This window comes from Rhodanobacter thiooxydans, from assembly GCF_030291135.1.
In the GTDB taxonomy this organism is placed as follows: Bacteria; Pseudomonadota; Gammaproteobacteria; order Xanthomonadales; family Rhodanobacteraceae; genus Rhodanobacter; species Rhodanobacter thiooxydans_A.
Map to the genome: position 1 here is coordinate 967,749 of NZ_CP127409.1, position 905,260 is coordinate 1,873,008.

Annotated in this window: 832 protein-coding genes, 14 tRNA genes, 2 other RNA genes, 6 pseudogenes and 3 riboswitches (2 of these 857 only partly in view); of the genes and pseudogenes, 450 read left to right on the forward strand and 404 right to left on the reverse strand. The window is 66.5% G+C overall.

What is annotated here, in order from left to right:
* From QQA13_RS04215 to QQA13_RS04230, 4 genes are all read right to left on the reverse strand, one after another.
* Positions 1-2,111, reverse strand: the 5' portion of a protein-coding gene (locus QQA13_RS04215; RefSeq protein ID WP_108471045.1) for a nitric-oxide reductase large subunit. The gene continues 172 nt to the left of window position 1, outside the view; the window shows 2,111 of its 2,283 coding nt (coding positions 1-2,111); it begins with the start codon at positions 2,109-2,111; the stop codon falls past the left edge of the window.
* Positions 2,112-2,504: 393 nt separating this feature from the next.
* Positions 2,505-3,353: a universal stress protein gene (locus tag QQA13_RS04220; RefSeq protein WP_108471046.1), complete on the reverse strand. Its 849-nt coding sequence runs from the start codon at positions 3,351-3,353 to the stop codon at positions 2,505-2,507.
* 25 nt (positions 3,354-3,378) lie between these two features.
* Positions 3,379-3,948 carry a GNAT family N-acetyltransferase gene (locus tag QQA13_RS04225; protein ID WP_108471047.1) on the reverse strand — a complete coding sequence of 190 codons (570 nt, stop codon included), beginning with the start codon at positions 3,946-3,948 and terminating at the stop codon, positions 3,379-3,381.
* Positions 3,949-4,098: 150 nt separating this feature from the next.
* On the reverse strand, positions 4,099-4,863 hold the full coding sequence (locus QQA13_RS04230) for a cyclic nucleotide-binding domain-containing protein (RefSeq protein ID WP_108471048.1): 765 nt from the start codon (positions 4,861-4,863) through the stop codon (positions 4,099-4,101).
* A gap of 216 nt (positions 4,864-5,079) precedes the next feature.
* Between QQA13_RS04230 and QQA13_RS04235 the strand changes: the two genes are divergently transcribed.
* Entirely contained in the window at positions 5,080-5,643 is a 564-nt protein-coding gene (locus QQA13_RS04235) for a cytochrome b (protein WP_108471049.1), read from the forward strand.
* A gap of 130 nt (positions 5,644-5,773) precedes the next feature.
* Here the strand turns inward: QQA13_RS04235 and QQA13_RS04240 are convergent, their stop codons facing one another.
* The 4 genes from QQA13_RS04240 to QQA13_RS04255 all read right to left on the reverse strand — a co-directional run bounded on the left by QQA13_RS04240 (position 5,774) and on the right by QQA13_RS04255 (position 10,255).
* Entirely contained in the window at positions 5,774-7,471 is a 1,698-nt protein-coding gene (locus tag QQA13_RS04240; RefSeq protein ID WP_108471050.1) for a cbb3-type cytochrome c oxidase subunit I, read from the reverse strand.
* Positions 7,471-8,436 (reverse strand): c-type cytochrome, encoded by a 966-nt coding sequence (locus QQA13_RS04245; RefSeq protein ID WP_108471051.1) that lies wholly within the window; start codon positions 8,434-8,436, stop codon positions 7,471-7,473. The genes QQA13_RS04240 and QQA13_RS04245 overlap by 1 nt, the downstream gene beginning before the upstream one ends.
* Positions 8,433-8,684, reverse strand: a complete 252-nt coding sequence (locus QQA13_RS04250; protein WP_108471052.1) for a hypothetical protein — start codon at positions 8,682-8,684, stop codon at positions 8,433-8,435. Before QQA13_RS04250 ends, QQA13_RS04245 begins: the two co-directional genes overlap by 4 nt.
* Before the next feature lie 179 nt (positions 8,685-8,863).
* Positions 8,864-10,255: an MBL fold metallo-hydrolase gene (locus tag QQA13_RS04255; RefSeq protein ID WP_108471053.1), complete on the reverse strand. Its 1,392-nt coding sequence runs from the start codon at positions 10,253-10,255 to the stop codon at positions 8,864-8,866.
* A gap of 186 nt (positions 10,256-10,441) precedes the next feature.
* On the opposite strand from QQA13_RS04255, the gene QQA13_RS04260 reads away from it, so the two are divergent.
* The 5 genes from QQA13_RS04260 (at position 10,442) to QQA13_RS04280 (ending at position 14,880) form a co-directional block, all read left to right on the forward strand.
* Positions 10,442-11,866: a GGDEF domain-containing protein gene (locus tag QQA13_RS04260; protein ID WP_108471054.1), complete on the forward strand. Its 1,425-nt coding sequence runs from the start codon at positions 10,442-10,444 to the stop codon at positions 11,864-11,866.
* A gap of 66 nt (positions 11,867-11,932) precedes the next feature.
* Positions 11,933-12,205 carry a PepSY domain-containing protein gene (locus QQA13_RS04265; protein ID WP_108471055.1) on the forward strand — a complete coding sequence of 91 codons (273 nt, stop codon included), beginning with the start codon at positions 11,933-11,935 and terminating at the stop codon, positions 12,203-12,205.
* A gap of 26 nt (positions 12,206-12,231) precedes the next feature.
* The gene (locus QQA13_RS04270; RefSeq protein ID WP_108471056.1) at positions 12,232-12,828 is read left to right on the forward strand and encodes a cytochrome b/b6 domain-containing protein; all 597 of its coding nucleotides are present in this window, start codon (positions 12,232-12,234) and stop codon (positions 12,826-12,828) included.
* Between the two features lie 4 nt (positions 12,829-12,832).
* Positions 12,833-13,507 carry a response regulator transcription factor gene (locus QQA13_RS04275; RefSeq protein ID WP_108471057.1) on the forward strand — a complete coding sequence of 225 codons (675 nt, stop codon included), beginning with the start codon at positions 12,833-12,835 and terminating at the stop codon, positions 13,505-13,507.
* Positions 13,504-14,880 (forward strand): ATP-binding protein, encoded by a 1,377-nt coding sequence (locus QQA13_RS04280; RefSeq protein ID WP_108471058.1) that lies wholly within the window; start codon positions 13,504-13,506, stop codon positions 14,878-14,880. Before QQA13_RS04275 ends, QQA13_RS04280 begins: the two co-directional genes overlap by 4 nt.
* Positions 14,881-14,955: 75 nt before the next feature.
* Here the strand turns inward: QQA13_RS04280 and QQA13_RS04285 are convergent, their stop codons facing one another.
* The 4 genes from QQA13_RS04285 to QQA13_RS04300 form a co-directional block, all read right to left on the reverse strand.
* Positions 14,956-17,487: a cation-translocating P-type ATPase gene (locus QQA13_RS04285; protein WP_199909811.1), complete on the reverse strand. Its 2,532-nt coding sequence runs from the start codon at positions 17,485-17,487 to the stop codon at positions 14,956-14,958.
* A 37-nt stretch (positions 17,488-17,524) separates the two neighbouring features.
* Positions 17,525-17,962, reverse strand: coding sequence for a universal stress protein (locus QQA13_RS04290; protein WP_108471060.1), 438 nt, complete (start codon positions 17,960-17,962; stop codon positions 17,525-17,527).
* A 25-nt stretch (positions 17,963-17,987) separates the two neighbouring features.
* Positions 17,988-18,749, reverse strand: a complete 762-nt coding sequence (locus QQA13_RS04295; RefSeq protein WP_108471061.1) for a glucose 1-dehydrogenase — start codon at positions 18,747-18,749, stop codon at positions 17,988-17,990.
* Between the two features lie 110 nt (positions 18,750-18,859).
* The gene (locus QQA13_RS04300) at positions 18,860-19,375 is read right to left on the reverse strand and encodes a GspH/FimT family pseudopilin (RefSeq protein ID WP_108471062.1); all 516 of its coding nucleotides are present in this window, start codon (positions 19,373-19,375) and stop codon (positions 18,860-18,862) included.
* A 198-nt stretch (positions 19,376-19,573) separates the two neighbouring features.
* On the opposite strand from QQA13_RS04300, the gene uvrB reads away from it, so the two are divergent.
* Together uvrB and QQA13_RS04310 are read left to right on the forward strand one after the other, a co-directional pair.
* A complete protein-coding gene (uvrB, locus tag QQA13_RS04305) occupies positions 19,574-21,598 on the forward strand; it encodes an excinuclease ABC subunit UvrB (protein WP_108471063.1) in 2,025 nt (674 codons plus the stop codon).
* Positions 21,599-21,689: 91 nt separating this feature from the next.
* A tRNA-Val gene (locus QQA13_RS04310) sits at positions 21,690-21,764 on the forward strand.
* A 246-nt stretch (positions 21,765-22,010) separates the two neighbouring features.
* Here QQA13_RS04310 and QQA13_RS04315 read toward each other — a convergent pair.
* Positions 22,011-22,337 (reverse strand): hypothetical protein, encoded by a 327-nt coding sequence (locus tag QQA13_RS04315; protein ID WP_108471064.1) that lies wholly within the window; start codon positions 22,335-22,337, stop codon positions 22,011-22,013.
* 81 nt (positions 22,338-22,418) lie between these two features.
* Positions 22,419-22,697: a hypothetical protein gene (locus QQA13_RS04320; RefSeq protein ID WP_108471065.1), complete on the reverse strand. Its 279-nt coding sequence runs from the start codon at positions 22,695-22,697 to the stop codon at positions 22,419-22,421.
* 270 nt (positions 22,698-22,967) lie between these two features.
* On the opposite strand from QQA13_RS04320, the gene dapD reads away from it, so the two are divergent.
* From dapD to dapE, 5 genes are read left to right on the forward strand one after another with little or no spacing between them, the layout of a single operon-like run.
* Positions 22,968-23,795 carry a 2,3,4,5-tetrahydropyridine-2,6-dicarboxylate N-succinyltransferase gene (dapD, locus tag QQA13_RS04325; RefSeq protein ID WP_108471066.1) on the forward strand — a complete coding sequence of 276 codons (828 nt, stop codon included), beginning with the start codon at positions 22,968-22,970 and terminating at the stop codon, positions 23,793-23,795.
* Positions 23,792-24,148: a Spx/MgsR family RNA polymerase-binding regulatory protein gene (locus QQA13_RS04330; protein ID WP_108471067.1), complete on the forward strand. Its 357-nt coding sequence runs from the start codon at positions 23,792-23,794 to the stop codon at positions 24,146-24,148. Before dapD ends, QQA13_RS04330 begins: the two co-directional genes overlap by 4 nt.
* A 1-nt stretch (position 24,149) precedes the next feature.
* Positions 24,150-24,647: a DUF2165 family protein gene (locus tag QQA13_RS04335; protein WP_108471068.1), complete on the forward strand. Its 498-nt coding sequence runs from the start codon at positions 24,150-24,152 to the stop codon at positions 24,645-24,647.
* 2 nt (positions 24,648-24,649) lie between these two features.
* Positions 24,650-25,711, forward strand: coding sequence for a VIT1/CCC1 transporter family protein (locus QQA13_RS04340; RefSeq protein ID WP_108471069.1), 1,062 nt, complete (start codon positions 24,650-24,652; stop codon positions 25,709-25,711).
* 45 nt (positions 25,712-25,756) lie between these two features.
* On the forward strand, positions 25,757-26,896 hold the full coding sequence (dapE, locus tag QQA13_RS04345; RefSeq protein ID WP_108471070.1) for a succinyl-diaminopimelate desuccinylase: 1,140 nt from the start codon (positions 25,757-25,759) through the stop codon (positions 26,894-26,896).
* A gap of 69 nt (positions 26,897-26,965) precedes the next feature.
* On the opposite strand, the gene tatA is transcribed toward dapE, so the two are convergent.
* From tatA to QQA13_RS04430, 17 genes are all read right to left on the reverse strand, one after another.
* Entirely contained in the window at positions 26,966-27,169 is a 204-nt protein-coding gene (gene tatA / locus QQA13_RS04350; protein ID WP_108471071.1) for a twin-arginine translocase TatA/TatE family subunit, read from the reverse strand.
* 13 nt (positions 27,170-27,182) lie between these two features.
* The gene (locus tag QQA13_RS04355) at positions 27,183-27,836 is read right to left on the reverse strand and encodes a nitrous oxide reductase accessory protein NosL (RefSeq protein ID WP_108471072.1); all 654 of its coding nucleotides are present in this window, start codon (positions 27,834-27,836) and stop codon (positions 27,183-27,185) included.
* Between the two features lie 13 nt (positions 27,837-27,849).
* Positions 27,850-28,683: an ABC transporter permease gene (locus QQA13_RS04360; RefSeq protein WP_108471073.1), complete on the reverse strand. Its 834-nt coding sequence runs from the start codon at positions 28,681-28,683 to the stop codon at positions 27,850-27,852.
* Positions 28,680-29,609, reverse strand: a complete 930-nt coding sequence (locus QQA13_RS04365; protein ID WP_108471074.1) for an ABC transporter ATP-binding protein — start codon at positions 29,607-29,609, stop codon at positions 28,680-28,682. The genes QQA13_RS04360 and QQA13_RS04365 overlap by 4 nt, the downstream gene beginning before the upstream one ends.
* Positions 29,606-30,871 (reverse strand): nitrous oxide reductase family maturation protein NosD, encoded by a 1,266-nt coding sequence (locus QQA13_RS04370; protein WP_108471180.1) that lies wholly within the window; start codon positions 30,869-30,871, stop codon positions 29,606-29,608. Before QQA13_RS04370 ends, QQA13_RS04365 begins: the two co-directional genes overlap by 4 nt.
* A 56-nt stretch (positions 30,872-30,927) precedes the next feature.
* Positions 30,928-32,883 carry a TAT-dependent nitrous-oxide reductase gene (gene nosZ, locus QQA13_RS04375; RefSeq protein ID WP_108471181.1) on the reverse strand — a complete coding sequence of 652 codons (1,956 nt, stop codon included), beginning with the start codon at positions 32,881-32,883 and terminating at the stop codon, positions 30,928-30,930.
* A 28-nt stretch (positions 32,884-32,911) separates the two neighbouring features.
* Positions 32,912-35,107 carry a NosR/NirI family protein gene (locus QQA13_RS04380; RefSeq protein WP_108471075.1) on the reverse strand — a complete coding sequence of 732 codons (2,196 nt, stop codon included), beginning with the start codon at positions 35,105-35,107 and terminating at the stop codon, positions 32,912-32,914.
* Complete coding sequence (locus QQA13_RS04385; RefSeq protein ID WP_108471076.1) at positions 35,107-36,174, reverse strand: FAD:protein FMN transferase; 1,068 nt, start codon at positions 36,172-36,174, stop codon at positions 35,107-35,109. Before QQA13_RS04385 ends, QQA13_RS04380 begins: the two co-directional genes overlap by 1 nt.
* 52 nt (positions 36,175-36,226) lie before the next feature.
* The gene (locus QQA13_RS04390; protein ID WP_234411289.1) at positions 36,227-37,339 is read right to left on the reverse strand and encodes an NAD(P)/FAD-dependent oxidoreductase; all 1,113 of its coding nucleotides are present in this window, start codon (positions 37,337-37,339) and stop codon (positions 36,227-36,229) included.
* Positions 37,340-37,498: 159 nt separating this feature from the next.
* Positions 37,499-38,047, reverse strand: coding sequence for a lipocalin family protein (locus QQA13_RS04395; RefSeq protein ID WP_108471077.1), 549 nt, complete (start codon positions 38,045-38,047; stop codon positions 37,499-37,501).
* 44 nt (positions 38,048-38,091) lie between these two features.
* Positions 38,092-39,174, reverse strand: coding sequence for an SAM-dependent methyltransferase (locus QQA13_RS04400; protein WP_108471078.1), 1,083 nt, complete (start codon positions 39,172-39,174; stop codon positions 38,092-38,094).
* Positions 39,171-39,953, reverse strand: a complete 783-nt coding sequence (locus QQA13_RS04405; RefSeq protein ID WP_108471079.1) for a DUF1295 domain-containing protein — start codon at positions 39,951-39,953, stop codon at positions 39,171-39,173. The genes QQA13_RS04400 and QQA13_RS04405 overlap by 4 nt, the downstream gene beginning before the upstream one ends.
* The gene (locus QQA13_RS04410; RefSeq protein WP_108471080.1) at positions 39,950-40,504 is read right to left on the reverse strand and encodes a DUF2878 domain-containing protein; all 555 of its coding nucleotides are present in this window, start codon (positions 40,502-40,504) and stop codon (positions 39,950-39,952) included. The genes QQA13_RS04405 and QQA13_RS04410 overlap by 4 nt, the downstream gene beginning before the upstream one ends.
* Positions 40,501-41,787 (reverse strand): SAM-dependent methyltransferase, encoded by a 1,287-nt coding sequence (locus QQA13_RS04415; protein ID WP_108471081.1) that lies wholly within the window; start codon positions 41,785-41,787, stop codon positions 40,501-40,503. The genes QQA13_RS04410 and QQA13_RS04415 overlap by 4 nt, the downstream gene beginning before the upstream one ends.
* Positions 41,788-41,806: 19 nt before the next feature.
* On the reverse strand, positions 41,807-42,583 hold the full coding sequence (locus tag QQA13_RS04420) for a DUF1365 domain-containing protein (protein WP_234411290.1): 777 nt from the start codon (positions 42,581-42,583) through the stop codon (positions 41,807-41,809).
* The gene (locus QQA13_RS04425; RefSeq protein ID WP_108471082.1) at positions 42,580-43,878 is read right to left on the reverse strand and encodes an NAD(P)/FAD-dependent oxidoreductase; all 1,299 of its coding nucleotides are present in this window, start codon (positions 43,876-43,878) and stop codon (positions 42,580-42,582) included. The genes QQA13_RS04420 and QQA13_RS04425 overlap by 4 nt, the downstream gene beginning before the upstream one ends.
* A gap of 3 nt (positions 43,879-43,881) precedes the next feature.
* Entirely contained in the window at positions 43,882-44,877 is a 996-nt protein-coding gene (locus QQA13_RS04430) for an acyl-CoA desaturase (RefSeq protein WP_108471083.1), read from the reverse strand.
* A 248-nt stretch (positions 44,878-45,125) separates the two neighbouring features.
* Between QQA13_RS04430 and QQA13_RS04435 the strand changes: the two genes are divergently transcribed.
* Positions 45,126-45,614, forward strand: a complete 489-nt coding sequence (locus QQA13_RS04435; RefSeq protein WP_108471084.1) for a TspO/MBR family protein — start codon at positions 45,126-45,128, stop codon at positions 45,612-45,614.
* Here the strand turns inward: QQA13_RS04435 and QQA13_RS04440 are convergent.
* From QQA13_RS04440 to QQA13_RS04455, 4 genes are all read right to left on the reverse strand, one after another.
* Positions 45,553-46,569, reverse strand: coding sequence for an alpha/beta hydrolase (locus QQA13_RS04440; RefSeq protein ID WP_108471184.1), 1,017 nt, complete (start codon positions 46,567-46,569; stop codon positions 45,553-45,555). The genes QQA13_RS04435 and QQA13_RS04440 overlap by 62 nt on opposite strands.
* A gap of 199 nt (positions 46,570-46,768) precedes the next feature.
* On the reverse strand, positions 46,769-48,181 hold the full coding sequence (locus QQA13_RS04445; RefSeq protein ID WP_108471085.1) for a cryptochrome/photolyase family protein: 1,413 nt from the start codon (positions 48,179-48,181) through the stop codon (positions 46,769-46,771).
* Positions 48,182-48,215: 34 nt separating this feature from the next.
* Positions 48,216-49,010 carry an anti-sigma factor gene (locus QQA13_RS04450; RefSeq protein ID WP_108471086.1) on the reverse strand — a complete coding sequence of 265 codons (795 nt, stop codon included), beginning with the start codon at positions 49,008-49,010 and terminating at the stop codon, positions 48,216-48,218.
* Positions 49,007-49,567: a sigma-70 family RNA polymerase sigma factor gene (locus QQA13_RS04455; RefSeq protein ID WP_108471087.1), complete on the reverse strand. Its 561-nt coding sequence runs from the start codon at positions 49,565-49,567 to the stop codon at positions 49,007-49,009. Before QQA13_RS04455 ends, QQA13_RS04450 begins: the two co-directional genes overlap by 4 nt.
* A 193-nt stretch (positions 49,568-49,760) precedes the next feature.
* On the opposite strand from QQA13_RS04455, the gene QQA13_RS04460 reads away from it, so the two are divergent.
* The 3 genes from QQA13_RS04460 to QQA13_RS04470 all read left to right on the forward strand — a co-directional run bounded on the left by QQA13_RS04460 (position 49,761) and on the right by QQA13_RS04470 (position 51,637).
* The gene (locus QQA13_RS04460; protein ID WP_108471185.1) at positions 49,761-50,123 is read left to right on the forward strand and encodes a COG4315 family predicted lipoprotein; all 363 of its coding nucleotides are present in this window, start codon (positions 49,761-49,763) and stop codon (positions 50,121-50,123) included.
* 88 nt (positions 50,124-50,211) lie between these two features.
* The gene (locus QQA13_RS04465; RefSeq protein WP_108471088.1) at positions 50,212-51,117 is read left to right on the forward strand and encodes a DUF3034 family protein; all 906 of its coding nucleotides are present in this window, start codon (positions 50,212-50,214) and stop codon (positions 51,115-51,117) included.
* Positions 51,118-51,145: 28 nt separating this feature from the next.
* Entirely contained in the window at positions 51,146-51,637 is a 492-nt protein-coding gene (locus tag QQA13_RS04470; protein WP_108471089.1) for a group I truncated hemoglobin, read from the forward strand.
* 85 nt (positions 51,638-51,722) lie between these two features.
* Here QQA13_RS04470 and QQA13_RS04475 read toward each other — a convergent pair whose 3' ends face one another.
* The 5 genes from QQA13_RS04475 to QQA13_RS04495 all read right to left on the reverse strand — a co-directional run bounded on the left by QQA13_RS04475 (position 51,723) and on the right by QQA13_RS04495 (position 60,029).
* Entirely contained in the window at positions 51,723-53,462 is a 1,740-nt protein-coding gene (locus QQA13_RS04475; RefSeq protein ID WP_234411291.1) for a hypothetical protein, read from the reverse strand.
* Between the two features lie 397 nt (positions 53,463-53,859).
* Positions 53,860-54,300 (reverse strand): hypothetical protein, encoded by a 441-nt coding sequence (locus QQA13_RS04480; RefSeq protein ID WP_234411292.1) that lies wholly within the window; start codon positions 54,298-54,300, stop codon positions 53,860-53,862.
* Between the two features lie 78 nt (positions 54,301-54,378).
* The gene (locus QQA13_RS04485) at positions 54,379-56,592 is read right to left on the reverse strand and encodes a toll/interleukin-1 receptor domain-containing protein (RefSeq protein ID WP_108471090.1); all 2,214 of its coding nucleotides are present in this window, start codon (positions 56,590-56,592) and stop codon (positions 54,379-54,381) included.
* Between the two features lie 240 nt (positions 56,593-56,832).
* Entirely contained in the window at positions 56,833-59,259 is a 2,427-nt protein-coding gene (locus tag QQA13_RS04490; RefSeq protein WP_108471091.1) for a penicillin acylase family protein, read from the reverse strand.
* Positions 59,256-60,029 carry a phosphodiester glycosidase family protein gene (locus QQA13_RS04495; protein ID WP_108471187.1) on the reverse strand — a complete coding sequence of 258 codons (774 nt, stop codon included), beginning with the start codon at positions 60,027-60,029 and terminating at the stop codon, positions 59,256-59,258. The genes QQA13_RS04490 and QQA13_RS04495 overlap by 4 nt, the downstream gene beginning before the upstream one ends.
* Before the next feature lie 150 nt (positions 60,030-60,179).
* Between QQA13_RS04495 and QQA13_RS04500 the strand changes: the two genes are divergently transcribed.
* Positions 60,180-60,668: an NUDIX hydrolase gene (locus tag QQA13_RS04500; RefSeq protein WP_108471092.1), complete on the forward strand. Its 489-nt coding sequence runs from the start codon at positions 60,180-60,182 to the stop codon at positions 60,666-60,668.
* Between the two features lie 27 nt (positions 60,669-60,695).
* Here the strand turns inward: QQA13_RS04500 and QQA13_RS04505 are convergent, their stop codons facing one another.
* From QQA13_RS04505 to crcB, 17 genes are all read right to left on the reverse strand, one after another.
* Entirely contained in the window at positions 60,696-61,472 is a 777-nt protein-coding gene (locus QQA13_RS04505; RefSeq protein ID WP_108471093.1) for a lipoate--protein ligase family protein, read from the reverse strand.
* Entirely contained in the window at positions 61,469-61,741 is a 273-nt protein-coding gene (locus QQA13_RS04510; RefSeq protein WP_234411293.1) for a biotin--protein ligase, read from the reverse strand. Before QQA13_RS04510 ends, QQA13_RS04505 begins: the two co-directional genes overlap by 4 nt.
* A gap of 62 nt (positions 61,742-61,803) precedes the next feature.
* Complete coding sequence (locus QQA13_RS04515; RefSeq protein ID WP_428992320.1) at positions 61,804-62,043, reverse strand: hypothetical protein; 240 nt, start codon at positions 62,041-62,043, stop codon at positions 61,804-61,806.
* A gap of 85 nt (positions 62,044-62,128) precedes the next feature.
* On the reverse strand, positions 62,129-62,437 hold the full coding sequence (locus QQA13_RS04520) for a HepT-like ribonuclease domain-containing protein (protein ID WP_199909812.1): 309 nt from the start codon (positions 62,435-62,437) through the stop codon (positions 62,129-62,131).
* 22 nt (positions 62,438-62,459) lie between these two features.
* Positions 62,460-62,783, reverse strand: coding sequence for a nucleotidyltransferase family protein (locus QQA13_RS04525; protein WP_108471096.1), 324 nt, complete (start codon positions 62,781-62,783; stop codon positions 62,460-62,462).
* 205 nt (positions 62,784-62,988) lie between these two features.
* Positions 62,989-63,420: a hypothetical protein gene (locus tag QQA13_RS04530; protein WP_108471097.1), complete on the reverse strand. Its 432-nt coding sequence runs from the start codon at positions 63,418-63,420 to the stop codon at positions 62,989-62,991.
* 156 nt (positions 63,421-63,576) lie between these two features.
* Positions 63,577-65,814, reverse strand: coding sequence for a DNA topoisomerase IV subunit A (gene parC / locus QQA13_RS04535; RefSeq protein ID WP_108471098.1), 2,238 nt, complete (start codon positions 65,812-65,814; stop codon positions 63,577-63,579).
* A 186-nt stretch (positions 65,815-66,000) separates the two neighbouring features.
* On the reverse strand, positions 66,001-66,873 hold the full coding sequence (locus tag QQA13_RS04540; RefSeq protein ID WP_199909813.1) for a TraB/GumN family protein: 873 nt from the start codon (positions 66,871-66,873) through the stop codon (positions 66,001-66,003).
* A 69-nt stretch (positions 66,874-66,942) separates the two neighbouring features.
* Positions 66,943-67,203, reverse strand: a complete 261-nt coding sequence (locus QQA13_RS04545; RefSeq protein WP_199909814.1) for a hypothetical protein — start codon at positions 67,201-67,203, stop codon at positions 66,943-66,945.
* Between the two features lie 82 nt (positions 67,204-67,285).
* The gene (locus QQA13_RS04550; RefSeq protein ID WP_108471099.1) at positions 67,286-67,531 is read right to left on the reverse strand and encodes a hypothetical protein; all 246 of its coding nucleotides are present in this window, start codon (positions 67,529-67,531) and stop codon (positions 67,286-67,288) included.
* Positions 67,532-67,599: 68 nt separating this feature from the next.
* Entirely contained in the window at positions 67,600-68,007 is a 408-nt protein-coding gene (locus QQA13_RS04555; protein WP_108471100.1) for an MAPEG family protein, read from the reverse strand.
* A 111-nt stretch (positions 68,008-68,118) separates the two neighbouring features.
* Positions 68,119-68,541 (reverse strand): lysozyme inhibitor LprI family protein, encoded by a 423-nt coding sequence (locus QQA13_RS04560; RefSeq protein ID WP_108471101.1) that lies wholly within the window; start codon positions 68,539-68,541, stop codon positions 68,119-68,121.
* 86 nt (positions 68,542-68,627) lie between these two features.
* Positions 68,628-68,975, reverse strand: a complete 348-nt coding sequence (locus QQA13_RS04565) for a nucleotide pyrophosphohydrolase (protein WP_108471102.1) — start codon at positions 68,973-68,975, stop codon at positions 68,628-68,630.
* Positions 68,972-69,388, reverse strand: coding sequence for a hypothetical protein (locus QQA13_RS04570; RefSeq protein ID WP_159082165.1), 417 nt, complete (start codon positions 69,386-69,388; stop codon positions 68,972-68,974). The genes QQA13_RS04565 and QQA13_RS04570 overlap by 4 nt, the downstream gene beginning before the upstream one ends.
* A 336-nt stretch (positions 69,389-69,724) precedes the next feature.
* Positions 69,725-70,843, reverse strand: coding sequence for a cyclopropane fatty acyl phospholipid synthase (gene cfa / locus QQA13_RS04575; RefSeq protein ID WP_108471103.1), 1,119 nt, complete (start codon positions 70,841-70,843; stop codon positions 69,725-69,727).
* A gap of 32 nt (positions 70,844-70,875) precedes the next feature.
* Complete coding sequence (locus QQA13_RS04580) at positions 70,876-71,214, reverse strand: DUF190 domain-containing protein (RefSeq protein WP_108471104.1); 339 nt, start codon at positions 71,212-71,214, stop codon at positions 70,876-70,878.
* 13 nt (positions 71,215-71,227) lie between these two features.
* Positions 71,228-71,614, reverse strand: a complete 387-nt coding sequence (gene crcB, locus QQA13_RS04585) for a fluoride efflux transporter CrcB (protein WP_108471105.1) — start codon at positions 71,612-71,614, stop codon at positions 71,228-71,230.
* 66 nt (positions 71,615-71,680) lie between these two features.
* Positions 71,681-71,784: riboswitch (Fluoride riboswitch) on the reverse strand.
* A 77-nt stretch (positions 71,785-71,861) separates the two neighbouring features.
* On the opposite strand from crcB, the gene QQA13_RS04590 reads away from it, so the two are divergent.
* On the forward strand, positions 71,862-73,130 hold the full coding sequence (locus QQA13_RS04590) for a multidrug effflux MFS transporter (RefSeq protein ID WP_108471106.1): 1,269 nt from the start codon (positions 71,862-71,864) through the stop codon (positions 73,128-73,130).
* Positions 73,131-73,146: 16 nt separating this feature from the next.
* Here QQA13_RS04590 and QQA13_RS04595 read toward each other — a convergent pair whose 3' ends face one another.
* Both QQA13_RS04595 and QQA13_RS04600 read right to left on the reverse strand, forming a co-directional pair.
* Positions 73,147-74,289, reverse strand: coding sequence for a DUF2235 domain-containing protein (locus QQA13_RS04595; protein WP_108471188.1), 1,143 nt, complete (start codon positions 74,287-74,289; stop codon positions 73,147-73,149).
* Between the two features lie 110 nt (positions 74,290-74,399).
* A complete protein-coding gene (locus tag QQA13_RS04600; RefSeq protein WP_108471107.1) occupies positions 74,400-76,160 on the reverse strand; it encodes a DUF885 domain-containing protein in 1,761 nt (586 codons plus the stop codon).
* 139 nt (positions 76,161-76,299) lie between these two features.
* Here QQA13_RS04600 and QQA13_RS04605 point away from each other — a divergent pair, with 139 nt between their 5' ends.
* The 4 genes from QQA13_RS04605 to chaB all read left to right on the forward strand — a co-directional run bounded on the left by QQA13_RS04605 (position 76,300) and on the right by chaB (position 78,620).
* A complete protein-coding gene (locus tag QQA13_RS04605) occupies positions 76,300-77,136 on the forward strand; it encodes an isocitrate lyase/PEP mutase family protein (protein ID WP_108471108.1) in 837 nt (278 codons plus the stop codon).
* 35 nt (positions 77,137-77,171) lie between these two features.
* A complete protein-coding gene (locus QQA13_RS04610) occupies positions 77,172-77,633 on the forward strand; it encodes a carboxymuconolactone decarboxylase family protein (protein ID WP_108471109.1) in 462 nt (153 codons plus the stop codon).
* Positions 77,634-77,696: 63 nt separating this feature from the next.
* Complete coding sequence (locus QQA13_RS04615) at positions 77,697-78,287, forward strand: DNA-3-methyladenine glycosylase (RefSeq protein WP_199909815.1); 591 nt, start codon at positions 77,697-77,699, stop codon at positions 78,285-78,287.
* 105 nt (positions 78,288-78,392) lie between these two features.
* A complete protein-coding gene (gene chaB / locus QQA13_RS04620) occupies positions 78,393-78,620 on the forward strand; it encodes a putative cation transport regulator ChaB (RefSeq protein ID WP_108471111.1) in 228 nt (75 codons plus the stop codon).
* A 13-nt stretch (positions 78,621-78,633) separates the two neighbouring features.
* On the opposite strand, the gene QQA13_RS04625 is transcribed toward chaB, so the two are convergent.
* The 5 genes from QQA13_RS04625 to QQA13_RS04645 form a co-directional block, all read right to left on the reverse strand.
* Entirely contained in the window at positions 78,634-79,128 is a 495-nt protein-coding gene (locus QQA13_RS04625; RefSeq protein ID WP_108471112.1) for a hypothetical protein, read from the reverse strand.
* Between the two features lie 100 nt (positions 79,129-79,228).
* A complete protein-coding gene (minE, locus tag QQA13_RS04630) occupies positions 79,229-79,513 on the reverse strand; it encodes a cell division topological specificity factor MinE (protein ID WP_108471113.1) in 285 nt (94 codons plus the stop codon).
* Positions 79,514-79,518: 5 nt separating this feature from the next.
* Positions 79,519-80,334, reverse strand: a complete 816-nt coding sequence (minD, locus tag QQA13_RS04635; protein WP_108471114.1) for a septum site-determining protein MinD — start codon at positions 80,332-80,334, stop codon at positions 79,519-79,521.
* A 37-nt stretch (positions 80,335-80,371) separates the two neighbouring features.
* The gene (minC, locus tag QQA13_RS04640) at positions 80,372-81,142 is read right to left on the reverse strand and encodes a septum site-determining protein MinC (protein WP_108471115.1); all 771 of its coding nucleotides are present in this window, start codon (positions 81,140-81,142) and stop codon (positions 80,372-80,374) included.
* Positions 81,139-81,759 carry a GNAT family N-acetyltransferase gene (locus tag QQA13_RS04645; protein WP_108471116.1) on the reverse strand — a complete coding sequence of 207 codons (621 nt, stop codon included), beginning with the start codon at positions 81,757-81,759 and terminating at the stop codon, positions 81,139-81,141. The genes minC and QQA13_RS04645 overlap by 4 nt, the downstream gene beginning before the upstream one ends.
* 195 nt (positions 81,760-81,954) lie before the next feature.
* Between QQA13_RS04645 and QQA13_RS04650 the strand changes: the two genes are divergently transcribed.
* From QQA13_RS04650 to QQA13_RS04680, 7 genes are all read left to right on the forward strand, one after another.
* Entirely contained in the window at positions 81,955-83,178 is a 1,224-nt protein-coding gene (locus tag QQA13_RS04650) for a sensor histidine kinase (protein WP_108471117.1), read from the forward strand.
* 107 nt (positions 83,179-83,285) lie between these two features.
* A complete protein-coding gene (locus tag QQA13_RS04655; protein WP_108471118.1) occupies positions 83,286-83,927 on the forward strand; it encodes a response regulator in 642 nt (213 codons plus the stop codon).
* 236 nt (positions 83,928-84,163) lie between these two features.
* The gene (locus QQA13_RS04660; RefSeq protein WP_108471119.1) at positions 84,164-85,528 is read left to right on the forward strand and encodes a polyketide cyclase; all 1,365 of its coding nucleotides are present in this window, start codon (positions 84,164-84,166) and stop codon (positions 85,526-85,528) included.
* A 163-nt stretch (positions 85,529-85,691) separates the two neighbouring features.
* A complete protein-coding gene (locus tag QQA13_RS04665) occupies positions 85,692-86,636 on the forward strand; it encodes an ABC transporter ATP-binding protein (protein ID WP_108471120.1) in 945 nt (314 codons plus the stop codon).
* Positions 86,633-87,367, forward strand: a complete 735-nt coding sequence (locus tag QQA13_RS04670; protein ID WP_108471121.1) for an ABC transporter permease subunit — start codon at positions 86,633-86,635, stop codon at positions 87,365-87,367. Before QQA13_RS04665 ends, QQA13_RS04670 begins: the two co-directional genes overlap by 4 nt.
* 4 nt (positions 87,368-87,371) lie before the next feature.
* Complete coding sequence (locus QQA13_RS04675) at positions 87,372-89,288, forward strand: GldG family protein (protein WP_108471122.1); 1,917 nt, start codon at positions 87,372-87,374, stop codon at positions 89,286-89,288.
* Positions 89,289-89,389: 101 nt separating this feature from the next.
* Positions 89,390-90,271, forward strand: coding sequence for a cytochrome c oxidase assembly protein (locus QQA13_RS04680; RefSeq protein WP_108471123.1), 882 nt, complete (start codon positions 89,390-89,392; stop codon positions 90,269-90,271).
* A gap of 15 nt (positions 90,272-90,286) precedes the next feature.
* Here the strand turns inward: QQA13_RS04680 and QQA13_RS04685 are convergent, their stop codons facing one another.
* Together QQA13_RS04685 and QQA13_RS04690 are read right to left on the reverse strand one after the other, a co-directional pair.
* Complete coding sequence (locus QQA13_RS04685; protein WP_108471124.1) at positions 90,287-90,787, reverse strand: copper chaperone PCu(A)C; 501 nt, start codon at positions 90,785-90,787, stop codon at positions 90,287-90,289.
* The gene (locus QQA13_RS04690) at positions 90,784-91,401 is read right to left on the reverse strand and encodes an SCO family protein (protein WP_108471125.1); all 618 of its coding nucleotides are present in this window, start codon (positions 91,399-91,401) and stop codon (positions 90,784-90,786) included. Before QQA13_RS04690 ends, QQA13_RS04685 begins: the two co-directional genes overlap by 4 nt.
* Positions 91,402-91,484: 83 nt before the next feature.
* Between QQA13_RS04690 and QQA13_RS04695 the strand changes: the two genes are divergently transcribed.
* Both QQA13_RS04695 and QQA13_RS04700 read left to right on the forward strand, forming a co-directional pair.
* Positions 91,485-91,862, forward strand: coding sequence for a DUF423 domain-containing protein (locus QQA13_RS04695; protein WP_108471126.1), 378 nt, complete (start codon positions 91,485-91,487; stop codon positions 91,860-91,862).
* A 49-nt stretch (positions 91,863-91,911) separates the two neighbouring features.
* Positions 91,912-92,322, forward strand: a complete 411-nt coding sequence (locus tag QQA13_RS04700; RefSeq protein ID WP_234411294.1) for a hypothetical protein — start codon at positions 91,912-91,914, stop codon at positions 92,320-92,322.
* 5 nt (positions 92,323-92,327) lie between these two features.
* On the opposite strand, the gene QQA13_RS04705 is transcribed toward QQA13_RS04700, so the two are convergent.
* The 3 genes from QQA13_RS04705 to QQA13_RS04715 all read right to left on the reverse strand — a co-directional run bounded on the left by QQA13_RS04705 (position 92,328) and on the right by QQA13_RS04715 (position 94,254).
* Positions 92,328-93,113, reverse strand: a complete 786-nt coding sequence (locus QQA13_RS04705) for a CPBP family glutamic-type intramembrane protease (RefSeq protein ID WP_108471127.1) — start codon at positions 93,111-93,113, stop codon at positions 92,328-92,330.
* A gap of 64 nt (positions 93,114-93,177) precedes the next feature.
* Entirely contained in the window at positions 93,178-93,369 is a 192-nt protein-coding gene (locus QQA13_RS04710) for an Arc family DNA binding domain-containing protein (protein ID WP_108471128.1), read from the reverse strand.
* A gap of 9 nt (positions 93,370-93,378) precedes the next feature.
* Positions 93,379-94,254, reverse strand: a complete 876-nt coding sequence (locus tag QQA13_RS04715; RefSeq protein ID WP_108471129.1) for an SPFH domain-containing protein — start codon at positions 94,252-94,254, stop codon at positions 93,379-93,381.
* Positions 94,255-94,380: 126 nt separating this feature from the next.
* Between QQA13_RS04715 and purT the strand changes: the two genes are divergently transcribed.
* Together purT and QQA13_RS04725 are read left to right on the forward strand one after the other, a co-directional pair.
* Complete coding sequence (purT, locus tag QQA13_RS04720) at positions 94,381-95,562, forward strand: formate-dependent phosphoribosylglycinamide formyltransferase (protein WP_108471130.1); 1,182 nt, start codon at positions 94,381-94,383, stop codon at positions 95,560-95,562.
* Positions 95,563-95,654: 92 nt separating this feature from the next.
* Complete coding sequence (locus tag QQA13_RS04725; RefSeq protein WP_108471131.1) at positions 95,655-97,178, forward strand: FMN-binding glutamate synthase family protein; 1,524 nt, start codon at positions 95,655-95,657, stop codon at positions 97,176-97,178.
* Positions 97,179-97,226: 48 nt separating this feature from the next.
* Here QQA13_RS04725 and QQA13_RS04730 read toward each other — a convergent pair whose 3' ends face one another.
* The 6 genes from QQA13_RS04730 to QQA13_RS04755 all read right to left on the reverse strand — a co-directional run bounded on the left by QQA13_RS04730 (position 97,227) and on the right by QQA13_RS04755 (position 101,017).
* Complete coding sequence (locus tag QQA13_RS04730; protein WP_108471132.1) at positions 97,227-97,934, reverse strand: arginyltransferase; 708 nt, start codon at positions 97,932-97,934, stop codon at positions 97,227-97,229.
* Between the two features lie 43 nt (positions 97,935-97,977).
* Positions 97,978-98,370 (reverse strand): DUF2007 domain-containing protein, encoded by a 393-nt coding sequence (locus tag QQA13_RS04735; protein WP_108471133.1) that lies wholly within the window; start codon positions 98,368-98,370, stop codon positions 97,978-97,980.
* 13 nt (positions 98,371-98,383) lie between these two features.
* The gene (locus tag QQA13_RS04740) at positions 98,384-99,250 is read right to left on the reverse strand and encodes an acyl-CoA thioesterase (RefSeq protein ID WP_108471134.1); all 867 of its coding nucleotides are present in this window, start codon (positions 99,248-99,250) and stop codon (positions 98,384-98,386) included.
* Between the two features lie 123 nt (positions 99,251-99,373).
* Entirely contained in the window at positions 99,374-99,511 is a 138-nt protein-coding gene (locus QQA13_RS04745) for a hypothetical protein (RefSeq protein WP_199909816.1), read from the reverse strand.
* Between the two features lie 84 nt (positions 99,512-99,595).
* On the reverse strand, positions 99,596-100,432 hold the full coding sequence (locus QQA13_RS04750; protein WP_108471135.1) for a helix-turn-helix transcriptional regulator: 837 nt from the start codon (positions 100,430-100,432) through the stop codon (positions 99,596-99,598).
* Between the two features lie 30 nt (positions 100,433-100,462).
* Positions 100,463-101,017 carry an N-acetylmuramoyl-L-alanine amidase gene (locus tag QQA13_RS04755; protein ID WP_108471190.1) on the reverse strand — a complete coding sequence of 185 codons (555 nt, stop codon included), beginning with the start codon at positions 101,015-101,017 and terminating at the stop codon, positions 100,463-100,465.
* 90 nt (positions 101,018-101,107) lie between these two features.
* Between QQA13_RS04755 and QQA13_RS04760 the strand changes: the two genes are divergently transcribed.
* The 3 genes from QQA13_RS04760 to QQA13_RS04770 all read left to right on the forward strand — a co-directional run bounded on the left by QQA13_RS04760 (position 101,108) and on the right by QQA13_RS04770 (position 104,303).
* Entirely contained in the window at positions 101,108-101,635 is a 528-nt protein-coding gene (locus QQA13_RS04760) for an alpha/beta hydrolase (RefSeq protein ID WP_108471136.1), read from the forward strand.
* Positions 101,632-103,818 carry a bifunctional 23S rRNA (guanine(2069)-N(7))-methyltransferase RlmK/23S rRNA (guanine(2445)-N(2))-methyltransferase RlmL gene (rlmKL, locus tag QQA13_RS04765; RefSeq protein WP_108471137.1) on the forward strand — a complete coding sequence of 729 codons (2,187 nt, stop codon included), beginning with the start codon at positions 101,632-101,634 and terminating at the stop codon, positions 103,816-103,818. The genes QQA13_RS04760 and rlmKL overlap by 4 nt, the downstream gene beginning before the upstream one ends.
* A 62-nt stretch (positions 103,819-103,880) precedes the next feature.
* Positions 103,881-104,303 carry a hypothetical protein gene (locus tag QQA13_RS04770; RefSeq protein WP_108471138.1) on the forward strand — a complete coding sequence of 141 codons (423 nt, stop codon included), beginning with the start codon at positions 103,881-103,883 and terminating at the stop codon, positions 104,301-104,303.
* A gap of 81 nt (positions 104,304-104,384) precedes the next feature.
* Here QQA13_RS04770 and QQA13_RS04775 read toward each other — a convergent pair whose 3' ends face one another.
* A complete protein-coding gene (locus QQA13_RS04775) occupies positions 104,385-104,837 on the reverse strand; it encodes a DUF6491 family protein (RefSeq protein WP_108471139.1) in 453 nt (150 codons plus the stop codon).
* A gap of 232 nt (positions 104,838-105,069) precedes the next feature.
* Between QQA13_RS04775 and egtB the strand changes: the two genes are divergently transcribed.
* The 5 genes from egtB to QQA13_RS04800 all read left to right on the forward strand — a co-directional run bounded on the left by egtB (position 105,070) and on the right by QQA13_RS04800 (position 108,867).
* Complete coding sequence (egtB, locus tag QQA13_RS04780) at positions 105,070-106,320, forward strand: ergothioneine biosynthesis protein EgtB (RefSeq protein WP_108471140.1); 1,251 nt, start codon at positions 105,070-105,072, stop codon at positions 106,318-106,320.
* Positions 106,317-107,306: an L-histidine N(alpha)-methyltransferase gene (gene egtD / locus QQA13_RS04785; protein WP_108471141.1), complete on the forward strand. Its 990-nt coding sequence runs from the start codon at positions 106,317-106,319 to the stop codon at positions 107,304-107,306. The genes egtB and egtD overlap by 4 nt, the downstream gene beginning before the upstream one ends.
* 422 nt (positions 107,307-107,728) lie before the next feature.
* Positions 107,729-108,154 (forward strand): hypothetical protein, encoded by a 426-nt coding sequence (locus QQA13_RS04790; protein WP_159082166.1) that lies wholly within the window; start codon positions 107,729-107,731, stop codon positions 108,152-108,154.
* A 54-nt stretch (positions 108,155-108,208) separates the two neighbouring features.
* Complete coding sequence (locus tag QQA13_RS04795; RefSeq protein ID WP_159082167.1) at positions 108,209-108,556, forward strand: hypothetical protein; 348 nt, start codon at positions 108,209-108,211, stop codon at positions 108,554-108,556.
* Between the two features lie 119 nt (positions 108,557-108,675).
* The gene (locus QQA13_RS04800) at positions 108,676-108,867 is read left to right on the forward strand and encodes an L-histidine N(alpha)-methyltransferase (protein WP_325051448.1); all 192 of its coding nucleotides are present in this window, start codon (positions 108,676-108,678) and stop codon (positions 108,865-108,867) included.
* Positions 108,868-108,985: 118 nt separating this feature from the next.
* Here the strand turns inward: QQA13_RS04800 and QQA13_RS04805 are convergent, their stop codons facing one another.
* The 3 genes from QQA13_RS04805 to QQA13_RS04815 all read right to left on the reverse strand — a co-directional run bounded on the left by QQA13_RS04805 (position 108,986) and on the right by QQA13_RS04815 (position 111,822).
* Complete coding sequence (locus QQA13_RS04805) at positions 108,986-110,491, reverse strand: S10 family peptidase (protein ID WP_108471144.1); 1,506 nt, start codon at positions 110,489-110,491, stop codon at positions 108,986-108,988.
* Between the two features lie 82 nt (positions 110,492-110,573).
* Entirely contained in the window at positions 110,574-111,200 is a 627-nt protein-coding gene (locus QQA13_RS04810; RefSeq protein WP_108471145.1) for an NADPH-dependent FMN reductase, read from the reverse strand.
* Positions 111,201-111,225: 25 nt separating this feature from the next.
* Complete coding sequence (locus QQA13_RS04815) at positions 111,226-111,822, reverse strand: LysE family translocator (protein WP_108471146.1); 597 nt, start codon at positions 111,820-111,822, stop codon at positions 111,226-111,228.
* A gap of 91 nt (positions 111,823-111,913) precedes the next feature.
* On the opposite strand from QQA13_RS04815, the gene QQA13_RS04820 reads away from it, so the two are divergent.
* Positions 111,914-112,813, forward strand: a complete 900-nt coding sequence (locus QQA13_RS04820) for a LysR substrate-binding domain-containing protein (protein WP_108471147.1) — start codon at positions 111,914-111,916, stop codon at positions 112,811-112,813.
* Here the strand turns inward: QQA13_RS04820 and trxC are convergent, their stop codons facing one another.
* On the reverse strand, positions 112,814-113,257 hold the full coding sequence (gene trxC, locus QQA13_RS04825) for a thioredoxin TrxC (RefSeq protein WP_108471148.1): 444 nt from the start codon (positions 113,255-113,257) through the stop codon (positions 112,814-112,816). It abuts the gene before it with no gap.
* A gap of 84 nt (positions 113,258-113,341) precedes the next feature.
* On the opposite strand from trxC, the gene QQA13_RS04830 reads away from it, so the two are divergent.
* Complete coding sequence (locus QQA13_RS04830) at positions 113,342-113,815, forward strand: hypothetical protein (RefSeq protein WP_108471149.1); 474 nt, start codon at positions 113,342-113,344, stop codon at positions 113,813-113,815.
* Between the two features lie 12 nt (positions 113,816-113,827).
* On the opposite strand, the gene msrB (QQA13_RS04835) is transcribed toward QQA13_RS04830, so the two are convergent.
* A complete protein-coding gene (msrB, locus tag QQA13_RS04835) occupies positions 113,828-114,430 on the reverse strand; it encodes a peptide-methionine (R)-S-oxide reductase MsrB (RefSeq protein WP_108471150.1) in 603 nt (200 codons plus the stop codon).
* A gap of 27 nt (positions 114,431-114,457) precedes the next feature.
* On the reverse strand, positions 114,458-116,179 hold the full coding sequence (locus QQA13_RS04840; RefSeq protein WP_108471151.1) for a cytochrome c biogenesis protein DipZ: 1,722 nt from the start codon (positions 116,177-116,179) through the stop codon (positions 114,458-114,460).
* Between the two features lie 205 nt (positions 116,180-116,384).
* On the opposite strand from QQA13_RS04840, the gene QQA13_RS04845 reads away from it, so the two are divergent.
* Both QQA13_RS04845 and QQA13_RS04850 read left to right on the forward strand, forming a co-directional pair.
* On the forward strand, positions 116,385-116,972 hold the full coding sequence (locus tag QQA13_RS04845) for an RNA polymerase sigma factor (protein WP_325051449.1): 588 nt from the start codon (positions 116,385-116,387) through the stop codon (positions 116,970-116,972).
* Positions 116,973-116,976: 4 nt separating this feature from the next.
* Positions 116,977-117,630, forward strand: coding sequence for an NrsF family protein (locus QQA13_RS04850; RefSeq protein ID WP_108471152.1), 654 nt, complete (start codon positions 116,977-116,979; stop codon positions 117,628-117,630).
* 66 nt (positions 117,631-117,696) lie between these two features.
* Here QQA13_RS04850 and QQA13_RS04855 read toward each other — a convergent pair whose 3' ends face one another.
* Positions 117,697-118,179 carry a YajQ family cyclic di-GMP-binding protein gene (locus tag QQA13_RS04855; RefSeq protein WP_108471153.1) on the reverse strand — a complete coding sequence of 161 codons (483 nt, stop codon included), beginning with the start codon at positions 118,177-118,179 and terminating at the stop codon, positions 117,697-117,699.
* 38 nt (positions 118,180-118,217) lie between these two features.
* Between QQA13_RS04855 and QQA13_RS04860 the strand changes: the two genes are divergently transcribed.
* Both QQA13_RS04860 and QQA13_RS04865 read left to right on the forward strand, forming a co-directional pair.
* Positions 118,218-119,447, forward strand: coding sequence for an NAD(P)/FAD-dependent oxidoreductase (locus QQA13_RS04860; RefSeq protein ID WP_108471154.1), 1,230 nt, complete (start codon positions 118,218-118,220; stop codon positions 119,445-119,447).
* Between the two features lie 84 nt (positions 119,448-119,531).
* Positions 119,532-120,416, forward strand: a complete 885-nt coding sequence (locus QQA13_RS04865) for an NAD(P)-dependent oxidoreductase (RefSeq protein WP_108471155.1) — start codon at positions 119,532-119,534, stop codon at positions 120,414-120,416.
* Between the two features lie 13 nt (positions 120,417-120,429).
* On the opposite strand, the gene QQA13_RS04870 is transcribed toward QQA13_RS04865, so the two are convergent.
* Positions 120,430-121,308, reverse strand: a complete 879-nt coding sequence (locus tag QQA13_RS04870) for a PhzF family phenazine biosynthesis protein (RefSeq protein WP_108471156.1) — start codon at positions 121,306-121,308, stop codon at positions 120,430-120,432.
* Positions 121,309-121,490: 182 nt separating this feature from the next.
* Here QQA13_RS04870 and QQA13_RS04875 point away from each other — a divergent pair, with 182 nt between their 5' ends.
* The 4 genes from QQA13_RS04875 (at position 121,491) to QQA13_RS04890 (ending at position 124,464) form a co-directional block, all read left to right on the forward strand.
* On the forward strand, positions 121,491-122,096 hold the full coding sequence (locus QQA13_RS04875; protein ID WP_108471157.1) for a rhomboid family intramembrane serine protease: 606 nt from the start codon (positions 121,491-121,493) through the stop codon (positions 122,094-122,096).
* A 92-nt stretch (positions 122,097-122,188) separates the two neighbouring features.
* Positions 122,189-122,671 carry a histone H1-like repetitive region-containing protein gene (locus QQA13_RS04880; RefSeq protein ID WP_108471158.1) on the forward strand — a complete coding sequence of 161 codons (483 nt, stop codon included), beginning with the start codon at positions 122,189-122,191 and terminating at the stop codon, positions 122,669-122,671.
* Between the two features lie 269 nt (positions 122,672-122,940).
* Positions 122,941-123,348, forward strand: a complete 408-nt coding sequence (locus QQA13_RS04885; RefSeq protein WP_108471159.1) for an LptM family lipoprotein — start codon at positions 122,941-122,943, stop codon at positions 123,346-123,348.
* Between the two features lie 78 nt (positions 123,349-123,426).
* Positions 123,427-124,464, forward strand: coding sequence for an aminopeptidase (locus QQA13_RS04890; RefSeq protein ID WP_234411296.1), 1,038 nt, complete (start codon positions 123,427-123,429; stop codon positions 124,462-124,464).
* 11 nt (positions 124,465-124,475) lie between these two features.
* Here QQA13_RS04890 and QQA13_RS04895 read toward each other — a convergent pair whose 3' ends face one another.
* Complete coding sequence (locus tag QQA13_RS04895; RefSeq protein WP_108471161.1) at positions 124,476-125,282, reverse strand: c-type cytochrome; 807 nt, start codon at positions 125,280-125,282, stop codon at positions 124,476-124,478.
* A 331-nt stretch (positions 125,283-125,613) separates the two neighbouring features.
* Here QQA13_RS04895 and pncB point away from each other — a divergent pair, with 331 nt between their 5' ends.
* On the forward strand, positions 125,614-126,798 hold the full coding sequence (gene pncB, locus QQA13_RS04900) for a nicotinate phosphoribosyltransferase (protein WP_108471162.1): 1,185 nt from the start codon (positions 125,614-125,616) through the stop codon (positions 126,796-126,798).
* A gap of 10 nt (positions 126,799-126,808) precedes the next feature.
* On the opposite strand, the gene QQA13_RS04905 is transcribed toward pncB, so the two are convergent.
* From QQA13_RS04905 to QQA13_RS04915, 3 genes are all read right to left on the reverse strand, one after another.
* Positions 126,809-127,603 carry a MetQ/NlpA family ABC transporter substrate-binding protein gene (locus tag QQA13_RS04905; protein ID WP_108471163.1) on the reverse strand — a complete coding sequence of 265 codons (795 nt, stop codon included), beginning with the start codon at positions 127,601-127,603 and terminating at the stop codon, positions 126,809-126,811.
* Between the two features lie 227 nt (positions 127,604-127,830).
* Positions 127,831-128,508 (reverse strand): methionine ABC transporter permease, encoded by a 678-nt coding sequence (locus QQA13_RS04910; RefSeq protein WP_108471164.1) that lies wholly within the window; start codon positions 128,506-128,508, stop codon positions 127,831-127,833.
* Complete coding sequence (locus QQA13_RS04915) at positions 128,505-129,515, reverse strand: methionine ABC transporter ATP-binding protein (RefSeq protein ID WP_108471192.1); 1,011 nt, start codon at positions 129,513-129,515, stop codon at positions 128,505-128,507. Before QQA13_RS04915 ends, QQA13_RS04910 begins: the two co-directional genes overlap by 4 nt.
* Before the next feature lie 101 nt (positions 129,516-129,616).
* On the opposite strand from QQA13_RS04915, the gene QQA13_RS04920 reads away from it, so the two are divergent.
* Both QQA13_RS04920 and QQA13_RS04925 read left to right on the forward strand, forming a co-directional pair.
* On the forward strand, positions 129,617-130,102 hold the full coding sequence (locus tag QQA13_RS04920; protein WP_108471165.1) for a glutathione peroxidase: 486 nt from the start codon (positions 129,617-129,619) through the stop codon (positions 130,100-130,102).
* A 140-nt stretch (positions 130,103-130,242) separates the two neighbouring features.
* The gene (locus tag QQA13_RS04925) at positions 130,243-130,725 is read left to right on the forward strand and encodes an FKBP-type peptidyl-prolyl cis-trans isomerase (RefSeq protein WP_108471166.1); all 483 of its coding nucleotides are present in this window, start codon (positions 130,243-130,245) and stop codon (positions 130,723-130,725) included.
* A gap of 81 nt (positions 130,726-130,806) precedes the next feature.
* Here the strand turns inward: QQA13_RS04925 and QQA13_RS04930 are convergent, their stop codons facing one another.
* A complete protein-coding gene (locus tag QQA13_RS04930; protein WP_108471167.1) occupies positions 130,807-131,904 on the reverse strand; it encodes a phospholipase A in 1,098 nt (365 codons plus the stop codon).
* A 115-nt stretch (positions 131,905-132,019) separates the two neighbouring features.
* On the reverse strand, positions 132,020-132,466 hold the full coding sequence (locus QQA13_RS04935) for a hypothetical protein (protein ID WP_234411297.1): 447 nt from the start codon (positions 132,464-132,466) through the stop codon (positions 132,020-132,022).
* Between the two features lie 183 nt (positions 132,467-132,649).
* Between QQA13_RS04935 and QQA13_RS04940 the strand changes: the two genes are divergently transcribed.
* Positions 132,650-133,885: a winged helix-turn-helix domain-containing protein gene (locus QQA13_RS04940; RefSeq protein ID WP_108471168.1), complete on the forward strand. Its 1,236-nt coding sequence runs from the start codon at positions 132,650-132,652 to the stop codon at positions 133,883-133,885.
* A 37-nt stretch (positions 133,886-133,922) separates the two neighbouring features.
* On the opposite strand, the gene QQA13_RS04945 is transcribed toward QQA13_RS04940, so the two are convergent.
* Complete coding sequence (locus tag QQA13_RS04945) at positions 133,923-134,396, reverse strand: hypothetical protein (protein ID WP_286042555.1); 474 nt, start codon at positions 134,394-134,396, stop codon at positions 133,923-133,925.
* A 327-nt stretch (positions 134,397-134,723) separates the two neighbouring features.
* Here QQA13_RS04945 and QQA13_RS04950 point away from each other — a divergent pair, with 327 nt between their 5' ends.
* The 6 genes from QQA13_RS04950 to QQA13_RS04975 all read left to right on the forward strand — a co-directional run bounded on the left by QQA13_RS04950 (position 134,724) and on the right by QQA13_RS04975 (position 138,854).
* Positions 134,724-134,933 (forward strand): cold-shock protein, encoded by a 210-nt coding sequence (locus QQA13_RS04950; RefSeq protein WP_056384767.1) that lies wholly within the window; start codon positions 134,724-134,726, stop codon positions 134,931-134,933.
* Between the two features lie 257 nt (positions 134,934-135,190).
* On the forward strand, positions 135,191-135,400 hold the full coding sequence (locus QQA13_RS04955; RefSeq protein WP_007507924.1) for a cold-shock protein: 210 nt from the start codon (positions 135,191-135,193) through the stop codon (positions 135,398-135,400).
* A gap of 85 nt (positions 135,401-135,485) precedes the next feature.
* Positions 135,486-136,403, forward strand: a complete 918-nt coding sequence (locus QQA13_RS04960; RefSeq protein ID WP_108471169.1) for an alpha/beta hydrolase family protein — start codon at positions 135,486-135,488, stop codon at positions 136,401-136,403.
* A 52-nt stretch (positions 136,404-136,455) separates the two neighbouring features.
* Positions 136,456-137,517: an NADH:flavin oxidoreductase/NADH oxidase gene (locus QQA13_RS04965; protein ID WP_108471170.1), complete on the forward strand. Its 1,062-nt coding sequence runs from the start codon at positions 136,456-136,458 to the stop codon at positions 137,515-137,517.
* A gap of 10 nt (positions 137,518-137,527) precedes the next feature.
* Positions 137,528-138,403, forward strand: coding sequence for a pirin family protein (locus QQA13_RS04970; protein ID WP_108471171.1), 876 nt, complete (start codon positions 137,528-137,530; stop codon positions 138,401-138,403).
* A 148-nt stretch (positions 138,404-138,551) separates the two neighbouring features.
* Complete coding sequence (locus QQA13_RS04975) at positions 138,552-138,854, forward strand: DUF962 domain-containing protein (RefSeq protein WP_108471172.1); 303 nt, start codon at positions 138,552-138,554, stop codon at positions 138,852-138,854.
* Positions 138,855-138,910: 56 nt separating this feature from the next.
* Here QQA13_RS04975 and QQA13_RS04980 read toward each other — a convergent pair whose 3' ends face one another.
* Positions 138,911-139,300: a cytochrome c gene (locus tag QQA13_RS04980; RefSeq protein ID WP_108473102.1), complete on the reverse strand. Its 390-nt coding sequence runs from the start codon at positions 139,298-139,300 to the stop codon at positions 138,911-138,913.
* 147 nt (positions 139,301-139,447) lie between these two features.
* Here QQA13_RS04980 and QQA13_RS04985 point away from each other — a divergent pair, with 147 nt between their 5' ends.
* Entirely contained in the window at positions 139,448-140,236 is a 789-nt protein-coding gene (locus QQA13_RS04985; protein ID WP_108473161.1) for a tRNA threonylcarbamoyladenosine dehydratase, read from the forward strand.
* A 32-nt stretch (positions 140,237-140,268) separates the two neighbouring features.
* Here QQA13_RS04985 and phbB read toward each other — a convergent pair whose 3' ends face one another.
* Both phbB and gluQRS read right to left on the reverse strand, forming a co-directional pair.
* Positions 140,269-141,009, reverse strand: coding sequence for an acetoacetyl-CoA reductase (gene phbB / locus QQA13_RS04990; RefSeq protein ID WP_108473103.1), 741 nt, complete (start codon positions 141,007-141,009; stop codon positions 140,269-140,271).
* Positions 141,010-141,124: 115 nt separating this feature from the next.
* Complete coding sequence (gene gluQRS, locus QQA13_RS04995) at positions 141,125-141,991, reverse strand: tRNA glutamyl-Q(34) synthetase GluQRS (protein WP_108473104.1); 867 nt, start codon at positions 141,989-141,991, stop codon at positions 141,125-141,127.
* A 103-nt stretch (positions 141,992-142,094) separates the two neighbouring features.
* Between gluQRS and htpX the strand changes: the two genes are divergently transcribed.
* Positions 142,095-142,988, forward strand: coding sequence for a protease HtpX (gene htpX / locus QQA13_RS05000; RefSeq protein WP_108473105.1), 894 nt, complete (start codon positions 142,095-142,097; stop codon positions 142,986-142,988).
* Between the two features lie 177 nt (positions 142,989-143,165).
* Positions 143,166-145,034, forward strand: coding sequence for a molecular chaperone HtpG (htpG, locus tag QQA13_RS05005; protein WP_108473162.1), 1,869 nt, complete (start codon positions 143,166-143,168; stop codon positions 145,032-145,034).
* Between the two features lie 375 nt (positions 145,035-145,409).
* On the opposite strand, the gene QQA13_RS05010 is transcribed toward htpG, so the two are convergent.
* From QQA13_RS05010 to QQA13_RS05020, 3 genes are all read right to left on the reverse strand, one after another.
* Positions 145,410-146,294, reverse strand: a complete 885-nt coding sequence (locus QQA13_RS05010; protein ID WP_108473106.1) for an HNH endonuclease — start codon at positions 146,292-146,294, stop codon at positions 145,410-145,412.
* Positions 146,295-146,335: 41 nt separating this feature from the next.
* Complete coding sequence (locus QQA13_RS05015) at positions 146,336-146,497, reverse strand: hypothetical protein (RefSeq protein ID WP_234411399.1); 162 nt, start codon at positions 146,495-146,497, stop codon at positions 146,336-146,338.
* 426 nt (positions 146,498-146,923) lie between these two features.
* Positions 146,924-147,493: a hypothetical protein gene (locus tag QQA13_RS05020; protein ID WP_108473107.1), complete on the reverse strand. Its 570-nt coding sequence runs from the start codon at positions 147,491-147,493 to the stop codon at positions 146,924-146,926.
* 212 nt (positions 147,494-147,705) lie between these two features.
* Here QQA13_RS05020 and QQA13_RS05025 point away from each other — a divergent pair, with 212 nt between their 5' ends.
* Positions 147,706-148,329, forward strand: a complete 624-nt coding sequence (locus tag QQA13_RS05025; RefSeq protein WP_108473108.1) for a phosphatase PAP2 family protein — start codon at positions 147,706-147,708, stop codon at positions 148,327-148,329.
* A gap of 18 nt (positions 148,330-148,347) precedes the next feature.
* Here QQA13_RS05025 and QQA13_RS05030 read toward each other — a convergent pair whose 3' ends face one another.
* The 4 genes from QQA13_RS05030 to QQA13_RS05045 all read right to left on the reverse strand — a co-directional run bounded on the left by QQA13_RS05030 (position 148,348) and on the right by QQA13_RS05045 (position 153,145).
* Complete coding sequence (locus QQA13_RS05030; RefSeq protein WP_199909885.1) at positions 148,348-148,968, reverse strand: DUF4124 domain-containing protein; 621 nt, start codon at positions 148,966-148,968, stop codon at positions 148,348-148,350.
* An 89-nt stretch (positions 148,969-149,057) separates the two neighbouring features.
* Positions 149,058-149,627, reverse strand: a complete 570-nt coding sequence (gene pnuC, locus QQA13_RS05035) for a nicotinamide riboside transporter PnuC (protein ID WP_108473109.1) — start codon at positions 149,625-149,627, stop codon at positions 149,058-149,060.
* A 13-nt stretch (positions 149,628-149,640) separates the two neighbouring features.
* Positions 149,641-151,824: a TonB-dependent siderophore receptor gene (locus QQA13_RS05040; RefSeq protein WP_108473110.1), complete on the reverse strand. Its 2,184-nt coding sequence runs from the start codon at positions 151,822-151,824 to the stop codon at positions 149,641-149,643.
* 55 nt (positions 151,825-151,879) lie between these two features.
* Positions 151,880-151,976, reverse strand: a riboswitch (TPP riboswitch).
* Positions 151,977-152,008: 32 nt separating this feature from the next.
* Positions 152,009-153,145 carry a phosphotransferase enzyme family protein gene (locus QQA13_RS05045; protein WP_108473111.1) on the reverse strand — a complete coding sequence of 379 codons (1,137 nt, stop codon included), beginning with the start codon at positions 153,143-153,145 and terminating at the stop codon, positions 152,009-152,011.
* A gap of 142 nt (positions 153,146-153,287) precedes the next feature.
* Between QQA13_RS05045 and QQA13_RS05050 the strand changes: the two genes are divergently transcribed.
* The 4 genes from QQA13_RS05050 to QQA13_RS05065 all read left to right on the forward strand — a co-directional run bounded on the left by QQA13_RS05050 (position 153,288) and on the right by QQA13_RS05065 (position 156,013).
* Positions 153,288-154,181: an AEC family transporter gene (locus tag QQA13_RS05050; protein ID WP_108473164.1), complete on the forward strand. Its 894-nt coding sequence runs from the start codon at positions 153,288-153,290 to the stop codon at positions 154,179-154,181.
* A gap of 71 nt (positions 154,182-154,252) precedes the next feature.
* Positions 154,253-154,840, forward strand: a complete 588-nt coding sequence (locus tag QQA13_RS05055; protein ID WP_108473112.1) for a response regulator — start codon at positions 154,253-154,255, stop codon at positions 154,838-154,840.
* Between the two features lie 54 nt (positions 154,841-154,894).
* Entirely contained in the window at positions 154,895-155,269 is a 375-nt protein-coding gene (locus QQA13_RS05060) for an RNA-binding S4 domain-containing protein (protein ID WP_199909886.1), read from the forward strand.
* Between the two features lie 93 nt (positions 155,270-155,362).
* A complete protein-coding gene (locus QQA13_RS05065) occupies positions 155,363-156,013 on the forward strand; it encodes a response regulator (RefSeq protein ID WP_108473114.1) in 651 nt (216 codons plus the stop codon).
* Positions 156,014-156,023: 10 nt separating this feature from the next.
* Here the strand turns inward: QQA13_RS05065 and QQA13_RS05070 are convergent, their stop codons facing one another.
* From QQA13_RS05070 to QQA13_RS05080, 3 genes are all read right to left on the reverse strand, one after another.
* A complete protein-coding gene (locus tag QQA13_RS05070; RefSeq protein ID WP_108473115.1) occupies positions 156,024-157,466 on the reverse strand; it encodes a catalase in 1,443 nt (480 codons plus the stop codon).
* A gap of 193 nt (positions 157,467-157,659) precedes the next feature.
* A complete protein-coding gene (mutS, locus tag QQA13_RS05075) occupies positions 157,660-160,275 on the reverse strand; it encodes a DNA mismatch repair protein MutS (RefSeq protein ID WP_234411400.1) in 2,616 nt (871 codons plus the stop codon).
* A 317-nt stretch (positions 160,276-160,592) separates the two neighbouring features.
* Positions 160,593-161,234 carry a TetR/AcrR family transcriptional regulator gene (locus QQA13_RS05080; protein ID WP_108473117.1) on the reverse strand — a complete coding sequence of 214 codons (642 nt, stop codon included), beginning with the start codon at positions 161,232-161,234 and terminating at the stop codon, positions 160,593-160,595.
* A 265-nt stretch (positions 161,235-161,499) separates the two neighbouring features.
* Here QQA13_RS05080 and QQA13_RS05085 point away from each other — a divergent pair, with 265 nt between their 5' ends.
* The 14 genes from QQA13_RS05085 to QQA13_RS05150 all read left to right on the forward strand — a co-directional run bounded on the left by QQA13_RS05085 (position 161,500) and on the right by QQA13_RS05150 (position 175,525).
* A complete protein-coding gene (locus tag QQA13_RS05085; RefSeq protein WP_108473118.1) occupies positions 161,500-162,654 on the forward strand; it encodes an acyl-CoA dehydrogenase family protein in 1,155 nt (384 codons plus the stop codon).
* Positions 162,655-162,703: 49 nt separating this feature from the next.
* Positions 162,704-163,909 (forward strand): acetyl-CoA C-acetyltransferase, encoded by a 1,206-nt coding sequence (locus QQA13_RS05090; protein ID WP_108473119.1) that lies wholly within the window; start codon positions 162,704-162,706, stop codon positions 163,907-163,909.
* A gap of 13 nt (positions 163,910-163,922) precedes the next feature.
* Complete coding sequence (locus QQA13_RS05095; protein WP_108473120.1) at positions 163,923-166,073, forward strand: 3-hydroxyacyl-CoA dehydrogenase NAD-binding domain-containing protein; 2,151 nt, start codon at positions 163,923-163,925, stop codon at positions 166,071-166,073.
* Entirely contained in the window at positions 166,070-167,107 is a 1,038-nt protein-coding gene (locus QQA13_RS05100; RefSeq protein ID WP_234411401.1) for a CaiB/BaiF CoA transferase family protein, read from the forward strand. The genes QQA13_RS05095 and QQA13_RS05100 overlap by 4 nt, the downstream gene beginning before the upstream one ends.
* A 45-nt stretch (positions 167,108-167,152) precedes the next feature.
* Positions 167,153-167,455, forward strand: a complete 303-nt coding sequence (locus tag QQA13_RS05105) for an SCP2 sterol-binding domain-containing protein (protein WP_286042570.1) — start codon at positions 167,153-167,155, stop codon at positions 167,453-167,455.
* An 81-nt stretch (positions 167,456-167,536) separates the two neighbouring features.
* Entirely contained in the window at positions 167,537-169,123 is a 1,587-nt protein-coding gene (locus tag QQA13_RS05110; protein ID WP_199909887.1) for an AMP-binding protein, read from the forward strand.
* Positions 169,081-169,224: a hypothetical protein gene (locus tag QQA13_RS05115; protein WP_199909888.1), complete on the forward strand. Its 144-nt coding sequence runs from the start codon at positions 169,081-169,083 to the stop codon at positions 169,222-169,224. The genes QQA13_RS05110 and QQA13_RS05115 overlap by 43 nt, the downstream gene beginning before the upstream one ends.
* 335 nt (positions 169,225-169,559) lie before the next feature.
* Positions 169,560-170,069 (forward strand): CinA family protein, encoded by a 510-nt coding sequence (locus QQA13_RS05120; RefSeq protein WP_108473122.1) that lies wholly within the window; start codon positions 169,560-169,562, stop codon positions 170,067-170,069.
* A 146-nt stretch (positions 170,070-170,215) separates the two neighbouring features.
* A complete protein-coding gene (gene recA / locus QQA13_RS05125; RefSeq protein ID WP_108473123.1) occupies positions 170,216-171,253 on the forward strand; it encodes a recombinase RecA in 1,038 nt (345 codons plus the stop codon).
* Positions 171,254-171,285: 32 nt separating this feature from the next.
* A complete protein-coding gene (locus QQA13_RS05130) occupies positions 171,286-171,822 on the forward strand; it encodes a regulatory protein RecX (protein ID WP_108473124.1) in 537 nt (178 codons plus the stop codon).
* An 84-nt stretch (positions 171,823-171,906) separates the two neighbouring features.
* Entirely contained in the window at positions 171,907-174,534 is a 2,628-nt protein-coding gene (gene alaS / locus QQA13_RS05135) for an alanine--tRNA ligase (RefSeq protein WP_108473125.1), read from the forward strand.
* A 268-nt stretch (positions 174,535-174,802) separates the two neighbouring features.
* On the forward strand, positions 174,803-175,009 hold the full coding sequence (gene csrA, locus QQA13_RS05140) for a carbon storage regulator CsrA (protein ID WP_108473126.1): 207 nt from the start codon (positions 174,803-174,805) through the stop codon (positions 175,007-175,009).
* A gap of 77 nt (positions 175,010-175,086) precedes the next feature.
* Positions 175,087-175,179: transfer RNA gene (locus QQA13_RS05145), tRNA-Ser, on the forward strand.
* A gap of 121 nt (positions 175,180-175,300) precedes the next feature.
* On the forward strand, positions 175,301-175,525 hold the full coding sequence (locus tag QQA13_RS05150) for a phosphatase PAP2 family protein (RefSeq protein ID WP_234411403.1): 225 nt from the start codon (positions 175,301-175,303) through the stop codon (positions 175,523-175,525).
* Positions 175,526-176,024: 499 nt separating this feature from the next.
* Here QQA13_RS05150 and QQA13_RS05155 read toward each other — a convergent pair whose 3' ends face one another.
* Complete coding sequence (locus QQA13_RS05155) at positions 176,025-177,185, reverse strand: glycosyltransferase family 9 protein (protein WP_234411404.1); 1,161 nt, start codon at positions 177,183-177,185, stop codon at positions 176,025-176,027.
* Positions 177,186-177,266: 81 nt separating this feature from the next.
* On the opposite strand from QQA13_RS05155, the gene QQA13_RS05160 reads away from it, so the two are divergent.
* From QQA13_RS05160 to QQA13_RS05185, 6 genes are all read left to right on the forward strand, one after another.
* On the forward strand, positions 177,267-178,034 hold the full coding sequence (locus QQA13_RS05160) for a cation transporter (protein WP_234411405.1): 768 nt from the start codon (positions 177,267-177,269) through the stop codon (positions 178,032-178,034).
* A gap of 247 nt (positions 178,035-178,281) precedes the next feature.
* A complete protein-coding gene (locus QQA13_RS05165; RefSeq protein ID WP_108473167.1) occupies positions 178,282-178,947 on the forward strand; it encodes a response regulator in 666 nt (221 codons plus the stop codon).
* Positions 178,944-180,356: an ATP-binding protein gene (locus QQA13_RS05170; protein ID WP_108473129.1), complete on the forward strand. Its 1,413-nt coding sequence runs from the start codon at positions 178,944-178,946 to the stop codon at positions 180,354-180,356. Before QQA13_RS05165 ends, QQA13_RS05170 begins: the two co-directional genes overlap by 4 nt.
* A complete protein-coding gene (locus QQA13_RS05175; RefSeq protein WP_108473130.1) occupies positions 180,353-181,765 on the forward strand; it encodes a TolC family protein in 1,413 nt (470 codons plus the stop codon). Before QQA13_RS05170 ends, QQA13_RS05175 begins: the two co-directional genes overlap by 4 nt.
* Positions 181,762-182,712: a hypothetical protein gene (locus QQA13_RS05180; protein WP_108473131.1), complete on the forward strand. Its 951-nt coding sequence runs from the start codon at positions 181,762-181,764 to the stop codon at positions 182,710-182,712. Before QQA13_RS05175 ends, QQA13_RS05180 begins: the two co-directional genes overlap by 4 nt.
* Positions 182,712-185,843: an efflux RND transporter permease subunit gene (locus tag QQA13_RS05185; protein ID WP_108473132.1), complete on the forward strand. Its 3,132-nt coding sequence runs from the start codon at positions 182,712-182,714 to the stop codon at positions 185,841-185,843. The genes QQA13_RS05180 and QQA13_RS05185 overlap by 1 nt, the downstream gene beginning before the upstream one ends.
* Positions 185,844-186,091: 248 nt before the next feature.
* Here QQA13_RS05185 and QQA13_RS05190 read toward each other — a convergent pair whose 3' ends face one another.
* Positions 186,092-186,301 carry a GDCCVxC domain-containing (seleno)protein gene (locus QQA13_RS05190; RefSeq protein WP_108473133.1) on the reverse strand — a complete coding sequence of 70 codons (210 nt, stop codon included), beginning with the start codon at positions 186,299-186,301 and terminating at the stop codon, positions 186,092-186,094.
* A 26-nt stretch (positions 186,302-186,327) separates the two neighbouring features.
* Entirely contained in the window at positions 186,328-187,038 is a 711-nt protein-coding gene (locus QQA13_RS05195) for a hypothetical protein (protein ID WP_159082233.1), read from the reverse strand.
* A 76-nt stretch (positions 187,039-187,114) separates the two neighbouring features.
* On the opposite strand from QQA13_RS05195, the gene QQA13_RS05200 reads away from it, so the two are divergent.
* Positions 187,115-187,588, forward strand: a complete 474-nt coding sequence (locus tag QQA13_RS05200) for a MerR family transcriptional regulator (RefSeq protein WP_108473168.1) — start codon at positions 187,115-187,117, stop codon at positions 187,586-187,588.
* Positions 187,585-187,923, forward strand: a complete 339-nt coding sequence (locus QQA13_RS05205; protein ID WP_108473135.1) for a YnfA family protein — start codon at positions 187,585-187,587, stop codon at positions 187,921-187,923. The genes QQA13_RS05200 and QQA13_RS05205 overlap by 4 nt, the downstream gene beginning before the upstream one ends.
* 213 nt (positions 187,924-188,136) lie before the next feature.
* Here QQA13_RS05205 and QQA13_RS05210 read toward each other — a convergent pair whose 3' ends face one another.
* Both QQA13_RS05210 and QQA13_RS05215 read right to left on the reverse strand, forming a co-directional pair.
* Positions 188,137-189,477 (reverse strand): hypothetical protein, encoded by a 1,341-nt coding sequence (locus QQA13_RS05210; RefSeq protein WP_108473136.1) that lies wholly within the window; start codon positions 189,475-189,477, stop codon positions 188,137-188,139.
* A gap of 76 nt (positions 189,478-189,553) precedes the next feature.
* Complete coding sequence (locus QQA13_RS05215) at positions 189,554-190,246, reverse strand: hypothetical protein (protein WP_108473137.1); 693 nt, start codon at positions 190,244-190,246, stop codon at positions 189,554-189,556.
* A 471-nt stretch (positions 190,247-190,717) separates the two neighbouring features.
* Here QQA13_RS05215 and QQA13_RS05220 point away from each other — a divergent pair, with 471 nt between their 5' ends.
* Positions 190,718-191,041, forward strand: coding sequence for a helix-turn-helix domain-containing protein (locus QQA13_RS05220; RefSeq protein ID WP_108473138.1), 324 nt, complete (start codon positions 190,718-190,720; stop codon positions 191,039-191,041).
* Between the two features lie 28 nt (positions 191,042-191,069).
* Here the strand turns inward: QQA13_RS05220 and QQA13_RS05225 are convergent, their stop codons facing one another.
* The 3 genes from QQA13_RS05225 to QQA13_RS05235 all read right to left on the reverse strand — a co-directional run bounded on the left by QQA13_RS05225 (position 191,070) and on the right by QQA13_RS05235 (position 195,274).
* Positions 191,070-191,555 (reverse strand): JAB domain-containing protein, encoded by a 486-nt coding sequence (locus QQA13_RS05225; protein ID WP_108473139.1) that lies wholly within the window; start codon positions 191,553-191,555, stop codon positions 191,070-191,072.
* Positions 191,556-192,047: 492 nt separating this feature from the next.
* Complete coding sequence (locus QQA13_RS05230) at positions 192,048-192,737, reverse strand: ribonuclease H-like domain-containing protein (RefSeq protein WP_234411406.1); 690 nt, start codon at positions 192,735-192,737, stop codon at positions 192,048-192,050.
* Positions 192,738-192,865: 128 nt separating this feature from the next.
* The gene (locus tag QQA13_RS05235; protein WP_108473141.1) at positions 192,866-195,274 is read right to left on the reverse strand and encodes a DEAD/DEAH box helicase; all 2,409 of its coding nucleotides are present in this window, start codon (positions 195,272-195,274) and stop codon (positions 192,866-192,868) included.
* A 201-nt stretch (positions 195,275-195,475) separates the two neighbouring features.
* On the opposite strand from QQA13_RS05235, the gene lexA reads away from it, so the two are divergent.
* The 6 genes from lexA to QQA13_RS05265 all read left to right on the forward strand — a co-directional run bounded on the left by lexA (position 195,476) and on the right by QQA13_RS05265 (position 205,521).
* On the forward strand, positions 195,476-196,096 hold the full coding sequence (gene lexA / locus QQA13_RS05240; protein WP_108473142.1) for a transcriptional repressor LexA: 621 nt from the start codon (positions 195,476-195,478) through the stop codon (positions 196,094-196,096).
* A complete protein-coding gene (imuA, locus tag QQA13_RS05245) occupies positions 196,096-196,719 on the forward strand; it encodes a translesion DNA synthesis-associated protein ImuA (RefSeq protein WP_108473143.1) in 624 nt (207 codons plus the stop codon). The genes lexA and imuA overlap by 1 nt, the downstream gene beginning before the upstream one ends.
* 12 nt (positions 196,720-196,731) lie before the next feature.
* Positions 196,732-198,135, forward strand: a complete 1,404-nt coding sequence (locus tag QQA13_RS05250) for a Y-family DNA polymerase (RefSeq protein WP_108473144.1) — start codon at positions 196,732-196,734, stop codon at positions 198,133-198,135.
* Complete coding sequence (locus tag QQA13_RS05255; protein WP_108473145.1) at positions 198,132-201,203, forward strand: error-prone DNA polymerase; 3,072 nt, start codon at positions 198,132-198,134, stop codon at positions 201,201-201,203. The genes QQA13_RS05250 and QQA13_RS05255 overlap by 4 nt, the downstream gene beginning before the upstream one ends.
* A gap of 377 nt (positions 201,204-201,580) precedes the next feature.
* A complete protein-coding gene (locus QQA13_RS05260) occupies positions 201,581-203,722 on the forward strand; it encodes an ATP-dependent nuclease (RefSeq protein WP_108473146.1) in 2,142 nt (713 codons plus the stop codon).
* On the forward strand, positions 203,719-205,521 hold the full coding sequence (locus tag QQA13_RS05265) for a UvrD-helicase domain-containing protein (RefSeq protein ID WP_108473147.1): 1,803 nt from the start codon (positions 203,719-203,721) through the stop codon (positions 205,519-205,521). Before QQA13_RS05260 ends, QQA13_RS05265 begins: the two co-directional genes overlap by 4 nt.
* 195 nt (positions 205,522-205,716) lie before the next feature.
* On the opposite strand, the gene QQA13_RS05270 is transcribed toward QQA13_RS05265, so the two are convergent.
* The 4 genes and pseudogenes from QQA13_RS05270 to QQA13_RS05285 form a co-directional block, all read right to left on the reverse strand.
* Complete coding sequence (locus QQA13_RS05270; protein WP_108473148.1) at positions 205,717-206,706, reverse strand: SOS response-associated peptidase family protein; 990 nt, start codon at positions 206,704-206,706, stop codon at positions 205,717-205,719.
* Positions 206,707-206,839: 133 nt separating this feature from the next.
* Positions 206,840-206,974, reverse strand: a pseudogene (locus QQA13_RS05275) (JAB domain-containing protein); the annotation flags it as partial.
* Positions 206,975-207,623: 649 nt separating this feature from the next.
* Positions 207,624-208,241, reverse strand: coding sequence for a hypothetical protein (locus QQA13_RS05280; RefSeq protein ID WP_108473149.1), 618 nt, complete (start codon positions 208,239-208,241; stop codon positions 207,624-207,626).
* A gap of 9 nt (positions 208,242-208,250) precedes the next feature.
* A complete protein-coding gene (locus tag QQA13_RS05285; RefSeq protein WP_286042573.1) occupies positions 208,251-213,239 on the reverse strand; it encodes a DEAD/DEAH box helicase in 4,989 nt (1,662 codons plus the stop codon).
* Between the two features lie 541 nt (positions 213,240-213,780).
* Between QQA13_RS05285 and QQA13_RS05290 the strand changes: the two genes are divergently transcribed.
* Positions 213,781-216,471 carry a UvrD-helicase domain-containing protein gene (locus tag QQA13_RS05290; RefSeq protein WP_108473151.1) on the forward strand — a complete coding sequence of 897 codons (2,691 nt, stop codon included), beginning with the start codon at positions 213,781-213,783 and terminating at the stop codon, positions 216,469-216,471.
* A 291-nt stretch (positions 216,472-216,762) separates the two neighbouring features.
* Here the strand turns inward: QQA13_RS05290 and QQA13_RS05295 are convergent, their stop codons facing one another.
* From QQA13_RS05295 to QQA13_RS05320, 6 genes are all read right to left on the reverse strand, one after another.
* Positions 216,763-217,662 (reverse strand): hydrolase or metal-binding protein, encoded by a 900-nt coding sequence (locus QQA13_RS05295; RefSeq protein WP_108473152.1) that lies wholly within the window; start codon positions 217,660-217,662, stop codon positions 216,763-216,765.
* A complete protein-coding gene (locus tag QQA13_RS05300; protein WP_108473153.1) occupies positions 217,656-218,654 on the reverse strand; it encodes a YqaJ viral recombinase family protein in 999 nt (332 codons plus the stop codon). The genes QQA13_RS05295 and QQA13_RS05300 overlap by 7 nt, the downstream gene beginning before the upstream one ends.
* 80 nt (positions 218,655-218,734) lie before the next feature.
* The gene (locus tag QQA13_RS05305; protein WP_108473154.1) at positions 218,735-219,187 is read right to left on the reverse strand and encodes a hypothetical protein; all 453 of its coding nucleotides are present in this window, start codon (positions 219,185-219,187) and stop codon (positions 218,735-218,737) included.
* A gap of 13 nt (positions 219,188-219,200) precedes the next feature.
* The gene (locus tag QQA13_RS05310) at positions 219,201-220,157 is read right to left on the reverse strand and encodes a DUF932 domain-containing protein (protein ID WP_108473155.1); all 957 of its coding nucleotides are present in this window, start codon (positions 220,155-220,157) and stop codon (positions 219,201-219,203) included.
* 107 nt (positions 220,158-220,264) lie between these two features.
* A complete protein-coding gene (locus QQA13_RS05315; RefSeq protein ID WP_108473156.1) occupies positions 220,265-220,630 on the reverse strand; it encodes a hypothetical protein in 366 nt (121 codons plus the stop codon).
* Entirely contained in the window at positions 220,623-220,772 is a 150-nt protein-coding gene (locus tag QQA13_RS05320) for a hypothetical protein (RefSeq protein WP_159082234.1), read from the reverse strand. Before QQA13_RS05320 ends, QQA13_RS05315 begins: the two co-directional genes overlap by 8 nt.
* A gap of 611 nt (positions 220,773-221,383) precedes the next feature.
* On the opposite strand from QQA13_RS05320, the gene QQA13_RS05325 reads away from it, so the two are divergent.
* Positions 221,384-221,755 (forward strand): helix-turn-helix transcriptional regulator, encoded by a 372-nt coding sequence (locus QQA13_RS05325; protein WP_108473157.1) that lies wholly within the window; start codon positions 221,384-221,386, stop codon positions 221,753-221,755.
* Positions 221,756-221,877: 122 nt separating this feature from the next.
* Positions 221,878-223,122: an inovirus-type Gp2 protein gene (locus tag QQA13_RS05330; RefSeq protein ID WP_108473158.1), complete on the forward strand. Its 1,245-nt coding sequence runs from the start codon at positions 221,878-221,880 to the stop codon at positions 223,120-223,122.
* Here QQA13_RS05330 and QQA13_RS05335 read toward each other — a convergent pair.
* From QQA13_RS05335 to QQA13_RS05375, 9 genes are all read right to left on the reverse strand, one after another.
* Positions 223,119-224,429 carry a hypothetical protein gene (locus tag QQA13_RS05335; RefSeq protein WP_159082235.1) on the reverse strand — a complete coding sequence of 437 codons (1,311 nt, stop codon included), beginning with the start codon at positions 224,427-224,429 and terminating at the stop codon, positions 223,119-223,121. The two genes, QQA13_RS05330 and QQA13_RS05335, sit on opposite strands and share 4 nt — an antisense overlap.
* Positions 224,407-225,636 (reverse strand): tyrosine-type recombinase/integrase, encoded by a 1,230-nt coding sequence (locus tag QQA13_RS05340; protein WP_108473160.1) that lies wholly within the window; start codon positions 225,634-225,636, stop codon positions 224,407-224,409. The genes QQA13_RS05335 and QQA13_RS05340 overlap by 23 nt, the downstream gene beginning before the upstream one ends.
* Before the next feature lie 450 nt (positions 225,637-226,086).
* Complete coding sequence (locus QQA13_RS05345) at positions 226,087-226,815, reverse strand: UDP-2,3-diacylglucosamine diphosphatase (protein ID WP_108471622.1); 729 nt, start codon at positions 226,813-226,815, stop codon at positions 226,087-226,089.
* Positions 226,816-226,822: 7 nt separating this feature from the next.
* The gene (locus tag QQA13_RS05350) at positions 226,823-227,530 is read right to left on the reverse strand and encodes a peptidylprolyl isomerase (RefSeq protein ID WP_108471621.1); all 708 of its coding nucleotides are present in this window, start codon (positions 227,528-227,530) and stop codon (positions 226,823-226,825) included.
* A 69-nt stretch (positions 227,531-227,599) separates the two neighbouring features.
* Positions 227,600-229,117 (reverse strand): Ppx/GppA phosphatase family protein, encoded by a 1,518-nt coding sequence (locus QQA13_RS05355; RefSeq protein ID WP_108471620.1) that lies wholly within the window; start codon positions 229,115-229,117, stop codon positions 227,600-227,602.
* Between the two features lie 84 nt (positions 229,118-229,201).
* The gene (gene ppk1 / locus QQA13_RS05360) at positions 229,202-231,295 is read right to left on the reverse strand and encodes a polyphosphate kinase 1 (RefSeq protein ID WP_108471619.1); all 2,094 of its coding nucleotides are present in this window, start codon (positions 231,293-231,295) and stop codon (positions 229,202-229,204) included.
* A 52-nt stretch (positions 231,296-231,347) separates the two neighbouring features.
* Positions 231,348-232,616, reverse strand: a complete 1,269-nt coding sequence (gene phoR / locus QQA13_RS05365; protein WP_108471618.1) for a phosphate regulon sensor histidine kinase PhoR — start codon at positions 232,614-232,616, stop codon at positions 231,348-231,350.
* A 73-nt stretch (positions 232,617-232,689) separates the two neighbouring features.
* The gene (gene phoB, locus QQA13_RS05370; RefSeq protein WP_108471617.1) at positions 232,690-233,379 is read right to left on the reverse strand and encodes a phosphate regulon transcriptional regulator PhoB; all 690 of its coding nucleotides are present in this window, start codon (positions 233,377-233,379) and stop codon (positions 232,690-232,692) included.
* A gap of 75 nt (positions 233,380-233,454) precedes the next feature.
* On the reverse strand, positions 233,455-235,077 hold the full coding sequence (locus tag QQA13_RS05375) for a M48 family metalloprotease (protein ID WP_199909827.1): 1,623 nt from the start codon (positions 235,075-235,077) through the stop codon (positions 233,455-233,457).
* 112 nt (positions 235,078-235,189) lie between these two features.
* Between QQA13_RS05375 and grxC the strand changes: the two genes are divergently transcribed.
* The 3 genes from grxC (at position 235,190) to QQA13_RS05390 (ending at position 237,013) form a co-directional block, all read left to right on the forward strand.
* A complete protein-coding gene (gene grxC / locus QQA13_RS05380; RefSeq protein ID WP_108471615.1) occupies positions 235,190-235,453 on the forward strand; it encodes a glutaredoxin 3 in 264 nt (87 codons plus the stop codon).
* Complete coding sequence (locus tag QQA13_RS05385; RefSeq protein WP_108471614.1) at positions 235,450-235,833, forward strand: carboxymuconolactone decarboxylase family protein; 384 nt, start codon at positions 235,450-235,452, stop codon at positions 235,831-235,833. Before grxC ends, QQA13_RS05385 begins: the two co-directional genes overlap by 4 nt.
* A 166-nt stretch (positions 235,834-235,999) precedes the next feature.
* Positions 236,000-237,013: an isocitrate dehydrogenase gene (locus tag QQA13_RS05390; RefSeq protein WP_108471613.1), complete on the forward strand. Its 1,014-nt coding sequence runs from the start codon at positions 236,000-236,002 to the stop codon at positions 237,011-237,013.
* Between the two features lie 79 nt (positions 237,014-237,092).
* Here the strand turns inward: QQA13_RS05390 and QQA13_RS05395 are convergent, their stop codons facing one another.
* The 7 genes from QQA13_RS05395 to QQA13_RS05425 form a co-directional block, all read right to left on the reverse strand.
* Complete coding sequence (locus QQA13_RS05395; protein ID WP_108471612.1) at positions 237,093-237,548, reverse strand: carboxymuconolactone decarboxylase family protein; 456 nt, start codon at positions 237,546-237,548, stop codon at positions 237,093-237,095.
* Positions 237,549-237,586: 38 nt separating this feature from the next.
* Positions 237,587-238,489: an RNA polymerase sigma factor SigJ gene (gene sigJ / locus QQA13_RS05400; protein ID WP_108471611.1), complete on the reverse strand. Its 903-nt coding sequence runs from the start codon at positions 238,487-238,489 to the stop codon at positions 237,587-237,589.
* A gap of 57 nt (positions 238,490-238,546) precedes the next feature.
* Complete coding sequence (locus tag QQA13_RS05405) at positions 238,547-239,500, reverse strand: aspartyl/asparaginyl beta-hydroxylase domain-containing protein (protein WP_108471610.1); 954 nt, start codon at positions 239,498-239,500, stop codon at positions 238,547-238,549.
* 62 nt (positions 239,501-239,562) lie between these two features.
* Positions 239,563-240,660 (reverse strand): class I SAM-dependent methyltransferase, encoded by a 1,098-nt coding sequence (locus QQA13_RS05410; RefSeq protein WP_108471609.1) that lies wholly within the window; start codon positions 240,658-240,660, stop codon positions 239,563-239,565.
* Positions 240,661-240,754: 94 nt separating this feature from the next.
* Positions 240,755-242,137 (reverse strand): PhoH family protein, encoded by a 1,383-nt coding sequence (locus QQA13_RS05415; protein WP_108471608.1) that lies wholly within the window; start codon positions 242,135-242,137, stop codon positions 240,755-240,757.
* A 64-nt stretch (positions 242,138-242,201) separates the two neighbouring features.
* A complete protein-coding gene (locus QQA13_RS05420; protein WP_108471607.1) occupies positions 242,202-242,663 on the reverse strand; it encodes a peroxiredoxin in 462 nt (153 codons plus the stop codon).
* Positions 242,664-242,768: 105 nt separating this feature from the next.
* Positions 242,769-243,344, reverse strand: a complete 576-nt coding sequence (locus QQA13_RS05425) for a glycine cleavage system protein R (RefSeq protein ID WP_234411321.1) — start codon at positions 243,342-243,344, stop codon at positions 242,769-242,771.
* A 126-nt stretch (positions 243,345-243,470) separates the two neighbouring features.
* Between QQA13_RS05425 and dapA the strand changes: the two genes are divergently transcribed.
* Both dapA and QQA13_RS05435 read left to right on the forward strand, forming a co-directional pair.
* Entirely contained in the window at positions 243,471-244,367 is an 897-nt protein-coding gene (gene dapA, locus QQA13_RS05430) for a 4-hydroxy-tetrahydrodipicolinate synthase (RefSeq protein WP_108471605.1), read from the forward strand.
* Between the two features lie 34 nt (positions 244,368-244,401).
* Positions 244,402-244,992 (forward strand): hypothetical protein, encoded by a 591-nt coding sequence (locus QQA13_RS05435; protein WP_108471604.1) that lies wholly within the window; start codon positions 244,402-244,404, stop codon positions 244,990-244,992.
* Positions 244,993-245,058: 66 nt separating this feature from the next.
* Here the strand turns inward: QQA13_RS05435 and fdxA are convergent, their stop codons facing one another.
* Both fdxA and QQA13_RS05445 read right to left on the reverse strand, forming a co-directional pair.
* Positions 245,059-245,382 (reverse strand): ferredoxin FdxA, encoded by a 324-nt coding sequence (gene fdxA / locus QQA13_RS05440; RefSeq protein ID WP_108471603.1) that lies wholly within the window; start codon positions 245,380-245,382, stop codon positions 245,059-245,061.
* 175 nt (positions 245,383-245,557) lie between these two features.
* Positions 245,558-245,633 (reverse strand) — tRNA-Glu (locus QQA13_RS05445).
* 186 nt (positions 245,634-245,819) lie between these two features.
* On the opposite strand from QQA13_RS05445, the gene pcnB reads away from it, so the two are divergent.
* The 5 genes from pcnB (at position 245,820) to panD (ending at position 249,895) form a co-directional block, all read left to right on the forward strand.
* Entirely contained in the window at positions 245,820-247,178 is a 1,359-nt protein-coding gene (pcnB, locus tag QQA13_RS05450; RefSeq protein ID WP_108471602.1) for a polynucleotide adenylyltransferase PcnB, read from the forward strand.
* Complete coding sequence (folK, locus tag QQA13_RS05455; protein WP_108471601.1) at positions 247,175-247,654, forward strand: 2-amino-4-hydroxy-6-hydroxymethyldihydropteridine diphosphokinase; 480 nt, start codon at positions 247,175-247,177, stop codon at positions 247,652-247,654. Before pcnB ends, folK begins: the two co-directional genes overlap by 4 nt.
* A 117-nt stretch (positions 247,655-247,771) precedes the next feature.
* Positions 247,772-248,539, forward strand: a complete 768-nt coding sequence (panB, locus tag QQA13_RS05460; RefSeq protein ID WP_234411324.1) for a 3-methyl-2-oxobutanoate hydroxymethyltransferase — start codon at positions 247,772-247,774, stop codon at positions 248,537-248,539.
* Positions 248,540-248,556: 17 nt separating this feature from the next.
* Positions 248,557-249,402, forward strand: a complete 846-nt coding sequence (panC, locus tag QQA13_RS05465; protein WP_108471599.1) for a pantoate--beta-alanine ligase — start codon at positions 248,557-248,559, stop codon at positions 249,400-249,402.
* Between the two features lie 100 nt (positions 249,403-249,502).
* Positions 249,503-249,895 (forward strand): aspartate 1-decarboxylase, encoded by a 393-nt coding sequence (gene panD / locus QQA13_RS05470; protein ID WP_108471598.1) that lies wholly within the window; start codon positions 249,503-249,505, stop codon positions 249,893-249,895.
* 4 nt (positions 249,896-249,899) lie between these two features.
* Here panD and queG read toward each other — a convergent pair whose 3' ends face one another.
* Complete coding sequence (queG, locus tag QQA13_RS05475) at positions 249,900-250,997, reverse strand: tRNA epoxyqueuosine(34) reductase QueG (RefSeq protein ID WP_108471597.1); 1,098 nt, start codon at positions 250,995-250,997, stop codon at positions 249,900-249,902.
* Between the two features lie 15 nt (positions 250,998-251,012).
* On the opposite strand from queG, the gene QQA13_RS05480 reads away from it, so the two are divergent.
* The 6 genes from QQA13_RS05480 to QQA13_RS05505 all read left to right on the forward strand — a co-directional run bounded on the left by QQA13_RS05480 (position 251,013) and on the right by QQA13_RS05505 (position 258,310).
* On the forward strand, positions 251,013-252,512 hold the full coding sequence (locus QQA13_RS05480) for an NAD(P)H-hydrate dehydratase (protein WP_108471596.1): 1,500 nt from the start codon (positions 251,013-251,015) through the stop codon (positions 252,510-252,512).
* Positions 252,505-252,981: a tRNA (adenosine(37)-N6)-threonylcarbamoyltransferase complex ATPase subunit type 1 TsaE gene (gene tsaE, locus QQA13_RS05485; protein ID WP_234411320.1), complete on the forward strand. Its 477-nt coding sequence runs from the start codon at positions 252,505-252,507 to the stop codon at positions 252,979-252,981. Before QQA13_RS05480 ends, tsaE begins: the two co-directional genes overlap by 8 nt.
* Before the next feature lie 165 nt (positions 252,982-253,146).
* Positions 253,147-254,625, forward strand: a complete 1,479-nt coding sequence (locus tag QQA13_RS05490) for an N-acetylmuramoyl-L-alanine amidase (protein ID WP_108471650.1) — start codon at positions 253,147-253,149, stop codon at positions 254,623-254,625.
* 41 nt (positions 254,626-254,666) lie between these two features.
* Complete coding sequence (mutL, locus tag QQA13_RS05495; RefSeq protein ID WP_108471595.1) at positions 254,667-256,475, forward strand: DNA mismatch repair endonuclease MutL; 1,809 nt, start codon at positions 254,667-254,669, stop codon at positions 256,473-256,475.
* Between the two features lie 34 nt (positions 256,476-256,509).
* Positions 256,510-257,415: a DUF1684 domain-containing protein gene (locus QQA13_RS05500; protein WP_108471594.1), complete on the forward strand. Its 906-nt coding sequence runs from the start codon at positions 256,510-256,512 to the stop codon at positions 257,413-257,415.
* Positions 257,399-258,310: a DUF1684 domain-containing protein gene (locus tag QQA13_RS05505; protein WP_108471593.1), complete on the forward strand. Its 912-nt coding sequence runs from the start codon at positions 257,399-257,401 to the stop codon at positions 258,308-258,310. Before QQA13_RS05500 ends, QQA13_RS05505 begins: the two co-directional genes overlap by 17 nt.
* Before the next feature lie 13 nt (positions 258,311-258,323).
* Here the strand turns inward: QQA13_RS05505 and QQA13_RS05510 are convergent, their stop codons facing one another.
* Positions 258,324-259,106, reverse strand: a complete 783-nt coding sequence (locus QQA13_RS05510) for an enoyl-CoA hydratase/isomerase family protein (protein ID WP_108471592.1) — start codon at positions 259,104-259,106, stop codon at positions 258,324-258,326.
* A gap of 154 nt (positions 259,107-259,260) precedes the next feature.
* On the opposite strand from QQA13_RS05510, the gene QQA13_RS05515 reads away from it, so the two are divergent.
* The 3 genes and pseudogenes from QQA13_RS05515 (at position 259,261) to QQA13_RS05525 (ending at position 261,649) form a co-directional block, all read left to right on the forward strand.
* A complete protein-coding gene (locus QQA13_RS05515; protein WP_108471591.1) occupies positions 259,261-259,995 on the forward strand; it encodes an FKBP-type peptidyl-prolyl cis-trans isomerase in 735 nt (244 codons plus the stop codon).
* A gap of 27 nt (positions 259,996-260,022) precedes the next feature.
* Positions 260,023-260,804: pseudogene (locus QQA13_RS05520) on the forward strand (NUDIX hydrolase).
* Positions 260,801-261,649: a sulfurtransferase gene (locus tag QQA13_RS05525; protein ID WP_108471588.1), complete on the forward strand. Its 849-nt coding sequence runs from the start codon at positions 260,801-260,803 to the stop codon at positions 261,647-261,649. The pseudogene QQA13_RS05520 and the gene QQA13_RS05525 overlap by 4 nt, the downstream one beginning before the upstream one ends.
* A 37-nt stretch (positions 261,650-261,686) precedes the next feature.
* On the opposite strand, the gene QQA13_RS05530 is transcribed toward QQA13_RS05525, so the two are convergent.
* Together QQA13_RS05530 and QQA13_RS05535 are read right to left on the reverse strand one after the other, a co-directional pair.
* On the reverse strand, positions 261,687-262,445 hold the full coding sequence (locus QQA13_RS05530) for an enoyl-CoA hydratase/isomerase family protein (RefSeq protein WP_108471587.1): 759 nt from the start codon (positions 262,443-262,445) through the stop codon (positions 261,687-261,689).
* A gap of 17 nt (positions 262,446-262,462) precedes the next feature.
* Entirely contained in the window at positions 262,463-263,920 is a 1,458-nt protein-coding gene (locus QQA13_RS05535) for a DUF4139 domain-containing protein (RefSeq protein WP_108471586.1), read from the reverse strand.
* A gap of 193 nt (positions 263,921-264,113) precedes the next feature.
* Here QQA13_RS05535 and QQA13_RS05540 point away from each other — a divergent pair, with 193 nt between their 5' ends.
* Positions 264,114-264,614, forward strand: a complete 501-nt coding sequence (locus QQA13_RS05540; RefSeq protein ID WP_108471585.1) for a GNAT family N-acetyltransferase — start codon at positions 264,114-264,116, stop codon at positions 264,612-264,614.
* Between the two features lie 13 nt (positions 264,615-264,627).
* On the opposite strand, the gene QQA13_RS05545 is transcribed toward QQA13_RS05540, so the two are convergent.
* Both QQA13_RS05545 and uvrA read right to left on the reverse strand, forming a co-directional pair.
* Positions 264,628-265,071, reverse strand: coding sequence for an acyl-CoA thioesterase (locus QQA13_RS05545; protein WP_108471584.1), 444 nt, complete (start codon positions 265,069-265,071; stop codon positions 264,628-264,630).
* Positions 265,068-268,007: an excinuclease ABC subunit UvrA gene (gene uvrA, locus QQA13_RS05550; protein ID WP_108471583.1), complete on the reverse strand. Its 2,940-nt coding sequence runs from the start codon at positions 268,005-268,007 to the stop codon at positions 265,068-265,070. The genes QQA13_RS05545 and uvrA overlap by 4 nt, the downstream gene beginning before the upstream one ends.
* Positions 268,008-268,156: 149 nt before the next feature.
* On the opposite strand from uvrA, the gene QQA13_RS05555 reads away from it, so the two are divergent.
* From QQA13_RS05555 to QQA13_RS05585, 7 genes are all read left to right on the forward strand, one after another.
* Positions 268,157-268,786, forward strand: a complete 630-nt coding sequence (locus QQA13_RS05555; protein WP_108471582.1) for a DUF2059 domain-containing protein — start codon at positions 268,157-268,159, stop codon at positions 268,784-268,786.
* Positions 268,787-268,898: 112 nt separating this feature from the next.
* Positions 268,899-269,213 (forward strand): 50S ribosomal protein L21, encoded by a 315-nt coding sequence (rplU, locus tag QQA13_RS05560; protein WP_108471581.1) that lies wholly within the window; start codon positions 268,899-268,901, stop codon positions 269,211-269,213.
* A 19-nt stretch (positions 269,214-269,232) separates the two neighbouring features.
* Complete coding sequence (rpmA, locus tag QQA13_RS05565) at positions 269,233-269,490, forward strand: 50S ribosomal protein L27 (protein WP_077514119.1); 258 nt, start codon at positions 269,233-269,235, stop codon at positions 269,488-269,490.
* A gap of 170 nt (positions 269,491-269,660) precedes the next feature.
* Positions 269,661-270,740 (forward strand): Obg family GTPase CgtA, encoded by a 1,080-nt coding sequence (gene cgtA / locus QQA13_RS05570; RefSeq protein ID WP_108471580.1) that lies wholly within the window; start codon positions 269,661-269,663, stop codon positions 270,738-270,740.
* Between the two features lie 116 nt (positions 270,741-270,856).
* Positions 270,857-271,183 (forward strand): cupredoxin domain-containing protein, encoded by a 327-nt coding sequence (locus QQA13_RS05575; RefSeq protein ID WP_108471579.1) that lies wholly within the window; start codon positions 270,857-270,859, stop codon positions 271,181-271,183.
* Positions 271,184-271,187: 4 nt separating this feature from the next.
* Positions 271,188-272,033, forward strand: coding sequence for an FTR1 family iron permease (locus QQA13_RS05580; RefSeq protein WP_108471578.1), 846 nt, complete (start codon positions 271,188-271,190; stop codon positions 272,031-272,033).
* A 94-nt stretch (positions 272,034-272,127) separates the two neighbouring features.
* Positions 272,128-272,868, forward strand: a complete 741-nt coding sequence (locus QQA13_RS05585; protein ID WP_234411319.1) for a hypothetical protein — start codon at positions 272,128-272,130, stop codon at positions 272,866-272,868.
* A 19-nt stretch (positions 272,869-272,887) separates the two neighbouring features.
* Here the strand turns inward: QQA13_RS05585 and QQA13_RS05590 are convergent, their stop codons facing one another.
* The 4 genes from QQA13_RS05590 to QQA13_RS05605 all read right to left on the reverse strand — a co-directional run bounded on the left by QQA13_RS05590 (position 272,888) and on the right by QQA13_RS05605 (position 279,135).
* Positions 272,888-274,495: a carboxyl transferase domain-containing protein gene (locus QQA13_RS05590; protein ID WP_108471577.1), complete on the reverse strand. Its 1,608-nt coding sequence runs from the start codon at positions 274,493-274,495 to the stop codon at positions 272,888-272,890.
* A 92-nt stretch (positions 274,496-274,587) separates the two neighbouring features.
* The gene (locus QQA13_RS05595) at positions 274,588-276,690 is read right to left on the reverse strand and encodes an FAD-dependent oxidoreductase (protein WP_108471576.1); all 2,103 of its coding nucleotides are present in this window, start codon (positions 276,688-276,690) and stop codon (positions 274,588-274,590) included.
* Complete coding sequence (locus tag QQA13_RS05600) at positions 276,687-278,009, reverse strand: APC family permease (RefSeq protein ID WP_108471575.1); 1,323 nt, start codon at positions 278,007-278,009, stop codon at positions 276,687-276,689. Before QQA13_RS05600 ends, QQA13_RS05595 begins: the two co-directional genes overlap by 4 nt.
* Positions 278,010-278,064: 55 nt before the next feature.
* Complete coding sequence (locus QQA13_RS05605) at positions 278,065-279,135, reverse strand: aromatic ring-hydroxylating oxygenase subunit alpha (RefSeq protein ID WP_108471574.1); 1,071 nt, start codon at positions 279,133-279,135, stop codon at positions 278,065-278,067.
* A 320-nt stretch (positions 279,136-279,455) separates the two neighbouring features.
* On the opposite strand from QQA13_RS05605, the gene QQA13_RS05610 reads away from it, so the two are divergent.
* Both QQA13_RS05610 and QQA13_RS05615 read left to right on the forward strand, forming a co-directional pair.
* Entirely contained in the window at positions 279,456-281,474 is a 2,019-nt protein-coding gene (locus tag QQA13_RS05610; RefSeq protein ID WP_108471573.1) for a tetratricopeptide repeat-containing sulfotransferase family protein, read from the forward strand.
* 45 nt (positions 281,475-281,519) lie between these two features.
* Positions 281,520-284,048 carry a TonB-dependent receptor gene (locus QQA13_RS05615; protein ID WP_199909825.1) on the forward strand — a complete coding sequence of 843 codons (2,529 nt, stop codon included), beginning with the start codon at positions 281,520-281,522 and terminating at the stop codon, positions 284,046-284,048.
* 244 nt (positions 284,049-284,292) lie between these two features.
* Here the strand turns inward: QQA13_RS05615 and QQA13_RS05620 are convergent, their stop codons facing one another.
* On the reverse strand, positions 284,293-284,658 hold the full coding sequence (locus tag QQA13_RS05620; protein ID WP_108471572.1) for a hypothetical protein: 366 nt from the start codon (positions 284,656-284,658) through the stop codon (positions 284,293-284,295).
* A 155-nt stretch (positions 284,659-284,813) separates the two neighbouring features.
* Entirely contained in the window at positions 284,814-285,998 is a 1,185-nt protein-coding gene (locus QQA13_RS05625; protein ID WP_108471571.1) for an acetyl-CoA C-acyltransferase, read from the reverse strand.
* Between the two features lie 228 nt (positions 285,999-286,226).
* Between QQA13_RS05625 and QQA13_RS05630 the strand changes: the two genes are divergently transcribed.
* The gene (locus QQA13_RS05630; protein ID WP_428992328.1) at positions 286,227-289,085 is read left to right on the forward strand and encodes a S8 family serine peptidase; all 2,859 of its coding nucleotides are present in this window, start codon (positions 286,227-286,229) and stop codon (positions 289,083-289,085) included.
* Between the two features lie 160 nt (positions 289,086-289,245).
* Here QQA13_RS05630 and QQA13_RS05635 read toward each other — a convergent pair whose 3' ends face one another.
* The 5 genes from QQA13_RS05635 to QQA13_RS05655 form a co-directional block, all read right to left on the reverse strand.
* A complete protein-coding gene (locus QQA13_RS05635) occupies positions 289,246-290,403 on the reverse strand; it encodes an isovaleryl-CoA dehydrogenase (protein WP_108471569.1) in 1,158 nt (385 codons plus the stop codon).
* Positions 290,404-290,569: 166 nt separating this feature from the next.
* A complete protein-coding gene (locus tag QQA13_RS05640) occupies positions 290,570-292,117 on the reverse strand; it encodes a phospholipase D family protein (RefSeq protein ID WP_108471647.1) in 1,548 nt (515 codons plus the stop codon).
* Positions 292,118-292,246: 129 nt separating this feature from the next.
* Entirely contained in the window at positions 292,247-293,350 is a 1,104-nt protein-coding gene (locus tag QQA13_RS05645) for a Glu/Leu/Phe/Val dehydrogenase dimerization domain-containing protein (RefSeq protein ID WP_108471568.1), read from the reverse strand.
* Positions 293,351-293,556: 206 nt separating this feature from the next.
* Entirely contained in the window at positions 293,557-293,892 is a 336-nt protein-coding gene (locus QQA13_RS05650; protein WP_108471567.1) for a YXWGXW repeat-containing protein, read from the reverse strand.
* A gap of 115 nt (positions 293,893-294,007) precedes the next feature.
* Positions 294,008-294,805 (reverse strand): M48 family metallopeptidase, encoded by a 798-nt coding sequence (locus QQA13_RS05655; protein ID WP_108471566.1) that lies wholly within the window; start codon positions 294,803-294,805, stop codon positions 294,008-294,010.
* 107 nt (positions 294,806-294,912) lie between these two features.
* Between QQA13_RS05655 and QQA13_RS05660 the strand changes: the two genes are divergently transcribed.
* Both QQA13_RS05660 and QQA13_RS05665 read left to right on the forward strand, forming a co-directional pair.
* Entirely contained in the window at positions 294,913-295,515 is a 603-nt protein-coding gene (locus tag QQA13_RS05660; RefSeq protein WP_108471565.1) for a TetR/AcrR family transcriptional regulator, read from the forward strand.
* A 10-nt stretch (positions 295,516-295,525) separates the two neighbouring features.
* A complete protein-coding gene (locus tag QQA13_RS05665; RefSeq protein ID WP_108471564.1) occupies positions 295,526-296,431 on the forward strand; it encodes an alpha/beta fold hydrolase in 906 nt (301 codons plus the stop codon).
* A 78-nt stretch (positions 296,432-296,509) separates the two neighbouring features.
* On the opposite strand, the gene QQA13_RS05670 is transcribed toward QQA13_RS05665, so the two are convergent.
* Positions 296,510-297,352 (reverse strand): energy transducer TonB, encoded by an 843-nt coding sequence (locus tag QQA13_RS05670; protein WP_108471563.1) that lies wholly within the window; start codon positions 297,350-297,352, stop codon positions 296,510-296,512.
* Positions 297,353-297,680: 328 nt separating this feature from the next.
* Here QQA13_RS05670 and QQA13_RS05675 point away from each other — a divergent pair, with 328 nt between their 5' ends.
* The 3 genes from QQA13_RS05675 (at position 297,681) to QQA13_RS05685 (ending at position 305,502) form a co-directional block, all read left to right on the forward strand.
* A complete protein-coding gene (locus QQA13_RS05675) occupies positions 297,681-301,301 on the forward strand; it encodes a methylmalonyl-CoA mutase family protein (RefSeq protein ID WP_108471562.1) in 3,621 nt (1,206 codons plus the stop codon).
* Between the two features lie 169 nt (positions 301,302-301,470).
* The gene (locus tag QQA13_RS05680; protein WP_159082181.1) at positions 301,471-303,837 is read left to right on the forward strand and encodes a hypothetical protein; all 2,367 of its coding nucleotides are present in this window, start codon (positions 301,471-301,473) and stop codon (positions 303,835-303,837) included.
* Between the two features lie 285 nt (positions 303,838-304,122).
* Positions 304,123-305,502, forward strand: coding sequence for an IS4 family transposase (locus QQA13_RS05685; protein WP_108471561.1), 1,380 nt, complete (start codon positions 304,123-304,125; stop codon positions 305,500-305,502).
* Between the two features lie 74 nt (positions 305,503-305,576).
* Here QQA13_RS05685 and QQA13_RS05690 read toward each other — a convergent pair whose 3' ends face one another.
* Positions 305,577-306,284: a transposase gene (locus QQA13_RS05690; protein WP_108471560.1), complete on the reverse strand. Its 708-nt coding sequence runs from the start codon at positions 306,282-306,284 to the stop codon at positions 305,577-305,579.
* Between the two features lie 239 nt (positions 306,285-306,523).
* On the opposite strand from QQA13_RS05690, the gene QQA13_RS05695 reads away from it, so the two are divergent.
* The 5 genes from QQA13_RS05695 (at position 306,524) to QQA13_RS05715 (ending at position 312,551) form a co-directional block, all read left to right on the forward strand.
* Positions 306,524-307,657, forward strand: coding sequence for a GGDEF domain-containing protein (locus QQA13_RS05695; RefSeq protein ID WP_108471559.1), 1,134 nt, complete (start codon positions 306,524-306,526; stop codon positions 307,655-307,657).
* A gap of 309 nt (positions 307,658-307,966) precedes the next feature.
* Positions 307,967-308,485 carry a transposase gene (locus tag QQA13_RS05700; RefSeq protein ID WP_325051453.1) on the forward strand — a complete coding sequence of 173 codons (519 nt, stop codon included), beginning with the start codon at positions 307,967-307,969 and terminating at the stop codon, positions 308,483-308,485.
* Positions 308,486-308,562: 77 nt separating this feature from the next.
* Positions 308,563-309,480, forward strand: a complete 918-nt coding sequence (locus QQA13_RS05705; protein ID WP_108471558.1) for an alpha/beta hydrolase family protein — start codon at positions 308,563-308,565, stop codon at positions 309,478-309,480.
* A 107-nt stretch (positions 309,481-309,587) separates the two neighbouring features.
* Positions 309,588-310,742: a serine hydrolase domain-containing protein gene (locus QQA13_RS05710; RefSeq protein WP_108471557.1), complete on the forward strand. Its 1,155-nt coding sequence runs from the start codon at positions 309,588-309,590 to the stop codon at positions 310,740-310,742.
* A 333-nt stretch (positions 310,743-311,075) separates the two neighbouring features.
* Positions 311,076-312,551 (forward strand): MFS transporter, encoded by a 1,476-nt coding sequence (locus tag QQA13_RS05715; RefSeq protein WP_108471556.1) that lies wholly within the window; start codon positions 311,076-311,078, stop codon positions 312,549-312,551.
* A gap of 113 nt (positions 312,552-312,664) precedes the next feature.
* Here QQA13_RS05715 and QQA13_RS05720 read toward each other — a convergent pair whose 3' ends face one another.
* The 3 genes from QQA13_RS05720 to QQA13_RS05730 all read right to left on the reverse strand — a co-directional run bounded on the left by QQA13_RS05720 (position 312,665) and on the right by QQA13_RS05730 (position 316,774).
* On the reverse strand, positions 312,665-313,912 hold the full coding sequence (locus QQA13_RS05720; protein ID WP_108471555.1) for an MFS transporter: 1,248 nt from the start codon (positions 313,910-313,912) through the stop codon (positions 312,665-312,667).
* Positions 313,913-314,120: 208 nt separating this feature from the next.
* Complete coding sequence (locus QQA13_RS05725) at positions 314,121-315,596, reverse strand: hypothetical protein (protein WP_234411318.1); 1,476 nt, start codon at positions 315,594-315,596, stop codon at positions 314,121-314,123.
* Positions 315,593-316,774, reverse strand: coding sequence for an SPFH domain-containing protein (locus QQA13_RS05730; protein ID WP_108471554.1), 1,182 nt, complete (start codon positions 316,772-316,774; stop codon positions 315,593-315,595). Before QQA13_RS05730 ends, QQA13_RS05725 begins: the two co-directional genes overlap by 4 nt.
* A 724-nt stretch (positions 316,775-317,498) precedes the next feature.
* Here QQA13_RS05730 and QQA13_RS05735 point away from each other — a divergent pair.
* A complete protein-coding gene (locus QQA13_RS05735) occupies positions 317,499-318,302 on the forward strand; it encodes a hypothetical protein (RefSeq protein WP_108471553.1) in 804 nt (267 codons plus the stop codon).
* A gap of 136 nt (positions 318,303-318,438) precedes the next feature.
* Here the strand turns inward: QQA13_RS05735 and kynU are convergent, their stop codons facing one another.
* The 6 genes from kynU to QQA13_RS05765 all read right to left on the reverse strand — a co-directional run bounded on the left by kynU (position 318,439) and on the right by QQA13_RS05765 (position 325,203).
* Positions 318,439-319,719 carry a kynureninase gene (kynU, locus tag QQA13_RS05740; RefSeq protein WP_108471552.1) on the reverse strand — a complete coding sequence of 427 codons (1,281 nt, stop codon included), beginning with the start codon at positions 319,717-319,719 and terminating at the stop codon, positions 318,439-318,441.
* 165 nt (positions 319,720-319,884) lie between these two features.
* The gene (locus tag QQA13_RS05745; RefSeq protein ID WP_108471551.1) at positions 319,885-320,403 is read right to left on the reverse strand and encodes a hypothetical protein; all 519 of its coding nucleotides are present in this window, start codon (positions 320,401-320,403) and stop codon (positions 319,885-319,887) included.
* A complete protein-coding gene (locus QQA13_RS05750; RefSeq protein ID WP_108471550.1) occupies positions 320,400-321,434 on the reverse strand; it encodes an amidohydrolase family protein in 1,035 nt (344 codons plus the stop codon). The genes QQA13_RS05745 and QQA13_RS05750 overlap by 4 nt, the downstream gene beginning before the upstream one ends.
* Positions 321,435-321,491: 57 nt before the next feature.
* Positions 321,492-323,573: an FUSC family protein gene (locus tag QQA13_RS05755; protein ID WP_108471549.1), complete on the reverse strand. Its 2,082-nt coding sequence runs from the start codon at positions 323,571-323,573 to the stop codon at positions 321,492-321,494.
* A gap of 156 nt (positions 323,574-323,729) precedes the next feature.
* A complete protein-coding gene (efpL, locus tag QQA13_RS05760; protein ID WP_108471548.1) occupies positions 323,730-324,293 on the reverse strand; it encodes an elongation factor P-like protein EfpL in 564 nt (187 codons plus the stop codon).
* A gap of 142 nt (positions 324,294-324,435) precedes the next feature.
* On the reverse strand, positions 324,436-325,203 hold the full coding sequence (locus QQA13_RS05765) for an SDR family NAD(P)-dependent oxidoreductase (protein WP_108471547.1): 768 nt from the start codon (positions 325,201-325,203) through the stop codon (positions 324,436-324,438).
* A gap of 209 nt (positions 325,204-325,412) precedes the next feature.
* Between QQA13_RS05765 and QQA13_RS05770 the strand changes: the two genes are divergently transcribed.
* On the forward strand, positions 325,413-325,877 hold the full coding sequence (locus tag QQA13_RS05770) for an RcnB family protein (RefSeq protein WP_108471546.1): 465 nt from the start codon (positions 325,413-325,415) through the stop codon (positions 325,875-325,877).
* A 156-nt stretch (positions 325,878-326,033) separates the two neighbouring features.
* On the opposite strand, the gene QQA13_RS05775 is transcribed toward QQA13_RS05770, so the two are convergent.
* Both QQA13_RS05775 and QQA13_RS05780 read right to left on the reverse strand, forming a co-directional pair.
* A complete protein-coding gene (locus tag QQA13_RS05775) occupies positions 326,034-326,609 on the reverse strand; it encodes a GNAT family N-acetyltransferase (RefSeq protein WP_108471545.1) in 576 nt (191 codons plus the stop codon).
* A 5-nt stretch (positions 326,610-326,614) separates the two neighbouring features.
* Positions 326,615-327,103 carry a GNAT family N-acetyltransferase gene (locus tag QQA13_RS05780; RefSeq protein WP_108471544.1) on the reverse strand — a complete coding sequence of 163 codons (489 nt, stop codon included), beginning with the start codon at positions 327,101-327,103 and terminating at the stop codon, positions 326,615-326,617.
* A gap of 68 nt (positions 327,104-327,171) precedes the next feature.
* Here QQA13_RS05780 and QQA13_RS05785 point away from each other — a divergent pair, with 68 nt between their 5' ends.
* Both QQA13_RS05785 and QQA13_RS05790 read left to right on the forward strand, forming a co-directional pair.
* The gene (locus tag QQA13_RS05785; protein WP_108471645.1) at positions 327,172-327,807 is read left to right on the forward strand and encodes a glutathione S-transferase family protein; all 636 of its coding nucleotides are present in this window, start codon (positions 327,172-327,174) and stop codon (positions 327,805-327,807) included.
* Positions 327,804-328,280 carry an NUDIX hydrolase gene (locus QQA13_RS05790; protein ID WP_108471543.1) on the forward strand — a complete coding sequence of 159 codons (477 nt, stop codon included), beginning with the start codon at positions 327,804-327,806 and terminating at the stop codon, positions 328,278-328,280. Before QQA13_RS05785 ends, QQA13_RS05790 begins: the two co-directional genes overlap by 4 nt.
* Before the next feature lie 12 nt (positions 328,281-328,292).
* On the opposite strand, the gene QQA13_RS05795 is transcribed toward QQA13_RS05790, so the two are convergent.
* From QQA13_RS05795 to QQA13_RS05810, 4 genes are all read right to left on the reverse strand, one after another.
* A complete protein-coding gene (locus QQA13_RS05795; protein ID WP_108471644.1) occupies positions 328,293-329,615 on the reverse strand; it encodes a metal-dependent hydrolase family protein in 1,323 nt (440 codons plus the stop codon).
* 63 nt (positions 329,616-329,678) lie between these two features.
* A complete protein-coding gene (locus QQA13_RS05800) occupies positions 329,679-330,581 on the reverse strand; it encodes a hydroxymethylglutaryl-CoA lyase (RefSeq protein ID WP_108471542.1) in 903 nt (300 codons plus the stop codon).
* 149 nt (positions 330,582-330,730) lie between these two features.
* Positions 330,731-332,725, reverse strand: coding sequence for an acetyl/propionyl/methylcrotonyl-CoA carboxylase subunit alpha (locus tag QQA13_RS05805; protein ID WP_108471541.1), 1,995 nt, complete (start codon positions 332,723-332,725; stop codon positions 330,731-330,733).
* 92 nt (positions 332,726-332,817) lie between these two features.
* On the reverse strand, positions 332,818-333,615 hold the full coding sequence (locus QQA13_RS05810; protein WP_108471540.1) for an enoyl-CoA hydratase-related protein: 798 nt from the start codon (positions 333,613-333,615) through the stop codon (positions 332,818-332,820).
* Positions 333,616-333,735: 120 nt separating this feature from the next.
* Here QQA13_RS05810 and QQA13_RS05815 point away from each other — a divergent pair, with 120 nt between their 5' ends.
* Genes QQA13_RS05815 through QQA13_RS05825 form a run of 3 tightly spaced genes read left to right on the forward strand, consistent with a single transcriptional unit; the run spans position 333,736 to position 336,115 of the window.
* Positions 333,736-333,981 (forward strand): FeoA family protein, encoded by a 246-nt coding sequence (locus tag QQA13_RS05815; RefSeq protein WP_108471539.1) that lies wholly within the window; start codon positions 333,736-333,738, stop codon positions 333,979-333,981.
* On the forward strand, positions 333,978-335,816 hold the full coding sequence (gene feoB / locus QQA13_RS05820) for a ferrous iron transporter B (RefSeq protein ID WP_108471538.1): 1,839 nt from the start codon (positions 333,978-333,980) through the stop codon (positions 335,814-335,816). Before QQA13_RS05815 ends, feoB begins: the two co-directional genes overlap by 4 nt.
* Positions 335,813-336,115, forward strand: a complete 303-nt coding sequence (locus QQA13_RS05825; protein WP_108471537.1) for a DUF6587 family protein — start codon at positions 335,813-335,815, stop codon at positions 336,113-336,115. Before feoB ends, QQA13_RS05825 begins: the two co-directional genes overlap by 4 nt.
* 109 nt (positions 336,116-336,224) lie before the next feature.
* On the opposite strand, the gene rpsT is transcribed toward QQA13_RS05825, so the two are convergent.
* Positions 336,225-336,488, reverse strand: a complete 264-nt coding sequence (rpsT, locus tag QQA13_RS05830) for a 30S ribosomal protein S20 (RefSeq protein ID WP_068097791.1) — start codon at positions 336,486-336,488, stop codon at positions 336,225-336,227.
* Positions 336,489-336,708: 220 nt separating this feature from the next.
* Between rpsT and murJ the strand changes: the two genes are divergently transcribed.
* The 5 genes from murJ (at position 336,709) to ispH (ending at position 344,004) form a co-directional block, all read left to right on the forward strand.
* A complete protein-coding gene (gene murJ / locus QQA13_RS05835) occupies positions 336,709-338,319 on the forward strand; it encodes a murein biosynthesis integral membrane protein MurJ (RefSeq protein WP_108471536.1) in 1,611 nt (536 codons plus the stop codon).
* A gap of 38 nt (positions 338,320-338,357) precedes the next feature.
* A complete protein-coding gene (locus QQA13_RS05840) occupies positions 338,358-339,311 on the forward strand; it encodes a bifunctional riboflavin kinase/FAD synthetase (RefSeq protein WP_108471535.1) in 954 nt (317 codons plus the stop codon).
* A gap of 110 nt (positions 339,312-339,421) precedes the next feature.
* Entirely contained in the window at positions 339,422-342,283 is a 2,862-nt protein-coding gene (gene ileS / locus QQA13_RS05845) for an isoleucine--tRNA ligase (protein ID WP_108471534.1), read from the forward strand.
* A gap of 159 nt (positions 342,284-342,442) precedes the next feature.
* Positions 342,443-342,943, forward strand: a complete 501-nt coding sequence (gene lspA / locus QQA13_RS05850) for a signal peptidase II (protein WP_108471533.1) — start codon at positions 342,443-342,445, stop codon at positions 342,941-342,943.
* 98 nt (positions 342,944-343,041) lie between these two features.
* Positions 343,042-344,004: a 4-hydroxy-3-methylbut-2-enyl diphosphate reductase gene (ispH, locus tag QQA13_RS05855; protein ID WP_108471532.1), complete on the forward strand. Its 963-nt coding sequence runs from the start codon at positions 343,042-343,044 to the stop codon at positions 344,002-344,004.
* Positions 344,005-344,121: 117 nt separating this feature from the next.
* On the opposite strand, the gene QQA13_RS05860 is transcribed toward ispH, so the two are convergent.
* Positions 344,122-344,197: transfer RNA gene (locus QQA13_RS05860), tRNA-Thr, on the reverse strand.
* A gap of 266 nt (positions 344,198-344,463) precedes the next feature.
* Here QQA13_RS05860 and QQA13_RS05865 point away from each other — a divergent pair.
* From QQA13_RS05865 to QQA13_RS05895, 7 genes are all read left to right on the forward strand, one after another.
* Positions 344,464-346,335: a diguanylate cyclase gene (locus tag QQA13_RS05865; protein WP_234411317.1), complete on the forward strand. Its 1,872-nt coding sequence runs from the start codon at positions 344,464-344,466 to the stop codon at positions 346,333-346,335.
* Between the two features lie 178 nt (positions 346,336-346,513).
* Positions 346,514-347,137 (forward strand): GspH/FimT family pseudopilin, encoded by a 624-nt coding sequence (locus QQA13_RS05870; RefSeq protein ID WP_108471531.1) that lies wholly within the window; start codon positions 346,514-346,516, stop codon positions 347,135-347,137.
* Complete coding sequence (gene pilV / locus QQA13_RS05875; RefSeq protein ID WP_199909824.1) at positions 347,134-347,664, forward strand: type IV pilus modification protein PilV; 531 nt, start codon at positions 347,134-347,136, stop codon at positions 347,662-347,664. The genes QQA13_RS05870 and pilV overlap by 4 nt, the downstream gene beginning before the upstream one ends.
* Before the next feature lie 38 nt (positions 347,665-347,702).
* Positions 347,703-348,719, forward strand: a complete 1,017-nt coding sequence (locus tag QQA13_RS05880; protein ID WP_108471530.1) for a PilW family protein — start codon at positions 347,703-347,705, stop codon at positions 348,717-348,719.
* 94 nt (positions 348,720-348,813) lie between these two features.
* Positions 348,814-349,347, forward strand: a complete 534-nt coding sequence (locus QQA13_RS05885; protein ID WP_108471529.1) for a pilus assembly PilX family protein — start codon at positions 348,814-348,816, stop codon at positions 349,345-349,347.
* Positions 349,348-349,419: 72 nt separating this feature from the next.
* Positions 349,420-352,995 carry a pilus assembly protein gene (locus QQA13_RS05890; protein ID WP_108471528.1) on the forward strand — a complete coding sequence of 1,192 codons (3,576 nt, stop codon included), beginning with the start codon at positions 349,420-349,422 and terminating at the stop codon, positions 352,993-352,995.
* A gap of 12 nt (positions 352,996-353,007) precedes the next feature.
* Positions 353,008-353,451, forward strand: a complete 444-nt coding sequence (locus QQA13_RS05895; RefSeq protein WP_108471527.1) for a type IV pilin protein — start codon at positions 353,008-353,010, stop codon at positions 353,449-353,451.
* A gap of 68 nt (positions 353,452-353,519) precedes the next feature.
* On the opposite strand, the gene recD is transcribed toward QQA13_RS05895, so the two are convergent.
* From recD to recC, 3 genes are read right to left on the reverse strand one after another with little or no spacing between them, the layout of a single operon-like run.
* Positions 353,520-355,331 carry an exodeoxyribonuclease V subunit alpha gene (gene recD, locus QQA13_RS05900; RefSeq protein ID WP_108471526.1) on the reverse strand — a complete coding sequence of 604 codons (1,812 nt, stop codon included), beginning with the start codon at positions 355,329-355,331 and terminating at the stop codon, positions 353,520-353,522.
* Complete coding sequence (locus QQA13_RS05905; protein WP_108471525.1) at positions 355,328-358,906, reverse strand: UvrD-helicase domain-containing protein; 3,579 nt, start codon at positions 358,904-358,906, stop codon at positions 355,328-355,330. The genes recD and QQA13_RS05905 overlap by 4 nt, the downstream gene beginning before the upstream one ends.
* Positions 358,903-362,358 carry an exodeoxyribonuclease V subunit gamma gene (recC, locus tag QQA13_RS05910; protein ID WP_108471524.1) on the reverse strand — a complete coding sequence of 1,152 codons (3,456 nt, stop codon included), beginning with the start codon at positions 362,356-362,358 and terminating at the stop codon, positions 358,903-358,905. Before recC ends, QQA13_RS05905 begins: the two co-directional genes overlap by 4 nt.
* Positions 362,359-362,599: 241 nt before the next feature.
* Between recC and QQA13_RS05915 the strand changes: the two genes are divergently transcribed.
* The 16 genes from QQA13_RS05915 (at position 362,600) to QQA13_RS05990 (ending at position 377,442) form a co-directional block, all read left to right on the forward strand.
* A complete protein-coding gene (locus tag QQA13_RS05915) occupies positions 362,600-363,019 on the forward strand; it encodes a YciI family protein (protein ID WP_108471523.1) in 420 nt (139 codons plus the stop codon).
* A 126-nt stretch (positions 363,020-363,145) separates the two neighbouring features.
* Positions 363,146-364,423 (forward strand): RNA polymerase sigma factor, encoded by a 1,278-nt coding sequence (locus QQA13_RS05920; RefSeq protein ID WP_108471522.1) that lies wholly within the window; start codon positions 363,146-363,148, stop codon positions 364,421-364,423.
* Positions 364,424-364,536: 113 nt separating this feature from the next.
* Positions 364,537-368,265 carry a diguanylate cyclase domain-containing protein gene (locus QQA13_RS05925; protein WP_108471521.1) on the forward strand — a complete coding sequence of 1,243 codons (3,729 nt, stop codon included), beginning with the start codon at positions 364,537-364,539 and terminating at the stop codon, positions 368,263-368,265.
* Between the two features lie 377 nt (positions 368,266-368,642).
* Positions 368,643-369,851 carry a tyrosine-type recombinase/integrase gene (locus QQA13_RS05930; protein ID WP_108471520.1) on the forward strand — a complete coding sequence of 403 codons (1,209 nt, stop codon included), beginning with the start codon at positions 368,643-368,645 and terminating at the stop codon, positions 369,849-369,851.
* Between the two features lie 73 nt (positions 369,852-369,924).
* On the forward strand, positions 369,925-370,305 hold the full coding sequence (locus QQA13_RS05935) for a hypothetical protein (protein WP_108471519.1): 381 nt from the start codon (positions 369,925-369,927) through the stop codon (positions 370,303-370,305).
* A gap of 151 nt (positions 370,306-370,456) precedes the next feature.
* A complete protein-coding gene (locus QQA13_RS05940; RefSeq protein WP_108471518.1) occupies positions 370,457-371,173 on the forward strand; it encodes a hypothetical protein in 717 nt (238 codons plus the stop codon).
* Between the two features lie 73 nt (positions 371,174-371,246).
* The gene (locus QQA13_RS05945; protein WP_108471517.1) at positions 371,247-371,510 is read left to right on the forward strand and encodes a helix-turn-helix domain-containing protein; all 264 of its coding nucleotides are present in this window, start codon (positions 371,247-371,249) and stop codon (positions 371,508-371,510) included.
* Positions 371,507-371,725 (forward strand): hypothetical protein, encoded by a 219-nt coding sequence (locus tag QQA13_RS05950; protein WP_108471516.1) that lies wholly within the window; start codon positions 371,507-371,509, stop codon positions 371,723-371,725. Before QQA13_RS05945 ends, QQA13_RS05950 begins: the two co-directional genes overlap by 4 nt.
* Complete coding sequence (locus tag QQA13_RS05955) at positions 371,722-371,946, forward strand: helix-turn-helix domain-containing protein (protein ID WP_108471515.1); 225 nt, start codon at positions 371,722-371,724, stop codon at positions 371,944-371,946. Before QQA13_RS05950 ends, QQA13_RS05955 begins: the two co-directional genes overlap by 4 nt.
* The gene (locus QQA13_RS05960) at positions 371,943-372,212 is read left to right on the forward strand and encodes a hypothetical protein (protein WP_108471514.1); all 270 of its coding nucleotides are present in this window, start codon (positions 371,943-371,945) and stop codon (positions 372,210-372,212) included. The genes QQA13_RS05955 and QQA13_RS05960 overlap by 4 nt, the downstream gene beginning before the upstream one ends.
* 94 nt (positions 372,213-372,306) lie before the next feature.
* A complete protein-coding gene (locus tag QQA13_RS05965) occupies positions 372,307-373,239 on the forward strand; it encodes a helicase RepA family protein (protein WP_108471513.1) in 933 nt (310 codons plus the stop codon).
* A 476-nt stretch (positions 373,240-373,715) separates the two neighbouring features.
* Positions 373,716-374,390, forward strand: coding sequence for a hypothetical protein (locus QQA13_RS05970; RefSeq protein ID WP_159082180.1), 675 nt, complete (start codon positions 373,716-373,718; stop codon positions 374,388-374,390).
* Positions 374,391-374,393: 3 nt separating this feature from the next.
* Positions 374,394-374,993 carry a hypothetical protein gene (locus QQA13_RS05975; RefSeq protein WP_108471511.1) on the forward strand — a complete coding sequence of 200 codons (600 nt, stop codon included), beginning with the start codon at positions 374,394-374,396 and terminating at the stop codon, positions 374,991-374,993.
* On the forward strand, positions 374,986-375,756 hold the full coding sequence (locus tag QQA13_RS05980) for a terminase large subunit domain-containing protein (RefSeq protein ID WP_108471510.1): 771 nt from the start codon (positions 374,986-374,988) through the stop codon (positions 375,754-375,756). The genes QQA13_RS05975 and QQA13_RS05980 overlap by 8 nt, the downstream gene beginning before the upstream one ends.
* Entirely contained in the window at positions 375,753-376,463 is a 711-nt protein-coding gene (locus QQA13_RS05985) for a hypothetical protein (RefSeq protein WP_108471509.1), read from the forward strand. The genes QQA13_RS05980 and QQA13_RS05985 overlap by 4 nt, the downstream gene beginning before the upstream one ends.
* Positions 376,464-376,755: 292 nt before the next feature.
* Positions 376,756-377,442 carry a hypothetical protein gene (locus QQA13_RS05990; protein WP_108471507.1) on the forward strand — a complete coding sequence of 229 codons (687 nt, stop codon included), beginning with the start codon at positions 376,756-376,758 and terminating at the stop codon, positions 377,440-377,442.
* 46 nt (positions 377,443-377,488) lie between these two features.
* Here QQA13_RS05990 and QQA13_RS05995 read toward each other — a convergent pair whose 3' ends face one another.
* Together QQA13_RS05995 and QQA13_RS06000 are read right to left on the reverse strand one after the other, a co-directional pair.
* The gene (locus QQA13_RS05995) at positions 377,489-377,707 is read right to left on the reverse strand and encodes a hypothetical protein (protein WP_159082179.1); all 219 of its coding nucleotides are present in this window, start codon (positions 377,705-377,707) and stop codon (positions 377,489-377,491) included.
* A gap of 431 nt (positions 377,708-378,138) precedes the next feature.
* A tRNA-Val gene (locus QQA13_RS06000) sits at positions 378,139-378,213 on the reverse strand.
* Positions 378,214-378,337: 124 nt separating this feature from the next.
* Between QQA13_RS06000 and QQA13_RS06005 the strand changes: the two genes are divergently transcribed.
* Positions 378,338-378,679, forward strand: coding sequence for a lipid-A-disaccharide synthase N-terminal domain-containing protein (locus tag QQA13_RS06005; RefSeq protein WP_108471505.1), 342 nt, complete (start codon positions 378,338-378,340; stop codon positions 378,677-378,679).
* A 43-nt stretch (positions 378,680-378,722) separates the two neighbouring features.
* Here QQA13_RS06005 and metH read toward each other — a convergent pair whose 3' ends face one another.
* From metH to QQA13_RS06020, 3 genes are read right to left on the reverse strand one after another with little or no spacing between them, the layout of a single operon-like run.
* Positions 378,723-381,422 carry a methionine synthase gene (gene metH, locus QQA13_RS06010; RefSeq protein WP_108471504.1) on the reverse strand — a complete coding sequence of 900 codons (2,700 nt, stop codon included), beginning with the start codon at positions 381,420-381,422 and terminating at the stop codon, positions 378,723-378,725.
* Positions 381,419-382,498, reverse strand: a complete 1,080-nt coding sequence (locus tag QQA13_RS06015) for a homocysteine S-methyltransferase family protein (protein WP_108471503.1) — start codon at positions 382,496-382,498, stop codon at positions 381,419-381,421. The genes metH and QQA13_RS06015 overlap by 4 nt, the downstream gene beginning before the upstream one ends.
* A 33-nt stretch (positions 382,499-382,531) precedes the next feature.
* Positions 382,532-383,461, reverse strand: coding sequence for an ArsR/SmtB family transcription factor (locus QQA13_RS06020; protein ID WP_108471502.1), 930 nt, complete (start codon positions 383,459-383,461; stop codon positions 382,532-382,534).
* 132 nt (positions 383,462-383,593) lie between these two features.
* Here QQA13_RS06020 and QQA13_RS06025 point away from each other — a divergent pair, with 132 nt between their 5' ends.
* Positions 383,594-384,754, forward strand: a complete 1,161-nt coding sequence (locus QQA13_RS06025) for an acyl-CoA dehydrogenase family protein (RefSeq protein WP_108471501.1) — start codon at positions 383,594-383,596, stop codon at positions 384,752-384,754.
* 159 nt (positions 384,755-384,913) lie between these two features.
* Here QQA13_RS06025 and QQA13_RS06030 read toward each other — a convergent pair whose 3' ends face one another.
* Together QQA13_RS06030 and QQA13_RS06035 are read right to left on the reverse strand one after the other, a co-directional pair.
* The gene (locus QQA13_RS06030; protein ID WP_108471500.1) at positions 384,914-388,168 is read right to left on the reverse strand and encodes an efflux RND transporter permease subunit; all 3,255 of its coding nucleotides are present in this window, start codon (positions 388,166-388,168) and stop codon (positions 384,914-384,916) included.
* A gap of 13 nt (positions 388,169-388,181) precedes the next feature.
* A complete protein-coding gene (locus QQA13_RS06035) occupies positions 388,182-389,372 on the reverse strand; it encodes an efflux RND transporter periplasmic adaptor subunit (RefSeq protein ID WP_108471499.1) in 1,191 nt (396 codons plus the stop codon).
* A gap of 520 nt (positions 389,373-389,892) precedes the next feature.
* Between QQA13_RS06035 and QQA13_RS06040 the strand changes: the two genes are divergently transcribed.
* From QQA13_RS06040 to QQA13_RS06050, 3 genes are all read left to right on the forward strand, one after another.
* Positions 389,893-394,818, forward strand: a complete 4,926-nt coding sequence (locus tag QQA13_RS06040) for an NAD-glutamate dehydrogenase (RefSeq protein WP_108471498.1) — start codon at positions 389,893-389,895, stop codon at positions 394,816-394,818.
* 145 nt (positions 394,819-394,963) lie between these two features.
* On the forward strand, positions 394,964-395,725 hold the full coding sequence (locus QQA13_RS06045) for an NAD kinase (protein WP_108471497.1): 762 nt from the start codon (positions 394,964-394,966) through the stop codon (positions 395,723-395,725).
* Positions 395,726-395,786: 61 nt separating this feature from the next.
* Positions 395,787-396,722 carry a 5'-nucleotidase gene (locus QQA13_RS06050; RefSeq protein WP_108471496.1) on the forward strand — a complete coding sequence of 312 codons (936 nt, stop codon included), beginning with the start codon at positions 395,787-395,789 and terminating at the stop codon, positions 396,720-396,722.
* A 19-nt stretch (positions 396,723-396,741) separates the two neighbouring features.
* Here the strand turns inward: QQA13_RS06050 and QQA13_RS06055 are convergent, their stop codons facing one another.
* Complete coding sequence (locus QQA13_RS06055; RefSeq protein ID WP_108471495.1) at positions 396,742-397,617, reverse strand: DMT family transporter; 876 nt, start codon at positions 397,615-397,617, stop codon at positions 396,742-396,744.
* 166 nt (positions 397,618-397,783) lie between these two features.
* Between QQA13_RS06055 and QQA13_RS06060 the strand changes: the two genes are divergently transcribed.
* The 5 genes from QQA13_RS06060 to QQA13_RS06080 all read left to right on the forward strand — a co-directional run bounded on the left by QQA13_RS06060 (position 397,784) and on the right by QQA13_RS06080 (position 402,968).
* Entirely contained in the window at positions 397,784-398,953 is a 1,170-nt protein-coding gene (locus tag QQA13_RS06060) for an acyl-CoA dehydrogenase family protein (RefSeq protein ID WP_108471494.1), read from the forward strand.
* A gap of 82 nt (positions 398,954-399,035) precedes the next feature.
* On the forward strand, positions 399,036-399,578 hold the full coding sequence (locus QQA13_RS06065; protein WP_108471493.1) for a GNAT family N-acetyltransferase: 543 nt from the start codon (positions 399,036-399,038) through the stop codon (positions 399,576-399,578).
* Positions 399,575-400,057, forward strand: coding sequence for a hypothetical protein (locus QQA13_RS06070; protein ID WP_108471641.1), 483 nt, complete (start codon positions 399,575-399,577; stop codon positions 400,055-400,057). Before QQA13_RS06065 ends, QQA13_RS06070 begins: the two co-directional genes overlap by 4 nt.
* A complete protein-coding gene (locus tag QQA13_RS06075; RefSeq protein ID WP_108471492.1) occupies positions 400,054-400,671 on the forward strand; it encodes a glutathione S-transferase family protein in 618 nt (205 codons plus the stop codon). Before QQA13_RS06070 ends, QQA13_RS06075 begins: the two co-directional genes overlap by 4 nt.
* A gap of 26 nt (positions 400,672-400,697) precedes the next feature.
* Positions 400,698-402,968, forward strand: coding sequence for a thiamine pyrophosphate-dependent enzyme (locus tag QQA13_RS06080; RefSeq protein ID WP_108471640.1), 2,271 nt, complete (start codon positions 400,698-400,700; stop codon positions 402,966-402,968).
* A gap of 30 nt (positions 402,969-402,998) precedes the next feature.
* On the opposite strand, the gene QQA13_RS06085 is transcribed toward QQA13_RS06080, so the two are convergent.
* The 3 genes from QQA13_RS06085 to QQA13_RS06095 form a co-directional block, all read right to left on the reverse strand.
* Complete coding sequence (locus tag QQA13_RS06085; protein WP_234411316.1) at positions 402,999-404,723, reverse strand: sensor domain-containing diguanylate cyclase; 1,725 nt, start codon at positions 404,721-404,723, stop codon at positions 402,999-403,001.
* Between the two features lie 419 nt (positions 404,724-405,142).
* A complete protein-coding gene (gene mfd / locus QQA13_RS06090; protein WP_159082178.1) occupies positions 405,143-408,733 on the reverse strand; it encodes a transcription-repair coupling factor in 3,591 nt (1,196 codons plus the stop codon).
* A gap of 151 nt (positions 408,734-408,884) precedes the next feature.
* Positions 408,885-409,490, reverse strand: coding sequence for a GNAT family N-acetyltransferase (locus QQA13_RS06095; RefSeq protein WP_108471490.1), 606 nt, complete (start codon positions 409,488-409,490; stop codon positions 408,885-408,887).
* Positions 409,491-409,688: 198 nt separating this feature from the next.
* Between QQA13_RS06095 and QQA13_RS06100 the strand changes: the two genes are divergently transcribed.
* Complete coding sequence (locus QQA13_RS06100) at positions 409,689-410,087, forward strand: MmcQ/YjbR family DNA-binding protein (protein ID WP_108471489.1); 399 nt, start codon at positions 409,689-409,691, stop codon at positions 410,085-410,087.
* Complete coding sequence (locus QQA13_RS06105) at positions 410,084-410,476, forward strand: VOC family protein (protein ID WP_108471488.1); 393 nt, start codon at positions 410,084-410,086, stop codon at positions 410,474-410,476. The genes QQA13_RS06100 and QQA13_RS06105 overlap by 4 nt, the downstream gene beginning before the upstream one ends.
* A 4-nt stretch (positions 410,477-410,480) precedes the next feature.
* On the opposite strand, the gene QQA13_RS06110 is transcribed toward QQA13_RS06105, so the two are convergent.
* The 4 genes from QQA13_RS06110 to QQA13_RS06125 all read right to left on the reverse strand — a co-directional run bounded on the left by QQA13_RS06110 (position 410,481) and on the right by QQA13_RS06125 (position 413,536).
* Entirely contained in the window at positions 410,481-411,020 is a 540-nt protein-coding gene (locus QQA13_RS06110) for a DUF2058 domain-containing protein (protein WP_108471487.1), read from the reverse strand.
* 72 nt (positions 411,021-411,092) lie between these two features.
* Positions 411,093-411,995: a cation diffusion facilitator family transporter gene (locus tag QQA13_RS06115; RefSeq protein WP_108471486.1), complete on the reverse strand. Its 903-nt coding sequence runs from the start codon at positions 411,993-411,995 to the stop codon at positions 411,093-411,095.
* Between the two features lie 67 nt (positions 411,996-412,062).
* Positions 412,063-412,581, reverse strand: a complete 519-nt coding sequence (locus QQA13_RS06120; protein WP_108471485.1) for a Slp family lipoprotein — start codon at positions 412,579-412,581, stop codon at positions 412,063-412,065.
* Positions 412,582-412,621: 40 nt separating this feature from the next.
* Positions 412,622-413,536 carry a 23S rRNA (adenine(2030)-N(6))-methyltransferase RlmJ gene (locus QQA13_RS06125; RefSeq protein ID WP_108471484.1) on the reverse strand — a complete coding sequence of 305 codons (915 nt, stop codon included), beginning with the start codon at positions 413,534-413,536 and terminating at the stop codon, positions 412,622-412,624.
* 164 nt (positions 413,537-413,700) lie between these two features.
* On the opposite strand from QQA13_RS06125, the gene QQA13_RS06130 reads away from it, so the two are divergent.
* From QQA13_RS06130 to QQA13_RS06160, 7 genes and pseudogenes are all read left to right on the forward strand, one after another.
* Entirely contained in the window at positions 413,701-414,036 is a 336-nt protein-coding gene (locus QQA13_RS06130) for a hypothetical protein (protein ID WP_108471483.1), read from the forward strand.
* Positions 414,037-414,166: 130 nt separating this feature from the next.
* Positions 414,167-414,532 (forward strand): hypothetical protein, encoded by a 366-nt coding sequence (locus QQA13_RS06135; protein WP_234411315.1) that lies wholly within the window; start codon positions 414,167-414,169, stop codon positions 414,530-414,532.
* Between the two features lie 103 nt (positions 414,533-414,635).
* Positions 414,636-416,402 (forward strand): copper resistance system multicopper oxidase, encoded by a 1,767-nt coding sequence (locus QQA13_RS06140; protein ID WP_108471481.1) that lies wholly within the window; start codon positions 414,636-414,638, stop codon positions 416,400-416,402.
* On the forward strand, positions 416,399-417,421 hold the full coding sequence (locus tag QQA13_RS06145) for a copper resistance protein B (protein WP_108471480.1): 1,023 nt from the start codon (positions 416,399-416,401) through the stop codon (positions 417,419-417,421). The genes QQA13_RS06140 and QQA13_RS06145 overlap by 4 nt, the downstream gene beginning before the upstream one ends.
* Before the next feature lie 9 nt (positions 417,422-417,430).
* A pseudogene (locus QQA13_RS06150) lies at positions 417,431-417,994 on the forward strand (c-type cytochrome); the annotation flags it as partial.
* Between the two features lie 85 nt (positions 417,995-418,079).
* A complete protein-coding gene (locus tag QQA13_RS06155) occupies positions 418,080-418,532 on the forward strand; it encodes a DUF411 domain-containing protein (protein ID WP_108471478.1) in 453 nt (150 codons plus the stop codon).
* Positions 418,533-418,565: 33 nt separating this feature from the next.
* Entirely contained in the window at positions 418,566-418,781 is a 216-nt protein-coding gene (locus QQA13_RS06160; protein ID WP_108471477.1) for a GDCCVxC domain-containing (seleno)protein, read from the forward strand.
* Between the two features lie 124 nt (positions 418,782-418,905).
* On the opposite strand, the gene QQA13_RS06165 is transcribed toward QQA13_RS06160, so the two are convergent.
* Complete coding sequence (locus tag QQA13_RS06165) at positions 418,906-419,835, reverse strand: DMT family transporter (RefSeq protein ID WP_108471476.1); 930 nt, start codon at positions 419,833-419,835, stop codon at positions 418,906-418,908.
* Positions 419,836-419,998: 163 nt separating this feature from the next.
* On the opposite strand from QQA13_RS06165, the gene QQA13_RS06170 reads away from it, so the two are divergent.
* Positions 419,999-420,790, forward strand: a complete 792-nt coding sequence (locus QQA13_RS06170) for a DUF4349 domain-containing protein (protein WP_234411314.1) — start codon at positions 419,999-420,001, stop codon at positions 420,788-420,790.
* 36 nt (positions 420,791-420,826) lie between these two features.
* Here QQA13_RS06170 and QQA13_RS06175 read toward each other — a convergent pair whose 3' ends face one another.
* The 3 genes from QQA13_RS06175 to QQA13_RS06185 form a co-directional block, all read right to left on the reverse strand.
* Positions 420,827-422,974 carry an AsmA family protein gene (locus QQA13_RS06175; RefSeq protein ID WP_108471474.1) on the reverse strand — a complete coding sequence of 716 codons (2,148 nt, stop codon included), beginning with the start codon at positions 422,972-422,974 and terminating at the stop codon, positions 420,827-420,829.
* A 153-nt stretch (positions 422,975-423,127) separates the two neighbouring features.
* Positions 423,128-423,721: a class I SAM-dependent methyltransferase gene (locus QQA13_RS06180; protein ID WP_108471473.1), complete on the reverse strand. Its 594-nt coding sequence runs from the start codon at positions 423,719-423,721 to the stop codon at positions 423,128-423,130.
* 78 nt (positions 423,722-423,799) lie between these two features.
* Complete coding sequence (locus QQA13_RS06185; protein ID WP_108471472.1) at positions 423,800-424,738, reverse strand: peptidylprolyl isomerase; 939 nt, start codon at positions 424,736-424,738, stop codon at positions 423,800-423,802.
* A gap of 148 nt (positions 424,739-424,886) precedes the next feature.
* On the opposite strand from QQA13_RS06185, the gene QQA13_RS06190 reads away from it, so the two are divergent.
* Together QQA13_RS06190 and QQA13_RS06195 are read left to right on the forward strand one after the other, a co-directional pair.
* Positions 424,887-425,252: a PadR family transcriptional regulator gene (locus QQA13_RS06190; RefSeq protein ID WP_108471471.1), complete on the forward strand. Its 366-nt coding sequence runs from the start codon at positions 424,887-424,889 to the stop codon at positions 425,250-425,252.
* Positions 425,249-426,166: a sensor domain-containing protein gene (locus tag QQA13_RS06195; protein WP_108471470.1), complete on the forward strand. Its 918-nt coding sequence runs from the start codon at positions 425,249-425,251 to the stop codon at positions 426,164-426,166. Before QQA13_RS06190 ends, QQA13_RS06195 begins: the two co-directional genes overlap by 4 nt.
* Positions 426,167-426,178: 12 nt before the next feature.
* Here the strand turns inward: QQA13_RS06195 and QQA13_RS06200 are convergent, their stop codons facing one another.
* Both QQA13_RS06200 and QQA13_RS06205 read right to left on the reverse strand, forming a co-directional pair.
* On the reverse strand, positions 426,179-427,375 hold the full coding sequence (locus QQA13_RS06200; RefSeq protein WP_108471469.1) for a DUF1501 domain-containing protein: 1,197 nt from the start codon (positions 427,373-427,375) through the stop codon (positions 426,179-426,181).
* 52 nt (positions 427,376-427,427) lie between these two features.
* Positions 427,428-429,035: a DUF1800 domain-containing protein gene (locus tag QQA13_RS06205; protein WP_108471468.1), complete on the reverse strand. Its 1,608-nt coding sequence runs from the start codon at positions 429,033-429,035 to the stop codon at positions 427,428-427,430.
* Positions 429,036-429,199: 164 nt separating this feature from the next.
* On the opposite strand from QQA13_RS06205, the gene QQA13_RS06210 reads away from it, so the two are divergent.
* Positions 429,200-429,808, forward strand: coding sequence for a class I SAM-dependent DNA methyltransferase (locus QQA13_RS06210; protein ID WP_108471467.1), 609 nt, complete (start codon positions 429,200-429,202; stop codon positions 429,806-429,808).
* A 12-nt stretch (positions 429,809-429,820) separates the two neighbouring features.
* Here QQA13_RS06210 and QQA13_RS06215 read toward each other — a convergent pair whose 3' ends face one another.
* The 4 genes from QQA13_RS06215 to metG form a co-directional block, all read right to left on the reverse strand.
* The gene (locus QQA13_RS06215) at positions 429,821-431,149 is read right to left on the reverse strand and encodes a carbohydrate porin (RefSeq protein ID WP_108471466.1); all 1,329 of its coding nucleotides are present in this window, start codon (positions 431,147-431,149) and stop codon (positions 429,821-429,823) included.
* A 239-nt stretch (positions 431,150-431,388) separates the two neighbouring features.
* The gene (nth, locus tag QQA13_RS06220) at positions 431,389-432,027 is read right to left on the reverse strand and encodes an endonuclease III (RefSeq protein ID WP_108471465.1); all 639 of its coding nucleotides are present in this window, start codon (positions 432,025-432,027) and stop codon (positions 431,389-431,391) included.
* Positions 432,024-432,629: an RnfABCDGE type electron transport complex subunit B gene (locus tag QQA13_RS06225; RefSeq protein WP_108471638.1), complete on the reverse strand. Its 606-nt coding sequence runs from the start codon at positions 432,627-432,629 to the stop codon at positions 432,024-432,026. Before QQA13_RS06225 ends, nth begins: the two co-directional genes overlap by 4 nt.
* A gap of 10 nt (positions 432,630-432,639) precedes the next feature.
* Complete coding sequence (metG, locus tag QQA13_RS06230) at positions 432,640-434,742, reverse strand: methionine--tRNA ligase (protein ID WP_108471464.1); 2,103 nt, start codon at positions 434,740-434,742, stop codon at positions 432,640-432,642.
* Between the two features lie 200 nt (positions 434,743-434,942).
* On the opposite strand from metG, the gene QQA13_RS06235 reads away from it, so the two are divergent.
* Genes QQA13_RS06235 through QQA13_RS06245 form a run of 3 tightly spaced genes read left to right on the forward strand, consistent with a single transcriptional unit; the run spans position 434,943 to position 437,522 of the window.
* On the forward strand, positions 434,943-436,106 hold the full coding sequence (locus QQA13_RS06235) for an MFS transporter (protein WP_199909822.1): 1,164 nt from the start codon (positions 434,943-434,945) through the stop codon (positions 436,104-436,106).
* The gene (locus tag QQA13_RS06240) at positions 436,103-436,732 is read left to right on the forward strand and encodes an HAD family hydrolase (protein WP_108471463.1); all 630 of its coding nucleotides are present in this window, start codon (positions 436,103-436,105) and stop codon (positions 436,730-436,732) included. The genes QQA13_RS06235 and QQA13_RS06240 overlap by 4 nt, the downstream gene beginning before the upstream one ends.
* A complete protein-coding gene (locus QQA13_RS06245) occupies positions 436,725-437,522 on the forward strand; it encodes a DeoR/GlpR family DNA-binding transcription regulator (protein ID WP_108471462.1) in 798 nt (265 codons plus the stop codon). Before QQA13_RS06240 ends, QQA13_RS06245 begins: the two co-directional genes overlap by 8 nt.
* Positions 437,523-437,594: 72 nt before the next feature.
* On the opposite strand, the gene QQA13_RS06250 is transcribed toward QQA13_RS06245, so the two are convergent.
* A complete protein-coding gene (locus tag QQA13_RS06250) occupies positions 437,595-438,059 on the reverse strand; it encodes a DUF2147 domain-containing protein (protein WP_108471461.1) in 465 nt (154 codons plus the stop codon).
* Positions 438,060-438,216: 157 nt separating this feature from the next.
* Between QQA13_RS06250 and apbC the strand changes: the two genes are divergently transcribed.
* From apbC to QQA13_RS06265, 3 genes are all read left to right on the forward strand, one after another.
* Positions 438,217-439,311, forward strand: a complete 1,095-nt coding sequence (apbC, locus tag QQA13_RS06255) for an iron-sulfur cluster carrier protein ApbC (protein ID WP_108471460.1) — start codon at positions 438,217-438,219, stop codon at positions 439,309-439,311.
* 144 nt (positions 439,312-439,455) lie between these two features.
* Positions 439,456-440,022, forward strand: coding sequence for a dCTP deaminase (dcd, locus tag QQA13_RS06260; protein ID WP_108471459.1), 567 nt, complete (start codon positions 439,456-439,458; stop codon positions 440,020-440,022).
* Positions 440,023-440,118: 96 nt separating this feature from the next.
* Positions 440,119-440,616: a hypothetical protein gene (locus QQA13_RS06265; protein WP_108471458.1), complete on the forward strand. Its 498-nt coding sequence runs from the start codon at positions 440,119-440,121 to the stop codon at positions 440,614-440,616.
* 53 nt (positions 440,617-440,669) lie between these two features.
* Here the strand turns inward: QQA13_RS06265 and QQA13_RS06270 are convergent, their stop codons facing one another.
* Positions 440,670-441,098 carry an HIT domain-containing protein gene (locus tag QQA13_RS06270; RefSeq protein ID WP_108471457.1) on the reverse strand — a complete coding sequence of 143 codons (429 nt, stop codon included), beginning with the start codon at positions 441,096-441,098 and terminating at the stop codon, positions 440,670-440,672.
* Positions 441,095-441,763 carry a dienelactone hydrolase family protein gene (locus tag QQA13_RS06275; RefSeq protein WP_108471456.1) on the reverse strand — a complete coding sequence of 223 codons (669 nt, stop codon included), beginning with the start codon at positions 441,761-441,763 and terminating at the stop codon, positions 441,095-441,097. The genes QQA13_RS06270 and QQA13_RS06275 overlap by 4 nt, the downstream gene beginning before the upstream one ends.
* Before the next feature lie 103 nt (positions 441,764-441,866).
* On the opposite strand from QQA13_RS06275, the gene rimO reads away from it, so the two are divergent.
* The 3 genes from rimO (at position 441,867) to phnD (ending at position 445,124) form a co-directional block, all read left to right on the forward strand.
* A complete protein-coding gene (gene rimO / locus QQA13_RS06280; protein WP_108471455.1) occupies positions 441,867-443,204 on the forward strand; it encodes a 30S ribosomal protein S12 methylthiotransferase RimO in 1,338 nt (445 codons plus the stop codon).
* Between the two features lie 6 nt (positions 443,205-443,210).
* A complete protein-coding gene (locus QQA13_RS06285; RefSeq protein ID WP_108471454.1) occupies positions 443,211-444,014 on the forward strand; it encodes a DUF3025 domain-containing protein in 804 nt (267 codons plus the stop codon).
* A gap of 78 nt (positions 444,015-444,092) precedes the next feature.
* Entirely contained in the window at positions 444,093-445,124 is a 1,032-nt protein-coding gene (gene phnD, locus QQA13_RS06290) for a phosphate/phosphite/phosphonate ABC transporter substrate-binding protein (protein ID WP_234411313.1), read from the forward strand.
* A 16-nt stretch (positions 445,125-445,140) separates the two neighbouring features.
* Here phnD and greB read toward each other — a convergent pair whose 3' ends face one another.
* From greB to QQA13_RS06305, 3 genes are read right to left on the reverse strand one after another with little or no spacing between them, the layout of a single operon-like run.
* Positions 445,141-445,641: a transcription elongation factor GreB gene (gene greB / locus QQA13_RS06295; RefSeq protein ID WP_108471453.1), complete on the reverse strand. Its 501-nt coding sequence runs from the start codon at positions 445,639-445,641 to the stop codon at positions 445,141-445,143.
* Complete coding sequence (locus QQA13_RS06300) at positions 445,638-446,888, reverse strand: hypothetical protein (RefSeq protein WP_108471452.1); 1,251 nt, start codon at positions 446,886-446,888, stop codon at positions 445,638-445,640. Before QQA13_RS06300 ends, greB begins: the two co-directional genes overlap by 4 nt.
* A 10-nt stretch (positions 446,889-446,898) precedes the next feature.
* Positions 446,899-448,407, reverse strand: coding sequence for a helicase HerA-like domain-containing protein (locus QQA13_RS06305; RefSeq protein ID WP_108471451.1), 1,509 nt, complete (start codon positions 448,405-448,407; stop codon positions 446,899-446,901).
* A 118-nt stretch (positions 448,408-448,525) separates the two neighbouring features.
* On the opposite strand from QQA13_RS06305, the gene QQA13_RS06310 reads away from it, so the two are divergent.
* Complete coding sequence (locus QQA13_RS06310; RefSeq protein WP_108471450.1) at positions 448,526-450,004, forward strand: transglycosylase SLT domain-containing protein; 1,479 nt, start codon at positions 448,526-448,528, stop codon at positions 450,002-450,004.
* A gap of 23 nt (positions 450,005-450,027) precedes the next feature.
* Here the strand turns inward: QQA13_RS06310 and QQA13_RS06315 are convergent, their stop codons facing one another.
* Both QQA13_RS06315 and asd read right to left on the reverse strand, forming a co-directional pair.
* Entirely contained in the window at positions 450,028-450,450 is a 423-nt protein-coding gene (locus QQA13_RS06315) for a hypothetical protein (RefSeq protein ID WP_108471449.1), read from the reverse strand.
* A 168-nt stretch (positions 450,451-450,618) separates the two neighbouring features.
* Positions 450,619-451,458 (reverse strand): archaetidylserine decarboxylase, encoded by an 840-nt coding sequence (gene asd / locus QQA13_RS06320; RefSeq protein WP_108471448.1) that lies wholly within the window; start codon positions 451,456-451,458, stop codon positions 450,619-450,621.
* 74 nt (positions 451,459-451,532) lie between these two features.
* On the opposite strand from asd, the gene prmB reads away from it, so the two are divergent.
* From prmB to accD, 14 genes are all read left to right on the forward strand, one after another.
* Positions 451,533-452,459: a 50S ribosomal protein L3 N(5)-glutamine methyltransferase gene (gene prmB, locus QQA13_RS06325; RefSeq protein ID WP_108471447.1), complete on the forward strand. Its 927-nt coding sequence runs from the start codon at positions 451,533-451,535 to the stop codon at positions 452,457-452,459.
* Between the two features lie 3 nt (positions 452,460-452,462).
* Entirely contained in the window at positions 452,463-453,008 is a 546-nt protein-coding gene (locus QQA13_RS06330) for a GNAT family N-acetyltransferase (RefSeq protein WP_108471446.1), read from the forward strand.
* Positions 453,009-453,042: 34 nt separating this feature from the next.
* The gene (gene aroC, locus QQA13_RS06335; RefSeq protein ID WP_108471445.1) at positions 453,043-454,131 is read left to right on the forward strand and encodes a chorismate synthase; all 1,089 of its coding nucleotides are present in this window, start codon (positions 453,043-453,045) and stop codon (positions 454,129-454,131) included.
* 16 nt (positions 454,132-454,147) lie between these two features.
* Complete coding sequence (locus tag QQA13_RS06340; protein WP_108471444.1) at positions 454,148-454,543, forward strand: hypothetical protein; 396 nt, start codon at positions 454,148-454,150, stop codon at positions 454,541-454,543.
* On the forward strand, positions 454,540-455,535 hold the full coding sequence (locus QQA13_RS06345; protein WP_108471443.1) for a 2-hydroxyacid dehydrogenase: 996 nt from the start codon (positions 454,540-454,542) through the stop codon (positions 455,533-455,535). The genes QQA13_RS06340 and QQA13_RS06345 overlap by 4 nt, the downstream gene beginning before the upstream one ends.
* Positions 455,536-455,571: 36 nt before the next feature.
* Complete coding sequence (locus QQA13_RS06350) at positions 455,572-456,603, forward strand: aspartate-semialdehyde dehydrogenase (RefSeq protein ID WP_108471442.1); 1,032 nt, start codon at positions 455,572-455,574, stop codon at positions 456,601-456,603.
* A 43-nt stretch (positions 456,604-456,646) separates the two neighbouring features.
* Positions 456,647-456,901: a BREX-1 system adenine-specific DNA-methyltransferase PglX gene (locus QQA13_RS06355; protein ID WP_234411311.1), complete on the forward strand. Its 255-nt coding sequence runs from the start codon at positions 456,647-456,649 to the stop codon at positions 456,899-456,901.
* 176 nt (positions 456,902-457,077) lie between these two features.
* Positions 457,078-459,438 (forward strand): FimV/HubP family polar landmark protein, encoded by a 2,361-nt coding sequence (locus QQA13_RS06360; protein ID WP_108471440.1) that lies wholly within the window; start codon positions 457,078-457,080, stop codon positions 459,436-459,438.
* Positions 459,439-459,541: 103 nt separating this feature from the next.
* Positions 459,542-460,324, forward strand: coding sequence for a tRNA pseudouridine(38-40) synthase TruA (gene truA, locus QQA13_RS06365; RefSeq protein ID WP_108471439.1), 783 nt, complete (start codon positions 459,542-459,544; stop codon positions 460,322-460,324).
* On the forward strand, positions 460,321-460,944 hold the full coding sequence (locus tag QQA13_RS06370) for a phosphoribosylanthranilate isomerase (protein ID WP_108471438.1): 624 nt from the start codon (positions 460,321-460,323) through the stop codon (positions 460,942-460,944). The genes truA and QQA13_RS06370 overlap by 4 nt, the downstream gene beginning before the upstream one ends.
* A complete protein-coding gene (locus QQA13_RS06375) occupies positions 460,941-461,954 on the forward strand; it encodes a cupin-like domain-containing protein (protein WP_108471437.1) in 1,014 nt (337 codons plus the stop codon). The genes QQA13_RS06370 and QQA13_RS06375 overlap by 4 nt, the downstream gene beginning before the upstream one ends.
* A gap of 72 nt (positions 461,955-462,026) precedes the next feature.
* Positions 462,027-463,238 (forward strand): tryptophan synthase subunit beta, encoded by a 1,212-nt coding sequence (gene trpB, locus QQA13_RS06380; RefSeq protein WP_108471436.1) that lies wholly within the window; start codon positions 462,027-462,029, stop codon positions 463,236-463,238.
* Complete coding sequence (trpA, locus tag QQA13_RS06385; RefSeq protein WP_108471435.1) at positions 463,235-464,035, forward strand: tryptophan synthase subunit alpha; 801 nt, start codon at positions 463,235-463,237, stop codon at positions 464,033-464,035. The genes trpB and trpA overlap by 4 nt, the downstream gene beginning before the upstream one ends.
* A 46-nt stretch (positions 464,036-464,081) precedes the next feature.
* Complete coding sequence (accD, locus tag QQA13_RS06390) at positions 464,082-464,951, forward strand: acetyl-CoA carboxylase, carboxyltransferase subunit beta (protein ID WP_108471434.1); 870 nt, start codon at positions 464,082-464,084, stop codon at positions 464,949-464,951.
* Positions 464,952-464,955: 4 nt separating this feature from the next.
* Here the strand turns inward: accD and QQA13_RS06395 are convergent, their stop codons facing one another.
* From QQA13_RS06395 to QQA13_RS06405, 3 genes are all read right to left on the reverse strand, one after another.
* The gene (locus tag QQA13_RS06395) at positions 464,956-465,084 is read right to left on the reverse strand and encodes a hypothetical protein (RefSeq protein ID WP_267895689.1); all 129 of its coding nucleotides are present in this window, start codon (positions 465,082-465,084) and stop codon (positions 464,956-464,958) included.
* A 295-nt stretch (positions 465,085-465,379) separates the two neighbouring features.
* On the reverse strand, positions 465,380-465,943 hold the full coding sequence (locus tag QQA13_RS06400; RefSeq protein ID WP_108471433.1) for a phosphatase PAP2 family protein: 564 nt from the start codon (positions 465,941-465,943) through the stop codon (positions 465,380-465,382).
* Positions 465,912-467,072 (reverse strand): glycosyltransferase family 4 protein, encoded by a 1,161-nt coding sequence (locus QQA13_RS06405; RefSeq protein ID WP_108471432.1) that lies wholly within the window; start codon positions 467,070-467,072, stop codon positions 465,912-465,914. The genes QQA13_RS06400 and QQA13_RS06405 overlap by 32 nt, the downstream gene beginning before the upstream one ends.
* A 145-nt stretch (positions 467,073-467,217) precedes the next feature.
* Here QQA13_RS06405 and QQA13_RS06410 point away from each other — a divergent pair, with 145 nt between their 5' ends.
* Entirely contained in the window at positions 467,218-467,652 is a 435-nt protein-coding gene (locus tag QQA13_RS06410; protein ID WP_108471431.1) for a DUF4399 domain-containing protein, read from the forward strand.
* Between the two features lie 21 nt (positions 467,653-467,673).
* On the opposite strand, the gene QQA13_RS06415 is transcribed toward QQA13_RS06410, so the two are convergent.
* Positions 467,674-468,459 (reverse strand): transporter, encoded by a 786-nt coding sequence (locus QQA13_RS06415; protein ID WP_108471430.1) that lies wholly within the window; start codon positions 468,457-468,459, stop codon positions 467,674-467,676.
* Positions 468,460-468,549: 90 nt separating this feature from the next.
* Between QQA13_RS06415 and QQA13_RS06420 the strand changes: the two genes are divergently transcribed.
* From QQA13_RS06420 to QQA13_RS06500, 17 genes are all read left to right on the forward strand, one after another.
* The gene (locus QQA13_RS06420; protein WP_108471429.1) at positions 468,550-468,867 is read left to right on the forward strand and encodes a hypothetical protein; all 318 of its coding nucleotides are present in this window, start codon (positions 468,550-468,552) and stop codon (positions 468,865-468,867) included.
* A gap of 55 nt (positions 468,868-468,922) precedes the next feature.
* Entirely contained in the window at positions 468,923-470,323 is a 1,401-nt protein-coding gene (gene gltX, locus QQA13_RS06425; protein WP_108471428.1) for a glutamate--tRNA ligase, read from the forward strand.
* A gap of 26 nt (positions 470,324-470,349) precedes the next feature.
* The gene (locus QQA13_RS06430) at positions 470,350-470,628 is read left to right on the forward strand and encodes a hypothetical protein (RefSeq protein ID WP_108471427.1); all 279 of its coding nucleotides are present in this window, start codon (positions 470,350-470,352) and stop codon (positions 470,626-470,628) included.
* A 29-nt stretch (positions 470,629-470,657) separates the two neighbouring features.
* Positions 470,658-471,167, forward strand: a complete 510-nt coding sequence (locus QQA13_RS06435; protein ID WP_108471426.1) for a transcriptional repressor — start codon at positions 470,658-470,660, stop codon at positions 471,165-471,167.
* A 98-nt stretch (positions 471,168-471,265) separates the two neighbouring features.
* Complete coding sequence (locus QQA13_RS06440) at positions 471,266-471,700, forward strand: MerC domain-containing protein (RefSeq protein WP_108471425.1); 435 nt, start codon at positions 471,266-471,268, stop codon at positions 471,698-471,700.
* Between the two features lie 58 nt (positions 471,701-471,758).
* A complete protein-coding gene (locus QQA13_RS06445; protein ID WP_108471424.1) occupies positions 471,759-472,706 on the forward strand; it encodes a cation diffusion facilitator family transporter in 948 nt (315 codons plus the stop codon).
* A gap of 67 nt (positions 472,707-472,773) precedes the next feature.
* Positions 472,774-472,935, forward strand: a complete 162-nt coding sequence (locus tag QQA13_RS06450) for a 30S ribosomal protein THX (protein ID WP_015447337.1) — start codon at positions 472,774-472,776, stop codon at positions 472,933-472,935.
* A gap of 198 nt (positions 472,936-473,133) precedes the next feature.
* Positions 473,134-473,469, forward strand: a complete 336-nt coding sequence (locus QQA13_RS06455) for a YerC/YecD family TrpR-related protein (RefSeq protein ID WP_108471423.1) — start codon at positions 473,134-473,136, stop codon at positions 473,467-473,469.
* Positions 473,466-474,359 carry an ATP phosphoribosyltransferase gene (hisG, locus tag QQA13_RS06460; protein ID WP_108471422.1) on the forward strand — a complete coding sequence of 298 codons (894 nt, stop codon included), beginning with the start codon at positions 473,466-473,468 and terminating at the stop codon, positions 474,357-474,359. The genes QQA13_RS06455 and hisG overlap by 4 nt, the downstream gene beginning before the upstream one ends.
* A gap of 28 nt (positions 474,360-474,387) precedes the next feature.
* Positions 474,388-475,686 carry a histidinol dehydrogenase gene (gene hisD, locus QQA13_RS06465; protein ID WP_108471421.1) on the forward strand — a complete coding sequence of 433 codons (1,299 nt, stop codon included), beginning with the start codon at positions 474,388-474,390 and terminating at the stop codon, positions 475,684-475,686.
* Complete coding sequence (hisC, locus tag QQA13_RS06470) at positions 475,683-476,744, forward strand: histidinol-phosphate transaminase (protein WP_108471420.1); 1,062 nt, start codon at positions 475,683-475,685, stop codon at positions 476,742-476,744. The genes hisD and hisC overlap by 4 nt, the downstream gene beginning before the upstream one ends.
* Complete coding sequence (hisB, locus tag QQA13_RS06475; RefSeq protein WP_108471419.1) at positions 476,741-477,805, forward strand: bifunctional histidinol-phosphatase/imidazoleglycerol-phosphate dehydratase HisB; 1,065 nt, start codon at positions 476,741-476,743, stop codon at positions 477,803-477,805. Before hisC ends, hisB begins: the two co-directional genes overlap by 4 nt.
* The gene (gene hisH, locus QQA13_RS06480) at positions 477,805-478,395 is read left to right on the forward strand and encodes an imidazole glycerol phosphate synthase subunit HisH (RefSeq protein ID WP_108471418.1); all 591 of its coding nucleotides are present in this window, start codon (positions 477,805-477,807) and stop codon (positions 478,393-478,395) included. The genes hisB and hisH overlap by 1 nt, the downstream gene beginning before the upstream one ends.
* Positions 478,392-479,120 (forward strand): 1-(5-phosphoribosyl)-5-[(5-phosphoribosylamino)methylideneamino]imidazole-4-carboxamide isomerase, encoded by a 729-nt coding sequence (hisA, locus tag QQA13_RS06485; protein ID WP_108471417.1) that lies wholly within the window; start codon positions 478,392-478,394, stop codon positions 479,118-479,120. The genes hisH and hisA overlap by 4 nt, the downstream gene beginning before the upstream one ends.
* Complete coding sequence (hisF, locus tag QQA13_RS06490; RefSeq protein WP_108471416.1) at positions 479,114-479,884, forward strand: imidazole glycerol phosphate synthase subunit HisF; 771 nt, start codon at positions 479,114-479,116, stop codon at positions 479,882-479,884. The genes hisA and hisF overlap by 7 nt, the downstream gene beginning before the upstream one ends.
* Before the next feature lie 19 nt (positions 479,885-479,903).
* Positions 479,904-480,536 carry a bifunctional phosphoribosyl-AMP cyclohydrolase/phosphoribosyl-ATP diphosphatase HisIE gene (gene hisIE, locus QQA13_RS06495; RefSeq protein ID WP_108471415.1) on the forward strand — a complete coding sequence of 211 codons (633 nt, stop codon included), beginning with the start codon at positions 479,904-479,906 and terminating at the stop codon, positions 480,534-480,536.
* 67 nt (positions 480,537-480,603) lie between these two features.
* Entirely contained in the window at positions 480,604-481,812 is a 1,209-nt protein-coding gene (locus QQA13_RS06500) for a M48 family metallopeptidase (RefSeq protein WP_159082177.1), read from the forward strand.
* A 96-nt stretch (positions 481,813-481,908) separates the two neighbouring features.
* Here QQA13_RS06500 and QQA13_RS06505 read toward each other — a convergent pair whose 3' ends face one another.
* The 4 genes from QQA13_RS06505 to QQA13_RS06520 are packed head-to-tail and all read right to left on the reverse strand — an operon-like array spanning position 481,909 to position 484,863.
* On the reverse strand, positions 481,909-482,901 hold the full coding sequence (locus tag QQA13_RS06505) for a C13 family peptidase (protein ID WP_108471635.1): 993 nt from the start codon (positions 482,899-482,901) through the stop codon (positions 481,909-481,911).
* A gap of 21 nt (positions 482,902-482,922) precedes the next feature.
* The gene (mtnC, locus tag QQA13_RS06510) at positions 482,923-483,609 is read right to left on the reverse strand and encodes an acireductone synthase (RefSeq protein WP_108471413.1); all 687 of its coding nucleotides are present in this window, start codon (positions 483,607-483,609) and stop codon (positions 482,923-482,925) included.
* A 55-nt stretch (positions 483,610-483,664) separates the two neighbouring features.
* Positions 483,665-484,216: a 1,2-dihydroxy-3-keto-5-methylthiopentene dioxygenase gene (locus QQA13_RS06515; protein WP_108471412.1), complete on the reverse strand. Its 552-nt coding sequence runs from the start codon at positions 484,214-484,216 to the stop codon at positions 483,665-483,667.
* Positions 484,213-484,863 carry a methylthioribulose 1-phosphate dehydratase gene (locus QQA13_RS06520; protein ID WP_108471411.1) on the reverse strand — a complete coding sequence of 217 codons (651 nt, stop codon included), beginning with the start codon at positions 484,861-484,863 and terminating at the stop codon, positions 484,213-484,215. Before QQA13_RS06520 ends, QQA13_RS06515 begins: the two co-directional genes overlap by 4 nt.
* Positions 484,864-485,028: 165 nt before the next feature.
* Here QQA13_RS06520 and QQA13_RS06525 point away from each other — a divergent pair, with 165 nt between their 5' ends.
* Complete coding sequence (locus QQA13_RS06525) at positions 485,029-485,361, forward strand: high-potential iron-sulfur protein (RefSeq protein WP_108471410.1); 333 nt, start codon at positions 485,029-485,031, stop codon at positions 485,359-485,361.
* A 405-nt stretch (positions 485,362-485,766) separates the two neighbouring features.
* On the opposite strand, the gene QQA13_RS06530 is transcribed toward QQA13_RS06525, so the two are convergent.
* On the reverse strand, positions 485,767-487,245 hold the full coding sequence (locus tag QQA13_RS06530) for an amino acid permease (RefSeq protein ID WP_108471409.1): 1,479 nt from the start codon (positions 487,243-487,245) through the stop codon (positions 485,767-485,769).
* 94 nt (positions 487,246-487,339) lie between these two features.
* Entirely contained in the window at positions 487,340-488,869 is a 1,530-nt protein-coding gene (locus QQA13_RS06535) for an amino acid permease (RefSeq protein ID WP_108471408.1), read from the reverse strand.
* A gap of 166 nt (positions 488,870-489,035) precedes the next feature.
* On the opposite strand from QQA13_RS06535, the gene QQA13_RS06540 reads away from it, so the two are divergent.
* The gene (locus tag QQA13_RS06540) at positions 489,036-489,584 is read left to right on the forward strand and encodes an NUDIX hydrolase (RefSeq protein WP_108471407.1); all 549 of its coding nucleotides are present in this window, start codon (positions 489,036-489,038) and stop codon (positions 489,582-489,584) included.
* Positions 489,585-489,593: 9 nt separating this feature from the next.
* Here QQA13_RS06540 and QQA13_RS06545 read toward each other — a convergent pair whose 3' ends face one another.
* The 5 genes from QQA13_RS06545 to msrA (QQA13_RS06565) all read right to left on the reverse strand — a co-directional run bounded on the left by QQA13_RS06545 (position 489,594) and on the right by msrA (QQA13_RS06565) (position 495,564).
* A complete protein-coding gene (locus QQA13_RS06545) occupies positions 489,594-490,115 on the reverse strand; it encodes a 3-hydroxyanthranilate 3,4-dioxygenase (RefSeq protein ID WP_108471406.1) in 522 nt (173 codons plus the stop codon).
* 109 nt (positions 490,116-490,224) lie between these two features.
* Positions 490,225-490,821: a fasciclin domain-containing protein gene (locus QQA13_RS06550; protein ID WP_108471634.1), complete on the reverse strand. Its 597-nt coding sequence runs from the start codon at positions 490,819-490,821 to the stop codon at positions 490,225-490,227.
* A gap of 127 nt (positions 490,822-490,948) precedes the next feature.
* A complete protein-coding gene (gene parE / locus QQA13_RS06555; RefSeq protein WP_108471405.1) occupies positions 490,949-492,838 on the reverse strand; it encodes a DNA topoisomerase IV subunit B in 1,890 nt (629 codons plus the stop codon).
* Positions 492,839-492,912: 74 nt separating this feature from the next.
* A complete protein-coding gene (locus QQA13_RS06560; RefSeq protein WP_234411310.1) occupies positions 492,913-494,760 on the reverse strand; it encodes an ABC transporter ATP-binding protein in 1,848 nt (615 codons plus the stop codon).
* 99 nt (positions 494,761-494,859) lie between these two features.
* Positions 494,860-495,564, reverse strand: coding sequence for a peptide-methionine (S)-S-oxide reductase MsrA (gene msrA / locus QQA13_RS06565; protein ID WP_108471632.1), 705 nt, complete (start codon positions 495,562-495,564; stop codon positions 494,860-494,862).
* A gap of 129 nt (positions 495,565-495,693) precedes the next feature.
* Here msrA (QQA13_RS06565) and QQA13_RS06570 point away from each other — a divergent pair, with 129 nt between their 5' ends.
* The gene (locus QQA13_RS06570) at positions 495,694-496,509 is read left to right on the forward strand and encodes an arylamine N-acetyltransferase family protein (RefSeq protein ID WP_108471404.1); all 816 of its coding nucleotides are present in this window, start codon (positions 495,694-495,696) and stop codon (positions 496,507-496,509) included.
* On the opposite strand, the gene QQA13_RS06575 is transcribed toward QQA13_RS06570, so the two are convergent.
* The 3 genes from QQA13_RS06575 to QQA13_RS06585 are packed head-to-tail and all read right to left on the reverse strand — an operon-like array spanning position 496,506 to position 497,638.
* Complete coding sequence (locus QQA13_RS06575) at positions 496,506-496,733, reverse strand: RNA-binding S4 domain-containing protein (RefSeq protein WP_108471403.1); 228 nt, start codon at positions 496,731-496,733, stop codon at positions 496,506-496,508. The two genes, QQA13_RS06570 and QQA13_RS06575, sit on opposite strands and share 4 nt — an antisense overlap.
* Positions 496,734-496,763: 30 nt before the next feature.
* On the reverse strand, positions 496,764-497,207 hold the full coding sequence (locus tag QQA13_RS06580; protein ID WP_108471402.1) for a barstar family protein: 444 nt from the start codon (positions 497,205-497,207) through the stop codon (positions 496,764-496,766).
* Positions 497,204-497,638 carry a ribonuclease domain-containing protein gene (locus tag QQA13_RS06585; protein WP_108471401.1) on the reverse strand — a complete coding sequence of 145 codons (435 nt, stop codon included), beginning with the start codon at positions 497,636-497,638 and terminating at the stop codon, positions 497,204-497,206. The genes QQA13_RS06580 and QQA13_RS06585 overlap by 4 nt, the downstream gene beginning before the upstream one ends.
* 164 nt (positions 497,639-497,802) lie before the next feature.
* Between QQA13_RS06585 and QQA13_RS06590 the strand changes: the two genes are divergently transcribed.
* A complete protein-coding gene (locus QQA13_RS06590; protein ID WP_108471400.1) occupies positions 497,803-499,356 on the forward strand; it encodes an oligopeptide:H+ symporter in 1,554 nt (517 codons plus the stop codon).
* Here QQA13_RS06590 and QQA13_RS06595 read toward each other — a convergent pair whose 3' ends face one another.
* On the reverse strand, positions 499,357-500,190 hold the full coding sequence (locus tag QQA13_RS06595; protein WP_108471399.1) for a DUF72 domain-containing protein: 834 nt from the start codon (positions 500,188-500,190) through the stop codon (positions 499,357-499,359).
* A complete protein-coding gene (locus tag QQA13_RS06600; protein WP_108471398.1) occupies positions 500,187-500,981 on the reverse strand; it encodes a phosphatase PAP2 family protein in 795 nt (264 codons plus the stop codon). Before QQA13_RS06600 ends, QQA13_RS06595 begins: the two co-directional genes overlap by 4 nt.
* A 151-nt stretch (positions 500,982-501,132) precedes the next feature.
* Here QQA13_RS06600 and QQA13_RS06605 point away from each other — a divergent pair, with 151 nt between their 5' ends.
* The 3 genes from QQA13_RS06605 to QQA13_RS06615 all read left to right on the forward strand — a co-directional run bounded on the left by QQA13_RS06605 (position 501,133) and on the right by QQA13_RS06615 (position 505,236).
* The gene (locus QQA13_RS06605) at positions 501,133-502,812 is read left to right on the forward strand and encodes a serine hydrolase (protein ID WP_108471397.1); all 1,680 of its coding nucleotides are present in this window, start codon (positions 501,133-501,135) and stop codon (positions 502,810-502,812) included.
* Between the two features lie 45 nt (positions 502,813-502,857).
* Complete coding sequence (locus tag QQA13_RS06610) at positions 502,858-504,486, forward strand: alpha/beta hydrolase (RefSeq protein WP_108471396.1); 1,629 nt, start codon at positions 502,858-502,860, stop codon at positions 504,484-504,486.
* A 246-nt stretch (positions 504,487-504,732) separates the two neighbouring features.
* Positions 504,733-505,236, forward strand: coding sequence for a DUF3761 domain-containing protein (locus QQA13_RS06615; RefSeq protein ID WP_108471395.1), 504 nt, complete (start codon positions 504,733-504,735; stop codon positions 505,234-505,236).
* 57 nt (positions 505,237-505,293) lie between these two features.
* Here QQA13_RS06615 and QQA13_RS06620 read toward each other — a convergent pair whose 3' ends face one another.
* Together QQA13_RS06620 and QQA13_RS06625 are read right to left on the reverse strand one after the other, a co-directional pair.
* Positions 505,294-505,728, reverse strand: coding sequence for a VOC family protein (locus QQA13_RS06620; RefSeq protein ID WP_108471394.1), 435 nt, complete (start codon positions 505,726-505,728; stop codon positions 505,294-505,296).
* 86 nt (positions 505,729-505,814) lie between these two features.
* The gene (locus QQA13_RS06625) at positions 505,815-508,229 is read right to left on the reverse strand and encodes a DUF3772 domain-containing protein (protein ID WP_108471393.1); all 2,415 of its coding nucleotides are present in this window, start codon (positions 508,227-508,229) and stop codon (positions 505,815-505,817) included.
* A gap of 229 nt (positions 508,230-508,458) precedes the next feature.
* Between QQA13_RS06625 and QQA13_RS06630 the strand changes: the two genes are divergently transcribed.
* Positions 508,459-510,303: an ABC transporter ATP-binding protein gene (locus QQA13_RS06630; RefSeq protein ID WP_108471392.1), complete on the forward strand. Its 1,845-nt coding sequence runs from the start codon at positions 508,459-508,461 to the stop codon at positions 510,301-510,303.
* A 310-nt stretch (positions 510,304-510,613) separates the two neighbouring features.
* Here QQA13_RS06630 and arsH (QQA13_RS06635) read toward each other — a convergent pair whose 3' ends face one another.
* Positions 510,614-511,378 carry an arsenical resistance protein ArsH gene (gene arsH / locus QQA13_RS06635; RefSeq protein ID WP_428992326.1) on the reverse strand — a complete coding sequence of 255 codons (765 nt, stop codon included), beginning with the start codon at positions 511,376-511,378 and terminating at the stop codon, positions 510,614-510,616.
* A gap of 73 nt (positions 511,379-511,451) precedes the next feature.
* On the opposite strand from arsH (QQA13_RS06635), the gene QQA13_RS06640 reads away from it, so the two are divergent.
* The 10 genes from QQA13_RS06640 to QQA13_RS06685 all read left to right on the forward strand — a co-directional run bounded on the left by QQA13_RS06640 (position 511,452) and on the right by QQA13_RS06685 (position 522,064).
* On the forward strand, positions 511,452-511,952 hold the full coding sequence (locus QQA13_RS06640; RefSeq protein ID WP_108471630.1) for an arsenate reductase ArsC: 501 nt from the start codon (positions 511,452-511,454) through the stop codon (positions 511,950-511,952).
* Positions 511,949-513,034 (forward strand): ACR3 family arsenite efflux transporter, encoded by a 1,086-nt coding sequence (gene arsB / locus QQA13_RS06645; protein ID WP_108471391.1) that lies wholly within the window; start codon positions 511,949-511,951, stop codon positions 513,032-513,034. Before QQA13_RS06640 ends, arsB (QQA13_RS06645) begins: the two co-directional genes overlap by 4 nt.
* 4 nt (positions 513,035-513,038) lie before the next feature.
* Complete coding sequence (locus tag QQA13_RS06650) at positions 513,039-513,410, forward strand: ArsR/SmtB family transcription factor (protein ID WP_108471390.1); 372 nt, start codon at positions 513,039-513,041, stop codon at positions 513,408-513,410.
* Positions 513,411-513,572: 162 nt separating this feature from the next.
* On the forward strand, positions 513,573-513,998 hold the full coding sequence (locus tag QQA13_RS06655) for a heavy metal-responsive transcriptional regulator (RefSeq protein ID WP_108471389.1): 426 nt from the start codon (positions 513,573-513,575) through the stop codon (positions 513,996-513,998).
* Positions 513,995-516,571 carry a heavy metal translocating P-type ATPase gene (locus QQA13_RS06660; RefSeq protein WP_108471388.1) on the forward strand — a complete coding sequence of 859 codons (2,577 nt, stop codon included), beginning with the start codon at positions 513,995-513,997 and terminating at the stop codon, positions 516,569-516,571. Before QQA13_RS06655 ends, QQA13_RS06660 begins: the two co-directional genes overlap by 4 nt.
* 101 nt (positions 516,572-516,672) lie before the next feature.
* Positions 516,673-517,947, forward strand: a complete 1,275-nt coding sequence (folC, locus tag QQA13_RS06665; RefSeq protein ID WP_108471387.1) for a bifunctional tetrahydrofolate synthase/dihydrofolate synthase — start codon at positions 516,673-516,675, stop codon at positions 517,945-517,947.
* Between the two features lie 76 nt (positions 517,948-518,023).
* Positions 518,024-519,070 (forward strand): SPOR domain-containing protein, encoded by a 1,047-nt coding sequence (locus tag QQA13_RS06670; protein WP_108471386.1) that lies wholly within the window; start codon positions 518,024-518,026, stop codon positions 519,068-519,070.
* Positions 519,071-519,107: 37 nt separating this feature from the next.
* The gene (locus QQA13_RS06675) at positions 519,108-519,728 is read left to right on the forward strand and encodes a CvpA family protein (RefSeq protein WP_108471385.1); all 621 of its coding nucleotides are present in this window, start codon (positions 519,108-519,110) and stop codon (positions 519,726-519,728) included.
* 28 nt (positions 519,729-519,756) lie between these two features.
* The gene (gene purF / locus QQA13_RS06680; protein ID WP_108471384.1) at positions 519,757-521,232 is read left to right on the forward strand and encodes an amidophosphoribosyltransferase; all 1,476 of its coding nucleotides are present in this window, start codon (positions 519,757-519,759) and stop codon (positions 521,230-521,232) included.
* Positions 521,233-521,254: 22 nt separating this feature from the next.
* Positions 521,255-522,064 (forward strand): ferritin-like domain-containing protein, encoded by an 810-nt coding sequence (locus QQA13_RS06685; RefSeq protein ID WP_108471383.1) that lies wholly within the window; start codon positions 521,255-521,257, stop codon positions 522,062-522,064.
* A 57-nt stretch (positions 522,065-522,121) separates the two neighbouring features.
* Here the strand turns inward: QQA13_RS06685 and QQA13_RS06690 are convergent.
* Positions 522,122-522,198: transfer RNA gene (locus QQA13_RS06690), tRNA-Pro, on the reverse strand.
* A 165-nt stretch (positions 522,199-522,363) separates the two neighbouring features.
* Between QQA13_RS06690 and hisS the strand changes: the two genes are divergently transcribed.
* The 3 genes from hisS (at position 522,364) to QQA13_RS06705 (ending at position 526,133) form a co-directional block, all read left to right on the forward strand.
* Positions 522,364-523,743: a histidine--tRNA ligase gene (hisS, locus tag QQA13_RS06695; protein ID WP_108471382.1), complete on the forward strand. Its 1,380-nt coding sequence runs from the start codon at positions 522,364-522,366 to the stop codon at positions 523,741-523,743.
* Positions 523,744-523,807: 64 nt separating this feature from the next.
* On the forward strand, positions 523,808-525,706 hold the full coding sequence (locus tag QQA13_RS06700) for an HAL/PAL/TAL family ammonia-lyase (RefSeq protein WP_108471381.1): 1,899 nt from the start codon (positions 523,808-523,810) through the stop codon (positions 525,704-525,706).
* A 28-nt stretch (positions 525,707-525,734) separates the two neighbouring features.
* Positions 525,735-526,133 carry a DUF6165 family protein gene (locus QQA13_RS06705; RefSeq protein ID WP_108471380.1) on the forward strand — a complete coding sequence of 133 codons (399 nt, stop codon included), beginning with the start codon at positions 525,735-525,737 and terminating at the stop codon, positions 526,131-526,133.
* On the opposite strand, the gene QQA13_RS06710 is transcribed toward QQA13_RS06705, so the two are convergent.
* Positions 526,130-527,173, reverse strand: coding sequence for a glycosyltransferase family 9 protein (locus QQA13_RS06710; protein WP_108471629.1), 1,044 nt, complete (start codon positions 527,171-527,173; stop codon positions 526,130-526,132). The two genes, QQA13_RS06705 and QQA13_RS06710, sit on opposite strands and share 4 nt — an antisense overlap.
* A 49-nt stretch (positions 527,174-527,222) precedes the next feature.
* On the opposite strand from QQA13_RS06710, the gene QQA13_RS06715 reads away from it, so the two are divergent.
* From QQA13_RS06715 to QQA13_RS06750, 8 genes are all read left to right on the forward strand, one after another.
* The gene (locus QQA13_RS06715; RefSeq protein ID WP_108471379.1) at positions 527,223-527,954 is read left to right on the forward strand and encodes a 3-deoxy-D-manno-octulosonic acid kinase; all 732 of its coding nucleotides are present in this window, start codon (positions 527,223-527,225) and stop codon (positions 527,952-527,954) included.
* The gene (locus tag QQA13_RS06720; RefSeq protein ID WP_108471378.1) at positions 527,951-528,709 is read left to right on the forward strand and encodes an MBL fold metallo-hydrolase; all 759 of its coding nucleotides are present in this window, start codon (positions 527,951-527,953) and stop codon (positions 528,707-528,709) included. The genes QQA13_RS06715 and QQA13_RS06720 overlap by 4 nt, the downstream gene beginning before the upstream one ends.
* 94 nt (positions 528,710-528,803) lie before the next feature.
* Positions 528,804-528,893, forward strand: a tRNA-Ser gene (locus tag QQA13_RS06725).
* A gap of 81 nt (positions 528,894-528,974) precedes the next feature.
* Positions 528,975-529,071: signal recognition particle sRNA small type (gene ffs, locus QQA13_RS06730), an RNA gene on the forward strand.
* Positions 529,072-529,154: 83 nt separating this feature from the next.
* Complete coding sequence (dnaX, locus tag QQA13_RS06735) at positions 529,155-530,846, forward strand: DNA polymerase III subunit gamma/tau (protein ID WP_108471377.1); 1,692 nt, start codon at positions 529,155-529,157, stop codon at positions 530,844-530,846.
* Positions 530,846-531,169 carry a YbaB/EbfC family nucleoid-associated protein gene (locus QQA13_RS06740; RefSeq protein WP_108471376.1) on the forward strand — a complete coding sequence of 108 codons (324 nt, stop codon included), beginning with the start codon at positions 530,846-530,848 and terminating at the stop codon, positions 531,167-531,169. The genes dnaX and QQA13_RS06740 overlap by 1 nt, the downstream gene beginning before the upstream one ends.
* A 13-nt stretch (positions 531,170-531,182) precedes the next feature.
* Positions 531,183-531,782 carry a recombination mediator RecR gene (recR, locus tag QQA13_RS06745; RefSeq protein WP_108471375.1) on the forward strand — a complete coding sequence of 200 codons (600 nt, stop codon included), beginning with the start codon at positions 531,183-531,185 and terminating at the stop codon, positions 531,780-531,782.
* 19 nt (positions 531,783-531,801) lie between these two features.
* Entirely contained in the window at positions 531,802-532,146 is a 345-nt protein-coding gene (locus QQA13_RS06750) for a histidine triad nucleotide-binding protein (protein WP_108471374.1), read from the forward strand.
* Between the two features lie 63 nt (positions 532,147-532,209).
* Here QQA13_RS06750 and QQA13_RS06755 read toward each other — a convergent pair whose 3' ends face one another.
* From QQA13_RS06755 to QQA13_RS06780, 6 genes are read right to left on the reverse strand one after another with little or no spacing between them, the layout of a single operon-like run.
* On the reverse strand, positions 532,210-532,794 hold the full coding sequence (locus QQA13_RS06755) for a Slp family lipoprotein (RefSeq protein ID WP_108471373.1): 585 nt from the start codon (positions 532,792-532,794) through the stop codon (positions 532,210-532,212).
* A 48-nt stretch (positions 532,795-532,842) separates the two neighbouring features.
* Entirely contained in the window at positions 532,843-534,825 is a 1,983-nt protein-coding gene (locus QQA13_RS06760) for a transglutaminase TgpA family protein (protein WP_108471372.1), read from the reverse strand.
* Entirely contained in the window at positions 534,822-535,775 is a 954-nt protein-coding gene (locus tag QQA13_RS06765; protein ID WP_108471371.1) for a DUF58 domain-containing protein, read from the reverse strand. Before QQA13_RS06765 ends, QQA13_RS06760 begins: the two co-directional genes overlap by 4 nt.
* Positions 535,775-536,716 (reverse strand): AAA family ATPase, encoded by a 942-nt coding sequence (locus QQA13_RS06770; protein WP_108471370.1) that lies wholly within the window; start codon positions 536,714-536,716, stop codon positions 535,775-535,777. The genes QQA13_RS06765 and QQA13_RS06770 overlap by 1 nt, the downstream gene beginning before the upstream one ends.
* Before the next feature lie 51 nt (positions 536,717-536,767).
* Positions 536,768-537,364, reverse strand: coding sequence for a Maf family protein (locus QQA13_RS06775; RefSeq protein WP_108471369.1), 597 nt, complete (start codon positions 537,362-537,364; stop codon positions 536,768-536,770).
* Positions 537,361-537,816, reverse strand: coding sequence for a hypothetical protein (locus QQA13_RS06780; protein WP_108471368.1), 456 nt, complete (start codon positions 537,814-537,816; stop codon positions 537,361-537,363). The genes QQA13_RS06775 and QQA13_RS06780 overlap by 4 nt, the downstream gene beginning before the upstream one ends.
* Before the next feature lie 173 nt (positions 537,817-537,989).
* Between QQA13_RS06780 and QQA13_RS06785 the strand changes: the two genes are divergently transcribed.
* The 41 genes from QQA13_RS06785 to gyrA all read left to right on the forward strand — a co-directional run bounded on the left by QQA13_RS06785 (position 537,990) and on the right by gyrA (position 583,641).
* A complete protein-coding gene (locus tag QQA13_RS06785; RefSeq protein ID WP_108471367.1) occupies positions 537,990-538,463 on the forward strand; it encodes a YceD family protein in 474 nt (157 codons plus the stop codon).
* Between the two features lie 82 nt (positions 538,464-538,545).
* Complete coding sequence (rpmF, locus tag QQA13_RS06790; RefSeq protein ID WP_007513171.1) at positions 538,546-538,740, forward strand: 50S ribosomal protein L32; 195 nt, start codon at positions 538,546-538,548, stop codon at positions 538,738-538,740.
* Positions 538,741-538,901: 161 nt separating this feature from the next.
* Positions 538,902-539,876, forward strand: a complete 975-nt coding sequence (locus QQA13_RS06795) for a beta-ketoacyl-ACP synthase III (protein ID WP_108471366.1) — start codon at positions 538,902-538,904, stop codon at positions 539,874-539,876.
* A gap of 144 nt (positions 539,877-540,020) precedes the next feature.
* Entirely contained in the window at positions 540,021-540,968 is a 948-nt protein-coding gene (gene fabD, locus QQA13_RS06800) for an ACP S-malonyltransferase (RefSeq protein WP_108471628.1), read from the forward strand.
* Positions 540,969-541,011: 43 nt separating this feature from the next.
* Positions 541,012-541,755, forward strand: coding sequence for a 3-oxoacyl-ACP reductase FabG (gene fabG, locus QQA13_RS06805; protein WP_108471365.1), 744 nt, complete (start codon positions 541,012-541,014; stop codon positions 541,753-541,755).
* 197 nt (positions 541,756-541,952) lie between these two features.
* Positions 541,953-542,192 (forward strand): acyl carrier protein, encoded by a 240-nt coding sequence (gene acpP / locus QQA13_RS06810; RefSeq protein ID WP_007513179.1) that lies wholly within the window; start codon positions 541,953-541,955, stop codon positions 542,190-542,192.
* Positions 542,193-542,433: 241 nt separating this feature from the next.
* Positions 542,434-543,672 (forward strand): beta-ketoacyl-ACP synthase II, encoded by a 1,239-nt coding sequence (gene fabF / locus QQA13_RS06815; RefSeq protein ID WP_108471364.1) that lies wholly within the window; start codon positions 542,434-542,436, stop codon positions 543,670-543,672.
* Positions 543,673-543,686: 14 nt separating this feature from the next.
* The gene (locus QQA13_RS06820) at positions 543,687-545,033 is read left to right on the forward strand and encodes an aminodeoxychorismate synthase component I (protein WP_108471363.1); all 1,347 of its coding nucleotides are present in this window, start codon (positions 543,687-543,689) and stop codon (positions 545,031-545,033) included.
* Entirely contained in the window at positions 545,033-545,860 is an 828-nt protein-coding gene (pabC, locus tag QQA13_RS06825; protein WP_108471362.1) for an aminodeoxychorismate lyase, read from the forward strand. Before QQA13_RS06820 ends, pabC begins: the two co-directional genes overlap by 1 nt.
* On the forward strand, positions 545,857-546,894 hold the full coding sequence (mltG, locus tag QQA13_RS06830; RefSeq protein ID WP_108471361.1) for an endolytic transglycosylase MltG: 1,038 nt from the start codon (positions 545,857-545,859) through the stop codon (positions 546,892-546,894). The genes pabC and mltG overlap by 4 nt, the downstream gene beginning before the upstream one ends.
* Positions 546,891-547,532 (forward strand): dTMP kinase, encoded by a 642-nt coding sequence (gene tmk / locus QQA13_RS06835; protein ID WP_108471360.1) that lies wholly within the window; start codon positions 546,891-546,893, stop codon positions 547,530-547,532. Before mltG ends, tmk begins: the two co-directional genes overlap by 4 nt.
* Positions 547,529-548,464 (forward strand): DNA polymerase III subunit delta', encoded by a 936-nt coding sequence (holB, locus tag QQA13_RS06840; RefSeq protein WP_108471359.1) that lies wholly within the window; start codon positions 547,529-547,531, stop codon positions 548,462-548,464. The genes tmk and holB overlap by 4 nt, the downstream gene beginning before the upstream one ends.
* A complete protein-coding gene (locus tag QQA13_RS06845) occupies positions 548,461-549,462 on the forward strand; it encodes a PIG-L deacetylase family protein (RefSeq protein WP_108471358.1) in 1,002 nt (333 codons plus the stop codon). Before holB ends, QQA13_RS06845 begins: the two co-directional genes overlap by 4 nt.
* Before the next feature lie 171 nt (positions 549,463-549,633).
* Positions 549,634-552,459: a bifunctional diguanylate cyclase/phosphodiesterase gene (locus tag QQA13_RS06850; RefSeq protein ID WP_108471357.1), complete on the forward strand. Its 2,826-nt coding sequence runs from the start codon at positions 549,634-549,636 to the stop codon at positions 552,457-552,459.
* Positions 552,460-552,560: 101 nt separating this feature from the next.
* A complete protein-coding gene (locus QQA13_RS06855; RefSeq protein WP_108471356.1) occupies positions 552,561-552,914 on the forward strand; it encodes a PilZ domain-containing protein in 354 nt (117 codons plus the stop codon).
* Positions 552,915-553,184: 270 nt separating this feature from the next.
* A complete protein-coding gene (locus QQA13_RS06860) occupies positions 553,185-553,541 on the forward strand; it encodes an NADH-quinone oxidoreductase subunit A (RefSeq protein WP_108471355.1) in 357 nt (118 codons plus the stop codon).
* Positions 553,532-554,089: a NuoB/complex I 20 kDa subunit family protein gene (locus QQA13_RS06865; RefSeq protein WP_108471354.1), complete on the forward strand. Its 558-nt coding sequence runs from the start codon at positions 553,532-553,534 to the stop codon at positions 554,087-554,089. Before QQA13_RS06860 ends, QQA13_RS06865 begins: the two co-directional genes overlap by 10 nt.
* A 26-nt stretch (positions 554,090-554,115) precedes the next feature.
* Complete coding sequence (locus QQA13_RS06870) at positions 554,116-554,850, forward strand: NADH-quinone oxidoreductase subunit C (RefSeq protein WP_108471627.1); 735 nt, start codon at positions 554,116-554,118, stop codon at positions 554,848-554,850.
* A 2-nt stretch (positions 554,851-554,852) separates the two neighbouring features.
* Positions 554,853-556,106, forward strand: coding sequence for an NADH-quinone oxidoreductase subunit D (locus QQA13_RS06875; RefSeq protein WP_108471353.1), 1,254 nt, complete (start codon positions 554,853-554,855; stop codon positions 556,104-556,106).
* A 21-nt stretch (positions 556,107-556,127) separates the two neighbouring features.
* Positions 556,128-556,700: an NADH-quinone oxidoreductase subunit NuoE gene (gene nuoE / locus QQA13_RS06880; protein ID WP_108471352.1), complete on the forward strand. Its 573-nt coding sequence runs from the start codon at positions 556,128-556,130 to the stop codon at positions 556,698-556,700.
* A complete protein-coding gene (gene nuoF / locus QQA13_RS06885) occupies positions 556,700-558,010 on the forward strand; it encodes an NADH-quinone oxidoreductase subunit NuoF (RefSeq protein ID WP_108471351.1) in 1,311 nt (436 codons plus the stop codon). The genes nuoE and nuoF overlap by 1 nt, the downstream gene beginning before the upstream one ends.
* Positions 558,007-560,334 carry an NADH-quinone oxidoreductase subunit NuoG gene (nuoG, locus tag QQA13_RS06890; protein WP_108471350.1) on the forward strand — a complete coding sequence of 776 codons (2,328 nt, stop codon included), beginning with the start codon at positions 558,007-558,009 and terminating at the stop codon, positions 560,332-560,334. The genes nuoF and nuoG overlap by 4 nt, the downstream gene beginning before the upstream one ends.
* Positions 560,335-560,339: 5 nt before the next feature.
* Entirely contained in the window at positions 560,340-561,368 is a 1,029-nt protein-coding gene (gene nuoH / locus QQA13_RS06895) for an NADH-quinone oxidoreductase subunit NuoH (protein WP_108471349.1), read from the forward strand.
* A 3-nt stretch (positions 561,369-561,371) separates the two neighbouring features.
* Entirely contained in the window at positions 561,372-561,863 is a 492-nt protein-coding gene (gene nuoI / locus QQA13_RS06900) for an NADH-quinone oxidoreductase subunit NuoI (protein WP_108471348.1), read from the forward strand.
* 8 nt (positions 561,864-561,871) lie between these two features.
* Positions 561,872-562,516, forward strand: a complete 645-nt coding sequence (locus QQA13_RS06905; RefSeq protein WP_108471347.1) for an NADH-quinone oxidoreductase subunit J — start codon at positions 561,872-561,874, stop codon at positions 562,514-562,516.
* Positions 562,513-562,818 carry an NADH-quinone oxidoreductase subunit NuoK gene (gene nuoK / locus QQA13_RS06910; protein ID WP_108471346.1) on the forward strand — a complete coding sequence of 102 codons (306 nt, stop codon included), beginning with the start codon at positions 562,513-562,515 and terminating at the stop codon, positions 562,816-562,818. The genes QQA13_RS06905 and nuoK overlap by 4 nt, the downstream gene beginning before the upstream one ends.
* Positions 562,819-562,822: 4 nt before the next feature.
* A complete protein-coding gene (nuoL, locus tag QQA13_RS06915) occupies positions 562,823-564,859 on the forward strand; it encodes an NADH-quinone oxidoreductase subunit L (protein WP_108471345.1) in 2,037 nt (678 codons plus the stop codon).
* 14 nt (positions 564,860-564,873) lie between these two features.
* The gene (locus QQA13_RS06920; RefSeq protein ID WP_108471344.1) at positions 564,874-566,382 is read left to right on the forward strand and encodes a complex I subunit 4 family protein; all 1,509 of its coding nucleotides are present in this window, start codon (positions 564,874-564,876) and stop codon (positions 566,380-566,382) included.
* A 12-nt stretch (positions 566,383-566,394) separates the two neighbouring features.
* Positions 566,395-567,849 carry an NADH-quinone oxidoreductase subunit NuoN gene (gene nuoN, locus QQA13_RS06925; RefSeq protein WP_108471343.1) on the forward strand — a complete coding sequence of 485 codons (1,455 nt, stop codon included), beginning with the start codon at positions 566,395-566,397 and terminating at the stop codon, positions 567,847-567,849.
* A 78-nt stretch (positions 567,850-567,927) separates the two neighbouring features.
* Positions 567,928-568,004: transfer RNA gene (locus QQA13_RS06930), tRNA-Met, on the forward strand.
* A gap of 202 nt (positions 568,005-568,206) precedes the next feature.
* The gene (rimP, locus tag QQA13_RS06935) at positions 568,207-568,749 is read left to right on the forward strand and encodes a ribosome maturation factor RimP (protein ID WP_108471342.1); all 543 of its coding nucleotides are present in this window, start codon (positions 568,207-568,209) and stop codon (positions 568,747-568,749) included.
* 175 nt (positions 568,750-568,924) lie between these two features.
* On the forward strand, positions 568,925-570,430 hold the full coding sequence (nusA, locus tag QQA13_RS06940) for a transcription termination factor NusA (protein WP_108471341.1): 1,506 nt from the start codon (positions 568,925-568,927) through the stop codon (positions 570,428-570,430).
* A 133-nt stretch (positions 570,431-570,563) separates the two neighbouring features.
* Positions 570,564-573,365: a translation initiation factor IF-2 gene (gene infB, locus QQA13_RS06945; RefSeq protein WP_108471340.1), complete on the forward strand. Its 2,802-nt coding sequence runs from the start codon at positions 570,564-570,566 to the stop codon at positions 573,363-573,365.
* A 169-nt stretch (positions 573,366-573,534) separates the two neighbouring features.
* Positions 573,535-573,918 carry a 30S ribosome-binding factor RbfA gene (gene rbfA / locus QQA13_RS06950; RefSeq protein WP_108471339.1) on the forward strand — a complete coding sequence of 128 codons (384 nt, stop codon included), beginning with the start codon at positions 573,535-573,537 and terminating at the stop codon, positions 573,916-573,918.
* Between the two features lie 27 nt (positions 573,919-573,945).
* Positions 573,946-574,872: a tRNA pseudouridine(55) synthase TruB gene (gene truB, locus QQA13_RS06955; protein ID WP_108471338.1), complete on the forward strand. Its 927-nt coding sequence runs from the start codon at positions 573,946-573,948 to the stop codon at positions 574,870-574,872.
* A gap of 168 nt (positions 574,873-575,040) precedes the next feature.
* On the forward strand, positions 575,041-575,310 hold the full coding sequence (rpsO, locus tag QQA13_RS06960; RefSeq protein ID WP_007513234.1) for a 30S ribosomal protein S15: 270 nt from the start codon (positions 575,041-575,043) through the stop codon (positions 575,308-575,310).
* A 26-nt stretch (positions 575,311-575,336) separates the two neighbouring features.
* Positions 575,337-577,442: a polyribonucleotide nucleotidyltransferase gene (gene pnp, locus QQA13_RS06965; RefSeq protein WP_108471337.1), complete on the forward strand. Its 2,106-nt coding sequence runs from the start codon at positions 575,337-575,339 to the stop codon at positions 577,440-577,442.
* A gap of 123 nt (positions 577,443-577,565) precedes the next feature.
* Positions 577,566-578,603: a poly(R)-hydroxyalkanoic acid synthase subunit PhaE gene (locus QQA13_RS06970; protein ID WP_108471336.1), complete on the forward strand. Its 1,038-nt coding sequence runs from the start codon at positions 577,566-577,568 to the stop codon at positions 578,601-578,603.
* 11 nt (positions 578,604-578,614) lie between these two features.
* Positions 578,615-579,682: a class III poly(R)-hydroxyalkanoic acid synthase subunit PhaC gene (locus tag QQA13_RS06975; RefSeq protein WP_108471335.1), complete on the forward strand. Its 1,068-nt coding sequence runs from the start codon at positions 578,615-578,617 to the stop codon at positions 579,680-579,682.
* 52 nt (positions 579,683-579,734) lie between these two features.
* Positions 579,735-580,754 (forward strand): S-methyl-5-thioribose-1-phosphate isomerase, encoded by a 1,020-nt coding sequence (gene mtnA, locus QQA13_RS06980; protein ID WP_108471334.1) that lies wholly within the window; start codon positions 579,735-579,737, stop codon positions 580,752-580,754.
* 265 nt (positions 580,755-581,019) lie between these two features.
* On the forward strand, positions 581,020-583,641 hold the full coding sequence (gene gyrA, locus QQA13_RS06985; protein ID WP_108471333.1) for a DNA gyrase subunit A: 2,622 nt from the start codon (positions 581,020-581,022) through the stop codon (positions 583,639-583,641).
* Positions 583,642-583,715: 74 nt separating this feature from the next.
* Here gyrA and QQA13_RS06990 read toward each other — a convergent pair whose 3' ends face one another.
* Positions 583,716-584,198: a peroxiredoxin gene (locus tag QQA13_RS06990; RefSeq protein WP_108471332.1), complete on the reverse strand. Its 483-nt coding sequence runs from the start codon at positions 584,196-584,198 to the stop codon at positions 583,716-583,718.
* A gap of 142 nt (positions 584,199-584,340) precedes the next feature.
* Between QQA13_RS06990 and QQA13_RS06995 the strand changes: the two genes are divergently transcribed.
* Both QQA13_RS06995 and QQA13_RS07000 read left to right on the forward strand, forming a co-directional pair.
* Positions 584,341-584,799: an Hsp20/alpha crystallin family protein gene (locus QQA13_RS06995; protein ID WP_108471626.1), complete on the forward strand. Its 459-nt coding sequence runs from the start codon at positions 584,341-584,343 to the stop codon at positions 584,797-584,799.
* A 96-nt stretch (positions 584,800-584,895) separates the two neighbouring features.
* On the forward strand, positions 584,896-585,792 hold the full coding sequence (locus QQA13_RS07000) for a DnaJ C-terminal domain-containing protein (protein ID WP_108471331.1): 897 nt from the start codon (positions 584,896-584,898) through the stop codon (positions 585,790-585,792).
* A gap of 76 nt (positions 585,793-585,868) precedes the next feature.
* Here QQA13_RS07000 and pilH read toward each other — a convergent pair whose 3' ends face one another.
* The 9 genes from pilH to QQA13_RS07045 form a co-directional block, all read right to left on the reverse strand.
* Positions 585,869-586,234 (reverse strand): twitching motility response regulator PilH, encoded by a 366-nt coding sequence (gene pilH / locus QQA13_RS07005; RefSeq protein WP_008435575.1) that lies wholly within the window; start codon positions 586,232-586,234, stop codon positions 585,869-585,871.
* A 69-nt stretch (positions 586,235-586,303) separates the two neighbouring features.
* Complete coding sequence (locus QQA13_RS07010) at positions 586,304-587,302, reverse strand: oxidoreductase (protein WP_108471625.1); 999 nt, start codon at positions 587,300-587,302, stop codon at positions 586,304-586,306.
* Between the two features lie 17 nt (positions 587,303-587,319).
* On the reverse strand, positions 587,320-587,916 hold the full coding sequence (locus QQA13_RS07015; protein ID WP_108471330.1) for a TIGR00730 family Rossman fold protein: 597 nt from the start codon (positions 587,914-587,916) through the stop codon (positions 587,320-587,322).
* Positions 587,917-588,048: 132 nt separating this feature from the next.
* Positions 588,049-589,473: a dihydrolipoyl dehydrogenase gene (gene lpdA / locus QQA13_RS07020; protein ID WP_108471329.1), complete on the reverse strand. Its 1,425-nt coding sequence runs from the start codon at positions 589,471-589,473 to the stop codon at positions 588,049-588,051.
* Between the two features lie 142 nt (positions 589,474-589,615).
* A complete protein-coding gene (odhB, locus tag QQA13_RS07025) occupies positions 589,616-590,818 on the reverse strand; it encodes a 2-oxoglutarate dehydrogenase complex dihydrolipoyllysine-residue succinyltransferase (protein WP_108471328.1) in 1,203 nt (400 codons plus the stop codon).
* 18 nt (positions 590,819-590,836) lie between these two features.
* Positions 590,837-593,680 (reverse strand): 2-oxoglutarate dehydrogenase E1 component, encoded by a 2,844-nt coding sequence (locus tag QQA13_RS07030; protein WP_108471327.1) that lies wholly within the window; start codon positions 593,678-593,680, stop codon positions 590,837-590,839.
* A gap of 307 nt (positions 593,681-593,987) precedes the next feature.
* Positions 593,988-594,938, reverse strand: a complete 951-nt coding sequence (locus QQA13_RS07035; protein WP_108471326.1) for a GNAT family N-acetyltransferase — start codon at positions 594,936-594,938, stop codon at positions 593,988-593,990.
* Positions 594,935-596,131, reverse strand: coding sequence for a cupin domain-containing protein (locus tag QQA13_RS07040; RefSeq protein ID WP_108471325.1), 1,197 nt, complete (start codon positions 596,129-596,131; stop codon positions 594,935-594,937). The genes QQA13_RS07035 and QQA13_RS07040 overlap by 4 nt, the downstream gene beginning before the upstream one ends.
* A gap of 34 nt (positions 596,132-596,165) precedes the next feature.
* On the reverse strand, positions 596,166-596,918 hold the full coding sequence (locus QQA13_RS07045) for a sulfite exporter TauE/SafE family protein (protein ID WP_108471324.1): 753 nt from the start codon (positions 596,916-596,918) through the stop codon (positions 596,166-596,168).
* A gap of 168 nt (positions 596,919-597,086) precedes the next feature.
* Here QQA13_RS07045 and QQA13_RS07050 point away from each other — a divergent pair, with 168 nt between their 5' ends.
* The 3 genes from QQA13_RS07050 to QQA13_RS07060 are packed head-to-tail and all read left to right on the forward strand — an operon-like array spanning position 597,087 to position 601,358.
* Positions 597,087-598,937 (forward strand): assimilatory sulfite reductase (NADPH) flavoprotein subunit, encoded by a 1,851-nt coding sequence (locus QQA13_RS07050; RefSeq protein ID WP_108471323.1) that lies wholly within the window; start codon positions 597,087-597,089, stop codon positions 598,935-598,937.
* A 1-nt stretch (position 598,938) separates the two neighbouring features.
* Positions 598,939-600,639, forward strand: a complete 1,701-nt coding sequence (gene cysI / locus QQA13_RS07055) for an assimilatory sulfite reductase (NADPH) hemoprotein subunit (protein ID WP_108471322.1) — start codon at positions 598,939-598,941, stop codon at positions 600,637-600,639.
* On the forward strand, positions 600,636-601,358 hold the full coding sequence (locus tag QQA13_RS07060; RefSeq protein WP_108471321.1) for a phosphoadenylyl-sulfate reductase: 723 nt from the start codon (positions 600,636-600,638) through the stop codon (positions 601,356-601,358). Before cysI ends, QQA13_RS07060 begins: the two co-directional genes overlap by 4 nt.
* A 129-nt stretch (positions 601,359-601,487) precedes the next feature.
* Here the strand turns inward: QQA13_RS07060 and QQA13_RS07065 are convergent, their stop codons facing one another.
* A complete protein-coding gene (locus tag QQA13_RS07065; RefSeq protein WP_108471320.1) occupies positions 601,488-602,483 on the reverse strand; it encodes a LysR substrate-binding domain-containing protein in 996 nt (331 codons plus the stop codon).
* Between the two features lie 311 nt (positions 602,484-602,794).
* Between QQA13_RS07065 and cysG the strand changes: the two genes are divergently transcribed.
* Positions 602,795-604,264, forward strand: coding sequence for a siroheme synthase CysG (gene cysG, locus QQA13_RS07070; protein ID WP_108471319.1), 1,470 nt, complete (start codon positions 602,795-602,797; stop codon positions 604,262-604,264).
* Between the two features lie 68 nt (positions 604,265-604,332).
* Positions 604,333-605,274 carry a cysteine synthase A gene (gene cysK, locus QQA13_RS07075; protein ID WP_108471318.1) on the forward strand — a complete coding sequence of 314 codons (942 nt, stop codon included), beginning with the start codon at positions 604,333-604,335 and terminating at the stop codon, positions 605,272-605,274.
* Between the two features lie 75 nt (positions 605,275-605,349).
* Here the strand turns inward: cysK and QQA13_RS07080 are convergent, their stop codons facing one another.
* The 3 genes from QQA13_RS07080 to QQA13_RS07090 all read right to left on the reverse strand — a co-directional run bounded on the left by QQA13_RS07080 (position 605,350) and on the right by QQA13_RS07090 (position 607,164).
* Complete coding sequence (locus QQA13_RS07080; RefSeq protein WP_108471317.1) at positions 605,350-605,712, reverse strand: VOC family protein; 363 nt, start codon at positions 605,710-605,712, stop codon at positions 605,350-605,352.
* A 95-nt stretch (positions 605,713-605,807) separates the two neighbouring features.
* On the reverse strand, positions 605,808-606,383 hold the full coding sequence (locus QQA13_RS07085) for a hypothetical protein (RefSeq protein WP_159082175.1): 576 nt from the start codon (positions 606,381-606,383) through the stop codon (positions 605,808-605,810).
* A gap of 397 nt (positions 606,384-606,780) precedes the next feature.
* Positions 606,781-607,164: a winged helix-turn-helix transcriptional regulator gene (locus tag QQA13_RS07090; RefSeq protein ID WP_108471315.1), complete on the reverse strand. Its 384-nt coding sequence runs from the start codon at positions 607,162-607,164 to the stop codon at positions 606,781-606,783.
* Between the two features lie 156 nt (positions 607,165-607,320).
* On the opposite strand from QQA13_RS07090, the gene gstA reads away from it, so the two are divergent.
* Positions 607,321-607,941 carry a glutathione transferase GstA gene (gene gstA, locus QQA13_RS07095; protein WP_108471314.1) on the forward strand — a complete coding sequence of 207 codons (621 nt, stop codon included), beginning with the start codon at positions 607,321-607,323 and terminating at the stop codon, positions 607,939-607,941.
* A 168-nt stretch (positions 607,942-608,109) separates the two neighbouring features.
* Here gstA and purB read toward each other — a convergent pair whose 3' ends face one another.
* Positions 608,110-609,477: an adenylosuccinate lyase gene (gene purB / locus QQA13_RS07100; RefSeq protein ID WP_108471313.1), complete on the reverse strand. Its 1,368-nt coding sequence runs from the start codon at positions 609,475-609,477 to the stop codon at positions 608,110-608,112.
* A 104-nt stretch (positions 609,478-609,581) separates the two neighbouring features.
* Between purB and QQA13_RS07105 the strand changes: the two genes are divergently transcribed.
* Entirely contained in the window at positions 609,582-610,964 is a 1,383-nt protein-coding gene (locus tag QQA13_RS07105; protein ID WP_108471312.1) for a class II fumarate hydratase, read from the forward strand.
* A gap of 71 nt (positions 610,965-611,035) precedes the next feature.
* Here QQA13_RS07105 and QQA13_RS07110 read toward each other — a convergent pair whose 3' ends face one another.
* The 5 genes from QQA13_RS07110 to QQA13_RS07130 are packed head-to-tail and all read right to left on the reverse strand — an operon-like array spanning position 611,036 to position 614,339.
* On the reverse strand, positions 611,036-611,740 hold the full coding sequence (locus tag QQA13_RS07110; protein ID WP_108471311.1) for a hypothetical protein: 705 nt from the start codon (positions 611,738-611,740) through the stop codon (positions 611,036-611,038).
* A 33-nt stretch (positions 611,741-611,773) separates the two neighbouring features.
* Positions 611,774-612,754: a hypothetical protein gene (locus QQA13_RS07115; RefSeq protein ID WP_108471310.1), complete on the reverse strand. Its 981-nt coding sequence runs from the start codon at positions 612,752-612,754 to the stop codon at positions 611,774-611,776.
* On the reverse strand, positions 612,751-613,608 hold the full coding sequence (locus QQA13_RS07120) for an ABC transporter ATP-binding protein (RefSeq protein ID WP_108471309.1): 858 nt from the start codon (positions 613,606-613,608) through the stop codon (positions 612,751-612,753). The genes QQA13_RS07115 and QQA13_RS07120 overlap by 4 nt, the downstream gene beginning before the upstream one ends.
* The gene (locus QQA13_RS07125; RefSeq protein WP_108471308.1) at positions 613,605-613,994 is read right to left on the reverse strand and encodes a GntR family transcriptional regulator; all 390 of its coding nucleotides are present in this window, start codon (positions 613,992-613,994) and stop codon (positions 613,605-613,607) included. The genes QQA13_RS07120 and QQA13_RS07125 overlap by 4 nt, the downstream gene beginning before the upstream one ends.
* Before the next feature lie 3 nt (positions 613,995-613,997).
* On the reverse strand, positions 613,998-614,339 hold the full coding sequence (locus tag QQA13_RS07130) for a hypothetical protein (protein ID WP_159082174.1): 342 nt from the start codon (positions 614,337-614,339) through the stop codon (positions 613,998-614,000).
* A gap of 213 nt (positions 614,340-614,552) precedes the next feature.
* Here QQA13_RS07130 and QQA13_RS07135 point away from each other — a divergent pair, with 213 nt between their 5' ends.
* Positions 614,553-615,338 (forward strand): SDR family NAD(P)-dependent oxidoreductase, encoded by a 786-nt coding sequence (locus QQA13_RS07135; RefSeq protein ID WP_108471306.1) that lies wholly within the window; start codon positions 614,553-614,555, stop codon positions 615,336-615,338.
* A 63-nt stretch (positions 615,339-615,401) separates the two neighbouring features.
* Here QQA13_RS07135 and QQA13_RS07140 read toward each other — a convergent pair whose 3' ends face one another.
* Entirely contained in the window at positions 615,402-617,069 is a 1,668-nt protein-coding gene (locus QQA13_RS07140; protein ID WP_108471305.1) for an amidohydrolase, read from the reverse strand.
* 151 nt (positions 617,070-617,220) lie between these two features.
* A complete protein-coding gene (locus tag QQA13_RS07145) occupies positions 617,221-617,805 on the reverse strand; it encodes an FMN-dependent NADH-azoreductase (protein WP_108471304.1) in 585 nt (194 codons plus the stop codon).
* A 111-nt stretch (positions 617,806-617,916) separates the two neighbouring features.
* On the opposite strand from QQA13_RS07145, the gene QQA13_RS07150 reads away from it, so the two are divergent.
* The 3 genes from QQA13_RS07150 (at position 617,917) to QQA13_RS07160 (ending at position 620,913) form a co-directional block, all read left to right on the forward strand.
* On the forward strand, positions 617,917-618,891 hold the full coding sequence (locus tag QQA13_RS07150; RefSeq protein WP_108471624.1) for a LysR substrate-binding domain-containing protein: 975 nt from the start codon (positions 617,917-617,919) through the stop codon (positions 618,889-618,891).
* 61 nt (positions 618,892-618,952) lie between these two features.
* Positions 618,953-620,095 carry a pyridoxal phosphate-dependent aminotransferase gene (locus QQA13_RS07155; RefSeq protein WP_108471303.1) on the forward strand — a complete coding sequence of 381 codons (1,143 nt, stop codon included), beginning with the start codon at positions 618,953-618,955 and terminating at the stop codon, positions 620,093-620,095.
* Complete coding sequence (locus QQA13_RS07160) at positions 620,092-620,913, forward strand: amidohydrolase (protein WP_108471302.1); 822 nt, start codon at positions 620,092-620,094, stop codon at positions 620,911-620,913. Before QQA13_RS07155 ends, QQA13_RS07160 begins: the two co-directional genes overlap by 4 nt.
* Positions 620,914-621,033: 120 nt before the next feature.
* Here QQA13_RS07160 and arsC (QQA13_RS07165) read toward each other — a convergent pair whose 3' ends face one another.
* Genes arsC (QQA13_RS07165) through QQA13_RS07180 form a run of 4 tightly spaced genes read right to left on the reverse strand, consistent with a single transcriptional unit; the run spans position 621,034 to position 624,761 of the window.
* Positions 621,034-621,378 carry an arsenate reductase (glutaredoxin) gene (gene arsC, locus QQA13_RS07165; protein WP_108471301.1) on the reverse strand — a complete coding sequence of 115 codons (345 nt, stop codon included), beginning with the start codon at positions 621,376-621,378 and terminating at the stop codon, positions 621,034-621,036.
* A 28-nt stretch (positions 621,379-621,406) separates the two neighbouring features.
* The gene (locus QQA13_RS07170) at positions 621,407-622,936 is read right to left on the reverse strand and encodes a pseudouridine synthase (RefSeq protein WP_108471300.1); all 1,530 of its coding nucleotides are present in this window, start codon (positions 622,934-622,936) and stop codon (positions 621,407-621,409) included.
* Positions 622,933-623,778, reverse strand: a complete 846-nt coding sequence (scpB, locus tag QQA13_RS07175; protein WP_108471299.1) for an SMC-Scp complex subunit ScpB — start codon at positions 623,776-623,778, stop codon at positions 622,933-622,935. The genes QQA13_RS07170 and scpB overlap by 4 nt, the downstream gene beginning before the upstream one ends.
* A gap of 50 nt (positions 623,779-623,828) precedes the next feature.
* On the reverse strand, positions 623,829-624,761 hold the full coding sequence (locus QQA13_RS07180; protein WP_108471298.1) for a segregation and condensation protein A: 933 nt from the start codon (positions 624,759-624,761) through the stop codon (positions 623,829-623,831).
* An 899-nt stretch (positions 624,762-625,660) separates the two neighbouring features.
* Here QQA13_RS07180 and QQA13_RS07185 point away from each other — a divergent pair.
* Complete coding sequence (locus QQA13_RS07185; protein ID WP_108471623.1) at positions 625,661-626,029, forward strand: PilZ domain-containing protein; 369 nt, start codon at positions 625,661-625,663, stop codon at positions 626,027-626,029.
* Between the two features lie 71 nt (positions 626,030-626,100).
* Here the strand turns inward: QQA13_RS07185 and QQA13_RS07190 are convergent, their stop codons facing one another.
* Positions 626,101-627,783: a long-chain-fatty-acid--CoA ligase gene (locus QQA13_RS07190; RefSeq protein ID WP_108471297.1), complete on the reverse strand. Its 1,683-nt coding sequence runs from the start codon at positions 627,781-627,783 to the stop codon at positions 626,101-626,103.
* Between the two features lie 152 nt (positions 627,784-627,935).
* Between QQA13_RS07190 and QQA13_RS07195 the strand changes: the two genes are divergently transcribed.
* Positions 627,936-628,370 (forward strand): hypothetical protein, encoded by a 435-nt coding sequence (locus tag QQA13_RS07195; protein ID WP_234411309.1) that lies wholly within the window; start codon positions 627,936-627,938, stop codon positions 628,368-628,370.
* A 143-nt stretch (positions 628,371-628,513) separates the two neighbouring features.
* Here the strand turns inward: QQA13_RS07195 and acnA are convergent, their stop codons facing one another.
* A complete protein-coding gene (gene acnA, locus QQA13_RS07200) occupies positions 628,514-631,255 on the reverse strand; it encodes an aconitate hydratase AcnA (protein ID WP_108471295.1) in 2,742 nt (913 codons plus the stop codon).
* A 267-nt stretch (positions 631,256-631,522) separates the two neighbouring features.
* Between acnA and QQA13_RS07205 the strand changes: the two genes are divergently transcribed.
* Positions 631,523-632,458 (forward strand): LysR family transcriptional regulator, encoded by a 936-nt coding sequence (locus tag QQA13_RS07205; RefSeq protein WP_108471294.1) that lies wholly within the window; start codon positions 631,523-631,525, stop codon positions 632,456-632,458.
* 97 nt (positions 632,459-632,555) lie between these two features.
* Here the strand turns inward: QQA13_RS07205 and typA are convergent, their stop codons facing one another.
* Positions 632,556-634,382, reverse strand: a complete 1,827-nt coding sequence (gene typA / locus QQA13_RS07210) for a translational GTPase TypA (protein ID WP_108471293.1) — start codon at positions 634,380-634,382, stop codon at positions 632,556-632,558.
* Positions 634,383-634,532: 150 nt separating this feature from the next.
* Complete coding sequence (locus QQA13_RS07215) at positions 634,533-635,930, reverse strand: GntP family permease (protein WP_108471292.1); 1,398 nt, start codon at positions 635,928-635,930, stop codon at positions 634,533-634,535.
* Between the two features lie 198 nt (positions 635,931-636,128).
* Here QQA13_RS07215 and QQA13_RS07220 point away from each other — a divergent pair, with 198 nt between their 5' ends.
* The 3 genes from QQA13_RS07220 to QQA13_RS07230 all read left to right on the forward strand — a co-directional run bounded on the left by QQA13_RS07220 (position 636,129) and on the right by QQA13_RS07230 (position 643,605).
* On the forward strand, positions 636,129-638,348 hold the full coding sequence (locus tag QQA13_RS07220; protein WP_108471291.1) for a TonB-dependent receptor: 2,220 nt from the start codon (positions 636,129-636,131) through the stop codon (positions 638,346-638,348).
* A gap of 162 nt (positions 638,349-638,510) precedes the next feature.
* The gene (locus QQA13_RS07225; protein ID WP_108471290.1) at positions 638,511-639,533 is read left to right on the forward strand and encodes an extracellular catalytic domain type 2 short-chain-length polyhydroxyalkanoate depolymerase; all 1,023 of its coding nucleotides are present in this window, start codon (positions 638,511-638,513) and stop codon (positions 639,531-639,533) included.
* A gap of 763 nt (positions 639,534-640,296) precedes the next feature.
* A complete protein-coding gene (locus tag QQA13_RS07230) occupies positions 640,297-643,605 on the forward strand; it encodes a PAS-domain containing protein (protein ID WP_108472352.1) in 3,309 nt (1,102 codons plus the stop codon).
* Between the two features lie 40 nt (positions 643,606-643,645).
* Here the strand turns inward: QQA13_RS07230 and QQA13_RS07235 are convergent, their stop codons facing one another.
* The gene (locus tag QQA13_RS07235; RefSeq protein WP_108472351.1) at positions 643,646-644,305 is read right to left on the reverse strand and encodes a response regulator transcription factor; all 660 of its coding nucleotides are present in this window, start codon (positions 644,303-644,305) and stop codon (positions 643,646-643,648) included.
* Positions 644,306-644,502: 197 nt separating this feature from the next.
* On the opposite strand from QQA13_RS07235, the gene QQA13_RS07240 reads away from it, so the two are divergent.
* From QQA13_RS07240 to QQA13_RS07250, 3 genes are all read left to right on the forward strand, one after another.
* Positions 644,503-646,251, forward strand: coding sequence for a D-(-)-3-hydroxybutyrate oligomer hydrolase (locus tag QQA13_RS07240; protein WP_234411366.1), 1,749 nt, complete (start codon positions 644,503-644,505; stop codon positions 646,249-646,251).
* Between the two features lie 118 nt (positions 646,252-646,369).
* Positions 646,370-646,879, forward strand: a complete 510-nt coding sequence (locus QQA13_RS07245) for a peptidylprolyl isomerase (protein ID WP_108472350.1) — start codon at positions 646,370-646,372, stop codon at positions 646,877-646,879.
* 139 nt (positions 646,880-647,018) lie between these two features.
* Positions 647,019-647,450 carry a YidB family protein gene (locus tag QQA13_RS07250; RefSeq protein WP_108472349.1) on the forward strand — a complete coding sequence of 144 codons (432 nt, stop codon included), beginning with the start codon at positions 647,019-647,021 and terminating at the stop codon, positions 647,448-647,450.
* A 120-nt stretch (positions 647,451-647,570) separates the two neighbouring features.
* Here QQA13_RS07250 and QQA13_RS07255 read toward each other — a convergent pair whose 3' ends face one another.
* The gene (locus QQA13_RS07255) at positions 647,571-647,837 is read right to left on the reverse strand and encodes a GlsB/YeaQ/YmgE family stress response membrane protein (protein ID WP_108472360.1); all 267 of its coding nucleotides are present in this window, start codon (positions 647,835-647,837) and stop codon (positions 647,571-647,573) included.
* A gap of 212 nt (positions 647,838-648,049) precedes the next feature.
* Between QQA13_RS07255 and QQA13_RS07260 the strand changes: the two genes are divergently transcribed.
* The 3 genes from QQA13_RS07260 (at position 648,050) to prpE (ending at position 652,379) form a co-directional block, all read left to right on the forward strand.
* Positions 648,050-649,249 (forward strand): pyridoxal phosphate-dependent aminotransferase, encoded by a 1,200-nt coding sequence (locus tag QQA13_RS07260; RefSeq protein ID WP_108472348.1) that lies wholly within the window; start codon positions 648,050-648,052, stop codon positions 649,247-649,249.
* Positions 649,250-649,340: 91 nt separating this feature from the next.
* Positions 649,341-650,324, forward strand: coding sequence for a malate dehydrogenase (locus QQA13_RS07265; RefSeq protein ID WP_108472359.1), 984 nt, complete (start codon positions 649,341-649,343; stop codon positions 650,322-650,324).
* Positions 650,325-650,486: 162 nt separating this feature from the next.
* Entirely contained in the window at positions 650,487-652,379 is a 1,893-nt protein-coding gene (gene prpE, locus QQA13_RS07270; protein ID WP_108472347.1) for a propionate--CoA ligase, read from the forward strand.
* A gap of 92 nt (positions 652,380-652,471) precedes the next feature.
* On the opposite strand, the gene ahpF is transcribed toward prpE, so the two are convergent.
* From ahpF to QQA13_RS07285, 3 genes are all read right to left on the reverse strand, one after another.
* Positions 652,472-654,061: an alkyl hydroperoxide reductase subunit F gene (gene ahpF / locus QQA13_RS07275; RefSeq protein WP_108472346.1), complete on the reverse strand. Its 1,590-nt coding sequence runs from the start codon at positions 654,059-654,061 to the stop codon at positions 652,472-652,474.
* A 158-nt stretch (positions 654,062-654,219) separates the two neighbouring features.
* Complete coding sequence (ahpC, locus tag QQA13_RS07280) at positions 654,220-654,783, reverse strand: alkyl hydroperoxide reductase subunit C (protein ID WP_108472345.1); 564 nt, start codon at positions 654,781-654,783, stop codon at positions 654,220-654,222.
* A gap of 180 nt (positions 654,784-654,963) precedes the next feature.
* Positions 654,964-656,280, reverse strand: a complete 1,317-nt coding sequence (locus tag QQA13_RS07285; RefSeq protein ID WP_108472344.1) for a dicarboxylate/amino acid:cation symporter — start codon at positions 656,278-656,280, stop codon at positions 654,964-654,966.
* Positions 656,281-656,441: 161 nt separating this feature from the next.
* Here QQA13_RS07285 and prpB point away from each other — a divergent pair, with 161 nt between their 5' ends.
* Entirely contained in the window at positions 656,442-657,326 is an 885-nt protein-coding gene (gene prpB, locus QQA13_RS07290; RefSeq protein ID WP_108472343.1) for a methylisocitrate lyase, read from the forward strand.
* A gap of 69 nt (positions 657,327-657,395) precedes the next feature.
* Positions 657,396-658,541, forward strand: a complete 1,146-nt coding sequence (gene prpC, locus QQA13_RS07295; protein WP_108472342.1) for a bifunctional 2-methylcitrate synthase/citrate synthase — start codon at positions 657,396-657,398, stop codon at positions 658,539-658,541.
* A gap of 95 nt (positions 658,542-658,636) precedes the next feature.
* Here prpC and QQA13_RS07300 read toward each other — a convergent pair whose 3' ends face one another.
* Positions 658,637-659,326, reverse strand: coding sequence for a TerC family protein (locus QQA13_RS07300; RefSeq protein ID WP_108472341.1), 690 nt, complete (start codon positions 659,324-659,326; stop codon positions 658,637-658,639).
* A gap of 283 nt (positions 659,327-659,609) precedes the next feature.
* On the opposite strand from QQA13_RS07300, the gene QQA13_RS07305 reads away from it, so the two are divergent.
* The 3 genes from QQA13_RS07305 to QQA13_RS07315 all read left to right on the forward strand — a co-directional run bounded on the left by QQA13_RS07305 (position 659,610) and on the right by QQA13_RS07315 (position 663,433).
* Positions 659,610-661,061, forward strand: a complete 1,452-nt coding sequence (locus QQA13_RS07305) for a bifunctional 2-methylcitrate dehydratase/aconitate hydratase (protein ID WP_108472340.1) — start codon at positions 659,610-659,612, stop codon at positions 661,059-661,061.
* Between the two features lie 364 nt (positions 661,062-661,425).
* Positions 661,426-662,535, forward strand: coding sequence for an OmpA family protein (locus tag QQA13_RS07310; protein WP_108472339.1), 1,110 nt, complete (start codon positions 661,426-661,428; stop codon positions 662,533-662,535).
* A 190-nt stretch (positions 662,536-662,725) separates the two neighbouring features.
* Positions 662,726-663,433 (forward strand): pseudouridine synthase, encoded by a 708-nt coding sequence (locus QQA13_RS07315; RefSeq protein ID WP_199909856.1) that lies wholly within the window; start codon positions 662,726-662,728, stop codon positions 663,431-663,433.
* A gap of 6 nt (positions 663,434-663,439) precedes the next feature.
* Here the strand turns inward: QQA13_RS07315 and kbl are convergent, their stop codons facing one another.
* From kbl to tdh, 3 genes are all read right to left on the reverse strand, one after another.
* Entirely contained in the window at positions 663,440-664,639 is a 1,200-nt protein-coding gene (gene kbl, locus QQA13_RS07320; protein ID WP_108472337.1) for a glycine C-acetyltransferase, read from the reverse strand.
* An 85-nt stretch (positions 664,640-664,724) separates the two neighbouring features.
* Positions 664,725-668,378 carry a DUF748 domain-containing protein gene (locus QQA13_RS07325; RefSeq protein WP_108472336.1) on the reverse strand — a complete coding sequence of 1,218 codons (3,654 nt, stop codon included), beginning with the start codon at positions 668,376-668,378 and terminating at the stop codon, positions 664,725-664,727.
* Between the two features lie 136 nt (positions 668,379-668,514).
* Positions 668,515-669,549, reverse strand: a complete 1,035-nt coding sequence (tdh, locus tag QQA13_RS07330; protein WP_199909855.1) for an L-threonine 3-dehydrogenase — start codon at positions 669,547-669,549, stop codon at positions 668,515-668,517.
* Positions 669,550-669,700: 151 nt separating this feature from the next.
* On the opposite strand from tdh, the gene QQA13_RS07335 reads away from it, so the two are divergent.
* The 9 genes from QQA13_RS07335 to QQA13_RS07375 all read left to right on the forward strand — a co-directional run bounded on the left by QQA13_RS07335 (position 669,701) and on the right by QQA13_RS07375 (position 680,635).
* Entirely contained in the window at positions 669,701-671,860 is a 2,160-nt protein-coding gene (locus QQA13_RS07335) for a S46 family peptidase (protein WP_108472335.1), read from the forward strand.
* A gap of 117 nt (positions 671,861-671,977) precedes the next feature.
* Positions 671,978-674,140 (forward strand): S46 family peptidase, encoded by a 2,163-nt coding sequence (locus QQA13_RS07340; RefSeq protein WP_234411365.1) that lies wholly within the window; start codon positions 671,978-671,980, stop codon positions 674,138-674,140.
* A 79-nt stretch (positions 674,141-674,219) separates the two neighbouring features.
* A complete protein-coding gene (gene miaA / locus QQA13_RS07345; protein ID WP_108472333.1) occupies positions 674,220-675,188 on the forward strand; it encodes a tRNA (adenosine(37)-N6)-dimethylallyltransferase MiaA in 969 nt (322 codons plus the stop codon).
* Positions 675,189-675,321: 133 nt separating this feature from the next.
* Positions 675,322-675,609: an RNA chaperone Hfq gene (gene hfq / locus QQA13_RS07350; RefSeq protein ID WP_108472332.1), complete on the forward strand. Its 288-nt coding sequence runs from the start codon at positions 675,322-675,324 to the stop codon at positions 675,607-675,609.
* A 57-nt stretch (positions 675,610-675,666) separates the two neighbouring features.
* On the forward strand, positions 675,667-676,968 hold the full coding sequence (gene hflX / locus QQA13_RS07355) for a ribosome rescue GTPase HflX (protein ID WP_108472331.1): 1,302 nt from the start codon (positions 675,667-675,669) through the stop codon (positions 676,966-676,968).
* A gap of 180 nt (positions 676,969-677,148) precedes the next feature.
* Positions 677,149-678,219, forward strand: coding sequence for an FtsH protease activity modulator HflK (gene hflK, locus QQA13_RS07360; protein ID WP_108472330.1), 1,071 nt, complete (start codon positions 677,149-677,151; stop codon positions 678,217-678,219).
* Positions 678,219-679,085, forward strand: a complete 867-nt coding sequence (hflC, locus tag QQA13_RS07365) for a protease modulator HflC (RefSeq protein ID WP_108472329.1) — start codon at positions 678,219-678,221, stop codon at positions 679,083-679,085. The genes hflK and hflC overlap by 1 nt, the downstream gene beginning before the upstream one ends.
* A 9-nt stretch (positions 679,086-679,094) precedes the next feature.
* Positions 679,095-679,277 carry a DUF2065 domain-containing protein gene (locus tag QQA13_RS07370; RefSeq protein WP_108472328.1) on the forward strand — a complete coding sequence of 61 codons (183 nt, stop codon included), beginning with the start codon at positions 679,095-679,097 and terminating at the stop codon, positions 679,275-679,277.
* A 65-nt stretch (positions 679,278-679,342) separates the two neighbouring features.
* Positions 679,343-680,635, forward strand: a complete 1,293-nt coding sequence (locus QQA13_RS07375) for an adenylosuccinate synthase (protein WP_108472327.1) — start codon at positions 679,343-679,345, stop codon at positions 680,633-680,635.
* A 73-nt stretch (positions 680,636-680,708) separates the two neighbouring features.
* Here QQA13_RS07375 and QQA13_RS07380 read toward each other — a convergent pair whose 3' ends face one another.
* Positions 680,709-681,221, reverse strand: coding sequence for a winged helix-turn-helix transcriptional regulator (locus QQA13_RS07380; protein ID WP_108472326.1), 513 nt, complete (start codon positions 681,219-681,221; stop codon positions 680,709-680,711).
* 146 nt (positions 681,222-681,367) lie between these two features.
* Between QQA13_RS07380 and QQA13_RS07385 the strand changes: the two genes are divergently transcribed.
* From QQA13_RS07385 to QQA13_RS07430, 10 genes are all read left to right on the forward strand, one after another.
* Complete coding sequence (locus tag QQA13_RS07385; protein WP_108472325.1) at positions 681,368-682,648, forward strand: D-amino acid dehydrogenase; 1,281 nt, start codon at positions 681,368-681,370, stop codon at positions 682,646-682,648.
* Positions 682,648-683,721, forward strand: coding sequence for an alanine racemase (gene alr, locus QQA13_RS07390; protein WP_108472324.1), 1,074 nt, complete (start codon positions 682,648-682,650; stop codon positions 683,719-683,721). Before QQA13_RS07385 ends, alr begins: the two co-directional genes overlap by 1 nt.
* A gap of 154 nt (positions 683,722-683,875) precedes the next feature.
* Positions 683,876-684,505, forward strand: a complete 630-nt coding sequence (locus QQA13_RS07395; protein ID WP_108472323.1) for an HD domain-containing protein — start codon at positions 683,876-683,878, stop codon at positions 684,503-684,505.
* A gap of 257 nt (positions 684,506-684,762) precedes the next feature.
* Positions 684,763-686,601 carry a type I restriction-modification system subunit M gene (locus QQA13_RS07400; protein WP_108472322.1) on the forward strand — a complete coding sequence of 613 codons (1,839 nt, stop codon included), beginning with the start codon at positions 684,763-684,765 and terminating at the stop codon, positions 686,599-686,601.
* A 35-nt stretch (positions 686,602-686,636) separates the two neighbouring features.
* A complete protein-coding gene (locus tag QQA13_RS07405; protein ID WP_159082206.1) occupies positions 686,637-687,905 on the forward strand; it encodes a restriction endonuclease subunit S in 1,269 nt (422 codons plus the stop codon).
* Positions 687,902-688,354, forward strand: coding sequence for a hypothetical protein (locus QQA13_RS07410; RefSeq protein WP_108472320.1), 453 nt, complete (start codon positions 687,902-687,904; stop codon positions 688,352-688,354). Before QQA13_RS07405 ends, QQA13_RS07410 begins: the two co-directional genes overlap by 4 nt.
* 47 nt (positions 688,355-688,401) lie before the next feature.
* Positions 688,402-690,969: a DUF4268 domain-containing protein gene (locus QQA13_RS07415; RefSeq protein ID WP_159082205.1), complete on the forward strand. Its 2,568-nt coding sequence runs from the start codon at positions 688,402-688,404 to the stop codon at positions 690,967-690,969.
* Between the two features lie 133 nt (positions 690,970-691,102).
* Positions 691,103-691,633, forward strand: coding sequence for a hypothetical protein (locus tag QQA13_RS07420; RefSeq protein WP_108472318.1), 531 nt, complete (start codon positions 691,103-691,105; stop codon positions 691,631-691,633).
* On the forward strand, positions 691,623-692,345 hold the full coding sequence (locus QQA13_RS07425; RefSeq protein WP_108472317.1) for a nucleotidyl transferase AbiEii/AbiGii toxin family protein: 723 nt from the start codon (positions 691,623-691,625) through the stop codon (positions 692,343-692,345). The genes QQA13_RS07420 and QQA13_RS07425 overlap by 11 nt, the downstream gene beginning before the upstream one ends.
* Before the next feature lie 28 nt (positions 692,346-692,373).
* Positions 692,374-695,484, forward strand: coding sequence for a type I restriction endonuclease subunit R (locus tag QQA13_RS07430; RefSeq protein ID WP_108472316.1), 3,111 nt, complete (start codon positions 692,374-692,376; stop codon positions 695,482-695,484).
* Positions 695,485-695,554: 70 nt separating this feature from the next.
* Here the strand turns inward: QQA13_RS07430 and QQA13_RS07435 are convergent, their stop codons facing one another.
* Positions 695,555-696,556 carry a hypothetical protein gene (locus tag QQA13_RS07435; protein ID WP_108472315.1) on the reverse strand — a complete coding sequence of 334 codons (1,002 nt, stop codon included), beginning with the start codon at positions 696,554-696,556 and terminating at the stop codon, positions 695,555-695,557.
* 107 nt (positions 696,557-696,663) lie between these two features.
* Positions 696,664-697,908, reverse strand: a complete 1,245-nt coding sequence (locus tag QQA13_RS07440; protein WP_108472314.1) for a S8 family serine peptidase — start codon at positions 697,906-697,908, stop codon at positions 696,664-696,666.
* A gap of 120 nt (positions 697,909-698,028) precedes the next feature.
* Here QQA13_RS07440 and QQA13_RS07445 point away from each other — a divergent pair, with 120 nt between their 5' ends.
* The 3 genes from QQA13_RS07445 to QQA13_RS07455 all read left to right on the forward strand — a co-directional run bounded on the left by QQA13_RS07445 (position 698,029) and on the right by QQA13_RS07455 (position 699,706).
* Positions 698,029-698,520 (forward strand): RNA polymerase sigma factor, encoded by a 492-nt coding sequence (locus QQA13_RS07445; protein ID WP_108472313.1) that lies wholly within the window; start codon positions 698,029-698,031, stop codon positions 698,518-698,520.
* Positions 698,517-699,266 carry an anti-sigma factor family protein gene (locus tag QQA13_RS07450; protein ID WP_108472312.1) on the forward strand — a complete coding sequence of 250 codons (750 nt, stop codon included), beginning with the start codon at positions 698,517-698,519 and terminating at the stop codon, positions 699,264-699,266. The genes QQA13_RS07445 and QQA13_RS07450 overlap by 4 nt, the downstream gene beginning before the upstream one ends.
* Before the next feature lie 173 nt (positions 699,267-699,439).
* Positions 699,440-699,706: a hypothetical protein gene (locus QQA13_RS07455; RefSeq protein WP_108472311.1), complete on the forward strand. Its 267-nt coding sequence runs from the start codon at positions 699,440-699,442 to the stop codon at positions 699,704-699,706.
* Positions 699,707-699,776: 70 nt separating this feature from the next.
* Here the strand turns inward: QQA13_RS07455 and QQA13_RS07460 are convergent, their stop codons facing one another.
* A complete protein-coding gene (locus QQA13_RS07460) occupies positions 699,777-700,109 on the reverse strand; it encodes a hypothetical protein (RefSeq protein ID WP_286042669.1) in 333 nt (110 codons plus the stop codon).
* 78 nt (positions 700,110-700,187) lie between these two features.
* On the opposite strand from QQA13_RS07460, the gene QQA13_RS07465 reads away from it, so the two are divergent.
* The 3 genes from QQA13_RS07465 to QQA13_RS07475 all read left to right on the forward strand — a co-directional run bounded on the left by QQA13_RS07465 (position 700,188) and on the right by QQA13_RS07475 (position 704,398).
* Positions 700,188-702,845 carry a M1 family metallopeptidase gene (locus tag QQA13_RS07465; protein ID WP_108472310.1) on the forward strand — a complete coding sequence of 886 codons (2,658 nt, stop codon included), beginning with the start codon at positions 700,188-700,190 and terminating at the stop codon, positions 702,843-702,845.
* Positions 702,846-703,029: 184 nt separating this feature from the next.
* Positions 703,030-703,968, forward strand: coding sequence for a GGDEF domain-containing protein (locus QQA13_RS07470; RefSeq protein ID WP_108472309.1), 939 nt, complete (start codon positions 703,030-703,032; stop codon positions 703,966-703,968).
* Positions 703,969-703,996: 28 nt separating this feature from the next.
* Positions 703,997-704,398, forward strand: a complete 402-nt coding sequence (locus tag QQA13_RS07475; RefSeq protein WP_234411364.1) for a hypothetical protein — start codon at positions 703,997-703,999, stop codon at positions 704,396-704,398.
* An 86-nt stretch (positions 704,399-704,484) separates the two neighbouring features.
* Here QQA13_RS07475 and gcvP read toward each other — a convergent pair whose 3' ends face one another.
* Complete coding sequence (gene gcvP, locus QQA13_RS07480; protein ID WP_108472308.1) at positions 704,485-707,355, reverse strand: aminomethyl-transferring glycine dehydrogenase; 2,871 nt, start codon at positions 707,353-707,355, stop codon at positions 704,485-704,487.
* A gap of 39 nt (positions 707,356-707,394) precedes the next feature.
* A riboswitch (glycine riboswitch) is annotated at positions 707,395-707,495 on the reverse strand.
* 207 nt (positions 707,496-707,702) lie between these two features.
* Here gcvP and QQA13_RS07485 point away from each other — a divergent pair.
* Together QQA13_RS07485 and QQA13_RS07490 are read left to right on the forward strand one after the other, a co-directional pair.
* Positions 707,703-708,107 (forward strand): VOC family protein, encoded by a 405-nt coding sequence (locus tag QQA13_RS07485; protein WP_108472307.1) that lies wholly within the window; start codon positions 707,703-707,705, stop codon positions 708,105-708,107.
* A gap of 147 nt (positions 708,108-708,254) precedes the next feature.
* Positions 708,255-709,295 carry a YncE family protein gene (locus QQA13_RS07490; protein ID WP_234411363.1) on the forward strand — a complete coding sequence of 347 codons (1,041 nt, stop codon included), beginning with the start codon at positions 708,255-708,257 and terminating at the stop codon, positions 709,293-709,295.
* A 422-nt stretch (positions 709,296-709,717) separates the two neighbouring features.
* On the opposite strand, the gene QQA13_RS07495 is transcribed toward QQA13_RS07490, so the two are convergent.
* The 4 genes from QQA13_RS07495 to QQA13_RS07510 form a co-directional block, all read right to left on the reverse strand.
* Positions 709,718-711,118 (reverse strand): MFS transporter, encoded by a 1,401-nt coding sequence (locus QQA13_RS07495; protein ID WP_108472355.1) that lies wholly within the window; start codon positions 711,116-711,118, stop codon positions 709,718-709,720.
* 148 nt (positions 711,119-711,266) lie between these two features.
* Complete coding sequence (locus QQA13_RS07500; RefSeq protein WP_159082204.1) at positions 711,267-714,254, reverse strand: TonB-dependent receptor plug domain-containing protein; 2,988 nt, start codon at positions 714,252-714,254, stop codon at positions 711,267-711,269.
* A 124-nt stretch (positions 714,255-714,378) separates the two neighbouring features.
* Positions 714,379-715,413, reverse strand: coding sequence for a YncE family protein (locus QQA13_RS07505; RefSeq protein ID WP_108472305.1), 1,035 nt, complete (start codon positions 715,411-715,413; stop codon positions 714,379-714,381).
* A 61-nt stretch (positions 715,414-715,474) separates the two neighbouring features.
* Positions 715,475-717,310: a YncE family protein gene (locus QQA13_RS07510; protein WP_286042668.1), complete on the reverse strand. Its 1,836-nt coding sequence runs from the start codon at positions 717,308-717,310 to the stop codon at positions 715,475-715,477.
* Between the two features lie 372 nt (positions 717,311-717,682).
* On the opposite strand from QQA13_RS07510, the gene QQA13_RS07515 reads away from it, so the two are divergent.
* Positions 717,683-718,342: a response regulator transcription factor gene (locus tag QQA13_RS07515; RefSeq protein ID WP_108472303.1), complete on the forward strand. Its 660-nt coding sequence runs from the start codon at positions 717,683-717,685 to the stop codon at positions 718,340-718,342.
* Positions 718,339-719,718, forward strand: a complete 1,380-nt coding sequence (locus QQA13_RS07520) for a HAMP domain-containing sensor histidine kinase (protein ID WP_108472302.1) — start codon at positions 718,339-718,341, stop codon at positions 719,716-719,718. Before QQA13_RS07515 ends, QQA13_RS07520 begins: the two co-directional genes overlap by 4 nt.
* Before the next feature lie 82 nt (positions 719,719-719,800).
* Here QQA13_RS07520 and QQA13_RS07525 read toward each other — a convergent pair.
* From QQA13_RS07525 to QQA13_RS07540, 4 genes and pseudogenes are all read right to left on the reverse strand, one after another.
* Positions 719,801-720,391, reverse strand: a pseudogene (locus QQA13_RS07525) (IS30 family transposase); the annotation flags it as partial.
* 633 nt (positions 720,392-721,024) lie between these two features.
* A complete protein-coding gene (locus QQA13_RS07530) occupies positions 721,025-723,289 on the reverse strand; it encodes a beta-glucosidase (RefSeq protein WP_108472301.1) in 2,265 nt (754 codons plus the stop codon).
* Positions 723,290-723,329: 40 nt separating this feature from the next.
* Positions 723,330-724,667 carry a hypothetical protein gene (locus tag QQA13_RS07535; protein ID WP_234411362.1) on the reverse strand — a complete coding sequence of 446 codons (1,338 nt, stop codon included), beginning with the start codon at positions 724,665-724,667 and terminating at the stop codon, positions 723,330-723,332.
* Positions 724,668-724,693: 26 nt separating this feature from the next.
* On the reverse strand, positions 724,694-727,954 hold the full coding sequence (locus tag QQA13_RS07540) for a TonB-dependent receptor (protein ID WP_108472300.1): 3,261 nt from the start codon (positions 727,952-727,954) through the stop codon (positions 724,694-724,696).
* A gap of 418 nt (positions 727,955-728,372) precedes the next feature.
* Here QQA13_RS07540 and QQA13_RS07545 point away from each other — a divergent pair, with 418 nt between their 5' ends.
* Together QQA13_RS07545 and QQA13_RS07550 are read left to right on the forward strand one after the other, a co-directional pair.
* On the forward strand, positions 728,373-729,386 hold the full coding sequence (locus QQA13_RS07545; RefSeq protein WP_108472299.1) for a LacI family DNA-binding transcriptional regulator: 1,014 nt from the start codon (positions 728,373-728,375) through the stop codon (positions 729,384-729,386).
* Positions 729,387-729,444: 58 nt separating this feature from the next.
* On the forward strand, positions 729,445-730,743 hold the full coding sequence (locus QQA13_RS07550) for an MFS transporter (protein ID WP_108472298.1): 1,299 nt from the start codon (positions 729,445-729,447) through the stop codon (positions 730,741-730,743).
* Between the two features lie 93 nt (positions 730,744-730,836).
* Here QQA13_RS07550 and QQA13_RS07555 read toward each other — a convergent pair.
* A tRNA-Leu gene (locus QQA13_RS07555) sits at positions 730,837-730,923 on the reverse strand.
* 257 nt (positions 730,924-731,180) lie between these two features.
* Between QQA13_RS07555 and rnr the strand changes: the two genes are divergently transcribed.
* The 4 genes from rnr to sugE all read left to right on the forward strand — a co-directional run bounded on the left by rnr (position 731,181) and on the right by sugE (position 735,154).
* Entirely contained in the window at positions 731,181-733,751 is a 2,571-nt protein-coding gene (gene rnr / locus QQA13_RS07560) for a ribonuclease R (RefSeq protein WP_108472297.1), read from the forward strand.
* A complete protein-coding gene (rlmB, locus tag QQA13_RS07565) occupies positions 733,748-734,494 on the forward strand; it encodes a 23S rRNA (guanosine(2251)-2'-O)-methyltransferase RlmB (RefSeq protein WP_108472296.1) in 747 nt (248 codons plus the stop codon). The genes rnr and rlmB overlap by 4 nt, the downstream gene beginning before the upstream one ends.
* A complete protein-coding gene (locus tag QQA13_RS07570; protein ID WP_108472295.1) occupies positions 734,491-734,760 on the forward strand; it encodes a CBU_0592 family membrane protein in 270 nt (89 codons plus the stop codon). Before rlmB ends, QQA13_RS07570 begins: the two co-directional genes overlap by 4 nt.
* A 76-nt stretch (positions 734,761-734,836) precedes the next feature.
* Positions 734,837-735,154: a quaternary ammonium compound efflux SMR transporter SugE gene (gene sugE / locus QQA13_RS07575; protein WP_108472294.1), complete on the forward strand. Its 318-nt coding sequence runs from the start codon at positions 734,837-734,839 to the stop codon at positions 735,152-735,154.
* 104 nt (positions 735,155-735,258) lie between these two features.
* Here sugE and phoU read toward each other — a convergent pair whose 3' ends face one another.
* The 6 genes from phoU to rnt all read right to left on the reverse strand — a co-directional run bounded on the left by phoU (position 735,259) and on the right by rnt (position 740,608).
* Positions 735,259-735,981, reverse strand: coding sequence for a phosphate signaling complex protein PhoU (gene phoU, locus QQA13_RS07580; RefSeq protein ID WP_108472293.1), 723 nt, complete (start codon positions 735,979-735,981; stop codon positions 735,259-735,261).
* A gap of 17 nt (positions 735,982-735,998) precedes the next feature.
* Positions 735,999-736,808, reverse strand: coding sequence for a phosphate ABC transporter ATP-binding protein PstB (pstB, locus tag QQA13_RS07585; protein WP_108472292.1), 810 nt, complete (start codon positions 736,806-736,808; stop codon positions 735,999-736,001).
* Positions 736,801-737,667 (reverse strand): phosphate ABC transporter permease PstA, encoded by an 867-nt coding sequence (gene pstA, locus QQA13_RS07590; protein WP_108472291.1) that lies wholly within the window; start codon positions 737,665-737,667, stop codon positions 736,801-736,803. The genes pstB and pstA overlap by 8 nt, the downstream gene beginning before the upstream one ends.
* Positions 737,667-738,686: a phosphate ABC transporter permease subunit PstC gene (gene pstC, locus QQA13_RS07595; protein WP_108472290.1), complete on the reverse strand. Its 1,020-nt coding sequence runs from the start codon at positions 738,684-738,686 to the stop codon at positions 737,667-737,669. The genes pstA and pstC overlap by 1 nt, the downstream gene beginning before the upstream one ends.
* An 81-nt stretch (positions 738,687-738,767) precedes the next feature.
* Complete coding sequence (pstS, locus tag QQA13_RS07600; RefSeq protein WP_199909858.1) at positions 738,768-739,799, reverse strand: phosphate ABC transporter substrate-binding protein PstS; 1,032 nt, start codon at positions 739,797-739,799, stop codon at positions 738,768-738,770.
* Positions 739,800-739,948: 149 nt separating this feature from the next.
* Positions 739,949-740,608, reverse strand: a complete 660-nt coding sequence (gene rnt / locus QQA13_RS07605; protein ID WP_108472288.1) for a ribonuclease T — start codon at positions 740,606-740,608, stop codon at positions 739,949-739,951.
* A gap of 195 nt (positions 740,609-740,803) precedes the next feature.
* Here rnt and QQA13_RS07610 point away from each other — a divergent pair, with 195 nt between their 5' ends.
* Positions 740,804-742,060 (forward strand): porin, encoded by a 1,257-nt coding sequence (locus tag QQA13_RS07610; RefSeq protein WP_108472287.1) that lies wholly within the window; start codon positions 740,804-740,806, stop codon positions 742,058-742,060.
* Positions 742,061-742,192: 132 nt separating this feature from the next.
* Here the strand turns inward: QQA13_RS07610 and hflD are convergent, their stop codons facing one another.
* Genes hflD through QQA13_RS07625 form a run of 3 tightly spaced genes read right to left on the reverse strand, consistent with a single transcriptional unit; the run spans position 742,193 to position 744,457 of the window.
* Entirely contained in the window at positions 742,193-742,816 is a 624-nt protein-coding gene (hflD, locus tag QQA13_RS07615; RefSeq protein ID WP_108472286.1) for a high frequency lysogenization protein HflD, read from the reverse strand.
* A 10-nt stretch (positions 742,817-742,826) separates the two neighbouring features.
* Positions 742,827-743,975: a tRNA 2-thiouridine(34) synthase MnmA gene (mnmA, locus tag QQA13_RS07620; protein ID WP_108472285.1), complete on the reverse strand. Its 1,149-nt coding sequence runs from the start codon at positions 743,973-743,975 to the stop codon at positions 742,827-742,829.
* The gene (locus QQA13_RS07625; protein ID WP_108472353.1) at positions 743,972-744,457 is read right to left on the reverse strand and encodes an NUDIX hydrolase; all 486 of its coding nucleotides are present in this window, start codon (positions 744,455-744,457) and stop codon (positions 743,972-743,974) included. The genes mnmA and QQA13_RS07625 overlap by 4 nt, the downstream gene beginning before the upstream one ends.
* A 117-nt stretch (positions 744,458-744,574) precedes the next feature.
* Here QQA13_RS07625 and clpS point away from each other — a divergent pair, with 117 nt between their 5' ends.
* Both clpS and clpA read left to right on the forward strand, forming a co-directional pair.
* Complete coding sequence (gene clpS / locus QQA13_RS07630) at positions 744,575-744,901, forward strand: ATP-dependent Clp protease adapter ClpS (RefSeq protein ID WP_027483968.1); 327 nt, start codon at positions 744,575-744,577, stop codon at positions 744,899-744,901.
* 66 nt (positions 744,902-744,967) lie between these two features.
* Entirely contained in the window at positions 744,968-747,238 is a 2,271-nt protein-coding gene (clpA, locus tag QQA13_RS07635) for an ATP-dependent Clp protease ATP-binding subunit ClpA (RefSeq protein WP_108472284.1), read from the forward strand.
* Between the two features lie 95 nt (positions 747,239-747,333).
* Here the strand turns inward: clpA and infA are convergent, their stop codons facing one another.
* Both infA and QQA13_RS07645 read right to left on the reverse strand, forming a co-directional pair.
* Positions 747,334-747,552, reverse strand: a complete 219-nt coding sequence (infA, locus tag QQA13_RS07640; RefSeq protein WP_007508585.1) for a translation initiation factor IF-1 — start codon at positions 747,550-747,552, stop codon at positions 747,334-747,336.
* 107 nt (positions 747,553-747,659) lie between these two features.
* On the reverse strand, positions 747,660-747,935 hold the full coding sequence (locus QQA13_RS07645) for a polyhydroxyalkanoic acid system family protein (protein ID WP_108472283.1): 276 nt from the start codon (positions 747,933-747,935) through the stop codon (positions 747,660-747,662).
* 81 nt (positions 747,936-748,016) lie between these two features.
* On the opposite strand from QQA13_RS07645, the gene QQA13_RS07650 reads away from it, so the two are divergent.
* From QQA13_RS07650 to QQA13_RS07705, 12 genes are all read left to right on the forward strand, one after another.
* Positions 748,017-748,784, forward strand: coding sequence for an FHA domain-containing protein (locus QQA13_RS07650; RefSeq protein WP_108472282.1), 768 nt, complete (start codon positions 748,017-748,019; stop codon positions 748,782-748,784).
* Between the two features lie 67 nt (positions 748,785-748,851).
* Complete coding sequence (gene serC / locus QQA13_RS07655) at positions 748,852-749,940, forward strand: 3-phosphoserine/phosphohydroxythreonine transaminase (protein ID WP_108472281.1); 1,089 nt, start codon at positions 748,852-748,854, stop codon at positions 749,938-749,940.
* 75 nt (positions 749,941-750,015) lie between these two features.
* Positions 750,016-751,104, forward strand: coding sequence for a prephenate dehydratase (gene pheA / locus QQA13_RS07660; RefSeq protein WP_108472280.1), 1,089 nt, complete (start codon positions 750,016-750,018; stop codon positions 751,102-751,104).
* Positions 751,101-752,411, forward strand: coding sequence for a 3-phosphoshikimate 1-carboxyvinyltransferase (aroA, locus tag QQA13_RS07665; protein ID WP_108472279.1), 1,311 nt, complete (start codon positions 751,101-751,103; stop codon positions 752,409-752,411). Before pheA ends, aroA begins: the two co-directional genes overlap by 4 nt.
* 26 nt (positions 752,412-752,437) lie before the next feature.
* Positions 752,438-753,217, forward strand: a complete 780-nt coding sequence (gene kdsB, locus QQA13_RS07670) for a 3-deoxy-manno-octulosonate cytidylyltransferase (RefSeq protein ID WP_108472278.1) — start codon at positions 752,438-752,440, stop codon at positions 753,215-753,217.
* Between the two features lie 39 nt (positions 753,218-753,256).
* Complete coding sequence (gene uvrC / locus QQA13_RS07675; protein ID WP_108472277.1) at positions 753,257-755,098, forward strand: excinuclease ABC subunit UvrC; 1,842 nt, start codon at positions 753,257-753,259, stop codon at positions 755,096-755,098.
* Between the two features lie 72 nt (positions 755,099-755,170).
* Entirely contained in the window at positions 755,171-755,770 is a 600-nt protein-coding gene (pgsA, locus tag QQA13_RS07680; RefSeq protein ID WP_108472276.1) for a CDP-diacylglycerol--glycerol-3-phosphate 3-phosphatidyltransferase, read from the forward strand.
* 70 nt (positions 755,771-755,840) lie between these two features.
* Positions 755,841-755,916, forward strand: a tRNA-Gly gene (locus tag QQA13_RS07685).
* Between the two features lie 128 nt (positions 755,917-756,044).
* A tRNA-Gly gene (locus tag QQA13_RS07690) sits at positions 756,045-756,120 on the forward strand.
* A gap of 84 nt (positions 756,121-756,204) precedes the next feature.
* A tRNA-Cys gene (locus QQA13_RS07695) sits at positions 756,205-756,278 on the forward strand.
* Positions 756,279-756,591: 313 nt separating this feature from the next.
* Complete coding sequence (locus QQA13_RS07700) at positions 756,592-756,972, forward strand: HU family DNA-binding protein (RefSeq protein WP_108473170.1); 381 nt, start codon at positions 756,592-756,594, stop codon at positions 756,970-756,972.
* Positions 756,973-757,331: 359 nt separating this feature from the next.
* Positions 757,332-757,676: a hypothetical protein gene (locus QQA13_RS07705; RefSeq protein ID WP_108473171.1), complete on the forward strand. Its 345-nt coding sequence runs from the start codon at positions 757,332-757,334 to the stop codon at positions 757,674-757,676.
* A 45-nt stretch (positions 757,677-757,721) separates the two neighbouring features.
* On the opposite strand, the gene QQA13_RS07710 is transcribed toward QQA13_RS07705, so the two are convergent.
* The 17 genes from QQA13_RS07710 to QQA13_RS07790 all read right to left on the reverse strand — a co-directional run bounded on the left by QQA13_RS07710 (position 757,722) and on the right by QQA13_RS07790 (position 770,333).
* Positions 757,722-758,096, reverse strand: coding sequence for a lipoprotein (locus tag QQA13_RS07710; protein WP_159082236.1), 375 nt, complete (start codon positions 758,094-758,096; stop codon positions 757,722-757,724).
* Between the two features lie 87 nt (positions 758,097-758,183).
* Complete coding sequence (locus tag QQA13_RS07715) at positions 758,184-758,561, reverse strand: terminase (protein WP_108473173.1); 378 nt, start codon at positions 758,559-758,561, stop codon at positions 758,184-758,186.
* Between the two features lie 298 nt (positions 758,562-758,859).
* Positions 758,860-760,011, reverse strand: a complete 1,152-nt coding sequence (locus QQA13_RS07720) for a phage major capsid protein (RefSeq protein ID WP_108473174.1) — start codon at positions 760,009-760,011, stop codon at positions 758,860-758,862.
* 14 nt (positions 760,012-760,025) lie between these two features.
* The gene (locus QQA13_RS07725) at positions 760,026-760,697 is read right to left on the reverse strand and encodes an HK97 family phage prohead protease (RefSeq protein WP_108473175.1); all 672 of its coding nucleotides are present in this window, start codon (positions 760,695-760,697) and stop codon (positions 760,026-760,028) included.
* 109 nt (positions 760,698-760,806) lie between these two features.
* Positions 760,807-760,971 (reverse strand): hypothetical protein, encoded by a 165-nt coding sequence (locus QQA13_RS07730; protein ID WP_159082237.1) that lies wholly within the window; start codon positions 760,969-760,971, stop codon positions 760,807-760,809.
* A gap of 119 nt (positions 760,972-761,090) precedes the next feature.
* A complete protein-coding gene (locus QQA13_RS07735) occupies positions 761,091-763,109 on the reverse strand; it encodes a bifunctional DNA primase/polymerase (protein WP_108473176.1) in 2,019 nt (672 codons plus the stop codon).
* Positions 763,096-763,455, reverse strand: a complete 360-nt coding sequence (locus tag QQA13_RS07740) for a hypothetical protein (RefSeq protein ID WP_108473177.1) — start codon at positions 763,453-763,455, stop codon at positions 763,096-763,098. Before QQA13_RS07740 ends, QQA13_RS07735 begins: the two co-directional genes overlap by 14 nt.
* Before the next feature lie 65 nt (positions 763,456-763,520).
* Positions 763,521-764,159: a hypothetical protein gene (locus tag QQA13_RS07745; protein ID WP_108473178.1), complete on the reverse strand. Its 639-nt coding sequence runs from the start codon at positions 764,157-764,159 to the stop codon at positions 763,521-763,523.
* Complete coding sequence (locus tag QQA13_RS07750) at positions 764,156-764,380, reverse strand: hypothetical protein (RefSeq protein WP_108473179.1); 225 nt, start codon at positions 764,378-764,380, stop codon at positions 764,156-764,158. Before QQA13_RS07750 ends, QQA13_RS07745 begins: the two co-directional genes overlap by 4 nt.
* Entirely contained in the window at positions 764,377-764,568 is a 192-nt protein-coding gene (locus QQA13_RS07755) for a DNA-binding protein (RefSeq protein ID WP_108473180.1), read from the reverse strand. Before QQA13_RS07755 ends, QQA13_RS07750 begins: the two co-directional genes overlap by 4 nt.
* Positions 764,569-764,661: 93 nt before the next feature.
* Positions 764,662-765,255, reverse strand: a complete 594-nt coding sequence (locus QQA13_RS07760) for a hypothetical protein (protein ID WP_108473181.1) — start codon at positions 765,253-765,255, stop codon at positions 764,662-764,664.
* The gene (locus tag QQA13_RS07765) at positions 765,252-766,328 is read right to left on the reverse strand and encodes a tyrosine-type recombinase/integrase (protein WP_108473233.1); all 1,077 of its coding nucleotides are present in this window, start codon (positions 766,326-766,328) and stop codon (positions 765,252-765,254) included. Before QQA13_RS07765 ends, QQA13_RS07760 begins: the two co-directional genes overlap by 4 nt.
* Positions 766,329-766,416: 88 nt before the next feature.
* A tRNA-Leu gene (locus QQA13_RS07770) sits at positions 766,417-766,503 on the reverse strand.
* Between the two features lie 61 nt (positions 766,504-766,564).
* Positions 766,565-767,800, reverse strand: coding sequence for a TraB/GumN family protein (locus QQA13_RS07775; RefSeq protein WP_108473182.1), 1,236 nt, complete (start codon positions 767,798-767,800; stop codon positions 766,565-766,567).
* Between the two features lie 78 nt (positions 767,801-767,878).
* On the reverse strand, positions 767,879-768,769 hold the full coding sequence (locus tag QQA13_RS07780; RefSeq protein WP_108473183.1) for a carbon-nitrogen hydrolase: 891 nt from the start codon (positions 768,767-768,769) through the stop codon (positions 767,879-767,881).
* A 57-nt stretch (positions 768,770-768,826) separates the two neighbouring features.
* Entirely contained in the window at positions 768,827-769,861 is a 1,035-nt protein-coding gene (locus QQA13_RS07785) for an agmatine deiminase family protein (RefSeq protein ID WP_108473184.1), read from the reverse strand.
* A 106-nt stretch (positions 769,862-769,967) separates the two neighbouring features.
* Positions 769,968-770,333 carry a hypothetical protein gene (locus QQA13_RS07790; RefSeq protein ID WP_108473185.1) on the reverse strand — a complete coding sequence of 122 codons (366 nt, stop codon included), beginning with the start codon at positions 770,331-770,333 and terminating at the stop codon, positions 769,968-769,970.
* 203 nt (positions 770,334-770,536) lie between these two features.
* Here QQA13_RS07790 and QQA13_RS07795 point away from each other — a divergent pair, with 203 nt between their 5' ends.
* From QQA13_RS07795 to QQA13_RS07810, 4 genes are all read left to right on the forward strand, one after another.
* On the forward strand, positions 770,537-772,465 hold the full coding sequence (locus QQA13_RS07795) for an ABC-F family ATP-binding cassette domain-containing protein (protein ID WP_108473186.1): 1,929 nt from the start codon (positions 770,537-770,539) through the stop codon (positions 772,463-772,465).
* A gap of 2 nt (positions 772,466-772,467) precedes the next feature.
* Positions 772,468-773,388: a phosphoglycerate mutase gene (locus QQA13_RS07800; protein ID WP_108473187.1), complete on the forward strand. Its 921-nt coding sequence runs from the start codon at positions 772,468-772,470 to the stop codon at positions 773,386-773,388.
* Positions 773,385-775,142 carry a single-stranded-DNA-specific exonuclease RecJ gene (recJ, locus tag QQA13_RS07805; RefSeq protein ID WP_108473188.1) on the forward strand — a complete coding sequence of 586 codons (1,758 nt, stop codon included), beginning with the start codon at positions 773,385-773,387 and terminating at the stop codon, positions 775,140-775,142. The genes QQA13_RS07800 and recJ overlap by 4 nt, the downstream gene beginning before the upstream one ends.
* 296 nt (positions 775,143-775,438) lie before the next feature.
* Entirely contained in the window at positions 775,439-775,804 is a 366-nt protein-coding gene (locus tag QQA13_RS07810; RefSeq protein WP_108473189.1) for an STAS/SEC14 domain-containing protein, read from the forward strand.
* Here QQA13_RS07810 and QQA13_RS07815 read toward each other — a convergent pair.
* The 4 genes from QQA13_RS07815 to QQA13_RS07830 are packed head-to-tail and all read right to left on the reverse strand — an operon-like array spanning position 775,791 to position 780,613.
* A complete protein-coding gene (locus QQA13_RS07815) occupies positions 775,791-778,295 on the reverse strand; it encodes a PEP/pyruvate-binding domain-containing protein (protein WP_108473190.1) in 2,505 nt (834 codons plus the stop codon). The two genes, QQA13_RS07810 and QQA13_RS07815, sit on opposite strands and share 14 nt — an antisense overlap.
* Positions 778,292-779,155 carry a phosphatase PAP2 family protein gene (locus QQA13_RS07820; RefSeq protein ID WP_108473191.1) on the reverse strand — a complete coding sequence of 288 codons (864 nt, stop codon included), beginning with the start codon at positions 779,153-779,155 and terminating at the stop codon, positions 778,292-778,294. The genes QQA13_RS07815 and QQA13_RS07820 overlap by 4 nt, the downstream gene beginning before the upstream one ends.
* Complete coding sequence (locus QQA13_RS07825; RefSeq protein ID WP_159082238.1) at positions 779,152-780,240, reverse strand: 1-acyl-sn-glycerol-3-phosphate acyltransferase; 1,089 nt, start codon at positions 780,238-780,240, stop codon at positions 779,152-779,154. Before QQA13_RS07825 ends, QQA13_RS07820 begins: the two co-directional genes overlap by 4 nt.
* Before the next feature lie 10 nt (positions 780,241-780,250).
* A complete protein-coding gene (locus QQA13_RS07830; protein ID WP_159082239.1) occupies positions 780,251-780,613 on the reverse strand; it encodes a hypothetical protein in 363 nt (120 codons plus the stop codon).
* An 81-nt stretch (positions 780,614-780,694) separates the two neighbouring features.
* Between QQA13_RS07830 and asnB the strand changes: the two genes are divergently transcribed.
* From asnB to zipA, 9 genes are all read left to right on the forward strand, one after another.
* A complete protein-coding gene (gene asnB, locus QQA13_RS07835; protein ID WP_108473193.1) occupies positions 780,695-782,362 on the forward strand; it encodes an asparagine synthase B in 1,668 nt (555 codons plus the stop codon).
* A 157-nt stretch (positions 782,363-782,519) separates the two neighbouring features.
* Positions 782,520-783,645, forward strand: a protein-coding gene (prfB, locus tag QQA13_RS07840) for a peptide chain release factor 2 (RefSeq protein ID WP_108473194.1) whose coding sequence is annotated in 2 segments (ribosomal slippage) — positions 782,520-782,594 and positions 782,596-783,645 — 1,125 coding nt in all. Because the reading frame shifts where the segments join, the coding sequence is not laid out codon by codon here.
* A gap of 37 nt (positions 783,646-783,682) precedes the next feature.
* On the forward strand, positions 783,683-784,009 hold the full coding sequence (locus QQA13_RS07845; RefSeq protein ID WP_108473195.1) for a hypothetical protein: 327 nt from the start codon (positions 783,683-783,685) through the stop codon (positions 784,007-784,009).
* A gap of 92 nt (positions 784,010-784,101) precedes the next feature.
* Positions 784,102-785,640 (forward strand): lysine--tRNA ligase, encoded by a 1,539-nt coding sequence (lysS, locus tag QQA13_RS07850; protein ID WP_108473196.1) that lies wholly within the window; start codon positions 784,102-784,104, stop codon positions 785,638-785,640.
* Positions 785,637-786,131, forward strand: a complete 495-nt coding sequence (locus tag QQA13_RS07855) for a PaaI family thioesterase (RefSeq protein WP_108473197.1) — start codon at positions 785,637-785,639, stop codon at positions 786,129-786,131. The genes lysS and QQA13_RS07855 overlap by 4 nt, the downstream gene beginning before the upstream one ends.
* 51 nt (positions 786,132-786,182) lie before the next feature.
* Positions 786,183-786,485, forward strand: coding sequence for a YciI family protein (locus QQA13_RS07860; protein ID WP_108473198.1), 303 nt, complete (start codon positions 786,183-786,185; stop codon positions 786,483-786,485).
* An 8-nt stretch (positions 786,486-786,493) separates the two neighbouring features.
* Positions 786,494-786,739 carry a BolA family protein gene (locus QQA13_RS07865; RefSeq protein ID WP_015447559.1) on the forward strand — a complete coding sequence of 82 codons (246 nt, stop codon included), beginning with the start codon at positions 786,494-786,496 and terminating at the stop codon, positions 786,737-786,739.
* Between the two features lie 136 nt (positions 786,740-786,875).
* Positions 786,876-790,385, forward strand: a complete 3,510-nt coding sequence (smc, locus tag QQA13_RS07870) for a chromosome segregation protein SMC (protein ID WP_108473199.1) — start codon at positions 786,876-786,878, stop codon at positions 790,383-790,385.
* Between the two features lie 10 nt (positions 790,386-790,395).
* Positions 790,396-791,382, forward strand: coding sequence for a cell division protein ZipA (gene zipA / locus QQA13_RS07875; RefSeq protein WP_108473234.1), 987 nt, complete (start codon positions 790,396-790,398; stop codon positions 791,380-791,382).
* Between the two features lie 9 nt (positions 791,383-791,391).
* Here the strand turns inward: zipA and msrA (QQA13_RS07880) are convergent, their stop codons facing one another.
* Together msrA (QQA13_RS07880) and msrB (QQA13_RS07885) are read right to left on the reverse strand one after the other, a co-directional pair.
* Positions 791,392-791,901 carry a peptide-methionine (S)-S-oxide reductase MsrA gene (msrA, locus tag QQA13_RS07880; RefSeq protein WP_108473200.1) on the reverse strand — a complete coding sequence of 170 codons (510 nt, stop codon included), beginning with the start codon at positions 791,899-791,901 and terminating at the stop codon, positions 791,392-791,394.
* Positions 791,898-792,347: a peptide-methionine (R)-S-oxide reductase MsrB gene (gene msrB / locus QQA13_RS07885; protein WP_108473201.1), complete on the reverse strand. Its 450-nt coding sequence runs from the start codon at positions 792,345-792,347 to the stop codon at positions 791,898-791,900. Before msrB (QQA13_RS07885) ends, msrA (QQA13_RS07880) begins: the two co-directional genes overlap by 4 nt.
* A gap of 898 nt (positions 792,348-793,245) precedes the next feature.
* Between msrB (QQA13_RS07885) and QQA13_RS07890 the strand changes: the two genes are divergently transcribed.
* Positions 793,246-793,788 (forward strand): VOC family protein, encoded by a 543-nt coding sequence (locus tag QQA13_RS07890; protein WP_108473202.1) that lies wholly within the window; start codon positions 793,246-793,248, stop codon positions 793,786-793,788.
* Between the two features lie 3 nt (positions 793,789-793,791).
* Here the strand turns inward: QQA13_RS07890 and tadA are convergent, their stop codons facing one another.
* The 4 genes from tadA to folD all read right to left on the reverse strand — a co-directional run bounded on the left by tadA (position 793,792) and on the right by folD (position 798,482).
* Positions 793,792-794,280, reverse strand: coding sequence for a tRNA adenosine(34) deaminase TadA (gene tadA / locus QQA13_RS07895; RefSeq protein ID WP_108473203.1), 489 nt, complete (start codon positions 794,278-794,280; stop codon positions 793,792-793,794).
* Positions 794,281-794,358: 78 nt separating this feature from the next.
* Positions 794,359-795,936 carry a glutamine-hydrolyzing GMP synthase gene (gene guaA / locus QQA13_RS07900; RefSeq protein ID WP_108473204.1) on the reverse strand — a complete coding sequence of 526 codons (1,578 nt, stop codon included), beginning with the start codon at positions 795,934-795,936 and terminating at the stop codon, positions 794,359-794,361.
* Positions 795,937-796,065: 129 nt separating this feature from the next.
* A complete protein-coding gene (gene guaB / locus QQA13_RS07905; RefSeq protein WP_108473205.1) occupies positions 796,066-797,523 on the reverse strand; it encodes an IMP dehydrogenase in 1,458 nt (485 codons plus the stop codon).
* Between the two features lie 89 nt (positions 797,524-797,612).
* The gene (gene folD / locus QQA13_RS07910; RefSeq protein ID WP_108473206.1) at positions 797,613-798,482 is read right to left on the reverse strand and encodes a bifunctional methylenetetrahydrofolate dehydrogenase/methenyltetrahydrofolate cyclohydrolase FolD; all 870 of its coding nucleotides are present in this window, start codon (positions 798,480-798,482) and stop codon (positions 797,613-797,615) included.
* 67 nt (positions 798,483-798,549) lie between these two features.
* Here folD and QQA13_RS07915 point away from each other — a divergent pair, with 67 nt between their 5' ends.
* Positions 798,550-799,119: a GNAT family N-acetyltransferase gene (locus tag QQA13_RS07915; RefSeq protein WP_108473207.1), complete on the forward strand. Its 570-nt coding sequence runs from the start codon at positions 798,550-798,552 to the stop codon at positions 799,117-799,119.
* Positions 799,120-799,153: 34 nt separating this feature from the next.
* On the opposite strand, the gene der is transcribed toward QQA13_RS07915, so the two are convergent.
* The 7 genes from der to ndk form a co-directional block, all read right to left on the reverse strand.
* Positions 799,154-800,557: a ribosome biogenesis GTPase Der gene (der, locus tag QQA13_RS07920; RefSeq protein WP_108473208.1), complete on the reverse strand. Its 1,404-nt coding sequence runs from the start codon at positions 800,555-800,557 to the stop codon at positions 799,154-799,156.
* Positions 800,558-800,579: 22 nt separating this feature from the next.
* Positions 800,580-801,779, reverse strand: a complete 1,200-nt coding sequence (gene bamB, locus QQA13_RS07925; protein ID WP_108473209.1) for an outer membrane protein assembly factor BamB — start codon at positions 801,777-801,779, stop codon at positions 800,580-800,582.
* A gap of 8 nt (positions 801,780-801,787) precedes the next feature.
* Entirely contained in the window at positions 801,788-802,438 is a 651-nt protein-coding gene (locus tag QQA13_RS07930; RefSeq protein ID WP_108473210.1) for a YfgM family protein, read from the reverse strand.
* A gap of 153 nt (positions 802,439-802,591) precedes the next feature.
* The gene (locus QQA13_RS07935) at positions 802,592-803,578 is read right to left on the reverse strand and encodes a helix-turn-helix domain-containing protein (protein WP_108473211.1); all 987 of its coding nucleotides are present in this window, start codon (positions 803,576-803,578) and stop codon (positions 802,592-802,594) included.
* On the reverse strand, positions 803,575-804,363 hold the full coding sequence (gene pilW / locus QQA13_RS07940; protein WP_108473212.1) for a type IV pilus biogenesis/stability protein PilW: 789 nt from the start codon (positions 804,361-804,363) through the stop codon (positions 803,575-803,577). Before pilW ends, QQA13_RS07935 begins: the two co-directional genes overlap by 4 nt.
* Positions 804,353-805,483 carry a 23S rRNA (adenine(2503)-C(2))-methyltransferase RlmN gene (gene rlmN / locus QQA13_RS07945; RefSeq protein ID WP_108473213.1) on the reverse strand — a complete coding sequence of 377 codons (1,131 nt, stop codon included), beginning with the start codon at positions 805,481-805,483 and terminating at the stop codon, positions 804,353-804,355. Before rlmN ends, pilW begins: the two co-directional genes overlap by 11 nt.
* 70 nt (positions 805,484-805,553) lie before the next feature.
* A complete protein-coding gene (gene ndk / locus QQA13_RS07950; RefSeq protein ID WP_108473214.1) occupies positions 805,554-805,973 on the reverse strand; it encodes a nucleoside-diphosphate kinase in 420 nt (139 codons plus the stop codon).
* Between the two features lie 184 nt (positions 805,974-806,157).
* Between ndk and QQA13_RS07955 the strand changes: the two genes are divergently transcribed.
* The 3 genes from QQA13_RS07955 (at position 806,158) to QQA13_RS07965 (ending at position 810,574) form a co-directional block, all read left to right on the forward strand.
* A complete protein-coding gene (locus QQA13_RS07955) occupies positions 806,158-806,823 on the forward strand; it encodes a TetR/AcrR family transcriptional regulator (RefSeq protein WP_428992354.1) in 666 nt (221 codons plus the stop codon).
* A gap of 39 nt (positions 806,824-806,862) precedes the next feature.
* The gene (locus tag QQA13_RS07960; RefSeq protein WP_108473216.1) at positions 806,863-809,250 is read left to right on the forward strand and encodes a 3-hydroxyacyl-CoA dehydrogenase/enoyl-CoA hydratase family protein; all 2,388 of its coding nucleotides are present in this window, start codon (positions 806,863-806,865) and stop codon (positions 809,248-809,250) included.
* A gap of 118 nt (positions 809,251-809,368) precedes the next feature.
* A complete protein-coding gene (locus QQA13_RS07965; protein WP_108473217.1) occupies positions 809,369-810,574 on the forward strand; it encodes an acetyl-CoA C-acyltransferase in 1,206 nt (401 codons plus the stop codon).
* A 79-nt stretch (positions 810,575-810,653) separates the two neighbouring features.
* On the opposite strand, the gene QQA13_RS07970 is transcribed toward QQA13_RS07965, so the two are convergent.
* From QQA13_RS07970 to QQA13_RS07980, 3 genes are all read right to left on the reverse strand, one after another.
* On the reverse strand, positions 810,654-811,652 hold the full coding sequence (locus QQA13_RS07970) for a GlxA family transcriptional regulator (protein ID WP_234411407.1): 999 nt from the start codon (positions 811,650-811,652) through the stop codon (positions 810,654-810,656).
* Positions 811,600-812,148: a cysteine hydrolase family protein gene (locus QQA13_RS07975; protein ID WP_108473219.1), complete on the reverse strand. Its 549-nt coding sequence runs from the start codon at positions 812,146-812,148 to the stop codon at positions 811,600-811,602. Before QQA13_RS07975 ends, QQA13_RS07970 begins: the two co-directional genes overlap by 53 nt.
* 221 nt (positions 812,149-812,369) lie before the next feature.
* Entirely contained in the window at positions 812,370-813,419 is a 1,050-nt protein-coding gene (locus QQA13_RS07980; protein WP_108473220.1) for a DNA-binding protein, read from the reverse strand.
* A 434-nt stretch (positions 813,420-813,853) separates the two neighbouring features.
* Here QQA13_RS07980 and QQA13_RS07985 point away from each other — a divergent pair, with 434 nt between their 5' ends.
* From QQA13_RS07985 to QQA13_RS08005, 5 genes are all read left to right on the forward strand, one after another.
* Positions 813,854-814,120, forward strand: coding sequence for a thioredoxin family protein (locus tag QQA13_RS07985; RefSeq protein WP_108473221.1), 267 nt, complete (start codon positions 813,854-813,856; stop codon positions 814,118-814,120).
* Positions 814,121-814,215: 95 nt separating this feature from the next.
* A complete protein-coding gene (locus tag QQA13_RS07990; RefSeq protein WP_108473222.1) occupies positions 814,216-814,635 on the forward strand; it encodes a heavy metal-responsive transcriptional regulator in 420 nt (139 codons plus the stop codon).
* 4 nt (positions 814,636-814,639) lie between these two features.
* Complete coding sequence (locus tag QQA13_RS07995; RefSeq protein WP_108473223.1) at positions 814,640-814,900, forward strand: thioredoxin family protein; 261 nt, start codon at positions 814,640-814,642, stop codon at positions 814,898-814,900.
* Between the two features lies 1 nt (position 814,901).
* Positions 814,902-815,597, forward strand: a complete 696-nt coding sequence (locus tag QQA13_RS08000; protein WP_199909891.1) for a cytochrome c biogenesis CcdA family protein — start codon at positions 814,902-814,904, stop codon at positions 815,595-815,597.
* Between the two features lie 86 nt (positions 815,598-815,683).
* A complete protein-coding gene (locus QQA13_RS08005) occupies positions 815,684-816,910 on the forward strand; it encodes an MFS transporter (RefSeq protein WP_108473225.1) in 1,227 nt (408 codons plus the stop codon).
* A 180-nt stretch (positions 816,911-817,090) separates the two neighbouring features.
* On the opposite strand, the gene arsC (QQA13_RS08010) is transcribed toward QQA13_RS08005, so the two are convergent.
* Together arsC (QQA13_RS08010) and arsH (QQA13_RS08015) are read right to left on the reverse strand one after the other, a co-directional pair.
* On the reverse strand, positions 817,091-817,495 hold the full coding sequence (gene arsC, locus QQA13_RS08010; protein WP_108473226.1) for an arsenate reductase (glutaredoxin): 405 nt from the start codon (positions 817,493-817,495) through the stop codon (positions 817,091-817,093).
* Positions 817,496-817,515: 20 nt separating this feature from the next.
* Positions 817,516-818,301 (reverse strand): arsenical resistance protein ArsH, encoded by a 786-nt coding sequence (arsH, locus tag QQA13_RS08015; protein WP_189339712.1) that lies wholly within the window; start codon positions 818,299-818,301, stop codon positions 817,516-817,518.
* 72 nt (positions 818,302-818,373) lie between these two features.
* On the opposite strand from arsH (QQA13_RS08015), the gene QQA13_RS08020 reads away from it, so the two are divergent.
* From QQA13_RS08020 to QQA13_RS08035, 4 genes are all read left to right on the forward strand, one after another.
* Positions 818,374-818,883, forward strand: coding sequence for an arsenate reductase ArsC (locus QQA13_RS08020; RefSeq protein ID WP_108473227.1), 510 nt, complete (start codon positions 818,374-818,376; stop codon positions 818,881-818,883).
* On the forward strand, positions 818,880-819,968 hold the full coding sequence (gene arsB, locus QQA13_RS08025; protein WP_108473228.1) for an ACR3 family arsenite efflux transporter: 1,089 nt from the start codon (positions 818,880-818,882) through the stop codon (positions 819,966-819,968). Before QQA13_RS08020 ends, arsB (QQA13_RS08025) begins: the two co-directional genes overlap by 4 nt.
* A gap of 13 nt (positions 819,969-819,981) precedes the next feature.
* The gene (locus tag QQA13_RS08030) at positions 819,982-820,494 is read left to right on the forward strand and encodes an arsenate reductase ArsC (protein ID WP_108473229.1); all 513 of its coding nucleotides are present in this window, start codon (positions 819,982-819,984) and stop codon (positions 820,492-820,494) included.
* A gap of 73 nt (positions 820,495-820,567) precedes the next feature.
* A complete protein-coding gene (locus QQA13_RS08035; RefSeq protein WP_108473236.1) occupies positions 820,568-820,936 on the forward strand; it encodes an ArsR/SmtB family transcription factor in 369 nt (122 codons plus the stop codon).
* Between the two features lie 73 nt (positions 820,937-821,009).
* On the opposite strand, the gene QQA13_RS08040 is transcribed toward QQA13_RS08035, so the two are convergent.
* From QQA13_RS08040 to QQA13_RS08065, 6 genes are all read right to left on the reverse strand, one after another.
* The gene (locus QQA13_RS08040; RefSeq protein WP_108473230.1) at positions 821,010-822,356 is read right to left on the reverse strand and encodes a dihydrolipoyl dehydrogenase family protein; all 1,347 of its coding nucleotides are present in this window, start codon (positions 822,354-822,356) and stop codon (positions 821,010-821,012) included.
* Between the two features lie 122 nt (positions 822,357-822,478).
* Positions 822,479-824,200 (reverse strand): mercury(II) reductase, encoded by a 1,722-nt coding sequence (merA, locus tag QQA13_RS08045; RefSeq protein WP_108473231.1) that lies wholly within the window; start codon positions 824,198-824,200, stop codon positions 822,479-822,481.
* Positions 824,201-824,498: 298 nt separating this feature from the next.
* A complete protein-coding gene (gene merC, locus QQA13_RS08050) occupies positions 824,499-824,927 on the reverse strand; it encodes an organomercurial transporter MerC (protein ID WP_114342868.1) in 429 nt (142 codons plus the stop codon).
* 19 nt (positions 824,928-824,946) lie between these two features.
* Positions 824,947-825,225, reverse strand: coding sequence for a mercury resistance system periplasmic binding protein MerP (gene merP / locus QQA13_RS08055; protein ID WP_108473237.1), 279 nt, complete (start codon positions 825,223-825,225; stop codon positions 824,947-824,949).
* Positions 825,226-825,244: 19 nt separating this feature from the next.
* Complete coding sequence (gene merT, locus QQA13_RS08060; protein ID WP_108473238.1) at positions 825,245-825,607, reverse strand: mercuric ion transporter MerT; 363 nt, start codon at positions 825,605-825,607, stop codon at positions 825,245-825,247.
* Positions 825,608-825,685: 78 nt separating this feature from the next.
* Positions 825,686-826,297: a hypothetical protein gene (locus QQA13_RS08065; protein WP_223250837.1), complete on the reverse strand. Its 612-nt coding sequence runs from the start codon at positions 826,295-826,297 to the stop codon at positions 825,686-825,688.
* A gap of 65 nt (positions 826,298-826,362) precedes the next feature.
* On the opposite strand from QQA13_RS08065, the gene merR reads away from it, so the two are divergent.
* The 3 genes and pseudogenes from merR (at position 826,363) to QQA13_RS08080 (ending at position 830,833) form a co-directional block, all read left to right on the forward strand.
* On the forward strand, positions 826,363-826,770 hold the full coding sequence (gene merR, locus QQA13_RS08070) for an Hg(II)-responsive transcriptional regulator (RefSeq protein ID WP_108473240.1): 408 nt from the start codon (positions 826,363-826,365) through the stop codon (positions 826,768-826,770).
* A gap of 1 nt (position 826,771) precedes the next feature.
* Positions 826,772-827,719 (forward strand): annotated as a pseudogene (locus tag QQA13_RS08075) (site-specific integrase); the annotation flags it as partial.
* Between the two features lie 31 nt (positions 827,720-827,750).
* A pseudogene (locus QQA13_RS08080) lies at positions 827,751-830,833 on the forward strand (Tn3 family transposase).
* A gap of 265 nt (positions 830,834-831,098) precedes the next feature.
* Here QQA13_RS08080 and QQA13_RS08085 read toward each other — a convergent pair.
* Both QQA13_RS08085 and QQA13_RS08090 read right to left on the reverse strand, forming a co-directional pair.
* Complete coding sequence (locus QQA13_RS08085; protein WP_159082240.1) at positions 831,099-832,253, reverse strand: PAS domain-containing protein; 1,155 nt, start codon at positions 832,251-832,253, stop codon at positions 831,099-831,101.
* A 129-nt stretch (positions 832,254-832,382) separates the two neighbouring features.
* Positions 832,383-833,474 (reverse strand): hypothetical protein, encoded by a 1,092-nt coding sequence (locus tag QQA13_RS08090; protein ID WP_234411409.1) that lies wholly within the window; start codon positions 833,472-833,474, stop codon positions 832,383-832,385.
* A 287-nt stretch (positions 833,475-833,761) separates the two neighbouring features.
* On the opposite strand from QQA13_RS08090, the gene QQA13_RS08095 reads away from it, so the two are divergent.
* The 3 genes from QQA13_RS08095 (at position 833,762) to QQA13_RS08105 (ending at position 836,148) form a co-directional block, all read left to right on the forward strand.
* Entirely contained in the window at positions 833,762-834,319 is a 558-nt protein-coding gene (locus tag QQA13_RS08095; protein ID WP_108473245.1) for a cold shock domain-containing protein, read from the forward strand.
* 296 nt (positions 834,320-834,615) lie between these two features.
* Positions 834,616-834,957 carry a hypothetical protein gene (locus QQA13_RS08100; RefSeq protein ID WP_286041905.1) on the forward strand — a complete coding sequence of 114 codons (342 nt, stop codon included), beginning with the start codon at positions 834,616-834,618 and terminating at the stop codon, positions 834,955-834,957.
* A 168-nt stretch (positions 834,958-835,125) separates the two neighbouring features.
* On the forward strand, positions 835,126-836,148 hold the full coding sequence (locus QQA13_RS08105) for a transporter (protein ID WP_108472896.1): 1,023 nt from the start codon (positions 835,126-835,128) through the stop codon (positions 836,146-836,148).
* A gap of 29 nt (positions 836,149-836,177) precedes the next feature.
* Here QQA13_RS08105 and QQA13_RS08110 read toward each other — a convergent pair whose 3' ends face one another.
* A complete protein-coding gene (locus QQA13_RS08110) occupies positions 836,178-837,248 on the reverse strand; it encodes a hypothetical protein (RefSeq protein ID WP_234411386.1) in 1,071 nt (356 codons plus the stop codon).
* 306 nt (positions 837,249-837,554) lie between these two features.
* On the opposite strand from QQA13_RS08110, the gene QQA13_RS08115 reads away from it, so the two are divergent.
* A complete protein-coding gene (locus tag QQA13_RS08115) occupies positions 837,555-839,120 on the forward strand; it encodes an SDR family NAD(P)-dependent oxidoreductase (RefSeq protein ID WP_199909878.1) in 1,566 nt (521 codons plus the stop codon).
* A gap of 172 nt (positions 839,121-839,292) precedes the next feature.
* Here QQA13_RS08115 and QQA13_RS08120 read toward each other — a convergent pair whose 3' ends face one another.
* Complete coding sequence (locus QQA13_RS08120; RefSeq protein ID WP_108472822.1) at positions 839,293-839,682, reverse strand: carboxypeptidase-like regulatory domain-containing protein; 390 nt, start codon at positions 839,680-839,682, stop codon at positions 839,293-839,295.
* A gap of 444 nt (positions 839,683-840,126) precedes the next feature.
* Between QQA13_RS08120 and QQA13_RS08125 the strand changes: the two genes are divergently transcribed.
* The 6 genes from QQA13_RS08125 to QQA13_RS08150 all read left to right on the forward strand — a co-directional run bounded on the left by QQA13_RS08125 (position 840,127) and on the right by QQA13_RS08150 (position 845,100).
* Positions 840,127-840,828: a pirin family protein gene (locus tag QQA13_RS08125; protein ID WP_108472823.1), complete on the forward strand. Its 702-nt coding sequence runs from the start codon at positions 840,127-840,129 to the stop codon at positions 840,826-840,828.
* A gap of 85 nt (positions 840,829-840,913) precedes the next feature.
* Complete coding sequence (locus QQA13_RS08130; RefSeq protein WP_108472824.1) at positions 840,914-841,915, forward strand: NAD(P)H-quinone oxidoreductase; 1,002 nt, start codon at positions 840,914-840,916, stop codon at positions 841,913-841,915.
* A gap of 93 nt (positions 841,916-842,008) precedes the next feature.
* Positions 842,009-843,088 (forward strand): bifunctional DNA-binding transcriptional regulator/O6-methylguanine-DNA methyltransferase Ada, encoded by a 1,080-nt coding sequence (ada, locus tag QQA13_RS08135; protein WP_108472825.1) that lies wholly within the window; start codon positions 842,009-842,011, stop codon positions 843,086-843,088.
* Positions 843,085-843,816, forward strand: a complete 732-nt coding sequence (locus QQA13_RS08140) for a 2OG-Fe(II) oxygenase (protein WP_108472826.1) — start codon at positions 843,085-843,087, stop codon at positions 843,814-843,816. Before ada ends, QQA13_RS08140 begins: the two co-directional genes overlap by 4 nt.
* Positions 843,813-844,469 carry a DNA oxidative demethylase AlkB gene (gene alkB / locus QQA13_RS08145; RefSeq protein ID WP_108472827.1) on the forward strand — a complete coding sequence of 219 codons (657 nt, stop codon included), beginning with the start codon at positions 843,813-843,815 and terminating at the stop codon, positions 844,467-844,469. The genes QQA13_RS08140 and alkB overlap by 4 nt, the downstream gene beginning before the upstream one ends.
* Positions 844,459-845,100 carry a DNA-3-methyladenine glycosylase family protein gene (locus QQA13_RS08150; protein ID WP_108472828.1) on the forward strand — a complete coding sequence of 214 codons (642 nt, stop codon included), beginning with the start codon at positions 844,459-844,461 and terminating at the stop codon, positions 845,098-845,100. Before alkB ends, QQA13_RS08150 begins: the two co-directional genes overlap by 11 nt.
* Here the strand turns inward: QQA13_RS08150 and QQA13_RS08155 are convergent.
* Both QQA13_RS08155 and QQA13_RS08160 read right to left on the reverse strand, forming a co-directional pair.
* Positions 845,078-845,506: a DUF2231 domain-containing protein gene (locus QQA13_RS08155; protein WP_108472829.1), complete on the reverse strand. Its 429-nt coding sequence runs from the start codon at positions 845,504-845,506 to the stop codon at positions 845,078-845,080. The two genes, QQA13_RS08150 and QQA13_RS08155, sit on opposite strands and share 23 nt — an antisense overlap.
* A 9-nt stretch (positions 845,507-845,515) precedes the next feature.
* A complete protein-coding gene (locus QQA13_RS08160) occupies positions 845,516-845,857 on the reverse strand; it encodes a hypothetical protein (protein ID WP_234411387.1) in 342 nt (113 codons plus the stop codon).
* 174 nt (positions 845,858-846,031) lie between these two features.
* Between QQA13_RS08160 and QQA13_RS08165 the strand changes: the two genes are divergently transcribed.
* A complete protein-coding gene (locus QQA13_RS08165) occupies positions 846,032-846,955 on the forward strand; it encodes an MBL fold metallo-hydrolase (RefSeq protein WP_108472831.1) in 924 nt (307 codons plus the stop codon).
* Positions 846,956-846,959: 4 nt separating this feature from the next.
* On the opposite strand, the gene QQA13_RS08170 is transcribed toward QQA13_RS08165, so the two are convergent.
* The 10 genes from QQA13_RS08170 to cmk form a co-directional block, all read right to left on the reverse strand.
* The gene (locus QQA13_RS08170) at positions 846,960-847,307 is read right to left on the reverse strand and encodes a tRNA-binding protein (RefSeq protein ID WP_108472832.1); all 348 of its coding nucleotides are present in this window, start codon (positions 847,305-847,307) and stop codon (positions 846,960-846,962) included.
* The gene (locus QQA13_RS08175; protein ID WP_108472833.1) at positions 847,304-848,593 is read right to left on the reverse strand and encodes an NAD(P)/FAD-dependent oxidoreductase; all 1,290 of its coding nucleotides are present in this window, start codon (positions 848,591-848,593) and stop codon (positions 847,304-847,306) included. The genes QQA13_RS08170 and QQA13_RS08175 overlap by 4 nt, the downstream gene beginning before the upstream one ends.
* A gap of 81 nt (positions 848,594-848,674) precedes the next feature.
* Positions 848,675-849,550 carry a UTP--glucose-1-phosphate uridylyltransferase GalU gene (gene galU / locus QQA13_RS08180; protein WP_108472834.1) on the reverse strand — a complete coding sequence of 292 codons (876 nt, stop codon included), beginning with the start codon at positions 849,548-849,550 and terminating at the stop codon, positions 848,675-848,677.
* The gene (locus QQA13_RS08185) at positions 849,547-851,445 is read right to left on the reverse strand and encodes a polysaccharide biosynthesis protein (protein ID WP_108472835.1); all 1,899 of its coding nucleotides are present in this window, start codon (positions 851,443-851,445) and stop codon (positions 849,547-849,549) included. Before QQA13_RS08185 ends, galU begins: the two co-directional genes overlap by 4 nt.
* On the reverse strand, positions 851,432-852,454 hold the full coding sequence (locus QQA13_RS08190) for an MraY family glycosyltransferase (RefSeq protein ID WP_108472836.1): 1,023 nt from the start codon (positions 852,452-852,454) through the stop codon (positions 851,432-851,434). The genes QQA13_RS08185 and QQA13_RS08190 overlap by 14 nt, the downstream gene beginning before the upstream one ends.
* A 7-nt stretch (positions 852,455-852,461) precedes the next feature.
* On the reverse strand, positions 852,462-853,634 hold the full coding sequence (gene lapB / locus QQA13_RS08195; RefSeq protein WP_108472837.1) for a lipopolysaccharide assembly protein LapB: 1,173 nt from the start codon (positions 853,632-853,634) through the stop codon (positions 852,462-852,464).
* Positions 853,631-853,879: a lipopolysaccharide assembly protein LapA domain-containing protein gene (locus QQA13_RS08200; RefSeq protein WP_108472838.1), complete on the reverse strand. Its 249-nt coding sequence runs from the start codon at positions 853,877-853,879 to the stop codon at positions 853,631-853,633. Before QQA13_RS08200 ends, lapB begins: the two co-directional genes overlap by 4 nt.
* Before the next feature lie 168 nt (positions 853,880-854,047).
* Positions 854,048-854,347, reverse strand: a complete 300-nt coding sequence (locus tag QQA13_RS08205) for an integration host factor subunit beta (RefSeq protein ID WP_108472839.1) — start codon at positions 854,345-854,347, stop codon at positions 854,048-854,050.
* A 76-nt stretch (positions 854,348-854,423) separates the two neighbouring features.
* Complete coding sequence (rpsA, locus tag QQA13_RS08210) at positions 854,424-856,097, reverse strand: 30S ribosomal protein S1 (protein WP_007508277.1); 1,674 nt, start codon at positions 856,095-856,097, stop codon at positions 854,424-854,426.
* A gap of 174 nt (positions 856,098-856,271) precedes the next feature.
* The gene (gene cmk / locus QQA13_RS08215; RefSeq protein WP_199909879.1) at positions 856,272-856,952 is read right to left on the reverse strand and encodes a (d)CMP kinase; all 681 of its coding nucleotides are present in this window, start codon (positions 856,950-856,952) and stop codon (positions 856,272-856,274) included.
* Positions 856,953-857,064: 112 nt separating this feature from the next.
* On the opposite strand from cmk, the gene QQA13_RS08220 reads away from it, so the two are divergent.
* From QQA13_RS08220 to ykgO, 4 genes are all read left to right on the forward strand, one after another.
* Complete coding sequence (locus tag QQA13_RS08220) at positions 857,065-857,322, forward strand: acyl-CoA-binding protein (protein ID WP_108472840.1); 258 nt, start codon at positions 857,065-857,067, stop codon at positions 857,320-857,322.
* Positions 857,323-857,409: 87 nt separating this feature from the next.
* Positions 857,410-859,428, forward strand: a complete 2,019-nt coding sequence (locus QQA13_RS08225; RefSeq protein WP_108472841.1) for an NADPH-dependent 2,4-dienoyl-CoA reductase — start codon at positions 857,410-857,412, stop codon at positions 859,426-859,428.
* Positions 859,429-859,686: 258 nt separating this feature from the next.
* Positions 859,687-860,598 carry a LysR family transcriptional regulator gene (locus QQA13_RS08230; protein WP_108472842.1) on the forward strand — a complete coding sequence of 304 codons (912 nt, stop codon included), beginning with the start codon at positions 859,687-859,689 and terminating at the stop codon, positions 860,596-860,598.
* A gap of 63 nt (positions 860,599-860,661) precedes the next feature.
* On the forward strand, positions 860,662-860,787 hold the full coding sequence (gene ykgO, locus QQA13_RS08235) for a type B 50S ribosomal protein L36 (RefSeq protein WP_091238229.1): 126 nt from the start codon (positions 860,662-860,664) through the stop codon (positions 860,785-860,787).
* Positions 860,788-860,890: 103 nt separating this feature from the next.
* On the opposite strand, the gene greA is transcribed toward ykgO, so the two are convergent.
* Genes greA through carA form a run of 3 tightly spaced genes read right to left on the reverse strand, consistent with a single transcriptional unit; the run spans position 860,891 to position 865,720 of the window.
* On the reverse strand, positions 860,891-861,367 hold the full coding sequence (gene greA, locus QQA13_RS08240; RefSeq protein WP_108472843.1) for a transcription elongation factor GreA: 477 nt from the start codon (positions 861,365-861,367) through the stop codon (positions 860,891-860,893).
* The gene (gene carB / locus QQA13_RS08245; RefSeq protein WP_108472844.1) at positions 861,364-864,591 is read right to left on the reverse strand and encodes a carbamoyl-phosphate synthase large subunit; all 3,228 of its coding nucleotides are present in this window, start codon (positions 864,589-864,591) and stop codon (positions 861,364-861,366) included. The genes greA and carB overlap by 4 nt, the downstream gene beginning before the upstream one ends.
* Position 864,592: 1 nt before the next feature.
* Positions 864,593-865,720 carry a glutamine-hydrolyzing carbamoyl-phosphate synthase small subunit gene (carA, locus tag QQA13_RS08250; protein ID WP_108472845.1) on the reverse strand — a complete coding sequence of 376 codons (1,128 nt, stop codon included), beginning with the start codon at positions 865,718-865,720 and terminating at the stop codon, positions 864,593-864,595.
* A gap of 214 nt (positions 865,721-865,934) precedes the next feature.
* Here carA and QQA13_RS08255 point away from each other — a divergent pair, with 214 nt between their 5' ends.
* The gene (locus QQA13_RS08255) at positions 865,935-866,630 is read left to right on the forward strand and encodes a 2OG-Fe(II) oxygenase (RefSeq protein WP_108472846.1); all 696 of its coding nucleotides are present in this window, start codon (positions 865,935-865,937) and stop codon (positions 866,628-866,630) included.
* 133 nt (positions 866,631-866,763) lie between these two features.
* Here the strand turns inward: QQA13_RS08255 and dapB are convergent, their stop codons facing one another.
* The 5 genes from dapB to hrcA form a co-directional block, all read right to left on the reverse strand.
* Entirely contained in the window at positions 866,764-867,564 is an 801-nt protein-coding gene (gene dapB, locus QQA13_RS08260; RefSeq protein WP_108472847.1) for a 4-hydroxy-tetrahydrodipicolinate reductase, read from the reverse strand.
* A gap of 51 nt (positions 867,565-867,615) precedes the next feature.
* Entirely contained in the window at positions 867,616-868,743 is a 1,128-nt protein-coding gene (gene dnaJ, locus QQA13_RS08265; protein WP_108472848.1) for a molecular chaperone DnaJ, read from the reverse strand.
* Positions 868,744-868,873: 130 nt separating this feature from the next.
* Positions 868,874-870,793 carry a molecular chaperone DnaK gene (gene dnaK, locus QQA13_RS08270; protein ID WP_108472849.1) on the reverse strand — a complete coding sequence of 640 codons (1,920 nt, stop codon included), beginning with the start codon at positions 870,791-870,793 and terminating at the stop codon, positions 868,874-868,876.
* A gap of 154 nt (positions 870,794-870,947) precedes the next feature.
* Positions 870,948-871,481, reverse strand: coding sequence for a nucleotide exchange factor GrpE (gene grpE, locus QQA13_RS08275; protein ID WP_108472850.1), 534 nt, complete (start codon positions 871,479-871,481; stop codon positions 870,948-870,950).
* A gap of 83 nt (positions 871,482-871,564) precedes the next feature.
* Entirely contained in the window at positions 871,565-872,635 is a 1,071-nt protein-coding gene (gene hrcA / locus QQA13_RS08280; RefSeq protein WP_108472851.1) for a heat-inducible transcriptional repressor HrcA, read from the reverse strand.
* Positions 872,636-872,758: 123 nt separating this feature from the next.
* On the opposite strand from hrcA, the gene recN reads away from it, so the two are divergent.
* Entirely contained in the window at positions 872,759-874,432 is a 1,674-nt protein-coding gene (gene recN / locus QQA13_RS08285; RefSeq protein WP_108472852.1) for a DNA repair protein RecN, read from the forward strand.
* Between the two features lie 15 nt (positions 874,433-874,447).
* Here recN and QQA13_RS08290 read toward each other — a convergent pair whose 3' ends face one another.
* The gene (locus QQA13_RS08290; RefSeq protein WP_108472853.1) at positions 874,448-875,083 is read right to left on the reverse strand and encodes a response regulator transcription factor; all 636 of its coding nucleotides are present in this window, start codon (positions 875,081-875,083) and stop codon (positions 874,448-874,450) included.
* A 96-nt stretch (positions 875,084-875,179) separates the two neighbouring features.
* On the opposite strand from QQA13_RS08290, the gene QQA13_RS08295 reads away from it, so the two are divergent.
* Positions 875,180-876,778, forward strand: coding sequence for an MASE1 domain-containing sensor histidine kinase (locus tag QQA13_RS08295; RefSeq protein WP_108472854.1), 1,599 nt, complete (start codon positions 875,180-875,182; stop codon positions 876,776-876,778).
* A 287-nt stretch (positions 876,779-877,065) separates the two neighbouring features.
* Here QQA13_RS08295 and fur read toward each other — a convergent pair whose 3' ends face one another.
* Positions 877,066-877,488 carry a ferric iron uptake transcriptional regulator gene (gene fur / locus QQA13_RS08300; protein WP_108472855.1) on the reverse strand — a complete coding sequence of 141 codons (423 nt, stop codon included), beginning with the start codon at positions 877,486-877,488 and terminating at the stop codon, positions 877,066-877,068.
* A gap of 75 nt (positions 877,489-877,563) precedes the next feature.
* Here fur and QQA13_RS08305 point away from each other — a divergent pair, with 75 nt between their 5' ends.
* Positions 877,564-878,034, forward strand: a complete 471-nt coding sequence (locus QQA13_RS08305) for an outer membrane protein assembly factor BamE (protein WP_108472856.1) — start codon at positions 877,564-877,566, stop codon at positions 878,032-878,034.
* On the opposite strand, the gene QQA13_RS08310 is transcribed toward QQA13_RS08305, so the two are convergent.
* Both QQA13_RS08310 and QQA13_RS08315 read right to left on the reverse strand, forming a co-directional pair.
* The gene (locus QQA13_RS08310; RefSeq protein ID WP_108472857.1) at positions 878,028-878,330 is read right to left on the reverse strand and encodes an RnfH family protein; all 303 of its coding nucleotides are present in this window, start codon (positions 878,328-878,330) and stop codon (positions 878,028-878,030) included. The genes QQA13_RS08305 and QQA13_RS08310 overlap by 7 nt on opposite strands.
* Entirely contained in the window at positions 878,323-878,754 is a 432-nt protein-coding gene (locus QQA13_RS08315; protein ID WP_108472899.1) for a type II toxin-antitoxin system RatA family toxin, read from the reverse strand. Before QQA13_RS08315 ends, QQA13_RS08310 begins: the two co-directional genes overlap by 8 nt.
* Before the next feature lie 141 nt (positions 878,755-878,895).
* On the opposite strand from QQA13_RS08315, the gene smpB reads away from it, so the two are divergent.
* Positions 878,896-879,387, forward strand: coding sequence for an SsrA-binding protein SmpB (gene smpB / locus QQA13_RS08320; protein WP_108472858.1), 492 nt, complete (start codon positions 878,896-878,898; stop codon positions 879,385-879,387).
* A 634-nt stretch (positions 879,388-880,021) separates the two neighbouring features.
* Here the strand turns inward: smpB and QQA13_RS08325 are convergent.
* The 12 genes from QQA13_RS08325 to ssrA all read right to left on the reverse strand — a co-directional run bounded on the left by QQA13_RS08325 (position 880,022) and on the right by ssrA (position 887,937).
* The gene (locus QQA13_RS08325; RefSeq protein ID WP_159082217.1) at positions 880,022-880,312 is read right to left on the reverse strand and encodes a hypothetical protein; all 291 of its coding nucleotides are present in this window, start codon (positions 880,310-880,312) and stop codon (positions 880,022-880,024) included.
* Between the two features lie 319 nt (positions 880,313-880,631).
* A complete protein-coding gene (locus tag QQA13_RS08330) occupies positions 880,632-880,907 on the reverse strand; it encodes a DUF5334 family protein (protein ID WP_159082218.1) in 276 nt (91 codons plus the stop codon).
* Positions 880,908-880,961: 54 nt separating this feature from the next.
* Positions 880,962-881,300: a hypothetical protein gene (locus QQA13_RS08335; protein WP_108472861.1), complete on the reverse strand. Its 339-nt coding sequence runs from the start codon at positions 881,298-881,300 to the stop codon at positions 880,962-880,964.
* A 140-nt stretch (positions 881,301-881,440) separates the two neighbouring features.
* Positions 881,441-882,106 (reverse strand): hypothetical protein, encoded by a 666-nt coding sequence (locus tag QQA13_RS08340; protein ID WP_159082219.1) that lies wholly within the window; start codon positions 882,104-882,106, stop codon positions 881,441-881,443.
* Positions 882,093-882,746, reverse strand: coding sequence for a hypothetical protein (locus QQA13_RS08345; RefSeq protein ID WP_159082220.1), 654 nt, complete (start codon positions 882,744-882,746; stop codon positions 882,093-882,095). Before QQA13_RS08345 ends, QQA13_RS08340 begins: the two co-directional genes overlap by 14 nt.
* Positions 882,743-884,689: a DUF927 domain-containing protein gene (locus tag QQA13_RS08350; RefSeq protein ID WP_108472865.1), complete on the reverse strand. Its 1,947-nt coding sequence runs from the start codon at positions 884,687-884,689 to the stop codon at positions 882,743-882,745. The genes QQA13_RS08345 and QQA13_RS08350 overlap by 4 nt, the downstream gene beginning before the upstream one ends.
* Positions 884,686-885,141 carry a DNA primase gene (locus tag QQA13_RS08355; RefSeq protein ID WP_108472866.1) on the reverse strand — a complete coding sequence of 152 codons (456 nt, stop codon included), beginning with the start codon at positions 885,139-885,141 and terminating at the stop codon, positions 884,686-884,688. The genes QQA13_RS08350 and QQA13_RS08355 overlap by 4 nt, the downstream gene beginning before the upstream one ends.
* 2 nt (positions 885,142-885,143) lie before the next feature.
* Positions 885,144-885,323 (reverse strand): hypothetical protein, encoded by a 180-nt coding sequence (locus QQA13_RS08360; RefSeq protein ID WP_159082221.1) that lies wholly within the window; start codon positions 885,321-885,323, stop codon positions 885,144-885,146.
* Positions 885,320-885,544, reverse strand: a complete 225-nt coding sequence (locus QQA13_RS08365) for a helix-turn-helix transcriptional regulator (protein ID WP_108472867.1) — start codon at positions 885,542-885,544, stop codon at positions 885,320-885,322. Before QQA13_RS08365 ends, QQA13_RS08360 begins: the two co-directional genes overlap by 4 nt.
* Positions 885,545-885,646: 102 nt before the next feature.
* Positions 885,647-886,144 (reverse strand): hypothetical protein, encoded by a 498-nt coding sequence (locus QQA13_RS08370; RefSeq protein WP_159082222.1) that lies wholly within the window; start codon positions 886,142-886,144, stop codon positions 885,647-885,649.
* Positions 886,145-886,198: 54 nt separating this feature from the next.
* A complete protein-coding gene (locus QQA13_RS08375; protein WP_108472868.1) occupies positions 886,199-887,419 on the reverse strand; it encodes a tyrosine-type recombinase/integrase in 1,221 nt (406 codons plus the stop codon).
* A 163-nt stretch (positions 887,420-887,582) separates the two neighbouring features.
* Positions 887,583-887,937: a transfer-messenger RNA gene (gene ssrA / locus QQA13_RS08380) on the reverse strand.
* A gap of 200 nt (positions 887,938-888,137) precedes the next feature.
* On the opposite strand from ssrA, the gene QQA13_RS08385 reads away from it, so the two are divergent.
* Both QQA13_RS08385 and QQA13_RS08390 read left to right on the forward strand, forming a co-directional pair.
* Positions 888,138-888,461 (forward strand): c-type cytochrome, encoded by a 324-nt coding sequence (locus tag QQA13_RS08385; RefSeq protein ID WP_108472900.1) that lies wholly within the window; start codon positions 888,138-888,140, stop codon positions 888,459-888,461.
* 19 nt (positions 888,462-888,480) lie between these two features.
* Positions 888,481-888,834, forward strand: coding sequence for a c-type cytochrome (locus tag QQA13_RS08390; RefSeq protein ID WP_108472869.1), 354 nt, complete (start codon positions 888,481-888,483; stop codon positions 888,832-888,834).
* 71 nt (positions 888,835-888,905) lie between these two features.
* On the opposite strand, the gene QQA13_RS08395 is transcribed toward QQA13_RS08390, so the two are convergent.
* Positions 888,906-889,514: an NfuA family Fe-S biogenesis protein gene (locus tag QQA13_RS08395; RefSeq protein ID WP_108472870.1), complete on the reverse strand. Its 609-nt coding sequence runs from the start codon at positions 889,512-889,514 to the stop codon at positions 888,906-888,908.
* 155 nt (positions 889,515-889,669) lie between these two features.
* Between QQA13_RS08395 and QQA13_RS08400 the strand changes: the two genes are divergently transcribed.
* Positions 889,670-890,011, forward strand: coding sequence for a 4a-hydroxytetrahydrobiopterin dehydratase (locus QQA13_RS08400; RefSeq protein ID WP_108472871.1), 342 nt, complete (start codon positions 889,670-889,672; stop codon positions 890,009-890,011).
* Here QQA13_RS08400 and QQA13_RS08405 read toward each other — a convergent pair whose 3' ends face one another.
* Positions 890,012-890,917 carry an RluA family pseudouridine synthase gene (locus tag QQA13_RS08405; protein ID WP_234411388.1) on the reverse strand — a complete coding sequence of 302 codons (906 nt, stop codon included), beginning with the start codon at positions 890,915-890,917 and terminating at the stop codon, positions 890,012-890,014.
* A 428-nt stretch (positions 890,918-891,345) separates the two neighbouring features.
* Here QQA13_RS08405 and QQA13_RS08410 point away from each other — a divergent pair, with 428 nt between their 5' ends.
* The gene (locus tag QQA13_RS08410; protein WP_108472872.1) at positions 891,346-894,519 is read left to right on the forward strand and encodes an Rne/Rng family ribonuclease; all 3,174 of its coding nucleotides are present in this window, start codon (positions 891,346-891,348) and stop codon (positions 894,517-894,519) included.
* Between the two features lie 93 nt (positions 894,520-894,612).
* On the opposite strand, the gene QQA13_RS08415 is transcribed toward QQA13_RS08410, so the two are convergent.
* The 5 genes from QQA13_RS08415 to tpiA form a co-directional block, all read right to left on the reverse strand.
* Positions 894,613-895,266 (reverse strand): response regulator, encoded by a 654-nt coding sequence (locus QQA13_RS08415; protein WP_108472873.1) that lies wholly within the window; start codon positions 895,264-895,266, stop codon positions 894,613-894,615.
* 132 nt (positions 895,267-895,398) lie between these two features.
* Entirely contained in the window at positions 895,399-895,653 is a 255-nt protein-coding gene (locus QQA13_RS08420; RefSeq protein WP_108472874.1) for a hypothetical protein, read from the reverse strand.
* Between the two features lie 306 nt (positions 895,654-895,959).
* Positions 895,960-896,044 (reverse strand) — tRNA-Leu (locus QQA13_RS08425).
* A gap of 11 nt (positions 896,045-896,055) precedes the next feature.
* Positions 896,056-896,517 (reverse strand): preprotein translocase subunit SecG, encoded by a 462-nt coding sequence (gene secG, locus QQA13_RS08430; RefSeq protein ID WP_108472875.1) that lies wholly within the window; start codon positions 896,515-896,517, stop codon positions 896,056-896,058.
* A 7-nt stretch (positions 896,518-896,524) separates the two neighbouring features.
* Positions 896,525-897,292: a triose-phosphate isomerase gene (tpiA, locus tag QQA13_RS08435; RefSeq protein WP_108472876.1), complete on the reverse strand. Its 768-nt coding sequence runs from the start codon at positions 897,290-897,292 to the stop codon at positions 896,525-896,527.
* 125 nt (positions 897,293-897,417) lie between these two features.
* Between tpiA and QQA13_RS08440 the strand changes: the two genes are divergently transcribed.
* Together QQA13_RS08440 and QQA13_RS08445 are read left to right on the forward strand one after the other, a co-directional pair.
* Positions 897,418-898,227, forward strand: coding sequence for an SDR family NAD(P)-dependent oxidoreductase (locus QQA13_RS08440; RefSeq protein WP_108472877.1), 810 nt, complete (start codon positions 897,418-897,420; stop codon positions 898,225-898,227).
* A gap of 57 nt (positions 898,228-898,284) precedes the next feature.
* Positions 898,285-898,956: a DUF6445 family protein gene (locus QQA13_RS08445; RefSeq protein ID WP_108472878.1), complete on the forward strand. Its 672-nt coding sequence runs from the start codon at positions 898,285-898,287 to the stop codon at positions 898,954-898,956.
* Positions 898,957-898,972: 16 nt separating this feature from the next.
* Here the strand turns inward: QQA13_RS08445 and QQA13_RS08450 are convergent, their stop codons facing one another.
* From QQA13_RS08450 to orn, 4 genes are all read right to left on the reverse strand, one after another.
* Positions 898,973-899,908 (reverse strand): isopenicillin N synthase family dioxygenase, encoded by a 936-nt coding sequence (locus QQA13_RS08450; protein ID WP_108472879.1) that lies wholly within the window; start codon positions 899,906-899,908, stop codon positions 898,973-898,975.
* Positions 899,909-900,006: 98 nt separating this feature from the next.
* The gene (gene glmM, locus QQA13_RS08455) at positions 900,007-901,359 is read right to left on the reverse strand and encodes a phosphoglucosamine mutase (protein ID WP_108472880.1); all 1,353 of its coding nucleotides are present in this window, start codon (positions 901,357-901,359) and stop codon (positions 900,007-900,009) included.
* Positions 901,360-901,408: 49 nt separating this feature from the next.
* The gene (gene folP / locus QQA13_RS08460) at positions 901,409-902,323 is read right to left on the reverse strand and encodes a dihydropteroate synthase (RefSeq protein WP_108472881.1); all 915 of its coding nucleotides are present in this window, start codon (positions 902,321-902,323) and stop codon (positions 901,409-901,411) included.
* A gap of 27 nt (positions 902,324-902,350) precedes the next feature.
* Complete coding sequence (gene orn, locus QQA13_RS08465; RefSeq protein WP_108472882.1) at positions 902,351-902,917, reverse strand: oligoribonuclease; 567 nt, start codon at positions 902,915-902,917, stop codon at positions 902,351-902,353.
* A gap of 57 nt (positions 902,918-902,974) precedes the next feature.
* Between orn and sbcB the strand changes: the two genes are divergently transcribed.
* Positions 902,975-904,420 (forward strand): exodeoxyribonuclease I, encoded by a 1,446-nt coding sequence (sbcB, locus tag QQA13_RS08470; protein WP_108472902.1) that lies wholly within the window; start codon positions 902,975-902,977, stop codon positions 904,418-904,420.
* Between the two features lie 30 nt (positions 904,421-904,450).
* Positions 904,451-905,137, forward strand: coding sequence for a DUF2461 domain-containing protein (locus QQA13_RS08475; RefSeq protein ID WP_108472883.1), 687 nt, complete (start codon positions 904,451-904,453; stop codon positions 905,135-905,137).
* Here the strand turns inward: QQA13_RS08475 and QQA13_RS08480 are convergent.
* On the reverse strand, positions 905,134-905,260 hold the end of the coding sequence (locus QQA13_RS08480) for an MFS transporter (protein WP_108472884.1). 1,187 nt of this gene lie beyond the right edge of the window; 127 of the gene's 1,314 nt are visible here — the last part of the coding sequence; its start codon lies beyond the right edge, outside the window — the gene reads right to left on this strand; its stop codon occupies positions 905,134-905,136. The genes QQA13_RS08475 and QQA13_RS08480 overlap by 4 nt on opposite strands.

Below are 905,260 nucleotides of genomic sequence, written 5' to 3' on the forward strand. Positions count from 1 at the left end.
TCGGCCGAACGGGCGAACCAGTAACCGTGGTCGAGTACCGCCTTCAGCTGCAGGATGCCCAGCGGCAGCAGGGTCAGCGCGGCCATCAGCGACAGGCCGATGTTGAGCAGCCAGAACGAGCTCTTCAGCCAGCCTTCGCGCCACTCGGCGTCCGGCCTGATGCCGCGCAGGCAGAACAGCATCAGGCCCAGGCCGAGCATGCCGTACACGCCGAACAGTGCGGTGTGGCCATGCGTGGCGGTGAGGTTCAGGCCCTGCATGTAGTACAGCGCGATCGGCGTGTTGACGAGGAAGCCGAGCAGGCCCGCGCCGACCAGGTTCCAGAAGCTCACCGCCACGAAGAACATGATCGGCCAGCGGTAGCGCACCATCCACGGGGCCTCGTGCTGCTTCTTCCAGGTGTCGTAGGCTTCCAGGCCGATCAGGGCCAGTGGTACCACTTCCAGTGCCGAGAAGCTGGCACCCAGGGCGATCACCGCCGTGGTGGTGCCGCTGAAGTACAGGTGGTGCAGGGTGCCCAGCACGCCGCCGGCCATGAACACGATGGTGGCGAACAGCACGTTGGTGGTGGCCGTGGTCACCCGCAGCAGGCCCAGGCGCACGAACAGGTAGCTGATCACCGCGGTGGCGAACACTTCGAAGAAGCCTTCCACCCACAGGTGCACCACCCACCAGCGCCAGTACTCGACCATCGCGATGTGGGTATGCTCGCCCCACATCAGGCCGGCGCCGTAGAGCAGGCCGATCGCCACGGTGGACAGGAACAGCAGGCCCACGATCGAGGCGCCTTCCTTGTTGCGGTCCATCGCCGGCCACAGCGCGCGGCCGACCAGGAACAGCCACAGCATCAGGCCGATGAACAGGAAGATCTGCCAGAAGCGGCCGAGGTCGGTGTACTCCCAGCCCTGGTGGCCGAACCAGAAGTTGTACTTGAGGCCCATCTTGTCCATCACCGCGAACCACTGGCCGGCGAAGGAGCCGACCACGATGACCAGCAGGCAGACCCACAGGAAGTTCACCCCGAGCCGCTGGAATTTCGGTTCATGGCCGGAGATCAGCGGCGCGATGTACAGGCCGGTGGCCAGCCATGCGGTGGCGATCCACAGCACGGCCAGTTCGGTATGCCAGGTGCGGGTGAGGCTGTATGGCAGGTAGTTGGCCAGTGCGAAACCGTAGGCCTGCTGGCCTTCCACCTGGTAGTGCGCGGTGGTGGCGCCCAGCAGGATCTGCGCCAGGAACAGGCCCAGCACGGTCCAGAAATACTTGCCGGTGGCCTTCATCGACGGCGTGGCCTTGAACTCGGTCAGCGGATCGCGCGCCGGAACAATCGGTAGCGGTTCGTGACTGACCTGGCGGGCGTGATGCCAGCCGAGCAGGCCGATGCCGAAGATCATGAACAGGATGCTGAAGACCGACCACAGGAAGCTGGTCGAGGTCGGCGTGTTGCCGGCCAGCGGTTCGTATGGCCAGTTCTGCGTGTAGCTCATCGCCTCGTTCGGGCGCTGCGTGGCGGCGGCCCAGCTGGTCCACCAGAAGAAGGCGGTGACCTCGCGCCGATGTTCCATCTCGGCCACGGTGTTCTCGCGCATGGCATAGCCTTCGCGCAGCTTGTGCGTGGCCGGGTCGTTGCCGAACAGGCTCATGTAATGCGCCGCGACGGCTTCCATCGCATGCGCGCGCAGCGCCGAGACGGTGATGGTGTTGCTGGCCGCGTCCCAGGTGTTGGTACGCAGTTCTTCCTGCACGCGTGCCTTCAGCGGTGCCTGCTGCTGCGCCGTCAGCGAGTCGTAGGGACCCAGGCCGGCGTCGCGGGAAAGCAGCTCAAGCATCGCCATGCTTTCGCGGTGCAACCAGTCGGCGCTCCAGTCCGGCGCCAGCAGCGCGCCGTGGCCCCAGATGGATCCCAATTGCTGGCCGCCGATGCTCTGCCACACTTGGCGGCCTTCCTCCATGTCGGCCTTGGTGTACAGCGTCTGGCCGTCTGCGGTGACGACGGCGGTGGGCAGCGGCGGCGCCTGCTGGTGGACCTCCTTGCCGACCCACAGCAGGACGGCGAAGGACGCGACGAGCAACGCCGCCAGTCCGAGCCAGAGTTTTCGGGTGGTACTCATCAGTGCTTCTCCCTAAAAAGTGCGCGCATGCTCGGCGAGGCAGGGCGTGGCGATCTTGATGCAGGTCAAACGGTCACCACCTCGCGTCGCGCAAATTGTCGCGGCCGCCGCCGGATGCGCATGGTCGCCATGGCATGATCGGCATGGCGCATTGCGCATGAGGGGAGTGCGGGCAGGCATGAACGATCGACCCGGACCGGAAGGGGTGCGATTTCCGTTGCTGCTGCTGGCGGTGTTCCTGGTCGCCGCAATGGCTCCCGGCATCGCGCCGCACTAGCGCCAGGGCTGGCTGATGGAGAACGTGCTGGTGCTGCTGGCGTGGCCCGATCCCGCCGCCGGCATGGCGCCCCAGCAGTGGAATCCGTCAGACGCTGACAGTGCGGGCGTACGGGTCTAGTGCTGCATCAGCACCGGCACGGTGGCTTCTTCCAGCACATGCCGGGTGGCGCCGCCGAACACGCGTTCGCGCATGCGCGAACGGCCATAGGCACCCATCACCAGCAGGTTCGCGTCGATGCTTTCGACTTCCTTCAGCAGGATTTCGCCGGCCATCGCGGAGGAGGAGCGGATGTAGCTGGGCCTGGCCGTGATGCCATGGCGCAGCAGGTAGACGAACGGGTCGAAACGCGGACGTTGTTCGTCACCGTCGCGCACATCGCCATCGACCAGGGTGACCTGCTGCGCCACCTTGAGGAATGGCAGGGCTGAATGGATCGCGCGGATCGCCTCGAGGCTGCCATTGCAGCCGATCACGATGCGCTCGAAGCGGATTTCCCGGTTCCAGCGCGGAGGCAGGATCAGGCAGGGCAGGCGACAGGACAGGATCGCCTCGCCGAGGATGTCGAACAGGCCGGATGCCTGCACCATGTCGCGCTCGATCACCGCCAGGTCGTGCCTCGCGCCGAGCCAGCGCAAGCTATGGGCGATGCCGGTCCGGGCGACGATCCAGTCGGCGTTGCGTACGCCTGACTGGCGCGCGAGGGACTCGAAGGCAGCGTGATTGTCGGCGAATCCGCTTTGCGGTTCGAGCAGCAGGCCGAGCACGGTGGGCTCGTCGCCGGCTTCGGTGCCGATGAGCTTCCGCAACGCGGGGTCGATGTAGCAGCCGGTCAGGTTGCTGCCCCAGCGCGAGGCGATGGCGACGCCGGCGATGACAGCGGGGCTCCATGGGTCGGTCGAGGTTGCCAGCGCGAGGATGTCGCCCGGGCGCGTCACGCATGGTGTCTGTTCGGTGCTGGTCATGGCGGGGTTGCCGATTCGGTGGCGATCAAAGATCGAGTGCATGGATGACCTGGGTGGCGTCATCCGGGTCGAGCCGGCGGCGGAAGCCCAGGTAGCCGGCCAGTTCGCGCATCGGCTCGTTTTCGGCGGCGTCGATCGAGAACATCGTGCGGAATCCGTTCTTGCGTGCGATGTCGATCAGGCGCCTCATCAGCAGCACGGCAAGGCCGCGATGGCGCCAGTCGTCGGCCACCGTCACTGCGCACTCGCACTGCTTCTCGTCGCCGCTGGCGCTGTAGCGGCTGACGCCGACCTCGCGCAGCTCGCCGTTGTCGTGGGCGAGCGCCACGAAGGCCACCCGGTCCCGGTCATCGACGTCCATCAGCTGGTCAAGCAGGGCCGGGCTTGCTTCCTTCAGGTTGCCCAGGAAGCGGAAACGGCAGGCCTGCTCGGACATCCGGTTGATGAAGTCCGTTTCGCGCTGGCGGTCCTGCGGGCGCAGCGGGCGGATCAGTACCGGGCTGCCGTCATTCAGGGTCTCGATCCAGTGTGTGCCCTCGATGGCGCCGAACGGCGTGACGGGGGTGGTGACGGGGGTGTGGTGGACATTGGACATGAGCTGTTCCCGCGGCGGGTGAATCGTGATCGATTCCCACGCCGGGACGGGTGACCATCGCGGCATGGCTCCTTGCAGGATCAAGTTTTACGCCGGCTGGCCGTGGCTCGAATTGACCCTGGTCAATCCGGGATGAACGCGGCGGCGGGTTCAGCCGGCGTCGCGCTGCTTCGACGACGCCGTGGCATTGCTGCGGCAGAGTTCGGCGAGCAGGTCGGGGCGACGGATGTGCACGGATTTGCGGTTGACCTCGAGCACGCCCATTTCCTCCAGGCGCGAGAACAGCCGGCTGACCGTCTCGACCACCAGGCCGAGGTAGTTGGCGATGTCGTAGCGCGACATCGACAGGGTGAGGGCGGTGCCATCGCGCTGCAGGCGCTGGTAGCGGTCGGCCAGGCCCTTCAGGAAGATCGCCAGCTGCTCCTGCGCCTGTTGCTTGCCCATCATCACCAGGTGGCGATGTTCCTCGATCACTTCGCGGCTGATCACCCGCATCAGTTGCCGGTGCAGCGCCGGCACCTCGCTGGTGACCTGTTGCAACCGGTCATAGGGCAGCTCGCAGATGCTGCTGCGTTCCAGTGCCTCGGCCTGGCTGACGTGCCGGTTCGAAGCCAGCGCGTCGAAACCGATGATTTCGCCGGGCAGGTGGAAGCCGAGGATCTGCACGTCGCCGGTATCGTCCAGCACGAAGGTCTTCAGCGAACCGGAACGCACCACGTAGAGCGCATCGAACGGGTCGCCATCGCGGTACAGCACGCCGCCGCGGTCCAGCGTACGCTTGTCGCGGACCGCCGTGTCCAGCTGCTCCAGGTCGTTGTTGCCGATGCCGGCGGGCAGGCACAATTCACTCAGGGCGCAGGTTGAGCAGCTGCGTCGCAGCAGGTTCAGGTCAAGCACGGTGGCTGCGGGGGCCATCGACGTCCTCACAGGGCTTGAAACGGGCTTTCACGGGCCCCTTCGGTGGCCGGGGCAGATGGCCGCACCTTAGCATGGCAAGGCGTCAATTCTGTGCGTATTTGACCGTGGTCAAGTGGCGCATGGACCTTTCGCCGCAGGCTGTCGGCACGGCCGGGTCCACGCGCGGTGGCGGTTGGACCGGGGCCGTCCCACATTCCACTTGCAGAGATCGCCATGAACTGGAAAAACACCAAGGACCGTTACAGCTCGCTGTCGATCGGCATGCACTGGCTGATGCTGCTGTTGCTGGTCGCCGTCTATGCCTGCATCGAATTGCGCGGCTTCTACCCGCGCGGCAGCGATCTGCGCGAGGGCCTGAAGACCTGGCACTTCATGCTTGGCCTGGGCGTGTTCGCACTGGTCTTCGTGCGGCTGGCGATCCGCTTCGCGGCGGGGGCGACGCCACCGATCCGGCCGGCGCCGCCGCTGTGGCAGGAGCGCCTGGCCGCGCTGATGCACCTGGCGCTGTACGCCTTTCTGATCGTGATGCCGCTGCTCGGCTGGCTGGTGCTCAGCGCCAAGGGCAAGCCGGTGCCGTTCTTCGGCCTGTCATTGCCGGCGCTGATGGGGGCAGACAAGGCGCTCGCCGACTCGCTGGAAGAGATCCACGAGACCATCGGCACGATCGGCTACTACCTGGTCGGCCTGCACGCGGCGGCTGCGCTGGTGCACCACTACATGAACCGGGACAACACCTTGCTGCGCATGTTGCCGCGGCGTGGTGGGCGCATGTCGTGACACCGTTCGTCGATGCCGCTGGCGCCAGCGGCCGCTGCAGGAGCGGCGGCAGACGGCGGACGCATTAGCCCATGCAAAAGGCCGCCGGGTTTCCCCGGCGGCCTTTTCTTGTCACTTCACCACCCCGTGCTCAGGCCTGCGCGGGCAGCACCCGCAGCAGTGACGGCATGCTCGCCGCGTTCGTGCGAGCTTCCATCGAAGCCAGGAAGCGCCACACAAACAGCAGGGTCACCAGCATCAACCCCGGGTAGCCAATGCCCGCCAGCAGATAGGGCAGGGTCGGGTCGCCAGCCACGCGTACGCGCGGCAGGTTGAAGCTGAGCAGGCCGAGCGTGATGATCGTGCCGAACACCCACATCATCAACAACCAGATGCCGGCTTCGAAGCCGCTCAGCGGGCGACTCCAGCGGGTGACCGGGTGGACGTCCGCCGAACCGCCGTGCACATCCGTGCCTGCCGGAACGCTGATGCGACGCCCCAGCGTGAACAGGTCGTAGGCCACCACCACCGCACCCACCGCGAAGACGACGCCGAACAGCGGCAGCAGCAGTTTGAACACGCCCATGGAGCGGGCGACGTCGCCACCGAACCAGTCCAGGCCGAGGATGCGGTAGACGTAGATCTGCACGGTGCCGCCCAGGTTGAAGGCGAACGCCATGCCGAGCATGCCCACCAGCACCAGCCAGAAGCCGAGCTTGCCCAGGCGCTGGTCGTAGTTGGTCACCTTGCGCATGATCGGTACCGCGAAGTAGGCGGCGGCGATACCCAGCATGCCGAAGGTGCCGAACAGGGCCAGATGCCCATGCCCCGGGGTGACCCAGGTGCCGTGCGACCACACGTTGGTCAGCGCGAAGGTCATGCTGAAACCCAGGATGCCCGCACCGATCTGCTCCAGCACCACCGAGCCGAGGATGAAGTAGAACGCGGGCGCGTTCTCCAGCGGGCGCTTGTTGGTGTGTGCGTCGAGGTAGATGTGCCAGAAGCAGAACACCAGCGGCAGCGGCTCCAGCGCGCTGAACACCGAACCCCAGAACTGCCAGAACGCCGGCGTGCCGATCCAGAAATAGTGGTGCGCGTTGCCGATCAGCCCGGACAGCCATACCAGTGCCACGCCCCAGAACACGGCGAAGCCCACCGATTTGACATCGACCTTGAACATCAGCACCAGCAGGAAGCCGACCAGGGTGATGTGGATCACCTCCCACACGCCCTCGACCCAGTAGTGCACCACGAACCAGCGGAAATATTCCTGCAGGTCCAACCGTGCCACGTAGAACAGGCCGAACACCCACACCGCCATCAGCGCGCTGACGCCGAGGCCCAGGCCCCAGTGGATCTCGTTCCACTGGCGTACCGGCGGGAAGGTGCGCAGCACCACGAAGGCGAGGATCGCGAAGCCGACCAGCACCAACACGCCGGCGATGCGCCCGGCCTCCAGGTATTCCAGCCCCTGCTGCAGCCACGGCTGCCCTTCCCACCAGCCGGCGATGCCGACCTGGGCCAGGCGCAGGGTGAAGAAGTTCCACAGCGCGATCACGATCAACGCGTAGAACAGCAGCTTGATCAGCCATGGCGCGACCATGTCGCGTTTGGACAGGATCGGGCCGACGAACAGGATCGCGCCAATGAAGCCGCACAGGATCCACAGGATGCCGAGGTTGAGGTGTTCGGCGCGGGCAACGTTGAAGTTCATCACGCCGGCGAGCACGGTCGGGTCAACCTGCTGGGTGGCCAGCAGCAGGCCGTAACCGACCTGGATCACGAACAGCACCAGCATCAGCATGAAGAAGCGCAGGCTCAACCTTTGTGTCTGGTATTCGATCTGCATCACTGCTTCTCCAAGGTGTGGAGGTAGGCCACGATGGCGTTGACTTCATCGTCCTTCAGCAAGGTCCCGTAGGCGGGCATCACGCCCGTCGGATAACCCGCCACGATCTTTGCGTTGGGCTGACGGATCGATTCCTGCAGATAGGCGTCATCGGCGGTGACCGTGCTGCCGTCAGCCAGGGCGACCTTCGCGTTGTACAGGCCTCCCCAGCCCGGGCCGACCAGACGTTTGTCGTCGGTCGCATGGCATGCCAGGCAGCCGTTGTCCTTCACCAGCTGCGCGCCGTGCGCGGCGGGATCGAGTGCGGCGCTGGCCGGGCCCGGCGCTGCGGACGGCGCCGGTGCCGGCGCTGCCGCCACGGTGCCATGTGCAAGCTGCAGGCGATGATCGAGTCCTTCCACCTCGACCTTCGGTGGCCAGCCCTCGGTGTTCATCGCCGAGGTGTACTTGAGGTAGGCGATCAGCTGGCCGATTTCGTCCTTGGTCAGCGGTAGGTTCGGCATCATCGTGGTGCCGCCGCCGCGACGTTCGATGCGCTCGGCGGCGCCCGGAAATTTCTTCAGGTAGGCATCGATCGAATCGCTGCCGACATCGGCCTGCTGGCTCGGATCGAGCAGCTGCGCGCGCACCGCCGCGTTGGTCGGCCAGCCGCCCGCGGAAGGCAGGAACGCCGCCAGCCAGGCAGGTCCGGCGCGCTTGTATTCCTTGGTCAGATCCGGGCCCAGGTAGGCGCCGTTGCCGACCATGGTGTGGCAGCCCATGCAGTTGTAGGCCTGGAAGACCCGCTTGCCGTCGGTGGCCTTGTACGGCCCGAAGGACACCGTGTCGGGGGTGACCTGGCCGCGTGACTTCAGGAAGGAGAATATCGACAGTGCGATGAAGATCAGCGCGAGGATGCCCAGGACCACGAAGGCCCCGCGACGCCGCGGTGTTTCGCAACTGCTGCCGCCGACTCCACAGCTCATGAGAGTTTCGCCTTGTCCGTGGTGGTTGCGGCCTGCTCTTGCGTGTCGTGCAGGAACAGGATGCGCAGGCTGCCGATGAATACGTAGAACACGTACACCGCCAGGACGAAACCGATTACGAAGTAGGCCCACCACGCGAGGTGTGATTCGGGCCAATACTCGTAGTTGAGCCAGAATGGCCAGGACAACAGGACGGCTGCCACACAGGCCAGCACCGAAAGCGTCAGATCAGTGATCCGCTGCGTCATGCGATTGCTCCCCAAGATTGGTTCGAGCGCGACCCGAAAACGTCGATGACCACTGGATCCCTCCCCGAGGGATCCGCGTACCGGGCGGGCAGAATATAGAAGCGGGGGGAGCCACCGCGTTTGATCCACGTCAAGCGGGGGCGTCTTTCCCGGGCGCATTCGCCCGCACGCGTCGGCCGTCAGTCGATCTTGATCGGCTCGTGCAGGCCGGGCAGCTGGCAGGCGACGTCGCGCGCGGCCAGCACCTCCTGCATCGCCCGCATGCCGCGGCCGTACTCGCCGTGCACCAGGAACACCTTGCGCCGCGGCACATCGCCCAGCCAGGCCAGCAGCGAGGGCTGGTCGGCGTGGGCGGAGAAGCCGTTGATGGTCCACACCTGCGCGCGCACCGGGATCTCCTCGTTGAATACGCGCACGCTGGCCGCACCGTCGATGATCCGCCGCGCCAGCGTGCCTTCCGCGGCATAGCCGACGAACACCACGCTGCTGCGTTCGCGCCACAGGTTGTGCTTGAGGTGGTGGCGCACACGGCCGCCGTTGCACATGCCCGAGCCGGCCAGGATGATCGCGCCGCCGTCGACGTTGTTGATCGCCATCGACTCGGCCGTCTCGCGGATGAAGTGCAGGCCGGGCATGGCGAACGGATCGCCGTGCTGCAGTTCATCCAGGAAACCCTTGTCGAAGCATTCCGGATGGCGGCGGAAGATCTCGGTGGCGGAAATCGCCATCGGCGAGTCGAGGAACACGCGCACGTGCGACGGGATCGCGCCGCCCGCGATGCCGCGGTGCAGGTAGTAGAGGATTTCCTGGGTGCGCTCCAGCGCGAAGGTGGGAATCACCACGTTGCCGCGGCGGTTCACCGTTTCGCGGATGGCCTGGTACATCTCGTCCACGGAGTCCGGCACCGAACGGTGCGGGCGGTCGCCGTAGGTGCTTTCCATCACCACATAGTCGGCGGCCGGCGCGGGCGTCGGGTCGCGCAGCAGCGGCCGGCCAGGGTTGCCGAGGTCGCCGGAAAACAGCATGCGGCGTTGCTGCTTGCCGTCGTCGAGCTGCAGCAGGATCGAGGCCGAGCCGAGGATGTGGCCGGCGTCGAGGAAGCGCGCGCTGATGCCCTCGACGACTTGCACGGTTTCGTCATAGCCGACATCGGCACCGAAGAAGTCCAGCGCATGCAGCGCGTCGTCCAGCGTGTACAGCGGTGGCGTCACCGCCTCGCCGCTGCGGTTGCGGCGCTGCGCGCGGCGCGCTTCTTCCTCCTGCAGGCCGGCGGCATCGAGCATCACCACCCGCGCCAGTTCGCGGGTGGCGGCGGTGGTGATGATGCGTCCGCGGAACCCCTGGCGCACCAGCAACGGGATCCTGCCGCAATGATCGAGATGGGCATGGGTGAGCAGCAGCACGTCGATGCCGGCCGGGTCGAAGCCGAACGGTTCGGCGTTGGCCCGCTCGACGTCTTCGCTGCCCTGGAACATGCCGCAGTCGATCAGCACGCGGCGGTCGTTGCAGGTGACGAGGTGGCACGAGCCGGTGACCTGTTTGGCGGCGCCGTGGCAGCTGTAGATGATCATGCGTTCCCTGACTGTGCGGATGACGGCCGTCCGGACGGCTCGCGGCAGACTGTGGCAGAGTACCTCGGCAGCCGGATTGATCGTCGTCAATTCGGGGCGCCCGCCGACTGTGCCATGGTGTGTTCCGTGCCGTTGTACTGCCGTGCACGAGTGGCGGCAGGCTTCCCGGCATGGATGGGGGTCGCCATGATCACAGTGCCTTTCCACCACGATCTGGACGTCGTGCAGGTCTTCCTGCGCTTCTCGCGCGCCGTCGCCCTGCTGGTCTGCGCGGTGGCGCTGGTCGTGCTGGCCGGCTGGTGGTGGGACCGGCCGCTGCTGGTCACGATATGGCCGGGGCAGGCCGCGATGACGGCGAATGCGGCGATCGGCTTCGTACTGTCCGGCAGTTCGCTGCTGCTCAGTCAGAACCCCGCGCCATGGTGGTCGGGCTTCGGTCGCTGGCTGTCGCTGGCCGCGCTGGCGATTGGCGCGGTCACGCTCCTGGAATACCTCTGGATGATGGATCCCGGCATCGACCACCTGTTTGCCGGTCCGCCCGCATGGTGGTCCGGCCGCTGGCCCGGACGCATGACCGAACCGGTGGCGGTGGGGTTCGTGTTGCTCGGTGGCCTGGGCGCGCTGCCGCTCGTGCGGCGCTGGTTGTACCTGCGCGAGGGACTGGCCATCGGCCTGCTGGTGATCTCGATGAGCGGCCTGGCCTCCTATGGCATCGCGCTGGTCGGCAAAAGCGGCATGCCATTCGGACGCATGCCGATCCACACCTCGTTGCTGATGCTGCTGGCAACCCTTGGCTGGCTGTGCGCCACGCCCACCCTCGGGCTGACCCGGGTGGCCACGGCAGATACGCTGGGTGGTGCGCTGGCACGCCGCCTGCTGCTGCCGGCCTTGCTGCTGCCAGCGGTCTTTGCGTTCGTGTTCGAGCTGCTGCAGTCCTGGCTGGGCCTGTCCGAAACGCTGGCGTTCGTGTTGCTGGCCCTGTTCAGCGGCGGCGCGGTGGCCGGGCTGGTGTGGTGGGTGGCCAACCTGTTCGACGAGCTGGAGCGCCAGCACCGCAAGAGCATCCTGCTGCGCAACGATGCCGACACCGACATCCTGACCGGGCTGGCCAATCGGCGCGCGCTCGACGAGGCGCTGGCCAGCCTGCTGCGCGGCCAGCGCGAGCACGACGCGATGTTCTCGCTGCTGATGCTCGACCTGGACCGGTTCAAATCCTTCAATGACGATTTCGGCCACCTGGTCGGCGACCAGGTGCTGCGCATCACCGGCCAGCTGCTGCGCGCGGCGCTGCGTCCATCGGACATGGCCGCACGCTACGGCGGCGAAGAGTTCGTGCTGCTGTTGCCGGATACCGACCTGCACGGCGCCAGCGAGGTGGCAGCGCGCCTGCTCGATGCGTTCCGCGGCTTCGCCTGGCCACAGCGTACGGTCACGGTCAGCATCGGCGTGGCACAGGCCGCCGCTGGCGAGACCACCGAGGACCTGATCCGGCGCGCCGACACCGCGCTGTACGACGCCAAGCATGCGGGGCGGGACCAGGCGGTGGCGGCGATCGCGCTGCCGCAGGCGGTCCGGGCGGAAACCTTTCCGCACGCCATCACGGGTCCTTAAGACCCACATAAGCCGTCCCGGTTGCAATGCCGTCCAAGGCAATCCTGCCGATACCGGAGACGCACCATGAAACGCATCGTCATCGCACCGTTGTTCCTCGCTGCCGCCGTCCTGTCGGCGTCCGCCTTCGCCGCACCGCAATGCACCAGCGCACCGCGTGCGCAGTGGCTGACCGAAGCGGCGATGAAGCAGAAGGTGCTCGACCAGGGCTACACCATCAAGGTGTTCCAGGTCTCGGGCAACTGCTACGAGATTTACGGCAAGGACAAGGCCGGCAAGAACGTGGAGATCTACTTCGACCCCACCGACGGCCGCATCGTCAAGCAGAAGGGCGGCTGATCAACCACTGACGCGAGGACAAGCCCATGCATGCCACAGTCAAGGTCTGGGACCCCCTGGTCCGCCTGTTTCACTGGTCGCTGGCGGGCTTGTTCCTCGCCAACTTTTTCACCGAGGACGGCGAGCTGGTCCACCGCGGGATCGGCTACGCCGTGCTGGCCCTGCTCGCGGTGCGCTTCGTGTGGGGCTGGGTCGGCACGCGGCACGCGCGCTTCGCCGACTGGGTGCCCGGCCCGCGCCGCGTGCGTGACTACCTGCGCGAGCGCGTGGCCGGGCGCTCGCGGCGGCAGCTCGGGCACAACCCGGCGGCCGCGGTGATGATCCTGGCGCTGCTGGTCGGCGTGCTGCTGGTGGGCGTCACCGGCTGGCTGCAGACCACCGACCGATTCTTCGGGGAGGGGTGGCTGGAGGAATTGCACGAAGCGCTGGCCTACGGCGTGCTGGGACTCGTCGTGCTGCACATCCTGGCCGCGGTGGGCGAGAGCGTGCATTACGGCGAGAACCTGGTCGCTGCGATGGTCCACGGTCGCAAGCGCGCGCTGGGGCAGGATGCCGCAGCTGCTGAAAAAGCACCGCGACTTGCGGCAAGTCAAGTAAGCCGTCCAGCTGCACGACAAGAATGAGGCCATGCGCATCCTGCTAGCCGAAGACGACCGGGCACTGGGGCAGGCGCTGGCCGACGGCCTGCGCCAGCTCGGCTATGCGGTGGACTGGATCACCGACGGCAACCAGGCTGCCGCCGCACTGGCCGACACGACATATGCCGCCGCCGTGCTGGACTGGAACCTGCCGCGCAGCAGCGGCCCGGCGATCATTGCCGGCATGCGCCGACGCCAGGATGCCACCCCGGTGCTGCTGCTGACCGCCCGCGACGAGCTGGCCGACCGGGTCGCCGGGCTGGATGCCGGCGCCGACGACTACGTGGTCAAGCCGGTGCACCTGGACGAACTCGCCGCGCGCCTGCGCGCCTTGCTGCGCCGGGCCGATGGCCAGGTCGAGCCGGCGATCCGCCTGGGCGCGCTGGAAGTCACCCCGGCCGCGCGCAGCGCCACGCTGGCCGGCGCGGCACTGGAGCTGACCGCGCGCGAATACGCGCTGCTGGAGATGCTGGTGCGCCATCCCGGGCGCGCGTATTCGCGCGAGCAACTGGAGGAAGCGCTGTATGGCTGGGACCGGGAGGTAGCCAGCAATGCGGTGGAAGTGCACATCCACTACCTGCGCCACAAGCTGGGGCCGGGCTGGATCCGCACCTTGCGCGGCATCGGCTACGCGATCAACCCGCCCGGCGGGCCGGCGGCATGATCCGCCCCTCGCTCAACCGGCGGCTGGTGCTGCGGCTGCTGGCCGGCATCGTGCTGGTGTGGTGTGCCGCCGCCGGCTGGCTGGCCTGGCGCAGCCTGCACGAGGTCGATGAGATCTTCGACCAGATGCTGGTGCGCACCGCCGCCAGCGTGTTCGCGGTGATGCCAGCTACGCCGGTGCAGGGTGGGACGGCGCGCCTGCCGGACCGGCATGCGCTGGACTCCGATGCCACCGCGCAGCGCCCGGCCATCACCGTGCGTAATGCCAGCGGACAGCTGCTGATTCGCAGCACGGAGCTCCCCGCGCTGAGTTTCGATCCGGGCGATGCGCACTTCCATTCGGTCACCTACGGGCAACGGCGTTGGCGGGTGTTCCAGCGCTGGGATGCGCAGCGGCAATACTGGATCCAGGTCGGCGCGCCGCTGGATGAGCGCGACGAGCTGATGCGCAAGCTGCTGGCGCCGGCGTTGCTGGCCTTGCTGGCCTTGCTGGGGCTGGTGCCGCCGATCGTGTTCGCTGGCTTGCGCAGCGGACTGAAACCGCTGCGTGAGCTGACCCGCGGCCTCTCCGCCACCGCCCCGGTGACGGCCGCGCTCACCGATGAGCAAGTGCCGGTCGAACTGGCGCCGTTCACCGAGGCGATCGACCGGCTGGTGGCCCGGCTCCAGCTCAGCCTGCAGCACGAACGCCGCTTCACCGCCGATGCCGCGCACGAACTGCGCCACCCGCTGGCGGCGCTGCGGCTGGAACTGGACCTGGCCGGGCGAGGCGACGATGCGCCTGCCCGTGCGCCGCACCTGCAGCGTGCGCAGGAGGCGCTGGACCGCATGCAGCGACTGGTGACCCAGCTGCTGATGCTGGCGCGGGTCGAGAAACTGACCGAACTGGACGATGCCGGTCCGCTACGCCTGTCGGGCGTCGCCGAAGCCGTCCTGTGCGACGCCAGCGAGCGCGCGGCGGCGCGCTCGATCGAGCTGTCGCTGGACCATGGCGGCAACGACTTCGTGCTGGGTAGCCGCGGCCTGCTCGTCATCCTGGTGCAGAACCTGCTCGACAATGCCCTGCGCCACGTACCCGATCACGGCCGGGTGGACGTGCGCGTCGGTGGCCATGCCGAGCGGGTGACGCTCGAGGTGGATGACAACGGCACCGGCTTCGCGTCGACCGATACGGCACGGCTGGGCGAACGCTTCCATCGCCCCGAAGGCAGCGTGGGTGAAGGTAGCGGGCTGGGCCTCTCGATCGCGCAGGCGATCGCCGGCCTGCATCACGGCGAGCTGGTGTTCGGCCGCTCCGCGCTGGGTGGCGCGCGGGTCAGTGTCAGCCTTCCGCGCATCGCGACCAACGCGCCGCATGCGCCGGACTACGCGTGAACGATCAACGCTGCCGGGCAAGCTTCGTCGTGCGCCACGCCTGACGGATGCTGGTGCCCGCGGGCGGCACAGTTTTCAGTGTGTCGCTGGATGACGTGTGCCGGCATGGCGCGTCCGGCGCAGGATCTCCAGCCAGGCGACGGTGACGACAAGCATGCCCAAGGTGCCGGGTATCGCGATGAGGTGCGGGATGCCCAGCCCCATCACTTCGCGGAGAAACGGCACGCCGAGCACCGCGGCCAGCATCAGTGCCACGCCGACGAACATCCGCCCCAGCCACGGGTTCGCCCTCGTTGCGCAAGCCAGCGCCGGACGGGACGGGTCGCGGTTGGCCAGGGTCAGCAGGAACAGGCCGAGCACGAGTGCGATGAACACCGCGCTGCGGCTCTGCGCGGCGTCGAGGCGCTGGCCGGGCAGCAGGCCGTAGCCAAGCAGCAGGATGCCGGCAAAACCCAGCCCCTGGATCACCGCGTAGCGCAGGTTGGCGGCGGCGAACGGGGAATCCGACGGCGCGCGCGGTGGTCGTTGCATGATGTCATCGCTGGCCGGCTCGGCCTCGAACACCACCGAGCAGGCCGGGTCGATCAGCAGTTCCAGCAGCACGATGTGCACCGGCATCAGCAGCACCGGCCAGTGCAGCAGGGTCGGCACCAGCGCCAGCGCGATGATCGGCATGTGCACGGCGAACACGAAGCGGGTGGCCTTGGTGATGTTGTCGTAGATGCGCCGGCCCTGGCGGATCGCGCTGACGATGCTGGCGAAGCTGTCGTCCAGCAAAACCAAGGCCGCGGCCTCGCGCGCCACGTCGGTGCCGCGCTCGCCCATCGCGACGCCGACGTCGGCGGCCTTCAGCGCGGGTGCGTCGTTGACGCCGTCGCCGGTCATCGCCACCACTTCACCGTCTTCGCGCAGCAGTTGCACCAGGCGCAGCTTCTGCTCGGGCTTGAGCCGCGCGCACAGGTCGACGTGACGCAGGCGTTCGCGCAGCGCGGCGTCGTCCAGTGCAGCCATTTCCGCACCGGTGATTACCTCGGCGCGTTCGCTCAGACCCACCTCGCGCGCGATCGCCCGTGCGGTGGCCGGGTGGTCGCCGGTCATCATGATGATGCGGATGCCGGCGCTGCGGCATTCGGCGATCGCCGCCGGCACTTCCGGGCGCGGCGGGTCGACGAAGCCGAGCAGGCCGAGGAAGCGGAAATCGAAGTCGTGCTGGCTGCGCGGCCACGCTTCGCCCTGCCACTCGCCGCGCGCCACGCCGAGCACGCGCAGGCCGCGCTCGGCCATCGACTCGACCTGGCGCAGGATCGCGTCCGCCGCGTCCGCATCCAGGTGGCACAGGTCGATCACGGCTTCCGGCGCGCCCTTGGTGGCCAGCAGGTGCGCGTCGCGCGCATCGCCGCGGAACACATGGGTCATCGCCAGGATCTCGGGCGACAATGCGTACTCGAATTCCGGCGCCCACTCGGCGTGCACATGCTCGGTATCGGTGAGCCAGCGCAGCCCGAACTGCTGGATCGCCTTCTCCATCGGGTCGAACGGATCGGCCGGCGTCGCCAGCATGGCAAACTCGACCAGGGCGTGGAATGGCTCGGGCAGCTCGGCGGCGTCCCGGTTGTGCGAACTGCCGTCGACCAGGCGCAATTCGGCGACCTGCATGCGGTTCTGCGTCAGCGTGCCGGTCTTGTCCACCGCCAGCACCGAGATCGCGCCGAGCGCCTCCACCGCGGGCACGCGGCGGGTCAGCACCTTGTGCTTGGAGATCCGCCATGCACCCAGCGCCAGGAACACGGTGAGGATCACCGGGATCTCCTCCGGCAGGATCGCCATGGTCAGCGCGATGCCGGCCAGCACGCTCTGCAGCAGGCCATGACCGTCCCACAGCCAGCCGAGCAGCGCGTAGGCCGTGGCCAGCAGCAGGCCGCCGACGGTGAGGTTGCGGATCAGCCGGCGCGAGGCCTGCTGCAGGCCGGATACCGGTTCCACGGTGGCGCTGAGCGCCTGGCCGATGCGGCCGACCGCGGTGGCCCCGGCAATGGCGCGGACCTCGGCGACCCCCACACCCTTGGTCGCCACGGTGCTGGCAAACAGCTGGCCAGCGTCCTCGCCAGGGAGTTTGGTGACCGGCACCGCCTCGCCGGTGAGCAGCGACTCGTTGACGTCGAGGTGGCCGTCCAGCAACACGGCATCGGCGGCGATGCGGTCGCCTTCATGCAGCACCAGCAGGTCGCCGACCACTACTTCGCGCCCGGGTATGCGGATTTCCTCGCCGCCGCGGATCACCAGTGCGCGCGGCGCGGACAGCTCGCGCAGCGATTCCAGCGCCCGCTGGGTCTTGCGCTCCTGCGCCAGCGTGATGCCGATGACGACGAACACGAACGACAGCAGGAACGCCGCCTCGGCGCGGTCGCCCAGCGCCAGGTACAGGCCGCCGGCGACCAGCAGCATCAGGAACATCGGTTCGGTCAGCACGCCGCCGACGATCGCAAGCAGGCCCTTGGGCGTGCTCCCCGGCAGCAGGTTCGGGCCGTGTTCGGCCAATCGGCGCGCGGCCTCGGTGGGGTCAAGCCCGGGGCGGCTGGCCGGTTGCGACGGCATTGCTTCGCTCATGAATCGGTCCGGATGCCGTTCGGCCTGAGGGTGTTGCTCAACGGCAAACCAGTACCGGCACTTCGCCGTTGAGTATCACCTTGTGCGTCTCGCTGCCCAGCAGCAGTCGGTCGAAGCCGCGCCAGCCATGCGAGGCCATCACGATCAGGTCGCACTGCTGCTTGCGCGCGGCGCCGACGATCGCCGAATAGGGCCGCGCGTCGATCTCGTGGCTGCCTTCGCAGGGAACGCCGGCGGCCTGCGCACGCTGGCGCACGTCGGCCAGGTAGCGTTCGGCATTGGCGATGGCGTCGCGGGTGTAGCTCGGCTCATTGGCCACGACGAACTCGGCAAAGTAGACCGAAGCAGGGAACGGCGCGATCACATGGAACGCGTACACGCTGGCTCCCAGCCTGGCGGCCAGCTCGATGCCGGTGTCAACCGCGCGCAGGGACAGTTCGGAACCGTCGGTGGGCAGCAGGATGTGCTTGAACATGGTGAGCTCCTCTTGCTCGGGGTGATCAGCGGCAGGTGTAGCCGCCATCGATGACCAGCTCGCTGCCGGTCACGAATTTCGATTCGTCGGATGCCAGGTAGACTACGCCCCAGGCGATGTCGTCAGGCTCGCCCATGTGGCCCAGCGGATGCAGCGCGCCGGTTTCGCGCCGATGCTGGGCGGGGTCGCCGCCCATCGAGGCGATGTGCTGCTCCACCATCGGCGTCCAGATGAAGCCGGGATGGATCGAGTTGACCCGGATGCGGTCGGCGGCATACAGCATCGCGTCGGTCTTGCTCATCAATCGCACTGCGCCCTTGGACGCGTGGTAGGGCGGCGAATCCGCCGCGCCGACCAGGCCGTAGATCGACGACAGGTTGATGATGCTGCCGCCGCCGGCGGCACGCAGCGGCGCGATCGCGTGCTTGGTGCAGAAGAACACGCCTTTCACGTTGATCGCCTGCACCCGGTCCCACTCGGCTTCGGTGAGTTCGTGGGTCGGCTTGTTCGCGCCGGCGATGCCGGCATTGTTGACCAGGACGTCCAGACGTCCAAACGCCGCCACCGCGCCGGCGATCGCCGCGGCCACCTCGGCCTCCACCGCCACGTCGGCATGGAAGTAGCGCGCGTTGTCGCCGAATTCCGCCGCCAGTTGCTGTTCCGGCCCGTCGTGCAGGTCGACCAGGGCCACCCGCGCGCCGGCTTCCAGCATGCGGCGCGCGCAGGCGGCACCGATGCCCACCGCGGCGCCGGTCACCAGCGCTACCTTGCCGCTCAATCTGCCCATGGCCGTGCCTCCTGCGGGGATCGTGGCACAGCATGTGCGCGCCGGCATATCCGGGTGTTGACCGGGATCAAGTGGATGCCATGCCAGCCTGCGGATGGTGCCGAGGCGGGTCAGTTCAGCTGGGCGCAGGTGGCGACCTGGTCGGCATTGGCGGGAGCGCCGCGGATGCGGCCGGCATTGGAGACCACCACGGCGAGCGTGCGGCTCGCGCTGGAGGGTTGGCAGAACAGCAGTGTGATGTTGCTGCCGCGGGCGCTGCCGTCGGGCTGGAAACGCACGGCATGCCGGCCATTGCTGCTGTGGATGATGACCTTTCCGTCGTAGCTGTGGCCAACGTGCAGCGGGCCGTCGTCAGGCTGGTCGTCGAGGTTGCCGTCACGGCCGAGCAGCCAGCCGTTCTCCCAGCGGGTGGCGCCGTTGCAACTGTTGCCGTCCCGGGTGGGACAGAACAGCGTGCGCTTGCCGCTGATGATGGCCGTCTCGCGCGCATACCGCAGGGCGGTGATGAAATCGGCCTGGGCAACCCGCAGCGCGTTGCGGCTCAACAGTTGCCGCAGGGGCGGCGTGGCAATGCCCAGGAGTACGGCGATGATGGCAAGCACCATGATCTGTTCGATCAGGCTCATACCCCGTTGCCGGCACCGTGGCCGGGCGTTCCTCGAGTCCGACACGACATCGCTTCCTGCGTGGTCCGGGAGGTTCATGCTAGGGCGTTGCTGTCGCCCGGCCAGCCGTCCGTCCGCCCTCCGGATGTCGGTGCCTGCTGACGCGTACTGTCAGCAGGGGCGATTTAAAATGACCCACCACGCCCACACCTGTAGCCGATGACTGACCGTTTCCAACTCGCCGCTCCCTACCAGCCCGCCGGCGACCAGCCGCAGGCGATCGCGCGCCTCGCCGAGGGTTTCGAAGCCGGCCTGGCCGCGCAGACCCTGCTCGGCGTGACCGGCTCGGGCAAGACCTACACCATCGCCAACGTGATCGAGCGGGTGCAGCGCCCGACCATCGTGATGGCGCCGAACAAGACGCTGGCGGCGCAGCTCTACGGCGAGTTCAGGGAATTCTTTCCGCACAACGCGGTGGAGTACTTCGTCAGCTACTACGACTATTACCAACCCGAGGCCTATGTGGTGGCGTCGGATACCTTCATCGAGAAGGATTCGTCGATCAACGAGCATATCGAGCAGATGCGGCTGTCAGCGACCAAGGCGCTGTTGTCGCGACGCGATTCGATCATCGTCGCCACGGTGTCGGCGATCTACGGCCTGGGCAACCCCGAGGACTATTTGTCCTTGCGGCTGATCCTGGCCACCGGCGAGCGGATCGACCAGCGCAAGCTGATCCATCAGCTGACCGAGCTGCAGTACACCCGCAACGAGATGGAGCTGCGGCGAGGCACCTATCGCGTGCGCGGCGAGATCATCGACGTGTTCCCGGCCGAGTCGGAGACCGAGGCGCTGCGCATCGAGTTGTTCGACGGTGAAGTGGAAAAGATGGCGTTGTTCGACCCGCTCACCGGCGAGACGATCCGCAAGGTGCAGCGCTATACCGTCTATCCACGCACCCATTACGCCTCGACGCGCGAGAGCGTGCTCAACGCGATCGAGACGATCAAGGTCGAGCTGAAGGAACGGCTGGAATATCTCTACAAGGAAAACAAGCTGGTCGAGGCGCAGCGACTGGAGCAGCGCACCCGCTTCGACCTGGAGATGATGGCCGAGGTCGGCTATTGCCAGGGCATCGAGAACTACTCGCGCCACCTGACCCGGCGCGCACCGGGCGAGCCGCCGCCTACGTTGTTCGACTACCTGCCGGCCGACGGCCTGCTGGTGGTGGACGAATCGCACGTCACCGTGCCGCAGCTCGGCGCGATGTACAAGGGCGACCGCTCGCGCAAGGAAACCCTGGTCGAGTTCGGCTTCCGCCTGCCGTCGGCGGTGGACAACCGCCCGCTGCGTTTCGAGGAGTGGGAGGAACGCGTGCCGCGGGCGATCTACGTCTCTGCCACCCCGCGCGACTATGAGCTGCACAAATCCGGCGACGCGGTGACCGAGTTGGTGGTGCGGCCGACCGGCCTGGTCGATCCCGAAGTGGAAGTGCGCCCGGTGCGCACCCAGGTCGACGACCTGCTCAGCGAAGTGCACAAGCGCGTGGCGATGGGCGACCGCGTGCTGGTCACCACGCTGACCAAGCGGATGGCCGAGAACCTCACCGAATACCTGGCCGAGCACGACGTGAAGGTGCGCTACCTGCACTCGGACATCGAGACGGTCGAGCGCAGCGAGATCATCCGCGACCTGCGCCTGGGCGAGTTCGACGTGCTGGTCGGCATCAACCTGCTGCGCGAGGGCCTGGACATGCCCGAAGTGTCGCTGGTGGCGGTACTCGACGCCGACAAGGAGGGCTTCCTGCGTTCCACCGGTTCGTTGATCCAGACCATCGGCCGCGCCGCCCGCAACGTGCGCGGCAAGGCGATCCTGTATGCCGACAACGTCACCCGCTCGATGCGGGCGGCGATGGACGAGACCGCACGCCGCCGCGAGAAGCAGATGGCGTGGAATCTGCAGCAGGGCATCACCCCGACCACCATCGTGCGGCGCATCGCCGACATCATGGAAGGTGCGCGCAGCGAGGCGGGCAACCGCCGCGGCAACAAGTCGTCCTCGCGTGGCCGTACTGCGGTGGCCGAGCAGGCCGCCGACTACGCCGGGCTCAGTGCGCCGCAGGCGGCAGGCATGCTGAAGAAGCTGGAAGCCCAGATGTACAAGCACGCACAGAACCTGGAATTCGAGGACGCCGCCCGCCTGCGCGACCAGATCCACCAGCTGCGCGAGCAGGCCCTGCGTTGAGCCGTCAGCGGCGTGGTTTGCGGGATATTGTCGAGCGCCGGCGGCTGCCGTATACTGCGCGGCTCGCGTAGCCGGTACATCGGCGCGAAGCGGGCGGTTAGCTCAGCGGTAGAGCACTACCTTGACATGGTAGGGGTCACAAGTTCGATCCTTGTACCGCCCACCACCTTGTATACGGTGGCGCTGGCATTCATCTTCCATCGCGGTCGTACGCAGCAATCCAGGAAAAGCCGCCCATTCATGGGCGGCTTTTTCGTTCATGCCAAACCGGTCGCTGGCCGGGTCGGATTGGGGCCGCCGTCATCGTGGTGCCATCGGCCAACGCGAGGCGGCGAGATTTTGATGGCGGTATCGTGGTAACCGGCCGCGCGGCCCTGCCAGAGGGCAGCGATGTGCCGGTCGGGGGCGGATTTCAGCCCTTGCCTTGCCGCGTACGGCGGCGGGATCGTTTCCATCGAACCCAGCGCCGTTCCGCCCATAACAGGGCCCGCCGCGTCGGGCGGCGCAGGAAGGGCAGGTCCTGCGCCAGCAGCAACAGGCCGAGCGGCAGCATCCACAGGCCCAGGAGCGGCAGGATGCTGAAGATGCCCCCGGCGACGAGCAGCAACCCCACCGGAATGCGTAGCCAGCGCGCCGACGGTTCGCGCAGCCAGCGCAGGCTGCGGCCGACGCCTTGTGGCAACTGCCGTTCGAAGCGGTCGAGTTGCCGGTTCAGCCTGTCCTCGTCCTTGTCGATCATGCCACGCAGGCTACCTTGCACCGGAAAGGCGCCATCGTATCGGCAAACCGGCCGCTGCTGCCTGCGCCGGGCGGGGTGCTTCTATTCGTCCTCCGACGAAGGGGACAAGTAGTTCGGGTCCTCCGAGTCGCGCGCATGGCGGATGGCGTTGCGCAGGCGCAGGTCCAACTGGTCGAAATCGAGGACGACCTTGCCGGAATGCACGGCCTTGACGGCCGACATCGGCACCACGAAGTCGCCGGCGTTCTCGATGTAGACCAGCAGCTCCGGCAGCCCATGCCGGATCTCGCGGACGGAGCCGATGCCCTCGCTGCCGTCGGCGACGAAAACCATGGAACCCTCGTTGATCTGATCGTGCATGTCGTGATCCCCCGGGGCGGGTTGGCGGAGGGCCCCGCGAGGCGGTAGCGGGCCGTGGCGCATGATGGGCACAGCCCTCGTCTCGGCGCGGTGAAAATGGAATCTCCCGCGCCCGCCTGGCCATGGTCCGACTCGCGGCTGGCCGGCCGGCTGTGGAAGAATGGAGAACCTGCCATCGTGGATGGCTGAATCCCGCCGCGGCCGTCGTCGTCGCGGCACGTACTCCTGGTCGCCGCCGCATTCGGCGCCGGCCCCAAGCGAACGAGCCTCATGCAAGCCATCGAAACCCTGATCGACGACGCCTTCGAGCGCCGCAACGCACTCACCCAGGCCGAGATCGAGACCCACCTGTGGCCCGCCATCGACCAGGTGCTCGACCTGCTCGAATCCGGCGAGCGCCGCGTCGCCGAGCCGGACGGCCATGGCGGCTGGACGGTGAACCAGTGGCTCAAGAAGGCGGTGCTGCTGTACTTCCGCATCAACGACAACCACGTGGTCGACGGCGGCCCGGCGCAGGCGTTCGACAAGGTGCCGCTGCGCTTCGCCCACGGCAACGATGCCGAACTGCAGCAACTCGGCGCACGCGTGGTGCCCGGTGCGCTGGTGCGCCGCGGCGCGCACATCGCGAAGGATGCGGTGCTGATGCCCAGCTACGTCAACATCGGTGCCTTCGTCGGCGCCGGCAGCATGGTCGATACCTGGGCCACGGTCGGCTCCTGCGCGCAGATCGGCGCGGGCGTGCACCTGTCCGGCGGCGTCGGCATCGGCGGCGTGCTGGAGCCGCTGCAGGCCAACCCCACCATCATCGAGGACGGCTGCTTCATCGGCGCGCGCTCGGAAGTGGTCGAGGGCGTGGTGGTGGAGAAGGGCAGCGTGATCGGCATGGGCGTGTTCCTCGGCCAGTCCACCCGCATCTACAACCGTGCCACCGGCGAGGTCAGCTACGGCCGCGTGCCGGCCGGTAGCGTGGTTGTGGCCGGCAGCCTGCCGGCGAAGGACGGCAGCCACAGCCTGTACGCGGCGATCATCGTCAAGCAGGTGGACGCGAAGACGCGGGGCAAGACCAGCATCAACGAACTGCTCAGGAGCGGCGAATGAATCCCGTCCTCTACGGACTGCCCACCTGCGACACCTGCCGCAGGGCGCGCAACTGGCTGGCCCGCTTCGAGGTGGCGCACGACTTCGTCGACTACCGCGCCAACCCCGTGCCGGCGGCCACGCTGAAAGCCTGGGCGGCGCAGCTCGGCGGCTGGGAGAAGCTGGTCAACAAGTCCTCCACCACCTGGCGCAACCTGCTGCCGCAACGCAAGAACCCGGGCAGCGATCCGGAATGGACCTTGCTGCTGAAGGAATATCCCGCGCTGATCCGCCGTCCGGTGGTGGTGCTTCCCGATGGTTCGGTGAGCGTGGGCTTCACCGACAACGGCTTCAAGAAGCTGTTCGCGCACTGACATGCCGCTGCGCCTCTCGAAGATCGTGTTGGTGGCGACGATCGCGCTGTGGCTGGCGCTGGTCGCGTTCGGCAACCTCACCGACTACCGCAGCAACCTGGTCTTCGTGCAGCACGTGCTGGCGATGGATTCGATCTTCCCCGACGCCAGCGTCCATTACCGCGCGATCCATGCGCCGCTGCTGCAGCATGCGGCCTATGTGCTGATCATCGCCATCGAAACGCTGGCCGCCGTGCTGTGCGGGCTGGGTGCGTGGCGCCTGTGGCGTGCGCGCCGCGCGCCGGCTGCGCTGTTCCGCCGGAGTGCACGTGTCGCCGTGGCCGGGCTCACGCTGGGCCTGCTGCTGTGGCTGGGCGGCTTCATGGCGATCGGCGGCGAATGGTTCGGCATGTGGATGTCCACGCAGTGGAACGGGCTGGCCAGTGCGTTCCGTTTCGTCGTGGTGCTTTTGCTGGCGCTGGTCTGCCTGGGCCAGCGCGACGACGAGCTCGACGATTGAAGATGGCCGATCACCGCACCCGCCACTTCCGCAACAACCTTCGCATCGAGCGCGACAACGCCGCGCTTTACGGCCGGTTGGCCGAGCTGGCCGACGATGCGCGGCTGAGCCAGGTCTACCGGCGCATTGCCGCGGGCGAGCACAGCAATGCGCAGTTCTGGGAAGCGCGCCTGCGCGAAGTGGGCCAGGCCGTGCCGCCACCGCGGATCGGCCCGCGCGTGCGCGCACTGAGCTGGTTCGCGCAGCGTTTCGGCACCGAATTCGTGATGCCGACCGTGGTGCGGCTGGCGCATGCCGACCATCAGGTCACGCCGGTCGATCGCAGCGGCCATCGCGATCATTTCCCGTTGTCGCAGGCGGCCGGTCCGCACGGGCTGCGCCATCGCGCGCAGAGCGGCAACACCTTGCGTGCCGCCGTGCTCGGCGCCAACGACGGGCTGGTTTCCAACGTCAGCCTGGTGATGGGCATGGCTGGCGCCGCCACCGGCGATCGCGCCGTGCTGCTGGCAGGCCTGGCGGGCCTGGTCGCGGGCGCGTGCTCGATGGCGCTGGGCGAGTGGCTTTCGGTCAACAGCTCGCGCGAGTTCTACCAGGCGCAGATCACCGAACGCGCCGAACGCCTGGCCGTGGCGCCGGAAGACGGCCTCGAACACATCGCCGGTTTCTATCGCGAAAAAGGCCTGGAGCCAGCCGCCGCCGAGCACCTGGCCGAACACATCGCCGAAACGCCACGCGCCGCGCTGGACATGCTGGTGCGCGAAGACCTGGGCGTCGATCCGGCCGAACTGGGCGGGTCGGCGTGGGGTGCGGCGATCTCCTCGTTCTGCCTGTTCGCCTGCGGTGCGCTGTTCCCGGTGGCGCCGTATTTCTTCCTCGGCGGCTATTCCGCCCTGTTGGCCAGCGCGTGTTCCACTGCCGCCGGGCTGGCCCTGATCGGCATCGGCACCTCGCTGTTCACCGGGCGCAGCATGCTGTTCTCGATCGCCCGCCAGTTCGGCATCACGGCCGCCGCCGCCGCGATCACCTACGGCGTGGGGCACCTGCTCGGCGTGGTGCTGAGCTAGCTTGGTATGCTGCGTCATCACCCCTGATGCAGCACGCAAAGACCCATGTCCGACGTCCTCGAACTTGCCTGTGACCTCATCCGCCGCCGTTCGGTGACGCCGGAAGACGCCGGTTGCCTGCCCTTGATCGGCAAACGCCTGGAACGCGCGGGCTTCCGCGTCGAACACCTGCGCTATGGCGAAGTCGACAATCTGTGGGCGACCCATGGGGCAACCGGCCCCACGCTGATCTTTCTCGGCCACACCGACGTGGTGCCAAGTGGCCCGGAAGCCGCGTGGCAAAGCCCGCCGTTCGAGCCGACCCTCAAGGATGGCCGTCTATACGGCCGCGGCGCTGCCGACATGAAAGGCTCGGTGGCGGCGATGGTGGTGGCGCTGGAGCAGTTCGTGGCGGCGCATCCGGACCACCGCGGCCGGCTCGGCCTGCTGCTGACCAGTGACGAGGAAGGCCCGACCAACCTCGACGGCGTGCGCCGGGTGGTCGAGCATTTTCGCGAGCGTGGCGAGCGCATCGACTGGTGCGTGGTGGGCGAGCCGTCGGCGAAGGAGACACTGGGCGACCTGATCCGCGTGGGACGCCGCGGCTCGCTCTCCGGCACGCTTGTCGTGCGCGGCGTGCAGGGCCACGTGGCGTATCCCGAGAAAGCGCTGAACCCGATCCACGCCTTCGCTCCCGCGCTGGCCGAACTCGCCGCCACGCGCTGGGACGAAGGCAACGGCGATTTCCCGCCCACCTCGTTCCAGGTCTCCAACCTCAACGCCGGCACCGGCGCGAACAACGTGATTCCCGGCGAACTCACCGCACTGGTCAACTTCCGCTACTGCACCGCCAGCCGTGCCGACGACCTGCGCGCGCGCACCGAGGAAATCCTGCAGCGGCATGGCCTGGACTTCACGCTGGACTGGAACCTCTCCGGTGAACCGTTCCTCACCCCGCCCGGCGGCATCCTGCGTGAAACCGTGGTGGCCGTCTGCCGCGAGCTGTGCGGCATCGACCCCGAACAAAGCACCGGCGGCGGCACCTCCGACGGCCGCTTCATCGCGCCGCTGGGCGCCGAGGTGGTCGAGCTCGGGCCGGTCAACGCGACCATCCACAAGGTCGACGAGTGCGTGGATGTGGCGGAGCTTGAGAAGCTGCCGGCGGTGTATCGGGCGGTGTGCGAGCGACTGCTGGCCGCTACCTGACCGGGCGATGACGCTTCGGCCGGCGATTGCCGGCCGTCGTTGCGGTGCCCGCACCAGGTAATCAGCGCATCAGTGACGTTGCTCGCCATCGGCATCCAGTCGCACCGCCTGCGGCACGCTCTCGTCCGGTGGGTTGTCCTTGAGTCCCTTGCGGAAATCGGCGATGGCACTGCCAAGGTCGCGGCCGGCGTTGCGCAGCTTGCCGGTGCCGAACACCAGCAGTGCCAGCACCAGCAACACGATCCAGTGCGAAAAGCTGTCCAGTCCGAACATGTGTGGATTTCCGTTATGGAAGTGGATGAAGCGGCTGCTCCTGCGAGGCAGGCGAGGCCGGTGGTGGCGTGGCCAGCAGGCCGGTGGATGCCGTGGGTGCAGCCTGGCATTGCAGTGGGCCGCCGGCGTCGGCGGTTGCCCGGGCAGGGCAGCGGTAGTCCAGTGCGGTCACCAGCGCGGGCGTGATCTCGTCGAAACCGAGCACGGCACCGCCGTGTTCGCGTACGAAGGCTTCGGCTGCCGTGCGGGTGGCGAACGGCGCCAGGGTCGGCCCCATCGAACCGGGCAGCGGCTGCCAGGCCACGTAGAAGGCGCGGCGCGCGTCGATGAAGCTGACCGCGGCGTGGCTGGGCTGCTGCCAGTCGATGTGGGCACTGTCCTGCACGAACAGCTCCTGCAGCGCGGCCTGGTTCTCCGGCTGCAGCACGTAGGCGAAGAAGTCACGGGTGGAGTCGAACACCAGTGGCTTGGCGCGACCTGCGGTCCACGCCTCCGCGCGCGGGCCGGGCGAGCCGTCCAGGTACATGCCGCACACGGCGCAGGCGTCGTCCGCGTGGGTGTCGACGGCGTGCTTCGCCGGTGGCGGGTTGCCGCCGCAGCCCGCGAACAGGGCCAGTGCAAGCACCAGGGCGGTGCGGCGGATGGTGGTCATCGGCAAGAGTTGCATGCGTGGGTTTCCTTCAGACTTCCTTGCGCCGGAACGCAAGCAGTGCCCACGCGAACGGCACCACCGCCCAGCCCAGCAACAGCAGGTCCAGCAGCATCGGCGAATAGGCGTGGTGGGCGGTCATGCCGGTCAGCAGGTCGTTGCCGGCGCCGTCGCCCAGCGCGGTGAGGTTGACCAGCCGGAACACGTCGACCGGGTTGAGCAGCAGCAGGTATGGATACACCGCGCGCTCGAGCGGGTTGCCGCCGCTGACCACCAGCAGCGCCAGCAGTGCGAGGTCGAACAGCACCACGCTGGCCAGCCAGCCGATCAGTGCGAGCCCGGCGGCGCGCGACTTGTCGGCGGTCTGCACGCTGATCAGGCAGGCCAGCCCGACGAAGCAGGCGCCCAGTAGCGAGGCGCTGACGATGAAGCGGCCGATCTGCAGCCACGCCTGCGCCATCTGCGCCGGCGGCTGCAGCCACTGCATGATCGCTACCGCCAGCCCGAAGCCGGCCAGCGTGGCCACGGCCAGTGCGCCGCAATGGCCGAGGAACTTGCCGGCCACCAGCTGCCCGCGCGCCAGCGGGTAGCTGAGCATCAGCAGCAGGGTGCCATCGTCGCGCTCGCCGACGATGGTGTCGTAGGCAATCAGCAGGCCGATCAGCGGGATCACGAACGCGCCCAGCGTGGTCAGGCTGGCCAGCGTGGCGTCGAACGAGGTGAAGCCCACGCGCCCGGTCGCCGCGCTGCCGAACCAGGCGATGCCCAGCGCCAGCAGCGCGAACAGGATGGTCAGCGCCACTGTCCAGCGGTTGCGGAAGTCGTCGCGGAACTCCTTGGCGGCGACGGTCAGAATCGGGTTCATGCGCGGGCCTCCGCGGTAGCCTGGGGTCCGGCGCCGAGCCAGTCATAGAGCTGCGCCAGGGTGGGTTCGCGCACGTCGAGATCGACGATCGCGGGGTCGGCCAGCAGTTCGCGCAGCGTGTGCAGCTTGCTGGCGCGCGGCACCTGCAGCTCCAGCCGGCCATCGGGGCGCGATTGCGCGGAAAGGCCGCCGGTTTCAAGGCGTGCGAGCAATTCCGGCATGGCCTGCTCGCGCGGGCGCAACAGTACCTGCGCCGGCAGTGCGGCCGCCTCGCCCAGTGCATGCAGGCTGCCGGCGGCGAGCAGGCGGCCCTGGCGCAGGATCAGCGCGCCGTCGATGTGCGGCTCCAGCTCGGCCAGCAGGTGCGAGGAGACCAGCACGCAACGGCCGTCCGCGCGCAGCTCGCCGACGATGCGGTACAGCTCGCGGGTGGCCTGCGGGTCGAGGCCGGTGGTCGGTTCGTCCAGCAGCACCAGTTCGGGCGAGCCGAGCAGCGCCTGCGCCAGGCCCAGGCGCTGGCGCATGCCCTTGGAGTAGGTGCCGACGCGGCGGTCGGCGGCGTGCGCCAGGCCGACGCGCTCCAGCAGCGCCGCTACCTGGCTGCGCGGCGCCTGCTTCAGCCGGGCCAGGTAGTCGAGCAGTTCGCGCCCGCTCAGGCTGGCGTAGAAGGTGGCGCTCTCGGGCAGGTAGCCGATGCGCCGGCGCAACGCGTGCGCGCGCCACGGCGACTGGCCGAGCACCTCGAGGCGGCCGCCGCTGGGCGCGATCAGGCCAAGAATGAGTTTGATCAGCGTGGACTTGCCCGCGCCGTTGTGGCCGAGCAGGCCGATCACCTGGCCGCGCGGCACGCAGGCGGTGACGCCGTCGAGCGCGGCGAGCGCGCCGTAGCGCTTGGCCAGGGCGTCCAGTTCGATGGCGTGGTTCATGGGTTGGGGTCGGAAGTTTTCATCAGCGGGTGGCTGTCCTGCACCGAGGGCGGCGTGAACACCGGGAACGCGCGCTGCACGTAGCGCATCAGCAGCACCGCGGGGCTGGACATCAGGTTGCGTGCGGTGGGGTATTTCCACAGCAGCACGTCGACGCCGTCGTTGGGGCGGAACGGCACGTCGCCGATGCCGTCGGCGTCCAGGTCCCAGCCGAGGTAGTCGCTCCAGAAATTGCCGCGGCCGTGCGCCGACCATTCCTGGGCGAGGTTCTGCACGTACTTCACCTGGATGCGGTTGTCCACGAAGCGGTTGCTCCACAGGCGGTTGTTTTCCGAGCCGGCGGTCACGTGGATGCCGATCTGCGAGTCGGCGACGAGGTTGTCGTGGAAGTCGTTGAACTGCGACAGGTAGACGAACAGGCCCTTGCCCTCGGTACCGTCGATGGTGCCGCCGGCGTCGTCGCTCTGGCCGTTGACGCGGTAGACACGGTTGCCGGCGATCTCGCTGTGCGAGATGTAGTTGAGCAGGAAGCCGTAGGACTTCTCGTCCTCGGAGCTGTTGCCGATCACCTTCAGGTGGTGCGAGGACATCAGCGCGTAGCCGGCCAGGTTGCCGTGGCTGACGTTGTCCAGCAGCAGGTTGTCCTGCGAATACATGTAGTGGATGCCGTAGCGCACGCCGTGCACCACGTTGCGCGCGATGGTGTTGTGCGGGCTGACGTAGACGTAGATGCCGTCGCGCGAATTGGCCACGTCGTTGCTCTCGATGGTGCAGCCGGTGTCGTTCCACAGGTGGATGCCATCGCCGCGATCGGCCACGCGCAGGTTGCGCATGCCGCGAATCACGTTGTGCGCCACGCGCACGTTGGCGGCGCCGTCAAGGTAGACACCGAACAGGCTGTCCTCGATGCGGTTGCCCTCGAGCGTGACCTCGCGTGCGTGGCGCTCGACGAAGATGCCAGCGTTCATCGCGGTGAGGTCGCTGCCGCTGTGGCGCAGGGTCAGGCCGCGCACGGTGACGTTCGACGCGCCGATGCGCACGACATCGCCGCTGCCGCCGCCGTCGAGAATCGCACCGGGCTCGCCAGTCAGGGTGATCGCCTTGTCCAGCTTCAGATGCACGGCATGCACGCCGGCCGGCACGCTGACCGTGGCGCCGGGCGGCGCCGCGGCCACGGCCTGTTCCAGCGACGCGTCCGCGTGTGCCGGCAGTGCCAGCAGCAGGAGCAGGATCGGGATGGCGAGGCAGCGAAGCATGGACATGGCAGCGGACGACCCGGCCGTGCCGCCGCGCGTGCTGCGCGACGGCACGGCACGGCTCAGGCCTCGACCAGCATCCGCCCGCTCATCTCCATGTGCATCGCATGGCAGAAGAACGTGCAGTAGTACCAGAACACCCCCGCCTTGTCGGCGGTGAAGGTGGCCGAGGCGGTGGCGCCGGGGCTGATCTCCATGTTGATGCCGTAGTTGACGATGCAGAAGCCGTGGCTCACGTCCTCCACCGCGTCGATGTTGGTCACCACCACGGTCACCTCGTCGCCCTTCTTCACCTTGAAGCTGCCCATGCCGAAGATCGGCGCAGCCGAGGTCATGTACACGAACACCTTGCGGCCTTCGCGGATGACCTTGCTGTCGGACAGCACGTTGACGCCGTGTTTCTTGGCCATCGCCACCGTCTCGGCGAAGAACGGGTCGTCGCGGTCCCAGCTCTTCTTGACCTTGTCGATCAGCAGCCGGCGGTGCAGCAGGATCACGTCGTGCGGCTCGGCGTAGACCGGGCCGTCGGCGACCAGCTTCATGGTTTCGCCGGAGATGTCGATCAGCTGGTCGTTGTCCGGGTGCAGCGGGCCGGTGGGCAGGAAGCGGTCCTTGGAGAACTTGTTCAGCGACACCAGCCACTTGCCGTCGGCATCGCGGGTCTCGCCCATCGAGGTATGGCAGTGCCCGGGCTGGTAGGCCACGTCGATCTTCTGGCGCAGGTAGTTGACCTTCTTGCCGTCGTGGGCGGCGATCGCGTCGGCGATGTTCCACTTGGCGATCTGGCTGTCGATGAACAGCGTGGTGTAGGCGTTGCCGCGGCCGTCGTAGGCGGTATGCAACGGCCCCAGGCCCAGCTCGGGTTCGGCCACCACCACGTCGCGCGGGTCCTTGAGCTTGCCGGCGAACCAGTCGTCGATGCGGCTCCATTCCATCACGGTGACGGTGGGCGAGAGCTTGCCGTTGGCCACCACGTACTTGCCGTCGGGGCTGGCGTTGATGCCGTGCGGGTTCTTCGGAATCGGGATGTACAGCGTGAACGACGAGCCGTGGCGGCCGTCCAGCACCGGCACCTTGGAGCTGCCGATGGTCTTGAAGTCGCCTTTCTTCACCGCCTCCTCGATGCGCGCGATGTTGAACACCACCGCCCAGTCGCGCTCGGCCTGCATCGTGCTGGGCAGGTCCATGCCCTTTTCGCTGTTGTAGCAGGTGGAGATGGCGTACTTGCCGGCGTAGTCGGCCTCGGTGTTGTCCAGGTTGCCGTCCACCAGCACCTGCCAGGCCACTTCCATGGTGTCGCCGTCGAGCGCGCTGAACATGGTCTGGTACTTGGCCGGGTCTTCCAGGTCGCGGCCGTCGTTCGGTGCCGGAATCAGGAACTCGCCGTTGGCGAACACGTAGCCGGTACGCGGCGCGCGCTGCACGCGCAGGCCGTGGATCGCCTGCACGTTGGGCACGTCGGTGATGCGGTCGGTGCGCATCACGTCGCAGCGGATGCGCGCGACGCGGGTGTGCGCCTTGTCGTTGATGAAGATGTAGCGGCCGTCGTAGTGGCCGTCGGTCTGGCTCATGTGCGGGTGGTGGCAGTCGCCGCCGGGCGGGAAGTTCGGCCCGAGCACGCGCTTGCTCTCGTTGGTGACGCCCCAGCCGATGGTGAAGTCGGGGTTGAACACCGGGATGCGCATCAGCTCGCGCATCGAGGGCACGCCGACCAGGCGCACCTCGCCGGACTGGCCGCCGCTCCAGAAGCCGTAGTACTCGTCGAGCTGGCCGGGTGGCACGTGATCGGAGGCCGCCGCGTGCTCGCCTTGCTCGTGGCGGTCCTCGCCATCATGTCCGGCGGCGGCGCCGGCTGCGCCCGCAGGCTCACCCTTCCTGCCGCAGCCTGCCAACGCCAGTCCCGCCGCGCCGGCGAGGCCGGCCAGCGCGCTGTTCTTCATGAAGTTGCGGCGCGCGGGGTTGCCCGGTTCCGCGGTCTGGCCGGACTGGCCGGTCGGGTTGCTCGATTCGTCGTGCATGGCATTCATCCGTTCGGATCGTGGTGGGTCAGTCGGCGACCTTCGCCGACTCGTGGGTTTCCGGCGTCGCCGCCGGGATGATCGTCAGTACCGGGGTGGGCAGCGGCCGCGCAGCGCGTTCACGCTTCTTGCGGCGCTCCACCAGCGGCGGGCATTTCTGGTCGTTGGCGTAGGTGACCTGGCAGTCCAGGCAGTAGTGGCATTCGTTGAAGTTGATCTGGCCGATCGCGTTGATCGCCTTCACTTCGCACTCGTTCGCACAGATCTGGCAGGGACGGCCGCATTCCTTGCGCCGGCGCAGCCACTCGAACAGGTGCCAGCGGCCGGACACCGCCAGCCCGGCGCCCAGCGGGCACACGTAGCGGCAGTAGAACTTGTTGTTGAACGCCGACACCGCCACCAGTGCCACCGCGTAGAGCACGTAGCTCCAGGAGCGGGCGAAGTGCAGCGTGATCGCGGTCTTGAACGGCTCGATCTCGGCGTAGTGCTCGGCCATGTTGAGCGACTGCAGCGACATCCCGAACAGCACCAGCAGGATGATGTACTTGATCGCCCACAGCCGCTCGTGCAGGTACTGCGGCACCTCGAACTGCGGCACGTGCAGCCGGCGCGCCAGCTTGTTCACCAGCACCTGCAGCGCGCCGAACGGGCACAGCCAGCCGCAGTAGATGCCGCGCCCGAGCAGCAGCAGGGTGGCGGCCACGAACACCCACAGGATGAACACCAGCGGGTCCATCAGGAAGGTGGACCAGTGGAAACCGTGCAGCACCGCCTGGATGAAGGTGAGGATGTTCACCACCGACAGCTGCGCCAGCCCGTACCAGCCAATGAACACCAGCGTGTAGATCAGGAAGCCCACGCGCAGGCGTTCGAGCAGGTGTGGCCGCGTCACGATCCAGTCCTGGAACATCAGGATCAGGGTGAGTACCGACAGTCCCGCCAGCAGCAGCGCGATGTCCAGCCGGCGCCCGTGCCATATCTTCTGCCACAGCGGCGCATCGGCCGGCAGCGCATCGGTATCGGCTTCGGCCGCCGCTTCCGGGCGCGTGGTGTAGGCCGCCGGCATGCGGTAGTCGCGGGTGAAGGTGTGGTAGATGCTTTGCAGTGGGCCGACCTGGCGGTTCACCAGCAGCTGCAGTGTCCACGGCCGGGTCGCGTCGAAGCCGCTGACGCCGTGGCGCACGATGAAGATCGCCTGCTCGGCGAAGGCCGGCTTGCCGCGCAGCGGGGTATCGTTCAATTGCACCAGGTCGGTATCCTTGAACAGCGCCAGCTTGCCGTCCTGCAGCAGGTGCACGCGGTCGAAGATGCCGCCACGCACGTAGCCCACGCCCTTGAACGAGTAGATGCCGTTGGCCATCACCGCGATGGCCGAGTCGCCGGGCTTGAGCTGCTTCATCAGGTCGGCGTGGGCCACTTCACCGAGCAGGTTGCGACCCACCGTGGGCGGGGTGACGTCGGCGAAGTACAGGTCGATGAAGGTGTCCGCGCCGTGGCCGGGCGCCGGCGCGGTGGGGTCGTCGACCAGGCCGCTTTCCGGCTGGCCCTTGAAGGCGTCGGTGATCTCCTGCCGCGCCAGTCGCAGGTGGCCGATCGCGCCGTTGCCGGTCAGTGCCTGCCAGTCGGCCGGCACGAAGTAGTCGGCGCGGACCTGCGCGGCGGCCGCGCCGGTGTCGACCGCGCCGGCGATCAGCTTGCGCGAGGCGGCCACCTTCAGCGCCGAGTTCATGATCGTCTCGTTGGCCACCATCGAGGTCACCGTGGCGCTGCTGATCGCGTCGATGCGCACGCTGCCGCTGCTGCCGCCGCCAACCACGATCTGGTCGTCCACGCGATGGCCGATGTAGCGCGCCACGAAGTCGTACAGCTTCTGCACCGGGATGCCGACCAGCAGAATCGGCTCGTGCTGCTCCAGCACGCGGACGTCGCGGATGGTGCCGTCGGTGCCGATCGACACCAGCATGTTGATCGGTGCCCCGGAGTAGGCCGGCACCGGCGCCACCATCACCGTCTCGAATACGTAGCCGATCACCTGGTCGCCGTGGTACACGGCCGCGGCGGGCGGGGTGCCCTCGATGTCGCCGAAGTGCTCGGCCTCGGGGAATACCTGGTGCAGCTGCGGATACTTCGCGTCGATGCCGGCCAGCGCCGCGGAGGCGGGCAGCAGCAACAGCAGCGCGAGCAGCAGCCGGGCGATGAGGGAGCGGGAGCGGGCGTCGCGCATCAGGCCAGCTCCGCCGTGCCGGCGATCAGCGGCAGTTCGCACGAGCGCCAGCGTTGTTCGCCGGTGCGCGAGAACGCCAGCCACTGGTGGTCCTGCGCGTCCATCAACGCGGACAGCCGCGGCAGCTCCAGCGAAAACGCCGCCGTGCTCATGCCATCGGCCAGCACCGAACGCTGCGCCATCACGGTGACGCTCGAATAGCTTTGCGGCGACCAGCCGGTGCGCGGGTTGACGATGTGGAACAGGCGCCGGTCGGCGGAGAAGAACACGCGGTAGTTGCCCGAGGTGGACAGCGCCGCGTTGCGCAGCTGCAGCACCGCTGCCACGCGGCTCACGTCGCGCGGGTCGACGATGCCGACGTTCCAGTGCCGCTCGGGGTCGTTGCCGCAGATCGCGTGGATGTCGCCGCCGGCGTCGATCAGGGCGTACTCGATGCCGGCGCCGCGCAGCGCAGCGATGCCCTGGTCGACCACGTGGCCCTTGGCGATGCCGTCCAGCGTGATCGCCATGCCCGGCCGCGACAGCCGCGCGCCGCGCGCGTCCAGCGCAAGGTCGCGGTAGCCGACCAGCGCATCGCGATCCTCGGCCACGCGCTGCTCGTGCGCGTCGGTGCGGCTTGCGCCGCGCAGCGTCTCGAAGTAGCGCAGCACCGGCAGCACGGTCGGGTCGAACGCGCCGTCGGTCAGCCGCGACAGCGCCAGCGCCTGGCGCAGCACCGCGTCCAGCTGCGCGGGCACTTGCGCCAGCTGGCCGTCGCGGTTCAGTCGCGTCAGCGGGCTGGCCGGGTCGAAGCGGGTCAGCTGCGCGGCGGTCGCCGCCATGCGCGCGAACGCTGCCTCGATCGCCACGCCGGCGGCCTGCACGTCGTCGGCCAGGCAGGTCACCGAAACGGAGGTCTGCATCAGCGTGCGCTCGCGGCGCACCTGCCACAGGTTCTGCTTGCGCTTGAGCACCGCCCAGCCGCCGCCAGCCAGCAGGCCGCCGGCGATGGCGAGCTGGCCGGCCTGCCGCAGCAGTCGCCGGCGCTCGGGCGAGCGCGGTTCGGTGGGTTCGATGGAACGGTGCATGGGAGGACCTCCCGGTGTGCGTCTTGGTGCGAAGGCGAAAAGGCGTGAAGCGTCAGGCCGCGCTGGCTTCGACCTGTGGCGGCGGTTGCGTCACGGCGCCGGTGCCTCTGGCATCGCGCACGCCCAGGCGCCGCTGCAGTGCCGGGCTGGTGGTCGTGTACTGCAGGTTCACCTTGTCGCCGGGGTGCAGGTGCGCGTGTGCGGCGAAGGCGCACAGCGCCGTCTCGTGGAAGCCGGAAAGGATCAGCTTCTTCTTGCCGGGATAGGTGTTGATGTCGCCCACCGCGAACACGCCGGGTACCGAGGTCTGCAACGTCGATGGATCGACCACCAGCTGCTGGCGTTCCAGGGCCAGTCCCCACTCGGCGATCGGCCCCAGCGCCGGATGCAGGCCCCAGAACACCAGCAGCTGCGACGCCTCGATGCGCTGGACCATGCCGCTGCGCGTGCGCACGCGCACCTGCGACAGCGCGCCAGCGGCCGTCTCCAGCCCGACGATGTCGCCTTCGCAGAACTGCATGCGGCCCTCGTCGCACAGCGCCTGCATGCGCGCCACACTGGCCGGTGCCGCGCGGAAGCTGGACGAGCGATGCACCAATACCAGGCTGCGTACCCGCTCGACCAGGGCCAGCGCCCAATCCAGCGCCGCGTCACCGCCGCCGGCGATCACGATGTCCTGGTCGTCGAACAGCGCCGGCTGCGTCACCTTGTAGTGCAGCGTGCGGCCTACCAGCGGCGCGGCTTCCGGCAGGTCCAGCGTGCGCGGTGCGAACGCGCCCAGGCCGCCGGCAATGATCACCACGCCGGCGTCGAAGGCCAGGCCGCCACTGGTCTGCAGGCGAAAGCGGCCGTCGTCCATGCGCTGCAGCGCGGTGACGGTATGGCCCAGGTGGAACTTCGGCGTGAACGGGCGGATCTGCTGCTGCAGACGCTCGATCAGTTCGCGCCCGCTGCACACCGGCAGTGCCGGGATGTCATAGATCGGCTTGTCCGGATACAGCTCGACGCACTGGCCGCCGGCATGCGGCACGGCATCGATCACGTGCGTATCCAGCCCCAGCAGGCCCAGCTCGAAAACCTGGAACAGGCCGACCGGGCCCGCACCGATGATGACAGTGTCGCAGCTGATCATGAACGAATCCGCCTTGTGGACGAGGCGGATCATGCGCGCGCACGAAGGTGATGCTTTTGACTTCGGTCAGATTCGACCGGGCGGTTCGTGTGGTCGAATGACGCATGAGCACGTTCATGTTCCAGGCCACGGAACTCCGCGACCCGAACCGGTGCATCGGGATTTCCGGCCAGGGGACCGTTCGGCGCAATATCAGTCGGCGGTTGCCGGCCACCGTTGCGGCACCTTGCGGATGCCTTCGGCCGGATAGCCCATCTGCACCACGCGTGCGACCAGCGCGTCGTAGTCAGCCTGTGACACGGTGGGCGTGCGCGCCATGACCCAGGTGTAGTCGCGCGCGTCGCGGGCCACGATGACCTGGCTATAGTCGTCCTTCAGGTACGCCACGATGTATTGCGCCTTGAGCGGCCAGAACACCTGCACGCCCCAGACGGCATTGCCGCTGTCCGCCTTCACGAAACCGGTGGAGTGGATCGTCTTGACCGGTTTGTCGAAGCCGCCGTTGTTGAAGTGGAACTGGGTGTAGATGTTTCCGTCCGGCTGCAGCGTGTAGGTTTCGACCGGGTTGTAGGCGTTCTTTTCGAAACGCGTGGGGATGGTGGCGATCACGTACCACTTGCCCATGAAGCGCGGCAGGTCGACATGGGCGACCGGCTTGATCGGCGGCAGATCACCGGCGTGAACGCCGGTGCTGGCGGCCGCCAGGGCGCAGGCCATCAACAAGGTTCTTGGAAGGGACATGCCATGACTCCGAGGCGAAAGAGGAAGGTGATGGAGTGGGGCGCTCAAGGCCGCACGAAACGGTAATGCGCCACCAGCCATTCCTGGCCGTTGGCGTAGCCGAACAATTCCGCGCAGGACATCCAGAACATCCGCCAGCGCTGGAACCACAGTGATGCGGCCTGTCGGCCATAGGCTTCGACCAGTACCGCCATCACCTGATCCTTGCGTGCGTCCTGATTCGCCAGCCAGTGATTCGCGCTGCGCTGGTAATGCGTGCCGTCGACATGCCAGTGCTGCTCGATCTGCAGCTCGCGCTGGAACCACAGCAAGGTGTCGGAGGCCGGCATCAGGCCACCGGTGAAGAAGTGCCGGCCCATCCAGTTGTCCTCGCCCGTCGTCTCGAACGGATACATCAGCGTCCGGTGCGCGAAAATGTGCACGAACAGCTTGCCGCCGGGTCGCAGCCAGCTGGCGATGCGGCCGAGCAGGATGTCGTAGTTGCGCATGTGCTCGAACATTTCGACCGACACGCAGCGGTCGAATTGCGCCGCGTCGAGTTCCAGCAGGTTCACGTCGCAGGTGGCCACGCGCACGTTGAACAGACCGCGCTTGCGGCACTGCGCCTCGATGTGTTCGCGCTGCTGGTGCGAATTGGATACTGCCTTGATCCGAGCATTCGGATAGCGCTCGGCCATCCACAGCGTGAGCGAGCCCCAGCCGCAGCCAAGTTCGAGGATCGTCTGGCCGTCCGCCAGTTCGGCGCGTTCGCCATACAGCGTGAGCATGGCCTCCTCGGCCTGATCCAGCGACTCGTCGCCGCGCGGGTAATAGCAGCCGGAATATTTCAGGCGCTTGCCGAGGCACAGTTCGAAGAACGCTGGCGGCAGTTCGTAATGCTGCGCATTGGCGGCGTCGGTGTGGATCGCCACCGGGCTGTGCCGCAGCATCTCGATACGTTCGGCGAAGCGGGCGGCTTGCTGATCCAGCCCGCCGCTCATCTCCTCGCGCAGTCGCTGCGCGCACATGCGCCGGATGCCTTGCCGCAGCAGCGCATCGGGCAGATGCCCTCGTTCGGCCAGACCCAGCAGGCCGGTGGCGGGCCGCTCCTGCGGCAACTCGTGGGACGCCGTGGCGACGGTATTCATGGATCGCTCCTTTTCGGAAACCAGGGAATCAGCATGGAGGTGCTGCGTTGATAGGCGCGGTAATCGTCGCCGCGGCTGCGCAGTGCCTGTGTCTCGGTATAGGGAATGCCGCTGATCCAGCGCAGGAACACATACATCACCAGCGGCCCAGCCCAGGCCAGCCACGCGATTGGCGATCCGATCGCCAGGCCGACGTAGGCGAACCAGTGGATCCATTCGAAGAAATAATTGGGGTGACGCGAATAACGCCACAGGCCTTCACGGCAGGTTTGCCCGCGATGGGCTGGATCGGCGCGGAAGCGGGCGAGCTGGTGATCGGCGATCGACTCGCCGATCACGCTGAGCAGCCAGATCGCGATGCCGACCAGCAGCCACGGGCTGAATCCGCGCGGGTTGCGCGCCACGGCCAGGAACGGCAGCGAAAACAGCACGATCAGCAAGGCCTGGAACTGGAAGAACAGGAAAAACCTGGACTGACTGCCATGCCAGTGCGTGCGCAGATGCTGATAGCGGCCATCCTCCGGCTCACCGCGCACCCGTTTCCACAGATGCGCTGCCAGTCGTACGCCCCACAGTCCGCCAAGTATCGCCAGCGTCAGCCGGGATGACGCAGCGCCCGCGCCGATCAGGGCCAGCAGCACGGCGCCACTGCCCGCGCCGGCCGCCCACAGCACGTCGACGATGCCGGCATTGCCATGCTTGCGCTGCCACAACCAGCCCAGGCTCATGATCAACGCCGCCAGCAACCACAGGCAGGCCAGTTGAAGCCACGCAGTCATGACGCACGACCTTGCACGGGCGCAGATGCGGGGATCGCCGCGCTCGACCAGCGCCGGGCCAGCCACGCCAGCAGCGGCGTCGCGATGGCCCAGCCGACCGCCAGGCACAGCAGTCCGCGCCACGCGGGCGCCGCGAACGTCACCACGTGCCAGCCTCGTGATGCGCCCAGATAAGCCAGCGGGCCACCGATCCATCCCAGCAACGCGGCCCACCACAGACGCGTCTGCAGCCACGCCAGCGATTGGGTGAAGGTCAGCGCGAAGGTGACCCACAGCGCGAGAATCCATGCCGGCGCCATCGCGGCGGATGGCCACGGCGTCGCATAGCTGGCCAGTCCTGTGCGGATCAACCCGCCATCCAGCAGAAGTCCCAGCACGATCGCCGTCAGCATCAGCGACAGGTCGGCCTTGTATTGCAGCCCGACCACCAGCTGGCATGTTGCGTAAACCAGCATGCCGGCAATCCCCGGCCACGCCAGTCCGTGCCCGGCGCCAATCACGGCAGCGAACCAGACCAGTTGATAGCCGACGAGGCTGCTCCAGAATTTCATGCCGGCAGGCCCCGGGTTGATTCGATCTGCGGCAGCCATGTCGCCTGCCGGTTGCCGGGCTTGGCCAGCAGCAGGTGTGCGACGCCGATCGAGCGCTCGCGGAAACCGCCTTCGCAATACGCCAGGTAGAACTCCCACAGACGGATGAAGCGTTCGTCGAAACCTTGCGCGCGCACCTGCGGCAGGTGCGCCATGAAACGCTCGCGCCAGGCCTTCAGGGTCAGCGCATACGAGTGGCCGAAGTCTTCCAGCTGGACCAGCGCCAGATCGCTGGCGCGGGTCTTCGAGGCGAGCAGTGCGCTGATCGACGGGATGAAGCTGCCGGGAAAGACGTGGCGCTTGATGAAATCGACCGAGCTCAGCGCCTGGGCATAACGGTGATCCTCGATCGTGATCGCCTGCAGCAGGGCCAGCCCGTCCGGTTTCAGCAAGGCACCCAGCTGCCTGAAATAGGTATCGAGGTAGGGCGCGCCGATCGCCTCGACCATCTCGATCGAGACCAGCTTGTCGTATTGCCCGCGCAGGTCGCGGTAATCCTCCAGCAGCAGCTCGACCTGCGCGCCCATGCTGGCGGCGGCGACCCGTTCGCTGGCCAGCGCGTGCTGCTCGCGCGAGATCGTGGTGGTGGTGACGTGGCAGCCGTAATGCTGGGCGGCGTACAGCGCGAAGCCGCCCCAGCCGGTGCCGATCTCGATCACCCGGTCACCCGGTTTCAGATCGAGCTTGCGGCAGATGCGTTCGAGCTTGCGGGTGGAGGCGTCTTCCAGCGTGTCGGCCGGGTCCGTCCAGATCGCCGAGGAATACATCAGGTCCGGCGACAGGAACAGGCTGAAAAAATCGTTGCCGAGGTCGTAGTGCGCGGCGATGTTGCGGCGGCTGCCGTCGCGCGTATTGCGGCGCAGTGCATGCCAGCCGCGCAGCGCCATGCCGCCGAGCCGGGCCAGGCCGCTTTCCATGCCGTCGAGCAGGTCGCGGTTGCGCACCAGCAACTGCACCAGCCCGACCAGGTTGTCGCAGTGCCACAGGCCGTCCATGTAGGCTTCGCCGGCGCCCACGCTGCCGTTGGTTGCGATCGCGCGATAGAAGGCCGGGTCGCGGATTTCCATATGGATCTGCAACTCGGCAGTGGCCTCGCCGAATTCGAGCTGCACGCCGTCGTCGTTCAGCAGCAATCGCCCGTGCCGCAACTGGCGCAGTCGACCGAGCAGCTGCTGACGCAGGAAGCGATCGAAGGCGCCGATGCCGGGGCTGTCGTAGTCGGCGGTCTTGGCAATGTCGTTCATGGCGAACCTCGGTGCAGCGTCAGGAAAGGGAGGGATGGTCGTGGACGGGATTCCGCTTCAGCCACAGTCGCAATGCCTGCCAGTGGATCGCACCGACGACCTGTGCCGTCATCAGCGGATAGCGCCACAGCACACGCGCCAGCGAAGCGCCATTCAACGGTTTGCGTTGCAGGAAGAGGGTGGCATCGAACTCGCGCTGGCCATCGCGCAGTACATCCATGTGCACGTGCAGGTCGTCGGCGGGCGCGGTGAAACTCCAGTCGTATTCGCGCGCCATCGGCATGAAGGGGGATACGTGGAACGTCTTGGGAAAGGCCCAGTGCAGCGCGCGTCCACGCGACTTCGCGGTCTCGATCGGCAGCACGTAGGCGTGGCGTTCCTTCCACGGTGTGTTGGTGATCTCTGCCACGATGCAGGCCAGACTCACGCCGTCCTGGGCGTAGCAGTAGTAGAAGCTGACCGGGTTGAACACGAAACCGAAGTAGCGCAGATGGGTCAGCAGCCGAACCGGCCCGACCGGGCGATGCCCGGTGGCTTGCTCGACGCGCTGGCGCACGGCTTCGGCCAGTGGCAGTCCGGTCGGGCCGAGATAATCGCTGCGGCGGAACTGCGCGACGTTGCCATGCTTGCTGGACCACAGCCAGCGCTGCCGGAACACCCGATCGACTTCATCGAGATCCAGATAGAGCTGGGCCATCCGGTAATCGAAGGCGTGTGGATGCGGGGCGAGGCGGCGATGACGCACCACGCCTTCGTACACGGCGCTTGCCAGCGGCCTGCCCGCTTCGGCATTCACGCCGCGATCTCCCCGGCACGTGATGCGACCGCGTGGATGGCACCGACACCTACCGGCCAGCGCACGCCAAGAGCGGCCGCCACATCGACGGCGCTGCGCATGCCGTCCTCGTGGAATCCCCAGCCCCAGTAGGCACCGGCGAACCAGGTGTGGCGCTGGCCCTGGATCTCGGCCTTGCGCATCTGCGCCGCTACCGACGCGTGGCTGTAGACCGGATGGTGGTACTGCATGCGTGCCAGTACCTTGTCCGGGTCGATCGCTGCCGTGCGATTGAGCGTGACCACGAACGGTTCCGGTGATTCGATGCCCTGCAGCAGATTCATGCAGTAGCTGACCGTGCATGCTTCGTCCGGATTGCGCGGCAACCACGCGTTCCATGCCGCCCACGCCTTGCGCCGCACCGGCAACACGCTGGCGTCGGTATGCAGCACGGTGTCGTTGAGCTGGTACGGCATCGTGCCGAGGATGGATCGCTCGCGTTCGTCCGCGTCGCTCAGCAAGGCCAGTGCCTGATCGCTGTGGCAGGCCAGCACGACATGATCGAAATGTTCGACGCCTGCGGCACTGGTGATCTCGGCACCCGCGGCATGGCGGCGAATCGAGCGCACCGCGCAATGCAGCCGCTCGCGTACCGACCAGCGCTCGCGCAGCGCTTGCACATACGTGGACGAACCGCCACGCACCACGCGCCATTCAGGGCGATCATTGATCTGCAGCATCTGGTGATTGGCCATGAACTGCACCAGATAACGCGCGGGGAAGCGGAGGATCTGCGCGGCCGGCGACGACCACAGCGCCGATGCCATTGGCACCAGATGCTCGTCGCGAAAGGCGGCGCCGTAGCGGTGCTCGGCGAGGTAGTCGCCCAGCGTCGGTCCCTGGTCGGGTGAGTCCAGCAACGCCGGTGCCTCGCGATAGAAGCGCGCCAGGTCACGCACCATGCCGATGAAGCGCGGCGAGAGCAGGTTGCGCCGCTGGCAGAACAGCGTGTCCAGCGTGGCCGCGTTGTATTCCAGCCCGCTGGCTTCGTTGTGCAGCGAGAAACTCATCGTGGTCGGCTGCGAGGCGACGCCGATCTGCTCGAACATCCGGGTCAGCAGCGGATAGTGGTTCGGGTTGTGCACGATGAAACCGCTGTCGATGCGATAGCGGCGACCGTGCTGCTCCACCTCATGCGTATGCGTGTGGCCGCCGAAATAGCTGTCGGTCTCGAACAGCGTCACCCCATGCCGGCGCGACAGCAGCCACGCCGATGCCAGCCCCGCGATGCCCGATCCAACGATGGCGATGCGCATGGCTCAGCTCCTCGCCCTGGCCAGCACCCAGGCCGGCACCGGTTTCAGCCCGCGTACCAGGCCCAGCGCCGACATCAGCTTCAGCCCGTACCAGGTCAGGTCCACTTCCCACCAGCGGAAGCCCTGCCGGCTGGAGCCGGGGAAGAAGTGATGGTTGTTGTGCCAGCCCTCGCCGAAGGTGAGCAGGGCCAGCCAGACGTTGTTGCGGCTGTCGTCCCTGGTATCGAAGCGGCGCTTGCCGAAGCGGTGCGCCAGCGAGTTGATCGTCACCGTGGCGTGGAACAGCACGACGGTCGACACGAAGAAACCCCAGGTCAGCATCTGGCCGCCGGTGGTGCCCAGCTGCGGCGCCACGTGCTGCAGCAGCGCGCCCAGGCCGTACAGCGCCATGGCGAGCGCGACCGGAATGGCGATGTCGAAACGGTCGAGCCAGCGCAGCTCGGGAAACTTCGCCAGGTCCGGCACGCGCGCCAGATCGGTGCGGAAATTGCGCGGCGTGAGGAACCAGCCGACGTGACTCCACAGGAAGCCGTGCACGCGCGGCGAATGCGGATCGTCCGGCGTATCGGTCACGCGGTGGTGATGGCGATGATGCGCGGCCCACCACAGCGGGCCGCGCTGCACGCACGATGCCCCGATCAGCGCGAACCCGAACTGCACCACGCGCGAGGTCTGGAACGTGCGGTGCGAGAAGTAGCGGTGGTAGAACGCGGTGAGCGCGAACATGCGCACCACGTAGAGCGTGGCAGCCACGAGCAGCGCGATCGGCGACACGCCGACCCAGATCACGCCGATGCAGGCCAGGTGCATGGCGATGAACGGTGCCGCGCGCAGCCAGTCGATGCGATCCTCGCGGCTTTCGTCGAGCGTTACCGCCGCACTCGTATCGAACCAGCGGCGCAGCGTACGTGCCAGCCAGAAGCGCGAATCAGCCGTACCCGCAGGGGCTGGCGGAACGCCCTCATACTGCGTGTTCGGGTGGGGTCTGAAGCCTGCCATGGGAACGCACCTGTCTTCGTGTCACCCCCAGATACGGACGAGGCGGCTACTTGGATGCACGAGCGCGTAGAAAGCCCGGCGGACCTTGACGGAACGAAGGCAGGACGCGCTACATGGCGGTATTCAACGGGATCACCATCCCGGCGCAAGCCAGCAGATCCCTGCGACAGGCATACTGGTCATCCCGTGGTTCCAAGCCGTTGAAAAGTCGAGACGCCGGAATGACGGGGCACACAAGGAAGCAGGGCATGACTCGCACAAGACAGATCATTGGACTGGCCGGCTGGCTGCTGCTGAGCTTTGCCGCGGCGGCGATGGGAGCCATCGCTTCGGTGCAGGCGGCCGTCTTCTACCAGCATTTGGCCCAACCCTCCTGGGCACCGCCGTCGTACGTGTTTGGCCCGGTGTGGTCCGTGCTGTATGCGCTGATGGGCATCGCCGCCTGGCTGGCTTGGCGCGAAGGCGGCTGGCACCGGCAGCGCGGCGCGCTCGCCCTGTTCGTGCTGCAGCTGGCGGTCAACGTGCTGTGGAGCTGGCTGTTCTTCGGATGGCACCGTGGTGGACTGGCCTTCGCCGACGTCGTGCTGCTGTGGTTGCTGATCGTGGCCACGCTGGTCGGGTTCTGGCGCGTGCGCGTGATGGCCGGCGCGCTGCTGGTTCCGTATCTGTGCTGGGTCAGCTTTGCCGCGGCGCTGAATTTCGCGGTATGGCAGATGAATTTGCATGCCCTGGGCTGAGTCGCGCCGGCGTATCGAAGAAATGTCGAGTCGTGTCGACTTCAGTCGGTTTTTTCACGGCATGCATCCTGATGAACTCCACGGCATCGTCAAGCACCGGCGCCTTGCGCCGGAACGGCCGCGATATAGCCAGCAGGATCGCAGCGTGGCCGATGTCCGGATACATCTTCGTTTCGACGGGTTCGCCCTTGCGTTGCAGTGCAGCGGCGAGTGAGGTGGCATTGCGCGGCCATACCACCTTGTCGGTAGTGCCCTGCATCAGCAGCATCGGCGGTTCGTCGCCGTCGACAAAATGCACGGGCTGCGAACGCAGCTGCGCCGCAGGCGTACTGCCGAACATGTCGACGAAATCCGGATCTTTCAGCGGCAGGAAATCGTACGGACCGGCCAGGCCGATGAAGCCTGCCAGCTGGCGGGGCTGCATGCCGACACCGGCCAGCCAGTGGGCATCGGTGGCCAGCAAGGCGCCGATATGGGCGCCGGCAGAATGGCCCATCAGGAACAACGATGCCGGGTCGCCACCGTACTCGGCGGCATGCGCTTGGGCCCACGCGACGGCATCTGCCGCGTCCCGCATGAAGCCGTCCAGCCGCACCTGCGGCCACTGGCGGTAGTCCGGAATCACCACGACCAGCCCGCGCCGCGCCAAGGCCTCACCGGCCCAGTGATACCACTGGCGCTTGCCGGATTTCCAGCTGCCGCCGTAGAAAAACACCACGACAGGCGCATCGTGAGCGTCCCGTGGCCGGTAGACATCGAGCGCCAGTCGATGCGTGGGGTCATATGTCACGTCGCGCCGTACCACCACATCGGCCTTGCTGCTGGTGGCGTTGAGGCTGCGGAACAGCGTCGCCTGGCATCCCGTGAGCAAAGCATTGCCTAGCAGCAACAGCAGCGTGACGAGCAGGCCGCGCCTGCCTGCAAGGTGAGGCGTAAAAGTGTGGCTCGATGGCATGCGGTTTTCCTGCAAAAGCCGGTGAACGCGATACGCGGGCATTGACCGCGCTCCGCGAGATCCGAGGTTGAATCTTCCGGGTACTTCAGGAGATACGTGCAGGAGCCGCCGCGGGATGCAGGCAGTCCCGCGTGTCCGGGTTGTTTCGTGCGGGAAGCGACGGCAATTCGGTGGGGATGATTGCCCCGTGCCCCGTGGATCAGTCGCGCCGCTTGTACGCGTCCAGCGCGGCCTGCCGCGAGACGGCCAGATCCACCATCGGCGCGGGATAGCCGCTGCGCATGAGCAGGGCGGGATCCTTCCACGGTTCGTGCAGCAGGGCGGTCGTTGCGTCGGCCAGTTCGGGTAGCCAGCGTCGCAGGTAGACGCCATCCGGGTCGAACTTCTTTGCCTGCGTGACCGGGTTGAACACGCGGAAATACGGCGCGGCATCGGCGCCGCAGCCGGCGACCCATTGCCAGCCGAGCGTGTTGTTGGCCAGATCCGCGTCCACCAGCGTGTCCCAGAACCAGCGTGCGCCGTGCTGCCAATGCTGGCGCAGGTTCTTGGTCAGGAAGCTGGCGGCGACCATGCGCACGCGGTTGTGCATCCAGCCGGTGTGCCACAGCTCACGCATGCCGGCGTCGACCAGCGGGATGCCGGTGCGGCCGCGCTGCCAGCGTTCCAGTGCGGCCGCATCGCGCGGTTCCCAGCGGAAATCGGCGAAGCGCGGGTTGAAGTTGTCGGTTGGCGTCTGCGGGAAATGGAACAGCAGGTGGTGGGCGAACTCGCGCCAGCCCAGTTCGCGCAGGTACGGCTCGATGTCCGGCCGGTGCCTGGCATCCGTCGCGCGTGCGCGGCGATCGAGTTCGGCGTGGATCTGCCGCGGCGAAATTTCGCCGAAGTGGAGGTGCGGCGACAGCCGCGACGTGCCGTGTCGTGCGGGCAGATCGCGCGCGTGCGCATAGTCGCCGATGGCATCGTCGGCGAAGATTTCCAGCTGTTCGTGCGCACCGTGTTCGCCCGGTTGCCACGCCTCGGCCAGTCCGGCATCCCAGGGGATGCGCGGCAGCAGGCCGAGGGCTTCCAGCGGCAGACCGCCGGGCAGTTCATGCCAGCCATGCAGGGCGGCCCCGGGCAGCGGTTCGGATGACGGCAACTGCGGCCGCAGGTTGCGCCAGTACGGCGTGAACACCTTGTACGGGTCACCTTGCTGCGTGGCGATCGTCCATGGTTCGCACCACAGTGCCGCATTGTGGCTGTGCACCTCGATGCCTTCCTCGCGCAGCGCGCTCTTGATGCGCGTGTCGCGGGCGATCACCGCAGGCTCGTACAGCCGGTTCCAGTACACCGCGCTGGCGCCGCTCAGTCGGATCAGCTCGCGCAATTGCTCCAGCGTGTCGCCCTGGCGCAGGTGCAGCGCGGCATGGTGCGTGCGCAGCTTTGCATCGAGCGCGGCCAGCGCATGGTGCAGCCACCAGCGGCTGGCCGCGCCAGCCTGCCATGTGCCGTCTTCGCCGGGGGCGTGGACATACACCGGCAGCACCTGCGCGTGCGCCGCGCAGGCCGCGGCCAGGGCGGGGTTGTCGGCCAGGCGCAGGTCGCGCCGGAACAGCACGATGGCCGTGCTCATGGGCGGACGGGCGTCCTGTTCAGATCAAGCGTGCTCAGATCCAGGGTCGATCCGCCCGCACGTTGCCGAGCATGGCCACCTTGCCGCCGCCGGCATCCGGTGCCGCACCGATCGCGCCCTTGGCGATCACCGCGCCGGTTGGCTGGCCGGTCGGCGAGCCGCCGACCGGTTCCACCGACACGGCGAGCGCGGCGGTCGGTCTGAGTCGTGCCAGCATCGCAGGATCAAGTGCGATCGTGGTGGGCTTGTCGCGCGCGATCATGCCCACCGAGATGGGTTTCCCGCCGGCCGGAATCAGCCACAGTTCCGGCGCATGCCCCTGCGCGAAGGCGACCGGCGTCGCCGGCACCACGACCATGCGCGCGTGCTGCAGGTCCATGGTGGCGGTCCAGCCGGTGGTGCCGTTGTCCTGCTGAATGGTCGAGGCCATGTAGGCGATGCCGGCCACCTTGGGCGTGGGCGCCGGGCGCGGCAGCGAGACCACCACCAGCAGCGCCACGGCCACTGCGCTGGCGCCGATGCCGAGCCAGTGCCACAGCGCCAGGTTGTTCCACAGTCCGCGGCGCGGCTGCGCCAGCGGCGCCCGGGCCGGCGCATCCAGCTGCAGGGCGTCGTGGATGCGCGCCCACACATACGGGGCGGGTGCGACGTCGCCGACCGTGTCGGCCAGCGGAATCAGGCGACGCTGCCACAAGGCCACGGCGGTGGCGGCCTCGTCCGAGGCCAGCACCTCGCGCGCCACTTCCGCGCGGGTGTCGGCGTCCAGCACGCCAAGCACGTACTCGGCGTAGCGCAGGTTGTGGTTGCCGTCATCGATAGGCGTGTTCATGAGTCCAGGCACGTGCGGAGTTGCATCAGGCTGCGGCGGATCCAGCTTTTCATGGTGCCGAGCGGCACCTTGCAGCGTGTCGCCAGTTCGTTATACGTGGCGCCGGTGAAAAAGGCTTCACGCACCGAACGTTGCTGTTGCGGCTCCAGTTCATCCAGGCACTGCTGCAGCCGTTGGTACTCCTGGCTGGTTTCCGCGCCGGCCGCCGGCGTGGGCTGCTCGTCCACGGTTTCGTCGAGTCGTGCCGGATCGTCCAGCAGCTCCTCGCGATGCTGGCGCAGCCGGTCGATCGCCTTGTTGCGCGACAGCGTGACCAGCCAGGTGATGGCGCTGGCCTTGGCCACATCGAACGTGGCGGCGCGGCGCCACACCGTGGTGTAGGTTTCCTGCAGCACTTCCTCCGCCTCGCCGCGGTCGCGCAGCATGCGCAGGCACACGCCGAACAGTTTGGACGAGGTGCGCCGGTACAGCTCGGCAAACGCTTTCTGGTCGTTGCGGCCGGTCTGCAGCAACAGCTGATTCAGCTCGTCACGCTCGGCAGGACTGCTGACACTCATGGGCAAACCATCCTGTAGTGATCGGTCCCGGCCGGCGTGCAGCGACGGGAGGTTACGTCTCATAGCATGAAAGGGGCCTTGCGCGCTGGCAAGTGGTCCGTCTGGCGGCGCCACCGCCTTGCGTGCGTCCATGCGGCCGGCTGCTGCGTACAAGCTGGAGCAGGCAACCGGCCTGCGTGCCGGAGGCCTCGCCATGAACGTTTCCCGATGGGCTGTCGCGTTGTTGATGCTGAGCGGCGCGGCCGCGGCGGCATCCCTTCCGCAACATGATGCGCAGGGCCTGCTGGTCGATGGCAGCGGCCACACCTTGTACCGCTACGACGTCGATGCCGCGTCCGGCCACAGCCAGTGCAGCGGTCCGTGCGCGGCCGCGTGGCCGCCGTATCTGGCCGATGCCGACAGCAAGGCCGCCGGCGATTACCAGCTGGCCACGCGCGCCGACGGCAGCCGCCAATGGGTCTACCGGGGTTCTCCGCTGTACCTCTTCGCCGGCGATGACAAGCCGGGCGATCGCGCCGGCGATGGCGTGAACGGCAACTGGCACGTGGTGCAGTGATGCAATCCACCTCCGCGTGCATCCGTCCGGCGATGTCCTGCGTACCTGCATGCACATGCGCATTCCGCGCGTCTTGAAGGGGCTACCCATGCAGAACAATCGAAGGAACCGGATCGCCTGGCTGATCGGGTGCGTGCTCGGCGTTTGCCTGGCGTCATCGACCGCCATGGCAGCCGATGGCACCGGCGCAACCGCCTTCAGCGACAAGCTGCTGCTCACCGGCGGCGTGTCGCAGGTCGAAGGTTCGGCCGGTGGCGGGCTGACGCCGTGGGCGGTGATCGGTGGTTACGGCACCGGTGACGAGATCGGCGCCAACGCGTTCGTCACCCACATCAACCTGCCGGATTACCACGTCAACGAAGTCGGCGCGATGGTCGGCCTGTACAACCGCGTGGAGGTGTCGTTCGCGCAGCAGCGTTTCGACACCGAACAGGTGGGCGCGGCGCTGGGGCTGGGTCGCGGCTTCACGTTCCAGCAGAACATCATCGGCGTGAAGGTCCGCCTGTTCGGCGACGTGGTGCTCGACCAGGACAGCTGGATGCCGCAGGTGTCGATCGGTGCGCAGCACAAGAAGAACAACCAGGCGGCCGTGCTGGCCTTCGTGGGCGCCAAGTCCGATGAAGGCACCGATTACTACGTCAACGCGACCAAGCTGTTCCTCAACCAGAGCCTGTTGGTCAACGCCACGCTGCGCATGACCAAGGCCAACCAGATCGGCATCCTCGGTTTCGGCGGCGACCGGAACAACGCGTACAAGCCGGAATTCGAAGGCTCGGTGGCGTACCTGCTCAGCCGCAACTGGGCGGTCGGTGCGGAGTATCGGCAGAAGCCGAACAACCTCGGCATCGCGAAGGAGGACGACTGGTACGACGCGTTCGTCGCCTGGGCGCCGACCAAGCATGTCTCGCTGACGCTGGCGTATGCGGACCTCGGCAACATCGTCATCAAGGACAAGCAACGCGGCCTGTATGCCTCGGTGCAGGTCGGTTTCTGATCATTCCCCCTTGCTTCGGAGTACGTCCATGAACACATGCCTTCCGCGCACCGCGCTGCTCGCCGTCGCGTTGCTGTTTGCCCAGGGCGCCATCGCGCAGGATGCCGCCTCGATGTCGCCGGAGTCGGCGGCGATGGCCGCCAGTGCGCCGCGTGATCCCGCGCTCAAGCCGGTATTCGACCAGTTCGGCGGCAAGCCGGGGCTGGTGGCGCTGATGAACGACTTCATGGCCAACCTGATGGCCGATGCGCGCACGCGCCCGTACTTCGCCAACTCCGATCGCGAGCACATCAAGGTCGAACTGGTCGACCAGTTCTGCGTGATCCTCGACGGCCCCTGCACCTACACCGGCAGGGACATGGAGAAGGTGCATCGCAACCTCGGCATCAACCGCGCGGCCTTCAACGCGCTGGTCGAGGACCTGCAGGTGGCCATGAACAAGCACGACATTCCGTTCCGCGCGCAGAACAAGCTGCTGGCAAAACTGGCGCCGATGCACCCGGCGGTCATCACCAGGTAACACGCTGGCTGGACAGGCCCGCGCTGGCGGGCCTGTCCTTGCGCAGGCGGCGTCGCGGCGACGGGCGCGCAGCGGCTTGCGACAGCTACATCTTACCGTGCTCCAGCGGCCGCTGGCGATGCATCAGCGCCCACTCGGCGTGCTCGGCCAGCGCCGCCTCACCCAGCGCGCGCAGGATCTCGCGTTGTTCCGTCGCGTCGCTGGTCCTGGCCAGCGCCTCGCGCGCCTCGTCGAAGATGCGCTGCATGAAGCGGTATTGCTTGATCAGCTCCTTGTCGGCCTTCTTGAACGCATAAGCCTCGCGCACCGCGGCGAGGATCGACAGGATGCCCATGACCACCACCAGGATATTCTTGGTGTCGGCCGACAACCGATGCGCCAGCGCGGCCAGCACGATGCTGATGCCGATGCCGGCAAACAGGCTGGCGAAACCCAGCATCTCGGTGAGGTGGTGCTGCCGGGCGCGCTGCACGGCCTTGCTGCGGAAGTAGTCCACCTGGCCGCCGTGCGCGGCGTCGCCGATCCATTCACTGATGACTTCGCGCAACTCCTCGTCCGGGTCGCCCACGCGTGCGGCCGCGCGGTCGAGTCCCGCACTGCGCATCACGTTGCGCGTCCAGCCCAGTTCGATGTCCTGCTTCTGCATGAAACTGTCCTGCGCGAACTCGGGGTCGCCGGTGAGCGAGATCCCGGCACGGTGCCAGTAGCCCTGTACCCGCAGCCCCTCCGCCAATGCGCGATAGTCCAGGTACTTGCGATGCCAGCCGCGCCGCCTGGCGAGCGTGCTCAGCCACACGCCGCTGGCGAACAACAGCAGGAACACGTAGATGAAGTCGTCCTGGTCGGGCAGGTTGTCGTAGATCGTGAAGGCGATGCCCATCACTGCCGCCAGCGTGTAGATCACCCGCATCGCCAGCAGGACGCGCTGGCGAAAATGCACCGCCAGCCAGTCCGCCGCGCGGAACAGCGCCGCCTCGGGGCGCGCCAGCGTGGCGGCGCTGCTTGCGGGCGTGCCGCCGGCTGTCGCGTGGTTTTCAATCTGCTGGTGGTACTTCGCGCCATCCGCATCGAACTCGGCCATGTGCGCGAAGGTATGCTGAAACGTCATTGGCATGGGCGTATCGGGTGGCGAGATCTCCGTTTGCGTACGCCACAGCAGCTGCCCTGGCTGCAGCGGCGGCAGCGGTGCGCCGTCCGCCGTATCGCGCGAGCAGACGATCTGGCAGACCAGGCGCTCGTCGCCGCTGCCCAGCAAATGCCGGCGGCCGCCACGGCGGCGTTCGATCAGGCCGGGCATCACGCCACTGAGGAAATACTCCGTCACCTGGGCGGTGCCGCCGAGCCGGGCCGAGTGCTTGCCGTCCCAGATCGCCAGCAGCAGATGACAGTGACGGGCGATGAACACGCCAGCCTGCCCATACTGGCGATCGCGCTGGGGGCCATCGCTGCCGATGCCGTGGTGCGTGCTGTCCGGCAGCAGGGGCAGGTCGATCACCTGCGCGCGGGCGCACAGCGCATCGAAGATGGCGCGGGTGGCCTGGTGGTGGAAGTCCTCGACATAGAGATCGCGTGGCAGCGGCAGGGGCGCGATCAGTCGCGCGCCGACGGCCAGCGCTTCCTCCGCCACCAGTTGATCGCCGCCCTCCGCCAGCGCCGACAGCACCACCAGCGGCAGCGTGGGGAAATCGTGTTGCAACTGCGTGAAGAATCCCCGCACGCGTCGCCGGACCATCGCGACTTCGTGGGCGGGAATGTTGCGGTGGCTGGTCACGCCGACCACCAGGGGCACGGTGATCGGCAAGATGGAATTTTCAGGCGTCATCATGGTGTGGACCAGTACGGGATGGCTGCACGCATGGGCTTGCATGACGTTCGCATGGTGGCAGGACAGATCAGCATCGGTGCCCCTGAAGCGGTGTTGATGGCGACGGTGGTGACCTGGCCGACCAGCCATTTCGGCACTGCATGCGTTTCAGTCGGCCCAGACCCGGTCCTGGTGGCTGTAGCCGATGAAGGTGTGATAGCGGAACGCAGGTAGGTCTCGAGCCTTGCATCATGAAATCTCGCAGCTGTGCCTGCGTCCCGTTGTGACGGCTCCCTGACGGGAGTCCTGCTGACTTTCGGGGATCTGCCAGCGGGATTCGGGTTCACCACCCTGGATGACCACGGCGTGGAAAAGTGGACCTGACCCCCTTTGCTCTTGCCGGACAGACCAGGTACCCCTAGTTATTTTTGATCGACGGGTCTGTTATGGCTAGGCTCATCCGATTTGTTGTGGTTGGGCTCGACTGGTTTGTTGTGGTTTGTGTGAGTGAAGTCTTGTTGGATTGATAAACCACGCCGCCGATCGTGGCGCTGAGCTGGTATGTCCAGGTTCCTGTCGTGCTGGCGCTGTTGTTGAGATCGCTCATCGTGATCTGGTTGCCGCTTACGCTGGGGGTGCCAAAGATACCGTCGGGCGGCGCTGTCCCGACCCAGGCGAAGCCTGGCTCGGTATTGCTTTGCGCATTGAATGATCCCGCGGCCGCGTCGCCGGTCAGCTGCCACGTGATGGTTTGCGCGTTGGGACTCCGGGCTACGTGGTTCGCATTGTTTTGCTGATCGATGTCGAGGCACCAGGGGGTGGTGCTCTTGTCGAGGGCGACCTGCAGATTGTTCGGCATGATGGACTCCTTGGTTGGCGGAATTGAATCGATACTGTGCTTGCCGGTATTGCCGTGCCCCTGTTCCTTCGATTGGCTCTACTGACGGGCATTCGTGTCAGCCGCCGCCAGCAGCTTCTGCTGGAATGCCATGTTGACCGGGTAGTCGATATGCTCGCGCCGCAATACGGCCAACAGCGCCGCATCGCGGTAGCCGCTGTTCCATAGTTGACGGATCAGCGGCTGCGCCTCGGCCTTCCTGCCAAGCGCCAGCAGCGCATCGACCTGCAAGGCCAGCAGGCGTGGATCGCCATGGCCGCTTTTCACCACCTGCATCACGTTCACGGCCTCGTTGCGTAGTTGCTGCGCGACCTCTGCTTCGTCGGATACCGCGGCGAGCAGCAACTTCGCGCTCGCCGTCGCCAGCAAGGTGGCGCGGTCGTTGGGCTGTCGGGCGAGCAACGGGTCGAGGATGGCCAGCGCAGCCTGCGCCTGCCTGCGCGCCGCGTCGGTCTGGCCGGACGCTTGCGACTGCGCAGCTTGCTCAAGCTGCGCCTCGGCGAACTCGCGCTGCCAGCCGATGTTCGCCGGATCCTGTTTCGTCAAGGCAAGGAAAATGGCCAGCGACCGCGCATTCAGCGCCTGGGTCGCGGACAGATCGCCGCTCAGGCGCAGCAGCCGGCTCAACTGCGAGGAGTACAGCGCCAGATGCTCCTGGAAACTGGTATTTTTCGGATCGACTTTGGTCAGTTGCATGGCCATGTCGACCGCCTGCTGCAGGTCGTGCATGCCCGCTTCGATGTCGCCGGTCAGAGCCCGCGTGCGTCCCAGAATGGCGCGCGACGCAAGCACGTTGTCGCGCTGGTTGTGGTCCTGCGGGTTGCGCGCGGAGAGTGCGGTCTCGATCGTATCGTCAGCGGTGTATTCGGTGACCGCCGTGGCCAGATCGCCGCGCATCAGCGCCAGCTTGCCGAGGTTGTTGTGCGCACCGCCCAGTTGCGACGCCCAGCCGGTATTGTCGGGTCTGGCCGCAACCAGCTTCCGGGACAGTGCCAGCGTGTTGCGGTAGGGGACGACCGCCTCGTCCAGCCGGCCATGGGCTTCCAGCACATGGCCGATGTCGTTGTCGACCATGGCCAGATCGAACCACAAGGTGAGGTCGTTCGCGGCATGCTGCTCGGCACGCTGCAGCACGGTTTGCGCCGATTCGAAACTCTGCAGTGCCGCATCGAGTTGGCCCTGATACCAGTAGGTCATGCCGATGAAGGTCAGTATCCGCGCATGGGCGAGTTGCCGCGCAGTATCTGCCGGTTCTGCCTGCGCCAGCGCCGCTGCCAGTTTTGCGGCTGCTTGATACGACGTCATCGCCGCCGGCAGATGGCCCTGGTTTAGCCGCACGCTACCGATCTTTTCCAATGCCCTGGCGCGTTGCGCCAACGCTTCATCGTTGATATCGGTGGTTGGCAGCGACTCGAAATACGCCATCGCCTTGTCGTCGACCGCTTCCATGATGTCCAGGCGCGCCACCTGTGACAGCTTGTCGTTGAGGTCGCCCAGCATGAAATCGACCAGGCCTTCCGCCTGTTTCTGCCGACGCTCGGCATCGAGGCGGGCGACGACGGCGGCATGGCGTGCAAACAAGGCAGCGATCGCGAGCGTGGTGGTCAGCGCCATGACCACCAGCGCCAGCGTGGTGATCGCGGCCATGCGCCGGTTGTGCCGCCGCAGCTCGCGCTGCTTGAGCTTGTCGTAATCCAGACCCAGCAGGCCGGCGATCAGCTTCAGCTTGGCGTTGTTCCTGCCGTCCTTGCCGGGGCGCGCATCGGCGGCGATCGGTTCGGCAGGTTCGGCCGTCGGCTCGCCATTCGCATCCAGGAGCTGGCGCAGCGCCGGCGCAAGACATTCCTCGGCTTCGCGACCGGGCAACGCAGCAGCATTCGGTTCGCCCGCGACGATCAGGCAGAACACGTTCTCGCTGCGGCCCAGCCGCTTGAATGCCAGCACTTCCTCGTTGACCCAGCGCGACGTCGCCGCTTGCGGCGAGCAGATCACGATCAGGTTGGCCGATTGCGCCAGTGCCTCGTTGACCTTGCGGCCGAGGTCATGCGCGCTGGCCAGCTCGTCGCGGTCGCGGAAGATCGGCGTGAGGCGCCCGGGAACGATGCCGGCGGCGGTGGCCTGGCCGACCAGCCGTTTCGGCACTGCATACGTTTCCAGCGCCTTGTGCAGCCAGTCGGCCCAGGCCCGGTCCTGGTGGCTGTAGCTGATGAAGGCGTAATAGCGGAAGGCTGGTGAAGCTGAGTCCTGCGTCATGACATCCGGCACTCCCGTGCCTGGTCAAGCAGTCCTTGCCGGATGGTCCCCTGCATCGAGATGGCCGGCGGCAACCCGGTGCCGGCCCTGCCGCCTAGCGCAAGATAGTACCAATGAACATGATTTGCATCACAACTTTGCGTGTTTTCCCGACTGACAGTGCGGCCAGCGCTGCCTTGCCTCTCGCCGGGGCGGGCAAGCGCGGTAAACGGGTGCCCGGTCGTCGTGGATGCAGGGCGCTCAGCGTGTCGCCGGTTGCAGCGTCAGCGTGTGCTCGCTCTTGCCGGGCAGCAGCGGGGTGGGGCGGCCGTTGACCCAATCCGCATGCCCCGCGCCGAAGTACGGCGACAGCGGGTGGTCACTCTGGCCGCCGGGCATGTTGAGGATGCCGTCGGCTTCATGCCCGGGCGCCACGTCCAGGTGTTCGGAGGCGCCGAAGCCGGGTGCGGCGACGTGGGGCATGTTGTGGTCGCCGGGGATCGGCTGGTCAGGCATGTCGATCAGGCGGCCGAGCCAGTGCGGCAGTGCGGCGGACAGGGGGTGGCGGATGCCGGTGCGGTTGCGTTCACCCCAGCGGCGTGCGGCGAGGCCGCCGGGTTGCCGGCCGAGTTCGGCTGCCACCTGGCGGGCGGCGTCGACGAGCAGGGCGTGCCAGTCGGGGTATGTCGGATCGAGCAGGTGTGCGGGCTGCGCGCGCAGCAATGCCCACACGGCCGCTTCCGCGCTGTTCTCGCCGGGCCAGCTGAAGTCCGGGTAGCGCTGCTGCACCCGTGCCGCGAACGGGGCCAGCACCGCTTCGCTGACCCGGTCGTGGAATGCGCGTACCAGCCGGTAGTCGACGCTGTCGACGGCGGCGTGGCCGCGCCATGAAGCAGTGAGCTGGCGCAGCTGCTGCAGCGATGGCTCGGTGCTGTCGGCCAGGGTGTCCTGCAGCAGGCGTTGCCAGCGGGTGAGGAACACGGCGCGGTCGTCCAACTGGATGTCGAGCAGGTTGCCGGGGGTGAAGCTGGCGTGGGCGCGCAGGTCGTCGCGGATCTGCTGGGCGCGGGCGCCGAGATCGTGGCCGCCGTTGCCGAGCAGGGCCAGCGCCTCGCCGTCGACGGTGCGGTTGTTCGCCGTCCACAACCGGCCGTCGGCGGGGTTCTCGATGCGCGGGTACTGCGCCGGCGTGGCCCAGCCCTGCCAGCCGCTGCCGGATTTCGACCAGTCCGACGGCAGCAGCGGGTCGATGCCGGCGCGCAGCGGGATGCTGTTGCCGGCGAGGGTCCAGCCGATGTGGCCGGCGCGGTCGGCGACCAGCAGGTTCTGCGGTGGCATGCCGAGCCGTGGCGCCAGCGCCAGCGCGGCGGCCACGTCGGTGGCGCGCTCCAGCTGCATCAGCTCGACGTTGTAGCCGTGTGGCCGACCGCCGATCCAGGCCAGCGCCAGCGGCGTGCCGTCGGCGTCCTGGCCCATGATCGGGCCCCAGCGGGTGTCCTCGACCTTGAGGATGGTGTCGGGCTGGCCCTTGACCCGGATGTGCTCGTCGTGGCTTTCCACGCGGGCCCAGCCCTCAGGCACCTTGTAGCGGGAAGCATCGGCCGGATCGCGCAGCACGCGTACCCAGTCCTGCCAGTCGCCGTAGCTGTTGGTGAAGCCCCAGGCGATCTGGCCGTTGGAGCCGACGACGATCGCCGGCGTGCCGGGCAGGCTGACGCCGTTGACGTCGCGCTGGCCGCCCGGTGCCGTGGGATCGGGATAACGCAGGCGGGTGCGGAACCAGATGTTCGGCACGCGCAGGCCCAGGTGCATGTCGTTCGCCAGCATCGCCGCGCCGCTGCCGGTGAGCGCACCGGCGACCGCGAAGTTGTTGCTGCCGGGGCGCGCGGCGTCGAGTGCCGGCGCCAGTGCAGCGACCAGGCTGGCCGAGGCCGCAGCGGCCGGCAGCCGGTGCAGGTCGAACACGTCGGCGCCGGGAACCACCGGCGGGCGCGACAAGCGGCCGCTCAGCGGCGCTTCCCAGTCGGGGTCGGGTGCCAGCAGGAAATCCACCAGCGCGCCGGGCAGCACCGCGCGCATCTGCGCCATGCGCAACTCGCGTTCGTTGCGGCCGTCGCTGTTCAAGTCCAGGTACATCGCGGCGATCACCAGCATGCTGTCTTCCGAACGCCACGGTTGCGGCTGGCTGCCCAGCAGCAGGTATTCCCACGGCCGCACGCGCAGGTCGGCAAGGCCGGCGTTGACGCCGTCGCGGTAGCGGTCGAGTTCGTGCCGCTGCTGTGGCGGCAGTTGCGCGTAGGCGGCCTCGGCCACGGCGCGCAGGCGGTGGCGGCGATGGTCGAGATCGACCTTCAGCGCAGCCGGCCCGACCAGCGCGGACAACTCGCCGGCGCTCATGCGGCGCATCAGGTCCATCGCGAAGAAGCGTTCCTGCGCGTGCACGTAGCCCAGCGCGTAGCTGAGGTCGGTGCGGCTTTTCCCCACGAGGGTGACCGTGCCCAGCGCGTCGCGGTCGAGGCTGACCGGCGCCGTCAGGCCGGCGGCCTGGCGCGTGCCGTCAAGCTGCGCCCGGCTGCCGGCGAGCAGGTACCAGCCGGTGAGGAAGGCGGCCAGCAGCAACACCAGCAGGACCAGCAGCAAGCCGCGCAGGATGCGCCAGCGGAATTTCCCCCTTGAGGTTGTCGTCATGGCTTGGCGAACACCGCGAAGATGCCTGCGTACGGCTTGACCATGAAGGCCGGTGCGCCGGCGTAGCCTTCGCCGTCGACGTACAGCTGCGAGATGCTGCCGTCCAGGTAGAGCGCGTCGCGGCAGCCCAGCTTGTCGCGGAACAGCCGTCCGAACGCGTGGAAGTTCACCGGCGTCTCGCTCACGGCAAATACCACCTCGGTGGGAGTTTTCGCGCACACGCCGCTGCGCCATTTCATGCTGGCGGAGTCGTCGACGAACTGCTCGTTGAGCTTGCCGTCGATCAGCAGCATCGGCCCGGACTGGGTGGCCCATTGCGCGCTCTTGCCGTCGGCCTTGAACGCGGCGCTGGTACGCACCGCGGCATGGCCGTCCGGATAGATGGCGAACACGCCGTTCGGCAGTAGCGAGAAATTGCCCGAAGCGGGGTTGCCGTGCGCCAGGTTCAGCGGCACCACGGTCCTGCCGTTCTCCACGTGCAGGCCGAGCGGCGCGAACTTGTGGTCGTAGATGCCCGCATTCGCCGCGAACAGCAGTCGCCGGCCACGCGCCTCGCCCCACTGGCGCAGCCCCTCGATGCTGCCGAACGGCTGACCGCTGGCCGGTTCGCGCCAGTGCAGGCTCAGCGCCTCGCGTTTCAGGTTCACGTGCACGACGCGGTAGTTCTGGCCCTCGAACGCCAGCTCGCGGCTGTCCAGCGCCCGTGCGCCCGGAGTGCAGCCGGGCACGCCGGCGAACAGCAGCAAGAGCAACAACACCGGCGGCAACACGCGCTGCAGTGGCGGGAGTGGAAAGCGGCGGGACAGCAAAGTGGATGGACGCATCCGTCGATGGTCGCTGCCCAGCCGTGCGGGTGCAAGCCCGCCCCTGCGTCGGGCGACGGCTGCCGTTAAACTCGGTTCTTTTCGCGGTGCCCGGCCATGCCCTATACCCCGATAGTGGCGACTCTCGGTTATGTATTGTCGCCCGACCGCAGCGAAGTGCTGATGATCCACCGCAACGCCCGCCCGGACGACCTGCACCTGGGCAAGTACAACGGCCTCGGCGGCAAGATGGAGCCGGGCGAGGACATCGCCGCCTGCATGCGCCGCGAGATCCGCGAGGAGGCCGGCATCGAATGCGCGTCGATGCAGTTGCGCGGCACGCTGAACTGGCCCGGCTTCGGCAAGCATGGCGAGGACTGGCTGGGCTTCATCTTCCTGATTGACAGCTTCAGTGGCGAGGCGCACCAGGGCAACCACGAGGGCACGCTGGAATGGGTGCCACGGGCGCGCCTGATGGAACTGCCGATGTGGGAAGGCGACCGCCACTTCCTGCCGCTGGTGTTCGACGCCGATCCACGCCCGTTCCACGGCGTGATGCCGTACCGGGACGGCCGCATGCAGTCGTGGTCGTACAGCCGGCTGTGAGCGCTGGCGACGCGGAACCGACGCAGGTCAGGCCACGTCGGTCGTCCATTCGTGGCTGCCGAACTTGCTTTGCGCAAGCGCTTCGGCCTGGGCCAGTTCGTCGGCACGCAGGTGGTCGTCGCTGAGCCCGTGCAGGCGGCGGAAGGTGGCGACCATGCGCTCGATCACCGCCTCGCGCGGCAGGCCGGTCTGGCTGCGCAGCGGGTCGACCCGCTTGGCCGCGCTGGCGGTGCCCTTGTCGGACAGTTTCTCGCGGCCGATACGCAGCACGTCGAGCATCTTCGCCGCGTCGATGTCGTAGGCCATGGTGACGTGGTGCAGCACCGCGCCGCCGCGGTGTACCTGGGCGGCGCCGGCGATCTTGCCGCCTTCGGAGGTGATGTCGTTGAGCGGCTGGTACCACGCCTTGATGCCCAGTTCGGCCAGCGCCTGCAGCACCCACGCGTCGAAGAAGGCATAGGCTTCCTGGAACGACAGCCCCTTGACCAGCGACTGCGGCGCGTAGATCGAATAGGTGATGGTATTGCCCGGCTCGATGAACATCGCACCGCCGCCGGAGACCCGGCGCACCACCTCGATGCCGTGGCGCTTCGCCGCCGCGCCGTCCACTTCGTTGCGCAGCGACTGGAAGCGGCCGATCACCACCGCCGGCGAGGCCCATTCCCAGATGCGCAGGGTGGGCGCGCGGCGGCCGGCGCCGACTTCGTGGGTCAGCACGTCGTCCAGCGCCATGTGCAGGGTGGGTGATTGCGGTGCGGTGTGGATCAGCTGCCAGTCGTGGTCGCGCCAGTCGGTGCGCATCATGCGGCGGGTTCCTTGTGCAGGGCGCGGCGCACGGCCACCGCGATGGCTTCCGGGGAAATGCCGTACATCATGACATCGGCGACGAGCGCCTCGCGCACGGCGGCGGCCAGCGTAGCTTCGTCGGCATGCTCGGGCTGACCTGTCAGCGCGCCGTTGATCGCGCCCAGCGCGGCGTCCGGTTCGAGGAAGAAATCGCCGCTGAGCTGCACGTCGGCAAGGCGGCCGTCGCGCAACTCAAGGTCGATCACCACCAGCTTGCCGCCGGGCATCTTGTATTCGCCGTGCATCGAGAGCGTCCCTTGCGTGATCCGGCGATTATAGCTTTGCCCGCTCAGTGGCCGCGGTCGTGGAAATGGCCGGTGCCGGCGCCGATCGAGATGCTGACGCCGCCGCGGGGATGGTCGCAGCTGCCGAAGGCCTGGCTGAGATTCACCGTGCCGGTCTGGTAATTGCCGCTGACGTGGTTGCCGCCGACCACGCCCATGCCGACGCTGCCGTGCATTTGCGGCTGGTTGTAGGTGGCGTCGTCGCAGTCGGTGCCCGTCGCGGTGTCGACGGTGTTGTTGTCCATGCGCCCGCTGGTGTCGCCGTAGTAGACGCCCGGCGGGTCGCGCGGCGGTGTGGTGGCGGCGCTGTGGTGTGACCCCGCGCTGCCATCAGCGATCCGCGAGTAGCTCGTCTATCTGCCGGCGCAACGGCTCCAATCGTGACTGCACCACATCCCAGACCAGGGCATCGTCGACCTCCGCGTAGCCATGGATCAGGATGTTGCGGAACGCGATGATCTGGCGGTGGTGTTCGATCTGCGCCAGCAGCGCCATATCGTGGCGGGCGAGCTGGGCCAGCGCCTCGCCGATGATTTCGAACTGGCGTTCCACGGCGGCGCGCAGCATGGCATTGCGCTGGTATCCCGCCCAGTCGTATCCGTCCACGAACCCGGCAAGCGCAGTGGCTGCGCTCTGCACGTCGTACAGATATTTGGCGGTTTCAAGCCGTATACAACTCCTGGCGCTGAGCTTGTACCGACTGGCGGAAGTACGGGTTGCGGATGGCGCGCTCCACGATCAGCTCGACCGGCGCGCCCAGCAATGCCTGCAAATCCTCATGCAGACCGAAGAAAGCCGTGGCGTAACCACCCGGCGGCAAGGTATCGAACTCCACCAGGAAGTCGTAATCGCTGCCGGCCTTGGCCTCGCCCCGTGCCGCCGAGCCGAACACTGCCAGTCGGCGCACGCGGTGGCGGCGGCACAGCGTGGCCAGGCCCTCCCGGTGGGCCTGCAGATGTTGCAGCGATGGCGCATCGATGTTCATGGCGGCAGCATAACGCGCGGCGGTGCGGGCGTGGCGATCAATCCACCCACACTGATCCGCGATGAGCCCATTTACACAGGGTGCAGCATGAAGCCTTGCGGCTGGCTCGGGGAAAACCCGCCGCCCCGAACCGGTCACGCTGAGCGTAGTTCGCGCCAGCGAACGAAGTCGACGCGCCTCCTGGACACCCCCACTATCGTCGTATTCAGTGGCCGCGGTCGTGGAAGTGGCCGGTGCCGGCGCCGATCGAGATGCTGACGCCGCCGCGGGGATGGTCGCAGCTGCCGAAGGCCTGGCTGAGATTCACTGTGCCGGTCTGGTAATTGCCGCTGACGTGGTTGCCGCCGACCACGCCCATGCCGACGCTGCCGTGCATCTGCGGCCGGTTGTAGCTGTAATCATCGCAGTCGGTGCCCGTCGCGGTGTTGACGGTGTTGTTGTTGCCCATGCGCCCGCTGGTATCGCCGTAGTACGTGCCGGGTGCGTCGTGGCGCGGTGGAGCCGCGGTGGTGCTGCTGGCGGCCGGCAGGCTGCCGGGCGGCAGTTTCAGGTTCAGCGGCTTGTTGGCGCTCTGCGCCCATGCCGGCGCGGCGAGCAGCGTGACCAGCAGGGCGGGAAGAAAACGTGGGATGTTCATGCGTGCTCCGAGGCTGTCACGTATCCAACGCGCAAGGCCGCGCTGGCGTGTACATCCCTGTTGGAAAGGTCGCGCGCCGACAAGTTCCTGCCTCTCGCCGCAGGGCGGGCAATGCCCGCCCTGCGAAGCCGTCCTGCGGATGGAATGCGGGTTGGCTCAACCGGTGGTTTCGATCCGTTCGACGTGGCGCAGGCCGCGCGGCAGCAGGCCGCCGCGGGTGGCGCGGTTGCCGCCGTACTCGACCAGGTCGGCCCACTTCAGGGTGAGCTTGCGCGCGCCGGCGTACATTGTCACTTCGCCCTTGCCCTCGCTGACCACGGCCACGCCGGCCACGCGCTCGCCCTCGGCCAGCTGCTTCTTCGGGATCTCGATCAGCTTGTTGCCCTTGCCCTTGTCCAGTTCCGGCAGCTCGGCCACCGAGAACATCAGCAGGTGGCCTTCGCTGCTGACCACCACGATGCGGTCGCGCGCCGGGTCGGTGCTGATTTGCGGCGCCAGCACCTTCGCGCCGTCGCTGAGCGAGATGATCTGCTTGCCGGCCTTGTTGCGGCCGGTGAGCGCCTCGAAGCGGGTGACGAAGCCGTAGCCGAAATCGGTGGCGAGGATCAGCCGGGTGTCGTTGTCGCCGGCGATCACCGCGTCGAAGCTGGCGCCCGCGGCCGGGCTGAAGCGGCCGGTCAGCGGCTCGCCGTTGCCGCGTGCCGAGGGCAGGGTGTGCGCGGGCGTGGAATAGGCACGGCCGGTGGAATCGATGAACGCCACTTGCTGCGTGGTGCGCGCCTTCACCGCGGCGAGCAGGCCGTCGCCCTCGCGGTAGTTGAGCGCATCGGCGTCGACGTCGTGGCCCTTCGCTGCGCGCGCCCAGCCCTTCTGCGAGAGCACCACGGTGACCGGCTCGCTGGCCACCAGCGCACTCTCGTCCAGCGCATGCGCCACCTCGCGCTCGACCAGCGGCGAGCGGCGGTCGTCGCCGAATTTCGCCGCATCCGCGCGCAGCTCGTCCTTGATCAGGCCCTTCAGCTTGGCCGGCGATTTCAGCAACACGTTGATGCGCGCGCGCTCCTCTTCGAGCTGGTCGCGCTCGGCGTTGATCTTCATTTCCTCGAGGCGTGCCAGCTGGCGCAGCCGGGTTTCGAGGATGTAGTCGGTCTGCTCCTCGCTGAGCCGGAAGCGCGCCATCAGCACCGGCTTGGGCTCGTCCTCGCTGCGCACGATGCGGATGACTTCATCGAGGTTGAGGTAGGCGATGCGCAGGCCTTCCAGCAGATGCAGGCGGCGCTCGACCTTGGCCAGGCGGTGGTTGAGCCGGCGGATGACCGTGCTGGTGCGGAAAGTCAGCCACTCAGTGAGGATCTTCTTCAGGTCCTTCACCTGCGGCCGGCCGTCCAGGCCGATCATGTTGAGGTTGACGCGGAAGCTCTTTTCCAGATCCGTGGTGGCGAACAGGTGCTGCATGGTCTCGTCTGCGTCGACGCGGTTCGAGCGCGGCACGATCACCAGCCGGGTCGGGTTCTCATGGTCGGACTCGTCGCGCAGGTCCTCGATCATCGGCAGCTTCTTCGCGCGCATCTGCGCGGCGATCTGCTCGAGGATCTTCGACGGGCTGACCTGGTGCGGCAGCGCGGTGATCACGATGTTGCCCTCCTCGCGCTGGTACACCGCGCGGGCGCGCACCGAGCCGCCGCCGCTCTGGTACATCGCCAGCAGGTCGGCGCGCGGGGTGATGATCTCCGCCTCGGTCGGGTAATCCGGCCCACGCACGTGCTCGCACAGGTCGGCGATGGTGGAATCCGGCTCGTCCAGCAGGCGGATGCAGGCGGTAACCAGCTCGCGCAGGTTGTGCGGCGGGATGTCGGTGGCCATGCCCACCGCAATGCCCATCGAGCCGTTCAGCAGCACGTGCGGCACGCGCGAAGGCAGCCAGCTCGGTTCCTCCAGCGTGCCGTCGAAGTTCGGCACCCAGTCCACCGTGCCCTGACCCAGCTCGCCCAGCAGCGCTTCGGCGATCGGGCTGAGCTTGCTCTCGGTGTAGCGCATCGCGGCGAAGCTCTTCGGGTCGTCCGGTGAACCGAAGTTGCCCTGGCCATCGACCAGCGGGTAGCGGTACGAGAATGGCTGCGCCATCAGCACCATCGCCTCGTAGCACGACGAATCGCCGTGCGGATGGAACTTGCCGATCACGTCGCCGATGGTGCGCGCCGACTTTTTCGGCTTCGCCGTGGCGGCCAGGCCCAGCTCGCTCATCGCGTAGATGATGCGCCGCTGCACCGGCTTCAGGCCGTCGCCCACGAACGGCAGCGCGCGGTCCAGCACCACGTACATCGAGTAGTCGAGATAGGCCCGCTCGGCGTATTCCTTCAGCGGGATCTGTTCGTAATTGGCTTGCAGGTTCATGCGGTTGGATCAGGGAAGTGGCGCGCGGCGCGCGGGATAACCGGTCGATGGTGCCAGAAAGCGCCCGGCACTTGTAGGCGCGCAGGGTCGGCCGTTGCGTAGGGCGGGCACCGCCCGCCGCTCTTTGCCGCCACCGGTCAAAAGCCGGCGGGCGGTGCCTGCCCTACGGTGCGGGGCAGGCGGTGTCTACTTGCGCACCGCCTCGATGCCCAGCTGCCGCAGCTGCGCCTGCACGCTGTCCGGCCCGGCCAGGTGGGCGGCGCCGACCGCGATGAAGACGGTGCCGGGCTGCTGCAGCATGGTGGCGATCTTCGTGGCCCAGGCCTCGTTGCGCTGTACCAGCAGCAGTTGGTACAGCTTCGGCTCGCGCCGGCGCATGTCGTCGTTGCCGATGCGGGCAATCGTATCCACGTCGCCGGCCTTCCAGGCGTCGATCAGCTCGGTGAGCTTGGCCGAGTCGTCGGCCGCCTCGCGCATGGTCGAGCGCAGGAAGTCCAGTTCCACCGAGCGCGGCATGTCGGCCAGCAGGCGGATCTGCTGCTCCGCGGTTTCCAGCCCCAGCACCGGCTTGCCGGCGGCGGTGGCCTGCGCCTTCAGCTGCTTGTCCACGCCGTGCTCCGGATCGAGCCCGGCTTTCAGCAGCGGCGACACGGTGAGTGTCAGCGCGGCCAGCCACGGACGCATCATGTCCAGCGCCTGCATGCCGCCGGGTACGCCGGCCTTGTTCGCGAGGATGCGCAGCCGCTGCGCATCCGCCTCGCCGAGCTGGGTCGACAGCGGGTGCGTCGGGTCCATGCCGTGGCGCAGCACCAGCGCAGCCATGTTCGCCGCATCGTCGTCGACCAGCTCGATATACAGCGTCTGGCTGTCCGAGAGCGCGCGGTCCAGCGCCGGGTAATGCCAGCTGGCGTCGCGCGGCAGCAGGTGCACGGTGCCGAACAGGTAGATCGTGGTGTCGGCGTCCTTCACCACCCATAGGGCCGGTTTCGCCAGCGCCGAGGTACAGGCGAACAGCAGGGCGAGGCAGGCGAGCAGGCGCAGGGCAAGTGAGGGCTTCATGCAGGGAGTGTCGCGGCAAGCCGCGGCCGGTTCAATCCTGGTGAGGTGGCCATGGCGTGGGCCGTTGGCTTATGGAACCGCGAGGTGGGGATGGTGTGGGTGCCGGCCGACCTCGGGAACCTCATCGTCGGGGTTGCGCACCTCCCTGTCGATATCCGGAACCCCGACGTCGAGGTGGCGCACGTGCTCGTCGATGTCCGGAACCCCGGCGTCGAGGTTACGCACGTCCTCGTCGATGTCTGGAACCCCGGCGTCGAGGTGGCGCACGTCCCCGTCGATATCTGGAACCTCGGCATCGGGGTTCGGCAGGTCCCGGTCGGGCTTCGCCACCCCGACGCCGGGCTTCGCTACCGCCTTGCCCGGCGTGGCGCAGCGAGGTCGAGTGGGTGGATGCCCGCGGTTTCGGGGCCGGTCAGTCGCCTGAACGCCAGTGGGGCGGCTCGCCCTTCAGCCAGCACACGGCCGTCAGGCCGAGGGTCAGCAACACCAGGCTGATCGCGAACATGACGGGGTCGGCCGCTGGCCGCAGGAAGCGAAAGACCAGCGCAACACCCCCCGCGTAGATGGCCAGGCAAACCCAGCCCTCCCACCGGACCGGCAGACCCCAGCCCCAACCGTAGCGCTTGGCGGGAAACCAATACTTGTTCTGGCTATCCATGTCGGCTCCCTGGAAGAGTGCGTGGTGCTTGCATCTGTGGTCGATTCATTTCTTCCGCCCCATATCGCTTACAGGCCAAGCAGCTTGCAGACCCAATAGACGCCGATGCCCATTTGCACGGCGAAGGCGGTGAAGCGGGCATTGACGGCGATGACGCTGGTTGAGGCCAGGTGGATGCCGGACTGTACGATCCGGGCGCCCAGCAGCCAGGGCGCAAGCGCATCGGTGACTTCCGCCCGGCCCATCACGATGGCGAGCAGCAGCAGGCCGCCGAAGACCGGCAGGCTCTCGACGCAGTTGGCGTGTGCGCGGGTGAGCCGCTGCATGAACGGCGAGAGATTCGCGTTGTCGGGCTTGAACTCATTCGAACGGACGCGGCCCGTGACCACGAGGTAGCCGCGCAGCGCCTCCATGACGACCAGCAGGAGCAGCGTCCAGGCGAGGAACAGGATGAGTGCCAGGGCGGAGGTGGTCATGTTTGGCCTGCGGTTCGCGTGTAGTGATGATTTCGTGGTGCAGGTGATCAAATAAAAATAATCACCTGCGCCTACTTTGCTCGAAGGGCTGACTCAATTTCATCCGTTCCGTTATTTCGATGCTCTGCCGCTTATGCATGGTCCATTCCAGGACTGACATTCAATGTAGTCCTCAAGCCTTCGTGCACGTTCGAGCGTGTAAGAGGCAAGACACCGATATTTCTCCTCGGCTTCATCGCTTCCACCCTGTACGTCAGGCGGGCTTTGAGGGGCTTCATAAGCACAAGATTTATCCCGGTACTCAAGCCAGGCTTTCTGAGCATCACGGAGGTCTTTGGCATCGACCTCATACTTGACCTGTTGCTTATAAAGCTGATTTAGGTAGTCGTCCGCCTGCTTATAAAGGCGGGCAGCGCACATACCCCGTTCCATCTGATTGCTCTGCATCTCGATGTCGCAAACCGGGGCAGGTGTCGTAGCAAGCGCCGGTGCTACAAGAAACGTTGCAAGGAGAGAAAGAAGCTTGCCTTTCATTACTATTGCCCCTTGGGACAGCCTGATGCTGGAGTTAAGCGGTGGCCTAGTCGTCTGCCTTGAACGAATTATTGGACCACGCCTGACTAATACTCGTTGTACTTTTTGGCGCTGCCACGCACGAGGTCTGCAGGATATTTGGCCTCGTTCGCCTCCAGCTTAGCTGAGGCACACTCAAGCGGATCAAGCGCGAATTTATCGGCGAGGTTTACCAAGTACAGCTGAACGTCTCCGATCTCTTCTCTTAGGCACGCGAGCTTGTCGGCACTCAATTGAGAGCTCTCTGCCTCCGTGAGCCACAGAAAGATCTCAAGAATCTCTGCTGCCTCTGTGGCTAAGCCCGCCGCGAGGTTTTTGGGTGAATGAAACTTGGCCCAATCACGAGCGGCAACAAAGGCGCGTAACTTTTCTTGCAATTCTGGTACAGAGCTCATGCCAGAAGCTCTGGCTCGCGATGCTTCAGGAAGGCGCGAAGCTGCGCCTCGTGATCTGGGCCTAAGCGTTTGAAGGTCATGACCGACCGGTATTCCTTCGCGGGAGTGCCAATCGCCTCTTGCAGATTAAACGGGTGGCTGATCCGTTGCGTGCCGTGGCACTGAACAAGATAGCGCCACCGACCCTCCGTGCCTGGCCAGTACCGTTCTGACTCGCTCGGTTGTATAGGGCGTATTGAATCGAGCACCATGACATATTGAATTTGTCGCTCGCTCTTGCCGCAGTCCGCGCGGTTCTTGCTGACAAGAACAATTTCGCCGATATGCCAGTCGCGGGGCTGGCCGCTGAACGCGTGTTTCTGATTCTTTACGACACTTGGAAGTGTTGCTCCGGAGGTTTTGAATAGAAACATGGCCATTCCTTGAGTTGACGAAAATATGCAGTGCGGTCTAACTCTTAGTAGATTTCAAATTGCAGTCTAATCCCACGGCCTATCCCGTGTCCGCGGCGCCCTTTCTCCGGCCGTCGTCCTTGAAATCAATACCTTCGCTTGCCACGCGCGACCTAATCCCGCAGCGTTTCGGCGCGCGAAGTCATGTCGCCCCGCAGACACCCGGCCGCCCTCTTGAAGTACCCCCTGCCAGCCATCGTACATCGCCATGCGGCGGCCGTTCGGGCGGGACGGCTGTCTGGCGTTTCTTCGCCAGGATGGCCGCGCGGGCAACCGCGGGCAACCGCGGTCAGCCGCTCACCGCGGCACCCGATACCCGCCAGGCACCCCATGCGGGCTCAGCACCAGTTGCCACAGTTGGTCGCGGCGGCTGCGGAACACGGCGGCGGAGACGGCGAGGTAATAGCGCCACATGCGGCGGAAGCGTTCGTCGTAGCTTGGCGGCAGGCTGGGCCAGGCGGCTTCGACGTTGGTGCGCCACGCGGTGAGCGTGCGGTCGTAGTCGGCGCCGAAGTTGTGCCAGTCCTCGACCACGAACAGGTCCTCCAGCGCGGCGGCGACCTGGCTGGCGGCGGGGATCATCGAGTTCGGGAAGATGTACTTCTCGATCCATGGGTCGGGCTGCGCCGGCGCGCCGTTGCTGCCGATGCAGTGCAGCAGCGACAGGCCGTCGTCCTTGAGGCAGCGGCGCACGGTTTCGAAATAGGTGCGGTAGTTCTTGCCGCCGACGTGCTCGAACATGCCGATCGAATACACCGCGTCGAACTGCTCGTTGACCTCGCGGTAGTCCTGCAGGCGGATCTCGATCGGCAGCCCGCTGCACAGCTCGCGCGCGTAATCGGCCTGCTGCTGCGACACGGTGATGCCGACGCCCTCCACGCCGTAGCGTTCGGCCGCGTATTTCAGCGCCTCGCCCCAGCCGCAGCCGATGTCCAGCACGCGCTGGCCGGTCTTCAGCTGCAGCTTGCGGCAGACCAGGTCGAGCTTGGCGGCCTGCGCGTCATCGAGGTTGCCGGCCTTGGCCCAGTAGCCGCAGGAATACACCAGGCGCTTGCCCAGCATGGCGTGGAACAGGTCGTTGCCGAGGTCGTAGTGGACCTTGCCGATCTCGAACGCGCGCTCGCCGCGTTGCAGGTTGACGAAGCGCGCCTTGAGGTGGGCGAGCAGGGTGTCGAGCGTGCGCAGTTCCTGGTCCAGCCCGGCGGTGAGCAGGCGGGTGCACAGCGCGGGCAGGTCGTCGGCATCCCACCAGCCGTCCATGTACGCCTCGCCCAGGCCCAGCGAGCCGTGCGCGAACACACGCGCGTACAGGCGCTTGTCGTGTACGCGCAGGTCGGTCGGGGCGTCGCCGTCGATGTGGATGCCGGCCTGTTCGAGCAGTTCGCTGGCGCGATTCTTCAAGTCGTCCTGGCTCATGCGTCGTCTCGCGGTGGATGAAATCGCGGCGGTCAGTGGCCGCCGAGCACGGCAAAGCTTGCCGGCGAACGTGCATACGTCGCGTCGACACCGGCGCTGCGCACCAGTTGCAGCAGCAGTTCGGCCTGTTCTTCGCGCAGCAGGAACTCGATCTTTACCGGCAGGTCGTCGGCCAGCTCGAAGAACTGCTCCTCGTGCAGCACGCCATGCCGGCCGAAGCCGGCGATCGCCCGGAACACCGAGCCGCCGCCCAGGCCGTGGGCCCTGGCCTGTTCCAGCAGCCACTCGGAAAGCAGCATGCCGTCGTGCTTCGCGCGCGAGTGGCAGTAGAAATACAGGTGCACGCCCTGCTGCAGGTTTTCCTGATTCATGCGGTACCCCCGGTCAGTGGCGCAAGAGGCTGCGGGTGAGCGCGATGCCGAGCACGGTCATCGCCAGCGAGCCGACCACGTGCACGGCCACGTGGCCGCTGAACCACAGGTACTGCTGGCGCAGCAGCAGCGTGGCCGACTCGGCCGAGAAGGTGGAGAACGTGGTCAGTCCGCCGAGGAAGCCGGTGAACACGAACAGCCGCAGCGCCGGCGACAGCGTCTGGAAGTGGTCGAACAGGCCCATCACGCAGCCCATCAGCAGGCCGCCGACGAGGTTCGCCGCCAGCGTGCCCAGCGGCAGGGTGGGGAAGACGGGGTTGAGCAGCACGCCCAGTCCCCAGCGCAGCCAGCAGCCCAGCGCGCCGCCGATGCCGATTGCCACAAATCCGTTCAAGCCCACGTGCGTGCCTCCCGACAGTGAAAGTGTCCGGTTGCCGCGGCAGGCGCGCCTGCGCCGCCGGGAACCGGAGGTGCAGGCATCATCAGCTTCAACGCAGGATCGCGAGTAGCGGTTTGTCCCGGCGCGCATGAAGGTGCCGGAACAGGAGGCATGCCATCTCCGAGCGGCCATCCTAATGGATCGGGCCGGTCGATCGTCAAGCGCAGCGGTTCTATACTGCGCGGCCCCTCGTAGCTACCGTGCCGCCATGAGCCCAGCCCATCGCCCCGTGCGCCGCAGCCTGCCATGGCTGCTGGCTGCGCTGTCGATGATCGGGCCGTTCTCGATCGACGCAGTGTTCCCGGCGTTTCCGCTGGTCGGCGCACGCTTCGGCGTGGACGCCGCGGCGCTGCAGCAGCTGGTCAGCGTGTACCTGGCCACTTATGCCGTGATGAGTCTGTTCCATGGCGCGATCTCCGACGCGGTGGGGCGCAAGCCGGTGGTGGTCGCCGGCTTGCTGGTGTACGCGGTGGCGTCGGTGGGCGCCGCGGTATCCAGTTCGTTCGCCATGCTGCTGATGTGCCGCGCGCTGCAGGGCATGTCCGCCGGCGCCGGGTTGGTGGTGGGCCGGGCGGTGATCCGCGACAGCCTGGAAGGGCCGGCCGCGCAGCGGCTGATGTCGCAGGTGATGATGATCTTCGGGGTGGCGCCGGTGATCGCGCCGATGGTCGGCGCGCTGCTGCTGCCGCTGGGCGGCTGGCACGGCATCTTCTGGTTGCTCGCCGTGTTCGCGCTGTTGCTGGCGCTGGCCTTGCAGCAGTTCCTGGATGAAACCCATCCGCCGGCACGGCGCACGCGGTTTGCGCCGCGGCCGCTGCTGGCAGGCTACCTGTCGTTCGGTCGCGACCGCGTGTTCTGGCCGCTGCTGGTTTCCAGCTCGGTCAATTTTGCCGGCCTGTTCCTGTACATCGCCTCGGCGCCGCACATCGTGCGCGGGTTGCTGCAGCTGTCGGCGCAGGGTTTTCCGTGGCTGTTCGTGCCGGTGGTGAGTGGGCTGATCGGCGGCGCCTGGCTGTCCGGGTGGATGGCCGGGCGGCACAGCGCGAAGTCTACGGTGAGCCTGGGCTATGTGGTGATGCTGCTGGCGTGCGGGGCGCACCTGTTGCTGGCGCTGGCGCTGCCTGCGCCGCGGCTGCCGTGGTCGATGCTGCCGCTGATCCTGCACGGCATCGGCGTGCAGCTGGCGTTCCCGACGCTGACCTTGCTGCTGCTGGACCGCTTTCCGCATCACCGCGGCGGAATTTCCTCGGTGCAGGCGTTCGCCAGCCTGCTGCTGTGCAGTTTCGTGGCCGGGGTGATGTCGCCGTTGCTGTCGGCGAGCATGCTGCATCTGGCACTGGGCGCGTCGGCGCTGACCCTGCTCGGCGTGCTGGCGTGGTGGTGGTATCACCGCATCACGCGCCAGCCGCTGGAGCAGCCGCTGGCCGACGTCGATACGGCGGCCGGGATTCAGGCAGGGATCGCCGAGCCGCGTTGAGGCGCCGCCGCACTGGCTACGCCGGTGAGCCCGGCATGGCAGCGGGGATGCGCGTCACGGCATCTGCCAATACCAGAGCGCTGTTGTCGGCCAGTGCGCTGACCAGCGAAGGCGAGCGGTAGCTGGAGTCGGCGAGCCAGCGTTGCCATACCGAACCGTCGATCTTCTCGTTGACGCCGGTGCCGAGCCGGCGGTCGAACGGCGGCTTGAACTCCTTGTAGAGGCCGTCCATGAACTCCGCGTACGAATTGCGTGGCATGCCGGAGTCGGCGTCGTCCTCCGGCATGAACAGCGCGTCGCTGGCCAGTCCGGCGGCGATGGCCTTGCGCTGCAACCACGCCAGCGGCAGGTCGGGCAGCGGATCGGGTCGGCGCCCGGCGCCATCGCACTCGTTGCCGCCGCCGACGTCGGAGTGCGCGCCGATGAACCAGCGCTGCTCGATCTCGATCTGTTCGAGCTTCTTCGAGGTCAGCGTCTCACCGGGCTTCACCGTGTACGGATTGCGCGTCCATACCGTGGGCGCGAAGTCGGCGCGGTGCTCGTCCAGCGCCAGCGCCTGGTAGGCATACTTCACGATCTTGCTGAGTTCGGTGTCGTGGAACTGGTAGCGCTTGCGCGCAAAGGGAAACCACGAGGCGGTGCCCGGGATGCCGAGCGAGCCGACGGTGTCCCACACGCCGATGAAGTGGATGTCGATCACGATCGAATGGCTGGCGCGGAATGCCACCGCGGCCGGGTCGTCGGGCTTGCTGCGGGTGTCGCGATAGAAGTCGTAGGCGGCGGAGACGTCGGCTCTGGCCACGCTGCCGTGGGTGCCGCAGCGGAGCAGGCCGCACTTGCGGATCAGCCCGCCGAGGCTGCGTGCGGTATAGGCGCCGCGGCTGAAGCCGAAAAGGTAGAGCAGGTCGCCGGGTTGCCAGGTTTCGCATAGCCAGCGGTAGCCATCGAGCACGTTGTCGGACAGGCCGTAGCCGAACGCGCCGCCGAGCAGGTGGGCCAGCCCGGGCTTCACACCCACACCGGGGATGTAGTTGATGAGCTGGGCGTTGCCGGCGTCGTCGCGCGGCGCCAGCAGCCGGCGCAGGCGCTCCACGTTGGTGTTCGATTCGGGCTTGTTCCAGGTGCCGTCGAACAGCAGCACGAGCCTGCGCGTGGCCATGGCGCCCTCCGTCGTCCGGTTCGTCTGCACCGACTCTAGGCCGTGATGCCGTGCCCGGCCAGTGCCGCGCGAACGGCAGTGGCGGCACCCGCGACCGGCTGGCGTCGTTCCTACAGGGTGGGCGAGTCGTCGTGCAGCATCGCCCGGCGCACGATGCGGATCGGCGCGAAACCCTGCTGCATGAAGCCGTCGTGGAACGCCATCAGGTTGAAATCCTTGCCCTGCCGTGCTTCGAGGTCGGCGCGCAGCTTCATGATCTGCAGCTTGCCCAGCGTGTAGTACAGGTAGGTGGGATCGGCCGTGCCGCGCTTGGTCTCGACCTCGCCGACCGCGCGCGACTGGTAGCCCTCGTTGACGAAGAAGTCGACCGCCTGGTCCATCGTCATCTGCCCGGTGTGCAGCTTGATGCCGACCACGAAGCGTGCGTTGCGCAGCAGGGCATCCTGCAGCTGGCCGAGCCGCAGCAGCAATTGCTGGCGCCGGTCGTGCGGGAATTCGAACTGCGCCAGCCCGGCGTCCAGCATCATCTGCTCGCAGTAGTGCGCCCAGCCCTCGACGTTGGTGTTGGCGCCGAGCAGCTTGCGCACGCGGTCATCGAGGCGCTGCATCCACAGGAACTGGATGTAGTGGCCGGGATAGGCCTCGTGGGTGGCGACGGAGCTGATCACCGGGTAGTTGAACTGCGCCATGAACTCCTGCGTGCGCTGGCTGTTCCAGCCGGGCTCGGGCAGGGTGACGTTGAAGTAGGCCTCCCTGGCGACGGTCTCGTACGGCCCGGGCGTGTCCATCGAGGCGAACGTGGTGGCACGCATGAATGGCGGGGTTTCCTCCAGGATCGGCCGCACGTCCGAGGGAATCGTGATGATCCGTTTCTGCCGGATGAAGGCGGTCAGGTGGTCGAAGGTGGCGCGGAAGCTCTCAAGCAGCTTGTCCGGGGGAGGGTAGTCGGAGCCAAGTTCCGCCAGCACCTGGCGCGGAGTCTTGGTCGGGTCGAGCTGGTGCGCCACTTCGGCGAAGCGGCGCTGGTTCTGGCGCAGGTCGGCCATGTCGATGGCGAGCAGCCGGTCCAGCGGCAGGGTGACCATCTCGTCGTACTTCAGCTTGTCGCGGAACGCGGCGGCGCCAATGCGGAAGTCGCCGTGCGCGCCCGGCAGCACGGCGCTCTTCAGCCACCCCTGGTAATCCTCCAGCGCCTGGATCACGGCGGCGTTGCTGCTGGCGAATTGGCGCTTCAGCTCCGCGTCGGTGACCGCGGTGAAGGCCGCCGGCACGTCGTTGCGGAAAAACTGCACCAGCCCCGGCAGCTGTTCCAGCGCGATCTGCACGTAGATCTTCGGCGGGTTGTCGAGATTCCGGCGTGCCGCGGCGAGCACTGCCGGCATCAGCCGTTCGCGTGCGATCAGCGCGCGCAGGCGGGTTTCCGGCGGGGCAAACTTGCGCTCCATCAGGGTGAACGCGCTGCTGGTGATGCCGCTGGAATAGATGTCCGGGTTCTTCTGCCACGGCCGGATCGTCTCCAGCGTCAGCAGGGTGCTGCGGATGTTGTTCAGCACCAGCTCGCGATCGCCACGCACGCGCTCACCCAGCGGCGCGGGATCGACCGCCGCCACGCGCCGCTCCCATTGCCTGAGCGCCTTGACGTTGGCCTCGATGTCGCTGCGCGAATAGCCTTCGAGTTTGTCGTCGTAGGCGTGGATGCCGTCGAGGGTGGCGGTGGAGGGGTTGGTTGGGAAGTAGTAGCTGTCGAAGTAGCCGTCGGCCAGGTGCATGAAGGCCTGGTCCGCGGTGGCGCTGTCGACGGCGGCCGCCGTGGCGTTGCCCAGCGTCAGCGCGGCGACCAGGCCGAGCAGGAGGCGTGCGGTTCGGGGCATGCTGGTTCTCTTTCGAAGGGCGTGCCATCGGCGTGGGCTGCCGGCACCGGAGGCGGCCATTTTTCAGTAGTTTCCGCGCGGGGCGCAAGCGGCGTACGCTGCGCGTTTAACCGCCATCGGCGGACAAGGGTTGCAAGCCATGGACAAGCAGGTGCAGATCGACCGGGCGCAGGCGTTCCGCAGGATGCACGACCGCACCGCGATCCTGCTGTTGCCGAACGCGTGGGATGCGGGCAGCGCACGGCTGTTCGCGCAGCGCGGCTTCGCCGCGATCGCCACCACCAGCGCCGGCATGGCCTGGTCGCTCGGCTACGCTGACGGCGAGCAGGCGCCGCTGGCCGAAGTGCTGGCGGCGATCACACGGATCACGCGGGTGGTCGAGTTGCCGGTGACGGCGGACATCGAGACCGGCTACGGCGAGACGCCGGAGGCGGTGGCCGCCACGGTACGCGCGGTGATCGCGGCGGGTGCGGTGGGCATCAACCTGGAGGACGGGCGCCCCGGCCACGGCCCGCTGCGGCCTGTCGAGGAAGCCGCGGCCCGCATCCGCGCCGCACGCGGGGCCGCCGAGGCGGCTGGCGTGCCGATCGTGATCAACGCGCGGGTGGACAACTGGATGCAGCATGCTGCCGATCCGGCTGCACCGCTCGCCGATGCCGTGCAGCGTGCGCGGGCCTATCTGGCGGCGGGCGCCGACGGCATCTATCCGATCGGTTTGGGCGACCGCGCCACGCTGGCCGCGCTGGTGCAGGCGGTCGCTGCCCCGGTCAACGTGGCCGCCGGCCCCGGCATGCCCGAGCTGGCTGAACTGGCCCGGCTCGGCGTGGCCCGCGTGAGCACGGCCACACGTTTCGCCACGCTGGCGATGGCGGCAGTGGATCGCGCCGCCGCGGCCCTGCGCGAGAGCGGCCGCTTCGACGGCCTGGCGGCAACTTTCACTTATGCGGACGCACAGCGGCTGTTCGAGCCGGCCTGAGCGACGCAGGCAGTTTTTTCATCGAGGAGTCTGCAATGAGCAAGCGTATCGAGTACGGCAAGGCGGCACCGGCGGGCCTGAAGGCCATGCTGGGCCTGGAAATGTATGTGCACGGCTCGGGCCTGGAGCACTCGCTGATCGAGCTGGTGAAGATGCGCGTGTCGCAGATCAACGGTTGCGCGTATTGCCTGGACATGCACAGCAAGGACGCGCGCGCCGCCGGCGAGACGGAACAGCGCCTGCATGTGCTGGCGGCGTGGCGCGAGGCGCCATTCTACTCGGCACGCGAACGTGCCGCGCTGGCCTGGGCCGAGGCGGTCACCCTGGTGTCGACGAACGAACTGCCCGATGACCTGTACGACGAGGTGCACGCGCAGTTCGACGACAAGTCGATGGTCGACCTCACCCTGGCCATCATCACCATCAACGGCTGGAACCGCCTGGCGATCGGTTTTCGCGCGGACGTGGGCAGCTACCAGCCGAAGTCGGCGGGCTGAGCGTGGCGTCGCTGTTGTCCCGCCGCAAGCCGGCAGCGGCGTTCGTGTCGCGGATGCGCGAGCATGCCTGAGCGGCCCGTGGCGCTGGATCGCGCGTTCTACCGGCGCGATCCGCGCACGGTCGCACCCGACCTGCTGAACAAGGTCTTGTTGAATGCGGACGGTCGCAGCGGTCGCATCGTGGAAACCGAGGCCTACTGCGGGCCGGTGGATCCGGCCGCGCACTCGTGGCGCGGCCGCACGGCGCGCAATGCGACGATGTTCGGTGCGCCCGGGTTGCTCTACGTGTACTTCACTTATGGCATGCACTGGTGCTGCAACCCGGTGTGCGGCGAGGAGGGTGAAGGCGTCGCGGTGTTGCTGCGCGCACTGGCGCCGCTGACCGGGTTGGCCGCGATGCGTGCGGCGCGGCCAGGTTGCCGCAGCGACCGCGACCTGTGCCGCGGGCCGGCACGATTGTGCCAGGCCATGGGCATCGGCCGCGCGCAGGACGGCATCGACCTGGTCGGCGGCGCCAGCGGATTCAGCATCGTCGACGACGGCGTGCCGCCGCCCGCTGCGCCCGTGGTCACGGCGCGCGTCGGCATCAGCCGGGCAACGGACGAACCCTGGCGCTGGTATGTGCCTGGCGATCCGCACGTCTCGCGTCGCTGAACGGAGCGTCGTGGTTGCCGCGGAGGCAACATGAAGTTGACGGCGGTTTGATCGCGCGTGGTCCACGGTTGCCGGCAGCGTTTCGTCAGCTGCGGAGTCCGAGCCATGCCGTACTCATCCATCAGCGAATTGCCCGATGCCGTGCGCAGCCATGTGCCGAAGCACGCGCAGGAGATCTACAAGGAGGCGTTCAACAGCGCCTGGGACGAATATGCCGACAAGGATGAGCGCCGCGGCAGCGAGTCGCGCGAGGAGGCCGCGCACAAGGTGGCCTGGGCGGCGGTGAAGAAGAAGTACCGCAAGGGCGACGACGGCGACTGGCACCCGAAGTAGCCGCTGCAGCAGGTCAGCAGGGCAGGCCGCGCGCCTGGAGGAAATCGCGGGCGTTGTCCGCGTCCTGCTCGAACCAGGCGCGGGTCGAGCCGAGTCGGTAGGTGTAGCCCCAGGCGTCCATGTCGGCCATCAGGCGTGCGCGCCCCACGCCGGGCAATTCGTCGGCCAGCACGATCTGCAGGTAGCAGGTGGCGTCCTCTTCCTCGATCGAGTCGGTGGCGTCGGTATGGACGTCTGGACGTCTTTCCGGTGGCAGCACGATCAGGTGGCCGGCTTCATGCAGCAGCGAATGCACCGGGGTGTCGTCGCGGGCATAGACGGTGCTGCCGATGATGCCGGCCTCCTCGCCGCCCCAGAAGCTGCCGGGAATCGGCTCGCCCGGCGCCACCCACCGCAATTGCAGGCCGAAGCGGTCGAGCAGGGCCGTGGGCGCGTCAAAGCCGATCTGGCCCACGCGCAGCACAGTGCTGGCCGGGTCGGCGGGGACAGGAGGGAGGTCGGGGTGCATGGGCGTGCGCAGTGGGCGCGGATGACTTCAGTGGCGGGGAGTGCCGGGCGAGGCGGGATCGCCCGGCAGAAGAGCGCAACGGCGGTGGCTCGGCCGGTTTTCAGCCAGTCTTGGCCTCGCCCCCGGCCGCCTGCTTGCCTTCCGGCAGGGTGACCGAGAGCTCGAGGATTTCATGGCCGCTGTCGCGTTCGAAATTGATGTTGATCGCATCGAGGTCGACGTGGACGTATTTCTTGATCACTTCGAGCAGCTCGTTGCGCATCATCGGCAGGTAGTCGGGTGCGCCGCGGGTGGAGCGCTCCTGGGCCACGATGATGCGCAGGCGTTCGCGTGCCACCGTGGCGGTGGCTTCGGGCTTGCGCTTGAGGAAATCGAGAATACCCATCGTGATCAACCTCCGAACACGCGCTGGAGAAAGCCCTTTTTGGGCACGTCGATGAAGCGCAGCGGGCGCTCTTCGCCGAGGATGCGGGCCACCGTATCGCTGTACGCCTGGCCGGCCAGTGATGCGGCATCGACGATCACCGGGATGCCGTTGTTCGAGGCGGTCAGCACGTTCTCCGACTCGGGGATCACGCCGACCACCTCGATGCCGAGGATCTCCTCGACGTCCTTCACGCTGAGCATCTCGCCGATGGCGACGCGGGCCGGGTTGTAGCGGGTCAGCAGCAGGTGCTGGGTGATTGGCGACTCGCCCTTCTCGGCGCGCCGGGTCTTGCTGGCGAGCAGGCCGAGGATGCGGTCCGAATCACGCACCGAGGAGACTTCCGGGTTGACCACCACCACCGCGTGGTCGGCGAAATACATCGCCAGGTGCGCACCTTTCTCGATGCCGGCCGGGGAGTCGCACACGACGTAGTCAAAATCCATTTCGGACAGGCCGTCGAGCACCTTCTCGACGCCTTCCTGGGTCAGCGCGTCCTTGTCGCGGGTCTGGCTGGCGGCCAGCACGTACAGGTTCTCGTAGCGCTTGTCCTTGATCAGCGACTGCTTCAGCGTCGCTTCGCCGTGCACGACGTTGACGAAGTCGTACACCACGCGGCGTTCGCAGCCCATGATCAGGTCGAGGTTGCGCAGGCCGACGTCGAAGTCGATCACGGCGACTTTCTTGCCGGCCATGGCCAGGCCGGTGGCGAGCGAGGCGCTGGTCGTCGTCTTGCCGACGCCGCCTTTGCCGGAGGTGACAACGATAATCTCAGCAGTCAAGGGCCCATCTCCGCATGATTGTTCTTGTTGTAGGTGATTACAGCCTGGCGATCATCAGCTTGTCGCCTTCGAGCCAGCATTGCACGGACTGGCCCTCGAGGTCGTCAGGAATCTGTTCGAACACGCGGTACTGGCCGGCGATCGCCACCAGTTCGGCGCGGAAGTCCGAGACGAAGATACGTGCCTTTTCGTCGCCTTGCGCGCCGGCCATGGCACGACCGCGCAGGCCACCGTAGATGTGGATGTTGCCGTCGGCAATCACCTCGGCGCCGTTGGCGACGGCGCCGGTGACGATCAGGTCGCGGTCGCGTGCATAGATCTGCTGGCCCGAGCGTACCGAACCGTTGTGGTGCTGGGCGCCCTGCATGCTGCCGGGCGGCGGTGCCGACAGGATCGGCTCGCGCTGCACCGCCGGGGCGGGCTCGCTGCGCGTGGCCGGTTCGGCAGCAGGTGCGCTGCCCTGGGCGGGCTCGTAGGCGGCGCGGAACTTGGCGATCAGCGGCAGGCCCATGCGCCGGGCCAATGCCTCGGTCTCGCTGGTGCCGTAGGCCAGGCCGACCGGCAGCATGCCGGCGCTGCGCACCGCCTCGAGCAGAGCATCGACGGCGCCGTCGTCGGGCAGGTTGAGCAGGTGGCTCAGGTCCAGCACCACGGCGGCGCGGGCAAACATCTGCGGCGCGGCGCGCACGCGGCGCTCGAGTTCGTCGCACAGTGCGGCGGCGTCGACCCGGCGCACGCGCACGCAGGCAATGCCGACCTGGCCGAAGCGCAGGTCGCAGGCATCGTTGGTCTCTGTTTTTACACTCACGGGCGCCGCTCCCCGGCGTGGCGGCGCGGGGTGGCGTCGTGCAGGGCGGGGCGTTCGCGTTCGGCCAGCCATGGCACGTCGGGCAGGCCGCCGTGTTCGAGCCAGGTGTCGCGCACGTAGGCGTAGCTGGGCAGGTCGCGGGCCAGCAGGCTGACCTGCGGGCCGTGCTCGCCCATGCGCTGCTGGCCGACTTCCTGAAAGCCGTAGGTGCCGTGGAACAGCACCACCACGTCGTCGCGCGGCTCCAGGAACACCTCGCAGGTGAGCAGCGGCACGCGCACTTCGGCGTAGCTGTGCACGTCGCAGTAGAAGATGCGGCCCAGGCCGTGGCGGCGGTAGGCGTTCGCGATAACGATGCGGTCGATGTAGACGAACTGCGGGTAGTGCTCGGCAAACCAGCGGTAATTCGGGCTGTCGTAGTCGCTGCCTTCGCGCAGCGCGATCAGGAACCCGGCCAGATGACCGTCGATCTCGGCCACGCGGAAGTACTCGGCGTGCTCGTGGAAGTAGCGCAACTGGGCTGTATCGAGGGCGAGGATGGAGCGACCGGCGGCGTTGTTGAGCGCCAGTACGGCATCCAGGTCGTGCTCGCGCACGTCGCGGATGGCAAGGGCCATTCGTTGCTCCGCAATGATGGAATCGGGGACGAGGTCGGGCAGCAGCCTCGCGCAATGGCTCATTATGCCATGCGGCCGCAGCCCTTACATCTCGCAAGGGCACATGTAAAAGCTTCGTAAAACGAGCGGGACGCCCCGGCCGGCCATGACTTCTCGCGCATTGCGCGAAACGCAGCCACGGCCAATGATGCGGGGATGCGCTGGCCATTCATCAATCACATCCGTCTGCTTCGCTATGCGGGCTTCTTCACCTACCTGTCGGCGGGCACGCCGCTGGTCACCAACTGGGCCACCGAAAGACTCGACCAGCTGCATCGCCCGAATTTCTCGCTGCTGTTGTGGACGCTGTGCTACCTGGTCTTCGGCCTGATGTACTGGCTGTTGACCAGCAACCTCGGCTCGCGCCGCTACCCGGGCCTGAAGCTGCTGGGCCTGGCCCTGATGACGGCAGCCGCGGTGGCGGTGGGCTGGTACAGCCACAGCGGCCTGTCGGCGATGTTGATGGTGGTCGCCTCGCTGGTGCTGCCGTGGCTGCTGCCGTTCTGGCTGGCGGTGTTCTGGCTGGTGCTGCAGCACCTGAGCCTGGTGGCGATCTTCGCCACCTTCCCCGAATACGACCACAGTATTGCCGTGGGCTTCATCCAGGCCAGTATCTACCTGGGCATCTCGGTGCTGGTGTTCGTGACCTCGACGGTGGCCAGCCAGCAGGCCGAACAGCGCGAAGTGCAGCGTCGCCTGAACTCCGAGCTGCGCGCTACCCGCGCCTTGCTGGCCGAGTCCAGCCGGATCGCCGAGCGCATGCGCATCGCGCGCGACCTGCACGACCTGATCGGCCACCACCTGACCGCGCTGAGCCTGAACCTCGAAGTGGCCAGCCATCTCAGCAACGAAGCGGCCGGCGCGCACGTGCGCAAGGCGCAGAGCACGGCCAAGCTGCTGCTGGCCGACGTGCGCGAGGTGGTCAGCGAGCTGCGCCAGGACGACGCGATCGACCTGACCCAGGCGCTGCGCAGCCTCACCGAGGGCGTGCCCGGCCTGAGCGTGCACGTGGTCATGCCGCCGCGTTTCAGCGTGGAGGACCCGCGCCGCGCGCAGGTGCTGCTGCGCTGCGCCCAGGAGATCATCACCAATACCGCCAAGCACGCCGGCGCACGCAATCTGTGGCTGAATTTCGCCTATGCAGGGGACAACCTGCTCGGCCTGCACGCGCGCGACGACGGTCGCGGCGCCGAGAACGTCGAGCCGGGCAATGGCCTGTCCGGCATGCGCGAGCGGCTGGCCGAATTTGGTGGCAGCGTGGTGCTGGACACCGGCCTGAGCCGGGGCTTTGCACTGACCGTGCGGCTGCCGCTGGGCGAGCACAGCGCGCTGGCGCACGCGCCGACGCGGTTTGAACCGCCCGCGCTGAATGTGTCGTAATCTTTGGCGGCCCGCGCCGGGGGCGCAAAGTGCGCCGGCGTTGGCAGCGGCCCGAACCGCCAGCCGCCAGTATCACTTTCTCAAGTCAGTTTGTCCGAGGATCCGCGATGATTTCCGTTTGTCTCGTCGACGACCAGAATCTGGTGCGCCAGGGCGTTCGATCGCTGCTGGACCTGGCTGAAGATATCCGCGTGGTGGCCGAGTGCGCCGACGGCGCGCAGGCGGTGCAGGACATCCCGCGGGTCAAGCCGGACGTGGTGCTGCTGGACCTGCGCATGCCGAACATGAGCGGGCTGGAGGTGCTGCAGGCGCTGTCCGCCCGCAACGAATTGCCGCCGACCATCATCCTGACCACCTTCGACGACGACCAACTGGTGCTGCAGGGCCTCAAGGCCGGCGCGCGCGGCTACCTGCTGAAGGACGTCTCGCTGGAGCAACTGGTCGAGGCGGTGCGCACCGTGGCCAGCGGTGGCTCGCTGGTGGCGCCGATGGTCACCCAGCGCCTGATGGCCGGGGTGGCGCGGATGCAGAACAGTTTCACCAGCCTGGAGCAGCCGGACCCGCTGACCGAGCGCGAGACCGAGATCCTGCGGCTGCTGTCCGGGGGCTACAGCAACAAGGAAATCGCCAATTCGCTGAAGGTGGCCGAGGGCACGGTGAAGAACCACGTTTCCAACATCCTGTCCAAACTTGGCGTACGCGACCGCACCCGGGCCGTGCTGAAGGCGCTGGAAATGGGCATTGTCTGACGCGGGCGGGCGCTGCCCGGCGCCGGTGCCGGCGGCCCGCCGCAGCCCGTTTTTGGCCTTCCGGATGGGGTGATGCCGGCGATAGCGTTCCGGCCCGTGAGCAAGTAACATCCGTAGCTTCGGCGTTTGCCGACCCCCTGCCATGGCCCTCGGGATGAACCCTCGGGCGGGCCCGCGCGGACGGCTGGGACAACACTATCTAGGTACGGCGTAAAGACGCTTCGGAGAACTCTGGAATGATGCGTGTCTTTGAATTTCTTGTTGCCCTGGTCATCGTGGCGGTCATCGGTGTCCTGGCAGCTGTGGTCATGCCCGGCAGTGGCCACGTGGAGCGCCAACTGGTCATCGGCAAGGACATGCGGCAGGTCTACGACGTGCTCGACAACTACCGCCGCCTGCCCGACTACTCGGTATTGCGCTCGTTCGACCCGAACATCCAGTTCAAATTCTCCGGCAAGTCGTACGGCCCGGGTGCCGAGGTCAGCTGGGCCAGCACCGACCCGAAGGTCGGCAACGGCGGCCTGACCATCGCCAGCGCCACGCCTGAGTTCGACAAGATCGACAGCAACACCAAGACCGCCAGCATCGTCTGGAACCTGGACAACAGCTGGCGCGGCCTGGACAAGCATTTCACGCTGGACCTGGAACGCCAGGGCAGCCGCGGGCAGCTGACCCAGGTCACCTGGTCGTATGACGTCTCCTATGGCTGGAACCTGGTCAACCGCTTCGCCAACCTGTACATCCACGGCGATCCCGACTCGTTCATCCAGTTCAGCCTGAACAACCTGCAGAACGTGCTGGCCGGTGTGCCGAACATCGACTACAGCCAGCTGATTCCCTCCATTCAGCAGACCCAGCCGACCCCGGTGCTGCTGGTGTCCACCTCGATCCAGCGCAAGGACGGCATGGAGGCGGTGGAAGACGCCATCACCAAGGCCAAAGCTGAAGTCCAGGCAGCTGCCAAGAAGCTTGGCGTGAACGTCACCGGCTCGCGCATCCTGATCACCACCAACTACGGCGACCAGACCTACAGCTTCGACGTGGCGTTCCCGATCGACTCCAGCACGCTGACCATCAACGGCCAGAGCGAGCAGCTGACCGCGGCGACCCCGCCGGCGCTGGACGCTTCCGGCGCACCGGCCGAGGCCAGCAGCGCGGCCGCCGCCGCGGACGCCAGCGTCGCCGTCGGCAGCCGCGACCGCTACGGCCGCGTGGTGGTGGACGGCAACGTGCGCGCCACGCTGGCCTTCGGCGGCGCGGCGCTGAAGGGCGTGTGGAACGGCACCTTCGCCGGCGTGCCGCAGACCCGCGACATGCTCAAGGCTTATGCGCAGACCCACGGCTACAAGTACGACGACGTGGTCAACCGCGCCTACGACGTGATCGCCACGCCGGAAGTGAAGGACGCCGGCGGCAACATCACCACCTACGCGAAATACAACGTGTTCCTGCCGATCAGCAACGCACCGGAGCAGACCCCCGAACAGGAAGCGGGCCTGCAGCCGCCGACGCTCGAAGGGGCGCCGGCCGCGTCGGGCACGGCACCGGCCCCGGCCGGCAGCGCTGCCGCACCGGCCGCAGCGGCCAGCGCCGGCAAGTAAGCCGGATCGTCGCAGTGCCTCCAGAGGCCCCTCCGTTCGGAGGGGCCTTTTCTTTTCGGGCCGCAGGCCAGTGTCTTGCGGTACATTGCGGGGCGATCCGCGACGATGGTCGGCGGGTTCGCCCGCGCTCGGCGCGGTATGCCGCCACAGCCTTCCACCGGACATGATCGAGACCGACCAGCTCACCCGACGCTATGGCAACCTGACCGCAGTGGACGCGCTGAGCATTCGTGTCGAGCCGGGCCAGGTGCTCGGCCTGCTTGGACCCAACGGCGCCGGCAAGTCCACCGCGATGCGCATGATCGCCGGGTTCCTGGTGCCCAGCTCGGGTACCGCGCGGGTGTGCGGCCATGACGTCGTTCGCGAGCCGCTGCAGGCCAAGCGCGCGCTTGGCTATTTGCCGGAAGGCGCGCCGAGCTACGGCGAGATGACCGTGCGCGAATTCCTGCAGTTCATCGCGCGCATGCGCGGGCTCAAGGCCGAGGCCGCCTACCGCCGGTTCGACGCGGTGGTGCAGCAGCTGCAACTGGAGGAAGTGCTCGGGCTGTGCATCGACACGCTGTCGAAGGGCCTGCGCCGGCGCGTGGGGCTGGCCCAGGCGATCCTGCACGATCCGCCGGTGCTGATGCTGGACGAGCCCACCGACGGCCTCGATCCGAACCAGAAGCACGCGGTGCGCCAGCTGATCGACGTGATGGCGCGCGACCGCACCATCCTGGTCTCCACCCACCTGCTGGAGGAGGTGCATGCGCTGTGCAACCGGGTGGTGATTATCGCGCGCGGCAAGCTGCTGGCCGATGCCACGCCGGCCGAGCTGGAGGCGCGCTCGCGCTACCACGGCGCGGTGTCGTTCAGCGCGCCGGGCAGCGGCATGTCGCAGGAAATGCTGGGCCGCCTGCCGCAGGTGGCGGCGATCGAGGTGGACCCGCTGGACGGCCGCATCACGGTGTTCCCGAAGCCGGGCGCGCGGATCCTGGAACCGGTCGAGACGCTGCTGCGCGAGCAGGGGCTGGAGGTGTCGGAGATCCAGCTCGAACGCGGCCGGCTGGACGAGGTGTTCCGCCAGATCACCACGGGTGACGGCGATGGCGCCGGAGGCCGCGCGTGAACCCGGTCAACGCGGTGCTGCGGCGCGAACTGCGCAGCTATTTCGTGACGCCGGTGGCATACGTATTCCTGGTGATCTTCCTGGTGCTGGCCGGCATCCTCACCTTCTACGTGGGCGACTTCTACGAGCGCGGCCAGGCCGACCTGCAGCCGTTCTTCACGATGCACCCGTGGCTGTACCTGATCCTGGTGCCGGCGATCACCATGCGCATGTGGGCGGAGGAGGTCAAGGGCGGCACGCTGGAACTGCTGCTGACCCTGCCGCTGACGCTGTGGCAGGCGATGCTGGGGAAGTTCCTTGCCGCGTGGCTGTTCATCGGGCTGGCCTTGCTGCTGACCTTTCCGATCTGGATCACCGTCAACTACCTCGGCTCGCCGGACAACGGCGTGATCCTGGCCGGTTACCTGGGCAGCTGGCTGATGGCCGGCAGCTTCATCGCGATCGGTGCCTGCCTGTCCGCGTTGACCCGCAGCCAGGTGGTGGCGTTCATCCTTACTGCGCTGGTGTGCGTGCTGCTGATCCTGGCCGGCCAGCCGCAGGTGCAGGATTTCTTCTCCGGCACGCTGCCGCGCAAGCTGATCAATGCGGTGGCGCACCTGTCCATGCTGCGGCACTTCGAGGCGATCGCGCGCGGCGTGCTGGATGTCCGCGACCTGGTGTACTTCCTGCTCAGCACGGTCGGCTGGCTGATCGCCGGCGTGCTGTTGCTCGACCTGAAGCGGACGCGCTGACGCCATGCCACGCTCGCGCCTGTATCGCCTGTTCACCACCCCGCTGCAGCTGACCCGGCGCGGCGTGCTGTATGGCGCGCTGGTGCTGCTGGTGCTGTTGTTCGTGCCATTGATCGTGGCCAGCAGCCGCTGGCTGCACGCCTCGCGGGTCGACCTCACCACCGACAAGCTGTACACGTTGACGCCGGGTACGCTGCATATCGTCGATACGCTGCAGCGGCCGCTGCGGCTGACCCTGTACTTTTCCGAACACGCCACCCGCGACCTGCCGCAGCTGCGCAGCTACGAACAGCGCGTGCGCGAGATGCTGCAGGAGATGGTGGCGCGCTCGCATGGCCATATCCGCCTGCAGATCATCGACCCGGTGCCGTATTCCGACGACGAAGCCAGCGCCGAGGGCAACGGCCTGACCGCGGCGAACGGCGGCAGCAACGGCGAGCGGGTGTTCTTCGGCCTGGCCGGCAGCGCCATGTCCGGCGGTGTCGAGAACGAAGGCACCGACGACCGCGTGCCGGAGAAGACGCTGGCGATCGCCTTCTTCGACCCGGCCCGCGAGGCCTTCCTGGAATACGACATCGCCAAGCTGCTGTACGAGTTGAACCAGGCCAGCAAGCCGCCGATCGGGGTGATCAGCTCGCTGCCGGTCGAAGGCAACCCGATGCTCAGCGAGCAGCCATGGACGGTGCTGCAGCAGCTCGGCCAGCTGTTCGACGTGAGGACGCTGGATGCATCGACGCTGCAGAAGGTCGACGACAGCATCAAGGTGCTGCTGCTGATCCATCCCAAGCGGCTGCCGGCCGACGCGCAGTATGCGATCGACCAGTACGTGCTGCGAGGCGGCCACCTGGTGGTGTTCGTCGATCCCGATGCGGAACTCGACACCTCGCCGTATGCGCCGGACAGCACCACCTTCCCCGACCACGGCTCCGACCTGCCGCGGCTGTTCAAGGCCTGGGGCGTGAGCTACGACCCGCACAAGGTGGTGCTGGATCGCGCGCGCGCACTGCAGATCGAACTGGCCGGCAGCAGCCTCAACCATCCGGCGATGCTCGACCTGGGCGCGCAGGAGCTGAACCGCAACGACGTGGTCACCGCCAGTTTGCAGCGCATCAACGTGTCCACCGCGGGTTACTTCGACCTGGCCGCGGATGCGCGGACACGGCTGGTACCACTGCTGCAAAGCAGTGCGGAGGCCGAGGTGGTACCGACCCAGCGGGTGCTGGACGCGAGCAGCGATCCGACCACGCTGCTGCAGGATTACAAGCCCGACAACGCGCACTACGTGCTGGCGGCGCGCCTGCGCGGCACTTTCGACAGCGCGTTCCCCGAACGGGCCGGCGTGGCGGGCCACCGCGCGCGCTCGGCGCCGGATGCTGAGGTGATCCTGGTTGCCGACACCGACCTGCTCAGCGACCGGCTGTGGGTGGAGCCGCAGACCATCCTGGGCCAGACCATGATGCGGATCTTCGCCAACAACGGGGACTTCGTCACCAACCTGGTGGACAACCTCAGCGGCTCCTCGGCGCTGCTGTCGATCCGCGGCCGCTCCACTTCGCAGCGGCCGTTCACGCGGGTGCAGGCCCTGCGCAACGTGGCCGACCAGAAATTCCTGCAGAAGGAGCGGGAGCTGGAGCAGGAACTGGCCGATACCCGGCGCCGGCTGGACGAGCTGCAGCCGGCCAAGGGCAGTCGCGGTGGCACCGCCAGCGCCGAGCAGCGCCGCGAGATCGAGCAGTTCCGCCAGCGCCAGCTGGCGATCAACAAGGAATTGCGCGACGTGCAGCACCAGCTCAACGCGGAGATCGACGCGCTGGGCCTGCGCCTGAAGTTCATCAACATCGTGCTGGTGCCGGCGCTGGTGGTGCTGCTCGGCCTGTTGTATGGCTGGCGGCGTACCCGCTACAGCCGTCGGCGCCGGTGAAGGCGGCGATCTGCCGCAAGCCCGCGGCTGACTCCGCCGGCGCGCGGCATTATGCTGGGCGGTCGCCGGCCGTCGCCGGTGCAGACTGAAGTGCCGTTGCAGTGACCGCTACCTTGCTGAAATGGATCGTGCCGTGGGAGTTCTCGTGGGTGCTGCTCGCGTGCTTCGTGACGGCCGCCGTGCTGTACCTGCGCGGCAGTCGCCGGCGGCCGGTCGGTTTCGGCCGCAAGCTGGCGTTCTGGTGCGGCATGGCGATCATCTACCTGTCGCTGCACACTTACCTGGATTACTACGCCGAGCATGAGTTCTTCATGCACCGCATCCAGCAGTTGCTGCTGCACCACATCGCGCCATTGCTGATCGTTACTGCATACCCGGCCACGGTGTTGCGCGCCGGCCTGCCGCTGGCCTGGCGGCTGCGCCTGTTGCGGCCGCTGCAGCGTTCATGGCCGTGGCGGCTGGTCAGCGGCGTGCTGTTGAATCCCACCGTGGCGACGCTGCTGTTCATCGCTTTCATCCTGGTCTGGCTGATCCCGTCCATGCAGACGCTGGCGATGCTGGACTGGCGCATCTACCGCTTCATGAACTGGAGCATGCTGGTCAGCGGCTTCGCCTACTGGTCGCTGGTGCTGGACCACCGGCCGCATCCGCCGGGGCGGATGACCGCCGGACTGCGCGTGCTGTCGCCGGCGATCACCATGACGCCACAGATCGTGGCCGGCGCGATCATCACGTTCTCCAAGACCGACCTCTACCCGATCTTCGAGATCTGCGGCCGCGCGTTCACCTTCAACGTGCTGACCGGGCAGCTGATCGGCGGCGTGATCATCTGGGTGCCGTCGGCGCTGGTGGAGTCGATCGGCGGCCTGATGGCGCTGCGCCTGTGGCTGCGGCTGTCGCGCAATGGACGGCTGCCGCGCAAGCCGCTGCATCGGCCGGCCGGCCGTCGTGCGGCGGTGGTCGACACGGTCGTGTCGGACTGAGCGTTACGCCGCGGCTCAGTGGCCGTGTGGCATCGCGCCGTGATCCATCGCCGGCATCGCGTGATCGTCGCCCGCATCCATGGCATTGGCCGGCCGCGCGACGAAGTCGGTGGCCAGCGTGCTGCCGTCAGCGAACTTCAGTGTCAGTCGCACCGTGTCGCCGGGTTTCACCGGCGCGTGTGCCCGCATCAGCATCAGGTGGTAACCGGCGGGGGCCAGCACGGCCTTGCCATGCGCCGGCACGTTCAACGCGTCGACCATGGTCATCCGGCTCATGCCACCTTCGGTCGAGCTGTGGTGCAGCATCACCTCGGCATACACGCTGCTGCTGGCGCCGCTCAGCGCGACCGGCTGGTCGCCGTCGTTCTCCAGCGTGACATAGGCGCCGGCCGGCAGCGTGCCGGGCAGCACGCGGATCCAGGCGTGGCTGGTGCGGATGTGCCCGGCGTCGGTGGCGTGGACACCGCCGGCCAGCAGCAGGCTGGACAGCAGCAACGACAGCGTGGATGTCTTCATGGCGTGGCTCCGGTGTCGAGCAGCAGGTGCAGGTCGTGCACCAGGTCGTCCTGCGAGGCGGACGGGGTGGCCAGCACGCGCGCGTGGCCGTCGCGATCGAACACGTAGATCGCCGAGCTGTGGCTGACTTCGTAGGTGCCGTCGGCCGAACTCGGCTCGCGGGTGAACGCCGAGCGGTAGCGCTTGCTCAAGGCCTCCACCGCGCGTGCATCGCCGACCAGGCCGACCGCGCGCGGGTCGAACGCGTTGACGTAGGCGTGCATGATCGCCGGCGTATCGCGCGCCGGGTCGACGCTGACGAACAGGATCCGCGCGCCGTCGGCCAGCGGCCCCAGCCGCTGCATCACCACGTGCAGCTGCGCCAGGGTCAGCGGGCAGACGTCGGGGCAGTGGGTGTAGCCGAAGTACAGCAGCGCCACCTTGCCGCGATAGTCGGCGCCGGTGACGGCCTTGCCGTTGTCGTCGGTGAGCTTGAAGTCGAGGTCGGGCATGTGCCCGCTGATGTTGGTCAGCCGGAACGGCAGCGGCTCGCCGCGGTGGCAGCCGCCCAGCAGCAGGCCGGCGGTGAGCAGCAGCAACAACAGGGCGGGGCGCAGCCAGTGGCGGGGCTTCATGCGAGAATCCTGGGTCTTCATCCGTTCAAGCATACGACACCGGCCGCATGGCCGGGTTCGCTGGCCTTGGGAGTACGCGCACGATGCGACAACCTGTCGGTACCCGTGTCGCCCTGCTGATCGGTCTGGCCGGTGCCAGCGCGGTGCTGCTGGGTGCGTTCGGCGCGCATGCGTTGCGCGGTGTGCTCGATGCCCGCGGCAGCGAGCTGTGGCGCACGGCGGTGGACTACCACGTGTGGCATGCGCTTGCGCTGGCCGTGGCGGCCGGGCTGGGGCGCGGCCGCAGCGGGCGGGTCGCGATGGGAGCATTCGCCGCCGGCATCGTGCTGTTCAGTGGCAGCCTGTACGCGCTGGCACTCGGTGCGCCGCGCTGGGTCGGCATCATCACGCCGTTCGGCGGACTCGCCTTCGTCATCGGCTGGCTCGCGCTCGGCTGGACATTGCGCACCCGCAACGAATAATTCCTGAAGGTGTCATCCGGCAGTCATGACCGGCTGCGATGGTGTCCGCATGGACACGCAAACTGCCCTTTGGCATCGCTCCCATGCGACATGGTCGTGCAGCCATCTGCTGCGCGGTCTCGGCCTGGTTCTGCTTGCCGCGTTGTCGTCATGCCTGCTGTGGTCGTGGTCTGCGGCTCCTGCCGGAACGACAGAGACCCGTTCAATCGGTCAACTGGTGCACTGGCAGGACGCCGGTCATGACTGGTTGCTGGTGGCCGATCCGGCGACCCGCGAACTTGTCGTTTACGACGCCAACAATGGTCGCCCGCTGGAGCGTCTGGGCGCGGACGATGGCCTGCCTGACGTGCAGTCGATCGCGCAGCGGGGGTCGTTGCTGTTCGTGACAGGCAGGCAGCCGGAGCAAGTGCACCTGCTGAAGCTGCCCCAATTGCAGGAAGTGGCCTTCAACGCCCGTTGAGCGAATCAGGCCATGTCGGCCAGCGGCATGGCCACGTGCAGTACCAGGTCGGCGCAGAAGTGCGCCAGCATCGCGTGCTCCAGGCCGTACTTCCAGAACAGCGTGCCGCTGACAACGCCTACCACCGCATTCAACAACACGATTCTGCCGATCAGCAACGGCGTGTGCGCCATGCCGGTGGCGAATGCCGCCGGCAGATGGCCGGCGCCGAACAGCAGGGCGGCCAGCACGATGGCGACCACGAACATCCACGACCTTGCCTGTCGCCGGGACGTCCATGCCAGCAGCCAGACGAACAGGCTGACCAGGAACAGGCGGCACTCGGTCTCCTCGACGATGCCGCCGTAGAACGAAGCCAAGCCACCCCGCCAGGCCGAGTCGAGCGCCGCGTGGGCATCAGTGGCATGCCAGGGTGATCCGATCAGGTCGATGCCAATCACCACCAGCGCACTCACTGCGCCGAGCACCGCAGCCAGCCACCAGTGCGACTGCCGGCCTGCCTCGCGCGGCTGGCGATAGACCCATGTGCGCAGCCATGGTGCGTCCAGTCGATGGCGCGCGCCGAGGAACAGGCCCAGCCAGCCAAGCAACCAGCACAGCACGCCGGCTTGCAGCGCCTGCGCGCCCAGTACTACCCACAGTGGAACCGGCAGCAGCGCAAACTTCAGCGGCATCAGCGCCATCAGATACGGACTCAGCGCGAGTGTGGCGAGGGTTCCCGCCACGCCAAGCAGCAGCGCCAGTTTCAGGTGTGGCCCGCGCACCGGCAGTTCAGTCGGCATCATGTTCATGGCTCAATCCAGCGACGCCGATGGAAACGGCAAGCTTCAGCATGACTTTTCCCCTTCGATCAAATCAGTCGTGGTCGTCATCCGTCACGGGGTCCGGCTTGCCGGGTTTCAGGCGGCCGGCCTTGCGCAGCGCCTCGCGCAACACGTATTCGATCTGTGCGTTGACGCTGCGCAACTCGTCGTCCGACCAGCGCTGCATCGCATCCAGCACGGCGGCGCTGATGCGCAGCGGGTAGGCTTTTTTCTCGGCGGCCATCGTGACGCGTCAGTACAACGTGCCGGTGTTCAATACCGGCTGGGTGCCGCGCTCGCCGCACAGCACCACCAGCAGATTGCTGACCATCGCCGCCTTGCGTTCTTCGTCGAGTTCGACCACGCCGCGCTGGCTGAGCTGGTCCAGCGCCATCTCGACCATGCTCACCGCGCCCTCGACGATCTTCGTGCGGGCGGCGATGATCGCGCCGGCCTGCTGCCGCTGCAGCATCGCCTGGGCGATTTCCTGGGCGTAGGCGAGGTGGCTGATGCGTGCCTCGACCACCTGCACGCCGGCCTTGCCGAGCCGGGCCTGGATCTCGTCGCGCAGGTGCGAGTTGATCACCTCGCCGTGGCTGCGCAGCGACGGCTTGCCGTCGTCGTGGGCATCGTACGGGTAGCTCTGTGCCATCTGGCGCAGTGCCGACTCGCTCTGGATGTGCACGAAGTTCTCGTAGTCGTCCACGCAGAACACGGCCTCGGCGGTGTCGATCACCTGCCACACCACCACTGCGGCGATCTCGATCGGATTGCCGTCGCTGTCGTTGACCTTCAGCTTGCCGCTCTCGAAGTTGCGCACGCGCAGCGAGATGCGACGGCGGCTGCAGAACGGGTTGGTCCAGCGCAGGCCTTCCGTGCGCACGCTACCGGCGTACTTGCCGAACAGCTGCAGCACCTGGCCTTCGTTCGGCGCGACCTGGAAGAAACCCTTGAGCAGGAAGGCGTCGATGGCGATCAGCAGCACGCCGCCAAACAACGGCACGACGGGCGGTGCGTCCGGCTGGCCGTGGATGGCGCCGACCACCAGCCACACGCCGATGGCGGCCAGGACCAGGCAGAAGCCGACGAAGGGAATGCCGGCGACGGAAAAACCTTGATGTTCGTTCATGAGTGGTCTCCCAAAGGTGGAGTGATTAGATATCAAAATGATATCTAATACAAGAAGGCCATCCTGCCGACACGGGCGATGCCGGGTAGCCGCTTACAATGCGGGTTTGCCACCCCGGAGAACCCGATGAAGCCCTTTGGCACCCCCCGTTCCGACCACGCGCTGCGCGTGCTGCTGCTTGGCGCCGGCGAGCTGGGCAAGGAGGTGGCGATCGAGCTGCAGCGTTACGCGGTGGAGGTGATCGCGGTAGACCGCTACGCGAACGCGCCGGCGATGCAGCTGGCCCATCGCAGCCACGTGATCGACATGCTGGACGGCAAGGCGCTGCGCGCGGTGATCGAACAGGAACAGCCCGACCTGGTGGTGCCGGAGATCGAGGCCATCCATACGCCGACCCTGATCGAACTGGAAAAGGAGGGGCAGCGGGTGATCCCGACCGCCCGCGCGGCGTGGCTGACCATGGACCGCGAAGGCATCCGCAAGCTGGCCGCCGAGGAACTGGCATTGCCGACGTCGCCGTACCGCTTCTGCGACGACGAGGCACAGTACCGCGAGGCGGCGGCCGCGATCGGCTACCCGTTCGTGATCAAGCCGGTGATGAGCTCCTCCGGCAAGGGCCAGAGCGTGGTGCGCGGCGCCGACGCGCTGCAGCAGGCGTGGGATTACGCGCAGTCCGGCGGGCGCGCCGGCAAGGGGCGGGTGATCGTCGAGGGCTTCGTCGACTTCGACTACGAGATCACCATGCTGACCGTGCGGCACGTCGATGGCGTCAGCTTCTGCGCGCCGATCGGCCACCGCCAGGAAGAGGGCGACTATCGCGAGTCGTGGCAGCCGCAGCCGATGAGCGACGCCGCGCTGGCCGAGGCGCAGCGGCAGGCGGCCGCGGTCACCGGCGCGCTGGGCGGCTGGGGCGTGTTCGGCGTGGAGTTCTTCGTCAAGGGCGATGCGGTGATCTTCTCCGAGGTCAGCCCGCGGCCGCACGACACCGGCCTGGTCACCCTGATCTCGCAGGAGTTCTCCGAGTTCGCGCTGCATGCGCGGGCGATCCTCGGCCTGCCGATTCCGGTGATCCACCAGTACGGACCCTCGGCCTCGTGCGCGGTGCTGGTCGAGGGCGACGGCGCGGGGCCGCGCTACCACGGCGTGGCCGCGGCGCTGGCCGAGCCGGACACGCAGCTGCGCATCTTCGGCAAGCCCGAGGTGAAGGGCCGCCGACGCATGGCGGTGACGCTGGCGCGCGCCGGCACGCTGGAGGCAGCGGTGGGCAAGGCGGTGCGTGCGGCGGGTCATCTGCGCATCGAGTTGTGAGCGCGGGCGTCCGGGCAGCCTGATGCGATAGGCTTGGCGGTGGCGGTCACGGTCGTCGTCACCGGCATTCGATTGACGAAAGGAGAGAACGGATGGAATCCACCGGCTTTGCGCACTGGCTGATCGTGCTGGTCGAACTGGTCACGACGTTTGCCATGCTGATGCTGGCGCTGGCGGTGGTGGTGCTGGCGGTGACCTGGGTGGTTGACCGGAACCAGACCGGCAACGCGGTGCTGCGCAATTTCCCGGTGATCGGCCACTTCCGCTACTGGTTCCTGCACCTGGGCGAGTTCTTCCGCCAGTACCTGTATTCCAGCGACCGTGAGGAAATGCCGTTCAACCGCGCCCAGCGCACCTGGGTCTATCGCGCCGCGAAAAATGTCGACAACACCAACGCCTTCGGTTCCAGCCGCGACCTGCGTGGCGAGGGCGTGCCATTCTTCGTCAACGCGCCGTTTCCCGACCTGGGCGTGGATCACGTCGAGCCGGTGCCGGTGACGATTGGTCCGTACGCGCGTGAACCGTACAGTCATGCGGCGTTCTTCAACATCTCGGCGATGAGCTTTGGCGCGCTGTCGGCGCCGGCGGTGCGTGCGCTGTCGCGCGGCGCGGCCAAGGCCGGCATCTGGATGGACACCGGCGAGGGCGGTCTGGCGCCGTATCACCTCGAAGGCGGCTGCGACATCATCTTCGAGATCGGCACCGCCAAGTACGGCGTGCGCACGAGCGACGGCAAGCTCGACGACGGCAAGCTGCTGGCGATCTGCGCCCACCCGCAGGTGAAGATGGTCAGCATCAAGCTGGGCCAGGGCGCCAAGCCCGGCATGGGCGGCCTGCTGCCGGGCGCCAAGGTCACCGCCGAGATCGCGGCGATCCGCGGCATCCCGGTCGGCGAGGATTCGCAGAGCCCGAACCGCCATCTCGACATCGGCAACGTCGCGCAGCTGATGGATGCCATCGCGCACATCCGCGAGCTCACCGGCAAGCCGGTGGGTTTCAAGGCGGTGCTCGGCGGGGTGGATTGGATCGGTGAGCTGTGTGACGAAGTGCGCAAGCGCGGCATCGAGAGTGCGCCCGACTTCATCATCGTCGACGGTTCCGAGGGCGGTACCGGCGCCGCGCCGCAGACCCTGATGGAAGGCGTCGGCCTGCCGCTGCACGAGGCACTGCCGGCGCTGCTCGACATGCTGATCGTCAAGGGCCTGCGCGAGCGCATCAAGGTGGTCTGCTCGGGCAAGTGCATCACCGCCTACGACGTGGCGTGGGCGCTGTCGATCGGCGCGGATTTCGTCAACTCCGCGCGTGGCTTCATGCTGGCGCTGGGCTGCATCCAGTCGCTGCAGTGCAACCGCAACACCTGTCCCACGGGCATCACCACGCAGAACCCGAAACTGCAGCGCGGCCTGGTGGTCAGCGACAAGAGCGAGCGGGTGTTCCACTATGCGAAGAACGTGATGCACGAGGTCGGCATCATCGCGCACAGCTGCGGCGTCAGCGAGCCACGCCAGCTCAATCGCGGCCACTGCCGCGTGGTGGGTGACGACGGCCTGTCGATCCCGCTGGAGAAACTGTTTCCGTACCCGCAGCCGCAGGCGTCGGGGCTGGAGACCCGGTAGGGCACTGCCCGCCGCTGGTTTCGCATGGGGCGGCAGGCACGGCCTGCCCTACGGTATCGCGACCCAGCCCTCGGCTGTACGGATCTGCAGTGGCCTGAATCGCCGCTTGTAATCCATCTTCGGATGGCCGTCGATCCAGAAGCCCAGGTACAGCCATGGCAGGTTGCGGCGGCGGGTCAGTGCCACCTGCTGCAGGATCGCGTAGGTGCCCAGGCTGCGTGTGGTTTCGTCGGGGTCGTAGAAGGTGTAGACCGCTGACACGCCGTTGGGGCAGATATCGGTGACCGCCACCGCGAGCAGGCGTTCGCCCAGGCGCAACTCCATGAACAGGGTGGGGCTCCACGGTGCGGTGAGGAAGCGGCGGAAGTCGCTGGCCTCGGCATCGTCCATGCCGCCGCCGGCATGGCGGCTCTGCAGGTAGCGTTCGTACAGCGTGTGGCGCTCGCGGTTGTAGCCGGGGAGCGACTCGCTGAGCACGAGGTCGGCGTTGCGCTTCAGGCAGCGGCGCTGGGTGCGGTCCGGCCGGAAGTTCGCCACGTCGATGCGGCACGGCGTGCAGGCGTGGCACTGCGCGCAGTGAGGGAAGTACAGGTGGCCACCGGCGCGACGAAAGCCGCGTTCGAGCGCCGGGCCGTACAGTTTGTCGAGGTTCGGCGCGGCCGGGTCCAGCACCAGGTTCTGCGCCGTGCGGTCGGCGTAGTAGCCGCACGCGTGGGGCAGGGTCTGGAACAGACGGACTTGGTCGGAACGGCGCATTTCCCGATTCTATGCCCGCGCGGCGGGCGTCGCACCATCGGGTTCAGAGCACCCGCAAATAGCGCAGCATCGCCATGGCGAGTACGGCCAGCACCGCCAGCAGCACGATGCGGCGGGCGCGGGCCACCGTATGCGCGCGCCGGTCGGCCGGGGTGGGATTGCGTGCGGCGGCCAGCTCCTCGCCATGGCGGATCACCGGCTCGATGCCGATCTCGCGCAGCAGGGTGCGCGCCTTGGTGTAGTCGTCGGCGTGGGTGATCCACACCTGCGCCCAGCTGCCGCGGTCGTCCTGCCGCTGCGAATAGCTGAAACGCTGCCAGGTCGGCCGGTTGTAGTTGGACCGATTGGCCACGGTGGCCTCGATGCCGTGTTCGGCCATCAGGGCGACCACGGTATCGATGTTTTCCTGGCGGGGCGAGGTATAGATCTGGCGCATGGCTGCAGTTTACTCAGTCGCCGCGCACGCGGATCAGGCCTTCCTGGGCGGAGGAGGCGACCAGCCGGCCATCGCGACTGAAGATCTGCCCGCGCGCCAGGCCGCGACCGCCCTGTGCGGTGGGGCTGTCGAACGAATACAGCAGCCATTCGTCGACGCGGAACGAGCGGTGGAACCACAGCGCATGGTCGAGGCTGGCCATCTGCACGTTGTGGGTCATGTACGAGATGCCGTGCGGCAGCGTGGCGGTGCCGATCAGGTGGAAATCCGAAGCGTACGCGAGCAGCGCGCGATGCAGGATCGCCGCATCGTCGATCGGCGCGGTGAGCCGGAACCAGATGTGCTGGATCGGCGGGCGCTTGACCGGATGCAGCTCGTCGCGCGGCCACACCTGGCGGAACTCGAACGGGCCATCGATGCCGAGCCAGCGCTGCAGCTTCACCGGCAGTCGCGCCAGTTCGTCCGGCGGCAGCGGATGCAGCGGTTCGATGTCTTCCGGTGCCGGCACTTTCGGCATGCTGGTCTGGTGTTCCACGCCCGGCTCGGGCAGCTGGAACGAGATCGAGCCGTTCAGGATCGGCTGGCCATGCTGGATCGCCACCACCCGCCGCGAGGAAAACGTGCCGCCATCGCGGGTGCGCTCCACGCTGTACACGATCGGCGCCTCGATGTCGCCGGCGCGCAGGAAATAGGCGTGCAGCGAATGCGCTTCGCGCGACGGGTCGACGGTCTGCTGCGCCGCCGCCAGCGCCTGCCCCAGCACCTGGCCGCCGAACACGAAGCGGGTGCCGATGTCGCGGCTCTGGCCGCGGAACAGGTTGTCCTCCAGCCGTTCCAGCTGCAGCAGCTCGACAAGTTCGGCAACGTGGTCTTCGCTCATGGCGTGTCCTTGCAGGGGGCGCCAGTATAGCGGTGGCGGCGCCCGAACCCGTGGACAGGCGAGGAGGCGACGCCGGGTCATGCCCGGCGCCGCCGGCCGTACGGCAGGTGCAGGCCTGGCCGCTTACGATTGCGCTTCCGCCTCGCGCAGCTTCTGCGCGCACTCCTCGCAGCAGACTTCGACGGTGCGGCCGCCGATGGTGACCTTGATGGCGTTGCCATCGAGCGGGTAGTCGCAGGCGGCGCAGGTGGTCTCGTTCATGCTTGGTCTCCGGTGGATGCCCGGGATCGGGCAGGCACAGAAGACCACCGGCCGCCGACGGCGGCTGTCAGGATCTTTAGTGATTCACGACGAGCGCGACAGCGCGGCCTGGCGGAATGCCGTGGGCGTGCGGCCGTAGGCCTGGCGGAAGGCGGCACTGAAATGGCTGTGGCTGGAGAAGCCCAGGTCCTGCGCCAGCGCGGCGACGTCCTCGCAGTCGGCCACACGGTCCAGCGCGCGGGCCAGACGCAGGCGCAGGTGGTAGCGGTACAGCGGCATGCCTTCGACCTGCTGGAAGGCCTGGGTGAGGTAGACCGGCGAGCCGCCGACTTCCGCGGCGATATCCGCCAGCGCCCAGCGCCGGGTGAGGTCGCTGGCGAGCAGCAGTTTGGCCCGGTCCACCAGTCGTTGCCGCGCACGGGTCGCGCCGGGCGCATGGGTGGTGCGCGGGCCGAGGCTGCGGCACACCAGGGTCAGCGCCAGGCTCTCGGCCTCCAGCGGCTCGATGCCGCCGTTGCGCAGGCTGTGGCGCAGCAGCGCCACCAGCACCTGTGCGCGCTCGTCGATGCGCAGCGCCTGGTGGCGGAACACGGGCTGGTCGCGCCGCTGCAGCATCGCGACCGGCGCAAGCTCGCGCAGCAGCGGCTGCGACACCGACAGCGACAGGCAGGCATCGCCGCCGGCCGCCGGGTGGCTGACCTGATAACTCTCGCCGGCGTTGAAGAACAGCACGTGGTTGGCGTCAGCCACCGATTGCGTGCTGCCGACGTGGCGCAGGAACAGCCCGCGATACGGGAACACCAACTGGGTGGCGGCGGCGCATTCCTCGGCGCCGCGATGGCGGCAGGCGCCGCGGCAGCACACGTCGTGCACCGCGACGGTGGACGATTGCAGCAGCGGCTGGGCGTCGAACTCCGGCATGGCGGTGGGTCGAGGGAAGCTCGGCGCAGTCTAGCGCAGGCGCTGCAGGCCGCAGGCCGGGACGATGGCGTCCCATGGAAACATCGGGCCGGGATCGAGCTTGCGATGAACTTCGAGCGCGGAATCGTCGCTGGCCGGCATCAGCGCGGTGTCCAGATCCTCGTGCCCGGCGATCTGGCGCAGGTTCGGAAATTCGACACGCAACTGCGCCAGCAATGCACGCAGTGCGGCCAGCTGCGCTTCGGGGTAAGCCTCGTCCATCTGCTGGTGGCGCGAATCCCACCAGTGCGGATAGCGGCCCCGGTTGACCAGCTCGATGCCGATCGAGTTCGGGTTGTGGCCGCGCACGTGGTTTGCCACGCGGGTGCCGGGCACGTAGCGATACACCGCACCGTCGCGGTCGACGTAGTAGTGGCCGCTGTTGCCGGCGCCACTGGCGTGCAGCACCTTCTCGCCGTACTCGCGCGCCATCGCCAGGTCCGGCAGCTCGGTGCAGTGGATCACCACCAGTTCGACCGCGTCGACCGGGCGCTCGGGAAGGAGGTCGACGTAGGGCAGCGGCTGCTCGTGGATGCTCAGGCTCATGCGCGGCAGTTTCGCATGCGCCAAGGCCCAGCGGAAACGCCGCCTGTTACCATGCGCGCCTTGCTTCCAGCAGTTTCATGGAGACGCGCCATGCGCGGCCAGATCATTCTTTCGCACGGCTCGGACTCCAGTCCGGACGCCACCAAGGTCAGCGCGCTGGCCGCACTGGCCGAATCGCTGGGCTGGCGCACGCAGCGACCGGACTACCGCGCCGACGATGCACGCGGCTTTGCCGGATCGGTGGCGCCGCGGATCGCCCGCCTGCGCGCCACCATCGAGGCGCTGGGCGCGCCGCCGCTGCTGGTCGGCTCCAGCATGGGTGCGTTCGTTTCCGGCCTGGTCTCGCTGGACGTGCCGGTGGCCGGCTTGCTGTTGCTGGCCACGCCCAGCGAAATCCCCGGCTACGCACGCTCGTTCGACCTGCGTGCCGGCGTGCCCACGCTACTGATCCATGGCTGGCGCGATGAGGTCTGTCCGCTCGCCGGCGTGCATGCGTTCGTCGCGAAGCGCCGACTGCCGTTGCTGGTGCTGGACGACGACCATCGGCTGGGTGCCAGCATGGCGATGATCGACGCGCAGTTCCGCCATCTGCTCGACCAGCTGGCGACCGCCGCATGAACCACTACTTCGCCACCTGCCCGAAAGGCATGGAATACCTGCTGCGCGACGAACTGGTCGCGCTCGGTGCCAGCGACGTGCGCGAGGCGCTGGCCGGCGCGCATTTCTCCGGCACGCTGGAAACCGCCTACAAGGCCTGCCTGTGGTCGCGCCTGGCCAGCCGCATCCTGCTGCCGCTGGCCGAGTTCGACGCGGCCGACGACGAGGCGCTGTACCGCGGCGTGCAGGACATCGACTGGAGCCGGCATCTGGCCGCGCACGCCACCTTCGCGGTGGACGCCGGCACCGCGCTGAGCAAGCTGACCCACAGCCAGTTCATCGGCCTGCGCACCAAGGACGCGGTGGTCGACCAGTTCCGCCAGCGCGACGGTTCGCGCCCCGGCATCGACACCGACGAGCCGGACATCCGCATCAACGTCCGTGTGCGCCGTGACCGTGCCACGCTGTCGCTGGACCTGGCCGGCTCGCCGCTGCACCGGCGCGGCTGGCGCGAGGAGCAGGGCGAGGCGCCGCTGAAGGAAAACCTCGCCGCCGCGATGCTGCTGCGCGCACGCTGGCCGGAGGTGTATGCGGCCGGTGGCGCCTTGTTCGATCCGATGTGCGGCTCTGGCACCTTGCTGGTCGAGGGTGCACTGATGGCTGCCGACGTCGCCCCCGGTTTGCGTCGCGAATATTTCGGTTTCCTCGGCTGGCAGCAGCACGACATCGCGTTGTGGCGCGGCCTGCTGGACGAAGCGAAGCAGCGCGCCGAAGCGGGCCTGCGCGGCCTGCGCAGTGTGTTCTTCGGCAGCGACGCCGATCCGCGCATGGTTCAGACGGCCAAACGCAACGCGCAGGCCGCGGGCGTGGCCGGCTTCTTCACCCTGGACCGGCAGGACGTGAGCCACGCCGCACCGCCGCCGGGCGTCGGTTACGGCCTGGTCATCACCAATCCGCCGTACGGCGAGCGCCTCGGCGACCGCGCCGAGATGCCAAAGTTGTACCGCGCGCTGGGCGACACCCTGCGCCAGCGCTTCACCGGTTGGCGCGCCGCGGTGCTGGCCGGCGACGTGGAACTGGGCCGGGCGATGCAGCTGCACGCGGACAAACGCTACGCGCTGTACAACGGCGCACTGGAAACCGTGCTGCTGACCTTCGACCTGAAGCCGCGCGACGAGACACCGCGCGAACCCAGGCCGCTCTCGCCGGGCGCGCAGATGCTGAAGAACCGGCTGGAGAAGAACGTCAGGCACCTGCGCAAGCGGCTGGCGCGCGAAGACATCCATTGCTGGCGCGCCTATGACCAGGATCTGCCCGAGTATGCCGCCGCGATCGACGTCTACGGCGACACCGGCGGCGACGACCACCTGCACATCCAGGAATATCGCGCGCCGGCCGACATCCCCGCCGACGTGGCGCGATTGCGCCTGCGCGAGATCGCCCGCGTCGCTGGCGAGGTGCTGGGTGTGCCGCGTGAACGCATCGCGATCAAGACACGCGAGCGTGGCAAGGGCGGCTCCAAGTACGGTCAGCTCGACCAGCGCAACGAGTTCATCGAGGTGGAAGAGGGCGGCCTGAAGTTCCTGGTCAACCTCACCGACTACCTCGATACCGGCCTGTTTCTCGATCACCGGCTGGTGCGTGCGAAAGTGCGCGAGCTGGCCAATGGCAAGTGCTTCCTCAACCTGTTCGCCTACACCGCCACCGCCAGCGTGCACGCCGCGGCCGGCGGCGCGCTGGAAACCACTAGCGTGGACCTGTCGGCCACCTATCTGGAGTGGGCGTCGCGCAACCTGGCGCTGAACGGCTTTACCGGCACCGATCATCGGCTGATGCAGTTCGACGCGCTGGAATTCCTGCAGCGCGACCGCGGCCATTACGGGCTGATCTTCGTCGACCCGCCGACGTTCTCCAATTCCAAGCGCGCTGAGGATTTCGACGTGCAGCGAGACCACGTGAAGCTGCTGGAAGCCTGCAACGCACGGCTGACCCGCGACGGAGTGATCGTGTTCTCCAACAACTTCCGCCGCTTCAAGCTGGATCGCGAGGCGCTGGAACCGCACTTCGCGATCGAGGACTGGAGCGCGCCCAGCATCCCGTTCGACTTCGCTCGCCGCGCCGACATCCACGGCTGCTGGCTGCTGCGCCGGCGCCCGGCTGTGACGGGGATCAACCCCTGGGATACAGCACACATTAAAAAATGAACCCTTCAGTGCATATTAAGCGTGATCGGACGAGCATCCGTCCCGTACAACGGAGAACGATCATGACCCAACGTTTCAGTGGTGCAGGCAAGCTGGCAGCCATCGGTCTGGCGGTCGCGGCGGCGGTGGCGATGCCGTTGAGCGCTTCCGCGCACGATCATGATGGCTATCGTGGATGGCGTGGCGGCTACCACGGCGGTTACCACGGCTACGACGGTGGTCGTTACCATCACGGCGGCTACTGGAGCGGCGGACGCTGGATCGCCGGAGCCATCGTCACCGGTGCCGTGGCCGGCCTGGTCAGCGACGCGTTGCGTCCCGCACCGGTGTATTACGAGGCACCGGTGGTATACGGCCCGCCGCGGACGGTGATTTACGAGGACGCCCCGGTCGTGCGTCGCCGCGTGGTCGAGACCCGCACCGTGGTGTACGGCGACCCGTACCAGACGCGGTATGTCCGCGGATATGACGACGATGACGATTGATCCGGCGCGCCGGATCATCGCTGCGCAGAACGAAGAGCCCGGCATGTCCGGGCTCTTCGCGTGTTGAGGGTCGACAGCATCTCAGTGTGCAGGCAGGGCCGTCGGCAGCTCGACGCCGCTGCCGTGCCGTATCGCGTGTTCGCCGAGCTGTCTGAAGCGGGCCTTGTCGATCTTGCTCACCGACTCGATCGCGCATGGCGGCTGGTAGCGCGAGCGCACCGTTTCACCGACCTCGCCGCAGATGCGGCCCCGGTTGACGATGGCGTTAGACGGGTTGGGCCGGAATATAAGCCCGGGCGGCGGCGTGCCCAGTCGCGGGCAATCGTTCTGCAGCGTCACCAGGTAATGTTTCGGACCGGTGCGCACGATGGCGGTGCGTGCGTCGACGATGTACCACTCGTTGATCTGCGTGGTGTCGATGCAGTCCGCCGCCGGCAGCGGCGAGCGGACCGGCGCTGTCTCGGCGGCCTGCGCGGCACCGGTACCGGTACCGACGACGAGAGCGAGCAGCAGGGGGGGGAGGATCGTTTTCATGGGCGTTACCTCGTCCGTTCGGGTAATACGCATACCGTGATTCGGCCACGGGGCCATATGCCGGCCCGCACGGTCAGCGGCATGGGGAAGGCCGCTGCAAAGTATCTGCCATCTTCGTATCACAAGAAGTGAACGGTTGACCCGGCATGCTGGTGGATATGCTTTTGAACGATTCGCGCTGCGTGAACCTGCTTGTCGCGATCCCGCGGGCGACCGTGTCAGGGAGCTGGTCGTGACGACCTTGCCGTCGCCCACGCCAGCAAGCGTTGCCTTGCGATTCACGCAGGCGCGGCAACGGACGATAGAGCTGTGCGCCAGCCTCAGCGCCGAGGATCTGCAACTGCAGTCGATGCCCGACGCCAGTCCCGGCAAGTGGCATCTGGCGCATACCAGCTGGTTCTTCGAGCAGTTCGTGCTGGGCCGCGACCCGGCGTACCGGCCGCGCGATCCGGCCTGGCATTACCTGTTCAATTCCTACTACCAGTCGGTCGGGCCGATGCACGCACGGCCGCAGCGCGGGCTGCTGTCGCGGCCGTCGCTGGACGAGGTGTGGGATTACCGTCGCCGCATCGACGACGCGGTGGGCGAACTGCTCGGCCGTGCCGATGACGCGGAACTGCCCGGGCTGGTCGAGCTGGGCCTGCAGCACGAACAGCAACACCAGGAATTGCTGCTGACCGATATCAAGCACGCGCTCTGGTGCAACCCGCTGCAGCCGGCGTATCGCGCGCCGATCGCCGCGGCGACGGAGGCGAACGCGATGCCGCTGCATTTCGTCGCGGGCCGCGAGGGCATCGTCGAGATCGGCCACCGCGGCGAGGGCTTCGCGTTCGACAACGAGACGCCGCGCCACCGCGCCCTGCTGCAGCCGCACGCGCTGGCCAACCGGCTGGTGACCAACGCCGAATACCTGGCCTTCGTGCGCGAAGGCGGCTACCGCGAACCCGGCCTGTGGCTGTCCGACGGCTGGGCCACGCTGCAGCGCGAAGGTTGGCAGCATCCGCTGTACTGGCAGGACGACCTGGCCAGCGAATTCACCCTGGCCGGCGTGCGCGCGCTCGATCCGCACGAACCGGTCTGTCATCTCAGTTTTTACGAGGCCGAGGCGTTCGCGCGCTGGGCCGGCGCGCGGCTGCCCACCGAGGCGGAGTGGGAGTCGGCGGCGCAGGGCGTGGCGATCGACGGCAACCTGCAGGACACGCAGCGCTTCCAGCCGCGCGCGGCCGGCGCCGGCAGCGGTTTGCAGCAGCTTTACGGCGACGTGTGGGAGTGGACTGCCTCACCCTACGTCGGCTATCCGGGCTTCCGCCCGTTGCCCGGTTCGCTGGGCGAGTACAACGGCAAGTTCATGTGCGGGCAGTGGGTGTTGCGCGGCGGTTCCTGCGCCACGCCGCGCGATCACATCCGCGCCTCCTACCGCAATTTCTTTCCACCCCAGGCCCGGTGGCAATTCGCCGGGCTGCGACTGGGACAGGACCGATGAGCAGCGTGCAACCCTTTGGCCTCAGCGACGACGAGCGCCGTCCGCCGTCGAGCGATTTGCTGGAAGTCGTCCAGCGCGGCCTCGGCGCGAAACCGAAACGGCTGCCGTCGTGGCTGTTCTACGACGAGCGCGGCTCGGCCTTGTTCGAGCGCATCTGCGAGCAGCCGGAGTACTACCTCACGCGCTGCGAGATCGCGCTGATGGACGAGCACGCCGCCGACATTGCCGACGCGCTCGGCAGCGGCGTGCGGCTGGTCGAGTACGGCAGCGGCAATGCGCACAAGACCCACATGCTGCTGCAGCACCTGCACGAGCCGGTGGCCTACGTGCCGGTGGAGATTTCGCCGGAGCCGCTCAGGCAGAGTGTCGAGCGGCTGGCGACGGCGTTCCCGCAGCTGCCGCTGCAGCCGTTGTGCGCGGATTTCAGCAAGCCGCTGCGGCTGCCGATTCCGCCACGCGCGCCGCGGCGCACCGTGCTGTATTTCCCCGGCTCCACCATCGGCAATTTCGAGAACCGCGAGGCGGCCGTGCTGCTGCGCAAGATGCGCAACGAGATGGGCGATGCCGGCGGCATCCTGATCGGGGTGGACCTGAAGAAGGACCACGCGCTGATCGAGGCGGCCTACAACGACCGCGCCGGCGTCACTGCCGAATTCACCCTGAACATGTTGGCGCGGCTCAACCGCGAGATCGGCAGCAACTTCGAACTGTCGGCGTTCGCGCATCGCGCGCACTACAACCCGATGGCCGGGCGCATCGAGACGCACATCGTCAGCCGCCGCGAGCAGCAGGTGAAGGTGGGCCGCGCGAACGTGCCGTTCCACACCGACGAGACGATCCAGGTCGAATACAGCTGCAAGTATTCGCTGGAGGACTTCGCTGCGCTGGCCGCCCGCGCCGGGCTGGCCGTGCAGCGCGTGTGGACCGATTCGCAACGCATGTTCAGCGTGCAGTACCTGGTGCGTGCCGGCGCCGCGACGCGTTGAATGCAGCATTTGCGGCGGTGCCCTGCGACTTGCGGCAGCAAGGGCCGCATCGCACGGAAAGGAGGTCGTTGCCGGTTATGCCCTGCGACTGCGGCAAGAACTTGCCTGTTGACAGAGGCATGCCTCGAACCCGAGCGGCGCGGCATACTCACGACGCGCGAAGTTGGGGAACCGGTTTTCGACAGCTTGGTTCAGGCAGGGGCCATGCGCACGTGTTTGCCCATCGTTTTTCCAGCAATCAGTGATGAACTGAAATGGCCAAGCCAGTAAAGTTTGCCAAGATCATGTTTTGTTGCTTGATACTGGTGTTGCCTTATTCACTCCTCGCTCAAACCAGAAGTGACCAAGCCACATTGGAGTCACTTCACGGGTTCGTGCAGGAATTTTATGACTGATATGTTCCCGAGGCGTTGGGCGACAGCGTGGATCCGGCATGGAGCCTGGCTCTCAAGGCCAGGGGCTCGGTATTCAGTCATCAGCTGGCCAAGGCGCTCGAAGAGGACTCGGCTGCTCAGACCAGGGCGGAGGGGGAGATCGTGGGACTCGATTTTGATCCCTTTCTGAACAGTCAGGACCCCGGCCAGCATTACAAGGTGGGTCGGATCACGCAAAAGGGTGATAGCTACTGGGTCGATATTCATGACGCCTCGTCATCGGGATGGCTGCACGAGAAACCCGGCGTGATTGCCGAGGTGGTGCGAAAGAACGGGCAATGGCATTTTGTGAATTTCCACTATTCGAATGGCCGCGATTTGCTTGATGCGTTGAAAGAACTGAAGGCGAGTCGCGGAAAGCCGTCATCGCAGGCGATTCGGGGAGCCGCCGACGAAAGCCGGCTGGCAACGTGACCGGACTCGCCGGCGTCCGCTGGGTGGTCGCGCCAAACGAGGCTTCATGCCGGATTGAAATATGTCGATCCCGGCCAATTGGGGGTGGGGGTTCTTGACGTGACTATTCGAATTTTCGTCGCCACGCTGGTGGCGATTTTTGCGGGCGTGTCATGCGCCGCTCATGCCATTGACAAGAGCAAGGGAAAAGACATTGCAGAAAGCAAGCTGAAAGAGCTGGCTTCATCGAACTACTGTGCTGGCTTCCCTGTCGACGTATCGGCTTTACCGGCCCCTGTCGTGGAATCCCAGGGGGATGATCTGCTTGTCGATTACAAGGATGCCAAGCAAAACGTGTGGATCGTGGTTGTGGTGCATCCCGGTGGCTCGGCCGAGCTGAGTTGCACGGGAATCAAGGATTGACAAGGACGCGGTTGAAGTTCGTCTCTCTTGCGTCTTGGTGTGCTGGTTTCCAGCCGGCTTGCGACGCAGCGGATTCGACGCCTTCTCGCGTTGAGTGGTGGCCGGGCGGCGGGCAGCAGGTGCGGGGCGCGCGAACATGCGCGTTTCGCGCCGACGAGGCGATCCAGGTCGGATACAGCTGCAGGTATTCGCTGGAGGACTTCGCTGCGCTGGCCGCCCGCGCCGGGCTGGCCGTGCAGCGCGTGTGGACCGATTCGCAACGCATGTTCAGCGTGCAGTACCTGGTGCGCGCCGGCACGCTGGCGCGCTGACGCCACGGCGGCCTGTTGCCGGTTCTTCGTAGGGCGGGCACGGCCCGCCGGCTTTTGATTTCGTGGCACAACAGCGGCGGACAGTGTCCGCCCTACAAAGCCGGGAAGGCGTACGCCTTCAGTGGACGCCGTACAACGCCTTCACGTCGGCGGTCAGCGCCGCCTGGCTGTCGGCCCGTGAGTAGAACATGTGGCCGCCGGGGTAGTTCTTCACCTGCACGCGGGTTGGGTCGCCCATCGCCGGCATCTGGTCGACGATCAGCACCGAGGCCATGAACGGGCAGGACAGGTCGTCCCAGCCGTGCGCGATCAGCACGCGCAGGCCGGGATCGTTGGCGACCGCTTCGCGCAGTTGCGATACCGAACCCTTGTTCGCGTCCTCGTCCTCGTGCCACAGCTTGTTCACCTCGTAGCTGAGCGCGTTGTAGCGGCCGTCGTACTTCCAGCCGACCGTCTGGGTGACGAAGTTGACCATCGCCGTGGTGGTGGGCGCGATGATGCCGTTGAGGATCGGGTCGCCGGTCTGCTGGTGCGGCGCGTACGGGAACGGGTCCCAGGCGGTGACGTTGGAGTCGTAGCGGCTGCCCAGCTTGCCTTCGGCGCGGTATACCTCGCGCAGGTAGGCCTGGGTTTCGATGCGGCCGCCGGAGCGCTTCACGAACAGCGGATCGAGCCCGGTCAGCTCGGTGACCTTCTTCACCACGCGATCGGTGGCTTGCGGGTCGGAACGGCCGCGCATCAGATCGCTGGCGTATTCGCCGCGGGTGTATTCGACGATCGGCGCCATCGCCGCGGCGCTGAGCTTGTGCTCGCGTTCCAGGTGCGCGGCGGCGATCGAGGGCAGGGTGAGCATCCACGGTAGCGGCGAGACGTTCTCGTCGTGGTACGCCGCCGGGTCGAGGTAGGGCGACAGCAGCACCACGCCGTTCATCGCGACGCCGAGCCGCGTCTGCAGGTACTCGGTGATGCGCGGGCCACGGAAACCGCCGTAGCTCTCGCCGACCAGATACTTGCGTGAACCCATGCGGCCGTTCTTGACCAGCCAGTCGTAGACGATGCGCGACAGATACTTGATGTCGTTGTCGGTACTGTAGAACTGCTTGGTGGCTTCCTTGTCGTCGACCAGCGCGCGGCTGTAGCCGGTGCCGACCGGATCGATGAACACAAGGTCGGTGAAGCCCAGCCAGGTGCCGGGGTTGTCGTGCAGCGTGGCCGGGTCGGACGGGTTGTCGCCCTCGACGCCGAAGTTCACCTTCTTCGGTCCGATCGCACCGAGGTTGAGGTACACCGACGAGGCGCCCGGGCCGCCGTTCAGCGCGAACGTCACCGGGCGATCCTTGCCGGCCATGGTGTAGGCGGTGAACACCACTTCGCCGGTGGTCTTGCCCTTCTCGTCGCGCACCGGCAGCGCGCCGACGGTGACCGTGTACTTGAGCGTCCTGCCGTCCACCGTGGCCGATTGCGTCACGTGTGCATCGGCCGGCAGCGGCGGCAGCTGGAAGCCATCGCTGCCGGCCGACTCCGGTGCTGCCGGCTTGTGGGTGTCGGCGGCGAGCACCGGGGCAAGGCTGGACCCGGCCAGCACGAAGGCGGCCAGCAGGACGGAGGACAGGGACTTGCGCACGATGTTTCCTTGCGGACGAAAGCGGCCAGCTTAACCGGCGGCGCGGCGGCGGAAGTGTGCATAAAGGCATGGGTGGTGGCGCTCAGCGCCGCGCCGCCACCACGGGCTGCGGCCTGGCGAGCGGTGGCGCCACGCGTGCCATCCAGCGCTCGAATGCCAGCATGAAGCCCTGCAGCGACTGTGCGGTGGCCGGATCGGCCAGCGTGCCGTCGGTGTCGAAGCGGCTGGCCGCGCCTGCCACAAACAGGGTCGGTGCCGGCATGACCAGCGCGCCGCAAGTGTGCAGCACCTGGCGCAGCGAAGCCTGCGCCAGGCGCGTACCCCACGGGCCGCTGCTGGCGCCGAGCACGGCCATGGGTTTTTCCGGCAGCACATCGCCCGCAGGGCTTTCGCGCGACAGCCAGTCCAGCGCGTTCTTCAGCACGCCGGGGATGGCATGGTTGTACTCGGGCGTGGCGATGACCAGGCCGTCCGCGGCGGCGATCGCCGCGCGCAGCGCCTGCACGCCAGCGGGGCCGGCCGGGTCGTGCTGCTCCAGGTCTTCGTCGAACAGCGGCACGGCAGCCAGCGCGTCGTAGACGTCCAGTTGCAGCGTCGCCGGTGCCTGGGCCACGGCGGCCCGAAGCAGGCGGCGGTTCCAGGAATCGCGGCGCAGGCTGCCGGCAAGGCACAGCACGCGGCGGACGGGAGCGGCGTGGAAGGTGGTCATCTCGGTATCTCCGGTGAGCAAAGGGTCAGGGTTCGATCAGCAGCAGGAAGGCGCAGGCGACCAGCAGGACGCCCATCACGATGTCGACGCCGCGGCGCACCGCAGGGCGCACCAGCCAGCGGGCCAGCCATGCGCCCAGCGCGGCCCACAGCAGCAGGCACAGGGTGGGGATCAGCACGAACAGTCCGGCCAGCGGCAGGTAATCGCGCAGGCCGGTGGCCGGCATCGCCGCCAGCACGGTCAGCACGATCACCCAGCTTTTCGGGTTGAGGAACTGGAATCCGATCAGGCCCAGGGTGCCGGCCGGCAAGGCCGCCGACGTCGCGGCGGCGTGTCGCGGCGCGCTGCCGGCGATGCACAGCGATACTCCCAACCAAATCAGATACAGCGCGCCGATCGCACCGGTCCAGCGCCTCAGCGGCAGGTACGCCGCGAAAGCTGCGCCCACACCCAGCGCCGTCGCCGCGAGCAGCAGCAGGCCGCCGCACACGATGCCGGCGATCGCCGGCAGCGCGCCGCGCAGGCCGGTATGCCCTGCCGCGCGCAGCACCACCAGGTTGTTCGGGCCGGGCGTGATCGCGGCCACGCAGAGCAGGCCGCACGCGGCGAGCAACGGATCCATGGGGTTCCCTCATCGGCAATGGTCGAATGAAGTGCATTTTCGAGCGCATCGGTGGTCCGTGTCGCAAGGTTTATGGTCTAAAATTCCGACCATGAACGAATTGCCGTTGAATGCCCTGCGCGCGTTCGCCATGGTCTACGCGCATGGCGGCGTGCGCGCCGCCGCGCGCGAGCTGGGCATGGCGCACTCGTCGGTGAGCCGGCACCTGGGCGAGCTGGACCGCTGGCTGGGCGTGCCGCTGCTGCGTGCGGCGGCCGGGCGCGGCCCGCTGGTGTTCACCCCGCAGGGCGAGGCGCTGGGTCGCGCCACGCTGTCCGGCCTGCGCGAGATCGAACAGGCGGTGGCGGCGTTGCGCGAGACCCGCCCGGCGCACGCGGTGACCCTGTCCGCCTCGCCGTCGTTCGCGATCCGCTGGCTGCTGCCGCGGTTGCCCGCGCTGGAGAAGGCGCACCCGAAGATCGAGTTGTCGGTGCAGGTGGAGCAGCGGCTGGACGCGCTGGACGATGGCCGCATCGACCTGGCGATCCGCATGGGCAACGGACCGTGGCCGGGGCTGCATGCCGAGCCGCTGATGGACGACGCGCTGTACCCGGTGATGAGCCCGGCGCTGTGGCAGGCGTCCGGACGTCTGTCGAAGCCGGCGCAACTGGCCGGCCTGCGCCTGCTGCACGACCGCGACCCGCAGGCGGCGTGGGAACTATGGCGGCAGGCGCACGGGCCGGCCAAGCTTTCGCTGCAGGGCGGCGCGCGCTACACCTCGTCCGACCTGGTGCTGCGCGCGGCGATGCAGGGCCAGGGCGTGGCGCTGGCGCGGCACCGGCTGGCCGCGGACGACGTGGCGAACGGCAGCCTGCTGCGCCCGTTCGGCGACCTCGCCGTGGCGTTGGGGCCGTCGTACTGGATCGTGCGGCCGCCGGCAAAACCGCGCGCCGCGGTGGCCGCGGTGGTCGACTGGCTGCGCTGGCAGGCAGCCGGCGCCAGCGCGCGCTGATCAGCCGCGCGCCAGCGCACCCTCGACGAACTGCTGAAGCTGCGCCGCGTTGAGTGCGCCGGATTGCCGCGCGATCTCGCGACCCTGCCTGAACATGATCAGGGTAGGGATGCTGCGGATGCCGAAGCGCCCGGCCAGTTGCGGCTGCGCCTCGGTATCCAGCTTGGCCAGCCGCAGGCGTGGTTCGAACTTGCCCGCGGCCTGCACGAACACCGGCGCGAAGCCGACGCACGGCCCGCACCACGGCGCCCAGAAATCCACCAGCACCGGCAGGTCGCCGCGGCCGGCGATCGCGTCGAAATTCGCCGCGGTCAGCTCCACCGGATGCCCCTCGAACAGCGCCTGCTTGCAGCGGCCGCAGTTGGGGTGCTCGCCGAGGCGTTCGGCCGGCACGCGGTTCAGCGCGCCGCAGTGCGGGCAGGGGATGGCCAGCGGTGTACTCATGGCAGACTCCGGTAACGGGTCAGGCGCCAGGCGCCAACGCCGACAAGATGGCGGCGCCCGTTGCCGAAACCAAGCCGAGCCGACATGCCGCGACGTCCCGCCCCACCCGCTTCACGCTGGCCGCAGCGAAGCCTGCTTGCGCTGGGCATGCTGTGGGCCTTGCCAAACAGCGTGGCCGGCCTGCTGCTGGGTTTGGCCGGCGTGGCCTTCGGCGCGCGGCTGCGCTGGCAGCAGCGCGAACTGGCGCTGGTGGTGCGGCGCTGGCCGTGGGGCGGCGGGGCGTTGACCCTGGGCAACGTGATCGTGCACACCGGCGAGCGGCTGGACGTGCCGTGCTTCACCTATGCGCATCGCGCGGGCCGCTGCATCGAGCCGCCGGTGTCGCTGGCCGACCACGAACGTGCCCACGTTTACCAGTACATGCTGCTCGGTCCGCTGTTCCTGCCGCTGTACCTGCTGTGCGGCGGGGTCAGCGTGCGCAACCCGTTCGAGCGCGCGGCCGATCGCTACGCCCGCACGAGGCGCGGCTGGTGGCCGTGGTCGCGGGAAGGCTGCTGAGCCGCTTGCGCGTCAGGCTGCCGCGCGCGGCACGAAGCGCAGCGCCACCGAGTTCATGCAGTAACGCAAGCCGGTCGGTTGCGGGCCGTCCTCGAAGACGTGGCCGAGGTGGCTGTTGCAACCGGCGCAGCCGATCGCGATGCGGTCCATGCCGAACATGTTGTCGTGGCGCTCGATCACGTTGCGCTTCGCAATGGGCTGCCAGAAGCTGGGCCAGCCGGTGCCGGAGTCGAATTCGGTGGCCGCGTCGTACAGCGCGGTGGCGCAGGCCACGCAGCGGAACAGGCCGGGCACGGCGGGCCGTTCGTGCTCGCCGCTGAACGCGCGTTCGGTGCCGTCGTGACGCATGATCTCGTACGACGCCGGCGCCAGCCGCTGCCGCCATTGCGCGTCGCTCAGCACCAGCCGCGCCACCTTGCGCGCGCCGAGATCGTGGCCGGCATCGTCGAAGATTTCCAGCAGCACTTCGCCGGGTCGGCCGACCGGCGTGTTTGCCGCGGCGTGCAGGCGCGGCAGCAGCAGTCCGCCGCCGACGGCCAGCAGTGCGCCACCGCCGATTGCGGCACGCAAGAAGCGGCGGCGATCCATCGCGAGGGTTTCATCGATGCGGGACATGGCAACCTCCGTGGAACGGTGGGTGGTTCAGCCGAACGTGAACGCGTACGCCTGCACGCCCGGGTCGAGGAAGGTGATCTCGAACAGCCGCTCGCCGCTGCCGTGGGCCTGGCGTACCAGCTGGTACAGCCGCTGGCCGGTGATCGTGCCGTTGCCGTCGGCATCGGTGTCCATGCCGTGGTCGGCGCCGGGCGGCTTGCCGTCGATGGTGACGCGGTAGCGGATCGGCTTGCCGTCGCTGGCGGGACCGAGCACCAGGTGCAGGTCGCGGCCGCGGAAGCGGTAGACGATGGCGCCGCCGGCCCGGTCCAGCTGCGCGTTCTCGCCGTGCACGGTCCAGCGGCCGTCGAGCGACCACTGGTCCGCGGCGAGCGAGGAGGGTGCGTGATAGTCGTGTGCGTCGTCGTGCGCCACCCGGCCGCCGACGAAGTTCATCGCGCGGGCGTAGCCGACGTAGGTCTCCGGCGAACGGGTGGGATCGTTCGACGCCGCGGCTTCGACGCCGCGATGGTCGTCGCTGACGTAGCCGCCGGGCAGGTTCTTCTGGCCGGCCTCGACCAGCAGCTGGCGGATCACGTCCTCACTTTCCCGGTACTCGCCTTCGCCGAAGTGGTGATGGCGGATCTGTCCCTGCGCGTCGATGAAGTAGTGCGCTGGCCAGTACTCGTTGTTGAAGCCTTTCCAGATCGCGTAGTCGTTGTCCAGCGCGACGGGATAGTTGACGCCCAGATCCTTGATCGCCTTGGCGACGTTGGCCGGATTTTTCTCGAACGCGAACTCCGGTGCGTGCACGCCGATCACCACCAGGCCGTGGTCCTTGTACTTGTCGGCCCAGCCGCGCACGTAGGGCAGCGTGCGGATGCAGTTGATGCAGGAGTAGGTCCAGAAATCGACCAGCACCACCTTGCCGCGCAGCGACTCGGTGGTCAGCGGCGGGCTGTTCAGCCATTGCGTGGCGCCGGCCAGCGACGGGAACGTGCCTTCCACCGGCAGCGGCTCGCCGGCCTTCGGCGCCGGCTGCGGTGCCGGTGCCGGACGCACCGCGTTGATCAGCTTCTGCTCGATGCCGCCGGTGCTGGCCAGCGAGACGCGGGTGAGCAGGCCGGTATCCAGGCCCAGCGCGATTGCGGCTACGCCGCACAGCACCAGCACGCCGAGCGTGCGGCGCACCCATTCGCCGGCGCCGAGCGAGCGCTTCATCAGGGCGAACACCTTGCCGCCGATCAGCAGCGCCAGGCCCAGCGAGGTGGCCGCGCCGGCGGCGTAGGTCAGCAGCAGCAGCGTGGTCTGCACGCTGGCGCCATTCAGCGCCGCGCCGGTCAGCAGCAGGCCCAGGATCGGCCCCGCACACGGCGCCCACAGCAGGCCGGTGGCGACGCCGAGGCCGGTCGCGCCCCACACCGAATCGCCGTCGCCGGCCGAACGCTGCGACAGGCGATTGCCCAGCGCCACGAACGGGCGGGTGATCCATTCGGCCAGGTGGGTCGACAGCAGGGTCAGGCCGAGGAAGGCCAGCACCGCCATTGCCACCCAGCGGCCGTACTGGTTCGCGTGCACCGCCCAGCCGCCACCCAGCGCGGCCAGCGTGGCGACCGCGGCGAAGGTGATCGCCATGCCCAGCAGCATCGGGAAACCGTTGCGCATGAACGGCCGGTCGGAACGGGCGAACACGAACGGCAGCACTGGCAGGATGCACGGGCTGAGGATGGTCAGTACGCCGCCGAGGTAGGCGAGGATCAACACGAGCATGGTGGGCGTCCGTGGAAGGTTGTCTGGTTATTCGCCGGCGCGCCGACGGTGGTTACCTGCAGGTACGGGGTAACGCCGGGGCCGGATGCGGCGAATACTCCACAGGCGTTCCGCCGTGGAGCGAAGCATGTCGCAAGCCTTGACCGCCACCGTCTGCATGGGTCTAGATAGTGGACTTTCCCTGCGGAGGAGTCCCGCCCCGACCGTGTCAGCCGACGTCGCCACCGCGAACGACAGCGAAACGCCCGAGCGGCGCCGGGCGGCGTGGATGGCGGCTGCGCAGGCCGGCGACCGCCGCGCCTACGAGAGGCTGCTGGCCGATTCGGTGGCGCTGATCCGTGCCACCGCGCGGCGTCAGGGCGTGGCGCCGGACGGCCTGGACGACGTGGTGCAGGAGACCCTGATCACCGTGCACCGGGTGCGCCATACCTACGACCCGACCCGCTCGTACGATGCCTGGCTGACCGCGATCGCCAGCCGCCGCGCGATCGATGCGTTGCGCAGCCGCGGCCGTCGCGACAGCCGCGAGCTGCGCGACGACTATGCGCTCGACCGGCACCCGGATGCCGACGACGCCAGTGCCGCCACCGAGAGCGGGCAGCGCGCGCAACGGCTGCACGAGGCGATCGCCGAACTGCCGCCGGGCCAGCGCGAAGCGGTGGAACAGCTGGGCCTGCGCGAGCGTTCGCTCAGCGAGGCGGCCGAGCTGACCGGGCGCAACACCGGCGCGCTGAAAGTGAATCTGCACCGCGCGTTGAAGGCGCTGCGCGAACGTTTCCATGGAGAACCCTGACGTGATGTTCGAGCCGTCATCTCATGAGGCGCTGATCGACCGTCTCGGCACCGGGCTGGTGCCGGTGCGGCGTCTGCTACCGCCATGGCTGCGCACCGCCGGCTGGCTGCTGCTGGTGCTGGCGCTGGCGGTCGGGCTGCTGCTGCATTACGGCGCGGACCCGATGCTGCGGCGCTGGGCCGCCACGCCGGACCTGGCCTGGGCCGGCATCGGCGCAGTGATCACCACGATCAGCGCGGCGTGGGCCGCGTTCGCGCTGGGCGTGCCGGGGCGCCCAGCGGTGTGGGCATGGCTGCCGTTGCCCGGCGCCTTGCTGTGGATCGGTGCCAGTGGCCTCGGCTGCCTGCGCACGTGGATCGCGCCGGGGACGCAGCTTGCCGGCATGCATCAGACCGCCGACTGCCTGCTCTTCATCATCGGCTTCTCGGTGCCGCTGTCCGCGCTGCTGATCCTGCTGCTGCGCCGCGCCTGCCCGCTGCGGCCGGTGCTTACCGCCGTGCTGATCGGGCTGGCCAGCGCGGCCGCCTCGGCCAGCCTGCTGGAGATCTGCCACGCCTACGATTCGGCCGCCACCGATCTACTGACGCATGCGCTGGCCGTCGTCGCGGTGGTGGGTATCAATGCCGCGATGGGCGGGCGGCTGTTGTCGAAAGCCTGAGGTCGCGCCCTACGTCGTTCCGGTGAGAGGTCGCCACGCAGTTGCCGTGGCGGGGTGAAACGCGGATCAGTCGCGGAAGTTGTCGAACTGCAGCGGCAGTTCGACGTCCGACTTGCGCAGCACCGCCATTGCCGCCTGCAGGTCATCGCGCTTCTTGCCGCTGACGCGCAGCTTGTCGCCGTTGATCTGCGCCTCGACCTTGAGCTTGGCCGCCTTCAGTTCGGCCACCAGTTTCTTGGCGATCGGCTGCTCGATGCCCTGCTTCACGGTGATCTTCTGGCGCGAGCCGCCCAGGTTGGTTTCCGGATCGCCCGCATCGAGCGCGCGGATGTCGATCTTCCGCGCGGTCAGCCGGCCGCGCAGGATGTCCAGCATTTGCTGCAGCTGGAATTCGCTGGGTGCGCTCTGGGTGATCACGCCATCGTCCAGCACGTATTTCGCGTCCACGCCCTTGAAGTCGAAGCGCGTGGTCAGTTCGCGGTTGGCCTGGTCGATCGCATTGGTCAGTTCGTGCTTGTCGACTTCGGAGATCACGTCAAAGGAAGGCATGGCGGCGGCTCGCTGGGAACAGGGACAAAGTGTAAGCGATGCGGCTGGGCGATAATGCGCGACCTGTGGCGGCGCGAGGATGCCGGTTCGTGAAAGTGGACGTGTTGATCATCGGCGCCGGCGCCGCGGGCCTGATGTGCGCGATCGCCGCCGGCCAGCGTGGCCGCCGCGTGCTGGTGGTCGACCACGCCAACAAGGTCGGCAAGAAAATCCTGATGTCCGGCGGCGGGCGTTGCAACTTCACCAACATGGGCGCGACGCCGGCGAACTACCTGTCGGCCAACCCGCATTTTGCCAAGTCCGCGCTGGCGCGCTACACGCCGTGGGATTTCATCGCGCTGGTCGAGAAGCACCGCATCGCCTACCACGAGAAGGAACTGGGCCAGCTGTTCTGTGACGACTCGTCGAAGCAGATCGTGCGCATGCTGCTGGACGAATGTGTCGCCGCTGGCGTCACGGTGGAGGCGAGCTGCGGCGTGCAGCACGTGCGCAAGACGCCGGAAGGCTTCGCCGTACACACCGCGCGCGGCGAAGTGCACGCTGAATCGCTGGTGGTCGCCAGCGGCGGCCTGTCGATCCCCAGCATGGGCGCCAGCGACTTCGGCTACGAACTGGCGCGGCAGTTCGGCCACGCCGTGCTGCCCACGCGCGCAGGCCTGGTGCCGCTGACCCTGAGCGGCAAGCACCAGGAGCACTACCAGGATCTTGCCGGCGTGGCGCTGCCCGTGGTGGAGACGCGGGTCGGCAAGCAGGGTTTCCGCGCCGGCCTGCTGTTCACCCATCGCGGGATCAGTGGCCCGGCGATCCTGCAGATTTCCTCATACTGGCAGCCGGGCGACGACCTGCGCATCGACCTGCTGCCGGATCTCGACATCGGTGCGTACCTGGTCGAACAACGCACGGCGCGGCCGCTGGCGGAGCTGAAGACCGTGCTCGGCGAGGTGCTGCCGAAGCGCCTGGCGCAACGCCTGTGCGAGCAATGGTTCGACCATCGGCCAATGCGCCAGTACCGCGAGGCCGAACTGGTGCAGTTCGGCGCGCAGCTCAACGCGTGGCCGATCACCGCCAGCGGCACCGAAGGCTACCGCACCGCCGAAGTCACCCTGGGCGGTGTCGATACCGACGGACTCTCCTCCAGCACCATGCAATCGAAGCGGGTGCCGGGGCTGTACTTCATTGGCGAGGTGGTCGACGTCACCGGCTGGCTCGGCGGCTACAACTTCCAGTGGGCGTGGGCTTCGGGGCAGGCGGCGGGGCAGGTGGCCTGAGGCTCACCGCGCACGGTGGATTTCGCATGGATTGAATATCCCGCGTGCTTCACTGGGTGCCGGTTTCGGCATGAGGACACCTGCATGAAAGTCGGGTTCATCGGTCTCGGTGCGATGGGCAGCGCGATGGCCAGCAACCTGCTGGCGGTCGGCCACACGTTGACGGTGTGGAACCGTTCCGTCGCGGCCACCGAGCCGCTGGCCTCGCTGGGTGCCCGGGTCGCGCGCAGCGCCGACCGCGCTGCGCAGGGTGAGGTGCTGTGCAGCATGCTGGCGAACGACCAGGCGGTGCGCGAGGTGTTCCTCGATGGCGGCCTGCTCGATGCGATGGATCGCGGCACCGTGCACGTCAACCACGCCACCATCTCGGTGGCGCTGGCGCAGGAACTGGCCGCGGAACACGCGAAGCGTGGGCTGGAGTACGTCGCCGCGCCGGTGTTCGGCCGTCCGGACATGGCCGCCGCGGCGACATTGAATATCGTCGTGGCGGGCAAGCCCGCCGCCATCGAACGCGTGCGGCCGCTGCTGGAGGCGATGGGCAGCAGGCTGTGGCCGTTGGGCGAGGCGCCGGAGCGCGCGAACGTGGCGAAGATCGCCGGCAACTTCATGCTGGCGGCGGCGATCGAAAGCATGGCCGAAGCCACCGCGCTGACCCGCGCCCACGGCGTCAGCGCGGCGGACTTTCTCGACGTGATGACGAGTACCCTGTTCGCCGCGCCGGCCTATCAGGGCTACGGCAAGTTGATCGCCGAGCAGCGCTTCAAGCCGGCCGGGTTCGCCTTGCCGCTGGGTTACAAGGACGTGGGGCTGGCGCTGTCCGCGGCGGAGGCGCAGCGCGTGCCGCTGCCGTTCGCCGGCGTGCTGCGCGACGCCATGCTGGAGGCGCTGGCCGCCGGCGATGCGGAGCTGGACTGGTCGGCGCTGGCGCTGGTCGCTGCGCGCCGGGCGCATCTGGACGAGCGCGACTAGCCGGTGCGGCGCGTTACGGCGTCCACGCCAGTGCGCCGTCGATCACCGTGTGGCTGCGCCCGCCGACCCAGATCGCGTTGCCGTCGATGTGCACGATCAGTTGCGCGTCGTGGCCGATCTCGCGACCCTGGCTGACCTTGTAGCCGCGGGCCAGCGCGCCGTGAGGTTCGGCGTGCACGATATACGCGGCGATCAGTCCGTTGGCGGCGCCGGAAGCGGGGTCCTCGACGATGCCGACACCGGACGGAAACGCGCGCACCACCAGCCGGTAGCCGGGGTGGCTGCTTCTCGCGAACGCGCACAGCCCCATGCTGTCGCTGGCCCGGGCCAATGCGGCGATCGCCGCGTGGTCAGGTTGCCACGCACGCAGGCTCGCTTCGTCCGCCACCTCGGCCAGCCACCAGCGGCGGCCGCCGTCGACCAGCGCCGGCGGCAGCGCACCCAGCTCGATGCCGGCCAGCGTGGCTGCCAGCAGCGGGTGGGCGTCGCGGCCGGTGTCCAGTACGCGTTCACCGGGTGATTGCAGCAGCAGCTCGCGCCCGGCGCCGCTGCCCTCGACGCGGATCGGCAGCACGCCGGCACCGCATTCCTGCCACAGCAGGCCGTCACGCGGTTTCGCCAGGCCGCATTCGAGCACCGCATGCGCGCTGCCGATGCTGGGGTGGCCGGCGAACGGGATTTCCTTGTGCGGGGTGAAGATGCGCACGCGGTAACTGGCTTTCGGGCCGGTTGGCGGCAGCAGGAAGGTGGTCTCGACCAGCGCCGTCCAGCGCGCGAAGCGCTGCATCGCCTCGGTGTCCCAGTCATCCGCGCCGAGCACCACGCCGAGGTGGTTGCCACCGCCCTGCGTGGCGGGGAAGACGTCCAGGTGCAGGTAGCGAAGCGAAGTCATGGCATGCGTCGGGCGACCGTCGTGGCCGCGTAAGGCGGCGAATGATAGCTGCCTGCCACGGCTGCCGGCAGTGATCTTTCGGAATATGGCGTGACGGAAGGTGCATGAGCCGGAAAGAAAGTCGACAAGTCGCGGCAGCGGCCCCAAGATGTGTGCTTTTGTTGCCGGACGTGGAACCGCCCATGCTGATCACCCTGGCCATCATCGCCATCACTTGTATTGTCTCGTTCATGGCGCTCAAGAATGGCCGTCTGCTGAACGACCTGATCCTGTGGCCGCCGGCGATCGCCCGCCAGCGCGAATACCATCGCCTGGTGACCTATGGCCTGGTGCATGCGGACTTCGGCCACCTGCTGTTCAACATGGTCACGCTGTTCTTCTTCGGCCGGGTGATGGAGGGCTTCTTCGCCTCGCGGCTGGGTCCGTTCGGCTTCGCGCTGTTCTACATCGGCGGCCTGGTGGTCTCGATCCTGCCGACCTACCTGAAGAACCGCAACAACCCGAACTACCGCAGCCTTGGAGCCTCCGGCGCGGTGTCGGCGGTGCTGTTCGCCTTCATCCTGCTGGCGCCGTGGTCGCGCATCATCGTGCTGGTGATCCCGATGCCGGCGATTGTCTACGCGGTGCTGTACACCGGTTATTCGATCTACATGGACCGGCGCGGGCAGGGCAACGTCAACCACAGCGCGCACCTGTGGGGTGCGGCATACGGCGTGGTCTTCACCCTGCTGGTGGAGCCGCGGGTGCTGCCGCATTTCCTCGATGCGCTGATGCGGCCCAGCTTCTGATGATGCACGTTTCCTGCGCTGCGTAATGCCTGCCACGGCCGGGGCGTGCATACTGGTGATGGTTCCACCGCCCACCGCAGGAGAACGCACGCATGGCCATGCCCCGCAAGTCGGCCGCGAGGACATCCGCGGCAAAGAAAGCCACCGCCAGCAAGACGCCCGCCGCGAAAACGGCTGCGAAGAAGTCCACTCCGCGCAAGGCGGCGGTGAAGAAGGTTGCCGCGAAGAAGGTCGCGACAAGGAAAACGGCGATGCGGAAACCCGCGGCCGGCAAGCTGACGGTGAAGAAGGCAACGAAGAAGCCGGTGGCGAAGAAGACTGCGACAGGCAAGGTGTTCGCGAAGAAGGTGTCCGCGAAAAAGCCGGTGGCGAAACAGGCCCCGGCCAGGCAGGTCGCAGCGGGAAAGCCGGTCACCAAGCAGCCGGCGGTCCGGTCCGTGGCCCCCTCCGTCGTTGCTGCGAAAAAACCGGCCTCACGCGAACGTCCGCCGGAGCCGGTGCCGACCCGGTACCTCAGCCAGGAAGACGCCGTGGCGAAGATCCAGGCCCTGCTGGAAGCCAAGCGGGGCGGGTGAGGCGGGAATCAGGTCGGCCGGATGCCCAGCCTGACTCGGTCGGGATCGGGCAACGCCGGCGGCATGCGTACCGGCATCCAGCGAAGCGAGCAGGGCCGACGCAAGGGCTGATCGCCGCCGCTCCAGTGGCCGCTTCCACGATGCGAAGCGAGGCAGGACGGCAAGACATGGCTGGCGGCTAAACGCCGGCAGGCGGCGCGGCGAAACTCAGTGCGTGTTCAAGCAACCCGGCCTAACGTGAAACTGCTACTCCCACTCGGGGACGGATCATGAAACGCCTGCTGGCCATTGTTGTCCTGATCGTCGCTGCCGCGATGCTGTCAGGCTGTTATTACGATCCGGGCTACAGCTATGTACGTGGCTCCGGCTACAGCGGCGATGCCTACTATGGCGACGGCGGCAACGCCTACTACGTGGCGCCGGGTTACTACGACGGCTATTACGGCGGTTACTACGGCTGCTGCTATGCACCTGGCGTGAGCGTGGGCGTCAGCAGCACGTGGTACGGCGGCTCGCGCTACCGGCACGACGACTATCGCTACCGCGACCATCGCGATTATCGCGGCCATGCCGGCCAGTGGCAGGGCCATCGCGACGGCCACGGTGATTATCGTGACGGCAACCGGCAGCGGCGTGGTGGCCACCGCGACCGTGATGATCGCGACGATCGCCGCTGAGGCTTGAGGCACCATCGGGGGATGCCCGGATTCGTGCCGCCACGCATACGCATTCCTAGGCTCATCGCCGTCGCGGCGGTGGGCCTTTTGCTGGGTGCCTGCGGCAGCCTGCGCTACTACGCGCAGGCAGTGCACGGGCAGGGCGAGCTGGTCGTGCACCGGCGTGCGATAAGCCAGCTGCTGCGCGATCCGGCCACCGACCCGCAACTCGCCGCGCGGCTGCAGCAGGCGCAGCGGGCACGCCGCTTCGCCTCGCAGCAGCTGGCCCTGCCGGACAACCGCAGCTACACCGGTTATGTCGCGCTGGATCGGCCCTACGTGGTGTGGAACGTATTCGCCACGCCGCGCTACTCGGTGCAGGCCGTGCCGCAGTGCTTCCCGGTCAGCGGCTGCGTCGCCTATCGCGGCTGGTTCAGGGAAGCCGATGCGGAGGCCGATGCGGCGCGGCTGCGCGCGCGTGGCGATGATGTCTGGATCGGCGGCGTGCCGGCGTATTCCACGCTGGGCTGGTTCGCCGATCCGATCCTGTCGAGCATGCTGCGCTGGGATGACGACGAACTGGACGGCACGATCTTCCACGAGCTGGCGCACCAGCGGATATACGTGAAGGGCGACACCGCGTTCAATGAATCCTTCGCGACCTTCGTGCAGACCGAGGGCCTGCGCGAATGGCGCCAGTCGCGTGGCCTGCCGCCGCCGGACGGGCGTGCGCGGGCAATGGACGAGGGCTTCACCCGCCTGGTGCTGGACCTGCGTACGCGCCTGGCGAGCCTGTATGCCAGCGGCGCCGACGCAGCGGCGATGGAGGCGGGCAAGCAGGGCGAGATCGCGGCGTTCCGCGTCCGCTATGCGCAGTGGCGCGAGCGCGACTGGCCGGGCGACCACCGCCACGACGCCTGGGTGGCACAGCCGATCAACAATGCGCGGCTGCTGCCGTTCGGCCTGTACGAGCGGTGGACGCCGGCATTCGCCGTGCTGTTCCAGCGAGCTGGGCGCCACTGGCCGGCGTTCTACGCCAGCGTGCGCGAACTGGCGCGCGAGCCGGAGGCGCAGCGCGAGCAGGCGCTGCAGGCGTTGGGCGGTGCGCGGCCGGCCGAAGCACCGGCCGGGCCGTGAGCGGGCTGCCTTCAACCGCCGCTTTTGCGCCCGGCCATGTGCCGCAGGTAGGCCAGCACGGCGTCGAGGTCGGCGTCGGACAGCGCGTGCGTGTCGAACCCCTGCATCTTCGCCTGCGGCCATCGCCGCAGCGACTGCGGGTTGCGGATGAACGCGCGCAGCAGGTCGGCGCGCAGGTATTCGGTGGGATTGTGCGGGAGGTTCAGGTCGGGGCCGAGCCGTGCGTCGCCCTGGCCGTTGAGCGTGTGGCAGGCGAAGCAGGTGTGCTGGAATACCGCGAAACCCCGCCGCACTTCGCTGTCCGGCGGCAGCGAGGAAGCGGGCAGGATCGCCGGGAAGCGTTCGGCCACGTCGGCCAGCTTGCGGATGCTGGCCAGCTGGTACGGCCACTGTTCCGGGCCGACGCCGGCGGCCTGCGGCCGCGTCCACACCACATAGAACGGCCCGGCGCGGCCATGCCCGGGCAAGGCAGGCCACGGCCGCGCTGCCTCCTCGATCGCCAGCCAGGCTTCGCTGCCTTGCGTGTTCAGCAGCAGCGCGGCGGGTATCTCGGCGGCAAAGCCATCGCCGGCGACGAACTGCAGGTGATCGCCGGGATGGATGCCTTCGAGCAGCGCGGCCAGCGGCACCGCGCGGAAGTGCATCGTGCGCCGGAACGCCACGTCGCCGGGCACGCTGATGGTGCGCGCGTCGCCGCGCTTGAGCAGGGTTTCGCTGTGGTAGGTGACGACGCCGTGACCGAGATCCACCTTCAGCTCGGCGGCCGTCGCGGGCAGGGCCAGGCACAGTGCGAGCAGGTACGCGGCGAGCAGCTTCATGGTCGATCCCTGCAGAGGTAAAGAAATTGTAGACGGCGGATGCGCGAATCGTCGCGTCCGTCCGTGGCGGCCAGCCTGTCGGAAAGCTGAACAAACATCGTCATACAGGTTGAACTCATCTGCTGCCGGCCACACTAAGCACGTGTATCGCCGTGATGGCGACAGGAAGTGGCGCAATGCATCGCGTCACTGAGGGGCCGGCATTTCCTCCCCTGGATGCCGCCTGACAAACCCCATCAGTCCTCCCCTGGCTGATGGGGTTTTTTTTGTGCGGAACAAGCGGCGCGGTTCGCGTGGATAATGGCCATACCGCTCCATTCCCCGGCTCCCGATGATCATCGATTCGCTGCTCGACACCGACCTGTACAAGTTCTCGATGATGCAGGTGGTGCTGCACCAGTACCCGGCCGCCCAGGTCGAGTACCGCTTCAAGTGCCGCACGCCCGGCATCGACCTGGTGCCGTACATCGACGAGATCCGCACCGAGCTGAAAGCCCTGTGCCAGCTTCGCTTCGCGCCGGACGAGCTCGACTACCTGCGCACGTGGCGCTTCATCAAGAGCGATTTCGTGGATTTCCTGGGGCTGTTCCAGCTCAACGAGAAGTACGTGGAGATCGCACCGGCCGCGGCAGGCAACGGCGAGATCGAGATCCGCATCTGCGGGCCGTGGCTGCACACCATCCTGTTCGAGGTGCCGCTGCTGGCGATCATCAACGAGGTGTACTTCCGCAACACCAGCGGTGGCCTCGACCTTGCCGAGGGGCGCCGGCGGCTGCTGGCGAAGATCGAACTGCTGCGTGACACGCCGGACTACGCCGGCTGCAAGATCGCCGACTACGGCACGCGCCGGCGCTACTCGCGGGTATGGCAGGAAAAGGTGGTGACCCTGCTGCGCGAGGGGCTGGGCGAGCAACTGGCCGGCACCAGCAACGTGTGGCTGGCGCGCAAGCTCGACCTGACCCCACTGGGTACGCTGGCGCACGAATACCTGCAGGCGCACCAGGCGCTGGGACCGCGCCTGCGCGACTCGCAGGTGGCCGCGCTGGAGGCGTGGGCGAAGGAATATCGCGGCGACCTCGGCATCGCGTTGTCGGACGTGTACGGGCTGGAGGCGTTCCTGCGCGATTTCGACATGTACTTCTGCAAGCTGTTCGACGGCACCCGCCACGATTCCGGCGACCCGTTCGCCTGGGGCGAGAAGGTGCTGGCACATTACGGCGCGAACCGCGTCGATCCGCGCAGCAAGGTACTGGTGTTCAGCGACGGTCTGGACATCCCGCGGGTGATGCAGCTGTATGCGCACTTCCGCGGCCGCTGCCAGCTCGCGTTCGGCGTGGGCACCAACCTCACCAACGATGTGGGGCCCGCGCCTCTCAACATCGTGATCAAGATGATCCGCTGCAACGGCCAGCCGGTGGCCAAGCTCAGCGATTCGCCGGGCAAGAACATGTGCGAGGACGAGGCCTACGTGGCGTATCTGCGGAAGGTGTTCGACATCCCTGCCACGCAGGAGTAAGCGTGCATCCTCAGAACGCCGGCAGCACGGCGCCGTGGTACTTCTGCTCGATGAACGCCTTGATCTCGGGACTGTTCAGAACCCTGGCCAGTTTCTGCACGCGCGGGTCGTTCTGGTTGTCGGGGCGGCCGACCAGGTAGTTCACGTAGGGCGAGTCCTTGTCCTCGATCAGCAGCGCGTCTTTGGTGGGGTTCAGCCCGGCGGCCAGCGCGTAGTTGGTGTTGATCAGCGCCAGGTCCACCTCGTCCAGCGTGCGCGGCAGCATCGCCGCCTCCAGTTCGCGGAACTTCAGGTGTTTCGGGTTCGCGATGATGTCCTTCAGCGTGGCCATCTGGTCGGTCGGGTCCTTCAGCGTGATCAGGCCGTGCTTCGCCAGCAGCAACAGCGCGCGACTGTTGTTGCTGGGATCGTTCGGCAGCGTCACGCTGGCACCGTCGGGCAGCTGGTCGATGCTCCTGTATTTGTGCGAGTACGCGCCGAACGGCTCGATGTGCACGCCGGTGATGATGGTCAGGCGGGTGCCGCGTTCGCGGTTGAACGCGTCCAGATAGGGCTTGGTCTGGAAGTAGTTCAGGTCGATGGCCTTCTCGGCTACCTGGGTGTTCGGCTGCACGTAGTCGGCGAACACCTTGATCTGCAGCTCCACGCCTTCCTTAGCCAGCAGCGGCTTGGCCTGCTTGAGGATTTCCGCGTGCGGCACGGCGGTGGCGGCCACGGTGAGGACATTGTCGTTCTGCTTGCCGGGGCTGGAGCAGCCGGCCAGCAACAGCAGGGTCAGGGTGAGCGAAGCAAGCAGCAGTCTCATGGCAGATTCACTTGTGCGGTGCACCATGATAAGCCGTCTATACTGCCAAACACAAACGCGTGGCACGCGAGGCTTCCGGCGCGTCACGACTTCGGCGCGGCATAGCCAGCCAGCAGGAGCAGGGCCAGGATCGCGGCGACGGCGGCGAGCAGCAGATTCATGGCGGCGACTCTCGTGGGCGGCCGATGAAAGTAGGCCTCCGATGCCGCCAGACGCAAATGACCAGATCAGCGTTGCTTATAACGCATCACGATGTGGTCGCCGATCATCTGCAACAGCTGCACCAGCACGATCAGCAGCACCACGGTGACCAGCATGTAATCGGACTTGTAGCTGAGGTAGCCGTAGCGGTAGGCCAGGTCGCCCAGGCCGCCGGAGCCGATCGCGCCGCCCATCGCGGTGTAGCCGACCAGCGCGATCGCTGTGACCGTGATGCCGGCGAACAGGCCGCCGCGGGCTTCCGGCAGCAATACGTGGCGAACGATTTGCCACAGGCTGGCGCCCATCGCCTGGCTGGCCTCGATCACGCCCTGCTGCACCTCGCGCAGCGCGGTCTCCACCAGCCGCGCGAAGAACGGCGCGGCGCCGATCACCAGTGGCGGGATCGCGCCGCGGATGCCCAGCTTGGTGCCGACCAGGGCGTAGGTGACCGGCATCAGCACGATCATCAGGATGATGAACGGCACCGAGCGCAGGATGTTCACCAGCAGCGAGGTCACCGCATAGAGCTTCGGCATCGGCCGCAGCTGGCCCTTGCCGGTCAGATACAGCAGCACCCCCAGCGGCAGGCCGATCAGCAAGGTGAGGGCGAGCGAGCCGCCCAGCATCAAAAGAGTGTCGATGCAGGCACGGCCGATCTCGGCCCAGTCGTCGATGTTCGGAAAGAGTCTTGGCAGCGGGTTCATCGGTGCAACTCCTCGATCTCGATGCCGGCCTCGCGCAGCATGGCCAGCGCGGCGTCCACCCGTTCGCCCTGCATCGCCAGGGTGAGCTGGCCGTAGGGCAGGTCCTTGATGCGGTCGATGCGGCCGGCGAGGATGTTGAACTCCACGCCGGTCTCGCGCGCCACCTGGCTCAGCGACGGCGTCAGCGTCGCATCACCGCGGAAGCTCAGGCGCAGGATGCGCCCGGGCACCTGGGCGAATGGCGCCAGTTCGCTGGCCGCTTCCTCGGGCAAGGCCTCGTTGACGAAACGCTTGGTGGTGGAGTGCTGCGGATGCAGGAACACGTCGGCTACTGCGCCACGCTCCACGATTACGCCGGCGTCGAGCACGGCCACGCGATCGCACACGCGGCGCACCACGTCCATCTCGTGGGTGATCAGCACGATGGTGAGTTTAAGCTCGCGGTTGATCTCCGCCAGCAGCTCCAGCACCGAGGCGGTGGTCTGCGGGTCGAGCGCACTGGTGGCCTCGTCGCACAGCAGGATGGACGGCCGGTTGGCCAGCGCGCGGGCGATGCCGACGCGTTGCTTCTGGCCACCGGAAAGCTGAGACGGGTACTTGCCGGCGTGTGCGCTCAAGCCCACCCGCGCCAGCAACTCATCGACCCGCGCGCGGATGACGCCGGCGTCGCGTTCGCCGGCCAGCCGCAGCGGAAACGCCACGTTGTCCGCCACCGTCTGCGAGGCGAGCAGGTTGAAGTGCTGGAAGATCATGCCGATCCGGCGCCGCTGCGCGCGTAGCGCCGGTTCGGCCAGCGCGGTCATCTCGGTGTCGCCCACGAAGATGCGTCCGCCGCTGGGGCGTTCGAGCAGGTTGATCAGCCGTATAAGCGTCGATTTGCCGGCACCGGACAGTCCGATGATGCCGAACACCTCGCCGTCGGCGATGTCGAGGCTGAACGGCTGCAGCGCGGGAATGTCCCTGCCGTCGACGCGGTAGGACTTGTGCACATCGACGAAGCGGATCACGGCGGGGAAGTGGCCTGCGGGCGGGTGGGCCATTCTATGCCACGGGCAGCGGCGGCGATGGCGTATGCTGACGGATTGATCCATCAAGATGGAGTGCGGCCATGTCCAGCGTCTACGATTTCACCGTCCGCGATATCGACGGCAACCCGCGCTCGCTCGCCGAATGGCGCGGCAAGACCCTGCTGATCGTCAACGTCGCCTCCAAATGCGGTTTCACGCCGCAATACCAGGGGCTGGAAACACTGTGGCAGGACCAGCGCGACAAGGGCCTGGTGGTGCTGGGTTTTCCGTGCGACCAGTTCGGCCACCAGGAACCCGGCGACGAGGCCGAGATCCGGACCTTCTGCAGCACCCAGTACGACGTGACCTTTCCGATGTTCGCCAAGCTCGAGGTGAACGGCGAGCACGCCGATCCGCTGTACAAGTGGCTGAAGAGCGAAGGCAAGGGCATCCTCGGCAGCGAGTCGATCAAGTGGAACTTCACCAAGTTCCTGGTCGATGCGGACGGCCAGGTGGTGAAGCGCTATGCCTCCACCGACACGCCGGAGAAGATCGGCAAGGACACGCGGGCGCGGCTGGGCGGCTGAGCTGCCGTCCACGCCGGCAACTGGCAGCGCCTGGCGCGGCAATCCCGACGCAGCCTGCCGGCGGTTTGCTCGCTTCTGGTAACCTACGCGGTTCGTGTCGGCACCTGGCCGGCGGACTTGAACCTATTCGCGAGAACCTCATGCAGATTGCCCAGAACTCCGTTGCCGCCTTCCATTACACGCTGACCGACGACGCGGGCCAGGTCATCGACAGCTCCGAGGGCCGCGAGCCGTTGACCTACCTGCATGGCAGCGGCCATATCGTGCCGGGCCTGGAAAAGCAGATGGAAGGCCGCGTGGTCGGCGACAAGTTCACCGCCGACGTGGCACCGGAGGAGGGCTATGGCGTCCATCACGCCGAACTTATGCAGGAAGTGCCGCGCGCGGCGTTTCAGGGCGTCGACGACATCCAGCCCGGCATGCAGTTCCAGGGCCACGGCCCGGAAGGCCAGATCAACGTCACCGTGACCAAGATCGAGAACGACGTGGTCTTCATCGACGCCAACCACCCGCTGGCCGGCAAGACCCTGCACTTCGCCATCGAGGTGACCGATGTGCGCGACGCCACCGCGGAAGAGCTGGAGCACGGCCACGTGCACGGTGCCGGCGGTCATCACCACTGAGCACCGGCGCGGCCTGGCCGCGATCCGCTGATACGCGAAGGCCCGGTGCTTGCACCGGGCCTTCGTCGTTCGTGGGCCGACTCAATACCAGTCGAGCAGCGACACGCCCAGTCCCAGATAGGTGGCATTGTGGTTGTAGTCGATCAGGCTTTCGCCGTAGCCCTTGAACACCTCCATGTAGCCGCGCAGGTTGCCGGCCACCGGGAAGCTCCAGCTGAAGCGCGCCGAGCCGTGGCTGTCGCTGCCGCCACGCAGGGAATGGCGCAGCAGCATGCCGAATTCCTGGCCGCGCCATTCATGCACGATCTGCATCTCGCCGCGGCCCATGTAGTTGCTGATGTCGGGGTTGTTGTCGTCGCGGCGCGCCTCCGGGACGCGCCACCACGGGCGCAGCATCACGGTCCAGCCGTCGCGCTCGAAGCCGATGTTGGCGATCACCCGGTTCCAGCTGCGCGACAGCGGATTGCTGCGGCCGTTGGACTGGTGGTTGAAGCCGATGCCGAGCATCCGCCCGTCCCAGCCAAGCAACTGGTAGTGGGTGTCGAACACCAGCATCGCCTCGGGTTCGTAATTGGTTTCGCGGAACGGCCGCGACGCCTTGGCGTTGTACACCTGCCAGCGCGAGGACTGGGTATAGCCCACCCACAGGTCGCCGGCGTCGCCGAATACGCCCTGCCACAGCTTGGACTTCAGGCTGAGCTGGAACTTCATCTCGGCATTGTCCAGCTGCTCCCCCGGGCCTGGCACGGTGTTGTCCGGGTTCGGGCTGTGCGGCCGGTTGTTCTGGTTGCTGGTGGCGAATATGGGCAGCACGAACACTGGCTTGTAGCCGCGGATGTTGAAGGTGCCGAGCTTGCTTTCCGGCGACAGCTCCCAGCGGCTGTCGAGCAGGGACAGCGGGGCGGCCACCTCGCGGTTGGTTTCCGCGTCGGTGCCGGACGCCTTCTGGCGGTCGCGGCTGAAGATGCCTGGCGTCGCGGTGGCCTGGTCCACCCGTTTCTGCGCGATCGGCAGGTTGACCCGGCCGGTCGCATGGTCGTAGCAGGCCAGCCGCTGGGCGTCGCTTTCGATCGCGGTACAGGCGCGGATGTCGGTGGGGTCAGGGTTCTGTGCATGCGCGGCGGCGGTCAGGGTGCCGGCGAACAAGGCCAGAAGGACAGCCGCGGTCGAACGTTTCATGAAGGAAAGTTCCTGGCAGATCAGCGGAGCAGTCTAGCGGAGTGGCGATGGACCACGATGACCTGCACATGAAAACGCCGGCCGCGTGTGCGGCCGACGTCTGCGGCACGCGGACTTATTTGCCGGCGACCCAGCGTTCGTACTCGCTCTTGCTGATGTGGCCGTCACGGTTGTGGTCGGCGTAGAGGAAGTCATTGGCGAGCAGTGGATAGGCCGAAGCCTGCTCTTCGCTGATGTACTTCCCGCCGCCGGACAACTGCTCGAAAGCGGGTGCCGGGCCGGCCGGCGGAGGTGGCGGCATGCTCGAATGCACGACCAGTTCGCCGGCCGGCGTGTTCATGGTGGCGGTGTCGGACTGGCCGGTGGGTGAGGCTGTCGCCGGCATGCCCGGTGTAGTCGGCGTCGCTGGCGTCGGTGGCGTCGGTGGAACGGGCGGCACCGGTGTCATGCCCGTGGGCGGCGGTGGGGGTGGCGGCGGTACGTCCTGCGCGATCAGGCTGCCGGCGAACAGCAGCGTTGCGGCGGCGAGGGCGGTCAGCAATGGCTTGCGGGATTTCATCATCGGTACTCCATGCCAGAATGATCGGTGAGCTTGTGCGGATGCCCGCACTCCATCGGGCGGGAGTTCCGTCCGGCCCAATTCGGGTTTCACGCTAGCAGGGACTTTGTAAATGTCGGCTCAAAATCCGGGTCACGAGGGCGTGAAGACAGGCTGCCGTTGGGCGCCGCTTCAGGTGCTGGCCGCGTGTTGAGCCTGGCGCAGGCGCGGGCTCTGCAATTGTCGGCGCAGGGCCTGCTGCAGCCGCCGCGGCGAAGGGCCCGGCGCGACGAGGTGGTGGCGGCAGTCGGGCGCATGCGCCTGCTGCAGATCGATACCATCCACGTGGTGGCGCGCAGCCCCTACCTGGTGCTGCACTCGCGCCTGGGCGATTACCCCGCGGTCTGGCTGGACGAGGCGCTGGCGCAGGGGCGGCTGGCCGAGTGCTGGGCGCACGAGGCGTGCTTCGTCAGTGCCGCCGATATCGCCTGGCACCGTGGCGGGCACGACCATCGTACGCACCACTGGGCACATCGGAACGCGGCGCGGATGCATCGCGAACAACGCGCCGACATGGATGCGCTGCTGCAGGCGATCCGCGTTTCCGGTCCCGTGCGGGCGGCGGATTTCGCGCGCAGGGACACCGCCAGCAAGCCGGGCTGGTGGGAATGGAAGCCGGAGAAGCGCTGGCTGGAGGCGTGGTTCGCGCTGGGCGAGCTGATGGTGGCGCGGCGCGACAACTTCCAGCGCGTTTACGATCTGGCCGAAAACGTGCTGGCCCGGCTCGACCCGCCATTCGATCCCGCCGCCGCACCTTCGGCGGCAGAGCGGCGTCGGCGTTTCATCGTCGACAGCGTGCGCGCGCTGGGGGTGACGCAGGCGGCCTGGATCGCCGACTACTTCCGCCTGAAGCCGAAGGTCAGCGATCGCGAACTGCTGCCGCTGGTGGCCAGCGGCGAGCTGCTGGCTGTGCCGGTGCAGGGCTGGCGCACGCCCGGCTACGTACACCGCGATCACGCCGACGCGCTGGACAAGGCGCTGGCCGGGCGCCTGCGCGCTACCCGTACCGTGCTGCTGTCGCCGTTCGACCCGCTGGTGTGGGATCGGGTGCGCCTGCTGGCGATGTTCGATTTCGAGTACACCCTCGAGTGCTACACGCCGGCGCCGAAGCGCCGCTACGGCTACTTCGTGCTGCCGATCCTGCATCGGGGCCGGTTGGTCGGCCGGCTCGATGCGAAAGCCCATCGCGGCACCGGCGTGTTCGAGGTCAAGGCCCTGTTCCTGGAACCCGAGGTGTCACCGGAGTCGGCACTGGCGCAGGCGGTGGCCGGGGCCATTGCCGAGACCGCCCGCTGGCACGGCACCCCGGAGATCCAGCTGGGGCGCGTCCAGCCGGTGGCGCTGGCGCGGTTGTTGCGCGCAGCCTGGCGAGATGCCGGCTAGCCGGCGCCTTCGGGACTCGCCCTCGTCATTGACGGATCTACGGTGTGCTGCTGGCCGGCGCCGGATTCGCCGCGCACGACTTGCCGTGCAGGGCCTCGCGCAGCTGGTTGGCCAGCGAGTTGCAGCGTGCCGCCAGCTGCGGCCGGATCTCCGGGTTCTTCGCGTCGCGCAGCAGGCTGCTGCGCATCGCCTCGTAGCGGGACTGCAGCTGGTCCGGCGGGAAGATCGCCGCCGCGCGGTGGCAGGCCAGGTAGCTGGAGAGGTAGTCGTCGCAGGCGGCGATGCCGGTGTTTTCGGACAGCTCGGGCTCGGCGGCGGGCCTGCTGCGGGTGCTCGCGGCACGCTCCCGATGGGTGGGGCTGCTGGCGGCTTTCGTGGTGGAGGCGGGCGGGGCTGTCGTGGTGGAGGTGGCCGTGGTCCGAGTGCTCTGGGGATGCTGCGCACAACCGGCCAGCAGCAGGAGACCTCCGAACGCGCTGATCAGGGTCAGGCGGGACAGGGCAGGCATCATGACTCTCCTCAAGGTGACGACCGTGCCGGTCGGGCGGCCGGTGGATACTGATCCGGGGCTGGCCGCCACTAGACCGCGCCTGAGGTCAAGAAAATCTGAATTTACCGCCGAATCGGCAAAAGACGCAGAATTCACTCCATTCCGTTCAGCCCCGATGTGCCGTTATGATCCGCCCACTGTGTTTGCCGGGGTCAGCAGAGTTTGTGGCCCGATGCAGCCGATCCGCGATCTGCCTCATCGTTCACCCCTGGGTTGTTTCCTTGCACACCAGTCAAGTCGGCCGGTCGCCCATGGTGGCCGCGTCCATAAACCCGTGGAGTGATTAACATGTCTGATCGTCAGATGGGTACCGTCAAGTGGTTCAACGACGCCAAGGGCTTTGGTTTCATTGCCCGCGACAATGGCCCGGACGTTTTCGTGCATTTCCGCGCCATTACTGGCGGCGGCTTCAAGAGCCTGCAGGAAGGCCAGCAGGTCTCGTTCAAGGTGGTGCAGGGCCAGAAGGGCCTGCAGGCCGAGGAAGTCACCCCGGCCTGAGTGTCGCGTTTGCAGGGGAAAACCGGGCAGCCATGCCCGGTTTTTTCCTGCCCGGATAATGTCCGCGACAGCCTGCTTGACAAATCACTCACGAGCTGAAAATCCGTTATGCTTGGGCCACTGCGTCTGCTTGGCTACGTGAGTGCCCGGTAGGGATTTCCTGAATCCGACTGTTGCACCGGACCCTGCATGCTCAGTAAACCGTCGGCCCGTTGGGGCCGGTTTGTCTCAGCGTCTGGATAGGATCGGAGTGAGTCATGTCGGATCGTGAAGTAGGTACAGTGAAGTGGTTCAACGACGCCAAGGGTTTCGGTTTCATCAGCCGTGAAAATGGCCCTGACGTATTCGTGCATTTCCGCGCCATCACTGGTTCGGGTTTCAAGAGCCTGCAAGAAGGCCAGAAGGTCAGCTTCAAGGTCGTCGACGGCCAGAAGGGCCTGCAGGCCGAAGACGTCACCCCCGTCTGATCGTGGTGGCGGAATCCGCTTGAGGAGGCCGGCGCAAGCCGGCCTCTTTTTTGTAGTGGCGAAGGCAATTCGCTAGCCTGTCGGGATGTCCGAGCATTCCATCGAAAACATGCCTGCAGCGGCCGAGCCGCTGGCAATTCCGGTAACTGCCGCCGATGGCACCCGCTATGAATTGCTGGCCGTGCTGCCCACCGGTGCCTGGCAGTGTTTGCTGTACTGGCTTCCGGCGATGGGCATACCGGCCCGGCATTACCTGCCACTGGCCCAGGCCCTGGCGGCGCGGGGCATCGCGGTGGTGTTGCACGAGTGGCGCGGCATCGGCTCCAGCGAGCGGCGCGCCGCTCGCGGCAGCAACTGGGGTTATCGCGAACTGCTGCAGGATGACCTGCCTGCCGGTCTGGCGGCGGTGCATCAACACTGGCCGCAGGCGCGCCGCTGGCTGGGCGGGCACAGCCTGGGCGGCCAGCTCGGCCTGCTCTACGCCAGCGGGCACCCGCACGACTTCGCCGGCCTGCTGCTGGTCGCCAGTGGTGCGCCGTACTGGCGCCGCTTTCGGCATGGCTGGCTGATCGGGGTGGCCTATGCACTGGCTCCGCTACTGGCAGGCCTGGTGGGTTACCTGCCCGGGCGGCGGATCGGTTTTGGCGGCAACGAGGCGCGCGGGGTGATCACCGACTGGGCACGCAGCGGGCGCACTGGCCGCTACGCGGCAGCCGGGATGGCCCGGGACTTCGAGCGGCAACTGGCCGCGCTGCAACTGCCGCTGCTGGCGCTGTGCCTGCAGCAGGACTGGCTGGGCCCGCCGGCGTCGCTGGAGTGGCTGCTGGGCAAGCTCGGCCCGGGCGAGCGCCGCGTGGCCGTGATCATGCGGGAGGACATGGACGGGCTGCCGGCCGATCACTTCGGCTGGATGAAGACGCCGGCGCCGGTAGCCTCGCGCATCGCCGACTGGCTGGCTGCGGCGGACGCAGCGTTCGCCGCGCGCGACGGCTCGACAGGTTGATTCTCCGCGAGCTCGCCAGCATGTCGATGTGTCCAATCCGCCGGATGTCCCCATGAAACTGTTCGATCCCTTCACCCAACGCAGCCTGACCTTGCGCAACCGCTTCGTGGTGTCGCCGATGTGCGAGTACTCGGCCACTGACGGCGTGCCCAACGACTGGCACATGGTGCACCTGGGCAGTCGCGCGGTCGGCGGCGCCGCGCTGGTGATCGCCGAGGCTTCGGCGGTCTCCGCACAGGGCCGCATCTCGCCGCAGGACACCGGCCTGTGGAACCAGGCCCAGCAGGACGCGTGGCAGCCGATCACCCGCTTCATCAAGACGCATGGCGCGATCGCCGGCGTGCAACTGGCGCATGCCGGGCGCAAGGCCAGCACGCTGCGGCCGTGGGACGGGCATGGCCCGGTGCCGGCCGGGCAGGGCGACTGGCTTACCGTGGCGCCGTCGGCGCTGCCGTTCGATGCCGGCTGGCCGGCGCCGCAAGCGCTGGACGAAGCCGGCATCCAGGCGGTGATCGCGGACTTCCGCGCCGCCGCGCAGCGAGCGCTGGCAGCCGGCTTCGAATTGATCGAAGTGCATGCGGCGCATGGCTACCTGCTGCACCAGTTCCTGTCGCCGCTGAGCAACCGGCGCGATGATCGCTACGGCGGCAGCTTCGAAAACCGCACCCGCCTGGTGCGCGAGGTGATCGTCGCCGTACGCGAAGTGTGGCCGGCCGAACTGCCGCTATGGCTGCGCCTCTCGGCCACCGACTGGGCGGACGAAGGCGGCTGGGACATCGGCCAGAGCATCGAACTGGCGCGCCAGGTGAAACCGTTGGGCGTGGACCTGATCGATGTCTCCAGCGGCGGCCTGCTGCCGCACGCGAAGATCCCGCTGGCGCCGGGCTACCAGGTGCCGTTCGCGGCGCAGATCCGGCGCGAGGCGGGTGTCGCCACCGGCGCGGTGGGCCTGATCACCGGCGCGGAGCAGGCCGCGCAGATCGTCGCCAACGGCGATGCCGACGTGGTGCTGATCGCCCGCGAGAGCCTGCGCGACCCGTACTTCCCGCGCCGTGCGGCGCAGCAGCTGGGTGCGAAGATCGACGCGCCGGTGCAATATCAACGAGCCTGGTGAGGAGCGCGCGATGGAAGCCACCCCGATGCTGATTGCCGATGCCCGCGTGCACGATCTGGGCGACGGCTTCATGGTGCGCCGCATGCTGCCGGTGTTGCAGGCGCGCCACGTCGGCCCGTTCGTGTTCTTCGATCACATCGGGCCGGCCACGTTCGCCGCCGGCAAGGGCATGGACGTGCGGCCGCATCCGCACATCGGCCTGGCCACGGTGACCTGGCTGTTCGACGGCGTGATCCGCCATCGCGACAGCCTCGGCAGCCTGGCCGATATCCACCCCGGCGCAGTGAACTGGATGACTTCCGGTCACGGCATCACCCATTCCGAACGCACGCCGCCGGAGGCGCGCCAGGGCGGCCAGTTGCTGCACGGCATCCAGGTCTGGGTGGCATTGCCGCAAGCCGATGCCGAGGTGGATCCGGAGTTCCATCACCACGACCGTGCTGCGCTGCCGAAGATCCGCCAGCCCGGCATGGAGGCCGTGTTGATTGCCGGCACGGCCTACGGCGAGCGCTCACCGGTGAAGGTGTTCGCGCCGATGTTCTTCCTGGAAGTGCAACTGGCCGCGGGCGCCGAACTGGCCTTCCCGCCGGAGCACGACGAGCGCGGTGTGCATGTCGTCGAGGGTGCCGTCCGCTGGGGCGAACTGGAGGTCCGTGCGCAACAGATGGCGGTGCAGGCAGGTCCCGCCGCGCCGCCGCTGCGCGCGCAGGAAGCGAGCCGCCTGATGCTGTTCGGCGGTGCGCCGCTGGATGGCGAACGGCACCTGTGGTGGAACTTCGTGGCCAGCACGCGCGAGCGCATCGAGCAGGCCAAGGCCGACTGGCGCGAGGGGCGCTTCCCGAATGTGCCCGGCGATGACAAGGAATTCATCCCGCTGCCGGAGTAGGCGCACGCGGATTGCCTTGCTTCGTAGGGCGGACCCTGTCCGCCGCTCTCGGCTTCAACAAGGCAAAGGCCCGCGGCAGTGCCCGCCCTGCAGCGCGCACGGATCGGTTGAGTGGCAGAATCGGCGCATCCCGTCGCGGAGTCGAAACATGTCCGGCTACAGCAGCTTCGCCGAGTTCTATCCGTTCTACCTCAGCGAGCACGGCAACCGCATTTGCCGCCGGATGCACTTCATCGGCAGCACGCTGGTGCTGGCGATGATCGTGCTGGCCCTGGCGAGCGGCCAGTTGCGCTGGCTGTGGCTGGCGCCGGTGTTCGGTTACGGCTTTGCCTGGATCGGCCACTTCGGGTTCGAGAAGAATCGCCCGGCCACGTTCAAGCACCCGCTGTACAGCCTGATGGGCGACTGGGTGATGTACGGCCAGATGCTGCGCGGCAAGATCCGCTTTTGACGATTTTCTCCCTCCCCTGCAGGCAGGGGAGGGCCGGGGTGGGGTCGCTTTTCGCCTCAGCGATACTGCTGGTGGCAGCTCTTGCAGGTTTCGCCGACCGGCTTGACCGCCGCGGCCAGCGCCTCGCAGGTAGCCGGTGCTGCCTGCACCGCCTGCTGCAGGCGGTTCTGCAACTGGCTGGCGTCGTCGGTGAAGGCCTTTTCGTCGATGCCGAACACCGGGGTAATGTCCGTGGCGGTGGACTGCAGGCGGGCCAGGTGGTGCTGCACCTTGGCCGGGTCGCACTGCTTCGCCTTGATCGCGTTCTTCAATTCGCCCATGTGGTAGCCCATGGTTTCCATCACGGCCTTCGGCATCGGGTTGCGCGCGGCCAGCGCATTCATCACGTTGGCGGTGCCGATCACGCCGATCACCAGGCCGAGCAGGATCATCAGAGCTACGCGCATTGCCACGATTCCAAGGATGAAGAGTCCGCAAGGATAGCTTGTGCAGACGCGTCGCAGCCACGCGGGCGCGATAAAATGGCGGATACGCAGCAGCAAGGCAGACCTGTGACACACGCGGATATGACCCCGGACACCAGTGGCGACGCCATGCGCGAGGCGACCTTTCCGGCCGAACGCTTTGCCGGCGTCGAGCGCCTGTACGGCAGCGGCAGCGTGGCGACGCTGTCGCGCGCGCATGTCTGCGTGATCGGCATCGGTGGCGTCGGTTCGTGGGCGGTCGAAGCACTGGCGCGCAGCGGCGTGGGCCGGCTTACCCTGATCGACGCGGACGAGGTCTGCGTGTCCAACACCAACCGCCAGCTGCATGCGCTGGATGGTGAGTACGGCAAGTCGAAGGTGGGCGTGATGGCGGCGCGGGCGCACGCGATCAACCCGACGATCCGGCTGGAGGCGGTCGAGCGTTTCCTCACCCCGTCCACCCTGGACGAACTGCTTGATCGCGGTTACGACCTGGTGCTGGATGCCTGCGACGCGTTCCGGGTGAAGCTCGAAACCATCGCCTGGTGCCGCCGGCGCAAGCTGCCGATCGTCAGCGTGGGCTCGGCCGGCGGACGCACCGACCCCACCCAGATCCGCGTGCGCGACCTGTCGCGCACCGAGCACGACGCGATGTTCAGCCTGATCCGCAAGAAGCTCCGCACCGACTTCAACTTTCCGCGCAACCCGGATCGCTACTTCGGCGTGTCAGCCGTCTATTCGCTGCAGAACGTGCAGTATCCGCAGCCTGACGGCACCGTCTGCGGCACCCGCCCGCCCGGCGGCGACGCGTTGAACCTGGCCTGCGGTGGTGGCCTCGGTGCGGCCACCCACGTCACCGGCGCGTTTGCGTTCGCGGCGGTAGGCAAGGTGCTGGAGAAGCTGTTGGCTTCCCCGTAGGAGCCCACCGGTGGGCTCCTACTAGGGGGCGATCACCAGCCCATGTAATGCCCGCCGTTGATCGCCAGGTTGGCGCCGGTGATCCAGGCGGCCTGGTCGCCGGTGAAGAACGCCACCGCGTGGGCGATCTCGTCCGGCCGGCCGAGGCGGCCCACCGGGATTTGCGCCACGATCTTCTCGCGCACTTCCTCCGGCACTGCCATCACCATGTCGGTGCCGACGTAGCCGGGCGAGACGGTATTCACGGTGATGCCGAACTTCGCGTTCTCCTGCGCCAGCGAGATGGTGAAGCCGTGCATGCCGGCCTTCGCCGCGGCGTAGTTGGCCTGGCCGTACTGGCCCTTCTGGCCGTTGATCGAACTGATCTGCACGATGCGGCCCCACTTGCGCGCGCGCATGCCCTCGATCACCGGACGGGTGACGTTGAAGCAGGCGTTCAAGTTGGTGTTGATCACGTCCGTCCACTGCTGGTAGTTCATCTTGTGGAAGGTGGTGTCACGGGTGATACCGGCATTGTTGACCAGGATGTCGACCGCCCCGCACTTTTCTTCCAGGGCGCGGATCATCGCCTCGCAGGCGACCGGATCGGAGACGTCGCCGGACACCATGCACACCTCGATGCCGTCCGCCGCCATCGCCTTGCGCCAGGCTTCGGCCTTGCCCGGGTCACGATAATTGGTGGCCACCCGGTGCCCCTGTCCGGCGAGGTAGCGGATGATCGCGCTGCCGATGCCGCCGGTGCCGCCTGTGACCAATGCCGTGCGCTGAGTCATGTCCTTGAATCTCCTGTGCAGGTGTAGCGGAGGGCTGTCTGTCGTACCGGATCATGGCGGCGACATGTTTCAGCCATGGCCGCGGGGCGCCGATGCGTTTTGCATTTATAGCGTTTCAGGCGAAGGAGTGATCGCTGCAATGCGGCAATTGCGCCGGATCGAAGTTCGCCAGCGCCTGCGCCAGCAGGTCGCGGGCATCCGCCGCCGCGGCCGGCGCCGGTACCCGCAGGAACGCCAGCGCCCGCCGCAGCGCCGGCAGCGGGTCGGCCGGGTCGACGGGGAAGGCCTGTTCGGACTTCGACAGCTTGCGTCCCTCGCCATCCAGCACCAGCGGCAGGTGGCGATACGCCGGCGTGCGCAGCCCCAGGCAACGCTGCAGCCAGATCTGCCGCGCGGTGGAGTCGAGCAGGTCCTGCCCGCGCACCACCTCGGTGACGCCCTGGTACGCGTCGTCGACCACGCAGGCGAGCTGGTACGAATGGAACCCCTCGACCCGGCGGATCACGAAGTCGCCCACCTCTTCGCGCAGGTTCTGCCGCTGTGGGCCCTGCAGGGCGTCGTCGAATTCGATGGTGATGTCCGGCACGCGCAAGCGCCAGGCCGGTGGTTGACCGGCCTGTGGTGGCGCGATGCAGCGGCCGTCGCGATGAATGCCACCCGTCCCGGCCAGCTCGGCGCGACTGCACCAGCACGGGAACACCTGCTGCGCCGCACGCAGTTGTTCGAACGCCGCTTCGTACGCCGCGATGCGTTGCGACTGGAGCAACGCCGGCGCGTCGGCGACCAGCCCGAACGCCGGCAGCGCGGCCAGGATGCTCGCGGCCGACCCGGGAACCTCGCGCGGCGGGTCGATGTCTTCCACCCGCAGCAGCCACTTGCCGCCGGCATGCCGCGCGCACAGCCAGCTGCCCACCGCGGCGACCAGCGAGCCGAAGTGCAGGTGTCCGGTGGGCGAGGGGGCGAAGCGGCCGCGATAGCTCATCGGCGCATCTTAGATGCCGTGCCGAACCCTTGAAAGCGCCGGCCGTCGCCCCGAATTTTCAATCCACCCCATCCCCTTCATGACTGCCACAAGAGAGACAGCCATGCGTCGCATCGCATTGTTCATTGGTACCAACCTTGCCGTTTTGCTCCTGCTGAGCATCGTCTGCCACCTGTTCGGCATCGACCAGATGGCTGCCGCCCGCGGCTACGGCGGCATGGGCGGCCTGCTGGCCTACGCCGCCGTGTTCGGCATGGGCGGCGCGTTCATTTCGCTGGCGATGTCCAAGACGATCGCCAAGTGGTCCACCGGCGCGCGGGTGATCGAGCAGCCGCAGAACGAGACCGAGCGCTGGCTGGTCGACACCGTGCGCCGCCACGCGCAGAACGCCGGCATCGGCATGCCCGAGGTGGCGATCTACGACGCGCCGGAAATGAACGCGTTCGCCACCGGCATGACCAGGAACAGTTCGCTGGTGGCGGTCAGTTCCGGCCTGCTGCAGCAGATGAACCGTGACCAGGTCGGCGCCGTGCTCGGCCACGAGATCGGCCACGTGGCGAACGGCGACATGGTCACCCTGACCCTGATCCAGGGTGTATTGAACACGCTGGTGATCCTGGCCGCGCGCATCGTCGGGCGGCTGGTCGACAGCTGGATGAGCGGCGGCCGCGACAGCCGCGAAGGTGGCGGCGGCATCGGCTATTTCGTGGTGGTGATGGTGCTGCAACTGGTGTTCGGCCTGTTCGCCTCGATGATCGTGGCTGCGTTCTCGCGCTGGCGCGAGTTCCGCGCCGACGCGGCGGGTGCACAGTTCGCCGGCCGCGGCGCGATGATCTCGGCGCTGCAGCGGCTGCAGGCCAACCACGGCGAAAACACGCTGCCGCAGACGATCGCCGCGTTCGGCATCTCCGGCCCGCTGGCCGATGGCTTCAAGCGGCTGTTCATGAGCCACCCGCCGCTGGAGGAGCGCATCGCCGCGCTGCAGAGCGGCCGCTGACCGCCGCCGCCTTTCTCCCTCCCCTGCTCGCAGGGGAGGGCCGGGGTGGGGTTCGTTCTTGATCTTGATCTTGATCTGAACAGCCAGGATCAAAGGCGACCCCCTGCCAACCTCCCCCTGCATGCAGGGGGAGGAGTCAAAATGTCCATCGTCAACTTCAGTACGGAACATCCACGCATGAACGCACCCGCCGAAACCCGCAAGTTCGAAGCCGAAGTCGCCCAAGTGCTGCACCTGGTCACCCACTCGCTGTACTCGCACAAGGAAATCTTCCTGCGCGAGTTGATCTCCAACGCCTCCGACGCCTGCGACAAGCTGCGCTTCGAGTCGATCGCCAAGCCGGAACTGTCCGCCGGCGACAGCGAGCTGCATATCGACGTCAGCTGGGATCCGGACGCGCGCACCGTCACTGTGCGCGACAACGGCATCGGCATGAACCGCGACGAGGTGGTGGCCAACATCGGCACCATCGCCAGCTCCGGCACGCGCCGCTTCCTGGAAGCGATGTCGGGCGAGCAGAAGGCGGACGCGCGCCTGATCGGCCAGTTCGGCGTGGGCTTCTATTCGGCCTTCGTGGTCGCCGACAAGGTTACCGTGCTCAGCCGCCGCGCCGATGCGCCCGCGGGCGAGGGCGTGAAGTGGGAGAGCGACGGCAAGGGCGAGTACTCGCTGGAGCCGATCGAACTGGCCGAGCGCGGCACCGCGGTGATCCTGCACCTCAAGGCCGACGAGGGCGAGTTCCTCAGCCGCTGGCAGCTGCGCGCGCTGATCACCCGTTACTCCGACCACGTGGCATTCCCGATCCGCATGCCGACCGAAAAGGACGGCAAGCCCACCGACGAGTTCGAGACCATCAACGCCGCCTCGGCGCTGTGGACCAAGCCGAAATCGGAGATCAGCGACGCGGACTACCAGAGCTTCTACAAGTCGCTCGGCCACGACTTCAACGACGCGCTGGCGTGGACGCACAACCGCGTCGAAGGCAGCCAGAGCTTCACCACCTTGCTGTACCTGCCGTCGCAGCCGCCGTTCGACCTGATGATGGGCGGTCGCGACGAGCGCAAGGGGCTCAAGCTCTACATCAAGCGCGTTTTCATCATGGACGCGGCCGAGGAGCTGCTGCCGAACTACCTGCGCTTCGTGCGCGGCGTGGTCGACGCCGATGACCTGCCGCTCAACGTCAGCCGCGAAATCCTGCAGCACAACCGCCAGCTCGATCGCATCAAGGCCGCCTGCGTCAAGCGCGTGCTGGACCTGATCGAGAAGCTGGCCAAGGACGAGCCGGAAAAGTTCGCGACCTTCTACAAGGCGTTCGGCAACACGCTGAAGGAAGGCATCAGCGAGGATGCCAACAACCGCGAGCGCATCGCCAAGCTGCTGCGCTTCGCCAGCACCAAGGGCGAAGGCACGGCGCAGAACGTCTCGCTGGACGACTACATCGGCCGCATGGCCGTCGGCCAGGACGCGATCTGGTACATCACCGCCGACAGCTACGCCGCCGCCGCCGGCAGCCCGCAGCTGGAAGCGTTCAAGGCCAAGGGCATCGAAGTGCTGCTGATGTCTGACCGCATCGACGAATGGATGATCGGCAGCTTGAGCGAGTACGAAGGCAAGAAGCTCAAGAGCGTTGCCAAGGGCGAAGTGCCGCTGGACGAGGCCGACAAGAAGAAGCAGGAAGAGGCCACCAAGGAAGCCGAGCCGCTGCTGAAGAAGCTCAAGGAACTGCTCGGCGATCGCGTGGGCGAGGTGAAGGTTTCGGCTCGCCTGACCGATTCACCGTCGTGTCTGGCGCTCTCCGATTACGAGATGGCGCCGCACCTGGCGCGGCTGCTGCGTGAGGCGGGGCAGGAGATGCCCGAGAGCAAGCCGACGCTGGAGATCAATCCGGCGCATGCGCTGGTCAGGCGGGTCGAGACCGAGGCGGATGAGGCGAAGGCTCGTGATCTGGCGATGTTGCTGCTGGAGCAGGCGGAAATTTCCGCCGGCGCGCAGTTGCCGGACCCGGCGGCGTTTGTGCAGCGGATGAACCGGGTGTTGATGGGGTAAGGCACGAAGCGCCCTGCTGATGTGAAAAGGCCGCCGATCTGGCGGCCTTTCATTGATGCCATCCCCGACTACTCGCCGCTCCATCCATCAACGTTCGTGATTCCAGCGTAGGCCGGAACCGCGTCATTCCCTCCACACCGTCATTCCGGCGAAGGCCGGAATCGCACTTGCCCTTGTCATTCGTGGCCAAGAGCTTTCGTCCGCCTTCGGCGCCCGGGTCACTTTTCACTTGCGTGGCCAAGAGAAAAGTAACTGAAAGAGAAGGCCGCCCCGCTTGGCGCTTGCCGCCCATCCAGGGGTGGCAAGTCCATGAGTCGCCTCACCAAGGGTTCCGAAACAAGGGTCGGTGCCGACTTCTTGCAGGCAAACTCGTGGCTAATGCTTGAAGCAGTGGTCGCGGTGCCACGCAAGGTAGGTGGCGTGAGGTCGAAGTTCGGGGTTGATTGGTATTCGTAACTTTCGATCTGGCAAGATCAACTTATCGAGCGCATCGGGTATGCCATGGGGTGAAAGCAAAATGGTGTAGTCGTCGGCGAAGCTTAGTAGACCTCGGTCGAACAACCAGTGGGCCGTGCCGGTAAGGGCGATACCGTTGCGAACGGTGTCGGGGCCATCAGCTTCGACCGAGCGGATATGCGCGGCTTGTACCTCGGGGCGGCCACCTCCGTTGATCAATCGCAGGCCGGTGACGGCGCAGGTGTTAGCGTAGGCGCTTCGGACGTGTCGTCGGAAGGCAACGTCTCGGAACTTCCGCAGACCAACCTGCTCGACGAGTGGATGGATGATGTATTCGGGTACGGGTTCGGCCACTCGGTCAGCCAGCTCCCAAGGTTCGGGTGCTACAGACATGCCTATCTGCACAATGCTTGCAAACTCATCTGGTGGAATCAGTCGGACAGAGCGACCAAACGCGCCCCTGTTGGAAGAGCCGTCTTCTTTCTGCAGGAGCGATTCGTAGTACTTAGCACCTTCGCGGAAAGGTACGGGTCGGTCAAACTCAAGGAAATTCTGCAGATGCGCGTAGTAGTGGTCTGCGCGCTCCGGGTCCTGCGTAACGCTCATCACCTGAGCAATCGCGAAATATGCCTGCCGGCCGGTAGCACTGTTCGGGCCGGCAGTTCTTCGCGGCTCGTAGTAGATGATCCAGTCGCCGACCGCCGCCTCAATCTGGCGCAGGTAGGTACGAGGAAAGTGATAACGCACCTCGATGAGATCGTCGTACGCCGAGCTTTCCGAAGCGGTGAATATCGCGTTGGCCATGCTGCTCCCCTAAGCGATACCAGGTTAAGGTAAAAGCGGCGCTAAAGGAGGATGGCGTGGGACAGAACCGGGTTGTCGAGTGACGCGAGGTACCAGCTGATGCCGTGTCGTATCGCGACATACCCGATCAGGCCGATCAGGATGCCGAGCCACCATGGCATGGCCGCGACCTGTTCGAAGCCGCTTTTCGTGCGTTTGGCCATTTCACTCCCCCTGAGCGATCCCTGGCGCGGCCACCGTACTGCAAACCTCTGTGCGGAAAAACCGGCTGGCCACGCCGGAACATCCGTTCGCAACAGTTTTATCCCGGCGTGCAAGGCGAAAACTCCGAAGCGCAAGGCTGCGGAAGCTTGCACGCGGAGATCAAGGCGCTGCGGCCGGAGTTGTCGGCGTGGCGGGCAAGACTTGCCGCCTTGCGTCCGGGGCTTCGAGCCTTGCGGTTTCACGCCCCGGAGCCTTGCATGCGGAGTTCGAAGGCTTGCGCGAAAGGCTCAAGGCGTCATGCGGGAAGCCAGAGGCCTTGTGCGCCGAGTCCGGAAGTTCGGCGTATCGCGTCCGACACCCTTGTGATTGAGGCTACGGGGCTTGCGCGCAAGGCATTGAACCTTGCGCATGACCGCCACGCAGGTTCAGTGGCCGGGTGCGGGAGCGCGCGCGGGCGCAGCGGCGGGGGCGTTGCGCATCGTGTTCTGGATGGCGGGCATGGGCGTGGACCGATAGCCCTGGCTGTTCCAGTTCCGGCTCATGTCGCGGTTGTCACCGTAGCGCAGCCGCACCTCGCGGTTGAAGGAACCCTGGCTGGCGAGCGCCAGCCGGTGGCCGTCGATGTGCACCCAGTACCAGGAACCGGGAGGTACCGGGGAACTGGACACGTAGGCGAACTGGACGTCGTAGTCGCCCTCCTGGCGAGGTGTCGCCCGCAGCGCCAGGTTGGCGATGAACTGGCTGGCCACGGGGCGCCCGTGTTCGGTGGCCGGCTTGCTGATCAGTTCGTCCAGGTTCTGGCGCAGCAACCGGTTGAGCCGTGGCGAAAGCTCCGTGGCCGGCGAGGCGTTGGTGACCTTGCCCTGGGCGTTCACCTGCACCAGCACCGGCAGGACCTTGGGCCTGAATTGGTTGAGCGAACCGGAGGAAGCCATGGCAACGCCGGTTCCGGCGAGCAGCATGCCGAGCAGCAGGGGTAGCTGAATGGATTTCATGACAGCCTCCTCGGGTCATCGTTGGGGGCGGCGCGAGCACGGTGCAGCGCCCTGCTCTCCAATATCGCCACTGTCCTCTGCCCCGGCTACCTCGTCAATCGGAAGCGGTCTGCCGGAACCGCGTACTGGCCCGTTCCAAAAGCCAGCTGAAAGGCGAGCCGCGTAGCTTGCGGCGGAAAGGCAGGCGCTGCCTGCCATGTGGGAGCCGCGAGATGCCTGCATTTCGATCCTGGTTCTTCGTCGTCGCCATCCTGCTTTCGGGCGGCGTCCATGCGGGAGGCGGCCCCTTCGAGATCGACCACCGCATCCATTACGACAACAGCGGCATCTGGAAGCGCACCAACCAGAATGTGCTGATGTACGGCACGATCACGGCAGTCTTCGGGGGCGCGCTGGCCTTTGGCGACAACGACCAGCTGGGCGACACGTTCTGGCGCTCGGTGGACGCCATGGCGGTTACCGGCCTCAGTGCCGAGGCGATGAAATACACGTTCCAACGCAAGCGGCCATCGCAGACCGACGACCCTAACGACTTCTTTGCCGGCAGCCACGCGCAGAGCTTTCCCAGCGGGGAAGTGGCGGCGATCTCGGCGGCGGTCACGCCGTTCATCGTCACCTATGGCCGCGACCATCCGGCCGTGTACGCGTTGGCCCTGCTGCCGGTCTACGACGCAGTGGCGCGGGTGAAGACGCGTGGCCACTGGCAGAGTGACGTGCTGGTCGGCGCCGCACTGGGCACCGGGATCGGCCTGTGGGCGGCGCACCGGGACTCGCCGCTGATCGTCAGCTGGCTGCCGGGCGGTTTCAAGGTGGGTTTCATTCACCGGTTCAAGTAAGCGCGGTACGCCGCCGCCTCAGCACTGCGTGCGGCCGCCGGCCAGCTGCTTGCATGGATGGAAGATCGGTTGGTCCGATACCGGTGGCGGCTGGTGGTCGCCGTCGTGGTCATGGTCGCGATGGCGGCGCGGGTATGGCGGCGCGACCCAGTAGGCGGGCGGGGCGTTGTAGACCGGCTGGCTCAGCTGGTTCTGGTAATCCGCGTTCTGCTGACGCAGCGCCTCGTTCTCGAGCTGCAGCCGATCGCGCTCCGCTGCCTGGTCGGCCAGCGCCTGCTGCTGTGCTTCTTCGGCCCGCTGCTGCGCTGCGTAGGCGTCGTCCGCATCGCGCTGGGCCTTTTCGTCCAGTGCCTGCTGGCGGGCCTCGACGCGTTGCCGGTAGAGCGCTTCGAGGTGGTGTGAAACCGCATAGCGCTTCGCCAGCTCGTCCTGGCCCAGGCGCAGGTAGCGGTCGATGACTTCGGTGTCGTCGGCCTGATGCAGCAGTTCGCCGCTGCCGCCCGGGCAGGGGTGGTCGGTGTAGGCGACCTGTCCGCCCTGCGTGCACTTGTAGATGTTCTGCGCACTGGCCGTTCCCGCGGCAGCCAGCAGCAGGATGGCGGCGTACAGGAACGGCATTCCACCCGGCAGGGTTTTCATCGTGGCATCCATCCGGCATCGGCGTTGCGTGCCGCCGTAGTGTCACCGCGACGGCGTTACGACGGGCTGAACATGCCGGGGCCTGGCTTTCAGGTCAAGGCCGGTGCCTGGTCCGCGCGCTGCCATGCGCGCAGCCCGATCACCGCCAGCAGCACGAAGCCGGCGTACAGCACCGAAGTGATCAGCAGGTGCTTGTAGACGTATTCGCCCACGTAGATCACGTCCACCACGATCCACAGCCACCACGCAGCAACGTGCCGCTTGGCCTGCCACCACTGCGCAACCAGGCTGAAGGCGGTCAGCGCCGCGTCCAGCCAGGGCAGGGCAGCGTCGGTGCGGTAGTGCATGAAGGCGCCCAAGGCCAGCGCGCCGAGGCTGCCGATTGCCAGGTGCGCGAGCGCCTGTCGCGGCGGCAGCGCGGCCACTTCCACGCGGCCGTCCTCGCCCATGTGCTGTAGCCAGCGGTACCAGCCGTAGCCGATCAGCAGCGCGAACGCCAGCTGCAGCAGCGCGTCGGAGTAGAGCCTGGCGTCGACGAACACCCACGTGTAGGCCAGCACCGAGGCCAGTCCCACCGGCCAGCACCACGGACGGCGGCGGGCGGTGAGCCAGACGGCCCAGGCGCTGACCAGCGCGGCGGCAAGTTCGACCCAGGTCATGGCTGCCGGCCGCTCAGAACGCGTACGTCACGGACAGCCGGGCCAGCCGCGGTGCGCCCGGGAACAGGTAGCTGTCGCCGCCGGAGTTGCCGGTGTCGCGCCAGTAGAAGTGGTTGAATACGTTGTCGACGCTGAGCCGCCAGGTCAGCGCATGGCCGTTCCACTGGCTGGCGTAGCGCAGGCCGGCATCGAACACGTGGTACGCCGGCACGCGGGTCAGACCGTTCGGCGTGGCCACGTTGGGGCTGGCGTAGCGCCAGCCGCCGAGCAGGCCGAACCGGGGCGCGAACGGCAGGCGGTAGTCGACATACAACGCGCTGCGCAGGCGCGGCACGTTGACCACCTGGTGGCCTTCGTAGCTGGGGGCGCCGGTGCCTTCGGCGCGCGCCCGGATCAGGTTGAGGCTGGCGGTGAGGCGCAGGTTGTCGGTGAGCTGGCCGGCGGCGTTGAGTTCCACGCCGCTGTGCACCTCGTTGCCCTGCTGCACGAAGGTGAAGCCTGCGGCGGTGCTGTCCGGCCGGGCGAACTGGTACGGCTGGCGGAGGCGGTACAGCGCGGCCGAGAGGCTCAGCGCGTCGCTCCAGGCGTACTTCACGCCGGCTTCGGCCTGGCGCGCCAGCAGCGGGGCCAGCGTGGTGCCGCCGTTGGAGGTCCAGTACGGCGCCTCGTTGCCCAGCGACAGGCTTTCGCTGTAGCTGACGTAGGTGGTCAATTGCGTGGTGGGCTGCCACAGCACGGCGGCCTGCGGCAGGAATTTGCCCAGGCGGGTGTCACGTTCGGGTGTGCCGGCGTCGTCGTAGGCGCGCTCGTGCAGGCGCACGTAACGGCCGCCGAGCAGCACCTGCCACTGCGGACCGAGATGCACGCGATCCAGCGCGAACACCGAATGCTGCCAGCTGGTCAGCCGCCGCGCCGACGCGCCGGGCTGGTTCGGCGACGGCGCGAAGTAGGGCGGATCGACCTGATCGATGTTGGCGGTGCCGACGTAGTCGTAGACGTAGGGGCGCTGGTCGATGGTGCGGCGGAACGCGCTGGCGCCGACGCTGACTTCGTGGTTGAGCGAACCGGTGTCGAACGAACCCTTCACCACGGCGCGCGCCTCGTCGTTGACGCGGGTGTCGTCGGGGCTGCGGTAGTCGTAGACGTCGTAGTCGCCGTTGGGTGCGAAGAACCAGCCGGGCGTGGCGCCGCTGGCGCAGTCCGGCGAATAGAAGCAGCCGTAGGCGAACGCCACGTTGTCGTCGATCACCACATGGCTGTGGCCAGCCGACAATTGCGCACTCCATCGGTCGCTGAAGCGATAGTCGAAGCGCAGCGTGCTGTTGCTGGCGTCGATGCCTACCGGCTGCTGCCACGGCTCGAAGCCGAGCATGCGCGTGCGGCTGGGATGCGCCGGAATCGTGCTGCCGCCGAGCAACTGGTAGCCGGAGACCGAGCGCTGTCCGCTGGTCTGGTAGTTGGTGTCCAGCCGCAGCGTGGCGTTCGCACTGATCTTCCAGTCGGCGGCCAGCGAGAAGAACGTGCGTCGGCCGTCGGCGTGCCGCACGTAGGAGTTCATGTCCTCGTGCGCCGCATTCACGCGCACGCCGAAGTTGGGCGTCAGCCAGCCGCCCACATCCAGCGCGAGGTAACGCGAGCCGTGCGAGTCGGTGCCGACGGTGGCAGTGTGCACGTCGGCCGGGCGCTTGCTGACGTAATTGATCAGCCCGCCCGGCGCGACCACGCCCGCTTCGAGGCCGCCCAGGCCCTTGAGGATCTCCACGCGCTGCTTGTCTTCCAGCGGCTGCAGCTGTTCGCCGGCCATGCTCATTTCGTTGAAGCGGAAGCCGGTGGCCGGATCCAGCGCATAACCGCGGATCGCGATGTCCTGGTAATAGCCGACCGGCGCGTAGTTGTCGCCCAGCGCGGCGTCGGCGCGGGCCAGCTCGCTCAGGGTGCGCGGCTGGCGGTCGTCGATCTGGTCGCGGGTGATCACCGTGATCGCGGCGGGCGTGTCCTGCAGCGGCGCGTTGCCGAAGCTGCCGAAGGTGTCCAGCTGCGAGTTGTCGGCGTGGTAGCCGCTGGCGCTGTCGGCCTGCACGTGCACCGGCGCCAGCCGCGTGGCCTGCGGTTTGTCGGTGGTGTCGCCGGCATGGACGGGCGCCATGGCCGCGAGCAGGGCGAGGATCAGGGGGGTGCGGGGAAATGGCATCGTCATCGTCGTCGTCAAGGGAGTACGGACGAAGCGACGGCGACCCGGCTGTCGCGAGGACAGGCTGGATCTGCAAGCTCCCTACGCCGGTACTAACCGGGTCAGGTTCCAAGGGACTCTCTCAGCCCGGCTTTTGCCGGGCACCCCCGCTTCAAGAACGTCTATTGAACCACGAATCGCCGCGGGATGGTCAGCCGGAGTTGCGGATGGCCTGCAGCAGGGCCTGGCCGGCGGGCGTGTGGAACCACCCGGCATGCCCGCGCAGGAAGGTGTCGTAGGCCACGTCGGCGTTCGCGCGCGAGTGCGTGATGGCGTGGAAGTACTCCACCTCGGACAGCGCGAAATCCACGTGCACCAGCGGCAGCAGGTCGGCCAGCAGGTGCAGGTCGGCCGCCTGCAGCGGACGTTGGCGGCGGTAACCCTCGATCAGCGCATGGGCGATGCCGGGATGGGCGGCATCCAGGCCGGTGTCGAGCGCGAGCCAGGCGATCGCGTTGCGCTCGATCGCGGTGGCGAGGTCGAACAGTACGAAGTTGGCGGCGGCGAGGCCGAAGTCGAGCACGGCGCTGATCCGCGCGTCGCTGCCGCCGTCGCTCCAGCACAGGTTGGAGACGTGCCAGTCGCCGTGGGTCCACCGTTGCGCCTGCTGCGCCAGCCGTGGCTGGGCGGCGGCGTGCCACGGAGCGAGCAGTTCGGCGAAGTCGCGCGGCCAGTCGCGATCGCGCAGGTAGTCGGCCAGGCCCGGGCGCTGCGGCAGCTGCGCGTGCAGCGCGGCGACGGGATCGGGTGCGGCGATCAGCTCGCTGCGCGCGACCAGGATGTGGGTGTCGCGCTGGGGCGCGCGGTAGTCCGCGGCCGCATCGTGCAGCGCGGCCAGCATGCGGCCGGCGGTGCGGGCATGGTCGAGGTCCGGCAGCGGTTGCCACGAGATCGCCTCACGGTACAGGTCGATGCCGGCGGCCTGCTCGTGCACCTCGTAAACCCAGTCGCCGGATGCCACCGCGGTCTGTCCGTGCGTATCGCGCAACACCGCCGGGAGCGGCATGCCGCGGTCGCGCAGGTGCGCGATGAAGCGGTGCTCCTCGGCGAGCGTGGCGGCCGAGCGCACGCTGCGGTGATGGCGCTTGACGAAGACGGTGGCGTGCGCCGTCTCGACCAGGCACGCCGCAGACAGCGGGCGTGGGCTGTGCCAGGCGATTCGGGTCAGTGCGCCGAGTGCCGGATAGTCGCGCAGGACGGCCTCGACCTTGCCGGCGGTCAGCGGCGGCCAGTCCGGCGGCGTGTTGTCACCGGCCAGCCCGTGGGCGAGGTGGAGCGGGTCGTTCATGGAATGGCGAGGCGTCCGCAGGCGGGGCAGGCCGTGGATTATCCCCGAAAGGGCAGCGCGTCACGTCCGGGTGTCGTCGGCACGCGGCGCGCCATCCCTATAATGGCCGACTTTCCCCGCGGTACCCCGTTCCATGAGCGCGATGTTGCTGCTGTTCGTCTGCCTGATCCTCGGCACCCTGGTGGCGCGCTACGCGAAACCGCCGGCGGGGATCGTGCCGGGCATCAACTGGTGGGTGCTCAACGTGGCGTTGCCGGCGTTGGTGCTGGAACTGATCCCGAAGCTGAAGTTCGATTCGCAGCTGTGGTTCCCGGTGGCGGCGATGTGGCTCACCTTTGGCGGCGCGTGGCTGCTGTTCGGACTGCTCGGGCCGCGCCTGGGCTGGTCGCGGCAGCGCACGGGGGCGCTGATCCTGGTCTGCGGGCTGGGCAATACGGCGTACATGGGTTACCCGATGATCGAGGCCCTGCACGGCAAGGCGGGCCTGGCGCTGGCGGTGGTGGCCGACCAGCTCGGAGCGTTTCCGGTACTGGCGTCGGCCGGCATCGTGGTGGCTTCGGTGTATTCGGGACGCACGCTGCAGCTGCGCCTGATCGTCCGGCGCATCGTCACGTTCCCGGCGTTCGTCGCGCTGGTGGTGGGCGTCATCGCCGGCCTGTGCGGTGGCTGGCCCGAGGTTTTGAATGGCGTGTTTGCACCGATCGGCGCCACGCTGACGCCGCTGGCGCTGTTCTCGGTCGGCCTGCAGTTCAAGTTTCATCCGGGCCAGCGGCAGCTTGGCGCGGCGAGCTGGGGGCTGGGCTGGAAACTGCTGCTGGCGCCGCTGGCATGCTGGGCGATGGGCGCGGCTGCCGGTGTCGACGGGCTGGTGTTGACCGTCGGCGTGTTGCAGGCGGCGATGGCGCCGATGGTGTCGGCGACGATCCTGGCCGACGAATACGGGCTGGAACCGGCGCTGGCCAATACCGTGCTGGGCGCCGGCATCGTGCTGTCGCTGCTCACCATCCCGCTGGGCAACCTGCTGCTGGGAGCCTAGAGCAGCTTGCGTCCGGCCCGCGCTGCACCGAGACTAGCGCCGGAATCTCATGGGCAGGGGGAGCTCGTGTCATGGCCGCTTTCGAACTGATCAAGCGCATGTTCGGCGATCACGGCGAGCGCCGTGCGGTGCCGCGCAGCGGCGAGCCGAAGGAAGCCTGCGTGCTGGTGGTGGACGATTCGCCGACCATCCGCGCGGTGCTCGGCAAGATGCTGGCGCAGAACCGCCACGTGGTGCTGAAGGCGGCGGACGGCGAAAGCGCGCTGGAGATCGCGCGGGCGGAGCTTCCCGACCTGATCTTCCTCGACATCGTGATGCCCGGCATGAGTGGCTTCGTGGTGTTGCGCACGTTGCGCCACGATCCGCTGACCCGCGACATCCCGATCGTGATGATCAGCGGCAACCTGCAGGCGACCGAGGAGTTCTACGTGCAGCGCTTCGGCGCCGACGATTTCATGAAGAAGCCGTTCGGCCGCGGCGAGGTGTTCGCGCGCATCGAACACCTCACACGCAGCGGCCGCCTGGTGGTGCGCCAGCGGGCGGAGGCGGAAAAGATCCTGGCGGAGCCGGAGTCCGGCGCGGCCGGGCACGACGCCATTCCGGACATCGCGATGCCGGACCCGCACGACATGGTGGTGCCGCCTGCCGGGCAGGACTGAACTGCGCGCGATCGCGCGATAATCCGCGCGATGAGCAAGCCTGCCACCTCTCCGATGACTGACGTGCGTGTCGACGTGTGGCTGTGGGCCGCGCGTTTCTTCAAGACGCGCAGCCTGGCCAGGCAGGCGATCGACGGTGGCCACGTCGATGTCAACGCGATGGGTTGCAAGCCGGCCAGGCCCCTGCATGCGGGCGACCGCTTGAGGATCAGTCGTGGCGAGGAGCGACTGGAAGTCGAGGTGCTGGCATTGTCCGGCAGGCGCGGCCCGGCCAGCGAGGCACAGGCGCTGTACGCCGAGACCGAGGCCAGCCGGGTGGCGCGCGAGCTTGCCCGCGAGCAGCACCGCCTGGTCGGTGCAAGTGGCCCGCCCAAGCGCCCGGACAAGCAGGCGCGGCGCGAATTGCGACGGCTCAGAGACAGACGCTGAGCAGTGCATCGCAGAATGCCGGCCGGATCTGCGGGAATATCCATGCCAATCCAGAGGGTTGGCGCCGCCATCCCATCAGACCGGAGGGCTCGCATGGACGGACACGCACTGATGAATGGCCTCGGTTTCTTCAAGCGCCTGCTGGGTAGCCATGCGACTGACGCGGCTCGCGACGAGGCGCATCCGCAGACCGCGCTGGGCGCCCGCATGCTGGTGGTCGACGACTCGCCCACGATCTGCGCCGTGCTCGGCAAGATGCTGCGCCAGGATGGCTACGCCGTGCTCAAGGCCACCGACGGCAAGGAGGCGATCGAGCTGGCCCGCAGCGAGCGACCGGCGCTGATCTTCCTGGACATCGTGATGCCGGGGATGAACGGGTTTGCCGTGTTGCGCGCGCTGCGCCACGACCCGCTGACCCGGGACATTCCGATCGTGATGATCAGCGGCAACCCGCAGGCGACCGAGCAGTTCTACGTGCAGCGCTTTGGCGCCGACGACTTCATGCAGAAGCCCTTTGATCGCGACGAGGTCTACCTGCGCATCGGCCAGCTGGTGCAGTCCGGACGTCTGGGCGGCCGTCTGCCATTGGCACCGGTGCCCGTCGAGGCGCTGCCGGCACTGGCCGCGGAACTGTCGGCCGATGAGCTGGCCGACATTCCCGACATCGCGATGCCCGACGCGGAGGTCACGCCGCACCTGGCTGGCGTGGCCCCGTTGCAGGTGGTGCACGGTCCCGGTAGCTGACGGCTCGCTTTCAGAGCGTCAGCCCCAGCGCCTCCGCCACGCCTGCCGCGTAGGCCGGGTCGGCCTTGGCGAAGTGGCCGAGCTGGCGGCGCACGATGTCTTCCGGCACACCCTGCATCGCCGCGGCGATGTTGTCGAACAGCTGCTGCTTCTGATCGTCGCTCATCAGGCGGAACAGGTCGCCGGGCTGGGTGTAGTCGTCGTTGCCGGCGCGGTGGTCGTAGCGGTCGGCGTCGCCGGAGATCTTCAGCGGCGGTTCCTTCACCGACGGATCCTCGACCGGGCCGCCGAACGAGTTCGGCTCGTAGTTCACGCTGCCACCGCCGTTGTCGCCGTAGCGCATCTGTCCATCGCGCGCGTAGTTGTGCACCGGGCAGCGCGGCTGGTTCACCGGCAGCTGGTCGTGGTTCGCGCCGAGCCGGTAGCGCGCCGCGTCGGCGTAGGAGAACAGGCGGAACTGCAGTACCTTGTCCGGCGAGAAGCCGATGCCAGGCACCACGTTCGCGGGCGAGAAGCTGGACTGCTCGACCTGGGCGAAATAATTGTCCGGGTTGCGGTTCAACTCCATCATGCCGACCTCGACCAGTGGGTAGTCCTTGTGTGGCCATACCTTGGTCAGGTCGAACGGGTTGTACGGGGTTTTCTCCGCGTCGGCCTCGGGCATCAGCTGTACGTACAGCGTCCACTTCGGGAAATCCTTGCGCTCGATGGACTCGTACAGGTCGCGCTGGTGCGATTCGCGGTCGCCGCCGATCAGCTTCGCCGCCTCGGCGTTGCTGAGGTTCCTGATGCCCTGCTGCGTCTTGAAATGGAACTTCACCCAGTGACGCTCGCCGGCTTCGTTCCAGAAGCTGTAGGTGTGGCTGCCGAAGCCGTGCATGTGGCGCAGCGTGGCCGGGATGCCGCGGTCGCTCATCAGCGTGGTGATCTGGTGCAGTGATTCGGGCGACAGCGACCAGTAGTCCCACATCGCGATGGCGTTGCGCATGTTGCTGCGCGGGTCGCGCTTCTGCGTGTGGATGAAGTCGGGGAACTTGTACGGGTCGCGGATGAAGAACACTGGCGTGTTGTTGCCGACCAGATCCCAGTTGCCTTCCTCCGTGTAGAACTTCAGCGCGAAGCCGCGCACGTCGCGCTCGGCATCGGCCGCGCCGCGCTCGCCGGCCACGGTGGAGAAGCGCGCCAGCATCGGCGTCTGCGCACCCGGCTTGAATACCTTGGCGCGGGTGTACTTCGTGATGTCGTGGGTGATGGTGAGCGTGCCGAACGCGGCAGAGGCCTTGGCATGCACCACGCGTTCGGGGATGCGCTCGCGGTTGAAGTGCGCATGCTTCTCGAACAGCGCCACGTCCTGCACCAGCAGCGGGCCGCGCGGGCCGGCGGTGAGGCTGTTCTGGTTGTCGGACACCGGGGCGCCGGCGTCGGTGGTCAGCGTCTTGCGGTTCTGGCTCATGGCGGGCTCCTGGGGTGATTCGCTGTCCGGTCAATCTACGCAGGCCTGACGATCAATGGAATTCGAATGTTTCGATGTGGTCGATAGTCCATGACTATGGATTAGGCGGCTGTTCCCGGATCCGGCGGGCCAGCATCGCCGATCAGACGTGAGCGCAGGGTGGTGGTGACCAGCGGCATGGCCGCCGCCGCGGTCAGCCCAGCTGTTTCAGGCGGTACAGCGCTTCCAGTGCCTCGCGCGGGGTCAGCGCATCCGGGTCGATTTCTTCCAGCGCGCGTTCGGCGGCGGAGGGCTGCGCCGGGGCGAACAGGCCCAGTTGCGGCGAGGATTCGGTGGCCGACGCGGGCGTGCTGGCGTGCTGGTGCATGCCGCGCTCGAGCTCGGCCAGCGTGCGCCGCGCCTCGGCGATCACTGATTTCGGCAGGCCGGCCAGCGCGGCCACCTGCAGGCCGAAGCTGCGGTTGGCGGGGCCATCCTTCACCGCGTGCATGAAGACCAGTTGCTCGCCCTGCTTCTTGTCGTGATATTCCACGGCGTCCAGGTGCACGTTGGCGATCGCCGCGAACTCGCCGGCCAGTTCGGTCAGCTCGAAATAGTGGGTGGCGAACAAGGTGTAGGCGCGGCTGTGGCGCGCCAGGTGCACGGCGGCGGCGCGCGCCAGCGACAGGCCGTCGTAGGTGCTGGTGCCGCGGCCGACCTCGTCCATCAGCACCAGGCTGTCGGCGGTGGCGTTGTGCAGGATGTTGGCCGTCTCGCTCATCTCCACCATGAAGGTCGACTGGCCGCGCGAAAGGTCGTCGCCGGCGCCGATGCGGGTGAAGATGCGGTCGATCGGGCCGATCACCGCGCTCGCCGCCGGCACGTAGCTGCCGATGTGGGCGAGCAGCACGATCAGCGCGTTCTGGCGCATGTAGGTGGATTTGCCGCCCATGTTCGGGCCGGTGATCACCAGCATGCGGCGTGTGTCGTCGAGCTTCAGGTCGTTCGGCTCGAACGGCTCGTCGCGGACTTTCTCGACCACCGGATGACGGCCGCGCTCGATCGCGATGCCGGGCTCGTCGGTGAGTTGCGGCGCGCTCCAGTCCAGCGCCTCGGCGCGTTCGGCCAGGGTGGCCAGCACGTCGAGTTCGGCCATCGCGACGGCGGCGGTTTTCAGCGGTTCGAGTTTTTCGGTGAGCATGTCGAGCAGCGCCTCGTACAGCGCGCGTTCGCGCATCAGCGAGCGTTCCTTCGCCGACAGCACCTTGTCCTCGAACGTCTTCAGCTCCTCGGTGATGTAGCGCTCGGCGTTCTTCGTCGTCTGCCGGCGCGTGTAGTGTGTGGGTGCCTTGTCCGACTGCGCGCGGCTGATCTCGATGTAGTAGCCATGCACGCGGTTGTAGCCGACCTTGAGCGTGGGGATGCCGCTGGCGGCTTTCTCGCGTTCCTCCAGTTCGACCAGGTACTGGTCGGCGTGGTTGGACAGTCGGCGCAGTTCGTCGAGTTCCGCGTCGTAGCCGTCGGCGACCACGCCACCGTCGCGCTGCAGCACCGGCGGTTGCTCGACGATGGCGCGGGCGAGCAGGGTGGCGGTGTCTGCGTGGTTGCCGATGCGTTCGACCAGAGTGTGCAGCAGCGGGCTGTCCAGACCGTCGATGCGCTGCTGCAACTCCGGTGCAGCCAGCAAGCCATCGCGCAGTGTCGAAAGATCGCGCGGGCGCGCCGAGCGCAGTGCCACGCGGGCGAGGATGCGCTCGAGATCGCCGATGCCGCGCAGCTGCTCGCGCAACGGTTCGCCGCGGCGGCTGTCGATCAGCATGCCGATCGCCTGGTGGCGTCGGCGCAGCACGTCGCGCGAGCGCAGCGGTCGGGTCAGCCAGCGGCGCAGCAGGCGCGCGCCCATCGGCGTCACCGTCTCGTCGAGCACGCCGAGCAAGGTGTGTTCGGTGCGCCCGCTGGGGTGGGTGTCCAGTTCCAGGTTGCGCCGCGTCGCCGCGTCCAGCGCGATCGTCTCGCTGGCGCTTTCCACCGCCATGCCGGTGAGATGCGGCAGCGCACTCTTCTGCGTTTCCTCGACGTAGCCGAGCAGGCAGCCGGCGGCGGCGACCGCCAGCGGCAGCTTGTCCACGCCGAAGCCGCCGAGGTCGCGGGTGCCGAAGAAACGGTTCAGTTCGCGCCGCGCCGCGTCGCTGTCGAAATGCCACGGCGGCCGCTTGCGCAGGCCGGGCAGGGTGCTGACCAGTTTTGGCCAGGGGACGTCTTCGCCGACCAGGGTTTCGGCCGGCTGCAGCCGCGCCAGCTCGGCGGCCAGCGCCTCGGCGTTTGGCACTTCGCTGAGCAGGAAACGGCCGCTGGACAGATCGATCCAGGCCAGCCCACAGGCGCCATGCGCACCGGCCGCGATCGCCAGCAGCAGGTTGTCGCGGCGCTCCTCCAGCAGCGCCGCGTCGGTCACCGTGCCGGGGGTGACGATGCGCACCACCTTGCGTTCGACGATGCCCTTGGCCAGCGCCGGGTCGCCCATCTGCTCGCAGATCGCCACCGATTCACCCAGCCGCACCAGTCGCGCCAGGTAGTTTTCCACCGCGTGGTAGGGCACGCCGGCCATCGGGATCGGCGCGCCGCCCGACTGCCCGCGCTGGGTCAGGGTGATGTCGAGCAGCCGCGCCGCTTTGCGCGCGTCGTCGTAGAACAGCTCGTAGAAATCGCCCATGCGGAAAAACAGCAGCACGTCCGGGTGCTCGGCCTTGGCCGACAGGTACTGGCGCATGCCTGGAGAGTGGGAGGCGATCCACGCGGCCTGGTCCGTGTTTTCAACTTTCTCGATCATTTCGATATTTTTGCTTGCGTTGTTTTTGTGCAGATCGGGTCGTCAGCGTTTTTGCTCGCCAATGGCTTTGGGAAACGCAACGTGGTGTCCAGGCTCATGCTTCATGAAAAACAGGAGCCCTGGACGAACTCCTCATTGAACCACGGATAGCGGTCAGGTCAGGTGCCAGCGCTGGCCGACCATGTTGGCAACGCATGGTCAGTTGCGTTGGCCATGCGCACAGGGTACCCGCGGCTCGCTTTACGGCTTCTCGATCTACGAATACGGAGTTCGATCCAGTGGCAGGGTAGTCGCCACGTCGAGGCCCGGCGTCGAGCTCAATCCGCCGACATCGCCCGCCACAGGATGTGGAACAGCTCGCCGAACTGATCTGTAATAGGTTGCTTGTCGGCACGCACGATGTGCATCAGCCCGACCCGGCCGAGGATGCCCATGAACACGTCCAACAGCACCTTGCTGGAGACGCGGTTGTTGAGCACGCCGCGTGCCTGACCATCCTTCAGCACACCGAGGAACGCGCCCATCAGCTCCGGGCTTTCGTAGATGCGGATGTTGCGGTGGCGGGAGGCCGGGATGGCGGTGACCAGCAGCATCATCACCGCCGGATGCTTGTCCATGTAATCCAGGAACACCCAGCAGGTCTTGCGCAGGCGTTCGCGCGAGTCGTCGATGCCTTGCAGGTGGTCGATCATGCGATCGGCCAGGCGCACCAGCATGACGTCGAGCATGGCGTAGACCAGTTCTTCCTTGCTGCCGAAGTATTTGTAGATGGTCTGCAGTGACACGTTCGCCGAGCGGGCCACTTCTTGCAGGCTGACTTCGTGGAAGTCGCGGATGGAAAACAGCTCCAGCACCGCCTTCTCGATGCGGTTGAGCGTGTCGGCGCGCATGCCGCTGAGGATGTCGCGGCGGTCGATGATGGTGGAGGCTGGATCTGGCTTGGCTGGGGTGGTCGTCATGCACGCGTCCTGGGATAGCGGGATTTCCGCGATGGAAATGAATGTTACCAAATAACCGGGAAATAGCCCTTATCCGGTGTGATCTCTTGCCTTTCATGGGGCAGCTACACACTATGGGATCGTAGCAGTTCACCATGATTGCGTGATTGTTGGCTTCTTCGACCGGCCAAGCTTGCCACCGTTGTCGAAATGGTAATGATCGTTACCAATGCTTTCAGAAGGGCCGCCCGCCGATCCTGCCCGGCCCGTATCGAGGAGACACCCCTTGGCCATACAGAACTTCCCCGCCGCCTGGATGACGGACGAGCACCGCATGCTGCAGGAGTCCGCCACCCGCTTTTTCAAGGAGCAGTGGGTGCCGAAGGATGAGGCCTGGCGTGAAGCCGGCATGATGGATCGCGAAGCGTGGGCGCAGGCGGGCGTGAACGGCTTTCTGTGCGCCTCGGTGCCGGAGCAATACGGTGGCGCGGGTGGCGACTTCGGCCATGAGGCGGCGCTGCTGTACGCCCAGGGCGAGTCCGGAATGGCAGGCTTTGGCGGCTCGGTGCATTCGGGCATCGTCGCGCAATACATCCTGCATTGCGGCACCGAGGCACAGAAGCGGCGCTGGTTGCCGCGGATGGCTACCGGCGAGCTGATCGCCGCCATCGCCATGACCGAGCCGGGTACCGGTTCGGATCTGCAAGGTTTGCGCACGCTGGCGGTTCGCGAAGGCGACCGCTATCGCCTCAACGGCAGCAAGACCTTCATCAGCAATGGCCAGCTGGCCAACCTCGTCGTGGTGGCCTGCAAGACCGACAAGGAGCAGGGCGCGCAGGGCATTTCGCTGCTGGTGGTGGAAACCGACGACGCGGAGGGATTTCGACGCGGGCGCAACCTCGAAAAAATCGGCATGGAGTCGCAGGACACCTCCGAGCTGTTCTTCGATGACGTGCAGGTGCCGGCGGACAACCTGCTGGGTGGCGAGGAAGGCCAGGGTTTCTTCCAGATGATGCAGGAGCTGCCACAGGAGCGGCTGATCGTGTCGGTTGCGGGCATCGCCACGATGGAATTGGCGATGCAGGTCACCCTGGCCTATACCAAGGAGCGCAAGGCGTTCGGCAAGCCGATCTTCGCGTTCCAGAACACCCGCTTCAAGCTGGCCGAATGCCAGGCGCTGTTGCTGGCGTCGCGCGCATTGGTCGACGCGGCGATGGTGGCCCATCTCAAGGGCGAGCTGGGCATCGATCGCGCCGCGCTGACCAAGTACTGGGTCACCGACAACCAGTGCAAGCTGGTCGACGAGTGCCTGCAATTGTTTGGCGGCTACGGCTACATGAAGGAATACCCGATCGCGCGCCTGTGGGCCGACTCGCGGGTACAGCGCATCTACGGCGGCACCAACGAAATCATGAAGGAACTGGCCTCGCGCTTCCTTTGACGCGCGCGCCTTTCCGTATCACCCATCGACTCCCAGCGAAGGATTTCCCATGACCGAGGCCTATATCTACGACGCCGTGCGCACCCCGCGTGGCAAAGGCAAGAAGGACGGCAGCCTGCATCAGGCCACGCCAGTGTGGCTGCTGCGCACGCTGTTGCAGGAACTGCAGCGGCGCAACCAGCTCGACACCGCGCTGGTCGACGACGTGGTGCTGGGCTGCGTCACGCCGGTCGGCGAGCAGGGTGCGGATATCGCGCGCACCGCCGTGCTCGACGCCGGTTGGGCGCAGAGCGTGGCGGGGGTGACGTTGTCGCGTTACTGCGGCTCGGGCCTGGAAGCAACCAACATGGCGGCCGCCAAGATCGTTGCCGGCATGGAAGACATGGTGGTCGCCGGTGGCGTTGAATCGATGAGCCGCTGGGCGATGGGCAGCGACGGCGGCGCGTGGTTTATGGACCCACGCGTCAACAGCGCGCTGGGCTTCGTGCCGCAGGGCATCAGCGCCGACCTGATCGCCACGCTCGAGGGTTTCAGCCGTCAGGACCTGGATGCTTTCGCTGCCGAATCGCATCGTCGCGCTGCGCTTGCGCAGGGCGAAGGGCGTTTCGGCAAATCCATCGTCGCGGTGAAGGATCTCAACGGCATGCTGCTGCTGGACCGAGACGAGACGATCCGTCCGGGCAGCTCGGTCGAATCGTTGGCCAAGCTCAATCCCTCGTTCGAACAGATGGGCCAGATGGGTTTCGACGCCACCGCGATGGCGAAATACACCACGGTCGAGAAGATCCACCACGTCCACCATGCCGGCAATTCGTCGGGCATCGTCGATGGCGCCGCGCTGCTGTTGCTGGGCAGCAAGGAAGCCGGCATCCGCGCCGGCCTGAAGCCGCGCGCCCGCGTGCGCATGGCATCGGTGATCGGTTCCGAACCCACCATCATGCTGACCGGCCCGACCGCGGCCTGTCGCAAGGCGCTGGGCAAACTCGGCATGACGCCGGCCGACATCGACCTGTGGGAAATCAACGAGGCATTCGCCACCGTGCCGATGAAAACCGCGCGCGATCTGGGCGTGTCGCTGGATCGGGTCAACGTCAACGGCGGCGCGATCGCGTTGGGTCATCCGCTGGGTGCAACCGGCGCGGCGATTCTCGGCACGGCGCTGGATGAACTCGAACGCCGCGACCAGAGCACCGCGCTGGCCACCTTGTGCATCGGTGCCGGTATGGGCATCGCCACCATCATCGAACGCGTCTGAGGAGGCTCGCACCATGACTTCGAACAACCCTGTCACCCTCGAGATCGACGCCGACGGCATCGGCCTGGTCATCTTCGACCAGCCGGGCCGCGCGATGAACGTGCTCAACCCCGACCTGGTCGTGCCGTTCGCCGCCATCGTCGAGCGGCTGGAGCAAGAGGACGCCATCAAGGGCCTCGTGCTCACTTCCGGCAAGTCGACCTTCATCGTCGGTGCCGACATCGATCAGCTCACCGCGATCACCACCGCCGAGGAAGCCTTCAGCCTCTGTGAAGACCTGAAGGCGCTACTGCGCCGGATCGAAAAGTGCAACAAACCGGTAGTCGCTGCGCTCAACGGCACCGCACTCGGCGGTGGCCTGGAAGTGGCGCTGGCCTGCCATGCACGTTTCGTGCTGGACGATGCCGCGCTCAAGCTGGGCCTGCCCGAGGTCAAGCTGGGCCTGCTGCCCGGCGGTGGCGGCACCCAGCGGCTGCCGCGCATGATCGGCATCCAGAAGAGTTTTGAACTGATTACCCAGGGCACCGAACTGCGCGCCGCCGAGGCCAAGGGCCTGGGTCTGGTCAACGACATCGCCGCCAGCCGCGAGGAACTGCTGCAGAAATCGCGCGCGTGGTGCGTGGCCAATCCGCGTGCCGTGCAACCGTGGGACAAGCAGGGCTTCCGCATTCCGGGCGGCGACAGCAAGCATCCGGGCGTGGTGCAGTTGCTGGCGATTGCACCGTCCATCGCCAATGCCAAGGCGCACGGCAACTACCCCGCGATCGGCCACATCATGTCGTGCCTGTTCGAAGGCTGCCTGCTGGACTTTGATTCGGCCTGCCAGGTGGAGTCGCGCTACTTCGCTGCCTGCGTGGTATCGCAGGAATCGAAGAACATGATCGGCACGCTGTGGCACCAGCTCAACGCGATCAAGAAGGGCCAGTCGCGCCCGGCCGGCGTGGCGCCGTCCAGGGTGCGCAAAGTCGGCATCCTCGGTGCGGGCATGATGGGTGCCGGCATCGCCTACGTGTCGGCCAAGGCCGGCGTCGACGTGATCCTGCTCGACACCACGATCGGGAACGCCGGGAAGGGCAAGGCGTATTCGCAAGGCCTGCTCGACAAGGCCATTTCGCGTGGCCGCAGCACACCGGACAAGCGCGACGCCTTGCTGGCCAGGATCACGCCGACCACCCGCTACGAAGACCTGCAAGGCTGCGATCTGGTGATCGAGGCGGTGTTCGAGGATCGCGCCATCAAGGCGGCCTGCACGCAGAAAGCCGAGGCGGTGATCGCTGCCGATGTGGTGTACGCATCCAATACCTCCACCCTGCCGATCACCGGCCTGGCCAAGGCCAGTGTGCGTCCGAATAATTTCATCGGCCTGCATTTCTTCTCGCCGGTGGACAAGATGCCGCTGGTCGAGATCATCGTCGGCGAGCAGACCTCGGACGAAACACTGGCGCGCGGTTTCGACTACGTGCTGCAGATCGGCAAGACCCCGATCGTGGTCAACGACAGCCGCGGCTTCTACACCTCGCGCGTGTTTGCCACCTACGTGATGGAAGGTCTGGCGATGCTCGGCGAAGGCGTGCATCCGCGCTCGATCGAGGCGGCCGGCATCAAGGCCGGCATGCCGATGCCGCCGCTGGCGCTGCAGGACGAGGTCTCGCTGAGCCTGTCGCTGCATGTCGCCGACCAGACCCGCAAGGATCTGGCCGCCGAAGGCAAACCGCTACCCGAGCATCCGGGCGAGCCGGTGCTGCGCATGGTCGGTGGCACGCACCAGCGCCTGGGCAAGAAAACTGGCAAGGGCCTGTACGACTACGACGGTCGGGACAAGCATTTGTGGCCGGAACTGACTCGGCTGTATCCGACCGCGCCCAAGCAGCCCACGCAGCAGGAACTGATCGATCGCCTGATGTTCGTGCAGGCCAACGAAGCGGCGCGCTGCTTCGAGGAGAACGTGGTGCGCTCGGTGGCCGACGCCAACATCGGCTCGATCTTCGGCTGGGGCTTCGCGCCGTTCCACGGTGGCGCGCTGCAGTTCATCAACGCGATGGGCGCGGCACGTTTCGTGGCGCGTTCGCGCGAACTGGCCGAATGCTACGGCGCGCGCTTCGCGCCCACCGACATCGTGGTGAAGCAGGCCGCCGCTGGCGGGCACTTCGAGGGTGCGGCGTGAGCGCCGATCACGACCCCCTGTCCGGTCTCCTCGCTGGGCTGCTGGTGGTCGATCTGTCGCGCAACCTGCCGGGGCCGTTCTGCACGCGGATGCTGGCCGATCTCGGCGCGGCGGTCATCAAGGTCGAGCCACCGGAAGGCGATCCGACCCGTCCACTCGGGCCGTTGTTCGAGGCGCTGAACCACGATAAGGAATGCCGCCGCCTTGATTTCCGCCAGCCGGCCGACCTCGACCGGTTGCGCGAGTGGCTGGCGGAGGCCGAGGTCATGGTCGACAGCTTCCGCCCGGGCATCCTGTTGTCGATGGGGCTGGATTTCGACCGGCTCAAGACGATCAATCCGAAGCTGGTGATGGTGTCGATCACCGGCTACGGCCAGCACGGCGACTGGTCGCAACGCGCCGGGCACGACCTGAATTTCATGGCCATGTCGGGCGCGCTCGACCAGATGCGCGCATCGACCGGCGAGCTGGCCTTGTCCAACGTGCAGTGGGGCGACATGGCCGGTGGCAGCTCGATGGCCTGCATCGCGATTCTCGCAGCGGTGTTCGATGCGCAGCGTCGCGGTCGTGGCCGGCATATCGACATCAGCATGACCCACGGCGTGCACGCGCACCTGATCCTGCCCAAGGCTACCTCGTCTTTGTTCGCGCCGATGCTGGGTCGCGCGCCCGGCGCGGGCGAGGATCTGCTCAACGGCGGCTTGCCTTGCTACAACCTCTACACCACCGCCGACGGCCGCCAGCTGGCGGTGGCGGCGCTCGAATTCAAATTCTGGAAAGCGGCCTGCGCGGTGTTCGAACGACCCGACTGGGTCGAACGGCATTGGCAGCGCGGACAGATGCCCGGCACCGACCAGAACAACGCGTTGCGCGAGGAAGTCGCTGCGCTGGTGATCACGCAGCCGCTGGCGTACTGGGCGGAACGTTTCGAAACCGCCGATGCCTGCGTCACGCCGGTGCTGACGATGGCCGAAGCCCAGGCCCATCCCCTGTTTACCGACGGCTCCCGGGCGCAAGCCTGGGCCGCCGTCTGATTCCTCCATCCCCTCAGAGAGACCGATGCCATGAGCGCACTCGAATTGCTGCACAAGCTGCCCCTCGCGATCAATCCGCAGAGCACCGCCGGGGTGGATCGCACCATCCAGTTCAACATCAGCCAGCCGGCTTACGTGGTGATCCGCAACGGCGCGTGCGAAGTGACGGAAGGAAGCGCTGAAAACGCCGACCTCTCGTTGAAGATGTCTGACGACGACTTGGTCAGCCTGCTGACCGGCAAGCTTGATGGCATGGCGGCGATGATGACCGGCCGGCTGAAGCTGCAAGGCGACATGGGGCTGGCGACGCAACTGAGTCGCTATTTCGACGCCAGCAAATTGCAGTGATCGAATCGTGCGCATGCCGATGTGCATCGTGCACAACGCGACCCATCGGTGGACGCTGCACCGTGCGAAAGGGGAATCGTGATGGTTGAGGCCAACGTACCGACGTTGCTGCATCAGTTCCAGGTGTGGGAGCGCGAACGGCCGGACGCCATCTATCTGACCCAGCCCTTCCCCGATGGCAGCGTGGTCGATTACAGCTGGGCCGAGGTCGGCCTGCAGGCGCGATGCATGGCGGCGTACCTGCGCTCGCTGCAGCTTCCAGCAGGCAGCAGCATCGCGATCCTGGGCAAGAACAGCGCGCACTGGATCATTGCCGACCTCGCCATCATGATGGCCGGCCACGTCAGTGTGCCGATGTATCCCACGCTCGGTGCCGAGACGGCGCGCTACATCCTCGACCACAGCGAGGCACGGCTGCTGTTCGTGGGCAAACTCGACGGCAGCAGCGACAACTGGCCACAGATTGAAAAAATGCTTCCACCGGACCTGCCGCTGCTCGGCCTGCCGATGACTCCGCGCGCCGACATCCCGCAGTGGGAGGACCTTGTCGCCCGGCGTGCACCGCTGCAGCCAGTGCATGACGCGCTGCCCGAGGAGTTGTGCTCCATCATTTACACCTCAGGTAGTACCGGGCAGCCGAAAGGGGTGATGCACAACTATCGCAGCATGATGGCGCCGGGGCCCGCCTTCACCGAAATGATCGTGATCACCCGCGAGGACCGGTTGCTGTCGTATCTGCCGCTGGCGCATGCCGCCGAGCGCGCCATCGTGGAGTCCAGCTCGCTGTACGTCGGACTGCATGTGTACTTCTGCAACAACATGGACAGCTTCGTGCACGTCATCCAGCGCGCGCGACCGACGATCTTCTTTTCGGTGCCGCGGCTCTGGACCAAGTTCCAGCAGGGCGTCAATGCCAAGCTGTCGCCGTCGAAGCAGCGACTGCTGTTTGCGTTGCCGCTGGTCTCGCGGCTGGTCAAGCGAAAGATTCTCCGTGGTATGGGCCTCGACCAGGTGCGCGTTGCCATCACCGGCTCGGCGCCACTGGCCGCCGACATCATCGCCTGGTACCGCCGGCTCGGCCTGACCCTGCTCGAGGGCTACGGCATGAGCGAGAACCTCGCTGTTTCACACAGCTGCCGCCCGGGTGATGCGCGGATCGGCTACGTCGGCACCTGCCTGCGCGGGGTTCAGGCGCGGATCGCTGGCAATGGCGAAGTGCAGGTCAGGAGTCCGGGCCAGATGATGGGTTATTACAAGCTGACGGAACTGACCGCACAGGTCATGTTGCCCGACGGTTTTTTCTGCACCGGCGACCGCGGCGAAATCGACGCGGCCGGTCGCCTGCGCCTCACCGGTCGGGTCAAGGAGTTGTTCAAGACGGCCCGTGGCAAATATGTCGCGCCGGCGCTGATCGAGAACGAGCTCTGCAACCATCCAAGACTGGATAGCGCCTGCGTCACCGGGCCGGCCAGCCGCAACCGTTCGCGCTGCTGCGGCTGGCGCCGGAAGTACAGCAGGCCGTGGGTACCGATCCCGGTCTGCGCCATACGCTGGACGCCGAGCTCGCTACACTGCTGGAGCAAGTCAACGCGAACGTGGAACACCACGAACAGCTCGGGTACGCGGTGGTCGTCAAGGACAGCTGGACCACCGAAAATGGCCTGCTGACGCCGACGCTGAAGATCAAGCGCCAGGCGATCGAGGATCGCTATCTGGGCAACGCCGGCGCATGGCTCGCGATGGACCAGAAAGTCATCTGGGAAAGGTAATCGCGCCAGTCGCTCCGGTGCTCGGCAGTCATTGGCCGCCGAGCGATGAAGACGATGTCTGCCCCAGGAAGGTGAAGGAGGTTAGTACCCCGATAAATGCCCTCTTTTGGGGCCCCAGGATGCGTCCAGGCGGGATTTCATGAGGTGGCGGATGTCTCGAAACCCGCGCCCCTCTTGGGTTCGCCAAACACCCACATGTTCTGGCGCATGAACGGGGTGTGCCTGGTGAGATCGTCTTGGCTCATGCAATACAAGTCTTGGCGTGGTCGCGCGGAACGGGTAGAACGGTGCCTCTGCGCGTGGCGCAGAGTTTCGTCCAAGTCCGGGAGTCTCGCATGGAGTTGTCGTCCGTTCCTACCGATGCCGAGTTGCTGGCGCTGGCCGGCGAGGTGGCTGACGAGGTGCAACGCTGCCGGCTGATGCTGGTGACGGCCGAATCCTGCAGCGGTGGCTGGATCGCCAAAACGCTGACCGACCTGCCGGGCAGTTCGGCCTGGTTCGACGCCGGCGTGGTGACCTACAGCTACGAGGCGAAGGAAGCGCTGCTCGGGGTCAACCCGCGCACGCTGGAGCATGCCGGTGCGGTCAGCGAGGAAACCGTGCTGGAGATGGTGTCCGGCGCGCTGGCCCGCTTCGGCGCCGGCGTGGCGGTGGCGGTGACCGGCATCGCCGGGCCGTCCGGCGGCACGCCGGACAAGCCGGTCGGCACCGTATGGATCGGCTGGAAGCGGCGCGGCGGCTACGGTCACGCGCAGCTGTTCCACTTCCCCGGTGATCGTGAGGCAGTGCGCCGACAGACCGTGGCGGCGGCGCTCATCGGCCTGCGCAAAGCGCTGACGGAATGACGCGCGGTTCGCCGCCAGACTGGATTGACCGGTGTGGGATACTGCGCAGGCAGATGTCGCTCCGTGCCGATGGCGCAGATCGCAGCCCGTGAGATCCGAGCCGGGCATCATGCTCCCCATTCACAGCCCAACCGGAACACAAGACGATGGATGACAACAAGCGCAAGGCGCTCACCTCCGCCCTCGGCCAGATCGAAAAGCAGTTCGGCAAAGGCGCCGTGATGCGCATGGGCGACCGCGTCAACGAGGCGATCGAGACGGTCTCCACCGGCTCGCTGGGGCTGGACATCGCGCTTGGCGTCGGCGGCCTGCCGCGCGGCCGCGTGGTCGAGATCTACGGGCCGGAGTCGTCCGGCAAGACCACCATGACGCTGCAGGCGATCGCCAGTTGCCAGCGTGCTGGTGGCACCGCCGCGTTCATCGACGCCGAGCACGCGCTCGATCCGACCTACGCCGAAAAGCTCGGCGTCAAGGTCGACGACCTGCTGGTGTCGCAGCCGGATACCGGCGAGCAGGCGCTGGAAATCGCCGACATGCTGGTGCGTTCCGGCGCGGTCGACATGGTCGTGGTCGACTCGGTCGCCGCGTTGACCCCGAAGGCGGAAATCGAAGGCGAGATGGGCGATTCCCACGTCGGCCTGCATGCCCGCCTGATGAGCCAGGCGCTGCGCAAGCTCACCGCCAACATCAAGAAATCCGGCTGCCTGGTGATCTTCATCAACCAGATCCGCATGAAGATCGGCGTGATGTTCGGCAGCCCGGAAACCACCACCGGCGGCAACGCGCTGAAGTTCTACGCCTCGGTGCGCCTGGACATCCGCCGCATCGGCGCGGTGAAGAAGGGCGACGAGATCATCGGCTCGGAAACCCGCGTCAAGGTGGTCAAGAACAAGGTGGCGCCGCCGTTCCGCCAGTGCGAATTCGAGATCCTGTACGGCGAGGGCACTTCGCGCGAGGGCGAGATCATCGAACTGGGCGTGGCGCAGAACCTGATCGACAAGTCCGGCGCCTGGTACAGCTACAACGGCGACCGCATCGGCCAGGGCAAGGAGAACGTGCGCCAGTTCCTGCGCGACAACCCGGCGATCGCCAACGAGATCGACAAGCAGCTGCGCGAACGCCTGCTGGTGCCGGTCGGCAAGCCGGCACCCGCCGCGCCGGAAGAGGCGCTCGAGGAAGTCTGAGCGGTGATCGCTGGCTTTTCCCGGCACAAGACATGGCCCGGCTCGTCCGGGCCATGTCCGTTTGCGTGGCCATGAAGCGCCCGCCCGGCAAGGACGATCCGGCCCGGCCGAAGCGCAGCGCGTACGACAAGGCGCTGGGCCTGCTGGCGCGCCGCGAGCACTCGCGCAAGGAGCTGAAGACCAAGCTGCGCCAGGGTGGGTACCAGGGCGATGAAGCTGCCGCGGCGCTGGACCGCCTCGGCGAGCAGCATTACCAGGACGACAATCGTTTCGCCGAAGTGCTGCTGCGTAGCCGCATCGCCCAGGGTTACGGCCCGCTGCGCCTGCGCGTGGAGCTGAAAAGCCACGGCCTGGCCGATGCGCGCATTCGCGAGCTGCTGGACGCGGCCGAGGTCGACTGGGAGGCCTCGGCCGCCGCCCAGCTGCGCCGCCGCTACGGCGGCGCAGGCACGGCAGACCCCGCCGAGCGTGCCCGGCGGGCGCAATTCCTCTTGCGCCGCGGCTTTGCCGCCGCCACAGTACGGAGTGTTACCCACGCCGATGTGGACGAAGCCGACGATATTTCCTGAAATCCGCCCTCCGAGGATGACGGGTTGACGGGTCGATCGGCCGGGCCGCGGCGTGGCCTTTATCGCCTGCCACCTTTGATCCGCATGAAGACCTCCGACATCCGCTCCGCCTTCCTCGACTACTTCCGCTCCAAGGGCCACACCATCGTGCCGTCCAGCTCGCTGGTGCCGGCCAGCGACCCGACCCTGCTGTTCACCAATTCGGGCATGGTGCAGTTCAAGAACGTGTTCCTGGGCAGCGAAAAACTGTCCTACGTGCGCGCGGCCGACGTGCAGCGCTGCCTGCGCGCCGGCGGCAAGCACAACGACCTGGACGCCGTGGGCTATACCGCGCGCCATCACACCTTCTTCGAGATGCTGGGCAACTGGTCGTTCGGCGACTACTTCAAGCGCGACGCGATTCTTTTCGCATGGGAATTGCTGACCAGCGTGTTCAAGCTGCCGGCGGACAAGCTGTGGGTCACCGTCTATCACACCGACGACGAAGCCTTCGACATCTGGCACAAGCAGGTCGGCGTACCGGCCGAACGCATCGTGCGTATCGGCGACAACAAGGGCGCGCCGTATGCGTCCGACAATTTCTGGCAGATGGCCGACACCGGCCCGTGCGGCCCGTGCACCGAGATCTTCTACGACCACGGCGCGGAGATTGCCGGTGGCCCGCCCGGTTCGCCGGACGAGGACGGCGACCGCTACATCGAGATCTGGAACCTGGTGTTCATGCAGTTCGACCGCGCGCCCGACGGCACGCTGAGCCCGCTGCCGGCGCCATGCGTGGACACCGGCATGGGCCTGGAGCGTCTCGCCGCGGTGCTGCAGCACGTGCATTCGAACTACGAGATCGACCTGTTCGCGCACCTGATCCGCGTCGCCGGCGAGCTGACCGGCACGCAGGACCTGGGCAACAAGTCGCTGCGGGTGATCGCCGACCATATCCGCGCCTGTTCCTTCCTGATCGTCGACGGCGTGCTGCCGTCCAACGAAGGCCGCGGCTACGTGCTGCGCCGGATCATCCGCCGCGCCTTGCGGCACGGCTGGATGCTCGGCGTGCGCGGCGACTTCTTCTGGAAGATGGTGCAGCCGCTGGTCGAGGAAATGGGCCAGGCCTATCCCGAGCTGCCGGCGAAGCAGGCCTTCGTCGAGGACGCGCTGCGCACCGAGGAACACCGCTTCGGCGAGACGCTGGAGCATGGCATGCGCCTGTTCGATGAAGTCGCGACGAAGGCGGGCAAAACCATCCCGGGTGTCGATGCGTTCCGCCTGTACGACACCTACGGCTTCCCGGTCGACCTCACCGCGGATATCGCGCGCGAACGCGGGCTCGAAGTGGACATGGCCGGCTTCGAGCAGGCCATGAACGAACAGCGCGAGCGCGCCCGCGCCGCAGGCAAGTTCGAGGCCAAGGGGCAGATGCCGGCTGAGCTGGCCAGTCAACTGCAGCCCACGAGATTTCTAGGCTACGACGCACTGCAGGCCAGCGGCAGCAAGGTGCTCGGCATCGTGCGTGGCGGCAAGCAGGTCGAGCAGCTGGGCGAAGGCGAAGAGGGCCTCGTGATCCTCGATCGCACGCCGCTCTACGCCGAGTCGGGCGGCCAGGTCGGCGATACCGGCACGCTGTCCAATGCCGTCGGCCGCTTCGAGGTGGGCGATACGCTGAAGATGGGCGGCGTGTTCTTCGGCCACGCCGGCCGCTGGCATGGCGGGCAGCCGCTGCGCACCGGCGACGTGGTCGAGAGCCAGGTGGACGTATCGCGGCGCCAGGCGATCGTGCTCAACCATTCGGCCACCCACCTGCTGCACGCGGCGCTGCGCCAGGTGCTGGGCACCCATGTCACGCAGAAGGGTTCGCTGGTGGCACCGGAACGCCTGCGTTTCGACTTTTCGCACTTCAAGCCGATGAGCCATGACGAGCTGGCCCGGGTCGAGGCGCTGGTGAACGACGAAGTGCGCCGCAACGCGGTCGCCGAAGTGCACAACATGGGCTACGACCAGGCGATCGAGTTCGGTGCGATGGCCCTGTTCGGCGAGAAGTACGGCGACGAAGTGCGCGTGCTGAAGATGGGCGACTTCTCCACCGAGCTGTGCGGCGGCACCCACGTCGGGCGCACCGGCGACATCGGCCTGTTCAAGATCGTCAGCGAAGCCGGCGTGGCTTCCGGCGTGCGCCGCATCGAGGCAGTCACCGGCGCCGGCGCGCTGGCCTGGGTGGCCGACGAGGAGCGTCGCCTGGCCGAGTTCTCGCAACTGCTTTCCAGCAGCGGCGACGAGGCGGTGGAAAAGCTGCGCCAGCTGTTCGATCGCCAGAAGAAGCTGGAACGCGAGCTGGAATCGCTGCGCAGCAAGGCGGCAGGTTCCGCCACGGCCGATCTGGCTGGTTCCGCCCGCGATGTCGATGGCATCAAGGTAGTCGCCGCGCGGTTGGAAGGGCTGGATGCGAAGTCGCTGCGCGACAGCGTGGACCAGCTCAAGCAGCAGCTGGGCGACTGCGTGATCCTGCTGGCCGGCGCGGCCGATGGCCGTGTCTCGCTGATCGCCGGCGTGCACGGCAAGGCGCTGGGCCGGATCAAGGCCGGTGGCGTGGTGGCGCATGTCGCCGCACAAATCGACGGCAAGGGTGGTGGGCGCCCGGACATGGCCCAGGGCGGCGGAACCGACGCGCCAAACCTGCCGGCGATCCTGTCTGCCCTGCCCGAGTGGATCGCGGCCCAGTAGCTCCGTTTGGAGCATGAACGGCGGGCCGTTTGGCAGGATCCGGACGCGTTGCGCTTACGAATAAGGCTCAAGTACTATCGGCCAGGTGTCGATGCTACCGGGAACGGTCGTGTCGCCAGTCAGGACGCTCAGGAGTGTTTTGGCTGTGAGCCGGGAAGGCGGTAGGGCCTTCGACGGATCAATCGTCGAACTGTGGAAGGGCGGTGCTCAGGGGTGAGGTTCCGTCGATTCGCAGGCCTGTGACCAACAGCATTATGGAGTAGCAATCATGTTGATTCTGACCCGCAGGGTCGGTGAAACCCTGATGATCGGTGACGAGGTGACCGTTACCGTTCTTGGCGTGAAAGGCAATCAGGTACGCATCGGCATCAATGCGCCGAAGACCGTGGCCGTCCATCGCGAAGAGATCTACCAGCGGATCAAGGGCGAACACGACACCAGTGGCACGCCCGCCGACGATTCCAGCGAACATTGATCGTGTGAATTAAGGCTTTACCTCGACCGCGTCGGTCGGTATCCTTGCCGGCTCCGCAGCTGTGCGAAGAAAACCCCGGAGAGATGCCCGAGTGGCCGAAGGGGCTCCCCTGCTAAGGGAGTATAGGGTCAAAAGCCTTATCGAGGGTTCGAATCCCTCTCTCTCCGCCATATAAAGCAACTAAGGCCATGATTATCATGGCTTTTTTTGTAAGTAAAAGCGGCTGGTATGCCATTAGGTATGCCAGCCGTTGTTGTTTGTGGATACGACTTGTTGGGCTTGATTCCCCACATGGGTTTCCATGCGGCGACCGGCAGCTTTCCAAGCGACCACCTGACCGTGCAGTCGGTGGTCGCCCGCATGCTGTTGCTGTATCGACGCAGCCGAGCTTGGGGCATCGGGATTGCACTGCTCGGTCTGCCCATGACATGGGTCCGCATCTATCTGGGCGTGCACTATCCCGGCGACATGCCGGGAGCCATCGCGATGGATGGACTGGGCATGCTGGACAGCTGAGGCTGGTTTCACCGCCTCGAGGCGTCTGCCGTTGTTTCCTCGTGAGCGTCAGGTCCAGTCCAAATGCGCACCGGCATCCAATGGCACGACACGCCTACGAGGAATGACTGACAGGCTCAATGTTGCAAGACGATGGTTGCACTAAGACACGGGCGCCGACACGCAAAAACTGCCGACCATCGAGCGGAAAGGCCAGCTTATACGAGGGTATTCGGCGCCCCATTCGAATGCTTGCAACAACAATGGTGCCGTGTAGCGTCTCGCCTTCTTTCTCGGAAACGCTCACGCAGTGACGATCGACTTTGGGTGGGATCTTAGACTGACGGACAATGTCCGTTATGGACGCAGCCCACCATTGATTCGGGTGGTCGCGGAAAAGGTGAACGCAACCCGTGGTGCACATCGCCAGCACCAAGGCTATTGAGATACTGATGACACCATGGCGATTAGGCATTGGCCACCTCCCTTCAGCGAGTGCTACGCCCGCATGCAACCGGAGTCAGCGCTCCTCTGACAGGCGATCGCTGAGTTCGCTCTTGGCAGGTTCGAAGCGATGTGGCACACCGCCGAGGTCTACCATGCCGGCGCCCGCGGTCTCCACGCGACATGCACCGGAAAAAAGCCAACCGACAGCCGCGGCTGCCTCCGTAGCACTTAGATTTCGCGTATCGATGCCGCCGCTGCCGCGCCCATACGGTGCGTATTTGGCTTCGTCAGTGACCGAAAACAAGCCGTAGGTAGGTGTGCCACTAGCCGCAGCAACGTGCATGACCCCACAGTCTGCACTGATGAAGCCATCCATATTGGCGATGACAGCGGCGAGCTTGCGCACATCGCGGGTGTAGAACGAGACGAAACTGCCGCCCAGCTGCGAGGCGCCATGCTCAGCGAGGACGTCGACAACGATAATGTCCGGATGACGTAGCTGAAGTGCGATCAGGAACAGCTGCCACCAATGTCCGTCGTAGCGCTTGGCTCCAGTGGCGTTCGCAAATACGCCCACCACCTTTTTGCTTTGCTCCGACGCCATCTTCCCCAGAATGGCAGTGAGCGCTTCCTGGCCCCGGGCACGTTCGACGTCACTGAGCTTTATATCCAGAGGTGGATAGATAGGTTCAACCTTTTTACCAAGGGCTTGGTGCAAAAGGAATACGCTTCGCTTCGCCATATGCTCCGGGCACGAAGGATCAGTCTTGTTCACCTGATCGCCATCCCATGATGACGCTGGGAATCCGACCTTGTAACGAGCGCGAACCCAAGCAAGCAACAGGCGTCCGGATTGCGAGCCGATGCAGGCGTCAATCGCCAAGTCATAGGACGACAGCCGAAGCTGCCTGAGCAGGCCCATAGTCGTCCACAGATGTCGGGCGACGCGTCGCGGAAGGCAGATGACGCTGCGCACGTTGAAACGTGTCGAGAACAGCGACTCTGCAGCGCGGCCGCCCGTCACGATGTCGATCTCCGCGCCCGGATAAATCCTTTCAAGCTCTGCCATCAGCGGGCTGATCAGGACAGCATTGCCCAGGCGGTGGTTTGGTCGACACACCAGAACGCGATGGATACCGCGTGCCGGCAAGGTTCCCGGAGCGCATAGGTCGCGTTCGACCGACCGGATCAACCGCCCGAACACCTTGGCCACCACTCGATGACGGAAATCCACCGAAGGAGCGTGGGGCCGTATTTCGTGCGTATGAGGTAAAGAACGAGTCATCTCAACCAGCAAAGGCCATTCGGTATCGGCATGATTGGTGTCCAGCCTTATGGTTTTCTTACCGCATGGGAGGAGGCTCACTTTCTTCCAGCATGGGTAGGTGCAAACCGCTGGCTTGTGGACGCGTACTCCGTAGGATCAGGTTACGATCTGAAAAGCCATCCGCTCGCAGGAATCCATCTGATGCCACCTGTTCTTGACACCGAGGCGCACGCCTCTCTCCGCCGTGTCGTTCTCATCGTGGCGCTGCTCAACCTGGGTTATTTCGGTATCGAGTTTGCTGTAGCCCTGGCTATCGGCTCAGTTTCCCTGTTCGCCGACAGCATCGATTTTCTGGAAGACACTTCTGTAAACCTGCTCATCTGGGCCGCCTTTGGCTGGTCGCTGAAGGCACGATCTCGCGTGGGCATGACACTCGCCGGGATCCTGCTCGTTCCGGCGCTGGCGACGCTATGGGCGGCATGGGGCAAATTCCAGGTGCCTGTCCCTCCCGCGCCGATACCGTTGTCGATGACTGCATTGGGCGCGATGCTGGTGAACCTCGCCTGTGCGTTGATGCTGACGCGTTATCGAAGTCATCGTGGGAGCTTGACGCGCGCCGCCTTCCTTTCCGCGCGCAATGACGTTTTCGCCAATGTGGCGATCGTGCTTGCCGCATTGGTGACCCGTGTCCACCCGTCCGCATGGCCCGACCTCATCGTTGGACTTGGCATCATGGTGGTGAATGCCGATGCGGCACGCGAAGTTTGGACAGCCGCGCGCGATGAGCATCGATTGGCCAGAGAAGCCACACCCTGATAAGAGGCATGACAACCGAGCGCGGACAAGCGTTCGGACGGTATCTGAGTTGGCGCGGAGCCATTGGGCGGGCGGCAGGCTCAAACGGACCCGTCAGAGCCTCCCTCTCGTGCCTTGACGATGGTGTCCGCCCCAGATTTAAGAAAAACGTAAGGTGCGACAAACAAGATGTCGAGGACATGCCTTTTCTTGCACTCACTCGATGGTCGTTTCGCCATGCCGCCAGATCCTTTTCGGGAGGCCGGTCATGCACGTGATTCTTGTCGAAGATGACGAATCGCTCGGGCAAGCCATCGAGCAAGCCTTGACCCGCTGGTCACACGCCGTCACCTGGTTGCGTGACGGTCGTCTGGCGGCGGCCGCGATGCGCGATGAAATCGCGGATCTCGTGCTGCTCGATCTGGGGATTCCCGGCAAGGACGGCCTGGATGTGCTCGCCGAGGTGCGTCGCGCCCACGTAAAGACACCTGTCCTGATCATCACGGCGCGTGACGCCTTGGAAGAGCGCATTCGCGGGCTCGATGCGGGTGCTGACGACTATCTGGTGAAACCGTTTCATCTTGACGAGTTGGGCGCACGCATCCGCTCGCTGACCCGGCGGATGCATGGCTTGGCCGACAATCGCATCCAGGCAGGCGAGCTGTGGCTTGACCTGGGTACCAACGAAGCCGAATTTCGAGGTCACCGCATCCCCTTGGCACGTCGTGAACTCGCGTTGCTGAGGCTGTTGATGGAGCGTGCGGGTCGCATCGTTCGACGCGACGTGCTGGAGACCGCCCTCTACGGATTGGAAGGCGGCGTTGAAAGCAATGCGTTGGAGGTCAAGATCCACGCGCTTCGGCGCAAGTTGAGCCCCGAGTTGATCCGCACGGTTCGGGGTGTCGGCTACATGATCGTGCGTGAACCGCAATGACTTCCATGAGCCTGCGGGCGCGTCTGGGCTGGTTGATCATCGCCGTGATGATCGCCGTGCTGTTGCCCATGGCCGTATTGAGCTATCACCGCACCTTGCAGGAAATGAACGAGCTTTCCGATGGGCGTCTGGCGCAGTCTGCACGGACGCTCGATGTACTGATCCGCCATGCGGGGATTGATGCTTTGCGCGGTGACGGCATCGATTCCAATACACGGGTGCCCGTTGTGGGCACCCATGGCCATCGTTGTCCGATTCAAGGGACCAGCTGCGAACCCGAGGTAGGGTTTCAGGTGGTCGACGCGACAGGAAAGATCAAGCTGGCCACCACCAATTTTGCAACGCCATCCCTGCCGTCCAGGGCTTCAAATACGTTCGAAGACATTCAGGTGGATGGCGAAGTCTGGCGCATGTTCACGTTGAGGGAAGCGGCAGGCAATCTCACCATTCGAGTCGGCGAACGGCAAGATAGCCGCCAAGAGATAGAGCAAACACTCAAGGCGCAATACGTCATCCCGTTGGCACTCGGGTTGCCCCTGCTGGCCTTATTGATGGCTTGGGCCGTTCGCCATGGCTTGCGCCCGCTTGAGGCCCTGGCCCGCATCTTGAAACGACGCGAACCCGGCGACCGTACGCCGATGACCCTGCAACCGGCACCCCGCGAGTTGCAACCCGTGCTCTCCGGCCTCAACACGATGCTTGATCGGTCCGTAGACGCCCTGGAACGGGAGCGTCGGTTCAGTGCCGATGTGGCACACGAACTGCGCACTCCGCTGGCCGCCACCATGCTGCATATGGAGAATGCCCTTGCCACCGGCGATCCCCGCTTTGTGTCGCCTTCGTTTGTCAGCGCACAACATGGTTTGACCGAGCTCAGCCGTCGTGTCGATCAGTTGTTGGCGCTGGCGCGCGTAGAGGCGGGCGCGGCCTCGGAAGGCAGCACCAAAGTCGATCTCGTGGCTATGACCACCGGCGTCATTGAAGAATTGGCTCCGCAGATTGAAGTGAGCGGCGTCGAACTGAGTCTTGTGGGTGGATCGACGGCACTGTATGTGAACGGCTATGAAGTGGCCTTGATCGCGCTATTGCGCAACCTGATCGAGAACGCGCTGCGCCATGTCTCGGTGGGTGGGCAAGTGGTGGTGTGTCTGACCCGAGGGGCGCAGGCCATCCTTATCGACGTGATGGACGACGGTCCCGGCATCCCGCTAGAGCGCCGCGCGGCCGTCTTTGCACGTTTCCATCGCGAATCGTCCGGGCGTGGCGACGGCTACGGATTGGGACTGTCCATCGTGCAGCGTGCTGCGCAATTGCATGGCGCATCGATCGAGCTGCTGGATTCCGCCTTCGACCACGGCCTTCTCGTGCGCGTGAGCATTCCTGTCCCCCAAGCCGAGGGTTCCTCATGACGTGGGCCGTTGCGAAAACCTTCCTTTGCGTGGCGACCCTTGCGCTCTGCGGCTGCGCTACTTATCAATCGCACCCTATCGATCCCGCCGCCCTGCGCGCCCATTGGCAAACGCACCGCCTGGACGACCCGTCGCTGGCCGCCACCGTGAAGCCGTTCCTGCCGCCACGTGACGCAGGCCAGTGGCCCCCAGCGGCCTATGGCCGGGCCGAATTGTTCGCTGTCGCGCTCGCGCTCAATCCCGACCTGGCCGAATCCCGAGCGCAGATGGCTCAATCCGTAGCGGCCGTCACGACGGCGCATGCGTTACCCAATCCCAAAGTGGGGCTTGCCCTGGAGCGTTTTACCCAGGCACAGGCGGGCAGTGCACCCTGGTTGTGGGGGGTAAGTACCGACTGGCTGATCGATGGAACGCTGAGGCGCAAGTTGCGCGAAGACGCGGCAAATGCGGGTGTCCGTGCAGCGCGTCTCGACTATGCGGAAAAGGTGTGGGCGGTCTGGCGCGACATACGCATCGCCCTGGCCGACCAGATGCTGGGCCAACGGCAAGAGTCCGTCGCGACGCAGACAGTCGACGCCGCCATGCAGTTGGAACAGTCTTTTGCCCAGCGCTACCAACTGGGTGAGTCGTCACCCGGCGAACGCCTGCAGGCTGCACGTACGTTGGCACAGGCGCAGCGCGATGAAGCCGTGGCGGCTCAACGCGTCGTCGACGCGCAAGCGCGTCTGGCACGCACCATCGGTGTGCAGGCCAGCGCCCTGAAAGACGTGCCGTTAGAGTGGGATGGCCTCGATCAACCGGTCGCGCCGCCACCAGCGCAACTGAAGCAATGGGCCGATCAGGCGTTGTTGTCGCGCGCCGATCTGGAGCGCGCGCTGGTGGAATACGACACACGGGAAACCGAACTGCATCAGCAAATACGCGCGCAATATCCGCAGGTCTCACTGGGACCTGGCTATACCTACGACCACGGCATGCGCAAACTGACGTTTGGGTTCAACACCAGCCTGCCGATTTTCGACCGGAACCAAGGCCCGATTGCCGAGGCTAAAGCGCGCCGCGAAATGGCAGGCAAGCACGTCGAGGTCGTGCAGGCCGACATCGGCAAAGAGATCGATCAGTCATCAGCGCAACTGGAGGTTGCCTTGCATGGTTTGCATGCAGCTACCCAGGAGCATCAGCTTGCCAGTCGCGCCGCCGATCAGGCCACTCAGGCCAAGGTCCTTGGCGCCGAGGATCGCATTGCTGTGCTCAATGCCCGGCTGGCCGCCCTGGCGGCGGCGCAGACCGAACTTGTCACGCTTGCGCAGGCCCAGCAAGCGCTGGGCGCCCTTGAAGACGCGCTGCGTACACCACTTGATGGGGCTGAAGTCACGTCATTTCAGGCCATACCAGGAAGCCACCCATGAGAAGTTTCTATTGGCGAGTGTGCCTAGCCGGCGTGCTGGTATGGGCACTGGTGACGAGCAGCGTTGCGGCAACACGCACCACCGAACTCGATCGCACGGCGCAAGACAGCCTCGGCCTTGCAACGACCACGCTGGTTACCCGTGACGTTCCGCAATCGATCGATGTGGCCATCGCGGTGCTCGATCCTGCTCCCCTGGCGAAGTTGGCGGATGAACTGATCGCGTCGCACGCGACGGTCAACGCATCGATGGCGGAAAGCCGGCGATCCGAGGTACTCCTTAAAGCCGACGGCAACATTTCGCGTAAAAGTGCCGAAGCGGCCCGTGCGCAGGCGGCGGGGGATCAGGCGCACTGGCGCCAGTTGCGATCCCAGTTGCGGCTGGAATGGGGCGATGCCCTGGCGTCGATGGACGACGCCTCGTTGCAGCAAGTCGTGAAGTCGGTGGTGGGCGGCCGTGTCGTTCTCATTCGCGCACAGCCGCTAACCCTAGGGGGGACGTCCTGGAAGCCCACGACGGCGCGCATCACTTTGCCGGATGGCGCCTCTTTGCAGGCGAATGTGCTTGGACCCTTGCCAAGCAGCGTTTCGAGCCTCGGAAGGGATTGGCTACTCGAGGCGTCGAGTGATGCCCTCGTTCCCGGCATGGCTTTAACGGGCGTACTGGAAGACCAAGATCACCGCCATACCGGTGTCGTCGTACCGAGGGCCGCCATCATCCGCTGGAACGGGCTGGCGTGGGTCTTCGTGATGGTGGACGCCACGCATTTCGAACGTCGCGCCATCTCCATGTCGCAAGCGTTGGATACGGGATGGTTGGTCGGTGCACCGTTCAAAGCGGGTGAGCGCGTCGTCACCATCGGTGCCAACGCATTGATGGCGATGGATGCCGTCGGAAACGAAGCCCCAGCGAAGAAAGCATCACCCACCGACCAGGATGGTGATTGATGCTTGCTGCCATCATTCGAAGCGCGCTGCGCTGGCCGGTCTGGGTCGCGTTGCTGGGGCTTTTGCTTCTCGCTATCGGCGTAGGGAGTCTCAGCGGGGCGAAGTACGACGTGTTCCCGGAATTCGTCCCGCCACAGGCATCCGTCCAAGTCGAAGCACCGGGTTTTTCCGCGACCCAGGTGGAGCAGCTGGTTACCCAGCGCATGGAAAACGCGATCAACGGCGGCACCAACGTCATCACGGTTCGCTCGCAGTCCATCCAGGGCTTGTCGGTCATTACCGTCCTGTTCGAGGAGGGCAGCGACCCCTTTCTTGACCGGCAGATGCTCAGTGAACGCGTAAGCGAAGCCGCGGCGGGATTGCCCCAAGGTGTTCAAGCGCCCCGCATCAGCCCCATGACGTCCTCGACCATGGACCTGCTCAAGATCGGCTTCGTCAGCGACCGCCTTGACCCGGTGGCTTTGCGTTCGCTGATCGATTGGTCCGTCAAACCCCGCCTGCTCGCCGTCTCCGGTGTGGCCGGGATAGCCAATTTTGGTGGTGGCGTTCGTGAGCTGCAGATTCATGTGAAGCCGGCGCAACTGGCCACGTTCGGATTGACGCTGGAAGATGTGCGGCTGGCCGCCGCGGCCGCCACGGGCGTGCGGGGCGCCGGATACATCGATACGCCGAGCCAGCGCGTGATCGTGGAAACGAGCGGCACGGTGCATCGGGCGGCCGAGCTCGCGCGCACGGTCATCACGCAACGGATGGGCCGCAACATCACGCTGGGCGATGTGGCGACCGTGACGGAGGGTGCGGCGCCGGCGTTTGGTGATGCGCTGATTCAAGGGCGCCCCGGCGTCGTCTCGCTGCTGACCAGCCAATACGGCGCCAACACGCTGGAAGTGACGCGCGCCGTCGAAAAGGCCCTGGATGGTTTGCGTCCCCTGTTGAAGGCGGAGGGCGTGACGGTCTATCCGCAGCTGCAGCGACCCGCCAGCTTCATCCAGGTCGCACTGAACCACATGCGCGACGCGTTGCTGTTCGGCGCCGTCTTGGTGCTGGTGGTACTGATCGTGTTTCTGCGCGACTGGCGCACGGCGCTGATTTCGTTCGTCAGCATTCCCTTGTCGTTGGCGATCGCCACCTTGGTGATGGAGCGGATGGGGTGGACGATCAACACCATGACCCTGGGTGGCTTGGCGGTGGCGCTGGGCGTCGTCGTCGACGATGCCATCATCGATGTGGAAAACATCATGCGGCGCCTGCGTCAGGCCGGCCCATCGGGACCGCGCGCCGTCATCATTCTGGCGGCGTCGATCGAGGTTCGTCGCCCGGTGGTGCTGGCGACCCTGGTGGTGGGGTTGGTGTTTGTTCCGATCCTGCTGTTGCCGGGCCTGCAAGGCAGCTTCTTCGCGCCGATGGCCGGCGCGTTCCTGCTGGCGACCTTCGCGTCGTTGCTGGTGGCGCTGACCGTGACCCCGGCACTGTGCATGTTGCTGCTCAAACCCGAGGCGCGTCACCACGAACCGCATTGGCTCAAGCGCGTCAAGCTCATCCAGCACGGCGGCATGCGCCTGGCCATGCCGAGGCCACGCTTGCTGTTGGCACTCTCGGCGCTGCTGGGCATCGCCGCCATTGGCTCACTCTGGCTGTTCGGTTCACAACTGTTGCCGACCTTTCGGGAAGGCCACTACGTCGTGCAGATCACGGCGCCTCCCGGCACATCGCTTGCCGAGATGACCCGACTTGGCACACGGCTCAGCAAGGATGTCCTCAAGATCGATGGCGTACGCACCGCGGCGCTCATGGCGGGACGCGCGGAGGCGGTAGTGGATACCTGGCCTACCAATCGCGGTGAACTTCATGTCGAGCTGGCTCCCAAGCTCTCGGCGCATGAGCAACTGCGCATCGAAGCATCGCTGCGGAAGGTGGCGAGTTCCTATCCCGGCCTCAGCGCCGACGTGGTCACCTTTCTCGGCGACCGCATCGGTGATTCACTATCCGGTGAAACGGCGCCGGTGGCCATCAGCCTCTACGGCCCCGACCTCGACGAACTCGACAGGCTTTCCACGCGCGCCGTCGATATCCTGAACACCATACCGGGTGCAGGTTCGGTGCACCTTTCCGCCACGCCAGCGGCGCCGACGATGCGGATCCACCCCGATCCCGTCCGGATTGCCCGCTACGGCATGCGCATGACCGATGTCCTGGATGCGGTGGCGATGGCCTACCAAGGCATCATCGCCACGGAAACCTACGATGGCGTACAGGCCATCGGCGTGCGTGTCGTGCTCGATCAGGCATCCCGGCAAGATCCGGAAACGATTGGCCGCCTGCTGCTGCGCACGCCCTCAGGCAAGAGCATACCTCTGGCGGCCATCGCGGATATCGATCTGGTGCAGGGGCGCGCGACCATCTCGCATGAAGGCGGACGCAGGCGCCAGGTAATCGCTGTGCGGCCCACCAACCCCGATGTGGTGGGATTCGTGGATCAGGCGCGTGCCGCGCTTGCTCAACAGCTCGATCCACCGACCGGTTACTACCTGGAATATCACGGAGCCGCGGAAGGAACGCTGCAGGCGCGCCACGCGCTTGAATGGCATGCGGCCCTGGCCGGCGCCGGCATCATCGCGCTGTTGTTCATGGCATTTCCCGATCGTCGCAGCGTGGGGCTGATTCTCGTCAACGTGCCCTTTGCCCTGGTCGGCGGCGTGGCCGCCGCCGCCACCATGGGCAGCGTGCTGTCGATCGGGGCGCTGGTGGGTTTGGTGACGCTCTTCGGCATCTCCGCGCGCAACACCATCATGCTGATCTCGCACTACGAGCACCTGGTGCTGGAAGAGGGAGCGCACTGGAATCGCTTTACCGCCATGCGCGGCGCGCGTGAGCGGCTGACGCCGATCCTGATGACAGCGCTGGTGACTGGCTTGGGCCTTTTGCCCCTGGCCTTGGGTAACGGCGAGGCGGGACGCGAGGTCGAAGGACCCATGGCCATCGTGATCTTGGGTGGGCTAATCACGTCGACCTTGCTCAACTTGTTGGTGATGCCGGCTTTGTCGCTGCGCTACCTGCGAATGGCTGCTCCCCCGCATGATGCAAATCAAGTTGAGTTATTGCCTGCAACCCACCGTCCCGTGGATCCATGAAACGTCAAAAGCTTCCCGAGCGTTGAAACCCTGCGGTCACGTCATCAACGCTATCTTCGGCCCGCGAGGTCCCCCCGGGCAATGCAGTGTGGTCTAAACGTGCTGCGCCACGACGCTGCGCCCCTACTACACGCGCTTAGCACACGTAAGAGCAGGCTCGGACTGCATCGCACGCCCTTCGGTACCACGCAGTCGTTTACCTATTGTCATTACCGATCGGTCTGGCCGGGCGACAAGTCATGCGCCCGCTAGCCGCAGCAGGACTTCTGCTGCTGGATCGGCGGACACGGCACGCTGCCGTAGGAGCAGAACACGCAGCAGTCGCCCGCTTTCGGCCGCAACAGCTCGCCGCAACCCTTGCAGTCGTATAAGAACTGGCACGCATCGGTCGGCATGGTTTCAGTGACCTGGTGGCCGCAATGCGGACACGTCAGCGTGCTCTGCAGGATGACATCCATTGCTCTGGCCCCCGAAGTTAGTGTCATCAAAGGAACCATGCCATCAGCTTGGGCTCAAGCTGCGGCCACGCGAGCGCAAGAACCAGCACCAGACTTGCCAACCCCATGAGCCCCAGGGTCGAGCTGGCCAGTCGCGCCTTGTGCTTCACCGACTGTCTCCATACCCACAGCCATGCTCCCACAACGGCAACTACCGCCAGAACAGTCAGCCACACATGCGCGCCGGCCAGCCACCCCAGCAGCCCACCTGCGATCGCCGTCGCGGCGACAGCCGGAAAAGCCAGGGGCAGCAGGCAACAGGCGCCACAAGCGATTACTGCCGTCGCCGATGTGGCCGTTGCGACTCCGGCTATTCGTGCGGCTTTTATGGGGCTGACAGGCACCGAACAAGTCCCGCAGCATTCCGTAGCGCCGGTCGCCAATCGGCCGCCTTGAAAAGGAGCCAACAGTGCATCCGCCTCTTGAGAAGCGTGGTCGGGCACAGTGATGTCGAGGCGGACTTCCTCGCTGCTGTGGGTGATCCTGAATTCCAGAAAGGCGCAGCATTCTTGCTCGCGTGACATCAACGCTTCGACGTCGCGCTGCGCGGCCGGACCATAGGTCAGCATCAGCGTAGTCCCCTGGCGTTGAGCACGGCGCAGATGCTTGCGGTTCAATTCCGCAATCCAGGTGAGGCGCTCCTGAAACGCACGTCCCTCCAGCGAGCAAGCCGATCCGTGGGTAGTAGTGTCGGTCATGAGGTTCATTTCCCGTGGAATGGCGCTACCCTAATCCTTCAAGTTACTTGAAGTTCAAGCCCCTATGAACACGGAAATGAAGATCGGTCACCTGGCAAAAGCCACCGATACGACGACTCCCACCATTCGCTACTACGAGGACATCGGCCTGTTGCCGACAGCCTCCCGCCGGCCCGGCAGCCAGCGTGTCTACGGGGAAGCCGATGTCCGTCGACTGACCTTTATCCGTCGTTGCCGGGATTTCGGCTTCCCGATTGACAAGGTACGGCTGCTGGTTTCGCTAGTGCAGAACGGCGAACGCTCATGCTCGGAAGCACGTGACCTCACCTTCGCGCATCTGGTGGAGATACGGCAAAAGCTCGCTGAATTGCAGGAACTTGAACACAGCATCGCTTCCTTTGTGGACAGCTGCGATCAATCCTGCGCAGACGGGTCGGGAGCTGACTGCGTGATGCTGGAAGAGTTGGCCCATGGCAACGCGCCCTTGCGGATCCCACCGCAGCGAACAGGCTGTTGCGCAAAAGCGGAAGTGAATAGGACCGCCAAATGACCCTTACCGCTTTGGTCTACGCTGCCGCAGCTTTGGCAGAAATTGCCGGGTGCTTCGGGTTCTGGTTGTGGCTTCGAGAAGGCAAGTCTCTATGGCTCCTGCCGGCGTCACTTGTGTCACTGGCCGCCTTCGCGTGGTTGCTGACGCTCTCGGAAAGCCCTGCCGCGGGGCGTGCCTTTGCTGCCTATGGTGGCGTCTACATCGTGGCGTCGATTTTGTGGTTGTGGCGAGTCGAGAGCGTTCGACCCGACCGATGGGACATCATCGGCGCGGGCATCTGCCTGTTGGGTGCGGCCATCATCCTGTTCGCGCCACGCCATGCGGTGGCCGGCTGAAGAAGTGTCCCGGTTCGAGCGTCTCGGCGTATGCCGCAAAACTGGAGCGCTGCCGGCGGAAAGCCGCATACCCAGTTCGCGGCAATGGCGCACACGCCCCTCGTGACCGACGTACCGAACAAGGCGCCTCCGGAGGCGCCTTATTTATTTAAGTGGCTCGTACCACCAATGGAACATCCGCTCCTCCCGATGAGGAGAGGAGCGGATGCTCTGTCACTGACCCAGCGACTTGCAGACGTCAGCCCACTCTTGCATCTGCTCCAGACTGGTCGAGGTGTCGGCGTTCTGTTTCTGTTGGTCGACCGCAAACTTGTCCTGCAGCTTCTGGATGCAAGGAGTCATCTTCGGCCAGCCATCCGGCCCAACGTCGCCGCTGTGCACCGTCGTATTCGCGACCGGCTGACCCTGCGGCTGCGAGGCGCCTGTCAGCACGGCCACGGCCGAATTCACAACCTGCGGTGTTACCGGAGCGGCAGGTGTCGGCTGGGCTGCTTGCGCTACCTGCGGAGCAGGAGCTGGCGTGGCTGTGCTCGTCGTGGCTACATCTGACGAATCGTTGGCGCTGTTAGGCCGAGATGCCACCACGGCTTCCCCCACAGTGCCAGTCGCGGATACGCGTACCCATTCACCCTTTGCGAGTTCTTGGGCCTGGATGGGCGCTGGGGCCCGACCTACGACTTTGCCGTCACTGTCGTAACAGAGGGCGTCGGTACAAAAAAGCTTGCTCGGTAATAACGGAATTTCTTTAATAAGGTTGGGAATATAGTCCGGCATATCGGCACCGACGTTCCGCCTGACGAATTGGACATCCGCCGGATTCACTGGAAATACTCGATCGGCATTCTCTTCCAACCAACCGGCTGGCTGTCTCCCGGCATTCAGGGCCGGGTAACCAAGCGCGTCGACATGGTCGTCAACAGCCAAGGGTAAGCGCTTCCACAGATAGGCAAGTCTGGCAGCCTCAACCGCATTGTGACCCGGATAAAAAGCAGCCAAGGTATTGCCGTAGGTTGTGTCCGTGAAGGGCGAGGCAGGCTTGACAGGAATGCGCGAATTGGTGAGATAGGAAAAAGCTTCATCAGCGTTCGTGACCTTGTTGTTGCTGGCCATTTCCATCACACGGACGGTATCTATCTTGAAGTCTTTGATGCTTCCACCCTTGAACCGGATGACAAAACCGGCGTAGTTAAGCGCTGGGTGTCCGTCGGAACCGAAAGCCCACTGGTAGACATCACCTTCAGAAACGATATCAGCCTTGTCACGCTCGGCAAATGCCGAGTCTTTCACGCCCTTGTAGTCGCAACGGTATTCGACGAAATACTGGTGCTGCTCGGTCTGATCGACCTTCCACTTCACCGAGTCGCAGACTTTTCGGTAATCCAACGCCTGATCCACGGTCAAGTTCGGATCTGGGACTCTGAGGATCGGATTTTGGAACTCATTGATTGGGTAGCTGAAGGGAAGTGCCTTCACCTCAGTGATGTGTTTGTCGGGGGCACAGCCCGTGAGAGTGATGACCGCAGCGACAGCCACGATGGAAAGGAGGATTTTCATAGGGGCTTCCTTCGGTGGGAGCTCGATGGAGGGCATACAGCCCCGCCCTTACCGGGCGAGGCTGTATGCGAGGGACTTACTGGGAATCGCTGCTGTTACCAGACATCGCCTGGCAGAGGGAGTCACAGGTCTGCGACTGCGACTTGAGGGTCGATGCCTGCTCAATCATCGAGGGGTTCTGCATGATGCCCCAGAGGTTGCAGAGCGTCAGGACCGTCAGGATGGCGCTCCAGATCAGGAGGCCGGTGGCCGCATTGGGCTTGGCAACGATGGCCGGACCGTTGCTGCTGTCCACCGCATCGACGCGGCTCCAGCCCGCGAGGAAGCCGCGGGTATGGAACCAGCCCGCAGCAAAGGCGCCCACGATCACCGAGAAGAAGGAGGCTGCGCCGCCACTATCGACTGCGGCGCAGCCGATGCCGACGAGAACCGCCACGATCACGCCGCCGATGGCGGCCATGATGTATTCCTTCTTGAGCGCGGGGCTATCCTTCTTGACGTACCCGCCCGAGAACTGCGTGCCACGGAAGTAGGAACCACGGCAGGCGCCGCGCCAGACGATGAACGGCAAGGCGAGGATCGGCAGCAGGTACTGAAGCACGAGCCCGAAGCCGTTGTCGGCTGCCAGGAACACGAGTCCGCTGGCCATCGCGCCGGCCAAGCAGGTGGCCAGGAAGAGGCGACTGATGATGAGGTTGTAGCGCTGGGCCGGGGAAAGCGATTGCAGGTTCGCCCGGTAGGACGGATAGGTATTCGCAACAGCGTTCATGGTATTTCCTTGTGAGTGGTGTGGTTGACTCAACTGGTACTGCGGGAGCCGCCTTCGTGTACGCGGCCCCATCCCCGCAGGACGCCCCTGGTAAAGAGCCGACCCGCCCAAGATGAGAGTGAAGAAACAGAACTCGCTGCGTGTCGTCACCAATCGACATGCCCACCGCCACTTCACAGACGCTGAAGTGTTCATGGCTTTGTCTTAGGTGTGCGCGGCTTCGCATCGGTTGTTCGATGGCCCCCTGTGGCCAGCTTTGAATGCTGCTCAGATCGGAATCCAAGCCACGCATCAATGATGCACCATCATTCTGAACTGAACCGTAAAACGGTTCAACGACGAGTGGCGCATGAGGGGTCTATTCATCAAAAAGCCCAAGAAATAAGCGGAAATTGGCGATCGCATCGCCTGGGCATAAGCGGCCAATGAGTTGATAAATAGATCGTCTCGGCGCCTCCGTATGGTAGGGCCATGGCGACGCGTACTGACAAAAGTGTCAAATCGGTCGACAGAGGCGAATACGCCATTGCGTGGGCACTCCTGAAGTCCGCGCGTCTGTCAGCCAAGTTGACCCAGCGGCAACTAGCCGTGAAGCTGGGGCGCACACAAACCTTCGTGGCTGATGTCGAGCTGGGTCGACGGCGACTCGACATCCTCCAGCTCTACGATTGGTGTAAGGCCACCGGGACACCCCTCGCTGCCTATGCGCAACAGGTGGAAAGCACACTAGACGTACTTCCCAAGCACTTGCCATCTGCGATGAAGGCCAGGAAGCCACGACAGAGTGCCAAATGAGTACGCCGCGTTGACTTAGAAAAGAGAGTTACAGAAGCCCCCTGCCGGCCATGCTGACGCACTCTGCACCCACGACGATGTGGTCCAGAATCCGCACGCCTACCAGCCTCAATGCGTCACGGAGCTCGTTGGTGATGGCCCTGTCAGCGGCACTGGGTTCCGCAAGCCCGCTTGGATGGTTGTGCGCGAGAATCGCGGCGCTGGCATTGATGCCCAAGGCCGCCCGCACGACCTCTCGTGGATAGATGCTGGCACTGTCGACGGTGCCGGTGAATAGCTTCTGACAATCGAGAATGCGATGGCGGTTGTCGAGCCACAGTACGTGGAATTCCTCGTGCAACAGCGCACCCAGCCGCATACGGAGGAAGTCGGTGGCATCGGTCGGGCTGCCGATCCTGCCAAGCCGCTCAAGCCGCTCCCTCAGGATACCTTCGGCTGCAGCGAGTACGTCCTGTTCCGTCGTGTCGCTGCCAAGCTTGTAGCGGGTGTAGGCCAACGTTCGATGAACTTTCATTACGAACTCCTTTTAGACGACACAAACGCATAGAGCCCGGCCGAAGCCGGGCTCTATGCGTGGTCGCGAGGGAAGATGAAAAGGCAAAGAGATCAAGCCCAAGAGCTTGGGTCATGTGTGTGCCAACCCATCTTTCGGAGTCGCGGTTTTCCGGCGTCGGGCGCAATAGGCAAACAAGAAGCCGATCGAGAATACGATGGCAAACGCAACAAGACATTCGAGTACGGGATAGTTGTACATAGCGATTTGCTCCCATGAAATCGGTGGTGAGACACACGCAATCAGCTTTTTTGAGCGGGCAACGCGCTGCTCTCCATGGGGTGATATAGATCTGAATTTCTTTGCGATCGAGCGCCCGTATCGCGCAAAGGCGTTAAGCGGCCTTGCTTACGGTCGCGTCGCAGGAGACCACCGTTCGGACCTTGTCTGGAGTGAAAACACCAGCCCATCGTCCAGCTATTGCGGTCGTGTCTCGGCCAATAAGCAATCGAACTACCGAGGCAAGCAGGCCAAGTGAAGCAGCACGCCAGCCAGACTCTTCAGGTCTTGGCTGTTATGCGCCAACACCCTCCTCAAGTTTCGTGCAGATCCTCCGCGCAGATAGCTGAGCCACGCGGCGGGAGCTTCCGAGCCAGGCAAGTCGTCTTCCCGCACTACACCAAGTAGTTCGCGCTCGGCGGTGGCCAGGCGACAGTTCTCCCAGACGCCCTTCCAGTGCCGGCGCACTGGGTGGAGCAGATCTAGATGACCTAGCCCGGACAACGGATCCGGCAACCGTGTCAGGCGGTAACGCGTCTTCAGCAAGGGCGAGTCGTAGCACTTGCCGTTATAGCTGACGAGCACCGTATCGGGTTGAAGCCACTCCGCAAAGGTTCGCAGCATCGCGGTTTCGGCCCCCATCGCGGTCGTCGTCAGCTGGCGCAGACGAAAGCGCCCATCCGCCAACCAGTCCGCGGCACCAATCATCCACGCGCGCGTACCCGTGCCTCCTGCCAAACCGGTTGTTTCGGTGTCGAAGTGCAGCAGTCGGCTGTGAGCGACAGATTCCTCCCACCGTGCAAATGCGGTGTCGATCAACGGAGGAGGGCGGCCCCAATCCATGAGTGCTTCCGTGAGGAACAGCCCAGGTGCGATCTCAGTCCCGGGAACGAATCGGTCACTGGATGGGGTGCGCTGGGCCATGCTCTGCATGCGAGTGCGTCCCTGAATCAGGCGAAGCACGTCAGACGAAAGTGCAGGCTTCGGCGGAGCCACAGACGACGCTTGGCCGGACTGCGTACGAAGCTGGCGCAGCCGCGCTGCTAACGCACTCACAAGGCCACCAGCAGCGCCAGCACGCGCAACGCCAGACCCTTGGGCGTTGTGGCCGCGTCCTCGTCGGCAGCAAGCACCGGCCCCACGCAACCCGGACAGCCACTACGACAATCGCAGCGCTCGATAAGGGTTATCGACTGCGCCACCAGATCCTCGCGCCGGTTGAACAAGGGTTCGCTTTGACCGATGCCGCCGGGAAATGCGTCGTAAAGGTAAACGGTCGGCGTAAACGGGGCATCAGGTGCCAGAGCGGTAAGCTGCCCGTCGGTGCCGCGGATATGTCCGCGCCCCGTGACGTCCGCACTGACGAACCACGCTCCGTCGCCGCTGCCCACAGACTTCTGCAGGTCGCGCGCTTCGGCCATCACGGCCACAGTCGCCACGATGTGTAGTGCGTAGGCGGCTCCGAGAAAACCGTCGAGGGCTTGGTGGCGGTCTTCGAAGGCGGTATCGAGGACGACCTGTGCGAGCTGCCACCACACGGCGGTCGTGTGCAATTCCTGATCGGGCAGGTTGACCGGACCGAAGCCGATGTTCTCGTGCGAGTAGAAGCGGATCTTCTTGTAGCCCGGCACGCGGCGTACGACATGCACTTCGCCATGATGGGCCTTCCCACATCCTGCGTTGGACGTGTCGAAGCAATCGAGCACCTTGAGTTTCGTGTAGTCGATCGCGTCGGTGTAGTAGTCCACGTGGGTGCGCGTGACGTAGGCCTTGCGGCCTTCCCAATCAAGCCGTTCGACCTGGTAGGGTACGGACTGGATCATGTGGATAGCGCCCTCGTAGAGGGTCACCGGCGCAGCGGTGTAGTCGACCTCGGCGATGATGGTCTGGCGTCCGTTGGTGCGATCCACCACCACGAAGTTGCCGTCCGCCACCGAGCGCAACGACACGGCGATGGCCGGGTAGCTGTCGGCGATCCACTCCCAACGGTCGCCTTCGCGATGCAGCACGCCTTCCTCGCCCAGCACGTCGAGCCAGGGCGTGGCCACCTCGGTCCCGAACATCTCGTCGCCGACGAAGGGCAGCTCGAACGCTGCGCACCGAATGTGGTCGAGCAGGATCAACGGCTGATCGGGCTGGATGCGTGCGTGTTCAGGCGGCGCGCCCTGGAAGAACTCCGGATGGCGCACGAGGTATTGATCGAGCGGATCAGAGCTGGCCACCAGCACCCCCAGCGCCGATTGCTGCCGGCGACCGGCGCGGCCGAACCGCTGCCAGGTGGCCGCGACGGAACCGGGATAGCCGTTGAGCACGACTACATCGAGGCTGCCGATGTCCACGCCCAGCTCCAGGGCCGACGTGCTCACGATCCCGTCGATGGTGCCGGCGCGCATCTCGCGTTCCGCGGCGCGGCGTTCCTTGGGCAGATAGCCGCCGCGGTAGGCGCGGATCCGCGCGGGCTTGCGCGGATCGCTATCGAACACGTCTTTCAGATACTTGGTCAGCACTTCGACCATCGTGCGCGACTGGGCAAACACCAGCGTCTTCATGCCGGACTTGATCGCCAGCCGTGCGATGCGGTTGGTCTGCGACCGCGCCGAGGCGCGCAGGCCAAGATCAGGATTCACGACGGGCGGGTTCCACAGCAGCACGTGCTTGTCGCCGGTGGGCGCGCCGCTTTCCGTAATCGCAGTCACTGCATCCTCGATCAGCGCTTCGGCGTGCTCCTTTGGATTGCCGATCGTGGCGGAGCAGAGGATGAACTGTGGCGTTACCCCATAGAACGCACACACGCGCTTGAGTCGGCGGATCACGTTGGCCACGTGCGAACCGAACACGCCGCGGTAGGTGTGCACCTCGTCGATCACCACGTAGCGCAGGTTCTCGAAGAACTGCGCCCACTTGGTGTGATGCGGCAGGATCGCCTGGTGCAGCATGTCCGGGTTGCTGACCACGATGTCGCCATGCAACCGGATCGCCTGACGCGCGTCGCCGGGCGTGTCGCCATCGAACGTGAAGGCTTTGACGCCCAGATCGCCAGCCTGGTTGAGTTCGAGCAACTCGGCCACTTGGTCCTGCGCCAGCGCTTTGGTCGGAAACAGATACAGCGCCTTGGCGTGCTGCGTCATCGCAGCGGTGATAACCGGTAGCGTGTAGCAGAGCGACTTGCCGGAGGCGGTAGGCGTGACGATGGCGACGTGCGCGCCGGATTGCGTCGCCGCCCACGCCTCAGCTTGGTGGCTATAGAGCTGGTCGATGCCACGCGAGCGCAAGGCATGCGCGAGCGCCGGTGGCAGATCGTCGGGTAACGGCGCGAATGACCCTTCACGACCGGGCACCACGAAAGCACCGGTGATCCTCGCCGCGTACCGCTTCGTGAGGCGCTGCGCCAGCGTGCGGCCGTCGCTTGGGTTGCGCAGAACCAGTTCATCGGAGGCGTAGCGATCAGGAAGAGCGTTCATGCGGTGGCCTGGACTGATGAGGGGAACAGTGAATCCCGAAGCGATCTCATCCCGTGAGATGACTTCGGGTGACGCTGCTGCTGAAGTCGCCTTCGAAGCCGTATGCGATCACCGCGCTAAGCCATTGATCTGTCAGAGGTGGTTCGGCGTGGTTTTCTTTCATCTTTCATTTTCACCTAAATAGGTGAAACTATGCGAGCCATGACCATCCAGATCACCCAGCGCCAATTGAACGTCCTTGCCTTCATCCGCGCCCGGATTGAGCGGGACGGGCAGTCGCCCACGCTCGAAGAAATCGGCGACGCCCTGGGGATCGGCAATGTCAGCGCAGTGCTCAAACACGTCCGCTCGCTCGAAGCGAAAGGCAGGGTGACGATCGAACCCAACCACGCCCGCAGCATTCGCTTGGTGCGTGAGTCCGACCCTATGGATGCCGACACGCTCGATCTACCTCTGATCGGCCGTATCGCGGCCGGCGAGCCCTTGTTTTCGGAGTCACGGGTCGATCGCAGCCTGCGCGTGTCCCGTTCGCTGTTCCGGCTGCGGCCGGACTACCTGGTGAAGGTGGTCGGCGATTCGATGCGCGACGAAGGCATCCTGGATGGCGATCTGGTGGCGGTGCATGCCACGCCGGTAGCCCGTCATGGTCAGGTGGTCGCAGCACGTGTCCGCGGCAACGAATTCACCATCAAGCGACTGCACTGGAAAGGCGATGTGATCCGGCTGATGCCGAACAGTCCGGGCTTCCAACCCATCGACGTGGATCCCACCGAAGACTTCGCAATTGAAGGTCTGTTTGCAGGCCTGCTGCGGGGTAGCTGATGAACGCTGCAGTCCCACTCTCCGCGTTGCTCGATGCGCGCCAGGTCTGGCGTGGTCGTGCCCCCGAGGTGCCGGTCGGTGATCAACCCACCGGTTGGCGCGCACTCGATGCGGTGCTGCCGGCAGGCGGATGGCCCGAGGCCTCGTTGTCCGAGATCCTGTTGCCCGTCGATGGCGTAGGCGAACTTCGTCTCGTGCTGCCCACGCTCGCACGGTTGACCCAAGGTCAGCGCCATGTGGTGATCGTGTCGCCACCCTACGCGCCATGTGTCGCCGGCTGGCGTCAGCAAGGCGTCGACATGCGCCGTGTCGAATTCGTGGATGCCGGTGAGAAGGATGTGCTCTGGGCCACTGAGCAGTGCCTGCGATCGGGAAGCTGCGCCGCGGTACTGGCTTGGCCGCATCACGCCGACGATCGCGCCTTGCGGCGTCTACAGGTCGCCGCGGTCACTGGGCAGGCTCTCGCTTTCGTGTTCCGCGATCGCTCCCACCTTTCAAACGCTTCGCCTGCCGCGCTGCGTCTGGAACTGGAAGCACCGCCACGTCCGCAGATTTGGGTGCGCAAATGCCGAGGTGGCGCCGTGCCCGCCCACGCCATTCCCTTGCCACGTTCTGTCCATTGATGGCGGCCAGACATGCTTTGGCTCTGCATCTACCTGCCACGTCTGGCCTTGGATGGGATTCTCCGACGCCGGCCCACGGACGATCCGTTGGTGCTTGTCGACGGACCCGTCAACGCACGCACGATCGTTTCGGCCAATGAAGCTGCCCGAGCGGCAGGCTTGCATGTCGGGCAGCGGCTGAGCGCAGCCCAAGCGCTGCTGTCGCAGTTCGAAGCGATCCCCTATGACCGCGAGTCGGTGGAGCGGTGGCTCCGGTTCCTGGCTGCTGTGGCTTACCGATACAGCTCCGAGGTCAGCCTGCTGCCGCACGCGATCGTGCTGGAAGTCAACAAGAGCATGGGCTTGTTCGGGCCATGGCCACGGCTTGAATCCATGCTGCGGGCCGACTTCACCGACCTAGGATTCCGCCATCGCATGGCAGCGGCGCCGACGGCTCACGCCGCCCATGTGCTGACCACAGTTTCCGATGGGCAGGCGGTGCTGTCCGTCGACATGCTGCGCAACGCTCTGCAGCGGGTGCCGATTGCGAAGAGTCATTTGCCCGCGAGCGCGATCGCGGCGCTGCCGAGCATGGGCATTCGTACCTTGGGCCAAGTGCTGGCACTACCGCGAGACGGACTGCGTCGACGTTTCGGTGCGGAACTGCTGGCATCCTTGGATCGTCTGACCGGCGACTTGCCGTCCGGTTTGGCGTTGTATCGGCCGCCGGATACGTTCGACCTGCGCATTGAGTTGCTCCACGAGGTGGAGAACCTATCGGCGTTGATCTTCCCCGTGCGGCGCATGGTCGATGATCTGGCTGCCTATCTCGCTGGCCGCGATGGCGGGGTGCAGCGTTTCTTGTTGCGCCTGGAACACCGCGACGGTCGCTTCACCGATGTGCCGGTGGGCTTGCTGGCGTCGGAACGCGACGGTGCCTTGCTGTTCGAGTTCGCACGTGGCCGGCTGGAACACGTAACGCTGCCTGAGCCGGTGCTGGCGTTGCGCCTGATCGCACGTGACCTGCCGGCGTTCGTGCCCGCGGGACGTGACCTGTTCGACGAACGCCCCGCGAACGCGTTGCCGATCGAGCAAGTGCGCGAGCGATTGCGGGCGAGGCTAGGCGATGGTGCGGTCTATCGACTGGGTAGCACGCAAGATCCCCGGCCCGAGCGCGCGCAGCGCGAAGCCACGCATGATGAAGTGCCGATCGAGCCGCACCCACGCCCTACGTGGCTGCTTCCGCGCCCCATTCCGTTGCGCGGTGGGAACCCGATCATCCTGGCGGGTCCGGAGCGCCTCGAAACGGGTTGGTGGGATGGTGGTGAGGTCTGCCGCGACTACTACGTCATCGAAACCTCACTAGGGCAGGAGGCCTGGGCATTCTGCGCACCTGATGAGCAGACCGGCTGGATGATTCACGGGTGGTTCGCATGACGGCCTATGCGGAACTCCATTGCCTGTCGAACTTCTCGTTCGGCCGCGGGGCATCCAGTGCTCGAGAGTTGTTCGAGCGTGCGAAGGCGTGCGGCTATACCGCCTTGGCGATTACCGATGAGTGCTCACTTGCCGGCATCGTCCGCGCACTGGAAGCCTCCCGCAGCACGGGCGTGCCGTTGATCGTCGGTTCGGAGATCCAGCTCGACGATGGTCCGAAGCTTGTCGTGCTGTGTGAAACGAAAGCGGGTTACACGGCGCTGTGCAGCCTGATTACCACGGGGCGGCGCACTTCTGAGAAAGGTACCTACCGACTGACGCGCGCCGACGTGGCCACGGGTCTTCCGGGCACGCTGGTTCTATGGGCACCTAACCTGATCGTCGACATGGCTCACGGTCGCTGGGTGCGACAGACGTTCGGCGATCGTGCCTGGCTGGCCGTCGAGCTGCATCGCGGACCCAACGACGCACGGCGAGTGAGTGAGCTGGAAGCGATCGGACGCGAGCTGGGTCTGCCGCTGGTGGCAGCGGGCGATGTGCACATGCACATTAGGCGACGGCTGGCGCTGCAACACACGCTCACCGCCATCCGGCACCGCGTGCCCATCGCAGAGGCGGGAGGGTTGATCGCGCGCAATGGCGAACGACACCTGCGTCGCCGGCATGTGCTCGCCAAGCTCTACCCCAAAGGGTTGCTCGAAGAGAGCACACGGATCGCGGCGCGGTGCACCTTTACGCTCGATGAGCTGCGCTACCGCTATCCGGCCGAGCTCGTCCCGGACGGTCATACCCCCACCAGCTGGCTGCGCCAGCTGGTGGGGGAGGGCGCACGATGGCGCTGGCCTGAAGGCGTGTCGGACAAGGTGCACAAACAGCTAGAGCACGAACTGGGGCTGATCGAGTCGCTGCGCTACGAGGCCTATTTCTTGACCGTGCACGACATCGTGCGTTTCGCGCGCAGCCAGGGAATCCTTTGCCAAGGACGTGGTTCAGCGGCGAATTCCTCGGTGTGCTTCGCGCTCGGCGTGACCGAGGTCGACCCGATGAAGATGAGCCTGCTGGTTGAGCGGTTCATCTCCAAGGAGCGCAACGAGCCGCCGGACATCGACATCGACTTCGAGCACGAGCGCCGGGAAGAGGTCATCCAGTACATCTATCGGAAATACGGACGCGAGCGTGCTGCTCTCGCCGCCACCGTCATCTGTTACCGCGGCAAGAGCGCTGTGCGGGACGTGGCCAAGGCCATGGGGCTGCCGCTGGATCAGGTCGATCAGCTGAGCCAAGTATTCGCGTGGTGGGACGGCGACGAGTCACTCAACGAGCAATTACGCGAGCGAGGATTCGATCCGGAGAGCGCGGTTATCCAGCGCGTCATCAAGCTGACGGCCGAGATCCTGGACATGCCGCGTCACCTGTCGCAGCACGTCGGGGGTTTCGTGATCGCCGATGCGCCATTGAGCGAACTGGTGCCGGTGGAGAACGCTGCGATGCCCGATCGCACAATCATCCAGTGGGACAAGGATGATCTGGACGCCATGAACCTGTTGAAGGTCGATTGTCTGGCCCTGGGCATGCTCACCTGCGTCCAGAAATGCTTGAACATGCTGCGCGACCAACGTGGACAGGATTACTCGATGGCCACGCTGCCATCCGAAGATCCCGACACCTACGCCATGATCCAGCGGGCGGACACGGTGGGCGTGTTCCAGATCGAGTCACGCGCGCAGATGGCCATGCTGCCCCGGCATCGACCGGAGAACTTCTTCGATCTGGTAGTGCAAGTCGCGATCGTCCGGCCCGGCCCCATCCAGGGCGACATGGTGCACCCGTATCTGCGACGGCGTAGGGGCGAGGAGCCCGTCGACTATCCCTCGGAAGAGTTGAAGGAAGTGTTCGAGCGCACGCTGGGCGTGCCGCTGTTTCAGGAACAAGTGATGAAACTGGCCATGATCGCAGCGGGTTACACCGCCGGAGAGGCGGATGGGCTACGGCGCGACATGGCCGCATGGAAGCGGCGCGGCGGCTTGGAGAAGCACCGCGAACGCATCCTGACCGGCATGACCGATCGCGGCTACACCACGGCGTTTGCCGAGAAGCTGTTTGAGCAGATCAAGGGCTTCGGCAGCTACGGATTTCCAGAAAGCCACGCCGCCAGTTTCGCCGGCATCGTCTATGCGTCGTGCTGGTTGAAGCGCCACGAGCCGGCGGCATTCGCCTGTGCGCTGCTGAACAGCCAGCCCATGGGCTTCTATGCACCGAGTCAGATCGTGCAAGACGCTAGGCGTCACGACATCGAACTTTTCCCTATCGACGTGCAGTGCAGCGATTGGGACAACACGCTTGTCACTCGCGAAGAAGAACCTCCAGCGATCCAACTTGGCTTACGTCAGGTGCGCGGGTTCAGTGAGGAAGCTGCACGTCGGATCATGGTGGCCCGTGCCCAGCGTCCGTTCGCCGACATCGCGGATCTTTGCGCGCGAGCGGCCGTGGACAAGCGTCACCAGGACTTGCTGGCGCAGGCCAGCGCCCTGCGAGGTTTGTCGCGGCACCGGCACCACGCACACTGGGAGATCGCCGGTGTGGAAAAGCAGCTGCCGCTCTTCGGCAACGTCAGTCCGGCAGAGATCGAAGTGGCCTTGCCGAAGCCGACGCAGGCCGAGGACACCCTGGCGGACTATGCGCGCACCGGACTGACGTTGGGCGTGCACCCTATGGCGCAGATCAGGGATCGGTTGCGCGCGGCTCGATGCACGGACTCACGCACGCTGTGCAAACGACCCCACAACACCTATGTGCGAGTTGCCGGGATCGTCACGATGCGTCAGCGACCACAGACCGCCAGCGGTGTGACGTTCCTGACGATGGAAGACGAACACGGCTTGGTCAACGTCATTGTCTGGCGCGATGTCGCCGAAACCCACCGGCGGGTATTGTTGGAGTCAGAACTGCTGGGAATCGACGGACGTTGGGAGGCGGTCGATGGCGTGTGCCATCTGATTGCCAGTCGCCTGCTTGACATGAGCGAGCTGCTCGGTGGGCTGGATGTGCGGTCGAGAGACTTCCACTGAGCGCCTCGGGCGAAACACGCGGTGCCAAGGTAAGTCTGGATGTCACGGAAAAGCGCGAGAAGCACACGCCAGCGATGACGACATCCAGGCTACCCAGGCTCAACTGCATACAGCGGATTGAATGCGCTACGCGACCGATCCACGATCACCAGCCCGCCGGCCATCATGATTAGCTGCAGAGCCGCGTCGACCGGCGGAAACCGACCCATAGCGGACATCCACCGCCCGGTGGTCAGAGTACGCCAGATGCAGAGACCCGGCAATGCGAGAAGAGCAGCATCACCGCTGGGCCCTCACAGCTCATAAGCGTCATTTCCGGAGTATGTGATAGCTTGCGTTCTCGCGGGGCATAAGAAGGCGGGGGCACGTCGGCACGCATGCACATCTCCAAGTTAATACTCATCAATTATCGGAATTTCGCTAGCGCCACCCTGCGATTCAATAAAGGCGTAAATACGATCATTGGCGAAAATGGCTCAGGAAAGTCCAATGTACTAAGAGCTATCAGACTCATGCTGGACGACAGCATGATCTGGGCTTCATACAAGCTCAATGAGTCGGACTTCTACCGGGGACTTGGTTCTTGGCGCGGTCACTGGATCGTCATCAGCGTCGAGTTCGACGAGATCAGCGCAGATGAGGCGGTTCAGGCGCTCTTCGTGCATGGCACGGGAGTTGGGCAGGCTGGGGGGGGGGTAGGGCGAGCAACATACAACCTGATATTCCGCCCAAATAAGCAGATCAGAATGAGTCTGGCAGCGCTCGCGGACTTTGATGTAGCTGGAATGAAGGGGATTCTCGATCGGGTAACGATCGACGACTACGAAACTGTATTTACGGGGCGGAGCGTTGCCGATTTTGCAGATCCAGCGACCTATCGGCGCATCGTAGGAGACTTTGACCACGCTGTATTTAGTAGTGAAATCGAATTTCCGGAGCTGGGTGCTCGCATTCCTGGCACGCTGTCGGTCACCAAGGAAGTGTCATTCACCTTCATTCAGGCGCTGCGCGATGTGGTGTCCGAGTTCCACAACAACCGGACCAACCCACTACTCACACTGCTGAAGAGCAAGAGCGGACAGATTGACCCTGTCCAGTTTCAGCCAATCGTAGACCGCGCGCGGCAGCTGAACGCAGAAATTGAAAATCTAAACGATGTGCGAACTGTTCGCTCGGACATCGTGGAGACGATCCATGGAGCTGCCGGGCAGACCTATTCACCGTCCCTGTTGGCAATCAAGTCTGATCTTCCGGATGAAGCGGATTCTCTGTTTCAGTCACTCAAGCTCTTCGTCGGCGAGTTCGATGCGACCCATGAGGGCAGCATCCAGGAGCTAAGTCTTGGAGGCGCCAATCTCATTTTCCTGACGCTGAAGCTTCTGGAGTTCAAGTATCAGCACGAACGTCAGGCGCTTGCGAACTTTCTGCTTATCGAGGAGCCAGAGGCGCACCTGCACACGCACGTCCAGAAGACGCTGTTCGATCGAATTGGATACGCCGGGGCGCAGATTATTTACTCGACGCACTCGACACACATCTCCGAGGTGAGCAACGTTCAGAGTGTCAATATCCTTGGGCGCACCGGGACTGCTTGTGAGGCGTTCCAGCCGTCTGCGGGGCTTGCTCCTGACCAGGTGGGGAATGTCCAGCGCTACCTCGATGCCGTTCGCAGCAACCTGCTCTTCGCAAAGAGCGTGCTCTTGGTGGAGGGTGACGCCGAAGAAATCCTCATCCCTTTGATGGTGAAGAAGGTTCTTGGCGTGAGCTTGGACGAGCTTGGAGTCAGCCTAGTCAATATCGGGAGCACCGGCTTCGCGAATGTCTCCGTGCTGTTCCATGAGACCAGAGTCCGGCGACGTTGTTCGATAATCACGGACCTAGACGCGCCATTTATGAACCCGCATGCCCTGCCGGGCGACGATCCGGAGACGTTGAAATTCAAGAGCAAACTACTCGGTGCCCAAACGTCTGGCGCGGCTCGCAAAGTCAAACTCGATGCGCAGGCGGCAGGCAACGCATGGCTTCGGCCCTTCTATGCGGACAATACGTTCGAAGTTGACTTCGTTGCGTGCGGAAACGCGGGGGCGGTAGTCGCATCAGTGAACGATGTCTATGCGCAACCCGCAACGCGCGCTCAGTCCATAACTGAGCTGAACTCGGGCGATCCCACTCAGTTCGGGAGGCGCGTGCTCACCATGGCCAACTACGAAGGCAAGGGTTGGTTCGCTATTCTTCTGGGCAAGCGGATTGACCATAGGACCGTCGTTCCGCCCTATATCCAGCAAGCGATCATCTTCGCGCACGGCACGTTCTCGACCGAGCTGATCTTCAACATATTGAAGCACAGAGTGACGGTCAACAATCCAAGCGGAACCACCACACCGCCAGCACTGCAACGCTATTGGGAACGCCTGCTTGAGTATCGCGCAGGTCGAGTTGACTTCAACACCATCAAAGCGGAGGCAGCTATAGGACTTCCCGGCGATCAGATCCTTGCATTTTTGGGCGATCTACCGTGACGTTCGTCTGGACTCGGACCGAGCTCAACGATGAACAGTCGGAGGCTGTGCGAGAAGAGAACAGCGTATTCCTGGTTGCCTGCCCGGGCAGTGGTAAGACCAGAACACTTACCTACAAGATCGCCTATGAGCTCTCGCGCCTACAGAGCAAGCGACAGTTCATCGTGGCTCTCACCTATACGCATCGAGCGGCTGACGAAATTCATGAGCGTATCGAAATGCTTGGCGTCGACACGTCGCAGCTATGGATAGGGACAATTCACTCCTTCTGCCTGGAATGGATTTTGAAGCCCTATGGCATCTACGAGCCTGCTTTATCGAAGGGCTTCCGGATCATGGATGGCTACGAGCAAGAGAAACTACTGGAAGAGCTGTGCCGAACGCAACGAGGCATCACCTACTGGGACTGTGAATACTATTTCACCGACCAAGGGTACATTCTGGCTTGCAGGGATCAAAGCAAACACGAACGCCTTCGCGCCATCTTTGCACTGTATTTCCGCCATCTCGCGGACAACAAGCAAATTGACTTTGAGCAGATCCTCTTCTACGCGTCGCGACTGATCGGAAGTCAACCGCAGATCACAACGGTCCTAGCCAATATCTTTCGGTGGATGCTGATTGACGAATACCAGGATACCAAGAGAATTCAATACGCGATCGTCGCAGCCATCGTGAGGGCTGGAGCTGAGCGAACAAACCTTTTTGTTGTGGGCGATCCTAACCAGGCGATCTTTGGCTCGCTTGGGGGCTTCGCGATGCCGGTTGCCGAACTTCGGCGACTCTGTGGTGTTCGGCTGGAAGAGCGTGCACTGTCTGAAAACTATAGGTCCACTGATCGGCTAATTAGGTACTTCTCGAACTTCACAGTTCAGACGACCGGCATTCGCGGAGCTGCATCCGACCGAGCGTTTCCCAGCAGCATCAGCTACAACACCAATGTGGAGCGAGACCAGCTGGAGGCCGAGCTTGTGAGACTGATCAGGCTCAGTACTGCACAAGGGTTTTCCGCAGATCAGATCTGTGTACTGGCGCCGTGGTGGATTCTGTTGGCGGGAGTGACACGTCGACTTGCAGGCGCTTTGCCGGAGTACCAGTTCGATGGCCCGGGCATGGTCCCTTTCAGCCGCGATCAAGAAAACTTCTGGTATCGGTTGTCGCGGATAGCATTGACGGAGGCATCCCCCACGCAGCATGTGCGGCGGATGCGTTGGGCGGCAGAGGTGATCAGAGATCTAGGAAGTGAAGGCATCGACACTCGAGACCTATCTGCCAAGCGGCTTCTTCGGGAGAGCAATTCCATCCGGCTGAATCAGCCCGATGGGCTGCTGTATCTAAGAGAGTTCTTCGCTTCGTTGATGGATCGCCTCGGGGTCGACTGGCAATCACACGCTTTGCTCTCGGAGCATCATCAAGCCTTCTTTGAGAGTTCGGCCGCGAAGATTGATCGGTTACGCAGGGAAGGTACCGCGTATATCGGCGGAATTGACTTCTTCCGCAAAGTGTTTCAACACCGCAGCGGTATCACCGTCAACACCATCCATGGAGTCAAAGGTGCGGAGTTCGACGTAGTGATTGCGTTTGGCCTGCTGCAAGGAATGGTCCCGCATTTCAGCGAAGAAGCGGAGGCGGATGGAGGCGTCAACAGCGCCAAGAAGTTGCTCTACGTCGTTGGCTCTCGGGCGCGCAAGCACCTTTATCTAATCTCGGAGCGGCAACGCATGAGGGGTGGGGGACGTGGCCCATACGCGGCAACAGACACGCTTTCTGAATGCGTATTCGACTATGACGTCGTGTAGCTCAAAGCTGTGGGTAATGTTTCCGTTGGAATGGAATGGGTCCAATCGGACAGGCGCCGATGTCCGCTTCTGGCCGATTCCGGCCGGTGACCACGCGCTGACCAGGATGCCGACGCGCGCGACATGCTCGATTGGTTCTGCTGATCAGCTACGTTGGTGTGCGTAGTCCGCTTGAGCTTGCTGAGATTGGAAGCATCAAGGCTTCTTCTGCTGCACCAGTTGATGTTCGTAGTAGGGCCGCACTCGTCGGTCGAGGATCGCATACTGGCTCACGTAGTCACTCGGGCTCGGATCGAGCCACGCATCGATGTCCTCTTCTTGTATTGGAACGGGACACCGGTCGTGGCCCGCCTCAACGACTTCTGAGGGCGGGTCATCGGTGATCGCGGCGAACGTGTAGAACCCCGGATCGTCGCCGGCTGCCTCGACATAGGTCCAGAGACAGGCGACGAAGAGGTTCTCACCGGTCGATGGCGTGAACAGGATCTCCACGCTTTGCTCGCGCTCACCCGGTACCAGCGCTCGTTGCTGCAGATTGTGGAGATACACGCTTTCGTAGAACCGATCCACGATCATGATGCCGTGGTTGTGGCCGAACACCTTGCGCCATACGGTGGAGAGCTTGTCACGCCGCGCATTGTACGTGCCTGGCTTCTCGATCTCATCGGCCTCTGTCCAGCCGGGGAGGCGACAGCGGTAGCGCATCGGGACTACCAATCGCTCGCCCGATTCAGGATCACGAATCATCACCGGAGCGAAGTGACCAGGCCAGATTCTGTCGATGCCATCGGCGGATGCTGGCAAGGCTAAGTCTTCGAGCTTCTTCCTTCCTGCCTCAATCTTGTTGATCGCGACGCGGCGATCGGTCTCGGCCTTTTTGGTCGGTTTGCTTGACGCCAGCTTGGCGTTCGCCTCGACAAGGCGCGCTTCTTGGACTCCGATCTCAGACACGATGAAGGCGATTGCCTCAGTTTCCGCTTCGCGCGCCATCTCGATCGTGCCGATGTCCAGCACGCCTCTCGTAGCGTCGGTCATCGCGCGGCGCATCGCCTTCGGGACAACCTTGATCCAGTTGCCCTTCTTCTTCGTCCATCCCGCAAGTTTCGTAAATTCCTTGATATCGAGCTTTCCGCCAAGACGCTCGTATTTTCTGAAGTCCGCCCAGATCTGCGCCGAGTAGCACATGTCGAAGCCTGCTTGATTTGACCGAGCTAAGCATAATGCGAGGAGGGGATTGCGCGGCCACCTTGGCGTACAGCACCAGCCTCAATGCGTCGCGGAGCTCATTGGTGATGGCCCGGTCTGCGGTACTAGGTTCCGCAACGACACTGGGGTGGTTGTGCGCGAGAATGGCGGCGCTGGCATTGATGCTGGATGCTGCCCGAACGACCTCTCGCGGATGGACGTTGGCACCATCGGCGGTCCCGGTGAAGAGCCTCTGGCAATCCAGGATGCGATACCGGTTATCGAGCCAAAGGACATGGAACTCCTCGTGGGTAGCTCACCTAAGCGCATACGCAGGAAGTCGGCTGCATCCATTGGGCTGCCGATGCAGCCTTGCCGCTTGAGTTTCTCGCGCAGGGTGCCTTCGGCAGCAGCCAAGATGGTTTAATCAGAGGTGTTGTGGGAATGAACGGCTGACAGCGGTGTCGACGGTGAGACCTTTGGCATGACAGACTCCTTGGATGCGATGGCATAACGCCCCGGGCCCGGCAGAAGCCGGGCCCGGGGCGTATGTCGCCATGAGAAGAAAAAAGGCCGAAGCGAACTGCGACAGAGCGCCGCGGCTTAGCCGGAATTGTCGCCGAAGGCATGGCTCACATGCTTTCAGGGTTTCCTGACACGTTGCATACGTATGCCCTTGCAGCGCTCAGGGGGTCAATTCACCAAGATAGCGCCACCCCGCGAGTCAGGCTCCATCCGGCGATAGTCAGGCAGTAGCCGACGTGCGATCAGGCGCAAGCCGATGACCGGGGAACTCAAGCGCGGGGAGCGTGACGAAACAGGTCGAGCTGAGGGCCGAGTTCACGCAGCGCCGCCTCGTCCTCAGCGTCGACGTCGATGGGAGCGTACTGGGCGAAGCGGCCGCACATGACTGATTCCTACGGCGCAGACGAGGCATCTGCGGGCCTTGAGCGGGGAGCGTCAGGCATGCGGATACCAAGTGGCGTGTACAGGTAGTTTTGAATCAGCACGCGGATGCCCTCGCAAGCGTTCCGCAACTCGCGGTCGGTATAACCACCCCAGTTCCATCCGGACAGGTGAGCCAGCCCCTTGTTTGCTAGGTCGAACATTGCAACCAATGATCGTTCTGCATCGGCGGGTTCACCGTTATAGGCGGTAAACACCGCTTGGGGAGAAACTTTTGGTAAAGGCGCGTCGCGAGCATCGCGGAAGTACTCGATACCAATGTCGTCCTGGCGACGCGAGGGAATCGCCGCCAGATGGCCCTTCTCGACACGCAGCCCCATGAACTCCATGAGGCTCCGCGCATGGATGAATCCGACCTCGATCATCGGGTTCAACATCGCCGCAGTGTTTCCCCGAAGCAGGAGACGCCCCTCCACAAATACCTGCATTTCTCTCGGCTGCTCGTAGTCGTGCGACTTGTCGTAGGCCCATAGCAGGGTTTCCAAGGCCTGCAGGCGATAAGGAATCCAGACCTCCAGCAGTTCGGAGTTGCTCAGCTTGCCCTGATCTGTGTCTGTCGTGTCGGCCATCGAGACGGCTCAGATATCCAGCTTCGGAAAGGCGCGGACGATCTTCAGGGTTTCGAGGCTGACGGTGATGACGCGTAGGAACAGTTCCAGCGGGTACTTGGGGTTGTGCATGGTCTCAAGCGCCCAGTCGTTGGCGTCGTTGACGATGCCGCTGGCTTTGTCGGTTTTCACGCACTGGCGTTCGATCACCCAGTCCAGCGCGGGCTTGCCGTTGACGACGTAGTCGTAGGCTTCGGGCGGGATGCCGGTGACGGTGATGTGGGTGTTATAGACGAGGCGGGTGAGGTCTTTCTTGCCGCCGGCCTTGGGCACTTTCATCTTTTCCACGAGGTAGTCGGCGTCGCTGAGCTTCTTGTTGCCGGTGTCGAGTTTGGCGCTGGCGTACATCGGCACGGTTTCGAAGTTCAGGTGCAGATCGGCCAGCGCTCGGCCAGCCTTGCTGAAGGCCCAAAAGTCGACGGCTGTCTTTACGCGCGGGATGCGCGGCAGTTCCTTGACGAGGTTGTCGGCGTAGCGCTCGCTGTAGTCGGGCGAATGCAGCAGGCCGTAGATGTAATAGAACAGGTCTTCCTTGCCGATCTTCTCGCCGGAGTAGGCGGACGTGAAGTGCGCGAGACCGGTATCGGTGATGGCGTCGCGGCGCTTGCGCGTTGTGGGTTTGGTGGCGTGCTGGTCGAACAGTCCGGATTGCGGGGTGTCGCTGTCCGCTGAAACCGGTTCGTCGTAGAGGTAAAGCGGAAAGCAATGCCCGGTGTCCATCGTGTGGCGGTTGGTCAACGCATCCGCCATTAAGACCGAGAAACCCGTGCGTGCACCAATTCCGGTCACACATAGCAGCAGATTTTCGGCTGCTGCGGTCGGAAAGATGCGTGGCATCTGGTACGCACTCCAGATACACGAGCGGTCAAAGTAGAAGTACGCCTTGGTGAACGGGCGATAGCACGCCGTTACTACTCGATCGGTGCTGAACTTGATTACCTTGTTCGAGGCGATCCCCCGAAGCAACTTATCGTCCCACCCAATCTTTTGCGCATCCTTTTCGACGAACTTGACCGGTTCAGCAGAAGCACCGGTCGCCTGGTACCTACCCCGTTCCTCGTTGTAGAAGCCAATCATCCGTTCAACGTTGGCGGTCAACACCTGCTTCGAGAAGCTGTACACCCAACTATCGCGATTGGTAATCACGCCGTATGAATAGTCCTCAAATAGTGCGGCGTGGCCAGTCTTGTCGCCCAAGACGATGAAATTGCTGAAACCGCTGTCACGCTGGCGCAGCCAGTCTCCGTACTCGTCGGGCTCGATGTTTTGCCAGCAATCTGCTTTGGCGACACCATCGACACTACCCAAGCTGACAATCGACGCCAGCTTCTCGTCACGGCTCATTTCATGCCCAATGTCATGGAAATAGACTCGTCCGCGTTGCTGAGCCTCGGGGTTCTTAACAAGTACTGAGATGGCGATTCCAGCCATGCTGCCACTTCCGAATATATTCTGGCCTTCCCCAGCCCTCCCTTTGCTCAACATGTTTTTGCGAATGTCGCCTCGCAGATGGAACACGTAAATGTTAGAAAATTCATCGGCTATGCATCGGCGCATTCCATCCGTACTCTTCGCATCCAACCAACCGGCGTTCGTGACGAAACCAATGACCCCTCGATTGCCGATGCGGTCACTGGCCCAGCGGATGGCGCGGATGTACGAGTCGTAAACGCTTGTCCTTGTGCGTGCATCAGATCGATGCGCGTATGTGCGTGCGATCTGCGCGTCGAGATTTGGATAACTTACGTTCTGGTTGTCGTCAGCCGCATCGGATTGCCCAATGGAATACGGCGGGTTGCCGAGGATGACGCGAATATCCAGCTTCTTCTGCCGCTTGCGCCGCGCGCTGTTGTCCACCAGCAGCGCATCCACCAAGTCGTCCTTCTCGTACATCTGGAAGGTGTCGGTGAGGCAGATGCCGGGGAACAGTGTGTACTCGCTGGCGCACTTCGCTTCATCCTTCCCAGCCTCGGGCCCGCGCAGCAGGTCGTGGTAGGCGGTTTCGATGTTGATGCTGGCGATGTAGTAGGCCAGCAGCACCAGTTCATTGGCGTGGATTTCGTGCTGGTACTTGTACGGCAGGTCGGCGCGCGAAATGAAGCCGGATTGCAGCAGGCGGGTGATGAAGGTGCCGGTGCCCGTGAAGGGATCGAGGATGTGCACGTTACGGTTGCCCAGCGACGTGCCGAACTCGTTGCGCAGTACGTCCTGCACGCTGGCGATGATGAAGTCCACCACTTCCACAGGGGTGTAGACGATGCCAAGGCGCTTGGACAACTCGGGGAAGGCGCCGTTGAAGAACTTGTCGTACAGCTCCTTGATGATCTTCTGCTTGCCGGCGGCGTCATTGATGCCTTCGGCGCGCTGCCGAACGCTGGCGTAGAACTCGGTGAGGGTGTCGGCCTCCTTGTCCAGGCTATGCTCGTCCAGGGTGTCGAGCACCTTCTGCATCGCCTGCGACATCGGGTTCTGCTTGGCGAAGTCGTAGTTCTCGAACAGCGCCTCGAACACCGGCTGGGTGACCATGTGCTGGGCCAGCATCTCGACGATTTCGGCGTCGGTGATCTCGTCGTTCAAGTCATCGCGCAGCTCGGCGGCGAAGGCGTCGAACGCCTTGCGCTCTTTCATGTGCGTCGGGTCTTCGAGGATGGCCTTAATGCGGTCGATGTGGGTGTTGGCGATCTTGGCAATGTCCGCCGCCCATTCTTCCCAGTGGTGGCGGTTGCCGACCTTCTGCACCACCTTGGCGTAGATGGCGCGCTCGATCTCGCCGATCTCGAACTCCATTTCCACCTGTTCCTGCGGCTTGTCCGCCACCGCCTGGCCGATGGCGTTACCGCCGCGCGCGTTGGCCGCGTGTTTCTTGCTGGTGTTGGCGCGCAACTGCGCCGCCTTCTTCTGCACCTTGTCGGTGACGGCCACCACTTCCATCTTGCTGGTGTCCTTGCCGTTGAACTCCAGCTTGTTGATCATCGCGTCGAACTTGTCGTCGTGCGAGCGCAGTGCCTGCAAGACCTGCCACACCACCTTGTAAGTGGAGTTGTCGTTCAAGGCCTCGTGCGGCTCCTTGCCGGCAGGGATCACCACCGGCAGGATGATGTAGCCGCGCTGCTTGCCCGGCGCCTTGCGCATCACTCGGCCTACGGCCTGCACTACGTCTACCTGCGAGCTACGCGGAGTGAGGAACAGCACGGCATCCAGCGCCGGCACGTCCACGCCCTCGGAGAGACAACGCACGTTGGAGAGGATGCGGCAGGTGTTGGGCGGCGTCTCGGCCTTCAGCCAGTCGAGCTTGGCTTCCTTCTCGCTGGCGTTCATGCCGCCGTCGACGTGCTCGGCCTTGCACTGGAGCGTAGCAGCGACTTCCTCCGCGCTGCCCTCGGTGGTGGCGGTTCGCTGGTATTCCTCCACCACGGCCTGGAACATCTTCGCGATGTTCTTGGAGCCGACCTTTTGCACCTTGGCGCCTTTCTTCGCCTCGATGACGTGGCAGAACGCTACCGCGCGCTGCATGGGGTGGCCGTCGCCTGCCAGGTCGTTCGTCAGCCCTTGCTTGGACAGCGCCTTCCAGCAGCCGACGATGCGCGCGGCATCGTCCATCTTGAGGTCATTGTCGCCGCTGGAGAGCAGTTTCTGCAGGCGGCGGTTGATCGCGGTTTCCTCCACCGCCAGGACGATCACCTTGTAGTCGGACAAGAGATCGCGGCGCACCGCTTCGGAGAAGCTCAAGGTGTAGAGCGTGTTGCCGAACCAGGCCGGGTTGTTCATTCCGTAGGTTTTTGCCCGGTCGCGTTCGGCCTTCGCCTCCGCCTCCGCGCTGTAGATGCGCGGGGTGGCGGTCATGTACAGGCGCTTCGCGCCCTTGATGAAATCGGCGTCGTGCACCTTCACGAAGTGGCTTTCGTCCTCGCCCTCGAAGGTGGCGCCGGTGGTGCGGTGGGCCTCGTCGCAGAGGATGAGGTCGAACTCGGCCAGGTCGTACTTCTTCTGCGCGCGGCTGATGACGTCGATGGAGTGGTAGGTGCTGAACACCACGTCCATGTGCTTGCCGTCGTGGCGCTTTGCGATTTCGGCAGCGAGGTGCTTGGCCTCGGTGGTGGCCGGATACTGCAGCTCGTGGCTGAGCATCACGAAGTCGTCTTCGCCGTGCTTTTTGCCCACGTCGCTGTCCGAGCACACGGCATAGCTATGCAGCGGCGTAGCCGCTTCCTGCGTCCATTCGGTGAGCGCCTGCGAGAGCAGCGCGAGGCTGGGCACAAGGAACAGCACGCGGCCACCTTTGCCGGCCAGCGTTTCGGCGATGTTGAGCGCGGTGAAGGTCTTGCCGGTGCCGCAGGCCATGATGAGCTTGCCGCGGTCGGCCTTGGCGAGGCCCGCCGTCACCGCAGCCAGTGCGGTCTGCTGGTGCGGGCGCAGCGTCTTCTGCGGCTTCAGGGCGGGCTTGGCGCCCGGCTGGTACTTCGACCAGTCGATCTGGCTGGCTTCCAGGTCGTGCAGGGTGACCAGGTTGATGGGCGTCTTCTGGCCCTGCAGCGCATCGCGCAGGTGGCCGGTGCTTTTGGTCGCGGTAAGGAATATCAGCCCGTGGCTATAGTGCTTCTTGCCGGCAGCGGTGATGAAGGTGGACAGTTCGCGCAGGGTGAGGTTGGCGTCCTCGTCGTAGAACTTGGCCTGGATGGCATACAGCTCGCCGGTGGTGGTTTCGGCCACCAGATCAATGCCGGCGTCCGAACCCACGTCGCCCAAACCACGCTTGGCTGCCTCAGTGCGCCATTCCTCCCAGAGCCAAACCTTGCCAGCGTAGAGGTCGCGGTAGTACGGCTCATTCTGCAGGTAGGCCTTGACCAGCCGCTCGAAGTAGGTGCCTTTCTCGCGTTCGGTCTTGGCGGTGGCGCGGAAGGTGGCGAGCAGGTCTTGCAGGGCACTCATGGATTCTCCTTGTGCGCGTTGCGGGCGCAAGTTCGGAGTCTATCGCAGTGGTCTTTACCTCCGTAACGATGAGGGCTGCAGTGGCGCCCACAGAGATCAGCCCTTCAAGGCGGTGAGGTGGCCTGCGAGCTGGCGCGGACAACACCTACACGCCGCCGCTCCTTCCGCCGATGACCCCACGCCTATTGTTGGTGGCATCTTGGTGGTGCCCGGTGAGTCTGGACCGATCCGACTGCCTGTCAGGCGCAAGCCGACACGGAACGCAGTCTTGGTGGAACCGACGAGCTGGGCGCTTCATTCGGCACAACGCATCAAGCTCGTCTTCGCTGACCGACAAACAACACCTGGGTCTTGTTGCCGGCGTGGGATGCCATGAATGTCCTGCCCAACTTGATGAGCGGTCTCCTCAGTCACTACTGGTGGCTCATCCCGATCGTCTTCATCGTCGGTTTGCTGAAGATCCCCAGGGTGGCAGTCCGGGCCTGGGAAGGCGACGCTTACCCCTCCCCGGAGCCCCCGTGGCAAGATGGTCCCAAGGAGACGGAGATCGCGGATAGGGGCAGGGGACTAGATGGAGTTTCTGATACTCATTGGGCTGCTCTGGCTCATCGGGACGATATTCGGCAACAAGAAACCTCGGATCGATCCTCCTGCCAAGCCAGCGGTCGATCCCGCCCTGGAAGCCGAACGACGGGCTAGCCAGAAGCGGGAAGACGACAGGTTTCAAGGCGCGTTCGAGCAGTGGGTGGCGCATCTGTCGGTCGTGATGGGCAGTGGTCGATGGATCCCCAAGGGAACTGTCTCCCGGTTCCTGGCCAAGCACCCCGCGCCCAAGCACCCGCGCAAGACCTGGAGGCAGGCGGTCGGTGAGCCGTCGCCCGAAGATACCTTGCGGTTCCGGTTCGATAAGGCGAATGCCAGCCACCTGTCACGTCAGAAAGTGGTGCGCAAGGACTTCTTCAACACAGTGGAGAAGAACCCGCTGACTGACGAACAGATTCATGCCTGCATCTGCATGGACGACAGCGTCATGGTCGTGGCCGCCGCCGGCTCGGGTAAAACCTCCACCATGGTGGCCAAGACCGGCTACGCCCTCCACGAAAAATTGGCCATGCCCGAACAGATCCTGTTGCTGGCGTTCAACAAGGCCACTGCCGAAGAAGTCGGGCAGCGTATCGCCGAGCGACTGCGTGGCGTGCCCCACGTGGACAAGGTGCGCTCCAACACCTTCCACGCCTTCGGCATCGAAGTTATCGGCAAGGCCACCGGCAAAAGGCCGTCGCTTGCGCCTTGGGTGAGCCCTGACAACCCCGGCGCCGATATCCGCGAAGTGTCCGACATCATCAAGACCTTGTCGGACCAAGATGCGGAATTCAAGCGCGAATGGGACCTGTTCCGCACTATCTATGCTCGCGACGTTGGTAAGTGGGGGCAGCTCCAGGAGCCCGACGCCTATGCCGATGGCCGGCGGGGGTTCCTGACCGCCCACGGTGAAATCGTCAAGAGCAAGCAAGAGCGGTTCATCGCCGACTGGTTGTTCTACAACGGCATCCAGTACGACTACGAGCGGGCCTATGAACACGACACGGCCGACAGCCAGTACCGCCAATACTTCCCCGACTTCTACTACCCCGACGCCAACCTCTACCACGAACACTTCGCGCTCAACGAAAAGGGCGAGGCGCCGAAGGAGTTCAAGGACTACCTCGAAGGCGTGGAGTGGAAGCGCCAACTCCACGTTGACAAGGGCACTGCCCTGGTTGAGACCACCTCGCACGGATTGCTGACCGGGCAGGCCATTACCGCCCTGGAACAGGCGTTGATCGCTCGTGGCGTCCAGCCCGTGTTCGATCCCAACCGCGAATGCGTTGGACTACCCCCGGTCGACGAGCAGGACCTGGCTAGGTCGTTCCGCGTGTTCCAGCAGCACGTCAAGAACAACGGCCTGACCCACGCCCAGTTGCAAACGGCCTTGAAGGAGCAGTCAGAGGAAGGATACGGCGCACGCTTGCGCATGTACCTGGCCCTCTACGAGCGAATCGCCCGCGAATGGGAACGTCGCTTGCGGGCGGGCCAGTTTATCGACTTCGAGGACATGCTGATCCAGGCGGCCGTGCATGTGGAGTCCGGGGCCTACCAAAGCCCCTACATTCTCATCCTGGCTGACGAGTTCCAGGACAGTTCCCGCGCCCGCATCCGGCTGTTGAAAGCCTTGGCCGGCAACCCAGGCGTGCCCACCCACCTGTGCGTGGTCGGTGACGATTGGCAGGGCATCAATCGGTTCGCCGGCTCTGATATCTCCGTCATGACGGAGTTCGAGAAGGCCTTCGATTTCGCCACGCGCTTGACGCTCAACACGACGTTCCGATGCCCGCAGCACCTGTGCGACGTGTCCAGCCAGTTCATCCAGGCCAACCCCGCCCAGATCAAAAAGGCCGTCAAAACCACCAACCCACTGACCAAAACGCCGATGCTGGCCTACGGGTTCACCCAGGAAGACGCGATCCCCGGCTACATCGAACAGCAACTAGCCGACATGCATCGCTATGCCGCCTCGGGCAAGCTCAAGCCGGCCAAGGGCGCCCACATCACGATCTTGCTACTGGGCCGCTATCGGCGCGATATCCCGGAGCCGTTGGCGCAGTGGCAGCAGCGCTTCGGCGACCGATTGAAGATCGACTTCAAGACCGCGCACGGCTCCAAGGGGCTGGAGGCCGAGTACGTCTTCGTCCTCAATGTCCTCCAAGGCACCCATGGCTTCCCCAGCCAGATCCAGGACGACCCTGCGCTCCAGTTGGCCATGCCCACGCCCGACCCTTACCCGTTCGCCGAAGAGCGCCGCCTGTTCTACGTGGCCATGACCCGGGCCAGCAAACAGGTGCGCTTCTACACAACGCTGGCCCAGCCCTCCCAGTTCCTGGTAGAACTGGTCAAGCGCAAGCACCTGGCAATCGAACCTTTGGACGGGGAGGGGGTAGAGCCGTGCGCCCGTCCTGGCTGCGGTGGCGTCATGGTGCCGCGTGGCAATGGCACGTTCCTGGGTTGTTCGCACTTTCCGGCCTGCAACCAGACGCGCAAGCTGACCGATCCGGCCATCGTGCGACGCTCACAGCGGATTACGGTTCCGGTGGTCGCCGGGCAACCCTGTCCCGTATGCGGGAAGGGCGTGATCCAGGAGAAGAAGGGAAGCAACGGCCCGTTCTACGGTTGCTCACGCTTCCGGGAAGGCTGCAAGGCCACCGCCAACATCCCCAAGCGCTGACCTAGAAGAACCAGAGCGCTAAAAAAGCCCGCGGCTCGCCATGCTGACGCACTCGCCGCCGATGACGAGGTGATTCAGTACCTGAACGCCGACCAGCGCTCCACTTGCAGCGATGAACACCACGTCCATTCCACCTCGTACAGGCGCATGGCGTCGATGTAGGTGGCCAGTACGCGCCCACGGGCACACGGGGTATCGCCAACAGCCGCCAAGCAAGCAAAAAAAGAAGGCCATACCCAGAGGGAGGGGGCGAAAGCCCCCTCCCATGTATGCCGCCGACTCGTTGTTGGCTCAACCAGCGCCAGCCGACGCCACGCGCGCATCCAGCCGCCCTCGCAAGCTGGATGCCCTTTCATTGACACCATCAACACGCGGCACCGACTCCGACTCGGGATAAAACTCCTCCACCACCGCCGGCACGTCCTCGGCCAAATCCTCGAACGCCCCGTTGGCGAAACCCCTACCCGCAGCCTCATCCAAAGCCGCCTGATCTAAGCCGCTGGCCTGCCGTTGTTCGTCCAGTTCCCGCGCCTGCACGATGGCTTGTTCTAGCGTGAGGCCTGAGCGCACCACGAGATCCACGTAATAGATCGGCGTCCCGTAGCTCATTGTGGTGGATTTGCCGCGCAGCTTCAGTTCCAAGGGGAGACAGGCCAGCCGTCCGCCCGAGACCGCGTGGAAATACTCCAGTCGCGCCGCTAGCGTGCGGATGGTGTTGTACGACGTGGTGCGCAGCACGAAGCTGCCCAGTGCGTCGTCCTCACCTTCACCGATCACCACGTTGAGGCGTGCATAGGCCTTGCAGGCGTCCTTGGCGAAGGCACAGGCATCCGGCCCCGGACACGGGAAGCTGGTCACACCGTCCTTGCCCGTGCGTCGACAGGTTTCGCCGTTTCCCACGCACACCGGCCGACCCGTGGTGCGGTCGAACAGCGAGTAGTCCGCTCGCAGGTTCAGGCTCGGGTCGTTGAACAGCAGACGCATAGGGATCGCGCGCAGCTTGTGGCCTTCCGCTTCCTTGCGCAGCTTCTCGTCCAGCGGATGCAGCACCCAGCCATCCCGGCCTTGCACCTGACTGGTCAGGGTGAACTGGTCATCCTTCTCCGGCAGGCGCTTGCCGTTGCGCTCCACCACGCGCCCAATGGAAATCCGCCCGATCACGGGCGGGGTTATCGCCAAGCCTTTCAGCATGTCGTTGTCCTCTCATCACTATCAGAAGTCCGCGACAACACGAACCGGCGAGCGCCGGGGCGGGTCACGGCGTACAGGGCGGCGACATCCGGGCACTCGGCCATCAGTCGCTTGGCATCCAGCGTGGTGCTGTCCTTGGCGCGCTTGTAGGTCACCTCGCCGTGGGCGAAGGCCGCCTTGCTGGCGTCGCCCATCGCCTGCTGGATCATCTGCTTGAGCGATTCGGCTTCGTGCTCCATCGCTTCCAACTCACCCTTGAGCGTTGCCAGCGCATCAAAGGCGTGCCCGAGGTCTGCGTCGCGGGTGAAGTCCAGGCGGGTGTCGTTACCGCGATACAACTTCCGCAGGGCCTTGGCGGCCGATTCGCTGCCATCAGCTGGTGGCTCGATGTCCTTCTCCACGTACTCCCAGAACCGGGTTTCCAGCACGACCAGGCGGGCAATCACTTCATCGTCCCGTTCGATGCGGTGGATCTCCAGTTGCTGCCCGCACAGCAGCACGGCCACGTCGGCAGCGGCTTTGCCGGTGACCGCCAGTTGGTGCTGCACTTGCAGTTGGACGTATTCCGGAACCCCGTCCTTCCACAATCGCGAGCCGAACTCGCCGGCGGTCTTGCACTCCAACACATGCACACCCGGCACGCCGACGATTTCCCTGTCGATATTCGCCAACATGAAGTTGAACGTCGGGTGCTGGAGCACGGCGTTGAGCTTGCGCACCTTGTGGCCGGTGCGTTCCTGATAGGCCGTCGCCACCATCGGTTCCAGCAGGGTGCCCCAGTAGCGTGGGTCGTCCTGCCCGGGGCGCACCTCTTCCGGCGGCGTGCGACCGGTCTTTTCCATCCACAGTTCCAACTGGCTCTTGTACGGACACAGGCCCACGGCAGCAGCGGCGTCCGAGCTGCCGATACCGTTACGACGCACGTCGAGCCACTGCCCATAGGGCAGCTTCTTGGTATCCACCAGCCTCACGGCCGCGTTTTGCTTGTTCATCGGTTTCCTCCGGGCATAAAAAAGCCCGACCGATGCGCAAGCATCAGCCGGGCGGCGGGTGGTACGTTTTCAAGGTGTCGTTACCAACTGGCGCGGTAGTAGATGTCCCAACCGCGTTGCTGCAACTGCTTCGCCTGCACGACGATACGCAGCGTGTAGTCGATCTCGCCTTCGTCCATCGGTTCATCGCCCTCACTGACAAAGTGCTCGCTGGCGCTTTCCGGATCGTCGCTGACCTGATCGAGCTGTTCTTCCAGGTCGGTCAGCACATCGGGCGCGATGTAGGCGGGCCGGCAGTCGTCGTGACCTTCCTGCACGTTGTTCACGAACCACTGGTGCAGGGGATCGAACTTCCGCCAGTAGCCCACCCGCACGGTTACGCCCGTGATCTCCATCAGGGTGGCGTCGTTGTCGGGCTTTTCCGTGGGCGGGGTGTAGCCAATGGCCCGTCCGATGGCTTCGCGGACAGGCGCAAGCCCCGTGTCGTAGGGCGGCAGGTGCAGCTTCGCTTCCAGGTACATGTCCAGTCCCATGACATGCCTCCCGTCACGCGACCAGCTTCATCGCTTCGTCCCAGGCGCGCTGCTTGATCCGCGCGCCTTGGCCGAACCACGCGGCATCACGACGGTGATCGTTACTGCGCGCGCGCCGGTGGTGGTCGACAAACTCGGTCACGCTGTTGAGCAGACCCCACGCCGTGCCGCGACTGGACGCCATCAAGGCACCGCGACCACCGCCTTCGTACAGCGAGCGGACGGTGGCAAGCGCCTGCTCGTTGACCACAACGGCCTTGCTCTCTGGAGCTGCGTAGGTGAGCACCCGACGCAACAAGCCTTCGACCGTATCCGGGTCAACCGGACGATCCACCAGCGCCTTCATGCGCGCGACGAAGCCGTCCCACGACGACACCGTGATGCCGAGCTGACGCTTGACCGCCTCGGGATCGAAGGCACTGCGATGCGGCACCTTGATCGCACCATTGGCGTTTCCCAGTGCGATTTGCAGTGTGTTGTTGCAGACCACGCGGACGCTGGTGAATTGCGCCGTGGTCGCCAGCGTGCCGTCGCAGGCCGTCGCCAGCAGCAGGTAGCCATCAACCTTGTCCCGGCCCTTCAGCGTCGTGCTCTGGCCGGTACGCGCCAGCGCCCAGAACTTGCGCCCTTCGCGCAGCACGCCCGCCGTTTCCAGCTCGAAACCGTTGCAGGCGGTCAGGTCGCGATAGAACTCCAGAATCTCGCCCGGCTGGACGACCTGGAAGCGCTTGCTCACCACAGCCAGCGGCGCCTTGGTGTCGGAGCGATACAGCACCTTCTGCTCCGGAAAGGCATTGATGACGCCCAGGTTGTTCTTGCCGCTGATGTAACGAACTTCGGATTCCTCGATCTGCCAGTCCATGCCGGCACTGGTCTTCCAGATCTCGATGGGCTGCTTGGCTTCGAGCTTTTTGCCCAGGCCGTGCCACGGGGTTTCTCCGGCATAGGCCATTGATTGAATCAGATGCATGACGCACTCCTTGAATAGAGGCGCAAAAACGCCCCGGCCCCGGCAGTGAGCCGGGGCCGGGGCGTTATGGGCGCAAGAGAGAAAGGAAAGGTTGAGGTAACGCGCCGTCAGGATCGGTCGCTGAAAACATGGCCGCAGTCGCGGCACTGACGGTTGTGCAGGATGTTTCGGTCGATGCTGTTACCCAGACGCGCACCGGCCGCGCAGCCAGCGGCGCCACCGACGATGCCCTCGATGACCATGCCGGCAGCCGCACCCAGCAATACCCCGAGGGGGCCACCCAGAAAGCCGGCCTCTGCGCCGGCCACGGCGGCAGCGACGCCGCCCGTCGTCCCCACGATGGCACCGATGGCACCACCGTAGCGCCGGGCCACACCACGTGTGTCGATGCGGGTCGAGTGGCATTGGGGGCAGAGTGGCGGGACATTCATGAAGCCATCGCTCCACTCGTCATCCAGCGCGGCTTCAATCATCAGCGACCTCCTTCAGGCGACAAGCCACATACCAACGAAGGCCCCACGACCACAGCACACCAGCCAGGAACAGCACGGCAAAGACGACGAGGCATTCGAGCAGCGGTGGATAGGGGTAACCGACCCATGCGTTGTTGAACATCACCAGGACTCCTGCGAAGGGAGACATCCACCAGTCAGTCGGATGGATGGAACTGTCGGGATGGCAGCTCGGAAAGGTGGTGTGGATTCGTGGCTTTTTTATTTCACAAAGAAGCTTAATTGCGGATGGCAACTACTTTCGTCGAACTTCATTGCACTTCGTTGCGTCGAATGCGTCTCTCTTTGCCAATTCAAATAGTTGAACTAACTCGACAGCCGATTAGGCACCAAGTCGACAAAATCCTGCCAAGAATCTCGTTGCGTCACTATGGTTTCGTTTCGTCCAGTGGGTTGCGCTTGCATAGCGCCAGACATCATTTGAAGTAACGGAGCGGGTTCATCACCAATCGGCAGGGCCATCATTTCGTGGCAAGTGGCAATGGCAATGGAACGGACGGCCTCAAGGTGGCGCCTGTCACTCTCCCGGAGGTGTCCGGCGGGTTGCCTGGCTCGAAGTCGTTTCGGCGCTACTTCCTTGCCGCTGGTCTGACCTTCAAACGCAGTTCTGGCAAGGGTTTCAGACCTTTCAGCTGAGGCGGGTCAGATTTCTCATCTGGTCGAAACCATGCCTTCGGCCCATCGTGTCGCCACCTCGACGAAACAGGGAATGCGATGGCTAAAAAAGATGGTTCCAATTTCACGCTGGAAGGGATTTTCCGGCGGCTTCTCCGCTTCATGGCCGAGTTCAGCAGCGCACAGCGCATGCTGCGGGAATCCGAAGTGGCGCATCGCACGGGTCTCAGCCCGTCCACGATCCGCAATCGTTGCACGGTTGGTCATTCCTCGTTTGATCCCGAGTTCCCGCAGCCGCGGGTCTTGGGGAGCGGGAAAAATCGTTCGGCTGTCGGTTGGCTTCAAAGCGAAATCCTCGACTGGATGAACACACGCCCCAAGGCCTATTTGACCGACCAACTGAACAACCGTGCAAAGGTGGCGAAAAACGTGCGTGGCCATGCTTCTGACAAGGAGGGATTCATGCTGTGACGCGTTTTCCGTCAGAGCCGAATTACGGCTTTATATCTAATGGTAATAAAAGGGAGGTGAACAGGAATAACCAATTGGCGACAAGTTAATGGTCAAAAGCAGATACGGGTTGGAGTAAAGAAATGGTAGGAAAGAAAAGAGGCAAGCCCGCCAAGGTACCGAGTGTCAGCCTGCGGGAGGACATGCGGCGTGGGATAGAAGCCAGCGAGACGCGCTACCAGATGTACGCCCGGGGCATGGTGCACAAGGCCAACGGCGAATCATCCATCACCGAGGAGATCGACGAACCCGAGCAGCTGAGGCGCATGGATAGGCTGGTGAAGCGCATTGCAAAGAAAGATGAGAATGCAGTCCATATGGCGACCGGAAAAGGTCTCCTCACTTACGGGCACCTCACTCCCATGCTCACGTCACTGGGCAAGGCGGTTCTGGACGTGTGCATGGACACCATCCCCATGATCGAAATGGCGTATCCGGGATGTCGCTTGAAAAACAAGAATCAAACGGGGATGGTCACGGAATACCATTTTGACGACCCTTACCGGCTGGATGACCTGAAGGTCGTATTCAATCCGTACATCACCATCATGCTGCGCGCTTGCCAGAAGGCGATGCCGTGGCTTGTGCGGGGCGGTGGTAAGCGTCTGGATCTGAGTGACCAGCGGGCCGTCAAGGCTCTCAGTCATCTGTTGCGCTTCGTGCGCCGCGTTTGTCGAACCAAAAGGTTCAAGCGTATCCATAACGACTACGAGCATAGCGCACGGGAGAACCTGCGGGCGTGCTGCAAGTTCATGGCGACCAAGTTCGCCGACTATTCACGGCTGCTGATCCTCCGCATCGAGCTCTACATCGCGCCGGAGTTCAAGGCCTGGGCCATGACTGACGCGGGTGACCGTTGCGTTCGTCGGTTTCGTCGAGCTCTGCGCGAGAAGCGGATTGTGCCGGACGTGGTCGCGTGGATTTGCAAGCGCGAATTCGGCTTTCGTCGTGGCATGCACTGCCATGTGCTGGTCGCCATGGACGGACACAAGCACAAGCAGGCAGAGATGTATGCCCGCATGATCGGCGAGGCGTGGCAGCGGCGTTTCAGCGACGGCTATGGAACGTACTTCAACTGCTGGTCTCGGCGTTCGCAGTACTCGCTGAATTGTCTTGGCCTGGTTCATATCAGCGACCGGATGATGCTGCTCGGCCTGCGCGAGGCGATCCGCTACATCACGAAAACCGATTGCCTTGTAGTCACCGGCTATCCCCGCGATTTGTGGAAGGGCATTGATCGCGGATCGTGGCACGGGGCGAAGCGTGGGGCGCCGCGTAAGGCCCATCATGATCTCGCTTTGGTCAACGAGATCCTGCGCCATGCCTAGTGACTTCTCTTCGCGTTACCTCTCGGAGCTTGGCTAGCTGCTTTCAGCTTTTCAAGCTCCGGGATGTAGTACGGCCAAATCACGAACTTGACGACAGCGTGCATCTCCTCTTTCGTGATGAACCCGTATCTTTCAACCTCGGTATAAAGCTTGTTGACATACTTGGTCAGACGCTTGGCCGGAATTCGGCTGGCGTCGTGATCAACATCACCTGAGAGAAGCTGTTGCCAGTAGTCCACAGCCAGCAGCACGAGACTAAACCGTTCGCTGATGTAAGAGGTGCCATCGCGATACTTCCAGGCTCGACCTAGGGCATCACCTGAGAGCGGCGTTGCACTGCTCTTTGGGTTGCTGTCTTTCCGCTCATCGTGCTCTGGATCGAGGAGCTTGTTCGCGAGCCGAGTGTTGGTCTTGTTTGCAAGCTTGTCGTATTGGCCAGGTAGGGTCGAAATCCATTCTTGTACCAGCGCGCTAGGCCTTTTGATCCAGTCAGCGACTGCTCGTTGACTGGCAGGGTCGGTGCCTTCGCTACCGAAAAAATGTTTGGCTGCGACATACAGCACAAACACCCCGGGGGCACGCGACCGCAGATTGAAGGGGTCATCCTTGTCGCTCCAAGTGGCGGGTGGTGGTAATGGTTGGTCTTCCTCGGGGACATCTTCAAAAGGGACGTAAGCAGGCAGATCCCACCTCCCCACTGAATCGGAGCCAGTTCTAGCTACCTCGCTTGTAGGTACCGTGGGTGCAATGGTGGTGTTGGTGGGGTCTGCCAGAAGCTCCATGGCGCGGCGATCCAGAAGCACGTCTCTCCTTTCGATCCTGATGGCATGCTCGGGTGCTTCAAGGGTCAATGGCCCACGATCAACGGCTGCACCCTCAGGGCACAGGCAAAGAGGCGCTGGCACAAATTCAAGGCCACCTTGCTGTTGAATTTTTTCGTTGGATTTGGTCTTCAGTCCACCGGGAAACCAGCGTACATGGGCAAAACTTGCTGCCAGTAGGTATCGTGCGTCCTTCGGCGTCAGTACTAAGAAGTCGATTTCAGGGCATGGGGTGGGATTGGTGATGACAGGCTTGCCTGTGCGCCTAGCCTCAGTTTCCTTCTGCTGCATCGTGGGTGTCATGCTGTTGGACACACTCAGCTTTGCACTGCTGGCATAGACTGCTTTCGCCGGCGGCACTGGAACATACAAGCGGATCTTGCTTTCCGCCGCCAATGTCAGAATGCGGCTTTGCTGGCTCGCATCCGGCGCGGCGTCTACAAGCGGCACTAAGCGGATGGGTTCAGGTGGCTGAGCGTCGCTCACGGGGTTTCCTGCCTCGGGAAGGCATAACGAAGTCCGCCCAAGACTGCATCAGTGGGCGGCGCTGCTCAAGCAGATCGGTGCGATGGTAGGCTGCCTCTACCTTGTTCTGCACGGTATGCGCCAAGGCTCTTTCCGCCAAGTCACGTGCATACCCCTTCTCGCTGCACCAGTCGCGGAAGCTGGATCGGAAGCCATGCGCAGTGGCCACACGCCCCGGAACGTCGCTGACGGCCTTAACGCGCCGCAGGAAGGTCGTCAGAACCATGTCCGACAACGGTACGCCTTTGCGCACGGATGGGAACACAAACGTGTGGTGCAGCCCCTGTTGGTGCTTGAGGAGCGCTAAGGCCTGCTTGGAAAGCGGCACGCGGTGGCTCAGCTTGGCCTTCATTCGCTCCGCAGGCACCGTCCAGAGCTTGCTCCCCAAGTCCACCTCATCCCACGTCATGTGGCGTACCTCGCCAGAACGGGCAGCCGTCAGGATCACAAACGCCAAGAGCTGGCGCGACACTTCAAGGCTTTGCGGTAAGTGGTCGGCTACGAACGCGGGAATCAACGCCCAGGGCATCGCAGGCTGGTGCTGTGTGCGAATAGTTTTCCCTTGCTGGAGTGGCAAGAGGTGATTCACCACGTCGACTGGATTCGACTGGCAGAAGCCATGTGCCCACCCCCACGCCATGACCGCGTGCAGCCGTTGCTTGACCCGTCCAGCCGTCTCTGCCTTCTCCAGCCAGATAGGCCGCAGCACATCGGCGATATGACGCGGCTGGATTTGATCCAGCGGCATCGCACCGATCAGTGGAAAGGCGTACTCGGTAAGGGTATTGATCCACTGCTTGGAGTGCTTGGTGTTTTTCCAGCCGGGAGCCAGCTGTTGGTGTAATGTCTTTGCCGCTTCTTTGAGTGTGGGCAGGTGAGGCTTGGCAGCTTCACCGGCTTTGATCTCCAGCGGATCTTGCCCGCGGGCGATCTGCTCGCGCATGAAGCGAGCTTGCTGCGCTGCCTCGGCAATGCTGACCTCGGGATAGCTGCCCAGCCCGGCGTTACGTCGCTTCTTGCTGACAGGACTGACGTAGCGGAGAACCCACTTGCCTTGGCCCTTGGTGCTGGGGGATGGGTGGAGCGTTAACCCGGTGACGCCGCCATGTGCAAGCGGAGCGCCTCCAGGTTTGACACTGCGTGCTTTGGTGTCAGTGAGCAGGGCCATAGCGGAGGCTTCAGGTTGAGTATTGGTGTGCCATCCAGTATGCCACGCAAGTATGGATGTGATTGATTTTCGCTGTGGCTCGTTGAGCCATTACCTCAAGTAAACGGCTTAAAATAAGGGTTTGTGCTAATGTTCTTTGCGAGTGCTTGGGCCTCGTTGTTGCTATAGAAGGCGGTCTCTCTCTCCGCCAGATACGCAAAACGCCCCGAATGGGGCGTTTTGCGTATCTGGCGGAGAGGTGGTGGACGAACCCTGACGGTGACTCGGAGCGTCCTGCGCCTCGCTCTTCGGGCCAGCGGCTTCGCCGCAATTCCGCACGGCCAATCAAGGACCCGTCCCGCACGGGGAGTTTGCGTATCTAGCGGAGGCTTCGACTCCGCGTCTTCGGCGCTGCGCTCAGCCCGCGCGGCTGGGGGAGCCAATCCGCCGGGTCTCTGGCCCGTGCGGGCATCACCCCACCGCCAATCCGCGCAGCTCCACGCGATCGCCGTCCACCGCCAGCACCGACCCTTGCTCGTACCAGTCCCCCAGCACGATCCGCTCGGCCGGTTTTCCGTCCAGCTCGAAACGATGGATGGCTGGCCGATGCGTATGCCCGTGGATCAGCCGGGTCACACCCGCCTTGCGCATGGTCTCGGCCACGGCACCGGCGTTGACGTCCATGATGCTTTCCATCGTGTTGCCGGTATGTGCCTTGCTGTCCTCGCGCGCCCTGGCGGCGAACGCGCGGCGGGCCTGCAGCGGCATTGCCAGGATCTGTGCCTGCCACTCGGGCGTGCGCACCTGCCGGCGTACGGCCTGGTAGGCGAGGTCGTCGGTGCACAGCACGTCGCCGTGCATCAGCAGGGTGCGGCGGCCGTGGATGTCGTGCACGGTGCCGTCGTCGAGCAGGGTCAGGCCGGCGCGTTCGGCGAACGCCGGGCCGAGCAGGAAGTCGCGGTTGCCGACCATGAAGTACACCGGTACGCCGGCGTCGCGCACGGCGCGGGTGGCGGCGGCGATGCGCGCGGGCAGCTCGGCATCGTCGTCGTCGCCGATCCATGCCTCGACCAGGTCGCCGAGGATGTACAGCGCGTCGGCGTGGTGGACTTCGTCGCTGGCCAGGTAGCGCTCGAACAGTTTGGTGATCTGCAGGCGGGCAGGATCCAGGTGCAGGTCGGCGATGAACAGGGTGGTCATCGCGGCGTCAGCCCTTGCTGGCCGCTTTCTTGCCCGGTTTGGCAGCGGCGGGTCTGGTTGGCGTCGACGCCGCGGTGGCCGGTGCTGCCACGCTGGCAGCCGGGGCAGGGGTTTCCTCGCCGACCACATGGGCGCTTTCGATCAGCACCAGCGGATTCGGCACATCGCCGGCGAACGGACCCAGCGGGCGGGTGGGCAGCGCAGCGATCTTGTCGACCACCTCCATGCCCTTGATGACCTTGCCGAACACGGTATAGCCCCAGGTCAGCCCGCTCTGGTTGCCGACGAAATCCAGCCGGCGGTTGTCGACCAGGTTGAAGAAAAACTGCGCAGTGCCGGAGTTCGGGTCGGCGCCGCGGGCGACGGCGACGGTGCCGCGCAGGTTGGACAGGCCGTTGTCCGCCTCGCTGGCCACGGCCGAACGCGTGCGCTTGGGCTGCAGGTCGCGGGTGTACAGGCCGCCCTGCACCAGGTAGCCGGGGATGGCCCGGTGCAGCAGGGTGCCGTCATAGAAGCCGTCGCGCACGTATTGCAGGAAGTTGGCCACGCTCTTCGGCGCCTTGTCCGGGTACAGCTCCAGCGTGATGTCGCCCTGCGAGGTGCGCAGCACGACCTGGGGCGGTGGTGTGGTGGCTGGCGCCACCGGTTTGGCGGTCTGTGCTGCCAGCGTCGGCGGCAGGATCAGGAGCAGCGTGGCGAGCAGGGATTTCAACATGGGCATCAAGATCGTCTGGGCGTCCGGACATGATACGCGGCAACGGCGGAAGCTGGTTCCTCGGCGCAGTCAGCTGCTGGAGATATCCAGCTTGATGCCCAGTTCGGCCATTGGCGATTGCTCCTGCTGCAGGTCGGCCTCGCTCAGCGGGTGCTGCTCGAACCAGGCCAGCGGCAGGGTCAGCCGCAGCGACTTGCTGCTGGCGGCCAGGCGCATTTGCGGCAACGACTCGGCCCGGCGCGCGCGGCGGAACAGCACCGCCAGGCGGAGCAGGGCGGTGGTGTAGCGGGCCAGCTGGCGATAGCGCTGCGGCAAGGTCGCGACCACCGCCTTGTCCGGCTTGCGCCGGTGCATCTCGACCACCGCCGCCAGCAACTGCTGCTCCTGCCGCGAGAAGCCGGCCAGGTCGGCGTGGCGCAGGATATAGGCGCCGTGGTGGTGGTGCTGGCTGTGCGCGATGGCCAGGCCGATCTCGTGCACGCGCGAGGCCCATGACAGCCACTCGCGGGCATCGGCGTCCAGTTTCCAGGCGCGCGCGACCTGGTCGAACAGCATCAGGGCGGTCGATTCGACCCGGCGCGCCTGGGCACGATCGACGCCGTAGCGGGTCGCCAGCGCGTCGATGCTGGCGGTGCGCGGGTCGCTGCCGCCGGCGCGGCCGAGCAGGTCCCACAGCAGGCCCTCGCGCATCGAGCTTTCGCACACGTGCAGGCGCTCGATGCCGAGTGCGGCGAACGCGGCCTCCATGATCACCACGCCGCCGGCGATCACCGGTGCGCGTTCCTCGACCAGGCCGGGCAGCTTGAGCGTGCCGATCTGGCCGTGCTCGATCAGCGCGTCGCCCAGCGCGGCGAGCGAGGCCGGGGTGATGCCGTCGTCGGAGAATTTCATCGCCTGCACCACTGCGCCGATCGACTTGGCGGAGCCGGACGAGCCGTAGGCATCCTGCCAGCCGGATTCGCGATAGTCCTCGGCAAACTGCTGCAGCAGCACGCCGATCTCGCTGCGCGCGCGCTGCCAGCGCTTGCGGTTGATCTTGCCGCCGGGGAAAAAGCGCAAGGTCGAGGCGATGCAACCGGCCTGCACGCTTTCGGTGTGCAGCGGCGCCAGCCCGCGGCCGATGATGAACTCGGTGCTGCCACCGCCGACGTCGATGACCAGCCGCGGTTCGCGCGAGGCGGGCAGGTCGTGCGCGGCGCCGAGGAAGATCAGGCGGCCTTCCTCGCGCCCGGAGACCACCTCGATCGGGTGGCCGAGCGCGGCCTCGGCGGTGGTCAGGAAGGTCTGCGGCGAAGCCAGCCGGCGCACCGTGTTGGTGGCCACCGCACGCACCCGCATCGACGGCAGGCCGGCGATGCGCTGGCCGAAACGGGCCAGGCAGGCCATTGCGCGTGCGCGGCGTTCGGCGTCCAGGGTGCCGTCGGCGCGCAGGCCGGCGGCCATCCGCACGGTGTCGCGCAGGCGGTCGATCACGCGCGGCTCGCCGTGTTCCATGCGCGCCACCACCAGGTGGAAGCTGTTTGAGCCCATGTCCACGGCGGCGATCAGTTCGCCGTCGCGGATCGGTGTCTGTTCGGCTGGACTCACGCCCGGGCTCCCGCGACGGCAAAGTGCGGATTCTCGCACGCAGGCGTGGCGTGGGGAAAACGAGGGCTCATGCGGTGCGCCGATTCACTTGCAGTAACGCTCGAGCAGGCCCTGCTGTGCGCTGTACGGCGGATGGCCGTCCGGCTCGGCGCGCACGTAGCGGCCGTCGCTGCCGAGCAGCCAGGCCTGGGTGTTGTCGGCCAGGCCGTTGGCCAGGGTTTCCTCGAACACCCGCGCAGCCAGTTCGGGATCGAGGATCGGAAACGCCACCTCGATCCGCCGCATCAGGTTGCGCTCCATCCAGTCGGCGCTGGCGCAGTAGATCTCGGGGTTGCCGTCGTTGGCGAACCAGTACACCCGGCTGTGTTCGAGGAAGCGTCCGATGATCGAGCGCACGCGGATGCGCTCGGAAATGCCGGGCAGGCCAGGGCGCAACGTGCAGGCGCCGCGCACGATCAGGTCGATCTCCACGCCGGCCGTCGAGGCGCGGTACAGCGCCTCGATCACGCGTGCCTCGTTCAGCGCATTGAACTTGGCCACGATGCGGGCGGGTCGCCCGGCGCGCGCGTGCGCGGTTTCGCGCTCGATCTTCGCCAGCACGCTGGGGTACAGCGTGAACGGCGAATGCAGCAGCCGTTTCAGCTCGATGATCGGCCCCAGCCCGGACAGCTGCTGGAACACCTTGTGCAGGTCCTCGCCGATCTCCGGGTTCGCCGTCATCAGGCCGATGTCGGTGTACATGCGGCTGTTGGCCTGGTGGTAGTTGCCGGTGGACAGGTGCACGTAGCGGCGCAGCGCCTCGCCCTCGCGGCGCACGATCAGCATCATCTTGGCATGGGTCTTGTAGCCGACCACGCCGTAGACCACCTGCACGCCGGCTTCCTGCAGGCGCGTGGCGAGGCGGATGTTGGCCTCCTCGTCGAAGCGTGCGCGCAGCTCGATCACCACGGTGACGTCCTTACCGTGGCGCGCGGCCTCCACCAGCAGGTCGACCAGCGGGGTATCCTCGCCGGCGCGGTACAGGGTCTGCTTGATCGCCAGTACCTGCGGGTCGGCGGTGGCCTGGCGCAGCAGATCGATCACCGCGTTGAAGCTTTGGTAAGGGTGGTGCAGCAGCACGTCGTGCTGGCCGATCACGTCGAACTTGTTGCGGCTGCTCTCGAGTGCCGGAGGCAATTGGGGGTTGAAGCGCGGGAACTTCAGTTCCGGCCGGTCCAGCCAGTCGTAGATCAGCCCGGCGCGGATGATGTTGACCGGGCCGTCGCAGCGGTACACGTCGGCGTCGTCCAGCTGGAAGTTCTGGGTCAGCATCGCGGTGATCGCCTGCGGGCAATCGTTGGCGATCTCCAGCCGTACCGGCCGCGCGTAGCCGCGCCCGACCAGTTCCTCGCTGAGCGCGAGGGCAAGGTTCTCCACCTCGGCCTCCTCGACGATCAGCTCGCTGTTGCGGGTGACCCGGAACTGGTACGAGCCGACCACCTTGAGGCCGGGGAACATCAGGTCGACGAAGGCCTGCAGCAGTTCGGCGAGGAACACGAAATGCTCGCCGGGGCCGCTGACCTCGGCCGGCACGCGGATGATCCGCGGCAGCGAGCGCGGCGCGCGCACCAGCGCCATGTGCCCTTCGTGGCCGAACGCATCGCGGCCACGCAGCACCACCGCGATGTTCAGCGTCTTGTTGAGGATGCGCGGGAACGGATGCGCCGGGTCCAGCCCCAGCGGCGACAGCACCGGCAGCACCTCGTGCTCGAAGTAGCCGCGCAGCCAGCGGTGCTGGCGCGGGGTCCAGCGCTTGCGGGTGAGGATGTGGATCTGCTCGGCGTCGAGTTGCGGGCCGATCTGCTCCTGCCAGGCGGCGTAGACCTCGGCGACCAGGTCCAGCACGCGGCTGCGGATGCGCGCCAGCAGTTCGCCGGAAGGGATGCCGTCCGGCCCCGGCGCGGCCGAGCCGTAGGCGTGGTGGTGCTTGAGCATCGCCACGCGCACCTCGAAGAACTCGTCGAGGTTGTTCGCCACGATGCTCAGGTAGCGCAGCCGTTCGAGCAATGGCACGGCAGCGTCGCGGGCCATCGCCAGCACGCGGAAGTTGAATTCCAGAGCGGCCAGTTCCCGGCTGAGGTAGAGGCCGGGGGTGGTCAGGTCGGTGGCGTCGGGCGGGGTGTGGGAAGCTGGGGCCATGCCGCATTCTGGCTCATGGCCTGGGCCAATGCATGCCGCGCCGCCGCGGTTTTCAGCTCTCGTCGCTGCCGCCTGGAGCGAGCAGCCGGGCTGCGCCGAAATGGCAGGCGAAGGTGGAGCCGACGCCCGGCGCGCTCTCGATCTTCAGTTGCGCCTGGTGCAGATTCAGCACGTGCTTGACGATCGACAGGCCCAGTCCGGTGCCGCCGCTTTCGCGAGAGCGGCTGGAGGAGACCCGGTAGAAGCGTTCGGTGAGCCGGACCAGGTGCGAGGCCGGAATGCCGAAGCCGGTGTCGCTGACCGAGTACACCGCGCCGTCGGGCACGCGCTGCCAGCGGATGGTGATGCTGCCGCCGGCCGGGGTGTAGCGCACCGCGTTGCTGGCCAGGTTCGACAGCGCACTGTGCAGGTCCTTCGGCGAGCCGAGCAGGTCCGCCTCGGCGGTGGCTTCCAGCACGATGCGGTGGCGGCCCTGGCTGAGCGCCTCGGCTTCCTTGCGCACGGTGGCCAGCAACGCCGCCATCGGCACGCGTTCTTCGGCCACTTCGTGCTGGGTCTCCAGCCGCGACAGGGTCAGCAGGTCTTCCACGATCTGCCCCATCCGCTTCGACTGGGTGCGCATTTCACCGAGCACCGGCGCCAGCTCGGGCACGTCTTCCGGGTCGAGCAGTTCAAGGTAGCCGTGGATCACCGTCAGCGGCGTGCGCAACTCGTGCGACACGTTCGCCACGAAGTCGCGGCGTACCTGTTCGAGCCGGTTCTGGTGGCTGATGTCGTGCGCCAGCAGCAACTGTTCGTGATCGCCGAACGGCAGCAGGCTGACGTTGAGCTGGCTGTCCGCCCGACCGGGGGCGGTGGTGTCGGTGAGCGGCTCGCGCGCGCCCTCGCGCAGCCAGCTGGCCAGCTCCGAGCCGGCCATCCGCTGCTGCAGCGGCGCGCCGCGGTCGTCCGGGCGGCGCAGCCCGAGCAGATTCTCGGCGGCGTGATTGAACCAGCGGATCTGCTGCTGGCGGTCGAGCAGCACCACCGCATCGGGCAACTGGCTGGCGGCGTTGCGGAGGTCACGCAGGGAGGAGGCAATGCGGCGGGAGCGCGTCATGAAACGGTCATGCTGGAGAGGGCTGGCAGCAGTCGGTGTCGTCATCATGGCCTGCGCTTGATGACGGATCCGGGTCAGCAGCAAGACGACTTCGGCCACCGCAACCACGGCGATGCCCGTCGCCACGCGCCCGCCGGCGAGCCAGCCCAGCATGGCGCCGGCGCACAGCGCCGCGGCGAGTGCCGCGGGCAGTTTCCAGGAGGGCGTGGTGGGCGGAGTCATGCTGGCGCCAGAGTATGGACGGCGAGCCAGCATCGGCAAAAGCCGCGGATACCGCAAGCCTGCCGGAGCCGGCTCAGGTACTGGTCGAGAAGCGGTAGCCGGTGCCGCGCACGGTCTGCACCAGTTCGTCCAGCTTCCATGGTTCCAGCGTCTTGCGCAGGCGGCGGATGTGCACGTCGACGGTGCGTTCCTCCACGTACACGCTGCCGCCCCAGACATGGTCGAGCAGTTGCGTGCGCGAGTAGACGCGCTCGGGGTGGGTCATGAAGAAATACAGCAGGCGGTATTCGGTAGGGCCGATCGGCACCGCTGCGTCGCCGGCGAATACCCGGTGCGCCGGGCCGTCGATGCGCAGGCCGCCCAGCTCGACCATGCCGGAGCCGTCATCGCCCTGGCTGCGCCGCAGCACAGCCTTGATGCGGGCGACCAGTTCGCGGGTCGAGAACGGCTTGACCACGTAGTCGTCGACGCCGGCCTCGAGGCCGTTGACGCGGTCCATTTCCTCGCCGCGCGCGGTGAGCATGATGATCGGGATCTCGCGGCTGAGTTCTTCCTTGCGCAGGCGCCGGGCCAGTTCGAGGCCGCTCATGCCCGGCAGCATCCAGTCGAGCAGGATCAGGTCGGGTACCTGTTCGGCGAGCGCCAGCTGGGCGGCACGGGCGTCGGCAGCCTGCATCGCGTCCATGCCGGCCTTGCGCAGGGCGAAGGCGATCATTTCGCGGATGGAGGTCTCGTCTTCAACGATCAGGATGCGTTTGTGCACGCCGTGGTCCGCCTTGGCTTGTGACCGGCATATTGCAGCGGATCTATGTTACGCGTCGATGACACGGGTCGCAGCCTACTGCCGGGAACCGTCGCCCGGGCTGTCTTCGGTCTTGATCTTGCGTTTGTGCAGCTCCAGTACCAGCGGGGTCAGTTCGGCGATGCGCGCCTGGATGCGCACTCGCGCGTAGTAGTCCAGGTCGTCACGCTTGAGCAGCCGCTTGAGCTGCTCCATCGCATCGTACGGACGGCCGGAGTAGTAGCTGGCGTCGGCGAAGGCCTCGCCGGCGCGCACGCTGTCGCCGGCCTTGTCGCTGGCGCGGGCGTAGGTGCTGTAGATCTCCGGCTCGCTGGCGTTGTCCAGCAGTGGCCGCAGCAGGTCGGCAGCGAGGTGGGCCTGCCGCTGGTCGCCGCCGGCGGTGAGTGCCTTGGCATAGGCGAGCGCGACCGCGCGGTTGCGGGGCGACTGGGTGTTGAGCCCGGCATACGCCGCCAGCGCCGCGGCGCGCTGCCCGGCCTGCAGGTGGGCGTCGGCCAGCGCCAGCTGCAGCACCAGGCTTTCAGGGTGCGCCTGCAGCAGCGGCTGCAATTGCTCGGCCGCCGCGGCGCCGCGGCCGCTGCGGGTAAGCGCCAGCGCGTAGCCGTAGCGGTTCGCCGGGGTGTTGAACTCCGGCCGGGTCTGCAGGCTGGCGCCGTAGTAGGTGGCCAGCTTGGTCGCATCACCGGCCAGCACGCGCACCCGCTCGCGCATCAGGGCGTAGTTGTCCAGGCTGCCGCTCGCCGGTGCGGCGACCAGCGTGGCGGGATCCTTCACGAAGGCGATCGGCGCGGTGCTTTTCTCCCACTGCAGCTTGTCCATCGCGGTGCCGGCGGGGCGCAGCTTCTGCGCGGCGATCAGCGCGCCGGCGCGCGCCTTCGCGTCGCTGATGCGCATCGTCGTCACCGGGTGCGTCTGCAGCAGGGCCGGCACGTCCTCGCCACCGGCGCCGGCGCTCATGACGTCCTGCATGCGCTGGAAGAAGCCGGCCATCGCGTTCGGGTCGAAGCCGGCCCTGGCCAGGGTCTGGATGCCGACGCGGTCGGCCTCGATCTCGTCCTTGCGGGTGAAGTTGATCGACTTCTGCGCGATCAGGCCCTGGCCGCCGGCCAGCACCGCCATCGGCGCGTCGCCGCTGTGGCTGCTGGCACCGGCGGCAATCGCGCCCAGCAGCACCAGCGCCATCAGCGGTGCGTCCTTCTTCGAGTCCTCGAACGCGCGTTGCAGGTGGTTCTGGGTGATGTGGCCGATTTCGTGGGCGACCACGCCGGCCAGCTCGCTCTCGTCGCGGGTGATCGTGATCAGCCCGGCGTTCACCGCGATGTAGCCGCCGGGCGCGGCGAACGCGTTGATTTCCTGGTCCTTGACGATGAAGAACGCGAAGTGTTCCTTCGGTTTGTCACTGCTGGCGACCAGCCGGTAGCCGAGGTCGTTGATGTAGTCGTCCAGCAGCGGATCGTCCACCACCATGTCCAGCGCGCGCATCTGGCGCAGCATGGAGGCGCCGTAATCCTGCGCTTCCTGCGGCGAGATCAGCGCGTTCGCCGAACTGCCCAGGTCGGGCAGGCGCACGTCCTGCTGGGCGCCGGCGGCGCAAGCCAGTCCGGCGCTGATCAGCGCCATCAGCAGGCGCGGTGCGGGTCGTCGTGGTGCCATGCTCATAAGGTGGGTGACAATAGCATTGTGACCGTGGCGCGCCGCATCGGTTCCGCTTGAGCTGCCGGTGCGCGCCCCCATTTAGTGACGGCCTTTCCCCAAGTTGCGGAGTGTTGTGATGTCCAAGATCGAGGTCTATTCCACCGCGGTATGCCCGTACTGCGTGGCGGCCAAGAACCTGCTCAAGGCCAAGGGGCTGGAGTGGACCGAGGTGCGCGTCGATACCGATCCGGCGCAGCGTGACGCTATGCTGGCACGCAGCGGCGGCCGCCGCACGGTGCCGCAGATCTTCATCAACGACCGGCACGTGGGCGGCTACGACGACCTGGTCGCCGCCGATCGCAGCGGCAAGCTGGCCGAGCTGCTGGAGCAGGTGGCATGAGCGACAAACTTGCCGAATTCACCGCGTTCCGCCAGCGCATGAACGAGCGCATCCTGGCCGAGGACAACCAGGTCGTGCGGCGCTTCTTCGCGCTGGACACGCAGACCTACAAGGCCGGCGCGCTGGACGTGAAGACCAAGGAGATGCTGGGCCTGGTCGCCTCGATGGTGCTGCGCTGCGACGACTGCATCAGCTACCACGTGGCCCAGTGCAAGGACGCCGGCGTGCAGCGCGACGAGTTCTTCGAGGTGTTCAGCGTGGGCCTGGTGGTGGGCGGCTCGATCGTGATCCCGCACCTGCGCCGCGCGGTGGACCTGCTCGACCAGCTGGAGTCGGGCGCCGAGGGTGGCCCCGCCTGCGCCGACCACGCCGGAGCATAGCCGCCTGCGGCTTTTTGCAATGCTGCGTGCGAGTATTTTCAACGCCTTGCGGGGCAGCTGCCCTGTTCGCGACGGGGCCAATCGGCGATAATCGTCCGGTTTCGGTGCGTGCGCCTCCCCATGCGCACGCACTGCCCACAGCATTCCGTTCCAAGGAGTTCCCCCCATGAGCAAGACGATTGCCGTGATCCCCGGCGATGGCATCGGCCCGGAGATCATGACCGCCACGCTGCGCGTGCTCGACGCGCTGAACTGCGGCCTGAAGTACGACTTCGTCGACGCCGGCATGGTCGCGCTGGAGAAGCACGGCGACCTGCTGCCCAAGGCCACGCTGGACAAGATCGCCGAGCACAAGGTCGCGTTGAAAGGCCCGCTGACCACGCCGATCGGCGGTGGCTTCACCTCGGTCAACGTGACCCTGCGCCGCCACTTCGACCTGTACGCGAACGTGCGCCCGGCGGTGAGCTTCCCCGGCACCAGGTCGCGCTACGAGAACATCGACATCATCACCGTGCGCGAGAACACCGAGGGCGCCTACCGCTCCGAAGGTCAGACGCTGTCCGAGGACGGCGAGATCGCCGAGTCGGTGGCCCGCAACACGCGCCGTGGCAGCAGCCGGATCGTGCGCTACGCGTTCGAGCTGGCGGTGAAGAAGGGCCGCAAGAAGGTCACCGCGGTGCACAAGGCGAACATCCTGAAGACCAGTTCGGGCCTGTTCCTCAACGTGGCACGCGAGATTGCCAAGGAATACCCGCAGATCGAGTTCAACGAGATGATCGTGGACAACACCTGCATGCAGCTGGTGATGAAGCCGGAGCAGTTCGACGTGATCGTCACCACGAACCTGTTCGGCGACATCCTCTCGGACCTGTGCGCCGGCCTGGTCGGCGGCCTTGGCCTGGCGCCGGGCGACAACATCGGCGAGGGCGCGGCGATCTTCGAGGCGGTGCATGGCTCGGCGCCGGACATCGCGGGCAAGGGCATCGCCAACCCGTGCGCGCTGCTGCTGGCTGCCGCCGACATGCTCGACTACCTGGACATGGTCGCCAAGGGCGACAAGCTGCGCCAGGCGATCCGCGACACCATGACGAATGATCGCGACAGCGTGACGCCGGACCTCGGCGGCAAGGGCAGCACAGACAGCTTCGCCGATGCGATCGTGAAGCGCCTCGCGGCCTGACCCGCGCTGCCGCTCCCAGGAAAAAGCCGCGGGCATGCCGCGGCTTTTCCTTTGAGGTGCAGCCGCAGCTGCCCGCGCGTCAGTGCTTCGCTGGCTGGTAACTGCCCGCGTCCGCACGCGACGGGATGGCGATGCGGTTCCAGCTGTTGATCAGGATGACCGCCATGTTGAGGTCGATCAGTTCGGCTTCGCTGAACTCGGCGCGGGCCTGTTCGTGGACGCCGTCCGGCACGCCGTGGATCGGGTCGAGCCGGGTCACTGCCTCGCACCAGGCCAGCGCGGCGCGCTCGCGCTGGCTGTAGAACGGCGCCTCGCGCCACGCCTGCAGCACGTACAGGCGCTGCTCGGTTTCGCTGGCGGCGCGGGCGTCCTTGCTGTGCATGTCCAGGCAGTAGGCGCAACCGTTGAGCTGCGAGGCACGCATCAACACCAGTTCGATCAGGCTTTGCTCGAGGCCGGAGTTCTTGACGTAGTCGGCCAGGGCGAGCAACGGCCTGGTGGCATCGGGGCGTTTGTAGACATTGAAACGGGGCATGGGGTTTTCCTTGCAGTGTGCGGCCCGGGGTGGGCCGTTCAATGCAAGGACGTTGCGACCCCGCCCTTCGTGACCATCGCCAGGCGAGCCAGTTTTGCCGGGTGGCGCAAGGCGAGCGTGGTGGTGATGCGATCGCCTTCGCACTCGATCCAGGTCGCGCTGACCAGCGTCTCGTCGGTCCATGCCAGCAGCACGGGTTCGCCATTGAGGAGGGTGGTGGTGAAACGCACGTCGGTCCGTGAATAGAAGCGGGTCGCGATCTGCGTGTAGAGCCGGGCCAGGCGGTCGGCGCCTTGCAGGGGGCGCAGTACGGCGCGCACGACGCCTCCGCCGTCGGAAATGGCAATGGCATCTTCGGCGAACAGCGCGCGCAGCGATTCCAGGTCGGGGTTCTTCAGCGCCTCGGTGAAGCGCTGGATCATGCGCTGCCTGGCCCGTACGTCCGCGCTGAAGCGTGGGCGTCCCTCGCGCAGGCGCGTCTTCGCGCGGTGCACGCGCTGGCGGCAGGCGTCCTCGCCAATGCCCAGGATCGCCGCGGCCTCCGCGTGGCTGTAGTCGAACACCTCGAACAGCAGAAAGGCGGCACGCTCCTCCGGGCTCAGCCGTTCGAGCAGCAGCAGGAAGGACATGGCGATCGTTTCGCCACGTTCCAGCGTCGCTTCGGGATGTTCCGCGTCCGGCACCAGCGGCTCGGGCAACCAGGGACCGGTGTAGTGCGCGCGCTCGGTCCTGGCGCGGCGCAGTCGATCCAGTGCGATGCGGGTGGTGACGGTGACCAGCCAGGCCTCCGGGTCATCCAGCGCGTCGACGTCCTGCGCATGCCAGCGCAGCCACGTGTCGTGCAGTACGTCCTCGGCGTCGCTGGGCGTGCCGAGCATGCGGTAGGCCAGGCCGAACAGGCGCTGGCGATGCTGCTGGAACAGGGCGGTTTGCGAATCCATGAGGCGCTCCGGGGGAGGGACGCTGCCAGGACGCACGGGTGGAACGAAACGTGACAGCTAGCGGAACAGCGGCCAGGGCGCCAGGAAAATCAGCCACATCAGCAGCAGGATGCCGGCGTACTTGCCGGCCTTGTACAGCTTCCTGTGCCGCCGCTTGAACGCCGCCTTCCAGTGGTGCATGGCGCCCTTGCGCTGGCTCCATGCGTACAGGCGGTTGATGAAGCCGGTCTTCTCGGTGCCGGCGTCGCTGTTGGGCGAGGCGGTGATCCTGCCCATGAACGCGCCCACGCGATGGTTGACCGCGCTCATCCAGCGCGTGCGCAGCGGGCGCTCCACGTCGGCGAACAGGATCACCCGGGTCTGGTCGGTCTTGTTCTCCACCCAGTGCACGTAGGTCTCGTCGAACACCACGTCCTTGCCGTCGCCCCAGGCGTGTTCCTCGCCGTCGACGAAGATGCGGCAGTCGCGCGAGTTCGGCGTGATCAGACCCAGGTGGTAGCGCAGCGAGCCGGCGAACGGATCGCGATGCGGGTTGAGTTTGCTGTTCGGCGCCAGCGTGGCAAACATCGCTGCCTTGATGCCGGGAATGGCGTTGAGCAGTTCGACCGTCTTCGGGCACAGCGCCTGTGCCGAGGCCAGCGGCTCGCCATACCACTTGAGGTAGAAGCGCTTCCAGCCCTGCTTGATGAAACTGTTGAAGCTGGCGTCGTCGTTCCGGCTGGTGCCGCGGATGTGGCCCTGGTCGGTCAGGTGCAAGGCTTCATCGCGGATGGCCTGCCAGTTCGCCTGCAGCAGGTCCAGCTCGGGAAAACCGCGACGATCGAGAATGGGCTTGGCCGGCACCGCCGAGAACGCATACATCAGCAGGTTGTACGGCGCGAACACCGCCGAGTGGTCCACCAGCTGGCGATCGAAGCGCAGGCGCACGCGGCCGCGCAAATGCACCAGCAGCACGCACAGCGCGAAGAAGGCGAACAGGGCCAGCAGGACGAGGCGGGGAGTGAGGATCATGTCTACGCTTGCAACCGTGGAATGACTGTCAGGCAGGCATTCTACTCGCTTGGCCGCCGTCGCTAGCGCGGAGCGGGCGTGGCCTTCACCTGCTGTTCCTGGGTCAGCTCGACGTGCCGCTGCGGGCTGATCGGCTCGAATACCGGCTGGACGGCAGCGCCCTTGTGGTGCAGCGCGGCGATCATGTTGGCAGCAGGGTAGCGGCCGGCGGCGAGGGCAGCCGCGTCGATCGCGTGCAGGCGGTCGATCCATCCGCGGTCTTCGGCCAGCTGCGGATCGAAGTTGAAGCCGACCCGCCGTTCGACGAACGGCATGATCGCGCCGCCGAAGCTGAAGAACAGCTCGAAATCGAACTCGGCCAGCAGGCAGCCCACGATGTCCTGTGCGCGCACGCCCTCGTTGGAATACGCGGCATGATTTATCGGGCGGTAATGCGGCGATGCCGTATTGAAATGGCGATCGTGGCGCTTGTCCGTCGGCAGAGTCGCCCACGCTTCCTGCACCGCGGTTTCCACGTCGGGCCACAACTGGTGGCCGTTGCGGCCGATGATGTCGGAGCTGAGCAGCACGCCGTGCGCGGCCAGCGAACGGCGCAGCGATCCGCAGAAGGTTTCCAGTTCGGTGACGTGGTGGAAGAACTGGATGACGATGATGACGTCCTGCCCGGGTAGTTCGAACGGCAGGTTGCAGTCGCGTGCCTCGAATGTCATCGTCGCATCGACGCCGCGTTCCTGTGCCGTGGTGGCGGCGCGGCGCATCAGTGAGGGGTTGAAGTCCAGGCAAGTGAATTGTGTCGCGACGCCGTCTGCCTGCAACTGCGCAGCCAGCGCGATCTCCATGCCGCAAGAACCGGTGCCGGCGCTGAGCACGCGCACCGGTGCGTTTGTGCCGGTTGCACGGCGCCGAATGTGGTCGAGGAAGAAGCCTTCCGGCGAGCCGATGCCCAGCCGCTGCGCGTCCGGCGCCAGGAAGCGCCCCGACCAGTACTCGAAGATCGGCGGCAGCGTTTCGCCCTGGTATTGCGGGGTGACGCTGAACGCAATGCGCTCGGCCATGGCCAGCAGTCGACGGCGAGCCGTTGCGGGCAGCGAGCGTGCCAGCGCCGCAATGGCGCGCTTGGCCGGCAGCCGGTGGCGGTAGGCGAAACTCTTCAACGACATGGAGGCGGTGTCGGTCGGGTATGTCGGGGAATGGGTGGGGCGCGAAAACCGGGGCCGTCGCCGCGCGGCAGGTCCCGGTTTTCAGCTTCTGACGTTACAACGCCTCTGCCGCGAAATCCGCCAGCCGCGAGCGTTCGCCGCGGCGCAGGGTGATGTGCGCGGAGTGCTCCCAGTCCTTGAAGCGGTCCACCGCGTAGGTGAGGCCGGAGGTGGTTTCAGTGAGGTACGGCGTGTCGATCTGCTCGACGTTGCCCAGGCAGACGATCTTGGTGCCGGGGCCGGCGCGGGTGATCAGGGTCTTCATTTGCTTCGGGGTGAGGTTCTGCGCCTCGTCGATGATCAGGTAACGGGACAGGAAGGTGCGCCCGCGCATGAAGTTCAACGAGCGGATCTTGATGCGCGAGGCGAGCAGGTCGTTGGTGGCCTGGCGGCCCCAGCTGCCGCCGTCCTCCGGATTGGCCAGCACTTCGAGGTTGTCGGTCAGCGCGCCCATCCACGGCGTCATCTTCTCTTCTTCGGTGCCGGGCAGGAAGCCGATGTCCTCGCCCACCGAGACGGTGGCGCGGGTCATGATGATCTCGCGGTAGCGCTGCTGGTCCATCACCTGGGCCAGTCCCGCGGCCAGTGCCAGCAAGGTCTTGCCGGTGCCGGCGTTGCCGAGCAGGGTGACGAAGTCGATGTCCGGGTCCATCAGCGCGTTGAGCGCGAAGTTCTGTTCACGGTTGCGCGCGCCGATGCCCCACACGTGGTGGTTCGCGTGCGAGTGGTCGTCCAGCAGCACCAGCGTGGCGCTGGCCTCGTCCAGGTGCAGCACGCGCAGCTCGACCGCGTTCTCGCCGGGCAGATACAGGCATTCGTTCGGGTACCAGGTTTCCTCTTCGCGCCGCTTCACCTCGTAGAACGTGCGACCGCGCTCGGTCCACGAGCGTACCTCCGGGTGCCGATCCCAGAAATCCTCCGGCAACGCGGTGGAGCCGGTGTAGAGCAGGGAGAAGTCGTCCAGTGCGCGGTCATTCTCGTAGTCCTCGGCGACCAGCCCGTTGATGCTGGCCTTGATCCGCAGGTTGATGTCCTTGGTGACCAGGATCACGTCGCGGCCCGGGTTCTGGTCGCGCAGCTCGATCACCGCCGCCAGGATCTGGTTGTCCGCCTTGGCGTGGCCGTTGCTGCTGGTGCGGTGCTGGAAATACAGCCGGCCGACCGAGGTGCCGCGCTTGAGCTTGACGCCCTGCGGGTTGCTCAGTTCCAGGCCGTCGGCGAGGTCGTGCTGCTTGCCGCGCTCGATCAGCTCGTTGAGGAAGCGGCTGGCCTGGCGGCCGTTGCGCGAGACTTCGGAGGCGCCTTTCTTCTTTTCGTCCAGTTCCTCCAGCACGGTCATCGGGATGAAGACGTCGTGTTCCTCGAAGCGGAACAGCGAGGTCGGGTCATGCAGCAGGACGTTGGTGTCGAGAGCGTAGATGCGCTTGCTTCCGGTCATGCGGAAGTGTCCTCGCTGGTGGGTGGAGGGAGTCGGCGGGCGATGGCCATGGATGGCGTGGCGGTCAACGCGCGGGAATGGCGTCGAGCACGGCCTGGGCGTGGCCGGGCACCTTCACGCCGCGCCATTCGGCGGCGAGCTTGCCGTCGGGGTCGATCAGGAAGGTGCTGCGCACGATGCCCAGGTGGCGCTTGCCGTACAGCACCTTCTCGTGGATCACGTCGAACGCCTTGCACCAGGTTTCGTCGGCATCGGACACCAGCGGGAACGGCAGTGCCTGCTTGGCGGCGAAGTTGGCGTGGGACTTCGCCGAATCGCGCGAGACGCCGACGATCTGCGCATGGCGCTTGCGGAACGCGGGGTAGAGGTCGCGGAAATCCTGCGCCTCGCTGGTGCAACCGGGGGTGGAATCCTTCGGGTAGAAGTACAGCACCACCCATTGGCCCTTGAGGTCGGCGAGCTTGATGATGCTGCCGTCGCCGGTGGTGCCGCTGAGGGCAGGGGCCTTCTTTCCGATGTCTGGCATGGTCTCTCCGGAAACCCGACGGGGTTTCGCCTGTGTGCGTGGCAGAGACTAGCGCGACGGCCGTGGCGGATGACAGCCTTGTCAGGCCTGTCGCGCTGGCGCATCCTAGAATTTCACCGGGTCCATGATCGCGTCGAGGTTCAGGCCGTCGCACAGTTCCAGGAAGTCGTCGCGCAGCGCGGCGATATGGATTTCCGCCGGGATGCCGATGGTGAACTGGGCCTGGAACATCTCTGCCCCGGTCTGCATCGCCTGGTAACGGGTGGAGTTCAACTGCTCCACGCTGATCCCGTGCTGGCTGAAGAAATCCACGATGCGCGCCACGATGCCGGGCCGGTCGGCCGCCACCACTTCCACCAGGTATGGCAGCAGGTGCGAGCTGTCCTGGCGTGGGCCGGTGCGGTAATGCACCAGGTGCATGCTCTCGTCGCGGCCCAGTTTGGCCAGCGCGGTTTCCAGTTTGGCCAGCGCGTCCCACGCGCCGGTGGCCAGCAGCATCAGCGAGATTTCCGTGCCGATGGTGGATACGCGCGACTCGGACAGGTTGCAGCCGGCGTCGGCGATGCGCCGGGCGAGCGCCAGCAGCGGCGATTTGGTCGTCGCGGTGAGCGCGTGGATCAGCAACTGGTTGTCATTGCCCGAGCGCGTGGCAGCGGAGGAAGGGCCGGGGGAAGGTTTCAAGAGGGTCTGCCTGTGGACGTCTGTCCGCGCGGTGCGGGGTCATGAGACTACTCCGGTCGAGCTTACTTGCCCGCCTCGCGAGGCGGCAAGTAACATGGACAGCTAGCCTTGTAGCGGAATCGTGTCTTGAACATTCGCGGAAGCATCTGCGCGCTGGCCACGCCGTTCGCGGCCGACGGCGCGCTCGACCTGGATGCGTTCGGTCGGCTGATCGATCATCAGCTGGCCGGCGGTACCCAGGCGCTGGTGGTGGCCGGCTCCACCGGCGAAGCACACATGCTGGAGCACGACGAGTTCGATCGCCTGCTGGCGTTCGCGCTCGAGCGCGTGGCCGGGCGGGTGCCGGTGATCGCTGGCACCGGCGAGGCCGGCACCGCCAAGACGGTGGCGCTGACCCGCCGCGCGAAGACCCTGGGCGCCGATGCGGCGCTGCTGGTGACGCCGTACTACGTGCGCCCGACCCAGGAGGGCCTGCGCCGGCATTTCCTGGAAGTGGCCGAGCACGGCGGCCTGCCGGTGCTGCTGTACAACGTGCCCAGCCGCACCGGTTGCGACCTGTTGCCGTCGACCGTGGCCGCGTTGCGCGGGCACCCGGCGATCATCGGCATCAAGGAGGCACGCGGCGATCGCGAGCGGATTCTGGCGCTGGCGGAACTTGTGCGCGAAGATTTCGTCTATCTGTCCGGCGACGACGGCAGCGCCGGCGAGGCGATGCTGGCCGGCGCCGCCGGCACCATCTCGGTGGTGGCCAACCTGGTGCCGCAGGCGTTCCGCGCCCTGTGCGATGCGGCCACTGCCGGCGACCAGGTGGCGACGGCGCGCTGCCATGCCGCGCTGGAGCCGCTGGTGCAGGCGCTCAACTGCGCGCCCAACCCGATCGCGGTCAAGGCCGGCCTGCCCGTGCTGGGACTGGGGCTGGGCCTGCCGCGGTTGCCGCTGGTGGAACTGAACGACGGTCCGGATCGCGCCCGATTGCACCAAGCGCTGTCCAGTCTGGCATCCTTGGCGACTGCAGCCGGTTGACGGTTGCCTGACTTACCTCACGGAATCCGATTACATGAAGAAAACCTCGCTCCTCGTGGCCCTGCCGGCCGTGGCCCTCGGTGGCCTGCTGCTTACCGGCTGCGGCGCGTTTCGCTCGCACAAGGCGTGGGACAGGGCCGTGCAGGAAGCTCCGCTGGAGATCCCGCCGAGCCTCGACCGGCCGTCGACCAGCGAAGCGCTGGTCATCCCGCCACCGGGTGCGAACCAGCCGACCGCCAATGGCGCCACCGCCCGCGTCGGTTCGGCCGGCGGCCAGATCAGCGATGGCTTCGTGCTGGCCGACAGCGTCGACAACGCCTATCGCCGGGTCGGCCAGGTACTGGAGAGCGGCAGCCTGGGCGAACTGGCCGGTCACGACGACGCCACCCACAGCTACACGCTGAATGTTTCCGACGCCGTGGCTCAGCAGAAGAAGAAAGGCTTCTTCGGCCGCCTGTTCGGGCGCGACAAGAGCGGTTCTGCATCCGCTCCGGGCGCCGGCTCGCACCAGGTGCAGATCAGCGTCAATGGCAGCGGCACGGCGGCCAGCGAAGTCCGCGCCGAAGGCAACGCTGCCGCCGTAGGCAAGGTGATCGATGCATTGAAGTCGCGCCTGGGCGGCTGATCGCCGGTGCACAGCCACCAAAAAGAACGCCGCCCTCGGGGCGGCGTTCTTTTTTGCAGATGGACTTCAGCGCTGCAGCAGTTCGAGTTTGTCCGGCTTGCCTTCCCAGTCCCTGGCGTCGGGCAGGGCGTCCTTGCGTTCGGTGATCACCGGCCAGCTCCTGGCCAGCTCGGCGTTCAGCGCCACGAACCCTTCCTGGCCGGCCGGCACGTCGTCTTCCGGGTAGATCGCGTTGATCGGGCACTCCGGCTCGCACAGCGTGCAGTCGATGCACTCATCCGGATCAATCGCCAGGAAATTGGGGCCTTCGTGGAAGGCGTCGACCGGGCAGACCTCGACGCAGTCGGTGTACTTGCACTTGATGCAGTTGTCGATGACGACAAAGGTCATGGGCGGTTTTGGCCTGCTTGTGGGAAGTGTGTCAGGCGACCCGGCAAATCAGCGCGTCGGTTTTTGTGGAAAATGCAGCCATGGATGGCCGCTTTTGATCCAGCCAGTGGCGCCGAGCTGTACGTTGGCACTGGTCGGCCCAACTGGAGCAATCACGGAAGATTGCAAAAGCAAATGGTGCTCCCTACGAGACTCGAACTCGTGTTCCCGCCTTGAGAGGGCAGTGTCCTAGGCCACTAGACGAAGGGAGCGTTATGCAGCGAGGCGCGCTAGTATAGCGGAATTGTTTCGCCCGGCAATGCCTGCAGCGCATGGGTCTGCGCTGTCACAAGGCAGGAACCATCGGGCGCCCGCGTCTTGCGGGGCGGTTCGCGATGCGCCACGTCGCGATATATTGCAACCCACGGGCAGCTTCGCCCTGCAAGGACTCCGACCGCTTGAATCCCGAATCGAGGACCGACGCCACGCCGACGCTGCGGGTCATTCCGCGCGACCAGCACATCGTCTCGCGCAAGAACATCAGCAAGGCGGCGTTGCGCGTGCTGTACCGCCTCAACGAGGCCGGCTACGCCGCTTACCTGGTCGGCGGCGCGGTACGCGACCTGTTGCTGGGGCTGCAGCCGAAGGACTTCGACGTGGCCACCGACGCCACCCCGGACGAGGTGAAGAAGCTGTTCCGCAACTGCCGCCTGATCGGCCGCCGTTTCCGGCTGGCGCACGTGGTGTTCGGCCCGGAAATCATCGAGGTGGCCACGTTCCGCGGCACCGGCGAGGAGGGCGGCGAGGGCGACCGCCACATCATCGACGGCCGCATCGTGCGCGACAACATCTGGGGCACGATCGAGGAGGACGCGCTGCGCCGCGACTTTCGCGTCAACGCGATGTACTACGACATCAGCGACTTCTCCGTGCGCGACTACGTCGGCGGCATGCAGGACCTGCAAGACCGCGTGCTGCGCCTGATCGGCGACCCGGACACCCGTTACCACGAAGACCCGGTGCGCATGCTGCGCGCGGCGCGGCTGGCGGCGAAGCTTGGCATGCGCATCGACGCGGCCGCGATGGCGCCGTTCGAGACGCTGGGGCCGCTACTGGCCGACGCCGCGCCGGCGCGGCTGTTCGACGAGTCGCTGAAGATGTTCCTGGCCGGCAACGGCCTGAAGAGTTTCCGCATGCTGGAGCAGAGCGGCCTGCTGAAATTCCTGTTCCCGGCGACCGCGCGTGCGCTCAAGCGCGGCGACGAGGCGCTGCGGGCGCTGGTCGAGCATGGCCTGGCGAACACCGACGCGCGGATCGCCGAGGGCAAGTCGGTGACCCCGGCGTTCCTGTTCGCAGTGCTGCTGTGGGGCGAGGTGCGCGACGTGGCGCACCAGCTGATCGGCCGCGGCGTCGAAGGCAACGAGGCATGGTCGCGCGCCGCGGCGCAGGTGGTCGGTGAACAGTGTCAGCGGGTGGCGATCCCGCGCCGGTTCACCTTCACCATGGAGGAGATATGGTCACTGCAGCCGCGCTTCGAGCAGGTCCAGCGCAAGCGGGTGTTCCGCCTGATGACGCACCCGCGGTTTCGCGCCGCGTTCGATTTCCTGCTGCTGCGCGGCGACGAATCACCGGCAATGCGCGAGCTGGGTCAGTGGTGGGCGCATGCGCAGCAGCTGCCGCAGGATGTGCTGGCCGCCGCGCTGCCGGCCGGCGGCGGCAGCGGTGCCAGTGATCATGTGGCACCGCCGGTAGCCGCCAGGCCGCCGCGCCCGCGCCGCCGGCGGCGCCGGTCAGTCGACAAATCGGGCTCCGTGTGACCCTGGCCTACGTCGCGCTGGGCAGCAATCTCGGCGACCCGCGGCAACAGTTGCTCGACGCCATGGAGGCATTGGCGAACCTGCCCGACACCCGCCTGCTGCAGCGTTCGCGGCTGTACCGCACGCTGCCGTGGGGCGTGCTGGAGCAGCCACCCTTCATCAATGCCGCGGTGGAACTGGACACTGTGCTGTCGCCGCACGCCTTGCTGAACGCCTTGCTGGCGATCGAGCAGCACGCCGGCCGCGTGCGCGGCGAGCGCAACGGGCCGCGCACGCTGGATCTGGACCTGCTGCACGTCGACGGCGTGCAACTCGACGACCCGCAGCTGACCCTGCCGCATCCGCGCATGGCCGAGCGGGCGTTCGTGCTGTTGCCCCTGCACGATATTGCGCCCACGCTGCGCTTGTCCGGGCAGACTACGGTAGCGGAGCTGCTCGCCCGGCTCGATCTGGCCGGCTGTGAACGCGTGGCTTGAGCCATCACCGCGGCGCGCCGGATAATCGGCGGCCACCCCATCCCAGGAATTGCCGTGTACGTGCAGAACGCCAGTGTCCCCGACCGCAAGCCGGTGACCGTGCCAGGCCTGCTTGCGATGAAGGCGCAGGGACGGCGCATCGTGATGCTCACCGCCTATGACGCCAGCTTCGCCTGGCAGCTGGAGGCGGCCGGCGTCGACATCGCGCTGGTCGGCGATTCGCTCGGCATGGTGATCCAGGGACATGCCAGCACGCTGCCGGTGACGCTGGAGCACATGGTCTACCACACCGCCGCGGTGGCGCGCGGGCTGTCGGCCACGCTGCTGGTGGCCGACCTGCCGTTCATGGCCGACCGCGACGTGGCGCATGCGCTGGAAGCGGGCGCGCGGCTGGTCGGCGAGGCCGGCGCGGCGATGGTGAAGATCGAGGGCGCCGCGCCGCACGTGCTGGAGGCGATCGCGGCGCTCACCGCGCGCGCCATCCCGGTCTGCGCCCATCTCGGGCTCACCCCGCAGTCGGTGCACAAGTTCGGCGGCTTCAGGATCCAGGGCCGCGAGCAGACCGCCGCCGACCGCGTGCTGACAGAGGCGCTGGCGGTGCAGGCGGCCGGGGCGGACCTGCTGGTGATGGAAGGCGTGCCGGTCGAACTGGGCCAGCGGGTGACCGCGGCGCTGACGATCCCGGTGATCGGCATCGGCGCCGGCCCGCATTGCGACGGCCAGGTGCTGGTGATCCACGACATGCTGGGCATCACCCCGGGCAAGCGGCCGAAGTTCAGCAAGGATTTCCTGGCCGGGCGCGATTCTGTCGGCGCGGCAATCGCCGCCTACGCCGAGGACGTGCGCAGCGGCGCCTTCCCGGCCCCCGAGCATTGCTTCAACTGACCTGAGCGAGCCTGCCCATGCAGACCGTACAAGACGTCCCGGCCCTGCGCGCCGCGATCCGCGGCTGGCGCACGCAGGGCCAGACGGTGGGCTTCGTGCCGACCATGGGCAACCTGCACGCGGGCCACCAGTCGCTGATCAGGCTGGCGCGCGCGCGCACCGAGCGGGTGGTCGCCAGCGTGTTCGTCAACCCCACCCAGTTCGGGCCGAACGAGGATTACGACCGCTACCCGCGCACCCTGGTGCAGGATCAGGCGGCGCTGGCCGAGCAGGATTGCGACCTGCTGTTCGCGCCGGACGTGGCCACGATGTATCCGTTTGGTCCCGCGCACAGCGTCAGCGTGCGCGTACCGCAGATCACCGACACGCTGGAAGGCGCGCATCGCCCCGGGCATTTCGACGGCATGGCCACCGTGGTGTGCAAGCTGTTCAACCTGGTGCAGCCGGACGTGGCGGTGTTCGGGCAGAAGGACTTCCAGCAGCTGAAGGTGGTCGAGCGGATGGTGCGCGACCTGGGGTTGCCGGTGAAGGTAGTGGCAGCGCCGATCCTGCGCGCCGACGACGGCCTGGCGCTGAGCTCGCGCAACCAGTACCTGAGCGCCGGGGAGCGCGCACGCGCGCCGCTGATCCACGACAGCCTGCAGAAGATGCGTGAACTGCTGGCGCAGGGGCATCCGTGGCAGGCCATCGAGCAGACCGCCGCCGCGCGCCTCGAACGGGCGGGCTTCGTCCCCGATTACGTGGTAATCCGCCGTGCCGAGGACCTGGCCGAACCGGCCGAAGGCGAGCGCGGAGGCCTGGTGGCGCTGGTCGCGGCCCGCCTTGGCCATACCCGCCTGATCGACAACTTGCTGCTCGACTGAGTTGCCCGCATATCGGGGGCGTTGCCGCTGATGTTGCGGTGCAACGTCATCGGTTCGATAATTGCGGACTTTGCAGGCTGTCCCTGCCGGAAAGAATGTCATGCACCTGAACATGCTCAAGGCCAAGATCCACCGCGCCACGGTGACCCATGCCGAGCTGCACTACGAGGGCTCGATCGCGATCGACGGTCTGCTGCTGGATGCCTCGGGCATCCGCGAGTACGAGCAGATCCACGCCTGGAACGTCAACAGCGGCCAGCGCTTCGTCACCTATGCGCTGCGCGCCGAGGAAGGCTCGGGCATCATCTCGGTCAACGGCAGCGCGGCACGCAGCGCGCAGGCAGGCGATGTCATCATCATCGCGGCCTTCGTGCAGCTGAGCGAGGCGGAACTGGAACAGTACCAGCCCACTTGCGTCTACATTGCGGCGGGCGCGGGCAACCGCATCAGCCACACCAACCGTTCCATCCCCAAGCAGATGGCCGCGGCCTGAGCTGTCAGCCGCGCTGCTTCGCCAGCGCCCACGCCACGTGCTCGCGCACGACCGCCGACGGGTGGTCGGCGCGTGTGTTGAGCGCCTTGATCGCTGCCACTGACTTCGGCGCATTGCCCAGCGCCACCGCGATGTTGCGCAGCCAGCCTTCGTAGCCGGTGCGGCGGATCGCCATGCCTTCGGTGCGCTTGAGGAATTCGTCCTCGCTCCATGCAAACAGCTCGACCAGCTTCGCGCCATCGAGGCTGTGCCGTGGCGCGAAATCCGGCTCGGCGGTCGCCTGCGCGAACTTGTTCCACGGGCACACCAGCTGGCAGTCGTCGCAGCCGAAGATGCGGTTGCCCATCGGCGTGCGCAGTTCTTCCGGGATGCTGCCTTTCAACTCGATCGTGAGGTACGAGATGCAGCGCTTGGCGTCGAGCCGGTACGGCCCCAGGATTGCCTGCGTCGGGCACACCTCGATGCAGCGCGTACAGGTGCCGCAATGCGCGCTGGCCGGTTCGTCCAGCGGCAACGGCAGGTCGGTGTACAGCTCGCCGAGGAAGAAGTACGAGCCGGCATGGCGGTTGATCAGCACGGTGTGCTTGCCGATCCAGCCCAGTCCCGCGTTGCGTGCCAGCGCCTTCTCCAGCACCGGCGCGGAGTCCACGTAGGCGCGATAGCCGAAGTCGCCGACCACGCCGTGGATGCGCTCGGCCAGCTTCTGCAAACGGTTGCGCATCAGCTTGTGGTAATCGCGCCCCAGCGCATAACGCGATACGTAACCCGCTTCGGCGTCGCCGAGTACGTCCCACGCATTCGCGGTGCCGGGCGGAATGTAGTCCATGCGCACCGAGATCACCCGCTGCGTGCCCGGCTCCAGTTCGGCCGGGCGGGTGCGCTTGGTGCCGTGCCGCGCCATGTATTCCATCTCGCCGTGATGACCGCCCTCGAGCCAGCGCTGCAGGTGTTGCTCGTCGTCGCCGAGGTCGGTGCCGCTGATGCCGGCGTCAGCGAAACCCAGTTCGATCGCCCAGCGCTTGATGTCGCGCGCGAGCGCGGCGTAATCGGGCGAAGCGGACGAGGTGGTGCTGGACATCCGCCTATTGTAGAGGCGGCCCATGCCTATAATCCGCGCATGCCCGCCCATCCCTACAGCCGCCATCTGCATACCGTCGAACAGTTGCGCGCGATGGAGCGTGCGGCGTTGTCGGCGCTGGGCATCTCCGGCCCCGAGCTGATGCGCCGCGCGGCCAGTGCCGCGCTGAACAGCCTGCGCCGGCACTGGCCGCAACTGCAGCAGGTCTGCATCCATTGCGGCCCCGGCAACAACGGCGGCGACGGTTTCCTGCTCGGCGTGCTGGCACGCGAGGCCGGCATGCAGGTCGAGCTGGTGGCGCTGTCGGCGACCTCGCACGGCGACGCCGCAGCGGCACGCGCGGCGTGGGAAGCGGGCGGTGGCCGGGTGCGCTTGTGGGATGCGCAAGGAGCGCTGCCCGACGCCGAGCTGCACGTGGATGCGCTGTATGGCATCGGACTCAACCGCGCGCCGGAGGCGGCCGTGACCAGGCTGATCGAGGCGATCAATCGCAGCGGCCGCCCGGTGCTGGCGCTGGACGTGCCCAGCGGCCTGGATACGGATACAGGCAGCTGTCCCGGCGCGGCGATCCGCGCGGATGTCACGGTGACCTTCATCGCCGGCAAGCGCGGGCTGCACACCGGACGCGCGGCCGATCAGGTCGGTGTGCTCGAACTGGCGACCCTGGGCGTGCCGGACAGCGTCTATGCCGACACGCTGCCCGACGCACGTTTGCTGGTTGCCGAGGCGTTGCCGCCGCGCGCGCGCTACGCGAACAAGGGCAACTACGGCCACGTGCTGGTGATTGGCGGCGAGCACGGCATGGCCGGCACCGTACGCCTGGCCGGGGAGTCGGCGTTGCGCGCCGGCGCTGGCCTGGTCAGCGTGGCGACGCGGGCGGCACATGTGTTCGCGCTGAATGCGGCGCGGCCGGAACTGATGGCGCACGGTGTCGACGGGCCGCAAGCACTGGCGCCGCTGCTCGAACGGGCCAGCGTGCTGGCGCTGGGACCCGGCCTGGGACAGGCGGGCTGGGGGCATGCCCTGTGGTTGACCGCGCTGGATGCGAACAAGCTGCTGGTGCTCGATGCCGACGGACTGAACCTGCTCGCACGCGAGCCGCGCCGGTTCACCGCGCCGACGGTGCTGACGCCACATCCGGGTGAGGCGGCACGTTTGCTGGGAATCACCACCGGAGAGGTCGAACAGGATCGCTTCGCCGCGGCACGCGAAATCGCGCGCCGCTACCACGCCGTCGTGGTGTTGAAGGGTGCAGGCAGTCTTGTTGCCGATCCGGGTGGACGTCTGGACGTCTGTCCGTGGGGCAATCCAGGGATGGCCAGTGGCGGCATGGGTGACCTGCTCACCGGTGTCGTGGCGGCGCTGCTGGCGCAAGGCTGCAGTGCATGGCAGGCGGCCTGTCTTGGCGCGGGCCTGCACGCCCGTGCGGGCGATCTTGCCGCCCGCCAGGGTGAGCGTGGCTTGCTGGCCAGTGATCTGTTGGCGCCGATTCGTGCGCTGGGCAATGGCGTGACCGGTTATGAGCGTGAACATGATTGAGCAAGTCGATGACGGACTCCGCTGGTCGCTGGCCGACGAAGCTGCCACGGTGGCATTCGGGTCGCAGGTCGCGGGGGCGCTGGATGAGGGCCTGGTGCTCTACCTGCATGGCCCGCTGGGTGCCGGCAAGACCAGTTTTGCCCGCGCATTGCTGACCACCCTCGGCGTCGGCGAGCGGGTCAAGAGTCCCACCTACAGCCTGATCGAAGGCTACCTGGCGAAGGATCGCCCGGCCTGGCATCTGGACCTGTACCGGATCGCCGATCCTGCCGAGCTGGAGTGGCTGGGCCTGGACGCGCTGGCCGATCCGGCTGCCGTGGTACTGGTGGAATGGCCCGAGCGAGGCGCCGGAGCGCTTCCGGCAGCGGACGCGGAACTGCTGCTCGATTACGCCGGCGCCGGCCGTCATGCCTTGCTGCGCGCACAGGGCCCGCGTGGCAGGCGCCTGCTCGACCGGCTCGCCAAGTAATTATTTCCCTTGGAAAATTTGCCGGACGGCATTCAGGAAACGATTCCAGTGGAATACGCGAGTTGCATCCCGTAACTTGATCTCACCTGATGAATGATTCGCAGGTTATGGATATTCAAGGGAAAAGTCTTGCAATGCCGACGGGGCTGCGCTTCAATGCAGGGCATGAGGGGCTACCTGAACAAGTGGGCAGGCGGTTTTGTCGTCGCAATCGCGGCGCTGATGCCCGTGGCTGCGCTCAGTGCGGCCCAGGTGAAGGATGCCCGCGTCTGGGCGGGTCCCGAGTACACCCGCCTGGTGCTCGATGCCTCCGGTCCGCTGCAGTACACGATCAGCCAGAAGAATGGCCAGGTCGTGGTGGAACTGCCGGACAGCAGCCCCAGCCGCGATTTTTCCGATCCGTCCGCGCAGGGCCTGCTTCGCGGCATGAGTCATTCGCGGCTGGGTCGCGGCATGCAGGTCACCGCCAAGGTCGACCCGGCCAGCCGTCTGAAGAGTTTCCTGCTGAAGCCGAACGACGACGGCAACTACCGGCTGGTGCTGGATTTCTACCCGGCCAGCCACGCGGCCGAGGTCGCCGGTGACGTTGCCGCCACCGAAAGCACCACAGCCGAGGTCGCGCAAGCGCCGGCAGCCAGGCCGGTGGCCGCCGCGTCCTACAGCAATCCCACGCACAGCCGCCGGGTCGCCGCCGAGCAGGCTGCGGCGATGCTCAACGGCCAGCGCCAGGTGGTGGTGGCGATTGACGCCGGGCATGGCGGCAAGGATCAGGGCGCGCATGGCCCCGGCGGCACGCTGGAAAAGAACGTCACGCTGGCGGTGGCGCGCGAGCTCGCGGCGCAGATCAATCGTCAGCCCGGCATGAAGGCAGTGCTGACCCGCGACAGCGACTTCTTCATCCCGCTCGCGCAACGTTACCGGATCGCCCGCGAACACAATGCGGACCTGTTTGTGTCGATTCACGCGGACGCCTTCACCAGCGACGATGCCAGGGGTTCGTCGGTGTGGGTATTGTCGCCGCGCGGCAAGACCAGCGAGGCCGCGCGCTGGCTGGCCGATCGCGAGAACCGCGCCGACCTGATCGGAGGCACCTCGCTGGACGACAAGGACGACAGCCTGGCCAAGGTGCTGCTGGACCTGCAGCAGGGTTGGGCGATGCAGGCCAGCGACGTGGTCGCCGGCAACGTGCTCAAGGCGCTGGCCCAGCTGGGGCCGACCCATCGCGGCTATGTCGAGCGTGCGAACTTCGTGGTGCTGCGTTCGCCGGACGTGCCGTCGATCCTGGTCGAGACCGCCTTCATCAGCAATCCCGCCGAGGAGCGCAAGCTGCGCGATCCGGCGCACCAGAAAAAGCTCGCCGAAGCGGTCATGGGCGGCGTCAGGAATTATTTCGAATCCACACCGCCGCCGGGCACCTGGTTCGCTGCCGAGGCGGCGCGACGCAATGGCGTGCAGCTGGCTTCCAGCACCAGGCAGTCATCCGGCCAGGCGTCCGTGCGCGACGTGCACAAGGTCGGGCGTGGCGAAAGCCTGAGCAGCATCGCGAAGCAGTATGGCGTCAGCGTCGGCGCACTGAAGAACGCGAACCAGATCAACAGCAACACGGTCCGCGCCGGCACCACGCTGACCATTCCCGCCGGCTGACTTCGCGGCGGCACTTGGGCGTTCGCTGCTAAAGTTCGCGGATGACCGTCATCCGCCTGCTTCCCCCCGAACTCATCAACCAGATCGCCGCCGGCGAAGTCATCGAACGGCCGTCCTCGGTGGTCAAGGAGCTGGTCGAGAACAGCCTCGACGCCGGCGCCACGCGCATCGAGGTGGAGATCGAGGCTGGCGGCGCGCGCCTGATCCGCGTGCGCGATGACGGCGGTGGCATCCATGTCGACGAGCTGCCGCTGGCGGTGGCCTCGCACGCCACCAGCAAGATCGGCAGCTTCGACGATCTGGAGCACGTCGCCAGCATGGGTTTCCGCGGCGAGGCGCTGGCCTCGGTGTCGTCGGTGGCGCGCTTCGCTCTGACCTCGCGTGCGCGCGACCAGGACGCCGCGTTCCGCATCGAGGTCGACGGCGGCAAGCTGCAGGCGGCGCGTCCGGCGCAGCACCCGCCGGGCACCAGCGTCGAGGTGCGCGACCTGTTCTACAACGTGCCGGCGCGCAAGAAGTTCATGCGCGCCGAACGCACCGAATTCGCGCACATCGACGACCTGCTGAAATCGCTGGCGCTGGCGCGCGGTTCGGTGGAATTCCGGCTCAGCCACAATGGCAAGCCGGTGCGCATCTGGAAGGCCGCGCGCGACGAGCAGGCGCAGCTGCAGCGGGTGGCCGAAGTATTAGGCGACGAGTTCCCGGCGCAGAGCCTGCGCATCGACCACGCCGCGGCCGGGCTGCACCTGTCCGGCTGGGTCGGTTTGCCCACTGCCTCGCGGGCGCAGGCCGACGCGCAGTATTTCTACGTCAACGGACGATTGGTACGCGACCGCATCGTCGCCCACGCGGTGCGCCAGGCGTATGCCGATGTGCTGTTCCACGGCCGCCACGCCGCGTTCGTGCTGTACCTGGAACTCGACCCGGCCGGCGTCGACGTGAACGTGCATCCGGCCAAGCACGAGGTGCGTTTCCGCGAGCAGCGACTGGTGCACGACTTCCTGTTTCGCACCCTGCACGAGGCACTGGCACAGACGCGCGCGGGACTGGGCACGCTGCCGGCGACGGAGCCGGCGCCGATGACCAGCTACACCTATGCGAGCTCCGCTCCATCCGGTGGCGCGGCGTGGCCCAGCCCGTCCAGCCAGAGCCGGCTGAGCCTGGGCACGCGCGAGGCGCCGCTGGCCGATTACGCGGCCTTGCTCGGTGCTGCGCCATCCATCGCCAGTGCGCCCGCGCCGTTGCCGGAAACGGCAGAGGGCGAGGCACCACCGCTCGGTTTCGCGATCGCCCAGCTGAAGAGCATCTTCGTGCTGGCCGAGAATGCGTACGGCCTGGTGCTGGTCGACATGCACGCGGCGCACGAGCGGATCACTTACGAGAAGCTGAAGTCCGGCCGCGTTACCAGCAACCTGCGCTCGCAGGTGCTGCTGGTGCCGCTTTCCATCGCAGTCAGCGCGAAGGAAGCCGCCGCCGCCGAGGAGCACGCCGAGGCGTTGGCCGAATGGGGCCTGGAGCTGTCGCGCAGCGGCCCGGCGACGATCGTGGTGCGGCGTATTCCCGCGCTGCTGGAAGGCGCCGACGTGGGCCAGCTCAGCCGCGACGTGTTGTCCGAACTGGCCCAGCACGGCAGTTCGCGCCGACTGCAGGAGCTGGAGAACGAACTGCTCTCCACAATGGCCTGCCACGGTTCGGTGCGTGCGGGCCGGCGCCTGACGATCCCGGAGATGAATGCGTTGCTGCGCGAGATGGAGGCGACCGAACGCTCCGGACAATGCAATCATGGGCGTCCGACCTGGGTCCAGCTGAGCGTGGCCGAGCTCGACAAGTTGTTCATGCGCGGCCGTTGACGCGCCTTCAAGAAACGTTTCGCTGGAGATAGTGATGATACGTGCCAGCCTGTTTGTTGCCGCCATCCTGGGAGTCGCTACTGTGCAAGCCGCCGACGTCGATAGTTACAAGCACAGCATCGAGCAGTGGCGGGCTGGTCGGGTCGAACGGCTGACCGCGCCGGACGGCTGGCTGAGCCTGATCGGGCTGGAGTGGCTGAAGGAAGGGACAAACCGCGTCGGCAGTGCCGCCGACAACGACATCGTGCTGGGTACCGGGCCGGCGCATCTGGGTGTGGTCACGCTGGCGCGCGATGGCAGCATGCGCATCGTGCTGGACAAGGACAGCGGCGCGACGATCGACGGCAAGGCCGTGGCCGAAGCGCCGCTGCTGGACGACGCCCACGTTGCCGGCGACGCCGCGCCCACGCGGGTAGCGTTCGGCAGCGCGAGCTTCTACGTGATCGACCGCGACGGCCGCAAGGGGCTGCGGGTCAAGGACACTGAAGCGCCCTCGCGCAAGCACTTCGCCGGCATCGATGCGTTTCCGATCGACCCGTCGTGGCGGATCGAGGCGACCTGGGTACCGGCGCAGCCGGGCGAGACGCTGGAGATGGGCACCGCGATCGGCACCATCGACAAGTACCCGGTGCCGGGCAAGCTGGAGTTCAGCCGCGACGGCAAGCACTTCGAGATCCTGCCGGTGATCGAGGTGCCTGGCGACGCGCAATACTTCATTGTGTTCGCCGACCGCACCAGCGGCAAGGAAACCTACGGGGCCGCACGTTTCCTGTACATCGACCCGCCGAAAGACGGCAAGGTCGTGCTGGACTTCAACAAGGCGTACAACCCGCCGTGCGCGTTCACGCCGTTCGCCACCTGCCCGCTGGCGCCGCCGGAAAACCGGCTGGACCTGCGCGTCACCGCCGGCGAGAAGAACTATCGTGGCTCGCATCACTGAGTGCTGTGCGGTTGTCGCGCTGGGCTTGCTGGCCGCGTTCCCGCTGCGCGCCACCACGCCGGCCGACTATGCGGCTGCGGTGACTCAGGCACGTGCCGAGCGCGTCGAGCAGCTTAAGCAGATGGACGGCTATCTGGCACTCACCGCCTCGGGCTGGCTGCAGCCAGGCGCGAACAGCGTGGGCAGCGCGGCAGACAATCGCTTCGAGATTCCCGGCGCACCCGCGCACCTGGGGACGCTGCAGCTGACGGCGGATGGACAGGTCAGCCTGCACCTGGCGGAAACCCGCGGGATCACCATCGACGGCCAGCTCGCGGCGATCGTCAACGTATTGCGTACGCAAGGTCCCGACGGCAAGCAGCAGCCGACCCGCGCGGGCTTCGGCAGCAGCTACCTGTACGTGATCGAGAACGGCACGCAGCGCGGCCTGCGCGCGAAGAACAATGACGCGCCGTTGCGCACGCATTTCCCCGGCTTCGACTATTTCCCGATCGACCCGTCCTGGCGGATCGAGGCGGACTGGGTACTGTTCCCCACGCCGCACATGCTGAAGATTGCCTACGTCACCGGCACCGTGAGCGATACGCCGATCGCGGGCAAGGCGGTGTTCCGCCGGGATGGCCACACCTGGGAGCTACTGCCGATCGACGAGGACGGCCGGCTGTTCTTCGTGTTCAGCGACCGCACGGCGGGGCGGCTGACCTACGGTGGCGCGCGCTTCCTGTACGCCGCGGCGCCGAAGGACGGCAAGGTGCTGCTGGACTTCAACCTGGCCGAAAACCCGCCGTGCGCGATCACCCCGCACGTGGTCTGCCCGCTGGCGCCGCCGGAGAATCGGCTGAAGCTGTCGGTGACCGCGGGTGAGATGAAGTTCCGCGGCCACCCTAACGACTAGCGGGCTCCTGCGATCAGCGTCCCTTGAACTCGGCCTTGCGCTTTTCCAGGAACGCCGTGGTGCCCTCGCGCATGTCCTCGGTGGAGAACGCCAGCGCGAAACCCTGCGTCTCGAACTCCAGGCCCTGGTCGATCGCGGTCTCGCCACCTTGCAGCACGGCGTCGAGGATGCCGGCGGCGGCCAGTGGCGCGGCCTCGGCAAGCTGGTCAGCCAGCGTGTTCACTGCTTCGTCCAGCGCTTCGGGCGCCACCACGCGGGTGACCAGGCCCAGCTCGTACGCACGCTGCGCGTTGATCGGCGCGCCGGTCAGGCACAGCTCCAGCGCCGCGCCGCGGCCGGCCAGGCGCAGCAGGCGCTGGGTGCCGCCGAAGCCCGGGATCAGGCCGAGATTGATTTCCGGCTGGCCGAACTTTGCCTTCTCGCTGGCCACGCGCAGGTGGCAGGCCATCGCCAGCTCCATGCCGCCGCCGAGTGCAAAACCCTGCACCCGCGCGATCACCGGCTTGCCGAGCCGCTCGATCGACGTCATCAGACGCTGGCCGGCGCGCGAGAAACCCTGTGCCTGCACCGGCGTGTAGCCGTTCATTTCGGCGATGTCGGCGCCGGCGACGAACGCCTTCTCACCGGCGCCGGTCAACACCACCACGCGCACGGCGTCGTCCTGCGCGGCCTGCGTGAACGCGATGGTTAGTTCGTTGAGGGTGTCGCGGTTCAGCGCGTTGAGCTTGTCCGGACGATTGACCACGATCGTGCGGACGGCGCCGCGGTTGCTAATTTCCAGGTTGCGATAGGCCATGAGCGGCTCCTGACAGGTGCAAGCCCGCGATGGTAGCAGCGGGAACCTTTGTCGCCGCAGGGTTTCTCAAGCCACGAGCGCCAGCGCTGCACGAATCGCGCGAACCGCTTAGGATGATCCGTCAGGATCGACTGTCGCGATAAGGAAAGGCCCGGTGGAGAAAGGCATCACACATCTGCGTTGCGGTCTGCTCGGTGCAGTGCTGTTGCTGGGCGGCGTGGCGCACGCGCAGAGTGCCGTATCGACGTCGGCACCGAAGCCCGACAAGGCCAAGCTGTCCTACGCGATCGGCTACCAGATCGGCAGCCAGTTCGCCGACGGCAAGCCTGACGTGGAGATCCCGGTGCTGGTGCGAGCGATCCAGGACGCGTACGCCAAGCGCCACCCCAGTGTGTCGATGCAGGAGATGCATCAGCAGTTGCAGCGGCTCGACCAGCAGATGCACGCCGATGCACTGGCCGAGTTCAAGCGGATCGCCACCATCAACGCGCGCAAGAGCGCCCGGTACCTGACGCAAAACCGCCAGCAGCCCGGCGTGGTGCAGTTGCCGTCGGGCATCCAGTACGCGGTGTTGAGCACGGGTAGCGGCAAGGTCAGCCCCACCGTCAGCAGCACGGTCACCGTGAACTACCGCGGCATGCTGGTGGACGGTACCGAATTCGACAGCACCTGGGCGCGTGGGGCACCGGTCAGCTTCAGCGTCGACAAGGTGATCCGCGGCTGGCAGGACGTGATCCCGCGCATGCACGTAGGCGATCGCTGGAAGGTGGTGATCCCGCCGCAGCTGGCCTACGGCGAAACCGGCGCGTTGCCGCGGATCGGTCCGAACGAGGCGCTGGTATTCGAGATCGAACTGCTCGCGATCAAGCCCGGTTCCGGCCAGCCGTAAGTTGCTCCGGTGGTAGCATGGCGGGGCATGTCGAACGCCGCCGATCCCGCACCCATTCCGCCCTTGACCCCTTGCATCGGCATCTGCCGCCTGGATGCGGATGGCTACTGCGTCGGTTGTCGGCGCACTGGCGAGGAAATCGGCCGCTGGCGCGGGATGAGCGACGCCGAACGGCTGCGCGTGATGCGCGACATCCTGCCGCTGCGACCGTCGCCATGATCGACACACTGGTGGCAGCGCTGCGGCCGTTGTCGACGCCGCCGACCGGGCCGGGCTGGAACCACGCGGACATGTCCCTGTTGCTCGGCAACAGCCAGCGTTTGCCGGCCGCGGTGCTGGTGGGCTTTCGCGAAGGCGTGCAGCCGCGGCTGGTGCTTACCGTGCGCAACGACAGCCTGCAGGCGCATGCTGGCCAAGTGGCGTTTCCCGGCGGGCGCAGCGACCCGGGCGACGGCGACGCGGTGGCCACCGCGCTGCGCGAGAGCGAGGAGGAGATCGGCCTGGACCGCACGCTGGTGACGCCGCTCGGCTACCTCGACCGCTTCGAGACGATCAGCGGCTACTGCATTACCCCGGTGGTGGCGCAGATCGCCGCCGCGGCCCGGCTGTACCCGGCGCCGGACGAGGTGGCCGAAGTGTTCGAAGTGCCGCTGGCGTTCCTGCTGGAGCCGGCCAACCTGCGCCGCTATACGATGGAATTCCGCGGCCAGCAGCGGCCGATGGTGGAATTCGTCCACGGTGGCCATCGCATCTGGGGCGCCACCGCCGCGATGCTGTACAACCTGCTGCAGAGGATGGGACGCACATGACGCTGAAGACCACCCTGATCGACGTTGCCGCGCTGGCCGCGTTGCCGGCCAGCGACGTGCTGATCGTCGACTGCCGCGTCGACCTGGCCGATCGCGCGCAGGGCGAACGCCAGTATCTGGCTGGGCATATCCCCGGTGCCGTGTTCGCCGACCTGGCACGCGACCTGTCCGACATGTCGCGCGTGCCCGAGGGGCTCGGCCGGCATCCGCTGCCGCTGGCGACGGCGTTCGGCGCCGTGCTCGGCCGCTGGGGCTGGAGGCCGGGCCTGCAGGTGGTGAGCTACGACGCCGGGCCGGGTGCGCTGGCAGCCGCCCGCCTGTGGTGGCTGCTGCGATTGGCCGGCGTACGGGACGTGGCGGTACTCGACGGCGGCATCGCCGCATGGCAGGCGGCCGGGCAGCCGCTGGAAACGGCGGTCCCTCCGCGCGCGCCGACCGAAGTGACGCTGGCCTGGGATGCGCGGCAGGTGATCGTCGACCATGCCGCCCTGCATGCCGTGCCGGCGCCGCTGCTGCTCGATGCCCGCGCCGCCGCACGCTACCGCGGTGACGTCGAGCCGCTGGACCGTGCCGCCGGCCACGTGCCCGGCGCACGCAACCGGCCGTACGTCGACAACCTGCTCGCCGACGGCCATTTCAAGCCGCCGGCGCAGCTTCGCGAGGAATTCGCCGCGGTGCTGGGCGAGGCCACGCCCGACCAGGTCGTGCACATGTGCGGCTCTGGCGTCACCGCCTGCTACAACCTGCTGGCGATGGAACACGCCGGCCTGCATGGCTCGCGCCTGTACGCGCCGTCGTGGAGCGGCTGGGTCAGCGACCCGTCGCGGCCGGTGGCAACCGGCTGACGTGCAGGAGCGCACCCTGTGCGCTCCTGCAGCACGTTCATTTCTTCTCTTTGAGCCGCGCGACCAGTTGCTGCAGCACCGCCTGCGTCTGCGGGTGGAAGAACGCCTCGACGAAATCGTCCAGCGGCAGCGCGTCCATGTCGGCGTAGGCGGCGGCGAGGTCGGCGCGGGCCAGTGCGCGGGTGGTCAGCATGGCGTGCGAGGGCAGCGCCAGCAGATTTTCCAGCCAGCGGATCGCGCGGGTCGCGACCTGGTCGACACCGGTGAGTTCGTCGACGAAACCGCAGGCCAGCGCCTCGGCGGACTCGATCATCGCGCCGGCGACCAACAGGCGTTCGGCGCGGTAGGTACCGACCACGCGGCGCAGCGCCAGCTGGATCGCCTCGGGCACGATCAGTCCGACCTGCACTTCGTTGAGGCCGATCCGGTACGGGCCTTCGGCCATCACCCGGTAGTCGCAGAACAGCGCCAGCACCGCGCCGCCAGCCGGGCTGTGGCCGGTGATCGCCGCGACCAGCGGGATCGGCGCGCGGGCCAGGCTGCCGCACAGCGCGAAGAACTCGCGCCAGTACTCGCGCACGCCGGCACGGTCGCGCTGCAGCAGGGCAGGCACGTCGACGCCGGCAGAGAACAGCCCCTGCGCGCCGGACAGCACGATGCCGCGCACGCCGCCCTGCACGGCGTCGTCGATGGCGGCGTGCAACGCGTGCAGCAGTTCCAGGTTCAGCGCGTTGACCGGCGGCCGGGCGAGCTGGATCTCGCGGATGCCGTGGTCGTGGTTGGCGAGGTTGAGCATGGAAAACTCCGGTCGGGTTATTGCGGTTGTTCGTCGGCGGTCCACTGGTAGCGCACCGCGTAGTCCAGCACGGCCTTGCCGTTGGCCGGCACGTCGACGCGGAACTCCAGCGTGTCTGGCGTCTGTCTGCCCGGCTTGCTGCTGGAAGAAACCAGTGTCCACTGGCGCCAGCGGCCGGGATGCTCGCGCACGGTCACTGTGCGGGTGCTGTCGCTGGCGTTGGTAAGGCTGATACGGAACGCCTCGTCCAGCGTGTGGCCGGCCTTGTCGACGTGGAAGGCGGTGCGTGCGCGTTCGGCGCGCAGGTCGAACGCGGTGCCCAGGGTGATGGTGGCGTCGCTGCCTTTCGGGGTGTCCTCGATGCGGCCCTCGCCGATGAATTGCGGCGCGCCGTTCCTGTCGGCGGTGAGCACGCGCAGGTAGCCGGCCGGCAGGCTGTCGAACGCCTGCAGCTGCAGCGTGCTGACAATCGTGCTGCCGCCGCCCGGATTGTAGTCGCGTTCCAGGATCGGGCGCGGCGGCTGGTAGCTGTTGCCATTCTCGTACAGCGCGGTGCGCACGCAATCCAGCGTGCGCGTGGCGTACAGCGGCACCTGGCTGATGCTGCCGTCGGGCAGCTCGACCGCGCCGGACAGGGTGTAGCTGCGGTAGTCGCCGAGGCTGTCCTGCTGCGGCATGGCTTCGGCCTTCGCGTTGAAGCCGCGCGCCATCGACGCCATCGGCCGCGGCCCCGACGCCTTGGCCATGTTCGGTTCGCCGGCGGTCAGGGTGACTCGTGCGTCGTGCCAGTCGCGGCCGCTGCGGTTGGCGATGCTGGCGCGCGACTCGAACTGCATGCGGCAGGCCGTGCCAGGTTGCAGCGTGGCCACGTAGGCAGCGCGCCAGCCGAGGCCGGCGGTGGGGTAGCTGAGCACGGCGCGGGTTGGGCCGGTGCGCGTGGCATCCACGCGCAGGCTCAGGCTGGAGCCGCTGGGGAAATCCGCGCCGCTGCTGCGCACGGCGGCATAGTTGCTGACCAGGGTGGCATGCCCGTTGTCGTCGCGCACCAGCAGGCCGTCGCCGGCCCGCAGCAAGGTGCCACTGGCCAGCGGCAGGCCGCCGGCACCGAGTACGTCCACGGTGTGGCCGACCAGCCCGGTCAGCGCTGCGCTCGTGCCCTGCGCCAGCAACAGACGCTGCGAGATCACCTTCGCGTTGCCGTCGGGGAAACCCAGTGCCAGTGCCTCGGCGTCGAGCGAATTCGGCAGGTCGCCGATCACCACGTCGTGGGTGCCGGCGGCGAGGCTCAGCGAACGCTGCTCGCGTACCACCGCGTAGCCATCATCGACGTCGCCGCCTCCCTTGCTGGCGTACAGGGCGGCGCTGTCGTTGCGATACAGGGTGAGCGCGGTGGTGTCGGCGGCATATGCCGGCCATGCGCCGCCCAAGGCAGCGATGCAGGCGAGGGCAAGTGCGGAGCGATGTGCTGTCGTCATGAGGCGCCTTCCATCGTGGGGACCGGATCGTCATCATAGCGACGGTACGTGTCTGCCGTGCGCCGACTGCGTCGCTGCGTACCGGGGAATGCGACATTCGCGCCGCTTCCCGTGCCGTTGGTCAGGATTGTCCAAGCGTCGCTGGTGCGGATTCATTATCGTGGTGTGCGGATTCCTTGTGGGCGCCCCGACCATGTCTGCATCTTCGACGATCCATATCGCGCCCGTCCGACTGCCGGACGATATCGAGGTCGTGCGCGAGCTGTTCGCCGAATACATCGACAGCCTCGGCATCGACCTTTCCTTCCAGGACGTGGACGCGGAGCTGGCACAGCTGCCCGGCAAGTACGCGCCTCCGCGGGGCGTGATCCTGATCGCGCGTGATGGCGCAGGAGTGACCCAGGGTTGCGTGGCGTTGCGACCCTGGCGGCAGGCGGGCGTATGCGAGATCAAGCGCCTCTACGTGCGGCCCGCGGCGCGCGGACAGGCGCTGGGGCGGCGACTGGCCGAGGCGGTGATCACATGGGCCGCCAAAGCTGGCTACGTGCGCATGCTGCTGGACACGCTGGCCTCGATGCAGGCGGCCCGGCAGCTCTACCTCGCACTGGGTTTTCGTCCGGTGGCGCCGTATTACGACAACCCGGTGCCGGGTACCTGGTACATGTCGCTGGAACTGGAGTCGGGCGACTCCTAGGAGCGTGGGCGGTTTATCCCGCGGTGCTGCGGATCGCCTCGGGCAATGGCACCGGCTTGCCGCTGGCCGGGTCCATCCACACCATCACCACGTGGCCGTCGCAGTACAGCTGGTCGGGGCGTTCGGCATCGATCACCCGGTGCGCGATCGTCATCGAGCTGTTGCCCATGCGCTCGCAGAACAGCTGCACCTGCAATTGCGCGGGCCAGGCGATCGGGCGGCGGTAGTTGACCTGGCTGGCGGCCATCACCGGCATCGCGTGCTCGTCGAACCACGGCCCGGGCACGTGGCTCAGCCACTGCAGCCGCGCCTCTTCCAGGTAGGTGAGGTAGTTGGAATTGTTGACGTGGTTGAACGCGTCGAGGTCGCGCCAGCGCACGCCGAGCGAGGCGACGAACAGCGGCACGTCTGAGGTGTCGGTCCTGGTTTCGGTGGTACCGGGTGAGTGGGTGCTCATGAGGATTTTTTCTTTCCGCTTCCGCGCATCGGCTTGTACTTGTCGGCCGAGGCGATGTGTTTGGTGGCGGCCTTGATGCGCTTGGGGGCGCCGGACTGTTTCGGCTTGGCCGGCTTCAGGTGGGGCGCGAGGAAATGGCCGGTGTGCGATTCGGCTGTGGCCGCCACGGTTTCCGGCGTGCCGGCAACCAGGATGCGGCCACCGCCGGCACCGCCCTCGGGGCCGAGGTCGACGACCCAGTCGGCGGTCTTGATCACGTCCAGGTTGTGCTCGATCACCACCACGGTGTTGCCCTGGTCGACCAGCTGGTGTAGTACATCGAGCAACTGCTCGATGTCGTGGAAGTGCAAGCCGGTAGTGGGCTCGTCGAGGATGTACAAGGTGTTGCCGGTGTCGCGCTTGGACAGCTCCTTGGACAGCTTCACGCGCTGCGCCTCGCCGCCGGACAGCGTGGTCGCGCTCTGGCCGAGCTTGATGTAATCGAGGCCCACGGCGCGCAGCGTGTCGAGCTTGCGCGCGATGGTCGGCACGTTCTCGAACAGCTTCAGCGCGTCCTCCACCGTCATGTCGAGCACGTCGGCGATGGTGTGGCCCTTGTACAGGATTTCCAGCGTCTCGCGGTTGTAGCGCTTGCCGTGGCAGACGTCGCACGGCACGTAGACGTCGGGCAGGAAGTGCATCTCCACCTTGAGCATGCCGTCGCCTTCGCACGCCTCGCAGCGGCCGCCGCGCACGTTGAAGCTGAAGCGGCCGGGGGTGTAGCCACGCGAGCGCGCTTCCGGCACCTGCGAAAACATGTCGCGCAGCGGGGTGAACAGGCCGGTGTAGGTAGCAGGATTGGAGCGCGGCGTGCGGCCGATCGGCGACTGGTCGATGTCGACCACCTTGTCGAACAGCTGCAAGCCCTGCACCGACTGGTACGGAGCGGCTTGCGTGCCGGCGCCGTTGAGTTCGGCGACAGCGAGCCGGAACAAGGTGTCGTTGACCAGGGTGGACTTGCCGGAGCCGGAGACGCCGGTGACGCAGGTGAACAGCCCGGCCGGGATCGCCAGGTCGACGTGTTTGAGGTTGTTGCCGCTGGCGCCTTTCAGCTGCAGCCACGAATCGTTGTCGATCGGCTGGCGGCGCTCCTTCGGCACCTCGATCGCGCGTGCGCCGGAGAGGAACTGGCCGGTGACCGAGCGCGGCGAGTCGAGCATGTCCTGCACCGAGCCCTGCGCCACGATCTCGCCGCCGTGCACGCCGGCGCCGGGGCCGATGTCGAGCACGTGGTCGGCCATGCGGATCGCGTCCTCGTCGTGCTCGACCACGATCACCGTGTTGCCGAGGTCGCGCAGCCGGGTCAGCGTGCCGAGCAGGCGTTCGTTGTCGCGCTGGTGCAGGCCGATGGACGGCTCGTCCAGCACGTACATCACGCCGACCAGGCCGGCGCCGATCTGCGAGGCGAGGCGGATGCGTTGCGCTTCGCCGCCGGAGAGCGAGTCGGCCTGGCGGTCCAGGGTCAGGTAGTTCAGGCCCACGTCGTTGAGGAAGCTCAGCCGTTCGCGGATCTCCTTGACGATCTTCACCGCGATCTCGCCGCGCCAGCCGGTGAGCTTCAGCTCCTCGAAGAACGCCAGCGCGTCGTCGATGGAACGATGCGTGAGCGCGGGCAAGGCGTGGTCGGCGACGAACACGTTGCGGGCCGAGCGGTTCAGTCGCTGGCCTTCGCAGGCAGGGCAGGGCTGGTCGCTGATGTACTTGGCCAGCTCCTCGCGCACCGCGGCGGATTCGGTTTCCTTGTAGCGCCGCTCCAGGTTCGGCAGGATGCCCTCGAACGCGTGCTCGCGGGTGACCTTGCCGCCACGTTCGGTGAGGTAGCGGAAGGCGATCTTGTCCTTGCTGCTGCCGTACAGGACGGCCTTCTGGACGTCCGCAGGGAGTTTGTTCCACGGCGTGTCCACGTCGAAGCCGTAGTGCGCGGCCAGCGACAGGATCAGCTGGAAATAGTGCGCGTTGCGCCGGTCCCAGCCGCGCACCGCGCCGCTGGCCAGCGACAGCTCCGGATGGCTGACCACGCGCGCCGGATCGAACACCTGGGTCACGCCCAGTCCGTCGCAAGTGGGACAGGCGCCCACCGGCGAGTTGAACGAGAACAGGCGCGGTTCCAGCTCCGGCAGCGAGTAGTCGCAGACCGGGCAGGAGTAGCGTGAGGACAGCATCTGTTCGGGCGCGTCGGTTGCATCCATGTTGGCCAGGATCACCAGCCCGTCGCCCAGTCGCAGCGCGGTCTCGAACGATTCGGCCAGGCGCTGCTTGATGTCTTCGCGTGGGCGGAAACGATCCACCACCACCTCGATGGTGTGCTTGATGCGCAACCCCAGCGGCGGCACCGCGTCCAGGTCGTACACCGCGCCGTCGACGCGGGCGCGCACGAAGCCCTGCGCGCGCAGCTGCTCGAACACCTGCACGTGCTCGCCCTTGCGCTCGCGGATCACCGGCGCCAGCAGCATGTAGCGCTGCTCGGGGTCGAGTGCGAGCGTGGCGTCCACCATCTGGCTTACCGTCTGCGCCTCCAGCGGGATGCCGTGGTCCGGGCAGCGCGGCGTGCCGACGCGGGCATACAGCAGGCGCAGGTAGTCGTACACCTCGGTGATGGTGCCGACGGTGGAGCGCGGGTTATGCGAGGTGGATTTCTGCTCGATCGAGATCGCCGGCGACAGGCCTTCGATGTGGTCGACGTCGGGCTTCTCCATCATCGACAGGAACTGCCGTGCATAGGACGACAGCGATTCCACGTAGCGGCGCTGGCCTTCGGCGTAGATGGTGTCGAACGCCAGCGAGGATTTGCCGGAGCCGGACAGGCCGGTGATCACGATCAACTGGTCGCGGGGGAGGTCGAGGTCGATGTTCTTGAGGTTGTGCGTGCGTGCGCCGCGGATGCGAATGGTGTCCATGGACGCCGGATATGGGGGGGAACGTGCACTATACCAACCTGGGCAGGTCAGTTATTGCCGCTTCAGCCGGAAAGTTCCGGTGGGCGGCAGCGTATGGCCTAATGCATGGCTTCCCGGCCACGAGGCCGCCACGTCGGAGATCACCGCCCATGCGCACCCGGATCCGGATCGGCGCCCTGCTGTGGCTGCTCGTTTTCTGCGGAGCGGCCGCGGCGGCTGTGGCACCCAGCGAGCAGCAGGTGCGCGACCTGTTCAAGGTGATGCGGATGGAGCAGACCCTCGGCCAGATGAACACGCAGATGGCCACGCTGATGCAGCAGAAGCTGCCTTGCGTGCCGGCGGCCTACTGGCAGGGGTTCGTCGACAGCGACGGCGCCGCGGCCGTCATGCAGCGCATGGTCCCGGTGTTCCAGCGCCATTTCAGTGGCGAGGAGATCGACGGGCTGCTCAAGTTCTACCGCTCGCCGCTGGGCCAGAAGGTGCTGACCGAGATGCCTGCGGCCATGGCCGAGGCGACCCAGGTGGGCCAGCAGTGGGGGCAGGAGCGCACCCGCACGATGCTGCAGGAGCTGGAGAAGAAGGGCAGCCTCGACGCGCAGGGCCGCTGTCCGGCCGCGCCGGAGGCTGCCAAGAGCGAGACCAGGCCGGCGACCCGGCCAGTGAAAAAGCACGTTAGGCACAAAACGACGCACCACCACAAGCCGGCGGCCAAGCCCCGGCCCAAGTCGGCCACGCCGGTTCCGGCAAAGTCCGGAACGCCGGCCCCGGCCCGGTCCTAGCCGGCTGCTTAGTATTTGACCAGTGCATGGGTGCGCCGCTACAATCCGCAGTTCGCCAGACCTGAATGGGTCATGGCGATACCCAAGAGAATAACGACAGAAGGGCATTCCCATGAGTTACGCAGTCATCAAAACCGGTGGCAAGCAGTACCGTGTGCAGCAGGGCGACGTGCTGCGCGTGGAGCTGTTGACCGCCGAAGAAGGCGCCAGCGTGAGCTTCGACCAGGTGTTGCTGGTCGGTTCCGGCGAGTCGGTCACCGTCGGTGCGCCGGTCGTCGCGGGCGCCACCGTCAGCGCCACCGTGCGCAAGCACGGCCGTGCCGACAAGATCCGCATCATCAAGTTCCGCCGCCGCAAGCATTACAAGCGCCAGCAGGGCCATCGGCAGCATTTCACCGAAATCGAGATCACGGGCATCAACGCCTGAGCAACTGGAGCATTGAGTCATGGCACATAAAAAAGGCGTAGGTTCCAGCCGCAACGGTCGCGATTCGAACCCGAAGTACCTCGGCGTCAAGGTCTACGGTGGCCAGGCCATCGAAGCCGGCAACATCATCGTGCGTCAGCGTGGCACCCAGTTCCATCCGGGCACCGGCGTGGGTCTGGGTCGTGACCACACGCTGTTCGCGCTGGTCGACGGCAAGGTCCACTTCGCCGTGCGCGGCGACAAGAACCGCCGTTTCGTCGACGTCGTCCAGGCGTAAGCCTTCCGCGACGCGATAGCGAAGGCCCCGCTTCGGCGGGGTTTTTCGTTTGCGGCAAGGAATGGGGAAGGGGGAACGGTAAAAAGCGGGGTTTCCACAAGTCCCGTACCCTATCCTGATTGTGCGCCCCTCCCATTCCCGATTCTCCATTCCCCATTCCCGGCACCCCCATGAAATTCGTCGACGAAGCAAACATCAAGGTCCAGGCCGGTGACGGCGGCAATGGCTGCATCAGCTTCCGCCGCGAGAAGTTCATCCCGTTCGGTGGCCCCGACGGCGGCGATGGCGGTTTCGGCGGCTCGGTCTGGCTGGTCGCCGACGAGGGCCTGAACACCCTGGTCGACTTCCGTCACCAGCGCAGCTTCAAGGCCAAGCGCGGCGAGAACGGCATGGGCAGCCAGATGTATGGCAAGGGCGGCGAGGACACCACGATCCGCGTGCCGGTCGGCACCATGATTACCAACGTCGACACCGACGAGGTGATCGGCGACCTGACCGCCCATGGCCAGCGCATGCTGGTGGCACAGGGCGGCAAGGGTGGCTTGGGCAACATCCACTTCAAGACGTCGGTGAACCGGGCGCCACGCAAGGCCACCCCGGGCACGCCGGGCGAGGTGCGCGAGCTGAAGCTGGAACTGCGCCTGCTGGCCGACGTCGGCCTGCTCGGTTTCCCCAACGCCGGCAAGTCCACCTTCATCCGCGCGGTGTCGGCGGCGACGCCGCGGGTGGCGGACTACCCGTTCACCACGCTGCACCCGAACCTGGGCGTGGTCAGCCTCGGCACCGACCAGAGCTTCGTGATCGCCGACATCCCCGGCCTGATCGAGGGCGCCTCCGAGGGCGCCGGGCTGGGCATCCAGTTCCTGCGTCACGTGGCGCGCACCAGCCTGCTGCTGCACATCGTAGACATTGCGCCGATCGACGGTTCCGACGTGGCCGCCCAGGTGCGCGCGATCGAGCAGGAGCTGCAGAAGTTCAACCCGGAACTGCTGGAACGCCCGCGCTGGCTGGTGCTGAACAAGGCCGACATGCTGGCCGCGGACGAGCGCCAGGCGGTGGCGGAAAAGATCATCGCCGAGCTGGGCTGGTCCGAGCCGTGGTTCCTGGTCTCGGCGATCGCGCGCGAGAACACCATGGCCGTGTGTCAGCAGGTGCAGCGTTTCTTCGAATCGCAGCGCGAGGCCAGCGTGAAACGTATCGACATGCTGCCGAACGACGTGCGTCTGCGCGGGGAAGCGCCGCAAGGCTGAATCCGGCGAGGCGTGCCGGTTGACGCAACCCGGCCGGAACGGCAGCCGGATGTATTGCGGACACAAATAAGAATGATTATCATATAGACCTTCTCGACGGGTAGAGGGTTGGTCACATGCAGCGGTTTCTCATCGTTCTCGGCCTGATGCTGGCCAGTGTGGCGGCAATGGCGGGAGATCTGCAGGAATACAAGCTGGTCATCCAGAACCACGTCTACCAGCCGACCGAACTGAAGGTGCCGGCCGGCACCAAGTTCAAGCTGGTGATCGAGAACCGCGACGCTTCGCCGGAGGAGTTCGAGAGCACCGAGTTCAATCGCGAGAAGATCGTGATGCCGAACAGCTCGGCCCATATCTACGTAGGCCCGCTTGCCGCCGGACACTACAAGTTCTTCGGCGACTTCCATCAGGACACGGCGCAAGGCACGCTGGTGGTGGAGTAGCCATATGCCAGGTATCGCACTGCTGGTTTTCCGGGAAGTCCTGGAAGCTGCCCTGATCATCACCATCGTTTGTGCGGCCACCCGCGGGGTACCGCGGCGCGGGCTGTTTGTCGGCGGCGGCCTGATCCTTGGCGTGCTGGGCGCGCTGCTGGTCGCGCTGTCCGCTGCTTCGCTGGCGAACGCCTTCAGCGGCGTCGGCCAGGAAGTCTTCAACGCTGGCGTGCTGCTGGCCGCCGTACTCATGATCAGCTGGCATGTGCTTTGGATGTCCAGCCATGGACGGGCGATGGCGGCGGAGATGAAGGCGTTGGGAGGCGCCGTTCAGAGCGGCTCAAGCTCGTTGATGATGCTGTTGCTGGTCGTGGCCTTGGCCGTGCTGCGCGAGGGCTCGGAAGTGGTGCTGTTTCTGTATGGCATGGTGGCCGGCGGCGCGGTGGGCGTACTCGGCGGGCTGGCGCTGGGCGTGATCGCGGGTACCGCAGTGGGCTTCGCCCTGTATTACGGTCTGTTGCGGATCCCGCTGCGGCATTTCTTCGATGCGACCAATGCGATGCTGATGTTGCTGGCTGCGGGCCTGGCGTCGTCAGCGGCGCGATATCTGGTGCAGGCCGATCTGCTGCCGGCGCTCACCGACCCGCTGTGGGACAGTTCCTGGCTGTTGTCGAATGACTCGCTGCCGGGGCAGACGCTGCATATCCTGATCGGTTACGACGCCCGCCCGTCCGGGATCATGCTGGTGTTCTACACCGCCACCCTGCTGCTCCTGCTGGGCGGCATGCGCTGGGTCGCTCGCGCTGCCGCCCCGCGTGCCGGCCATGCGGCCGCGGCGATTGCAGCACCCCAGTCCTGATTCCGCATACCGGCCACGCCGTCGCGGCTTGTCCTCTCAAGCGGGTGCGGTGCGCGCCCGATTTCCCCGAACCTGATGCCAAGGAAGCTCCTGCGTGATCACCTACTTCCGATTCTCCCGCGGCGCCTGCCTGATGTTGTTCGCTACCGTCACGCTGGCAGGTGCCGGGCGTGCGCATGCCGATGATTTCATCGTGTATTCGCCGCACGTGATCGCGACCCAGACCGAGGTCGAGTTGCGCGGCTACAGCTTCGACGACGGCCGATCGGACATGGGTGGCCAGCGCGCCGCCGAATTGTCCGTGGCGCACGCCTTCACCGGCTGGTGGAAGCCCGAGCTCTATCTCGCCGAATACGAAAAGGAGCCGGGCGCCGGCGGAAGGCTGGTGGGCTACGAGTTCGAAAACACCTTTCAGCTCACCGAACCGGGGCGCTACTGGGCGGACTTCGGCTTGCTCGCATCCTATGGCCGCCCCAAGGATGGCGGGCCCGGCGAAATCGAGTTCGGTCCGCTGATCGAGAAGACCGTGGGCCGCTTCGACCACCGGGTCAACCTGATCTGGGAGCAGCACGTCGGCGCGGGTGCCGCGTCCGGAACCGAGTTCCGCTACAGCTACGCAGGGACCTACGCCGTGTCGAGCGCGTTCCGCCCGGGTATCGAGGCCTATGGTCGCCCCGATGACGATGCGTACCAGGCCGGCCCGGTCGTCGCTGGCGAATGGCATGTGCCGCACAGCAGCGGCAACCTGGAATACCGCTTCGGCGTGCTGCTGGGCATCAACGCGGCGGCTCCGCGTCGCACCTGGCTGGTCCAGCTCGAATACGAGTTCTTCTGAGCCATCGGCCACCGCGGCGTTACATGCGGAACACGCCGTAGCGCTGCGGTTCGATCGGCGCGTTGAGCGAGGCGGAGATCGCCAGGCCGAGCACGCGGCGGGTGTCCACCGGGTCGATGATGCCGTCGTCCCACAGCCGCGCGCTGGCGTAGTAGGGGTGGCCCTGGCGCTCGTACTGCTCGCGGATCGGCGCCTTGAACGCTTCCTCGTCCTCCGCGCTCCAGGATTTGCCCGCCGTCTCGATGCCGTCGCGCTTGACCGTGGCCAGCACGCTGGCGGCCTGCTCGCCGCCCATCACCGAGATGCGCGCGTTCGGCCACATCCACAGGAAACGGGCGCCGTAGGCGCGGCCGCACATCGCGTAGTTGCCGGCGCCGAAGCTGCCGCCGATCACCACGGTGAACTTCGGCACGTGCGAGCAGGCCACCGCGGTCACCATCTTCGCGCCGTCCTTGGCGATGCCGGCCTGTTCGTACTTCTTGCCGACCATGAAGCCGGTGATGTTCTGCAGGAACACCAGCGGCACGTTGCGCTGGTTGCACAGCTCGATGAAATGCGCGCCCTTGAGCGCGCTCTCGGCGAACAGGATGCCGTTGTTGGCAACGACGCCCACCGGGTAACCATGGATATGCGCGAAGCCGCAGACCAGGGTCTTGCCGTAGCGCGCCTTGAACTCGTGGAACTCGGAACCGTCGACGATGCGCGCGATCACCTCGCGGATGTCGAACGGGCGGCGGGTGTCCTGCGGAATCACGCCGTAGAGTTCCTCGGCCGGGTACTTCGGTTCGACCGGCGCGCGCAGCGCCAGCGGCATGTCCTTCTTGCGGTTGAGGCTGGCCACGATGTCGCGCGCGATCGCCAGCGCGTGCGCGTCGTTCTCGGCGTAGTGGTCGGCCACGCCGGAGATCGACGTGTGCACGTCCGCGCCACCCAGCGTCTCGGCATCGACCACCTCGCCGGTAGCGGCCTTCACCAGCGGCGGGCCGCCGAGGAAGATGGTGCCCTGCTCGCGCACGATGATGGTCTCGTCGCTCATCGCCGGCACGTAGGCGCCGCCGGCGGTGCACGAGCCCATCACCACCGCGATCTGCGGGATGTTCAACGCACTCATCCGCGCCTGGTTGTAGAAGATCCGGCCGAAGTGTTCCTTGTCCGGGAACACCTCGTCCTGCAGTGGCAGGAAGGCACCGCCGGAGTCGACCAGGTAGATGCAGGGCAGGCGGTTCTCCAGCGCCACTTCCTGCGCGCGCAGGTGCTTTTTCACCGTCATCGGGAAATAGGTGCCGCCCTTGACCGTGGCGTCGTTGGCGACCACCACCACCTCGATGCCGTTGACCCGGCCGATGCCGGTGATCAAGCCTGCGGCCGGCGCGGCATCGTCGTACATGCCGTGTGCGGCCAGCGGCGACAGTTCCAGGAACGGTGAGCCGGGATCGAGCAGGGCGCGGATGCGCTCGCGCGGCAGCAGCTTGCCGCGGGCGACGTGCTTGTCGCGCGCTTTCGTGCCACCGCCTTCCGCGCTGCGTACCAGTTCGCGCTGGAGGTCGTCCACCACGGCGCGCAGCTGGCTGCTGCTGGCCTGGAACTCGGGCGAACGCGGGTCGATCTGCGAGGCGATGATGCTCATGGTGCGTGCTGGCCGGAAGGAATCGAACGCCGATGATAGCGTTGACGGCTGTTCGCCAGAACCATGGGCTGCGGCAGGTCCTCCCGATCGTGCTACGTGCGGGAACCCTGCGCCGGTGGATCGCGCCGCAGGTCGTCGGCGTGCGCGGTGTGGAAATGCCGCTTGAACGCGACCTCGCCGGTGGCTGGTTCCTCCAGTTCGCGGGCATGGCGGTGGCCGGCGTAGACCGCATGCGCGATCAGCCCCGGCGCTTCGGCGTCGCCAATGCAGCGCAGCGAGCGGATGCCGGCATCGGCCCACTCCGCTTCGCGCTGCCGCAGTGCCTGGTGCAGCGCGTCGTCGGGCAGGCGGGCCGTGACGGTAACCACCGCCTCGCAGGCCAGTTCGCGGCGCCGGTGGTTCCAGACGTCTTCGACGCTGAGCGTGGTGCCGTCGTAGCCGGCGATGTCGTGCGACACCAGCGACTCGATCCCCAGTTCGGCCATGCGCTTGCGGATATGCCGGTAGTCGAGCGTGTGCTGGCTCCACGGCGCGATGCTGTCGTCGGGGGTCAGGTAGGTCACGTCGCAGCCGTGGGCACGCAGCAGTTCGGCCGCCACGCTGGCGTAGTAGAAGCCGTCGTCGTCGAACACCACCACGTGTCCCTCCGGCAGGTGGCCGTCCATCAGGTCGTCCAGCGTATGGATTCGCGCGCTGTCGACGAAGCCGGGGATGGCGAATCCGTTGCTGCGGCCGTAGCCGTCGCGGCGCCAGTGGCAGCCGGTGGCCAGCACCACGTGTTCGGCGCCGAAGTCGAGCACATCCTGCGCGGTCAGGACCGAATCGAGATAGACGGCTATATTCGCGAGCTTGTTGATCTGCCCGACGCGCCAGTCGCGCACGCGCGCCCATTCGGCCAGGCCGGGCAGGCGCGCTTCGCGGGTGACGCGGCCGCCGAGCTCCTTGCGTGCTTCGGCCAGGCTCACGTCATAGCCACGCTGGCCGAGCGCGCGCGCGGCCTCCAGTCCGGCCGGACCGGCGCCCACCACCAGCACGCGCGCCGGCGTGCGCGCCGGGGCGATGCGTTCCGGGTGCCAGCCCTTGCGCCATTCCTCGCCCATGGTCGGGTTCTGCGTGCAGCGGATCGGCGAGATGGTCATGTCGCCGGAGACGCAGATGTTGCAACCGATGCACTCGCGGATGTCGTCGACGCGGCCTTGCTCGATTTTCTCCGGCAAGAAGGGATCCGCGATCGAGGGGCGCGCGCAGCCGATCATGTCCAGCACGCCGCGCTTGAGCTGCGACACCATGGTGTCCGGCGAGGTGAAGCGGCCCACGCCTACCACCGGCTTGCTGGTGGTCTTCTTCACGAAGTCGATGAACGGTTCCTGCGCGCCCTCGGCGGCGAAGCGCGAGGGCACCGAGTCGTTGTACCAGGCGGCGAGGTTCACGTCCCACAGGTCGGGCAGCTCGGCCAGCAAGCCCACAATGTCCTTGGCCTCGGCCAGCTCCACGCCACCGGGGCCGAGCAGTTCCTCGGTGGCGAAGCGCAACGCCACCGCGCAGGTATCGCCGACCGCGTCCTTCGTGTCCTGCAGCACTTCGCACAGCAGGCGTACGCGGTTTTCCAGCGAGCCGCCGTATTCGTCGCTGCGCTGGTTGCGCCGGCGCTGCAGGAAGTGCATCGCCAGCGACAGGTCGTGCGCGGCGTAGACGTAGATGATGTCCATCCCCGCGCGCCTGCCGCGGATCGCCGCCTCGCGGTGCCAGCGCCGGTACTCGCGGATATCGTGCAGCGTCATCGCGCGCGCCTGGTGCGGGTAGCCGTACTTGGTCGGCTGGTGCGAGGGCGCGATCAGCACCTCGCGCGAATACAGGTTCGACGCGGTGGGGCCGTTGTGCGACAGCTCCAGCGCGGCCAGTGCGCCGTGCGCATGCACCTTGTCGCACATCAACGCCAGCGCCGGGATGTCGCGGTCGTCCCACAGCCGCGCCTCGACGTACGGCGTGAGGTCGCCGCTGGGGTGGATCTCGCATTCCTCGGTGGAGACCACCGCCCAGCCGCCCTCGGCCTTGGTCTCGCGCATCGCCGCGTGCGCCAGCGGCATCGCGTGGCCCATGCCGTTGCAGTGCGGCACCTGGAAGAAGCGGTTCTTCGCGGTGACCGGACCGATCCGCACAGGTTCGAACAGGATGTCGTAACGCGGATCTCTCATTCCGGAATGACCTCGATAGACGGCGCGGCGCGGCGGCGCAGGCGCATCAGCGCATACAGCGGCAGGCCCGCCGCGATCAGTCCCAGCGCATACACGAACGGCTCGTGGCCGATGCCGACGAAAGCGAATATCACGAACGCCACGCAGGTGACGCCGGCAAGCAGCGCCCGCCAGGTGGCGCACGTTGCGCTGCGCCGCCGCCACAGCACGATCAGCGCGAGCGCGCAGCACAGGTAGAGCGGCAGGTTCGCGGCGGTCACCACGCGGGTGAGGAAGGTGAACGCCGACACCAGCGACTTGCTGTAGCTCATGGCGATCATCACCGAGGCGAGCGTGCCGGTGACCAGCAACGCCACCGCCGGTGCGCCGTGACGGTTGTTGCGCGCGAGCACGGCGGGAAGCACGCCGCTGCCGGCCATCGTGCGTGTCAGTTCGCCACCCAGCAGGGTCCAGCCGTTGAGCGCGCCCAGCCCGCTGATCACCACGAACAACGCCAGCCAGCGCCCGGAACCGGCGGCGGCGAAGCGGTCCATCAGCAGCGCGAACGGGGCGCTTGCCTCGGCCAGCTCCTGCTGCCGGATCAGCAGCAGCGGCACGGTCGAGACGATGATGTAGATGATCGCGGTGAGCACGGTGCCGGTCATGGTCGAGCGCGGAATCGTGCGCGCCGGGTCGTCCACCCTTGCTGCCGGCACGCTGGCCGACTCGATGCCGAGCATCGCGAACAGGGCGATGGTCGAGGCCGCCATCACGCCGCCCAGGGTGACCGGCGTGGTCGGCGGGTGCGCGGTGTAGCTCGCCGGCGCGGTCAGCAGCAGCCAGCCACCGAGCAGGGCGATCGCCAGCATCGGCAGCAGCTTCAGCGCGGTGGTGACGATCTGCACGCCGCCGCCGGTGCGCACGCCGAACAGGTTGATCGCCACCACCGCCCACAGCAGGCCGAGCGCGAACAGCGCCGGCTGGAGCGTGCCCAGCGGCGGAAACACCACTGCCATGTAGCCGACCACGCCGGTGGCGAGCGCGGCATTGGTGAGCCACAGCGACACCCAGTACGCCCACAGCGCCAGGTACGCCGGCAACTCGCCCAGCGTGCGGCGGATGTAGCCGTATGGGCCTTCGGCATCGGGCAGGGCGCGGGCCAGGTGCGAGAACACGTGGGCCAGCACCAGGCAGCCGGCCAGTACGATGATCCAGCCGATCAGTGCGTTGAAGCCGAACGGTGCCAGCGATGCCGGCAGCACGAAGATGCCCATGCCGATGACGTTGCCTACCACCAGCGCGGTGCAGGTCCAGAAGCCGATCGTGTTGCCATTGCGCATGTCGGCTTCCGCCAGGTTTCGGTTCAGGGCTGTGGCCGGAGGGAGTGGTGCGGGCTCATGCGGATTCGCCGGCGGGGCTGGCATAGGCCGCGCGCAGCAGGTTCTGGAAATGCCAGACGCCGCTCTCGCGCTTCGGGTTTAGGCGGCCGGGAATGTAATGGCCGGAGGCCAGGCCCTGCTGCACCGCCTCGCAGATCGCGATGTCCTCGTTCTGCACCTCGTCGCTGAAGGCCTGGTCGGCGGCGATGCGCGCCTGCGCGCTCTCGTCCTGCGCGTAGTAGTAGTCGAACACGATGCGGCAACGGTTCGGTCCCAGCGGCAGGATGCGGTTGGTCTGCAGCCGGCCGGGCATGATGTTGAGCATCACGTTGGGGTAGATGAAGTAGTAGAACGCCTGGCCGTCGCCGTAGATGTCGGCGCTGTTGCGCAGCGGCGAGGACTGAAGCGAATGCCACGGGAACAGCTCGGTGTCGTAGGCGCGGTAGTCGAGCACGCGCGACAGGCCGGGATGCACGTGTGGCAGGTGGTAGCCCTCGAGGTAGTTGTCGACGTAGACCTTCCAGTTGCAGTCGATGTCGTAGTTGTCGCGGCGCAGGTAGCGCATCGCCGACAGGTCGATCGGCGCGATGCGCTCGGCAATGCCGCCGTAGACCTCCTCGAATGCCGGCACCTCCGGGTCGAGCGCCACGAATACCAGGCCTTGCCATTCGTGCACGCGCAGCGGCGGCAGGTGGATGTCCTCGACCTTGAAGTCACAGGCGTCCTGCATCTCCGGCGCGCTGCGCAACTGGCCTTCCAGCGTATAGGTCCAGCCGTGGTACTTGCAGTGCAGCGCGCGCGCGCCCTTGCCGTCGCACAGCGCCAGCGGTCCGGCGCGGTGGCGGCAGACGTTGGGGAAGGCGCGCAGCACGCCGTCGGCGCCACGTACCAGCAGGATGGGTACCCCGGCGATCTGCCCGACGGCATGGTCGCCCGGCCCGGCCAGTTGTCCCTGCTGCGCCACCAGCTGCCAGCTGCGCGCGAACACCGCGCGCTGTTCCATCGCCAGCGTCGCGTCGCCGGCGTAGTAGCGGGCGGGCAGCGCGTGCGCGCGGTTGAGTTCCTCGACCATGGTGTCGTCTGGCATGAGCAGGTGTGGTCCCCGGATGGATGGACGCGGCGGGCAGTCGTCTTGCGGAGCTTCCGTGTCCCGCCTGCCGCCGCGTGCCCGCAGCAGTGTTCGCCGATCCAGCCTAGCGCCTCCGCCGAAGCCGGGGCAACCGGTGCCGGTGATGCCGGCGCCCGGCGTGTTTGCGGACCTACTATCTACCGGCCGGGTTCGGTTGTAGATTGCAGCGATACCCGTGAGGAGCTGCTGCCGTCCATGCAACGCGCTGTGTTCCGGCTGTGCTGCCGCGCGAGACCCGACCCGCATGGGCAGGGCGCATTGTCACGGCGGGGACGGCCATGACGAACGCGTCGGCCACCGGCACGCTGGAGCAGGCGCTGGCCCACGCGGCACGCCTGCTGGAGCGGGAGCCGGCGCTGGCCGTCGAACAGCTCGACGAAATCCTGCAGGTGGCCGCGGGTCATCCGGTCGCGCTGCAGTTGCTGGCCGCCGCGCGCTCGCTGCAGGGAGACCTGCAGGGCGCGCTCGACATCCTGATGCCGCTGGCGCAGGCCCAGCCAAACTGGGCCATGATCCATCTCGACCTGGGGCTGGCCCTGGGCCGCTGCGGACGCGGGCAGGAGGCGATCCAGGCATTGCGTCGCGCGGTGGCGCTGAAGCCCGAGCTGCCGCAGGCCTGGCGTGCGCTCGGCGACCATCTGATGGCTGCCGGCGAACAGGAGGCGGCGGATGCGGCGTATGCCAGCCACGTGCGTCATTCCACGCGCGATCCACGCCTGCTGTCGGCTGCCGTCGCCCTGGTCGAGAACCGCATCCCCGAGGCCGAGGCCTTGTTGCGCGACCACCTGAAGCAGGCGCCGACCGACGTGGCGGCGATCCGCATGTTCGCCGAGGTCGCTGCCCGGCTGGGTCGCAATGAGGACGCCCTGCACTTGCTCGAGCGCTGCCTGGAGCTGGCTCCCAGCTTCCACGAAGCGCGCCAGAACTACGCGCTGCTCCTGCATCGCAGCAACCAGCCCGAGCAGGCACTGGTGCAGATCGAACAACTGCTGGCGGTCGATCCGGCACACCTGGGCAACCGCAATCTCAAGGCGGTGGTGTTGTGCCGGATCGGCGACTACGAGCCGGCGATCCGCATCTATGCCGATCTGCTGGAACATTACCCGCGCCATGCGAAAGTGTGGGTGAGCTACGGCCACGCGCTGAAAACCGCGGGGCACACCGAGCGCGCCATCGCCGCCTATCGCCGCAGCCTGGAGCTGGAGCCATCGTTCGGCGAAGTCTGGTGGAGCCTGGCCAACCTGAAGACTTTCCGCTTCAGCGCCGCCGAGCTGGCCGCGATGTGCGGGCAACTGGCACGCACGGATCTCGCCGAGGACGATCGCCTGCACCTGGAGTTCGCCGTCGGCAAGGCACTGGAAGATGCCGGCGACTACGAACCGTCGTTCCGGCATTACACGCGGGGCAATGCGATCCGCCGCGCGCAGGTGCATTACAGCGCCGACGACACCAGCGCGCGGGTGCGGCACATCCGCGAGCACTACACGCGCGAGTTCTTCGCGGCGCGTGCGGGTGCCGGCAGCCCGTCGCCTGACCCGATCTTCATCGTCGGGCTGCCGCGCGCCGGCTCCACCCTGATCGAGCAGATCCTGTCCAGCCACAGCCAGGTCGAGGGCACGATGGAACTGCCCGAGATCACCTCGATCACGCGCCTGCTGCGCCTGCAGGGCGACGCCGATGAGGCCATGCCTTATCACGGCGCACTGGCGGCACTCGATGCCGGTGCCCTGCGCGCGCTCGGCGAGCGCTACCTCGCGCACACGCGGATCCAGCGCAAGACCGCGGCGCCGCTGTTCATCGACAAGATGCCGAACAACTTCATGCACATCGGCCTGATCCAGCTGATGCTGCCGAACGCGAAGATCATCGACGCGCGCCGGCACCCGCTGGCTTGCGGCTTCTCGGCCTTCAAGCAGCACTTCGCGCGCGGGCAGGGCTTCAGCTACGACCTCACGGACATCGGGCGCTACTACCGCGACTACGTGGCGCTGATGGCGCATTTCGACGCTGTGCTGCCCGGGCGCATCCATCGCGTGGTGTACGAGCGCATGGTTGACGACACCGAGGGCGAGGTGCGCCGCCTGCTCGAGTATTGCGGCCTGCCGTTCGAGGCATCGTGCCTGCAGTTTTTCCGGAATCCGCGGCCGGTGCGCACGGCCAGTTCGGAACAGGTGCGCCAGCCGATCTATCGCGAGGGCGTGGATCACTGGCGGCACTACGAAACATGGCTGGAACCTTTGGCATCGGCGTTGGGGGCGGTGCTGGAGAGCTATCCGGCAGTACCGGTATGGGAGTGACGGTTGAATTCGATGGATTTTCGTGGACTTGCGAGGGGAGGGCTTATGCACACGAGTAGATTCAGAAAGATCACGGGGACACAGCGGGTCAGGCTGGTCAGGTTGCCGCTCGCGGCGGCGATCTGCGTGGCGATGGCCGCACCGGCCTTCGCGCAGGATGCGGGCCAGGCCGCCACGCCGGCGCCAAAGGCGAAGACCACGACGCTCAGCGTGGTCAACGTGACCGCGCAGAAGCGCACCGAGAACCTGCAGAAGGTGCCGATCAGCATCAACGTGCTGGAGACCGACCAGCTCGAAGCGCTGCACGTGCAGAACTTCAACGACTACGTGAAGTACCTGCCCAGCGTCACCTTCCAGCAGGGCGGCGGCGGCATCGCCACCGGCCCCGGCTTCGCCAGCATCTACATGCGCGGCGTCGCCAGCGGCGGCAACACCAACCACTCCGGCTCGCAGCCGAGCGTGGGCGTGTATCTGGACGACCAGCCAGTCACCACCATCCAGGGCCCGCTCGACATCCACATGTACGACATCGCCCGCATCGAGGTGCTGGCCGGACCACAGGGCACGCTGTACGGCGCCAGCGCCGAGGCAGGCGCGCTGCGCATCATCACCAACAAGCCCGATCCGAGCGGCTTTGCGGCGAACTACACACTCGGCGTCAACAAGGTGGCGCATGGTGGTGTCGGCTTCACCGCCGAAGGCATGCTCAACCTGCCGATCAGCAAGAACGCGGCGGTGCGCCTGGTCGGCTGGCGCGAGCACGACGCAGGCTACATCGACAACAAGGCCGGCTCGCGCACCTTCCCGGTGTCCGGCATCACCGTCAGCAATGCCGACAACTGCACGCCGGGCCCGATGCTGGAGTGCTTCGGGCACGCCCGCAAGCACTACAACGACGTCAACACCAACGGCGCCCGCGCCGCGCTGAAGGTCAACCTTGACGACAACTGGTCGATCAGCCCGACCCTGATGGGGCAGCAGACCATCTCGCACGGCACCTTCGCCAGCGACCCCTCCGTCGGCGACCTGGCGGTCACTCATTTCTATCCCGAGCGCGTCAACGACCGCTGGTGGCAGGGGGCGCTGACCGTGCAGGGCAAGATCGGCAACTTCGACCTGACCTACGCCTACGCGCATCTCAAGCGCAACCAGGAAGAGGCGACCGACTACAACGACTACTCGTTCTGGTACGACACCCTGCTGTCCTACGGCGCCTATCTCAACGACAACAGCGGCAACCTGATCAACCCGTCCGAGTTCATCAGCGACCGCGATCGCTACACCAACAGCAGCCACGAACTGCGCATCGTCTCGCCGAGCGAGGACCGGCTGCGGGTGGTCGGCGGCGTGTTCTGGCAGAAGCAGAAGCACGACATCATGCAGGACTACCAGATCAACAACCTGGCCACCTCGCTGTCGGTCGCCGGCTGGCCCAACACGATCTGGCTGACCCGGCAGATGCGCTACGACTACGACAAGGCGCTGTTCGGCGAACTGTCCTACGACCTCATTCCCGAGGTACTCACCGCTACGGTCGGCGAACGCTATTTCCGCACCAGCAACGACCTGTACGGCTTCTACGGCTTCAGCAAGGGCTTCTCGCCGAATTCGAGCTACGGCGAGGCCGGCTGCATCTCGCCGCAGCCGTTCATTGATGCGCCGTGCCTTGACTTCAACAAGCACGTGAAGGAAAGCGGCTCGCTCAGCAAGGTCAACGTGACCTGGAACATCTCGCCTACCAAGATGATCTATGCCACCCGCTCCGAGGGCTTCCGCCCGGGCGGCGTCAACCGTGCCGGCCAGCTGCCGCCCTACCAGGCGGACTTCCTGACCAACCTGGAGCTGGGCTGGAAGACCTCCTGGTTCGACAACCGTTTGTCGTTCAACGGCGCAGTGTTCCGCGAGAAATGGAACGACTTCCAGTTCAACATCCTCGGCGCCAACGGCCTCACCCAGATCAAGAACGCCAACTCGGCCCGCATCGACGGACTGGAGTCGCAACTGGTCTGGCAGGCCACCTACAACCTGAATCTCAGTACGGGCATCGCGCTGTACGACGCCAAGCTGACCGCGAACTACTGCGGCTTCACCGACGCCAACGGCAACACGGTCACCTATTGCCCTGCCGGCACGGTCAACCCGTCCACCGGCGCAGTGGTGAGCGGACCGCTGGCCCCGAAGGGTACGCAGCTGCCGATCACGCCCCGCTTCAAGGCCAACCTGGTGGCACGCTACACCTTCAGCCTGGGCGAGAACGATGCGTTCGTCCAGGCCGCGTTCGTGCACGTGGGCCGGCGGACGACCGACCTGCGCCTGCTCGAGCGGAGCCTGCTCGGTGACCTGCCGGCGTACAACTCGGTCGATTTTTCCGCGGGCATCCAGAAGGGCAGCTGGTCGCTCAACGCCTATGTCGACAACGTGTTCGACAAGCGGGCGGCGTTGTACAAGTTCACCGAGTGCGGCGTGACGATCTGCGGTGCCCACAATGTGGTGCCGCAGTATCCGAACGGGCAGGTGTACACGGGCTTCAGCCAGCCGCGCACGTTCGGCATCCGCTTCAAGCAGGAATTCTAGGCGATCGACTGTTGGTCATGCAGGACGGAAAGCCCTGGCGCGAGCCGGGGCTTTTCATGGGTGGACGGCACCCTGCAGGATGAGCAGGCGGATTTTCGTGGAGGGATCGCTTCCTTCCATTCGATGCCAATCGAATCATCGGCAGTGGCCGCGCTCGGGCACCCAGGCGCCTGCAAACGGATGGCACGGGCCAAAAAAACGGCCGCACGAGGCGGCCGTTTTTTTGGAGCCATGGCCGGAAGGATCAATGACCCTTCGTGGCGTCCTTGGCGGCGGCAGCAGCGTCCTTGGCGGCGGCGGCAGCTTTGCCGGCGGCGTCAGCGGCGTTGCTGGCAGCGCTCTTCATGCTGTCAGCAGCGCTCGGGGCGGCGGTGCCGGCAGCAGCCGGAGCCGCAGCGGTGGACGCCGGAGCAGCAGCCGGAGCCGCGGCGGTAGAAGCCGGAGCAGCAGCCGGAGCCGGAGCCTCAGCAGCCTTCTGCGCGGTATCGGCAGCTTGCTGAGCGGTGTCGGCTGACTTCTGGGCTTCTTGCGCGGAATCCTGCGCGCCGTTGCTGCATGCCGCCAACAGCGCGACGAGCGCGGCGGCGAGTAGGGTACGCGTAAATTTCATGGTGGATCTCCTTTGCCGTGGAATGCCGTTTGGCCGTGTATTAATAGCGCTTTCGCGTTAATTGCGCCACATTTTTGTCGTGGTGCTTCAGTGCGTATTAAAAACCGATTTATCCGGCCGTCATGTGGATATCACCTGCTGGTCATGGATCGGCGTCAGTCGACGCGCTCCACGGCGATTGCCGTTGCCTCGCCGCCACCGATGCACAGGGACGCGACGCCGCGCTTGAGGCCGCGCGTCTTCAGCGCGTTCAACAAGGTCACCACCAGGCGGGCGCCGCTGGCGCCGATCGGGTGGCCCAGCGCGCAGGCGCCGCCGTTGACGTTGAGCTTGTCGTGCGGGATGCCGAGTTCCTTCATCGGGGTCATTGCGACCACCGCGAACGCCTCGTTGATCTCGAACAGGTCGACCTCGCCCACCTTCCAGCCGGCCTTGTCCAGGACCTTCTGGATCGCGCCGACCGGCGCAGTGGTGAACCACTCCGGTTCCTGCGAATGGGTGGCGTGCGCCACGATGCGCGCCAGCGGTTTCAGGCCGCGCTTGTTCGCATCGTCGGCCGACAGCAGCACCACGGCGGCGGCACCGTCGGAGATGCTGGACGAGCTGGCCGCGGTGATCGTGCCGTTCTCCTTGCGGAAGGCCGGCTTCAGCGAGGGGATCTTGGCCACGTCGGAACGGCCGGGTTGCTCATCGGTGTCGACCACCACGTCGCCCTTGCGGCCGCTGACTGTCACCGGCACGATCTCGCCGGCGAACGCGCCGTTCTGCTGCGCGGCCTTGGCCCGGTTGACCGACTCGATCGCGAACGCGTCCTGCGCTTCGCGGGTGAAGTGGTACTTGTCGGCGCACAGCTCGCCGAACACACCCATCGCCTTGCCGTCGTACGGGTTGGTCAGGCCGTCCCAGGCCATGTGGTCGACCAGCTGGCCGTCGCCGTAGCGGATGCCGGTGCGCGCCTGCACCATGTGCGGCGCGTTGGTCATCGACTCCATGCCGCCGGCTACCACCACGCTCGCCGAGCCGGCCTTGATCAGGTCATGGCCCAGCATGATCGCCTTCATGCCCGAGCCGCACACCTTGTTGATCGTGGTACAGCCGGTGCCGGCCGGCAGGTCGGCGCCCAGCGACGCCTGGCGCGCCGGCGCCTGGCCGAGGTTGGCCGGCAGCACGCAACCCATGATCACCTCGCCGACGTCGGCCGGGGCGACCCCGGACTGCTCCAGCGCGGCGCGGATCGCAGTGGCGCCGAGCTTCGGGGTGGGGACGCCGGTGAACTGGCCGAGGAAGGAGCCGATGGCGGTGCGCTTGGCACCGACGATGACGACGCTGACATCCGACATGGGTAACTCCGCTTGCAAGACTTGAGGGGCGCGAACGCCTGACAGACAACCGCACAATTATCGCAGCCTGCCGCAAAGCTCGGCAAACAGCCGCAAGTCCTTGCGGCGCCTGGATTTGCACCCTGTTTCATTGGATTTTCGTTGTGCCAAGATACGCGTCGGGGCAAGCGGCGGCGTATCCATCGCGCCGTCGCTGCATGGGATCGGATGGTGTGGTCAGGGGTAGGAATGAAAATGCTCGACTCGGGTTGGCGATGTCGCGAAATGGCTTGGTTGGTGGCCATGGCACTGGGGCTGAGTGCCTGCGGCGGGGGCGGCGGCAGCAAGCCCACGCCGCCGCCAGCGGTGCCGTCTTCCCCGCCGCCGGCGCCACCACCCTCACCGCCGCCCAGTACCCAACCACCGCTGGATGCCCAGCTCTCGATCACCCGGGCCAACGCCGCGCAAAGCCTGGGCTACACCGGCGTCGGCGTGACCATCGGCGTGGTCGACAGCGGCATCATGCGCAGCAATCCCACCGTGACCGGGCGGGTCACGCAGGAACTGATCTACGTCGACCCCACGGTCAACAACACGTCCATCGACGACGTGGTCGGCCACGGCACCTGGGTGTCGGAGATCGCCGCCGGCCGGGCGTTCGACAAGTTTCCCGGTGGCATCGCGCCCGGTGCCAGCCTGGTCTCGGCACGCATCATCAGCGACGTCACACCGAAGGATGACGGTTCCGGCCAGGGCAACGCGGTGACCGCCGCCGACGCGGCCTTCTTCGCACAGACGCTCAACCCGGCCCTGATCAGTGCCGGCGTGCAGGTGATGAACAACTCCTGGGGCGGCATCTACTGGGACACCACCAACGCCTCGATCAACCAGGCCTTCGGCCAGGCCTACCAGCCGTTCGTGGTGCAGCATGGCGGCTTGGTGGTGTTCGCGGCGGGCAACGAATCACGCACCAGTCCCAGCGACATCGCCAGCCTGCCCACGGTGGCGCCGGGCTTGGGGCTGGACCAGGGTTGGCTGGTCGCGGTGGCGCTGGACAGCAACCATCCCACCCAGCTGGCGAGCTATTCCAACGCCTGCGGGCGGACCATGAACTATTGCCTGGCCGCGCCGGGTGACGTGATCGTGCTGGACAAGGACACCACGGCCAGCACCACCAACCCCACCTACTGGGTCGTCAGCGGTACCTCATTCGCGGCGCCGGAGGTGTCGGGCGCGGCAGCGCTGGTGTGGCAGGCTTTTCCGTATTTCAGCAACGACCTGGTGCGGCAGACCCTGCTCGGCACCGCGCGCGATCTCGGCGCGCCCGGTCCCGACCCCACGTTCGGCTACGGAGCCCTGGACGTGTTCGCGGCAGTCCAGGGGCCGGCAAAGTTCGACTGGGGCGATGTCACTGTGAATTTCAGCGGTACCTCGACCTGGAGCAATCCGATCTCCGGTGCCGGCGGGTTGATCAAGCAGGGGTCGGGCCGGCTGAACCTCTGGGGCGGCGAAAGCAGCTATACCGGCCTCACCCAGGTGCAGGGCGGCACGCTCGCCGTGGCGGGGTTGCACAGCCCGGTGGAGATTGGCGCGGCGGGCACGCTGATGTCCGCTTCCACACAGCTGAATCCCACCGGCTTCTCGGTCTACAACGACGTGACCAATGCCGGCGTTCTGGTGGTGAGCCAGGGCGACGTCCATCTGAGTGGCAACTACGTGCAGCAGGGCAACGGGCGAATGGCGGTATCGCTGGGCTCGCAGCTGTACGTGAACGGCACGGCCACCTTGTCCGGCGGCGATCTTTACGTGTACGGCGCCAATGCCAATTACACGCTCAACTCGCATACGACGGTGTTGTCCGCTTATGGTGGTTTGACGGGCACTTTTTCGGCGCTGAGCGCGGCGCCCAGCGTGGCGCTGACCGCTACGCTGGGTTACGACGCCAGCAGCGCCTGGCTCGACGTGCAGCAGGTGAACCTGAGCCAGATCCAGGGCCTGCCGTACACCGCCGCCAGCTTCGGCGCCGCGCTGCGCACGCAGAGCGCGTTCCAGCAGATCAACAGCCAGTTGCAGGGTGTCGCCGGCGGAACACCCACCGGCGCAGGCTTTGTCGCCGGCGCCGCAAGTCTGCAGCACGCGGTGTCCACCGATGTCATGCAGCGTTCGCTGGAAAGCCTTTCCGGCCAGTTGCACGCGGCCAGCGCGGCGATGACCTTCGAGGCGATCGACGCCGGTACGCGGGCACTGTCCGACCGTTTCGACAGCCTGCTCGATGCCCCGCAGGTTGGTGCCTGGACGCAGGGTCTTGGCTATCACGGCGGCATGTCGCGCAGCGGCTACGGGAACGTCGGCTACGACCTCAGCGGTGCGCTGGTCGGGCAGGACCTGCGCGTCGGCAGCAACGGCATCGCCGGCTATGCGCTGAGCCAGAGCCAGGGCCTGGGGCGGTTGGCCGAAAGCGCAGACCAGGGCCGCAGTCGCGCGCTGGAAGGCATGCTTTACGGCGGCATGGTGCATGGTTCGTGGTACGCCATGGGCCGCTTCGGCGTCGGCAGCTATCAGGAAACCATGCGTCGCCAGTTGCAACTGGGCAACCAGTTCGCCGGGGTCGCCAGCGACGTCCATGGCCGCTACGGCGTGGCCTATGGCGAAAGCGGTTACCGCTTCGACCTGGGCCGCACGCAGCTCACCCCGTACATGAACCTGCAGTACGCGCAAACCCGGCGCGATGGTTTCGACGAGCTGGGCGCCTACGGTTTTGGCCTGAAGTCGGCGGCGCAGAGCACGGCGCGCTGGCAGGCCGGCACGGGCCTGCGTGCCAGCCACGAATGGGCGCTGGCCGGTGGCGGCAGCCTCAGCCTGCAGGGGCGCATGCTGTGGCAGCAATCGTTCGGCCTGCGCGGCGAGGCCTTCGATGCCAGCTTCAGCGGGATCAACCAGTTCGCCCCGGTAGGTGGTATCGGCCTGTCACGTTACGGCGGCATGATCGGCACCACGCTGGACTGGAAGATGACGCCGCGCGCCAGCCTGCAGTTCGGCTACGACCGTTACCTGGGGCAGGGCCGGCAGGCGCAGATGGCCAGCGCCAGTTTCAGCTGGGCGTTCTGAGCATATCGGTGCACACAAACGAAAGGCCCGCATGGTGCGGGCCTTTTGTTTTCCGATGTGGCGAAATTACGCCTTGCCGTGGAACAGCTCGCGGCCAATCAGCATGCGGCGGAATTCGGTTCGATGTGCCGGCGCCGATGCCTTTGTCGGTGTATGTACCTCAAGCCTTGCCGTGGAACAGCTCGCGGCCGATCAGCATGCGGCGGATCTCGTTGGTGCCGGCGCCGATCTCGTACAGCTTGGCGTCGCGCAGCAGGCGGCCGGCGGGGAACTCGTTGATGTAGCCGTTGCCGCCGAGCGACTGGATCGCCTCCAATGCCACCTTCACCGCGTTGACTGAGGCGTTGAGCAGGCAGGCGGCCGGATCGATGCGCGACTTGACGCCGCTGTCGAACTGCTGCGCCACCATGTAGGCAAACCCGCGCGAGCTCTGCAGCGCGGTGTACATGTCGGCGACCTTCGCCTGCATGATCTCGAAGGTGCCGATCGGCGCGTTGAACTGCTTGCGCTCGCGCACGTAGGGCAGGGTGATGTCGATCGCCGCCTGCATCAGGCCGATCGGGCCGCCGGACAGCACCAGTCGCTCGGTGTCCAGCCCGTTCATCAGCACGCGCACACCTTCGTTGACTTCGCCGACGATGTTCGCGGCGGGGATCTCGCAGTTGTCGAACACCAGCTCGCAGGTGTTCGAGCCGCGCATGCCCAGCTTGTCCAGCTTCTGCGCGGTGGAAAAACCCTTCATGCCCTTCTCGACGATGAAGGCGGTCATGCAGCGGCTGCCGGCGGTGCGCGGCGCGGTGCGCATGTAGACCAGCAGCACGTCGGCATCCGGTCCGTTGGTGATCCACATCTTGTTGCCGTTGGCGACCCACACGTCGCCGCGCAGCTCGGCCTTGCAGCTCATCGAGCCGACCACGTCGGAACCGGCGCCCGGCTCGCTCATCGCCAGAGCGCCGACGTGTTCGCCGCTGCACAGCTTCGGCAGGTACTTCTGTTTCTGCGCTTCGTTGCCGTTGTGGAAGATGTTGTTGACGCACAGGTTGGAATGCGCACCGTAGGACAGGCCGACCGAGCCGGACGCGCGCGAGATCTCCTCCATCGCCACCATGTGCGCCAGGAAGCCCATGCCGCTGCCGCCGTATGCCTCGGCAACCGTCACGCCAAGCAGGCCCATCTCGCCGAACTTGCGCCACAGGTCGGCCGGGAACAGGTTGTCTCGGTCGATCTTGTCCGCGCGCGGGGCGATCTCCTTTTCCGCAAACGCATGCACGGACTCGCGCAGCAGGTCGATGTCTTCTCCGAGCGGAAACGGACGCATGGCGAACTCCTTGGATGCAGGCCGGCGATTTTAGCCTACGTTGCCCGGCAGCGCCGGTGAATCGCAGGTGTCTGGAACGCCCGGCTTTTGCAGCCCGGGCATTGTCCCTCGCTTCTGGCGCGTGCACCGGCGTCGGGTGGCGGCCAGTGTCCGCCCTGCAAAAACGCTACAGCTGCGACTCGATCGGCAGCCAGCTGATCACGCGGGTGACCGCACGCAGCCACCAGCCGGTGTCGGGCTCGTGTTCGAGCACCTGCGGCGGCTGCGTGGTGTGGTCCAGCCACTGCGGCGAGCCGTCCGCGCCGCGGCGGAGCTGGTAGCTCAGCGCCGGCGCGGCCAGTCGCAAGTATTCCTGGCGCAGGTCGCGGGCCAGGCCGGGGTCGTTGAACAACACGCCCATCTCGGTATTGAGGTTGGCCGAGCGCGGGTCGAGGTTGAACGAGCCGACGAAACCGCGCGTGCCGTCGATCACGAACGCCTTGGTGTGCAGGCTGGCGCCACTGCTGCCGAACAGGCCGTGGGTGGTGACCGGGCCGTGGCGGCGGATCTCGAACAGGCTCACGCCGCCATTCAGCAACTGCCTGCGGTAGCGCTCGTAGCCGCTGTGCACGGCGGGCACGTCGTTCGCGGCCAGCGAGTTGGTGACCACGCCGACGCGGGTGCCGCCGCGCACCAGTCCCAGCAGGGTCGCCGTGCCTTTCCTGCCGGGAACGAAGTAGGGCGAGATCAGCAGCACCTCGCCATGCACGCCGCCTAGGTGGGCGGCCAGCCGCGGCTGCAGCCAATCGCTGCGGTCGGCAGACTTCGTCTTCAGTGGCGGGTCGGACGCCACCGTGATGTTCGTGCTCCAGTGCGGCGACAGGTCGTGGTTGACCAGCCGCTGCGCCGAGGGCGAAGCGGCGACCCGGCTCAGGTAGACCTGCGCCTCCGGCCTGCTGGATTCGTGGGTGAACCCGGCCATCAGTTGGTGCAGGCGCTGCGGTGTCTGCGGGTTCAGCGCCTCGATCGGCACGGCGGCGCGGGAGTTCCAGAAATCGTCGAAGATCGCGCTGGCGTCGGCTACCGCCGGGCCGAGCAGCAGCATGTCCAGGTCGCGGAAATTCACGCTGGGGTCGGCGTCGAAATACTCGTTGCCGATGTTGCGGCCGCCGACCAGTGCGACCCGGCCGTCAGCGATCCACGCCTTGTTGTGCATGCGGTGGTTGACGCTGAAGAAGCGCTGCACCATCTCCAGCAATCGCCACACGCCGCTGCGGTTGCGGAACGGGTTGTACAGCCGCACCTCGATGTTCGGGTGTGCGTCCAGCGCCAGCAGCGCCGGGTCCAGTCCCTTGGTGTTGATGTCGTCCAGCAGCAGGCGCACGCGCACGCCGCGCTCGGCCGCGGCGTACACCTCGCGTGCCAGCAGGTGACCGACCAGGTCGTCGTGCCACATGTAGTACTGCAGGTCGAGGCTGCGCCCGGCCAGGCGTGCGGAGGTGGCGCGCGCGGCGAACGCATCCAGGCCTTCGGGCAGCAGGGTGGCCGCCGTCTCGCCCGGGTGCGCGGCCAGGTACGGGGCCAGCTCGCGGTCAATCGGGGTCTGCGCGGGCTGCGGCGGCAATGCGGTGCTGGGTACGCCGGTGGCACGCGGGGTCAGGCGGTCGGCCAGCAGCAGCCCGCTGATCACCAGCAACACCAGCGCGAACAAACCCCAGCCCAGCCAGATCATCATCGTGCGCACCCGTGGCACCTCCGACGCCCGATTATTCGATTACTGCCCCGCATAAGCAAAGGCCTGCCGCGGGTGGCGGCAGGCCTTCGTGTAGCCGGGCAAAAACCGGCATGCCCGTAACGGCGTGGCTTACTGGCCGCGCATGCGACCCTGGAAGCGGGTGCCGCCGTTGCCCATGTGCGACAGCTTCAGCTTGCCGATCGCGTTGATGCGCTCCTCGGCCAGTCGGTCGGCGGCCCGGTAGGTCGGGATGTTCTCGGTCTTCGAGATCTCGAAGATGCGCCCCAGGTTGTAGTAGATCGTGCGCATCATGCGCATCGCGCGCTCGCGGTTGTAGCCGTCGATCTCCAGCGACACGTTCATCACGCCGCCGGCATTGACCGCGTAGTCCGGCGCGTACAACACGCCGCGGCGCTGCAGCTCGTCGCCGATCGCATCGGTGGCCAGCTGGTTGTTGGCCGGGCCGCAGATGATCTTGGCCTTGATGCGGTCGATGGTCTGCTCGTTGACGGTGCCGCCCAGCGCGCACGGCGAGTACACGTCGGCGTCGACGTCGTAGATCTCGTCCAGGCCCACCGCCTCGCAACCCAGCTCGTCCACGCAGCGCTGCACCGCTTCCTTGTTGATGTCGGTGACGAACACCTTGGCGCCCTGTTCGCGCAGCAGCTTGATGAACTCGCCGCCGACGTGGCCGCAACCCTGCACGGCGTAGCTGTACTTGCCCACGTCCTCGTTGCCGTGCTTGAACTGCAGCGCGGCCATCAGGCCCTGCAGCGAGCCGTAGGCGGTGAACGGCGACGGGTCGCCCGAGCCGCCGTGCACCTGGTGCACGCCGGTGACGTATTCGGTTTCGCGGAACACGTATTCCATGTCGTTGACGTCGATGCCGACGTCCTCGGCGGTGATGTAGCGGCCGTTCAACGAATTGACGAAACGGCCGAACGCGCGGAACAGCGCCTCGGACTTGTCCTTGCTCGGGTCGCCGATGATCACCGCCTTGCCGCCGCCCAGGTTCAGGCCAGCCACCGCGTTCTTGAACGTCATGCCGCGCGACAGGCGCAGCACGTCGTTCACCGCCTCCTGCTCGGTCTTGTACGGCCACATGCGCAGACCGCCGAGCGCAGGGCCCAGCACCGTATTGTGGATCGCGATGATGGCCTTCAGGCCGGCGTCCTTGTTGTGACAGAAGACGACTTCTTCGTGACCCGTGTTGGCGATGGTTTCAAAGATCATTGGAACAGTGACTCCATGATTTACGGTGCCGGTGGGCATCTGCAAGAGGGTGGCGGAAGAGATCGCGGGAATCCGCCGGAGGGTGTGAAAACGCCTGAAACTCATCGCCCCGACCGGGGTCGGGGCGATGAATCAAAGTGTCAAGTTTAATACGTCGCTCCCGCAGGTGGTGACGCGACGCAACAAGCCAGCGGCGTACGGAGTGCTCAACGACCCCAGTAACCGGGCCGGAAGCGCCACTGGCGGCCGTGATGCACCCAATGCGCCGGCCGGTAGTGGCGGCCCGGATGCATCCTGACCCAGGAGCCGCCGACCCATACGTGGCGGTGAGCATAACCATCCCAGCGCCAGTAGCCGGGCGCCCACGCATAGCCGCGCCGTGCCGGCGGCAGCCGCTCGAAACGGGGCGGCGGCGGGGCCACGCCGATGTCGATGCCGACCGCCACCTGGGTGCGCGCCGCGGCGGGCGGCGCGTACAGGGCGCCGGCGAATGTCAGGCCGAGTCCGGCCAACAGGGCCAGCTTGAGAGGGGTGCGGGTCATCGTGTTCTCCGTCAGCGCCGCGAACTGCGGCAGGCAGGACGGAAAACGAGGGGGCTGCGCGCGCAGCTGACGGCGTGCCGCCCCTCGTTCAGCGGGCGATTACGTCCGGGCCGGCCTACATCCGGCAGTTCGGCGCGTGGCCGCTGGCGCGCGCCTGCTGGTACACCGGCAGCAGTTGCTGTGCCTGCCGGTCCAGCGCCTGCGCGCGGTTGCCCGACGAGGGGTGGGTGGACAGGAACGCCGGCGGCTTGCTGCCGCCCTGCGCGCCCATCTTGTCCCACAGCGTCACCGCCGCGCGCGGATCGAAACCGGCCTGCGCCATGTAGCGCTGGCCCAGCGTGTCGGCCTCGCTTTCCTGGGTACGCGAGAACGGCAGCAGGATGCCTACCTGTGCACCCACGCCGAGCAGCGCCGCGGCGTTGCCCGCATCGCTGCCGCGCGAACCGGCGTAGATGGTGCCGGCAGCCACCGCGGCCTGGGTCGCCATGTTGTCCGACACCCGCTCCGCGCCGTGGCGCGAGACCACGTGCGACAACTCGTGGCCCAGCACCACCGCCAGCTGGTCCTGGTCGGTGGCGACCTTGAACATGCCCCGGTTCACGCCGATCCGGCCGCCGGGCAGGGCGAACGCGTTGGCCGTGTCGTCGCCGATGATCTGCACCTCCCATTGCTGGGTGTTCCACGGCGGCGGCAGCACCGCGATCAGCGCGTTGGCCACGCAGGTGGCGTAGGCGCGTTCGCGCGGCGCGTCCACGAACTTGCCCTGCTTGCGCATGTCGTTGAACGCGCTCAGGCCCATCTGACTCATCTGGCTGTCCGACACCATCATCAGCTGCGAGCGGCCGGTCGGCGAGGTGACGCAGGCGGCCAGCAGGGCGGTGGCGAGCGGGATGGTCAGGTTGCGGATGTTCATGCGGGATCCTCCTTGGCTTGCAGTGGCAGAGCATACCCGTTGGGTCTGCCGAGACCGCGTGAGCTCGCGCTTGATATAGAACGAACGGTCGTGCTATTTTTGGTACCATGACGATCGCCACTCACCCCGGCAAGCGCGCAGCCACGCGCGACACTATCCTCGACCACGCCTACGCGCTGGCCCGTCGCGACGGGCTGGAAGGCCTGTCGATCGGCGGCCTGGCGAGCGACGTGGGCATGTCCAAGAGCGGCGTGTTCGCCCACTTCGGCTCGCGTGAAGACCTGCAACTGGCCGTGCTCGACACCGGCCGCCAGCGTTTCCTGACCCGGGTGCTGCTGCCCGCGTTGAAGCAGCCGCGCGGCCTGCCGCGGCTGCGCGCGATCGTGGCGAACTGGTTCGAATGGGGCCGCGAGCACCAGAGCGGCTGCGTGCTGCTGTCCGCCGCCAGCGAGTACGACGGCCGCGATGGGGCGCTGCACGACGGCGTGGTGCAGCAGCAGGCCGGCTGGCGCGACGAGTTGCAGAAGGCGATCACGCAGGCGGTCGGGCTGGGCGAACTGCGCGCCGACACCGACGTCGCCCAGCTCTCCTTCGAGATCTATGCGCTGATGCTCGGCCTGCACCACGACGCCGGGCTGTTCGGATTCGACGAAGCTGGCCAGCGCACCCGCGCGGCCTTCGAGCGCCTGTGGCGCAGCTGGCAACCCTGAGACAACACCCATGTCCACCATGATCGACCGACTCAAGCTCACCACCGTACGCACCGGCTTCGTGCTGGGCGGCCGGCTCGCGCCGCAGCGCACGGCAAACCGCGCCGCGCGCCTGTTCGCCACCCCGTTCGCCAGCAGCCGCAGCCGTGCGCAGGCGGCGCAGGGCGACGCTGAGATGCAGTGCGGCGCGTTGCAGGTCGACGGCGAAACCATCGCCACCTACGTCTGGGGCAACCCCGCCACCCAGCCGTATGCGCTGCTGGCGCACGGCTGGTCCAGCTTCGGCCTGCGCTTCCTGCCGTGGGTGGCGCAGCTGCGCGCGCAGGGATTCGCCGTGGTGACGTTCGACCAGCCCGGCCACGGCCACAGCAGCGGCAGGCTGTGCACCCTGCCGGAGTTCATCGCCACGATCCGCGCGGTTGGCGCGCACTACGGCAACGCCGCGCTGGCGATTGGCCATTCGCTCGGCGGCGCCGCGCTCGCCCTTGCGCAGGACGAACACTGGCAGGCCGGACGGCTGATTCTGGTGGCGCCGGCCGCCGACATGAAGGCGGCGGCAGGGCGCTTCTTCCGCTTCGTACACCTGGCCGGCTATCTGCGCGAACCGTTCTACGCATGGCTGCATCGGCGCACCGGCGTGCATATAGACGAGCTGCGGGTGGAACGCCGGCTGCCGGCGCTGGGTCAGCCTGCGCTGATCGTGCACGACCTGGAGGACGCGGACGTGCCATGGGCCGAGGGCGAACGTTACGCCCAGCACTGGCCCGGCGCGCGGCTGTACACCACGCAGGGCTTGGGCCATCGGCGCGTGCTCGATGCGCCCGAGGTGATCGACGCCGCGCTCGCCTTCATGCGCGGCGAGCTGGTAGGCGAGCGCGTGGTCGGTTCGCCAAACCTGCCATACGGCGTGGCCTGAGCCAGGCATACACTTCCGGCCAGTGGGCGCGCTGCCGCACATGCCGATGCGCCCGCCGTCGGCGGGCGCATCGGCGACTCAGCCGTGGTTTAACGGGGAGAGCAGGGTCGGGCCTGCGCCGTCGGTCCGCACGGTATCGTCGGCGAGGGCATCGGCCGTGTTGATGTCGGGCTTGTCGACCCAGGGGGCCGGCACGTAAGGCCCGGGGACGTAGCTCACCCAGGTGCGATCGGGCTTGGGCGCACCCAGCTCGTTCAGGGTGTAGTTGATCGGAACATGCGCCGTCCAGCTGTCCTGCCGTGCCAGCGGGCCCGTCGTGGGGATCGCGTAGTTCCACTGGCGCGCCGCCCTGAGGGCCGATTCGGCCAGGATCTTGCGGTATTGCTCGAGTAGGCTGTCCGGGCCGATGCTGCCGAGGTTGACCTGCTCGGCGACGGCTTCGACCACGTGGCCGCTGCGGTCCACGCGCAGCGCCAGGTACACCGTTCCCTGCACGCGGGCCTGGATCGCGCGCTGGGGATATTGCGGCGGGATTTTCTTGCGGCCTTCGATATCGCGCAGCGAGTCGGTGGAGTCCGTGCTGCTGTCGCCGAACGTGGCGCCCTTGATGCGTGCATTGTAGTTGCCGTCAGGCATTTTCCTGAGCACCACCCGGACATGCATGCTGCTCTTGGCGACCACGGGTTCGCCATGGCGCAGCACAGGTTGGAAGCGCCACTGCAATGCAGCCTTGCGCACCATGTCCGCGACGGGCTGCCCGTACCTGGCCCCGTCGTCGACGACGGCAGTCTGCACCGTGCCGTCCTTGGCCAGCACGATGGTTCCGCTGACGACGGCGGAAGATTCGACGTCCTGACGGGAACTGGCCTGGGCGGCCAGCGTAGCCATGGCAAGGCATGCGGCGAATATGACCTTCTTCATGCGTGCTGTCCTTGAAGTTACGTTGAAGTTGATACGGTTCGGCGCGGCCGGCATGAGTCGATCGAGTCGGCTTCCATCCGTCATGCGTCAGCCCTTGCCCTTTCGACAGCGCGATCCCGGGATCGGTGGCCGTCCATTCCTGTTCGTCATGTGTCCCCTTGCTGGCGCCCAGTATGCGGTCAAACAGTTACCCGCGGAACACGATCCTGCGCAGTGGACTTCGTCCGGGGCTTCGGGGCCATGCCTCCCGGCAAGCGCGTCGCAACAAGCTCTTGATGCCGATTCCCACTAGAATCACGGGGTTCAAGCACCGATGTCCGGAGTTGCCATGAGTTCCCCCGCCAAGCACGTCCCCGCCAGCGCCCCGCAGACGGAAACCACCCCATTGCGCTTCGTCACGGCGGCCAGCCTGTTCGATGGCCACGACGCGGCGATCAACATCATGCGACGGATCATCCAGTCGCAGGGCGCGGAGGTGATCCACCTCGGCCACAACCGCTCGGTCGAGGACGTGGTGCGCGCCGCGCTGCAGGAAGACGCCGACGCGATCGCGCTGTCGTCCTACCAGGGTGGCCACGTCGAGTACTTCAAGTACATGGTCGACATGCTGCGCGAGCGTGGCGCCGGCCACGTGCGCGTGTTCGGCGGTGGCGGCGGCACCATCACGCCGGAGGAGATCCGCGAGCTGCAGGCCTACGGCGTCGAGCGCATCTACCACCCGAACGACGGCATGAAGCTCGGCCTGGTGGAGATGATCGAGGACGTGATGCAGCGCGCCGGCGCGGGCGCCGCGAAGCGCGCCGAATCCGAGACCAGCGCACTGCCCAAGGTCGACATCGACGACGAGATCTCGATCGGCCACATGCTCTCGGCGATCGAGGAAGGCAAGCTCGGCGACAGCGAGCTCGAACACCAGCGCAAGCAGTGGAAGCTGGCCGGCAAGCACACGCCCGTGCTCGGCCTCACCGGTACCGGCGGCGCGGGCAAGTCCAGCGTGGTGGACGAACTGCTGCTGCGCTTCCTGCACGCGTTCCCGCACATGCGCATCGCCGTGCTCGCGGTCGATCCCACCCGCCGTCGTTCCGGTGGCGCGCTGCTGGGCGACCGCATCCGCATGAACTCGCTGCGGTCTCATCGCGTCTACATGCGCTCAATGGCCACCCGCCGCCAGCACGCCGCCACCAGCGTGGTGCTGCACGACTGCATCGATTTCCTGAAGAGCCAGCCGTACGACCTGGTCATCGTCGAGACCGCCGGCATCGGCCAGAGCGATTCGGAGATCGTCGACCTGGTCGACTTCCCGGTCTACGTGATGACCAGCGACTACGGCGCGGCCAGCCAGCTGGAGAAGATCGACATGATCGACTTCGCCGACCTGGTGGTACTGAACAAGTTCGACAAGCGCGGCGCCGAAGACGCGCTGCGCGACGTGCGCAAGCAGTGGAAGCGCAACCACACCGCGTTCAAGGTGGCCGACGAGGACGTGCCGGTCTACCCGACCATCGCCAGCCAGTTCAACGACCCGGGCGTGACCTGGATGTTCGCCAACCTGTGCCGCCTGATGCGCGAAAAGTTGCATCTCGGCGCTGTTGAACACTCCCCTTCCAGGGGAGGGCAGGGTGGGGTAGCCCCAGCCGAAGCCGGATGTAACTGGACCCCGCAGCTCGACACCACGCTGAAGGAACCCCGCGCCACCGTGCTGATCCCCGGCAGCCGCGTGCGCTACCTCGCCGAGATCGCCGAGCAGGGCCGCGCCATCAACAAGGGCATCGAGACCCAGGCCGAATACGCCAGCAAGGCGCAGCACTACTACGAGGCGCTGAAGGAACTGGGCGACGACAAGCTGCCGCGCCCGCTGGAGCTGTACCGCAGCGCCGACCTGCAAATGCCGCCGACCTCCCAGTCCGTCATCCCGGCGCAGGCCGGGATCGCATCACCTGCGAACGACCAGCAAAAGAGCGATTCCGGCCTGCGCCGGAATGACGAGCACGGAATGGACCGCAGCCTCCTGCTCCTGCGCCAGCGCTACAACGCCGCGCTGAAGGAACTCAGCCACGAAGCCATCCACCAGCTGCGCGAATGGCCCGCGCTGTACGCCTCGGTCACCGCCGACGTCAACGAATACAAGGTGCGTGACAAGGTCATCCGCGTCGACAACTACCGCGAATCGCTGAGCCACCAGAAAATTCCGAAAGTTGCTCCGCCGAAGTCGAAGGACTGGGGCGAACTGGTCACCTTCCTCGGCAAGGAAAACCTGCCCGGCCACTACCCGTACACCGGTGGCGTCTACCCGTACCGCCGCAGCGGCGAAGACCCCACCCGCATGTTCGCTGGCGAAGGCACGCCCGAGCGAACCAACCGAAGGTTCCATTACCTGAGCCAGGGCGGCGCCGCCACGCGCCTGTCCACCGCGTTCGACTCGGTCACCCTGTACGGCGAAGACCCCGCGCCGCGCCCGGACATCTACGGCAAGATCGGCAACTCCGGCGTCAACATCGCCACGCTCGACGACATGAAGAAGCTGTACTCCGGCTTCGACTTGAGCGCGCCCAGCACCTCGGTATCGATGACCATCAACGGCCCCGCGCCAATGATCCTGGCGATGTTCATGAACACCGCCATCGACCAGAACGTGGAGAAGTACCTCAAGGCCGACGACGCGCGCTGGGCAGCAGCGGAAAAGAAGATCGCCAAGCTCTACGAAGGCCGCCAGCGCCCGCAATACCTCGGCGACCTGCCCAAGGGCAACGACGGCCTCGGCCTCGGCCTGCTCGGCGTGGCCGGTGACGAACTGGTCGATGCCGAAACCTACGCGCGCATCAAGACCGAAACCCTGACCCAGGTGCGCGGCACCGTGCAGGCCGACATCCTGAAAGAAGACCAGGCGCAGAACACCTGCATCTTCTCCACCGAATTCGCGCTGCGCATGATGGGCGACATCCAGCAGTACTTCGTCGACCACAAGGTGCGCAACTTCTACTCGGTGAGCATCAGCGGTTATCACATCGCCGAAGCCGGCGCCAACCCGATCAGCCAGCTCGCCTTCACCCTCAGCAACGGCTTCACCATCGTCGAGTACTACCTCGCCCGCGGCATGAAGGTGGACGACTTCGCGCCCAACCTCAGCTTCTTCTTCTCCAACGGCATGGACCCGGAATACACCGTGATCGGCCGCGTCGCCCGCCGCATCTGGGCCCGCGCCATGCGCGAGCGCTACGGCGCCAGCCCGCGCAGCCAGATGATGAAGTACCACATCCAGACCTCAGGCCGCTCGCTGCACGCGCAGGAAATCCAGTTCAACGATATCCGCACCACGCTGCAGGCGATGTACGCGCTGTTCGACAACTGCAACTCCCTGCACACCAACGCCTACGACGAAGCGATCACCACGCCCACCGAGGAAAGCGTGCGCCGCGCGGTGGCGATCCAGATGATCATCAACAAGGAGCTCGGCCTCAACTTCAACGAGAATCCGTGGCAGGGCAGCTATGTGGTCGACACCCTGACCGACCTGGTCGAGGAAGCGGTGTACAAGGAGTTCGAGGCGATCAGCGAGCGCGGCGGCGTGCTCGGCGCGATGGACACCATGTACCAGCGCGGCAAGATCCAGGAAGAGTCGATGTATTACGAGCACAAGAAGCATGATGGGTCGCTGCCGTTGATTGGCGTGAATACGTTCCTGCCGAAGGATCATGGCGGGGAGATTGCCACCGAGATCGAGTTGATTCGGTCGACAGAGGAGGAGAAGGGGGCGCAGATTGCGCATGTGAAGATGTATGGTGAGGCGCGGAACGCGCTGGTGCCGGGGAGCTTGCGGACGCTGCAGGACACGGCGCGGGAGCGGGGGAATGTGTTCGAGCGGTTGATGGAGGCAGTGAAGTACAACTCGTTGGGGCAGATTAGCCATGCGTTGTATGAGGTGGGGGGGGAGTATCGGAGGAATATGTAGACATTTGTGTTTGCGGGCTATAGGCCACGCGACAGCTCGGCTTCCCGGTTGACGGACTAATTGTGGGTCACGGCACCTTTGTAGTGCGTAGGGGAATTTGCACAATGCGTCGGAAGAAGCAGTCGTCGGATATAACTAATGCGTTTCAGATCTCGGGCGAACGGATCGCATGAGTGACCGACAACTTGATGACATAGGGCTGGTAAAGGAAATCCACTCGCGAGGTTTTGGATTTGCGCGAAACTTGACTGGGGTTGACGCGGGTGATGTTTTTCTTAATCAAGGTCGAATTCGAGATTTAGGTCTAGGTGGCGGCGATTTTGAGCCAGTACTAATCCGCATGTCTGTGGTTAATCTGGATTCAGGTAAGTTGGCAGCCTCCCGCGTGAAGCTTCTTTCGCTCGACGATGATGGTGTCGATGATCTTTTATGGTCTCACGTAGCGCGCTTGCGTTTGAAAGTGGCGTCGGCTGAAAAATTGAGAAAGTTGCACAAGGGCCTACCAGGAATATTGCCATTCATAATCTTGTTTGCGGACAGTTTGCCGGAGGCCAAAGCCGTTCTTAGAGAAATGGCGCCGGAAATTTCCTTTGATCTTTGGAATCAACCCGCCCTGTTACCCGCCCTCTGGCTCGTGCCACCCGATTTGCGGCGTTTGGTCGTGGCACGACATATAGAACACCGGCCTGTCTCTACCTGGCCCGTGCTTCATAAAGTTCTCAACGATGATGGATGGGGGTGCGACGAAAGTTGGCTCGCGGAACTTTGGGACACTGTGCCGTCATCACGGGAACTCATGTTGGACCTAGTTCGGCAACACTGGTCAAAGGGCTTGTTGGGCCGGTGGGATGTGGTTGAGTGGATAGATCGGGCGATCGCGGTGGGGCAAGAGGCTAGTTTTTTCTGGTCGGAGCTGGCTGCCTACGTACAAAACGGATTCGTGTCCTACAACAATACTTGGCATCACAACAATATTTCGGACGACTGGCCAGCCCTTGCCGCGGCCCCATGGAACGTCATCGAGTTGATCGCCGGTCAGCAATTTCCGCAGCTCGCTGTGTTGATGGCTTCGATAAGGCAGCTAGAGACAGAAAAGGCGGAGAGAGTTGGTTTTAATGCCAAAGAGTTATTAGACGGGTTGGACGAGACGGATCGGGAGTTGGCGGAGAGTTGGGTTCCCGCTGCTGGCCAACGCAATGTGGAAGCGGTCCGAGCACAGATGCAGACGGCCCGTGCCGCAGAAAAGTGCGCGATGCGGTATCTGCAGAATTTGGGACTTGAAGTTGACGATGTCGCGATAACTCAGTTAACAGGTGTTGATGATGCTTGGCGGGTAATGGATCTAAGGGTTGAGCGTTCTCATGGCGTAGATGTGAAGAATTTAAGGCGAATGCTTCATGGTGGAATGCATTCGAGCAAGTGGAAGGCAAAGTATTTCAAAAATGATGCTAAGGGGTCGGATGTGTTGTTGTGTGGTGTAAGCAGCCCATACACAAAGCTGGAAGGTAATGAGCTGTCTTGCAAGGATGATGAGGCAATGGTGGTCCTCGGTGTGACCTCCGCGGGGGAGGCTGAGAAACTGTTTGGTGACTTTAGTCAGGTTTATGCCTTTCATGTAAACCAAGTAAGTAATTTGCTTGAATTGCCGGTGTGGGCTTGGGACTATCCAAGTGCGCACTACCTCGCACGTGATGCTGCAATGGCCGGGCTGCGAGAAGTGGTTTCCGATTTGAGCGGCTCAAATTTGGGAAAAAGATGTTTGGAGGCCATGCCGCCAATATTGTTAAGTATTATGGGTGTACAGCCACTCGTGGGAAAAGAGGTCACTGGGCAGCAGTGTTCGCGATTTTTAGAGTTATTGCGTGGCTTTGCACTCGATCCATCGTCGTCGATCGGACGGTCGAAAGGCGTACCTCGGCTCCCTTGGTTTTACCTTTTTGTATTGCACTTTTGGGCGTATTGGCGTGCTAATAATGAGACTAGTAATATATCGGACATAAGAGGGCTTTTTTCGTGGAAGTTACCTTCAATGAATCAGTGGTCTCCTGTGTCACTCAAGAGGGCGTCAAGTGGTTGGCATAGTCCACTTTTAAGGGAGGAACTCTCCCGCCACTCATTTATGAGTGTGGCTGGAAGCGCGAAGCATGGCGTGCTTGGTGTGCAGATAGGTATCTTGGACGTTTCTGGGTCGTTATCAGTACTGATTGATGCGCTTTCTTCTATCGAAACACATATTTCTAGATCTGAATTTCTTAGGATTTCGGATATTACGGTTTATGGAAATGGAGTGCTTGCGGGTCTTTTTCCTGATGGAATACGACGAACGCTACTGGCGCATTGTGGGGGGCAAGATCAGTTGATGAACAACGCCGACTGCGGTTTTAGGCCTCTTGTATACGGATTGCATAAAACCTGTGCATGCGGGAGATTGATTTGCCCCAAATGCGAGTGCTGCGGTGATGGTCGCTATTCTAATTGTGAGCATCAGTTTGTACGCCAAGAAAAGAGGGCTAAAAGTAAACCTGGCTGGCGCTGAACCCACCAAAAAAGGTGTCAGGGACAATTTCTGACAAACCCCTTGACGGAGACCGATAAGCCATGCAGAGCGTAGCTTCTAATGTAGCGCTTGTTGTCGTCTTGATCTTCGGTCTGCTCCCTGTGGTGCATAGTGCTGCAAAAGGTGTCAGGGACGAATGGCACTTACTTAAGCGTCGTCATCCCCACCCAATCTTCGCCAAGTGACTGATTTGAAAGAGTGGCTGGCGGCCGGGCAAACTGTTGGTCCGACCCAAACAGACGGCCCACAAGGCCGCCAGCCGCTATGCACACTAATTGTCGATCGAGCCGACCGCAACGCTGCCGAATCCGGCAGCGCTCGCAGACGATCCACTCCTACGATTTCTTCAACGCGCTGACCGATCCTGATCTGCTGGATGTCGTCGACCAACAGTTGCCCGCCCATCGTGAACGGCTGTTCCCGCCGACGACCACGTTGTCGCTATTCATGGCGCAGACCTTGAACGCGGACGCGTCGTGCCAGGCGACGATGGATCGCCATGTCGTGGAGCGGATCGCCAACGACCTGCCACCGTGCAGCACGGCCACGGGTGCGTATTGCAAGGCGCGACACCGTTTGCCGTTGGCCATGGTGCGTTCGTTGCTGCAGCACACGGGCGCGTGGCTCATGGGCGAAAGTGCCACCGCGTGGCGATGGCAAGGACGCGCCGTGAAACTGGTGGACGGCACGACCGTCACGATGCCCGATACCGTCGACAACCAGTGGCGTTATCCGCAACCGCACACTCAGAAACCCGGCTTGGGATTCCCTGTCGCTCGGGTGGTCGCGTTGCTGTGCCTGGGCACCGGCGCGGTACTGGATACCGCGCTGGGGCCGCAGGCCGGAAAGGAGGGGAGCGAGCACGCGTTGTTCCACACGTTGCTGCCCAACATCACCGAGGGCGACATCCTGCTTGCCGATCGGTACTACTGCTCCTACGCCATGATTGCCCTGTTGCGGGCGCGCGGTGCCGATGTGGTGTTCCAACAACACCAGCGACGGCACACCGACTTTCGCAAAGGCCAGCAACTCGCCACGCTCGATCACGTGATGGTGTGGAACAAGCCCGCCATGAAGCCGAACTGGCTCAGCCAGGAAGACTTCGATGAGCTACCTGAAACCATGCCGCTTCGCGAAGTCCGCGTCGGTTCCAAAGTGCTGGTCAGCACCTTGCTGTCCCCCGATCAGGTCAGTGCGCAAGGCCTGAAAGCGTTGTATGCCCAGCGCTGGAACATCGAACTGGACTTGCGCAACATCAAGACTACCTTGGGCCTGGATCGACTGGCCTGCAAGACGCCCTCGATGAATGAAAAGCAGTGGTGTGTCGGCCTGCTTGCCTACAACCTTATCCGGTGGTTGATGCTGCGCTCAGCCAAGCTGGCGGACGTCCTGCCGCGCCAACTGAGCTTCAAACACAGCGTGCAACTCTGGCTGGCATGGAGCCAGCGCGGCATGCCTTCGGGCGAAGCACAGATCGAATGCTTGCTGGTTCTCATCGCACAGCGCCGCGTCGGCCGAAGGCCCGGACGCATCGAACCGCGAGCCGTCAAACGAAGACCCAAACCGTTGCCACTCCTCACTCAACCACGTGCCATCGCTCGCGAAAAAATACGGCGATTTGGCCATCCAAAGAGGCTTAAGTAAGTGCCATTCGTGTCAGGGACAATTTCTGACAGCGGTTGGGGGTTTGGGACGTGGGCAAAAGGGGACGGAGGGAATTAAGCCTCGTCCAGCGGGCGGTCTGCGCGTCGCGGCCGACCGCGGTTCCGTACGTGGGCCGGGCGGCCCAGGGCCTTTTCGATCATCGCCTGGAACTTCGCGTCGCCCAGCGCACGCTCTTGTTCGAGGTGCGCGCGGATGCTCGTCAGTTCGTCTTCGCCGACACCCTCACGCAACCAGGCCCGGTAGCACGCCGCGCGCGTCTGAGGATCACGATCCTGCGCCAGGAAGACCGGGTGAGGGTTCACCAACCGGTCCCCTGACAAGTCCAGGTTTGCGTGCACGCTTGACCAGCGGTACTGCTCGGGCAGCGCGACCATGGCCGCGCGTACCGGGTTGAGCTCGATATAGCGGTAGACGGTCATCAGGTAGCGGTCGGTATCGACCAGGCAGGATTTGAAGCGCCCTTGCCAGAGCGTGCCGGATCGCCGATGGCGTTTGTTGAACGCCTGCACGTAGCACTGGCCGACGTTGCGCATCGCGCGCGACACGGCGTCCCTGTCGACAGGCGTCAACAGCAGATGCACATGATTGCCCATGAAGACGTAGGCGTGCACGGCGATATCGTGCTCGGTCATCGTCTCGCACAGAAGCTCGTAGAAGCGGCTGCGATCGAGGTCGTCGACGAAGATCGCGCAGCGATTGACGCCGCGCTGGGTAACGTGAAGGGGAGTGCCTGCAAGCTGGAGGCGCGGGCGACGTGGCATGGCCGCAAGCGTGCTGGCCGGCGACTGCCCGCGCAGCCGGTGGAGTGAGACGGCTGTGGTAGGGTTCCTCCTGAGGGCGCGTCTCTTGATTCCGTCCGTCCCTTTCAAAGCGTCCCGTTTAGGCGGCAGGATTCAAGTGGCCGGTTTTCCGGCCGATAATGCAGGCACGCCCGCGTGCCAGCGGGAGTTCCGTCCGGGAGGTGGTTTCCGTTGAGCATGCCAGTGGTTTCCGAAACCCCATGACGCAAGCGCAAGACCCCGACGAACGTTACGTCCGCATCGCGGTCATGATCATGCTGGTGTTGACGTTGTTCGCCAGCGCCTGCGCCACCCTGATCCATTGGCTTGCGCCCATCCATCGCATGCTGGATCTGGTCATTCCTCCAGCCATCTGCGTCCTCAGTGTCGGTCTGATCACGACCCTGGTGCGACGTCCGGATTGGATGCTCGGCATCGTGCGGATCGACCTGCTGGCCGCGGGCGTCGCCCTCGCGGCGCCGGCGTGGCTCTACACGTTGCAGGCGACCCTGACGCCCGGCGTGCAGTTGATCGACATCCTGCCGCCCGTGTCTTCGTTGTTCGTGGTGTTCCTGATCATGCTGATGATCTTCCTCCCCGGCCGGCTGGCTTTTCTCATGGCAGCCCTGAGCTGGGTGCTGATCGCGCTGCCGGTGCTGGTCTACCTGCTGTTGCATGGGCAGGAAATGTGGTCGCCGCGGGGCCGGGATCTGCTGATGGCGTATGGTCCGGCGAGCATCATGGTCGTCGTCCTGCTGCCTGTGCAGCGGGCGCTGGTCGGCAAGATCAGGCGACTGGCCCTGGAACGGGACCGGATGGAGGTCATGCTTCGCCGGGATCCGCTGACGGGCGTGCAGAGCCGCCTGCTCGGCGAGCAGATGTTGCGTCAGGTGCTGAGCGAACGGATCCCTGCCGGCGTGATCATGCTGGACTTGGACAAGTTCAAGGCGATCAACGACACGCACGGCCATCCGATGGGCGACAAGGTGCTGCAGGCGGTGGCCGACGCTTGCCAGGGGCTGCTGCGCGCGGGCAAAACCATCTCGCGCTGGGGTGGCGAAGAATTCCTGGTGATCGTGCCGAACGTCGATGCGCCCGGCTTGCAGAGGGTGGCCGAACGCCTGCGGTTGGCGATCGCCGACTTGTCCGTCGCGCCTGTCGGGCAGGTAACCGCATCGCTTGGGGCCACGTTGCTCCAGAGCTGGGACAACCAGGAAACCGTGCTGCAACGTGCGGACCAGGCGCTCTACCGCGCCAAGGAGCAGGGCGGAAACCGGGTGGTGGCCGCTCCGGCGCCAATCGCGGCAGGTACGACGCCGCAAAAAACGGGGTCAGGTTCACCTACAACCGTTTGAATTGCTACGCGCGGGAGGAAAAAAGGTGTCAGCGACAATTTCTGACAGCGGTTGGGGGCTTGGGACGAGGCGGTCGCTGGGCCTGTGCTGATGGTTGTTGGCGGGGCGGGGTGGGACGCTGTCGGGCATGGCTCGACTTCCGCGTTTCAACCTTCCCGGCATTCCCCAGCATGTGGTGCAGCGGGGGAACAACCGGCTGCCTTGTTTCCTGGATGACCTGGATCGCCAGCGCTACCTGCAGTGCCTGCATCACGCACTCGAACGTTTCGGGTGCAGGCTGCACACCTATACGTGCTGATGAGCAACCACGTGCACCTGCTGCTGACGCCGGGCGCGTCGGGCGCACTGTCGCGGTTGATGCACACCTTCGCCCGGAACTATGCGGGCTTGTTCAATGGGCGGCACGGTCGCACCGGAACATTGTGGGAAGGGCGCTACAAGGCGAGCCTGGTGGACTCGGGCGGTTACTTCCTCGCTTGCAGCCGCTATATCGAGCTCAATCCGGTGCGCGCGTGGATGGTGCCGCAGCCGGGTGACTGGCCGTGGTCGAGCCATGCTGCCCATGTCGGCGAGCGGGCCGATCCCCTGCTGACCCCGCATGCCGAATACCTGGCGCTGGGCACCGACCCTGCGGCGCGTGCGTCGGGCTACCGGGCCTTGTTCGCGGATGTCTTGCCCGAGGAACTGGTCACGGAGATCCGCTGCCATCTGCAACAGCAGAAGGCGTTGGGATCCGATCGGTTCCGCGCATGGGTCGAGGCCCGGACGGGCCGGTTCGTCGCAGTCCGACCGAGCGGCCGCCCGTCCAAGCCTTCAAATTGTCCCTGACACCTTTTTATTCCCTACAATCCGCCAACCGTGCTACGGGTGCAGCGGCGCTCGACGGCAACCTGGGGAGAACCGCCATGCATCGTGCTGCGACCGCTACCGCCCTCCTGCTCGTCCTCGCAGGCATGCTCGGCCTGGCGCCCGCGCGGCTCCACGCGCAGCCGGCGACGGACACGCCCATCGTCACCGCCGCCAAGGGGGGCGACCGGGCGGAGATGCAGACGATGCAGATCCCCAGCCACGGCAAGCTGATGAATGCGCTGGTCTACGTGGCTGCCGGCGCCGGGCCGCATCCGGCGGTGATCCTGCTGCACGGGTTCCCCGGCAACGAGCGCAACCTCGACCTGGCGCAGGACATGCGCCGTGCGGGCTGGGACGTGCTGTACTTCAACTACCGCGGCTCCTGGGGCACGCCGGGCGTTTTCTCATTCGAGCACGGCATCGAGGACACCGCGGCGGCGCTGGCCTACCTGCGCCAGCCCGGCGTCGCCGGCAAGCTGCGGCTGGACCCGAACCGCATCGTGCTGATCGGCCACAGCATGGGCGGTTTCATGGCGGTGGAAGCAGCGGCCGGCGATCCGGCGATCAAGGCCTTCGCCACGATTTCTGCCGCCGACCTCGGCGGACGCTTGCAATCGCTGCGGGCCACGCAGGGCGAACACCAGGCGATCGCCCGCGCCAGCGAGGGGCTGGCCGACGAAGGCATGGCGCCGCTGGCCGGCTGCACCCCGGATGGCCTCGCCCGCGAGTTGCTGCAGCACGGCGCCGACTGGTCGTTCCAGTCCAGGGTCGACGCCCTGAAGAACCGCAGCGTGCTGGTGGTCACCTCGGACGATGGCCTCGCCGCGGAGAACAACGCCTTCGCCGCTGCCTTGCGCAAGGCGGGCGACACCCGCGTGAGCATCACGCACCTGCCGACCGACCACGCCTATTCCGACCAGCGCCTCGAACTGTCGAAGACGGTGCTGGCGTGGCTGGCGGGGTTGCCGAACTAGGGCTGCCCGGCCACATTGCCCCTGGCACCTTTTTACTCATATCCGCCGCGACCGCCGTCTGGAAGAATGGCGCATCGCCCCGCCGAGGGCTTGCGTGAGCGGGATTCATGATCAAGGAAGGTCGCCTCCGTCGGGTGGGGCTCGTGGTGTTGCTGCTGGCGGTGCTGGCGAGTGCGTGGTGGGCATGGTTCCGGCCCGTGGGGTCGCGCCAGGGACCGGTCCCGGTGCCGCTGCAGGATGGATGGACGGTCTCGTCGCCTGCGGCCGAAGGGTTCGACGCGCGCGCGTTGGAGCAGGCTATCGGGGGCGTGCTGGATAAGCCGCTCGACGTGCATGCGGTACTGGTGGAGCGTCACGGGCGGCTGGTCAGCGAGTCCTACCAAGGCGGCATGGACCGCTCGGTGTATGCGCTGGTCTCGATCAGACACGGCTTCGGACCGCAGCAGCTGCACGACGTGCGGTCAGTGGGGAAGAGCATCACCAGCCTGCTCTATGGCACCGCTCTCAGCGAGGGGCGCGTGCCGGATCCGTCGGCCCGCGTGCTCGCCTCGTACCCCGCCCTGGAACACACCGCCTCGCCCGAAGCGCGTGCCATCCGCATACAGGACCTGCTCGACATGAGCAGCGGTCTCGACTGGCGCGAAGGCGAGCCCGGACACGACGACGAACTGCGCCTGTTCTGGAAGCGGGACGTGCCGGGCTACGTGCTTTCCCGCCGGGTCATCCATGCGCCCGGTACGGCATTCAACTACAACGGTGGCGGCACCGCGGTGCTGTCCGACCTGATCACGCGGGGCGCGGGCATGCCGCTCGATGCGTATGCACGCCAGCGCCTGTTCGCGCCCATGGCGATCACGGACTGGGCCTGGGTCCAGGACCTGCACGGTCGGCCGATGGCCTTCAACGGACTGCGCATGCGCCCACGCGACCTGCTGAAGCTGGGGCAGCTGGTGCTCGCGCATGGGCAATGGGACGGGCGCCAACTCGTGCCCGCGGCATGGATCGATCGTTCGATGCAGCCGCACCTGGCGACGGGTGTGAGCGATTTTCGCTACGGCTCGCAGTGGTGGAGCGGCAGCGTGCGTTGGCACGGGCAGCCGGTCACCTGGCATGCCGCGTTTGGCAATGGCGGGCAACGCCTGTTCGTGCTGCCGGCGCTGGACCTTGCCATCGTCACCACCGCTGGCGCGTACGACCAGCTGACCACCGCCATCGCGGTGAACCGGCTGGTGCAGGGCGTGGTGGACTCGGTGCGGGAGTGAGCCGGGCGCGGCTCGCGCTCCGTTCGCCATGTCCAGGTTCGGGTCGTGTCCGATCGTGCAGCGTGTCGTCTGGGGCGTTTCGATCATGGCCTGGAAAGTGACGTCGTCCGGCGCTTGCTCTTGTTCGAGGTGCATGCGGATGCCCGGCAGTTCGTCCTTGCCCCAAGACAGGGCTAGGTTCACTTCCTGATCACGCAGGACGCACAAAATCGGCGAGGTCACCGAACGGTGCCGGTAAACGACTACGGGGTTCTCATTCGGGGCTGCGCAGAAGTGAGCCCGGCCCCGTTGCTGCGTTCGTCGAAGATGGCTTGTGAACCCCGAGGAAGTCGCATGAACACCGTCGCCGCGCCCGGCCAGCCATCCACGCCCTTCCAGGGCAACGACCGCCTGCTGTTCGGCATCATCATGGGCGTGGTCGCGTTCTGGCTGTTCGCCCAGACCACGCTCAACATCGCACCAGACATGCAGCGCGACCTGGGCATCAATGCGGCCACCATGAACATCGCGGTGGCACTGACCTCGCTGTTCTCGGGCATTTTCATCGTGGTCATGGGCGGGCTGGCCGACCGGGTCGGGCGGTTGTGGATCACCCGCATCGGTTTTTACCTGAGCATCGCCGGCTCGCTGCTGGTGGCGATCACGCCCACCGGCGCGATGGCTGCGCCGGTGCTGCTCGCGGGGCGCGCGCTGCAGGGTTTGTCGGCGGCCTGCGTGATGCCGGCCAGCCTGGCGCTGGTGAAGGCGTACTGGGATGGCGCCGCGCGCCAGCGCGCGGTGTCGCTGTGGTCGATCGGTTCTTGGGGCGGCGGCGGGCTGTGCTCGCTGGTCGGCGGCTTGATGTCGCAAAATTTGGGCTGGCGTTCGATCTTCTGGCTGGCGATCGCGGTCAGCGTGCTCGGCCTGTGGTTGATGCGCGGCACGCCGGAGAATAAGGCCGAGACCCACGGCGACTACAAGTTCGACCTGCCCGGGGTGCTGGCTTTCATGGTGGCGATGCTGGCGCTGCAGGTGCTGGTGACCCAGGGCAACACGCTGGGCTGGAGCAGCCCGGCGGTGCTCGGGCTGATCGCGGCAACGCTGGTCTTCGGCGCGCTGTTCGTGCTGATCGAACGGCGCTCGGCCAATGCGTTTTTCGATTTCCGGTTGTTCGGCAACCCGACCTACACCGGCGCCACGATTTCCAATTTCCTGATCAACGCCACCGCCGGCACGCTGATCGTCTCGCTGCAGCTGGTGCAGCTGGGCGGCGGCATGAACGCGCAGCAGGCGGGCATGCTGACGCTGGGCTACGCGATCGCGATCATCGCCTTCATCCGGGTGGGCGAGAAGTTGTTGCAGCGTTTCGGCCCGCGCAAGCCGATGATCTGGGGTTGCCTGATCACCGGCGTGGCGATCGCGCTGCTGATGCCCACGCAATTGCTGCTCGGGCAGTACGAGGTGCTGGCGGTGATCGGTTACTCGCTGTTCGGCCTGGGCCTGGCGTTCTACGCCACGCCGTCCACCGACGCCGCACTGTCCAACCTGCCGGCGGCGCAGGGCGGTTCGGGCTCGGGTATCTACAAGATGGCCTCGTCGCTGGGCGCCGCCTTCGGCGTGGCGATCTCCGCCGCCGTGTTCACCGCGCTGGCGGGCGACCGCGGCGGCGTGCACTGGCTGGAAGGCGTGATCACCTTTGCCGGCCGCCAGGACAACCTGGCGGTGCGCGAAGCCGCCTTCGTGGCACTGGGTTTCAACGTGCTGATGGTGGTGGCGGCGATCGTCTCGATCGTCTTCACCGTGCCCAGGGGCCGCAAGGCGCATGACTGAGCGCGGGCGGGGCAGCTCGGGTGTGCTTCGCCGATCGGTACAGCCGCGCCGAAACTAAGGGATCAGGTTGTGCGGGCCCTTTTTGGGGAGCTCTTGCCCCCGGCGCGCCCGGTTCAAGCCGTCTTGCCCATCTTGCCCGGCTGCTCCGGCGTATCCGGATGCGGGTCCATCGCGCCTGGTGTGGTGTGCACCCGCGGCACGAAGTTGTCGTCCGGCGTCACTTCGCGTTTGCGGCGCATGAAGCGGTACAGCGCGTAGCCGGCCAGCAGGCTGTCGAGGATCGCGAACCAGCCGAACAGGAATGCCGGCCGCGTCAGGCTCATCAGTGTGCCCGCCAGCAGCGGCCCCACCGCTGAACCGATGCCGTTGACCAGCAGCACCGTGCTCGACCCCGAGAGCAGATCGTCACGGCGCAGGTAGTCGACCAGGTGTGCCACCGCGATCGGGTACAGCGCAAAGCTCATGCCGGCGAAGGCGAACACCAGCAGCATGGCGACCGTCGGTCCGGCCGTTGGCAATGCCAGGTTGACCAGCGCCACCAGCGCCGCGCTGGCGCTGATCAGCGCCAGCGCGAGCCGTCGGTCGATGCGGTCGGACAGGCGCCCCAGCGGCAATTGCAGCGTCACGCCGCCGGCGATGGCCACGCTCATGTAGGTGCCGATTTCGGCGGTGCCCAGGCCGCGGGCGGCCGCGTACAGCGGCAGCAGGCCCCAGAACGCGCCCAGCGCCATGCCCGATATCAATGCGCTGACCAGCGCGGTAGGCACCAGCCGGAACATGTGGCCCACCTGGACCCGCGGCGCCGCGCGCAGGGATGGCTGCGGCTGCGGGGTCACGACCACCGGCAGGCTGGCGAGGCAGAACAGGATCGCCACCACGCAGAACAACACGAAGCCCTCGCCATGGATGCGCAGGAACTGCTGTGCCGCTGCGCTGGCGCCCAGGTTCAGCATCATGTAGACCGCGAACACCGTGCTGCGATGCCTCGGCTCGGCGGCGGTGTTCAGCCAGCTCTCGATGATCGCGTACAGACCGACCAGCAACAGCCCCTGCAGGACCCGCAGCACCAGCCAGGCCCCGTACGCCGGGGTCAGTGCCTGCAGCAGCGCGGTCACCGCCACCAGCGACGTGCAGAAGGCGAAGCTGCGGATGTGGCCGAAGCGGTGCGTAAGCTTCGGCACCGTGTAGGTGCCGACCAGGAAGCCGGTGTAGTAGGCCGAGGTCAGGATGCCGATCATCGCGACGGAGAAGCCCAGCACCGCGCCCTGCAACGCGATATGCGTATGCAGCAGGCCGACTCCCATCAACAGGAACACGGTGCTGGACAACAGCGGTGCAGTGGTGCGGATGCTGCTCAACATGCGAAGGGGGTCCGGAATGACAGGCGCCGCACGGCCGGCGGAGTCGGTGCGGCTTCGGCAGGGTAACCGGATGCCAACGGGTTTGTCGCCGCCGGTTGCGTGATCGCGCGAAACCGGGACGGAAGAAGCCAAAGACCCCCTCAAATTAAAGGAGACGTGGCTAATCAACCCTCCGAAACCGGGGCAAAGTAGTCTGCCCCGGTTTTCCTCAGTCCCGCAGACTCACCGTCTGCCCGCGCCAGATCGCATCCTGGTAGCGGTAGAACTGGCTCAGCGAGGACGGCTTGTCGGCGTGGCGGGTGGTGGCGAGGGACGCCATGTCCAGGATCTCGAAGCGGTGGATGAAGCGGCCGTTGACCCGGGCTTCGCGCGCCGCCAGCATCAGGCGGTCGCCGGGCACCCAGCCGGCGAATTCGATGTAGCCCAGCTGCGGATCATCGTCGGCCGGCGGCAGCGCGTCGATCACCCACTGCTTGCCGACCAGGTGGAACAGCCACAGCTCGCGCCAGCTGGTCATCGGCTGCACGGCCAGGGCCAGCGCGGTGCCGCTTGCATTGGCGCGTGCCGAGCTCGCCCAGACCGTGCCGTAGGTGCAGCGTTGCGCCAGCGGCGACTTCGCGTCGTGCTTGCGGTCCAGCAGCGCGATGCAGGTCTCGCCGGGGCGGCCAGCCGCGGTGACGATGTGCAGGCCCTGCGGCGTCTTGAGTGCCGGCTCGGCCGCCCAGCGCGAGGCACCCACGCGCACCGCCGCGTCGTTGTAGTCGCCGCGGTCGCTTTCGACCAGTGCACGGGTGTCGACCGCCGCCAGCTCGTCGATGGCGCGCGACGCGGCCTGCTGCGCCGGTTGCTGGCTGCGCGTGCGCTCGAAGGCGATCGCCGACCATACCGATGCCACGCGCATGTGCAGGCGATTCTGCACGTAGCGGGGCAGGCCTTCGCGCGGCACGCGATCGAGCAGGTCGGCGCGCCAGGTGTCGAATGCGGCTAGCTGCACAGGCGTCAGGCCGGGATCGACGCAGGCCGGATCGGTCAGGGCCAGCGCGGCGGTGGCTTTCTGCGTCGCGGTGGCGTTCAGTGCCATGACGCGGCGGAAGGCGTCGCCGTCGTAGCACAGTCGCACGCTGCCGTCGCGAGCAATGCTATGGATCGCGACGCCGTAGTCGGCCACCACCTCCAGTTGCCCGGACAGCGCCTGCTCCAGCGCTTTGCTGCGGTTCGTGGATGCGCGCCGGGCCAGGCGCCCGGCCATCACGCCGAGCGCGTCGAACGGCTCGGCGTCGATGGCCTTGCCCGGTGCCGCCTTCAGGTAGGCCGCCGCATACGCGATGCCCAGCGCCTCGCTGCCCGGCATGTCGCGCAGGAAGCGCACCACGGCCAGCAACTCGGGCGCATCGTTTGGCTGCATCGAGACGATGCGCACCCGGCTGGCGCGCACGAAACCGGCACGCTCGATGCGATGATCGTAGACCTGCAGGTAGTCCAGCGTGCATCCGCGCACCTCCAGGGTCTCGCCCTGCCACAGCACCGCCTGCGGGGTCGCCGAGTGGCGCGCCTGCGCCCGCAACGCGGTGCCGTCCAGGGTGACGATGGCCAGCGGGTTCGCGGGCGTCGGTGCGGGCTCGGCGGCATGCGCCAGGCCCATGCTGATGCCCAGCAGCAGAGCCATCCACACCAGGGCCTTCATGGCGCGCTCCCGGAGTCATTGCTTGCGGCCGGGGTCTGATGTGCAGCGTCGATCAGGGCCTGGCCGATGAATCCACCCGCGGCGGGCGGCGGCGCGATGATCACCGAGATCTTGTCGGACAGCTTGTCGGCCAGGGTCTTCTGGATCAGCAGCGGGTGTTTGTCGATCAGGGCGCCATCGCGCGCGAGCTGTTCGCTGTTGACCTTGCCCAGCGCCTCCAGCCGGTAGGCGTCGGCGTCGGCGAGCTTGCGGCGCGAGTCGGCCTCGCCGGTGGCCTCGATGCGGCGCGCTTCGGCGCTGCCCTTGGCGTTGCGGATCAGGGCGGCGCTCTGGGCTTCCGCTTCCAGCTCGCGCTGCTCGATCTGCTTGCGCTTGAACGGCAGCACGTGCTTCATCGCCTCTTCCTGCCCCTTGGCCGCGATGATCTGCTCGTCGGCCGCCGCCTCGGCAGCGGTGTCGCGCTGGGCCTTTTCAGCCTCGGCCTGCAGCCTCGACTCCTGCACCTTCTTCTCCTTCAGCTGCAGGGTGTATTGCATCTGCTGGTTCTCCAGCTCGGTGGCCAGCACCTTGTTCATGCCTTCGCGGTAGTCCGGCGGCAGGTCGACGTTGCCCATCATCACGTTGCGCAGCACGATGCCGTCGGCCGCCAGCATCGGCTTGAGCTCGCTCTCGATCAGCGTCTGGATTTCCTGGCGTTTGGTCGAGAAGATCTCGCGCACGGTGTAGCGGGTGAACACCTTGTAGATCACGCCTTGCACCAGCGGCTCGACCATGTCGCGGCCGACATCGTCGGGCAGCACCTTCGCAACTCTGGGCAGGCTCCGCGCGTCGATCGCGTAGCGGATCGCCAGCTCGACACCGATGGACAGGCCTTCCGACGACTGGAAGGGTGCCGGGCCGTCCGCCTTGGCGCTGCGGGTGGGGCGGTAGACCTGATCCACCAGCGGGAACCGGCGCAGGCTGTGGATGCCGGGAATCACCAGGCATGGGCCTTCGCCCACCTCGCTCACCGAACCGGTCCACGCGTTCGACCGGATGCCGACCTGCTGCGGTCCGACGGTTTCGATCGGTGGATGGCGGTACAACCCGTAACCGCCCAGCGCGAGGATCGCCAGGACCAGGGTCTTGCGATTGAGTACGCGTGTCGCTGTCTTGCCGAGCCTGCTCGACGTGTCCATCTTGATGCCGCCCCCTTGCTGCTTCCATTGATGCGCGCCGTCCCGTTGCGGGTCCCGGAGCGTGACCTTCCATGGGCCCGGGGCGGTTGCCGCCTGCGGGCCGGTGGTTGGTGCCTATTAGGAGGGCGGGCGGGGCCGCGCGTGGGCCGGAGATGCGGCAGGTCGCGGACCGGATGTGGCAATTGGCAGGCGGCCACAAAAAGTGTCGGTGATGCCATAGGCCGGGATGGCGACGGCCGGATGCCGGTGAGTCGGCTTTCCCGGCTTTCGCCGTGGCGTTCAAACTGTCCGCGACAGCTTTTCTGGCGTCTTTTTTTGCTGTTGCGGACCCGACGCAGAAGGCACAACATGATCCGGGCACGCGGATACTTCACCGTGTCCGGTCACCCCGGAGTGCGCGATGAACTCCTCGCCTCATGGCCGGCGAAGCGTGCTGACCGGACGCTGCGACGCGACGGCTCCACTGGCAGCGAAAGGGGATCGGCCACTGTGTGGAGTTGATGGAGACGGTGGAAGCGCCGTACCCGGTGTGGCGAGGGGGAACGCCGGGAAAAGCAGGGGGAAGGTACTGGATTCGAGGTGGCACAGACGCCTCCGTTTTCCTGTTTGCAGGTGGAAACGCGGCGGGATATGCAATCGGACTCATCCCTGCGTTCGGCATGACCGACATGGTGGCCGAACCGGGTTGAGCCATTCGTTGCGGAAAGAGTCAACCGGGGGAGTCATGACTACGAATCACGCGCAACTGCTGCATCTGCCTGTCAGTCCGCTTGCCTTGGCAATCGACCGCTGGATCTGGGTCTTCATGGCAGTCTTCTTCATTGCCATCACGCTGACCGGGTTCATTCCGGATTCGATCATGAAGGTCGACATGGTGCGGGCTGGCGCTAGGCCGCCTTTGCCGCCGATCCTGCATGTGCATGCCGTGCTCATGGGCACCTTCCTGCTGGTGCTGCTGGCCCAGTCCTGGTTGATGGCGACCGGCCGACGCGATCGGCACATGCTGCTGGGGCGCGCGGCCTTCCTGCTCGTTCCGGCCATCGTCGTGGTCGGTTTCCTGCTCGTGCCGACGATCTACCAGCAGGTCTGGCATGGGGCGCAGGCAGCGCCGCCACCGGTCCGGGAACAGCTCCGGCACACGCTGCATTTCCTGGACAACATCGCGTTGTTCCAGATCAGCGCCGGCATCCTCTTCCCCATCTGCGTCGGGCTGGCCTTGCGTGTGCGGCGAACCGACCCGGGCTTCCACAAGCGGATGATGTTCCTCGCGGTGGCGGTCCCGTTGACGGCGGCGGTCGACCGGATTCACTGGCTGCCGACCACCCATCCGGCCAGCCCGCTCTCGACCCTGCTTTACGTGCTGCTGCTGGTGTCGCCGCTCTTCCTGTGGGACGTGATCAGGCATCGGTCGGTGCACCGGGTGTATCTGGTCTGGCTGGGCCTGTATCTGCCTTTCGCCATCGCCGTCTATTTGTTGTGGGACACGCCGGTCTGGCATGCGCTGGTACCGCGGATCCTGGGGCCGTGAGCCTTGAAGAGGAGGTGGCTGACGGTGCGCCGTGAAGCCGCCGAATCCGGGTGCACTGCACGCGAGCAGGTGCGGGTCTGGCGTCGCGCCGTCTGCCCACGGCAAGGATGGCAGATGAGACCGACCAGCACCGGAATCAGCTACCTCGACTCCAGCTCCGCACCGCCTCCGCAAACGCCAGACAATCCGCAAACCGGTTGTACAGCGGCGCGGGCGAGATGCGGATCACGTCGGGTTCGCGCCAGTCGCCGATGATGCCGTGCTCCATCAGATAGTCGAACAGGGCACGGCCGCGCTCGCGGCCGGCGATGACGCGGATGGAGAGCTGCGCGCCGCGGCGTTCGGGTTCGGCCGGCGTCACCACGTGCAGCACGTCGGCGAGCTGCGTCTGCACCAGCCATTCCAGGTAGCCGGTGAGTTGCAGTGACTTCTCGCGCAGTGCGCTCATGCCGGCACGGCGGAAAATCTCAAGCGAAACACGCAACGGCGCCAGGGCGAGGATCGGCGGGTTGGACAGCTGCCAGCCGTCGGCCCCAGCTGTCGGCACGAATTCGGGGCCCATCTGGAAGCGGGTGGTCTTGTCGTGGCCCCACCAGCCGGCGAAGCGCGGCAGCACGGCTTGCGCGTGGCGCTCGTGCACGAACGCGCCGCCGACGGCGCCGGGGCCGCTGTTGAGGTATTTGTAGCTGCACCAGATGGCGAAGTCGGCGCCGCTGTCATGCAGTTGCAGCGGCAGGTTGCCGACGGCGTGGGCGAGGTCGAAGCCAACGGCGCAGCCGTGCTGGTGGCCGAGTGCGGTGATCGCCTTGAGGTCGAGCGCCTGGCCGGTGCGGTACTGCACGCCGGGCAGCAGCACCAGCGCGATGCGCGAGCCATGTTCGGCCAGCGCGCGTTCGATGGCGGCGAGCGAGGTGGTGCCGTTCGGTTCGTCGCTCCGCAGCTCGATCAGCGCCGTGGCCGGATCGAAGCCGTGGAAGCGGATCTGCGATTCCACCGCGTAACGGTCGGTGGGAAACGCGCCGCCTTCGATCAGGATCGCCGGCCGCTCGGCGGTGGGGCGGTAAAAGCTCACCATCATCAGGTGCAGGTTCACGCCCAGGGTGTTCATCGCCACCACTTCGACGGGCTTCGCGCCGACCACGGCGGCGAGGTCGTCGCGCACGAATTCGTGGTAATCCATCCACGGCAGGCGACCCTTGAAGTGGCCTTCGACGCCCAGCTCGCCCCAGTAGTCCAGTTCCACGTTGACCGCCTCACGCACCGCGCGCGGCTGCAGGCCCAGCGAGTTGCCGCAGAAGTACGTGCTGTCGCGGCCTTCGTGCGGGGGGATCAGGAACTCCTCGCGGAATGCGCGCAGCGGATCGGCGGCATCGCGGGCGTTGGCCCAGTCGCGGGTGGCTTCGAAACTTGCAGGCATCGAACGATCTCTTCGGTGTATTGGCTCCTCCCCCTGCAGGCAGGGGGAGGTTGGGAGGGGGTTGCCCGAGCTGGCGGGAAGATCAAGAGCAACCCCTCACCTGAAGGACTCCCTCCGGTCGCCCAGCCCTCCCCTGCGGAGCAGGGGAGGGAGTCATATGCGGGCTTACTTCAGTTGCGCGGCGATCGCGTCGCAGCCTTTGTCGAAGGCGGCCTTCCAGTCGGCACCGGCCTGGGTCTGGCTGGGACGCATGCAGCGCAGCTGGATCGCGCGGCCGTTCTTGAACCAGTAGTGCTCGGTGTAGCTGAAGGCGGCGGCATTTTCCTGCGCGGTGTAGACGTTGCTGTTCGGGCCCGGCGGTACCGCGGAGGCCTTGTAGCCGGGCAGCGCCATGGCTTTCGCGGTGGCGTCGCTGCGGTACTGGTTGAAGCCGTTGAGGTCGGCCACCTGCTTCACCGTGATGGTGACGCGGGCGAGGCTGTTCCTGCCGGTGGGCGAGGGGTCGGGCACCTGGAACACCCGGGCCTCGGGATCGCCCTGGGTTTCCATGATGTCGAGCCAGTTGTCCGGCGTGCTGAACTTGACGCTGCCGTCGGCCATGCTGACGTCGGCGGCGTGCGCGCCGCCGGCCAGCAGGGCGGCGGCGAAGGCGATCACGAGGGTGGTGCTGCGCAGGAGGCTCATGCGGGTTCCTTCGGGATGGGATCGGGAGCGAAGCGGTGGCGGGGCAGGCCCAGCCACTCCAGCGCCGTGCCATGGAACAGCCGGGCGCGGTCGGCTTCGTCCAGGCCCAGCGCCTCGATGCCGCTGCCGGGTGCCTGCTCCCCCAGCGGGAAAGGATAGTCGGTGCCGAGCATCACCTGGCGGGCGCCCGTCACATCCAGCAGATAACGCAGCGCCTGGTCGTCGTGCACGCAGGAGTCGAAGTAGAAACGCTGGAGGTACTCGCGCGGGTTGCGTGGGTTGTCGGTGGCGACCAGGTCCGGGCGCATGCGGAAGCCGTGCTCGATACGGCCGATCGTCGAGGGGAAGCTGCCGCCGCCGTGGGCCAGCATCACGCGCAGCTTCGGCAGCCGCTCCATGACGCCGCCGAAGACCAGGCAGCAGGCGGCACGCGACTGTTCGGCGGGCATGCCGACCAGCCACGGCATCCAGTATTTCGGCATGCTGGCCATGCCCATCATGTCCCACGGGTGCACCAGCACGGCGGCGCCCAGATCGGCGGCGGCTTCGAAGAACGGGAACAACTCCGGCGCGTCGAGGTTCCAGTCGCCGCAATGCGAGCCGATCTGCACGCCCTGCAGGCCCAGCTCGTCGATGCAGCGTTCCAGCTCGCGCACGGCCAGCTGCGGCGCCTGCAGCGGCACCGTGCCGATGCCGGCGTAGTGGCGCGGGAAGTCGCGGCAGATGCCGGCCATGTGCTCGTTGAGGTGGCGGTGCAGTTCCAGCGCCTGGTGGCCCGGCGCCCAGTACGAGAACAGCACCGGCACGGTGGAGATCACCTGCACGTCGACGCCGAAGCGGGCGTAGTCGTCGATGCGCGTCTGCGGGTCGAACGCCGAATCCCACACTTCGCGGAAGAAGCGGCTGTCCTTGTAGATGCGGTGGCGCCCGTCAGTATGCGTCATCACCGGGAAGCGGTCGTCGCCGTACTTGGCTGCGAGGTTCGGCCAGTCGCGGGGCAGGATGTGCGCGTGCGTGTCGATCTTCAGCATCCGCGCAGTGTAAAACCTCCGTGCCATGGCGTCGCGTTGCGCCCGCACATGCGCAGGCTACGCCGTGGCGGGTGCGTCCTGCCGGGTGCGGTTCGTCACGTGGGCCAGCGTGTTGATGTTGTCGACCAGGCGGTCGCTGATCCGCGCCAGCAACTCGGCGGCGGGGTCGCTGCCTGCTTGCATCGCACCGACCAGCTGGCGCTGCATCGCGCGCAGGTCGGGCAGCGGGGCGGCCGGACGCCGTTCGCGCAAGGCGGCGGCGACTGCCCGCACGGTGCTGGCCGCCTGCTCGACGAAGCGGGTGATGCCTGCCGGTTCGGCCAGCGTGGCGAGATCGTCGAGGGTGGCTTCCAGCGTCATCGCGGTACGGGCGAGGCGGTTGCCGTTGGCGAACAGCGCGCGGGCCAGCGCCAGCAGTTCCGGCGGCGTGGCCGGTTCGGTGCGCATGCGGTCGATCGAGGCCTGCGCATTGGTGCGTGCGGTGCGCGCCGCGCTGCGCATGTCGTTGTGCATGGCGGTCTGCCCGGGCTGCGCCAGCGCGTGCAGGTAGCTGGCGTACGCATCCAGCATCACTGCCAGTGCGGCGCGTGCGCGGCCGCGCTCCCAGGTCGGCCACGCCACGTAGGCGACCAGGGCCATGCCGCAGCCGAGCGCGGTGTTGAGCACGCGGTCGGTTACCGCCAGGCCGGGGTTGACCCCTTCGAACGAGAGCAGGATCACCACGGTGCCGGTCAGTGCCGCCACCGCGATGCCGTAGTGCGCGCCGGCCAGGTAGCGGAACGCCATGCACAGCACCGCCATCAGTGCCAGGTGCGCCCACGGTTCGTCCGGCGTGACGTGCAGCAGCACGGTGGTGAGCACCAGCCCCAGCACGGTGCCGAGCACGCGCAGCAGGCCGAAGTTGAAGGTGGCGGCGAAGTCCGGGCGCAGCACGATCGCCGCGGTCATCGGCAGCCAGTAGCCGTGCGGCAGCTGCAGCAGGCGCGAGATCCACAGCGCGACGGTAAGGCAGACCGCCATGCGCACGGCGTGGCGGAACGCCACCGAGCGAGGGGTAAGGCTGGCGCGCAAGGTGGGCCAGGTGGAACTGCTGCGCAGGCTCTTGGGAAGGCGGGTTTCCTCCGCGCTGGCACGCAGTTCGCCGCGGCTGCCGGCCCAGTCGGCGTTGCGCACGGCGGCGGCCAGCTGGCCGGCCAGCGCATGGATGTGCGCGGCCAGGCCGGGCGCCCGCTCGCCGCCGTCGAGCAGGGCGCGCTCGCTGGCGCGCAGGGCCTGCAGCGTGTGCTGGGCCTGCTCCGGTGAGTCGCCGCGTTCCAGCGCCTCGGCGATGGCTGCCAGCACACGGGCCGCGTCGTCGCGGAACAGCGCATGGATGCTCGGGTCGGCGTGCAGTGCGCTCATCGCGGTGAGCTCCAGCCGGATCCGCTCGGCCAGCTCCAGCAGCACGCCGAACGCCTCCATCGCGCGGCCGTGCGCGCGGTGGCGGCCGAGCAGGGTCTGCTGCAGCGTGGTCATTGCCTCGGTCAGCGCGGGCACATCGGCTTCGTCGCGAGACGGCTGCCGGGCCAGTTCCGCCAGCCCGGCGTACACGTTGGCCAGCGCCATGCGCTCCGGCCAGTAGCGCTGCAGCGGCCACGCCGCCAGCGAGAACGCCATCAGCAGCAGGCCGCCGGCGAAGATCAGCGCGGCGCCGCCGAACGCCTGCTCGAGCGAGGTCGGTGTGGAGGCGGTGATCACCAGCAGGATCATGCTGGTCATGCCGACTCGCGCGGTGTCCGTGCCGAACACCACCAGCAGGCCGCCGAAGAAACCGCAGGCCGCGGTGGCGAGCAGGATCGGCAGCAACTGGCCGCCGATCAGGAAACCCACCAGCGCGGCGAGGCCGGCGGCCAGCGACGCCAGCAACAGTTGCCGCAGGCGCTGGCGGTACGGCCCGGGCTGGTCGGAGAACATCGTGTCCAGCGCGCCGGCGGCCACGCCCAGGCCGATCTGCGGATGGCCGGTTGCCATGCCCGCGGCCAGCGGCAGCACCACCGCCGCGGTATTGCGCAACACCACCCGCCACGGCACGTCCGGCCGCTTGATCGCAGTCAGGCTTTCGAGCGCATGGGCACGCAGCGAATAGGTGCTGGAGGACATGGGCGATGTGGATGTGAGGGAGAACGAGTATGGCAAAAACCGCGCGTCGCCGACCTCACTCGTTCCCCATGGCCGCCGGCGCAGGGCGGATACCGTCCGCCGGCAGGTGCCTGGCAAGAGCGGCGGGCAGTGCCCGCCCTGCGGTTTGGAGTGCCCTCAGGCCCTGCCGGCGAACTCGCCGGTGAGCGTGTTCACCCACACTTTCTCGTCGTTGCTGATGTACTCGGGTACCTGGATCTCGATGCCGGTCACGAGCTTGGCCGGCTTGGTGCGCTTGGTGGCGCTGGAGCCCTTCATTTCCGGTGCGGTGTCGACCACGGTCAGCACCACGCTGGTCGGCACCTGCAGGCCGACCGGCGCATCGTCGATCAGCTGCACGTAGTAGCCCTCGATGCCCTCGACGATGTAGCCGGCGTTGTCGCCGACCAGTTCCGGCGATAGCGGGTACTGGGTGTAATCCTCGGCATCCATGAACACGAACGCGCCGTCGTCCATGTAGGAGAAGTTGGCAGCGCGGCGCACCAGGTCCATCTCGCGCAGTTCGTCATCAGCGCGCAGGCTGAGATCGAACTTGCGCCCGCCGGGGATCGTGTACAGGGTGAAGCGGAAGGTGACGTTGCCGCCGCGCGCGCTCGGCGAGCTGCGCTCGATGTCGCGCACCTGATAGACGGTGCCGTCGTGCTCGACCACGTTGCCTTTCTTGACGTCGGAAGCTTTCATGGGATTGGGGCCGGGAGTAGGGAATAGGGAATAGGGAATAGGGAATAGGGAATCGTAAAAGCGGTTCGTCGTGGCGGAGGGTGTCGAGGCGGGAGCGCGATCTTGTCTTGGCGATTCCCGCTGCTCTATTCCCCATGCCAGGCTATTTGGCGGCCAGCCGCACCGCGCCGTCGAGGCGGATCGTCTCGCCGTTGATGTAGCGGTTGCCGAGGATGAAGGCCACAGTGGCCGCGAACTCTTCCGGCTTGCCCAGGCGCGAGGGAAACGGGATCGAGGCGGACAACGACTGCTGCACGGACTCGGGCATGCCGTCCACCATCGGGGTCCAGAAGATGCCCGGCGCGATGGTCGCCACGCGGATGCCGAAGCGCGCCAGCTCGCGAGCCATCGGCAGGGTCATGCCGACCACGCCGCCCTTGGAGGCAGAGTAGGCGGCCTGGCCGATCTGGCCTTCGTAGGCGGCGACCGAGGCGGTATTGACGATCACGCCGCGCTCGCCGTCCTCGCCGGCTTCGTTGCCCTGCATCAGCGCCGCGCCGGCCTTGGCCACGTTGAAGCTGCCGACCAGGTTCACCATCACCGTGCCGGAGAACGTGGCCAGCGGCATCGCGCCTTCCTTGCCCAGCACGCGGCCGGCACCGAGGATGCCGGCGCAGTTCATCACCACGTTGAGGCCGCCCATCGCGTGGTGCGCGGCGGCCACGTTGGTGGCCACGCCGTCCTCGGAGGTGACGTCGGTGCGGAAGAAGCGCGCGGCAGTGCCCAGTTCCTTTGCGGCGGCCTGGCCCTTGTCCTCGTTGACGTCGAACAGCGCGACCTTGCCGCCGTTCGCCACCAGATGCTGCGCCACTGCGTGGCCGAGACCGGAGGCGCCGCCGGTGATGATCGCCTTGACCTGATCGAGCTGCATGGGAGTTCCCCCGAAATGGATGCCGAAAGCCGCCAATGGTAGCCGAGCGGCCGCGATTGCTGCAGGCTGAACGCGAAACTCGCCGGGAAGGGTGGTTCATCCCGGGTTGGGTCGGCGGGGACGAACTTTGTGCCGGGTCGCACACGGATGCCGGGGGGTTGCTGCTAACCTGCCGGCGGGCCCCTGACTCTTCGAGTGGAGATCGACACATGAAAAAGCTGCTTGCCCTGTCTGTCGCGTGTGGCGCCATGCTGATGCTGGCCAGCGGCTCCGTGCTTGCACAAGGCCATGGTCACGGCCGAGGTCATGGCAATGGCAATGATCAGAACGAGCAGGACGATGGCGATCGCGGCCGCGGCTATGACCAGGATGGTGGCCGCTACGTGCGCTACGACAATGACGACGACCAGGGACCGGGTAACGGTCATGGACGCGGCCATGCCTACGGCCATTACAAGAACTGGCACGATCGCGGCCGCCACGAGGGCTGGTACCGGCGCGGCGGCTACCTGCCGGTGGAATACCGCAGCACCCGCTACGTGGTGTACGACTGGCGCGATGCCGACCTGCGCGAACCGCCGCGCGGCTATCGTTGGGTGCGCAGCGACAACGGCGACTACCTGCTGGTGGCGATCGCCACCGGCGTGATCGTCGACCTGCTGCTCGGCCACTAAGCCGGCTCGCAGGCATGACGGCGCGCCCGCATCGCTGGCGCGCCGTTTTTCATGGAACTTTGCGCAGGGCGGACACCACCCACCGGCTCTGGCTCTTCGGCGTCGTGAGGGACGGCGGCGGCCCATGCCCGCCCTGCGCCGAGCGGTGCCCGGGAATCAGCGCCGGCTTTCCAGCAGCGCTTGCAGTTGCGCAGGTGGTAGTCGGGGAAACGGGGTGACGGCTGCGGGTGGATTCGCAGCGACCTGCAGCTCCTTCTGCCACACGCCCACGTCCCACCACTGCCCCAGCTTGTAGCCGCACTGGCGCCATACCCCCGCCGGGGTGAAGCCCATCGCCTCGTGCATCGCCACGCTGGCCGTGCCGGGCAGGGTGATCACGCCGACCGCCTGGGTGATGCCCTGCCGCCGCATCACGTCGAGCAGCACGCCGTACAGCCGGCGCGCGATGCCGCGGCGCTGCGCGTCGGCGTGCACGTAGATCGAGGTCTCGGCGATCCAGTCGTAGGCGGCGCGCTCGCGGAAGCGCCCGGCATAGGCGTAGGCCAGCACCTCGCCGGCCTCTTCCCACACCAGCCACGGGTAATGCTTGAGGCGCGCGCGCATGCGTTCGCGCATGGCGTCCACGCCGGGCAGTTCGGTCTCGAAGGTGGCTACGCCGTCGAGGATCGATGGCACGTAGATCGCGTGGATGGCAGCGGCGTCTTCGTCGCGGGCGATGCGGATGGCGGCCATGGCAGTCACAGTTCGCGGATGAAGAAGCGGTCGCAGCTGAAGTGTCCGGTGCCGCCCATCGGTGCGCACAACGGCGTGAAACCACTGCGCTTGTACAACGCCTGGGCCGCGTCCATGCCGGTCAGTGTTTCCAGGTAGCAGCGGTTGAAGCCGTGCGCGCGCGCCGCGTCGAGGCAGCGCCGCATCATCGCCGCTCCTGCGCCGATGCCGCGCGCGGCGGGCAGGAAATACATCTTGCGCAGTTCGCATACGTCCGCCTCGGCATTCTGCAGCGGCGCTACGCCGCCGCCGCCGATCACCACCCCGTCGCGCTCGACCACGAAATAGCTGCTGCGTGGCTGTGCGTAGGACTCGCACATCGTGTCCACCTCGGCGTCGTGGATCGCGAAGCCGGGGCCGTCGGCGCCGAACTCGGGCATCACCGTGCGGATGATCGCGGCCATGGCCGCGTTGTCGGAAGGCTCGATCGGGCGGATCAGGTAGTCGTGGGCCATGGAAGCGGGGTGTGGGGAAAGGGGAGGGTGTAGTGTGCACCGAGCGGGCGCCGCCCGGGAGTCGTGCCGTGCTGATCTACGATGCCATAAGCCCTGCGCCGCGTTGCCTGCGCATGTTCGTGCTGGAGAAAGGCCTGCGCCTGCCAGCCGTGACGGTGGACGTGATGCGCGGTGAGAACCGCGAGCCCGCTTATCTTGCGATCAACCCGGCCGGACAGACACCGGCGCTGCGGCTGGACGACGGCTCGACGCTGGCCGAGGCGGTGGCGATCGCCGAGTACCTGGAGGAGCTGCATCCGCAGCCTGCGCTGATCGGCGCGACGCCCGAGCAGCGCGCGCAGACCCGGCAGTGGTGGCGGCGGGTGGAACTCAACGTCACCGAGTTCATCCACAACGCCTTCCATTACGCCGAGGGGCTGGCGCGTTTCGAGCCGCGCATTCCGGTGCTGCCGGAGGCGGCGGAGGGCCTGAAGTGGGTGGCGCAGGATCGCCTTGCCTGGCTGGACGGCCTGTTCGGCCCCGGGCCGTACCTGTGCGGCGAGCGCTTCAGCGCCGCCGACATCTGGCTCTACGTGTGGCTGGATTTCGGCGTGGGCGTGAATCAGCCGTTCGACCGCCACTTGCCGAACATCGGCCCGTGGTTCGAACGGGTGGCGGCGCGGCCGAGCGCCGCGGCCAGTCGCCAGCTGCTGGCGTCGGCATGAGCTCCGCCCCGGGCTTGCCGGTGCGTTGCCGGATGGTGTCCGTGCTGGTGCTGCGTGGTACGGCCGACGACACACGGATGCTGCTGATGCACCGCACCGGTGCCTACCTGCACGGCGTGTGGAGCTACGTCGCCGGCCATGTCGAGGCCAGCGAAAGCGGCTGGCAGACTGCACTGCGCGAGTTGCGCGAGGAAACCGGCCTGCTGCCTGCGACGCTGCATGCGACCAGTTTCTGCGAGCAGTTCTATGCCGCGCAGGACGACGGCATCGAGCTGGTGCCCGCCTTCGTGGCACGTGTGGCCGACGACGTTGCAGTGCGATTGAACGGCGAGCACTCCGCGTTCCGCTGGGCGACGCTCGACGAGGCGTGCGAGTTGCTGCCGTTCGGCAGCCAGCGCGACCTGCTCGCGCATGTGCGACGCGAGTTCGTGGAGCGCGAGCCGTCGCCGTTCCTGCGCATCGCGTTCGACTGATGCGCGCCGTGGTTACGGCTGCGGTTCGGGGCGGCGGTAGACGCTGCCGTCCTTCATCACGAACACCGGGTGCTGCAGGGCGTCGATGTGCGTGGCGGGATCACCGCTGAACGCAGCGAGGTCGGCGGCCAGCCCCGGCACGATGCGGCCGAAGTGCTGCGACTGGCGCAGGATCTTCGCCGCCACGTCGGTGGCGGCGTGCAGCGCCTGCACCGGCGTCATGCCGTCGGCGACCATCGCGGCCGGCTCGCGCCAGTTCTCGCCGTGCGCGAATACGCCGACATCGCTGCCGTTGCCGATCGTCACGCCCAGCTTCAGCGCGGTGCGGAACGCGCGGGCGGCTTCCTGCATGGCTGGCGTGGGCGCCGACTGCCCGGGTACGTAGTGCTGGAAATACTCGGAGGTGGCTTCCACCGCGGTGAGCGTGGGCTCGTAGGCGATGCCCTTTTGTTTCATCAGGCGGAAGGTGGCCTCGCTGGCGCCGTAGCCGTGCTCGATGGTGTCCACGCCCGCCTCCACCGCGTTGCGCACGCCGGCCTCGCTGGCCGCATGTGCGGCGACCGGACGGCCGATCTGGTGGGCCGCCTCCACAATGGCCCTGATCTCGGCCGGGGACAGCGTTGGCATGGTCTGGCCGTGGTCGCCCACGCGGTAGTCGGCGTACAGCTTGATCCAGTCCGCGCCGCGCGCGGCCTGCTCGCGCACGGCCGCCACGGCGGCATCCACGCCGGTCACCGGCTGCGCGCCCTGCGGCAGGTCCAGGTCGGGACGGAAGCCGCGCGGTCCCGGCCCATAGCTGGCGGTGGCCACGATGGCGCGGGTGGCGACGAACAGGCGCGGGCCGGGAATCAGCCCTTCCTCGATCGCGCGCTTGATCGACACATCGGCGTAGCCGGCGCCCTCGGTGCCGAGATCGCGCAGCGTGGTGAAGCCGGCGAGCAGGGTGTCGCGCGCGTGTTTGGCGGCTTCCAGCGTGCGGTAGTCCTGCGGCTCGGTCAGCACCTGGTCGTTCCACAGCGTCTCGTTGTACGGGTGCAGGAACAGGTGCGAGTGCAGGTCGATCAAGCCGGGGGTGAGCGTGGCGCCGGGCAGTTCGATGCGCTGGGCGCTGGCCGGTGCCTGGATCGATGCTACCGGGCCGACCGCGGCGATCGTGCCGTCGTGCACCAGCACCGCCCAGCCGGCATGCGAGGTGTCGCCTTCGGCCGTCCATACGCGTTCGGGCAACAACAGCCAGTCGCCCTTGGACGTGGTGTCGGCCGCGGACGCGAGCACGGCGTACAGCAGGAGCAGCAGCAGCGCCGTTGTTTGCCGGATCATCGGGCTTGCGCGCATCGTTTCATTCCCCTCGTCGATCGAGGTTTCGATCATAACGAGTCGCGCAAGGACCGCGGCGACTCAGCTGACGGCGGTGCGCGCGCGGGTGACCCGGCTGGCGGTTTCCTTGTGCAGCTGCGCGGCGAGCCAGGCGCCGGTGGCGATGAGCAGGTCGAGGTCGATGCCGGTCTGCATGCCCATGCCGTGCAGCATGTAGACCACGTCCTCGCTGGCCACGTTGCCGGTGGCGCCCTTCGCGTACGGGCAGCCGCCGGTGCCGGAGACGGCGCTGTCGACCACGCGCACGCCTTCCTCCAGGCAGGCCAGGATGTTCGCCAGCGCCTGGCCGTAGGTGTCGTGGAAGTGCACGGCCAACGTGGCCATCGGTACCTCCTGCGCTACCGCGTGCAGCATCGCGCGTGCCTTGGCCGGGGTGCCCACGCCGATGGTGTCGCCCAGCGAGATTTCATGGCAGCCCAGTTCGTGCAGGCGCCGCGCCACGCGCACCACGTCGCTGAGCGGCACCTCACCCTGGTACGGGCAGCCGAGCACGGTGGAGACATAGCCGCGCACCTGCACACCGTCGGCCCGGGCCTGTTCCATCACTGGAATGAAGCGCTCGATCGACTCGTCGATCGAGGCGTTGATGTTCTTGCGGTTGAACGCTTCCGAAGCAGCGGTGAACACGGCGATCTCGGTGGCGCCGACTTCGCGCGCACGCGCGTAACCCTGCAGGTTCGGCACCAGCACCGGATAGCTCACGCCCGGCACCTTGCGGATGCGGGTGAACACCTCGGCGGCATCGGCTAGCTGCGGCACCCATTTCGGGCTGACGAAGCTGGTCGCCTCGATGGTCTGCAAACCGGTGGCGGAGAGCCGGTCGATCAGCGTGATCTTCACCTCGGCCGGCAACAGGGTCTTCTCGTTCTGAAGGCCATCGCGGGCGCCGACTTCGACGATGCGGACATGGTTGGACGGGTTCATGGGCGACTCCGGTAGAGGCGTGTAGGAGCCCGCTTGCGGGCGATGCTGTTGCCTTTATGCCGCATGAAAGATCAAGTGGCGTAGGGTGGGCATTGCCCGCCGGCTCTTCGACGATGTGTCACGGCCAGACGCGGCGGGCAGTGCCCGCCCTACGAAGCTGCGGCGAAACGCACCAGCACGACGTCGGCTTCGACGAATTCGCCTTGTGTGGCATTCACGCTCTCGATGGTGCCGGCGCGCGGTGCCTTCAAGGCCAGCTCCATCTTCATCGCTTCCATCACCAGCAGCTCCTGGCCCTGTTCGACCACGTCGCCAGCTTTGGCTTTCACCAGCACGATGCGGCCGGGCATCGGCGCGATCACCTGGTTGCCGCCGGCGGCATCTTTTGCTTCCCACGCGAACGCGGCGGCGCGGCTGAAGCTGTAGCGCTGGCCGTGGGCGTCGTGCAGCAGCACGTGGGCGTCGTCGCAGCTTAGCGGTACGCGGCGCGCTTCGCCGTTGAATCGCGCGCCGAGGCTGTCGTCCTGCAGGCGCGCACCTTGCACCTCGCAGTTCGTTTCGCCGTAGCGCAATTGATAATGGCCGGCGTGCCCGCGCGCCTCGATCTCGAAGCGCTGTTCGCGCCAGCCCAACGCCACGATGCGCTTGCCGGCGTGGCCGACGCGCCAGGCATCAGCGCTGGCCCAGGGCGAATGCGGGTCGGCCGCGTTGTCGGCCACGTGCGATTCGTCATGCAGCAGTGCGGCGGTGGCGGCGGCAAACAGCGTTCCGTCGAAAGGTGTGACGTCGCCGACCAGGAACTCATCCAGGTGGCGATCCAGATAACCGGTGTCGATGCGCCCCTCGACCACCGCCGGGTGCCGCACCAGCCGTTCGAGGAAGCCGATGTTCGACTTCGGCCCGATAATCTCGCACTCCGCCAGCGCCTCGCGCAGTCGCTGCAGGGCCTGCGGGCGATCGTGGTCGAACACGATCAGCTTGGCGATCATCGGGTCGTAGAAGATCGTCACGCTGTCGCCCTCGACCACGCCGCCGTCGAGGCGCACGTGGGCCGATGGCGTGGGCAGGCGCAGCGTCTGCAACTTGCCGGAGCCGGGCAGGAAGTTCTGGTCGGGGTCCTCCGCGTACAGCCGCACCTCGATCGCGTGGCCATGTGCGTGCACCTGGTCCTGCGCGAGTGGCAGCGGCTGGCCGGCGGCCACGCGCAGCTGCCATTCGACCAGGTCCAGGCCCAGGGTCAGTTCGGTGACCGGGTGCTCGACCTGCAGGCGCGTGTTCATTTCCATGAAGAAGAATGTGCCGTCCTGCGCCACGATGAACTCCACCGTGCCGGCGCCGACGTAATCCACGGCTTTCGCGGCGGCCACGGCGGCCGCGCCCATCGCCTGGCGGCGCGCATCGTCGAGGAACGGCGAGGGAGTTTCCTCCAGCACTTTCTGGTAACGGCGCTGGGCCGAGCACTCGCGTTCGTTGAGGTGGATCACGTGGCCGTGGCGGTCGCCGAACACCTGGAACTCGATGTGTCGCGGCTGCTCGATGTAGCGCTCCAGCAGCATGCTGGCGTCGCCGAACGCGGCCTTGGCCACGCGCTGCGCGGTTTCCAGCGCCTCGGGGAACTCCGCGTCCGAGCGCACGATCTGCATGCCCTTGCCGCCGCCGCCGGCCGAGGGCTTGATGATCAGCGGGTAGCCGATGGCGTGCGCCTGGTCGGCAAGGTACGCGTTGTCCTGCTCGTTGCCGTCGTAGCCGGGCACCAGCGGCACGGCGTGCTTCGCCATCAGGTGCTTGGCAGCGGCCTTGGAACCCATCGCCTCGATGCTCTGCGGGTCCGGGCCGATGAACACGATGCCGGCATCCTGGCAGGCGCGCGAGAAGGCGGTATTCTCGGACAGGAAGCCGTAGCCGGGGTGGATGGCCTGGGCGCCGCTTTTCTTCGCGGCATCGAGAATCGTGTCGATGCGCAGGTAGGACTCGGCCGGCAGCGGGCCGCCGATCGGCCACGCCTCGTCGGCCAGCCGCACATGCTGCGCGTCGCGGTCGGCTTCCGAGTACACCGCGATGGTGTGGATGCCGAGGCGGCGGCAGGTGCGGATCACGCGGCAGGCGATCTCGCCGCGGTTGGCGATCAGTACGCGTTCGAACATGCGAATCCCTGGAACCGTTTGGGACGAAACAAAGTCGTTGAAGTTAGCAGATTGCACCGTCGCAGCCGATGCGCGGCGCAGCATGGCAGCGCTCAGGTGGCCTGGCCGACCCACGCCGGCGCGCGCTTGTCGAGAAACGCGCCCAGGCCGTGCTGGCCTTCCGGCGAGACGCGCAGACGGGCGATCAATTCGGCGTTGGCGTCGTCGATGCGCTCGGCCGCAGCCACGTCCACGCCGCCGATGCGCAAGGCCAGTTGCTTCGCCTCGCGCTGGGCCAGCGGGCCGGCCTTGGCGAGGAAATGCAGCTGCCGCTCGATCGCCTCGCCCAGTTCGCTGCCCGACACCACGGCGTGCAGCAGGCCGATCCGTCGCGCCTCGGCAGCGTCGAATACCTCGCCGGTGACGAACAGCCGGCGCGCCTCGCGCAGGCCGATCGCGGCGATCACGTACGGCGAGATCACCGCCGGCACCAGGCCCAGCTTCACTTCCGACAGTGCGAACTTGGCGCCGTCCACGCCGATGGCGATGTCGCAGCAGGCGACCAGGCCCACGCCGCCGCCGTAGGCGGCGCCGTTGACGCGCGCGATGGTGGGCTTGGACAGGAACTGCAGACTGCGCATCAGCCGCGCCAGGCGCAGCGAATCCTCGCGGTTTTCCTGCTCGCTGGCGCCGGCCATGCCGCGCATCCAGTTCAGGTCGGCGCCGGCGGAAAACGTGCTGCCGCTGCCGCTGAGCACGACGCAGCGCACCGCCGGATCGGCGTCGGCGGCTGCCAGCGCCTCGGTCAGTGCGGCGATCAGGCCGTCGTCGAAGGCGTTGTGCACCTGCGGCCGGTTCAGGGTGAGCCAGGCGACGGCGCCGCGGCGTTCGCTGAGGATGGAGTCAGTCATCGGTCGTCCCTGTGGCAAATAACGCGATGATAAACGCAACGGGCTGCGGCAATCGGGCGTGGTGCAGCGGGGCGGGCGTAGGGCTACAATGCGAACTATTCTTATTTGAGAATCAAGCCTGTGCGTCTGTCCGATCTGCCCAAGGGTGCCCTCGCCGTGGTCGACCGCGTCGACGATGCGCATGCGGCCGATCCGATCGCGCAACGCCTGCGTGACCTCGGCTTCGTCGACGGCGAGCCGGTGCGGGTGGTGGCGGTGGGGCCGATGGGCGGCGACCCGCTACTGATCCAGATCGGCTTCACCCGCTTCGCGCTGCGTCGTGCCGAGGCGGCCCGGGTCAGCGTGCGCAGCGAGGTGGCCGCATGAGCGCGTCGACTCTGCGCATCGCCCTGGTCGGCAATCCGAACTGCGGCAAGACGGCGCTGTTCAACCTGCTCACCGGCGGCCGCCAGAAGGTGGCGAACTACGCCGGCGTCACGGTGGAGCGCAAGGAGGGCCGCTTCACCGCGCCGTCCGGCCGGGTGCTGCAGATCCTCGACCTGCCCGGCGCCTACAGCTTCGACGCCAACAGCCCGGACGAGCAGATCACCCGCGACGTCTGCGCCGGCAATTACCCGGGCGAGGCGCCGCCGGACCTGATCGTGTGCGTTGCCGACGCCACCAACCTGCGCCTGCACCTGCGCTTCGTGCTGGAAGTGAAGCGGCTGGGCCGGCCGGTGGTGCTGGCGCTGAACATGATGGACACCGCGCGCTCGCGCGGCGTCGTCATCGACGTGCCGGAGCTTTCGCGCCGGCTGGGCCTGCCGGTGGTGGAGACGGTGGCGGTGCGGCGCGGTGGCGCACGGGCACTGATCGAGCGGGTCGACGGCGAGGTGCCGCCGGCGGCGCCGGTGCAGCCGGACGACGCGGCCAGCCGCGCCGACCTGCACGCGCAGGTGCGCGAGCTGCTGGCAGCGACGGTGACGATGCCGCGCACCACCGCGGCGCTCGACGATGCGCTGGATCGCTGGACGCTGCATCCGGTGTTCGGGCTGGCGATCCTGGCGGTGGTGATGTTCCTGGTGTTCCAGGCGGTGTATGCCGCCGGCAAGCCGATGAGCGACCTGATCGGCGGCGGCTTCGGCTGGATGGGCGAGCAGGTCGCCGCGCTGATGCCGGCCGGGCCGCTGCAGAGCCTGGTGGTCAACGGCCTGTTCGGTGGCATCGGCACGGTGCTGGGTTTTCTGCCGGTGATCCTGGTGCTGTTCCTGTTCATCCTCACGCTGGAGGAGTCCGGCTACCTGCCGCGCGCGGCGTTCCTGCTCGACCGCCTGATGCTGTCGGTGGGGCTGACCGGGCGCTCGTTCATCCCGCTGCTGTCGAGCTTCGCCTGCGCGATCCCCGGCATCATGGGTACGCGCAGCATCCAGGATCCACGCGATCGCCTGGCCACCATCCTGATCGCCCCGCTGATGACCTGCTCGGCGCGGTTGCCGGTGTATGCGCTGCTGATCGGTGCGTTCATTCCCGTCCGCTACGTGTTCGGCGTGTTCAACCTGCAGGGCGTGGTGCTGTTCGCGCTGTACCTGGCCGGCATCCTCGGCGCGATGCTGGTGGGCTGGGTGATGAAGCACCTGCGCCGCGACAAGAGCGAGCACGCCCTGCTGATGGAACTGCCGTCGTACCGCATGCCCAAGCTGCGCGACGTGGCGATCGGGCTGTACGAGCGCGGCGCGATTTTCCTGAAGCGGCTGACTGGCGTGATCCTCGGGCTGACCGTGCTGATGTGGTTCCTGTCCACGTTCCCGTCGCCGCCCGCCGGTGCGACGGAGCCGGCCATCAACTACAGCTTTGCCGGCTACATCGGACGCGGCCTGCAGTACATCTTTGCGCCGATCGGTTTCAACTGGCAGATCAGCCTGGCGCTGATCCCCGCGTTCGCCGCGCGGGAGACAGCAGTGGCGGCGCTGGCCACCGTCTACCTGGTCGGCGGCGAGGCACCCGGCGGGCTGGGCCACGCGCTGGCCGGGCAGATCCCGCTGGCCAGCGCGTTGTCGCTGCTGGTGTGGTTCGCGTATGCGCCGCAGTGCATGTCCACCCTGGCGATCATCAAGCGCGAGACCGATTCCTGGCGCAACGTGGCGATCTCGTTCGGCTACATGTTCGTGATGGCCTATACCGCGTCGTTCGTGGTCTACCAGGTGACGAGGGCACTGACGTGAGCACCGGCCTGCTGCTGCAGTACGTGGTGGTCGGGCTGATCGTGCTGGCCAGCGTATGGATTGTGTTGCGCAAGCTGGCGCGGAAAACGACCAACCGCTGGCTGGCCGCCGCGTCCATCCACTTCAGCCGGCCCGGCCGCGGCGCGCTGGTGCGGGCTTTCGGCCGGCGCCTGCAACCGAGGGAAGCCACCGGCGACTGCAGCGACGGTTGCAGCACCTGCGGCGCCTGCGGCCCCAAGCCACCGGCCGCGGCTCGATCCGGCGAGCCGATGCCGCTGGAGTTCCGCCCGCGCCGGTGAGGGCCAGCTTCAGCTCCTCCCCTGCAAGCAGGGGGAGGGAGCAAAAGCGGAACATGAAAAAAGCCGGCTTGCGCCGGCTTTTTGCGTATCACGCGGGTCGCGCCCCGGCTTACGCCAGTTCGCGGATCTTCGCGTTGAGGCGGCTCTTGTGGCGGGCGGCCTTGTTCTTGTGGATCAGGCCGCGGGCGGCGTAGCGATCCATAACCGGCTGCGCGGCGGTGAACGCGGCGACGGCGCCGGCCTTGTCCTTGGCCTCGATGGCCTTGACGACCTTCTTCAGGGCGGTACGGACCATGGAGCGGGCGCTGATGTTGCGCAGACGGCGCTGTTCGGACTGGCGCGCGCGCTTCTTCGCGGACTTGATGTTGGCCAAGGTAGAACTCCGGAATGCAGGGTTGAGGGTGGAAAAAGACGCCAATTATGCGGTCGATTCGCCGTTGCGTCAATCATTTAGGCGGCCGTGCCGGGAGCTGGCGCCGGCGCGCGGCCGTGGTCGTGCCGGTATTCTGCCATATCCGCGCTGTCATCCTGCCCGCGCGGGCTGTCAAACTACGCGCCCCGCGTGATCGACGCCGAAGGTAACGAACCGCCACATGAAGTCACCCAGCATGCTCCGCGGGCTGCTCTCGTTCAGCAGCATGACGATGATTTCGCGGGTGCTCGGCCTGGTGCGCGACATGTCGATCAACGCCGCGTTCGGCGCCAATGGCGCCACCGACGCGTTCTGGGTGGCGTTCCGCATTCCCAACTTCATGCGCCGGCTGTTTGCCGAGGGCTCGTTCTCCACCGCCTTCGTGCCGGTTTTCACGGAAGTGAAGGAAAAGGGCACGCATGCGCAGCTGAAGGAGCTGATGGCGCGGGTATCGGGCACGCTGGGTGGTGTACTGCTGCTGATCACCGCGCTGGGCATCATCTTCGCGCCGCAGGTGACCGTGCTGTTCTCGCCCGGCGCGATCGACGAGCCGCGCAAGTTCGAGCTGACCGTCGAGCTGCTGCGGCTGACCTTCCCGTTCCTGCTGTTCGTCTCGCTGACCGCCTTGTCCGGCGGTGCGCTGAACAGTTTCCATCGCTTCGGGCTGCCGGCGCTGACCCCGGTGATCCTCAACCTGTGCATGATCGCCGGCGCGCTGTGGCTGTCGAAGCGGCTGCAGACGCCGATCCTGGCGATGGGCTGGGCGATCCTTGCGGCCGGCATCCTGCAGTTGCTGTTCCAGTTGCCGGCGCTGCGCGGGCTGGACCTGCTGACCTTGCCGCGCTGGGGCTGGAGCCATCCCGAGGTGCGCCGGATCATGCGGCTGATGGTGCCGACCCTGTTCGGCTCCTCCGTGGCGCAGATCAACCTGCTGTTCGATACGGTGATCGCCTCGCTGCTGGTGGTCGGCTCGCAGAGCTGGCTGTCGCAGGCGGACCGGTTCCTGGAACTGCCGCTGGGCGTGTTCGGCGTGGCGCTGGGCACGGTGATCCTGCCGTCGCTGTCGCGCCATCATGTCAGCACCGACAGGGCCGGCTTCTCGCGTGCACTGGACTGGGGCCTGCGCGTCACCCTGCTGATCGCGGTGCCGGCGATGTTTGCGCTGATGCTGCTGGCCGGGCCGCTGGTGGCCACGCTGTTCCAGCACGGCCACTGGAGCGCGCACGACACCCACATGGCGACGCTGTCGATTACCGCGCTGAGTTTCGGCCTGCCCGCGTTCGCGCTGGTGAAGGTGCTGCTGCCGGCTTTCTACGCGCGCCAGGACACGCGCACCCCGGTACGCGCGGCGGTGGCCTCGCTGCTGACCAACATGCTGCTGAACGTGGTCTTCCTGGCGCTGCTGTTCGAGTTGTGGGCGCCGGCTGAGCTGAAGCAGCTGGCATGGCTGGATGGCCTGGCCCGCTTGCCCGGCCTGCACATGGCACTGGGCATGGCCAGCGCGGTGGCGGCCTACGTGAACCTGTGGCTGCTGTGGCACTGGCTGAAGAAGGCCGGCGTGTACCAGCGCCAGCCGGGCTGGTCGCGGCACCTGCTGCGGCTGGCCGCGGCCTGCGCAGTGATGGTGGCGGTGCTGTTGCTCGGTCGCTGGCTGTGGCCGAACTGGACCCACGGGGTGCCGGTGCTGACCCGCTTGTGGCATCTGGCCGTGCTGGTGCTGGTGGGTGGGGCCAGTTATGTGGCCGTGCTGTTTGCCGGCGGCTTCCGCCTGCGCGACCTGCGTGGTGCGTGAGGCCTTATCGCAACCCGCCTGACCGTTATACTCACGCGATGATGAGACTTTCCCGGGATGTCGCAGGCCTCTGCCTGGCGCCGCGCGGCAGCGTGATCGCGATCGGCGCGTTCGACGGCCTGCACCGCGGCCACCAGGCGCTATTGACCCAGGTGTGCGAGCGCGCGCAGGCGCTCGGCTGCAGCCCGGCGGTGGTGAGCTTCGAGCCGCTGCCGCGCGCGTTCTTCTCGCCGGAACCGGTGCCGCGGCTGTCCAGTGTGCGCGAGAAGCTGCGCGGTTTCGCTGCCGCCGGCATGGAGCACACCTTGCTATTGCGCTTCAACCGGGCGCTGACCGCGATGTCGGCCGAGGCGTTCGTGCAACGCGTGCTGGTCGAACGGCTCGCCGTGCGCGAGGTCTGGGTGGGCGGCGATTTCCGCTTCGGCCACCAGCGTGGCGGCGACGTGGCGCTGCTGGAGCGGATGGGTGCGCAGCTCGGCTTCAGCGCCTGCACCATGCCGGCGATCCAGCTCGACGGCACCCGCGTTTCGGCCAGCCGGGTGCGCGCCTTGCTCGCCGCCGGCGAGTTCGCCGGGGCCGAGCCACTGCTGGGCCGGCCGTTCGTGATCGAGGGCAAGGTGGAGTATGGCAACCAGCTCGGCCGCACGCTGGGCTATCCCACCGCCAACATCCACCTGTCGCAGCGGGTCAGCCCGATCCAGGGCATCTTCGCGGTGCGCGTGGGCCTGGGCGAGGGCGAATGCAGCTGGCCGGGCGTGGCCAGCCTCGGCGTGCGCCCCACCGTGAACGAGGTCAGCCAGCCGCTGCTGGAAGTGCACCTGTTCGACTTCGAGGGCGACCTGTACGGCCAGCGCATGGCGGTGCAGTTCGTCGCCAAGCTGCGCGACGAGCAGAAGTTCGACGGCCTGGAACCGCTCAAGGCGCAGATGGCGCTGGACGCGCGCCGGTCGCGCGAGCTGCTGGGCATGAACCCGCGGCTGGCCGAGGCGTGAGGGCCTGTGTTGCGGACGTGGGCATTACGGCACGGGTCGAAATCGACTAACTTTCCCTTCTTTGCCTGCCATCTGGCGGGCGGCAACACCTCAGTGACGGCATCCACGCAATGACCCACGATTACAAAAGCACGATCAACCTGCCGCAGACGGCGTTTCCCATGCGCGGCGACTTGCCGAAGCGCGAACCGGGCTGGCTGGCGGAGTGGGAGCGGGTCGGCCGCTATGCGCAGATCCAGCAGAAGACCGCGCATCGCGACAGCGTGTTCGTGCTGCACGACGGCCCGCCGTACGCGAATGGCCCGATCCACATCGGCCACGCGGTCAACAAGATCCTCAAGGACATGGTGGTCAAGTCCAAGCTGCTGGCCGGCCAGCGCGCACCGTACGTGCCGGGCTGGGACTGCCACGGCCTGCCGATCGAGATCGCGGTGGAGAAGAAGTTCGGCAAGCCGGGCGAGAAGCTCGATGCCGCCGCGTTCCGGCAAAAATGTCGCGAGTACGCGGCCGAGCAGGTCGACACCCAGCGCACCGACTTCAAGCGGCTCGGCGTGCTCGGCGACTGGGACCATCCGTATCGCTCGATGGATTTCCGCTTCGAGGCCGACATGCTGCGCGCGCTGGCCCGCATCGTTTCCAACGGCCACGTGGTGCGCGGCGCCAAGCCGGTGTACTGGTGCTTCGATTGCGCCTCGGCGCTGGCCGAGGCGGAGATCGAGTACGGCGACAAGGTCTCGCCGGCGGTCGACGTGGCGTATGACGCGGTCGAGCCGAAAGCGCTGGCGGCGAAGTTCGGTGTGGACTCCGGCGACGCCATCGTCGCCATCCCGATCTGGACCACCACGCCGTGGACCCTGCCGGAAAGCCAGGCGGTATCGCTCGGCGCCGATCTGGAATACGCGCTGATCGAAGGCCCGTCGCGCGACGGCAAGCGCGTGCTGCTCGTTGTCGCCAGCGCGCTGGTCGACAAGGCGGCGCAGCGTTACGGGCTGGAGCAGGCGGCTGTGCTGGGCCATGTCGAAGGCAGGGCGCTGGAAGGTCTGAAGCTGCACCACCCGTTCTACCCGCGCGAGGTGCCGGTGATCCTCGGCGAGCACGTCAGCGCCGAGGACGGTACCGGCGCGGTGCACACTTCGCCCGACCACGGCGTCGAGGATTTCGTGGTGGCGCGCGAGTACGGCATCGGCCTGCTCAACTACATCGGATCGCATGGCACTTACCGCGCCGATACGCCAGCGGCCGACGGCCTCGAACTGGCCGGCCTGCATATCTGGAAGGCGAACGACGCTATCGTCGAGCTGCTGCGTCGACGCGGCGTGCTGCTGGCGTTCGCGAAGATCGAGCACAGCTACCCGAACTGCTGGCGGCACAAGACGCCGGTGATCTACCGCACCACGCCGCAGTGGTTCATCTCGATGGAGCAGGCGCAGCTGCGCGAGACGGCGCTGACCTCGATCAAGGCCGTGCGCTGGGTGCCGGGCTGGGGCGAGGAACGCATCGCCGGCATGGTCGCCGGGCGGCCGGACTGGTGCATCTCGCGCCAGCGCACCTGGGGCGTGCCGATCGCGCTGTTCGTGCACAAGGCCACGCAGGAACCGCACCCGGATTCCGTCGAGTTGCTGGAGCAGGTCGCGAAGAAGGTGGAGCAGGGCGGCATCGACGCCTGGTTCACGCTGGACGCGGCCGAGCTGCTCGGCGCGGACGCGGGCGACTACGAGAAAGTCACCGACGTGCTGGACGTCTGGTTCGATTCCGGCGTCACCCATTTTGCGGTGATCGGGCAGCGCCCGGAACTGCAGCAGGGCAGGGCGTCGCACTACAAGGTGATGTACCTGGAAGGCTCCGACCAGCATCGCGGCTGGTTCCAGTCGTCGCTGCTGACCTCGGCGGCGATCCACGGCCGTGCGCCGTACAACGAAGTGCTCACCCATGGCTTCGCGGTGGACGCGAACGGTCGCAAGATGTCCAAGTCGCTGGGCAACGTGGTGGCGCCGCAGAAGGTGATGGATACCCTGGGCGCGGACGTGCTGCGCCTGTGGGTGGCCTCGGCCGACTACCGCAACGAGATGACCGTCTCCGACGAGATCCTCAAGCGCGTCTCCGATGCGTACCGCCGCATCCGCAACACCGCACGCTTCCTGCTCGGCAACCTCGATGGCTTCGACCCGGCGAAACACCTGCTGCCAGTGGAAGACAGCGTGCTGCTCGACCAGTGGGCGGTGCAGCAGGCGTATGACGTGCAGCAGGTCGTCACCGCGGCATACGAGCGTTACGACTATCCAGAAGTAGTGTCGCGCATCCAGAATTTCTGCACCAACGAACTGGGCGCGCTGTACCTGGACATCACCAAGGACCGGCTCTACACCATGCCGACCGACAGCCGCGGCCGGCGCAGCGCACAGAGTGCGATGTACCGCATCGCCGAGGCGCTGGTGCGCTGGCTGGCGCCGATCCTCAGCTTCACCGCCGAGGAAATCTGGCAGGCGATGCCGGGCGAGCGTGGCGACAGCGTGCTGTTCGAAACCTGGTACGACGGCCTCGCCGCCACCCAGGCTGCGCCGGAACAGCGGCGCTGGTGGGCCGACCTGCTGGCGATCCGCGACACCGCCGCGCGCGTGCTTGAAGGCATGCGCAAGGCCGAGCGCATCGGCGCGGCGCTGGAAGCGAAGCTGATGGTTCACGCCGATGCCGCGATCCAGTCGCGCTACGCTGAAGTCGCCGACGAACTGCGCTTCTTCTTCATCACCTCCGACTTCACCCTGGCGCCGTCGACATCGCGCGCGGCGGATGCGGTGAAGGTGGAGCTGGATGGTGCCGAAGCCTGGGTCCGTGCCGACGTCAGCAGTGCCGCCAAGTGCGTGCGCTGCTGGCACCGCCGCGACGACGTGGGCAGCCACGCCGATCATCCCGAACTGTGCAGCCGCTGCATCAGCAACATCGAAGGTCCCGGCGAGCATCGCCGCTGGTTCTGATTTGCGAAGCCCCGCTTGTCTCCCTCCCCTGCAAAGCAGGGGAGGGCTGGGGAGGGGTAGGCTCTTGATCTGATCTCTCAAGGTCAAAAGCGACCCCTCCGACCTCCCCCTGCGTCGCAGGAGGAGTCAAAAGCCTGCCACGACCGAGTCCCCGAACCCATGTCACCGAAACCCAACGCACTCTCCTGGCTCTGGCTTTCCGCCGCCGTCATCGTGCTTGACCAGCTTAGCAAGTGGTGGGCACTCGCCACTCTGCAGCCGGCCGGCATATCACACCCGGTGATCCCCGGCTTTCTGAACTGGACGCTCATCTACAATCCCGGCGCCGCCTTCAGCTTCCTCACCAACGCTACGGGCTGGCAGCGCTGGTTCTTCGTGCTGCTGGCGGTGGTGATCAGCGCCGTGCTGGTGGGCTGGTTGCGACGCACGCCGCGCCGCGACTGGCGCACCGCGCTGCCGCTCGCGCTGATCGTGGGCGGCGCGATCGGCAACCTGATCGACCGCCTGCACGCGGCCCAGGTCACCGATTTCATCCACGTGTATTTCCGCCAGTGGAATTATCCGGTGTTCAACATTGCCGACTGCGGCATTACCGTCGGCGCCGTGATGCTGATCGTGTTCGGCCTGTTCACCGGCAAGCCCGGGGACGGCGTGCGATAATCGCGTTCTTGATGTAGAAGCCCGCTGGCGGGCGATGCTGCTGAATTGAAAGCATCGCCCGCCAGCGGGCTCCTACAGGACTCCGAATCGAGGTCAGCTTGGACATCCTGCTCGCCAATCCCCGCGGTTTCTGTGCCGGCGTCGATCGCGCCATCGCCATCGTCGAGCGCGCGCTGGAATCCTATGGCGCGCCGATCTACGTGCGGCACGAGGTGGTGCACAACCGCTACGTGGTCGACAAGCTGCGTGCCGATGGCGCGGTGTTCGTCGAGGAACTGCACGAAGTGCCCGACGGCGCCACCGTGATCTTCAGCGCCCACGGCGTATCGCAGGCGGTGCGCGAGGAGGCCGGGCAGCGGCATCTCAAGGTGTTCGACGCTACCTGTCCGCTGGTCACCAAGGTGCACATGGAAGTCGCGCGGCTCGGGCGCATCGGTCGCAGCGTGGTGCTGGTCGGCCACGCCGGGCATCCGGAAGTCGAAGGCACGATGGGGCAGTGGAACCCGGGCAACACCGGTGAAATCCTGCTGGTCGAGTCGCTGGAATCGGTCGGGCAGCTTGCCCCGAAATTCCCGCACGAGCTGTCCTACGTCACCCAGACCACGCTGTCGGTGGACGACACCAAGGCGATCATCGCGGCGCTGCGCGCGAAGTTCCCCGACATCGAGGGGCCACGCAAGGACGACATCTGCTACGCCACGCAGAACCGCCAGGACGCGGTGCGCCGGCTAGCCGACGCGGTCGACCTGATGCTGGTGGTCGGCTCGGTCAACAGTTCCAACTCCAACCGCTTGCGCGAGCTGGCCCAGAAACAGGGCGTGCGCTCGTTCCTGATCGACGGCGCCGAACACATCGAGCGCAGCTGGCTCGACGGCGTGAGCCGCATCGGCCTCACTGCCGGCGCCTCGGCGCCGGAAAAGCTGGTGCGCGACGTGATCGCCCGCCTGCAGTCGTGGGGTGCCGGTGACGTGCGCGAGCTGGACGGCGAGCCGGAGAACATCACCTTCGCCTTGCCGAAGGAGCTGCGCGTGGTCGGCGGCAACGGCTCGGCCAGCCTGTAGTCCACCGGGCAACGGAACGCGGTAACCGGTGGCGATGTACAGTCGCCACCGGCATCATCGACACGACAAAAGCCCCGGAAAGCATGGCTTTCCGGGGCTTTTTATTGCTGCGTCAACTGGTGCCGGAGATAGGAATCGAACCTACGACCCCATCATTACGAATGACGTGCTCTACCAACTGAGCTACTCCGGCGGAGAACCGCGAATTCTACGGGCCGCACCGCGACGGCGCAAGCGACGATGACGGCATTTGCGACGTCGCGCAGCCGTGAGAGGATGGTGCCGGCCTTGCGTTCGACGGCCGCCGGGGGGCGGCTGCGCAAGCGTGATCGTGTCTGCTCAGGTTTTCCGTAGCACGGCCGATAACGAGATGACGGTTTGGGCCGAGCGGACATGGAGAGTCTGAATTGACTTTCTTTGGGGGGCGTGTTGTCCGGACTATTCCGCGGTTTGCCAGGTTTGTTCGCGTTGCTGCTGGTGGTGATGCCGTATGCGCATGCCGGGCCGGCAGCGCAAGTTCCGGTGCGCGACACGGCGGCGTTCGACCAGCTCATCCGGGAACTGGATAACGGCGATATCCCCCTCAACACCCGGGCGGCGGTCGAGCAGGCCCTGGATCGCCTGCATACCCTGTTGCCGCCCGATGACGCGCACCGACAGCGCCAGTACGAGTACATGTACTGCTTCCTGGCGTTCGACAACGACGTCAACGCCGGCTACGCCTATGCGACTCGCGGCGTCGAGCAGGCCCGGCAGGCGGGTGACCTGGAGGCGGAAGCCAACTTCCAGATGTGCCACGGCCTCTACCAGAGCCAGGTCACCACGGAACGTGATGCCCTGCCGGCGTATGAAGCCGGCATCCAGATTGCCCGGCACCTGGAAAACCCCCGCCTGATCGCCGATGGACTGACCTGGCGCGGCAGTGCCCAGTCGCTGCTGGGCGAGCAGGCGATGGCGCTGTTCGATTTCCTGGAGGCGCAACGCCTGTATGAAGCCGTGGGCAATACGACGGCGGCGCAATCCAACCTCATCAGCATTGCCACCATCTACCGACGACTGGGCGAGTACGACAAGGCCGGCGACTACCTGCAGCAGTCGATGGCGTCGGCGCAGCGCAAGCAGGACAGGCAGGAGCAGATGGTGGTCGACATGCAGCTGGGCTTCCTGGCGACCGAACGGGGTGATCCCGCGGGCGCCGTCGCTCCCCTGCAGCAGGCGCTGGCGCTGGCCCGCGAGACCGGTTCGCGGCAAAGCGTTGGCTCCGCCCTGCTGGCTTTGGCGGAGAGCAGCAATGCCCGGCAGCGTTACGCCGAGGCCCTGCAGCAGGTGGAGGGCGCCGCGGCTGAGTTTCAGGCCGTCGCGGACAAGTCCAGCGCCGGCATGCTGGCCCTGCAGTCGGCCGTGGCGCACGCGGGCCTGGGCCAGCATGAGCTGGCTGCGCGCGAGTTCGATCTTGCCGAGGCGAACGTCAGGAGCAGCCGCAACATGCGTTACCTGGCCGAGCTGTACGACCAGCGTTCCAGGAACCAGGAGGCATTGGGCAAGCCGGCGGCTGCGCTGGCCGACCTCAGGCTGAAGATGAAGGCCGATGCCGCACTGGCACGCATGGCCAAGACCCAGCTGACCACCTTGATGAGCTACCAGTTCGATACCGAACGACGCGAGCTGGAGAACCGCAAGCTGGCTGCCGACAAGGTGCTCAGGGAACAGCAACTGGCCACGCTGGAGCGCATCCGCCGCTGGCAAAGCCTGGCCATCCTGCTTGCCGGCGTGCTGCTGTTGCTGATGCTCTGGCTGGCATGGCGGCAGTTGCGCCAGAGCCGCCGCCTGCACCAGCTGGCACTCACCGACCCGCTGACCGGCATCTCCAATCGCCGCCATATCGAAGACATGCTGCACGCGGCCGTCGATGTGGCCCGTCGTACCCAAAGCGAGCTGGCCGTGATCATGCTCGATATCGACCACTTCAAGCACGTCAACGACAGCCATGGCCACCCGGCCGGCGACCAGGCGCTGGAACAGCTCGTGCATGTCTGCCTGGATGCGCTGCGCCAGCACGACCGACTCGGCCGGATGGGCGGCGAGGAGTTCCTGGTGGTGTTGCCGGACACCGATCTCGAAGGCGGCCTGCAGGTGGCCGAGCGCCTGCGTGCCTGCGTGGCCGCCGCGCGGCCGGTGGTCGCCGGCGTCGAACTGCAGCTCTCGATCAGCCTCGGCGTGGCCCAGCTGCGGCCCACCGAGACGGGAGCGGCCTCCCTGGTGCGGCGCGCCGACGCGGCGCTGTACCACGCCAAGGACAACGGCAGGAACCGGATCGAGGCGGCTCTCTAGCGAACCGGTAATCGCCGCGGCGCAGCCGCGTGCACGTGGCTGCCGGCGCGTGACCCCGATCACCTTTCTGTTGCCGTCCCCCGCCGCTCGTCGGGCAATTTCTACCGCCCGTCGGCTGGGGGCTGGCCGGGGCGTGGCGGATGGGTACCCTGCCGGCAGGGGCATCAGGGAGAATTCCATGCAAGTCTTGTCGCATCAGCGAGGCGTCTCGTTGATCCGGGTGCGCGCGCCGGGAAAAGTCGGCGGCCGTTCGTGGGTGGCTGGGACGGTTCTGCGGCGCGAGTGCGGCTTCACCTTGGTCGAGCTGCTGATCACCATGGCCGTGGCTGTGGTGCTGATCGTGATCGCGGTGCCGAGCTTCAAGAGCATCACGCTTTCCAGCAAGCTCACCACCACCGCCAATGACATCGTCAATGCGCTCAACGTCGCGCGGATGGAGGCGGTCAGGCGCAATGCGAACACCCAGCTGTGCAGCGACTCGGCCAGCGTCAATACCGCCGATGTACTGGGTGCGCAGTGTGGCACCGAGGTCGGTGCGGTCTACGCCATGGCCGGCGCCAATCCCTCTCCGGTGCTGGCCGGCACGACCGGCATCGCCGGGGCCGTGCAGCTGTCCGGCAACCTGAAGGCGATCCGCTTCGGTGGGCAGGGATTGGGGCAGGCCACCGGCACCACGAGCCCCTTCAGCGGCACGGTGGCCGATATCTGCACCAGCCAGATGAGCAGCGACAACCATCGCGTGATCACGATGACGGCCGGCTCGATCCTGGTGACCACCACCAGCTCGGGAGCCTGCCCATGACCAACCATCCCGTTCCGGCCATGTCAGCGGTGCGCGCATGCCCGGCTGCGTGGCGGGCCGGCCATCGGTACAGCCAGTCCGGCGTCGGCCTGATCGAGGTGCTGGTGGCCGTGCTGGTGCTGTCCGTCGCCTTCCTCGGCATCGCCGCGCTGCAGGCCATGTCGCTCTCCACCAACAACAGCGCGATGGCGCGCAGCATGGCCACGATTGCCAGCTACTCGATCCTGGATGCCATGCGCGCAGACATCGGCAGCGCCAGGAACGGGGATTACAACAGCACGGTCACGGCCAGTGCGTGCCCGGCGGGAACGAGCGGGAGCCTGGCCAGTGCGCAGATCTACCAGTGGTGCACCAGCCAGCTCGGCAACAGAAGCCTGGGCGCGGTCGCCAGCACCACCGGCAACATCGCCTGTACGGCCGTCGGCACGGCCAGTGCCGATTGCACCATCACCATCACGTTCGATGACAGCCGCGCGGGCGTGGGTGGCACTAGCAATCAGCAAGTCGTCACCAGGGCGATGCTATGAGCGGCCATTCCACGATCCACCGTGACAGGGGCAGCCGCATGCCTCGCCTGGTGAAGCCGCCGGCCGGCTTCACCCTGATCGAGCTGATGGTCGCGATGCTGCTGGGCCTGATCGTCGTGGGTGGCGTGATCAGCGTGTTCCTGGCCAACCAGCGCACCTACCGCACCAACCAGGCGCTCGGCGACGTGCAGGGCAGTTCGCGCATCGCGTTCGAGCTGATGGCGCGCGACATCCGCAATGCCGGGCTCAACCCGTGCAACAACGGCGACCGCATGGCCAACGTGCTCAACAACAGCGCTACCGACTGGTGGGCCAACTGGGCCAACGCCGTGCACGGCTACAGCGGCAACCAGGGCGATCCGGCAAGCGGAAGCGTGTTCGGCACCGCCGTGGGTCAACGGGTTGCCGGTACCGATTCGGTGCAGGTTCTCGGCGCCATCGACTCGGGCCTGAGCGTGGCCGAAGACAAGGAGCCGGCGGCGAACTTCAAGCTCAACGACAAGACCAGCGACCTGCAGTCCGGCGACATCGTCATCGTGTGCGATCCCGACCACGCGGTAATGGTGCAGATCAGCAACTACAACAACAGCACCGTCACCTTCGTGCACAACACCGGCAACACGGTCAACCCGGGCAACTGCTCGAAGGGCCTGGGCTACCCCAGCGATTGCAGCAGCACCAACGGCAACCTCTACCAGTTCGGCAACAACTCGCAGATCGCCAAGCTGGGCGCCGCCGACTGGTACATCGGCAACAACCCGGTCAAGGGGCGCTCCCTGTACCGGGTCGCGCTGGCGGCACCCGACGCCAAGGAAAACCTGTTCCTCGGCACGCCGCAGGAAATGGTGCGGGACGTCACCGGCATGGTCATCAACTATCACGCGAAGGGCGGTGCCTCGTTCGTGACCGCCAGTGCGATCGCCAACTGGGCCGTGGTCGATGCCGTGCAGGTCACCCTCACGCTGCAGAGCGCCGACCAGCGCGCCGGTACCGACACCAAACCGCTGGTGCGCACCTTCACCGCCACCACCACCGTGCGCAACCGGGTGAACTGACATGAAGCGTGCTCTTGCGTTCCCGTCCATGTCCACGACGCAGCGGTGCTGCCGAGGCGGCTTTTCACGGCCACACCCTGCCGACCAGCGTGGCGTGGCACTGGTGGTGGCGCTGATCCTGCTGGTGGTGATCACCCTGGTCGGGCTGGCCGCCATGCGCGGCACCATCATGCAGCAGAAGATGGCGAGCAACCTGTACGACCGGCAGGTCGCCTTCCAGAACGCCGAGGCGGCCATGCGTGCGGCCGCCGCCCTGATTCCCACCAGCCCCGGCGTGATCGCGCGCAACTGCCAGGTGGCCAGCGTGGTGTGCCTGGCCAATCCGTTCACCGATCCCGGCTTCCCGACCGGCAAGATCCAGACGGTGGCCACCGGCACCACGGCGGGGCAGTTCACGGTCGGCAGCGTCGCTGCCGGCCAGCCGCAGTACGTGGTGGAGAACATGGGCAACTGGGTCGACACCACCTCCAGCACCGGTTTCAACCAGAGCGCCAACTCGCAGAACTACGGCGCGCAGGGGACATCCACCACGGCGGTGTACTACCGCGTCACCGCGCGCAGCGGCGACCCCGCCGTGGTCGGCGACCGTGCCGTGGTGATGCTGCAGGCGATGATCAAGCAGCGCTGATCGGCAAGGCACCGGCAAACAGACAGAGCGCATGGGCCGTCCCATGCCGCACCATCCAGGAGCGGAATCGCCATGAACATCACCTCCCGTCCGCATCGCAGGTCCGGCCGTTCCCTTGGCCGCGTACTGTCGGCCGGCCTGTCCGTGTGGATGCTGGGCGTCGCCTGCTCACCCGCGCTGGCCACGGTCCCCGTCGACCAGGCGCCACTGATCATCCAGAAGCCGCTACCGCCGAACGTCGTGCTGATGCTGGACGATTCGGGGTCGATGGGTAATGACTACATGCCGGATGATCTGAGCGATACGAGCCTTGGCGGCTATCGCAATTCAGGCATCAACGGCGTGTATTACAACCCGGCCGTGGTCTATGCCCCACCGCCCAGGGCCGATGGCACGTCGTATCCAGACTCGCCGAGTATCACCGGTGCCTACAAGGACGGCTTTCGCGATACCAGCACGATCGATGTGACCCAGTTCAAGGGCAGCTTCAATTACTACACGAGGTTCCTGGTTGCCAGCGCCGGCACCTATATCTACAAGTACTTTTTCACCTACACCACGGGCAGCAGCAACACGCCGCACTACGTCGGACAGAGCGGCGACTGCGCGTCGTTGCCCTCGGCGAGCCAGGCTGTCTGCGATGACAGCAGTGCCACGCAGCAGAATGTCGCCAACTGGTTCTCGTATTACCGCACGCGCATGCTGATGGCCAAAAGCGGCGTAATGAGCGCGTTTTCCGCAGTGGAGTCGAGTTTTCGCGTGGGCTTTGGGTCCATCGGCGGCAGCAATGCGGGCAAGAGTTCCCTGGGGGACGATTACTATGCCTTCACCACTACTGCGCATGGGGATACGTACCAAACGGGTATCGCGCTGGTAAAGCCATTTGGCGATGGCACCAGCGGCACGCAAAAAAGCAGGCTGTGGAGCTGGCTGGCGGATACGAAGCCCACGAGCTGGACGCCGCTGCGGGGTGCACTGGACGCCGTGGGAAAATACTACGGCACCCAGCAACCCTGGCTGACCTTGGCTGGCGAGTCCGGATACGTCAGCGGCACCAACACCGAGCTCGCCTGCCGGCAGTCGTACAGCATCCTGACCACCGACGGTTTCTGGAATGGCAGTACGCCCGGCAATATCGGCAATGTGGACAACACCGCGGCGACGCTGAGCGGCAGCAATAACCAGACCTATACCTACACGCCGGCTGCGCCGTATTCGGACAGCACCTCGGACACGCTGGCCGACGTGGCAATGAAATACTGGGTGACCGACTTGCGCGGCAGCACGCCCAACGAGGTGCCGACCAGCACGGAAGATCCGGCCTTCTGGCAGCACATGACCACGTTCACCTTGGGCATGGGATTTGCGCCCACCGGCATAAAGCCAACGGGTACGACGGTGGACCAGATTTTCAAGTGGGCCAATGGCGGTGCGCCGATTGCCAATTTCAGCTGGCCGACGCCCAGTTCCGACAGCCAGAACAACATCGCCGACCTGGCCCATGCTGCCGTTGACGGCCACGGCGGTTTCTATTCCGCCACCAGCCCCGAGGCATTTGCCAGCGGCCTGAAGGATGCGCTGAAGCGTGCCTCCGAACGTGTCGGTACCGGCGCCAGCCTGGCGGCCAACTCGACCCAGTTGAAAACCGGCACGGTGGCGTACCAGGCCAACTACTACACCGCCAAGTGGAAGGGCGACCTGAAGGCACTGGCGGTGGACCCCAACACCGGGGCGATCGCCGCCACACCGACCTGGACTGCAGCCGGCTCGCTGCCGGCGGCAGCCAACCGGAACATCTGGACCTACAACCCCGCGGCAACCGGAAAGACCTCCCCGTACGTGGTATTCCAGAACAGTGCCGGCAGCGTGCCGCCGGCGTTGTCCACCGCGCAACTCAGTGCACTGGGCAGTACCGCGGCCACCCAGGCGAGCATGGTCAACTACCTGCGCGGCGATGCCACGCTGGAACAGAAAAATGCCGGTGGCACCTACCGCAACCGCGACACGCCGCTGGGCGACATCGTCGATTCGCAGCCGGTCTACGTAGGGGCGCCCGACCCGAACCTGTTCGCCAACCAGACGTTCACGGGTTCATCGACGTACCTGGCTTTCGCCAGCGGCACGACCGACAACCAGGGCAATTTCACGCCCAGCACCGCCGCCTCGCGCGCCGGGCTGATCTACGTCGCCGCCAACGACGGCATGCTGCACGGCTTCGACGCCACCACCGGCACGGAGAAGTTCGCCTTCATCCCGGGCGCCGTACTCACCGCCGGCAGTGCCGGCGGGCTGGTCGGCCTCAGCCAGTTGTCCAGCCCCGACTACGGCACCACGAGCAGCGCGCCGCACCAGTATTTCAACGACGGCGAACTGACCGTGGCGGATGTCTACCTGGGCAGTGCATGGAAGACCGTGCTGGTGGGCACCACCGGCCGCGGCCTGGCCAGGGCGGTCTATGCATTCGACATCACCGACCCGACCAAGATTGCGTTCCTGTGGGAGCGTTCCGCTGCTGATGGCAAGACCAACAGCAACTACATCGGCCAGATGTCCGGCAAGCCGGTGGTTGCACAAACGGCGGACAGCACCTGGTCGGTGTTGATCGGCAACGGCTACAACAGCACGGCCGGCGTGTCGGCCCTGCTGCAGTTCGATCTCGCCACGGGTGCGCTCAACGTGCACGCGACCACCGACACCACCACCGACAACGGTCTTGCAGCTCCGGGTGTGTGGATGGATCCGGCGGGTACCGGCGTCAGCACGGTGGCCTATGCCGGCGACCTTCACGGCAATGTGTGGTCGTTCACGCTCAACACCGGAAGCAGCACGAGCACCAGTACGCCGGGCAGCACCGGCAGCCTGCTGTTCGTGGCCAGGGACAGTTCCAGCAACCTGCAGCCGATCACCGGCGGCATGCTGGTAGGCAGGGATCCGGCAAGCGGCAACACCTGGGTGTTCTTCGGCACCGGCCAGTATCTGAGTACAAGCGACCTCACCAATGCGGCCATCCAGAGCTGGTACGGCCTGATCGTGCGGACCACCAACGCCACCAACAGCCCCGCGATCACCTCCAGCATGACCCGCACCAACGACCTCGTGCAGCGCGCCGTCGTGGCGGAGACCGCCGGCAACCCCGGCGCAACGCCGCCGGTATTGCCGGCGCGAGCGGTGACGCCCATGCCGACCTCGTCCGACATGACCGGCAAGTCGGGCTGGTACATGGACCTGCTGTCGCCGACCGGGGCGGGCGGCGCCAACGTTGCCCAGGGCGAGCGGATGGTGACCTCCAACCAGTTCCAGGGCAACCTGCTGCTCGGCACCACGCGGATTCCGCAGGCCACCGACATATGCAATCCGTCCGGCAGCGGCTGGATCATGGCAATCAACCCGTTCACCGGCACCAATCCATCCGGCAACTTCTTCGACGTCAACGGCGACGGCCTGGTGAATGCGTCGGACACGGTTGCCGTTGGCGACAAGAGCTACCCGGCAGCCGGCATCGGCTTCAGCTCGCTGCCCAACAATCCGATCTTCGTCGGCGGCAGCATGCTGGTCAGTTTCGACAACGGCTCGAACAGCAGCATCACCACTTCGGGTTCGACCGGCAGCATCCAGCGGGTGTCGTGGCGCGAACTGATCAACAAGTAAAGGAATGGAGCGATGAAGCGACTCTCACTGGCTGGAAGTGACGCGACGGCAGCCCTGCGCAGGCGTCGGAGTGCCGGCTTCACCCTGATCGAACTGATGATCGTGGTGGCGATCATCGCGATCCTGGCCGCGATCGCCTTGCCCGCGTACACCAGCTACATCACCAGGACCAAACGCGCGGCGGCGGAGGGTTGCCTGTCGGAGCATGCCAACTACATGGAGCGGTACTACACCACCAACCTCAGCTACAAGGGAGCGGCCTTGCCGGGGCTGGATTGCGCCAGCGCGCAGCGCACCGGTGCCAACTACCAGTACGGCGTGGCATCGGCGACGACGGCGGCGTACAGCATCACCGCCACGCCGATCAACGCCCAGCTGACCCGCGACACCCAGTGCGGCACGCTCTCGATCAGCCAGACCGGCACGCGCGGCCCTTCCACGGCTGGCTGCTGGTGATGCCATCGCGCTTGCGTTGAATCACCGCCTGGCCTTCGGGGCCAGGCGGTGATTCGGTGGACGTTGTTTCATGGCTGCAGCAACCGCTCGCGCAAGCCGCCCAGCCGCCGGATCGGGCGCGCCAGCGCAGCGCGCAGCGCGTCGTCGGTACTCCAGATCTCGGCGTGGTCTTTCGCGCGCGAGATGGCGGTGTAGACCAGTTCGCGGGTGAGGATGCGGTTGTCGGCGTCCGGCGGCAGCAGCACGGCCACGTCGCGGTATTCGGAACCCTGACTGCGATGGATGGTGATCGCCCAGGCACTGTCGTGGGCGGGCAGCGCGCGTGGCGAGTAGCTGCGCAGGCCGGCATTGCCGTCGCGGTCGCTGAGTTCGAACCACACGCGCAGCCCTTCCGCTCCTTCCAGTGCGATGCCGACATCGCCGTTGAACAGGCCGCGGGCGTAGTCGTTGCGGGTGACGATGACGGGGCGGCCGTGGTACCAGGCGCGGCCGGTGTCGAGGCCGAAGCGCACGGCGAGCCGGGGCAGCATCAGCTCGTTGATGCCCTGCGCGCCGAACGGACCGTCGCGCAGTGCGCACAGGATCTGCAGCTGGCGCAGTCGCTGCAGCGCTTCGGCGGCGTCGCTGGCCGGTGCCAGCAGCGACTGCAGCAGCCCGGCGTGGCGCTCGATCCAGCCGTCCACGCAGACGCGCAGGGCGTGCAGGTTGGGGCAGTGGCGCAGGTGCAGGTCACCGTCGCTGCGCTGCTCCAGCAGCGTGTCCAGCCAGGCTGGGTCGGGTGCGTCGCGCAGCGCCTCGACGCCGCGCTGCAAGCCGCTGCCGGCGCGCCAGCTATGGGTCAGCGTGAGTACCTGGCCGGCCAGCGGGGCATCGCCGGCGGCGACATTTGGTACCTGCTGCAGCAGCGGCGGCAGCCGCTGGCGCGGTGCGGCGGCGACGATGTCGGCCAGCACCGAACCGGCATCGACCGAGGCCAGCTGGCCCGGATCGCCGAGCAGGATCAGCACCGCCGCGGGGCGCAGCGCCTGCAGCAGCTGGCGCATCATCGCCAGGTCCACCATCGACGCCTCGTCCACCACCACGATGTCCTCGGCCAGCGGATTGTGCGGGCCGTGGCCGAAGCTGCCGTCCAGCGGCCGGTAGCCGAGCAGGCGGTGCAGCGTGCGCGCTTCGGCGTGCGGGATATGCGGCACGAGGTCGCGAAAGCCGGTGCCCGGCAGGCTGGCCTGCAGTTCGGCCTTGCCCCTGGCGATGGCCTGCGCCAGCCGCTGGGCGGCCTTGCCGGTGGGTGCGGCCAGCGCGATCGACGGCTGCGCCGGCAAGCCGCAGGCCTGCGCGTGGCGCAGCAGCATCAGCAGCATGCGTACCACGGTGGTGGTCTTGCCGGTGCCGGGGCCGCCGGTGAGCACGAAGAAGCGCGCGCCGGGCACCGCGGCCACGGCGGCGCGTTGCCCGTCGGTGGGGCCGGGCGGCATGCCGGCAAACAGCACCTCCAGGTCGTCGGCGAGAATCCCGGCGGCGAGCGGCAGCGTGCGTTGCGCGCAGCGCTGCAGGATCGCCTCGGAGAGCTTCGCCTCGTGTTGCCAGTTGCGCCACAGGTAGAAGCGCCCCTCCGCATCGAGCACGAACGGGGTGAACGAGCTGCCGTCGCCGACCCAGTCGTGCCGGCGCAGCGCATCCAGCGCGTCGGCATCGAGGCCGGCGCCGGTGTCCGGGTCGGCCAGCGCGGCGCAGGAATGGCCGTGGCCTTCGGCGCGGCTGGCCGCGCGCACGGCGGCGGCGAGCAGGGCGGAGCCGGTGCGCCCGAGTACCCATTGCGCCAAGGTCTGGTCGATCGCGCGCTCGTCGGCGTCGACGGCGTGGGTCAGCGGGAGGTTCATGCCGCGGCCTCCTGCGCGCCGGCGAAGGCATCGTCGAGCGCTTCGATCAGCGCCGCCGGCCAGCACCGGCGCCATACGCCCAGCCCCGGCGCCAGCCCCAGCGCGCGCACGAACAGGTACCAGCTTTCGCCGAGCTGGCGTTCGGCCGTATAGCCGTCCATGCGCTGGCGCAGGTAGCGATGCAGTGCCACGGTGTACAGCAGCGCCTGCAGCGGGTAGTGGTGCCCGGCCATCGCGGCCGCGAGCGAGTCGCCCTGATAGTCGCCCAGCCGCGCGCCGAGCCAGTTGGTTTTGTAGTCGAGCACGTGGAAGCGGCCGTCGCGGGCAAAGATCAGGTCGGCGAAGCCGGTCAGCATGCCGTTCAGCGTGGTGGCGTCCAGGCTGGCCGGGATCACCTCGGCGTGGCCGTGGGCCGCGCAGATCCGGCGCAGTGTCGCCAGCGGCACCTGACGCACCGGGAACTGGAACTCGAACTCGGCGATGCGCTGCTCCGGCGCGAGGTCGACCAGGCGCAGGCCGTCGCCCAGGTCGGCCTGGCGTGCGCGGTCGATCATCCGGCCCACGCGTTCGAGCGCTTCCTCGTGGGCGAGGTGCGGCGCGGTGACCGCCTGCGCGCCGAGCTGGCGGTGCAGCAGCGGGCGCTGCCCGGGCCAGAGCGGGCCGGGCTGCGCCAGCTCGAACACCTGGTGCACGGCGTCGCCGAAGCGCGGGCCGCGCAGCGGGTACAGTACGAGCAGGCGGCTGTCTTCGGCCGCCTCGTCCGCCTCGATCGCCGGTTCTTCCGCACCGGCTTCGTCGGCGCCGCCGCTGTCGTCGACCAGTGCCGCGGCAGCGTGGCGGGTCAACCCGCTGAAGCTGTGCAGCCACTGGAACGGCCGCAGCAGCGGCAGTGGCGCCTGCGTAGCGCGCGGCGCCGGAGTTTCGGTCGGCGGGCGGTAGCGGGTGAAGGTGCCGGCGAATGGTGCGGCCAGGCACGTGCCGCCGAGCGCCGCTGCCATGGCATCGAGCGAGGTTTCGCCCACGGGCAGCTCCAGCGTCCGCTGGGCCTGCCCGAGCAGCAGGTCGATCGCGGCCCACTTCCACGCCGGCGCATCGTCGTCGGGCTGCAGGCCGCGGTCGACCCAGTACACGTGCACGGCGTGCACGGCGCGGGTCAGCGCCACGTAGAGCAGGCGCAGGCGCTCCTCCAGCTCCTCGCGGAAATGGCGATCGCGGTGTTCGACGAAATGCGCCGAGCCCAGGTCCACACAGCGCTGGCCGGCGTCGTCGTGGTAGCGCAGCAGCTTCGGCGCATAGCTGCCGTCCTGGCTGCGGATGCGCCATGCCAGCGGCAGGAACACGATGGGGAACTCCAGCCCCTTGCTGGCGTGGATGGTCAGCAGCTGCACGCGGCGGGCGTCGCTTTCGATGCGCAGCTGGCGCTCGTCGGCCGCCTCGGCGTCGCCGTCGCTACCTTCGCGACGCATCTCCTGCAGCCACGCGTACAGGCCGTCCAGCCCCTGTCGTTGGCCTTCTTCTGCGGCGAGCAGCTCGCCGAGGTGGCGCAGGTCGGTGAGCACGCGCTCGCCTTCGGGCTGCGCCAGCAAGGCGATGGCGCGCGCGGCCAGCAGTTCGCTGATCAGTGCCAGCACGCCGCGGTTGCGCACCAACGCACGCCACGCCTCGAAGCGTTCCAGCTCGCGCTCGAACGCGGCGGGCTGCGCCTGCCACGCGTGGAACTGTGCCAGCGTGGCGCCGAGCAAGGTGGTGGCCAGCGCGCCGCGCACGGCCTGGTCGTCGTCGGCGTGCAGCACGGCGAACAGCACCAGTTCCAGTTCGCGCGCGACCTCGCCGGCGAAGATGTTGCCGCGGCCGCTGCCCACGCAGGGCACGCCGCGCGCCACCAGTCGCTGGCGCAGCGCCACGACCTGCTTGTTGGTGGACAGCAGCACGGCGATGTCGCCGGGCGTGACGCGCTGCCCGCCGATCTGTTGTCGCGGGTCGTTGAGCAGCTCCGCAATGCGGTTGGCGCAGTCCTCCAGCGCCAGCGCCTCGAGGTCGCCGAGTGCCTTCAGCGGGTTGCCGTTGCGGTCAGTCGCATCGCCGCGGAACGGGTGGAACACCAGTGGCTGCGTCACCGGCTGGCCGTCGACGGTGTACGGCTGCTCGTCCGCCTTGCCGGTCGGTGCGACCGGCTGGTAGCGGATCGGCAGCTGGCCGAAGCCGCCTTCGGTGTGGCCGTACCAGGCGTTCAGCGCCTCGACCAGGGCGCGGCTGGAGCGATGGTTGGTGCCCAGCGAGAAGCGCTGGCCGGCTTGCTCGCTGGCGCGCAGGTAGGCGGCGATGTCGCCGCCGCGGAAACTGTAGATGGCCTGCTTGGGGTCGCCGATCATCACCAGCGTGCCGCGCTCGCGGTAGATCCGCTCGAAGATCGCGAACTGGCGCTGATCGGTGTCCTGGAACTCGTCGATCAGGGCCACCGGGAAGGCGTCGAACAGGCGGTCGGCCAGCACTGCGTCGGCCGCCTCGCCGCACAGTCGCTGGTACACCGCGTCGATCAGCATGGAGAAGGTCAGCACGTGGCGCTGACGTGCGCGGCGCGGCATTTCCTCGCGGCAGGTTTGCGCGGCGTCGGCGAGCACGGCGCCGCGCACGAGGATGTCGCGCATCCCGAGCAGCGGGCGTAACGCCTGCAGGGCACGGATCAGCGGATGCGCGGCGAGTTCGCCGGCGCGGCTGGCAGCGGCCTGGGCCAGCAGTTTTTCCGGCTCGAACACCTCGCTGATCGATTTGGCCAGTTGCGCTTCGTCGCCGTCGCGCAGCGCCTGAGCGATCTCGCCCAGCCGGCTGCACAATGCCGCGTTGGCCCGCTTGTACAGCGTGGCGTCGTCCGCCAGCCGCTGCAGCTCGGCGATGCTGTCGTCGCTGCGCAGCGTAGCGAGTGCGTGATCGACTTCGGCCAGGCCGCCAGCCTCGATCCGTGCGTCGACGCTGTTGGCCAGCCCGCCGAGGTCGCGCAGCAGGCCTTCCGGGCCATCCTTCAGCAGCAGCTCGGCTTCACGTGGGTCGACCGCGCCAGCGAGGTAGCGGCGGCGCCAGAAGTCCTCCACGCATTCGCGCATCAGCTGCTGCTCGTCGAACAGCTGGTCGTCGGCGAACGCGGCGCCGCTCTGCAGCGGGTAGTCGCGCTGGATGCGCTGGCACAGCGCGTGGATGGTCGACACCGGCGCGCGGTCGAGGTCGCTGCGGGCGAGCTGGATCCGGCACAGTGCGAGGCGGGTGCTGTCCGCGTCGGGGCACAGCGCGGCCAGCCAGCTTTCCAGTGGATCGGCGCTGGCCGCGTCGCGCGCCACGGCTTCAAGCAGGCGCTCGGCTTCGACCAGGCGGCGGCGCAGGCGCTCGCGCAGTTCCTGCGCGGCGGCGTCGGTGAAGGTGGTCACCAGGATCTGCTCCACCCGCAGTCCGCGTTCGAGCAGCAGGCGCAGGTAGATCACGCCGATGTTCCAGGTCTTGCCGGTGCCGGCGCTGGCCTCGATCAGCACGCGCCCGTGCAGCGGCATGGCGCGCCAGTCGAGCGGGGGCAGGGCGGCGGTCATGGCTGGGTGTCCTGCGTGAGTTTCATCAAGGTCGTGCGCTGCGGATCGAGCACGCCGCAGACCAGTTCGGTGGCGGCGACGAAGGCGCGATGGGCGGGGCTGGCCTCGTCGAACAGCTCCAGGCCGCGGCTGAGCAGGGCCGCGTAGCCGGGCGCGTAGTCGCGTTCGCCGGGGTTGAAGCTGTCGCCTTCCCATGCTGCGGCCGCTTTGGCGAGGCGGTCCTTCGGCTCGTTGCCGGCCCAGGCCTGCGCGGTGCGCGGGAAGAACAGCAGCGGCCACTGTGCGGCGGCCCGATACGCCTCGACCAGGCGGCGCAGGCCGTGGCGCAGTTGCTCACCCTCCTGCGCGCGGATGGTGTCGAGCATGCCCGCCGTCTGGGCGACCAGTACGCTGCTGCCGCCATGTGTGCGCCGGACCTGCTCCAGCAGCGTCGCCTGCAAGGGTGCGCCGTCGCCGGCATGGGCCAGTTGCAGGCAGGCCCAGTCGAGGTAGAAGTCCAGCAGGTCCTTCAGGTTGGCGGCGCGCCCCGGGCGGGCGTCAAACCACAGCAGCTTGCCGTCGGCGCCACGGAATACGCGGTCGATCGTGCCGGTCAGGTGCAGGCCGTCACCGAGGTCGAGGTCGATGGCTTGTGCGTGCGCCTGCGCGCCGCCGCCAGCGAACAGCGGATGCGCCTGCGCCAGCAGGGGGCGCAGTGCGTCGCGCAGTTGCGTCCAGGCCCGCTCGCCGATCGCGCCGCCGGCCAGCATGCCGGAGCGGGCGAGCCAGGCCGGCGGTTCGGCAGGCAGTTCGGCGCGGCCGGCGGCGAGCGCGTCGAACAGCAGGCGATGATCGACCCGTTCGATTTTGTCCAGCGGTGTTTCCAGCGGCTCGCGATCCGGCCAGCCGCGGTCGTCCAGTGCCTGCAGGCTGATGCCCTGGCCGCGCAGCAGGGCGTCCCTCGCGGGGTCGCGCCAGAAGCGCCTGAGCGTGCCGAGGGTCATCTCGCCGGCCACGGTTTCCGGCGTGGTCGCCGGCGCGTCGAGGAAGGGCGGCGTGCCGGCGCTGATCGATGCGGCGGCGAGGAACGCTGGCTCGTACGAGAACAGCCGCGGATCGTGGCGGGGCCGGCCTTGCGCGTCGCGCTCGTAGTAGCGCGCGTCGAACGGCTGCAACGGGTGACGCACGCGCCACGGCCGCTCGGCTGTTGCGTCACCGGCGAGGCCGTGTTGTTCGTCGAGGAACTGCAGCAGCTCGGCCAGCGGCGCGGCGGGGTTGCGCGGCTTGCCGTCGCGCACGCCTTCGCCGACGTAGCTGACGTGCAGTACGTCGCGTGCGGACATCAGCGCTTCCAGGAACAGGTAGCGGTCCTCGCTGCGCGTATCGCGGTCGCCGCGGCGCGGCTGGGCGAGGATCTGGTTGAGGCCGGCGTCGTGGCCGGGGCGCGGGAACTCGCCCTCGTTCATGCCAAGCAGGCAGACCACGCGGAACGGGATCGAGCGTTGCGGCACCAGCCCGCAGAAGGTCACCCCGCCGAGCAGGAAGGCCTGGCGTTCCGGCACCGCCTCGAGCGCGCCGCGCAGCGCCTCGCGCACCACGCTCCACGGCAGCGGCGTATCGATGCCGGCCTCGGCGGCCTGGCCGGCGAGGCCGGCGACGAGCCGGCGCAGGGCGTCGAGCGCGTTCTGTTCGGCGGCGTCGCGCGGGTCGGCGAGGAACAGCGTGTCGAGCCGCTCCAGCAGCCACTCGCTCCATGCGGCCAGCGGGCGCGCGCCGGCGAACGCGTGGCGCAGCTGGCGCAGTTCGCCGAGCAGGCGGTCGAGCTGGCCCAGCGCCTCCACCGCGTTGCCGGCGACGCCTTCCAGCGGCAGGATGCCGTCGAGCAGGCCATCGTCGCCGTCCTGGCCCGCGATCAGCCCGGCGTACATGCGGTCGAGGCCGAACTGCCACGAGTTCGTATCGACCGCCGCCGCACCGGCCTCGGCCTTCATCGCGGCGTCCAGCCCCCAGGCCACGCGGGCGCGGCGCAGCCAGCGTTCCAGTGAGTCGCGCGCGCTGGCGTCGAGCGCGAAGCGCCGCGCCACCGCCGGCACATCGAGGAAGTCCAGCACCTCGCTGACCGTGAAGCGGCTCTCGGCCAGGTCCAGCAGCTGCGCGAACGCGCTCATCAGCGGGTGCGCATGCGCCAGCCCGACATCGGCCAGGTGCCAGGGCAGGTGCAGCGGGTCGCGCCGGTACTGCGCTGGCTCGCCGAACACCGCGGCGAGGTAGGGAGCGTAGGCGCCGATGTCCGGCGCCATCACCACGATGTCGCGGTGCTGCAGGGTCGGGTCGTCGGCGAGGCAGCGCAGCAGGGTGTTCTTCAGCACCTCTAGTTCGCGCAGGCGGGTGTGGCAGACGTGCACGCGCAGGCTGGCGTCGTGGCGCAGCGCGGGCAGGATGTCGTCCAGCGCAACCCCGTCCGCTTGTTGCGCACGGATCGGCGCACCGACCCGTTCCGGCTGCAGGCAGCGGATGCTCGACTGCAGCCGGGCGAGCAGCGCGGTGGCGTCGTCGAGCGGCTCGGCCTCGTCGAGCGGGTCGCGCTCGTCGAGCGCGTCGCACTCGTCCAGGGTCAGGCAGAAATCCTGCGCGATGCGGCCGAGCGCCACCAGCAGCGGGTGGCCGACCTCGTAGTACAGCGCCTCCGGATCGTCCGCATGGGTGAGCAGGAAACGTTGCTTGCGCAGGTAGACCCAGTGCTCGCGGCAGGGGTCGGGGAAGTACAGGTGCACCGGCGCGTGCAGCGCGGTGGCCTGCAGCGCTGCCAGCACGTCCGGCGGCAGGTGGCTGACGCCGAACACGTGCAGCGGCGGGTCGCCGGCCACGGCGTCGCCGGCGCGCAGTGCTTCCAGCAGGGCAGCGCTGCGCTGCGCGCGGTGCGGCCGCGGGATGGCGGCACGCAGCCGCTGCCACAGCACGGCCTGCCAGTCGCCGGCGTGCCGCGCGGGGTGCTGTTCCCAGTCGAGCACCCAGTCCGGCCGGTAGATCAGGTACTGGGTGTACAGACCGGCCAGGTGCTCGGCGAGCTGGAAGCCGCGCCGTGCCGCATCGTCGCCGGCCAGGTAGGCCGCCACTTCCGGCGCCTTCAGCGTGGGCAGCGCCATCAGCAGGCGCCAGCGCAGCAGCTCGTGCCGGTAGGCGCCGCCGATCAGCGCCTCGTCACCCAGCGCCCGGCGCGCCGCGCGCTCGAACCATTGCCACGGCAGGATCATCTCGATGTTGGCGGCGATGCCATGGCCGCCGTGCGGCCCGCTGCGCTGCGCCAGGTGGCCGAGCAGCCAGCGCCGCAGCCCCGGGTGCGCCACCACCACGGTCTGCGCGGCCAGCGGATTGGCCGGCCGCTGCGCTTCCAGCTGCAGCGCCAGCGCGTCGGCCAGCCGCTCGGTGCGGCTGCCGCGGTGGACGATCAGTCCGCCTGGGTTGTCCCTCATGCCTTCCTGTCCCGATCGACGCAACCTGCACAGCATACCGAGCCGCGACTCATCGTTTGCGATTGTGGTTTCGTTTGGCGGCGCGCGTTGCGGCGAGGGAGTGCAGTGGCTTTGCTCCTCCCCCTGCTTCGCAGGGGAGGGAGCACGCCGGGCCGTGTCGATTTGCCGGGCTGTCGTTCGTCGTCCGGATGGTGCCGGGGTTGGCCTGCCTGGCTCCCATCCATCCGAAGGAGACACGACGATGCGCTGCATGGTGATAGTGAAGGCGAGCCCGGACTCGGAAGCCGGCGTGATGCCCGGCGAGCCACTGCTGGCCGCGATGGGCCGCTACAACGAGGAACTGGTGAAGGCCGGCGTCATGCTGGAGGGCGAGGGTTTGCAGCCCAGTTCGAAGGGCGTGCGGGTGAAGTTCTCCGGCCGCACGCGCACGGTGACCGACGGGCCGTTTGCCGAGACGAAGGAATTGATCGCCGGCTTCTGGTTGTGGCAGGTGCAGTCGATGGCCGAAGCGGTCGAATGGCTCAAGCGCGCACCGTTCGACGACGATGCCGAGATCGAGATCCGCCAGGTGTTCGAGGCCGAGGATTTCGGCGCCGAACTCACCCCCGAATTGCGCGAGCAGGAGGAACGGCTGCGCGCGCAGCTCGCGGCGAAATCGTGAACCGCACTGCGGGCCGGTTCGGCGCAGGATCTGCGGCCACGTCTTGCGTGATGCGTGTCGGGAGCCGAGCGCAGGCGTGACTTCCGGCCTTGCGCCGGTGGGGTGGGGATGCTGTGATCGGTCGCCATGAGCACGACCGACACCTATCGCACCATCGACGCTGTCTGGCGGATCGAATCGGCCCGGTTGATCGCCGGCCTCGCGCGCATGCTGCGCGACGTCGGCCTGGCCGAGGAGCTGGCGCAGGATGCGCTGGTGGTGGCGCTGGAGCAGTGGCCGCAGAGCGGCGTGCCGGACAACCCCGGCGCGTGGCTGATGACCACCGCGAAGCATCGTGCGATCGACCGGCTGCGTCGCAGCAAGCTGCTCGAACGCAAGCACGAGCAGCTGATGCACGAGCTGGAACACGAGCAGGAACAGGCAAGGGCCGCCGACGAGGCGGCGCTGGACGACCCGTTCGGCGACGACCTGCTGCGGCTGATCTTCACCGCCTGCCACCCGCTGCTGTCGATGGAGGCGCGCGTGGCGCTGACCCTGCGCCTGCTCGGCGGCCTGACCACGGAGGAGATCGCGCGCGCCTTCCTGGTGCCCGAGCCGACCATCGCGCAGCGCATCGTGCGCGCCAAGCGCAGCCTGGCCAAGGCAGCGGTGGCCTACGAGGTGCCCCGCGGCGAGGAAATTGCCACGCGCCTTTCCTCGGTGCTCGGGGTGATCTACCTGATCTTCAACGAGGGCTACTCGGCTACCGCCGGCGACGACTGGATGCGCCCGGCGCTGTGCGAGGACGCCTTGCGCCTGGGTCGGGTGCTGGCCGGGCTGATGCCGCGCGAGCCCGAAGTGCATGGCCTGGTGGCGCTGATGGAGCTGCAGGCCTCGCGTTCGCGCGCACGGGTGGACGCGCACGGTGAGCCGATCCTGCTGCTGGAACAGGATCGGGCCTTGTGGGACCGGCTGCTGATCCGCCGCGGCCTGGCCGCGCTGGAGCGGGCCGGGAAGCTGGGCGGCGCGTTCGGCCCGTATGCGCTGCAGGCCGCGATCGCCGCCTGCCACGCGCGCGCGCCGACCGGTGCGGCGACCGACTGGCCGGGCATCGCCGCGCTGTACGCGACATTGGCCCGGGTGATGCCGTCACCGGTCGTCGAACTCAATCGCGCGGTGGCCGTGGGCATGGCGGATGGTGCGGCAGCGGGCTTGGAGCTGGTCGACGCGCTGGCCGGGGAGCCGGGCTTGCGGCGCTACCACCTGTTTCCTGCGGTGCGCGGCGACCTGCTGGCCCGGCTGGGCCGTGTCGACGAGGCGCGCCGGGAGTTCGAGCGGGCCGCCGGGCTGGCGATGAACCGTCGCGAGCGCGAGCTGATGCGCAAGCGCGCCCGGACGTGCGCGGAGGATGCGCCGCCCGGGTGAACGGCGCCGTCGTGCACGGCAGCACGACGCATGATGGATTAATGCGGGCTCTCGTGATGAAGTAGGACCACGGTCGATACACCGTCGGTTCGTTCGGGGGGATTCGCAAGCGGATGAACAGCCAGGAGCAGGCACGTGGCGAACTGCGCGAACGCTTCTACCGGAGCGTGGCGGAGACCCTTGCGCTGCTGCATGCGACGCCGGATCGCGACCGCCGCCGGATCATGGTCACGATCGCGGGCATCCTGGCCTCGACCATGGATCTTCCGCTGGTATGGATCGGCCGGCGCGAACCGGCGCACGACGGCGTCGAGGTCCTGGCGGCGGCGGGACCCGCTGCGACTTACGCGTCCGCACTGCATCTCAGCGCGGACGAATCCGCCCCCGGCGGGGGCGGGCCGGTGGGCATGGTGTTGCGCCAGGAACGGGCGCGGTCCACCCCGGTCGATGCGCCGGAGTTCGCGCCATGGCGCGACGCCGCGCGGCGGCACGGTTTCGGATCGTGCATCGTGGCCGCGTCGAGGACGCGCGACGATGGCCAGCTGGCGCTGGCCGCCTACTCCCGCGACGACGGTCCCAGCCTGAGCGGGGAGTTGCTCGACTGGGCACAGCGGCTGGTCGACGAGCTGAGCCGGTTCTGGGACCACCAGCTGCTGCTGGAGCGCAGCGTGCGGATGAGCCGCTATCGCGATGCGCAGCGCACGATCCAGCGCGCCTTGCTCGAACAGCCCGACCCGGAGTCGGTCTATGGCACGCTGGCCCGGGCGCTGGCCGAGATCGCCGGCGCGGCCGCTGTCGACGTGTTCGCCGTCGACGGCGCCGACCCGATGCTGCGGCGGATGGCTCTGGTCGGCCCGATTGCGGACGTCGTGCGCGGCCTGCCGCCACCGCCGCGGCACGACGACGGCCCGCTTGCGCCGGCGCCGACGCTGGCCTTCATGCGGGGTACGCCGTTCATCCGGCGCTATGCATCCGAAGCGCCGCAGGACGACACGGCATTCCGCCGGGAGCTGCTCGAACATGCCGGTGCGGTGGGCTGCTGGCCGCTGTTCGCGTCCCCGGCCGACGCGATCGGTGCGGCGCGGACGCCGGCCGGCGTATTCGTCGTGCTGACCGTCGAGCCGGACGCCTTCGACGACGAGATGTGCCGCCTGCTGGATGAAATTGCCGACGCGACCGGGCTGGCGTTGCGGCAGCATGCGCAACGGCATGCCCTGCTGCAGGAACAGGAGCGGCAGACCTACCTGGCCCTGCACGACGATCTCACCGGCCTGCCCAACCGCCGTGCGCTGGACCGGCACCTGGAGACCGTGCTGGCCCATGCCCGGCGGCGCGGGCGACTGGTGGCGGTGGGGCTGCTCGACCTGGACGACCTGAAGCCGATCAACGATCGCCATGGCCATGCCGTGGGTGATCGCCTGTTGGTCGAGATGGCGGAGCGTTTCCGCCAGATGCTTCGTGCCAGCGACTACGTGGCGCGGCTCGGCGGCGACGAATTCGTGCTCGTGTTCGAGGATCTCGAATCGGCCGAGGACATCGACGGGCTGCTGGAGCGCATCGGCGAAGTTCTGCAGTTTCCGATGACGATCGAAGGCGCGGTCATGTCCGTGGGCGCCAGCCTGGGCATCGCCCTGTATGCCAGCGATACCCAGGCCACCGGCGAGCAACTGCTGCGCCGCGCCGACCAGGCGATGTACCAGGTGAAGTCGCGCAAGCGGCACCGCTCGCACTGGTGGTCACTGGTGTCGCCCGATGGCGTGGTGGACCAGGCCGACGAACTCGATGCCGCCGCCTCGCCTTACGGTGAACAAGCCGCCATGCTGCTGGGCGCCTGCAGCAAGGCGTGGGAACCGCGGTTGCCCGGCATCGTGGAAAGCTTTCGCGCGGGACTGCGTTCGCATGACGGCATTGCCCGGTTGCTGGACCTGCTTCCGGCCGCGGATGTGAAGGTGTTCGAGGAGCATCAGCTGCAGCATCTGCAGGTCCTGCTGCGGGCGGATCTCGACATGGCCGGCCACCACGCCCGGGCAACCCGAACCGGCCTGTTCCATGCGGCCTGCGGACTCGAGGAAGTCTGGCTGCTGGAAGCGATCGAGCAGTTGCGCGACATTCTGGCGACCACGCTGGCCGGCGTCGGCCAGACCGATCGCCGTGCGCTGGCGATCCTGCTGCAGCGACTGGGCATGGAACGGCAGTGGCAGCTGGAAAGCATGCGCGAACTGCAGCGTCGCCGGGTGGCCTTGCTGGCCAGGGTCAACGCTCTGGCGTGGTCGGCCGAAGGCTACCTGGAACTGATCCAGGGCGTGGCCGACATCCTGATATCGCACGAGGAAATCATCGCCTGTTCGGCGGGGCGGCCGGACGCGTCGGGCCAGCTGACCTACGAGGCGGTGGCGGGAACGGCCTTTGCCGAATACCTGCATGCGCTGGTCAGCGGCAAAGCGGTGCCGATCCGGGTCGGTGCAGATCAGTCGGAGGGGCAGGGCCCCAGTGGGCGCGCCTGGCGCACGGCGAGGATCCAGCGTTGCGCCCACTACGGCAGCGAGCCGTCGATGACGAATTGGCGCGACATCGCGCTAAGTCTCGGGGTGGTTTCCAACGTGGCTATTCCGCTGTGCGCCTCGCCGCTGCAGCCGGCGGTGGTGCTGACCGTCTACAGCCCGTACGCCGGCGGCTTTCACAGCGAAGACCAGCGGGCATTTCTCGAGCAGATCAAGACCGTGCTTGACCTCGCCCTGGCGCGCCTGGCGCCGCCGCGCCAGGGCACCGAGCTGCTGCCGTTCTTCGTGCGCGAGCGCTGGCGCGCGACGGTCGCGACCGATGCCCTGCAGATGCACTACCAGCCGCTGGTCAGACTTGCCGATGGCCGGGTTACCGAGGTCGAGGCGCTGGCGCGGTTGCGCGACGATGACGGCGACCTGCTGGCGCCGGCCAGGTTTCTTCCCGCGCTGGGCGCGGACGATTTGCTCGTGCTGTTCCGTCAAGGGCTGGCCCAGGCCGTCGCCTGTCGCGAATTGCTGTTGCAGGCGGGCCATGCGCTGGACATCTCGGTGAATGCGCCCGCAGCCGCGTTGGAGGACCCGCGCTACGCCGAAGTGGCGGCGGCGGTCATCGCCAGCAGCGGCTGTGCGGCGCAGGCGCTGTTGTTCGAGATACTCGAGTCGCCGATCGGCACCGAGCATGCTGCCGTGCCGCAAGGCTCGGGCATGCAGTCGCTCAAGACCCTGGGCGTGCGCCTGGTCGAAGACGACCTCGGCGCGGGCTACAGCTCGCTGATCCGCCTGCGCCAGTGGCCGTTCGACCGGATCAAGATCGACCAGGCGATCGTCAGCCAGGCCCGGCAGGATCCGTTGGGTACCTTGCGTTTCATCCGTCAGCTGATCCGGATCGGGCACGACCTGCGGCTCGAAGTGGTCGTCGAGGGGCTGGAATCGCTCGACCTGATCGAGGCTGCAACGATCCTAGGCGCGGATTTCGGCCAAGGCTATGCACTGGCGCGACCGATGCCCGCCGATGCATTGCCCGCCTGGCTGGCGTGGTACCGATGCGGGCAAGATTCCGCATGGCCGCGAACCGGGCTGGGCGCACTCGCCGGCGAGTTGCGCTGGGAGGAACAGCTCATTGCCTTGCCGGCCGAGCCGGCGTTCTGGGCCCGGCATGCGCAGGTAAGCTGCGGCCCGGGCGAATACCTGCACGATATGGACCTGGCAGTGCTGAATGCCAGTCACGAGGCCATGCACAGGGCGGCCCTGGCCGGCCCGTCCGACCCTGGCTACCGGCATGAGCGCGAAGCTTTCCTCGCGCTGCTGGTCGAGCACGTGCTCGGCAGCCTGCATTCCTGAGGCCATGCGTACCTGGCCGAAACGAACAAGGGCCCGGCAGTGCCGGGCCCTTGTTCGATGGCTTCGGTGGTGGGCGATGCAAGGATCGAATTTGCGACACCTGTCGTGTGAAGTGCCCGTTGCTACACGCACGCTGCGCTTTTCATGCTGGCCCACAACGAACAAGGCCACCCGGGAAGGCGGCCTTGTTCATTGGAATCGGTGGTGGGCGATGCAAGGATCGAACTTGCTACAACTGCCGTGTGAAGGCAGTTTTGCATGTGCAAGATTAAGCATTACTGTTTTTAAGTGGCTGATTTGACTGGCTGTGTTGTGCATCATCGTGCGTAGAAGTGTGCTATAGTTTTTCCACGTCGTTTTCACGTTGGGACGAAAGCATGCGCAAGAGGAAGGATGCAGCGGCACCGGAAGGCGCGAAGAAGGGCGCCCCGACCCTGGCGCAGGTGCGTGCGTGGATCCAGTCCAAGAGCGGGCGCGCGAAGCTGCCACAGCGCAACGATCCCTATTGGGGCGCGCCTGTGGATCGCGGCCTTTTCGTCGGCTACCGCAGCATGGCGCACGGCGGCAACTGGATCGCGCGCTGGCGTGACGAGGACGGCAAGCAGAACTATCACCCGCTGGGCGCGGTGAACGAGGACAACCCAGACGCGTACATGGAGGCGACGAAGGCTGCGCGTGCGTGGCTCAAGCGCATGCGCGCCGGCGTGCGTAGCACTGAGGTTGTCACCGTGGCCGATGCGTGCCGCGAGTACGTGCAAGACCGGCGCAGCGAGAAAGGCGAGGCCACGGCGATCGACGCCGAGCAGCGATTCGCGCGCACGGTCTACGACAGCGAGGTGGGTAAGACCCTGCTGGATCGGATCACGACGAAGCGCATCACCGAATGGCGCGACGCGCTATCCGAGCCGGACGATTCCGGCAAGGTGCTCGGGCGCGCCAGCGTGAATCGCACGCTGACCGCATTGAAGGCCGCGCTCAATCTCGCGGTACGCAATCGCAACGTGACGCCGGAGCGTGAAATCGAGTGGCGCTTGGTCAAGCCGCTGAACAATGCGAGCGATCGACGCGAACTGTTTCTGGACTTGGGCCAGCGCCGCGCGCTGCTGGCGGCTGCCGAAGGGGACATTCGTCACTTGATCGAGGCCGCCATGCTGACCGGCGCGCGGCCTGGTGAGCTGGGCCGAGCACGCTGCCGCCAGTTCGATCCGCGGACCGGCACGATGGTGTTCGACGGCAAGACGGGCAAGCGTAGCGTTCGCCTGACGCCGGCGGCGGCCACGCTGTTCAAGGCGATGCGCAAGGGCAAGCTTCCCGAGGCGTGGCTGTTCGACAACGCCGGCGCGGCGTGGGACAAGCACGTATGGAACGAGCATGTGCAGAAGGCCGCGGAGTCCGCCGAGCTGCCGCCTGGCGTGTGCCTCTACACGCTGCGCCACAGCTTCATTACCGAAGCCATCACCGGCGGGCTATCGCCGCTAGAAGTGGCGCGCATGGTGGGCACGAGCCTGGCCATGATCGACAAGCACTATGGTCACTTGGCGAAGGATACGGCTGTCGACCGCCTCGCCCGCGTGGCCCTGATTTAACCGCCGCCGGCGCCAGCGGATGCACCCGCCGGGCCGGCGACTTCCACAGCAACACCTGACAACGAGGTGCACCATGGCGACTGAAAGTGTAACGAACGATTGGGATGTTGAGACCGAACTGATGAAGGCCGCCGCCCTGGCCGACATCCTCACGTGCGTTGGAACCAGCGAGATCCAGCCGAAACAGGACACCATTACCATCGTGGCGGACTTGCTCGGCAAGGCAATCGAGAATATCCGCGCGGATGTACTGCCGGATGACCGCCCCGCAGGCACCGAAGGCAACCGCCTGGGCAACATCCTGGCCGATGCGGCAACGCTCCCCGATAGCGACCTGGCCGTGCTGCAATCGTGGCTGCGTGCGTACCGGAACGGGCTGGAAATGGAGCCCGACTCCATGCGTCGTACCAGCGATGCGGACGTGCGGGCAATAAATGGGAGGGCTGCAGCATGACGAAGCAAACGACGAAGCGGAAAAAGGCCGCTGATCCGGATGCGCTGTTCCGCCGGCTGATGCGGGCGACGCAGCCATGGGCCGATGCGCATGCTGTTTCGCGGAAAGGACTGCGCGCGTTCGGCTTGCGTCCGAGTCGCGTGGCGCGGTAATGGCCGGACGCAATCGCAAGGATGGAACGGGCGCCCAAGTGGCGCCCGAAGCGTCGAGGAGGCGTGTGCACCTTGACCTGACGGAAGACGAAGCTGCAGAGATAAACCGGGCCGAGGTTGCGCACTTGCTCGCCACCGGTCAGCGCCAGCAGGCCGCGGCGCGTGTACGGCTCCGCGTCGGCGTGGCGAGCAAGACGGAGCTGGCCGAGCTGCTGCGCCTGCTGGCCGCTGAGCTGGACGCTGTAGGGAATTCCTACGACCGGCGTGGCAAGCCGGCGCGCGGTGGTTGGGATGGAACGGACGAAGGACGAGACAATTTCATCCTGAATTCGGGTATCGCTTTTGCAGTGGATGATTATGTCTACGCGGTCATTGCCCGCGATCTTCTGGACGGCCGCGCCATCCACGCCAACAAGCTGGCCGACTTCGCCGTGCGCAGGCTTCGCATGCGTATAGCCGGTGCCCCGAACGATCTCGATGGACAAGTAGTGGCAGCGTGCGCGGCTATCGAGAAAGACCCCGACGGGGAACGCGCCGCGATACTGCCGAACGCGAAGCTGCTGCTGAAAGAGCTTGGGCTTGACCGTCTGGCACCGGGAAAGGGTTTTCGGAATCACGCCAAGCGGATCATCGTGGAGCACTATGCGGCGCAATACGGACTGACCACATCTCAAGTCGATCGCGCAATCACCAAGCGAAGCAAACCTGCGCAGTAAATCCGATTTACTGCGCACCTTCGTTAGGGATTCGCTTATTCAATACGTGTCACCCATACAGAGGTGCACGTCCATGCAAGCATTTACGTCTGATCCAATCGCCCCCGCAGAACAGGGCAAGATTCACCCCGTCATCATCCGCGATGGCGAATTCCACATCTCCCCGCTGGTGCACCAAGTCGACGCCGCCGCGCGTCGGCTGGGCGTGAGCCGGCGCACGTTCTATCTGATGGTCAAGGATGGCCGCCTTCGCACGTTCAAGATTGCCGGCCGTGTTGTGGTCGCGGAAAGCGAGCTGCAGCGTGTCGTGGCCGAAGCCATGCGGGAGGCCGCATGAACGCGCCCAGGCCGTTGAGCCGAGCCGAGGCCGCCGCGCTGTTGCGCGACATGAGTGAGGCGCAGCGTGAAGTATTCGCCTCCCGCGTGGCAGAAAAAGCGATGGCATTCCTTTGCGCTGGCGGATCCTATGGCGCCTTGGCGGACGCCATGCAATCGGTGTTCGCCGAGATGTTTGCCGAGCTGCAGGCCGCGCGCGATGGGGAATCCGCATGAACGCCGCCATCACTCCCTGGGCATCCGTCGCCGACGACAACCTGACCACGAAGCAGGCCGCCGATTGGATGCGCCGATCCGAGTACACCATGCGCCGCTGGCGCTCAAGGAAGATCGGGCCGCCGCACTTCACGATCAACGGCCGCGTGCTCTACAGCAAGACCCAGCTGCAAGCGTGGATCGAAGCGCAGCGGGCGAGCTGTCAGGAGGTGGCAGCATGATCGACGTCGAGATCGTGGAGTGCGCCGACGACGCTGCGCTGGGCAATGCAGTGGCGGCGGCGAGTGGCTGGTTGATCGGCCTGACCCGCCAAGCGGACGGCACGCTGGAGGATGTCCTGGTCGTCCGCGGCCACGGCCACGCGACGAGCTTTACGGCGGTGGTTCCAGTCGCAGACGTGGAGCGATTCGCTGCGGCCCTGCCGTCTGAGGTCGCCGGCGCGCTGCGGGAAGCCGCAGCACGCATCCGCAAAGGGGGCAGCCAATGACCGACCTCAGAAACGGAAACGCCGCGGTGCCTGCCGCGGCGGATCCAGAAACTACAGCAGAGCAGCTGCGGGCAGATTATAACGCGGGGTGCGCATGAGCGAGGGAATCAGCCTTGTGCAATTCAAGCGCGCCGACCGGGTCGAATTCAAGGCCACCGAATGGCTTATCGACGGGTGGCTAGTCAAGGACACCACTGCGGGGCTCGTTGCCCCATCGGGCGCTTGTAAATCGTTTCTGGCGATCGATTGGGCTTGTCGCGTCGCCACGGGCTCGCCGTGGTTCGGGCGCAACGTCAAGCAGGGTGCTGTGTTTTATCTTGCTGGTGAAGGTCGCACCGGCCTGCGCAAGCGAATCGCCGCGTGGGAAAAGTACAACGGCATCCCGATCGAGGGCGCCCCGTTGTACTTGGCGGACGGGTTGCCATTCCTTTGCGATGACTACGCGGCTTCCGACGTGATCGAGTCGATAAAAGCCATCGCCGACGAGATCTTTTTCGAATCCGGCTGCGACCCTGAGCTGATCGTCATCGACACCGTTGCGCGTGCAATGGGCGGCGCCAATGAAAACAGCTCCGAGGATATGGGCCGGTTTGTTCGCTCGTTGGACGTTCTGCGCGCGGCTTGGAAGTCGACCATCCTGACCGTCCACCACACCGGACTTGATCCAAACAGCCAGGACAGGGCACGCGGCAGCAGCGCCTATAGGGCGGCGCTCGATAGTGAAATGGTCATCAAGCCGGGTGATCCCGAATTCACGTTGCGGGTTACCAAGGCAAAGGACTGGCCCGAGCCATCGCCACTGTGCCTTCGTCGTGTCTCAGTCGATATTGAACTGTCCCAATCCGATGGCTCAACCATCAAAGAGACGAGCCTCGCGCTACACGACTCTGCAGGGGCGCTGGTCGAATCAAAGCGGCGATCAGACGTGATCGAACTGAAGCGCAAAGGCTTGTCACTGCGCGAGATCGAGAAGGAAACAGGTATCTCTAGAAGCACCGCTTCCCGCTGGCTTAAAGAGGCCGCTTGAGCCTGTCCCGTCCCACCCGGGTATACACCCCGGGGTGGTTGGGACAACGGTGTGTCCTGCGGGACGAAAACGCGTGGGACAGCTTGGGACATGGGACAGCTCGGCCGCCCGAGCTAGGGGGTGGCGCGAGGCCAAAAACCGCATAAGAACGCCATTTACGCGTTATCGGCACCCCTGTTTCGGTGCCCCAAATGCCCCGCAACCCGCACCACTAAGCCATTTCTGGTGCTCGAGCTTTTTTGGTCATTCAGGCGGCGCGATCAACGTGATTGCCTGCCCTAGCTAGGCAGGCAAAACAGTCAGAAAGCGCTGCGTTACGTGGCGTGGCAGTGCCAACGTGAAAACCGGCACGTAAAACCGCGCACGCAATCGCCACAACAAGCCACGTTTTGCTGTCTGGTGCGGCGCATGCCCCGCGCCGACACTTGTTCCACTACAGCATTCCGCGCAACCACACCGCACCCAAGGAATCACCCATGGCCGTCATGCGTTCCGATCAGCAATACCTGGAGGCCGTCTGGCCGAGCATCTCCGCAGCCGGCGTCGATGGCGAATACGCGGTTTCACGGCTGCACAGCGTGCAAGAGCGCACCCGCGCCGCCTGGGGCGACATGCACGGCAAGCACACCCGCACGATGGCCGATGCCACCAAGACCGAAGCCGGCCGCGTGGTCGCGTCGGCCAAGTTCGCGCGCAACATCCTGGCCGCGCACCGCGCCGCCTATGAGGAGGCACGCGAGAGCGCGGCCGGCAACCTGCGCATGAAGCAGGCGCAGCTGCAGCGCGCGCTGAACCCGCCCAGCGACCCCGGCGAGGCTGCGCTGTACGCCGAGATCCGCAACACGCTGCGCGGCATGAAGACCGGCGACCGCATCGACGCGGTAACGGCCGCGCTTGCCGAGGGCGGCGATCGCCGCGTGGCGCATGCGGCCGTGTCCGGCCCGGAGCTGGTCGCCATGCTGCCGCCTGCGGTGCTGTCGCGGTTCCGCGACCAGTACTGGTGCGCCACCATGCCGAACGAATGGGGCGCAGCACAGCGGCTGTCCGAAGCACTGGCCGAGGCGCAGACGGGCATGGATCGGCTGGAGCAGCACGCCGCCGAGATGGTCGATTTCCAAGCGGCCGAAGCCTACGAGCGGGCCGCGGCCTGACCCATGGCACGCCCCTGCACAGTCTGCGAGCACCCCGACCGCGCACAGATCGAGATCGGGCTGGCTAACGGCATCGCCGTCCGCGTGCTGGGCCTGCGCTTCGGCCTGGCGCCGGACGCGCTGCAGCGCCACAAGCAGAACCACATGGACGCCGACCTGATCGCGCGCCTGCGCACGCGTGGCCATCGCTCCGATGAGGAGCTGGCGCAGATACGCGAAGTCGAATCCAAGAGCCTGCTGGATCACCTGGTGTGGCAGCGCGGCCGGCTGTACCGCAACGCAGACCGTGCCTTTGCCCTGGGCGACTTCGCCGGCGAGCGTGCGGCGCTGGAGGCGGCCGGCAAGGCATCGGAGCGCATCGGCAAGCTGCTGGGCGAGCTGGGCGCGGCAATCACGATCAACCACAACACGCAGATCAACCTTGTGCAGTCGCCGGAGTGGCACCGCATCCGCACGGCGCTGGTGCGCGAGCTGCGCCCGCTGGGCGCCGAGGCCATCGCCGCCGGTGCGCGTGCGATCTCCGCGGCGGAGAGTTCGATCACGCCGCCGGTGCTGCCGCCATCGCGCGAAGCGCTGATTCTGGAGGCGCTGCCCCATGAGTAGCGCCGCCGCCGACTTCCTTCGCGCCGCCGACCCGGTGCAAGTGTTCCGCGAGGGCGCGCGCGATGCGAACGGCCAGCCGATCGAGCCGGCTCCGTGGCAAGTAGAGGTCATGTGTTCCGAGGCGCGCCGGCACCTGATCCTGTGCAGCCGGCAAGCCGGAAAATCGACCACGATCGGCGCGAAGGCCGCGCACGGGCTGATCTACCGGCCCGGTCTCTACCTGATCATCGCGCCGACGCTGCGCCAGTCGCGGCTGCTGTTCAAGAAGGCCAGCGCGGTCTACCGCAACCTGGCCGACGGGCCGCGCATCGTGAAGGACAACGAGACAGAGATGGAGCTGGAGAACGGCTCGCAGCTGGTCGCGCTGCCCGGCGACAACGACGCGAACATCCGCGGTTTCTCCGCGCCGCGCGCCGTCTACATCGACGAGGCCGCACGTGTGGCCGATTCGGTCTATGCGGCGCTGCGTCCCATGCTGGCCGCGTCACCGGACGGGCAGATGATCGCACTGAGCACACCATGGGGGCGGCGCGGCTGGTTTTACGAGGCCTACGAGCTCGGCAAAGGCTGGGAGCGCACGAAGATCACCGCGCGCGATGTGCCGCACATCAGCGAGGACTACCTGGCCGAGGAGCGAGAGAGCATGTCGGAATGGCAATACCGCGCCGAGTTCCTTTGCGAGTTCACGGACACCGAGGAAGCGTTTTTCTCCGGTGAGCTGATCGACGCCATGGTCGACAACACCATTGAGGACTGGGCATGAACGCCACCGCCGCGCCGCTGCCGGCGCAAGATCCCCGCTTCCACTACGGCTCGACCGTCGCGGTCGGCGTTGACCTGGGTCAGTCGCACGACCCGACGTCCATCGCCGTTATCGAAAAGGTCGCGCCCGAGATCCCGGCGGACACACACCCGCCCAAGGTCGAGGCGTTGCGCTTCGCCATGCGCAGCATCCGGCCGAAGTACCGGCTGCGCTTGCTGGAGCAGGCGCCGCTGGGCGAGAGCTACATCCTGCAGGCGCACCGCTTGAAGCGCATCCTGGCGCGCGCCCAGATCGCCGAGCACGACCCGCTGGTGTGGGTCGACTACACCGGCGTCGGGCGGGCGGTCATGGACATTTTCAAGCAGGAGCGCGTGCCGAACCTGCGGCCGGTGACCATCACGTTCAACGGGCAGGAAGGCCCGGACGGTCGCGGCGGCCACAGCGTGCCGAAGATCAACCTGGTGAGCCGGGTGCAGGCGGCGATGCATACCGGCTGCCTGGCCATGCCCGACACGCTGCCGCTGGCCAAGACGTTCCGGCGCGAGCTGCTGGACTTCCGCGTGAGCTACAGCGCCGTGGGCAATGCCACCTTCGGCGCGCGCGAGGGCGCGCACGACGACTTGATCCTGGCCGTCGCGCTGGCGATGTACGGGCTGGACAGCAACCGGCGCGTCATCGTGGAGCCGTTTCCGTGGGGGAAGGTGTAATGGGTCAGGGTCTGCAGGTGTGGGATGCCAGCGGCAATCTTGTCCTGGATATTGGCGATCGGTTGACCCGATTCGTTGACGTGATCGCCGTCGCCGTCGGGGCATCTGGAACGGTTCAACTCCCGCCCGGAACGCCGTGGTGGTACTCCGTAGTTACCAGTGGCACCACTGCGGTGGGATCGGCATACACGCCTGCTATCAGCGTGGACGCGAACAACCTGCTTTCGTATGGGCCGAATACCGTGTACGGAACCGGGCAGGTGCCTTGCACGCTTGTTGTGGGGGTCTACTGATGCAAGCGGGATTTGAGGTCTACAACGACGGCAACGCGCTGGTCATTGATGGCACGTACCGGAACATGTCATTCCGGCTCAAGGGCACGGCTGTAACCACGACGGTTGTAGACCAGTTCTCCACCGTCACTGTCAGCCTAAGCGGCTTGAGCGGCTACCCATGCGTCGCCGTCAAATCATCGTCAGGCGCCTGGGCGGCAGTGCGCTCATATGCGAGCGGCGCCTGCCTGGTGGACATCGTCGCGCTTGGCGGGGTGGGCACTTCGGTCGATTACTACATCTTCGATCTCCCGCAACCGATAGCTGGCGACAATGCCGGGCTACAGGTTTTCAACGCCGCCGGCGACATGGTGTTTTCGTCGTCGCACCGATACGTGCGCATCGTCGGTTCCATCACTGCCAGCGCCGGCCCCAGCTTGCCGTCCAATTCGATAACGCTGGCGGCAGGGAAAACCTATGCGGTCATGCAAAACAACCCGATGGCCTATGCCAAAATCGTGAATCAATCACCCGTGCCCGGAGAGCAGGACTGGTACCTGTATTCAATGCGGGGATGCTTCAAGGTGGCCAGCAATGTCATCACGGCAGTGGCCAGCGAATTTGCCGCGGTCCACTATGGGGTGACGGTGCCGCCGCCGTATTCGATTGCAGCGACGGGATTCGTCGTGGATGTCACTGGCTACTGATGGCATCCCTTGCCTGGTGCAAGTCGATACGATCAAACAGGCGAGCTTAGCGCATGCCGCAGATTGCGAAGGCCACGGGAAACAGAGTGCGCAGCCGATCAATCGACAGGTATGTACCGCTCGCGTCATAGAGCTGGTAGAAGGCAAGGCCGCCAACACGCATCAACGTCGCGCGCTCGTCGCCCAGCGCTTTGCGTTGAATCTCGTCCGCTTGCGCAGCGATCCATTCCCCGTAGGTGAGCGCTGCGGATACGGGCCCGGTCATGCTTGCACGTGTCCCCGGTAGCATTTCGGGAAGGTCTATGCCCAGCTCTCGCCACGTGCGCATGACGGGCAGCCCCATGCACCGACAGCGCGCATGGATGTGTCCTGGCCCGCCAAGCCACGGAACTTCATGATTGATCGGCGCATGGCTCGGGGCCTTGGAGTAAATCAGCCCATCCCTGATCCTGCACTCGGGGCGCGATGCTGTGTCGAGTGTGCCAAGCCAACACACACACACAATCATGTCGTCGTTGCGATAGGCATCAAGGTCGCCGGCTCTCATGGCCTGTCCACCCGTCGAGCGATCCGAGGAAGCGGCATGCTAGGCACGCGCCGTTCGCCTCGTCCACCGCCCGGAAAATCTTTTCCACGTATTTTTTCATTTGCACGAAAAAGGCCACCCGTTGAGGTGGCCTAAATCGTTGAATCTATTGGTGGGCGATGCAAGGATCGAACTTGCGACACCTGCCGTGTGAAGGCAGTGCTCTACCGCTGAGCTAATCGCCCGCCGAGAACGCGCAATTTTAGGGGGAGTCGCGGAACGGGTCAATGCCTTGCGTGGATCAAACGTGCCGGGACGGGGATGCGGGTTGCTAGACTTGCCTCCACCTCAAGTCGAAAGCGCATCACCATGGAATTCATCAGCGTTCATCTGGCCAGCATTCTGCACGCCCTGCAGCAGTTCGAGCTGACGCCGTGGAAGATGGTCGGTTTTACCGGAACCTTGCTGTTCACCAGCCGCTGGTTCGTGCAGCTCTACTACACGCGCAAGTACAAGCGGGTGGTGATGCCGCTGGCGTTCTGGTGGCTGTCGGTGTTCGGCAGTGCCTTGCTGCTGGCGTATTTCGTGGTCGGCAAGAACGACTCGGTGGGCATCATCTCCAACTTCTTCCCGGTGTTCGTCTCGGTCTACAACCTGGTCGTGCATTTGCGCCACCGCAAGAACAGCATGACCGGTGACGCTACTGCGTGAGTTGGTGCAGGGCGGGCACTGCCTACCCTGCGGGAGTGACCGGTCAATCCGGGTCGTAGTCGAGGTTGGCGGCCAGCCAGCGTTCGGCTTCAACCTGGCTCCAGCCCTTGCGCTTGGCGTAGTCCTGCACCTGTTCCAGGCTCAGCCGGCCGACCACGAAATACTGGCTGCCGGGGTGCGAGAAGTACCAGCCGGAGACGGCCGCCGCCGGGTACATCGAGAAGCCTTCGGTGAGTTCGATGCCGGCGTTGTGGGTGGCGTCGAGCAGTTTGAACAGCGTGGCTTTCTCGGTGTGGTCGGGGCAGGCGGGGTAGCCGGGCGCGGGGCGGATGCCCTGGTATTTCTCGGCGATCAGCGCCTCGTTGTCCAGGGCTTCGTCGGGCACGAAACCCCAGAACTCCTTGCGCACGCGCTGGTGCATGCGTTCGGCGAAGGCTTCGGCGAAGCGGTCGGCCAGGGCTTTGAGGATGATCGAGGAGTAGTCGTCGTGCTCGGCGTGGAAGCGCTCGAGGTGCGGCTCGATGCCGAGCCCTGCGGTGACGGCGAAGCCGCCGATCCAGTCGGGCTTGTCGAACGACTTCGGCGCGATGAAATCGGCCAGGCACAGGTTGGGCCGTTCCACCGGCTTGTCGGCCTGCTGGCGCAGGTGGTGCAGCGTGGCCAGCCGCTGGGTGCGGCTGTCGTCGGTGTAGATCTCCACGTCGTCCATGAGGTTGGCAGCCGGCCAGAAGCCGATCACCGCGCGGGCCTTCAGCCACTTCTCGCCCACGATCTTGTCCAGCATCGCCTGCGCGTCGGCGAACAGCTCGCTGGCCTGCGCGCCGACCACGTCGTCGGTGAGGATGGCGGGGTAGTGGCCGGCCAGTTCCCAGGCCTGGAAGAACGGCGTCCAGTCGATGACTTCGCGCAGCTCGGCCAGCGGGTAGTCGTCGAACACGGTGAGGCCGGGCTGCGCCGGTTGCGGCGGGTCATAGCTGGCCCAGTCGCAGCTGAAGCGGTTGCCGCGTGCGTGCGCCAGCGTCACCAGTTTCTTGCCGGGGCCGCGGTGCTTGTGGCGCTCGCGCACTTCGGCGTATTCGCTGCGCACCTTGGCCAGGAATCCGTCGACCAGCTCCTTGCTGACCAGCGACTGCGCCACGCCGACCGCGCGCGAGGCGTCCTTCACCCAGACGCAGGCGGTTTCGTAGTTCGGCTCGATCTTGATCGCGGTGTGCGCGCGCGAGGTGGTGGCACCGCCGATCAGCAGCGGGATGCTGAAGTTGCGCCGCTTCATTTCGCGGGCGACGTTGGCCATCTCCTCCAGCGAAGGGGTGATCAGGCCGGAGACGCCGATCATGTCGGCCTTCTCCTCGATCGCGGTGTCGAGGATCTTCTGCGCCGGCACCATCACGCCGAGGTCGATCACCTCGAAGTTGTTGCAGGCGAGCACTACGCCCACGATGTTCTTGCCGATGTCGTGCACGTCGCCCTTGACCGTGGCCATCACGATCTTGCCATTGCTCTTGCTGGTGTTGCCGCTGAGCTTTTTCTCTTCCTCCATGAAGGGCAGCAGCCAGGCCACCGCCTTCTTCATCACGCGGGCGGATTTCACCACCTGCGGCAGGAACATCTTGCCGGCGCCGAACAGGTCGCCGACCACGTTCATGCCGTCCATCAGCGGGCCTTCGATCACGTCCAGCGTGCGCGTGACGGTCTGGCGCACTTCCTCGGTGTCTTCCACCACGAACTGGTCGATGCCGTGCACCAGCGCGTGTTCCAGCCGCTTGCGCACCGGCAGTTCGCGCCAGGCCAGCGCGTTGCCGTTGTCCTGTTCGCGCGCGCCTTTCTTGTGCTTTTCGGCGATCTCCATCAGCCGCTCGGTGGCGTCGGCGCGACGGTTCAGCACCACGTCTTCCACGCGCTCGCGCAGCTCGGGTTCGAGTTCGTCGTAGATCGCCAGCTGGCCGGCGTTGACGATGCCCATGTCCATGCCGGCCTGGATGGCGTGGTAGAGGAACACGCTGTGGATTGCCTCGCGCACAGTGTCGTTGCCGCGGAACGAGAACGACACGTTGGAAACGCCGCCGGAGAGGTGCGAATGCGGGAAGCGCTGCTTCAGCAGCTTCGCCGCCTCGATGAAGTTCACCGCGTTGTCGGCGTGCTCCTCGATGCCGGTGGCGATCGGGAAGATGTTGGAGTCGAAGATGATGTCTTCGGGCGGGAAACCCACTTCCTCGGTGAGCAGCCTGTACGAACGCTCGCAGATTTCCAGGCGACGCGCGATGGAGTCGGCCTGGCCGTCCTCGTCGAACGCCATTACCACGGTGGCGGCGCCGTAGCGCAGGATTTTCCGCGCCTGCTCCAGGAACGGTTCTTCGCCTTCCTTCAGCGAGATCGAATTGACCACGCCCTTGCCCTGCAGGCACTTCAGGCCGGCCTCGATCACGCTCCACTTGGAGGAGTCCACCATCACCGGGATCTTGGCGATGTCCGGCTCGGCGGCGATCAGGTTGAGGAACTTCACCATCGCCGCTTCGGAGTCGAGCAGGCCCTCGTCCATGTTCACGTCGAGGATCTGCGCACCGCTCTCGACCTGCTGGCGGGCCACGTCCACCGCTTCGTCGTAGCGGTCTTCCTTGATCAGCTTCTTGAACTTGGCCGAGCCGGTGACGTTGGTGCGTTCGCCGATGTTGATGAACAACAGGTCGGGAGTGATGACCAGCGGCTCCAGGCCGGACAGGCGGGTATGGCGCGTCACGGTCATGCGGCCTCCGCCTGGTCGGCCGAAGGTAGTGCACGAGGGGCGATGCCGCGCACCGCCTCGGCAATCGCCCTGATATGCGCCGGCGTGGTGCCGCAGCAGCCGCCGACCAGGTTGAGCAGGCCGTCGTGGGCGAAGCCGGCGATCACGCCGGCCATGTGCTCAGGCGTCTCGTCGTATTCGCCGAACGCGTTCGGCAGGCCGGCGTTCGGGTGCGTGCTGACGCAGCTTTCGGCCAGGCTGGCCAGCGTCTGCACGTGCGGGCGCAGGTCTTCGGCGCCGAGCGCGCAGTTGAAACCGACCGACAACGGGCGGGCGTGGCGTACCGAGTAGTAGAACGCCTCGGCGGTCTGCCCGGACAGGGTGCGGCCGGAGCGGTCGGTGATGGTGCCGGAGATCATCACTGGCACCTGTGCGCCGCGCTGGTGGAACAGCTCGGACAGCGCGAACAGCGCGGCCTTGGCGTTCAGCGTGTCGAAGATCGTCTCGACCATGATCACGTCGGCGCCGCCGTCGATCAGGCCACTGGCAGCCTCGGTGTAGTTCGTCGCCAGCTCCTCGAAGGTGACGTTGCGGAAGCCTGGGTCGTTGACGTCGGGCGACAGCGAGGCGGTGCGGCTGGTCGGGCCGAGCACGCCGATCACGAAGCGCGGCTGCTGCGGCGTTTTCGCGGTCATCGCGTCGCAGGCGGCGCGGGCCAGCTTCGCCCCTTCCAGATTCAGCTCGTGGGCCAGGTGCTGCAGCTTGTAGTCGGACTGGCTGATGCGGGTGGAGTTGAAGGTGTTGGTTTCGACCAGGTCGGCGCCGGCTTCCAGGTAGGCGTCGTGTACGCCGCGGATGATTTCCGGACGGGTCAGGGTGAGCAGGTCGTTGTTGCCCTTCAGGTCGCAGACCCCGGCATGCTCGTGCGAGTGGCCGTCGTGGCCGTGCTCAAAGCGCTCGCCGCGGAAGCCACCTTCGTCCAGCTCATGCGCCTGCAGCATGGTGCCCATGCCGCCATCGAGGATCAGGATGCGCTGGCGCAACGCCTGCTCCAGCAGAGCGACGCGGTCGGGATGGAGCCAGGGCAGGGTATTCATCGAACTTCCTTTGGTTGAACGGTGCAGCGGTGCTCAGGCGCTCTTGCGCGCCAGCAGGCTGATCACTTCGAAATGCGGCGCCTTGCGCTCGCGGCTGAGCCGGTTGCAGCTCAGCACGGCGAGGCCGGCGGCGCGCGCGTAGCCGTCGAGCTGTTCGCCGCTGAAGCCGAGGTTGCGGTGGTCGAACGGTTCGACCGCGGCGCGGTGGTCGTGCTGGCCCAGCGTCACGGCGAGCAGGCGGCCGCCGGGGCGCAGCAGGCGTGCGGCCTCGGCCACCGCCTGGGCGGGGTGCTCGGCGTAGGTCAGCGCGTGCAGCATCAGCACCAGGTCGAAGCGCTGTTCGCCCAGTTCCAGCGCATGCATGTCGCCCCGGACCACGCGTACGTTGGCAAATGCCTTCAGCCGCTTCGCGGCGGCTTCGACCACGCGCTCGCTGGAATCCACGCAGACGATCGAGTGCGCGTGCGGCGCCAGCAGCTCGGCGGTGATGCCGTCGCCGGAGGCAATGTCGAGCACGTCACCGGTCTCCAGCAGCTGCAGCAGCGAGCGTGCCAGCGTTTCCCAGGTGCGGCCCGGCGAGTAATGGCGCTCCATGTCGCCGGCCACGGTGTCGGCCCAGCCTTCCTCGCGCGCGCGGTTCGCCAGCACGCCGGGCAGCCGCACCGAGTCCTCGCGCAGCAGCGCGTCGTCGATGCTGGCGCGCAGCGAAGCGAGCAGGTCGTGCTGGGCCGCGTCGCCTTCGTTGTTGGCGCGGTAATAGGCCGACACGCCGGCGCGGCGGTCGCGCACCAGGCCGGCTTCCTTCAGCTTGGCCAGGTGGGTGGACACGCGCGGCTGCGCCAGGTGCAGCACTGCGGCCAGTTCGGCCACGGTGAGTTCCTCGTGTTCGAGCAGGGCCAGCAGGCGCACGCGGGTGGGGTCGGCCAGCAGGCGCAGCACGCTGGAAGCGGTGGCCAGATCCATTGGTTATCCCTGTATCGCGATACAAAGATGTATAGGCTAGGCCGGGCTTTGCCATGCGTCAAGCCGGCAGCGGCAAGCCGGCGTGCCATTTCCCGCTAAAATTGGAGGCTTGTTTGCCTGCAGGAGCCACCCGTGGATTTCCGTTTTACCGAAGACCAGTTGTCGATCCAGTCGATCGCCCGCGATTTTGCGCAAAAGCGCATCGTGCCGGTGGCGGCCGAGCTGGATGCGAAAGGCGAGTTCCCGCTGGAGAACATCCGCGAGATGGGCCAGCTCGGCCTGATGGGCATCGAGGTGCCGGAAGCCTACGGCGGCGCGGGCATGGACCCGATCGCCTACGTGCTGGCGATGATCGAGATCGCCGCGGCCGACGCTGCCACCGCGACCGTGATGTCGGTGAACAATTCGCTGTTCTGCAACGGCATCCTCAAGCACGGCAACGAGGAGCAGAAGCAGAAATTCGTGCGCGCGATCGCCACCGGCGAGGCGATCGGCGCCTATGCGCTGACCGAGCCGCAGTCCGGCTCCGACGCTTCGGCCATGCACACCCGCGCCACGAAGAGCGCGAACGGCGACTGGGTGATCAACGGCAAGAAGAGCTGGATCACCTCCGGCCCGGTGGCGCGCTACATCGTGCTGTTCGCCATCAGCACGCCAGGCATCGGCGCCAAGGGCGTGTCGGCCTTCATCGTCGATACCCAGTTGCCGGGCTTCCACGCCGGCAAGACCGAGCCGAAGCTCGGCATCCGCGCGTCGGCCACTTGCGAGATCGAGTTCACCGACTACGTGCTGCCGAAGGAAAACCTGCTCGGTGAAGAGGGCAAGGGTTTCTCGATCGCGATGGGCGTACTCGACGCCGGCCGCATCGGTATCGCTTCGCAGGCCGTCGGCATCGCCCGCGCTGCGTATGAGGCCACGCTGCAGTGGTCGCGCGACCGCAAGGCCTTCGGCCAGCCGATCGGCACGTTCCAGATGACGCAGTCGAAGATCGCCGACATGAAGTGCAAGCTCGATGCAGCGACCCTGCTTACCTTGCGCGCCGCGTGGACCAAGGGCGAGACCGAGAAGCACGGCGGCCGCTTCGGCACCGAGGCGGCGGTGGCCAAGCTCACCGCGTCCGAAGCGGCGATGTGGATCAGCCACCAGGCGGTGCAGATCCACGGCGGCATGGGCTATTCCAAGGAAATGCCGCTGGAGCGCTACTTCCGCGACGCCAAGATCACCGAGATCTACGAGGGCACCAGCGAGATCCAGCGGATGGTGATCGCGCGCGCCGAAACGGGATTGCGATAGAGCCGGGAATCGGAAGAGCGCCGCGCCGCGGCGCAATCTGGCTGATGGAAGTCCCGCGGCTTCCGATGGAAACAAAACGCCCCGGCTGATGCCGGGGCGTTTTTTTCTGGAGCTTGCAGGGGCGGGCTATTCCTGTTCCCGACTCCCTGTTGCCGGCCCTCAGTGCCCGCGGCGTGGGTCCGAATCGAACGTGTGCGGTCCATCCAGTACGGGCTTGGCCGGCGCGTTGCCATCCAGCTTGTCGCCAAGCAGGCGGCGCACGACCACGTAGAACACCGGAATCAGCAGCACGCCTAAGAAGGTGGCGAACAGCATGCCGCCGATCACGCCGGTGCCGATCGCATGGCGCGCGTTGGCGCCGGCGCCGCTGGAGATGAACAGCGGGAACACGCCGCCGATGAATGCGATCGAGGTCATCAGGATCGGCCGCAGTCGCAGCCTGGCTGCATCCACCACGGCTTCGCGCAAGGTGCGCCCCTGGCGCTGCTCGATCACCGCGAACTCCACGATCAGGATCGCGTTCTTCGCGGCCAGGCCCATCACCGTGATCACGCCGATCTTGAAGTAGATGTCGTCGGGGAGGCCGCGCAGCAGGGTGAACACCACCGCGCCCAGGATGCCCAGCGGCACCACCAGCAGCACCGATACCGGGATCGACCAGCTCTCGTACAGCGCCGTCAGGCACAGGAACACGATCAGTATCGACAGCACCATCAGCAGGATCGCTGCGTTGCCGGAGAGGATTTCCTGGTACGACTGGCCGGTCCAGTCATAGCCGAAGCCGCGGGGCAGGTCGTCGCTCACGATTTTCTGCATCGCGTTCATCGCCTCGCCCGAGGCATGCCCCGGCGCCGGCGAGCCGACGATCTCGACCGCCGAGTAGCCGTTGTAGCGGGTCAGCGAGGGTGACGATATCTGCCATTTCGCCTGCACCACGTTGGACAGCGGGATCATCTGCGGGGTGCCGTCGGTATGGGTCCGCGTGCTTGGCGTGAAGATGTGCTGCAGCGCATCCGGGCCCATCCGGTAGGCCGAGTCGGCCTGCATGATCACGCGCTTGACGCGACCGCCGTAGGAGAAGTCGTTGACGTACACCGGTGCCAGCATGAGGCTGATCGCGTTGTAGATGTCGCCCACCGACAGCCCCATCGACAGTGCCTGGGTGCGGTCCACGTCCAGGCGCAGTTGCGGCGCGTCCTCCAGACCGTTCGGTCGCACGCCGACCAGCAGCGGATTCTGGCTGGCCGCGCCAAGCAGGGTGTTGCGGGCGGCGGTGAGCGCGTCACGCCCGGCGCCGCCGCGGTCCTGCAGGTACATGTCGAAGCCGCCGAACTGGCCCAGACCCTGCACCGTCGGCACGTTGACGATGAAGATCTGCGCATCGCGCACCGACTGCACGGCCCCGTTCGCGCGCTGGATGAATTCCGCGGCCGTGACGCCGGGGTCGAAGGGCCGGGCCTTGCCCTCCCTGACCAGTTTCTCGTGCTGTTCCTGCGCGGCCTTCTGGTCCGGCGCCCAGCCGCGTTTGCCCCACGGCTTGAGCCGGATGAAAGCCATGCCCACGTTTTCACCCTGGCCGAGGAAGCTGAAGCCAGCGACCTGGATCACGCCATCGACGGCGGGGTCCTGCTTCAACACGGTGAGCATCTGTCCCATCGCCGCGTTGGTGCGCTGCAGGCTGGCGCCGGGCGGCAGCTGCACGATCGCCAGCGCGAAACCCTGGTCCTCTTCGGGCAGGAAGCTGCCGGGCAGGCGGGTGTACAGGAAGCCGGTCAGCACACTGATCAGCACGAACACCATCATCCAGCGCGGCGCGTGGTGCACGGCGCTGCCGATATGGCCGGTATAGGTGTGGGTGATCTTCCCGAACGCGGTGTTGAACCAGCGGAACACGAAGTTCTTCTTCTCCTCGTGGACCGGCGTCAGGAAGCTGGCGCACAGCGCCGGCGTGAACGACAGCGCGAGGAAGGCGGAGAACGCCACCGACATTGCGATGGTCAGTGCGAACTGCTTGTAGATCACGCCGGCGGCGCCTGGCTGGAATGCCGAGGGCACGAATACCGCAATCAGCACCACGGTGATGCCGACCACGGCGCCGGTGATCTGGCCCATCGCCTTCTTGGTGGCCTCCTTCGGCGACAGGCCTTCCTCGGTCATGATGCGTTCGACGTTCTCGATCACCACGATCGCGTCGTCGACCACGATGCCGATCGCCAGCACCATGCCGAACAGGGTCAGCTGGTTGATGGTGAAGCCGAGCAGCAGCATGCCGATGAAGGTGCCGAGCAGGGCCACCGGGATCACCAGGGTGGGAATGATGGTGGCGCGGATGTTCTGCAGGAAGATCAGCATCACCAGGAACACGAGGCCGATCGCCTCGATCAGCGTGTGCACCACCTCGTTGACCGACACCTTGACGAAGGTGGTGGAGTCGTACGGAGTGAACCAGCTCACGCCCTGCGGGAAGCTGCCGGCCAGCTCGTCCATCTTGCCGTGCACCGCGGTGGCCACGTCCAGCGCGTTGGCGCCGGGCAGCAGCTGGATCGCGAACGCCGCCACCGGGGCACCGTCGTAGGTGGTGTTGAAACCGTACACGCCGGCGCCGAAGCTGACCCGGGCCACGTCGCCGAGCTTGACCGTGGTGCCGTCGTTGTTGGCGCGCAGAATGATGTTCTCGAACTGCTCGGGCGTGGTGAAGCGGCCCTCGGTGGCCACGGTGACGCTGATGCCCTGGCCGTTCGCTGCCGGGTCGGAACCCAGCGAGCCGGCCGCGAACTGCACGTTCTGCGCGGTGACCGCGGCCAGCGCCTGGCTGGCCGACAGGCCGTAGCCTTGCAGTTTGTCCGGGTCCAGCCAGATGCGCATGGCGTACTCGCCGCCGAACTGCTGGGTGCTGCCGACGCCGGGCACGCGCGAGATCTGGTCGAGCACCTGCGACGCCACGATGTCGTTGAGGTGATTGCGGTCGATCTCGGGGTTGTCCGAGCGCAGTGCGACCACCTCGAGGAAGCCGGAGTTGGCCTTGGCCACCACCACGCCCTGCTTGGTCACCTCGGACGGCAGACGCGGAGTGGCGAGCGAAACCTTGTTCTGCACCTGCACCTGGGCGATGTCCGGGTTGGTGCCGTTCTCGAAGGTCAGCGTGATGCTGACGCGGCCACTGGAGCTGGACGAGGAGCTGAAGTACAGCAGGTGATCGATGCCGGTCAGCTGCTGCTCGATCACCTGGGTGACGTTCTTCTCGGTGGTGTCCGCGCTGGCGCCCGGGTAGACGGCGTTGACCACGACCGACGGCGGCGCGACCGACGGGTAGGATTCCACGCCCAGGTTGAGGATGGACAGCACGCCGCCCAGCGCGATCAGGATGGCCACCACCCACGCGAAGATCGGGCGGTCGATGAAGAAGCTCGGCATGGTCTTCGCTCCGTTACTTGCCGCTCGGGGCGGTGCCCGGCGCGTTGGTGGCGGAGGTCCCGTTGGCGGGTGCGGGCTTCCACGGGCTGGGCTTGGCCGGCGCGCCGTCCTTCACCTTCTGCAACCCGGACACGATGAGCTGGTCGCCGGCGGCGAGGCCGTCGCTGACGATCCAGTTGCCGTCGCGCATATCGGTGGTGGTGACGTTCTTGCGCTTGACGTTGCCGTCCTTGCCGATCGTCATCACGTAGGTGCCGCCGGTGTCGCGTTGCACCGCCTGCTGCGGAACGACGAACACCTTGTGCTGCTGGCCGAGGTTGGCTTTCAGCGTCACGTACATGCCCGGCAGCAGGCCGTGTTTCGGGTTCGGCACCACCGCACGCAGATTGACCGAGCCGGTGGCCGGATTGACCGCGATGTCGGAGAAGTCCAGCACGCCCGGCTCGCCGTAGGCGCTGCCGTCGGGCAGGGTGATCTGCACGCTGGCCTTGTCCTGTTCGGCCAGGGTGACGTTGCCGCTGCTCTGCGCGCGGCGCATCTGTTCCAGTGAATCCACGCTCATGGTGAAGTTCACGTACATCGGGTCGATCTGGTCGACCGTGGTGAGCAGGGTGGCCTCGCCATTGCCGACCAGCGCGCCCTCGGTGACCTGCTGCTGGCCGGCGCGGCCAGCGATCGGTGCGCTGACGCTGGCGTAGCCGAGGTTGATGCGCGCGCTCTGCACGTTCGCCTGCGCAGCCTGCACCGCGGCGGCGGCGCTGCGCTCGGCGGCCAGGGCGTTGTCCAGGTCCGACTTGGACACGTAGCCCTTGGGCGCCAGCTCGCGCACGCGCGCGGCGGTGATCTTGTTGTTGGTGTATGTGGCCTGGGCCTGGGCCAGCGAGGCCTGGGCCGCGTTCAGCGTGGCCTTCAGCGGGGCCGGGTCGATCTGAAACAGCAACTGGCCCTGCTTGACGTTGGTGCCTTCGTCGTAGGCGCGCTTGAGCAACACGCCGGCCACGCGAGCGCGCACGTCGGCGCTGCGGTAGGCCGACAGCCGGCCGACCAGGTTCCTGGTCAGCGGCGAGTTTTGCGGCTGCACCTGGATCACGCCGACTTCCGGCGGCGGCATCTGTGGCGGCCCCTGCTCCTTGCCTTTGCCGCAGGCGGCCAGCGCCAGCAGGCTCAGGCACAACAAGGGTGTGCTCAGTGATGAGGACTTCATGGGAGCTCCAGGACTTGCTTGAACGGGGAAGGGATGACGCCGAAGCGCACTGCAGCGTTGCCGCGATCGGGATACTGCATCGTGCTTCGTGTGTCTTGTGCCAAAGGCTGGCCCGGTTGCCGACGGTCGCGGCCCGAGACCACGTCACCGCTCCGCGAAGCACCATGCCAGGCGGGTTGCGGGTCAGACTATACCGATCAGTTTACATTTTATGGGTTTCTCAAATCTAGTCATTGACAAGCGGCATGCCGATCTGGACACGTGCCGCCCTCCGCCATCGATCTGGCGCGTGCAGAACCTGCGTCGGACATCGCCGGCATCCGGAGTTTCCCGCGGTGCGTCGTGCGTCGATGCAGCGCGCTGCACCTTGCCGAAAATCCGTCGCGACCGGCATGGAACCATGCGTGCGGGCATGGTCCCGCGCGGGCTGCGCGGCTGGATTCGCCTTCCTTCGCGGCGTATCCTTCCAAGGCTTTTTACCTGCCTCACCCATCATCGTCTCCACCAATCAGAAGATGCCATGAATGCGACCCCTGCGGCGAACGATTCTTCCCTTCCGTCGGTAGTACTTGCAGAGCTGAAAAAGGGCGGTTTTTCGCCCGAGCGCCTGAACGAGGCGCAGGTTTTCTGCGAGGCTTTCTTTGCACGTATCGGGGGCGGCGACGCGCATCTGCACACACCGGTGCAATGGGCGGCGCTGGTCGGCAGCCTGCTCGAGTTCATGCAACAACGCCGCAGCGGTCATGCCAGCGTGCGCGTGCTCAGTGCGGCGGACGTGCATGCCGGCCGCAGCCTGCTGCAGATCGTCACCGACGACATGCCGTTCCTGGTCGACACGGTCAGCATGATCGTCTCGACGAAGCTGCAGATCCATGCGGTGATCCACCCGGTGCTGATGGTGGCGCGCGACGCCTCCGGCAAGCTGCTGGGCCTCGGCGGCAACGCCGGCAGCGCCGAATCGCTGATGCATTTCGAGATCGACCGGGTGGCCGACGCGGCCGAGCAGGCGCAGCTGGAAGCGCAGGTCGCCGCTGCACTGGACGATGTGCGCGCGGCGGTGGGCGACTGGTCGGTGATGCGCGACAAGGCGCTGGCGATCGCCAACGAACTGCCACATCGCAAGCTGCCGCTGGACGCGGCCTCGGTGCAGGAAGCCAGCGAGTTCATGCGCTGGATCGCGGCCGACAACTTCACTTTCCTCGGCTACCGCGAATATGAAGTCGCCGACGCGGATGGCGACCGCGTGCTGCGTGCGGTCGATGCATCCGGCCTGGGCATCCTGCGCAAGAGCGAGCGCTCGATGGCGCCGCGCTCGCTGCGCACGCTCGCCGCCAGTGAACTGCCGCAATCCGGCGCCACCGACGCGATCATCCTGACCAAGACCAACGCGCGCTCGCAGGTGCACCGCACCGGCTACATGGATTACATCGGCGTGCTGCAGTTCGGCGCCGACGGCCGCGCCGTGGCCGAGCAGCGTTTCCTGGGCCTGTTCTCCTCCAACGCCTACATGGCCCGCCCGCAGGAAGTGCCGCTGGTGCGGCAAAAGGTGGAGGCCGTGCTGGCACGCTCGGGCCTCAAGCGCGACTCGTATTCCGGCAAGTCGCTGCGCAACGTGCTGGAAACGCTGCCGCGCGAAGAGCTGCTGCAGAGTACCGGGGACGAGCTGTTCGCCACCGCGATGGGCATCCTCGAGTTGCGCCAGCGCGCGCGCACGCGGCTGTTCATTCGCCGCGACCGTTACGGCCGCTTCTTCACCTGCATGGTGTTCGTGCCGCGCGACCGTTTCAACACCTCGGTGCGCGAACGCATCGAGGCGCTGCTGGGTTCGGCGCTGCACGTCGAGCAGAGCGATTCCTCGGTGCAGATGGGCGAGGCCGCGCTGGCGCGGCTGACCATCGTGCTGCGGCCGAAGATCGGCGACCAGCCCGTGTACGACCTCGCCGAACTGGAGCGCGGTGTCGCCGGCATCGTGCGCAACTGGCACGACGAGGTGCGCGACGCGCTGGTACAACTGCGCGACGAACATGAAGGCGTGGTGCTGGCCAACCGCTACGCGCGAGCGTTGCCGGCCGGCTACGTCGAGGACGTGAGCCCGGCGGTGGCCGCCGAGGACGTCCACCAGCTGTCGCAGCTGGCCGGTGACAACGCGTTGCGGATGTCGTTCTACCACCCGCCGAAGGAGCCGGAGACGCTGCGCTTCAAGGTCTACCGTTCGGGCGGCGACATCGCGCTGTCCGAGGTGCTGCCGCAACTGGAGAACCTCGGCCTGCGCGTGCTCACCGAGCATGTCTACGACATTCCCGGCGAGGCGCCGCTGTCGATCCAGGATTTCGAGGTGCAGCCGGTCGGCCAGCTCACCTTCAGCGTGGAGCAGGTCGGCGCGCTGTTCGAGGATGCGTTCGAGCAGATCTGGCGCGGCAACGCCGAGAACGACGGCTTCAACCGGCTGGTGCTGGGCGCCAAGCTGAGCTGGCGCCAGGTGGCGATGCTGCGCGGCTACTGCAAGTACCTGCTGCAGACCGGTGCCACCTTCTCGCAGTCGTACATGGAAGAAACCCTGGGCCGCTATCCGGCGATTGCCGGCCTGCTGGTGGAACTGTTCCTGGCCAAGTTCGACCCGCGCCGCGAGGTGCTTTCCGCCGACGAGCTGAAGGCCGCCGGCGCGACCCTGGCTGCCGAGATGCTGGCGCTGATCCCGGCCAACGTGCAGGCTGCGCAGCCTGGCCTGATCGCCGACCTGGGCGCGGCGCTGGCGAAGCCGCGCGACGAACAGATCCAGGCCGTGGAGCACGCGATCGGCATCCTGCTGGAGAACGTGGCCAGCCTCGACGAGGACCGCATCCTGCGCGGCTTCGTGAAGCTGATCCGCGCCACCCTGCGCACCAGCTTCTTCCAGCAGTGGAACGGCGCGTACCGCGACTACATCAGCTACAAGCTCGACTCGCACATGCTGCCCGACCTGCCCAAGCCGGTGCCGTACCGCGAGATCTGGGTATGCGCCCCGCGCGTCGAGGGCATCCACCTGCGCTTTGGCGCGGTGGCGCGCGGCGGCCTGCGCTGGTCCGACCGGCGCGAGGATTTCCGCACCGAGGTGCTGGGCCTGGTCAAGGCGCAGATGGTCAAGAACACGGTGATCGTGCCGGTCGGTTCCAAGGGCGGCTTCTTCGTCAAGAAGGCGCCGGTCGGCGGTGACCGCGATGCGCAGCTGGCCGAGGGCATCGCCTGCTACCGCCTGTTCATCAACGGCCTGCTCGACATCACCGACAACCTGGCCGACGGCAAGGTGGTGCACCCGCACGACGTGGTGCGCCACGACGCGGACGACCCCTACCTGGTGGTGGCCGCCGACAAGGGCACCGCCACCTTCTCCGACATCGCCAATGCGATCTCGATCGAGCACAACTACTGGCTCGGCGACGCGTTCGCTTCCGGCGGTTCGCACGGCTACGACCACAAGGGCATGGGCATCACTGCCAAGGGTGCGTGGGAGTCGGTCAAGCGCCACTTCCGCTCGCTCAATCGCGACAGCCAGAGCCAGGACTTCACCTGCGTCGGTATCGGCGACATGTCCGGCGACGTGTTCGGCAACGGCATGCTGCTGTCCGAACACATCCGGCTGGTGGCCGCGTTCGACCATCGCCACGTGTTCCTCGACCCGAACCCGGATGCGGCGCGCACCTTCGTCGAGCGCCAGCGCATGTTCAAGGTGCCGCGCTCGAGCTGGGACGACTACGACAAGTCGCTGATCTCCGCCGGTGGCGGCGTGTACCCGCGCAGCGCCAAGTCGATCCCGGTCTCGCCGGAAGTGCGCGCGGTGCTGGGCCTGAAGCCCGACGTCGAGCACTTGGCGCCGACCGATCTGCTCAGCGCGATCCTGAAGGCGCCGGTGGACCTGATCTTCAACGGCGGCATCGGCACCTACATCAAGTCGTCCGCCGAAACGCATGCCGACGTGGGCGACCGCGCCAACAACGCGCTGCGCATCAACGGCGCCGACGTGCGCGCGAAGATCATCGGCGAGGGCGGCAACCTGGGCATGACCCAGAAGGGCCGCATCGAGGCGGCGCAGCACGGCGTGCTGCTGAACACCGACTTCATCGACAACTCCGCCGGCGTGGACACCTCCGACCATGAGGTGAACATCAAGATCCTGCTCAACGACGCCGTGCAGCGCGGCGAGCTGAGCTTCGACGCGCGCAACACGCAGCTCGCCGCGATGACCGACGAGGTGGGCCAGCTGGTGCTGTGGGACAACTACCGGCAGAACCAGGCGATCACCCTGATGGAGCAGCAGTCGGTTGGCCGCATCGGCTCGATGGCGCACTTCATCCGCACGCTGGAGGCCGAGGGCACACTCGATCGCCAGGTCGAGAACCTGCCCAGCGAGGCCGAGCTGACCGAGCGCAAGAGCCGCGGGTTGGGCCTGACCCGGCCGGAGCTGGCGGTGCTGCTGTCCTACGACAAGATCCGCCTGTTCCAGCAACTGCTGGATTCGGATGTGCCGGAAGACCCGTACCTGTCGAAGGAACTGGTGCGCTACTTCCCCACGCCGCTGCACGAGAAGTACGCCACACACATGCAGCGCCACCGGTTGAAGCGCGAGATCATCGCCACCGCGGTGACCAACTCCACGATCAACCGCATGGGCGCCACCTTCATGATGCGCATGCAGGAGGACACCGGACAGGGCCCGGCGGCGATCGCCAAGGCCTACACCGCGGCACGCGAGATCCTCGAAGCACGCGAACTGTGGGCACAGATCGAGGCGCTGGACGCCAAGGTTGCCGAGGACACCCAGATCGACGCGATCAAGCAGATCTGGTCGCTGCTGCGGCACCTGACCCGCTGGCTGCTGAACCGTCCGGGTGGCTCGCTGGACATCGCCGCCAACGTCGAACGCTACCAGGCTGGCGTGTCGACCCTGCGCAAGGCGTTGCCGGAGGTATTGACGCCGACCGGCAAGGGCGATTTCTCCTCCAGCCAGGAGAAGTGGGCAGGCCTGGGCCTGCCGGCGGAACTGGCGCTGCGGATGGCCCGCATGCCGGAGCTGCGCGCCGCACTGGACATGGTCGAGGTGAGCCAGCTGAGCGGCCAGCCGATCGAGAAGGTCGCCGGCGTGTTCTTCGAACTGGGCGAGGCGCTGGACCTGGAATGGCTGCGCGACCAGATCGAGGCACTGCCGGTGGAAGGCCATTGGCATGCGCAGGCTCGCGGTTCGCTGCTGGATGAGCTCAACCACCAGCACCGGGCGCTGGCGCAGCAGGTGCTGAGCCTCGGCGGCGGCAGCAAGGATGTCTCGCCGGTGCAGGCTTGGCTGCAGCGTGACGACGCCACGCTGCAGTACACCCGCGGCATGCTGGCCGAGATCCTCACCCAGAACGCCGACTACCCGATCGCCTCGGTTGCGGTGCGGCGGCTGGCCCAGCTGGCGCAGGTGCCGGTCTGAGCCTGCGGCGAGGCGTTTCCGCGGCGTGACTCTACATCCGCCCTCCTGCGTGCCGGGAGGGCGGATACATGCCTGAAGATCGGAGTAGGGCGCAGCCATCGCTCTGTCGTACTCTTGGCGCGTCTTCCGCCAACCGGGGTTTCCGATGCGCTTTGCCTTCGTCGCCAGTGAGGTCAGCGTCGCGCAGCAGGCCTGGCGCAGGTTGGTGGAACGCTACGGCGATGTGCCGCCGGAGCAGGCCGAGCTGATCGTGGCGCTGGGTGGCGACGGCTTCATGCTGCGCACCCTGCACGCGTACCACGCGCTGGAACTGCCGGTGTACGGCATGAAGCTGGGCCGGGTCGGTTTCCTGATGAACAAGCACAAGCTCGACGGACTGCCGGAGCGGATCGCGCGCGCACATGCGGCGACACTGTTTCCGCTGCAGATGGAGGTCACCGACGTGGCCGGTAACCAGCACAGCGCGCTGGCCTTCAACGAGGTCTCGCTGTTGCGCCAGAGCAACCAGGCCGCCCACCTGGAGGTGCAACTGAACGACACCGTGAAGCTGCCGAACCTGGTCTGCGACGGCATCATGGTGGCTACGCCTGCCGGCTCCACCGCCTACAACCTGTCCGCACATGGGCCGATCCTGCCGCTGGACGCGAATGTGCTGGCGCTCACCCCGATCAGCCCGTTCCGCCCGCGCCGCTGGCGCGGCGCGATCCTGCCGCATCGCACCGAGGTGATCCTGCGCGTGCTCGATCCGGGCAAGCGCCCGGTCAGCGCCACCGCCGATTTCCATGAGGTACGCGACGTGCGCACGGTGGCGATCCGTCAGTCCGGCGGTCAGGGCGTGCGGCTGCTGTTCGATCCCGAGCACAACCTGGAGCAGCGCATCCTCGACGAGCAGTTCGCGGCGGAATGAATCTGGCTGCGTGCTAGATTGACCGGTAGCGACTTTTCGCCGACAACTTCCGTCCTGTCCCGTGAACACGTCTGTTTCGTCTCCCGATGTCCATGATCCCGCTGCCGTCGGCGACAACCGGCTGGTGGTCGCGATTTCCTCGCGCGCGCTGTTCGACCTCGGCGACAGCCACGCGCTGTTCGAACGCGAGGGCCTCGATGCCTACCGCTCGTTCCAGATCAAGCACGAAGACGAGATCCTGCAGCCTGGCGTGGCGTTTCCGCTGGTGCAGAAGCTGCTCGGGCTGAACAAGCTGGCCGGCGACGTGCCGCCGGTGGAGGTGATCCTGCTGTCGCGCAATTCCGGCGACACCGGGCTGCGCATCTTCAATGCGATCCAGCACTACGGCCTGGAGATCAGCCGCGCCGCGTTCACCAGCGGCGCGCCCACCTCCGATTACATTGCGCCGTTCCGGGCCGACCTGTTCCTCTCCGCCAACGCCGAGGACGTCGGCCGCGCGCTGGCCGCCGGCGTGGCCGCGGCCACCATCCTGCCCAGCGTTGCGCCACCGCGCATGAGCGAGCAGTTGCGCATCGCCTTCGACGGCGACGCCGTGATCTTCGGCGACGAGGGCGAGCGCGTCTCGCGCGAGGAAGGGCTGGAGGCCTTCCACCGCAACGAGACCGAGCATGCCGCCGAGCCGCTGTCGGTGGGCCCGTTCCGCGGCTTCCTCACCGCGCTGCATCATCTGCAAACGGCGTTCCCGGCGGAGGACTCGCCGATCCGCACCGCACTGGTCACCGCCCGTTCCGCCCCCGCGCACAAGCGGGTGATCCTCACCTTGCGCAAGTGGGGCGTGCGCATCGACGAGGCGCTGTTCCTCGGCGGCCGTGACAAGGGTCCGTTCCTCGATGCGTTTGGCGCGGACATCTTCTTCGACGATTCGCCGGCCAACGTGGAGTCCGCGCGCAAGCACGTGGCGACCGGGCACGTGCCGCACGGGGTCAGCAACCGCTGAGTCGGCGCGGGCCGGGTGGTCAGATCATCCGGATCCGCCTCCACCAGTGCGTCACCTGTTCCTCGCGCACGAAGGTGAACAACCCTGCACCGAGGATGATCGCGATGCCGATCGCCATCGGCCAGTCCAGCGGGTCGTGGAACAGCACATAACCGAACAGCACGGCCCACAGCATCTGGCTGTACTGGGTCGGCGCGACGTGGTTGGCGGGCGCCTTCTGCGTGGCCAGCATCAGCAGCACGGAGCCGAGCGCGGCGAGCAGGCCGTAGCCGAGCAGGAGCAGCCACTGGTCGAAATCCGGCCAGCGGAAATTGGCCAGCATCATCAATCCGGCGACCAGCATCGAGCCGATCATGCCGGCGCCATACAGCGTCACCCGCTTCTCGTGCGCGCCGGACAGGCGCAGCGCGATCATCGAGACGGCGCCGGAAAGCCCGCATACGGTGGCTGCCAGGTGGCCGATGCCGAGCGCGCGAAAACCGGGTCGCAGCACCACCAGCACGCCGATGAAGCCCGCCACCACGGCTGACCAGCGGCGCCAGCCGACGTGCTCCTTCAGCACCAGCACCGACAGGATGGTGACGAAGATCGGTAGCAGGAAGATCAGCACGAACGCCTCCGCCATCGGCAGCGCGGTGAAGGCGACCACTGCCGCGATGCTGCCGACCGCGCTGGCGGCGGCACGCACCAGCCACAAGCCCTGGCGCTGCGCCAGCACCACGTCGCGCCAGCGGGCGTCGGCACCCTTGATGAACGGCAGTGCGGTAAGGCCCAGCGCGGCACCGAAGAAAACCGCCTCGTACGCCGGCAGCGAGCCGCGCAGCGATTTCACGAACGCATCGCTGATGGCGAACGCGGCGAAGGCCATGAAGCCGAGCAGGACACCTTTGAACATGGGGTTTCCGTGGGAAAACGTGAAGCGGGGGAGGAGACCGGAAGATGGGGCCGGGCAGGGCGAGGCCCAACGCGGGCCGTACGCGTCCGTCGGGTAGACGGCGGCCTGTGCGGCTACTTGGCACGCGCTACAATACCGGCTTTTACGCGCCCTCTCCGGAGCTTCCATGGCTGTCAGTCTGAATCCGCTCGATCTGTACGACGTCCGCTCGCTGCTCACCGACGAGGAGCGCATGGTGCAGGACACCGTCGGACGCTTCGTCGACGAGCGCGTGCTGCCGATCATCGGCGACTGCTTCGACCAGGGCCGTTTCCCGAAGGAACTGGTGCCCGAGATCGCCAGCCTCGGCCTGCTCGGCGCCACCATTCCCGAGAAGTACGGCTGCGCCGGCATGAACGGCGTGAGCTACGGCCTGATCTGCCAGGAGCTGGAGCGCGGCGACTCGGGCCTGCGCAGCTTCGCCTCGGTGCAGAGCTCGCTGTGCATGTACCCGATCTACGCCTACGGCAGCGAGGAGCAGAGGCTGCACTACCTGCCGCAGATGGCGGCGGGCGAGGTGATCGGCTGCTTCGGCCTGACCGAGCCGCACGGCGGCTCCGATCCGGCCAACATGAAGACGAACGCGAAGAAGGACGGCGGCGACTGGGTCATCAACGGCGCCAAGATGTGGATCACCAACGGCAACCTGGCGCACATCGCGATCGTGTGGGCGCAGACCGCGGACGGCATCCAGGGCTTCATCGTGCCCACCGACACCAAGGGCTTCACCGCACAGGAAGTGCACAAGAAGATGAGCCTGCGCGCCTCGGTCACCAGCGCGCTGTTCTTCGACAACGTGCGCGTGCCGGACAGTGCACGGTTGCCGAACGTGAAGGGCCTCAAGGGTCCGCTGGGCTGCCTGACCCAGGCGCGCTACGGCATTACCTGGGGCCCGATCGGCGCGGCGCAGGCCTGCCTGAAGGAAGTGCTCGACTACACCGCCGAACGCATCCTGTTCGGCCGCCCGCTGGCTTCGAACCAGGCGATCCAGCTGAAGCTGGCCGACATGGCCCGGCGCATCACCACCGCCCAGTTGCTGTCGCTGCAGCTCGGCCGGCTGAAGGACGCCGGCAAGATGCAGCCGACCCAGGTCTCGCTGGCCAAGTGGAACAACTGCCGCATGGCGATCGACATCGCGCGCCAGTGCCGCGACATCCTCGGCGGCGCCGGCATCACCACCGAGCACGGCGCGATCCGCCATGCGTTGAATCTGGAATCGGTGATCACCTACGAGGGCACCGAGACCGTGCACGAGCTGGTGGTGGGCCGCGAGCTGACCGGCATCAACGCGTTCTGAGAGGCATCATTCCCGCCTTGGCGGGAGTGACGCTCAGAGAGCCCATGCCATCGGCGGGAGCAGCGACTTGAGTAGCCAGGCATTGAACGTCTCGGATCTTCGCATCGAAACCGATCGACTGATCCTGCGTCCGCCGCGCATCGAGGACTTCGACGCCTACGCGGCCAACATGGCCGACGCCGAGGCTGCCCGCTTCATCGGCGGGCAGCAGGCGCGCGCCACCGCGTGGCGCGGTTTCCTGTCGCTGGCCGGGGCGTGGTCGATCCAGGGTTTCGCGATGTTCTCGGTGATCGAGAAAAGCAGCGGCCAGTGGGTCGGTCGGCTCGGCCCCTGGCATCCGGTCGACTGGCCAGGCACCGAGGTGGGCTGGGGCCTGGCGCGCGACGCGTGGGGCAAGGGTTATGCGCTGGAAGGCTGTGTCGCCGCGATCGACTGGACGTTCGATCAGCTGGGCTGGAGCGAGATGATCCATTCGATCCATCCGGACAACCACGCCTCACAGGTGCTGGCGCAGCGGCTGGGTTCGACCTGCCGCGGCCCGGGCAAGCTGCCCGCGCCGTACGAGGATTCCCCCACCGAGATCTGGGTGCAGACGCGCGAACAGTGGCGCCGGCGTCGCGCATGAGCCACCTCTCGCCCGCGCTATACGCCACCCTGGCCGAGATCGTGCCCGAGCTGCACGTGCATTGCGTCGATCCGTGGTGCCTGATCGGGAGCACCGCGGCGCTGCTGCTCGGCGCTCAGACCAGCGCCGCGGATGTGGACGTGCTGACCTCGCGCGCCGACGCCGAGGCGTTGATGGCGCATTGGGCACCGCAGCGCGAGCCCGCATTCACGCCGCCGGACGCCGACCGGTTCCGTTCGCACTTCGCCCGCTTCCGCTTCCCCGGCGCGCCGGTCGAGGTGATGGGTGGGCTTGAGCTTCATGCCGACGATCGTTGGCAGCCGGTGCTGCCGGGGAAACTCGTGCTGGCCGGTGTGAATGGCCTGGCCGTGCCGGTGCCGTCGGTCGAAGACCAGATCCGGCTTTGCGAAAGCTTCGGGCGTCCCAAGGATCTGCAGCGCGCCGCGCTGCTGAAACAGCTGGGTGGGGAAAGGCCATGATCACCATCTACGGCATGCGCGCTTCCGGCAACTGCTACAAGCTGCAATTGCTGCTGGAACAGCTGGGCCGTGACTACCGCTGGGTCGACGTGGACAGTGCCGGTGGCGAGACGCGCACGCCGGCCTACTTGGCGAAGAACCCGAACGGCAAGGTGCCGCTGCTGGAACTGGAGGACGGCCGCCGGCTGGCCGAGTCCGACGCGATCCTGTGCTATCTCGCCGAAGGCAGCGCCTTTTGGCCGAATGGATCCGGGCCCGAGGATGCCTGGCTGCGCGCGCAGACGCTGCAGTGGCTGTTCTTCGAGCAGTACAGCCACGAGCCGTGCATCGCGGTGGCGCGCTTCATCCGCGGCTGGCTGCCGCCCGACCATCCGCGCCAGGCCGAGATTCCGGCGCTGCTGCAGAAGGGCGCGCAGGTGCTGGCGGTGATGGAGCAACACCTGGCCGGGCACGACTGGTTCGTGGGCGAGTGCTACGGCATCGCCGACATCGCGCTGTACGCGTACACCCATTGCGCCGGCGACGGCGGCTTCGAGCTGTCTGCCTTCCCGAACATCCGTGACTGGCTGGCCCGCGTGCGTGCCCAGCCCGGCCACACCCCGATGCAACATTGACCCCTGCCACCTTGCCGAAGACCGCCATGTCCATTCCGTTCTCCCTCAGCGCCCGCCACAAGGGCTTCAACCGTGCCGAGATCGTCGACCAGAACTTCATCGAGTTCGTGCAGCTGTGGCAGGGCGACGTGCGCGCCGCGCCGCGCGACGGCGAGGCGGTGCTGCCGGACAGCGCGCTGGACGCGCGCGGTTTCCGCGAGCTGCTGGAATCGCAACTGATCTCGCGCCACCTCGACCTGATGGCACGCGTGCTGCGCGTGCAGAACAAGGTGTTCTACACGATCGGCTCCAGCGGCCACGAGGGCAACGCGATGGTGGCGCGACTGACCCGCCACACCGATCCGGCCTTCCTGCACTACCGCTCCGGCGGTTTCATGGCCGAACGTTTCCGCAAGATCCCGGGCATGGACCCGGTGATGGATTCGGCGCTGTCCTTCGCCGCCAGCAAGGACGACCCGGCCTCCGGCGGCCGCCACAAGGTGTGGGGCAGCAAGCCGCTGTGGGTGCTGCCGCAAACCTCGACGATCGCCTCGCACCTGCCCAAGGCGCTGGGCACCGCGGTGGCGATCGAGCAGGCACGGCGCATCGGCCATCAACTGCCGATTCCCGACGACAGCATCACGATCTGCTCGTTCGGCGACGCCTCCAGCAACCACGCCACCGCGCAGACCGCGTTCAACACCGCGGCGTGGACGGCGTACCAGAAGCTGCCCGCACCGGTGCTGTTCGTGTGCGAGGACAACGGCATCGGCATCTCGGTGAAGACGCCGACCGGCTGGGTCGCCAACAACTACCAGCATCGCGCCAACCTCGACTACTTTTTCGCCGACGGTCTGGATCTCGCCGAAGGCTATGCCCAGGTGCAGCGCGCGGTGGAGCATTGCCGCAGCACGCGCCGGCCGACCTTCCTGCACCTCAAGACCACCCGCGTGATGGGCCATGCCGGCACCGATTTCGAGATCGAGTGGCGCAGCATCGAGGAACTCTTTGCGGTCGAATGCTCCGATCCGTTGCTGCGCTCGGCCGAGATTGCGCTGGAGTCCGGCCTGTACTCGAAAGACGAATTGCTGGCTCTGTACGAGGCCACCCGCAAGCGCTGCTTCGCCGCTGCCGAGGATGCGGATTCGCGCCATCGGTTGACCTCGCTGGACGACGTGATGAAACCGCTGGCGCCATACACGCCGGCCGCGGTGAAAGCCGAGGCCACGCGCGCCGACTACGCGGAGAAGCGTCTGGCCGTGTTCGGCGGCGAGGCGAAGCTGCCGGAGAAACTGCCGCCGCGGCACCTGGCGATCCAGATCGGCCAGGCCCTGCACGACTTGCTGGCGAAGTATCCCGAGGCGCTGCTGTTCGGCGAGGACGTGGCGCAGAAGGGCGGCGTGTACACTGTCACCAAGGGTCTCAACAAGACCTTCAAGGGCAGCCGCGTGTTCAACACGCTGCTGGACGAGACGATGATCCTGGGCCTGGCCCAGGGCTACGCCAACATGGGCATGCTGCCGATCCCGGAGATCCAGTACCTGGCGTACTTCCACAACGCCTGCGACCAGATCCGCGGCGAGGCGGCATCGCTGCAGTTTTTCTCCAACGGCCAGTACCGCAATCCGATGGTGATGCGGGTGGCTTCGCTGGGTTACCAGAAAGGCTTCGGCGGCCACTTCCACAACGACAACTCGATCACCGCGCTGCGCGACATTCCCGGCCTGGTGGTCGGCTGCCCCAGCCGCGGCGACGACGCGGCGATGATGCTGCGCACGCTGATGGCGCTGGCGAAAGTCGATGGTCGCGTGTGCGCCTTCCTCGAACCGATCGCGCTGTACATGACCAAGGACCTGTACGAGGCCGGCGACGGCCAGTGGCAGTTCGACTACCCGGCGCCGGACCAGGCGATGACGCTGGGCGAGGGCCGTATCTACCACGAGGCAGCCAACGACCTGGTGGTGTTCACCTTCGGCAACGGCGTGCCGATGGCGCTGCGTGCAGCGCGCACGATCGAAAAGGAACTGGGCTGGCAGGTGCGCGTGATCGACCTGCGCTGGCTGGCACCGCTCAACGACGCCTTCATCGCAGCGCAGGCACGGACGGCCAAACGCATTCTCGTACTGGACGAAGGCCGCAAGAGCGCGGGCGTGGGCGAGGGCGTGATCACCGCGATCGTTGAAGGCGGCTGCGGCGCCACGCCGCTGCACCGTGTGGTCGGCGCCGACACCTTCACCCCGCTGGCCGGAGCGGCACTGCTGGTGCTGCCGGGCGAGGCCGATGTGGTGGCCGCGGCACGCGGGCTGGCGGCAGGCTGAACGCGGCCGGCTTCAGCGCCGGCCCTTGTCTCAGCGCTTGTGCTTCTCCACCACGTGCAGGTGCGGGCCGGTGCGCGGGGTCAGGCTGTCGGCGTGCAGGCAGACCCGGTTGCGGCCGCCGAGCTTGGCGTCGTACATCGCCTGGTCGGCGCGATCCACCAGCGATTCCACGTCGTCGCCTTCCCGGCGCATGGCAATGCCAATGCTGATGCTGAGCAGCAGCGATTCCTCGCTGATGGGTATCTCCAGCCGGTGCACGCGCCGGCACAGGCGGGTCGCCACCTGCATGGCCAGCTGCGCCGGGGTGCCGTCGAGCAAGGCAACGAACTCCTCGCCGCCGTAGCGGCCGAGCAGGTCGGTGGGGCGCAGCTCGGTGGCCAGTGCCTTGGCCACGGCGACCAGCGCGCGGTCGCCGGCGTTGTGGCCCTGGCGATCGTTCAGCAGCTTGAAATGATCGAGGTCGAGGAACAGCAGCGCGACCGGTCGCGGCGGCCCGCTCGACAGCAGGGCACTGGCGCGCTCGCTCCAGGCGCGGCGGTTGAACACGTTGGTGAGCGCGTCATGGTCGGCCAGCACCCGCACGATGTCGCGGTCATGGCGCAGCCGGAGCGCACGGTCAGCCAGGCCGATCGACAGCACCACCGCCTCGAACGCGCCGCCGACCAGGCTGGCGTCGTTGAGCCAGTCCAGTTGCGGCAGCGCGCCGCCGACCTGGGCGCTGGTCAGTGCGGTGAGCAGCAGCAGCGGCGTCCAGCCGGCCAGGAAAAACCACGCCTGGCGCGAACCGCGCGCCGCGGCGACGAGGGCGGCTGCCAGCAGCAGCAGGGCACCGATCATCAGCAGCGGGTTGAGCAGGAGCTGGGCCACTTCGACCAGCAACGGGATCCGGCTGCAACGCATCAGCACCAGCTGGATCATGCCGACCGCCAGCGCCATGATCGGCACCCGCAACAACGGGGCGTAACGCTTCAACTCGCAGAACCGCATCATGAACAGCGAGGCGAACGCGACCGACAGCGCCACGGCGGCCGAACCGGCCAGCAAGGCCATGCCCGACAGCCACTGCCACTCCATCGGATGGAACACGAAGCCGGTCTGGATGCCCTGGATCAGCGCGTAGCAGAGCACGTAGCCGGCGTACCACGCGTAGGTGACGTCGCGCAGCATCAGCGCGAAGCACAATGCCATCAGCACCATCGCCAGCATCACCGCGAAGCAGGCGCTGGCCAGCACCAGCCATTGCGCGTCGTTCCGCGCGTACTCGTTCCAGGGTTCCAGGTGGAAGCGCACCGGCGCGCTGAGCGTCTGCGCCGGCTCGAACCTCAGCAGGATCGGCACCGACGCGGCCATGCCAGCCGGCAGCTGCCAGGCCAGCCGGCCGTGGCCGTGGAGCGAGTCGCCGAAATCGTCCAGCGCCAGCGTCTGTGGCCGGCCGCCGTCGAAGGTGGTGACCGCGCCCAGCGTGGGCGGGTAGATGGTCAGCACCCGCGTGCTGTTGTCCCAGGGTGGTTGAGCCGTGATCACCACCCAGCTGCCGGTGCGGCCCTGTGGAAAGCGTTGCAGCAGGGACGGGTCGAAACTTTTCAGCAGGCCGGCGTGGTACTCGTCCAGCACGGTTTGCGGGGTGTCGCCGGCATGCACCTCGCGCCAGGCGCCGTTCAACGGCGTGGCGGCATGGGCCACGCCCAGCCAGAGCCACAGCAGGCCGAGCACGAGGCCGCGCCAGGACCGCCCCGGGCGTGTCGACGTCGGCATTGTGGTCAGCCTTTCCATTTGCCTCTCCCGCCCTGCGAATGTTTCGCAGGGCTACGTGTGGCAATGCACTTGCTGGTCGCCCGTGGCTTACGCAACCCGGCATGTTCCGGAGCGCCGATGGCCACGTTCGCCCTGCTGTTCCGATACACGACGGCGAGGGTGGCGACGCTCGAACGTGCATCATCCTTCGTCGTTGTGTCATGCACGTGCCGTGCCATGGTACGCGCCCCGCGGCAAACCCATTGGCGGCGTCCGGGTTGCCGGCGATCGACGCGAGGCAGGAGGCGGCCGAAGTGGTTCAATCCGGACGCGCAGGGTCATCCCTGGCGGCATCGGGGCATTGTGCGGAGCGGGGGCGCCGCCGGCCAGTGACGATCGTCAGCCCCGGCGTCGGAAATCGCCGGCAGCGCCGTGCGGACTCAGGCGGGCCGGCGCGCGCCCAGCGTTACCAGCAGTTCCTGCGCGCTGCGGATGCGCTCGCTGGCGCCGGGCAGTTCCAGGATCACCTTCAGCTTGTCCTGGCCGTCCAGCTTGTACACGCGCGGCTGGCGCTGGATCAGCTGGATGATGGTCAGCGGATTCACTTCGGGTTTCTCGCGGAACACGATACGGCCGCCGTTGGCGCCGAAATCGAGCTTGCGGATACCCAGCGGGGTGGCCATCAGCTTCAGGCTGGCCACCGCGAACAACTGTTTCGTCGGCTCGGGCAGCAGGCCGAAGCGGTCGATCATCTCCACCTGCAGGTCGCGCAGGTCGTCCTCGCTGCGCGCACTGGCGATGCGTTTGTACAGCGTGAGGCGGTGGTGCACGTCGCCGAGGTAATCGTCGGGAATCAGCGCGGGCAGGTGCAGTTCGACTTCGGTCTCGTGCTCGCTGCTCAGGTCGAAGTCCGGCACCTTGCCCGACTTCAGCGCACGCACCGCGCGATCCAGCAGTTCGGTGTACAGGCCGAAGCCGATCTCCTGGATCTGGCCGGACTGCTCGTCACCGAGCAGCTCGCCGGCGCCGCGGATTTCCAGGTCGTGGGTGGCCAGGGTGAAGCCGGCGCCAAGTTCCTCCAGCGAGGCCAGCGCTTCCAGCCGCTTCTGCGCATCGGCAGTGATCGACTTGCGGTCGGGCACCACCAGATACGCATACGCGCGATGGTGCGAGCGCCCGACGCGGCCTCGCAACTGGTGCAACTGGGCCAGGCCGAAGCGGTCGGCGCGGTCGATGATGATGGTGTTGGCCGTCGGGATGTCGATGCCCGTTTCAATGATCGTGGTGCACACCAGCACGTTGAAGCGCTGGCGGTGGAAATCGGCCATCACGCTTTCCAGCTCGCGCTCGGGCATCTGGCCGTGGGCGATGCGGATGCGCGCGTCCGGCACCAGTTCCTCCAGTTCGCGCACGGTGCGTTCGATGCTCTGCACCTCGTTGTGCAGGAAGTACACCTGGCCGCCGCGCGACAGCTCGCGTTGCAGCGCCTCACGGATCGTCGCCGGGTCCCACGCCGAGATGAAGGTGCGCACCGCGCTGCGATGTGCCGGCGGCGTGGCAATAAGCGACAGGTCGCGCAAGCCGGCCATCGCCATGTTCAGCGTGCGCGGGATCGGCGTGGCGGTCATCGTCAGCAGATCCACCTCGGCGCGCAGCTTCTTCAGCTGCTCCTTCTGGCGCACGCCGAAGCGTTGCTCCTCGTCGACGATGACCAGGCCGAGGTTCTTGAACTTGATGTCCGGCTGCAGCAGCTTGTGCGTGCCCACGATCACGTCGATCTGGCCATCGGCGAGACGCTTCAGCGCCTCGTTCACTTCCTTGGTCGACTTGAAGCGCGACAGCACGTCGACACGCACCGGCCAGTCGGCGAAGCGGTCGGCGAAGTTGCGGTAGTGCTGCTGGGCGAGCAGGGTGGTCGGCACCAGCACGGCGACCTGCTTGCCGGCGGTGGCGGTGGCGAACGCGGCGCGCAGTGCCACCTCCGTCTTGCCGAAGCCGACGTCACCGCAGATCACCCGGTCCATTGCGCGCGGCGCGGCGAGATCACCCAGCACCGCCTCGATCGCGCTTTCCTGGTCAGGGGTTTCCTCGAACGGGAAGGTGCTGCCGAACTCCTCCACCAGCTGGCGATCGATCGGCATCGACTTGCCGCCGCGCGCCTGGCGCTGGGCGTAGATCGCCAGCAGTTCGGCAGCCACGTCGCGCACTTTCTCCGCGGCCTTCCTGCGCGCGCGCTCCCACGCGTCGCCGCCCAGCGAATGCAGTGGCGCCAGCTCGGGTGCGGTGCCGGAGTAGCGGCTGACCAGACCCAGTTGCGCCACCGGCACGTACAGCTTGTCGCCCTTGGCGTATTCGATGGTGAGGAATTCGCCGTCCATGCCGCCCACGTCCATCGACACCAGGCCCTGGTAGCGGCCCACGCCATGGTCGACGTGCACGATCGGCGCACCGATGGTGAGTTCGGTGAGATCGCGGATGATCGCGTCGGGATCGCGTGCGGTGCCGCGGCGGCGCTTGCGCTCGCGCTCGCTGCGCACCCGCTCGCCGTACAGCTCGCGCTCGGTGAGCACGGTCAATACGGGTTTAGTCAGCGCAAAGCCCTGCTCAAGCGGAGCGATGGTGATGGCTAACCGCGGCCCATCATGCCTGGCTCCCTCCCCTGCGAGCAGGGGAGGGTTGTGACCGAAGGGAATCCCTTGCGGAGGGTGGGGTGCTCTTGCTCTGGCTTCTTCGCCAGCCGGAGCAACCCCCTCCCGGCCTCCCCCTGCGGGCAGGGGGAGGAGAAAGTCAGTCCAGCTATCGACGCTTTGCGGCTTCAATCCCGCTGTTGCCAGCGTTTCGATCAGCGCCTCGCGCCGCCCCGCCGAATCGGCGGCGATCAGCACGCGGCCTGGATAGCTGGACAGGAAATGCCGCAGTGACGTGCCGGGTTCCTCGCCCTTGCGGTTGAGCGGCAGCTCCGGCGCCGGCTGGGTGCCGGTGTCGATGGCGTGCTCGTGGCCGGCCTCGACCACTTCCACGCGCAGCCGCCGGTTGAGCTGTTCGCGCAGTTTTTCCGGCGGCAGATAGATCTCGGCCGGCGGCAGTACGGGGCGTTCGATGTCGTGGGCGCGCTGGTCGTAGCGTTCGGCGGTCTGCGTCCAGAACTGGTCGGCCGCTTCGCCGGCACCTTCGCCCAGCACGAACAGCGCGTCGTCGGCGAGGTAGTCAAATAAAGTCGCCGTTTGCGCGAAAAACAACGGCAGGTAGTACTCGATGCCGCCGGGCGTGACGCCTTCCTTCATGTCCTGGTACAGCGGGCAGCGGCGCACGTCGATCGGGAAGCGTTCGCGCAGGTTGCCGCGGAACTCTTTCGCGGCTTCCTCGGTGAGCGGAAACTCCCGCGCCGGCAGCAGCTCGACCTTGTCCACCTGCTGCTGCGAACGCTGGGTTTCCGGGTCGAAGCTGCGGATCGACTCCACTTCGTCGTCGAACAGCTCGATGCGGTATGGCTCGGCGGTGCCCATCGGGAAGATGTCGAGCAGCGCGCCGCGCACCGCGAAGTCGCCAGGTTCGGTCACCTGCGGCACGTTGCGGTAGCCGGACGCTTCCAGCCGGCGCTGTTCGCTGGCGAGGTCGAGCTTCTGGCCCTTCACCAGCACCAGCCCGGAGCCGGTGATGTGCGCGCGCGGCGCGATCCGCTGCATCAGCGTGGCCACCGGCACCACCAGCACGCCGCGTTTCACGTTCGGCAGCTGGTAGAGCGTGGCGATGCGTTGGGAAACGATCTCCGGGTTCGGGCTGAACGCGTCGTAGGGCAGCGTTTCCCAGTCCGGGAAATGCAGCACCGGCAGGCCGCCGGCGAAGATCTTCAGCTCGGACTCCAGCGCCTGCGCGCGCTGGGTATCGCGCGCCACCACGACCAGCAGGCCATCATGCGTGCGCGCCGCCTCGGCCAGCAGCAACGCCCGCGCGGAGCCGTGTGGCGGCGTCCAGTAGCGGCGTTGTTTCGGGGTGGTCGGCAGGGGCGGGTGTTTGATCGGGTTGGGCATGGGGCGCATGTTCAAGGCGCCGCCATCGAGCCGCGCCGGGGAAAGCGGGCAAGTGTAACGCGATGTGCCTGGGCCCCTTCTCCCGCAAGGCAAAGGGGAGGCTGGTCAGAGCGCCTGAACTCCCGCTCCTATGAAGCAGGGAGAGTGCTCTTCAGAGCTTCAGCGTGATCTGCGCGGTGCCCGGTTCGTCCGGTATCGTCCGCTGGGTGAAGCCCAGCTCCTTGCACAGCTGCAGCATCGGTCGGTTCTCCAGCAGCACGTAGCCCCACAGCTCGGCCAGGCCTCGGCGGCGGCAGTCGTCGACCAGGTGCCGCATCAGCAGCGCGCCGAGGCCACGGCGGCTCCAGGCTTGTTCCACCAGCACCGAGAACTCGGCGCTGTCGGTGGCCTCGTCCACATAGATCCGGCCCACGCCGCGCATCTCGGCCGGCTTGATGGATTCGTCCATCAGCACATAGGCGGTCTCCTGCGCGGGGTCGATGCGGCACAGCCGCTGCGCCATCGGCGTGGGCAGTTCGGACATCGCGTGCAGGAAGCGGCGGCGGATGTCCTCCGGCGACAGCCGGGTGAAGCAGCGCTGCATCGCCGCCACGTCGCCCGGTTCGATCGCGCGCAGCACCAGCTCGCGGCCGTCCTCGGTGCGCACCTGCTCACCGCGTGGCGTTGACTGCACGTGCGGGCGCGCAAAGCGTTCGCTGGCGCGGGGCGGCAGCGAGGCGTAGCGGGTGGGGGCGGAGAAGTCGATGGCGGGGTTCATGGTGGTTCCGTACTTTTGCGTATTGTGTGCATCGCAGCATGAATTTGCAATGACGGACTCTGCGGTGGGCTGCCGCACCTGCGTGGAGCCATATCGTAGTCGCTGGCTTGATGCTGCAGCACGGGATGGTGCGGATGCGGGCAGACAGGTGCCGCGTCACACCGCACAATGCCTGGCTAGACGTTCCCGGAGCACGGCATGACCCGCAAACCGACTCACGGCCTCACCGCGGCCCAACTGGAGGCGCTGTGCGGCCATTGGCCCGGCGTCACCCGCGACACCAAGTGGGGCGTCGACAGTGTGTTCAGCGTCGGCGGCAAGATGTTCGCGGTGATGCCGTCCGACGGCAGCGAGGGCGGCCGGCTGTCGTGCAAGGTGGCCGACGACCGTTTCCTCGAACTCACCGACCAGCCCGCCATCATCCCGGCGCCGTACCTGGCGCGCGCGCACTGGGTGTCGATCACCGAACCGCAGCGTTTCGCCACGGCGGAGCTGGAGGCATTCGTCCTCGACGCCTATACGCTGGTGCGCGCGAAGCTGACGAAAAAACTGCAGGCGGCGCTGGGGCCGTTGCCGACCATCAAGGCGAGGCAATGAAGCAGCATCTCGGCGCGCTGGCGCTGCTGGTCGCCGACTACGACGAGGCGATCGCCTGGTACACCCGCGCGCTCGGTTTCGAGCTGATCGAGGATACCGACCTGGGTGGCGGCAAGCGCTGGGTGCTGCTGGCGCCGTCCGGTTCCCGCGAAACCCGTTTGCTGCTGGCGAAGGCGAACGGCGACGAGCAGGCTTCGCGCATCGGCAACCAGACCGGCGGCCGCGTCTTCCTGCTGCTGCACACCGACGACTTCCAGCGCGACTGGCAACGCATGCGCGCCGCAGGCGTGCACTTCCGCGAGGAACCGCGCCACGAGGCCTACGGCACGGTGGCGGTGTTCGAGGATCTGTACGGCAACGGCTGGGATCTGCTGGAACTGAAGCGCTGACGCGCTACCAGACCAGGTCGTCCGGCACTTCGAACTGCTTGTAGTACTCGTCGTCCGTCTCGTCGCCGCTGCCTGCTTCGGCGTGGCCGTGGTCGAGCACGATCATCGTCGCGTCGCGTTCGCGGACCTTGTCGGCGGCAACCCGCGGCAGCAGTTCGTAACCCTCGCCGTGGCGCACGATCACCAAGGTGCCGGTAGCCAGCTGCGCGCGCAGCGGCTCGTTCACCAGCACGCTCTTGATCACGTTGCCGTCCGCAAAGCGATAGGCGATCTCGCCCTCGCGCTGCACCTTGTGCGCCTCGACGATCTGGCGAACCTGCGCACGCGCCTCGTTCGCACGCGCCTGCGCGTTGCGCTCGGCGGCCAGCGCGCGATCGCGCTCGGCCTTCTCCACCTGCAGCCGCTGCGCTTCCAGCTGCTCTGTACTCGGCGCCGCCGGCCCCTTGCCCTGGTGCTTCTTCGCCTGCTCGCGCACGACTTGTGCAGCCTTGGTCTTGTTGACGAGGCCGGCCTTGAGGAGTTGTTCTTGCAGTGGGTTGCGCATGGGGTGGACGAGAGAACCGGGTGGGCAGGGGATGAGATTGTGGCGTGGGCTCGCGCGTTCAACGGTTACCGGTCAATCTGCATTGTCCGGTTCGAAGAAGCTCCAGCGCACATCGCCGAACTGCGCCTTCATCGCCGCCTCGACGGTGTTGATCGCGTCGATCAGGCTGGCGGTGGGCTGCATGCGCGCCTTCACCGCCACCATCACGTCCGGACCCATCTGCAAGGTGATCAGGTTGAGCACTTCGGCAACTTCGGGGCGGCTTTTCAGGAAGCTCATCAGCTCGTCGCGGCGGCGTGGTTCCATGCCCTGGCCGATCAACAGCGCTTTTACTTCGATCGCCACCAGCACCGCCACCACGATCAGCAGCACGCCGATCGCGATGGTGCCGGCCGCGTCGAACATCAGGTTGCCGGTGAGCATGGTGGCGCCGACGGCGAGCGTGGCCAGGCACAGGCCGAGCAGGGCGGCCAGGTCCTCGCCGAAGATCACCAGCAATTCGCTGGAGCGGGTTTCGCGGAACCAGGTCCACAGGCCCTGCTCGCCGCGGGCCTTGTTCACTTCGTGCAGGCAGCCGCGCATCGAGATGCCCTCGACCACGATGCCGAACACAAGCACGCCCAGCGCCAGCCACGGCCATTTCAGCGGCTCGGGATGGGTGAGCTTGTGCACGCCCTCGTAGATCGAGAACATGCCGCCCACGCTGAACAGCAGGATGGCGACCAGGAACGACCAGAAATACAGCGCGCGACCCCAGCCCAGCGGGAACTCGTCCGACGGCGGCCGTTTGGCCTGGCGGATGCCGAGCAGCAGCAGGCCCTGGTTGCCGCAGTCGGCCAGCGAGTGCACCGCCTCGGCCATCATTGCGCCGGAACCGGTGACGAAGGCGGCGAACAGCTTGGCCACGAAGATGGCGAAGTTGGCGCCCAGCGCGAGGAAGATGGCCTTGATCGGGTTGGCGTGCCCAGACGACATGCGGCTTCAGTCCCAGGGTAATGAGGTCAGGGAGTTTAGCGGTCGCGCAGGATATTGCGCACGTCGGTCAGCGGATGCCGACGCCCAGGCCCACGCCGAAATGGACGTTGTTGCGGCCCTTGTTCATTTCCTCGGCGGTCCACACGTGCGATTGCGCCACGCTGACCAGCGGGAACACGTAGTCGGCCTCGCCGACCTTGCCGGCGCGGCTGCCGTTGAGCTTGCCGTCGACGGTCATCAGCGCGCCGGCGGGGTAGTCCAGCGGTTCCACGTAGCCCGGCATCACGGCGATGAAGCGGCCGCTGCCGCTGTCGTTCGCCTTCGGCCGCTGCGAGGAGTCAAGCGGGTAGGCCAGCAGCTCGATCTCGCTGTGGTCGGCGAGCACCTTGACCTGCACGATGCGGCCGCCCCAGATCACCTGGCTGTTGCTGAACTTCTCCGGCGATTGCGCCACCTGGAACGGCGCGGCGGTGACTGCGGCGCCAGCGGTCTTGTAGATCGGTGCCGGAGCGCAGGCGGCCAGCAGCATCAGCAGGGCGGCCGGCGCGGCGAGTCGGATCAGCAGGAAGGCGGGGCGGGTGCGCATGGTCGTGCTCCTGGAGGAACGCTGGCGGATGGCGTCGAGCTTAGCGGCGGCCCGGCGGCCGCGGTAGTCGCGAGGCGGGCAGCGGGCTGGGCGTGTTCAGCTGGCTGCCGGCTTCATCCAGCAGCCAGTCCAGCTTCCATTCGGCCGGGCGCTCCTGCGACAGCAGGCTGGCCAGCACGCGCAGCGGTTCGCGCAGGGTGTCGTCGAGGTTCCACGGCGCGTTGAGGATGACCATGCCCGAGCCGTTGAGGCGCAGCGGTGAGTCGTCCGGATGCACCAGCAGCTCGGCGCGCAGGATGCGCTTCACCCCGCTGTGCTGCAGCTTGCGCAGGAACGGCTGCACCTGGCTGCGCAGCTTGATCGGATACCACACCGCGTATACGCCGGTGGGCCAGCGCAGCAGGGCCGATTTCAGCGCCTGCTCGATCAGCTTGTACTCGGCCTCCTGTGCCTCGTACGGTGGGTCGATCAGCACCAGGCCGCGCTTCTCCTTCGGCGGCAGCAGCGCCTTCAGCGCCTCGTAGCCGTCGCGTTGGTGCACGTGCACCTGCGGGTTGCCGTGGAACAGTTCGCGCAGCTTCGCCGCTTCCTCGGTGTGCAGTTCGCACAACTGGGCGCTGTCGCCCGCACGCAGCAGGCGGGCGACCTGCAGCGGTGAGCCGGGGTAATGCTTCAGACCCTGCTCATTGCCGTCGCCCTTGAGGATGCTGGCGCGCCAGCGCTGCAGCAGCGGCGGCACCTTTTCCGCCGGGTGCAGGCGTGCGATGCCGTCCTTGTGCTCACCGGTCTTCTTTGCCTCGAAGCCTTCCAGCGGGTAGCTGCCGCTGCCGGCGTGGGTGTCGATGTAGCAGAACGGCGTGGGCTTGGCTTGCAGCGCCTCGACCAGCGCGAGCAGCACGACGTGCTTGAGGACATCGGCGAAGTTGCCGGCGTGATAGGCGTGGCGGTAGTTCATGGCGGTCACGGCGGGCGGGGTGGCCAAGTATAGATGCGGACGCTGCGCGCCCTGGCGTGCCGCGTAACCTTTCCTGCACATCGGCCGGCGCAGGCTGCGCCTGTTGCAACGTTGCAACCGGCCGGACGCGCGGCTCCGACCGCCCACCTGTGCGGAGAATCATCATGACGTTCCTGCCAAGAATCATCGTTTCGACGGCCGCTGTCGGCCTTTGCCTGGCATTCGGCACGGTCAGCGCCCAGGACACCGGAGGCATGGCGCCGGCATCGTCGTCGAGCAGCATGGGCCAGATGGGCGGCATGCATCACAAGATGATGCGCCACAACAAGAACGGCAGCATGCACATGATGCCGGCCACGGTGAGTTCGGTGGATACCAAGACCGGCATGGTCGAGGCGGACGCGGAAGGCATGTCGCTGCGCCTGCATTTTCCGCCGGCTTCGGTGGCCAACTTGAAGGCTGGCGACAAGATCACGCTGCACATGGGCTATACCAAGTAGTTCGCCGGGTGGCGGACGGGCCACGGCGTGCCCCGGCGGCAACGCCGATGGAGCCTCGTCCAGAGTTGAGGCACGCCGGCATGGCCCCTATGCTGTGTCGGTGGACCAATCACTACGCCATGCTGCACGCTTGCCATCCCTCCGGGCGATGGCATGGTTGGCGTGGCTGATCCTCGCGCTGGCACCGGTGCACGGCATGCCGCGCGGGATGGCGGGTGACGCACCGCAGGGCGCGCCGGTGTCGTCCACCGTGCATGCGGTCGATCACGGCCAGCACGCCATGTCGGTCCCATCCGACTGCTGCGTCGACCATGCACTCGGCCAGCACGACGCGATGGCGTCGGCCCATTGCGCGGCAGCGTGCGGCAGCATGCTGCCGGCGGTCGCCCTGGTTGCGCTGGTGCCGGTGGCGCCGGAACCGCTGCACGTTTCCCCTCCCTTCGCGTCCGCACCCAGTGTCGTGCACGCGGCACCGCTGCGGCCGCCAGCCGGCTGATCCTCGTTCGCTGCGACCGTGCCTTCATGCCCGCCTGGCGGCGAGCGTGGACGGCGGCCCGTGTCGGCACCGGCCATCGGTGCCTTCCCCGAAGGAGATCCACGTGCATCCATTTCCTCCATCGCCCGCGACCGACCTGTCGCGGCGACGTTTCGTGCAGGGCCTGGCCCTGGGCGGCGCGGTAGCCGGCCTCGGCCTGCTGCGGCCCGCGAACGCTTGGGCGCTGACCAGCCTGGGGCAGCCCACGGTGCTGAGCGGCACCGACTTCGCGCTGGACATCGTCGAGCGCACCGTCAACTTCACCGGCGCAGCGCGGCCGGCGACCACCGTCAACGGCGGCGTGCCCGGTCCGCTGCTGCGCATGCGCGAAGGCAGCACGGTGACCCTGCGCGTGAGCAACCGCCTGCGCGTGCCGACCTCGATCCACTGGCACGGCATCATCCTGCCGTTCCAGATGGATGGCGTGCCCGGCCTCAGTTTCGACGGCATCGCACCGGGCGAAAGTTTTCTGTATCGGTTCCAGCTGCGCCAGAGCGGCACTTACTGGTATCACTCGCACTCGGGTTTCCAGGAACAGAACGCGCTGTACGGTCCGCTGGTGATCGATCCGGCCGGCCCCGAGCGCTACCCGACCGACCGCGACTACGTGGTGATGCTCAACGACTGGACCGACGAGGACCCCGCGCGCATCTACGCCAAGCTGAAGAAGCAAAGCGACTACTACAACTTCGCCCAGCCAACCGTGCCGGATTTCTTCCGCGACGTGCGCGAAAAGGGACTGGGCCAGGCGCTGGCGATGCGCAAGATGTGGAACGAAATGCGCATGAACCCGACCGACCTGGGCGACGTCTCCGGCTACACCTACACCTACCTGATGAACGGCGCGACGCCGGCGGGCAACTGGACTGGTATCTTCAAGCCCGGCGAGAAGATCCGCCTGCGCTTCATCAACGGCTCCTCGTCCAGCATCTTCGACGTGCGCATTCCTGGCCTGAAGATGATGGTGATCGCCGCCGACGGCCAGGACGTGCAGCCGGTGCCGGTCGACGAGTTCCGCATCTCGGCGGCCGAAACCTACGACGTGATCGTCGAGCCGCAGGAGGAGCGGGCGTACACCGTGTTCGCCCAGTCGATCGACCGCAGCGGCTACGCGCGCGGTACGCTGGCGCCGCGCGCAGGAATGACGGCGGAGGTGCCACCGGTGGACAAGCGCGTGTGGCTGGACATGCGCGACATGATGGGCGCGATGTCGCACGCGGAGCACGGCGGCGGTCATGCCGCGATGCCGGGCATGGATCACGGCAGCATGAACCATGGCAGCATGGATCACGCCGGCATGGCCGCTGCCCCCGCCGTGCGCCACGCCCGCACTGAATACGGCCCCGGCGTGGACATGCGCGTCGACACGCCGCGCAGCAACCTCGACGATCCTGGCATCGGCCTGCGCGACAACAGCCGCCGCGTGCTGACCTATGCCGACCTGCACACCGTCGGCGGCCCGATCGACGCACGCGAGCCCAGCCGCGAGATCGAGCTGCACCTGACCGGCAACATGGAGCGCTTCATGTGGTCGTTCGACGGCATCAAGTTCCCCGACGCCAGGCCCATCCATTTCAACACCGGCGAGCGCCTGCGCATCGTGCTGGTCAACGACACCATGATGAATCACCCGATCCACCTGCACGGCATGTGGAGCGAGCTGGAAAATCCGGATGGCCAGTTCCAGGTACGCAAGCACACCATCAACGTGCAGCCGGCGCAGCGCATCAGCTACGCGGTGACCGCCGACGCGCCGGGCCGCTGGGCCTACCATTGCCACCTGCTGTACCACATGGAAGCGGGCATGTTCCGCGAGGTGGTGGTGTCATGAGCACGAAGCGTCGCGACACCTCGATCGTTCCTCGTCGTGTGGCGTGGCTGGCCGCGCTGTTGCTGGCCATGCCGCTGGTGGCGACGGCGCAGAGCGCACCGGCCCCGGCCAGCAGCACAGCGCCCGTGCCGGTTGATCACGGCTCGATGCACGGGATGGATCACGGCGCCGTGCACCACGACGCGCCGATGCCCGCGCCGGTGGCATCCACCCACGTCATGCCCGGCATGGATCACGCGTCGATGCCCGGCACGAGCCGCCACCAGGCGCATGACGCGGGCACGAGCGTGGAGCCGATGCAGGGCGACCACGCGCCGGCGGATGCACGCAGCGGCGATTATTCCGACGGCATCGCCGTCAGTCCCGCGCACGCGCTGCACCTGCATGGCAGCACACCGGCCGGCATGTTGCTGGTCGATCAGTTCGAAGCATTCCACAGCCGCGACGGCAACGGCCAGTCGTGGGAAGCAGCCGGCTGGTACGGCAGCGACACCGACAAGCTGTGGCTGCGCAGCGAAGGCGAGCGCAGCGATGGGCGGATCGGCGATGGCGAGGTCGAGGTGCTGTGGGATCACGCCGTCGCCGCGTTCTGGAGCACGCAACTGGGCGTGCGCCATGACTTCGGCGCCGGCCCGCGGCGCAGTTGGGCCGCGTTCGGCGTGCAGGGCCTGGCGCCGTACTGGTTCGAGCTTCAGGCCACCGCCTATGCCGGGCCTTCCGGACGCACCGCGGCACGACTGCGTGCGGATTACGAGCTGCTTTTCACCCAGCGGCTGATCCTGCAGCCGGAACTGGAGGTCAACCTGCATGGCAAGTCCGATCCGGCCCGCGGCATCGGCAGCGGTCTTACCGATGCGAAGCTGGGATTGCGCCTGCGCTACGAGATCCGGCGTGAACTCGCGCCGTACATCGGCGTAGTCTGGACGCGCCGCTTCGGCGCCACGGCCGATTTCGCCCGCGCCGATCATCAGGCAGTCTTCGACCGGCAGTGGGTCGCCGGCCTGCGCATCTGGTTCTGAGGAGAGGTCATGAAACGACTCATCATCACCTTGGTGATTCTCTGCGTCATCGCCGTCGCAGGCGTCGGCGCCTTCGTCTGGTCCGGCGTCTACAACATCGGCGCCGACGCCCACCACACCAAGCCCGTCTACGCGCTGATGCAGGCGTTGCGCGAGCGCTCGATCGAGCATCATGCGCAGGGCATCGTGGTGCCGAACCTCGACGACCCGCAGCTGATCCTCAAGGGCGCCGGCCAGTACTCGGCGATGTGTACGGGCTGCCACCTGGCACCGGGCATGGCCGAAAACGAAATGCGCTCGGGCCTGTACCCGAAACCGCCGCAACTGGCGAAGTTCCGCCCCGATCCGCGCGAGGCGTTCTGGGTGATCAAGCACGGCATCAAGATGAGCGCGATGCCGGCGTGGGGCTCCAGCCACGACGACGCCACCATCTGGAGCATGGTGGCGTTCCTGCAGAAGCTGCCGGATCTGTCACCGGCGCAATACAAGGACATCGTGGCAAAGGCGCCGCCGGATGAAGACATGGACATGGACATGTCCGGCCACGACCACGATGCGGCGGAGCATGCGCATGAACAATGACGACACTGGCAACCACGCCGGGCGTGGCAACAGCATCGATCCGGCAACAATTCACACCGATACCAGGAGCACGGTAATGAAACGATGGTTTTCCCGCTGGGGCGTTACCCTGCTGTTCGCCGCGCTGTTCGCGCCGGCGGCGCTGGCCGCGAATGCGTTCGACGTCTACCGCGATCCATCCTGCGGCTGCTGTGGCGCGTGGGTCGACTACATGCGCGCACAGGGCTACACCGTCACCGTGCACCAGGACCAGCCAATGGCCGCGGTGAAGGCGCGCTTCGGCGTGCCACCCGGTGCGGTGTCTTGTCACACCGCGGTGATCGACGGCTACGTGGTCGAGGGGCACGTGCCGGTGGAGGACATCCGTCGCCTGCTCGCCGAGCGGCCGGACGCCATCGGCATCGCCGCGCCCGGCATGCCGATGGGTTCACCGGGCATGGAGATGGGCGCGCCCGAACGTTACGACGTGGTGCTGATCGGCCGCGACGGCTCGACCCGTGTCTTTGCGACCCATGCTCCCGCAGCGTAACTTTGGTCGGTTCCGCGCAGTACGCTGAAGCCCATGACGACTGAACTCATCCTGCGCAGCACGCTGACCTGCCCGCATTGCGGCCACCAGGCCACCGAGACCATGCCGACCGACGCCTGCCAGTTCTTCTACGACTGTCCCGGCTGCGGCGAACTGCTGCGGCCGAAGCCTGGTGACTGCTGCGTGTTCTGCTCCTGGGGCAGCGTGCCGTGTCCGCCCGTGCAGCAGCAGAAATCCTGTTGCGGATAGGCGCAGGTCCGGCGTGGGCGGCGTCAGCGATGCATCCCGATGCATCCGGCGCCCTGGTTTGGCAGGCTGTTTCCCGGTGCCGCTGCCGCCGGGTCATGGCGTGCCTGCCGGGAGCGGCGGCGGGTCAGTCGACCATGCTGTGGCTTTCAGTGGTGCCGATCAGCTCGGGCTGCTCCGGTGGGCGCACCCGCCGGTTCAGCAGCGGGTGCATGAACACCGCGGCCAGGATCACCGCCACGCCGGCGTAGAACCAGCGGTCCAGTTCATGCTGCTCGCCCAGCAGCACGATCGCCAGCACGATCGCGTAGACCGGCTCCAGGTTGGTCACCATCTGCGTGCCGAACGCACTCATGTGGCGCAGCGCCACCAGTGCCAGCGTGAACGGCAGCAAGGTGCAGCCGAACGCCAGCGCCAGCAGCAGCAGCGCGTCGTGTGCGCCAGGCAGCATGAATGCGGGGCCGGCGTGCGGAATGAACGGCGCAAGCAGGGTGAGGAAGACGGTGCCGGTGCCCAGCTCGATGAAGGTCACCGTGAGCGGATCGCCGTGCTCGACCAGGCGCTTGTTGAGCGAGCCGAAAAACGCCACGAACAGCGCCGACAGCACGCCCACCGCGATGCCCAGACGCATGTCGTGCGGCACGCCGCCCACCACCATCACCACGCCCGGCACCACCGCCACGCCGATCAGCAGCTCGCGCGGATCGAACCGGCGTTTCGCGATCCACGGCTCGATGAAAGCCAGGAACACCGGCCCCAGCGCGATGCAGGTGGCGCCGACCGAGGCGTTGGACAGCTTGATCGCGGCATAGAAAGTGAGCCAGTGCAGCGACACCAGCACGCCGATGCCGGCATACGCCCAGATCAGCCGCGCCGGCATCGCGCGCAAGCCGCGCCAGACCCGCGGCATCAGCAGCAGCGCCGCCACCACCAGCAACATGCGCCACCACACCAAGGGCAGCGCCGGCAGCGTGATCAACTTGCCGAGAATCGCGGTGAAGCCCCACAGCAACACGCAGAAGTGGATCTGCAGGCGGGCCTGGTTGACGGGTTGCATGGGTATTCGCAGGGAAGGGAGGCACGACATTCTAGCGCCGGCACCAGGGCAGGCTGATTCTCGCAAGGCACGTGCAATGGCCAGGCCTGTCGCTGCGCCGTGGTTTGAGTTTGCCGGTGGCTGTGGCAGATTGCCCTGACTTGCCTTGCGTCGGGGGAATCGCATGTCAAACCGTTCTGCCTTGATGGCGCTGTTGTTGCTGGGGTTGCTGCAGGTTCTCGCCGGGTGCTCGAAGAAGCAGGAGGTCTTGCCGGTCCCGATCAGCGGGGAACGGTCGAAGGCCGGTGCGATGCTGGCCTATGAGCACGTGCTGCGGATCAGGCTGCCCGGGGCCGAGATCGCCGGCCGCCTGGCGGCGGCCCGGCAGGCCTGCGAGACGGCCCGTTTTGGTGCCTGCAACGTATTGCGCATCGAGCAGGCCGAACACGACGCCGAACTCGCCGTGCGGATCGTTCCGGAAGGCGTGGAGCCGATGGCGAAGCTGGCTGCGCAAGGCGGCACGGTCGGGTTCCGGCAGACCACGGCGGAGGATCTCGCCGATGCCGTCAACGACAACCAGCGTCAGCGCGAACTGCTCGAGAAGCACGCACAACACCTGGTGGAACTGGCTGCGCGCAAGGACATTGCTGTTGCCGACCTGATCGCGCTCAGTCACGAGCAGGCTTCGGTGGAGAGCCAGCTGCACTCGCTGCAGGCGGTGGCCGCCAACCAGCAGCGTCGACTGGATACCAACCGGCTCGAACTGCATTTCGGCGACACCCGCGCGTACTCGCGCAGCGGGCGTATCGGTGACGGTTTTTCCGGCCTGCTCGACGAAACCACCGAGGGCGTGACCGATGCCCTGGGGTTGCTGGGCTACGGCCTGCCGTTCCTGATCCTGGCCTTTCCGCTGGCGCTGCTGTGGCTCTGGCTGTGGCGCCGGTTCACCCGTCGCGGACGAATGCAGGAGCGCTGACGAGACGCTGCCGACCGCTGCGTCGGGTACGAGCACTTACTTCCTCGCTGCCGGCTTGCCCGCCGGCAGCACGGTGCCGGAGCTGCGCAACTGCTGCAGCACAACGCGGCAGGTGTTGTCCCTCTCATCGTCGTGGCTGGGCGCAACCAGGGCGAGCAGGGCCGCGGCCGGGGCGGCGACCACGCCCAGTGCGACGGCGCCGGCGCCACGCGCCAGCAGCGGGCCGGCATGCACGCCGACGTCCGGATTCTTCAGCGTACCGCGGACGTACAGCGGCGAGCGCAGCGAGAACACGCGGAACCCCTTGGTGTGCGGCTTCACGTCGAGGTCGAGTTTCTCGTCGGCGAAGTTCACCGTGCCGGTCACGTTGACCACCGCGTCGCCGGTGTCGAACACGAACAGGCGCATGTCGAACAGGCCGTTGGTCGCGCTCATGTCGGTGGCGGCGCAGTTGATCGGCACCGTGCGGTCACCGAACAGCTTGCCGATGACGATGTTGGCCACGTTGAGGCCGGCGGTTTCCAGCAGGGTCTTGCTGATCGCGCCGTCGTTCATCAGCAGCTTCAGCTCGCCGTTCGCGCTGCCGAGCAGGGCGGCGACCGAGTTGCCCTGCGCATCAAGCGTGGCGTCGCCGTTGATCTCGCCGAAGCTGGTGCGCATCGGTTCGAAGGTCGGGAACAGCTGCTTGAGCTTGAGGTGGCGCGCATCGAGTTTCAGCACGCCGCGCATCGGCGTGCGGCTGCCGTCGAGGGTGAGGTTGCTGTGCACGGTGCCGCCGGCGAGGCTGAAGCTCAACGGGTCGAGGTACAGCGCGCCGTTGTTCATGACCAGGTGGGTGCTGAGCGAGTCGATCGGCAGCGCCGCGCCGCGCACGATGTGCGCACCGGCGAAAGTCACGTCCGCGTCCATCGTCTGCCAGCGGTCGGTGCGGAACGGTTCCACCGGCAGCAGCTTGTCGGCCGGTTGCGGCGTGGTGTCGCCGCGTTGCTTTTTCTCGGCGTTGGAATCGGCGCCGATCAGCGGGGCCAGGTCGGCGGATTGCAGCAGCTTCGAGTGCAGATCGCCGCTCAGCTTCGGCCGCGCACCGCCGGTGACGAACAGCAGGTTGCCGGCCAGGTCGCTGCCGCCGACGCGGCCGCGGAAGTCCTGGTAGCTGTAACGACTGCCGCGGCGGTGCAGTTCGGCCTTCAGGTGGCCTTCGGTCGCGTACGGCGGGGTGTCGGGCAGGGTGATGCCGGTGATCGGGTACAGCTTGGCCATGCTGGAGCCGGACAGCCACAGGCGCACGTCCAGCGCACCCAGGTGCAGCGGATCGGTCAGCGTGCCGACCAGGGCGATGCGGCTGTCGCCGATGCGCACGTCGGCCTGCAGCGGGAATGGCGCGGTCGTGTCCTGCAATGCCAGCACCGCGCCGGTGCGGCCCTTGCCCTTGAGCGGACTGCCCTGGTAGCTGCCTTCGGCGGTCCAGCCGAACTGATAGGCGATGGATGATTTCGCCTTGTCCGGACCCGGACCGGCATCACCGCTTTCCAAAGTTTCCTTTGCCGCAGCACCCAGCGTCTTGCCGGCTTCCTCGCGCGCGGCGCTGGATTGTTGGGCCACGATCTGGTCGTACGGAATCGCCGCCTGCAGCGGCTCCACCACCAGCTTGAGCTTCACGTGGCTGGCCGCGTCATCGAGCGTGAGCAGCCCCTGGTCGAAACCGATCGTGCCCAGCTGCAGCTTCCAGGCGGAAGGCGCCGTGTTTTTCGGCAGCACGAAATCCCAGCTGGCACGCCCCGACTTGTCGCGCTCGAGGTCGGCCGTGGGATGCACCAGCTGCAGCGTGGGCACCTCGATGCGGTGCGCCAGCAGCGGCAGCAGCGACAACCGGAAGCGCAGCGCGTCGAGGTGGGCGAACCGCGGCTGTGCTGCCCAGTCCGGGTTGGCGATGCTGATGTCGCGCGCGGTGAACTCGGGCCACGGCAGCCATGAGCCGGGCCAGCGGCCGTTGCGGTCGCGCTGCCAGTCGACGCTCAGTTCGCCGTTGATCGCGAACGGCCGGCCGATCGCCTGGCTGACCTTGTCGGCGATGAACGGCTTCATGCGATTCCAGTCGAACGTGGCGACGGCGATCAGCAGCACCGCGACCAGCACCAGCAGCGTGCCGGCGATCCAGCTGAGTACTTTTCGGCTGCGTTGCATCCGTCACTCCTGCGGCGGTTGACCCGCACGTCGTATGGACGGATCGAGTCATCGCGCCCAGTGATAGCCGCAGAGATGCAAAGGTTATGTGGTGATCGCCGACTGCTTTCAGACCCCGTTCACGCGCGCTCGCCGGGCGAAGCCTGCGGTGGATCAGGCCGCGACCTGGTTCTCGGCCCGCCGGCTGATGCAGTAGACCGCCGCCGGCGGCAGGTTGAGCAGTGCGCTGCCGACGCGGCGGGCCTGCAGGTTCAGCCGTGCGAGCAGGGCCGGCGATAGCGGACAACGCGGGCCGTAGGTGAACTGGTAGAACATGCCACCGCTGCGCAGCTGACGCGCGAACGCACCTTCCACGATCGCGGCGACCTGGGCCGGCGGCATCGACAGCAGCGGCAGGCCGCTGACCACGGCACAGGCGCGTTCGTCGCCGAACAGCGACTCGGTATCGCCGAGCCGGGCGGCGTCCATGCGCAGGATGGTCGCCTGCGGGTAGCGCCGGCTCAGCGCGTCGGCGAAGTGCGGATCGGCCTCGACCAGCGCCAGCCGGTGCAGCGGCACGCCACGCGCCAGCAGGGCGCGGGTCAGTGCGCCGGTGCCGGGGCCGAGTTCGATCACCGGGCCATCCAGCGCGCCGACCTGGCTGGTCATCAGCCGCGCCAGCGCCGCGCCGGATGGCGTCACCGCGCCGATGCCGCGCGGGTCGCGCAGCCAGGCACGCAAGAAGGCCAGGGTGTCGTTCAACGGCATGTCGCGGTTTCCAGCATCGGCAAGAAAGGCAAGGTAACCGACGCGGGTGAACAAAATGTTCGTCGTGGCGTGGCGGCTTCAGTGCGCCGGCTTCGCCTCGCGTACCGGCACGTCGATGCTGCACAGGTCGACCTTGCCGGCCGGCCGGGCATAGAACGCGTTGCGCCCGTTGCGTTTCGCCTCGACCAGCGCCGCGAAGCTGGCGCTGTCGGTGCGCAGCACCTCAATCGCCAGGCGATCCTTCGGCGGGAGGTCGGCGGCCAGGCGTATCGATTCGATGGTGATGCGCTGTGCCGGCTTCGTGTAGAAGCCCATCGGCTCCGGGCCGCGCGGCAGGCCGGACAGCAGCGGCATGCCTTCCAGCACGCGCCCGGCCACGGCGAGGTTGCGGTCCAGCCGGCGCGGCGCCTGGCCGATCACCGCGTACAGCGAACTACCGCTGCCGGTCTCCGGCGCCACGTCGCGCGCCACACCGACCATACCGTAGCAGTGCGCCAACCATTGCTGCCCGCTGGCCGGATCGCGCGCCACCGGGAAGCCTTCGCTGAAACCGACCTCCGGCGCGTAGACGTCGCCGTCCGGCAGCGGCGTCCACGGCAGCTTCGCGTCGAGCGCGCGGGTGAACTCCGGCGGTAGTGTCTTGCTGGCCTTGCCCAGCGAACGGAGCTTGCTCTTGTCGCCGTTGTCGTCGTCGTTGGGATCACCCCACTGGGTGACGAAGTTGTCCTGCACCCGGATGATCGCCAGCCCGTCGAAGTAGTGCTGGCGCACCAGGGTGCGGATGTTCGCCGCGTGCAGCGGGGTGAAATCCGGCGCCAGCTCGATCACCACGCGCCCGGTCGGCAGTTGCATGAACAACAGGTTCTGCGGGTCCGGCGTGCGCCACTCGGCCGGCGTGGACCTGGCCAGGATTTCCTTCGCGGTCGGCGTGGGCTTGTCCTGCTCGGCGGCGAGGGCGGACAGTGCCAGCAGGCTGCTGGTCAGCGCGAGTGCAACGATGAGATGGCGGCGAAGCATGGCATTCCCTGGGCAGTGGATGGGCAACGGTTGCAACTTAGCAGAGTGCTGCCGCTGATCACGCCACGCATGACTTCAGGCCCATGCACTAGTGTCAAGTTCGCACTATGGTTTACTCCAACCTAAGAAGCAGTGCGGGTGAGCCTGGATGGACGACAGCGTCAGCCAGTTGAAGAAGTTCCAGAAGGAGCTTTCCAGCGGCACCGTGTCTCTGGTGCTGCTGGCAGTGCTGGGGCAGTCGCGCCAGCCGATGTACGGCTACCAGATCGCCAAGCGGCTGGAAGAAACGGGTGAGGGCGTGCTGGCCGGCAAGCAGAGCGCGCTGTATCCCGTGCTGCGCAACCTGGAGGCGGCCGGCCTGCTCGCCAGCGAAGTGGAGCCGTCCGTCAGCGGGCCGCCGCGCCGCTATTACCGCATTACCAAACCGGGGCGCGAGGTATTGCGCGAATGGGTCGCCGCGTGGAACGCCACCCGCGATTCCGTCGATAACGTCTTGCAAGGAGGGGTGTCATGAACGCGCCACGTACCATCGTCGAATACCTTGAGCAACTGCGTGCCGCGCTGCGCGGTGCCGATCCGGCCCTGATCCAGGACGCGCTGTACGACGCCGAGGAACACCTGCGCGCCGAACTGGCCGAGCAGCCCGGGCGCAGCGAGGCACAGATGCTGGAACACGTCGCCGGCAGCTACGGCGCGCCGGACGAAGTGGCCGAGATCTATCGCGACCAGGAGATCAGGATCCAGCGCGCGCTGCGTCCGCCGCCGCCGCCGAAGCGCCGTTCGCTGGCCGGGCGTTTCTTCGGCGTCGCCGCCGATCCGCGCACCTACGGCGCGCTGTTCTACATGCTGCTGTCGCTGGCCACGGGCATCTTCTACTTCACCTGGGCAGTGACCGGGCTGTCGCTGTCGCTGGGGTTGTCGGTGCTGATCATCGGCCTGCCGTTCATCGTGCTGTTCTTCGGCAGCGTGCGCGTGCTGTCGCTGGTGGAAGGGCGCATCGTGGAGGCGATGCTGGGCATGCGCATGCCACGGCGGCCGGTGTACCCGACCACCGGCATGACCCTGCTGCAGCGCATCGGCAGCATGTTCACCGACGTGCACACCTGGACGACGCTTTGCTACATGTGGCTGATGCTGCCGCTGGGCATCGTGTACTTCACACTCGCCGTGACCTTGCTCAGCGTGTCAGTGGCCTTCATCGGCGCGCCGCTGGCGATGCTGTTCCGCGACGACAGCTGGGTGTCCTGGCCGCGCCAGGTCACCGTGGACTGGGGTCTTGGTGCGCATGTGCCGGGCTGGGGTGACGCGATCGCGATGTGCGTGATCGGCATCGTGCTGCTGTTCGCCACCCTGCACCTGGCGCGTGGCCTGGGCCGGCTGCACGGGCTTGTCGCCAAGCACATGCTGGTGCCGCGCGCGGCGAATTGACGGGCTATTCGATCACACCAGTTGCAGGTCCCGTGGTTGTGCCTGCGGGAATACCGCCTGCAACTCGCTGCCGGTCAACCCCCAGATGCGCCCGAACAAACCGCCCAGCACGTCGCGGTAGTCGTTGAGCACCTGATAATCGCGGTTCTGCAGCAGGTTCTGCTGGTTGACGGCGATCTGCTCGCCGGCGAGGCGTCCGCCGTTGACCTTGCCGCCGAGCACCCAGTGCACGGTGCCGTGGCCATGATCGGTGCCCTTGTCGCCATTCTCGCGGAAGGTGCGGCCGAACTCGGAGAGCACCACCACGGTGGTGTCGTTCCAGGCGTCGCCCAGTGCCTCGGCATAGGCGGCCAGGCCTTCGCCGAGGTTGCGCAAGTTGTTGGCGAGGCCGCCGCTGACGCTGCCCTGGTTGACATGGGTATCCCAGCCGCCCACGTCGACGAAGCCGAGCCGGTACTGCTCGCGCATCAGGGTGGCGATACGCCGCGTCTCGGCGGCGAAGTTGCGGGCGCCGGGCGCACCACGGCCGGCCTGCACCATCTCGTTGCGCAGGTCCGCCGACACGGTATTCGGCAGGGCCAGGCCATCGGTGGTGGCCGCGGCCAGCGGCGTGTCCTTGTACATGCCGGACAGGATGGCCGCCTGTCGTTTGTCGAAATGCGCCTTGGGATCGGCCTTCAGCGAGATGTTGGGGATGTCGCGTTGCGCGCCCTGGAAGCTCAGCGGCAAGTTGTTGGTGAACGCGATCGCCGAGGTTCCGCTGAGCAGGCCGGACAGCCGCGCGAGGAAGCCGGAACGATAGTTGCCCATGGACTCGGGTTCGCCGCGCTCGATGTGATCCTGCGTTTCGAAGTGGCTGCGGCTGAGGTCGCTGGTGCCGGCGAACGGGACGAACGCCAGCTGCTTTTTCTGCCACAGCGGATACAGCGTTTCGCGCACCACCGGGTTGAGGCCCCAGTCCGCATCCAGCGCGATGGCGCTGTCGGGGTTGCCGGGATCGGGCCTGGCGATGGCGAGGGTGGGGCGCGATGCGTAGTAGAAGTCGCTGCTGCAGGGCACCAGCAGGTTGTTGCAGTCGTAGCCGCCGCGCAGGAAGACCAGCAGGAAGCGCGGCGTATTCGCCGGTGCGGCAAACAGCCGGCCGGAGAACGGCAAGGTGGAAGCGGCGGCGAAGGCGCCGGCAGCGAGCAGGAATTCGCGACGGTTCATGGAGCACCCCGGTGGTGGTCGGCAAGTAAGCACATGCACACGGAAGAGGACATCAGCGGTAGTTGAAGTCGGGCGACGACAGCAGGAACGTGTTCCATTCCGTCGGCGACCTGGCCTGGCTCAGCGCATGGCCGGTGGCGATGGAGAGTCCTGGCGCGACCGCGTCGCGGTACAGCGCCGAGTCTTGCAACGCAGGGGCCTCCCGCGGCAGGTTCGAAGGATTGCCTGGCTGTGCAGGATCGTCATTGTCGGCGAACAGCCGATTGCGTCCGCTGCCGATCACGCCGGCGAAATCGAAGCGCTTGCTCATCTGGCCCGAGCCGGTCCAGCTGGCTGAATCCAGCGGCCAGCCGTCGGGTGTGATGCGGCCGTACAGCGGTTCGCCCATCTGCCGCAGCCAGTTCACCAGCGGCGCGGCGTTCGGGATCGGCTGGCCATCGTAGACGAGCCGCATCGACGAGACCAGGAAACGCATCGGATCCTTGAACTTGTGCCCGTCGGTGGCAGCGGCCTCCGGTGACAGCAGCATCGTGCGCACCACGGCCGCGATGTCGCCATCGGTGCGCTGGAAGGTCTTTGCCATCGCATCGACCAGCGCAGCCGGCGGCTGGTCGGCAATGAAGTATTCGGCAAGTTGCCGCGAGATGAAGTGGGCACAGGCGGGCTGGCGCACGATCAGGTCCACCGCCTGGGCGACCTCTGCATAACCACGGCCCCTGATGGTCTGGCCGAGGAAGTTCTTGTCGCCGAAGTCGTGCTGGTTCGGGTTGAACACGAACAGTCCGTCGCGCACCAGGCCGGGACGCGACCGGGCGAACAGGCGGCGACGTGCGGCCGGCTTCGCCGGCATCAGGCCGACACCGGTGAGGATGCGCATCAGCTGCTGCACATCCTGCTGGGAGTAGCCGGCGTTCACGCCCAGCGTGTGCAGTTCCATCAACTCGCGTGCATAGTTCTCGTTGGTCTTGCCCTGGACGTTGTGCACGTTGTCGAGGAATACCAGCATGGCCGGACTCTGCAGCGTGGCCATCACCAGATCCCTGAACTTGCCCAGCGCATGCGGGCGGATCACGTTTTCCTCGTAGTCGGCGGCGAACAGGCGCACCGGCCCCTTGTCCGCATAGATGCTGAAGTGGTTGAGCCAGAACCACACCAGCTGCTCCTTCAACTGGTCGCCACCGTAGATCGCGTGCAGCATCTCGGCCTGCGCGGCCTGCTGGTAGATGTCGCGGCGGTACTGCTGGAACGCCTTCTTGGCGGCGTCCTTGGCCGGACCGGCCGGTACCTGCCTGAACTGTTGCGCACGTTCCTGGTATTCGGCCAGCTGCTGCGGCAGCGGCGTGCTGATGACGGACAGGTGGTCGATCTGTGCGGCAACCTGCGGCGGCAGGCTGTCGTCGCCGCCGGCCAGCTGCTGGTCGAGGAAGCGCGTGCGGCCCAGTTCGCGGTAGCGCGCCAGCGTGGCGCTGTCGAGGCCGAAGCTGTCGCGGCGCAGCCAGGCGATGTCGCCCAGTCGCAGGCCATCCACTTTGGCGGTGACCCTGGCGGCTGGCAGCTGGTCCGGAGGATTCCCCTCGCCGGCACAAGCCAGTGCAGGAGCGAGCGTCAGCAGCAGGCCGAGAACCAGCGTGCGGTGGCGAAGCGGGGTGGCAGCGGGCATGCGTGCGTACTCCGGTGGTGGATGAGGGCAGTAGTGTCGAACGCAGTGGTGTCGGTTTGGATGACTCCGGCAGCGTGGCGAAAAGCGCATCAGGAAGGACGTGATTCAGCTTGTCGCCGTTGCGTGTCGTGGCAGTTACCATGCGACACCCGCCGGAGCCTGCCATGCCGAAGACCTACGACCGCGACTATTTCGACAAGTGGTACCGCGATCCGCGGCACTCGGTGGCCTCGCCAGCCGAGCTCAGGCGCAAGGTGGCGATGGTGGTGGCGCAGGCCGAGTACTACCTCGGCCGGCCGATCCGCAACGTGCTCGACGTGGGCTGCGGCGAAGCGAGCTGGCGCGCGCCGCTGCGCGCGTTGCGGCCGGGCATCGCGTATCGCGGGCTGGATGCCAGCGAGTACGTGGTGGCGCGCTACGGGCGCAGCCGCAACATCGGCCTGGCGCGCTTCGGCCAGCTGGAGCAGCTGCGCTTCGACACCCGTTTCGACCTGATCGTGTGCACCGACGTGTTGCACTACCTGAAACCAGGGGAGATTCGCGCCGGGCTGCAGGGCATCGGCGAGATGCTCGAAGGCGTGGCGTTCCTGGAGGTGTTCACCCGCCGCGACGACGTGGCCGGCGACCACCACGGCTTCGTGTCGCGCGCACCGGCGTGGTATCTGCGCGAGTTCGGCACGGTGGGTTTGCTGCCGTGCGGCTCGCACTGCTACCTCGGGCCGCGGCTGGAGCGCCACATCGCAGCGCTGGAACGGGCGCAGCTGCCGGTCTGAGGGCCAGCCTGCTCAGAACTCCAGATGCGCGCGCAGGCTGACGAAGCGCGCCGGCCCGCGGTCGCGGTTGTAGCCGGGGTTGCGGATCAGCTGCAGGTCGGGGGCGAGCGTGAGGTGATCGATCACGGCGACGTTGTAATAGACCTCGACAATGCGCTCACGCCCATACGTGAGGCCGCCGTCGCCAAGCGTGAATCCCTGGCCGCCCAGCGCCAGGTAGTCGCGGTGCGCCGGCGAGAGCGCATCGATCGCCAGGGCCACGCCGAGATGATCCTGCGGTCGGCTCCAATGAACGCCGGAAAGCTGCATGCCGACACTCAACGTGCGATCGACTTCGGCGAATGCGAACGATTCGTTGCGCCCGTCATTCCAGCCGGCGCGGGCGAACACGCCGGTATCGCCATCGTCGGCCAGCGGCAGCTCGCCGTTGATGGCAAAGCCATGCTTGCGCCGGCCAGGCCGGTCGTCGGCATGGATATCCGGCGCGGTGCCATGGGCCAGTGCATACGCGATCGCATCGCGGTACACACCCATGTTCGCGATGTTGCGGAACGCCAGCAGCCGTAGCACGCCACCGTTCGCCCAGGGCTGCAGGGTCAGCTCCAGTTGCTCGCCGCGTGCACGATGCGGCGAGCTTTCCAGCTTCGTTCCATTCGCCTCGACAGGCATCAGGTAGACGCCGTAGCGCAGGCTCCAGGTCGGGTTGATCCAGCCCAGCATCAGCCCATCGGTGTAGCCGCGGGTGTCGGCGGCGAAATCCCATGCAGTGTTGTTGAGCAGCGACCAGTTCAGGAATTGCGTGCGCGCGGCATCGGCGTAGCGGTTCTTGTCGAAGTCATCGCTTACCGCCATCAAGCCGAGCTTGATCTCGATGCGGTGCGTGGCTTCCAGCCCCGGCAATTGCCCCTGGCCACGCGTGACCGGCTCGCGTTCGTCGCCCAGCGGCAACGTCCAGCGCAGGTAACGCCGCGCCACGTACGCGGTCTTGCTCAAGGTGCCTCCACCGGAATGCACCACATCGCCGTTGGCGACGCCGCCGAGTCCGGTGGCACCGCTGACCGCTTCGCCCTTGAACATTTCCACATCGACATAGAACTGCAGATGTGCCGGCAGGGCCACCCCGAAATACGCACCGAACGTATGCGAGCGCTCGGTATCGCCTTGTGGCCGGAGGCTCATGGGGCCGCTGTATGGCGAGTGCAGCGTCGATTGATGCTGGTCAACCAGGGTGTATTGCGCGCCCAGCCACTGCGGCACAAACAACGGTGCGTCGCTGGCCAGTGTGGGCGCCGATGCCAGCGCGAGCCAGGTGGCTGCGCCGAACAGGTGAAATTTCTTCATGCGGATCTTCCGTGTACGCCGCACGGAGCGAGTGGGTCAGCCGGGCAGCGATCCACTCGCGGCCGAGCTGCGAGTATGGGCATCGGGTTGCACCGAAGTTTCCCTGGGGGCAGTCCGGATGCAACCGGCAGGGGTGCGATCCATGATGATCGGGTCTCGTGTATTTCTGGTGCAGGTGAAGGCGCGCGCATGCTGATGGCCCGGTGTGCTCAAGTCAACCGCTGGCGCGGATGTTCCGGTCAGTCGGCGACGGTCTTGTGCTTGTACCGGCACAGATCGCGGATCACGCAGTGCGGACAATCCGGCTTGCGTGCCTTGCACACATAGCGGCCATGCAGGATCAGCCAGTGGTGGGCATCCTGCTTGAACTCGGCCGGCACCACTTTCTCCAGCTTGTCCTCGACTGCGCGCACGTCCTTGCCCGGCGCGAGTCCGGTGCGGTTGGCGACGCGAAAGATGTGCGTGTCGACCGCGATGGTCGGTTCGCCGAACGCGGTGTTGAGCATCACGTTGGCGGTCTTGCGACCCACGCCGGGCAGCGCTTCCAGTGCCTCGCGCGAGCGCGGTACCTCGCCGTCGTGTTTCTCGATCAGCAGTTGGCACAATGCGATGACGTTCTTCGCTTTCGTGTTGAACAGGCCGATCGTGCTGATGTAGCTTTTCAGGTCGTCCTCGCCGAGTTCGAGGATCGCCTGCGGCGTGTTCGCCACCGGATAGAGCTTCTTCGTGGCCTTGTTGACGCCCACGTCGGTGGCCTGTGCCGACAACACCACGGCAACCAGCAGCTCGAACGGCGTGTTGTAGGCCAGCTCGGTGGTGGGGTGCGGGTCGAGTTCGCGCAGGCGCGAGAACAGTTCGATCACGTCGGTACGCTTCACGGTTTCGGCTCCTGCTGTTTCGCCCGGGCGCGGGCCAGGGCGGCCAGTACCGGATTGACCGGGCCGGCGGCGGTATCCACCGCGGCCTTGCGCGCGGCCAGCTCAGCCTCGCGTTCGTCGCGCTGGCATTGCAGGCGTGCTTCGCGGCGCTGGAAGTGCATGCGTGCCGCGTCGGCGTGCGCCGTGTCGATCTGCGCGGGCGGCATCGGCTCCAGCACGATGCAGTCGACCGGGCAGGCTGCCACACACAGCTCGCAGCCGGTGCAGTCGTCGGCGAGCACCGTATGCATCAGCTTCGAGGCGCCCACGATGGCATCGACCGGGCAGGCCTGGATGCACTTGGTGCAACCGATGCAGTCGGCTTCGACGATGCGCGCCTGCATGCGTGGCTTCTCGACGCCGTGTGCGGGATCCAGCTGCAGCACCGGTCGCTGCAGCAGCGCGGCGAGCTTTTCGATGCCTGCCGCGCCGCCCGGGGGGCAACGGTTGATTTCTGCCTCGCCGTGCGAGATCGCCTCCGCATACGGCCGGCAACCGTGGTAGCCGCATTGCTCGCATTGCGTCTGCGGCAGCAGGGCGTCGATGCGATCGGCCAGGCTCATCGTCGGTGTGTCAGCGCACGGTGGCGCCTGGCTGGGCGCCTTGGTCGGCATCGAGCAGGAACAGGTCGCTGCCGCCGTCGCCGGCCGAGAGGATCATGCCTTCGGACAGGCCGAAGCGCATCTTGCGTGGTGCGAGGTTGGCGATGAAGACCACGTTGCGGCCCACCAGTTTCGCCGGCTCGGCGTAGGCGGCGCGGATGCCGGAGAAGATCTGTCGCGTGCCCAGCATGCCGGCGTCCAGTTCGAAGCGCAGCAGTTTGTCGGAACCGTCCACGAATTCGCAGGCGGTGACCTTGCCGATGCGCAGGTCGAGCCTGGCGAAGTCGTCGATGCCGATGGTGGCGGGCGCGGCCGGAGCCGGGTCGGCGATCACGGCGGCGGGTTTCGGGCTGTCGTTCACGGCTTTCTTCTTTTTCGGGGCGGCGGGAGTTTCGGCCGGGCTGCCGAGCGAATCCTTCGAGGCCTCGACCATCGCCTCGATGCGTTTGGGGTCGATGCGGCCGAGCAACGGTTCGAACGTGTTGATGGCGTGGTTGCGCAGGCCGGCGCGGGCGTCGTCGAAGTCGGCGATTGGTGCGGCCAGGAACCGTTCAGCGGCGGCCGCGGTGATCGGCAAAATCGGCTTGAGCATGCCGGTCAGCAGGCGGAACGCGGTCAGCGCGAACGAACACACCTGGTGCAGCTCGTCGCGGCGGCTCTCGTCCTTGGCCATCGCCCATGGCGCCTTGGCGGCGATGTGGCCGTTGACCAGGTCGGCCATCAGCACGAAGCGGCGGGTGACCTCGGCGAAGTCGCCGCTGTCGTACAGCGCGGCGATGCCGTCGTAGTGTTCCAGCAGGGTGTTCCACAGCGCGGTCTCTTCCGCGCAGAACTGCGGCGCCAGGCGGCCGCCGAAATACTTGTGCACGAAGCCGGCAGTGCGGCTGGCGATGTTCACCCACTTGCCGACCAGGTGTGAGTTGACGCGCTCCTCGAACGCCTTGAGGTCGAGGTCCACGTCGACCGGCGCGTCGCCGAGCATGCTGGCGAAGTAGTAGCGCAGGAATCCCGGATGCAGGCCGGCGTCCAGGTAGGTGCGCGCCTGGATGAAGGTGCCGCGCGACTTGGACATCTTCGCGCCGTTCACCGTGAGGTAGCCGTTGACGTGCAGCGCGGTCGGCGTGCGCAAGCCGGCGCCATGCAGCATTGCCGGCCAGAACAGGCCGTGGAAGTTGATGATGTCCTTGCCGATGAAGTGGTGCATCTCGGCGCTGCTGCCGGGAGCGAGGAACTCGTCGAACTTCAGGCGGGTGCGGTCGCACAGCGCCTTGAAGCTGGCCAGGTAGCCGACCGGCGCATCCAGCCATACGTAGAAGAACTTGCCCGGCGCGTCGGGGATCGGGAAGCCGAAGTAGGGTGCGTCGCGCGAGATGTCCCAGTCCTTCAGGCCGCCGTCCAGCCACTCGCGCAGCTTCGCCGCCACGCCGCTGTTCGCCACCGGCTTGCCGTGGGTGAATTTGCCGGCGAACCAGTCGCGCAGCAGGCCCTCGAACTTGCCCAGCTGGAAGAAGTAGTGCTCCGAATCGCGCAGTACCGGCGTGGCGCCGGACATCACCGAGGTCGGGTTGATCAGGTCGGTCGGCGCGTAGGTGGCGCCGCAGTGCTCGCAGTTGTCGCCGTACTGGTCCGGCGTGCCGCAGTTCGGGCAGGTGCCCTTGATGTAGCGGTCCGGCAGGAACATCTGCTTTTCGGGGTCGAACAACTGCTGGATCTCGCGTTTGGCGATGTAGCCGCCGTCGCGCAGGCGCGTGTAGATCAGCGTCGACAGCTCGCGGTTCTCTTCCGAATGGGTGGTGTGGTACTGGTCGAAGGCCACGCCGAACGCGGCGAAATCCGCCTCGTGGCCTTCGCGGATGCCGGCGATGAAGGCCTCGGGTGTCATGCCGGCCTTTTCCGCGGCCAGCATGATCGGCGTGCCGTGCGCGTCGTCGGCGCAGACGTAGGCCACCTTGTGGCCGCTCATCCGCTGCGCGCGCACCCAGATGTCGGCCTGGATGTAGCCCAGCAGGTGGCCCATGTGCAGCGGGCCATTGGCGTAGGGCAGGGCGTTGGTGACGAGCAGGCGACGACTCATGGGGCGTATTCCGGTGATGACTGCGCATTATGCCATGACCACCCCGCTGTACTGGCCGCAGGTGGGCTTCCGGCAAGGGTCCGGCAACGACGTCCGGTGTGGTCCGGACTCGCTTTGTGGCGGCTGAACGCGATCCGTCCGATTACATGTTTATACGCATTTATGTATATTCATACGTATTTTTGCCGGATGGAACAAGCGTGCAGACGAGCAGCAATCCCCTGGCGACGGACGAACGGAACGGGCTGGCATCGGCCATCCGCGCCACCCGCCTGGTCTTCCTGGTTTCCGGCATCGGCATGGCCGCGTGGGCGCCGATGGTGCCGTATGCGAAGGCACGGCTGGGCCTGGACGAGGCCCAGCTCGGCATGTTGCTGCTGGCTTTTGGCGGCGGCTCGATGGTGTCGATGCCGCTGGTGGGCTGGCTTACCCATCGTTTCGGCAGTCGCCGGGTGATCGGCGCCGGCGGCTTGCTGCTGTGCCTGGCGTTGCCGCTGCTGGCGCTAGCGCCGGGCGTGGCCACATTGGCGCTCGCCCTGTTGTACTTCGGCGCGGCGCTGGGTGCGGTGGACGTGGCGATGAATGCGCACGCGGTGGAGGTGGAGCGGCGCGACGGCCGCCCGCTGATGTCGGGCTTCCACGGGCTGTTCAGCATCGGCGGCTTGAGCGGGGCGGCGGGCATGAGTCTGCTGCTGGCACTGGGCATGCCGCTGACCGCCGCCGCTGTGGTGATGGCCGCGTTGCTGGCGGTCGTGGTCGTGACGCAGTGGCCACGCCTGATCGAACACGTCGAGGATGTTGGTGAACGCGCGGCGTTCGGCATGCCGCGCGGCATCGTGCTGGTGCTGGGTCTGTTGTGTTTCATCAGCTTCCTGGCCGAGGGTTCGATGCTGGACTGGAGCGCGGTGTTCCTGCGCGACTTCCGCGGTTTCCCGGCGGCTTCCGCCGGCCTCGGCTATGCCGCCTTTTCAGTGGCGATGGCCGTGGGTCGACTTGGCGGCGACCGGATCGTGGCGCGCTTCGGCCCGGTGCTGACCGTGCGCCTGGGCGCCTGCACCGCGGCGGCGGGCTTCCTGCTGGCGTCGATGCTGGCGTGGCCGCCCGCGGCGCTGAGCGGCTTCGTGCTGGTCGGACTGGGCGCGGCCAATATCGTGCCGGTGATGTTCGGCGCGGCCGGCCGGCTGCCTGGCACCTCGCCGGGCATGGCCATCGCCATGGTGACCACGCTGGGTTATGCCGGCCTGCTCAGCGGCCCGGCGCTGATCGGGTTCCTGGCCCAGGCCAGCAGCCTGCCGGTGGCGCTGGCCGCAGTGGCCGGCCTGCTGTTGCTGACCGCCGCCTCGGCAAGGCTGGTGCGGCCATGAAAGCTCCGCGCTTCGACACCGTGGTGTTCGACTTCGGCGGCGTGCTGCTGGACTGGAACCCGCGCCACCTGTATCGCCGGTTGTTCGATGACGAGGCGGCGATGGAGAGTTTCCTGGCCGAGGTATGCACCGCGCACTGGAACGAACAGCAGGATGCGGGGCGCCCCTGGCACGAAGCCATCGCCGGGCTCAGCGCGCAGCACCCGCAATATGCCGCGCTGATCGCCGCTTACCGCGAGCGCTGGGACGAGATGCTGAGTGGGCCGATCGAAGGCAGCGTGGCCATCCTCGACGAGCTGCGCGCACGCGGCGTGCCGCTGTACGCGCTGACCAACTGGTCGCAGGAAACCTTTCCGCTGGCGCGGCAACGCTACGGTTTCATGGACGCCTTCCGCGGCATCGTGGTGTCGGGCGAGGAGCGCCTGATCAAGCCCGACCCGGCGATCTTCCGCGTGCTGCTGTCGCGCCATGGCCTGGAGGCCGCGCGCACGGTGTTCATCGACGACGCGCCGCGCAACGTCGAGGCCGCGGCACGGCTGGGCATGCACGCGCTGCACTTCCGCGACCCCGTCACGCTGCGCGGGGACCTGTGCCGGGCGGGCCTGCTGGAGGTGGTGCATGGCTAGGCGCACGCCGTCCGTGGAAATGCTGCCGCAGGAGCGCCGGCACGAGATCCTGCAGCGCCTGCGCAGCCGCGGGCGGGTGGTGGCGGCGGAGCTGGCGGCGGAGTTCGTGGCGTCGGAGGATTCGATCCGCCGCGACCTGCGTGAACTGGCCGCGCAGGGATTGTGCCGACGCGTCTACGGCGGCGCGCTGCCGCTGTCGGCGGTGGTCGCGCCGCTGCAGCAGCGGCGTAGCGAACAGGTGGGCCGCAAGCTGGCGCTGGCGCGCAAGGCGGTGAGCCTGGTGCGGGAAGGGCAGGTGCTGCTGATCGACGCCGGTTCCACCAATGCCGCGATCGCCGCGGCGCTGCCCGAGCGGATGCGCCTCACGGTGATCACCAATGCGCCGGATATCGCGCTGGCGCTGATCGAGCGCGAAGGCTTCGAGATCCTGCTGCTGGGCGGCCGCATCGATCCGCGGATCGGCGGTGCGGTGGGTGCGCAAACCCTGCAGGAGCTGCAACGCGTGCGCGCCGACCTGTGCTTCCCTGGCGCCTGCGCGATCAATGCGGACAGCGGGCTGTGGAGTTTCGACAGCGAGGAAACGCGGCTGAAGCGGGCGATGGTCGAGGCCAGCGGCGAGACCGTGGTGGTGGCCACCAGCGACAAGCTGGGCACGGTGGCCACGCACCGGGTCGTGCCGATCGCCGAGGTGCAGCACCTGGTGCTCGAACATGCCGTCGGCCGGCCGGCGCGTGCCGCGTTCAGCGCCCGCGGCGTCAGCGTGCACCGGGCCGAAGCGGTGGCCGACTGATCGGCCGCACATGAAAACGCCCCGCACCGGCGGGCGGTGCGGGGCGTCTGGTCGAACGCGGTGGTGCGAGGGTCAGTTCTGCCGTTCCCAGAGCTGCGAGCGGCCGAGCAGGGCGAAGCCGATGTAGCCGTGCACGTCGAGCTTCTGCCCGCCGTCCACCAGCTTGAGCTTCACCTTGTAGATCTTGCCGTTCTTCGGGTCGAGGATCTTGCCGCCGTCCCACACGTCATCGTCCTTGCTGACGCCCCACATGAAGGTCATGCCCACGATCGGCTGGTCCTTGCGCTCGCCGTCGCACTTGGTGCACAGCGGGTGCTCGCCGTCGCGCGCCACGTCTTCCGGCGTGCGGTTCAGCAACTGCACGATCTTCGCCTGGTACTCGCCGTTGTGCTCGGTGATCTCGACGATCGACTTCGGCTGGTGGGTGGTGTCGTCGATGGTCTTCCAGGTGCCGGCCGGCGTGTCGTTGGCGGCCAGCGCGGCGCCGGCGGCCAGCAGCAGGCCGGCAGCGAAGGTGAGACGAACAGCATGCTTCATGGATGATCCTCCCGTACGAAAGCGTATGGATGCGAGACTGGCGAGGTTCGGCGGGAGCGTCAAGCTGCAATGCGCCATCCCTCGTCACTGACCCAGGTCAGCGGGCCGGCGCCGGCGGGCTGGCATAATGGGCATCCCCGCAAACACCCGAGCCGACATGACGCAGGCGAACGAAACCCTGGTCCGCCAGATCCTTGGTGGTCTCATCGACACCCATACCGGCGCGCCACTGGGCGAGGCCGTGCGCGCGGTCGGCGTGGACGGGGCGAAGGTGTCGGTGGACCTGCAACTGGGCTACCCGGCCGCCGGCGCCATCGACAGCCTCGCCGCTCGCGTGCGCCAGGCGCTGGAAGCCGATCCGGCGATCGACGCCGCCGTGGTGTCGATCACCAGCCGCATCCACGTGCACAAGGTGCAGGGCACGCTGGGGCCGCTGCCGAACGTGAAGAACATCATCGTGGTGGCCTCCGGCAAGGGCGGCGTGGGCAAGTCCACGGTGTCGGCCAACTTGGCGCTGGCGCTGCAGGCCGAGGGTGCGAAGGTCGGCGTGATGGACGCGGACATCTACGGCCCCAGCCAGCCGACCATGCTCGGCGTGCACGGCAAGCCGGCGTCGCCGGACGGCAAGAGCATCATCCCGATGCAGGCGCACGGCATGCCGGTGATGTCGATCGGCTTCCTGGTGGAAGAGGACACGCCGATGATCTGGCGCGGTCCGATGGTGACCCAGGCGATGATGCAACTGCTCACCGACACGCGCTGGGAGCAGCTCGACTACCTGATCGTCGACCTGCCGCCGGGCACCGGCGACATCCAGCTCACGCTGTCGCAGAAGGTGCCGGTGGCCGGCGCGGTGATCGTCACCACGCCGCAGGACATCGCCCTGCTGGATGCGCGCAAGGCGCTGAAGATGTTCGAGAAGGTCGAGGTGCCGGTGCTGGGCGTGGTGGAGAACATGGCCACCCACGTCTGCTCCAGCTGCGGCCACGAGGAAAACATCTTCGGCGAAGGCGGCGGCGAGCGCATGGCCACGCAGTACGGCGCGGCCTATCTGGGCTCGTTGCCGCTGGACATCCGCATCCGTGAGCAGACCGACGGCGGCAACCCCACGGTGGCGGCGATCCCCGACTCCGATCTCGCCATGCGTTATCGTGAGATCGCCCGCAACGTGGCCGGCCGGCTGTCGCGGCAGCCGCGCAACAAGTCGCTGGGGTTGGGCAAGATCGTGGTGCAGGGCGTGCCGGCCGCATGACGGCAACGGCGTAGCAGGTGCCGGTGGCGCTGTCGGGCCTCTGCGGGCGGTGACGCGGTCGGCTGGCGCGGCGGTACCCCGACCATGTACTTTTGCCGTTTTGCGCCCGGCCTGCCGGGCGCGTCGCAATCGACCGGAGACCGCGTGAGCATCAAATCCGACAAGTGGATCCGCCGCATGGCTGAAAGCCACGGCATGATCGAACCGTTCGAGCCGGGCCAGGTGAAGCTGCGCGACGGCAACAAGCTGATCTCCTACGGCACGTCCAGCTATGGCTACGATGTGCGCTGCGCGCGCGAGTTCAAGATCTTCACCAACATCAACTCCACCATCGTCGACCCGAAGTCGTTCGACCCCTCCAGCTTCGTCGATGTCGAGGCGGATGTGTGCATCATCCCGCCGAACTCGTTCGCGCTGGCGCGCACGGTCGAGTACTTCCGCATCCCGCGCAAGGTGCTCACCGTCTGCCTCGGCAAGAGCACCTACGCGCGCTGCGGCATCATCGTCAACGTGACGCCGCTGGAGCCGGAATGGGAGGGCCACGTGACGCTGGAGTTTTCGAACACCACGCCGCTGCCCGCAAAAATCTACGCCAACGAGGGCGTGGCGCAGATGCTGTTCCTCGAATCCGACGAGGAGTGCGAGACCAGCTACAAGGATCGCGGCGGCAAGTACCAGGGCCAGCAGGGTGTGACTTTGCCGCGTACCTGATCGCTCCCCTGAACGGGTGGCGTCCAGCGCTGCCCACGATCACGGCCGGGCGCTACACTCCGCCCGGTGCACCGACAAGTTTTCCAGGAGACACCGATGATCCGTTTTTCGCCCCTGCTTACCCGCGTCGCCGCGGCCGCCATGCTGGGCAGCCTGCTGGTGCTGGCCGGCTGCCACCGCGGCAGCACCAAGGATGAGATCAGCGCCGCCCAGGCCCAGGGCCAGTTTGACACCGTGGTCAAGGCCTACAAGAGCGGCCAGTTCCTGCTGGATGACGCGGTGCTGTCGGCGCTGGATCTGGGCAGTCATTTCGCCTACCTGAAAGAGCAGGGCAAGCTGCCGAAGACCGTGCTGCTGGAACACAGCGACGACTCGAAGGTGCGCAAGCAGCATCTGGAGTACATGGCGCGCATGCAGCTCGACTATGGCTTCACCGCGTACTACGACGACGACGGCACGTTGAAGAAGATTAACCCGGTGGATACCAAGGCGCGCAAGCTCGAGGATTACCACGCGCCGGTGCAGATGAACGACGAACAGAAAGGCAAGTCCGCGGCCGACAGCACCTACGGCGACCCGACGCAGCAGCACTGATCGCAAGGGTACCGTTCGAGAGGCCCGCGTAGCCATTCGCGGGCCTCTTCGTGTCAGGCCTGCGCCGAGCCTGCCAGTTGCCGCTGCAGTGCCGCGATCAGCGCCTTCGCCTGGTTGTCGTCGCGGGCCACGGCCTGGCCATGGCCCCACACCGGCCCGGGCCATGCCGCATCGCCTTCGACCCGCGCGACCACGTGCACATGCAGCTGGCGCACGATATTGCCCAGTGCGCCGAGGTTGAGCTTGTCGCAGGGGGCGACGTCGCGCAGCGCGGCGGCGGCGCGATGCACCTCCTGCCACAACACGGCCTGTTCGTCGTCGTGCAGGTCGGCGATCTCGACCAGGCCGGCGCGACGCGGCACCAGGATCAGCCACGAATAGCGCGCGTCGTCCATCAGCCGCACGTCGCACAGCGGAAGCGATGCAACCGGGCGGGTATCCGCCGCGAGTCGGGGATCGAGCGCGAAGCCGGCCCCGCTCATGCGCCGGCCAGGTGACGGTCGAAGAAGGCCAGCGTTCGCTGCAGCGCCAGCTTCGCGCTGGCCTCGTCGTAGGGGGTGCTGCCGTCGCGGTTGAAGGCGTGGTCGGCCGGGTAGGTGAAGACATCCATCTGCGGCAGCGCCTCGCGATGCTTCGCCACCATCTCCGGCGTGATGCTGTGGTCCTTCTCGCCGAAGTGGAACATCACCGGTGCCTGCGGCGTCTCGTGCAGGAACGGCAGGTTGCGCGCGCCGTAGTAGCTCACCGAAGGCAGGCCCAGGCGCAGCGCGGCAAGCAGGGCCACGGTGCCGCCCCAGCAGTAGCCGACGGTGCCGATCTTGCCGGCCGAGGCGATCGACTCGGCGGCGCTGGCGACGTCCTCCAGCGCGCGCTCCAGCCCCAGCTCCGCGATCAGCTGCTTGCCCTTGTTGGCGCCGACCTGGTCGTAACCCAGCTCCACGCCGCTTTCCAGGTGATCGAAGAACGCCGGTGCGATCGCGGTATAGCCGTGCTCGGCGAAAAGGTCGGCCACGCGGCGGATGTGCGCGGTGACGCCGAAGATTTCCTGGATCACCACGATGCCGCCCTTCGGCTTGCCCTGCGGCTGGGCGAGATAACCCCCGATGCACTGGGTGCGGGTGGTGGGGATGTTGATGTGCTGGCCCATGGCTGGCTCCGGCGAGGGGATGGCGTGAAGTCTAGCCGCGCCGGTGGCCACGCCGCACTGCCGTATAATTCCCGGTTACTCCGCATGTTCCCGGTGGCCCCGCATGTCCCAGACCGCCCACAAGATCGGCTTCGTCAGCCTCGGCTGCCCCAAGGCGCTGGTCGACTCCGAGCGCATCCTCACCCAGCTCAAGGTCGAGGGCTACCAGATCGTGCCCAGCTACGGCGAGGCCGACGCGGTGGTGGTGAACACCTGCGGCTTCATCGACGCGGCGGTGCAGGAGTCGCTGGATTCGATCGGCACGGCGCTCAACGAGAACGGCAAGGTGATTGTCACCGGCTGCCTGGGCAAGCGCGAGGCGCTGATCCGCGAGGCCTACCCGGACGTGCTGTCGATCAGCGGCCCGCAGGACTACGCCAGCGTGATGAGCGCGGTGCACCAGGCGTTGCCGCCACAGCGCAACAAGTTCATCGACATCGTGCCGGATACCGGCGTGAAGCTCACCCCGAAGCACTACGCGTATCTCAAGATTTCCGAAGGCTGCAACCACCGCTGCAGCTTCTGCATCATCCCCTCGATGCGCGGCAACCTGGTGTCGCGCCCGGTCGACGAGGTGCTGATCGAGGCCGAAAAGCTGGTCAAGGGCGGCGTCAAGGAATTGCTGGTGATCTCGCAGGACACCAGCGCTTACGGCGTGGATCTCAAGTACGCCGAGCGCGAGTGGCGTGGCAAGGCGTACCGCACGCGCATGACCGAGCTGTGCGAAGGCCTGTCTGAACTCGGCGTGTGGACGCGGCTGCACTACGTCTACCCGTACCCGCACGTGGACGAGGTGATGCCGCTGATGGCGGACGGAAAAATCCTGCCGTACCTCGACATCCCGTTCCAGCACGCCAGCCCGCGCATCCTGAAACTGATGAAGCGCCCCGGCAACATCGACAGGACGCTGGAGCGCATCCAGAACTGGCGCAGGCAGGTGCCGGAGCTGACCCTCCGCAGCACCTTCATCGTCGGCTTCCCCGGCGAGACCGATGCGGAGTTCGAGGAACTGCTCGACTTCCTGCGCGAGGCCGAGCTCGATCGGGTCGGTGCGTTCGCCTATTCGCCGGTGGACGGCGCCAAGGCCAATGAACTGCCCGGTGCCGTGTCCGAGGAGTTGAAGGAAGACCGTCTGGAACAGTTCATGGCAGTGCAGGCGGAAATCTCCGCTGCCAGGCTGCAGCGCAAGATCGGCCGTACGCTCAAGGTGCTGGTGGACGAGGCGAATGCCGACGGCGCCGTGGCCCGTTCGGCCGCCGACGCGCCGGAGATCGACGGCAGCGTGCTGATCGCCGACGGCCAGCACCTCAAGCCTGGCCAGTTCGTCGACGTGGTGGTCGAGGCGGCCAGCGAACACGACCTGCACGCGCGCCTGGCGCACCCGCAGCTCAAGGTGGTGTAGGCATCCATGCGCTACGTCGCGCCGGTCCGCGACGCGGTTGATCCGGCGGTGTTCGAGCGGCCGCCGCTGGCGGCGTGGCGCGAGCATGCCGGGTTGATCGAGGGCCGCGACTGGCCGGCGATCGACGCGCTCAACGCCTGCCGTCCGGCTGGCTTGCCCGAGCGCTTCGTGGTGCAGACCCGCGAACTGCTCGCCGACGGCATGCACTACGAGCAGCGCATCGCCGAGTGCGGCGACATCGCCACCCGCGAGCGCAACTGGCACGACCTGTTCAACGCGCTGGTCTGGCTGCGCCATCCAGCGATCAAGCGTGCGCTCAACGCGCGTCAGGTGGCCGAGATCGCCCGCATGGGGCCGAAACGGCGCTCGCGCGCGCAATATGCGCTGACCCACTTCGACGAGGCCGGCGTGATCGTCGCCGTGCGCGATCCCTCCCTGCTGGCGCTGTGGGATGCGCACGACTGGCACGGCCTGTTCTGGCGTCGGCGGCAGGCGTGGCTGGACGGCTCGATCCGGCTGGAGCTGTTCGGCCATGCCTTGCTGGAACTGGCCTTGAGTCCGGACCGGCTGCTGGTGGGCAAGGCGCTGGTGTTCCAGCCCGGTGGCGACGCCGACCTGTCCGCGTGCTGCGCCGCCGCGATCGGCTCCGGACGCCTGCTGCTCGATCCGCTGGAGCTGCGGCCGCTGCCGTTGTCGGGAATCCCGGGCTGGCATCCCGACAACGCCGGCGAGGCTTTCCATCATGGCGCCGCCTGCTACCAGCCGCGGCGCGCCGGACGCGAGTATCCGCCGGCATGGCCGATCCCCTGAACGGGCGGCCCGGAGCTTGCTCCGACCGGTGATCACGACTATATACGGGGCATCGGTGTGGGTCGGGGAGTAGGGACAGTGGGCATCTACGGATATCGCTGTCGTTGCCTGGCGGTGCTCGCCGCAGGGGTGTCGATCGCGTTGCTGTGTGCTGGCAGCGCGGTGGCGGCGACTCGGGGAGCCGGCCCGACGCCGCCGATTCGTTTCGGCATCCTGCCGATCGGCAGTGCAGCCGAATCGCTGGAACAGTGGCGCCCATTGCTGGACGATCTGCAGAAGCGGTTGCAACGCCCGGTGACCACCGTATCGGTGGGCAGCTACGCCAGCCTTTCCGATGCGATCGGTGCGCAGCGGGTGGACATCGCCTTCCTCTCCGGCAAGCTGGCCGTCGAGGCGGTGACGCACCAGCACATGCAGGTATTTGCCCAGTTCGTGCGCAGCGATGGCGCCAAGGGCAACGTCGCCATGCTGGTGGTGCGCGACGACAGTCCCATTCGCAACCTGGACGACCTGCTGTCCACGCAGGGCAGCAGCTGGCGCTATGCCCGCAGCGAGCATCTGTCGGTTACCGGCTATATCGCGCCGGAAGCCTATGTGTTCGCGCCGCATGGCCTCAATTCCGACACGTTCTTCGGCAGCGTGCGGGTGGGCGACCATCAAAGCAACCTGCTTGCGGTGGTCAACCGCGAGGTCGACGTGGCCAGCAGCAACAATCCGGACATGGATCTGTTCCGCCACAACTTCCCGCACGAAGCGGAGCAGCTTCGGGTGATCTGGCGCTCGCCGCTGATCCCTTCCGGGGTACTGGTGATCCGCGACGGCACGCCTGCGCCGTTGCGCCAGCAATTGACCGCCTTCCTGCTTGGCTACGGCAGGGCCCACGACGAAACCGGTGCGAACGAGCGGGCGAAACTGGCCCGCATTCCCGACCTGGGTGGCTTCGCAGCGGAAACCAACCGCGTGCTGGAACCGTTCGTGGACATGCAATACACATTGCTGCGGCAGCAGGCCGAGCACGGCCAGTGGGTCACTCCGCAGGCCCGGCAGGCCCGGCTGGTGCAGATCGAAGACGACCATCGGCGCGCCGTGCGGAAGCTGCAGCCGCGATAGACGTGCGCCGGTCTGCCTACCCGTAATCCACGACGAGCACGGCGAATTGGGCGGTGCCGCCCGGCAGTTCGGCGGAGAACTCGTCGTCGACGCGTTTTTTCATGGCCGCTCGTGCCAGCGGCGAGTCGATGCTGATCCAGCCGCGTTTCGCGTCGGTCTCGTCCGGACCCACAATGCGGTAGCGGTGAAGCTCGCCGGTGGCGATGTTCTCCAGCTCGATGCGGGCACCGAAGAATATCGCGCCGCGATCGCCCGGCACGCCTTCGGCTACCTTGAGCGAAGGGATGCGCTTGCTCAGGTAGCGCGCGCGGCGGTCGATCTCGCCGAGCTGTTTCTTGCGGTAGGTGTACTCGGCGTTTTCCGAGCGGTCACCCTCGGCCGCGGCCGCGGCGAGCGCCTTCACCACTTCCGGGCGCAGCACGTGCCACAGGTGGTCGAGCTCGGCCTTCAGCCGTTCGAAACCCTCGCGGGTAATGATCGCGGTGGAGCCGGGCGAGGGCGGACGCCAGCGGCTCATGCCGGGCTGGCCAGTTGTCGCCGTTGCGCGTCGATCTCGCCGCGCAGCGGGTGCCCGGGCCAGGCGGCGGCGAGCCGATCCAGCAGCGCCGCCGCCTCGGCGTGCTGGTCGGCGTGCGCGGCGAGCTGGCGTGCGGTCAGCAGGCCGTAGTGCGGCGCCTGCGGGTCGCGCGGCCAGTGCGCGAGGTAGCCGCGGCCCAGCTGGATCGCGAGCCGATCCATGCCCAGTCGTGCGGCCAGCTCGGCCAGCTCGCCGCAGGTGCGCGGATCGTCCGGCACGAACGTGGCGTCGATGCCGATGCATTCCTGCAATACGCCAAGCGCGCGGCGCGGTTCGTGCTGGGCGATCAACGCGGCGATCCAGATCTGGCCGTGCACCAGCAGGTCGTCACGCAGGCCTTGCCGGCGCAGCAGCTCGCGGTAGAGCTGGTGCACGGTGGGCGGTGCGGTGCGGTCCTGCAGGCGGGCGGCCAGTTGCCGCAGCGCCGCCAGCGGATCGTCGGTGGCGAGTTGGCGCGCCTCGTCGAGCAGGCGGTCGTCGGCATCCTGGCCGGAGGCTGCGGCGAGTTTTTCGGCCTCCGGTTCAATGCCGAAGCGTTCGTGGCGCTGATGGATCATCGCGCCCATCAGATGGAAGGCCAGCACGATCAGGTAGGTATAGGCGAAGGCGAACAGCGGCAGCGCCAGCAGCCGCGGCAGCAGCGCGGTGGTGACCGAGGCCAGCACGATCAGCAGGCCGAGCAGCAGGTTGATCGCCACCGGAATCAGGTAGGCGCCCCCGAAACCGCCGATGACGCGCACCCAGTTCAACGGGTTGATCGCCAGCGCCAGGTTGCCGTCGAACGCCAGCGACATGTCGATCGCCGGCAGCACCAGAGCCGACAGAATCAGCACCGGCCACAGCAGGCGCGGGAAGAACACGATGGCGAGCACGCACAGCGCGACCACCAGCAGATGGATCGCAGTGAGGCCCCAGCCGCTGGCGCTGTTGCCGTCGTTGCCGACGTCCGGCGGGTCGGCGTAGCCGTTGGCGGTGTGCAGCAGGCAGTCCGCGGCGTAGCGCCAGGTGGCGGCCCAGACCAGGGCGCCGGCCAGCGCGCCGGTCCAGGAAGGCAGCAGGCCGACGTAGTGGATCAGCGCCAGCACCACGCAGGTGGGTAGCGCGGCGCCACGCAATGGATAGCCGAAGCCGGCCGCGAGGCGCTGTGCGAAGGGCGTGTCAGCGGGAACTACTTCGACGCGCGGCATCGATGGCGCCTCAGCGCTTGCCGCCGAAGATGCCGCCCAGCACGCCACGCAGGATCTGCCGGCCGAGCTGGCTGCCCGCGGTGCGCACCATCTGCTTGCCCATCGTCTCGATCATGCCCTGGCGGCGCTTGGTGCCGAACAGGGCATCGTGCACCGCTCCACCCCAACCGCCGTCGGCCTCCTTCGCCGAGCCCTTGGCCGGCGCGTCGGCCGCGACGGTGGTGGCGTCGGCGGCTTTGTCTTCGGCGCGCCTGGCCAGCATCTCGGCGGCCGATTCGCGATTGACGGTGGTGTCGTATTTCGCGCCGACCGGCGAGCGCTGGCGGATGGTGGAGCGCTCCGCATCGGTGATCGCGCCGATGCGGCAGCACGGCGTGGTCACCAGCACCTGTTCCACTGGCGTCGGCACGCCGCCGTTGGCCAGGGTGGAGGCCAGCGCCTCGCCCACGGCAAGCTTGGTGATCGCCTCGGTGACGTCGAGCTTCGGGTTGGCCACGAAGGTTTCCGCTGCCGCCTTGACCGCCTTCTGGTCGCGCGGGGTGAACGCGCGCAAGGCGTGCTGGATGCGGTTGCCGAGCTGGCCGAGGATCACGCCGGGCACGTCGTCCGGGTTCTGCGAGCAGAAGTACACGCCCACGCCCTTGGAGCGGATCAGCCGCACCACCTGTTCCACCCGCTGCAGCAGGGCCGGCGAGGCGTCGTCGAACAGCAGGTGCGCCTCGTCGAAGAAGAACACCATCTTCGGCTGCTCGAGGTCGCCTACTTCGGGCAGCTGCTCGAACAGTTCGGACAGCAGCCACAGCAGGAAGGTGGAATACAGCCGCGGCTTCATGATCAGCTGGTCGGCGGCTAGCACGTTGATGATGCCGCGGCCGCTCATGTCCTGGCGCATCAGGTCGACCAGTTCCAGCGCCGGCTCGCCGAAGAACTGGTCGGCGCCGTCGCTCTCGAGTTTCAGCAGCGCGCGCTGGATCGCCGCGATGCTGGTCGTGCTGATCAGCCCGTACTGGGTCGAGAGCGCTTTGGCGTTGTCGGCGGCGTAGGTGAGCAGGGCACGCAGGTCGGCCAGGTCGAGCAGCAGCCAGCCCTGGTCGTCGGCGGCCTTGAACACCACCTCCAGCACGCCTTCCTGGGTGTCGTTCAATTCCAGCACGCGGCCGAGCAGGGTGGGACCCATCTCGCTGATGGTGGCGCGCACCGGGTGGCCGAGCTTGCCGTAGATGTCCCAGAAGATCACCGGATTGGCCTGGGCCTTCCAGTCGGTGAGCTTGAGCTTGGACAGGCGTGCCTTGAGCTTGTCGCCCGGTTCGCCCGCAGCCATGGCCAGGCCGGCCAGATCGCCCTTGGCGTCGGCCAGGAAGCACGGCACGCCCAGCCGCGAGAAACCTTCGGCCAGCACCATCAGCGAAACGGATTTGCCGGTGCCGGTGGCGCCGGCGATCATCCCGTGGCGGTTGCCGTAATGCGGGTCGAGGTTGACGCTGGTGCTGTCGTTGCGGCCGATCAGGATTTCAGTCATGGCGTTCCATCCGTTGCTGGTCGGGCGATTGTAGCCAAGCTGGTGCTGCTGTCGCGGCGCGTTGAGTCGAAACCCCGCGCCCGCTATGGTGGGCGTTTTCCGCAGGTAGAAGTTCGAGATGCCGTCGTGTTTCGTTGTGCGTACTCTGCGTCTGGTTCTGCCAGCCATGGCGATCATTCTGCTTGCCGCCTGTGCCAGCACCGGGGGCGCCCGGCCGGCGACCCCGCTCGACACGCTGTACGGTGAACTTGACCAGGCCAGCAAGGGCTACGAAACCGCCCTGCAGCAATCGCGCGAGGGTGACCGGCAAGCCTCGCAACTGACCCTGGCCCGCTCGCTGGACCGCCTGAAGGAGGCCTCGGCGCGCTGCGGCAATACCGCTGGCTGCGATCCGCAACGGTTCTTCTCGGCGTTCGATCATCTGCTGCGCCTGAAGGACGGCGATTTCGGCAGCGGCCAGGATCTGGACAGCGACGTCGACCCGTCGCAGGCGGCGCTGGCCACCGGCAGCACCGGCGCGGCCAGCCTGCCGCAGGCGCAGCGCAGCGTGACCCTGCTGCACGGGCAGAAGCTGTCGCAGCTGATCGCGATGAACGGCCCGGTGAAGGCCGCGCTGGAGATGTGGCTGACCCAGTGGCGCCCGCAGCTGATGGACGCCTGGGTCAACTACCAGTACCTGCGCTACCAGATGTGGCCGCAGTACCAGAAGGCGGACCTGCCCGAGGCGCTGCTGTTCGGCATCATGGCCAAGGAGTCCGGCGGCAAGGTGCACGCCGTCTCGCGCTCGGGCGCGTCGGGGCCGTTGCAGTTCATGTACGCCACCGGCATGCGCTTCGGCCTGGGCAGCGACAACGGTTTCGACCTGCGCTTCGATCCGGCGGCATCGGCGCGGGCGAACGCCGAGTACATCAACGAGCAGCTGAGGAAATTCAACGACAACCTCGAACTCGCCCTCGGCGCCTACAACGGCGGCGAGGGGCGCATGCGCCGCACGGTCGGCGACGACACCTCGGTGAGCTTCTACGATCCGCGCATCTACGACCAGCTGTCGCAGGAAACCCGTGACTACGTGCCGGCGGTACTTGCCGCGGCGTGGCTGTTCCAGCATCCGGACAGCTACAACCTGCGTTTCCCGAAGATCGACGGTGCGCCCGGCACGGTCACCCTGAAGCGGCCGGCCTCGCTGTCGGAGCTGACCGTGTGCCTGGGTTCGGCCGGTGGCATGCGGGACGGCTGGTTCCGCACCCTGCGCAACCTCAATCCGCGACTGGACCCGCAGGTGACCCAGCCGGCAGGCATGCAACTGCAGTTGCCGAAGTTGCTGGAGCAGGCTTATGCCGCGCGCTGCGTCGATGGCCCGTGGCCAATCCTCGCCGGCGACCTGCATCGCGCGGTGGTGCCGGTGGTGCAGGCGCCGGTGGCGCCTCCACCGGCGGTGAGGGGAACCAGCCGCTACAAGGTGCGTCGTGGCGATACGCTGATCAGCATCGTGCGCAAGCTGCACTGCTCCAGCGTCCAGGAAGTTGCCGAGATGAACGGGCTGAAGCACCACCACATCAGTATCGGGCAGACGTTGAAGCTGCCGACTTGCCGCTGATTCGTGACCGCGCGGGCCGGGCTTCAGGCGACCGCGCTTTCCTGCGTCCAGTTGCTGGTGGTGTCGCCGCTGCGGCTGCCGCTGCCGTGCACTTCCTTCAGTTCGCGCAACAGCTGCATCAGCTGGCGGTGCTGCGGCTGCAGGCTGGCGTGCGGGGAATTCTTGGTTTCGTGGTAGGCCACGGCCAGCCATAGCGCGATGCCGCGCAGCGCCACCTCGGCGTTGTTCGAGCAGGCGCGCTCGTAACCCGCCTCGGTGCCCTGGCCCCAGGGCAGGTAGCGCGCTTCCGGCGCGGTGCCGTACAGGTGCGGGAAATCGCTGCGCGAGGCTTGTCCGATCTCGCGCAGGGTCAGCGTGCCCAGGCGTTCGCGGTTGCGCTTGGGCAAGGCCCGCACGCTGCGTTCGATGTCGCGGAATTGGCGGCCAAGCAGGCGCGCGCGCATCATCACAAGGACTGGCGTCAGTATTTGCATGAGATCCCCTCGGCGCTGGAATTCGTCGGCGCGCAGGACGCGCGGCGAAGCCGAGAGCGTAGCGAAGCAACCAGCGGAATAGCGCCTAGGGCGTCACAAAATGACCCGCCGCGTCAGTTTTTGGGCGTGGATTACGGATACTCAGCCGCGCCCGAGCCGCTGGCCCACCTGCACGGCCTGCTGCGGCTGCAGGTCATCCAGTTCGGCCGCGCCCTCGGGCAGCAGCAGGATCACGGTGGAACCCATGTTGAAACGCGCCATCTCGGCGAAGCGTTCCAGTGTGACGTTCTGGCCGGTGAACGACTTGCGACGGATCGACGAGGCGTACGGCGGGATCACCAGCCCGTCCCACACCGTAGCCACCGACGAGACCAGGATCGCGCCCACCATCACCACCACGAACGGGCCGTGTTCGCCCTCGAAGTGGCAGACCAGCCGCTCGTTGCGCGCGAACAGCCGCGGGATCGCTGCCACCGCAAACGGCGCCACGCTGAAGATGCGCCCCGGCACGTGCACGGTTTCCTTCAGCGTTCCCTGCAGCGGCATGTGCACGCGGTGGTAGTCGCGCGGCGACAGGTACACAGTGACGAAGCGGCCGTTGCGGTAGGGCGCGGCGGCGGCCTCGTCGCCGCCGAGCAGTTCGGCGGCGCTGTATTCCTGACCCTTGGCCTGGAAGATGCGGCCATCGACGATCGTGCCGGCCTGGCTGATGCGGCCGTCGGCCGGCGAGAGCAGGGTGGCCGGATCGGCATCGGCCCGACGCGCGCCGGGTTTCAGCTTGCGGGTGAAGAAGGCATTGAAGTGCTGGTAGGCCAGCGCATCGGGCTGCGCCGCCTCGGCCATGTTCACGTTGTAGTTGCGCACGATGGTGGCAATCAACCAGTTCTTCCACGGCGCGAAGGTCCAGCGCGTGGCCCAGTAGACCACCCGCGACAGGGCGCGATGCGGCAGCATGTACTGCAGGAATACGTTGAAAGTCATCCGCCCAGTATACGGGGTGGCCGCCGCTTCAGGCCCTATAATGGCCGGCCATTCTGTTTCATCCCTGGATCGCCGTGACCGCCGAGCTTGCCACCATCATCGACTTCATCCGTTATGGCGCCAGCCGCTTCTCGGCGGCCGGGCTGACCTTCGGCCACAGCCACGACAACCCTATCGACGAGGCCACGCATCTCGTGCTGGCCAGCCTGCACCTGCCGCCGGACATCCCGCCGGCGTACGGCGCCGGCCGGCTCACCACGGCCGAGCGCGCGAACGTGCTGGCGCTGATCGAGCGCCGCGTCAGCGAGCGCCTGCCGGTGGCCTACCTGGTTGGCGAGACCTGGTTCGCCGGGTTGAAGTTCAAGAGCGACCGCCGCGCGCTGGTGCCGCGTTCGCCGATCGCCGAGCTGATCGAGTCGGGCTTCGCGCCCTGGCTGGACGAGCGCCACATCGAGCGCGCGCTGGACCTGTGCACCGGCTCGGGCTGCATCGGCATCGCGATGGCCGAGTACAACCCGGAGTGGCAGGTCGACATCGTCGACGTCAGCGACGAGGCGCTGTCGCTGGCGCGCGAGAACATCGCGTTCCAGCACGTCGAGGGCCGCGTCGAGGCGATCCAGTCCGATCTTTTTGCCGGCGTGGCCGGGCGCAAGTACGACCTGATCGTCTCCAATCCGCCCTACGTCACCGAGGACGAATACGCCGCGCTGCCGGGCGAGTACGCGCACGAGCCGAAGCTCGGCCTTACCTCCGGCGCGGATGGCCTGGACCTGTGCCTGCGCATGCTGGACGAAGCGGCCGATCACCTCACCGAGGACGGCCTGCTGATCGTCGAGGTAGGCGAGAGCGAGCACGCACTGGCCGCGCTGCTGCCGGAAGTACCGTTCATCTGGATCGAGTTCAAGGTCGGCCCGATGGGGGTGTTTGCGCTGGAGCGGCGCGACCTGGTCGAGCACGTCGCGGCGATTCGTGCGGCGGCCGCCGTGCGTCTTCCTGGCTGAGCGATGGAACTGGTCACGGCGCGGCTGCGTATCGACGCGTTGCGCGCCGATGATGCCGAGGCACTGTTCGCCCTGCGCAGGGATCCCGCGGTAGCCCGCTACCAGGGCTGGTTCCCGGCCGATCTTGCCGCCGCCCGCGCGTTCATCGATGCCCAGCCGCAACCGCCGTCGCACGGCTGGTTCCAGCGGGCGATCCGGCTGCGCGAGGACGGCCGGCTGATCGGCGACCTCGGCGTGAACCTGCCCGAAGCGGCCGGGGATTCGGTCGAGTTCGGCATCAGCATCGCGCCGGCCCGGCAGGGCCTCGGTTATGCCGGCGAGGCCGTGCGCGCGGTGTTCGATCATGTGTTCGGTCAGCTCGGCCGGCATCGCGTCCACGCTTCGGTCGACCCGCGCAACCTGGCCTGCATGGCGCTGCTGCATGCGCTGGGCATGCGCCAGGAGGCGCACCACCGCGAAAGCCTGTGGCTGCGCGACGAGTGGGTCGACGACGTGATTTTCGCCCTGCTGGAGCACGAATGGCGGGCAGCGCAGCGCCATCGCGGTTAAGCTGTGGCGATTACCCAATAGACGTCCAAACCTCGTGTCCAGCAATTCCTTCGGCAAACTGTTCACCGTCACCACCTTCGGCGAAAGCCACGGGCCGGCGATCGGCTGCGTGATCGACGGCTGCCCGCCGGGACTGGCGCTCGGCGCCGAGGAGTTCCGCAGCGACCTCGATCGCCGCGCCACCGGCCGCAGCCGCTACACCTCGCAGCGGCACGAGGCCGACGAGGTGGAGATCCTTTCAGGCGTGTACGAGGGCAGGACCACCGGCACGCCGATCGCGCTGCTGATCCGCAACACCGACCAGCGCAGCAAGGACTACGGCGACATCGCGCAAAGCTTCCGCCCCGGCCACGCCGACTACACCTACTGGCAGAAATACGGCATCCGCGACCCACGCGGCGGCGGGCGTTCCTCGGCGCGCGAGACCACCATGCGGGTGGCCGCCGCAGTGGTCGCCAAGAAGTGGCTGGCCGAACATTACGGCGTGCGCGTGCGCGGCTACCTGGCGCAGATCGGCGACGTCGTGCCGGACGCGTTCGACTGGGACGCGGTGGAGCAGAACCCGTTCTTCTGGCCCGACGCAGCCCAGGTGCCGGCGCTGGAGAACTACATCAACGTGCTGCGCAAATCCGGCGACTCGGTCGGCGCGCGTGTCAACGTGGTCGCCGACGGCGTGCCGCCGGGCTGGGGCGAACCGATCTACGGCAAGCTCGACGGCGACCTGGCCAGTGCGCTGATGTCGATCAACGCAGTCAAGGGCGTGGAGATCGGCGACGGCTTCGCCGCGGTGGCCCAGCGCGGCAGCGAGCATCGCGACGAGATGAGCATGGACGGCTTTGCGTCCAATCATGCCGGCGGCATCCTCGGCGGCATCAGCAGCGGCCAGCCGGTGACCGCCTCGATCGCGCTGAAGCCCACCTCCAGCATCCTGATTCCCGGCCACAGCGTGAACCTGGCCGGCGAGCCGGTCGAGGTGGTGACCAAGGGCCGCCACGATCCCTGCGTCGGCATCCGCGCCACGCCGATCGCCGAGGCGATGATGGCGCTGGTGCTGATGGATCATGCCTTGCGCCACCGCGCCCAGTGCGGCGATGTGGGCGCGGTGGCGCCGCGCATTCCCTGAGCCGGAGGGGTACGTCATGCCTGTATCGTCGAATCCGCTCCACGCCGCTCCGCCGCATGCGTCGTTGCAGGACATCCTCGGCGACGCGATCCGTTACTGGGAAGTGCGGCGGATCGCCTACAACTTGGCACTGGTGCTGGTGGTCGTCGGCTGGGTCATGATGAGTTGGCCGGGTGTCCTGGCCGCCCTGCGATTCCAGTCCGTGCTGGCCTTGTTCGTGCTGGCGGTGCTCGCCAATGCCTGCTATTGCGCAGCGTACCTGGTCGACATTCCGGCTCAGTATTCGCCGTTCCGCGCAGCCTGGCGGCATGGGCGCTGGGCGTTGTGGCTGATCGGAACCCTGTTCGCGATGACGCTGGCGTACTACTGGCTTGCCGACGAGATGGCCCCCGCGATCGGAGCCGTGCCTTGACCAGCAAGCCGCGCGTCTGGATCTCGCGTCCCACCTTCCCGGACATCGTCGCCCGGCTCGAACCGCACTTCGAGGTGACGGCCGAGCCGGAGGAGCGCAAGTTCAGTCCGGCCGAACTTGCGGCGAAGCTGGCCGGGCAGGATGCCGTGATCGTCGGCCTGAAGGACCGCATCGGCGCGGCGGAAATCGCCGGCGCGCGTCGGCTGCGCATTATTGCCAACCTCGGCGTCGGCTACGACAACCTCGATCTGGATGCGCTCAGTGCCGCCGGCATCGCCGCCTCGAACACCGCCGACGTGCTCAACGAGAGCGTGGCCGACTACGCCTGGGCGCTGCTGCTGGGCGCGGCGCGGCGGATGATGGCGGCCGAGCGCTGGCTGCGCGCCGGGCAATGGCGTGCCACCGAGTTCAAGGCGTGGCTGGGCGCCGACGTGCGCGGCCGTACCCTGGGCATCCTCGGCATGGGCCGGATCGGCCAGGCCATCGCGCGTCGCGCAGTCGGCTTCGGCATGCCGGTGCTGTACCACAACCGTTCGCCGCTGCCCGAGGCGACCGAACGCGCCTGCAACGCTCGTTTCGTCGACAAGGCACAGCTGCTGCGCGAAGCCGATTTCCTGGTGCTGGTGCTGCCGCTGACGCCGCAGACCCGGCACGCGATCGGTGCGCCCGAGCTGGCGCTGATGAAGCCGACCGCGATGCTGGTGAACGTGGCCCGCGGTGGCATCGTGGACGACAGGGCGCTGGCGGCGGCGTTGCGTGAGCGACGCCTGGCCGGCGCCGCGCTGGACGTGTTCGAGGGCGAGCCGGCGCTGTACCCGGGCCTGCTCGAACTGGACAACGTGGTGCTCAGCCCGCATATCGCCAGCGCCACGACCGAAACCCGCCGCGCGATGACCTCGGTGGCGGTCGACAATGTGCTGGCCCTGTTCGGCCACGGCCCGCACGCCGGGCGGCCGCCGACCATCCTCAACCCTTCCGTGCTGGACAAGTGACCGGCGCAACCCTCCACCCCTGAGCAGACAATCCCCATGAGTCAGAAGAGCAGTTACAAGGTCGCTATGGTCGGCGCCACCGGCGCGGTCGGCGAGACCCTGCTGGCGATCCTCGCCGAGCGCGAGTTCCCGGTCAGTGAGCTGGTGCCGCTGGCCAGCGAGCGTTCCGCCGGCGGCAAGGTCAGCTTCGCCGGCAAGGACATCACCGTGCAGCTGCTGGATACCTACGATTTCGCCGGCGTCGACATCGCGTTCTTCTCGGCCGGGGGCTCGGTCAGCCGCGTGCACGCACCGCGGGCGGCGGCGGCTGGCGCGGTGGTGATCGACAACACTTCCGAGTTCCGCTACCAGGACGACATCCCGCTGGTGATCAGCGAGGTCAATCCCCACGCGATCGCGCAGTACACCACGCGCGGCATCATCGCCAACCCGAACTGCTCGACCATGCAGATGCTCGTGGCGCTGGCGCCGATCCACCGCGCGGCGCAGATCGAGCGGATCAACGTGGCCACCTACCAGTCGGTTTCCGGCGCCGGCCGCAGCGGGATGGAGGAGCTGGGGCGGGAGACCGCGGCCCTGCTGAACTTCCAAAGCGTGGAGCCGGGCAAGAAATTCCCGGCCCAGATCGCGTTCAATGTGATTCCGCAGATCGACGACTTCCAGCCGAACGGCTACACCAAGGAGGAAATGAAGCTGGTGTGGGAGACCCGCAAGATCCTGGAGGACGAGTCGATTCAGGTGAACCCGACCGCGGTGCGCGTGCCGGTGTTCTATGGTCATTCCGAGGCGGTGCACATAGAGACCAGCGACAAGATCACCGCCGAGCAGGCCCGCGAGCTGCTGCGGCAGGCACCGGGCGTGGTGCTGGTGGACGAGCGCAAGCCGGGTGGCTATCCGACCCCGGTGGGCGAGGCGGCCGGCAACGACGCGGTGTACGTGGGGCGTATCCGCGAGGACATCTCGCACGAACGCGGGCTGGACCTGTGGATCGTCTCGGACAACATCCGCAAGGGCGCGGCGCTGAATGCGGTGCAGATCGCCGAACTGCTGATCGAGGATTATCTCTGAAATGCGTTTGATGCAACTCCTTGTACTTGCTGGATTTGTAATCGTGTCGACGGCCTGGGCCGGCGACCGGGCGAAGTCGTTGCCGGTCACGCCGGCGTTGGCAAAACCGCTGTCGACTGCCCGGCAGCAACTGGCCAGCAGCCAGGCCGAAGTGGAACAGCTGGAACAGGACCTCGGCCGGCAGGAATCGGACAGCCGGCGGGCCAGCGAACGGCTGCAGCAGCAGGACCAGGCCATCGCCGAGCTGCACAAACAACTGGACGAACTGCAGGCCGTGCCGGTCCCGGGTGCGGATTGAAAGTGCCGCTGTGGTGAGAACGCACCACAGCAATGCACTGCAAGTATTCGCTGCAGCTATTGTTGATTGGCCTGCATGTAACTAAAGTGGCACCTCGTTTGGGGTAGTGGCCGCCATTGCGGCAACGCCATGAATAAATTGAAGAGTCGCGCCAGGATCGTTCGGGGGAACATGCAATGAATCGTTCGTTGAAGTTGTCGATGCTGATCGCGCTGGCACTGGGCAGCAGCCAGGTCATGGCGGTCGACCTTGGCCAGATCCAGGTCAAATCGACGCTGGGGCAGCCGTTGCTGGCCGAGATCCCGCTGCATCCCGACAGTCCGGCGGAGTTGCAGGGTCTCACCGTCCAGCTGGCTTCCAGCGAGCAATTTGCGCGCGCAGGCATCGTCGGCGGGCGTACCTCGATCCCGCTGCATTTCAGCGTGGGCCAGGCCGGTGCCGGCCAGCCGGTCATCCGCATCACCAGCAGTACGCCGGTGGACGATCCCTTCCTCGACCTGTTGATCGAAGTGAACGGCAAGGCCGGCAAGAGCGTGCGCGAGTACGCCATCCTGCTCGATCCACCAAACGCACCGACGGCGACAGCTGCCGCCGTACCGGCCGTATCGGCGCCGAGCCAGCCGGCGCAACCTGCGAAGGCTCCGGCCGCGGCGCCGGTGGCCGCCCGGCCCAGCCCGGCAACACCCGCACGCGCGCCGGTCCCGAAGCCGAAGCCGGCTGCCCCGGCAGTCAGCAACGGCCACTACGGCCCGGTCGAGCGCGGCCAGACGCTGTCGAGCATCGCGCGCAGCGTGACGCCGGCTGGCGTGGACGCACAGCAAATGATGCTGGCGCTGCAGCAGGCCAACCCCGATGCGTTCTACCGCAGCAACATCAATGCGCTGAAGAGTGGCGCTGTGTTGCGCGTACCGACCTCGGCCGAGGCGCAGGCCATGACGATCGCCGCAGCCGCCGCCGAAGTGCGCCGGCAGAACAGCGACTGGCGAGCCGGCGTGCCGGGAAAACCCACGGTCGTGGCCGATGCCGCGACCCGCGCCACCAGTTCTGCGGCGCCCGCCAGCGCGCCGGATACCGGCGACCGGCTTGCGCTGGTGCCGGCGAAGGAAGGCAGCGCTGCCGGAATCCGCGGCAGCGGTGCGGGTGACAAGTCCAGCGCCAGCCTTCGCCAGGACCTGATGCGCACCCGCGAAAGCCTGGCCAGCCTGCAGCAGCAGGGTACCGATCTGAAGACCCGCCTGAAGGATCTGGCGGACATCAACAGCAAGAATGAGCGTTTGCTGTCGCTGAAGGACAACGAGATCGCCGAGCTGCAGGCCAAGCTGGCTGCCGCGCGCAAGGCGGCCGGCATGCCGCCGGCCGCGACGACCAGCACGGCAAAGGTTGCCGCGGCGACCGTGCCGGCGGCGGCAAGCCGCCTGGAAACCGCCACCGCCACCGCCAGCACTGCCGCCCATGCGGTTGCGGCGCCGGTTGCCGCCCACTCGGCGGCGACAGCCGCGCCGGCTGCTGCGTCCAGCCCGGCCAGCACGCCGGTCAGCGGGGCCTCCGTGGTGACCACGCCCATCGCCGCGACACCAGCGCCGGCCAAGCCGGTGGAGAAGCCTGCCAGGCTGCCATCGGCCAGCACGCCAGCGGTCGAGCAGCCGTGGTACATGCAGACCTGGGCCTGGGCGGCCGGGGCCGGCGCGATCGTGCTGCTGATCCTGCTGGCCATGCTTGGTCGTCGGCGCAAGCCGGGCGCCGACGCAGCGAAGGCTTCGTCGTCGCTGGCGGATCGTTTCGGTTCGCCATCCGCTGGTCAGGACCTCCCCGGCGATGACATCGACCAGGACGAATTGCTCGACCAATTGGCCGAACACCCCGACGACATCGGCCTGCACCTGGAACTGGTCACCTTGTACTACTCGCGCCGCGACGTCGAGCATTTCGAGGCGGCAGCCGAGGCGATGCACGCCCATATCACCGACCCGCAGCAGGACGAGTGGCAGGACGTGCTGCACATGGGCGAGGACCTGGTGCCCGGCCACCCGCTGTTTGACCACCACGCCGAACCGGCGGCGCATGACGATGCCGAGGCGCGCGGCGAGTTCAACATCGACGACTATGCCGATCAGAACGATGCACCTGCGGGGGTCTCCTCGATGCCGCCGTTGCCGCCGAACGGGCCGAAACCCGTCAGCGAGTACAACTTCAACTTCGACCTGACCCGGGCCGTCGCCGAGCCGGCGTCCCGCGCCGCGCCGACGGCGGACGATGCTGCCGTGGTTGCACCGCTGGCGTCGAGCAAGCCGGCGCCCGCCGTACCGGCGTCGAACTGGCATTTCGATGAAGAAGGCGGCACGCCGCTGCCGACCGGCCCGGGTCATGAGCTGGACGAGTTCAACGACGACCCGGTGGACACCAAGCTCGACCTGGCACGTGCCTACATCGACATGGGCGACGCCGAAGGCGCGCGCGCCATGCTCGGCGAGGTGGTCAAGGAAGGCACCCAGATGCAGAAGGACGCCGCCAAGCGCCTGCTCGACAGCCTGCACTGAGTCGCGCGGCACCTTTCGCGGGATGCATCGGGCCGGCTTTTGCCGGCCCGATGCCGTTGCGGCCTGCTAATCTTTCTTTTTCGGCGAATCTCTGCACGACTCCATGCGTATTGCCCTGGGCATCGAATACGACGGTACCGATTTCAGCGGCTGGCAGCGCCTGAAGACGGATGTCAGCGTGCAGGGCGTGCTGGAGCAGGCGCTGTCGAAGGTCGCCGACCATCCGGTGGAAGTCAGCTGCGCGGGGCGCACCGACGCTGGCGTGCATGGCCGCTGCCAGGTGGTGCATTTCGACACCGAGGCACGCCGCGACATGCGCGGCTGGGTACTCGGCGGCTGTTCCAACCTGCCGGCCAGCGTGGCGGTGCTGTGGGCGCAGCCGGTGCTGGACAGCTTCCACGCGCGTTACGCGGCGCGCAGCCGGCGTTATCGCTACCACATCCTCAACCGGCCGGTGCGCGCGGCGCTGGATGCGCGCTACGTCACCTGGGAGCGCCTGCCGCTGGATGCCGCGCGCATGCACGAAGCCGCGCAGGCACTGCTGGGGGAACACGATTTCAGTGCATTCCGTGCCTTGTCCTGCCAGGCCGCGCACCCGCGCCGCAGCGTGCTGGCAGTCGGCGTGCGGCGCGAGGGCGAACAGCTGTTCGTCGAGATCGAGGCGAACGCGTTCCTGCATCACATGGTGCGCAATATCGTCGGCTCGCTGCTGCTGATCGGTCGCGGCGAGCAGCCGGTCGCATGGATGGCCGAGCTGCTGGCCCGCTGCGACCGCCAGGTGGCCGGGCCGACCGCGCCGGCTTCTGGGTTGACCTTCATCGGCCCGCGCTATGAAGTGCACTGGGGCCTGCCGGCCGAGGTCTGCCTGATGGGAGCCGGCAAATGATCCGCATCAAGTGCTGCGGCATGACCCGGGTTGGTGACGCGCAGCTCGCCGCGCGGCTCGGCGCCGACGCGATCGGGCTGGTGTTCACCGCACGCAGCCGGCGGCAGGTGACGCTGGCGCGGGCACGCGAGATCGTGGCGGCGCTGCCGCCGTTCGTGGCTACCGTCGCCTTGTTCATGGACGACGAGCCGGGCCTGGTGCGGCAGGTGCTCGATGACGTGCGGCCCACCCTGCTGCAGTTTCACGGCAGCGAGAGCGATGCCTGGTGCGCGCAGTTCGGCCATCCGTTCCTGAAGGCCATCGCGATGGGCGAGGGCGTGGCGGCGTTGCCGCGGCTGCGGGAGTACCCGCGCGCCGCAGGCCTGCTGCTGGACGGCCACGCGGCAGGCGAGGCCGGTGGCAGCGGCCGGACCTTCGACTGGTCGCTGTTGCCCAGCGATCTGGCGCAGCCGCTGATCCTTGCCGGCGGCCTGCACGCCGGCAACGTGGGCGCGGCCGTGCGTGCGGCGCGGCCGTGGGCGGTGGACGTGGCCAGCGGGGTGGAGTCGGCACCGGGGATCAAGGACCCGACCCGGCTGGAAGCCTTCATCCGCGCGGTGCGCGAGGCGGATGCGGCGTGAGCGGCGCGCCGGTCGCCATCGAGGAATGCCGCGATGGCGACGGGTCGTTCGCCCTTGCCGACCTGGTCGGTCGCGCCCGTCCGCTGGTGATCCGCGGTCTGTGCCGCGACTGGCCGATGGTGGCCTGGGCGCGGCAGTCGGACGATGCCTTCGCCCGCGAGCTGGCGCGGCGGGACAACGGCAGCGAGGTCGATGCGCTGCTGCTGCCGCCTGGCGAGGGCGGGGTCATCGGCTACAACACGGCGTTCGACGGCTTCAACTACGAGCACCACCGCGTCTCGATCGGCCAGGGCCTGCAGCGGCTGGCACAGTACAGCCGCCAGCCGGAGGCGCCGGGGCTGGCGATGCAGAGCGCGCTGATCGCCGACTGCCTGCCGGGGTTGCTGGACGAGCACGCCATTCCCTTCCTCGACCGCAGCATCCAGCCGCGCATCTGGATCGGCAACCAGGTCACCACGCCGGCGCATTTCGACGAGTACCACAATGTCGCCTGCGTGGTGTGCGGCGTGCGGCGCTTCACCCTGTTCGCGCCGGAACAGGCGCGCAACCTGTACGTCGGGCCGCTGGATTTCGCGCCCACCGGCGCGGCGATCGGTATCGCCCGGCTCGACCGTCCCGACGACCCGCGCTTTCCCCGCCTGAAGCTGGCGCTGGCCGCGGCGCAGGTGGCGGAGCTGCATCCCGGCGATGCGATCTACATCCCGCCGATGTGGTGGCACCACGTGGAATCCCTGCAGCGGATCAACGCGCTGGTGAATTACTGGTGGCGGCCAATACCCGCAGCCGGTCATGCGCCGGACACCGCGCTGGGCGTCCTGATGCATTGCATCCTCGCCTTCCGCTCGCTGCCGCCGGCGGAACGGGCGGCGTGGAGGGAACTGCTGGACTATTACGTGTTCGGCGACGAGGATCCCGCCGCACACTTGCCCGCCGACCGGCGCGGCATCCTCGGCCCGCTCACGCTTGGGCAACTGGCCGAGGCCAGGGCTTCCATCCGCCGTTATCTGTGACCCCATTTGCCCGGGCTTGCCGCTAAGATGGCTGCTTGCCGCAGTGCGGCATACCCTTCCCCGAGTGACGAGATGAGCAAGATCGTGGACTACAATGCTTACCCCGACGCGCACGGCCGCTTCGGCAACTACGGCGGCAGTTACGTCGCCGAAACCCTGATGGCGCCGCTGGCCGAACTGACCGAAGCCTACCTGCGCCTGCGCAAGGATCCGGCCTTCATCGCCGAACTCGACCGCGACCTCAAGCACTACGTCGGCCGGCCCAGCCCGATCTACCACGCCGAGCGGCTGTCGAAGCACGTCGGCGGCGCGCGCATCCTGTTCAAGCGCGAAGACCTCAACCATACCGGCGCGCACAAGATCAACAACACCGTGGGCCAGGCGCTGGTCGCACGCAACATGGGCAAGACCCGCATCATCGCCGAGACCGGCGCCGGCCAGCACGGCGTGGCCAGCGCCACGGTGGCGGCGCGGCTGGGCCTGAAGTGCGTGGTCTACATGGGCGCGGTCGACATCGAGCGGCAGAAGATCAACGTCTACCGCATGAAGCTGCTGGGCGCCGAGGTGGTGCCGGTGACCTCCGGCTCGAAGACACTGAAGGACGCGCTGAACGAGGCGATGCGCGACTGGGTCACCAACGTGGCCGACACCTTCTACATCATCGGCACCGTCGCCGGGCCGCATCCGTACCCGCTGATGGTGCGCGACTTCAACGCGATCGTCGGCCGCGAGGCGCGCGCGCAGATGCTCGAAGAGTATGGCCGCCTGCCCGACGTGCTGACCGCCTGCGTCGGCGGCGGCTCCAACGCGATCGGCCTGTTCCATGCCTTCCTCAACGACGCCGGCGTGCGCATCGTGGGCGCCGAAGCGGCGGGCGATGGCATCGCAACAGGCCATCACGCCGCCTCGCTGGCCGCCGGCCGTCCAGGCGTGCTGCACGGCAACCGCACCTACGTGCTGTGCGACGACAACGGCCAGATAACCGAGACGCATTCGGTCTCGGCCGGCCTGGACTATCCCGGCGTTGGCCCCGAGCATGCATTCCTGAAGGACGCCGGCCGCGCCGACTATGTCGGCATCACCGACGATGAAGCGCTGGAAGCGTTCCACCTGCTGGCGCGCACCGAAGGCATCCTGGCCGCGCTGGAATCCAGCCACGCGGTGGCGCAGGCGATCAAGCTGGCGCGCGAGTATCCGAAAGACGGCATCGTGCTGTGCAATCTCTCCGGCCGCGGCGACAAGGACGTGCACACGATCGCCGCGCGCGAAGGAGTCGAGGTATGAGCCGCATCGACCGTCGCTTCGCCGCGCTGAAGGCTGCCAATCGCACGGGCCTGATCCCGTTCGTCACCGCCGGCGATCCATCGCCCGGGCACATGGTGTCGATGATGCATGCATTGGTCGACGCCGGCGCCGACCTGATCGAGCTTGGCGTGCCGTTCTCCGATCCGATGGCGGACGGCCCGGTGATCCAGCACGCCAGCGAGCGGGCGATCGCCAAGGGCGTGGGCCTGGCCGACGTGCTGGGCTGGGTCACCGCGTTCCGCCAGCGTGATGCGGACACGCCGATCGTGTTGATGGGTTATCTGAATCCGGTCGAGATCCACGGCTATGTGCGCTTCGCGCAGGAGGCCGTACAGGCCGGCGTCGACGGCGTGCTGCTGGTCGATTGCCCGCTGGAGGAGTCCGCCGTGCTGCAGTCGCTGCGCGACGCCGGCTTGCAGCAGATCCTGCTCGCCGCGCCTACTACCGAACCCTCGCGTATGGCGCAGCTGTGCGGTTCGGCCGAGGGTTTCCTGTACTATGTCTCGTTCGCCGGCATCACCGGTGCTGCACACTTGAGCACCGGCGACATCGCAGTGCGCGTGGCCGATATCCGCGCCCGTGCGAAGGCGCCGGTGGCGGTCGGTTTCGGCATCCGCGATGCAGCGAGCGCAAAGGCGATCGCCGGTTTTGCCGATGCGGTGGTGATCGGCAGCGCGCTGGTGGACAAGCTGGCCGGGGCGTCGGATGCCGATGACATTGCTGGCCGGGTGCGCGCGTTTCTCGCACCGATCCGCAGCGCGCTCGACGCGCACTGAACAACACGCTGCCCAGGGTGGCGCGCACGAACGGTAGGATGATGCAATGAACTGGCTGCAGAAAATCATGAACCCGCGCACCCGCCCGCAGGCCTCGAATGGCGGCAAGGGTTCGGTACCCGAGGGCGTGTGGGAGAAATGCGGCGGTTGCGGCACCGTGCTGTACCGGCCGGAGCTGGAACGCAACCTGATGGTCTGCCCCAAGTGCGGTCACCATCACTACATCAGCGCCCGGGTGCGACTCGGCGCGCTGCTCGACGAGGGTTCGGCGCAGGAACTGTGGGCCAGCCTGGAGCCCACCGATCCGCTGAAATTCCGCGACACCAAGAAATACCGCGACCGCATCGTCGCGACCCAGAAGACGCTCGGCGAGAAGGACGCGATGGTCGCCATGAGCGGCCGGCTCAAGGGCCGTCCGTTGATGGCGGTGGCGTTCGAGTTCGCCTACATGGGCGGTTCGATGGGTTCGGTGGTCGGCGAGAAATTCGCCCGCGCCGCCGAGCGTGCATTGGCCGACAGGAGCGCGCTGGTGTGCTTCTCCGCCACCGGCGGCGCGCGCATGCAGGAGGCGCTGTTCTCGCTGATGCAGATGGCCAAGACCTCGGCCGCGCTGGCGCGTCTGCGCGACGCCGGCGTGCCGTACATCAGCGTGCTGACCAACCCGACCACCGGCGGTGTCTCGGCCAGCCTGGCGATGCTGGGCGACATCAACATCGGCGAGCCGAAGGCGCTGATCGGCTTCGCCGGTCCGCGCGTGATCGAGCAGACCGTGCGCGAGACCCTGCCGGAAGGTTTCCAGCGTTCGGAGTTCCTGCTCGAGCATGGCGCGATCGACCTGATCGTCGATCGCCGCGAGATGCGCGACAAGCTGGCCGACCTGCTCGGCATCCTGATGAAGGCGCCGCGCGCAGCCTGACCGGTCATGCTTGCTGCAGCAATGCGATGCCGCCTTCGGGCGGCATCGTCGTTTGTGCGACCGGGTTTTCCACAGCCGCTGTGGAAGCGTGTTGGTAAAGCCTGTGGACAAGCGTCGCCGGGCGCTTTTCCATCAGACACTTGCTACATGTTGCGCAGGGATTGCGCAACGCCGCCCGTCGCGTCGATTGTCGGCATGCGTGTTTTCCACAGCGATGGTGGGTGTCTTCTGTACAAGCCTGTGGACAAGCGCGGTGCGCGCCATTGTCGACAGGCACTTGGCACGCATTGCGGTTTTTTTGCGCAGCGGCGCGAAGTTCTCCACAGCGATTGTGGAACGCGCGTGGCAAAGCCTGTGGACAAGTAGGCTATCTGGCTGAGTGCAAAGGGAACGCCGACAGCGTGCGCAGAAGCTGCGCAGCGTCGGGTTCAGAGCGGCGCCGCGATCAACCAGATCGAGGCACCGCCGAGGCCGCTGCCGATCACGATGGCGGCCAGCACGTCGCTGGGGTAGTGCAGGCCGAGGATCACCCGCGACGCGGCGACCAGCGCGGTGAAGCCCAGCAGCAGCGGCGCCAGCGACGGATACCAGGCCAGCGCCACGATACTGAAGCCCACCGCCTGCAGGGTGTGCCCGGACGGGAAGCTGAACTCGTCCAGCGGCGGCACGTGCGCGATCACGCCGGGGCAGGCGCGGTACGGGCGCGGGCGGCGCGTCCAGCGCTTGAGCAGACGGTACAGCAGCAGCGCGGCGAGTCCGGTGACCGCCATGTGCGCGGCAGCACTCAGTCCGCGCCGACCGCCGAACGCGGCCAGCGCCGCCATCAGCGCGTACCAGAACACGCCATCGCCGAGCCGGCTGACCATGCCGAAGAATGCTCCCACCACGCGACGGGCGCCCCAGTGGTTGGCGATCACGCAGACACGTCGGTCCAGCGCGAAGCGCGGCCCGGGCAGCAGCTCAGATGTGGGCAGCGACGGAGGCGTGTTCATGCAGGTTCTCCTCGGCCATGTCGCGCAGCAGGTTTTCGAAATCGCGGATCACCGCTTCCGGCGAGAGTCCCGCCACGCCGGTATGCGCCGCGCGACCCATGTGCCGGATCAGTGCCGGGTTGCTGGCCAGCCTCACCGTGGCGTCGATGAAGGCGGTGTGGTCACCCGAGGCGATGCAGCAGCCGTTGACGCCATCGACGAGATGCTCGCGCGCGGCGCCTTCGGCGTAGGCCACCACCGGCAGGCCGGCGGCCAGCGCCTCGATGATCACGTTGCCGAAGGTCTCGCTGAGGCTGGGGAACGGGAACAGGTCGGCGCTGGCGATGTGCCGCGCCAGCGCCTCGTCGCGCTGCATCCCGGCGAAGATGAAATCCGGATGGGCTTCCTGCAGCGCGGCGCGGGCGGGGCCGTCACCGACCCACACGTAGCGCGCCTGCGGTACCTGTTGCCGCACCGCCTGGAACGCCTGCACCGCGAGGTCGAGGTTCTTTTCCGCGGCGATGCGACCCACGTAGAGCACCACCGGCGTGGCGGCGTCGGCGCCCCAGCTCGCGCGCAGCGCCTCGTCGCGTCGTTCCGGGTGGAACAGCTGCGTGTCCACCGCCCGGCGCAGCAGGCGTGCGTTGGAAATGCCCATGGTGTGCAACTCCAGTGCGAGTGCGTTGGTTGGTACCAGGGTGGCAACGGCGCGCATGTGGAAGCGGCGCAGATAGCTGCGCACCAGCGGCGTGAGCATGCCCACGCCGTAATGACTGGCGTACTGGTCGAAACGGGTGTGGAAACCGCTGCTGATTGGAATACCCATTCGCCTGGCGGTGCGTACCGCCGACCAGCCCAGCGGGCCTTCGGTGGCGACGTAGACCGCATCGGGGCGTTGCCGCGACCAGTGTTCGCGCAGCGTGCGTCCGGCGGGCAGGCCGAAGCGCAGCCCCGGGTAGCGGGGCAAGGCGCTGCCGCGCACGTCGAGCGCGGTGATGCCGGGTTCGTCGCGGTGAGGCGGCGACTGGCGCGGGCGGATCAGGTCGATGCTGTGGCCACGGGCGGCGAGTCCGGCGGCGAGGCTGTGGACGGTCAGCGCGACGCCGTTGATTTCCGGTGGATAGGTTTCGCTGACGATGCCGATGCGCATTGACGATACCCGTGCTGGCTGGACGCAGCTTCGCCGGTTCGCGTTGCGGCGGCATGGCGGGTGCATGACGTCGCGGTGACGTACCGGTGCCCTGCAGGCGCCTCACCGCTTACACTCGGGCATCCTTCACCGCTGGAGACCGACGATGAAACGTATCCTGCTCACCCTTGCCCTGGCCGCACTGACCGGTGCCGCGCTGGCCGCCGATGCTCCCGGCTTGCCGATCACCCAGGCGCCTGCTGGTGCCGCGGTCTACATCATCTCGCCCAGCGATGGCGCCACCGTGGGCCAGGACGTCACCGTGCGCTTCGGCCTCAGGGGCATGGGCGTGGCGCCGGCCGGCGTGGCCAGGGAACACACCGGCCACCATCACCTGCTGGTCGACGTGAAGGAACTGCCGCCTGCCGGCCAGCCGATCCCGAAGGACGACCGCCACATCCACTTCGGCGGCGGCCAGACCCAGGCCACGCTGAAGCTCGCTCCCGGCACGCACACGTTGCAGCTGGAACTGGGTGATGCCAACCACGTGCCGTTCGACCCGCCGCTGGTATCGAAGCGGATCACCGTGCACGTGAAGTGAGGTCCTGCTTCGGCCGCGCGCTCAGCGGCCGAAGTACACCGATATCCCCAGGCCCGCCTCCCACGCGGGGGCATGGCCGCCGATGCGATGGCGCGCGCTGGCATCCACTTGCACGCGCGGCGTGAGCATCCATGCCAGCCCCGCGCCGGCGCGGCTGCCGTGGCCGTCGTCGGCGTCGTCCTGCAGCGCGATCTCGATGAAGCCGTTGAGCGTGGGCGTGAACGCGTAGCCGTCGTTGACGGCGAGCAGACGGCTGTCGCGGCCGCCGCTGCGCACGTTCTCCAGGTAGAGCGCGGCGATGTTGCGCGCACTCCACTGCCAGTTGAAGTCGGCGCCGAGCAGGTACTGGCGGCGCGGGTTGCGAAAATCCGGTGCGCCGTCGGTGAATTCCACGCTGCCCAGCAGGCCCCAGCTGAAGGTGCCGGATGCGGGCAGGGCGAATTTCATCCCGAGCGTGCTGTCGCCGCGGCCGTGGCTGTGGTAGCGCCCGTCTGCGCCGGTCTGCCGCAGGTAGTTGTAGGGCGAGCCGCCGAGCTGTAGTTCGACCGATCTGCCGAGACCGAGTCGCAGCAGCGTATCGGCGTCGTATTGGGTGCTGGTGGCGCCGTCCTTGCGGTCGCGGCTGGCATCGGGCAGCCCCTGCTCCCAGCTGACGTCGCCCGCCTGCAGTACGGCAGGCGTGAAGCCGAGGCCGGGGCGGTCGTAGCCGGGGTTGCCGTCGGCACGCGCGGCGAGGGGCGAGGCGAGCGCCAGCAGGGTGGCGAGCGCGGGCAGGGCATGCCGGTGGCCTGGTCGATGGGATTCCATGTCTGCGTTCCATGGCTGGATGGTGGCGGCGGGCGCGGTGAGCGTACTATCGAAGGCGGGCCAGACCGAATTCCCCGTCGGAGGTGGCCGATGAGGCACCTGCTGTTCATCCTGGCGCTGACCTTGCCGCCCGTGGTGTGGGCCGGCGTTCCCGCGCCGCAGACTGCGTCCGCGCGGGCACAGGCACAGTTGCCTTCGCACCAGCCCATATTCCAGGTGAGGTACGTGCTGCTGCCGGCCCCGCGGAAGGCCGACGACTTGCCGCGGATCGACTATGGCGACCAGTCACCCGCCATGGCGCCGCTGCAGTTGGAGCGGTGGGGCTCCAGGGAGCTCGATCCGTCTGCCTCGAATCCGAACATGGAAATCTGCCGGCAGTGGGCCTGCGAGATTCCCGGCCATCCGTAAACCTGCGGCCGGTCATCGGCTAAAATCGGCCGTTTCATCCCTCGCCACGAATCCCATGACCGTCCGTACCCGCTTCGCCCCCAGCCCCACCGGTTTTCTGCACATCGGTGGCGCGCGTACCGCGCTGTACTGCTGGCTGGAATCGCGCCGCCGCGGCGGCCAGTTCATCCTGCGCATCGAGGATACCGACCGCGAGCGTTCCACCGACGAGGCGGTGCAGGCGATCCTCGACGCGATGCACTGGCTCGACCTCGACGCCGACGAGGGCCCGTTCTACCAGACACAGCGGCTTGAGCGGTACCGGCAGGTCGCCGCCGAACTGGTCGCGGCCGGCAAGGCTTACTACGCCTACGAGAGCAAGGAGGAGATCGAGGCGATGCGCGAGGCGGCGATGGCGAAGGGCGAGAAGCCGCGCTACAACGGCCATTGCCGCGACCGCAACGAACCGTTCCGTGAAGATCCCAATCGCGTGATCCGCTTCCGCAACCCGACGGAAGGCTCGGTGGTGTTCGATGACAAGGTGAAGGGTCGCATCGAGTGGGCCAACAGCGAGCTGGACGACCTGGTGATCTTCCGCTCCGACGGCTGGCCGACCTACAACTTCGCGGTGGTGGTCGACGACATCGACATGGGCATCACCGAGGTGATCCGCGGCGACGACCACGTCAACAACACGCCGCGGCAGATCAACATCTACCACGCGCTCGGCGCTCCGGTGCCGGAGTTCGCGCACCTGCCGATGATCCTGGACAAGGAAGGCAAGAAGCTGTCCAAGCGCACCAACTCGGTCAGCGTGATGGACTATCGCGCCGACGGCTTCCTGCCGCACGCGATCCTGAACTACCTGGTGCGGCTGGGCTGGTCGCACGGCGATCAGGAAATCTTCTCGCGCGAGGAGATGATCGCGCTGTTCGACATCGCCGACGTCAACAAGGCCGCATCGCGCTTCGACACCGAGAAGCTGGCCTGGCTCAACCAGCACTACCTGAAGACCGACGAACCGCAGTCGCTGGCTGCCGAGTTCGCGTGGCACCTGCAGCGTGCCGGGATCGACGCGTCGCACGGCCCGGCGCCGGTCGACGTGATCGTGGCGTTGCGCGACCGCGTGCACACGCTGAAGGAAATGGCCGAACGCGCAAAGATCTGGTACGCGCCGATCGCCGAATGGGACGACAAGGCGGTCGCCAAGCACCTGAAGAACGACAGCGCGGTTGCCGTGCTCGACGCGGCGAAGTCACTGCTCGCCGAGGCCGAGTGGAAGCCGGAACCGATCCACCAGGTGATCGAGCAGGTTGCCGCAAAGCTCGCGTTGGGCATGGGCAAGATCGCGCAGCCGCTGCGGGTGGCGATGACCGGCACCCAGGTCTCGCCCTCGATCGAGCACACGATCTACCTGGCCGGCCGCAGCGAGGCGCTCAAGCGCATCGACGCGGCGATTGCCATGGCGCAGGGATGACCTGTCGATGACGTACTGAGCCGCATATGGACGAACTGCTGGCCAGGGCTACCCACGGCGTCGACCTCGATGCGCCGGGCGCGTTCTGGCACGTGTTCTTCAACCTGTTGAATATGCTGCCGTGGGCAGCCATGTTCTGGTGGAGCCTGCTGTTCGTCGTGGTGGGTGCGCTGCTCGGTTGGTGGCGTGGCCGCCTGTTCGAAGGGATCGTGTGGGCGTGGCTGCTGGGGCCGATCGGCTGGATCGTGGTCCTGCTGCGGACCCGGCCCAAGCTTCCGCGACAGCCGCCGCCATTGCCGCGCTGAACCCCGGCCTCGGATGACGGGCGGAGTGTATGATCCAGTACGAGGTGAAACGCTTGAGCCATGACGCCGCCCACAACCCGCATCCGAGCCACCCGCATCATCACGATGCGAAAGGTTTCGTGCGGGCCGTGGAACATGTCAGCGAGGAGCGCGGCCTGCGCCTGACCCCGCTGCGCAAGGAGGTGCTGGAGCTGATTGCGGCCGCGCACAAGCCGGTCAAGGCCTACGACCTGCTCGACCAGCTGCGCGAGAAGCACGGCAACGCGGCGCCGCCGACGGTCTATCGCGCACTCGACTTCCTGCTCGAGAACGGTTTCATCCACAAGCTGGAATCGATCAATGCGTTCGTCTCCTGCCATCACCCGGCCGAGGCGCACCAGGTGCCGTTCCTGATCTGCGATACCTGCTCCAGTGCCCAGGAGGTCTGCGACGAGCGGGTCGCCGAGCTGATCGAGATGCAGGCGAAGGCGTTCGGCTTCCGCCCGCAGGCGCAGACGCTGGAAGTCCATGGCACCTGCCGGCATTGCCGCAAGAGCTGAACCCGATGCTGGCGGGTATGGCGTCCGGTAGTGTTATAATGTAACATATGGTCCGACCGGATACTGAGCCGCCACGTCTGGCGGCGTCGGGCACATCGATGGATTTCGAGCAGACGAACAAATCCCGCTGGTGGCATGCCGCCGATCGTGTCGGTGCGATGGCCTCCTTCCTGTGCGCGATCCATTGTGCGCTGCTGCCCTTCGTGCTTGCGCTGTTGCCGCTGCTGGGCCTGGAATTCCTGGCCGACCATCGCTTCGAGCGGGTTTTCGTGCTGGCTGCCTGCGTACTGGCCTCGTTCGTCCTGATCCGCGGTTATCGCCGGCACCAGCGCCTGTTGCCGTTGCGGCTGGCCGTACCGGGGTTGCTCCTGTTGCTGCTAGGCATCATCTACATCGACGGTCCCGCGCCGATCCTGCACAGCGTGCTGGTGACTTGCGGCGGCCTGCTGCTGGCCGGTGCGCATTTCGCCAACCTGCGGCTGGACAGCCGCCGCGACGGCGCCCACCTGCATGGCCCGCAGTGCGCGCACTGAGCCGCCGTGAACTCGCTGGTGATTGTGTAACAGCGGTGGCCGTTCCTAGCATGCACGCATGAACACTCACGTCCACCGGCACGACCACGACCATGCACATGCGCACGATCCCGCCGCTGTGTCCGGCGGTCGCGGTCGCAAGCTGCTGCTTGCGTTCGTGCTGACCACCGTGATGATGGTGGTCGAGGTGGTCGGCGGCGCCTGGTCCGGCTCGCTGGCGCTGCTGGCCGATGCCGGCCACATGGTGGTCGACGCGCTGGCCTTGCTGCTGGCGATCGTCGGCGCATGGATGGCAACCAGGCCGGCCGATGCGCGGCGCAGCTATGGTTATGGCCGGATGGAGGTGCTGGCCGGGTTCGTCAATGCACTGGGCCAGTTCGTGCTGGTCGGCTGGATCTTCTACGAGGCCGTCGTGCGGCTGCTGCATCCCGGGGAGATTCTGTCCGGGATCATGCTGGCCGTGGCGATCGTGGGGCTGCTGGTGAATGCGCTGGTGCTGCGCACCCTGCATGGACATGCGCATGACGACGTCAACCTGGCCGGCGCCAGCCTGCATGTGCTGGGCGACCTGCTTGGCTCGCTGGCGGCGGTGCTGGCGGCGCTGGCGATCCGCTGGTTCGGCTGGCTGTGGGCCGACCCGGTGTTGTCGCTGCTGATCTCGCTGCTGATCCTGGGCAGTGCGTGGCGCTTGCTGCGGATGTCCGCTCACATCCTGCTGGAAGGTGTGCCTGACGGCATGGACAGTGCGCTGGTGGAAGCGTCGCTGCGCGAGGCCGATCCGGGTATCTGCGATATCCACCACCTGCACGTGTGGCAGCTGGCCTCGGGATCACGCATGGCCACCGTGCATGCCGAGCTGGAGGAACATGCTGACGGTGCGCAGGCCCTGCGCGCGATCAAGCAGGTATTGCTGGAGCGTTTCGGGATCCAGCATGTGACCGTGCAGGTCGACCCTGGCAGGTGTCTCGATGCCAGCGGAGACTGCGCCGGGCACGGTCGGCCCTGACTATCCCGCACGGCTCCGACGCTGCTATGATGGTAGGCCGTTCATCCAATAAATCAAGGAGTTCCCCATGGGTAAGGGCGATCGCAAGACCCGTCGCGGCAAAACCTACCGCGGCAGCTACGGCAATACCCGTGCACACGGCGTGCTGCCGGCCGTGGTGGGCGCCAAGCCGACCGTGACCAAGCCGGCCGCTGCCAAGAAGGCCGCGCCGAAGAAGAAGTCGGCCTGATTCGATTCCGGCCTGCACCAGTCTCGCAAGACCCCCGCCTCGGCGGGGTTTTTTGCTTTTGGGGCAGGGGAATACCGGTGTCCTCCGGGTGTTCGGTCAACCAGCGTCGAACCTGGAAGGCGTCGACGCAAGACGGGTTTGCCGTGGCGCCGCATGCCGTGTATGATGCGCATCATTGTGTTAATGCATTAGTACATTATGAAGCGTCGATCGCGTGACCCCGAAACTCCTGTCGAATCAGCCGAGCAGAGCCTGTACGAGGCGCTGCTGTCGTTGAAGAACGTCGAGGAGATGGCTGCCTTCCTTGGTGACCTGTGCACCCCGGCGGAACTCGAAGTGCTGGTGGACCGCTGGCGGGTGGTGCCGTTCCTGCTCGAAGGCGTGCCGTACCGCGAGATCCACGAGCACACCGCGGTCAGCATCACCACTATCGGGCGGGTGGCGCGCTACCTCAACCAGGGCAACGGCGGCTACCTGGCGGCCGCGGCCCGTGCGGTACGGCGGCAAGCGCAGATGACGAGGAAGAAGGCATGAAGCCACGTGACCGTTTGCGTATCGCGATGCAGAAATCCGGCCGGCTCACCGAGCCGGCGCTGGATCTGCTGGCCCGCTGCGGGCTCACCTTCCGGCAGAGCCGCGACAAGCTGTTCTGCTTCGGCGAGGGCGAGCCGGTCGACCTGCTGCTGGTGCGCGACGACGACATCCCCGGCCTGATCGCCCAGGGTGTGTGCGACCTGGGCATCGTCGGCCGCAACGTGCTGAGCGAGTTCCAGCTCACCGCTGGGCGCGAGGCCGAGCCGCTGGCCGAGTTGCGCCCGCTCGGCTTCGGCCGCTGCCGGCTGTCGATCGCGGTGCCGCAGGAGCTGGATTACCACGAGCCGCGGCAGCTGCAAGGGCGACGCATCGCCACCTCGTATCCCGGCCTGCTCGGTGAATGGCTGCGCACGCAGGGCATCGATGCCGGCGTGGTGACCCTGGCCGGTTCGGTCGAGATCGCGCCGAAGCTGGGCACCGCGGACGCGATCTGCGACCTGGTGCAGAGCGGCGGCACGCTGGTGGCGAACCAGTTGCGCGAAGCCGACGTGCTGCTGCACAGCGAGGCGGTGCTGGCCGGGCCGCTGACCCTTCCGGTGGACGAGCGCGGCGACCTGCTGGAGCTGCTGCTGAAGCGGCTTGACGGGGTGATCCAGGTGCGCGAGTCGCGCCTGCTGCTGCTGCAGACCTCGCGCCATACGCTGGAGGCGGTGACCCGGCTGTTGCCGGGCGGTCCGCAGCCGACCCTGCTGCCGGTGGCCGGCCAGCCGGATCAATTCATGTTGCAGGCGCTGTGTGCCGGCGAAGTGAGCTGGCGGCAGCTGGAAGAGATCAAGAAGGCCGGGGCACGCGAGATGTTCGTGCTGCCGGTGGAGAAGATGCTGGCATGAAGCAGGTTGGCATGAAGAGCAGGCTCACATGAAACGTCTGGACTGGAACGCCCTGGATGAAACGGCGCGCCGCGAGGCGCTGGCTCGCCCCGCGCAATCGCGGGGCGACGAACTGCGCCGCGGCGTCGAGCAGATCATCGCCTCCGTGCGCGAAGGTGGCGACACGGCGCTACGCGAACTGAGCGCGAAATACGACCGCTGCGCACTGCAGGCGATCGCAGTGGACGAGGCCGAATTCGCCGCGGCCGAGGCTTCCCTCGATCCGGCCCTGAAAGCTGCGATCCAAGAAGCGGCAGCGCGCATCGAGCTGTTTCATCGCGCGGCGGCGCTGCAACCGGTGGCGGTGGATACCGCGCCCGGCGTGCGGGTGGAACGTATGCTGCGGCCGATCGGTCGGGTCGGCCTGTACGTGCCGGCCGGCAGCGCGCCGTTGCCGTCGACCGCCCTGATGCTGGGCGTACCGGCGCACATCGCCGGCTGCCGCGAAGTGGTGCTGTGCTCGCCGGCGCGCGCCGACGGCCGCTGCGACGAGGCGGTGCTGTATGCCGCGCGCCTCACCGGGGTGCACAAGGTGTTCAAGCTGGGCGGCGCGCAGGCGATCGCCGCGATGGCCTATGGCACGGAATCGGTGCCGAAGTGCGACAAGCTGTTCGGCCCCGGCAACGCCTGGGTCACCGAAGCGAAGCTGCAGGTGTCGTCCGATCCGGATGGCGCCGCGATCGACATGCCGGCCGGCCCGTCCGAAGTGCTGGTGATCGCCGATGCCGGGGCGAACCCGGTCTTCGTCGCCGCCGACCTGCTGTCGCAGGCCGAGCACGGGCCGGATTCGCAGGTGATCCTGCTGAGTCCGTCCGCCGGGTTGCTGGACCAGGCAGCCGCCGAGGTCGAGCGGCAATGCGCCGAGTTACCGCGTGGCGCGATCGTCAATCAGGCGCTGGCGCAGAGCCGGCTGATCGCCGTCGACTCGCTGGCGCAGGCGGTGGAAGTGAGCAACCGCTACGCGCCCGAGCACTTGATCTTGCAGGTCGCCGCGCCGCGTGCGCTGCTCGATGGCGTCGAGAGTGCCGGTTCGGTCTTCCTCGGCCAGTGGGCGCCCGAATCGGTGGGCGACTATTGCAGCGGCAGCAACCACGTGCTGCCGACCTACGGCTACGCGCGCAGCTACAGCGGCGTGTCGGTGGCCAGCTACCAGAAACAGATCAGCGTGCAGGAAGTCAGCGCGGACGGCTTGCGCAACATCGGCCCGTGCACCGCCACGCTGGCGGCGGCGGAGCAACTGGAAGCGCACCGCCGCGCGGTAACGCTGCGCCTGGAGGCTTTGGCATGAGCGTGCTCGATCTGGCGCGGCCGGAAATCCGCGCGATGCAGCCGTATTCCTCGGCACGGATGGAGGCGAGCGGCGGCGAGGTCCTGCTCAACGCGAACGAATCGGCGTGGGCGCCGGTGGGCGACGACGGCCTTGGCTGCAACCGCTACCCCGAACCTCAGCCTGCCGCCCTGGTCGACGCGCTGGCGGCACTCTACGGCGTTCGGCGCGAACAGTTGCTGATTGGCCGCGGCAGCGATGAGGCGATCGACCTGCTGGTGCGCGCGTTCTGCCGCGCCGGCCGCGACGCGATCCTGATCCAGCCGCCGACGTTCGGCATGTATGCGGTGTGCGCGCGGGTGCAGGACGCGGGCATCGTCGAGGTGCCGCTGGCGGCGGACGCTACGCTGGACGTGGATGCGGTGCTGGCCGCGCTGACCCCGGCGGTGAAGCTGGTCTTCATCTGCACGCCGAACAATCCCACCGGCCAGCCGGTGCCGCGCACCGAAGTGGAGCGGCTGGCGCGTACGCTGGCCGGCCGCGCGTTGCTGGTGGTGGACGAGGCCTACGTGGAGTTCGCCGACGAAGGCAGCGTGGCCGACCTGATCGACCGCTACGACAACCTCGCCGTGTTGCGCACCTTGTCCAAGGCCTGGGCGCTGGCCGGCGTGCGCATCGGCAGCCTGCTGGCGAACGCGGACGTGATCGCCCTGCTGCGCCGGATCATGGCGCCGTACCCGCTGCCGTTGCCGAGCGTGGACGCCGCGTTGTTGGCGTTGTCCGGCTGGGGCCAGGCGAATGCACGAGGGCATGTCACCATCGTGCGCGAGCAGCGTGCGCGGATGCTGGCGGCGCTGCGCCGGTTACCCGGGGTGCGCGAGGTGTTGCCGTCGCAGGCGAATTTCCTGGCCGTACATTTCGAGGATGCCGCCGCGGTGTATCAGAAGCTGCTGGCCGCAGGTATCGTGGTGCGTGATATACGCAAATATCCGAATCTCGGCGACGCGCTGCGCATCACCATCGGCACGCCGGCGGAGAACGAGCGCGTGCTGGCCGTCCTGCAGGAAACCAACCCGTGAGCCGCAAGATTCTTTTTATCGATCGCGATGGCTGCCTCATCGAGGAGCCGGCCGACGAGCAGATCGACAGCTACGAAAAGCTGGCCCTGCTGCCCGGCGTGATCGCCGCGTTGCAGCGCTTCGTCGCTGCCGGTTACGAACTGGTGATGGTGAGCAATCAGGACGGTCTGGGTAGCGACAGTTTTCCCGAGCCGCATTTCACCGGGCCGCACGAGCTGCTGCTGCGCATCTTCGCCTCGCAGGGCATCCGCTTCCGCGAGGTGCTGATCGACCGCAGCTTTCCGCACGAGGGCCTCGATACGCGCAAGCCCGGCGTCGGCATGCTGCGGCACTACCTCGCCGATGACGGCTGGAGCCGAGCGGCGTCGGCGATGGTGGGCGATCGCGAAACCGACCTGCAGTTCGCCGCGAACCTCGGCGTCCACGGCTTTCGCGTCGGCCCGCTCGGCACGAGCTGGGAGGCGCTGGCGCATCAGCTGCTGGATGCACCGCGCACCGCCACGGTGGTGCGCAATACAAAGGAAACCCGCATCACGGTCAGCGTCGACCTGGATCGGGTGGCCGAACCGCAGGCGCACACCGGCCTGGGTTTCTTCGACCACATGCTGGAGCAGATCGGCAAGCACGGCGGCTTCGCGCTGGAACTGGCTTGCGACGGCGACACCCACATCGACGAACACCACACCATCGAGGACTGCGCGCTGGCGCTGGGCCAGGCGCTGAAGCAGGCGCTCGGCGACAAGCGCGGCATCGGCCGCTATGGCTTCACCCTGCCGATGGACGAGGCGCAGGCCAGTGCTGCGCTGGATCTGTCCGGTCGGCCCTACTTCGTGTTCGAGGGCAGCTTCCCGCGCGAGCGCGTGGGCGAGGTGCCGACCGAACTGGTGCCGCATTTCTTCCGCTCGCTGTGCGAGACGCTGGGCGCGAACCTGCACCTGAGCGTACGCGGCGACAACGCGCACCACATGGTCGAGGCCTGCTTCAAGGTGGTGGCGCGCACGCTGCGCCAGGCGATTCGCCGCGAGGGCAGCGAACTGCCCAGCACCAAGGGCGCGCTGTGATGAACGTGGTGCTGGTGGACGCCGGCGGCACCAACATCGGCTCGGTGCGCTACGCGCTGCAGCGGCTGGGCGTGGACGCTGCGCTCACGTCGGACGCGGCGGCGATCCGTGCCGCCGACAAGGTGATCCTGCCCGGCGTGGGCGCCGCCGGTCCCGGCATGGCGCGGCTGCGCGAGCTGGGTCTGGTCGACGTGCTGCGTTCGCTGGAACAACCCGTGCTCGGCGTATGCCTCGGCATGCAGCTGCTGTGCGCGCACTCGGAAGAGGGCGGCACGGAGTGCCTCGGATTGATCCCGGCGCCGGTACGTCGTTTCACCGAAGCGCCCGGCCTGCGCGTGCCGCACATGGGCTGGAACCGACTGTCCGTGCGGCGGCCGCACCCGCTGCTGGCCGGCCTGGGCGACGACGACCAAGCCTATTTCGTGCACAGCTACGCGGTACCGGTCGGCGACTGGACCCTGGCCACGGCCGACTACGGCGGCGCGTTCTCGGCGGTGATCGCACACGGCAACTTCCATGGCATGCAGTTCCATCCCGAGCGCTCTGCTGCCGTCGGCGCCCGACTGCTGAAGAACTTTCTCGAACTATGAACTTCGACGTGATTCCCGCGATCGACCTGCGTGGTGGCCGGGTGGTGCGCCTGAAGCAGGGCGACTACGCGCAGCAGACCACCTATGCCGCCGATCCGCGCGCGCTGGCGCGGCGCTATGCCGAGGCCGGCGCGCGCTGGCTGCACCTGGTCGACCTGGACGGTGCGCGCTCAGGCAGCCTGGCCAATCTCGCGGTGATCCAGGCCATCGCCACCGATGGCATGCAGATCCAGGCCGGCGGCGGCGTACGCTGTGAAGATGACTTGCGCCGGCTGTTCGACGCCGGCGTGCAGCGCGTGGTGCTGGGCAGCGTGGCGATCCGCGAGCCCGAACTCGTGGCTGGCTGGCTGGACAGCCATGGCGCCGACAGGCTAACCCTTGCGCTCGACACCCGCCGCCTCGATGGTCGCTGGAGCCTGCCCAGCGCGGGCTGGACCGAAGTCGAAGCACTCACGCTGGACGAGCTGGCGCCGTGGTACGCCGCGCGCGGCGCGCGCCACCTGCTGTGCACCGACATCGACCGCGACGGCATGCTCGCCGGCTTCAACCTCGATCTCTACCGCCATCTCGCCGCCACGGTGCCGACGCTGGCCGTGCAGGCCTCCGGCGGCGTGCGCTCGCTGGACGACATCCGCGCCGCGCGCGAAGCCGGCGCGCGCGGCGTGATCCTCGGTCGTGCGCTGCTGGAAGGTCGCTTCACCGTCGGGGAGGCCCTGGCATGCTGAGCCGCCGCATCATTCCCTGCCTCGACGTGCGCGACGGCCAGGTGGTCAAGGGCGTGCGCTTCCGCGACCACGTGGTGATGGGCGAAATCGTCGACCTCGCGCTGCGCTACCGCGACGAAGGCGCCGACGAGCTGGTGTTCTACGACATCACGGCCAGCCCCGAAGGGCGCAGTGTGGATCGCGGCTGGGTCGAGAAGGTCGCACGGGCGATCGACATTCCGTTCTGCGTGGCCGGCGGCATCCGTTCGGTGGACGAGGCACGCGCGGTGCTGCATGCGGGCGCCGACAAGATCTCGGTGAACTCGCCGGCGCTGGAGCGTCCCGCACTGATCGACGAACTGGCTGCCGCGTTCGGCGTGCAGTGCGTGGTGGTCGGCATCGACTCGCTGCGCGACGCCGACGGCGAGTGGCGCGTGCGCCAGTACACCGGCGACCCCGCGAAGACCCAGGCGCTGTCGCGCCGAACGCTGGACTGGCTGGTCGAGGCGCAACAGCGCGGCGCCGGCGAGATCGTATTGAACTGCATGGGCAGCGACGGCGTGCGCCGGGGGTACGATCTGGAACAGCTTTCCGCGGCCCGCGCGCTCTGCCGCGTGCCGCTGGTCGCCTCCGGCGGTGCCGGCGAGCTGGAACATTTCCGCGACGCCTTCATCGAGGCTGACGTGGATGGTGCGCTGGCCGCCAGCGTGTTCCACTCCAGTGCGATCGCCATCCCCGCACTCAAGCACTACCTGCGCGAGCAGGGCGTTCCGGTACGTCGGTAAGCCAGGAGGAATGACAGCGATGAGCGACAACACTGATACCAGCCGCCTCGACTGGGCCAAGGGCGACGGCCTGTTGCCCGCCATCGTGCAGCATTGGCTGAGCGGCGAAGTGCTGATGCTCGGCTACATGAACGCCGAGGCGCTGGCGCAGACGCAAGCCAGCGGCCACGTCACCTTCTACAGCCGCAGCAAGCAACGCCTGTGGACCAAGGGCGAAAGCTCCGGCCACGTGCTCGCGCTGAAGTCGATCCGCATCGACTGCGACGCCGACACCTTGCTGATCCAGGCCGCCCCGCAGGGGCCGACCTGCCATCTCGGCACCTCCAGCTGCTTCGGCGACAGCGCCGACGTACGACCTCCGCTCGGCTTTCTCGCCGAACTCGATGCCCTGGTCGAGCAGCGTTACGCTGAACGTCCGGCCGGCAGCTACACCACCCGGCTGTTCGATGGTGGCATTCGTCGCATCGCGCAGAAGGTGGGCGAAGAAGGCGTCGAGACTGCGCTTGCTGCGGTGGCGCAGGACGATGCCGAGCTGCTGGGTGAGGCGGCGGACCTGGTCTATCACTTGATGGTGCTGCTGCGTGCGCGGGAACTCGATCTGGCACAGGTGGTTTCGCAGTTACAAGCGCGGCACGGCGAGATCAAGTCCTAGCTGGCATCGATAGATTGCCCTAGACTGGCGAGGCGCATCGGGGATGTGCCTTCAGGGAGACCATCTAGTGAACGACCTCGTCTACAAGAACGAGACGACGTTGCGTGCGATCGCGCTCGTTCTGTCTATCGTCATCTGGCTGTTGCTTCTGTTCGGCACCGTCGGTGTGTTGTTGATTTACCTATTACTGTTCGCGCTGTTTGCGGTCATTGCGCACTCGGCGCTGATCGCGCACTTGCGCGGCAATGCGATTCGTATCAGTTCGAGGCAGATGCCCGAGCTGTATCAACGTCTGTCCGACTGTGCGCGCAAGCTTGGCGTGCGGGAGCTCCCGGAGGCGTATCTGGTCAATGGGAACGGTGTGTTGAATGCCTTCGCAATGCGTTTCCTTGGGCGCAATTTCGTCGTGCTGCTGTCGGATGTGGTGGAGAGCTTCGAAGCCCGACCGGGGGCCCTGAATTTCTACATCGGCCACGAACTTGGTCATCTGCGCAGGCATCACCTGACCTGGGCGAAGGTGTTGGCCCCAGCGATGTTCCTGCCGTTGATCGGCGCAGCCTATTCGCGCGCACGCGAATACACCTGTGACCGACATGGTCTGGCCGTCTGCGAGAATCCAGAGGATGCCCAATACGGGCTGGTCACGCTGGCTGCCGGCAAACGCCTCTGGCGCGAAGTCAATCTGGCGGACTACAGCGAGAGCGCGACGGCGGCGCCGGGCTTCTGGATGTCGTTGCACGAGCTGGTCGGCGACTATCCCTGGTTGAACAAGCGCCATGCGTGGCTGCGTGCGCTCGCCGAGCAACGCAAGCCGAAGCTTGGGGCGCGCAATCCATTCGCCTATCTGATCAGCCTGATCTTGCCGCGTGTGCCCGGGTTGGGTATCGGCGGTGGACTGATCGTGATCGCCTACATCGCGATCCTGGCAGCGATCGCGATTCCCGCGTATCAGGATTATCTGGGGCGTGCGGCCTTGAACGTGGCAATGGCGGACAGCACTCCCTATCGCGAGGCGGTGGCGCAATTTGGCGTCAGTCACCAAGAGTGGCCCGATTCGATCGGGCAGCTTGGCCTGGCGCCGTTTGCCGGCGATTCCAGCGTGTCCAGCATCACGCTGGGCAGCCATGGCGCGCTGACCGTCAATTTCATCAGGTCGCCCGTGCGCGGCCACGCGCTGTTGCTGACGCCATATGTCCGCGACAACACGGTCCACTGGTCATGTGGTGGTGACGTTCCCGCCAAGTGGTTGCCGCCGATTTGCCGCACTCAGCAATAGGCGGTCTGCACATCAAGGCGACTTGACGACACGCCGCCGGATGCGGGCCGCACAAGCAAGCCCGCGTGAGGTGTGCCTCCAGCGTTGGGTGCCGCTTCAGCGGGCGACGGCTTTCGTGGCCGGCGGCTTGAATGCTACCGGCGGACCGGCCACGATATTCTTGCGCCACAAGGCAAGCTGTTCGGTAATGCCGCTGCCGATGTCGATCTGCGGTTCCGACGGGGTGAGCTTGTCCTGCTGCTCCCAGCGGCTGATCTGGATGCTGGCCTGTTTGAACGAGTCGACGAAATTGTCGGTGTGGTTCAGCGCGTCGACCAGCCAGGCCTTGCCGAAGTAGGTAATGTTCGAGTCGCTGCCGCAGCCGAACGAGCTGCGGTCGGCGCGGGCGGCGGTGAGCACCAGGGTACCGGGGCCGCGCAGCGGCGGCACGAAGCCGCCGGAATAGCAGGCGTTGACCACCAGTACCTTCCACTTGAACGGGTGCATGGCCAGGATGCTGGCCAGGTCGCTGGCGCCGAGCTGGTCCAGTGGTAGCGGGTCCATGTCCAGCAACAGGGTGTGATCCTCGCTGCCGTGGCTGGTGAGGTACAGCAGCAGGATGTCCTGGTCCGGTTGCATCGTCTTGCCCAGGCCGTCAAGCGCGGTTTCCAGATTGCTCCAGCTGGCCAGCGGCCGGGTGGTGAGCGTGGCCGGGTTGTTCTCCAGCACCAGGCTGTGGGCGCTGGCGCCGAAGCGCTGGGCGAACAGCCGTGCCGCGTATTCGGCCTCGTTGTGGAACACGTCCTCGCTGCCATCGCCGGCGATGGCCAGCAGGTACAGGTTCGGCTTGCCGGGCACTCGCGGGCCGAGTTCGGCCAGCGCGTTGCGCATCATCCGTGGCTGCGCGTACAGCACCTGTTCCGGGGTGGGAGCCTGGCTGGGCCAGCGGTCGACATCGGCGTCGTCCTCTGGCACGGCGTCCGATGCCATGCTGTCGGGCGTGGTGGCGGCATGGCTGGCGGTCGATGGCATCGCCAGGTGGCCGGACCACCAGGTCGCCAGCAGCACCCCGGCGGCGAACGCGAGCAGGACGGTCAGGGTGCTACGCATGGTGGGGCGCATGCGGCGGTTTCACGGCGTGATCGCGTCGAAATCGCGATAGACCGCATGGCGCGGCGCGTTGGGCAGCGTCTGCAGCTCGCGCACCAGCCAGCCGGTGTGGAAGCCGGCCGCCTGTGCGGCGTCGAGTTCCTCCACGATGTCGGACAGGAACAGCAGGTGCCGGGGCTGCTCGTCGATCGCTTCGGCGATGCGCCGGTAGGATTCGGATTCGCGCTTCGGCCCGGTTTCGGTATCGAAGTAACCGGCGAACAGCGCGCCCAGGTCGCCGGCTTCGCTGTGCTGGAAAAACAGTTTCTGCGCCGGCACCGAGCCGGAGGAATAGACGTACAGCCGCAGCCCGTCCGCGCGCCAGTCGCGCAGTCGCGCTGCCACTTCCGGGTAGACGTGGGCACGGTAGTCACCGGCCTCGTAGCCGTCCTTCCAGATCATGCCCTGCAGCGCCTTCAGCGCGGTGGATTTGCGGTCCTGGTCGATCCACTGCAGCAGCAGCTCGATGATGTCCTGGCGGCTGGCCTCGACCAGCCCGGCCTCGCGGGCCGCCTCATGCAGCCAGTGCTGCACCTCGGGCTTGTTGCCGTGGGTTTCGACGAAGGCGGGCAGCCGCTTGCGCGCGTATGGGAACAGCACGTCGCGGACGAAGTCGATCGAGCTGGTGGTGCCCTCGATGTCGGTGACGATGGCGCGGATTTCGATCATGGCTTCGGGATCCGGGGTCCGAGGTTCGGGAAGAGCATCGCCCGCGAGCGGGCTCCTACACGGCAGGCGCCATGCGCGGGAAGCGCGAGGCGATGTCGTCGCCGGTGAAGTTGGCCACCCAGCCTTCCTTGTTGGTGAACAGCCGGATTGCCACGAAGTAGGGCGATTCGCTCATGTCGAACCAGTGGCGGGTGCCGTCGGGTACGCCGATCAGGTCGCCCTGTTCGCACAGGATGTCATAGACCTTGCCGCCGAGGTGCAGGGTGAACTGGCCGGCGCCGGCGACGAAGAAGCGCACCTCGTCCTCGCTGTGGGTATGTTCGCTGAGGAATTTCTGGCGCAGCGTCGCGCGGTCGGGGTGATCGGGAGCGAGGCTGATCACGTCCACGGCCTGGTAGCCTTCCTCGCGCATCAGCCGGTCGATGTCGCCGCGATAGGCGGCAATCACCTCGTCCTGGCTGGCGCCTGGGGCAATCGGCTGGCTAGCTTCCCATTGCTCGAAGCGGACGCCCGCCTTGCCGAGCTCCGCGGCGATGGCGGCGTGTTCGTCGATCACCACCAGCGGCGATTGCGGTCGGGTTTCGTCGAAGATGCGCAGGCGGCTCATGATGCCCTCAGTCTTTTCAGGTCAAGTTCGCAGCCGAGCAGGAACTCCAGCGCTTCCAGATGGCGCTGCGTCTCGGCCATGTTGCGGCCCCAGGTATAGATGCCGTGACCGTCGATCAGGTAGGCATGCAGCGGCTTGCCTGCATCCAGCCAGGCGTCGACCAGGGCCACCAGTTCGGGCATGTGCTGGGTGTTCGGGAACACCGGGATCTCCAGCACGCTTTCGTGGGTGCGGTAACCGCTGATCGCCTTCTGCAGCTCCCAGCCCTGCAGTCGGATCACGCCCTCGCCGGCGAACAGCCGCGACGCCACGCTCTGCGTGCGCGAGTGGGTGTGCAGTACCGCGTTCATTTCTGGCCAGCGCCGGTAGATCTGGGTGTGCAGCGCCGTTTCGGCGCTCGGCCTGGCATCGGTACCGACGGCATGGCCATCCAGGTCGATCAGCATGATGTCGTCGCGGCCGAGCCTGCCCTTGTGCCGGCCAGATACCGTGATTGCCGCGTGGCTTGCATCGACCCGCATCGAGAAGTTGCTGCTGGTCGCCGGCGTCCAGCCCAGCACGGACAGCTCGCGCGCGACGTCGGCAATGGCATCGGCGCACTGCTCGAACACGTTGGCGGGGATCGTGGCTGGGAGGATCTGGCTCATGCGATTTGGACGTCCAAATGAGCGTCAACTATAGCATGCGTGTGCTCGCCGCCTGACCGTAATGAGAGCCATTCTCGCAAGTCAGGAAAAATTTTGGCGCCGGGCGTAACATCGGCGCGGATCTGGCGCAGGGTGTGCCGGACAGATTCCGACGGAGGCTTGCCCATGTCGAAAGAACAAGATATCGAATCGCGTCGCCGGTTCCTCAAGGTGGCTGCTGGCACAACGGCGGCGGCTATGGTCATCGGTAGCTTGCCGCGCTTTGCACGGGCGGCGGATCTGCCGCCGGTGAGCGAGTCGGATCCGACCGCGAAGGCATTGGGCTATGTGGAAGACGCCACGAAGACCGCCAACGCGAAGCACAAGGCCGGCGACGACTGCACCAACTGCCAGTTCTACAGTGGCGGCCCCACCGGTCGCGGTCCGTGCCAGTTGTTCCCGGGCAAGTCGGTGAATGCGAAGGGCTGGTGCGTGTCGCACACGTTGAAGAAGGCCTGATCGCACCACGATCACACAGGTTGCATGGAAAGGGCCGGCTCATCGCCGGCCTTTTTCGTTGTCGTTGCGTGAACCGGCAAAGGAAGGGCGGCGAGGCGCGGACAAAAGTGCGGCCCGGACACATCAGGGTGAGGAGCTACCCACCTGACGCGCCGAGCCGCGATCCGGGGCCCACTGCCAAGTGATCAACCCGCGGACTGAGGATGATACTCCCGAGTTCGCAGAAAGGGCGATCGCTCCCTCGATTTCTCTTGAAAAGTTCTCGTTAAATAAAATTGAAACAATGAGTTACGTGAAAATTTTCAAGACATGTAGAGAATTTTCTCATTCTTCGATGATAGTCGAATTTATGCATATTTGAGGTTGATTCGATGATTTTCATCGACGTTCGATGAAAATAGTGATTTATCGTGCTGCGGAGTCTTCCGTGGTGCCACGCAGGTGGCTGTGCCGGTTGCCGTAGCTGAAATAGATCACCAATCCGAGGAGGGTCCAGGCGACCATCAGCGACCAGTTGTACCAGGCCATGGTGGACAGCAGGGCGAGGCAACTGAGGATGCCGAGCGTGCAGACCACCGGTGCGAACGGCACGCGGAAGGTGCGTGGCAGCTCCGGCCGGGTATGCCGCAGGATCCACACGCCCGCGCAGACCGCCATGAACGCGATCAGCGTGCCCATCGAGACCAGGTCGCCCAGCACGTCCAGCGGGAAGATCGCCGCGAGCAGGGCAATGCCGGCGCCGGTGATCAGCGTATTCAGGTGCGGCGTGCGATAGCGCGGATGGATTCGCGTGAACACCTTCGGCAGCATGCCGTCGCGGCCCATGATCATGAAGATGCGCGGCTGCGCGATGATCATCACCAGCACCACCGACGACAGGCCGAGCAGTGCGCCGACCTCCACCAGCCAGCGCAGCCATTCCAGTTGGGGATGCCCTCGCAGCGCGGTCACCACCGGCTCGTCGGTGCCGAGCAGGGTGTACGAGCTGAGGCCGGTCATCACCGCGGCCATCGCGATGTACAGCACGGTGCAGATCGCCAGCGAGGCCAGGATGCCGATCGGCAGGTCGCGCTGCGGATTGCGCGATTCCTGCGCCGCCACCGAGGTGGCCTCGAAGCCGATGTAGGCGAAGAACACCATCGCCGCGCCGCGCAGCACGCCGCCCCAACCGTATTTGTAGTGGCCCTGCGACTCGGGCACGAACGGGGTCCAGTTGGACGGGTCGACATAGCGCCAGCCGACCACGATCACCAGGGTGATCAGGCCGACCTTGAGCGCCACCATCGCGGCGTTCGCCAGGCTCGACTCGCGGATGCCGACGTAGCAGATCCAGGTCAGCAGCAGGATCAGCACCACCGCCGGCAGGTTGAACAGCGCACCGGTGGCAACCAGCTGGTGGTCGGCGGTGAACGCCAGCGGCGCATTGGTCAGTGCCGCGGGCAGGCTCAGGTCCATGTTGAAGGTGCTGCCGATATGCTGGAGCAGGCTGAGGAAATAGCCGGTCCAGCTCACCGCCACCGCCGAGGCGGACACGCCGTATTCCAGCACCAGGTTCCAGCCGATGAACCACGCCATCAGTTCGCCAAGGGTGGCGTAGGCGTAGGAATAGGCGCTGCCGGAGACCGGGATCAACGTGGCGAATTCGGCGTAGCACAGCGCGGTGAACGTGCTGCAGATCGCCGCCAGGATGAAGGACAGGATCACCGCCGGGCCGGCGTGGTCGGCCGCGGCCTGCCCGGTGATCACGAAGATGCCGCCGCCGATCACCGCACCGATGCCCAGCGCGGTCAGTCCCCATGGCCCCAGGGTGCGGCGCAGGGTGGGGCCGTGGCTGTCGTCGGGTTCGTTGAAGTCGGTCTTGCGGGCGAGCAACTGCTTGAGCATGGGAAGTCGTCTTCGAAAGCGGGTGTGCGGTGCTGCCTGGCGGGCATCACAAACGCAGCGGCCGGCGTGATGTGCGCCGGCCGCTGATGGCTCGTCAGTGGGCGGTCTGCCGCAACTTGCTGTTGCGGTAGCCGTAGAAGGCGTAGATCAGGAAGCCGATGGCGATCCAGCCGAGCATCAACGGCCAGCGCACCTGGAAGGCCTGCCAGAACAGGAACAGGCAGGCGAGGGCGCCCAGCGGGCATACGATCCACGGCAGTGGCACACGGAATGCGCGGGGAATATCCGGGCGGGTACGACGCAGGACCAGCACGCCGATGCATACGGTGGCGAAGGCCAGCAGGGTGCCCATCGAGACCAGGTCGCCGAGCACGTCCACCGGGAACAGGCCCGCCAGCGTGGCAGCGATCACGCCCACGATGATGGTGCCGATATACGGCGTGCGGTGTTTCGGGTGCAGGCGCCCCAGTGCCGGCGGCAGCAGGCCGTCGCGCGACATCGAATAGAAGATGCGCGGCTGGCCCATCAGCATCACCAGCACCACCGAACTCAAACCCGCGAGGGCGGCGAACACCACCAGGATCTTCAGCGCGCCCAGGAGATAGCTGGACGCGCTGCCGGCAGCGACGGTGCCGAGCACATAGTTGATCGCGGTAGCGACCGGCTCGGGCGTATTGAGCATGCGGAACGGCGTGGTGCCGGTCATCACGGCAGCCATCGCCACGTACAGCACGGTGCAGATCAGCAGCGAACCGAGGATGCCGATCGGCATGTCGCGCTGGGGGTTCTTCGCCTCGCCCGCGGCAGTGGAAACCGCGTCGAAACCGATATAGGCGAAGAACACCAGGGTGGCGCCGCGGTAGATGCCGCTCCAGCCGAACTTCGAGCCGCCTTCGTTGGCCGGAATGAACGGATGCCACAGGTCGGCGTTGATGTAGTTGAACATCACGACCAGGAACAGCAGGATCACGATCACCTTGATCGCCACGATGATCGCGTTGACGGTCGCCGACTGGGTGATGCCGAGATAGCACAGCCAGCTGATCGCGCTGACGATCAGGATCGCCGGCAGGTTGATCAGGGCGCCGGTGAAAACCAGCTTGTGGCCGCCTTCGGCGAAGGTGAGCGGAGCCGAGGAGAGCGCTGCTGGCAAGTTGAAATTCAGCCCCGACATCGAGCTGAGCATGCGCAGCATTTCGCCGAAGTATCCCGACCACGCCACCGCCACGGTCGATGCCGCGAACAGGTATTCGAGCACCAGCGCCCAGCCGACGAACCAGGCAACCACTTCGCCGAGGGTCGCATAGGAATACGAATAGGCGCTGCCGGACACCGGCAGCATCGCGGCGAACTCGGCGTAGCACATGCCCGCCAGCCCGCAGGCGACGGCGGCAATCAGGAAGCTGATGATCAGCGCGGGTCCGGCGAACTGGGCGGCGGCGGTACCGGTGATGGCGAAAATGCCCGCACCGATCACGGCGCCGATACCAAGCATCACCAGATGCCGGGCAGTCAGTACGCGCTTGAGGGTGACCTCGCCCTCCGAACTGCCTTCGACGGGCTCGCCCGCATCCACGCGAGGCATCGCCTCGATTGCGTGAGTGGCAAACAGACCTTTTATCATCAAGCTCCCCTCAAGTGATTTTTGCCCGCTTCCGCTCTGCGGCGGATGGGTGCTACAGGCGGGCAATGGCGGGCCAACATAGCCCAGCGATAGATGATGTACAAGCTTCGTTCATGTTGCGGCGAAACATGCCGTGACGAGTTTCAACCCGCTTCGACGGACGCCCATGCAACAGCCAGCCATCGTCATGATCGACGCCATCCGGCACTACCGTGACCAATGGCAGGGGGAGGCCGCGGTCGCCGCGCAGTTCGAGACGTTCCTGCATACGCATGCGGATGCCTTCGAGCGCAGCAACGCGATCGGCCATTTCACCGGCTCCTGCTGGCTGGTCAGCGCGGACGGTGCGCGCGTGTTGCTGATGCATCACCGCAAACTGGATCGCTGGCTGCAACCAGGCGGCCACGCCGATGGCGATATCGACCTGGCGCGGGTGGCGTTGCGCGAGGCGCAGGAGGAAACCGGCGTTGCCGGCCTGCGCGTCGAAGGCGGCATCTTCGATATCGACCGCCATCGCATCCCGGCCCGCGGCAGCGAGCCGGAGCACTGGCATTACGATGTGCGTTACGTGGTACGTGCGGGTGGGGATGAGTCGTTCGTGGTCAATGCCGAATCGCGCGCGCTGGCATGGCGGCCGGTGAACGAGGTGGCCGCTGACGAGACACTCGACACGTCGTTGCGGCGGATGGCGCGCAAGTGGCTGGCGAAAACGTAGGCTGCGCTTCTACAGGTATTTTCCCGGGGCGGGATGCACCTGGCCGCAGGCGCCGCAGGTGCGCGCCTCGCGTGAGCCGTAGAAACGCTCGAACACCGGCGGGAAATCCTGCTCGATGCTGGCGAGGGTGAAGTACTCCTCGTACAGCTTGTGATTGCACTGCTCGCAGAACCACATCAGGCCATCTTTCTCGCCGGGCAGACGGCGGCGCTCGATCACCAGCCCGATGGAGCCGGCGGCGCGGTTTGGCGAATGCGGCACGCATGGCGGCAGGTAGAAGATCTCTCCGGCGCGCAGCGGGATGTCGCGCGCCACGCCGTCGTCCTGCACCTTCAACGTGATCTCGCCCTCGAGCTGATAGAAGAACTCGGGGCCTTCATCGTAGTGATAGTCGGTGCGCGCGTTCGGGCCGCCCACGATCATGATGATGAAGTCGCCGTCGACGATGCACTTGTTGCCCACCGGCGGCTTCAGCAGGTGACGGTGTTCGTCGATCCAGCGTTCAAGATTGAGTGGCGGCAGCAGGGCCATGCGTCGTGCTCGCGGAAAACCAGTTCGCACGATAACCCTGCCATCGCCACAAAAAAAGCCGCCCGGCGTTCACCGGGCGGCAGCAGCAAGACGATCTTGGCGGGAGTTGTTACGGCATCAACACCTTGTCGATCACGAAGATCTCGCCGTTCGACTGCGTCACATCGGCAATCGTGATGTTGGCCACATTGCCCTTGGCATCGGTGACAGTCCACTTGCCATCCTTGCCGGCGACGGTGATCGAGTCGCCCTCGACTGTTTTCAGCATCGCCTTGCCGCCATGCGCCTTCGCCAGTTTTGCCAGGTCGTGCGCCGTGTATTTTCCGGGCACCACGTGGTAGGTGAGCACCTTGGTCAGGGTGGCCTTGTTCTCGGGCTTCAGCAAGTTGTCGACCGTGCCTGCTGGCAGCGCGGCGAATGCCTCGTTGGTCGGCGCGAATACGGTGAACGGACCCGGGCCTTCGAGTGTTTCGACCAGGCCGGCAGCCTTCACCGCGGCCACCAGCGTGGTGTGATCCTTCGAGTTCACCGCGTTCTCGATGATGTTTTTCGACGGATACATCGCGGCCCCGCCGACCATCACGGTTTTCTGCATGCTCATCGACGAATTCATCTGTCCGGCCATGGCCATCGGCACTGCGGCTGCGGTGGCTAGTGCCAGGGAAAGGCCCATAGCCAGGGTGCGCATGCGGGAATGAGTCTTCATGAAGTTCTCCAGGATTTTCCGCTTCGCGGATTGGAAGCGCCTGTAGATACGCGGCATCCATCAGAACGGATGCAATGCGGCTGCCCGGAGTTCCGTGACGTGGAATCCAGGCGGCGACGCAGGGCGTTCAGACCTCGAGCGTGGCGAGGTCGCCTTTCTCTTCCAGCCAGGACTTGCGGTCGCCGGCGCGTTTCTTGGCCAGCAGCATGTCCATCAGCTTGGCGGTGCCGTCGTCGTCGCCGACGGTGAGCTGCACCAGGCGACGCGTGTCCGGATGGATGGTCGACTCGCGCAGCTGCGGCGGGTTCATCTCGCCGAGGCCCTTGAAGCGGGTGGTGCTGACCGCGCCCTTCATCTTCTCGCGCTCGATCCGCTGCAGCATCGCTTCCTTCTCGCTCTCGTCCAGGCAGTAGAACACCTGCTTGCCCACGTCGACGCGGAACAGCGGCGGCATCGCCACGAACACGTGGCCTTCGCTGACCAGCCGCGGGAAATGCCGCAGGAACAACGCCGACAGCAGGGTGGCGATGTGCAGGCCGTCGGAGTCGGCATCGGCCAGGATGATCACCTTGCCGTAGCGCAGGCTGGACAGGTCGTCCTTGCCCGGGTCGCAGCCGATCGCCACGGCCAGGTTGTGCACTTCCTCCGAGGCCAGCACCGAGGTCGATTCGACTTCCCAGGTGTTGAGGATCTTGCCGCGCAGCGGCAGGATCGCCTGGAACTCCTTGTCGCGCGCCTGCTTGGCACTGCCGCCGGCGGAGTCGCCCTCGACCAGGAACAGTTCGGTGCGGCTGAGGTCGGTCGCGGTGCAGTCGGCCAGCTTGCCGGGCAATTGCGGGCCCTGGGTGATCTTCTTGCGCACGATCTGTTTGGCCGCCTTCAGCCGTGCGCTGGCGCGTTCGATCGCCAGTTGCGCGATGCGCTCGCCCATCTCCACGTGCTGGTTGAGCCACAGGCTGAAGGCGTCGTGGATGACGTTCTCGACCATGCCGGCGGTCTGCCGCGAGGACAGTCGCTCCTTGGTCTGGCCGGCGAACTGCGGGTCCTGCAGCCGTGCCGACAGCACGAACGACAGCCGCTCCCACACGTCTTCCGGCGCCAGCTTCACCCCGCGCGGCAGCAGGTTGCGGATGTCGCAGAACTCGCGGATCGCGGTGGTCAGGCCGGTGCGCAGACCGTTGACGTGGGTACCGCCCTGCGCAGTGGGGATCAGGTTGACGTAGCTCTCCTGCACCAGCTCGCCTTCCGGCAGCCAGGCCAGCGCCACTTCCAGGCCTTCGACGTCGCGTGCCATGTGGTGCACGAACAGCTCGTTCGGCAGCGCCTCGATGCCGTCGAGTTCGCCGCGCAGGTAATCACGCAGGCCGTCCTCGTAGTGCCACTCGACGACTTCGCCCGAGGCTGCGTCGGTGAGCTTCACGTTGAGGCCGGCGCACAGCACGGCCTTGGCGCGCAGCAGGTGCTTGAGCTTGCCCAGCGAGATCTTCGGCGAGTCGAAATACTTCGCTTCCGGCCAGAAGCGCAACGTGGTGCCACTGCGCTTTTTTGGCACCGTGCCGATCACTTCCAGCGGGCTGATCTTGTCGCCGTGGGCGAACACCATCTGGTACTCGGAGCCGTCGCGGCGGATCGTGACTTCCACGCGGTCGGACAACGCGTTGACCACCGACACGCCGACACCGTGCAAACCGCCGGAGAAGTTGTAGTTCTTGCCGCTGAATTTGCCGCCGGCGTGCAGCCGGGTCATGATCAGTTCGACACCGGAAACGCCTTCCTCCGGGTGGATGTCCACCGGCATGCCGCGGCCGTCGTCGCTCACTTCCACCGAACCGTCGTCGTGCAGCACCACCTCGATGCTTTTCGCGTGGCCGGCCAGCGCCTCGTCCACCGAGTTGTCCACTACCTCCTGCACCAGATGGTTCGGCCGGGTGGTATCGGTGTACATGCCGGGGCGGCGTTTGACCGGATCCAGGCCAGAGAGGACTTCGATGTCGGCGGCGTTGTAGCGACTGCTCATGCGGGTGTTTCGATCAAGACAAGACGACAAAGCATGGGGCGCGCGGGCGGCGATGGTCAAGCCGACTGCCCGGATCAGCGGTAGCCCTGTGCCTGCAACGAGAACAGCTGCGCATAGTGCCCGCCCAGCGCCATCAGCTGCTCGTGGCTGCCGTGCTCGACGATGCGGCCATCCTGGATCACGATAATCTGGTCGGCCATGCGCACCGTAGAGAAGCGGTGCGAGATCAGGATTGCGATGCGCCCGCCCGCCAATTCGCGGAAATGCTCGAAGATGGTGGCCTCGGCGGCGGCGTCCATCGCGGCGGTGGGTTCGTCCAGCACCAGGATGTCGGCGCGGGAGCGCATGAAGGCGCGGGCCAGCGCGATCTTCTGCCACTGGCCGCCGGAGAGCTCGCGACCGTCGTTGAACCACTTGCCCAGCTGGGTCTCGAAGCCGGCGGGCAGGCTGTCGATGAAGTCGCTGGCCATGCCCTTGTCGGCGGCTTCGCGCCAGCGCATCTCGTCGTCGAAGTGGGTGACGTCGCCGGCCCCGACGTTCTCGCCCACGCGCATCTGGTAGCGGGCGAAGTCCTGGAAGATCACGCCGATGCGCTGCAGCAGCACGGCTTCGTCCCACTCGCGCAGGTCGGTGCCGTCGAGCAGGATGCGGCCGCTGTCGGGCGTGTACAGGCGCGTGAGCAGCTTGATCAAGGTGGTCTTGCCCGAGCCGTTCTGGCCGACCAGGGCCAGCGATTCGCCGGGGCGGATGTGCAGGTCGATGTCGCGCAGCGCTGGCTCGCTGGCGCCGGGGTAGGTGAAGCTGACTTGCTCGAAGCGGATGCCGTCCTCGGGCTTCGCGCCGCGCTGCGCCATGCCGGTCGCCGGCGGCACCGGGGTTTCCAGGTACTCGTACAGCGTGGAGAGGTAGAGGTTGTCCTCGTACATGCCGCCGATCGCCGACAGCATCGCCGACACCGCCGACTGGCCCTGGCGGAACAGCGCCAGGTACATCGTCATCTGGCCCAAGGTGATGCGGGCCATCACCGTGCTGGCGGCGATCCACGCATAGGCGCCGTACAGCGCCAGCGTGCCCAGCAGGCCCAGCACGAAACCCCAGCCGTCGCGGCGCACGGCGAGGTCGCGATCGGCGCGGTACAGGCTGTGGAAGATGTCGCGATAGCGCTGCAGCAGCAGCGGACCGAGGCCGAACAGCTTCACTTCCTTGGCGTGGTCCTCGCGCGCCAGCACGGTTTCCAGGTAGAGCTGCATGCGTGTTTCCGGCGAACGCCAGCGGAACAGGCGGAACGCGTCGCCAGAGAACTTGGTCTCGGCGAAGAACGAGGGCAGGCCGGCCAGCAGCAGCACCGCCACCGCCCACGGCGAGAACTGGAACAGCAGGCTGCCGTAGCTGAGCAGCGAGATCGCGTTCTGGCCCAGTCCGAACGTGCGCGTGACCAGCGACAGCGGCCGGCTCGACGCCTCGCGCCGGGCGCGGGTCAGCTTGTCGTAGAACTCCGAATCCTCGAAGTGCGCCAGCTCCAGGGTCAGCGCCTTCTCCAGGATCATCACGTTGACGCGCTGGCCCAGTTGCGCGCGCAGCAGCGACTGGCACAGCGACAAGCCACGTTGCGCACCGGCCAGCGCCGCCACCAGCACGCCTTCCAGCGCTACCCATTCGAAGGCCGATCGCAGCGGTGCATGGCCGTTGGCGGCCCATAGACGACTGGCGGTCACCACCGCGTCGACGATGTGCGCACCGACGTACGCGATGCCGGCGGGCAGCAGGCCGGCAATCAGGGTGAGCGCGGCCAGCGCGACGGTCAGCGCATGGCTGGTGCTCCATACCAGTTCCAGTGCGCGCCCGCTGTAGCGGAACACGCCCAGGAAGCTGCGCGCGAGTTCGCTCGATTCGGCGGGTTCGGGGGAGTGGTGGGGCGGCACGTGGAGAGTCGTCAGGCCGTGGGCGTCGTTTGCGCGGAACTCCCGAGATGGGGGCCGCGCCGCTTCACGCAAGATGGGAGGCGTGCCGCCTCGCCCAAATCAGTGCAGCTGAACTTCCACCACTTGTCGGTCCGGCTGGTACAGCGCCGGGAACAGCTGCTTCAGCTGCGCCACCTTGGGCGCGTCGTTGTAGACGATGTACGGGTTGTTCGGATGCCGCTGGAAGTAATGCTGGTGGTACGCCTCGGCCGGGTAGAACCCCCGCAGCGGCACGAGCTGGGTCACGATCGGCGCCGGGAAGGATTTCGCCACGCCCAGTTGCGCGATATAGGCACCGGCGATGCGCTGCTGTTCGGCGTTGCCGTAGAAGATCACCGAGCGATACTGGCTGCCGACGTCCGGGCCCTGCTGGTTCCGTTCGGTGGGATCGAGCGCGACCGAGAAGAACACCTGCAGCAGCGTGCCGTAGCTGACCTCGGCCGGGTCGAAATGCACCTGCACCGACTCGGCATGGCCGGTGTCGCCTTCGCTGACCTCGTCGTAATGGGCTGTATCGGCGTTGCCGCCGGAGTAGCCCGCGATCACCCGATGCACGCCCTTGACGTGCTCGAACACCGCCTCGATGCCCCAGAAGCAGCCGCCGGCCAGCACCGCGACCTGTTCGCCGTGGGCAACGGTTTTGCGGGCATCGACGGTCGGCGCCGGGAGCGTGCTGCTGGCGGCGGACACCGGCGGGCAAGCGCTCACACCCAGCATGAGCAGGGCGGCCAGCGGCATGATGTGGAGTGTGCTGCGACGGATCATGTTGCGCCTCGCCGGCATGGCCATCGGGTGGCCGATACCTGCTCTTCGCCGGGCGTATGCCATCGGTTACCTGTGCGGCGGTGGCCGGCCCGGTACCATCATTGTCCATCGGTTTCACGGAGTTTAGGGATGCACGGTTCCATCGATCTGGGCGCCTACCTGCGGCGCGTCGGCTGGCACGGCAGTGTGGCTGCCGACCTGGCCACCCTGCGCGGCCTGGCCGTGGCGCACGTGGCGGCGATCCCGTTCGAGAACCTCAACCCGCTGCTCGGCCTGCCGGTCGAACTGGATACGCCGGCGCTGGAGCGCAAGCTGGTGCACGATGGCCGCGGCGGCTACTGCTTCGAGCAGAACCTGCTGTTCGCCGCGGTGCTGCGCACGATCGGTTTCGAGGTGTCGGGGCTGATCGCGCGCGTGCTGTGGCAGCACCCGGAGGATGCCGTCACCGCGCAGACCCACATGTTGCTGCGCGTCGAGCTGGGTGGTGAAAGCTGGCTGGCGGATGTCGGCTTCGGCAACCAGGTGCTGACCGGTGCGCTGCGGCTGCAGGCCGACGTGGAACAACCGACCGGCCATGAACCGTTCCGGCTGGTCGAGCGCGACGGCGAATGGCGCATGCAGTCATTCGTGCGCGGGCAATGGTTCACGCTGTACCGCTTCGACCTGCGGCGTTGCGAGATGGTCGACTACGTGGTGGCCAACCACTACGTCTCCACGCACGCGGCCTCGCGCTTCCCGCGCAACCTGATCGCGGCGCGCACCACCGCCGACCGGCGCCTGAGCCTGCTCAACCGCGAATTCACCATGCGTCGGCTGGGCCAGGAGCCCGAGCGGCACGCCTTGCGCGACAGCGCCGCGATACGGCGCGTGCTGGAGGAAGAGTTCCTGTTGCGCCTGCCCGCGCACACCGGCCTGGACCAGCGGCTGGACAGCCTGCCGGGTTAGGCCTCGGGATCAGCCAGTACGCGGATCTCCACGTCGTCGATGGCGACCACCTGGCCTGCACGGATCTTGCAGGTCTTGCGCAGTTCCATGACGCCGTCGACGCGCACCGCGCCGCTGGCCACGATCGCCTTGCCGGCACCGCCGCTGTCGCACAGGCCGACCAGTTTCAGCAGCAGGTTGAGCTCGACGTAGTCGCCTTCCAGTTCAAAGTCGATGGTTTGCATGGTTTTCCGGAATGAGGGGGAAGGCCGCGTTCAGGCGGACGGATGATCTTCGTCGAACGCGCTGTCGGGCAGCGCCAGGAACGCGAACCACGGTGTGTCGTGATCGCCACCGAAGGTGGCGGCGTCGTCGAGGATGCCAAGCAGGGTGTCATAGTCGGCTGCGGCGGACTGGCGCAATTCGTCGACGTGCTCGAACAGCAGCACGTAGCCCCAGGCCGGCAGCCAGCCGAGGTCGCGCAGGCAGTCGGCCAGGGCGTCCCAGTTGTGGCCGAAGCTGGCCGGCAGCTGCAGCGAGACGGCGAGCCGGCGCAGCAGTTCGTCCTTGTCGCGGCAGCCGGCCAGGTCGGTGCGGCACACATGCAGTTGTGCCTCGCCGGCGCCGCGGGCCAGTCGCCCCAAGTCGTCGGCGCCGACGAAGTACACCCCGTTCATGGCGGCGCGGGTCAGGTCGAGGTCGAAGCCGTGCGTACTCATCGGCCCGCCTCGAAACGGCGAAAACTGCGGTAATGATCGTCGGTGTAGTACCAGGTCACCGGCGGCGTGCCGCCGGTGATGATGCGTCGCGCGCCGCGGTTGCGTGCGCCGGGCGTTTCCACCGTGTACTCGTGGTAGTAGCCGCGCGGCTGCTGCGGCAGCAGGCCTTCGTAGTTGCCGAACACGGCGCCGTCCTGGCTGTGCTCGAACGGCCCGCCGCGGGCGATCCGGTCCAGCGTGGCGTGCGCCTCCGCCGGCAGGAAGGCGGAAGCGTCGGTGCCGGCAGGGCGGTCCGGCGCGCGGGGCGATGCGCTGCTGTCCGCGCTTGCCGCCGGGCCGGTGCTGGCCGGCGGCGTGCTGGCGTGGCGGTTCCACATCACCACCGCGAAGACGATGAATGCCAGCAGGATCAGTGGTTTGAGTTGGCGCATGTGGATTGGTTGGCGGTGGATGCGCCGCGAGCTTAACAGGGCGAAGCGACGGGCCACGCGAGAGACGTTGCCCATGGGGTTTCGTGACCGCAAGAAATTGCGCACACTCCAGTGGACCCGTGGATGCGGCGCCGCCCGCCGCCCACCCGATCCCTGGAGTATGGATGAGCACCACCCCCGACCACGCCGGTGGGCGCCTGCCGCGGCAGATTGCCTACATCATCGGCAATGAAGGCTGCGAGCGTTTCTCGTTCTACGGGATGCGCAACATCCTCACCCCGTTCCTGATCACCACCTTGCTGCTGTACCTGCCGGAAGGACAGCGTACGCTGGCGGCGAAGGACGTGTTCCATACCTTCGTGATCGGCGTGTACTTCTTCCCGCTGCTGGGCGGCTGGCTGGCCGACCGTTTCTTCGGCAAGTACAACACCGTGCTGTGGATGAGCCTGGTGTACTGCCTCGGCCATGCCTGCCTGGCGATCTTCGAGCACAACCGCCTCGGCTTCTTCACCGGGCTGGGGCTGATCGCGCTGGGTGCGGGCGGCATCAAGCCGCTGGTGGCGTCGTTCATGGGCGACCAGTTCGACCGGTCGAACAAGCACCTGGCGAAGGTGGTGTTCGACGCGTTCTACTGGATCATCAACTTCGGCTCGTTCTTCGCCTCGCTGTTGATGCCGCTGTTCCTGCACCACTTCGGCGCGGCGGTGGCGTTCGGCATTCCCGGCGGCCTGATGTTCGTCGCCACCGTGGTGTTCTGGCTGGGCCGCAAGCAGTACGTGATGTTGCCGCCGACGCCGCCGGACCCCAACGCGTTCTCGCGGGTGCTGCGCACGGCGCTGCTGACCCATCGGCCCGGCCAGGCACGGCCCGGTTTGTGGATCGCGGTCGCTGGTGTGCTGGTGGCGCTGGCCGGTTTCGGCCTGATCGACTCGCTTGGCTTCGTGATCGTGGCTTGTCTCGCCCTGGTGGCGCTGATTGGCGGCGTCGGCGGCGGCGCCTGGCTGCAGATGGAGCGCGCCCGCGGCCAGCATCCGGACGCGGCGGTGGACGGCGCACGCAACGTGCTGCGCGTGCTGGTGATCTTCGCGCTGACCACGCCGTTCTTCTCGCTGTTCGACCAGAAGGCTTCGACCTGGGTGGTGCAGGGCCACGGGATGACCATGCCGTCGTGGTTCCATGCCGCGCAGATGCAGGCGCTGAACCCGATGCTGGTGATGCTGCTGATCCCGTTCAACAACCTGGTGCTGTACCCGCTGCTGCGCCGCCTCGGCTACGAGCCCACCGCGCTGCGCCGGATGACCGCGGGCATCGCGTTCAGCGGCCTGGCGTGGATCGTGGTCGGTGGCCTGCAGGTGGTGATCGACGGCGGCGATCCGCTGTCGATCGTGTGGCAGGTGCTGCCGTACGCGCTGCTGACGTTCGGCGAGGTGCTGGTCTCGGCGACCGGGCTGGAGTTCGCCTACAGCCAGGCGCCGGCGTCGATGAAGGGTGTGGTGATGAGTTTCTGGAACCTCACCACGACCATCGGCAACCTGTGGGTGCTGCTGGCCAACGCGGCGGTGCGCAATGAAACCGTCACGGGTTCCATTGCCAGCACGGGGCTCAGCGTCACCGCGTTCCAGATGTTCTTCTTCGCCGCGTTCGCGCTGCTCGCCGCGCTGGCGTTCGGACTGTATGCGCGGCGCTATCGCGAGGTGGACAACTACCGCGCCGGCTGATCAGCCGGAAGCATCCACGCGCGACTGCAGCGCCATCGCCGCGGCGGGATTGCGGTGCTTGGCGGCACTGATGAAGAACACGAACACGTCGCGCGGCGGCCCCGGTGGCTGCAGCGCGGCGGCGTGCGGCAGTTCGGCGATGTCGTTGCCCGCAGCCCAGCGGCGCGCGTGGTCGGCCCAGCGATCCAGTTCGGCCGGCGCGTAGCCGGCGGGGAACTCGTCGGCGCTGCGCATCAGCCGCGCATAGGCGAAGTCGCCGGTGAGGTCGGCCAGCGAGGGGTAGTCGGGCGAGTCGGTGAAGACGGTCGGCACGCGATGCACGCGCGCCAGTTCCACGTAGCGTGCGTCGAGGAAGCTGGCGTGGCGCACTTCCAGCACGTGGCGCAGCGGCCGGCCGTCCAGTTCGCGCGGCAGCGCGTCGAGGAAGGCGGCGAGGTCGCCGGCGTCGAACGGGCGCGACGGCGGCAGCTGCCACAGGATCGGCCCCAGCCGGTCGCCCATCTCCGCCAGCCCGCCGTGCACGAAGCCGCCGACGCCCTTGCCGGTGTCGGCCAGCCGCTTGCCCTCAGTGATGTAGCGCGGCGCCTTCAGCGAAAACACGAAACCGGCCGGCGTCTCGGCCGCCCACTTCGCGTAGGTCGCCGGCTTCTGCGCGCCGTAGAACGTGCCGTTGATCTCGATCGCGCGCAGCTGGCGGCTGGCGTATTCCAGTTCGCGCCGCTGCACCAGTTTGGCGGGATAGAAATTGTCGCGCCACGGCGCGTAGTTCCAGCCGCCGATGCCGACGCGGATGCGGGGGGCGTCGTGACTGGCGGGGGCGAACAGGTCGTTCATGGCAATGTCCTCGTTGCCGTCATGCGCAGGTGTTCGGCAGCGCCGATGCACAGCACCAGCCACGCCGCACCGGCGGCATAGCCGGCCATCACGTCGCTGAAATAGTGCACCTGCAGCAGCACGCGGCTGATCCCGACCACGCCGACCAGCAGCACGGCGGCGGCGATCACTGCGCGGTGGAAGCGCGGCGGCAGCAGACGCAGTAGCACGTAGGCGAGCATGCCGTAGAACACGATGGAACCGAACGCATGGCCGCTGGGGAAACTCCAGCCGGGTTCGACGATGAAGCCGTGGTCATGCAGCGGCCGCACCCGTTGGAACAGCGCCTTGAGGCCGCCATTGATCGGCAGGATGCCGAGCAGGGCCACCACCCAGATGCCTGCCAGCTGCCAGTGCCGGCGCAGCAACAGCAGCAGGGCCACCACGGCGGCCGTGGGGGCCACCCACCACAGGTCGCCGAGATGGGTGACCACGGCGATGCCGCGCAACACCGGCAGCGGCAACTGCGTATGCAGGTGCTCGGCCAGGTCGGTGTCGAAGCGCGCCAGCTCGCCGGCCTGCTGGCCGGCGACCGCGGAGGCGATGGCGAGGAACAGCAGGGCCAGTGCCAGCAGCAGGATCAGCCCGATCTGCCAGCGCAGCACGATGGCGGTGCGGCCGCGGGCCAGTGCTTGGCGCTGCCAGCGTGCGTTATGTTGCCAGGCGAGGTCGCCGGCCAGCAGGGCCAGCAACAGCAGCAGCGCCCACAGCCGCAGGGCGTGGGCGGCGATCCATTCCACCATCGGGTCCATCGCGTTCCTCGGTCGGACGTGGCCGCGCGGCGCGGCATGCTGGCGCCATGATCGGTGCTGCGGCATGCGGCGTCGAGCCGTGACTTCCAGCGCTGGCCTTGCCCCCCGGTTTGCCGCGATAGTGGCGGCCTTGCCAACCGCGGAGCCTTCGATGTCCCAGCGACCCCTTTCCCTGCGCCTTGCGCTGTGCTGCGCGCTGCTCGTTTCCGCCACCGCCGTTTCGGCGCAGTCGCCGGCCGCGCAGTCGCCACCGCCGGTCTCTACTGGCGACACCACGCGGCCGCTGCTACCGGCGCAGCTGCAGGACTTTTCCGCCTACGTTGACAGCGCCCGCAAGACCTTCGACGTGCCCGGCATCGCGGTGGCGATCGTCAAGGACGGCCACGTCGTCATGGAACAGGGCTTCGGCCTGCGCGAGCTCGGCAAGCCGGCGCCGGTGGATGCGAACACGCTGTTCGCGATCGCCTCCAACACCAAGGCATTCACCGCCGCAGCGCTGCAGCAGCTGGCCGGCGCGGGCAAGCTGAGGATGGACGACCGCGTGATCGACCACCTGCCGTGGTTCCGCATGTCCGACCCGTACGTCACCCACGAGATGCGCATCCGCGACCTGCTGGCGCATCGCAGCGGCCTCAGCCTCGGCGCCGGCGATCTCCTGTACTGGCCGCCGACGTCGTACAGCACGAAGGAAGTGGTCGAGCGGCTGGCCCGCGTGCCGATCAAGAACGGCTTCCGCAGCGGCTATGCCTACGACAACATCCTGTTCGCGGTAGCCACCCTGGTGATTGAGCAGGCTTCCGGCCAGAGCTACGCCGACTACGTGCGCGATCATCTGTTCAAGCCGGTCGGCATGGACGATTCGCTGGTCGACATGACGTACCTGAAACCCGGCATGGACGTAGCCACCGGCCACGCCAAGGCCGACTTCAAGGATCTCAAGCCGGTGCCGCCGATGGCCTGGCTCAACGACCCCGGCGCTGGCGGCATCTACTCCAGCGTGCACGACCTGGCGAAGTGGATGAACGTGCAACTGGCCGGTGGCGCGTTGCCGACGATGGGCGCCGACGGCAAGCCGGCGCGGCTGTTTTCCGAGGACAGCCAGCGCGAGATGTGGAGCGTGCTGACCCCGATCAAGATCGGCAAGCCGCCGGTTCCGGAACTGGCGCCGCTGGTGCCGAACTTCTCCGGCTACGGCGAAAGCTGGTTCCTGTCCGACTACCGCGGCCAGAAATTGGTCTGGCATACCGGCGGCTGGCCCGGCATGGTCTCGCGAGTGACCCTGGTGCCGGAGCTGAAGCTCGGCGTGGTGGTGCTGACCAATGCCGAATCCGGTGCCGCGTTCAATGCGGTGACTTATCGCGTGCTCGATGCGTACCTGAACCCGGAACACAAGATCGACTGGGTCGCCGCGTACGACAAGGCGGTGAAGAAATCCGAGGCCAAGGCCGACGACAGCCTGGCCAAGCATGAAGCCGCGCGCGACAAGCGCAGCAAGCCGTCGCTGCCGCTGGCGAAGTACGCCGGCACCTACCGCGACCCGTGGTATGGCGACGTCATCGTCAGCCAGGAGAACGGCAAACTGCGCCTGCGTTTCTCCAAGACCGCGCAACTGGTCGGCACGATGACACCATGGCAGCACGACACCTTCACCGTGCGCTGGGACGACCGCACGCTCAACGCCGACGCCTTCATCACCTTCAGCCTGGACGTGGACGGCCATGTCAGCGAGGTACGCATGCAGCCAATCTCGCCGCTGACCGATTTCAGCTTCGACTTCCAGGACCTGCGCATGGTGCCGGTCGCGGACAAGCCCGATACCGACAAGCATTGAGCAGGCCCTGAACCATTCCACTGTTGCGATACGGAGGGAATCGACATGCGTGACATGCATCGTGCACTAGCGATCGTGCTGGGCTGCGGCCTGTTCGCCGGCGTGGCGTTGGCACGCACCGACGCGCCGGTGGCGCACAGCCCGTTCCGTGTCGAGCTGGGCAGTGCGCTGACCCAACCGGCCTCGGGCCGGCTGCTGCTGTTCGCCACCGAGGCCAAGGCGGCCATCGCCGCGGCGAAGGACGGCAAGGTCGACGAGGTGGACGCGAATCCGTTCGGCGCCACCCAGGCCTCGGTAGCAACGCGCGAAGTGAGCCGGCTGGTGCCGGGGCAGGGCGTGGAGATCGACGCCGATGCACTGGCATACCCAGCCGGCTGGTCGCAACTGCCGCCCGGCGACTACTTCGTGCAGGCGGTGCTCGACGTCAACCACGACTACAACTACGGCGGGCGCGGCGCGGGCGACCTGATCAGCCCGGTGCTGAAGCTGCACCTGCCGGCCAAGGTGATACCCAAGCTGAGCCTGGACCGCGTGCTGCCCGCGCGCGAACCGTGGGATCTGCCGGCGCGCTACTTCAGCGACACCACCCGCAAGCACCTTGATGAGGCGCGCCGCGCGGCGCAACCGCTGGATTTCGTCAGCCCGGCGCTGAGCGCGTTCTGGGGACGCCCGATCCACATGCGCGGCTGGGTGTTGCTGCCGCCGGGTTACGACGCAGGCGCGAAGCAGACCTGGCCGGTGGTGTATGCCACCCACGGTTACGGTGGCAGCACGGCATCGCTCGCCGGCAGCGCCGCGATGGTCTACGGCGCGATGGCCGAGCAGCAGATGCCGCCGATGATCTGGGTGTTCCTGGACCAGTCCAGCCCCACCGGCACGCACGAATTCGCCGACTCGGTGAACAACGGGCCATGGGGCACGGCGCTCACCACCGAGCTGATCTCGCAGCTGGAATCGCGCTATCGCATGGATGCGCGACCGTCCGGCCGCTTCCTCACCGGGCATTCCTCCGGTGGCTGGGCCACGCTGTGGCTGCAGGCGCGCTATCCGACGATCTTCGGCGGCACCTGGTCGACCTCGCCCGATCCCAGTGATTTTCACGACTTCACCGGCGTGGACCTGTACACGCCGCACGCGAACGTCTATCGCCGGGCGAACGGTTCGGCCTACCCGCTGGTGCGCGACAAGGGCAAGGTGATCGCCAGCTTCGAGGCGTTCGCGAAGCTCGAGCGCGTGCTGGGCGAATACGGCGGCCAGATGGCCTCGTTCGAATGGGTGTTCTCGCCGCGCGGCGCGGATGGCCGGCCGCTGCCGATGTTCGATCGCGACACCGGCGCCGTCGATCCCTCGGTGGTGGCGTACTGGCGCGAGCACTACGACATCGCCCACCTCGTGCAGACGAACTGGCCACGGTTGCAAGGCGACCTGGACGGCAAGATCCACGTGGTGGTGGGCACCGCCGACACCTTCTATCTCGACGGTGCCGCGCACAAGCTCAAGGCGGTGCTGGACACACTGGGCGCGAAGTCGGACTTCCGCTTCCTGCCGGACCGCACCCACTTCGACCTGTATGTGCAGGGCAAGGATCGCCAGGGGCTGCTCAAGCAGATGGCGTGGGAAATGTATGCAGTCGCGCGGCCGGACACGAAACTGAAGGCCGCCACCGCGCCGTAGCGGTTCCAGCCTTGGTGCCCTGCGCGGCCTGCCGACAGAGCCGTGCAGCCACTGCTTTTTCCGGTGCATGTCGCGTGTCAGCCGGCGGGACACGTCGCAAGTTCGTTCGAGGCAACCGACTGCCGGATGAATGCCGTACCACCATCACGTTTTGTCGCCATGGTTCCGCGGCATAGTCATGCTGCAAGCGCTGCGATAGGGGGTGCTTGGGAGCGTCATCGCGAACTCACGTTGGAGGGAATCTGCATGAAATCTTCGAGTCTTGCCGCCATCGCACTTGCTTGTCTGCTGGCGATGCCGGCGGTCTATGCGCAACAGGCGTCCGCCCCGTCCGGTTCGACCGGTCAGTGCAAGGACGGCAGCTATACCAGCACCGCCACCAAGCGCGGTGCCTGTCGGGGACACAAGGGTGTGCAGGAGTGGTACGCCGCTGCCAGCACACCGGCTGCCAAGGCGGCACCTGCCGCTGCACCAGCTGCAGTGACGGCACCCGCCGCCGCAGCCGCACCGGCCACACCGGCCGCGCCTGCAGCCGCGCCGAAGAAGTCGTCGATGGGCTGGACCAAGCCGGCTGCCACCGCGGCGCCGGGTGGCGGTGCGGGGATGGTCTGGGTCAACGCCAGCAGCAAGGTTTACCACTGCCCGAACGACAAGTGGTACGGCAAGACCAAGCATGGCGAGTACATGAGCGAAGCCGACGCCAAGGCCAAGGGCAATCACGCCGAGCATGGCAAGGCTTGCACGCCGTAACGGTGCAGTCGCCATCCGCGTGAGCAGGAGGCCGGCGCAAGCCGGCCTCTTTTTCTGTCAGGCCGGCTCGGGCTGCCACGGGTCGTAGCTGCCGAAGTACCACAGGTGGCCTTCCGGATCGTGGCAGCTGTAGCCGGCGCCGCCGTAGTCCTGCTCGGCGTAGTCGTCGGCGATCACCGCGCCGGCGGCCTTCGCCCGCAGGTAATGCGCCTTGCAGTCGACCACGGTCACGCAGGCGCACTGCGTTTCGCGGCCGCCGATCTCGTCGGGCTGCGCGATGTGCTGGCCGAATGCGTTGTCACGCACTTCACCGAGCATGACCATGCCATTGCCAAAGGTGAGCTGGGCGTGCTCCACGCCGCCATCCTCGTTCTCGTAAACCGCCTGTTTCTCGAAACCGAACGCCTTGCACAACCACTCGATGGCGGCATGCGCGTCGCGATAGCGCAGGCAGGGGATGATGGTGCTGCCGTGGGGATGGGGTGCCGGCATGACGGGATTCCGTTGGCGAAAACCACGCACAGGCTAGCGCGCCCGCCGTTCGCTGTCTTGCCGGGCATCGTCGCGGCGCCGCCGCCTCAGCCGGTGGGTTCGTCTTCCTCGACCAGCGGCGGCAGCGTGCGCACCAGCATGCTCTGCGGGCTGGTCATCGGCAGCCCTTCGCTGCGCAGGCGCTTGAGGATCTCGAACAGCAGGTCGCTCTTCACGCCGCTGACCTCGCGCGGGCTGCCGACATAGGCGACGCAGTTGAACGTCATCACGCCGTTGTTGAGGTTTTCCAGCTGCACGTACGGTGCCGGCACGGCCAGCGTGCCGTGGTGCGCGCGCAGGATGCCCAGCACCAGTTCGCGTACCTTGCCAGCGTCGGTGTCCAGCGGCATCGGCAGCTTGATCTGCACACGGCCCTGCGCGTTGGCCAGGGTCACGTTGCGCACGTTCTGGGTGATCAGCTGCGAGTTCGGCACGATCACGGTGGAGCGGTCCCCCATCTGGATCTCGGTGGCGCGCACGTTGATGCGGCGGATGTCGCCCTCGACGTCGCTCGACAGGCTGACCCAGTCGCCCACCTTCACCGGCCGCTCAACCAGCAGGATCAGGCCGGAGATGAAATTCTGCACGATCGCCTGCAGGCCGAAGCCGATGCCCACCGACAGCGCGCTGACGATCCAGGTGATGCTCTTCAGGTCCACGTGCAACGCCGCCAGCGTCAGCACCACCACCAGCAGGCCGCCGACGTAGCCGAGCAGGGTGACGATGGAGTCCTGCATGCCTTTTTCCATCGTGGACTTCGGCAGCAACTGCTCGGCCAGCCAGCGCTTGAGCATGCGCAGCACGAACATCCCGGCCAGCAGCACCAGCACGCCGCCGAAGATGGTGCCTGGATTGATCGCCAGCTCGCCCAGCTTGACGTTGCCCAGGGTTTGCTCGGCGCTGGCTAGCAGGTCCTTCGGCCCGGCGCCGAACGGGGTCAGCACGGTGGCCAGAGCCAGCAGCACCAACCCCACGCGGCAGATGCCGGCGAGCAGCACGGCGGCCTGCTCCAGCGTGTGCGGCGCCAGCTCGAAGGTGGCTTGCAGCCGCTGGCCACCGCGCCCGTGCGGCAACAGCGTAGTGTTGATCAGGTCGGTGAGCAGGTAGATCAGCAGGTATACCGTGGCCACGATCACGCCGATCCACAGCATCTGCACGGCGACGAAGAACGCCAGCGCGATGAAACCGGTGGCCACGCCCAGCCAGCTGACTATCACGCCGAGCGTGGCCGCTGCGGTGAGCAGGCCGATCCATAGCGGCCGATGTTCCGGCTCGGCGCCATCGGCAGTGGCGGCCGCCTGGCGGGTGCGGCGCAGGCGCAGCAAAGCCAGGCCGATCAGCCCGCTGATGACCAGCGCAAACAAGCCGCGCGTGGCCACCGAGGCCGGCAGGCTGGTGCCGACCGCGCGGCTGGTGCGGTCGAGCAGGCCGAACAGCAGCGCGGCCGCGGCCAGCAGCCACGGGAACAGGCGCAGCCGCTGCGCCGCCAGGTCCGACAGCGCAGGCAGGCGCCACGACGGCCTCCGCACCGACAACAGTGCCCGGCCCAGCCCGGTCACGTAGGCGGCGAAACACACCAGCCCGACCACCCTGGTGGCCAGTGCGGCGAGGTCGTCGTCCAGGATGTCGTTCCAGTTCAATCCCAGGTAGACCAGTTGCGCCGCGAGTCCGGTGGTGAGGACCGCAGTCAGCGCCACCGCGGTGGCCATCGCGCTGCGCCGCAGGTGGCCGTCCGGCACGTGGCGCGTGGCCAGCAGCAGCAACAGCCGCTCCAGCACCCAGCGGCCGCCGCCGAGCAGCAGTGCTGCGGCGATCAGGCACCACACCAGCGGCTGCCGGTTCGGCGGCTGCCATGCCTGCGCCACGGCGCTGGCGTAGCGCGAGCCGAGGCGCTTGAGCCGCACCACGTCATCCGGAAACGTGCGTACCGGGTCGGCCCAGAACGTGTGGCTGAAGGGGGTTGCCGTGCGCGAGGCCAGCCGCGCCTGGAACTCGTCGTTGCGCAGGCCGGAAATCTGCGCCGCCAGTTGCGTCGCGTTCTGGCCGAGCAACTGCGCCTGCTTGATTTGCGCGTCCAAGTCGGCCTGGGCCTTGTCCAGTTTGCGGCGCTGTGCGGCGACTTCCGGCGCCTCCGCCGGCGCGCCCTTCGCCGGCGCCGGACCCAGCACGGCGAGCTGCGCCTGCAGCGCGGTCATCTGCGGCGCAAGGCTGATGGCCAGTTCGCTCGCCTGGTCCTGCACGCCAAGCGCGGTGTTGCGCAGATCGGCCAGCGGTGTATCGGATGTCTTGTTCTTCAGCGAGGCCTTGATCGTGTCGAGCTGGCTGCCCAGCTGTTCCAGTGTCGGCGCAGGGGTTGCTGCCGGCGCGGTGGCTGGTGGCGGCTGGTCGTTGTCCTGGGCAGGCGACACGGTGCTGCCAAAGGTCAGCAGCAGGAGCAGGAGGAAGCGGAGCAGGCTGGGCATCCGCCCATGATCGGAGCGCCGCTGCGAGCGGTCAATCGCGCCGGGCGGATAAACGATTGTCTTTGCGGCTGGCGTTCAGGCTCGGTGTCGCGCTCTCCGCGGCGGGCTGCCCGGATCGGTGACTCCGCCCCGGCGGTGGCAGGTCGCGGCGATCACGAAAGCGCCGCGTCGTCACACGTATCGTGCGGGCTTCACGCACAATGGACAGCCCCGCAGGCTCGGAATGCCCATGCTCTTCCGCTGGTTCGAATCCCTTATCGACGCGTTCAAGGAACCGGTCGACGGCATGCCGCCGACGTCGGTGTGGCGCTTCTACGCGTTCTACCTGCGCCAGGTGTGGCCGGTGTTCGCCGTGGCGATCGCGGTGGGCTTCGTGGTGGCGATCGTCGAGGTGTCGCTGTTCGGCTTCATCGGCCGCATCGTGGACATGGCCAGGGGCGCGCCGGCGGCGGACTTCTTCCGGCAGCACGGCCACGAACTTCTGTGGATGGGCTTCGTGGCGCTGATCGTGCGGCCGCTGGCGATCGGCGCGCACGACCTGCTGGTGAACCAGGCGATCGTGCCCAGCCTGACCAACCGCATCCGCTGGCAGAACCATCGCTACGTGATTCGCCAGAGCCTGGGCTTCTTCCAGAACGACTACGCCGGGCGCATCGCCAACCGCATCATGCAGACCGGCGGCGCGCTGCGCGAGTCGGCGGTGCAGATCGTCGATGCGATCTGGTACGTCACCATCTACACCGGCAGCGCGATCGTGCTGTTCGCGCAGGCGGACCCGTGGCTGGCCGCGCCGCTGTTCGCCTGGGTGTTTGCCTATATCGGCCTGCTGGCGTTCTTCATCCCGCGCATCAAGCAGCGCTCGTGGCTAGCCTCCGAGGCGCGCTCGAAATTGATGGGGCGCATCGTCGACGGCTACAGCAACGTGCTCACGCTGAAGCTGTTTGCGCATACGCGCCGCGAGGAGGCCTACGTAGCCGACGCGATGGCCGAGCAGACCGACAAGCTGCGCCGCATGACCCGCGTCACCACCACGCTGGATGCCAGCATTACCACGCTCAACGGTTTCCTGATCGTCGGCACCTCGGCGCTGGCGCTGTGGCTGTGGAGCGAAGGCCGGGTGACAGTGGGCGCGATCGCGCTGTCGACCGGGCTGGTGATCCGCATCAACAACATGTCCGGCTGGATCATGTGGGTGGTCAACGGCATCTTCGAGAACGTGGGCACGGTGCAGGACGGCATTACGACGATTTCGCGGCCGCGTGCGGTGCAGGACCGCGAGGGTGCGATGCCGCTGGAGGTGACCAACGGCGGCGTGCGCTTCGAACACATCCACTTCCACTACGGCAAGCAGGGCGGGGTGATCGCCGGGCTCGACCTGGACGTGCGTGCGGGCGAGAAGATCGGTCTGGTCGGCCCGTCCGGCGCGGGCAAGTCGACGTTGGTCAATGTGTTGCTGCGGCTGTACGACTTGGAGGCGGGCCGCATCCTGATCGACGGCCAGGACATCGCCGGCGTCACCCAGGAAAGCCTGCGCTCGCAGATCGGCGTGGTCACCCAGGACACCTCGCTGCTGCACCGCTCGATCCGCGACAACCTCCTCTACGGCCGCCCCGACGCCAGCGAGGCGCAGGTGATCGAGGCGGTGCGCAAGGCGCGCGCGGACGAATTCATCCCGAACCTCAGCGACGGCGAAGGCCGCCGCGGCTACGACGCGCTGGTCGGCGAACGCGGTGTGAAACTCTCGGGCGGCCAGCGCCAGCGCATCGCGATCGCCCGCGTGCTGCTGAAGGACGCGCCGATCCTGGTGCTGGACGAAGCCACCTCCGCGCTCGACTCCGAAGCCGAGGCGGCGATCCAGGACAGCCTGGACATCCTGATGCAGGGCAAGACGGTGATCGCGATCGCCCATCGCCTGTCCACCATCGCGCGGATGGACCGGCTGGTGGTGCTGGACAAGGGGCAGATCGTCGAGACCGGCACGCACGCCGAGCTGATCGCGCGCAGTGGCTTGTACGCGCGGCTGTGGCATCGGCAGACCGGCGGCTTCGTGGCGGCGGAGGATACGCCGGTTTAGGGAGGGCGCTGAGCGGGCTTTTGCTCGTCATCCGCCACCTCGGCTCGATGTGTCCACTCACCCTGTCGTCATTCCGGCGAAGGCCGGAATCGCACTTCAGCCGTGTGGTGGAGCAGCGTGCTGCTCACGGCTTTTGCTGGCCTTCCATGCGTGAGGCGCCCTTGTCGATCAAGTGCGATTCCGGCCTTCGCCGGAATGACGACGGGAGGGTTTTGTGGTTCAAGTGCGATTTCGGCTTTTCGCTGGGATGACGACGGGAGAGTTGTCGAGACCGTCCGTCGTCGGCAGCGACATCAGGGGTGAACCGCGATCAGCACGCTCCACCGCTGCAGCAAGCAGGCTTGCCCGCCGTCGCTGCGCTTTCCAGCACCTCGGCCGCGGCCGTCAGCGCCTTCGCCGCGGCGGCGCCCTTGCGCTCGCTGTAGCGGCTGACCAAGTAGTCGCTGCGTCCGCGCACCAGCAGGGTGAACTTGAACGGCTCCTCCATCACGTCGACCACGCGATCGTAGAACGGCGAGGGCTTCATCCTGCCGTCGTCGTCGAACTCCTGCCAGGCCTTGGCCACCGAGGACTGGTTCGGGATGGTCAGCATGCGCATCCAGCGGCCAAGCACGCGCAAGGTGTTGACCACGTTGAACGACTGCGAGCCGCCGCTGACCTGCATCACCGCGAGCGTGCGCCCCTGCGTGGGCCGCACGCTGCCGTCTTCCAGCGGCAGCCAGTCGATCTGGTTCTTGAACACGCCGGTGATCGTGCCATGCCGCTCGGGGCTGACCCAGACCTGGCCTTCGGACCACAACGACAGCGCGCGCAGTTCCTGCACCTTGGGGTGGCTGGCCGGCACGCTATCCAGCAGCGGCAGCTCGTGCGGGTCGAACACCCGCGTCTCGGCGCCGAACTGGCGCAGGATGCGTTCGGCTTCCAGCGCCAGCTTGCGGCTGAACGACTGCGGGCGCAGCGAACCGTACAGGATCAGGATGCGCGGCGGGTGGTCGGCGTCGGCTGGCAGGGCCAACTTGGCCAGGCTGGGGGTGTCCAGCACGTCGGCGGCGATGTGGGGCAGGTCCGGGATCACGGTGGTTCCTGTTGCGTTGGTTTGATGATTCTATAATCATGGAAATATGGAAGCCAATCCGGAACCGCCGCCCATGCACCCGTGTCGTGTCCTGTTCATCTGTACTGGCAATTCGGCCCGCAGCATCCTGTCCGAGGCCACCCTCAATCACCTGGGCGCGGGGCGCTTCGCGGCGTTCAGCGCCGGCAGCCGGCCGACCGGGCGTGTTCATCCCCAGGCGATCGAGGAACTGAAGGCCCGGGGCATTGCCACCGAAGGACTCGCCAGCAAGTCGTGGGATCGCTTCACCGAGGCGGGCGCGCCGCCGCTGGATATCGTGATCACGGTCTGCGACAACGCCGCCAGCGAGACTTGCCCGGTGCTGTTCGGCGACTTCGTGCGGAGTCATTGGGGTCTGCCGGATCCAGCCGCACAAGACACGGATATCGCGGCGGCGTTCCGACGCGCTCACAGGCTGATCGAGCGGCGGATCACCGCGCTGCTGCAGCTGCCGGTGGAAACGATGGGTCGCGACGAGTTGCAACAGACGCTCGACCGCATCGGCAGCCTCACTGGCGAGGAAGCCGGCGCATGAACCAGCCATCCGCCATACTCGCCGCCGGCGCGGTTGCTCCGGACAGCGCGCGCATCGGCTTCTTCGAGCGCTGGCTCACCCTCTGGGTGCTGCTGTGCATCGTGGCCGGCACATTGCTGGGCCACCTGCTGCCCGGCGGCTTTGCGGCGCTGGGCGGCATGCAACTGGCGCAGGTGAACCTGCCGGTTGCGGTGTTGATCTGGCTGATGATCATCCCGATGCTGCTGAAGATCGACTTCGGTGCGCTCGGCGGCGTGCGCCGGCAGTGGAAGGGCATCGGCGTCACGCTGTTCGTCAACTGGGCAGTGAAACCCTTCTCGATGGCCCTGCTGGGCTGGATCTTCATCCGTCACCTCTTCGCCGGCCAGCTGCCGGCGGCGCAGCTCGACTCCTATATCGCCGGCCTGATCCTGCTGGCCGCCGCGCCGTGCACGGCGATGGTGTTCGTGTGGAGCAACCTGTGCCGCGGCGAGCCGGCGTTCACGCTGAGCCAGGTCGCGCTGAATGACGCCATCATGGTGGTGGCGTTCGCGCCGATCGTGGCGCTGCTGCTGGGCATCTCCTCGATCACGGTGCCGTGGAACACGCTGCTGCTGTCGGTGCTGCTGTACATCGTGGTGCCGGTGGCGCTCAGCGTGCTGTTGCGGCGCCAGCTGCTGGCGCACGGCGGCGAGGCGCGCTTGCAGCAACTGCTGCAGAGGCTGGGGCCGGTGTCGCTGGGCGCGCTGCTGGCCACCCTTGTGCTGCTGTTCGGCTTCCAGGGCCGGCAGATCCTCGCGCAGCCGGCGATCATCGCGCTGCTGGCGGTGCCGATCCTGATCCAGGTGTACTTCAACGCCGGCCTGGCCTACTGGCTCAATCGCCGCTTCGGCGTGCCGCACTGCGTGGCCGGCCCGTCGGCGCTGATCGGTGCCAGCAACTTCTTCGAGCTGGCAGTGGCCACCGCGGTGGGTCTGTTCGGCGTGCATTCCGGCGCGGCGCTGGCGACCGTGGTGGGCGTGTTGATCGAGGTGCCGGTGATGCTGTCGGTGGTGCGCATCGTCAACCGCAGCAAACGCTGGTATGAATCAGCCCGGGAGTAGCGCCATGCAGAACAGGCAAGCCATCACCATCCTCGCCGCGCTCGCCCAGGAATCGCGCCTGGCGGTCTACCGGCTGCTGGTCGAGCACGCGCCGGAAGGACTGGCCGCCAGCGCGATAGCGGAGAAGCTGGGCCTGCCCAACGCCACGCTGTCCTTCCACCTGAAGGAGCTGTCGCACGCGGGCCTGGTGAGCAGCCGGCAGAGCGGACGCTTCATCTACTACGCGCCGGTGATGGAGGCGATGGACGAGCTGGTTGGCTACCTCACCGACCACTGCTGCAGCCAGTCCGGCGGCACGTGCGCCACGGCCAAGCGCAAGTGCGCGCCGGCAAAACGCGCGGCTGATGCCGGCAGGCGGCGGTCAGATTCGGTCTGATACCTGTGGCTGGGACGACCTGATTGCACTGCTGTGTGTGGCGCTCGGCATCGTAGAAGTCGCTGACGAGTTTGGGTGGGGTGGGAGCGCTCGCGGGCCTATGGCAGCAAGATGGCGGGAATGCTTGACTCTGGACTTTGATCAAAGGTCTATACTTCAGGCATGAAGACCCCGAATGCTCCCCTGACCATCGGTGCCGTCGCCAAGCGCGTCGGTGTAGCGATCGACACGATCCGTTATTACGAGCGCGAGGGTCTGCTGCCCGAGCCGCAGCGACGGGCGTCCGGCTATCGCAGTTACGGTGAGAGCGCAGTCGTGCAGTTGCGCTTCATCCGCCGCGCCAAGGATCTCGGTTTCACGCTGGAGGAGATCCGCGAGCTGTTGGCGCTGTCAGCCGACCGCCAGCGCGGGGTGAAGGCGGTGAAACAGCGCGCGGAGAAGCGGCTGGCAGCGATCGAACAGCGCATCGCCGAGCTGCAGCGCGTGCGTGACGGGTTGGCGGAGCTGGTCGCGTCGTGTCCGGGCCATGGTGCACCGGAGCATTGCCCGATCCTGCGCGCGCTTGGCAACGAGGAGGTGAAGGCATGAGCGGGCAAGCTTCCTGCTACGCGGGCGGCGACAAGCCGGCGGCCTCCGCGGCGATCGATCCAGTGTGCGGGATGACGGTGGATCCGGCGACGGCGAAGCACGTCAGCACGCACGACGGGCAGACGTTTTATTTCTGCAGCGCGGGTTGCAAGGCGAAGTTCGATGCGTCGCCGGCGACCTACATGGCTGCCGGACAGAAGCCTGCGGGAGGCTGTTGCGCCGGCAAACCGGTGGCGGATGACTACGCGAACCACGATCACCCCGATCACGGGCATGCGCACGCCGCGAAGGATCCGGTATGCGGCATGACGGTGGATCCGCAAACGGCGAAATATCACGCCGACCATGACGGCCAGACCTACCACTTCTGCTCCGCGCGTTGCCACGAAAAATTCACCGCCGATCCGTCGGCGTATCTGAAGGATCGTCCAGCAGCGCCTCCACCGGCACCGCCCGGCACGATCTACACCTGTCCGATGCACCCGCAGATCCAGCAGCTCGGCCCGGGCCATTGCTCGATCTGCGGCATGGCGCTGGAACCGATGATGCCGACGTTGGAGGAGGACGACGGCGGCGAGCTGGCGTCGATGACGCGCCGCTTCTGGTGGCTGGTGGCGCTGACCGTGCCGGTGTTCGCGCTGGCGATGGGACCGCACCTGTTCGGCTGGCATCTGCCCGCGCCGTGGGCTGGCGTGGCCGGCTGGGTCGAGGCGCTGCTGGCCAGCAGCGTGGTGCTGTGGGGCGGCGCGCCGTTCTTCGTGCGCGGCTGGCGCTCGCTGCATCCCTGGCGACCGAACATGTACACGCTGATCGCGCTGGGCACCGGCGTGGCGTGGCTGTACAGCGCGGTGGCGTTCCTGTGGCCGGGGATCTTCCCGGACGGCTTCCGCGATGCGCACGGCCGGGTCGCGGTGTACTTCGAGTCGGCGGCGGTGATCGTCACCCTGGTCACCCTGGGCGACTTCCTGGAACTGCGCGCGCGCCGGCGTACCGGCGCGGCGCTGAAGGCGCTGCTGGGGCTGGCGCCGAAAACGGCGCGGCGCATCGCCGCCGACGGCAGCGAGAGCGACGTGGCGCTGGACGAGGTGCATGCCGGCGACGTGCTGCGTGTGCGCCCCGGCGAGAAGGTGCCAGTCGATGGCGTGGTAACCGAGGGCGAGAGCCACGTCGACGAGTCCATGCTCACCGGCGAACCGATGCCGGTGGCCAAGGCGAAGGATGATCCGCTGACCGGCGGCACGGTGAACCAGGACGGCGCGCTGACCATGCGCGCGCAGAAGGTCGGCGCCGAGACGATGCTGGCGCAGATCGTGGCGTTGGTGGCGGCCGCGCAGCGCAGCCGGGCGCCGCTGCAGCGCGTGGCCGACCAGGTGGCAGCGTGGTTCGTGCCGGCAGTGGTGGCGGTGGCCGTGGCGGCGTTCGCGGCGTGGGCGATCGTCGGTCCGGAGCCGCGGCTGGCGCACGCGCTGATCGCAGCCGTGTCGGTGCTGATCATCGCCTGCCCGTGCGCGCTCGGCCTGGCCACGCCGATCTCGATCATGGTCGCCAGTGGTCGCGGCGCGCAGCATGGCGTGCTGTTCAAGGACGCCGGCGCGATCGAGCGTCTGCGCGACATCGACACCCTGGTGGTGGACAAGACCGGCACGCTGACCGAAGGCAAGCCGGCGCTGACCGAGCTGGTGGTGCTGGGCGGCCAGTCGCGCGAACGCCTGCTGGCGCTGGCGGCGGCGCTGGAGCGGCCGAGCGAGCATCCGCTGGCGCGGGCGATCGTGACGGCGGCGGAGGCCGAGCGCGTGGCGACGCTGGCAGCAACGGATTTCCGCTCGCTGACCGGCCGCGGCGTCAGCGCGAAGGTGGATGGCAGCACGGCAGCGCTGGGCAATGCGAAGCTGATGGCGGAGTCGCGTGCCGCGATCGGCGAGGAGGCCGACGCTCGCGCCGAGCAACTGCGCGGGCAGGGCGCCACGGTGATGTTCCTGGCCGTCGACGGGTCGCTTGCCGCGCTGCTGGCGGTGGCCGACCGGATCAAGCCGGACACGCCGGCGGCGATCGCCGCGCTGCACGCGGCTGGCCTGCGTATCGTGATGCTCACCGGCGACAATGCCACCACCGCGCAATCGGTGGCGCGCACGCTGGGCATCGACGAGGTGCATGCGGATGTCTCGCCGGCCGACAAGGCGGCGGTGGTGAACCGGCTCAAGCTTGAAGGCCGCCGCGTGGCGATGGCCGGCGACGGCATCAACGACGCGCCGGCGCTGGCCGCTTCCGACATCGGCATCGCGATGGGCAGCGGCACCGACGTGGCGATGGAGAGCGCGCAGGTGACCCTGGTCAAGGGCGAGCTGGGCGCGATCGTGCGCGCGCGCAAGCTGTCGCAGGCGACCGTGCGCAACATCCACCAGAACCTGTTCTTTGCCTTCGTCTACAACGCGATCGGCGTGCCGCTGGCGGCCGGCGTGCTGTATCCGTGGTGCGGCATCACGCTGTCGCCGATGATCGCCGCGCTGGCGATGAGCCTGAGCTCGGTCTCGGTGGTGAGCAACGCGCTGCGCTTGCGCAAGCTGCGCTTGTGAGAGGTCGTTCGCGCGGGGCAGCGTGCATGGTGGTGGGATTCATCCGTGCGTTCGAATTGATGCTTTAAGCTTTGCACTTCCCGTCTGCACGAAGTCACTGCATGAGTCGCACTCTCGCCGAATGGCTGGCGTACCAGGAACACGTCAACATCCACAGCGTCGAGCTGGGGCTCGAACGGGTACGCGAGGTGTGGCAACGGATGGGTGCGCCGGCGCCGGCGCAGCGGGTGATCACCGTCGGTGGCACCAATGGCAAGGGTTCCACCGTCGCTCTGCTGGAGGCGATGTTGCGTGCCGCCGGCTTGCGCGTGGGTGCATTCACCTCACCGCACCTGCTGGACTACAACGAGCGCGTGCGCATCGACGGCGCGGATGCCGACGATGCCGCGCTGGTCGCCTCGTTCGAGCGGATCGAGGCGGTGCGCGGCGATGTTCCGCTGACCTATTTCGAATTCGGCACGCTGGCCGCGCTGGACCTGTTCGCCCGCGCCGGGGTCGACGTGGCGCTGCTGGAGGTGGGGCTTGGCGGGCGGCTGGATGCGGTCAACATCATCGACGCCGACGTGGCGGTGATCACCACGGTGGATCTGGACCACATGGAGTGGCTCGGCCCGGACCGCGACAGCATCGGCCGCGAGAAGGCCGGCATCGCGCGAGCGGGTCGCCCGGCGATCGTGGGCGAGCTGGAGCCGCCGACCGGTTTGCTCGATGCGCTCGCCGGCTGCGGCGCACGGGTCGAGCGGGCCGGCATCGATTTCAGCGTCGAGCGGCACCAGGACGGCTGGCGCTGGCGCCACCGCGACGGCAGCGCGATGGAACTGCCCGATCCTGCGCTGGCAGCGCCGGTGCAATACGCCAACGCGGCGACGGCGATCGCCGCGCTGCGCGCGCTCGGTCTGCAAACATTGACGCCCAGCGCCCTCTTCGCGGCGGTCAGCGCCGGCCTGCACGAGGTACGGGTACAGGCGCGGTTACAGTCGATCGGCGGCGAGCCGCCAGTGATCGTGGACGTGGGCCACAACCCGCAGGCCGCCCGCGCGCTGGCCGAATGGCTGGATGCGCAGCCGCCGGCACGGGTGCATGTGGTGTATGGCGCGCTGGCGGACAAGGACGTGGCCGGGGTGATCGGCGCGCTCGGCACGCGCATCAACCACTGGCACCTGGCCGGACTGGATCAGGCCACCCCGCGCGGCATGCCGGTGGCGGCACTGGCCGCGGTCCTGCAACAGGCCCTGCCGCAGGCGTCCTACGACGTGCATGCCGACGTGGCCGCCGCGCTGGCGGTGGCACGCACGACGGCGCAGCCGGGCGAACGCATCCTGGCGTTCGGCTCGTTTTTCGTAGCCAGCGCGGTGCTCGCTGAACGCATCGGCTGAGGGTGACTCATGGCGCCCGGCGCAGGCAGGTATAATCGCGCCGTTGTGCCCGCGTTTGCCGCCCTGGAGCGAAAACTTGAAAACACGCCTGCTGGGAGCCGCCGTCCTGATCGCGCTGGCGGTTCTGTTCGTGCCCATGTTCTTTTCCAGTACCCCGCCGGCTCCGGGTGGCGACCAAGCGGTCAGCCTGGCGATCCCGCCGGCACCCGATCGCGACCTGCAGACCCGCACCATGAGCCTGGCGCCGGATGCCCCCGCCAGCGGGGCGAGCGCCACCACCGTGCAGACGCCGTCGGTGACGTCGGTGACGCCGGCGTCGGGCGACAGGCTGGCCACGGTGGACATCGGTTCCAGCCGCCCGCGTGACGTCGAGACCGACCCCGAAGCCGGCAAGCCGCCGCAACCGACCACGGTGACCGCCGGTTCGGGCGTGTCGCCGAGCCAGCCGGTGATCCCGCAGCGGACCACGCCGCCGCAGGCTGCAGCGAACACCGGCGCAGCCGTGGCGACGAAGCCGACGGTGGTTGCCACGCCGACCCGGCCGGCCGTGGCGGCACCGTCCGCACCTGCATCGGTGACGCCCACCGCAGCACGCGGCAGCTACACGCTCAACCTCAGTGCGTATGCGAGTGCAGCCGGCGCCACCAGCCTGGAACGCCGCGTACGCGACCTGGGTTATCCGGTCAGCGGCCATGCCATCACCCAGGCGGGCAAGTCGCGCACCCTGGTCATTGCCGGGCCGTTCGAGACGCGCACCGCGGCCGAGGCCGCGCGGCTGAAGATCACCCAGTCGATCCCTGGCGTGCCGGCCCGGCTGGAACAGGACGCCAGCCGCGAAAGCAGCGCGGCGGCGACCCCGCCAGCTGCCGCCACGACCACCGCCAGGGCGGGTGGCTGGGCCGTGCAGCTGGCGGCGATGGGCGACCAGGCCGATGCGAATGCGCTGCGTGACAAGTTGCGTGCGAACGGTTTCGACGGCTTCGTCGATGCGGTGCAGTCCGGCGGCAGGCGTTTGTGGCGCGTGCGTGCCGGCCCGCAGACCCAGCGTGACGACGCGCAGCGCGTGCACGACCAGATCAAGGCGAAGCTGGGCATCGACGGCAACGTCGTGCCGGTGCCCTGAGCATGCCGATACCGAGACCGGCACGCGGAGCAGGCGGATGAACTGGACCGACTACATCATCATCGGCGTGCTGGCCCTGTCGGTCTTCGTGGGGTTGTGGCGCGGCCTGATCTCCGAAGTGCTGGCACTGGCGATCTGGATCGCCGCGTTCTGGGTGGCATGGATGCTCGGCCCGGCGGCGGCCGGGCGCCTGGAGCACGTGATTGAACTGCCATCGGCGCGGATCATCGTGGGCTATGGACTCTGCTTCGTCGTCGTGCTGATCCTAGGTGCGTTGCTGCGTTTCGTGATCAGCAGGCTGATCGAGAGCACCGGGCTGTCTGGCACCGACCGGTTGCTGGGCATGTTGTTCGGCTTCGCACGCGGCGTACTGGTGGTGGCCCTGCTGGTATTCCTGGTCGGATTCACCGCGTTCACGCGCGATCCGTGGTGGCGGCAGTCGGTGCTGCTGCCGCGTTTCCAGCATGTGGCGGTCTGGCTGGGCCAGCAGGTGCCGCCCAGCGTGCGCGGGTACCTCCATCCGCCGGCGGTGCTAGCTCACCTGTCCAGCTTGCCGGCTGCATTGCCGGCCCCCATATCGGGCAAGACGCCCGCACCGGCGGCAACCGCGGTGCACCCGGCGGCAGCCAGCACGGCCGGCACGCACCGGACTTTCTGAACATATCCTCTGAAGCAGGCAACAAACCATGTGCGGAATCATCGGCATTGTCGGTACCACCGAAGTGGCATCGGCGCTCTATGACGGCCTGACGGTGCTGCAGCATCGCGGCCAGGACGCGGCCGGGATCGCCACCGTGGACGGCGCGCGGCTGCGCCTGCACAAGGGCAACGGACTGGTGCGCGACGTGTTCGGGCAGAGCGCAATGAGCGGCCTGCGCGGGCGCATCGGCATCGGCCACTGCCGTTACCCCACCGCCGGCTCGGAAGGCTCGTCCGAGGCCCAGCCGTTCTACGTCAACTCGCCGTACGGCATCGCCTTCGCGCACAACGGCAACCTGGTCAACACCGACGCGCTGCGCCGCGAGATGTTCCAGGACGACCGTCGCCACATCAACACCGATTCCGATTCCGAGGTGCTGCTGAACGTACTGGCGCACGAGCTGCAGATTCAGGACCGCATGGCGTTGACCCCCGACCACATCTTCAAGGCAGTCGCCGGCGTGCACGCGCGCGCCCGCGGCGGCTATGCCTGCATCGCGCTGCTGCTGGGCTACGGCCTGATCGCGTTCCGCGACCCGAACGGCATCCGCCCGCTGGTGCTGGGCGAGCGGATCAGCGGCGAAGGCCGCGAATACGCAGTGGCATCGGAGTCGGTGGCGCTGGACATCCTCGGCTTCAAGCGCATCCGCGACGTGGCGCCGGGCGAGGCGGTGATCATCACCGACGACGGCCAGCTGCATACCCGCCGCTGCGCCGAGGGCGCGCCGCATACACCGTGCATCTTCGAATACGTCTACCTGGCGCGGCCTGATTCGATGATCGAGGACGTCTCGGTGTACAAGGCGCGCCTGCGCATGGGCGAGAAGCTGGCCGAGAAGATCCTGCGCGAGCGGCCCGACCACGGCATCGACGCGGTGATCCCGATCCCCGACACCGCGCGCACCGCCGCCAGCGCGCTGGCCGGTGCGCTCGGCGTGCCGTTCCGCGAGGGCTTCGTCAAGAACCGTTACATCGGCCGCACCTTCATCATGCCGGGGCAGGGCGAGCGGGTGAAATCGGTGCGCCGCAAGCTCAACGCGATCGACCTGGAGTTCCGCAAGAAGAACGTGCTGCTGGTGGACGACTCGATCGTGCGCGGCACCACCTCGAAGCAGATCATCCAGATGGCCCGCGACGCCGGCGCGAAGAACGTCTACTTCGCCTCTGCCGCGCCGCCGGTACGCTACCCGAACGTGTACGGCATCGACATGCCGTCGGCCTCGGAACTGGTCGCCGCGGGGCGCACCGAGAAGGAGATCGAGCAGACGCTGGGCGCCGACTGGCTGATCTATCAGGACCTGAAGGACCTGGTCTGGGCTGTGCAGGATGGCAACGAGGAGCTGAAGCAGTTCGACACCTCGTGCTTCTCCGGCGAATACGTCACCGGCCTCGACCAGAGCTACCTGGAGCAGATCGAGATGCTGCGTTCGGACGACGCCAAGGCCGCGCGGCGGGCGGTCTGAGCCAGCGTCCGGGCGGCGCGCCATGACCGACCTGCATGCCGCCGCCAAGCGCTGCCTCGAGGCCGCCGACCCGGCTGAAAAGCTGCGCCTCACCCACGAAACCTGGCAGGCCTTCCGCGCGGGCGAATGGCGTGCGGACCCCGCATCGCCGCCGCCCGAGCCGATCGGCCCGCCCGGTCGGCCGGCAAAACCGCAACTGGTCAACGCCCGTCAGCTGCCGCAGCGTGGACTGGGCAGCGAAGCAGGCCGCGTCGCCCTGGTGCACGCGGTGGCGCACATCGAGTTCAACGCGATCAACCTGGCCTGGGACGCGGTGTATCGTTTCCGCGGCATGCCGGCGGACTATTACCGCGACTGGGCCAGCTGTGCCCATGACGAAGCGCGCCACTTCGCGCTGCTATCCGACCGGTTGGCCGAGCTGGGTCACGCCTACGGCGACTTCGACGCCCACGACGGCCTGTGGGCGATGGCCGAGAAGACCGCCGATAGCGACACCGCGCGGATGGCGCTGGTACCGCGAGTGCTGGAGGCGCGCGGGCTGGACGTCACCCCCGGCATGATCGAACGGCTGCGCGGACTCGGCGACGAACGCACGGTGGCGATCCTGGAGGTGATCCTGCGCGAGGAAGTGGCCCACGTCGCCGCCGGCACCCGCTGGTACCTGTACTGCTGCGAGCGCGACAACCTCGACCCGATCGAGACGTTCTTCACCCTGCTGCGCGACTACATGGGCGTGAGCCTGCGCGGGCCGTTCAATCGGCCGGCGCGGCTTGAGGCGGGTTTTGTCGAAGAGGAGCTCGACCGGCTGGCCGCCTTGGCTCCGACCGGCTGACGAACCCGTGCGGAACACACAAAAAAGCCGGCGCGAGGCCGGCTTGATCGTCGAATTTGGTCGGGGTGACAGGATTCGAACCTGCGACTTCTACGTCCCGAACGTAGCGCTCTACCAGGCTGAGCTACACCCCGTGGGAAGCCGCGTATCTTAATCGCCGATCGGGGGCTTGGCAACAGGTTCGATGCATCCGCTGGACGATCCGCTGCGGAAGGGCGGCGGCGTTCTGTTAATCTTGACGGCTGCCGTCGCGCGTTCTGTCGTGCGACGGAATGCCCCCATCGTCAGTAGAGGATTCCATGGCGCTTACCCCGGCCCGCACCATGCCCGGCGTGCTCGAGCTGCTGCCGCTCGACCAGGTCGCGTTCCAGCGCATGCTCGACGTGATCCGCCGCAACTACGAGCGTTTCGGCTTCCTGGCCATCGAGACGCCGGTGATCGAATACTCCGACGTGCTGCTGACCAAGAGCGGCGGCGAGACCGAGCGGCAGGTGTACTTCGTGCAGTCCACCGGCGCGCTGGGCAAGGCCGACGAGGGCACCCCCGAACTGGCGCTGCGCTTCGACCTCACCGTGCCGCTGGCGCGCTACGTGGCCGAGCACGAGCGCGACCTCAGCTTCCCGTTCCGCCGCTACCAGATGCAGAAGGTGTACCGCGGCGAACGCGCGCAGCGCGGGCGCTTCCGCGAGTTCTACCAGTGCGACATCGACGTGATCGGCAAGGACGCGTTGTCGGTGCGCTACGACGCCGAGATCCCGGCGGTGATCTACAGCGTGTTCCGCGAACTGGACATCGGCCCGTTCACCATCCAGCTCAACAACCGCAAGCTCATGCGCGGCTACTTCGAGAGCCTGGGCATCGTCGACGGCGAGCAGCAGATGCTGGTGCTGCGCGAGGTGGACAAGCTGGACAAGCGCGGCGCCGACTACGTGCGCGACACGCTGACCGGCGAAGCGTTCGGCCTGAGCGCTGAGGTGGCGCAAAAGATCCTCGCCTTCGTGCAGGTGCGCTCGACCTCGCTGCAGGACGCGCTGGACAAGCTCGATGCGCTCGGCGCCGGGCCGGAGGCGATGGAGCAGGGCCGCAGCGAGCTGAAGGAAGTGCTGGGCCTGATCCACGCGTTCGGCGTGCCGCAGACGCACTATGCGCTGAACCTGTCGATCGCCCGCGGCCTCGACTACTACACCGGCACGGTCTACGAGACCACGCTGAACGACCATCCGCAGATCGGCTCGATTTGCTCTGGCGGCCGCTACGAGAACCTGGCCGGCCAGTACACCAGGTCGCACCTGCCCGGCGTCGGCATCTCGATCGGCCTGACCCGGCTGTACTGGCAGCTGCGCGACGCCGGCCTGATCGATACGGCGAAGAGCACCGTCGACGTGCTGGTGACCCAGATGGACGAGGCGCAACTGCCCGCCTACCTGGCGCTGGCCAGCGAGCTGCGTGGCGCCGGCATCGCCACCGAGGTGGTGCTGGAAGGCGGCAAGCTCGGCAAGCAGTTCAAGTACGCCGACCGCGCCGGCATCCGCTTCGTGGTGGTGCTGGGCGAGGACGAACTCGCCCGCGGCGTGGTGACGGTGAAGGACCTGCGCCGCGAGGACCAGTTCGAGGTGGCGCGCAGCGAACTGGTCAAGACGCTGCGGGTGGAGCTGGAGCAGGCCGCGGCGATGGGGTGAGGGCGCTATTGCCTTTGACGTCGTCATTCTCGTGTTCGCGGGAATGACGGTAACAACATGGAGCATGACTGCAGTGGGTGAAACGATTCTTCTCGACGGCAGCAGCCTGACGCGCGCGCAGCTGGTGGCAGTGGCACGGCAAGGCGCATCGGTGGCGCTGGATCAGGTGCAGCTCAAGCGCGTGCAGCGCGCCGCCGATTTCCTGGCCGACAAGGTCAGCTGCGGCGAGCCGACCTATGGCGTCACCACCGGCTTCGGCAGCAACGCCGACAAGCTGCTCGGCGCGCACCGCGTGCGTGACGAGCTGCCGGGGAGCCAGTCCGCCGAAGGCACGCTGATGGAGGAGCTGCAGCACAACCTGATCATCACGCACGCGGTCTGCGTCGGCAAACCGTTTGCGGCCGACGTGGTGCGGGCGATGCTGCTGATCCGCATCAACACGCTGATGCGCGGGCACTCCGGCATCCGCGTGAGCACGCTGGAAGCGCTGGCCGCGATGCTCAATGCCGGCGTGGTGCCGGTGGTGCCGGAGAAGGGCTCGGTCGGCGCCAGCGGCGATCTGGCACCGCTGTCGCACCTGGCCATCGTGCTGCTCGGCGGCGGCGAGGCGTTCTGGCAGGGCGAGCGGTTGAGCGGCGCCGAGGCGCTGAAGCGCGCCGGGCTCGCACCGATCCGGTTGTCGTTCAAGGAAGGTCTGGCGCTCAACAACGGCACCGCGCAGATGCTGGCCACCGCCGCGCTGGCGCTGGATGCGCTGGAGCAGTTGCTGAACACCGCCGACCTCGCCGCGGCGATGACGCTGGACGCCTTCGCCGGCCGCAGCGGCGCGCTGCGTGCGGACGTCCACGCGCTGCGCCCGCATCCGGGCCAGGTGGAGACCGCCGCGCACGTGCGCGAACTGCTGGCCGATTCCACCCTGCTCGACATTCCGTACCACCTGGTGCCGCGCTTCAAGCCGTGGAGCGCCGAGGCGTGGAGCGAAGCCGACGACCAGGCGCTCAGCTTCGATATCGGCTGGGACTGGGTGCCGGCCAACCAGCGCCACGGCCGCGAGGCGTTCTACGCGCGCTTCCTGCCGTTCAAGGGCGGCAAGAAGCATCAGCCGCAGGACGCCTACAGCCTGCGCTGCATGCCGCAGGTGCATGGTGCGGTGCGCGACGCCTGGGCGCAGGCCTGCCGGGTGATCGATATCGAGTTGAACTCGGTCACCGACAACCCGCTGATCTTCCCGGACAACGATGGAGCGCCGTTCATCGAGGAGCAGGTGATCTCGGCCGGCCACTTCCACGGCATGCCGCTGGCACTGGCGATGAGCTACGTGAAGGCGGCCATCCCGGTGCTCGCCTCGATCTCCGAGCGCCGGCTCAACAAGCTGGTCGACCCGGCCACCAACGACGGCTTGCCGGCTTTCCTCACCGGCAATGAGGACGGCACCGATTCCGGCTTCATGATCGTGCAGTACACCGCCGCGGCGCTGGTCAACGACCTCGCCACGCGCGCGCACCCGGCCAGCGTGTACTCGGTGCCGACCAGCGCGAACGCCGAGGACCACGTCTCGATGGGTGCCAACGAGGCTCGCCACGTGCTGGAGATGATGGAAGACCTCGGCCACGTGCTGGCACTGGAGCTGTACACCGCCGCGCAGGCGCTGGATTACCGCCAGGAAATGCTGAACGCGGCGCGCCGGCTGGCGACGCGCGGCGGCTGGCAGGCGCTCGCGGCGAAGATTGCCAACGCGCCGCGCGAAGGCCAGCCGCACTACGAACAGTTCGTCGCCGAAGTGCAGCAGCTCGCGGCGGCACTGGCCGGTGCCGGCGATTTCCACGCCGGCGCCAGCGTGCGCGATGCCCATGCGATCCTGCGCCGGCAGATCGGCTTCATGCACCGCGACCGCGCGATGGACGGCGACGTGCGCACGGTCTGCACGCTGGTGCAGCAGGGCGCATTTCGCCCGGCGGCGTGACTCATCCTTTTTGACGGAAGCCAAGACCATGAGCCTGATCCAGACCCCGGTGTCCTACGGCGAGCTGATCGACAAGATCACCATCCTGGAGATCAAGTCGCGCCGCATCACCGACGCGGCCAAGCTGACCAACGTGCGCAACGAGCTCGACCTGCTCAATGCAACCTGGGCCAGCGACGCGGCTTCGCAGACCGACATTTCCGACGAACGTGCCCGCCTGCTGGCGGTGAACGAGCTGCTGTGGGACATCGAGGACCGCATCCGCCTGAAAGAGCGCGCACAGGCGTTCGATGCCGAGTTCGTCGAACTGGCGCGCTCGGTGTATTTCCGCAACGACGAACGCGCGGCGTTCAAGCGCGAGATCAACCTGAAGCTCGGCTCGCAGCTGGTCGAGGAAAAGTCGTACCAGGATTACCGCGCGGTCTAAAACAGCCGCATGTCGCGTGCGGTAGCCTCGTAGCGTTCGATGACGTCGTCCACGCCGATCAGATCCATCACGCCGGGCTTCTCGATCTTGCTGCCCCACGGGATTTCGCTGGCCGGTCGGCCGAGGTACTTGTGCGCGGCCTCGTCGTACTTGTCCACGCACCAGCGGCGGTCGGAATAGGGACCGGAGCGGTTCGGGTTGCTCGCCGCGTGCAGGCCGAGTACGCGGGTGCCCACCGCGTTGGCCATGTGCATCGGGCCGGAGTCCGGGGTCAGCAGCAGCTGCGCGCGGGCGAGCAGAGCCAGCAGCTTTTTCAGCGTGTCCTTGCCGGTGAGGTCGAGTGGTGTCGACTGGCATGCCGCCAGCACGGCGTCGGCCATCCCGCGCTCGAAGGTGGAGGGGCCACCGACCAACACCACGCGCCAGTCGCGCGCGGCGGCATGGTCGATCACCGCGGCATAACGCTCCGGCCGCCAGTTGCGCAGCGCATGGCTGGAGGTGGGGCTGACCAGCAGGGTCGGCGTGTCGCCGGACAGCTGTTCGGCGGCCCAGGCGTGCGCTTCGTCGGGAATCGAGATGTCCCAACGCACCTGGGTCTGCTTCAGTCCCAACGGTTCGCAGAAGCTGCCGATCGCGTCCAGCACGTGCTCGCCGGTTCGCGCGGGAATGCGTTCGTTGACCACCAGTCCGTGCAGGTCCTTCGCGCGCGCGCGGTCGTAGCCGATGCGCCGATCGGCTTTGATGCCCAGGCTGAGCAGGTTCGAGCGCAGCGCCACCTGCATCTGCAGCAGCGCGTCGAAGCGCCGGCCGCGCAACGCCGCATGCACCGCGCGCATGCCGGCCCAGCCGGCGGCCTTGTCGAAGGTGACGAACTCCACCCCGGGCAGGTCGCCGACCAGCTTGCGTTCCAGCTTGCCGACGATCCAGGTCAGCGAAGTTTGCGGCCATGCCTGCTGCAGGGTGCGCAGAAGCGGCACCACGTGGGTGACGTCGCCGATGGCGGAGGTGCGCAGCAGGCAGATCGAGGCGGGGGCAGTGATCGGGTTCGGGGTCATGGGGCTGGGTTAGAATCCGGGGCAGTCACCGGGCATGATGATGCAGGAACGAACCCACAAGGATGCCGAAGGCGCGATTCTGTTCGACGCCGAGGCATCGCCACAAGTCGGGCGCGACTGGTTCGCGCCGGATTACTGGCGCGAACGTGGTGCGTTGCGCACGCAGGCCGGCGGTCGCGGCGGCGTCGCGATCGTGGCCACGCCGGTGGGCGAATGCGTGCTGCGGCATTATCGTCGTGGCGGCCTGGTCGCCGCGCTGATGGGCGATCGGTATCTGTGGACCGGGGCCGACCGCACGCGTCCGTTCGCGGAATTCCGCCTGCTCGCCGAGATCGCCCGGCTGGAACTGCCCGGTCCGGCGGTGGTGGCCGCGCGGTATCGCCGGCATGGCCCGTACTACACCGCCGACCTGATCACCCGCCGCATCGCCGACGCGCAGACCCTGGCCGAGTGCCTGGCGGCAGGGCGGCTGGATGGCGAGCTGGCGGAGGAGGTCGGGGCGCTGGTGGCGCGCTTCCATCGTGACGGCGTCTGGCACGCCGACCTGAATGCGCACAACGTGCTGGTGGCGCCAGGCGCGCTGTATTTGATCGACTTCGACCGTGGCCGCATGCGCATCCCGGCTACCGCCTGGCAGCAGGCGAACCTGCAGCGCCTGCGCCGGTCGCTGCTCAAGCTGGGCGCGACCGCCGACGGCGAGGCGGCGTTCGAGAAGAACGTCTGGCAACCACTGCTGCATCGCTACGGGCGTACGCTGGCCCCATGAACTGGCATCTGCATTTTCTTGGCGTGGGCGCCGCGCACGCGGTGGAGCTGGGCTCGTCGGCGGTGGTGCTGGAACGTGCCGGCGTACCGCTGCTGCTGATCGACTGCGGCCCCGACACGCTCGACCGCTACCTGGCGGTGTACGACGCGTTGCCGCCGGCCGTGTTCATCACGCACACTCACATGGACCACGTGGCCGGGCTGGAGCAGCTGTTCATCCGCCTGTGGTTCGACCCGCACCTGCGCGGCACCACCCGGGTGTTTGTCCACGCCGCGCTGGTGCCATGGCTGCAGACGCGCGTCGCCGATTACCCCGGTGCGCTGGCCGAGGGTGGCGCCAATTTCTGGGAGGCGTTCCGCCTGGTGCCGTGCACCCGCGGTTTCTGGCTGGATGACCTGTGGTTCGACGTGTTCGCCACCCGCCACCATGTGCCGGGCACCTCGTACGGCCTGGCGCTGGAGGGCAGCTTCGTCTACACCGGCGATACCCGGCCGATTCCCGAAGTGCTGGCCAGCCGTGCCGGTGCCGGCGAAATCATCGCCCACGACTGCGGCCTGGTCGGCAACCCCTCGCACACCGGCATCGACGACGTCGAGCGCGAGTATCCGAAGGCATGGCGCGCCCGACTGCTGCTTTACCACTACGGCAGCGAAGCCGACGGCACGGCGCTGGCTTCACTCGGCTATCGCATCGCCAGCCCCGGCGAACGGGTTGCCTTGCCCGCCCCGGTGGAGCCCAGGGCTGACGCTGGCTGAATCCGTGCCCGCTCGCTTGCCTGCATGGCCCTGCTGCCGTTATTCTTGCCGACTCTTTGAAGGACTGGATTGCCGCAAAGAGGGTCAAGTATGCGGAGAGGTGTCCGAGTGGTTGAAGGAGCACGCCTGGAAAGTGTGTATAGGGTAAAACCTATCGCGGGTTCGAATCCCGCTCTCTCCGCCAGTTTCTGAATTGGTGCGACAGCCTGAAGCTGGCGCAACAGCAAAACAACCAAGCGATATCGCTTGACGTCCATGGTGGCCCCGTCGGTCCCCCCGCGACGATAGTTCGCAAACTCCGCCAGGTCCGGAAGGAAGCAACGGTAGCGAATGATTCGGGTGCCGGGGTGTGGCTGGCGGGGCCGCCGCCATTTCCGGACGGCGCTTTTACTGACTTACCCCCGCTGACTTGGCACAATCAGTCTTCGCCCCAAGGTAGTCAGGCATGTCTTATCAGGTACTCGCCCGCAAGTGGCGCCCGCGCAAGTTCGCCGAACTGGTGGGGCAGGAACACGTGGTGCGCGCGCTCACCAATGCGCTCGACACCGGGCGCATGCACCACGCCTACCTGTTCACCGGCACCCGCGGCGTCGGCAAGACCACCATTGCGCGCATCTTCGCCAAGTCGCTGAACTGCGAGCGCGGGCAGTCGGCCGATCCCTGCGGTGAGTGCTCGGTGTGTACGGCGGTGGACGAGGGGCGTTTCGTCGATCTGCTGGAGATCGATGCGGCCAGCAACACCGGCGTGGACGACGTGCGCGAGGTGATCGAGAACGCGCAGTACGCGCCGTCGCGCGGCCGCTTCAAGGTGTACCTGGTCGACGAGGTGCACATGCTGTCGAAGAACGCGTTCAACGCGTTGCTGAAGACGCTGGAAGAGCCGCCGCCGCACGTGAAGTTCCTGCTCGCCACCACCGACCCGCAGAAGCTGCCGGTGACGGTGCTGTCGCGCTGCCTGAAGTTCAACCTGAAGCGGCTGCTGCCGGAGCAGATCTCTGGCCAGATGCGGCACATCCTGGGCGCCGAGAACATCGCCTACGAAGACGGTGCGATCGGCGAGCTGGCCCGCGCCGCGGACGGTTCGCTGCGCGACGGCCTGTCGCTGCTGGACCAGGCGATCGCCTACGGCGGCGGCGCGCTGCATGCCGACGACGTGCGCAACATGCTGGGCAGCGTGGCTCGCGGGCAGGTGCTCGGCGTGCTTGACGCGCTGGCTGCCGGCGATGGCGAGCGGCTGCTGGCCGAATGCACGCAGATTGCCTCGTACTCGCCGGACTTCGGCGGCGTGCTGGACGACATCGCCAGCGTGCTGCACCGGCTGCAGCTGATCCAGTTGATTCCCGGTTATCGGCCGGAGGAAGACAGCGACGATGACGGCGCGCTGCTTGCCTTGGCCGGACAGATGACGCCGGAAGACGTGCAGTTGTATTACCAGATCGCCACCTCGGGCCGGCGCGACCTCGCGCTGGCGCCGGATGCGCGCACCGGTTTCGAGATGGCGCTGCTGCGCATGCTGGCGTTCCGTCCCGGCGATGGCGCACCCGCCACGCGCACGGAACGACCGGTGTCAGCGCCGTCGCGTCCCGCAGCTCCGGCATCGGCACCGGCACCGGCACTACCAGCACGACCCGCCGCCGCGCCGGCACGTCAGCACGAAGCCCCGCCGCCATCGCGCGCCGCGCCGGCATCGACGCCGGCCGCCGCCGCTGCACCGATCACGCGGGACGAGAACGGTTTGCCGGACTGGGAGACGCTGATCGAGCGCGCCGGCCTGCGCGGGCCGTTCGGCCTGTTGGCGCAGAATGCGGTATTGCGTGAGCGCGACGGGCAGACCCTGGTGCTGGCGCTGCAGCCAGCGCACATGAGCCTGGCGGTGGAGCCGATGGTGAGCCAGATGGAGGAGCGCATCGGCCAGGCGCTGGGCGAGCGCATCCGCCTGCGCTTCGTCAACAGCAGCCAGACTGCCGCCACGCAGACCCCGGCGGCGCGTGCCGCGCAGGCGCGCGATGCGGCCCAGGCCGCCGCCGAGCAGGCGATCGAGGGCGATCCGCTGGTGCAGTCGCTGAAGCGCGAGTTCGGCGCGCGCGTGGTGCCGCAATCCATCAAACCCTTTGACAGCGAATCCGGAGCAGTGTGATGAGAGGACAGATCGGCCAGCTGATGCAGCAGGCCCAGCGCATGCAGGAAGACATGAAGCGTGCGCAGGAGGAAATCGCGAAGCTCGAAGTCACCGGCAGCGCCGGCGGCGGCCTGGTCAGCGTGGTGATGACCGGTGCGCACGAGGTGCGCCGCGTGCAGATCGACCGGCAGACGTTTGCCGACGATCCCGAGATGGCCGAGGACCTGGTCGCCGCCGCAATCAACGACGCGGTGAACAAGGTGGCCCAGGTCAGCAAGGACAAGCTCGGCGGCGTCACCGCCGGGATGAACCTGCCGCCCGGCTTCAAGATGCCGTTCTGAGGCACGGAATCGAATGAGCGGTTCCCCCCTCCTCGCCGACCTGATCGAAGCACTGCGCTGCCTGCCCGGCGTGGGCGGCAAGAGTGCACAGCGGATGGCCTTCCATCTGCTGGAGCGTGAGCGCGAACGCGGCCTGAAGCTGGCCGCGGTGATGGAGCAGGCGATGCGGCGCATCGGCCACTGCGAGCGTTGCCGCAACTTCAGCGAGGAGCCGCTGTGCGCGCTGTGTGCCAGCAGCACCCGCGAGCGCCAGGTACTGTGCGTGGTGGAGTCGCCCACCGACCTGGCGGCGATCGAACAGGCCACCGGCTACCGCGGCCAGTATTTCGTGCTGATGGGCCGGCTGTCGCCGCTGGACGGGCTGGGCCCGGAAGAACTGGGACTGGCGCAACTGGCCCAGCGACTGGGCGAGGGTGAGATCGAGGAGCTGATCATCGCCACCAACCCGACCGTGGAGGGCGAGGCCACCGCGCATTACCTGGCTCAGCTGGCCCGTGCCGGCGGCGTGCGGCCGACCCGGCTGGCGCACGGCGTACCGCTGGGCGGCGAACTCGAATACGTCGATCGCAGCACGCTGGCGCACGCGTTCGGCGGCCGGCAACTGCTCGATTGATTACCGCAGGGGAACGATCATGACCGACACGATTTTCAGCAAGATTGTCCGCCGCGAGATTCCGGCTGACATCGTCTACGAGGACGACGAGGTGCTGGCGTTCCGCGACCTGAATCCGCAGGCGCCGGTGCACGTGCTGTTCATCCCGAAGCAGCCGATGGCCACCCTCAACGATGCGACGGCGGGCGACGCCGAGTTGCTCGGCAAGTTGCTGCTGGCCACGGCGGCATATGCGAAGCAGGAGGGTTTTGCCGAGCAGGGCTACCGCACGGTGATCAACGCCAACGAGGATGGCGGGCAGACCGTGTACCACCTGCACGTGCACCTGCTGGCGGGGCGCCGCATGCACTGGCCGCCGGGCTGAGCGCGGCGGCGCCGCATCCCGCACATGAAAACGCCGGCTTCGAGCCGGCGTTTTCATGTGCGCTTACTTCTTCGGCGGCGGGGGCGGCGGAGGCGGCCGCACCACGATCACGCGGGGTTGATAGTAGCCGTAGGGATAACCGCCCCAGTACGGGCCGAAGCCGGGTCCCCAGAACGGGTCGTAGAAACCGGGCGGATAGTTGACGACAACCGGGCGCTTCGGCCACAGGTAGACCACGTCGGCCTCGACGCGCGGGTAGGCGTAATCGAAGTCGCCCACTTTCTGCGACACCGTGCCGTGCAGCGTGCCGGTGACGGTCAGCTCGCGGCCGCGGACGAATACTTCCGGATCGTAGAAGCCATCGCGGCAGGCGACGAAACGGCCCTGGTTCTCGCCGTTGTTGCCGCCTTTCGGGCGAGCCTGGCTGTCCAGCGGACGCGACAGCAGGTAGAAGCAGGTCTGCTGCGGGCCCGGTTCGGTCTTGATGATCTCGCCGCCCCAGCGCACGCGCGTGCCACCCGCACCACCTTGCTGGGCGCTGGCAGTGGAGACGTCGGTATAGGTGCCTTCCAGCGGTTTCGGAATCGTCGCGCACCCGGCCAGCAGGGCGAGCGCGGCGGCGAGGGTCAACGGGCGGTACAGGGACATGGGGATCTCTCCATACTTGGGCGACGGCCTGCGCCGTCGTGTCGGCTCTTATTTGACCACGTTGACGATACGGAAATCCCGCACGGCGTGCTGGAACGCACGCAATGGTTCAGTCGGCGGTTCGTCATGGGCATAACGCAGTTCCAGGTAACTCCTCATCAAGCTTGCCAGTTCATCGCGTTGACCGGGCAGCGCCCGGGCGGCGCGGCTCAGGTAATGCTGCGGGCCTTCGGCGGGGCGGCGTGCAATGCCCTTGCGCGCCAGCTTACGCTCCAGCTCGCGCAGCGCGCCGCGCAACGGGTCGCGTGGCTGCCGCCGCAGCAAGGCCCACGCCAGCCCGATCGCGATGAACAGCACGCTGCTGATCGCCAGCAGCACGCCGAGCGTCGCCGTGTCGGCGTCGCGGATGCCGAACGGGGTCAGCAGGCCGCGCTGGCGTAGCGCATCAAAACCGATAACGCCCTGGTCCCACCAGCGGTTGACGATGTCCCAGCGATTTCGCAGGCCCTGCAGCCAGTCGTTGCGATACCACGACAACTGGTCGCCGGCGGCCGCGGCCGCACCCAGCGAAACGCGCTCTGGGCGCACCGCGCCGGTGGGATCGACGCGCACCCAGCCGCGCCCGGCCAGCCACACCTCGCTCCACGCATGCGCGTCGGAATAGCGCACCAGCAGGTAGTCGCCGAGCTTGTTCCAGTAGCCGCCCTGGTAGCCGGTGACCACCCGCGCCGGGATGCCGGCGGCGCGCATCAGCACGGTGAACGCCGACGAATAGTGCTCGCAGAAACCCTCGTGGGTGTCGAACAGGAAGTCGTCCACCGAATCGCGTCCCAGCGGCGCCGGGGCCAGCGTGTAGCGGAAGCCGCCGTCGTGGAACAGGCTCAGCGCGGCCTGCACGATCGCGGCGTCGTCGCCGCCGTAGCGCTGCCGCCATTGCACGGCCAGTGCGTGCGTGCGCGGGTTGAAATCCGCCGGCAGGCGCAGGCCGAGGCGGCGCGAACGTTCGTCCAGGTCAGGCTGCAGCCGGTAGCGCAATGCCGAGCGCGCGGCGTAGTCGAGCGGGTCGTTGACCGGCTTGTCGGCCATTACCTCGTGGTCGGCCTGCAGGCTGGCCTGCGCCGGCGCCTGCAACGGCACGTCCAGCATCGGCAGCACGCGCCGCCGGGTGGGTTGCAGGCTGATCCGGTAGCTGATTGAACTGGCGACCTCCAGCGGCGCAGGTTGCCGTGGCGGAGCGTATCGCGGGTCGAGCTGGCGCCAGCTGCGGCCGTCGAAATTCCACATCACATAAGCGCGGAAGTAGCGTTGATCGGGTGGTGGCGGCGCACCGTCGAAACTCACCCGCATCGCGGGGTGGTCGTCGGTGAGCAGCTCGGTGAAATTGCCTGGCGTCATGCTGTCGCCGAGGCCGGTGCGCGCCTGGTTCGGCGAAGGCGCGCCCCACAGCGGCGAACTCAGTCGCGGCACCAGCAGGAAGGCCAGCAGGGCCAGCGGCAGCGCCGCCGCGGTCAGCGCCAGCGCCGGCAGCAAGGCTCGCGGCAGGCTGGGTGTCGGCAGTTGCCCGGGTTCCAGCGCGCGCAGGGTGGCCAGCGCCGGCAGCAGGCCCAGCGCGACCATCACGGTGGCGACCAGGCCCTGGTCGAACAGCAGCGCGGCCATCAGCGCGAAGCAGGCGAAGCTGATGCCCACGCGCACGTCGCGCGCCGTCTCGGTTTCCAGCAGTTTCAGGATCAGCAGGCCGACCGCCAGCGCCGTGCCCGGCTCGCGGCCGAAGATGTTGCCGTACTGCACGATCACCGCCAGCGTCAGCAGGGCCAGCAGCGGCAGCTTCAGCCAGCCCGGTACGCGGCCAGCGCGGTGCCGCCGCTGCCACCAGCGCCAGCCGAGGATCAGCGCCAGCGTGATGGCGAGCCACCACGGCAGGTGTGGCGCGTGCAGGCCCAGCACCAGCGCCATGGTCAGGCTGAGCAGGTCGAACGCGCGGGCGTCGATCGGCTGTTCGCGCGGCAGTCTTGACCGTGGCGGCGTCATGGCAGCTGCGCCAGCGCGTTCATGCAGCGCGCGTAGTGCAGCGGGCCGCTGCCGCCGGGGATCTCGTTGCCGGGCAGCCACAGGCTGTAGTGGCGGCGCTGCGCCTGGGCCTCATTCAGCCAGCGCGCCAGCCGGGCGATGCGCGCCTCGTTGTCGAGTCCACCCAACTGGCGCCAGTCGAGTTGCCATTGCGGACGGCTTTGCGGCTGCTCGAAATCCTTCACCAGCAGGTTTTCGTGGCGGGCGCTGGCCTTCCAGGCGACATGTCGTTGCGGGTCGCCGGCGCGGTAGTCGCGCAGTGCGGCCAGTTCGTCGCCGCGATGCAGGCGCATGTGACGGGCGTCGTCGGCGCGGGCATGCGGCGGCGGCCCGGCCGATTCCGCACGCGGCCAGACCAGTACGGACTGCTCGGGATGCAGCCAGCTCCAGGCGCGGAACAGGCCAAGCGGCCAAGTGCTCCACACCCGCAGGCGTGGCAGCGGTTGCCAGCCGCGCTGCTCGGTGGGCAGGGCCAGTTTCACCAAGGCGCTGGCATGGCCGTCAAGCGCGAAGGCCGTCGTGCTGTCGCCGAGGTCGATGCGGAGGGCGTTGCGCGGACGCCGGGAGTCGAATGCCAGGGTGAGCTCGAGCGGCTGGCCGGCGACCGCGTGGCCGGCGCGGATGTGGCCCAGGCGCAGGCCGTCGAGGCTGCGGAACGCCACCAGCATGCTGGCCGCGCTGGCCGCACCGAGCAGGCAGGTGAGCAGCAGGCCGGCGTTGTTTGCGTAGTTCAGCGCACCGACCAGCATCACCAGCAGCAGCACGGAAAAGCCGAGGCCGAAACCGCTCGGCACGATGTAGATGCGCCGGCGGTGCAACTCGATCGGCAGGCTCTCGGGGCGGCGGTAGCGGGTGAGTGCGGGCAGCCGGTGTTCGGCCCATCGTTGCAGTCGCTGCAGCAGATCGCGCATCAATCCACCGCCACCTCGGCCAGCAGCTGCCGCGCCAGCGTGTCGCCGTTGGCGCCACGCGCCGGCAGCAGGCGATGCGCGGCCAGCGGCACGAACAGCGCCTGGATGTCTTCCGGCAACACGTGGCCGCGGCCGCTGAGCAACGCCCACGCGCGCGCCGCGGCGAGTAGCGCCAGGCCAGCGCGCGGCGACAGGCCCACGCGGATGTCGGCATGTCGCCGGCTGGCGGCGAGCAGGGCCTGCAGGTAGTCGAGCAGGGCGGCGCTGGCGGTAATCGCCTGCGCCTGGCGGTGCAGCGCGAGCAGCGCCGTGCCGTCGAGCTGCGGCGTCAGCTGGGCCAGCAGGTCGCGGCGGTCGCTGCCGGTGAGAAGGGCGCGCTCGGCGGTGGCGTCCGGGTAGTCCAGCGACAGCCGCAGCATGAAGCGGTCAAGTTGCGAGTCAGGCAGCGGGAAGGTGCCGTTGAGATCCAGCGGATTCTGCGTGGCGACCACGAAGAACGGCTGCGCCAGCGCATGCGTCTGGCCGTCCACGGTGACCTGGCCCTCGGCCATCGCCTCCAGCAGCGCGCTCTGCGTCTTCGGGCTGGCGCGGTTGATCTCGTCGGCCAGCATCAGGCCGGTGAAGATCGGGCCGGGGTGGAAGCGGAACTGGCCGGTCTCGCGCTCGTACACGCTGACTCCGATGATGTCCGACGGCAGCAGGTCGCTGGTGAACTGCACGCGCTGGAATTCCAGCGCGAAGGTGGCCGCCAGCGCGTGCGCCAGGGTGGTCTTGCCCACGCCGGGCACATCTTCCAGCAGCAGGTGGCCGCCGGCGATCAGGCAGGTGAAGGCAAGCTTCACCTGGCGCGGCTTGCCCAGCAGCACACGGTTGACCTGGGCCATCGCGGCATCCAGGCGTTGCTGCAGGGGTTCGTCGTGGGGCTGGGTCAACGCTGACATGGGGATCCGGGCGTTCGGGTGGCGATGGGTGAAACGCAGTGTAGCCGTGGCTCAGGGCAGCTCGATGCCTGCCTCGCGCAGCAGCCGGGCCAACGCGATCAGCGGCAGGCCGATCAGTGCACTCGGGTCGCGGTTGTCGATCGCCTCGAACAGGCTGATGCCAAGGCCCTCACACTTGAAGCTGCCGGCGCAATCCAGTGGTTGTTCGCGTTCGACGTAGCGGGCAATCGTCGCTGCGTCCAGTTCGCGAAAGCGCACGCGGGTATGGTCGACGTGGGTGTGCTGGCGACCATCGCGGGTATCGAGCAGGCATAGCGCCGTATGGAAATGCACCTCGCGGCCGGAACTGGCGGCGAGCTGGGCACGGGCGCGCTCGGCGCTGCCCGGCTTGTCGAGGATCAGGCCGTCGAGTTCGGCGACCTGGTCGGAGCCGATCACCAGCGCATCCTGGTGGTCGCGGGCGACCGCCGCGGCCTTGGCGACCGCCAGGCGCAGGGCGCGTGCGGCGGGAGACTCGCCCGACAGCGGGGTTTCGTCGGTCCCGGGCGCGGCCTGCTGGAAATCCGGGAGCAGCCGGCGCAGCAGCTCGGCGCGATAGCGCGAGGTCGAACCCAGCACGATGCGGGTTGTGTGACGGGGCAGGCTCATGTGTCCGATTCGCGCCGGATGTGTTCGCGCATCGCGCTGTTCAGGTCGGTCTGGGCCTGGTCGAGGGCCTTCAGCAGCGGCTGCAGGCGGTCGCGGGTGCCGCGCATCGAGGCAGCGGCCTCATCCAGTTCATGCTGGCTGGCGCGCGGCGAGCGGTCGCGGATCCACAGGCGCTGCTGCAGCAGCGCGCGCAGGCCGGCGTCGATCGCATGCTGCGCGTCCTGTTCGCTGGCGGCCGGCAGGTCGGGATTGAGCGACATCACCGCGTGCGCCTGCTGCAGGCCGTTGCGGCAGGTCTTCAGGTCGATTTCCAGCCGGTCGGCCAGGTCGAGCAGGGTTCGCAGGCTGCTGCCGCGCAGTGCCTGGCGCCGACGCAGCAGCATGGCCGCGGCCACCAGGGCAATCAGCAAGGCCAGCAATACGGCGGTGCCGAGCGTCAGATAGGAGTTCAAGGGCGATGGCTCGGGCGACAGGGAGATTCAGTCTGCCCCATCGGGGCCGGATCAGGCAAAATAGGCGGGTGGCAGGGCGGGGCGATGCCGTCCCGGTTGACTTCGGGCGGTTCCGAACCTAACATTCCGCGATTATGTCCGTGACACTGCCAGAGTCCGTGGACGCTTGGCGCATGGTCTCGGCGCGGCGTTCGTTCGAAGGAACGCTACCCATCGCGACCATGTCCCGCCTGTGCGAGGTGTTGGCGAGTACCGATGGGCTGCTGCAGTTCGAGCTGGATTTCGGGCGCGACGAACTGGGCATCAGCTACGTCGACGTTCGTGCACGGGCACCGCTGGCGCTGGTCTGTCAACGCACGCTGGAGCCATTCGTGCTGCCGGTCGTGGTGGACACCCGGCTGGGCCTGATCAGGCAGGAGCGCGACGAGGCCGGGCTGCCGCCGGATTGCGAACCGCTGCTGGTGGCCGAGGATGGCCGGTTGAATCCGGCGGTGGTGATAGAAGACGAATTGCTGTTGGCGCTGCCGCTGATTCCGGTCAACCCGGACAGCAGCCTGCCCGACGAAGTGTCAGGCCATGACCCGGATTCTGCCGGCGAGGGGCGTTCCGAAAGTCCGTTCGCGGTGTTGCGCGAACTGAAGAAGTAACCGCCGGCCCGGATCGTCCGACCCGGGCCATGACGCAACAGATCAACCTGTTCAATCATCAAGTTTCAGCTGGAGAACCACCATGGCCGTTGCCAAGAGCCGCCGTACCCCGTCCACCCGCGGCATGCGTCGTGCGCACGACGCGCTGAAGACCGTGCAGCTGTCCACCGATCCGACCAGCGGCGAGGTGCATCAGCGCCACCACGTCACCAAGGACGGCTACTACCGCGGCAAGAAAGTGATCGAGACCAAGGGCGCGGTGTCGGTCGAGGATTGACCGGTTTCGCGGAGCCCTGCGGGGTTCCCGGATTTCGGTCAGGCGAGACGGCGCGGCAACGCGCCGTTTTGCGTTGACGGATACCACGAATGCCGCAGGGGACGGTTGCACTGGCGCCGTTCAAGGCGTTCAATCCTTCGTTTACGTTGATGGACAGCTGAATGGCCCAGATCTATTCCCGCATCATCGCCACCGGCAGCGCCCTGCCGGAGCGTGTGGTAACCAACGCCGATCTGGAAAAGATCGTCGACACCAGTGACGAATGGATCCGCACCCGCACCGGCATCCGCCAGCGGCACATCGCCGCCGACGGCGAGACCACCGGCGACCTGGCCTTCCGCGCTGCGCAGCAGGCGCTGGAGAGCGCTGGCGTCAAGGCTTCCGAACTCGACCTGATCGTGCTGGGCACGACCACGCCGGACATCATCTTTCCGTCCACCGCCTGCCTGGTGCAGCATCGCCTCGGCGCGAACGGGTGCGCCGCGTTCGACGTCAATGCGGCCTGCTCGGGCTTCGTCTACGCGCTGGGCGTGGCCGACAAGTTCATCAAGAGCGGGCAGTCGAAGAAGGTGCTGGTGATCGGTGCCGAGACGCTGACCCGGATGGTCGACTGGAGCGAGCGCGAGACCTGCGTGCTGTTCGGCGACGGCGCCGGCGCGGTGGTGCTGGAGGCTTCCAGCGAGCCGGGCATCTACGCCACCTGCCTGCATGCCGACGGCGGTCACAAGGAACTGCTGTACAACCCGGTCGGCGTGTCGGCCGGCTTCAAGGACGAGCCGAATCACGGCGTGCGCATCCGCATGGCCGGCCGTGAGGTGTTCAAGGTCGCGGTGAAGACGCTCGACTCGCTGGTCGGCGAGACCCTGCAGGCCGCCGGCATGGACGAATCGCAGGTGGACTGGCTGATCCCGCACCAGGCCAACCTGCGCATCATCGAGGCGACCGCGAAGCGGCTGAACATGTCGATGGAGCGCGTCATCGTGACCGTCGACAAGCACGCCAATACCTCGTCCGGCTCGGTGCCGCTGGCACTGGACTACGCGGTGCGCTCGGGCAAGGTGCAGCGCGGCCAGAACCTGCTGCTGGAGGCGTTCGGCGGCGGCTTCACCTGGGCCTCGGCGCTGCTGCGTTACTGAGCCGCCTGCCGCTCGAAGGCTTTTCCACGATGCCGCCCACTCGGGCGGCATCGTGTTTTGCGCCCCGGGAAATATTGAATACAGCTGCGTATGGGCGGCGATGCTGGCACCATGGCGGTTTTCGTCGGCAGGATCCACGCCTCCATGAGTTCGATTTCCGCTCCGCTTGCTTTCGTTTTCCCCGGCCAGGGCTCGCAGTCGGTGGGCATGCTGGCCGAACTGGCCGTGGCACATGCCGAGGTGCAGGCCACGTTCGAGGAAGCCTCGCAAGGCGCCGGCGTCGACCTGTGGAAGCTGAGCGCGCACGGGCCGGAAGAGCAGCTCAACCGCACCGAGAACACCCAGCCGGCGCTGCTGGCTGCCAGCGTGGCGGTGTGGCGGGTGTGGCGGAAGCTGGGCGGTGTGCAGCCGGCGCAGTTGTCCGGCCATAGCCTGGGCGAGTACAGCGCGCTGGTCTGTGCCGGCGCGCTGTCGCTGCATGACGCAGCGGCGCTGGTCGCCGAGCGCGGCCGGTTGATGCAGGCGGCGGTGCTGGCCGGCGTGGGCGCGATGGCGGCGATCCTCGGCGGCGACGATGCGCAGATCGCGGCTGTGTGCGAGGAGGTTGCGCAGGGCCAGGTGGTGGCACCGGCCAATTTCAATTCGCCGGGTCAGCTGGTGATTGCCGGCAACGTCGAGGCGGTCGACCGCGCGCTGGCCAGGCTCGCCGAGCTGGGTGTGAAAAAGGCGATCAAGCTGGCCGTGTCGGTGCCGTCGCATTGCGCGCTGATGCGCGGGGCGGCTGACCGGCTGGGCGAGCGGATGGCCACGATCGACTGGCGGCTGCCGTCGATCCCGGTGATCCAGAATGCCGAGGCGAAGAGCTACGTCACGGTCGACGACATTCGCGGCGCGCTGCAGCGTCAGTTGTACCTGCCGGTGCGCTGGACCGAATGCGTGCAGGCGCTTGCCGCCGGCGGCGCCACGCGCATTGCCGAATGCGGTCCGGGCAAGGTGCTGACCGGCCTGATCAAGCGCATCGACAAGGGCATCGAGGCGCGTGCCATCGGCACCCCGGCTGAACTCGATGCCGCGCGTGCCGAGTGGGCGTGAGCGCCGGCTTTTCCGATTTTCGATTTCCGAAGGGACGATTCCAATGAGCAAACCACTGCAAGGTGAAATCGCGCTGGTCACCGGCGCCAGCCGCGGCATCGGCGCGGCGATTGCCGGCGAACTGGCGGCGATGGGTGCCACCGTGATCGGCACCGCCACCAGCGAGAGCGGCGCCGCCGCCATCTGCGAGCGGCTGGCCGCGCATGGCGGCCACGGCCGCGTGCTGAACGTCACCGACGGCGCGGCGGTCGAGGGGCTGATCGACGGCATCGCGAAGGAGTTCGGTGCGGTCTCGATCCTGGTCAACAATGCCGGCATCACCCGCGACCAGCTGTTGATGCGCATGCCCGAAGCGGACTGGCAGGCGATCATCGACACCAACCTCACCTCGGTTTACCGCACCTCCAAGGCGGTGATGCGCGGCATGATGAAGGCGCGCAAGGGCCGCATCATCTCGATCGCCTCGGTGATCGGGCTCACCGGCAATCCGGGTCAGTCCAATTACGCAGCAGCCAAGGCCGGCATCATCGCGTTCTCCAAGTCGCTGGCGCGCGAAATCGGCAGCCGCGGCATCACCGTCAACGTGGTGGCGCCAGGCTTCATCGATACCGACATGACCCGCGCGCTGCCGGAAGAATCGAAACAGGCACTGCTCGGCCAGATCGCACTGGGGCGGCTGGGCGAGGCATCGGACATCGCCAGGGCGGTGGGCTTCCTGGCCTCGCCGGCGGCGGCCTACATCACCGGGGAAACCCTGCACGTCAATGGCGGCATGTACATGCCGTAGGAGTTATGGACGCAGTTGTCGCCAGCGGCCCGGTTTTAGGCGACAATCGCGTTTTCGCGCCGGTCATGGGGGGCACGCCTCTCCATCACCGGCCAATCGTGGCGGCCACGCGGTTTAGCCACTACAATGCGCCGGCCTTTCGCGGGCCTCGCGCCGGCACAGACAAATCAATTATTTCCTTGAGAGGTATGGGCAACATGAGCACCATCGAAGAGCGCGTCAAGAAAATCGTCGTCGAGCAGTTGGGCGTGAAGGAAGATGAAGTCACGGCGAACGCTTCGTTCGTGGACGACCTGGGCGCAGATTCGCTGGACACGGTGGAACTGGTGATGGCACTCGAGGAAGAGTTCGAGACCGAAATTCCCGACGAGGACGCCGAGAAGATCACCACCGTGCAGCAGGCCGTTGATTACATCAAGGCCCACTCCAAGGATTGATTGATCCGGGATTGATCGCCACGTACCAGGACCGGCCCGCGCCCGCTGGCCAGCCCGGTTCCATGTGGCGATATCGAACGCTGCGCCATCTTGGCGCAGTTTTCGTTTCTGCAATTTGTAACGTCCGACCCCGTATGGTGGGCAGGATGCCCACCAGGCACGATCGGGCGACGTCCCCGCGACCTGCGCGGGACGGCTGCCGGCAGCGGCAGATCCACGCAATCACGTAAGGAACATCAGCATGAGCAAGCGACGTGTGGTAGTGACCGGCATGGGCATCATCTCGCCAGTCGGCAACGACATCGCCAGCGCCTGGGAGCGTGTGCTCAAGGGCGTCAGCGGCATCGGCCCGGTTACCCATTTCGACACCTCCGCTTATTCGACGCGCATCGCCGGACAGGTCAGCGGTTTCGACCCGGCTGAATGGATGCCGCTGAAAGATGTCAAGAAGATGGACCCGTTCATCCACTACGGCGTGGCGGCGGGCACCCAGGCCCTGCGTGATTCCGGGCTGGAAGTGACCGAGGCGAACGCGCCGCGCATCGGCGTGGCGGTGGGCGCCGGCATCGGCGGCCTGTACACGATCGAGGCGACCACGCTGGAACTGGAAGCGAAGGGCCCGCGCCGGGTCTCGCCGTTCTACGTGCCCAGCTCGATCATCAACATGGTTTCGGGGCAGCTGTCGATCATGTTCGGCCTGAAGGGTCCGAACATCGCCTGCGTCACCGCCTGCACCACCGGCGCGCACAACATCGGGCTGGCCGCGCGGATGATCCAGTACGGCGATGCCGACGCGATGATCGCCGGCGGCGCCGAGTTCGCCACCACCGGCACCGCGATGGCCGGCTTCTGCTCGGCCAAGGCGATGTCCACCCGCAACGACGAGCCGACCAGGGCGAGCCGCCCGTGGGACAAGGACCGCGACGGCTTCGTGCTGTCCGATGGCGCCGGCGTGCTGATGCTGGAGGAATACGAATTCGCCAAGGCCCGTGGCGCGCGCATCTACGCCGAGCTGGTCGGTTTCGGCATGAGTGGCGACGCGTTCCACATGACGGCGCCGAGCGAAGGTGGCGAAGGTGCAGCCCGCTGCATCCAGACCGCGCTGAACGATGCCGGTCTCAATCCTGCCGACGTGCAGTACGTCAATGCGCATGGCACCTCCACGCCGCTGGGCGACTTGGGCGAGGTGATGGCGGCGAAGAAGGTGTTCGGCGATCACGCTTACAAGCTGGCGATGAGCTCGACCAAGTCGACCACCGGCCACCTGCTTGGCGCGGCCGGTGGCGTCGAGGCGATCTTCAGCATCCTGGCGCTGCGCGACCAGGTGCTGCCGCCGACGATCAACCTGGACGAGCCGGGTGAAGGCTGCGACCTAGACTTCGTGCCGCACACCGCGCGCGAGGCGAAGGTCGAGGTGGCGATCTCCAACTCGTTCGGCTTTGGTGGCACCAACGGCACGCTGGCCTTCCGTCGCGTCTGACTGACCGATCGGGCGTGACCTGCCATCGCCGCTCCCTGGACGGCCGGCGCGACCTGCTTGCGCCGGCCGCTTCGTTTCCCGCTAGCTATCCCTGCCTGCTGGAAAGCGTGGTGCATGGCACCGCGCAGTCGCGCTACGACATCCTGTTCGCATTCCCGCGCGAACGGCTGACCCTGCACGCCGACGGTTGCCTGCGCGATGAGGCGGACAGCGTGCGTGAGGGTCGCTTCCTCGATGCACTGGATGCCGCCTGGCAGGCCGAGCGCCTGCCGCCGGAAAACGACGGGTTGCCGTTCCACGGCGGCTGGGTGCTGCTGCTGGCGTACGAACTGGCTGGCGAGATCGAGCCGTCGCTGAAACTGCAACCGTCGCCGACGCTGCCGCTGGCACTGGCCGTGCGCTGTCCGGCTGCAGTGATCGTCGACCATCTGCGCGATTGCACGATCCTGGTCGCCGAGGCGGGCCACGAAGACCTGCTCGACGCGCTGGAAGCCGATCTTGCGGCCATGCCACCGATTCCGTCGCTGGCCGCCCCGGCCGCCTGGGAAGAGGATGCGCCACGGCAGTTCCTCGACGGTGTGGCGCGCATCCACGAGCACCTCTACGCCGGTGACATCTTCCAGGTGAACCTGTCGCGCGCCTGGCGCGCCCGTTTTGCGCAGCCGCCGGTTCCGGCCTCGCTGTATGCCGTGCTGCGCCGGGCCAATCCGGCGCCGTTTGCCGGTCTGCTGCAGCAGCCGGGCTGGGCGGTGGCAAGCTCCTCGCCGGAACGGCTGGTCGAAGTGCGCGGCGGCGTGGCGCAGACCCGGCCTATCGCCGGCACGCGGCCCCGATTGCCAGGTGACGATGAGCTGGCACGCATCCGCGAGCTCAGTGGGCACCCGAAGGAGCGCGCCGAGCACGTGATGCTGATCGACCTGGAGCGCAACGACCTCGGCCGCGTCTGCGTGCCGGGCACGGTCGAGGTCGACGAGTTGATGGTGGTGGAGAGTTATGCCCACGTTCACCACATCGTCTCCAATGTACGCGGGCGCCTGCGCGCCGAGGTGACGCCCGGCGAGGTGATCGCCGCCACCTTCCCGGGCGGCACCATCACCGGCTGCCCCAAGGTGCGCTGCATGGAAATCATCGCCGCGCTGGAAGACGCACCACGTGGCGCGTATACCGGCGCGCTGGGCTATCTCGATCGCAACGGTGAGCTCGACTTGAACATCCTGATCCGCACCCTGACCCTGATTGGCGACGAAGTGAGCCTGCGCGCGGGCGCAGGCATCGTGGCCGACTCGGTGGCGGCCAGCGAACTGGAGGAGACCCGCGCCAAGGCGCGCGGCCTGCTGCGCGCGCTGGGAGTGCCGGACTGATGACGGCGCGCATGCTGGTCGATGGCGTGGCGGCGGCGCAGGTGTCGGTGCTGGATCGTGGCCTGGCCTATGGCGACGGCCTGTTCGAGAGCATCCGCCTGGTTGGCACGGTGGCGCCGCTGTGGCCGAGACACATGCAGCGGCTGGCCGAAGGCTGTGTGCGCCTGCGCATCCCGGCGCCCGATCCGGCACAACTGTGGCACGAAGCGCTGCAAGTCAGCTGCGGCATGGCGGCCTCGGTGCTGCGCATCACCGTCACCCGCGGCCCGGGTGAACGCGGCTACGCCCTGCCGGCCTCGCCGCAACCGACGCGGGTAGTGGCCGCCTTCGTGCCGCCACCGGTCGCCGCCGAGGCTTACGCACAAGGCGTGCGCCTGCGCGTGTGCAACATCCAGCTGGCGGAACAGCCGCTGCTGGCTGGCATCAAGCACCTCAACCGGCTGGAGCAGGTGCTGGCGCGTGCCGAGTGGAATGATCCGGCGATCGCCGAAGGTGTGCTGCTGGATAGCCATGGGCGGGTGATTTCGGCGACCATGGCCAATCTGTTTGCGCTGGTCGACGACGAATGGCTGACGCCGTCGCTGGACCGTTGCGGCGTGGCCGGAGTAGCCCGTGCCGAGGTGCTGGCGGCGTGTCCGCAGGCACGGATCGGCGAGTTGACGCTGGCTGCCTTGCGCGGTGCCAGCGAGGTTTTCCTGAGTTCGAGCGTGCGCGGCATCCTGCCGGTGCGTTCGCTGGATGAACGCAGCTATGCGCCGGGCGCCATGACCCGCCAGTTGCAGCAACATTGGCGTGACCTGGGATTTTCGATGGAGCAGGGCGGATGAGCGACAAACGGATGCGCGGGCGCGCATGGCCACGGCTGTTGTTGCCGATCGTGCTGCTGGGGTTGCTCGGCGCGCTGGTCTACGGCTGGAACGACTACGCCCGCTTCGGCACCGCACCGCTGAACGTGGCAACGCAGGGCGACAGCATCGACATCAGCCGCGGCAGCAGCTTCAAGGGCATCGTCGGCGAGTTGCGCCAGCGCGGATTCAGCACGGCCCACCCGCTGTACTGGCGCCTGCTGGCCGAGCAGATGCACGTGGCCGGGAAGTTGCACGCCGGCGAATATGCCCTGGAACCCGGCATCACCCCGCGCCAGCTGCTCGCGAACATGGCGGCCGGCCGGGTGCTGCAGCGCAATTTCACCATCGTCGATGGCTGGACCTTCGCCGAGTTGCGCCAGGCGCTGGCCAGGGTCGAGAAATTGAAGCACGACAGCGCCGCGCTCGACGATGCCGCGATCATGCAGAAGATCGGTGCCGGCGGTGAAGCGCCGGAAGGCCGTTTCCTGCCCGAGACCTATGCCTATGTGAAGGGCGACAGTGACCTCGACATCCTCCGCCGCGCGCACGCCGCGATGGTGACGACGCTCGACGGGCTGTGGCCGGGGCGTGCGCCGGACCTGCCATTGGCCACGCCGTACGAGGCGCTGATCCTGGCTTCGATCGTGGAGAAGGAAACCGGCCGCCCGGACGAGCGCGCACAGATTGCCGGCGTGTTCGTGCGGCGACTGCGCAACCACATGCTGCTGCAGACCGACCCGAGCGTGATCTACGGCATGGGCGCCAGCTACGCCGGCAACATCCACAAGAGCGACCTCACCACCGACACGCCGTACAACACCTATACTCGCGCCGGCCTGCCGCCGACGCCGATCGCGCTGCCGGGCAAGCCGGCGCTGGTGGCGGCACTGCATCCGGCCGATGGTGACACGCTGTATTTCGTGGCGCGCGGCGACGGCGGCCACGTGTTCTCGCGCACGCTGGAGGAACACAATCGCAACGTCGACTGCTATCAGCGGAAGCGTTGCCAATGACCATCGCGCGCGGAAAATTCATCAGCCTGGAAGGCGGCGAGGGCGCCGGCAAGAGCACCTTGCTGGCCGGCCTGCGCGAGTACATCGAACGGCACGGCATCGCGCTGGTGCAGACGCGTGAACCCGGGGGCACCGGCGTGGGCGAGGCGGTGCGCGCGATCGTGCTCGATCCGGCCCAGCATGGGCTGGCCGCCGAGACAGAACTGCTGCTGATGTTCGCCTCGCGCGCGCAGCTGGTGCGCGAGGTGATCGAACCGGCGCTGGCGGCTGGGCAATGGGTGCTGTGTGACCGATTTGCCGACGCCAGCTACGCCTACCAGGGCGGCGGCCGCGGCCAGCCGGCGGAACGTATCGCGGAACTGGAACGCTGGGCCTGCGCCGGCGTGAAACCCGACCTGACCCTGCTGCTCGACCTGCCGGTGGCGACCGGCCGCGCCCGTGCCGCCGGTCGCGGCGACGTCGACCGCATCGAGGTCGAGGCGGATGCGTTCTTCGAGCGGGTGCGCGCGAGCTACCGCGAACGCGCCGCCGCCGAGCCGCAACGTTTCCGGGTGATCGACGCCAGCCAGCCGCCCGCTGCCGTGCTGCAGGCTGCGATCCGGATACTGGCCGTGATGGTCGAGGAGGCACGGACATGAACGGGCTGCCCTGGCACGCCGAACACTGGGCGCGGCTGCAGGCGCGTCGCCAGCGTGATGCGCTGCCACATGCCTTGCTGCTGTGTGGTGCCGCCGGCCTGGGCAAGCGTGCGTTCGCACAGCGCTTCGTGCTGGGCTTGCTGTGTTCCGGGCCACGGGACGGCGACGCCTGCGGGCATTGCCGCAGCTGCCTGCTGCTTGCCGCCGGCTCGCATCCGGACGTGGTCACGCTGAGCTTCGGCCTGCGCAAGGACGGCGTGCAGCGCAGCGAGATCGTGGTCGACCAGATCCGCGAGCTGTCGGCGCGACTGGCCATGGCCAGCCAGTTCGGTGGCTGGCAGGTGGCGCTCATCGACCCGGCCGACGCGATGAATACCGCCGCCGCCAACGCCTTGCTGAAGACACTGGAAGAACCGGCCGCGCAGACCATGCTGATCCTGCTGGCCGATGCGCCGTGGCGCCTGCCGCAGACCATCCGCAGCCGCTGCCAGCGGATCGAGTTCCAATTGCCCGCCACGGCGGACGCACTGGCCTGGCTGCAGGACGAAGGCGTGCGCGATGCAGCGGCTGCACTTGCCGCCGCCGGCGGCAATCCCGGCCTGGCCAGGGCCTGGGCCGGGGAGGGTGCGCTGGAGCGGCGGCAGGAAGTGCGCAAGGACCTGGCCGCACTGGCCGCCGGCCGCGGCCAGCCGACCGAGGTGGTCAAGCGCTGGCTGGACAACGAACCGGCGCAGCGGCTGTGGTTTGCCGCCCAGGCCAGCGCCGACGAAATCAGGGCACGCTCGGCGGCAGCTCGCGGGCCGCTGGCCAGCGCCATGGATGTCGAGGCGCTGGGTCACTGGTACGACGCGGCCAATCGCACCCGCGAGGGCCTGCGCGGCCCGCTGCGCGCCGACCTGCTGCTGCTGGAATTGCTGGCGCAGTGGCGATGAGCACAGCCGCTGCCTGCCCATCGCCGGCGACGGCTGCGGCGAGCGGATTGCCGGCATTTTCCACACAGACCCGCCTGCTGGTGGTGGCGCCGCACCCGGATGACGAGACCATCGCGACCGGCCTGTTGGTCCAGCAGGTGCGGGCGGCTGGCGGCGAGGTGCGGATCCTGTTGCTGACCGAAGGCGACAACAACCCGTGGCCGCAGCGCTGGCTGGAGCGACGCGTGCGCATCCGCGCCGCCGATCGCCAGCGCTGGGGGCTCCGTCGCCACGCAGAGATGCTGCAGGCGCTGGAATGCCTCGGCCTGTCGGCGCCGGCGCTGCAATCGCTGGGCTGGCCGGACCTTGGCATCACCGACGAGCTGCTGCGCGCGGGCCATGCTTCGGTAGCGGCGCTGTCCGCGGCGATCGGCCGGTTCGGTCCCAGCCTGGTGGTGGCGCCGGCACTGGCCGATCGTCATCCTGATCACGCCGCGGCGCACGTGCTGGTGCGTCTGGCGCTGGCGGCACTGGCCGATCCACCACCGCTGCTGAACTACCTGGTGCATGGCCGCGCCGGAGACGGCGATTCCTTCGAGATCCACGGCACTGCGGTGCAGTCGGCGTACAAGCGCGCGGCGTTGGTCGCACATCGCAGCCAGATGGCGCTGAGCGGCAAACGCATGCTGCGCCTGGCAGCCCGGCCCGAATGCCATGCCGGACTGCCGTCACCGTTGGCCGCGTTGCCGTGGCGACCACCGCGCTGGCTGCATCCCTGGCTGCGGCTCAGCGTGGTAGGTTCGGCGGGCGTGCTCAGTTGGCGTTGGCGTGATGCACCGCTGCAGCGCGACCGGGCTGGCCGGTTCCAGCTGTCGATGCTGGTGGGGACTCCGTGTTTCGCGCGTCTGGCACTGACCGTGCGCTCACCGTGGATTTTCGACCACTGGGGCTGGTGCGAGTTGTCCGGCCACGCCGGCGAGGCCGGGTCGGGTCTTGCACCGGCCGATCGACCCGGCTAGTTTCGCTCAGGCTCCTGGGGGAAATGGCCGCGACCCGGCCTGTCATCGCGTTTCGCCTGGCCGTCTTCCGGCCGGTACCTGCTGATCCGGGACCTCTCCGGAGCAGCGTGGCAACGACCGAATCCGTCCATCTGGCTGGCTACGGGAATGCACATACCGGATCAGAACTCGATGCAGACCGATACTGGATCGGCGGCGACGTCCGGTGAGAGTTTCTATGCCGCGCTGTCCGAGATCGGTCAGCTCCTGATGCGTTCGCTGGAGCCGCCGGTGCTGTACGAGGCGGTGATCGAGGTGCTCGAGCGGCGGCTGGGTGCGCGGCTGGTGATGGTGGGGGATCTGGACCGCAGCAGCGAACAGCTGCGACGCATCGCACCCGCGCAGGTAGCGCCCGGCATGGTCGACGTCTACCCCGATAGCCTCCCGTTCTCGCTGGCGCAGCCGGCGTTCTGGCGGGGCGAGCCACAACTGGAGGCTGACGTTCGCCACCTCGATGGCCTGGAAATGCTCCGCCCCGCCTACGTGCGGCATGGCGTGCGCGCCGTGGTTGCCGTGCCGGTGCTGAAGTTTGGCGAGGTGTGCGCAGCGTTGGTGATACGAGCTGCGCAGGCCGACTTTTTCTCGGCACGGATGATCGAGCTGCTGCAGCAGGCGGCGGCCAGCATCGGTCTGGGGCTGGAGGCACACGAGCAACGCATGCGGCTGTTGCAGTCGGTGCAGGATGAGGCGAGCCAGCGCCGTGCGCTGCGGTTGCTCAGCGAGATGATCAAGCTGGTTACCCACAGCGTGGACGAACCGGCATTGCTGGCCGGGGCCTGTCGCGTGGCGCGATGCATCGGCGGTTACCGCGCGGCCTGGGTCGGCCTGTCCGACGAAGGCGATCCGCGGGCCCTGCGGGTACACGCGCAGGAGGGTCTGGCCGACGGCGCGATCGGTTCCCGCTTCATGCTTGACCACAACGCGCATGCCGGTGATGCCGTGGCGCGTGCGCTGTCCACGGGCCTGGTGCAGCTCAGCCATCCGGCAGGCGCGGATCGGCCGGACTGGATGCCCGGCGCGCGCGTGCTGCTGGCGCTGCCGTTGCAGGTGGGCGGAGCGGTCGCGGGTTGCTTCGCCATCGACGCGGACGAGGTCGATGCATTCGGCGCGATCGAACTCCGGGTTTTCGAGGAAATGGCGGTCGAGCTGGGCCTGGGCATCCAGATGCAGCGCGCGCAGGCGGCTCGCCTGGCGGCAGAGCGGGATCTGCGCTTCAGCTTGCAGTATTTCCGCGCCATCCTGTCGCAGCAGCACGCCGGCATCGTGGTGATGTCCGAAGATCGCCGGGTGAGCTTTGCCAACGAGGCGTTGTGTGCGCTGTTCGGCCTGTCCGAAACGCCGGCGGAACTGGAAGGCCAGCCGGCGGGAGCGTTCTACGCGCGTTTGCAGCAGAGCTACGAGGATCCCGGGCGCGAGGCGCGCAGGATCCAGGAGATCCTGGCCCGGGACGAGCCCGTCAGGGGCGACGAGGTGGCGATGAAGGGTGGGCGCACCTTCCTGCGCGATTTCACCCCGATCCGGATCGATGGCGTGCTGCAGGGGCGGTTGTGGCACCAGAGCGACATCACCGGCCAGAAGCTGCATGAGGCGCGGGTCGAACGGCTGGCCTTCTACGATGTGGTCACTGGCCTGCCGAACCGGCGGCTGCTGTTCGATCTGCTGGAGCAGGCGCGTATGCGGGCCATGCAGCAGGGCGCGCTGCTGGCGGTCGGCGTGCTCGACCTGGATCGCTTCAGGAGCGTCAACGACGCGATCGGCCACGCCGGCGGCGATTGCGTGCTGGCGGAAGCCTCGGCGCGGATCCTGGGCATGCTGCGCGAGGCCGACGTGCTGGCCCGTCTGGGCGGCGACAAATTCGCGCTGGTGATCGCCGGCCTGGACAGTCGCGAGCAGCTCGATGCGATCAGCCGCTGCATCCTGCAGGCGCTGCGGGCGCCGTTCAGCCTGATGGGCGAGCAGCTGTACCTGTCCGCCAGCGTGGGCTGGACCCTGTTTCCGCTGGACGAGCCGGATGTGGAAGGCCTGGTACGGCATGCCGACCTGGCGATGTACGTGGCCAAGGAGGAAGGCAGGGACCGCAGCTCGCTTTACGAGCCGGCGATGGAGCTGGAGCAGTTGCGGCTGCAGGCGATGCGTGAGCGGATCGCGCAGGCGCTGCAGCAGTCGCGCATGCAACTGCTGTTTCAGCCGATCGTCTACATCGACGGCTTGCCGGGCTTGCACGGTGTGGCCGGGATGGAGGCGCTGCTGCGCCTGGACGACACTGATGAGCTGATCGAGCCGGCGAAGTTCATGCACGTGCTGGATGACCCGCAACTGGCCCGGCCGATCGGCCGCTACGTGCTGGACGAGGCGCTGCGCTGCTGCCAGTCGTGGATACGCTCGGGCATCTCGATTCCGGTCTCGATCAACATCAGTACCCGCCACCTGCTGCACCCGGCGTTCTTCATCGACATCGACGCGGTACTGGAGAATTACCCGGGCGTGATGGATGTCGGTTTCGGCATCGAGGTGACGGAAACCGGCCCGTCGATGGATCATGCCCGCGCCAAGGTGGTCATCGAGGAGTGCCGCCGGCGCGGCATCCGCGTCGGCCTGGATGATTTCGGTACCGGCAGCGCCTCGCTGAGCCATATCCAGAAACTCGACATCGAGCACATCAAACTTGACCAGAGCTTCGTGCGCGACATTCCCAGCGACGAACGCAACCTGGCGATTGCCGCAGGGGTGATCACCACCGCGCGGATGCTGGCCAAGACGGTGATCGCCGAAGGCGTCGAGACGGCAGAGCAGGGCGACTTGCTCGCTTCGCTGGGCTGCCACCAGCTGCAGGGTTTCTGGATCTCCCGGCCGATGCCGGCCGCAGCCGTGCCGGGGTGGGTGGCCGGCTGGGTGCCGCCGGCGTCATGGGGCAGCCTCGTCGACGAGCGCCAGTCGTTGCTGGCCGGCAGTGTGTGAGGAAGCCCGTCGCCGCGGCTGAAACAGTGGTGCCGATGGACCGCAGCCTCTAAGATCCGGATCATCGATCGGGCGGTTCGGACGTCCGGCAGGAGCCCAGCATGAAACCGATGGCGGCCCGACAGGGCATCATCTCGCTGAAAATCAAGGACGCGGCCTCGCTGTACAACGCGTACATGCCGTTCCTCAAGCACGGCGGGCTGTTCGCGGCCACGGCGCAATCCTATTCGCTGGGCGACGAGGTCGTGCTGCTGGTGACCCTGGCCGAGGAGACCGAGCGCCTGTCGGTGGTCGGCAAGGTGGTGTGGATCAGTCCGGTCGGCGCGCAGGGCAACCGCATAACCGGCATCGGCGTCCACTTCAACGAGTCGGGTGATGCCGAGGCTGCCCGCAGCCGGATCGAGAACATCCTGGCCGGCACGCTGAACTCCGAGCGTCCCACCCATACCATGTGATGCGGTGTCACGCAGGCATCACGAACCCATGGTGTTAATCCGCACGAGATCGGTCGTCAAGGCTTGTTGTACCTCCGCGCACTGATACAATGGGGAGATTCGCGAACTCACCTCGCGAAACGTCGGACGCGCGCAGCTGCAAGGCTTGCAAGCGGGGTTAGCAGCCCATGGCCATGCCGGCCTGCCGAATCGAAGTCGCCGGACCGTGAGTTGCCGAATCCAGATGCTCACGGTCACTGATGCGCCCATGGCGCGGAGGTAAGTTGCATCGTGCTTGCCGAATACTGGCCTGTCCTGTTGTTCATCGGCGTCGCTGTCGGGCTTGGCCTGGTACTGCTGGCCATCGGCCTGCTGGCCGGCCCACGCCGCCCCGAGGCGGAAAAACTTGCGCCTTACGAGTGCGGCTTCGAGGCCTTCGAGGACGCCCGCATGCGCTTCGACGTGCGCTACTACCTGCTCGCCATCCTGTTCATCATCTTTGACCTGGAAATCGCCTTTCTGTTTCCGTGGGCGGTGGTGTTCCAGCAGATCGGCCTGATCGCACTGATCGAGATGGCGCTGTTCCTGCTGCTGCTGGTCATCGGTTTTGCCTACGTGTGGAAGAAGGGAGCACTCGAATGGGAGTGATCGATTCCGTCAGTCGGGTGATGCACAACCCGGAGCCGCTGAACCTGGTCGACGACATCCTGCGGCCGGCCGGCGACAACCCCGTCGTGCAGCGCGGCTTCGCCACCACCAGCATCGATGCGCTGATGAACTGGGCGCGCACCGGCTCGATGTGGCCGATGACCTTCGGCCTGGCCTGCTGCGCGGTGGAGATGATGCACGCCGGCATGTCGCGGCTGGACCTGGACCGCTATGGCGTGATCTTCCGCCCCAGTCCGCGCCAGTCCGACGTGATGATCGTGGCCGGCACCCTGGTCAACAAGATGGCCCCGGCGCTGCGCAAGGTCTACGACCAGATGCCCGAGCCGAAGTGGGTGATCTCGATGGGCAGCTGCGCCAACGGCGGCGGCTATTACCACTATTCCTACTCCGTGGTGCGCGGCTGCGACCGCATCGTGCCGGTGGACATCTACGTGCCGGGCTGCCCGCCCACGGCCGAAGCGCTGATCCACGGCATCCTGCAGTTGCAGAAGAAAATCCGCCGCACCAGCACCATCGCGCGCTCTTGAATGGCACGTTTCCGAAGGCGCAGTCCATGACCGACACCCCAAAGACCTCGCTGGCCGAGCAGCTCGCCGCGCGATTCGGCGATACGCTGGCCATCACCACCGTGCGCAACGAGACCGTTGCCGAACTGGCCGCCGCTGACCTGCTCGCAGTGGCCACCGCGCTGCGCGACGAGCCCGCGTTCCGCTTCAGCGAGCTGATCGACCTGTGCGGCATCGACTACCTCGGTTACGGCCAGATCGAGTGGGACACCGAGACCGTCTCCAGCTCCGGTTTCTCGCGCGGCGTGGAGGGCGAGGCACAAGGTCGTTTCGACTGGGCCGGGCGTCCACGTGGCAACGGTGAGAACCAGCCGCGCCGCTTCGCCGCGGTGATCCAGCTGCTCTCGATCGAACACAACCGTCGGCTGCGCCTGCGCGTGTTCTGCGCGGACGACAGCCTGCCGCTGGTGCCGTCGCTGACCGCGGTGTGGCCGGGCGTGAACTGGTTCGAGCGCGAGGCGTTCGACCTGTACGGCATCATCTTCGACGGCCACCCCGACCTGCGCCGCATCCTCACCGACTACGGCTTCGTCGGTCATCCGTTCCGCAAGGACTTCCCGCTGATCGGCAATGTCGAGGTGCGCTACGACCCCGAGCAGAAGCGGGTGGTGTACGAGCCGGTGTCGATCGAGCCGCGCGTGCTGGTGCCGCGCACCATCCGCGACGACGCCGACCTGATGCAGGCCAGGGCCGAAACCGCCGACCACTGGCGGGAGAATTGAGCATGCAGGAAATCCGCAATTACACGATGAACTTCGGCCCGCAGCATCCGGCCGCGCACGGCGTGCTGCGCCTGATCATGGAGATGGACGGCGAGACCATCGTCCGCGCCGACCCGCACGTGGGCCTGCTCCATCGCGGTACCGAGAAGCTGGCCGAGTCCAAGCCGTTCAACCAGTCGATCGGCTACATGGACCGGCTCGACTACGTGTCGATGATGTGCAACGAGCACGCCTACGTGCGTGCCATCGAAACCCTGCTGGGGATCGAGGCGCCAGAACGCGCGCAGTACATCCGCACCATGTTCGACGAGATCACCCGCATCCTGAACCACCTGATGTGGATCGGCTCGAACGCGCTCGACCTGGGCGCGATGGCGGTGATCCTGTACGCGTTCCGCGAACGCGAGGAACTGATGGACGTCTACGAAGCGGTGTCGGGCGCGCGCATGCACGCCACGTACTACCGCCCGGGCGGCGTCTACCGCGACCTGCCCGAGCAGATGTCGAAGTACCGCGAGTCGCCGTGGCACAAGGGCGCCGACCTCAAGCGCATCAACAGCTGGCGCGAAGGCTCGATGCTCGACTTCCTGGATGCGTTCACCGCCGACTTCCCGTCGAAGGTGGACGAGTACGAGGAGCTGCTCACCACCAACCGCATCTGGAAGCAGCGCACCGTCGGCATCGGCGTGGTCAGCCCGGAGCTGGCCCAGCAGTGGGGCATGACCGGCGCGATGCTGCGTGGTTCGGGCGTCGAGTGGGACCTGCGCAAGAAGCAGCCCTACGCGAAGTACGCCGAGATGGATTTCGATATCCCGGTGGGCGTCAACGGCGACTGCTACGACCGCTACCTGGTGCGCGTGGAAGAGATGCGCCAGTCCAACCGCATCATCCGGCAGTGCGTGGAGTGGCTGCGCGCCAACCCGGGCCCGGTGATGGTGAAGAACTTCAAGGTGGCGCCGCCGTCGCGGGTCGAGATGAAGCAGGACATGGAAGCGCTCATCCACCACTTCAAGCTGTTCACCGAAGGCTACTGCGTGCCGGCCGGAGAAACCTATTGCGCGGTCGAGGCGCCCAAGGGCGAGTTCGGCTGCTACCTGGTTTCCGATGGCGCCAACAAGCCGTTCCGCGTGCACCTGCGCGCCCCGGGCTTTGCCCACCTGTCATCCATGGACACCATCGTGCGCGGCCACATGCTCGCCGACGTGGTGGCCATGATCGGTACCTACGACCTCGTGTTCGGCGAAGTGGACCGCTGAGCCGGCACGACGGAGAAACGCATGAAAGCCACCGGACATTACGAGCAGGTCAGGAACGTCGATCCCCTCGTCGTACTCACCGAGCACACCCGCCAGCACATCGACCACTGGGTGGCCAAGTTTCCGCCCGACCGCAAGCGCTCGGCGCTGATCCAGGCGCTGTTCGGCGCGCAGGAGCAGAACAAGGGTTTCCTCACCGACGAGCTGATCGCTGCGGTGGCGAAGTACCTCGAGCTGCCGGCGATCTGGGCCTACGAGGTGGCCAGCTTCTACTCGATGCTGGAGACCAAGCCGGTGGCCCGCAACAACGTGGCGATCTGCACCAACATCTCCTGCTGGCTCAACGGCGCCGATGGCCTGGTACAGCATTGCGAGAAGAAGCTGGGCATCAAGCTGGGCGAGAGCACGCCGGACGGCCGTGTCTACCTGAAGAAGGAAGAAGAGTGCATCGCGGCCTGCGTCTACGCGCCGGCGATGACCGTGAACGGCCATTACCACGAGCACCTCACCATCGAGAAGCTTGATGCGATCCTTGATGGTCTGAGCATCGACGGCCCTGCGCACGCCGCCCACGCCGCCGAGGGGAAGCACTGATGGCCGTCGGACCCGCCCCCAAGGAACACCAGGTCGTCTACACCACGCTGCACTTCGACAAGCCGTGGTCGATGGACAGCTACGAGAAGGTCGACGGCTACAAGGCGTGGCGGAAGATCCTCGCCGAGAAGCCCGATCCCGCCTCGCTGGTCGACGAAATCAAGAAGAGCAGCCTGCGCGGCCGCGGCGGCGCAGGCTTTCCGACTGGCCTGAAGTGGTCCTTCATGCCGAAGGGCGAGATGCAGAAGTACATCCTGTGCAACTCGGACGAGTCCGAGCCGGGCACCTGCAAGGATCGCGACATCCTGCGCTACAACCCGCACGCAGTGATCGAGGGCCTGGCCATCGCCTGCTATTGCACCGGCTCCACCGTGGCCTACAACTACCTGCGCGGCGAGTTCCACCACGAGCCGTTCGAGCACCTCGAAGAGGCGCTGGCGGAAGCCTACGCGGCCGGCCTGCTGGGCAAGAACATTGGCGGCAGCGGCATCGACGTGGACATCCACAACGCGCTCGGCGCCGGCGCCTACATCTGCGGCGAGGAAACCGCGCTGATGGAGTCGCTGGAAGGGAAAAAGGGCTGGCCTCGTTTCAAGCCGCCGTTCCCGGCCAACTTCGGCCTGTACGGCAAGCCCACCACGATCAACAACACCGAGACCTACGCCTCGGTGCCGGCGATCCTGCGCAACGGCGCGGACTGGTTCCTCAACCTCGGCAAGCCGAACAACGGCGGCCCGAAGATCTTCTCGGTCTCCGGTCACGTCAACCGCCCCGGCAACTACGAGATCCGCCTAGGCACCTCGTTCGCGGAGCTGCTGGAGATGGCTGGCGGCGTGCGCAACGGGCACAAGCTCAAGGCGGTGATCCCGGGCGGCTCCTCGATGCCGATACTGCCGGCCGAGGCGATGATGGCCTGCACGATGGACTACGACTCGATCCAGAAGGCCGGTTCGGGCCTGGGTTCGGGCGCGGTGATCGTGATGGACGAGACCACCTGCATGGTGCGCGCCTGCGAGCGCATCAGCCAGTTCTACCACATGGAATCCTGCGGCCAGTGCACGCCGTGCCGCGAAGGCACCGGCTGGATGCACCGCGTACTGACCCGCATCGTCGCTGGCAAGGGCGTGCCCGACGACCTGCATCGCCTGAAGGCGGTCGCCGGTCAGATCGAGGGCCACACCATCTGTGCCTTCGGCGAGGCGGCGGCGTGGCCGGTGCAGGGTTTCCTGCGCCACTACTGGAACGAATTCGAATACTACGTCGAACACGGGCGCTCGATGGTAGACGACAAGCTTGGAGCCGCCGCATGAGTGCGCAGCCGACCCAGAACACCGCGCCGAACCTCGTCAACATCGAGGTCGACGGCAAGCCGATCCAGGTGCCGAAGGGCTCGATGATCATCGAGGCCACCGACAAGGCCGGCATCCCGATCCCGCGCTTCTGCTACCACCGCAAGCTGCCGATCGCGGCGAGCTGCCGCCAGTGCCTGGTGGAGGTGGAGATGGGCGGGCGTCCGATGCCCAAGCCGCAGCCGGCCTGCGCCACACCGGTGGCCGAGGGCATGAAAGTGCTCACCCGCTCGGACAAGGCGCTGCACGCGCAGCGCAACGTGATGGAATTCCTGCTGATCAACCATCCGCTGGATTGCCCGATCTGCGACCAGGGCGGCGAGTGCGAGTTACAGGACCTGGCGCTGGGCTACGGCCGCAGCGTGTCGCGCTTCACCGAGCGCAAGCGCACCATCACCGATGAGGACATCGGTCCGCTGGTGGCCACCGAGATGACGCGCTGCATCCACTGCACGCGCTGCGTCCGCTTCATCAGCGAGATCGCCGGCACCTACGAGTTCGGCAGCATGGACCGCGGCGACCGCCACGTGATCGGCACTTATATCGGCAAGAATGTCGAGAGCGAGCTGTCGGGCAACATCATCGACGTCTGCCCGGTTGGCGCGCTCACCAACAAGCCGTTCCAGTTCAAGGCGCGCGCGTGGGAGCTGATCGCCAAGTCGTCGATCGCCTACCACGACGCGCTGGGTTCCAACCTGTGGTTGCACACCCGCCGCGGCGAAGTGCTGCGCACGGTGCCGCGCGACAACGAAGCGGTCAACGAGTGCTGGCTGTCCGACCGCGACCGCTACAGCCACCAGGGCATGTACGCCGCCGACCGTGTCAGCGTTCCGGAAGTGAAGCGCAACGGCCAGTGGCAGGCGACCACCTGGGAAGACGCCCTGCAGTTCGCCGGCGAGGCATTGAAGAGGGTGCCTGGCAGCGAGCTGGGCATCCTGCTGCATCCGGCCACCTCGAACGAGGAGGGCGACCTGCTGGTGCGGCTGGCCCGCGGCCTGGGCAGCGCGCACGTCGATCATCGCCTGCGTCAGCTCGATTTCGCCGACAACGCCGTGGCGCAGCCGTTCACGCTGCCGGTGACGGAAATCGAGCAGGTCCGGGCGGCCCTGCTGGTCGGCTCCGACCTGCGTTACGAGATGCCGCTGCTGAACCATCGCCTGCATCAGGCGACCAAGAAGGGCGCAAAGGTCTACGCGGTCAATCCGGCGCACTTCGATTTCAACTACACGCTGGCCGGTGAGGCAGTGGTGGCGCCGCAGGCCATGGTCGATGCGCTGCTGGCGCTGGCCAGGGCTGCCGTGGCTGCCGGTGCGAATGCGCCGGCGGCACTGGCTGAGGCGATCGCCTCGGCGCAGAGCGACCAGGGCGACAGCGACGCGATCGCCGCACTGAAGTCGGGCAAGGCCGTGGTGATCTTCGGCGAGGCCGCAGTGACCCATCCGCAGGCATCCTGGCTGCGCGCGATCGCCCGTTTCATCGCCGACGCCACCGGTGCCGGCTACGATGAACTGCCGGTCGGCGCGAATGCCGTGGGCCTGGCGCAGCTCGGCGTGGTGCCGGGCAACGGCGGGCTGGATGCGCAGGCGATGCTGGCGCAGCCGCGCAAGAGCTACCTGCTGTACGGTGTCGAGCCGCCGCACGATTTCGCCGATGGTGGCGCGGCCTTGCGGGCGCTGCATGGCGCGGACCAGGTGGTGGCGTTCAGCGCCTATGCCGGTGCTGCGCTGCGCGACGTGGCCGATGTGATTCTGCCGATCGCGTTGCTGCCGGAGATTGACGCGACCCTGGTCAATGTCGACGGGCTGGCCCAGGGCGTGGCGGCGGGAGCGAAGGCACCCGGTCAGGCGCGGCCGGGCTGGAAGGTATTGCGCGCACTGGGTGGCGGCCTGCAACTGGCCGGTTTCGAGTTTGACGATCTTGCCGGCCTGCGCGACGGGATCGCCGCGCGTGCGGTGCCGCCACGCAGCGACCTGGCTGCGCGCTCGGCCGTCAGCGGCCTGACCCGCCTGGCCACCTGGCCGATCTACCGTGCCGATGCGGTGCTGCGTCGTGCCACGGCACTGAACGCGCATCCGCTCAATCGTGCCCCGGCAGTGCGCCTGAATGCGGACGAGGCACGGCGACTCGGCCTTGCCGCCGGTGGCCAGGTGCGCATGGCGGACGTATCACTGCCGCTGGTGATCGATGCGGCCGTGCCCGACAGCACGGCGTGGATCGAGGCAGCGCAGGATCTCACCGCCACGCTGCCGCCGTACGGCGCGTCCATCACCCTGAGCAAGGCTTAAAGCAGATGCTTGATCAACTCATCCATCAGCTCGTCGTGCCGATCCTGTACATCCTGGCGATCGTGCTGCCACTGGTGCTGGCGGTGGCGATGTTCGTGTACTGGGAGCGCAAGGTCCTCGGCTGGATGCACGTGCGCATGGGGCCGAACAAGATCGGTCCGTTCGGCCTGCTGCAGGCTTTCGCCGACGTGGTCAAGCTGCTGATCAAGGAAGTGATCCTGCCGACCAAGGCGAACCGCTTCCTGTACTACATGGCGCCGATGATCGCGCTGGTCCCCGCGCTGGCGGTATGGGCCGTGGTTCCGTTCAGCAGCACGATGGTGCTGTCGAACGCCAACGCCGGCGTGCTGTACCTGCTGGCGATGACCTCGATGGGTGTGTACGGCATCATCATCGCCGGCTGGGCGTCCAACTCGCGCTATGCGCTGCTCGGTGCGATGCGTTCGGCAGCGCAGGTGATCTCCTACGAACTGGCGATGGGCCTGTGCCTGGTCTGCGTGCTGGTGCTGGCCGGTTCGCTGAACCTCAGCGCGATCGTCAATGCGCAGGCCGGCAGCAAGGGCATCTTCGACTGGTTCTGGCTGCCGCTGCTGCCGGTGTTCGTGGTCTATTTCATCTCCGGCGTGGCCGAGACCAACCGTGCGCCGTTCGACGTGGCCGAGGGCGAGTCGGAAATCGTGGCCGGTTTCCACGTGGAATATTCCGGTTCGGCGTTCGCGCTGTTCTTCCTGGCCGAATACGCCAACATGATCCTGGTCAGCTTCCTGGCCGCAGTGCTGTTCATGGGCGGCTGGCTGTCGCCGTTCCCGGCCTCGTGGGGCTTCATCGGCCATGGCGGTTTCCCCTGGCTGCTGCTCAAGGCATTCCTGTTCTCGTTCATGTTCCTGTGGTTCCGCGCCACGTTCCCGCGCTATCGCTATGACCAGATCATGCGGCTGGGCTGGAAGGTGTTCATCCCCATCGCCATCGCATGGGTTTTCGTGGCTGGCTGCCTGAAATACTGGGGTCTGGTCAGCATCGGCACGGGGGCATAAGCCATGAATCGCGTTACCGGTTATTTCAAGAGTCTGCTGCTGGTCGAGCTGTTCCAGGGCATGGGGCTGACCCTGCGCTACCTGTTCAAGCCGAAGTACACGATGCGCTACCCGATGGAGCACATCCCCAAGTCGAACCGCTTCCGCGGCCTGCACGCGTTGCGTCGCTACGCGAACGGCGAGGAGCGCTGCATCGCCTGCAAGCTGTGCGAGGCGGTGTGCCCGGCGCTGGCGATCACCATCGACTCCGCGCCGCGCGAGAGCGACGGTCAGCGCCGCACCACCCGCTACGAGATCGACCTGTTCAAGTGCATCTTCTGCGGCTTCTGCGAAGAGAGCTGCCCGGTCGACTCGATCGTCGAGACATCGATCCACGAGTACCACTTCGAACACCGCGGCGAGAACGTGGTGGACAAGCAGCAGCTGCTTGCCATCGGCGATCGCTTCGAACAGCAGATCGCCGCTGACCGCGCGCAGGATGCGGCGTACCGCTGAGGCCAACGATGAATCCCCAACTGTTTCAACTCATCTGTTTCTACGCCTTCGGCTTCGTCACCGTGGCTGCGGCGCTGTCGGTGATCACGCTGAAGAACTCCGTGCACGCAGTGCTGGCGCTGGTGCTCACCTTCTTCAGTGCTGCCTGCCTGTGGCTGCTGCTTGAGGCGGAATTCCTGGCACTCGCGCTGATCGTCGTTTATGTCGGCGCGGTGATGGTGCTGTTCCTGTTTGTGGTGATGATGCTCGACATCGACCAGGAAAAGATGCGCGAAGGCTTCGTCAAATTCCTGCCGGTCGGCCTGATCGTGGCCGTGGTGATGCTGGCGGAAATGCTCGGCCTGATCGGCGTGCGCGCGATGCAGGCGCACATCATGGGCGCCGACCCCGCCATCGCTGCGGGCATGTCCAACACCGAGTGGCTCGGGCGTGCGCTGTACACGAAGTTCCTGTTGCCGTTCGAGATCGCTGCGTTGATCCTTACCGTGGGCATCGTGGCGGCGGTGGCACTGACCCTGCGCGAGCGCCGCGACGCGCGCTACGAGTCGGCCAGCCAGCAGGTCAAGGTCGATCCGCGCGACCGCGTGCGTATCGTGAAGATGGCCGCCGTCCGTCCCGATGAACCGACCGCACCCCAGGAGCCGCAGCCATGATCTCGCTCGCGCACTACATCGTGCTCGGCGCGGTGCTGTTCTGCATCGCCGTCGCCGGCATGTTCATCAATCGCAAGAACGTGATCGTGCTGTTGATGTCGATCGAGCTGATGCTGCTCGCCGTGAACATGAACTTCGTGGCGTTCTCTCGCTTCCTCGGCGACGTTTCCGGGCAGGTATTCGTGTTCTTCATCCTCACCGTGGCCGCGGCGGAAGCCGCCATCGGCCTGGCGATCCTGGTGCTGCTGTTCCGTACGCGCAGCACGATCAATATCGCCGACATCGACAGCATGAAGGGTTGACCCGATGCAGCTTTCGACTTCCATCCTGCTGACGATCGCACTGGCGCCGCTGGTCGGCTGCGTGCTGGCCGGCTTCCTGGGCAAGTTCCTGGGCCGCGCCGGTTCGCATACCGTCACCATCCTCGGCGTGGCGGTGTCGTGTGCGCTGTCGTTCTACGTGCTGTACCAGCTCACCCTGGGTGGCGCGGCCGAATACAACCAGAACATCTACACCTGGTTCCAGATCGGTCCGTTCAACGCCAGCGTCGGCTTCATGGTCGACCGGCTGACCGCGCTGATGCTGGTGGTGGTGAGCTTCGTGTCGCTGCTGGTGCATGTCTACACCATCGGCTACATGGCCGACGACGACGGCTACACGCGCTTCTTCAGCTACATCTCGCTGTTCACCTTCTCGATGTTCATGCTGGTCATGAGCAACAACTTCATGCAGCTGTTCTTCGGCTGGGAAGCGGTGGGCCTGGTGTCGTACCTGCTGATCGGCTTCTGGTACAAGCGGCCGACCGCGATCTTCGCCAACCTGAAGGCGTTCCTGGTCAACCGCGTGGGCGACTTCGGCTTCCTGCTCGGCATCGCGGCGGTGCTGTATTTCCTCGGCACGCTGGACTACGCCACCGCGTTCGCCGCGGCCCCCGGCCTGGCCGGCAAGACCCTGCAGATCACCGCGAACACGCAGTGGGAAGCGGCCACAGTGATCTGCATCCTGCTGTTCGTCGGCGCCATGGGCAAGTCGGCGCAGGTGCCGCTGCACGTGTGGCTGCCCGACTCGATGGAAGGTCCGACCCCGATCTCCGCGCTGATCCATGCGGCCACGATGGTCACCGCCGGCATCTTCATGGTGGCGCGCATGTCACCGCTGTTCGAGATGTCGTCGACCGCACTGAGCTTCGTGCTGGTGATCGGCGCCACCACCGCGTTGTTCACCGGCTTGATCGGCATCGTGCAGAACGACATCAAGCGGGTGATTGCGTACTCCACGCTGTCGCAGCTGGGCTACATGACGGTGGCGCTGGGCGTGTCGATGTACAGCGGTGCCGTGTTCCACCTGATGACCCACGCGTTCTTCAAGGCGCTGCTGTTCCTCGGTGCCGGCTCGGTGATCATCGCGATGCACCACGAGCAGGACATGCGCTACATGGGCGGCCTGCGCAAGTACATGCCGATCACCTGGATCACCATGTGGATCGGTTCGCTGGCGCTGGTGGCGGTGCCGTTCACCTCGGGCTTCTATTCGAAGGACGCGATCATCGAGGCGGTCGGCCTGTCGCACCGCTGGGGCGCGCACTACGCCTACTTCTGCGTGATGGTCGGTGCGCTGGTGACGGGGCTGTACACGTTCCGCCAGATGTACCTGACCTTCCACGGCAAGGAGCGCTTCAAGGTGGTTGCCTCGCACGGGCATGACCATCACGACGACCATGGCCATCACGAGCCGGGCGTGCTGGCGCATGCGCCGAAGGAATCGCCGTGGGTGGTGACGCTGCCGCTGGTGCTGCTGGCGATCCCGTCGCTGCTGGTCGGCTTCTTCACCGTCGGTCCCACGCTGTTCGGCAACTGGTTCGGCGGCGCGATCCATGTCGAGGAAGCCAACGACGTGCTGGCCGAGTTGAGCCACGAGTTCCACGGCGCGGCGGCGATGGCGCTGCACGGGTTCACCCAGTTGCCGTTCGTGCTGGTGCTCGTCGCGTTCGTGACCACCACCTACATCTACCTGTTCAACCCGGCGCTGGCCGATCGCATCAAGTCCGCGCTGAAGCCGCTGTGGACGGTGCTGGACCGCAAGTACTGGGTCGACGACGTGTACTACGCGCTGTTCGCCCGTGGTGGCGTCAAGCTGGGTCGCCTGTTCTGGAAGGCGGGCGACACGGCGGTGATCGACGACGCGATGGTCAACGGTTCGGTGAGCCTGGTGCACCGCGTCGCTGCCACGATGCGCCGCCTGCAGTCGGGCTACCTCTATCACTACGCCTTCGCGATGATCCTCGGCCTGATCCTGCTGCTTGGCGGGTACTGGCTGGTCGGGGCCGGGCTGGCCGGGCATTAAGGGAAACGGGATCCATGTTCAATCACTTGCTCAGCCTGCTGATCTGGCTACCCGTCGTCGGCGCCATCCCGGTGCTGCTTGCCGGCTCGGCCCGACCCAACCTCGCCCGCTGGCTGTCGCTGCTGGTGGCGGTGCTCGCCTTCGTGGCCAGTCTGTTCCTGTTGGTGCAGTACAACCCCGCCGGCGCCGCGATGCAGCTGGTCGAAAGCCACCTGTGGATCGCCTCGTGGGGCGTGCATTACGGCCTGGCGGTGGATGGCATCTCGGTGGCGCTGATCGTGATGACCACCTTCGTCGGTATCCTGGTGGTCGCCGGTGCGTGGGAGGTCATCCAGGACAAGCCGCACCAGTACATGGCCGCGATGCTGATCCTCGAAGGCCTGCTGATCGGCGTGTTCTGCGCCACCGACGCGCTGCTGTTCTATGCGCTGTTCGAGGCGATCCTGATCCCGATGTTCATCCTGATCGGTATCTGGGGTGGTCCGCGCCGCGTTTACGCCACGCTGAAGTTCTTCATCTACACGTTCTTCGGCTCGGTCTTCATGCTGATCGCGCTGCTGTACCTGTACCAGAAAGCGCACACGTTCGACCTGGCCACGCTGGCCGCGCTGCCGCTGACGTTCACCGAGCAGGCCTGGATCTTCTTCGCGTTCCTGATCGCCTTCGCGATCAAGGTGCCGATGGTGCCGGTGCACACCTGGCTGCCGGACGCCCACGTCGAGGCGCCGACCGGCGGTTCGGTAGTGCTGGCGGCGGTGATGCTGAAGGTCGGCACCTACGGCATGCTGCGCTTCATCCTGCCGATCGTGCCTGACGCCGGTGCGCATTTCGCGTGGATCGTCATCGTGCTGAGCCTGATCGCGATCGTCTACATCGGCTACGTCGCGCTGGTGCAGGAGGACATGAAGAAGCTGGTGGCGTACTCATCCGTGGCGCACATGGGCTTCGTGACGCTGGGCATCTTCATCGCCTTCATGCTGGTACGCGAGCAGGGCCATACCGACATGGCGCTGCTGGGCATGCAGGGCGCGATGGTGCAGATGATCTCGCACGGCTTCGTCTCCGGCGCGATGTTCACCTGCATCGGCGTGATGTACGACCGCACGCATACGCGCCTGATCAAGGACTACGGCGGCGTCATCAACGTGATGCCGTGGTTCGGCTTCTTCTACGTGCTGTTCGCGATGGCCAACTGCGGCCTGCCGGGCACCAGCGGTTTCGTGGGCGAGTTCATGGTGATTCTGGCCAGCTTCAGCGCCAGCCCGTGGATCGCGCTGTTCGCCGCCTTCACCCTGATCATCGGCGCGGGCTACACGCTGTGGCTGGTCAAGCGCGTGCTGTGGGGCGAGATCGGCAACCCGCACGTGGCCGAGATGAAGGAGATCAACGGCCGCGAGACGTTCGTGCTGGGCGCCTTTGCCGCCGCCGTGCTGGCGCTGGGCATCTGGCCGCAGCCGCTGGTCCATCTGATGGACAACTCGGTGGCGCAGCTGGTGCAGCAGCTCGCCATTCACAAGATTTGATCGGGACCCGACATGCCGACTCTGAATGACATCCTGATCCTGCTGCCGGAGTTCTACCTGGTGGCGGCGGCGTGCCTGCTGTTGCTGCTGGACGCCTTCATGAAGCCTGCGCAGCGCCCGCTGCTGCACTGGATCTCGATCGCGGTGCTGCTGGTGGCGATCTATCTGGTGGTCGCCGGCCAGCCGCCGCAGACGGTCACCGCGTTCGGCGACATGTTCGTGCGCGACGACGTGGCCGAGATCCTCAAGGTGTTTGCGCTGGGCACCACCGCGATGGTGTTCGTTTACGCTCGCCCGTACCTGATCGACCGCAAGCTGCTCGGCGGCGAGTTCTACACGCTGATGATCTTCGCGGTGATCGGCATCATGCTGCTGGTCTCGGCCGGCAGCCTGGTCACCGTCTACCTGGGGCTGGAGCTGCTCTCGCTGTCGTCATACGCGCTGGTGGCGCTGAACCGCGACGCGAAGCTGCCGCCGGAGGCGGCGATCAAGTACTTCGTGCTGGGCGCACTGGCCTCGGGCATGCTGCTGTATGGCATGTCGATGGTCTACGGCGCTTCCGGCATGGGTGGCACGCCGACCCTGGACCTGGCGCAGCTGCACAACGTGATGAGCTACACCACGGCACCGACCCTGCTGCTGTTCGGCCTGGTCTTCATGATCGTGGGCATCGGCTTCAAGCTGGGTGCCGCGCCGTTCCACATGTGGATACCTGACGTCTACCAGGGCGCACCGACCCCGGTCACCACCTTCATCGCCTCGGGCTCCAAGCTGGCCGCGTTCGGCATGGCCTACCGCCTGCTCGACACTGGCATGGGTGATCTGTCGCAGCACTGGCAGCTGATGCTGGCGGTGCTGGCCGTGGTTTCGCTGGCGATCGGCAACCTGGTCGCAATCGTGCAGACCAACCTGAAGCGCATGCTGGCGTATTCGACCATCTCGCACATGGGCTACCTGCTGCTCGGCCTTTCCGCCGCCGGCCCGGAAGGCTATGCCGCGGCGATGTTCTACGCGATCTGCTACGCGCTGATGGGCGTGGCCGCGTTTGGCGTGATGCTGGCGCTGACCCGTGCCGGCTTCGAGTGCGAGGAAATCACCGACCTGAAGGGACTGAACCAGAAGTCGCCGTGGATGGCGTTCCTGATGTTGCTGGCGATGTTCTCGCTGGCCGGCGTGCCGCCGCTGTTCGGCTTCTGGGCCAAGGTGCTGGTGCTGGAGGCGGCGATCCACGCGAACATGTTGTGGCTGGCCATCGTCGGTATCGTGTTCGCCATCATCGGGCTGTACTACTACCTGTACGTGGTCAAGGTGATGTACTTCGACAAGCCGGAGGAGGGCGGTGCATTGCAGGCACAGCCGGACCGGCCGCTGCGCGTGGTGCTGTCGCTGAACGCGCTGTCGTTGCTGGTGCTGGGCCTGTACTGGGGCCCGCTGCTGGGTTGGTGCCGGCGCGCGTTCGGGTTGTGAATTCCGGCTTTGTGCCGAAAGCAGTGGATTCGAGGCTTGCAAGAAACCGGCCACCCCGGTAAACTCTTCGGACTCTGATGCGGGGTGGAGCAGTCTGGCAGCTCGTCGGGCTCATAACCCGAAGGTCGCAGGTTCGAATCCTGCCCCCGCTACCAGATCTTTCTTGATGCAAGAAAGCCTCCTCGTGAGGCTTTTTTGTTGGGCGCAAGGATGCGTCGTGCCGGATCGCCGCTGGCGGTCACGTGCGCCGGAAAGAGCTGCTTGAGGAGGAGGAACATCGGCGAGATAGGGAAATGGGCCGTTGGAGCCCATTTTTTGTTTCTGCTGTTCTGAAAGAGTGATCCGGGAAGGCTACCCATGGATACGCAGGCACTGGCACAACGTTTCAGCGAGGTACTGGTCGATCTTGGCCTGGAATGCCTCGGCGTGGAGTTCACCCCGTCGCACGGGCAGAGTACGCTGCGCGTCTACCTGGACCTGCTGGACAAGGAAACGGGCGACGGCGAGCGTCGCGAGGTCGGCATCGAGGATTGCGAAACCGCCAGCCGCGAATTGTCCGCCCTGCTGGATGTGGAGGATCCGGTTCCCGGCCATTACGTGCTGGAAGTTTCCTCGCCGGGCCTGGATCGGCCGCTGTTCACCGCCGCACAGTTTGCGCGGGCCAGCGGGCAGGAAGTGAAGGTGCTGCTGAGGGCGCCGCTGGAAGGCCGCCGTCGCCTGCGTGGCAAGCTGGTTTCGGCAGAGGCCGGGCACATCGTGCTGGAAGCCGAAGGCAAGACGTTCGAATTTGACCATGCGCTGGTGGAAAGCGCGCGCGTGGTGCCGGACTGGGTGGCGCTCGGTTATGCGCCGCAGCCCAAGCCCGGCGGCAAGACGCCCGGCAAGAAGCAGGCTGATTGAGGCTTTGTTGAAGAGTGCAGCCATGGAGGGCTGCCTCGTGATCTTCGCGTTCAAGGACGAACGCACAAGTATTGAATAGTGCGGCCACGGATGGTCGCTTCTTGATCCTCGCGTTCAGGGATGAATGCAAAAGCTAACGATTCGGACGCCGAAGGGTGCCTACGGAGTTGCTGCAATGAGCAAAGAACTTTTGCTGGTCGTCGACGCGGTCGCCAATGAAAAGGGCGTGCCGCTGGAAGTGATTTTCGAGGCGATGGAGGCCGCGCTGGCCTCGGCCGCGAAGAAGCGCTATCCGGACGAAGAGCCCGATATCCGCGTATCGATCGACCACGACACCGGCGAGTACGAGACGTTCCGCCGCTGGGAAATCATCGCCGATGACGGCGAGATGGAATCGCCGTCCTATCAGTTGCGCCTGATGGACGCGCTGGACGAGCGCGCCGACGCTGCCGTGGGCGAATACATCGAGCAGCAGATCGAGAACGCCGAATTCGGCCGCATCGCCGCGCAGGCTGCCAAGCAGGTGATCGTGCAGCGCGTGCGCGAGGCCGAACGCCAGCAGGTGGTCGACGCCTTCGCCGATCGCGTGGGCGAGCTGGTCACCGGTATCGTCAAGCGCGTCGAACGCGGCAACATCTACCTCGACCTGGGCAGCAATGCCGAGGCGTTCATCCCGCGCGACAAGACCATTCCGCGCGAATCGGCCCGCGTCGGCGACCGCGTGCGCGGTTATCTGTACGAAGTGCGTTCCGAGGCCCGCGGCCCGCAGCTGTTTGTGTCGCGCGCGGCGCCGGAGTTCATGATCGAGCTGTTCAAGCTGGAAGTGCCGGAAGTCGGCCAGGGCCTGGTCGAGATCAAGGGCTGCGCGCGCGATCCGGGCGATCGCGCCAAGATCGCCGTGCTGGCCCACGACAGCCGCACTGATCCGATCGGCGCCTGCATCGGCATGCGCGGATCGCGCGTGCAGGCGGTCTCCAACGACCTCAACGGCGAGCGCGTCGACATCATCCTGTGGCACGAGAACCAGGCGCAGTACGTCATCAACGCGATGGCGCCGGCGGAAGTGCAGTCCATCATCATGGACGAAGAAAAGCACTCGATGGACATCGCGGTGGCCGAGGACAAGCTGTCCCAGGCGATCGGTCGCGGCGGCCAGAACGTGCGCCTGGCCAGCAAGCTGACCGGCTGGCAGTTGAACGTGATGACCCAGGACCAGGTCACCGCCAAGAGCGAGTCCGAGCAGGAGGCCGCGCGCCAGCTGTTCATGGACAAGCTCGAAGTGGACCAGGAGATCGCCGTGATCCTCGTGCAGGAAGGCTTTTCCAGCATCGAGGAAATCGCCTATGTGCCCAGCGCCGAGCTGCTCGCGGTGGAGGGCTTCGATGAGGACATCGTCGAGGAGCTGCGCGCCCGCGCCCGCGATGCGCTGCTGACCGAGGCACTGGCGGTGGAGGAGGGGGTCGATGAACATCAGCCTTCCGAAGAGCTGCTGGCACTGGACGGCATGGACGAGGAAACTGCCTTTGCGCTGGCTGCGCGCGCGGTGACCACGGTCGACGACCTGGCTGACCTGGCGGTGGACGACCTGATCGATATCGAGGGCATGGATGAAGAGCGTGCCGCCGCACTGATCATGGCCGCACGTGCGCCGATGATCGCGCGACTGGAGAAGGGCGGCTAACCGCGGGCAGCGGCACCCCGGAGGGGTGTGCCGGGAAAGGCTTCCTCAGGAAGGCTTTCAGCACGGATGGAGGCGGCGGCGCAGATGATGCCGCACAGACGATAGGCGCGGGAACGGCGGAGCAAAGAACACGATGTCGGACGTTACGATCAAACAACTCGCCCAGGTACTGGGTATGCCGGTCGACAAGCTGCTGACGCAGCTCGGCGAGGCAGGCATGAAATTCTCCGACCAGGAGCAGGTCATCAGCAGCACCGAGAAGGTGAAGTTGCTTGGCTTCCTGCGCCGCACGCATGGCAAGGGCGAAGTCGCTGCCGAGGTCGACGACAGCGCGCCGCGCCAGATCACCCTGAAGCGCCGTACGGTCGGCGAGCTGAAGGTGGCAGCGCCGGGGGGGCGGGGTGCCACAGGCACGGCCAAGACAGTCAATGTCGAAGTGCGCGCCAAGCGCACCTACGTCAAGCGCAGCGTGATTGCCGAGGAGGCCAGCGCCGAACCCGAGCGCGAGGAGGCCGTGCGCAAGCTGCAGGAGTCGCAGCAGCAGCGCGAGCAGGAAGAACGCGAGCGGATCGAGGCTGAACAGCGCCGCCAGGCGGAGGCACAACACAGCCTGGACGAACAGCAGCGGAAGGCCGAAAAGGAGCAGCGCGAGGTCGAGGTGGCCAGTCCTGCCGAAGCGCCCGTGGCCGAGCACGTCGAGGTCGAGCCGGAACCGGCGGCCGAAGCGGCGCCCGTGGTGGCCGGCGATGACGCGGCGGGAACTGTCCAGCGCATCGACCAGCGCGACCTGGGCATGATCCTGCCGCGCATCCACGAGCCGCGCAAACGCGAAAAGCTGGTCAAGCCGGTCGTGGCCCCCGCCGCGCCGGCCGCTCCGGTGGCTCGTGCCGCGACGCCCGGTAGTGCGGCCGCGCCAGCCGCCGCCGGCGATACTGCTCGTGGCAAGCCCAAGCATTCGCGCGAACGCAATGACAGCGTCGAGGGCAAGGGTGATCGCGACAGTGCTGGCAAGCGCTTCGCCGGTGGGCAGATGCACCTGAGCGAGGCCGATCGCGCCCGCCGCTCTTCCAGCAGCAAGCGCGGCAAGCCGGGACGCAGCAGCGGCCGCGAGCTGTTGCGCAGCAGCAACGCACCGACCGGCCCGCACGGCTTCTCGCGACCCACCGCGCCGGTGGTGCGCGAAGTGGTCGTGGGCGATACCAACGTCGTCGCCGAGCTGGCCCAGAAGATGGCGGTCAAGGGTTCCGAGGTGGTCAAGGCGCTGTTCAAGATGGGCGTGATGGCTACCATCAACCAGACCGTCGACCACGACACCGCGGTGCTGGTGGTCGAGGAGCTCGGCCACACGCCGGTGGCGGATAGCCAGAACAACGCCGAGGAGACGCTGGCGGCGCACACCCAGAACATCGAGCTGGAGGGTGAGAAGGTCACACGCCCGCCGGTGGTGACGATCATGGGTCACGTCGACCACGGCAAGACCTCGCTGCTCGACTACATCCGCCGCACCAAGGTCGCTTCCGGCGAAGCCGGCGGCATCACCCAGCACATCGGCGCGTACCACGTGGAAACGTCGAAGGGCGTGATCACGTTCCTGGATACTCCCGGCCACGCCGCGTTCACCTCGATGCGTGCCCGTGGCGCGCAGTCGACCGACATCGTGATCCTGGTGGTGGCGGCCGACGACGGCGTGATGCCGCAGACCGTGGAAGCGGTGAAGCATGCGCGCGCCGCCAAGGTGCCGCTGATCGTCGCGGTCAACAAGATGGACAAGGACGGCGCCAACCCGGACAACGTCAAGCAGGGTCTGGTGCAGTACGAAGTGGTGCCGGAAGACTGGGGCGGCGACGTCCAGTTCATCCCGGTGTCGGCCAAGACCGGTGCCGGTGTCGAGGACCTGCTCGACGCGATCTCGGTGCAGGCCGAGGTGATGGAATTGAAGGCGGTCGTCGATGGCCGCGCCTCCGGCGTGGTGATCGAGTCCAGCCTGGACCGCGGCCGTGGCCCGGTGGCCACCGTGCTGGTCCAGCAAGGCACGCTGCGCAAGGGTGACTTCGTGGTCTGCGGCGTCGAATACGGCCGCATGCGCGCGCTGATCGACGAAACCGGCAAGCAGGTGACCGAAGCCGGCCCGTCGATTCCGGTGCAGGTGCTGGGTCTGTCCGGCGTGCCGGAAACCGGCGACGACTTCGTCTGTGTCGAGGACGAGCGGCTGGCCCGCGAAGTGGCGCAGGAGCGCGAGCTCAAGCGTCGTGAAACGCGCATGGTCAGCAAGAGCAACCGGCTTGAGGACATCATCGCCAAGATGGGCCAGGGCGTGGAGCAGCAGACGCTCAACATCCTGGTCAAGGGTGACGTGCAGGGTTCGGTCGAAGCGCTGCGCGAGTCGCTGACCCAGATCGGCAACGAGCGGGTCCGCGTCAACGTGGTTTCGTCCGGCGTCGGCGGCATCAACGAATCCGATGCCACGCTGGCAGCGGCTTCGAAGGCACTGGTGATCGGCTTCAACGTGCGCGCCGACGCCTCGGCGCGCAAGGTGATCGAGACCAATGGCCTGGACGTGCGCTATTTCTCGATCATCTACGACGTGATCGACCAGGTGACCCAAGCGGCCACTGGCCTGCTCGGCATGGAAGTACGCGAGGACATCATCGGCACGGCCGAAGTGCGCGACGTGTTCCGCAGTTCCAAGTTCGGTGCCGTGGCTGGCTGCATGGTCACCGAGGGTGTGGTCAAGCGCAGCAAGCCGATCCGCGTGCTGCGCGACCACGTGGTGATCTTCGAAGGCGAGCTGGAATCGCTGCGCCGCTTCAAGGACCTCGTCGACGAAGTGCGCAACGGCATGGAATGCGGCATCGCCGTGAAGCAGTACAACGACGTCAAGCCGGGCGACCAGATCGAGTGCTTCGAACGCACCGAAGTGGCGCGTACGCTTTGATCCTGAACCCCTCTCCCTGCGGCGACCCTGGGGTCCCTTTTGCGGGTAGAGGGGTTGGGGCGAGGGTTCACGGCCTGAGTGAAGCTTCATCAAGGTCGTGAACCCTCATCTGCCCCTTGCGGGGCACCTTCTCCCGAGGGGAGAAGGGAGTTGGTCCTTCGGAGTTTTTATGCCTTCCCGTGATTTCAAACGTACTGACCGCATCGGTGCCGAACTGCGCCGCGAGCTGGGCTTGCTGGTGCATGCGGCCGTGCGCGATCACGGTTTGCCGTCGACCAGTGTCTGTGACGTGGAAATCACCCGTGACCTGGACTGGGCCACGGTGTGGGTGACCACCATGCTGCCCGAGCAGGGACTGCCGGCGGTGAAGGCGCTCAACGAGATGAGCCATGAGATCCGCCATGCGCTGGCGCACAGCGGCATGCGCATGCGCCGGGTGCCGGAGCTGAAGTTCAAGTACGACGACTCGGTCGACAAGGGCGAGCGCATCGAATCGCTGCTGCGCCAGCAGGCACGCGACCTGGCGCCGCCGGACGGCGACAAGCAGGATTGAACCGTTGCCCTGGATGTTGCTGAACCGATGAGCCGACTGCCGCGCATCCCGTTCCGTGATCTGCACGGCATCGTGCTGCTCGACAAGCCGCTGGGCCTGAGTTCCAACCAGGCGCTGCAGGCCGTGCGCCGGTTGTTGCGTGCATCCAAGGGTGGCCACACCGGGGCGCTCGATCCGCTGGCCACTGGCCTGTTACCGCTGTGTTTCGGCGAGGCGACCAAGCTGGCCGGCAGCCTGCTGGGTGCGCGCAAGGCCTACCTGGCCGAATGTCGGCTCGGCATCACCACGGATACCGCCGACAGTGAAGGTGCAGTTGTTCGGCAGCGCCCGGTGCCGGAACTCGATGACGCCATGATCGAGGCGGCGCTGGCCAAATTGCGCGGCCACATCCTGCAGGTGCCGCCGGTGTATTCCGCGCTGAAACAGGGCGGCGAACGGCTTTATGCCAAGGCGCGCCGTGGCGAAACCGTCGAGATATCACCGCGCGAGGTGGATGTTTATCGACTCGAGTTGCTGGGGCGCACCGGCGACACGCTGCAATTGCTGGTGGAATGCGGCTCGGGTACCTACGTCCGTTCGCTGGCGCTGGACCTGGGCGAGGAGCTGGGATGCGGTGCCCACCTGACCGCGTTGCGCCGGATCTGGGTCGAGCCGTTCCGCGAGCCGCGGATGGTGACCCTGGCGCAGTTGGAGCAGGCGGCGGAGCAGGGCGACGGGGCCTTGCTGGCATGGTTGCTGCCGGTCTCCGCGGGGTTGTCCGACTTGCCGGTATTGCGCCTGGATGAGACGCAGAGCATGGCCATTTCACGTGGCCAGCAGATCGTCCTGCCGGGCCTGCCGGAAGCCGGGCGCTGCGTGGCGTACGCCAGCGATGGCGCGCTGCTGGCGCTGCTGGAACCCGATGCCGAAGGGCGTGCGCGCATCGTGCGCGGCTTCAACCTGCCGCCCGATTGACGAATTCACACGGAATAACCCGCTGCACACTTGTTGTAACACCGCTCCCATCAGTAGAATAGACAAGTTATTTCAACGCTTTCATTCAACTAGGCGAAGCTTGCGCTTGCGTCATCGCGATGATGCAAGCGCAAGCTTCGCATCGCCTTCTCAAGGAAACGTATACCCATGTCTCTTACCGCAGAACAGACCGGCAAGATCATTGCTGATTTCGGCCGCGTGCCGAACGACACCGGTTCGACCGAAGTCCAGGTGGCCCTGCTGTCCGCCCGCATCGACCACCTCACCGGCCACTTCAAGGAACACAAGCAGGATCACCACTCCCGCCGTGGCCTGCTGAAGCTGGTCAACCAGCGCAAGCGCCTGCTCAGCTATCTGAAGGATCGCGATCTTGCGCGCTATCAGACCCTGATCGAACGCCTCGGCCTGCGCCGTTAATCCACAGGACTGAGGAGAAGATCAACGTGGCAAAAGTAACCAAGTCATTCCAGTACGGTAATCACGAAGTCACACTGGAGACGGGCGAAATTGCCCGCCAGGCATCCGGTGCGGTCATGGCCAGCATGGGCGGCACCGTGGTGCTGGTCACCGCGGTCGCTGCGACCAAGCAGAAGGAAGGCCAGGATTTCTTCCCGCTCACCGTCGATTACGTCGAGAAGTTCTACTCCGCCGGCCGCATCCCGGGCGGCTTCTTCAAGCGCGAAGGCCGCCCGACCGAGAAGGAGACGCTGACCTCGCGCCTGATCGATCGCCCGGTGCGCCCGCTGTTCCCGGATGACTTCAAGAACGAAGTGCAGGTGATCGCCCAGGTCGTCTCGCTGAACCCGGAAGTGGACGGCGACATCGTGGCCCTGCTCGGCGCCTCTGCCGCGCTGAGCCTGGCCGGCATCCCGTTCAAGGGCCCGATCGGCGCCGCCCGCGTCGGTTATGCCAACGGCAAGTACCTGCTGAACCCGTCGCAGACCGAGCTGAAGACCTCCCAGCTGGACCTGGTCGTGGCCGGCACCGCCGGTGCTGTGCTGATGGTGGAATCCGAAGCACAGCTGCTGTCCGAGGACGTGATGCTCGGCGCGGTGATGTTCGGTCACCAGCAGATGCAGACCGCGATCCGCGCCATCGCCGAGCTGGCCACCGAAGCCGGCAAGCCGTCGTGGGACTGGAAGGCACCGGCGCGCAACGAGTCGCTGGTCGCTGCGGTCAAGGGCGCGGTCGGCGATCAGCTGGCCGCAGCATTCCAGGTGCGCGACAAGCTGGAGCGTCGCGACGCGATCTCCGCGATCAAGGCCGACGTGCTGGCTGGCCTCAAGGCGCAGGCCGAAGAGAACGGCTGGTCCACCGCCGCGATGGCCAAGGAATTCGAGGAACTCGAATACCACACCATGCGCGACAGCGTGCTGAGGACCAAGGTGCGCATCGACGGCCGCCAGCTCGACGACGTGCGCGCGATCACCGCCCGCGTCGGCGTGCTGCCGCGTACGCATGGTTCGGCGCTGTTCACCCGTGGCGAGACCCAGGCCCTGGTCGTCATCACGCTGGGCACCACGCGTGACGCGCAGATCATCGACGCGCCGGGTGGCGAGTCGAAGGATCCGTTCCTGTTCCACTACAACTTCCCCCCGTTCTCGGTGGGTGAAGCCGGCCGTTTCGGCGCGCCGAAGCGCCGCGAGATCGGTCACGGCCGCCTTGCCAAGCGTGGCGTGCAGGCGGTCAAGCCGAGCATCGAGGAATTCCCGTACGTGGTGCGCGTGGTCTCGGAAATCACCGAGTCCAACGGTTCCTCGTCGATGGCCTCGGTGTGCGGCTCCTCGCTGGCGATGATGGATGCCGGTGTGCCGTTGAAGGCGCCGGTGGCCGGTATCGCCATGGGCCTGGTCAAGGAAGGCAACGATTTCGTGGTGCTGTCCGACATCCTGGGCGACGAGGATCACCTCGGCGACATGGATTTCAAGGTGGCCGGCAGTGCCGATGGCATCTCCGCGCTGCAGATGGACATCAAGATCGACGGCATCACTGAGGAGATCATGAAGGTGGCGCTGGCCCAGGCCAAGCGTGGCCGCCTGCACATCCTCGGCGAAATGGGCAAGGCGCTCAGCACCGCCCGCACCGAGATGAGCGAGTTCGCTCCGCGCCTGATCACCATCAAGATCCACCCGGACAAGATCCGCGAAGTGATCGGCAAGGGCGGCGCCACCATCCGCTCGATCACCGAAGAGACCGGCACCACGATTGACATCAGCGATGACGGCACCATCATCATCGGCTCGGTCAATCGCGAGGCGGGTGAAGCGGCGAAGAAGCGCATCGAGCAGATCACTTCCGACGTCGAGCCGGGCCGCATCTACGAGGGCAAGGTCGCCAAGTTGATGGACTTCGGTGCGTTCGTGACGATCATGCCGGGCAAGGACGGTCTGGTGCACGTGTCGCAGATTTCCGACGAGCGCGTCGAGAAGGTTTCCGACAAGCTGAAGGAAGGCGACATCGTCAAGGTCAAGGTGCTCGAAGTCGACAAGCAGGGCCGTATCCGCCTGTCGATGAAGGCCGTGACCGAAGAAGAGCGCGCCGGCGTCTGAGTTCCCGGACAAGGCGATTCCACAAGGCCCGGCCCATGCCGGGCCTTGTGCGTTGTGGCGCCGATGATTTTGTGCAACAGGCTTTTGCTAGGATGCGGGGGAACCTTGCGCGAGGATGCACCGATGGCCGATCCGGCAAATGATTTCATCAGGGATTACCAGACGCTGACGCAGCAGTCGTGGGATGCCTGGACGCGTCAGTTCCAGCAGCCACCCGTGGCGAATCCGTTCGCGCCACCGCCGGCGCCGGTTGCGGGCAACGACACGCTGGAACGCACGCTGGCCGGATTGAAGGGCTATTTCGACTGGATGCAGGCGGCTGCCAGCGGTGGCACAGCCCAGCAGCCGAGCACGGACTGGCGCCAGCAACTGCAGCAGATGTTCGGCGGCGCCAGCCAGCCGTTTGCGCAGGCGTTTGGTGGGATCGACAGCGCCGGTGCGGAAGGCTTCGCGCGACAATGGCAATCTTGGATGCAGGCAGCCCGGCCCGGCGGTTTCGGCGACCTGCCGGGCGCGCACGGGCCGACGCCGGCGTTCGGTCTGAACCGCGAGCAGCAGATGCAGCAGCAGGCGCTGGCCACCGCGTTGCTGGAGTCGATGCAGGCGACCGCGCGCTATCAGGAGCTGATCCAGCGCGCCAACACGCAAGGCATGCAGCGCCTGCAGGACAAACTGGCCCGGCATGCCGAGCCGGGCCGCCAGATCGATTCGCTGAAGGGGCTGTACGACCTGTGGGTGGACGCCTCGGAGGAGGCCTATGCCGAGATCGCGCTGTCCGACGAGTTTCGCGAGGTCTACGGCGAGATGGTCAACACGCAAATGCGCGTGCGCCAGCTGCAGCAGCAGCAGACCGAGCAGCTTTGCCAGCAGCTGGGCGTGCCGACGCGCAGCGAGGTGTCGAGCCTCGGCGAACGGCTGCAGGCCCTGCGCCGCGAGTTCCGCGCCAGCCGGGCCGGTGCATCCACCGATCATGCCGACGAGATCATGGCGCTGCGCCGCGAGCTGGCTGCGCTGAAACGGCAAGTGGCCAATGGCCCGGTGGTGGCGAAGAAGGCTGTCCCGGCCAAGCCTTCGGTTGTCGCAAAGAAGACGGCAGCGGCGAAAGCGGTACGCAAGCCCGTCGTATCCAAGTCCAGCTCCAGCCCACGCAAGCGCAAGTAAGGAGACCAGCCATGCAAACGCCATTGCGCATCGACCCGGCCAGGGCGCTGGCCGACATCGCCACCTTCCAGCGCAAGCTCGCTGCCGGCATGGCGAATCTGCGCAACATGCGCGAGCCGGAATACGCCAGCACCCCGCGCGAACTGGTCTACAGCGAGGACAAGCTGAAAGTGTGGCATTTCACCGGCCACGGCAAGGCGACGTCGAAGACCCCGTTGCTGATCGTCTACGCGCTGGTCAACACGGTGTGGATGACCGACCTGCAGGCCGACCGTTCGATGGTGCGCAACCTGCTGGAGCAGGGCGAGGACGTATACCTGATCGACTGGGGCTATCCCGACGGCGCCGATCGCTGGCTGACCCTGGACGACTACATCAACGGCTACCTCGATCGCTGCGTTGATGCCGTGCGCGCGCGCCACGATCTGGATGCGATCAACCTGCTCGGCATCTGCCAGGGCGGCGCGTTCTCGCTGTGCTACACCGCGCTGCATCCGGACAAGGTGAAGAACCTGATCACCATGGTCACGCCGGTGGACTTCCACACGCCGGACAACATGTTGTCGCACTGGTGCCGCGGCATGGACGTGGACCTGTTCGTCGACACCATGGGCAACATCCCCGCCGGGCTGATGAACTACGTCTACCTCACGCTGAAGCCGCTGCGGCTGAACCAGCAGAAATACATCGGCATGGTCGATATCCTCGACAACCCCGCCGAGCTGGAGAACTTCCTGCGCATGGAGCGCTGGATCTTCGATTCGCCCGACCAGGCTGGTGAGGCATTCCGCCAGTTCATCAAGGACTTCTACCAGGGCAACAAGCTGGTCAAGGGCACGCTCGAGATCGGCGGCAAGCCGGTGGATCTCGGCATGGTGACGCAGCCGGTGCTGAACATCTTCGCCGAGCAGGATCATCTGGTGCCGCCCGATGCGTCACGCGCGCTGGGCAAGCACGTCGGCAGCACCGACTACACCCAGCTCGCGTTCAAGGGCGGCCACATCGGCATCTATGTGTCCGGACGCGCGCAGCGCGAGGTGCCACCGGCGATCCACCAGTGGTTGCACCAGCGCGACTGAGCCGTCCTTGCCTGCCGTGTGAAATATGCACGCGGCAGGCGATAATGGACGGATGAGCGCATCAGCTGATACCCACGATTCCATTCGCGCCGTGCAGTGGCAGGGCGATCATCTGCGCCTGCTCGACCAGCGCCTGCTGCCTAGCGAGGAATGCTGGATCGACTGTCGCGACGCGGCCCAGGTGACCCAGGCGATCCGCGACCTGGCCGTGCGTGGCGCACCGGCGATCGGCATTGCCGCCGCGTGGGGTGTGGCGATGGCCTCGCAGCAGGGTGCCTCGCTGGAACCGGTGCTGGCGACGTTGCGTGCAGCGCGGCCGACCGCGGTGAACCTGATGTGGGCGCTGGACCGGATGAAGAAACGCATCGCGGCCGGCGCCGACCCCGACGCGCTGCTGCGTGAAGCGCAGGCGATCCAGAACGAGGACCTGGCCGCGAACCGCCGCATGGGTGAACTGGGCGCCGCGTTGATCGCCCCCGGCTCGGGCGTGCTGACCCACTGCAACACTGGCTCGCTGGCCACCGCCGGTTACGGCACCGCGTTGGGCGTGATCCGCGCCGGCGTGGCGGCGAAGCGCATCGCGCGGGTGTACGCCGGCGAGACCCGACCGTGGCAACAAGGTGCCCGATTGACCATGTGGGAGCTGGTGCGCGACGGCATCCCGGCGCAGCTGATCGCCGACTCCGCCGCCGCACATCTGATGAAGTCCGGTGCCGTGCAATGGGTGATCGTCGGCGCCGACCGCATCGCCGCGAACGGCGACACCGCGAACAAAATCGGCACCTATCAGCTGGCGATCGCGGCGAAGTACCACGGCGTGAAGTTCATGGTGGTGGCGCCATCCTCCACCGTCGACATGGCCACCGGCAGCGGCGAGGAAATCGAGATCGAGCTGCGCGATCCGGCCGAGTTGCTCAGCATCGCCGGCCACCGCACCGTGGTCGAAGGGGCGCAGGCGTGGAACCCGGTGTTCGACGTGGCGCCGGCGGAATTGATCGATGCGATCGTCACCGAGCGTGGCGTGATCGAGCGGCCGAACAGCATGGCGATGCAGGCCATGTTCGGGCGCTGAAGCCATCGCATCGGGCCCGCGGTTTGCGCGTGGTGGCGTCTCTTCCAGCCAATCGGCGCTCGCCACATGGGTCAGTTTCGCGACGGTCTGCGCGAAGCTTTCCGGGCGCTTTGATATGCCGCTGCAAGCCATTGATTAATAAAGATTAAATCCTGTCTTTTTGATGCCGTTCGTGGTACACTCACGGGGTTGATTTCGGGTCGCTTGCGCATGCGCTTGGGGCGCGGTGCCAGCGTCCTTTTTTCGTTATCAGGGAAGCCGATTGATGGCAGAGCTCGCCAAAGAAGTGATTCGCGTCAACATCGAAGACGAGATGCGCCAGAGCTACCTCGACTACGCCATGAGCGTGATCGTGGGCCGCGCACTTCCGGATGTCCGCGACGGTCTGAAACCCGTGCATCGCCGCGTGCTGTTCGCGATGAACGAACTGGGCAACGTATACAACAAGCCATACAAGAAGTCGGCCCGCGTGGTCGGTGACGTGATCGGTAAGTACCATCCGCACGGCGACCAGTCGGTGTATGACGCGATCGTGCGCCTGGCGCAGCCGTTCTCGCTGCGCTACATGCTGGTCGACGGCCAGGGCAACTTCGGCTCGGTCGACGGTGACAGCGCCGCCGCGATGCGTTACACCGAGGTGCGCATGTCGCGGCTCAGCCACGAGCTGCTGGCCGACATCGACAAGGAAACCGTCGACTTCGGCCCGAACTACGACGAGAGCGAGCACGAGCCGCTGGTGCTGCCCACGCGCGTGCCGAACCTGCTGGTGAACGGTTCGGCCGGCATCGCCGTGGGCATGGCCACCAACATCCCGCCGCACAACCTCAACGAGGTGATCGCGGCGACGATCGCGCTGATCGACGAGCCCGCGCTGTCGATCGACGAGCTGATGCACTACATCCCGGGTCCGGATTTCCCGACCTACGGCATCATCAACGGCTCGTCCGGCATCATCGAGGCGTACCGCACCGGTCGCGGCCGCATCCTGGTGCGTGCCAAGGCCGAGATCGAGACCGAGCCGAACGGCCGCGAGACGATCATCGTCCACGAGCTGCCGTACCAGGTGAACAAGGCGCGGCTGATCGAGAAGATCGCCGAGCTGGTCAAGGAGAAGAAGCTCGAAGGCATCAGCGAGCTGCGCGACGAATCCGACAAGGACGGCATGCGCGTCGTCATCGAGATCCGCAAGGACGCGATGGGCGACGTGGTGCTGAACAACCTGTTCCAGCAGACCCAGCTGCAGGTGACCTTCGGCATCAACATGGTGGCCCTGCTGGACGGCCAGCCGAAGCTGCTCAATCTCAAGGACATCCTCGAGGCGTTCATCCGCCACCGCCGCGAGGTGGTCACCCGCCGCACCATCTTCGAACTGCGCAAGGCTCGCGCCCGTGCGCACATCCTCGAAGGCCTGACTGTCGCGCTGGCCAACATCGACGAGATGATCGAGCTGATCAAGACCTCGGCATCGCCGGCCGAGGCGCGCGAGCGCATGGTTTCGCGGCGCTGGGAGGCTGGCCTGGTGCGGGCCTTGTTGTCCGCCACCGGTGCCGACGCATCGCGGCCGGAGGACATGGATCCGCGCGATGGGCTGAAGGCCGACGGCTACCAGCTGTCCGAGGCGCAGGCACTGGAAATCCTGGCGATGCGTCTGCATCGCCTGACCGGACTGGAGCAGGAAAAGCTTTCCGACGAATACCGGCAGATCCTGGAGACCATCCGTGGCCTGATCGATATCCTGGAGAACCCCGAACGCCTGCTGCAGGTGATCCGCGAGGAACTGGAGGCGATCAAGGCCGAGTTCGGCGATGCCCGCCGCACCGAGATCCAGCATTCGCAGGAAGACCTCAACGTACTCGACCTGATCGCGCCGGAAGACGTCGTGGTCACGCTGTCGCATACGGGCTACATCAAGCGCCAGCCGGCCAGCACGTACCGCGCGCAGAAGCGCGGCGGCAAGGGGCGTTCGGCGTCGGCGCTGAAGGACGAGGATGTCGTCGAGCAGCTGTGGGTGGTCAACACGCACGACACCCTGCTGACCTTCACCAGCACCGGCCGCGTCTACTGGCTCAAGGTCTACCAGATGCCGGAAGCGGGTCCCGGCGCGCGCGGCAAGCCAATCATCAACCTGCTGCCGCTGGGCGAGGGCGAGAAGGTGCAGGCGGTGTTGCCGGTACGCGAATACACCGACGATCGCTTCGTGTTCTTCGCGACGAAGCACGGCACGGTCAAGAAGACCCCGCTGACCGAGTTCGCCTTCCAGCTGCAGAAGGGCAAGCTAGCCATCAAGCTCAGCGACGGCGACGCGCTGGTCAACGTGGAACTGACCGACGGCAACAGCGACATCCTGCTGTTCGCCTCCAATGGCAAGGTCAACCGCTTCGACGAGAACACCGTGCGCTCGATGGGCCGCACCGCCACCGGCGTGCGCGGCATGCGACTGGCCGAAGGCGCCCACGTGGTGTCGCTGATCGTGGCAGCGGAGGGCGACATCCTTACCGCGACGGAACGCGGCTACGGCAAGCGCACCCAGCTGGCCGAGTTCACCAAGAAGGGTCGTGGTACGCAGGGCGTGATCGGCATCCAGTGCTCCGAGCGCAATGGCGCGTTGGTCGGCGCGGTGCAGGTCACCGAAGCACATGAGCTGATGCTGATCTCCGACCAGGGCACCCTGGTGCGCACGCGCGTGGCGGAAGTCTCGCAGCTCGGCCGCAACACCCAGGGCGTCACCCTGATCCGCCTGCCGGCCGACGAAACCCTGGTCAGCGTGATGCGGCTGGAGGCCGAAGAGGACAACGGCGAGGATGCCGAGGTCGTCAATGCCCATGCACCCGCTGATGGCGGCGGTTCCAGTGATGTGGAGCCGGCAGGGGCAGGCAGCGACGAATGAGCTCGACACACGCCTGAATCGGAAAACCCCGGCGATGCCGGGGTTTTTCGTTGCCGGCCCCGGCCCGGGCTGCCTCAGCGGGCGATGGCTGCCAGCATTGCCTCGGCACTGGAAACGCGCAGCTCGCCGGGGGACTCGACCTGCAGCAGGCGCACCACGCCGTCTTCCGCGTAGAGCGCAAAACGCCGCGTGCGCAGGCCCATGCCGAAAGCCGTGCCGTCCAGTTCCAGCCCCAGCGCGCGGGTGAAGCTGGCGTTGCCGTCGGCCAGCATCAGCAGGCCCGGGGGGACCTGCTGGGTGCGGGCCCAGGCCTGCATCACGTAGGCATCGTTGACCGCCAGGCACATCACCTTCACCCCGGCTTCGTGGAAGTCGGCGTAGCGTTGCACGTAGCCCGGAAGATGCCGGCTGGAACACGTTGGCGTGAAGGCGCCGGGGACGGCGAACAGCACCACGCGGCTTCCGGCAAACAGTTCGCCGGTCCGGCAGGGGCGGATCTCCTCGCTGACCGCCGACAGCTCGACATCCGGCAGCGACTGGCCGATTTGAATGGTCATGGTGACGACTTCCCGGGTAGATGATGCCGCCATGCTAACGCTGCGGGAGGAAGCTTGTCGCCTTGAATCGGGAGCCATGAAAACCCACTTCCCGGACAGGCGGCGTTGAGCCGCAAACCCCCACCGACGAGGAGATATGAGCATGAATCTGAGTCACAATTTCCCCTGGAATCCGGCCAGCCCGGCCAACATCGGTGACATCCGCGAGGCGTTCGATCGCCTGCTTGGCAACCCGGCCGAGGCGGACCAGTCCAACGTGGTGACCAGCCAGTGGGCGCCGCGCGTGGACATCAAGGAAGAGGACCGGCGTTTCGTGATCTACGCGGACATTCCTGGCGTGGACCCGGGGAAGATCGAGGTGAGCATGGAGAAGGGCATCCTCACCATCAAGGGTGAACGTACCGTGGAGAACCGCGAGCAGAACGGCAAGTTCACCCGGCTGGAGCGTTCGCACGGCCTGTTCTATCGCCGCTTCGCACTGCCCGACAGCGCCGATGCCGATGGCATCACCGCGCATGGCAAGGATGGCGTGCTGGAAATCGTCATTCCGAAGAAGGCGGAGACCACGCCGCGCCGCATCACCATCAATACCGGCAACTGAAACATTTCCGCGAGTCTTGCGCGGGCGACCTGCCGCGGACAATGATCCGCGGCAGGTCGTCGCGTGTGGAAGAAATTGAATCGGCGGGAGTGGTGTGTGGAATTCAAAGATTATTACGAGATCCTGGGTGTGAAGCCCGAGGCGAGCGAGGCCGAGATCAAGGCGGCGTATCGCAAGCTGGCGCGCAAGTACCATCCGGACAAGAACAAGGAAGCCGGCGCCGAGGAGAAATTCAAGGCGGTCAACGAGGCCAACGAAGTGCTCAAGGACGCCGAGAAGCGGCGTTCATACGACCAGTTGCGTGCCGGCGGCTACCGCGAAGGCGAGCAGTTCCGCCCGCCACCGGGCTGGCAGGGGCAGCAGGGCTTTGGCGGTGGCGACGATGGCGACTTCAGCGATTTCTTCGAGAGCCTGTTCGGCCGTGGGGCAGCGCAGGGCCATCGTGGCCAGCCGCGGCCGCGTCGCGGTCGCGACGTGCAGGCCTCGGTGCAGATTGACCTGCAGACCGCGTTCGACGGCGGCCGCACGCGGCTGGCGATGCATGACCCGGCCGGCGGCGAGCGCGTGCTGGAAGTGAAGATCCCGGCCGGGATCCAGCCGGGCCAGGTGATTCGCCTGTCCGGCCAGGGCCAGGGTGGCATGGCCGGTGGGCCGAACGGCGACCTGCTGCTGGAAGTGGGCATCCGCGACGACGCGCGCTTCCGCCTGGACGGTCGCAACGTGGTGCACGTGCTGCCGATCGCGCCGTGGGAAGCGGCGCTGGGCGCCACCGTGCCGGTGCCGACGCTGGCCGGGACGGTGGACCTGCGCATTCCAGCCGGCTCGCAGTCGGGACGCAAGCTGCGCCTGAAGGGGCGCGGCATGCCCGGTGCGCATCCGGGCGATCAGCTGGTGGAGTTGTCGATTCGTGCACCGGCGGCGGAAAACGACGAACAGCGGGCTGCCTATGAAGCGTTGCGCAAGGAGTTCGGGGATTTCGATCCGCGCCGCTGAGTCATGTGGCCCGCTCAAACAAAAACGGCGCCTGCGGGCGCCGTTTTTTCGTGAACCTGTACAGACGGGAATCAGATCAACCCGGCAGGAACTCCTGCAGCGCCTTGAGCAGTTCCTCTTCCTTGATCGGCTTGGTCACGTAGGCCTTGGCGCCCTGGCGCATACCCCAGACCCGGTCCGTCTCCTGGTCCTTGGTGGTCACCAGGATGATCGGGATGTGTGCGGTCTCGGCGTTCTTGCTGATCGTGCGGGTAGCCTGGAAACCGTTGAGGTTGGGCATGACTACGTCCATCAGGATCAGGTCGGGCTTTTCCGCCTTGGCCACTTCCACGCCCGCGGCACCGTCTTCGGCCGAAAGGGTTTCATGCCCGAGTTTTTCGACGATCCGCTTGATGCCAAGCAGTTGTGACGGGGAGTCGTCGACGATCAGGATGCGTGCCATAAGGTGATAGTCCCCTGCGAGTTTCGTTGATTCTAAGCCGTGGTGATGCTACTTCCAAGCGCGGTTTCGTCAAACCGTGCTTTCGATGCGCACCAGGGTGCGTCCGAACGAGTCGCCAGCGAGCATGCGCGCAAACACGCCGGGCAGTTCATCGAGGCCCACCTCGCGGGTGGCGATGCGCTCCAGGTGTTGCGGTTTCCAGTCACTGGCGAGGTGTTGCCAGATGCTCTCGCGCAGGTCGCGCGCGGTGCCGGCCGAAGCGATCCCGAGCAGGCTGGCGCCGCGGATGATGAACGGCATCACCGTGCTGTCGAAGGCGATGCCGCCGGCGTTGCCGCAGATCGCCACGTTGCCGTACGGATTGATCAGCGGCAGCAGGCCGCTGAGCATGCTGCCGCCGACGTTGTCCAGCGCGCCGCCGAATCGGGCCGAGTCCATCGGCTTGCCGCTGAAGGCGAGCTGGTGGCGGTCGATGCATTCACTGGCGCCGAGGCCGCGCAGGAAATCGAAGTGATCGGCCTTGCCGCTGATCGCGTGCACTTCGTAGCCGGCGCGGCTGAAGATGTCGATCGCCAGCATGCCGACGCCACCGCTGGCGCCGGTCACCGCGACCGGGCCCAGCGCAGGTGTCTGCCGGTTGTCCTGCATGCGCAGCAGCGCAAGTGCCGCGGTGAAACCGGCGGTGCCGATGATCATGCTTTCGCGCAGGCTCAGGCCTGCCGGCAGCGGGATGGTCCAGCGCGCGTCGAGCCGGGCGTACTCGCCATAGCCGCCGTCGCGCGTCTCGGACAGGCCGCTGCCGGTGCACAACACCGCGTCATCTTCCCGAAAGGCGGGATCGGTCGAGGCGACCACATGGCCGGCCACGTCGATGCCGCCGTTGAGCGGGTAGGTGCGCAGGATCCGGCCCTTGCCGGTGCCGGCCAGTGCGTCCTTGTAGTTGACCGAAGAATACGCAGCCTTGACCAGCACTTCGCCCGGCGACAGCGCCTCGGTGTCCATGGTCTCGATACCGGTACGGTAGCCGGCGTCGTCGTTGTGGATGCGGAAAGCACGGAAACGGGGCATTTTGATCTCCTGCGAGTTCAGGCGTCGACGCTGCGGGAGGAAATCCATTTGGGCGTGTAGCTGCCTTCATAGCCCTGCATCCAGCCGAACAGCGCGGCGATGTCGTCGCCGAACCAGATGCTGTCGCGCTGCGCCGCCTTCACGAAGGACTCGTCGACCATGTGCTCCATCAGCGTGCGCAGATCGCGGTAATAGCCGCGCACGTCGAGGAAGGCGCAGGGATAGCGATGCAGGCCCAGTTGCGCCCAGGTCAGCATCTCGAACATCTCGTCCATGGTGCCGAAGCCACCGGGCAGGGCGACGAAGGCATCGGACAACTCGTACATGCGCGTCTTGCGCTGGTGCATGGTCTCGACCACCACCAGTTCAGTGAGGCCCGGGTGGGCCACCTCGAGTTCCACCAGCTGGCGCGGGATGACCCCGACCACCTTGCCGCCGCCGGCGAGCACGGCGTCGGCCACCACGCCCATCAAGCCGACATTGCCGCCGCCGTAAACCAGGGCGATGCCACGCCGGGCCATTTCGGTACCGAAGGCGCGGGCCTGTTCGGCGTACTCGGGATGCCGGCCGCTGTTGGAGCCGCAGTAGACGCAGATGGCGGTGGGTTGGGGCATGGCGATGTCGGTTTGGTCAGGGCAAAAAAACAGGAGAGCACCGTGTCAATTTGTCGCTTTTCGGTTTTGCCGAAAACGACGTGGCCCGCCCATGTCGCCAGGAGCGGGCCATGTTGGCTGAGCACCGGGCGATCAGTTGCCCTTGTGGATGGAGCGCTTGTCAACCGACAGCGCGGCCTCGTGCACGGCTTCCGACAGCGTCGGGTGGGCGTGGACGATGCGGGCCAGGTCCTCGGACGAGCCCTTGAACTCCATCGCCACCACGCACTCGGCGATCAGCTCGGACACGCCCGGGCCCACCATGTGCACGCCGAGGATGCGATCGGTCTCGGCGTGGGCGAGCATCTTCACCTGGCCGATGGCCTCGTTCATCGCCACGGCGCGGCCGATCGCGGCAAACGGGAAGCTGCCGACCCTGTACGGGATGCCGGTGTCCTTCAGTTCCTTTTCGGTCTTGCCGGCCCAGGCGATTTCCGGTTCGGTGTAGATCACCCACGGAATCGTGTCGAAGTTGACGTGGCCAGCCTTGCCGGCGATCCACTCGGCCACCGCCACGCCTTCCTCGGAGCCCTTGTGCGCCAGCATCGGGCCGCGCACGGCGTCGCCGATCGCCCACACGCCATCGACGCCGGTGTGGTTGTGCTCGTCGACCACGATGCGGCCGCGCTCGTCCAGCTTCACGCCGGTGTCGTCGGCCAGCAGACCGGTGGTGTAGGCACGGCGGCCCACGGCGACCAGCAACTTGTCGACCACGAGCTGCTGCTCGCCGTCCTTGTCGGTATAGGTGAGGTGCACGCCGTCCTTCTTCACCTCAGCCTTGTTGAGCTTGGCGTTGAGCTTGATGTTCAGACCCTGCTTGGCGAATTCCTTGGCGGCGACCTTGGCCACATCGGCGTCGGCGACAGCGAGGAATTCCGGCAGCGCCTCGATGATGGTGACTTCGGAACCCAGGCGCTTCCACACGCTGCCCAGTTCCAGGCCGATCACGCCGGCGCCGATCACGCCCAGGCGCTTCGGCACCTCGGTGAAGTCCAGCGCGCCGGCGTTGTCGACGATTGCCTTGCCGTCGAACTTGGCGAACGGCAGTTCGATCGGAATGGAGCCGGAGGCCAGGATCACGTTGGTGGCGCTGATCGTCTGCTTGCTGCCGTCTGTGGCGGTGATCTCTACCGAGTTGCCCTTCAACAGCTTGCCGGTACCGAAGAACGGCGTGACCTTGTTCGCCTTGAACAGCTGGGCGATGCCGCCGGTGAACTGCTTGACGATCTTGTCCTTGCGGCCGATGAACGTGCCCATGTCGACCTTGGCGTCGCCCACGCTGATGCCGTGCACCGGCAGGTTATGCGCGATGTTCCAGAACTGGCGCGAGGAATCCAGCAGCGCCTTGGACGGGATGCAGCCCACGTTGAGGCAGGTGCCGCCCAGTGCCGGCTTGCCGTCCTTGCCGGTGAACGCGTCGACGCAGGCCGTCTTCAGGCCCAGCTGCGCGGCGCGGATCGCGGCCACGTAGCCGGCCGGGCCGGCACCGATGATGATGACATCGTATTTGTCGCTCATGGTTTTCCTCTTTGCTCTTTCCTTCTCCCGCCGGGAGAAGGTGGCGCGAAGCGCCGGATGAGGGTACGGGCGGAGCGAGATGTTGCGGTATCACCGAACCCTCACCCCAACCCCTCTCCCGGCGGGAGAGGGGTTCAAGCGGTTACAGCCCCAACAGCATGCGCTGCGGATTCTCCAGCTGGTTCTTGATGTCGACCAGGAACAGCACCGCGTCCTTGCCGTCGATGATGCGGTGGTCGTAGCTGATCGCGATGTACATCATCGGCGCGGCGATGATCTGGCCGTTCTCGACGATGGCGCGTTCCTTGATCGTGTGCATGCCCAGGATCGCGCTCTGCGGCGGGTTGACGATCGGGGTGGACAGCAGCGAGCCGAAGGTGCCGCCATTGGTGATGGTGAACGTGCCGCCCTGCAGGTCGTCCAGCGATAGCTTGTTGGCGCGCGCCTTGGTGGCGTAGTCGGCGATGCCCTTCTCGACGTCGGCGAAGCTCATGTCCTGCACGTCGCGCAGCACCGGCGTGACCAGGCCCTTGTCGGTGGACACGGCGATCGAGATGTCCTGGTAGCCGTGATAGATCACGTCGTTGCCGTCGACCGAGGCGTTGACGAACGGGTAGCGCTTCAGCGCCTCGGCAGCGGCCTTGACGAAGAAGCTCATGAAGCCGAGCTTGACGCCGTGTTCCTTCTGGAACGCGTCGCCAAGGGCTTTGCGCATCTTCACCACTTCGGCCAGGTTCACTTCGTTGAACGAGGTGAGCATGGCGATCGAGTTCTTCGACTGCATCAGGCGCTCGGCGATGCGCGCGCGCATGCGGGTCATCGGCACGCGCTCTTCCGGACGCGAACCCGGGGTCGGCTTCGCCGCCGGCGCGGCGGGAGCCGCGGCAGGACGCGAGCCGGCGTTGACCACGTCTTCCTTGATGATGCGGCCGTCGCGGCCGGTACCGGCGATGGCGGAGGTGTCGACCTTGTTTTCGGTGGCGACGCGCTGCGCGGCGGGAGAAAGCTCGGCGGCCGACTTCGACGCGGCGGGGGCGGGCGCTGCAGCCGCGGGTGCGGACGCCGGAGCGGCGGCAGCTGGAGCCGGAGCCGGAGCCGCGGCCACGGCGCCTTCCTCGATGATCGCGATGATCTGCTCGCTGTTCACCGTGTCGCCGACCTGGTGGCGGATTTCCTTCAGCACGCCGTCGACCGGCGAGGGTACTTCCAGCACCACCTTGTCGGTTTCGAGGTCGACCAGGTTCTCGTCGCGCTTCACCGCGTCGCCGGCCTGCTTGTGCCAGCTGGCGATGGTGGCGTCGGAGACGGACTCGGGCAGGACGGGGACTTTGAGTTCGATGGACATAACGATCCTTGGGTGTCTTTATTCTGCAGAGTGGTCAGTGCCGACCGGCGCGGCGAGCGCCTGTTCGACGAGTGCTGCCTGTTCGGCGACGTGGGTGTTGTGGTGACCGGCAGCCGGTGCCGGCGAGCGCGCGCGTCCCGCGTACGAGAGACTGTGCTTGCTGCCGATGCAGGCCTGCAGGTGGTGGCGAATCTGGAACCAGGCGCCCTGGTTCATCGGCTCTTCCTGGCACCAGATCACTTCCTTGGCGGAAGGATACTTGTCCAGTTCGGCGCCGACTTCGACACGCGGGAACGGATACAACTGTTCGACACGCACGATCGCGACGTCGGCCAGAGCACGCTTCTCGGCTTCCTCCAGCAGGTCGTAGTAGACCTTGCCGGAGCACAGCACCACGCGCTTGACCTTCTTCGCGGCCAGCTGGCGGTGCTCGCCGATCACCAGCTGGAAGCTGCCGTTGGCCAGCTCGTCCAGCGTGGACACCGCCAGCTTGTGGCGCAGCAGCGACTTCGGCGTCATCACGATCAGCGGCTTGCGTGCGGCGCGCAGCATCTGCCGGCGGATCATGTGGAAATCCTGCGCCGGCGTGGTCGGCACGCAGACCTGCATGTTGTCCATCGCGCACAGCTGCAGGAAGCGCTCGAGGCGCGCGGAGGAGTGCTCCGGGCCCTGGCCTTCATAGCCGTGCGGCAGCAGCAGCACCAGGCCGCACAGGCGGTTCCACTTCGCCTCGCCGGAGCTGATGAACTGGTCGATCACCACCTGCGCGCCGTTGGCGAAATCGCCGAACTGGGCTTCCCAGATGTTGAGCGTGTCCGGGTCGGTGGTGGAGTGGCCGTACTCGAACGCCATCACCGCCTCTTCGCTGAGCAGCGAGTCGATCACCTCGACGTCGGCGCCCGGGCGCACCGTGGCCAGCGGCATGTAGGTGTGGCCGTCCTTCTGGTCGTGCAGTACCGCATGGCGATGGAAGAACGTGCCGCGGCCGGAATCCTGGCCGACCAGGCGCATGTCGTGGCCGGCGTCGACGAGGGTGGCGTAGGCCAGGTTCTCGGCGAAGCCCCAGTCGGCCGGCAGCTCGCCCGCGGCCATCTTGCGGCGGTCGTCGTAGATCTTCGCCACCCGGGCCTGCAGGGTGAGGCCGGCCGGCAGGGTGAGGATCTGGCTGGAGAGCTCCTGCAGCCGCTGCTTCGGCACCGTGGTGTCGGTCGGCGTGGACAGCTTGCCGCCGAGGAAACGGGCCCAGTCGACGTGGCCGTCGCGGGTTGGCGCGTCGTTGTCCAGCTCGGTCATCGGCGCGCCGGCTTCCAGACGGTCGCGGTAGGCCTCGAACTGTTTCTGCGCGTCGCCCTCGGCCAGCACGCCTTCCTTCACCAGCTGCTGCTGGTACAGGTCGCGCGCGGTCGGGCGCTTGCGGATGATCTGGTACATCACCGGCTGGGTGGCGGCCGGTTCGTCGGCCTCGTTGTGGCCGTGGCGGCGGTAGCAGACCAGGTCGATCACCACGTCCTTGCGGAACGTCTTGCGGAATTCATAGGCAAGCCGGGTCACCAGGATCACAGCTTCGGGATCATCGCCGTTCACGTGCAGCACCGGCGCGTTGACCATCTTGGCCAGGTCGGTGCAGTACATGGTGGAACGCGCGTCCTGCGGGTTGGAGGTGGTGAAGCCGACCTGATTGTTGATCACGATGTGCAGGCTGCCGCCGATGCGGAAGCCGCGCGCCTGCGACATGTTGAACAGCTCCATGTTCACGCCCTGGCCGGCCAGCGCGGCGTCGCCGTGGATCAGCACGGCCATCGACTGCGTGTGCGCGGTGTCGCGGCGGCGGGTCTGGCGCGCGTGCACCGAGCCGGTCACCACCGGGTTGACGATCTCCAGGTGCGACGGGTTGAACGCCAGCGCCACGTGCACGCCGCCCTTGGGCGTCTTGACGTCGGCGGAGAAGCCCATGTGGTACTTCACGTCGCCGGAATGGGCCGGGTCGTCGGGGTGCTCGAACTTGCCCTCGAATTCGTCGAACAGCGTCTTCGGCGGCTTGCCCAGGATGTTGACCAGCATGTTGAGGCGGCCGCGGTGGGCCATGCCGATCACCAGTTCCTTGATGCCATTGTCGCCGGCGGCACGCACCACGTCGTCGATCATCGGGATCAGGCTGTCGCCGCCTTCCAGCGAGAAGCGCTTCTGGCCCACGTATTTCGTGTGCAGGTAGCGCTCCAGCCCCTCGGCCGCGGTGAGGCCGTCCAGCACGCGCTGCTTGCCCGCCTTGTCCAGGCCGCTCTGGCCGGCCGCCTGTTCGAGCCGGCTGTAGATCCAGTTGCGTTGCTCGTGGTTGCTGATGTGCATGAACTCGGCGCCGATCGTGCTGGCGTAGGTCTTCTGCAAGCGGGCCAGCAGTTCGCGCAGTTTCAGGCGCTGGCCGCCGCCGGCGTAGTTGCCGGTGTCGAATTCGGTGTCGAGATCGGCGTCGGAAAGGCCGTGGAAGGCGAGGCCGAGGTCCGGCGCCGGCATCTTCTCGGTCAAGCCGAGTGGGTCGAGCTCGGCGGCAAGGTGGCCGCGCGAGCGGTAGGCGGTGAGCAGGCGCAACACGCCGGCCTGCTTGCGTGCGTGCTCGTCGCTGACCGGCGCGGCGGTGGCGCCGTTGTGGCGCTGCTTCTGCGCCGCCTCGATGCGCGCGATGGCCGAGGCGTGGGAGACGTCTCCCGACTCGCGGCCCTTGAAGGTTGCAAAGTAACTGGCCCATTCGGCCGGTATCGACGAAGCGTCGGCCAGCCAGGCGTCGTAGAGCGATTCGACGTAATCGGCGTTGCCGCCAGCGAGTTGGGAGGATTCGAAGAACTCGCGGATCAGGTTTGTAGTCACGTCACCACCGGCAGGGAAGGGATGCTTGCGGCCATCCGCGTGACCTTTGAGGTCGCGGCTTCCGTCCGGTTTTCAAGCCCGGCAGGCCGCTTGTACGGATGACTGGGGAGAATCCCGACGATTATAGCCTTTGGCTGCTGCGACGCGGCAACCCGCAGGCCGCCCGGAATGGCCATTTGGCCCGCCTGTCCGACGATGGTCTAACACGCTTTTCGCCGCAGGCAGCGCTTCCATGCGATTTGCCGTGCTCGCACGGAAGCGTTGCCGGACGAAACGCCGGGCCAGCCGCCGTTCAGCCGGTGCCGGGCTAAAGCCTCAGCGCCTGCAGTTCGCTGGCCGGTTCGGCACGTTCCCACACCTCGTCGAAGTGCTGCTGCAGCGGCGCCTGGGCGGCGCGGTCGCGGCGCGCGGCGCGACCTTGCGCGCGGTCGGCCTCGGGCAGGAACAGGTAGCCGCCGGCGTCGTTGAGCAAGTAAGCCGAGATGTAGGCGCGGTCGGCCTCCTCCATCGGCGTGCGGATCCGGATCGCGCTGGGCAGGCGCTGGGCCAGTGCAATCAGGCGATGGTCGTTGCGCAGGGCGGCGGCCGGGTCGTGCAGCAGGATGCGGATCTGCGCGCCGCGGCCGGAGATCGCGATGCGCCGCAGTTCGGCCAGCTCTTCCGCACTGGCGTAGCTGTCGTTGCCCAGCAGCGGCAGGTAGATCGACAACTGGTGGCGCGCATCGGCCAGCAGTTGCCGGCGAGTTTCGGCTGTCTCGCCTTGCGTGCCGGCGGGCAGCGTGGCGACGTCGCGCGGCGGCGCGGCATCGGCGGCCGCTGCGGACAGGTCCAGGCGCATCGCCCGGTGCGCCAGGCCGGCGTCCTCGAACTCCTCGCCGTACGCCACGAAATTCTCGCGTTCGTAGAAACCGATCGCACTGACCTGGGCGTCCAGCGCCACGTCCGGCCAGCCCTGCGTGCGGGCGCGGACGACCAGTTCGCGCAACATCGTCACGCCCACGCCGCGACCGCGCCACTCCTGCAGCACGGCCATGCGGCCGATCTTGTGTGCCGGCGTGAGCCGGCCGCAACCGATCGGCCGGCCGGCCTCGTCGCGGGCCAGCACGTGCCAGCAATCCGTGTCCAGCCCGTCGCGTTCGCGCTGCTCGGGCACGCCCTGTTCCAGGATGAACACCACCTCGCGCAGGTCGAGCAGGGCAGCACGCTGGTCCTCGCGTGACCAGTCGGCAATCTCGACGTGGAAATCCTGCAGCTTCATCGGCGGCGGCGTGGCTTGTGCGGCTGCAGGTGGCCGTCGTTGACCAGCGCCAGCAGCAGGGCGCGTTCGCTGGCATCGAGCTTGCGCCCGGCCTCGAACGCGCGCTGTTCGCACAGCTGCTGCGCCAGCGCCGGCGTGGCCGGGTACGGCTGGCCGCTGGCGTACAGCGTGCAGCCGGACTTGCCGCGGCTCCACGCCAGCCGCGACCACGGGTGGCGCAGCAACTGCGCACCGGCATCGAGCTGTTTCGCCAGCATGGCCTCGGTCAGCGGCCTGGCCGGCGGCACCGGCACTTGCGCACTGCGGTAGCGGGTGACAAAACGACCGAACCATTCGCGCAGCAGATCCTCGCGCAGGGCGGCGGCGAACGGCAGCGCGTCCTTCAGACGCTCGATCGCGGCGCGGTCGATCTCGCCGGTGGCGGTGGCCGGCTTCAGGTCCGGGTCGGCGTAGCGCAATTCTTCCGGCAGATGCTCGGCGATGAAGTCGGCCAGGTCGCCGGTCAGCTCGGCCTGCGACGGTGCGCGCATGCCGACGGAGAAGGTCATGCACGGGCCACCGAAGGCCACCCCGTCGTGCGGCACGCCGGGCGGCAGGTACAGCATGTCACCCGGTTCCAGCAGCCATTCGTGGGTCGGTTCGAACTGCACCAGCTGCTTCAGTTCCACGTCGGGGCGGAACGCCTTCGGCGCCAGCGGGTCGTCGCTGATCGCCCAGTGGCGCTGGCCCAGGCCCTGGATCAGGAACACGTCGTACTGGTCGATGTGGGCGCCGACGCCGCCGCCGGGCTCGGCGTAGGAGACCATCACGTCGTCCACGCGCCAGCTCGGCAGGAAGCGGAAGTGTTCCAGCAACTGAGCTACATCCGCGTCCCACTTGTCGACGTCCTGCACCAGCAGGGTCCAGCCGCTGTCGGGGGTATTGGCGAAGTCGGCCTCGTCGAGCGGACTCGATTTGACCTGCCAGCGATCACGCTTCTCGTCGTGCACGATCAGCCGCGCCAGCGCAGTCGGTTCGCAGGCCAGGCCGGCCAGGTCGTCCGGCTGCAGTGGTGGCTGGAAGTCGGGGAAGGCGTGGCGGACCAGCAGCGGACGCTTCTGCCAGTAGTCGCGCAGGAAGCGGGCGGGCGGCATGCCCAGCGGCTGCTTCGCGGAGCCGCGGACTTCGATCGGAAAGGAGGCTGGCTTGGTCATGCGCGCATTGTAGCGGCGACCGGCGGGGGTGATGTCAGTGCAGCGCCTTCACCACGTTGTTGAGACCCAGTGCCAGCACCGCGGTGGCGGCCAGCAGCGTCGCGGCCCGTGCCGGCATGCGCCGGGCCAGCAGGGCGCCAAACGGGGCGGCAAGCATGCCGCCGGCGATCAGGCCGAGCACGGCGACGCCGTTGGTGGCGCCGACATGCATCAGGAAACTGACGCTGGCGGCCGCGCTGACCACGCACTTGGCCAGGTGCACGGTACCGATCACCGTGCGCGGCGTGGCGCCACGGGCAACCAGGGTGGTCACGGTCAGCGCGCTCCAGCCGCCGCCGGCCACGGCATCGGCGAAACCGGCAACCAGTCCCAGCGGGCGGGTGGCACGCGGCACCACGTCGTCATGGCCACGGTCGCGCCGCATCGCCCGTCGCAGCAGGAATACACCCATGCCCAGCATGTAGACGGTGAGCGCCAGTCGCATCCAGTTTGCCGGTGCATGAGTGACCACGTAGGCGCCGATCACGGCACCGATCGCGCCGGGAATGGCCAGCGTCCAGAACAGCTGCCGCCGCACGTTGCCGGCCGCCAGGTGGCTGAGGCCGGAGGCACCGCAGGTGAAGGTCTCCGCGTAGTGCACGCTGGCGCTGGCCACCGCCGGCGGCAGGCCCAGCCCCAGCAGCATCGCCGCCGAGACGACACCGTAAGCCATACCCAGCGCACCATCGACCAGCTGGGCGAATACGCCCACGGCGGCGAAGGTCAGAAATTCGGATAGTGGAGGCATGGGCGGGGACATCCGTGCGCGATGCGGAAGTGTAGCAAGTATCGGAAGCGGGTCCGCCGCCCGGAAATAAGGCCTCGGCATAAGCACATGTCGACATATCCTTTCCCGGGCATGCGGTTAAAAAATAATTTGGACGTCAAGAATTATGGACGTCCAAATGGAGTCGCCGTGAATACCGTCGCCGTACCGAACCTTCCTGCGCCAAGCCTCGATGCAGACAAGCTGGCCCGGCTGACCCGTGAACTGGAGAGCCTGACGGCGGCCCAGCTGTACTGGATTGCCGCATGGAGCGCGGCGCAGGCCGAGCAGGTGCAACGCGGCGGGACGACAGTTGTGCCGGTGGGGCAGCCGGCCGGGTGGCTGAGCATCGTCTACGGCAGCCAGACCGGCAACGCGAAGCGCATCGCCGAGCAGCTGGCCAGTCGTGCTGAAGCAGCCGGCCTGCCGGTGCGGCTGCTGCGCGCCGATGCCTATCCGCAGCGCGAGCTGGTACAGGAACGCCATCTGCTGCTGGTGATCAGCACCCAGGGCGACGGTGAGCCGCCGGACGACGCGCGCGGCCTGTTCGAGTTCATCAGCGGCAAGCGCGCGCCGAAGCTGCCGGCGCTGCAATTCGCGGTGCTGGGGCTGGGCGATTCGAGCTACCCGCAGTTCTGCACGATCGGCCGCCAGCTCGACGTTCGCCTGGCCGAGCTGGGTGGCAGCCGCCTCGCTTCCTTCGGCGAAGCGGACGTGGAGGTCGAGGCCGTCGCTGCGCCGTGGGTGGAGCAGGCGTTGGAGCAGGCGCGGGAGCGGCTGCGCCAGGCCGGCGCGCCGGTGCGGGCGACCCCGCTGCACGTGGTGCCAAGCCGCAGCGCCTGGTCGCGCGAACAACCCTTCGCCGCCACCGTGCTGGCCAACCAGCGCATCGTGGCGCGCGACAGCGCGCGCGACGTGCGCCATGTCGAGTTGTCGCTGGAAGGCTCCGGCCTGCACTACCAGCCGGGCGATGCGCTGGGCGTGTGGCCGCACAATCCGCCGGCACTGGTCGAGCAATGGCTGGAAATCCTGCAACTGGACGGCGCGCAGCCAGTGACCCACCAGCAGCGCACCTTGCCGCTGCGGCAGTGGCTGGGCCACGAGCGCGAGATCACCCGGCTGCACCGCGGCTTCATCAGTGCGCTGGCGACCGCCGGCGGCCACGACGAACTGGCCAGACTGCTGCAGCCGGAGCAGTCGGCGCAGTTCGCGGCGGTACTGGCCGACGAGCAGCCGATCGACCTGCTGCGCCGCTACCCGGCGACATGGCAAGCCGAGACGCTGCTGGCGGCGTTGCGGCCACTGGCGCCGCGGCTGTACTCGATCGCCTCCAGCACAAAGGCGGTGGGCGAGGAGGTGCACCTGACCGTGGCGGTGGTGGATTACCAGGCGCACGGCAGCGCGCACTGGGGCGCCGCCTCCTCGTTGCTCGCCGCGACCGGCGAGGACGGCAAGCTGCCGGTATTCATCGAGCCGAACGAGCGCTTCCGCCTGCCGGCCGATGGCTCGCGCGACATCATCATGATCGGGCCGGGCACCGGCGTGGCGCCGTTCCGCGCGTTCGTGCAGGAACGGCGCGAAAGCGGCGCCACGGGCCGCAACTGGCTGTTCTTCGGCAACCGCCACTTCGCCAGCGATTTCCTCTACCAGGTGGAGTGGCAGCAGGCGCTGCAGGACGGCTCGCTGCACCGGCTCGACCTGGCGTTCTCGCGGGACCACGCTTTTTCTGAAAGTCCGCACAAGGATGTGCGGGGTGTTGCGAGGGATTCGCATAAGACCTATGTCCAGGATCGCCTGCGCGAACACGGCGCCGAGCTGCATGAGTGGCTGGAGAACGGCGCACACCTCTATGTCTGCGGCGACGCGAAACACATGGCCCGCGACGTGCATGCCGCGCTGGTCGACGTGATCGTGGCCCACGGCAACCAGTCAGCCGACGAGGCGAACGCCTGGCTCGGCGATCTCCTGCAACAGGGCCGCTACGCCCGCGACGTGTACTGACATGAGCACGAAACTCTCGCACCTCGAACACATCAAGGCGGCCAGCCGCTTCCTGCGCGGCACCATCGCCGAGGGTCTGGCCGACGCGGTCACCGGCGCGATCAGCGACGACGACACCAAACTGCTGAAGTTCCACGGCAGCTACCAGCAGGATGACCGCGACCTGCGCGAGGAGCGCCGCAAGCAGAAGCTGGAACCGGCCTACTCGTTCATGCTGCGCGCACGCCTGCCCAGCGGCGTGGTGACGCCGGCGCAGTGGCTGGTGTTCGACCGCATCGCCCGCGAATACGCCAGCGGCACGCTGCGCATCACCACGCGGCAGACCTTCCAGTGGCACGGCATCATCAAGCGCAAGCTGAAGCCGACTATCGCGGCGATCCACGAGGCGCTGGCCACCACCATCGCCGCCTGCGGCGACGTGGTGCGCAACGTGGTCAGCACGGCGAACCCGGTGGAGTCGGCCGCGCATGCCGAGGCGTATGCCTGGGCCACGCGGCTCTCGACCGAACTGGCACCGAAGACGCGCGCCTATCATGAGATCTGGCTGGACGGCGAGAAGCTGCACGGTGATCCCGTGGAAGAGAGCGAGCCGCTGTACGGCGCCACCTACCTGCCTCGCAAGTTCAAGATCGGCCTGGCGATCCCGCCGCTCAATGACATCGACGTGTTTGCGCAGGATCTGGGCCTGATCGCGATCGTCGAGCAGGGCAGGCTGCGCGGCTTCAACATTGCCGTCGGCGGCGGCATGGGCGCGACCCATGGCGACGCCAGCACCTACCCGCGGCTGGCCAGCGTGATCGGTTTCGCCACGCCGGAACAGTTGTTCGCGGTGGCCGAGGCGGCGATCGGCGTGCAGCGCGACTGGGGCGACCGGGCCGAACGCAAGCACGCTAGGTTGAAGTACACGCTGGACCGGCACGGTCTGGACGCCTTCAAGGCCGAGCTGGAATCGCGCCTCGGCCACGCGCTGGCCGCGCCGCGTGCGTACCGCTTCGAGCACAACGGCGACCGCTACGGCTGGGTCGAGGGCCACGACGGCCGCTGGCATCTCACCCTGCACATCGAATCCGGCCGGCTCGCCGACGTGGGCGAGCGGCGCTGGCTCAGCGGCCTGCGCGAGCTGGCGAAGGTGCATGCCGGCGACTTCCGCCTGACCTGCAACCAGAACGTGATCGTGGCGAACGTCGCGGCGAGCGAGCGCGAGCGCATCGACGCGATCGTGCGCGAGCACGGGCTTGACGGCTACCGCAAGCAGAGCGCGATCCGCCGCCATGCGATCGCCTGCGTGGCGCTGCCCACCTGCGGCCTGGCGATGGCCGAAAGTGAGCGCTACCTGCCGGCGCTGCTGCCGAAGCTGGAGGCGTTGCTCGATCGACATGGCCTGGCCGACGCGCCGATCCTGCTGCGCTTGTCCGGCTGCCCGAACGGCTGCTCGCGGCCGTACCTGGGCGAGATCGCCCTGGTCGGTCGCGGGCCGGGGCGCTACGACCTGCGTCTGGGCGCCGACTTCAGCGGCCAGCGGCTGAACCAGGTCTATCGCGAGAACGTGGACGAAGCGGCGATCCTCGCCGCGCTCGATCCGCTGTTCGCGCGCTACGCCGCCGAACGTGCGGACGGCGAGGGCTTCGGCGATTTCCTGCTGCGTGCCGGTATCCTCGCGCCGCTGCCGTCGCGGCGCATTCCGGCGGAACTGCTCGCGTGAGTGCCGTGCTCCTCGAGCAGGCTCCGCACGAGCCGCGCGCGCTGGCCGCGTTGAACGCCATGCTGTCCCGGCTCGACGCCGAACGCCGGGTGGCGTGGGCGCTGGAAAACGTCGCCGGCGAGCACGTGCTGTCGTCCAGCTTCGGCGCGCAGTCGGCGGTGTCGCTGCACCTGGTGACGCGGCAGCGGCCGTCACTGCCGGTGGTGCTGATCGACACCGGATACCTGTTTGCCGAGACGTACCGCTTCGTCGACGAGTTGACCGAGCGACTCGGGCTGAACCTCAAGGTGTACAGCTCGCCGCTCAGTCCCGCCTGGATGGAAGCGCGCCACGGGCGGTTGTGGGAGCAGGGCGTGGCCGGGCTCGACCACTACAACCGGCTGCGCAAGGTCGAGCCGATGCAGCGTGCGCTGGCCGACCTGCACGCCGTCGGCTGGTTCGCCGGCCTGCGCCGCGGGCAGTCGCGGAGCCGGGCGGCGATCGAGTTCGCGGCGATCCGCAACGGCCGCTGGAAGTTTCATCCGCTGGCCGACTGGAGCGATCGCGACATCGGCCAGTACCTCGCGCGCCACGGCCTGCCGTACCACCCGTTGTGGCAGCAGGGCTACGTCTCGATCGGCGACAGCCACACCAGCCATCGCTGGGAGCCGGGCATGGACGCCGAGGACACCCGTTTCTTCGGGCTCAAGCGCGAATGCGGACTGCACAGCATCGCGTAGACTTTCCGCGCTGGCTCGTCGGGCCTACATCTGGCAGCTTCGTAGGGCGGGCGGTGCCCGCCGCTCTTGCCACATTTCATCGCGAGGTGCCGGAAAAGCGGCGGGCGGTGCCCGCCCTACGAAACGGTTTCAGGCGGCGTCGGGCAGCGCGGTGGGCGGACGCTCCCGCCAGTGCGGCACCGCTGGCCACTCGATGGTCGCAGCATCGGCAGCCAGCGCGCGCACCACGTCGCGGCGGTCCAGGTGCGGCGCGAACTGCGCGATGAACTCCAGCACGTATTCGCGCAGCACGCTTTCACGGCGCAGCACGATCCAGGTCGTGCACTGGGGAAACAGGTGATCGGCCGGCAGCGCACGCAGGTCGGTATCGCTTTCCAGCATCGCCATCTCGGCCAGTACGCCGATGCCCAGGCCGGTGCGCACGTAGGTCTTGATCAGGTCGGCGTCGCCGGCGGTCATCGTGATCTGCGGATGCAGGTCGACGGCCTCGAACGCACGGCGCAGCGAGGAGTCGGGCTTCAGCGAGGAGTCGTAGCTGACCAGCGGCAACGCGGCCAGCTGGTCGAGCGTGGGCGGTTTCCCGCCCGCGCCCAGCGGATGCCCCTGCGGCGCCACGATCACCCGCTGCCAGCGGTAGGCCGGCAGCGCGATGCCCGTGGCTGGGGGCGCGCCGGCGGTGCTGATCACCGCCAGGTCGACGCGGCCGGCCTCCAGCTGGGCCAGCACTTCGCTATCGCGGCCCGGCTGCAGGTGCACGCTGACCTGCGGGTAGCTGCGGCTCAGCGCGCCGATCGCGGCGGGCAGGGCGAAGCGGGCCTGGGTGTGGGTGGTGGCGATGCGCAGCTCGCCGCGCGCCTCGTTGCGCAGGTTGGCGGCGATCGCACGGATGTTGGCCGTCTCGGCGAGGATCGTGCGGGCGCGTTCCAGCACGTGCCGGCCGGCGTGGGTCACCGCGTCCAGGCTCTTGCCCTTGCGCACGAACAGCTGGAAGCCCAGTTCGTCCTCAAGCTGCTTGAGCCGCTTGCTCAGGCCGGGCTGGGTGGCGTGGACGCGCTCGGCGGCCAGCGTGATGTTGAGGCCGGAGTCGGCGATGGCAACGAGGTAGCGTAATTGGGTCAGCGTCATGGCGATGGTCTCGTGGGCAGTCGGGATCGTGGGATCGGGGCGCGGACGGAACACGGATACATCGCATGGCACGGGCCGGCAGCGTGCATGGAGCCTGGGCAAAGGCGGCCGACCTAGGGTCGCGGGCGGGTTCGTGGTGGTGGGTTGGACGAATCATGATTGGACGTCTATACGGCCATTTTGCCGAATGGTCAAGTGTGGCGCGCTTCATAACGCAGCGGCATATGGACACAAGCGCAGATCATTTGCCGGGGCGATGGCGCTTGCGTAGCGTGGTTTTGCCCTCCCTTGCACGCCGCGGTTCCGCCCGAATGAAGCTCTATCCCCTGTTCGCCGACCTGTCCCGCCGCGCCGTGCTGGTGGTGGGCGGCGGCGCGGTGGCCGAGCGCAAGGTGGCAGCCCTGCTCGGCGCGCAGGCGCAGATTACCGTGAACGCACCCGAGCTCACCCCGCAGCTGCAGCGCTGGGTGGCGGCAGGGCGCATCGCCCATCGCCCCGATGCGTTTCGCGAGGCGTGGCTGGAGCGGGTCTGGCTGGTGGTGGCCGCCACCTCCGACACCGAGCTGAACCGGCTGATCGCCACCTTCGCCGGGCTGCGGCGGATCTTCGTCAACGTGGTCGACGACGCCGCGCTGTCCAGCTTCCACGTGCCGGCGGTGGTGGATCGCGCGCCGTTGACCATCGCGATCTCCAGCGGCGGCGAGGCGCCGATGCTGGCGCGGCTGCTGCGCGAGCGGCTGGAAACCCTGCTCGACCATTCGCTGGGCGCGCTGGCCACGCTGACGGCACGCCTGCGCCGGCGCATCCGCCTGCGCTATCCGGAGCCGGCGGCGCGGCGCGGGTTCTACGAGGAACTGTTTGCCGGTCCGGTCGCCGCGCTGCTGCGCCAGGGCCGGCCGGACGAGGCCTGGCAGGCGGCCGGGCAGGCACTGGCGGCGCCGTCGCCCGCCCGGACCGGCTCGGTGGTGCTGGTCGGCGCCGGCCCCGGCGATCCGGGCCTGCTGACCCTGCGCGCGCTGCGTGCGCTGAACGAGGCCGACGTGATCCTGCACGACCGGCTGGTCAGCGCCGAGGTGCTGGAGCTGGCCCGGCGCGACGCCGAGCGGATCGAAGTGGGCAAGCAGGCCGGCCACCACCACACCACCCAGGACGGCATCCACGCGCTGCTGCTGCAGCACGCGCGGGCGGGGCGGAGGGTGGTGCGGCTGAAGGGCGGCGACCCGTTCGTGTTCGGCCGCGGCGGCGAGGAGCTGGAGTTCCTGCGCGCCAACGGCATCCCCTACGAAGTGGTGCCCGGCATCACCGCGGCCGTCGCCTGCGCGGCTTACGCTGGCGTGCCGCTGACCCATCGCGACCATGCGCAGTCGGTGCGTTTCGTCACCGCGCATTGCCAGTCCTCGCGCGACAGCCTGGACTGGGTCGCGCTGGCGCAGGAGCGGCAGACCCTGGCCGTGTACATGGGCGTGGCCGAGCTGGCCGAGCTGCAGGCCCGGCTGGTCGCGCATGGCCGCGCGCCGTCGACGCCGTTCGCCCTGGTCGAGAACGGCTCGCGCCCGGAGCAGCGGGTGGTCACCGGCACCCTGGCCCATCTGGCCGAGCGGGCCAAGGCCCACGGGGTGCGTTCGCCGGCATTGCTGATCCTGGGCGAAGTGGCGTCGCTGGCCACCTCGCTGGCCTGGTTCGGGGCGCCGCCGCTGGGTGCCGCGGTACATGACATCCGCCCCGCGCGCGCGGCCGGCCTGGTCGCCACCGACGTACTGGCGGCGGTGCACCGCGCCTGACGGTAGTTTCACCCGGGCGCGAGCATGCTCTCGCGACCGCCTTTCACCTTGCCAGACGGAGCCTTCCCATGATCTACAAGAGCATCCTCGACACCATCGGCAACACGCCGATCGTCAGGCTTCACCGCCTCGCCCCCAAGCACGTCGAGTTGTACGTGAAGGTGGAGGCGTTCAACCCCGCCGGCTCGGTGAAGGACCGCCTCGCGCTGGCGATCATCCTCGACGCCGAACAGCGCGGCACGCTCAAGCCCGGCCAGACCGTGATCGAGGCCACCTCGGGCAACACCGGCGTGGCGCTGGCCGCGATCTGCGCGGCGCGTGGCTACCCGTTCGTGGCGGTGATGTCCGATACGTTCTCGATCGAGCGGCGCAAGCTGATCCGCGCCTACGGCGGCAAGGTGGTACTCACGCCCGGCGCCGCGCGCGGCACCGGCATGGTGAAGGTGGCGGAAGAGCTGGCGCGCAAGCACGGCTGGTTCCTCGCCAGCCAGTTCGAGAACCCGGCCAACCCGGCCTACCACCGGCAGACCACCGCGCCGGAGATCCTGCGCGACTTCGCCGGCCGCCGGCTGGACTACTTCGTCAGCGGCTGGGGCACCGGCGGCACGCTCACCGGCGTGGGCGAGGTGCTCAAGGTGGCACGTCCGGAAGTGAAGGTGATCGCCACCGAACCGACCGGCGCGGCGCTGCTCTCCGGCAAGGAATGGCAGCCGCACAAGATCCAGGGCTGGACGCCGGACTTCGTGCCGGCCGTGCTCAACCCCAAGGTGGTCGACCGTATCGTGCTGGTCGACGACGTGCTGGCCCGCGACACCTCGCGCGCGCTGGCCCATCAGGAAGGCATCTTCACCGGCATCTCCTCCGGCGCCACGCTGGCCGCTGCACTGCAGGTGGCGGCCGAGGCACCGCAAGGCGCGGTGCTGCTGGCGATGCTGCCGGATACCGGCGAGCGCTACCTATCGACGTTCCTGTTCGAGGGAGTGAACGAGGGGTCGGATGAGGTGGAGTGACGGGCATTTGACGCTGGAATCAAGCCGAGCCGCGAAGCGGCTTCGGCTTGAACGAATTGCAGGCTACAGCGTGACCTAGAGTTCCTGCCCGAACATGATCCGATGGCCGTCAACGGTGCGGAGACCAAACTCCCGCATGCCCCAGGGCTTGTCGGAAAGCAATTGAGTGAACTCGGCACCCGCGGCCTGATACTCGGCGAATAAAGCGGAAGCGTCCGAAACTGTCACGTAGCCGTACCACGAGTGGTCGCCCAGCTCTGCAGCTGGAATCGCATCCGTACATTCGCCGAGCATCACACGAAAGCTGCCACGAGACAGAAATGTCCAGCCAGGCGCCGTAAAGTCGATGCCGAGTCCGAGAACAGAGGTGTAGTAATCCGTGGACTTGGCCAAGTCAAGGACGGCAAGTGTGTATCGAACTTTGGTGAACTCGGACATTTTTGTCTCCCCGCAGCGAACTGTGGTGTTGACGCTTAACGCCTGAGTTAAGCCGCGCCGCGAAACGGCATCGGTTCGGAGGAATTGTTAGCATTCTATCCGGGAGCACTGCTGGGTTTTGCAGGAGTAAGCGTGTCACGCAAACTCAAGATCTCCTTGCGACGATCTGCACGAAGGGCGGGCACCACATAGATTTCATGTAATACCTCGCGAAGAGCTGCAAGTATGACGCGGAGGTGTTTTGACTCCCATCCGTCGTACGAATTCTCGTGGACTTTCGAGCTGGTCAGCTGCTGGATAGTCAGCAGCGTGTCGAAGTAGGCTGGATCTACCTCGGGGTGCAGTTCCTTAAGAGACTTGATACGGTCTTCGTAATTTTCGCCGGAAGCACCGGATAGCACACCCAGTTCGTAAACAATCTTGCGGGCGCAGGCGGATGCGCCGGTAAGGAAATTCGACTTGGCGCAGCCCTCGGACTCTGTCAATAGTTCGCGAAGACGAGCTGGAACCCGATTGTCTAGCACGAAGAACGATGTAGGGACAGAAAAGAAAAAAGCGCTATCCAAGTACTCGCCCATATCGACGCCATCGATGTCCGAGAAGCGATAGACCGGAGCATTGTTGAGGTTTCCGATGTGGTGCCGATCAATGTCCATGAACGTCAGGTGCATGGACCTTTTCTTACAGGATTCGCACCGTACGATAAAGAATGCGCACTTCTTCGATTCGGTCCAATCGAAAGTGCCGGAGTCGACAATGTGGTAAGACACGTGCCGCCGGTTGCAAAACGGGCAGTTATAGATTGTCGAGTCGACGAAGTAGCGACTGTCTAGGTGCGATTGATCAACCATAGGGTGCTAACTCGAAGTAGGTTTCAGATTGCAGTGTAATACCGCAGTCTAATTCGTGCCTTCGGCGCAGCTGGTGTGCTGCAAGCCTGCAAATATCAACGACTTAAATCCCCTGGTTGCAGCCTGACTCCGCAATCTAATCCCGCAGCATTTGACGACGCTGGAAGCGACATTGGCATCGTTCCACGAGCCCACCCCGGAGGCAAGCAGGCGCGCCTCACCCCACCACGCGCACCTGCTTCCCCAGCGAAGCCCGCGAATCCCATTCCGCGATCAGCCGCTGACCCACCCGTGCCAGCGCGCTGATCGCCGGCAGCAGTTCGCGGCCGAGTTCGGTGAGTGCGTATTCGGCGGAGGGCGGGGAGGTGTCGAGCAGGCGGCGGGAGACGAGGCCGCGTGATTCCAGTTCGCGCAGGCGGGCGCTGAGTACGCGGGCGGAGATGCGCGGGATGTCATGGCGCAGTTCGCCGAAGCGGCGCGGTTCGCCGCTCAGGTACCAGATCACGTTGGGTGCCCAGGCGCCGCGCAGCAGCGCCAGGCTTTCGGTGAGCGGGCAGGCGGGCGGCGGTGCGACCTTGCTCTTGCGGACGGGAAGGCCCATGCGGGTGGCTCGGTAACCGGGGAGTTACTGCATTCTAGGACTAACCGATAGTTAGATGGTATCCAATAGTAACCATGGTGGCGTAGCATGCGAGGGAGGGATGCGCGGCTTTGACCGGCGCGCGTCCGTTTCCCCGTCCCCATCAGGAGTCATCGCATGAAGCTTTATTACTCCCCCGGCGCCTGCTCGCTTTCCCCGCACATCGTGGCGCTCGAGGCTGGCATTCCGCTGCAACTGGAGAAGGTCGACGGCAAGGCCAAGCGCACCGAGCACGGTGCGGATTTCTGGCAGATCAACCCCAAGGGCTACGTGCCGGTGCTGGTGCTGGACAGCGGCGAAGTGCTGACCGAAGGCCCGGCGATCGTCCAGTACCTGGCCGACCAGAAGCCGGCGAGCGGCCTGGCGCCCGCCAACGGCACGCTGCCGCGCTACCACCTGCAGGAGATGCTGGGCTACATCAACTCGGAGATCCACAAGAGCTACAGCCCGCTGTTCAAGCCCGATACGCCCGAAGCCACCCGTGCCGAGCGCAAGGAGTACCTGGCGAAGCGCTACCAGTTCATCGAGGGCGTGCTGGCCAAGCAGCCGTTCCTGCTGGGCGACAAGTTCACCGCGGCTGACGCCTACCTGTTCACCGTGACCAACTGGGCCAAGCCCGTGGAGCTGGACCTGTCCGCATTTCCGTCACTGCTGGCGTTCCAGAAGCGTGTGGCTGCGCGCCCCGCGGTGCAGGCGGCGTTGGAGGCGGAAGGATTGGTAAAGAAGGCGCTGGCCTGATACGCATCGGGCCGCGGTGATGCGCGGCCTGGAGCGGTACTCCCTCCCCTGCTTGCAGGGGAGGGCTGGGGTGGGGTGCTTTTGATCTTTCTTGCCAGCCCGGAGCTACCCCCTCCCAACTTCCCCCTGCAAGCAGGGGGAGGAGTCTGTTAAACGCGAGGATTCCTGTCAGATCTCCCGCGCCAGCCCCTCGGCCAAGCCGATGTAGCCGCCCGGCGTGAGGTCGAGCAACCGCTGCTTCGCTTCCGCCGGCAGGTCGAGGCCGGCGATGAATTCGCGCATCGACTCCTTCGTGATGCCGTGGCCGCGGGTCAGCGCCTTGAGCTGTTCGTAGGGTTGCGGCAGGCCGTAGCGGCGCATCACGGTCTGCACGGCTTCGGCCAGTACTTCCCAGCTGGCGTCGAGGTCGGCGGCGATGCGTTCGGCATTGACGTTGAGTTTGCCCAGGCCTTTCTTCAGCGATTCCAGCGCAACCAGGCCGTGACCGAACGCGGTGCCCAGCGCGCGCAGCACAGTGGAATCGGTGAGGTCACGCTGCCAGCGGCTGATCGGCAGCTTCTCGGCGAAATGGCCGAGCAGGGCGTTGGCGAGGCCGAAGTTGCCCTCGGCGTTCTCGAAGTCGATCGGGTTGACCTTGTGCGGCATGGTGGAGGAACCCACCTCACCGGCCTTCAGCGTCTGCTTGAAGTAGCCCAGCGAGATGTAGCCCCAGATGTCGCGGGCCAGGTCGATCAGGATGGTGTTGGCGCGGCGCACCGCGTCGCAGTATTCGGCCACGTTGTCGTGCGGCTCGATCTGGGTGGTATAGGCGTTGTAGTCGAGGCCGAGGCTTTCCACGAAGCGCTGCGAGAACGCGCGCCAGTCGAGCTCCGGGTAGGTAATGACGTGGGCGTTGTAGTTGCCCACTGCGCCGTTGATCTTGCCGGAAATCTCCACGGCGGCGAGCTGCCTGTGCTGGCGCTCCAGCCGCGCCACCACGTTGGCGATTTCCTTGCCCAGCGTGCTGGGCGAGGCGGTCTGGCCGTGGGTGCGCGAGAGCAGCGGCAGCGCGGCGTTCGCGTGCGCCATCTCGCGCAGCCTGGCGATCACCGCGTCCAGCTGCGGCAGCAGCACCTGGCTGCGCGCGTCGCGCAACATCAGCGCGTAGGACAGGTTGTTGATGTCCTCGCTGGTGCAGGCAAAGTGCACGAACTCCTTGGCCTGCGCCAGGCCGGCATTGGCGCCGATCTTCTCCTTGATGAAGTACTCCACTGCCTTGACGTCGTGGTTGGTGGTGGCTTCGATCGCCTTGATCCGCTCGCCGTCGGCTTCGCTGAAGTCATCCGCGATGGCTTGCAGGGTGGCGACCTGGGCGGCGTCGAACGGCGGCAGCTCGGCGATCTTCGGCTCGGCAGCCAGCGCCAGCAGCCAGGCGATTTCCACCTGCACCCGGCGATGCATCAGGCCGAACTCGCTGAAGATCGGGCGCAGCGCTTCGACCTTGCTGGCGTAGCGGCCGTCCAGCGGCGACAGGGCGGTCAGGGCGTGGTTGGACATCGGGGCGTTCCGGCAAGGGGAAACAGGCATTTTACATTGACAGCGGCGCGATGCCTTGCGGCCTATAGTTGGCGGGTTTCCCACCCCCTTGCAAGGACAGAACCATGAGCGGCTTCCGCATCGAACACGACAGCATGGGCGAGCTGAAGGTCCCCGCCGACGCGCTGTACGGCGCGCAGACCCAGCGCGCGATCGACAACTTCCCGATCTCCGGCCTGCACCTGCCGCGCCAGTTCATCCGCGCGCTGGGGCTGATCAAGGCCGCGGCCGCCGAGGTCAACCTGGTGATGGGGCATCTGAAGAAGAACCAGGCCGCGGCGATCCGCAAGGCGGCGCTGGCGGTGGCCGATGGCCAGCATGACGCGCAGTTCCCGATCGACATCTTCCAGACCGGTTCGGGCACCAGCACCAACATGAATGCGAACGAGGTGATCGCGCACCTGGCGGTGGCGACCGGTGCCAAGGTGCATCCGAACGACCACGTCAACTACGGGCAGAGCTCGAACGACGTGATCCCCACCGCGATCCACGTCAGCGCCACGCTCACCACCAGCGAGCAGCTGCTGCCGGCGCTGAAGCACCTGAAGAAGGCGATCGACAAGCGCGCGCGTGAATTGCGCAACACGCCGAAGACCGGCCGCACCCACCTGATGGACGCGATGCCGATCACCTTCGGCCAGGAATTGTCTGGCTGGTCGGCGCAGATCGGTTCCGCCATCGAGCGCATCGGGGATGCGCTGAAACGCATGCGCCGGCTGCCGCAGGGTGGCACCGCGGTAGGCACCGGCATCAACGCCGATCCGAAGTTCGGCCCGGCGATGGCGGCCCAGCTGAAGAAGCTGACCGGGGTGAAGTTCGAGTCGGCGCAAAACTACTTCGAGGGCATGGCCGCGCAGGACGCCGCGGTGGAGCTGTCCGGTCAGCTGAAGACGCTGGCGGTGGCGCTGATGAAGATCGCCAACGACCTGCGCTGGATGAATTCAGGCCCGCTGGCCGGCCTGGGCGAGATCGAGCTGCCGGCGCTGCAGCCGGGTTCGTCGATCATGCCGGGCAAAGTCAATCCGGTGATTCCCGAGGCCACCGCGATGGTCGCCGCGCAAGTGATCGGCAACGACGCTTCCATCACCATCGCCGGCCAGTCCGGCAACTTCCAGCTCAACGTGATGCTGCCGCTGATCGCGCACAACCTGCTGCAGTCGATCGGCATCCTGGCCAACGTCAGCATGCTGCTGGCCGACAAATCCATCGCCGGCTTCAAGGTCAACAAGGCGCGGGTGAACCAGGCACTGGCGATGAACCCGATCCTGGTCACCGCGCTGAACCCGGTGATCGGCTACGAGAAGGGCGCAGCCACCGCCAAGCTGGCGTACAAGCAGCACCGGCCGATCATGGAGGTGGCGTTGGAAACCACAGGGCTGTCAAAAGCGGAACTGCAGAAGCTGCTCGATCCGATGACGCTGACCAGGGGCGGCATCCACGGCGAGTGAGTCGACTGCCGCTAAACGCGAAACGGCGCGCCAGCAGGGCGCGCCGTTTCGCCGGGCGGAGTGCGGGTAGCTTAATCGGAGAACACAGCAAAGCCCTTCTTGCCGTCCTTGTCCTTCATGTCCTTGCCGCAGTCGTCGACGTCCTGCTGCGTCATCGTGGCGTAGGGCTTGAACGCAGGCATCACTGCGGCCAGCTTCTGCTGCGAGGTCATCAGGTCGGGCAGGCGCTTGCACAGTTGCATGGCGGCGGCCTGGATCTGATCGGTCTGCGGCTTGATGCTGGCTTCGATCTCCTTGTCGGTCTTGCCGGTGAACGCGCCCCAGATCGCCTGCTTGGCCGCGGTGACGCCGACGTCCGCGCCGCTGGCGCCGATGTCCATGCCGGCTTCAGCGATGCCGATGATCTGCTGGCGATAACCCACCAGCAGGGTGTGCTGTTCCGGCGTGGCCTCGACCGGCTTGCCGGCGATGACCAGCGTGCCCTGCGGGGTGATCACCGCCTTGGGCAGGGAGCCGTCGTGCGGGTGCGGACCGTCGCCGATGTGGATGCCGCCCACGTCGATGTCCTTGGTGACCAGCTCCTTCTTGGCCTGCTCGATGCCCTTGCGGACCTCGGTGGCAATCATCGAGGAGGAAGTCTGCTCGTGGACTTCCTTCGCGGCCTGCGTGGTGTCGCCGGCGGCGCCCGATGGGCTGGTGTCCTGCCCGGATTGGCTGCAGGCAGCCAGCGGCAGCAGCAGGACCAATGCGAGTGTATTGAGCGTGATGCGCTTCATGGATGTTCTCCTTGATCCGAATTCGACTGGAAGTCAGCTGTCGTCGCGCCAGCGGCGGAACCAGATGGCGCCGGCCAGCAGGCCCAGGCCGATCACGACGCCAATCCACAGGTCCGGTGATGCCAGCAACTGGTAGGTGTTGGCGAGGTCCATGAAGTCCATGCTCGGGTTGCCGGAGACGTGGACGATGGAGTCGCCGTTGGTGTTGAACATGCTGCCGGTGCCGGGGAAGGTGCTGAGCAGGCCGCGCTGCACGATGTTCTTCCAGAACCAGGTGGCCGGCAGGTTGAACACGCCCATCAGGCCGAACCAGCTGATCACCAGGCCGCTGGCCACCGGCAACGCGACGGCCCAGAGGAACGGCTTGTTGCGTGCCCAGGCCGAGCAGAGCAGCAGCCAGCCGACCGACGGCAGGGCCCACAACACATACAGCGGGATGTAGCCGATCAGGTTGGACATGATGCGGAAGGGATGGGCCAGCAACAGCAGCTGCCACACATTCACGCCATGGAACGACAGGGTGATGGCGAGGATCAGCAGCTGCAGGATGCCGACCACGAGACCGACGATCACGGCGATCACGGGGGCGAGCACGGTACCGCTGATGACCTTGGACAACACGGTGCTGGCGTCGGAGATGGGCAGGGACTTCCAGAACAGGATGCTGCGGTCACGCCGGTCGTCATACAAGGCGCCGAGGCAATAGAAGAACACCACGAAGCCGAGTACCACGGTGAGCAGGCCCATCGCCGAATACATCGCCAGGTCCAGCGCAAAGCCCACCTTGCTGAGGTCGCCCGCATCCATGTCGGACATGACAACGTGCAGGCCGCTGCTGGCTCCAAAATGGATGCCATGGCTGGCGCCCAGCACCTCGGCGGTGATGATGCCCATGATGTTCAGCAGCAGAAAAATGCCGCCGGTGATGACGGGGGCCCAGAAAAAGCCGCCGCGATGTTCCCAGAACTCGCGTTTCACCAGCCAGTAGGTGTCTTTCCAGATCGGGGTGTTCATGCGTAGGTCCCTTTCATGGTGGCGACGAACAGGTCGCTGACGGAAGGCCGGCGGGTTTCGCCCAGTTGCTCCAGCGTCGCGCGGTTCGCGCCGTCAAACAGAAAAATGCTCTTGCCGAACACCTGGCGCTCGTCCAGCGGCTTCAATGCGCGGGCCGCGTCGGCCTTGTCGGCGCCCACCATCACTTCGATGAAGCGCTCGCCGACTGCGTCCATGTCGGCGTCCAGCACGATCCTGCCGTCGCGGATGAACATCAGGTCGGTGAGGATGTGCTCGACTTCCTCCACCTGGTGCGTGGTGACGATGATGGTCTTGTTCTCGTCGAAGTAGTCTTCCAGCAGGTTCTGGTAGAACTGCTTGCGATAGAGGATGTCCAGGCCCAGGGTGGGTTCGTCCAGGATCAGCAGCCTGGCGTCGATCGCCATCACCAGCGCCAGGTGCAGCTGCACGATCATGCCCTTGGACATCTGCCGCACGCGCTGCTCGGGCTGCAGCTTGGTGCGCGCCAGGAAAGCCTCGCACTTGGCGCGGTCGAAGCGCGGGTGCACGTTGGCGACGAAGTCCACCGCCTGGCGTACCTTGATCCAGCGCGGCAGCACGGCCACGTCGGCGATAAAGCACACTTCGCCCATCAGCTTGTCGCGCTGCTTGCGCGGGTCGAAGCCCAGCACGTTCAGTTCGCCGCTGAAATCGGTGAGGCCCAGGATCGCCTTCAGCGCGGTGGTTTTGCCGGCGCCGTTGGGGCCGATCAGGCCGACGATGCGGCCGGGTTCGATGCGGAAACTGGCGTTGTCCAGCGCCAGTGCCGACTTGTATCGCTTGGTCAGGCCACTGGCCGTGATCACCGCGCTCATGATTTGTCCTCCTTGTCGGCGTTGCCCTTTTCGGTTGGGGCTTCGCGCATAAGCGTCTTCAGATCCAGCCCCAGTCGCTGCAGCCGGGCAAACAGGACCGGCCACTCCTCGCGCAGGAACCGCTCGCGTTCGGATTTCAGCAGCGCCTCGCGAGCGCCTTCGATGACGAACATGCCCAGACCCCTCCTTTTCTCAACCAGTTGTTCGTCGACCAGTTCCTGGTACGCCTTCGACACGGTCAGCGGATTGATCTGAAAATCCGCGGCCACCTGGCGTACCGACGGCAGCGGGTCGCCCTCGTTCAAGGCGCCGTCCAGGATCATCGCCACCACGCGTTGCTGCAGCTGGCGATAGATCGGGACGCTGTCGTTCCAGATCATGGTCATGTTTTATTCCTTGGCGATGCGGCCGAACTTGTTGCCAAACGAATAGTAGGGCATGGCCAACTGCGACCCGAGCAGGCTGAACTGCTCCGCGTGGCTGGCGCCATCCAGGTGACCGATGGCCGGGATCGCGGCGACGCCGGCGACGCCGATGTCGTTCAGCAGGGCGGCGGTGCGCATTTCGGCAGCGCTGGGGGTAACCTGGACCGGGGCCAGGTCGATGACGTGGATGGTGCTGGTCTTGCTGGCCGGGGCTGGCTGGCTGTCGACGTTGTAGTTGACGGCGCTCAGGCTGGCGAAGGTGAACAGGACGGCGGCGGCGCTGGCGATCAGGTTTTGCGCTTTCATGACGGGCCTCCTTGGTGACCTCGTTGAGTGGTGTTGTAGTGAACTATAACACCATGTTTCGATCCGTCAATAGGTGCGTGGCTATTTCGCAACATGACTGATGGCCTAGGCGCCGAAACCGCGCTGCAGCGCGGTTCGGCAGCATCGGAACCGCGGTGGCGGCCGTCACGGCGTGGTTCAATGGGCCGTCTTCAGCCTCGACGGAGCAGCCCGATGGATCTCGAATTGACCGGACGCGTGGTGGTGGTCACCGGCGCCAGCAGGGGCATCGGGCTGGCCTGCGCGGCCGCGTTCGCCCGCGAGGGGGCGACGGTGGTCGGCATCGCGCGCGACCCGGCCAACCTGCAGGCGGCGCAACGCCAGCTTGCCGCGGCCGGGCTGGCGCTGGCGGTGCAGGCGGCGGACTTGAAGGACAGCGTGGCGGCCGGGCTGGTGATCGAGCGCATCGAGCACGACCACGGCCCGATCGACGTGCTGGTGAACTGCGCCGGCGCGGCGCGCCGCACGCCGCCGGCCGAGCTGGACGCGGTCGCGGTGCTGGCGGCGATGCAGGCGAAGTACCTCAGCTACATGCACGCGATCGACCCGGTGATCCGCCGCATGGGCGCGCGTGGCCGCGGCAGCATCGTCAACGTGATAGGGCAGGGCGGGCGGCAGGCCAGCCCACAGCACATCGCCGGTGGTTCGGCCAACGCCGCGCTGATGCTGGCCACGGTGGGCTACGCCAACGCCTACGCCGGCAAGGGCGTGCGGGTCAACGCGATCAATCCCGGTATTACCCGCACCGGCCGCATGGAGGAGGGGCTGGACGCCGAAGTGCGCGCCACCGGCCTGCCACGTGAGGAACTGCTGGCGCGGCAGTTGGCCGGCATCCCGCTGGGGCGTCTGGCCGAGCCGGCGGAAATCGCCGACGTGGCGCTGTTCCTGGCCTCGGCGCGAGCCAGCTACGTCACTGGTGCGATCGTCCCGATGGACGGCGGCCGGGCCTCGACGATCTGAGCGCTGCTGCAAAGAAAAAGGCCGGCGTGGACGCCGGCCTTTTCCGTCCCGCATCCTGCGACATCAATCCCTGGCGGCGTAGACCTGCTTGCCGCCCACCCAGGTCTGCAGCACCCTGGTGTTCCAGATCTTGCTGGGCGAGTCCTTGACCACGTCGTGGTCGACCAGGATGAAATCGGCCCACTTGCCCGGCTCCAGCGTGCCCAGCGTGTGTTCCGCGTGCTCGGCGTAGGCCGCGTCAAGGGTGAACGCACGCAGCGCCTGCACCAGCGTCATGTCCTGCTGAGGGTACCAGCCGCCGGGCGGCTGGCCGTCGTGGTCCTCGCGGGTCACCGCCGAATACAGGCCGTAGAACGGGTTGGGTGACTCCACCGGGAAGTCCGAGCCGCCGGCGATCACCGTGCCCTGCTTGAGGAAGCGCTGCCATGCGTAGGCGCCGGCGATCCGCTGGTGGCCGATGCGGTCCTCGGCCATGTTCATGTCGGAGGTGGCGTGGGTGGGCTGCATCGAGGCGATCAGCTTGAGCGGCACGAAGCGGGGAATGTCCTGCAGCGACAGGATCTGCGCGTGCTCGACCCGGTTGCGCAGTGCGATCGCCTGCGGATGGGTCTGGTAGGCGCTGGCGAAACTGTCCAGCACCTCGCGGTTGGCGCCGTCGCCGATGGCGTGGATGGCCACCTGGTAGCCCCTGGCGAAGGCCTTGTCGATCTTCGCGGTCATCGCCGCGGGCGGCATGAACAGCAAGCCGCGGTTGTGCGGGTCGTCGCTGTAGGGCTTGAGCATCGCCGCACCGCGGCTGCCCAGCGCGCCGTCGGCGAACAGCTTCACCGTGCGCACGGTGAGGAAGTCGCCACCATAGCCGATCAGCGGGCCGTCCCGGCTGATGGTGTCGAACGCCGCGCCGGTGTCGCGGATCATCGCGTAGATGCGCGCGGTCAGCTTGTGCGCGTCGGCGTAGTCGCGGTAGAGCCGGTAGGTGTCCAGGTCGATGCCGGCATCGCCGACGCCGGTGAGGCCCACGCTGGCCATCTCGGCCAGCGCGGCGTCGAGTGCGGCGGCCCGTTCCTGCGCGGTGGGTGCAGGCACCTTGTCGTTGACCAGGTCGGTGGCGCCGTCGACGAACACGCCGGCCGGGTTGCCGCTGGCGTCGCGTTCGATGCGCCCGCCGGACGGGTCCCTGGTGGTCGCGTTGACGCCGGCCAGCTTGATGGCGGCGGAGTTGGCCCAGGCGGCGTGGCCGTCGACGCGGCTCAGCCACACTGGGCGGTCGGACACCACGGCGTCCAGTTCCTTGGCGGTTGGGAAGCGGCCGAGCTTCCAGATTTCCTGGTTCCAGCCGCCGCCGAGTATCCACTTCGCGTCGGGATGCGCTGCGGCGTAGGCCTTCACCTTGGCCAGCGCTTCTTGCAGCGATTGCGTGCCGGTGAGGTCGACGCTGTTGCGCGCGTAGCCGAGGTCCAGCACATGGCCGTGGGCATCGATCAGCCCGGGCAGCAGGGTGCGGCCGTGGCCGTCGATCACCCTGGCGTCGCCGGCGCGATTGGCCAGTTCGGCATGGCTGCCGGTGGCGACCACCTTGCCCTGATCAACCAGCAGTGCCTGGAAGTGCTGCAGCTTGCCGTGGCTGTCCAGCGTGTAGCCGTTGACGTTGTCGACCAGCAGGTCGGCGGCCTGCACCGCTGGCGCCAATGCCAGCAGGGCGAGCATGGACAGGCATAGCGAACGTTTCATGCGCGGATTCCGGTGGGCGGGTGAACCCGCAGTGTGTCGGCATGCGCGCGGTTTTTCCACCGTGGTGGTTACCGGTTGCCGGCGCGAAAACGCAAAACGCCCCCCTCCGCACGGGAGAGGGCGTTCGCGACGGCGCTGCAGCCGGAGGGCGTCAGGCGGCCCTGGCGACCAGTGTTCCGATCGTGTTGTGCGCCGACTTCAGCGCCGCGGCCTTCTGCTCGTCGCCGATCGCAACGCCTTCGGCCCGCACGAACTCGACGTCATTGATGCCAATGAAGGCAAAGGCGGCGCGCAGGTAGGGTTCCTGGAAATCCATCGCGGCGGCGGCTGCATCCTTGCTGTAGATGCCGCCGCGGCTGGAGGCGACGATCACCCGCTTGCCGCCGGCCAGGCCTTCGGGGCCGTTCGCGGTATAGCGGAAGGTCTTGCCGGCGACCAGGATGCGGTCAAGCCACGCCTTGAGCGAGCTGGAAATGGCGAAGTTGTACATCGGCGCGCCGATCACCACCACGTCGGCGGCGAGGAATTCCTCCAGCAACTGGTTGCCAAGCACGGCGGCAGGGTCGCTGGCGTCGGCCACCGGCGTCCAGTGCGGCAGCGGCTGGGCAGCCAGATCGTGGTAATGGATGGCGGTGTCGGGTGTGCTGCGCTTCAGCTCGGCTACGATGTCGGCGGTCAGCTGGCGCGACACCGAGTAGCCACCCAGCGCGCTGGAGTCGAGATGCAAGAGTTTCATGGAAAGGTTCCTGGTCGGGCCAACGATTGGCGATGGACTCAGGATATATTCCGAACAATATCGCGATAAGATGGCAGTTATCGAACTTATCGTTCTTGAATGGAAACGACGATGACGGTATTGAGCGGTGCCCTGCAGGACCTCAACGACCTGTACTTTTTTGCCGCGGTGGTCGAGCACGGCGGTTTTTCCGCGGCCGGCCGCGCGCTGGGCATACCGAAGTCGCGCCTGAGCAAGCGCGTGGCCCAACTGGAGGAACGCCTCGGCGTGCGCCTGCTGCAGCGGACCACAAGACGCTTCGTGGTGACCGAGGTCGGCGAGCGCTTCTACGCGCACTGCCGCGCCGTGCTGGAGGAAGCGCAGGCGGCGCAGGACGCCGTGGACGAATTGCGCGCCGAGCCGCGCGGCGTGGTGCGCCTGAGCTGCCCCGTCTCGCTGGCGCAGACCGTGCTGGCGCATGTGCTGCCGGATTTCCTCGCGCAGTACCCGAAGATGCAGGTGCGGCTGCTGTCGGGCAACCGCCGGGTCGACGTGATCGGCGAGGGTTACGACCTGGCGATCCGCGTGCGCACCAAGCTGGATACCGACGCGAACCTGGTGATCCGCACCTTCGGCCTGTCGCGCACCAAGCTGGTGGCCAGCCCGGCGCTGCTGAAGGCGCAGGGGCGCCCGCTGCAACCGGACGACCTGGCCCGCCTGCCGGCGCTGTCGATGAGCGAGCACGAGGGCGCCCAGCTGTGGGAGCTGATCGGCGCGAACGGCGCGCAGACCAGCGTGGAAGTGCAGGCGCGGCTGATCACCGGCGATTTCGCGGTGCTGCTGGAGGCTGCCCGCCGCGGCATGGGTGTGGCGCTGCTGCCGGAGTTCGTCTGTGCGCCGGCGATCACCGCAGGCGAGCTCGAAGTGGTGCTGCCGGAGTGGAGCGTACCCGAGGGCACCATGCACTTCGTCTATCCCAGCCGGCGCGGCATGCTGCCGGGCGTGCGTGCGCTGGTGGATTTCCTGGCCGAGCGGTTGCCGGCCACCACCTTGCAGAAGCACGAGCAATGCAAGCAGCGTCCGCAGGGCGAACTCCCCGCGGCATGATGCGCACGATGGTCCCGATGCAGTACGCTGCCGGGTTCACGGACATTTATACGGCCAAACGATGATCGCCACCAAGCTTCCCAAAGTCGGCACCACCATCTTCAGCGTGATGAGCCAGCTCGCGCTGCAGCACAAGGCGGTGAATCTGGGCCAGGGTTTCCCCGACTTCGAGCCGCCGCAGGGGCTGCGCGACGCGTTGACCCGCGCGATGAACGAAGGCCGCAACCAGTACGCGCCGATGCACGGCATCGCGGCCCTGCGCGAGCAGATCGTGTTGAAGACCGAACGGCTGTACGGCCGCAAGCTCGACGTCGATACCGACATCACGCTCACCTCCGGCGCCACCGAGGCGATCTTCGCGGCGATCGCGGCGACGGTGCGCGCGGGCGAGGAAGTGATCGTGTTCGACCCGGCCTACGACTGCTACGAACCGGCGATCGAGCTGCAGGGCGCGCGGGCGGTGCATATCCCGCTGACCGTGCCGGCGTTCGCGATCGACTGGCAGCGTGTGCGCGACGCGGTGACGCCGAAGACGCGCATGATCATGATCAACACGCCGCATAACCCGTCCGGTGCGGTGCTGTCGGCAGCCGACCTGGAGCAGCTGGCGGCGATCGTGCGCGATACTGATATCGTGGTGCTGTCCGATGAAGTGTACGAACACATCGTCTACGACGGCGCGCGGCACGAGAGCGTGCTGCGCCATCCGGAACTGGCCGAACGCAGCATCGTGGTCTCCTCGTTCGGCAAGACCTACCACTGCACCGGCTGGAAGGTCGGCTACGCGGTGGCGCCGGCCGCGCTGAGCGCCGAGTTCCGCAAGGTGCACCAGTACCTCACCTTCTGCACCTTCCACCCGGCACAGGTGGCGTTCGCCGAGTTCATGGCCAGCACGCCGCAGCATTATCTGGAACTGCCGGCGTTCTACCAGGCCAAGCGCGATCGTTTCCGTGCGCTGCTGGCGCCGTCGCGCTTCAAACTGCTCGACGTGCCGGGTGGCTATTTCCAGCTGGTCGATTATTCGGCGATCCGCGACGAGGACGACCTCGCCTTCAGTCGCTGGCTGGTGGAGCAGGGTGGGGTGGCCGCCATTCCGCTGACGCCGTTTTATGAAAGCGCGCCGGGCACGCGATTGCTGCGGCTGTGTTTCGCCAAGAGCGACGCCACCATGGAGGCGGCCGCGGAGCGGCTGTGCCGGCTGTGAGCAGCGATGGCGTGGGCCTCGAACCGCTGCGCGTGTCGCTGGTACAGGGCGCTACCCGCTGGCACGATGCGCCGGCAAACCGCGACTACTACGGCGCGCTGGTGCGCCAGGCCAAAGGCAGCGACTTGATCGTGCTGCCGGAGACCTTCCTGTCCGGCTTCAGCAACGACATCCAGGCCAGCGCCGACACCATGGACGGCGAGGGCGTGGCCTGGCTGCGCGCGCTGGCGATCGAGGTCGGCGCGGTGATCTGCGGCAGCCTGGCGATCCGCGAGGACGGCGTGGTCTACAACCGCCTGCTGTGGGTGCGCCCGGACGGCAGCTTCGAGCAGTATGACAAGCGCCACCTGTTCCGCATGGCCGGCGAGCACACTCGCTACGGCGGCGGCAACCAGCGGCTGGTGGTGGAACTGAAGGGTTGGCGCATCCTGCCGCAGGTCTGCTACGACCTGCGTTTCCCGGTGTGGCTGCGCAACCGCCGGCTGGCGTCTGCCACCGGTGGCATGGACTACGACCTGGCCGTGTTCGTGGCGAACTGGCCGGCGCCGCGCCGGCAACCGTGGCGTACCTTGCTGCGCGCTCGGGCGATCGAGAACCTCAGCTACGTGGTCGGGGTGAACCGGGTCGGCGTGGACGGCAACGAGATTCCGTATGCCGGCGACAGCGCGGTGCTCGATCCGGTCGGCGAGCCACTGGTGGAACTGGGCGCGCAGGAACAGGTGGTGACGATCACGCTGGACTCGGCACCGCTGCTGGCGCACCGCGAACGCTTCCCGGCGTGGATGGACGCCGACGCGTTCACGCTCGATCCGGGCTGAGCTCCCCGTCCGTCCGCAGGAGCCCGCCAGCGGGCTGCTGCGAGTGCTGGAGCGATGCGCGGGGCATTCGACAAAAAGCCGCCCTCAAGGCGGCTTTTTGTCGGGCAGTTTGCGATCAGCTCAGAGTATCGCCAGCACCGCTTCCGGCGGACGGCCGATGACGGCCTTGCCGTTGGCGACCACGATCGGGCGTTCGATCAGCTTCGGGTGTGCCACCATCGCGGCGATCAGCGCACCGTCGTCGAGGGCGGGATCGTCCAGCCCCAGCGAGCGGTACTCCTCCTCGCCGGTACGCAGCAGTTCGCGTGCGGTCATGCCCAGCTGTTGCAGCAGCACGACCAGTTCGGCGGCGCTTGGCGGCGTGTCGAGGTAGTTGATCACTTCGACCTTGCCGCCGTGCTGTTCCAGCAACGCCAGCGTGGCGCGCGACTTGGAACAGCGGTTGTTGTGGTAGATGCGCAGCATCGGTCCATCACTCTCCGTGGTCAGGGCCTCAGCGATTGCCCGAACGGTTGCCGCCGCGACCCGGCGGACGACCGCCGGCCGGGCCGCCGTGACGGGCGCCGCCCTGCGGACGGTTGCCACCCTGGCCTGGCGGGCGGCCGCTGCCATGTGGCCGGTTACCGCCCTGGCCGTGCGGACGGGCCGCCTGGTTGCCGTGCGCACGATTGCCCTGGGCCTGCCCTTGGCCTTGCGCCCGCGGGCCGCGATTGCCTGGTGCACGGTTGCCGCCCATGCCAGGACCACGCGATTCACCGCCGAAGCCGCTGTACGGACTGCCGGCGGCCCGACCTTCACCCGTGCCGTGCGCGCCGAAGGGCTTGCCACCGCCCGGGCGCCGATTGCCAGCACCGGCATTGCCGCGGGGGGCGCCGGGACGGGTGCTGCCGTCGCGGCTTTCGCCGGCGAACCATGTGCGCACCGACGGCAGCTCCTGGCCTGGCGCCACGCGTCGACCCTTGCCGCCACCGTGCTTGCCGGCGCCGCTGCGTTCGGGGCGGGCCAGGTTGCCGTTGACTTCCTTGCCGTCGCGGCGCGGCGGCTTGCGCCCGCGGGTCGGTTCCTCGCGGATGCGGTCGTAGGCGCGCAGTTCACGTGCCTCGTCCTGGCCGCCGGTCCAGGCCGTGCCGGCGCCGCGTTCGGGGCGGTACTCGGTGACGTTGCGATTGGCACGGCGCTGATGCAGCACCGGGCTCAGGGTCAGCACCGGTTGCGGCATGCCGAGGCCGGTGGTCTGGCGCAGCTGCTTGACGCCTTCGGCATCGAGCGCTTCGCATTCGCCACGGCGCAGGTTGCGCGGCAACTCGATCCCGCCGTAGCGGATGCGCTTCAGGCGGCTGACCAGGAAACCTTGCGAGTCCCACAGGCGGCGCACTTCGCGGTTGCGGCCTTCGCGGATCACCACGCGAAACCAGCTGTGGCTGCCGCCGCGGCTGATCACGGCGATCTCGTCGAAGCGGGCCGGGCCGTCTTCCAGCTCCACGCCGGCCTTGAGTTTCTCGATGACCTCGTCAGGCACTTCGCCGTGCACGCGGCACAGGTATTCGCGTTCGAGCCCGCTCCTGGGGTGCATCAGCGCGTTGGCCAGTTCGCCATCGGTGGTCAGCAGCAGCAGGCCGGTGGTGTTGATGTCGAGTCGGCCCACGGCGACCCAGCGCGCGCCTTTCAGGCGTGGCAGCTGTTCGAACACGGTGGGACGGCCATCGGGGTCGTCGCGGGTGGTCAGCACGCCCTCGGGCTTGTGGTAGATCAGCACCTCGGTGTCGTCGCGGCTGTCGGTGGCCACGACGAACTGCTTGCCATCCATGACCACGCGGTCGCCGGCCTTCACGCCCATGCCGATTTCGGCAGGGGCGCCATTCAGTTCGACTTCGCCGGACTGTATGCGCTGCTCGAGCATGCGGCGCGAGCCGAGGCCGGCATTGGCCAGCACCTTGTGCAGGCGCTCTTCCAGCGCGGGTGCGTCGGTGTCGATACGCGGTTCGCGCTTCAGGGATAAAACGGATTTTTGCGGCGCAGTCATGCGCGATACTCCTCGGGATCTTGCTCGGCGGTGTCGGTGTCGACGTCCGCGGCGGGGTTCGCTGCCTCGTCGGCAGTGGCAATCGGGTTGTCGGCGGGCAGGCTCGTGTCGGAGCCAGGTTCGCCGGACTCGGGTGAACTGGCCGGCGCATCGGCGTCGACCATGATGTCGCTGTCTTCGGTATCTGCGATGTCCGCAGATGGATGGTGTTCAGTGTCGTCGCCGGCCTCGGCTGCCATCTCGTCCGGGTCGATCGGCAGGTCACGCACGATGCGGGCGGGCAGGGGGTCGGGCTCGAAGCGCATCTGCGGGTCTTCCATGTCGCGGATTTCCGACAGCGGCGGCAACTGGTCCAGCGATTTCAGGTTGAAATAATCGAGAAAGGCGCGGGTGGTGCCGAACAGCGCCGGCTTGCCGGGCACGTCGCGATAGCCGACCACGCGGATCCACTCGCGCTCCTCCATCGTCTTGATGATGTTGGAGGACACCACCACGCCGCGGATCTGCTCGATCTCCGGGCGGGTGATCGGCTGGCGGTAGGCGATCAGCGCCAGTGTCTCCAGCAGCGCGCGCGAATAGCGACTGGGGCGCTCGGTCCACATCCGCGAGATCCACGGGTGCACGTCCTGGCGCACCTGGTAGCGGAAGCCGGAAGCCACTTCCTTCAGCTCGATGCCGCGGCCCGCGCAGTCCCCGGCCAGCGCCTCGAGCGCCCTGGCGATCTGCTCGCGGTTGACCTCGTCGGCCTCGTTGAACAGCTCGCCCAGCTGCTGCACGGTCAACGGCTGGGTGGAGGCCAGCAGGGCGGCCTCGATGATGGGTTTGAGTTGCTCGATCTGCATGACCTTGGATTCGGATGCCGGTTTGATCGGTACCGCTCAGTGGTTGTCGTTCATTCGCCGGACGATTCGATCAGTGCCGACTCGCCCGCTTGTGCGTCGTCCGCCGGTGCGTCGACGGGTTCCTCGGCATGGCTGACCTTTGCCTTTACGTAGATCGGCGCCAGTGGCTCTTCCTGGACGATCTCGACCAGCATTTCCTTGGCCAGCTCCAGCATCGCCAGGAACGTCACCACGATGCCGAGGCGCCCCTCGCTGATGTCGAACAGGCTCTCGAAGCGGTGGAAGCTGCTGTCGTCGAGCCGGCTGAGCAGTTCGCCCATGCGCTGGCGCACGCTGAGCGCCTCGCGCTTGATCGCGTGATGCCCGAACAACTCCGCCCGGTGCATCACATCCTTCAGTGCCAGCAGCAGCTCGGTCAGCTCCAGCGGTGGCGGCAACCTGATCACGTTGCGTTCGCCCACGTCGGCGTGGACCACCACGCTGTCGCGTTCCTGCCGCGGCATCGCCTCGATGTCCTCGGCGGCCCGCTTGAACCGCTCGTACTCCTGCAAGCGCCGTACCAGTTCGGCACGGGGATCCTCTTCCAGCCCTTCCTCGGCGGGCGGCCGCGGCAGCAGCAGTCGCGACTTGATCTCGGCCAGGATCGCGGCCATCAGCAGGTATTCGGCGGCCAGCTCCAGCCGCATCACGTCCCGCATCAGCTCGATATAGGCCATGTACTGCCGGGTGATCTCGGCGACCGGGATGTCCAGGATGTCGAGGTTCTGCCGGCGGATCAGGTACAGCAGCAAGTCCAGCGGCCCTTCGAACGCCTCCAGGATGACCTCGAGCGCGTCCGGCGGGATGTACAGGTCCTGCGGCATCTGCAGCATCGGTTGGCCGCGCACGATGGCCAGCGGCATTTCCTGCTGTTGAGGTACCGGTGCAAACGCGCCCTGCGGTGCGGTGACCGGGCTCTGTGGCTCGACGGGCTCAGTGCTCATCAATGCATGTCATGGGGCCGTCTTCAGCGGCTGCAGTGCGTTCAACATGATCGGAGTCATTCCATGCCGACACGGCATCGGATGTCCGTACTCGGAACACGGCGGTGAGGCGGCATTCCCGGGATACTGCGTTCTTCACACTTGTTCGTTCGAGGCGTGGCGGACGCCATCGTCACGACGGGCATGACGAAGCCACTCGGTGGTGGTTCGGTCAGGCAGATCGCCAGCGACCATCGCGTCGACTGCGGGTTGTCAGCCACGGCAGGTACGCCAAGCCAGGGAGGGCGGGAAACGACGCCACCGGCTGTTCACAGGTCGGTTCGAGAGCAATCGAATGGATGCCAGGGGCCGCCGAGAGTGCTCGGCAAACATTTCCATGGAGCCACGCGTGGGCCAAGAGTAGCGGTTAGCCGGTGCCAAGTCCAGCGCAGGCCACCTGCTGGCGCGGTTGTCCACAAGGCACCGTTTGCGGGCGTCTGCCGGTTTTGCAGCGGCGCTCCCGGCAGGCACAATAGGCGGATTGTGCCGGGAAAACCGGTGCGCCGGCAGCGCGGCAGGGGGCGGCATGTGACCTAATGTGTCGGAATGGGTCAGGCTCGCGTCAACGCCGCGTTTGGCGACAGCGAACCGGAGCGGTGCGTGTCACGATGGCGTTGCGGCCATGTGCGGGTCCTGGTCGGGTGGAGCGTGGCATGGCGTGTGCGACGCCTGCGGGCCTGGTGGGCGTCGGGCGGAGTATAAAACCGCGGATGGCACGTTGATTGCTTTCACACGGTTGACAACCCTGGCCTGCCATCGTGCAGCGGTATCGCCGGCAAAGGGTGCGGCAGAAAGATTTCAGGATGATGTTTACCCGGTGCCCTCGGCGGGGTGCTAGTGCAAAACAGGTGGTGGAACTGATGGCGATCGACAAGAGCGGGCAGGATGGCGGTGGACCGGAGCAGTTGCGTCCGGCGCGCATGCAGATCGAGACGACGGTGCTGATGAGCGGCAACGGCGAGTCGCATCCGACCGAGCTGGTCGATATCTCGGCTACCGGCGCGCTGCTGCGCCGCCCACTGGGCTGGTCGGGCCATGTCGGGCAGAGCTGGGTGCTCGACATGATCTTCGGCAACAACCTGCATATCCATCTTGAGGCCGTGGTGGCGCGCATCTCCGATCATCATGTCGGCTTTTCGTACAGCCGCATTCCCGAGGACAAGCAGGTGCCGTTGTGGAACCTGCTGGGTGGCTATGCCGACATCCTGGAGTACTGGAAGGACGGCTGAGCGAATGCAGTCACTGCATGAAAAACGCCCGCATCTGCGGGCGTTTTTGGTTGCCGGTACCTGGCGGGAAATCAAGCCGTGGCTTTCTTCTCGTCGCGCAGCTCGCGGCGCAGGATCTTGCCCACGTTGCTCTTGGGCAGGCTGTCACGGAACTCGATCAGCTTGGGTCGCTTGTAGCCGGTGAGGTTCTCGCGGCAGAACTGCTTGAGCGCTTCCTCGGTGAGGTTCGGATCCTTGCGCACCACGAACAGCTTCACCACCTCGCCAGAATGCTCGTCAGGCACGCCGACCGCCGCCACTTCGAGCACGCCGGGGTGCTGCATGACGGCATCCTCGACTTCGTTCGGGTAGACGTTGAAGCCGGACACCAGGATCATGTCCTTCTTGCGGTCGACGATGTAGAAGTAGCCGTTCGCGTCCATCTTCGCGATGTCGCCGGTATGCAGCCAGCCGTCGGCGCCGAGCACCTTGGCGGTTTCGTCCGGACGGTTCCAGTAGCCCTTCATCACCTGCGGGCCCTGCACCATCAGTTCGCCCGTCTCGCCGAGCGGCAGCGGCTTGCCGTCCTCCGACCAGATCGCCACATTGGTGGACGGTACCGGCAGGCCGATCGATCCGTTGTATTCCTTCAGGTCCAGCGGATTGATGCAGACGGCGGGCGAGGTCTCGGTCAGGCCGTAGGCCTCGGCCAGGGTGCAACCGGTGACCTTTTTCCAACGTTCGGCCACGGCGCGCTGCACCGCCATGCCGCCGCCCAGGGTCAGGTGCAGCTTGGAGAAATCCAGCTCGGCGAAGCCGGGCGTGTTGAGCAGGCCGTTGAACAGCGTGTTGACGCCGGTCAGCGCAGTGAAGCCGGACTGGCGCAGTTCCTTGACGAAACCGGGCATGTCGCGCGGGTTGGTGATCAGCCAGTTGAGGCCACCCAGGCGCATGAACACCAGACCGTTCGCGGTCAGCGAAAATATGTGGTACAGCGGCAGCGCGGTGATGATCACTTCTTCGCCAGGCTTGGCATTGCCGCCGATCCAGGCGCCGGCCTGCAGCATGTTCGCGATCATGTTGCCGTGGGTCAGCATGGCGCCCTTGGCCACGCCGGTGGTGCCGCCGGTGTACTGCAGGAAGGCGATGTCGTCGTGGGTCAGCGTCACCGGCTGCAGCGGATGCGCCGCGCCGCGCGCCAGCGCGTCGCGGAAACGCACGGCCTGCGGCAGGTCGAACGCCGGCACCATCTTCTTCACGTGCTTCAGCACGAAGTTGATCAGCGCGCCCTTGGGGAAGCCGAGCAGGTCGCCGATGCCGGTGGTGACGATGTGCTGCACGTGGGTTTCGGCGACCACCTGCTGCAGGGTGGCGGCGAAGTTGTCCAGCACCACGATCGCCCTGACGCCGGCGTCTTCCAGCTGGTGCTTGAGTTCGCGCGCGGTGTACATCGGGTTGGTGTTGACCACCACCAGGCCGGCGCGCAGCGCGCCGAACAGGGCGATCGGGTACTGCAGCACGTTCGGCATCATGATCGCGATGCGATCACCCTTGCCGAGCTTGAGCACGCCGGTGAGGTAGCCGGCGAACTGGCGACTCATCGCATCGATCTGGCCGTAGCTGAGCTGGCGGCCGAAGCTGGCGAACGCCGGGCGATCATGGAAGCGCGTGAACGCTTCTTCCAGCACCGCCGGTACCGAAGCATATTGACTGACGTCGATCTGTTCCGGCACGCCGGCTGGATAGTTCTCCAGCCACGGACGTTCATTGCTCATGCTTTGGGTTCCCTGTTTTGTCGACGACGGTGGATCGATGATGGCTCTAGATGGCGACAGCTTCCATCATGGACCATGCTCCGGCTGATTGGAGCATACGCCCGCGTATAGCGGCAAGCCCACTGCAGCGAGCCCCGTCGATGATTCGATTGATGAAAACCGTCCGCCAACTGGCTGTTGTCGCACTGCTCGCGCTGGCCTTGCCGGCCTGTCACTGCACACCTGATGAAGCGCAGGTGCGCGAGGCGATTGCCGCTGTTGCGCAGGCGGCCGAAGCGGGTTCGGCCAGCGATGTGGAGGCGCCGCTGAGCAAGGATTTCGACGGCAACGCCGGCATGCTGGATCGACGCGGATTGGCCGGCGTGGTCCGGCTGCTCGCGCTGCGTGGCGAGCATGTCGGCGTGACGATGGGACCGGTGTCGATCGAGCACCGCGGTGAACGGATGCTGGCGACGTTTACGGTCACGCTGACCAGCGGCGGTGGCCTGTTGCCCGACCAGCTGGGCCTGTACCAGGTGGAATCGGCATGGCGCTGGGAAGATGGTGAATGGCGCTGCTACACGGCGAGCTGGAAACACACGATGTAGGGGCCCGTTCGCGGGCGATGCCTTGACGGGAGTCGGAGCAAGCAGCATCACCGGTGAGCGGGCTGCCATGCTTTCCGCACACATGAAAAGACCGCCCCGGAGGCCGGGGCGGTCTTTGGTTCCACATGAAGTCACGCTGGGATTCAGGCGGCTTTCTTGCTGGCCAGCTGACGCAGCACGTATTGCAGGATGCCGCCGTGACGGAAGAAGTCGCGCTCCTTCGGGGTCAGCAGCATGACCTGCACGGTGAACTGTTTCTTGCTGCCGTCGGCGGCCGTGGCCACCACCATGGCTTCCTTCGCATTGCCGTTGTCCAGGCCGGTGATGTCGAAGCTTTCGTTGCCGGTCAGGCCCAGCGACTTGGCGCTATCGCCATCCTTGAACTGCAGCGGCAGCACGCCCATGCCGACCAGGTTGGAACGGTGGATGCGCTCGAAGCTCTCGGTGATCACGGCCTTGACGCCCAGCAACAGGGTGCCCTTTGCCGCCCAGTCACGCGATGAACCGGTGCCGTATTCCTTGCCGGCGATGACCACCAGCGGGGTGCCCGCATCCTTGTACTTCATCGCCGCGTCGTAGATCGCCAGCTGTTCGCCGCTGGGTACATGACGGGTGAAGCCGCCTTCGACGCCATCCAGCATCTGGTTCCTGATGCGGATGTTGGCAAACGTGCCGCGCACCATCACGTCATCGTTGCCGCGACGCGAGCCATAGGAGTTGAAGTCGATCGGCTGCACGCCGCGCGAGATCAGGAAGCGGCCGGCGGGCGAATCCTTCTTGATCGAACCGGCCGGCGAAATGTGGTCGGTGGTGATCGAGTCGCCGAACAGACCCAGGCAACGCGCGGCGTGGATGTCCTCGACCTTGCCCACTTCCATGGTCATGCCGTCGAAGTAGGGCGGGTTCTTGATGTAGGTGGACGCTTCGTCCCACGCGTACAGCGCACCGTCCGGCGAAGCGATCGCGCTCCAGCGCTCGTCGCCCTTGAACACGTCGGCGTAGTTCTTCTTGAACATGTCCGAGGTGACCGCGCTGGTCAGCAGGTCGCTGATTTCCCGGTTGGTGGGCCAGACGTCCTTGAGGAACACGTCCTTGCCATCCGAACCCTGGCCCAGCGGTTCGGTGGTGAGGTTGATGTCGAGCGAGCCGGCCAGGGCGTAGGCGACCACCAGCGGCGGCGAGGCCAGGTAGTTCATCTTCACTTCGGCGTGCACGCGGCCTTCGAAGTTGCGGTTGCCGGAGATGACGGCGCCCACGGTGAGGTCGCCGGCGCTGATCGCCTTGCTGATCTCCTGCGGCAGCGGGCCGGAGTTGCCGATGCAGGTGGTGCAGCCGTAGCCGACCAGGTAGAAGCCGGTCTTCTCCAGCTCGGTCAGCAGGCCGGTCTTTTCCAGATAGTCGGTGACCACCTTGGAGCCAGGGGCCAGCGAGGTCTTCACCCACGGCCTGGCCTTCAGGCCGCGCGCGGCGGCCTTCTTGGCGACCAGGCCGGCAGCCAGCATCACGGCGGGGTTGGAGGTGTTGGTGCACGAGGTGATCGCGGCGATCACCACCGAGCCATCACCGACGCGGAAGTCCTGGCCATTCATCGACACGTGCTGGCCCGGTGCGTTCTGGCTCTGGTCGTGGCCGACCGCGGTGTCGCCGCCTTCATTGGCGAAGCGGGCTTCGGCGCCGTTGCGCTTGGTCGTGGTGGCGCCCAGGTTGTCGTTGTAGTTCTGCTTGACGTCGGTCAGCAGCACGCGATCCTGCGGGCGCTTCGGGCCGGCCATCGACGGCTTGACGTCGGCCAGGTCCAGTTCCAGCGTGGCGCTGAAGTCGGCGTGCACGCTGTTTTCGTCGTGCCACAGGCCCTGGGCCTTGGCGTATGCCTCGACCAGGGCGACCTGCTCGTCGCTGCGACCGGACAGGCGCAGGTAGCGCAGCGATTCCGCGTCGACCGGGAAGATGCCGCAGGTGGCGCCGTATTCCGGCGCCATGTTGCCGATGGTGGCGCGATCGGCCAGTGCCAGGTGCTGCAGGCCCGGGCCGAAGAACTCGACGAACTTGCCGACCACGCCCTGCTTGCGCAGCATCTGCGTCACGGTCAGCACCAAGTCGGTGGCGGTGGCGCCTTCGGGCAGGCGACCGGACAGCTTGAAGCCGACCACCTGCGGAATCAGCATGGAAGAGGGCTGGCCCAGCATCGCCGCCTCGGCTTCGATGCCGCCCACGCCCCAGCCCAGCACGCCCAGGCCGTTGACCATGGTGGTGTGCGAGTCGGTGCCGAACACGGTGTCCGGGTAGGCCCACTGCTGGCCGTCGACCTCGTTGGCCATCACCACGCGGGCCAGGTGCTCCAGGTTCACCTGGTGCACGATGCCGGTGCGCGGCGGCACCACCTTGAAGTCGGCCAGCGCCTTCTGGCCCCAGCGCAGGAAGCTGTAGCGGGCCTGGTTGCGCTCGAATTCGATCGCGACGTTCTTTTCCAGCGCGTCCTCGCTGCCGAACACGTCAACCTGCACAGAGTGGTCGATGACCAGCTCGGCCGGCGACAGCGGGTTGATCAGGGTCGGGTCGCCGCCCAGCGCTTTCATCGCGTCGCGCATCGCCGCCAGGTCGACCACGCACGGCACGCCGGTGAAGTCCTGCAGCAGTACGCGTGCGGGCATGAAGGAGATTTCGGTGTCCGGCTCCTTCTTCGCATTCCAGTTCGCGACTGCCTCGATTTCCTTCGCGGTCACGTCCACGCCGTCTTCGTGGCGCAGCAGGTTTTCCAGCAGGATCTTCATCGAGTACGGCAGCCGCTTCAGGTCGAAGCGCTGGCCCAGCCTGGCCAGGCTGGCAAAGGCGTACTGCTTGCCATTGACCTCGAGGGTGTCGCGTGCGGAAAAGGTGTCTTTCATGGGGACGTGCTCCTGGCTGAATCCTGCGGCTGGGATGACTCGACGACGTGCCGGGGATGGCGTGGGGTTCGCCATCCCGGCAAAAAACGCAATTATCGCGCAAACCCCGCGCGGCCGCGAACCGGCACGACATCGTAAGAGTGGCGTGCATGGCTTGCGGGGCGTCTGTCGGGCTGCGCCGGCGGGTACACTGCGCCGACGCTCATGGCGGAGCTTCGCCGCACAGGATGGGCCCGATGACCACCGCACGCAAACGCCTTTGATGACATGCAGCATTCGATGATTTCGATGGGCCTGGCCGCTGTCTCGCTGCGCGACCTCGCGCTGGTGCAGGCGGTGCATCGCCACGGCAGTTTCAACAGTGCGGCGCGGGCCATGCACATCAGTCCGTCCGGACTGTCGCACCAGGTGCAGAAAGTGGAGCAGGCGCTGGGCGCGCCGTTGTTCGAGCGTGGCGGGCGGAAGATCGTGCCGACCGCAGGCGGCCAGCGGCTGCTGCAGCAGATCGACGCGGTGCTGGCTTCCGCCGAACACCTGCAGCAGGTCGCCCGCGCCGGCGCGGTCGCCTTCGGCGGCGAGTTGCGGCTGGGCGTGCCGGCTTCGCTGGGGCCGTACCTGCTGCCGCACCTGATCGCGCCGTTCCCGCAGCATTTTCCGGGTGCAAGGTTGGGCATTTCCGAAGGCAAGCCGCGCGGCCTGCTGCGGCGGTTGAGCGAAGGCGAACTCGACGCGGTGCTGGCGCCGCCGGCCGCGGCGACCAGCGGGATCGCCTCGCGTCCGCTGTTCTTCGAGCCGTGGGAGCTGATGCTGCGCGCCGACCACCCCCTGGCCGGCCATGACAGCATCGCGCTGGCCCAGCTCGATCCGGCCGAGGCCACGCTGATGGCTGAAAGCCACGTCGACGGCCTCGACAGCGACGGCAGCGAGCACGGCCACGTGCAGGACGTCAGTCTGGAAAGCCTGGCTGCCCTGGTCAGTCTGCGCGGTGGCTATGCGCTGGTGCCGGCACTGGCGCACGAGCGGCTGGCCTCGATGCCGAACATCGCGCTGGCGAAGCTCAAGGGGCAGGCGAGCGGCCGAGAGATCGCGCTGTACTGGCGCGACGCCTCGCCCTGGCACGACGACCTGCAAGCCTTCGCCGAGCTGCTGCGCAAGCTGGCCAGGCAGCGGCCCGGTCTGCGGGTTCGAGGTGTAAAGGCATGAACCACCCACAGATGGGTTCCTGCGCCTGATTTCCGGGCATCTTCAAGCAGAAAGCCGCCTTGCGGCGGCCTTCCGTTCAATCACATGAGACGACAGCTCAGCCGCGCGAGGCGCGCTTGCGGTCGTTCTCGGTGAGGTGCTTCTTGCGCAGGCGGATTTCCTTCGGGGTGACCTCGACCAGCTCGTCGTCGTCGATGAAGTCCAGCGCCTGTTCCAGCGTGAACTTGATCGCCGGGGTGAGCTGGATCGCGTCGTCCTTGCCCGAGGCGCGCATGTTGGTCAGCGGCTTGGGCTTGATCACGTTCACCGTGAGGTCGTTGTCCTTGGCGTGGATGCCGACCAGCTGGCCTTCATACACATTGTCGCCCTCGGCCGCGAACAGCTTGCCGCGGTCCTGCAGCGGCCCCAGCGAGTAGGCCGGGGTGGTGCCGCCGGCGTTGGCGATCATCACGCCGTTGAGGCGCTTGGCGATCTGGCCTTCTTCCTTCGGACCGTAATGGTCGAACACGTGGAACAGCAGGCCCGAGCCCTGGGTCAGGGTCTTGAACTGGTTCTGGAAGCCGATCAGGCCGCGCGCCGGGATCATGTACTCCAGGCGCACGCGGCCCTTGCCGTCGGGTTCCATGTTCTTGAGCTGGCCCTTGCGCATGCCCAGGCGTTCCATCACCGGACCCTGGTGGGTCTCTTCCACATCGACCACCAACTGCTCGATCGGCTCCATCTTCTGGCCGTCGATTTCCTTGATGATCACTTCCGGGCGCGATACGGCCAGTTCGTAGCCTTCGCGGCGCATGTTCTCGATCAGCACCGACAGGTGCAGCTCGCCACGGCCGGAGACCAGGAACTTGTCGGCGTCCGAACCCTGCTCGACCTTCAGCGCCACGTTGTGCACCTGCTCGCGCTCCAGGCGGTCCTTCAGCTGGCGGCTGGTCAGGAACTTGCCGCCGGAGAGATCCTTGTTGCCGGCGAACGGCGAATTGTTCACCTGGAAGGTCATGCTGATGGTCGGCTCGTCGACGGTCAGCGCGGGTAGCGCTTCCGGCGTGTCCAGCGCGCAGATCGTGTCGGAGATGGTCAGGTCCGCGATGCCCGAGATGGCGACGATGTCGCCGGCCTCGGCGGTTTCCTGCTCGATGCGCTCCAGGCCCATGAAACCGAGCACCTGCAGCACCTTGCCCTGGCGCTTCTTGCCGTGGCGGTCGATCACCGCCACCGGCATGTTCTTCTTCAGCGTGCCGCGCTGGATGCGGCCGATGCCGATCACGCCCACGAAGTTGTTGTAGTCCAGCTGGCTGATGCGCATCTGGAACGGACCGTCCGGATCGACGTCAGGCTTGCTGACGTGCTGCATGATCGCCTCGTACAGCGGGGTCATGTCGCCTTCGCGCACGCTGTCGTCGAGGCTGGCGTAGCCGTTCAGGGCCGAGGCGTAGACGATCGGGAAATCCATCTGCTCGGGCGTGGCGCCCAGGCGATCGAACAGGTCCCATACCTGCTCGACGACCCACTCGGGGCGTGAACCGGGGCGATCGACCTTGTTCACCACCACGATCGGCTTGAAGCCCATCGCGAACGCCTTCTGCGTTACGAAGCGGGTCTGCGGCATCGGGCCGTCCATCGCGTCGACCAGGATCAGCACCGAGTCCACCATCGACAGCACGCGCTCCACCTCGCCGCCGAAGTCGGCGTGTCCCGGCGTGTCGACGATGTTGATGCGGTTGCCCTGCCAGGTGATGGCGGTGTTCTTGGCCAGGATGGTGATGCCGCGTTCCTTTTCCTGGTCGTTCGAGTCCATCACGCGCTCGGCCAGCACGGTGCGCTCGCTGAGCGTGCCGGACTGTTTGAGCAGGCAATCGACAAGGGTGGTCTTGCCGTGGTCGACGTGGGCGACGATGGCGATATTGCGCAGTTTTTCGATGGACATGGGATCGACTCGGGCGGCTCGGGGGCCGTCACGCAGGTTTTTGAAGGGCGAATTGACCGATTATACGGACTTGTGTGACAACTTGCCCGTCATTTCTTCGATCCGTTCATCCAGCCTGCAGCCCGCGATCCGCGGGCACCGGCGGCGCGGCTACACCACGCCGAGGAAGTAGTACGCCGCAATCACCACCAGCACGGCCAGGGTCTTGATCACGGTGATCGCGAAGATGTCCTTGTAGGCCTGCCGGTGGGTCAGGCCGGTGACGGCCAGCAGGGTGATCACGGCGCCGTTGTGCGGCAGCGTGTCCATGCCGCCGGAGGCCATCGCGGCGACCCGGTGCAGCACTTCCATCGGGATGCCGGCCGCGTGCGCGTTGGCGATGAAGGTTTCGGCCATCGCACCCAGCGCGATGCTCATGCCGCCGGACGCCGAGCCGGTGATGCCGGCCAGCGCGGTGACGGTGACCGCTTCATTGACCAGCGGGTTGGGGATCGTGTGCAGCGCGTCGGCCACCAGCTTGAAGCCGGGCAGGGCGGCGATCACCGCGCCGAAGCCGTATTCCGAGGCGGTGTTCATCGACGCCAGCAAGGCGCCGCCGACCGCCGCCTGGCTGCCCGTGGCGAGGTGCCGGGTCACCGCACGCCAGGCGAACACCAGCACGCACAGGATGCCGATCAGCAACGCACCCTCGACCGCCCAGATCGCGGCGACCTTGGACACCTCCTGCACCACCGGCTTCGCGCTGCCGACCACGCTGGGCAGGAACGACTGCGTTTCGCCGTACAGCCGCGGGATCAGGTCGGTGAACAGCTTGTTGCACACGCCGACCAGCACCAGCGGCAGCAGTGCAATCAACGGATGGGCGAGCTTGCCACCCTCGAACGGGGCCGGCTCGTTGACCAGGTTGTCGCCGTAGCCCTCGCCGGCTGCGGCAGCCTTGCGCCGGCGCCAGTCCAGGTAGCCCAGCCCCACAGCCAGGATGAACACCGCGCCGATCGTGCCCAGCCACGGCGCTGCCCAGGTATTGGTGCCGAAGAACGACGTGGGGATGATGTTCTGGATCTGCGGCGTGCCCGGCAGCGAATCCATGGTGAAGGTGAACGCACCCAGCGCGATGGTGCCGGGGATCAGTCGTTTCGGGATGTTGGACTGGCGAAACAATTCCGCGGCAAACGGGTACACCGCGAACACCACCACGAACAGCGAAACCCCGCCGTAGGTCAGCAGTGCGCATACCAGCACGATGGAGAGAATCGCCCGGCTGCGCCCGACCAGGCCGATGGTGGCCGCCACGATGGCCTTGGAAAAACCTGACAGCTCGATCAGCTTGCCGAACACAGCGCCCAGCATGAACACCGGGAAGTACAGCTTGAGGAAACCGACCATCTTGTCCATGAACAGGCCGGTGAACATCGGCGCCACCAGCGCCGGCTCGGTCAGCAGCACCGCAGCCAGCGCGGCGATCGGCGCGAACAGGATCACGCTGTAGCCGCGATACGCCGCGAACATCAGAAAGCACAGCGCGGCCAGCACGATCAGGAATGCCATCCGTGAATCTCCTCGGTGGACGTCCGGCTTGCGGCAGGGCCGGGACAATGGCTGCGGAGTATCCACAGCACTGTCCGCCAGCGGCACTGTACGAAGGTACAAGTGCCGGCTTGCCGGCAGATGCCTAAGCTCGGTTCATCAGCATCCATCGTCGATGGCTGCATTCACTGTGTCGGTCACCACGGGAAAGGGGAAACCATGAAGCGCACGTATCTGAGTCTGGCGATCGGCCTGGCCACCGGGCTGCTGTCGGCGTCGCCGTTGTATGCGCAGCAGGCCGCCGATGCCGGCAGCCAACCGACGAAGCCCGGCGTCAAGCAGCTCGACCAGATCACGGTGACCGCACGCAAGCGCGAGGAAACCCTGCAGGACGTGCCGATCGCGGTCAGCGCGTTCACCGCGCAGGCGCTGGAAACACAGAACGTGCAGAACCTTTCCGACCTGCAGGGCAAGGTGCCCTCGCTGCAGATCTATGCCGCGCGCGGCTCCAACACCACGCTCACCGCCTACATCCGCGGCGTCGGCCAGGCCGACCCGACCTGGGGCTTCGACCCGGGCGTGGGCATCTACCTGGACGACGTCTACCTGGCCCGTCCGCAGGGCGCGGTGCTGGACGTGTTCGACGTCAGCCGCATCGAGGTGCTGCGTGGTCCGCAAGGCACGCTGTACGGCAAGAACACCATTGGCGGCGCGATCAAGTACGTTTCCAGCCCGCTGCCGGTGAAGACCGAGGGCTCGGTGCAGGCAACCGTCGGCACCCACGGCGAAAAGGACGTCAAGGCCAGCCTCGGCGGCGCCAGCGTGGACCAGGTGTGGCGTGGCCGCATCGCCTATGCCAGCAGCCACAACGACGGCTTCGGCAAGGACATCCTCAGCGGCAGCCGCAACGGCAACAAGAACAGCAACTCGGCGCGCGCCACGGTCGGTTTCTTCCCGTCCAGCCAGTTCAACATGCAGTTGTCGGTGGATGGGGTGCGCGACAACTCCAACCCGCGCGGCGCCAAGATGTTGACGGTGAACAAGCTCGACCCGGGCTACCAGCCGCTCTCCAGTGACTTCGACACCCGCAGCGGCTTCGCCCAGCTCAATCACACCAAGCTCTACGGCAGCGCGCTGACCATGAACTGGATCGCCAGCACGAACTGGTCGTTGAAGTCGGTCACCGCGGTGCGCGGCTCCTCGACCGATACCAACATCGACTTCGACACGCTGCCGGAGAAGATCGCGGACGTGAACGCGGTCTACACCGACCACCAGTTCAGCCAGGAATTCCAGGCCAACTACGACGCCGGCGGCACCGTGCATGGCGTGTTCGGCGCCTACTACTTCGATGGCCATGCCGACGGGCACATCCACAACATCTTCCTCGGCTCGCCGCCGTATTCCACGCTGGGCCTGTCGCAGTACGGCGGCACCGGCGGGCGCATGGGCACCAAGAGTTACGCCGGCTATGGCGACTTCACCTGGGACATCAGCCCCGCGTGGAGTCTGGACGTGGGCCTGCGCTATACCCACGAAACCAAGACCGCACTGATCCAGAACTTCGGTTACTCGGACGCGACCTTCACCAGGCCGGTCAGCACGCTGGCCAACTTCAGCGGCTCGCACGCCTCCAGCAACATCTCGCCCAAGGTCTCGCTGGACTGGAGCGTGAGCGACCAGGTCAAGCTCTACGCCAGCTACTCGGAGGGCTTCCACTCGGGTGGCTACAACATCCGCGCCAACTGCGTGGCGGTGCCCAGTTCGTGCCGTCCGATCGACGACGAGAAAGTGCAGTCGTTCGAGCTGGGCAGCAAGATGACCTTCCTCGACGGCGCGCTGATGATGAACACGGCAGCCTTCCACAACGTCTACTCGAACATCCAGCTGTCGGTGTTCAGTTCCTACACGCTGCCCAACGGCAGCCAGGGCTTCTTCGGCGACTTCACCAACGCCGGCAAGGGCCACATCGACGGACTGGAGGAAGAGTTTGCCTGGAAGCCGGCCGAGAACTGGACGCTGAGCGGCAACGTCGCCTGGCTGCATACCAAATACACCGAGTACATGACTCGCGGCGTCAACGTCGCCGACCAGCAGAAGTTCACCAATGCGCCGAAGTGGTCCGGCGGGCTGTCGCTGGAGAACACCACGCCACTGGCTGACGGTGGCAGCATCTCGGCGCGGGTGAACTACACCTATCAGTCCATGGTGTATCCGGAAACCACGCTGTCGCCGCTGATCGCGCAGCCCGCGTACGGCCTGTGGAATGCCGGCGTCATCTGGCAGGTCAACCAGCCCTGGTCGATCAGCCTGCAGGGCACCAACCTGGCCAACAAGTCCTACCGCACCACCGGCTACAACGTCGGTGCACTGGGCATCTACACGGGCTTCTATGGCGCGCCGCGGATGGTCACGTTGAGCGCGAAGTATCAGTTCTGACGGCGTCGTTTCTCCCCGCCCCGCGGAGGCGCTGGCATGCTTCCGCGGGGCTTTTTTACCCAGGTGCCGGCATCGATCCGTCCGGGTAGCATCGGGGCTCCACTCATGACGCGGGGTCGCCTGCGCCGCGAACGGACGCCGGCCCGCCAACGGAGAGCATGCATGCACAAGACCCTCGGCTTCCTGACCGTGCTGCTGGTCACCACGCTCGCCCGGGCGGGCGAGGCGCCACCGCTTCCCGCGCTGAAGATCGACCCGGCGCGCACCGCCGTGGTCGGCCTTTCTTCCGGTGCGTACATGGCCGGGCAGGTACAGATGGCCTACCCGGAACTGTTCCCGAATGCGGCCCTGGTCGCCGGTGGCCCGTACGGTTGCGCCGGCGGCAAGCTGGAGGTGGCGCTGGGCAGCTGCATGAAGGGCGTGCCGGCACCGGGCGTTGCCGCCATGGTGGCCAGCGCCACCAGGCGCTCCGCGGCGGGCGAGATCGGTGCGTTGAAGGATCTGGCGCATGCCCGCGTCTACCTGCTGCACGGCAAGGGCGACGCGCTGGTGGCACCGGCGGTGGCCGAAGCCGGCGCCCATTTCTATGAGCAGTTGCGTGACGGCACACCCGGCCTCAAGGCCATGCAGGTTCATGACGATGGCCAGCGCGCGTTCGCGCACAACCTGCCGGTGGCCGGCAAGGGTGACGACTGCGACAAGTCGGTGGCGCCGTACCTCGGCCACTGCGGCTTCGATGCCGCCGGCGAAATCTTCGCGCAGATGTTCGGCAAGCCGGCCCATGCGGCGAGCGCAGCGAAAGGCGAGCTGCGCACGTTCGACCAGGACGCGCTGCGCCCCGGCGGCACCGATGTGTTCCTGGCCGACACCGGCTACGTCTACCTGCCGCCGGCCTGCCTCGCCGGCAAACCGTGCGGCCTGGTGGTGGCCTTCCACGGTTGCAAGCAGAACGCCGCCGCGGTGGGCAAGGCCTTCGTCGAGGACGCCGGCTTCAACCGCTGGGCCGACGTCTACGCCGTGGCGGTGCTATATCCTCAGACCCGCGCAAGTTTCGCGCCCTTGAATCCGCAAGCATGCTGGGACTGGTGGGGATATTCCGGAGCCGACTACGACACACGCCAGGGCGTGCAGTTGCGCTGGGTGGTGAACGCGGTACGCGCGCTGGGCCTGCCAGCCGGCCATTGATCGCACCCCATGCCGATGGTCTCGACGTCTTTGTAGGAGCGCACCCTGTGCGCGATGCTCTTGCCACCTTCAAAGCAAAAAACTCTAGGGGCAAGAGCTTTCGTGCGCCTGCGGCGCCCGAGTCACTTTCTCTTTGCGTGGCCAAAGAGAAAGTAACCAAAGAGAAAGGCCACCCCGCTTGGCGCTTGTTGGGCATCCTGCCCAACAAGTCCGTGAGTCGGGGCCGGGCTTTTCGAGCGGGCATCGTGCCCGCGCGAAAAGGCGTTGCCATCCCTGGCAACGCCCGCTGCGCGGCCTGTCGACCCCGACTCACCGCCGCGCAAGGGACCCCGGGTAGAGCAGCGGGCCGTCGTGGCCCGCACTCGGTGATGAAGCTGAAAAGCAGAAGCCACAGCAAAACGTCGCTTCGCTGTGGCTGTGCTCTGGCTCTTCTGAAGAGTGCGCGCAGGATGCGCGCTGCTCTACCCGGGGCCCCTATGGCGCGGCGGGTGGGCGAAGGAAAGGCCCCGCAGGGGTGGCTCGCAGGGATGCGAGCCAGTTCGACGTCAGGGCAGGAGCCCTGTCGGCGAACCCCCGTAGCCTACCCGCGCACCCGGAGGGCAGGATGCCCGCAGGGCGCGCCATCGGGGTGGCCTCTCTTTTGGTTACTTTTCTCTGGCCACCCAGAGAAAAGTGACTCGCCCTCCGAAGGAGGACGAAAGCTTTTCGCTTTGATGCCACACGAAGCAACTAAAGCGAAGCTGCACCCGCTGGCGCAAACGCCATGCTGAGCGCCAGCGTCATCGCCATCGCCGCACTGTGCTGGCTCGGCCTGCTGTTCGGCGTGGCGCTGCTCGGCGAACGCCGCCCCCACATCTTCGAGAAGCGCTGGGCGATCGTGTACGCGCTGTCGCTGGCGATCCACTGCACCTCGTGGACGTTCTACGGCACCGTGACCCAGGCCAGCCGCTCGGGCTGGTGGCTGCCGCCGACCTTTGTCGGGGCGATCCTGATGTACCTGTTCGCGCTGAAATTCCTGGGCCGGCTGGTGCAGCTGGTGCGCGAGTACAACGCCGGCTCGCTGGCCGACCTGATCGCGGTGCGGCTGGGGCGGCATTCGGGGCTGGCGGCGCTGGTCACCGCGGTGGTGGTGATCGGCATCGTGCCGTACATCGCGCTGCAGCTGAAGGCGGTGGCGATGAGCTACGGCATCCTCAGCCATGGCCAGCTGGCCGAATCCAACCCATGGCAGGACAGCGCGCTGTACGTGGCGTTGCTGATGGCGCTGTTCGCGATGCTGTTCGGCACCCGGCGCGCGTCGACGATGGCGCACAACCGCGGGCTGGTGCTGGCGATGGCGTTCGAGTCGCTGTTCAAGCTGGGCGCGATGCTGGCGCTGGGGTCGCTGCTGTTCGCCGCGGTGCCGCCGGGACTGCCGGCGAGCGTGCCGGCGCCGCCGGACAGCGGCGGCTTCCCGGCATTGATCCTGCTCGGTGCGCTGGCGATGTTCACCATGCCGCACCAGTTCTACGCCGGCATCGTGGAATGCCGCGAGGATGGCCAGCTGCGCACTGCGCGCTGGCTGTTCCCGCTGTACCTGTTGCTGATCTCGCTGCCGATCCTGCCGCTGGCCCGGCTGGGCGACGCGTGGCTGGGCGCGAGCGGGGTATCGTCGGACATGTATGTGCTGGCGCTGCCGCTGGCGCGCGGCGAGCATGGGCTCGCGCTGGTCGCCTTCCTCGGTGGCCTGAGTGCCGCCACCAGCATGGTGGTGATCGCCACGCTGGCGCTGAGCCTGATGGTGGTCAACCATTTCATCGCACCGCTGCGCGTGCGTGCCGGCTGGGGCCGCGACGAGCACGGCGACCTGCGTGGCGAGCTGCTGAATCATCGGCGGGTGGCGATCCTGGCGGTGATCCTGCTGGCATGGGCGTACAGCCGCGTGCTGGCGCGCAATGAGGCACTGGCCGACATCGGCGCGATCTCCTTTTCCGCGCTGGCCGGGCTCACCCCGGCGCTGCTGGCGGCGGTGTACCGGCCGCAACTGGGGCCGCGTGCGGTGATGGCCGGGCTGGCCGCCGGCACCGCGATATGGATGTATGCGGTGTTGCCGGCGCTGCTGCCGTCGGCGCCGGCATGGCTGCATGACGGTCCGTTCGGCCTGCACTGGCTGGCGCCGGGTGGCCTGCTCGGGCTGGGCAACTGGAACCGGCTGGGTCGCGCGGTGGTGGTGAGCCTGCTGGTCAACATGGTGGTGATGCTGGCGGTGGCCGGCTCGCGTTTCGGCCGTGCGGCGCGCGCGGTCAGCGTGGGCGATGTCGGCCTGGTGGAACTGCGTGCGCTGGCGGCGCGCTTCCTGTCACCCGAGCGGGTCGGGCATCTGTTCGCCAGTGCACCCGCGGTGGGGCCCGCCGGCAGTGCGCGGGTTGCCGAGGTCGAGCACGAGCTGGCCGCAGTGATCGGCGCCGCCTCGGCGCGGCTGCTGCTGGAAGTGGTACATCGACAGGGGCGCGATGACCTGGACACGGTGGTGGCCATCGTCGGCGAGGCGGCGCAGGACCTGCGTTTCAACCAGCGCGTGCTGGAGGCGGCGCTGGAGAACATGAGCCAGGGCATCTGCGTGGTCGATGCCGAGCTGCGCCTGGTCGCCTGGAACACCCCGTATGCGCAACTGTTCGACTACCCGCCCGAGCTGTTGCAGGTTGGCCGACCGGTAGCCGAGCTGACCCGCTACAACATCGACGCCGGCATGCTCGGGTCCGGCGAAACGGATGCGCGCGTGCAGCGCCGGCTGGCGCACATGCATGCCGGCACGCGGCACCTGTCCGAGCGGCGCTTCCCCGACGGCACCATCGTCGAGATTCGTGGCAACCCGATGCCCGGCGGCGGCTTCGTGGCCACCTTCAGCGACGTCACCGCGTTCCGCCAGGCCGAGGACTCGCTCAAGCGCGTCAACGAGACGCTGGAACTGCGCGTGGAGGAACGCACCCGCGAGCTTGCCGTGGCCTCGGCCGAGGCCACGGCCGCGAACGAGGCGAAGAGCCGCTTTCTCGCCGCGGTCACCCATGACCTGATGCAGCCGCTGCACGCGGCACAGCTGTTTGCCCATGCGTTGACCGAACGTGGCGGCGATGCGGCCACCGCGCAGCACCTCAACGGCGCGCTGGCCGCCACCGAAGGCCTGCTTACGGGCCTGCTCGACGTGGCCCGGCTCGAAGGCGGCCGCTTGCATCCGCAGCCGCGCGCGTTCGCGCTGGCCGAGGTGCTCGATCCACTGGCCGCCGAATTCCGTGCCATCGCGGTGGATCGCGGCGTGCGGCTGGACGCAGTCGGCACGCGCGCCTGGGTACGCTCCGATCCCCAACTGTTGCGCCGGGTGCTGCAGAACTTCCTCTCCAACGCGCTGCGCTACGCCGAGGGCGGCCGCGTGCTGCTTGGTGTGCGCCGGCGCGGCGCGCAGTTGCGCATCGAGGTGTGGGACACCGGTCCGGGCATCGCGCCGGAGGAACAGCAGCTGATCTTCCAGGAGTTCCGCCGCGGCAGCGCTGCGGGCGGGCAGGGGCTGGGGCTGGGGCTGTCGATCGCGCAGCGGATGGCCGACCTGCTCGGCCATCCGCTGGGGCTGCAGTCATGGCCCGGCCGCGGCAGCGTGTTTTGCATCGACCTGCCGCTGGCACGCGCGGCCATCCGGTTGCCGCCGATCGCCGACACACCGCGCGCGCTGCCGGTCGGCCGTGCGCTGGTGCTGGACAACGAACCTGCCGCGCTGGCCGCGCTCGGCAGCCTGCTGACCAGTTGGGGCTGGCAAGTGCACGCGGCGCGCAACCCCGCGCAGGCACTGGCGGCACCGTGGCGGCCGGACCTGCACATCCTCGATTTCCACCTCGATGGCGGGCAGACCGGGCTGGAGGTGTGGCAGCGGTTGAACCGGCGCCACGCCGACGTGCCGACCGTGATGCTGACGGCGGACCGTGACGGCGAGCTGCGCCAGCGCCTGCTGGAAGCGGGAATCGGCGTTCTGTACAAGCCGTTGAAGCCACTGGCGCTGCGCCAGGTGCTGCAGCGGGTGGCGGCCGGCGTGACGCACTCGTAGCGTGTTGATGAAGGACGGGGTCTGCGGTCGATGGAGCTGCCTACAGTGCCCGCGCCGGCTCGCCCAGCTCCAGCGACTTCAGCAGCATCCCGGCCTGCGTGCGGTTCCTCACCCGCAGCTTCTCGAAGATCGCCGTGACATGCGCCTTCACGGTGCGTTCCTGGATGCCCAGCCGGTCGGCGATCTGCTTGTTGAGCAGCCCCTCGGCGAGCAGGGCGAGTACGCGGGACTGCTGCTCGGTGAGACGGGCCAGGCGGCCGGCGAGGTCGGCATCGGCCGGATCGGCGGGCAGGGCCGCGACGGCCTCGGCCAGATCGGGCGGCAGCCAGTTGCCGCAGTCGAGCACGCTGCGGATCGCCGCGCCGATCTCGGCCGGGCTGGCGCTCTTGGGGATGAAGCCGGCGGCGCCATGGTCGAGCACGCGGCGCACGATGCGTGGTTCGTCGTGGGCGGACACCACCAGCACCGCCACGCCGGGGTGCTGGCCGCGCAGGGCGGCCAGCCCGGACAGGCCACGGCTGCCGGGCATGTGCAGATCGAGCAGGACCAGGTCGATATCCGGCTCGGCGGCCAGTGCGGCCAGCACGCCGGACAGGTCGGCGGCTTCCTGCACGCGGCAACCATCGAGGTTCTCGCTTGCCGCCAGCCGCAGTGCGGCACGGAACAGCGGGTGGTCGTCGGCAATCAGCAGGTTCGTCATGGGGTTCAAGTTAGCGGGACGTGCCGGCCGCGTCGAGTTTGTCACACGGACTTTCGTACGATGGCGGCGGTCGCCGGGCTTGTTATGGTGACTGCATGAAGAAATATTCCCGCATTTCGCCGCTGCTGTTCTTGTCTGCGCTGGCATCCGTCATGCTGTCGGCTTGCGCCAGCCACGGAACGAGGAAGGAATCCGCCATGCGTGAAGTCGATGACAGCCAGGTGCGGGTGACCGAACATCGCAGCCACGACGATCTGTTGAGCGCGGGCCTGGGCCTGGCCGGGCTGGCCGGGTTGCCCACGGCATTCATCGATCCATTGCAGCCAACGGCGGAAGAATTGCGTCGCCGGGCGATCCAGACCAGTTGGAAAGGCATCGCCGATCTCGGCCCGTTGGGCGGTTACGGCAGTGTCTACGGCGGCGTGCCCGACGTGCCGGGGCGCGAATACCAGGCGTTCGCGCGGATTCCCGGCGCCCGTTCGCCGCATCGCGTGCTGCTGCAGCTGCCGGACAATTTCGACCGGCACAAACGCTGCCTGGTGGTCACTGCTTCATCCGGTTCGCGCGGCATCTACGGTGCGATTGCGCTGGCCGGCGCCTGGGGCCTGCCGCATGGTTGCGCGGTGGCGTACACCGACAAGGGCACCGGCGCGGGCTACTTCGATTACGCCGACGACAGCGGCGTGGCGCTGGACGGCCGTCGCGCGAAACGCGGCGAGGCCGAACTGGAGTTCCAGCCGCCGCCGGCCGCACGCACTGCCGGCATCGCGATCAAGCACGTGCATTCGGGCGACAACCCGGAAGGCGACTGGGGCCGCCACGTGATCCAGGCGGCGCAGTTCGGCCTGGCCATGCTCGATCGCGCGTTCCCCGCCGAGGCGCCGTTCACGCCGCAGAACACGAAGATCATCGCCACCGGCATCTCCAACGGCGGTGGCGCCGTGCTGCAGGCGGCGGGACTGGACCAGGAACATTTTTTCGCCGGCGTGGTGGCGCTGGAACCGAACGTGCACGTGCAGGACCGCGGCCGCGCGCTGTACGACTACGCCACCGAGGCGGCGATCTGGCTGCCGTGCGCACTGAGCGCGGAGGATTTTGCCGCGGTGCCGCTGGCGCGCGGGCCGCGCGGCGTGACGTTGCCGGCATGGCCGATCCGCTGCGCCAGCCTGCGCGCGCAGGGCAAGCTCGGCGGCAACACCGTGATGGCGCAGGCGGAACAGGCGCGACAGTACCTGCGTGCACGCGGCTGGACCGACGAGGCGATGCAGACGGCGGCCAGCACGACCGCCTTCGACCTGTGGCGGGTGATTGCCGCGGGCTACGCCTCGGCCTACCTGCGCCGCGGTGCCACGGATATGCCGTGTGGCTTTCATTACGCAGCGATCGGGGCAGGCGGGCTGCCGGGCGTGGCCGATCCGGTGGCGCGGGCCAGCTGGTGGGCGGACGGCGCGGGCATCCCGCCGGGCAACGGCATCGGCCTGTTTGGTGGGGTGAGTGTCTCGGCCGATCCCACCCTGATCGGCAGCGAATGCCTGCGCGCACTGTGGACCGGCGACGGCCATGAGGCGCAGGCGTTGCATGCCTCGGTCGCGGCTACCGCAGCGAAGTTGCCGCGCAGCGATCTTCCGCTGTGGGTACTGCACGGCGCCAGCGACGGCCTGCTGCCCACCGCGTTCACTTCCGAGCCGTACGTGGCATGGCTGCGCGACGAAGGACGCCGCCCGATCTACTGGAAGGTGCCGCACGCGCAGCACTTCGACGCGTTCCTGGCCTTGCCCGGCTTCGGCGAGCAGCACGTGCCGCTGCTGCCTTACGGCTACGCGGCGCTGGACCGATTGTGGGCGCATCTGTACGAGGGGGCGGCGTGGCCGGACGACTTGCCGACGCCGGCAGCGAGACCGCGTGGCAACGGTGCTCTGACACGCAGCACGCTGGGTCTGCCGTAGCCGGATGTGGTGGCCCGGGTCGACGGTTTTGCCAGCGCCAGCGGCAGCGCTGGGTTATTCTTGGCAACCTCGTGCCCGTGCCGTCGCGCGGTGCAGCTTTCGAACCCAAGGATTTGCGATGACCATCAACGTCACCTTCACCACCAACCGCGGCCCGATCCACCTGCGCCTGCATGAAGACAAGGCGCCGGTCACGGTCGCCAGCTTCGTCAACCTGGCCCGCCGCGGCTATTACGACGGCTTGTCGTTCCATCGCGTGATCGCCGACTTCATGGTCCAGGGCGGTTGCCCCGAGGGCAGCGGTCGCGGCGGTCCCGGCTACAAGTTCGAGGACGAGTTCAATGCCTCGCTGCGCCACGACAAGCCGGGCGTGCTGTCGATGGCGAACGCCGGTCCGCGCACCAACGGCAGCCAGTTCTTCATCACCCACGGTCCGACGCCGTGGCTGGACGGCAAGCACAGCGTGTTCGGCGAGGTGGTCGACGCGGCCGACATGGACGTGGTCAACACGATCCGGCAGGGCGACACGATCGAGAAGGTCACCGTCGAGGGCGACGTCGACGCGTTGCTGGCGGCGCAGGCCGAGCGCGTGGCGGAGTGGAATGCGGTGCTCGACCGGCGCGGCTGAGTTTTTGTCACGGATGTGCAGGAAGCCGCCGGTTCCAGCCGGCGGTTTCTTTTTGTGCGCAAACGTCATGACAAATACGGTTTCGCGTGCCTATGATCGGCTGGCTATGCATCCATTCACTTGAAGAGGGAGAACGACCATGTCATTTCTCGACAGTTTGCTCGGAGGACAGGGGCAACAGGCCGGCGGTACGGCTTCACTGGTCGGCGTGGCCGGCCAGTTGCTGCAGCAGGCCGGCGGGGTGCAGGGCCTGGCCAGCATGTTGCAGCAGCATGGGCTGGGCGATGCCGTGCAGTCGTGGATCGGCACCGGCGCCAACCAGCCGGTGTCCGGCGAGCAGCTTGGCCAGGCGCTGCAGAGCGGTGGCATGAGCTCGGTGGTGCAGGAAGCTGCCGGCAAACTCGGCGTTGATCCCAGTGTGGTGCTCAATGGTTTGTCGCAGTTGCTGCCGCATGCGGTCGATCACCTGACGCCGGACGGCCAGGCTCCGGCTGCCGGCCAGCAGGGCGGTGGTTTTGACCTCGGCATGCTTGAAGGCCTCGCCGGCAAGCTGCTCGGCAGCAAGGCCTGAAGCGGCTGGCCTGAAACCGGAGTGGTTCGCCAAAGAAAAAAACGGCGGGATGACTCCCGCCGTTTTTCTTTTTGCGCAGCCAACCGGGGCGGACGCTTGCGCCCCGTTCGCCGATGAAGCTCAGTGCATCACGAAGTGCACGACCAGCAGCAGGATGACGGCGCCCACGATCGACATCAGGAAGCCGGCGGTATGGAACTTGGAGTCGGGCGGCGGCGCGCTGATCATCCTGCCGATCAGGCCACCGATGACCGAACCCACGATGCCGACGATGGCCGTCAGCCAGAAGCCGAGGTGGATGTCGGCATGGAAGATGTGAACGAGGAGAAACTTGCCGATCAGACCGACGAAGAAGCCGACGATGATGGACCATATAAGGTGGAGCATGGACATCTACCTCCCGGGTTGTTGTTGATTCGACCAATTCCACCAGCGACCGTGTGCACGATGGTGCGGCGGCGTCCGCATCATGCATGGAGTTGCCCGAATTGCACCATAGGCGCCTGATCCCGCACGATTTTGCGGATCGCTGGATGGCGCAGTGCCGCATGCTAAAATTCCCCGGTTTGCAGACCTCATCCACTGACGTCGAGGAACCCATGCCCCAGCTCGCCCAGCGCGTCGGTCGCGCCAAACCCAGCGCGATCATGGTGATTGCCGAGAAGGCGAAGCAGCTCAAGGCTGCCGGCCGCGACATCATCAGCTTCTCCATCGGCGTACCGAATTTCCTGCCGGGCGAGCACGTGTACGCCGCCGCGCGCGAGTCGCTGTCGCACGATTCCGGCCAGTACGGCAGCAACCGCGGCGCCGACGCATTGCTGGATGCGTTCCTGAAGCACATCGAGGCGCTGGGTTTCACTGGCTATACGCGGATGAACCTGTCGATCGGCATCGGTGCCAAGCAGGTGCTGTACAACCTGGCCGAGGCGCTGTTGAACGAAGGCGACGAGATCTGCTTCGCCGCACCCTACTGGACCAGTTACCGCGACATCGCCGATATCGTGGGCGCGAAGATCAACGTGATGCATTGCGGGCCGGAGCAGAACTACAAGCTCACCCCGGCACAGCTCGACGCCGCCCTGGCGCGCAAGCCGAAGGTCTTCCTGTTCAACAACCCGTCAAACCCCACCGGCATGGTCTACACCGACACGGAAATCGCCGCGCTGGCCGAGGTGCTGGTGAAGCACCCGGACACCTGGGTGATCACCGACGACATCTACAACGCGATGGTGTTCGACGGCATCGGCTACCACAACTTCGTGTTCGCCAGGCCCGAATTGCGCGAGCGAGTGGTCTTCGTCGACTCGGTCTCCAAGACCTACGGCATGCCGGGTTGGCGCGTGGGCCTGCTGGCCGGGCCGGAGTCGGTGGCCAAGGCGATCACCACGCTCAACTCCAACCACATCACCAGCCTGCCGGAAGTGATCACTGCGGCAGCCGTGGCGGCACTGAGCGGCCCGCAGGACGTTCCGCAAGCCAAGTGCAAGGAGTTCGCCGGCCGGCGCGACACAGTGTTCGCCGCACTCGGCGCCATTCCCGGCGTGGTCTGCCCGCAGCCGCAGGGTGCGTTCTATGCGTTCCCGGATATTTCGGTGGCGTTCGGCAAGCGCCACAACGGCGTCGCGATCAGCAACGATGTGGAGTTCTGCGCCGCACTGCTGGAAGCCAAGGGCGTGGCCTGCGTGCCCGGTTCCGCCTTTGGTGAACCGCGCGCGATGCGCATTTCGTACACCTGCCCGATCGCACAGTTGCAGTCGGGCTTGCAACGCATCCAGCAGTTCTTCGCCGAACTGACCTGAAAAACATGGATCGGGAGTCGGGCATGGGAAATCACCCCATGCGGCTCTTCCGATTCCACCTTCCCGATTCGCCCTTCACGGAGATCAGATGATGAAAGCCCCCGTTCGAGTTGCCGTCACCGGCGCCGCTGGCCAGATCGGCTATGCCTTGCTGTTCCGCATCGCTGCCGGCGACATGCTTGGCCCCGACCAGCCGGTGATCCTGCACCTGCTGGAAATCACCCCCGCGCTGCCGTCGCTGCAGGGTGTGGTGATGGAATTGAACGATTGCGCGTTCCCGACCCTGGCCGGCGTGGTCGCCACCGATGACGCGAACGTGGCGTTCAAGGATGTCGACTACGCGCTGCTGGTCGGTGCCCGCCCGCGCGGCCCTGGCATGGAGCGCAAGGACCTGCTGGAGGCGAACGGCGCGATCTTCGGTCCGCAGGGCAAGGCGCTGAACGCGCATGCCAAGCGCGACGTGCGGGTGCTGGTAGTGGGTAACCCGGCCAACACCAATGCGCTGATCGCCCAGCAGAACGCCCCGGACCTGGACCCGAAGTGCTTCACCGCGATGGTCCGCCTGGACCACAACCGTGCCAAGGCGCAGCTGGCCGAGAAGACCGGCAAGCACAACACCGACGTGAAGAAGATGACGATCTGGGGCAACCACAGCTCCACCCAGTATCCGGACCTGTCGCAGACCACCGTCGACGGCAAGCCGGCGCTAAGCCTGGTCGACCAGGCCTGGTACGAGAGCGACTTCATCCCCACCGTGCAGCAGCGCGGCGCGGCGATCATCAAGGCGCGCGGTGCCTCGTCCGCGGCCTCCGCCGCTTCGGCCGCGATCGACCACATGCGCAGCTGGGCACTGGGCACGGCCGAGGGTGACTGGGTTTCGATGGGCATCCCGTCCGACGGCTCGTATGGCATCAAGCCGGGCGTGATCTACGGCTACCCGGTCACTGTGAAGAACGGCAAGTATGAAATCGTGCAGGGCTTGGCAGTCAGCGATTTCTCGCGTACCCGCATGGACGCCACCGACAAGGAACTGCGCGAGGAGCGCGCCGGCGTCGAGCACCTGTTCGCGAAATAAGCGAGCTTGCAGGTTCATCGCAGACGAAGGAGGGCGGCCATGGGCCGCCCTCCTGGTTTCTGCCTGGGTTGCTCCTGGTCGCCGGCGACTACGACCATCGTCGCGATGATGCAGCCGCCGGGCTGGTCTAGGCTTGCGGCAACCAAGCTCCGGAGGCCGCCCATGCGTTACGAGGATTTCTACCGGCAGTCGATCGACCAGCCGGAGCAGTTCTGGGCCGAGCAGGCGCGGCTGATCCACTGGGATACGCCGCCGCGACAGATCCTTGACCAGTCGAATCCGCCGTTCCGGCGCTGGTTCGTCGGCGGCACCACCAACCTCTGCTACAACGCGATCGACCGGCACCTGGCCGAGCGGCCGGAACAGCTGGCGCTGGTGGCGGTCTCCAGCGAAACCGGGATCACCCGCGAGTTCACCTACCGTCAGCTGTATCGCGAGGTGAACACGTTTGCCGCGGTGCTGCAGTCGCTGGGCGTGGGCAAGGGCGACCGCGTGGTGATCTACCTGCCGAACATCGCCGAGGCGGTGTTCGCGATGCTGGCCTGCGCGCGCATCGGCGCGATCCATTCGGTGGTGTTCGGTGGTTTTGCCGCACACAACCTGGCGCTGCGCATCGACGACGCGCAGCCGAAGCTGCTGGTCTGCGCCGACGCCGGCATGCGCGCGGGCAAGGTGATTCCGTACAAGCCGCTGGTCGACGCGGCGCTCGACGAGGCCTCGGCGCCGCCGCCGCACGTGCTGATCGTCGATCGCAAGCTGGACCCGCAGATGACCCGGGTGGCCGGGCGCGACCTCGACTACGCCGAGCTGCACGCGCACTACGAGGATGCCGAGGTGCCGGTGGTGTGGCTGGAATCGAACGAGCCGAGCTACCTGCTGTACACCTCCGGCACCACCGGCAAGCCGAAGGGCGTGCAGCGCGACGTGGGCGGCTACGCGGTGGCGATGGCGCTGTCGATCCGCACCGTGTTCGACATCGCGCCGGGGCAGGTGATGTTCGCCACCTCGGACGTGGGCTGGGCGGTGGGGCATTCCTACAACGTCTACGGTCCGCTGATCGGCGGCGCCACCTCGCTGCTGTACGAGGGCCTTCCGACGAGACCGGATGCCGGCATCTGGTGGCAGCTGTGCGAGCGCTACAACGTGCGCACCATGTTCTCCTCGCCGACCGCAATCCGCGTGCTGAAGAAGCAGGACGAGAGCTGGCTGAAGAAGTACGACCTGTCGAAGCTGAAGTGGCTGTTCCTCGCCGGCGAGCCGCTGGACGAGCCGACCGCGCAGTGGATCACCGACGCGCTCGGCGTGCCGGTGATCGACAACTACTGGCAGACCGAGACCGGCTGGCCGGCGATCACCCTGATGCCGGGGCTGGAGCTGAAGACGGTGAAATTCGGCTCGCCCGGCCTGCCGGCGCCGGGCTACCGGATGAAGGTGATCGACGAGAATACCGGCAAGGAAGTGCCGGCCGGCAGCAAGGGTGTGCTGGTGTTCCAGCTGCCGTTGCCGCCGGGCTGCCTGACCACCGTGTGGCGCGACGACGACCGCTACGTGCACAGTTACTTCAGCCACTTCAAGGAGCTGTTGTACAGCTCGCTGGACTGGGCGGTTCGCGACGAGGACGGCTACACCTTCGTGCTCGGCCGCACCGACGACGTGATCAACGTGGCCGGGCACCGCCTGGGCACGCGCGAGATCGAGGAGTCGGTGGCCAGCCATCCGGCGGTGGCCGAGGCGGCGGTGATCGGCGTGAAGGACGAATTGAAAGGGCAGGTGCCGATCGTGTTCGCCACGCTGAAGCAGGATGCCGGCGACGGCGCCCATGCAGTGGCGCAGGCGATGCAGCAGCGCGTGGTCGACCAGCTCGGCGGCGTGGCGAAACCGTCACGCGTGTATGTGGTGAATGCCTTGCCGAAAACGCGATCCGGCAAGCTGCTGCGCCGCTCGCTGCAGGCGCTGGCGGAGCAGCGCGACCCGGGGGATTTGTCCACGCTGGACGACCCGGGCGCGCTCGACGATATCCGTCGTGCGCTGGAACGTGGACCCGACCAGGGTTGATGACGCAGGCGGGCACTGCCCGCCGGTTTGCTTTGTGCCGTGATTGGCAGTGGATCAAGAGCGGTGGGTAGTGCCCTCGTATAAAGCGGCGCTCACGCCGCTACCGCTTTCTTTTCCACTGCCGCCACCGGGCTGCGGATCAGGTGGTCGAACGCGCTCAGCGCGGCGGTGGAACCGGCGCCCATCGCGATCACGATCTGCTTGTACGGCACGGTGGTGGCGTCGCCGGCGGCGAACACGCCGGGCAGCGAGGTCTGGCCGCGTGCGTCGATCACGATCTCGCCGCGCGGGCTGAGTTCCAGCGTGCCCTTCAGCCATTCGGTGTTCGGCAGCAGGCCGATCTGCACGAAGATGCCTTCCAGTGCAAGGCTGTGCATCACGCCGTCGGTGCGGTCCTTGTAGACCAGACCGGTGACCCTCTGCCCGTCGCCCAGCACTTCGGTGCTCTGCGCGCTGACGACGACGTCGACATTGGGCAGGCTGCGCAGCTTGCGCTGCAGCACTTCGTCCGCACGCAGCTTGCCGTCGAACTCGATCAGGGTGACGTGGCTGACGATGCCGGCCAGGTCGATTGCCGCCTCCACGCCGGAGTTGCCGCCGCCGATCACTGCCACACGCTTGCCCTTGAACAGCGGGCCGTCGCAGTGCGGGCAATAGGCCACGCCCTTGTTGCGGTACTCGTCTTCGCCGGGCACGCCCATCTGCCGCCAGCGCGCGCCGGTGGACAGGATCACGGTTTTCGACTTCAGCGTGGCGCCATTGGCCAATCCGATCTCGATCAACCCGCCCGGTTCGCTGGCCGGCAGCAGTTTCTCGGCGCGCTGCAGGTTCATGATGTCGACGTCGTATTCCCTGACGTGCTGTTCCAGCGCCGCGCCCATCTTCGGTCCGTCGGTGGCGGAGACCGAGACGAAGTTCTCGATCGCCATGGTGTCCAGCACCTGGCCGCCGAAACGCTCGGCCGCCACGCCGGTGCGGATGCCCTTGCGTGCGGCGTAGATGGCTGCGGCTGCGCCGGCCGGGCCGCCGCCGACCACGAGCACGTCGAACGCGTCCTTGGCCTTGATCTTCTCGGCCTCGCGCTGCGCGGCACCGGTGTCGAGCTTGGCCAGGATCTGCTCCAGGCTCATGCGGCCCTGGTCGAACACTTCGCCGTTGAGGTAGACGGTGGGCACCGACATCACCTGGCGCGCCTCGACCTCATCCTGGTACAGCGCGCCGTCGATGGCCACGTGCTGGATCTTCGGGTTGAGCACGCTCATCAGGTTCAGCGCCTGCACCACGTCGGGGCAGTTCTGGCAGGACAGCGAGAAATAGGTCTCGAACTTGTAATCGCCGTCGAGATTGCGTACCTGCTCGATGACGTCCGCAGCGGTCCTGGACGGATGTCCGCCGACCTGCAGCAGGGCGAGCACGAGCGAGGTGAATTCATGGCCCAGCGGAATGCCGGCGAAACGCACGCCGATGTCGCTGCCGACGCGGTTGATCGCAAACGAGGGCTTGCGCGCATCGTCGTCGCGACGCACCAGACTGATCCGGTCGGACAGCGAGGCGATCTGCTCGAGCAGCTCGTTCAGTTCGGTGGACTTGGCGCTGTCGTCAAGGGACGCGACGATCTCGATCGGCTGCGTGACCTTTTCCAGATAGGCCTTCAACTGGGTAGAGAGATTGGCATCCAACATGGCAACTCCGTGGGTTTCTTCAGGGTGAGTGCGGCGAGCACCCGGGCGGACCCGGGCGTCGCTTCAAGCCTGTTTCGGAAATCCGGACCCGGAAGAACTCCGGGTCCGTGGCGCTTTCGCGCAGGGTGGATCGGATCGGGATGATCCGATCGGGATGATCAGATCTTGCCGACCAGGTCCAGCGACGGCGCCAGGGTCTTCTCGCCTTCCTTCCACTTGGCCGGGCAGACTTCGCCCGGGTGGCTGGCGACGTACTGCGCGGCCTTGACCTTGCGCAGCAGTTCCTTGGCGTCACGGCCGATGCCGCCGGCAGTGATCTCGACGATCTGGATCTTGCCCGCCGGATCGATCACGAAGGTGCCGCGATCGGCGATGCCGGCATCTTCGATCAGCACTTCGAAATTCTTCGAGATCTGATGGGTCGGATCGCCGACCATGGTGTACTGGATCTTCTTCACCGCGTCGGAGGTGTCGTGCCAGGCCTTGTGGGCGAAGTGGGTGTCGGTGGACACCGAGTAGATCTCCACGCCCAGCTTCTGGAACTCGGCATAGTTGTCGGCCAGGTCCTCGAGTTCGGTCGGGCAGACGAAGGTGAAGTCGGCCGGGTAGAAGAATACCACCGACCATTTGCCCTTCAGGTTGGCGTCGGTGACTTCGATGAAGTTGCCGGCCTTGAGGGCCTGGGCCTTGAACGGTTTCACTTCGGTATTGATCAGGGACATCGTTGCTTGCTTCCCGTGGTGGTTGAAGAATGAAGAGATGTTACGGCCTGCAATTCAATAAATCTAATTGATTGTTGACATGGGTTCGATTGCTTCTGACTATCGCATGGTGATCCAGAGGTGAGGCCGGATGGGACGGCTTCAAGCTCCGGCTCAGCCAATCACCTCACTCGCGGAAGCTTACGGCGCTGCGATCAGGCGGTCGCGCAACTGGTGGTCGACCACCGTGGCGGTGACGATGTCGCTGCCCACGTTTACCGTGGTGCGCATCATGTCGAGGATGCGATCGACGCCGATGACGATGCCGATGCCCTCGGGCGGGATGCCGAACGTGGCCAGCAGGCCGGCGATCATCGGCAGCGAGCCGCCCGGAATGCCGGCCACGGCCACCGCGCTGAGCACCGACAGCAGCATCAGGATGGCCTGGTGGCTCAGGGTGAGCTCGACGCCGAACGCCTGCGCCACGAACAGCACCACGCAGCCCTCGAACAGGGCGGTGCCGCTCATGTTCATGGTGGCGCCCAGCGGTAGCACAAAGCCGGCCGTGCTGGGCGCGAGCTTCAACTCGTCGTGCGCCACCGCCAGCGAGGCGGGCAGGCAGGCGTTGCTGGAGCTGGTCGAGAATGCGGTGATCAGCAGCGGCCGGATCTGTCGGAAATAGGCCAGCGGCGAGCGTCCGGCCAGGAAGCGCAACCACAACGACATGGTGCCGAACAGGTGCAGCGCCAGTGCCACGCTGCAGCCGACCACGAACACCGACAGCGCCAGCAACACGTCCACGCCGACCTTGACGATCACGCTGTAGATCATCGCCGGCACCGCATAGGGGGCCAGTTCCAGCGCGAAGCCGACGATCTTCGTCATCAGGTCGGTGATCGTGTCCAGCGCCATCTGCACCCGCTTGCGCTCCTTCTCGCGCAGCTGGGTGGCCGCCGCGCCGACCAGGATCGCGAACAGGATCAGCGGCAGCACGTCGCCCAGCGCATCGCGGCTGGGGCCGGCCACGGCGCCGAGCAGGTTGCGCGGCATGAACATCTCCACCAGCGTGCCGAAACTCATGCCGGGCTGGGCTGCTTTCCGCTCGATCGACTGCTGCGCGCTGCTGCCGTATTCCTGCATCAGCTGGCTGCGCGCCTGTTCGTCCAGGTGGTGGCCCGGCTGCACCGTGTTCATCATCACCAGGCCGATCGCCACGGCGATGCCCATGTTGAGGAAGAACAACAGGAAGGTACGGCCGGCCAGCGGGCCGAGCCGGTCGAGCCGGCCGAGCTGGGCCACGCCGGAGGCCAGCGAGGTGAATACCAGCGGGATCACCACGAAGAACAACATGCGCAGGAAGATCTGTCCGAACGGGTCGAACACCGCGGCGGAGATCTTCTGCATCAGCGCCAGCGTGGGCGGATGCCACTGGCCGATGCCCAGCGTGGCCACGGCGGCGACCACGCCGATCACGAGGCCCCAGAGGATGCGTTTTGCGAGAGGAGTCGATGTGCTCATCCGGTTGAATGTACGGGGCCATGGCGGATTCGTCACGCAGGAATTTTCGCTGCCCGCGGCCCCGGCCACGCCGACGCCCTGGCGGCACGCAGGTGTGGCGGAAAGTCCAATCCCGGTTGCGGACGGGCATGGGCTAAAATGGCCGCTTTGACGGAGGCCACATGACGCAGCCAGCATCCCCGGGCGCACGTTTTCGCGCCGCACTCGCCGCCGAGCAGCCCCTGCAGGTCATGGGCGCGATCACTGCCTACGCCGGCCTGATGGCCAAACGCGTCGGCTACAAGGCGCTGTACCTGTCCGGCGGCGGCGTGGCTGCCAATTCGCTGGGCATGCCGGACCTGGGCATCAGCACGATGGAAGATGTGCTCACCGACGCGCGCCGCATCGTCGACGCCACCGGTCTGCCGCTGCTGGTGGACATCGACACCGGCTGGGGCGGGGCCTTCAACATCGCGCGCACGATCCGCTCGTTCGAGCGCATCGGCGTGGCGGCGGTGCACATGGAAGACCAGGTGGGGCAGAAGCGTTGCGGCCACCGCCCCGGCAAGGAAGTGGTGTCGAAGGACGAGATGGTCGACCGGGTGAAGGCGGCGGTCGACGCGCGCACTGACCCCGGCTTCGTGCTCATGGCGCGCACCGATGCGGCGGCCGTCGAAGGCATCGATGCGGCGATCGAGCGCGCCTGCGCCTATGTCGAAGCCGGCGCCGACATGATCTTCCCCGAGGCGATGAAGACGCTGGACGACTACCGCAAGTTCAAGGCCGCGGTGAAAGTACCGATCCTGGCCAACCTCACCGAGTTCGGTTCCACCCCGTTCTTCACCACCGACGAATTGCGCGACGCCGGCGTGGACATCGCGCTGTACTGCTGCGGCGCCTACCGCGCGATGAACAAGGCGGCGCTGAATTTCTACGAGACCGTGCGCCGCGAAGGCACGCAGAAGAACATCATCGACACTTTGCAGACGCGCGAGGAGCTGTACGACTTCCTCGGCTACCACGCCTACGAGGACAAGCTCGACACGCTGTTCTCGAAGCAAAGCTGACCCTTGCCGTAGGGAGGCCCGTGGCGGGCCTCCGCCGAAAAGCACCAACCTGCACCCTGGAGATTTCCGATGAGCGAGCAAGTCCTTCCCAAGGCCAAGAAATCCGTCGCCTTGTCCGGCGTGGCCGCGGGCAACACCGCGCTGTGCACGGTCGGCCGCAGCGGCAACGACCTGCATTACCGCGGTTACGACATCCACGATCTGGCCGCCAAGGGCTGCTTCGAGGAAGTGGCCTACCTGCTGGTGCATGGCGTGCTGCCGAACTGGACCGAACTGAACAACTACCGTGCGCGGCTGAAGCGTCTGCGCGGCCTGCCGGCGCCGGTCAAGGCGGCGATGGAACTGCTGCCGGCCGCCACTCATCCGATGGACGTGCTGCGTACCGGCTGCTCGGTGCTGGGCACCGTCTTGCCGGAGAAGGACGACCACAACGTCACCGGTGCGCGCGACATCGCCGACCGCCTGATGGCGAGCTTCGGCTCCATGCTGCTGTACTGGTACCACTTCAGCCACAACGGCAAGCGCATCGAAACCGAGACCGACGACGACTCGATCGCCGCCCACTTCCTGCACCTGCTGCATGGCAGGAAGCCCAGCGACCTGCACGCGCAGGCGCTGGACAAGTCGCTGGTGCTGTACGCCGAGCACGAGTTCAACGCCTCGACCTTCGCTGCCCGCGTCATCGCCGGCACCGGTTCGGACCTGTACTCGGCGATCACCGGCGCGATCGGCGCGCTGCGCGGCCCGAAGCACGGCGGCGCGAACGAGGTGGCGATGGAGATCATCGCGCGCTACCGCAGCGCGAACGATGCGGAAGCCGACATCCGTGCCCGCGTCGAGCGCAAGGAGATCATCATCGGCTTCGGCCACCCGGTCTACACGGTGTCCGATCCGCGCAACGAGATCATCAAGGAAGTCTCGCGCAAGCTGTGCACCGACGGCGGCAACCCGACCCTGTTCGACGTTTCCGAGCGGATCGAGAAGGTGATGGGCGAGGTCAAGAAGATGTTCCCGAACCTCGACTGGTTCTCGGCCAGCGCGTACCACATGATGGGCGTGCCCACCGCGATGTTCACGCCGCTGTTCGTGATCGCGCGCACCTCCGGCTGGAGCGCCCACGTGATCGAACAGCGCCAGGACGGCAAGATCATCCGCCCCAGCGCGAACTACACCGGCCCGGAAGACCAGGCCTACGTGCCGATCGACAAGCGCTGAGCGTATGTTCCAGGCCGAACGAAAGGAGCCGAAAGGCTCCTTTCTTTTGTTGCACCGGCGTCGAGCCGGTTGCCTGTGTGCCCGCCGTGCAGGCTTCAGCCGGTGGACGACTTCAGCCGCAGCCGTCGCCGCTGCAGCAACCAGCCGCCGCCGCAGATGGCGATCACGGCCAGTGCGTCCAGGGCGTACCTCGCCCAGGCGTGCGCGTCGAACCAGCCGCTGAGCAACTGGTCATGGGCGATCATGCGCCCGGCAGTGATCGCGATCGCGGCGGCGCCGATGTACATGATGAAAGGGAAACGGTCGATCAGCTTCAGGATCAGGGTGGAGCCCCAGACCACCAGCGGCACGCTGATCAGCAGGCCCAGGATGACCAGCAGCAGATGTCCCTTCGAGGCGCCGGCGATCGCCAGCACGTTGTCCAGGCCCATCAGTGCGTCGGCGGCGATGATCGTGCGCAGCGCGCTCCAGAACGTGTTGCCGGCCTTGATGTTGGGGCCCTCGTCGTCGCCGTGGTTAAGCAGCTTCCAGGCAATCGGCAGCAGCAGCACGCCACCGGCCAGCATCAATCCCGGCAGTTTCAGCAGGTAGACGACGACGGCGGTAAGTGCGAAACGGACCGCGACGGCACCGAACGTGCCCCAGAACACGGCCTTCTTCTGCAAGTCCTTGGGCAGGCGGCTGGCGGCCATGGCGATGACGATGGCGTTGTCGCCAGCCAGCACGAGGTCGAGCAGGATGATGGCCAGCAGGCCGGAGAAGAAGTCGTGGGCGGCAAAATCCATGGATGTTTCCATGCGCGTTGGACGATGCAGTGGGCACGGACACGCGCGGCCCGTAGCCACCGCAAAAGTCTCGTTCGCAGGACGACTGCCGGGTGACCGGAGCGATGCTTCGCTCGTGTTGACGATCACCACACCGTGACAAACGAACCGTCACGGGAACTACTCCCTTCTGGGTGTGCGGGGATTGTCGAGGTGCGGCATGGTCGCGGTCAAGCGACGCACGGAACATCCTCGCCTCCGTAGTCGGCTAAAATGACGGTTTTCCCTGCCGCGAGATTCCATCATGAGTGCGCACGACATCCGCTCCGCCGTCCGCCCCGATCCCGACCAGCCGCTGGTCGACATCGCCGATTACGTGGTCGACTACCAGATCGACTCGAAGGAGGCCTACGACACCGCGCGCTACATGCTGCTGGACTCGCTGGGCACCGCGATGCTGGCGATGAAGTTCCCCGAGTGCGTGAAGCACCTCGGCCCGCTGGTGCCGGGCGCCACGCTGCCGGGCGGTGCGCGCGTGCCGGGTACCAGCCACGAGCTGGACCCGGTGCAGGCCGCGTTCGCCATCGGCACGCAGATCCGCTGGCTCGACTTCAACGACACCTGGCTGGCGGCCGAGTGGGGCCACCCGTCGGACAACCTCGGCAGCATCCTGGCGGTGGGCGACTACCTCAGCCGCAAGGCGGAACGCGAGGGCGGCCAGCCACTGACCGTGCGCGACGTGCTCGGCTACGCCATCAAGGCGCACGAGATCCAGGGCTGCTACGCGCTGCTGAACAGCTTCAACCGGGTCGGCCAGGATCACGTGATCCTGGTGCGGCTGGCCTCCACCGCGGTGGCCACCGCGATGCTCGGCGGCGACAAGGAGCAGATCACCACCGCGGTGTCGCACAGCTGGATCGACAACGGCGCCCTGCGCACCTACCGCCACGCGCCGAACACCGGCCCGCGCAAGAGCTGGGCCGCCGGCGATGCCTGCCGCCGCGCAGTGACCCATGCCATCAATGCGGTGTACCGCGGCGTGGTCGGTTATCCCTCGGCACTGTCGGCGAAGACCTGGGGCTTCTACGACGTGGCGTTCAAGGGCAAGCCGTTCGAATTCGAGCGTCCGTTCGGCAGCTACGTGATGGAGAACGTGCTGTTCAAGATCAGCTACCCGGCCGAGTTCCACGCGCAGACCGCGGTGGAGTGCGCGATGAAGCTGCACGGAGAAGTGGCGGGCAGGCTCGACCAGGTCGAGAAGATCGTCATCGAGACGCAGGAAGCCGGCTGCCGCATCATCGACAAGACCGGCCCTCTGGCGAATTACGCCGACCGCGACCACTGCATCCAGTACATGGTGGCGGTGCCGCTGATCTTCGGCCGGCTGGTGGCCAGCGACTACAACGACGAAGTGGCTGCCGATCCCCGCATCGATGCACTGCGCGACAAGATGACGGTTATCGAGAATCCGCAATTCACGCGTGACTACTTCGACCCCACCAGGCGCTATATCGGCAATTCGGTGCAGGTGTTCTTCAAGGACGGCAGCAGCACGGAAAAAGTCTCGATCGATTATCCGATCGGCCATCGCAAGCGTCGCGCCGAAGGCATTCCGGTATTGCTGCGGAAGTTCGAGGCAGCCATGCGTGGCCATTTGCCGGCACATCAGGTCAAGGCGATCATGGCGGCTGCGGAGAATCCGGCACGGCTGGATGCGATGCCGCTGCATCACTTCCTGGGGCTCTTCACATTGTAAAGACGACGTGAGTGGAAGATTAAGGCAAGGGCGGAGTCCACTTGGAGGTTACGCCCCTGCCAGTCGCTTGCCATTCAACCGAGGAGCAGGCGTGAAGGCAGCTACACTGGGTCGGCACGGATTTCACAGGATTCAAGCGTGTGCAAACCCGTGTGAACTTTCCTGAACGAAGCCTCACCAGCAAATGACTTCATTAGTAGTTGCAGCATCCCCTGCTTAACGATTTTGCTACAATCCCCGCCGCTTGTCGCATAAACGCCAAGCAGGGGCTATCAAAAGCTCTGAGTGACGTAGTTCAGTTCTGACACGCGACTTCCGGTTGGGGTTGAACGGACGCGAAACCTAATAAATGAGGAGACACCTGATGAAACGTAAGGGCTTGTATTTTCTGATTGCGCTGGCCCTGGGCGGCGTAGGTGCCGTTCATGCGCAGGACACGGCTGCTCCCGCCACCACCGAGTCGGCTGCCTCATCCTATGACGGTCGCTGGTATATCGCGCCGACCGTGGGTGGTTATTACAACGACACCGATCGCAATACCAACAGCCGCCAGTTCTATTACGGCCTGGGCGTGGGTCGTTTCATTTCGTCGAACGCATCGATCGACCTGTTCGTGGATCGTACCAAGCGCAAAGTTGACGCAGGTGGCAAGTGGTCCAATAACACTGTCGGTGCCGCGGTGCGTTTCTATGCAGGTGACTGGAACGCCTGGCGTCCGTATCTGCTGGCCGGCGTGATGGGCAGCAACCACCAGTCGCACGGCGACCACGGCTGGTCGCCGGCGGCCGAGCTGGGCGGCGGCCTGTCCAAGACGGTCACCGACAGCTCCGATGTGCGCATCGAAGCCGGCTACCGTTACGACTGGGACAACAAGACCCAGCCGGCGCAGGACGGTTATGGCGACTGGTTCCTGGGCTTCAGCATCGTGTCGCGCTTCGGCGCTCCGGCTGCCGCTCCGGCTCCGGTTGCGGCTACCCCGCCTCCGGCTGATTGCTCGACGAAGGACAGCGATGGCGATGGCGTCAACGACTGCGAAGACAAGTGCCCGGGCACGGCTGCCGGCACGATCGTCGGTCCGGACGGCTGCCCGCAGAAGGTCGTGATCGACCTGCGCGGCGTGAACTTCAAGTACGACCGCCCGAAGAAGGGCGAGACCGACATCTCGAAGTCGCTGGCCGAGCCGAGCGCCGATTCGATCGCCGTGCTGAACCAGGCCATCGATACCCTGCAGCGTTACCCGCAGGTGAAGGTGACGGTTGCCGGTTACACCGACTCGAAGGGCACCGACGCGTACAACCAGTCGCTGTCCGAGCGTCGCGCCTCGATCGTCTACAACTACCTGACCAGCCATGGCATCAGTGCCAGCCGTCTGGAAGGCCCGATCGGCCACGGCGAGAGCAACCCGATCGGTGACAACGCCACCGACGCCGGTCGCGCGCAGAACCGTCGCACGGAGCTGCAGGTTCAGCAGTAATCGCACCGCAGCAACACGGCAATGAAAAAAACCCGGCTTCGGCCGGGTTTTTTTTCGCCCATCAGCCACTGATGCCCGTGGCGTGTCCTTGTCGTGCTGCGGTCATGGCCGATACGCTAGCGTGATGTCTCGCCCGCCTGGTTCTCGTCCCCCGCGCCCCGTCGTATCCGCGCAGTCACCGCGGCACGGGTTGGCCCGGGTGTTGTCCAAGCTGGGCGCCTGCTCGCGCAGCCAGGCCGAGCAGTGGGTTCGTGCCGGCCGCGTCAGCCTGGACGGGCGCGTGGTGCGCGATCCGTATCACCCGACCTTGATCGACCGGCAGCAGGTCGCCGTCGATGGCCGGCCGGTGAAGCCGGCCGAAGGTGTCTATGTGGTCTTCAATAAACCACGCGGGCTCGTGGTCAGCGCCGCCGACGAGCATGGTCGCGCCACCGTCTACGACGCGCTGGCGGCCGCCGGCCTGCCGTGGCTGGGGCCGGTCGGGCGGCTGGACAAAGCAAGCGAAGGCCTGTTGCTGCTCAGCAACGACACTGTCTGGGCAGCCGGCATCACCGACCCGGCCACGCATCTGGAGAAGACCTATCACGTGCAGGTAGCCGGTCAGCCGGATGCCGCAGTGCTGGCCGCGATGCTGACGGGTATCCATGATGCTGGCGACCTGCTGAAGGCGCGTCGCGCCATGCTGCTGCGTGCGGGCGAGAAAAATGCCTGGCTTGAGGTGGTACTGGACGAGGGGCGCAACCGGCATATCCGCCGGTTGCTGGCGGCCCTGGGTTTCGACGTGCTGCGGCTGATCCGGGTGGCAATCGGACCGCTTGCACTGGGCGAACTGGCGAAAGGGCAGTGGCGACAGTTGAGTGCGTATGAAGTGGAAGCGCTCGACACCCGCAAAGGCTGAGTGCCTTCAGTCGCCGATCACGCCCAGCTTCCGGCCCACCTTGGTGAATGCGGCAATGGCCCGGTCGAGATGCTCACGGGTATGCGCCGCGCTCATCTGCGTGCGGATGCGCGCCTGGCCCTGTGGCACCACGGGATAGAAGAAGCCGGTGACGTAGATACCTTCCTCCAGCAGGGCGGAAGCCATCGCCTGCGCCTTCGGCGCGTCGTAGATCATCACCGGCACGATCGGGTGCACGCCCGGCTTGATGTCGAAGCCGGCGGCGGTCATCCGCTCGCGGAAGTAGCGCGTGTTTTCCTTGAGCTTGTCGCGCAGGTCGCCGGCGCTGGCCAGCATGTCGAATACCTTGATCGCGGCGGCGACCACGTGCGGCGGCAGCGAGTTGGAGAACAGGTAGGGGCGCGAACGCTGACGCAACAGCTCGATCACTTCCTTGCGGCCGGTGGTGAACCCGCCGAGCGCACCGCCGAGCGCCTTGCCCAGCGTGCCGGTGAAGATGTCGATCTTGTCCATCACGCCGTTGACTTCGGCCGAGCCGCGGCCGCTGTCGCCGAGGAAGCCGGTGCAGTGGCACTCATCGATGTGCACCATCGCGTCGTATTTCGCCGCCAGTGCGGTGATCTGGTCGAGTTTGGCGATGAAGCCGTCCATCGAGAACGCACCGTCGCTGCTGATCAGCTTGGTGCGTGCGCCGGCCGCATCGGCTGCCTGCAGCTGTTTCTCCAGGTCGGCCATGTCGCTGTTGGCGTAGCGGAAGCGCTTGGCCTTGCACAGGCGGATGCCGTCGATGATCGAGGCGTGGTTCAACGCGTCGGAGATCACCGCGTCTTCCTCGCCCAGCAGCGGTTCGAACAGACCGCCGTTGGCGTCGAAGCAGGCAGCGTAGAGGATGGTGTCCTCGGTGCCGAAGAACGCGGCAATCTTCGCTTCCAGCTGCTTGTGCAGGTCCTGCGTGCCGCAGATGAAGCGCACGCTGGCCATGCCGAAGCCGTGCGTATCCAGCGCATCCTTGGCGGCCTGGATCACCGCGGGATGGTCGGCCAGGCCCAGATAGTTGTTGGCGCAGAAGTTCAGCACCCTGCGGCCGCCTTCCAGCTCGATCTCGGCCGACTGCGGCGAGGTGATGATGCGCTCGGCCTTGAACAGGCCCTGCTCGCGGATGGCGTCGAGTTCGCTGGCGTAGCGTGCCTTGGCTGAGTAGCTCATGGGGAATTCCGGCCTGTGGACAAAGCTCTATTTTGACCGCTTGGCGCGATGCTGGGAAGGAAGCTCGGGCATCGCATTCGCGGCGCTACTGCTTCAGGTCGAAATCCACGCGCGTGGTCTTGCCCTTGTCGTCGATGCCCTGGGCGTCGAGCTTCGGCTCCTGCAGCGCGACGCGTGCAGCGTCCAGCTTGCCCTTCAGCCACGCCTGCACCGCTGCGGCGCGGCGCTCGGCCAGCGCGCGCATGGCCTTGGCGTCGACCGCCACGCCGGTCTCCATCAGGCTGCGCATCTCGTCGGGTTCGAGCGATTTCTTCAGGCCGAGGAAGTTGCGTGGCTTGTCCTGGAGGTCATCGTGGCGGTAGGCACGCTTGAGGTATTTTTCGTATTCATCCGGGGTGACGTTGACCGCGGCCAGTGCCGCATCCGAGGTGTCGGCGGCCTTGCCTTCGGTGTCCAGCACCTTCTCGCGGCGCACCAGGTTCTCCACCGTGACCTTGCGCAGGCCATCCTGGTCCTTGCCCGGGTCGACCCGGCCGATGATGCCGAGCTTCAGCGATGGCTTCTGCTGCAGCAGGGTCACGATCTTGCCCAGGCGTTCCTGCGCCTTGGCGTCGAGCACTACCGAGCCCGGCGCGAACTCGATGTAGCCCAGATCCTCGTGGCTGCCGCCGAAGGCGCCGGCCAGCAGGCGGAACGGCGCGGTGGCGGCCTTGGCGATCAGGTTGCCGATGGCGCGCCAGATCAGGCCGCCCATGCTGAACTGCGGATCGTCCAGCGAGCCGGACACCGGCACGTTCACGTCGATGTTGCCCTGGGTGTCCTTGAGCAGCGCCACCGCCAGCTTCACCGGCAGGTGCCTGATGCCGGGACTCTCGTTGCGTGCGCCGAAAGTGAGCTGGGTGATGAAGATGTGGTTGTCCGCGTTGAGCTTGCGCTGGTCCAGCATGTAGTGGACGTCCACGTTGAGCTTGCCGGCGGTGATCGGGTAGCCGGTGTACTTGGTGGAGTAGGCGGCGAGGCGGGTGAGCTCCACCTCGCTGGCCTTGCCCTTGATGTCCAGGAACGCCACCGGCTGCAGCGGGTTGATGCTGCCGTCGATGTCCACCGGCGAATCGTCGTCCAGTGCCGCCTGCACTGACAGCGCGGCCGGTGGATCGCCCGGGGTGGTGCCGAACGCGCCGATCCTGCCGGTGAGTTTGGTGAGGTTGGCGGTGTAGTTGGGCTTGATGAAGTTGTCGGTGTAGTTGAGCTGGCCGTTGACCAGGGTGATGCCGCCGATATGGATGTCGGCCGGGGGCGCCGCCGGTGTCGCGGCTGCCGCGACCGACGTGCTGGTGGTCGCCGCCGGTGCGGGCGTTGCCGGCTTCGGTGGCGGCGTGGCCAGCGTGCCGGCCGCGCGGGTCACCGACACCGGTGCGGCTTCCGGCGAAGCGACCACGTCGGACAGGTTCAGCTTGCCGTCCGCGTTGATGATCATGCGGGCGTAGAACGAGGTCAGCGTCAGCGCGCCGATGCGTACACGCGGCGTGCCCGGACCGACATCGGCATCGAGGTTCGAGGCGCTGAGCGTGCGCCAGCGCAGGAAATCGTCGCCGCTGAGCTTGTCCTGCACGCGCACGCGCTCGAGTGCGACGTTGCCCCGGTAGCGCAGTTTCGGCACGCTGCCGCGGCCATCGTAGTGCAGCTTGCCGTTGCTGGTGAGCCTGGCGCCGGCCACGGTGACGTTCAGCGGCACGCTGATGTACGGCTCGAAGCGGGCGATGTCCAGCTGCTTCGTTTCCAGTTGCAGGTCGGCGCCCAGCGGTGAGGGCCGCAGTCTGCCGGAGGCAGCGAACGTACCCCGGTCGATGGCACCAGCCAGCTTGAACGGACGCGCCGCGTCCAGTTTGTCGTCCAGGTTGTCGATGCTGCCCTTGAGCGATTTCAGCTGGAGGCTGACGGGCCTGGCGCCGGCGGCCAGGTCGGTGAAGTCGAGTGTACCGTCATCGAGGCCGAGGTGGGCGATGCTCCAGCGCCAGGGTGGGCTGTGGTCCGCTGCGGCCTTGCGCTGATTGCCTGGTGGTGCCAGCAGTTCCAGCAGGCTGAGGGTGCCGTTGCGCTGGCGCTGCAGGTGCAGGTTGAGCTTGCTGGCGGTGACCGTGCCCAGCTGCGCCTGGCGGCTGGCCAGGTCGATCAGGCGGATCTCCGCCTGCAGCTTGCCCCAGGCCAGCGGGGTGCCGTGTTCCCTGGACGGCGCTGCGAGTGCGAAGTTGCTCACCGAGGCATGCGCGTCGGCGAGGTGCACGTTGACGGCCTTGCCCCAGTCGAGCTGCAGCTGGCCGTCGGCATCGAGCTTGCCCTGGGTCACTCGCGCGGCCATCGGCGCCGCCGCCTGCAGCGGGGCCACATCCACCTGGCGGAGGCCGAGATGGGTCGACAGCCGGCTGGCAGCCAGGTCCAGCGTGCCCTTGACCGACAACATGCCGCCGCCCAGCTGGGCGGTCAGGTCCATTCGCCCGACGGGCGCCGGCTGCAGGCTAAGGCCTTGCAGCGCGCCATGCAGACCGGTGAGGTCCAGCCTGTGCTGGCTGGCGTCGGTGTAGTGGATGGCGCTGCCGGTCAGTGCCAGCGAGGCGATGCGCAGGTCGGTCGGTGTCGTCGTGGTGGCGGGCGCAGCCGGTGCGGGGCCGGCTGTCAGGCTGTCGAAATTGCTGTGGCCACCTGCGCCCTGGGTGTAGTGGAGCTGCGCCTGGTCCAGTTGCAGCGCGCCCAGCCGGTAGCGCGAGAGCAGCGGTTGCACGTCGGCCAGCTCGGCGCTGCCGTGGCTGATTTCGAGGATGGGCTCGCCGTGGTTGCTGGCAAGCGCGAAGTTGTCCAGTTGCAGGTGGCCGGTCAGCTGCAATTGCGGCGTGGGTCGGGTCTGCACGAAGTGCAGGTCCAGGTTCCCGCCGAGCCGCCCCTTGGTGATGGCCAGCGGCAACGGTGTGGGGGCGTAGGCCAGGTAGCGCGGCAGGTCCAGCTGCTCGAACTGGAAATGCACGACCGCCTCGCGGGTATCGGTGAACGGCCTGGTCTGGCCGTCGATGCGCAGCGGGCTGCCGTCCACCTTCATGGCCAGCAGCGGCTGCACGAACACGTCGGTGTCGCTGGGCAGGTTGGCGATGAACGGGATGCCCAGTTCCAGTTGCTCGACGTGGTGGCTGGCCTTGCCCAGCTGGTCGTCGAACTGGATGTCGCCGGCGTGCACGGCGATGTTGGACAGCGAGAAACGCGCCGGCGGCGCCTTCGGGTCCGCGGGCTTCGAATCGTAGCGTTCCAGCAGGTCGCTGAAGTTGAAACGCCCGTCCGCGCTGCGCACGATGCGGATCTGCGGGTGCTGCAGGCGCAGTTCGTCCAGTACCGGCGCCCGGCGCAGCAGCGAGGTCCACGAAGCGTTAATCACCGCCTGGTCGATGTCCACGAACGGCGAGCGCCCGTCGCGGTCGGCGATGTGCAGGCGGTCCAGCTGCAGGCGCAGGGTGTAGGGATTGAAGTGCGCCGCGCCCAGCGTCACCGGCCGCGACAGGGCGGCGCTGGCGCGCTTCTCGATCTGGCTGCGGATGATCGGTGGTGCAGCGAAGAAGCCGAGCAGGCCGAACACCACCAGCACGATGGCGATGGTCAGCGCGGACTTGCGCGCGCGGTGTGAGTGATACAGCTGCCGGGCCTTGTCGCGGGCCGCCGCCAGGTGGGCGGCTGCCGTGGGATGAAGGGCATTCATGCGGACTTTCCGGTGGCGTCATGGGCCGGCGGCACCCGCCGGGCACTTCCTGCAGCCGGCAGCAACCGGCCGCAGGAAGTTTACGCAGATGCCGTGAAACCGGCGATGACAGACGGCGACTGTCGTCCTCCCTCGTTCAGCTCCAGGAGCAGACCACCTTGCCGCACTTGCCGGCGTCCATCAGGTCGAAGCCCTTCTGGAAGTCGTCGATGTGGATCTGGTGGGTGAGCACCTTCTGCAGCGGGAAGCCTGTCAGCACCATCTGGGTCATCTTGTACCAGGTCTCGTACATGCGCCGGCCGTAGATGCCCTGCAGAGTGAGGCCCTTGAAGATCACCTTGTCCCAGTCGATGCCGGCGCCCTTGGGCTGGATGCCGAGCAGGGCGATCTTGCCGCCGTGGTACATGCAGTCGAGCATGTCGTTGAACGCGCGCGGGTTGCCGCTCATCTCCAGGCCCACGTCGAAGCCTTCCATGTGCAGGTCCTTCATCACGTCCTTGAGCGACTGGTTGGCCACGTTGACCACCCGGGTGGCGCCCATGTCGGCGGCCAGCTTCAGGCGATAGTCGTTGACGTCGGTGACCACCACGTTGCGCGCGCCCACGTGCTTGGCGATGCCGGCGGCGATGATGCCGATGGGGCCGGCGCCGGTGATCAGCACGTCCTCGCCGATCATGTCGAATTCCAGAGCGCAGTGCGCGGCGTTGCCGTACGGGTCGAAGAACGCGGCCAGCTCGGACGGGATCTGGTCCGGGATCGGCCACAGGTTCGAAGCGGGCATGGCCATGTACTCGGCGAACGCGCCGTTGCGGTTCACGCCGATGCCGATCGTGTTCGGGCACAGGTGCTGGCGGCCCGCGCGGCAGTTGCGGCAGTGTCCGCAGACGATGTGGCCCTCGGCCGAGACGCGGTCGCCGACCTTGTAGCCGGTGACGCCGGGGCCGATCTCCACGATGCGCCCGACGAACTCGTGGCCGATGGTCAGGCCCGGCTTGATCGTGCGCTGGCTCCACTCGTCCCACTTGTAGATGTGCAGGTCGGTGCCGCAGATCGCGGTCTTCTCGATCTTGATCAGCACCTCGTTCGGGCCGACCTGCGGCAGCGGCACTTCTTCCATCCAGATGCCCTGTTCGGGCTTGCGCTTGACCAGGGCTTTCATCGTCTGCGGCATGGGGAATCCATCGGTTGGCCCGCGGAGCGGGCGGGGAAACGGCAATTATAGAGCGCGGTCGCCGGCGGCGGCTTTCGGGCCGGCATCTTGCCGGGAGCTGCGCGGCAAACTATGGTCGCAAGTTTATGCGATTGCTCACGAGGCCGGTTCGATGCGATTGAAGAGGATGTTGTGGTCCACCGCGGTGGCGATGTCGCTGAGTCCGCTGGCGCAGGCGGACGAGGGCATGTGGATGCCGTCGCAACTGCCGTCGATCGGCCAGCAGCTGAAGGCCGCCGGCTATCGGGGCGACCCCGCCGCGCTGGCCGACCTGACCCGGCCGCCGCTCAGCGCGGTGGTCAAGGTCGGCGGCGCCACCGGCGCCTTCGTCAGCGACCAGGGCCTGGTGCTGACCAACCACCACGTTGCGTTCGGCGTGATCCAGTACAACAGCAATGCGCAACGCAACCTGATCGAAGAGGGCTACGTGGCGGCCAGCCGCGGCGAGGAGCTGCCAGCCAACCCGGACTTCCGCCTGCGCGTCACGGTCGGCTTCGACCAGGTTACCGAGCAGGTGCTGGCCAACGCCCGCGGCAAGACCGGTCGCGCCTACTACGACGCGGTGGATGCGGCGAGCAAGGCGCTGGTCGCCGCATGCGAACGCGAGGCCGGCATGCGTTGCAGCGTCGCCAACATGTTCTACGGCCGCGACTTCTATCTGGTGAAGCAGCTGGAGCTGCGCGACCTGCGGCTGGTCTACACGCCGCCGCGCGCGATCGGCAACTACGGCGACGAAGTGGACAACTTCATGTGGCCGCGCCACAGCGGCGATTTCACCGTGCTGCGCGCCTACGTCGGGCCGGATGGCAAGCCGGCGGATTATGCGAAGGACAACAAGCCCTACACGCCGCCCGCGCACCTGCAGATCGCCCGCGAAGGCGTCAACGCTGGCGACTACGTGATGCTGGCCGGTTACCCCGGTACCACCTACCGCCACCGCAGCGCCGCCGAGTTCGCCGACCAGGTGCAGTGGCGCCTGCCTGCGTCGGTGGCGGCGATGAAGCAGCTGCAGACGGTGATCGAAGACGCCGGCGCGGCGGACGCGCAGGCGAAGATCCGCTACGCCTCGCAACTGCAGTCGCTGAAGAACGGCATCAAGCGCTACAGCGGCGAGCTGGAAGGCCTGCAGCGCAGCGATGCGGTCGCCGTGCGGCAGCAGGACGAAGCGGCGATGCTGGCCTGGCTGGACAAGCAGGGCACGGCGAAGGCGCTGCGCCCGCAGATCGACGCCGCGATGGCGGCGATCGCCGACGGCAACGCCACCCGCGAGCGCGACCTTCTGCTCGGCCTGCTCCAGTCGCAGACCCAGCTGATGCGCTCGGCGCTGCGCCTGCAACGGCTGGCGCACGAGCGCGGCAAGCCCGATGCCGAGCGCGAGAACGGCTACCAGCAGCGTGACGAGGAACTGATTGCCGGCGGCCTGCGCCAGGTCCAGCGCCGCTACGATCCGACCGTCGAGAAGCGCCTGCTGACGGCGCTGCTGATCCGCTATCAGCAACTGCCTGCTGCGCAGCACGTGGCCGAGTTCGATACCGCGTTCGGTCGTACTCCTGCCGAGCTGGCGACCACGCTGGATCGCGTCTACGCCACCACCAAACTCGGCGACGAAGCGCAGCGCCTGCGCTGGATGGATGCCAATGCGACAATGCTGGCCGCGACTGACGACAGCCTGCTGCAACTGGCTGCGAAACTGCAGCCGGCGCTGCTGCACATCGACGACGAGCGCAAGGCGCGTGAGGGCGAGCTGCTGCGCCTGCGTCCGGCCTACATGCAGGCGCTGATCGCCTATCGCGAACAGCAGGGCCGCGCGGTCTATCCGGATGCGAACTCCACCCTGCGCGTGAGCTACGGCAAGGTCACCCCGCTGAAGGCGCGTGACGCGGTGGGCTACGAACCGCTGACCAGCACCGCCGGTATCGTCGAGAAGAACACCGGCGTGGCGCCGTTCGATGCACCCAAGCCGCTGCTCGACGCGATCGCCAAAGCGGACTACGCCGGCTACCTGGACCCGAAGTCGGGCGTCATGCCGGTGAACTTCCTCAGCAACCTCGACACCACCGGCGGCAACTCCGGCTCACCGGTGTTGAACGCGAAGGGCGAACTGGTCGGACTCAACTTCGACAGCAACTGGGAGGCGGTCAGTGCCAGCTGGATGTTCGACCCGCGCTACAAGCGTGCGATCCACGTCGACATGCGCTACATGCGCTGGTTGATGGACAAGGTCTACCCGGCGCCGCAGCTGCTGAAGGAATTGGGCGTGCCGGCGCGCTGAATGTCGCAGGCATGACTTGCGGCATATGCCACGGCCGTCCGGGTCGGGCATAAGTCGTAAGTTATTGCGTCACCCTTTTGCCCGCTTTCGCGGGCAGATTTTCATCAGGAGATTTCCGTGCGTCGTCTATTGCTCGCTGCCGCCGTATCCATCGGCCTCATCTCGTCCGCCCACGCCGTCGAAGGCATGTGGCAGCCCGCCCAGTTGCCGGGCATCGCCGCCACGTTGCAACAGCATGGCCTGAAGCTGGATCCGAAGACGCTGACCGACCTCACCGCCTATCCGATGGGCGCGATCGTGAGCCTGGGCGGCTGCACCGCCTCGTTCGTCTCGCCGGAGGGCCTGGTGGTGAGCAACCACCACTGCGTCTACGGCGCGCTGCAGCTGAACTCCACGCCGGAGAACAACCTGATCGAGCAGGGCTTCCTGGCGAAGACCCAGGCGGATGAACTCTCCGCCGGCCCGTCCTCGCGCATCTTCGTCACCGAGGAAATCCGCGACGTCACCAAGGCGATCACCGCGAAACTCACCAATGACATGAGCGGCGCCGAGCGCTACAAGGCGATCGAACTGGCGATCAAGGAGCAGGTCAAGGCCTGCGAGAGCGAAGGCTACCGCTGCGACGTCTACACCTTCCACGGCGGCTACAGCTACCAGCTGATCAGGCAGCTGGAGATCAAGGACGTGCGCCTGGTCTACGCACCGCCGGAATCGATTGGCAAGTTCGGCGGCGACATCGACAACTGGATGTGGCCGCGCCACACCGGCGACTTCGGTTACCTGCGAGCCTACGTCTCGAAGGACGGCAAGTCCGCGGCGTTCTCCAAGGACAACGTGCCGTACCAGCCGAAGCACGTGCTCAAGGTGAATCCGCACGGCGTGGAGCAGGGCGACTACGTGATGGTGGTGGGCTACCCGGGCCGCACCAACCGCTACCGCCTCGCCGACGAGGTGCAGAGCTCGATCGACTGGGTCTATCCGACCCAGATCAAGGTGTACGAGGACACGCTCAACATCATCAACACCGCCGGCAAGGCCGACCCCAAGGTGGCAGTGAAGTACGCCAGCATGGTCGCCGGCCTCAACAACTACCTGAAGAACTTCGGCGGCCAGCTCGAAGGCCTGCATCGCGCCGATGCGGTCACGGTGAAGCGGGAACAGGAAGCGGCACTCGAGGGCTGGCTGAAGCAGCAGGGCGGGGCAGAAAACGCCGCCCTGGCCGCCGACATCGGCAAGCTGCGCCAGCAGATCGCCGCCGACCAGGCCAACCGCGAGCGCAACCTGGCCATCAGTCTGGTCAGCCGCGCCCAGCTGTTCAGCACCGCGGTCCGCCTGACTCACCTGGCCAAGGAACGGCCCAAGGCCGACCTCGACCGCGATGCCGGCTACCAGCAGCGCGACTGGGTGCGCATCGAAGGCGGCCTGAAGCAGATGGATCGCCGCTACGACCCGGGCGTCGACCAGCAGTTCATGGTCTATGGCCTCAAGCGCTACGTGGCCTTGCCGCAGGCGCAGCGCCTGCCCGCATTGGATGCATGGTTGGGTGGCGCGAACACCGAGGCCGCGATCAAGGCGAAGGTTGCCTCGCTGTATGCCGGCAGCAAACTCGGCAACGTCGACGAGCGCATGAAGTGGTTCGGCGCCGACAGCAAGGCGATAGACGCCAGTCAGGACAGCATGCTCAAGCTGGCCCGTGCGGTGCAGCCGCAGCTGAAGACGCTGGAAGACCAGGCCGACGCCCGCGACGGCGAGCTGAGCAAGCTGCGCCCACGCTACATGCAGGCGATGATCGCCTGGAAGGACTCGCAGAAGCTACCGGTCTATCCTGATGCGAACAGCTCGCTGCGCGTCACCTTCGGCAACGTGCAGGGCGTGGCGCCGCGCGACGGCGTCAGCTACGCGCCGTTCACCACCGCGCAGGGCATCGTTGAGAAGGACACTGGCATCGAGCCGTTCAACTCGCCCAAGGCCGAGCTGGCCGCGATCAAGGCGAAGGCCTTCGACGGTTATGCCTCGCCGAAGCTGGGCACGCTGCCGGTCAACTTCCTCGCCGACCTCGACATCACCGGCGGCAACTCCGGCTCGCCGGCGATGGACGCGAACGGCCAGCTGGTCGGCCTGGCGTTCGACGGCAACTGGGAGTCGGTCAGTGGCGACTGGCTGTTCAACCCGCAGCTCAACCGTTCGATCCAGGTCGACGTGCGCTACATGCTGTGGGTGATGCACCACCTCGACCACGCCGACAACCTGCTGAAGGAAATGGGCGTGCCGGCGAAGTAAGCCGTCCGTTCGCGCAAGTCCCGGGGCCCGCGTCGTCGACGCGGGCCTCTTGCGTTGTGGCAGCCTCTAAACTAGCGCGATGCCGATCGACACCCGTCCCCTCGCCATCTTCCTGATGGGCCCCACCGCCTCCGGCAAGACCGCGCTGGCGTGCGGGCTGAGCGAGCGGTTTCCGCTGGATCTGGTCAGCGTCGATTCGGCGCTGGTCTACCGCGGCATGGACATCGGCACGGCGAAACCCGACCCGGCGACGCTGGCGCGCCATCCGCATGCGCTGGTCGATATCCGCGATCCGGCCCAGCCGTATTCGGCGGCGGATTTTTGCGCTGATGCGCTGCCGGTGATGCAGCGGATCAGTGCACAGGGCAGGGTGCCGCTGCTGGTCGGCGGCACCGGGCTGTACTTCCGCGCGTTGCAGCAGGGGCTGTCCGACTTGCCGGAAGCCGACCCGGCGACCCGCGCGCGACTGGCCGCCGAGGCGCGGCAACTGGGCTGGCCAGCCATGCATGCGCGGCTGGCCAGCCTCGACCCGACTGCCGCCAGCCGGATCGGCTGCAACGACGTGCAGCGCCTGCAGCGCGCACTGGAAGTGATCGAACTGACCGGCCGGCCATTGTCCGAACTGCAGCGTGGCGGTGCGGCGGCGCGCTTCCCGTGGCGCGTGCTGAAGCTGGCACTGCTGCCGGTCGACCGGCAGGTTTTGCACGAACGCATCGCCCGGCGTTTCGATGCGATGCTGGCGGAGGGTTTCCTGGACGAGGTGCGCGTGCTGCGTGCCCGCGGCGACCTGCATGCCGACCTGCCGGCGATCCGTGCGGTCGGCTACCGGCAGGCATGGGAACACCTGGACGGCCTGACCGACCCGGCCGAATTCCGCGACCGAGCCATCTACGCCACCCGCCAGCTGGCCAAGCGGCAGATCACCTGGCTGCGCAGCGACTTTGGCGCCCGCCTGTTCGACCCGGACCAGCCTGGGCTGGCTGCCCGCGCCGTCACCGCCGTACAGCTGTTTCTGGGTGGGCCGGGCGGGTCAGCGCCGCCAGCGTGACCCAGTGCACTTGCGCCGCGCAAAAATCTTCTTTCATCAAGTATTTGAAAGCAGTTAACATCCCGGTCATGTTGGACCGGGGCGCCATCGGCGTTTTTTCTCCGGTCTGTCCGTGGCAAGGGGAGAACAAGAAATGTCCAAGGGGCAGTCGTTGCAGGATCCGTTTCTGAATGCGTTGCGGCGCGAACGCGTGCCGGTGGCCATCTATCTGGTCAATGGCATCAAGTTGCAGGGGACGGTCGAGTCGTTCGACCAGTTTGTGGTGTTGTTGCGCAACCAGGTGAGCCAGATGGTCTACAAGCACGCCATCTCCACCGTGGTGCCGAGCCGCAACGTACGTATCGGCAATGGTCACGACGGCCATGACGGCCACGACCATCCGTCCGACGCGCCGGCCACGTCCGCCGACGCGGACGCTTGATAGAGGGGCGGCCCGCCCGCATGAAGTGGGTCTGCTCCTGAAGGATCACACCCACTAGTGTTCGATAGACAAAAGAAAGGCGATCGCGCCGTCCTGGTCCTGCCGCATTCCCGCGGCGAAGGCGACGCGGTGCGGCGCGCGGCGGAATTCGCCGAACTGGTGAAATCCGCCGGGGCCGAGGTGCTGGGCGTGATCAGCGCGCGCGTCGAAGATCCCAACCCGCGCTATTACATCGGCAGTGGCAAGGCGAATGAAGTGGCCGAGGCGGCGCGCGCACTGGAGGCGGACCTGGTGCTGGTCGACCACCTGCTGACCCCGGTGCAGGAACGCAACCTGGAAAAACACCTGGGTATCCGCGTGGTCGATCGTGCCGGCCTGATCCTGGACATCTTCGCCCAGCGCGCCCGTTCGCACGAAGGCAAGCTGGAGGTGGAGCTGGCCCAGTTGAAGCATCTGGCCACCCGGCTGGTACGCGGCTGGACCCATCTGGATGCCCAGCGCGGCGGCGCCATCGGCAACCGCGGTCCCGGCGAAACCCAGCTGGAAACCGACCGCCGCCTGCTCGGCGAGCGGGTCAAGATGCTCACCAAACGGCTGGAAAAGGTGCAGACCCAGCGCGGCCAGCAACGCCGCGCGCGGCTGCGCAACACGGTGCCGCGCGTCGCCCTGGTCGGTTACACCAACGCCGGCAAGTCGACCCTGTTCAATGCGCTGACCACCGGCGACGTCTACGCCGCCGACCAGTTGTTCGCCACGCTGGATCCCACCGTGCGCAAGCTGGAGGACCTCAGCTGCGGCCCGGCGGTGCTGGCCGATACCGTCGGCTTCATCCGCGAGCTGCCGCACGACCTGGTCGCCGCGTTCCGCGCCACCCTGGCCGAGGCGCGCGACGCCGACCTGCTGCTGCACGTCAGCGACGCCGCCGACGAGGAGCGCGAGCGCCTGCACCGCGTGGTCGACAACGTGCTGGAGGAGATCGACGCCGGCGACGTACCGCAGTTGCATGTGATGAACAAGATCGACCTGGCCGGCGCCGAGCCGCGGCTCGAGCGTGACGGTACCGGCAAGCCGGTGCGGGTCTGGTTGTCCGCCGCCACCGGCGCCGGGCTGGACCTGTTGCGCCAGGCGCTGGGTGAGTTGCTCGGCGGCGAACGCGTGCAGTCGGCGTTGCAGCTGCCGCTGTCGGCCGGGCGCCTGCATGCGCGGCTGAAGGCGGCCGGTGCGATCACCGGCGAGACGGTGGACGAGCACGGCTGGCAGCTGCGCATCGATGCGCCGCGCAGCGTGATCGCCCCGCTCAGCGGCGGCGATCCCACCGAGACCCGGCTGCTGCGCCAGTTGCTGGCCGTGGCGGAATGACGCCAGCGCACCACGCGCGGCGCGAGCCGCGCTCTGCTAGAATCCCCGCTGTTTGCGCGGTCCCGAAAGGTGGCCGGCGCGGTACTCCGACAGCTTTGGCTGAATCTCATGTGTAACCCGGTGCAGCGCGTGTTCCGGCCGTGGTTGCCGGCCTCCCGACGGCCCCTAGGAGACTGACTCGTGGCATGGAATGAACCCGGCAACAACGGGCAACGTGATCCGTGGAACAGGAATCGCCAGGGTGGCAAGTCGCCGCTGGACGACCTGCTCAACAACGCCAGGAAGCGCCTGGGCAAACTGGGGCAGGGGCCCGGCAGCCTGCTCACCGGCGTGGTGGTGGTGCTCGTCGTCGGCCTGCTGTTCAGCAGCTACACCATCATCGGCGCGCGCCAGGCCGGCGTGGTGCTGCGCTTCGGCGAGTACTCGCGCACCTTGCCGCCGGGCTTCCACCTGAAGCTGCCGCAGCCGATCGAGTCGGTCACCAAGGTCGAGGCCACGCGCATCCGCTCGGTCACCGACAAGGTGGCGATGCTGACCAAGGACGAGAACATCATCACGATCGACTTCACCGTGCAGTACCAGGTGGACGATTCGCGCAAGTACCTGTTCTCGCTGAACGACCCGGACGGGACCATCGGCGCCGCCGCCGAAGCCGCGGTGCGCTCGGTGATCGGCAGCAGCGACATGGACCAGATCCTGTCCGCCGCCGGCGCCAGCCTGGTCACCCAGGCGCAGGAAACCCTGCAGAAAACCCTGGACACCTACGACTCCGGCCTGCGCGTCACCGAGGTCAGCTTCCAGAACGTGGCGCCGCCGAACGAGGTGAAGGACGCGTTCGATGACGTCAACAACGCCCGCGAGGACAAGCAGAGCATCGAGAACGCCGCCCTGGCCTATTCCAGCAAGGTGGTGCCGGTAGCACGCGGCGATGCCGCGCGCATCGCCGCCGAGGCCGCTGGCTACAAGGCCGAGCGCGTGGCCCGGGCCACCGGTGACGCCGCCCGCTTCGAGCTGCTGCTGAAGCAGTACAAGGCCGCGCCGGAAGTGACCCGCAAGCGGCTGTGGCTGGAAACGATGGAACAGGTGATGGCGAAGAACCCCAAGGTGATCGACGGCTCCAACGGCCGCAACATCATCAACCTGCCGGCGCTGCAGGGCGCACCGACCGCGGCGCAGCCTGACGCGGGCACGACCGGTGCGGTGGTGTCGCCGCCGACCGGCAGCACGGCCGGCAAGGGGACGCAGCCATGATGAAGGTCGGTTCCATCATCATCGCGGTCCTGCTCGTCCTGCTTGGCCTGAACAGCATGTTCGTGGTCAGCGAAGGGCACAGCGCGCTGCTGCTGCAGTTCGGCCGCATCGTGCGTACCGACTACCAGCCGGGCCTGCACTTCAAGCTGCCGGTGATCCAGCAGGTGATGCACTTCGACAAGCGCATCCTGTCGCTGGACGCGCCGCCGGAGCGCTACTTCACCTCCGAGAAGAAGAGCGTCAACGTCGACTTCTACGTGAAGTGGCGCGTGGCCGACAACGCCGCGTACTACCGCGCCACCGGCGGCGACCAGCTGCAGGCCGCGCAGCGGCTCACCCCGATCGTGAAGGACGCGCTGCGCTTCGAGTTCAACGCGCGCACCTTGCCCGACCTGATCTCCGGCGGGCGCAAGGACATCACCGAACGGGTGCGTGCGCAGACCGACGCCTCGGCGCGCAAGAACCTCGGCATCGCCGTGGTCGACGTGCGCATCAAGCGCATCGACCTGCCGAACGAGGTCAGCGAGTCGGTGTACAAGCGCATGCGCGCCGAGCGCCTGCAGCTGGCCAACGAGCTGCGCTTCACCGGCCAGGAAGCGGCCGAGAAGATCCAGGCCGACGCCGATCGCCAGGGCCAGGTGCTGCGCGCCGACGCCCAGCGCGACGCGGCCAAGGTGAAGGGCGAGGGCGACGCGGAAGCGGCCGCCATCTACGCGCAGGCGTACACCCAGGACCCGGAGTTCTTCACGTTCTATCGCAGCCTCGCCGCGTACCGTACCTCGTTCGAGGACGGCAAGGGCGTGCTGATCCTGAAGCCCGACGACGAGTTCCTGCGCTACTTCGGCCAGCCCGCGCAGAAGCGCTGAGTCGCCCCGATGCACCAGCTGGCTGTCGCGTTGTGCCTGATGCTGGTGATCGAGGGTCTGCTGTTGTTCGCGGCGCCGCAAGGCTGGCAGGCGATGGTGCGCGAGGCGCTGAAACTGCCGCCGCGCACCTTGCGGCTGTTCGGCGCCGGTGCGATGGCGGCCGGGCTGATGCTGTTGCAGTTTTTCCATTGATTCACGTGTGCTCCCGTCGACGGGAAGCCACCAACCTGATCGAGAACATCTCGGAGTAATGCAGCATGGGCAAGTCAGTAGTCATTCTGGGTGCGCAGTGGGGCGACGAGGGCAAGGGCAAGATCGTCGACCTGCTGACCGAGCGGGTCAGCGCGGTGGCGCGCTTCCAGGGCGGCCACAACGCCGGCCACACGCTGGTGATCAAGGGCAAGAAGACCGTGCTGCACCTGATCCCCTCAGGCATCCTGCGCGATGATGCGCTGTGCCTGATCGGCAACGGCGTGGTGCTGTCGCCGGCCGCGCTGATGACCGAGATCGCCGAGCTCGAGGCGAACGGCGTCGAGGTGCGTTCGCGCGTGAAGATCAGCCCGGCCACGCCACTGATCATGCCGTACCACATCGCGGTGGACAAAGCGCGCGAGATCGCCGCCGGCGGCAAGGCCATCGGCACCACCGGCCGCGGCATCGGCCCAGCCTACGAGGACAAGGTCGCCCGTCGCTCCATCCGCGTGGCCGACCTGATGTATCCGCACGAGCTGCCGGCGCTGCTGAAGACCGCCGTCGAATACCACAACTTCATCCTCACCCAGTGGCTGAAGGCCGAGCCGGTCGATTACGACGCCGTGCTGAAGGACGCGCTGGCCTGGGGCGAGTACATCCGCCCGCTGGTCGACGACGTCGCCACCATCCTGCACGACGTGCGCAAGGAAGGCGGCAACATCCTGTACGAAGGTGCGCAGGGCGCGCTGCTCGACATCGACCACGGCACCTATCCGTACGTCACCTCGTCCAACACCACCATCGGCGGCGCGCTTGCCGGTACCGGCGTGGGCGTGGGCGACATCGACTATGTGCTGGGCATCTGCAAGGCCTACGCCACCCGCGTCGGCAGCGGCCCGTTCCCGACCGAGCTGCACGACGAGATGGGCGAGCTGCTGCGCAAGAAGGGCAACGAATTCGGCGCCAGCACCGGCCGCCCGCGTCGCTGCGGCTGGATCGATCTGGTCGCGCTGAAGCGCGCCACCCAGATCAACGGCATCAACGGTCTGGCCATCACCAAGCTCGACGTGCTCGATGGCCTGGACACGGTCAAGGTCTGCATCGCCTACGAATACCGGGGCAAGCGCCGCGAACTGGCGCCGCTCGACGCGGACGGCTGGGACGAGTGCAAGCCGGTCTACCTGGAATTCCCCGGCTGGCAGGAATCCACCGCCGGAATCCGCGACTGGAACCAGTTGCCGCCCGCCGCCCGCGCCTACCTGCGCGCGGTCGAGGAACTGTCCGGCTGCAAGCTGGCCCTGGTCGCCACCGGCGCCGACCGCGACGACACCATCAGCCTCGACGATCCGTTCGCCTGATCGCCACCGCTCCACCGCATCACGCGAAAGGCCCCGCCATGCGGGGCTTTTTCGTTTCCGTCGTCGGCACGGTTCACCCCGCGGCGTCGCCTTCGCTGCGCCCGCCACGCTCGCCCACCGGCAGGCTCAGCGTTTCCTTGATCTCTTCCATCACGATGTAGCTTTTCGAATCGCGCACGTTTGGCAGGGTGAGCAGGGTATTGCCGAGCAGCTTGCGGTACGAGGCCATGCCCGAGATGCGCGCCTTGATCAGGTAGTCGAACGCACCCGAGACGAGGTGGCACTCCAGCACGTTGGGCAGGCGCAGCGCGGCGTTGCGGAACTCCTCGAAGATGTCGCCCGACTTGTAGGCCAGGCTGATCTCCACGAACACCAGCAGGCCGGCGCCGACCAGGTGCGGGTCGAGTCGCGCGTGGTAGCCGGTGATCACGCCGTCGCGCTCCAGCCGACGCACGCGCTCGGTGCACGGCGTGGTGGACAGGCCGACCCGCTCGCCCAGCTCGGTGAACGAGATGCGCCCCTCGTCCTGCAGCACGCGGAGGATTTTCCGGTCGATTTTGTCGAATTCCTGCCGCTTCGCTGCCATATGTCCACCATGGATTGCCAATTTGGCAGTGATATTAACTGCGATAATGGCAAAAGACAGAAAACAAGTCTGATGGATCGTTTCTATACTCGCTGGTTGTCACTCCTGCGGCCGTCCCGCAGGCCATCGTCGGAAGGGGGAACGTAATGCGGGTACTGATTCTGGGTAGTGGCGTGATCGGAACGTGCAGCGCGTGGTACCTGGCGCGCGCCGGTTTCGAGGTGACTGTGGTCGACCGCGAAAGCGCGCCGGCGCGCGAAACCAGTTTCGCCAACGCCGGCCAGATCTCGCCCGGCTACGCCTCACCATGGGCTGCCCCCGGCGTGCCGCTGAAGGCCTTGAAGTGGCTGTTCATGCGCCACGCGCCGCTGGCGATCCGCCCCGGCCTCGACCCGCAGCAATACCTGTGGCTGCTGCAGATGCTGCGCAACTGCACCGCGAGCCGCTACGCCATCAACAAGGCGCGCATGGTGCGCCTGTCCGAATACAGCCGCGACTGCATGGATGAACTGCGCGCCGAGACCGGGCTCGACTACGAGGGCCGCCAGCTCGGCACCGTGCAGCTGTTCCGCACCCAGGCGCAGTTGGACGACGCGGCCAAGGACATCGCCGTGCTCAAGCAGTACGGCGTGCCGTACGAACTGCTCGACCGCGCCGGCATCGTGCGAGTGGAGCCGGCGCTGGCCGGGGTGGTCGACCAGCTCAGCGGCGCACTGCGCCTGCCGAACGACCAGACCGGCGACTGCGAGCTGTTCACCCGTCTGCTCGCCGAGCGGGCGCAGGCAGCCGGCGTCGAGTTCCGCTTCGGCGCCACCGTGGAAAAGCTCGAACACGACGGCGGCCGCCTCACTGGCGTGCGCATCGACGGCAAGCTCGAACGCGCCGACCGCTACGTGCTGGCGCTGGGCAGCTATACGCCGCAACTGCTGGCGCCGCTGGGCATCCGCCTGCCGGTGTACCCGCTGAAGGGTTACTCGCTGACCCTGCCGATCACCGATCCAGCGATGGCGCCCACTTCGACCATCCTCGATGAAACCTACAAGGTGGCGGTGACCCGCTTCGACCAGCGCATCCGCGTCGGCGGCATGGCCGAGGTATCCGGTTTCGACCTGTCGCTGTCGCCGCGCCGCCGCGCCACCCTGGAAAAAGTGGTCGGCGACCTGTACCCGCACGGCGGCGACCTGAGCCAGTCCACGTTCTGGACCGGCCTGCGCCCGGCCACTCCCGACGGCACGCCGGTGGTCGGCGCCACCCGGCTGGACAACCTCTACCTCAACACCGGCCACGGCACCCTGGGCTGGACCATGGCCTGCGGTTCCGGCCGTTACCTGGCCGATCTGATCGCGGGGCGCAAGCCGCAGATCAGCAGCGAGGGCCTGGACATCTCGCGCTACAGTAGCCGCCCCTCCGCGGGAGTCCCTGCCTGATGCGTCCGGCACGTGCCCTGATCGACCTGGCCGCCTTGCGCCACAACTACCGCCTGGCGCGCGAGCTGGGCGGGCGCAAAGCGCTGGCCGTGGTCAAGGCCGACGCTTATGGTCACGGCGCCGTGCGCTGTGCGCAGGCGCTGGAGGCCGAGGCCGACGGTTTCGGCGTCGCCTGCATCGAGGAGGCACTGGAACTGCGCGAGGCCGGCATCCGCGCCCCGATCCTGCTGCTGGAAGGCTTCTTCGAGGTCGACGAGCTGGCGTTGATCGACGCCCACGACCTGTGGTGCGTGGTGCAGGCCGGGTGGCAGATCGACGCGATCGAGCGCTCGCGCCCGACCAGGCCGTTCACGATCTGGCTGAAGCTCGATTCGGGCATGCACCGGCTTGGCCTGGCCGCCGCGGACTACCGCGCCAGCCTGCAGCGCCTGCAGGCTATGCCGCAGGTGCGCGAAGTGGTGGCGATGACCCACTTCGCCCGCGCCGACGAGCTGGATTGCGAACGCACCACCGAGCAGCAGGCGCTGTTCCACCAGGTGTGCGACGAGCTGCAGCTGCCCACCAGCCTCGGCAATTCCCCCGCGCTGCTCGGCTGGCCCGAGACGCAGGGCGAGTGGGCGCGGCCGGGCCTGATGCTGTACGGCGCCACGCCGTTCGCCGGCACGCACCCCGTCGCCGCTCGCCTGCGCCCGGTGATGATGGTGGAGTCGAAGGTGATCGGCGTGCGCGAATTGGCGGCAGGCGAACCGATCGGCTACGGCGCCCGCTTCGTCACCCAGCGCCCCAGCCGCATCGGCGTCGTCGCGATGGGTTACGCCGACGGCTACCCCCAGTTCGCCCCCAACGGCACCCCGGTCACCATCGACGGCCACCCCGGCGAACTGGTCGGCCGCGTGTCGATGGACATGCTCACCGTCGACCTCACCGACCACCCCGCCGCCGGCCTCGGCAGCCGCATCGAACTGTGGGGCAGGCAGGTGCCGGTCAGCGAACTGGCGCGGCACAGCGAAAGCAGCGCATACCAGCTGCTGTGCGGGCTGAAGCGCGTACCGCGCAGTTACGTCGACGCGTGAATGCTCTGCTCCTCTCCCTGCGTGCAGGGTGAGGCCAGCGACCGCACGGAGTCCTTCAGGTGAGGGGTAAAGCTTCTACTCTCCAGCCCCGATCTCGCCCCCTGCGACCCACCGCTGTCACCATCGCGCGATGGAACCAGCCAGGGGAAACGCCATGACCGCACTTACCGAGCGCTTCAGCCGCGCCGTCGACTACGCCCGCATCGCCCACGCCACGCAGGTGCGCAAGGGCTCGAACATCCCGTACCTCTACCACCTGCTCGGCGTGGCCAGCCTGGTGATCGAGTTCGGCGGCAACGAGGACCAGGCCATCGCCGGCCTGCTGCACGACGCCGTCGAGGACGGCGGTGCTGCGCACGAGGTGGCGATACGCGCGCAATTCGGCGACGCCGTCGCCAACATCGTCATGGACTGCACCGACGGCACCGCCGAAGGCAAGACCAGCCACACCGACCCCGAAGCCAAACGCCGCGACTGGATCGAACGCAAGCTCGGCTACCTCGCGCACCTGCGCCAAGCACCGGACGCGACCCTGCTGGTTTCCGCCTGCGACAAACTGCATAACGCCCGTGCCATCGTGCAGGACCTCGAAGACCCCGAAACCGGCACCCACGTGTTTGAACGCTTCACCGGCGGCCGCGACGGCACGCTCGGCTACTACCAGGCGCTGGCGGAAATCTTCTCGGCACGCGGCGTCAAGGTGGCCCGGGTGCTCGACAGCACGGTGGACTGGATGCACGAGCTGGCGGGCGCTGGTTCGCGCATGGCGCTGCAGGCCGACTAAAAGAAGGCGGATCGTATGCGACGCGTCGCCGGCATCGGCGTGCTTGCAGGCAGTCGCTGCGGAACCCCCGCGCATTCAGGCGCGATCCCGCTCGCGCGGGATCGCGCGGCGACAACTCTCGCCCTTTGAGGCGCGAGTGGCGATACTTGGTGTTGATCTTGCTGCGTATACCGCCATCCGGCGGGCATGAGCCTTCATCGGGTCGACGGCCAGCCGCGCGGCAGGGCCAATGCAACAGACATGGATTTCCACTCCGCATGAACCAAACCTCGCTTTCCGCCCTCATCTGGTCCGTCGCCGACCTGCTGCGTGGCGACTACAAGCAATCCGAATACGGCCGGGTGATCCTGCCGTTCACCGTGCTGCGGCGTCTGGATTGCGTGTTGGCGCCCACCAAGCAAAAGGTGCTGGCTGAGTACCACAAGAAAAGCGCCGCGGGCGTCAACCCCGATCCGTTCCTGCTGCGGCTGGTCGGCGATGCGAAGTTCTACAACACCTCCGAACTGGATCTGCCCACGCTGCTGGGCGACCAGGACCATATCCGCCAGAACATCTACAGCTACATCCAGTGCTTCTCGCCGGCGGCGCGCGACATCTTCGAGCGCTTCGATTTTCATGCGCAGGTCGAGCGGCTGGCCAAGGCGGACCTGCTGTACCTGGTCACCGAGAAGTTCGCCAATTTCAACCTGCATCCGGATGAAGTCGACAACGCGCAGATGGGCCTGGTGTTCGAGGAACTGATCCGCAAGTTCGCCGAACTGTCCAACGAAACGGCCGGCGAGCACTTCACCCCGCGCGAAGTGATCCGCCTGATGGTCAATCTGATCTTCATCGAGGATGACGAAGCGCTCGGCGCCGGCCATGCCGTGCGCACCATCTACGATCCGACGGCAGGCACCGGCGGCATGCTTTCAGTGGCCGCCGAGCACTTGCTGCAACACAACCCCGACGCGCGGCTCACCCTGTTCGGTCAGGAGTTGAACGACGAGTCCTACGCCATCTGCAAGGCCGACATGCTGATCCGCGGCCAGGACGTCAGCAACGTCGTCGCCGGCAACACGCTCAGCGAGGATGGCCATGCCGGGCGCAAGTTCGACTACATGCTGTCCAATCCGCCGTTTGGCGTGGAGTGGAAGAAGGTCGAGAAGGCGATCCGCAGCGAACACGAACAGAAAGGCTTCGATGGTCGCTTCGGCCCCGGCCTGCCGCGCGTGTCCGACGGTTCCATGCTGTTCCTGCTGCACCTGGTGTCCAAGATGCGTCCGGCCGTCGACGGCGGCAGCCGTTTCGGCATCGTACTCAACGGCTCGCCGCTGTTCACCGGCGGGGCAGGCAGTGGCGAGAGCGAGATCCGCCGCTACGTGTTGGAGAACGACCTGGTGGAGGCCATCATCGGCCTGCCCACCGACATGTTCTACAACACCGGCATCGCCACCTACGTGTGGATCATCTCCAACAAGAAGCCCGACGACCGCAAGGGCTACGTGCAGCTGATCGACGCCGGCAGCTTCTGGCAGAAGATGCGCAAGAGTCTGGGCAGCAAGCGCAAGGAAATGAGCGACGAACACATCGCCACCGTCACCCGCCTGTTCGGCGAATTCGCCGAAGCCGAACTGGCCACCGTATTCGACGCCGACGGCAAGGAAGCCGGCCGCCAGGTCATCGCCGCCGCCGAGTTCGCGCCCGCGCCGCCCGCCGGCGGCAAGGTGAAAGTCGCGCCGCTGGCGCGCGTGTTCAGGAACGAAGACTTCGGCTACACCACCATCACCGTCGAGCGTCCGCTGCGCGACGAGCAGGGCCGGATCGTGCTCGGCCAGAAAGGCAAGCAGAAAGGCCTGCCGCAAGCCGACAGCAGCCTGCGCGACACCGAGAACGTGCCGCTGGGCGAAGACATCCAGGCCTACTTCGAACGCGAAGTGCTGCCGCATGCGCCGGATGCCTGGATCGACGAGGCCAAGAGCAAGGTCGGCTACGAGATTCCGTTCAACCGCCACTTCTACGTGTTCGAGCCGCCGCGCGAGCTGCACGAGATCGACGAGGAGTTGAAGGCGGTGTCGGGGCGGATCATGGCGATGCTGGGGGAGTTGGCAGAATGAGTTTGCCGGGGTATGCCTGCTACAAGGAGAGCGGCGTGGAGTGGTTGGGCAAGCTGCCTGACGAATGGGCTTCGATGAAGGTGAGACTCAGCCTGTTAGAGCCTCCTTGCTACGGCGTACTCGTCCCCGATTTTCAGGTGGATGGTGTCCCCATGATGCGAATTACCGACATTCAGAATGGCATCGTGGCGAGAGCAGATCTTGTCACTATTTCTGAAGAGCTTTCGAACCAGTACCGCAGAACCATCGTCCAAGCTGGAGATGTTTTGCTCTCGGTCGTTGGGACCATCGGCGAGGTTGTTCTGGTCGATGAGAGCCTCGCTGGCGTCAACATTTCGAGAGCAATTGCCAGACTTCAAGTGGCGCCCCGCATTGACCGCTTCTATTTGGCTTGGGTTTTGCGCTCCGACGTCTTCAATAGGTATGTTGATCTTGTTTGCGTGGGGAGTGCACAGCGGGTTCTGAACATGTCCGACCTGTCAGCTTTCATGATCCCCGTGCCACCTCCACGCCAGCAATCCGCCATCGCCGCCTTCCTCGACCGCGAGACCGGCAAGATCGATGCGCTGATTGCCGAGCAGGAAAAGCTGCTGACCCTACTGGCCGAAAAGCGCCAGGCCACCATCTCCCACGCCGTCACCCGCGGTCTCAACCCCAACGCCCCGATGAAAGATTCCGGCGTGCCATGGCTGGGCGAAGTGCCTGAGCGCTGGGACGTTGTGCGGTTGGGATCGGTTTACAAAGAGGTTGCTGAGCTTGGAAATGATGAGCTTCCTATCCTCAGTGTTTCTATCCATGACGGCGTTTCCGACAAGGAGTTGGATGATGCCGAAATGGATCGGAAGGTGACGCGAAGCGACGACAGATCAAAGTACAAGCGCGTTGCGCCAAACGATCTGACCTACAACATGATGCGAGCTTGGCAGGGAGGCTTTGGAACCGTGATCGTTCATGGGCAGGTAAGTCCAGCGTATGTAGTTGCCAGGCCTCTTGGCGACGTTCGCACAATGTTTGTCGAGCAGTTGTTGCGTACGCCGCAGGCAATCGAGCAAGTTCGTCGCTATTCACGTGGCATCACGGAATTCCGTCTTCGCCTGTATTGGGAAGAATTCAAGAATCTTCGTATCGCCTTACCTCAGGTGGCAGAGCAGGACGAAATCCTTTCTGCCGTTACCAGTGAAATCGCAGCCTTCAATAGGCTGGCTGGTACCGTCGAGAGTGCAATTACCTTGCTCAAAGAACGCCGCAGCGCCCTGATCGCCGCCGCCGTGACCGGCAAGATCGATGTGAGGCGTGCCGCATGAGCGGAAAAAGCGAGGCTGTAGTCGGCTTCATCGCCAACCTGCTGCCGCTCTACGATGGCGAGCGCTACGAAGGCCTGTGGTGCGCTCGCTCGCTGACCGACGGCACACGGATTCTCCCGATCGATGAATCCGACAGTGATGACGAGCAGGGCTGGGTGCGCGTGCAGTGGCAAGGCGACCCGAGCCGGGAGCAGGAAACACGCGGAGACATGCTCGCTACTGTCGCTCTTGAACGCTACGTCCGCTTGCACGGCGCTGGCTACGACGAGGAAGCCAGCGCCGGCGAGTTGTGGTTCATGGCCCGCCACTTTCACTTCAAGACGGGTTGTGATGTGTATTTGCCGCAGCTGCGTGAGCCGCCGCATCCGTTGATCAGAGCGGGAAAACGCGCTGTATCCATGGGGCAAGGCGTGTTGGTGAATTTGATCAGCAAGGTCATTGGGGTTTGAATAACGGATGATTCAGCGCTGCTGGATCTGATCAACAGGGGATGATGATGACTAGCACGCTTTCGGCGAAGGAACAGTCGCTTTCGAGGATCTTCAGCGACGACTATGTATTCACCATCCCCAGCTACCAGCGACCCTATTCCTGGGGTGCCGAGCAAGCGCGCGAGCTTCTGGAGGACTTGCTCGACTACATGAAAGCCGCTGGCGGCAAGCTTGACGAGATGTCACCTTACTTCCTCGGCAGCATTGTGCTGATCAAGCGGGAGGCGGTCTCCGACACGACAGTGGTCGATGGGCAGCAACGTCTGACGACGCTGACTCTGCTGCTGTCGGCGATCCGCGCCAACGTCTCCGATGACGACGTGCGCGCTGGTATTACCAAGTGCATCTACGAGCAGGGCAGTGTGGTATTCGGTACCGAGGCCCGCTATCGCCTCTCCCTGCGCGAGCGTGACCGCGACTTTTTCCGGCAATACGTGCAGCACGCTGACGGCATCGAGAAGCTGGTCGGACTCAACGACAAGTTGCCCGATGCACAGGAACGGCTACGGGAGAATGCGCAGCTGTACATGTTGGCCCTGGCCAAGCTGGACCAGGAAACCTTGATACGGCTGGTGCAGTTCATCGTGACCCGTTGCTATCTGGTGACGGTGGCCACGCCGGATCTCGATTCGGCCTACCGTATCTTCGGTGTACTCAACAGTCGCGGGCTGGACTTGAGTGCCACGGACATTCTGAAGGCGGAAATCGTTGGCAGTATCGCCATCGCCAAGCGGGATGCCTACACAGTGAAGTGGGAGGATCTGGAGGAGGACCTCGGGCGCGATGCATTTGGCGACTTGTTCAGTCACATTCGCATGGTGTACCGGAAGGCCAAGCCCAAAGGAACCTTGCTCAAGGAGTTTCGTGACCATGTGGGACCGAGCGACCCGGTCGCCTTCATCGACCAGGTGCTTGAGCCGATGGCGCAGGCCTTCCGCGAAATCACGGATGCAGACTATTCGAGCCAGAAACACGCGGAAAGCATCAACCAGACGCTGCGCTGGTTGAACCGCATCGAGTTCAAGGACTGGCTGCCGCCGGCGCTGGCCTTCTTCTCGCGGCATCGGAACGATCCCACAGCGATGCTTGGCTTCTTTCTTGATCTTGAGCGATTGGCGTATTCGATGCTGATCCGTCGTTCAGGCGTCAACGAGCGTATCGACCGCTTTGCCTCATTGACCAAGGCGGTGGAGACCGGGACAGATCTGTTTGCGCTTGATTCACCGTTGCAGCTATCCCGCGTGGAGCAGTACGCCATGTACCAGGCACTGTCCGGGCCGCTCTATGAGGTGTTTTCCTCTCGCGCTCTGGCGGTCATCTTGCTGCGACTGGATGGCTTGGTATCGGGTGGCGGGGCAACTTATGAATACGACACCATCACGGTAGAGCATGTGATGCCGCAACAGCCGCGACCAGACAGTTGCTGGATGGAATGGGTGCCCGACGCCAAGGATCGTTTGCAGTGGGTGCATCGACTGGGCAACTTGGCGTTGCTTACGCGCAAGAAAAACAGCGCAGCGAACAATTATGACTTCGACAAGAAGAAGGCTGCGTACTTCACCAAGGGTGGCGTATCACCATTCGTGCTGACTACCCAAGTGTTGCAGCATGGCAAATGGACGCTCGCTGTCCTGGAAGAGCGTGAGTCGCAGTTGCTGGCTGTTCTCGAAGCGCACTGGCGGCTGCAGGATCGTCAGAGCCCGCAATCGCGCGCGATGGCGAGTGCCGCTGCGCAGGCAGCATCTGGTGACTCACCGGTTTTCGAGATCGTCAGCGAGAAACAGAATCTGCACGCGCGCGCACGAGAGGTCGATGGGAAATTTATTGTGCTGGCTGGATCAACGGCGAGGTTGGAGTGGGTCGGTCAGCCTCACGGCTATCAGGCGTTAAGACAGGAACTGATTGACGCGGGTAGCTTGGGGCTGGCGCAGGGCGGTAATTTCGAGTTTCCACAGGACGTGCCGTTTAACAGTCCAAGCTCGGCGTCTGCTGTGATCTTCGGTCGCCCCGACAATGGACGGACAAGCTGGGTGCTCAAAGCTACCGGGCAGACCTATGCGGAATGGGATGAGGGAACGCCGGCAGGGATGGATTCATCGGCAGATGACGATGGCCAAAGGCCGGTCGGGGCCAGGCAGGAGCTTTTTCGTCGATTTTGGAAACAGTTGATAGAACGCTCGCTGGCGCACACCCAGCTTTTCGCCAATAGAAACACTACGACTGACCATTGGATGAGTCTCGGGATTGGTCGTGCCGGATTCTCCTTGTGCGTGAGTGTTACTCAGGTTCGTAGTCGCGCTGAATGCTATATCCGCTTCACCAATGATGACGAACGCTCGTTGCATGCATTTGAGGCACTCCAGGCTCAACGCGCCGCTATCGATGGCGCTTTCGGTGGGGCATTGGAGTGGCAGTCGTTGCCAGGTCGCTCGGGATCAAGGATCTGCACGGATATGCCAGGTGGCTGGAGGTTGCCGGAAGGTCAGTGGCCACAACTTCAGGACAAGCTGATTGATGCCATTACGCGGCTGGACACGGCATTACGGGAGCCTATCCAGAAGCTGGAAATTTGAGCGCTTCCTGTCAGGTTGGCCCAATGTTTCGGCTCCAAGCGGGAAGACCTCTTAGCTGTCATTTCTCAACTTGCTTTTTCGCCCGATACTCGCGATATTCGCAATTCGCGAATAGCGAATATCGAGTCCCGCCATGGAACTGAAGCCTCAGGATCTGCTTGTGTTGTTCAAGGTTGCGGCGCATCCGCAGCAGCGCTGGACGTATGCGGCGCTGGGCGAAGCCTTGTCGATGAGCGCGTCGGAAGTGCACGCCAGCGTGAAGCGGGCGGTTGCGGCTGGCCTTGCCGTGGTGCGCGGTCGCGGCGACTGGTCGCCGGTGCGGCCGGCGCTGGTGGAGTTTGCGTTGCATGGCGTGCGCTATGTGTGGCCGGCCATGCCCGGGCCGGTCAAGCGGGGCGTGCCGACCGGGTTTGGTGCCGAGCCGCTGGCGGGCAAGATCACCGCGGCGCCGGGTGAGGCGCCGGTATGGGCACATGCCGGCGGCAGCGCCAAAGGGCCCAGCCTGTCGCCGATCTATCGCACGGCGCCGCTGGCGGCGCTGGCTGACCCCGCACTCCACCGCCTGCTTGCCTTGCAGGATGCGCTGCGCTCCGGTCGCGCCCGCGAGCGGGCGTTGGCTGCGCAACTATTGCCGAAGGAGCTGGGGGCGGCGGATGCGCCGTGATGATCCCAACCTGCCGTATCTGCGCCTGGTGGCCGAGGCGCTCGGTGATTTGTGCGAGCAGGTGGTGTTTGTGGGTGGCGCGGTCGCCGGGCTGCTCGTTACCGACCCGATGGCCGAGGGCGTGCGTGCCACCCGGGATGTGGATGCCGTGATCGAGGCGGCGCGGGCGAATTTCCATCGCATCGAGGAACAGGTTGCGGCACGTGGCTTTTCGCGCGACATGGACAGCCCGGTGATCTGTCGCTGGATTCATCGCGAATCCGGCGTGCTGTTCGACCTGATGCCGGTCGATGCAGGCGTGCTGGGCTTCTCCAATCGCTGGTACCGCTACACGGTGGATACCTCCGAGCGGATCGAGCTGGGCGGTGGCATTGCGATTCGCCTTGCCAGCGCCGTGGGGTTCGTAGCGACGAAGCTGGAGGCGTTCGCCGATCGCGGCGCGGGCGACATGCTAGCCAGCCATGACCTGGAAGATGTGCTGAATATCGTTGACGGTCGTGAGGAGCTGGCGGGCGAACTGGCGCGTGCGCCGTCGCTGTTGAAGCAAACCGTGGGAGCCGCCTTCGCGACGCTGCTTGCGCATCCGGATTTCACCAATGTACTGCCCGGACTGATCGCCGAGGCCGAGCGCGCCGGTATCGTGCAGGAGCGCTTGCGGGGCATGGCTGCGTGGGCAGTGAGCGGAAACGCCGGCACGACGTCACCGCGGTGACGGTGCGGATACGTACTCAGGGGAACGCATGAATCTGCATAGGGAAATCCATTTCGAGGCGGCGATCTGCGAATACCTCGCCGCCCACGGCTGGCTGTACGCCGAAGGCGATGCCGCGAATTACGATCGCAAGCACGCCTTGTATCTGCCCGACCTGCTGGCATGGATCGAGGCAACCCAGCCGGACAGCTGGCAGCGGCTGGGCAAGACCCACGGCCCTGCGGCGGCCGAGCGCATCGCCGAGCGCGTGCGCAAGAACCTCGACGAACGCGGCACGCTGGAAGTGTTGCGCCGGGGCGTGGAGATGCTGGGGTTGAAGGAGCCGCTGTCGCTGCTGCAGTTCAAGCCGGCGCTGGCGATCAATCCGGCGATCCAGCAGCGCTACGCGGCGAACCGCTTGCGCATCGTGCGGCAGGTGCGGCATTCGCCGAACCAGCCGCACGATGCGCTGGACCTGGTGCTGTTCGTCAACGGCATTGCGGTGGCCACGGCGGAGCTGAAGTCCGACTTCACCCAGAGCGTGGGCGATGCGGTGGACCAGTACCGCTTCGATCGGCACCCGCAGCCGAGGGGTGGCCTGGCCGAGCCGATACTCGGTTTCCCTGGCGGCGCGCTGGTGCATTTCGCAGTGAGCCAGGCCGAGGTGATGATGACCACGCGCCTGGCCGGGCCGGCGACGGGCTTCCTGCCGTTCAACCGGGGCAACCACGGCGCGGCGGGCAATGCGCCGAACCCGGACGGTTTTGCGACCGCGTATTTGTGGGAAGAGGTGTGGGCGCGCGACAGCTGGCTGGAGATCCTGGGTCGCTACTTGATCGGCAAGCGCGACGACAAGAAGAAACTGGTGGGTGTGATTTTCCCGCGTTACCACCAGCTCGATGCCACCCGCAAGCTGGTTGCCGACGTGCTGGCGCAGGGCGCGGGCCAGCGTTATCTGATCCAGCATTCGGCCGGCTCGGGCAAGACGAACTCGATTGCCTGGAGCGCGCATTTCCTGGCTGACCTGCACGACACCGAAAACCGGAAGCTGTTCGACAGCGTGCTGGTGGTGTCCGACCGCAACGTGCTGGACGCACAGTTGCAGGAGGCGATCTTCGATTTCGAGCGCACCACCGGCGTGGTGGAAACCATCACCAGCGAGCATGGCAGCAAGAGCGCGCAGTTGGGCCAGGCGCTGAAGGATGGCAAGAAGATCATCGTCTGCACCATCCAGACTTTTCCGTTTGCGCTGGAGGCGGTGCAGGAACTGGCGGCGACCGAGGGCAAGTGCTTTGCGGTGATCGCCGACGAGGCGCACAGCTCGCAGACCGGCGAGGCGGCGGCCAAGCTCAAGCAGTTGCTGAGCGCCGAGGAACGCGCCGAACTGGAGGACGGTGGCGGGATCGATACCGAGACGCTGCTGGCTGCCGGCATGGCCGCGCGAGCTGGCGGCAGCAAGGGCCTGACCTACGTGGCGTTCACCGCCACGCCGAAGCAGAAGACGCTGGAGCTGTTCGGTCGCCCCGGCGCAGACGGCCTGCCGCAGCCGTTCCATGTGTATTCGATGCGCCAGGCGATCGAGGAGGATTTCATCCTCGACGTGTTGAAGAACTACACGCCGTACAAGCTCGCCTTCAGGCTGGCTCACGAGGGCAGGGAGTACGACCAGTCGCAGGTGGAACGCAGCGCGGCGATGAAGGGGATCATGCAGTGGGTGCGCCTGCATCCGTACAACATCGCGCAGAAGGTGCAGATCGTGGTGGAGCATTACCGCGAGAACGTGCAGCCGCTGCTGGGCGGCAAGGCCAAGGCGATGGTGGTGGTCGGCAGCCGCAAGGAAGCGGTGCGCTGGCAGAAGGCGATCCGCGGCTACATCCAGCGGCAGAACTACGCGCTCGGCGTGCTGGTGGCGTTCTCGGGCGAGGTGAACGACCCGGAGAGTTTCCCCGCGCCGGTAAGCGAGACCAGCACGGATCTGAATCCGGGCCTGAAGGGTCGCGACACCCGCGATGCGTTTGCCCAGCCGGAATACCAGTTGCTGCTGGTCGCCAACAAGTTCCAGACCGGCTTCGACCAGCCGTTGCTGTGCGGCATGTACGTGGACAAGATGCTGGGCGGCATCCAGGCGGTGCAGACGCTGTCGCGCCTGAACCGTGCGTACCCCGGCAAGGACATCACCTACATCCTCGATTTCGTCAACGAGCCGGTGGATATCCTCAAGACGTTCAAGACCTACTACGCCACGGCCGAGCTGGAGGCCAGGACCGATCCACACCTGGTGTTCGACCTGCGCGCCAAGCTCGATGCCAGCGGTCACTACGATGACTTCGAGGTGGATCGCGTGGCCAGGGTGGAGACCGATCCGCGCGGCACCCAGGCGCAGTTGAGCAGTGCCATCGCTCCGGTCGCCGACCGCCTGCTCAAACGCTATAAGGCGGCGCAGCAGACTCGGGCAACGGCGCTGGCAGACGGCGACGACAAGCTGGCCGAAACCAGCAAGGACCTGCTGGATGCCTTGCTGCTGTTCAAGAACGACATGGGTGGCTACGTGCGCCTGTATGCGTTCCTGTCGCAAGTGTTCGACTACGCCAACACGGATATCGAAAAGCGCTTCATCTTCTACAAACGGCTGATCCCGTTGCTGGAGTTCGGTCGCGAGCGCGACACGGTGGACTTGTCCAGGGTGGTGCTGACGCATCACACCTTGCGCAGTGCTGGCCGTCAGCCGCTAGGCCTCAACGGCGACGGTGGCTACAAGCTACCGCCAATGGACGCAGTGGGTAGCGGCTCGGTACAGGAAAAGCAGCAGGCGTATCTGGCCGAGATCATCGAGAAGGTCAATGGCCTGTTCGAAGGGCAGCTGACCGACGATGACCAACTGGTCTACGTCAACGGCGTGCTCAAGGGCAAACTGCTGGAAAACGAAACCCTGGTGCAGCAGGCCGGCAACAATAGCAAGGAACAGTTCGCCAACTCGCCCGACCTGAAGGATGCGCTGATGCACGCGATCATGGATGCGCTGGAAGCGCATTCGAACATGAGTACGCAGGCACTGGGCTCCGAGCGCGTGCGCACCGGGTTGAAGGATATTTTGCTGGGGCCGGCACAGCTGTACGAAGCGTTGCGGGCCAGGTCGCAGGGTGGGACGACTGCGCCATAGCCGACGGTCTGGCCGGCAGATGAAAGGAGCCCCCGCAAGCGGGGGCTCCTGGTTCTACGCTGTGGTTGACTCAGTGCTGCGCATTCGCGCTGGCACTGGCGTTGCCGTCGGTCTGCGTCGAGGCGGACACACCGCGGCGAGCCGAGCCGTGCGCGCTGGCGTGGCCGCTGGCGTTGGCCGAGCCGCTGGTGCCTGCGGCTGAACCGGCGTTTGCATCACTGTTGCCATGGGCTGCACCCGAGCCGGATACGTCGACCGATTTGTCCCCGGCATTGCGCGCGGCGTTGGAGGCGTGCGACAGCAGGCCGGGCTTCGCGACGGTGGTGTTGCCCGACTGGGTGCCCGCGCTGGCCGAGCTTGCCTGCGACGCGTTGCCGGCGGCATCCGTGCCGAGCGAGCCGGCAGCGCGTGACGACTGCGCACCATTGGCGATCGCCTGCTCAGCCGTGGTCAGGCCGGCAGCGGCCGAAGCCTCGGCATTCGCGGGTGCGTCCTGCACGCGGCTTACTGCATTGCGGGTTCCGCGTTTGGCCGTCGAGACGGCTGAACGCGCATGGCTGGCGGCCTGACCTGCGGTGCCAGCCATGGCATCGCGCGTAGCCGAAGTATCGACGGCGCCGGTCGCAGACGAACCCAGTTCCCCTGCGCCATCCAGCGCGGCGTTGTTGCCGTTGCCGTTGCCGGCGTTGGCGGCAGCCGCGCCGGTGAGGCCGCCGGCAGCGCCGGCAACGGCCTGGCCGTTCACCTGGCGGGCGGCTTGCGTGGCGCTATCCGTGGCCGAGCTGGTGGTTGCAGCGGCACGCTGGCGCAGGCGCTCGGCACGTCGCTCGGCCGCCCGCCGGTTGAGATCGGGAGTGTTGATGTTGCCCGCGCCACGGGCGGAACCGTCGAGCCGGCCGCCCACCTGGTCCATCGGGACATTGACAGGGCCGCGCAGCCCGCCGGCGATGCCGCCCGCGAGTCCGCCACCGCCCAGCACCTGGGCGTGTGCCGTGGCCATCGCGGCCAGGGCGAGCGCACCGGCGAGCAGGGCGCTGTTGAGGGTCTTGTGGTTGAGAGTCGTGTTGCGCATGTGAAGGACCTCCTGCCTGCGGCCGATCCGCGGCTTCCGAGGTCCTGTACGTTCGTGCCGGAACGATCCTTCCCTGTCGACGGGCTGCGGTTGGGCGCTGTTCAGATTCAGGGTGACAGCAGGCCGTAGCCGCAGCGCGGGTCGCGGCCCGTGCCGCCGGGGCGCCGGGCTTCGCCGATCAGATGCTGCTGCACTTGTGCTGCGGCTCCAGCGCGGGGGGCGCCCAGCAACTGGCTGGCTTTCCGCGCCACGATTGGCGCCGCGAACGAGGTGCCGCGCAATGCGTTGCGGCCGCTGCCGACCACGCCGGACGCGCAGAAGTCCACCTGGTCGCCGCTGCCGGATTCGGGCAGCACACGGTCACGCGCGTCGACGCCGCCGACGCCGATCACGTTCGGGTACGCCGCGGGATACAGCGGCGGTGCTGCCGGCCCATCGTTGCCGACTGCGCTGACTAGCACGTGGCCGCGCGCGATCATCGCCTGCACCGCGCGCGCAAGCACCGGGTTGTCGGGCCCGACCAGGCTGATGTTGATCACTGCCACGCGCTCGCGCGCCATCCACGCCAGCGCGTCCACCAGATTCGAGGTGGCGCCGCCGACCGCATCGCCGCACCACAGGTCGGCGGCATAGAGCGTGTCCGGGTCGCCGGCGACGAGGCGGGCGGCGACCGCAGTGCCGTGCTTCGACGGATTCGCCGTGCTGCAACCGTGCCGCTCGATGCTCGCGCGTACCAGCGCGGGGTCGGCCGCATCGACACCGCCATCGATCAGCCCCACGCGTTGCGACGGTGCGCTGGACGACGGGGCCGCCGAGGTCGTCGCACCGGCAACGTCATCGTTGCCCGCGGGCAGGTAGAGGTGCTGGTAGGTGAATGCCGCGTCCGGCGCAGCCTGTTGCAGGGCGCGCATGGCGCTGGCCGTGCGGCGTCCGCGGGTGTCGTGCAGCACCACGAAGTCCAACCCCAGCGTCGCGTCCGCCGGCGTCTCGCGATCCACCGCGAAACCCAGCGCCTGCAGCGCATCGCGTTGCGCAGACGAGAGGCCCGTGGCGAGGAATTCGCCGCGCAGGATCGGCGCACCGTGAGGATCGACGTCGACGCGCCGGGGCTCGCTGCGGCGAAGTGCGTCGATCTGCAATTTTCGTGTGAGGGCCAGCGGACCGCGCAGCAGGTCGTCCACACTGTGCAAGGGCGAGACGGGAGCAATATCGGGCAGGCGCACGGGTACCTGCATATTCGGCAGGCCCTGCACCGGCCCGAGTACCTGCGCGCGTGCAGGCGTCGCGCCGACCAGGGAAAGCGCGATGGCCAGCAACGGGGCGAGCATGGCGAACGGGCGGTGCAGCGGCATGGCCGGGGCCTCGGGAGCGACGGGGCCGGATGCTAGCATGGGCCTGCTTTACGCCCTCGAACTGCGCCGACGCGTACGAGGGAAGGAATCCTCCCCTCCGGACGTAATGGTAGGTGATGCGTGAATTCGAGCGACGCCGTGCGCGAAGGACTGATCCCGCTGTTGCCGCGCCTGCGCCGCCTGGCGCGGGCGCTGGCAGGGCAGGTCGCCGACGCCGACGACCTGGTGCAGATCGTGCTGGAACGTGCGTTGTCCCGTGCCGCGCAGTGGCGGCCGGACGCCGCACTGGACAAGTGGGTGTTCGCGATCGCGCGCAACGCCTGGCGCGACGAGCTGCGTGCGCGTGGCCGTGTGCAACATTTGTTCGCGCCCGAGGAGGCCGGTGAGATGGCCGCCGACCGCGCCAGCGCGCAGCCCGCGCAGCAGCTGGAACTGGCGATGGCGCTGGCGGCGTTGCCGCCGGATCATCGTGAAGTGGTAGCCCTGGTGCTGGTCGAGGGCATGTCCTACGGCGAAGCCGCCGAACTGCTGGAGGTGCCGGTGGGTACCGTCACCAGTCGCCTGGCCCGCGCCCGCGCCACCTTGCAGGCCCATCTTGGGAAAGACGCATGAACCCGATCGACGACGATACCTTGCAGGCTTACGTGGATGGCGAACTCGACGCGTCCGCCACGGCGCGTATCGACGCCGCGCTGGCGCACGACGCCGTGCTCGCCCGCCGCGTGCGGCAGGCGCGTGACGTGCGTGCGCAGCTGCACGCCGCGTTCGATCCGGTGCTCGACGAACCGGTACCGACGCGGCTGTCCGCCTTGCTGCAGCCGCCGTCCGCGCGGGCCGCGATACCGGTCACGCTACCTGCGGGCGGGCAACGCACGGCTGCCACGCGCCACCGTGTACCGCGTCGCTGGTTCGTGCCGGGTGCCGCGCTGGCCGCGTCGGTGGCGCTGCTCGCCGTGGCGTTGTGGTCATGGCGAGCCAGTGACGAGCTGGTGCGCATGCACGGCGGCCAGTCGTTTGCCGCGGGCGCGCTGGAGCGCGCGCTCGATCATGCGCTGGCGAGCGAACCGGAGCCGAATGCCCCGGTGGCGATCGGCCTGAGTTTCCGCAGTACCGACGGGCGCATCTGCCGCACCTTCGTGTTGCGCCCTGCGCCGGCGCGGGCCGGCCTTGCCTGCCACGGCGACACCGGCTGGGCGCTGCCCGTGCTTGGTGCGGCAGCTCCCCCGGAAGGCGGTGAACTGCGCCAGGCGGCGAGCGCGTTGCCACCCGCGGTGCAGGCCGCAGTCGACGCGCGTCTGCGCGGCAATGTCTTCGATGCACGGCAGGAGCGCGCGGCGCGCGACGCCGGCTGGCGTTAGTGCGCGGCATATCGTCACGCGTCGCCCTGCTGCCGCGACGGACAACGAGTCCTGAGCAGGACGTTGACCCGCACTTCGCATCCGCGTCGCTACCGTCAGGGTGAAACGGCCTTGGTGCACCGGGGCTACGCCTGCCGATAACCGGGCCACATCTCGCCAGGAGGAACCGTCTCATGTCCGATGAACATGTCAAGACGCCAGCCGACCATGTCGGCGACACGCTGGTGCAGCTCAAGGAGATGCGGCACTACTCGAAGAACAACGTGGAAGCGCTGACCACGGCGTGGCTGCTGTTTGACGGCGAGCTGTCGAAGCTGAAGCAGGCGGAAAAGATCGCCGGCCTGATGGATCGCCAGGCGCAGCTGCACGAGGCGCTGGAACAGGCGATCGCTGATCTGGAAGAGGTGCAGGAAAAGCTGAAGCCGGAGGACGAGGCCTGAGTGGCGACTGCCGTGAACTGGATGGCGCAGCAGAAAGGCCCCGGCAGCGGGGCCTTTCTGCTGCTGCCGATCAGTGACGCTGGCGGTGGATCGCGCAGCTGTTGCGGTTCTCGGCGTGGTTGAGGCGGCGGGTTTCAGCCCTCGTCAGGTGGCCGTTGTGCTTCGCCTCGTCGGTGCTTTCGCGCAGGATGATATTGGCGTCGCGGCGCTCGTCGTTGGTCGCCTGCCTGGCGGTGAGGGTGCCGTCGGCGACGCCTTTGGTGGTGCCATGCCGTGCCGATCGAGCGGCGGCATGCCGCAACGAGAACGCTGCTCCCGACGGGGCGTTGACTGCCCTCGACGTGGTGGCGGAGCCCATGACTTCCGGCGGTTTCCGCCGACAGGCGCGGCGGGTGACCATCACGTGGATCAAGCCGCGCCACGCCGGTTTCGCCGGCACGCTGCGGCTCTCCCCAACCGCCCCACCACATGGAAGATTCTCATGCGTAGCACCCTGCTGGTTTCCGCGATCACCCTGGCGCTCGCTGGCGTTTCGATGACGGGCATGGCGGCCACGCCGGTCCACGCGTCCACGGCGGACCTCGCCACCACCCAGTTGCCGCGCACGGTGCGGCCCAGCCACTACGACGTGGCGGTGGTGCCGCATGCCGACAAGCTGAGTTTCGACGGCGCGGTGGTGGTGACGGTCGACGTGCTGCAGCCGACCCGCAGCATCACGCTCAATGCGATCGACATGACGTTCTCATCGGTGAGCCTGAAGCCGCTGAAGGGCATGTTGGCGATCGCGGCACCGAAGGTGGTGGTGGATGCCAAGGCGCAGACCGCCACCTTCACGTTTGCCCAGCCGATCCCGGCCGGCGAATACAAGCTGGCGATGGCCTACACCGGCAAGATCGGCACCCAGGCCAACGGCCTGTTCGCGATCGACTACGCGACCAAGGCCGGCAAGAAGCGCGCGCTGTACACGCAGTTCGAGAACTCCGACGCGCGCCGCTTCATCCCGTCGTGGGACGAACCGGCGTACAAGGCCACGTTCAATCTGGCAGTGACCGTGCCGAGCAACGAAATGGCAGTGAGCAACATGCCAGTTGCGTCAAAAAAGGACCTGGGCAATGGCATGACGCGGGTGACGTTCCAGCAGTCGCCGAAGATGTCGACCTACCTGCTGTTCTTCGGCCTGGGCGAGTTCGAGCGCGCCACCACCATGGCCGACGGCACCGAGATCGGCGTGATCACGCAGATGGGCAAGAAGTCGCAGGCCGGTTTCACGCTGAAGTCGGCCAGCGACGTGCTGCGCGAATACAACGATTATTTCGGCGTGAAGTATCCGCTGCCCAAGCTGGACAACATCGCTTCGCCCGGCAGCAGCCAGTTCTTCTCGGCGATGGAAAACTGGGGCGCAATCTACACCTTCGAATACGCCTTGCTGCTGGACCCGAGCTTCTCGACCCAGTCGGACAAGCAGAACGTGTTCAACACCGCCGCGCACGAAATGGCGCACCAGTGGTTCGGCGACCTGGTGACCATGCGCTGGTGGGACGACCTGTGGCTGAACGAGGGCTTCGCCTCGTGGATGGCCGCGCGCACCACCGAGAAGCTGCACCCGGAATGGCACACCAACCTCGACGCCGTCGGCACCCGCGAGGGCGCGATGTCGCGCGATGCCGTGGCCACCACGCACCCGGTGGTGCAGCACGTGGAAACGGTGGAGCAGGCCAGCCAGGCGTTCGATTCGATCACCTATTCGAAGGGCGAGGCGGTGATCAACATGCTGGAGGCTTATGTCGGCCCCGATGCCTGGCGCAATGGCGTGCGCAACTACATCAAGGCGCACGCCTACGGCAACACGGTGTCGGATGATCTGTGGAAGGCGGTGCAGGGCGTGGCTGGCAAGCCGGTGACGCAGATCGCGCACGACTTCACGCTGCAGCCGGGCATCCCGCTGATCCGCGTGGCGTCGTCCGCGTGCAGCTACGGCAAGACCACGCTGACCCTGAGCCAGGGCGAGTTCACCAAGGACCGCCCGAACAAGACCGCGTTGAAGTGGCATGTGCCCGTGATCGCCCAGGCCATCGGTGGCACCGAGGCCGCGCGCACGGTGGTGGACGGCAAGGCCACGCTGGACGTATCCGGTTGCGGCCCGGTGCTGGTGAATGCGGGGCAGAGCGGCTACTACCGCACGCTGTACACGCCGGCCGAGTTCGCAGCGATCAAGGCCGATTTCACCAAGCTGGCGCCGATCGACCAGATGGGCCTGATGGGCGACACCTGGGCACTGGGCATGGCCGGCCTGCAGCCGGCCTCCAGCTACCTCGACCTGGCCCAGGCGACCCCGGCCGATGCCGACCCGCAGATCTGGGGCGACATCGCCGGCAGTTTCTCGGGCCTGCACCAGTACTACCGCGGCGACAAGGCACGGCAGGCACGTTTCGACGCGTTTGCGATCAGGCAGCTGAAGCCGGTGTTTGCCCGTGTGGGCTGGGAGGCGAAGGCGGACGAGGGCGACCCGACCACGATCCTGCGCACGCAGCTGATCGGCGTGCTGGCCGACCTGGGCGACACCGACGTGGTCACCGAAGTGCAGCGTCGCTACGCCGCGCAGGCGACCGATCCGAAGGCGGTACCGGCGGCCCTGCGCAAGACCATCTATGCGGTGGTGGCGCGCAAGGCGGACGCCGCAACCTGGGACAAGCTGCACGCGATGGCCAAGGCCGAGACCACGCCGCTGATCAAGGATCGCCTGTACCTGCTGCTGTCGATCGCCGAGGACGACGCACTGGCCCAGCGCGCGCTGGATCTGGCACTGACCGACGAGCCGGGCGCGACCAACAGCGCCGGCATGATCCGCGCGGCCGGTTATCAGCATCCGGATATGGCCTGGACGTTCGCCATGGCGCACCGTGCGCAGATCGACAAGCTGGTCGACTCCACCTCCAGCAGCCGCTATTACCCGGGCATCGGCGCCAGCTCGAATGACCCGGCGATGATCGGCAAGATCAAGGCCTATGCCGACGCGCACATCGCCAGCAGCTCGCGTCGCGCTGCCGACACCGTCATTGCCGACATCGAGTATCGCCAGATGGTGCGCAAGGATCGCCTGCCGGCGATCGATGCGTGGCTGGCGAAGAACGGCGGCTGATCGCGGCCTGCCCGGGCAGGAGGACTCGGCATTCGCATGCCGGGGTTCTTCCCTGTCGCCAGGGAGGTATATTTGGCGGGTGGTTGACGCTGCGGCGGCTGGACAATGCATTTTGCGCCTGCGTTATGGATAGGCGGCCCAGGCATCTCCCGGCATATTTCCGTTCTGCTCGAGTCCGAAGGCAATGGTCGATTTTGAAAGCAAGGCAGGACCCGGCAGTGCCGTCTACAAGACGCTGCTGGAATCGACCCGGGCGATCCCGTGGAAGATCGACTGGGACAGCAAGCAGTTCGCCTATATCGGGCCGCAGATCGAGGTGTTGCTGGGTTGGGCGCCGTCGAGCTGGGTGGGCGTGGCTGACTGGGCCAGCCGCATGCATCCGGAGGACCGCGACTGGGTGGTGGATTTCTGCGTGGCGCAGTCGCAGGCGGGGGTGGACCACGAGGCCGACTACCGCGCGCTGACCCGCGATGGCCACTACGTGTGGATCCGCGACGTGGTGCACGTGGTGCGCAACCCCGACGGCACGGTCGACTCGCTGATCGGCTTCATGTTCGACATCAGCGAGCGCAAGCGCACCGAGCAGCAGCTGATCAGCCTGCAGAAAGAGATGGAAGAGCTTTCCTTCCGCGATGGCCTGACCGGTGTTGCCAATCGCCGGCGCTTCGACGCGATCATCGAGCTCGAATGGAGCAACGCGCGGCGCAACCGCCAGCCGCTGTCGCTGCTGATGATCGACATCGACTATTTCAAGCAGTACAACGACCGCTACGGCCACCTGGAAGGCGACACCTGCCTGAAGCACGTGGCACGGGTGCTGAATTCGGCGGGCACGCGTGCGCGCGATTTGCTGGCCCGCTTCGGCGGCGAGGAATTCGTGCTGGTGCTGCCTGAAACCGACGAGGCCTCTGCCGGCAAGCTGGCCGAACGCTGCCGCGAGCTGCTCCTGGCCGAGCAGATCCCGCACGAGTCATCGCCGATCGACTCGCTGCTGACGATCAGCGTTGGTGTGTGCACCATGATCCCGGGCCACGACGACGAGTTGCGGCCGTTCATCGACACGGTGGACAAGCGGCTGTACCAGGCCAAGCAGCAGGGGCGCAACCGCATCGTGGCAGGGTAGCCGGGCGGCCTCGGTATTTGATGGAAGCGTGGAGGTCGACGTGCGCAGAATCCTTCTTTTCGCGGCGCTCGCCGTTTCGGCGTTCCCGGTTTTTGCAGCGGCCCAGTCCTACGCCGAGGCCAAGGCGCTTGCCGATCGCGACGAGGCTTCGGTGTCGAAAACCCAGTCGGACGCCCTTCTCGAATCGCAGGGTGCAGCCATCGACCGGATCGCCCCGGCGTGTGCACGGGCCATGGGACCGGCGGGCATGCCTCCGTTTGTCGTCGTCGTGGAACTGGACGCAGCCGGCAAGGTGGTCGCGACATGGCGGGAGGGCGACTCCGATTTTGCCGTCTGTTTCGAGAAGCGGCTGCGCGTGCTCTCGTTGTTCGCTCCACCGCACGCGCCGTTCTACACCTCGTTCGAGATGAGCATGTCGCCCCCGGATTGATGTCGCCGCGGCGTTGCCGCCCGTACATAAAAAGGCCCCGCATGCGGGGCCTTTTCCGTCCTGCCTGGGCGAGCCGCCGAAGCGGCTTATGCCTCGGCTTCTTCCTTGTACGCATCCACCGGGATGCAGGCGCACATGATGTTCTTGTCGCCGTAGACGTTGTCGACGCGAGCCACCGGCGACCAGTACTTCTGCAGCTTCAGGCTGGCCAGCGGGAAGGCGGCCAGTTCGCGCGGGTAGGCGTGGGTCCACTCGCTGGCGCTGACCATGGTTGCGGTGTGCGGGGCGTTCTTCAGCGGGTTGTCCTCGCGGTCCAGCTTGCCTTCCTCGATCGCGCGGATCTCGTCGCGGATCTGGATCATCGCGTCGATGAAACGGTCCAGCTCGATCTGCGATTCGCTCTCGGTCGGTTCCACCATCAAGGTGCCGGACACCGGGAAGCTCAGCGTCGGCGCGTGGAAGCCGAAGTCGATCAGCCGCTTCGCCACGTCCTCCGCACCGATGCCGGTGGCGTCCTTGAGCGGACGCAGGTCGAGGATGCATTCATGCGCCACCAGCCCGTTGCGGCCGGTGTACAGGGTGGGGTAGTGCGCTGCCAGCCGCTTCGCGATGTAGTTGGCGTTGAGCAGGGCGACCTGGGTCGCCTTGCGCAGGCCCTGCTGGCCCATCATGGTGATGTACATCCAGCTGATCGGCAGGATGCTGGCCGAGCCGAAGCTGGCCGCGCTCACCATGCCGACTGCGCTTTCTTCACCGAGCTTCCTCGGCAGGAACGGCGCGAGATGCGACTTCACCGCGCACGGACCCACGCCCGGGCCGCCGCCGCCGTGCGGGATGCAGAACGTCTTGTGCAGGTTCAGGTGCGACACGTCCGAGCCCCACTTGCCGGGCTTGGCCACGCCGACCAGCGCGTTCATGTTGGCGCCGTCGGTGTACACCTGGCCGCCGTGCTGGTGGACGATGTCGCAGATCGCCACGATATCTTCCTCGAACACGCCATGCGTGGACGGGTAGGTGATCATCAGCGCGGCGAGGCGGTCGGAATATTTCTCCGCGGCGCGGCGGATGTCCTCGACGTCGACGTTGCCATTGGCATCGCACTTGGTCACCACCACGCTCATGCCGCACAGGTGGGCGGAAGCCGGGTTGGTGCCGTGGGCGGACTCGGGGATCAGGCAGATGTCGCGATGGGCTTCGTTGCGCGAACGGTGATACGCACGGATCGCCAGCAGGCCGGCGTACTCACCCTGTGCGCCGGAGTTCGGCTGCAGGCTTACTGCGTCGTAGCCGGTGCATTCGACCAGCATCGCCTCAAGGCCGTCGATCAGTTCCTTGTAGCCGGTGGTCTGCGAGGTCGGCGCCAGCGGGTGGATGTTGCCGAACTCCGGCCAGGTGATCGGGATCATCTCGGCGGTGGCGTTGAGCTTCATGGTGCACGAACCCAGCGGGATCATCGTGCGATCCATCGCCAGGTCCTTGTCGGCCAGCGCGCGCATGTAGCGCAGCAACTCGTGCTCGCTGTGGTGCGTGTTGAACACCGGATGGGTGAGGAAGTCAGTCTGACGCAGCAGCGCGGCGGGCAGGGCGTCGGCCGTGGCAGCGTCCAGCTCGTCGATATTGTCGATCTCGGCACCGAACAGGCCAGCCAGTGCGATCACTTCGGCACGGGTGGTGGTCTCGTCGAGGCTGATGCCGATGCAGGTACCGTGGATCTGGCGCAAGTTGATATGCAGCGTTTCGGCACGTGCGTGCACGGCGTCGGCATCGACGTCGGTGATGTGCAGGGTGTCGAAGAAGTTTGCGCCCACCTTGACGCCGGCCTGGCGCAGCGATGCCGCGAGGATCGCGCTGAGACGATGCGTGCGGCGGGCGATGCGGGTCAGCCCTTCCGGGCCGTGGTAGACCGCGTACATGCTGGCCATCACTGCCAGCAGCACCTGCGCGGTGCAGATGTTGGAAGTGGCCTTCTCGCGACGGATGTGCTGCTCGCGGGTCTGCAGGGTGAGGCGGTAGGCGGCCTTGCCTTCGGCGTCGATCGACACGCCGATCAGGCGGCCCGGCATCGAGCGCTTGTACGCATCGCGGCAGGCCATGAAGGCGGCATGCGGGCCGCCGTTGCCGAACGGCACGCCGAAGCGCTGCGAGTTGCCGACCACGATGTCCGCGCCCCATTCACCGGGGGCCGCGATCAGGGTCAACGCCAGCAGGTCGGTGGCCACCGCGACCAGGCCGCCACGCGCATGCACGGCGTCGGCAATCGCCCGATAATCGTTGATGCTGCCGAAGGTGTCCGGGTACTGCAGCAGCACGCCGAACGCCTCGGTGCCGGCCGCATCGCTATCGGCGCCGACCACCAGCTCGATGCCCAGCGGTTCGGCGCGCGTGCGCACCACTTCCAGCGTCTGCGGGTGCACGCCGTTCGACACGAAGAACACGTTCGACTTCGACTTGCACGAGCGCTTGGCCAGGGTCATCGCCTCGGCCGCGGCAGTGGCTTCGTCCAGCAGCGAGGCGTTGGCGATCTCCATCCCGGTGAGGTCGGCGCACATCGTCTGGAAGTTGATCAGCGCCTCCATGCGGCCCTGCGAAATCTCCGCCTGGTACGGCGTGTACGCGGTGTACCAGGCCGGGTTCTCCAGGATGTTGCGCAGGATGACGTTCGGCGTGAGGGTGCCGTAGTAGCCCTGGCCGATGAAGCTGCGGAACACCTCGTTCCGGTCGGCGATGGCGCGGATCTTCGCCAGCGCCTCCTCTTCGGTGACCGCCTGCGGCAACGCCAGCGGGGCGGCGGACTTGATCGAGCCGGGGACGATGGCGTCGGTCATCGACTCCAGCGAATCGTGGCCGATGACGCGCAGCATCTGCGCGATCTCGGCGTCGTCCGGGCCGATGTGGCGTTCGATGAACGCGCCGTGGTGTTCGAGGTCGCGCAGGGAAGGAGTGGGGTTGTGGCTCATGAGTGGGCATCCGAAGACTCGCGTGCCGTGCCGCACGCGGGGCGCCCCTCTGTCCTTTTGCCTGAGAGTTTGGAAGCGCGCTGGCTGCGCTTCGTGCCCCTTCGGCGCCGGATTCAACCGGTCTCTCCAGAGTGTTTGCGCGTGGTGGTATGGGAGCCTGAGCGATTACGGGCGTTGCGTCTTCGGCAGCGGGCGTCCCCGGTCTGGGGCCGCCTGCTTCTCCCACCATGCGTTTACCGCGGCGATTATACAGGCGGGCGGCGCGTGTTGCTGCCTGCCTGGATGCGGTTCAGGAACGCTCCCGCGTTATGCTCGGATGCCCCATTCCCCGGCCCACCGGAGCTCCCATGATCCGTATCGGCGAAATCGACCACGTGGTGTTGCGCGCCATCGACATCGCGGCCATGCAACGCTTCTACTGCGAGGTACTCGGCTGCCGCGAGGAACGCCGGCAGGACGAGATCGGCCTGGTGCAGCTGCGCGCCGGCGCCTCGCTGATCGACCTGGTAGCCATCGACGGCAAGCTCGGCCGCCATGGTGGCGCCGCGCCGGGCAGGGAAGGCCACAACATGGATCACCTGTGCCTGCGCGTGGAGGACTACGACGAGGCGGCGATCCTGGCGCACCTGCAGGCGCATGGCGTGCGCATTGGCGAGCTGGGTTCGCGCTATGGTGCGAGAGGCGAAGGCCCGTCGATCTACCTGTACGACCCGCAGGGCAACATGATCGAGCTGAAGGGGGGATTTTCCTAAAACGTTAGGAGGCTCGCTTGCAACGGCGGACAGGGCTGCAGCAGAACGGCGCGCTGGCGCGACGGCAGTCGCGGAGGCGTGACCGGTGGTTCCCATGGCAACGCACCTGGCGCGTAGCATGGGTGCTTTGGACACGAGTGCCGGCGCATGAACATCGAGACAGATCGCACCCTCCGCCCGGGCTTGACGTCCCTGATGGCCTTTGCGGTCTTGTTCGTGGCCACCCCCGCATGCAGTAGCGCGGCTGGTCCGGGCGGCCCAGGCAGCCGGTTGCCGCTGACCACGCTCGCGGAGGTGCCGTTGCCCGGCAGAGCCACGCGCTGGGACTACGCCAGCCTCGACCAACGAAGCCATCTTCTTTTCCTGGCGCACCTGGGCGACAGCGCCGTCGTCGTGTTCGACACCGCCCAGCGCAAGGTGGTGGCGACCATTCCCGACGTCAGCTCCGTCCACGGCGTGCTGTACGTGCCAGAGCTGGATCGGGTGTATGCGTCGGCGACCGGCGCCGATGAAGTGGTCGCGATCGACGCGAAAACCTTCAAGATCATCGCACGCGCCCCCGCGGGGGATTATCCGGACGGCATGGCCTATGCCCCGGACGTGCACAAGCTGTATGTCTCCGATGAACACGGTGGCACCGACACCGTGATCGACGTGCGGTCGAACGCCCGGGTGGCCACGATCCCGCTGGGCGGCGAGGTGGGCAACACCCAGTACGATCCGGTCACCCGGCACATTTTCGCGAACGTGCAGACCCGCAGGCAGCTGGTGGAAATCGATCCGGCTACCGACAAGGTGATCAGCCGGATCAGCCTTCCCGGTGCCGTCGGCAATCACGGCCTCTACATCGATGGCGCCTCACGTCTGGCCTTCATCGCCTGTGAGGACAACAGCAAGTTGCTGGTGCTGGATCTGACCAGTCGAAAGGTGCGGGCCAGCTTCGACGTTGCCGATGATCCGGATGTCCTGGCCTTCGATGCTTCGCTCGGCTGGCTCTACGTGGCCGGTGAATCCGGCGAGGTGTCGATCTTCAAGGTCACTGGGCAGGCCGTTCGACCGATCGCTACCGCGGTGCTGGGCCCGAATGCCCACGTCGTCGCCGTGGACGGCAGCACGCACCAGGCCTATTTCCCGTTGAAGCCTATGCTGGGCAAATCCAGGCTGCGAATCACGCAACCCCGGCTCTAGGCTGCTTCATCGCCCCGACCGAAAGCGCGTGAAACCCACGCGCTCCGAATTCCACGACGCGGCGCACTTCAGGCCCGCTACTCCCTGCGATGTTCCCCCGCTTTTGAGTGGTTCTACCAGCCTGGAAGTAGCCGTCAAGACTCGCAAATGATCTTTGACAGGCCGGCACCAACAAGGGTGGCGGAGGGCGATTAGCCTGTGTTATCGGGGTAGGGCAGTCGCGCTTTCGATCGAACCTGTTCAGGAACAGCTGCTACCTATGCAGGGCCGCCGAGCCATCGGCACGAAGAAAGGCACCAGTCGGGGATTTCTCATTTCCATGTGTTGGGTTGAGGGAAGGTTTTCGGGTTTCCCATCTTCCATTAGGCTCGCCGTACGTAGGCGTGCATCTCCGACGTCTTCCCCAGGAAAGTCTTAAAACTTCAGTGGCTGATTTCTTCCAGTGCCACACCCTTGGTCTGCGGGCCAAAAATGCCGATCATTGCAATGCCGACCACCATGGCGATTGCGATGAACATCGCCACTGCCAGCACGCCACCTGCATGGAGCAGATACCCGACGGCCAAGCCGGCAAATGCGGCCGCAATGCGGCTCCACGAATAGACGAAGCCCACCGCTCTGGAGCGTATGCGAGTCGGATAAAGCTCTGCCTGGTAGTTGTGGTACGCATACGACATCACGTTGGCCGCCAGCGTGAACACCACACCGAGCGCGATCAGCGCGACCGGGTTGTCCGCCATGGCGAAGGCCAGCATGCTCAGGCCCATCAACATCAGGCCCAGCATGATCTGCAGCTTGCGCTCGATGCGGTCGGCAAAGAGCACGCCGAGTAGCGGCCCCAGGGGATTGGCGATGGCGATGATGAAGGAGTATTCGAGGCTGTGCGTGATGGTGATGCCGCGCGCTATCAGCAGGGTCGGTACCCATGCCGCGAAGCCATAGAAGCCGATGACTTGGGCCATGTTGAATACCGACAGCATCAGAGTGCGCTTGCGGTATTGCGGCGAGAAGATCTCGCCGAAGTGCCCGCGGCCGGTCTCCTCAGCATGCGCCAGCGCAGGCGGCGGCAGCGGCTTGCCCGTCTCCGCGACCACCCGCTGCTCGATCGCCGCCATGATGGCTTCCGCCTCGTCGGTGCGACCCTGCAGGGCCAGCCAGCGCGGGCTCTCCGGAATCCCCTGCACCAGCAGCCATACCAGCACGGCGCCCATCGAGCCGATCAGCACCACCCAGCGCCAGCCGTCGATGCCCAGCGGGCTGAGGGGCACCAGCAGCCAGGCCAGCAGCGCCACCAGCGGCACCACGGCGAACGTGATGAACTGGTTGACGGAGAACGCGCGGCCACGCTCCGCACCGGGGATCAGTTCGGAGATATAGGTGTCGATGGTGACCAGCTGTACCGCGAAACCCACGCCGGCGATGAAGCGCCAGACGTTCAGCATTTCGCCGCTGTGCTGAAACGCCATGATCGCGGTGCAGGCCACGTACCACACCAGCGACCAGGTGAACACCGGCCGCCGGCCGTAGCGGTCCGCCATATGGCCGAACAGCACCACGCCCACCCACAGGCCCGCGAAGGTGCTGAAGACGAAGGTTCCGAAACCGGCGATCTTGATCGAGTCCAGGCTTGCGAAAAAGCCCAACGATTGCGATGTGAAGAGACCCGATTTCATCATGCCCGGAGCAACGTAGGCGGTGAAGAACAGGTCGTAGAACTCGAACACGCCGCCCAGCGAGATCCACAGAACGATCTTCCATATCGTGCGCGATGGCGGCAGCCGGTCGAGGCGGGCGGCGATCCTGGCGGAGGCAATTTCAGACACGTTGTTCACCTGTCAGCGGTGGGATTGATCCCGGTCGGGCAGTGCACGGCACCGGCGAGATCGCGGGGGAGTTCGACATCAGGATTCGACCGGAGCGAGAGGCGGAATGGAACCCGGGCGGACGCAGCGTCCGGGTCGCCTGCCATCCTCAGAAGGTCACCTTCACGTCTCCATAGATCAGCCGGCCGATGGGCGAGTACGTGCCGATATCGCTGGTGGTGAACTGGTTGGTGAAGGCGCGCGGGAAGATCGGTGGCATTTTGTTGTCGAGGTTGTTCACGCCAAGCGACAGCGTGATGCTCTTGTCGCTCGCCAAGCCCTCGGGCGTCCAAGTGTACGAACCGTGCAGATCCCACACGGTATAGCTCGGCACCCGGATACCCGGGAGGGTGCCGGCGGCGCCCGCGTCATTGACGTAGGAGATGTAGGTATTCGCCAGCATGAGGTCCAGGTTTCCGTAGGACCAGTCGAGCGTCGAGTAGAAGCTTGCCTTCGGCAGCGTCCCGGCGAACACGCCGATGTTGCTGGCGTTGCTGGCGTACTGCTGGTATGAGCTGCCTGCGAAGCGCTGGAACTTGTACGAGTTGAACAGCATCCCCTTGCTGGAGAACTCCCAGGTTCCGTAATGCGCCGTGGGAAGATCGTAATCCAGTCCCAGCATCCAGGAGTGCTCGATCAACACGCTCTGGTTGCGGAATTTGTCGATGACGTAGAGCTGTGAATACTTGCTCGGATCGGGCAGGCCGGTGGCCGGATTGGTGAGGAACGCCTTCAGCGAGCCCGGGGTCCCGAAGGGATCGGTACCGCCGAGGTTGGTGAAGTTGCCCGTGCTGACGCTGTCGAAGTAGCGCGACGCCGAACCCAACGCGTTGACCGATTGCATGATGGTGGTGAAGTCCGCGCCACCCGGGAAACCGCGCACGGTGATCGAAGAATAGTCCGCGGTGAGCGTCAGGCCCTTGATGAAGTTCGGATGGAATTCGAAACCGATGGAGCGCGACATCGAGGTGGATGGCTTGAGCGACGGGTTGACGCCGTCTTCGCCGTTGAAGGTGTTTCCGACGGCGTATTGCGACCCGAACACGATGCCGATGAGGCGGTCGGTCACCGGGCGGGTGTCGAATGGCCCGTAGGCCTGATAAAGCGGTGGCGCGGCGAAGGACTTCGTAAAGGTGCCATGAAGCACGAGCTGGTTGTCGAAGGGCTCCCAGCGGAAGCCGAGCTTCGGCGAGTTCTTGCTGCCGGCGTCACTGTAGTGCTCGAAGCGACTGGCGGCGGTGAGGTCGAATTGGTGCAGGCCGGGGATGCCCATGCTGCTCGAGGTGATCGGGATCAACGTCTCGGCGTACACCGCGCTCACGTTGCGGCCGTGACTGAAGGGATCGGTGAACAGGCCGCCGCTCCAGTTCTGGTCGTTGCCGGCGGTGGAGCCGCTGACAGGATCGGTGACGCGACCATTCGGGTCGGCATGGCCGGAAACCTCTTCACGCCGCCAGCTGACACCGACGGCGAGGTTTACCTGCCCCGCAGGCAGCTCGAACAGTTTGCCGACGGCGTGCGCATCCCAGGAGTAGAGCTTGCTGTCGCCGTGCAGCATCTCCGTGCCGAGCACGTTGGCCAGCGCGGCCGCCGGGTTGCCGGTCACCGCGAACGGATTGAGCGCCGGCTGCAGCACGAGCGGGTTGTCGATCGAATAGCCGCCGTAGACCATGCCGTAGGCGCCGTCTGCCACCGCGTTGCCGTTGGAGTCGTATCCGCCGGCGACGGCCCGCGCCAGATTGGGCGTAAAAATCAGGTTGGTGTCGCGCTCCGTCAGCTTGCTCTCGCTGTAATCGACGCTGGTATGCCAGGTCCAGGAGTAGGGCAGGTTGCCCTTGAGTCCGAAGGAGAAGCGATAGGCATCGGTGGTGTCGAACACCTGCTTGGGTCGCGACATGTCGGCGAAGGTCACGCCCGTCGCGGCGGTGGTCAGCGGGTTGTAGGGCGTGCCGGCCGGAACGGTCAGCGTGACATGGGAGAAGGGTTGGCCCGCAGCCGCCCAGGCGGTTGATTGGACCTTGTTCTGCGAGATCAACAGGTCGCCGGAGGCCTCGATCTGGTCCTCGGTGAAAGGCTGCGAGGTCATGTTCACGACGAGGTTCTTGTGCTCCTGCCGCTGCAGGAGCATGGCGTATTTGGAATAGTCGAATCCCTTGGATAGCTGTGCCGCGCTGGTGGTTGTGTAGACGCTCGGCGACAGGGCCGCGTAGCTGCCGGCGGTCGCGGCGGCGCCGGTCGGCACGGGCGGCGTGAGCAGCCCGGGCGCCAGCACGTAGTTGCCGCCAGCGACGACGCCCGGCAGGCCCGTGCCTGGAACGACGCCGTACATCGGGCTGGTGAACGAGCGTGCACTCTGGAAAAGTGGGCTGGTCCTCGCATCGCTGACGGTGGCCGTGATGTTCACCGGACCGATGTCGCCGCCGAACGTCACGTAGGCCGAGCGATCCTTGTAGCCACCGTCCGCCGCGCCGTAATGCGCGCCGACCGTCACGCCGTGGTAGTCGCGCTTGAGGATGAAGTTCACCACGCCGCCGACGGCGTCGGCACCGTAGAGCGAGGAAGCGCCGTCGGTGAGCACGTCGACCCGCTCCAGCGCGGCGGCCGGGATCTGGCTGATGTCGACGAAGTTCTTGCTGCCGCTCAGGCCGGCGACCCCATCCAGCGCCATACGCCGGCCGTTGACCAGCACCAGCGTCGGCAGGTTGCGCAGTTCGACCTGCGAGCCGCCGGCGGTGAACTGGTTGCGGTTCTGCGCGTTGCTCGCGCCCGCGTTGCTGCGGCCGGCGAAGGCGGGAATGGCCTTGCGCAAGGCGTCGAGCATGTTGGTCGAGACACCGGTCTGGCGAAGATCGCCGGCATCGAGCGTCGTAACTGGAACGGCCGCGGCGTTCGGATCGATCGGCAGCAAGGTGCCGGTCACTGTGACCTGGTTCAGATTGGCGACCTTGGGCGATTTGGTGGCCGTGGTGGTCGCCTGCTTTTGCTTGGTAAGCGTGCCCGCGTCTGCGCTTTGGGGCGTCGCGGCCATGGCGTGGCCGGTCAGGCCGAGGCCGATGATCAGCGCGCCGAACAGCGCCTTGCGTGGATAGTCGTGCATGTGATGTCTCCCCCAACAGTGATGTCGTGTCCAGTCCCCGGCAATTCGCGCAGCGAGCCCCATTCCTCATTCATTGATCTCCATCCCCCGGGCGCTACGCGGCAACTGCCATTCGATGTCTGTTTCAGTTCTCTCGGTAGGTCAGTACGGTGAAGCTATTGTCGAAATAGAAGTTCGGATAGAACGGCGCCACCGCGGTATCTACCTTCCTTGCCGGATCGACGCCCCCCTCGGCGGCGACCAGGTAGACGCGGCCGCGCTGCGGATCGAGCGCCAGCGTGCGCGCCATCGGACGGGTGGTTACGGCCTGCTCCAGGCGGTAGCGGTCGGGGCTCTGCTGGTCGATCACCATCAGGTCGGCGTCCAGCCCGTTGGCGGCGTATATGCGGTGCGTGGCCGGATCGAACGCCACGCCGTCGTTGCCGCGGCCGATCGGCAGGCTGGCCACCACGGCGCCGCTTTCCGCGTTCAGCACGGCCAGCAGCGGCTGGTCGCTGCGGCAGCCGACAAAGATGCGCCGGCTCGCCGGGTCGTAGTCCAGTCCGGTGGGCTGGTGGCACGGCGCGGTCGGCCAGGTGGCGGTGACCGCGTGCGTGCGGGCGTCGATGCGCACCACCGCATCGCGATCGCGCTCGGCCACGAACAGGTTGCCGTGGCCGTCTGGCGCCGATGCCTCAATGTGATGGCTGGACATCGGCAGCGTCGCCACCGGCTTGCCGCTGCGGGCGTCCATGAAGGCGACTTTCCCGCTGTCGCCCATGGTGAATATCAACTGCCCGGTCACCGGCTCGAAACTGCCGGCATCGGCGTCGTTGCCGAAGTGGATGCGCCGCATCGTCTTCAGCGACTTGAGCTCGAACTCGGTGGTCGAGCCGTCACCGTTGACGGTGTAGCCCAGCCCCAGCGACGGCACCAGGATCGCCTTGTTTGCACCGGCGGAGTCGGCGATGGCGGCCACCACCTTGTGCGTCGCCACGTCGAACACGGTGACGCCGTCGTGGCGGCGGCCGATGAACAGGTACGAGCGCGCGGCGTCATAGCTGAGGTAGTCCCACGCCGGGGCCTTGCCCGGCAAGGTCACGGCCGATTGCAGCCGATAGAAGCTGGCGGCGTGGCCGGATACCGGCAGCACCGCCAGGCACAGCAGCGCGGTCGCCATAGCCTGGAGTCCACGCTGTCGTGGGCGGCTGAACTGGGTGGACGAAGGCATCGGCCGGCCCCTACTTGCCCAGCGCGAACCAGAGCACTTCGCCGCCCTTGCCGTGCTCGCCGGGCGAGGCGGCCAGGTAGAGGCGGTTCAGCTCCGGCACCACGATGCCGGACTTCGCACCGACGGCGCTGGGAATGCGCGGCCGCGTGGCATAAAGGTCCGGCGTCACCTGCTGGTACACGCCAAGGTCGCCGTCGCCGCCGGGCAGATACACGCGCCTCCTGACGCTGTCCCAGAACAGTCCGTCCGAGGTTGCCGGGGCATCGAGCGTCGCTACGGTGGCGCCCGTATCGGTGTTCAGCACGAACAGCTTGCTGGGGCTGCGGGTGCCCACGAACAGGCGGTGGTCGGCCTCGTCCAGCGCCATGCTCAGGTTGGTCTTCGCGCCGCTCAGCGGCCAGCGTGCGATCACCTTGAAGGTCTTCTTGTCCACCACGTCCACTTCGTCGTGGTCGGCGACATTCACGAACAGGCGGTTGCCGTGCTGCTCGGCCTTCACCGCCTCGGTGTGATCGGAGTCGAAGCGCAGCTTGTTGTACACATGCCCGGTGAGCGGATCGACCTCGTTGAGGAAGCAGTCCTTCATGCCCACGTCCTTGCCGCCAGTGACGATGTACAGATGGCCGGTGGAAGGATCGAGCTCGGCCGAATCCGCACCCGGCTCCAGGGCGATGTGGCTGACCACCTTGTAGGTGGTGGCGTCGAACACCTTGGTCATGCCCTTGCCGCTGTCGGTGACGATCAGGCGGTTGGCCTTGGGCAGGTAGATGATCGCGTGCGGCGTCTCGACGCCGGTGAGGGTGCGCTCATGCCGGCCGGTGCGCAGGTTGAGCAGCTCCAGCGTGCCGTGGTCCTCCGCCGCCAGCCACAGGCGGTTGCCCTTCAGGTCATAGCCGAAGTGGTCGAAGTCGCCCGAGTAGCCGGGCTTCCAGCCGGTGCTGCGCCCGATCAGCGTGGCAGTGGGGTGGAGGTCGGCCACCTTGGCCGCCGGCACCGGCTGCATCAGCCCGGCAAGCGAGGGAATCTTCTTGCGCAGTTCGTCGCGGATCGCGAACCCTTCGCGCTTCAGCGCATCCTTGTCGTCGCCCGGCTTGTACGGGAACACGATGCCTATCGCACCGATGGTCTTGCCGCTGGCGTCGAGCAGGCGCGCCTCCACCTCGAAGCGGTGGCCGTTGACCTCCAGGTTGGGGATGCCGGTGTTGATGGCGCGCATGTCGTCGTCGTCGGCCTGCTTGCCGATGCGGCCGATGCTCGAACCCACCACCATGTTGACGCTCTTGCCCGGCGGCACGATGTGCAGCATCAGGATCAGCAGCTTCGGATGCGCGGCCATGGTCTGGTCGACCAGTTGTTGCGCATAGGTGTGGGTAGGCACGCTGGAGTCGAACGCGTAGGGCTGAGTCAGGTTGGCGACGTTGGAGATGCGGCGTCGCAGCTGATCGCGCACCACCTCGGCCTTCTTCGCCAGCGCGGCCTTGTCGTCGCCGGCGGCGTAGGGATAGACGATGCTCAGCGCGCCCACCGTGTCATCGGTGACGTCCTTCAGCGGCACCTCGACCTCGAAGTGGTCGCCCTCCTTGTTCACCTCCAGCACCGGCTTGCCGGTGTTGACCACGCCCATGTCGTCGGAATCGGCCGGCTTGCCGATGCGGCCGATGTTGGAGGCGATGATGACGTTGACGGTCTGCTTGGGCGGCGTCACGTGCATCGCCATGATGGCGATGTCCGGGTGCGCGGCGAGCGTTTCGTCCACCAGGTGCTGGGCGTAATTCGGTGCGGTCGTCTGCGCCAGCAGCGGCGGCGCCAGCAGGGTAGTGGCCAGGAGCATTGCGTAACGAACCATGGATTCCGTCCTCGACGATGGATGCGAAATGAAGCGGGTGTCGACGTGCCGTACGGGATGGCGCTGGCGGGGTGGATAGCAACGGACGCAGCACCACCGATTGCCCCTTTTTCCCCTTCCGCACGACCCGGAGCTGCGTGGCATGGACACTAGGGCAGCCACCTGACGGATACCTGTAACGATTCTTAAAATTCTTTCAGATCAGCATAGAGGCAGCGCCTGTCGCGCCGCGGCGCGACATAGGCATGGATTCCCCTCGCGCTCTGGAGCATGGAGCGACGCTCCGGCGCGCATATGCTTTGTGCGTCGCGTCACCAGTTGCGTTCAAGGCTGGCATACACTCATCGCGCGATGTCGGCAGACAGGTGCGCCATGAAAATTCTCATCGTCGAAGACCAGCAGCGCCTTGGCCAGTTTCTCAAGCAGGGGCTCAGCGAATGCGCCTACACGGTGTGCTGGGTCGGCACCTGCAGGGAGGCCCGTGATGCGCTGGCCGATACCAACTACGACGTGATCATCCTCGACCTGAGCCTGCCTGACGGCGATGGCCTGCATCTGCTCGCCGAGTGGCGCCGTTCGGGCTTCAACGAAGCGGTGCTGATCCTCAGCGCGCGCGACACGGTGGAGGACCGTATCAAGGGTCTGGACATCGGCGCCGACGATTACTTGCCCAAGCCTTTCAGCTTCGATGAGCTGCTGGCCCACGTGCGTTCCCTGTTGCGCCGCCAGTCGACGGTCAAGCAAACGGTCATCACCCACCGTTGCGTGCGAATCGACCTGCTCGGCCACACCGTCAAGCTGAAAGAGCAGCCGGTGGATCTGACCAGTCGCGAATTCGCTCTGCTGGAGATCTTCATGCAGAACGCGGGACGCACGCTTACGCGTTCGTACATTTCCGAGCGTATCTGGCCCGGGTTGGCCGACACCAACTTGCTGGATGTCTACATGAGCCGGCTGCGCAACAAGCTGGAAGCCGGCCTGGGCGAGCCGCTGTTCAAGACACTGCGAGGCGTCGGCTATCAGCTGGTATGAAATCGATCGGGGCGCGCATCACGTTCTGGTTCGTGCTGAGCGTCACGCTCACGCTGGCCTGCCTGTTCACTGCCGGCTATCACCTGCTTCAGGGCTACATGATTCATGACCTGGATCTGCTGAACGCCACTGAATTCCGGCAGATAAAGGCACGTCTGGGGCCGGACTACGCGACGTTGAACCCGGCGACTATCGACGAGCGGATCCGCCAGACCACGGAATACGCATCGGTGCTCTTCTACATCAGCATTGATGCGCCAGGGCATGGCAACCTTTTCCGTTCCAAGAACCTGGCCGGCAACCCGTTGCCTGACGTGAAGGACAAACGGGTCTTCAATGGCAAGATGCCCGGTGTCGGCGAATTGCGCATCGCAGAGTTCTTGCTGCCGCCGTTCGACGTCAGCATCGGTACACCGGTGGGCCAGATGCAGCGCGCCATGGTGGCCTATACCGAAGTCAGCCTGGCGCTGCTATTAGGCATGATCCTGGCCAGCATGGTGATCGGACTGGGACTTTCCCGCATGATGCTGCGTCCGGTTCGACTGATCGGCGAGACAGCCAACCGCATACGCTCCGACAACCTTACCGAACGCATCAGCGTCACCGGTATCGACGATGAGATTTCCGATCTAGCCCGGCTGTTGAACCAGATGTTCGACCGGCTCGAGTCCTCCTTCAATCAAGTTCGCCAGTTCAGCGCCGAGGTGTCCCACGAGCTCAAGACGCCCCTGTCACTGGTGCGACTGCATGCCGAAAAACTGCTGGTCGACGGCAACCTGAGTTCGGCGCAGGAGGATGCCGTGCAGGTGCAGCTGGAAGAGCTGGCGCGCATCAACCAGATGGTGGATGAGTTGCTGTTTCTCTCGCGCGCCGAGGCTCAGGGTATCCACATGAATCTTGTCGTGCAGAATCCGCACCGCTTTCTGCAGAGCTTCGAACAGGATGTCTGCGCCTTGGCTGAGCACCAGGGACGACGCCTGCGCTGCACGTGTCGCGGCGAAGGTTGGGTCGCGTTCGAGGAACGCTGGCTGCGGCAGGTCGTCCTCAACATTCTTACCAACGCCCTGCGGGCCTCGCCGCCAGGCGGCTTGATCACACTGCGGTCGGAATTTGTACCTCGTTACTGGCGCGTCAGCATTGAGGATGAGGGGCCGGGCCTGACCCGTGATCAGTGCGAGCGTGCCTTCGAACGCTTCGTGCGCTTCCACCAGAGCAGCGAGGAAGATCGTGGTAGCGGCTTGGGCCTGGCCATCTGTCGCAGCATCATCCAGCTGCACAACGGGCGCATCTATGCGGAGCCGCGCGCAGAGGGTGGGGGCTTGCGTGTGGTGTTCGAACTGCCTGCGAGCGACGAGCGTGTACAGAATGTTGCGTAACCCGAATTCTTTTATGGGCGGAAGAGTGGGTGATTAGGGGAAGTTATCGGGGTAGGGCCAGCGTCTGCTTTCGACTACGGATTCAGCCGGCCGATGCAACGAGTCGATGAAATCGCTCCGCCGGTGTTTCGTAGTCTAGGGTTTTCCTTGGCCACTCGTTCAAACGCCTTGCTGCGGCGTTGAGCTGAGCCTGCTTGTGTCCCGACAGGTCCGCCCCTTGGGGAAATACTGCCTCAAGAGACCGTTGGTGTTCTCGTTCGATCCGCGCTGCCAAGGGCTTTGCGGGTCACAGAAGTAAACCTGGATGTCCGTGGCCAATGTGAAACGGCGATGGTCGGCCAATTCCTTGCCTCGATCCCAGGTGAGCGACCGATAGAGTTCCCGCGGTAGATGGTGGGTATGCTTGATCAGCACCGACGACAGTCTCGGTGTCCTTGCCCGACACCTTCACTAGCATCACGTAGCGCGTCTGGCGTTCCACCAGTGCGGCGATCTGGGTATTCCTGCCGCCGAACAGTAGGTCACCCTCCCAATGGCCTGGCACAGCCCGGTCATCCGCTTCGGCCGGCCTTTCACTGATCGATACCATGTGACTGATTTGACCATGGTTATCCGTTTTTTGCGTGCGGTGCCGTGATCGACGCATGGCCCGCGTGCGTCGCAGGTGGCGCGAAGCAAAAACGGCGTTACATCGACCGACTGAATCCGACACCATAGCTTCGACAGGTCGGCGCGACGTTCGATAAGCGAAGACGCACCCTCGCGCCGATACCCCCGCGCGTTATGCGGCGAGCAATCGGGCTTGATCGAGAAGGCCCAGCGGTTGGTAGCGGTCAACGGGAATGCCAACCTGGCCGGGTTGGCTAGTTGAGTCGTCACACCGCGCTTCCGACTGACAGTGACTTCGCGTGACTACGCTGGAAGTCCGTTGCACTTGCGGAGGATGCTGTCGACCAAACGTTCCGGCATGAAACGGCGAAGGGACCGGACTTGGCGCGATTGCTTGGCTGCGGAATAGCGCAGCTTCGGTTGCCGGACGGTCGCAGCCTTGACCACCGTGTCGGCGACGACCCGCGGCGGATCGCCTGCTTCGACCCCCTTGCGCATTAGGCTTTCGCTGCGCAACCGTTCGTTGGCATACGCCGGAAGAGGTTGGTCCGCGCGCGTCAGGTTTTCTTCGAACGATGTGCGCGTAAGCCCGGGCTCAACAAGTGCAACACGGATAGCCTGTGTTATTGGGGTAGGGCAGAGTTACCCAAGTTGGCGAAACGTGCTCTCGTTTGACATCCCGATATGGTGTGCCGGCTCAGCGGTTATCCGTCACACAGGGTTGAGGTGCACCCGGGGGCGATGCGTCGGCGCCCCAGGAGACTGCAGTGAGCGTCACCTTGCCTTCGCCCTGGAACGAGGTCGCCGAGTGGCCCAGTTGCAGCTGGTAGTCGCCGGCGGGCTGCTGCCAGTGCTGGCTCTTGCCGTCGAACTTCGCCAGCAGGCGTGGGTCGGCGATGGCTGTGAGATGCGCGGACTGGCCGGGCTTCAGGCTGACGCGGCACCAGGCGGCCAGTCGCCGTGCATTGTTCAAACCGGGCAGGGTCACGTAGAGCTGCGGCACGTCCACGCCGGTTCGTGCGCCGCGATTGGTGACGGTGAACGAGGCGGTGAGCTTGCCGTTTTCCACATGCGGATTGAAGCCGCTGTAGTCGAAGTGCGTGTAAGTGAGGCCGTAGCCGAACGGGAACAGCGGTTCGAGCTGCTGGCGCTGGTACCAGCGGTAGCCCACGTCGGCGCCTTCGATGTTGTAGTCCACGTCCTGCGCCGGCTGGCCCTGCGGCGTGAGGCCGATCGACGCCAGGCCGGCGCCTGGGATGGCCGGGCGCGGCAGTTGCGATTCGTCGCGCGGCCAGGTCAGCGGCAGGCGGCCGGAGGGATCGACCTCGCCGTACAGCAGCCGCGCGATCGCCTCGCCGCCGGCCGCACCGGGGTACCACGCTTCCAGCACGGCGCCGGCCTTGTCCAGCCACGGCATCGCGACCGGGCCGTTGTTTTCCAGCACCACGATGGTGTGCGGGTTGGCCTTCGCCACCGTTGCCACCAGCGCATCCTGGTTGCCCGACAGGGCGAGGTGTGGCGTGTCGAAGCTTTCCGCCACCCACTGCTCGACGAACACCACGGCCACTTTCGATTGTGCCGCCAGCTTCGCGGCGGCGGCGATGTCTTCGCCGCTGGCGTAGCTCACCGTGCCGTGCGCGCGGTGCCTGATCGCGACCAGCGGTGCGGACGGCTGGTAGATGCGCGGGCCCGGCCATTCGGATGGTGGCAGGCCCGGCACCGCATTGCCTTGCGGCGACTGCACTGCGGAGGAACCGCCGCCGGTCAGCACGCCCTTGTCGGCATGACCGCCGATCACGGCCACGGACTGCACGGTGGACAGCGGCAGCAACGCGTCCTGGTTGCGCAGCAGCACCGCGCCGGCTTCCTCGGCGCGCTGCGCCACCTTGCGGTCGGCGGCGAAGTCGATGGGCGATTGCTTGGCGGGATGATCGATCACGCCGGCTGCGAACAGGCTGCGCAGGATGCGCCGGGCCATGTCGTCGATGCGCGACTGCGGCACCTGGCCGGAAGCCACCGCGGCACGCAGCGGCTGGTCGAAGTACACCTCCTTGTCGAAGGTCTCGCCGGCCGATTCCTGGTCCAGTCCGGCCAGCGCGGATTTCGCGGCGCTGTGGACCGCGCCCCAGTCCGACATCACGAAGCCGGGGTAGTGCCAATCGCGCTTCAGCACCTGGTTGAGCAGCCAGTCGTCCTCGCAGGCATATACCGCGTTGATGCGGTTGTAGGAGCACATCACCGAGCCCGGGTGGCCGGTGGCGATGGCGATCTCGAAGGCGAGCAGGTCGGACTCGCGCGCGGCGGCCTTGTCGATGTTCGCGCTCAGCGTGGTGCGGTCGGTTTCCAGGTCGTTGAGCGCGTAGTGCTTGATGGTGGAGACGAGGTGCTGGCTCTGGATGCCGGCGATGGCGTTGCCGGCGATCACGCCGGCCAGCAGCGGGTCCTCGCCCGCGTATTCGAAATTGCGGCCGTTGCGCGGGTCACGCACCAGGTCCACGCCGCCGGCCAGCATCACGTTGAAGCCGCGGCGGTGCGCCTCGCCGCCTATCATCGCGCCGCCTTCACGGGCGATCGCCGGATCGAAGCTGGCCGCGGTGGCCAGGCCCGAGGGCAGGGCGGTGGCGCCAAGCTTGTGCGGCTTGGCTACGCCGAGGCCGGCGTCGCTTTCCTGGATGGCCGGCAGGCCCAGCCGCGCGATCGCAGGACCGTAGCCGGCCGAACCCAGTGCGCCCGGCGCCATGACGTGGCCGTTCTCGGTGTCGCCGAAGTCGACGCGGATCAGGCGGAATTTCTCGTCCTGCGTCATCGCCTTCAGCACGAGGTCGGCGCGCTGGTCGGGCGTCAGTTTGGCGTTCATCCACGGGCGCGCGTCGCCGCTTGCGTTCGCGGCGGCGCATGTCCCGCCGAAGGCCAGCAGGGCGATGCCGATCAAGGAAGCAATGCGGGTCTTGTGAAGTGCCATGACGTCCCCTTCGTTTTTCCGGAACAGATTGGATGCATGCTCATCGCGGGTGCCGGGTGGCAAACGCGTGACTCGGCAGGTACGGGTTGCGATTCGATGCGGCGATCACGGCCCATGCCGTCGCGGCAAGGCATGGCCGGTGGTAGTACCAGGCATACAGCGCCACGATGCGTGGCTCGGGCGTGGCGTAGAGGAAGCCGCCCGGCGAGGCTTGCTGCGCAATCGCGTTGAACAGCGTGTCCGCCTTGGCCTCGTCGCCGACCCATCGCCAGGCGAGCGCGGCCTGCGCGGTGCCTTCCGTCCACATGCCGTCGCGGGCATCGGTGAAGGCGTAACCGCCGTTGACTGCATGCCTGCGTTCGATCCAGCCCAGCGCGCGCCGCCATGCTTTCGGCGCATTCGGCAGGAGTTGCGCCCAGAGCTGCACATCGAGGGCGGACGGCGAGCGCAGCGGCGTCACGCCGTCGCCTTCGGTGCCCGTCCAGAAATGCCCGCTCGCGGCATCCCATTGCTGCGCGACGAAATCACGGGCGCGCTTCGCCTGCGCGTTCCAGTCGTCGCCGGGTGCGGAGATCCGGGCCAGCCACGCGAACATCGCGGCCAGGTCGATGTTGTGCTCGGTCGATTTCCACGATGCCTTGCGTGGCACCTGCAGGTAGGACTCTATGCCGCCGTGGAAGCCGGCCGCGCCGTGCGCGTCCGACGCGTGGGCGACGACCCAGTTGGCGAGATGCACGGCGGCATCGCGCCAGCGCGTCTCGCCGGTGGCGTCGTGCAGCGCCAGCAACGCCAGCGCGGTCCACGCGACGTTCCCGCAGGAGCTGCCGTCCTGGTATGCGCCGGAGTACTGGTGCGCGGCATCGACCCATTGCTTGCGCCGCGCATCCTGCCAGCCGTTCGGCAAGGGCTTGTCGCCTGCGACGGCACCCGCGCGATACGCATCGCGCAGGCGCGTGTCATGCATGGCCGCGAGGCGCAGCGCTTCGCCGATGCGTTCCGCCTGTGGCCGCCTGCCGCAGGCGAGCAGGGCGATGACGGCGAGCGCGTTGTCGTAAGTAAACGCCGCCGAATGCAGTGGCAGCAGGGCGGGCGCGTCTTGCCCGCGCCTGCTGTCGTAGCTGCGTAGTAGTACCGGAGTGTTGCCCGGCAGCGCATCGACACGCACGGCGATGGCGTCGCAGCCTGCACGCTCGAGCGCTGCAATCCCGGATGTCGCGGGCATCGTGGTTGCCACGTGCGCAGGCGTTGCCGTGGACGCGGTGAGCAGCAGGCAGGCGAACAAGGCCGCCACTCCCGCTTTCGCGGGAATGGCGGCAACTGGGGAACTCGCCATGTTGTGTCGCCATCCCGCCATGGCACGTGGTCCGGCATGCGCCATGGCGGGAGCCTGTTGCACGGGCCCGGTCAGAAGTCCGCGCGCAGGCTGAGGTTGTAACGGGTGTCGTCGCGGAAGAAGCCCTTGGGCACGGTGGTGCCGTTGGTGTCGATGATCTCGCGGCTCTTGAACGTCGAGTTCAACAGGTTGGATACCTGCAGTGCCACCTTGACGTGCGGGTTGATCGCATAGATCAGCGATCCGTCCAGCTTGCCTTGGGACTCGGCCATGACCGGCAGGAACGGATAATCCGCCTCCTGGCCCGTGATCAGGAACTGCGAGCGCCAGTTCCACGCCAGTCGTGCCGACAGCGGGCCTTTTTCGTAATACGCGGTGAAGTTGAAGGTATCGCGGGACAATTCGCCGGGCGGCAGCTTGAGCTGGTTGACGCACTGCGTGGCCGGCAGATACGTGGCGGGGCAGTAGTTGACCACGCCGAAGGCCAATCCATGCGGCTTGATGTAGGTGTAGTTGGTCTGCACGCCGAAGCCGGACAGCCAACCAGGCAGGAAATCGAACTTCTGCTGGTAGGCCAGTTCCGCCCCGCCCACGCTGCCCTTCTGGTCGAGGTTGGCCAGGCCCGCTGTGTACTGCTCCGGATAGGTCACGCCGTTGTTCGTCACCGTGGTGTCCACCACGTTGGTGATGTACTGGATGGTGTGGTTCAACTGCTTCCAGAACAGCATGCCGGTCAGCGAACCGGCGTTGCCGAAATACCACTCCTGGGTCAGGTCGAAATTGTGCGCCGTGATGGGCTTGAGGTACGGGTTCGTGCCGTTGTAGCCGTTGCCCACCGTCGGCTCGGTGCTGCCATTGGTGCCGTAAGGCAGCAGTCCGCTGATCGACTGGCCGGCCTCCAGCTGGTTGAGCGCCGGCCGGAAGATCGACTCGGAGAATGCGAAGCGAGTGATGAGGTCGTCCGTCCAGCCGATCGACAGATTGAAGCTGGGCAGCCAGTTGCCGTAGCCGTTGCTGGCCTTTATCGGGCTGTATCCGCCGTTGGCGAAGGTCACGTATTGCTGCTGCTGCGCCGAGGTGAGCGCGCAGAACGTGCCCGGCGAGGCTGGTTGGGTGCCGTTCTTCGTTACGCCCTGGCAATACTGCGCGACGGTGGCGTTGCCGAGAGCCTGCTTCATGTCCGGCAGCAGCATGTAGCCCGCGGCATCGTCCTGGGTATGCACGTAGCGCACGCCGATGTTGCCGCTGATTTGCAGGCCGCTCAGGAAATCCAGGTTGCCGTTGCTGAAGTTCAGGCGGAGATAGGTGGCGTTGGTCTTCTCCCCGTTGGAGGAGATTTCCTGCGGCAGGTAATGCGTGCCGGGCACGAAGGTATAGCCGTACTGGTCGCGTTCGTAGTTGGTGTAATAGGGACTCCACCAGCTCCAGCCCGGATTGATGGCCAGCGACTGCTGGTTGATCTGCTTCATCGCGGCGACGGATTGCCAGAATTGCGACTGCGGATTCAGGTTGAAGAAGGGTGCGACCACGCCGAAATCGCCGTTGCCGAAGGCCGGCAGGTTGACGTGGTACGGGGAAACGTAGGCGGGTGTGTTTGCGGCCGTGACCGCCAGACCATTCCCGCCAGCGTAGGGCGTGCTGATGTCCCAGAAGTAGCTGTATGGCGAGGAATACAGCGTTTCTTTCTGGTCGCTGTGCCGGAAGCCGAACTGGATGTTGTCCAGCGGGCCCTTGTCCATGTCGAAGCTGCCGTCCAGGCGGAAGGCGCGCTGGTTGCCCCAGGACTTCTCCTGGTGATCCTGTGCCGCTGACCAATAGGTATTGTTGGGGTTGGCGAAATACTGGGCCGTCGTTTCGTTGGGATCGGGCGACAACAGTCTGATCGTGGGTACGTTGTCGCCGTGCGTGGCGACGTACCAGTTCGCCTGGGTCATCTGGCGGATGTAGTAGTAGGAATCCGAGTAATCGGAATGGGTGTCCTGCGCGTCCAGGCTGAGGTGCAGCCGATCATTGACGTTCCACTTCAGGTTGAAGGCGTAGTCGTTGGTCACATAACGCCGCTTGAAAGCGGCGGTATCGAGCTGCGTCGGCACGCCGCCATAGGTGAACGGCAGGAAGGTCGATGCGGCCGGGTCGCCCGAGATGGTGCCGGACTGGAATACCCCGTTGGCGTCGTACACCGGCGTGGTGCCCGCCAGCGGCACTGCACAACCGGCCAGCGTCTGGCCGTTGCAACCATCCGTCGATGCCTGCAGGGTGTGCTCGAAGGTGGTTTCGGAATCCGATGCCCGATTCCATATCAGCGCGGCCTGCCAGGTCTTGTCCGGGCTTTCCCATTGCAGGGCCAGTGCATGGCCAAAGCGCGTGCTGGTCTCGTCCTGGTGGCGAAGATCGCCGCCGACCGGCACGTAGCGATATTCGTCCGGTGCAAGGCCGGGAAAGGCGTCGGTTCTGCCGCCCGGCAGGTTGCAGCCATTGCAGCGCCGCTGGTAATCGACCACGGAAATCGCATTGTCGGTCTGGTCGATGCGGTCGTAGGCCACGTTGGCGAGGAAACCGAAGCGGCCGATCCCGGTATTCCAGTTGTGGCTGAACAGGCCGGCGATCTGCGGCGTGCCCTTCTTGGCCAGGTCACCCCAGTAGTCGCCGAAGGTGACGGAGGCCTGGGTATCCTTGTTGCTGTCGAAGGGCATGCGCGTGTTCAGGTTGATCGAGCCGGCGATGCCGCCTTCGATCATGTCTGCCGTCTGGTTCTTGCTCACCACCACCGAGCCGATCAGTTCAGGCGACACCGTCGAGAAGTTGAGTCCCTGGCCGCCGCCGGCGGAGAACACCTCGCGGCCGTTGAACAGCGTGCTGGTGTAGGGCAGGCCCTGCAGGCTGATGTCTGAACCCTGGATCGAGAAATGGTCCGGGTCGGCAGCGACGCCGAAGGCGCTGACGGCCACGCCAGGCACGCGTTGCAGGGCCTCGGTCACCGACAGGTCGGGCAGCGAGCCGGCGTCCTGCGCCGAGATCGCGTCGACCACGGTGTCGGCGTAGCGCTTGATGTTCTGCGCACGGTTCAGGCTGGACGAGTAGCCGTTGACGGTCATGCCGGTGAGCTGCTTCGCCTCCTTCTCGTTCGCCGTCGTGGCAGCGTTCTTCTTTTTTGCGACGACCTTCGAATCCTTCTTCGCTGCGGGTGCAGCCTGCGCGGTCTGGTCCGCATCCTGCGGTGCAGGTTGCGCATGCGACGGGCTGGCCACGAACAGCGTCATCGCGATCGCGATGGGCAGCAGGCGCAGTTGACTGGCGCCGCCTGCAAGCGGATGCACGGATTGCTTCTTCACTTCGTTATCTCCCCGGTTTTCAGTGAACGCTCGGCCAACGCAGTTCCGCCCCTCGACCTCGGTTTGTTCCGCCAGCCGTCCAGACCCCAGACCATCGCCCGCCGTCGGCGGCCAGGTGCAACCCCGTATGCCTTCGCAGCCGGCGGGTGGAAGTTGCAGTCGCATGGACGGCTGGCGGCGGAGCCGCCGCAGGGCGCTTCGCGAACCACAGTCGACGGACTTCCCCCTCCCTCCCTGCGTTGCGCCCCCGCACGACGAACTCCTGCACCCGTCGCAAGCTAATCAAATGTACCAGCGCTGTCAATAGAAAATACCAGCGCTGGTACTTTAGTGCGAAATTGCTGAAATCCGAATGGTTGTACGCGTTCCACTTGGGGTAGCATGGAACGCTGCAAACCATACGGAGCGGGATCTGCAGATGCCTGCGAGAATCGAAGACGTCGCTGCGCATGCCGGCGTATCCACCAAGACGGTATCCCGCGTGCTGAACGGCAATCCGAGCGTGCGTGCCAGGTTGCGCACGCGGATCGAGGCCTCGATCCGTGCACTCAACTACGTGCCGAATGCGTCGGCGCGCAGCCTGGCGGGGAACCGCTCGTACCTGGTCGCCTTGCTGTACGACAACCCGATGGCCGGTTCCAGTTACACCATGGAGCTGATCGTGGGCGTGCTGCAAGCGTGCAAGGGAACGCCGTACAACGCGGTGCTGCATCCGTTCGACGCAGCGGACGACCTGGCCGCGCGGATCGACGGCTTCGTGGCCACGCACCGGCCGGACGCGCTGGTGCTGGTGCCGCCGCACGCGAACAACGCCAAGTTGCTGCAACGCCTCGACGAGCTGGACATTCCCTACGCGACGATCTCCTCCAGGCTGCACCAATCGCGCATCGACGTCGGTTTCGACGAGCGCAGGGCGGCGGCCGAGATCGTCGAGCACCTGATTTCGCTCGGGCACCAGCGCATCGGCCACGTCGCCGGGCTGCAGGGGCACGGCGCCCGCAGCTGGCGGCTCGCCGGCTATCGCGACGCGCTGCGCCGGGCCGACATCGCTTTCGACGAGTCGCTGGTGGTGGACGGGGATTTCGCCTTCGCGTCGGGGGCGGCGGGCGCCCGGACGCTGCTCGACCAGCGGCGCCCGCCCACGGCGATCTTCGCGGCGAACGACGACATGGCCTGCGGCGTGATGCGCGAGGCCTACGAACGCGGACTGTCGATTCCCGGCGACCTGTCGGTATGCGGCTTCGACGGCACACCGGTATCGCAGCTGATCTCGCCCGGCCTGACCACGGTGCACCAGCCATGCCGCGAGCTCGGCTGCCTTGCCGTGCAAAGCGTGCTGCAGTCGATCCGCGATGCCTCCGCCCCCCAGCAGGCGCGGGTGCCCTACGAGGTGCACTTGCGCGCATCCACGGCCGCGCCCCGAAAACCGTAATATTCGTCCAGCACCGGCGCAGGGGGCCTGGCGCGCGGATCGACGAAGCGGAGGGGCGGTGATCGACGACGAGGCCGGAGTGGCGATGCGCGGGCTACCCATGCCCGTCGGTGCATGCGCGGATGCAGCGCTACCGGTGCACCGCGTCGGCTGGCCGTTCATCGCGATCTACGGCATGGCCTACATGGGCCTGTGGATGGCGTTGCTGCCGCCCATCCTGGTGGGCCTGGCAATGCGTGTGAGCGAGATTGCCCCGGCGCACGCGACGGGCAGCCTGTCGCTGGTGGTGGGCGTGGGGGCGCTGATTGCGCTGTTCGGCAACCCGTTCTTCGGCAGTCTCTCGGATCGCACGACCTCGCGCTTCGGCATGCGACGGCCCTGGCTGATTGCTGGCGCCGCGGGGGGAGTGGTCGGATTGACGGTCGTCGCGATGGCCGTGACGGTTCCGCAACTGCTGCTGGGCTGGTGCATCACGCAGCTTGCCTACAATGCGCAACTGGCCGCGCTGACTGCAATCCTCGCCGATCAGATTCCAGCGTCACAGCGCGGCATGGTATCCGGCATCGTGGGTGTCAGCCTGCCGCTGGGTATGGTGGGAGGCACCTATCTGGTGGAGCTCCTTGCGTATTCCACGCTGGCTATCTTTCTGGTACCCGCGGTGATTGCCTTGGCCGGCGCATTCCTCCTGGCCTGGGTATTGCCCGACCATCGTCTGGCTGCAATGCAGCGGCCGCGTTACGGGTGGCGCGAATTCCTGGGCAGCTTCTGGATCAACCCGCTGCGCTTTCCGGATTTCGCCTGGGCGTGGGGCAGCCGTTTCCTGCTCTATGCCGGTGTCGCGCTGCTGATGACCTACCAGGAGTTCTATCTGATCCATCAGTTGGGCTGCGCCCCGACTGCTGTGCCGCGGTGGATCTTTCTGTCGACCCTGGTGCAATCCGGTGCGGTAGCAATCTCCAGTGTCGTGGGCGGCGGGCTGTCGGATGCCCGCGGGCGGCGCAAGGCTTTCGTCTGCGGTACGGCACTGATCTATGCGCTGGCCTTGTTGATGATCGCCTTTGCCACTTCGTACACCTATTTCCTCGTAGCCATGGCGATCACCGGCATCGCGCAGGGGGGATACCTGGCCGCGGATCTGGCGCTGGTGACCGATGTGTTGCCAGAACGGGAAACACATGCAGCCAGGAACCTTGGCATCTTCAACATCGCCAACGTCATGCCGCAGTCGCTGATGCCGGCAATTGCACCGGGCATCCTTTTGGCGAGCGGCGGGAGTTATACGGTTCTGTTCGCCATGGCAGCGGCCCTCGTTGTGCTTGGAGCCTGGGCCATCCTGCCGGTGCGTGGCGCGCGCTGAAGATGGCCAACTTGTGTACCAAGCGTGTACCAGGCGCTCGAACGACCCCCTGAAAAGACGAAAGCCCGCATTTCTGCGGGCTTCGTTTACAATTGGTGCCCAGGAGAGGACTCGAACCTCCACGGAGTTGCCCCCGCTAGCACCTGAAGCTAGTGCGTCTACCAATTCCGCCACCTGGGCAGGTGTCACGTCGCTCGGTGAGCTGCGTGAGCCGCGTAATTTAGGCATCTGCCGGCGGCTTGTCAACACTTTTCACATCCATTCGCTGCGACGTGGCATTCTCCGCGGCGCAAACATCACAAGGACCTTGAGTGACCAGAAAAACTCCCCCCCATTCCGGCAATCCCCAGGACTCGCGTTCCGCAAAGAAGCCCGCCCAACGGGCGCCGCGAGCCGCCACTGCACCCGACAAGCGCAACAAGGCTGCCGCAGGCGCCGTGCGCGATCCCCATGCCGATCGCGAGGCGCAGCGTTATGCGCGCCCGATCCCCAGCCGCGAGGCGATCCTCGCCCTGCTCGAACAGCGCGGCGAATTGCTGACCGAGGCACGCATCGCCGAGGCGCTGGATATCCACGACGAAACCGACCTCGAGGCGCTGCGCAAACGGCTCGCCGCGATGGTGCGCGACGGCCAGCTGCTGCTGGGCCGGCGCGGAGGCTACGCGCCGACGCAGAAGCTCGACCTGATCGCCGGCGTGGTGCTGGCCAATGCCGAAGGCTACGGCTTCCTGCGACCGGACGAGGGCGGCGACGACCTGTACCTGTCGCCACAGCAGATGCGCGCGGTGATGCACGGCGACCGCGTGCTGGCCAGCGTGGTCGGCATCGACCGCCGCGGCCGCCGCCAGGGCGCGATTGCCGAAGTGCTGCAGCGTCGTTCGCCGCGACTGGTCGGCCGGGTGGTGATCAACGATGGCGTGACCCTGGTGACGCCGGACGACCGCCGCCTGAACCAGGACGTGATGATCAAGCCCGGCCGCGAGCTGGGCGCGCGTTCCGGCCAGATCGTGGTGGCCGAGATCACCGACCCGCCAAGCTTGCAGCGTGGCCCGATCGGCGAGATCCGCGCGGTGCTGGGCGAACGCCTGCAGCCGTCGCTGGTGGTGGAGATGGCGATCGCCAGCCACGACCTGCCGCACGAGTGGCCGCCGGAGGTGCTGCGCGACGCGGCGCAGGTGGAGTCGGTGGTGACCGCCGCCGAGCGCGAGGGCCGCACCGATATCCGCCAGCTGCCGCTGGTGACCATCGACGGCGCCGACGCGCGCGACTTCGACGATGCGGTGTATGCCGAACCCAAGCGTGGCGGCGGCTGGCGCCTGATCGTGGCGATCGCCGACGTCTCGCACTACGTGCAGGTCGGCAACGCGCTGGATCGCGAGGCCTACGAGCGCAGCACCTCGACCTACTTCCCCGGTTTCGTGGTGCCGATGCTGCCGGAGACCTTGTCCAACGGCATCTGCTCGCTGAACCCGAAGGTCGAGCGGCTGTGCATGGTTTGCGACATGCTGGTCGATGCCGAAGGCAACGTCACCAAGTCGAAGTTCTACGACGCGGTGATGCTGTCGCATGCGCGGCTCACCTACGACAAGGTGTGGCAGGCGGTGGGCCTGCGCGAGAAGGATGCACGGCACGAAGTGGCTGACGTGCTGCCGCAGCTGGAGAACCTGCACGCGCTGTACCAGGCGATGGCGGCGCAGCGCAAGCGCCGCGGCGCGATCGACTTCGAGACGCCGGAGGTGAAGTTCCGCCTCGACCAGACCGGCGGGGTCGAATCGATGGGCGCCACCGAGCGCAACGATGCGCACAAGCTGATCGAGGAATGCATGATCGCCGCCAACGTACAGGCGGCGCTGTTCCTGGAGAAGAAGAAGATTCCCGCGTTGTTTCGCGCACACGAGCCGCCGCCGGCGGAGAAGTACGAGGACCTGCAGCAGTTCCTGCGCGAGTTCAAGCTGCGCATGCCGCCGGTGGATGAGGTGACGCCAGGGGATTTCTCCGAGATCCTGCGCATGGTCAAGGACCGCCCCGAGCGCGAACTGATCCAGAACGTGTTGCTGCGCTCGCAGAGCATGGCGGCGTACCAGCCGGACAACCGCGGCCATTTCGGCCTCGCCCTGCAGGCTTACGCACACTTCACCTCGCCGATCCGTCGCTATCCCGACCTGCTGGTGCACCGCGCGATCCGCTTTGCGTTGACTGGCCGCAAGCCGACCGACTACGCCTATACGCCCGCCGAGATGGCGGCGATGGCGATCCACTGCTCGCAGCGCGAGCGCCGTGCCGAGGAAGCCGAGCGCGACGTGGACGAGCGCTTCAAGTGTGCATGGATGGAAAAGCACATCGGCAGCGAATTCGACGGTGTGGTCACCGGCGTCACCTCGTTCGGCCTGTTCGTGGAACTGGACGAGTCGAAGGTGTCCGGCCTGGTGCACATCAGCCAGTTGATGAACGACTATTACCACTTCGACGCCACCCGGAAATTGCTAAAGGGCGAGCGCACCGGCGCGCAGTTCCGCCTCGGCGACCATGTGCGCATCCAGGTGCTGCGTGCGAGCCTGGAGGATCGCAAGATCGACTTCCGTCTGGTTTCCCCGCGCACGCCGGCCCCGGCGCCGACGGGCAGCGGCAAGGCGTATGACTATGCCGCCGCGGGCGAGCGTTATTCGTTGCCGAAGAAGGCTGCCGCCACGAGCAAGGCACCGGGCATGTTTGGCCGCGCAGCCAAGGCGATTGGCCGCGCATTCGGCCGCAAGGAGGCCGAGGTCGCCGCGCCGCCGGCGCCGGCACCGCGCAAGGCGGTGGTGAGCGATAATCTGCCGCCGCGTGCAGCGGCGGCGACGCGTCAGCATGCTGGTGGCGGGCAGCAGCAGGGCCGCAGGGCCGAGCCGTCGTCCGACCGTCGTCCACGCAAGGGCGGTTCCGCCAAACGCGGGCCGGCTCCCGCCGCCGCTCCGTCGGCGCCGAAGAAGCACGGCGGACGCAAACCGAAACCGAAAGGCAAGTCATGAGTGAGAGCTGGATCGTCGGGATCAACCCGGTCGAAGGTGCGTTGAGCAACGATGCCGAGCGCGTGCGCGAAGTGCTGGTCGAGCACGGCCAGCGCAATGCCCGCGTGCTGGAGCTGGCCGAGCGCGCGAAGAAGTTGAAGATCCCGGTGCAGCACCGCCCGCGCGACGAGCTGGACAAGCTCGCCGGCGAAGCGCGTCACCAGGGCGTGGTGGCGCGTTATGAGGCGGCCCCGGCGGCGCACGAAAGCGACCTGGCCGGCCTGCTGGAGCGCGATGGCGGCGACGCGCTGGTGCTGGTGCTCGACGGCGTCACCGACCCGCACAACCTCGGTGCCTGCCTGCGCAGCGCGGCGGCGGCGAAAGTCACCGCGGTGATCGTGCCGAAGGACCGCGCGGTGGGGCTCACGCCGGTGGTGCGCCGTGCCTCGGCCGGTGGCGCCGACCGGGTGTCGCTGATCGCGGTGACCAACCTGGCACGCACGCTGCGCGAGCTGAAGGACGCCGGCGTGTGGATCACCGGCCTGGCCGGCGACACCGACACCACCGTCTACGACGTCGACTTCAAGGGGCCGGTGGCGCTGGTGCTGGGCGGTGAGGGCGAAGGCATTCGCCGGCTCACCCGCGAGCTGTGCGATTTCGTGGCGAAGATCCCGATGCCGGGCACGATGGAGAGCCTCAACGTCTCCGTCGCCACCGGCGTGGTGCTGTTCGAGGCGTTGCGTCAGCGCGGAGCAAAACGATGAATTTCTTCTGGTACGACTGGGCCGGTTACCTCGGCGTGGCGCTGGTGCTGCTGGCGTTTTTCCTGCTTCAGGAGCGCAAGCTGCAGGGCAGCGGTCTCGTCTATCAGTTGATGAACGTGCTGGGTGCGATCGGTGTGATGCTGTCGCTGGGCTTCGGCAGCTTCAACCTGTCGGCGTTCATCATGCAGGTGGCCTGGCTGCTGATCGGCAGCTACGGCATCGTGCGCGGCATCAAGCGCCGACGCGAGGCTCGCGAGCTGCCATAGCGGCGGCGTGCGCAGGGACGACCCTGCGCGCTTTTCCATCGCGGGGACGGCCCTGCCACACACAGAGGAACACCCCATGGCGTGGATCTATCTGTTGCTGGCCGGCCTGTTCGAAGTGGTCTGGGCGATCGGCCTGAAATACACCGATGGTTTTACCCGGCCCTGGCCCACGGTCGGCACGCTGGCGGCGATGGCGGTCAGCATCGTGCTGCTGGCGATGGCGGTGAAAACGCTGCCGATCGGCACCGCGTATGCGATCTGGACCGGTATCGGTGCGGTCGGCGCGGTCGCGTTGGGCATCGTGCTGTTCGGCGATCCGGCCACGCTGCCGCGGCTGCTGTGCGTCGCGCTGATCCTGGTCGGCATCGTCGGCCTCAAGCTCACCGCTGGCTAGCCGAAGAACAGCAGGGCGGGCACCGCCCGCCGCTCTCGCGTAAATCATTCCACTGCAAAAGCCGGCGGGCGGTGCCCGCCCTGCGGAGCAGCGTACGCTTGGGGTCACTCGCCGAGCTTGGTGGTTTCCGGGCTCGAGGTGAGGTCGCGCTTGCTGCGTTGCTTGTCCAGCGGCTCGCCGGTGACCTGGAACCACACGTTTTCGGCGATGTTGGTCGCATGGTCGCCAATGCGCTCGATGTTCTTGGCCATGAACAGCAGGTGGGTGCACGGCGTGATGTTGCGCGGGTCTTCCATCATGTAGGTGAGCAGCTGGCGGAAGTAGCCGGTATAGGCCTCGTCCAGCACCACGTCGTCCTTCCACACCTGGTAGGCACGCTCGGCGTCGCGGTCGCGGTAGGCCGCCAGTACTTCGCGCACTTCGCCGGCGGCAAGCGTGGCCAGCTGGTGCAGACCGCCGACCGGCGCTACCGGCGCCACCATCGACAGCGGGATCGAGCGCTTCGCCACGTTGGCGGCGTAGTCGCCGATGCGTTCGATGTCCGAGGCGATGCGCAGCGCGGCATACACGTTGCGCAGGTCGCTGGCCATCGGCGCGCGCAGCGCCAGCAGGCGCACCACGTCGTGGCCGATTTCCTGTTCCAGCTGGTCGATCGCGTCGTCGTTGCCGACCACGCGTTGGGCGGCGCGCTCGTCGCGGCGTTCGAGCACGTCGATGGCGGCTTCCAGCTGGGTCACCGCCAGCTCGCCCATGCGCACGATTTCGCCGGTGAGCCGGGCCAGTTCGCTGTCGTAACTCTTGATGATGTGGTCGGTGCCGGTGTTCATGGTGGGGTCCTGTGTGATCAGCCGAAGCGCCCGGTGATGTAATCCTCAGTCTGCTTCTTGCCCGGCTTGGTGAAGATCTTTTCGGTCTGGTCGAACTCGATCAACTCGCCCAGGTACATGAAGGCGGTGAGGTCGGAGACACGCGCCGCCTGCTGCATGTTGTGGGTGACGATGACGATGGTGAACTGGCTTTTCAACTCCTCGACCAACTGCTCGATGCGGCCGGTGGCGATCGGGTCGAGCGCCGAGGTCGGTTCGTCCAGCAGCAGCACCTCGGGTTTCAGCGCGATCGCGCGGGCGATGCACAGGCGCTGCTGCTGGCCTCCGGAAAGGCCAAGCGCGTTCTGCTTGAGTTTGTCCTTCACCTCGTCCCACAGCGCGGCACTGCGCAGGGCCTGCTCCACGCGGCCTTCCATGTCCGCCTTCGACAGCTTCTCGTGGTGGCGGATGCCGTAGGCGACGTTCTCGAAGATCGTCATCGGGAACGGTACCGGCTTCTGGAACACCATGCCGACCTTGCTGCGCAGGCGGTTCAACGAGTAGCCGGGGTCCAGGATGTTGTCGCCGTCCAGCTCGATCGAGCCCTTCGCCTCGAGCTTCGGGTAGATCGCGTAGATGCGGTTGAAGATGCGCAGCAGGGTCGACTTGCCGCAGCCGGACGGGCCGATGATCGCGGTGACCTGCTTCTCCGGGATATCCATGCTGATGCCTTTCAGCGCCTGGAAACCGTTGTAGTAGAAGTGCAGGTCGCGCACGACGAGCTTGGGCGCGGCAGCCGCCGCTGCCGCCACCGGTGCCGGGTTCGTGGCGAGGGCGGAATCAGTCATGGGACACCTTGGTGCGGGAAAGGATCAGGCGCGAGGCCAGGCTCAGCAGCAGCACGAACATGGTGACCACGAATGCGCCGGCCCAGGCCAGGGCATGCATCGCGTCGCCCGGATCGTTGGCGTACTGGTAGATGATCTGCGGCAGGCTGGACATCTTGTCCATCGGGTTGACTGCCATGTAGTTGTTGCCGAACGCCGTGAACAGCAGCGGCGCGGTCTCGCCGCTGATGCGCGCCAGCGCCAGCAGCACGCCGGTGATGATGCCCGAGCGCGCCGCGCGGATCAGGATCTGCAGGGTCAGCTTCCACTGCGGCACGCCCAGCGACAGCGCCGCCTCGCGCAGGGTGGACGGCACCAGCCTCAGCATCTCGTCGGTGGTGCGCACGATCACCGGCAGCGCGATCAGCGCCAGTGCCACGCCGCCGGCGAAACCGGAGAAGGTGGTCGAACCGTGGGTGAGGGCGGTGCTCGGCAGCACGATGATGGTGTAGACGAACAGGCCCATCACGATCGACGGCGCCGACAGCAGGATGTCGTTGAGGAAGCGGATCGACTCGCCCAGCCGGGTACGGTTCGCGTATTCGGCCAGCCAGGTGCCGGCCAGCACGCCGATCGGCGTGGCGATGCCGATGCCGATGAAGTTGATGATCAGGCTGCCGACCATGGAGTTCAGCAGGCCGCCATCCTCGCCGTAAGCGGTGACCTTGGTGAACAGCTTCAGGTTCAGCGCACCGATGCCTTGGCGCAGGGTTTCCCACAGGATCCAGGCCAGGAACGCCAGGCCGACCAGGGTGGCCAGCGTGCTCAGCACCATCGCCAGCGCGTTGGTGAGGCGGCGGCGCAGATAGGGCGAATTCATCAGCGGCCCTCCTTGCTGGCCAGCCGGCGCAGCATCAACCGCGCGATCAGCAACACGATGAAGGTGACCACGAACAGCAGGAAGGCCAGTGCCATCAGCGCGGATTTCTGCAGACCCACCGCCTCGCTGAACTGGTTGGCGATGGTGGAGGCGATCGAGGCGCCCGGGTCGAGCAACGAGGCCGACAGGTGCATCGCGTTGCCGAGCACGAAGGTCACCGCCATGGTCTCGCCCAGCGCGCGGCCGAGCCCCAGGAAGATGCCGCCGATCACCGCCGAGCGGGTATACGGCAGCACGATGTCCCACGACACCTCCCAGGTACTGGAGCCCAGCGCATAGGCCGACTCCTTCAGCCGGGTCGGCACGGTCTGGAACACCTCGCGCATCACCGAGGAGATGAACGGGATGACCATGATCGCCAGCACGATGCCGGCCACCAGGATGCTGGCGCCGAACGGATAATCGCTGCCGAACAGCTTGCCGACGAATGGCACGTGTTCGGCCACCCACGACAGCTTGCCGTCGTCGGGCTTGTTGCCGAGGTTGCTGGTCAGCCACGGCTTGATGTGGTCGGCAAAGAACGGGGCGAAGATGAACAAGCCCCACATGCCGTAGATGATCGAAGGGATGCCGGCCAGCAGTTCGATCGCCGAGGCGACTGGCGTGCGCAACCAGGCCGGCGCGACTTCGGAAAGGTAGACCGCGATGCCGAAGCTGATCGGCACCGCGATCAGCAGGGCGATGAACGAGGTAACGACCGTGCCGTAGACCGGCACCATGGCGCCATAGACGTCGTTGCCCGGATCCCACTCCGAGCTGACCAGGAAGTGCCAGCCGAATGCACCGAAGGCGTCGCGGCCGCCCCACAACGTGGCGCCGGCGGCACCGAGCAGGGACGCCAGCACGATCAGCGCACAGCCCTTCAACAGCCAGCGGAACAGCCGCTCGTGGCGGGCATCGCGGCGGCTGCGCTGTTCCAGGATGTCGGTGGCCTGGATGGCCGTGTCGGTCGCTGGCATGGTGGTCCAGTGGTGCGGGATGGAAACTCGAAATCCCCCGCCGACAGGATCGACGGGGGATTTCCTTTTACAGCATCAAGCTCAGTGCTTGAACTCGGACGCCCAGTACGCCTCGATCTGGCTGACCAGCGAGGCCGGCAACGGCACGTAATCCAGTTCGCTGGCGGCCTGCTGGCCGTGTTCCAGGGCGGACTTGAAGAAGTCGAAGGCGACCTTGCTGTTGCCGGCGTTCTTCGGCGACTTGTACATGATCATCCAGGTGGTGGCGGTGATCGGCCACGCCTGCTTGCCCGGTGCATTGGTCATGATCAGGTTGAAGTCCTTGGCGCTGGCCCAGTCGGCGGTGGCGGCGGCGGCGGCGAAGGCCTCGGCGCTAGGCTTCATGAAGTTGCCGCTGGCGTTCTTCAGGTCGACCCAGGCGAGCTTGTTTTTCACCGCATAGGCGTATTCGACGTAACCGATCGAGCCCTTGATCTGGCGCACATACTGCGACACGCCTTCATTGCCCTTGCCACCCACGCCGGTCGGCCATTCCACGGCGGTGCCGAACTTGACCTGGCTGGCCCACTCCGGGCTGACCTTGGACAGGTAGTTGGTGAAGTTGAACGAGGTGCCCGAGCCGTCCGAGCGATGCACCACGGTGATCTTGCCGGCCGGCAGGGCCAGGCCGGCGTTCAGCGCGGCGATCTTCGGGTCGTTCCAGTTCTTGATCTTACCCAGGAAGATGTCGGCCAGGGTGGCGCCGTCCAGCTTGATCTGGTCGGCCTGCACGCCGGTGATGTTGACCACCGGCACGATGCCGCCGACCACGATCGGGAACTGACCCAGGCCGAACTTCTGCAGGTCCTCGGCCTTCATCGGCGCGTCGGAGGCGCCGAAGTCGATGGTGCCTTCCTTGATCTGCGCGATGCCGGCACCGGAGCCGACCGACTGGTAGTTGAGGTGGTTGCCGGTCTTTTCGGCGTACGCGGCCGACCACTTGGACATGACCGGGTAGACGAAGCTGGAGCCGGCGCCGGTGATGTCGGTGGCCTGCGCGGCCACGCCGAAGGTCGAGGCCACGGCAAGCGCGGCGACGGCGGCGAAGCGAAGCGGGGATTTGCTGATGGTCAACACGGTAGCTCCTTTGAGGGAAGTCGGATGCGACCTCTCCATTTCAGGCTTTTCGTGTTGCCATTGAATGAAATGAATGTTGCAGTCGTATGACAATCTGTCACATGACGTTTCGTGGCGGACGGTTCCGGCCCGCCCGTGGCGCAGGATCAGGCCGCGCTCAGGCCGCTGTGGGCCTGCTCCAGCAGCTCCAGCTGGCGCCAGCGGTTGACCACGCTGCAGAACAGCTCGGCGGTACGTTCGGCGTCATAAACCGCCGAGTGCGCCTCGCGGCTGTCGAACGCGTGGCCGGCTGCCAGCACCGCCTTGCTCAGCACGGTCTGGCCGTAGGCGAGGCCACCGAGGCTGACCGTATCGAAGCAGCTGAATGGATGGAAGGGATTGCGCTTGTGGCCGCAACGGCGCACTGCCTGGTTAAGAAAGCCGAGGTCGAACGCGGCATTGTGGCCGACCAGGATCGCCCGCTGGCAGCCGGCCTCGCGCACCGCCTCGCGCACCGCATGAAAGATATGGTCCAGCGCCTGACGCTCGGCCAGTGCGCCGCGCAGCGGGTTGGTCGGGTCGATGCCGGTGATTTCCAGCGAACGCGGGTCCAGGTTCGCCCCGGGGAACGGTTCCACGTGCGTGGATACGGCAGGCTGCAACTGCAGGTAGCCGGCTTCGTCCATCACCAGCGGCACCGCGGCGATTTCCAGCAGGGCGTCATGTTCGGCGTCGAAACCGCCGGTTTCCACGTCGACCACCACCGGCAGGAAGCCGCGGAATCGCTCGGCCATGCGTGGCGCGGCGCTATTGCTGAGAATATCCATCAGCGAAGCATATCAGTCGCCGCGCGTGGCATCGGGTGGCGCTTGGGGGGGCTTGCCGCGCGAATGTCTTGAATGTGTCATGAAAGCGGCATCCAACCGTAAAAATCCATGGGCAGACTTGTTAATGAATCGCTAGCCGGCCATCAAATCGAGGGGGCGATTGAGATGTTTTCCACCAACTTTCGGAGTAAAGACATGCGTTCCAAACTGATTGTGGTAGCAATTGCTGCCGGCCTGGGCGTCAGCAGCTTCGCGGCTGCCGCGGCGAAGCTGCCGCAGAAGACGGCTGTGGTCAGCAACAGCGAAGTCGAGCTCCTGAAGGCACAGCTCGCCACGCTGCAGGCCAAGGTGGATGAACTGGAACAGCGCACCGACGCCCAGTCCGACATCAACGTCAGCACCGGCCAGGCAGTGGAGAAGGCCACCAACGTGACCGCAACCAGCGACAAGAAGCTGGCCGCGCTGGAGAAGGCGATCAACAACACCACGCTGTCCGGCAAGATGTTCTTCGACTTCACCAACATCAACGACAAGAACAGCGACAAGGGCAAGAGCGACAAGTCCGGCTTCGGCCTGGACGTGAAGCGCTTCTACCTCGGTATCGACCACAAGTTCAACGACATCTGGTCGGCCAACCTGACCACCGATTTCAACTATGTCAGCAACGATGGCCAGACCAACCTGTTCGTCAAGAAAGCCTATGTGCAGGGCAAGTTCGACGACGCTGCGGTGTTCCGTGTCGGTTCGGCCGACATGCCGTGGATCCCGTTTGCCGAGAAGTACTACGGCTTCCGCTACGTCGAGAACACCCTGACCGACCGCCTGAAGTACGGCAACTCGGCCGACTGGGGCCTGCACCTGGGCGGCGACATCGGTGCCAGCAAGTCGCTCAACTACGCGGTGTCGGTCGTCAACGGCAACGGCTACAAGAACCCGGGCCGCAGCAAGGGCGTGGATGTCGAGGGCCGCGTCGGCTTCGTGCCGTTCGAGAACATGATCGTGGCGGTGGGCGGCTACAGCGGCCATCGCGGTCAGGAGACCGAGAACATCAACGCACCGAATACCGCCCAGCGTGGCGATTTCATGGTGGCCTATGCCAGCAAGGACTTCCGCCTCGGCGCCGAGTACTTCACCGCGAAGAACTGGAACAACGTGCTCACCACAGCGACGGACAAGGCCGATGGTTACTCGCTGTGGGGCAGCGTGGCCGTGGCCGATGGCGTGAACCTGTTTGCCCGTTACGACAACGCCAAGCTCAGCAAGACGCTGGACAGCGCCAACAAGGATGTCTACTACAACGCTGGCGTCGAATTCCAGGTGACCAAGGGCTTCAAGCTGGCCGGTGTGTGGAAGCACGAGAAGGCCGACAAGTCGGTCACCACCCCGGTGCCGCCGCACGTGCAGAACACCAAGACCAACGAGATCGGTGTGTTCGGCGAAGTGTCATTCTGATGCAACGTGCAGGCGGCATGCTGCCTGCACGGGATGAATGACCGACGGTCTATCGCAAGGGAGTTCCACCCATGGACGGAAAACGGCGGGCATTGCCCGCCGTTTGCTTTTCTGCAGCCGGATAATCCGCCGTCAGTGGTGGTCCAGCGTGGCCCCGGTCAACATGCCGCGCGCCAGCATGCTGCACTGGCGCCGGTACAGCAGCAATTGCCACTGACGGCCACCGATCTGTCGCCACAGCACCGCCGAGCGCACTGCGGCGAGCAGGTTGGTGCGCACCTTCTCCACCACGGCGGTCTGCTGCAATTGTTGTGGATTGCCGCTGACCATCACGCGCGGCTTGAGGATCGACAAGGTGGAGGCGTAGACCTCGGCCAGCCGGCTGTTGACCTGGCTGGAATCCTGGCCGAAGTGCTCGACCTGCCGCTGCGCGGCGATGATCCCCTGCTGCAGCTTGTCGAGCAGGTCCGCGCGCGCCGACAGGCTGCGTTCCAGCCGCATCACGGTCACCGTCATGCGCGTTACCGCCATGTCCGGGGTGCTTTCATCCAGCTGTCCGATCAGCGTGCGCAGGCCCAGCCGCACGTTCGAGACATTGCCGTACACGCCGACCACCGAAGGCGCATCGATGCGGAACACGCTGGCCACGCTGGCTTCCATCGCGGCCTCGTCGCAGCGCCCCTCGTTGGCCAGCTGCTGGGCGAGTGCGCAGGCCTGGAACAGCCCGGCGAGGGCGAGCACGCGTTCTTCGGTCATGGAAAAAGTTTCAAACACGGGATGCCGATTCTCTTGCGGGGAATGTGGAGGATGGAGTGAATGCCGGCAGCAGGCCGCCGTAAGGTGCATCGGTGGCGGCGATCACTGCGCCGCCGAGACAGACTTCGCCATCGTAGAGGACCACCGACTGTCCGGGGGTGACGGCGCGCTGGGGCTCGTCGAAGCGTACCTCAAGGCCGCTGTCGGTCACGCTGACCGTGCAGGCCTGGTCGGCCTGGCGGTAACGGGTGCGCGCGGTGCAGCGGAACTGCGCGGCGGGCGCGGCACCGTCGACCCAGGTGGGCGTCTCCGATTGCAGCCGCTGCGAGTACAGCCAGTGGTTCTCACCGCCCTGGGCGACATACAGCACGTTCGCCGCCACGTCCTTGCCGACCACGTACCATGCCTCGCCGCTGGCGCCGTGGCGGCCGCCGATGCCCAGCCCGTTGCGCTGGCCCAGGGTGTAGTACATCACGCCCTGGTGTTCGCCAACCCGTTCGCCGTCGGGAGTGCGCATCTCGCCGGGGCGCGCCGGGATGTACTGCGACAGGAAACCGCGAAAATCGCGTTCGCCGATGAAGCAGATGCCGGTGGAGTCCTTCTTCGCATGGGTTGGCAGCGCCGCCGCGCGGGCCATCTCGCGTACGCGCGACTTCTCGATCCCGCCCAGCGGGAACAGCGTGGCGGCCAGCTGCTGCTGGCCCAGCGCGTGCAGGAAGTAGGTCTGGTCCTTGGCCGCGTCCGCCGCGCGCAACAGCCGGTAGCGGCCGTCCCGGCAGTCGACGCGCGCGTAGTGGCCGGTGGCGATCTTGCCGGCGCCGAGCGCACGGGCTTCGTCCAGGAAGGTCTTGAACTTGATCTCGCGATTGCACAGCACGTCGGGGTTCGGCGTACGTCCGGCGCGGTATTCGGCGAGGAAATGCTCGAACACGCCGTCCCAGTACTCGGCCGCGAAGTTGCGCGCGTGGAACGGGATGCCGAGCCGGCCGCATACGGCCACCGCGTCCTTGCGGTCGGCGTCGGTGGTGCAGGGGCCGCTGCGGTCGTCCTCCTCCCAGTTCTGCATGAACAGGCCTTCGACCTCGTAGCCGGCCTGTTGCAGCAGCAGCGCCGCCACCGAGGAGTCGACGCCGCCGGAGATGCCCAGCATCACCTTCACGGCGCGCCACCTTCGGGGAAGTGGCTCAGCACATCCAGCGGCAGCCGCTGGCCAGACAGCCACAGGTCGATGCTGTGCAGGATCATCGGACTGCGCAGGCGCTCGCCCAGCGCGGCGATCTCGGCCCGGGTCAGCCACGTGGCGCGGCAGATGTCGGCGTCCAGCGGACGCTGCGGGTCATGGCTCACTGCGCGGGCGGCGAAGCTGAAGCGGATCACGGCGTCGCCGTGCTCGGTGCTGCGCCACTGGTGCACGCCGATCAGGTGCTGCAGCTCGACCGTCCAGCCGGTTTCCTCCAGCGTCTCGCGCAAGGCCGCCGCGACGAGGTTCTCACCGTCTTCCAGGTGGCCGGCCGGCTGATTCCAGGCAAGCTGGCCGTGAACCTCTTCCTCGACCATCAGGTAGCGCTCGCCGTCGGCCACCACGCAGGCGACGGTGACGTGCGGGCGCCAGATCTCGGCAGGGGTGATGGAATCAGCCATGGTGGGCGGGGACTGGAAAAGCGGCCATTGTGCCATCACCTCCGTTGTCGCACCGCCGCAGGGGTGGAATCGGCACTGCGGCGTATACTTCGAACCAGAGATCACACCCAAGCAACCATGGCCCACGAACCCGAACATGAGCACGACAGCGGCCGCGGCCTGGCGCTGGAAACCGCGAAGCCCGAAGTGGCGCGGCCCCCGTTGTTCCAGGTGCTGCTGCTGAACGACGACTTCACCCCGATGGACTTCGTGGTCGAGGTACTGCGCACTTTCTTCAACCTGGACCAGGAGCAGGCGGTACAGGTGATGCTGCACGTCCACACGCGCGGGCGGGGCGTGTGCGGTGTATTTACCCGCGAAGTGGCCGAAACCAAGGTAACCCACGTCAACGAATATTCACGTTCCCATCAGCACCCGTTGCTGTGCACTATGGAAAAGCTTTGAGCGACCCCATTTTGTGCTCATTGCGGCGTTGAAGGCCGCTCACCACGCAAAGCGGAGACGATCCGAATGTTCAGCAAGGATCTGGAAGTCACCATCGGCCATTGCTACAAGCGGGCCCGCGAACAGCGCCATGAATTCATGACGGTGGAGCACCTGCTGCTGGCGCTGACCGAGAACCAGTCGGCGCTGGGCGCCCTGCGTGCCTGCGGGGTGGACCTGCCGCGGCTGTCGACCGACCTGGAACGCATCATCAACGAGACCGTGCCGGTGCTGCCGCCCGGTGACGAACGCGACACACAACCCACGCTGGGTTTCCAACGCGTGCTGCAGCGCGCCGTGTACCACGTGCAATCTTCCGGCCGCAAGGAGGTCACCGGGGCGAACGTGCTGGTGGCGATCTTCGGCGAGAAGGATTCGCACGCGGTGTATTTCATGCACCAGCAGGAAATCACCCGGCTCGACGTGGTCAATTACATCTCGCACGGCATCGCCAAGATCGGCGACGAGCCGGCCGCGGGCGTGTCCGGCGGTGAGCGCGAGGGCGAGGAGGGCGGCGAGCCGAAGGGCAACCCGCTGCACGAGTTCGCCAGCAACCTCAACGAGCTGGCGCTGGAAGGCAAGATCGACCCGCTGATCGGTCGCGCTGACGAGATCGAGCGCACCATCCAGGTGCTGTGCCGCCGACGCAAGAACAACCCGCTGTACGTGGGCGAGGCCGGCGTGGGCAAGACCGCGCTGGCCGAGGGCCTGGCCAAGCGCATCGTCGACGGCGAGGTGCCCGAGGTGCTGGAGGACGCCACCATCTGGTCGCTCGACCTGGGTGCGCTGGTGGCCGGCACCAAGTACCGTGGCGACTTCGAGAAGCGCCTGAAGGGCGTGATCGCGCAGCTGAAGAAGCAGCCCGGCGCGATCCTGTTCATCGACGAGATCCACACCATCATCGGTGCCGGTTCGGCGTCGGGCGGCACCATGGACGCGTCGAACCTGATCAAGCCGATGCTCGCTTCCGGCGAGCTGCGCTGCATCGGTTCGACCACGTTCCAGGAATACCGCGGTGTGTTCGAGAAGGACCGCGCGCTGGCGCGCCGCTTCCAGAAGATCGACGTGGTCGAGCCGACCGTGGCCGACAGCATCGAGATCCTCAAGGGCCTGCGCTCGCGCTTCGAGGAACACCACCACGTGGCGTACACCAACGAAGCGCTGAAGGCGGCGGTGGATCTGTCGGTCAAGCACATTCCCGACCGGCTGCTGCCGGACAAGGCGATTGACGTGATCGACGAGGCCGGCGCCCGCCAGCGACTGCTGCCGGAGGACCAGCGCACCGGCAAGGTCGACGTGGGCGAGGTCGAGTACATCGTGGCGAAGATGGCGCGCATCCCGGCCAAGCAGGTGTCCGCGTCCGATCGCGACGTGCTGCGCAACCTCGAGCGCAACCTGAAGATGGTGGTGTTCGGGCAGGACCCGGCGATCGAGGCGCTGGCCGCGTCGATCAAGATGGCCCGCTCGGGTCTGGCTGACCCGTCCAAGCCGATCGGCTGCTTCCTGCTGGCCGGGCCCACTGGCGTGGGCAAGACCGAAGTGACCAAGCAGCTGGCGATGCAGCTGGGCATCGAGATGATCCGCTTCGACATGTCCGAATACATGGAAGGCCATTCCGTGTCGCGGCTGGTCGGTGCGCCCCCGGGCTACGTCGGTTTCGACCAGGGCGGCCTGCTGACCGAGGCGGTGACCAAGCATCCGCATGCGGTGCTGCTGCTGGACGAGATCGAGAAGGCGCACCCGGACGTGTTCAATATCCTGCTGCAGGTGATGGACCGCGGCGTACTGACCGACACCAACGGCCGCGAGGCGAACTTCAAGAATGTGGTGGTGGTGATGACTACCAACGCGGGCGCGGCGATCGCCGCACGGCGCAGCATGGGCTTCGTCGAGCAGAAGCACGAGTCGGACGCTATGGAAGTGATCCGCCGCATCTTCACGCCGGAGTTCCGCAACCGGCTGGACGCGGTCATCCAGTTCGCCGCGCTCGACTTCGAGCACATCCTGCGCGTGGTCGACAAGTTCCTGATCGAGCTGGAAAGCCAGCTGACCGAGAAGCGGGTGAGCCTGGACGTGGACGCGGATGCCCGCCGCTGGCTGGCCGAGCACGGCTTCGACCCGCAGATGGGTGCACGGCCGATGGCGCGGGTGATCCAGGAAAAAGTGAAGCGCGCGCTGGCCGACGAACTGTTGTTCGGCAAGCTGGCCGAGGGCGGCGTGGCTCACCTGAGCGTGGCCGATGGCCAGCTGAAGGTCGACTGCAAGGCGGCTGAGAAGCTGCCAGCCGTGGTCGAATAAGCCAAACGCCGGGCAAAGCAAAGGCGGCGCATTGCGCCGCCTTTGTCATGTCTGGCACCGTCGCCGCGTGGGCGTGGAAGCCGCCGCCGCCGCGCTTACTTCATACGGTACGTGATGCGTCCCTTGCTCAGGTCGTACGGGGTCATTTCGATCTTGACCTTGTCGCCGGTAAGGATGCGGATGTAGTGCTTGCGCATGCGGCCGGAAATGTGGGCGATGATCACGTGCCCGTTCTCCAATTGCACACGAAACATGGTGTTCGGCAGGGTCTCCTGGACCGTGCCTTCCATTTCGATGACGTCGTCTTTGGCCATGTGTTCCGGGGTTCACGCACAGCCGTCATGGCTGCGTAAGCCATCGATTATGCCACGGATGCGTGCATGGTTAAAGAATCATCAACGCCAGCCCGGGCCGGCGGGAATCAGGCGAAATGCTCGTCCAGTTTGCGCCGGATCTCCTGTTCGATCATGCCCTTCAGCGGCGCCAGCAGCAGACCCAGCTCGGCCTTGACCTGGATCGCGTCGCCACCCACGGCGATCGAGCCGCTGACGCCGGACCGGGAAAACAGCAGGGTGTCGTCCTGCCAGCGTCCATCCATGCCGAATTTCTCGTGCATGCGGGCGGCCACCTGGTCGACCACGGCGCGGGCCTCGGCGATCGACAATTGATGCGGGCGACGGATATCGATTCTGGGCATGACGGGTTCCAGGCCAAAGGCAGCATCTTAATGCCTTGCGGCCGCATGCTAGAGTTTCGTGGTCCATCAACCGGTTGATCCATGCGTATCGAATTCCCCCATGCGGCCCGTGAGGATTTCCATTGGACGCAGGCGCAGTTGCGCATCGGCAGCGCGTCCGACAATGACCTCGTGCTGGCCGCCGACCAGGCAGGGGCGCAGCACCTGCGCATTCAGCAGGATCGCCGTGGCTGGGTGCTGCAGGTGCTGCCGTCGGCCGAGCGCATCCACGTCAACGCGCGGCCGGTGCGCGAACGTGCCTTGCTGCGTGCCGGCGACGTGGTCAGCGTGGGCGACTGCCGCTTGTTGCTGCGTGCCGACGAGGACCTGGCCCGGCGCCCGCCGCTGAACGTACCCGAGCAGGGTCGCTGCACGGTAGCCTTGCGTGCCGTGGCCGGCCCGCTGTCCGGACGGGTACTGCCGTTGCAGGACAGCCTGACGTTCGGCCCGCACGGCGACTGCCCGCTGGAACTGCCGCAGGGCGACATCGTGGCGCTGCGGATCTTCTGGGAGGGTGGCCAGCTGTGGCTGGAAACCACCCAGTCGTGCGAACGCCACCCGCTGCGGGTCAACGGCGTGGCGGTGCAGAAGCTGGCATTGCAGCCTGGCGACCAGATCGGCGTGGCGATGCACCGCTACGTGGTCGACGGCCCGGGGATGGAGCCGGAGCCGGAAATCGTGATGGCCGAGCCGCTGCCGCAACAGCTGCCGGAAGACACTGCCGGCCCGAGCGGCGAGGTGTGGTGGCTGATCGTCACCGCGGCCGTGCTGGCACTGGGCATCGCACTGGTGCTGCTGATCCGGTTCTGAGGGTTGACCGCGCCATGCTGCGCCGCGCCATAATGCGCGGGACACCCCCGACAGGACGCAGGCGCACGTGAGCAGAGTCTGGAATTTCAGCGCCGGCCCGGCGGCGCTGCCGCTGGCGGTACTCGAACGCGCCCAGCGCGAGATGCTGGACTGGAACGGCAGCGGCGCTTCGGTGATGGAGCAGTCCCACCGCGGCAAGCGCTTCATCGCGATGGCCGCCCAGGCCGAGGCCGACCTGCGCGAGTTGATGCAGATCCCGGCCGACTACGCCGTGCTGTTCCTGCAGGGCGGCGCCACCCAGCACTTCGCGCAAATCCCGATGAACCTGGCTGGCGAGGGCGACAGCGCCGACTACGTCGTCAGTGGCCACTGGAGTGCGAAGGCAGTCAGCGAGGCCAAACCCTACGTGCGGGTGAACGTGGCGGCCAGCGGCGAAGCAGACGATTACCTGAAGCTGCCGCCGCGCGACAGCTGGCAGCTCGACCCGAACGCCGCCTACGTGCATTACACGCCGAACGAGACCATCCATGGCGTCGAGTTCCACGCCATTCCCGACGTCGGCGGCACGGTGCCGCTGGTGGCGGACCTGTCCTCGAACATCCTGTCCGAACCGCTGGAGGTGAGCCGCTTCGGGCTGATCTATGCCGGCGCGCAGAAGAACATCGGCCCGTCCGGCCTGGTGCTGATGATCATCCGCCGTGACCTGCTGCAGCGGGTCGGTCGACCGATGGCACGGATCTTCCGCTACGCCGAGCACGCCGCCGCCGATTCGATGCTCAACACGCCGAACACCTGGGGCTGGTACGTGGCCGGGCTGACCTTCCAGTGGCTCAAGGAACAGGGCGGGCTGGGCGTGATGGCCGCGTGCAACCGGGCCAAGGCCGAACTGCTGTACCGGGCCATCGACGGCTCCGGCGGCTACTACCGCAACCCGATCGAGCCGTCCGCGCGCTCGCGCATGAACGTGCGTTTCACCCTGCACGACGCTGCGCTGGATGCAGCCTTCCTGCAGGAATCCGAGGCGGCCGGCCTGCTTGCGCTGAAGGGCCACAAGGCGCTCGGCGGCATGCGCGCCTCGCTGTACAACGCGGTGCCGCTGGAGGCGGTCGAGGTGCTCAACGCATTCATGCGGGATTTCATGCAGCGTCATGGTTGAGCGCACCAAAGCGGAATTTTCAGGCAAGATGCCGCTTCATCATTTGGACTTCCATCCATCCAGGCGGCTGAACGCATGACCGACCCCAAGACCCCGTTGAGCGAGATGCGCGAACGCATCGACAGCATCGACCGGAAGATCCAGCAGCTAATTTCCGAGCGCGCCAACCATGCGCGAACGGTGGCGAAGGTGAAAGGGGAGGGGCTCTCCGCGATCGACTATTACCGCCCCGAGCGCGAGGCTCACGTGCTGCGCATGGTGGTGGACCGCAACCAGGGGCCATTGTCCGATGTCGAGATGGTGCGCCTGTTTCGCGAGATCATGTCGTCCTGCCTCGCCCAGGAGGATCCGTTGAAGATCGGCTTCCTGGGGCCGGAAGGCACCTTCAGCGAACAGGCCGTGCGCAAGCATTTCGGTCATGCCGCCTACGGGCTGCCGCTGGGCAGCATCGAGGAGGTGTTCCAGGAGGTCGCCGCCGGGCATGCCGATTTCGGCGTGGTTCCGGTGGAGAATTCCGGCCAGGGCATGATCCAGGTCACCCTGGACATGTTCCTCACCTCCGAGGCCACCATCTGCGGCGAAGTCGAGTTGCGCGTGCACCAGTGCCTGCATTCGCGCAGCGGCAGGCTGGAAGACGTGCGCCGCATCTACGCTCACGCGCAGTCGCTGCAGCAGTGCAAGACCTGGCTGCGCATCAACCTTCCCGAAGTCGAATGCATCGCGGTGTCGAGCAATGCCGAGGCCGCACGGCTGGCGCTGCATACCGACGATGTCGCGGCGATCGCAGGCGAGAGCGCAGGCAAGGTCTACCGGCTGAAGACCGTGGCCCAGGGCATCGAGGACCGCGCCGACAACACCACGCGCTTCCTAGTGATCGGCCGCACGCTGTTCCCGCCCTCGGGCAACGACCGCACCTCGTTGCTGGTCACGGTGAACGACAAGCCCGGCGCGCTGTACGACGTGCTCAGTCCGTTCGCCAGGCACGGCATCAGCCTGAATCGCATCGAGTCGCGGCCGGCGCATACCGGCAAGTGGCAGTACGCGTTCTTCATCGACGTTTCCGGCCACATCGACGACCCCGCGCTGCAGGCGGCGGTGCAGGACATCGGCGCATCGGCGGCGACCGTCCGTGTGCTCGGTTCCTACCCGGTGGCCCTGCCTTGAGCGGTCGCCTGGACTGGAGCAGCCGGTCGAACGGCCCGCTGCATGGCAACGTGCGCGTGCCCGGTGACAAGTCGGTGTCGCACCGCGCGCTGATGCTGGCGGCGATCGCCGACGGCGACTCGCGCATCCGCGGCTTCCTCGAAGGCGAGGACACCCGCGCCACCGCCGCCGTGCTGGCGCAGCTCGGCGTGCGCATCGACACGCCGTCGCCCGGCGAACGCGTGGTGCACGGCACGGGTCTGCACGGCCTGCGCGGCACGACGCAAGCGCTGGATTGCGGCAACGCCGGTACCGGCATGCGCCTGCTGACCGGCTTGCTGGCCGGGCAGGCGTTCGACAGCACCCTGGTCGGCGACGCCTCGCTGTCGAAGCGGCCGATGCGCCGGGTGACCGGGCCGCTGGCGCTGATGGGTGCGCATATCGACACACATGATGGCCTGCCGCCGTTGCACGTGCACGGCGGCCAGCCGTTGCAGGGTATTCGCTACCAACTGCCGGTGGCCAGCGCGCAGGTGAAGTCCGCGCTGCTGCTGGCTGGCCTGTATGCGGCGGGCGACACCGAGATCATCGAGCCGCATCCGACCCGCGACTACACCGAGCGCATGCTGGCCGCGTTCGGCTGGCCGATCGCGTTCGCGCCGGGCCGGGCGAAACTGTCGGGCCATCACGCGCTGCGTGCCACCGACGTCGAGGTGCCGGCCGACTTTTCCTCGGCGGCGTTCTTCTTGGTCGCCGCCAGCATCGTGCCGGGTTCGCAACTGCACCTGCCGGCGGTGGGCCTCAATCCGCGCCGCACCGGCCTGTTGCAGGCGTTGCGTCTGATGGGTGCGGACATCACGATCGAACAGGAGCGCGAGGCCGGCGGCGAGCCGGTCGGCGACCTGGTGGTGCGCCACGCGCCGTTGCATGGCGTCGAGCTGCCCGAGGCGCTGGTGCCGGACATGATCGACGAATTTCCCGCGCTGTTCATCGCCGCCGCGGTGGCCAGCGGCACCACGGTCATCCGCGGCGCGGCCGAGTTGCGGGTGAAGGAATCCGATCGCATCGCCAGCATGGCCACTGGCCTGCGCGTACTCGGCGCGGCGATCGAGGAAACGCCGGACGGTGCGATCATCCACGGTGGCCGGCTGGGTGGCGGCACGGTGGAGAGCCATCTGGACCATCGCATCGCGATGAGTTTCGCGGTGGCTGGCCTGGTCGCTGCCGGACCGGTGCGCATCGATGACTGCAGCCATGTCGCCACGTCCTTCCCCGGCTTTCTGGAGCTGGCCAACGGCTGCGGTTTCGCCTTGCAGGCCGTGGCCTGACATCCCACTCACTGACCGGGACTACCATGTCCGACATCGTGCCTCCATTCATCGTCGCCATTCCCGCCCGCTACGGCTCGACCCGGCTTCCGGCCAAGCCGCTGCGCGAGATCGACGGCGTGCCAATGGTGGTGCGGGTGGCACAACGTGCACTGCAGGCCGGCGCCAGCCAGGTGGTGGTGGCGGTCGACGATGAACGCATTGCCGCCGCGCTGGCCGGCCAGCGCGGCGTGGACATCTGCATGACCCGCAGCGACCACGCCTCGGGCAGCGACCGCCTGGCCGAGTGCGCACGGCACTATCGCTGGGCCGACGACAGCATCGTGGTGAACCTGCAGGGCGACGAACCGTTCGCGCCGGCCGCCGGCATCCGTGCGGTGGCGCAGGCGCTGGCCGGCGACGACGCGCCGATGGCGACCCTGGCCACGCCGATCATCGACGCCGAGGAACTGTTCGACCCGAACGTGGTGAAGCTGGTGCGCGCTGCCAATGGCCGCGCGCTGTACTTCAGCCGCGCGCCGCTGCCGTGGGCGCGCGATGCGTTCGCCATCGACCGCCACGCGCTGCCGTCCGGCTCGCCGTTCCTGCGGCATATCGGCATCTACGCCTACCGCGCCGGTTTCCTCGACCGCTACAGCCGCCTGCCGCGCACGCCGCTGGAGCAGACCGAATCGCTGGAACAACTGCGCGTGCTGGAGCACGGCCATGCGATCGCGGTGCGGCTGACCCCGGAGCCGTTCCCGCCTGGCATCGACACCGAAGCGGACCTGCTGCGCGCGGAACAGTGGTTGCGCACGCAGCACTGAGCCACCATTTGTATGGGTCATCGCCGCTAGAATGACCCCATGCAGTCCACGCAACCGCTCCCCTTTGACGGCAAGGCCTTCGTCCGCACGCTTACCACCTCGCCCGGCGTCTACCGCCATTTCGACGCGGCCGGCGAGCTGCTCTACGTGGGCAAGGCGGGCAACCTCAAAAAGCGCGTCGGCAGCTATTTCCTGAAACCGCGGATGGAGCCGCGCATCGCCGCGATGGTGGCGCAGATCGCCCGCGTCGAGATCACCGTGACGCGCACCGAGGGCGAGGCGCTGCTGCTGGAATCGCAGCTGATCAAGTCGCTGAAGCCGCGCTACAACATCCTGCTGCGCGACGACAAGAGCTACCCGTACATCTATCTTTCCACCGGCGAAGACTACCCGCGGCTGGCCTTCCACCGCGGTGCGAAGAACCTGCCCGGGCGCTACTTCGGGCCGTACCCGAGCGTCTACGCGGTGCGCGAGAGCCTCAACCTGATGCAGAAGCTGTTCAAGGTGCGCCAGTGCGAGGACAGCTACTTCCGCAACCGCACGCGGCCGTGCCTGCTGTACCAGATCGGCCGCTGCAGCGCGCCGTGCGTGGGGCTGATCAGCGTGGAGGACTACCGCAACGACGTGCGCCATGCCGAGATGTTCCTGGAAGGGCGCAGCAACGCGGTGATCGACGAGCTGGCCGAGGCGATGGAACAGGCCAGCAAGTCACTGCAATTCGAGCGCGCGGCGAAGCTGCGCGACCAGGTGGCCGCGCTGCGCCAGCTGCAGGCGCAGCACCACGTGCAGGGGGCCAGTGCCGACATGGACGTGCTCGCCTGCCGCATCGAGGCGGGCATGGCCTGCGTCAGCGTGCTGTTCTTCCGCGACGGCATCAGCCTGGGCACGCGCGACTTCTTCCCGCGCCTGCCGCTGGATGCCGAGCCGGCCGATGTGCTGGCGCAGTTCATCGCGCAGTACTACCTGGATCGGCCGGTGCCGCGCGAGCTGATCCTGGGCGAGACGTTGGCCGACCAGCAGATCCTGGCCGAACTGCTGGCCCAGCAGGCCGGCCACGCGGTGGAGCTGAAATCCAGTGTGCGCGGCGAGCGTGCGCAGTTCCTGCAGATGGCCGAACGCAATGCGCAGGCCTCGCTGACCGCGCGACTGGCCAGCCGGCAGACCCTGGGCACGCGTTTCGACGACCTGCAGAAGGTGCTGGGGCTGGACGAGTCGCCCCGTCGCATCGAGTGCTTCGACATCAGCCACACCATGGGCGAACTGACCGTGGCCTCGTGCGTGGTGTTCGGCCCGGAAGGGCCGGAGAAATCGCACTACCGCCGCTTCAACATCACCGGCATCACCCCCGGCGACGACTACGCGGCGATGCATCAGGCGCTGACCCGGCGCTTCCGCAAGGTCGCCGAAGGCGAGGGCGCACGCCCGGACGTGCTGCTGATCGATGGCGGCGGCGGGCAGGTGGCGCAGGCGCTGGAGGTGCTGCGGGAACTTGGCGTCGACGGCATCGAGGTGGTGGGCGTGGCGAAAGGCCCGGGCCGGCGCGCCGGCGAGGAAACCCTGGTGCTGGCGCGGATCGAGGCAGGACATCCCGGGCGCGAGTTGCACCCGGGCTCATCGTCGCCGGCCTTGCACCTGGTCGCGGCGGTGCGTGACGAGGCGCACCGCTTCGCCATCAGCGGCCATCGCAAGCGGCGCGAGAAGGCGCGCGAACGCAGTGTGCTGGAGGATGTGCCGGGCATCGGCGCACGTCGGCGTTCCGCCCTGCTGAAGGCGTTCGGCGGCATGCAGGGCCTGGAACGCGCCGGTGTCGAGGAACTGATGCAGGTGAAAGGCATCGATCGCGGCCTGGCCGAGCGCATCTACGCCAGCCTGCATGGCTGAACATCGGCGCACGCCTTCACTCGGCAGTAGCGCGCGGGCATGCGAAACTGCAACAAATCATCGGGGCGAATCATGCACATCAACCTGCCGACCTGGCTGACCCTCTTTCGCGTTGCGCTGTTGCCGGTCATGGTGGTGGTTTTCTACCTGCCGTTCCCGGGGCACAACATCACCGCGGCGATCGTGTTCGTGCTGGCGGCGGTCACCGACTGGCTCGACGGTTATCTGGCGCGGCGGATGAATCTCACCTCGGCCTTCGGCGCGTTCCTCGACCCGGTCGCCGACAAGCTGATGGTGGCGGTGACGCTGTTCCTGCTGGTCGAGTCGCATCGCGGCGGCTGGCCGGGCATCCTGATGGCGGTGACCGCGGCGGTGATCGTGGGGCGCGAGATCAGCGTGTCGGCGTTGCGTGAGTGGATGGCCGAGATCGGCATGCGCGCCACCGTCAAGGTGGCCTTCATCGGCAAGCTGAAGACGGTGATGCAGATGGTCGCGCTGGTGGTGCTGATCGTGCAGCACGAGAAGGCCGCCGAGGCGCTGCGGCTGTACCACATCGGCGAGGCGTTGCTGGTGATCGCCGGCGTACTCACGATCTGGTCGGGCCTGCATTACCTGCGCGCGGCGTGGCCGATCCTGAGCGCCGACGTGGTGTCGGGCAAAAGCCATAGCTGAGCGCGGGGCCACGACGAGGCGACGCAGGCTTGACGATCCGCATTCACGTATTAGAATGCGCGGCTCCAATGCGGGAATAGCTCAGTTGGTAGAGCACGACCTTGCCAAGGTCGGGGTCGCGAGTTCGAGTCTCGTTTCCCGCTCCAGTTTGCACACGAAGCCCCGGCCCGCCCGGGGCTTCGTCGTATCGGCGCTTCTCCCGCATTCCGTACCGAAAACCGCTGTCGAGGCTATTCACAAGCAACTCCGTTCTGCTATGATTCGCGGCTCCGATGCGGGAATAGCTCAGTTGGTAGAGCACGACCTTGCCAAGGTCGGGGTCGCGAGTTCGAGTCTCGTTTCCCGCTCCAGTTTTCAAGCAGAACCTCGGCTCACCGGGGTTTTGTTTTTTAGAGGCAACTTGCGATCATCATGGTCGCGATGCACCAAGCAATGGCCAGGTGGCAGAGTGGTCATGCAGCGGACTGCAAATCCGCGTACGCCGGTTCGATTCCGACCTTGGCCTCCATTGCGCAACCGGTTGTCATGCAGCCGCTGGAAACCCGCCCTCGGCGGGTTTTTTTGTGCCGCAAGACAGGCGCCACGAACGGTGGGTTTTCGTTTGCCCGTGCTTCGTGGACAAACGCTGCTCGCGGCAACTTGCCGTGGTGGCGCAGCCATTTTGCACTTGCGGCAGGCAGCCGGACCGTCGATCGCGTCGCTGCAGCGCTTTTTTTGCGGTTTTTGGCGTTCGACCCGTTGGCGTCATCGCCGAATTCCCCTACATTCAGCGTGCCGCGAGGCATACGAACCAATCACCATATATCCACGAGGGGAAACCCATGGCAAAGACGCAGAAAGCAGCTGCAAAGAGCAAGCCGGCATCCAAGGCCGCACCCGCCGCACCCAAGCCGATCAAGGAAGTCCTGAACAAGTCCAGCCTGGTGGCGCACATCGCCGATGCCAGCGGTGTGGTGGCCAAGGACGTGCGTGCCGTGCTGGCAGCGCTGGAAGGCGCGGTGGCCGGTTCGGTGCACAAGAAGGGCGCCGGCTCGTTCCAGCTGCCTGGCCTGCTGAAGATCACCGCGGTGAGCGTGCCGGCCAAGCCGAAGCGCAAGGGTATCAACCCGTTCACCAAGGAAGAGCAGTGGTTCGCGGCCAAGCCGGCGTCGGTCAAGGTCAAGATCCGCCCGCTGAAGAAGCTGAAGGACGCGGCGGCCTGATATCGTCGGTTCACCGACACCCGCAATCGAAAGTGCGGTGGCTTGTCCGCCGCACTTTTTTTGTGGGCGACGCAATTTGATGGATGAGGTGGCGTGCCCGGACCCGGGATCGAACCGGGATACCCGTGATGGTGAGGGATTTTAAGTCGCAGGGGGTGGTTGTTGCCGACAGTTGAAGGCGTTTAGCTTCAATGGGTTATCTGTTGACTACCGTTGCTGATTGCTGGCGATTCTCAGCTTCCGTGTCCCGCCAGTGTCCCACGGGTTCCCGTTGAGGGTGGCGCGTCGATCGCTGCAACCTAGCGCGGCGACTTCGGCCGGAGTAGCCTCGAACGCTGGGGAAATTCAGGGGAACACGGATGAAGATTCTTGCAGGCTTCGCGGTTATCGGTGCGCTCGCTGGGTGCAGCACGTACCAGGCGCACAGTAACCTCGCCACACCTTACGCAGCTACGAACGCCAGCCGCGTTCAGATCCTCTATTCCCCGCCGCAGCGGGCCTATGAGTCGATCGGCATCGTCTCCGCCAAGCGGTACAAGCCCGGCTGGACTGATCCGACAGTGAGCGATGCCATTCCGCAACTGCAGGCTGCAGGTGCGGAGATTGGCGCGGATGCCGTGATTGTCCGCAACGATCAACGGCTGAATGATCGGCACGTTGTCGTTGAAGGCGAAGCGATCAGGTTCACGTCCAAGGCGCAGTAGCTCCCAAGAAAAACGCCACCCGCAACGGTGGCGTTGGTGTCAGATCTAATCGCCACAGAAGGTGTTCCACTTCGGACGGAATAGCTTGTCGTCCGGCCTATCGAGATGAATGTCATATCCGTACTTGTCGGAAACGAATCTTTCGTACCCGACGTACGCACCATAGGCGTTCTTGGCGTTGACCTCGCCGCACAGATACGTGTCCCCTTGGTACACCGATTCGCGAAGGCCGCGAAGCTGCACAGTGTCCGGGTCGCGCATCATGTTGCGGAGCTTCCCAAGTGGTTCGCTGTACTTCGATTCGATCGAGCACCCCGCGAGTATCAACACCGCGAGTGCAGCAGCAACAATCCTTTTCATCGTATCCCCCTGTTTTGCGCCGTTGCAGCGCCAAGGGATGATAACAAGCGTCCCGGTCATCGGTTCCACCTGACGCTGGTCGGCTCGGGCCAGACTCGCGGGACGGGGATAGCTTGGCGCGGCGTGCTGGTGCGTAGGTGCGTGCCTTCAGTCGAAGTCGCCGCGTTCTGGCTTCGGTGGTGCGGCGCTGACGCGGCTGGCGTCTGCCGGGGATAAGCCCAGCTTCGAGAGCATCATTTCCATGCGTGCCAGGAGCGCTGGCGGCATCTTGGCGGCGCCTTCCGTCTTGAACAGCACATATAGCTCGGCGGCCACTTCCAGATATACCCGGTCGCGCTTCTGCAGAGTGCCGGCGGGCGCGGTGCTGGCGATGTAGTCCCACGCTTTCTTGAACGTCCAGTTTCCGCCACGTTTCGGCGCTGAACCCAGCGGTTCCGATAGCGGATCTGACCTGCGGCGGCTCGGATCATGCTGGAAGCTGCCGCGTAGCTCTAGGATGTTCGATGCAGTTCGCGGGCGGGCCATCGGTCAATTCCTGTTTTGCGGACGCGTGAATCTGGCTGCCGACGCGGTCCCCGGTGCGATGATCGGGAGGTTTGACTCCGCCCTCCGGGGGCCTGTAGCTGCAGCGCGTGCATCGGGTCGCGTTGGGTAGGTTGCCCCCGCACCGTTCGCGGCGGCCGGGGGCTTGGGTTGCATGTCTCGGGAGAACTAGGCCCTACCATGCTGCTGGTGTTGTTTGTCATCGCACCACCGCCAGCTGTGCGCGTCGGGCCGGCCAATGAGGATCTGCGCACCGGACACCGCTTACTGCGCTTGTCTGTTACGTGGTCGGCACCAGCGCCACCTTGAGCACCGCACCGGGACTGAAGACGGCCAGACCGGCGCGCAACTCGGCGAGCGTGGTGACCATGTTCGTGGTGAAGTTCGTACCGTCCTCACGGCTGCTCATCACGCTTACTTCTTGACGATCCAGCAGCGCCAGCTGCGAGCCGTCGAGTACCAGCGCAGTGCCAGCAGCAAGCGACGGGCTGGTGACTACGGGGACGGACCAGAGCGACGGGGGCGCCGGGTTGCGTGCGCTGCCCAGGACGTACTGACCGTTCGTGGTGGAACGTTCGCGCTGAATCGAACCCCAGTCGCTCGGCGACAGCACAATCACGGATGCCTGCCAGCCATTGCTGTCCAGTTCGTCCAGTGCTTCGCCGATCATGTCCGCGGGTGCGGTGGCGCTGGTGGTGGCCGCGGTCGCGTAGGCAAGCAAGCCCTTGATGCGATCGGTCGCATTGCCGGCGCCATTGATCAGCAGGTTTTCCAGCTTCGCCATGCAGCCATAGCCCAGCAGGTTATCCAGCTGATAGGCGAGCTGCGGCGCGTCTTCAGTCACCTGCAAACTGGAGCGTACGAACGCGGCGACAGTCGCAATCTGGCTGGTGACGATCGTCGTGGCAACGGTCTGCTCGGCTTTCGTGTCGCCTTCCTTCGATTGCACCGCGGCCGCATTGGTGAAGCCGGTCAGCTGCATGTACTCGAACGCGGCTGCACTCACCGGCAGCACGCGCAACGCGTCGATCAGCGACAAGCGCCGCTGCGGCTGATTCCAGAGATTGCTGACGTCGCGGTTCGGCTGGACGTTGTAATCCTGATTGCCCGACGACTGACCGACGCCGGCGTTGTTGATGGCTTTGGTCAGCGTCTTGATGCCGCCGGTCTTGAGCGTCACGCGGCCAGTGCCGGGCGCACCGTCGCGCATGGCCTGCATCTGCGCCGACTTGATGAACTCACCGGACACGGACGGTGCCGCGTCGATGTTGCCGGTGTACGCGCCGCGGCCCTTCAAGGCTGCGACTTCCTGCTCGATACCGGCCAGGCGCTCCGCGGCTTCGCTCTGCTGCGCGCTCAGGGCGTGCTGCGCTTTGGTGAATTTCTCGCTGTGCTCATTGATCGCGGCGAGGATGACGTCTTGGTTTTCCATCGGGGTATTCCTTTTCAGAGTCGGGATGCGCTGCGCAGCAGAATTGCCACGGCGCGTTTTGTGACGTCGGCCGAAACACCCTCGCGGCGTTCAATCTCTATCGCGCCATCGCGGCGCAATAGTGGCCATGCTGCAGCGGTGGCCTGTTTGGCTTGCCGCTGTGTCAGGTCGAGCGCGCGACGGATCGCACGTTCAAAATCGGTGGGGCTCTGCATATCGGCGAACGCCTTGATGCCGCTTAGGCGCGCGTCGGGATTCGCAGGGACGGCCACCAGCGAAACTTCGATCAGGTCCAGCGCGTCGATCACTTGCACGCCGCCCACGTTGCGTATGTCCGCGGCGTTGGCTGTGAATTGCACAGACATCGAGAGACCTCCGATGCGTGCGAGTGCATACGCGCGCTGGCCGGCCTCGGTATCGACGGCAATCCTTCCGGTAACGCTCAAGCCCACCGCGTCGACCTCGGCCGCCGTGATGGCGCCAAGGGGCTGCAACGGATCATGGTCGGCCAGCAGTGGCACGTTCATGCCGCGCGCGGCCCAGGTGGCCAACGTGTCGTCGAAAGCGTGCGGGGAGATTACGTCGCCTTGTCGATCGGGCTGCGGCCCGAATGTTGCCGCGTAGCCGGTGAAAGTGCCGGCAGCAGCAGAGGCGTCGAGTAACTTGGCGTGAAGTAGTTTCAGCATGGGGGCCGTCTCGGTCCTGTCGTTAGGGACAGCGTGCCGAGTCGTCTCCGGGCTGCCTATGTCGCTGCGTGCGCTTCGATGCGTTTGCGTGCGGTTCCGTGCAACGACTTCACACGTCGGCGCGCTGGCGCTCGATGAACTCGGCCAGGTCGGCCAGTCGATAGGTCACGCGGCCGGCGACTTTGTAGAACGCCAGCGGGCAGGAACCGGCGCGCAAGTTGCGCAACGTGCCGGCCGCCAGCCCCACCAATTCAGCGGCGGCGGGTTCACTCACTCGGCCATCGCCAGTGATGGGGATGGTCGATGCGCGCGCTGTAGCTTCCAGAGTTGCAAGGCAATCGGCGATGCGCTCCGCTAAATCAGGGACGGCAATGCGCTGGTTATTTGCGGCTCTCATTCCCCTTGTACCCCTGCACCCGGAACTGGCGCACTGGCGCGCGTTGCCGGCGCTAATTCGCTGGTTTGCGCTAGTTCTACAACTGGCGCTAACTGGCGCACTGGCGCAACGCTAAATTTCTCCCGTCGATGGCGTGAGTCGTTTAGATATTCCTCGACCACAATCCGACCGCTGCGCTGCAGGTCGGTAATTGCCGCCCAGAAGTCCTCGCGCCCACGCGCGCCGCGCAGTGATGCCGGCAGGTCGGGCAGGTTTTCCAGTACCCGTTGCGTCGTCGCCGGGCCGCTTCGCGCCGCGGGGACGTTCACGCCATCGGCCACTGCGGCCACGATCGCCGCCAGCACCGCGTCGGCATCCGATCCGGCCGCGCCGTCGATGTACTCCGCGCGATCGGGGATCAGCACGCCGGAAGGTGTCCACGCGAGCCGGATCGGCGCGGCCTTTGCACCTAGATTGAGCTTTTCCTGCACCAGCTCTTTGCCGATGCGCGTGTCGACCAGCGCCAGCCGTGAGCGCGCCGAGTTGTGCCAAGCGCTCGAACCGCTGTAACTATTGCCCTGTGAGCCGAACCGCGCCGCGGCCTTGTCGATGTGAGCCAGCAGCATCACGCCGGCATCGTTTGCGCGCCCCAGTCCGGCCAGCTCACGAATGAAGGTCCGCACTTGCCGCCGATCATTCTCGGGGCCGTCGTAGGCATCCGATGCATTGTCCAGGATGATGAGGCCGGCACCGCCCACCGCGGCGCGCAGTTCGCCAAGCGTCGCCGTCGGCACCAGCGAGCGCACGCCGAACGCGGCATGTTCCGTCATCAGCGCGGACAGCCCAGCGCTACCGTCCAGAATCGTCAGCCCGGCCAGCACCGCCGCGGCGTCCAACTGGTAGCCCTCGATAATTTTGCGCAGTCGATACCGCACGATCTCCGCGGCATCCTCCAGCGACACGAACAGCACCGGGCGATGCTGCACCGTGAGCCCGGCCCAAGGTTGACCGGCCGCAACGTGCGCACCGATGGCCAGCGCAAGGATGCTTTTACCGCTGCCGCCGTGCGAACCGAACAGGGTCAGATGGCCGGCAGGGATCAGCGGGTTAACGATGAATTGCGGCGGCGCTACGGTCGCGCCCATGACGTCGGCAATCTGCACCGCTTGCAACGTCGGCCCGGTGGGTGCATTGATTGGCAGCGGCTGGTGGCCGAACAGCTCAGACGCGCGGCGCATGGCTGCCGGATTTTGCCAGCCGTTGCGGGCTGCAGCTGCAAAAATTGCGGCCGGGCCGGTGGAGTCGTGGCCGATCGTCTCGAACGTATCCGGGTCGGTGTCGGCGTTGTGCTTGTCGCTTGTCGCACTCCATGAGACCCACAATTCCCGCCCAGCTTCGCCAAGCGATCGCAGCGCAGCCCCAGCGGCAATCCATTGGTCCCGGCTGTCCGCGTCCAGCACCGTGAGCGCGTCGGCCAGGTCGGCGAGTAGCTCGGGCGTCGGCTCGATCGTGGTCGACGTTGCGGGGCGATCAGCGACCGGCGCCAGCGCAGCAGCAATAAGCCAAGCGGGCGCCGGTGCGATCGGGGACAAATCAGCCCACTGATACGCGCAGCCGTCGACCACGGTCGGCGGTGCGACGACGTAGCCACCAGCGCCGCGGACGTCCAGCGCTTTGCCTACCTTGTCGGCGCTGTTGCGGATCGGTTCGGACGTCGAAAAATAATAGTGAAACCCACCGGATGCGGTGCGCGCGGTCAGCGTCTGCGGCAGCGGGCCATGCTCGGCGATCAGTGCGGCGAGTGATTCCGCGCCCGGCTTGCCGTTGGTGTCGACGTCCAGGACGATCACCGGCGCACCGGTGGCAATGCCAATCCCCGCGGCCGGTGTTTCTGTCCACCACGCGGCGACCGTCGCGGCGTCATTGGTTGCGGCGTTCTGCCAGCCCGGCAACATCGGCAGCTTGCTACCGGGTCGCAAGGGATGGACGCGCCACCCAGCCGCGGCCAGCTGCGCGGCGTATTCAAGATTGTTCATCGGGGGTTTCCTCGGTGTCGTGCTGGCGCTCGATCACTTCAAGCGCGGCAATGGATCGGCAGAGAGCGGTGGACAGACGACGCGCGCCGGACAACGTGGCCAGGTCAGGGACGCATGAGCGCCAGCCCGACGTGATCGCGGCCATAGCCCTGCCGTGCCCGGTCACTTCCGCAGCGATGGTTGCCGCGGTCACTGGCGCGGCCTCGACTTCCTCGGGGAGGGTCAAGACCTCCAGCGCGCGCAGCAGTCCGTCGACTCGCTCGATCAGCCGATAGGTTTCGTCCAGTGACGGGCGTCTCGTTGTTAACGTCGAAGTGGCCTTCGTCAATCCGGCGATTGCGTACACGGCACGCTTTGCCGCGTGGAATGCTGGCGATTGCCGGGGCCACGTTTCGGGATCGGGCCGGCGGCTCACGGCTTCACCGTCCGGGCGATAGATGCGCGCGCCGCTGCTACCTTTTCCGGCGAGTCCAGCGGCGCGATACAGCGCATCGGATACAGGCGAACCAGCGACGCCACCGCGCGCGCAAACTCACGCATGGCTGCGCTCGGGTTTTTCACCCAGTCGAACGTGGATAACGTGGGCTGCATCCGCTCGGCGCGCAGGTCGGCCAGCTCGGCGCGCACCTCGGCCAGTTCCGCCAGCAGCTCGTCGGCGTCCGGTCGGCCTTCTGCGTCAGCTTCCACGTCGTCGGCAAGTTCCCCCAGCACAGAGAGCACCGTCAACCTGTTGCCCCGCATGGATGCGTACCAGGCCATGCTGCGGGCGATCAGTTGCGCGGTGGTCTGGCCGCCATAGCCCGGCGTGAGCCACAGTCGAAGCAGGTTCAAGGATTCACGATCAGCGGCAATGCGCGTCAGGCCCATGATCAAATAGACGGCTATCCATACATCTGCAGCATCGGGCGCGTCCGGTGCATGGCAGTCGACAATAATCGTCCAGCCTTGCACCTCGGCGTAGTGGTTTCGGTAGACGCCACCGTCGGAATCCATGAGCGGCGCGCAGACGTCCAGCGCTTCCGTTATGGCTTGGAAATTGCGAGTGATCATGGGCCGACCTCCACAATCATCGCGTTACCCACGATCGCCCACGCGCGCCGGTACATCCAGTCGCGCAGGGCAGGCGGTAGCGGCTGGCCGGAAGCGAGCCACGCGTCACAATGGCGCAATGCGCGCGCGTCGGCGCCAGGTTCGCCACGTTCGGCGGCTTCGATCAGGCCGGGAGTAACCACGGCATCGGGCGGGGCGAGGTCGAACGACTGCGCGTTCATGCCGCGACCTGCTGCGCGTCGACCCATGCGCTGAAGGCGTCGACGTCGATATACACGCGGCGGCCGATGCGCACCACAGCGGACTGCAGGCCGTTGGTTGCGGCGTTGAAGATCCACCAGCGCACTTGCGCCTCGGTGAAGGGTGATTCTGCGGCGAACTGGGTCACCGACTTTAGGTTGCGATTCATTACCATCTCCCGTTGTTGACCATTGCTGGTCGGTAGGGAGATGGTCGGCGGGGCTGTGTTGTCAGCGCGCCCGGCTATGACAACTTTCTGAAGCTACTGCGCGGGCTTGCTGATCTTCTTGCGCACGGTGTCGACCTTTTCGTCGATCAGAGGCGCTATCAGTTGAGCGATGGCGCGCGCGCTTTTGCCCGCGTGCTGGGGCTGCGCCCACTTTTCCTCGGCCAGACGTTGCCACTCGTTCTGGTTGTCCACTGACACACGCTTTCGATCGTCATTGGCGCGTTTTAGGGGCTTGCGCACGCGTGCGCCGGTGTCGATGACGGCGCGCGCATCGTCAAAGTGAACCGCGTGTTTCATGTGCGCATGGAAGGTGTCTAAGTGGCGGGCAGCTTCGACCCAGTCCGGCGAGGCCTTGAGTATTTCCGCACTCAGGAAAGCCCACGTGTCGCGCAGATCGTCGCGCAGATCGCTGGCGGGCTCGCGCTCGATAATACCGGGGGCGATTTCGCGCAACTGGTAGTAGGCCCATTTAATCCGCAGCGCAGGGAAGTGTGCCGGGTCGCGCTTGGCCGCTTCGATCTGATCGAAGATATCGCGCTTCGCATCGTTGTCCGGCTGGTCGGCAAGCCATTGGGCGAGTCTGGCGACGACGATGCCCGAGAATCTGGCTTTCAATGCGAAGGTCATTCGTCGTCCCCCAAGAAATTGCCGGCCATGCGTTCCAGTACGCTGCGTGTGTGGTCCCCGGTCATGTGCGAGTAACGACGCGCCATAACCAGCGTTCGGTGGCCTAGCGCCTCGGCGACCTCTGCCAGGCTCGCGCCGTTCATCGTCAAATAGGAGGCGGTCGTGTGGCGCAGGTCGTGGAAGCGGAAGTCCACCAGCCCGGCAGCCGTGCGCACCTTCGCCCACGGTTTATCAAGGTTGGCCGGGGCATCATCACTGCGGCCCTTGAACACCCAGCCGGTTTGCGTCGGGTCGCTTTCCCACTGCTGGCGGATCGCGGCGACCGCAGGCCCGACCACTGGCACGCGCCGCGGCTGCCCGTTCTTCGTGTCACGGAATAGCAACGTCATGCGCTCAAGGTCGACGTCTTCCCAGCGCAGCGGAAAGATATTTCCTCGACGCGCGCCGGTGGCCAGCGCCAGCATCACGGCGCAATAGATGTTTGGGTCGTCGCTCGCGCGGCAGGCGGTCAACAGGGATTTGCGCTCCTCGTCAGACAGGAAGCGCACCACGCCCGCGCCTTCGCTGCGCTTCGTGATCGCCAACACCGGGTTAGAAGGCAACCATCCAAGCTCTTTCCACGCCCACTTACAGACGGCAGACAGGGCGGCCAGATAGCGGTTTACCGTAGCGCCCGACAGCACGCCACCACCACGCGCGGACGGCTTGGCGGACAGCTCTGCGCGGTAGCTGGCGACCGTCTGCGGCGTGAGTTTGTCCAGCGTCACAAAGCCCGCTTGATCCTTCCACCACTGCAGCATGGCGGCGACCTTCCCGCCGTCTTTGGCGTTGGGCTTCACGGGGAGATATTCCGTGGTGAATTTTTCGATCAGCTCGCCAAGCGTGCGGCGGCGGTCGGCCGTGGTCGGCACATAGGAACCGTGGCCCATATCGCTCTCGGCTTTGGCCGCCCAGGCTACCGCGTCGGTCTTGCGCTTGAACGTGCGGCTACGGGGACGTTCACCACGCACACGCACACGAGCCTGATAGCTCGTTGTCCCATCGTGTCCCACGCGTCGAACAATAGTGGCCATGATTGACCCTTGCTGGCTGTTGTGTCCCGTGAGTGTCCCACGGTCAGAGCAGATCAAACAAGGTAAGGCGGTAAGTTGTTGATTTTATTGGTGCCCGGAGCGGGGCTCGAACCCGCATGGCCTTGCGGCCGAGGGATTTTAAGTCCCTTGCGTCTACCAGTTTCGCCATCCGGGCGCGGTGTCCGCGGCAAGCTGCGGGCGGGCGCATCGTAGCATGTGCCGCCTCGGTGACCGGGTCAGAACAGGCTCTTGAAGATGTGGATGCCGGCGCTGTACTCGCCGATGATGGTGCCCACGCTGACCAGGAAGAAGTTGAGCAGGGTGCGCGCCACGCGGTTCTTCCACCAGCCGCTCCAGTGCACGATGTCGTCGCGCAAGGTGTCGAAGTCGACCACCCGCGGGCGGCGCGCCCAGGCTTCGGCCATCGCGCTGATGCCGCCGGCGGGGATGCCGGGGCGGAACGGCTTGATCGGTGCGGCGATGAAGGCAGCGACGACGCTGAGCGGATGGCCGCCGGCGACCAGTGCGCCCAGTGCGGCGAAACCGCCAGTGAACAACACCCAGGCCATCAGCGCCTGCGTGCCCAGCGACGCGTTGCGATGGAACGCCCAGGCGATCGCGGCGAACACCAGCAGTACCAGCCCGGCGGCCACCCATTTCGGCCAGCGTGCCTTCGGCGGTGAGACGGCAAGCTCGGCGACCTTGGCGGCAGGATCGTCCTGCTGTTCGCGCAGCAAGGTGCACAGGCCCTTGAGGTGGCCGGCGCCGATCACCACCAGCACGCGGCGGTTTTCCACCCCGGCGGAGCGACCGGATTCCTCGCGCAGGCGCGCGGCCATGAACGCATCACGCTCGCCGATCAGGCTGTCGTAGAGCGGCTTCGAGCTGCTGGCGAATTCGCTGAACGCACTTTCCAGCAGGTCGCCCTGTTTCAGCTTCTCGATCTCGCCCTGTTCGATGTCCTCGCGGTCGAACACACTGGCCAGCAGCCCGCCGAGCAGGCCGAAGCGCTGCCAGAAACCCACGCTACGCCAGGCGCGCTTGAGCGTGGTGCCGACTTCGCGGTCGATCAGCCACAGTGGCAGGCCACGCTGTTCGGCACCGTCCATCGCCGCCTTCATCTCGGCGCCGGGCTGGATGCCGGACTGGTCGGCCAGGCGTTTCTGGAACGTGGACAGCACCAGGCTGGCGGCGACCATGCCGGCCTTGCCCTGGCGGATCACCTTGAACAGGTCCATCTGCTTGAACGCTTCCGGGTCGCGCATGCTCTGCGCGCGGCTGTCGCACAGCTCCACCGCCACGGCGTCGAAGTGTTCGCTGGCCAGCAAGGCGTCGACCGCTTCCATGCTGCTGCGCGAGACGTGCGCAGTACCCAGCACCACGTATTCCACGCCGTCGCGCCGCACGCGCTCGATCGGCTGACCCTGCAGGGCGGCAGGCAGCGCGGTGGTTTCGGTTTCGGGAACACTCATGCGATCAGCAGGCCAGTCGTCGTGGAGAGTCCAAGCATGGGGACGACGGCCATGCAGAACAAGCAACGGAGCGGGGCTTCAGTCACGGAAGCGCTTGAGCAGGTCGGCGTACGCGTCGATGCGCCGGTCGCGCAGGAACGGCCAGATCCGCCGCACGTGCTCGCTGCGCGCCAGGTCGACCTCGACCAGCAGCAGTTCGTGCGCGTCGGTGCCAGCCTGGGCCAGCAACTCGCCCTGCGGGCCGGCGACAAAACTCGACCCCCAGAACTGGATACCGGCGCCCACGCCCGAAGGATCGGCCTCGAAGCCGGTGCGGTTGCACGACAGCAGCGGCAGGCCGTTGGCCACGGCGTGGCCACGCTGCACGGTGGTCCACGCATCGCGCTGGCGGTCCTTTTCGGCCTGGCCGTCGTTCGGGTCCCAGCCGATCGCGGTGGGGTAGAGCAGCAGTTCGGCGCCGGCCAGCGCCATCAGGCGTGCTGCTTCCGGATACCACTGGTCCCAGCACACCAGCACGCCGAGGCGGCCGACCGACGTGTCGATCGGTTCGAAGCCGAGGTCACCCGGGGTGAAGTAGAACTTCTCGTAGAACGCCGGGTCGTCCGGGATGTGCATCTTGCGATAGGTGCCGGCGATCGCCGACGAGCGGTCGAACACCACCGCGGTGTTGTGGTACAGGCCGGCGGCGCGGCGCTCGAACAGCGAGGCGACGACGACCAGCTTCAACTCCTCGGCCAGCATGCCGATGCGCGCGGTGCCCGGGCCGGGAATGCTCTCGGCCTGGTCGAAGATCTCCACCGATTCGTGCTGGCAGAAGTACGGGCCGTTGTGCAGCTCCTGCAGCAGCACCAGTTCGGCGCCGGCCGCCGCCGCTTGGCGCAGGCCGGCTTCGATTGCGTCCAGGTTGGCGTCGCGGCTGCCGCGGTCGGTTTCCTGCAGCAGCGCGACCTTGAGGGTCTTGCGGGTCATCGGCGTGAATCCTCGGCGTGTCGCCAGGCGTAGACCGTGCAGTTTAGCCGATGCGGCTCAGGCCAGCCCGGCGGGCAGCTGCATGGTGATGCAGTGCAGGCTGCCGTTCTGCCAGATCAGCGGGCGGCATGGCACCTGCACCACGACCCGGCCCGGGTGCGCGGCGCCGATGATGCGCGCGGCGTCATCGTCGGCCTCGTCGCCATAGGCGGGCACCAGCACGGCGCCGTTGACGATCAGGTAGTTCGCGTAGGACGCGGCGAGCCGGCGGCCCTCGTCGACGATTGGCTGCGCCCACGGCAGCGGATACAACTGGTACGGACGGCCGTCGGCTGTGCGCAGCGCCGCCAGCTCGGCCGCCATGCGCTGCAGCTCGTCGTGGTGCGGGTCGCCGGGATCGTCGCAGGCCTGGAACACGATGCGCTCGCCGGGGGCGAAGCGGGCGAGGGTGTCGATGTGCGCGTCGGTGTCGTCGCCTTCGAGGTAGCCGTAGTCTAGCCACAGCACGCGGTCGGCGTGCAGGCCGTCGCGCAGGATCGCGCTCATTTCCTCGCGCGACTGCTCCGGGTGACGCTGCACCAGGCAGCGCCAGGTGGTGAGGATGGTGCCGCTGCCGTCGCTCTCGATGCCACCGCCTTCCAGCGCCCAGTCGATGCGCCTGTGCGCGGCATGGCCGAACACGCCGGCCTGCACCAGCCCGGCGACCAGCGCGTCGTCCTGCGCGGCGCCGAACTTGCCACCCCAGCCGGTGAAGCGGAAGTCGGTGAGCTGAAAGCCTTCTGCCCCACCTCGCAGCGTGATCGGGCCGGAGTCGCGCAGCCAGGTGTCGTCGTAGGGCAGCTCGACGAAGCGGATCCTGGCGAGATCCACGCGGGCGTCGCGCAATTGCGACTGCACGTGCGCGCGCAGTGCAACATCCGCGACCACGATGATCAGCGGCTGGAACCGGGTCACCGCGACGGCCAGCGCCACGTAGGTGGTTTCCACCGCGACCAGCCGTTCAGCCCAGTCGGTACCGGTGTGCGGCCACGCGATCAGCACCGCGGCCTGCGGTTCCCATTCCGCCGGCAGGCGCAGGGAGTGGTCGGTCATGCTGGCGGCCTCATGCGGGGAAGGGCCGCACATTGTACGACGCGGGAACCGCACACATGAGAACGCGGCCCGTGTCACCACGGGCCGCGTCGTTCGTGTCATTGATTCAGTTGACGTCCGCCGGGTTGGTATTGTTGCCGGCCGGCGTGTTGAGCACCGCGTGGATCACGTGGCTGTGTTCGAAGTACACGATGAAGTTCGCGTATTCCCAGCGGTTGATCTGCGGGTGCTTCTTGCTGTCGCCGCCGCGCGGCGAGAGCTTGCGCTGCGGCGCGCCCCAGGTCTTCTCGACCTGGGCCATGCTCAGCCCACGCTTGGGCAGGTTCATGTCCTTTTCCTGCTGCACGCGGTGGATCAGCAGGCTGTCGCCGTGTCCGCGCGACTGGGCCGCACTGGCCGGCTGCGATACAGCCAGGCCGGCGGCAGCGGCCAGCATGATGACGATCGGCAAACTGCTCGTGAACTTGACCATGGTTCCCCTCTCCATACAAGGCTGTATGCGGCGTCGTTGTAGCAGAACCGCCGGTGCTGCGCCATGCCGATGGCCGTCGATTGCGATGGGTTCGGCATTCGCCTGTGCACGGCGGCACCAGCCGACGCGTCGAGAATAGCGCCATCGCCGCTATCATGGGCGGCTGCGGGCAACGACCCACCCGGTTCCGATCCAGGTTTTCCATGATTTCCTTCCGACATTTCGCCTTGCGCCGCGGCAGCCGTCTGCTGCTTTCCGACATCGACCTGGTGATCCAGGGCGGCTGGCGCCTGGGCGTGATCGGCCGTAACGGCTGCGGCAAGTCCAGCCTGTTCGCCGCGCTGCAGGGCACGCTGGAGGGCGACGCCGGCGAGCTGGAGATGTCGGGCAAGCTGCGGCTGGCATCGGTGGCACAGGAAACCCCGGCGCTGCCGGACGCGGCGATCGACTACGTGCTGGGTGGCGACGAGGAACTGGCCGCCGCGATGCTCGCCGAGGCCGAGGCCGGCGATCGCGGCGACATGGAGGCGATGGCGAAGGCGCACCACCGCATCGAGGAACTGAACGGCTACGACGGCCGTGCCCGTGCCGGCCGTCTGCTGCATGGCCTGGGTTTCCCGCCGGAAACGCACGAGCGCGCGGTGCAGGAATTCTCCGGCGGCTGGCGCGGGCGGCTGAACCTGGCGCGCGCGCTGATGTGCCCATCCGACCTGCTGCTGCTGGACGAACCAACCAACCATCTCGACCTCGATGCCGTGCTGTGGCTGGAGGAATGGCTGCGCCGCTACCAGGGCACCTTGCTGATCATCTCGCACGACCGCGAATTCCTCGATGGCGTGATCACCCACACGCTGCACCTCAACGACGGCAAGGCCAGGCTGTACACCGGCAACTACAGCGCATTCGAGCGTCTGCGCGCCGAGCAGTTGCGCCAGCAGCAGATCTCGCACGAGCGCGAGCAGGCTGAGCGGGCGCATCTGCAGTCCTTCATTGACCGCTTCAAGGCCAAGGCGACCAAGGCCAAGCAGGCGCAGTCGCGCATGAAGCGGCTGGAAAAGCTGGCCGGCACCGAGGCGGTGCGCGCCGAACGCCCCTTCAGCTTCCAGTTCCCGGCGCCGGGGCGGCTGCCCGATTCGATGCTGCAGCTGGAGGACATCACGGCGGGCTATATGGCTGACCCGGCTGCAGGAAGCGGCGAGGCGGCGCACATCGTGCTGGCCGACGTGCGCTTCAGCATCGAGGCGGGCGAGCGGATCGGCCTGCTCGGCCCGAACGGCGCCGGCAAGTCCACTCTGGTGAAGACCCTGGTCGGGGAACTCGAACCGTTCGGCGGCGAGCGCAAGGTGCACAAGGACCTGAAGATCGGCTACTTCGCCCAGCACACGGTGGAAAGCCTGCGCGAAGGGGCGAGCCCGCTCGACCACCTGCTGGACAAGGCGCCGGGCGTGGCCACCCAGGTCATGCGCGATTTCCTCGGCACCTGGAATTTCGCCGGTGATCGCGCATTCGAATCCGTCGATGGTTTCTCCGGCGGCGAGCGAGCACGCCTCGCGCTGGCGCTGATTGCCTGGGACAAGCCGAACCTGCTGCTGCTGGACGAGCCGACCAACCACCTCGATCTGGACATGCGCGAGGCGCTGGCCGACGCGCTGGCCGATTTCGACGGCGCCCTGGTGCTGGTCTCGCACGACCGCCACCTGCTCGGCATGGTCTGCGACAGCTTCTGGCGCGTCGCCGACGGCGTGGTGGAAAGCTTCGACGGCGACCTGGACGATTACGCCCGCTGGCTGAAAAATCGGGGCGCCGCCAGCAAGAAGGCCGCGAAGGCCGGCGCGGCAGCGAAACCGGTGGTGAAGGTGGTGGAAGTCTCGCCGGAGGAGCGCCGCCGTCAGGCCGCGGTCCAGCGCGACGACGAGAAAGCCGCGCGCCAGCGGGTAAAGAAGATCGAGGCCCGCACCGCCGCCATCGACACCGAGCTGGCCGCGCTGGAAACCCGACTGGCCGATCCGGCGACCTACAACGGTCCAACCAGCGAAATGATGCGGCTGGGCCAGCGCCAGACCGAACTGCAGCGTGAGAAGGAAGCACTCGAAACCGAGTGGCTGGAGCTGACCGAACAACTGGAGGCGTAGCGATGCCCGTGCCGGATCCGTCATTGCAACTGTGGCTGCACGCGCTGGCACATTTCGAACCCGCGCATCCGCTGCGCGCATGGCTGGCCCGGGCCGACCGCCTGCCGGATGGCGGCACCGGTTACCTGGGCGGTCTGGGCGATCATTTTCGCGGCGTCGACGCCGGCGTGCCCGCGGCGGCGATCACCCGCCAGTTCCTCGCCGGCGATGCGGCTGACCAGCTCTGGCTGTTGGCCGACCCGGCCTGGGTGGAGCCGGACATGAACGGCGTGCGCCTGCTCGCCTGCGGCCGGATGGGCCTGGACATGGACGCGGCGCAGGCGCTGGCCGAACCGCTGCGGCCGGTGTTCGACGAGGCCGGCATGCAGTTGGAAATCGCTACCCCGGATCACTGGCACCTGCGCCTGCCGCCCGATACGCCGTTGCCGGATTTCGCCGCGCCCGAGCAGGCGCTGGGCGAAGACCTGGCGCAGCACCTGCCGCAGGGTGCACAAGGGCGCCGCTGGCGCGTGCTGCTCAACGATGTCCAGGTGCTGCTGCACCAGCATCCGCTGAATACCCGGCGGCGGGCACACGGACAATCGCCAGTCAACAGCCTGTGGCTGTGGGGCGGCGGGCGCCTGCCGCCGCCATCGATGAGCGAACTGGCCGGCGTGGTCAGCGACGACCTGCTGCTGCACGCGCTGGCCGCGCGGGCCGGCGTCGCCTGGCAGTCGCGCACAGCCGAGGCCATCGCCGCCGGCGCGGCTGGCTGGCTGATCGACCTGCAGGATCTGCCGGCGCACGAGCTGGCCTTGCGCTGGTGGCCGCTGCTGCAGCCGTTGCTCGAACGCCGCGCCGTACGGCTGCATTTCGCCAGCGGCGAACGCTGGCAGCGCAAGCCCTGGCATCGCTGGCGCTACTGGCGCGGGGCAGGGCGTTGAGCGCGCTGCAATTGCGCCGGCGCGAAAGCCGGGGTGCTCCGACCGGCTGGCCGGATTCGGTGCATCCGGTGCTGCAGCAGGTCTACGCCGCGCGTGGCGTGCTGGAACCCGGCCAGGCCGAACACCGGCTGGCGCGGATGCTGTCGCCGCAGTTGCTGGGCGGCATGGCGCAGGCCGTCGAGCTGCTGGTCGAGGCGATCCGCGACGACTGGTCGATCCTGATCGCCGGCGACTACGACTGCGATGGCGCCTCCGGCACTGCGGTGGCGGTGCGCGGGCTGCGTCTGCTCGGCGCAAAGCGGGTCGATTACGCGATCCCGAATCGTTTCGCCCACGGCTACGGCCTGAGTCCGGCCTTCGTCGCCTCGCTGCAGCCGACGCCGCAACTGATCGTCACCGTCGACAACGGCGTGGCCAGCGTGGCGGGCGTTGCGGCGGCGAAGGCACGCGGTATCCGTGTGATCGTCACCGACCACCACCTGCCCGGCGAGCGGTTGCCGGCCTGCGACGCGATGGTGAATCCGAACCTGACCGGCGACCCGTTCCCCAGCAAGGTGCTGGCCGGCGTGGGCGTGATGTTCTACCTGCTACTGGCCTTGCGCGCGAAGCTTTATCCCAGCGATCATCCTGATCGCGAAGATCAAGAAGCGGCCATCCATGGCCGCACTGTTCAAAAGAGCCGGCGTCCCGATCTTTCGGGCTTGCTCGACCTGGTCGCGCTGGGCACGGTGGCCGACCTGGTGCCGCTGGATTTCAACAATCGCGTGCTGGTCGAGGCCGGCCTGCAGCGCATGCGTGGCGGTCGTGCCTGCGCCGGCATTGCCGCGCTGGTCGAGGCCGGCAAACGCAGCATGGCGACGCTGTGCTCCACCGACCTGGCCTTCACCGTCGGGCCGAGGCTGAACGCGGCGGGGCGGCTGGAAGACATGCGCCTGGGCGTGGCCTGCCTGCTCACCGACGACGTGGCGCAGGCTCACCGTTATGCCGGACAGCTCGACGCGATCAATCGCGAACGGCGCGACCTGCAGGCGTCGATGGTGGCCGAGGCCGAGCTGATGGTGGCTGGCCTGGGGCATGTCGATGCGGTCGGCGTGGCGCTGTTCGAGCCGTCCTGGCACGCCGGGGTGGTCGGCCTTGTCGCCTCGAAACTGAAGGAACGCCTGCATCGCCCGGTGATCGCGTTCGCCCCCGCCAGCGAGGACGACAGCAACCACCTGCGCGGCTCGGCGCGCTCGATTCCCGGCTTCCACATCCGCGACGCGCTGGCCGCGATCGACGCGCGTCAGCCCGGCCTGATCGAGCGTTTCGGCGGTCATGCGATGGCGGCGGGGCTGAGCTTGAAAGCCAGCGACTATCCACGTTTTGCCGCCGCCTTCGACGCGGTGGCGCGCGAACTGATCGAGCCCGAGCGCCTGCAGGCGGTGCTCTACACCGACGGCGAACTACCGCCTGGCACCGCCACGCTGGTGCTGGCGCGGCAACTGCGTGAAGCCGGCCCGTGGGGCCAGGCCTTCCCCGAACCGCTGTTCGACAACCTGTTCGAGTGCGCCAGCTGGAAGCTGATGGGCGGGTGCCACCTGCGCCTGCAGCTACGCGACCCGCGCGACGGCGCCGTGCACGACGCGGTGATGTTTAACGCGTACCACGGCCAGCCGCCACCGCCGCGGCTGCGCGCCGCCTATGAGCTGACCATCAACGACTGGCAGGGCCGCGAAAGTCCGCGTCTGTTGCTGCGCCATATCGAGCCGGCCTGAGCAGGGCCGGAGCCACGCGCACACGTTCCCTTTGTCATTCCGGCGAAGGCCGGAATCGCACCTGGCCGTGGCGAAATCCGATGACTGACGAGTTCACCGGCTTGATGCGATCCCGGCCTTCGCCGGGATGACGACACGGCGGGATGATGACGCCGCGGGGGTGACGACATCAGGCGAGAGTGGCGGTGCCGGCATGAGCGACGCTCCCTGCAAAAAAGTCGTACCGTCGCCGCCGACTTGCGCGCTTTTCACGTGTCGGGATCCAGACTGGCCTTCCCCACCCACGGAGAACGCCCGTGATCGCACAGATCGAAGGATTGCCGCCCGGCACATTGGGCTTCCGCGCCCACGGACAGGTCACGGCAGCGGATTACGAAAGCATCATCGTGCCGGACATCGAGGCGGCGTTCGCACTGAACCGCAAGCTGCGCCTGTTGTATGTCACCGCCGACGACTTCACCGGTTTCGACCCCGGCGCGATGTGGGACGACGCCAAGCTGGGCATGCGCCACTTCAGCGGTTGGGATCGCGTGGCGCTGGTCACCGATGTGGTCTGGCTGCGAGGCACCGCCATCGCCTTCAGCTTTGCCATCCCGGCGCAGTTCCGCCTGTTCCACGGTGTGGACATCGAGGAAGCCACGCGCTGGATCACGGCCATCTGAGAATCTCCACGGTACCGTTTCGACCATCGATGCGCACGCGCTGGCCGTTGCCGAGCAGGCGCATCACGTGGCGCACGCTCATCACGGCCGGCAGGCCCAGTTCGCGTGCGGTCACCGCGCCGTGCGACAGCGGGCCGCCGCTTTCGGTGATCACCCCGCGTGCCTGGTAGAACAGCGGCGTCCATGCCGGGTTGGTGGTGCGCGCGACCAGGATTGCGTCTTTCGGAAAGTGCGGAAAGTCTTCCGGGCCGCGCACCACGAACACTTCGCCTTCGACGATGCCGGGGCTGCCGCCGAGGCCCTTGAGCACGCTGCTGCCGTCGACCACGACCGGTTCCGCCTCGCCGAAGATCCAGTCCGGCGTGCGCGCGCAGGCGGCCAGGTAACCGGTCTTGTGTCGGGTCGCGGCGAGCGTGATCGGGGCCAGTTCGTCGCTGCGCAGTGCGTTGTCCAGGATCGCCAGCGGCACGAAATAGACGTCCATCGGATCGGCCAGCACGCCGCGCTCGACCAGCTGCATGCCGATCGCCTTCAACCCGCGGCGGAACGGCAGATGCAGGCGGGTGGTCTGGTAATGCTCCAGATCGTCCAGTGCGGTGTAGGTGCGGGCCAGCCGGATCACCTCGTGCACCAGGTAGCGCAGTTCCTCCGGCGCGTGATCGAGTACGGTGTGCTCCATCGCTGATTGCGCAGCCTTCTGGCGCAACTCGGCGGCTGCACGATCCTCGTCGGGGCGATCGACCAGCATCTTCAGCTGGTCCAGCACGATCTGTGGCGCCTCGACCCAGGTCGGGTGGTAGGCGTCGAAATCCAGTTCGCGATGACCATGGCGAGCCAGGAAGCGCTGGAACTCGGCGTGGAACGCAGGGTACTGCGGCAGTTCTTCCAGCAGTTCGATGCTGGGTTCGCTGCGCAGCCGCGCGTGCAGGGTGGCATCCATCCGCACCAGTCGCGACAGCGACCACAGCTCGGCATTGACCTGGCCGGTCTTGGTGTCGGTGACCGCCAGCAACTGGTCGAACACCTGCTGCGCCTGCTCGGCCGGCAGCGCCAGTCGCAGCATCTGCTGCAGGGCCAGGTACAGCGTGCGCTGGGTCAGCGAGATGGCGATGTTGGGCAGGAAGTAGCTGGCGCCCAGCGCGTTGATGCGCAACACGTAATCCCACAGCTCGTTCAGCGGGCGACCGTCCAGCGACTCGCGCATCAGGGCGCCGATGCCGAGCAGGTAGGTGTCCAGGTCGCGCATCCAGCGTACCGGCAGTTCCTGCACCCAGGCGAACTGCGCGGCGATCTGCGGCAGCGCGGCGCGGATGCTTTCCACGTCCTTGAGCATCTTCGCCGGCGTGCGGCCGCTGTAGAGTTCGACCGCGTTCTGGTTGCCGTAGATGTAGTAGTCGCGCATCGCGAACCACTTGTCGCCGAACGGCGGCAGGCCCATCAGCTTGAAGCTGTGGTTGAGCGAGGCGTGGAAGCCGGCTTCGCACAGGTCCCAGGTCAGCGGCGTGACCGGCGTGGGGAAACGCTCGGCCGATTCGTCGCGGGTCCAGCGCGGCGGGATGCGCGTCACCGCGCGCGACTGCAGCAGGTACAGCGTGCCGTCCTGCCACGCCCATTCGATGTCCTGCGGGAAACCGAAGTGCTGCTCGGCGGCCAGCGCCAGCTGCGCCACCGCGCGGCGTTGTGCTTCGTCGAGGGCAGGGGTATAGGCCTGTTCGGCCGACAACGTCACGTGGCGGGTACCGCCGGTGGCATCGGTCACCAGCGCTTGCGGCTTCTCGGCGATCACCGCCTCGACCTCGCTCATGTCGCTGCGCTTGAGGCAGTACTCGTCGACCGGCTCCTCGCCGCCGACCACCGTTTCGCCGAGGCCGAACGCGGCGTTGATCAGCACCTGGTCCAGTGCGCCGCGCACCGGATCGATCGAGAACGCCACGCCGGCGGCCTCGCGTTCGTTCACCAGCACCATCTTCTGCACCACCACGGCCATCGCCGCATCCAGGTGGTTAAGCCCCATCCGTTCGCGGTACGGCAGCACGTGCGCGTTCCACAGCGAGGCGTAGCAGCGGCGGATCGCGTCGAGCGCGGCATCGACGCCGCGGATGCCCAGCAAGGTGTCGTGCTGGCCGGCGAACGCGGCGCCGGGTAGATCCTCCAACGTGCCGGAAGAACGCACCGCCACCGGCGTATCGACCAGTCCGAATGCTTCCATCTTCGCGGCCAATTCGCCGCGCAGCGACGACGGCAACGGCTGCGCCAGCAGCAGCGCCTGGATGCGCTCGCTGCGCGCGGCGTGGTCGAGCGCGGCATCGTCCAGCACGTGGCGGATCGCCTCATGCAGCGGCGCCACGAACTCGCGATAGACCTCGCTACCGATCACGATGCCCGGCGGCACCGGCAGGTGCTGCGCGGCGCGCGCCAGGTTGGCGCCCTTGCCGCCGCTGACGGCATGCTCGGCAGCCTGCGGATCGGTGAACGCGAAGAGCTGGGTCATGCGAGGTTTTCCTTGCGGTAACGCTGGACGAAGGCGAGCACCGCAGCGGCGAGGGCGATCCCGCACAGCACGTCGATGCCATAGTGATAGCGCAGGTACAGCGTGGCCAGTAGCAAGGCCAGGATGATCGGCGTCAGCAGCAGCGCGATGCGCCGATAACCGCCCAGCGCGAAGAAGCCCAGCACATACACGCCGATGCCGCTGTGCAGGCTGGGGAACACGTCCATGCCGGTGATGCCAGCCTTGACCACACCAGCCAGCAGGGCGGTCATCGCGCCGCCGTGCACGGGATAGGGAAACACCTCGGGAAACGCCATGTAGGGTCCGCCGGCGGGCACCAGCAGATAGCCGGCAAAGCCGACCAGATACATCAGGGTCAGGCCGAGGAAAAACGCCTTCGCCTCGGGGCTGCGGCGGCGCACGCTGAACACGATCGCTGGCAGCAGCACCACGAAATAGAACAGGAAGTAGCCGCTGCTGAGCAGCTCCGACAGCCACGGCCGTTCCCAGCCCAGCAGGTGTTCCGGCAGGCTGCGGCCACCCCACAGATCACGATCCAGCGCCAGCAGCGTCGCGTCGGCGGTGTGCTGGATGAACACCTCGCGGATCGCCTTGAACAACGGAAAGATCAGCCAGCAGGCGACGAACTGCAGCGTGCCTTTCCAGCTTGCCCAGCCACTGCCGGGCGCAGCCCACGTGGCGGCCAGCAACAGCAGCCAGGCGATGCCGCCAAGCACGCTGGCGGCGTGCAGATTGGCGTCGTCCAGTCGCCAGGCGCCCAAGCTTCCGAACACGAGAATGAGTAGTAACTCGGCGGCGAAGGCGTGGCTGATCCAGCGCGCGATACGCGACGTGTTCATGGATTCCCCCGATGCATCACGCGCGGCCAGCGCCACCAGCCGAGTGCGGCCAGCAGCCACAGTGCCAGCAGCGGCCACGGCCAGAACCAGGTCATCAGCAGCAGACAGGGCAGCCAGACCACGGCCACCAGCAATCCGCCCACGATGCGGAAAAAGCTCACCGTATTGCGCGCATCCGCCTTGCCACCCGCGAACCGGCCGGCCAGCAGCACCGGCGCCGCCAGCAGTATGAAGGCAGCGACCACCAGCCAGTCCCAGGGCCATGAACGAGTGCGAGGTTGTGGTGGCGGTGGCGCCTGCGGATGTTGCTGGGCGTCGATCAATGCCAGCGCGTAGGACTCGCCCGCTGCGGCCCGCACCGTCGCCCAGGCTTCCGCCGCCGCAAAGGCCTCCAGGTTCGGACAGTTCACCGAGACCGCGTCGAGCGCGGCGGCGATCGACTGGTGGATGCGCCGTTCCCAGTCGCGATCGGATTCATCGGCGTCGCGTGCAGGCAAGGTCACCGGTACGCCGACCAGCGCCTCGACGCGTGAACGGAAGCGGTCCGGCGCCTGGTAGTGCAGGCCCAGCGGCAGCACCTCCAGTGACACACCCTCATCCAGCAAGGTGCGCGCGATGCGCGCCGCGCCGCGCTGGTAGGGCAGTGGCCGCCAGCCCCATTCGCTGCTGCCTTCGGGAAAGATCACCAGATCGCCGCCCGCACGCAATTGGGCGCAGCCGGCGTCGACGGGATGGGCGAACGCAGCGCGCCGGGTGCCGTAGCGTTCGTGATCCTTGTCGCGCACCACCGTGATGCCGTCGAACATCCAGCGCAGCAGCGGATGCCGCAGCAACTGGACCGAGACCAGTCCCTGCACCCCAGGGAACACGCGTAGCACGGTGTAGCCGTCGATCGCCCCGTTGCGATGGCTGCTGACGATCAGCCGGCCGCGGCGTCGCGGCACGGGTTGCTGATGGGCACCGACAATGCGGATGCGGCCGAAATAGAACCCGCGCAGCAACCCGGCCAGCAGTGGAATCCACCAGCGCAGCGACCGCCCTCCGGCGGGCATCGGTGCCGGGTCGGTGCGGGAGCGGGCAGACATCCGTGCTGCGTCAGGGCTCATTGGTGGCAATGTAGCGGCAAGTGGCGGCTGGCGTCACTGCTGTGCCAGCACTTGCCAAGCGCCGGACGATCTGTTCAAGTTGATCCATGCATTCCTTCGCCACCAGCCACCTGAACTCCACCGCGCCTTCCGCGCGTGGCTTCGTGCTGGCCGGCAACACCAATAATCGCGCGAACAATAACGCCAACCGTTGGCGGGCCCTCGCGTAGCTGCAAGTTTCATCGAATACGCGAAGAAGGCCCGCCCAGTGCGGGCCTTCTTCGTTTTGTGTGTTTGATTTTTCGCGCGGGTCCATCCGCGCGGAGCAAACCCGGCCATCGATGGCTGTGCATTCACTTTTGCGCGGATCCATCCGCGCAAGGCAAACCCGGCCATCCGTGGCCGACTTTTCAGAAGAGCGGTGTCCACAACAAGCAACGAGGAAACTTCCACCATGTGCTCGATTTTCGGAATGTTCGACCTGCAGCCGGGCGACGACCTGGCGGCGTTGCGCCGGCAGGCGCTGGAGTTGTCGCAGCGGCAGCGTCATCGCGGGCCGGACTGGAGTGGGGTGTTCGTCGATGCCGGGGTGATCCTGGTGCACGAGCGGCTGGCCATCGTCGACCCGGCCAGCGGCGCGCAGCCGCTGCGCTCGCGCGACGGCGCGCTGGCGCTGGCGGTGAACGGGGAGATCTACAACCACCGCGAGCTGCGGGCCAGCAGCGGCTATGACTTCACTACCGGCTCGGACTGCGAGGTGATCAACGCGCTGTACCGCGAGCAGGGCAGCGACTTTGTCGGCAGGCTCAACGGCATCTTCGCGTTTGCACTGTGGGACGGTGCTGCACAGCGCTACCTGATCGCGCGCGACCCGATCGGCGTCTGCCCGCTGTACTGGGGGCACGATGCACAGGGCCGCCTGTGCGTGGCGTCGGAGATGAAGGCGCTGGTCGGCGTGTGCGCGGACGTGGCGCCGTTTCCGCCCGGTCATGTGTACGACAGCGCCAGCGGCGAATTGCAGCGCTATTACCACAGGCCCTGGCGCGACTACGCCACCACGCGTGGCCATGGCGTGGCGGCGCCGGCCTTGCGCCAGGCCTTCGAGCAGGCCGTGCACCGCCAGCTGATGACCGACGTGCCCTACGGCGTGCTGCTGTCGGGCGGGCTGGATTCCTCGCTGGTCGCCGCCTGCGCCGCACGTTTCGCCCGCGAGCGGGTCGAGGACGACGACCTCAGTGAGGCATGGTGGCCGCGCCTGCATTCGTTCGCGATCGGGCTGGAAGGATCGCCGGACCTCGCCGCCGCGCAGGTCGCCGCCGATGCGCTGGGCACTGTGCACCACGGCTTCGTCTACACCTTCTGGGAGGGCCTGGATGCGCTGCCCGAGGTGATCCGCCACATCGAAACCTACGACGTCACCACCATCCGCGCGGCCACCCCGATGTATCTGCTGGCAAGGCGGGTCAAGGCGATGGGGGTGAAGATGGTGCTGTCGGGCGAGGGCTCGGACGAGATCTTCGGTGGCTACCTGTACTTCCATAAGGCGCCGTCGGCCGAGGCGTTCCACGAGGAGACTGTACGCAAGCTCGACGCGCTGCACAGCTACGACTGCCTGCGCGCGAACAAGGCGATGATGGCCTGGGGCGTGGAGGCGCGCGTGCCTTTCCTGGACCTGGAGTTCATCGACGTGGCGATGGGACTGGACGCTGCGCGCAAGATGGCCGGCCACGGCAAGATCGAGAAGCACGTGTTGCGTGAGGCGTTCGACGGCGCCTTGCCGAAGGAAATCCTGTGGCGGCAGAAAGAGCAGTTCAGCGACGGCGTGGGTTACGGCTGGATCGACGGGCTGAAGGCGCACGCGGAGCAGGCGGTCAGCGACCGCGAGTTCGCCGCGGCGGCGGCGCGCTATCCGTTCAACACGCCGGCGACCAAGGAGGCCTATTTTTACCGGCGCATCTTCGAGCAGCACTTCCCCGGTGAGGCCTGTGCCGCGACCGTGCCTGGCGGCAAGTCGATCGCCTGTTCCTCGCCGGCTGCGCTGGCGTGGGACCCGGCCTTCGCGAACGCGGCCGACCCGTCCGGACGCGCCGTGAGAGGCGTCCACGCCCAGGCGCTCGCCTGAATGCGCGTATCCGATGGATCGTGGGGCGGGCATGGCCCGCCACTCTTCGTCGCAAGCGGCCAAAAGCTGGCGGGCGGCGCCCACCCTGCGAGAGCGGGGGCGTTTGCTGCAGTGCGTCTGTTATTCTATGGCGCTTGCATCCATCGCTGATATAACCATGATCGAGACCAATCCCATCCATGCGCAGATCGCCGACCTTCGTGGCCGGGTCGAGTCGCTTCGGGGGTATCTTTGACTACGCTACCAAGAGCGAACGTCTGGAAGAAGTAACCCGCGAGCTGGAGAGCCCCACCGTGTGGGACGACCCGGCACGCGCGCAGGAACTGGGCCGCGAGCGCGCCCGCCTGCATACCATCGTCCACGGCATCGACACGCTGACCGCCGGGCTGAATGACGCCGGCGACCTGCTGGAAATGGCGATCGCCGACGGCGACGACGACACCGCGCAATCGGTGACCGACGACCTGGCCAAGCTGGAATCGCAGGTCGGCAAGCTGGAGTTCCAGCGCATGTTCTCCGGCAAGATGGACGCGATGAACGCGTTCGTCGACATCCAGGCCGGCGCCGGCGGCACCGAGGCGCAGGACTGGGCCGAGATGCTGCTGCGCATGTACCTGCGCTGGTGCGAGAACCGCGGCTGGAAGACCGAATTGATGGAGGTCTCCGGCGGCGACGTGGCCGGCATCAAGTCCGCCACCTTCCGCGTGGAAGGCGACTACGCCTACGGCTGGCTGAAGACCGAGATCGGCGTGCACCGGCTGGTGCGCAAGAGCCCGTTCGATTCGGACAACCGCCGCCACACCAGCTTCACCTCGGTGTTCGTGTCGCCCGAAGTCGATGACGACATCGAGATCGACATCAACCCGGCCGACCTGCGCACCGATGTGTACCGTTCATCCGGCGCCGGTGGCCAGCACGTCAACAAGACCGAGTCGGCGGTGCGCATCACGCACATCCCGACCAATACCGTGGTGGCCTGCCAGACCGGCCGCAGCCAGCACCAGAACCGCGACACCGCGATGAAAATGCTGGCGGCAAAGCTCTACGAGCTCGAAATCCAGAAGCGCAATGCGGAGAAGGACGCGCTGGAAGCGACCAAGTCCGACATCGGCTGGGGCAGCCAGATCCGCAATTACGTGCTGGACCAGAGCCGCATCAAGGACCTGCGCACCGGCATCGAGCGTTCGGACACCCAGAAGGTGCTGGACGGCGATCTCGACGAGTTCATCGAGGCGAGCCTGAAATCCGGCCTCGAGGCCGGTGCCAAGCGCGTCGATGCGTAACGCTTGATTCCTTCCGCTCACTGACGAGGTGGCCCGCATGAACAGCAAGAAGATCTGCGCAATCCTGATCGCTTCAGCCGCGCTGGCAGCATTCGGCGCCGCCGCGCAGTCACAGCAAGGCAGCGCCGGACAGGGCATCAAGCAGGATGCCAAGGCCGTTGGCCACGGCGTCGCCGACGGTGCCCGCGATGTCGGTCACGCCACCAAGCATGTCGCCAAGAAGGTCGGCCACGGTGCGAAGGAAGCCGGCACCGGCATCGGCCACGGCGCAAAGAAGGCCGGTATCGCCGTCGGTCATGGTGCACGTGAGGGCTGGGACGCCACCAAGCATGCCGTCAAGCACGTCTTCGGCAAGGACGATTGACGGGCAGCGCCCATTCTTCATTTCAATAGCGCCATCCCCGCACCAACGGGAATGACGGCAACCACCCACGCAAGCCAGTTTCCGGAACACGCATGACCAGCGACCACTCCACGCCCGCCGAAGCATCCTCCGAACCGACGCAGGACGAAAACCGACTCATCGCCGAGCGTCGCGAAAAACTGACGGCACTGCGCGGGCAGGGCATCGCATTCCCGAACGACTTCAAGGTCGACAGCTTTGCCGGCGACCTGCAGGCCGAGTTCGCCGACAAGGACGTGCATACGGCCGAGGCGGTCGAGGCCGCCGCGCGGCGGGTGAAGATGGCCGGGCGCATCGTGCTCAAGCGCGTGCAGGGCAAGGTCAGCTTCGTGCAGCTGCAGGACTTCAGCGGGCGCATCCAGCTGTTCATCCACGCGGGCACGGTCGGCGAGGTCTACGAGGCGTTCAAGGGCTGGGACATGGGCGACATCGTGGGTGCCGAAGGCACGCTGATGCGCACCAAGACCGGCGAGCTTTCGGTGCGCGTGGATCAGCTGCGCCTGCTGACCAAGAGCCTGCGCCCGCTGCCGGACAAGCACCACGGCATGGCCGACGTGGAGCAGCGCTACCGCCAGCGCTACGTCGACCTGATCGTGACCGAGGAGGCACGGCGCACCTTCATGCTGCGCTCGAAGATCATTGGCTACATGCGCCAGTGGCTGGAGGCACCGTCGCGCCGCTTCATGGAAGTGGAAACGCCGATGATGCACATCATCCCCGGCGGCGCCACCGCCAAGCCGTTCGTCACCCATCACAACGCGCTGGATCTGGACCTGTACCTGCGCGTGGCGCCGGAGCTTTATCTCAAGCGTCTGGTCGTGGGTGGCTTCGACCGCGTCTACGAGATCAACCGCAACTTCCGCAACGAGGGTGTGTCGACCCGGCACAACCCCGAATTCACCATGCTGGAGCTGTACCAGGCCTACGCCACCTACCACGAGATCATGGATCTCACCGAGGCGGTGATCCGCGACACTGCGCAGGCCGTACTGGGCACCACGCAGCTGGAGTGGGACGGCGCCGCGATCGACGTCGGACCGGCGTTTCGCCGCTGGCGCATGGAAGACGCGGTGCTGGAACACAATCCCGGGATCCGGCGCGAGGAACTGCGCGACCGCGAGGCGCTGGCCGCGCACGCGACGCGACTCGGCGTGCAGGTCAAGCCCGGCTATGGCTGGGGCAAGCTGCTGCTGGAGATCTTCGAGAAGACCGTCGAACACACCCTGATCCAGCCGACTTTCATCACCGACCATCCGGTCGAGGTGTCGCCGCTGGCGCGCGAGAGCGATACCGACCAGGGCATCACCGACCGCTTCGAGCTGTTCGTCAACGGCAGGGAACTGGCCAACGGCTTCTCCGAGTTGAATGATCCGGAAGACCAGGCCGCACGCTTCCAGGCCCAGGTCGACGCCAAGGACGCCGGTGACGACGAGGCGATGCACTTCGATGCCGACTACATCCGCGCGCTGGAAGTGGGTCTGCCGCCCACCGGCGGTCTCGGCATCGGCATCGACCGCCTGGTGATGCTGCTGACCGGCTCGGCCTCGATCCGCGACGTGCTGCTGTTCCCGTACATGCGGCCGGAGGCGTGAGCGTCGACACGCCCGCACTGCAGGACCTGGCCGCGCCCGATGGCGTCTGTTACGGCTGCGGCAGCGCCCATCCGCATGGCCTGCACATCAAGAGCCACTGGCACGAGGACGGCGTGCACGTGGTCAGCACCCATCTGCCGGGGGCGGATTTCCACGGCTGGCCCGGGCTGGTCTACGGCGGGCTGATCGCGATGCTGGTGGACTGCCATTCCAACTGGACGGCGATGGCGCACCACTACCGCGCCGAGCATCGCGCGCCGGACAGCAAGCCGCGCATCGACTGCGTCACCGGCAGCCTCGGCATCAAGTTCCTCAAGCCCACGCCGATGGACGTGCCGCTGACGCTGAAGGCGCGTGTCGAGGGCGAGGTCGGGCGCAAGACCCGCGTGCTGTGCGAGGTTTACGCTGGCGAGGTGCTCACCGCACTGGGCGACTCGGTCTTCGTGCGCGTCGACACGGCGCAGCTGGCTGCGACCGCGCGGAACGCCTAAGCGTCGGCGTGGGTTAAACTTGCGGTTTCGCCGAAGCCCGGAGCCCGCATCATGTGGTTTGCCATCATCGGAACGGACGTTGCCGACTCGCTGGAGAAGCGCAAGGGCGTGCGCCCGGCGCATATCGCGCGCTTGCAGGCGCTGCTGGACGAGGGGCGGCTGTTCGTGGCCGGCGCGTTCCCGGCGATCGAATCGGAAGACCCGGGTCCGGCCGGCTTCAGCGGCAGCCTGATCTTGGCCGAGTTCCCGTCGCTGGCCGAAGCCCGCGCCTGGGCCGATGCCGACCCCTATGTGGCAGCCGGCGTCTACGCGGAGGTGCAGATCAAGCCGTTCCGCAAGGCCTTGCCGGCGTGAGCGAGGCGATGATCGAACAAATCCGCCAGCGCCTGACCCAGGCCCTGGCACCCACCGAGCTGGAAATCGTCGACGAAGGCCACCTGCATGCCGGGCACGCCGGCGAGGGCAGGGGCCATTTCCACGTGCGCATCGTCAGCCCCGCGTTTGCCGGGTTGTTGCCGATCCGCCGCCACCGTCTGGTTTATGCGGCGCTGGACGGGTTGATGGACAACGGAATCCATGCATTGTCGATCGACGCAAAAAACAAATAGATTTTAAACAATAAGTTATATCGAATTCTTCAACTGTTACTTCATGCGGAAACGCGTTGCAGCGCGGCCCCGCGTTTGGCACAGTGCCTTGTCGCCCGGACGGTGCGGGCACTACCGATGACCCATTGATGACCGCATGCGCCTGACCACGATCAAACTCGCCGGTTTCAAGTCCTTCGTGGACCCGACCACCCTGCACCTGCCGAGCAACATGATTGGCGTGGTCGGCCCGAACGGTTGCGGCAAATCCAACATCATCGACGCGATCCGCTGGGTGATGGGCGAGAGCGCGGCCAGCCGCCTGCGCGGCGATTCGCTGACCGACGTGATCTTTTCCGGCTCCAACACGCGCAAGCCGGTGGGGCAGGCCACGGTCGAGCTGATCTTCGACAACGCCGACGGCTCGATCCAGGGCGAGTACGGCCAGTACGCCGAGATCTCGGTGAAGCGCCAGGTCACCCGCGACGGCCAGTCTGCCTACTTCCTCAACGGTGCGCGCTGCCGCCGCCGCGACATCACCGACCTGTTTCTCGGCACCGGCCTCGGCCCGCGCAGCTACTCGATCATCGAGCAGGGCATGATCAGCCAGATCATCGAGGCGCACCCGGAAGAACTGCGCACGCACCTGGAAGAGGCCGCCGGCATCTCCAAGTACAAGGAGCGCCGCAAGGAAACCGAGAGCCGCATCAAGGCCACCCGCGAGAACCTCGATCGCGTACGCGACGTGCGCGACGAGGTGGACAAGCAGCTCGAACACCTGAACCGCCAGGCCCGCGCGGCCGAGCGCTGGAAGGCCTTGAAGGAAGAGCAGACGCGCAAGGAAGCCGAGCTGCGCGCGCTGGAATACCGCGGCCTGAAGAGCCAGCATGACGGCGAGGGCGAAGGCCTGTCCGCCGCCGAGATCGAGATCGAGAAGCAGTTGGCCGGCCAGCGCCAGATCGAGGCGCAGCTGGAGAGCGTGCGCGAGCGCCACACCGACGCCAGCGAGCACCTGAATGCCGTGCAGGCCGAGGTGTACAAGGTCGGCGCCGAGATCGCCCGGGTCGAGCAGCAGGTTCGCTACAACAAGGAAACCGCCGACCGCCTGCAGCGCGCCCACGGCGACGCCGAGCGCGAGCATGCCGAACTGGCCGCGCACATCGCCACCGACCGGGAACAGGGCGAGGCGCTGCGCCTGGCGCTGGCCGAAGGCGAACCGAAACTCGAAGCCCTGCAGCAGTTGCAGGACGACACCGCCGAGGCCCAGCGCAGCACCGAGGCGAAGCTGGCCGACTGGCAGCAGCGCTGGGACAGCCACACCCGCAACGCCGGCGAATCCAACCGCGCAGCTGAGGTGGAACGCACCAAGCTCAACTACCTCGACCGCCAGGCGATCGACCTGGCGCGCCGACGCGAGGCGCTGGAAGCCGAACAGAAGGCCACGGACGTGGCCGCGCTGGACGCCGCCGGCCAGCAACTGGTCGATGAACACGACACCCAGCGCGAGCACGTCGAAACGCTCGGCAGCCTGCTCGACCAGCACAAGTCCAGCCACGAGAAAGTACTGGAGGAAGAGCGCCAGGTGCAGTCGGCGCTGAACGAGGCACGCCAGCAGTTGCAGGCGGCACGCGGCCGACACGCTTCGCTGGAAGCATTGCAGCACGCCGCACTGGGCCAGGAAGAAAGCGCCGCCAGCGGCTGGCTGGCGCGGCTGGGGCTGGACCGCTCGCGTCGCCTCGGCGAATCGCTGCAGGTCGAGGCGGGCTGGGAAACCGCGGTGGAAACCGCGCTCAGCGGTTTCCTCGACAGCGTGCTGGTGGATGGCTCGCATGCACTCGCCGTCGAATTCAATGCCCTCGAAAACGCCGATGTGGCGCTGCTCGACGCCGCCGACGGCGGTGCCAACACCGCCGGCACGCTGGCCGCCCATGTGCGCGGGCCCGCCGCGGCGCTGGCGATCCTCGGCCACGTGTTGACCGCCGAATCGCTGGACGACGCGCATCAGCGTGTGGCCTCGCTGTCCGCGCTGGCGCCGTACCAGTCGGTGATCACCCGCAGCGGCGAATGGCTGGGCCCGGGCTGGGCGCGCGTGCGCCGCGCGCAGGGCAGCCAGGTCGGCGTGCTGGCGCGCGAGCGCGAGCTGCGCCTGCTCATCGAGCAGGTCGCCACGCTGGAAGCGCAACTGGAGGAAGCCAGCGAACGGCTCGATATGCTGCGCACCAGCAAGTTCGAGACCGAGCGCGCGCGCGACGACGCGCAGCGCGAGCTGTACAACGCACACCGCCGCCAGTCAGAGCTGGCCGGCCAGTTGCAGAGCCATCGCGGCAAGCTGGAAACCGCCCGCGCCCGCGCCGAAAAGGTCAGCGGCGAGCTGGTCGACCTGGCCACGCAGATCGACGAGCTGCAGAAGCAGACCCGCGAGGCGCGTGCCCGACTGGACGAGTCGGTCGGCCTGATGGGCGACCAGGAAGACCAGCGTCGCGAGCTGGAAAACGAGCGCCGTGCGCTGCTTGAAGCACGCGAAGAAGCGCGCATGAATGCACGCGAGGCCGCCGAGCAGTCGCACTCGCTCGCCTTGGCGCTGGAGTCAAAGCGCTCTTCGCTGAGCTCGCTGGAACAGGCACTTGGCCGCATGGACGTCCAGTTGCGCCAGATCGAGGCACGCCGCAACGAAATCGCCGAACAGCTCGCCGCCGGCTCCGACCCGATCGCCGAACTCGAGGCCGAACGGCAGGCCTGTCTGGATCAGCGCCTGCTGGTCGACAGGCAACTGGTCGAGGCGCGCCGCGCGCTGGAAGACTGCGACGTCGAATTCCGCAAGCTCGAACAGCAGCGGCATCTGGCGGAGCAGGGCCTGGCCAGCTTGCGCGAAAACCTGGCTGAGAAGCGCCTCGCCGCCCAGGCGCTGCAGCTGCGCGCCGAGCAATTGGCGGCGGCGATCGCCACGTCCGGCCTGGCACTGGAAACCCTGCTGGCCGAACTGGCCGAGGATATCGACGCGAACCAGTGGCGGTCACAGCTCAACGACATCGGCCAGAAGATCGCGCGACTGGAGCCGGTGAACCTGGCGGCGATCCAGGAACACGCCGAGCAGAGCGAGCGCAAGACCTACCTGGACAACCAGCTGGCCGACCTGGTCAGTGCGATGGAGACGCTGGAAGGCGCGATCAAGAAGATCGACCGCGAGACCCGCCAGCGCTTCAAGGAAACCTTCGACAAGGTCAACGCCGGCGTGCAGGAACTGTTCCCGCGCCTGTTCGGCGGCGGCCATGCCTACCTGGAACTGACAGGCGACGACCTGCTCAACACCGGCGTGTCGATCATGGCGCGGCCGCCGGGCAAGCGCGTGTCCAACATCACCCTGCTGTCCGGCGGCGAGAAGGCGCTGACCGCGGTCTCGCTGGTGTTCGCGATCTTCAGCCTCAATCCCGCGCCGTTCTGCCTGCTCGACGAGGTGGACGCGCCGCTGGACGAGGCGAACGTGGGGCGCTTCTCGAACATGGTGCGCGAGATGAGCGAAAAGGTGCAGTTCATCTTCATCAGCCACAACAAGGCGACCATGGAAGCAGCCACCCAGCTGTGCGGCGTGACCATGCGCGAGCCGGGCGTGTCGCGGCTGGTGCAGGTGGACCTGGCCGAAGCGGCTAAACTGGCAGGCGCTGCCTGAGGAACCCATGATGACGCTGCAACCCGTGCTTGCCTTTGCCTGGAACCCCGCCGTCGGCATTCCGCTGCTGATCGTCGGGGTGATCGTGCTGGCGCTGATCTGGCTGTTCGGCCAGCCGAAGAAGGAGCAGGGCAGGCGCCGGGTCGTGCCGGATCAGCATGCCGGCGAGCGTCGCGAGCCCACCTTGGGCGAGCCGGGCGGCGATCCCGTCTCGAACGATCTCTTCATTGGCGGTGATGCCGGCCCGCAGCAGGGCGAACTGGAGGTTGGCCTGCGCGAGGAACTCGAACGGCTGGGTGCCACGCTGTCCGGCGAACGTACCAAGACTTCCATGCCCGCTGCACCCAGGGCCAAGCCCAGGCAGCAGCCCAAGCTGGCCGATCATGTCGCCTCGATCATCGACGCCTTGCGCGCGCCCAGTTCCAGCGAGCCGACAGCACCGGACGTGCCGCCCGCTGCGGAGGAAATTCCTGCGCCGGCAATGTCGGCGACGGCTGCAACGACTGCTACGCCACCGCGCTCGGATCTTGGCCGGCGTCCGCCCCAGTTGCCGGTGGAGCGCATCGTCACGCTATTCGTGGTGGCCCGCGACGGAGCGCGCTTCCATGGCCCGGATCTGGTCGTGGCCGCCGAGAAGGCCGGCCTGGAATTCGGCGACATGGGCATCTACCACCGCCTGGTCGACGGCAAGCGCGAGCTGGGGCCGATCTTCAGCGTCGCCAACATGCTCAAGCCGGGCAATTTCGACTTGGCGCGGCTGGATACCTTGCACACGCTCGGGGTGAGCTTCTTCATGACCCTGCCGGCGCCGCTGCCCGCGCTGGATGCCTGGGACGCGATGCTGCCCACCGCGCAGCGCCTGGCCGAATTGCTGGATGGCCAGGTGCTCGATGAAGAGCGCAACGCGCTCGGGCGCCAGCGCATTGCCCACATCCGCGATCAGCTGCGCGGCTGGGACCGCGATCACGAAGGCAAGGAAATCATCTTCGGGCGTTGATATCCGGGGTCAGCCAGCCGCGTGGCGGCGCGGCAGTTTCCAGCCCGGCCGGATGAAGTGGCAGGTGTAACCATCGGGATAGCGTTCCAGGTAATCCTGGTGCTCCGGCTCGGCCTCCCAGAAATCACCAGCCGGCGCCACCTCCGTCACCACCTTGCCGGGCCACAGGCCCGAGGCATCCACGTCGGCGATGGCGTCCTCCGCGATCCGCTTCTGCTCCTCCGACGCATAGAAGATCGCCGAGCGGTACGAGCTACCGCGGTCGTTGCCCTGTCGGTTCGGCGTGGATGGATCGTGGATCTGGAAGAAGAATTCCAGCAGCGTGCGATAGCTTATCCGTGCCGGATCGAACATGATTTCGATCGCCTCGGCATGGCTGCCATGGTTTCGATAGGTGGCGTTCGGCACGTCGCCGCCGCTGTAGCCGACCTGGGTCGAGACGACCCCGTCCTGGCGGCGGATCAGGTCCTGCATGCCCCAGAAGCAGCCGCCGGCCAGGATGGCGCGTTCGGTACTCATCGCACGTCCTCCACCTGGTCCAGGTAATCGCTGTAGCCTTCGGCCTCCATGTCGTCGCGATGGACGAAGCGCAACGAGGCCGAGTTGATGCAGTAGCGCAGGCCGCCGCGATCAGCCGGGCCATCGGGGAAAACGTGGCCGAGGTGGCTGTCGCCATGCACCGAGCGCACCTCGGTGCGGATCATGCCGTGCGAGGCGTCGCGCAGTTCGTTGACGTGGGCAGGCTCGATCGGCCGGGTGAAGCTCGGCCAGCCGCAGCCCGATTCGAATTTGTCGGACGAGGCAAACAACGGCTCTCCGGACACGACATCCACATAGATGCCCGGCTCCCGGTTGTGCAGGTATTCGCCGGTGCCGGGACGCTCCGTGCCGCTTTGCTGGGTCACCCGGTACTGCTCGGGGCTGAGCTGCGACAATGCATCGGGATTCCTGCTGTAGCGTGGCATGGCGGGCCTCCTCCGGTTCGTTTCCAGTGCGATGAAGATGGCTGTCGCCGCGTCGATATCAAGCCCGGCGCCGCACGCACGTAGAGCAGGGTAGCTCAGCGGATCCTCAGTCGTACGCCTCGCGCAGGACAGACGTGCCTGCTTGCAGCCTTGTCACCACAAGCGCATGTTGCGTGAGCGGCAGGCTCGACTGGCTAGGGCGTGGCCCAGGCGATTGCTCGTCCAGCCGGCCATTCATCCGGCAACGTGCCGAGATCGCGACGATGCTGCCGCCATAACAGTCGTGCGACACTCTGAGGGATTTACCAGAGACATACGGGGTTGTATTTGGGCGCTTTCACAATCTATTTGTAATTTTACATAATATACATTATGCGAAATTATAGATGGTGGTATCGATACTCCGGCAAGATCAGTTCGACTGCGTATTACCCGTGGATCCGCGCCCGGTGCCCTGTCGCGTGCCTTGCCTGTGTCTGCCTGATTTGACGAAGCCAGTCGTAGCCGTCCTCGGGTTGCAGGTCAGGATTGACATGTGTGCTGCGTGGCGTTGCGGCCCGATGTGCGGCGTGGGCGCCTTCGAATCGGCTACCCGGGTGTTGCCACAAGTTGCTGAAGTGACGCTTCATACTGATAGCCCTCGGCGAGGAATGGAATGGACCGGACCGACCAATCTGGATCAGACAACGTACGCCGGCCTGTTTGCACGACCACAGAATCGGGGCTGCGGCGCGGCAGGTAAACAGCATGCGGGCGATCGCTCCGTTTCCGCACGAGAACGAAGTCGGTGCCGGATGATCGTTCGCCCAGGGAAACTGACAGGTCATCAGTCAGGGGTTTTGCAGGGAATGGTCGATGACCATGTAGCTGCCCAACGCACATCCGGCTGCACGGATCCATGGGCAAGTCACTATTCACGCTGCTGCTTCTGGCTTTCGGCCTGGCCGGGATCGTGCCCGCGAGCACCCGCGCGGCGACGCTGTACGGCGGCGACTATGCCCGGATCGGCGTGCCCGATCTGGCGCAAGCCGTGGCTTTTTTCCAGAACGCCCTGGATTGCCGCCTGATCGGCCCGGATTCCGCAACTGCCCTGGCCTCGCCAGGTGGAGTGCCGGCGTCCCGCCTGATGTCCTGTGATGCGGGCTCGGTCATCGAGCTGTTCGACAATCGCGGCAGCTCACCCTCTTCCGTGTCGCGCCCGGCTGTTCGGCCGTTGCAGTTTGTTTCGGATGACGTGCTGCATGCCGGGCAATGGCTGCAGCACGACGGCGCCAGCGTCACCGGCACGCCGCACCGGATGGCATCCGGCCCGCTGGCCGGCCGCATGGTGCTGGATTTCGTGGCACCTTGGGGGCTTCGTCTGCAATTGATCGGCAGCCATCGCCATGCACCTGCCGGGAGCACGCTGGCCACAGTCGATGCCCAGTTCGACGGCGACTGATGCTCAGCGGCGCGAGCGGAAGAACTCGCGCAGCATGCCGGCGGATTCCTCGGCCAGCAGGCCTCCGGCCACCTCGATGCGATGGTTGTGGCGGGTATCGATGAGGGTGTCGAACACACTGCCGGCGGCACCGGTCTTGGGATCAGCGGCGGCATAGACCACCCGGCCAAGGCGGGCGTGGATCATCGCCATCGCGCACATCGAGCACGGCTCCAGCGTGACGTACAGCGTGGCGCCGGACAGGCGGTGGTTGGCCAGTTTCTCGCCGGCGGCACGCATGGCCATGATCTCGGCGTGAGCGGTCGGGTCATGCAGGGTGATGTTGCGGTTCCAGCCTAGCCCGACGATGTCCCCGCCCTGCACCAGCACGGCTCCCACTGGCACCTCATGCTCGGCGTCGCGGGCGTGCGCCGCCAACTGCAGTGCACGCTGCATGTACTGCATGTCGGCAGTTGAGAATTTACCTGAGCTTTCGGTTATTTCATCAGTCATTTCAATATATTGTGGCTTGAACGTGAGAAAGCCGGCAAGTTGCCGGCCTTCGCAGGTGTGCACAAGTGGTTGATTGCCCTACTCCCACTCGATCGTGGCCGGTGGCTTGCCGCTGATGTCATAGACAACACGAGAAACACCACGCAACTCATTGATAATACGGTTTGAAACCTTGCCAAGAAACTCGTACGGCAGGTGTGCCCAGTGCGCGGTCATGAAGTCGATGGTCTCCACCGCGCGCAGCGCGATCACCCATTCGTAGGCACGCGCGTCGCCGACCACGCCGACTGATTTCACTGGCAGGAACACCGCGAACGCCTGGCTGGTCCGGTCGTACAGGTCGGCCTTGCGCAACTCGTCGATGAAGATCGCATCGGCCTGGGCCAGCAGTTCGGCGTATTCGCGCTTCACCTCGCCCAGGATGCGCACGCCCAGGCCCGGGCCGGGGAACGGATGGCGATAGACCATCGCCCGCGGCAGGCCGAGTTCCACGCCGATCCGGCGCACCTCGTCCTTGAACAGTTCGCGCAGCGGCTCGACCAGCTTGAGCTTCATGTGCGCCGGCAGGCCGCCGACGTTGTGATGGCTCTTGATGACGTGGGCCTTGCCGGTCTTGCTGCCGGCCGACTCGATCACGTCGGGGTAGATCGTGCCTTGCGCCAGCCATTTCACCTGGCTGCCATCGGCGGTGATCCTGCTCGACTCCTCGTCGAAGATCTCCACGAACAGGCCGCCGATGATCTTGCGCTTGGCTTCGGGATCGGCCACGCCGGCGAGCGCCTGGAAGTAGCGATCGGCCGCGTTCACACGGATCACCTTGACGCCCATGTGCTCGGCCATGGTGGCCATCACCTGGTCGCCTTCCTGCCAGCGCAGCAGGCCGGTGTCGACGAACACGCAGGTCAGCCGGTCGCCGATCGCCTTGTGCAGCAAGGCGGCGACCACCGAGGAATCGACGCCACCGGACAGGCCCAGCAGTACGTGGTCGTCGCCGACCTGGGCGCGCACGCGGGCGATCTGGTCGTCGATGATGTTGGCCGCGGTCCACAGCGTCTTGCAGCCGCAGATCTCGGTGATGAAACGCTTCAGCAGCGCCTCGCCCTGCTTCGTGTGCGTCACTTCCGGGTGGAACTGCACGCCGTACCAGCGCTTGGCCTCGTTCTCCATTACCGCAACCGGGATGCGGTCGGTGCTGCCGGTGACGACGAAGCCCGGCGGCGCTTTCGACACGTGGTCGCCGTGGCTCATCCAGACATCCAGCTTGTGCTCGCCCGGATGATCGGTGAGGCCGTCGAACAGGCGGCTGGGCGTCACGATGTCCACGCTGGCGTGGCCGAATTCGCGGGCGTCCGCCGCTTCCGTGGCGCCACCCAGCTGGGCGGCCAGGGTCTGCATGCCGTAGCAGATGCCGAGGATCGGCAGGCCGGCGTCGAACACCTGCTGCGGCGCCTCCGGCGCGCCTTCGAGCGTGGTGGACTCCGGGCCACCGGACAGGATGAACCCCTTCGCACCGAAGGCAGCGATCTCGGCCGGATCGTGATCCCAGGCCCAGATCTCGCAGTACACGCCCAGCTCGCGCACGCGTCGCGCGATCAACTGGGTGTATTGCGCACCGAAGTCGAGGATCAGGATCTTGTCGGAGTGGATGTTGGTCATTGCATGGCCAGGAATCGGGAATGGGAAGTCGGGAATGGAGGAGCCAGCTCTCGCCGCACCCGACACATGCGGGATGCGCAGGATCGGGGGATCTGCTTCAGACGATTCCCGATCCTCCATTCCCGGCAATCAGGAATTCAGCCGGTAATTCGGCGCTTCCTTGGTGATCTGGATGTCGTGCGGGTGCGCCTCGGTGACGCCGGCGGAAGTCACCTTGACGAACTGCGCCTTGTGCCGCACGTCGTCGATGGTGGCTGCGCCCAAGTAACCCATCGACGCGCGCAGGCCACCGATCAGCTGGTGGATGATGTTGCGCAGCGGGCCACGGTACGGCACACGGCCTTCGATGCCTTCGGGCACCAGCTTGTCGGCGTCGGCCTCGTCCTGGAAGTAGCGGTCCTTGGAGCCGAGCTGCATCGCGCCGATCGAACCCATGCCGCGATAGCTCTTGTAGGAGCGGCCCTGGAACAGTTCGACCTCGCCCGGCGACTCCTCGGTGCCGGCGAACATCGAGCCGAGCATCACGGTGGACGCGCCGGCAGCCAGCGCCTTGGGGATGTCGCCGGAATAGCGGATGCCGCCATCGGCGATCAGCGGGATTTCGTCCTTCAGCGCGGTGGCGACCAGGTCGATCGCGGTGATCTGCGGCACGCCGACGCCGGCTACCACGCGGGTGGTGCAGATCGAACCGGGACCCACGCCGACCTTGACCGCGTCCACGCCCACGTCGAGCAGCGCGCGCGCCGCCTCGCCGGTGACGATGTTGCCGGCGATCACCTGCACCTGCGGGTAGTGCTTCTTGACCCAGCCGGCGCGTTCGATCACGCCCTGCGAATGGCCGTGCGCGGTGTCCACCACCAGCACGTCGACGCCGGCGTCGACCAGTGCGGCCACGCGCTGCTCGGTGTCGCCGCCGACACCGACCGCGGCGCCGACCAGCAGCGCTTCGTGGTGGTCCTTCGCGGCATGCGGGTTGTCGCGCGCCTTCTGGATGTCCTTGACGGTGATCAGCCCGCGCAGCTGGAACGCGTCGTTGACCACCAGCACCTTCTCGATGCGGTACTTGTGCAGCAGCTGCAGCACCTCGTCCTGGCTGGCGCCCTCTTTCACCGTCACCAGCTTGTCCTGGCGGGTCATGATGTTGCGCACCGGATCGTCGTGCTTGCGCTCGAAGCGCAGGTCGCGGCTGGTGACGATGCCGATCAACTGCTCGCCGTCGACCACCGGCACGCCGGAGATGTTGTGCGCGTGGGTCAGCCGCAGCACCTCGCGGATCGAAGTGTTCGGACCCACGGTGATCGGGCTGCGGATCACGCCGGCCTCGAACTTCTTCACCAGGCGCACTTCAGCGGCCTGCTGTTCGGCGGTCATGTTCTTGTGGATGATGCCGATGCCGCCGTTTTGCGCCATGGTGATGGCGAGCCGAGCTTCGGTCACGGTGTCCATCGCGGCGGACACGATCGGGATGTTCAGGCGCAGGTCGCGGGTGAACCGCGTTGACGTGTTCACATCGCGCGGCAACACGATGGAATGGCCCGGAACAAGGTAGACGTCGTCGTAGGTCAGGGCCTCGGCGAGGATGCGCATGCGAAAAGTCCCGCTGCAAAGAGGGAATTATACGCGCCCTGCCGGGATGCTCGCCAGACGTGCGGCTGAATGCAGTGGCAACCGACGGCTCAGGCGACCCGGTACGGTGCGGTGTGCGCCTCGGCCGCTTCCAGCGTGTTCTCCATCAGCGTGGCCACCGTCATCGGGCCGACACCGCCGGGCACCGGGGTGATCCAGCTGGCGCGTTCGGCGGCCGGGGCGAACTCCACGTCGCCGACCAGGCGACCGTCGTCGAGCCGGTTGATGCCGACGTCGATCACCACGGCGCCGGGTTTGATCCACTCGCCCTTGACCAGTCCCGGCTTGCCCGCCGCGACGATCATGATGTCGGCCTGGCGCACATGGCTTTCCAGGTCACGGGTGAACTTGTGGCAGCAGGTGGTGGTGCAACCGGCGATCAGCAGCTCCAGCACCAGCGGGCGACCCACGTGGTTGGACACGCCGATCACCACCGCGTGCTGGCCGCGCACCGGGCGGTCGGTGTGCCCGAGCAGGGTCATCACACCCTTGGGCGTGCACGGGCGCAGGCCGAAACGGCGCAGGGCCAGTCGCCCCACGTTGATCGCCTGGAAACCGTCGACATCCTTGTTCGGGTCGATGCGATCGACCAGCGCGTCCTCGTCGATATGTGCCGGCAGCGGCGACTGCACCAGGATGCCGTGCACGTCCGGGTCGGCATTGAGCCGGTCGATCAGGGCGAACAGTTCTTCCTGGGTGGTGTCGGGCGGCAGGTCGTAGCCGAACGAGCGGAAGCCCACCTGCTGGCAGGCCTTGCGCTTGTTGCGCACGTAGACCGCCGAGGCCGCATCGCTGCCGACCAGCACCACTGCCAGCCCCGGTGCGGGCAGACCTTGCGCCACCCTCGCGGCGACGCGCACGCCAACACGCTCCAGCAATTCCTGTGCGATGCGTTTGCCGTCAAGGATGCGTGCGTTCATGGGAATACCCGGGTGTAAAGTCGGTCATTATCCGGGCTTGGCCTGATGCGCACAAACGGAACGCTGCATGGGTGCAGACGAGACGATGCCAGCCGCGCTGGAACTGACCGATGGTCGATTGAATTTGCGCCCATGGCAGGACCGCGACGCGACGGCCCTGGCTGAGGCCGCGCGCGAGTCTGTGGAAAGCGTTGGCCGCTGGCTGCCGTGGTGCCACGCCGATTACGACCTGCAGGCTGCCATGGCCTGGGTGGCGCATTGCCAGGCAGGCTGGCGCTCGGGCGAACACTTTGCCTTTGCGGTTTTCGATGCCGCCGCGGGCGACTTGCTCGGCGGCGTCGGCCTGGGCCAGCGCAATCGGGTTCATCAAAGCGCAAACCTGGGTTACTGGGTGCGCCAGTCACGTCACGGGCAAGGTATCGCAGCGGCTGCGGCGGCCATGGTCGCGCGTTTCGGTTTTGGGTGGCTGGGGCTGATCCGCATCGAGATCGTCGCGCTGCCCGACAACCGGCCGAGCCGACGCACGGCCGAAAAGCTGGGGGCACGGTTCGAGGCCATCGCCCGCCATCGCCTGTGGGTGCGCGAGCAGGCATGCGACGCAGCGGTGTATGCCCTGACTCCGCCAGACCTGGGCTGACCCGCGCGGCGTGGCTGGCAGGAAATCCGGCGACTCAGCGCGTGCGCTTGATCAGGTCGCTGACCCGGCGCCGGGCCTTGTGCTGCTGTTCCTTGGTCAGCACCTTTTTGCGCCCCGCGTACGGGTTCTCGCCCTCGCGGAAGGCAATCCGGACCGGCGTGCCTTCCAGCTTGTAACGCTTGCGGAAGAAATTTTCGAGGTAACGCTGGTAGGCCGGTGCGATGTGCTTGGTGCGGGTGCCGTGGATCACGATGGTCGGCGGGTTGGTGCCGCCCGGATGCGCGAAGCGCAGTTTCGGTGCGTGGCCGTTCACCAGCGGCGGCTGGTAGCTCTCGTAAGCCTTTTCCAGGGTCTTGGTGAGGTCGGAAGACACCAGCTCCCTGGTCGCCGACGCATGCGCACGCACCACCGCGCGCATCAATTCGCGCAGGCCGGAACCGTGCAGCGCGGAGATCTGCACCTGCTTGGCCCAGTCGACGAACACCAGTCGTCGATCCAGCGCACGACGGCATTCGTCGCGCTGGTACGAATCCATGTCATCCCATTTGTTGATCGCGATGACCAGCGCCCTGCCCTCGTCCATCGCGTAGCCGATCAGGGTGAGATCCTGGTCGGCCAGGTTTTCGCGGGCGTCGATCATCACCACCACCACCTGGGCGGCGGCGATCGACTGCAGCGTCTTGATGACGCTGAATTTCTCGACGGCTTCCTCGACCCGCGCCTTGCGTCGGATGCCAGCGGTGTCGATCAGCGTGTAGCGCTTGCCGTCGCGTTCCAGCGGCACCCGGATCGGGTCGCGGGTGGTGCCGGCGACGTCGGAGACGATCAGCCGCTCCTCGCCCAGCAGGCGGTTGATCAGGGTCGACTTGCCGGCGTTCGGGCGGCCGACGATGGCCACGCGGATGCTGCCGTCCTCGCCCTCGACTTCCGTTGCAACTTCCCGGTCGGCCGGCAGCAGCGGCAGCAGCACCCGGATCAGGTCGTCGGTGCCACGGTTGTGCGCCGCCGACAGCGGCAAGGTGGCGCCGATGCCGAAGGCGAAGAACTCGGCCATGACGGCCTGTTCGTCGAGGCCGTCGGTCTTGTTGACCACCGCCACGATCGGCTTGCCGCTGCGGCGCAGCTCGCCCAGGATCACGTAGTCCTGCGGCAGCAGGCCGTCGCGGGCATCGACCACGAACACCAGTACATCCGCTTCGGCAATCGCCAGGCGCACCTGCTTCGCGGTCAGCACGTCCATGGCGTCTTCGGTGCCGGACAGGCCGCCGGTATCGACCACCACGAACGGGCGATCGCCACTGCGGCAGACGCCGTAGTGACGATCGCGGGTAACGCCCGGCATGTCGGCCACCAGGGCGTCACGGCTGCGCGTCAGCACATTGAAAAGGGTCGATTTACCGACATTCGGACGACCAACCAGTGCGACGACGGGCAACATGAGGAGTACTTCGTTCCAGCGGTCAGTGCGAGGACAGACGGTAGGCGCCGATGCGGCCCTCGACGTCCTCGACGTAAACGGTGTCGCCCACCACCAGCGGCTGCGCGCGAATCGGCTTCTTCGACAACCGCTCGCGCGCGGCCAGCGCGCCGTCGCCAGTCTGCAGCCAGTGCACGTAACCTTCCAGGTCGCCGACCACGACGTAGTTGCCCTGCACGGCCGGGCCGGAGAGCCAGCGGTATTTCAGCGCGTCGTTCTTCCACATGTCGGCGCCGCCATTCTTGTCGAAGGCCCACACCACGGATTCGTCGTTGACGCCGAAGACCGCGTGGTCGTTGATCGCCGGTGATTCGAAGCTGGAGAACGGGCGCGTCCACAGCGGCCGGCCGCTGGGGCCGTCGACCGCCGCCAGGTTGCCGTGATAAGCGGTGCCGTAGAGCGTGCTGCCATCCAGCAGGATCGCGCCGTCGGCGTCGTTCAGGCGGTCGATCTCGGTGCGACCTTCGCCGCTGGCCAGCTTCTGTTCCCACAGCTTTGCGCCGTTGTCCTGGCGCAGGGCGACGAGCTTGCCGTCGTCGCTGCCGAAGAACAGCACGCCGTTGGCCGCCAGCAGCGAGCCATTGCCGCGCAGGCTGAGCAGCGGCACTGTGCCCTGGTCGTAGACCCAGCGGCGCTGGCCGCTCGCGGCGTCCAGCGCGTAGATGCGGCCGTCGCCGGTGCGCACCACGACCATGTCGCCGACGATTACCGGCGACGCCAGCACTTCGCTGCTCACCTCGACATCCCAGCGCGGATTGCCGTCTTTCGCGTTCACGGCGTAAACGTGGCCGTCCAGCGTGCCCACGGCGAGCAGGTCGCCATTGACCGCCGGCCCGCCGGCGTACTGGGCGTCCTTGCGCTTCTTGTCGCCCCAGCCGAACCAGCCATGGGTGCGCGAACTCTTCGACCACAGGCTCTTGCCGCTGGCGGCATCAAGCGCGACCAGCTTGCCGTCCGTGCTGGCGGCATAGAGCACGCCGTCGACCACGGTCGGGCGCAGGCGCGCGCCGCTGGTGCCGGCGCCGTCGCCCACGCTGGTGCGCCACAGGCGGGTGACCTGCAACGTCGGCTTGAAGTCCTTGGCCAGCGGAGTCGGCGGCTGGACATTTTCCTTCTTGAACGAATGGCACCCGGCAAGTGATACGAATGAAGCCAGCGTGATCAGCAAGACGCGTTTCATCATTTCAGGTTTCATGCACCCTGCTTCCCGGCCACGGCCAAATCATCGAGTTTCATCTGCAAGGCGCCGCGCTGCGGCGCTTCCTCGCCCAGTGCCGTCAGGGCCGTCTGATAGGCCTTGCGTGCTTCGTCGGGGCGTCCAAGCTTGACCAGCACATCACCGCGGAGTTCCTGCGTCAGCCCCTGGTAACTGTCGGCCGGGATGCGGTCCAGCGTGGCCAGCGCCTGCTTGCCGTTGTCGCGGGCCAGTTCCACCTGCGCGATGCGCAGCAGCGTCAGTGCTTTCAGCGGGGCGGCGCTGGCATGACTCTCGGCCCACGCCAGTGAGGCTTCGGCTTTGTCCAGCTGGCCGGCCTGCATCTGCTGCCTGGCGCGCTCGCTGACGGCAAATACGGTGAACGGCGACTTCGCGTAATCCTTCATCAGCTGGTCGGTCAGCTGCGTGGCGGCATCCGGCTTGCCGGACGCCTGCGCAATCTGTACCTGCTGATAGAGCTGCGAGGCCTGGCCCTCGTTCCGAGCCTGATGGTTGCGCCACTGCTGCCAACCGAAGATGCCGACCAGGCCGATCGCAATGCCGACAATGATCGACACGCCATTGTCGCGCAGCCACTTCTGAACCAGCTCGCTCTGTTCGTACTTGTCGTATTCTTCAAATGCCATGCAATCACCATTCAAAAGGCCGCGCGCCCGCAGACGCGTGCACAGGCCGGTGCGGTAACCAAGGGAAATAGCCGATCACGCCCGCTCGCTGCCGAGCGGATCGAGTGGGCAAGCATAACCGAAATGGACCGCCTGCAGCGGCCCGGATGGCGATCAGAGGCTGGCTGCGGAAGCCTTGCCGTCCTGCATCTGCACGCGGAAACGAGCCACATTGGCACGCCGGAAATCATCCAGGCCGACCGACTTGCCGTCGATGCTGATCTGCGCGCCGCTGGCGTTGCCGATGCGCACATCCAGTGGCTGGTCGCTGTGCCAGGTCTTGCTGCTGCCGGCCGCAAGCAGGCCGTACTCCAGTCGTGTGCCATCGGCCTGGGTCACTTCGACCCAGCTGGCCATGGAGAGACTGAGGCTCAGGCTGTGGCCACCGGCATCGCTGCCCGCGGTGGATGCGACCGACTTGGCCGGCGACAGGCTGGCACTTTCCAGGTTCGGGAACGGCGCCATCGACGCCAGCAGCGGCTGCTCCTGTGCTGGCGCTGTCTTGGGCGGTGCCTGTGGAGTCGGGGCGCCGACAGGCGCGTCGGTTGCTGCAGCGTGGGTGGCCGCTGTTTCCAGTTGGGCGACCGGGGCGGCATCCAGCGGCGCAAGGTGGCTGATGTCGCGATCCAGCGTGCCACGCACGCCCAGCCAGATCATCGGCACCACGATCACCGCGGTCAGCACGACGTAGGTGGCGGCCGTGGCGTAGCGGTCCAGCAGAAAGCGCGAATGCGAAATGCCGCCGGTGGCCACCAGCGGCTGTTCGATCTGCTTGATGCGATCGAGCTCGACCTGGATCGACACCTCGTTGATACCCAGGTGACGGCCATACTTGCGGATATAGCTGGCCAGATAAATCTTGGAATCGATGCCGTCGTACTGGTCGCGCTCGATCTGGCGCAGCACCCGGGCAGGCAACTTCAGTGTATGTGCGCAGGCTTCCAGATCCAGGCCCTGGGCTTCACGCGCCGCATGCAGGCGACAGCCGAAACTCACCGTGTGAGGGTTTGCCGAAGGCACGTCCATGTCGAGCAAATTGATGCCGAACTGCCCAGGCTCGCTTGAACCCTGCTTGGTCGGTTGAGGCTGCATGGAAGTCATTGGCTGGCAGTGGTATCTAGGGTGCGCGCCTGCTCCGAGTCCGGGAACTGGCTGAGCAATCGCTTGCTGTAGGTAAGGGCACCTTCCGGGTTGCCCAGACGGGTTTCAATATCGTGGCCTAGTTTGAGCGACGCGGCAGTCGGCTTGCCCAGCGCATCGTACCGCTGGAGAAAAGCCCTGGCGCGAAATGCATCCTTATTCAGATAAAGCGTATTCGCAAGCTGGAAGAGTGCCTCCGCATTATTGGGATTTCTTGCGATGGCGTCACGAAAACTCGCTTTGGCCCCGGCGATATCGTTGCCGCGCAGCTGGCAGACGCCGGCATTGGTCAGCGCCACGTCGGGGGTCTGGTAGAACGGATCGGCAACGGCTTTCTGGAAATACTGGTTTGCCTCGGCGATTTTCCCGGTATGGCAAAGAAATACGCCGAGGTTATTGTTCGGTGCGCCCTTGGCCGGTTCCAGCGCCACCGCCTTGCGGTAATGCAGCTCGGCTTCGGGCAGCTTGTTGATGCGCTCGTACAGCACCGCGATCACGGTGTGCGCCGGCGCGTAATTGGGATCGAACTGCAGCGCCTTGGTCAGTTTCTCCAGCGCCGTCTGCAGGTCGCCGCTGGCCATGTAGCGCTGGCCCAGCTCGGTATGGATCCGGGCGGCATCCTCGGCCTGTTCCGCCTTGCTCGACTGCGGCATGCTCTTGCCCAGCGAACTGCTGTCGGTGTGCGTGGTAATGCAGCCGGCCAGCGGCAACAGCAGGCTGAAAATCAGTACCCGGTCAAATCGCATGCGTTGCCCCCTCGTCCTGCCGTTTGCGGATGTCGGCGCTGCGCCGGGTGCGGTCGGTGACCTGCCCGGCCAGCTGGCCACAGGCGGCGTCGATGTCGTCGCCACGGGTGCGCCGCAGCATGGTCAGCACGCCGGCATTCAGCAGTTGCGTCTGGAACTGGTGGATGTCGTCCGGGTTCGAACGCTTGAACTGGGTGCCCGGGAAAGGATTGAACGGGATCAGGTTGACCTTGCAGGTCGGCAGCTTGCGCATCAGCTTGATCAGCTGGCGGGCGTGCTCGGGCTGGTCGTTGATCCCCTTCATCAGGGTGTACTCGAACGTGATCGAGGTGCGCGGCTTGCGTGCGACCCAGCGCTGGCAGGCCGCCAGCAGCTCGGCGATCGGATAGCGCTTGTTGATCGGCATCAGCTCGGTGCGCAGCTCGTCGTTGGCCGCATGCAGCGACACCGCCAGCGACACGTCGATCGCATCCGACAACTGGTCGATCAGCGGCACCAGCCCGGCGGTGGACAGCGTGACGCGTTTCGCCGCCAGGCCGAAGCCCAGGTCGTCGCGCATCAGCTTCATCGCCTTCAGCACGTTGTCGAAATTGGCCAGCGGCTCACCCATGCCCATCATCACCACGTTGGTGATGCGGCGGTTCTGGTGGGTGACATTGCCCAGGTACTTTGCCGCCACCCACACCTGGCCGATGATCTCGGCGGTGGAAAGGTTGCGGTTGAAGCCCTGCGCACCGGTGGAGCAGAAGCTGCAGTTCAGCGCGCAGCCGATCTGCGAGGACACGCACAAGGTGCCGCGGGTCGGCTCGGGGATGTACACCGTCTCGATCGCGTTGCCCGAGTCCATGCCAAGCAGCCACTTGTGCGTGCCGTCGGTGGCGACCTTGTCCAGCAGCGTCTTCGGCGCACCGATGTAGCAGGCCTCGGTGAGCTTGGCACGCAGCGCCTTGCCCACGTCGGTCATGTTCTCGAAGTCGTCTTCCAGGTCGTGGTAGATCCATTTCATCACCTGCTCGGCGCGATACGGCTTCTCACCGATCTGCGTGAAGAAATCACGCAGCCCCTGGCGATCGAAGTCGAGCAGGTTGACCTTGGTGGAACTGGCGACAACTTGTTTCAAGGAGTGGCTCTTCTGAAGAGTGCGGCCACGGATGGCCGCTTTTTGATCTTCGCGTTCAGGGATGAACGCACTAACAAATATCCGTGGAGGCAAAGAAATAGGCAATCTCCACCTTGGCGGTTTCGACCGCGTCGGAGCCATGCACGGCATTTGCGTCGATCGAGTCGGCAAAGTCGGCGCGAATCGTGCCCTTGGCCGCTTCCTTCGGATTGGTGGCGCCCATCAGGTCGCGGTGGGCCAGCACGGCGTTCTCGCCTTCCAGCGCGCTGATCATCACCGGGCCGGAGATCATGAACTCGACCAGCGCCTTGAAGAACGGGCGCTCGCGGTGCACGGCATAGAAGCCTTCGGCTTCGGCACGCGACAGCTGCTTCATGCGGGCGGCGACGATCTTGAGGCCGGCCTTTTCGAAACGTGCGTAGATTTCACCGATGACGTTCTTGGCGACGGCATCGGGCTTGATGATGGAAAGAGTGCGCTCCAGCGCCATACGGGTCTGCTCCGGGAAAACGGATTGGGTAAGAAAAAGGATGTGGCCGGCCTCGCCGGCAAGCGGCTAAACCCGACAGGGATTGCGGATTTAGCCCACGAAAGTGTGACAGATTCTAACCCATACGCAAGTCGGCGGGCTATTGCAACAAACGACCGTTTGACGGCCGCCGAGCTGTCCGCGTATGCTCAAACGATCGTTTGAACCGGCCCGTGGCCGATGGATGGTTCCGCCCGTGAACAGCTCCGGCTCAACCAAGGAACGGATACTCGGCGCCGCCGAGGTCCTGTTCGCCCAGCGCGGCTTCGACGGCGCCTCGCTGCGCCAGTTGACGACCGCCGCCGGGGTCAACCTGGCGGCGGTCAATTACCACTTCGGCTCCAAGGACAAGCTGGTCGAAGAGGTGTTCCGGCGCCGGCTGGACGCATTGAACGAACGCCGACTGGCCGCCCTGGCCAAAATTGCCGGCGCCCCGGAAGCCACGCTGGAGGACGTGCTGGAAGCATTCATTCGCCCTGCCCTGGATCTTTCGCACGACGACAGCGGCGCCTTGTTCATGCGCGTGCTGGCCCGTGCCTTCGCCGAGCATGACGACACCCTGCGCCAGTTCCTGTCCGCGAACTACGGCCATGTGATGCGCCAGTTCACCGCCGAATTCGCACGGCTGCTGCCGCAGCTGAGCAAGGAGGAGTTGTACTGGCGCATCGACCTGGTCACCGGCGCACTGACCCACGCGATGTCCGGCTTCGGCATGATCCAGCGCAAGAGCGACGTCAGCGAGCACACCCATCGCGAGCAGACCGCGCAGCACCTGATCCGCTTCGCCATCGCCGGCCTCAGCCATCCCTGATCTACCTGCCCCACCCCTTTTGCACCCTCGGAGAAGCCAATGACCGCTGCATCCTCACCCACATCAGCGCTGCGCATCCGCAAGGCCGCCGTGCTGGGCGCCGGTGTCATGGGCGCGCAGATCGCCGCGCACCTGACCAACGCCGGCGTCGAAACCGTGCTGTTCGACCTGCCCGCGAAGGAAGGTCCCAAGAGCGGCATCGCGCTGAAGGCCATTGCCAACCTGGCCAAGCTGTCGCCGGCTCCGTTGGCCGACAAGGCGCTGGCCGCCTCGATCATCCCCGCCAACTACGACGACGACCTCGGCCACCTGAAGGATGTCGACCTGGTGATCGAGGCGATCGCCGAGCGGATGGACTGGAAGCTCGACCTCTACAAGAAGATCGCCGGCCACCTGTCGAAGAGCGCGATCATCGCCTCCAACACCTCCGGCCTGTCGATCAACACGCTGGCCGAGGCGCTGCCGGAAGAAATGCGCCATCGCTTCTCCGGCGTGCACTTCTTCAACCCGCCGCGTTACATGCACCTGGTCGAGCTGATCCCGACCCGGCTCACCGACCCGAGCGTGATCGACGGCCTCGAAGCCTTCCTCGTCACCACCGTCGGCAAGGGCGTGGTGATCGCGCGTGACACGCCCAACTTCATCGGCAACCGCATCGGCGTGTTCTCGATGCTGGCCACCATGCACCACACCGAACAGTTCGGGCTGGGCTTCGACGTGGTCGACGCGCTCACCGGCCCGGCCGTGGGCCGCCCCAAGAGCGCCACCTACCGCACCGCCGACGTGGTCGGCCTGGATACCATGGCCCACGTCATCAAGACCATGGCCGACACCTTGCCCGACGATCCGTGGCACCAGTATTTCAAGGCGCCGGTGTGGCTGGCAGGCCTGATCGAAAAAGGCGCGCTGGGCCAGAAGACGGGTGCGGGCTTCTACCGCAAGGCCGGCAAGGACATCGTCGTGCTCGACGTGGCCAGGCAGGATTACCGCGTTTCCGAGCAGAAGGCCTCGGACGAAGTGGCCGCCATCCTCGCCATCAAGAATCCGGCCGAGAAGTTCGCCAAGCTGCGCGCCAGCAGCGACAAGCAGGCGCAGTTCCTGTGGGCCACCTTCCGCGACCTGTTCCACTACACCGCCTACCACCTGGCCGACATCGCCGACACCGCGCGCGACGTGGACTTCGCGATCCGCTGGGGCTACGGCTGGAAGCTCGGCCCGTTCGAGACCTGGCAGGCCGCCGGCTGGCAGCAGGTCACCGGCTGGATCGCCGAGGACATCGCCGCCGGCAAGGCGATGAGCAAGGCACCGCTGCCCGCCTGGGTCACCGACGGCCGCAGCGGCGTGCACGGCAAGGCCGGCTCGTACTCGGCCAGCGCCAACGCCGACAAGCCGCGCTCACAGCACCCGGTCTACCAGCGCCAGCTGTTCCCCGACCCGATCCTGGGCGAGAAGTTCGACACCGGCAGCACCGTGTGGGAGAACGACGGCGTCCGCCTGTGGACGCTGGGTGAGGACGGCGTTGGCATCATCTCGTTCAAGACCAAGATGCACACGGTCAACGACCAGGTGCTCGACGGCATCCAGCACGCCATCGGCATCGCCGAGGAGAAGCTCAAGGCGGTGGTGATCTGGCAGGACGCCGAGCCGTTCTCCGCCGGCGCCGACTTGAAGGGCGCGCTCGGCCTGCTGCAGGCCGGCAAGTTCGACGACTTCGAGAAGATGGTCGCCAACTTCCAGCGCACCAGCATGCGCATCAAGCACTCTCTGGTGCCGGTGGTCTCGGCGGTGCGCGGCCTGGCGCTGGGCGGCGGTTGTGAATTCCAGATGCATTCGGCGCGCACCGTCGCGGCGCTGGAAAGCTACATCGGCCTGGTCGAGGCCGGCGTGGGCCTGCTGCCCGCCGGCGGCGGCCTGCACGAGCTAGCCGTGCGCGCGGCCAAGGCCAACCCGGCCGATCCATTCGAGGAACTGAAGAAAGTGTTCGAGACCGTGGCGATGGCCAAGGTCTCCGCCAGCGCGTTCGAGGCGAAGAACCTGGGCCTGCTGCGCGACAGCGACGTGGTCGTGTTCAACGCCTACGAGCTGCTCTACGTGGCCAAGCAGGTCGCCAACGCGCTGGCCGAATCCGGCTATCGCCCGCCGCTGTACCAGCGTGCGATCCCGGTGGCCGGCGACGTGGGCACCGCCACCTTCCGCGCCTCGCTGGCCAACCTGCAGGCCGGCTATTTCGCCTCCGAACACGACGTGGAAATCGCCCGGCGCATCGCCGACACCCTGTGCGGCGGCGTGATCGAACGTGGCTCCACGGTGGACGAGGAATGGCTGCTGGCGCTGGAACGCAAGCACTTCGTGGAACTGGCGAAAACCGAAAAGACCCAGGCGCGCATCGCCCACACCATGAGCACCGGCAAGCCGCTGCGGAACTGACCAGAAGCTGCTCCCTCCCCTTCAAGGGGAGGGTTGGGGTGGGGATGGTTGTCCTCCACTCCGCGACCAAACCATCAGCCCGCATCCGCGCACCGCGCGAAGGGCAACGGAGAACAAAATGACCAAGCAAGTGCAAGACGCCTACATCGTCGCCGCCACCCGCACCCCGGTCGGCAAGGCGCCGCGCGGCGTGTTCCGCAACACCCGTCCGGACGACATGCTCGCCCACGTGATCCGCGCCGTGATGGCGCAGGCGCCCGGCATCGACCCGCACCAGATCGGCGACGTCATCATCGGCTGCGCCATGCCGGAGGCCGAGCAAGGCATGAACGTGGCGCGCATCGGCCTGCTGCTGGCCGGCCTGCCCGACACCGTGCCCGGCGTCACCGTCAACCGCTTCTGCTCCTCCGGCCTGCAGGCCGTGGCGATGGCCGCCGACCGCATCCGCCTGGGCCTGGATGACCTGATGCTCGCCGGCGGCACCGAAAGCATGAGCATGGTGCCGATGATGGGCCACAAGGTGGCGATGAACCCGGCCATCTTCGACAACGAGCACATCGGCATTGCCTACGGCATGGGCATCACCGCCGAGAACGTGGCGAAAAAGTGGAAGGTCAGCCGCGAGCAGCAGGACGCGTTCTCAGTGGAAAGCCACCGCCGCGCGCTGGCCGCCCAGGCCGCCGGCGAATTCAAGGACGAGATCACCCCGTTCCAGCTCGCCGACCACTACCCCGACCTTGCCACCCGCGGCATCGTCACCGACAGCCGCCTGATCGGCAACGACGAGGGTCCGCGCGCCGGCACCACGCTGGAAGTGCTGGCCAAGCTCAAGACCGTGTTCCGCAACGGCCAGTTCGGTGGCACCGTCACCGCCGGCAACTCCAGCCAGATGTCCGACGGCGCCGGCGCCGTGCTGCTGGCCAGCGAAAAGGCCATCAAGCAATACAACCTGCAGCCGCTGGCCCGCTTCGTCGGCTTCTCCGTCGCCGGCGTGCCGCCCGAGGTGATGGGCATCGGCCCGAAGGAAGCGATCCCGAAAGCCCTCGCGCAAACCGGCATCCGTCAGGATCAGCTCGACTGGATCGAACTCAACGAAGCCTTCGCTGCCCAGGCGCTGGCCGTGATGGGCGACCTCAAGCTCGACCCGAGCAAGGTCAACCCGCTTGGCGGCGCGATTGCGCTGGGCCATCCGCTCGGTGCGACCGGCGCAGTGCGCATCGCCACGCTGGTGCATGGCATGCGTCGGCGCAAGCAGAAGTACGGCATGGTGACCATGTGCATCGGCACCGGCATGGGCGCGGCAGGCGTGTTCGAAGCGCTCTGATCGTCTGACCGAAAAAAACGAACGGCGCCGTAGCGATACGGCGCCGTTTCTGTTTCCGGCCAAGACGGCCAGTGCACCCTCAGCGCCGTCTCGCCGATGCCGGGCTGTCGCTCGCATGGGTCGACCACAGCCGGCGCAGCTGGCGTGCGGAGCCCAGCCCGGCACGTTCGGCGGCGCGCTCCACGCTGTCCCCGGTGGCCAGCGCCTGACGGGCGAGCGCGAGGCGCAGGCGGGCGTGATAAGTGTTGATCGACATGCCGCTGGCTTCGCGAAAATGCCGCGTGAGGCTGCGCACGCTCAGGTGTCCGATGTCGGCCAACCGCGCCAGCGGCCATTCCTGGTCCGGCGCCCTGGCCAGCGCATCCTGCACGTGGTGGATCGCCGTGTTCATGTGGTTGCGCCCTTCCAGCCAGGGCGACAGCGCCGGATCGCCCGAGGCGCGCCGCATATAGACGGCCATCTCGCGCGCCACCGCGGCGGCCAGCCGCGACGAGCCCAGGCCGGCGATGAGATGCAGCGCCAGGTCGATGCCCGCGGTGATGCCGGCGCTGGTGTACACCTCGCCATCCTCGACGAACACGCGGCTGTCCAGCACCTCGGCCGTCGGCGCGAGTTCGCGCAGCGTGTCGAGCAGGCTGTGGTGCGTGGTGCAGCGGCGGCCGTCCAGCAACCCCGCGGCGGCGGCCAGCAACGCGCCCGAGCACACGCAGGCGAGCCGCCGGCCGCGGCCGCCATGCCGTTGCAGCCACGTGACCAGGGCCTTGCTGGCGGGCGAGGACAACACCTGTTCGCCACTGCCGGTGGCGCCGCACACCACGATCATCGCGTGATCGTCCGGTTGCGCCGGCAACGGCTCGATGCCGGCGAGCCCCACGCCCAGCGCCGTCGTGGCAGCCTCGCCGTCCGCGATCGGCGCCAGCAGGCGCAAGCGCACCGGCAAGCCCATCGAGGCGGCGATGCGGAACGCGTCGGCGGCGCCGGCGAGATCCAGCAGGATCAGCGCCGGTGGCAGCACGAAGCACACCTCAGTGATCGGCGAGGACGTCATCGACGGTGCGGATGCGGGCAAAGCGTCCATCCAGAACCAGTTCCGTGCGCTGCTTGATGTCCTTCGCATCGTAATGGCTTCTGCTGCCGGCGTGGATCATCGGAAACGTCAGCGTCGCCTCGGTCACATAGTCCACGGCAAAGCCGAGATCGGAAGCCACCCGCGCGGTGGTCTCGCAGCACTGCTCGGTGCGGATGCCGCTGACGATCACCCGCCCGATGCCGCGCTCGCGCAGCCACGCCTCCAGGCTGGTGCCGGTAAACGCGTTGTGCACCTGCTTGCGAAACACCACGTCGTGCGCGGCCGGCACCCACGCCATCGGCGTCACCAGTCCCGATGCCGCGGTGAAATGCGCATCGCCGTCCTCGTGCAGGATGCGCACGACCGGCCAGCCACGCGCGGCCGCCGCGTCGATAAGCTTCGACAGGTTCTCGCGGAACACCGGCACATCGTCCTCGCGCCAGTACGGCGCATGCAGGAATGATTGTTGTACGTCGATGACCAGCAAGGCGGGGGTATCGGACATGGGGCGACTCCATCGTTGGGGAGTCGCCACTTTAGGCAGCCGGCCGACCGGCCACGAGCACTGCGCCGGACCATGAGCGGACCGATCCGGCCACGCCCTTCACGAAACACAAGCAGCACATAGGCTATTTGTGCCCATCCCCCGATAGTATAAAATAAGCGCAAAAATCTCTTATATAACAATTAGCTATCTTCGTCGTGACTAGGGCGTCGGATGTTCGCTCACGCCGGATTCCCACGAGGTACCGCTTCAGCCTCATGGGCGCCAGAGGTACTGACGGTGCGCAGTTGAGCAAATGTTTCTTCCAGTACGTCCAGCCGACCTTGGCTGGCGGCGCGCTGGGCCTCTGCCTCTCGCCGGTGGTCCCGTTCGGTAGTCAGTTGAGTTTCGGCCGCCGCGAGCTGGGTTTGCAGTTGCACCTGCCCTTGTTCGGCCTGGGCCAACCGGATCTGCAAGGTCGGATGCTCCTTGGCCAGCGGCAGATTCGCGTCGTAGGCGTACTGCAGTTTCTGATGCTCGGTGCGGAACTGGCGGAACTCCTTGTCGAGCTGATTGATATGCTCGGTCATCCGAGCATTTTCGCGGTTGAGCTGCAGTAGTTCGTGATTCTTGCTCGTGATGGTGTCGTTGGCTTGTCGCAGCTCGACCTGCAGTCCCTGCACCTGGTGTTCGTGCCGGCGCTGCTCTTGGTCGCGCTGTTCCTTGACGGCCGTCCGATAGTGCTCCAAGGCATCGCGGGCATGTTGGTGTTTGTCCTCCAGCGACTGAATGTGCGTTTCGTGCTCAGTCAATCGAGCGGTCATGCCCGCGACCCGCTCCTCCAGCTGTTGGACGAGCAACGCGCGATCGCGAAGCCCCTGCTGGGCCTGCTCGTGGGCAGCTTTTTCGTCGTGCAGAGCGATATCGGTGCGCTGCAGCTGCGTACTGAGCGCCGTGGTCTCTTGACGGTGCTGCTCGATGGTCGCCGTTAGTGTTTGGCGTTCGGCAGTGAAACGCTCCTGTGCTGCGGTGATCCGGACTTCGGCCTCCTCGTGCAGGCGTTCAGCCAGCCGGCCAACCAGATCCTGCAAGGCATCGCTGATCGCCACCGTCGCGCCGACGCGTGGTCCGTCCTCGGCTTCCAGCTCCTTCAGGTAGCGGTGGATGGTGGTCTTGGAGCCGGTATTGCCCAACGCCACCCGTAGCGCATCTATCGAAGGATGCTTTCCCTGCGCCAGCAGACTGGCTCGCGCCTTCTGGACCTCGGTCTTGTACAAGCCGCCACGCGCCATGCCGTTCTCCGATGGATTTCGTAATGCATTACATACCATGTAATTACATACCACTCAACAGCGAAAAACGCTAAGAAAAGGTGCTATTTATCAGGCGGGATAATGTTTGATTATCCCGCCTGAGTCCCGTAAACCATAGCCCGCACCCGTCAGACAATACGTATGACCTGATTTCGTCCGCATCCGGGCCGGCGGCAAGAAATGGATCATTGCTAAGTGCCGTGAAGTGATGCGGCGGCGGCTGGTGCCGAACGATACAAACGCTCGATAGCAAAGGGGCAAAGTGGTACCCCTCCCCAAAGATCAAATCGAACCTCTTGACTTTGGAGTTACCTTCAAGGTTTAGCCTGTGACTATCGCGATGTGGCACGACGGTGGTTCGCCCCGCTGTCGCGCCGAGAGAGTCGAGGGCGCTTGTCATTGAGGAGCAAATCATGAACACGAAACGCAAAGTGGAAGTATTCAGTGCCGGCTGTGCCGTGTGCGACGAGGCGGTGGCGCTGGTCGAGCGTGTGGCCTGCTCGTCCTGCGAGGTCACCGTGCACGACATGAAGGACATCAACGCTGCCAAACGGGCGAAGACACTGGGTATTCGATCGGTGCCCGCCGTCGTCATTGATGGGAAGCTCGCCGCCTGCTGTGAAGGACGTGGGATCGACGAGGCGATCCTGCGCGTTGCAGGTCTGGGTCGGTCCGCGTAACGGGTGGATGACCGGCCACGGAGTCGCCCAAAAGAGCTCTTCGGCCGGCCATCACTTACTTTCTTCGAATCATCCAACACACCATCGAGATCATCATGTTCACGATCGGCAAACTGGCCGGCCTCGCCTCCATCAGTACCGAAGCCCTGCGCTATTACGAGCAGGAAGGACTGATCGTACCGGACGCGAAGAGCGACGCCGGCTATCGGCTCTACCGGCCGGAGTCAGTGCAACGCGTCGGCTTCATTAGGCAAGCGCAGCAGTGCGGTTTTACGCTGGCCGAAATTCGCGAGCTGCTGGCGTTGCGCGTCGAGCAGGCCGCGTGCTGTGGGGACGTACGTCGACTCGCCATCGAAAAAAAGTTGCAGATCGAAGGCAAGATTCGCGTCATGAAATCGATGTCGAAAGCACTCGACGTACTGATCCATGATTGCAACCAGGAACGTCATCCCGTCGTCGAGTGCCCGATCCTCGCGGCGTTGGAAAAACCCAACGCTGCGCCGGTTGGCGGATGACGGCATGAAGCTTGAACTTTTCTACTCGCCCGGCTGCGTCCGCTGTGCCCAGGCGCGCGATGGCCTCAAGACCACTGCGTTTGAGATCGTCGCGGACTTGGATTGGCGAGAACTCAATGTTCTCGATGAACTGGACTACGCCGTGCAATTAGGTGTTCTGACGCTGCCTGCGGTGGCCATCGACGGCGTGCTGGTCTTCACTTCGTTACCCACCAAACGGCAACTCTGTGCAGCGCTTTCCAAACGCTGCAAGGCTGTGAACTGACGTGGATATCGACTCACTTCGCCATGCCGTTGCACATGCCGGTCCGGCGGCCGTCATGGCCAGTTTTCTTGCCGGTCTGGTTTTCAGTTTCAATCCGGTGGCGATGGCTGCCATCCCGGTCTCGCTGGCCTATGTGACCAAAGCTCGCACGAGTCGGCAGGCGTTTGTCTTCGCTGGCATGTTCATTCTCGGCATGATCGTGATCCATGTTGCGCTCGGCCTCGTCGCCGGATTCGGCGGCCTGGGCGTGCAGAAGCTGTTGGATCGCAAGTGGGGCGTGCTGATGGGGCCTGTGCTCATCGTGCTCGGGTTGATGTGGCCGGGATGGATGCGCATTCCGCTGCCAGCGTTCGCCTTCAAAGTGAAGCGTCCGAACAGTTCCTTCGGCGCGTTCCTGCTGGGCATCCCTTTTTCCATCGCGATCTGTCCGATCTGCACGCCAGCGTTGGCCGTGCTGCTCGGTGTAGTCGCCAGCTTGGGTTCGCCTTGGCTTGGCGTATTGCTTTTGCTGGCATTCGCGTTGGGGCGCGCTGTACCGCTGGCGGTGGGTGCGTGGTCACTGGGATGGCTGGAGAATCTCCGTTTCGTCTCGGCCTACCGTCGGGTCTTCGAGATTATCGGTGCGATGACCCTCGTCGCTGCAGGGCTGTACATGCTCAATGCGTACTTTTTCTGGGTACCGGGATTGGCGAGCTGAATCTACGTCAAGCGCACCAGCTACCCGTAGAGCTCTGCAGGGAGTCCATCCCGCATGAGTTTCATTACACACATAGGCGAAACCTGATGCTGACCACAACCGATGAACGCGAACGCCTGCTCAAGGCGCTCGCGTTGGCGACCTTTATCATCTTTTTTCAGGCTTACATGGTGGCGCCGATCATTCCGGTGCTATCGGCGAGCTTTGGAACATCCGTCCAAACGGTGGGTTTGATTGTTCCGGCGTACCTGATCCCCTACGGTTTGGCGACGCTGGCTTTCGGCCTCCTTGCCGATCGTGTCGGCATTCAGCGCCTCATGTTGACCTCACTTGTCATCTTTGCGGTGCTCACAGCAATCACGGCGGCAGCGCAATCGATCGGGCAGTTGACGCTGGGGCGGATACTGACCGGTCTGGGTGCCAGTGGCGTCGTGCCACTCGCCTTGGTACTCATCAGCAGCCTGTTTCCGTACGAGCAGCGCGGACGCCCGCTCGGCTGGCTGTTTGGGGCGATGGCCGGCGGCATGGCTTTCGGCTCGACCTTCGGTGCCGTGCTGGAACCAATCATCGGTTGGCGTGGCCTCTTTCTTCTGGTCTCTTTAGCAGCCGTCGGTGTGCTTCTGGTGCTCTTGCCGCACCGCGCGCTCATTGCGTCGACGAAAAAACCTGTTCCCGGAACGCTGCGAGAGCTATTTCGGGGATATCGCAATCTCCTCGGCACACCGCGAGGACAGCGAACCTATGGCTATGTCTTCGTCAATTCGATATTTCACTCGGGCGTCTTCACGTGGCTCGGCGTCTATTTCGAGCAGCGTTACGGCCTCGGCCCAGTAGGGATTGGCGTGGCGCTGCTCGGTTATGGGGTTCCCGGCTTCCTGTTTGGTCCACTGATTGGGAGGGCCGCCGATCGCTGGGGGCGCGCCCGACTTTTACCCATCGGACTGGGACTCGGCGCACTGGGCGCCGCTGCCCTGATTTTGAATGGCCCCCTGATCTTCGCGATTCTGGCCGTGACCGTCCTTTCTCTGGGCTACGACATGACACAGCCGCTCTTCGCGGGCATCGTCACCGTGCTCGGAGGAAAGCGCCCAGGACAGGCGATGGGCTTGAACGTCTTCGCCCTGTTCGCCGGATTCGGTCTAGGGAGCCTTCTGTTTGGGGAAGCACTTCGATTGGGGTTCGGGGTGGCGCTTAGTGTCTTCGTTGCTGTTCAAGCGCTGGCAACCGCACTGTCCATCAGGTGGTTCCGCTCCGAGATTCCGCTCAGTAGCGCGCCGGAAGAGGCCAACACGAAGGCGGAGGGCATACACTGAATGCAGCTCACGTGTTCTGGTTCAGGCGGTCGAGCAGCGCCGTCGTCGCCGAAGACGGTAGCGGTGCCGTGTCCGCCCATCCAGCTGAATCGAAGCTGTTGCGTCACGCCTTGATCGAAGCAGTATCCGAGCTCGTCATACTGATACTGGAATTCAAGATGACCCATGCTACCGCTCCGACTACGACTGGCTGACCACAACCTCACCGTCCTCCTTGGTAAACGGTTGCGTGATCGGCGGAAGGATGTCGAGCACGACTTCCGAGGGACGACACAGCCGCGCGCCCAGAGCGGTCACCACAAAGGGGCGGTTGATCAGGATCGGATGCTTCAACATGGCATCGAGGATGACGTCATCGGTGATGCCGGCCTCGCCCAATCCCAGCTCGGCGAAGGGCGTTCCCTTTTCACGCAAGGCCTCACGCGGCTTGAGCATGGCTTCGTCAATGAGCTTGATCAGTTGCTCGCGGCTCGGCGGCGACTTGAGATACTCGATCACGGTGGGCTCGATGCCGGCATGGCGGATCAGAGCCAAGGTGTTGCGCGAGGTGCCGCAGTCGGGGTTGTGATAGATCGTGGCGCTCATCGGTGTCGCAGTTCTCATCGTCAGCAGGCTCCACTGGTACAGCAGCTGGTCTTGGCCGATTCCACCACAACCGGAGCCGGCATAGCCACTTCGATCGCGCCGGCGGCCACCAACAAGGCGTGCGCCTCGGCCGCACCCTTGCGCTCGCTGTAGCGGTCGACCAGGTAGTCGCTGCGATCGCGCACCATCAGGGTGAACTTGAACAGCTCTTCCATGACGTCCACAACACGATCGTAGAACGGGGAGGGTTTCATCCGACCGGTGTCGTCGAATTCCTGCCAAGCTTTGGCGACCGACGATTGATTCGGGATGACCACCATGCGCATCCAGCGGCCGAGTACGCGCAATGCATTGACGACGTTGAAGGATTGCGATCCGCCACTGACCTGCATCACGGCGAGGGTGCGTCCCTGCGTCGGGCGCACGCTACCGTCTTCCAGCGGCAGCCAGTCGATCTGATTCTTGAAGACACCGGTCACTGAGCCGTGGCGTTCCGGGCTGACCCAGACTTGGCCTTCGGACCACAGCGACAGCGCACGCAATTCCTGCACCTTGGGATGATTGGCCGGCACGCTGTCCAGGATCGGCAGCTCGTGCGGGTCGAACACCCGCGTCTCGGCGCCGAACTGCCGCAGGATGCGCTCCGCTTCCAGGGCCAGCTTCCGGCTGAACGACTGAGGTCGCAGCGAGCCGTATAGGATCAGGATGCGCGGCGGGTGGCTGGAGTCCGCCGGCAACGCCAGTTTGGCCAAGGTCGGGGTATCCAGCACATCGGCAGCAATGTGGGGCAGATCCAGCATCGTCATGGAAACGGTTCCTGTTGCTTTGATTCAATGATTCTATCATTATGGAAATATAGAATCCAAGCCGAGACCTCCATGCATCCGTGTCGCGTTTTATTCATCTGCACGGGCAATTCCGCCCGCAGCATCCTGTCCGAAGCGACCCTCAATCATCTGGGCAAAGGCCGCTTTGAAGCCTTCAGCGCCGGCAGTCAGCCGACGGGCCGCGTCAATCCCTATGCGATCGAAGAGCTCAAGGCTCTTGGTATTCCCACCGAAGGTCTCAGCAGCAAGTCCTGGGATCGCTTTACGGGGGAAGGTGCGCCGCCGCTGGATATCGTGATCACCGTCTGCGACAACGCCGCGAATGAGACGTGCCCGGTGCTGTTCGGCGATTTCGTGAAGGCCCATTGGGGTCAGCCCGATCCGGCGGCCGCCCAAGGTGCCGGTGCTGCGATCGAGGCCTTCCGGCTAGCCCATACGCTCGTGCTTTATCGAGTCACCGCGTTGGTGAACCTGCCGGTGGAAACGATGAGTCGGGACGAGTTGAAGCAGGCGCTGGATCACATCGGCACCCTCACCGACGCTGAAGAGGAACACGCATGAACCAGCTGTCTGCTGAAGTGGTCGACGCCGATCTGGATACGGCCAGTGGCAATCGCATCGGCTTCTTCGAGCGTTACCTCACGGTCTGGGTCTTGCTGTGCATCGTGGCGGGCACGGTCCTGGGGCATTGGCTGCCGGGCACCTTTGAAACCTTGGGAGGCATGCAGGTCGCCCAGGTCAATCTGCCGGTGGCGGTCCTCATCTGGCTGATGATCATCCCGATGTTGCTGAAGATCGACTTCGGCGCGCTCGGTGGCGTGCGCCGCCAGTGGAAAGGCATCGGTGTCACACTCTTCATCAACTGGGCCGTCAAACCGTTCTCGATGGCGCTGCTGGGATGGATTTTCATCCGCCACGTCTTCGCCGGCTACCTTCCTGCCGCTCAGCTCGACTCCTACATTGCCGGGCTGATCCTGCTGGCCGCTGCACCATGCACGGCGATGGTGTTCGTCTGGAGCAACCTTTGCCACGGCGAGCCGAACTTCACGCTGAGCCAGGTCGCCTTGAACGACACCATCATGGTGGTGGCGTTCGCGCCCATCGTGGCGCTGCTGCTGGGCATATCTTCAATCACGGTGCCATGGAACACGCTGCTGTTGTCGGTGCTGCTCTACATCGTGGTGCCGGTGGCCATCAGCGTGGTGCTGCGCCGCTGGGTGCTTTCACAAGGCGGCGAGCCGCAGCTACAGAAACTGCTTCATCGCCTGGGACCGGTATCCCTGTTCGCACTGCTGGCGACCCTCGTGCTGCTGTTCGGTTTCCAGGGCCAACAGATCCTCGCCCAGCCGGCGGTGATCGCGATGCTGGCCGTGCCGATCCTGATCCAGGTGTATTTCAACTCCGGACTGGCCTATGTGCTCAACCGTCGGTTCGGCGTGCCCCATTGCGTGGCTGGCCCCTCGGCGCTGATCGGTGCCAGCAACTTCTTCGAGCTGGCCGTCGCCACTGCGGTGGGTCTGTTCGGTGTGCACTCCGGCGCCGCGCTGGCCACCGTGGTCGGCGTATTGATCGAAGTACCGGTGATGTTGTCGGTAGTTCGGATCGTCAACGGCAGTAAGCGCTGGTACGAAGCGCCACAGACTTGATCGGAGCATCGTCATGCAAGGTCACTACAACGTGTTGTTCGTTTGCACCGGCAATTCGGCGCGCAGCATTCTGGCCGAAGCGACGGTTCACCACTTTGGCCGCGATCGCTTTCATGGCTACAGCGCCGGAAGCCAGCCCAAAGGCTTCATCTACCCACAGACGCTGGACGTGCTCAAGGCTGTCGATCTCCCGATCGACGGGCTGCGCAGCAAGAGCTGGGCGGAGTTCACGACACCGGATGCCCCCGTGATGGATTTCGTAATCACCGTGTGTGACCAGGTAGCTGGCGAGGTTTGCCCCGCGTGGCCGGGTGCGCCCATCACCGCACACTGGAGCATCCCCGATCCGGCCAAGGCACAAGGCGATGAGGCCACCGTTTATAAAGCCTTCGTGCTGGCCAGAAATCTTCTCCAACAACGAATCAGCCTGTTGCTCAATCTGAACGTGGCGGCCCTGGATCGGCTCGCGCTATCAAGTCGGCTCGATGCGATGGGAAAAGTGCCCAGCAACGACACGGCCGGCTGATCCCGTGATGAGCGCAAGCATTACACTGACCGCGAAGATCACCTCACACGGTGCTGAGACTGCCACCCGCGCCATGCAGACCAAACAAGTCCTCACGATCCTTTCGGCGCTTGCTCAAGAGTCGCGGTTAGCGGTCTATCGGCTGCTGATAGAGCACGCGCCGGACGGTCTCGCCGCCAGTGTGATTGCTGAAAAGTTGGGTTTGCCCAACGCCACGCTTTCCTTTCATCTGAAGGAGCTGTCGCACGCCGGCCTCGTGACCAGCCAACAAAGTGGCCGTTTCATTTACTACGCGCCGGTGATCGAGGCGATGAACGATCTAATCGGCTACCTGACCGACCATTGCTGCAGTCAGTCCGACGGCAACTGCGCAGTCGCCACGACCTCATGCAAGCCAACGGTTGCCGCTACCAAACCAAAGCGTAAATTCCGGGCTTCATAGCACAAACGTCTCGCATATCGCCACCAGATCAATCGGTCAGCAACGCCAACACGAAAGTGATCGAGACGTGCGCTCAGACTATGTAGCCAATGTCGGAGGCGCCGGTTGGGTAGGCGAATATCGTGCCCTTCAGGTCCGCAGCGGTGAGATCGTGGCGGATCGCGAGTGCGAAGAGATTGATGACTTCTTCGGCATGCGGACCCACGAGATGGGCGCCCAAAATGCGATCGCTGGCCTCGTCGACCAACACCTTGTATCCGTAGACGGGCTCGGCCGCTTGGCGTGCCGTGAACCAGTCTGAGGCCTTTTGCGATTTCATCTTGAACTTCAGCCCTTGTTCGCGGGCTTTGGCTTCGCTCAGCCCTACGGTCGCCATGGGCGGGATCGTGAAGACGACGCTCGGCACGCCTCGATAATCAGGTTGCCGATGATTGCCTTTGAGGAGATTCGCGGCCACCACATGGGCGTCGTGGCTCGACACGGGCGTCAACGGCGGCCCTACTTGGGCGGCGTCCCCCGCCGCGAAAACGGCAGGATTGGAAACGCTCTGCAGGTACTCGTTGAGAATCAGACGGCCGTGATCATTGGCGATTCCCGCCGCTTCGAGGTCAAGTGACGCCAGTGCAGGCGCTCGCCCGGCGGCGTGGACGACGAGATCGGCATCGATCGTTGTTGTCTCACCATGGGAAGTTGAACGCACGCGGTAGCCGGCGGCTGTTTTTTCGATCGCGGTGACCGTGGTCTCCAGTTGGACATCCACGCCGAGGGTGCCGAACGCCGGCATGAGCCAGCCGACGAGGTCGGGGTCAAAGCCATTCAACAGGCGCGCGCCATGCTGAAGAATGGTCACTTGCGCACCGGCGCGAGCAGCGATATGCGAGAACTCGGCAGCGATGTAGCCGCCCCCGACGAGCACGATGCGTCGTGGTAGGGCCGGCAACGCCAGGAAGTCCTCGTTGGTGACCAGATGCTCCTCGCCGGGTATATGCAGTTTGATGGGTTCTGCACCCGAGGCAATCAGTACGTGTTTGGCGTTGAGGAGGTCATCATTGACCTTGATGGTGTTGGGCCCCGTGAAACGGGCTCGCCCATGGTAGGTATCGATGCCTTTTTCGCGATAGCGCTGCTCATGGTTCGCTGGCACAGGATCGGTGAAGCTACGCTTGAACGCCATCAAGTCGGGCCAATCGATCGTGACGTTTCCGGCCACGCCCTTGCCATGCATCCGACGGATGTGATCGATGGCCTCCACACCGCCGATGAGCGTCTTTTTGGGATCACAACCACGCAACGCACAGGTGCCACCGAAGGGACGGCAATCAATGACCGCAACGTGCCAGCCGGCGGCGCGTGTCTTCATCGCAGCCACCATGGCGGCTGTTCCGGTCCCAATCACCACAAGATCGTATGGCGTGGCCATGGCGCTTCTCCAGTTAATTAACGGTAAGCAAATCGTTGCTGGGAACGCGTGAAGGCCATTTCAATTCAATCTTATTCCCAGCGCCAATGATCGAGATTTCGACATCGATGGGCGCCTCGCTTTTATCCCGCGCAACACGAAAGTTGCTTCACATCCTTGGTGAAGGTTTGCGCCGCCAGCTTCAGGCCCTCGACCATCGTCAGGTACGGGAACAACTGGTCGGCGAGCTCCTGCACCGTCATGCGTGCCCGGATGGCCAGTGCGGCGGCTTGGATGATCTCGCCCGCTTCGGGCGTGACCGCCTGCACACCAATGAGCCGGCCGCTGCCGGCCTCGGCGACCAGTTTGATAAACCCGTGGGTGTCGAAGTTGACCAGCGCCCGCGGCACGTTATCCAGCGCAAGCGTGCGGCTATCGGTCTCGATGCCTTTCAGGTGCGCCTCCGCTTCGCTGTAGCCCACGGTCGCCACTTGGGGCTCGGTGAACACCACCGCCGGCATGGTCGTGAGATCCAGGGTCGCTTCACCACCGGTCATATTGATGGCCGCGCGCGTGCCGGCGGCCGCCGCCACGTAGACGAACTGCGGCTGGTCGGTGCAATCGCCAGCGGCGTAGATGTGCGACACATGGGTGCGCATCCCGCGGTCGATCACGATGGCGTTCTGTGCATTGACCGTAATGCCCGCCGTCTCCAGCGCGAGGCCGCGCGTATTGGCAGTGCGGCCGGTAGCGACGAGCAGTTGATCGGTACGCACTTCGCCATACCCGGTGGTGAGCACGAATTCCCCGTTCGCATAGGCGACCCGGCTCGCTTGCGTGTGCTCCAAGACCTCGATGCCTTCGGCGCGGAACGCAGTCGTGATGGCCTCACCAATGGCCGGATCTTCACGAAAAAACAGCGTGCTGCGCGCCAGGATCGTCACGTGGCTGCCCAGCCGAGCAAACTCCTGCGCCAGTTCCACCGCAACCACCGACGAGCCGATGACGGCAAGCCGTGGCGGAATGGCGCCGCTCACCAGTGCCTGGGTGGACGTCCAGTAGGGCGTTTCCTTCAAGCCCGGGATGGGCGGAACCGCCGCGCTGGCACCGGTGGCGATCAGGCAGCGATCGAAGGACACCTCCGATTCATCCCCCGCCGTCGACTTGACGACCAGAGTGTGTGCGTTCTTGAAACGCGCTTCGCCACGCAGCAGCTTAATGTTGGGGCTGGTGTCGAGAATGCCCTCGTACTTGGCGTGACGCAGTTCGTCGACACGACCTTGCTGTTGGGCGAGCAGTCGGTCACGCCGAACCACCGGCGCCGTACTGGAGATGCCGTCATCGAACGGACTGGTCCGGCGCAGGTGCGCCACGTGCGCGGCACGGATCATGATCTTTGAGGGCACGCAACCGACATTGACGCAGGTGCCGCCGATGGTGCCGCGCTCGATGATCGTCACGTGAGCGCCGAGTTCCGCGGCCTTCAGTGCCGAAGCCATGGCGGCGCCGCCGGTGCCGATGACAGCGACACGCAGACGCAGCTCTGCATTGGTGGGCTTGGTGCCGACATCGCCGCGGGGCTTGAACAGACCGCCCAACGAGTCCAGCGCCTGGTTGAGCCTGGACGGCTTGGCCGCGGGTGTGTCGGCGTGCGATGACGGAGCTGCGGCGACACGGTAGTTTTTCGGCAAGGTCGCGTTGAGTTGATCCAGACTCAAGGGCTGGATGCTGCGGATGTGCGCCACGCTTTGTGGGTAGGCGACGTCAACCGCGACGATGTCAGTGAGCGTCTTGAGCGCTTTTTCGACATGCCGAGCACAATCCGCGCACGTCATGCCGGTCACGGAGAGGGTTTGTTCGTTCATGATGTTCCTGACAAATGAGGACATGCCGTCGCTAGGGTTTCGAGCAGAGCGCACACCGTAAAGTCGCGCCGCAAGACATACGGTCACGACACTGCCCCGATCAGCAGCAATAGGGCACCACGACGATCAACAGAAGCACGATGCCGATGACGATCGCCGCTGTGATGAGGTCGGTTTTCTTGGCCATCAGCCACGCTTTCATGTTTTCTTTCTCCGACGCTATGCCGTGGATCGCTGATCACTGGCTATTCGCTGGCCGCGATCCAGGATCACGGTTAGCGGGAGACGTACCGACCACTCAACAACAGGTCGGGCCTTGGTTCGCTCCGCCGTGAACTTTTCCCGGCGGGGATACCAAATCCCAGATCGATACCACGACCATCAACACCAGACCGGGATAGAGCAACCACGCCGTGGGCATCCCCATGGTGCTCATGAGCAAGGCGGCCGCCAGCACCAGGACGGGACCAATCATGCCAAGGACCATCCGCGGCCACTGCCGATGACGAAGTCCGCCGATCAGGTTGGCCAGCAAGGCGATGACGGCGAACAGTGGCAGCAGGTAACGGATGAACACGCCCTCGTACTGGCTCAAAAAGCCCAGCCCGATGGCGGCACCCAGGCTGGCGAGGGCGGGAAAGCACGCCGCGCAGCCCATCGCCGTGACGATGGCACCGATCACGCCGGCTTTGTCGGCCGTGCGCGTCAGAGGATTACGGATGGGCATAGGAATAACCTCGAAAGCTTCAGTTCTTGACGGTGGCGGGGTAGCCCGCATCGGTCGTGGCACTGACGAGTGCCTGGGTACTGGTCTTGGCATCATCGAAGGTCACGACGGCTTCCTTCTTGTCGAACAGGATCTCGGTCTTTTCGACACCGGGAACCTTGGACAGCGCTTTCTTGACGGTGATGGGACACGCGGCACACGTCATACCGGACACCGACAGGGTGGCGGTCTTCGTGGCCGCCCAGGCAGGTGCAGTGAAGGCGGTGGCAAGGGCGATGAGGGCGATGAGTTTGTTCATGGATGGATCCTCCAGCGGGTCAGTAAAACAACGGGGCGAGATAGGGAAAGGTCAGTGCCAGTAACACCAAGGCTGCGACGATCCAGAACAACACTTTGTAGGCCGTCTTGACGTGCGGCACGGCGCAGACGTCACCGGGCGCGCAGGCCGTGGCGGGCCGGTAGATGCGACGCCAAGCGAAGACCATCGCGATCAGCGCCGCACCGATAAAGAGCGGCCGGTACGGTTCGAGCGCCGTCAGGTTGCCGATCCAGGCGCCACTGAACCCGAGGGTGATCAGCACCAGTGGGCCGAGGCAGCAGGTCGACGCTAGGAGCGCGGCGATCCCGCCGGCCAGAAGCGCGCCAGAACCGGCCTTCTTGGAGTCTTGGGTGTTTTCCATGGATGCGGTACCGATGGCTGAAGAATCGACACGTGCACTGTATTCACGTACATAGGTACAGAGTCAAGCGTGTGGATGTCAGGGGCCTCGGGATACGTCAACCTGCGCCGCCGGCAAGAGCGCTGCGGGCGTCAACCACGCATCGAGCTGCGGCAGCGCATTCGGTCCAAGATGGTGCTGGAATGTGTTTCCCGCCACCACAAGCAGCCGGGCAAGCCGGCCTTCAATGGTCATGGTCTCGTCCGATACAAGAACCTCTTGCAGCGCACACGCGAGATCGCATTGCAGCGCAGCCCCATCGGGCAGCGGAACGCGTGCGTGCGACAGCCGCTGGAGGAGACGGGCAGCGATGGTGTGCGCCTCTTCCTGACTGAGCTGATCGACCGTCTCGCGCTGGTACCAGTACGAAGGATTCGGAAAAGTGGCAAGCAACGTCGCCGCCGAGGGGTCAGCCACCAACGCAACCTTGCTGTCGCCGCCGAGGGCAGCACGCAGGAGGCCGACCTGCCGACCGACCTCAAGCTCACGCAACCACTCGATCGCGATCACGCCGCCGTGATGGTGCAACCAGGCCCGTGCAATATCGGGGTGATCGCCCAATTGGGTCAGTACGGGTTTGGCGAGACACCCGCAACCGATCTGCGGCACCGCCTCGCACACCAGCGGTACAGCGTAGAGACCAACGGCCATGGGCTTCTCCAAAGGGATGAACCGGGCGTAAGCTACTTCCGTAGTCATATACGGAGTCAACCGGTATGGGAAGCCATTCGGAGCAAGTGACCATTGGCGCATTTGCCAAAGCCGCCGGGGTCAACCTGGAAACCATTCGATTCTACCAACGCAAGGGCCTGCTCCCGGAACCGGATAAACCGTATGGCAGCATTCGTCGCTACGGTGGTGTGGATATCGCTCGGGTGAAATTCATCAAATCAGCCCAGCGGCTGGGTTTCAGCCTCGACGAAATCGCGCAGCTGCTCACGTTGGAGGATGGCACCCATTGCAGCGAGGCGGCGGAGTTCGCCGCGCGGCATCTGGTCGACGTGCGCGCGCGCCTGAAAGACCTCAAGCGCATGGAGACGGTCCTGTCCCGTCTGGTGGCTCAGTGCGATTCGCATCGCGGCACGATTGCCTGTCCCCTGATTGCCTCACTGCACAGTGGCTGAGATGAGTGCTTCTCCGCCACCTCCGTCGATCGATCGGTACCTCGCCGCCGCCACGCGCGCCAATACCCGGCGCAGCTATGCGTCGGCGGTGCGTCATTTCGAAATTACCTGGGGTGGTCACTTGCCGGCCACGGCTGACAGCGTGGCGCGCTATCTGGCCGCCTATGCCGGCACGCTGTCGATCAATACGCTCAAACAGCGCCTCGCTGCGCTTGCGCAATGGCACACGGCGCAGGGCTTTGTCGATCCGACCGGCGCACCCGTCGTCAAACAGGTGCTCAAGGGAATCCAGGCCCTGCATCCAGCGATGGAAAAGCGGGCCGAGCCGTTGCAACTGACCCAACTGGCCAAGGTTGTCGATTGGCTCGACCTAGTCATCGAAGGTGCGCTTGAACGGAGCGATGGAATCGCAGCTCTTCGCTATCGGCGCGACCGCGCCCTGATTCTGCTCGGCTTCTGGCGAGGCTTTCGCAGCGACGAGCTGATTGGCCTGCAGGTCGAGCATCTTCAGCTCGTGCCGGGTCAGGGGATGACCTGCTTCCTTCCACGCACGAAGGGCGATCGCCAGCACGCGGGCACCATGTTTCGCGTTCCGGCGCTGTCGCGCTGGTGCCCAGTCACGGCCACGATGGAGTGGATCGCCGCCGCGCAGCTTACCCATGGACCGTTATTTCGCCAGGTCGATCGTTGGGGGCACGTGCCGGAGCGCCCGCTGCACGCCAATAGCATCATTCCCCTATTGCGCCGCTTGTTCACCCTGGCCGGCCTGTCCACCCCGGATCTCTACAGCGGTCACTCGCTGCGCCGGGGCTTCGCCGGCTGGGCCAACACCAACGGCTGGGATGTGAAAGCGTTGATGGAATACGTCGGCTGGAAAGACGTGCATTCGGCCATGCGCTACCTCGATGGAAACGACCCGTTTGCGCAAGCTCGCATCGAACGCGGATTAGCCGATGGGGCTACCTTGCACGTGGGGCACGATGACGGCTAACCCACACCGCCTGGCCATCCTCACCGGCGAAGAAATCGATGACCTGTACGGCTTGCCACGTTTCACAGAAGACGAACGGTTGCTGTACTTCGACCTGAGTGCCGACGAGCACGCGGCGGTAGCAGCGCGTCGGGGGACGACTGGCGTGTATCTGGTGCTGCAGCTGGGTTATTTCAAAGCCAAGCGGCAGTTCTTCGACGTCGAACCGGAAGCCGTTCGCGAGGATGTGAATCACATCCTCGCGCGGCATTTCCCGGATATTCCCTGGAAGGCCATTCGGTCCCCCACGCAACCGACGCGTGCTGCCCTGCAGAAGCTCGTTCTGCAGCTACTCGATGTTCGCCCGTGGAATCGTTCCGCACGGGCAGCACTGGTTGAGCGCATCCAGCATATCGCCATGCGCTCGACTCAACCGCGCTACCTGCTGCGCGAAGCGCTCCATTACGTGGAGCGAGAGCGCCTCGTCACACCAGCGTACAGCACGTTCCAAGACATCATCGGTTTGGTGGTCACCAACGAGCGCACGCGGTTGGCGGGTTTGCTGGAACAGGCGCTGACGCCCGACATGCGCAGCCAGCTCGACGCCTTGCTGCAAGCCGATGAATCCATGTATCGAATCAGCACGCTCAAACACGAGCCGAACGATTTCAGTTACAAGGCGCTGAAGCAAGAAGTTGAACGACGCCAGCTCTTCCAACCGCTGCATGCGTTCGCGCAGCAATTTTTGGCAGCGGCAGGTATCTCGCAGGAAAGTGGCAAATATTTCGCTTCCCTGGTGATGTACTACACCGTCTACAAGTTGCAGCGCATGGCGCCGGCAACCACACGGCTATACCTGCTGTGTTTCGCCTACCATCGCTATCGGCAGATCAACGACCATTTGATCGAAGCGTTCATGGTTCGCGTGGAGGGTTACGGCAAACAAGCCAAGCTGGCCAGTGAAGAGGCGATGCGGCAAGCACTGACCGACGCGAGTGAGCATCTGCAGGCCGCCGGTGAGGTACTTCACCTGTTTGTCGACGACACCATTCCTGACGATGCTGCGTTCGCGACGGTGAAAGCCAAAGCGTTTAGCTACCTCGGTCCCGAACGCATTCCGCTGGTGGCCGACTACATGCGCAACATCGCCTTCGACAAGGTCGGTTTCCAGTGGGCGTACTACACCACGCTCTCTGCGACCTTCAAGCGAAACCTGCGTCACCTATTCACCGATCTGGATTTCGCTGGCCGGGTCGAGCATGCGCCACTCATGGCGGCCGTCGACTTCCTGCAAGGCCATCTGCGGCTGGGACATACCCCACGACAGATCGACCCGACCACGTTTCCGGTCGACCTCATCCCCAAGCGGTTGCGTGGCTATCTGTTCACCACTGCCGAAGAGAAAGGGCGAGCCAAGCGGCTCGACGTCGATCGGTACGAATTTCTAGTCTATCGCTTGTTGTGCGACGCGATGGAGGCCGGTGATGTATTCGTCAAGGACAGCAACGAATACCGGCGCTTCGAGGATGATCTGATCAGTGATGAGCGCTGGGTCGACAAAGAGGCGGTACTGCGCGACCTGGATGCCCCGATCCTGCAGGCTCCTATTGAGGACACCTTGGCCGCGCTACGCACTCAGCTGGACGCGAAGTTTCAAACGGTGAACGCCCACATCGCCGATGGCGACAACGCACACATCACGGTGCGCGGCAAGGGCGACAAACGACGCTGGAATCTGATCTATCCTGCTCTGGACGAGTCCCTCAATAGCCCGTTCTATGCGCAAATTCCGGGCATTGGCATTGCCGATCTGTTGTGGTTTGTAGCCGGGAACACGGGGTTTCTGGGAGCGTTCACGCATGTGCTGGAACGCTACGTCAAACAGCCACCAGACCCCCGCGAGATTCTCGCCTGCATCGTCGCCATGGGTACCAACATGGGATTGTGGAAGATGGCCGAAGTCTCCGGTCTCAGCCACGCCTCCTTGTTGGCCACCGCCCGCAGCTTCCTGCGGCAGGAAACCATACGCGGCGCCAACGACGCCATCAGCAATGCCACAGCACAGTTGTCGGCGTTCCATCTTTTCAATATTGGCAACCATTTGCATTCGAGCAGCGACGGTCAGAGGATCGAAACCCAGATCGACACGATCAACGCGCGGCACTCACCGAAGTACTTCGGCATGAAAAAAGGTGTCAGTGTTTGCACGGTGGTGGCCAACCATGTACCGATCAACGGGCAGGTCATCGGTGCCCACGAGCACGAGAGTCATTACGTGTTCGACCTGTTGTTCAACAATACCTCCGAGATCAAGCCCGAACAGCATTCGACCGATACTCACGGCACCAATCAGGTCAACTTCTGGGCGCTGCATGCGTACGGCTACCGTTTCGCGCCGCGCTACCGCGACCTGCGTCGCAAAGTCGATTCCCTGGTCAGCTTTAAGTCGCCGAATCAGTACGACAAATTTCTCATCAAGCCGTCGCGCAAGGTCAAGGAAGCCCTGATCGTGGCCGAATGGCCGAACATCCAACGCATCATGGCCTCGTTGGGTCAGAAGGATGTGACCCAGGCCACGATCATCCGAAAGCTGAGCAGCTACGCCCGGCAGAACCAGACCAAGAAGGCCCTGTGGGAACTGGACAACATCTACCGGACGCTCTACATCCTCGATTTCATCGACGATGTCGGCTTGCGTCAGAGCGTGCAGAAGGCTCTCAATCGAGGGGAGGCCTACCATCGCTTCCGCCGCGCGATCGCCTACGTCAACAGCGGGAAATTTCGCGTGCAAACCGAAGCAGAGCAGCAGATCTGGAACGACTGCTCGCGCCTGATAGCCAACGCGATCATTTACTACAACACTGCCTTGCTGTCTCGCATTTATGACCAAAAGCTCGCTGCGGGAGACGAGGCCGCCATCGAAATACTCAGAGGCATGTCACCGGTGGCTTGGCAGAACATCAATTTGTTCGGCACCTTCGAGTTCAGTCCTGGCGAGACGAGGGTTGACCTCGATGCGTTAGCCGCGCGCTTGGTGGACTTGGTCAACTGGAACCAGTCGATAGATGACCTCATGATCCCGGAATAGGCTAGAATTGATCGTCAACATATTGATGTGAAAGCTATTTTATACTATCGGGGGATGGGCACAAATAGCCACATACCAGCCTACATCCGTCGCGATATCGAAGGAGTTGCCCGGCACCGCGCGCAAGGTTCACAGGCTTGCGGATGGAAGTTTTTATCTTGCTCTCGAACATCGCAACGCCAAAGCCGCGATATCAGCGCGTTGCAGGCCGGCTCAAACTTGCAACGGCGGAGGCTTCAACCCCGACCGCGTCGAAAAACGCCGGTCGCCCTACTCCGCCGGCCACTGCACGTGATCCATCCAGCCGTGTTCCTTCTCGAACACCTGCTCGATCTCGCGCGCGATGCGGTCGCCGATGGGCGTGACCGGTTTTTCGGCGGCGAAGCGGCTGACCTGCGAGCTCGACTTGCCCAGCATCTCGGCCAGTACCACCATGCCGCCGGAACGCCGGCCCTGGCGCTCGGCCTCCTCGCCCAGCTGCGCCACCAGCAGGCGCACGTTGCGGTGGCGCACCTGCTTGATGTCCATCTGCTCGACCAGCCGGCGCCAGCGACGCTCGCTTTCCACCAGCGCCTGTTCGGTATGCCGGCGTTCGGTCACGTCCGCGGCGATACCGACGAAGCGCGGCGCCGACCCGGCCACGGTGATCGCCCTGCCGCGCACGGCGATCCAGCGGATCTCCCCGCTGCGCGGATCCACCCGCCGGTATTCCCGGTAGGCCAGCCGATGGGTGGATTCCATTTCACTGGCGATCGAACTGTGCCGGTCGTCCGGGTGGACCAGGCTGTTCATCAGCGCGGCCGTGACCGGCACCTCGTCGTCCAGCCTCCAGATGCGGCGGAAAGCGCCGGAAACCTCGAACCGGCCGCTCTGCGGATACAACTCGAAAATGCCCACGCCGCCGGCCTCCTGGGCGATCGACAGCCGTTGCGCGGACTGGAACCGTTCGGTGGTGTCCTTGACGATGGCCAGCACGCCGACCGGAAGGCCGGCCGCATCGACCACCGGGCTGTAGTCGATATCGACCCAGCGATCCTGCGGCCGGCCAGTCTGCCACAGCACCAGATGCTCATTGCGGTAGGCGAGCGTGTGGCCATCGAGCACCTGCTGCACCGCATGCTGGCGGAACTCAGCCAACTCCGACCAGCTGTCGCGAATGGTCCTGCCCAGCAACTGTGGATGGCGTGATCCGGCCAGCACGGCGTAGGCATCGTTGTAGATCATCCAGCCTTCCCGCCCCCACTGCAGCGTCATCGGCACCGCCGAACGCAGCATCAACGCCACCACCGCGCGCAGGTGCTCCGGCCACTGCTGCAACTCGCCCAGTCCCGTGCCGCGCCAGTCGAAGGCGCGGATCAGTCCGGCCAGTTCGGAGCCATCGGGAAGAAAGGCCAGCGTGCCGGATCCGGTTGTTGGTTCAGTCATGCAGGCCAGCCGTGGGAGTGGCGATTGGTGCGGGGCGCGAACCATACCCTGATTCACGTGATGACTGCAGCGAAATGGCCCGGCGCCATCCAGCGCCGGGCAATCACTCACCAGCCGACGTAGGCCGGTTCACCCTTTCTTCTGTGACGCCGGTCTCGCCGGCCACGGCGCGGCGCGCCAGCAGGCGTTGTAGAAATCCTTGATGGCGTGTCGGGCGGGATAGAGCATGAAGGTGGTGCCGTAGCGGAAGGCGCTGCGCCGGCCGCCGACCCAGGCGCCGATGGACATGGACGAAAGCAGTCGCCCCAGCTCGGTGGGCGGCCAGGGCCGGCTGATCACCACGGCATCATCGACGACGCGCGCGGCACCACGCGGCGCGGCCAGCACTTCCTGGCGGTCGACCTCGAAATACGATCGCGTTTCGTGCGCCACGATCTGCCTGGCGCGGGTCGCCCCCACCAGATCGTACGCAGTCAGCGTCACGCTGCCCGGCCGGCATTGCAGGACGAGCCGATGGTTGCCGTGGCGATTTTCCTGATGGAGTTCCAGGAAAGGCGCCGGCGGCAGCAGCCAGCTTTTCGTCGTCAAGGGAAGCCGGCCATTGTTGGCGAGGCCGGCGCGGGTCATCTGATCCGCGGTCAGCCAGATCGGCGCGTCGGCGGGTGACGGCGGCAGCGGCGCGAGCGCATCGAGGTCGATGCCCATGTCCTTCAGGTACGCATCCGCCTCGCCACCCGCCGGCTGGCTCGGTGCATTGCTTGCGGAGCGGGGGCGGACCAGGCCGATGCGGTCGCTGCCAGTGGGTGCCCACCGGTAAAGGCCGCCGAAGTAGGCATAGGCACAGGCACCACTGCAGACGGCCGCTTTCACGCCACGATACCCACCCCGGCGCTTGCGCAACGGCGTACCGAGATGCGTCGTCATCGAGCCGGCGCGGAACAGCCGTCCCAGCGCCATGCCGGCAGCCGGCTCGCCCTGCGAGGAATTCAGGTAGATGTCGGACCCGGGCGGAATCTTCCCCGACTTCAGCAACGCCTCGAACCGCTGCGGCGCGTCGGCGTCGATCACGCCATACAGGTGGACCTGCGGCGCCCCGGCTATCGCCACCGTCATGCGGTCGTCCTTGACCTGGATGGCCATACGCGGCGGGGTGGCGTCCCCGTCGCTGCGCACCATGGCGCCATCGGCATGCGCCGCGCCGGCGCAAGCGAGCAGCCACAAGCCACAAAATGCGGCGTGCGAAAGCGATCTGCTACCGCGCGCGGTGTTTTTGGATTTGCCGTATCGCACTACTGCTCCCGCCGTTCAGACCATGAAGTGTCGAAGCCGCAGGATGTCCTGCAGGTGAACGCGAGATCGTGCCACGGGAAACCTGATGAATACGCGCAGCGGCTGGCCGGCGCGTACAGGTCGTGAAATGGCGCGGCCAGCTTGACGGTGCCAAGCTGGAGCCGGAACATCCGCTGGCAACGGTTTGCCACGAACCACACGGCCAGGAAGCTCCATTCATGCGCACCCATGGCACGCTGACCCAATGGAATGACGATCGCGGATTCGGCTTCATCGAGCCGACAGTGGGCACCGGGGAAATTTTCGTGCACATCTCCGCCTTCCCGCGGGACGGTATCCGCCCCCGCATCGGCGAACTCGTCTCCTTCGAGATCGAGCTGCGCAGCGACGGCAAGAAACGCGCGCTACGCATCATGCGTCCCGGCAGCACCGCCACACCGCGTCGCGCACGCCGCACGAAACCGGCGGCAACCCGCCAGGGTCCGTTTGCCGCCATCGCCGGCTTGCTGATGCTGGCTGCCATTGGCTGGTACGGCTACTCGCGGCTCGCAACGGACCGCACCCAACCACCTGCTCCGGCAGCGCATGCGATCCAGGCACTGCCTGCCACGCCCGCGCCAACCTTTACCTGCGACGGTCGCACCCGGTGTTCCCAGATGACCTCATGCGCCGAGGCTACCTTTTTCCTCAAGCAGTGCCCCGGCACACAGATGGACGGCGACGGCGATGGGAAGCCTTGCGAAAGTCAATGGTGCGACGGTAGTTGGGCTGATTGACGAACGCTACGGGATCACGCCACGACCGTCGGGTTAAGCAACTCTGATCCGGACGCACTCGGGTCGCAGCCACTTATCCCCCACCCCTGCCGCTGAAACATCGCCCGCTCCTTCCGTGGCTTCTTGCGCGAGGTGCAGCACGCCATCGTCGAGTGTTTTTGCTCCGGCGTCGGACGAAAGAATTTCGGCGTTACCCTTCCACACTCTGGCATCGGAGCAAAAAGCTCCGGTGCCCAGGCTTTTTGCTCGGGTGTTGATCAAAAAAACATCAATGTTGCCGTCCGCGACACTGCACGATGAGCAAAAAAGCATCACGCGTGGAGCCTGCAGCTTCAGCAGCGGAGCAAAAAGCTCCGACGCTGGAGCTTTTTGCTCCGCTGCTGGAAAAAAAAGCATCAACGCTGCAGATCGGCCGCTTCACCGACGGGCAAAAAAGCCTCACGTGTCGAGTTCTGAACTCCGGCATCGAGGAAAAAGCTCGACCGTCAAAGCTCGCCGCCGGGCGTGCGGAGCAAAAGACCTCGCCGGCGAGGCTCGGGGTACCAGCGTCGGAGCGGTTTGCTCGCGGATGGCCTGTGCCGGGCCGCGCCGAGGGTTTTGGCGACCTGTCCTCGAGACGCAAGAAACGGAGTGCGTGACCGGCGCGAAAAGCCGATCCTGATGCCCCCCGATGCTGCCGGCACGCCTTCCGGCACAGGCGCCGGACGCCGCAATGGCGTGTGATGCGCAGCCGGCATGTAACTCCGCGAAAAACGCGGACGATGGCCGGCGCCGAACCGTTTTCGGACCACGACGCGAGACCGCCCATGACGACGCACCCGGCAGCCACTCCGACTCCGCACCAGCGCCGCCTGCGCCGGCTGGCATGGAGTCTGTCCTGCGCTGCCCTATTGCCGCTCGCTGCACGGGCGCAGGACACGCCACCCCCTGCTGCCATCGTGCCGCTGCCCGCAACGCCGGTACCGCGCCAGTCACAGGACGATGCCTGGTGGACCGGGCCGATGCTGGCGAACTCCGCCGCGACCCTGCCGCGCGGCCACGTGCTGGTCGAGCCTTACATCTACGACGTTTCCTCGCCGCATGCCGACGGCTACGGTTCGCTCACCTACCTGCTCTACGGCCTCACCGACCGGCTGACGGTCGGCCTGGTGCCAGTGCTGGGATATAACCGCGTGGACGGTCCCGGCGGCAGCAGCGGTCTCGGGCTGGGCGATGTCAGCGTGCAGGCGCAGTACCGGCTGACCGAGGTGCCGGCAGGCAGTTCGCGTCCCACGGTCTCGCTGCTGTTGCAGGAAACCCTGCCGAGCGGCAAGTACGACCGGCTGGGCCGGCGCCCCGGCAACGGCCTGGGCAGCGGCGCGACCACCACCACGCTGCAGGTCAACACGCAAACGTATTTCTGGCTGACCAATGGCCGCATCCTGCGCATGCGCTTCAACGTGGCGCAGTCATTCTCCACGCGGGCGCGGGTCGAGGACATCAGCGTCTATGGCACCCCGGATGGCTTTCGCGGGCATGCCCGGCCGGGCCGTTCGTTCTACGTCGATGCGGCGTGGGAATACAGCCTGAGCCAGCGCTGGGTGCTGGCGCTGGACGTCACCTACCGGCGCAGCCACGGCGCCCACGTGCGCGGCTATGGCGTGGACGATGCGCAGTCATCCCCGCTACGCCTGGACGGCCGTTCCAGCGAGGCGTTCGGCTTCGCCCCGGCGGTCGAATACAGCGGGAGCCCCCGCCTCGGCGTGCTGTTCGGCACCCGCGTGATCACCGGCGGGCACAACACTGCGACCACGATCACGCCGGCGCTGGCGATCAACTACGTGCATTGAGGTCGCAGGAGAACCGGGCGGTTTGCCGCTCAGCCGAACAACACGCCGCCCGGTACCGTCGGCGTGCTGCGGACACCGGGGCGCTGGCCGTCCACGAAGGTGTGCAGGCGGCCGCCGACCACGGCAATCATCGGGCGTCCCGACAGGCGCATCGCGGGGAGCGCCGTCGGCGACATGGCGAGGCCGATCTGGTGCTCGGCCCGCATTCGTGCGGTCTTGGCAGCGAACCAGGCTTTCGGGCCGGCCAGCAAGGTGCCCGAGGTGGACTCCGCCTGGCGCGAGTTCTCGATGGTCTGGCGCAGGTGGGCGAGGTGGTGTTCGTTGAAGGCCTCGCTCAAGGCTGCGGACTTGAACGGCGACGCGACGTATTCGTCCAGCAGGCCGCCCAGCGCGGCAACCACGCGCAGCGCGATCCGGCGGTTCGCGTGTTCCACGTGCGAGGCGCCGGTCGATGCCTGCCAGATGCCGTCGAGGGCATCGGCCAGGGCACGGCATTCCACCTGGTTGAGCGGGCGTCGTGCCAGCGGGGTGTGACGGCGGTCGATCAGCCATGCCTGGTCGATGGCCGGCAGTGCGTGCGAGCGACGCGCGACGCGGGCCCGCGCTTCCTTCATCGACAGGTTGTCGTCGGCGGCCAGCCGCAGCGAGAGCGCCTCCCGGGTCAGCGGCTGCACCCGCGCCGTGCCGTCCGCGCGATACCAGCGGCGGTATTCCAGCGTGGCCGGATGGAACATGCTTCGCGATGGCCGCAGCGTGACGCGCGCCTCGGCGGTGTAATCGAGCGAAGGGGCCATGGCCCGCAGGCCGGCGGCGCGGGCGGCCAGCACCCGGCCAAGCAGGATTTCAGCGACGACCAGGTGCTGGTGGTAGGCGGCCTGACGGTCGTGCTCGGCTCGCGGGAAGTAGACGAAACAGATGCGGGTCCTGTGGCCGGCGTTGCCAGGCCGGATGGCGGCTTTCGCGCCATGACAGCCCTGCCCGGCGATCCGGTGGCCGATCGGCAACGCGCGATGGGCCGTGGGCAGGTCGCCCAGCAGGGCATCGGCGGATGGAACAGGAACAGCGACAGACTTGGCCGTGGCGGCTTCTTTCACTTGCATGCTTGCGGCTATCGACACACTCACAAAACAACCTTCAATTGCTTGAGGACAGTTGCGACGCCCGACTCTGCCAGCGCTCGCCCTGCCCGGATACCACTCACACCGTCCCGCCTGGACGGCCACGGCGCCACTTTTGCATCACCCGTGCCATGAAAGTGTGCGCTGCCGCGCAATAATCGAACTCCGGGTCTGCTTGGAGCGGGCCGCACGCCAGGCACATCCGGGCGACATTTCCCGGGCCAGGCCGGAAAGCAGGCAAAATAGGCGGTTGGCGACACGCCTGCCCCGCTTCTTGCTCGACTACGGATGACTCTCTTGACCACCACGCCTGCCCCCACGCCCCTGCCCGACGACGCGGACGCCGCCCTGCTGGAACGCCTTCGTGCGGCGGCGGAGCTGCTGGAATCGGTGGCGGCCGACCGCCAGCTGCTGGACCGGTTGCCGGCAGGCGACCGCCAGCGCCTGCACCAGGCGGTGGCGCAGGTCTACCACCCCGACCCGGTGGCGCGGCGGATCAAGCTGAAGGCGGCCGAGAAGGCACGCCATGCCAGCAAGGTCGAGGCCGAGGAAACGGTGCTGAACCAGACCGGCATCCGCACGCTGCGGCGCAGGCCGGTGTTCACCACGCCGAACGTGTTCGTGCCGAAGGGGTTCCTGCCGCGCGACGTCGCGCCCGAGGACGACGCCGCACAGCCGCGCGAGTCGGTCGAACCAAAGCACTGCTACGTGTGCAAGCAGAAGTACACGGCCATCCACTTCTTCTACGACCAGCTGTGCCCGGATTGCGCCGCGTTCAACTATGCCAAGCGCGGCGAGCTGGCCGACCTGCGCGGCCGCGTGGCGCTGCTCACCGGCGGCCGCGTGAAGATCGGCTACCAGGCCGGGTTGAAGCTGCTGCGCGCCGGTGCCGAGCTGATCGTCACCACCCGCTTCCCGCGCGACTCGGCGGCACGCTACGCGGAAGAACCCGACTTTGCCGAGTGGGGCCACCGACTGCAGGTCTACGGCCTCGACCTGCGCCACACGCCCAGTGTCGAAGCATTCTGCCAGGAGCTGGTGGCCACCCGGCCGCGGCTGGACTTCATCATCAACAACGCCTGCCAGACCGTGCGTCGTCCACCGGAGTTCTACGCGCACATGATGGAAGGCGAGACCGCCGCGCTGCACGAGCTGCCCGAGCACGTGCGCCGGCTGGTCGGCCATTACGAAGGCCTGCGCGGCACGAACATCCTGCCCGAGGCCGGCACCGCGGCGAACTTGCCGGGTCTGACCCGCGCCGCCGAGCTGTCACAGCTGCCGCTGCTGCCGGAGGAACTGCTGGCGCAGAGCCACCTGTTCCCCGAAGGCCGGCTCGACCAGGACCTGCAGCAGGTCGACCTGCGCCAGCGCAACTCGTGGCGGCTGCTGATGGCCGAAGTGCCGTCGGTGGAATTGCTGGAGGTGCAGCTGGTCAACGCGATCGCGCCGTTCATCATCAACGCGCGGCTGAAGCCGCTGATGCTGCGCACGGGCGAGCGCGACAAGCACATCGTCAACGTGTCGGCGATGGAGGGCCAGTTCTACCGCAGCTTCAAGACCACCCGCCACCCGCACACCAACATGGCCAAGGCCGCGCTGAACATGATGACGCGCACCTCGGCCACCGATTACCACAACGACGGCATCCACATGAACAGCGTCGACACCGGCTGGGTGACCGACGAGGACCCCGCCGAACTGGCCGCGAAAAAGGTGCTGCAGGAACGCTTCCACCCGCCGCTGGACATCGTCGACGGCGCCGCGCGCATCGTCGACCCGATCATCCACGGCATCAACACCGGCGAGCACGTGTGGGGCCAGTTCCTGAAGGATTACCGGCCGACGGATTGGTGAGGCAGGCCGTTGCCGAAACGGCCGGACCGCACAGCAGGATGCCCGATGCTTTCGGCACCGGGCATCCTGTCACGGACGTGAACTTCAGCCTGCAGGATCGCAACCAGGCCGGATTTGCGTGGTTCCCCTGTGGATCCAGGAAAACCGGCGCCACTCCGGGCCTGTTCGCCGCTTACTCGTTGCCTGTGGATTGCGCGCAACCGCCCTGCGGGCAGGTGAAGTCGATATTGATGCCGCGACCCACCACCAGCTTGACGTTCGACCGCTGCTCGACGGCGTGCCCGTCCTTCTCCAGCGTTACCGTATACACGCCAACCGGCAGTGCACCGAGGGTGTAGCGGCCTTTGTCATCCACCTTGACGTGACGATTGAGCCCGTTCGTGGTGCTCTTCGCGGTGATGGTCTGGCCTGCCGGGGCCATGCCAAAGACATGCCCTGTAGTGGACTGCGCGTTGACCGCCACGGACCCGGCGCCGATGACGACCGCCAACACCAGGCTCCATGCCGGGAAACCGCGACGGCGCACGGAGCGAGGGTGCTCGATGTGCATGCTGTTGTTCATGTGACATCCTTATTTCTTGTAACGACCATGGGGATACGAGCCTGCAGAAATCATTTCCGGCAATCGGCTCATGGGGAGTAGCGGACGGCTTCATTCACCTGCCATGCGCGTAGCGAACCCGTGCAGGAGGCTTCATGTTTCCGTCCACAGCCATCCGGCAAATGACAGATGTCACATATGCCAGCTGGCGCACGCAGCCTATGCCGGCGTGCGGCATTCGTCGAAGGGTCAAAGGTCACGAATCAGCGCCCACGATGGCATGACCGTTGGCACGTGCAGGCCGGTTCCCAGGGGACCTCGCTTCAGCGACCGGCAAGCCAGGCCGGACGGAGCGACACGATCCAGCGACAGTCCGTTTCCTGCACGCACATTTCAAGTCGCAGCGCGCAGCCTCATGTTTCGTGCCGGCGCCGGTACGGCGCGAAACGACTTCAGGAGAACGCCATGATTGAACGCAGACCCTTCGACAGTCTCGGCGGAGCCGACCACGGCTGGCTCAAGGCCAAGCATCATTTTTCGTTCGCCGGCTACCACGACGCGAAGCGCATGGGCTGGGGCGCGCTGCGCGTGTGGAACGACGACACCATCGCGCCACAGACCGGCTTCCCGCCGCATCCGCACGCGGACATGGAGATCATCACCTACGTGCGCGAAGGCGCGATCAGCCACCAGGACAGCCTGGGCAATGCGGGGCGCACCGAGGCCGGCGACGTGCAGGTGATGAGCGCGGGCAGCGGCATCACCCACGCCGAGTACAACAAGGAGAACGTGACCACGCGGATCTTCCAGATCTGGATCATCCCCGACGAGAACGGCAAGCCGCCATCGTGGGGCGCGCGGCCGTTTCCCAAGGGCGATCGTTCCGGTCGTTTCGTGGTGCTGGCCAGTGGTTTCAAGGAAGACACCGAGGCGCTGCCGCTGCGCGCCGACGCGCGCGTGCTGGGCGCCACGCTCAAGGCTGGCGAAAGCACCGAGTACCCGCTGGCCCGCGGCCGCTACGCCTACCTGGTGCCGGCCACCGGCAAGGTCGAACTCAACGGTGTGAAGCTGGACGCCCGCGACGGCGCCGCGATCCGCGACGAGGCGACGCTGAAAGTGACTGCGCTGGAGGATGCGGAACTCGTGCTGGTCGACGTGGCTGCTTGAGCCCTCTGCCGCAGGAGCGCACCCTGTGTGCGAACGGCGGGCGTGGGCCGCCTTGCAGGCATTCGCACACAGGGCGCTCCAGCACATGCAAGCCATCGAAATAACCCGCCCCGGCAATCCCGACGTGCTGCGTCTGGTCGAACGCCCGATCCCGCAACCGGGGCCGGGCGAGGTGCTGATCCAGGTGGCCGCGGCCGGGGTGAACCGGCCGGACGTGTTCCAGCGCCAGGGCAATTACGCGCCGCCGCCAGGTGCTTCCGACCTGCCCGGCCTCGAAGTGGCGGGCGTTCTGGTCGAAGGTGACTTCAGCGGTAACAACCCGTTTGGCCTCAGGCCGGGCGATCCTGTTTGCGCCCTGCTCGCCGGCGGCGGCTACGCCGAATACGCCGTGGCGCCACTGCCGCAATGCCTGCCGGTACCGGCAGGGTTCTCGATGGTCGAGGCGGCGGCACTGCCGGAGAATTTCTTCACGGTGTGGAGCAACGTGTTCGAACGCGGCCAGCTCGGCCGCGGCGAAGGTGGCGCACGGGAAACCCTGCTGGTGCAGGGTGGCTCCAGCGGCATCGGGGTCACCGCGATCCAGCTCGCGCATGCGTTCGGCCATCGGGTGTTCGCCACCGCCGGCAGCGCGGAGAAATGCGCGGCGTGCGAACGGCTCGGCGCGGAACGCGCGATCAACTATCGCGACGAGGATTTTGTCACCGTGGTGAAGCAGGTCACCGACAATCGCGGCGTGGACGTGATCCTTGACATGGTCGCCGGCGACTACATCCCGCGTGAGATCGACGCGCTGGCCACAGGCGGTCGGCTGGTCTTCATCGCCACCCTGGGTGGCAGCAAGGCCACCATCGACGCGGGTACGATCATGCGCCGGCGACTGACCCTCACCGGCTCCACCCTGCGCGCGCGCGATGTAGCCTTCAAGGCCGTGCTTGCCGTTCAGCTATACGAAAAGGTCTGGCCGCTGCTCGAAGCCGGCACGGTGCGGCCGGTGATCCATCAGGTCTTTCCCACCGCCGAAGCGGCTCGGGCGCATGCGCTGATGGAAAGCAGCGCGCATATCGGCAAGCTCATGCTGGCGTGGTGAGCCGGTTCGAATTCGACCGCAAGACCCGGGGTGTGGCGGGGCCGACTGATCCGTAGATTGGCTGCACGAGATAATCTTCCGCAAGGGACAGCCATGAAAACCTCCGACAAACAGACCGCGCTTGCCGCCACCATCGTCGCCGACCCGCGCTGGGCCGCGGTGCAGGCGCGCGACGCGCGTGCCGACGGCAGCTTCTTCTATTCGGTGCGGACCACCGGCGTGTACTGCCGCCCGTCCTGCGCGGCGCGCCCGGCCCGGCCCGAGAACGTGACGTTCCACGCCACCGCCGCCGAGGCGGAACGCGCCGGCTTTCGCCCGTGCCGGCGCTGCAAGCCCGATCAGCCATCGCTGGCGCAGCAGCATGCGGCGATAATCACCGCCGCCTGCCGCTCGATCGAGCAGGCCGAGACGATACCCACCCTCGAACAACTGGCGAAGCCCACCGGGCTCAGCCCGTTCCACTTCCACCGCGTGTTCAAGGCCGTCACCGGCGTGACCCCGAAGCAGTACGCCGCGGCGCATCGCAGCCGTCGCGTGCGCAGCGAACTGGGGCGCAGCGCCTCGGTGACCGAGGCGATCTTCGATGCCGGCTACAACGCCAGCAGCCGTTTCTATGAAACCGCCGACCAGGTGCTGGGCATGACGCCTTCCAGCTATCGCGCCGGCGGCGCCGACAGCGCCATCCGCTTCGCCATCGGCGAATGCTCGCTGGGTGCGATCCTGGTGGCGCAGAGCGAACGCGGCGTGTGCGCGATCCTGCTCGGCGACGATCCGGACGCGCTGGCGCGCGATCTGCAGGATCGCTTCCCCAAGGCCAGGCTGATCGGCGGCGACCGCGACTACGAGCAACTGGTGGCGCAGGTCGTCGGCTTCGTCGAGGCGCCGGCGATCGGCCTGGACCTGCCGCTGGACGTGCGCGGCACCGCGTTCCAGCAGCGCGTGTGGCAGGCGCTGCGCGAGATACCCGCCGGCAGTACCGCCAGCTACAGCGAGATCGCGCGGCGCATCGGCTCGCCTACGGCGTCGCGGGCGGTGGCGCAGGCCTGCGCCAGCAACATGCTGGCGGTGGCGATCCCGTGCCATCGCGTGGTGCGTAACGACGGCGGCCTGTCTGGCTACCGCTGGGGCGTGCCACGCAAGCGCGCGCTGCTGGATCGCGAGGCGCAGGCATGAATGCGCAGTTGCGCCCCGTCCCCAAAGTCGATGCGCGGCTGCAGGCATACGACTGGACCGGCATCGCCGATGAACTCGACGCACACGGCTGCGCGATGCTGGAAGCCCTGTTGTCACCGCAGGAGTGCGTGGCGCTGGCTGGCCTGTACGCGGACGATGGCTGGTTCCGCAGCCGCGTGGTGATGAGCCGTCATGGTTTCGGCCGTGGCGAATACCGCTACTTTGACTACCCGTTACCTGAGCTCGTGGCCGAGCTGCGCGGTGCGATCTATCGGGAGCTCGTGCCAATTGCGAACCGCTGGAATGCGGCGCTGGACAGCGCCGTTCGCTACCCCGCCACGCACGACGAATTCGTCGAACGCTGCCACGCCGCCGGCCAGCGGCGCCCTACCCCGTTGCTGCTGCAGTACGGCGCCGGCGACTACAACTGCCTGCACCAGGATCTGTACGGCGAGCACGTGTTTCCGCTGCAGCTGGCGATCGTGCTGTCCGAGCCGGGGCGCGATTTCAGCGGCGGCGAATTCGTGCTGACCGAGCAGCGACCGCGCATGCAGTCGCGCGCCGAGGTGGTGCCGCTGCGCCAGGGCGATGCGGTGGTGTTCGCGGTGCACCAGCGGCCAGTGCAAGGTACGCGCGGCAGCTACCGGGTGAACATGCGCCACGGCGTCAGCCGGGTGCGCAGCGGCCAGCGCCATACGCTTGGCATCATCTTTCACGACGCCACATGATCACTGCCGATCTGTTCGCTGCTGCGCCCGCTCCTGTTCGCCAGGACGAGCCGCTGTGCGAGGGTGCGATGGTGTTGCGCGGGTTTGCCCTGGCCGGCGAGGCGGCGTTGCTGCAGGCGCTCGGTGCCGTTGTGGCGCAGGCGCCGTTCCGCCACCTGGTCACGCCCGGCGGTTTCCGCATGTCGGTGGCGATGACCAATGCGGGGCCGCTGGGCTGGGTCAGCGATCGCCGCGGTTACCGCTACGACCCGATCGACCCGGACAGCGGCCGACCCTGGCCACCAATGCCGCCGGCCTTCCTGCAACTGGCCGATGCCGCCGCGGCGCACGCCGGTTTCGCCGGCTTCATGCCGGATGCCTGCCTGCTCAACCGCTACGAAGCCGGCACCCGGCTGAGCCTGCACCAAGACCGCGATGAGCGCGACATGGACCAGCCGATCGTGTCGGTCTCGCTGGGCATCCCGGCGGTGTTCCTGTTCGGCGGCTTGCAGCGCTCGGATCGTGCGCAACGGGTGCCGCTGGCGCACGGCGACGTGGTCGTGTGGGGCGGTCCGGCGCGGCTGCGCTATCACGGCGTGCTGCCGCTGAAGCCGAATCACCACGATGCGCTGGGCGACGTTCGCATCAACCTGACGTTTCGCCATGCCGGCTGACGCCGCGGCTTTCCTGGCCGGGATCGACGCCGACTGGGCGCGCCTGGTTGCGCAGGTCGGCCCCTGCGGGCACGAACCGAAACCGGCGCGCGAGCCGTACGAGGCGCTGGTTCGTGCGGTGGCCTACCAGCAACTGCACGTGAAGGCCGGTGACGCGATCCTGGCGCGGCTGCTGGCCTTGCATCCGCAGCAGGCGTTTCCGCTGCCAGCGCAGTTGCTCGACGCCGACTTCGACGCCATGCGCGCCTGCGGGTTTTCGGCGCGCAAGATCGAGACGATCCGCGGCATCGCCGCGGCCACACTGGAGGGTGTGGTGCCAGGCCTGTACGCGGCCCTGGCGTTGCCGGACGAAGAACTGATCGCCCGGCTCAGCGCGCTGAAAGGCATCGGCCGCTGGACCGTGGAGATGTTCCTGATCTACAGCCTGGACCGGCCAGACATCCTGCCGGCGGACGACTTCGGCGTGCGCGAGGGTTACCGCCTGCTGAAGTCGCTGGAAACGGCGCCCGCACCGACGGCGCTGGCGGCGATCGGCGCCGCTTGGAGCCCGCATCGCACCGCTGCCGCCTGGTTTCTATGGCGCGTACCGCGGCCGCCGAAGGCGAAGGCTAGGCGGGCGGCAGCGGGCTGACGCCAAGCCGGTGTCCGTACACCAGCTTGCCACCCAGCCAGCCGGCCACGCCCAGGCACAGGAAGCCCAGCACGCTCAGCCCGATCGCCAACAGGCCAGGCGCGACGAAGTGCGTGCCGTGCAGGCGCAGGAACAGGCTGGCCACGTAGCAGCAGAGCGCAGCCATCACCATGAGCATGTGCCGGTTGATGTCCCTGATCGCCGGGTTGTCCCCGTCGAGCCTGGCCAGTTCGAGCAGGCCGGCCAGCATGGCGGGAATCGAGAAACCGATCCCCGCCAGCAACACGATGCCGGCGAAGCGCCACGCCGGTTCGCCCATGAGCAGGCTGGCCAGATCTGCCGCGGTGGCCAGCGACCAGCAGGCGATCGGGAAGTGCACCAAGGCCGGATGCAGTGGGTGGCGCATGGCGTCAGCTCAGGCCAGCAGCAGGCTGAGCAGGGTCAGGAAGCCGACCACCGCCACGCCGGCATGCACAAACACCACGGCCTTTGGCGCGATCTGCTTGCGCAGGTGGAACGAGGCGAGGAAGAAGCCGCCCAGCGCCGCCAGCACCAGCAGGGCCAGCGCCGCGGTGAGCCGTCCCGGCGCTGCACCCTGCAGCACCACGAGAATCAACAGGATCAGACCGCTGGCACCGAGCAGCGCATGCAGTACCGAGATCGCCCACGGCGCCAGCTTGCCGCGCAGCACGCTGGAAGCCAGCACCAGACCGCCGATGGCGGCCACCGCAAAAACCAGAATCGCATAGAGCAGCATGTCGTTCCCCCAGGTGGCACGTTGATGAAGTGAGTGGCTGCCGATCGGATGCGGCGGCACGCCCAAAGGTTCCCGCGCCCGGCAGCAGCCCTGGCCCGCGCTCGACCATGGTGCAAGTGCCCGCGTCGCCGCGGCTTGCTACCCTGCAGGGATCGTCCGGTTTGCGAGGCAGGCATGGCACATACCCACGGCATCCACACCATCGACACTGGCTTCGTCCGGCCGCAGTTCGACGCGGCCTACCTGGTCGTCGAGCACGGCCGCGGCGCCTTCATCGACTGCGGCACCAACTTCGCCGTGCCACGCATGCTGGCGGCGCTGGATGAAGCCGGGATTTCCGTCGCCGCGGTGGACTGGCTGATCCTCACCCACGTGCATCTGGACCATGCCGGCGGTGCTGGCGAATTGATTGCGCAGCTGCCGAACGCGAAGCTGGTGGTGCATCCGCGCGGGGCGCGGCACATGATCGATCCCTCGGTGCTGTGGGCCGGCGCCAGCGCGGTGTACGGCGAGTCGGTGATGGAACAGACTTACGGCCGGCTGCGCCCGATCCCCGCCGAGCGCGTCATCGAGGCGCCGGACGGGCATGTGGTGGACCTGGCCGGCCGGCCGCTGCGCTGCATCGACACGCCTGGCCACGCAAAGCACCACCTCACCGTGGTCGACGAACGCTCCAACGCCTGCTTCACCGGCGACGTGTTCGGTCTGTCCTACCGCGATTTCGATACCGCGAACGGCCCATTCATCCTGCCTACCACCTCACCGGTGCAGTTCGATCCGCCGGCGTTGCATGCGTCGATCGAGCGGCTGCTCGCCCTGAAACCCGAGGCGATGTACCTTACCCACTACGGCCGGGTGGAGGGTGTCGAACGGTTGGCCGCCGACCTGCATGCGCAGATCGACGCGATGGTGGATCTCGCCCTCGCCGCGCATGGCAAGCCTGACCGGCATGTCGCGTTGATGGAGTCGCTCACCGACCTTTACGCAGCCCGCGCCGAGGCCCATGGCTGGCACCAGGGGCGCAGCGTGCTGCGCCAGTTGCTGGGCATGGACATCGAGCTGAATGCGCAGGGGCTGGAGGTGTGGCTGGACCGCTGACGACTTACGCCAGTCGCGTACCGTTCGGTACCGGCCGCTCGATCGCGGTGAGCACCACGCCCTCGTCGGTGGGAAAGCCGGTGAGCAGGAACTGCGAGCGGAACGGGCCGATCTGCTTTTCGGGGAAGTTGATCACGCCCACGACCTGCCGGCCCAGCAGGTCACCGGCCTGGTACAGCGCGGCGATCTGCGCGCTGGTCTTCTTCTCGCCGTAGGGCCCGAAATCCACCCATACCTTCCATGCCGGCTTGCGCGCCTCGGGGAACGGTTCGACCCTGGTCACCGTGCCGGCGACGATCAGGACCTTCTCGAAATCGGCCCAGCTGATTTCGGCGTGATTCGTTGCACTCATCCTTCCAGCCTCGTTTTCAGACAGTCGCGGCTTTGTTGCCACCAGTAGCTGGCCTGCGCTGCAAGATAACCGAACGGGCGGTGCGTGCTGCCCAGGCCGTAGTCGGCGAACTGCTGCCAGCGGTCGTCGCCCGCGGCGATCGCCGCCGCCAGCAGTTCGCCGGCGGCACAGGTCGGCGCCAGGCCGTGCCCGCCGAAAGCCTGGGCCCACCACAGGCCGTTGCCGTTGCCGCCGATCTGCGGCATCTGGTGGCGCGCGTAGCTCATCAGGCCCGACCAGGCGTGGTCGATGCGCACGCCCTTCAGTTGCGGAAATACCCGCAGCAGGTCCTTCATCAGCAGTCCCTGTACGGCACGTGGCGAACGATCCAGGATCGAGATGCGTCCACCCCACAGCAGCCGCGTGTCCGGCAGCGCGCGGTAGTAGTCGAACGCGAAGCGACTGTCGTAGATCGCCGCGCGGGTATGCAGGCAGTCGTCCAGCCGGACGCCGAGCGGTTCGGTCACCATCACGTAGGTGGCGATCGGCAGGATCGCCCGGTCGATCGGCTTCTGCAGGCCGGCCAGGTAGCCGCCGCAGGCCAGCACGACCTGATCGACCAGCAGTTCGCCTTGCGCCGTGCGCAGGCGCCACTGCAGGCCCTCGCGCGCGAGGGTGCGCACGCCGCTGTGCTCGTGGATGCGTACGCCCTGCCCGGCCGCCGCCGCGGCCAGGCCGATCGCGTAGTTGAGCGGGTGCAGGTGCAGCGCGTCGCGTTCGTACAGGCCATCGTGATAGCGCTCGCTGCGGATGCGCGCGCGCAGTTCGGTCTCGGGCAGCCATTGCCATTGCACGCCGTAATGGTCGGCCAGCAACTGCTGGCGCTGGCGCAGCACGGCGGGGTCGCGGAACCAGTTGGCCCAGATCACGCCCTCGTCGACCATATCGCAGGCGATCGCGTAGTCGGCGACGCGCTGGCGGATCCGCCCGACTGCTTCGGTGGTGAGCTTGAATAGCGCCTGTGCGCGCGCCTCGCCCAACTGGTCGAGCAGCGACTGTTCGCCCAACGAGTAGCCGGCGAAGACGAAGCCGCCGTTGCGGCCGGAGGCGCCGAAGCCGACCTGCTCGCGTTCCAGCAGCACCACCTCGCGCACGCCGCGCTCGGCCAGCCCCAGTGCGGTGTTCAGACCGGCGAAGCCGCCGCCGATCACGGCGACCCGTGCGTGCGCGCTGCCCGACAGCGGTGCCCATGCCGTGTACGGTGTGGCCGTGGCGCGGTAGTAGGACGTGGGCGAGGAGGGTTTCATGCTGCGTGGATGGCCGACACCGACGTACGTGACCGGACAAGCATAGCCCTCATCCCCGGACGTGGCTGGCGCAGCAGCGGTTCAAAGCCGGCCGAGGAACTCTCGCACGGTGGGCGCGAGTTTCGGATCCTGCAGCGCCATGTGCATGGTGGCGCGCACCAGCCCCGCCTTGTTGCCGCAGTCGAAGCGGATGCCTTCGAAGCGATAGGCCAGCACCTTGCCCTGCTCCTTCAGCAACGCGTCGATTGCGTCGGTGAGCTGGATCTCGCCGCCGGCACCCGGCGTGGTCTGTTCCAGCAGCTGGAAGATGCGGCCGGGCAGCACGTAACGCCCGACCACGGCCAGGTTCGACGGCGCGTCGGCCGGCTTGGGTTTCTCGACCATGCTGCGGATCAGGGCACTGCGCTCGTCGACCGGCGTGGCGTCGACGATGCCGTACTTGTCGGTGTCACTGTGCGGAATTTCCTCCACCGCGATCACGCCGGCCTGCTGCGCCTCGGCGAGGTCAGCCATCTGCCGCAGCGCGCCCTTGCCGGCGGCATTCCAGATCAGGTCATCCGGCAGGATCACGCCGAACGGTTCGTCACCGACCACGGGTTTGGCGCACAACACGGCATGGCCCAGGCCAAGCGCCTCAGGCTGGGTCACGAAGATCGCCCGCACGTGCCGTGGCAAGGTGCCCTGCACCAGCGCCAGCAGCTCGGCTTTGCCTTTCTCCTGCAGCTTCGATTCCAGCTCGTAGGCCTTGTCGAAATAGTCGGCGATCGCGTGCTTGTAGCGATTGGTGACGAAGATCAGCGTATCGGCACCGGCATCGACGGCCTCGTCGACGGCGTACTGGATCAGCGGCTTGTCCAGCACCGGCAGCATTTCCTTGGCGACCACCTTGGTCGCCGGCAGGAAGCGCGTGCCGAGGCCGGCGACGGGAAACACCACTTTGCGCAGGGGCTTGCTCACTCATTGATCTCCGGGTTGGCGCGGCGGATCGACACTACGTTGTCCGGCTGTACCGTTTCGCTCCAGCGGAACGAAGGCAGCAGGCTGGATACGCAGCGGCGAAGTTCTTCCTCATCGAAAACGCTCGCTGCTTCGGCAGCCTTGTGCAGCAGCGCCTGCAGCAGTTCCCACGACACTTCGCGGTGTTGCGCCAGGAAGATCTTGGCGTGCGCGGTGGCGCTGTAGTTTTCCAGCGGGTGGAACAGTTCTTCGAACAGTTTTTCACCTGCGCGCAGGCCGGTGTACACGATCGGGATCTCGCTGCCCGGTTTCTTGCCGGCCAGGCGGATCATCTGCTCGGCCAGGTCGCGGATCTTCACCGGCTCGCCCATGTCGAGCGCGAAGATCTCGCCACCCTTGCCGATGCTCGCGGTCTGCAGGATCAGCTGGCAGGCCTCGGGAATGGTCATGAAGTAGCGCGATATTTCCGGGTGTGTCACGGTGACCGGGCCGCCGTCACGGATCTGCCGGCGGAACAGCGGCACCACCGAGCCGGCCGAATCCAGCACGTTGCCGAAGCGCACCGTCATGAAGCGGGTATCGGCGTGCGCATCGAGGTTCTGGCAATAGATCTCGGCGATGCGCTTGCTGGCGCCCATCACGCTGGTCGGGTTGACCGCCTTGTCGGTGGAGATCAGCACGAAGCACTCGACCCCGGTTTCGCAGGCCGCATCAGCCACCGTGCGCGTACCCAGCACGTTGTTGCGGAACGCTGCGCGAAGCTGCCCCTGCAGCATCGGGACATGCTTGTAGGCGGCGGCATGGAACACCACCTGCGGCTGGAGTTCCGCGAACGCCTTCCGCATGGCAGCCGGGTCGCCGCAGTTGGCGAGGATGCCATCGAGGATCAGCTCAGGGAAATGCGCGCGCAGTTCCTGGCTGATCCGGTACAGGTTGTATTCGCTCTGCTCGACCACGGCGAGCGACTGCGCGCCCAGTCGGGCGACCTGGCGGCACAGTTCCGAGCCGATCGAGCCGCCGCCGCCGGTGATCAGCACGCGCTTGCCGCTCAATGTTTCGCGGATCGCGGTCCAGTCCAGTTCCACCGTGTCGCGGCCGAGCAGGTCCTCGATCGCCACTTCCTTGATCTGGTTGAACTGGGCGCGGCCGGCCACCACGTCCTCCAGCCGCGGCACCGTCCGGTATGGCAGGTCGGTGGCGTCGCACAGCGCAACCACCTGGCGCATCTCGTTCGTCGATGCACCCGGCAGCGCAATCAACAGCATGTCGACTGCCACTTCACGGGCAACCTCGGGCAACTGCTCGAAGCGCCCCAACACCGGGTGGCCGTTGATGCTGGCGCCGCGCAGGCTGGGCCTGTCGTCGATGAAACCGACTACGGCGTAGCGGTTGTCGCGCTGCAGGTCACGCGAAAGCATCTCGCCGGCGCGATCCGCGCCGACGATCAGTACCCGCTTTGCGGTCTGGTTGTGCAGCAGGTCGTTGCGACTGTCCTTCCAGTAGCGATAGGCCAGCCGTGGGCCGCCGAGCAGCACGGCGAGCACCAGCGGATAGAGCAACAACACCGAGCGCGGCACGCCCTCCAGCCGGTTGTAGAGGAACAGCGACACGCCGATGAGCAACGAGCCGATCACCACGGCGCGCACGATATTCCACAGATCCGGCAGGCTGGCGAAACGCCAGACGCTGCGGTACAGCCCGGTCCAGCGGAAGACCAGCCCCTGAACCAGCAACACGATGGGTAATCCGAACGCGCTGAAATGGACGATCTCGTCGGGTTTCAGCGCATACCGCAGCAGCTTGGCGATCCACCAGGCGATTGCGGCCATGGCCAGGTCGTGCAGCACGACGGCAATACGCGGATGGATGAAGCCGACGAGTTTACGCAGCGACATGGGATGCCTTGGGCAGATGGCGTCGCAGGCAGCGACGTTTCAGCGCCAGCCAGGCGGCTGCCGCTCCAAGATAGACGGCTATGGTAATCGGCAGCGCCATGTGCAGATGACTCCAGGCCAACCAGGCCGCTGGTGCCGCGACCAGCAGGTTCCAGCCCATATAGGCGATGCCCGCCCGTGCATGCGTTTCCCCCCGGCGCACCAGCCACTGGTAAAGGTGTTCGCGATGGGCAGTGTACCAGCGCCGCCCGTGCCACATGCGGGTCAGCAAGGTAAGGCTGGCATCCGCCACGAAGGCGGACGACAGGATCAGTGCCGGCCACAGCAACGCGGGCTCGACGCGCCACAACATCGCGCTGAAGGCAAAGATCAGCAGGCCGACGCTGCCGCTGCCGACATCGCCCATGAAGATTCGAGCCGGTGGCCGGTTGAAGTACCAGAAACCCAACGCCGACGCCGCAAGAGCCGCCGTCGCCATGACCAGCGCAGGTTGTGCCGCCGCCCATGCCAGCACGGCCAGGCCTGCGCCGACGAAGATGGCCTGCTGCGCCAGCAGGCCATCGATGCCGTCCATGAAATTGTGCAGGTTGATGCTCCACGCGCCACCGAGCAGCAACACCGGCAGCCACCACCACGACAGGCCGGTGGCCAGCAGGCCCAGCGAAAACAGGCCGACTGCCAGCAACTGGGCACCCAGCCGCGGCAAGACCGGCAACGAGCGATGGTCATCCCACCAGCCGGCCAGCGCCACCAGAACGAGCGCGGCGAGAAGACCGGCGATCACGCTTGGGGGCCAGTCCGCCGGCGGGTTCCACAGCACGCCGGACAGACAGGCCAGCATCGCCACGACGATGCCGATGCCACCGCCACGCGGGGTCGGCAAATGATGTGAACGGCGCTGCCCGGGCTGGTCGAGCATGCCGCGCCGGTGCGCATAGCCGATCGCGCCACGCACCAGCAGCAAGGTGATCGACAAGCTGGCCAGCAACCATCCCGTGGTCAGGTACATGCTCCACTCACTCGCTGGCGACACCGTGGATCGGACGGATCGTACTCCAGCTCTTGCAGCTGGGGCATTGCCAATGATGTGCCTTGGCGCCGAAACCGCAGCGGCTGCAGCGATACATCGCCTGGCCTTCCAGCAACTTGCGGGTCAGGTCGCGCAGGATCAGGAAGTTCTCGCGCGCCTCGCCCTGGATCTTGTCCATGGTGGCGTCGATCAGGGCCATCAGCCCACGCACTGACGGCCGCTGGCGCAGTTGCGCGGTGAGAAAGTCGATCGCCGCCCGCTCGCCGTCGCGCTGCCGGTACAGGTGGGTCAGCGCCAGCACCGGCGAGACGCCGTGGTAGCGTCCGAGCATGTCGTGCAGGAAATTCTCGGCACGCTCCATCTGTTGCGAGCGGGCATAGCTGTTGAGCAGCGGCGGCAGGATATCCGGGGTGAACGCGATGTCGGCCTTGATCGCCGCCTCGTAGGCCGTCACTGCTTCGGCATGCTGGCCATCCTCGGACAGCAGGCGACCGGTCAACATGAAGGCACGCACGCATTCGGGCTGGCACTCGAACGCCTGGCGCAGGTAGTCGCGCGCCTCGGCGCGGGCACCATGCTGGCGCGAGCGGTCGGCCAGCTCGCAGTAGAACTGGGCGATCATCGGCGCCTCGTCCTCGCCGGTCATCACCTCCAGCCGCCGCGCGTGCTCGATCGCCTTGTGCCAGTCGCGCTCGTGCTGGTAGATCGCGATAAGGTGGCGCAGCGCCGACGGTGCGTGCGCGTCCATCGCCACCAAGTCGGAGAACAGCGCCTCGGCGCGATCCAGCAGGCCGGCGCGCATGTAATCCTCGCCCAGCTCCAGCAGGGCTACCGTTTTCATCGCGTCGGTCAGGCCCGGTCGCGAGACCAGATGCTGGTGCAGCCGGATCGCCCGGTCCACCTCGCCGCGGCGACGGAACAGGTTGCCCAGTGCCAGGTGGGTCTCGACCGTGTCGCGGTTGTATTCGGCCAGCTTGAGGAAGACCTCGATCGCCTTGTCCTGCTCCTCGTTGAGCAGGTAGTTCAGACCGCGGAAGTAGTCCGAGGACAGCTCACTGACTTCGGCGCCGGAGCGGCGCGCACCGGCCTGGCGGGAGGCCCACCATCCCAGCACGAATGCAGCCGGCACCAGCGGAACCAGCACATACAGGAGATTCATGGCCTGGCCGACAGCTTCTTGTCCGCGCGCGGTTGCCGGCGGCGCTGGCGCATGCTCACGCCCAGCCACGCGGTGAGCCCGCCCAGCAGCCAGCCGATCACCAGTGCGCCGAGCAGGGCGGCTCCCTTGGGCAGTTGCAGCCGGACGAACGCGAAGTCGTAGCCGACCAGGTCGGCATTGAGCGCGCCCAGCACGACGCCGGCGGCGATGAAGATCACGAGGATGATGATGGCGAGCAGTCGCATGGCCGAGACTTTACCCGATTGCTCGTGACAGGCACAGGCTGCATGGATCATGCATGCGGCGACGATTCATGGCGGGCCCGCGGCCGCTGCGGATCGCGCGCAACAAAAAGGCAGGACCGACTCGCGTCGCCTGCCTTCGATCAGTTTTCCTGCGTGGTGGCCGGGATATCAGGCAGTCTCCTGCTCCAGATCCTGGTTGACGCGCTCGCGCAATTCCTTGCCCGGCTTGAAGTGCGGAACGTGCTTGCCGGGCAGCGCCACGGCTTCGCCCGTCTTGGGGTTGCGCCCCATGCGCGGCGGCCGGAAATGCAGCGCGAAGCTGCCAAAACCACGTACTTCGATGCGTTCGCCGTGAGCCAGGGCATGGCTCATCTGCTCGATGACACTCTTGACGGCCATCTCGACATCCGCGAATGCAAGATGGGTCTGGCGCCTGGCGAGCGCCTCGATCAATTCGGATTTAGTCATGGGCCCCAATGTCCGTGACATGAAACAACGGGGCGACGGCGTTGGCCGCCGCCCCGCGTCAGGCTGGTATCGACGATCAGTCGGCCTTGTTGAACTGCTCCTTGAGCAGCGCACCAAGCTTGGTCGTGCCGCTGGCCGCGGACGAGTAATCCACCGACGTATCGGGCGCGTCTTCCTCGTCCTTGGCGCGGATCGAGAGCGCCAGCTGGCGACCCTTGCGATCCATGCCGGTGAACTTGGCCTCGACCTTGTCGCCCACCTTCAGGTGCTGGGTGGCGTCGTCGATGCGCTCCTTGGCGATGTCGTTGGCGCGCAGGTAACCCTCCACGCCCTCGCCCAGGTCGATCACGGCGCCCTTCGCATCGACTTCCTTGACGGTGCCGTTGACGATGCTGCCGCGCGGATTCGCCGCCATGAATTGGCCGAACGGATCCTGCTCCATCTGCTTGATGCCGAGGCTGATGCGCTCGCGCTCCGGGTCCACCGCCAGCACCACGGCCTCGATCTCGTCGCCCTTCTTGAAGTTGCGCACGAGGTCTTCGCCGGACATCTGCCAGGAGATATCGGACAGGTGCACCAGGCCGTCGATGCCGCCGTCCAGGCCGATGAACACGCCGAAGTCGGTGATCGACTTGATCTGGCCGGAAACCTTGTCGCCCTTCTTGTGCATGGCGGCGAACGCTTCCCACGGGTTGGAACGCGTCTGCTTGATGCCCAGCGAGATGCGGCGACGCTCTTCATCCACGTCCAGCACCATCACTTCGGTCTCGTCGCCGACCTGCACTACCTTGGCCGGGTTGACGTTCTTGTTGGTCCAGTCCATCTCGGACACGTGCACCAGGCCTTCCACGCCCGGCTCGATCTCGACGAAGCAGCCGTAGTCGGTGACGTTGGAGACCTTGCCGAACAGGCGGCTGCCGACCGGGTAGCGGCGGGCGATGGCGACCCACGGGTCGTCGCCCAGCTGCTTCAGGCCCAGCGAAACGCGGTTGCGCTCCTTGTCGTACTTCAGCACGCGCACGTCCAGCTCGTCGCCGACGTTGACGACTTCGGACGGATGGCGCACGCGCTTCCACGCCATGTCGGTGATGTGCAGCAGGCCGTCGATGCCGCCCAGATCCACGAACGCGCCGTAGTCGGTGAGGTTCTTGACCGTACCCTTGACCACCGCGCCCTCGGTCAGGCGCTCCAGCAGCTTCTCGCGCTCCTCGGAGAACTCGGTCTCGACGACGGCACGGCGGCTGACCACCACGTTGTTGCGCTTGCGGTCGAGCTTGATGATCTTGAACTCGAGTTCCTTGCCCTCGAGGTAGGTCGGCTCGCGCACCGGGCGCACGTCGACCAGCGAGCCCGGCAGAAACGCGCGGACATCCTTGATGTCGACGGTGAAGCCGCCCTTGACCTTGCCGGAGATCATGCCCTTGATGGTCTCTTCCTTGTCGAACGCCTGCTCCAGGTCGTCCCACACCATCGAGCGCTTGGCTTTCTCGCGCGACAGCTTGGTCTCGCCGAAACCGTCTTCCAGGGCTTCGAGGGCTACCTTCACCTCGTCGCCAACCTGCACCTCCAGCACGCCGTCCTCGCTCTTGAACTGCTCGATCGGGACGATGCCTTCGCTCTTCAGGCCTGCATTGATCACGACGACGTCGTTGCGGATTTCCACGACGATGCCGGTGACGATGGCGCCGGGCTTCAGCTTGGAGATGGCCTGCTGGCTCTGTTCAAACAGTTCGGCAAAACTTTCAGTCATGTTGATTCCATAGTGGGAAAAGACCTTGGGCCATGCACGTGGTTGGGTGCGCGCACAAACTTGCCGGTCCACCGGTTGGGGGTGTTTCGGGTGGTTCCTTCCGAACCGACCGTCAGCACCGTTGGTCAAAACCCCCTGCCACGGCAGGGGCACAGAAACCGCCGCGCGATCCAGTCAGGACCGCACGACGGCCAATACTTTCGCGACGACCTCGTCGATACCCATCCCGGTGGTATCCACCAGCACGGCATCTTCAGCAGGCTTGAGCGGTGCAACCGTGCGTGATGCATCGCGGCTGTCACGCGCTTCAATTTCTCGCTGCAGGCCGGCAAGTGTAACGCTGAGTCCCTTTTCCTTCAACTGCTTATAGCGCCTTTTCGCCCGCTCGGCGGCGCTCGCGGTGAGGAAAACCTTGTACGCCGCATCCGGGAAGATCACCGTGCCCATGTCGCGCCCGTCGGCGACCAGCCCGGGCGCCTTGCGGAAGCCGAGCTGCAGCGCCACCAGGGCCTCGCGCACCGGCGGCATCGAGGCGATCGCCGAGGCCGCCGCACCGGCGGTCTCGGTGCGCAATTCGTCAGTGGCGTCGTGCCCATTGACGATCACCCGGGTCTCACCACCGTCGCTGGCCGCGCGAAAATGGATCTTGGTGCCCTGTGCGCAGCGGGTTATCGCCTCCACGTCCGACAGGTCCAGCCCGGCCATGCCGGCGGCGTAGCCCACGGCACGATACAGCGCCCCGGAATCCAGCAGCCGCCAGCCCAGCCGCTCGGCCACCAGCGCGCTGATGGTGCCCTTGCCCGACCCCGACGGCCCGTCGATCGTGAGTACGGGGACAGCGGGGGCATGGCTCATGGAAAGATCCTGACAATGATGGCGAAAGCAGCCAGTTTACCGCGTTGACCCCACCGGGGACGCGTGCTATCTAGCCCGTCTACTTGCCTGCAAGCCATGCCCGATCTGCCTTATGACCGACCTTCGCCGCGAGTTCGACCAGGCTGCCAAGGACATCCAGCGATTGGCCAGGCGCCCCGACAACGACACCTTGCTGAAGCTCTACGCGCTCTACAAGCAGGGCTCGGAGGGTGACCTCAAGCGTACCCAGCCGGGTTTCTTCGACTTCGTCGGTACCGCCAAGCACGAGGCCTGGGCGCAGCTGAACGGCGTCCCCGAAGAAGAAGCCATGCGCCGCTACATTGCGCTGGTTTACCAGTTGCTGGCCTGATCCGGGCCGCCCTACTCACGCAGCGCTTGCTTTCAAACGCCGAACACCGGCACATTCATACGATCGTTTGAGTCTCGTGGGGATCGCATGAATTATCCGAACCTGTTCGCCCCGCTCGCTCTGGGCCACGTCACCCTGCCCAACCGCATCCTGATGGGATCGATGCACACCGGGCTGGAAGACAAGGCCCGCGACTACGACAAGCTGGCCGCGTATTTCGCCGAACGCGCCCGCGGCGGCGTGGGCCTGATGGTCACCGGTGGCATCTCGCCCAGCATCGAGGGCTGGCTGAAACCGTTCGGCGGGCGCCTGACGATGCCCTGGCACAAGCCGCGCCATCGCAAGCTCACCCATGCCGTGCACGCCGAGGGCGGGCGCATCTGCCTGCAGATCCTGCACGCCGGCCGCTATGGCTATCACCCGTTGTCGGTGGCGCCGTCGAGGATCAAGTCGCCGATCACCCCGTTCACGCCGCGGGCGCTGTCCGCGCGCGGCGTGGAGCGCACCATCGGCGACTTCGTGCATTGCGCGCGGCTGGCGCAGGACGCCGGCTACGACGGCGTGGAGGTGATGGGCTCGGAAGGCTATCTGATCAACGAGTTCATCGCCGCGCGTACCAACCGGCGCAACGACGCCTGGGGCGGCGACGCGGCGCGGCGCATGCGTTTTCCGGTCGAGATCGTGCGCCGCACGCGCGAGGTGGTGGGCCGCGACTTCATCATCATCTACCGGCTGTCGATGCTCGACCTGGTTGAGGGCGGCCAGGACTGGAGCGAGATCGCCACCTTGGCCAGGGCGATCGAGGCGGCCGGCGCCAGCATCATCAACACCGGCATAGGCTGGCACGAGGCGCGCGTGCCAACCATCGTCACCAGTGTGCCGCGCGCCGGCTTCGCCTGGGTCACGCAGAAGCTCAAGGGCGAGGTATCGATTCCGCTGGTCGCCACTAACCGGATCAACATGCCGGACGTCGCCGAACGCATCCTCGCCGAAGGCGAGGCCGACATGGTCTCGATGGCGCGTCCGCTGCTGGCCGACCCGGCCTGGGCGAACAAGGCCAAGGCCGGGCGCAGCGAGCGCATCAACACCTGCATCGCCTGCAACCAGGCCTGCCTCGACCACGTGTTCCAGAACAAGCGCGCCAGCTGCCTGGTCAACCCGCGCGCCTGCCACGAGAACGAGCTGAAGGTCGAGCCAGCCAGCGTGCGCAAGCGCATCGCCGTGGTCGGCGCGGGTCCGGCCGGCATGGCCTGCGCCGCCACGCTGGGCGAGCGCGGCCATACGGTGACCCTGATCGACCAGGCCAGCGAGATCGGCGGCCAGTTCAACTACGCCAAGCAGATTCCGGGCAAGGAGGAGTTCCACGAGACGTTGCGCTATTTCCGCCACCAGTTGGACGACACGGGCGTCGAGGTCCGCCTCGGCCAGGTTGCGGATGCCGCCTCGCTGCGTGCCGGCGGCTATGACGAGGTGGTGATCGCCACCGGCATCACGCCGCGCCCGGTGAGCTTTCCCGGCAGCGACGATCCGCGCGTGCTGGGCTATCTCGACGTGCTGGCCCGGCACCGGCCGGTAGGTGCCAGGGTGGCGATCATCGGCGCCGGCGGCATCGGCTTCGACGTGGCCGAGTTCCTGGTCGAACACGCGCCCTCGCCCACCACCGACGTCGCCCGCTGGACCCGCGAATGGGGCGTGGACATGCAGTTGCGACAGCGCAGCGGCCTGCAACCGCCCCAACCGGAGGCACCGGCGCGGCAGGTCTGGCTGCTCCAGCGCAGCGAGGGTCGTCCCGGTGCGCGGCTCAACAAGACCACCGGCTGGGTGCATCGGGCCACGCTCAAGGCGAAACAGGTAACCATGCTGGGCAAAGTCGGCTACGAACGTTTCGACGACGATGGCCTGCACGTCACCGTCGACGGAAAACCGCAGACTCTGCCGGTCGATCACGTGGTGGTGTGTGCCGGCCAGGAACCGAACCGCCGGCTGGCCGACGAACTGATCGCCGCCGGCATGAAGGTGCACGTGATCGGCGGCGCCGACGTGGCCACCGAGCTGGACGCCAAGCGCGCCATCGCCCAGGGCACCCGCGTGGCCAGCGAAATCTAGGTTCAAGCATGCTGGTGCACCGACAGCGCCGCCTTCTGGCAGCGCTGTCGGTCATGGAAAGAAAAGCGCCCCGCAGGGAAGACGCATCGACATGGGTTCAGGGGGGGAGTTGAACCAGATGTCGTATTTAGCGTCGCTGCGGGGCGAGGGCCGCCGCCACTAGGGGGGAGGGGAAGTGGCGGGACGAGAGTGATTTTATGATCGACCCAATAAAGTATCTAATATATATTTAGCGCCGCATTAATTTGAAATAGCTATATGTTTGACCTTCGCCAGTTGCGCTATTTCGTGGCCGTCGCCGAGGAGCTCAGCTTCACCCGCGCCGCGCTGCGCCTGCATCTTTCCCAGCCGCCACTGTCGCAGCAGATCCAGTCGCTGGAACAGGACCTGGGCGTGCGCCTGCTGGAGCGCACCAAACGCAGCGTGGCACTGACCGAGCCGGGCCGGGTCTTCCTGGAGCAGGCGCGGCAGATCCTGGCCAAGGTCGACGAGGCGCGCAGCCAGGTGGTGGCTGCCGCCGCGGGCTACAGCGGCCAGTTGCGGCTGGCCTATACCGTCTCGGTCTCGTTCCATCCAGCCATGCCGCAAGCCCTGCTGCGCTTTGGCCAGATCGCCCCCAACGTGCGCCTGCAGCTCAGCGAGATGTACACCGAGCCGCAGTTCGCCGCCCTGCTCGCCGGCCAGATCGATGTCGGCTTTGTCCGCGACGAACCGGTACATGCGCAGGACGCCCGCGATCTGCGCATAAGTGTGATCGATCGCGAGCCCTTGCTGCTGGCGCTGCCCGCCGGGCATCCGCTGGCCGGCCGCAGCAGCCTGCGCCTGGCCGAAGTGGCCGGCGACGCGTTCGTGTCGCAACCGCGCGAACTCGCCGCCACGCTCTACGACCGGTTGGTGAAACTGGCGACGCGGGCCGGTTTCCAGCCGTCAATCACCCAGCACGCCCAGCAGATCAACGGCCTGCTGGCCCTGGTGGCGGCCGGCCTGGGGCTGGCCCTGGTGCCGGCCAGCATGCGCACCGTGCGCCTGGCCGGGGTTTGCTACGTGCCGCTGGAGGATCCTGATGCCTTTCTGCTGTTGGCCGTGGCCTGCAGGGCCGGCGACCCCTCCCCCGCCCTGCAGCAATTCCTGAGCACGGTGGCGCAAACGGTCGTCGCATCGGACTTGTGACAAAGCGTACGGCTCGCTATACTCGCGTGCTTACATTTTTTAGTCTAGTGTCAGGAGCTGGCCGTGAAGGTGCTTAACTCGTTGAAGTCCGCCAAGACGCGGCATCGCGACTGCAAGGTTGTGCGTCGTCGCGGCAAGGTGTTCGTGATCTGCAAGAGCAACCCCCGTTTCAAGGCTCGCCAGCGCTGAATCCAGTCTGTCGATGCCATGAAAAAGGCCGCGCGAGCGGCCTTTTTCATGGGCGTCCTTCCAGCTTCCGGCGGCGATGCCACCGGCGCCGGGAGAACTGCGGTCACTCGTAGCGGACGTCGATGATCTCGTAGTGCTTGACGCCGTTTGGGGCGGTGAATTCGAAGCTGTCGCCGGCGCTCTTGCCGATCAGCGCGCGGGCGATCGGCGAGGACACCGCGATCAGGCGCTGCTTGATGTCCGCCTCCAGGTCACCGACGATCTGGTAGGTCACCGTAGCGCCGGAGTCCTCGTCTTCCAGATCCACCGTGGCGCCGAATACCACGCGGTTGCCCGGATTCAGCCGGGCAATATCGATGACCTCGGCGGTCGACAGCAAGGCCTCCAGCTGGGCGATGCGACCCTCGGTAAAGCTCTGCAGCTCGCGCGCGGCGTGATACTCCGCGTTCTCCTTGAGATCGCCGTGGGCACGGGCCTCGGCAATCGCCGCGATGATGCGCGGGCGGTCGACTGACTTCAGCCGCTCCATTTCGGCACGCAGGCGCTCGGCACCGGCTTTGGTGATGGGGGGACGACTCATGCGCCGAGTTCCTTGTGCAGTTCCTGCAGGCTGTGTACTTCACCGTCGCTGTGGAAATCCAGCGAATGCACGAGTGCGCGGGCACCTGCCACCGTGGTGGAATAGGTGACGCGATGCTGCAGCGCCTCGCGCCGGATCGAGAACGAGTCGGCGATCGCCTGCTTGCCCTCGGTGGTGTTGACGATATAGACGATCTCGCCATTCTTGATCAGATCGACGATGTGCGGGCGGCCCTCGAGCACCTTGTTGATCCGCTCGCAAGCCACGCCATGTTCGGCCAGGTAGCTGGCGGTACCGGCAGTAGCCACCACGCTGAAGCCCCGCGCCACGATTTCCCTGGCTACCGGCAGCAGGCGGTCCTTGTCGCCGTCGCGCACCGAGAGGAACGCCTTGCCGACCGTCGGTGCCTTGATCCCGGCCGCTTCGTGCCCGCGCGCGAACGCCGCGCCGAAACTGCGGCCCACGCCCATCACTTCACCGGTCGAGCGCATCTCCGGCCCGAGGATCGGGTCGACATTCTGGAATTTCAGGAACGGGAAGATCGCCTCCTTCACCGAGTAGTACGCCGGGATCACCTCGCGCGTCGCACCCAGACTGACCAGCGAACGCCCGGCCATCACGCGGGCGGCGATCTTGGCCAGCGGCACGCCAGTGGCCTTGGACACGAACGGCACCGTGCGCGAGGCGCGCGGGTTCACTTCCAGGATGAATACCGTATCGCCCTGGATCGCGAACTGCGTATTCATCAGGCCGATGACCTTCAGCTCCTTCGCCATCGCGCTGACCTGGCGGCGCATTTCGTCCTGGATTTCCGCGCTCAACGAATACGGCGGCAGCGAGCAGGACGAATCGCCCGAATGCACGCCTGCCTCCTCGATGTGTTCCATGATGCCGCCGATCAGCACGGTGCCTTCGGCATCGGCGATCACGTCCACGTCGACCTCGACCGCGTGGTCGAGGAAGCGGTCCAGCAGCACCGGTGAATCGTTCGACACCTTCACCGCATCGCGGATGTAGCGCGAAAGGTCGGCGTCGTCATGCACCACTTCCATCGCACGGCCGCCAAGTACGTAGCTCGGCCGCACCACCAGCGGGTAGCCGATCTCGCGGGCCAGCGCCAGCGCCTCGTCGGCGTTGCGCGCGGTGCGGTTCGGTGGCTGCTTCAGGCCGATCTTCTCGATCATGTGCTGGAAGCGCTCGCGATCCTCGGCCAGGTCGATCGAATCCGGACTGGTGCCGATGATCGGCACGCCGGCCGCTTCCAGCGCGCGCGCCAGTTTCAGCGGAGTCTGTCCGCCGTACTGCACGATCACGCCCTTCGGCTTCTCGACGTGGACGATTTCCAGCACGTCCTCCAGCGTCAGCGGCTCGAAGTACAGGCGGTCGGAGGTGTCATAGTCGGTCGACACGGTCTCCGGATTGCAGTTGACCATGATGGTTTCATAACCATCCTCGCGCAGCGCCAGCGAGGCATGCACGCAGCAGTAGTCGAACTCGATGCCCTGACCGATCCGGTTCGGTCCGCCGCCGAGCACGATGATCTTGTCGCGACCGGTGGGCAGCGCCTCGCACTCTTCCTCGTAGGTCGAGTACATGTAGGCGGTGCTGGTGGCGAACTCGGCCGCGCAGGAATCCACCCGCTTGTACACCGGGCGCACGCCGAGCGTGTGGCGCAGATGGCGTATCGCGGCCTCGTCGGTGCTCAGCAGCTCGGCAATGCGTGCGTCGGCGAAGCCGAGCCGCTTGAGTTCGCGCAGGCGCGGTGCGTCGAGCGCGGTGATGCCCTGCCGGGTGACCTCCGCCTCGGTCAGCACGATGTCCTCGAACGCGGCGAGGAACCACGGGTCGACCCGGCTGAGGTTGAACACTTCTTCCAGCGACAGCCCGGCGCGGAACGCATCAGCCAGATGGAACACGCGATCGGGCCGCGGTTCGCGCAATTCCCGCTTGAGCACGGCCAGCCCGTCATCGGTGCCGATATCCAGGCCAGTCGGATTGAGGCCGGTCTTGCCGATCTCCAGGCCGCGCAAGGCCTTCTGCAGCGACTCGTGGAAGCTGCGCCCGATCGCCATCACTTCGCCAACCGACTTCATCTGCGTGGTCAGGCGCGCATCGGCCGTCGGGAATTTCTCGAAGGCAAAACGTGGAATCTTGGTGACCACGTAATCGATCGACGGCTCGAACGACGCCGGGGTCAGGCCGCCGGTGATGTCGTTCTTCAATTCGTCCAGCGTGTAGCCCACTGCCAGCTTGGCAGCGATCTTGGCGATCGGGAAGCCGGTCGCTTTCGAGGCGAGAGCAGACGAACGCGACACACGCGGGTTCATCTCGATCACGACCACGCGGCCGTTCTCGGCATTGATGCCGAACTGCACGTTGGAGCCGCCGGTGTCCACGCCGATCTTGCGCAGCACGGCGATGGAGGCATCGCGCAGGCGCTGGTATTCCTTGTCGGTCAGCGTCTGCGCCGGCGCCACGGTGATCGAGTCGCCGGTGTGCACGCCCATCGGATCGAGGTTCTCGATCGAGCAGACGATGATGCAGTTGTCCGCGGTGTCGCGGACCACTTCCATCTCGAATTCCTTCCAGCCCAGCACGGATTCCTCGACCAGCACCTCGCTCGTCGGCGAAAGCTCAAGGCCGCGCTTGACAATTTCCTCGAATTCTTCGCGGTTGTAGGCAATGCCGCCGCCGGAGCCGCCCAGGGTGAAGCTGGGCCGGATCACGGTGGGGAAACCGACCTTGGCCTGGGTTTCCAGCGCCTGCTCGAAGGTGCGCGCGATGGCGGCCTTCGGGCATTCCAGCCCGATCTCGGCCATGGCCACGCGGAACAGCTCGCGGTCCTCGGCCATGCGGATGGCTTCGCGCTTCGCACCGATCAGCTCGACGTTGTATTTCTCCAGCACGCCATGGTCGGCCAGGTCGAGCGCGCAGTTGAGGCCAGTCTGGCCACCCATCGTGGGCAGCACCGCGTCCGGGCGCTCCTTGGCGATGATGCGCTCCACCGTCTGCCAGTTGATCGGCTCGATGTAGACCGCGTCGGCGGTATCCGGGTCGGTCATGATCGTGGCGGGGTTGGAGTTCACCAGGATCACCCGGTAGCCCTCCTCCTTCAGCGCCTTGCATGCCTGCGCGCCGGAGTAGTCGAACTCGCAGGCCTGGCCGATCACGATCGGGCCGGCGCCGATGATGAGGATGCTCTTGATATCGGTACGCTTGGCCATTTCAGCGGGCCTCCTGCATCAGTGCAGCGAAACGTTTGAACAGATAGCCGATGTCGAGCGGACCCGGGCTCGCCTCCGGATGTCCCTGGAAGCAGAACGCCGGGCGATCGGTCAGCGCGAAACCCTGCAATGAACCGTCGAACAGCGAGGTGTGCGTGACGCGCACGTTGGCCGGCAGCGTGGCCGGATCGACCGCGAAACCATGGTTTTGCGAGGTGATCAGCACGCGGCCGTCGTCCAGATCCTTTACCGGATGGTTTGCGCCGTGATGGCCGAACTTCATCTTCAGCGTCTTGCCGCCCAGCGCCAGGCCCATCAGCTGGTGGCCGAGACAGATGCCGAACAGCGGGATCTTCGCCTCGAGGAACTGGCCGGTCGCCGCAATGGCGTAATCGCAAGCCGCCGGATCGCCGGGGCCGTTGGACAGGAACACGCCATCGGGTTTCATCGCCAGTACCTCGGCAGCGGGCGTCTGCGCCGGCACCACGGTGACCTCGCAGCCCTGCTCGGCGAGCAGGCGCAGGATGTTGAGCTTGGTGCCGAAGTCGTAGGCAACCACCTTGAAACGCATCGCGGGCTGATTGAACGTGGTGCGGTCGAGGTCATACACACCCTGGTTCCACACATACGACCGGGTGGTGCTGACCACCTTGGCCAGATCCATCCCGTTCAGGCCGGGGAACGCGCGCGCGCTGGCCAGCGCCGCCCCGGCGTCGACCTGCTCACCCGCCACGATGCAGCCAGCCAGCGCGCCCTTGTCGCGCAGGATGCGGGTCAGCCGGCGGGTGTCGATGCCGGCGATCGCCACGGTGCCGTGGCGCTTCAGGTAATCCGACAGGCTTTCGGTGCTGCGCCAGCTGCTGGCCCGGCGCGGCACGTCGCGCACGATCAGGCCAGCGGCATGCACCGCAGTGGATTCGACGTCTTCGGCATTGATGCCGGTGTTGCCGATGTGCGGATAGGTCAGCGTCACGATCTGGCGAGCGTAGGAAGGATCGGTGAGGATCTCCTGGTAGCCCGTCATCGCGGTGTTGAAAACCACCTCGCCAACGGTTTCGCCAAGGGCGCCAACGGCGTGACCGTGAAACACGCTGCCATCTTCGAGGGCCAGCAGGGCAGGAATAGGCATCAGGGTAACCGCCTTTTGGATGCAGCAAAGTCCGCAAGCCGCACGATTGCTGGCTTGTGGAGTTTGGTAGGAAAGAAAATCGGGCGGGTGGAAATGATAAGCGGCAAGGCCGTTTCTGTCCACCTTACGAAACATGAATCCGGCGATTTTCCGCACTTTTGTGCCGATCGGTCGGCGCTACACTAGGCCACATTTTGCCGGAGTCCGATGCCCCATGAGTGCTGCCGTTCTGCTCGATCCCGCCCGCCTTGATCGCCCGGATACCACGGTTCAGCACCAGCCTTTTCCGTTCATGATGGCGCATGGCCAGTTGCCGGACGAGCTGCGCGGCGACCTGGATCGGGACTTTCCGCGCTACGCCAGCGCCGGCTTCTTTCCCTACGATCCGGCCGACTGCGGCCCAAGCGTCAATGCGCTGATCGAGAACATGACCGCACCGGCGTTTGCCCGCGCCGTCGGCCAGCGTCTGGGAATCGACCATCTCGACCAGTACCCGACCCTGGTGACGCTGTGCCGCCTGCTCAACAAGCGCCACGGCACCATCCATACCGACAGCAAGTCCAAGGTGGTCACCGCTCTGATCTACCTGAATCCGCAGTGGCCGGACACCAGCGACGGCTGCCTGCGTTTCCTGCACAGGATCGACGACATCGACAGTGTCGTGGTGCCGGAACTGGCGCCGCTCTACGGCGAGTTCGCCGTGTTCAAGCGCTGCGAAAACTCCTTTCACGGCCACCTGCCCTACGAGGGCGAGCGGCGGGTGATCCAGGTGGCCTGGCTGACCAGCGAAGAAGAGAAGCGGCGCAAGACGAAGCGCGGCAAGTTCTCGCGCGCGTTCAAGAAACTGTTCGGCCGCCTGGATACCCAACTTGGCGCCGGGCGCGACCGCAACGCCTCGCACCCCGACTGAAGCGACGGACCGCTGGTGAAGCCGGCCGCGCCGGCTTCGTGCCTCTGCCGATCCGTCTCGTCGCACCCGGACTTGTCGGTCGACCGGCTGCACGCCACGCGCCGCTGCCGGCGCGCGACCTGACAGGGATGGCTCAAGGCAACGTGGCGATCACGTCGTCCAGCTGCCACTGGCCAGCTGGCCGGTCCGCCAGCCGATGCGCCGCGTGCAGGGCGCCGCGCGCGAAGATCAGGCGGTCGGTGGCGCGATGCGCCAGCTCCAGTCGCTCGCCCTGCCCGATCAGCATGGCGGTGTGCTCGCCCACGATGTCGCCGCCGCGCACCACGGCAAAGCCGATGCTGCCTTCGATCCGTTCGCCGGTGCGACCTTCCCGGCTGTAGACCGCTGCCGCGTCCAGCGTAGTGTGACGTGCCACCGCTGCCGCCTGGCCGAGCGCCAGTGCGGTGCCGGACGGCGCGTCCTGCTTGCGGCCGTGATGCGCCTCGACGATTTCCAGATCCCAGTCCGGCAGCGCCGCTGCCGCCTCGCGCAGCAGGCGCGTCAACACCGCCACGCCGAGACTGAAGTTGGCGGCGCGCAGGATCGCGATGCGCCGGGATGCATCGGCCAGACGTGCTTCGAGCGCAGCGTCGACGCCGGTGGTGCCGCTGACCAGTGCCGTGCCGTGTGCCAGGCAGTGATCGAGCGCCAGCGCCAGCGCGGCCGGACTGCTGAAGTCAATGATGACGTCGATCGGCGGCGCCTGCGTCCAGTCATGCGCATATCGCAAGGCAGCCGCCGCGAAACCCGGCACGGGCTGGCTGTCATGGATCGAACCGGGCGACACCACCGCGTGCACCAGTTCGAAACGGGCGTCCTCACCGAGCAGGTCGAGCAGCGCACGCCCCATGCGGCCGGAAGCGCCGCTAAGGGCAACACGAAGGGGGCGGGTCATCAGCAGCGCACTCCAAGGATCGGGCCGTACATGCTAACCGTGTGACGGGATTTACGCGGTGACCTTGGACCAGAATTTCTTCACGCCGTCGACCCAGCCCTTGGCGCGTGGTGTGTGCTTGCCCGCGTCACTGCCGTCGAAAGTGGCTTCCAGTGATTCCAGCAACTCGCGCTGCTGCTTGGTCAATCGCACCGGCGTCTCCACCACCACGCGGCAGATCAGGTCGCCGTGACGGCTGCTGCGCACCGACTTGACACCACGTCCGCGCAGGCGGAACTGGGTACCGGTCTGGGTTTCCGGTGGGATGCTGACCGGCACTTCGCCTTCCAGCGTGGGCACCGGCAATTCGGCGCCCAGCGCCGCCTGTGAGAAACGGATCGGCAGTTCGCAATACAGGTCGTTGCCGTCGCGCTGGAAAATGTCGTGTTCGCGCACGCGCACCTCCACATACAGGTCGCCGGCCGGCGCACCGGCCGGGCCGGCTTCGCCCTGCCCGCTCAGGCGAATGCGATCGCCATTGTCGACGCCCTCGGGGATCTGCACTGACAGCGTGCGGGTTTCTTCCAGGCGGCCTTCGCCATGGCATTTCCTGCACGGCTTCTCGATCGCCTGGCCGCTGCCGCCACAGTGCGGGCAGGCCTGCTGGATCGAGAAGATGCCGTTCTGCATGCGCACCTGGCCATGGCCGTTGCAGGTCTTGCACTTGCTGACCTTGCCGTCCTCCGAGCCGCTGCCGTTGCAATGCTGGCAGTTGACCTGGGTCGGCACTTCGATCTGCCGGCTGATGCCGAACACAGCCTCTTCCAGGTTCAGCTCGATGATGTAGCGCAGGTCGGCGCCGCGGCGCGGGCGGCCACGCCCGCCGCCGTTGCGGCCGAAGATGTCACCGAAGATGTCGCCGAAGATGTCGCCCATGTCGCCGAACCCGGCGCCACCGCGACCGCCCATGCCGTTTTCGAAGGCAGCGTGGCCGTGCTGGTCATACATCGCGCGCTTCGAAGTGTCGGACAGGATTTCATAGGCCTCCTTGGCCTCCTTGAACTTGTCCTGCGCGGAAGGATCGTCCGGGCAGCGGTCCGGATGGTATTTCATCGCCAGTCGGCGGAAGGCCTTCTTCAGTTCGGCTTCGCTGACGCTGCGCTCGACGCCCAGCACCTCGTAGTAGTCACGCTTGCTCATTCATCCATCCACACTGCTGTCATCACCGGCCGGCAAAGTCGTAGGTTCCACATGCCCAATCAACAGACAGCCCGTGCCGGGGTTTCCCGGCACGGGCTGGTTCATCGGCCGTGCCGACAATGCTTGCCGATTACTTCTTGTCGTCCTTCACTTCGGTGAACTCGGCGTCGACCACGTCGTCGGGCTGGGCCGAGCCGCCCGGTGCGGATTGTGCACCGGCATCGGCCGCGCCACCACCCTGCGCAGCGGCGTGCAGCGCCTGCGCCACCTGCTCCAGCTTCTCGACCTTGGCCTCGATCGCGGCCTTGTCGTCACCGTCCTTGACCTTCTCCAGGTCGGACAACGCGCCCTCGATGCTGCTGAGCTGGTCGGCCGGCACCTTGCCGCCGTGCTCCTTCAGCGCGCTGCGGGTGGCGTGCACCAGCTGGTCCGCCTTGTTGCGGGTGGCGACCAGTTCGTGGAACTTCTTGTCCTCTTCCTTGTTCGCCTCGGCGTCGGCGACCATCCGCGCGATCTCTTCCTCGGACAGGCCCGAACCGGCCTTGATCTCGATCTTCTGTTCCTTGCCAGTCTTCTTGTCCTTGGCCGACACGTGCAGGATGCCGTTCGCGTCGATGTCGAAGGTGACCTCAATCTGCGGCATGCCACGCGGCGCAGGGTCGATGCCCTGCAGGTCGAACTTGCCCAGCGACTTGTTCGCGCTGGCTCGCTCGCGCTCACCCTGCAGCACGTGCACGGTCACTGCGGTCTGGTTGTCGTCGGCGGTGGAGAAGGTCTGCGACGCCTTGGTCGGCACCGTGGTGTTCTTCTCGATCAGCTTGGTCATCACGCCACCCATCGTCTCGATGCCCAGCGACAGCGGGGTGACGTCGAGCAGCAGCACGTCCTTGACCGAACCCCCCAGCACGCCGCCCTGGATCGCCGCGCCCACGGCGACGGCCTCGTCCGGGTTGACGTCCTTGCGCGGTTCCTTGCCGAAGAAGTCCTTCACCGCTTCCTGCACCTTCGGCATGCGGGTCTGGCCGCCGACCAGGATCACGTCGTCGATGTCGGCCACGCGCAGGCCGGCGTCGTTCAGCGCGGTGCGGCACGGCTCGATGGTGCGCTTGACCAGGTCTTCCACCAGCGCCTCGAGCTTGGCCCGGGTCAGCTTGATGTTCAGATGCTTCGGGCCGGACGCGTCGGCCGTCACGTACGGCAGGTTCACGTCGGTCTGGTGGTTGGAGGACAGCTCGATCTTGGCGCGCTCGGCGGCGTCCTTCAGGCGCTGCAGCGCGAGCGGGTCCTTGCGCAGGTCGATGCCCTGCTCCTTCTGGAATTCCTCGACCAGGTAGTCGATGACGCGCATGTCGAAGTCTTCGCCGCCGAGGAAGGTGTCGCCGTTGGTGGCCAGCACTTCGAACTGCTTCTCGCCGTCGACCTCGGCGATCTCGATGATCGACACGTCGAAGGTGCCGCCGCCAAGGTCGTACACCGCGATCTTGCGATCGCCGCCCTTCTTGTCCAGGCCATAGGCCAGCGCGGCCGCGGTCGGTTCGTTGATGATGCGCTTCACGTCGAGGCCGGCGATCTTGCCGGCGTCCTTGGTCGCCTGGCGCTGGCTGTCGTTGAAGTACGCCGGCACGGTGATCACCGCCTCGGTGATCGTCTCGCCGAGATAATCCTCGGCAGTCTTCTTCATCTTCATCAGCACTTTCGCGGCGATTTCCTGCGGCGCCATCTTCTTGCCGTCGGAGGTCTGCACCCAGGCGTCGCCGTTGTCATGCGCAATGATGCCGTAGGGCACGATGTGCAGGTCTTTCTGCACTTCCTTGTCGGTGAACTTGCGGCCGATCAGGCGCTTCACCGCGTAGAAGGTGTTCTTCGGGTTGGTCACGCTCTGGCGCTTGGCCGAGGCACCCACCAGCACCTCGCCGTCCTTGGTGAAGGCGACGATGGAGGGCGTGGTGCGATCGCCTTCCGAGTTCTCGATGACCTTGGTCGTGCTGCCGTCCATCACGGACACGCAGGAGTTGGTCGTGCCCAGGTCGATGCCGATGATCTTGCCCATGTGATTGCTCTCCGAATTTTGCTTGCGGCCCCCGCGGCCGCGATGGTTTCCAGATGGGGGTCTGCCTTGGCGATTCAATGCCGGCAAGGCCCCGGATGCGATTTCGTGCTGTTCGCCGTCGCGCCGTTCAGGCGGGCGCCGGCATCGGTGCCACTCAATCCTTTGCCACCGCGACCAGCGCGGGGCGCAGCAGGCGATCGTTCAGTACATAGCCCTTCTGTAGCACGCTGACCACGGTGCCTGGCGCCTGGCCTGGCGCCTCGACCATGCTCACCGCGTGGTGACGTTCCGGATCGAGCGGCTGGCCCAGCGGATCGACCTGCGCCATGCCGTGGTTCTCGGCCACTTTCAGCAGCGCCTTCAGGGTCAGGCCGAGGCCTTCGCGCATCGAGGCGACGTCGCCGCCCTCCACGGCCAGGCCGCTTTCCAGGCCGTCGTAGACCGGCAGCAGTTCGCTCAGCAGTTTTTCGTTGGCGAAACGGCGGGCCTGTTCCAGGTCGCGATGCAGCCGACGACGCTGGTTTTCGAGTTCGGCCTTTTCGCGCAGCACGGTCTCGCGCAACTCGGCGTTGCTTGCCTCCAGCCCGGCCACGCGCGCCTGCAGGGTTTCCAGCTCCGTGGTCGACGATTCACCCGGCTGGCCCTGGACTGGCGTATCGCCAGGCGACTGCGGATCGTTGTTCTGCATGCTCACTCCAAAAACAGTTGTCATGGCCAGCATGCATGCCGGCCGCCCTGGAAAAATTCGCGAGAAACCCGCTCCCGCTGCGGTTATAGGGTCGTGGCGGCGCGATTCAAGGCGTCGCTGAGCAATCCGGCGGTGGCCTGCACCACCGGGATCACCCGCTCGTAGGCCATCCGGGTCGGGCCGATCACGCCGACCGCGCCCAGCACGCGTCCCTGCGCGCCGTAGCTGGCGGTCACCACGCTGCAGCCGTCGAGGGCAGTGAAGCCCGACTCCTCGCCGATGAACAGCCGTACGCCCGGCGCCCGGGCGCAGACTTCCATCAGCTGCAGCAACTCGTTCTTCTGCTGGAATGCCTCGAACAGCTCGCGCAGGCGTTGCATGTCGGCCAGTTCGGAATAGCCCATCAGGTTGGTCTGGCCACTGACCAGCACATCCGGACCGCTCGGGCCACTTGCCGGCGGCGCGAACGAGGCGGTGGCCAGTTCCACCGTGCTGGCCAGCAACTGGTTCAACTCGCTGCCGGCCTTGCGCACTTCGGCCAGCAGGTGCGCGCGGATATCGTCCACGCGCAGACCGGCGAAGTGGCTATTCAGATAGTTCGCCGCCTGCTCCAGCTCGCGGCCGTCGAGCGGCCGGGCCAGTTGCACGATGCGGTTCTGCACCTGGTTGTCGCTGAACACCAGGATCACCAGCACCCGCGCACCCGGCAACGCCACGAAGTCGATGTGCCGCAGCGGGAAATCGGCCTGGCGCGGCACCGTGACCACGCCGGCGAAATGGGTCATCGCCGACAGCAGGGTGGAGACATTGCCGAGCAGGTCACGCGTGGTGGTCGGGCCCGGCGGCAGCTCGCGCTGCAGGCGGGCCATGTCCGCGTGCGGCAGCGGCTGCAGTTCGATCAGGCTGTCGACGAACAGGCGCAGGCCACGCGGCGTGGGCACCCGCCCCGCCGAGGTGTGCGGCGAAGCGACCAGGCCGGCATCCTCGAGGTCGGCCATGATGTTGCGGATCGTCGCCGGGCTCACGTCCAGGCCGGACGAACGCGACAGCGTGCGCGAGCCGACTGGCTCACCGTCGACCAGGTACTGGGCGATCAGCGTGCGCAGCAGGCGGCGTGCGCGTGCGTCGAGGTCGTGGCCATGCGGGTTGATCATGCGTCTGTAGCGGTCCTTGAGACTCGACAGAAATAAGGTCTGCGCGCGCAGCTTGCAAGTGGAATGATGTCTTGCGCTACCGGGCTGCCGCTACAATCCCGTCACTCCATCAGCAGCCTGCCCATGCTCACTTCGCTCTACGTCCGCCACTTTGCCGTCGTCGAAGCCGCCGAGGTTGTCTTCGGCCCGGGCCTGACCGTGGTCAGCGGCGAAACCGGCGCCGGTAAATCGCTGCTGGTCGATGCGCTGATGCTGCTGGCCGGCGCCCGTGCCGACAGCGGCATGGTACGCGCCGGCAGCGATCGCGCCGAACTGGCGGCCGAGTTCGACCTGGCCGAGCTGCCCGCCGCGCGCGACTGGCTGCAGCGCGAAGAGCTGGACGAGGACGGCGGCTGCCAGCTGCGTCGGGTGATCCGCGCCGAGGGCAGCTCCAGGGCCTGGATCAACGGCCGCCCCGCGAACGCCCGCCAGCTCGGTGAACTGGCCGCGCTGCTGGTCGAGATCCACGGCCAGCACGAGCATCAGGCGCTGTTGTCGCGCTCGCACCAGCTGACCCTGCTCGATGCCTACGCCGGTCACGACGAGCTGCTGGCGCAGGTGCGCGACAGCGCCGTGCAATGGCGCGAGCTGGGCGCGCGCATGCGCAAGCTCAGCGGTGGCGACGACCGCGACCAGCGCATCGAACTGCTGCGCCATGAAATCGGCGAGCTGGAAAAATGGGTGCTGCCCGCCGCCGAACTGGCCGAACTGGAAGCGAACCACAAGCGCCTCGCCAACGCCGGTCGGCTGGCCGAAGGTAGCGCCGGCGTGGTCGAGCTGCTCGACGGCGACGGCGAATTCGCGTTGCGCCGCGCACTCGGCCGGGCGCACGCCGAGCTTGGCAAGCTGGCCGCCCTCGACGACAAGCTGAACCCGCTGCTGGAACTGCTCGACAATGCCGGCATCCAGCTCGGCGAAGCCGCCGACGGCCTGGCGCGCTACGCGCAGGACGTCGACCTTGACCCGGAGCGCTTCACCGAGGTCGACAATCACCTGGCCCGCCTGCACGAGCTGTCGCGCCGGCATCGGCTGCCGGTGGCCGAACTGCACGACCGGCTTGCCACCCAGCAGGCCGAACTGGCCGAGCTCGAAGGGGCCGGCGACGCACTGGAGCAACTGGCGGCACAGCGCCAGCGCCTCCAGGATGATTACACCAACGCGGCGGGCAGGCTCAGCGAGGCACGCGCGACGGCCGCCATCCGGCTCGGCGACGAGGTCAGTGTGCTGATGACGGAACTGGGCATGGCTGGCGGCTTGTTGCGCGTCGAACTGGAGCCGGTCGGTGGCGACGAGCCGGACCCGCAAGGCGGGGAGCGCTGCGAGTTGCTGGTCAGCGCCAATCCCGGTCAGCCACCGCGGCCGCTGCGCAAGGTTGCCTCCGGTGGCGAGCTGGCGCGCATCAGCCTGGCGATCGAGGTGGCCACCCTGGGCAAGGACACCATCGGCAGCATGATCTTCGACGAGGTCGACACCGGCATCGGCGGCGCGGTCGCCGAAGTGGTCGGGCAGAAACTGCGTGCGCTGGGCACCCAGCGCCAGGTGCTGTGCGTCACCCACCTGCCGCAAGTGGCCGCCCAGGGCCATGCGCACCTCAAGGTCAGCAAGCACAGCGACGGCGAGGCCACCCATACGCAGATCGAAAGGCTCGATGCCGCCGGTCGCCGCGATGAACTGGCGCGCATGCTCGGCGGAGTCGAGATCACCCGCGAGACGCGGGCCCACGCGAAGCAGATGCTGGAGCGGGCGCAGACTGCCTGATGCGCGGCGATCCGGTCACCCGGCCGGCGACAGCATCCCGCGTTCGCTCGCCATCCGGTACAGGTCCAGTTCCGAGCCGGCACCCAGCTTGCCCATCAGGCTCGCGCGATGGATATAGACCGTCTTCTGGCCGATCCCCAGCTCCGCCGCCACCTGTTTCGGCGCGCGACCACCGGCCAGCAGCAGGAACACATCGCGTTCACGTGCGGTCAGCCGGTTGATCGGATCCAGCGCCGCATCCGGCTGCTCGGCCCGGCGCTGGCGCAGGTCCGAGCTGAGAAAACACTCGCCCTGCATCACCGCACGCAGGCCGGCCACCAGTTCCTCCGGCGCCACACCCTTGCTGACGTAACCGCTGGCGCCGCGGCGCAGTGCCTCGGACACGTACGGTTCGCCATCATGCATGCTCAACACCACGACGCGGGTTTGCGCATGGACGCTGAGCAGGTGTTCGATCAGCGGCAAGCCACTGCCATCGGGCAGGGACAGGTCCAGCGCCACCAGGTCGGGGCGCCAGTGGCCTACCGCCTCGACCGCATCATCGGCGCTGCGGCATTCGGCCACCACATCGAGATCGGACTCCATCTCGATCAGCCGCTTGAAACCCTCGCGAACGATGGCATGGTCATCGACCAGAACGATGCTGTACATCCCGCTACTTTACACAGTGATTTCACTGTTATGTACATCCGGCTTGCCGGCGGCCAGGCCGGCCACCGCGACGCAGTGCACATGTAACATCCACGCATGCGCCTGAAACCCTTACGCCTGCCCGATTCCGGCCCCCTGCTCGCCGCCGGCTACCTGATGCTGTGGCTGCTGCTGTGGCTGACGGTACAACCGTACTGGATGCTGCCCTACGGCCTGCGTTTCGGCGCCCTGCTGCTCACCCCGGTCCGCTACTGGGGCTGGCTGCTGGGGGCCGAACTGGCCGCCACCGCCGGCATCAGCCTGGCCCATGGCCTGCCGCTGGGCTGGGTCGGCTTTGCCATCGACGAACTGCCGGAGCCGCTGGTGATGGCCGCCGGCCTGTGGCTGCTGCGGCGCTTCAACCTGCACCCCAGCCTGCACAGTCCGCAGGAGGTGACCCGCCTGCTGCTGTCGGTAGTGCTGGTGGTGACCGCGACCACCGCCGTCGATGCGGCCTTGCTGGCGCTGGTCCACACGCCGGGCTCGCCGGAACTGATCATCCGCGTACTCGGCGAGGAACTGCTCAGCCACTACCTGGGCATCCTGCTGATCGTGCCGTTGATGATCATGCTGCTGCGTACCCGGATCGAGCAACGCGCGCTGGCCAGCCTGTTCATGGACGGGCTGCTGGTGATGCTGCCTTCCATGACGATCCTGCTGGTACTGTCCGAACAGGCCGCCCCCCAGCCGCAATTCGCCCGCGTGCTGTCGCTGGCACCGGTGCTGTTCTTCGCGTTTCGTCACGGCTGGCGCGGCGCCAGCCTGGCCATGCTCATCACCAGCCTCGGCATGACCCTGGTTGACCAGCACCTGGGGCATGCCCCTTCGAACGCCGCGACCTACCTGTTCCTGGCCGTGGCCGGGACCGGCGCGCTGATGCTGGGCTCGGCCACCGATGCATTGCGGCGAAGCAGCGAGCGGGTCGCCGAACAGAACGTCTACCTGGGTGCAGTCAACCGCCGGCTGGACCAGTTGGCCCGTCAACTGCGCGACGCAGCCCGTGGCAACCTGCAGGCGGACGAGAACCAGCGCCGGCATCTGGCCGCCGAGCTGCACGACGAACTGGGCCAGAACATCACCGCGATCCAGACCCACGTGAAACTGGCCCAGACGCGCCTGTACCAGGCCGGCATGGAGGACATCAGCACCTCGATCAATGCCATTCTGGCGCATATGCGGCGCGCCTTGCACCGCCTGCTGGATGACCTGCGCCCGGCCGTGTTGGACGAATTCGGGTTGCTGCGCGCCCTCGATGAAGGTCCGATCCGCGACTTGCTGAACGCCGCCGGGATGACTTATCACACCGAACTGCACGGCGATCCGCGCCTGCTGGACGACGATACCCGCACCGCGATCTACCGGCTGGTGCAGGAAAGCGCGACCAATGCCGTCAAGCATGCCAAGGCCAGCGAATTCCGGTTGCGCCTGCGCATTGGCGAGCGCCAGGGCATCGCGGTGGCTCTGCTCGACCTGCGCGATGACGGTGCCGGCCTGCCCAGCCGCTTGCCCCGGGGCGGTCGCGGCCTGCAGGGCATGCGCGATCGGGTCACCTCGCTGGGTGGACAGTTTCGCCTGCGTCCCGCACCGGCCGGCGTTCACCTGCGAATTTTGCTGCGAAGCAACAGCAATTCTGCCGAAAACAGCCGGCAAAACTAGGAATTTTTCCGATACCGGAAACGTGAAGGCCTCGTTAGGATCGTTCCATCGATGTGGGGGAGCCACCATCGCAAGATGGTGGATCAGAGTCACCGTGGGGACGGGGGCTCTGAGACAACGGCAGGATGCCGTTTCGCCACTACCTGGCGAGAGTCAAAAGGCGACAGCGAGCCATTCGCGTCGCCAACCGACAGGTAGGGGAGCAGCCGCGGGTGGACAGGAGTCCTCCCCGCGGCTTTTTTATGCCCGGCTGCCTGCCCGCCTTCCGCTCCGGCTTGCGCGACTTCTCAGCCTTTGTGCGCGCGCTGCTTCGGCCGCACGTACAGCACCAGACTGTGGTCTTCGATCACGTAACCGTGCTTGGCGGCTATCTCGTGCTGCAGCCGTTCGATCTCCTCGCTGACGAACTCGATCACTTTCCCGCTGTCCACATCGATCATGTGGTCGTGATGCTTGCCGCGATCGAGTTCGTAGACAGCCTGGCCGCCTTCGAAGTTGTGCTTGACGATGATGCCTGCCGCCTCGAACTGGGTCAGCACGCGGTACACCGTGGCCAGGCCGATGTCCTCCTGGTGCGCAAGCAATTTCTTGTAGACATCTTCGGCGGTGAGATGTTGGGTACCCTCCTCGTCGAAGATTTGCAGGATGCGCATCCGCGGGTGGGTCACCTTGAGGCCAACCCTGCGCAGCTCTTTGGTTTCCTGTTCCATCACTCACCCCCGCACACGGCGTTTCCAAGCCGGTAGTGTATCATCCGACACCTTCACGATCCGGACGCAACACGCATGCAAAAGCTGATCACCCTGCTGGTTTTCGCCATGCTGGCGCTCTCCGTCGCCGGCTGCCACATCGTCTACAAACCCGACGTGCAGCAAGGCAACCTGCTCGACAAGAAAACCGTGGATCAGCTCAAGCCCGGCATGACCAAGCGCCAGGTGCTGGTACTGATGGGCACGCCCTCGGTGAGCACGCCGTTCGACCAGAGCCGCTGGGATTACGTATCGACCCTGTCGCACCGTGGCGGCGCGATGAAAGTGCGCACGTTCACCCTGACCTTCAACAACGACACGCTGGTGCGCACCGAGGGCGACTTCTTCGCGCAGGACGCCCAGCAGTTGATCAAGGACAGCAAGAAATACAACGCCGGCTACCCGGTCAACGAGACCCAGGGCGACAAGAGCACGTCGCCGGACGACAGGAAGAACGACGGCGGCTTCGGCCAAGGCGGCAACCAGGGCAGCAACGACGGTCATTGACCCCGTCGGCCCGCCCCTCCGCGGGCACGCCGGCGGCGGGCCTCCATCGGATCGAGCGTCAGCGGCCGGTAGATCTCGATCCGGTCGCCTTCCTGCACGAGCCGGTCCGGTGCCACCTTCTGCGCGAAGATGCCAAGGCGGGCCGGGTCGATCGCATCGCCCGGAAGCATGACGACAATGCCCGAGGCTGCGATCGCCTGCATCACCGTGCTGCCATCGGCCAGCGCGACCCGGCGCCGGACCGGTTGCCCCGACCCGGCGTAAACCACCTCGACGTGGATCGTGCGTTCAACCATAGACCCGCTCGGCCTCGCGGCAAAAATCGTCCACCATGCGCCCGGCCAGTCCCTGGAAACCCAGCTTCAGTGCACCGCCACCGAGCCGGCCGGCGTAGTCGAAATCCAGTGCGAACGCGACCTTGCAGCCGGCATCGCCCAGCGCGATGAAATCCCACACGCCTTCGAGGCTGCGGAACGGGCCATCGACCAGATCCATCCGCAGGCGTCGCGGCGGGTCGACTGTATTGCGCGTGGTGAAGCTCTGGTGGAACCCGGCAAACTTGAGATCCAGCCGTGCCACCAGCACATCGCCGTTGCGCTCGAGGATCTCGGCGCCGGCACACCAGGAGAAGCGCTTTGGGTATGCTTCAACCTCATTGACCAGGTCGAACATCTGCGCCGGCGAATACTTCACCAGTGCACTGCGACGAATTTCGATCACGGCAACCTCGTGGGCTTGTGCATTCATCCATGAATGCGAAGATCAAGTGAGCGTCCTTCCCTGGACGCACTCTCAACAAAAGCGTCGCTCCGATGGAGCGACGGGCAATGCGGCCGCCCAGAGGCCCGAAGTTTAGCGGACATGGCCAAGAGCAAGGACAAGGACAACAAGGGCGGCGGTACCATCGCGCTCAACAAGCGCGCGCGCTTCGAGTACCACATCGACCAGCGCTTCGAGGCTGGCGTCGCCTTGCAGGGCTGGGAGCTTAAGGCCCTGCGTGCGGGCCGGATCAACTTCGGCGACAGCTACGCGGTCGTGTTGAAGAACGAGATCTTCCTGGTCGGCGCCTCGATTCCGCCGCTGATCAGCGCCTCCACCCACGTCATCGCCGAGGATCGACGCACCCGCAAGCTGCTGCTGCATCGCAAGGAGATCGATCAGCTGGTCGGTGCGGTCGAGCGCAAGGGCTACACCCTGGTACCCACCGCGATGTACTGGAAGGGCAACAAGGTGAAGGTCGAGATCGGCCTTGCCCGCGGCAAGCAGGAACACGACAAGCGTGACACCGAAAAACAGCGCGACTGGCAGATCGAGAAACAGCGCACCATGCGTTCGCACAACCGCTCGGCGTGAAACGGCGCGTGAAGCACAAGAAAAACCCCCGGCAAGCCGGGGGTTTGATGTTGGTGGGGTGGCGTCTATTGAACTGGCCGGCAGAAGCCTTGTGTCACATAGGTTTCAAGATTCAGCCCTTTCGACATGCCCCCAAGTATGCCCCCGGTCCATGCTCGCTAGCGCTCGTCAAATTTACACATCTGCCTTCCTGAGAGGGTGGCTGGCAAGCCAGCCACCCTTGCAATCCACACAGAAATGTCAGTTAGGGTGGGCCTCTCCTGTTTTCGCGTACCAGTTGGAGGGCCGCAGCCGCTAGAGAGTCCAGCGGATGATCTGCACAATATTTCGCTACCCAAGCCTCGATGCCAGCATGATCGGCAGGAATAGCATCGTTTGACTCATAGTTCACCCCGGAAATGAAGCCATCTATCCATTGGTTGTAGACATCAGCTTGATTAGGGTCTAAGTGCTTCGCTCGACTCTGCAAAAACAAGCCACAGGAGGATGTTGCCACTCCTACTACATGGAAGGGCGCACTTTCTTTTCTGGCGAGCGCGGCCGTAGGTAGGCAAATAAACATCAGGCAGGCCACTGCCGCAAAGACTCTCATTTTCTCTCCATCATCCGTCGAGACCAGTAGGCCATTTCGCGCCTAGTTTCCGGCAGCAGAGACGCACCTAAATTGAACCTCTGCGCTGGCACACCGCACAAACGGCACCCCGTTCTTGGCGTCAGCCTCCAGCGTCTTAATTTCCTTGCCTTGCTTGGCGCAGAAGTCGTTCGCCTCACGTAATAGGGCGGCTTTGGAGCCTTCGCCGCCAGAGAAGCCGCAGCCGGCGCTTTTCTTTGTCAGGTAATAGGTATCCGGCCCGGTCTTGACAGGGCCGCCGCTAGAACAGGCAGCGAGAGCGCAGATAGCAGCCACGAACAATATCGTTTTCATGCTTCCCCCAAATCGTTTCTAAACACTAGGCTCGACCACTACTCAGCCTAGTGACTTGGTGAAGCATATGGATCTTTTGTGCCTGCCTTCCCGTTGTAGGGATTCACATTTGGCTTGCTCGACCAGTTGTCGACTTTGGTGCGATTTGGCGCTGTGCGGTAGCTTGGGGCGACGTAGGTGCCGGCCTTGGTGACGTGACCGTTGACGTGCACAGTCGAGGAGCGTGGTGCGTGATATGTCGACGCTCTATAGCTTCGTTGTCCCTTGGCAAAGACAGGCGCGCAGCAAAGTAGCGACGCGGCAAGGATGAGAATCTTCATCATTTTTGCTCCATCGTGAGGGTATGGCTATACCCGGTATCGTCGTCGGTAAGTTCAATTTCAACTTCACCACCATCGGCATTGATTGCATCAATGGTCGCTTCGTGGTCGTTGCCATCAGCGTCGTTGTGGTAGGTGATGCTTTGACCCACGCGCACTAAATTGCCATCTTCAATGGTTACCGAGTTGCCGTTCTCGTCAGTGCCGTCCCACGCAAAAACAGGCGAGGCAAAAAGCAGAGCTGCCAACATGGTTACCAATGCGACGCGGTTCATGCCACCCACCTTTCAACGGATAAAAATAGCGGCCTACAAAAATACTCAGATTTCCTACATACAAAAGTTCGACTTTGCCACTGTCCATCTTTTCCCTTCTTGATCGGTTCCTTCCTGTTCCACTGGCCCTAAATAGGGAAAGCTCATTTCGATCACGCTTGCTTGATCCTGCGCCCAAAAGATCACAACGTAGGTTGATAGTCCGTTGTAGTTGAGCGTATGGGTTGACTGGTTTAGTTCATTGCCACGAGCAATTGTCGCTTCGACTTTATAGCCGGAAGACCAGCCGTAGTTAACGGCATATTTGGCACAGACAGTTGCCCTTTCACTGGCGTGCACAGTACCCGCAAGCAGTGGCAGCGCCACTAGCGAAAGCAGCGCAATGGCTTTCATACCCGTTCCCCTACAGCAGAGTTTCCATGCCTCTTTTGAGATACTGAACCTATTGAGATGCGTCGTCCAGCCACTCCCGTTGCTGGCGCAGCGCCGCCGCCATCGCACGAAACAGGGGCCGGTGTCCGCCGTTCCATCCGTTACGGCTTGCCGCTGCTTTTCCTTGCGGCGTGCGCGGGCCGGTGGATTGCTCCCACGGCTTCCATTGCTTGATTGCTTCCGCTTGCCGCTGCCGTCGTTCCGGTGTCCAGCCGCTGCCCATGATCGTGCTCCAATAGTTCGGTTGGCTGATTGTCGATTTCCTCCGCGCGCGCGATGCCGGCGGCATGGTTGTTCACTTGTTGCGGGCCGTGCGCGATGTTGGCTTGCTTGGCGAATATCACGGGCGGGTTCTTGATCGCGGCCAGTGTCTCCAGCGTGGCGCGGCACTGGCTTTGCGCCTTCAGGGCCAGCTTCAGATAGGTTTCGGCCGCGCCGATGTACTCGCCCATGTTCACCGCGCCGCGTCGCGCCAGCTCGGCAAACATCGTGTTCAACGCGGCGGCCTGCCCGCACAGCATCGCCTCGACGCGGGACAGGTCGCCCGCCTTGATCGTGCCCGCATGCTCCTTCAATGATCCCAACAAGTCGCTTAGCGGCAACGTGCCAAAAAGTGCTTTGGAAAAGTCGGCAATGACCAGCGCAGCGGGCACGTTGGCGGCCGTTGCCAGCCCGGCTATCTGCGCCTCGCGTGTCTTATCCGGCTCCGCTGCGATGGTCAGGCTATGCGGCTTCGATGCCGTCGCTGCCGGCTTAGGCTTGGTCATGGGGATTCCTTGTCGAGTGATTGCCGCAGATATGCCGCGCCATCGGCCAGTGCATGCCCTTGCCAGCGCCGCAGGTGCCCATGCCGGCTTCCGGGTTGAGCGTGTCCGGGGCGAAGTGCCGGCAGCCCTCACAGGTCACGCATGGGCGCGGGATGTAGCCGCCCGCCTTTCGAACGAAACACCACGGACAGCCCAGCGCACGCGGCCAGCCGCCCACGACGGGCAACACCTCGGCAATGTCGGGGTTAACCCAGATCGGGCCGCACTGTTCGCAGTGGATCGCTGCGGTGTCGTCCAGTGGCACGCGTCCGGCGCGGCGGTCGGCGGTGTCGCGCAGCATGCCCAGATACGCGGCGAGCTGGCGCGCGTCCAGACCGATGCACGCGGCTAGGTCGGCGTCGCGTAGCCGGTGAACGTGCGCCGCGTCCATTCCCTCGGCAGCCGCCAGCGCCAGCAGGTGCACGCGGATCGCATGCAAAGGATCGGCAGTTTCCGCAACGCCTTCCTGTTTTTGCACCGGGACAGCCGGGGCAACCGGGACACGTTGCAGCGCAAGGGCTGGCGCTGCCCCGGCTTGTCGGGACACTGCCGGGGCAACCGGGGCAAGTCCGGCTTGTTCAAGGATCGCGGCCAGCGTCATGCAAGCACCTCCCATAGCGCCGGCACGATCCGGTAAACGCGCGTATTGCGTCCATCGGGCAAGCGTTCCTTGCGGGTCGCGCCGCCGTCGGTGTCCGTCATCAGCGCGCAGGCCTCGATCAGTGCGCGCGCCACTTGTGCCGGGTCGAAGCCCACGGCCAGCTCGCGCTTGAACGCCTCGCGTTCCACGTAATACTCCGGCCCGGCGGCTGCGCTCTTTCGATATCCGGCGCGGTTGACCGTGCGCGGCGTGCGGTCATCAGTAACCCATGGCGTGAACCTCGATTCCCCGTGGGCTTCAAGGAAGGCCCGCACCTGCGCCAACATCGCGGCCGGTTCGGCTGCCCCTTTCGTTCCTCGCCCTGTCAGCCACGCGGCGAAGCACTGACGTATGGCGCGCTCTGCCTCTTCCGGTTGCCAGCCCGTCAGTTTGTATGCGGTCGCCAGTTCACCGGCAGCGGCGATCAAGGCGAACCGATCGGCAACACGTCGCACCTGCCCGTCGGCATGGTCGCCAGCAAGATCGGTCGCCAGTGCATCGCGCATGTCGCGCAGTACGCCGCGAGCCTTGTCCGGGTCAGTCACCAGCGCCCGAAGAAAGGCCGGCAGCGCCGTCCCGTAGTGGCTGGCCGCCGCGCGTTTCAGATCATCGGCGAATACACCAGCAGCAACGCCATCGGGTACACGATCAAACAAACCCAAGCCCGCGCCAGCATCGGCCGGCAAGTCGATAACGCGCACTTCTTGACCGGCGCGAACCTTGCCGCCGCCTTGCGTCACCAGATCAGACAACCCGACTTCGCCGGTCGACAGAAACAACACGCGCCACGTTGCCGGCGGCCGTGGCGTTCCATCGCGACGGCTGCGCCCTTTGCCTTGTCCATTCGCCAGCATGTACGCCACCGCACCGGCATGCTTCGGTTCCAACTGGCCTATTTCGTCCAGGATCAGCAACAGGTCACTGTGCAATGTGGCGACGCCTTCCAACCCGTTATCTGTCTGCCGCCAGTTGCGAATGAATGACGGCGGCCCGTAGACCGATGCGGCCACCGCGCCGGCCGTGGTCTTGCCGGTCGACGATGCGCCGCGCAAGTGAACGCCTCCGCCTTCCGCATTCAACAAGCCGATGCACGGCCCCGCGAACGCGCAGCACAGCGCCAGCACCAGTCGCGAATTGCCGGCGCACGGCGCGGCAACGTGGTCGCGCCAGCCGTCCAAGCTGCCCACCTGTCCGAGTGCAACGCCATCGGGTGCAGCCGACTGCAAAATGACCGGCTCCGTTTTGGTGTCGCCGAACGTCTCGCGCGGTAACGCAAAAACATCGCCATGCCACCCCGTACGCGCGACGCATCGCGCCGTTACGTCCGGTTTCTCGCGTGCGATGTAGTCCGCCACCATGCGGCGTGCCGATGGGTGCGACGTAATCACAAGCCCCTCGCTCAGCAGCACCCCGCGCAGCTCTTCACCGCTGCCAGCAAGCATTGCCATCGGCATAGCCCAGCGATGCTCTTTGCGGTCGTTGTCAGGAAACACCAGCAGGCGGCCCCATGCGCTGCTCTGCGGGTCGCGGGTCAGCGCGGCGATGGTCAGCGGCGAACAGACCCACACCGGATCAGCCTCGCCGATGACTGCGCCCGATTCCTTGTCGGTGATGACGCCCACCCAATAGACGCCCGGCGCGCGACCGTCCGACCATGTGTGCAACAGGTCGAAATGCGCATGCGGGTGATTGTCCCGATTGCCCCGGTCGCCGTTGGCATCGCCGGGACAGCTCAAGTCGTTGTCTGGTGCGGTGTCCCGGCTGCCCCGGTTGTCCCGACTGGTTTCGACAAAGGCGCGTTTCGGTTTGCTTGTGCGCGCCTGCGCCAGCACGGCAAGGTCACGGTCTGCGCGTTCGTCCAGACTGCGGATGCTGGCGGGCAGTGGATCGGTAGCGGCCGTCATAGGAGCACCTCGCGCGCGGTGTCGATTCGATCAATGGCGAGCGTCAGCCGATCAGCGTCGGTGTCGTTCAACACAAGGCCGGCGGCAAGGTCATGCGCGGCGATGCTGATAACTTTCGCCTCCCGACCTACAACGCCAAGCGCCGCACCCCATGCCGTTTGCTTGAACGCTTGTTGCGCCGCGCGCCGGCCTTCGGGTGTTGTATCGCGGATGCGTTCGGGGAACAGGTCACCCATCTGCAAGCCGACAGCGGCCAGAATTCCCGGCGTGTCGTGACAACTGAAACAGGTCACCAGCAACGCGCCGTTGTCGCCCTCGCATACGCTCAGCTTGCGAGCCTTGCCGCCGCAGGCCGGGCACATAGCGCGCCAACCCTTGCCCGTCGTGGTAACGCCTTCCAGACGCGGCAGCAATAGCGCGGACGGCGACGCGTTGATGGCCGTATCGAACATGCTCACTTGAACAGGCCCAGCGCGAACATCAGGGACAACGCCACGATGAACACGACAACGGCGCATTCGCCGCAGGCGTCCAGCCGCTCGCTGAAGCGATACAATCGACGCCAGACAGTGCGCAACACCTTGCCGGCTCGACGTTCCCGCGTTGGGCCGGTGCTGCTTTTGGGGCGGGTCATGCTGCCACCCGTTCAATCAGCGCGCGGATATCTGCAACGCGCCACGCGGTGATGCGTTCGCCGAGCTTCACGGGCTGGGGGTATCGACCGGCTTTAACGCCTGCCCACCACGTCGAACGGCAGACTGGAAAGATGGCGGGGATGGCTGGCGCTGATTCAGTGGCGGGTTTACCGACAATCTGCGACAGGCGCAAATATCCGGTTTCGGGGAGTGCGTGCATTGCGGTCTAGCCTCGTTCGTTATGAGGTGGCTAGGATCACAACGGAATTTCCAGCGGCGAATACGCGCTGCTGCGCAGCGGCTAGCCTATGCAATGCACCGGCTAAGTAAGGTTTGGCGTATTACGTAACGCCTTCCTTGCGGCAGAAAATGACATACCTATGGCACCGCATTCCTCCTCTGCGCAACGGTCCCGGCTCGTGTATTTGCCCGATGCCCACGCTTCGCGAATACGCCCCTGCTTTTCTCGGCTCCCATCCGGCTTGCCGTGCAGCGCATCTGCTGCGTTTATTGCATTTAGATGCCGTTTTTTTTGCTCAGATGCAAAGCTTCTTAGTAAATCATTCTTCACATCGTCCACAATTCGCGCAGATTTTCCTTGTTCGAACACGAATAAAAGCAAGAACGCAAGATGGTCCGCAACCTCATCCTTTTCCTTGGTCGATGCCCATTGAAGGATGCGAGCGTAACGACGATCCATACGGCGAAAAAACCGTTCCGTCTCTGTTTCAATTTCCGTCGCTTTCGCGGACGCCGCCGCTAGCAGGCCTGATTCGATGTTTCCCAATTTCGTCAACTGCGCGCCCTCCGATTCGTCCATAAGATGCCGCGCCAGCCAGATGGCCGTCCTAGCGCGGCGTTCAACGCTTGTCGGTCAGCTTGCCTTACGCGTCATGGGAATGACGTTGCCGCCTGCCTTCAACGTGTCCAAATATTCCGCCCATGCGGTCATCATCTTGCGGCGCTCGGCTAGGTGCGCGGTGCGGTTGTACGCGCGTCCGTTCGGATCCTTTACCGCGTGCGCCAACTGATGCTCGATATAGTCAGGCCGGAAGTGCAGCACTTCGTCCAGCACCGTGCGCGCCATCGCGCGGAAGCCGTGGCCGCTCATTTCGTTGGTGGCGTAGCCCATGCGACGTAGTGCCGACAACACGGCGTTGTTGCTCATCGGCCGCTGCGGACTGCGTGCGCTGGGGAACACATAGCGCCCGCGCCCGGTCAGCGGATGCAACTCGCGCAGGATCGCCACGGCTTGCGGCGACAGCGGCACAAGGTGCGGCTCGCGCATCTTCATTTTCTCGGCGGGGATATTCCACTGCGCGCCGTCCAGATCGAACTCCGCCCACTCGGCTTGCCGCAGTTCACCCGGCCGCACGAATGCCAGCGGGGCCAGCCGCAGGGCGCACTTCGTCACCAGTGAACCGTTATAGGCATCCATCGCGCGCAGCAGTCCGCCGATGGCGTTCGGTTCAATGATGGCGGCAAGGTGCGTCTGCTTGACCGGCGGCAATGCTCCGCGCAGATCAGCGGCGGGGTTGCGCTCAGCGCGACCCGTGGCGATGGCATAGCGCAACACTTGCCCGCAGTTTTGCAGCACGCGGTGCGCAGACTCGACAGCGCCACGGTCAACAATGCGGTTGACGGTCGCCAGCAGTTCCTTTGCCGTGACGTCGGCAATCGGACGCTTGCCCAGCCACGGGAACACGTCATTCTCAAGCCGCAGCATGATCCGGCTTGCGTGCAGTTCCACCCATGTTGCCGATTGCTTCGCGTGCCACTCGCGCGCTACCACCTCAAAGCTGTTCGCCGCGCGTTCCTCGCCGGCAGCTTTCGCGGCCTTGCGCTGCTCGCCCGGATCGACGCCAGCGGCCAGCAGCTTGCGCGCCGCGTCGCGCTTGTCGCGGGCATCCTTCAGGCCAGTATCAGGGTATGCCCCCAGCGCCAGCCGCTTCTCCTTGCCCCCGTGGCGATACTTCAACCGCCAGAGCTTGCCGCCGGCTGGCGAGACCTCCAGGTACAGCCCACCACCATCGAAAAGGCGGCGCGGCTTGTCGGCTGGCTTGGCCGTGCGGATCGCCGTATCACTTAGGGGCATGGGGGCATCGCCTACGGGAAAGATGGGGCATGCCCCCGATCATGCCCCCGGCTGGGGGCAGATTGCAACGCACCTAATTGGACCGTATTGGGCACAAAAAAGGCCGGAACCTTTGCTGTTGCTAGGATTACCGGCCTTCGTTGGACTGCGTTGGAGCTTGTAATGGTGGAGGTGGCGGGAGTCGAACCCGCGTCCGAAGGCGTTAAATGCCCGGATCTACATGCTTAGCTCGCCGTTCGATCTCGTTCCGCGACAAGTACGGTGGGCAAAACGCACCGCGGAACCAGCCTGATTGATTTAGCCTAGAACCGCCAGGCGGCAGCGTTCGGCGATCTCATGATAATGACCCTACACCGACGAGCATGAGCACAAGTGGGTTCGGGGCTTACGCCTTAAGCGGCGAGAGCGTAGTTGTCGTCGTTGGCAACTATGAGTTTGCTGCTGGATTAACGAGGAAAGCTGCCCCCTCGGCATGCACCAAGTCATCTCACTACCCCCGTCGAAGCCAGGACACCCCCGGGGAAAACGATCTGACCTCGCCAGTATATGGGGCACGGATCGCGACAACAATGCCATGCGATGAACACGCGCCTAGCGGATTCGCGCTGCGCAAACATTGACCAACGTCAGGTCGAGTGTTGTTAGGCCGTTAACGCAACGTCTATACTTGGCGACTTACATGCCCTTAGTACCCGTCGCACTCGTGGGAATGATCTCGATGACTCGATTGCAATTGCTTGGCCTGGCCGTGACCGCAACCCTCTTCGCCGCCACCAGCGCACATGCTGAAGGCGACAAGGCTGCCGGCCGCAAACTGATCTACACCTGCGCTGGCTGCCATGGCGTGCCCGGCTATACCAACGCCTACCCGCAGTATCCAGTGCCGAAGATCGCCGGCCAGAACGAGCAGTACATCATCAATGCCCTGCAGGGTTACCAAACCGGTGGTCGCAAGCACCCGACCATGGATGCGCAGGCGCAGAGCCTGTCCGCCACGGATATCCAGAACATTGCCGCCTATCTTTCCAGCCTCGCCAAGTAAGTTGCCAAGGATTTCCCGCATGAAACGTGCAATTACCCTGCTTTCATTCGGCGCCATCCTGGCGTTCGCTTCCACCCAGTTGCTTGCCGCCGGCAACGCCGAGAACGGCAAGCAGAAGGCAGTCACCTGCTTCGCCTGCCATGGTACCGACGGCAATGCGGTCGATCCGCAGTACCCGCGCCTCGCCGGCCAGTACAACCTTTATCTGCAGAAGGCACTGCACGAATACAAGGTCGGCGAGCGTGACAACCCGATCATGAAGGGCATGGTGGCCACCTTGTCCGACCAGGACATCGAGGATGTCGCCACCTATTTCTCCAGCCTGCCAAGCAAGCTCGATACGCTGAAGGGCCATATCGGCGGCAGCAAGTAAGCCTGCGTCGTCATGTGGAACGCAAAGGGCCCGCCAATGCGGGCCCTTTGCTTTTGCGCTCGCGCCGCCATTCAGGCAATCGCCGATTTGCCCCCGGCCTTGCCGTAGTAGGGCTTCTCGCCGCTGGCATGGTCGGTGGCATCACGCACCGAGGTCACTTCCGGCACCCGCTCGCGCAGAGTCTTTTCCACGCCCTGCTTCAGCGTCACGTCGACCATGCCGCAACCATGACAACCACCGCCGAACTGCAGCAGCACCGCACCGCCGGCATCGATCTCCAGCAGGCTGACCCGGCCGCCGTGCGAGGCCAGCTTCGGGTTGATTTCCGCCTCCAGCACGTAGCGCACGCGCTCGATCAGGCCAGCTTCCACACCAGGCACGTGACCCTTGATCTTCGGCGCACGGATGTTGAGCTGGCCGCCGGTGGCATTCGGCTCGAAGTCGATGCTGGCCTGGTCCAGCCAGCTGGCGCTGTCGCCGTCGATATGGAAGTCGAAGCCGGCGCACTCGATCGTCCACTCCCCGCCGACCAGGTCCACCGGCTCGCAGAATTCCAGCTCGCAGTTGGCCGCCGGCGTGCCCGGCGAGGTCACCCGCAGGCGGATGCCCAGCCCGTCGATGCCTTGCTGCGAAAGAAGCCGCAGGAAATGCTGCTGCGCGCGTTCCGAGATGTCGATCATGCCTGCTCCAGGGTCGCCAGATGGTTGCCGGTGGGCCTCACCGGCGAAACAGCACCATTTTAGTCCTGTTTCGAGTTCGATGCGTGCTTTGACATTTGTGTGCGCAACTTCGACGCTTCGCATCCCCGAAGCTCTCGACCTCGACGGAGACAACAATGAACGCCAACGACCTGGCCAGCCGGCATTGCCAACCGCGCAAGGGCAAGGAACACGCACTGGATGCCGCACGGGTGGCCGAGCTGCTGCAGCAACTGCCGGGCTGGCAGCTGCGTGGCGACGACACGGCCATCGCCAAGGATTTCCGTTTCGCCGACTTCCACCACACGCTGGGCTTCATCAACGCGGTGGGCTTCATGGCCAACCAGGAAGACCATCACCCGGACCTGGAAGCCGGTTACGGCCATTGCCAGGTGTTGTGGTCGACCCACGACGTAGGCGGCCTGTCGCTGAACGATTTCATCTGCGCCGCACGGGTCGAAGCCCTGCTGGCGCGCTGATCAGAAATCGGTGCGCGACTTTTCCTGCATCCACACCAGCCGCTTGCCCTTCACCGCCAGCACGTCGAGGAAATCCTTGAGGTCGTCGGGCAGTGGCGCGGAAAAGCTGTAGGCGCGCCCATCCAGGTCGAAGCTCATGTGCGAGGCATGCAGGAACATCCGGTTCAGGCCCATCTCGCGGTAACGCTTGTTCATCTCCCGATCGCCGTACTTCGGGTCGCCGGCCAGCGGGTGGCCGATGTGCGCCGCATGCACGCGAATCTGGTGGGTACGGCCGGTACCCAGCGTGGCCTGCATCAGGCGGGCACTGGGGTACTGCTCCATTTCACGGAAGAAGGTCAGTGACGGCTTGCCGTTGTCCGCCACCCGCACCATCCGCTCGCCGCCCTGCAGCACGGATTTGAGCAGCGGTGCATTCACGTCGAACTTCGCCTTGGACGGGTGGCCAAGCATCAGGCACAGGTACTGCTTGGTGACCTCGCCGGCGCGGATCGCCGCCTGCAGGCCGGTCAGCCCCGCCCGGGTACGGGCAAATACCAGCACGCCGCTGGTGTCACGGTCGAGCCGGTGCACCAGCTCCAGATGTTCCTGTGGCCGCGCGGCGCGCAACAGTTCGATCGCACCGTGGCTGATCCCGCTGCCGCCGTGGCTGGCCACGCCGGCGGGCTTGTCGATCACCAGGAAGTGCTTGTCCTCGAAGATGATCGCGTCGGCCACCTCGGCTACCTGCCCGCCCGACGGCCCCGGCTGCTCCGGCCGCTCCGCCAGCCGGACCGGCGGAATGCGCAGCGTATCACCGTCAGCGAGACGGGTATCCGGCTTGGCCCGCTTGCCGTTCACGCGCACCTGGCCGGTGCGCAAAAGCCGGTAAATCATGCTCTTGGGCACGCCTTTGAGCAGGGTCACCAGCGCGTTGTCGATGCGCTGGCCGTCGCGCTCGGGGCCGATCTCGACTTGACGTACACCGTGAGGTGCGTCATGGGAAGTTGCCGTTTGCATTGAAAAAAACCTGCTTAAATAGGATACTCGGCGGGCGCTACATTCTGCCCGCCGAAGTCCGGACCGGGCCGGATGCCCGCCCGTAACGTCGGCGAGGATTGCTCCGATTGCCTTCGGGCGGCCGGTCGCGACTCCCTTTCATCGTAACGGTTTGGGCCGTCGTTTGTCCGATGCCATTGCGGTGTCGGGGCGGCAGGCGCAGCTGACCGAATCATCCCGACGCCGGAAACGGTGCCGTTTTATTGCCGCTTAACCGCAGCGGCGCGATCCCCGGCAGGCCGCCATTGTGGCGCCACCGTGGCACGCGACGCGCGGCCAAGCCGAGGATTACCACCATGAAACGCATGTTGATCAACGCGACTCAGCGTGAAGAGTTGCGCGTGGCCATTGTCGATGGCCAGAACCTCTACGACCTGGACATCGAAATCCCTTCGCGGGAACAGAAAAAGTCCAATATTTACAAGGGTCGAATTACCCGGGTCGAGGCTTCACTCGAAGCCTGCTTCGTCGAGTATGGCGCCGAGCGCCACGGCTTCCTGCCGCTGAAGGAAATCTCCCGCGAGTACTTCACGCCGGGCCTGGACCCGCACAAGGCGAACATCCGCGAACTGGTCAAGGAAGGCCAGGAAGTCGTCGTGCAGGTGGAAAAGGAGGAGCGCGGCAACAAGGGCGCCGCCCTGACCACGTTCATCAGCCTGGCCGGCCGCTACATGGTGCTGATGCCGAACAACCCGAAGGCCGGCGGCGTCTCGCGCCGGATCGAGGGTGAGGACCGGCAGGCGCTGAAGGAAGCGCTGGATCACGTCACGGTGCCCGACGATGTCGGCCTGATCGTGCGCACCGCCGGCCTCGGCCGCGACGCCGAAGAGCTGCAGTGGGATCTGGACTACCTGCTGACCCTGTGGAAGTCGATCTCCGAAGCGGCCAGCAAGCAGAAGGCGCCGTTCCTGATCTACCAGGAATCGAAACTGTTCATCCGTGCCCTGCGCGACTACCTGCGCAGCGACATCGGCGAGATCCTGATCGACGATGAGCCGCTGTACAACGACGCCCGCGACTTCATGCAGCAGGTGATGCCCAACGCCCTGCGCAAGCTCAAGCTGTACCGCGACGACACCCCGCTGTTCACCCGCTACCAGATCGAGACGCAGATCGAGAGCGCGTTCGACCGCCAGGTACGCCTGCCGTCGGGCGGTTCGATCGTGATCGACCAGACCGAGGCGCTGACCGCGATCGACGTCAACTCGTCCAAGGCGACCAAGGGCAGCGACATCGAGGAAACCGCGTTCAACACCAATTGCGAGGCCGCGGTGGAAATCGCCCGCCAGGCGCGCATCCGCGATGCCGGCGGCCTGCTGGTGATCGACTTCATCGACATGGACAGCCCCAGGCACCAGCGTGAAGTGGAAGATCGCCTGAAGGATGCGCTGAAGCTGGATCGCGCCCGCGTGCAGATCGGCCGCATCTCGCGCTTCGGCCTGCTCGAGATGTCGCGTCAGCGCTTGCGTCCGAGCCTCGGCGAAGCCACCCAGATCACCTGCCCGCGCTGCGAAGGCCACGGCCACATCCGCGGCGTGGAATCGCTGTCGCTGTCCACCCTGCGCCTGATCGAAGAGCACGCAATGAAGGACAACACCGGCCAGGTGCTGGTGCAGGCGCCCACCAGCGTCGCCAACTTCCTGCTCAACGAAAAGCGCGCCAGCGTGGTCGAGATCGAACTGCGCCACAAGGCACATGTGGTGATCGTCGCCGACGAGAAGCTGGAAACCCCGCACATCGAGATCCAGCGCATCCGTGAAGCGGACATGGGCGAGCACAGCAAGCCCAGCTACGAACGCCTCACTACGGTGGAAACCACCGAGTTGCCGAAGATGGGCCAGGCCCTGGGCAGCGGCGAGCAGCCCGCGGTGAGCGGTATCGTGCCCGCCAGCCCGGCGCCGGTGCGCGAGGAAATCGCCACCCCGGCCACTGTGGCGCAGCCGGCCGCACGCCATCAGCCAACCGCTGTCCCGACCGCCCATGCCGCAGCACCCGCCGGCGGCATCATCTCGCGCCTGCTGGGCTGGTTCCGCAGCGCGGAGACGGCAGCACCGGCAGCAGCGCCGAAGCGCACCGACAACGGCAACGACGGCAGCAACCGCAACCGTCGCGAGGAGCGTGGCAATCGCACTGGCACCAACACGAACGCGCCATCGTCGCGCCAGCCGCGACGCGAGGCAGCCCAGCAAGGCCAGGCAAAACCCGCCTCCCAGCAGCAGGCTCGCGGCAACCGCCAGCGCGGCAACGAGGCGCAGCCGCGCCAGGCGCAGCAACCGCAGGCCCAGACCGCCAAGGCGGAACGCCAGCCCAGGCCGGCCTCAGCCGAGAACAACCAGGCACGTGCGGAGCGCAAGCCGAATCCGCAGCAGCAGCCGAAGGTCGAACGCTCGCCCCGTGTCACCACTGACGAGCGCCCCGCCGCTGCACCGCTGGATGATGCGGCGAAGGAAGCCGAGCGTTTGCTGGTGCCGCTGGCCACATCGACGGCTCCCGAGACCACCGACGACGAAGCCGACGCCGATGGCAGCCAGTCGCGCCGCCGCCGCGGTCGTCGTGGCGGCCGCCGCCGGCGTCGTCACGACGAAGCTGCCGTGAATGGCACCGAGATCGACAGCGCGCAGGCACAGGCGCTCGATGACGAGGACCGCGACGAAGCCGCTGCAGCTGCCGCAACAGATGCCCCGGCAGCACGTAACGAGCAGTCGTCGCGTGAATCGTCGCCGGTGTCCGCCGCCACGGATGATGGCCAGGCCAGCGCCGGACCGGCTATCCCGGCGGTTCGCCAACCGGTGCCTGCCCAGCCGGTCGAGAAGCCCGCCGTCACCTCCGTTGCCGCAGCGGTCAGTGCCGCGGTGTCCGCCGCCACGGCATTCAACCTGCCCACCCTGCCGCCGATCCCCGACCAGGTGAAATCCGCAGCAGCCACTCCCGATGATCAGGACATCGTCAGGATCACCCCCACCGCCACTCCAGCACTGAAGCCGCAGACGGCCGCGGTCACGGTGGCCGATGTGGAGACCCACGCCGCAAAGGCCGATGCCACCCCGGTGGTCGTCACCACGGCCATCGCGACGCCGACGACGATCAGCCGACCGGCTGTCGACGCGGCACCCTCGGCCGTCATGACTCCGTCGATGAAGCAGCCAGTGCCAACCGCGGTGACGCCGGTAAGCCCGACGGTTGTCGCTCACATGACTCCCGCGCCGACTGCAGCATCGGTCTCGACGACGGCAACACCGCTTGCCCAGCAGGAGGCGCCCGCGGTCACCACCGACACGCCGCCTGAAACACCGGCGACAGCCGCTCCCGTAGCCACGCTGCCGCTGCCCAAGCAAGGTGATTTGCTGGCCCAGCCGATCCATCCGGCAACGCTGCTGCCATCAGCCACCGAAGAACAGCAGCCGGCATCGCCGCTGTCGCACGACGAGCCCGCTGCGCCCGACGCACACAAGGGCGACTCGCACGACTGAACCGTTGCAACAGCGTGCCACTCGATAAAAAAACCGGACTCATGGTCCGGTTTTTTTATCGCCTCCAGTCACGCAGCAGCCCGAGCCACGGCATCAGTTGCCGACATGATGATTCGGCGTATCGATCAGGCCATGCACCGTCATCAGATGAGCCAGGCTGAGCACGTGGTCCACGTGCAGCTTTTCCATCAGGCGCTGCTTGTAGGTGGACACGGTCTTGGGACTCAGGTTGAGCTGCTCGCCGATGATCGTCAGCGGCTTGCCACGCACCAGCATCATTGCCACTTCGAGCTCGCGGCTGGACAGTACGTCGAACGGCGAGGCACTACCGTCCAGGGTGGCCAGCGCAAGCTGCTGCGCGACTGCCGGGGCAAGATAACGGCGGCCACCGGCCACCTGGCGTACGGCGGACACCAGCTCGTCGGCACTGCAGCCCTTGGTCAGGTAGCCGAGCGCGCCGGCGTCGAGCAGGCGCTTGGGGAAACGTGCGTCATCGACCACCGTCACGATAACGACGTGCGTGGACAGTTTCGAGCGGCACACGCGCTCGGTGAGTTCGATCCCGCTCATGCCGGGCATGTGCACGTCGACCAGGGCAATGTCCGGCGCCAGTGTCCGGATCAGCTGCAGGCCTTCTTCGGCGCTGCCCGCTTCGCCGCCGACGCGGATGTCCGGCTGTTGCTGCAAGATCATTCGGAAGCCAGTGCGAACCAGCTCGTGATCGTCCACCAGGACCACATTGATCACTTGACGCCCTCCTTGGTTGGGCTGCATGAAATTAGGCCGCACGGTGCCCCATTGCAAGCGATTCGGCACTTGGCCCGATGCCGGTCGCAGGCAACCACTTCGACGTGATATCGACGTCGGGTCGAGTGATGCTCAGGCCGCCTGCGTATCGGCAGGATCGTCCCTGCTTTCATCGCTGTCGTTGACATAACGCGCCAACACAACCGCGGAAGTCGGCCCGGGCATTTCCACTAGGACCTGGCGCCCGAGGCGCTGATGCTCGTCACGAGCCATCTCCCGTGCAAGCTTGATCGCCACCCCCAGCTGCAGGTTGCTGAACAACGTGATCCGGCCACGACAGATACACCAATCGCCCGTAGTCGCCTGCTTCAGCGAAATCGTCACCATGGACAGCCACTCCCCGTGCCATGAGGAAATCCGGCGGCGGCACGACCGGCCGGTCATTCGCCACCCTCATCGTCTGGGCACAATGTGTCATGGCAGTAACGCCCGATATGTCGGCCGGCACCTACATACGCTGTACGGGAAGCATGCTGCGACGTCCACACAGACCACCCGGTGCCCACCATGCGACCGGCGCACTGTCGGCTTGCATGTCCTTCCTGCACACCAACCACTGCAGACAAAAAAACCGCCGATCGGCGGTTCTCTTGTCTGCAGCGACTTCGGCGACATTCACCGAAGCCATCTTAATGGTGCCCAAGAGGGGACTCGAACCCCTACGACTTGCGTCGCTACCACCTCAAGGTAGTGCGTCTACCAGTTCCGCCACCTGGGCAGGTGTGTTGCTCAGTGCTTGGCCGGCGGCTCGGTGGCTGCCGGTACTTCGCCCTTCTGGGTCGGGGCGGGAGTTGCTGCCGCCGGCTGTGCTGCCGGGACGGCATTGTTGGTTGCAGCGGGAACCGCCGACGGGACTTCCGAACCAGCCGCCGGGGCAGCCGGAGTTGCCTTGCCGGCAGCGGGCTTGTCGGCCAGCGTGGCCATCACGCCCAGGTCTTGCGTATTGGTATGCGGCGCGCCGTTGCCATGCAGGTAGATGCCCATGCCCAGGCTGAGCAGGAAGAACAGGCCCGCAAGCACGCCGGTGGCGCGGGTGAGGAACGTGGACGAACCGCGCGCGCCGAACACCGTGGCCGAAGCGCCGCCGCCAAAGCCCGAGCCGGCATCGGCGCCAGCACCGTTCTGCAGCAGGATCAGCACGATCATCGCCGCAGCAATCAGGATGTAGAACACGCTGAAAATGACGAACATAAGGTTTCTATTGAGCCTGTGGCGCCTGATGCGCCGCGGCGCAGATTCCAAGGAAGTCGGATGCAGTCAGGGAGGCCCCGCCGATCAGCCCTCCATCCACGTCCGCCTGCGCGAACAATTCAGCGGCATTGGCCGCCTTGACGCTACCGCCGTAAAGCAGTCGGGTCAGACGGGCAATCATAACATCTTCTTTTTCCAGTTGGCTACGAACGAAGGCATGCACCTGCTGCGCCTGCTCCGGGCTGGCGGTATGACCGGTGCCGATCGCCCAGACCGGCTCGTAGGCGATTACTGCCGTATCGAAACTTGCCACGCCGTTGAGCGCCAGCACCGCGCGCAACTGCCGCGCGACGACCGCCTCGGTCTCGCCGGCCTTGCGCTGTTCCAGCGTTTCGCCCAGGCACAGGATCGGCGTCAGGCCGCCGGCGCGGGCCGCGGCAAACTTGCGCGCCACCAGTTCGTCGCTCTCGCCATGGTACTGGCGGCGCTCGGAATGGCCGACCAGCACCCAACGTGCGCCAACATCTGCCAGCATGGCGGCGGAAACTTCGCCGGTATACGCGCCCTGCCCCTCGTGCGCGCTGACATCCTGCGCGCCGATGCCCAGGCCGGAATCGGCTTGCTGCCAGGCCAGCTCGGCCACGTACGGAAACGGGGGAAATACCGCCACATCGATATCGTCCGGCAGGCCGGCGGCGATATCGCTCACCATGGCCTTGGCCATCGAACGGCTGCCGTGCATTTTCCAGTTGCCGGCGACGAATTTCTTGCGCATGGGCTGCTTCCGTTGCGGTCAAACGGCAAGCTTAGCGAGGGCCTCCGGGATGAGCAAACCCGCGGACGACTGGCGTCGGTTCACTGGCGCGGTCAAGAATGGCGACTCCTGCCGAGGAACACCGCATGACCGCTTCCCGCCCGCTCAGCCTGATCACCGGCGCCTCCTCAGGCATTGGTGCCGCGTTTGCCCGGCAGCTCGCCGCGCTCGGCCACGATCTGGTGCTGACTGCGCGCCGCGCCGATCGGTTGGAAGCGCTCGCCGCCGAACTCCATGAACGGCATGCCGCCCAGGTCACCGTGTTGCCGCACGACCTGGCCGACCCGGCCACGCCGCGGGCACTGTGCGACGAACTGGACCGGCGCGGCCTGCAAGTGGACTGGCTGATCAACAACGCCGGCTACGGCGTGCCCGGCACCTTTGTCGCGAACGACTGGGCAACCCATGCGGACTTCCTGCAGGTGCTGCTGACCGCGCCGACCGAACTGGCCTGGCGACTGCTGCCCGGCATGCGTCAGCGTGGCCGCGGCCGCGTGATCAACGTCGCCTCGCTGGCCGGGCACGTGCCTGGCCCGGCCGGGCACACCCTGTACGCCGCCAGCAAGGCCTACCTGATCAAGTTTTCGCAGTCACTGGCACTGGAGAACCGCGCGGCCGGCGTGAACGTCTGCGCGCTGTGCCCGGGCTTCACCTGGTCGGAATTCCACGACGTCACGCGCACCCGCGACAAGATGAACAAGCTGCCTGGCTTCATGTGGCTGAGCGCGGACGAAGTGGTGCGCCAGGGCATCGCGGCGGTCGAGCGCGGCGACGCCGTGTACATCCCGGGCCGGGTCAACCGCACCATCAAGACGGTGGTGCGACTGCTACCGGACCGGCTGGCCATGTGGCTTTCCGCGCGGGAATCGAAGCGCTACCGGAACACCGAGGTCTAGACGGCACTGACGCATCCGCTACTGTTGCCATCGACTTCGCCACCGGCTGCCAACTGCATGTCCCTGTTTCCGACCCAGATGCGTCCGCTGCCCTACCGCAAGCCCGTCGAGGGCCGCGACTACTGGGTGGTGGACGACGTGCTGCCGAATGCCGACGAGGTGCGCGCCCGCTGCCTGGCCAAGACCGACTGGGAAATGGGTTATCCGTATACCGGCGAGGTATGGCCGGGCATGCGCGCCACGCCCGCCCTGCTGGATGACGAGCTGTCCGCACTGGAGGCGACGGTATGCCGCCTCACCGGCGCGAAGAAGCTGTGGGTCGAGCAGACCGAAGCCGGCATCCGGCTCAACCACAACTGCGTGCAGGTGGTCGGCGCAGTCGAGGGTACGGTGAAGCCGCACACCGACTCCTCGCATCTGTGCCGCTACGCCGCCGTGCTGTATCTCAACCCCGCGGTACCGAACCAATGCGGCACCAGCTTCTTCCGCCAGCGCATGGCTGGTGGCCGGCTTGGCGGCAATATCGTGCTGCCGCCGCACCGCAATCTGGCCGAGGCACTAGGCAATCGCTTCGTGCAACCGAACGCCTTCGTCGAGGATGTGCGCGTGGCGCACCGCTACAACCGCCTGCTGGTCTACAAGGCCAACCTGATCCACAGCGCCAGCGCCTACTGGGGGCTGGAAATGGCGGCCAAGCGCATGACCGCCGTGTTCTTCTGGATGGCGTAGCAGCCGGTCCGGCGCCTCAGATCAGCTTGATCTCGCGCAAACGCTGCAACAGGTATTCGTGCGAGGTGATCGAGGTGTCGTAGCGGCGCGGATTGTCCGCCGTGACGCACGAATCGAGCGGGTCCAGCACCACGTCCGGATTCGGATGCAGGAAGAACGGCACCGAGTAGCGCGGCTTGCGTGCATTCTCGTTCTGCGGGTTAACCACGCGGTGCGTGGTGGACGGAAACACGTGGTTGGAGAGCCGCTGCAGCATGTCGCCGATGTTCACCACGATCGCGTCGCCCTCGGTGGTGATCGGCAACCACTCGCCTTCGCGGGTGAGCACTTCCAGCCCTTCCGCGCTGGCGCCAACCAGCAGGGTAATGAAGTTGATGTCCTCATGCGCGCCAGCGCGCACGTTGGGGATGTTCTCTTCCGTGATCGGCGGATAGTGGATCGGGCGCAGGATCGAGTTGCCGACGTCGGTCTTGTCCTCGAAAAAGTTTTCCGGCTCGCCGATGTGCAGGGCCAACGCGCGCAGCACGCGGGTGCCGAGCTGGTCCAGCGCCTCGTACAGGCCGTAGCCGTACTGCCTGAATTCCGGCACCTCGGCGGGCCAGATATTCGGCGGCATCACGTCGGCGAACTTCGAATCGCGCGGGATCTCGCGACCGACATGCCAGAATTCCTTGAGGTCGGCGTACTGACTGTCCTTGGCGGTCTCCACCTTGAACGGCGTATAGCCACGCGCACCGCCGGCACCGGGCACGTGGTACTTCATCTTGGTTTCGGTCGGCAGCGCGAAGAAGCGCTGGAACACGTCGTACGAGCCGTCGATCAGCTCGCGCGCGATACCGTGGCCGCTGATGCAGCAGAAGCCGAATTCACGATAGGCCGCGCCGATCTCGGCGACGAAGGCGCCGCGGTCGGTGTCGTAGCGGCGGATGTCCAGGGTGGGAACGTTCTTCATGGCTGTAGTCCATTGGTTGGGCGTGCGGTCGATTCATCCGCCACCGCAAGGGCGGGGCACGTCGGGCCAGTCCATGGCGACCCAATACTGCTACAGGTTCACGAGCGTTCGGCTGCGGATTTTACAATCCCTGCCAGCTTCTCTGCCAACTGCTGCACTTCCGTTTCGTCGGCGCCCTCGATGGTGACGCGCACCAGCGGCTCGGTGCCGGAGGCGCGCAAGACCACCCGGCCGCGACCGTGCAGGATCTGCTCCACCTCGGCCAGCGCCTGCTTCACCTCGCTGCTGGACAAGGCCTCACGGGCACCGGCGGCACGCACATTGAGCATCACCTGGGGCATCTTCTGCAGGCCTTGCCGCGCCACGGCCAGGTCTTCGCCGGAGCGCACCAGCGCCTCCAGCACGGCCAGCGCGGCGATGATGCCGTCGCCGGTGGTAGCACGGTCCAGGCACAGGATGTGACCGGAGGTCTCGCCGCCGAGCAGGCCGCGATGTTCCTTCAGCTGCTGCAGCACGTAACGATCGCCCACGTTGGCGCGGATCAGCGGCACGTCGAACCGGGCCAGCGCCAGTTGCAGGCCGTAGTTGCTCATCAGGGTGCCGACCACCGGCCCCTGCAGCTTCCCCTGTGCATGCCAGCTGCGCGCCAGTATGTACAGAATGTCGTCGCCGTCGGCCAGCACGCCGTTCCGGTCGACCAGTTGCACGCGGTCGCCGTCGCCATCGAACGCGATGCCGAGGTCGGCGTCATGTGCCAGCACGGAGCGCTGCAAGGCCTGCGGATGAGTCGAGCCAGCCTCGTGATTGATGTTGAAGCCGTCCGGCTTGTCGCCGATCGCCACCACCTCGGCACCCAGTTCGGCAAACACCTTCGGCGCCACCTGGTAGGTCGCGCCATGGGCGCAGTCCAGCACCAGCCGAAGCCCGTGCAGGCTGAAATCCTCGGCGACGGTGGACTTGCAGTATTCCGTGTAACGGGCCACCGCATCGTCGATCCGGCGCGCCTTGCCGAGCCGTTCGGATGGCACCGTGGTGAACGCGGCGTCGACCTCCCGCTCGATCGCCAGCTCCACTTCGTCGGACAGCTTCTCGCCATCGGCGGAGAAGAACTTGATGCCGTTGTCGTGATGCGGGTTGTGCGAGGCGCTGATCACGATGCCGGTCTGCGCGCGCATCGAGCGGGTCAGGTAGGCCACCGCGGGCGTCGGCATCGGGCCGAGCAGGCCCACGTCGGCGCCGGCCGCGACCAGGCCCGCCTCCAGCGCGGCCTCGAACATGTAGCCTGAGATGCGGGTGTCCTTGCCGATCAGCACGTTCGGTCGCTTGCTGCCGTCACGCGCCAGCACGCTGCCGACGGCGCGTCCGAGCTTCAGCATGAAGTCCGCGCTGATCGGCCATTGCCCGACCAGTCCGCGGATGCCGTCGGTGCCGAAATATTTGCGCTGGGTCATGGGCTGCCTGATGGCGATGATGAGGGGGAAGGAAAGATGAAGGCGCAGATCAGTCGTCGTCCGGCCAGCGCGGCATGGCCGGTTTGTCGACACGCCGCGGCACGGTGTCAACCGCGTGCACCGCCTGCCACACCGCCAGCGCATCGACGGTGGCGGCCACGTCATGCACGCGCACCATGCGTGCGCCGCGCTGCGCCGCGATCAGCGCCGCCGCCACGGAACCGGCGGCGCGCTCGGCCGGCACGCTGCGGCCGGTCATTTCGCCGATCATCGTCTTGCGCGACAAGCCGATGTAGGCACCGCTGCCGAGATCGGCGAAACGTTCCAGCGCGCACAGCAGCGCCAGGTTGTGCTGCAGCGTCTTGCCAAAGCCGAAGCCGGGATCGACCAGCACCTTGCGCCGGTCGATCCCGGCCAGTTCGCAGGCGAACAGCCGGTCGGTGAGGAAGCGGTGCACCTCGCCGACCACATCGTCGTAATGCGGCTCGGCCTGCATGCTGCGCGGCTCGCCCTGCATGTGCATCAGGCATACCGGCACACCCAGCTCGGCCGCCGCAGCCATCGCACCGTCGCGGCGCAACGCGTATACGTCGTTGATCATGCCGGCGCCGGCCGCCACTGCCGCACGCATCACTTCCGGCTTGGAGGTGTCGATCGCGATCGGCAGCGTGGTGCGCGCAATCAGCTGCTCGATCACCGGCAGCACCCGGCGCAGTTCTTCCTCGACCGGCACGTCGGCCGCGCCGGGACGGGTCGATTCGCCGCCGACGTCGATCATGTCGGCGCCCTCCTCCGCCAGCGCCAGGCCGTGCGCCACCGCCGCGTCGACGCTGTCGTGCGTGCCGCCATCGGAGAACGAATCGGGGGTGACGTTGAGGATGCCGACCACCCGCGCGCGGTCGAGCCGCAACGGGCGCCCGGCACAATCCAGCACCGTGGCAAACAGCTCGTTCGACATGCTCATGGCCTCGTCAATGTCCGCAAGCGGCGCTCAGGCTTCGGCCTTGCCGCCCAGCTCGCCCATGTAGCGGCGATAGTGGCGCAGCTCGGCGATCGAGTCGCGGATATCCGACAGCGCCGTGTGCGCCGATTCCTTGCCGACGCTCTTGGCAATCTCCGGCGCCCAGCGCCGGGCCAGTTCCTTGAGCGTGGAGACATCCAGGTTGCGGTAGTGGAAATAGCGTTCCAGCCGCGGCATCTGCCGGTGCAGGAAGCGGCGATCCTGGCAGATCGAGTTGCCGCACATCGGCGACTTGCCCGGCGGCACCCACGCGCGCAGGAAATCCACCGTAGCCTGCTCGGCCATCGCATGGTCGGTTTCGGAGATCAGCACCTGCCGCCACAGGCCCGACTTGTGGTGCTGGTTGGAATTCCAGTTGTCCATGGACTCCAGCCGATCGATCTCGTGGCGTATCGCGAACACCGGCCCGTCGGCCAGCACGTTCAGCTCCTTGTCGGTGACCACCGTGGCGATCTCCAGGATCGAATCGTTGTCGGTGTCGAGGCCGGTCATCTCCAGATCGATCCAGATCAGGTTGTCTTCGTGGGCTTGGCTCATGGGCTCTCCTTGTGCGCCGGAGTTTATCAGCCTTGCCCGCATGCGATGATCCGCGCCATGCAGACTTTCTTCTGGCACGACTACGAAACCTCCGGCGCCGACCCGCGACGCGACCGCCCGCTGCAGTTCGCCGGCATCCGCACCAGCCCGGAACTGGAAATAATCGGTGAGCCCGTGATGTTCTACGGCAAGCCGTCGCTGGAGATGCCGCCGCACCCCGATGCCTGTCTGATCACCGGGATCACCCCGCAACAAGCCGAACGCGAAGGCGTCAGCGAGGCCGAATTCGCTGCCCGCGTGCACGAACAACTGGCCGCACCGGGCACCTGCGGCGTCGGCTACAACTCGCTGCGCTTTGACGACGAATTCACCCGGCAGATGCTGTACCGCAACTTCCACGAGCCGTACGGCCGCGAGTGGGAGAACGGCAACTCGCGCTGGGACCTGATCGACCTGGTGCGCATGTGCCAGGCGCTGCGGCCCGAGGGCATCAGCTGGCCCACCCGCGAGGATGGCACGCCCAGCTTCAAGCTGGAGCACCTGGCCCGTGCCAACCAGCTCAGCCAGGAACGCGCCCACGATGCGCTGTCGGACGTCCATGCGCTGATCGAGCTGGCCCGGCTGATCCGCGTGCGCCAGCCACGATTGTGGGACTGGTACTACGCCCTGCGCCGCAAGCAGAAGGTGTTCGAGTTGCTCGACGTGGTGAACATGACGCCGCTGGTGCACGTCTCCTCGCGCTACCCGGCCAGCCGCCATTGCCTGGCCGTGATCGCACCGCTGGCAGCGCACCCCAGCCGCCCCGGCGAGGTGATCGTGTACGACCTGGCCACCGATCCGGCCGCATGGCTGGCGCTGGACGAGGACGAGATCGCCGACCGCATCTTCACCGCGCGCGCCGACCTGCCCGAGGGCATCGAACGCATCCCGTTGCGCACCGTGCGCGCGAACCATGCGCCGGCGCTGGCGCCGCTGTCGGTACTGCAGGGCGTGGACCTGGATCGCCTGCAGCTGGACCTGGCCCGCTGCCAGGCCCATCGCGACGTGCTGCATGCCGTCGACGGGCTGGCGGAAAAACTGCGCCGCGTATTCCAGCGCGCCGCCGAACTGCCGCCGCCGGAAGATCCCGAGCTGGCCTTGTACGGCGGCGGTTTCCTGCCCGATGCCGACAAGCGCCTGCTGGCCCAGGTGCGCGCCACGCCGCCGCAGGAGCTGGGCACCCGCGCGTTCCCGTTCCGCGACCCGCGCTACCCGGAGCTGCTGTTCCGCTACCGCGCGCGCAACTGGCCGGAGACGCTGGATGCCGACGAACGCACGCGCTGGGAAAGCTTCCGTCAGGCGCGCCTGACCCGGCACACACCGCTGACCGGGCTCACCCTCGACGACTACTTCGCCCGCCTCGACGAACTGCGCCACGATCCGCAAGCACAAGACAAACTGCCCCTGCTCGACCAGTTGCAGGCCTGGGGCGAACAGCTCGCCGCCAGTGTCGAACCTCTCTGATCCCCATCCGCCTCGCCCTCAAGACCCGCCATGCCCCAGAGCTATTTCACCCCCGCCACCTTCCGCTTCCTGCGCGCCGTCGGGCGCAACAACAACCGCGAATGGTTCCACGCGCACAAGGACGACTACGAGCGCCACGTGCGCGAGCCGTTCCTGCGGCTGATCGCCGACCTGCAGGCGCCGCTGGCGAAGATCAGCGCGCACTACCGTGCCGACCCGCGCAAGAACGGTGGTTCGCTGTACCGCATCTACCGCGACACCCGCTACTCCAACAACAAGCTGCCGTACAAGTCGTGGCAGGGTTCGCGCTTCTTCCACGAGCGCCGGCACGAGATCCAGGCGCCCGGGTTCTACCTGCACATCGAACCCGGCGAGTGCTTCGCCGGCGGCGGCATGTGGCACCCGGAGCCGGATGCGCTGAAGCACATCCGCGAGTTCCTGGTCGACAACCCGGCCGCGTGGAAGCGCGCCACCCAGGGCAAGGCGTTCCGCGAGCAGCTGCAGCTGGGCGGCGAGTCGCTGGTCCGCCCGCCGCGCGGTTACGACCCCGCGCATGAGCTGATCGACGACCTCAAACGCAAGGACTTCGTCGCCACCACCACGCTCAGCGAAGAGCTGGCCTGCTCGGATGAACTGCTGCCGTGGACGGTCGCCACGTTCAGGCGCGTCGCACCGCTGGTCGACTACCTGTGCGCCGCGCAGGAGCTGGAGTTCTAGGCAACTGATGCAGTAGCGGGATGAATCCGGCTGCGTGCAGCCAGCGAGCGCGTGGCAACGGCCATCCCGATCACCGCGGCAAATGCCACGTAATGCGCGGGCGCCAGCACGCCGAACCGCTTC

Excerpts from the sequence above, each read along its gene's own strand:
- QQA13_RS04220 (WP_108471046.1), bottom strand. The coding sequence starts at position 3,353 with ATGACCAGCACCGAACAGACACCATGCGTGACGCGCCCGGGCGACATC.
- QQA13_RS04225 (WP_108471047.1), bottom strand. The coding sequence starts at position 3,948 with ATGTCCAATGTCCACCACACCCCCGTCACCACCCCCGTCACGCCGTTC.
- QQA13_RS04230 (WP_108471048.1), bottom strand. The coding sequence starts at position 4,863 with ATGGCCCCCGCAGCCACCGTGCTTGACCTGAACCTGCTGCGACGCAGC.
- QQA13_RS04235 (WP_108471049.1), top strand. The coding sequence starts at position 5,080 with ATGAACTGGAAAAACACCAAGGACCGTTACAGCTCGCTGTCGATCGGC.
- QQA13_RS04240 (WP_108471050.1), bottom strand. The coding sequence starts at position 7,471 with ATGCAGATCGAATACCAGACACAAAGGTTGAGCCTGCGCTTCTTCATG.
- QQA13_RS04245 (WP_108471051.1), bottom strand. The coding sequence starts at position 8,436 with ATGAGCTGTGGAGTCGGCGGCAGCAGTTGCGAAACACCGCGGCGTCGC.
- QQA13_RS04250 (WP_108471052.1), bottom strand. The coding sequence starts at position 8,684 with ATGACGCAGCGGATCACTGATCTGACGCTTTCGGTGCTGGCCTGTGTG.
- QQA13_RS04255 (WP_108471053.1), bottom strand. The coding sequence starts at position 10,255 with ATGATCATCTACAGCTGCCACGGCGCCGCCAAACAGGTCACCGGCTCG.
- QQA13_RS04260 (WP_108471054.1), top strand. The coding sequence starts at position 10,442 with ATGATCACAGTGCCTTTCCACCACGATCTGGACGTCGTGCAGGTCTTC.
- QQA13_RS04265 (WP_108471055.1), top strand. The coding sequence starts at position 11,933 with ATGAAACGCATCGTCATCGCACCGTTGTTCCTCGCTGCCGCCGTCCTG.
- QQA13_RS04270 (WP_108471056.1), top strand. The coding sequence starts at position 12,232 with ATGCATGCCACAGTCAAGGTCTGGGACCCCCTGGTCCGCCTGTTTCAC.
- QQA13_RS04275 (WP_108471057.1), top strand. The coding sequence starts at position 12,833 with ATGCGCATCCTGCTAGCCGAAGACGACCGGGCACTGGGGCAGGCGCTG.
- QQA13_RS04280 (WP_108471058.1), top strand. The coding sequence starts at position 13,504 with ATGATCCGCCCCTCGCTCAACCGGCGGCTGGTGCTGCGGCTGCTGGCC.
- QQA13_RS04285 (WP_199909811.1), bottom strand. The coding sequence starts at position 17,487 with ATGAGCGAAGCAATGCCGTCGCAACCGGCCAGCCGCCCCGGGCTTGAC.
- QQA13_RS04290 (WP_108471060.1), bottom strand. The coding sequence starts at position 17,962 with ATGTTCAAGCACATCCTGCTGCCCACCGACGGTTCCGAACTGTCCCTG.
- QQA13_RS04295 (WP_108471061.1), bottom strand. The coding sequence starts at position 18,749 with ATGGGCAGATTGAGCGGCAAGGTAGCGCTGGTGACCGGCGCCGCGGTG.
- QQA13_RS04300 (WP_108471062.1), bottom strand. The coding sequence starts at position 19,375 with ATGAGCCTGATCGAACAGATCATGGTGCTTGCCATCATCGCCGTACTC.
- uvrB (WP_108471063.1), top strand. The coding sequence starts at position 19,574 with ATGACTGACCGTTTCCAACTCGCCGCTCCCTACCAGCCCGCCGGCGAC.
- QQA13_RS04315 (WP_108471064.1), bottom strand. The coding sequence starts at position 22,337 with ATGATCGACAAGGACGAGGACAGGCTGAACCGGCAACTCGACCGCTTC.
- QQA13_RS04320 (WP_108471065.1), bottom strand. The coding sequence starts at position 22,697 with ATGCACGATCAGATCAACGAGGGTTCCATGGTTTTCGTCGCCGACGGC.
- dapD (WP_108471066.1), top strand. The coding sequence starts at position 22,968 with ATGCAAGCCATCGAAACCCTGATCGACGACGCCTTCGAGCGCCGCAAC.
- QQA13_RS04330 (WP_108471067.1), top strand. The coding sequence starts at position 23,792 with ATGAATCCCGTCCTCTACGGACTGCCCACCTGCGACACCTGCCGCAGG.
- QQA13_RS04335 (WP_108471068.1), top strand. The coding sequence starts at position 24,150 with ATGCCGCTGCGCCTCTCGAAGATCGTGTTGGTGGCGACGATCGCGCTG.
- QQA13_RS04340 (WP_108471069.1), top strand. The coding sequence starts at position 24,650 with ATGGCCGATCACCGCACCCGCCACTTCCGCAACAACCTTCGCATCGAG.
- dapE (WP_108471070.1), top strand. The coding sequence starts at position 25,757 with ATGTCCGACGTCCTCGAACTTGCCTGTGACCTCATCCGCCGCCGTTCG.
- tatA (WP_108471071.1), bottom strand. The coding sequence starts at position 27,169 with ATGTTCGGACTGGACAGCTTTTCGCACTGGATCGTGTTGCTGGTGCTG.
- QQA13_RS04355 (WP_108471072.1), bottom strand. The coding sequence starts at position 27,836 with ATGCAACTCTTGCCGATGACCACCATCCGCCGCACCGCCCTGGTGCTT.
- QQA13_RS04360 (WP_108471073.1), bottom strand. The coding sequence starts at position 28,683 with ATGAACCCGATTCTGACCGTCGCCGCCAAGGAGTTCCGCGACGACTTC.
- QQA13_RS04365 (WP_108471074.1), bottom strand. The coding sequence starts at position 29,609 with ATGAACCACGCCATCGAACTGGACGCCCTGGCCAAGCGCTACGGCGCG.
- QQA13_RS04370 (WP_108471180.1), bottom strand. The coding sequence starts at position 30,871 with ATGTCCATGCTTCGCTGCCTCGCCATCCCGATCCTGCTCCTGCTGCTG.
- nosZ (WP_108471181.1), bottom strand. The coding sequence starts at position 32,883 with ATGCACGACGAATCGAGCAACCCGACCGGCCAGTCCGGCCAGACCGCG.
- QQA13_RS04380 (WP_108471075.1), bottom strand. The coding sequence starts at position 35,107 with ATGCGCGACGCCCGCTCCCGCTCCCTCATCGCCCGGCTGCTGCTCGCG.
- QQA13_RS04385 (WP_108471076.1), bottom strand. The coding sequence starts at position 36,174 with ATGCACCGTTCCATCGAACCCACCGAACCGCGCTCGCCCGAGCGCCGG.
- QQA13_RS04390 (WP_234411289.1), bottom strand. The coding sequence starts at position 37,339 with ATGATCCGCCTCGTCCACAAGGCGGATTCGTTCATGATCAGCTGCGAC.
- QQA13_RS04395 (WP_108471077.1), bottom strand. The coding sequence starts at position 38,047 with ATGTCCCTTCCAAGAACCTTGTTGATGGCCTGCGCCCTGGCGGCCGCC.
- QQA13_RS04400 (WP_108471078.1), bottom strand. The coding sequence starts at position 39,174 with ATGAATACCGTCGCCACGGCGTCCCACGAGTTGCCGCAGGAGCGGCCC.
- QQA13_RS04405 (WP_108471079.1), bottom strand. The coding sequence starts at position 39,953 with ATGACTGCGTGGCTTCAACTGGCCTGCCTGTGGTTGCTGGCGGCGTTG.
- QQA13_RS04410 (WP_108471080.1), bottom strand. The coding sequence starts at position 40,504 with ATGAAATTCTGGAGCAGCCTCGTCGGCTATCAACTGGTCTGGTTCGCT.
- QQA13_RS04415 (WP_108471081.1), bottom strand. The coding sequence starts at position 41,787 with ATGAACGACATTGCCAAGACCGCCGACTACGACAGCCCCGGCATCGGC.
- QQA13_RS04425 (WP_108471082.1), bottom strand. The coding sequence starts at position 43,878 with ATGCGCATCGCCATCGTTGGATCGGGCATCGCGGGGCTGGCATCGGCG.
- QQA13_RS04430 (WP_108471083.1), bottom strand. The coding sequence starts at position 44,877 with ATGGCAGGCTTCAGACCCCACCCGAACACGCAGTATGAGGGCGTTCCG.
- QQA13_RS04435 (WP_108471084.1), top strand. The coding sequence starts at position 45,126 with ATGACTCGCACAAGACAGATCATTGGACTGGCCGGCTGGCTGCTGCTG.
- QQA13_RS04440 (WP_108471184.1), bottom strand. The coding sequence starts at position 46,569 with ATGCCATCGAGCCACACTTTTACGCCTCACCTTGCAGGCAGGCGCGGC.
- QQA13_RS04445 (WP_108471085.1), bottom strand. The coding sequence starts at position 48,181 with ATGAGCACGGCCATCGTGCTGTTCCGGCGCGACCTGCGCCTGGCCGAC.
- QQA13_RS04450 (WP_108471086.1), bottom strand. The coding sequence starts at position 49,010 with ATGAACACGCCTATCGATGACGGCAACCACAACCTGCGCTACGCCGAG.
- QQA13_RS04455 (WP_108471087.1), bottom strand. The coding sequence starts at position 49,567 with ATGAGTGTCAGCAGTCCTGCCGAGCGTGACGAGCTGAATCAGCTGTTG.
- QQA13_RS04460 (WP_108471185.1), top strand. The coding sequence starts at position 49,761 with ATGAACGTTTCCCGATGGGCTGTCGCGTTGTTGATGCTGAGCGGCGCG.
- QQA13_RS04465 (WP_108471088.1), top strand. The coding sequence starts at position 50,212 with ATGCAGAACAATCGAAGGAACCGGATCGCCTGGCTGATCGGGTGCGTG.
- QQA13_RS04470 (WP_108471089.1), top strand. The coding sequence starts at position 51,146 with ATGAACACATGCCTTCCGCGCACCGCGCTGCTCGCCGTCGCGTTGCTG.
- QQA13_RS04475 (WP_234411291.1), bottom strand. The coding sequence starts at position 53,462 with ATGATGACGCCTGAAAATTCCATCTTGCCGATCACCGTGCCCCTGGTG.
- QQA13_RS04480 (WP_234411292.1), bottom strand. The coding sequence starts at position 54,300 with ATGCCGAACAATCTGCAGGTCGCCCTCGACAAGAGCACCACCCCCTGG.
- QQA13_RS04485 (WP_108471090.1), bottom strand. The coding sequence starts at position 56,592 with ATGACGCAGGACTCAGCTTCACCAGCCTTCCGCTATTACGCCTTCATC.
- QQA13_RS04490 (WP_108471091.1), bottom strand. The coding sequence starts at position 59,259 with ATGACGACAACCTCAAGGGGGAAATTCCGCTGGCGCATCCTGCGCGGC.
- QQA13_RS04500 (WP_108471092.1), top strand. The coding sequence starts at position 60,180 with ATGCCCTATACCCCGATAGTGGCGACTCTCGGTTATGTATTGTCGCCC.
- QQA13_RS04505 (WP_108471093.1), bottom strand. The coding sequence starts at position 61,472 with ATGATGCGCACCGACTGGCGCGACCACGACTGGCAGCTGATCCACACC.
- QQA13_RS04510 (WP_234411293.1), bottom strand. The coding sequence starts at position 61,741 with ATGCCCGGCGGCAAGCTGGTGGTGATCGACCTTGAGTTGCGCGACGGC.
- QQA13_RS04515 (WP_428992320.1), bottom strand. The coding sequence starts at position 62,043 with ATGGACAACAACACCGTCGACACCGCGACGGGCACCGACTGCGACGAC.
- QQA13_RS04525 (WP_108471096.1), bottom strand. The coding sequence starts at position 62,783 with ATGAACATCGATGCGCCATCGCTGCAACATCTGCAGGCCCACCGGGAG.
- QQA13_RS04530 (WP_108471097.1), bottom strand. The coding sequence starts at position 63,420 with ATGAACATCCCACGTTTTCTTCCCGCCCTGCTGGTCACGCTGCTCGCC.
- parC (WP_108471098.1), bottom strand. The coding sequence starts at position 65,814 with ATGAACCTGCAAGCCAATTACGAACAGATCCCGCTGAAGGAATACGCC.
- QQA13_RS04540 (WP_199909813.1), bottom strand. The coding sequence starts at position 66,873 with ATGAAGCCCTCACTTGCCCTGCGCCTGCTCGCCTGCCTCGCCCTGCTG.
- QQA13_RS04550 (WP_108471099.1), bottom strand. The coding sequence starts at position 67,531 with ATGGATAGCCAGAACAAGTATTGGTTTCCCGCCAAGCGCTACGGTTGG.
- QQA13_RS04555 (WP_108471100.1), bottom strand. The coding sequence starts at position 68,007 with ATGACCACCTCCGCCCTGGCACTCATCCTGTTCCTCGCCTGGACGCTG.
- QQA13_RS04560 (WP_108471101.1), bottom strand. The coding sequence starts at position 68,541 with ATGAAAGGCAAGCTTCTTTCTCTCCTTGCAACGTTTCTTGTAGCACCG.
- QQA13_RS04565 (WP_108471102.1), bottom strand. The coding sequence starts at position 68,975 with ATGAGCTCTGTACCAGAATTGCAAGAAAAGTTACGCGCCTTTGTTGCC.
- QQA13_RS04570 (WP_159082165.1), bottom strand. The coding sequence starts at position 69,388 with ATGTTTCTATTCAAAACCTCCGGAGCAACACTTCCAAGTGTCGTAAAG.
- cfa (WP_108471103.1), bottom strand. The coding sequence starts at position 70,843 with ATGAGCCAGGACGACTTGAAGAATCGCGCCAGCGAACTGCTCGAACAG.
- QQA13_RS04580 (WP_108471104.1), bottom strand. The coding sequence starts at position 71,214 with ATGAATCAGGAAAACCTGCAGCAGGGCGTGCACCTGTATTTCTACTGC.
- QQA13_RS04590 (WP_108471106.1), top strand. The coding sequence starts at position 71,862 with ATGAGCCCAGCCCATCGCCCCGTGCGCCGCAGCCTGCCATGGCTGCTG.
- QQA13_RS04595 (WP_108471188.1), bottom strand. The coding sequence starts at position 74,289 with ATGGCCACGCGCAGGCTCGTGCTGCTGTTCGACGGCACCTGGAACAAG.
- QQA13_RS04600 (WP_108471107.1), bottom strand. The coding sequence starts at position 76,160 with ATGCCCCGAACCGCACGCCTCCTGCTCGGCCTGGTCGCCGCGCTGACG.
- QQA13_RS04605 (WP_108471108.1), top strand. The coding sequence starts at position 76,300 with ATGGACAAGCAGGTGCAGATCGACCGGGCGCAGGCGTTCCGCAGGATG.
- QQA13_RS04610 (WP_108471109.1), top strand. The coding sequence starts at position 77,172 with ATGAGCAAGCGTATCGAGTACGGCAAGGCGGCACCGGCGGGCCTGAAG.
- QQA13_RS04615 (WP_199909815.1), top strand. The coding sequence starts at position 77,697 with ATGCCTGAGCGGCCCGTGGCGCTGGATCGCGCGTTCTACCGGCGCGAT.
- chaB (WP_108471111.1), top strand. The coding sequence starts at position 78,393 with ATGCCGTACTCATCCATCAGCGAATTGCCCGATGCCGTGCGCAGCCAT.
- QQA13_RS04625 (WP_108471112.1), bottom strand. The coding sequence starts at position 79,128 with ATGCACCCCGACCTCCCTCCTGTCCCCGCCGACCCGGCCAGCACTGTG.
- minE (WP_108471113.1), bottom strand. The coding sequence starts at position 79,513 with ATGGGTATTCTCGATTTCCTCAAGCGCAAGCCCGAAGCCACCGCCACG.
- QQA13_RS04645 (WP_108471116.1), bottom strand. The coding sequence starts at position 81,759 with ATGGCCCTTGCCATCCGCGACGTGCGCGAGCACGACCTGGATGCCGTA.
- QQA13_RS04650 (WP_108471117.1), top strand. The coding sequence starts at position 81,955 with ATGCGCTGGCCATTCATCAATCACATCCGTCTGCTTCGCTATGCGGGC.
- QQA13_RS04655 (WP_108471118.1), top strand. The coding sequence starts at position 83,286 with ATGATTTCCGTTTGTCTCGTCGACGACCAGAATCTGGTGCGCCAGGGC.
- QQA13_RS04660 (WP_108471119.1), top strand. The coding sequence starts at position 84,164 with ATGATGCGTGTCTTTGAATTTCTTGTTGCCCTGGTCATCGTGGCGGTC.
- QQA13_RS04665 (WP_108471120.1), top strand. The coding sequence starts at position 85,692 with ATGATCGAGACCGACCAGCTCACCCGACGCTATGGCAACCTGACCGCA.
- QQA13_RS04675 (WP_108471122.1), top strand. The coding sequence starts at position 87,372 with ATGCCACGCTCGCGCCTGTATCGCCTGTTCACCACCCCGCTGCAGCTG.
- QQA13_RS04685 (WP_108471124.1), bottom strand. The coding sequence starts at position 90,787 with ATGAAGACATCCACGCTGTCGTTGCTGCTGTCCAGCCTGCTGCTGGCC.
- QQA13_RS04690 (WP_108471125.1), bottom strand. The coding sequence starts at position 91,401 with ATGAAGCCCCGCCACTGGCTGCGCCCCGCCCTGTTGTTGCTGCTGCTC.
- QQA13_RS04695 (WP_108471126.1), top strand. The coding sequence starts at position 91,485 with ATGCGACAACCTGTCGGTACCCGTGTCGCCCTGCTGATCGGTCTGGCC.
- QQA13_RS04700 (WP_234411294.1), top strand. The coding sequence starts at position 91,912 with ATGGACACGCAAACTGCCCTTTGGCATCGCTCCCATGCGACATGGTCG.
- QQA13_RS04705 (WP_108471127.1), bottom strand. The coding sequence starts at position 93,113 with ATGAACATGATGCCGACTGAACTGCCGGTGCGCGGGCCACACCTGAAA.
- QQA13_RS04710 (WP_108471128.1), bottom strand. The coding sequence starts at position 93,369 with ATGGCCGCCGAGAAAAAAGCCTACCCGCTGCGCATCAGCGCCGCCGTG.
- QQA13_RS04715 (WP_108471129.1), bottom strand. The coding sequence starts at position 94,254 with ATGAACGAACATCAAGGTTTTTCCGTCGCCGGCATTCCCTTCGTCGGC.
- purT (WP_108471130.1), top strand. The coding sequence starts at position 94,381 with ATGAAGCCCTTTGGCACCCCCCGTTCCGACCACGCGCTGCGCGTGCTG.
- QQA13_RS04725 (WP_108471131.1), top strand. The coding sequence starts at position 95,655 with ATGGAATCCACCGGCTTTGCGCACTGGCTGATCGTGCTGGTCGAACTG.
- QQA13_RS04730 (WP_108471132.1), bottom strand. The coding sequence starts at position 97,934 with ATGCGCCGTTCCGACCAAGTCCGTCTGTTCCAGACCCTGCCCCACGCG.
- QQA13_RS04735 (WP_108471133.1), bottom strand. The coding sequence starts at position 98,370 with ATGCGCCAGATCTATACCTCGCCCCGCCAGGAAAACATCGATACCGTG.
- QQA13_RS04740 (WP_108471134.1), bottom strand. The coding sequence starts at position 99,250 with ATGAGCGAAGACCACGTTGCCGAACTTGTCGAGCTGCTGCAGCTGGAA.
- QQA13_RS04745 (WP_199909816.1), bottom strand. The coding sequence starts at position 99,511 with ATGAACGAGACCACCTGCGCCGCCTGCGACTACCCGCTCGATGGCAAC.
- QQA13_RS04750 (WP_108471135.1), bottom strand. The coding sequence starts at position 100,432 with ATGCCGGAGTTCGACGCCCAGCCGCTGCTGCAATCGTCCACCGTCGCG.
- QQA13_RS04755 (WP_108471190.1), bottom strand. The coding sequence starts at position 101,017 with ATGAGCCTGAGCATCCACGAGCAGCCGCTGCCCTACGTCGACCTCCTT.
- QQA13_RS04760 (WP_108471136.1), top strand. The coding sequence starts at position 101,108 with ATGCGCGGCCAGATCATTCTTTCGCACGGCTCGGACTCCAGTCCGGAC.
- rlmKL (WP_108471137.1), top strand. The coding sequence starts at position 101,632 with ATGAACCACTACTTCGCCACCTGCCCGAAAGGCATGGAATACCTGCTG.
- QQA13_RS04770 (WP_108471138.1), top strand. The coding sequence starts at position 103,881 with ATGACCCAACGTTTCAGTGGTGCAGGCAAGCTGGCAGCCATCGGTCTG.
- QQA13_RS04775 (WP_108471139.1), bottom strand. The coding sequence starts at position 104,837 with ATGAAAACGATCCTCCCCCCCCTGCTGCTCGCTCTCGTCGTCGGTACC.
- egtD (WP_108471141.1), top strand. The coding sequence starts at position 106,317 with ATGAGCAGCGTGCAACCCTTTGGCCTCAGCGACGACGAGCGCCGTCCG.
- QQA13_RS04810 (WP_108471145.1), bottom strand. The coding sequence starts at position 111,200 with ATGACCACCTTCCACGCCGCTCCCGTCCGCCGCGTGCTGTGCCTTGCC.
- QQA13_RS04815 (WP_108471146.1), bottom strand. The coding sequence starts at position 111,822 with ATGGATCCGTTGCTCGCCGCGTGCGGCCTGCTCTGCGTGGCCGCGATC.
- QQA13_RS04820 (WP_108471147.1), top strand. The coding sequence starts at position 111,914 with ATGAACGAATTGCCGTTGAATGCCCTGCGCGCGTTCGCCATGGTCTAC.
- trxC (WP_108471148.1), bottom strand. The coding sequence starts at position 113,257 with ATGAGTACACCGCTGGCCATCCCCTGCCCGCACTGCGGCGCGCTGAAC.
- QQA13_RS04830 (WP_108471149.1), top strand. The coding sequence starts at position 113,342 with ATGCCGCGACGTCCCGCCCCACCCGCTTCACGCTGGCCGCAGCGAAGC.
- msrB (WP_108471150.1), bottom strand. The coding sequence starts at position 114,430 with ATGTCCCGCATCGATGAAACCCTCGCGATGGATCGCCGCCGCTTCTTG.
- QQA13_RS04840 (WP_108471151.1), bottom strand. The coding sequence starts at position 116,179 with ATGCTCGTGTTGATCCTCGCCTACCTCGGCGGCGTACTGACCATCCTC.
- QQA13_RS04850 (WP_108471152.1), top strand. The coding sequence starts at position 116,977 with ATGTTCGAGCCGTCATCTCATGAGGCGCTGATCGACCGTCTCGGCACC.
- QQA13_RS04855 (WP_108471153.1), bottom strand. The coding sequence starts at position 118,179 with ATGCCTTCCTTTGACGTGATCTCCGAAGTCGACAAGCACGAACTGACC.
- QQA13_RS04860 (WP_108471154.1), top strand. The coding sequence starts at position 118,218 with ATGCGGCTGGGCGATAATGCGCGACCTGTGGCGGCGCGAGGATGCCGG.
- QQA13_RS04865 (WP_108471155.1), top strand. The coding sequence starts at position 119,532 with ATGAAAGTCGGGTTCATCGGTCTCGGTGCGATGGGCAGCGCGATGGCC.
- QQA13_RS04870 (WP_108471156.1), bottom strand. The coding sequence starts at position 121,308 with ATGACTTCGCTTCGCTACCTGCACCTGGACGTCTTCCCCGCCACGCAG.
- QQA13_RS04875 (WP_108471157.1), top strand. The coding sequence starts at position 121,491 with ATGCTGATCACCCTGGCCATCATCGCCATCACTTGTATTGTCTCGTTC.
- QQA13_RS04880 (WP_108471158.1), top strand. The coding sequence starts at position 122,189 with ATGGCCATGCCCCGCAAGTCGGCCGCGAGGACATCCGCGGCAAAGAAA.
- QQA13_RS04885 (WP_108471159.1), top strand. The coding sequence starts at position 122,941 with ATGAAACGCCTGCTGGCCATTGTTGTCCTGATCGTCGCTGCCGCGATG.
- QQA13_RS04895 (WP_108471161.1), bottom strand. The coding sequence starts at position 125,282 with ATGAAGCTGCTCGCCGCGTACCTGCTCGCACTGTGCCTGGCCCTGCCC.
- pncB (WP_108471162.1), top strand. The coding sequence starts at position 125,614 with ATGATCATCGATTCGCTGCTCGACACCGACCTGTACAAGTTCTCGATG.
- QQA13_RS04905 (WP_108471163.1), bottom strand. The coding sequence starts at position 127,603 with ATGAGACTGCTGCTTGCTTCGCTCACCCTGACCCTGCTGTTGCTGGCC.
- QQA13_RS04910 (WP_108471164.1), bottom strand. The coding sequence starts at position 128,508 with ATGAACCCGCTGCCAAGACTCTTTCCGAACATCGACGACTGGGCCGAG.
- QQA13_RS04920 (WP_108471165.1), top strand. The coding sequence starts at position 129,617 with ATGTCCAGCGTCTACGATTTCACCGTCCGCGATATCGACGGCAACCCG.
- QQA13_RS04925 (WP_108471166.1), top strand. The coding sequence starts at position 130,243 with ATGCAGATTGCCCAGAACTCCGTTGCCGCCTTCCATTACACGCTGACC.
- QQA13_RS04930 (WP_108471167.1), bottom strand. The coding sequence starts at position 131,904 with ATGAAACGTTCGACCGCGGCTGTCCTTCTGGCCTTGTTCGCCGGCACC.
- QQA13_RS04935 (WP_234411297.1), bottom strand. The coding sequence starts at position 132,466 with ATGATGAAATCCCGCAAGCCATTGCTGACCGCCCTCGCCGCCGCAACG.
- QQA13_RS04945 (WP_286042555.1), bottom strand. The coding sequence starts at position 134,396 with ATGATGCCTGCCCTGTCCCGCCTGACCCTGATCAGCGCGTTCGGAGGT.
- QQA13_RS04950 (WP_056384767.1), top strand. The coding sequence starts at position 134,724 with ATGTCTGATCGTCAGATGGGTACCGTCAAGTGGTTCAACGACGCCAAG.
- QQA13_RS04955 (WP_007507924.1), top strand. The coding sequence starts at position 135,191 with ATGTCGGATCGTGAAGTAGGTACAGTGAAGTGGTTCAACGACGCCAAG.
- QQA13_RS04960 (WP_108471169.1), top strand. The coding sequence starts at position 135,486 with ATGTCCGAGCATTCCATCGAAAACATGCCTGCAGCGGCCGAGCCGCTG.
- QQA13_RS04965 (WP_108471170.1), top strand. The coding sequence starts at position 136,456 with ATGAAACTGTTCGATCCCTTCACCCAACGCAGCCTGACCTTGCGCAAC.
- QQA13_RS04970 (WP_108471171.1), top strand. The coding sequence starts at position 137,528 with ATGGAAGCCACCCCGATGCTGATTGCCGATGCCCGCGTGCACGATCTG.
- QQA13_RS04975 (WP_108471172.1), top strand. The coding sequence starts at position 138,552 with ATGTCCGGCTACAGCAGCTTCGCCGAGTTCTATCCGTTCTACCTCAGC.
- QQA13_RS04980 (WP_108473102.1), bottom strand. The coding sequence starts at position 139,300 with ATGCGCGTAGCTCTGATGATCCTGCTCGGCCTGGTGATCGGCGTGATC.
- QQA13_RS04985 (WP_108473161.1), top strand. The coding sequence starts at position 139,448 with ATGCGCGAGGCGACCTTTCCGGCCGAACGCTTTGCCGGCGTCGAGCGC.
- phbB (WP_108473103.1), bottom strand. The coding sequence starts at position 141,009 with ATGACTCAGCGCACGGCATTGGTCACAGGCGGCACCGGCGGCATCGGC.
- gluQRS (WP_108473104.1), bottom strand. The coding sequence starts at position 141,991 with ATGAGCTATCGCGGCCGCTTCGCCCCCTCGCCCACCGGACACCTGCAC.
- htpX (WP_108473105.1), top strand. The coding sequence starts at position 142,095 with ATGCGTCGCATCGCATTGTTCATTGGTACCAACCTTGCCGTTTTGCTC.
- htpG (WP_108473162.1), top strand. The coding sequence starts at position 143,166 with ATGAACGCACCCGCCGAAACCCGCAAGTTCGAAGCCGAAGTCGCCCAA.
- QQA13_RS05010 (WP_108473106.1), bottom strand. The coding sequence starts at position 146,294 with ATGGCCAACGCGATATTCACCGCTTCGGAAAGCTCGGCGTACGACGAT.
- QQA13_RS05015 (WP_234411399.1), bottom strand. The coding sequence starts at position 146,497 with ATGGCCAAACGCACGAAAAGCGGCTTCGAACAGGTCGCGGCCATGCCA.
- QQA13_RS05020 (WP_108473107.1), bottom strand. The coding sequence starts at position 147,493 with ATGAAATCCATTCAGCTACCCCTGCTGCTCGGCATGCTGCTCGCCGGA.
- QQA13_RS05025 (WP_108473108.1), top strand. The coding sequence starts at position 147,706 with ATGCCTGCATTTCGATCCTGGTTCTTCGTCGTCGCCATCCTGCTTTCG.
- QQA13_RS05030 (WP_199909885.1), bottom strand. The coding sequence starts at position 148,968 with ATGAAAACCCTGCCGGGTGGAATGCCGTTCCTGTACGCCGCCATCCTG.
- pnuC (WP_108473109.1), bottom strand. The coding sequence starts at position 149,627 with ATGACCTGGGTCGAACTTGCCGCCGCGCTGGTCAGCGCCTGGGCCGTC.
- QQA13_RS05040 (WP_108473110.1), bottom strand. The coding sequence starts at position 151,824 with ATGACGATGCCATTTCCCCGCACCCCCCTGATCCTCGCCCTGCTCGCG.
- QQA13_RS05045 (WP_108473111.1), bottom strand. The coding sequence starts at position 153,145 with ATGAACGACCCGCTCCACCTCGCCCACGGGCTGGCCGGTGACAACACG.
- QQA13_RS05050 (WP_108473164.1), top strand. The coding sequence starts at position 153,288 with ATGTTGCTGCTGTTCGTCTGCCTGATCCTCGGCACCCTGGTGGCGCGC.
- QQA13_RS05055 (WP_108473112.1), top strand. The coding sequence starts at position 154,253 with ATGGCCGCTTTCGAACTGATCAAGCGCATGTTCGGCGATCACGGCGAG.
- QQA13_RS05060 (WP_199909886.1), top strand. The coding sequence starts at position 154,895 with ATGACTGACGTGCGTGTCGACGTGTGGCTGTGGGCCGCGCGTTTCTTC.
- QQA13_RS05065 (WP_108473114.1), top strand. The coding sequence starts at position 155,363 with ATGGACGGACACGCACTGATGAATGGCCTCGGTTTCTTCAAGCGCCTG.
- QQA13_RS05070 (WP_108473115.1), bottom strand. The coding sequence starts at position 157,466 with ATGAGCCAGAACCGCAAGACGCTGACCACCGACGCCGGCGCCCCGGTG.
- mutS (WP_234411400.1), bottom strand. The coding sequence starts at position 160,275 with ATGATCGAGAAAGTTGAAAACACGGACCAGGCCGCGTGGATCGCCTCC.
- QQA13_RS05080 (WP_108473117.1), bottom strand. The coding sequence starts at position 161,234 with ATGACGACCACCCCAGCCAAGCCAGATCCAGCCTCCACCATCATCGAC.
- QQA13_RS05090 (WP_108473119.1), top strand. The coding sequence starts at position 162,704 with ATGACCGAGGCCTATATCTACGACGCCGTGCGCACCCCGCGTGGCAAA.
- QQA13_RS05095 (WP_108473120.1), top strand. The coding sequence starts at position 163,923 with ATGACTTCGAACAACCCTGTCACCCTCGAGATCGACGCCGACGGCATC.
- QQA13_RS05110 (WP_199909887.1), top strand. The coding sequence starts at position 167,537 with ATGGTTGAGGCCAACGTACCGACGTTGCTGCATCAGTTCCAGGTGTGG.
- QQA13_RS05120 (WP_108473122.1), top strand. The coding sequence starts at position 169,560 with ATGGAGTTGTCGTCCGTTCCTACCGATGCCGAGTTGCTGGCGCTGGCC.
- recA (WP_108473123.1), top strand. The coding sequence starts at position 170,216 with ATGGATGACAACAAGCGCAAGGCGCTCACCTCCGCCCTCGGCCAGATC.
- QQA13_RS05130 (WP_108473124.1), top strand. The coding sequence starts at position 171,286 with ATGGCCCGGCTCGTCCGGGCCATGTCCGTTTGCGTGGCCATGAAGCGC.
- alaS (WP_108473125.1), top strand. The coding sequence starts at position 171,907 with ATGAAGACCTCCGACATCCGCTCCGCCTTCCTCGACTACTTCCGCTCC.
- csrA (WP_108473126.1), top strand. The coding sequence starts at position 174,803 with ATGTTGATTCTGACCCGCAGGGTCGGTGAAACCCTGATGATCGGTGAC.
- QQA13_RS05150 (WP_234411403.1), top strand. The coding sequence starts at position 175,301 with ATGGGTTTCCATGCGGCGACCGGCAGCTTTCCAAGCGACCACCTGACC.
- QQA13_RS05160 (WP_234411405.1), top strand. The coding sequence starts at position 177,267 with ATGATTGGTGTCCAGCCTTATGGTTTTCTTACCGCATGGGAGGAGGCT.
- QQA13_RS05165 (WP_108473167.1), top strand. The coding sequence starts at position 178,282 with ATGCACGTGATTCTTGTCGAAGATGACGAATCGCTCGGGCAAGCCATC.
- QQA13_RS05170 (WP_108473129.1), top strand. The coding sequence starts at position 178,944 with ATGACTTCCATGAGCCTGCGGGCGCGTCTGGGCTGGTTGATCATCGCC.
- QQA13_RS05175 (WP_108473130.1), top strand. The coding sequence starts at position 180,353 with ATGACGTGGGCCGTTGCGAAAACCTTCCTTTGCGTGGCGACCCTTGCG.
- QQA13_RS05180 (WP_108473131.1), top strand. The coding sequence starts at position 181,762 with ATGAGAAGTTTCTATTGGCGAGTGTGCCTAGCCGGCGTGCTGGTATGG.
- QQA13_RS05185 (WP_108473132.1), top strand. The coding sequence starts at position 182,712 with ATGCTTGCTGCCATCATTCGAAGCGCGCTGCGCTGGCCGGTCTGGGTC.
- QQA13_RS05190 (WP_108473133.1), bottom strand. The coding sequence starts at position 186,301 with ATGGATGTCATCCTGCAGAGCACGCTGACGTGTCCGCATTGCGGCCAC.
- QQA13_RS05195 (WP_159082233.1), bottom strand. The coding sequence starts at position 187,038 with ATGACCGACACTACTACCCACGGATCGGCTTGCTCGCTGGAGGGACGT.
- QQA13_RS05200 (WP_108473168.1), top strand. The coding sequence starts at position 187,115 with ATGAAGATCGGTCACCTGGCAAAAGCCACCGATACGACGACTCCCACC.
- QQA13_RS05205 (WP_108473135.1), top strand. The coding sequence starts at position 187,585 with ATGACCCTTACCGCTTTGGTCTACGCTGCCGCAGCTTTGGCAGAAATT.
- QQA13_RS05210 (WP_108473136.1), bottom strand. The coding sequence starts at position 189,477 with ATGAAAATCCTCCTTTCCATCGTGGCTGTCGCTGCGGTCATCACTCTC.
- QQA13_RS05215 (WP_108473137.1), bottom strand. The coding sequence starts at position 190,246 with ATGAACGCTGTTGCGAATACCTATCCGTCCTACCGGGCGAACCTGCAA.
- QQA13_RS05220 (WP_108473138.1), top strand. The coding sequence starts at position 190,718 with ATGGCGACGCGTACTGACAAAAGTGTCAAATCGGTCGACAGAGGCGAA.
- QQA13_RS05225 (WP_108473139.1), bottom strand. The coding sequence starts at position 191,555 with ATGAAAGTTCATCGAACGTTGGCCTACACCCGCTACAAGCTTGGCAGC.
- QQA13_RS05230 (WP_234411406.1), bottom strand. The coding sequence starts at position 192,737 with ATGGCCCAGCGCACCCCATCCAGTGACCGATTCGTTCCCGGGACTGAG.
- QQA13_RS05235 (WP_108473141.1), bottom strand. The coding sequence starts at position 195,274 with ATGAACGCTCTTCCTGATCGCTACGCCTCCGATGAACTGGTTCTGCGC.
- lexA (WP_108473142.1), top strand. The coding sequence starts at position 195,476 with ATGACCATCCAGATCACCCAGCGCCAATTGAACGTCCTTGCCTTCATC.
- imuA (WP_108473143.1), top strand. The coding sequence starts at position 196,096 with ATGAACGCTGCAGTCCCACTCTCCGCGTTGCTCGATGCGCGCCAGGTC.
- QQA13_RS05250 (WP_108473144.1), top strand. The coding sequence starts at position 196,732 with ATGCTTTGGCTCTGCATCTACCTGCCACGTCTGGCCTTGGATGGGATT.
- QQA13_RS05255 (WP_108473145.1), top strand. The coding sequence starts at position 198,132 with ATGACGGCCTATGCGGAACTCCATTGCCTGTCGAACTTCTCGTTCGGC.
- QQA13_RS05260 (WP_108473146.1), top strand. The coding sequence starts at position 201,581 with ATGCACATCTCCAAGTTAATACTCATCAATTATCGGAATTTCGCTAGC.
- QQA13_RS05270 (WP_108473148.1), bottom strand. The coding sequence starts at position 206,706 with ATGTGCTACTCGGCGCAGATCTGGGCGGACTTCAGAAAATACGAGCGT.
- QQA13_RS05280 (WP_108473149.1), bottom strand. The coding sequence starts at position 208,241 with ATGGCCGACACGACAGACACAGATCAGGGCAAGCTGAGCAACTCCGAA.
- QQA13_RS05290 (WP_108473151.1), top strand. The coding sequence starts at position 213,781 with ATGGAGTTTCTGATACTCATTGGGCTGCTCTGGCTCATCGGGACGATA.
- QQA13_RS05295 (WP_108473152.1), bottom strand. The coding sequence starts at position 217,662 with ATGCTGAAAGGCTTGGCGATAACCCCGCCCGTGATCGGGCGGATTTCC.
- QQA13_RS05300 (WP_108473153.1), bottom strand. The coding sequence starts at position 218,654 with ATGAACAAGCAAAACGCGGCCGTGAGGCTGGTGGATACCAAGAAGCTG.
- QQA13_RS05305 (WP_108473154.1), bottom strand. The coding sequence starts at position 219,187 with ATGGGACTGGACATGTACCTGGAAGCGAAGCTGCACCTGCCGCCCTAC.
- QQA13_RS05310 (WP_108473155.1), bottom strand. The coding sequence starts at position 220,157 with ATGCATCTGATTCAATCAATGGCCTATGCCGGAGAAACCCCGTGGCAC.
- QQA13_RS05315 (WP_108473156.1), bottom strand. The coding sequence starts at position 220,630 with ATGATTGAAGCCGCGCTGGATGACGAGTGGAGCGATGGCTTCATGAAT.
- QQA13_RS05320 (WP_159082234.1), bottom strand. The coding sequence starts at position 220,772 with ATGTTCAACAACGCATGGGTCGGTTACCCCTATCCACCGCTGCTCGAA.
- QQA13_RS05325 (WP_108473157.1), top strand. The coding sequence starts at position 221,384 with ATGGCTAAAAAAGATGGTTCCAATTTCACGCTGGAAGGGATTTTCCGG.
- QQA13_RS05330 (WP_108473158.1), top strand. The coding sequence starts at position 221,878 with ATGGTAGGAAAGAAAAGAGGCAAGCCCGCCAAGGTACCGAGTGTCAGC.
- QQA13_RS05340 (WP_108473160.1), bottom strand. The coding sequence starts at position 225,636 with ATGGCCCTGCTCACTGACACCAAAGCACGCAGTGTCAAACCTGGAGGC.
- QQA13_RS05345 (WP_108471622.1), bottom strand. The coding sequence starts at position 226,815 with ATGACCACCCTGTTCATCGCCGACCTGCACCTGGATCCTGCCCGCCTG.
- QQA13_RS05350 (WP_108471621.1), bottom strand. The coding sequence starts at position 227,530 with ATGTTGAAATCCCTGCTCGCCACGCTGCTCCTGATCCTGCCGCCGACG.
- ppk1 (WP_108471619.1), bottom strand. The coding sequence starts at position 231,295 with ATGGCCCCAGCTTCCCACACCCCGCCCGACGCCACCGACCTGACCACC.
- phoR (WP_108471618.1), bottom strand. The coding sequence starts at position 232,616 with ATGACTCCGCCCACCACGCCCTCCTGGAAACTGCCCGCGGCACTCGCC.
- QQA13_RS05375 (WP_199909827.1), bottom strand. The coding sequence starts at position 235,077 with ATGAGCATGGCACCACGACGACCCGCACCGCGCCTGCTGATGGCGCTG.
- grxC (WP_108471615.1), top strand. The coding sequence starts at position 235,190 with ATGTCCAAGATCGAGGTCTATTCCACCGCGGTATGCCCGTACTGCGTG.
- QQA13_RS05385 (WP_108471614.1), top strand. The coding sequence starts at position 235,450 with ATGAGCGACAAACTTGCCGAATTCACCGCGTTCCGCCAGCGCATGAAC.
- QQA13_RS05390 (WP_108471613.1), top strand. The coding sequence starts at position 236,000 with ATGAGCAAGACGATTGCCGTGATCCCCGGCGATGGCATCGGCCCGGAG.
- QQA13_RS05395 (WP_108471612.1), bottom strand. The coding sequence starts at position 237,548 with ATGCCCCGTTTCAATGTCTACAAACGCCCCGATGCCACCAGGCCGTTG.
- sigJ (WP_108471611.1), bottom strand. The coding sequence starts at position 238,489 with ATGGATTCGCAAACCGCCCTGTTCCAGCAGCATCGCCAGCGCCTGTTC.
- QQA13_RS05405 (WP_108471610.1), bottom strand. The coding sequence starts at position 239,500 with ATGATCCTCACTCCCCGCCTCGTCCTGCTGGCCCTGTTCGCCTTCTTC.
- QQA13_RS05410 (WP_108471609.1), bottom strand. The coding sequence starts at position 240,660 with ATGTCGTTGAAGAGTTTCGCCTACCGCCACCGGCTGCCGGCCAAGCGC.
- QQA13_RS05415 (WP_108471608.1), bottom strand. The coding sequence starts at position 242,137 with ATGACCGGAAGCAAGCGCATCTACGCTCTCGACACCAACGTCCTGCTG.
- QQA13_RS05420 (WP_108471607.1), bottom strand. The coding sequence starts at position 242,663 with ATGCCAGACATCGGAAAGAAGGCCCCTGCCCTCAGCGGCACCACCGGC.
- QQA13_RS05435 (WP_108471604.1), top strand. The coding sequence starts at position 244,402 with ATGAAGAAAACCTCGCTCCTCGTGGCCCTGCCGGCCGTGGCCCTCGGT.
- fdxA (WP_108471603.1), bottom strand. The coding sequence starts at position 245,382 with ATGACCTTTGTCGTCATCGACAACTGCATCAAGTGCAAGTACACCGAC.
- panB (WP_234411324.1), top strand. The coding sequence starts at position 247,772 with ATGAAGGCGCAGGGACGGCGCATCGTGATGCTCACCGCCTATGACGCC.
- panC (WP_108471599.1), top strand. The coding sequence starts at position 248,557 with ATGCAGACCGTACAAGACGTCCCGGCCCTGCGCGCCGCGATCCGCGGC.
- panD (WP_108471598.1), top strand. The coding sequence starts at position 249,503 with ATGCACCTGAACATGCTCAAGGCCAAGATCCACCGCGCCACGGTGACC.
- queG (WP_108471597.1), bottom strand. The coding sequence starts at position 250,997 with ATGGGCCGCCTCTACAATAGGCGGATGTCCAGCACCACCTCGTCCGCT.
- QQA13_RS05480 (WP_108471596.1), top strand. The coding sequence starts at position 251,013 with ATGCCCGCCCATCCCTACAGCCGCCATCTGCATACCGTCGAACAGTTG.
- tsaE (WP_234411320.1), top strand. The coding sequence starts at position 252,505 with ATGATTGAGCAAGTCGATGACGGACTCCGCTGGTCGCTGGCCGACGAA.
- QQA13_RS05490 (WP_108471650.1), top strand. The coding sequence starts at position 253,147 with ATGAGGGGCTACCTGAACAAGTGGGCAGGCGGTTTTGTCGTCGCAATC.
- mutL (WP_108471595.1), top strand. The coding sequence starts at position 254,667 with ATGACCGTCATCCGCCTGCTTCCCCCCGAACTCATCAACCAGATCGCC.
- QQA13_RS05500 (WP_108471594.1), top strand. The coding sequence starts at position 256,510 with ATGATACGTGCCAGCCTGTTTGTTGCCGCCATCCTGGGAGTCGCTACT.
- QQA13_RS05510 (WP_108471592.1), bottom strand. The coding sequence starts at position 259,106 with ATGGCCTATCGCAACCTGGAAATTAGCAACCGCGGCGCCGTCCGCACG.
- QQA13_RS05525 (WP_108471588.1), top strand. The coding sequence starts at position 260,801 with ATGACGCTGAAGACCACCCTGATCGACGTTGCCGCGCTGGCCGCGTTG.
- QQA13_RS05530 (WP_108471587.1), bottom strand. The coding sequence starts at position 262,445 with ATGCTCAACCTCGCCAACCACGACCACGGCATCCGCGAGATCCAGCTC.
- QQA13_RS05535 (WP_108471586.1), bottom strand. The coding sequence starts at position 263,920 with ATGACGACAGCACATCGCTCCGCACTTGCCCTCGCCTGCATCGCTGCC.
- QQA13_RS05540 (WP_108471585.1), top strand. The coding sequence starts at position 264,114 with ATGTCTGCATCTTCGACGATCCATATCGCGCCCGTCCGACTGCCGGAC.
- QQA13_RS05545 (WP_108471584.1), bottom strand. The coding sequence starts at position 265,071 with ATGAGCACCCACTCACCCGGTACCACCGAAACCAGGACCGACACCTCA.
- uvrA (WP_108471583.1), bottom strand. The coding sequence starts at position 268,007 with ATGGACACCATTCGCATCCGCGGCGCACGCACGCACAACCTCAAGAAC.
- QQA13_RS05555 (WP_108471582.1), top strand. The coding sequence starts at position 268,157 with ATGCGCACCCGGATCCGGATCGGCGCCCTGCTGTGGCTGCTCGTTTTC.
- rplU (WP_108471581.1), top strand. The coding sequence starts at position 268,899 with ATGAGTTACGCAGTCATCAAAACCGGTGGCAAGCAGTACCGTGTGCAG.
- rpmA (WP_077514119.1), top strand. The coding sequence starts at position 269,233 with ATGGCACATAAAAAAGGCGTAGGTTCCAGCCGCAACGGTCGCGATTCG.
- cgtA (WP_108471580.1), top strand. The coding sequence starts at position 269,661 with ATGAAATTCGTCGACGAAGCAAACATCAAGGTCCAGGCCGGTGACGGC.
- QQA13_RS05575 (WP_108471579.1), top strand. The coding sequence starts at position 270,857 with ATGCAGCGGTTTCTCATCGTTCTCGGCCTGATGCTGGCCAGTGTGGCG.
- QQA13_RS05580 (WP_108471578.1), top strand. The coding sequence starts at position 271,188 with ATGCCAGGTATCGCACTGCTGGTTTTCCGGGAAGTCCTGGAAGCTGCC.
- QQA13_RS05590 (WP_108471577.1), bottom strand. The coding sequence starts at position 274,495 with ATGAGCATCATCGCCTCGCAGATCGACCCGCGTTCGCCCGAGTTCCAG.
- QQA13_RS05595 (WP_108471576.1), bottom strand. The coding sequence starts at position 276,690 with ATGAGAGATCCGCGTTACGACATCCTGTTCGAACCTGTGCGGATCGGT.
- QQA13_RS05600 (WP_108471575.1), bottom strand. The coding sequence starts at position 278,009 with ATGCGCAATGGCAACACGATCGGCTTCTGGACCTGCACCGCGCTGGTG.
- QQA13_RS05605 (WP_108471574.1), bottom strand. The coding sequence starts at position 279,135 with ATGCCAGACGACACCATGGTCGAGGAACTCAACCGCGCGCACGCGCTG.
- QQA13_RS05610 (WP_108471573.1), top strand. The coding sequence starts at position 279,456 with ATGACGAACGCGTCGGCCACCGGCACGCTGGAGCAGGCGCTGGCCCAC.
- QQA13_RS05615 (WP_199909825.1), top strand. The coding sequence starts at position 281,520 with ATGCACACGAGTAGATTCAGAAAGATCACGGGGACACAGCGGGTCAGG.
- QQA13_RS05620 (WP_108471572.1), bottom strand. The coding sequence starts at position 284,658 with ATGAAATTTACGCGTACCCTACTCGCCGCCGCGCTCGTCGCGCTGTTG.
- QQA13_RS05625 (WP_108471571.1), bottom strand. The coding sequence starts at position 285,998 with ATGTCGGATGTCAGCGTCGTCATCGTCGGTGCCAAGCGCACCGCCATC.
- QQA13_RS05630 (WP_428992328.1), top strand. The coding sequence starts at position 286,227 with ATGAAAATGCTCGACTCGGGTTGGCGATGTCGCGAAATGGCTTGGTTG.
- QQA13_RS05635 (WP_108471569.1), bottom strand. The coding sequence starts at position 290,403 with ATGCGTCCGTTTCCGCTCGGAGAAGACATCGACCTGCTGCGCGAGTCC.
- QQA13_RS05640 (WP_108471647.1), bottom strand. The coding sequence starts at position 292,117 with ATGATGATCTGGCTGGGCTGGGGTTTGTTCGCGCTGGTGTTGCTGGTG.
- QQA13_RS05645 (WP_108471568.1), bottom strand. The coding sequence starts at position 293,350 with ATGATCTTTGAAACCATCGCCAACACGGGTCACGAAGAAGTCGTCTTC.
- QQA13_RS05650 (WP_108471567.1), bottom strand. The coding sequence starts at position 293,892 with ATGACCCGCACCCCTCTCAAGCTGGCCCTGTTGGCCGGACTCGGCCTG.
- QQA13_RS05655 (WP_108471566.1), bottom strand. The coding sequence starts at position 294,805 with ATGAACATCCGCAACCTGACCATCCCGCTCGCCACCGCCCTGCTGGCC.
- QQA13_RS05660 (WP_108471565.1), top strand. The coding sequence starts at position 294,913 with ATGACGATCGCCACTCACCCCGGCAAGCGCGCAGCCACGCGCGACACT.
- QQA13_RS05665 (WP_108471564.1), top strand. The coding sequence starts at position 295,526 with ATGTCCACCATGATCGACCGACTCAAGCTCACCACCGTACGCACCGGC.
- QQA13_RS05670 (WP_108471563.1), bottom strand. The coding sequence starts at position 297,352 with ATGAAGAAGGTCATATTCGCCGCATGCCTTGCCATGGCTACGCTGGCC.
- QQA13_RS05675 (WP_108471562.1), top strand. The coding sequence starts at position 297,681 with ATGAGTTCCCCCGCCAAGCACGTCCCCGCCAGCGCCCCGCAGACGGAA.
- QQA13_RS05680 (WP_159082181.1), top strand. The coding sequence starts at position 301,471 with ATGAGTGACCGACAACTTGATGACATAGGGCTGGTAAAGGAAATCCAC.
- QQA13_RS05685 (WP_108471561.1), top strand. The coding sequence starts at position 304,123 with ATGCACACTAATTGTCGATCGAGCCGACCGCAACGCTGCCGAATCCGG.
- QQA13_RS05690 (WP_108471560.1), bottom strand. The coding sequence starts at position 306,284 with ATGCCACGTCGCCCGCGCCTCCAGCTTGCAGGCACTCCCCTTCACGTT.
- QQA13_RS05695 (WP_108471559.1), top strand. The coding sequence starts at position 306,524 with ATGACGCAAGCGCAAGACCCCGACGAACGTTACGTCCGCATCGCGGTC.
- QQA13_RS05705 (WP_108471558.1), top strand. The coding sequence starts at position 308,563 with ATGCATCGTGCTGCGACCGCTACCGCCCTCCTGCTCGTCCTCGCAGGC.
- QQA13_RS05710 (WP_108471557.1), top strand. The coding sequence starts at position 309,588 with ATGATCAAGGAAGGTCGCCTCCGTCGGGTGGGGCTCGTGGTGTTGCTG.
- QQA13_RS05715 (WP_108471556.1), top strand. The coding sequence starts at position 311,076 with ATGAACACCGTCGCCGCGCCCGGCCAGCCATCCACGCCCTTCCAGGGC.
- QQA13_RS05720 (WP_108471555.1), bottom strand. The coding sequence starts at position 313,912 with ATGTTGAGCAGCATCCGCACCACTGCACCGCTGTTGTCCAGCACCGTG.
- QQA13_RS05725 (WP_234411318.1), bottom strand. The coding sequence starts at position 315,596 with ATGAAGGCCCTGGTGTGGATGGCTCTGCTGCTGGGCATCAGCATGGGC.
- QQA13_RS05730 (WP_108471554.1), bottom strand. The coding sequence starts at position 316,774 with ATGGACACGTCGAGCAGGCTCGGCAAGACAGCGACACGCGTACTCAAT.
- QQA13_RS05735 (WP_108471553.1), top strand. The coding sequence starts at position 317,499 with ATGACTACGAATCACGCGCAACTGCTGCATCTGCCTGTCAGTCCGCTT.
- kynU (WP_108471552.1), bottom strand. The coding sequence starts at position 319,719 with ATGCCTGCAAGTTTCGAAGCCACCCGCGACTGGGCCAACGCCCGCGAT.
- QQA13_RS05745 (WP_108471551.1), bottom strand. The coding sequence starts at position 320,403 with ATGAGCCTCCTGCGCAGCACCACCCTCGTGATCGCCTTCGCCGCCGCC.
- QQA13_RS05750 (WP_108471550.1), bottom strand. The coding sequence starts at position 321,434 with ATGCTGAAGATCGACACGCACGCGCACATCCTGCCCCGCGACTGGCCG.
- QQA13_RS05755 (WP_108471549.1), bottom strand. The coding sequence starts at position 323,573 with ATGTCCTCCAGCACCTATTCGCTGCGTGCCCATGCGCTCGAAAGCCTG.
- efpL (WP_108471548.1), bottom strand. The coding sequence starts at position 324,293 with ATGAAAGCTTCCGACGTCAAGAAAGGCAACGTGGTCGAGCACGACGGC.
- QQA13_RS05765 (WP_108471547.1), bottom strand. The coding sequence starts at position 325,203 with ATGCAGCTCGATCAGGTCAAGGCGATCATCACCGGCGGCGCCTCCGGT.
- QQA13_RS05770 (WP_108471546.1), top strand. The coding sequence starts at position 325,413 with ATGAAAAAGCTGCTTGCCCTGTCTGTCGCGTGTGGCGCCATGCTGATG.
- QQA13_RS05775 (WP_108471545.1), bottom strand. The coding sequence starts at position 326,609 with ATGGCCGCCATCCGCATCGCCCGCGACGAAGACGCCGCTGCCATCCAC.
- QQA13_RS05780 (WP_108471544.1), bottom strand. The coding sequence starts at position 327,103 with ATGGCCCACGACTACCTGATCCGCCCGATCGAGCCTTCCGACAACGCG.
- QQA13_RS05790 (WP_108471543.1), top strand. The coding sequence starts at position 327,804 with ATGAGCTCCGCCCCGGGCTTGCCGGTGCGTTGCCGGATGGTGTCCGTG.
- QQA13_RS05795 (WP_108471644.1), bottom strand. The coding sequence starts at position 329,615 with ATGCGCGCAAGCCCGATGATCCGGCAAACAACGGCGCTGCTGCTGCTC.
- QQA13_RS05800 (WP_108471542.1), bottom strand. The coding sequence starts at position 330,581 with ATGAACCCGTCCAACCATGTCCGCATCGTCGAAGTCGGCGCCCGCGAT.
- QQA13_RS05805 (WP_108471541.1), bottom strand. The coding sequence starts at position 332,725 with ATGTTCGAACGCGTACTGATCGCCAACCGCGGCGAGATCGCCTGCCGC.
- QQA13_RS05810 (WP_108471540.1), bottom strand. The coding sequence starts at position 333,615 with ATGACTGACTCCATCCTCAGCGAACGCCGCGGCGCCGTCGCCTGGCTC.
- feoB (WP_108471538.1), top strand. The coding sequence starts at position 333,978 with ATGAGCGCGTCGACTCTGCGCATCGCCCTGGTCGGCAATCCGAACTGC.
- murJ (WP_108471536.1), top strand. The coding sequence starts at position 336,709 with ATGAAGTCACCCAGCATGCTCCGCGGGCTGCTCTCGTTCAGCAGCATG.
- QQA13_RS05840 (WP_108471535.1), top strand. The coding sequence starts at position 338,358 with ATGATGAGACTTTCCCGGGATGTCGCAGGCCTCTGCCTGGCGCCGCGC.
- ileS (WP_108471534.1), top strand. The coding sequence starts at position 339,422 with ATGACCCACGATTACAAAAGCACGATCAACCTGCCGCAGACGGCGTTT.
- lspA (WP_108471533.1), top strand. The coding sequence starts at position 342,443 with ATGTCACCGAAACCCAACGCACTCTCCTGGCTCTGGCTTTCCGCCGCC.
- QQA13_RS05870 (WP_108471531.1), top strand. The coding sequence starts at position 346,514 with ATGCAAGTCTTGTCGCATCAGCGAGGCGTCTCGTTGATCCGGGTGCGC.
- pilV (WP_199909824.1), top strand. The coding sequence starts at position 347,134 with ATGACCAACCATCCCGTTCCGGCCATGTCAGCGGTGCGCGCATGCCCG.
- QQA13_RS05880 (WP_108471530.1), top strand. The coding sequence starts at position 347,703 with ATGCCTCGCCTGGTGAAGCCGCCGGCCGGCTTCACCCTGATCGAGCTG.
- QQA13_RS05890 (WP_108471528.1), top strand. The coding sequence starts at position 349,420 with ATGAACATCACCTCCCGTCCGCATCGCAGGTCCGGCCGTTCCCTTGGC.
- QQA13_RS05895 (WP_108471527.1), top strand. The coding sequence starts at position 353,008 with ATGAAGCGACTCTCACTGGCTGGAAGTGACGCGACGGCAGCCCTGCGC.
- recD (WP_108471526.1), bottom strand. The coding sequence starts at position 355,331 with ATGAACCTCCCGCTGACCCACGCCGTCGACGCCGACGAGCGCGCGATC.
- QQA13_RS05905 (WP_108471525.1), bottom strand. The coding sequence starts at position 358,906 with ATGACCGCCGCCCTGCCCCCGCTCGACTGGCGCGCCATGCCGCTGCAC.
- recC (WP_108471524.1), bottom strand. The coding sequence starts at position 362,358 with ATGAGGGACAACCCAGGCGGACTGATCGTCCACCGCGGCAGCCGCACC.
- QQA13_RS05915 (WP_108471523.1), top strand. The coding sequence starts at position 362,600 with ATGCGCTGCATGGTGATAGTGAAGGCGAGCCCGGACTCGGAAGCCGGC.
- QQA13_RS05920 (WP_108471522.1), top strand. The coding sequence starts at position 363,146 with ATGAGCACGACCGACACCTATCGCACCATCGACGCTGTCTGGCGGATC.
- QQA13_RS05925 (WP_108471521.1), top strand. The coding sequence starts at position 364,537 with ATGAACAGCCAGGAGCAGGCACGTGGCGAACTGCGCGAACGCTTCTAC.
- QQA13_RS05930 (WP_108471520.1), top strand. The coding sequence starts at position 368,643 with ATGCGCAAGAGGAAGGATGCAGCGGCACCGGAAGGCGCGAAGAAGGGC.
- QQA13_RS05935 (WP_108471519.1), top strand. The coding sequence starts at position 369,925 with ATGGCGACTGAAAGTGTAACGAACGATTGGGATGTTGAGACCGAACTG.
- QQA13_RS05940 (WP_108471518.1), top strand. The coding sequence starts at position 370,457 with ATGGCCGGACGCAATCGCAAGGATGGAACGGGCGCCCAAGTGGCGCCC.
- QQA13_RS05945 (WP_108471517.1), top strand. The coding sequence starts at position 371,247 with ATGCAAGCATTTACGTCTGATCCAATCGCCCCCGCAGAACAGGGCAAG.
- QQA13_RS05950 (WP_108471516.1), top strand. The coding sequence starts at position 371,507 with ATGAACGCGCCCAGGCCGTTGAGCCGAGCCGAGGCCGCCGCGCTGTTG.
- QQA13_RS05955 (WP_108471515.1), top strand. The coding sequence starts at position 371,722 with ATGAACGCCGCCATCACTCCCTGGGCATCCGTCGCCGACGACAACCTG.
- QQA13_RS05960 (WP_108471514.1), top strand. The coding sequence starts at position 371,943 with ATGATCGACGTCGAGATCGTGGAGTGCGCCGACGACGCTGCGCTGGGC.
- QQA13_RS05965 (WP_108471513.1), top strand. The coding sequence starts at position 372,307 with ATGAGCGAGGGAATCAGCCTTGTGCAATTCAAGCGCGCCGACCGGGTC.
- QQA13_RS05970 (WP_159082180.1), top strand. The coding sequence starts at position 373,716 with ATGGCCGTCATGCGTTCCGATCAGCAATACCTGGAGGCCGTCTGGCCG.
- QQA13_RS05975 (WP_108471511.1), top strand. The coding sequence starts at position 374,394 with ATGGCACGCCCCTGCACAGTCTGCGAGCACCCCGACCGCGCACAGATC.
- QQA13_RS05980 (WP_108471510.1), top strand. The coding sequence starts at position 374,986 with ATGAGTAGCGCCGCCGCCGACTTCCTTCGCGCCGCCGACCCGGTGCAA.
- QQA13_RS05985 (WP_108471509.1), top strand. The coding sequence starts at position 375,753 with ATGAACGCCACCGCCGCGCCGCTGCCGGCGCAAGATCCCCGCTTCCAC.
- QQA13_RS05990 (WP_108471507.1), top strand. The coding sequence starts at position 376,756 with ATGCAAGCGGGATTTGAGGTCTACAACGACGGCAACGCGCTGGTCATT.
- QQA13_RS05995 (WP_159082179.1), bottom strand. The coding sequence starts at position 377,707 with ATGACCGGGCCCGTATCCGCAGCGCTCACCTACGGGGAATGGATCGCT.
- QQA13_RS06005 (WP_108471505.1), top strand. The coding sequence starts at position 378,338 with ATGGAATTCATCAGCGTTCATCTGGCCAGCATTCTGCACGCCCTGCAG.
- metH (WP_108471504.1), bottom strand. The coding sequence starts at position 381,422 with ATGACCGTGACGCGCCATACCCGCCTGTCCGGCCTGGAGCCGCTGGTC.
- QQA13_RS06015 (WP_108471503.1), bottom strand. The coding sequence starts at position 382,498 with ATGAATACCCTGCCCTGGCTCCATCCCGACCGCGTCGCTCTGCTGGAG.
- QQA13_RS06020 (WP_108471502.1), bottom strand. The coding sequence starts at position 383,461 with ATGGATCTGGCCACCGCTTCCAGCGTGCTGCGCCTGCTGGCCGACCCC.
- QQA13_RS06030 (WP_108471500.1), bottom strand. The coding sequence starts at position 388,168 with ATGCCGAGCTTCTTCATCGACCGCCCGATCTTCGCGTGGGTGGTGGCC.
- QQA13_RS06035 (WP_108471499.1), bottom strand. The coding sequence starts at position 389,372 with ATGAAGTCCTCATCACTGAGCACACCCTTGTTGTGCCTGAGCCTGCTG.
- QQA13_RS06040 (WP_108471498.1), top strand. The coding sequence starts at position 389,893 with ATGAATGCGACCCCTGCGGCGAACGATTCTTCCCTTCCGTCGGTAGTA.
- QQA13_RS06045 (WP_108471497.1), top strand. The coding sequence starts at position 394,964 with ATGCGCTTTGCCTTCGTCGCCAGTGAGGTCAGCGTCGCGCAGCAGGCC.
- QQA13_RS06055 (WP_108471495.1), bottom strand. The coding sequence starts at position 397,617 with ATGTTCAAAGGTGTCCTGCTCGGCTTCATGGCCTTCGCCGCGTTCGCC.
- QQA13_RS06060 (WP_108471494.1), top strand. The coding sequence starts at position 397,784 with ATGGCTGTCAGTCTGAATCCGCTCGATCTGTACGACGTCCGCTCGCTG.
- QQA13_RS06070 (WP_108471641.1), top strand. The coding sequence starts at position 399,575 with ATGAGCCACCTCTCGCCCGCGCTATACGCCACCCTGGCCGAGATCGTG.
- QQA13_RS06075 (WP_108471492.1), top strand. The coding sequence starts at position 400,054 with ATGATCACCATCTACGGCATGCGCGCTTCCGGCAACTGCTACAAGCTG.
- QQA13_RS06080 (WP_108471640.1), top strand. The coding sequence starts at position 400,698 with ATGTCCATTCCGTTCTCCCTCAGCGCCCGCCACAAGGGCTTCAACCGT.
- QQA13_RS06085 (WP_234411316.1), bottom strand. The coding sequence starts at position 404,723 with ATGCCGACGTCGACACGCCCGGGGCGGTCCTGGCGCGGCCTCGTGCTC.
- mfd (WP_159082178.1), bottom strand. The coding sequence starts at position 408,733 with ATGCCCAACCCGATCAAACACCCGCCCCTGCCGACCACCCCGAAACAA.
- QQA13_RS06095 (WP_108471490.1), bottom strand. The coding sequence starts at position 409,490 with ATGAACCCCGCCATCGACTTCTCCGCCCCCACCCGCTACGCCTCGCTG.
- QQA13_RS06100 (WP_108471489.1), top strand. The coding sequence starts at position 409,689 with ATGACCCGCAAACCGACTCACGGCCTCACCGCGGCCCAACTGGAGGCG.
- QQA13_RS06105 (WP_108471488.1), top strand. The coding sequence starts at position 410,084 with ATGAAGCAGCATCTCGGCGCGCTGGCGCTGCTGGTCGCCGACTACGAC.
- QQA13_RS06110 (WP_108471487.1), bottom strand. The coding sequence starts at position 411,020 with ATGCGCAACCCACTGCAAGAACAACTCCTCAAGGCCGGCCTCGTCAAC.
- QQA13_RS06115 (WP_108471486.1), bottom strand. The coding sequence starts at position 411,995 with ATGTCGTCTGGGCACGCCAACCCGATCAAGGCCATCTTCCTCGCGCTG.
- QQA13_RS06120 (WP_108471485.1), bottom strand. The coding sequence starts at position 412,581 with ATGCGCACCCGCCCCGCCTTCCTGCTGATCCGACTCGCCGCGCCGGCC.
- QQA13_RS06125 (WP_108471484.1), bottom strand. The coding sequence starts at position 413,536 with ATGAACTACCGCCACGCCTATCACGCCGGCAACTTCGCCGATGTCCTC.
- QQA13_RS06130 (WP_108471483.1), top strand. The coding sequence starts at position 413,701 with ATGACGTTCCTGCCAAGAATCATCGTTTCGACGGCCGCTGTCGGCCTT.
- QQA13_RS06145 (WP_108471480.1), top strand. The coding sequence starts at position 416,399 with ATGAGCACGAAGCGTCGCGACACCTCGATCGTTCCTCGTCGTGTGGCG.
- QQA13_RS06155 (WP_108471478.1), top strand. The coding sequence starts at position 418,080 with ATGAAACGATGGTTTTCCCGCTGGGGCGTTACCCTGCTGTTCGCCGCG.
- QQA13_RS06160 (WP_108471477.1), top strand. The coding sequence starts at position 418,566 with ATGACGACTGAACTCATCCTGCGCAGCACGCTGACCTGCCCGCATTGC.
- QQA13_RS06165 (WP_108471476.1), bottom strand. The coding sequence starts at position 419,835 with ATGCAACCCGTCAACCAGGCCCGCCTGCAGATCCACTTCTGCGTGTTG.
- QQA13_RS06170 (WP_234411314.1), top strand. The coding sequence starts at position 419,999 with ATGTCAAACCGTTCTGCCTTGATGGCGCTGTTGTTGCTGGGGTTGCTG.
- QQA13_RS06175 (WP_108471474.1), bottom strand. The coding sequence starts at position 422,974 with ATGCAACGCAGCCGAAAAGTACTCAGCTGGATCGCCGGCACGCTGCTG.
- QQA13_RS06180 (WP_108471473.1), bottom strand. The coding sequence starts at position 423,721 with ATGCCGTTGAACGACACCCTGGCCTTCTTGCGTGCCTGGCTGCGCGAC.
- QQA13_RS06185 (WP_108471472.1), bottom strand. The coding sequence starts at position 424,738 with ATGCTTCGCCGCCATCTCATCGTTGCACTCGCGCTGACCAGCAGCCTG.
- QQA13_RS06190 (WP_108471471.1), top strand. The coding sequence starts at position 424,887 with ATGGACGACAGCGTCAGCCAGTTGAAGAAGTTCCAGAAGGAGCTTTCC.
- QQA13_RS06195 (WP_108471470.1), top strand. The coding sequence starts at position 425,249 with ATGAACGCGCCACGTACCATCGTCGAATACCTTGAGCAACTGCGTGCC.
- QQA13_RS06200 (WP_108471469.1), bottom strand. The coding sequence starts at position 427,375 with ATGAACCGTCGCGAATTCCTGCTCGCTGCCGGCGCCTTCGCCGCCGCT.
- QQA13_RS06205 (WP_108471468.1), bottom strand. The coding sequence starts at position 429,035 with ATGCCCGCTGCCACCCCGCTTCGCCACCGCACGCTGGTTCTCGGCCTG.
- QQA13_RS06210 (WP_108471467.1), top strand. The coding sequence starts at position 429,200 with ATGCCGAAGACCTACGACCGCGACTATTTCGACAAGTGGTACCGCGAT.
- QQA13_RS06215 (WP_108471466.1), bottom strand. The coding sequence starts at position 431,149 with ATGAAGAAATTTCACCTGTTCGGCGCAGCCACCTGGCTCGCGCTGGCA.
- QQA13_RS06225 (WP_108471638.1), bottom strand. The coding sequence starts at position 432,629 with ATGAGCCTGGCCGATCGCATCGACGCCCTGCTGCCGCAGACGCAATGC.
- metG (WP_108471464.1), bottom strand. The coding sequence starts at position 434,742 with ATGAGTCGTCGCCTGCTCGTCACCAACGCCCTGCCCTACGCCAATGGC.
- QQA13_RS06240 (WP_108471463.1), top strand. The coding sequence starts at position 436,103 with ATGAAAGCTCCGCGCTTCGACACCGTGGTGTTCGACTTCGGCGGCGTG.
- QQA13_RS06245 (WP_108471462.1), top strand. The coding sequence starts at position 436,725 with ATGGCTAGGCGCACGCCGTCCGTGGAAATGCTGCCGCAGGAGCGCCGG.
- QQA13_RS06250 (WP_108471461.1), bottom strand. The coding sequence starts at position 438,059 with ATGAAGCATGCTGTTCGTCTCACCTTCGCTGCCGGCCTGCTGCTGGCC.
- apbC (WP_108471460.1), top strand. The coding sequence starts at position 438,217 with ATGACGCAGGCGAACGAAACCCTGGTCCGCCAGATCCTTGGTGGTCTC.
- QQA13_RS06265 (WP_108471458.1), top strand. The coding sequence starts at position 440,119 with ATGATCCGTTTTTCGCCCCTGCTTACCCGCGTCGCCGCGGCCGCCATG.
- QQA13_RS06270 (WP_108471457.1), bottom strand. The coding sequence starts at position 441,098 with ATGAGCGGGGCCGGCTTCGCGCTCGATCCCCGACTCGCGGCGGATACC.
- QQA13_RS06275 (WP_108471456.1), bottom strand. The coding sequence starts at position 441,763 with ATGGGCCAGCACATCAACATCCCCACCACCCGCACCCAGTGCATCGGG.
- rimO (WP_108471455.1), top strand. The coding sequence starts at position 441,867 with ATGTCCCAGACCGCCCACAAGATCGGCTTCGTCAGCCTCGGCTGCCCC.
- QQA13_RS06285 (WP_108471454.1), top strand. The coding sequence starts at position 443,211 with ATGCGCTACGTCGCGCCGGTCCGCGACGCGGTTGATCCGGCGGTGTTC.
- greB (WP_108471453.1), bottom strand. The coding sequence starts at position 445,641 with ATGAGCCGCTGGCGTCCGCCCTCGCCCGGCTCCACCGCGATCATTACC.
- QQA13_RS06300 (WP_108471452.1), bottom strand. The coding sequence starts at position 446,888 with ATGCCGCGCGTCGAAGTAGTTCCCGCTGACACGCCCTTCGCACAGCGC.
- QQA13_RS06305 (WP_108471451.1), bottom strand. The coding sequence starts at position 448,407 with ATGACTGAAATCCTGATCGGCCGCAACGACAGCACCAGCGTCAACCTC.
- QQA13_RS06310 (WP_108471450.1), top strand. The coding sequence starts at position 448,526 with ATGCCGTCGTGTTTCGTTGTGCGTACTCTGCGTCTGGTTCTGCCAGCC.
- QQA13_RS06315 (WP_108471449.1), bottom strand. The coding sequence starts at position 450,450 with ATGATGCGCGCGCGCCTGCTTGGCCGCCAATTCCGCGACATCGAACGC.
- asd (WP_108471448.1), bottom strand. The coding sequence starts at position 451,458 with ATGACTTTCAACGTATTCCTGCAGTACATGCTGCCGCATCGCGCCCTG.
- QQA13_RS06330 (WP_108471446.1), top strand. The coding sequence starts at position 452,463 with ATGGAACTGGTCACGGCGCGGCTGCGTATCGACGCGTTGCGCGCCGAT.
- QQA13_RS06340 (WP_108471444.1), top strand. The coding sequence starts at position 454,148 with ATGCCTGTATCGTCGAATCCGCTCCACGCCGCTCCGCCGCATGCGTCG.
- QQA13_RS06350 (WP_108471442.1), top strand. The coding sequence starts at position 455,572 with ATGAGTCAGAAGAGCAGTTACAAGGTCGCTATGGTCGGCGCCACCGGC.
- QQA13_RS06360 (WP_108471440.1), top strand. The coding sequence starts at position 457,078 with ATGAATCGTTCGTTGAAGTTGTCGATGCTGATCGCGCTGGCACTGGGC.
- truA (WP_108471439.1), top strand. The coding sequence starts at position 459,542 with ATGCGTATTGCCCTGGGCATCGAATACGACGGTACCGATTTCAGCGGC.
- QQA13_RS06370 (WP_108471438.1), top strand. The coding sequence starts at position 460,321 with ATGATCCGCATCAAGTGCTGCGGCATGACCCGGGTTGGTGACGCGCAG.
- trpB (WP_108471436.1), top strand. The coding sequence starts at position 462,027 with ATGAGCAAGATCGTGGACTACAATGCTTACCCCGACGCGCACGGCCGC.
- trpA (WP_108471435.1), top strand. The coding sequence starts at position 463,235 with ATGAGCCGCATCGACCGTCGCTTCGCCGCGCTGAAGGCTGCCAATCGC.
- accD (WP_108471434.1), top strand. The coding sequence starts at position 464,082 with ATGAACTGGCTGCAGAAAATCATGAACCCGCGCACCCGCCCGCAGGCC.
- QQA13_RS06395 (WP_267895689.1), bottom strand. The coding sequence starts at position 465,084 with ATGGAAAAGCGCCCGGCGACGCTTGTCCACAGGCTTTACCAACACGCT.
- QQA13_RS06400 (WP_108471433.1), bottom strand. The coding sequence starts at position 465,943 with ATGAACACGCCTCCGTCGCTGCCCACATCTGAGCTGCTGCCCGGGCCG.
- QQA13_RS06405 (WP_108471432.1), bottom strand. The coding sequence starts at position 467,072 with ATGCGCATCGGCATCGTCAGCGAAACCTATCCACCGGAAATCAACGGC.
- QQA13_RS06410 (WP_108471431.1), top strand. The coding sequence starts at position 467,218 with ATGAAACGTATCCTGCTCACCCTTGCCCTGGCCGCACTGACCGGTGCC.
- QQA13_RS06415 (WP_108471430.1), bottom strand. The coding sequence starts at position 468,459 with ATGGAATCCCATCGACCAGGCCACCGGCATGCCCTGCCCGCGCTCGCC.
- QQA13_RS06420 (WP_108471429.1), top strand. The coding sequence starts at position 468,550 with ATGAGGCACCTGCTGTTCATCCTGGCGCTGACCTTGCCGCCCGTGGTG.
- gltX (WP_108471428.1), top strand. The coding sequence starts at position 468,923 with ATGACCGTCCGTACCCGCTTCGCCCCCAGCCCCACCGGTTTTCTGCAC.
- QQA13_RS06430 (WP_108471427.1), top strand. The coding sequence starts at position 470,350 with ATGGACGAACTGCTGGCCAGGGCTACCCACGGCGTCGACCTCGATGCG.
- QQA13_RS06435 (WP_108471426.1), top strand. The coding sequence starts at position 470,658 with ATGATCCAGTACGAGGTGAAACGCTTGAGCCATGACGCCGCCCACAAC.
- QQA13_RS06440 (WP_108471425.1), top strand. The coding sequence starts at position 471,266 with ATGGATTTCGAGCAGACGAACAAATCCCGCTGGTGGCATGCCGCCGAT.
- QQA13_RS06445 (WP_108471424.1), top strand. The coding sequence starts at position 471,759 with ATGAACACTCACGTCCACCGGCACGACCACGACCATGCACATGCGCAC.
- QQA13_RS06450 (WP_015447337.1), top strand. The coding sequence starts at position 472,774 with ATGGGTAAGGGCGATCGCAAGACCCGTCGCGGCAAAACCTACCGCGGC.
- QQA13_RS06455 (WP_108471423.1), top strand. The coding sequence starts at position 473,134 with ATGAAGCGTCGATCGCGTGACCCCGAAACTCCTGTCGAATCAGCCGAG.
- hisG (WP_108471422.1), top strand. The coding sequence starts at position 473,466 with ATGAAGCCACGTGACCGTTTGCGTATCGCGATGCAGAAATCCGGCCGG.
- hisD (WP_108471421.1), top strand. The coding sequence starts at position 474,388 with ATGAAACGTCTGGACTGGAACGCCCTGGATGAAACGGCGCGCCGCGAG.
- hisC (WP_108471420.1), top strand. The coding sequence starts at position 475,683 with ATGAGCGTGCTCGATCTGGCGCGGCCGGAAATCCGCGCGATGCAGCCG.
- hisH (WP_108471418.1), top strand. The coding sequence starts at position 477,805 with ATGAACGTGGTGCTGGTGGACGCCGGCGGCACCAACATCGGCTCGGTG.
- hisA (WP_108471417.1), top strand. The coding sequence starts at position 478,392 with ATGAACTTCGACGTGATTCCCGCGATCGACCTGCGTGGTGGCCGGGTG.
- hisF (WP_108471416.1), top strand. The coding sequence starts at position 479,114 with ATGCTGAGCCGCCGCATCATTCCCTGCCTCGACGTGCGCGACGGCCAG.
- hisIE (WP_108471415.1), top strand. The coding sequence starts at position 479,904 with ATGAGCGACAACACTGATACCAGCCGCCTCGACTGGGCCAAGGGCGAC.
- QQA13_RS06505 (WP_108471635.1), bottom strand. The coding sequence starts at position 482,901 with ATGCGTAGCACCCTGACCGTCCTGCTCGCGTTCGCCGCCGGGGTGCTG.
- mtnC (WP_108471413.1), bottom strand. The coding sequence starts at position 483,609 with ATGATCGAAATCCGCGCCATCGTCACCGACATCGAGGGCACCACCAGC.
- QQA13_RS06515 (WP_108471412.1), bottom strand. The coding sequence starts at position 484,216 with ATGAGCCGCCTGCGCATCTTCGACGAAACCCGACCGCAATCGCCGCTG.
- QQA13_RS06520 (WP_108471411.1), bottom strand. The coding sequence starts at position 484,863 with ATGAGCCAGATCCTCCCAGCCACGATCCCCGCCAACGTGTTCGAGCAG.
- QQA13_RS06525 (WP_108471410.1), top strand. The coding sequence starts at position 485,029 with ATGTCGAAAGAACAAGATATCGAATCGCGTCGCCGGTTCCTCAAGGTG.
- QQA13_RS06530 (WP_108471409.1), bottom strand. The coding sequence starts at position 487,245 with ATGCTCAAGCAGTTGCTCGCCCGCAAGACCGACTTCAACGAACCCGAC.
- QQA13_RS06535 (WP_108471408.1), bottom strand. The coding sequence starts at position 488,869 with ATGATAAAAGGTCTGTTTGCCACTCACGCAATCGAGGCGATGCCTCGC.
- QQA13_RS06540 (WP_108471407.1), top strand. The coding sequence starts at position 489,036 with ATGCAACAGCCAGCCATCGTCATGATCGACGCCATCCGGCACTACCGT.
- QQA13_RS06545 (WP_108471406.1), bottom strand. The coding sequence starts at position 490,115 with ATGGCCCTGCTGCCGCCACTCAATCTTGAACGCTGGATCGACGAACAC.
- QQA13_RS06550 (WP_108471634.1), bottom strand. The coding sequence starts at position 490,821 with ATGAAGACTCATTCCCGCATGCGCACCCTGGCTATGGGCCTTTCCCTG.
- parE (WP_108471405.1), bottom strand. The coding sequence starts at position 492,838 with ATGAGCAGTCGCTACAACGCCGCCGACATCGAAGTCCTCTCTGGCCTG.
- msrA (WP_108471632.1), bottom strand. The coding sequence starts at position 495,564 with ATGATCCGTCGCAGCACACTCCACATCATGCCGCTGGCCGCCCTGCTC.
- QQA13_RS06570 (WP_108471404.1), top strand. The coding sequence starts at position 495,694 with ATGCACGGTTCCATCGATCTGGGCGCCTACCTGCGGCGCGTCGGCTGG.
- QQA13_RS06575 (WP_108471403.1), bottom strand. The coding sequence starts at position 496,733 with ATGCAAACCATCGACTTTGAACTGGAAGGCGACTACGTCGAGCTCAAC.
- QQA13_RS06580 (WP_108471402.1), bottom strand. The coding sequence starts at position 497,207 with ATGAGTACGCACGGCTTCGACCTCGACCTGACCCGCGCCGCCATGAAC.
- QQA13_RS06585 (WP_108471401.1), bottom strand. The coding sequence starts at position 497,638 with ATGCGCCAACTCAAACCACTGATCCTGCTGGCATTCATCGTCTTCGCG.
- QQA13_RS06590 (WP_108471400.1), top strand. The coding sequence starts at position 497,803 with ATGAGCACCACCCCCGACCACGCCGGTGGGCGCCTGCCGCGGCAGATT.
- QQA13_RS06595 (WP_108471399.1), bottom strand. The coding sequence starts at position 500,190 with ATGAACGACCTGTTCGCCCCCGCCAGTCACGACGCCCCCCGCATCCGC.
- QQA13_RS06600 (WP_108471398.1), bottom strand. The coding sequence starts at position 500,981 with ATGGACCCGATGGTGGAATGGATCGCCGCCCACGCCCTGCGGCTGTGG.
- QQA13_RS06605 (WP_108471397.1), top strand. The coding sequence starts at position 501,133 with ATGTCCCAGCGACCCCTTTCCCTGCGCCTTGCGCTGTGCTGCGCGCTG.
- QQA13_RS06610 (WP_108471396.1), top strand. The coding sequence starts at position 502,858 with ATGCGTGACATGCATCGTGCACTAGCGATCGTGCTGGGCTGCGGCCTG.
- QQA13_RS06615 (WP_108471395.1), top strand. The coding sequence starts at position 504,733 with ATGAAATCTTCGAGTCTTGCCGCCATCGCACTTGCTTGTCTGCTGGCG.
- QQA13_RS06620 (WP_108471394.1), bottom strand. The coding sequence starts at position 505,728 with ATGCCGGCACCCCATCCCCACGGCAGCACCATCATCCCCTGCCTGCGC.
- QQA13_RS06625 (WP_108471393.1), bottom strand. The coding sequence starts at position 508,229 with ATGCCCAGCCTGCTCCGCTTCCTCCTGCTCCTGCTGCTGACCTTTGGC.
- QQA13_RS06630 (WP_108471392.1), top strand. The coding sequence starts at position 508,459 with ATGCTCTTCCGCTGGTTCGAATCCCTTATCGACGCGTTCAAGGAACCG.
- QQA13_RS06640 (WP_108471630.1), top strand. The coding sequence starts at position 511,452 with ATGCACCCGTGTCGTGTCCTGTTCATCTGTACTGGCAATTCGGCCCGC.
- arsB (WP_108471391.1), top strand. The coding sequence starts at position 511,949 with ATGAACCAGCCATCCGCCATACTCGCCGCCGGCGCGGTTGCTCCGGAC.
- QQA13_RS06650 (WP_108471390.1), top strand. The coding sequence starts at position 513,039 with ATGCAGAACAGGCAAGCCATCACCATCCTCGCCGCGCTCGCCCAGGAA.
- QQA13_RS06655 (WP_108471389.1), top strand. The coding sequence starts at position 513,573 with ATGAAGACCCCGAATGCTCCCCTGACCATCGGTGCCGTCGCCAAGCGC.
- QQA13_RS06660 (WP_108471388.1), top strand. The coding sequence starts at position 513,995 with ATGAGCGGGCAAGCTTCCTGCTACGCGGGCGGCGACAAGCCGGCGGCC.
- folC (WP_108471387.1), top strand. The coding sequence starts at position 516,673 with ATGAGTCGCACTCTCGCCGAATGGCTGGCGTACCAGGAACACGTCAAC.
- QQA13_RS06675 (WP_108471385.1), top strand. The coding sequence starts at position 519,108 with ATGAACTGGACCGACTACATCATCATCGGCGTGCTGGCCCTGTCGGTC.
- purF (WP_108471384.1), top strand. The coding sequence starts at position 519,757 with ATGTGCGGAATCATCGGCATTGTCGGTACCACCGAAGTGGCATCGGCG.
- QQA13_RS06685 (WP_108471383.1), top strand. The coding sequence starts at position 521,255 with ATGACCGACCTGCATGCCGCCGCCAAGCGCTGCCTCGAGGCCGCCGAC.
- hisS (WP_108471382.1), top strand. The coding sequence starts at position 522,364 with ATGGCGCTTACCCCGGCCCGCACCATGCCCGGCGTGCTCGAGCTGCTG.
- QQA13_RS06700 (WP_108471381.1), top strand. The coding sequence starts at position 523,808 with ATGACTGCAGTGGGTGAAACGATTCTTCTCGACGGCAGCAGCCTGACG.
- QQA13_RS06705 (WP_108471380.1), top strand. The coding sequence starts at position 525,735 with ATGAGCCTGATCCAGACCCCGGTGTCCTACGGCGAGCTGATCGACAAG.
- QQA13_RS06715 (WP_108471379.1), top strand. The coding sequence starts at position 527,223 with ATGATGATGCAGGAACGAACCCACAAGGATGCCGAAGGCGCGATTCTG.
- QQA13_RS06720 (WP_108471378.1), top strand. The coding sequence starts at position 527,951 with ATGAACTGGCATCTGCATTTTCTTGGCGTGGGCGCCGCGCACGCGGTG.
- dnaX (WP_108471377.1), top strand. The coding sequence starts at position 529,155 with ATGTCTTATCAGGTACTCGCCCGCAAGTGGCGCCCGCGCAAGTTCGCC.
- QQA13_RS06740 (WP_108471376.1), top strand. The coding sequence starts at position 530,846 with ATGAGAGGACAGATCGGCCAGCTGATGCAGCAGGCCCAGCGCATGCAG.
- recR (WP_108471375.1), top strand. The coding sequence starts at position 531,183 with ATGAGCGGTTCCCCCCTCCTCGCCGACCTGATCGAAGCACTGCGCTGC.
- QQA13_RS06750 (WP_108471374.1), top strand. The coding sequence starts at position 531,802 with ATGACCGACACGATTTTCAGCAAGATTGTCCGCCGCGAGATTCCGGCT.
- QQA13_RS06755 (WP_108471373.1), bottom strand. The coding sequence starts at position 532,794 with ATGTCCCTGTACCGCCCGTTGACCCTCGCCGCCGCGCTCGCCCTGCTG.
- QQA13_RS06760 (WP_108471372.1), bottom strand. The coding sequence starts at position 534,825 with ATGACGCCGCCACGGTCAAGACTGCCGCGCGAACAGCCGATCGACGCC.
- QQA13_RS06765 (WP_108471371.1), bottom strand. The coding sequence starts at position 535,775 with ATGCGCGATCTGCTGCAGCGACTGCAACGATGGGCCGAACACCGGCTG.
- QQA13_RS06770 (WP_108471370.1), bottom strand. The coding sequence starts at position 536,716 with ATGTCAGCGTTGACCCAGCCCCACGACGAACCCCTGCAGCAACGCCTG.
- QQA13_RS06775 (WP_108471369.1), bottom strand. The coding sequence starts at position 537,364 with ATGAGCCTGCCCCGTCACACAACCCGCATCGTGCTGGGTTCGACCTCG.
- QQA13_RS06785 (WP_108471367.1), top strand. The coding sequence starts at position 537,990 with ATGGTCTCGGCGCGGCGTTCGTTCGAAGGAACGCTACCCATCGCGACC.
- rpmF (WP_007513171.1), top strand. The coding sequence starts at position 538,546 with ATGGCCGTTGCCAAGAGCCGCCGTACCCCGTCCACCCGCGGCATGCGT.
- QQA13_RS06795 (WP_108471366.1), top strand. The coding sequence starts at position 538,902 with ATGGCCCAGATCTATTCCCGCATCATCGCCACCGGCAGCGCCCTGCCG.
- fabD (WP_108471628.1), top strand. The coding sequence starts at position 540,021 with ATGAGTTCGATTTCCGCTCCGCTTGCTTTCGTTTTCCCCGGCCAGGGC.
- fabG (WP_108471365.1), top strand. The coding sequence starts at position 541,012 with ATGAGCAAACCACTGCAAGGTGAAATCGCGCTGGTCACCGGCGCCAGC.
- acpP (WP_007513179.1), top strand. The coding sequence starts at position 541,953 with ATGAGCACCATCGAAGAGCGCGTCAAGAAAATCGTCGTCGAGCAGTTG.
- fabF (WP_108471364.1), top strand. The coding sequence starts at position 542,434 with ATGAGCAAGCGACGTGTGGTAGTGACCGGCATGGGCATCATCTCGCCA.
- pabC (WP_108471362.1), top strand. The coding sequence starts at position 545,033 with ATGACGGCGCGCATGCTGGTCGATGGCGTGGCGGCGGCGCAGGTGTCG.
- mltG (WP_108471361.1), top strand. The coding sequence starts at position 545,857 with ATGAGCGACAAACGGATGCGCGGGCGCGCATGGCCACGGCTGTTGTTG.
- tmk (WP_108471360.1), top strand. The coding sequence starts at position 546,891 with ATGACCATCGCGCGCGGAAAATTCATCAGCCTGGAAGGCGGCGAGGGC.
- holB (WP_108471359.1), top strand. The coding sequence starts at position 547,529 with ATGAACGGGCTGCCCTGGCACGCCGAACACTGGGCGCGGCTGCAGGCG.
- QQA13_RS06845 (WP_108471358.1), top strand. The coding sequence starts at position 548,461 with ATGAGCACAGCCGCTGCCTGCCCATCGCCGGCGACGGCTGCGGCGAGC.
- QQA13_RS06850 (WP_108471357.1), top strand. The coding sequence starts at position 549,634 with ATGCAGACCGATACTGGATCGGCGGCGACGTCCGGTGAGAGTTTCTAT.
- QQA13_RS06855 (WP_108471356.1), top strand. The coding sequence starts at position 552,561 with ATGAAACCGATGGCGGCCCGACAGGGCATCATCTCGCTGAAAATCAAG.
- QQA13_RS06865 (WP_108471354.1), top strand. The coding sequence starts at position 553,532 with ATGGGAGTGATCGATTCCGTCAGTCGGGTGATGCACAACCCGGAGCCG.
- QQA13_RS06870 (WP_108471627.1), top strand. The coding sequence starts at position 554,116 with ATGACCGACACCCCAAAGACCTCGCTGGCCGAGCAGCTCGCCGCGCGA.
- QQA13_RS06875 (WP_108471353.1), top strand. The coding sequence starts at position 554,853 with ATGCAGGAAATCCGCAATTACACGATGAACTTCGGCCCGCAGCATCCG.
- nuoE (WP_108471352.1), top strand. The coding sequence starts at position 556,128 with ATGAAAGCCACCGGACATTACGAGCAGGTCAGGAACGTCGATCCCCTC.
- nuoF (WP_108471351.1), top strand. The coding sequence starts at position 556,700 with ATGGCCGTCGGACCCGCCCCCAAGGAACACCAGGTCGTCTACACCACG.
- nuoG (WP_108471350.1), top strand. The coding sequence starts at position 558,007 with ATGAGTGCGCAGCCGACCCAGAACACCGCGCCGAACCTCGTCAACATC.
- nuoH (WP_108471349.1), top strand. The coding sequence starts at position 560,340 with ATGCTTGATCAACTCATCCATCAGCTCGTCGTGCCGATCCTGTACATC.
- nuoI (WP_108471348.1), top strand. The coding sequence starts at position 561,372 with ATGAATCGCGTTACCGGTTATTTCAAGAGTCTGCTGCTGGTCGAGCTG.
- QQA13_RS06905 (WP_108471347.1), top strand. The coding sequence starts at position 561,872 with ATGAATCCCCAACTGTTTCAACTCATCTGTTTCTACGCCTTCGGCTTC.
- nuoK (WP_108471346.1), top strand. The coding sequence starts at position 562,513 with ATGATCTCGCTCGCGCACTACATCGTGCTCGGCGCGGTGCTGTTCTGC.
- nuoL (WP_108471345.1), top strand. The coding sequence starts at position 562,823 with ATGCAGCTTTCGACTTCCATCCTGCTGACGATCGCACTGGCGCCGCTG.
- QQA13_RS06920 (WP_108471344.1), top strand. The coding sequence starts at position 564,874 with ATGTTCAATCACTTGCTCAGCCTGCTGATCTGGCTACCCGTCGTCGGC.
- nuoN (WP_108471343.1), top strand. The coding sequence starts at position 566,395 with ATGCCGACTCTGAATGACATCCTGATCCTGCTGCCGGAGTTCTACCTG.
- rimP (WP_108471342.1), top strand. The coding sequence starts at position 568,207 with ATGGATACGCAGGCACTGGCACAACGTTTCAGCGAGGTACTGGTCGAT.
- nusA (WP_108471341.1), top strand. The coding sequence starts at position 568,925 with ATGAGCAAAGAACTTTTGCTGGTCGTCGACGCGGTCGCCAATGAAAAG.
- infB (WP_108471340.1), top strand. The coding sequence starts at position 570,564 with ATGTCGGACGTTACGATCAAACAACTCGCCCAGGTACTGGGTATGCCG.
- rbfA (WP_108471339.1), top strand. The coding sequence starts at position 573,535 with ATGCCTTCCCGTGATTTCAAACGTACTGACCGCATCGGTGCCGAACTG.
- truB (WP_108471338.1), top strand. The coding sequence starts at position 573,946 with ATGAGCCGACTGCCGCGCATCCCGTTCCGTGATCTGCACGGCATCGTG.
- rpsO (WP_007513234.1), top strand. The coding sequence starts at position 575,041 with ATGTCTCTTACCGCAGAACAGACCGGCAAGATCATTGCTGATTTCGGC.
- QQA13_RS06970 (WP_108471336.1), top strand. The coding sequence starts at position 577,566 with ATGGCCGATCCGGCAAATGATTTCATCAGGGATTACCAGACGCTGACG.
- QQA13_RS06975 (WP_108471335.1), top strand. The coding sequence starts at position 578,615 with ATGCAAACGCCATTGCGCATCGACCCGGCCAGGGCGCTGGCCGACATC.
- mtnA (WP_108471334.1), top strand. The coding sequence starts at position 579,735 with ATGAGCGCATCAGCTGATACCCACGATTCCATTCGCGCCGTGCAGTGG.
- gyrA (WP_108471333.1), top strand. The coding sequence starts at position 581,020 with ATGGCAGAGCTCGCCAAAGAAGTGATTCGCGTCAACATCGAAGACGAG.
- QQA13_RS06990 (WP_108471332.1), bottom strand. The coding sequence starts at position 584,198 with ATGACCATTCAAATCGGCCAGTCGCTGCCGGATGTCGAGCTGTCGGCG.
- QQA13_RS06995 (WP_108471626.1), top strand. The coding sequence starts at position 584,341 with ATGAATCTGAGTCACAATTTCCCCTGGAATCCGGCCAGCCCGGCCAAC.
- pilH (WP_008435575.1), bottom strand. The coding sequence starts at position 586,234 with ATGGCACGCATCCTGATCGTCGACGACTCCCCGTCACAACTGCTTGGC.
- QQA13_RS07010 (WP_108471625.1), bottom strand. The coding sequence starts at position 587,302 with ATGCCCCGTTTCCGTGCTTTCCGCATCCACAACGACGACGCCGGCTAC.
- QQA13_RS07015 (WP_108471330.1), bottom strand. The coding sequence starts at position 587,916 with ATGCCCCAACCCACCGCCATCTGCGTCTACTGCGGCTCCAACAGCGGC.
- lpdA (WP_108471329.1), bottom strand. The coding sequence starts at position 589,473 with ATGAGCGACAAATACGATGTCATCATCATCGGTGCCGGCCCGGCCGGC.
- odhB (WP_108471328.1), bottom strand. The coding sequence starts at position 590,818 with ATGTCCATCGAACTCAAAGTCCCCGTCCTGCCCGAGTCCGTCTCCGAC.
- QQA13_RS07035 (WP_108471326.1), bottom strand. The coding sequence starts at position 594,938 with ATGAAGCTGCAGGATTTCCACGTCGAGATTGCCGACTGGTCACGCGAG.
- QQA13_RS07040 (WP_108471325.1), bottom strand. The coding sequence starts at position 596,131 with ATGACCAAGCCAGCCTCCTTTCCGATCGAAGTCCGCGGCTCCGCGAAG.
- QQA13_RS07045 (WP_108471324.1), bottom strand. The coding sequence starts at position 596,918 with ATGCCTCCACTATCCGAATTTCTGACCTTCGCCGCCGTGGGCGTATTC.
- cysI (WP_108471322.1), top strand. The coding sequence starts at position 598,939 with ATGAGCACGAAACTCTCGCACCTCGAACACATCAAGGCGGCCAGCCGC.
- QQA13_RS07065 (WP_108471320.1), bottom strand. The coding sequence starts at position 602,483 with ATGACGCTGACCCAATTACGCTACCTCGTTGCCATCGCCGACTCCGGC.
- cysG (WP_108471319.1), top strand. The coding sequence starts at position 602,795 with ATGAAGCTCTATCCCCTGTTCGCCGACCTGTCCCGCCGCGCCGTGCTG.
- cysK (WP_108471318.1), top strand. The coding sequence starts at position 604,333 with ATGATCTACAAGAGCATCCTCGACACCATCGGCAACACGCCGATCGTC.
- QQA13_RS07080 (WP_108471317.1), bottom strand. The coding sequence starts at position 605,712 with ATGTCCGAGTTCACCAAAGTTCGATACACACTTGCCGTCCTTGACTTG.
- QQA13_RS07085 (WP_159082175.1), bottom strand. The coding sequence starts at position 606,383 with ATGCACCTGACGTTCATGGACATTGATCGGCACCACATCGGAAACCTC.
- QQA13_RS07090 (WP_108471315.1), bottom strand. The coding sequence starts at position 607,164 with ATGGGCCTTCCCGTCCGCAAGAGCAAGGTCGCACCGCCGCCCGCCTGC.
- gstA (WP_108471314.1), top strand. The coding sequence starts at position 607,321 with ATGAAGCTTTATTACTCCCCCGGCGCCTGCTCGCTTTCCCCGCACATC.
- purB (WP_108471313.1), bottom strand. The coding sequence starts at position 609,477 with ATGTCCAACCACGCCCTGACCGCCCTGTCGCCGCTGGACGGCCGCTAC.
- QQA13_RS07105 (WP_108471312.1), top strand. The coding sequence starts at position 609,582 with ATGAGCGGCTTCCGCATCGAACACGACAGCATGGGCGAGCTGAAGGTC.
- QQA13_RS07110 (WP_108471311.1), bottom strand. The coding sequence starts at position 611,740 with ATGAAGCGCATCACGCTCAATACACTCGCATTGGTCCTGCTGCTGCCG.
- QQA13_RS07115 (WP_108471310.1), bottom strand. The coding sequence starts at position 612,754 with ATGAACACCCCGATCTGGAAAGACACCTACTGGCTGGTGAAACGCGAG.
- QQA13_RS07120 (WP_108471309.1), bottom strand. The coding sequence starts at position 613,608 with ATGAGCGCGGTGATCACGGCCAGTGGCCTGACCAAGCGATACAAGTCG.
- QQA13_RS07125 (WP_108471308.1), bottom strand. The coding sequence starts at position 613,994 with ATGACCATGATCTGGAACGACAGCGTCCCGATCTATCGCCAGCTGCAG.
- QQA13_RS07130 (WP_159082174.1), bottom strand. The coding sequence starts at position 614,339 with ATGAAAGCGCAAAACCTGATCGCCAGCGCCGCCGCCGTCCTGTTCACC.
- QQA13_RS07135 (WP_108471306.1), top strand. The coding sequence starts at position 614,553 with ATGGATCTCGAATTGACCGGACGCGTGGTGGTGGTCACCGGCGCCAGC.
- QQA13_RS07140 (WP_108471305.1), bottom strand. The coding sequence starts at position 617,069 with ATGAAACGTTCGCTATGCCTGTCCATGCTCGCCCTGCTGGCATTGGCG.
- QQA13_RS07145 (WP_108471304.1), bottom strand. The coding sequence starts at position 617,805 with ATGAAACTCTTGCATCTCGACTCCAGCGCGCTGGGTGGCTACTCGGTG.
- QQA13_RS07150 (WP_108471624.1), top strand. The coding sequence starts at position 617,917 with ATGACGGTATTGAGCGGTGCCCTGCAGGACCTCAACGACCTGTACTTT.
- QQA13_RS07155 (WP_108471303.1), top strand. The coding sequence starts at position 618,953 with ATGATCGCCACCAAGCTTCCCAAAGTCGGCACCACCATCTTCAGCGTG.
- arsC (WP_108471301.1), bottom strand. The coding sequence starts at position 621,378 with ATGCTGCGCATCTACCACAACAACCGCTGTTCCAAGTCGCGCGCCACG.
- QQA13_RS07170 (WP_108471300.1), bottom strand. The coding sequence starts at position 622,936 with ATGACTGCGCCGCAAAAATCCGTTTTATCCCTGAAGCGCGAACCGCGT.
- scpB (WP_108471299.1), bottom strand. The coding sequence starts at position 623,778 with ATGCAGATCGAGCAACTCAAACCCATCATCGAGGCCGCCCTGCTGGCC.
- QQA13_RS07180 (WP_108471298.1), bottom strand. The coding sequence starts at position 624,761 with ATGAGCACTGAGCCCGTCGAGCCACAGAGCCCGGTCACCGCACCGCAG.
- QQA13_RS07185 (WP_108471623.1), top strand. The coding sequence starts at position 625,661 with ATGGCGATCGACAAGAGCGGGCAGGATGGCGGTGGACCGGAGCAGTTG.
- QQA13_RS07190 (WP_108471297.1), bottom strand. The coding sequence starts at position 627,783 with ATGAGCAATGAACGTCCGTGGCTGGAGAACTATCCAGCCGGCGTGCCG.
- QQA13_RS07195 (WP_234411309.1), top strand. The coding sequence starts at position 627,936 with ATGAAAACCGTCCGCCAACTGGCTGTTGTCGCACTGCTCGCGCTGGCC.
- acnA (WP_108471295.1), bottom strand. The coding sequence starts at position 631,255 with ATGAAAGACACCTTTTCCGCACGCGACACCCTCGAGGTCAATGGCAAG.
- QQA13_RS07205 (WP_108471294.1), top strand. The coding sequence starts at position 631,523 with ATGCAGCATTCGATGATTTCGATGGGCCTGGCCGCTGTCTCGCTGCGC.
- typA (WP_108471293.1), bottom strand. The coding sequence starts at position 634,382 with ATGTCCATCGAAAAACTGCGCAATATCGCCATCGTCGCCCACGTCGAC.
- QQA13_RS07215 (WP_108471292.1), bottom strand. The coding sequence starts at position 635,930 with ATGGCATTCCTGATCGTGCTGGCCGCGCTGTGCTTTCTGATGTTCGCG.
- QQA13_RS07220 (WP_108471291.1), top strand. The coding sequence starts at position 636,129 with ATGAAGCGCACGTATCTGAGTCTGGCGATCGGCCTGGCCACCGGGCTG.
- QQA13_RS07225 (WP_108471290.1), top strand. The coding sequence starts at position 638,511 with ATGCACAAGACCCTCGGCTTCCTGACCGTGCTGCTGGTCACCACGCTC.
- QQA13_RS07230 (WP_108472352.1), top strand. The coding sequence starts at position 640,297 with ATGCTGAGCGCCAGCGTCATCGCCATCGCCGCACTGTGCTGGCTCGGC.
- QQA13_RS07235 (WP_108472351.1), bottom strand. The coding sequence starts at position 644,305 with ATGACGAACCTGCTGATTGCCGACGACCACCCGCTGTTCCGTGCCGCA.
- QQA13_RS07240 (WP_234411366.1), top strand. The coding sequence starts at position 644,503 with ATGCGTGAAGTCGATGACAGCCAGGTGCGGGTGACCGAACATCGCAGC.
- QQA13_RS07245 (WP_108472350.1), top strand. The coding sequence starts at position 646,370 with ATGACCATCAACGTCACCTTCACCACCAACCGCGGCCCGATCCACCTG.
- QQA13_RS07250 (WP_108472349.1), top strand. The coding sequence starts at position 647,019 with ATGTCATTTCTCGACAGTTTGCTCGGAGGACAGGGGCAACAGGCCGGC.
- QQA13_RS07255 (WP_108472360.1), bottom strand. The coding sequence starts at position 647,837 with ATGCTCCACCTTATATGGTCCATCATCGTCGGCTTCTTCGTCGGTCTG.
- QQA13_RS07260 (WP_108472348.1), top strand. The coding sequence starts at position 648,050 with ATGCCCCAGCTCGCCCAGCGCGTCGGTCGCGCCAAACCCAGCGCGATC.
- QQA13_RS07265 (WP_108472359.1), top strand. The coding sequence starts at position 649,341 with ATGAAAGCCCCCGTTCGAGTTGCCGTCACCGGCGCCGCTGGCCAGATC.
- prpE (WP_108472347.1), top strand. The coding sequence starts at position 650,487 with ATGCGTTACGAGGATTTCTACCGGCAGTCGATCGACCAGCCGGAGCAG.
- ahpF (WP_108472346.1), bottom strand. The coding sequence starts at position 654,061 with ATGTTGGATGCCAATCTCTCTACCCAGTTGAAGGCCTATCTGGAAAAG.
- ahpC (WP_108472345.1), bottom strand. The coding sequence starts at position 654,783 with ATGTCCCTGATCAATACCGAAGTGAAACCGTTCAAGGCCCAGGCCCTC.
- QQA13_RS07285 (WP_108472344.1), bottom strand. The coding sequence starts at position 656,280 with ATGAGCACATCGACTCCTCTCGCAAAACGCATCCTCTGGGGCCTCGTG.
- prpB (WP_108472343.1), top strand. The coding sequence starts at position 656,442 with ATGACGCAGCCAGCATCCCCGGGCGCACGTTTTCGCGCCGCACTCGCC.
- prpC (WP_108472342.1), top strand. The coding sequence starts at position 657,396 with ATGAGCGAGCAAGTCCTTCCCAAGGCCAAGAAATCCGTCGCCTTGTCC.
- QQA13_RS07300 (WP_108472341.1), bottom strand. The coding sequence starts at position 659,326 with ATGGATTTTGCCGCCCACGACTTCTTCTCCGGCCTGCTGGCCATCATC.
- QQA13_RS07305 (WP_108472340.1), top strand. The coding sequence starts at position 659,610 with ATGAGTGCGCACGACATCCGCTCCGCCGTCCGCCCCGATCCCGACCAG.
- QQA13_RS07310 (WP_108472339.1), top strand. The coding sequence starts at position 661,426 with ATGAAACGTAAGGGCTTGTATTTTCTGATTGCGCTGGCCCTGGGCGGC.
- kbl (WP_108472337.1), bottom strand. The coding sequence starts at position 664,639 with ATGAGCTACTCAGCCAAGGCACGCTACGCCAGCGAACTCGACGCCATC.
- QQA13_RS07325 (WP_108472336.1), bottom strand. The coding sequence starts at position 668,378 with ATGAATGCCCTTCATCCCACGGCAGCCGCCCACCTGGCGGCGGCCCGC.
- tdh (WP_199909855.1), bottom strand. The coding sequence starts at position 669,549 with ATGCCGCAGACGATGAAAGCCCTGGTCAAGCGCAAGCCCGAACAGGGC.
- QQA13_RS07335 (WP_108472335.1), top strand. The coding sequence starts at position 669,701 with ATGCGATTGAAGAGGATGTTGTGGTCCACCGCGGTGGCGATGTCGCTG.
- miaA (WP_108472333.1), top strand. The coding sequence starts at position 674,220 with ATGCCGATCGACACCCGTCCCCTCGCCATCTTCCTGATGGGCCCCACC.
- hfq (WP_108472332.1), top strand. The coding sequence starts at position 675,322 with ATGTCCAAGGGGCAGTCGTTGCAGGATCCGTTTCTGAATGCGTTGCGG.
- hflC (WP_108472329.1), top strand. The coding sequence starts at position 678,219 with ATGAAGGTCGGTTCCATCATCATCGCGGTCCTGCTCGTCCTGCTTGGC.
- QQA13_RS07370 (WP_108472328.1), top strand. The coding sequence starts at position 679,095 with ATGCACCAGCTGGCTGTCGCGTTGTGCCTGATGCTGGTGATCGAGGGT.
- QQA13_RS07375 (WP_108472327.1), top strand. The coding sequence starts at position 679,343 with ATGGGCAAGTCAGTAGTCATTCTGGGTGCGCAGTGGGGCGACGAGGGC.
- QQA13_RS07380 (WP_108472326.1), bottom strand. The coding sequence starts at position 681,221 with ATGGCAGCGAAGCGGCAGGAATTCGACAAAATCGACCGGAAAATCCTC.
- QQA13_RS07385 (WP_108472325.1), top strand. The coding sequence starts at position 681,368 with ATGCGGGTACTGATTCTGGGTAGTGGCGTGATCGGAACGTGCAGCGCG.
- alr (WP_108472324.1), top strand. The coding sequence starts at position 682,648 with ATGCGTCCGGCACGTGCCCTGATCGACCTGGCCGCCTTGCGCCACAAC.
- QQA13_RS07395 (WP_108472323.1), top strand. The coding sequence starts at position 683,876 with ATGACCGCACTTACCGAGCGCTTCAGCCGCGCCGTCGACTACGCCCGC.
- QQA13_RS07400 (WP_108472322.1), top strand. The coding sequence starts at position 684,763 with ATGAACCAAACCTCGCTTTCCGCCCTCATCTGGTCCGTCGCCGACCTG.
- QQA13_RS07410 (WP_108472320.1), top strand. The coding sequence starts at position 687,902 with ATGAGCGGAAAAAGCGAGGCTGTAGTCGGCTTCATCGCCAACCTGCTG.
- QQA13_RS07415 (WP_159082205.1), top strand. The coding sequence starts at position 688,402 with ATGACTAGCACGCTTTCGGCGAAGGAACAGTCGCTTTCGAGGATCTTC.
- QQA13_RS07420 (WP_108472318.1), top strand. The coding sequence starts at position 691,103 with ATGGAACTGAAGCCTCAGGATCTGCTTGTGTTGTTCAAGGTTGCGGCG.
- QQA13_RS07425 (WP_108472317.1), top strand. The coding sequence starts at position 691,623 with ATGCGCCGTGATGATCCCAACCTGCCGTATCTGCGCCTGGTGGCCGAG.
- QQA13_RS07430 (WP_108472316.1), top strand. The coding sequence starts at position 692,374 with ATGAATCTGCATAGGGAAATCCATTTCGAGGCGGCGATCTGCGAATAC.
- QQA13_RS07435 (WP_108472315.1), bottom strand. The coding sequence starts at position 696,556 with ATGCGCAACACGACTCTCAACCACAAGACCCTCAACAGCGCCCTGCTC.
- QQA13_RS07440 (WP_108472314.1), bottom strand. The coding sequence starts at position 697,908 with ATGCCGCTGCACCGCCCGTTCGCCATGCTCGCCCCGTTGCTGGCCATC.
- QQA13_RS07450 (WP_108472312.1), top strand. The coding sequence starts at position 698,517 with ATGAACCCGATCGACGACGATACCTTGCAGGCTTACGTGGATGGCGAA.
- QQA13_RS07455 (WP_108472311.1), top strand. The coding sequence starts at position 699,440 with ATGTCCGATGAACATGTCAAGACGCCAGCCGACCATGTCGGCGACACG.
- QQA13_RS07465 (WP_108472310.1), top strand. The coding sequence starts at position 700,188 with ATGCGTAGCACCCTGCTGGTTTCCGCGATCACCCTGGCGCTCGCTGGC.
- QQA13_RS07470 (WP_108472309.1), top strand. The coding sequence starts at position 703,030 with ATGGTCGATTTTGAAAGCAAGGCAGGACCCGGCAGTGCCGTCTACAAG.
- gcvP (WP_108472308.1), bottom strand. The coding sequence starts at position 707,355 with ATGAGCCACAACCCCACTCCTTCCCTGCGCGACCTCGAACACCACGGC.
- QQA13_RS07485 (WP_108472307.1), top strand. The coding sequence starts at position 707,703 with ATGATCCGTATCGGCGAAATCGACCACGTGGTGTTGCGCGCCATCGAC.
- QQA13_RS07490 (WP_234411363.1), top strand. The coding sequence starts at position 708,255 with ATGAACATCGAGACAGATCGCACCCTCCGCCCGGGCTTGACGTCCCTG.
- QQA13_RS07500 (WP_159082204.1), bottom strand. The coding sequence starts at position 714,254 with ATGCACGACTATCCACGCAAGGCGCTGTTCGGCGCGCTGATCATCGGC.
- QQA13_RS07505 (WP_108472305.1), bottom strand. The coding sequence starts at position 715,413 with ATGGCGACCGCGCTGCTGTGCCTGGCGGTGCTGCCGGTATCCGGCCAC.
- QQA13_RS07510 (WP_286042668.1), bottom strand. The coding sequence starts at position 717,310 with ATGGTTCGTTACGCAATGCTCCTGGCCACTACCCTGCTGGCGCCGCCG.
- QQA13_RS07515 (WP_108472303.1), top strand. The coding sequence starts at position 717,683 with ATGAAAATTCTCATCGTCGAAGACCAGCAGCGCCTTGGCCAGTTTCTC.
- QQA13_RS07520 (WP_108472302.1), top strand. The coding sequence starts at position 718,339 with ATGAAATCGATCGGGGCGCGCATCACGTTCTGGTTCGTGCTGAGCGTC.
- QQA13_RS07530 (WP_108472301.1), bottom strand. The coding sequence starts at position 723,289 with ATGGCACTTCACAAGACCCGCATTGCTTCCTTGATCGGCATCGCCCTG.
- QQA13_RS07535 (WP_234411362.1), bottom strand. The coding sequence starts at position 724,667 with ATGGCGCATGCCGGACCACGTGCCATGGCGGGATGGCGACACAACATG.
- QQA13_RS07545 (WP_108472299.1), top strand. The coding sequence starts at position 728,373 with ATGCCTGCGAGAATCGAAGACGTCGCTGCGCATGCCGGCGTATCCACC.
- rlmB (WP_108472296.1), top strand. The coding sequence starts at position 733,748 with ATGAGTGAGAGCTGGATCGTCGGGATCAACCCGGTCGAAGGTGCGTTG.
- QQA13_RS07570 (WP_108472295.1), top strand. The coding sequence starts at position 734,491 with ATGAATTTCTTCTGGTACGACTGGGCCGGTTACCTCGGCGTGGCGCTG.
- sugE (WP_108472294.1), top strand. The coding sequence starts at position 734,837 with ATGGCGTGGATCTATCTGTTGCTGGCCGGCCTGTTCGAAGTGGTCTGG.
- phoU (WP_108472293.1), bottom strand. The coding sequence starts at position 735,981 with ATGAACACCGGCACCGACCACATCATCAAGAGTTACGACAGCGAACTG.
- pstB (WP_108472292.1), bottom strand. The coding sequence starts at position 736,808 with ATGACTGATTCCGCCCTCGCCACGAACCCGGCACCGGTGGCGGCAGCG.
- pstA (WP_108472291.1), bottom strand. The coding sequence starts at position 737,667 with ATGAATTCGCCCTATCTGCGCCGCCGCCTCACCAACGCGCTGGCGATG.
- pstC (WP_108472290.1), bottom strand. The coding sequence starts at position 738,686 with ATGCCAGCGACCGACACGGCCATCCAGGCCACCGACATCCTGGAACAG.
- rnt (WP_108472288.1), bottom strand. The coding sequence starts at position 740,608 with ATGGATATTCTCAGCAATAGCGCCGCGCCACGCATGGCCGAGCGATTC.
- QQA13_RS07610 (WP_108472287.1), top strand. The coding sequence starts at position 740,804 with ATGCGTTCCAAACTGATTGTGGTAGCAATTGCTGCCGGCCTGGGCGTC.
- hflD (WP_108472286.1), bottom strand. The coding sequence starts at position 742,816 with ATGACCGAAGAACGCGTGCTCGCCCTCGCCGGGCTGTTCCAGGCCTGC.
- QQA13_RS07625 (WP_108472353.1), bottom strand. The coding sequence starts at position 744,457 with ATGGCTGATTCCATCACCCCTGCCGAGATCTGGCGCCCGCACGTCACC.
- clpS (WP_027483968.1), top strand. The coding sequence starts at position 744,575 with ATGGCCCACGAACCCGAACATGAGCACGACAGCGGCCGCGGCCTGGCG.
- clpA (WP_108472284.1), top strand. The coding sequence starts at position 744,968 with ATGTTCAGCAAGGATCTGGAAGTCACCATCGGCCATTGCTACAAGCGG.
- infA (WP_007508585.1), bottom strand. The coding sequence starts at position 747,552 with ATGGCCAAAGACGACGTCATCGAAATGGAAGGCACGGTCCAGGAGACC.
- QQA13_RS07645 (WP_108472283.1), bottom strand. The coding sequence starts at position 747,935 with ATGCCCAGAATCGATATCCGTCGCCCGCATCAATTGTCGATCGCCGAG.
- QQA13_RS07650 (WP_108472282.1), top strand. The coding sequence starts at position 748,017 with ATGCGTATCGAATTCCCCCATGCGGCCCGTGAGGATTTCCATTGGACG.
- pheA (WP_108472280.1), top strand. The coding sequence starts at position 750,016 with ATGACCGACCCCAAGACCCCGTTGAGCGAGATGCGCGAACGCATCGAC.
- kdsB (WP_108472278.1), top strand. The coding sequence starts at position 752,438 with ATGTCCGACATCGTGCCTCCATTCATCGTCGCCATTCCCGCCCGCTAC.
- uvrC (WP_108472277.1), top strand. The coding sequence starts at position 753,257 with ATGCAGTCCACGCAACCGCTCCCCTTTGACGGCAAGGCCTTCGTCCGC.
- pgsA (WP_108472276.1), top strand. The coding sequence starts at position 755,171 with ATGCACATCAACCTGCCGACCTGGCTGACCCTCTTTCGCGTTGCGCTG.
- QQA13_RS07700 (WP_108473170.1), top strand. The coding sequence starts at position 756,592 with ATGGCAAAGACGCAGAAAGCAGCTGCAAAGAGCAAGCCGGCATCCAAG.
- QQA13_RS07705 (WP_108473171.1), top strand. The coding sequence starts at position 757,332 with ATGAAGATTCTTGCAGGCTTCGCGGTTATCGGTGCGCTCGCTGGGTGC.
- QQA13_RS07710 (WP_159082236.1), bottom strand. The coding sequence starts at position 758,096 with ATGACCGGGACGCTTGTTATCATCCCTTGGCGCTGCAACGGCGCAAAA.
- QQA13_RS07715 (WP_108473173.1), bottom strand. The coding sequence starts at position 758,561 with ATGGCCCGCCCGCGAACTGCATCGAACATCCTAGAGCTACGCGGCAGC.
- QQA13_RS07720 (WP_108473174.1), bottom strand. The coding sequence starts at position 760,011 with ATGGAAAACCAAGACGTCATCCTCGCCGCGATCAATGAGCACAGCGAG.
- QQA13_RS07725 (WP_108473175.1), bottom strand. The coding sequence starts at position 760,697 with ATGCTGAAACTACTTCACGCCAAGTTACTCGACGCCTCTGCTGCTGCC.
- QQA13_RS07735 (WP_108473176.1), bottom strand. The coding sequence starts at position 763,109 with ATGAACAATCTTGAATACGCCGCGCAGCTGGCCGCGGCTGGGTGGCGC.
- QQA13_RS07745 (WP_108473178.1), bottom strand. The coding sequence starts at position 764,159 with ATGATCACTCGCAATTTCCAAGCCATAACGGAAGCGCTGGACGTCTGC.
- QQA13_RS07750 (WP_108473179.1), bottom strand. The coding sequence starts at position 764,380 with ATGAACGCGCAGTCGTTCGACCTCGCCCCGCCCGATGCCGTGGTTACT.
- QQA13_RS07755 (WP_108473180.1), bottom strand. The coding sequence starts at position 764,568 with ATGAATCGCAACCTAAAGTCGGTGACCCAGTTCGCCGCAGAATCACCC.
- QQA13_RS07760 (WP_108473181.1), bottom strand. The coding sequence starts at position 765,255 with ATGACCTTCGCATTGAAAGCCAGATTCTCGGGCATCGTCGTCGCCAGA.
- QQA13_RS07765 (WP_108473233.1), bottom strand. The coding sequence starts at position 766,328 with ATGGCCACTATTGTTCGACGCGTGGGACACGATGGGACAACGAGCTAT.
- QQA13_RS07775 (WP_108473182.1), bottom strand. The coding sequence starts at position 767,800 with ATGAGTGTTCCCGAAACCGAAACCACCGCGCTGCCTGCCGCCCTGCAG.
- QQA13_RS07780 (WP_108473183.1), bottom strand. The coding sequence starts at position 768,769 with ATGACCCGCAAGACCCTCAAGGTCGCGCTGCTGCAGGAAACCGACCGC.
- QQA13_RS07785 (WP_108473184.1), bottom strand. The coding sequence starts at position 769,861 with ATGACCGACCACTCCCTGCGCCTGCCGGCGGAATGGGAACCGCAGGCC.
- QQA13_RS07790 (WP_108473185.1), bottom strand. The coding sequence starts at position 770,333 with ATGGTCAAGTTCACGAGCAGTTTGCCGATCGTCATCATGCTGGCCGCT.
- QQA13_RS07795 (WP_108473186.1), top strand. The coding sequence starts at position 770,537 with ATGATTTCCTTCCGACATTTCGCCTTGCGCCGCGGCAGCCGTCTGCTG.
- QQA13_RS07800 (WP_108473187.1), top strand. The coding sequence starts at position 772,468 with ATGCCCGTGCCGGATCCGTCATTGCAACTGTGGCTGCACGCGCTGGCA.
- QQA13_RS07815 (WP_108473190.1), bottom strand. The coding sequence starts at position 778,295 with ATGACCCAGCTCTTCGCGTTCACCGATCCGCAGGCTGCCGAGCATGCC.
- QQA13_RS07820 (WP_108473191.1), bottom strand. The coding sequence starts at position 779,155 with ATGAACACGTCGCGTATCGCGCGCTGGATCAGCCACGCCTTCGCCGCC.
- QQA13_RS07825 (WP_159082238.1), bottom strand. The coding sequence starts at position 780,240 with ATGTCTGCCCGCTCCCGCACCGACCCGGCACCGATGCCCGCCGGAGGG.
- QQA13_RS07830 (WP_159082239.1), bottom strand. The coding sequence starts at position 780,613 with ATGGATCCGCGCAAAAGTGAATGCACAGCCATCGATGGCCGGGTTTGC.
- asnB (WP_108473193.1), top strand. The coding sequence starts at position 780,695 with ATGTGCTCGATTTTCGGAATGTTCGACCTGCAGCCGGGCGACGACCTG.
- QQA13_RS07845 (WP_108473195.1), top strand. The coding sequence starts at position 783,683 with ATGAACAGCAAGAAGATCTGCGCAATCCTGATCGCTTCAGCCGCGCTG.
- lysS (WP_108473196.1), top strand. The coding sequence starts at position 784,102 with ATGACCAGCGACCACTCCACGCCCGCCGAAGCATCCTCCGAACCGACG.
- QQA13_RS07860 (WP_108473198.1), top strand. The coding sequence starts at position 786,183 with ATGTGGTTTGCCATCATCGGAACGGACGTTGCCGACTCGCTGGAGAAG.
- QQA13_RS07865 (WP_015447559.1), top strand. The coding sequence starts at position 786,494 with ATGATCGAACAAATCCGCCAGCGCCTGACCCAGGCCCTGGCACCCACC.
- smc (WP_108473199.1), top strand. The coding sequence starts at position 786,876 with ATGCGCCTGACCACGATCAAACTCGCCGGTTTCAAGTCCTTCGTGGAC.
- zipA (WP_108473234.1), top strand. The coding sequence starts at position 790,396 with ATGACGCTGCAACCCGTGCTTGCCTTTGCCTGGAACCCCGCCGTCGGC.
- msrA (WP_108473200.1), bottom strand. The coding sequence starts at position 791,901 with ATGAGTACCGAACGCGCCATCCTGGCCGGCGGCTGCTTCTGGGGCATG.
- msrB (WP_108473201.1), bottom strand. The coding sequence starts at position 792,347 with ATGCCACGCTACAGCAGGAATCCCGATGCATTGTCGCAGCTCAGCCCC.
- QQA13_RS07890 (WP_108473202.1), top strand. The coding sequence starts at position 793,246 with ATGGGCAAGTCACTATTCACGCTGCTGCTTCTGGCTTTCGGCCTGGCC.
- tadA (WP_108473203.1), bottom strand. The coding sequence starts at position 794,280 with ATGACTGATGAAATAACCGAAAGCTCAGGTAAATTCTCAACTGCCGAC.
- guaA (WP_108473204.1), bottom strand. The coding sequence starts at position 795,936 with ATGACCAACATCCACTCCGACAAGATCCTGATCCTCGACTTCGGTGCG.
- guaB (WP_108473205.1), bottom strand. The coding sequence starts at position 797,523 with ATGCGCATCCTCGCCGAGGCCCTGACCTACGACGACGTCTACCTTGTT.
- folD (WP_108473206.1), bottom strand. The coding sequence starts at position 798,482 with ATGAACGCACGCATCCTTGACGGCAAACGCATCGCACAGGAATTGCTG.
- QQA13_RS07915 (WP_108473207.1), top strand. The coding sequence starts at position 798,550 with ATGGGTGCAGACGAGACGATGCCAGCCGCGCTGGAACTGACCGATGGT.
- der (WP_108473208.1), bottom strand. The coding sequence starts at position 800,557 with ATGTTGCCCGTCGTCGCACTGGTTGGTCGTCCGAATGTCGGTAAATCG.
- bamB (WP_108473209.1), bottom strand. The coding sequence starts at position 801,779 with ATGATGAAACGCGTCTTGCTGATCACGCTGGCTTCATTCGTATCACTT.
- QQA13_RS07930 (WP_108473210.1), bottom strand. The coding sequence starts at position 802,438 with ATGGCATTTGAAGAATACGACAAGTACGAACAGAGCGAGCTGGTTCAG.
- QQA13_RS07935 (WP_108473211.1), bottom strand. The coding sequence starts at position 803,578 with ATGACTTCCATGCAGCCTCAACCGACCAAGCAGGGTTCAAGCGAGCCT.
- pilW (WP_108473212.1), bottom strand. The coding sequence starts at position 804,363 with ATGCGATTTGACCGGGTACTGATTTTCAGCCTGCTGTTGCCGCTGGCC.
- ndk (WP_108473214.1), bottom strand. The coding sequence starts at position 805,973 with ATGGCGCTGGAGCGCACTCTTTCCATCATCAAGCCCGATGCCGTCGCC.
- QQA13_RS07955 (WP_428992354.1), top strand. The coding sequence starts at position 806,158 with ATGCTCAAACGATCGTTTGAACCGGCCCGTGGCCGATGGATGGTTCCG.
- QQA13_RS07960 (WP_108473216.1), top strand. The coding sequence starts at position 806,863 with ATGACCGCTGCATCCTCACCCACATCAGCGCTGCGCATCCGCAAGGCC.
- QQA13_RS07965 (WP_108473217.1), top strand. The coding sequence starts at position 809,369 with ATGACCAAGCAAGTGCAAGACGCCTACATCGTCGCCGCCACCCGCACC.
- QQA13_RS07970 (WP_234411407.1), bottom strand. The coding sequence starts at position 811,652 with ATGGACGCTTTGCCCGCATCCGCACCGTCGATGACGTCCTCGCCGATC.
- QQA13_RS07975 (WP_108473219.1), bottom strand. The coding sequence starts at position 812,148 with ATGTCCGATACCCCCGCCTTGCTGGTCATCGACGTACAACAATCATTC.
- QQA13_RS07980 (WP_108473220.1), bottom strand. The coding sequence starts at position 813,419 with ATGGCGCGTGGCGGCTTGTACAAGACCGAGGTCCAGAAGGCGCGAGCC.
- QQA13_RS07985 (WP_108473221.1), top strand. The coding sequence starts at position 813,854 with ATGAACACGAAACGCAAAGTGGAAGTATTCAGTGCCGGCTGTGCCGTG.
- QQA13_RS07990 (WP_108473222.1), top strand. The coding sequence starts at position 814,216 with ATGTTCACGATCGGCAAACTGGCCGGCCTCGCCTCCATCAGTACCGAA.
- QQA13_RS07995 (WP_108473223.1), top strand. The coding sequence starts at position 814,640 with ATGAAGCTTGAACTTTTCTACTCGCCCGGCTGCGTCCGCTGTGCCCAG.
- QQA13_RS08005 (WP_108473225.1), top strand. The coding sequence starts at position 815,684 with ATGCTGACCACAACCGATGAACGCGAACGCCTGCTCAAGGCGCTCGCG.
- arsC (WP_108473226.1), bottom strand. The coding sequence starts at position 817,495 with ATGAGCGCCACGATCTATCACAACCCCGACTGCGGCACCTCGCGCAAC.
- arsH (WP_189339712.1), bottom strand. The coding sequence starts at position 818,301 with ATGACGATGCTGGATCTGCCCCACATTGCTGCCGATGTGCTGGATACC.
- QQA13_RS08020 (WP_108473227.1), top strand. The coding sequence starts at position 818,374 with ATGCATCCGTGTCGCGTTTTATTCATCTGCACGGGCAATTCCGCCCGC.
- arsB (WP_108473228.1), top strand. The coding sequence starts at position 818,880 with ATGAACCAGCTGTCTGCTGAAGTGGTCGACGCCGATCTGGATACGGCC.
- QQA13_RS08030 (WP_108473229.1), top strand. The coding sequence starts at position 819,982 with ATGCAAGGTCACTACAACGTGTTGTTCGTTTGCACCGGCAATTCGGCG.
- QQA13_RS08035 (WP_108473236.1), top strand. The coding sequence starts at position 820,568 with ATGCAGACCAAACAAGTCCTCACGATCCTTTCGGCGCTTGCTCAAGAG.
- QQA13_RS08040 (WP_108473230.1), bottom strand. The coding sequence starts at position 822,356 with ATGGCCACGCCATACGATCTTGTGGTGATTGGGACCGGAACAGCCGCC.
- merA (WP_108473231.1), bottom strand. The coding sequence starts at position 824,200 with ATGAACGAACAAACCCTCTCCGTGACCGGCATGACGTGCGCGGATTGT.
- merC (WP_114342868.1), bottom strand. The coding sequence starts at position 824,927 with ATGCCCATCCGTAATCCTCTGACGCGCACGGCCGACAAAGCCGGCGTG.
- merP (WP_108473237.1), bottom strand. The coding sequence starts at position 825,225 with ATGAACAAACTCATCGCCCTCATCGCCCTTGCCACCGCCTTCACTGCA.
- merT (WP_108473238.1), bottom strand. The coding sequence starts at position 825,607 with ATGGAAAACACCCAAGACTCCAAGAAGGCCGGTTCTGGCGCGCTTCTG.
- QQA13_RS08065 (WP_223250837.1), bottom strand. The coding sequence starts at position 826,297 with ATGGCCGTTGGTCTCTACGCTGTACCGCTGGTGTGCGAGGCGGTGCCG.
- merR (WP_108473240.1), top strand. The coding sequence starts at position 826,363 with ATGGGAAGCCATTCGGAGCAAGTGACCATTGGCGCATTTGCCAAAGCC.
- QQA13_RS08085 (WP_159082240.1), bottom strand. The coding sequence starts at position 832,253 with ATGACTGAACCAACAACCGGATCCGGCACGCTGGCCTTTCTTCCCGAT.
- QQA13_RS08095 (WP_108473245.1), top strand. The coding sequence starts at position 833,762 with ATGCGCACCCATGGCACGCTGACCCAATGGAATGACGATCGCGGATTC.
- QQA13_RS08100 (WP_286041905.1), top strand. The coding sequence starts at position 834,616 with ATGAGCAAAAAAGCATCACGCGTGGAGCCTGCAGCTTCAGCAGCGGAG.
- QQA13_RS08105 (WP_108472896.1), top strand. The coding sequence starts at position 835,126 with ATGACGACGCACCCGGCAGCCACTCCGACTCCGCACCAGCGCCGCCTG.
- QQA13_RS08110 (WP_234411386.1), bottom strand. The coding sequence starts at position 837,248 with ATGCAAGTGAAAGAAGCCGCCACGGCCAAGTCTGTCGCTGTTCCTGTT.
- QQA13_RS08115 (WP_199909878.1), top strand. The coding sequence starts at position 837,555 with ATGACTCTCTTGACCACCACGCCTGCCCCCACGCCCCTGCCCGACGAC.
- QQA13_RS08120 (WP_108472822.1), bottom strand. The coding sequence starts at position 839,682 with ATGAACAACAGCATGCACATCGAGCACCCTCGCTCCGTGCGCCGTCGC.
- QQA13_RS08125 (WP_108472823.1), top strand. The coding sequence starts at position 840,127 with ATGATTGAACGCAGACCCTTCGACAGTCTCGGCGGAGCCGACCACGGC.
- QQA13_RS08130 (WP_108472824.1), top strand. The coding sequence starts at position 840,914 with ATGCAAGCCATCGAAATAACCCGCCCCGGCAATCCCGACGTGCTGCGT.
- ada (WP_108472825.1), top strand. The coding sequence starts at position 842,009 with ATGAAAACCTCCGACAAACAGACCGCGCTTGCCGCCACCATCGTCGCC.
- QQA13_RS08140 (WP_108472826.1), top strand. The coding sequence starts at position 843,085 with ATGAATGCGCAGTTGCGCCCCGTCCCCAAAGTCGATGCGCGGCTGCAG.
- alkB (WP_108472827.1), top strand. The coding sequence starts at position 843,813 with ATGATCACTGCCGATCTGTTCGCTGCTGCGCCCGCTCCTGTTCGCCAG.
- QQA13_RS08150 (WP_108472828.1), top strand. The coding sequence starts at position 844,459 with ATGCCGGCTGACGCCGCGGCTTTCCTGGCCGGGATCGACGCCGACTGG.
- QQA13_RS08155 (WP_108472829.1), bottom strand. The coding sequence starts at position 845,506 with ATGCGCCACCCACTGCATCCGGCCTTGGTGCACTTCCCGATCGCCTGC.
- QQA13_RS08160 (WP_234411387.1), bottom strand. The coding sequence starts at position 845,857 with ATGCTGCTCTATGCGATTCTGGTTTTTGCGGTGGCCGCCATCGGCGGT.
- QQA13_RS08165 (WP_108472831.1), top strand. The coding sequence starts at position 846,032 with ATGGCACATACCCACGGCATCCACACCATCGACACTGGCTTCGTCCGG.
- QQA13_RS08170 (WP_108472832.1), bottom strand. The coding sequence starts at position 847,307 with ATGAGTGCAACGAATCACGCCGAAATCAGCTGGGCCGATTTCGAGAAG.
- QQA13_RS08175 (WP_108472833.1), bottom strand. The coding sequence starts at position 848,593 with ATGAAACCCTCCTCGCCCACGTCCTACTACCGCGCCACGGCCACACCG.
- QQA13_RS08185 (WP_108472835.1), bottom strand. The coding sequence starts at position 851,445 with ATGTCGCTGCGTAAACTCGTCGGCTTCATCCATCCGCGTATTGCCGTC.
- QQA13_RS08190 (WP_108472836.1), bottom strand. The coding sequence starts at position 852,454 with ATGTACCTGACCACGGGATGGTTGCTGGCCAGCTTGTCGATCACCTTG.
- lapB (WP_108472837.1), bottom strand. The coding sequence starts at position 853,634 with ATGAATCTCCTGTATGTGCTGGTTCCGCTGGTGCCGGCTGCATTCGTG.
- QQA13_RS08200 (WP_108472838.1), bottom strand. The coding sequence starts at position 853,879 with ATGCGACTGCTCGCCATCATCATCCTCGTGATCTTCATCGCCGCCGGC.
- QQA13_RS08205 (WP_108472839.1), bottom strand. The coding sequence starts at position 854,347 with ATGACTAAATCCGAATTGATCGAGGCGCTCGCCAGGCGCCAGACCCAT.
- rpsA (WP_007508277.1), bottom strand. The coding sequence starts at position 856,097 with ATGACTGAAAGTTTTGCCGAACTGTTTGAACAGAGCCAGCAGGCCATC.
- cmk (WP_199909879.1), bottom strand. The coding sequence starts at position 856,952 with ATGAGCCATGCCCCCGCTGTCCCCGTACTCACGATCGACGGGCCGTCG.
- QQA13_RS08220 (WP_108472840.1), top strand. The coding sequence starts at position 857,065 with ATGACCGACCTTCGCCGCGAGTTCGACCAGGCTGCCAAGGACATCCAG.
- QQA13_RS08225 (WP_108472841.1), top strand. The coding sequence starts at position 857,410 with ATGAATTATCCGAACCTGTTCGCCCCGCTCGCTCTGGGCCACGTCACC.
- QQA13_RS08230 (WP_108472842.1), top strand. The coding sequence starts at position 859,687 with ATGTTTGACCTTCGCCAGTTGCGCTATTTCGTGGCCGTCGCCGAGGAG.
- greA (WP_108472843.1), bottom strand. The coding sequence starts at position 861,367 with ATGAGTCGTCCCCCCATCACCAAAGCCGGTGCCGAGCGCCTGCGTGCC.
- carB (WP_108472844.1), bottom strand. The coding sequence starts at position 864,591 with ATGGCCAAGCGTACCGATATCAAGAGCATCCTCATCATCGGCGCCGGC.
- carA (WP_108472845.1), bottom strand. The coding sequence starts at position 865,720 with ATGCCTATTCCTGCCCTGCTGGCCCTCGAAGATGGCAGCGTGTTTCAC.
- QQA13_RS08255 (WP_108472846.1), top strand. The coding sequence starts at position 865,935 with ATGAGTGCTGCCGTTCTGCTCGATCCCGCCCGCCTTGATCGCCCGGAT.
- dapB (WP_108472847.1), bottom strand. The coding sequence starts at position 867,564 with ATGACCCGCCCCCTTCGTGTTGCCCTTAGCGGCGCTTCCGGCCGCATG.
- dnaJ (WP_108472848.1), bottom strand. The coding sequence starts at position 868,743 with ATGAGCAAGCGTGACTACTACGAGGTGCTGGGCGTCGAGCGCAGCGTC.
- dnaK (WP_108472849.1), bottom strand. The coding sequence starts at position 870,793 with ATGGGCAAGATCATCGGCATCGACCTGGGCACGACCAACTCCTGCGTG.
- grpE (WP_108472850.1), bottom strand. The coding sequence starts at position 871,481 with ATGCAGAACAACGATCCGCAGTCGCCTGGCGATACGCCAGTCCAGGGC.
- hrcA (WP_108472851.1), bottom strand. The coding sequence starts at position 872,635 with ATGATCAACCCGCATGGCCACGACCTCGACGCACGCGCACGCCGCCTG.
- recN (WP_108472852.1), top strand. The coding sequence starts at position 872,759 with ATGCTCACTTCGCTCTACGTCCGCCACTTTGCCGTCGTCGAAGCCGCC.
- QQA13_RS08290 (WP_108472853.1), bottom strand. The coding sequence starts at position 875,083 with ATGTACAGCATCGTTCTGGTCGATGACCATGCCATCGTTCGCGAGGGT.
- QQA13_RS08295 (WP_108472854.1), top strand. The coding sequence starts at position 875,180 with ATGCGCCTGAAACCCTTACGCCTGCCCGATTCCGGCCCCCTGCTCGCC.
- fur (WP_108472855.1), bottom strand. The coding sequence starts at position 877,488 with ATGGAACAGGAAACCAAAGAGCTGCGCAGGGTTGGCCTCAAGGTGACC.
- QQA13_RS08305 (WP_108472856.1), top strand. The coding sequence starts at position 877,564 with ATGCAAAAGCTGATCACCCTGCTGGTTTTCGCCATGCTGGCGCTCTCC.
- QQA13_RS08310 (WP_108472857.1), bottom strand. The coding sequence starts at position 878,330 with ATGGTTGAACGCACGATCCACGTCGAGGTGGTTTACGCCGGGTCGGGG.
- smpB (WP_108472858.1), top strand. The coding sequence starts at position 878,896 with ATGGCCAAGAGCAAGGACAAGGACAACAAGGGCGGCGGTACCATCGCG.
- QQA13_RS08325 (WP_159082217.1), bottom strand. The coding sequence starts at position 880,312 with ATGAAAACGATATTGTTCGTGGCTGCTATCTGCGCTCTCGCTGCCTGT.
- QQA13_RS08330 (WP_159082218.1), bottom strand. The coding sequence starts at position 880,907 with ATGAACCGCGTCGCATTGGTAACCATGTTGGCAGCTCTGCTTTTTGCC.
- QQA13_RS08335 (WP_108472861.1), bottom strand. The coding sequence starts at position 881,300 with ATGAAAGCCATTGCGCTGCTTTCGCTAGTGGCGCTGCCACTGCTTGCG.
- QQA13_RS08340 (WP_159082219.1), bottom strand. The coding sequence starts at position 882,106 with ATGACCAAGCCTAAGCCGGCAGCGACGGCATCGAAGCCGCATAGCCTG.
- QQA13_RS08345 (WP_159082220.1), bottom strand. The coding sequence starts at position 882,746 with ATGACGCTGGCCGCGATCCTTGAACAAGCCGGACTTGCCCCGGTTGCC.
- QQA13_RS08350 (WP_108472865.1), bottom strand. The coding sequence starts at position 884,689 with ATGACGGCCGCTACCGATCCACTGCCCGCCAGCATCCGCAGTCTGGAC.
- QQA13_RS08355 (WP_108472866.1), bottom strand. The coding sequence starts at position 885,141 with ATGTTCGATACGGCCATCAACGCGTCGCCGTCCGCGCTATTGCTGCCG.
- QQA13_RS08360 (WP_159082221.1), bottom strand. The coding sequence starts at position 885,323 with ATGACCCGCCCCAAAAGCAGCACCGGCCCAACGCGGGAACGTCGAGCC.
- QQA13_RS08365 (WP_108472867.1), bottom strand. The coding sequence starts at position 885,544 with ATGCACGCACTCCCCGAAACCGGATATTTGCGCCTGTCGCAGATTGTC.
- QQA13_RS08370 (WP_159082222.1), bottom strand. The coding sequence starts at position 886,144 with ATGGACGAATCGGAGGGCGCGCAGTTGACGAAATTGGGAAACATCGAA.
- QQA13_RS08375 (WP_108472868.1), bottom strand. The coding sequence starts at position 887,419 with ATGCCCCTAAGTGATACGGCGATCCGCACGGCCAAGCCAGCCGACAAG.
- QQA13_RS08385 (WP_108472900.1), top strand. The coding sequence starts at position 888,138 with ATGACTCGATTGCAATTGCTTGGCCTGGCCGTGACCGCAACCCTCTTC.
- QQA13_RS08390 (WP_108472869.1), top strand. The coding sequence starts at position 888,481 with ATGAAACGTGCAATTACCCTGCTTTCATTCGGCGCCATCCTGGCGTTC.
- QQA13_RS08395 (WP_108472870.1), bottom strand. The coding sequence starts at position 889,514 with ATGATCGACATCTCGGAACGCGCGCAGCAGCATTTCCTGCGGCTTCTT.
- QQA13_RS08400 (WP_108472871.1), top strand. The coding sequence starts at position 889,670 with ATGAACGCCAACGACCTGGCCAGCCGGCATTGCCAACCGCGCAAGGGC.
- QQA13_RS08410 (WP_108472872.1), top strand. The coding sequence starts at position 891,346 with ATGAAACGCATGTTGATCAACGCGACTCAGCGTGAAGAGTTGCGCGTG.
- QQA13_RS08420 (WP_108472874.1), bottom strand. The coding sequence starts at position 895,653 with ATGGTGACGATTTCGCTGAAGCAGGCGACTACGGGCGATTGGTGTATC.
- secG (WP_108472875.1), bottom strand. The coding sequence starts at position 896,517 with ATGTTCGTCATTTTCAGCGTGTTCTACATCCTGATTGCTGCGGCGATG.
- tpiA (WP_108472876.1), bottom strand. The coding sequence starts at position 897,292 with ATGCGCAAGAAATTCGTCGCCGGCAACTGGAAAATGCACGGCAGCCGT.
- QQA13_RS08440 (WP_108472877.1), top strand. The coding sequence starts at position 897,418 with ATGACCGCTTCCCGCCCGCTCAGCCTGATCACCGGCGCCTCCTCAGGC.
- QQA13_RS08445 (WP_108472878.1), top strand. The coding sequence starts at position 898,285 with ATGTCCCTGTTTCCGACCCAGATGCGTCCGCTGCCCTACCGCAAGCCC.
- QQA13_RS08450 (WP_108472879.1), bottom strand. The coding sequence starts at position 899,908 with ATGAAGAACGTTCCCACCCTGGACATCCGCCGCTACGACACCGACCGC.
- glmM (WP_108472880.1), bottom strand. The coding sequence starts at position 901,359 with ATGACCCAGCGCAAATATTTCGGCACCGACGGCATCCGCGGACTGGTC.
- folP (WP_108472881.1), bottom strand. The coding sequence starts at position 902,323 with ATGAGCATGTCGAACGAGCTGTTTGCCACGGTGCTGGATTGTGCCGGG.
- orn (WP_108472882.1), bottom strand. The coding sequence starts at position 902,917 with ATGAGCCAAGCCCACGAAGACAACCTGATCTGGATCGATCTGGAGATG.
- sbcB (WP_108472902.1), top strand. The coding sequence starts at position 902,975 with ATGCAGACTTTCTTCTGGCACGACTACGAAACCTCCGGCGCCGACCCG.
- QQA13_RS08475 (WP_108472883.1), top strand. The coding sequence starts at position 904,451 with ATGCCCCAGAGCTATTTCACCCCCGCCACCTTCCGCTTCCTGCGCGCC.